The organism is Paenibacillus sp. HWE-109 (genome assembly GCF_022163125.1).
Taxonomy (GTDB): domain Bacteria; phylum Bacillota; class Bacilli; order Paenibacillales; family NBRC-103111; genus Paenibacillus_E.
This window is the reverse complement of the sequence record NZ_CP091881.1, coordinates 519,044-1,441,789: the sequence shown is the minus strand read 5'-3', so window position 1 is coordinate 1,441,789 and position 922,746 is coordinate 519,044. Positions and strand designations below refer to the sequence as shown.

679 protein-coding genes and 31 pseudogenes (2 of these 710 only partly in view) are annotated in these 922,746 nt (G+C 44.7%); 136 read left to right on the top strand and 574 right to left on the bottom strand.

The features are described from left to right. The 10 genes from LOZ80_RS05855 to LOZ80_RS05810 form a co-directional block, all read right to left on the bottom strand. Window positions 1–253, bottom strand: partial view of an IucA/IucC family protein gene (locus tag LOZ80_RS05855; protein WP_238170547.1) — the start only. 1,613 nt of this gene lie to the left of the window's left edge; the window shows 253 of its 1,866 coding nt (coding positions 1–253); the start codon lies at window positions 251–253; the stop codon falls past the left edge of the window. 52 nt (window positions 254–305) lie between these two features. Then, window positions 306–1,376, bottom strand: a complete 1,071-nt coding sequence (gene sbnB, locus LOZ80_RS05850) for a 2,3-diaminopropionate biosynthesis protein SbnB (protein WP_238170546.1) — start codon at window positions 1,374–1,376, stop codon at window positions 306–308. Window positions 1,377–1,417: 41 nt separating this feature from the next. Continuing rightward, the gene (gene sbnA, locus LOZ80_RS05845) at window positions 1,418–2,407 is read right to left on the bottom strand and encodes a 2,3-diaminopropionate biosynthesis protein SbnA (RefSeq protein ID WP_283214741.1); all 990 of its coding nucleotides are present in this window, start codon (window positions 2,405–2,407) and stop codon (window positions 1,418–1,420) included. A 28-nt stretch (window positions 2,408–2,435) separates the two neighbouring features. Beyond that, entirely contained in the window at window positions 2,436–3,776 is a 1,341-nt protein-coding gene (locus LOZ80_RS05840; protein ID WP_238170545.1) for an LLM class flavin-dependent oxidoreductase, read from the bottom strand. Between the two features lie 17 nt (window positions 3,777–3,793). Next, window positions 3,794–5,005, bottom strand: coding sequence for an MFS transporter (locus LOZ80_RS05835; RefSeq protein WP_238170544.1), 1,212 nt, complete (start codon window positions 5,003–5,005; stop codon window positions 3,794–3,796). A gap of 948 nt (window positions 5,006–5,953) precedes the next feature. Then, entirely contained in the window at window positions 5,954–6,280 is a 327-nt protein-coding gene (locus tag LOZ80_RS05830; RefSeq protein WP_238170543.1) for a response regulator transcription factor, read from the bottom strand. A 251-nt stretch (window positions 6,281–6,531) separates the two neighbouring features. Next, complete coding sequence (locus LOZ80_RS05825) at window positions 6,532–7,362, bottom strand: ABC transporter ATP-binding protein (RefSeq protein ID WP_238172906.1); 831 nt, start codon at window positions 7,360–7,362, stop codon at window positions 6,532–6,534. Between the two features lie 41 nt (window positions 7,363–7,403). Next, window positions 7,404–8,456: a FecCD family ABC transporter permease gene (locus tag LOZ80_RS05820; protein ID WP_238170542.1), complete on the bottom strand. Its 1,053-nt coding sequence runs from the start codon at window positions 8,454–8,456 to the stop codon at window positions 7,404–7,406. Continuing rightward, the gene (locus LOZ80_RS05815; RefSeq protein ID WP_238170541.1) at window positions 8,453–9,457 is read right to left on the bottom strand and encodes a FecCD family ABC transporter permease; all 1,005 of its coding nucleotides are present in this window, start codon (window positions 9,455–9,457) and stop codon (window positions 8,453–8,455) included. Before LOZ80_RS05815 ends, LOZ80_RS05820 begins: the two co-directional genes overlap by 4 nt. Before the next feature lie 80 nt (window positions 9,458–9,537). Next, on the bottom strand, window positions 9,538–10,530 hold the full coding sequence (locus tag LOZ80_RS05810) for an ABC transporter substrate-binding protein (RefSeq protein WP_238170540.1): 993 nt from the start codon (window positions 10,528–10,530) through the stop codon (window positions 9,538–9,540). Between the two features lie 247 nt (window positions 10,531–10,777). Here LOZ80_RS05810 and LOZ80_RS05805 point away from each other — a divergent pair, with 247 nt between their 5' ends. Beyond that, on the top strand, window positions 10,778–12,319 hold the full coding sequence (locus LOZ80_RS05805) for a helix-turn-helix domain-containing protein (protein ID WP_238170539.1): 1,542 nt from the start codon (window positions 10,778–10,780) through the stop codon (window positions 12,317–12,319). 25 nt (window positions 12,320–12,344) lie between these two features. Here the strand turns inward: LOZ80_RS05805 and LOZ80_RS05800 are convergent, their stop codons facing one another. From LOZ80_RS05800 to LOZ80_RS05730, 15 genes and pseudogenes are all read right to left on the bottom strand, one after another. Further along, complete coding sequence (locus LOZ80_RS05800; protein WP_238170538.1) at window positions 12,345–13,112, bottom strand: Rossmann-fold NAD(P)-binding domain-containing protein; 768 nt, start codon at window positions 13,110–13,112, stop codon at window positions 12,345–12,347. Between the two features lie 42 nt (window positions 13,113–13,154). Next, the gene (locus LOZ80_RS05795; protein WP_238170537.1) at window positions 13,155–14,081 is read right to left on the bottom strand and encodes an FTR1 family iron permease; all 927 of its coding nucleotides are present in this window, start codon (window positions 14,079–14,081) and stop codon (window positions 13,155–13,157) included. An 88-nt stretch (window positions 14,082–14,169) separates the two neighbouring features. After that, window positions 14,170–15,651, bottom strand: coding sequence for a copper amine oxidase N-terminal domain-containing protein (locus LOZ80_RS05790; RefSeq protein WP_238170536.1), 1,482 nt, complete (start codon window positions 15,649–15,651; stop codon window positions 14,170–14,172). Window positions 15,652–15,693: 42 nt separating this feature from the next. Continuing rightward, window positions 15,694–16,725 (bottom strand): hypothetical protein, encoded by a 1,032-nt coding sequence (locus LOZ80_RS05785; protein WP_238170535.1) that lies wholly within the window; start codon window positions 16,723–16,725, stop codon window positions 15,694–15,696. 110 nt (window positions 16,726–16,835) lie between these two features. Next, window positions 16,836–18,365, bottom strand: a complete 1,530-nt coding sequence (locus tag LOZ80_RS05780; protein ID WP_238170534.1) for a hypothetical protein — start codon at window positions 18,363–18,365, stop codon at window positions 16,836–16,838. Beyond that, window positions 18,362–19,111, bottom strand: a complete 750-nt coding sequence (locus tag LOZ80_RS05775) for a glycosyltransferase family 2 protein (RefSeq protein WP_238170533.1) — start codon at window positions 19,109–19,111, stop codon at window positions 18,362–18,364. The genes LOZ80_RS05780 and LOZ80_RS05775 overlap by 4 nt, the downstream gene beginning before the upstream one ends. After that, the gene (locus LOZ80_RS05770; protein ID WP_238170532.1) at window positions 19,104–20,564 is read right to left on the bottom strand and encodes an alkaline phosphatase family protein; all 1,461 of its coding nucleotides are present in this window, start codon (window positions 20,562–20,564) and stop codon (window positions 19,104–19,106) included. The genes LOZ80_RS05775 and LOZ80_RS05770 overlap by 8 nt, the downstream gene beginning before the upstream one ends. A gap of 1 nt (window position 20,565) precedes the next feature. Further along, window positions 20,566–21,534 (bottom strand): lysylphosphatidylglycerol synthase transmembrane domain-containing protein, encoded by a 969-nt coding sequence (locus tag LOZ80_RS05765; RefSeq protein ID WP_238170531.1) that lies wholly within the window; start codon window positions 21,532–21,534, stop codon window positions 20,566–20,568. Between the two features lie 600 nt (window positions 21,535–22,134). Continuing rightward, a pseudogene (locus tag LOZ80_RS39415) lies at window positions 22,135–22,318 on the bottom strand (transposase zinc-binding domain-containing protein); the annotation flags it as partial. Between the two features lie 666 nt (window positions 22,319–22,984). Beyond that, window positions 22,985–23,845 carry a phosphotransferase family protein gene (locus tag LOZ80_RS05755; RefSeq protein ID WP_238170530.1) on the bottom strand — a complete coding sequence of 287 codons (861 nt, stop codon included), beginning with the start codon at window positions 23,843–23,845 and terminating at the stop codon, window positions 22,985–22,987. A gap of 43 nt (window positions 23,846–23,888) precedes the next feature. Next, entirely contained in the window at window positions 23,889–24,764 is an 876-nt protein-coding gene (locus LOZ80_RS05750; protein ID WP_238170529.1) for a cation diffusion facilitator family transporter, read from the bottom strand. Between the two features lie 370 nt (window positions 24,765–25,134). Further along, entirely contained in the window at window positions 25,135–25,593 is a 459-nt protein-coding gene (locus tag LOZ80_RS05745) for a type II toxin-antitoxin system VapC family toxin (RefSeq protein ID WP_238170528.1), read from the bottom strand. Between the two features lie 13 nt (window positions 25,594–25,606). Beyond that, on the bottom strand, window positions 25,607–25,909 hold the full coding sequence (locus tag LOZ80_RS05740) for a hypothetical protein (protein ID WP_238170527.1): 303 nt from the start codon (window positions 25,907–25,909) through the stop codon (window positions 25,607–25,609). Window positions 25,910–26,003: 94 nt separating this feature from the next. Next, entirely contained in the window at window positions 26,004–27,614 is a 1,611-nt protein-coding gene (locus LOZ80_RS05735; RefSeq protein ID WP_238170526.1) for an AraC family transcriptional regulator, read from the bottom strand. Between the two features lie 123 nt (window positions 27,615–27,737). Further along, the gene (locus tag LOZ80_RS05730; protein ID WP_238170525.1) at window positions 27,738–28,718 is read right to left on the bottom strand and encodes an ABC transporter substrate-binding protein; all 981 of its coding nucleotides are present in this window, start codon (window positions 28,716–28,718) and stop codon (window positions 27,738–27,740) included. Window positions 28,719–29,018: 300 nt separating this feature from the next. Between LOZ80_RS05730 and LOZ80_RS05725 the strand changes: the two genes are divergently transcribed. Both LOZ80_RS05725 and LOZ80_RS05720 read left to right on the top strand, forming a co-directional pair. Beyond that, entirely contained in the window at window positions 29,019–30,050 is a 1,032-nt protein-coding gene (locus tag LOZ80_RS05725; protein WP_238170524.1) for an ABC transporter substrate-binding protein, read from the top strand. A 130-nt stretch (window positions 30,051–30,180) separates the two neighbouring features. After that, the gene (locus LOZ80_RS05720) at window positions 30,181–31,842 is read left to right on the top strand and encodes an AraC family transcriptional regulator (protein WP_238170523.1); all 1,662 of its coding nucleotides are present in this window, start codon (window positions 30,181–30,183) and stop codon (window positions 31,840–31,842) included. Here LOZ80_RS05720 and LOZ80_RS05715 read toward each other — a convergent pair. From LOZ80_RS05715 to LOZ80_RS05690, 6 genes are all read right to left on the bottom strand, one after another. Further along, entirely contained in the window at window positions 31,839–33,554 is a 1,716-nt protein-coding gene (locus tag LOZ80_RS05715) for an ABC transporter ATP-binding protein (RefSeq protein ID WP_238170522.1), read from the bottom strand. The two genes, LOZ80_RS05720 and LOZ80_RS05715, sit on opposite strands and share 4 nt — an antisense overlap. Before the next feature lie 380 nt (window positions 33,555–33,934). Further along, window positions 33,935–34,384: a hypothetical protein gene (locus LOZ80_RS05710; RefSeq protein ID WP_238170521.1), complete on the bottom strand. Its 450-nt coding sequence runs from the start codon at window positions 34,382–34,384 to the stop codon at window positions 33,935–33,937. Between the two features lie 263 nt (window positions 34,385–34,647). Beyond that, on the bottom strand, window positions 34,648–36,531 hold the full coding sequence (locus tag LOZ80_RS05705; protein WP_238170520.1) for an FtsX-like permease family protein: 1,884 nt from the start codon (window positions 36,529–36,531) through the stop codon (window positions 34,648–34,650). A gap of 58 nt (window positions 36,532–36,589) precedes the next feature. Continuing rightward, window positions 36,590–37,363, bottom strand: a complete 774-nt coding sequence (locus LOZ80_RS05700; RefSeq protein ID WP_238170519.1) for an ABC transporter ATP-binding protein — start codon at window positions 37,361–37,363, stop codon at window positions 36,590–36,592. A 141-nt stretch (window positions 37,364–37,504) separates the two neighbouring features. Further along, complete coding sequence (locus tag LOZ80_RS05695; RefSeq protein WP_238170518.1) at window positions 37,505–38,500, bottom strand: sensor histidine kinase; 996 nt, start codon at window positions 38,498–38,500, stop codon at window positions 37,505–37,507. Further along, window positions 38,497–39,198: a response regulator transcription factor gene (locus LOZ80_RS05690; protein ID WP_238170517.1), complete on the bottom strand. Its 702-nt coding sequence runs from the start codon at window positions 39,196–39,198 to the stop codon at window positions 38,497–38,499. The genes LOZ80_RS05695 and LOZ80_RS05690 overlap by 4 nt, the downstream gene beginning before the upstream one ends. 294 nt (window positions 39,199–39,492) lie before the next feature. Here LOZ80_RS05690 and LOZ80_RS05685 point away from each other — a divergent pair, with 294 nt between their 5' ends. Beyond that, window positions 39,493–40,995: an alpha/beta hydrolase family protein gene (locus LOZ80_RS05685; protein ID WP_238170516.1), complete on the top strand. Its 1,503-nt coding sequence runs from the start codon at window positions 39,493–39,495 to the stop codon at window positions 40,993–40,995. Window positions 40,996–41,264: 269 nt separating this feature from the next. Here LOZ80_RS05685 and LOZ80_RS05680 read toward each other — a convergent pair whose 3' ends face one another. From LOZ80_RS05680 to LOZ80_RS05580, 22 genes are all read right to left on the bottom strand, one after another. After that, a complete protein-coding gene (locus LOZ80_RS05680; protein WP_238170515.1) occupies window positions 41,265–41,723 on the bottom strand; it encodes a hypothetical protein in 459 nt (152 codons plus the stop codon). A gap of 73 nt (window positions 41,724–41,796) precedes the next feature. Further along, a complete protein-coding gene (locus tag LOZ80_RS05675; RefSeq protein ID WP_238170514.1) occupies window positions 41,797–42,375 on the bottom strand; it encodes a hypothetical protein in 579 nt (192 codons plus the stop codon). 54 nt (window positions 42,376–42,429) lie between these two features. Beyond that, entirely contained in the window at window positions 42,430–42,624 is a 195-nt protein-coding gene (locus LOZ80_RS05670) for a transcription initiation factor TFIIIB (RefSeq protein ID WP_238170513.1), read from the bottom strand. Between the two features lie 49 nt (window positions 42,625–42,673). After that, window positions 42,674–43,837, bottom strand: a complete 1,164-nt coding sequence (locus LOZ80_RS05665) for a hypothetical protein (protein WP_238170512.1) — start codon at window positions 43,835–43,837, stop codon at window positions 42,674–42,676. A 313-nt stretch (window positions 43,838–44,150) separates the two neighbouring features. Next, window positions 44,151–44,513 (bottom strand): helix-turn-helix domain-containing protein, encoded by a 363-nt coding sequence (locus LOZ80_RS05660; RefSeq protein WP_238170511.1) that lies wholly within the window; start codon window positions 44,511–44,513, stop codon window positions 44,151–44,153. A gap of 365 nt (window positions 44,514–44,878) precedes the next feature. Next, entirely contained in the window at window positions 44,879–45,316 is a 438-nt protein-coding gene (locus LOZ80_RS05655; protein ID WP_238170510.1) for an AAA family ATPase, read from the bottom strand. Window positions 45,317–45,318: 2 nt separating this feature from the next. Next, window positions 45,319–46,056 (bottom strand): tRNA(His) guanylyltransferase Thg1 family protein, encoded by a 738-nt coding sequence (locus LOZ80_RS05650; protein WP_238170509.1) that lies wholly within the window; start codon window positions 46,054–46,056, stop codon window positions 45,319–45,321. Window positions 46,057–46,058: 2 nt separating this feature from the next. Then, window positions 46,059–46,178 carry a DUF6985 domain-containing protein gene (locus LOZ80_RS39410; protein ID WP_443147011.1) on the bottom strand — a complete coding sequence of 40 codons (120 nt, stop codon included), beginning with the start codon at window positions 46,176–46,178 and terminating at the stop codon, window positions 46,059–46,061. A gap of 63 nt (window positions 46,179–46,241) precedes the next feature. Next, window positions 46,242–47,093 carry a hypothetical protein gene (locus LOZ80_RS05645; protein ID WP_238170508.1) on the bottom strand — a complete coding sequence of 284 codons (852 nt, stop codon included), beginning with the start codon at window positions 47,091–47,093 and terminating at the stop codon, window positions 46,242–46,244. 125 nt (window positions 47,094–47,218) lie between these two features. After that, entirely contained in the window at window positions 47,219–47,719 is a 501-nt protein-coding gene (locus LOZ80_RS05640; protein WP_238170507.1) for a YcxB family protein, read from the bottom strand. A 182-nt stretch (window positions 47,720–47,901) separates the two neighbouring features. Beyond that, complete coding sequence (locus LOZ80_RS05635) at window positions 47,902–49,416, bottom strand: extracellular solute-binding protein (protein WP_238170506.1); 1,515 nt, start codon at window positions 49,414–49,416, stop codon at window positions 47,902–47,904. Between the two features lie 51 nt (window positions 49,417–49,467). Further along, complete coding sequence (locus LOZ80_RS05630; RefSeq protein ID WP_238170505.1) at window positions 49,468–50,334, bottom strand: carbohydrate ABC transporter permease; 867 nt, start codon at window positions 50,332–50,334, stop codon at window positions 49,468–49,470. Between the two features lie 22 nt (window positions 50,335–50,356). After that, entirely contained in the window at window positions 50,357–51,304 is a 948-nt protein-coding gene (locus LOZ80_RS05625) for an ABC transporter permease (protein WP_238170504.1), read from the bottom strand. A 173-nt stretch (window positions 51,305–51,477) separates the two neighbouring features. Next, window positions 51,478–53,076 carry a response regulator gene (locus tag LOZ80_RS05620; protein WP_238170503.1) on the bottom strand — a complete coding sequence of 533 codons (1,599 nt, stop codon included), beginning with the start codon at window positions 53,074–53,076 and terminating at the stop codon, window positions 51,478–51,480. Beyond that, the gene (locus LOZ80_RS05615; protein WP_238170502.1) at window positions 53,057–54,814 is read right to left on the bottom strand and encodes a sensor histidine kinase; all 1,758 of its coding nucleotides are present in this window, start codon (window positions 54,812–54,814) and stop codon (window positions 53,057–53,059) included. Before LOZ80_RS05615 ends, LOZ80_RS05620 begins: the two co-directional genes overlap by 20 nt. Then, on the bottom strand, window positions 54,811–55,683 hold the full coding sequence (locus tag LOZ80_RS05610) for an AraC family transcriptional regulator (protein WP_238170501.1): 873 nt from the start codon (window positions 55,681–55,683) through the stop codon (window positions 54,811–54,813). Before LOZ80_RS05610 ends, LOZ80_RS05615 begins: the two co-directional genes overlap by 4 nt. A gap of 135 nt (window positions 55,684–55,818) precedes the next feature. Then, a complete protein-coding gene (locus tag LOZ80_RS05605; protein ID WP_238170500.1) occupies window positions 55,819–56,199 on the bottom strand; it encodes a Rieske (2Fe-2S) protein in 381 nt (126 codons plus the stop codon). Beyond that, the gene (locus LOZ80_RS05600; protein WP_238170499.1) at window positions 56,196–57,329 is read right to left on the bottom strand and encodes an amidohydrolase family protein; all 1,134 of its coding nucleotides are present in this window, start codon (window positions 57,327–57,329) and stop codon (window positions 56,196–56,198) included. Before LOZ80_RS05600 ends, LOZ80_RS05605 begins: the two co-directional genes overlap by 4 nt. Window positions 57,330–57,490: 161 nt before the next feature. Beyond that, on the bottom strand, window positions 57,491–60,610 hold the full coding sequence (locus tag LOZ80_RS05595; protein WP_238170498.1) for a hypothetical protein: 3,120 nt from the start codon (window positions 60,608–60,610) through the stop codon (window positions 57,491–57,493). Between the two features lie 590 nt (window positions 60,611–61,200). After that, on the bottom strand, window positions 61,201–62,595 hold the full coding sequence (locus LOZ80_RS05590; protein WP_238170497.1) for an ADP-ribosylglycohydrolase family protein: 1,395 nt from the start codon (window positions 62,593–62,595) through the stop codon (window positions 61,201–61,203). Between the two features lie 83 nt (window positions 62,596–62,678). Then, window positions 62,679–63,533: an AraC family transcriptional regulator gene (locus tag LOZ80_RS05585; protein WP_238170496.1), complete on the bottom strand. Its 855-nt coding sequence runs from the start codon at window positions 63,531–63,533 to the stop codon at window positions 62,679–62,681. A 286-nt stretch (window positions 63,534–63,819) separates the two neighbouring features. Beyond that, the gene (locus LOZ80_RS05580) at window positions 63,820–64,173 is read right to left on the bottom strand and encodes a DoxX family protein (protein WP_238170495.1); all 354 of its coding nucleotides are present in this window, start codon (window positions 64,171–64,173) and stop codon (window positions 63,820–63,822) included. A 143-nt stretch (window positions 64,174–64,316) separates the two neighbouring features. Here LOZ80_RS05580 and LOZ80_RS05575 point away from each other — a divergent pair, with 143 nt between their 5' ends. Continuing rightward, the gene (locus LOZ80_RS05575) at window positions 64,317–64,676 is read left to right on the top strand and encodes a winged helix-turn-helix transcriptional regulator (RefSeq protein ID WP_238170494.1); all 360 of its coding nucleotides are present in this window, start codon (window positions 64,317–64,319) and stop codon (window positions 64,674–64,676) included. Between the two features lie 1,012 nt (window positions 64,677–65,688). Here the strand turns inward: LOZ80_RS05575 and LOZ80_RS05570 are convergent. Beyond that, complete coding sequence (locus LOZ80_RS05570) at window positions 65,689–66,303, bottom strand: PH domain-containing protein (protein WP_189017549.1); 615 nt, start codon at window positions 66,301–66,303, stop codon at window positions 65,689–65,691. Between the two features lie 179 nt (window positions 66,304–66,482). On the opposite strand from LOZ80_RS05570, the gene LOZ80_RS05565 reads away from it, so the two are divergent. Beyond that, window positions 66,483–67,247: an ABC transporter ATP-binding protein gene (locus tag LOZ80_RS05565; protein WP_238170493.1), complete on the top strand. Its 765-nt coding sequence runs from the start codon at window positions 66,483–66,485 to the stop codon at window positions 67,245–67,247. Between the two features lie 33 nt (window positions 67,248–67,280). Here the strand turns inward: LOZ80_RS05565 and LOZ80_RS05560 are convergent, their stop codons facing one another. Next, a complete protein-coding gene (locus LOZ80_RS05560) occupies window positions 67,281–68,186 on the bottom strand; it encodes a LysR family transcriptional regulator (protein ID WP_238170492.1) in 906 nt (301 codons plus the stop codon). 118 nt (window positions 68,187–68,304) lie between these two features. Here LOZ80_RS05560 and LOZ80_RS05555 point away from each other — a divergent pair, with 118 nt between their 5' ends. From LOZ80_RS05555 to LOZ80_RS05545, 3 genes are read left to right on the top strand one after another with little or no spacing between them, the layout of a single operon-like run. Then, window positions 68,305–69,351 (top strand): aliphatic sulfonate ABC transporter substrate-binding protein, encoded by a 1,047-nt coding sequence (locus LOZ80_RS05555; protein WP_079410061.1) that lies wholly within the window; start codon window positions 68,305–68,307, stop codon window positions 69,349–69,351. A 26-nt stretch (window positions 69,352–69,377) separates the two neighbouring features. Beyond that, window positions 69,378–70,370: an Ldh family oxidoreductase gene (locus tag LOZ80_RS05550; RefSeq protein ID WP_238170491.1), complete on the top strand. Its 993-nt coding sequence runs from the start codon at window positions 69,378–69,380 to the stop codon at window positions 70,368–70,370. A gap of 30 nt (window positions 70,371–70,400) precedes the next feature. Continuing rightward, complete coding sequence (locus LOZ80_RS05545; protein ID WP_238170490.1) at window positions 70,401–71,186, top strand: ABC transporter permease; 786 nt, start codon at window positions 70,401–70,403, stop codon at window positions 71,184–71,186. Window positions 71,187–72,369: 1,183 nt separating this feature from the next. Here the strand turns inward: LOZ80_RS05545 and LOZ80_RS05540 are convergent. The 29 genes from LOZ80_RS05540 to LOZ80_RS05400 form a co-directional block, all read right to left on the bottom strand. Then, entirely contained in the window at window positions 72,370–72,624 is a 255-nt protein-coding gene (locus LOZ80_RS05540) for a hypothetical protein (protein WP_238170489.1), read from the bottom strand. A gap of 88 nt (window positions 72,625–72,712) precedes the next feature. Beyond that, window positions 72,713–75,820 carry a glycosyl hydrolase family 95 catalytic domain-containing protein gene (locus tag LOZ80_RS05535; RefSeq protein WP_238170488.1) on the bottom strand — a complete coding sequence of 1,036 codons (3,108 nt, stop codon included), beginning with the start codon at window positions 75,818–75,820 and terminating at the stop codon, window positions 72,713–72,715. A 12-nt stretch (window positions 75,821–75,832) separates the two neighbouring features. After that, window positions 75,833–76,705, bottom strand: a complete 873-nt coding sequence (locus LOZ80_RS05530; RefSeq protein ID WP_238170487.1) for a carbohydrate ABC transporter permease — start codon at window positions 76,703–76,705, stop codon at window positions 75,833–75,835. 12 nt (window positions 76,706–76,717) lie between these two features. Continuing rightward, window positions 76,718–77,620 carry an ABC transporter permease gene (locus LOZ80_RS05525; RefSeq protein ID WP_238172904.1) on the bottom strand — a complete coding sequence of 301 codons (903 nt, stop codon included), beginning with the start codon at window positions 77,618–77,620 and terminating at the stop codon, window positions 76,718–76,720. Window positions 77,621–77,706: 86 nt separating this feature from the next. After that, window positions 77,707–79,347 (bottom strand): type 2 periplasmic-binding domain-containing protein, encoded by a 1,641-nt coding sequence (locus LOZ80_RS05520; RefSeq protein WP_238170486.1) that lies wholly within the window; start codon window positions 79,345–79,347, stop codon window positions 77,707–77,709. 531 nt (window positions 79,348–79,878) lie between these two features. After that, window positions 79,879–82,236, bottom strand: a complete 2,358-nt coding sequence (locus LOZ80_RS05515) for a helix-turn-helix domain-containing protein (protein ID WP_238172903.1) — start codon at window positions 82,234–82,236, stop codon at window positions 79,879–79,881. Between the two features lie 138 nt (window positions 82,237–82,374). Continuing rightward, a complete protein-coding gene (locus LOZ80_RS05510; protein ID WP_238170485.1) occupies window positions 82,375–83,499 on the bottom strand; it encodes an alginate lyase family protein in 1,125 nt (374 codons plus the stop codon). 25 nt (window positions 83,500–83,524) lie between these two features. Beyond that, complete coding sequence (locus tag LOZ80_RS05505; protein ID WP_238170484.1) at window positions 83,525–84,652, bottom strand: glycoside hydrolase family 88 protein; 1,128 nt, start codon at window positions 84,650–84,652, stop codon at window positions 83,525–83,527. Window positions 84,653–84,669: 17 nt separating this feature from the next. Further along, entirely contained in the window at window positions 84,670–85,704 is a 1,035-nt protein-coding gene (locus tag LOZ80_RS05500; RefSeq protein WP_238170483.1) for a zinc-dependent alcohol dehydrogenase, read from the bottom strand. Continuing rightward, the gene (locus LOZ80_RS05495) at window positions 85,697–86,686 is read right to left on the bottom strand and encodes an SGNH/GDSL hydrolase family protein (RefSeq protein WP_238170482.1); all 990 of its coding nucleotides are present in this window, start codon (window positions 86,684–86,686) and stop codon (window positions 85,697–85,699) included. Before LOZ80_RS05495 ends, LOZ80_RS05500 begins: the two co-directional genes overlap by 8 nt. Window positions 86,687–87,181: 495 nt before the next feature. Continuing rightward, complete coding sequence (locus tag LOZ80_RS05490) at window positions 87,182–88,603, bottom strand: sulfatase family protein (RefSeq protein WP_238170481.1); 1,422 nt, start codon at window positions 88,601–88,603, stop codon at window positions 87,182–87,184. Between the two features lie 43 nt (window positions 88,604–88,646). Next, a complete protein-coding gene (locus LOZ80_RS05485) occupies window positions 88,647–90,290 on the bottom strand; it encodes an ABC transporter substrate-binding protein (protein WP_238170480.1) in 1,644 nt (547 codons plus the stop codon). A gap of 13 nt (window positions 90,291–90,303) precedes the next feature. Then, the gene (locus tag LOZ80_RS05480) at window positions 90,304–91,197 is read right to left on the bottom strand and encodes a carbohydrate ABC transporter permease (RefSeq protein ID WP_238170479.1); all 894 of its coding nucleotides are present in this window, start codon (window positions 91,195–91,197) and stop codon (window positions 90,304–90,306) included. A gap of 15 nt (window positions 91,198–91,212) precedes the next feature. Continuing rightward, window positions 91,213–92,187, bottom strand: a complete 975-nt coding sequence (locus LOZ80_RS05475) for an ABC transporter permease (RefSeq protein WP_238170478.1) — start codon at window positions 92,185–92,187, stop codon at window positions 91,213–91,215. Window positions 92,188–92,284: 97 nt separating this feature from the next. Then, on the bottom strand, window positions 92,285–94,090 hold the full coding sequence (locus LOZ80_RS05470; RefSeq protein WP_238170477.1) for a cache domain-containing sensor histidine kinase: 1,806 nt from the start codon (window positions 94,088–94,090) through the stop codon (window positions 92,285–92,287). After that, window positions 94,090–95,112, bottom strand: coding sequence for a response regulator (locus tag LOZ80_RS05465; RefSeq protein WP_238170476.1), 1,023 nt, complete (start codon window positions 95,110–95,112; stop codon window positions 94,090–94,092). Before LOZ80_RS05465 ends, LOZ80_RS05470 begins: the two co-directional genes overlap by 1 nt. 107 nt (window positions 95,113–95,219) lie before the next feature. Further along, window positions 95,220–95,372 (bottom strand): hypothetical protein, encoded by a 153-nt coding sequence (locus LOZ80_RS05460; RefSeq protein ID WP_238170475.1) that lies wholly within the window; start codon window positions 95,370–95,372, stop codon window positions 95,220–95,222. Next, window positions 95,342–97,549: a glycosyl hydrolase family 95 catalytic domain-containing protein gene (locus LOZ80_RS05455; protein ID WP_238172902.1), complete on the bottom strand. Its 2,208-nt coding sequence runs from the start codon at window positions 97,547–97,549 to the stop codon at window positions 95,342–95,344. Before LOZ80_RS05455 ends, LOZ80_RS05460 begins: the two co-directional genes overlap by 31 nt. Before the next feature lie 1,272 nt (window positions 97,550–98,821). Beyond that, window positions 98,822–99,829: a zinc-dependent alcohol dehydrogenase gene (locus LOZ80_RS05450; RefSeq protein ID WP_238170474.1), complete on the bottom strand. Its 1,008-nt coding sequence runs from the start codon at window positions 99,827–99,829 to the stop codon at window positions 98,822–98,824. A 121-nt stretch (window positions 99,830–99,950) separates the two neighbouring features. Beyond that, window positions 99,951–100,784 carry an AraC family transcriptional regulator gene (locus LOZ80_RS05445; RefSeq protein ID WP_238170473.1) on the bottom strand — a complete coding sequence of 278 codons (834 nt, stop codon included), beginning with the start codon at window positions 100,782–100,784 and terminating at the stop codon, window positions 99,951–99,953. A 75-nt stretch (window positions 100,785–100,859) separates the two neighbouring features. Then, window positions 100,860–101,771 carry a DMT family transporter gene (locus tag LOZ80_RS05440; protein WP_238170472.1) on the bottom strand — a complete coding sequence of 304 codons (912 nt, stop codon included), beginning with the start codon at window positions 101,769–101,771 and terminating at the stop codon, window positions 100,860–100,862. A 13-nt stretch (window positions 101,772–101,784) separates the two neighbouring features. Continuing rightward, the gene (locus LOZ80_RS05435; RefSeq protein ID WP_238170471.1) at window positions 101,785–103,242 is read right to left on the bottom strand and encodes an aminotransferase-like domain-containing protein; all 1,458 of its coding nucleotides are present in this window, start codon (window positions 103,240–103,242) and stop codon (window positions 101,785–101,787) included. A gap of 191 nt (window positions 103,243–103,433) precedes the next feature. Beyond that, complete coding sequence (locus LOZ80_RS05430) at window positions 103,434–103,628, bottom strand: hypothetical protein (protein WP_238170470.1); 195 nt, start codon at window positions 103,626–103,628, stop codon at window positions 103,434–103,436. A gap of 177 nt (window positions 103,629–103,805) precedes the next feature. After that, window positions 103,806–103,946 carry a hypothetical protein gene (locus LOZ80_RS05425; protein WP_238170469.1) on the bottom strand — a complete coding sequence of 47 codons (141 nt, stop codon included), beginning with the start codon at window positions 103,944–103,946 and terminating at the stop codon, window positions 103,806–103,808. A gap of 111 nt (window positions 103,947–104,057) precedes the next feature. Continuing rightward, a complete protein-coding gene (locus tag LOZ80_RS05420; RefSeq protein WP_238170468.1) occupies window positions 104,058–104,252 on the bottom strand; it encodes a hypothetical protein in 195 nt (64 codons plus the stop codon). Between the two features lie 557 nt (window positions 104,253–104,809). Continuing rightward, a complete protein-coding gene (locus LOZ80_RS05415) occupies window positions 104,810–109,174 on the bottom strand; it encodes an OmpL47-type beta-barrel domain-containing protein (protein ID WP_238170467.1) in 4,365 nt (1,454 codons plus the stop codon). A 62-nt stretch (window positions 109,175–109,236) separates the two neighbouring features. Beyond that, a complete protein-coding gene (locus LOZ80_RS05410) occupies window positions 109,237–110,106 on the bottom strand; it encodes a carbohydrate ABC transporter permease (protein WP_238170466.1) in 870 nt (289 codons plus the stop codon). 13 nt (window positions 110,107–110,119) lie between these two features. Further along, a complete protein-coding gene (locus LOZ80_RS05405; protein ID WP_238170465.1) occupies window positions 110,120–111,019 on the bottom strand; it encodes an ABC transporter permease in 900 nt (299 codons plus the stop codon). An 89-nt stretch (window positions 111,020–111,108) separates the two neighbouring features. Beyond that, complete coding sequence (locus tag LOZ80_RS05400) at window positions 111,109–112,674, bottom strand: extracellular solute-binding protein (RefSeq protein WP_238170464.1); 1,566 nt, start codon at window positions 112,672–112,674, stop codon at window positions 111,109–111,111. 303 nt (window positions 112,675–112,977) lie between these two features. Here LOZ80_RS05400 and LOZ80_RS05395 point away from each other — a divergent pair, with 303 nt between their 5' ends. Beyond that, entirely contained in the window at window positions 112,978–115,317 is a 2,340-nt protein-coding gene (locus LOZ80_RS05395; protein WP_238170463.1) for a helix-turn-helix domain-containing protein, read from the top strand. Window positions 115,318–115,393: 76 nt separating this feature from the next. On the opposite strand, the gene LOZ80_RS05390 is transcribed toward LOZ80_RS05395, so the two are convergent. Genes LOZ80_RS05390 through LOZ80_RS05375 form a run of 4 tightly spaced genes read right to left on the bottom strand, consistent with a single transcriptional unit; the run spans window position 115,394 to window position 119,725 of the window. Next, the gene (locus LOZ80_RS05390; RefSeq protein ID WP_238170462.1) at window positions 115,394–115,975 is read right to left on the bottom strand and encodes a hypothetical protein; all 582 of its coding nucleotides are present in this window, start codon (window positions 115,973–115,975) and stop codon (window positions 115,394–115,396) included. A 53-nt stretch (window positions 115,976–116,028) separates the two neighbouring features. Beyond that, window positions 116,029–116,862, bottom strand: a complete 834-nt coding sequence (locus tag LOZ80_RS05385; protein WP_238170461.1) for an amidohydrolase family protein — start codon at window positions 116,860–116,862, stop codon at window positions 116,029–116,031. Next, window positions 116,853–118,805, bottom strand: coding sequence for a DUF8034 domain-containing protein (locus tag LOZ80_RS05380; RefSeq protein WP_238170460.1), 1,953 nt, complete (start codon window positions 118,803–118,805; stop codon window positions 116,853–116,855). The genes LOZ80_RS05385 and LOZ80_RS05380 overlap by 10 nt, the downstream gene beginning before the upstream one ends. An 11-nt stretch (window positions 118,806–118,816) precedes the next feature. Beyond that, the gene (locus LOZ80_RS05375) at window positions 118,817–119,725 is read right to left on the bottom strand and encodes an aldo/keto reductase (protein ID WP_238170459.1); all 909 of its coding nucleotides are present in this window, start codon (window positions 119,723–119,725) and stop codon (window positions 118,817–118,819) included. A 94-nt stretch (window positions 119,726–119,819) separates the two neighbouring features. Between LOZ80_RS05375 and LOZ80_RS05370 the strand changes: the two genes are divergently transcribed. After that, a complete protein-coding gene (locus LOZ80_RS05370; RefSeq protein ID WP_337951000.1) occupies window positions 119,820–120,662 on the top strand; it encodes an AraC family transcriptional regulator in 843 nt (280 codons plus the stop codon). 16 nt (window positions 120,663–120,678) lie between these two features. On the opposite strand, the gene LOZ80_RS05365 is transcribed toward LOZ80_RS05370, so the two are convergent. From LOZ80_RS05365 to LOZ80_RS05315, 11 genes are all read right to left on the bottom strand, one after another. Then, complete coding sequence (locus LOZ80_RS05365; protein ID WP_238170457.1) at window positions 120,679–121,677, bottom strand: ABC transporter ATP-binding protein; 999 nt, start codon at window positions 121,675–121,677, stop codon at window positions 120,679–120,681. Window positions 121,678–121,693: 16 nt separating this feature from the next. Beyond that, window positions 121,694–122,497: an ABC transporter permease gene (locus LOZ80_RS05360; RefSeq protein WP_238170456.1), complete on the bottom strand. Its 804-nt coding sequence runs from the start codon at window positions 122,495–122,497 to the stop codon at window positions 121,694–121,696. 1 nt (window position 122,498) lies between these two features. Next, window positions 122,499–123,290, bottom strand: a complete 792-nt coding sequence (locus tag LOZ80_RS05355; protein ID WP_238170455.1) for an ABC transporter permease — start codon at window positions 123,288–123,290, stop codon at window positions 122,499–122,501. Window positions 123,291–123,460: 170 nt separating this feature from the next. Continuing rightward, entirely contained in the window at window positions 123,461–128,383 is a 4,923-nt protein-coding gene (locus LOZ80_RS05350; protein ID WP_238172901.1) for a chondroitinase-B domain-containing protein, read from the bottom strand. Window positions 128,384–128,811: 428 nt separating this feature from the next. Further along, window positions 128,812–130,347 (bottom strand): polysaccharide lyase 6 family protein, encoded by a 1,536-nt coding sequence (locus tag LOZ80_RS05345; RefSeq protein ID WP_238170454.1) that lies wholly within the window; start codon window positions 130,345–130,347, stop codon window positions 128,812–128,814. Window positions 130,348–130,388: 41 nt separating this feature from the next. Continuing rightward, complete coding sequence (locus LOZ80_RS05340) at window positions 130,389–131,549, bottom strand: glycoside hydrolase family 88 protein (RefSeq protein WP_443147010.1); 1,161 nt, start codon at window positions 131,547–131,549, stop codon at window positions 130,389–130,391. Window positions 131,550–131,568: 19 nt separating this feature from the next. Then, entirely contained in the window at window positions 131,569–132,447 is an 879-nt protein-coding gene (locus tag LOZ80_RS05335) for a carbohydrate ABC transporter permease (protein ID WP_238170453.1), read from the bottom strand. Window positions 132,448–132,460: 13 nt separating this feature from the next. Beyond that, window positions 132,461–133,354: an ABC transporter permease gene (locus LOZ80_RS05330; protein WP_238172899.1), complete on the bottom strand. Its 894-nt coding sequence runs from the start codon at window positions 133,352–133,354 to the stop codon at window positions 132,461–132,463. Window positions 133,355–133,399: 45 nt separating this feature from the next. Continuing rightward, window positions 133,400–135,049, bottom strand: coding sequence for a type 2 periplasmic-binding domain-containing protein (locus LOZ80_RS05325; protein ID WP_238170452.1), 1,650 nt, complete (start codon window positions 135,047–135,049; stop codon window positions 133,400–133,402). Between the two features lie 138 nt (window positions 135,050–135,187). Further along, the gene (locus LOZ80_RS05320; protein ID WP_238170451.1) at window positions 135,188–137,074 is read right to left on the bottom strand and encodes a chondroitinase-B domain-containing protein; all 1,887 of its coding nucleotides are present in this window, start codon (window positions 137,072–137,074) and stop codon (window positions 135,188–135,190) included. A gap of 294 nt (window positions 137,075–137,368) precedes the next feature. Continuing rightward, window positions 137,369–139,693 (bottom strand): helix-turn-helix domain-containing protein, encoded by a 2,325-nt coding sequence (locus tag LOZ80_RS05315; protein WP_238170450.1) that lies wholly within the window; start codon window positions 139,691–139,693, stop codon window positions 137,369–137,371. 274 nt (window positions 139,694–139,967) lie between these two features. Between LOZ80_RS05315 and LOZ80_RS05310 the strand changes: the two genes are divergently transcribed. Then, a complete protein-coding gene (locus LOZ80_RS05310) occupies window positions 139,968–140,432 on the top strand; it encodes a hypothetical protein (protein WP_238170449.1) in 465 nt (154 codons plus the stop codon). A 286-nt stretch (window positions 140,433–140,718) separates the two neighbouring features. Here the strand turns inward: LOZ80_RS05310 and LOZ80_RS05305 are convergent, their stop codons facing one another. Continuing rightward, a complete protein-coding gene (locus tag LOZ80_RS05305; protein ID WP_238170448.1) occupies window positions 140,719–141,162 on the bottom strand; it encodes a cell wall hydrolase in 444 nt (147 codons plus the stop codon). 112 nt (window positions 141,163–141,274) lie between these two features. Next, the gene (locus LOZ80_RS05300; RefSeq protein WP_238170447.1) at window positions 141,275–141,937 is read right to left on the bottom strand and encodes a PaaX family transcriptional regulator C-terminal domain-containing protein; all 663 of its coding nucleotides are present in this window, start codon (window positions 141,935–141,937) and stop codon (window positions 141,275–141,277) included. A 254-nt stretch (window positions 141,938–142,191) separates the two neighbouring features. Between LOZ80_RS05300 and LOZ80_RS05295 the strand changes: the two genes are divergently transcribed. Further along, complete coding sequence (locus LOZ80_RS05295; protein WP_238170446.1) at window positions 142,192–142,887, top strand: metal-dependent hydrolase; 696 nt, start codon at window positions 142,192–142,194, stop codon at window positions 142,885–142,887. A 603-nt stretch (window positions 142,888–143,490) separates the two neighbouring features. Here the strand turns inward: LOZ80_RS05295 and LOZ80_RS05290 are convergent. The 4 genes from LOZ80_RS05290 to LOZ80_RS05275 all read right to left on the bottom strand — a co-directional run bounded on the left by LOZ80_RS05290 (window position 143,491) and on the right by LOZ80_RS05275 (window position 147,663). Beyond that, the gene (locus tag LOZ80_RS05290; protein WP_238170445.1) at window positions 143,491–144,507 is read right to left on the bottom strand and encodes an SGNH/GDSL hydrolase family protein; all 1,017 of its coding nucleotides are present in this window, start codon (window positions 144,505–144,507) and stop codon (window positions 143,491–143,493) included. Window positions 144,508–144,528: 21 nt separating this feature from the next. Further along, window positions 144,529–145,353: a carbohydrate ABC transporter permease gene (locus LOZ80_RS05285; protein ID WP_238170444.1), complete on the bottom strand. Its 825-nt coding sequence runs from the start codon at window positions 145,351–145,353 to the stop codon at window positions 144,529–144,531. After that, a complete protein-coding gene (locus LOZ80_RS05280) occupies window positions 145,338–146,222 on the bottom strand; it encodes a carbohydrate ABC transporter permease (protein WP_238170443.1) in 885 nt (294 codons plus the stop codon). The genes LOZ80_RS05285 and LOZ80_RS05280 overlap by 16 nt, the downstream gene beginning before the upstream one ends. Window positions 146,223–146,286: 64 nt before the next feature. After that, window positions 146,287–147,663: an ABC transporter substrate-binding protein gene (locus LOZ80_RS05275; protein ID WP_238170442.1), complete on the bottom strand. Its 1,377-nt coding sequence runs from the start codon at window positions 147,661–147,663 to the stop codon at window positions 146,287–146,289. Between the two features lie 204 nt (window positions 147,664–147,867). Between LOZ80_RS05275 and LOZ80_RS05270 the strand changes: the two genes are divergently transcribed. The 5 genes from LOZ80_RS05270 to LOZ80_RS05250 all read left to right on the top strand — a co-directional run bounded on the left by LOZ80_RS05270 (window position 147,868) and on the right by LOZ80_RS05250 (window position 156,376). Further along, entirely contained in the window at window positions 147,868–149,502 is a 1,635-nt protein-coding gene (locus LOZ80_RS05270; protein WP_238170441.1) for a response regulator, read from the top strand. A 13-nt stretch (window positions 149,503–149,515) separates the two neighbouring features. Continuing rightward, window positions 149,516–152,410, top strand: a complete 2,895-nt coding sequence (locus tag LOZ80_RS05265) for a sensor histidine kinase (RefSeq protein ID WP_238170440.1) — start codon at window positions 149,516–149,518, stop codon at window positions 152,408–152,410. A gap of 192 nt (window positions 152,411–152,602) precedes the next feature. Next, window positions 152,603–154,390: an AraC family transcriptional regulator gene (locus LOZ80_RS05260; RefSeq protein WP_238170439.1), complete on the top strand. Its 1,788-nt coding sequence runs from the start codon at window positions 152,603–152,605 to the stop codon at window positions 154,388–154,390. Between the two features lie 185 nt (window positions 154,391–154,575). Next, window positions 154,576–155,580: an ABC transporter substrate-binding protein gene (locus LOZ80_RS05255; RefSeq protein ID WP_238170438.1), complete on the top strand. Its 1,005-nt coding sequence runs from the start codon at window positions 154,576–154,578 to the stop codon at window positions 155,578–155,580. Between the two features lie 37 nt (window positions 155,581–155,617). Beyond that, window positions 155,618–156,376, top strand: a complete 759-nt coding sequence (locus LOZ80_RS05250) for a ferric iron reductase (protein WP_238170437.1) — start codon at window positions 155,618–155,620, stop codon at window positions 156,374–156,376. A gap of 99 nt (window positions 156,377–156,475) precedes the next feature. Here LOZ80_RS05250 and LOZ80_RS05245 read toward each other — a convergent pair whose 3' ends face one another. The 5 genes from LOZ80_RS05245 to LOZ80_RS05225 all read right to left on the bottom strand — a co-directional run bounded on the left by LOZ80_RS05245 (window position 156,476) and on the right by LOZ80_RS05225 (window position 160,842). Continuing rightward, window positions 156,476–156,724, bottom strand: a complete 249-nt coding sequence (locus LOZ80_RS05245; protein WP_238170436.1) for a hypothetical protein — start codon at window positions 156,722–156,724, stop codon at window positions 156,476–156,478. Window positions 156,725–156,966: 242 nt separating this feature from the next. Then, window positions 156,967–158,169: an RNA polymerase sigma factor gene (locus tag LOZ80_RS05240; RefSeq protein ID WP_238170435.1), complete on the bottom strand. Its 1,203-nt coding sequence runs from the start codon at window positions 158,167–158,169 to the stop codon at window positions 156,967–156,969. Window positions 158,170–158,189: 20 nt separating this feature from the next. Further along, window positions 158,190–158,531 (bottom strand): YciI family protein, encoded by a 342-nt coding sequence (locus tag LOZ80_RS05235; protein ID WP_238170434.1) that lies wholly within the window; start codon window positions 158,529–158,531, stop codon window positions 158,190–158,192. A gap of 63 nt (window positions 158,532–158,594) precedes the next feature. Further along, a complete protein-coding gene (locus LOZ80_RS05230) occupies window positions 158,595–159,563 on the bottom strand; it encodes an acetylxylan esterase (protein WP_238170433.1) in 969 nt (322 codons plus the stop codon). A gap of 28 nt (window positions 159,564–159,591) precedes the next feature. Beyond that, window positions 159,592–160,842: a carbon-nitrogen hydrolase family protein gene (locus LOZ80_RS05225; RefSeq protein WP_238170432.1), complete on the bottom strand. Its 1,251-nt coding sequence runs from the start codon at window positions 160,840–160,842 to the stop codon at window positions 159,592–159,594. Between the two features lie 324 nt (window positions 160,843–161,166). On the opposite strand from LOZ80_RS05225, the gene LOZ80_RS05220 reads away from it, so the two are divergent. Then, window positions 161,167–162,057: a helix-turn-helix transcriptional regulator gene (locus LOZ80_RS05220; protein ID WP_238170431.1), complete on the top strand. Its 891-nt coding sequence runs from the start codon at window positions 161,167–161,169 to the stop codon at window positions 162,055–162,057. A 143-nt stretch (window positions 162,058–162,200) separates the two neighbouring features. On the opposite strand, the gene LOZ80_RS39405 is transcribed toward LOZ80_RS05220, so the two are convergent. The 9 genes and pseudogenes from LOZ80_RS39405 to LOZ80_RS05180 all read right to left on the bottom strand — a co-directional run bounded on the left by LOZ80_RS39405 (window position 162,201) and on the right by LOZ80_RS05180 (window position 173,618). Beyond that, on the bottom strand, window positions 162,201–162,665 hold the full coding sequence (locus LOZ80_RS39405) for a discoidin domain-containing protein (RefSeq protein WP_443147050.1): 465 nt from the start codon (window positions 162,663–162,665) through the stop codon (window positions 162,201–162,203). Beyond that, a pseudogene (locus LOZ80_RS05215) lies at window positions 162,639–165,269 on the bottom strand (DUF5695 domain-containing protein); the annotation flags it as partial. The gene LOZ80_RS39405 and the pseudogene LOZ80_RS05215, both read right to left, overlap by 27 nt. Before the next feature lie 490 nt (window positions 165,270–165,759). Beyond that, window positions 165,760–166,629, bottom strand: coding sequence for a carbohydrate ABC transporter permease (locus LOZ80_RS05210; protein ID WP_238170429.1), 870 nt, complete (start codon window positions 166,627–166,629; stop codon window positions 165,760–165,762). After that, window positions 166,626–167,549, bottom strand: coding sequence for a carbohydrate ABC transporter permease (locus LOZ80_RS05205; protein WP_238170428.1), 924 nt, complete (start codon window positions 167,547–167,549; stop codon window positions 166,626–166,628). The genes LOZ80_RS05210 and LOZ80_RS05205 overlap by 4 nt, the downstream gene beginning before the upstream one ends. 72 nt (window positions 167,550–167,621) lie before the next feature. Next, entirely contained in the window at window positions 167,622–169,034 is a 1,413-nt protein-coding gene (locus tag LOZ80_RS05200; RefSeq protein WP_238170427.1) for an ABC transporter substrate-binding protein, read from the bottom strand. Between the two features lie 152 nt (window positions 169,035–169,186). Then, complete coding sequence (locus LOZ80_RS05195) at window positions 169,187–171,163, bottom strand: glycoside hydrolase family 127 protein (RefSeq protein ID WP_238170426.1); 1,977 nt, start codon at window positions 171,161–171,163, stop codon at window positions 169,187–169,189. Between the two features lie 370 nt (window positions 171,164–171,533). Continuing rightward, window positions 171,534–172,520, bottom strand: coding sequence for a sugar phosphate isomerase/epimerase family protein (locus LOZ80_RS05190; RefSeq protein WP_238170425.1), 987 nt, complete (start codon window positions 172,518–172,520; stop codon window positions 171,534–171,536). 34 nt (window positions 172,521–172,554) lie between these two features. Next, window positions 172,555–173,433, bottom strand: a complete 879-nt coding sequence (locus tag LOZ80_RS05185) for a Gfo/Idh/MocA family protein (protein WP_238170424.1) — start codon at window positions 173,431–173,433, stop codon at window positions 172,555–172,557. Between the two features lie 17 nt (window positions 173,434–173,450). Further along, on the bottom strand, window positions 173,451–173,618 hold the full coding sequence (locus tag LOZ80_RS05180) for a hypothetical protein (protein WP_238170423.1): 168 nt from the start codon (window positions 173,616–173,618) through the stop codon (window positions 173,451–173,453). Between the two features lie 181 nt (window positions 173,619–173,799). On the opposite strand from LOZ80_RS05180, the gene LOZ80_RS05175 reads away from it, so the two are divergent. Further along, complete coding sequence (locus LOZ80_RS05175) at window positions 173,800–174,642, top strand: AraC family transcriptional regulator (protein ID WP_238170422.1); 843 nt, start codon at window positions 173,800–173,802, stop codon at window positions 174,640–174,642. Between the two features lie 56 nt (window positions 174,643–174,698). On the opposite strand, the gene LOZ80_RS05170 is transcribed toward LOZ80_RS05175, so the two are convergent. The 12 genes from LOZ80_RS05170 to LOZ80_RS05115 all read right to left on the bottom strand — a co-directional run bounded on the left by LOZ80_RS05170 (window position 174,699) and on the right by LOZ80_RS05115 (window position 197,042). Continuing rightward, window positions 174,699–175,310 carry a DUF4291 domain-containing protein gene (locus tag LOZ80_RS05170; protein WP_238170421.1) on the bottom strand — a complete coding sequence of 204 codons (612 nt, stop codon included), beginning with the start codon at window positions 175,308–175,310 and terminating at the stop codon, window positions 174,699–174,701. Between the two features lie 171 nt (window positions 175,311–175,481). Continuing rightward, the gene (locus tag LOZ80_RS05165) at window positions 175,482–176,849 is read right to left on the bottom strand and encodes a hypothetical protein (protein ID WP_238170420.1); all 1,368 of its coding nucleotides are present in this window, start codon (window positions 176,847–176,849) and stop codon (window positions 175,482–175,484) included. A gap of 687 nt (window positions 176,850–177,536) precedes the next feature. Then, window positions 177,537–177,941 (bottom strand): DinB family protein, encoded by a 405-nt coding sequence (locus LOZ80_RS05160; protein ID WP_238170419.1) that lies wholly within the window; start codon window positions 177,939–177,941, stop codon window positions 177,537–177,539. Continuing rightward, complete coding sequence (locus LOZ80_RS05155; RefSeq protein ID WP_238170418.1) at window positions 177,928–180,192, bottom strand: helix-turn-helix transcriptional regulator; 2,265 nt, start codon at window positions 180,190–180,192, stop codon at window positions 177,928–177,930. Before LOZ80_RS05155 ends, LOZ80_RS05160 begins: the two co-directional genes overlap by 14 nt. A 189-nt stretch (window positions 180,193–180,381) precedes the next feature. Continuing rightward, the gene (locus LOZ80_RS05150; RefSeq protein WP_238170417.1) at window positions 180,382–185,091 is read right to left on the bottom strand and encodes an Ig-like domain-containing protein; all 4,710 of its coding nucleotides are present in this window, start codon (window positions 185,089–185,091) and stop codon (window positions 180,382–180,384) included. A gap of 118 nt (window positions 185,092–185,209) precedes the next feature. Continuing rightward, complete coding sequence (locus LOZ80_RS05145) at window positions 185,210–186,763, bottom strand: type 2 periplasmic-binding domain-containing protein (protein ID WP_238170416.1); 1,554 nt, start codon at window positions 186,761–186,763, stop codon at window positions 185,210–185,212. 53 nt (window positions 186,764–186,816) lie between these two features. Continuing rightward, the gene (locus LOZ80_RS05140) at window positions 186,817–187,677 is read right to left on the bottom strand and encodes a carbohydrate ABC transporter permease (protein ID WP_238170415.1); all 861 of its coding nucleotides are present in this window, start codon (window positions 187,675–187,677) and stop codon (window positions 186,817–186,819) included. Between the two features lie 13 nt (window positions 187,678–187,690). After that, window positions 187,691–188,626, bottom strand: a complete 936-nt coding sequence (locus LOZ80_RS05135; protein WP_238170414.1) for an ABC transporter permease — start codon at window positions 188,624–188,626, stop codon at window positions 187,691–187,693. Between the two features lie 723 nt (window positions 188,627–189,349). Continuing rightward, window positions 189,350–193,381 carry an endo-1,4-beta-xylanase gene (locus LOZ80_RS05130; protein ID WP_238170413.1) on the bottom strand — a complete coding sequence of 1,344 codons (4,032 nt, stop codon included), beginning with the start codon at window positions 193,379–193,381 and terminating at the stop codon, window positions 189,350–189,352. Between the two features lie 40 nt (window positions 193,382–193,421). Further along, complete coding sequence (locus LOZ80_RS05125) at window positions 193,422–194,333, bottom strand: carbohydrate ABC transporter permease (protein ID WP_238170412.1); 912 nt, start codon at window positions 194,331–194,333, stop codon at window positions 193,422–193,424. Between the two features lie 14 nt (window positions 194,334–194,347). Next, on the bottom strand, window positions 194,348–195,265 hold the full coding sequence (locus LOZ80_RS05120; RefSeq protein ID WP_238170411.1) for an ABC transporter permease: 918 nt from the start codon (window positions 195,263–195,265) through the stop codon (window positions 194,348–194,350). A 112-nt stretch (window positions 195,266–195,377) separates the two neighbouring features. After that, a complete protein-coding gene (locus LOZ80_RS05115) occupies window positions 195,378–197,042 on the bottom strand; it encodes a type 2 periplasmic-binding domain-containing protein (RefSeq protein ID WP_238170410.1) in 1,665 nt (554 codons plus the stop codon). 202 nt (window positions 197,043–197,244) lie between these two features. Between LOZ80_RS05115 and LOZ80_RS05110 the strand changes: the two genes are divergently transcribed. Next, window positions 197,245–199,035 carry a sensor histidine kinase gene (locus tag LOZ80_RS05110; protein WP_238170409.1) on the top strand — a complete coding sequence of 597 codons (1,791 nt, stop codon included), beginning with the start codon at window positions 197,245–197,247 and terminating at the stop codon, window positions 199,033–199,035. A 15-nt stretch (window positions 199,036–199,050) separates the two neighbouring features. Continuing rightward, window positions 199,051–200,619: a response regulator transcription factor gene (locus LOZ80_RS05105; protein ID WP_238170408.1), complete on the top strand. Its 1,569-nt coding sequence runs from the start codon at window positions 199,051–199,053 to the stop codon at window positions 200,617–200,619. A 127-nt stretch (window positions 200,620–200,746) separates the two neighbouring features. On the opposite strand, the gene LOZ80_RS05100 is transcribed toward LOZ80_RS05105, so the two are convergent. From LOZ80_RS05100 to LOZ80_RS05065, 8 genes are all read right to left on the bottom strand, one after another. After that, window positions 200,747–202,159, bottom strand: coding sequence for an extracellular solute-binding protein (locus LOZ80_RS05100; RefSeq protein WP_238170407.1), 1,413 nt, complete (start codon window positions 202,157–202,159; stop codon window positions 200,747–200,749). A 106-nt stretch (window positions 202,160–202,265) separates the two neighbouring features. Beyond that, window positions 202,266–203,180 carry a carbohydrate ABC transporter permease gene (locus LOZ80_RS05095; protein ID WP_238170406.1) on the bottom strand — a complete coding sequence of 305 codons (915 nt, stop codon included), beginning with the start codon at window positions 203,178–203,180 and terminating at the stop codon, window positions 202,266–202,268. A 24-nt stretch (window positions 203,181–203,204) separates the two neighbouring features. Continuing rightward, window positions 203,205–204,146, bottom strand: a complete 942-nt coding sequence (locus LOZ80_RS05090) for a carbohydrate ABC transporter permease (protein ID WP_238170405.1) — start codon at window positions 204,144–204,146, stop codon at window positions 203,205–203,207. Window positions 204,147–204,155: 9 nt separating this feature from the next. Further along, window positions 204,156–205,325, bottom strand: coding sequence for a GntR family transcriptional regulator (locus tag LOZ80_RS05085; protein ID WP_238170404.1), 1,170 nt, complete (start codon window positions 205,323–205,325; stop codon window positions 204,156–204,158). A 40-nt stretch (window positions 205,326–205,365) separates the two neighbouring features. After that, window positions 205,366–208,371, bottom strand: a complete 3,006-nt coding sequence (locus LOZ80_RS05080) for an alpha-mannosidase (protein ID WP_238170403.1) — start codon at window positions 208,369–208,371, stop codon at window positions 205,366–205,368. A 202-nt stretch (window positions 208,372–208,573) separates the two neighbouring features. Then, window positions 208,574–209,761, bottom strand: a complete 1,188-nt coding sequence (locus LOZ80_RS05075; protein ID WP_238170402.1) for a GntR family transcriptional regulator — start codon at window positions 209,759–209,761, stop codon at window positions 208,574–208,576. A gap of 183 nt (window positions 209,762–209,944) precedes the next feature. Then, the gene (locus tag LOZ80_RS05070) at window positions 209,945–212,797 is read right to left on the bottom strand and encodes a GxGYxYP domain-containing protein (RefSeq protein ID WP_238170401.1); all 2,853 of its coding nucleotides are present in this window, start codon (window positions 212,795–212,797) and stop codon (window positions 209,945–209,947) included. 196 nt (window positions 212,798–212,993) lie between these two features. Then, window positions 212,994–213,866: an AraC family transcriptional regulator gene (locus tag LOZ80_RS05065; RefSeq protein WP_238170400.1), complete on the bottom strand. Its 873-nt coding sequence runs from the start codon at window positions 213,864–213,866 to the stop codon at window positions 212,994–212,996. Window positions 213,867–213,981: 115 nt separating this feature from the next. On the opposite strand from LOZ80_RS05065, the gene LOZ80_RS05060 reads away from it, so the two are divergent. Together LOZ80_RS05060 and LOZ80_RS05055 are read left to right on the top strand one after the other, a co-directional pair. Continuing rightward, entirely contained in the window at window positions 213,982–216,669 is a 2,688-nt protein-coding gene (locus tag LOZ80_RS05060; RefSeq protein ID WP_238170399.1) for an alpha-L-rhamnosidase, read from the top strand. Window positions 216,670–216,797: 128 nt separating this feature from the next. Continuing rightward, complete coding sequence (locus LOZ80_RS05055; RefSeq protein WP_238170398.1) at window positions 216,798–217,262, top strand: protease inhibitor I9 family protein; 465 nt, start codon at window positions 216,798–216,800, stop codon at window positions 217,260–217,262. A gap of 111 nt (window positions 217,263–217,373) precedes the next feature. Here LOZ80_RS05055 and LOZ80_RS05050 read toward each other — a convergent pair whose 3' ends face one another. The 4 genes from LOZ80_RS05050 to LOZ80_RS05035 all read right to left on the bottom strand — a co-directional run bounded on the left by LOZ80_RS05050 (window position 217,374) and on the right by LOZ80_RS05035 (window position 223,616). After that, the gene (locus tag LOZ80_RS05050; protein WP_238170397.1) at window positions 217,374–220,103 is read right to left on the bottom strand and encodes an alpha-mannosidase; all 2,730 of its coding nucleotides are present in this window, start codon (window positions 220,101–220,103) and stop codon (window positions 217,374–217,376) included. A 96-nt stretch (window positions 220,104–220,199) separates the two neighbouring features. Beyond that, window positions 220,200–221,750 carry an extracellular solute-binding protein gene (locus tag LOZ80_RS05045; protein ID WP_238170396.1) on the bottom strand — a complete coding sequence of 517 codons (1,551 nt, stop codon included), beginning with the start codon at window positions 221,748–221,750 and terminating at the stop codon, window positions 220,200–220,202. A gap of 51 nt (window positions 221,751–221,801) precedes the next feature. Further along, window positions 221,802–222,668: a carbohydrate ABC transporter permease gene (locus LOZ80_RS05040; RefSeq protein ID WP_238170395.1), complete on the bottom strand. Its 867-nt coding sequence runs from the start codon at window positions 222,666–222,668 to the stop codon at window positions 221,802–221,804. A gap of 21 nt (window positions 222,669–222,689) precedes the next feature. Further along, complete coding sequence (locus LOZ80_RS05035) at window positions 222,690–223,616, bottom strand: ABC transporter permease (RefSeq protein ID WP_238170394.1); 927 nt, start codon at window positions 223,614–223,616, stop codon at window positions 222,690–222,692. A 312-nt stretch (window positions 223,617–223,928) separates the two neighbouring features. On the opposite strand from LOZ80_RS05035, the gene LOZ80_RS05030 reads away from it, so the two are divergent. Next, window positions 223,929–225,746 (top strand): cache domain-containing sensor histidine kinase, encoded by a 1,818-nt coding sequence (locus LOZ80_RS05030; RefSeq protein ID WP_238170393.1) that lies wholly within the window; start codon window positions 223,929–223,931, stop codon window positions 225,744–225,746. Next, the gene (locus LOZ80_RS05025) at window positions 225,724–226,926 is read left to right on the top strand and encodes a response regulator (protein WP_238170392.1); all 1,203 of its coding nucleotides are present in this window, start codon (window positions 225,724–225,726) and stop codon (window positions 226,924–226,926) included. Before LOZ80_RS05030 ends, LOZ80_RS05025 begins: the two co-directional genes overlap by 23 nt. A 610-nt stretch (window positions 226,927–227,536) precedes the next feature. Here the strand turns inward: LOZ80_RS05025 and LOZ80_RS39400 are convergent. From LOZ80_RS39400 to LOZ80_RS04975, 11 genes and pseudogenes are all read right to left on the bottom strand, one after another. After that, a pseudogene (locus LOZ80_RS39400) lies at window positions 227,537–227,702 on the bottom strand (transposase zinc-binding domain-containing protein); the annotation flags it as partial. A 45-nt stretch (window positions 227,703–227,747) separates the two neighbouring features. Then, the gene (locus LOZ80_RS05020) at window positions 227,748–231,428 is read right to left on the bottom strand and encodes an RCC1 domain-containing protein (RefSeq protein ID WP_238170391.1); all 3,681 of its coding nucleotides are present in this window, start codon (window positions 231,426–231,428) and stop codon (window positions 227,748–227,750) included. A 65-nt stretch (window positions 231,429–231,493) separates the two neighbouring features. Beyond that, on the bottom strand, window positions 231,494–232,444 hold the full coding sequence (locus LOZ80_RS05015; RefSeq protein ID WP_238170390.1) for a sugar phosphate isomerase family: 951 nt from the start codon (window positions 232,442–232,444) through the stop codon (window positions 231,494–231,496). 21 nt (window positions 232,445–232,465) lie between these two features. Beyond that, window positions 232,466–233,164, bottom strand: coding sequence for a PIG-L deacetylase family protein (locus LOZ80_RS05010; protein ID WP_238172898.1), 699 nt, complete (start codon window positions 233,162–233,164; stop codon window positions 232,466–232,468). Window positions 233,165–233,218: 54 nt separating this feature from the next. After that, window positions 233,219–234,205, bottom strand: a complete 987-nt coding sequence (locus LOZ80_RS05005) for a zinc-dependent alcohol dehydrogenase (protein ID WP_238170389.1) — start codon at window positions 234,203–234,205, stop codon at window positions 233,219–233,221. Continuing rightward, entirely contained in the window at window positions 234,202–235,137 is a 936-nt protein-coding gene (locus LOZ80_RS05000; RefSeq protein WP_238170388.1) for an amidohydrolase family protein, read from the bottom strand. The genes LOZ80_RS05005 and LOZ80_RS05000 overlap by 4 nt, the downstream gene beginning before the upstream one ends. Continuing rightward, window positions 235,137–235,886 (bottom strand): amidohydrolase family protein, encoded by a 750-nt coding sequence (locus tag LOZ80_RS04995; protein WP_238170387.1) that lies wholly within the window; start codon window positions 235,884–235,886, stop codon window positions 235,137–235,139. Before LOZ80_RS04995 ends, LOZ80_RS05000 begins: the two co-directional genes overlap by 1 nt. Window positions 235,887–235,905: 19 nt before the next feature. Next, window positions 235,906–236,727 carry a hypothetical protein gene (locus LOZ80_RS04990; RefSeq protein WP_238170386.1) on the bottom strand — a complete coding sequence of 274 codons (822 nt, stop codon included), beginning with the start codon at window positions 236,725–236,727 and terminating at the stop codon, window positions 235,906–235,908. Between the two features lie 40 nt (window positions 236,728–236,767). Then, the gene (locus LOZ80_RS04985; protein ID WP_238170385.1) at window positions 236,768–237,589 is read right to left on the bottom strand and encodes a carbohydrate ABC transporter permease; all 822 of its coding nucleotides are present in this window, start codon (window positions 237,587–237,589) and stop codon (window positions 236,768–236,770) included. 11 nt (window positions 237,590–237,600) lie between these two features. Beyond that, window positions 237,601–238,470 (bottom strand): carbohydrate ABC transporter permease, encoded by an 870-nt coding sequence (locus LOZ80_RS04980; protein ID WP_238170384.1) that lies wholly within the window; start codon window positions 238,468–238,470, stop codon window positions 237,601–237,603. A gap of 16 nt (window positions 238,471–238,486) precedes the next feature. Continuing rightward, the gene (locus tag LOZ80_RS04975) at window positions 238,487–239,845 is read right to left on the bottom strand and encodes an ABC transporter substrate-binding protein (RefSeq protein ID WP_238170383.1); all 1,359 of its coding nucleotides are present in this window, start codon (window positions 239,843–239,845) and stop codon (window positions 238,487–238,489) included. Between the two features lie 164 nt (window positions 239,846–240,009). Here LOZ80_RS04975 and LOZ80_RS04970 point away from each other — a divergent pair, with 164 nt between their 5' ends. Then, window positions 240,010–241,368, top strand: a complete 1,359-nt coding sequence (locus tag LOZ80_RS04970) for an extracellular solute-binding protein (protein WP_238170382.1) — start codon at window positions 240,010–240,012, stop codon at window positions 241,366–241,368. 25 nt (window positions 241,369–241,393) lie between these two features. Here LOZ80_RS04970 and LOZ80_RS04965 read toward each other — a convergent pair whose 3' ends face one another. From LOZ80_RS04965 to LOZ80_RS04855, 23 genes are all read right to left on the bottom strand, one after another. Continuing rightward, window positions 241,394–241,795: a hypothetical protein gene (locus tag LOZ80_RS04965; RefSeq protein ID WP_238170381.1), complete on the bottom strand. Its 402-nt coding sequence runs from the start codon at window positions 241,793–241,795 to the stop codon at window positions 241,394–241,396. Between the two features lie 2 nt (window positions 241,796–241,797). Then, complete coding sequence (locus LOZ80_RS04960) at window positions 241,798–241,959, bottom strand: hypothetical protein (protein ID WP_238170380.1); 162 nt, start codon at window positions 241,957–241,959, stop codon at window positions 241,798–241,800. 45 nt (window positions 241,960–242,004) lie between these two features. Beyond that, complete coding sequence (locus LOZ80_RS04955; RefSeq protein WP_238170379.1) at window positions 242,005–242,196, bottom strand: hypothetical protein; 192 nt, start codon at window positions 242,194–242,196, stop codon at window positions 242,005–242,007. Between the two features lie 457 nt (window positions 242,197–242,653). Next, window positions 242,654–243,250: a manganese efflux pump gene (locus LOZ80_RS04950; RefSeq protein WP_238170378.1), complete on the bottom strand. Its 597-nt coding sequence runs from the start codon at window positions 243,248–243,250 to the stop codon at window positions 242,654–242,656. A 27-nt stretch (window positions 243,251–243,277) separates the two neighbouring features. Then, window positions 243,278–243,940, bottom strand: a complete 663-nt coding sequence (locus tag LOZ80_RS04945) for a bifunctional 2-keto-4-hydroxyglutarate aldolase/2-keto-3-deoxy-6-phosphogluconate aldolase (RefSeq protein ID WP_238170377.1) — start codon at window positions 243,938–243,940, stop codon at window positions 243,278–243,280. 13 nt (window positions 243,941–243,953) lie between these two features. After that, window positions 243,954–244,928 (bottom strand): phosphotriesterase family protein, encoded by a 975-nt coding sequence (locus tag LOZ80_RS04940; RefSeq protein WP_238170376.1) that lies wholly within the window; start codon window positions 244,926–244,928, stop codon window positions 243,954–243,956. 122 nt (window positions 244,929–245,050) lie between these two features. Further along, on the bottom strand, window positions 245,051–245,896 hold the full coding sequence (locus LOZ80_RS04935; protein ID WP_238170375.1) for a carbohydrate ABC transporter permease: 846 nt from the start codon (window positions 245,894–245,896) through the stop codon (window positions 245,051–245,053). Then, on the bottom strand, window positions 245,896–246,777 hold the full coding sequence (locus tag LOZ80_RS04930; RefSeq protein ID WP_238170374.1) for a carbohydrate ABC transporter permease: 882 nt from the start codon (window positions 246,775–246,777) through the stop codon (window positions 245,896–245,898). Before LOZ80_RS04930 ends, LOZ80_RS04935 begins: the two co-directional genes overlap by 1 nt. A gap of 87 nt (window positions 246,778–246,864) precedes the next feature. Then, entirely contained in the window at window positions 246,865–248,247 is a 1,383-nt protein-coding gene (locus LOZ80_RS04925) for an ABC transporter substrate-binding protein (protein ID WP_238170373.1), read from the bottom strand. 106 nt (window positions 248,248–248,353) lie between these two features. Next, window positions 248,354–249,982: a response regulator transcription factor gene (locus LOZ80_RS04920; protein WP_238170372.1), complete on the bottom strand. Its 1,629-nt coding sequence runs from the start codon at window positions 249,980–249,982 to the stop codon at window positions 248,354–248,356. A 5-nt stretch (window positions 249,983–249,987) separates the two neighbouring features. After that, window positions 249,988–251,778 (bottom strand): cache domain-containing sensor histidine kinase, encoded by a 1,791-nt coding sequence (locus LOZ80_RS04915; RefSeq protein WP_238170371.1) that lies wholly within the window; start codon window positions 251,776–251,778, stop codon window positions 249,988–249,990. Between the two features lie 154 nt (window positions 251,779–251,932). Beyond that, the gene (locus tag LOZ80_RS04910) at window positions 251,933–252,913 is read right to left on the bottom strand and encodes an aldo/keto reductase (RefSeq protein ID WP_079421430.1); all 981 of its coding nucleotides are present in this window, start codon (window positions 252,911–252,913) and stop codon (window positions 251,933–251,935) included. Between the two features lie 3 nt (window positions 252,914–252,916). Then, complete coding sequence (locus LOZ80_RS04905) at window positions 252,917–253,510, bottom strand: glucose-6-phosphate isomerase (RefSeq protein ID WP_238170370.1); 594 nt, start codon at window positions 253,508–253,510, stop codon at window positions 252,917–252,919. 42 nt (window positions 253,511–253,552) lie between these two features. Continuing rightward, entirely contained in the window at window positions 253,553–254,491 is a 939-nt protein-coding gene (locus LOZ80_RS04900) for a shikimate dehydrogenase family protein (protein WP_238170369.1), read from the bottom strand. Further along, window positions 254,485–255,447, bottom strand: coding sequence for a phosphoglycerate dehydrogenase (locus tag LOZ80_RS04895; protein WP_238170368.1), 963 nt, complete (start codon window positions 255,445–255,447; stop codon window positions 254,485–254,487). The genes LOZ80_RS04900 and LOZ80_RS04895 overlap by 7 nt, the downstream gene beginning before the upstream one ends. An 11-nt stretch (window positions 255,448–255,458) precedes the next feature. After that, entirely contained in the window at window positions 255,459–256,445 is a 987-nt protein-coding gene (locus LOZ80_RS04890) for an SMP-30/gluconolactonase/LRE family protein (RefSeq protein WP_238170367.1), read from the bottom strand. Between the two features lie 40 nt (window positions 256,446–256,485). Further along, entirely contained in the window at window positions 256,486–257,529 is a 1,044-nt protein-coding gene (locus LOZ80_RS04885) for a zinc-dependent alcohol dehydrogenase (RefSeq protein ID WP_238170366.1), read from the bottom strand. 29 nt (window positions 257,530–257,558) lie between these two features. Continuing rightward, window positions 257,559–258,518: a PfkB family carbohydrate kinase gene (locus LOZ80_RS04880; RefSeq protein WP_238170365.1), complete on the bottom strand. Its 960-nt coding sequence runs from the start codon at window positions 258,516–258,518 to the stop codon at window positions 257,559–257,561. Next, the gene (locus LOZ80_RS04875; protein WP_238170364.1) at window positions 258,515–259,558 is read right to left on the bottom strand and encodes a glycoside hydrolase family 88 protein; all 1,044 of its coding nucleotides are present in this window, start codon (window positions 259,556–259,558) and stop codon (window positions 258,515–258,517) included. The genes LOZ80_RS04880 and LOZ80_RS04875 overlap by 4 nt, the downstream gene beginning before the upstream one ends. Then, window positions 259,555–260,235 (bottom strand): ThuA domain-containing protein, encoded by a 681-nt coding sequence (locus tag LOZ80_RS04870; RefSeq protein WP_238170363.1) that lies wholly within the window; start codon window positions 260,233–260,235, stop codon window positions 259,555–259,557. The genes LOZ80_RS04875 and LOZ80_RS04870 overlap by 4 nt, the downstream gene beginning before the upstream one ends. A gap of 419 nt (window positions 260,236–260,654) precedes the next feature. Continuing rightward, window positions 260,655–261,803 carry a Gfo/Idh/MocA family protein gene (locus LOZ80_RS04865; protein ID WP_238170362.1) on the bottom strand — a complete coding sequence of 383 codons (1,149 nt, stop codon included), beginning with the start codon at window positions 261,801–261,803 and terminating at the stop codon, window positions 260,655–260,657. Between the two features lie 124 nt (window positions 261,804–261,927). Further along, on the bottom strand, window positions 261,928–263,121 hold the full coding sequence (locus LOZ80_RS04860; RefSeq protein WP_238170361.1) for an ROK family transcriptional regulator: 1,194 nt from the start codon (window positions 263,119–263,121) through the stop codon (window positions 261,928–261,930). A 212-nt stretch (window positions 263,122–263,333) separates the two neighbouring features. Continuing rightward, the gene (locus tag LOZ80_RS04855) at window positions 263,334–264,227 is read right to left on the bottom strand and encodes an AraC family transcriptional regulator (protein WP_238170360.1); all 894 of its coding nucleotides are present in this window, start codon (window positions 264,225–264,227) and stop codon (window positions 263,334–263,336) included. A gap of 183 nt (window positions 264,228–264,410) precedes the next feature. On the opposite strand from LOZ80_RS04855, the gene LOZ80_RS04850 reads away from it, so the two are divergent. Both LOZ80_RS04850 and LOZ80_RS04845 read left to right on the top strand, forming a co-directional pair. Next, window positions 264,411–265,391 carry an aldo/keto reductase gene (locus tag LOZ80_RS04850; protein ID WP_238170359.1) on the top strand — a complete coding sequence of 327 codons (981 nt, stop codon included), beginning with the start codon at window positions 264,411–264,413 and terminating at the stop codon, window positions 265,389–265,391. A gap of 90 nt (window positions 265,392–265,481) precedes the next feature. Continuing rightward, window positions 265,482–266,333, top strand: a complete 852-nt coding sequence (locus LOZ80_RS04845; protein WP_238170358.1) for an aldo/keto reductase — start codon at window positions 265,482–265,484, stop codon at window positions 266,331–266,333. A gap of 418 nt (window positions 266,334–266,751) precedes the next feature. Here the strand turns inward: LOZ80_RS04845 and LOZ80_RS04840 are convergent, their stop codons facing one another. After that, entirely contained in the window at window positions 266,752–267,348 is a 597-nt protein-coding gene (locus LOZ80_RS04840; RefSeq protein WP_238170357.1) for a permease, read from the bottom strand. A gap of 288 nt (window positions 267,349–267,636) precedes the next feature. On the opposite strand from LOZ80_RS04840, the gene LOZ80_RS04835 reads away from it, so the two are divergent. Further along, complete coding sequence (locus tag LOZ80_RS04835; RefSeq protein WP_238170356.1) at window positions 267,637–268,050, top strand: sensor histidine kinase; 414 nt, start codon at window positions 267,637–267,639, stop codon at window positions 268,048–268,050. A 182-nt stretch (window positions 268,051–268,232) separates the two neighbouring features. Here the strand turns inward: LOZ80_RS04835 and LOZ80_RS04830 are convergent. Both LOZ80_RS04830 and LOZ80_RS04825 read right to left on the bottom strand, forming a co-directional pair. After that, window positions 268,233–268,540 (bottom strand): annotated as a pseudogene (locus LOZ80_RS04830) (FGGY-family carbohydrate kinase); the annotation flags it as partial. A 156-nt stretch (window positions 268,541–268,696) separates the two neighbouring features. Next, on the bottom strand, window positions 268,697–270,760 hold the full coding sequence (locus LOZ80_RS04825) for a beta-galactosidase (protein ID WP_238170355.1): 2,064 nt from the start codon (window positions 270,758–270,760) through the stop codon (window positions 268,697–268,699). 134 nt (window positions 270,761–270,894) lie between these two features. Between LOZ80_RS04825 and LOZ80_RS04820 the strand changes: the two genes are divergently transcribed. Then, window positions 270,895–271,728: an AraC family transcriptional regulator gene (locus LOZ80_RS04820; protein ID WP_238170354.1), complete on the top strand. Its 834-nt coding sequence runs from the start codon at window positions 270,895–270,897 to the stop codon at window positions 271,726–271,728. A gap of 371 nt (window positions 271,729–272,099) precedes the next feature. Here the strand turns inward: LOZ80_RS04820 and LOZ80_RS04815 are convergent, their stop codons facing one another. Continuing rightward, complete coding sequence (locus tag LOZ80_RS04815) at window positions 272,100–272,882, bottom strand: AraC family transcriptional regulator (RefSeq protein ID WP_238170353.1); 783 nt, start codon at window positions 272,880–272,882, stop codon at window positions 272,100–272,102. Between the two features lie 125 nt (window positions 272,883–273,007). On the opposite strand from LOZ80_RS04815, the gene LOZ80_RS04810 reads away from it, so the two are divergent. Further along, window positions 273,008–273,394, top strand: coding sequence for a Rieske (2Fe-2S) protein (locus LOZ80_RS04810; protein ID WP_238170352.1), 387 nt, complete (start codon window positions 273,008–273,010; stop codon window positions 273,392–273,394). Then, the gene (locus LOZ80_RS04805) at window positions 273,378–274,451 is read left to right on the top strand and encodes an amidohydrolase family protein (protein ID WP_238170351.1); all 1,074 of its coding nucleotides are present in this window, start codon (window positions 273,378–273,380) and stop codon (window positions 274,449–274,451) included. Before LOZ80_RS04810 ends, LOZ80_RS04805 begins: the two co-directional genes overlap by 17 nt. 55 nt (window positions 274,452–274,506) lie before the next feature. Here LOZ80_RS04805 and LOZ80_RS04800 read toward each other — a convergent pair whose 3' ends face one another. Continuing rightward, window positions 274,507–274,719, bottom strand: a complete 213-nt coding sequence (locus LOZ80_RS04800) for an Ig-like domain-containing protein (protein WP_238170350.1) — start codon at window positions 274,717–274,719, stop codon at window positions 274,507–274,509. A gap of 108 nt (window positions 274,720–274,827) precedes the next feature. Here LOZ80_RS04800 and LOZ80_RS04795 point away from each other — a divergent pair, with 108 nt between their 5' ends. From LOZ80_RS04795 to LOZ80_RS04785, 3 genes are all read left to right on the top strand, one after another. After that, on the top strand, window positions 274,828–275,496 hold the full coding sequence (locus LOZ80_RS04795; protein WP_238170349.1) for a DUF2238 domain-containing protein: 669 nt from the start codon (window positions 274,828–274,830) through the stop codon (window positions 275,494–275,496). A 21-nt stretch (window positions 275,497–275,517) separates the two neighbouring features. After that, the gene (locus tag LOZ80_RS04790) at window positions 275,518–276,024 is read left to right on the top strand and encodes a DUF3189 family protein (protein ID WP_238170348.1); all 507 of its coding nucleotides are present in this window, start codon (window positions 275,518–275,520) and stop codon (window positions 276,022–276,024) included. A 106-nt stretch (window positions 276,025–276,130) separates the two neighbouring features. Next, window positions 276,131–276,592 (top strand): YhcN/YlaJ family sporulation lipoprotein, encoded by a 462-nt coding sequence (locus LOZ80_RS04785; RefSeq protein WP_238170347.1) that lies wholly within the window; start codon window positions 276,131–276,133, stop codon window positions 276,590–276,592. 52 nt (window positions 276,593–276,644) lie between these two features. On the opposite strand, the gene LOZ80_RS04780 is transcribed toward LOZ80_RS04785, so the two are convergent. Continuing rightward, window positions 276,645–277,694, bottom strand: a complete 1,050-nt coding sequence (locus tag LOZ80_RS04780) for a sulfite oxidase (protein WP_238170346.1) — start codon at window positions 277,692–277,694, stop codon at window positions 276,645–276,647. Between the two features lie 327 nt (window positions 277,695–278,021). Here LOZ80_RS04780 and LOZ80_RS04775 point away from each other — a divergent pair, with 327 nt between their 5' ends. Further along, on the top strand, window positions 278,022–279,695 hold the full coding sequence (locus LOZ80_RS04775) for a ribonuclease J (RefSeq protein WP_238170345.1): 1,674 nt from the start codon (window positions 278,022–278,024) through the stop codon (window positions 279,693–279,695). A 72-nt stretch (window positions 279,696–279,767) separates the two neighbouring features. Here the strand turns inward: LOZ80_RS04775 and LOZ80_RS04770 are convergent, their stop codons facing one another. Together LOZ80_RS04770 and LOZ80_RS04765 are read right to left on the bottom strand one after the other, a co-directional pair. Continuing rightward, window positions 279,768–282,908: an ATP-binding protein gene (locus LOZ80_RS04770; RefSeq protein ID WP_337950999.1), complete on the bottom strand. Its 3,141-nt coding sequence runs from the start codon at window positions 282,906–282,908 to the stop codon at window positions 279,768–279,770. Between the two features lie 196 nt (window positions 282,909–283,104). Next, window positions 283,105–284,700 carry a xylulokinase gene (locus LOZ80_RS04765; RefSeq protein ID WP_238170344.1) on the bottom strand — a complete coding sequence of 532 codons (1,596 nt, stop codon included), beginning with the start codon at window positions 284,698–284,700 and terminating at the stop codon, window positions 283,105–283,107. A gap of 262 nt (window positions 284,701–284,962) precedes the next feature. Between LOZ80_RS04765 and LOZ80_RS04760 the strand changes: the two genes are divergently transcribed. From LOZ80_RS04760 to LOZ80_RS04745, 4 genes are read left to right on the top strand one after another with little or no spacing between them, the layout of a single operon-like run. Further along, complete coding sequence (locus tag LOZ80_RS04760; RefSeq protein WP_238170343.1) at window positions 284,963–286,477, top strand: spore germination protein; 1,515 nt, start codon at window positions 284,963–284,965, stop codon at window positions 286,475–286,477. Beyond that, window positions 286,474–287,640 (top strand): Ger(x)C family spore germination protein, encoded by a 1,167-nt coding sequence (locus LOZ80_RS04755; RefSeq protein WP_238170342.1) that lies wholly within the window; start codon window positions 286,474–286,476, stop codon window positions 287,638–287,640. The genes LOZ80_RS04760 and LOZ80_RS04755 overlap by 4 nt, the downstream gene beginning before the upstream one ends. Before the next feature lie 2 nt (window positions 287,641–287,642). Further along, on the top strand, window positions 287,643–287,885 hold the full coding sequence (locus LOZ80_RS04750; RefSeq protein WP_238170341.1) for a hypothetical protein: 243 nt from the start codon (window positions 287,643–287,645) through the stop codon (window positions 287,883–287,885). A gap of 25 nt (window positions 287,886–287,910) precedes the next feature. Beyond that, on the top strand, window positions 287,911–289,032 hold the full coding sequence (locus LOZ80_RS04745) for a GerAB/ArcD/ProY family transporter (protein ID WP_238170340.1): 1,122 nt from the start codon (window positions 287,911–287,913) through the stop codon (window positions 289,030–289,032). A 46-nt stretch (window positions 289,033–289,078) separates the two neighbouring features. Here LOZ80_RS04745 and LOZ80_RS04740 read toward each other — a convergent pair whose 3' ends face one another. From LOZ80_RS04740 to LOZ80_RS04715, 6 genes are all read right to left on the bottom strand, one after another. Continuing rightward, complete coding sequence (locus tag LOZ80_RS04740) at window positions 289,079–290,233, bottom strand: glycoside hydrolase family protein (protein ID WP_238172896.1); 1,155 nt, start codon at window positions 290,231–290,233, stop codon at window positions 289,079–289,081. Window positions 290,234–290,267: 34 nt separating this feature from the next. Further along, window positions 290,268–291,302, bottom strand: a complete 1,035-nt coding sequence (locus LOZ80_RS04735) for a dienelactone hydrolase family protein (protein ID WP_238170339.1) — start codon at window positions 291,300–291,302, stop codon at window positions 290,268–290,270. A gap of 63 nt (window positions 291,303–291,365) precedes the next feature. Further along, window positions 291,366–292,907 carry an extracellular solute-binding protein gene (locus tag LOZ80_RS04730; protein WP_238170338.1) on the bottom strand — a complete coding sequence of 514 codons (1,542 nt, stop codon included), beginning with the start codon at window positions 292,905–292,907 and terminating at the stop codon, window positions 291,366–291,368. Window positions 292,908–292,974: 67 nt separating this feature from the next. Continuing rightward, the gene (locus LOZ80_RS04725) at window positions 292,975–293,841 is read right to left on the bottom strand and encodes a carbohydrate ABC transporter permease (protein ID WP_443147049.1); all 867 of its coding nucleotides are present in this window, start codon (window positions 293,839–293,841) and stop codon (window positions 292,975–292,977) included. Window positions 293,842–293,880: 39 nt separating this feature from the next. Beyond that, window positions 293,881–294,792, bottom strand: a complete 912-nt coding sequence (locus LOZ80_RS04720; RefSeq protein ID WP_238170336.1) for an ABC transporter permease — start codon at window positions 294,790–294,792, stop codon at window positions 293,881–293,883. Between the two features lie 12 nt (window positions 294,793–294,804). Further along, a complete protein-coding gene (locus LOZ80_RS04715; RefSeq protein WP_238170335.1) occupies window positions 294,805–294,966 on the bottom strand; it encodes a hypothetical protein in 162 nt (53 codons plus the stop codon). Window positions 294,967–295,017: 51 nt separating this feature from the next. Between LOZ80_RS04715 and LOZ80_RS04710 the strand changes: the two genes are divergently transcribed. Next, window positions 295,018–297,255, top strand: a complete 2,238-nt coding sequence (locus LOZ80_RS04710) for an AraC family transcriptional regulator (protein ID WP_238170334.1) — start codon at window positions 295,018–295,020, stop codon at window positions 297,253–297,255. 70 nt (window positions 297,256–297,325) lie between these two features. Here LOZ80_RS04710 and LOZ80_RS04705 read toward each other — a convergent pair whose 3' ends face one another. From LOZ80_RS04705 to LOZ80_RS04690, 4 genes are read right to left on the bottom strand one after another with little or no spacing between them, the layout of a single operon-like run. Beyond that, a complete protein-coding gene (locus LOZ80_RS04705; RefSeq protein ID WP_238170333.1) occupies window positions 297,326–297,550 on the bottom strand; it encodes a hypothetical protein in 225 nt (74 codons plus the stop codon). Window positions 297,551–297,563: 13 nt separating this feature from the next. Then, window positions 297,564–298,772 (bottom strand): Ger(x)C family spore germination protein, encoded by a 1,209-nt coding sequence (locus tag LOZ80_RS04700; RefSeq protein WP_238170332.1) that lies wholly within the window; start codon window positions 298,770–298,772, stop codon window positions 297,564–297,566. Then, window positions 298,769–299,872, bottom strand: coding sequence for a GerAB/ArcD/ProY family transporter (locus tag LOZ80_RS04695; protein WP_238170331.1), 1,104 nt, complete (start codon window positions 299,870–299,872; stop codon window positions 298,769–298,771). The genes LOZ80_RS04700 and LOZ80_RS04695 overlap by 4 nt, the downstream gene beginning before the upstream one ends. Then, window positions 299,869–301,422, bottom strand: coding sequence for a spore germination protein (locus LOZ80_RS04690; protein WP_238170330.1), 1,554 nt, complete (start codon window positions 301,420–301,422; stop codon window positions 299,869–299,871). Before LOZ80_RS04690 ends, LOZ80_RS04695 begins: the two co-directional genes overlap by 4 nt. A 642-nt stretch (window positions 301,423–302,064) precedes the next feature. Between LOZ80_RS04690 and LOZ80_RS04685 the strand changes: the two genes are divergently transcribed. Continuing rightward, window positions 302,065–303,018: an alpha/beta hydrolase gene (locus LOZ80_RS04685; RefSeq protein WP_238170329.1), complete on the top strand. Its 954-nt coding sequence runs from the start codon at window positions 302,065–302,067 to the stop codon at window positions 303,016–303,018. Between the two features lie 163 nt (window positions 303,019–303,181). On the opposite strand, the gene LOZ80_RS04680 is transcribed toward LOZ80_RS04685, so the two are convergent. From LOZ80_RS04680 to LOZ80_RS04600, 17 genes are all read right to left on the bottom strand, one after another. Next, complete coding sequence (locus tag LOZ80_RS04680; protein WP_238170328.1) at window positions 303,182–309,685, bottom strand: chitinase N-terminal domain-containing protein; 6,504 nt, start codon at window positions 309,683–309,685, stop codon at window positions 303,182–303,184. Window positions 309,686–309,919: 234 nt separating this feature from the next. Further along, entirely contained in the window at window positions 309,920–311,056 is a 1,137-nt protein-coding gene (locus LOZ80_RS04675) for a glycoside hydrolase family 88 protein (protein ID WP_238170327.1), read from the bottom strand. Between the two features lie 33 nt (window positions 311,057–311,089). Then, window positions 311,090–312,643, bottom strand: coding sequence for a glycoside hydrolase family 43 protein (locus LOZ80_RS04670; RefSeq protein WP_238170326.1), 1,554 nt, complete (start codon window positions 312,641–312,643; stop codon window positions 311,090–311,092). Window positions 312,644–312,678: 35 nt separating this feature from the next. Further along, the gene (locus LOZ80_RS04665) at window positions 312,679–315,054 is read right to left on the bottom strand and encodes a glycoside hydrolase family 95 protein (RefSeq protein ID WP_238170325.1); all 2,376 of its coding nucleotides are present in this window, start codon (window positions 315,052–315,054) and stop codon (window positions 312,679–312,681) included. 49 nt (window positions 315,055–315,103) lie between these two features. Further along, on the bottom strand, window positions 315,104–316,528 hold the full coding sequence (locus tag LOZ80_RS04660; RefSeq protein ID WP_238170324.1) for a glycosyl hydrolase family 28 protein: 1,425 nt from the start codon (window positions 316,526–316,528) through the stop codon (window positions 315,104–315,106). A 218-nt stretch (window positions 316,529–316,746) separates the two neighbouring features. Beyond that, window positions 316,747–318,507 (bottom strand): sensor histidine kinase, encoded by a 1,761-nt coding sequence (locus LOZ80_RS04655; protein ID WP_238170323.1) that lies wholly within the window; start codon window positions 318,505–318,507, stop codon window positions 316,747–316,749. Continuing rightward, a complete protein-coding gene (locus tag LOZ80_RS04650) occupies window positions 318,504–320,018 on the bottom strand; it encodes a response regulator transcription factor (protein ID WP_238170322.1) in 1,515 nt (504 codons plus the stop codon). Before LOZ80_RS04650 ends, LOZ80_RS04655 begins: the two co-directional genes overlap by 4 nt. 104 nt (window positions 320,019–320,122) lie before the next feature. Continuing rightward, window positions 320,123–321,721, bottom strand: coding sequence for a DUF3502 domain-containing protein (locus tag LOZ80_RS04645; RefSeq protein ID WP_238170321.1), 1,599 nt, complete (start codon window positions 321,719–321,721; stop codon window positions 320,123–320,125). Between the two features lie 92 nt (window positions 321,722–321,813). Then, window positions 321,814–322,728, bottom strand: a complete 915-nt coding sequence (locus tag LOZ80_RS04640; protein ID WP_238170320.1) for a carbohydrate ABC transporter permease — start codon at window positions 322,726–322,728, stop codon at window positions 321,814–321,816. A gap of 30 nt (window positions 322,729–322,758) precedes the next feature. Further along, the gene (locus LOZ80_RS04635) at window positions 322,759–323,733 is read right to left on the bottom strand and encodes an ABC transporter permease (protein ID WP_238170319.1); all 975 of its coding nucleotides are present in this window, start codon (window positions 323,731–323,733) and stop codon (window positions 322,759–322,761) included. Between the two features lie 298 nt (window positions 323,734–324,031). Next, the gene (locus LOZ80_RS04630; RefSeq protein ID WP_238170318.1) at window positions 324,032–326,143 is read right to left on the bottom strand and encodes a glycoside hydrolase family 36 protein; all 2,112 of its coding nucleotides are present in this window, start codon (window positions 326,141–326,143) and stop codon (window positions 324,032–324,034) included. A 48-nt stretch (window positions 326,144–326,191) separates the two neighbouring features. Beyond that, a complete protein-coding gene (locus tag LOZ80_RS04625; protein ID WP_238170317.1) occupies window positions 326,192–327,013 on the bottom strand; it encodes a carbohydrate ABC transporter permease in 822 nt (273 codons plus the stop codon). 21 nt (window positions 327,014–327,034) lie between these two features. Beyond that, window positions 327,035–327,910, bottom strand: a complete 876-nt coding sequence (locus tag LOZ80_RS04620; RefSeq protein ID WP_238170316.1) for a carbohydrate ABC transporter permease — start codon at window positions 327,908–327,910, stop codon at window positions 327,035–327,037. A 57-nt stretch (window positions 327,911–327,967) separates the two neighbouring features. Next, window positions 327,968–329,290: an ABC transporter substrate-binding protein gene (locus tag LOZ80_RS04615; RefSeq protein ID WP_238170315.1), complete on the bottom strand. Its 1,323-nt coding sequence runs from the start codon at window positions 329,288–329,290 to the stop codon at window positions 327,968–327,970. A 156-nt stretch (window positions 329,291–329,446) separates the two neighbouring features. Beyond that, entirely contained in the window at window positions 329,447–330,613 is a 1,167-nt protein-coding gene (locus tag LOZ80_RS04610; RefSeq protein ID WP_238170314.1) for a response regulator, read from the bottom strand. Window positions 330,614–330,615: 2 nt separating this feature from the next. Beyond that, window positions 330,616–332,364, bottom strand: a complete 1,749-nt coding sequence (locus LOZ80_RS04605; protein WP_238172895.1) for a sensor histidine kinase — start codon at window positions 332,362–332,364, stop codon at window positions 330,616–330,618. A 247-nt stretch (window positions 332,365–332,611) separates the two neighbouring features. Continuing rightward, window positions 332,612–333,463, bottom strand: coding sequence for an AraC family transcriptional regulator (locus tag LOZ80_RS04600; protein WP_238170313.1), 852 nt, complete (start codon window positions 333,461–333,463; stop codon window positions 332,612–332,614). A 127-nt stretch (window positions 333,464–333,590) separates the two neighbouring features. Between LOZ80_RS04600 and LOZ80_RS04595 the strand changes: the two genes are divergently transcribed. After that, entirely contained in the window at window positions 333,591–335,087 is a 1,497-nt protein-coding gene (locus LOZ80_RS04595; RefSeq protein WP_238170312.1) for an alpha-L-fucosidase, read from the top strand. Between the two features lie 105 nt (window positions 335,088–335,192). Here the strand turns inward: LOZ80_RS04595 and LOZ80_RS04590 are convergent, their stop codons facing one another. The 4 genes from LOZ80_RS04590 to LOZ80_RS04575 all read right to left on the bottom strand — a co-directional run bounded on the left by LOZ80_RS04590 (window position 335,193) and on the right by LOZ80_RS04575 (window position 339,915). Continuing rightward, the gene (locus LOZ80_RS04590; protein WP_238170311.1) at window positions 335,193–336,170 is read right to left on the bottom strand and encodes a glycoside hydrolase family 43 protein; all 978 of its coding nucleotides are present in this window, start codon (window positions 336,168–336,170) and stop codon (window positions 335,193–335,195) included. A gap of 193 nt (window positions 336,171–336,363) precedes the next feature. Beyond that, a complete protein-coding gene (locus LOZ80_RS04585; protein WP_238170310.1) occupies window positions 336,364–336,795 on the bottom strand; it encodes an RbsD/FucU family protein in 432 nt (143 codons plus the stop codon). A 127-nt stretch (window positions 336,796–336,922) separates the two neighbouring features. Next, entirely contained in the window at window positions 336,923–338,422 is a 1,500-nt protein-coding gene (locus tag LOZ80_RS04580; protein WP_238170309.1) for a UxaA family hydrolase, read from the bottom strand. Beyond that, a complete protein-coding gene (locus tag LOZ80_RS04575; RefSeq protein WP_238170308.1) occupies window positions 338,419–339,915 on the bottom strand; it encodes a tagaturonate reductase in 1,497 nt (498 codons plus the stop codon). Before LOZ80_RS04575 ends, LOZ80_RS04580 begins: the two co-directional genes overlap by 4 nt. A gap of 362 nt (window positions 339,916–340,277) precedes the next feature. Between LOZ80_RS04575 and LOZ80_RS04570 the strand changes: the two genes are divergently transcribed. Next, the gene (locus LOZ80_RS04570; protein WP_238170307.1) at window positions 340,278–341,138 is read left to right on the top strand and encodes an AraC family transcriptional regulator; all 861 of its coding nucleotides are present in this window, start codon (window positions 340,278–340,280) and stop codon (window positions 341,136–341,138) included. Between the two features lie 75 nt (window positions 341,139–341,213). On the opposite strand, the gene LOZ80_RS04565 is transcribed toward LOZ80_RS04570, so the two are convergent. Next, window positions 341,214–342,791, bottom strand: coding sequence for an extracellular solute-binding protein (locus tag LOZ80_RS04565; protein WP_238170306.1), 1,578 nt, complete (start codon window positions 342,789–342,791; stop codon window positions 341,214–341,216). 172 nt (window positions 342,792–342,963) lie between these two features. Between LOZ80_RS04565 and LOZ80_RS04560 the strand changes: the two genes are divergently transcribed. Further along, window positions 342,964–344,709 (top strand): sensor histidine kinase, encoded by a 1,746-nt coding sequence (locus LOZ80_RS04560; RefSeq protein WP_238170305.1) that lies wholly within the window; start codon window positions 342,964–342,966, stop codon window positions 344,707–344,709. Next, window positions 344,687–346,282, top strand: a complete 1,596-nt coding sequence (locus LOZ80_RS04555) for a response regulator (protein WP_238170304.1) — start codon at window positions 344,687–344,689, stop codon at window positions 346,280–346,282. Before LOZ80_RS04560 ends, LOZ80_RS04555 begins: the two co-directional genes overlap by 23 nt. Window positions 346,283–346,398: 116 nt before the next feature. Here LOZ80_RS04555 and LOZ80_RS04550 read toward each other — a convergent pair whose 3' ends face one another. From LOZ80_RS04550 to LOZ80_RS04375, 36 genes are all read right to left on the bottom strand, one after another. Further along, window positions 346,399–347,742 carry a GH1 family beta-glucosidase gene (locus LOZ80_RS04550; protein ID WP_238170303.1) on the bottom strand — a complete coding sequence of 448 codons (1,344 nt, stop codon included), beginning with the start codon at window positions 347,740–347,742 and terminating at the stop codon, window positions 346,399–346,401. A 35-nt stretch (window positions 347,743–347,777) separates the two neighbouring features. After that, window positions 347,778–348,593: a carbohydrate ABC transporter permease gene (locus tag LOZ80_RS04545; RefSeq protein WP_238170302.1), complete on the bottom strand. Its 816-nt coding sequence runs from the start codon at window positions 348,591–348,593 to the stop codon at window positions 347,778–347,780. Then, window positions 348,593–349,498 carry a carbohydrate ABC transporter permease gene (locus LOZ80_RS04540; RefSeq protein ID WP_238170301.1) on the bottom strand — a complete coding sequence of 302 codons (906 nt, stop codon included), beginning with the start codon at window positions 349,496–349,498 and terminating at the stop codon, window positions 348,593–348,595. Before LOZ80_RS04540 ends, LOZ80_RS04545 begins: the two co-directional genes overlap by 1 nt. 74 nt (window positions 349,499–349,572) lie before the next feature. Beyond that, window positions 349,573–350,940 carry an ABC transporter substrate-binding protein gene (locus LOZ80_RS04535; protein ID WP_238170300.1) on the bottom strand — a complete coding sequence of 456 codons (1,368 nt, stop codon included), beginning with the start codon at window positions 350,938–350,940 and terminating at the stop codon, window positions 349,573–349,575. Between the two features lie 267 nt (window positions 350,941–351,207). Further along, entirely contained in the window at window positions 351,208–355,587 is a 4,380-nt protein-coding gene (locus LOZ80_RS04530) for a carbohydrate binding domain-containing protein (RefSeq protein WP_238170299.1), read from the bottom strand. A 219-nt stretch (window positions 355,588–355,806) separates the two neighbouring features. Then, window positions 355,807–356,517, bottom strand: coding sequence for a beta-glucanase (gene bglS, locus LOZ80_RS04525; RefSeq protein ID WP_238170298.1), 711 nt, complete (start codon window positions 356,515–356,517; stop codon window positions 355,807–355,809). Between the two features lie 79 nt (window positions 356,518–356,596). Next, window positions 356,597–357,454, bottom strand: a complete 858-nt coding sequence (locus tag LOZ80_RS04520) for a formylglycine-generating enzyme family protein (protein ID WP_238170297.1) — start codon at window positions 357,452–357,454, stop codon at window positions 356,597–356,599. Window positions 357,455–357,641: 187 nt separating this feature from the next. Continuing rightward, window positions 357,642–358,280: a glycoside hydrolase family 11 protein gene (locus LOZ80_RS04515; protein WP_238170296.1), complete on the bottom strand. Its 639-nt coding sequence runs from the start codon at window positions 358,278–358,280 to the stop codon at window positions 357,642–357,644. A gap of 254 nt (window positions 358,281–358,534) precedes the next feature. Further along, on the bottom strand, window positions 358,535–359,608 hold the full coding sequence (locus LOZ80_RS04510; RefSeq protein ID WP_238170295.1) for an alpha/beta hydrolase: 1,074 nt from the start codon (window positions 359,606–359,608) through the stop codon (window positions 358,535–358,537). Window positions 359,609–359,634: 26 nt separating this feature from the next. Then, window positions 359,635–363,819, bottom strand: coding sequence for an endo-1,4-beta-xylanase (locus LOZ80_RS04505; RefSeq protein ID WP_238170294.1), 4,185 nt, complete (start codon window positions 363,817–363,819; stop codon window positions 359,635–359,637). A gap of 234 nt (window positions 363,820–364,053) precedes the next feature. Continuing rightward, window positions 364,054–366,384 carry a glycoside hydrolase family 95 protein gene (locus LOZ80_RS04500; protein ID WP_238170293.1) on the bottom strand — a complete coding sequence of 777 codons (2,331 nt, stop codon included), beginning with the start codon at window positions 366,382–366,384 and terminating at the stop codon, window positions 364,054–364,056. An 80-nt stretch (window positions 366,385–366,464) separates the two neighbouring features. Then, window positions 366,465–367,262: a helix-turn-helix transcriptional regulator gene (locus LOZ80_RS04495; RefSeq protein ID WP_238170292.1), complete on the bottom strand. Its 798-nt coding sequence runs from the start codon at window positions 367,260–367,262 to the stop codon at window positions 366,465–366,467. Window positions 367,263–367,314: 52 nt separating this feature from the next. Then, complete coding sequence (locus LOZ80_RS04490) at window positions 367,315–367,704, bottom strand: hypothetical protein (RefSeq protein WP_238170291.1); 390 nt, start codon at window positions 367,702–367,704, stop codon at window positions 367,315–367,317. A 129-nt stretch (window positions 367,705–367,833) separates the two neighbouring features. Then, window positions 367,834–369,633: a type 2 periplasmic-binding domain-containing protein gene (locus LOZ80_RS04485; protein WP_238170290.1), complete on the bottom strand. Its 1,800-nt coding sequence runs from the start codon at window positions 369,631–369,633 to the stop codon at window positions 367,834–367,836. Between the two features lie 42 nt (window positions 369,634–369,675). After that, window positions 369,676–370,644, bottom strand: a complete 969-nt coding sequence (locus LOZ80_RS04480; RefSeq protein ID WP_238170289.1) for a carbohydrate ABC transporter permease — start codon at window positions 370,642–370,644, stop codon at window positions 369,676–369,678. Further along, window positions 370,641–371,564 carry an ABC transporter permease subunit gene (locus LOZ80_RS04475; RefSeq protein WP_238170288.1) on the bottom strand — a complete coding sequence of 308 codons (924 nt, stop codon included), beginning with the start codon at window positions 371,562–371,564 and terminating at the stop codon, window positions 370,641–370,643. Before LOZ80_RS04475 ends, LOZ80_RS04480 begins: the two co-directional genes overlap by 4 nt. A gap of 434 nt (window positions 371,565–371,998) precedes the next feature. Beyond that, window positions 371,999–372,991, bottom strand: a complete 993-nt coding sequence (locus LOZ80_RS04470; protein ID WP_238170287.1) for an endo-1,4-beta-xylanase — start codon at window positions 372,989–372,991, stop codon at window positions 371,999–372,001. A gap of 112 nt (window positions 372,992–373,103) precedes the next feature. Next, window positions 373,104–374,609, bottom strand: coding sequence for a response regulator transcription factor (locus LOZ80_RS04465; RefSeq protein ID WP_238170286.1), 1,506 nt, complete (start codon window positions 374,607–374,609; stop codon window positions 373,104–373,106). Continuing rightward, entirely contained in the window at window positions 374,602–376,425 is a 1,824-nt protein-coding gene (locus LOZ80_RS04460) for a sensor histidine kinase (RefSeq protein ID WP_238170285.1), read from the bottom strand. The genes LOZ80_RS04465 and LOZ80_RS04460 overlap by 8 nt, the downstream gene beginning before the upstream one ends. A 25-nt stretch (window positions 376,426–376,450) precedes the next feature. Beyond that, on the bottom strand, window positions 376,451–377,968 hold the full coding sequence (locus LOZ80_RS04455; protein WP_238170284.1) for a response regulator transcription factor: 1,518 nt from the start codon (window positions 377,966–377,968) through the stop codon (window positions 376,451–376,453). Between the two features lie 126 nt (window positions 377,969–378,094). After that, the gene (locus LOZ80_RS04450) at window positions 378,095–379,006 is read right to left on the bottom strand and encodes a carbohydrate ABC transporter permease (protein ID WP_238170283.1); all 912 of its coding nucleotides are present in this window, start codon (window positions 379,004–379,006) and stop codon (window positions 378,095–378,097) included. Window positions 379,007–379,019: 13 nt separating this feature from the next. Continuing rightward, window positions 379,020–379,994 (bottom strand): ABC transporter permease, encoded by a 975-nt coding sequence (locus LOZ80_RS04445; protein WP_238170282.1) that lies wholly within the window; start codon window positions 379,992–379,994, stop codon window positions 379,020–379,022. Between the two features lie 72 nt (window positions 379,995–380,066). Continuing rightward, window positions 380,067–381,743: a type 2 periplasmic-binding domain-containing protein gene (locus tag LOZ80_RS04440; protein WP_238170281.1), complete on the bottom strand. Its 1,677-nt coding sequence runs from the start codon at window positions 381,741–381,743 to the stop codon at window positions 380,067–380,069. A gap of 309 nt (window positions 381,744–382,052) precedes the next feature. Continuing rightward, entirely contained in the window at window positions 382,053–382,865 is an 813-nt protein-coding gene (locus LOZ80_RS04435) for a carbohydrate ABC transporter permease (RefSeq protein WP_056619182.1), read from the bottom strand. 13 nt (window positions 382,866–382,878) lie between these two features. Further along, entirely contained in the window at window positions 382,879–383,763 is an 885-nt protein-coding gene (locus LOZ80_RS04430; protein ID WP_238170280.1) for a carbohydrate ABC transporter permease, read from the bottom strand. 89 nt (window positions 383,764–383,852) lie between these two features. Further along, entirely contained in the window at window positions 383,853–385,208 is a 1,356-nt protein-coding gene (locus tag LOZ80_RS04425) for an ABC transporter substrate-binding protein (protein WP_238170279.1), read from the bottom strand. A 216-nt stretch (window positions 385,209–385,424) separates the two neighbouring features. Next, window positions 385,425–387,032, bottom strand: a complete 1,608-nt coding sequence (locus LOZ80_RS04420; protein ID WP_238170278.1) for a response regulator transcription factor — start codon at window positions 387,030–387,032, stop codon at window positions 385,425–385,427. Window position 387,033: 1 nt separating this feature from the next. After that, window positions 387,034–388,845: a sensor histidine kinase gene (locus LOZ80_RS04415; protein ID WP_238170277.1), complete on the bottom strand. Its 1,812-nt coding sequence runs from the start codon at window positions 388,843–388,845 to the stop codon at window positions 387,034–387,036. A 213-nt stretch (window positions 388,846–389,058) separates the two neighbouring features. Beyond that, entirely contained in the window at window positions 389,059–391,752 is a 2,694-nt protein-coding gene (locus LOZ80_RS04410; protein ID WP_238170276.1) for an RICIN domain-containing protein, read from the bottom strand. Between the two features lie 38 nt (window positions 391,753–391,790). Further along, complete coding sequence (locus tag LOZ80_RS04405) at window positions 391,791–393,323, bottom strand: S-layer homology domain-containing protein (protein ID WP_238170275.1); 1,533 nt, start codon at window positions 393,321–393,323, stop codon at window positions 391,791–391,793. Window positions 393,324–393,418: 95 nt separating this feature from the next. Then, on the bottom strand, window positions 393,419–399,226 hold the full coding sequence (locus LOZ80_RS04400) for a sugar-binding protein (RefSeq protein WP_238170274.1): 5,808 nt from the start codon (window positions 399,224–399,226) through the stop codon (window positions 393,419–393,421). A 290-nt stretch (window positions 399,227–399,516) separates the two neighbouring features. Next, entirely contained in the window at window positions 399,517–402,240 is a 2,724-nt protein-coding gene (locus LOZ80_RS04395) for a CBM35 domain-containing protein (protein ID WP_238170273.1), read from the bottom strand. 55 nt (window positions 402,241–402,295) lie between these two features. Continuing rightward, window positions 402,296–404,746 carry a glycoside hydrolase family 31 protein gene (locus LOZ80_RS04390; protein ID WP_238170272.1) on the bottom strand — a complete coding sequence of 817 codons (2,451 nt, stop codon included), beginning with the start codon at window positions 404,744–404,746 and terminating at the stop codon, window positions 402,296–402,298. A gap of 30 nt (window positions 404,747–404,776) precedes the next feature. Further along, entirely contained in the window at window positions 404,777–405,598 is an 822-nt protein-coding gene (locus LOZ80_RS04385) for a carbohydrate ABC transporter permease (protein WP_238170271.1), read from the bottom strand. Next, complete coding sequence (locus LOZ80_RS04380; RefSeq protein WP_238170270.1) at window positions 405,595–406,470, bottom strand: carbohydrate ABC transporter permease; 876 nt, start codon at window positions 406,468–406,470, stop codon at window positions 405,595–405,597. The genes LOZ80_RS04385 and LOZ80_RS04380 overlap by 4 nt, the downstream gene beginning before the upstream one ends. 94 nt (window positions 406,471–406,564) lie before the next feature. After that, the gene (locus LOZ80_RS04375) at window positions 406,565–407,917 is read right to left on the bottom strand and encodes an ABC transporter substrate-binding protein (RefSeq protein ID WP_238170269.1); all 1,353 of its coding nucleotides are present in this window, start codon (window positions 407,915–407,917) and stop codon (window positions 406,565–406,567) included. Between the two features lie 198 nt (window positions 407,918–408,115). Between LOZ80_RS04375 and LOZ80_RS04370 the strand changes: the two genes are divergently transcribed. Next, window positions 408,116–409,903: a sensor histidine kinase gene (locus LOZ80_RS04370; RefSeq protein ID WP_238170268.1), complete on the top strand. Its 1,788-nt coding sequence runs from the start codon at window positions 408,116–408,118 to the stop codon at window positions 409,901–409,903. 14 nt (window positions 409,904–409,917) lie between these two features. Then, a complete protein-coding gene (locus LOZ80_RS04365) occupies window positions 409,918–410,682 on the top strand; it encodes a response regulator transcription factor (RefSeq protein WP_238170267.1) in 765 nt (254 codons plus the stop codon). A gap of 95 nt (window positions 410,683–410,777) precedes the next feature. On the opposite strand, the gene LOZ80_RS04360 is transcribed toward LOZ80_RS04365, so the two are convergent. The 9 genes and pseudogenes from LOZ80_RS04360 to LOZ80_RS04320 all read right to left on the bottom strand — a co-directional run. Beyond that, a complete protein-coding gene (locus LOZ80_RS04360; protein ID WP_238170266.1) occupies window positions 410,778–413,147 on the bottom strand; it encodes a glycoside hydrolase family 95 protein in 2,370 nt (789 codons plus the stop codon). 79 nt (window positions 413,148–413,226) lie between these two features. Then, the gene (locus tag LOZ80_RS04355; RefSeq protein ID WP_238170265.1) at window positions 413,227–414,150 is read right to left on the bottom strand and encodes a family 43 glycosylhydrolase; all 924 of its coding nucleotides are present in this window, start codon (window positions 414,148–414,150) and stop codon (window positions 413,227–413,229) included. Between the two features lie 46 nt (window positions 414,151–414,196). Further along, window positions 414,197–415,756 carry a glycoside hydrolase family 43 protein gene (locus tag LOZ80_RS04350; RefSeq protein WP_238170264.1) on the bottom strand — a complete coding sequence of 520 codons (1,560 nt, stop codon included), beginning with the start codon at window positions 415,754–415,756 and terminating at the stop codon, window positions 414,197–414,199. A 252-nt stretch (window positions 415,757–416,008) separates the two neighbouring features. Then, window positions 416,009–416,860 (bottom strand): carbohydrate ABC transporter permease, encoded by an 852-nt coding sequence (locus LOZ80_RS04345; RefSeq protein WP_238170263.1) that lies wholly within the window; start codon window positions 416,858–416,860, stop codon window positions 416,009–416,011. Continuing rightward, window positions 416,845–417,741, bottom strand: coding sequence for a carbohydrate ABC transporter permease (locus LOZ80_RS04340; protein ID WP_238170262.1), 897 nt, complete (start codon window positions 417,739–417,741; stop codon window positions 416,845–416,847). The genes LOZ80_RS04345 and LOZ80_RS04340 overlap by 16 nt, the downstream gene beginning before the upstream one ends. Before the next feature lie 96 nt (window positions 417,742–417,837). Further along, the gene (locus LOZ80_RS04335) at window positions 417,838–419,328 is read right to left on the bottom strand and encodes an ABC transporter substrate-binding protein (protein ID WP_238170261.1); all 1,491 of its coding nucleotides are present in this window, start codon (window positions 419,326–419,328) and stop codon (window positions 417,838–417,840) included. Between the two features lie 85 nt (window positions 419,329–419,413). Further along, window positions 419,414–421,018, bottom strand: coding sequence for a response regulator (locus LOZ80_RS04330; protein WP_238170260.1), 1,605 nt, complete (start codon window positions 421,016–421,018; stop codon window positions 419,414–419,416). Window positions 421,019–421,036: 18 nt separating this feature from the next. Further along, window positions 421,037–422,836 carry a sensor histidine kinase gene (locus tag LOZ80_RS04325; protein ID WP_238170259.1) on the bottom strand — a complete coding sequence of 600 codons (1,800 nt, stop codon included), beginning with the start codon at window positions 422,834–422,836 and terminating at the stop codon, window positions 421,037–421,039. A gap of 302 nt (window positions 422,837–423,138) precedes the next feature. Continuing rightward, window positions 423,139–423,713: pseudogene (locus LOZ80_RS04320) on the bottom strand (glycosyl hydrolase family 95 catalytic domain-containing protein); the annotation flags it as partial. 145 nt (window positions 423,714–423,858) lie between these two features. On the opposite strand from LOZ80_RS04320, the gene LOZ80_RS04315 reads away from it, so the two are divergent. Beyond that, window positions 423,859–424,194: a hypothetical protein gene (locus tag LOZ80_RS04315; protein ID WP_238170258.1), complete on the top strand. Its 336-nt coding sequence runs from the start codon at window positions 423,859–423,861 to the stop codon at window positions 424,192–424,194. Here the strand turns inward: LOZ80_RS04315 and LOZ80_RS04310 are convergent. Beyond that, window positions 424,180–425,019 carry an AraC family transcriptional regulator gene (locus LOZ80_RS04310; RefSeq protein WP_238170257.1) on the bottom strand — a complete coding sequence of 280 codons (840 nt, stop codon included), beginning with the start codon at window positions 425,017–425,019 and terminating at the stop codon, window positions 424,180–424,182. The genes LOZ80_RS04315 and LOZ80_RS04310 overlap by 15 nt on opposite strands. A gap of 155 nt (window positions 425,020–425,174) precedes the next feature. Here LOZ80_RS04310 and LOZ80_RS04305 point away from each other — a divergent pair, with 155 nt between their 5' ends. Together LOZ80_RS04305 and LOZ80_RS04300 are read left to right on the top strand one after the other, a co-directional pair. Beyond that, a complete protein-coding gene (locus LOZ80_RS04305) occupies window positions 425,175–427,451 on the top strand; it encodes a glycoside hydrolase family 127 protein (RefSeq protein ID WP_443147009.1) in 2,277 nt (758 codons plus the stop codon). Between the two features lie 346 nt (window positions 427,452–427,797). Next, window positions 427,798–429,159 carry a DJ-1/PfpI family protein gene (locus LOZ80_RS04300; protein ID WP_238170255.1) on the top strand — a complete coding sequence of 454 codons (1,362 nt, stop codon included), beginning with the start codon at window positions 427,798–427,800 and terminating at the stop codon, window positions 429,157–429,159. A gap of 112 nt (window positions 429,160–429,271) precedes the next feature. Here LOZ80_RS04300 and LOZ80_RS04295 read toward each other — a convergent pair whose 3' ends face one another. The 12 genes from LOZ80_RS04295 to LOZ80_RS04225 form a co-directional block, all read right to left on the bottom strand. Then, on the bottom strand, window positions 429,272–429,478 hold the full coding sequence (locus LOZ80_RS04295; RefSeq protein WP_238170254.1) for a hypothetical protein: 207 nt from the start codon (window positions 429,476–429,478) through the stop codon (window positions 429,272–429,274). A gap of 111 nt (window positions 429,479–429,589) precedes the next feature. Next, a complete protein-coding gene (locus tag LOZ80_RS39130; protein WP_283214740.1) occupies window positions 429,590–436,354 on the bottom strand; it encodes a family 43 glycosylhydrolase in 6,765 nt (2,254 codons plus the stop codon). A 266-nt stretch (window positions 436,355–436,620) separates the two neighbouring features. Further along, complete coding sequence (locus tag LOZ80_RS04275; protein ID WP_238170253.1) at window positions 436,621–441,132, bottom strand: family 43 glycosylhydrolase; 4,512 nt, start codon at window positions 441,130–441,132, stop codon at window positions 436,621–436,623. Between the two features lie 88 nt (window positions 441,133–441,220). After that, window positions 441,221–442,966 (bottom strand): S-layer homology domain-containing protein, encoded by a 1,746-nt coding sequence (locus LOZ80_RS04270; RefSeq protein WP_238170252.1) that lies wholly within the window; start codon window positions 442,964–442,966, stop codon window positions 441,221–441,223. An 82-nt stretch (window positions 442,967–443,048) separates the two neighbouring features. Beyond that, window positions 443,049–446,525 (bottom strand): carbohydrate-binding protein, encoded by a 3,477-nt coding sequence (locus LOZ80_RS39125; RefSeq protein ID WP_283214739.1) that lies wholly within the window; start codon window positions 446,523–446,525, stop codon window positions 443,049–443,051. A gap of 78 nt (window positions 446,526–446,603) precedes the next feature. Beyond that, window positions 446,604–447,596 carry an S-layer homology domain-containing protein gene (locus tag LOZ80_RS04255; RefSeq protein WP_238170251.1) on the bottom strand — a complete coding sequence of 331 codons (993 nt, stop codon included), beginning with the start codon at window positions 447,594–447,596 and terminating at the stop codon, window positions 446,604–446,606. A 340-nt stretch (window positions 447,597–447,936) separates the two neighbouring features. Further along, a complete protein-coding gene (locus LOZ80_RS04250) occupies window positions 447,937–448,983 on the bottom strand; it encodes an ABC transporter substrate-binding protein (RefSeq protein ID WP_238170250.1) in 1,047 nt (348 codons plus the stop codon). A 23-nt stretch (window positions 448,984–449,006) separates the two neighbouring features. Next, window positions 449,007–451,070, bottom strand: a complete 2,064-nt coding sequence (locus tag LOZ80_RS04245) for a methyl-accepting chemotaxis protein (protein ID WP_238170249.1) — start codon at window positions 451,068–451,070, stop codon at window positions 449,007–449,009. A gap of 394 nt (window positions 451,071–451,464) precedes the next feature. After that, window positions 451,465–452,427: a galactofuranose ABC transporter, permease protein YjfF gene (gene yjfF / locus LOZ80_RS04240; RefSeq protein WP_238170248.1), complete on the bottom strand. Its 963-nt coding sequence runs from the start codon at window positions 452,425–452,427 to the stop codon at window positions 451,465–451,467. Further along, complete coding sequence (locus tag LOZ80_RS04235; RefSeq protein WP_283214738.1) at window positions 452,420–453,445, bottom strand: ABC transporter permease; 1,026 nt, start codon at window positions 453,443–453,445, stop codon at window positions 452,420–452,422. Before LOZ80_RS04235 ends, yjfF begins: the two co-directional genes overlap by 8 nt. A 5-nt stretch (window positions 453,446–453,450) precedes the next feature. Beyond that, entirely contained in the window at window positions 453,451–454,959 is a 1,509-nt protein-coding gene (locus tag LOZ80_RS04230) for a sugar ABC transporter ATP-binding protein (RefSeq protein ID WP_238170246.1), read from the bottom strand. A 100-nt stretch (window positions 454,960–455,059) separates the two neighbouring features. After that, a complete protein-coding gene (locus LOZ80_RS04225) occupies window positions 455,060–456,094 on the bottom strand; it encodes an ABC transporter substrate-binding protein (RefSeq protein WP_238170245.1) in 1,035 nt (344 codons plus the stop codon). 306 nt (window positions 456,095–456,400) lie between these two features. Between LOZ80_RS04225 and LOZ80_RS04220 the strand changes: the two genes are divergently transcribed. Genes LOZ80_RS04220 through LOZ80_RS04210 form a run of 3 tightly spaced genes read left to right on the top strand, consistent with a single transcriptional unit; the run spans window position 456,401 to window position 460,772 of the window. Continuing rightward, a complete protein-coding gene (locus LOZ80_RS04220; RefSeq protein ID WP_238170244.1) occupies window positions 456,401–458,152 on the top strand; it encodes a cache domain-containing sensor histidine kinase in 1,752 nt (583 codons plus the stop codon). A gap of 6 nt (window positions 458,153–458,158) precedes the next feature. Further along, window positions 458,159–459,805: a response regulator gene (locus tag LOZ80_RS04215; protein WP_238170243.1), complete on the top strand. Its 1,647-nt coding sequence runs from the start codon at window positions 458,159–458,161 to the stop codon at window positions 459,803–459,805. After that, complete coding sequence (locus tag LOZ80_RS04210; protein WP_238170242.1) at window positions 459,792–460,772, top strand: sugar ABC transporter substrate-binding protein; 981 nt, start codon at window positions 459,792–459,794, stop codon at window positions 460,770–460,772. The genes LOZ80_RS04215 and LOZ80_RS04210 overlap by 14 nt, the downstream gene beginning before the upstream one ends. A gap of 110 nt (window positions 460,773–460,882) precedes the next feature. On the opposite strand, the gene LOZ80_RS04205 is transcribed toward LOZ80_RS04210, so the two are convergent. The 11 genes and pseudogenes from LOZ80_RS04205 to LOZ80_RS04160 all read right to left on the bottom strand — a co-directional run bounded on the left by LOZ80_RS04205 (window position 460,883) and on the right by LOZ80_RS04160 (window position 475,279). Then, entirely contained in the window at window positions 460,883–462,547 is a 1,665-nt protein-coding gene (locus tag LOZ80_RS04205) for a glycoside hydrolase family 3 protein (protein ID WP_238170241.1), read from the bottom strand. Window positions 462,548–462,565: 18 nt separating this feature from the next. Next, a complete protein-coding gene (locus LOZ80_RS04200) occupies window positions 462,566–464,110 on the bottom strand; it encodes an alpha-L-rhamnosidase-related protein (RefSeq protein ID WP_238170240.1) in 1,545 nt (514 codons plus the stop codon). A gap of 37 nt (window positions 464,111–464,147) precedes the next feature. Continuing rightward, window positions 464,148–467,045, bottom strand: a complete 2,898-nt coding sequence (locus tag LOZ80_RS04195) for an alpha-L-rhamnosidase (RefSeq protein WP_238170239.1) — start codon at window positions 467,043–467,045, stop codon at window positions 464,148–464,150. Window positions 467,046–467,074: 29 nt separating this feature from the next. Continuing rightward, complete coding sequence (locus LOZ80_RS04190) at window positions 467,075–467,905, bottom strand: carbohydrate ABC transporter permease (protein WP_079412473.1); 831 nt, start codon at window positions 467,903–467,905, stop codon at window positions 467,075–467,077. Continuing rightward, window positions 467,902–468,768 carry a carbohydrate ABC transporter permease gene (locus LOZ80_RS04185; protein WP_079412471.1) on the bottom strand — a complete coding sequence of 289 codons (867 nt, stop codon included), beginning with the start codon at window positions 468,766–468,768 and terminating at the stop codon, window positions 467,902–467,904. Before LOZ80_RS04185 ends, LOZ80_RS04190 begins: the two co-directional genes overlap by 4 nt. An 83-nt stretch (window positions 468,769–468,851) precedes the next feature. Continuing rightward, on the bottom strand, window positions 468,852–470,201 hold the full coding sequence (locus LOZ80_RS04180; RefSeq protein ID WP_238170238.1) for an ABC transporter substrate-binding protein: 1,350 nt from the start codon (window positions 470,199–470,201) through the stop codon (window positions 468,852–468,854). 141 nt (window positions 470,202–470,342) lie between these two features. Then, window positions 470,343–471,854, bottom strand: coding sequence for a response regulator (locus LOZ80_RS04175; protein WP_238170237.1), 1,512 nt, complete (start codon window positions 471,852–471,854; stop codon window positions 470,343–470,345). Next, window positions 471,841–473,628 carry a sensor histidine kinase gene (locus tag LOZ80_RS04170; protein ID WP_238170236.1) on the bottom strand — a complete coding sequence of 596 codons (1,788 nt, stop codon included), beginning with the start codon at window positions 473,626–473,628 and terminating at the stop codon, window positions 471,841–471,843. Before LOZ80_RS04170 ends, LOZ80_RS04175 begins: the two co-directional genes overlap by 14 nt. Before the next feature lie 892 nt (window positions 473,629–474,520). Further along, window positions 474,521–474,712, bottom strand: coding sequence for a transposase zinc-binding domain-containing protein (locus LOZ80_RS39395; RefSeq protein WP_283214737.1), 192 nt, complete (start codon window positions 474,710–474,712; stop codon window positions 474,521–474,523). Window positions 474,713–474,767: 55 nt separating this feature from the next. Next, a pseudogene (locus LOZ80_RS39390) lies at window positions 474,768–474,848 on the bottom strand (hypothetical protein); the annotation flags it as partial. A gap of 239 nt (window positions 474,849–475,087) precedes the next feature. Continuing rightward, window positions 475,088–475,279 (bottom strand): hypothetical protein, encoded by a 192-nt coding sequence (locus LOZ80_RS04160; RefSeq protein ID WP_238170235.1) that lies wholly within the window; start codon window positions 475,277–475,279, stop codon window positions 475,088–475,090. Window positions 475,280–475,378: 99 nt separating this feature from the next. Here LOZ80_RS04160 and LOZ80_RS04155 point away from each other — a divergent pair, with 99 nt between their 5' ends. After that, window positions 475,379–476,119 carry an AraC family transcriptional regulator gene (locus LOZ80_RS04155; protein ID WP_238170234.1) on the top strand — a complete coding sequence of 247 codons (741 nt, stop codon included), beginning with the start codon at window positions 475,379–475,381 and terminating at the stop codon, window positions 476,117–476,119. A gap of 65 nt (window positions 476,120–476,184) precedes the next feature. Here the strand turns inward: LOZ80_RS04155 and LOZ80_RS04150 are convergent, their stop codons facing one another. The 40 genes and pseudogenes from LOZ80_RS04150 to LOZ80_RS03955 all read right to left on the bottom strand — a co-directional run bounded on the left by LOZ80_RS04150 (window position 476,185) and on the right by LOZ80_RS03955 (window position 530,834). Beyond that, complete coding sequence (locus LOZ80_RS04150) at window positions 476,185–477,237, bottom strand: Gfo/Idh/MocA family protein (protein WP_238170233.1); 1,053 nt, start codon at window positions 477,235–477,237, stop codon at window positions 476,185–476,187. Window positions 477,238–477,250: 13 nt separating this feature from the next. Next, window positions 477,251–477,631 carry a cupin domain-containing protein gene (locus LOZ80_RS04145; RefSeq protein WP_238170232.1) on the bottom strand — a complete coding sequence of 127 codons (381 nt, stop codon included), beginning with the start codon at window positions 477,629–477,631 and terminating at the stop codon, window positions 477,251–477,253. Between the two features lie 366 nt (window positions 477,632–477,997). Next, the gene (locus tag LOZ80_RS04140; protein WP_238170231.1) at window positions 477,998–478,759 is read right to left on the bottom strand and encodes a DeoR/GlpR family DNA-binding transcription regulator; all 762 of its coding nucleotides are present in this window, start codon (window positions 478,757–478,759) and stop codon (window positions 477,998–478,000) included. A 46-nt stretch (window positions 478,760–478,805) separates the two neighbouring features. Continuing rightward, entirely contained in the window at window positions 478,806–479,828 is a 1,023-nt protein-coding gene (locus tag LOZ80_RS04135) for an aldose 1-epimerase family protein (protein WP_238170230.1), read from the bottom strand. A 10-nt stretch (window positions 479,829–479,838) separates the two neighbouring features. After that, complete coding sequence (locus tag LOZ80_RS04130) at window positions 479,839–480,387, bottom strand: D-lyxose/D-mannose family sugar isomerase (RefSeq protein ID WP_238170229.1); 549 nt, start codon at window positions 480,385–480,387, stop codon at window positions 479,839–479,841. Then, window positions 480,384–481,610 (bottom strand): carbohydrate kinase family protein, encoded by a 1,227-nt coding sequence (locus LOZ80_RS04125; RefSeq protein WP_238170228.1) that lies wholly within the window; start codon window positions 481,608–481,610, stop codon window positions 480,384–480,386. Before LOZ80_RS04125 ends, LOZ80_RS04130 begins: the two co-directional genes overlap by 4 nt. Window positions 481,611–481,612: 2 nt before the next feature. Further along, window positions 481,613–482,770 (bottom strand): Gfo/Idh/MocA family protein, encoded by a 1,158-nt coding sequence (locus LOZ80_RS04120; RefSeq protein ID WP_238170227.1) that lies wholly within the window; start codon window positions 482,768–482,770, stop codon window positions 481,613–481,615. A 30-nt stretch (window positions 482,771–482,800) separates the two neighbouring features. Next, the gene (locus tag LOZ80_RS04115; RefSeq protein WP_238170226.1) at window positions 482,801–483,634 is read right to left on the bottom strand and encodes a class I fructose-bisphosphate aldolase; all 834 of its coding nucleotides are present in this window, start codon (window positions 483,632–483,634) and stop codon (window positions 482,801–482,803) included. A gap of 221 nt (window positions 483,635–483,855) precedes the next feature. Further along, entirely contained in the window at window positions 483,856–486,090 is a 2,235-nt protein-coding gene (locus LOZ80_RS04110) for a glycoside hydrolase family 88/105 protein (RefSeq protein WP_238170225.1), read from the bottom strand. 10 nt (window positions 486,091–486,100) lie between these two features. Beyond that, complete coding sequence (locus tag LOZ80_RS04105) at window positions 486,101–487,852, bottom strand: hypothetical protein (protein ID WP_238170224.1); 1,752 nt, start codon at window positions 487,850–487,852, stop codon at window positions 486,101–486,103. A gap of 76 nt (window positions 487,853–487,928) precedes the next feature. Beyond that, on the bottom strand, window positions 487,929–488,801 hold the full coding sequence (locus LOZ80_RS04100) for a carbohydrate ABC transporter permease (RefSeq protein ID WP_238170223.1): 873 nt from the start codon (window positions 488,799–488,801) through the stop codon (window positions 487,929–487,931). A gap of 26 nt (window positions 488,802–488,827) precedes the next feature. Continuing rightward, window positions 488,828–489,724 carry an ABC transporter permease gene (locus LOZ80_RS04095; protein ID WP_238170222.1) on the bottom strand — a complete coding sequence of 299 codons (897 nt, stop codon included), beginning with the start codon at window positions 489,722–489,724 and terminating at the stop codon, window positions 488,828–488,830. 98 nt (window positions 489,725–489,822) lie between these two features. After that, on the bottom strand, window positions 489,823–491,436 hold the full coding sequence (locus LOZ80_RS04090; protein WP_238170221.1) for an extracellular solute-binding protein: 1,614 nt from the start codon (window positions 491,434–491,436) through the stop codon (window positions 489,823–489,825). A gap of 298 nt (window positions 491,437–491,734) precedes the next feature. Then, window positions 491,735–493,960: a helix-turn-helix domain-containing protein gene (locus LOZ80_RS04085; protein WP_238170220.1), complete on the bottom strand. Its 2,226-nt coding sequence runs from the start codon at window positions 493,958–493,960 to the stop codon at window positions 491,735–491,737. Window positions 493,961–494,107: 147 nt separating this feature from the next. After that, window positions 494,108–494,349 (bottom strand): annotated as a pseudogene (locus LOZ80_RS04080) (VOC family protein); the annotation flags it as partial. Between the two features lie 506 nt (window positions 494,350–494,855). Further along, the gene (locus LOZ80_RS04075) at window positions 494,856–495,989 is read right to left on the bottom strand and encodes a Gfo/Idh/MocA family protein (protein ID WP_238172892.1); all 1,134 of its coding nucleotides are present in this window, start codon (window positions 495,987–495,989) and stop codon (window positions 494,856–494,858) included. A gap of 20 nt (window positions 495,990–496,009) precedes the next feature. Continuing rightward, entirely contained in the window at window positions 496,010–496,972 is a 963-nt protein-coding gene (locus LOZ80_RS04070) for a sugar phosphate isomerase/epimerase family protein (RefSeq protein WP_238170219.1), read from the bottom strand. Window positions 496,973–496,993: 21 nt separating this feature from the next. After that, window positions 496,994–498,046 (bottom strand): substrate-binding domain-containing protein, encoded by a 1,053-nt coding sequence (locus LOZ80_RS04065; protein ID WP_238170218.1) that lies wholly within the window; start codon window positions 498,044–498,046, stop codon window positions 496,994–496,996. Window positions 498,047–498,081: 35 nt separating this feature from the next. Next, on the bottom strand, window positions 498,082–499,056 hold the full coding sequence (locus LOZ80_RS04060; RefSeq protein WP_238170217.1) for an ABC transporter permease: 975 nt from the start codon (window positions 499,054–499,056) through the stop codon (window positions 498,082–498,084). Next, on the bottom strand, window positions 499,056–500,543 hold the full coding sequence (locus tag LOZ80_RS04055; RefSeq protein WP_238170216.1) for a sugar ABC transporter ATP-binding protein: 1,488 nt from the start codon (window positions 500,541–500,543) through the stop codon (window positions 499,056–499,058). The genes LOZ80_RS04060 and LOZ80_RS04055 overlap by 1 nt, the downstream gene beginning before the upstream one ends. 117 nt (window positions 500,544–500,660) lie before the next feature. Further along, entirely contained in the window at window positions 500,661–501,632 is a 972-nt protein-coding gene (locus LOZ80_RS04050) for an ABC transporter permease (RefSeq protein WP_238170215.1), read from the bottom strand. Continuing rightward, window positions 501,625–503,127 (bottom strand): sugar ABC transporter ATP-binding protein, encoded by a 1,503-nt coding sequence (locus LOZ80_RS04045; RefSeq protein ID WP_238170214.1) that lies wholly within the window; start codon window positions 503,125–503,127, stop codon window positions 501,625–501,627. The genes LOZ80_RS04050 and LOZ80_RS04045 overlap by 8 nt, the downstream gene beginning before the upstream one ends. A gap of 89 nt (window positions 503,128–503,216) precedes the next feature. Continuing rightward, on the bottom strand, window positions 503,217–504,053 hold the full coding sequence (locus LOZ80_RS04040; protein WP_238170213.1) for a helix-turn-helix transcriptional regulator: 837 nt from the start codon (window positions 504,051–504,053) through the stop codon (window positions 503,217–503,219). A 172-nt stretch (window positions 504,054–504,225) separates the two neighbouring features. Beyond that, window positions 504,226–504,768: a thioredoxin family protein gene (locus tag LOZ80_RS04035; protein ID WP_238170212.1), complete on the bottom strand. Its 543-nt coding sequence runs from the start codon at window positions 504,766–504,768 to the stop codon at window positions 504,226–504,228. An 18-nt stretch (window positions 504,769–504,786) separates the two neighbouring features. Beyond that, window positions 504,787–505,887: a cohesin domain-containing protein gene (locus LOZ80_RS04030; RefSeq protein ID WP_238170211.1), complete on the bottom strand. Its 1,101-nt coding sequence runs from the start codon at window positions 505,885–505,887 to the stop codon at window positions 504,787–504,789. Window positions 505,888–505,916: 29 nt separating this feature from the next. Then, the gene (locus LOZ80_RS04025) at window positions 505,917–506,954 is read right to left on the bottom strand and encodes a leucine-rich repeat domain-containing protein (RefSeq protein ID WP_238170210.1); all 1,038 of its coding nucleotides are present in this window, start codon (window positions 506,952–506,954) and stop codon (window positions 505,917–505,919) included. Window positions 506,955–506,975: 21 nt separating this feature from the next. Next, the gene (locus LOZ80_RS04020) at window positions 506,976–508,874 is read right to left on the bottom strand and encodes a chitobiase/beta-hexosaminidase C-terminal domain-containing protein (protein ID WP_238170209.1); all 1,899 of its coding nucleotides are present in this window, start codon (window positions 508,872–508,874) and stop codon (window positions 506,976–506,978) included. 33 nt (window positions 508,875–508,907) lie between these two features. After that, entirely contained in the window at window positions 508,908–509,846 is a 939-nt protein-coding gene (locus LOZ80_RS04015; RefSeq protein ID WP_238170208.1) for a multicopper oxidase family protein, read from the bottom strand. Window positions 509,847–509,917: 71 nt separating this feature from the next. Beyond that, entirely contained in the window at window positions 509,918–511,648 is a 1,731-nt protein-coding gene (locus LOZ80_RS04010) for an S-layer homology domain-containing protein (RefSeq protein WP_238170207.1), read from the bottom strand. Between the two features lie 223 nt (window positions 511,649–511,871). Next, on the bottom strand, window positions 511,872–516,431 hold the full coding sequence (locus LOZ80_RS04005; RefSeq protein ID WP_238170206.1) for a ThuA domain-containing protein: 4,560 nt from the start codon (window positions 516,429–516,431) through the stop codon (window positions 511,872–511,874). Between the two features lie 1,236 nt (window positions 516,432–517,667). Continuing rightward, window positions 517,668–519,287 carry a response regulator transcription factor gene (locus LOZ80_RS04000; protein ID WP_238170205.1) on the bottom strand — a complete coding sequence of 540 codons (1,620 nt, stop codon included), beginning with the start codon at window positions 519,285–519,287 and terminating at the stop codon, window positions 517,668–517,670. Beyond that, the gene (locus LOZ80_RS03995; RefSeq protein WP_238170204.1) at window positions 519,280–521,037 is read right to left on the bottom strand and encodes a sensor histidine kinase; all 1,758 of its coding nucleotides are present in this window, start codon (window positions 521,035–521,037) and stop codon (window positions 519,280–519,282) included. Before LOZ80_RS03995 ends, LOZ80_RS04000 begins: the two co-directional genes overlap by 8 nt. Before the next feature lie 85 nt (window positions 521,038–521,122). After that, a complete protein-coding gene (locus tag LOZ80_RS03990; protein ID WP_238172891.1) occupies window positions 521,123–522,010 on the bottom strand; it encodes a carbohydrate ABC transporter permease in 888 nt (295 codons plus the stop codon). A 53-nt stretch (window positions 522,011–522,063) separates the two neighbouring features. Then, window positions 522,064–522,966: an ABC transporter permease gene (locus tag LOZ80_RS03985; protein WP_238170203.1), complete on the bottom strand. Its 903-nt coding sequence runs from the start codon at window positions 522,964–522,966 to the stop codon at window positions 522,064–522,066. Window positions 522,967–523,034: 68 nt separating this feature from the next. Continuing rightward, entirely contained in the window at window positions 523,035–524,756 is a 1,722-nt protein-coding gene (locus LOZ80_RS03980) for an extracellular solute-binding protein (RefSeq protein WP_238170202.1), read from the bottom strand. A gap of 203 nt (window positions 524,757–524,959) precedes the next feature. Then, window positions 524,960–526,942 (bottom strand): YjhG/YagF family D-xylonate dehydratase, encoded by a 1,983-nt coding sequence (locus LOZ80_RS03975; RefSeq protein WP_238170201.1) that lies wholly within the window; start codon window positions 526,940–526,942, stop codon window positions 524,960–524,962. Between the two features lie 46 nt (window positions 526,943–526,988). After that, a complete protein-coding gene (gene gucD / locus LOZ80_RS03970; protein ID WP_238170200.1) occupies window positions 526,989–528,458 on the bottom strand; it encodes an alpha-ketoglutaric semialdehyde dehydrogenase GucD in 1,470 nt (489 codons plus the stop codon). A gap of 49 nt (window positions 528,459–528,507) precedes the next feature. Continuing rightward, window positions 528,508–529,389, bottom strand: a complete 882-nt coding sequence (locus LOZ80_RS03965; RefSeq protein ID WP_238170199.1) for a fumarylacetoacetate hydrolase family protein — start codon at window positions 529,387–529,389, stop codon at window positions 528,508–528,510. Between the two features lie 85 nt (window positions 529,390–529,474). Continuing rightward, window positions 529,475–530,239 (bottom strand): IclR family transcriptional regulator, encoded by a 765-nt coding sequence (locus LOZ80_RS03960; RefSeq protein ID WP_238170198.1) that lies wholly within the window; start codon window positions 530,237–530,239, stop codon window positions 529,475–529,477. Between the two features lie 55 nt (window positions 530,240–530,294). Then, the gene (locus LOZ80_RS03955; RefSeq protein WP_238170197.1) at window positions 530,295–530,834 is read right to left on the bottom strand and encodes a GNAT family N-acetyltransferase; all 540 of its coding nucleotides are present in this window, start codon (window positions 530,832–530,834) and stop codon (window positions 530,295–530,297) included. A 110-nt stretch (window positions 530,835–530,944) separates the two neighbouring features. Between LOZ80_RS03955 and LOZ80_RS03950 the strand changes: the two genes are divergently transcribed. Next, a complete protein-coding gene (locus tag LOZ80_RS03950) occupies window positions 530,945–531,802 on the top strand; it encodes a MerR family transcriptional regulator (RefSeq protein ID WP_238170196.1) in 858 nt (285 codons plus the stop codon). Here LOZ80_RS03950 and LOZ80_RS03945 read toward each other — a convergent pair whose 3' ends face one another. The 7 genes from LOZ80_RS03945 to LOZ80_RS03915 form a co-directional block, all read right to left on the bottom strand. Continuing rightward, on the bottom strand, window positions 531,803–532,804 hold the full coding sequence (locus LOZ80_RS03945) for a DUF3231 family protein (RefSeq protein ID WP_238170195.1): 1,002 nt from the start codon (window positions 532,802–532,804) through the stop codon (window positions 531,803–531,805). It abuts the gene before it with no gap. Window positions 532,805–533,069: 265 nt separating this feature from the next. Next, on the bottom strand, window positions 533,070–534,146 hold the full coding sequence (locus LOZ80_RS03940) for a Gfo/Idh/MocA family protein (RefSeq protein ID WP_238170194.1): 1,077 nt from the start codon (window positions 534,144–534,146) through the stop codon (window positions 533,070–533,072). Between the two features lie 60 nt (window positions 534,147–534,206). Next, the gene (locus LOZ80_RS03935) at window positions 534,207–540,728 is read right to left on the bottom strand and encodes an OmpL47-type beta-barrel domain-containing protein (RefSeq protein WP_238170193.1); all 6,522 of its coding nucleotides are present in this window, start codon (window positions 540,726–540,728) and stop codon (window positions 534,207–534,209) included. A gap of 91 nt (window positions 540,729–540,819) precedes the next feature. Then, the gene (locus tag LOZ80_RS03930; protein ID WP_238170192.1) at window positions 540,820–542,370 is read right to left on the bottom strand and encodes an ABC transporter substrate-binding protein; all 1,551 of its coding nucleotides are present in this window, start codon (window positions 542,368–542,370) and stop codon (window positions 540,820–540,822) included. A 74-nt stretch (window positions 542,371–542,444) separates the two neighbouring features. Beyond that, the gene (locus tag LOZ80_RS03925) at window positions 542,445–543,353 is read right to left on the bottom strand and encodes a carbohydrate ABC transporter permease (protein ID WP_238170191.1); all 909 of its coding nucleotides are present in this window, start codon (window positions 543,351–543,353) and stop codon (window positions 542,445–542,447) included. 12 nt (window positions 543,354–543,365) lie between these two features. Next, window positions 543,366–544,268 (bottom strand): ABC transporter permease, encoded by a 903-nt coding sequence (locus tag LOZ80_RS03920; protein WP_238170190.1) that lies wholly within the window; start codon window positions 544,266–544,268, stop codon window positions 543,366–543,368. A gap of 493 nt (window positions 544,269–544,761) precedes the next feature. Continuing rightward, window positions 544,762–545,013, bottom strand: a complete 252-nt coding sequence (locus LOZ80_RS03915; RefSeq protein ID WP_337950997.1) for an ATP-binding cassette domain-containing protein — start codon at window positions 545,011–545,013, stop codon at window positions 544,762–544,764. A gap of 489 nt (window positions 545,014–545,502) precedes the next feature. Between LOZ80_RS03915 and LOZ80_RS03910 the strand changes: the two genes are divergently transcribed. Further along, window positions 545,503–546,315, top strand: a complete 813-nt coding sequence (locus LOZ80_RS03910) for a CPBP family intramembrane glutamic endopeptidase (RefSeq protein WP_238170189.1) — start codon at window positions 545,503–545,505, stop codon at window positions 546,313–546,315. Window positions 546,316–546,633: 318 nt separating this feature from the next. On the opposite strand, the gene LOZ80_RS03905 is transcribed toward LOZ80_RS03910, so the two are convergent. The 8 genes from LOZ80_RS03905 to LOZ80_RS03870 form a co-directional block, all read right to left on the bottom strand. Beyond that, window positions 546,634–547,359 (bottom strand): LutC/YkgG family protein, encoded by a 726-nt coding sequence (locus LOZ80_RS03905; RefSeq protein WP_238170188.1) that lies wholly within the window; start codon window positions 547,357–547,359, stop codon window positions 546,634–546,636. Next, complete coding sequence (locus LOZ80_RS03900) at window positions 547,352–548,869, bottom strand: LutB/LldF family L-lactate oxidation iron-sulfur protein (protein ID WP_238170187.1); 1,518 nt, start codon at window positions 548,867–548,869, stop codon at window positions 547,352–547,354. Before LOZ80_RS03900 ends, LOZ80_RS03905 begins: the two co-directional genes overlap by 8 nt. Continuing rightward, complete coding sequence (locus LOZ80_RS03895) at window positions 548,866–549,594, bottom strand: (Fe-S)-binding protein (protein WP_238170186.1); 729 nt, start codon at window positions 549,592–549,594, stop codon at window positions 548,866–548,868. The genes LOZ80_RS03900 and LOZ80_RS03895 overlap by 4 nt, the downstream gene beginning before the upstream one ends. A 97-nt stretch (window positions 549,595–549,691) precedes the next feature. Continuing rightward, window positions 549,692–550,606 (bottom strand): fumarylacetoacetate hydrolase family protein, encoded by a 915-nt coding sequence (locus LOZ80_RS03890; protein WP_238170185.1) that lies wholly within the window; start codon window positions 550,604–550,606, stop codon window positions 549,692–549,694. Window positions 550,607–550,636: 30 nt separating this feature from the next. Then, window positions 550,637–551,410 carry an SDR family NAD(P)-dependent oxidoreductase gene (locus tag LOZ80_RS03885; RefSeq protein WP_238170184.1) on the bottom strand — a complete coding sequence of 258 codons (774 nt, stop codon included), beginning with the start codon at window positions 551,408–551,410 and terminating at the stop codon, window positions 550,637–550,639. 15 nt (window positions 551,411–551,425) lie between these two features. Continuing rightward, window positions 551,426–552,268 (bottom strand): amidohydrolase family protein, encoded by an 843-nt coding sequence (locus LOZ80_RS03880; RefSeq protein WP_238170183.1) that lies wholly within the window; start codon window positions 552,266–552,268, stop codon window positions 551,426–551,428. Window positions 552,269–552,309: 41 nt separating this feature from the next. Beyond that, a complete protein-coding gene (locus LOZ80_RS03875; RefSeq protein WP_238170182.1) occupies window positions 552,310–553,275 on the bottom strand; it encodes an aldo/keto reductase in 966 nt (321 codons plus the stop codon). A gap of 32 nt (window positions 553,276–553,307) precedes the next feature. Further along, window positions 553,308–556,010 (bottom strand): UxaA family hydrolase, encoded by a 2,703-nt coding sequence (locus LOZ80_RS03870; RefSeq protein WP_238170181.1) that lies wholly within the window; start codon window positions 556,008–556,010, stop codon window positions 553,308–553,310. A 196-nt stretch (window positions 556,011–556,206) separates the two neighbouring features. On the opposite strand from LOZ80_RS03870, the gene LOZ80_RS03865 reads away from it, so the two are divergent. Continuing rightward, the gene (locus tag LOZ80_RS03865) at window positions 556,207–557,109 is read left to right on the top strand and encodes an AraC family transcriptional regulator (RefSeq protein WP_238170180.1); all 903 of its coding nucleotides are present in this window, start codon (window positions 556,207–556,209) and stop codon (window positions 557,107–557,109) included. A 130-nt stretch (window positions 557,110–557,239) separates the two neighbouring features. Here the strand turns inward: LOZ80_RS03865 and LOZ80_RS03860 are convergent, their stop codons facing one another. From LOZ80_RS03860 to LOZ80_RS03830, 7 genes are all read right to left on the bottom strand, one after another. Then, window positions 557,240–558,628: an MDR family MFS transporter gene (locus tag LOZ80_RS03860; protein ID WP_443147048.1), complete on the bottom strand. Its 1,389-nt coding sequence runs from the start codon at window positions 558,626–558,628 to the stop codon at window positions 557,240–557,242. Between the two features lie 135 nt (window positions 558,629–558,763). Then, on the bottom strand, window positions 558,764–559,600 hold the full coding sequence (locus tag LOZ80_RS03855; RefSeq protein WP_238170178.1) for a carbohydrate ABC transporter permease: 837 nt from the start codon (window positions 559,598–559,600) through the stop codon (window positions 558,764–558,766). Further along, the gene (locus tag LOZ80_RS03850) at window positions 559,600–560,475 is read right to left on the bottom strand and encodes a carbohydrate ABC transporter permease (protein WP_238172890.1); all 876 of its coding nucleotides are present in this window, start codon (window positions 560,473–560,475) and stop codon (window positions 559,600–559,602) included. The genes LOZ80_RS03855 and LOZ80_RS03850 overlap by 1 nt, the downstream gene beginning before the upstream one ends. A gap of 109 nt (window positions 560,476–560,584) precedes the next feature. Then, entirely contained in the window at window positions 560,585–561,934 is a 1,350-nt protein-coding gene (locus tag LOZ80_RS03845; protein ID WP_238170177.1) for an ABC transporter substrate-binding protein, read from the bottom strand. A 91-nt stretch (window positions 561,935–562,025) separates the two neighbouring features. Then, complete coding sequence (locus tag LOZ80_RS03840; RefSeq protein ID WP_238172889.1) at window positions 562,026–562,967, bottom strand: CehA/McbA family metallohydrolase; 942 nt, start codon at window positions 562,965–562,967, stop codon at window positions 562,026–562,028. 41 nt (window positions 562,968–563,008) lie between these two features. Beyond that, window positions 563,009–563,833 (bottom strand): metallophosphoesterase family protein, encoded by an 825-nt coding sequence (locus LOZ80_RS03835; protein WP_238170176.1) that lies wholly within the window; start codon window positions 563,831–563,833, stop codon window positions 563,009–563,011. 31 nt (window positions 563,834–563,864) lie between these two features. Then, entirely contained in the window at window positions 563,865–564,665 is an 801-nt protein-coding gene (locus LOZ80_RS03830; RefSeq protein WP_238170175.1) for an HAD-IIA family hydrolase, read from the bottom strand. A gap of 453 nt (window positions 564,666–565,118) precedes the next feature. Here LOZ80_RS03830 and LOZ80_RS03825 point away from each other — a divergent pair, with 453 nt between their 5' ends. After that, window positions 565,119–565,970 (top strand): MurR/RpiR family transcriptional regulator, encoded by an 852-nt coding sequence (locus tag LOZ80_RS03825; RefSeq protein WP_238170174.1) that lies wholly within the window; start codon window positions 565,119–565,121, stop codon window positions 565,968–565,970. Between the two features lie 850 nt (window positions 565,971–566,820). Further along, complete coding sequence (locus LOZ80_RS03820) at window positions 566,821–567,906, top strand: fibronectin type III domain-containing protein (protein ID WP_238170173.1); 1,086 nt, start codon at window positions 566,821–566,823, stop codon at window positions 567,904–567,906. 326 nt (window positions 567,907–568,232) lie between these two features. Here the strand turns inward: LOZ80_RS03820 and LOZ80_RS03815 are convergent, their stop codons facing one another. The 4 genes from LOZ80_RS03815 to LOZ80_RS03800 form a co-directional block, all read right to left on the bottom strand. Beyond that, window positions 568,233–568,802, bottom strand: coding sequence for a hypothetical protein (locus LOZ80_RS03815; RefSeq protein ID WP_238170172.1), 570 nt, complete (start codon window positions 568,800–568,802; stop codon window positions 568,233–568,235). Window positions 568,803–568,989: 187 nt separating this feature from the next. Next, a complete protein-coding gene (locus LOZ80_RS03810; RefSeq protein ID WP_238170171.1) occupies window positions 568,990–569,268 on the bottom strand; it encodes a hypothetical protein in 279 nt (92 codons plus the stop codon). Window positions 569,269–569,337: 69 nt separating this feature from the next. Beyond that, a complete protein-coding gene (locus tag LOZ80_RS03805) occupies window positions 569,338–569,706 on the bottom strand; it encodes a hypothetical protein (RefSeq protein ID WP_238170170.1) in 369 nt (122 codons plus the stop codon). A gap of 302 nt (window positions 569,707–570,008) precedes the next feature. Beyond that, window positions 570,009–570,518, bottom strand: coding sequence for a DUF6022 family protein (locus LOZ80_RS03800; protein ID WP_238170169.1), 510 nt, complete (start codon window positions 570,516–570,518; stop codon window positions 570,009–570,011). Between the two features lie 157 nt (window positions 570,519–570,675). Here LOZ80_RS03800 and LOZ80_RS03795 point away from each other — a divergent pair, with 157 nt between their 5' ends. Continuing rightward, window positions 570,676–571,377 carry a MerR family DNA-binding transcriptional regulator gene (locus LOZ80_RS03795; RefSeq protein WP_238172888.1) on the top strand — a complete coding sequence of 234 codons (702 nt, stop codon included), beginning with the start codon at window positions 570,676–570,678 and terminating at the stop codon, window positions 571,375–571,377. A gap of 339 nt (window positions 571,378–571,716) precedes the next feature. Here LOZ80_RS03795 and LOZ80_RS03790 read toward each other — a convergent pair whose 3' ends face one another. Together LOZ80_RS03790 and LOZ80_RS03785 are read right to left on the bottom strand one after the other, a co-directional pair. Then, on the bottom strand, window positions 571,717–572,706 hold the full coding sequence (locus LOZ80_RS03790) for a quinone oxidoreductase family protein (RefSeq protein WP_238170168.1): 990 nt from the start codon (window positions 572,704–572,706) through the stop codon (window positions 571,717–571,719). An 86-nt stretch (window positions 572,707–572,792) separates the two neighbouring features. After that, window positions 572,793–573,698, bottom strand: coding sequence for a helix-turn-helix transcriptional regulator (locus LOZ80_RS03785; RefSeq protein ID WP_238170167.1), 906 nt, complete (start codon window positions 573,696–573,698; stop codon window positions 572,793–572,795). 433 nt (window positions 573,699–574,131) lie between these two features. Here LOZ80_RS03785 and LOZ80_RS03780 point away from each other — a divergent pair, with 433 nt between their 5' ends. Continuing rightward, the gene (locus LOZ80_RS03780) at window positions 574,132–574,542 is read left to right on the top strand and encodes a hypothetical protein (protein ID WP_238170166.1); all 411 of its coding nucleotides are present in this window, start codon (window positions 574,132–574,134) and stop codon (window positions 574,540–574,542) included. A gap of 90 nt (window positions 574,543–574,632) precedes the next feature. On the opposite strand, the gene LOZ80_RS03775 is transcribed toward LOZ80_RS03780, so the two are convergent. The 13 genes from LOZ80_RS03775 to LOZ80_RS03715 all read right to left on the bottom strand — a co-directional run bounded on the left by LOZ80_RS03775 (window position 574,633) and on the right by LOZ80_RS03715 (window position 587,398). Beyond that, window positions 574,633–575,544 (bottom strand): GNAT family N-acetyltransferase, encoded by a 912-nt coding sequence (locus LOZ80_RS03775; RefSeq protein ID WP_238170165.1) that lies wholly within the window; start codon window positions 575,542–575,544, stop codon window positions 574,633–574,635. A gap of 811 nt (window positions 575,545–576,355) precedes the next feature. Continuing rightward, complete coding sequence (locus LOZ80_RS03765; RefSeq protein ID WP_238170163.1) at window positions 576,356–577,246, bottom strand: alpha/beta hydrolase family protein; 891 nt, start codon at window positions 577,244–577,246, stop codon at window positions 576,356–576,358. Between the two features lie 33 nt (window positions 577,247–577,279). Then, window positions 577,280–578,155 (bottom strand): AraC family transcriptional regulator, encoded by an 876-nt coding sequence (locus LOZ80_RS03760; protein ID WP_238170162.1) that lies wholly within the window; start codon window positions 578,153–578,155, stop codon window positions 577,280–577,282. Between the two features lie 269 nt (window positions 578,156–578,424). Next, window positions 578,425–578,871 (bottom strand): hypothetical protein, encoded by a 447-nt coding sequence (locus tag LOZ80_RS03755; protein WP_238170161.1) that lies wholly within the window; start codon window positions 578,869–578,871, stop codon window positions 578,425–578,427. Between the two features lie 156 nt (window positions 578,872–579,027). Further along, on the bottom strand, window positions 579,028–579,645 hold the full coding sequence (locus LOZ80_RS03750) for a hypothetical protein (protein ID WP_238170160.1): 618 nt from the start codon (window positions 579,643–579,645) through the stop codon (window positions 579,028–579,030). Between the two features lie 486 nt (window positions 579,646–580,131). Further along, window positions 580,132–580,401 carry a VOC family protein gene (locus LOZ80_RS39285; RefSeq protein ID WP_337951028.1) on the bottom strand — a complete coding sequence of 90 codons (270 nt, stop codon included), beginning with the start codon at window positions 580,399–580,401 and terminating at the stop codon, window positions 580,132–580,134. A gap of 150 nt (window positions 580,402–580,551) precedes the next feature. Further along, window positions 580,552–580,914 carry a VOC family protein gene (locus tag LOZ80_RS03745; protein ID WP_238170159.1) on the bottom strand — a complete coding sequence of 121 codons (363 nt, stop codon included), beginning with the start codon at window positions 580,912–580,914 and terminating at the stop codon, window positions 580,552–580,554. Between the two features lie 326 nt (window positions 580,915–581,240). After that, window positions 581,241–581,642, bottom strand: a complete 402-nt coding sequence (locus LOZ80_RS03740; RefSeq protein ID WP_238170158.1) for a hypothetical protein — start codon at window positions 581,640–581,642, stop codon at window positions 581,241–581,243. Window positions 581,643–581,657: 15 nt separating this feature from the next. Then, a complete protein-coding gene (locus LOZ80_RS03735) occupies window positions 581,658–582,233 on the bottom strand; it encodes a TetR/AcrR family transcriptional regulator (RefSeq protein WP_238170157.1) in 576 nt (191 codons plus the stop codon). A gap of 507 nt (window positions 582,234–582,740) precedes the next feature. Further along, complete coding sequence (locus LOZ80_RS03730) at window positions 582,741–583,481, bottom strand: DUF6882 domain-containing protein (protein ID WP_238170156.1); 741 nt, start codon at window positions 583,479–583,481, stop codon at window positions 582,741–582,743. Window positions 583,482–583,674: 193 nt separating this feature from the next. Then, window positions 583,675–583,971 (bottom strand): type 1 glutamine amidotransferase family protein, encoded by a 297-nt coding sequence (locus LOZ80_RS03725; protein WP_238170155.1) that lies wholly within the window; start codon window positions 583,969–583,971, stop codon window positions 583,675–583,677. Between the two features lie 162 nt (window positions 583,972–584,133). Next, on the bottom strand, window positions 584,134–586,422 hold the full coding sequence (locus tag LOZ80_RS03720) for a copper amine oxidase (protein WP_238170154.1): 2,289 nt from the start codon (window positions 586,420–586,422) through the stop codon (window positions 584,134–584,136). Between the two features lie 154 nt (window positions 586,423–586,576). Continuing rightward, window positions 586,577–587,398, bottom strand: a complete 822-nt coding sequence (locus LOZ80_RS03715) for a helix-turn-helix domain-containing protein (protein ID WP_238170153.1) — start codon at window positions 587,396–587,398, stop codon at window positions 586,577–586,579. Between the two features lie 634 nt (window positions 587,399–588,032). Here LOZ80_RS03715 and LOZ80_RS03710 point away from each other — a divergent pair. Both LOZ80_RS03710 and LOZ80_RS03705 read left to right on the top strand, forming a co-directional pair. After that, on the top strand, window positions 588,033–588,272 hold the full coding sequence (locus LOZ80_RS03710) for a hypothetical protein (protein ID WP_238170152.1): 240 nt from the start codon (window positions 588,033–588,035) through the stop codon (window positions 588,270–588,272). 76 nt (window positions 588,273–588,348) lie between these two features. Beyond that, window positions 588,349–589,806: an MDR family MFS transporter gene (locus LOZ80_RS03705; protein WP_238170151.1), complete on the top strand. Its 1,458-nt coding sequence runs from the start codon at window positions 588,349–588,351 to the stop codon at window positions 589,804–589,806. 73 nt (window positions 589,807–589,879) lie between these two features. On the opposite strand, the gene LOZ80_RS03700 is transcribed toward LOZ80_RS03705, so the two are convergent. Further along, window positions 589,880–590,065, bottom strand: coding sequence for a chromate transporter (locus tag LOZ80_RS03700; protein WP_443147008.1), 186 nt, complete (start codon window positions 590,063–590,065; stop codon window positions 589,880–589,882). A gap of 136 nt (window positions 590,066–590,201) precedes the next feature. Beyond that, window positions 590,202–590,891 (bottom strand): VOC family protein, encoded by a 690-nt coding sequence (locus tag LOZ80_RS03695; RefSeq protein ID WP_238170150.1) that lies wholly within the window; start codon window positions 590,889–590,891, stop codon window positions 590,202–590,204. Between the two features lie 189 nt (window positions 590,892–591,080). Here LOZ80_RS03695 and LOZ80_RS03690 point away from each other — a divergent pair, with 189 nt between their 5' ends. Continuing rightward, on the top strand, window positions 591,081–592,367 hold the full coding sequence (locus LOZ80_RS03690) for a galactokinase (protein ID WP_238170149.1): 1,287 nt from the start codon (window positions 591,081–591,083) through the stop codon (window positions 592,365–592,367). Between the two features lie 238 nt (window positions 592,368–592,605). Here LOZ80_RS03690 and LOZ80_RS03685 read toward each other — a convergent pair whose 3' ends face one another. The 17 genes from LOZ80_RS03685 to LOZ80_RS03605 all read right to left on the bottom strand — a co-directional run bounded on the left by LOZ80_RS03685 (window position 592,606) and on the right by LOZ80_RS03605 (window position 605,828). Further along, entirely contained in the window at window positions 592,606–593,166 is a 561-nt protein-coding gene (locus LOZ80_RS03685; protein WP_238170148.1) for a cupin domain-containing protein, read from the bottom strand. A gap of 186 nt (window positions 593,167–593,352) precedes the next feature. After that, complete coding sequence (locus tag LOZ80_RS03680) at window positions 593,353–593,745, bottom strand: hypothetical protein (RefSeq protein WP_238170147.1); 393 nt, start codon at window positions 593,743–593,745, stop codon at window positions 593,353–593,355. Between the two features lie 175 nt (window positions 593,746–593,920). After that, a complete protein-coding gene (locus LOZ80_RS03675) occupies window positions 593,921–594,427 on the bottom strand; it encodes an 8-oxo-dGTP diphosphatase (RefSeq protein ID WP_238172887.1) in 507 nt (168 codons plus the stop codon). Window positions 594,428–594,660: 233 nt separating this feature from the next. After that, window positions 594,661–594,930 (bottom strand): DUF3977 family protein, encoded by a 270-nt coding sequence (locus LOZ80_RS03670; protein WP_238170146.1) that lies wholly within the window; start codon window positions 594,928–594,930, stop codon window positions 594,661–594,663. A gap of 187 nt (window positions 594,931–595,117) precedes the next feature. Beyond that, the gene (locus tag LOZ80_RS03665) at window positions 595,118–595,585 is read right to left on the bottom strand and encodes an 8-oxo-dGTP diphosphatase (protein WP_238170145.1); all 468 of its coding nucleotides are present in this window, start codon (window positions 595,583–595,585) and stop codon (window positions 595,118–595,120) included. A gap of 164 nt (window positions 595,586–595,749) precedes the next feature. Next, window positions 595,750–596,226, bottom strand: a complete 477-nt coding sequence (locus tag LOZ80_RS03660) for a VOC family protein (protein ID WP_238170144.1) — start codon at window positions 596,224–596,226, stop codon at window positions 595,750–595,752. A gap of 197 nt (window positions 596,227–596,423) precedes the next feature. Beyond that, the gene (locus LOZ80_RS03655) at window positions 596,424–596,972 is read right to left on the bottom strand and encodes a nucleotidyltransferase domain-containing protein (protein ID WP_238170143.1); all 549 of its coding nucleotides are present in this window, start codon (window positions 596,970–596,972) and stop codon (window positions 596,424–596,426) included. A 271-nt stretch (window positions 596,973–597,243) separates the two neighbouring features. After that, on the bottom strand, window positions 597,244–597,795 hold the full coding sequence (gene sigK, locus LOZ80_RS03650; protein ID WP_238170142.1) for an RNA polymerase sporulation sigma factor SigK: 552 nt from the start codon (window positions 597,793–597,795) through the stop codon (window positions 597,244–597,246). Between the two features lie 56 nt (window positions 597,796–597,851). Further along, complete coding sequence (locus tag LOZ80_RS03645; RefSeq protein WP_238170141.1) at window positions 597,852–598,619, bottom strand: SDR family NAD(P)-dependent oxidoreductase; 768 nt, start codon at window positions 598,617–598,619, stop codon at window positions 597,852–597,854. A 32-nt stretch (window positions 598,620–598,651) separates the two neighbouring features. Continuing rightward, on the bottom strand, window positions 598,652–599,518 hold the full coding sequence (locus LOZ80_RS03640) for a fumarylacetoacetate hydrolase family protein (RefSeq protein WP_238170140.1): 867 nt from the start codon (window positions 599,516–599,518) through the stop codon (window positions 598,652–598,654). Window positions 599,519–599,546: 28 nt separating this feature from the next. Then, window positions 599,547–600,560: a zinc-dependent alcohol dehydrogenase gene (locus LOZ80_RS03635; RefSeq protein WP_238170139.1), complete on the bottom strand. Its 1,014-nt coding sequence runs from the start codon at window positions 600,558–600,560 to the stop codon at window positions 599,547–599,549. A gap of 17 nt (window positions 600,561–600,577) precedes the next feature. Next, window positions 600,578–601,723 carry a mandelate racemase/muconate lactonizing enzyme family protein gene (locus LOZ80_RS03630; RefSeq protein ID WP_238170138.1) on the bottom strand — a complete coding sequence of 382 codons (1,146 nt, stop codon included), beginning with the start codon at window positions 601,721–601,723 and terminating at the stop codon, window positions 600,578–600,580. Between the two features lie 78 nt (window positions 601,724–601,801). Then, entirely contained in the window at window positions 601,802–602,122 is a 321-nt protein-coding gene (locus LOZ80_RS03625) for a cupin domain-containing protein (protein WP_238170137.1), read from the bottom strand. Then, the gene (locus LOZ80_RS03620) at window positions 602,106–602,897 is read right to left on the bottom strand and encodes an MBL fold metallo-hydrolase (RefSeq protein ID WP_238170136.1); all 792 of its coding nucleotides are present in this window, start codon (window positions 602,895–602,897) and stop codon (window positions 602,106–602,108) included. The genes LOZ80_RS03625 and LOZ80_RS03620 overlap by 17 nt, the downstream gene beginning before the upstream one ends. 40 nt (window positions 602,898–602,937) lie before the next feature. Beyond that, window positions 602,938–603,729: an SDR family NAD(P)-dependent oxidoreductase gene (locus LOZ80_RS03615; RefSeq protein WP_238170135.1), complete on the bottom strand. Its 792-nt coding sequence runs from the start codon at window positions 603,727–603,729 to the stop codon at window positions 602,938–602,940. A 24-nt stretch (window positions 603,730–603,753) separates the two neighbouring features. Continuing rightward, complete coding sequence (gene dgoD, locus LOZ80_RS03610) at window positions 603,754–604,869, bottom strand: galactonate dehydratase (protein WP_238170134.1); 1,116 nt, start codon at window positions 604,867–604,869, stop codon at window positions 603,754–603,756. Beyond that, window positions 604,866–605,828, bottom strand: coding sequence for an aldose epimerase family protein (locus LOZ80_RS03605; RefSeq protein WP_238170133.1), 963 nt, complete (start codon window positions 605,826–605,828; stop codon window positions 604,866–604,868). The genes dgoD and LOZ80_RS03605 overlap by 4 nt, the downstream gene beginning before the upstream one ends. Before the next feature lie 178 nt (window positions 605,829–606,006). Between LOZ80_RS03605 and LOZ80_RS03600 the strand changes: the two genes are divergently transcribed. Then, on the top strand, window positions 606,007–606,909 hold the full coding sequence (locus LOZ80_RS03600) for an AraC family transcriptional regulator (protein WP_238170132.1): 903 nt from the start codon (window positions 606,007–606,009) through the stop codon (window positions 606,907–606,909). 95 nt (window positions 606,910–607,004) lie between these two features. Here LOZ80_RS03600 and LOZ80_RS03595 read toward each other — a convergent pair whose 3' ends face one another. The 12 genes and pseudogenes from LOZ80_RS03595 to LOZ80_RS03535 form a co-directional block, all read right to left on the bottom strand. Beyond that, on the bottom strand, window positions 607,005–609,236 hold the full coding sequence (locus tag LOZ80_RS03595) for a fibronectin type III domain-containing protein (RefSeq protein WP_238170131.1): 2,232 nt from the start codon (window positions 609,234–609,236) through the stop codon (window positions 607,005–607,007). Window positions 609,237–609,363: 127 nt separating this feature from the next. Then, window positions 609,364–609,969 carry an SGNH/GDSL hydrolase family protein gene (locus tag LOZ80_RS03590; RefSeq protein ID WP_238170130.1) on the bottom strand — a complete coding sequence of 202 codons (606 nt, stop codon included), beginning with the start codon at window positions 609,967–609,969 and terminating at the stop codon, window positions 609,364–609,366. A gap of 45 nt (window positions 609,970–610,014) precedes the next feature. After that, the gene (locus LOZ80_RS03585; protein ID WP_283214776.1) at window positions 610,015–610,758 is read right to left on the bottom strand and encodes a carbohydrate ABC transporter permease; all 744 of its coding nucleotides are present in this window, start codon (window positions 610,756–610,758) and stop codon (window positions 610,015–610,017) included. 90 nt (window positions 610,759–610,848) lie between these two features. Continuing rightward, window positions 610,849–611,760: a carbohydrate ABC transporter permease gene (locus LOZ80_RS03580; protein ID WP_238170128.1), complete on the bottom strand. Its 912-nt coding sequence runs from the start codon at window positions 611,758–611,760 to the stop codon at window positions 610,849–610,851. A 68-nt stretch (window positions 611,761–611,828) separates the two neighbouring features. Beyond that, complete coding sequence (locus LOZ80_RS03575; RefSeq protein WP_238170127.1) at window positions 611,829–613,226, bottom strand: extracellular solute-binding protein; 1,398 nt, start codon at window positions 613,224–613,226, stop codon at window positions 611,829–611,831. Between the two features lie 101 nt (window positions 613,227–613,327). After that, window positions 613,328–616,174, bottom strand: a complete 2,847-nt coding sequence (locus LOZ80_RS03570; RefSeq protein WP_238170126.1) for a sensor histidine kinase — start codon at window positions 616,172–616,174, stop codon at window positions 613,328–613,330. Continuing rightward, complete coding sequence (locus LOZ80_RS03565) at window positions 616,171–617,532, bottom strand: response regulator transcription factor (protein WP_238170125.1); 1,362 nt, start codon at window positions 617,530–617,532, stop codon at window positions 616,171–616,173. The genes LOZ80_RS03570 and LOZ80_RS03565 overlap by 4 nt, the downstream gene beginning before the upstream one ends. A gap of 268 nt (window positions 617,533–617,800) precedes the next feature. After that, complete coding sequence (locus LOZ80_RS03560) at window positions 617,801–618,469, bottom strand: ABC transporter ATP-binding protein (protein WP_238170124.1); 669 nt, start codon at window positions 618,467–618,469, stop codon at window positions 617,801–617,803. Between the two features lie 57 nt (window positions 618,470–618,526). After that, a pseudogene (locus LOZ80_RS03555) lies at window positions 618,527–618,827 on the bottom strand (sigma factor); the annotation flags it as partial. A 516-nt stretch (window positions 618,828–619,343) separates the two neighbouring features. Then, window positions 619,344–620,523 (bottom strand): annotated as a pseudogene (locus tag LOZ80_RS39385) (IS110 family transposase); the annotation flags it as partial. Window positions 620,524–620,681: 158 nt separating this feature from the next. After that, entirely contained in the window at window positions 620,682–621,014 is a 333-nt protein-coding gene (gene csaA, locus LOZ80_RS03540) for a chaperone CsaA (RefSeq protein ID WP_238170121.1), read from the bottom strand. A gap of 38 nt (window positions 621,015–621,052) precedes the next feature. Then, window positions 621,053–621,961 carry a DMT family transporter gene (locus tag LOZ80_RS03535; RefSeq protein WP_238170120.1) on the bottom strand — a complete coding sequence of 303 codons (909 nt, stop codon included), beginning with the start codon at window positions 621,959–621,961 and terminating at the stop codon, window positions 621,053–621,055. 148 nt (window positions 621,962–622,109) lie between these two features. Between LOZ80_RS03535 and LOZ80_RS03530 the strand changes: the two genes are divergently transcribed. The 3 genes and pseudogenes from LOZ80_RS03530 to LOZ80_RS03515 all read left to right on the top strand — a co-directional run. Beyond that, a complete protein-coding gene (locus tag LOZ80_RS03530; protein WP_238170119.1) occupies window positions 622,110–623,006 on the top strand; it encodes an AraC family transcriptional regulator in 897 nt (298 codons plus the stop codon). 87 nt (window positions 623,007–623,093) lie between these two features. Continuing rightward, window positions 623,094–624,184 (top strand): annotated as a pseudogene (locus LOZ80_RS39380) (IS110 family transposase). A 482-nt stretch (window positions 624,185–624,666) separates the two neighbouring features. Then, a pseudogene (locus LOZ80_RS03515) lies at window positions 624,667–625,141 on the top strand (IS6 family transposase); the annotation flags it as partial. Between the two features lie 249 nt (window positions 625,142–625,390). Here LOZ80_RS03515 and LOZ80_RS03510 read toward each other — a convergent pair. Both LOZ80_RS03510 and LOZ80_RS03505 read right to left on the bottom strand, forming a co-directional pair. After that, a complete protein-coding gene (locus tag LOZ80_RS03510; protein WP_238170117.1) occupies window positions 625,391–625,837 on the bottom strand; it encodes a GNAT family N-acetyltransferase in 447 nt (148 codons plus the stop codon). A gap of 269 nt (window positions 625,838–626,106) precedes the next feature. Continuing rightward, window positions 626,107–626,745 carry an NAD(P)H-dependent oxidoreductase gene (locus tag LOZ80_RS03505; protein ID WP_238170116.1) on the bottom strand — a complete coding sequence of 213 codons (639 nt, stop codon included), beginning with the start codon at window positions 626,743–626,745 and terminating at the stop codon, window positions 626,107–626,109. A gap of 129 nt (window positions 626,746–626,874) precedes the next feature. Between LOZ80_RS03505 and LOZ80_RS03500 the strand changes: the two genes are divergently transcribed. Next, window positions 626,875–627,234: a winged helix-turn-helix transcriptional regulator gene (locus LOZ80_RS03500; protein ID WP_173194171.1), complete on the top strand. Its 360-nt coding sequence runs from the start codon at window positions 626,875–626,877 to the stop codon at window positions 627,232–627,234. A gap of 1,027 nt (window positions 627,235–628,261) precedes the next feature. Next, on the top strand, window positions 628,262–628,336 hold the full coding sequence (locus LOZ80_RS03495; protein ID WP_238172885.1) for a kinase-associated lipoprotein B: 75 nt from the start codon (window positions 628,262–628,264) through the stop codon (window positions 628,334–628,336). Window positions 628,337–628,599: 263 nt separating this feature from the next. Here the strand turns inward: LOZ80_RS03495 and LOZ80_RS03490 are convergent, their stop codons facing one another. The 13 genes from LOZ80_RS03490 to LOZ80_RS03430 form a co-directional block, all read right to left on the bottom strand. After that, on the bottom strand, window positions 628,600–629,727 hold the full coding sequence (locus LOZ80_RS03490; protein ID WP_238170115.1) for a Ger(x)C family spore germination protein: 1,128 nt from the start codon (window positions 629,725–629,727) through the stop codon (window positions 628,600–628,602). Next, window positions 629,724–630,824, bottom strand: a complete 1,101-nt coding sequence (locus LOZ80_RS03485) for a GerAB/ArcD/ProY family transporter (RefSeq protein ID WP_238170114.1) — start codon at window positions 630,822–630,824, stop codon at window positions 629,724–629,726. The genes LOZ80_RS03490 and LOZ80_RS03485 overlap by 4 nt, the downstream gene beginning before the upstream one ends. Then, window positions 630,821–632,359 carry a spore germination protein gene (locus LOZ80_RS03480; protein ID WP_238170113.1) on the bottom strand — a complete coding sequence of 513 codons (1,539 nt, stop codon included), beginning with the start codon at window positions 632,357–632,359 and terminating at the stop codon, window positions 630,821–630,823. The genes LOZ80_RS03485 and LOZ80_RS03480 overlap by 4 nt, the downstream gene beginning before the upstream one ends. A 642-nt stretch (window positions 632,360–633,001) precedes the next feature. Continuing rightward, window positions 633,002–633,802 (bottom strand): sensor histidine kinase, encoded by an 801-nt coding sequence (locus LOZ80_RS03475; RefSeq protein ID WP_238170112.1) that lies wholly within the window; start codon window positions 633,800–633,802, stop codon window positions 633,002–633,004. A 224-nt stretch (window positions 633,803–634,026) separates the two neighbouring features. After that, window positions 634,027–637,104, bottom strand: a complete 3,078-nt coding sequence (locus LOZ80_RS03470) for an FAD-dependent oxidoreductase (RefSeq protein WP_238170111.1) — start codon at window positions 637,102–637,104, stop codon at window positions 634,027–634,029. A gap of 8 nt (window positions 637,105–637,112) precedes the next feature. Continuing rightward, a complete protein-coding gene (locus tag LOZ80_RS03465; protein WP_238170110.1) occupies window positions 637,113–639,224 on the bottom strand; it encodes a beta-galactosidase in 2,112 nt (703 codons plus the stop codon). Further along, a complete protein-coding gene (locus LOZ80_RS03460; RefSeq protein WP_443147047.1) occupies window positions 639,224–640,330 on the bottom strand; it encodes an amylo-alpha-1,6-glucosidase in 1,107 nt (368 codons plus the stop codon). The genes LOZ80_RS03465 and LOZ80_RS03460 overlap by 1 nt, the downstream gene beginning before the upstream one ends. Window positions 640,331–640,493: 163 nt before the next feature. Further along, on the bottom strand, window positions 640,494–641,888 hold the full coding sequence (locus LOZ80_RS03455) for a family 4 glycosyl hydrolase (RefSeq protein ID WP_337950996.1): 1,395 nt from the start codon (window positions 641,886–641,888) through the stop codon (window positions 640,494–640,496). 114 nt (window positions 641,889–642,002) lie between these two features. Next, entirely contained in the window at window positions 642,003–645,083 is a 3,081-nt protein-coding gene (locus LOZ80_RS03450; RefSeq protein ID WP_238170108.1) for an Ig-like domain-containing protein, read from the bottom strand. Window positions 645,084–645,127: 44 nt separating this feature from the next. Then, complete coding sequence (locus tag LOZ80_RS03445) at window positions 645,128–646,006, bottom strand: carbohydrate ABC transporter permease (protein WP_238170107.1); 879 nt, start codon at window positions 646,004–646,006, stop codon at window positions 645,128–645,130. 13 nt (window positions 646,007–646,019) lie between these two features. Continuing rightward, the gene (locus LOZ80_RS03440; RefSeq protein WP_238170106.1) at window positions 646,020–646,976 is read right to left on the bottom strand and encodes an ABC transporter permease; all 957 of its coding nucleotides are present in this window, start codon (window positions 646,974–646,976) and stop codon (window positions 646,020–646,022) included. Between the two features lie 29 nt (window positions 646,977–647,005). Beyond that, entirely contained in the window at window positions 647,006–648,625 is a 1,620-nt protein-coding gene (locus LOZ80_RS03435; protein WP_238170105.1) for a DUF3502 domain-containing protein, read from the bottom strand. 353 nt (window positions 648,626–648,978) lie between these two features. Then, the gene (locus LOZ80_RS03430; RefSeq protein WP_238170104.1) at window positions 648,979–651,165 is read right to left on the bottom strand and encodes a helix-turn-helix domain-containing protein; all 2,187 of its coding nucleotides are present in this window, start codon (window positions 651,163–651,165) and stop codon (window positions 648,979–648,981) included. 819 nt (window positions 651,166–651,984) lie between these two features. Here LOZ80_RS03430 and LOZ80_RS03425 point away from each other — a divergent pair. Continuing rightward, window positions 651,985–652,437 carry a MarR family winged helix-turn-helix transcriptional regulator gene (locus tag LOZ80_RS03425; protein ID WP_238170103.1) on the top strand — a complete coding sequence of 151 codons (453 nt, stop codon included), beginning with the start codon at window positions 651,985–651,987 and terminating at the stop codon, window positions 652,435–652,437. Between the two features lie 24 nt (window positions 652,438–652,461). After that, a pseudogene (locus LOZ80_RS03420) lies at window positions 652,462–652,968 on the top strand (GNAT family N-acetyltransferase); the annotation flags it as partial. Window positions 652,969–653,189: 221 nt separating this feature from the next. Here LOZ80_RS03420 and LOZ80_RS03415 read toward each other — a convergent pair. The 20 genes and pseudogenes from LOZ80_RS03415 to LOZ80_RS03325 form a co-directional block, all read right to left on the bottom strand. Then, entirely contained in the window at window positions 653,190–655,841 is a 2,652-nt protein-coding gene (locus LOZ80_RS03415) for a glycosylhydrolase-like jelly roll fold domain-containing protein (protein WP_238170102.1), read from the bottom strand. Between the two features lie 99 nt (window positions 655,842–655,940). After that, window positions 655,941–657,524: a type 2 periplasmic-binding domain-containing protein gene (locus tag LOZ80_RS03410; RefSeq protein ID WP_238170101.1), complete on the bottom strand. Its 1,584-nt coding sequence runs from the start codon at window positions 657,522–657,524 to the stop codon at window positions 655,941–655,943. Between the two features lie 62 nt (window positions 657,525–657,586). Continuing rightward, window positions 657,587–658,456 (bottom strand): carbohydrate ABC transporter permease, encoded by an 870-nt coding sequence (locus LOZ80_RS03405; protein WP_238170100.1) that lies wholly within the window; start codon window positions 658,454–658,456, stop codon window positions 657,587–657,589. Window positions 658,457–658,458: 2 nt separating this feature from the next. Beyond that, window positions 658,459–659,364, bottom strand: a complete 906-nt coding sequence (locus LOZ80_RS03400; RefSeq protein ID WP_238170099.1) for an ABC transporter permease — start codon at window positions 659,362–659,364, stop codon at window positions 658,459–658,461. A 214-nt stretch (window positions 659,365–659,578) separates the two neighbouring features. After that, window positions 659,579–661,162, bottom strand: coding sequence for a helix-turn-helix domain-containing protein (locus LOZ80_RS03395; protein ID WP_238170098.1), 1,584 nt, complete (start codon window positions 661,160–661,162; stop codon window positions 659,579–659,581). Between the two features lie 30 nt (window positions 661,163–661,192). Continuing rightward, window positions 661,193–662,983 (bottom strand): cache domain-containing sensor histidine kinase, encoded by a 1,791-nt coding sequence (locus LOZ80_RS03390; RefSeq protein WP_238170097.1) that lies wholly within the window; start codon window positions 662,981–662,983, stop codon window positions 661,193–661,195. A gap of 525 nt (window positions 662,984–663,508) precedes the next feature. Continuing rightward, the gene (locus tag LOZ80_RS03385; RefSeq protein WP_238170096.1) at window positions 663,509–663,952 is read right to left on the bottom strand and encodes a hypothetical protein; all 444 of its coding nucleotides are present in this window, start codon (window positions 663,950–663,952) and stop codon (window positions 663,509–663,511) included. Window positions 663,953–664,117: 165 nt separating this feature from the next. Further along, window positions 664,118–664,585, bottom strand: coding sequence for a DUF4871 domain-containing protein (locus LOZ80_RS03380; protein WP_173227744.1), 468 nt, complete (start codon window positions 664,583–664,585; stop codon window positions 664,118–664,120). Between the two features lie 506 nt (window positions 664,586–665,091). Continuing rightward, window positions 665,092–665,613, bottom strand: coding sequence for an SRPBCC family protein (locus tag LOZ80_RS03375; protein ID WP_238170095.1), 522 nt, complete (start codon window positions 665,611–665,613; stop codon window positions 665,092–665,094). A 58-nt stretch (window positions 665,614–665,671) separates the two neighbouring features. Further along, window positions 665,672–666,238, bottom strand: a complete 567-nt coding sequence (locus LOZ80_RS03370) for an SRPBCC family protein (RefSeq protein WP_238170094.1) — start codon at window positions 666,236–666,238, stop codon at window positions 665,672–665,674. A gap of 37 nt (window positions 666,239–666,275) precedes the next feature. Then, window positions 666,276–667,251: pseudogene (locus LOZ80_RS03365) on the bottom strand (SDR family NAD(P)-dependent oxidoreductase). A gap of 134 nt (window positions 667,252–667,385) precedes the next feature. Beyond that, window positions 667,386–667,907 (bottom strand): TetR/AcrR family transcriptional regulator, encoded by a 522-nt coding sequence (locus tag LOZ80_RS03360; RefSeq protein WP_443147007.1) that lies wholly within the window; start codon window positions 667,905–667,907, stop codon window positions 667,386–667,388. A gap of 73 nt (window positions 667,908–667,980) precedes the next feature. Then, window positions 667,981–669,465 (bottom strand): multicopper oxidase family protein, encoded by a 1,485-nt coding sequence (locus tag LOZ80_RS03355; protein ID WP_238170093.1) that lies wholly within the window; start codon window positions 669,463–669,465, stop codon window positions 667,981–667,983. A gap of 205 nt (window positions 669,466–669,670) precedes the next feature. Continuing rightward, complete coding sequence (locus tag LOZ80_RS39375) at window positions 669,671–670,003, bottom strand: SRPBCC family protein (protein ID WP_443147046.1); 333 nt, start codon at window positions 670,001–670,003, stop codon at window positions 669,671–669,673. 167 nt (window positions 670,004–670,170) lie between these two features. Beyond that, the gene (locus tag LOZ80_RS03350) at window positions 670,171–671,052 is read right to left on the bottom strand and encodes an NAD(P)H-binding protein (protein WP_238170092.1); all 882 of its coding nucleotides are present in this window, start codon (window positions 671,050–671,052) and stop codon (window positions 670,171–670,173) included. A gap of 90 nt (window positions 671,053–671,142) precedes the next feature. Then, the gene (locus LOZ80_RS03345; RefSeq protein ID WP_238170091.1) at window positions 671,143–672,588 is read right to left on the bottom strand and encodes an MFS transporter; all 1,446 of its coding nucleotides are present in this window, start codon (window positions 672,586–672,588) and stop codon (window positions 671,143–671,145) included. A 228-nt stretch (window positions 672,589–672,816) separates the two neighbouring features. After that, a complete protein-coding gene (locus tag LOZ80_RS03340) occupies window positions 672,817–673,338 on the bottom strand; it encodes a TetR/AcrR family transcriptional regulator (RefSeq protein ID WP_238170090.1) in 522 nt (173 codons plus the stop codon). 512 nt (window positions 673,339–673,850) lie between these two features. Then, window positions 673,851–674,099, bottom strand: a complete 249-nt coding sequence (locus LOZ80_RS03335; RefSeq protein WP_238170089.1) for a hypothetical protein — start codon at window positions 674,097–674,099, stop codon at window positions 673,851–673,853. A 677-nt stretch (window positions 674,100–674,776) separates the two neighbouring features. Beyond that, complete coding sequence (locus LOZ80_RS03330; protein ID WP_238170088.1) at window positions 674,777–675,250, bottom strand: GNAT family N-acetyltransferase; 474 nt, start codon at window positions 675,248–675,250, stop codon at window positions 674,777–674,779. Window positions 675,251–675,440: 190 nt separating this feature from the next. Then, a complete protein-coding gene (locus LOZ80_RS03325) occupies window positions 675,441–676,040 on the bottom strand; it encodes a TetR/AcrR family transcriptional regulator (protein WP_238170087.1) in 600 nt (199 codons plus the stop codon). Between the two features lie 160 nt (window positions 676,041–676,200). On the opposite strand from LOZ80_RS03325, the gene LOZ80_RS03320 reads away from it, so the two are divergent. After that, entirely contained in the window at window positions 676,201–677,100 is a 900-nt protein-coding gene (locus LOZ80_RS03320; RefSeq protein ID WP_238170086.1) for a ketopantoate reductase family protein, read from the top strand. A 352-nt stretch (window positions 677,101–677,452) separates the two neighbouring features. On the opposite strand, the gene LOZ80_RS39370 is transcribed toward LOZ80_RS03320, so the two are convergent. The 3 genes from LOZ80_RS39370 to LOZ80_RS03310 all read right to left on the bottom strand — a co-directional run bounded on the left by LOZ80_RS39370 (window position 677,453) and on the right by LOZ80_RS03310 (window position 680,323). After that, entirely contained in the window at window positions 677,453–677,650 is a 198-nt protein-coding gene (locus LOZ80_RS39370; protein WP_443147045.1) for a hypothetical protein, read from the bottom strand. Window positions 677,651–678,022: 372 nt separating this feature from the next. Then, complete coding sequence (locus LOZ80_RS03315) at window positions 678,023–678,328, bottom strand: hypothetical protein (RefSeq protein ID WP_238170085.1); 306 nt, start codon at window positions 678,326–678,328, stop codon at window positions 678,023–678,025. Between the two features lie 420 nt (window positions 678,329–678,748). Beyond that, complete coding sequence (locus tag LOZ80_RS03310; protein ID WP_238170084.1) at window positions 678,749–680,323, bottom strand: multicopper oxidase family protein; 1,575 nt, start codon at window positions 680,321–680,323, stop codon at window positions 678,749–678,751. Window positions 680,324–680,866: 543 nt separating this feature from the next. On the opposite strand from LOZ80_RS03310, the gene LOZ80_RS39365 reads away from it, so the two are divergent. Together LOZ80_RS39365 and LOZ80_RS39360 are read left to right on the top strand one after the other, a co-directional pair. After that, window positions 680,867–681,028, top strand: coding sequence for a hypothetical protein (locus LOZ80_RS39365; RefSeq protein ID WP_443147044.1), 162 nt, complete (start codon window positions 680,867–680,869; stop codon window positions 681,026–681,028). After that, window positions 681,012–681,365 (top strand): annotated as a pseudogene (locus LOZ80_RS39360) (transposase); the annotation flags it as partial. The gene LOZ80_RS39365 and the pseudogene LOZ80_RS39360, both read left to right, overlap by 17 nt. A gap of 51 nt (window positions 681,366–681,416) precedes the next feature. On the opposite strand, the gene LOZ80_RS03300 reads toward LOZ80_RS39360, so the two are convergent. The 4 genes from LOZ80_RS03300 to LOZ80_RS03285 form a co-directional block, all read right to left on the bottom strand. Beyond that, window positions 681,417–681,692, bottom strand: a complete 276-nt coding sequence (locus tag LOZ80_RS03300) for a MarR family transcriptional regulator (protein ID WP_238170083.1) — start codon at window positions 681,690–681,692, stop codon at window positions 681,417–681,419. Window positions 681,693–681,862: 170 nt separating this feature from the next. Next, window positions 681,863–682,513, bottom strand: a complete 651-nt coding sequence (locus LOZ80_RS03295) for a sugar O-acetyltransferase (protein ID WP_238170082.1) — start codon at window positions 682,511–682,513, stop codon at window positions 681,863–681,865. 172 nt (window positions 682,514–682,685) lie between these two features. Continuing rightward, window positions 682,686–683,315 (bottom strand): DapH/DapD/GlmU-related protein, encoded by a 630-nt coding sequence (locus tag LOZ80_RS03290; protein WP_238170081.1) that lies wholly within the window; start codon window positions 683,313–683,315, stop codon window positions 682,686–682,688. A 65-nt stretch (window positions 683,316–683,380) separates the two neighbouring features. Then, window positions 683,381–684,766, bottom strand: a complete 1,386-nt coding sequence (locus LOZ80_RS03285) for an MATE family efflux transporter (protein WP_238170080.1) — start codon at window positions 684,764–684,766, stop codon at window positions 683,381–683,383. A 126-nt stretch (window positions 684,767–684,892) separates the two neighbouring features. On the opposite strand from LOZ80_RS03285, the gene LOZ80_RS03280 reads away from it, so the two are divergent. Together LOZ80_RS03280 and LOZ80_RS03275 are read left to right on the top strand one after the other, a co-directional pair. Next, entirely contained in the window at window positions 684,893–685,561 is a 669-nt protein-coding gene (locus tag LOZ80_RS03280; protein WP_238170079.1) for an AraC family ligand binding domain-containing protein, read from the top strand. A gap of 6 nt (window positions 685,562–685,567) precedes the next feature. Beyond that, window positions 685,568–685,798, top strand: coding sequence for a helix-turn-helix domain-containing protein (locus LOZ80_RS03275; RefSeq protein WP_238170078.1), 231 nt, complete (start codon window positions 685,568–685,570; stop codon window positions 685,796–685,798). Window positions 685,799–686,819: 1,021 nt separating this feature from the next. Here the strand turns inward: LOZ80_RS03275 and LOZ80_RS03265 are convergent. The 5 genes from LOZ80_RS03265 to LOZ80_RS03245 all read right to left on the bottom strand — a co-directional run bounded on the left by LOZ80_RS03265 (window position 686,820) and on the right by LOZ80_RS03245 (window position 691,395). After that, window positions 686,820–687,098 carry a hypothetical protein gene (locus LOZ80_RS03265; protein ID WP_238170077.1) on the bottom strand — a complete coding sequence of 93 codons (279 nt, stop codon included), beginning with the start codon at window positions 687,096–687,098 and terminating at the stop codon, window positions 686,820–686,822. A 172-nt stretch (window positions 687,099–687,270) separates the two neighbouring features. After that, window positions 687,271–688,224 (bottom strand): SDR family NAD(P)-dependent oxidoreductase, encoded by a 954-nt coding sequence (locus LOZ80_RS03260; RefSeq protein WP_238170076.1) that lies wholly within the window; start codon window positions 688,222–688,224, stop codon window positions 687,271–687,273. A gap of 92 nt (window positions 688,225–688,316) precedes the next feature. Continuing rightward, window positions 688,317–688,928, bottom strand: coding sequence for a TetR/AcrR family transcriptional regulator (locus LOZ80_RS03255; RefSeq protein WP_238170075.1), 612 nt, complete (start codon window positions 688,926–688,928; stop codon window positions 688,317–688,319). A gap of 261 nt (window positions 688,929–689,189) precedes the next feature. After that, on the bottom strand, window positions 689,190–690,284 hold the full coding sequence (locus LOZ80_RS03250; protein ID WP_238172882.1) for an L-dopachrome tautomerase-related protein: 1,095 nt from the start codon (window positions 690,282–690,284) through the stop codon (window positions 689,190–689,192). 829 nt (window positions 690,285–691,113) lie between these two features. Further along, window positions 691,114–691,395 carry a hypothetical protein gene (locus LOZ80_RS03245; RefSeq protein ID WP_238170074.1) on the bottom strand — a complete coding sequence of 94 codons (282 nt, stop codon included), beginning with the start codon at window positions 691,393–691,395 and terminating at the stop codon, window positions 691,114–691,116. A gap of 190 nt (window positions 691,396–691,585) precedes the next feature. On the opposite strand from LOZ80_RS03245, the gene LOZ80_RS03240 reads away from it, so the two are divergent. From LOZ80_RS03240 to LOZ80_RS03220, 5 genes are read left to right on the top strand one after another with little or no spacing between them, the layout of a single operon-like run. Continuing rightward, entirely contained in the window at window positions 691,586–691,828 is a 243-nt protein-coding gene (locus tag LOZ80_RS03240; protein ID WP_238170073.1) for a spore gernimation protein GerQ, read from the top strand. Window positions 691,829–691,840: 12 nt separating this feature from the next. Next, window positions 691,841–692,227 (top strand): spore coat protein, encoded by a 387-nt coding sequence (locus LOZ80_RS03235; RefSeq protein WP_053376866.1) that lies wholly within the window; start codon window positions 691,841–691,843, stop codon window positions 692,225–692,227. Further along, the gene (locus LOZ80_RS03230; protein WP_238170072.1) at window positions 692,224–693,360 is read left to right on the top strand and encodes a zinc-dependent alcohol dehydrogenase; all 1,137 of its coding nucleotides are present in this window, start codon (window positions 692,224–692,226) and stop codon (window positions 693,358–693,360) included. Before LOZ80_RS03235 ends, LOZ80_RS03230 begins: the two co-directional genes overlap by 4 nt. Before the next feature lie 31 nt (window positions 693,361–693,391). Then, the gene (locus LOZ80_RS03225) at window positions 693,392–693,607 is read left to right on the top strand and encodes a hypothetical protein (protein WP_238170071.1); all 216 of its coding nucleotides are present in this window, start codon (window positions 693,392–693,394) and stop codon (window positions 693,605–693,607) included. After that, a complete protein-coding gene (locus tag LOZ80_RS03220) occupies window positions 693,604–693,900 on the top strand; it encodes a spore coat protein (protein WP_238170070.1) in 297 nt (98 codons plus the stop codon). The genes LOZ80_RS03225 and LOZ80_RS03220 overlap by 4 nt, the downstream gene beginning before the upstream one ends. A gap of 291 nt (window positions 693,901–694,191) precedes the next feature. Here LOZ80_RS03220 and LOZ80_RS03215 read toward each other — a convergent pair whose 3' ends face one another. From LOZ80_RS03215 to LOZ80_RS03200, 4 genes and pseudogenes are all read right to left on the bottom strand, one after another. Then, complete coding sequence (locus LOZ80_RS03215) at window positions 694,192–694,335, bottom strand: hypothetical protein (protein ID WP_238170069.1); 144 nt, start codon at window positions 694,333–694,335, stop codon at window positions 694,192–694,194. Between the two features lie 93 nt (window positions 694,336–694,428). Further along, window positions 694,429–694,933 (bottom strand): annotated as a pseudogene (locus tag LOZ80_RS03210) (MFS transporter); the annotation flags it as partial. 25 nt (window positions 694,934–694,958) lie between these two features. Next, on the bottom strand, window positions 694,959–696,749 hold the full coding sequence (locus tag LOZ80_RS03205; protein ID WP_238170068.1) for a sensor histidine kinase: 1,791 nt from the start codon (window positions 696,747–696,749) through the stop codon (window positions 694,959–694,961). Continuing rightward, the gene (locus tag LOZ80_RS03200; RefSeq protein ID WP_238170067.1) at window positions 696,746–697,504 is read right to left on the bottom strand and encodes a response regulator transcription factor; all 759 of its coding nucleotides are present in this window, start codon (window positions 697,502–697,504) and stop codon (window positions 696,746–696,748) included. The genes LOZ80_RS03205 and LOZ80_RS03200 overlap by 4 nt, the downstream gene beginning before the upstream one ends. 336 nt (window positions 697,505–697,840) lie before the next feature. On the opposite strand from LOZ80_RS03200, the gene LOZ80_RS03195 reads away from it, so the two are divergent. After that, window positions 697,841–700,039 (top strand): glycoside hydrolase family 88/105 protein, encoded by a 2,199-nt coding sequence (locus LOZ80_RS03195; protein ID WP_238170066.1) that lies wholly within the window; start codon window positions 697,841–697,843, stop codon window positions 700,037–700,039. A 110-nt stretch (window positions 700,040–700,149) separates the two neighbouring features. On the opposite strand, the gene LOZ80_RS03190 is transcribed toward LOZ80_RS03195, so the two are convergent. From LOZ80_RS03190 to LOZ80_RS03175, 4 genes are all read right to left on the bottom strand, one after another. Continuing rightward, window positions 700,150–701,001, bottom strand: coding sequence for a carbohydrate ABC transporter permease (locus tag LOZ80_RS03190; RefSeq protein WP_238170065.1), 852 nt, complete (start codon window positions 700,999–701,001; stop codon window positions 700,150–700,152). Further along, window positions 700,998–701,900: a carbohydrate ABC transporter permease gene (locus LOZ80_RS03185; RefSeq protein WP_238170064.1), complete on the bottom strand. Its 903-nt coding sequence runs from the start codon at window positions 701,898–701,900 to the stop codon at window positions 700,998–701,000. The genes LOZ80_RS03190 and LOZ80_RS03185 overlap by 4 nt, the downstream gene beginning before the upstream one ends. Window positions 701,901–701,914: 14 nt before the next feature. Continuing rightward, the gene (locus LOZ80_RS03180; protein ID WP_238170063.1) at window positions 701,915–703,282 is read right to left on the bottom strand and encodes an ABC transporter substrate-binding protein; all 1,368 of its coding nucleotides are present in this window, start codon (window positions 703,280–703,282) and stop codon (window positions 701,915–701,917) included. A 232-nt stretch (window positions 703,283–703,514) separates the two neighbouring features. Then, window positions 703,515–713,036, bottom strand: a complete 9,522-nt coding sequence (locus tag LOZ80_RS03175) for a polysaccharide lyase family 8 super-sandwich domain-containing protein (protein WP_238170062.1) — start codon at window positions 713,034–713,036, stop codon at window positions 703,515–703,517. A 238-nt stretch (window positions 713,037–713,274) separates the two neighbouring features. Between LOZ80_RS03175 and LOZ80_RS03170 the strand changes: the two genes are divergently transcribed. Both LOZ80_RS03170 and LOZ80_RS03165 read left to right on the top strand, forming a co-directional pair. Beyond that, entirely contained in the window at window positions 713,275–713,667 is a 393-nt protein-coding gene (locus tag LOZ80_RS03170) for a DDE-type integrase/transposase/recombinase (RefSeq protein ID WP_443147006.1), read from the top strand. 55 nt (window positions 713,668–713,722) lie between these two features. Continuing rightward, window positions 713,723–714,227: pseudogene (locus LOZ80_RS03165) on the top strand (DUF3626 domain-containing protein); the annotation flags it as partial. A 476-nt stretch (window positions 714,228–714,703) separates the two neighbouring features. Here LOZ80_RS03165 and LOZ80_RS03160 read toward each other — a convergent pair. The 5 genes and pseudogenes from LOZ80_RS03160 to LOZ80_RS03145 form a co-directional block, all read right to left on the bottom strand. After that, on the bottom strand, window positions 714,704–714,961 hold the full coding sequence (locus tag LOZ80_RS03160; protein WP_010503554.1) for a muconolactone Delta-isomerase family protein: 258 nt from the start codon (window positions 714,959–714,961) through the stop codon (window positions 714,704–714,706). 76 nt (window positions 714,962–715,037) lie between these two features. Continuing rightward, window positions 715,038–715,166 carry a tyrosine-type recombinase/integrase gene (locus tag LOZ80_RS03155; protein ID WP_238170061.1) on the bottom strand — a complete coding sequence of 43 codons (129 nt, stop codon included), beginning with the start codon at window positions 715,164–715,166 and terminating at the stop codon, window positions 715,038–715,040. Between the two features lie 46 nt (window positions 715,167–715,212). Then, window positions 715,213–715,584: a tyrosine-type recombinase/integrase gene (locus LOZ80_RS03150; RefSeq protein ID WP_238170060.1), complete on the bottom strand. Its 372-nt coding sequence runs from the start codon at window positions 715,582–715,584 to the stop codon at window positions 715,213–715,215. A gap of 109 nt (window positions 715,585–715,693) precedes the next feature. Beyond that, on the bottom strand, window positions 715,694–716,197 hold the full coding sequence (locus LOZ80_RS39355; RefSeq protein ID WP_373291387.1) for a CBO0543 family protein: 504 nt from the start codon (window positions 716,195–716,197) through the stop codon (window positions 715,694–715,696). Between the two features lie 307 nt (window positions 716,198–716,504). Continuing rightward, a pseudogene (locus LOZ80_RS03145) lies at window positions 716,505–716,842 on the bottom strand (IS110 family transposase); the annotation flags it as partial. Window positions 716,843–716,900: 58 nt separating this feature from the next. Here LOZ80_RS03145 and LOZ80_RS39350 point away from each other — a divergent pair. The 5 genes and pseudogenes from LOZ80_RS39350 to LOZ80_RS03120 all read left to right on the top strand — a co-directional run. Then, window positions 716,901–717,471: pseudogene (locus LOZ80_RS39350) on the top strand (transposase); the annotation flags it as partial. A 660-nt stretch (window positions 717,472–718,131) separates the two neighbouring features. Continuing rightward, on the top strand, window positions 718,132–718,986 hold the full coding sequence (locus LOZ80_RS03135) for an ABC transporter ATP-binding protein (RefSeq protein WP_238170059.1): 855 nt from the start codon (window positions 718,132–718,134) through the stop codon (window positions 718,984–718,986). Beyond that, on the top strand, window positions 718,979–719,635 hold the full coding sequence (locus LOZ80_RS03130; RefSeq protein WP_238170058.1) for an ABC-2 transporter permease: 657 nt from the start codon (window positions 718,979–718,981) through the stop codon (window positions 719,633–719,635). The genes LOZ80_RS03135 and LOZ80_RS03130 overlap by 8 nt, the downstream gene beginning before the upstream one ends. Beyond that, window positions 719,632–719,997, top strand: coding sequence for a GntR family transcriptional regulator (locus LOZ80_RS03125; protein WP_238170057.1), 366 nt, complete (start codon window positions 719,632–719,634; stop codon window positions 719,995–719,997). The genes LOZ80_RS03130 and LOZ80_RS03125 overlap by 4 nt, the downstream gene beginning before the upstream one ends. Before the next feature lie 48 nt (window positions 719,998–720,045). After that, complete coding sequence (locus LOZ80_RS03120) at window positions 720,046–720,414, top strand: hypothetical protein (RefSeq protein WP_238170056.1); 369 nt, start codon at window positions 720,046–720,048, stop codon at window positions 720,412–720,414. Between the two features lie 101 nt (window positions 720,415–720,515). On the opposite strand, the gene LOZ80_RS03115 is transcribed toward LOZ80_RS03120, so the two are convergent. The 9 genes from LOZ80_RS03115 to LOZ80_RS03075 form a co-directional block, all read right to left on the bottom strand. Next, window positions 720,516–722,834 carry an alpha-L-rhamnosidase gene (locus LOZ80_RS03115; protein WP_238170055.1) on the bottom strand — a complete coding sequence of 773 codons (2,319 nt, stop codon included), beginning with the start codon at window positions 722,832–722,834 and terminating at the stop codon, window positions 720,516–720,518. Further along, window positions 722,818–723,546, bottom strand: a complete 729-nt coding sequence (locus LOZ80_RS03110) for a GDSL-type esterase/lipase family protein (RefSeq protein WP_238170054.1) — start codon at window positions 723,544–723,546, stop codon at window positions 722,818–722,820. Before LOZ80_RS03110 ends, LOZ80_RS03115 begins: the two co-directional genes overlap by 17 nt. Continuing rightward, a complete protein-coding gene (locus LOZ80_RS03105) occupies window positions 723,524–724,546 on the bottom strand; it encodes an alcohol dehydrogenase catalytic domain-containing protein (RefSeq protein WP_238170053.1) in 1,023 nt (340 codons plus the stop codon). Before LOZ80_RS03105 ends, LOZ80_RS03110 begins: the two co-directional genes overlap by 23 nt. Window position 724,547: 1 nt before the next feature. Further along, entirely contained in the window at window positions 724,548–725,495 is a 948-nt protein-coding gene (locus tag LOZ80_RS03100; RefSeq protein WP_238170052.1) for a zinc-dependent alcohol dehydrogenase, read from the bottom strand. A gap of 20 nt (window positions 725,496–725,515) precedes the next feature. Beyond that, on the bottom strand, window positions 725,516–726,349 hold the full coding sequence (locus LOZ80_RS03095; protein WP_238170051.1) for a carbohydrate ABC transporter permease: 834 nt from the start codon (window positions 726,347–726,349) through the stop codon (window positions 725,516–725,518). Next, window positions 726,350–727,243 carry a carbohydrate ABC transporter permease gene (locus LOZ80_RS03090; protein WP_238170050.1) on the bottom strand — a complete coding sequence of 298 codons (894 nt, stop codon included), beginning with the start codon at window positions 727,241–727,243 and terminating at the stop codon, window positions 726,350–726,352. 21 nt (window positions 727,244–727,264) lie between these two features. After that, window positions 727,265–728,587: an ABC transporter substrate-binding protein gene (locus LOZ80_RS03085; RefSeq protein ID WP_238170049.1), complete on the bottom strand. Its 1,323-nt coding sequence runs from the start codon at window positions 728,585–728,587 to the stop codon at window positions 727,265–727,267. Window positions 728,588–728,698: 111 nt separating this feature from the next. Next, window positions 728,699–729,802: a response regulator transcription factor gene (locus LOZ80_RS03080; protein ID WP_238170048.1), complete on the bottom strand. Its 1,104-nt coding sequence runs from the start codon at window positions 729,800–729,802 to the stop codon at window positions 728,699–728,701. After that, window positions 729,771–731,576 (bottom strand): cache domain-containing sensor histidine kinase, encoded by a 1,806-nt coding sequence (locus LOZ80_RS03075; protein ID WP_238170047.1) that lies wholly within the window; start codon window positions 731,574–731,576, stop codon window positions 729,771–729,773. Before LOZ80_RS03075 ends, LOZ80_RS03080 begins: the two co-directional genes overlap by 32 nt. Window positions 731,577–731,815: 239 nt before the next feature. On the opposite strand from LOZ80_RS03075, the gene LOZ80_RS03070 reads away from it, so the two are divergent. After that, complete coding sequence (locus LOZ80_RS03070; protein WP_238170046.1) at window positions 731,816–734,518, top strand: discoidin domain-containing protein; 2,703 nt, start codon at window positions 731,816–731,818, stop codon at window positions 734,516–734,518. A gap of 125 nt (window positions 734,519–734,643) precedes the next feature. On the opposite strand, the gene LOZ80_RS03065 is transcribed toward LOZ80_RS03070, so the two are convergent. Both LOZ80_RS03065 and pdxR read right to left on the bottom strand, forming a co-directional pair. Further along, window positions 734,644–735,039 carry a DUF5360 family protein gene (locus LOZ80_RS03065; RefSeq protein WP_238170045.1) on the bottom strand — a complete coding sequence of 132 codons (396 nt, stop codon included), beginning with the start codon at window positions 735,037–735,039 and terminating at the stop codon, window positions 734,644–734,646. Between the two features lie 66 nt (window positions 735,040–735,105). Beyond that, entirely contained in the window at window positions 735,106–736,515 is a 1,410-nt protein-coding gene (gene pdxR / locus LOZ80_RS03060; RefSeq protein WP_238170044.1) for a MocR-like pyridoxine biosynthesis transcription factor PdxR, read from the bottom strand. Window positions 736,516–736,633: 118 nt separating this feature from the next. Between pdxR and LOZ80_RS03055 the strand changes: the two genes are divergently transcribed. Next, a complete protein-coding gene (locus LOZ80_RS03055) occupies window positions 736,634–737,269 on the top strand; it encodes an FMN-binding negative transcriptional regulator (RefSeq protein ID WP_238170043.1) in 636 nt (211 codons plus the stop codon). Window positions 737,270–737,453: 184 nt separating this feature from the next. Here LOZ80_RS03055 and LOZ80_RS03050 read toward each other — a convergent pair whose 3' ends face one another. Continuing rightward, the gene (locus LOZ80_RS03050; protein WP_238170042.1) at window positions 737,454–737,867 is read right to left on the bottom strand and encodes a winged helix-turn-helix transcriptional regulator; all 414 of its coding nucleotides are present in this window, start codon (window positions 737,865–737,867) and stop codon (window positions 737,454–737,456) included. A gap of 139 nt (window positions 737,868–738,006) precedes the next feature. Here LOZ80_RS03050 and LOZ80_RS03045 point away from each other — a divergent pair, with 139 nt between their 5' ends. Both LOZ80_RS03045 and LOZ80_RS03040 read left to right on the top strand, forming a co-directional pair. Beyond that, a complete protein-coding gene (locus tag LOZ80_RS03045) occupies window positions 738,007–739,197 on the top strand; it encodes an MFS transporter (protein WP_238170041.1) in 1,191 nt (396 codons plus the stop codon). Window positions 739,198–739,236: 39 nt separating this feature from the next. Next, on the top strand, window positions 739,237–740,001 hold the full coding sequence (locus LOZ80_RS03040; protein WP_238170040.1) for a class I SAM-dependent methyltransferase: 765 nt from the start codon (window positions 739,237–739,239) through the stop codon (window positions 739,999–740,001). A 154-nt stretch (window positions 740,002–740,155) separates the two neighbouring features. Here LOZ80_RS03040 and LOZ80_RS03035 read toward each other — a convergent pair. Continuing rightward, window positions 740,156–740,636 (bottom strand): annotated as a pseudogene (locus LOZ80_RS03035) (aminotransferase class I/II-fold pyridoxal phosphate-dependent enzyme); the annotation flags it as partial. Between the two features lie 251 nt (window positions 740,637–740,887). Between LOZ80_RS03035 and LOZ80_RS03030 the strand changes: the two are divergent. The 6 genes from LOZ80_RS03030 to LOZ80_RS03005 all read left to right on the top strand — a co-directional run bounded on the left by LOZ80_RS03030 (window position 740,888) and on the right by LOZ80_RS03005 (window position 746,188). Beyond that, window positions 740,888–741,568, top strand: coding sequence for a nitroreductase family protein (locus LOZ80_RS03030; protein WP_238170039.1), 681 nt, complete (start codon window positions 740,888–740,890; stop codon window positions 741,566–741,568). After that, the gene (locus LOZ80_RS03025) at window positions 741,561–742,520 is read left to right on the top strand and encodes a helix-turn-helix transcriptional regulator (protein ID WP_238170038.1); all 960 of its coding nucleotides are present in this window, start codon (window positions 741,561–741,563) and stop codon (window positions 742,518–742,520) included. Before LOZ80_RS03030 ends, LOZ80_RS03025 begins: the two co-directional genes overlap by 8 nt. Window positions 742,521–742,593: 73 nt before the next feature. Then, window positions 742,594–743,232, top strand: coding sequence for a GyrI-like domain-containing protein (locus LOZ80_RS03020; RefSeq protein ID WP_238170037.1), 639 nt, complete (start codon window positions 742,594–742,596; stop codon window positions 743,230–743,232). Next, on the top strand, window positions 743,225–743,617 hold the full coding sequence (locus LOZ80_RS03015; protein WP_238170036.1) for a hypothetical protein: 393 nt from the start codon (window positions 743,225–743,227) through the stop codon (window positions 743,615–743,617). Before LOZ80_RS03020 ends, LOZ80_RS03015 begins: the two co-directional genes overlap by 8 nt. A 261-nt stretch (window positions 743,618–743,878) precedes the next feature. Further along, complete coding sequence (locus LOZ80_RS03010; protein ID WP_238170035.1) at window positions 743,879–744,505, top strand: FMN-dependent NADH-azoreductase; 627 nt, start codon at window positions 743,879–743,881, stop codon at window positions 744,503–744,505. A 276-nt stretch (window positions 744,506–744,781) separates the two neighbouring features. Next, on the top strand, window positions 744,782–746,188 hold the full coding sequence (locus tag LOZ80_RS03005) for an MDR family MFS transporter (RefSeq protein ID WP_443147043.1): 1,407 nt from the start codon (window positions 744,782–744,784) through the stop codon (window positions 746,186–746,188). 65 nt (window positions 746,189–746,253) lie between these two features. Here the strand turns inward: LOZ80_RS03005 and LOZ80_RS03000 are convergent, their stop codons facing one another. Next, window positions 746,254–746,637 (bottom strand): Lrp/AsnC family transcriptional regulator, encoded by a 384-nt coding sequence (locus tag LOZ80_RS03000; RefSeq protein WP_238170033.1) that lies wholly within the window; start codon window positions 746,635–746,637, stop codon window positions 746,254–746,256. A 310-nt stretch (window positions 746,638–746,947) separates the two neighbouring features. Beyond that, window positions 746,948–747,951, bottom strand: a pseudogene (locus LOZ80_RS02995) (ribonuclease J); the annotation flags it as partial. Window positions 747,952–748,225: 274 nt separating this feature from the next. Between LOZ80_RS02995 and LOZ80_RS02990 the strand changes: the two are divergent. The 4 genes from LOZ80_RS02990 to thpR all read left to right on the top strand — a co-directional run bounded on the left by LOZ80_RS02990 (window position 748,226) and on the right by thpR (window position 751,365). Beyond that, on the top strand, window positions 748,226–749,089 hold the full coding sequence (locus LOZ80_RS02990) for an MBL fold metallo-hydrolase (RefSeq protein ID WP_238170032.1): 864 nt from the start codon (window positions 748,226–748,228) through the stop codon (window positions 749,087–749,089). A 120-nt stretch (window positions 749,090–749,209) separates the two neighbouring features. Then, window positions 749,210–750,424, top strand: coding sequence for a bacillibactin exporter BcbE (locus tag LOZ80_RS02985; protein WP_238170031.1), 1,215 nt, complete (start codon window positions 749,210–749,212; stop codon window positions 750,422–750,424). 123 nt (window positions 750,425–750,547) lie between these two features. After that, on the top strand, window positions 750,548–750,772 hold the full coding sequence (locus LOZ80_RS02980) for a hypothetical protein (protein ID WP_238170030.1): 225 nt from the start codon (window positions 750,548–750,550) through the stop codon (window positions 750,770–750,772). Between the two features lie 2 nt (window positions 750,773–750,774). Beyond that, window positions 750,775–751,365 carry an RNA 2',3'-cyclic phosphodiesterase gene (gene thpR / locus LOZ80_RS02975; RefSeq protein ID WP_238170029.1) on the top strand — a complete coding sequence of 197 codons (591 nt, stop codon included), beginning with the start codon at window positions 750,775–750,777 and terminating at the stop codon, window positions 751,363–751,365. Between the two features lie 177 nt (window positions 751,366–751,542). Here the strand turns inward: thpR and LOZ80_RS02970 are convergent, their stop codons facing one another. Beyond that, a complete protein-coding gene (locus tag LOZ80_RS02970) occupies window positions 751,543–752,340 on the bottom strand; it encodes a DUF2935 domain-containing protein (protein ID WP_238170028.1) in 798 nt (265 codons plus the stop codon). A gap of 445 nt (window positions 752,341–752,785) precedes the next feature. Between LOZ80_RS02970 and LOZ80_RS02965 the strand changes: the two genes are divergently transcribed. The 5 genes from LOZ80_RS02965 to LOZ80_RS02945 all read left to right on the top strand — a co-directional run bounded on the left by LOZ80_RS02965 (window position 752,786) and on the right by LOZ80_RS02945 (window position 756,769). Next, window positions 752,786–753,163, top strand: a complete 378-nt coding sequence (locus tag LOZ80_RS02965) for a WGxxGxxG family protein (protein WP_238170027.1) — start codon at window positions 752,786–752,788, stop codon at window positions 753,161–753,163. Between the two features lie 103 nt (window positions 753,164–753,266). Beyond that, window positions 753,267–753,785 carry a DUF3231 family protein gene (locus tag LOZ80_RS02960; RefSeq protein WP_238170026.1) on the top strand — a complete coding sequence of 173 codons (519 nt, stop codon included), beginning with the start codon at window positions 753,267–753,269 and terminating at the stop codon, window positions 753,783–753,785. 258 nt (window positions 753,786–754,043) lie between these two features. Beyond that, the gene (locus LOZ80_RS02955) at window positions 754,044–754,448 is read left to right on the top strand and encodes a CBO0543 family protein (RefSeq protein WP_238170025.1); all 405 of its coding nucleotides are present in this window, start codon (window positions 754,044–754,046) and stop codon (window positions 754,446–754,448) included. A gap of 472 nt (window positions 754,449–754,920) precedes the next feature. Further along, the gene (locus LOZ80_RS02950) at window positions 754,921–755,100 is read left to right on the top strand and encodes a hypothetical protein (RefSeq protein WP_079420625.1); all 180 of its coding nucleotides are present in this window, start codon (window positions 754,921–754,923) and stop codon (window positions 755,098–755,100) included. Between the two features lie 616 nt (window positions 755,101–755,716). Further along, window positions 755,717–756,769 (top strand): DUF3231 family protein, encoded by a 1,053-nt coding sequence (locus LOZ80_RS02945; RefSeq protein ID WP_238170024.1) that lies wholly within the window; start codon window positions 755,717–755,719, stop codon window positions 756,767–756,769. Between the two features lie 1,159 nt (window positions 756,770–757,928). Here LOZ80_RS02945 and LOZ80_RS02940 read toward each other — a convergent pair. From LOZ80_RS02940 to LOZ80_RS02925, 4 genes and pseudogenes are all read right to left on the bottom strand, one after another. After that, window positions 757,929–758,600, bottom strand: a complete 672-nt coding sequence (locus LOZ80_RS02940; protein WP_238170023.1) for an ABC transporter ATP-binding protein — start codon at window positions 758,598–758,600, stop codon at window positions 757,929–757,931. Window positions 758,601–758,656: 56 nt separating this feature from the next. Continuing rightward, a pseudogene (gene sigK / locus LOZ80_RS02935) lies at window positions 758,657–759,179 on the bottom strand (RNA polymerase sporulation sigma factor SigK); the annotation flags it as partial. A 191-nt stretch (window positions 759,180–759,370) separates the two neighbouring features. Then, the gene (locus tag LOZ80_RS02930; RefSeq protein WP_238170022.1) at window positions 759,371–759,838 is read right to left on the bottom strand and encodes a NanQ anomerase/TabA/YiaL family protein; all 468 of its coding nucleotides are present in this window, start codon (window positions 759,836–759,838) and stop codon (window positions 759,371–759,373) included. 12 nt (window positions 759,839–759,850) lie between these two features. Then, the gene (locus LOZ80_RS02925; protein WP_238170021.1) at window positions 759,851–760,813 is read right to left on the bottom strand and encodes an N-acetylneuraminate lyase; all 963 of its coding nucleotides are present in this window, start codon (window positions 760,811–760,813) and stop codon (window positions 759,851–759,853) included. A gap of 168 nt (window positions 760,814–760,981) precedes the next feature. Between LOZ80_RS02925 and LOZ80_RS02920 the strand changes: the two genes are divergently transcribed. Further along, window positions 760,982–761,848: an AraC family transcriptional regulator gene (locus tag LOZ80_RS02920; protein WP_238170020.1), complete on the top strand. Its 867-nt coding sequence runs from the start codon at window positions 760,982–760,984 to the stop codon at window positions 761,846–761,848. A gap of 29 nt (window positions 761,849–761,877) precedes the next feature. On the opposite strand, the gene LOZ80_RS02915 is transcribed toward LOZ80_RS02920, so the two are convergent. The 8 genes from LOZ80_RS02915 to LOZ80_RS02880 form a co-directional block, all read right to left on the bottom strand. After that, window positions 761,878–763,737, bottom strand: a complete 1,860-nt coding sequence (locus LOZ80_RS02915) for a cellulase family glycosylhydrolase (RefSeq protein WP_238170019.1) — start codon at window positions 763,735–763,737, stop codon at window positions 761,878–761,880. A gap of 94 nt (window positions 763,738–763,831) precedes the next feature. Then, on the bottom strand, window positions 763,832–768,910 hold the full coding sequence (locus LOZ80_RS02910; RefSeq protein ID WP_238170018.1) for a CBM96 family carbohydrate-binding protein: 5,079 nt from the start codon (window positions 768,908–768,910) through the stop codon (window positions 763,832–763,834). A 99-nt stretch (window positions 768,911–769,009) separates the two neighbouring features. Beyond that, window positions 769,010–770,605, bottom strand: a complete 1,596-nt coding sequence (locus tag LOZ80_RS02905; protein ID WP_238170017.1) for an extracellular solute-binding protein — start codon at window positions 770,603–770,605, stop codon at window positions 769,010–769,012. Window positions 770,606–770,660: 55 nt separating this feature from the next. After that, on the bottom strand, window positions 770,661–771,518 hold the full coding sequence (locus LOZ80_RS02900) for a carbohydrate ABC transporter permease (RefSeq protein ID WP_238170016.1): 858 nt from the start codon (window positions 771,516–771,518) through the stop codon (window positions 770,661–770,663). A 185-nt stretch (window positions 771,519–771,703) separates the two neighbouring features. Beyond that, complete coding sequence (locus LOZ80_RS02895; protein WP_238170015.1) at window positions 771,704–772,129, bottom strand: hypothetical protein; 426 nt, start codon at window positions 772,127–772,129, stop codon at window positions 771,704–771,706. A 181-nt stretch (window positions 772,130–772,310) separates the two neighbouring features. Then, a complete protein-coding gene (locus LOZ80_RS02890; RefSeq protein ID WP_238170014.1) occupies window positions 772,311–774,635 on the bottom strand; it encodes a helix-turn-helix domain-containing protein in 2,325 nt (774 codons plus the stop codon). 45 nt (window positions 774,636–774,680) lie between these two features. Next, on the bottom strand, window positions 774,681–776,300 hold the full coding sequence (locus LOZ80_RS02885) for a response regulator (RefSeq protein ID WP_238170013.1): 1,620 nt from the start codon (window positions 776,298–776,300) through the stop codon (window positions 774,681–774,683). Next, window positions 776,281–778,080, bottom strand: a complete 1,800-nt coding sequence (locus LOZ80_RS02880; protein ID WP_238170012.1) for a sensor histidine kinase — start codon at window positions 778,078–778,080, stop codon at window positions 776,281–776,283. Before LOZ80_RS02880 ends, LOZ80_RS02885 begins: the two co-directional genes overlap by 20 nt. Before the next feature lie 177 nt (window positions 778,081–778,257). Here LOZ80_RS02880 and LOZ80_RS02875 point away from each other — a divergent pair, with 177 nt between their 5' ends. The 3 genes from LOZ80_RS02875 (at window position 778,258) to LOZ80_RS02865 (ending at window position 781,493) form a co-directional block, all read left to right on the top strand. Further along, window positions 778,258–779,616, top strand: coding sequence for an ABC transporter substrate-binding protein (locus LOZ80_RS02875; protein WP_238170011.1), 1,359 nt, complete (start codon window positions 778,258–778,260; stop codon window positions 779,614–779,616). Between the two features lie 87 nt (window positions 779,617–779,703). Continuing rightward, complete coding sequence (locus LOZ80_RS02870) at window positions 779,704–780,642, top strand: carbohydrate ABC transporter permease (protein WP_238170010.1); 939 nt, start codon at window positions 779,704–779,706, stop codon at window positions 780,640–780,642. Window positions 780,643–780,653: 11 nt separating this feature from the next. After that, window positions 780,654–781,493 (top strand): carbohydrate ABC transporter permease, encoded by an 840-nt coding sequence (locus LOZ80_RS02865; RefSeq protein ID WP_238170009.1) that lies wholly within the window; start codon window positions 780,654–780,656, stop codon window positions 781,491–781,493. Window positions 781,494–781,571: 78 nt separating this feature from the next. Here LOZ80_RS02865 and LOZ80_RS02860 read toward each other — a convergent pair whose 3' ends face one another. The 9 genes from LOZ80_RS02860 to LOZ80_RS02820 all read right to left on the bottom strand — a co-directional run bounded on the left by LOZ80_RS02860 (window position 781,572) and on the right by LOZ80_RS02820 (window position 793,068). Further along, the gene (locus LOZ80_RS02860) at window positions 781,572–782,375 is read right to left on the bottom strand and encodes a polysaccharide deacetylase family protein (RefSeq protein ID WP_238170008.1); all 804 of its coding nucleotides are present in this window, start codon (window positions 782,373–782,375) and stop codon (window positions 781,572–781,574) included. 16 nt (window positions 782,376–782,391) lie between these two features. After that, entirely contained in the window at window positions 782,392–783,303 is a 912-nt protein-coding gene (locus tag LOZ80_RS02855) for a carbohydrate ABC transporter permease (protein WP_238170007.1), read from the bottom strand. 2 nt (window positions 783,304–783,305) lie between these two features. Next, complete coding sequence (locus LOZ80_RS02850) at window positions 783,306–784,256, bottom strand: ABC transporter permease (RefSeq protein WP_238170006.1); 951 nt, start codon at window positions 784,254–784,256, stop codon at window positions 783,306–783,308. Between the two features lie 88 nt (window positions 784,257–784,344). Continuing rightward, window positions 784,345–786,018 (bottom strand): type 2 periplasmic-binding domain-containing protein, encoded by a 1,674-nt coding sequence (locus LOZ80_RS02845; protein ID WP_238170005.1) that lies wholly within the window; start codon window positions 786,016–786,018, stop codon window positions 784,345–784,347. Between the two features lie 99 nt (window positions 786,019–786,117). Next, window positions 786,118–788,904 carry a sensor histidine kinase gene (locus LOZ80_RS02840; protein ID WP_238170004.1) on the bottom strand — a complete coding sequence of 929 codons (2,787 nt, stop codon included), beginning with the start codon at window positions 788,902–788,904 and terminating at the stop codon, window positions 786,118–786,120. Next, window positions 788,904–789,686, bottom strand: coding sequence for a response regulator transcription factor (locus LOZ80_RS02835; protein ID WP_238170003.1), 783 nt, complete (start codon window positions 789,684–789,686; stop codon window positions 788,904–788,906). Before LOZ80_RS02835 ends, LOZ80_RS02840 begins: the two co-directional genes overlap by 1 nt. Before the next feature lie 126 nt (window positions 789,687–789,812). Continuing rightward, window positions 789,813–790,886 (bottom strand): sialidase family protein, encoded by a 1,074-nt coding sequence (locus LOZ80_RS02830; protein WP_238170002.1) that lies wholly within the window; start codon window positions 790,884–790,886, stop codon window positions 789,813–789,815. A 38-nt stretch (window positions 790,887–790,924) separates the two neighbouring features. Beyond that, a complete protein-coding gene (locus LOZ80_RS02825) occupies window positions 790,925–791,875 on the bottom strand; it encodes a D-2-hydroxyacid dehydrogenase (RefSeq protein WP_238170001.1) in 951 nt (316 codons plus the stop codon). 23 nt (window positions 791,876–791,898) lie between these two features. After that, window positions 791,899–793,068, bottom strand: coding sequence for a mandelate racemase/muconate lactonizing enzyme family protein (locus LOZ80_RS02820; protein WP_238170000.1), 1,170 nt, complete (start codon window positions 793,066–793,068; stop codon window positions 791,899–791,901). A gap of 536 nt (window positions 793,069–793,604) precedes the next feature. Here LOZ80_RS02820 and LOZ80_RS02815 point away from each other — a divergent pair. Further along, window positions 793,605–795,857 (top strand): sialidase family protein, encoded by a 2,253-nt coding sequence (locus tag LOZ80_RS02815; RefSeq protein WP_238169999.1) that lies wholly within the window; start codon window positions 793,605–793,607, stop codon window positions 795,855–795,857. 287 nt (window positions 795,858–796,144) lie between these two features. Here LOZ80_RS02815 and LOZ80_RS02810 read toward each other — a convergent pair. The 7 genes and pseudogenes from LOZ80_RS02810 to LOZ80_RS02780 all read right to left on the bottom strand — a co-directional run. Beyond that, window positions 796,145–796,567: pseudogene (locus tag LOZ80_RS02810) on the bottom strand (ABC transporter ATP-binding protein); the annotation flags it as partial. A gap of 15 nt (window positions 796,568–796,582) precedes the next feature. Beyond that, window positions 796,583–797,596, bottom strand: a complete 1,014-nt coding sequence (locus LOZ80_RS02805; protein WP_238169998.1) for an SGNH/GDSL hydrolase family protein — start codon at window positions 797,594–797,596, stop codon at window positions 796,583–796,585. Beyond that, window positions 797,593–799,029, bottom strand: a complete 1,437-nt coding sequence (locus LOZ80_RS02800; protein WP_238169997.1) for an alpha-L-fucosidase — start codon at window positions 799,027–799,029, stop codon at window positions 797,593–797,595. The genes LOZ80_RS02805 and LOZ80_RS02800 overlap by 4 nt, the downstream gene beginning before the upstream one ends. 72 nt (window positions 799,030–799,101) lie before the next feature. Continuing rightward, a complete protein-coding gene (locus LOZ80_RS02795; protein ID WP_238169996.1) occupies window positions 799,102–804,483 on the bottom strand; it encodes a chitobiase/beta-hexosaminidase C-terminal domain-containing protein in 5,382 nt (1,793 codons plus the stop codon). Window positions 804,484–804,563: 80 nt separating this feature from the next. Continuing rightward, window positions 804,564–806,174 (bottom strand): ABC transporter substrate-binding protein, encoded by a 1,611-nt coding sequence (locus tag LOZ80_RS02790; RefSeq protein ID WP_238169995.1) that lies wholly within the window; start codon window positions 806,172–806,174, stop codon window positions 804,564–804,566. A gap of 27 nt (window positions 806,175–806,201) precedes the next feature. Further along, complete coding sequence (locus LOZ80_RS02785; RefSeq protein ID WP_238169994.1) at window positions 806,202–807,098, bottom strand: carbohydrate ABC transporter permease; 897 nt, start codon at window positions 807,096–807,098, stop codon at window positions 806,202–806,204. A gap of 19 nt (window positions 807,099–807,117) precedes the next feature. Further along, window positions 807,118–808,068 carry an ABC transporter permease gene (locus tag LOZ80_RS02780; protein WP_238169993.1) on the bottom strand — a complete coding sequence of 317 codons (951 nt, stop codon included), beginning with the start codon at window positions 808,066–808,068 and terminating at the stop codon, window positions 807,118–807,120. A gap of 231 nt (window positions 808,069–808,299) precedes the next feature. Between LOZ80_RS02780 and LOZ80_RS02775 the strand changes: the two genes are divergently transcribed. Both LOZ80_RS02775 and LOZ80_RS02770 read left to right on the top strand, forming a co-directional pair. Continuing rightward, complete coding sequence (locus tag LOZ80_RS02775) at window positions 808,300–809,400, top strand: response regulator (RefSeq protein WP_238169992.1); 1,101 nt, start codon at window positions 808,300–808,302, stop codon at window positions 809,398–809,400. Then, window positions 809,393–811,192, top strand: coding sequence for a cache domain-containing sensor histidine kinase (locus LOZ80_RS02770; protein WP_238169991.1), 1,800 nt, complete (start codon window positions 809,393–809,395; stop codon window positions 811,190–811,192). Before LOZ80_RS02775 ends, LOZ80_RS02770 begins: the two co-directional genes overlap by 8 nt. A gap of 218 nt (window positions 811,193–811,410) precedes the next feature. Here the strand turns inward: LOZ80_RS02770 and LOZ80_RS02765 are convergent. The 18 genes and pseudogenes from LOZ80_RS02765 to LOZ80_RS02680 form a co-directional block, all read right to left on the bottom strand. Next, a pseudogene (locus LOZ80_RS02765) lies at window positions 811,411–811,488 on the bottom strand (RNA polymerase subunit sigma-70); the annotation flags it as partial. Between the two features lie 215 nt (window positions 811,489–811,703). Further along, window positions 811,704–812,312 (bottom strand): annotated as a pseudogene (locus LOZ80_RS02760) (ABC transporter ATP-binding protein); the annotation flags it as partial. A 56-nt stretch (window positions 812,313–812,368) separates the two neighbouring features. Continuing rightward, window positions 812,369–812,923 carry an RNA polymerase sporulation sigma factor SigK gene (gene sigK, locus LOZ80_RS02755; RefSeq protein ID WP_337950993.1) on the bottom strand — a complete coding sequence of 185 codons (555 nt, stop codon included), beginning with the start codon at window positions 812,921–812,923 and terminating at the stop codon, window positions 812,369–812,371. Window positions 812,924–813,360: 437 nt separating this feature from the next. After that, complete coding sequence (locus LOZ80_RS02750) at window positions 813,361–814,926, bottom strand: glycoside hydrolase family 32 protein (RefSeq protein WP_238169989.1); 1,566 nt, start codon at window positions 814,924–814,926, stop codon at window positions 813,361–813,363. Window positions 814,927–814,966: 40 nt separating this feature from the next. After that, a complete protein-coding gene (locus tag LOZ80_RS02745; protein WP_238169988.1) occupies window positions 814,967–815,941 on the bottom strand; it encodes a PfkB family carbohydrate kinase in 975 nt (324 codons plus the stop codon). A gap of 42 nt (window positions 815,942–815,983) precedes the next feature. Next, a complete protein-coding gene (locus LOZ80_RS02740) occupies window positions 815,984–816,820 on the bottom strand; it encodes a carbohydrate ABC transporter permease (RefSeq protein ID WP_238169987.1) in 837 nt (278 codons plus the stop codon). 19 nt (window positions 816,821–816,839) lie between these two features. Then, window positions 816,840–817,772: a carbohydrate ABC transporter permease gene (locus LOZ80_RS02735; protein WP_238169986.1), complete on the bottom strand. Its 933-nt coding sequence runs from the start codon at window positions 817,770–817,772 to the stop codon at window positions 816,840–816,842. A 25-nt stretch (window positions 817,773–817,797) separates the two neighbouring features. After that, complete coding sequence (locus LOZ80_RS02730) at window positions 817,798–819,645, bottom strand: GH32 C-terminal domain-containing protein (protein ID WP_238169985.1); 1,848 nt, start codon at window positions 819,643–819,645, stop codon at window positions 817,798–817,800. 217 nt (window positions 819,646–819,862) lie between these two features. Further along, window positions 819,863–821,482, bottom strand: a complete 1,620-nt coding sequence (locus LOZ80_RS02725; protein ID WP_238169984.1) for a response regulator transcription factor — start codon at window positions 821,480–821,482, stop codon at window positions 819,863–819,865. Window positions 821,483–821,490: 8 nt separating this feature from the next. After that, window positions 821,491–823,245 carry a sensor histidine kinase gene (locus LOZ80_RS02720; protein ID WP_238169983.1) on the bottom strand — a complete coding sequence of 585 codons (1,755 nt, stop codon included), beginning with the start codon at window positions 823,243–823,245 and terminating at the stop codon, window positions 821,491–821,493. A gap of 151 nt (window positions 823,246–823,396) precedes the next feature. Beyond that, window positions 823,397–824,758 (bottom strand): ABC transporter substrate-binding protein, encoded by a 1,362-nt coding sequence (locus tag LOZ80_RS02715; protein ID WP_238169982.1) that lies wholly within the window; start codon window positions 824,756–824,758, stop codon window positions 823,397–823,399. A 240-nt stretch (window positions 824,759–824,998) separates the two neighbouring features. Further along, on the bottom strand, window positions 824,999–826,114 hold the full coding sequence (locus tag LOZ80_RS02710; RefSeq protein WP_238169981.1) for a Gfo/Idh/MocA family protein: 1,116 nt from the start codon (window positions 826,112–826,114) through the stop codon (window positions 824,999–825,001). Between the two features lie 496 nt (window positions 826,115–826,610). Next, window positions 826,611–828,122 (bottom strand): glycoside hydrolase family 32 protein, encoded by a 1,512-nt coding sequence (locus LOZ80_RS02705; protein WP_283214775.1) that lies wholly within the window; start codon window positions 828,120–828,122, stop codon window positions 826,611–826,613. Window positions 828,123–828,269: 147 nt separating this feature from the next. Further along, window positions 828,270–829,751: a glycoside hydrolase family 68 protein gene (locus LOZ80_RS02700; RefSeq protein ID WP_238169980.1), complete on the bottom strand. Its 1,482-nt coding sequence runs from the start codon at window positions 829,749–829,751 to the stop codon at window positions 828,270–828,272. A gap of 208 nt (window positions 829,752–829,959) precedes the next feature. Then, window positions 829,960–831,240, bottom strand: a complete 1,281-nt coding sequence (locus LOZ80_RS02695; RefSeq protein WP_238169979.1) for an ABC transporter substrate-binding protein — start codon at window positions 831,238–831,240, stop codon at window positions 829,960–829,962. Then, entirely contained in the window at window positions 831,237–832,457 is a 1,221-nt protein-coding gene (locus tag LOZ80_RS02690; protein WP_238169978.1) for a response regulator transcription factor, read from the bottom strand. Before LOZ80_RS02690 ends, LOZ80_RS02695 begins: the two co-directional genes overlap by 4 nt. A 4-nt stretch (window positions 832,458–832,461) precedes the next feature. Beyond that, window positions 832,462–834,243 (bottom strand): cache domain-containing sensor histidine kinase, encoded by a 1,782-nt coding sequence (locus tag LOZ80_RS02685; RefSeq protein WP_238169977.1) that lies wholly within the window; start codon window positions 834,241–834,243, stop codon window positions 832,462–832,464. Window positions 834,244–834,710: 467 nt separating this feature from the next. After that, window positions 834,711–834,974: pseudogene (locus LOZ80_RS02680) on the bottom strand (glycine betaine ABC transporter substrate-binding protein); the annotation flags it as partial. 18 nt (window positions 834,975–834,992) lie between these two features. Between LOZ80_RS02680 and LOZ80_RS02675 the strand changes: the two are divergent. Then, a pseudogene (locus tag LOZ80_RS02675) lies at window positions 834,993–835,202 on the top strand (DDE-type integrase/transposase/recombinase); the annotation flags it as partial. Between the two features lie 183 nt (window positions 835,203–835,385). Here LOZ80_RS02675 and LOZ80_RS02670 read toward each other — a convergent pair. Both LOZ80_RS02670 and LOZ80_RS02665 read right to left on the bottom strand, forming a co-directional pair. Further along, window positions 835,386–835,859 (bottom strand): hypothetical protein, encoded by a 474-nt coding sequence (locus tag LOZ80_RS02670; RefSeq protein ID WP_238169975.1) that lies wholly within the window; start codon window positions 835,857–835,859, stop codon window positions 835,386–835,388. A gap of 18 nt (window positions 835,860–835,877) precedes the next feature. Then, window positions 835,878–836,606 (bottom strand): DUF1266 domain-containing protein, encoded by a 729-nt coding sequence (locus LOZ80_RS02665; protein ID WP_238169974.1) that lies wholly within the window; start codon window positions 836,604–836,606, stop codon window positions 835,878–835,880. Window positions 836,607–837,301: 695 nt separating this feature from the next. Here LOZ80_RS02665 and LOZ80_RS02660 point away from each other — a divergent pair. Beyond that, window positions 837,302–837,744 (top strand): annotated as a pseudogene (locus LOZ80_RS02660) (IS110 family transposase); the annotation flags it as partial. 322 nt (window positions 837,745–838,066) lie between these two features. Here the strand turns inward: LOZ80_RS02660 and LOZ80_RS02655 are convergent. From LOZ80_RS02655 to LOZ80_RS02615, 9 genes and pseudogenes are all read right to left on the bottom strand, one after another. Then, a pseudogene (locus tag LOZ80_RS02655) lies at window positions 838,067–839,352 on the bottom strand (IS110 family transposase). 418 nt (window positions 839,353–839,770) lie between these two features. Beyond that, window positions 839,771–840,307: a hypothetical protein gene (locus tag LOZ80_RS02650; protein WP_238169973.1), complete on the bottom strand. Its 537-nt coding sequence runs from the start codon at window positions 840,305–840,307 to the stop codon at window positions 839,771–839,773. A 52-nt stretch (window positions 840,308–840,359) separates the two neighbouring features. After that, window positions 840,360–840,815, bottom strand: a complete 456-nt coding sequence (locus LOZ80_RS02645) for an SMI1/KNR4 family protein (RefSeq protein WP_238169972.1) — start codon at window positions 840,813–840,815, stop codon at window positions 840,360–840,362. Window positions 840,816–840,939: 124 nt separating this feature from the next. Continuing rightward, window positions 840,940–841,929 (bottom strand): hypothetical protein, encoded by a 990-nt coding sequence (locus LOZ80_RS02640; RefSeq protein WP_238169971.1) that lies wholly within the window; start codon window positions 841,927–841,929, stop codon window positions 840,940–840,942. Window positions 841,930–842,144: 215 nt separating this feature from the next. Next, window positions 842,145–842,807 (bottom strand): hypothetical protein, encoded by a 663-nt coding sequence (locus LOZ80_RS02635; RefSeq protein WP_238169970.1) that lies wholly within the window; start codon window positions 842,805–842,807, stop codon window positions 842,145–842,147. A gap of 441 nt (window positions 842,808–843,248) precedes the next feature. Further along, a complete protein-coding gene (locus LOZ80_RS02630; RefSeq protein WP_238169969.1) occupies window positions 843,249–843,998 on the bottom strand; it encodes an Imm51 family immunity protein in 750 nt (249 codons plus the stop codon). Between the two features lie 111 nt (window positions 843,999–844,109). After that, the gene (locus tag LOZ80_RS02625) at window positions 844,110–845,189 is read right to left on the bottom strand and encodes an ankyrin repeat domain-containing protein (protein ID WP_238169968.1); all 1,080 of its coding nucleotides are present in this window, start codon (window positions 845,187–845,189) and stop codon (window positions 844,110–844,112) included. Between the two features lie 524 nt (window positions 845,190–845,713). Next, on the bottom strand, window positions 845,714–846,142 hold the full coding sequence (locus LOZ80_RS02620; RefSeq protein WP_238169967.1) for a hypothetical protein: 429 nt from the start codon (window positions 846,140–846,142) through the stop codon (window positions 845,714–845,716). A gap of 595 nt (window positions 846,143–846,737) precedes the next feature. Further along, window positions 846,738–847,505 (bottom strand): Imm51 family immunity protein, encoded by a 768-nt coding sequence (locus tag LOZ80_RS02615; RefSeq protein ID WP_238169966.1) that lies wholly within the window; start codon window positions 847,503–847,505, stop codon window positions 846,738–846,740. A gap of 120 nt (window positions 847,506–847,625) precedes the next feature. Between LOZ80_RS02615 and LOZ80_RS02610 the strand changes: the two genes are divergently transcribed. Further along, complete coding sequence (locus LOZ80_RS02610) at window positions 847,626–847,790, top strand: hypothetical protein (RefSeq protein WP_238169965.1); 165 nt, start codon at window positions 847,626–847,628, stop codon at window positions 847,788–847,790. Here LOZ80_RS02610 and LOZ80_RS02605 read toward each other — a convergent pair. Next, a pseudogene (locus tag LOZ80_RS02605) lies at window positions 847,767–848,324 on the bottom strand (IS110 family transposase); the annotation flags it as partial. The gene LOZ80_RS02610 and the pseudogene LOZ80_RS02605 sit on opposite strands and share 24 nt — an antisense overlap. Before the next feature lie 331 nt (window positions 848,325–848,655). Here LOZ80_RS02605 and LOZ80_RS02600 point away from each other — a divergent pair. Next, entirely contained in the window at window positions 848,656–849,012 is a 357-nt protein-coding gene (locus tag LOZ80_RS02600) for a YmaF family protein (protein WP_238169963.1), read from the top strand. Window positions 849,013–849,273: 261 nt separating this feature from the next. On the opposite strand, the gene LOZ80_RS02595 is transcribed toward LOZ80_RS02600, so the two are convergent. Further along, window positions 849,274–849,495, bottom strand: coding sequence for a hypothetical protein (locus LOZ80_RS02595; protein WP_238169962.1), 222 nt, complete (start codon window positions 849,493–849,495; stop codon window positions 849,274–849,276). A gap of 309 nt (window positions 849,496–849,804) precedes the next feature. On the opposite strand from LOZ80_RS02595, the pseudogene LOZ80_RS02590 reads away from it, so the two are divergent. Further along, window positions 849,805–851,069, top strand: a pseudogene (locus LOZ80_RS02590) (IS110 family transposase). Between the two features lie 199 nt (window positions 851,070–851,268). On the opposite strand, the gene LOZ80_RS02585 reads toward LOZ80_RS02590, so the two are convergent. The 11 genes and pseudogenes from LOZ80_RS02585 to LOZ80_RS02535 all read right to left on the bottom strand — a co-directional run bounded on the left by LOZ80_RS02585 (window position 851,269) and on the right by LOZ80_RS02535 (window position 864,800). After that, window positions 851,269–851,736 (bottom strand): hypothetical protein, encoded by a 468-nt coding sequence (locus tag LOZ80_RS02585; RefSeq protein ID WP_238169961.1) that lies wholly within the window; start codon window positions 851,734–851,736, stop codon window positions 851,269–851,271. Between the two features lie 272 nt (window positions 851,737–852,008). Then, window positions 852,009–852,851: a carbohydrate ABC transporter permease gene (locus tag LOZ80_RS02580; protein WP_238169960.1), complete on the bottom strand. Its 843-nt coding sequence runs from the start codon at window positions 852,849–852,851 to the stop codon at window positions 852,009–852,011. 16 nt (window positions 852,852–852,867) lie between these two features. Further along, a complete protein-coding gene (locus LOZ80_RS02575) occupies window positions 852,868–853,752 on the bottom strand; it encodes a carbohydrate ABC transporter permease (RefSeq protein WP_173222921.1) in 885 nt (294 codons plus the stop codon). Window positions 853,753–853,829: 77 nt separating this feature from the next. After that, on the bottom strand, window positions 853,830–855,176 hold the full coding sequence (locus LOZ80_RS02570; RefSeq protein WP_238169959.1) for an ABC transporter substrate-binding protein: 1,347 nt from the start codon (window positions 855,174–855,176) through the stop codon (window positions 853,830–853,832). Window positions 855,177–855,226: 50 nt separating this feature from the next. Next, the gene (locus tag LOZ80_RS02565) at window positions 855,227–857,047 is read right to left on the bottom strand and encodes a cache domain-containing sensor histidine kinase (RefSeq protein ID WP_238169958.1); all 1,821 of its coding nucleotides are present in this window, start codon (window positions 857,045–857,047) and stop codon (window positions 855,227–855,229) included. Then, on the bottom strand, window positions 857,037–857,861 hold the full coding sequence (locus LOZ80_RS02560) for a response regulator transcription factor (RefSeq protein WP_238172880.1): 825 nt from the start codon (window positions 857,859–857,861) through the stop codon (window positions 857,037–857,039). The genes LOZ80_RS02565 and LOZ80_RS02560 overlap by 11 nt, the downstream gene beginning before the upstream one ends. 217 nt (window positions 857,862–858,078) lie before the next feature. Beyond that, a pseudogene (locus LOZ80_RS39110) lies at window positions 858,079–858,243 on the bottom strand (ATP-binding cassette domain-containing protein); the annotation flags it as partial. Window positions 858,244–858,302: 59 nt separating this feature from the next. Beyond that, a complete protein-coding gene (sigK, locus tag LOZ80_RS02550; RefSeq protein ID WP_238169957.1) occupies window positions 858,303–859,004 on the bottom strand; it encodes an RNA polymerase sporulation sigma factor SigK in 702 nt (233 codons plus the stop codon). A gap of 164 nt (window positions 859,005–859,168) precedes the next feature. Next, entirely contained in the window at window positions 859,169–861,349 is a 2,181-nt protein-coding gene (locus tag LOZ80_RS02545) for a HAMP domain-containing sensor histidine kinase (RefSeq protein WP_238169956.1), read from the bottom strand. Next, a complete protein-coding gene (locus tag LOZ80_RS02540) occupies window positions 861,327–862,019 on the bottom strand; it encodes a response regulator transcription factor (RefSeq protein WP_238169955.1) in 693 nt (230 codons plus the stop codon). The genes LOZ80_RS02545 and LOZ80_RS02540 overlap by 23 nt, the downstream gene beginning before the upstream one ends. A 1,845-nt stretch (window positions 862,020–863,864) precedes the next feature. Then, window positions 863,865–864,800 carry a ketopantoate reductase family protein gene (locus tag LOZ80_RS02535; RefSeq protein ID WP_238169954.1) on the bottom strand — a complete coding sequence of 312 codons (936 nt, stop codon included), beginning with the start codon at window positions 864,798–864,800 and terminating at the stop codon, window positions 863,865–863,867. A gap of 170 nt (window positions 864,801–864,970) precedes the next feature. On the opposite strand from LOZ80_RS02535, the gene LOZ80_RS02530 reads away from it, so the two are divergent. After that, entirely contained in the window at window positions 864,971–865,543 is a 573-nt protein-coding gene (locus tag LOZ80_RS02530; RefSeq protein WP_238169953.1) for a TetR/AcrR family transcriptional regulator, read from the top strand. Here LOZ80_RS02530 and LOZ80_RS02525 read toward each other — a convergent pair. The 3 genes from LOZ80_RS02525 to LOZ80_RS02515 all read right to left on the bottom strand — a co-directional run bounded on the left by LOZ80_RS02525 (window position 865,504) and on the right by LOZ80_RS02515 (window position 867,804). After that, on the bottom strand, window positions 865,504–866,334 hold the full coding sequence (locus LOZ80_RS02525; protein WP_238169952.1) for an NAD(P)H-binding protein: 831 nt from the start codon (window positions 866,332–866,334) through the stop codon (window positions 865,504–865,506). The two genes, LOZ80_RS02530 and LOZ80_RS02525, sit on opposite strands and share 40 nt — an antisense overlap. 60 nt (window positions 866,335–866,394) lie before the next feature. Further along, window positions 866,395–866,841, bottom strand: coding sequence for a MarR family winged helix-turn-helix transcriptional regulator (locus LOZ80_RS02520; protein ID WP_238169951.1), 447 nt, complete (start codon window positions 866,839–866,841; stop codon window positions 866,395–866,397). Window positions 866,842–867,069: 228 nt separating this feature from the next. Beyond that, window positions 867,070–867,804 (bottom strand): MBL fold metallo-hydrolase, encoded by a 735-nt coding sequence (locus LOZ80_RS02515; protein ID WP_238169950.1) that lies wholly within the window; start codon window positions 867,802–867,804, stop codon window positions 867,070–867,072. Window positions 867,805–867,896: 92 nt separating this feature from the next. On the opposite strand from LOZ80_RS02515, the gene LOZ80_RS02510 reads away from it, so the two are divergent. After that, entirely contained in the window at window positions 867,897–869,636 is a 1,740-nt protein-coding gene (locus LOZ80_RS02510; RefSeq protein ID WP_238169949.1) for a sensor histidine kinase, read from the top strand. A gap of 194 nt (window positions 869,637–869,830) precedes the next feature. After that, window positions 869,831–870,193 (top strand): LytTR family transcriptional regulator DNA-binding domain-containing protein, encoded by a 363-nt coding sequence (locus LOZ80_RS02505; protein WP_238169948.1) that lies wholly within the window; start codon window positions 869,831–869,833, stop codon window positions 870,191–870,193. 75 nt (window positions 870,194–870,268) lie between these two features. On the opposite strand, the gene LOZ80_RS02500 is transcribed toward LOZ80_RS02505, so the two are convergent. The 7 genes from LOZ80_RS02500 to LOZ80_RS02470 form a co-directional block, all read right to left on the bottom strand. Then, on the bottom strand, window positions 870,269–870,667 hold the full coding sequence (locus tag LOZ80_RS02500) for a hypothetical protein (protein WP_238169947.1): 399 nt from the start codon (window positions 870,665–870,667) through the stop codon (window positions 870,269–870,271). A gap of 79 nt (window positions 870,668–870,746) precedes the next feature. Further along, window positions 870,747–872,003 (bottom strand): MFS transporter, encoded by a 1,257-nt coding sequence (locus LOZ80_RS02495; protein WP_238169946.1) that lies wholly within the window; start codon window positions 872,001–872,003, stop codon window positions 870,747–870,749. Beyond that, on the bottom strand, window positions 872,000–872,449 hold the full coding sequence (locus LOZ80_RS02490; RefSeq protein ID WP_238169945.1) for a MarR family winged helix-turn-helix transcriptional regulator: 450 nt from the start codon (window positions 872,447–872,449) through the stop codon (window positions 872,000–872,002). Before LOZ80_RS02490 ends, LOZ80_RS02495 begins: the two co-directional genes overlap by 4 nt. 486 nt (window positions 872,450–872,935) lie before the next feature. After that, a complete protein-coding gene (locus LOZ80_RS02485) occupies window positions 872,936–874,306 on the bottom strand; it encodes an MATE family efflux transporter (RefSeq protein WP_238169944.1) in 1,371 nt (456 codons plus the stop codon). Window positions 874,307–875,164: 858 nt separating this feature from the next. Beyond that, window positions 875,165–876,250, bottom strand: a complete 1,086-nt coding sequence (locus LOZ80_RS02480; protein ID WP_238169943.1) for a lactonase family protein — start codon at window positions 876,248–876,250, stop codon at window positions 875,165–875,167. After that, window positions 876,247–876,903 carry a DUF2238 domain-containing protein gene (locus LOZ80_RS02475; RefSeq protein WP_238169942.1) on the bottom strand — a complete coding sequence of 219 codons (657 nt, stop codon included), beginning with the start codon at window positions 876,901–876,903 and terminating at the stop codon, window positions 876,247–876,249. The genes LOZ80_RS02480 and LOZ80_RS02475 overlap by 4 nt, the downstream gene beginning before the upstream one ends. Before the next feature lie 68 nt (window positions 876,904–876,971). Continuing rightward, window positions 876,972–877,775, bottom strand: coding sequence for a VanW family protein (locus LOZ80_RS02470; protein WP_238169941.1), 804 nt, complete (start codon window positions 877,773–877,775; stop codon window positions 876,972–876,974). A 106-nt stretch (window positions 877,776–877,881) separates the two neighbouring features. Between LOZ80_RS02470 and LOZ80_RS02465 the strand changes: the two genes are divergently transcribed. After that, entirely contained in the window at window positions 877,882–878,697 is an 816-nt protein-coding gene (locus LOZ80_RS02465; RefSeq protein WP_238169940.1) for a glycosyltransferase family 2 protein, read from the top strand. On the opposite strand, the gene LOZ80_RS02460 is transcribed toward LOZ80_RS02465, so the two are convergent. Further along, window positions 878,686–879,531, bottom strand: a complete 846-nt coding sequence (locus LOZ80_RS02460) for a helix-turn-helix transcriptional regulator (protein WP_238169939.1) — start codon at window positions 879,529–879,531, stop codon at window positions 878,686–878,688. The genes LOZ80_RS02465 and LOZ80_RS02460 overlap by 12 nt on opposite strands. 131 nt (window positions 879,532–879,662) lie before the next feature. On the opposite strand from LOZ80_RS02460, the gene LOZ80_RS02455 reads away from it, so the two are divergent. Continuing rightward, window positions 879,663–880,667, top strand: coding sequence for a Gfo/Idh/MocA family protein (locus tag LOZ80_RS02455; RefSeq protein WP_238169938.1), 1,005 nt, complete (start codon window positions 879,663–879,665; stop codon window positions 880,665–880,667). A 21-nt stretch (window positions 880,668–880,688) separates the two neighbouring features. Beyond that, a complete protein-coding gene (locus LOZ80_RS02450) occupies window positions 880,689–881,627 on the top strand; it encodes an aldo/keto reductase (protein WP_238169937.1) in 939 nt (312 codons plus the stop codon). A gap of 59 nt (window positions 881,628–881,686) precedes the next feature. Here the strand turns inward: LOZ80_RS02450 and LOZ80_RS02445 are convergent, their stop codons facing one another. The 5 genes from LOZ80_RS02445 to LOZ80_RS02425 all read right to left on the bottom strand — a co-directional run bounded on the left by LOZ80_RS02445 (window position 881,687) and on the right by LOZ80_RS02425 (window position 895,156). Continuing rightward, a complete protein-coding gene (locus LOZ80_RS02445; RefSeq protein ID WP_238169936.1) occupies window positions 881,687–883,981 on the bottom strand; it encodes a helix-turn-helix domain-containing protein in 2,295 nt (764 codons plus the stop codon). 173 nt (window positions 883,982–884,154) lie between these two features. Next, the gene (locus tag LOZ80_RS02440) at window positions 884,155–891,747 is read right to left on the bottom strand and encodes a discoidin domain-containing protein (protein WP_238169935.1); all 7,593 of its coding nucleotides are present in this window, start codon (window positions 891,745–891,747) and stop codon (window positions 884,155–884,157) included. A 46-nt stretch (window positions 891,748–891,793) separates the two neighbouring features. After that, window positions 891,794–893,338: an ABC transporter substrate-binding protein gene (locus LOZ80_RS02435; RefSeq protein ID WP_238169934.1), complete on the bottom strand. Its 1,545-nt coding sequence runs from the start codon at window positions 893,336–893,338 to the stop codon at window positions 891,794–891,796. A gap of 31 nt (window positions 893,339–893,369) precedes the next feature. Continuing rightward, window positions 893,370–894,239: a carbohydrate ABC transporter permease gene (locus LOZ80_RS02430; protein ID WP_238169933.1), complete on the bottom strand. Its 870-nt coding sequence runs from the start codon at window positions 894,237–894,239 to the stop codon at window positions 893,370–893,372. 14 nt (window positions 894,240–894,253) lie between these two features. Next, window positions 894,254–895,156 carry an ABC transporter permease gene (locus LOZ80_RS02425; RefSeq protein ID WP_238169932.1) on the bottom strand — a complete coding sequence of 301 codons (903 nt, stop codon included), beginning with the start codon at window positions 895,154–895,156 and terminating at the stop codon, window positions 894,254–894,256. 390 nt (window positions 895,157–895,546) lie between these two features. On the opposite strand from LOZ80_RS02425, the gene LOZ80_RS02420 reads away from it, so the two are divergent. After that, entirely contained in the window at window positions 895,547–896,302 is a 756-nt protein-coding gene (locus LOZ80_RS02420) for a DeoR/GlpR family DNA-binding transcription regulator (protein WP_238169931.1), read from the top strand. 443 nt (window positions 896,303–896,745) lie between these two features. Here the strand turns inward: LOZ80_RS02420 and LOZ80_RS02415 are convergent, their stop codons facing one another. The 9 genes from LOZ80_RS02415 to LOZ80_RS02375 all read right to left on the bottom strand — a co-directional run bounded on the left by LOZ80_RS02415 (window position 896,746) and on the right by LOZ80_RS02375 (window position 908,007). Further along, a complete protein-coding gene (locus LOZ80_RS02415; RefSeq protein ID WP_238169930.1) occupies window positions 896,746–898,002 on the bottom strand; it encodes an MFS transporter in 1,257 nt (418 codons plus the stop codon). 155 nt (window positions 898,003–898,157) lie between these two features. Continuing rightward, complete coding sequence (locus LOZ80_RS02410) at window positions 898,158–899,165, bottom strand: ROK family protein (protein WP_238169929.1); 1,008 nt, start codon at window positions 899,163–899,165, stop codon at window positions 898,158–898,160. Between the two features lie 30 nt (window positions 899,166–899,195). Next, window positions 899,196–900,827 carry a beta-N-acetylhexosaminidase gene (nagZ, locus tag LOZ80_RS02405; protein WP_238169928.1) on the bottom strand — a complete coding sequence of 544 codons (1,632 nt, stop codon included), beginning with the start codon at window positions 900,825–900,827 and terminating at the stop codon, window positions 899,196–899,198. A 27-nt stretch (window positions 900,828–900,854) separates the two neighbouring features. After that, a complete protein-coding gene (locus LOZ80_RS02400; protein WP_238169927.1) occupies window positions 900,855–901,670 on the bottom strand; it encodes a carbohydrate ABC transporter permease in 816 nt (271 codons plus the stop codon). After that, a complete protein-coding gene (locus tag LOZ80_RS02395) occupies window positions 901,667–902,551 on the bottom strand; it encodes a carbohydrate ABC transporter permease (protein ID WP_238169926.1) in 885 nt (294 codons plus the stop codon). The genes LOZ80_RS02400 and LOZ80_RS02395 overlap by 4 nt, the downstream gene beginning before the upstream one ends. A gap of 11 nt (window positions 902,552–902,562) precedes the next feature. Then, the gene (locus tag LOZ80_RS02390) at window positions 902,563–903,921 is read right to left on the bottom strand and encodes an extracellular solute-binding protein (RefSeq protein ID WP_238169925.1); all 1,359 of its coding nucleotides are present in this window, start codon (window positions 903,919–903,921) and stop codon (window positions 902,563–902,565) included. 93 nt (window positions 903,922–904,014) lie between these two features. Further along, window positions 904,015–905,613, bottom strand: a complete 1,599-nt coding sequence (locus tag LOZ80_RS02385) for a response regulator (RefSeq protein ID WP_238169924.1) — start codon at window positions 905,611–905,613, stop codon at window positions 904,015–904,017. Further along, window positions 905,610–907,424 (bottom strand): cache domain-containing sensor histidine kinase, encoded by a 1,815-nt coding sequence (locus tag LOZ80_RS02380; protein WP_238169923.1) that lies wholly within the window; start codon window positions 907,422–907,424, stop codon window positions 905,610–905,612. The genes LOZ80_RS02385 and LOZ80_RS02380 overlap by 4 nt, the downstream gene beginning before the upstream one ends. Window positions 907,425–907,560: 136 nt before the next feature. Further along, a complete protein-coding gene (locus tag LOZ80_RS02375; RefSeq protein ID WP_238169922.1) occupies window positions 907,561–908,007 on the bottom strand; it encodes an OsmC family protein in 447 nt (148 codons plus the stop codon). A 412-nt stretch (window positions 908,008–908,419) separates the two neighbouring features. Here LOZ80_RS02375 and LOZ80_RS39265 point away from each other — a divergent pair, with 412 nt between their 5' ends. Both LOZ80_RS39265 and LOZ80_RS02365 read left to right on the top strand, forming a co-directional pair. Then, window positions 908,420–908,647 (top strand): alpha/beta fold hydrolase, encoded by a 228-nt coding sequence (locus LOZ80_RS39265; protein ID WP_337951025.1) that lies wholly within the window; start codon window positions 908,420–908,422, stop codon window positions 908,645–908,647. Window positions 908,648–908,762: 115 nt separating this feature from the next. Further along, entirely contained in the window at window positions 908,763–909,338 is a 576-nt protein-coding gene (locus LOZ80_RS02365; protein ID WP_238169921.1) for an endonuclease domain-containing protein, read from the top strand. A 362-nt stretch (window positions 909,339–909,700) separates the two neighbouring features. Here LOZ80_RS02365 and LOZ80_RS02360 read toward each other — a convergent pair whose 3' ends face one another. After that, a complete protein-coding gene (locus tag LOZ80_RS02360) occupies window positions 909,701–911,473 on the bottom strand; it encodes a methyl-accepting chemotaxis protein (protein ID WP_238169920.1) in 1,773 nt (590 codons plus the stop codon). Between the two features lie 212 nt (window positions 911,474–911,685). On the opposite strand from LOZ80_RS02360, the gene LOZ80_RS02355 reads away from it, so the two are divergent. After that, the gene (locus tag LOZ80_RS02355; RefSeq protein WP_238169919.1) at window positions 911,686–912,609 is read left to right on the top strand and encodes a diacylglycerol/lipid kinase family protein; all 924 of its coding nucleotides are present in this window, start codon (window positions 911,686–911,688) and stop codon (window positions 912,607–912,609) included. A gap of 12 nt (window positions 912,610–912,621) precedes the next feature. Here the strand turns inward: LOZ80_RS02355 and lplT are convergent, their stop codons facing one another. Next, on the bottom strand, window positions 912,622–913,803 hold the full coding sequence (lplT, locus tag LOZ80_RS02350) for a lysophospholipid transporter LplT (RefSeq protein WP_238169918.1): 1,182 nt from the start codon (window positions 913,801–913,803) through the stop codon (window positions 912,622–912,624). Continuing rightward, complete coding sequence (locus tag LOZ80_RS02345) at window positions 913,800–915,950, bottom strand: AMP-binding protein (RefSeq protein ID WP_443147042.1); 2,151 nt, start codon at window positions 915,948–915,950, stop codon at window positions 913,800–913,802. The genes lplT and LOZ80_RS02345 overlap by 4 nt, the downstream gene beginning before the upstream one ends. A gap of 239 nt (window positions 915,951–916,189) precedes the next feature. Between LOZ80_RS02345 and LOZ80_RS02340 the strand changes: the two genes are divergently transcribed. Further along, window positions 916,190–917,227, top strand: coding sequence for a hypothetical protein (locus tag LOZ80_RS02340; protein WP_238169916.1), 1,038 nt, complete (start codon window positions 916,190–916,192; stop codon window positions 917,225–917,227). Window positions 917,228–917,312: 85 nt separating this feature from the next. On the opposite strand, the gene LOZ80_RS02335 is transcribed toward LOZ80_RS02340, so the two are convergent. After that, complete coding sequence (locus tag LOZ80_RS02335; RefSeq protein ID WP_238169915.1) at window positions 917,313–919,817, bottom strand: stalk domain-containing protein; 2,505 nt, start codon at window positions 919,815–919,817, stop codon at window positions 917,313–917,315. A gap of 680 nt (window positions 919,818–920,497) precedes the next feature. Next, window positions 920,498–921,232, bottom strand: a complete 735-nt coding sequence (locus tag LOZ80_RS02330; protein ID WP_238169914.1) for a glycerophosphodiester phosphodiesterase — start codon at window positions 921,230–921,232, stop codon at window positions 920,498–920,500. 210 nt (window positions 921,233–921,442) lie between these two features. Between LOZ80_RS02330 and LOZ80_RS02325 the strand changes: the two genes are divergently transcribed. Together LOZ80_RS02325 and LOZ80_RS02320 are read left to right on the top strand one after the other, a co-directional pair. Next, a complete protein-coding gene (locus LOZ80_RS02325; RefSeq protein ID WP_238169913.1) occupies window positions 921,443–922,402 on the top strand; it encodes a carbohydrate ABC transporter permease in 960 nt (319 codons plus the stop codon). Then, on the top strand, window positions 922,399–922,746 hold the beginning of the coding sequence (locus LOZ80_RS02320) for a carbohydrate ABC transporter permease (protein ID WP_238169912.1). The gene runs 474 nt beyond the window's last position; the window shows 348 of its 822 coding nt (coding positions 1–348); the start codon lies at window positions 922,399–922,401; its stop codon lies beyond the right edge, outside the window. Before LOZ80_RS02325 ends, LOZ80_RS02320 begins: the two co-directional genes overlap by 4 nt.

Below are 922,746 nucleotides of genomic sequence, written 5' to 3'. Positions count from 1 at the left end.
TTGAATAATAGCTGAGAAGTCCAACAATCGTAGTTTGGGTCAAAGGCAGCACAATTTTAAACCATTGTGTGTCAGGCTTTTTCATAAAATCTATCGTCTCTTTAGCGAACCCCACTTCTTCCAGGGTGCTAATTTGGCATCTGGGATCGTTGATTTCCTTTTCCCGTACATAACTGTTCAGAAGTCCGCGCAATGCCGCTTGTTCTGCCAGTATCACATCTTGAAAGGAACGCGTTCCATATTTGTACAGCATACCTGCATGTCCTCCTCTTCGTGTTCCACGACCAAGTCGCTGGATGACTCCTTTAATAGAGTGGAAGTTTCAGCCCTACCTCCTCTTTGCAGGCAAGCAAATAGATCAAACGGGCGCAAGCAATATCCTCAATAGCCATGCCCATTGGATTCAGAATAATAATCTCTTCCTCATTCTGGCGGCCCGATTTGGCACCGATCACAATCTCGCCTAACTCCGCATAAAGCTGCTCTCTGGAGAACTTCCCTTCCAACACCAGTTGATTCAGCACTTTCTTCTCGCGATTCGACTGATCCCAATCATCGACAATAACTTTATCCGCTTGCAAGTAAACTTCTTTATGAACGTCCATGATCGAAATATTGCTGATAAAGGCTCCCTTGCGAATCCACTCAAACGGAATGTAAGGGGTATCCGTTACGGTGCATGTGACTACGAGCTCACCTTCGCGAACCGCCTGTTCGGCACTTCGGGCCGTAGTGAATGTCACATCGGGAAACTTGGCGTGCAATTGTCCCGCCAATCGCTCAGCAGCAGGAAGCGATTGGTCAAATAAATAAACTTCCTGCACGTGGTCAAACTGCTCCAGCAAGGAATTCAGCTGCGCGTGAGCAATCAACCCACAACCCACACAGGTAATCGTTCTGAAGCCTGCGCGCGCCAGATGCTTCGCAGCAACAACGGTGACGGCGGCCGTACGCATGCTGCTGATCAACCCCGCTTCGAGCACAGCGATTGGGAAGTGACTTGCTGCATCGTTCAATATGATGACACCGCTTGCTCGCTCTTTGCCTCTCTTCTGCGGATTATCATGCTTGCTTCCGATCCATTTCAGACCTGATAAAGGAAAATCTCCGCCAATAGAGGCTGGCATTGCAATAATTCGGTCAGCAATATGCCCCTTTTCGCCCGCTGATCGCAAATACGGCTTCAAAGGCTGAACATAGTCGCCTCTGGCATGCAGGGAAAGAGCCTCTTCCATTGCCTCTGTATACAGCCAAGAAGAGTCCCCGCCAAGCCAGGCAATGGTTTCTCGATTCAAGTACAGCAATTCAGGCACCGGTTTCTCTGTTCTATCTGCTCTTTTCAAACCTTGCAGTTGTAATTGAGATTGATCGATCATTGTATCTCACCTTTCACAGTTCATGTATTGGATTTTCATTCCTAAGGCAGCTGGGCTACCCACTTATCGTCATAAATAAGATCCAGATATCGGTCGCCGCGATCTGGCAGCAAGGTAACGATTCGCAATGGCTTATTGGGTCCAGCATCGAGTGTCGGCAGCAGCTTGCGTATAGCTGCAACAATCGAACCTGACGATCCACCGGCAAAGATTCCTTCCTTTTTGAGCAAATCCCGGCAGCCTTGGGCAGACTCCCTGTCTGTAATATGGAAAGCAGTGTCGACCTCGCCAGCATTCAATATTTCTGGAACGCGACTAGCGCCAATGCCAGGCAATTCGCGTTTGCCTGGTGTCCCGCCAAATAGGATCGATCCAACGGCATCGACAGCGATTACACGCAGGTTTGGATATTTTTCACGCATTTTGCGGCTCGTCCCCATAATGCTGCCTGAAGTGCTGACACCAGCGATAAAGATATCAACATGGTCCAGTGCATCAGTGATTTCAGTCCCGGTTCCTGCATAATGAGCTTTCCAATTATTATCATTTGCGTATTGATTCACCCAGAATCCATGAGGCGTCGTCTGGAGCAGTTCATTCACTTTGCGAATTCTCGTTTTGAGAAAGCCTCCTTGATCGTCCCGCTCTTCGACCATCACGATATTCGCACCCATTTGCTGCATAATCGTTAAGTTAGAGAGCGCTATCTTAGGGTCCACCACACAAGTAACGTCCAGTCCATATACCCTACCCATCATGGCCAGAGCTACCCCCAGATTGCCAGAGGTGCTCTCAATCAAGTGCGTGTTGCTATTGATAGAACCATCTCTCAGTCCTTGCTCGATAATGTAGCGTGCTGGCCGATCCTTCATACTCCCGCCAGGATTCATATATTCCAGCTTTGCGATAACTTGTACATGTGGTTGCGGAAACAGGTTGCTCAAATGGACGAGTGGCGTGTGACCCACACAGTCCGCAATTGAGTTTTTCACAGTGCTTAAGGGCAGGTTCGCTTGCAATAGAGACATCATCGTTCCTCCTTTAATTTTAAAAATCAGCTCACACAGGCAGGACAAGCTTGCCCGCAGGACGTTTCAGCCCCAAGTGATCTCTAAGCGTTCTTCCTGTGTACTCCGTTCGAAATAAACCTCTTCTCTGCAGCTCCGGCACAACCAGGTTGACGAAATCTTCAAAACCGCCAGGGAAATACGGCGGCATCACATTAAAGCCATCAGCTGCCTCTTTGGTCATCCATTCCTCCATGACGTCGGCAATATGCTCCGGTGTGCCAGCCACCGTGTAATGACCGCGAGCGCTGGCTGTTCGCAAAATGAGCTGACGAAGAGTCAGATGATGATGCTGTACCATTTCGCAAAACATCTGAAAACGAGCTTTCTGCCCCTTAACTTGATCGATTGATGGCAGAGCTTCCAGATCCAGAGGAACATCCAACGGAAATCTGCGCAGATCGGTTTCAAACAGATTGGACAGCCGAACGAGTCCGAGTTCAATCGAGGCCAATTGGGTCAGTTGCTCCTCTTTTTCGCGTGCTTCCGCTTGGGTGACGCCTACGATTGGACTGAAACCTGGCAGTATTTTCAACTCGTCCCGGGAGCGGCCATACCTTTGCATTCTTTGTTTAACATTCGCGTAGAAGGCTATGCCATGCTCCAACGTATCTTGAGCTGTAAAAATAACTTCTGCCGTCTCCGCAGCCAAATTCATACCGGCTTCAGACGAACCTGCTTGAACAAGCACGGGGTACCCTTGGGGTGAACGGCAAATATTTAGCGGACCACGCACTTTAAAATGCTTGCCTTCGTGGTGAATCGGGTGGATTTTATGATCAAAATCACAATAAATGCCACTCTCTTTATCCGCGATAATCGCATCATCATCCCAGCTGTCCCACAGCTGCTTCAATACATCAAGAAACTCCTTCGCCCGCTCATACCGCTCCTCATGCTTGGGATGCTGCTCCATGCCAAAATTAACAGCAGTTACATCACCAACTGAAGTCACGCTGTTCCAACCTGCACGTCCCCCGCTGATATGATCGAGTGAGGCGAACATTCTTGCTACGTTGTAAGGTTCGTTGTAGGTCGTTGATACGGTGCCGATCAAGCCGATTCGTTCCGTGCCCATCGCAAGAGCTGACAGCATGGTGAAAGGTTCAAGCCCCGCGCTCACCTTGTACTTAATAGCCGGTGTCAGCACCAGAGCATCTGCCAGAAACAGCGAATCTAGCTTCGCTTTCTCTGCCATTTGTGCCAACTTCGTATAGTATTGTATATCTGTAATCGACTCCGGCGTTGTAGCGGGATGCCGCCATGATGTTTCATGATGGCCCGTACTTAACAGAAATAAATTCAAATGCATTTGACGTTTTGGCGAAATCATAACTATAGCTCCTTTACCTAATTGTCTGATTGCAACCTGATCTCTTTGGGTGTAGTCAATCGCAGAACCAGGAAACCTCCTGCCAGCATCATGCAGCCATGCAGCGTAAAAATGAAAGACGTACTAATGAATCCCCCAAAAAAGCCGCTTGCCAGCGGACCCGCAATTTGACCAATAAACAGCGTGCTTCTTGTAAATCCATGTCTGGTTCCCAACTGTTCGCTCTGAGAGCTTCGCGTAACGATAAGAAAAACCGACTGAATTAAAGCGCTTGAAGCAAAACCTTGCAGAATTCTTAACGGAATGAACCAGGCAATACTCGGAGCAAATGCTTGTATGACAATGGCTGTAAAGCAAAGCAGCGAGGCTAGGAAATATGTCCGATGAACCGGACTCCGGTCATTTCTCCTTCCCCACCAAGAGGAGGCTATCCAAGCAGACGCCCAGTTAATCGCTTGTAGAATGCCAATCCAAACCGCGGTTTGGGAAGGATTGGTAAGATGCTGCTTCACGTGCACGGGCAGCACAGGGAGAAGTCCATGCAAGCAGAAATTGGCGCATATCCCTGCAAGCAAGAATCTAACGACCATCTTTTCTCGCATCAGTTGACTAAACTGTCCCATGAGGCCTGTTGACTTCACAGTCGTTACTCGATTAGTTCGCGTCTCCTTCAAACCTATCAGGCAGAGGATTGTCCATAGGGCAACTAATCCGCCCAACAGCAGCAATAAACGATGGAAACCAAACCATTTGAACATCGTCCCTCCGAGCAGAGGGCCAAGCATCGAACCAGCAGCCAGCGCTCCTTCCAGCTTGCCGCGAACAAGCCCCTGTTCCTCAGGCTTTACTTGGGAAGCTGCCAATGTACCGACGGCATCAACCACACCGCCCAAAGCCCCTTGCAGCAGCCGCAGGATGAACAGTTGAAACGGACTTGTGACGAGCCCTGTTGCCGTAAGCACGAGAGCCGTGCCGAAGAGGGCTCGCACCACCATCCACTTGCGGCTGGTTTTGTCGCCCAATAGCCCCCATAACGGCGCTGTCAGCGCAGCCGATACGGCAGGAGCCGCTAGACTTAGACCGCTCCACATTAATATGGATGCTTGATCGTCTGCACCTAACTGCTCTATATAGAAGGGAAGCAGTGGAGCAATAACCATTGAACTTAAAACGGACAAAAAATGGCTGCCCCAGAGTAGCCGGAAACTTACTTTCCAATCGCCTGTCATGTTAATTGACATCCTGCCATTCATTTGTTCAAGAAGCTTCCTCCCGTTCTCTTTGTATTTTCAAATGAAAATCGGTTATCCATCGACTCAGTCATTGATAATGATTATCACTTAGTCAAATGATATCATGTTTAATTAGCCTTATATATGGTCTGATTGGATGATTTTGGTTATCCAAATAGATTACGGTAGTGACGAAAAACCTGGCCTGCGACTAGGTCACCAAGTCAATGTACTATGAGGCAAATTTTAACCTTCCTTACGAATTCAATAACCTTTATTCGGCCAAAATCGTACATTCTGAAAATCTAATGAATTCCAGATGTGCTATTTCAAGCAAACGATCACCTTTCCACCTAATGTCTGCTCGATAGCGCCAGCTCCGTTCATTAAATCACCAAAGTAGCCATTTTCTCGGCTATAAGCATCGCACAGTTCATTAGATGCCCTTTGAGCCGAAAACCACCATAGTCAAGAAGTCTGCGGTGGACGCCAATATGGGGTTAGCTTCGCGCACCCTAGTTCCCTTTGGGCGAATACGATAACACAGAACGCAGCTTGAAAAGGAACTACGTTCCGCTAATTGGCGGAAACCGAGGTAGAAGCAGCATGAAAGGGAACTGAGATACGCTATTTTAGCGGAAGATGCCGATTTCGGCGGGGAAACGGGGAGATAGCGGATCGTAGTTCCCTTCAGAGTGGAATATGGCGGTTTTCAGCAAGATAGCGGATCGTAGTTCCTTTTGGAGCGGAATATGGCGGTTTTCAGCAAGATAGCGGATCGTAGTTCCCTTCAGAGTGGAATATGGCGGTTTTCTAGCAATATAGCGCCCCCTAGTTCCCTCCCTCCGGCAAAGCAGTCACTCTCAAACACAAAAAGGCCTCCGCGCGTTTCTACTGCTGCATAGAAACGCGCGGAGGCTTGGAGTTATATCCGATGTGATCTCGCTAATCCTGGTCAATCATCTGTTTAAGCGTATAAATAAAATCAGTACGGGATTGATCAATTTCCAATACTTTTTTGATATTTTGAGCATGCTTTTTGACGGTATTTTCGGACACGTACAGGATGTTGGCAATCTTTTTCACCGAGTAATGATTACATAGCAGTTCAGCAACCTGTGTTTGTCGTTCACTAAGCTTATGTCGCGGGTGATCGCTGGGTCGTTCGGCTACCCCCACCCCTGCTGCCCTCGTATTTCGTTGCTCCCGTCCATCTACATGTGCGCTTACCGTGCTCTCCCAAGTAATAACGACCTTTTCAGATAAGTCCAAGGCTGAGACCTCTTTTAGTATCATAATGTGCAAGGAGTCCAGTTTCTCATTGACAGAGGAGTTATGGACATGAGAATCAATAGTTAGTTTTAATTTTTTGACAATCATAGCACTTATACCCCCTAATAGTAGGTCATACTCTTACTTCAATTCCCCGCTGTTCACAAGAAAAGAACAAGTATCTATGTCACTCAACTGGTAAGCTAGTGTTCGTCATCCATTGATAATGATAATCATCGTCATAATTATTGTCAAATAATATTAAGCTCCTGCCGCTTCCCCTTGGGTGAAATCTTGCGCCCCTTCCCATGCGGAATACAAATCGGCGTACCAAATAATAGATCTGCGCCGATTTCGCACTCCATCCCATACACCTCGCGAATCATTTCTTTGGTCACGATATCTTCCGGCATTCCTTGGGAATGCACCCCTTTGTTGTGTACAGCGACCATATGATGCGCATACCTGCAAGCCAAATTCAAATCATGCAGCACCATGACAATGGTACGCTGCTCCTGTTGGTTCAGCTCAAATAACAAATCCATGATTTCTACTTGATGGGCTACATCCAAATAGGTCGTCGGCTCATCCAGCAGCAGAATCTCTGTATCTTGCGCTAACGTCATGGCAATCCAAGCTCGCTGCCGCTGGCCCCCTGAGAGCGAATTCACATCGCGATCCATCAGATGGCTCATGTGAGTTAGTAACAGTGCTTTCTGCACCTGGAGCTCATCTTCCTCAGACCATTGATGAAACAAGCTTTGATAAGGGTACCTCCCCAATCGCACCAACTGCAAGACCGTTAGACCCTCTGGCAGAACAGGTCCTTGTGGCAGCAAAGCCATCTGCCTGGCTACTTCCTTGGTCGAAAGCTGGGCAATTTCGCGGCCATTTAAAAGAATCGAACCTTGGGCAGGCTGCAGCAATCTAGCGAATGAACGCAATAAAGTAGACTTGCCGCAACCGTTGCTCCCAATCAGAATAGTAATCTGCCCATGCGGAATATGTAAATTCAGCGTATCCATAATGATTGTTTCTCCGTACCGGAGCGTTAACTGCTGCGCGGTTAGTGCAGACTTGATCATCAGTAAGCCTCCTTCTATTCTCCGTATCTTCGTTTCGGCTAGCCTTGCTGCCTTTTTACTTTGATTAGCATGTATAAAAAGAATGGCGCCCCGATCACCGCTGTGAACACGCCAGCCGGAATATCTCGCGGCGGGAATAAGGTGCGTCCTACGAGATCAGCGGCAACGAGCAGAATAGCCCCCATTACTGCCGAGCAGACAAGTAGAATGCCATGCGAGCCACCGACGATTCTGCGCGAGATATGCGGCGCCATTAAACCGATAAAGCCAACGCTGCCGACAAAAGCAACTGCCGAGCCCGCTAACCCTGCTGCTGTGAAGATCAGCGCAAAACGTTGAAGCTGCAAGCGCCCCCCCAACAAGATAGGCAGTTCATTGCCGAGCACCTGGATATTCAGACGTCTGCTTAGCGTAAACAGAATCGGCAGAAACAGGATTAGCCAAGGCGAGAAATAGAGAACCGTATCCCAGTTCGCGCCATAAACCGTACCTGTAAGCCATACCTTGGCTTGACTGAGCACAGCAATCGGGCTGAAGATGAGAAAAAGCGTCTTCAGTGCTTCAAGAAGAGCAGATACGCCTAAACCAACCAAAATAATTCGCGATGGCGATATCCCCTTTTTCCAAGCTGCTAGATAGATGAAAACCGAAACCAGCAAAGCGCCAACGAAGGCAAACACTGGCATTAGAAAAATGCTCGTTTTGAGATTGAAAATAGCGAGAAACAACACTGCGGCCATCGCAGCACCGCTTGTAATCCCAATAATATCTGGAGAAGCCAGCGGATTACGGACAATCCCTTGCATGATCGTTCCAGCCAAGGCGAGAGCCATCCCTGCCAAACAAGCCATGAGAAGCCGCGGCAGCCGGAAGTTCCATATGACAATCGATTCCATCGCCTCTCCATGAGGACCGGCCCATAGAATCTGTAACGTACGCAGAGGTGAAATATAGAGTGTTCCAGCACCTATACTTACGATCGAAAGGATCAAGAGGATCAGCATGCTTACAAAAAGCATCCCCATTTTTTTCTTATCAACCAAAAAAGATACGCGCAATCGCTCAGAGCGGAAAGTGGCATAGCGGTTCATTTCGCAACATACTCCTTTCGCGCCAAATAAAGAAAGAACGGAGCACCGATGATTGCCGTCATAACGCCAACGGGAACTTCTTTCGGATAAGCAATGAAACGAGCTGCGATATCCGCAGCCAGCAATAACGAAGCGCCAGCTACCACGCTGTAAGGAATCACCCAGCGATAATCAATGCCGACAATACCACGCACAAGATGCGGAATAACCAAGCCGACGAAGCCAATTGGTCCGGCTATCGCCACAGAGGAACCTGCAAGCAGTACAATGACTACCAAGGCGATAATCTTCAAACGAAGGGTGTTCTGTCCCAAACCCCTGGCAACATCCTCGCCAACAGAGATAACATTCATCGCCGGACCAAGAAACAACGCACATATGGTGCCTGCTAAGAAAAAGGGGAATACCGGCAATATCGCTTCAAGCTTGCGCCCTTCCACTGACCCTGCCATCCACAGAAAAATATTATCCAAAACACTTTCATTCGATACGAGAATTGCGGCAGTGAATGAGGTGAATAAAGCGGACAATGTGACTCCTGCCAACGTCAGTTTAAGCGGCGTTATGCCCTCATGACCGACAGAGGCTATGAAGTAGACCCCAACAGCTGCGACCGCGGCACCAAGCAACGAGAGCCACATGAATTCGAGCTGCGAAGTCATCGAGAGCACAGAAAATCCGACAACAATGAAAAAGCCTGCTCCCGCGTTGATTCCAAGAACACCTGGCGAAGCCATCGGATTCCTCGTTAAGGCTTGCATCAACGTTCCCGCTACTGCCAGAGCCCCTCCCACGATGCAGGCGATAATTGCTCGCGGCAACCGAATGTCGCGTATAATAACATGAGCATTCGTTCCATCAAAGCTTAAATACGCCGCAATGAATGTAGACCACGATGTATCTGTATAGCCATACACATTGCTGCTGAGGAACAGCGCTGCCGCTATGCCCAAACCAATGACTAGCCCCGTAATTCTGGCTGAATTGCTTCGAAGTATCATGCTGCGATCCCTTCCATATAAACGAAATTCAAACCCGTAGCCAAGTCATGCGACCAGATTACGGGTTTGTCCAACTTTTTTTATTTTAGTAAATGCTTCGACAGCTCATCGACCATCAGATTTGCCGAAATAATGCCCCCTGAGGAATTCCAAATACCATCGTTCACCTTGATCGCTTTGCCTTTTTTCACGACGTCCAAATTTTTCCAAAGCGTTTCTTCCTGCCAAGCCTTCTCTGTTTTGGCGGTCATCCCTTTATCATCTTCCAGCGTGAAGTAGAACAGGATATCACCATCCAACTCTGGAATACGCTCCTTCCCTATAATCTCGGCAAATGTAGGCTTATCTTGCGCCGCTGGCCTCTTGAGACCGATTTTTTTGAGAATACCGCCAGCAAATGTATCTTGATAATAAACCCTTACTTTATCCTCCAAATAGAAGCGAACCAACGAAACCTTGGTATTTGTTTTGTCACCTAGTTTTTGCTGCAGATCTTTCACCTTGGTTTCAAAAGCAGCCAGCTGCTTCTCGCCTTCTTCATTCTTGTTCAACGCTCCTGCGTAAATTTTGAAGTTGATCAGCGAGTCTGAATTCGTTCGCTCCGAGAAAACCGTAGGCGCGATACTCGACAATTGCTGATATATTTTCTCTTGTCGCAGCTTGTTGCCGATAATTAGATCAGGCTTGAGTGCTGCGATCGCCTCCAAATTCGGCTGATTTTCATCTCCGACAATCGGTACACCTTCCAATTTGTCCTTCAAGTGGTCATAATAAGGTTGTACGCCCCATGCTTTAACCATGCCCACTGGTTTGATGCCAAGTGCCAGAGATGCCTCTACGGCATCATTCACCAGAATGACAACTCGTTGCGGATTTCCTTTAACCGTCGTTTCCCCCATAATATGTTTAACCGTGTAGGGTGTACTTACTGCTGGAGTTGCTGCAGCGCCAGCTGCGCTTGTCGTCGGCGGTGCAGATGTTGTGGTTGTTCCTGTTCCACATGCTGCCAAAATAAGTGATAGAATAATGAAAAGCAACCCCATAGTATGTTTTCTTGTTCCTTGCCGAATCATAGATTTCTCTCTCCCTTTTTGTATTGATAATGATTCTTGTTATCATCTATTAGTCTAAAGCAAGCGTTATTGGCCGTCCATGACCTGCAATATCCGATATGATGCACAATTCTACCAGCAAACTCATATATGCTAGCGAGAGGGTGAGAAGATTTTGCCAGCCACATCAATTCGTCATGTTTCTCATAGAAGTCATACCCTCCATATGCTCTCTTCCATCCGCAGATTAAGGCGATTGCAGCCCTTCTTGCAAACAAACAGAACTGTACCTGTTTCGATGCTTTGCCTCATTGCGACGGGGAGAGGAACCCTTGTAATTAACGATGTGCCGCATCTTTATGAGCCGCATCAACTATTTTATTTCGGTCCTGGCACAAGAATTAGCATAGACACTATAGAGGCAGAAACCCAGTACTATCAAGTCGTTATCCATTCTGTGACAGCGATGAAGCACGGACAACAATGGACGCTCAAGAATGCTCCAGGTCAACTGAAAGGACTGACCACAGGCGCTTTGACTTCTCGTGATCCCGATCAAATACAGCAAAGAATCATTGAGCTTTATCATTTGATCCATCGCGATGGGGCTGTTGATGGAAACGGAGCAACAGATCCCAACTTGCAACTGCAAGGTCTGCTTGATTTCCTCCTTTCAGATTCAGCCAAGAAGGAATCTCCACAGATTTCCAATCACGGGATAGACGCCTGTATTTCCTATATTCATCAACAATATCACCAGAAGATTACGCGAGAAACACTGGCAGAGATCGCGATGCTTACTCCTAATGCCTTTTGTCGCAGCTTCAAGCGCGCAACAGGTATTTCCTTTACTGATTATTTGAATCGAGTAAGGATTAAGCATGCCAAAGACCGACTGACTGCCTCCTGTTCCATCAAAGAAGTAGCCAGTACGGTCGGTTACAGCAGTGAATATTATTTCAGCCGCTTATTTAAAGAAGCTGTTGGCTACTCGCCTACGTTATATATTAAAAGAGAACGCCTCAAAATCGCTGCGGCTTCACGCACTGGATTTCACAACAACTTAGCTTCTATAGGGCTGAATCCAGCTGCCGGGGTGGATTGTTTCAGATATCCTTGGATGAACGACGCTGATTATAACTTGCGATTAACGTCAGCCTTGGAACAGCTTAGACTTGTGAAACCTGATCTGATCATCGCCGACTATTTTCATAAATCCTTATATGAGGTATTAAAACAGATCGCTCCTACAGTTGTCCTAGCTCATCATCTTGACTGGCGTCTGACACATATGAATATTGCGGAGCTTGTTGGACGTGAAAAAGAAGCCTCCCAATCGTTCCATCAGCTGGATGAAAGAACGTCAGAGGCCCGCTATTCGTTGAATAAATGGATTGGAAATGCTCGTGTAACCGTTATGCAGATTGTTCCGCATGCGCTTCGTATTCAGGGAGCTGTCAACCACCCATTGAATGAGTTGCTGTATGCCGAGCTTGGCATGAAGCCAGGCAATGCCGTATCTCCTACGAAAATGCGCGATGAAATGCAGGTCGAAGAATTCCCAAGTCTGGAGACGGAGCATCTATTTATTATCAAACATATTAATCATCCAGAATCGGATCATTTGTTTAAACGACTCATACAAACGCCTGCCTGGAGCTTAATTCCTGCTGTTGCCAGCCAACAAACGCACTATATCCCGAACTGGCTTCTCATGAGCTGGACCCCCATTGGCAGAAGCAAGATCATTCATGATCTTACGGAGATGTTACGTTACAACTCTATAGAAAGGGCTCCTCTTCCTGAGTGATGCCCTTCTATTCAGAGTTTTTATTTTACTCAGTCGCGTGACGAAGCTGGTTATTTTTCTGCTGAACCGATCTCATTAAATCAACGTTCACATCCCTATCCTCCGCCATGCTGATGAGTGCGTGAACATCTTTGGGCAGACATTTGCCCCCATAGCCACGATTGTCTTCATAGACAAATGTATGACTTCTCCCAATTCTAGGATCCTCGAGCCAAACTTCCCGCAGTTCATTGTAATCAATGCCGTGAGCGCCAGCAATGTCATAGAATTCATTGCAAAACGATACCTTCAGCGCGAGAAAGCAATTCTCCATGTATTTCGCCATTTCCGCTGTACGGGCATCCGTCAAGCGAATCCTCACCTCAGCGTTATACACCTGTTGGTAGGCACGAATCACAAGACTAGTATCCGCAGAAGCTCCTCCCAAGGTAAGCCATGTCCGATGGCGAAGGTCCGAAAAGTGGTGATCCACCGTTTCCCCGTAGTACTCCGGTTGGAACACGATTCGCTTGCCAGTGCGTTCCTTCATAGCATCCGTGAAGCCAACGGGAATGGTCGAACGAATGACAATCACTTTGGCCGTCAGCCACATAATGACTTCTTCCACAATCGTCGTATCGCATTTCCCATTAGGAAGCGAGGGGGTCGGAACACAGACGAATACCATATCGCATGCGTTCACCTCATCCCGACTGCCTTTCTCCAAAGGTGCATCATAAATAGCAGCCTTTGGGAATAAGGCATGAATCGCTTTGCCTACATGGCCATATCCAATAATTCCAATCTTCATCATGATTCTCGCTCCTCAAGTTGATCGCCTGAATCTTATTTACATCTATGATGCTGCCGCGTTATCTTCCTGGATCTGAGCCTGTTCATGACGCTTCCTCTGAACAGCAAGGAGGATAAATACCAAGAAGTAGTATCCCCAATACCCAACGAATTCCTCAAGCGAAGGATTCTGCGTATAACCAAGGAAAGCTTTAAAGAATATGCCAACTTGGCCGTTTATCAGCGGCTCTTTCCCATAATCGCGGAGATATTGCACCCCATCGATGGGGTGCTCCGGCATAAAGGCTGTAATATTGTAGATTTCACCGATTTGATGACCTGCTGTATGATATAAACTCCCCATAATGCCTAAATCCTGCATGATCCCAATGGCCTGAACGAATAATCCTGCAGAAATCATCATCAGGAAAACAGCCGTTATACGGAAAAATGTACCAAGACGAATTTTCTTCGTGCCTTTGAAAAAAAGCAGTCCAACCACAACGGCAAGCACAAGCCCGAATAAGGCCCCCCAGCTTTGGAGCGCTTTTTGAATGTCCCCTCCCGTAATGGCAGCGAAAAAGAATACGGTCTCCACCCCTTCACGTACAACAACCAGAAAGGAATGGACAACCATATTAATGGCGCCGCCAATAGTCAGAATATGAGCAACTTTACTCTGAACCTTCCCTTGCAGCTCACTGCTTTGCTTACCCATGAACATAATCATATGCGTTAATAAGCCTGAAGAGACAAGCATGATGCCAATTTTCATATAATTCTGACTGCCCATGCTGGCAAATCCCGTTAGTAGTACCTGGAATGCAAGAGCCAAGCCGTAACTAACGATCAAAGCTAAGAAGACGCCTACCCATACCCATTTATGCCAGCGGATCATCTCAATACGCGTTAAATAGGTAAGGATAACACCAACGATGAGAATGGCTTCAAGCGCTTCGCGGAACGTGATGAGAAATGCCTGTAAATCCATGTTTTGCCTCCTGTTCTCTACCTTCCACCTGCACACTGAAAGACACTTGCGCTATACAGCACAAGTGTCTTCATTATGAACGCAATGATTAACGAAGGATAATGATGTCGCCTTTTTGGTAGAATACGCCATATCCGAACAATTCAGCTACTGCGCGCAATGGAATAAACGAACTGCCGTTTTCAAGAACAACAGGTTGGTCCAATTTAATCTTCTCATTCACTTTGCCATTCTCAACAACTTGATCTGAGCCAGCTGTAATTTCTGTTTTCTTGCCATCTTTGGTGATGACAACCGTTCTTGTAGCTTCAACCCAGTCCACTTGAGCATTAATTGCTTGCGCAATAACGCGAACCGGAACTAGCGTACGACCGCTTTCCTGATTGATGAATGGAGCATTCTCAGCTGTGAAAGCAGCGCCATTGACTTTATATCCTTTGTCGCCAACTTTTAGGCTGGAACCATCTTTGTCAACAAGGAACTTTAAGATTTCAAATCCTGCTTCTTTCGTAGCAGCAGCATCTGATTTATCTACAGCTTCTGTTAGTTTGGTTGCCGCAACACTTGCAGCTGCAAATTTCTCTTTGCCCAAGAAAACTTCTTGGCTTGCTAGGAACATCGTGCCTTCAGCCACATAACCGCGAGCGCCTTGCAGGTCGCCAGCTTCTTGTTTAACGAACACTTGGTTAATGTACTCGGATACTTTACCAATCATCGTGCGTTGAAGCGCGTCACCGATTTCGTCTTTTTTGATTTTGCTGGCATCGCCTGAAGCGAATGCATTTTTCACGAAATCTGCGTCAGCCGGGCTGCCACCTTTGAGGTATGTGTACACAGGCATGAAGAGGAAGTAGCCTTCAGTGATCGCAGCTGCTTGGTCAGCAGGCGCTTTGGTAGCGATGCTTTCTCCGTATGTATATGTTGCAAGCGCGTAGTTCTTAATCAGCGTTTTGTCTAGAATTTGACGGTGGAAGTTGAAGTCATTCACATTGTTGTCTTTAATGTCTTTTTGGATCAGTTCAATAGAAGTTTTCAACAATGCTTCCATATTCAAACTATATTTGGCATCGCGTTTCACAACATTCGGTTGCAGTGCACCTTCATAGATTTGAACGACTTTATCAAAAGCAGCAGTTGCTCCAGCAACGTCTCCTTTGGTCACAGCAGGGCGAACTTGGTTGCTCATCAAATCACGAAGCGCGAAGAAGAAATACCATTGTAAACCTTTATCGATCGCTTGTTTCGCTTGAGCAACTTGCAAATCACCTTTAATTGCTGCATCCAGAACAAGCAAGATGTTGGCGTCAATCTTAGGATCATCGGCTTTGATATTCACATCAAGACGTTTTACATCCGTTTGGAATTTATCTACATATAATTTCTTAACATCTGCAAGAACTGTTTTATCTGTGAAAAGCGCTTTAATTTCCTCAAAAGATTTCAATTTCGCTGTGATGGATTGATCTTCTTTGATTTGGAATTTGCTTTCTGCAAAAGCCACGGATGAAACGGTAACAACACTGGATAAAGCGATGGAAGCACTCAAGACTACAGCTAAAAATTTACGCATTGTAAGTTTTCCCCTATTCATTTTTTTTGGTTGACCTAACGGTTAAATCCACTTTCTCTTGCGAGCGAACCAGACCCCTCCACCTAGCAAAATAATCACTCCACCAATGACAGCAACGCTGACCAATGGATTCGTTCTGTCTGTGCGCTGCATAGGTGCATGTGCAGATGCTTCTTTCACAGGCTCAGCCTGTTTCACTGTTGTGCTAGCTGTATCAGCTGGTTTGGCAGTAGCCTCTGCTGTTGCTGCAGGCGTAGGCGAAGCGGCTTCGGATGTCGGTGTTGGACTTGCCGATGCAGACGGCTCGGGTGACTGTGTCTCCACTGCTGCTGCCACATCCGGCGCTTTCGTTTCAGTCGGCTTAGCCTCTTTCTCTACAGCAGGTTGATCTTGCTTTGGAGTAGACTCCGACTTCACTGTTGGCTCCGTCTTAGGCGTCTCTACCGGCGTAGCCGCAGGCGTTGGTACGCTTGTAGCGGCTGGTGAAGTAAACGCTTTATACGGAAATAAAGGCTTCACCTTCCCATAGATCAAATCGACCTTTTCCTTAAATACATCGGACTGTACCGGCTTCTTCCCTACTCCGAACAATCCTGGATTACCGAGTGCCTCGAGCGCAGCGTCAAATGCCTTGTTAATCTCCTCTTTACCAGAACCCACATAAGGCTCCAAGGTATCATAGGTCGCCTTAGCTTTGGCCAGCAATAGCTTAGCTCCAGCGTAATCATCAATTCCTTGGGCTGCATACGTGAATCGACGCTCCAAGTTCATGACAAGCACAGCTTTGAAGTTAGCAATCACTAATTTATTATCTTTGGCCTGGAAATTAGCATCTAGCGTTGTTCCGACTTTTTCACCAAAATGCGCTACGAGCTCAGCTCTCCTCTCCTTGTAGGCACCCTCAGCGGCTCCCCAATCATTCGCTCCGTCGCCAATACTAGTTTGTATCAGTTTAAAAGTTTCAGCGACATCTTCGGTATTGGCATCACCATAAGAGTAGGCCAGCGCGGAAGTCGGCAGAATTAATAATGCCGCTAGAACCAAAGTCAATCCGGCTAGTAGCCAGTGTTTCATATCTTCACCCCTGCTATGAAATTGATTCTCAAGACATTGATAATGATAATCATTGTCCACATAGATGTCAACCATTATTTCACAAGTATTTCACAAGGTTTTTTTCTCGCTTAGCGAACCCATTCATACAAGATGATGTGCCCATAAACGGGATCAAAAATCGCATCTGAGCTAAACTCGGCAATCCGCTTCAGATGCTTCTCCACCGATTTCCCTTGCTGCTCAAAGCCTTGGACGACATGATCCGTTAGAAAAACCCGACGTTCCGAATCAGCACCCGCCAAAGATTGAAAATACCCAAATGTATAGATGCGTTCATGATCATATTCAGCCTGCAAGTACTGAAGAACTCTTGTTTCTTCCCACGTAAACAGGATGAAAGGTTCCCGTAAATGACTTAAATACTCGTTCAGCTGATAGACTGCAGGCTCGTCTCCAGATTGCCTTTTCAACAACTGTGTGCCATAGATTACTTGAATAGCTATCAGAACAGTGAGGGAAGTGTACAGCATCTTAGGCACTATTCTCCATAGACGCTTCTTAGATCTGGATGCCTTCACAGCCTCTGCCGTTCGAATCATATAAACAAATAAGAGAAGTAAGATTGGAACAACGACGGGAACAATATGTCGAGGTTTTTCAATATTTTGACCAATTAGCGCCCATAGGGTGTATACAAGAGCACAGCATATCAACCAGAATACATAATATTTATTCTCTTTCTCTAGCTTCTTGGGAAATGCGAAGAATCTCCGTACGACCAAAGTCATTGCAACGATAACCGCGAGACACGTTCCAATGAGAAAGGAACCGCCAAATAAGGCTGAACCAAGTAAATTGTGCCCTATGAGTTGGAAGAATCGTTCTCCCATCGGCATAGGTGATGAGATCACACCGCCGCCCCACTCAGAGAAATGTCCTTCTACAAAAGCTAGGGATAGCTTCCAGAAGCCAGCTAAGTTCCCTTCGGAGAGCACCAAGCCAGCTACCCAAATCAACTGAAACAGCAGCGCAGCTAGCGCAGATCCACCCAATCGGAGCCATCTTCTCCACCCTTTCGCCCCCTGCCGCCAAAATGAGTGCCAGAGCGGAACTAGCGCCAGCCCGTATGGAAAGAAGGAGAGGCGCGTGCCCATTAGCAAGCTGAACATGAGCAGTGCCAATCCGTGGCGAAGCGTGGAAGCAGGGCGATCCAACGCAAAGCGGATACTCCAAAGAAACCACCACAGTAAGGCGATGCCTGCACATTCCGACATGGGACGTGAGGACATCAGCCAAATGTAGGGGCTGCTTAATACGAGCGCCGGCAGTAAAAGATTCCTGATGCCGCCGCCAGTCAGTCTATGTGCCAGTAAAAACATAGGGATTGCGGAGCATATTGCCATGAAGGTATTGAAAACGGATAATGCTAGAACTGAATCATCCAACCATTGGTTAATAAACCAACCACCCAGAATAAAGTAGGGATATCCTGGAAAATGCGGCTGCATGGCGAGTAAATCATAGCGATGCAGAGCCAGCGTAAAGTCTACTTCGTCCCATGTACGCACGAAGGGGCTGGCGTATAGCAGACTAAGGCAGGTCACCCCCGCTATAACCGCAGCTGCGAAAAGAGCCGATACAATCGTGTTCCGCGTCATATGCTTGTTTCATCTCGATGCATCTGGAGCGTCACTTTGCGCTTTTTTGAGACGGGGCGTCTCATTTCTCGGTAGATCGCCGGAAGCACGGAAGACACATACTGTCTGAATTTAATGAAGGATTGACCTTTGGTCCGAACTTGGTACGATATTGGAATCTCCTCCAACCGGTAGCCCTGCCGAACCAGATTAATCGTGAGCACTTGGGCGTAGTTATAGTCATGGATAATGACGGCATTCTCCATCGCATCGCGTGAGAACCCGCGCATCCCCGATTGGCCGTCGTAAATCCATTTGCGCAGCAAAGCAGCCTGCAGCAATGTAAAGGTATAATTACCTAAGCGGCGATGCAGCTTCATCCCTTGAATGTGGCCTTTGAAGCGTGAGCCAAAGGTATAGTCTGCGCGCCCGATGATAATGGGCTCAAGGACATCCGGGATTTGCTCTGGCGGATATTCATTATCCGCATCGATCATGATGCCAATATCGCCGCCGAGCAGGCAGCATTGCTTCAGCCCCTCGCGAACGGCAGCGCCGAGTCCTTTATTGTGCGGGAACGACACGATATGGTCCGCTCCCGCTGCGCGTGCAACATGGACGGTGAGGTCCTTGGAGCCATCGTCGATCACGAGTACTTCCACCTCATATTGCGGGTGGAAATTTCTCGGAACGCGGGCAATAACCCCGCCGATATTATCTTCTTCATTATGTGCAGGCATGAAAACAATTATTTTCTTCTTATTCATGATGCTTGATAGCCTCCATTAGAATAGGTCCGCGACTATGACTCGGGAACGGTGCTCCCAACAAATAAGCAAGTGTCGGAGCCATGGATACAAGAGAGTGCTTCTCGTCAATGCGGCGGCCTGCTTCGATTGCAGGACCATGCAGGAAGAAAGGTACATAACGCTCACCTTCGTCGAGATGTCCATGTCCGCCAATACCATCTGCCTGCCCGTGATCCGCACAGATAATCAGCGTAGTATTCGCCATCATGCCACGCTCCTCGAGCCAGTGGACGAACTCTTCTATTAGTTGATCTGCTTCGGCAATTTTCTGTGTGTAATCTTCATAGAGAACCCCTCGGCTGTGACCCGTTTGGTCAACCCCAATTAATTGGGCAACGAGTAAGTCGGGATTTTGTTCCGCCATAATCTTCTTTGCTCTTTCGATAATATTGCGATCCGCTACATCGTTATGCATGACAGCCGTCACACTCTCTACATCGTCTCCCATGGAGTCGATTAAATGTGCGATCCCCAGCAATCGCCCTTTTTTCCCCACTTTACGCAATGAATCAAAAATACTCTCAACCCGAATGCCCAATCTCCACACCATGTTGGAGCGAATGCCGTGCTCTCGTGGGTATGTGCCTGTGAACATCGAAGAGAAACACACTACCGTACGCGCTGGATACACCGTCTCCATTTGGGCATATTCAGTGCCTTCTGCTCGCAGTTTCTTCATAAATGGCGCATTGGCTTCCTCAAACCGTTCTTTGCGCATACCATCTACAACGATAACAATGACCTTCTGGTTCAAAGCTTTTCCACCAGCTTGTACAGGACTTGAATCCTTTGTATAGGTAGGAATCTCCGTTGGTTTCCAGTCGAACAAATAGCGGTGAAGAATGAAAGCATAAATCAACAAGCCACCTGCAAAGAGCAGCCCCGTTCCCACATCCGCAGAAGCACCCGCTTCAAACTTACGGTAGAAATGACTCCATACAAACAGCAGCAGCAAAAACTTTGGCATCTGCTCCTGCGCGTTGCCGCTCGTCGAGTCACTATTTTTCAAAACAAGCTTCCAAAATCGGGTGAAATTCCACCATGTTGTGCCAATTCGCAAATGATAGTAAAACGTGCCCCAGAAATAGATCGTAAAGAAGTAAAATAGCCCCAGCGCCAGTACATACAGAGCAAAATCATTTCGTTCCCAAATTAGAAGTGCAGCTATGAGGGGCATCCATAAATAATTGCGTAGAAAGAGAGGAAAATCGAAGCAATAATACAATACAAATAGCGGAAGCGTAACGAGCAGCCCTAAACCGGCCGCACTCCAAAAACTAGGATCAGACCATGTGCCCATATGGTATAGCAGAAAAACGCCGACAACGAAGATAGGTGTAAACGGTTTCCCCTCGTTCAACAGGTTCCAGCAGCGAGCTGCCACAATTTCAAATGACGAAGCTTTTTTCATATTAATCTTCCTTCCGAACTTTGCTATGTGTTAGTGACTTCGTATGACCTGTAACTCGACGAATCCAGATTTTCATTTCTCGCCACTGTAAAGGCATCCGCAATAGCGAATAGCCGCCCAACGAAAAGGCAAATAGAAATTTGAACGTATGTGACAAAAGTGCTGCCCTATAGGCATCTTTTCCACCTATGCCCAGCAGGGCGAGCGATCCGCTCATTGTGCTTTCATAGGTACCAATCCCTCCAGGGGTAATATGAAAAATTTGTCCAGCAATCGTCATGCTATTGGCCCAAACGAGTGCCATGCTCCCCAGCTGTAACCCAATCATTTGGACGACAGCGAAGATAACTCCCGCTTCCAACACCCAACTTAGCGTGATTAACCCTAGGATGACAAGCCCTTTGCCCGAAAGCATTTTCATCTGAAAATAAGCCGAGTGTTTGACCACAAAAGGGAATTTTCGAATCACAGGCAAGTAATGAGCCGTTGCCAGCATCACCGTGCTGCACGCCAGAAGAGTCACCCAAATCCATGATGAAGGTAATCCCATACGGACTATGCCGATTCCCCCAATACCTGCCAATATAAGCATATCGAGCAGACGCATTACCGCAACGGAATGAACTGCTTCCTCCCATGACTTCCCGCCATGTTTCATAAATATGCCTGTACGAACACCATCTCCCACCTTGATCGGAAGTATGTGGTTCACGAGCAAACTGTAGCTTATGGCGTGAAAATAGACCGAGAATTTAACCTCTTGACCTGCGTATATCCGCCAAGCTGCCGTTTTGAAGAGAAAGGAAGCTAGGTAGATGATAAGCATGAAAGCCAGCCACTTAGGTTGATGGAATAGCAGCTCCACATCGCTTAGCCACTCCTTCGAGTCAAACCATTGCCATGTTAAGATTATCGAAAAAACGACCAGAAGGATCGCTATAAAACGAATCACTTGTTTCTTTTTTAACATATTTAGCATGACCTTCTTTGGGATTACACCCACGTGTTATGAGAATGAGAATCATGGTCAGTATAGGGGGTTTAAGCAGTTACGTCAATCTAAGATTTACAGTCGGATAAGAAAAGCGCCTTTGCACTCTGAGAGATGAGCGTCTACATAGCGGTTTTCAGCAATCTAGAGGTCCCAGTTCCCTTTGGGCTTTGCCATGACAGAGAGCGTCGTGTGAAAAGGAACTATGATCCTCTATATGGAAGGAACTGGGGTAAACGTAGCATGAAAGGGAACTGAGATCCGCTATTTAAGCGGGAACTGCTGATTCCACCCGGGAAATGGTGAAATAGCGGATCGTAGTTCCCTCTCGCGTGGAAGATGGCGGTTTTCAGAATGATAGCGCCCTGTAGTTCCCTCAAGCAAAGCTAGAGGATCTGATTCTGCCAATTAGCTTGTTTATACCTCCAAACTAGCACCAATTCGAACAAATAAGTACGTTCACAGCTACCTTGTTCTCGTCTCGTCGCATCTCGTCGAACCACTCCATCGTGCTGAGACTGGCGTCAATCTCCAACATTTAACTTCTGGGCAAGCTTCACTCACCCCAACCACCCACCCCAAAAACATGTCTCTTAGACCTTCGTCGATTGTAAAGATAACCTGTCGATGGTTGACTTGAATTACGTCCTCAGACAAGACCCGTGCTCCACTCTTCCGTTTCTCCGCATGAACATGTCGTGCAGAAACGTCCCTTGCACCGATAGGGCACCACCTTAAGATCGGGGCACCCTTCACAAGAAAAACTTAGCCGCACGCTAAGTCACACAGTCAATGAACCTTGAGGAAAACCCAGCTCCCTAACGAACTCAATACCCTTTATTCGGCCAAAATCGCTCATTCTGAAATTCTAATGAATCCCTGATGCCCTATTCCAAGCAAGTGATCACCATTCTGCCAATAAAATGCCGTGTAGCGCCAACTCCGTTCATTAAATCTCCAAAGTAGCCATTTTTTCGTCAATAAGCATCATACAGTTCATTAGCTGCCCTTTTAGACCGAAACCTCAAAAGCAAAGAGCCTGTGGCGAAGCCAATAAATAAAAGGTAAGCTGCGCTCATACCAAACCCAAAACATATAAAATCTTTGTGTTAAAAAAACCACCCTGCGACGATTAGTCGCAAGATGGCTATTTTAACCAATCTATTAAATGAGCCCTCGCAAATAAGAAACTCTAGCATATCTTATAGCATCACAGCAGGAAAGGAGTGATAGAAAATGGCCCTACTAGTTAATCACTTCTATGGTATTGTTTACCGAAATGCTAATGGAACCACAACCGTTTTTAACGGTCGTGTTGTTTTCCGAGGTCGTACTTTCATTACCATCAGATTTATGAATTTCAGAGGAATAGTTGTTCTTAGAAGACTTTTCCTTATTCAAATCATTAGATTTGTCGCTATTTAAATGACTAACAAGGGAGATCCTGTTCGGGATCTTCCTTACATAGCTTATAACGAATCATAGAAGCAAGTTTAGCAATTTGTTCATCCGATAAAGCGCCTGATGCGATTGAACGCGCCGCGCATGGAACGTACCATGATTTTATTTCTTCCTCTGTTACCCCAGACAACCTGCAATACTCATCCATGAAGACGCGGTAGGCCACTTGCCGCCATTCTTGAAAGAACTTATCGACGGAAGCAGGTGTTTCCGGTGGCAAGACCGCATACTCAATCATTACGCAAACCTCCGCAACATCCGCTGCCGGGTTGCCAACTGCGGCATGCATCCAGTCGATCATAACCGGGCTGCCTTCTCGCAGGATCAAGTTATTGGGATTCGTATCACCGTGACAAAGCTGTCGTTTACCAGGCAAACGGTCAATATAAGCATGGATGGCTGATATTTCGTCATTGGTAAACAATGGAGGGCGGCCAATAATTGCTTTTAAATGGTCTTTTTGATCCGTATCAATGTCGGAGACGTTTGCCTTATGTATGTCATTCAGAACTCTAGCAAATAGTCGAAGTTCGCTGTCTGCTTCACCGAAATCAATTTTCTTGAACGAATATAACCCTTCAAATAATCGATCCAAGAACGTTTCCCCGACTATCTTCTCGAAAATAATGCCGGGACGCCCCTCCCATATGAATTGTTCGAACGGCCGAGCAACTTGCAAGCCGCTCTTCCAAGCAGCGGAACTATTCCGATACTCGAGTTGAACGGCTTCCGAGGACGTGTTCGTATGAAACAGCTTAACCACCTTGTCGTCGCCACCCCACTCATACACTTCGCAACTTGAACCCTTTCCTACACATTTCCCAAGCATCGCCAACCCCCTCGATTTATGTTAAAGTTTCCATAACCTACGGCTATCCCCCAGGTTCATAATGAACATGGACTTCATAGACATTGGACTTTCTTTTCAACTCATCCTCCACCCTTGTTGCAATTTCATGAGCTTCTTGAAACTCTAAATCAGACTGAATGAGCAAAATAACGTCAACCACAGCATTGCTGCCATAATTTCTGGCTCTAATTTCCTTTACATCTTCTACGCCCTCAATACTCATTACGGTATCTTTATACGATTCGATAATTTCTTCATCAAACCCATCAGATAAGTGATGTGATGCCTCCCGAAAAATATCCCATGCCGTTTTACAAATAATAATACCTACTATGATCGCAGTGAGCGGGTCTAGCCAAGGCATATTTAATTGAGCGCCAATTATTCCCACTACTGTTCCAACACTCACCAATGCGTCCGAAAAATTATCTTTGGCGGCCGCCATGACAGATTGGCTATTGATTTTCAGGGCAAGTTTTTTATTGTAACGATAAACAGCATACATGACCATTGCACAAAAAGCACCTGCCCATGCCGATATAAGATCAGGTGCTTGCCCTCTACTTTGAAACATGGAAACAGCAGCCTCGACTAGTACTTGTAGACCAACAGCCATCATGATAAAAGAGGCCACGAGTGAAGCTATTGTCTCAGATTTCCAATGACCGTAAGGATGATCTTGGTCTGCTGGTTTTTGAGCGATCTTCAATCCAATCAATACGGCAATAGATGCTACGATGTCTGTAGCATTATTTAATCCATCGGCCTTTAAGGCTTCTGAACCTGATACATAGCCAATTATTAATTTAATAGATGATAAACAAATATAAGCTATTATGCTAACTATTGCGCCGCGTTCGCCCAATTTCAAATTATCATATCGCATCTGTTGTTCCATTTCTACCTCAGTTCTCCTCTCAACCCCTTCTGTGCTTTCTAATACTACCAGTCACTCTTCATGTGGGTCTAGAGAAACGTTGTTTCATTTGGTTTAAATAATGACCCTGTGTAAAGACAGTTGGCTCTATGAAAACTTGTTGCTCTTAGCTAAACAAATAGTTTTGCCGTGCCGATAGCGCCAACGACCTGTTGCAGTGTATCCATGCCCGCGGTGCCGCAAAGCTGGAAAGCCTGCCCAAAAAGTAACGGCCTGTGACCTGCAGTTCCAGTATGGAACAAGCAGGCTCACAGGCCGAGTACATTTTCATTCATGGTAATGGCCGTATGGCCATGTAAGTTTGGGGTCATCCCCATTTGTATAAAGACTTCTAATTGGATGGAATGATGCGAATATCCCTATCCAGATTGGCAAGCATCATGAAATTACGGTTGAAAGTAAATATGCGTTTTACCTGATAATAGGACATGGTCACGGCCGTAAATGCTTCGCTGAGCGAGAACCGGAGCTCGGGTCTGTCCATAAGCAGTCTACGCGATTCCCCCTCAAATTCGGGACCGCTGGAGATGAGCGCCAGCTTGCCTTTGCTCACTGCTTTATCAATTGCACTCAGAAAATATTCCGCCTTCTGATAGCTGTATTCATTGCGCAGCCATTCGTGAAGTTCAAATATAATCGAGTTGGTCGTCACGTAATTACGTTCAAGATCGTGCAAATCCAGAAACAGGGAACGGGCTTTGATGTAGCGGGGATCTTCTGGGTTCATTAAAGCGGCTAAAGCTGTTTCATCCAGAAAAATGGCATCCTGAATATTCAAGTGGTTATCCATCTATCAACACTCCTTAATCCTCTAGTTTGCAAATGCCATCCAAATACAGAAGCGGGTTGTCTTCCTTTTGGTCGACTGAAATGGGTGTCGATTCGTATGGGGCGCTTGCCAGATATTGGGCAATGATTCCATTTACGATTGCTTGGACGGTCGTATGCTGCCTATCGGCGATTGCTTGCAGCTCAACATAATATTGTGGATTGAGTTCTATAATGCCATCTTCTTGTTCTTCACTTCTTGAAGAGATGAATTCAGAAGCGGTAGACTTTGCTTTTTCGAATTGATTTTGAATGAAGCGTTTGTAATTATTCGACATCGTGATTCACTCCTTATGCATAGCTCTTATAACGATTCGTCGAATTCTGTCGATTTCAGTGGGTAGGTGTGCAACTTATGCAAGCTTTCACCAATTAAATAACTAGTAATCTCAACACATCATCTATTTTTTGGTTGTTGGCCAGGTAACCATGGTTCATCCAAGTCATAAAGTCGACCTCGAAAGCATGACCATTGCGTACGGCAGGAATGGTCTGCCACAACGGATGGGCAATTTGCTGTCTTTCTGAACCCGCCTCTTGTTCATGCCACTTATCGAATGCGTAGAAAATATAATCGGCATCCAACTCTTGCAACCATTTCCAAGTCACGCCCAGTCTACCTGCATCAGAGGTTAACTCCTGCACCATCAGGTGCGGAACAATTCCTAATTCCCCCCATAGAAAGGGCTTCGTGTAGGTCTGATCAACACTAATGCATTCGGCTGATACACGCAGAAAAGCATAAGTCCGGTTATGGATTGCACGGTTTAACAACCCTCTGGCCTTAGATACTTTGGTCTCATATTGCTGGATAGCCAGCTCCGCTTGATCCACCCGCCCCAACCGATTCGCAACTGTTCGCAAGGTCGAGTGCCAGTCATCATCATTATGTGTAATGATCTCAGTCTGCACAAAACGCTTGCATTGCTCGTATTGATTGGTTCGATACTCATAATCACTTTTTCGTGCGATGATCAAATCTGGATTGAATGTCGAAAGCGGTTCAAAGCTATTCTGCAATACATCGAATACTGGAACCGTGTTTAGCTTTAGATATTCTTGCCGTCCCCAGCCTGTATGCGACCATTGTACTATCGGCGTAACGCCCAAAGTGAGTAATAAATCTTCCATAAGCAAGGAGACGATGCGCAGCTTCCCCCGATGATGCTGCCTGTACCTCCCGGGTGCTATGCCCTCCATTTTCTTAAATCGGCGGTTGAAATAAAACTCGTTGTTGAAGCCGACATGCTGGGCAATCTCGTGAATCCGATCCTCTGTCTTGAGCAGCAGCTGCTTAGCATGATCGATCCTCAGCTTATTGATGAATTCAAGGGGAATTTGACCAGTCAGTTCCTTGAATATCCGGGTGTATTGCCACTGATATACGTTCGCATCTGCAGCCAACTGAGAAACAGTCATCTGATCGGTGTAGTGGTCACTTATGTAGTCGATCGAGCTTTTCACAACATCACGCAAATTCGATGCTGGCACCGCTCTTGTATTTTGTTGTAGGACCAAGCGAATCAGTTCCTCGAACCGCACATGGTTGTAAAACCTCATTAATTCATTTTCATCTGAGCTATGCTGCTCAATTGCTTCTAGTAGATCGACACATTGTGAGAAAGGCACGCAAGTTAATGCCCCCGTACATGGGAAAGCCTCCGGCGACTCATCTTGCTGTGCGACTGAGTCCGAGACTCGAAACGCTTTGAACGTGATGAAGTAGTGAGAGAGGATGTTTTCCCGTGTAAAGCTGAGAGCGGCTTGACCTGGCTCCGCAACAATCAGACTTTCCCTGCTCAGCCCGTAGGACTCACTTCCTATCCTTATTTCTGCTGCGCCGTCCATAATTGCGAACAGCATGTACTCACCTTCAAGACCAACATACTTTTCGCTAGAAAATGGGGCCATATGGCGTTTCTGAATACCTGTCATGATATAAATGACCAAAGGATAGCGGCGAGATGCCGTCTCGTTGTTCATCTTACACGCCCCTTTTTCTTATAATGAGAATGATTATCATCATTATAGAGTAAAAAAGAAAGCTCTTCAATCTTGCATGAAAAGCTTCCTTTTTAACTCACAACGTTGTGTTCACTCGACCTTCTATTTCACTAAAAATTTCAACAGGTCGTCAATCTTCATACGATTCGCTGTGATCGCGCCCGATTGCCAATGCGAACGTTCAAGTTGATACACATGACCATTTTTCACAGCTGGAATACTTCTCCAAATCGGGTCGTCAAGCAGGGCAACCGCCTTCTTATTGGCCTCTGAGTCCCACTTCCCGTCAGAAGGGAAAATGATAATATGATCGGCAGTAAATTCCGGTATTTTTTCTTGTGAAATAACTTCATGAGCTTCGATACTCTTGACCCACGGAAATGGCTCCAAACCGAGGTCTTTGTAAATCATGCCCGTGTAGGCGTTATTCTGACCAAACAAACGCAGCTCCGGCTTTCCTCCGACATCAAGACGCACAACCGCAACCGTTTGCCTGCCAATGGCTGCTTCCAGCTTCAATTTGGCATCTGCTTTCTTCAGATCATAGTCTTTCAATACGCTGTCCACTTTCTCAGGAATACCGAGCAGATCGCCAATAGTTCGTAGTGTCGCTGCAGCGTCCACAGTCACCTCGCGGGTCAGCCGATAGGTGGGGGCAATCTTAGAATATAATTCGTACCCAGCTTGATCTATCCCGGCGTTCAAAATAATTAAATCAAGATTTTGCTCAATCAACGGCTCCAAACTGCCGGTAATATCGAACAATGGCACATCTGTAGTCGCCATCCCCAAATAATCCTGCTTGCCCCACGATGGATGATACCATTGCACGATCGGTTTCACACCCAGTGCCAACATGTAATCCTCCAAGTAAATACCCGCCACTCGCTTGGGCTTAATCGGAATTTCTACCTCGCCAAAAGCATCCTTAACTTTTCTTGTCCCACTGTCCGTCTGTTTATTGGCTCCCGCATTCATTGATTTGCTTTGCTTGTCGCCGCAGCCTGCCAAGCTAACCACAATGATCAGGAGAATGACCATCCAACGAATCCTATGTCTATGCCCTTTTGATATCTCTGCCATTCTTTGTGCCAGCTCCCTTAGCCAATCTTATTGTAATGAGATGAACTTTATCGTTAATAATGATAATCGTTATCAGTTCATTCATTGCTCATTATAACCTGTCGATAAGACTGACTCCATACACATTTTCAATCTCATTTTGCACAAACGTAACCAGTCGGGCATGGTTTTTTGTGTAAAAAAGAAACTAAGCTTAGATTTTGTCCATTGAGTGTGGACAATGAATCCTCTATGATGAATACTACTGATAATGATTATCATTACTAATTTGGAGTTATCCCATCTGGAGGAACAAACTTAATGAAAAACTCAATGAAAATCACAATGAAACCAACAAGAAAAGCATTCCTTGCCTTTACCTTTATCGCATTGATAGGAGCTAGCATGACTGCTTGCAGCAATTCTGGAAACTCAAATCAACAAGCGAAAGCGAATCCCGCTCCCCCAACTCAATCAAGCAGCCCTTCCACCTCGAACACAACTTCAGGTGAAAAGGTAGCGACCACACACAAGTATACGGATTACAAGGGCCACCAGGTAGATATCCCCCTTGCTCCACAACGCATTATTTTCTCAGGAGAAACTTTCAGCGATTTGTTAGCCCTGAACGTCAAGGTGATTGGCACCGACATAGCAGCAACGAAGGGAACGGTCTATGAAAAGCAATTAAATGGCATCGAAGATATCGGCTTTCCAATCAATTTTGAGAAATCACTAAATTTGAATCCGGACCTAATCATAGTGGCAAATACGGATGAAAAGGCTTATGAGCAGCTCTCCAAAATCGCACCTACCATCATGTTTGATACTTTTGCTTCCTTGGAAGAACGGATACCTCTGTTAGGCGAAATCATCGGCAAGAAAGCTCAAGCAGATCTATGGATGGCGAACTACAAAGTCAAAATGCAAACCATGATGAAAGAACTTCAAGCAGCTGGAGTGAAACCAGGCGAAACAGCATCTGTCTTCACTTATTACCCGGGAGACCGTTTGTTTGTGATGGCACGTGCAGGACTATCTCAAGTACTCTACCATTCAGGCAACTTTAAGCCTACGCCTCCGATTCAAAGTGTGCTCGATGAAAAAAGTGGTTTCAAACAAATCTCCCTGGAACTTTTACCGGAATTTGCCGGTGATCGAATTTTCATCCTTACCCCTACGGATGAGGAAGCCAAAAGATCAACGGATGCCATGATCAACAGCAGTATTTGGAGAAATTTGGCCGCTGTTAAAGATAACCACGTGTATACACTTCCTATTTTGCAATCAGGAAGCGATGCGATCACAAGGGAATGGTTGTTGCAGGAACTTCCTAAGATGATAAATAAATAGTCGCGTGTTCGATGCGGTTCAAAGAGATTGAATAACTGGGAGCTTCTCAACTTTGTTGAAAAGCTTCTTTAATTTGTATACAATGAAATTCATTGAGAATGTTTTTCAATTAGAAAGTAGGATGATCGATATGGTTCTTCAGAAACAGAATGAGGCTCCCCTTCGCTCCTTGCTATTTCAACTATCCGATGTCGAACGGATTGAACAATCGGTCGGTTGGAACTCTGGGCAACAATCAACCTCCTTCCATACACTTATGGTTTTCAAATATGGCAAGGGAACCTTGCGCCTAAACGAGAATATTTTCCAGGTAGCTCCTGATAAATGTTATTCGATTGCGCCTGGCACTTCATTTCAGATTGAAAATGGCTACGACAACGCAATACGACTCTACCGAATTTCATTCGTGGTCATTCAAATGCGGAATAAACATCCTCATACGTACACGGGGGCCATTTTCCCCGGCCGAGAGGAGATCCTTTCCTTCCCTTTTTCCCGTTTAATTCGACTTGTAGAAAGTCTGCATATGGAGCAAATAAAAGAAGACGACCTCGAGTGGTTTCAGCGACAGCTGCGTTTTCAGGAGTTGATGGGCTTCCTGCTCGAACACAACCTCCATTTCGAACACTCCACAAGTTTGACACAGGCTGTGGAGTACACCATTCAATATTTGCGCAACAATTATATGCATAATATTACGGTCAAGCAGCTTGCTCAATTAGCGAATATCTCGCAATGGAGATATACATCGATCTTCCAGGAATTGACCGGCAAAAAACCTCTTCACTTTTTAACCGAAGTACGTATTAATCATTCCAAACAATTGCTGCTGAACTCCAAGGAGCCTCTGCGGGAAATTGCCAGCCAGGTTGGCTTTACCGATGAATACTACTTCAACCGCCGCTTTCGTCAGATTTCTGGCGTAACTCCCAAGCAATATGCCCGAACCATGAGTCGCAGCACTCGCGTGAGGGACTGGACGGGCCACGAGGTCGAAATTCCGGCACAGCCCAAGCGGATAATTTACTACGGAGAAACATTTGGGGACCTTCTCGCTCTTGGCGTTAAAGCCGTAGGGAGTGGATTTTTATCCGACAAACATGCTTTATTTGAGCAGCTGACCCACAACGTTCAAGATGTAGGCTTCCCCCTCAGTTTGGACAAAACGATGAAGCTAAAGCCGGATTTAATCATTTTTGCGAGCGCCGATGAAAGACAGTACAGTCAAGTCTCAAGAATCGCACCCACTGTCACATTCAACTCCTTCGCGCCACTCACAGAACGGCTGCAAACGCTTGGCAATTGGTTAGGCAGAAAACGCGAAGCAGAACAATGGTTGGAGGACTACCATGTCAAAGCAGCCGCAATGTGGCAGCAGCTTAGGATTTACATAAAGCCGCAGGAAACGGCCTCCGTATTCATCACTGGCCATGGAAAGCGATGGTTCGTCATGGGAACGTCAGGGCTTTCATCCGCACTCTACCACCCCTGCGGATTTCAACCTGTAGATAAAATTTCTGAGGTGTTGAATGCGGGGCAAGGATTTGCTGAAATTTCTCCCGCCAACCTACCTGAGTATGCTGGCGATCGAATATTTATGCTGCTTCCAGCAGAAGGAAATGCCAGACATACCGTGGAAGAAATGCTGAGCACCGCTCTCTGGCGAAGTCTCCCTGCAGTCAAGAACGGACATGTTCATATGGTTGAAGCGGATCAATGGAATTATAGCGATGCTTTGACCAGGGAAAAGCTGCTTGAAATTCTGCCCCAACTACTGAGGCAATCTTCCTAGCTGCCGAACTGTGCCTCATGCAGACGATTGTACAACCCTTTAGCCTCTATGAGTTCCTCATGCCTGCCTTGTTCGATAATCCCTTGTTCGGCTACCACGATAATGCGGTCCGCGTTTTTAATCGTTGCCAACCGGTGGGCAATTACAAGTGTCGTACGTCCTTGCGAAAGTTCTGCAAGTGCGAGTTGAATCGCGGCTTCCGTCGCGGTGTCCAAAGCGGAAGTCGCTTCATCCAAGATGAGGATCGGCGGATTCTTGAGAAACATTCGTGCTATGGAAAGCCGCTGTTTCTGTCCGCCAGAAAGCTTCACTCCCCGTTCTCCAATTAGTGTATCCAGTCCCTCTGGCAACGACAGTATCAGTTCCTCTAGCTGTGCTCTCTGTGCGGCCTGCCAAATTTCCGATTCGGAAGCCTTCAGCTTGCCGTAAGCGATATTTTCACGGATCGTACCATCGAATAGAAACACATCCTGCTGTACAATACCGATATGAGAACGCAGCGATTCCAACGTCATTTGGCGAATATCGATGCCGTCAATCGTAATAGAGCCTTCATCTATATCATAAAAACGAGGCAGCAGCGAGCACAGTGTCGTCTTTCCTGCACCAGAAGGTCCGACGAGCGCGACCGTTTCCCCAGCGTGAATAGACAAGTTGATTCCTTGTAGAATCTTTTGCTTATTTTCATAGCCGAAGACAACGCCGCTGTAGCGAATCTCCCCTACGACATGCTTCACATTACGAGCATCCGGCGCATCATTTACATCAGGTGCGGTTTCCAATAGCTCGAGGTACCTTTTGAATCCGGCAATTCCTTTGGGATACGTTTCAATGACAGAATTAATTTGCTGAATAGGGCTGAGAAACACGTTGGATAGCATAAGGAAGGCAATAAACTCTCCATAGGTCATGCGATTCTGAATAACAAACCATGTCCCACAAACGAGCACAAACAACGAAATGCCTTTCATTAAAATAAAACTGAGCGACGAATTCAATGCCATAATTCGATAGGCTACAAGCTTCGTAAGACGAAAACGATTATTGTTGTCAGCGAAGCGGTCGATTTCGTATTTTTCATTCGCGAATGCTTGAACGACACGGATTCCGCTAACATTGTTTTCAACCCGCGCGTTGTAGTCTGCAATATCAGCGAACATGCGCTTAAAGGCAGCGGACATCTTGCCGCTAAAATATAAGGACAAATAGATCATGAGCGGGACAATGATGAATGTCATGACCGCAAGCTGCCAGTTGATGCTCAGCATAATACCGAAAGCGCCAGCAAGCGTCATGATCGCGATAAATAAATCCTCTGGTCCATGGTGGGCTATTTCCCCGATATCCATCAAATCGTTCGTCATTCGGGATACCAAATGACCCGTTTTGTTATTGTCGAAATAACGAAATGACAACTTCTGAACCCGGTCGAAAAGTTTCTTCCGCATATCTGACTCTATGTTGATACCCAGCATATGCCCCCAGTACGTAACGACATAATGCAAAGCGGCACTGACAATATAAATACCAAGCAAGCCAAGACAAGCTATCAATATCCACTTCCAGTTGCCGCTAGGGAGCAGATCGTCAATGACCCGGTTCACAGCCAGAGGAAACGCTAATTCCAGAAAAGCAGCCAAAATCGCACAAGAGAAATCCAGAATAAACAGATTTCTATGCGGACGGTAATAAGCAAAAAAACGACGAAGCATCGATATCCTCCTAGTCCAATGTTATTTTATTGAGATTGATTCTCAATTATATTCGGGTTTATTATAGATAATTTAACGGACTAGGGCAATGGACATTTCAAACCATTTTCTTGTACTTATTCCATCATTTTCGCGTAAGGGGATTATTCCAAACGGATATCCAAGCACAAAAGGCCTAGCCCACGGCCTGCGGCTAGGTTCTCTACCATTGTACACTGGGAGACATGAAAGCAAGTTAAATGTACTTATTGCTGCGATTCGAACATATTAAACCATTCCTCGTTGTTCCAAAGTATAGGCAATCTCCATGAATTTTTATGGATAATATCTAGCACATAGTAAGCTGTATTTTTATCTCGCTCATTGAATTTACCTAACGTTTATCTTTCGACTTCAAAATATATAACTCCATTATCAGTATCTAAGTAGAACTTGCCAACATAGTTCGATGACTTTATGAAGTTATTAAATTCATCGCTAAACGACCAACTATAAGGTTTGGTTCCAATGTACTTTGAATCCATTGTAGGCTTCCAATCTGAAGCTACATGCGTCCACTTGTACTTGGACAGAAACAATCTAAATTCTGTGTTCCGTAACTCGACATAGCCCATTAACCTATAATTTGTTGGTCCGATCCCCCCTTGTTTTCCTATTGTTTCTGCTGACCAAACACATTTTTGGATTTCACCTAGTTTTGGGAATCTATCCATAATTGGCTTTATGTCTGTCTTGATACTCTGCTGACTAGTATCTTTATTTTCACATCCCCAAAGCGCCACGGAAACCAAAACGGGGAACAACAAGATATAAATAATTAATCTTCTCAATACATGGCTACCTCCCTGAAGATATAACATTGGTTGTAGAGTTTATTTGTTCTGACTTCCATGTAACAGTCCTATTCAAATTACCATAAGTGAAATTATGCACAGAGCGAGAAACTGCCATTGATAACCAACATGTAAATAAATGATTACAGCATAGAGTAAAGAACCAATAATCAAGGTTCTATTGATTGTTCAAACTTCTACACAACAGTCTTGCAATCCGGTTCCAAGCCGACGATCCTTTCAGAAATAGGGGCTATCAGTTAAAGCCCCGCTGATTGTTTCAAATGCTTTATATAACGGGAACGGATTAGGAGAAAGTACAGGAATTGTGCGGTAAGGAAAACGATGCAGACCGTAACGGCCGAACGAATGACCGGCGAATGGAGCAGGTTATGCAGAGCGTAGAGCGCAACCGAGCTGTGGATGAGTGCGACCGCGAGCGGTACGAAAAACAACAGCGCTATCTGAAGATTCGCCACCTTCTCAAGCTCCTTGTCGGTCAACCCGATCTTCCTTATGGAACGGTACTTCATCTTGTCATCGTTCAGGTCGGTAAACAGCCGGAAATATAGAAAGCTTCCCGATACAACAAAAAATAAGCAACTGACAAACAACCCGACGAAAAGCATCAGATTATAGGTGCGCTTCATCTGTTCCTCCAAATAGGCAGGAGATGCGAACCAAAAACCGGAGGTTTGTGCATATCCTAGCTGCCCAGCGATGGCCTCCCCCGTGTCCGCCGTTGAATCGGCGCTGTCCGTATTGTAAACGGTTAAAAGCTGCTCATTATTCGGATTGCCAAAGGAGTCAAGCATCCGATCCTGAACGATCAACAGCGGTTCATCGATAATGGGAGGCGTGACCGCCTTTCCGACGGTTTGTTTCATGCTGAGTGTGAGGGATGTTCCCTTTACTGACCACTCGCGTTCCGGAAACGGCCGGTTTTTCATGGTCCAGATGGCTGCGGCTTCATTTTCCTGCAACGACAGTACCGGGTAATCCAAGGCTTGGGCAAGCTTGGTATACTCGGACAGGCGGATGAAGTTCAGTGATTGTCCATGTATCGAATCGAAGTTCGCTACATGGACGGACAATTTATCATAACGAATTCCCCGTTCTTTGAGCACTTGTTCGATTATTTTCGTTTGATCAGCTGCTTGCCCGACATCGCCGGTGGTCTGGATGTAATTATAGGCGAACGGGTACGCTTCCGAGATTTGTTTGTGGATTGTTTCCAGAAATCCCATAAAGCCGCCCAAGGCGCAAATGGCGACTGTCGAAACGATCGTCACGAGAAAGAACAGCCGGGCGTTGTCCTTCATGCGGTAAGCCATGTCGGAAAAAACGAGCACATTCGTTTTTCGCAAAAAGACAGAGCGGTTGTTTCTTAAAGTGCGAATCACAAACACGCTCAACTGTGTATACAAAAAGTAAGTGCCGATGATGACTATGACCGTGACCGGCAAAAGAGCGAAAACGACCGTGGCGCCTTTAACCAGGAACGAAATGATGTATCCGGCTAGAAGAAGGCAGAACGCTGTAATTGTAAGAAAAACGGATGATTTAGGCTCAGGCTTTGGTTTGGCGCCGCCTTTCAGCAGATCGATCGGCTTGCTGGCTCGTACGAATGCGGCAGTGAACGCGGAGATGACGAGAAACAACAGCACGAATGCGGACAGAGTGAGTAGAATTGCCTTGCCTGGCATGTAGTATGGCAGCGGGCTCATCTGCATCACATCGGCTCCGATCATCATGAATAGTTTGGCGAACAGCATGCCGGCGGCAAGACCTGTCACAATGGAAGCGAAACCGATCACCATGCTTTCGATAAAGACTATCCGTCGCAGCTGATTGTAGGTCATACCGTGCATGATGAGCACGCCGAATTCCCGTTTGCGGGATTTCAGGAAGGCACTGACAGAATAGAATACGAAGAAGATGGAGAACACATACACGATATATTCCGCAACTGTCATTGCCTGAACCGCCGACCAATTGAAACCGGAATTTTTAATTGCAGGGTGAAAAATAAAAACAGCATAAATGAAAAAGATCATCACCGAAAACGTGCTGCTCAGAAAAAAAGCGGCATACGTTCGTTTGTTCCGGCTAACATTGCGGAAGGCAAATTGTCGCAACGTCATTTATTGACCCTCCCGACCCATTACCGTAATGGTCATCATGGACAGCCGGGAACTCCTCTTAATTGACTCGAAGCGGCGAAAGCTCATCTGCATTCCCTCCCATTAGCGAAAGCATATCGATAATCTGTTGGAAGAAGGCCTGCCGGTTGTTCCCCCGGTAAAATTCATTATAGAGCCGACCGTCCTTGATGAATACGACCCGGTGGCAGTAGCTAGCTGCGAGAGCGTCATGGGTGACCAGCAGCATGGTCGTATGATCGGTTTGGTTGATGGCCTCCATCGTTTCCATTACATCACGTGAGGATTTGGAATCGAGATTTCCCGTCGGCTCATCGGCCAGCAGCAGCGAAGGGGAATGAATAATGGCCCTTGCAATGGTGGCTCTCTGCCGTTGCCCTCCCGACACTTCATAGGTTCGATTATTCAGAATTTGGGTGATGCCCAGTTTTTCCGCCACCAGATGAAGTTTGGCATCCATCTCTTTCAGGCTTTTCCCATCCAGCGTAAGAGGGAGAATGATATTTTCCCCTATGGTCAGCGTATCTAGCAAATTAAAATCCTGAAAGACAAAGCCCAGCTTCCGTCTGCGGAACAGGGCCAGATCGTCTTTGGATAACAAATGGGGGTTTTCCCCATTAATCAACACTTCCCCGGAGGTAGGTGTGTCGATTGTGGATACTACATTCAGCAGCGTTGTTTTGCCGCTGCCTGAAGGACCCATAATACCGACAAACTCACCTTTCTCGACAACCAGGTTCATGTCGCTCATCGCCCTATACGCGATGCTGCCATTATAAACTTTTCCCAGATTGCGTACGATTAACATATCCATATCAAGCATTCTTCCTTTCATATGGTCGGAATTTCGAATTTCCAAGGCTCTCTCGCATAATCATAACCGATCCTGGTTCGCTATCCCATCGATTATTCTTAATCAAATCTTACAATGCTGTAATAAAAAAACAAAGCATGTTCATGGAGCTTGAACATGCGCGATTCCCATCCATATACGTACTACTGTTCCTTGTCCCTGCTCAGATTCAAGCTCGACGCGATGATCAAGGCGCGAGGCGATCTCCCGAACCAGGTAGAGCCCCATGCCGGTGGATTCGCCGAACCGTCTTCCGTTTTCCCCTGTAAAATACGCGTCGAACACCCGCTTGATATCCTGTTTCGGGATTCCGGCGCCGTTGTCCCGAATCTCAAGAGCGGCTCGCTGTCCGCGCACAACAGAGGTAATCATGACACGGCTGCTTGCGCCGGCCGAATACCTTACCGCATTGGTGATTAATTGGCCGAGTGCGAAGGCAAGCCACTTGTCATCGGACATGACCATCAATCGGTCATCCACCTGGATTTCCGGGAAGACCTTATTGCGGATAAATAAATTTTTGTGTTCAGCCGCCACTTTACCGACCAACTGACGAAGATGCACCGGCTCCGCCACGAAATCCTGCTCGAACGCATCCAATCGCGAGGTATACAGCACCGTGTCTAGCCCCTTCTTCAGCTTGTCTATTTCCTCTCGCATGCTGTCAAAGAAGGGGTCGGTTTCTTTCTGAACCGCAAGGTGCATAACAGATAGCGGAGTTTTCATCTGATGCACCCACTGATTGATAAAGGTGATGTGATCGTTTAGCTTCTTGCGGTGTTGCCCAATATCGTTCTGATAAAGACGATACTTCTCTTGGAGCAGATGCCCAAGTGCATCCGCGAGCGGTGCGTTCCCGACAAATTCGGCCGATTCGTCAATTGACAGAAGAGGACGAGTCAGTCTCCGATAAAATCGAAAATGGCGGATATAACGGTATATCAAGTAAAAAGCGAACAAGGCCGTATTTACCATGCAGATGTACACAAGATCGAAGGTATTTCGGAAACCGGATAAACGGCACATATAAACAGTCAGCAGAAGCTGTCCGGCATACATGAATACTAACGGCACATGCTCTCTCCAAAACAGCCTCATGACTCCTCCCTCCAGAAAGGCCGCAGTTTATACCCGGCTCCCCGCACGGTTTCCAACGCTTCTTCAATGCCGAGCTCGGCTAATTTTTTGCGGATGCGCGTGATATTGACATTAAGCGTGTTGTCGTCAACTAACTGTTGACCGTCCCACAGCTTGTCCAGAAGCCAATCGCGGCTGACCACCTTGGAGCTGCTTTCCATCAGTGTTTCCATCAGCAAGGATTCTTTATGACTGAGATCTACGCTTTTGCCGGATAAGGTCAGCTCAAGCCTTTCGGGATACAACACGAGTCCTGCGCATTCCACGGTCCGTTCCCTCTTGCCCAGGGCGTATGAGCCGTAAGCGCGGCGAAGTTGGCTCTTGATCTTGGCCATTACCACTTCATAATCGAAGGGCTTGGCGATATAATCGTCCGCCCCGTTCTCCAGCGCCATGACCTGCTCCATCTTGCCGTCGCGGGCGGAGATAAACAGAATCGGGCAGGTGGAGACCGTTCGAATTTGCCTGCACCAGTAATAGCCGTCGTAACGGGGCAAATTGACATCCAGCAGCACAAGATCCGGACGGATGCCCTGGAACACCTCCATAACTCGGTCGAACTCCTGGACTGCTTCAGCCAGGTACCCATATTTCTCCATATATGATTGAAGCAGCTGCGCCAGCTTAAGATCGTCCTCCACAATCAGGATACTAAACATAGGACTTGGCTCCTTTCTGATTTTCAAAAAACCAGTATGCCTTCGCCAAAGAGCGATTGGAACTTACTGTGTTTCTATGGTTTGAATAGGTTGGATTAGGTTCCGCTGCAATCTATTATAACCTTAAGCGGCTCTCTTTCAAGCTGAAAATAAACCGTTTACGGGTCCTCCAATACCGCAAGATCGAATTACAAAATTGTAAGGTAGATGTAAGGCAAATCGATAGCTTAGGCCAATCTGGCAGGATAAGATTGGAACGAACGAAAATAGAATTTTTTTAAAAGGAGAATCGAGATGAGGCTGTTTGAACTGTTGCTTTTTTTGTCAAACATCGGATTGTTTACATTAACAGTCCTATTAAAAAAAGAACGGCGTAGAATTCCTGTATTCGTTGCAAGCGGGATCGCCACACTTTTACTGGTCATTCATTGGACGGTGGAAGGATATAGAGTTCAGCTATTTTTCCCATATTGCATAACGATCATTTTTTTAGCCATTTCAGGTTATAGCTATTTTAAAAAAACCGGCCCCAAAAAATTCCCGCGATTCATGTTGGGTTCAGCTTATACCGCTATAGCGATAATGCTGGTCGTAACAGCGGGTCTCATGTATGCTTTTCCTGTATTTAAACTACCTGAACCGGCAGGCGAATTTAAGGTAGGAACGCAAACTTTTCATTTCGTGGATACGAATAGGGAAGAGATTTTCGACAAAGCCAGAGATGGTAAGAGAGAATTGATGGTTCAGGTCTGGTATCCGGCTCAAGCTAGCACCGGCAAGTACGCTCCCTTTATTCACGATACCCAAATTTTACCTTATATGGCCGCGAACTATGGCCTTCCCGGGTTTACTTTTGGGCACCTGAAGTACGTATCCAGTCATACTTATTCGGGGGTCGAAGTCTCTTCGGCACAGACGTCCTACCCGCTGATCCTTGCGAATCCCGGCTTCGGCTCTTCCAGGTTCCTCCACACGTCGCAAGCCGAAAATCTCGCCAGTCACGGATATATCGTGGCAGTGATCGACCACACCTACAATACATTTGCAACCGAGTTTCCAGACGGTCGAATCACGACCATCTCAACCAACGACTTATTCTCACCCGACCATGATTACCGGACGGAAAGCGGAAATCGCGACAAGTTGGGAAAAGTTTTAACCGACGATGTGGCGTTTGCGCTGGACCAATTCGAACTCATCCAATCGGGGCAGATTCCAAGTCATCTAAAAGGGAGGATGGATCTCGGTCATGTCGGGGTGTTCGGTCATTCCATCGGCGGAGCGACGTCCTATGACGCTTCTTACGATCCGCGAATCGCAGTTGGAGTAGACTTAGATGGAGGGCTTTATCGACTGCGTGACAGAGAGGGTCTGCGAAAGCCGTTTTTGTTCATGAACTCGGAAAGCGAATTCGAAAGATTAAAGAAGGTGATGGATAACCACGCCTACACCGAGGAAGAGCTTAAACGTATGGGCAACACAAGAGAGTGGATGGATCAAGTAACGGAAGACAAAAAGTTAGAGCTTGAACGGATGCGCGAAACGGTTGCTTCAGGGGGGCAATTCCTCTATATCGAGAATTCGGAGCATTTGAATTTTACCGACGTACAGTTCATTTCTCCGATCTTCAAAATGCTGGGCATTACAGGAAAGATTGCGCCGGAAAGAGCGAACTCCGTTATCAATGCCTATATGTTGGATTTCTTCGATATGTATCTGAAAAATCAAGGCGGAATCTTAATGAAAGGACCGGATAGCCGCTTTCCGGAGGTGAAGTTCGTAACTTCGCTATTATAAATGACGGAACAGGCTACCGATAGTGATATGCTCCCCTTTAAGTAGACAGGTTTAATTAATAAACCGCTGCTTGAAGGGGGCAAGCCGTTGATCCCGCTCTAGGGCGCGGTTTTTGCCAACGTCCTATGTGTCCACGATTTGTCGGTCTTGGCTTTTGCTTCATCTGTGTGTTTCCAGTAAACGCCTATTTAATTCAACTCCCATACACTAAATATTAAAAGCCGAGGTACTTAATAAATGAATTGTTTTATTTGCATGACTATACCATCTTAAGGCATCTTCATAGTTCGCCAAGGAGATCCTGAGTTATACTCTGTAATAAACCAATTTGATCCTTTCCTTTTGATGATAATTTCATCATATAAAGTTTGTTCATCTCCGTTTACATCTAAAGTCGTTATAGCAACTGTAGCACTTCGTTTGTTTATCCCTCGCCAACTTATACTATCTATTGAATAGCTTTGAATATTGCCATACCAATGTCTGTCGTTATTTAATAATCCTTCTGCCAAACTTGCTTTTCCTTCATTCGTTAAATTGGGATCTTTAGTATGTGCACTAAAATCAGTATATTTGTACATATTTATATAGTCTTTTTCAACAAAATCTTTATAGAAGCTATTTAGAGTTGGAGCGATTAATTTACTATCACTACTTTTTGACCAGAAAGCCGTTATTATAATTACCGCAATAAGTAGAATCAATAATGTGTAGATCAGTTTTCTCATTTAAGTTAAACCTCATCGCAAGTTTTCTAAAATTCAAGTACAATGAAAGTATTATTTTATTGAGATATATTTATTAATAATCAATCCATTTCCCTGAAAAAACTGAAAAATGATCTGCTACTAAATCTTCTTTATCAAAGAAATCTAATTCAGTCATGTTCCTAATTTCTTTCATTGTTTCACTGTGTTCTATTTTATTTTTCAGGAATCCCTTCTCAAACTGTAACTCAATAACATATTGGAAATGATGTGTGCGGTCATATCCACCAAAAAGGTATCCTTGACCTACTAACTCATCACATAGAATGATTCCTCCCGAATAAGTTATATGTAAATTCACTTCTTTATACTCCCAGAAACACCCATATCTAATTTGTCCGGAAACACCATTCAAGTCAGGAGGTTTAACAACTGAACGTTCCAAATTTACATAGAAAGACTTGAGGACGAGTTGTTCGTCAACAATATCATATAAGCAATAGAACCCTCTGCGACTAGCTGTATAACTATCAATTGGATCATACCCAAATCTTTTTGGTATGAAAGGCCATTCGTTCTCAATTGCCGCTAGTTCATAATTCTGTTTCTTGATATATTTATTATTGTTATTTTCGAAATGATATTTAAAAGTATCGGGTATCTGATTAGTCATATATTACCTCATGAAATATTTGTTTTACTGTATTCATAAATGTTGATATTCAGTTTATTTATTCTCAAATTTATGTGGCTCTTTAACAAAGCTTTTTAAAATAAATCCACACTTTATACAAATTACATGAGTAACATCTGATCCTAATGTTAGAATTTTTTTCATAGGATATACCCTGGCTTCGCCGTGCGACTTGCCTTCCCCAAAGTTAGTTCCTCCACATTCAGGACAATATTCTTCGTTTTTCATCTTGAACCTCCTTCAATGAAATTATCTTTTCACACCATTCTGATATTACTTACCTCAAAAATTCCCCAACACTCTTTTCAATTGGGACTGTTATCTCTTCTTCCGGCGAGTTCAATGCGATAAGACTCTTCGTCAGAATCAAGGTTTTATTATCCTTCCAAGATTTGATATAGTAATCATATTTATCTTCAGGTTTTTGCTCGATTACTATCGTTTTCTGGCCCGTAAGCAAGTCAAGGACAACGACATCGGTACAGTTGTCGCTTTCTACCGTAAGGTCATACTTGGCTTTGTTGTGTTTGTCAGTTATTTCTCCCCCTACTATCTTGGTACCGTCAGGTGAGAACTTTAACCGTGCATAATTGTGCATATCGTACTTCTTCATGCCAACTTTACCCCAAACAAGGATGGCACTAGTACGAGAAGGTGACGTTCCTGTGTCGATGTAGAGTTTCTGGTCGTCCGATGACCAAGCGAATTGACCTACCATGTCGTACTCCTTGAAAGATTCTTCTTTAGAAGTTACCCCATTTAGGATCGTCACGCCTTGGTTGTTCTTATAGTAAGCTAATTTTAGACCGTTGTTTGAGATGGCGTATACGTCACTCTGAGTATTGATAATCCTCATGCGGTCATCTATGGTTTCCTGTGCAATTTCTTTTATGTTTAGGATGTAATCCTTAGTTACTTGCTTTCCAAGGGTTACATTCTCCCCACCTTTATAATTAGGTTGGTAGAGTTCTAACGAATCTTCTTCAACGAGAATATCGTACTCTAAGGATGCTACTTCTCCAGTGTCCGAAGTGATTGAAAGAGGGATGCTGTATGAGTAGTAAGGCTTTCCACCTATGATCGGGTGTGGAACATCAACGGCTAGTTTTGGGGTGCCCATCTTAAAGTGAGCATCTTTGAGCTTTGCTTGAGCTAACTTAGTAAACTGATCGAGCAAAGACCTCCTGACTTCTAATTCGGGCTTGGACATTTTAATGCCAGTAGGCTTATTGCCGGGAGTTACAGAAGTTGCAGGAGTCGCAGACGGATCAGGATTTGGAGAAGGAGTACCATCAAGCTTAGGGCTTGATTGGGACTGGGTGGCTATCGGAGTCAGCTGAACCGTTGGAACAGCAGGTTTCGACTCACAAGCCGCTAAAGCAAATAAGGACATACATACTAGAAGCTTTTTCAAAAGTGAACTCTCCCCACCAGTTTTCAATAACTATCCTCCTATGTGGTACTTCAATGACTGAATTGTTCCACTCTTGGTTTTTTAATTATGATACAGGGTTTACCTCTAGTGAATTATCTCACACCCTAAAATATCCAGCACCGAAACAACATCAATCAACAAAAGCTTAATCTCATCAAACTTCTTGCTCTTTTTTACAGTTTCAAACCTTACTTTTATAGAATTGTCCTTCATTTCAACTTCGATTAGTTTAAAATGGGTTTGTTCACAACCAATTTTATCTCGAATATGCTTCCTTTTTTGTGTTCAAACGAAAGTAAATGCTAACTATGTAAGCACTTTAGATTTCATTCCGATGTTTATTACGTATCGTTTTAATCCGCTTTTTTTCTTTACTTACTAATTCGTTTAGTTTTTGAACATGTTCTGAATTTGAAAGGTCGAAACGATATTTATTTAATAATTGTTGGATTATCTCGGAAGTTTCATCCTTTTCCTGTCGTTCCCTTAGGAGTAATTCATCGCTTTGGACTTCAAAAAAGTCTGCAATTGCGTTTATTTCATCGTAATTCGGAATTTTTTTCCCTCTTTCAAACAAGGAAAGCAAAGATCTGTCAATATTAACTACGTTCGATAATTCTTGGATAGATAATTTTTTCTGATTCCTTAGCTTTTTTAGCAATTTGTAGTTAAAAATAAACAACACCTTCACCTATAGATAAATTCAATCTTTCAAACCCTTTAATCACACTGCCCTCATCTTAGTATATAATTCAAACCTCGAATTTTCCATTAAATTCCTACAAAAAACATGTAAGTAATACGCCCTACTCCGACTCACATCCACTCTTGATGCCAATCCAATGGCCGCGGATAGAGCTTACTTTGTGCATTACGGAGTTTCCAGACACTAGTAGCATTCCTTCTAAATTAGGCTGGCAGTTCGTCTGCAACGTTTGCCGTCTGAAAAATCTCATACAGGAATAAGTTTGATTAAACCTTGCCGGTAATATCATTCTACATTGGGTAAGACCAAAGAAAGACCTTGAGGATTACCGTCCTCAAAGTCTAACAGATTTCTTCAACACGAAACTCCCCCTCCACCAATCTTACTTTGTACAATTCGTCAAACCCTTCCTCAATTACAGGTTTCTGTAGTTTGCTAATTGTGCTCTTAATTGCAACTTGAGGTACTTTTTCTTTCCCTCCTCGTTCATCGTTCCTAATAATTGATTCTTCGTAACAAGGCTCAAAATAATAACCAGTAACTTTAAAACCTGAATGTTTAGCACTTTCAATATACTTAACTCGTTCTTCACTTGTTGGATTGGTATTATCGACAACGAAAGGTTGTTTTCCTTCAACACAGGCAGTAACAAGAATGTTTTCCCTATATCTTGTTTTAAGCATATCTAAATTAATTCTAATATGTGTGTTAAAAAATCTCTGTTTGTAAAAAGTCGATTTACCTGACGCTTGAATTCCAATAAAAATAACACATTCCACAATTACTCATCCTTATCCCTATATACATATTGGTTTATATAGTTTCTATTCTGTGAGAAAATCGGTGTTTCGTGATCAACATCCCACTTACTTCTTATGGCATTACCTTTATAGTACTGCTGCTTAGTAATACAAACTCCACGTTTTTGCCATGCAGGTAAGTCGTTCCAGTTAATATCTTTTTCTAAGAATAGCTTATCTTGAAGCTGTTTTCCTGTTAGACCTTGTAACTGATTATGTGGAAAGTTAGCTTGCGCCACCATAGAAATACTGTTTTTTGTGGCATCTTGCTGTCTCCAGAGAAAATAGTTTGTAACTTCATCGTGTGGAAGTACCCATGCCCTACTATCAAAAGTTGCTAAGGCTTTGTCTGGATAATCTTTTTTGATAATCTCATTGAATTTAGCTGTTGCCATTGATGCTGAAACTGAGACCATTTTTTGAATATTGTTCTCGAACCAAGATTGGGTTGTTAATTTATCATAATTGGTAAGTAAGATTGATATCTCATCACTCTGATGATAAACAATTTTACATCCCATAATATTCTGAGCGAGATACTTGCATGTTTCCCACAATGCATTTGTTAAAGTTTCATCAAATGGCTTTTTCATTCCTCTTGTATAAGTATGAAAGTGACAACCGTCAATTCTTAGTATCACAGGAAGTCTACGCGGCAAACTATCTCTAAAAGCATTTTCATACTCCTTCATTCTGTTGCCAAAATCATCTTTCTTCATACCTATCCCATTTCTCCTTTCCGAAATAGCATTACACCAAAACCGTGCTCTTCATCCCACAAGCAATCGAATTCAAACCCAAAATAACCAATGCCATTGATTAAATATTTATTAATAATCAATCCATTTCCCTGAAAAAACTATAGTCCCTTATTACTTCTCCTTTCAAATAGTTTAGAAGTGTATTAAATACCTCTTTTTATTCTTTCTTTCCAATCCAACCAACAACGTTCCTCCCAATTCAGCCATACTTTCCTAATCTCTTTTATTAACCAATCTCCACCTATCGTTATTGAATTTTCATGAGATGCGTATACAACCCAATCCATTTCTTTTGAACACCAATAACCCTCACCATTGATGTTGTATGTTGGTCGGAAATTATTTACATCAATTTCATACTCTGGCGATGAACTAAATTCTCTCAATTCAAATACTTTTTCAATATTATGCTTTTTAAGTATCTCTCTGAGCACAGGATAACCCACTTCTGATTCGAAATAATCCTCCATGAAGGCTTCCACATCTGCTGGTTTAGAATCAGATAGGGGATACCAATAATCGTCTATGCCCCAATTATTCTTTAAATCACGCCATACAGCTGATTTTTCTTTTGTAGATAGAGTTCTTCTATAAAATAAAGCTTTTACATGTCTTAAACCACCAAGTACCTCAACACATAAATTATCTACATATGTACTGAATGCCACACGTTCTTCTTTCATAGTTCGTTGACATACAATATCTTCTTCATTTTGAGTTAACAAGCTTTGAGCGTTATGAATTACATATAAAATTGTGTTTTTTGCATCTTCAATAGTTGAGAAATGTTTAGGTTCATAACGTTCAACTTCTGGCAATATTGCATTTAAGACAATATATCTAGGAAATAATTTTTTGGCTTCATGTGAGTAATCTCCATCAGCTAATCTATCCTTACCACCATTAATTAACCTAGAATATTTCCTGCTCCAGAACTTGCTTTTCACCATACAATATTTCCTTGCTATTGTATGGAGAAGTTCAATCGAATCCATCTCCTCATTCACCCCACAAAAATTGCTCTTTCATTCAAAGACAGTGAAACTCAATACATCGTCATTGTCTGTTCCATCAAGATTAAATAAATAATGATACGTTGAAACACATTATGAATATCTATTTATGTGGAAACCTTAGCCAGGTAATTTTGAGCTTGACGGAAAAATTCTAAACTCTCTCCCTCACTACCAAATGATCTCTTGGGTATGATATACGCCATAATCGAATCAACAAAAACAAAAATATACCTCTCGTCTTGTTCTACACTTCTGACTCCGCTCCATTTGTAGCTGCTTTGGCTTACTGAATTTAGTTGATGTATGCCTATTTCGTTTATTTCAACTGTACGCTCTCCCAGTATTCCTTCTTTACTATCTGGATAGCTCATCACTCTTTTTTTCATATTTAAATAGGAGAATACACATGCAAGCCCTCCTCCAAAGATTCCCCAGCATAAAGAGAAAACGAATGGAAGTTTAAATAACAACAAAAGAATAGTTACGACGACTGGTACCGATATATTGCTTAACATAAATCTGTTTCTTAGTTTAGGTATATTGAATAAAGCGTACTTGTTGTAATTCCAGTAATCAGACCTCGTAATGTTTGTTGTAATCTTCATTTGACCTTGTCCCCTTACTATTTTCGTTACTTCAATTAAAAGTCATTCTTTGACTTAACCGCAAATGGATTTATATAATTTGGTATATTATACCATCAAATTCAAATAAAAACTCCACAAAAAAAACCAGAACCCCACAATGGAGTCCCGGTCTTTCCATTATCTACGTTAAAATCAAACAATCATTTCTTCGTATACCACTCGTTCACAGCATCAATCGCGGCCTTACCGCCCTTAGCATCAAACTCCTGTGTAAATTTGTCGAACTCAGACAAATCACGTTTACCCATAATAAATTTCATCGAGTTTTCTTCAACGTAATTACGTAATTCTGCGAATTTGGAATCGTACGCTTCAATGGATGGCGCGAAATTCGTTTCCTCGCGCGATTTTTTGAATGCCAGCTGAGGCTCGTAATAAGGCAACAAACTTTTGGCTTTAAGTCTTGCATTAATGCCAAAATCGGTATCGCCTAAACCGTACATCGAACGCCAGCTAATTTTGTCACTCTGCTCCTTGGTCTGCGTATATGCCCCATTCGCTTCTGTGTAATCTTCGTCTTTGATGCCATAATTGATCAAGATGTCGGTTTCCGGCTTGTACAAAAAGTTCAGATATTGGGCTGCACCCAGCTTGTTTTTAGCTTGCTTGGGAATTATAACGTACTGCGTTGAAATCGAGGCATCCTGAATGCCCGATTGCCCATTTTTCCCAACGGGTGGCGCGATAAACTGCACATTACCGCCATTTTTCTTTTCCTGCAAAGCCTTATCAACGTCAATGCCTGATGAGAAATACAGCGTATTAAACACGGCTGTTCCGTTAATCAGCTTATCTTTGCTATCTTTATTAACAGCAAATTCCGGATCCAACAGCCCTTCATCATACCATTTTTTGAGGGTTGTTATGAATTCCTTGTATTCGGGCTGCACCCAGGAAAATTTCAATTTCCCGTCCTTGACGACTGTGGGTGTGGATACGCCATAGGCGGCGGAGAAAGGAAAGAATCCATCAAAGAAAGATCCTGCACTTGAAGTCGCCATGGTCAGTGGCGCAATATTTTTCTTCTCTTTAATCGTCTTCATTGTCGAATAAAACTCATCGATCGTTGTTGGCGCATTCAAGTTTAGTTCCTTCAATATATCTGCGCGCTCAACAAGGCCATTGCCTACCTTTAACGCATTCCGATAAGGGATCGCATAAATTTTCCCGTCATACCTCAGAGCATCCAGTGTTTCTTTGCTGGCCATCGTGGATAAATTAGGAATTTGCTTCGCAATTAAATCATCGAGAGGCTCAAGTGCGCCTTGTTTAGCCAGCTTAAAATAATCGGATTTGCCAGCAACCATCATGAGATCAGGCACATCGCCGGAAGCGAAAATAATCGATATCTTTTGCGCTGGATTCTCATTGGGAAGTGAATCATATTGAATATTAAAGCCTGAATTCTCTCTTAGCTTGTTAATAATTTTGTTGCTATTCATCGTGTCCGAACCTTTGAATTGCTCCATAACGCCGTGATAGAGTCGCGTAATCTTCAAATCCTTAAGCGCTTTAGCCCCTCCCCCATTCTCGCTAGTTGCCGCTGTCTTCTCTGTTCCGCTTGGGCTTGCGTCTTTGCCTGTGCTGCACCCCGACATGAATAGGATACACATAACAACACTCATACTGATTACCGCTGTTTTTCTAAACATCATGATTGCGCCTCCCTGTCTAATTATACATATGAAAGTTCGATAAGAGGAGGATTACCCCTTGACCGCACCTAACATAACACCTTTAACAAAATATTTCTGAATGAAGGGATACACACATAGAATCGGAAATACTACACAGATAATAGCCGCTGCTGTGGCGGATTCAGGTGTGATTTCACTTAAACCTCCGCTAATCGCCATATCGCCTGGCTTAGAGTTCGTCACTAATTGCATGAGGAATACTTGCAGTGGCATCAGACCTCTATCGGTGATATACATCATCGCTTGAAAAAAACTATTCCAGTAACCAACAGCATAAAACATGGCAATCGTTGCGATGGTCGGAAGAGACAATGGCAGATAGATCCAAGCAAGTATCCGTATATTAGAAGCCCCATCCATAATCGCTGACTCTTCCAAAGCCTCTGGCAGGCTCATGAAAAAGTTGCGTACCAGGATTAAATTAAACGGCGCCAAGGCCATTGGCAGCATAATCGACCAGAGGGTGTTCAGTAAGCCTAATTGTTTTACGACCAGATAGGTCGGGATTAGTCCGCCACTGAAAAACATCGTAATGACAAAGAACAGCATAAACGCTCTTTTAAGAGGAAAGCTTCTTCTAGATAGCGGAAACGCAGCGAGCATAGTGACTGCCATACTGATTGCGGTTCCCACAATGGTAATTAGCAAGGAATTAGAAAACGAAATGTAAAACTGTTTAAAAGAGAGCACGTATTCATAAGAAGCGAAGTTGAATCCCTTGGGCCACAGCCAAATTTCTTTGGCCAAAATATACGTTTCTCCGCTCAAGGACTTCGCTATAATATGGATAAAGGGTACGACGGTTGATAATGAGAGCAACGACAATACGATGACGTTGACATAACTGAATATGGATTCTCCCCGAATGCTTTTCATCCCAACTCCTACTTTCTCTACTTTAGAAAATTCCTTCTTCACCCATTCTCCTGGCCAAAACATTCGCTAAAATCAAGAGTACGCAGCCAATGACTGACTTGAATAACCCTGCCGCCGTAGTGAGACCAAATTGCATAGAGCCTAAACCCACCCGAAACACATACGTATCAATGATATCTGCCACATCATAGACAGTCGGGTTATACATAACCAGTACTTGTTCGAAACCTGCATCCAAGATATATCCGATTCGCAGCAAGAGAATGATAATAATGGTTGACTTCAAACCTGGCAGTGAAATATGCCAAATTTGCCGAAACCGATTCGCTCCATCCACGGTAGCCGCTTGATAGAGCTCATCATTAATCCCCAGCAAGGCAGCAAGATAAATGATCGCTCCCCAACCCGCTTCCTTCCAAACATCCGAACCAACGAGAATCCAACGGAATATGCTTTCATCCGACATGAAAAAGATGGGTTGAAAGCCTATCATCTCGATGATTCTATTGATGATCCCGCTGCTTGGAGACAGCATATCAATGGCGAGTCCCCCGATAATTACCCATGAAATAAAGTGAGGCAGATAAGTAATTGTCTGAACCATTCGTTTAAACTTAACGAATTTGAGCTCGTTCAGCAGCAAGGCCAGGATAATTGGAATTGGAAAGCCTATGAGCAGCTTCATCATGCTAATCATCAAGGTGTTTCTAACTACTCTGGGAAATTCATCAAAAGCAAATAACTCATGAAAATATTGAAGTCCCACCCAATCGCTCTGCCACACGCCTTTCATCAGATTGTAATCTTTGAAGGCAATGATGACGCCATACATCGGCAAATATTTGAAGAGGATGGTGAGGATAACAGCCGGTAAAATCATAAGAAACAAATCCCAATACTTCAGGAGTTTCACGGACCTCCCTTTTGTTACTTCCTTTTGTCTGCTTAATGCCCAAGAATTTGTCTTCATGATTTGTGTGCTCCTTAGCTATCGTGCTCTTCTCTTGTATTAACTATATCCTTGCAGGGAGTGAAAATGTAGACTAATACTTCGACTTTAGTAGCAACAAATTTTACGTTTTTCACAATAAAAAAAGACACCCGCAACGTGTGCTGAGTGCCTTGGTTTCATTAACAAGCCGATCATTTGTTCATTTCACTCGGTTTGATTCCCCAATATTTCTGAAAACTCCTTGAGAAATAATTAACATGCTTATAGCCAACCTGTTCGGCGACTTCATACACTTTGATCCCTGTTGCCAGCAGTTCCTTGGCCTTTTCCATCCGTAATTTCAGCACATTATCCGAAAAAGAGCTGCCGGTCACCTCCTTGAATATCCGGCTTGCATAGGAATAATTCATATACATCTTCTCCGCGACAAAATATAAACTTAACTCTTCCTCATACAAATGGCGATCAATGAAAGCCATAATTTCACTGACCGTAATATGGGTACCCGATCTTCTGCGCTCACTAATGGAGCGACTGATTCGCGCCATCATGCGATGCAGCCACTCCACGAGCTGCTCCTTCGCCAGCAATTGATTGAAGTTCATGAAATCCGTATAATCCTCGGCCAGCGTTTCCCGCAAGCTCCACCCGTGAGAATTGACAATTCGGGTCAGTAAGGCGGTTATTCGAAGCAGCATCTCTTTGGCATCGGCAATTTGGTGGCTAGGTGAAAAGCCCATGTCCATTAAAATGCGAATGAGTTCGGACCTCTTGCTCTCGTTTCCCGTTTCCACGGCCATCTCAATTTCTTTCTCCAGATCATTCATATTTAACCATGGCGACTTCGCAGGCGCATCGTTCCGATAAGGAATGACGGTATCATTGCCCAGCACGATGCGTTCCTGCAGAGCCATTCTACTCTGTTTATAGGCAATGGGCAGCAAGGCGTGGTCCTCCACACAAGTGCCAATTCCGGCACTAGCTGTCAGCTTCAAACAGGATCTAACCGTGCTCAGCAGTCTGCTGAGCTGTTGATTGACTTTGAGTTGGAATCCTGACTCCTCTTCACTAGCAGGAGCAAAGAAAATAATCGCGGTCAAACCGTCATCATCCTGTAAAACGATACTATCTGTCCCCTCCATCACATCTTGGGTAATGTTAAAGAGCGAGTACTGGATTAACGGACGCTCATCCGCTAGAAAGCGATCGTTCGTTTCCGCCAGCGGGTCCATATCGAGCGTGACCGGCACAAACTTTTTTCCTGCCAAAGAGAAGCTGATCTCCTGACTGCGTTTATCTAACTCCCAAGAAGAGTAGCGCCCGTTTAACCAGTTTTTATAAAATAATTGTTTAAGATGCGGTAAATGTTCTTTCCATCTCATCTTTAGAAACGCTATGTTATGAATGTCGTTCAATTCCTGTTCACGAAGCTGCTTGGCTCTTACGACGGTTTCCCGTACAAGCTCATTCTCCGCCGGCTTGACGAGATATTTAAACACCCCATAATCGATGCTGTCACGCGCATATTCGAAATGGTCATAGCCTGTTAGGATAATAACCTTCACATGCGGATATTCGTTCTGAAGCATTTTGGCCAGCTCGAGACCACTCATATCCGGCATATGAATATCGGTGATGACGATATCAATACAATCCTTCTCTACAGCGATGATAGCTTCCTTGCCATTTCCCACGGCGCCGGCGACTTCAATCTCATAATTTTCCCAATCGATGCCATAGGCAATCCGTTCTCTAACATGTAATTCATCTTCAACGACGAGCAGCTTCATGACCTTTGCCCTCCTGCAGTCGTACCGGAATCAGTAAGGTGACCTTGGTCCCAGCCCCCTCTTCGCTTTCAATCCAGACGTCTGCTTCTTCCCCGTAATATAATTTCATGCGTGATTTCACATTTTTCAATCCAAAAAACTGACTCGAAGGACTCTCCTGTGGAATTCGGTAAAGCTGACTCGTTAACGTGCTTAACTCCCTTTTGATTTGCGCTAACAGCGCCTCTGGCATACCCATACCTGTATCCTCGACCTCTATAAACAGAAAATCAGCATGAATTCTTGAGCGAATCCGCAGTTCTCCATCAAACGGGCACTTTTCTATGCCGTGAATAATGGCATTTTCCACAATAGGCTGCAAAAGCAACTTAAGCACAGGCAGGGTCTCCGAACCTTTGTCCAATGCAATTTCCACCGTAAAGTGTTCCGTTCTCATTTGTTGAATGCGAATGTAATACAACAGATGCTGTATCGTTTCCTCTAATGTAAAAGTTGGATGTCCTCCCTTTCCCAAACTGACCCTGAAAAATTTGGCCAAATTCATGACCATTTCACTGATTTCTTTCATTTTGTATTTGACGGCGACCGAATAGATAGAATCAAGCGTATTATAGAGAAAATGCGGATTAATCTGCGATTGCAGCAAGCTAAACTCCGACTTGGCTAAGCGCAGCTCCTTCTCATAATCTTCCTCGATCATAATTCGTTGAGACTCCGCCATCTGATTAAATCCGTTCATGACAAATCCAAACTCATCTTTTCGGCCATGTACAATTTGATAGTTTAGATCTCCATGACTGACTACTTTGAAAGCACTTGATAATTGACGTAAAGGTTTAAGAATTTGAATATAAATCAGCCAGGCCGTCCACACCGCAAGCAGAATGCTGATTAGGATAATGAGGTAGGTAAACAGTTGTAAGCGATGGGATTGCTTGAAAATCTCTTCCTTTGGCTGCTCTAATTGGATAGACCAAGCCCCGCTTGTTTCTTTCATAGTGAACATTTCAGAAGCATACGTGATCTTCGCAGCCGGATTTGTCTCCACAATAAGCCTGTTGTTGTAGTACATAGAGATATTCATACGTTCTGTGGTTTGGAGATGTTGAATGATACTTTGAAGGGACGATTTATTAACAGAGAAAATCAATACGTTCGGTTCTGGCGTGCCTCTTAGAACGTCAAGCAGTCGGATGTAGTACATATTGGAGTCCTTCAAATATAAGCTCTGGTCTTCGCTCGAATCTACAGTAGGGATATAAATAACCAAAGAACCAATTCCTTGAACGACTTGTTGGAACCAGCCTTCTTCTTTGATCTTAGGCCATCTGACCGCTCCAAGCGCTGTCGAAACGCCATTGCCGCTAGCCCCGTGAACAATGTAAGCTTCTTGAATGGCACCATTGATATTCGTAAGCGAGCTCAATTGCTGTTGTACCGTATGGATATCGTATAGAAGTTTAGGATTAAGAGGATCTTCGATATCTCTCCAGATGTTTACTATGCTGGGATTAGAGCTGATCAGCAGTGTTTGCTGGTCCATGTTACTAGCAATTTGCTCCATATAGGCAAGTGACGTAAGGAGTGCGCCTTTCGTCCGGTCACTAATTTGCACATTCATAATGCCTTGCGAGTAATTATTCGCAAACATACTGACACTGACCAAAGGAATGAGAATCAGCATAAAAGTTAACGTAAGCTTAAGTTGCAAGGAGATCGAACCCAGTGTGCTTCTCACGGTTGTTGCGTCCTCTCTATGCCTGAACCCCGCTTTGTAGCTCTCCAACTACCCGGTGGGCTGCCGTAATATTTGCTGAATGCATGGGTGAAAGCATAGGAATCGGAATAACCAAGCATTAAGGAAACTTCACTGATCATAAAATGCGAGGAAAGCAGCTCGGCTGCTTTCTCCATTCGCAATCGTTGCAAATAGTGGACGGGCGATATCCCCATTTCCTCCGAAAACATTTTCGAGAAATAGGTACGATGAAGAGCTACGTAATCTGCAACATCACTTACTGTGATTTTTTCCATATAGTATGTGTCCATAAAAGCAACGCTTTTGGGAATCCAATTTTCTTTGCCGGTCTGACTCGTTTCGGACGGGTCCGATGCAATCATGAGACCGAATATGCGGTATAGGATGGAACATAACTCATTATGCCTTTTCATGTCGTAGTTGAGGGGAAGGAACAGCTGGCGAAGCGTAGATTCAAGCTCTTTGGACATGACCCCGAGCAGGTAAGGGGCCTGCTTGCTAAAGCCGGCAGCAGCAAAAAGTTCAGGCGCTTGCGAGCCATCCATGGAGATCCAAATCATCTGCAGCGTTGTATCACTCGGCGCCAGCCGATAACGGAACGTACTCCCCGGTGCCATCGCAAAGACATCGCCTTTGGACAAAATAATTTGCTCTTTGTCAAAGGTGAACTCTACTTTGCCCTCCATAACAAAATGCATATTGTAGTACTCGAGAATCATTAGCCCTGAATGATAGCTGGGTTTAGCTATATTCCGACCCAGACGGAGCGGCCAAATGCCGCCTTTTTTGGCGAATTCGTCAGGGACGAATAGCTTCGATTCAAAAAATTCCTTAGCTGTTTCCTGCATGCCTATCACCATCCTATCCGTTATCCCTTCCATTGTAGCAAATGGTGAAGATAATTGAACATAGCGTAGAAGCGAAATAAAAACCTCATCTTATGGCAGTTGGATTCAGCCCATTAGAGAGAGGTTTTTACTTTATTACATATGAACTAAAATAAGATCGTTTTCAATCGAAACACCGAATTTCTCCACCGTGACATCATACGTTTTGGTGCGCATGGCGGCATCCACGATCATACAGCCTGTAGAGATATCGAATTCCCACTGATGCCAGGGGCAACGCACAATTTCACCCTCTCGATCGAAATGAAAGTCACCTGGGCCTCCGGAAGAAACATAAGCTGTCACCAGTCCTTTGCACAGCTCCGCTCCTTGATGAGGGCATATATTGCGCAGGGAATGAAAACCGCCGTTAATATTATAAATACCTATGCTGCGTCCTTCTACTTCCACAATCTTATGGGTACCAGGTGGAATCTCCCCTACCGTCCCTACGATGTGCTGCGAGCTTCGCTTCATTTGATCCCCTCCGTTTGACGTGGAGGCAAACCATATAGCTTGGCTGCATTCTGATAGTAGATGCTGTCCCATAGTTCAGTATCCAGCTTCGGCAGCGCTTGACTCGGTGAATCATAATCCCAGTGCGGATAATCACTGCAAAACATCAACGTTTCTTTGGCATAGATGCTCTCTAGCAAATGATCGAAGATCTCCCGATTCGGTGTCTCCTCAAACGGCTGTGTAGTCACACGGACATGCTCTCGGAAATATTCGCTCGGCTTCTTGCGAACCCAAGGCGTTTGCACACGCAGCCCTTTCCATTCTTGGTCGAGCTTCCACAGGAACGGGGCAAGCCACAGGACGCCAGCTTCCTGCAAGACAACCTTCAACGTCGGGAAGCGCTCGAACACCCCATCGAAGATGAAGCTGGCCAAATGTGCGGCCATTACCGCAGGACGCGCACACCGCTGCTCAATGTAGTGAGTCACATACCCTGCTCCTGTATGCGGGCTATTAATGCCTTCACCTTCTAATCCAACGTGGATGGTGAAGGGTAAGTTATGGCGAACACAGGCCTCATAAATCGGGTCATAATGCTTGTTTCCATAAGGCTTGGTGGCCCCGCTTGAAACAACCACCTGCACCATATCGGATCTTCCACCAACGCGGTCAATTTCCTGTGCTGCAAGCGTCGGCTCCTGTTTCGCAATGAAGACCGAGCCCCGCAAGCGGCTGTCCTGGGATAGCCAGTGGTCAATCGTGTACTCATTAATCGCCCGGCAAAACGCTGCGGCATAATCATAGTTCGGCGTTGCGTGAATGGCGTAGCCTTCCCCTGTCAAAATCCCGTATTCGACATGATAGCGGTCGAGATGCTGCCTTTGCATCAAGGCCAGATCACTGCCGGCAGACCCGCCGCCCTCTGGGTAGGCATCCGCCATTCGGCCGCCCACGCCTCCGTTGAAATGCATGCCGCCCGGCAGCGCAGGGCCGTACTGCTCCATAAGTTCGCGGTAAGCCCGCGGCAAATACGGTTTGATGGCCTCTAGGCCCGTCCCTTGATGAATGTCGCAATCAATGATGGATCGCTTGAGCTTCGGACGTTGATCCGCCGGTAACTTTGTGTCGGTATTGGTCGTTGTCTGCATCGTTCGTGCCCCTCCAAAAGTTCACATTAGTGAGTAGGATGACGAGCTTAGAGCGGCCCGTCATCCTGTCTTCTTGACTCTAATGTTACGTTTCCGGCAGCCAAACAACAATGCTGTCGTGTCTTGAATCTTTTGCGATTTTGTAAGGTGGTTATGTTCTCCTAAGGAATCGCTCTAACGTAAATATCGTCAAAATAAGCTTGCGCAATATGGGTATATACGCCAACTTTCCCCTGTGAAAACGTACTGTCGGCAGCGCTGATCTTGAGCGTTCCATTGACATATGCCTTAATTGAACTCCCGTTCACCTCAAGCTTGAACAGATGCTGAACACCTGTGCTCAAAGAGAGCGGCACAGTGGCAATCGTACTATCCGAATCGTTGACAAGCTTTCGAAGCGTAAGCTGTCCGAGATGGTCATCATAATAAACGAAATAGAAATTTTTGCTATCAACGAATCTGGCAATCAGCCCCATACGTCCGTAAATGCTGCCCCAGCCGTTTGCTTTCACTTTTGCCTCAACACTGTAATTTTGCCATGCCGTATTCCCTGCTGAGGCCTTGGACCCTCCATAGTCGAGATTGTCGGCAAAATAAACTTGCGAACCACCGTCCGTTACGATGTTGAAGCGGCCGTAATGTTTCGTCCAAGCGCTGCTTCCACTCTCAAAACCATCATAAAATAGGATGTCCGAGGTCGTAAGCGAGGCTGTACCCGCAGCAGAAACATTTCCAGCCGGATCAAAGGCTTTCACGACGTAGTTGTAGGCTGTAAGTCCAGATACCGTTGTATCTCTATAGGTGTACACGGTCGGGTTTACTGTTGCCATTTCAACGCCATTGCGATAGATTTTGTACCCGGACACACCAGCGTTGTCTGTTGAAGTATCCCAAGATAGATCCACCCTCGTTGAGTAAGGAGAAACCGCCGTTACGTTAGCCGGTGGGGTTGGCGCAGTCGTGTCGGTGCCAATGAGCGGAGCATATGCCAATTCGAAGCCATACCCTTTGTCGGTCTCGAGCGGAACCGTAATCGTATCGCCAACTACACTTACCGGAATCTCCTGGATCCTTACGCCATTCATTGTAAGCTTATAGGCTTTATAAGCTCCGGGTGTTTTGGTCGTCTTCAACGTAACTTCCCCAGTGCCGTACTTAGCTAGCGTCGGTAATGTTCCACGATGATAATAAGTTACACCGCTAACTGTTTCTTCGTACTCTCCCGTCGCTGCCGCATCTGTTGTATAGATAAGCAGCATTCTGTTGCTCGCATCCAGCGGCTGGTCATCCAGAGATGCCACTGACAATGTTCCTTTCGGCAGACTTGCACTCATCGTAACAGGCCCAAGCTCATAGCTGTTGTTATTCAAAGTCCCTGCTGCAGCCACCGCGTAAGGCGTATGAATGAAATAGGTATTCAAATTAAGGTCAAAGAGGAGTTCCCCCGTGTCAGAAACCAACTTATTGTCATTCAAATTCGCAAGCATACTGGTTTTCAGGCCGCTATCATCGATGGCATTAATAAACGTCTCCGCCACTTGCTTCAACGTCATACTGTTCGTAATCGTAATTTTATTGGCAGCAGGGATATCCCCGCTTGCAATCTGCGCGTCTGTGAGATCCGGTGTAATCTTATAGATGGCGTAAGGTTCACCCGGCTTATCAGCATAGACCGTTACCATCTTGAACAAATGCGGGATGTACATGCGATTCTGCTCTGGACTTTCATTTTCCGTAGCAGAAGCGTGGGTTTTTACATAGGTTTTATCTCTCACAATTACGAATTTAGCGTCCGCTGGCGTGAGGTGAGCTTGCCGGAACACGAGGGTCCCCTCGTACTCGGACATCGTTGCAAGCACATCGGTCAAAGAATCAAAGGAGGTCGTTCCCCCCTGCGGCGTTTGATTCACAGCCTCATTCACGCGGCTTACGTAATGAAAACGATTCAGCATATCCCACCCTTGGTAAGCGCCCGTTGCTGCCGTCATCAAGCCAATGTCATCTCGACCTTTGTTCGGAAACTCATGATTAAATTCCGTCAAAGCAAACGGCTTATGATACAGCTGACCCAAGGCAAGACTGGGAATATAATTTTTGAAAATAAACGATCCATATTGCGGCACATAATTCGCGCTTGATTCTGGCGCAAAGATCATGCTGTAACGCGGATGCGTCAGCGGATTGTATTTGAAGGCCGCTCCTCTGCCATCGACAAGGCCGTTATACAGATGCGTTTCATGAATATCGGCCTGTGTCCGCCAATAATTAGCTAACGAATCATTGATATAATTAATGCCGCCGATCGGTGCTTTTATGCCAATGGTGATCTTCAGATACGACCTCATTTCGTTATAGGTAGCGAACTGCTTCTCCGTGAAGTACTCGGCAAGGTCGTTTTTCATGTCTCCAACCGCGCTCCAGAAATTTTTGGGAAGCGTCTTTATTTCCAGTTTTCCTTTACCAGTCAAATACTGATTGAAATCAGCGCGCACCCAGGCGTTAAAGTTCGGGTCGGAAAAATCCGCATTATAGAGAATGACTTCGTTCATGGGAGATACCCCCATGATCTGAGGCTCATCCTTCAGCGCAAACCCTGTATACGGATTCACATGATTAAACAGCTGAGAAGCAAAAGATTGCCAGATGGCTTGCCCGTCCGGAAGGAGTGTGGCCAAAAACCTCGAGGCGGTTGAACCATACACAGCTTTACCTATACTGGGCACATTTTCGAAATTTGCAAAAGCCAAGATATCCAGATCGATATAAATACCGCGTGCCTTCAGCAGTGAATTAAAATAATCAAAATTATCCAGCTTGCTTGAATTCAACGTCACCGTTGTGGACGTGAGCGGCTGCATAAGTCCTTTAGCCCAGTCATAATCTTGGTCAATCGACGAATAGCGCACCACATTGTAGCCCATCGCAGCAATTCGATCCGCCATGAGGACCATTTCCTCTTTGGTTGGGTCTATACCGTAACTGCCGTTCAAATTACCACCATAGAACTTCACTTTCGTATTGGGCTCATTCTCAAAATAGTAATCACCGTCAACATCGATTTGCACGGAGCCCTTCGCACCCGCGGGCGCAGCATTCAAAAAGGACAAATCCATAGCGCTACCTGGGACTACACTCATGGTTGTATCGATGGGCCGCCAAGTGGAATTCGCCACTATAGGAGCTGCACTAGCAGCTGGAACTCCGCCAAGGGAAGCAACTAGTGGAAGCAATAAAGCGGGGAGCAGTAAGGCTGCAAGCTTTGACATCATCATTTTTCTCATCTTTCATTCCTCCTGCATTCGTTCGTTCCATCTCTTAAGGATTACGCTTGATTTCCCAACTGCAATCTACTTTGAAAGCGCTTTTAAAAATATCGCCACCTGTGTGGACTACACATCACTCCCTGCATCCAAATGAATAGCTGCGTGTAAAGGCCCTCCTACCTCTTACTAAACCTTTACGCTATTTCAGCCTAATATACGGGATCATCTACGGAAGCAGCAATGATATTATGTCTTATCATTTTGTGATTTTGTAAGCATGCCGAACGATCACCATTCGGCCAATAAAGTGCCGGGCAGCGCCAGATAGGGAACTCTAGTACGCTATCTGGGCAAATAGCAGGGATGCGGGGGGCATAGCGGAACTACAGGGTCTTATTTCCACGAAAAACGCTGAATTTCTCATAAAATAGCAAAATAGCGTCCTGTAGTTCCCCCTGGCTCGCGATAAGGACACTTTTCACCAGAATAGCGAACTGTAGTTCCCATATCTTCGCACGAGGCTGCTAAAGTAAAAAGACCTAGCCTGCTGTCGCGGCTAGGTTCTCTACAATTACATGCTGGGAGATACATAAGCAAGCTAAATACGCTTATTTCCGCCCAATTTCAGCAGATATCTTCTTAAACACCTCATAGCTGCGTTTGGCGCAATCCGAAATAGCTATGGGATGGAATCCTGTCACTTCTGCGTATAGTTTATCGTTAAGCGGCTCTGCCCATTGAGCCGGAAGCTTATCTGCCCCTAGCTTCGCCCCCATTATCGATCCAACTGTAGCTCCGTTGCAATCTGTATCCCAACCGCCTAGAACCGCTGTCGTAACAGCCAGCTCAAAATCGTCCTTCGCAAAGATGAGCGAAGCCGCAACTAATGCTGCGTTATTGTTCGTATGGACAGAATGATATTGCTTGAACGCTTCCCATATACGATCGACAAGATCCAATTGATCAACAGCATCGCGTGCGATTTCTACAGCTTTTCGAATATCATGAGCCAGTCGGCTGTCTCTAGGGATTTCACTAAGCCCGATTTCCACAATACGTTCATTATCAGTTTCATTAAAAGCAGCTGCAATCATTGCTGCCACAAACATTTCCCCATAAATGCCGTTCTTTACATGGGAGAAGGAAGCATCCCGCCAAGCTAATTCTGCTGCAAGCTCTGGATTCCCCGCAGCGCCGTAAGCAAAGCTATCCGCTCTGATTTGTGCGCCAATCCACTCACGATACGGGTTTAACCATGTTCGCACCCATTCACTCTTCTGTGCCCAGTCCTCCGGTTTGCTATCATTCATATGTGATGTCACCTGAGCGAAATTCAAATAAGATTGCGTTTCTGCTGTACATACTTGCTGGTAGCTGAGGTGCATGTGCCACAATTTGCCAATATCCCAAGAATCAAAATCCAATCCTTTTTCCTCTAAAAGAATCAAGCCTAACACGGTATAACGTATATCATCGTCTGATTCCATAAACTGAATGTTTTCCTTGAAGCTTTTATGACACCAGTGACTTAGTTCCAATCCATACTCAACAGACGCCCGTGAACTCCCTGGCGTATATCCGCTAATTGGCCAAGCATCTGCTCCTTTAAACCACAGCTCAATATTCTTCCAGCCAGCTCTCCCGCCGCTTCCCCCCATAAATTGTCCCTGCTCAAGCGGTTTACCCAATGCACATCCAATACTTCGGCCGAGCCACGCACCCTGAAATTGATTTAGCCATTCTGCCTCTGACTTATCCACAGTTATTCTTCTAGGTCCTTCCGGGCGCATCGCAAGAATACCTGGCAAATCAGATGGCTCAATAAACTTAAAATCCGCACCAATCTCAAGCTCCATCAACTGCTGATAAACTTCCATCAACTTCGCTTCGTCATCTCCAGCCTTGATCCACTTCGCTTGAAACCCACTTACATCACAACCTTCTTCTCCCCTTTGGACGATTTCTAAATTGACAATTTCCTTTAATTTTTCCCAGCCAGCCATCGTGATTCCACCTTTTTTGAAAGAATTTAAGCTCATTATAATGGTTTGGCCTCTTCCAATCCTCTCAATTTCCTTCCGAATTCTCAAAATAATTGATTAACGCCAAATTGTTTGCGATATTCCTGAGGAGACATTCCGACGACCAAACTAAATGCTCGATAGAAGGACGCCAAGCTCTGGAACCCGCTGGAAAAACTAATGTCCGCGATACTATCAAGGTTAGTGACAAGTTGTTTCCTGGCTTCGCTAATGCGCAGCTGTGTCAGGTAATTCAAAAAGCTGCTCCCTGTATGCTCCTTGAACAAGCGGCTTGTCCGCGCATTGCTCCAGCCTAGATGAGCGGCAACATCTGTAAGCTGTAGGGGCTCAAGATACTTTTCTTTGACAAATAGCATCATCTCTTTGATCTCACGCTGGGATTTGGACATTTTTAGCCATTGCTCTTTGCTGAAAGTATTCCTATAATGGCGAAGCAATGTAACACCCAGCTCCAGCAATTTGCAGCGAGAAATTGTAAGATAACCCTCATCTTTCGTGTTTAGCTCCTCATAAATCTGCTGAATTAATGCCCCTATCTTCTGTGCAAGCGCTGTCCCAGCTGCTATATGATTCTCAAATCTCTCAGACCGATAAGCAAATGGCAGCAATAATCTTTCATCTTCTTCCAGGAAGAGACTAGGGTCGAAATTAACAAAAATATATCGGCTTGGATCATGCTGAGCAGATTGTGCTATATGGAGTTCCGTATTATTGACAATAAATACATCACCTTTGCTAACCTCGTACTGCTTATTTTCAAAAACAAATTGCCCTTTGCCTTCCAAGCAATAGCCCATTTCCAAACTTGAATGAAAATGAAGAGGCTGCAGATACGGTTTAGGACACCAAAGATAAGCATTAATTGGAATGGGATTGTCATATTCTATCTTCATCTTCATTTCGTTTCAGTCCACCTTCGAAATTATGATAGCTATATAGTACCATCAGCAAAAAAGTAATGAAATTGAAAAGTGATTAAAAAACAGCAAAAACCCCTGTTAAAGCAATTGCTTCAACAGGGGCTCATTTCTTTCTATCTTTACTTCACTTTCTTCTCTCCGGCTGGACTTCGAATCTGCTTTTCCAGAGCTTTAGGCGCTTTACGGGCGCTAGTTTCACGTTGTATTCACTTGTAATAGCCACTTCTAGAAACTTTTAAAATGCTGCACAATGATTCTATGGCTCTCACATGCGACCGATTACTACAAATAAGACTAACGCCAAGAAAACGATATTCACGCCAATTTCTTGATACTCTTTACGCTTGGCATGGAATACGGCTCCCAAAACTACAATTGTGGCAATCCCGATTGCGGCAATCGGCGTCAACGCCGGTGAAATATTCGTCGCTTGAGGCAAAATTAACCCAAGTACCCCGAGCAATTCGGCTATTCCAATAAAGAAAACCAACCCTCGCGAAACTTCCTTCGCCCATGGCCAGGACGCTTGTGCTTTCTCATACTGAAACGCCTTCATCCATCCAGAAAAAATAAAAATGATTGCTAAAATCCCTTGCACAATCCATAACGCGATATTCATGATTCGTTTGCCCCCTGTTTGTGCATCTTCAACGCCTAGGTATATAATATTTTGCAGGGTAACTTTTTGGGAAGTAGGCACTTAAAATAAACATAGTATATAAAAATAAACCTTAGGAAGTTAAAGGAACGGAGGCGAATTTAATGACTACTTATTGTAAATTTGAAACAGCGTTAGATATCCTGGTTGGGAAATGGAAGCCTGTTATCCTGCTTCGCCTTTTTTCAAATGGCACAATGAGATTTAGCGAATTGCAAAAAGCAATCCCGGATATCACAAAAAAAATGCTCACTCAACAATTAAGAGAATTAGAGTATCACGATATCATACACCGCGAGGTCTATCACCAAATTCCTCCCAAAGTTGAATATTCTATTACGGCCTACGGCCAACAAATGACCCCTTTATTACAGGCTATGAATGATTGGGGAGTGGCCCATATGGCTCATTTGGACGCGCTATATGGGGATGGCGAGTCGGCAGAACCCTCGGAACGCAAATGATCGTGGTAAACGGCTACCACGTATAAGAAAACCGACTCCTTTATGGGGATGGGCCTCTTTCAAGCGACTGTAAGGGAACTATAGGACGCTATCTAGGCAAATAGAGGGGATGCTAAAGTAATAGCGGAACTACAGGGCCTTATTTCCACGAAATGAGCTGAATTTCTCAGGAAATAGCAAAATAGCGCCCTATAGTTCCCTTTCGCTCGCGATAATGCCACTTTTTGCAATAATAACGTACTGTAGTTCCCTCCCGCGCAAGTCGGCGGAACCCTTGGAACGCAAATGATCGTGGTAAACAGTTACCATGTATAAGAAAACCGACTCCTTTATGGGGATGGGCCTCTTTCAAGCGACTGTAAGGAAACTATAGGACGCTATCTAGGCAAATAGAGGGGATGCTAAAGTAATAGCGGAACTACAGGGTCTTATTTCCACGAAATGAGCTGAATTTCTCAGGAATTGGCAAAATAGCGGACTGTAGTTCCCTCACCCCCGCGATATGGGCAATTTTGGCTAGAATAACGTACTGTAGTTCCCTCCCGCGCAAGTCGGCGGAACCATTGGAACGCAAACGATCGTGGTAAACAGTTACCACGTATAAGAAAACCGACTCCTTTATGGGGATGGGCCTCTTTCAAGCGACTGTAAGGGAACTATAGGACGCTATCTAGGCAAATAGAGGGGATGCTAAAGTAATAGCGGAACTACAGGGTCTTATTTCCACAAAATGAGCTAAGTTTGCCTTGAAATAGCAAAATAGCGGACTGTAGTTCCCTCACCCCCGCGATATGGGCGATTTTGGCTAGAATAACGTACTGTAGTTCCCTCCCGCACAAGTCGGCGGAACCCTTGGAACGCAAACGATCGTGGTAAACAGTTACCACATACACAAAGAGGCTGTCCCAAAAGTCAATTTCATGACTTAAGGGCAGCCTCTTGCTTTCAATATTGTCCTACATGGAAAAGCTCAGGCTGTCGAGAAAGTCTCGACAGCCTGATGAATAACCGTTTAATTGTTAATATAACGTTCAAATATGTATCCAAAATCCTTAATCTTCAACTCAGAATGCTTGCCCTTCAACCAATTGTAGACGGATTCGTTAATGGCATCGAATTGGGCTACTGGGGAAGTAGTTTGCGTTGTGATTCGACCTGTCGCTTCCTTCGCAATAACTACGCTTTGCTTCGCGTAATCATACAAGTGCTCATTATGTGCTACTGTCTCGGAAATATTAATTAAGGCTTTATACAAGTCTTTGATTTGCTCAATTTGCTTCTTGTCCACATCGATCGAGAAGTTGACTTCCCCAATTATGAACTTGATCTCGACATCAAGATCGATCGTTCCAGCCGTTTCCATATACACTTTGGAAATTGCATTTGTGTGATAACTGAAACGCTTAAGCACACGCTTGCTGCTAATAGCACTATCACCATCAAGGTGGATGAGGGCAAGGTTGGTAAAGCAGTATTCGTCCTTCTTCGACTTGATGATGAAGAAAATTTTCTCTCCATCCTCATGCATCACATAATCATCTGAATCTACCTTGTCAAAATCACTAGGGCTAATTACTTTCCCGATATCACTTAAACCTAATGCATCTGCCGCAAACTTCTTGAACAATGGAATCATCCTTTCAATTGGGGTGCTTTGAAAAACCAATCCTTGGTTTAACCCTATTATACATGACTGGAAGAATCATCGACCAAAAGATTTCCCTTGACTTTCAACAATACTTAAATTAAGATTTCAACTCATATAACTCCAATTGTTCAAGCTCCTACACACGAGGTGAAATCAGCATGGCGAATGTGACATTTATGAATGTGAACAAAACGTTTGTTTCGAAGGAAAGTACGGTCCAAGCACTGCGCAATGTAAATTTGGAATTAAAACAGGATGAGTTTGTAGCCATTATTGGTCCAAGCGGCTGTGGTAAAAGCACTATGTTGAAAATTGCCGCTGGACTGGACGTCAAATATGAGGGCTCTGTCCTCTTAGACGGTCAACCTGTAACCAGGCCAAGTATCGAAAAAGGATTCATCTTCCAAGAACACCGCTTGTTCCCTTGGTTAACGGTTGAGAAAAATATAGCAGCTAATTTATCTTTAAAAGATCCCGCCGTCAGGCAACAAGTAAATAAAGTGATTGAATTAGTCAAGTTGACTGGCTTCGAGAAGGCTTTCCCCAAACAGCTTTCAGGCGGAATGTCCCAACGGGTGGCAATAGCGCGCGCACTCATGCATCAGCCGCAGCTTCTTTTACTGGATGAGCCCTTTGGAGCTCTCGATGCTTTTACCCGGAACCATATGCAGGAAGCACTGCTAGACATTTGGCGCGAGCACCGGATGACGATGCTGCTTGTCACTCACGATATTGATGAAGCCATCTTTTTGGCCGATCGCATTGTCGTCATGGAGGCCAAACCCGGAACAATTAAGGAAATTATTCCGATTGAGCTGCAGCATCCTCGTACTCGTGTGTCCACCTCTTTCATGGACTATCGCAAACGCGTGCTGTACGCCCTAGGCGGACATGAAGAGATGGAACCCGCTTACTCCATTTAAACCATACCGATTCGCCCTTGAGGCGGATCTTTTTTATTTTTCGAGCGAATGAATTTCGGTTAATAAATATTTCAAAAATACTTGGTGCGTTCTTGGGAAGTTCTGCTTCTTGGATCGTGCGCAGCCAAAAGTTACGATATTGCTCTCATCGCTCACCAGAGGAATGGCTACAATTTCACCACTCGTAATAAGCGGATCCTTTTTAATGCTAAATTCAATGAAAATACCGATGGCTGCCCCCTCCGCGATCGTTCGCTTCAGAACCTCTTGATTGTTGGATGTGAAAATAATGTTGACCGGGCCATATTTCTCCTTGAATTGCTCCATGTAACGCTTTGAAAAGCTCCCGTTTATACTGACAAACGGTTGTGTAATCAAATCTTTTCGGGTAACGCTGCTTTTGGAAGCGAGCCATGAATGTTTGCTTACGCATACGACTACCCTCGATTCGAACATCTTCGTCAACCACAGATCTTCCGTAACTTTAGGCTCATGATTCAAATAAATCAAACCCATGTCCGTTTTATTTTGCTTAATGTCCTCGATAATATCAATGGAATCTTTCTCCGTGATTTCTAAACGAACATAGGGATAGTAATTTTTGAAGGAAACAATAGACTTCGGTAATACCGCCATGAAATTCGGGCTCACAGACAAGCGGACCTCACCATCGATGTGGTCATTCTGCATAAGCACGGCATCCCTGACATCTTGAATTTTCAGGAGCGCCTCATTTGCCTTCTCAATAATGATTCTCCCACGGTCCGTAGGCATCGTCCCTATTCGCGTACGTTCAAAAAGCTCAAAGCCAATTTCTCTTTCCAGCCTCGCTAAGGCTTTACTAATCCCTGCCTGAGATACATGCATGATTTCAGCGGTTGTCGATATCGACCCTGTCCTTGCAATATTAACAATATATTCTAATTGCTCAATATTCATAGCTAAACCCCTTTTTGCCATAACCTGAAGTTATATCATTATAACACATAGTTAATATACTTGTTTACTCGGATATAGTAAACTTTAACTACTTCAAGATTAGAAAGGGAGATTCCTTATGAAATTATCAAAAATTGCCGTTCCTGCTTTGACACTAAGTTTATTACTTGTTTTGTCCGCATGCGGCAGCAAGCCAAGCCCTACTGCATCCAGCAGCACTGCGCCAAGCCCTAGCTCAAGTTCACCGGCTTCGCAAAAAGAAGTTGTCGTGAACATCGGTGTTCAGCACGCCGTGGCTCCGCTAGTTTTAGCACAGCAAAAGAAATGGTTTGAAGAGGAGTTTGCCAAACATAACGCCAAAGTGAACTGGCTCGAGGTGCAAGGCGGACCGCCCCAATTTGATGCCATCCTTACGAATCGCCTTGATTTGGCTGTAACGGGCAATACGCCTGTTATTACTGCACAAATGGCAGACATCCCGTTCAAAGAAATTGCCGTTGGCAGCACAGGGTCCAAAAACAATGCCTTGCTCGTTCAAAAAGGCAGCGCAATTAAAAGCGTGGAACAATTAAAAGGCAAAAAAATTGCCGTTGCCAAAGCAACCAGCGGCTACGATATGTTATTCCGATTGATTGATAAAGCGGGCTTGAAGCCTGGAGATATTCAAACTATTCAGCTTACTGCCGACGATGCGAAAGCGGCTTTCATCAGCGGTTCCGTTGATGCTTGGGCCATTGGAGAGCCTTACCTGTCTACTTCCGTGGTCAACGACGGCGCGACTGTACTTGCTGACGGCTCTAACATTAACTACATTAGCCCAGCCTTCCATGTGGCCCGTACCAAATTCGCTGAAGAGCATCCCGAGCTAGTTACAGCCTACTTAAAAGTACTGGAGAAAACCTTGCAATGGCAAAATCAGAATTTCGATGAAGCTGTGAAAATTTACTCTGAAGGTACAAAACTCAATGCAGACGTGGTCAAATCTGTCATCAAAAATGTCAGCTTCGCGACTCTGCCGGTTTCTGATGATTTCGTAAAAGGCCAGCAAGAACTCGCTCAATTCCTGCTCAATGAAAAAGCGATCAACAAACTGGTCGATCCATCCAAAGTCGTTGATAACACTTACATTAAACAAGCATTGGAAGATATCAAAAACAACAAATAATCCATAAGGCAGGGTGACCCTACATCATGAATACAGTAACTCTTCCTATTCAGGAGCTGAGAGAGCTTGGCAGACAAGTCCTCCTTAAACACGGAGCCACGAAGCGTGAAGCGGAAATCGTAACCGAGGATTATTTGGAAGCCCATCTACGTGGCCGCTCCTCTCATGGCATTACCTTCTTCAGAAATGCTGTCGAGTCCTTCGAGGACAAAGGCACTTATCAAGTTGGTCCTTTCGATGGAGCTTACATGCATATCATCGGCAATCGGGACATTGGGCATATTGTTGCTCGCGAAGCCATTGATCTGGCTATCCCCTTCCTAACAGACCGTAAAATGATTACGATTGGGCTAACCGATATTACCCGCTTTAATTGCTCAGGCACAATTGCCAGATATGGCGCCGAGCAAGGTGCGATCACACTCGTATTCGCTTATGGCGGGACAAGCGTGATGACTCCCCCGGGAGGAACAGCAGCTGCCGTGAACAACACGCCAATTGGTATAGCTTTCCCGCATACGGATCCATTATTTGTTCTGGATATGGCCACTTCCGAGCGTGCTTGGGGTCATGTGACTTTAGCCAAATACAATGAGGAATCCATCCCAGACACTTGGGGTGTCGACCAACAAGGGTTGCCTACAACCAACCCTGCTGAAGTTAAATATCTGTCTCCTTTTGGCGGTTACAAAGGCTTTGGACTTGCGTTGGCATTTGAAATGCTAAGCGGCGCACTTGTCAATGTTCCTATTGGCTCCAAAGGTCCCGGTAAAAGCAGAGGCGCGTTGATCCAGCTCATCGATCCTACCGCCTTCGGTCACACCGTGGAATCTTTCCGGGAACAAATCACTGGATTTTTGAGTGAGATTAACAACATCCCGACACTCGATCCAGACAAGTCCATCACTTATCCAGGCCAAGCCTCCGAGCAGCGCTACCGTGAGAGTCTGGCGTCCGGCGTTATTACCGTCCATCAAACTGTTATTGAGTATCTTAACAATCAACTTCGAGATGAGTAACATCAGACTACTACTTCAGAGGACCTTCTTATGAAAACTCGCGAGAATTATAAGAAATATATGTATGGCCTCATTTTGCCAGTCATCATTTTGACCGTCTGGCAATTGGTCGGATCGCTCCGCTTGGTGCCCCCCCAATTGCTTCCTACTCCCATCGCAATTATCAAAGCCTTCATCGGCTTAACGAGAGATGGTGTTTTATTCGATAACCTCTCTGTTAGTATGTATCGCGCGGTTATAGGCTTTATCATTGGCGGCGGTCTGGGTCTGCTATCAGGGCTGCTTGTAGGGTTTTTCCGCAAAACGGAGTACACCTTGGACCCTACTTTACAAATGATTAGAACTGTACCTCATTTGGCTATCATGCCTCTATTCATTCTATGGTTCGGCTTCGGCGAATTTTCGAAAGTTTTATTAATTGCAAAAGGTGCCTTTTTCCCTCTCTATCTGAACACCTTTCTAGGTATACGAGGCATTGATTCCAAGCTGTTCGAGGTTACCCGTGTGCTCGAATTCAGCCGCTTCAAGCAGATTACCAAGCTGATCTTGCCTTCCGCGATGCCCAACATTTTGCTTGGTCTGCGACTTTCGCTCGGTATGGCTTGGCTGAGCCTGATTGTCGCAGAATTAATGGGAGCCAACTCCGGCGTAGGCTACATGATCTCGGATGCGAGACAATTCGCCCAAACCGATGTTGTCTTCGTCGGAATCGTCATATTTGCTCTAGTGGGCAAACTGACAGATTCCCTTGTCCGCAAGCTCGAGGACCAGCTGCTTCGCTGGAGAGATAATTATGATGGCGTGGATAGTAAGTAAGCCAACAAGAGTTTCAGCTGTAGATTAGGCAGGTTGCTCCTTATGGGAGCGATCTGCCTTTTCTCTGGCTTCTGGGTGGGTGACTTTCACTGGATAATCTCCAGTCAAAGCAGCATTTCCACCTTCGCAAACTCAAAAACACTGGAGTTATTCCAGTGGAAGTTGGGGTTGGGGTTGACCTTCTTGAAAACCCTCTCACGAAAATGTTGCTACATTCGGTTTCTAATAAAATATATTCGAATACAACTCTGCTTTTTAGTAGTGGCGCCACCGCTCCTCCATTGGACAAATACAGTGTTTTCAGCCTCGTTACGGTGGAAATGGGGCATACATTGGATTTATCCATTCAAAAGACTGATTTCGTCTGAAAGAAGGCCATTTTTACAGATTTGATTGGATTTATCCAATCCAACCTAGAAATTGGCTGCTTGTTAGGGCAAAACAGTGGATTTATCCAATGGTCGTGGGCCCCAGGTGCTGCGTAAGTGGTAGGGTGCGAGATAGACGTATATATTGGGAAAGAAAACAATAGACAACTTTTCCATTTCGAACATCTTCCTGATTTTGATATAACACAGCTTGACTGGGACGAATTTCTTTTTCATTTAAGTTATCTTGTTTTTAATGATCTTCTGTAGAAGATGAACTCCTATAGGTTGTGATCTGCCAAATCCCGTTTTCTTGATTAATTCATTTACGATTCTTTGCTCTCCTGCATGGAGGAATATCATTCTTCAAATAACTTAAAGACAACAAACCTTTAACGAAACAGACCATACTGATAGCCCACATAACACCTATCACGGCTATAGTTAAAGAGTTAAATACCGAACTTGAAAAAGCCCTAGTTTCAAGTATTCTTATCCATATTAATGCACCAAAAGTAAACAATAGTAAATGACTTAAAAACCACCCATAACCATGCTTCCTAAATTTAATCATTAATCTAATCACTAACACTACAACAGGAATCATTACAACTAGTAAGCCTACTCTCAGAAATCCAATGACCTCTTCTTCCATGAGCATATAAAACCACTCACCTTCCCTTTACTAACAAATAATCCCAAATAATTAGACGCTTTGAATACATTTATAGTTGCGTATGACTTTATAACAAGCTACAACCATGCTCTTCTGCCCCTTTAGTTGAGAAAAGGCTGCCGGTTTGCCGGCAGCCCTACTAGATCCTATTATCCGCCTGCTCGTAGTTGGCTAACGAATCCATCCAATGAAATTCTCCATCCTTGCCGACGAATGCAGAGCCGGCAATATCAGCAGTTCCGGCAGTGAGACTTGGGACTGTTGCCTGTTGGACATAAATCGGAAACTTCTCTGTCGCTGCCGAGGCCGGCTGTAACCCACCCGATACTTGCATGGTTAGGAATGTCAGAACAGCCAGAGATCTAGTCCATTTCACCCTAATTGCAAGACGCATACACTTACCTCCATGTTTGTATTTGTTGAAATCCTTTCACCTGCTTCGTTCTCTACCTAAATAACTCACCCCCTTTCCATGAAATTTCCTATAAATACGTATAGTTTTTATTGATAATCAGCGCATTCACTCGCCACTGAGAGCCTTCGCACGTACTGAATCGTATTTGTACATATCCATCCTTCCTCTGCGTTACTGACAGCATTTCCGTTGCAAATAGGCCAGACTTCAACATTCCCTCAGGTTTCCAAGCGCTCTGACCTACGATCTCAACTGCTGTGTAGGAAGATTCCGCTTGATCTCCTGAAACGAAAAGCAAATCGTACCTCCCCTTCGGCAGTTCCACCATTAACGTTGCATTCCGCTTTCCACCGATAAAATCCCTGCGCAGCTCGTCAGGTTCTCCACGGTCCTCCGCAACAAGACCTTCCACGTGCTCCCATCCGAAGCCTGAATACGGTTTGAACAACGTCTCGAGTGTTATTGGGCGAAAAGTTTGACCAAGGACGCCTTCCGTATGCACCTGTCTTGGCAGCACTTTGTCATAATTTTTCGATAACGCATCAGAGCCAAAATCGAACCGGTAGACAGCCAGCCTCGATTCACGGGAATTACCGGCATAATAGTCGAAAGTGAAATGGTCGAGTGTCCTGAAATGTTGTGTATCCTGGTTTTTGCCAAGGAATACGCGCCGATGTGTATGAGCTTCGTGAACAAGTGGATGCGCCCTTTGCACGGGTTTGGGATTAGGTTTGAACTGAGAAATCGCCGGCAGTACCGATTCCGCATGCGGATAAATCGCGTATTCCCCGTTCATTTCCGTATCAAAAGACATACATCCATTCTCCTGCTCATAATCCACTTGGCTCCAGGAATGACCGGTTTTCTTGGCAACTAACACGGTTTGACTGCAATGAAACGGGTTGCGAATTACAGCCTTCGAACCTGCCTTGCTTCGGATATAGACCCAAGATGTGCCGCCATTCTTCAACTCAGCACTAATCTCAAAAGCACCTACAGCCAGCAAGCCTTGAAACGAGCAATCGCTCCATTTCTCATATGTCTTTACTTTGTTCTTCACCTCATGCTCGTACAGCCCAATCGAACGTTCCTGCTCAGATTCCCCTGAAGGCAGCGCCGGAAATACATGGATCACGCCATCATAGCTCTGCAGCAGCATTTCGTTTACGGCAGCGACAATTTCTCCTGAAGCTTCCATCATGCATGGATGGTACAACGGTTCATTCGTGATGTTGCAGTAGTTCATCCAGCGTTCCGTTTCTTCCGCAAACAAGCCATTGCATCTGAGCGATAGGTCTATGCCTTGCTCATACAACAGTCTAATCGCGGTGTTGCCCTTCCCCAGTCTTGAGGCGGCACAGGAAAGCCAGCCGAATTGAAACATCCCGAATTCCGTCTCATTCGCAGCATAACGAAGCGTATTCTCTGCCCTTTGCTTCCATAAGGGTTCACTATATTTATCGATTTCTCCAATCGGATAAATCGGCATAAGCAGCGAAGGATGCCGCAAATGCAAGCCGGCAGGTGCCCATTCCGAATCCAGCAGGATTTCACCGTATCGTTTGGACATAGCGGTTGGATATGCTGCCAAATTATTCACGATTTGCATCCATTTGCGTTGATCAGCCTCCGCTTCGCCAAGCCGTTTGCCCGCTTCTATGGCTATCTGGAACAAATACTTAATAGAGCCAAGGCTGCAAGTTGAGTTTCGAGTCAATGGCCCCTGTTCCGGTGAAATATCAGGAAATACATCATATCGACCTGTTTCAGCGTTCACCTGCAGATAACCTTCGAAAAATGTTGCAAGCTGCTTAAACAGCGGATACGCCTTTTCCCGTAAGAAATCAAGGTCCATACTGTAGCGATAATAGTCCCAAAGGAATTGCGCACACCAAGGCCAAATGCTCACATACAATGCATGTGGATAATCCCCGGCGATGCCGTCCAAACCATGAAATTGCTTCGACATTCGCTCAGCAAGCTGAACGTAGGAGAGCAGCCCCTCATTGAATATTTCCGCAGTTTCAAGGTGATTAGCCGTATAGAGCGGCCAGAATGCAGCTTGAATATTAACATCCCAGTACCACATACTGCCCCACTTGGTTGGCTGTTTAATATCCCACAAGCCGTTCAATCCGCACGCTTGCTCGCGCATTGTGCCGCCTTGACCGCTGCAACAGGCGATTGCGTATAAATTGATGTACCAAAGCTCTTCAAGCATTGCATTCGGCAAGGTGATGGAGGAACGAGACCAGAAGCTTTTCCAATGGGCTTGATGATGCGCAACCATGTCATTGACATGCGAGGCGGGCTTATTCAATCTCATCAGAGCCGTATGAAGCAGTTCCTTGGTTTCCTCCTCTGTCACCACGGTTGTAAGCAGCGTCATATGTGCTTCCGTATCCTGAAGGGCAATTTGAAGGCAATCGTTGGAAACGGCGACCACGCTACCTTTGGCTCCGATGATCCTCATCATCACAATGAACGAGAACGGATCGTAGTGCTCCTTATCTTCACCGTCCGGATAGAAAGCTCCTTGGTAATAAAACGTCGTGTCATCCACTTGATGATACGCCACCTGCATGTCCACATATCTTCCTACGGGAACAGACATCGCTACTGCCTGCAGCAGCGACGGCTTTGTCTGGCTAATTTCCGTAACGACATAATCGCCATCTTGGGCAATCAACGTGCTCACGGCAAGCTGATCCGTCCCTTTTGCCACACGCAGCTGAACTATTGCTTTTTCAGTATCCAGCTCTAGGGAATAATCATCTGGTTCTGAGAGCTGCTTCGCAGGAAAAAGCTGAATTTGGCCAGTCGGATAATGGGAGGCTCCGCCGGAAGATTTGCCATATTTCCTGTACATACTGCTCGGGGATAACGCGTCGCCATATAGAAATATAGGGTCTTGCTCGGAATTGCGATAAAGCTCTACCGCCAGCTTTCTCAACTCGTCTAACGTTCGTCCATAGTGAAGTGAGAAATTTTCCCCTTCCCCATTCCGATACTTCTGGCTATAACGATGAAGCTTCTGATAATAAACTTCATAATGATTGAGCGCTAGCGTCAGCTTGTTATCCTCGAAATATGCCATGCCCCCAAAATGTCCATTTCCGATCGGCAAAGCCTCGTTCCAACTGCTCGGAGCATTCTCGAATGTAATGCCTCGCATAGGCACCTCTCCTTATTCCTTAATAGCCCCAATCAATACGCCTTGGACAAAATACTTCTGAAGGAACGGATACAGACAAATGATGGGCAGCGTCGAGACCATAATCGCCGCATACTTAATGGTTTCTCCGATGGCATATTTGTCGTCGCCCCCGCCTGCCATCATCGAATCCGTATTGTTCGAGATCAGAATTTCACGCAGCACAAGCTGGAGTGGATAGGCTTCACGATTCCGTAAGTAGACTAGCGCGTTAAAGTAGGAATTCCAGTGTCCTACCGCATACCACAAAATCATGACAGCCATAACCGGCATAGATAGGGGAATGACGATACGAAATAGAATCTTCCAATCGCCTGCACCATCGATCCTCGCTGATTCCTCTAAGCTGACCGGGATCCCTTGAAAGGAAGTACGCATGATAATCATATTGAACGTATTGATCGCACCTGGAATGAGGATTGCCCACATGGTATTCATCATACCGAGATTATTCACGAGCAGGTAGCTCGGAATAAGTCCTCCGTGGAACACCATTGTCACGACGATAAAGAACATAATGATATTTTTAAAATAGAGATTCGGTCTGGACAATACATAGGCACCTATCGCTGTCATGAACAAGTTGATTGTTGTGCCAAGCACAACGTAGACAAGTGTATTCTGATACCCTTTCATGATCATCGGGTTCTCGAAAACGGCTTTGTAGGCTCCGAGATCAATGCCTGCCGGTCTGAGCATTAGACCGCGATGCTGCAGCAATGACGTCGCATCACTGAGCGAAGCGAGTGCCACGTACAAGAACGGATAGAGGGTGACCGCGCAAAGCACGAGCATCAACAGCATATTAAAGTAGCCAAATGCTCGCTCTCCACTGGTTAGTTTCATGTGCAAATCTCCTTACCACAATTTGTTCTCGCTGATCCGTTTGACAAAGCTGTTGGCCGCTACGATCAGAACAAAACTGATCACTGAGTTGAATAGCCCAACTGCTGCCGTGAAACTGTAGCTTGCCTCTAATACACCTTTGCGATAAACATAAGTTGAAATAACGTCCGCTGTTCCGTAAGTCAGCGGATTGTACAGCAGCAGCACCTTTTCACTGCCGACCGTCAGCATATTGCCCATTTGCAGGATAAACAAGATAACGATTGTCGGCATAATGCCTGGAATCGTAATATGCAGCGTTTGCTTCCAGCGGTTTGCGCCATCCATTCGAGCCGCCTCATACAGCGTCGGATCGATAGTCGCCATCGCAGCCAAATAAACAATCGAGCCCCAACCGATTCCTTGCCATATGCCAGACGAAACGAATAGAAAACGGAACCAACCTTCCTTTTGCAAAAAGTCAATCGGTTCGATATGAAAGGTACCCAGGATTTGATTAATGAGACCATTACGGCTTAAGAAATCAATCATCATCCCAGCCACGACCACGATCGATATGAAATGCGGCAAATAGGAGATGGATTGTACGACCCGTTTAAACACGCCCTGGCGAATTTCGTTAAGCAGCAGCGCCAGAATAATAGCAGCCGGGAAGCCGAACAGCAGATCGTAAAGGTTGATCAAAATCGTATTTTTGATTAGTCGCCAGAAGTAAATACCATTAAAAAAACTTTGGAAATGTTTAAATCCGACCCATGAACTGCCCAGAATTCCTTTCGCTGGCGAGAAATCTTTAAAAGCAATTTGCAATCCGTACATCGGTCCATAATGAAATATGAGGTAGTACGCAATAACGGGAAGAGCCATCACATAAATGGACCAATGCCGTTTCATATCAGCACGTATGGTTTCCATGACAGTCGGATTGCGATAGGTTTTCGTCGTTTGTTGCCTCGTCGTTTGCCTCATCGTTTGTCTCATGGTGTCCCTAGCCTTCCTTCTTACCGTTTATTGAAACGCTCGAGTGCTCCTTGCTGGATTTTAATCGCTTCGTCGATTCCCATCCCTTGAATCTTTTTCACATATTGATCAAAGTTGCTGATCGGCTCCACGCCCATGATAAACTTCAAGAGCATCTCGTCTTGATAGGTCTGGATGTCGGTCACAATGGAAGCGAACTTGCTGCTTTCATCCTGCGTCGGAGATACAAGCGGGATTTTACGCTCAGCCGTTGGCTTCGACCAGATTTCCAAAGCTTTCTTCTGCTGCGGCAAGGCAAGATATTGCATTTGGAAATTATCGCTTAGGACAAAAGGAGCACTCCATGTTGCGCGATTATATTTGGCAATGGATTGTTGGATGCTGGTTCCTGCTGGAGGATTTAAGATTTCTGGCAGGAAGGTCGCTTTACCGTTCTCCATTTTGTAGCTAACACCTTCTACCCCATAGTTGAACAGCAGGTCGCCTTTTTCCCCATACGCATAATCAAGCCATTTTACCGTTTCGATCGGGTTTTTATTGACGGCCGAGATCGCTGCTCCAACACCGTTAAAAGCAAAATCCTTTTGTCCCCAAATCGCTTTGTCGCCAGCCTTCAAGACAGGGTAAGGGGCAGCTTCCAGATCGAATTTAGGTTCCTTATCCTTCATAAGGCCAGCAAATTTGCCAATCCCTCCTCCATTGAATGAAGCCGTTGCACCGATGAGATCGGTCGTCATTTTGTTATCGAATAATTTATCGTTAGGCGCTGCGAAATCCTTATCCAGCAAGCCTTCCTTGTACCATTTATTCATGGTTGCGAGGAATTCTTTGTATTCAGGCTGAATCGGACCGTATTTCACTTTGCCCCCATCTTGATAGAAGCTATAATTGATTCCCCAAGCTCCGAGGAAAGGCGCGTCGGTTGCAAACAGATTTTTGTCCAAATAAATAGGAATCTCATCCGCTTTGCCGTTGCCATTTGGATCCTTATCTTTAAAAGCTTTCAATACCGTGTACCATTCGTCGATCGTTGTCGGCATCTTCAAACCAAGCTTATCTAACCAATCCTGGCGAATGGATGGACCAAAGAATACCCTAACCTTGTCATCTCCGCGCAGGAAGGGGAACGCATAGATGCTTCCTTCATCTGTTGAAATTTGCTTTTTCCAGTCTGGATGTGCCGCAAGCAGCTTCGTAAGGTTTGGTGCATACTTATCGATGAGATCATTAAGCTTAATGATTTTCTTATCTAAAATAGCTTTCTCCGGGCCGCCGGGATATCGAATAACCGCGCCGCTTGTTGCTCCCCAACTCGCTTCAATGACATCCGGAAGTTCGTTGGTCGCAATCATTAAGTTGAATTGCTCCTGCGCTTGGGGAACCTCGAGCGGAGGATGCTGGAATTCAACCTTCACACCGGTTGCTTTCTCTAGTTCCTTGTACATGCCCATTTCAGCATATGTTTTCATTTGAGATGAGGCTGCGGAGTGATTCGATACCCAATACGTTAATTTCGTCAATTTCGGCGGCTGCGCATCATTGCCTGACTGCGGCGATGCCGATGAATGACTGCTTCCCGTATTATCGCCGCAAGCGGCTACCGATACCGCCAGCACAGATATCAACACAACAGATCCTACATGCTTTAAACTTTTCTTCATTCTTCTTGCCTCCCTTTATATGAGTAACCCAAATTTGGCACCGATGACTGTCATCCAGCACCTGTTTCCAAGTATGCCTATCCTGCTCAGGCATGCCTACTGCCTAGTTCTCATTTTCGTTGTATTTTACTAAGAAATCCGGGCTAGAAGAGAAATGATCAGTCCACATTAGAAATCGTCAGTACCTGCAGTGAATTAAGAAAAACGGCTTCGCCGCCCCGAGTAATCAGCCTCTTAGTAGCGACAAAACCCGTTAAGGGAACTACAGGACGCTATATAGGCAAATAGCAGGGATGCTGGGGTATTAGCGGAACTACAGGGTCTTATTTTCACGAAAAACGCTGAATTTGCCTTGAAACAGCAAAATAGCGGACTGTAGTTCCCTACCCCCCGCGATATGGATACTTTTGGCTAGAATAGCGGACTGTAGTTCCCTCCCTCTGTTCGTACAAGGCGTCTGGAATAACTCCGCGCTCACTCCAAAACATATAAACTCTTATATTTAAATAAAGCAGCCCCAAGAGGCTGCTTTTACTTATCTGCGCCGGTAATTTCCAGCTGCATGGTCTCCCGGTACTTGCCCGGTGTTACACCCTCGAGCTTTTTGAACGCTCGGATGAAGACGACATCATTATTGTAGCCGATTTTCTTGGCAATCTGTGCTATCGTCCATTCTTTGTTTTCCATTAGCTGCTTCGCTTGTTGAATCCGTTTATGTGTGATGTAATCCAGCAAGTTTTGCCCTTGGTGCTTTTTGAAAAACGTGGAAAGATATTGCGGTGTCATCTGAATACGTTCAGCAATTTGGGCAACACCAAGGTTGGAGTCATCTAAGTTGTCATGGACTATGCAAACGATCTCCTGGAGTCTCTGAACACTGTGATCGGATCGTTCCAAATTAAACGAGCGGGTCAGCGTCTCGTAAAACTCTTTTGTCTTGGTATACATCCCTTGCGCAGTTGGATAACTAAACACTTCCTTGATGGGATCGAAACCCGCGCCAAGTACCTCATCTTGATTGGTATTGGTGGAATTAATAATTTTCAAGAGCGTGCTTGTCACATTGAAAAATAGGCATCGTCCCAGCTCTGGCGTGATATGGCTGGAATCGAAATTCATCGAATAAATTTTGTCCAACAGCTTTTCCACATTCTCCGTATCCCCGCCGCGAACAAAGTTAATGAGCTGTATCTCAACTTCAAGCGGATAATAATAGTGCTGTTTCACTTCGAGGATATCTTGGAAATGAATCGTCGTATGTTTCCCCAGAATCAACCTGTATTCAAGGGCTGCCAGTGCTTCGGGATAAGAATCGCGAATGGCTTTTGGCCCCGAATGAATCCCGCCTACGGCGATCGTCATGCCAATTTGGAATCTTTGCGAGATGATTCTGAAGAGCGAGTCAGCGATTTCCCGGATATCCGATTCGGCGAATTTCTCCCGATTTGCTGTCAAGTTAATGAGAAGTGCAATGCGATCTCGGTCGAGTTCCACGGAAAACCCTTTATGGTTGGCTGAAATCAGATCCGTACCGATATTCGAAATAATGAACCTTGCATGTGCCCATTGCTGTTCATCTTCTTCCACTAAGGCATAGCCATCCTCAATTTTGACAATCAGGACTGCAAAGCAATCGCTTATGAATGTCAAATTCATAAACTGCAGGGATTCTCCATTTTCAATCGATATGTCCACATCCATGCGACCATTCAGAAGACGTGACAAGTAGTTGGCTCGGATAAACGGAATTTGCTGCGTTAAGGCCATGCGCAGGTTTTTCTCTTCATGAATGGAGCCTTCCATCGTTTGCCGGATAAACTCGTATTCATTCGAGGAAGGACGTTTGATTATTTCTTTTCCGCGCATAATGGCGTTTACCGTTTTCCGCAGAGGCTTATACGTGCGATAGGCTCCGATACTGACAGCCACTAAACCGCAAATCAAGCAAAGGATGAACAGGCCGATAGACCAGCTTTGAATTTGATTAACTTGCTGCATAAAAACATCGTTGGGCATGATCGATACATATTTCCAGCCTGCTTTTTGGGAGGATGTGACGGAAACGACTTGATCCACACTCCCGAGCCGGTAATCGAACGGACCTGATCTACCTTGAATGCGCCCTAACAAATCGGAAGGAAAGGGGGCTTCGCTGTTGCTCATAATCGTATTGCCTGCGTTGTCAATAATATAAACGGAGCTATGGCTGGCCGATTCCAGCTGCGCGAACAATTGCTTAACCTGGTCGACGTCAATCAATACCGTGAAATTGCCGAGATTTTGGGATTGTGAATGAATGGGAAGTGTTTGTATATAAGTGATAACATCCTTCGGTGCCTGATCTGCCCCGCTGGATAGGGACGCTACCGGCAGGTAAGACATGTTATGCTCCTTATCCATCAACTGGCGCCATCCCTCATAGGGCATATTCTTATAGGCGTAATAGATCGAGTAAAAGGTCCGCGAGTCCGTTACCACATCCGATTTCACAATCGTATCGCTGCTTGCGAAATATACGTAGTAATCGAGAATAAAATTGCTGGTCATACTGTGATACTTACTCATCTTGTCCCGCATAAATTGGATAAACTCATATTTATCAAAATCATTCGAGTTGGCCGGGATTCGCAGCATATAATCCAGCTTCGGGTCAAATACAACCTGCCGCATCAGCGTATCCACTTCCGACAATTTGTTATCGAGGGATAGTTTCAACTGCTCCAGCATGGCCGCATTGGACTTTGTCGTGCTTCGCTCAAGGCTTTGTTCTACTTTTGCGTACAGAAAAAGCCCCATTGCAAGCGGTATCAAAAGAATAAATAAATTGGAGGCGATTATCGTCGAAAGTGCACTTTTGCGACTGCCGACAAGGCGTAAAATAAAAGGCATTTTCAAAACAAGATCACCATCCCTTCCGCGTAATCCAATTTACTAGAAATTGTATCTTCTCTTCATCAAAGTTGCAATACCTGTACGCAAAGCAAAAAGGACCTTCCGCTGGCAGCGAAGATCCTTTCGATGATACTATCATACCCACAGCAAGGGCTGACGGATCGCGATGTTGCGACGAACTTCCATGTCCGAAGGGTCCGAATCAAGGCTGTTCCACAGTTCTATATACGCCTTACTGTCAAGCGCCAGCCCTGCGAACAACAGGGATGAGACCTTAGCCGGCCAGCCTTCGAAATGCTCTACGTCCGGAGGATACGGCCAAGTGGATTTATCCTGCAAATAAGGGAACAGGTAGGACAGGCCTTTGCGGATTCCACGACCATCAGGCAGCTCGAAGTTCCACAAGTTATGTTCCGGCGTCGAAAGAATGTGACACAGCGTCACCATATTATCCAGCACGAATATCGCGTAGCCATACGGTTTCGTGCGCGCTAACTCACGCGGGAAGCTGCCGTCTGGGGCCATTTGGTCAGGGAGCAGCGATTCTTTGAACCTTTGCCTGCAAAAGCGAAGCATTTCTTCATTATTCGTAAACCAGGCAAATGCAGCCGCCTGCACGAACCAGCAAACTCCATGGTTATTAGGCGCATTCATCTCTTCGATGCCATTCTCATGTGTGCTCATCCATGTTAAATAGTCGGCAAACCACCTCTGAAGTCCCTGATACATGTCGGCGGTCATACGAGTTGAAGCTTTCAGAGCCTCAATAGCGAACGGCACATCGATCAAATGCAGGGTATCAATAATACCGATGCCTCTGCCGGAGCAAATACCGGGTATAGCTTGCGCATAGAGGAGATGCGGATTCATCTTCGTCGCTTCATCCAGGAAAAACTCCTGTAAAAACGTTACCGCTTTCTCTGCGTAAGCCTCGTTTCCAGTCACCGAATACCCAGCGGCCAAGTTCGCCACATGGGTTCTCATGCTTCGCAATAACAGCCGATGGCTGTCGAAATTATCGGGATTGCTTTCGCCATCCAATCGTACATAAGGCAGTCCGTCTGCGGTATCGGGGTTTGGCCACCAGTAATCACCGTTCGAATAATAATCGTGCAAGCCGCCTTCGCTTGTGGCAGCTCTGGCACTCGTAATAGGAACAGGGCTTTCCTTCATTGACACATCGGCTTGCTTGATAATCCACTTCATGTCAAATAAGGAGAGGCGTTCGTTCTGCTCGCTTGCTTTTGCTAGATTCATCATAGTCTATACCCGCTCCTTGCACTGTTTAAAATATATCATTGTCCCAGCCCATCAGCTTAGCCATCGCTTCCAAGTAGTAATAATCACCGTAAATCAGCGATACGTTGACATCCTTATTGACGGGCTTGTTGCCTGTAGCTTCAAGCAAAATGCCTTCGAATTCAGGCCGGTCCAGCGTGCTGAAATTATGCGACAAGGAATGCATGATCGATTCTGCAGCTTTACGGTACACCTTTCCTTCTTCCGGGGGCAGCTGCTCTGCGATTGCCAGAAGACCGGAGGCCCCGATGCTTGCGGCTGACGTATCTCTTGGCTCTCCGGTTACATCCGGCACACGGAAATCCCAATAGGCGACGTAATCATCGGGAAGACAGCTAAGATAATAATTCGCCGTACGCTTGGCGGCGTCCAAATATTTGCTGTCCCCCGTATACTTGTATGTATTGGCCATGCCATACAAAGCCCAAGCCTGCCCCCGGCTCCAAGAGGAGGTCGGCGAATACCCTTGACCTCCCAAGTATTCCTTCACATCACCTGTATTCGCATCGAACACGGTAATGTGATGCGATGAACCGTCTTCGCGGAGTGTATGCCGCAGCACCGTATCCGCGTGTGCACGCGCGATTTGAGCAAATCTCGGATCGCCCGACTCCTGCGATGCCCAAAACAAGATCGACAAGTTCATCATCGTATCGATGATCGAACCTCCGGGACGGTCTGCCTGATTTTGCGCCCTTATAAATCCTCCGGCCAAGTTAAAGCGGCCAGCTAATAGGTTCGCAGCCTGCAGCCCTCTGCGCCTGGCGTCAGCGTCACCCGTCAGCTTATATTTAATCACAGCCGTGCTTAAAAATTGAAACCCTACATCATGATGGAACCGATTCTCCCGCAAAAAGCACTGTTCGATCCGCTCATCCCATGACCATGCAGCCTGACGATACGATTCTTTGCCCGTCATATCGTATAGGATCCACATCATGCCTGGCCAAAAACCGGAAGTCCACCAGTCCAGGATCACATCGTCATAAACACCAGACACGGACGCATGCGGGCATTTATCCCCCATTTGTTCCATCATCCGATCCACTTTCGTTTGAAGCTGACTCCACCATCCAGACCATGGTTCTTCCTGCATGCCTGTAAAGTTAGCCATCGATCTTCGATCTCTCGTCATACGTTCGTTTCACAATCAATCATGACATGAATCGTGTCGCCTTTATGCTCATTACGCAGCTTAAACGCTTCGGCAATGTTGCTTAAGTGGACCACATGCGTGATCATTTCCTCCGTATTGACAAGTCCATCCAGCACCAGCTGCAAGCCTTTGTTGAAATAATGGCGATTATCGATATCCCGCTTCGGTTCCGTTGAGAAAATGTCGAGCCTCTTCTTATGAATTTTGAAGAAATCGACCGGCTTATGGCAAGTCCCAATGCACCCGTACATGACGATGCGCCCATTCTGGGAAGCAACATCAATCGCATCAACCATCCCGTCCCCCTCCAACAAGCAGGGAATGACCACATCGAAGCCATCCGGGAAATCTTTGCCCAAAATGTCCAACGTATTCGCGTCTGGCGACGGCATCTTATAGGTATGGGTTGCCCCGTACTTGCGGGCAAGTTCCAACTTTTCATCGAACAAATCCGTTACCACAAGGTTCCGCGGGCTATACAAGCTAACTACCTGCGTCATCACCAAGCCGCTGACGCCTTGTCCGGTGATCAGCACATTTTTGTGAGGTGAAATATCGCCAAGCTCTGCCGCATGAATAATGCCGGGGAGCACCTCGATCAGCGAACCTTCAATGAGAGGAAGCGCCTGTGGAAGAACTTTGACAGAAAAAGGCGTACAGCAAACATATTCAGCGAATGCTCCCCAAATATAGCGAAGTGCTACAGGATCTCCCACCTTGAGACCGATGACATTGGGTCCTATTTTATCGATAACGCCAGCCACTTCATGCCCAAGCCTTGTCGGATACGAGACAAACTCGGGCTCGCGAGCCCCGCGAAATACTTCCACATCACTGCCGCATATGCCGACCCACTTCACCTTTACCCTTACTTCGCCTTCAGCAGGTTCGGGAATTAGCGCCCTTTTTAACGTGATAGACCCAATTTCCTCCACAACCGCGCACAACTGCGTACCCTCGCCATCATAATCGACCAACTGCATGGGTGGAACAGACATTTTTCTAACCATTTTTATTAACCCCTATCCATTTATCCAGTATATGATTTGCCATTATTTTATTGCCTTCCGTGTTCGGATGCAGATGGTCTGGGAGCATGCCAACATAAGCTTCTCCAAGAATATCCAGACCGTTTATATAAGTAAGATTGGAATCCCCGTAAGCAGTTAAAATAGTCACCGCTTCCTGGATTTCTTCCCTCATTGCAACCAAGTTCATCCCTACTATGTTTTCATCCGTTTCCCTGTGAGGGCAATAAATAGGCGAAAATATAAATAGGGGCGTGTTGCGATGCTTTTCCCGAATGATCGACACCATGCCAATAATAGCCGAACGAAACGTCCGGATATTTAAACTATTGCCTCCCATCACATTAATGCCGAGGCACAAGGAAATAACGTCAGCGGGAAGGTCACGGATGACGCGAGCAACCATCGGTTCCAGATGGCATTGCCCGGCAAATCCCAAACAGGTCAGGTCCCAACCTTTGCTGCGTGCTACGATTGCGGGCCAAGTCAGAGCAGGACTTGCAGCTGAGCTGCACTGCGTAATCGAGCTGCCGTAGGCGACCCAGCGGGGCTGATTGTTTGGCAACGGAGCGGCCGATGCCCCTTCATCGACTTTTAGTGCTTTCACAATAACCGTAGCTTCTTGGGACAAATAAATGTCAACCCGCTTCATGCTGCCTGGCAAGTTTGTAAATAAACAAATTTCTTCTCCTGCAAGAAGCGATTTGGTTGCGACTAATTCATCTTCAATCACGATGTCAAATCGTAGATCTTTATCCGTTCTAGCGACATGCAGCTCCACTGAAGTCGAATCGCTTACAAAAGCAACTCGAACACCCGCTGCTTCCCCTGCTTTCTCCACCAATTTAGAGGCGTACAAGCTGAGCTGATCATGCGGCAATCGCCATGGCCGGAGTCCAGCATCCGTCGTTTCGATGGAAACGGCCCCTCGAAACCACTCTTTATTTAGTTCAATCGTTTGCATGCTTCCATTCACCTCTTTGTAAAATAGGCAAGCTAGGAAGTCCTATTCTGCCAATGTGAGACATTTTGTAATATGCGCGTTCAGCTGACTTATTCACTCTATGTAAGGGAACTGTAGGACGCTATTTAGGCAAAAAGCAGAGATGCCAGCGGGTTAGCGGAACTACAGGGCCTTATTTCCGCCAAAAGCGCTGAATTTCCCACCAAACAGCAAAATAGCGTACCGTAGTTCCCTCACCCTCGCAATATTGACACTTTAGACTGAAATAGCGTACTGTAGTTCCCTTTCGCGCAAGGCTGCTGGGTTGCTCTGCGCAAGGCAGCTGGTTCCCTCTTGCGCGAGACGCATGGGTTGCTCTGCGCAAGTCAGCTGTCTCGCGCGAGATAGCTTGATACCTCTGCACAAGGCAGCCGGGGAACTCCTCTCCCACTCCAAATACATTATGAAAACAAAAAGCCGCGATTTCCGCGACTCTTTATGCAATCAGACCTTGGCTCAAGCCAAGGGTGCAACAGGAATCACCGGCTTATCCTGCATGATATCGCCGCTAGCTTGCATCCATGAAGCCAATTCGGAGGCAAGCCGTTCGATGACCTCGGCATTTGCCGGCTCTGCCGACAAATCTTGCGTTTCCCAAGGATCGCTCCGCAGATCGAACAACTGGATTCGTTCCGTTCCTTTGTTCGTTTCTGGGGAGCGATAATAACGGATCAGCTTCCATCTTCCGTCCGTGACCATCCGCTGGACATCTCGATAAACCGAACCCACGATACCGCGAACGCCATCAATTTCCCCTGCAAAGATGGGGCATAGACTTATGCCTTCCGTTTCCTCCGGCAGATCGACGCCGCATAACCCGGCAACAGTAGGAAAAATATCGATATTGCTGGCCAGCGCAAGCTCCTGCTTGCCCACCGGCACGCCTGGCCCACGGAAAATAAGCGGTATGCGCACGCTGTGCTCGTAAAGGTTTTGTTTGCCCATAAGTCCGTGCTGCCCGACCGCCAAGCCATGATCCGCCGTATATACGATAAGTGTATCGTCATAGATGCCCTTAGCCTTCAGCGCTTCGATGACTCTACCGATTTGCGCGTCCATATGGCTTATCATCGCATAGTAATCGGCTATATGCCCTCGAATTTCGTCTTCGTCCCTCGGCCATCTTGCAAGCTTCTCGTCCCTAACCGTCATATCGCCGGTATCGAATGGATGCTCCCCCACAAAGTTCGGAGGCAGCGGAATGCCGGATTTGTCGTACATGCTTGCATACGGCTCTGGTGCGGTTCGGGGATCATGCGGCGCAGTATAAGCTACATACAGGAAAAACGGCCGATCCTCCTGATAATCCTCGATAAAGTTAACGGCGGCGTCCGTAAACAACTCCGTCGAGAACGTATGTTCCACATACTCCTTTTCCTTCGGATAAGCCCCGGTCACGTCATAGTCGTGCACAGGAACCTTCGTATGCTCGCTCATTCCGTGAAAAGCCAGCTTATCCCCTCCCTCGAAACTTCGAGCGAAGCTTGCCTTGTCGTTATGCCATTTGCCGATCGCATGCGTCAGGTATCCAGCCTCTTTCATCGTTTGCGGCATGATCCGAACATCCGGACGAATAACGCTCGAATGCTCCCGGTTCGTCATGTCTTTGCCGATCATCGCCCGGAAAATCGGGATGCCCGTATGGACGCACGCTCTGCTCGGCGCACAAACCGCTCCGCTTAGGCCGCCGAATATATGCGTGTTGCGGCAAGATGTCCCGCTGGCAGCCAGCGAATCCAATACTGGCGTCTGCACCGTTTCATCGCCGAACGCGCCAATGGCTTCACCACGATGATCGTCCGCAATGAGAAACAACACATTAGGTTTACCGGGCAAAGGTTTTCCGGTTGAAAGCTTCTTTGTGTTCTTTTCTTTCATCTTCTACCTCACTCTCACGAGACAGAATTACTCTCGGATGCGGTTACTTTTTCGATTTATACTGGGTATAGGCTTGCTGATAAATTTCCAGGTAGCGTTTGATGTTCATTTTGTCCAGAGTGCCCAAATAGTTGTTCCACTCCTTGTCAATGTCCAGCGATCCTGTAACCGTCTTCGCAAAAAATTCAGTGCGGTAGTCCGTAAGCGTCTTCTCAAGCGTAGAAAGCTCCTCTGCTTGTTCGTTGGTGAAGAACAATGGCGGCACAATTTTGCTTGGATCGGTTGCGTAAGGCTCGTATTTTTTAGTTTCATTATACAAAATAAGTTCAAGTGAATTTTTCGGATCCGCTACGACGCTTAAACGCAAATCGTTGGTCCGCAGCGAAGGTCCCGCCTGTGCCCAGTGAATGTTCTGCAGCTTGCCAAACGTGGCAATCGGTTTCCATTTCGCTTGCTTGCCGTTAACGCCTAGCTCACCTTGCGCTGGACGCACCCACTCCTGATCCGGGCGGCCCTGCGTGCTGCGCAGTGTCGCTTCTTCTGAAAGCAGCAAGTCAGCCATACGGAAAGCGGCAGCGGGATTTTTGGCCTTATTGGTAACGACGTATTGGCCTGTAGATACCGCATATGGATTATACGCAGTTGAGCGTATGCCAGACGGTCCTTTGAGTGGCGGTACGGATACATAATCTTTGAATCTCGGGTTATCCGCATCGACAAATACCGTTTGGTTTTGGGAGGCGATAGCTCCTGCGATCGGGATCTCCGGGTTCATGCCCATTTGTTTCAACTGGTTTCTATCCTGTGTAAACGATTGCGGAGATATTAAACCTTCAGCAAACAGTTTATGAATATACTTCAAAGATTCCTTCCACTCCGGTTGATTATAGGCAACTTGAATCTTACCGTCCTTAACAAATTTCAAGTTGAAATCCTTCTCGACAAAAGCGCTGGTCAAAAACAAGTCCAGTGTCGAGGAAGGGCCGTTGGTAGCGCCGACTAGCGGGATCTCATCTGCCTTGCCGTTGCCGTTAGGATCTTTTTCTTTGAAAGCTTTGAGTACTTGATAAAACTCGTCCGTCGTTTCCGGCATTTTCAATCCGAGCTTGTCTAGCCATGTTTGATTAATCCACATCTTTTGACCGAGTGAGCAGTGGTAGCAATCATTCACCTGAGGGACCGAATAAATTTTGCCGTCAGGCATCGTAATCAGATCTTTGACATAGGAAACCTGCTCGAACATCTTTTTCATTTCAACGCCATATTTATCAATATACGGGTTCAGCGGAATAAACACGCCATCCTTACCGTAAATCGACTGCTGAACCGGCGACACGCTCATATTAAGCAGGACATCCGGATAATCGCCGCTTGCGAGTGAAACGTTCAGTTTCTCTGCAAATGTTTTTTCTGGAGCGACTTCCCAATCGATGTGAATGTTCGTTTTCTCCTCCAGCCACTTGGTGAATTCATTCGTTGCGAAGTTTTCAACAATGCTGGAGCCTTTGACCATAACCCTTAGCGTCGTCTTTTCTTTCGTGATCGGGAATACCCCTGCTGCTGTTACTTGATCGTCACTGCCTGCTTCCTTCTTTGGATCTGCACCCTTTTGTCCGCTGTCCGCACATGCGCTTAGAAGCGCTAGAGAAGCGGTAACTGCTACTAAAGCTGTTAACCCTTTTTTCATGTAAAAACCCCCTTTAGCCTTTGAGTGATCCAATCATCATGCCTTTGACAAAATGCCTTTGTATGAATGGATAGATGATGAGTACGGGCAGCGTAGACACGACGATAAGGGAAAACTTCAAAAGCTCCCGCAGGCCATCCCTTGCTGCTTGATCGGCAACGTCGGTGATCATCGACGCGTCGACCTCGTTTTGCACCAAAATATCCCTTAATACCAGTTGAATTGGGTACAACTCCTGATGTTTTAAATAAAGCAGTGCGTTAAAATATTGATTCCAATGTCCGACTGCGTAAAACAAAGAGATAACAGCGATGATCGGACCTGACAAAGGAAGTACGATTTTCCGCACAAACGTAAAATCACTGCATCCATCCATTTGAGCCGCTTCAAGCAATTCATCCGGAATGGTCGTTTGAAAATACGTGCGAGCAATAATCATATTCATGACGGCAAGAGCTCCCGGAATAATTAAAGACCACCTTGTGTCGATCATACCTAGCTCTTTCACAACCAGATAAGACGGGATCAATCCGCCAGAAAACATCATTGTGAATACAAACAAAGCCATAATGCTATTGCGTGGCATAAAATCTTTTCTGGACATCGGATAAGCCGCAATGAGTGTAAAGAGCACATTGATCGTCGTTCCCACTACGGTATAAAAGACTGAATTCAAAAAGCTCGACATAATTAAACGATGCTTGAATACCGCTTCATAACCCGCTAGCGTCGGCTCGACCGGATACAACCAGACTCTGCCGGAAATAACTGCTGTGGATGAGCTGAAGGAAGCGCTGACAATGTAAACCAGCGGATATAGAATCGTAATCGTAAAAATGAATAGGATGATGTAATTCACAATTGTAAAAAGCCTGTCATCTGCACTTTCTTTAATGCTTCCCGTCATAGACGTGCCTCCTTATTACCACAGACTGGTTTGCCCCAACTTTCTGGCTATCCGGTTGACGAGAACCAGCAGGACCAGATTAATGACTGATTTGAACAATCCAATGGCTGACGAGTAGGAATAGTTGATGGCTGTTGATGCCAATCCAACTTTGTACACAAAAGTATCAATGACCTCAGATGAGCTCATATTCAGCGGATTCTGCATCAGCAATACCTTTTCGAAGCCTATGTCCAGCACATGGCCGGTGTTCATGATCAGCAAGATAACAGCAACCGGCATAATACCTGGCAAGTCGACGTGCCACATTCGCTGTACTTTATTGGCCCCATCCACAACCGCTGCCTCGTGCAGCGAAGGATCGACAGCTGCAAGCGCTGCCAAATAGATGATGCAGGAAAAACCAACGTTTTGCCAAATACCGGACCAGACAAAAACGTGTGAAAACCATTCAGGTATGCCCATGAAATTGATTGTCGGCAAGCCGAAATATTTCATAATCGTTTGAACGAGGCCAACCCGCGGGTCCATCATTTGGAGAATGATGCCTACCATCACGACGACAGAAATAAAATGCGGTGCGTAAGTAATCATTTGCACGGTTTTCTTAAAGAACCGAGCGTTGACGTAATTCAAGGATAGCGCAAGAATAATTGGGAACGGAAACCCCGCAAATAAACTATAGATGCTGAGCAGGATCGTATTTTTCATAATCCGCACAAACTCATACGAATGGAAAAAACGATCGAAATGCTTCAGACCAACCCATTCACTGCCCCATACCCCTTTAGTCGGAATATAATTTTTGAAGGCAATCAAAGCCCCATACATCGGAACGTACTTGAATATGAGCAAATAAATAATCGGCAGCAGCATAAGCACGTAGAGCTGCCAATGGCTGGATGCGTTCTTCTTCAGTCTAGACAAGTAACTTTCCTTTTTAACGACAGATGCAGACAATATCCCCCTCTTGCTAGCCGAAACTTCCATAAATCCCTCCCTCTCTCGATGTCCATGACTCGGTATGTTTGATGTCTTTCCTATATGTAGCATACAAAAAATAGGGACAGCCGGGCATTGTGCTGTTTTACACCGGCATGACTTTTTTTGCGCTGGACGACGGCATGCGAATCGTAACCTTCGTACCTACACCCAGGTCGCTTTGGATCGAAAGTCCATACTGTTCTCCGAATACCATCTGAATGCGATTATGCACATTAAGCAGCCCGATGCTGCCTTCGAATGTGGGTTGTGTATCCAGCAGACTCTCCTCCCGGCTGTTCCGGAAACGCGTATTTATTTGCAGAAGCGTCTCCGCTTCAATACCGCAGCCATTATCTTCCACAATGACATAAAAATCCGTTTCATCCTTCCAGGCGTCAATAATAATCGTGTGAGTATCCTCGATCCCATAGGGAAACGCATGCTTAAACACATTCTCGACCAAGGGCTGCAGCGTCAAGCGAACCATACTGTCCAGCAAGTAATCCGTACTGATGCGAACATCGATTTCAAATTCCCGCTGATTGCGATATTTCATAATAGCCATAAAATACAGAACGTGTTTAAGCTCGTTGGCTACCGTAATTTTCTCCAAATCGGTGCGTATGGAATAGCGCAGCATATACGACAGAGATCGAACGATGTCTTTGATCTCACTTGATTTCTGGATCACGGCGTAACAAATAATAATTTCCAACGTGTTGTACAAGAAGTGTGGATTAATCTGTAATTGCAGCGATTGAAATTCGGCCAGCTGCCGTTTCATTAAATTGTCCTGATTGCGCAGCTCGGTCTCATAAACCCGATCGACAAGCTCTTCCAGCCGGGTAACCATCGTATTGTAGCTGGTAATAAGCTGATCCATCTCATCACGGCTTCCAGTCAGAGGTACTCGAGTCCACTGACCTTTGGCCGTCTGACGCATCCCGTTTTCCAGAAGTCGGACTGGACGAACGATAGATTGTCCGAAACGATAAGCTAGAAATAAGGCTAAAATCAATGTAAAGATACCTACAAGCAGCGTTGTTTGCCGCAAGTCTGATATCGGCTTGCTCTGTTCAGCAACCGACATGCTAGCCACCAGCGTCCATCCGGAGTAGTCGGACTTGCGACTAAAGAAAACCCGTCCCGGTTCTCCAGGCAATTCAAAAATTTGGTCTTTGTTCGCTTCAACCGTATTGAAATGCATGCCGTCAAGCTGCTTGCCGATCCGGCTTGAATCCGGATGGTATAAGATTCTCCCACGATCGTTAACGATGAAGAAATACCCGGATTTCCCGAGTTTTATCCCCTTCCAGAGCGTGTTCAACTCCCCAATCTTGAGTTCGAAGCCCATGATGCCTTTGAACGATTTCGACGAGGTTCGGTCCGCCAATTTGCGAATCAGTGTGAGATGTCCGTCCAGAAATCCGGATTCCTGAATCGTCAGCTTTCCGTTTATATCATCGTCCTCCTTCATCTGTTCAATATATTCTTCAAAGCCTTTATAATTAAAAGGAACAATGTGGACATTGAAATCCGTTGCCTGGAAGCCGTTATAACCGACAATGTATGTCATGGATATTTCCGGGTTATTGATGAGAACCGGTTGAAAGACCCCCTTCATAGCTATTTCAGATGTATAGAAGCCAGAAGTCGAATGGTTTGGAAGATCCAGCGCCTCCTTCACGACAGGAGAAATTAGAATAGAAACCGTTGCCCGCTCGTAGCTTTTCAGGAATAAATCGGTTTCATGTAGAACATTATCCACGATTTGAGTCAGCAGCCCTTCATACTGATTCTCCAATTCGTTGGACGACCGCCAATAACCGGTAACCCCCACCGTCACCAAGGTCAGCGCGATAATAATGACAAAGTAAAGGTACACCTTGCGCACCAAGCTGTGTTTCATTACTTAATCCCAAGCAGCGCGCGATATTCGGTAGGGGAATAGCCCGTTGCCTTTTTGAAGACTCTGGAGAAATGGGGGTAGCTTTCGTAACCGACTTCGGCTCCAATATCGATGATTTTGTAGTGTGGAACGGCAAGCAGTTGTTTGGCTTTGTCAATTCGTTTGCGCATCCGGTATTGCACGAAGGTCTCGTTCGTATTTTTCTTAAAATAATGACTGAAATAGGTCGGTGTTACGCCCAGCTTCCCAGCAACCATGTCCAGTGAAAGCTCCTCCTGGAAAAGATGCTCATCGATGTACTGAATAGCCGCCTCCAGAACATTGATTCTTTCATGCTTGCGATACTCGCTCAGCCGCTGGATCCATAGGCCAATTTCGGCCTGAAACCATTCATACGTTATCGTGGTGACTGTGTTTTCCTCCAAAAGCGGCTTCACCTCCATCTTGTACGCCCCTCTGGCATTCAGTTTCTTGAGCAGCAGCCTGACAGCATCGCATACTCGCTGGTACTGCTGAATGTCCGTATCACTGGGGAACAACTCCCTCTTTCCTACCTCAAGCAATTCATTAGCCCGGACCTTATCCAACATCCAAACCGCTTCCTCCAATTGATCGATCCACTGTTCAAAAAGGGTGAAGGAAACTAGCGCCGCATCCCGCATGGCGAGCACTTTATCCAGCACTGGAAAAAGTTCGATTTCTGTAATAGGTTTCAGCAAATATTCCTGTACGCCGTATGACATACATTTTTGTGCATAAGCAAAATCACCGTATCCTGATAGCACAACGACTTTGGTGAAGAGCTTGAGCTGCTGAATATTTCGACAGAGCTCCAGACCGTCCATACGCGGCATCCGAATATCCGTCAACACAACGTCAGGAGGGTTAGCCATGATGTTCGACAACGCGGACTCACCGTCCGTAAACGTATCGATCTCACTAAACCGTTGATATTCCCAAATTAACGTTTTGAGGCCAATCCCGATGATAGGTTCATCGTCAACAATAACAATTCTGGCCATTCGCTTGCCCCCCTGTTTATAATGTTAACCAACTTTATTATTTCCCGATTCCCGTTAACCTGGATACCCCTTAAAACCTGAACAGCGTCATCAAAATCGAAAAAAACCTAAGCTAGTAATCCAAATGACCATGCAAAATGAAGACAGACCGTTCGGCAAGCCTGCCGAGCGGTCTGTACATGGGCATGCGGCTGAGTAATCGCAGCCATATTGCAAAAAGCCACGCCTTTTAATGCATCGGCAGGCCATAAAGACGCCAAGGCTTGCGCCCTCCAAAATATCCGCACAAATGGCTCTCTGCCGGTACAGGTTCGATTTCCCATGAGCGTGCAGCGGTGTGGTTGGCATTGTAGAGCACAGCTTCTTCGCCCTGCGGCAGCTCAAGTTCATAAATGCCGCCGCCCAGAGGACGAAGCTGCACCTCCGAGCTTGCGGACAGCCGAATGTCGCCTATCATGTCAGTCTTAATACGGCATGGCTGTCCGGCCAAGCTTTTGACCCTGATCCATGCCGTAGCTCCTTCCGAACGCGTCGCGCTGATCACAAATGCGCCCTCGGCTCGTAAATCATGGAACACAGCTTCCTTCCATTCGGAAGGAACAGCTGGGAATACCCTGATCTCTTCTCCCCAGCTTTGCAGCAGCATATCATGAATCGCTTCAGCGCCAGCGAGCGGCGACTCGAGAACGGGACCCGCTTCCTTGTACATCGTGTTCGGTTTCAGAAGATGCATCAGCGTTTTCAAGTACTTGAGCGCCTCGTCTCCTTCCCCCACTGCGGCAGCTATGGATGCCGCACCGGTAAACGTGAAACCGCGCAAGTCTCCCTCACGGGATAGCCAATGGCGCAGCGAGTGCATGATGAGCTCTCGTTCCTCCGGCGCATCGCCGCTCACCAGATGCAGCGGGAAGACAGCCATCAAATGGCTGAAATGCCGATGGCCGAATTCCAGCGGCTGGCCCCCGCCGACCATGAAGCCAGTCTCGTCGACAGGCAGCGGCGTTAATTGCGCCAAGGTCTCTTCCCAGCGGGCCCGGCCAGGGTCCTCTAAGCCAAGGATGCTGCAAATACGCAGCAAAGTTTGGCAGCCCCAGCGCAGCAATGCCAAGTCATAATGGGTATCCGGTACGGCTAACTGCAGGAATGAGCCGTATTCGGGCGAGATCATCGGGGGCAGATGCCATTTCCCGTCATCGCCTTCCTCAAGCAGATGCAAATAGTACTGCACACTTCGCTTCAACAGCGGAAAGAGCAGCTCCTTGAGCATAGGCGTGTCCATCGCATGGCGGTAATGCCTCCATAAGTTATGGCACACCCACGTCAAGTTGCCTACTTCGGCGCCGACAGGGCCGACCAAGTCATAGCTCATACTGCGGCCCAGCCCTGCCGAATCTTCACGGTACTGCTCAGGTACATTGCGGATTAACTGCTCCATATTGTCGCGAAAAGCACGAACGAGCGATTCGCCAAGCTCCAGTCGGCCTGATGTATAAACAGGTGAATAGCTCATTTGGACATTCATATTAAACCAGACACCAGCCCATGGTGTCGTCGTGAGCCATGGTCCTTGATTGTCCATGATCATCGCGTCGCTGCGGGTTGCGGAAGCCAGCTTGTACATTTGTACCCAATAGAAACCTTCCAGCATCGTATCCGGGATGGAAACAAAACTTTGGCGATAGTAATCATGCCACCAACTCCGGTGCGCTTCCACCCAAGCCGCCCACGATTGCGTCGCCGCTTCCCGAACATTCGTTTCCGTTTTTTGCTGGGTCTGATCACTGAAACCGTTCCCGATCGAAAGCCATAACCGGCGCAGGTTTGCCCCTTCATCTGCCTGCTCTTCCAGCCTTGCCGTCGTACAACCTCCGTCATGTTGGAACCTTTGCACGCCAACCGTCAACCCATCCTCCTTAGCCTGTCTGGTAACATCTGCCTGCGGGATATACTGATTCAGGTTGCTGCCATCGGCGTTCTTGAGCACCTGGTCCACTTCACTGTAAGCGTACCACTCCATACTAGCGTCTTTCTCACCTTCGCTTGTTTCCAGTTCCACAGCAAGCACCTTATCCTGGCTGTGGACGAAAGCGCGAACCTTCACCGTGCCTACCGTCGTTGTAATGTCCGCCCGCATCTCCGCATTCCACAAATCAACGCGAATGCTTGACGGTTGATAATACCATCCAACCAGCTCAAGGTGCAGCTCGCCAACCGGCACACGAGGCGGGAATCCGCCTCCAGGTTTATGCGCTGTGACGTCCGTGCATCCGAGCACAAAACGCAGCACATTGCGTTTATCGCGATGTTCCTCACTATATATCATGGCCCCGATCACTCCGTTGCCGATAAAAGCCCCCTCGTCCCACGAAATCGGCTTAACAGACCAAGTCATGTCATGTCTTGCCATAAATGATGGCCAGTCCACCTTTGTCTTCATCAACAAAACCCACACCCTTTCCTATTGCTCACACCTCGCTCCATTTAAATATACCTCCGTACATGGGAGGTATCATTGCGTTTATTTGCTGCAATATGACCTTTTTTGTTTTTTGCGTGAAAAGGAACTACGATCCTCTAATTGGCGGAAACCGGAGTAAAAGCAGTATGGAAGGGAACTGAGGTACGCTATTTAAGCGGAACATGCTGGTTCCGACCAGGAAATGGTGAAATAGCGGATCGTAGTTCCCTTTGGCGTGGAATATGGCGAATTTCAGCCATATAGCGGACCCTAGTTCCCTTTGGGCTTTGCGATGACAGAGAGCGCAATGTGAAAAGGAACTGCGATCCTCTAATTGGCGGAAACCGGGGTAAAAGCAGTTTGGAAGGGAACTGAGGTACGCTATTTAAGCGGAACATGCTGATTCAGACCAGGAAATGGTGAAATAGCGGATCGTAGTTCCCTTTGGCGTGGAATTAGCCGGTTTTCAGCTTTATAGCGGATTCTAGTTCCCTTTGGACTTTGCGATGACGGAGAGCGCAATGTGAAAAGGAACTACGATCCTCTAATTGGCGGAAACCGGGGTAAAAGCAGTTTGGAAGGGAACTGAGGTACGCTATTTAAGCGGAACATGCTGATTCCGACCAGGAAATGGTGAAATAGCGGATCGTAGTTCCCTTTGGCGTGGAAGTAGCCGGTTTTCAGCTTTATAGCGGATCCTAGTTCCCTTTGGGATTTGCGATGACAGAGAGCGCAATGTGAAAAGGAACTACGATCCTCTAATTAGCGGAAACCGGGGTAAAAGCAGTTTGGAAGGGAACTGAGGTACGCTATTTAAGCGGAACATGCTGATTCCGACCAGGAAATGGTGAAATAGCGGATCGTAGTTCCCTTTGGCGTGGAATTAGCCGATTTTCAGCTTTATAGCGGATTCTAGTTCCCTTTGGGCTTTGCGATGACAGCAACAAACGCCAAACACAAAGAAACTAAGCAGATACAACTGCATAGTTTCTTTGTCTATCCCGTACTTGTAGGATGGCCTCTTGTGCCGGGTTATAGAGTATCTAATTGGTTGTGCAAGGCTCCAAGATCATAGCATACTCGTGACCCACCCTTGTATTCGCCCAAAAGCAGGTTCTGTTCCGATGCTAATACTCCTTTTTCACAGACGGTTTGATGGGAAGAATATTCGGGTAAATGGCGACATTTTGTCATGGCTCCGCAACCAATAATGCCTACTACTTTCAGGTGATTTTCATGGTGCGCCTCTCCTTAGCTTTCTTCCCTCAGCTGAGTCCAATCAAAAAGAACTCCCATCGCTGAGCTTCGATTGTTAACGAGTAATTCGTACGCCTGCAGCGCTTCCAGTGGGGAGAACCGATGTGTGATTAGCGGATTAACATCCATTCTTCCTTGCAATATGTAGTGTAAGAACAGATCGGCCATTTCAGGATGATGCCATCCTTTATAATTCATTTGGGCATGAATACCGAGTATCGATACCGAGTTGGAAACCACATTGCGCCCCATCCCCTGTACGGATGGCGTAGCTGTGTCCCCCAGTAGAATCACTCGGCCCAAAGGCTTAACTAGCTGAGTAGCTTGCGCCAATACAGCGGGATGTCCGGTAATATCGAAAACAACATCCAGCATCTTGCCCTTGGTCTGCTCAGCGATCTGCTCTTTCGCCTTCCCCGCATCCATCGCCAACCGATGAATACCCGGTTTATCCCACACAAGCTGGACTCGGCTCTCCGCAGGGTCCATCGCATAAATTTCTTTGGCGCCAGAAAGATACATATATTGCGTCACCAGCTGACCAAGAAGCCCCAGTCCTATGACACCAACCGTTTCCCCGAGAAACAGCTCTGCTCTTCTCACCCCAAGCTGCGTCGTTTTGGAAAGATTAATCCAAACGCCTTGCTCCGCGCTGACCTCCTTCGGCAGAAGTACAGCATGCTCCGCCTCCGTCTTAAAAAACTGGGTGTGCGCATTTTCCACAAACACACGGTCCCCTTTTTGTATATGCTGAACGGCTGTCCCCACTTCAAGCACTTCAGCCACCATTGAATAGCCGGGATGAAACGGATACTGCACCCAGCTTGACCAATTGGTATCGGGATCGAAAACGCCTCTCAGGCATTGAAGCTCTGTCCCTGTGCTAATCAGCGAACTGATCGCCGCACATAATATTTCCGTAGGACCCAGATTAGCGTCAAAAGATTGCTTTCTGACCTCCACCTTCTGCTTTTCTGCAAAAACGATGCTGACCGTTTCCATTGACTTTACCTCCTTATTCGGGAATCTTTTCCCATGAGATAAGTTTAGAGGGGGCAGCATTGAGAAAACAGAGCAAACGTTTACTGAAGTTTAACACTTATACAGGTTATCCCACAGCGTTTTAAATCGTTCTTATAAACAATTCTTTGTATTGCCGAGGGGAAATGCCCGTATATTTTTTGAAAAGCCTGGTAAAGGTTTGGATATCGTTAAAACCAAGCAATTCGCTGATTTCAGTCACATTCATTTCACGTATTTCGAGAAGCGATTTGGCTTTTGCGATTTTGATTTCCCGGTGCAGCAGAATGGGGGATTTGCCGAATATGGCTTTGAAATGATTGCTAACATACGTCGGATTCATGTGCAGTTCGGCTGCCAAACCGGCTAGTGAAAGCGTCGCTTCAGGTTGATTAACAATTTTCAGCAGAATCGCTAAAAAACTGTGTGATGGTTGGCTCTCTGTTGCGGTTTTGACGCTTCCCAAAGCATTATCCAGCAGCAAATAGAGCAATTCAAGCGATTTCGCCTTTTGTAAAATGATATTGGGCAAATGTCCTTTTCTGGACATGGAAAGCATGAGCTCATCAAACACTTCCTCAAATCTTTTGTGGTTTTTGAGAGAATACATATAGGGTATCTGCAGAAAAGACAGAACATCAACCACATGCTGAATAGTATACGTGAAGTGCCACCACAGGAATTCCGTTTCCTCGTCGCTATCTTTGTATTGATCATGCTTGAGGTGGGGAGGGATAAAGATAACCGTGCCCGGGTGCAGATTATATACCTTATCCTCTACTTTCAACTTGGCTGAACCTTTTCTTATATATGTCATCATATAGTGCTCATTTAAAGTTCGATTGCGGTAGTTCATTTCATTCCGATTATGACTATCGAATTTCAGAATTTTCAAATCGGCCGTTTCCAGCAGTGCGGAGATCACATCCGTTTGCACCAGCGCCACTTCCTTCTTTCGGAGTTATCTTTGGATCACGACGCTATACTATCACTCCCGCAGCCCAACATACAACTATTCTTTCTCGTTAGCAGCCCTTGGCAGAGTTGACTGTGATACCTTTCTTGCTGTGAACCGCCGCGCGATCAGCACGCACAGTACGACTGCGATATTCACTGCAAGGATAGGCCAACCGATGGGTTCATGCAAAACGAGATACGCAAGCAGCAAGCCAAGGAATGGCTGGAGCAGTTGCAACTGCCCGACCGCCGCAATGCCGCCCTGAGCTAGACCTCGATACCAGAACACAAAGCCGATAAGCATGCTGAACAAGGATACATAAGCAAGGCTGAAAAGCGCGGAACGACCGATACCTGCCCACGAGACCGGCATGAAATAAAATGACAGCAGTAACATAACGGGAAGCGACAGAACGAGCGCCCAGGAGATCACCTGCCAGCCCCCTAACCTCCGTGAGAGCCGCCCCCCTTCAGCGTAACCTAGGCCGCACACAATGGTAGCAGCCAGCATGAGCCTATCGCCGACAGGAGAAGATGTAAATCCCTGGGTTAGGGCAAAACCAGCAACAAGGGAGCTGCCTATAGCTGAAAAGATCCAAAAGGCTAGTTGGGGGCGTTCACCGCCGCGCAGTACGCCAAAGATCGCCGTCGCAAGCGGCAGAAGCCCAATGAACATAATGGCATGCGCGGATGTGACATACTGAAGCGCCAAGGCTGTCAGCAGCGGGAAACCAACTACCACGCCTAGTGCTACCACCAATAGCGGAGCGATGTCACTTCGAACTGGCCTTTGCTGCCGGAAAATGAGGAGAAGCACTCCTGCAAGCAGTCCGGCAATTGCAGCGCGGCATACGGTGAGGAACAACGGATCAAAATCCACCACAGCCACGCGCGTTGCGGGTAGCGAGCCGCTGAAAATGAGCACGCCCAGGCAACCATTGATCCAGCCGCTTGTCGTTTTATTCATTCCAATCACCTCTTTATTTCATCATTTGTTTGGCTGTCTGGCCGATAATTTCAAGCCCTTTGTCGATATCATCATCCGACACTTTCGAGAATCCGAGCCGCATCGTATGCTTTCCCCCGCCGTCTGTGTAGAACATATTGCCAGGCGTGAAAATGACCCCTTGACTGGAACACGCGTTAAGCAGCGCAGCCGTATCGAAACATTCATCGAATTCGACAAACAGATGCAGGCCTCCGTCTCCCGATAATCGTGTATAAGGAAGGTACTTCTCGCAGCAATGTTTCGTCCATTCGTATTTTCGTTTATATTCGGCACGCGCTTTTTTCAAATATTTCTCCAGATTGCCGTTTTGGAGATATTGAAAGAGCAGAGACTGATCAAGCGTCGAGGTGTGAATGCTGCGAGCTCTTTTGATGCTTTCCAAGTAATCGATCAGCTCGCGATCTGCCAGCACCCAGCCAACCCGGATGCCAGGGAAGAGCACTTTGGAGAAGCTGCCGATATAAACAACTCCGTTGCTCTGTCCAGCCGTTGTGATTAAAGGGGACACATGCGAACCCGAATAACGCAATTCTTCGTTGAAGCCGTCTTCGATGACCGGAATGTGGTGGCGGGCCATGAGCTGCATAATCGCCAATCTTTTCTCTGGTGACGTTACGATGCCCGTTGGATTGTGGTAGGACGGAATCAAATACGCGCAATCGTAAACCTGTTCCGTCAACGCGCGCTCCAGCTCGGTCAGATTAATGCCGTCACGCTCCATCGGAATGCCAGTTATTTGGAAGCCGTTCAGTTTCAAGTTCTTAATGGCGGTGTAATGGGTCGGGTTTTCGCAAATAACCGATCCTCCGTCTTTCCTGCGAAGGGCGGACATCACGATATCGAACGCTTCCGTGAAACCGTTCGTAATCAGCATATCTTTCCCGCTCAGATCGACGCCCTTTTGCTCCATATATGTCAGCAAATAATCGATAAGAGGCTTATAACCTTTGGCGTAGCCATAATTCAGCAGTACGCCCCCCTCCAGCGCTATTCGGTCTTGAAAAGCTCGCTTCACATTTTCCAGATCGAACAATTTCTCGTCGGGCGCAATGCTGGTAAAGGATATGACACTTTTATCTACGCGAATGCCGCGTTTCATCCGGTCCAGCTCTACGGCTTGCCGCGCATATCCGTTTATACGTGATTGCCAATCGATTTCGCACAATGGGGCCGCTGTGCCTCGGGGAGAGGAAACTGCAGCAACATAGCTTCCTTTCCCCTTAACCACATAAACGAAACCGTCCCCCTCCAGCTCAGCGTACGCGGAAATAACGGTGTTGCGGCTGACGGCGAGCAGCAAGCCGGCCTCGCGGGTGGAGGGAAGCTTCTGATCGGCTTGCAGGGACCCTTTTATAATCAGACGTTTCAAGTAATCTTTCACCTGGATGTAGACCGGTCGGTCATCCGTTAACTTAAAGTCATTAAACATATTCATCGCCCCCATTGTCATGATGGCACAAATGGGGAGGTAAAAGAAAGGACCACGCCTCGGGATTTTTTGCTGGGGTGTGGTTGGGTGCCAATGACCCTTGAGGCTAGCCAAGACCCCTTACGAACTCAACACCCTCTATTCGCTCAAAATCGCTCCTTCTGAAAATCTAATGAATCCCAGAAGTCCTATTACCAGCAAACGACCACCTTTCCGCCCAAAATCTGCTCGATAACGCCAATCCAGTTCATTAATTCGCCAAAGTAGCCATTTTCACGTCGATAAGCATCATACAGTTCGTTAGATGCCCATTGAGACCGGAAACCTCCGCAGCAAAGAAGTCTGCGGGGGACGTCAATGAGAAAGAGGGTGTCCCATAAGCTCATGGGACACCCTCCTCAAGTCAATGAATCTTAGGGCTAGCCAAGACCCCTTACGAACTCAATACCCTCTATTCGCTCAAAATCGCTCCTTCTGAAAATCTAATGAATCCCAGAAGCTCTATTAGCAGTAAACGACCACCTTTCCGCCTAAAATCTGTTCGATAACGCCAATCCAGTTCATTAATTCGCCGAAGTAGCCATTTTCACGTCGATAAGCATCATACAGTTCGTTAGATGCCCATTGAGACCGGAAACCTCCGCAGCTAAGAAGTCTGCGGGGACGCCAATAAAAAGAGGGTGTCCCATAAACTCATGGGACACCCTCCTCAAGTCAATGAATCTTAGGGCTAGCCAAGACCCCTTACGAACTCAATACCCTCTATTCGCTCAAAATCGCTCCTTCTGAAAATCTAATGAATCCCAGAAGCTCTATTAGCAGTAAACGACCACCTTTCCGCCTAAAATCTGTTCGATAACGCCAATCCAGTTCATTAATTCGCCAAAGTAGCCATTTTCACGTCGATAAGCATCATACAGTTCGTTAGATGCCCATTGAGACCGGAAACCTCCGCAGCTAAGAAGTCTGCGGGGGACGCCAAAGAGAAAGAGGGTGTCCCATAAACTCATGGGACACCCTCCTCAAGTCAATGAATCTTAGGGCTAGCCAAGACCCCTTACGAACTCAATACCCTCTATTCGCTCAAAATCGCTCCTTCTGAAAATCTAATGAATCCCAGAAGCTCTATTAGCAGTAAACGACCACCTTTCCGCCTAAAATCTGTTCGATAACGCCAATCCAGTTCATTAATTCGCCAAAGTAGCCATTTTCACGTCGATAAGCATCATACAGTTCGTTAGATGCCCATTGAGACCGGAAACCTCCGCAGCAAAGAAGTCTGCGGGGGACGTCAATGAGAAGAACCTAGCCCGTGACTAGGTTCAATAACAATTTGTGTTCTAGGGGATGCTGCGATAATTGGGATGAATGGATTAATTGGAGGATTGGGATGTAGGGGTAAATTGAAGGATTGGGATGTAGGGGGTAATTAGGCAATTTGAACAAATAAGCACTTTCAGCTAGCTTATTCTCAGCCCATCGTCCCCCCTCCATCGTGGCGGAGCTCCCAAAGCGCAAACTAATCACCAATGCGGCCAATGCACTCCTATTAACTACCGGAACGCAATCACTGAATTCTCCTTTTTTTACCAAACACCTGATTCACGCTCGGTGCCGTAATACTAAGGACTGGAACCGCCATATCCACGTGAAAGCTAACGGTATGAACAGCCTCCATATTCCCTGCGTGATCCAAAGAACGGTAAGAAATAGCATGCAAGCCGTCCGTATCGATCAAGATAGGTGAATTATACAGCTGCCAATTCGCTCCGCCGTCCACGCTGTATACCGTTTCCGTGACACCGGAAGTCGCATCGTATGCATTCAGCGTCACGGTAACCGGATTGACGTATCCCCCATTGGGTCCGTCCGGCTGCGCCGGGGACACAGACGCCGTCGTAACCGGCGCAAACTGATCAAGACGAAGCGTTAATTCCTTCGTTGGCTCTAGATTCCCCGTCAGGTCAGTCGAGCGATAACGGAAACCGATGGCTCCGTTATCCTGGTCAAGCGTGATTGGCGATGCATACACGCTCCAATTCACTCCACCGTCCACGCTGTAGCTGGTTTGCGCAAGAGTCGACGAACTGTCTCCTCGGCTCAATTGAATCATAATCGGATGTACGTACCAGCCGTTCGCCCCATCCGGCTGGGAAGGAGCCATCATCGTGATCGGCTGGCGCAGCTGCGTGACCACGATGTCGTCAAACGTCAAATTATCGAAGCCACCTGCATAGAACCCGATCGTTCCGGTCAGATTGTGCGCAGGATCGGAAGCTTTCAGCTTGAGCGCGCCATCGACAAACAACGAGATGTCAGCGCCATTGACAATCAATTCGACGGTATACTCCGTATTCGGAACCAGATCTTCAATGGCTAAATCGGACTTCTTGACGGTCGCCCAAGCCCCATTATAAAGAATCCATTGCGAAGCACCGTCCACCGTCTTCCGGTACCCGATCCGATCGCTGCTGCCGGACACCAAGCGATCGAAAATATAGAACGTTGCCGCGCTCGGAATCGTGGCTGGCGTCTTCATTTTGAACGTCAAATCGTAATTCGTGAACGATCGTGGTGAAGTGGCAGATGCCCCTTTAAGCAGTCGATATTTATGGTTGCCGTTCAACGTGATTATGCTGCGATTCGGATCCACTGGCCACCCGCCTCCGCCGAATTCGAAGTCGGTCTTCAGCAGTACATCCGACACGATGATGCGGCTAGTCGCAGACGCCTCAGGCGTCTCGAGCGACGTGACGGTAATGTCTGTTTCACCCAATCCGACGGCGCTGACTAGCCCGTTTCCGTCGACAACGGCTGCTCCTGGATTGCTCGATGTCCAGGTGACAGCGCGATTAACGCTGTCTGAAGGATCGAAGCTCACCTGCAGTTGCAGATGTTCGTCCGCCCCGAGATTCGCGCTGGTTCGGTCCAGTTGCAGCCCGGCAACTTTGGTGGATGGCACCGACAGCTGGATGTCGTCGAACAGCAGGTAGTCGAAGCCGCCTGCATAAAAGCCGACCGTCCCAGACGGGTTGTGCGTCGCATCCGTCGCTTTCAGCTTCAGTACGCCATTGACATAAAGGCTGATGTTGGCTCCTTTTACCAGCAGCTTGACACTGTATGCGGTATTCGGCGCCAAGTCCATGTATGGCATGTTCACTTCCTTAACGGTTGCCCAGGCCTTGTTGTACAACAGCCATTTAGATGTTCCGTCCTCCAGTTTGCGGTAACCGATGCGGCCCCCGCCATTCGAGCCTAACCTGTCGAAAATGTAAATCGTACCGAGGCTCGGCATGACTGGCGGCGTCTTCATTTTGAACGTTAGCTCGTAATTCGTATAATCGTTCGGCGAAACGGCTGTCGCACCTTTCAGCACTTTATACATATGATTGCCGTCCACATCGACAACAGCCCGATTCGGATCTACCGGCCAGCTGTTGCGTCCCGTCTCAAAATCGGTATATTCATAGATGCCGTCTCCGACGACAACGTCAATCGGCACTTCATCCAGCAGTTGAGGATTTTCTGCCGAAGTGACCGTGACAACCGCCTGGCCGACTTCAACCCCTTTGATCACCCCTTTGCTGTCCACCTTAACCACACTCGGGTTGCTGGAGGTAAACAGCAGCTTGGGATTTGTCGCGTCCCAAGGCAGCACGGCTGTGTGCAGGACATATGTTTTTCCGATTCCAACCGTTACGCTCGTGTCGTAGGCCCGGACACCTTGCACCGGTATCGTGTCTGGCGCCAGATACGGCCCCGCTTTTCCGATAATCCCCATTTCACTAAATGGAATCGAATGGAAACCAGGAATTTGTTGGAACACCTCGGCATCGCTTTTCAGATTGAGATCGCCTGCAGCGAGGTTAACAAAACCGGGATCGTGGTTCGTCACCCAGTTGTTTGCATACTGCAGCAAATTAAACTTGTCGTACGCCCCCTGTGCGTTGGTGATGCTGCTGCGCGCCATGGTCGGGTTATAAATCACATTGTTCTGGTACGTATTCGTCGTCGGATAATACCGGTCTTCCGTGAAAAAGTCTGCCAACTCTGGATATTTAACCAAATACGGCGTCCCTACGAAATTATTATTTTGGGCAAATAATGCCTGCCATTTGGGCATGTAATTCTTCGAGATCTGCTTGTCAGGGTCGCTGCCCAGATAGATATCCGCATAATCGTAAGGCACCTCACTGTCAATAAACAGATTATTCCGGGTCTTGATGTGTGCGCCACCATTATTTTTAACAGCTGAGTTGCCCATTTTATAAAAAATATTATCTTCAATGGTCAATCCCATCGTGAAATTGTCTGGATAGACGCCTTCGACGCCAGCTTTGGATTCCCCGATATGATGGAAATAGTTCCCTCGAATGACCGTACCTCGCTGCTGCGGCGTCTCGCCTGCGTTCATATAGATGGCCCCGAGGTCGGAGAACATTTTACATACATCATAAATGTTGTTGTACGCTACCAACTGGTCGTTGCCGAAGATCAAAATGCCGGGATGCGGCGCATCGTGAATTTCATTGTGCGACACCCGGTTGCCAACGCCAGTCAGAATGACGCTCGGATTGTACGCTTTGTGATAGTAAGCGAAATCGTGGATATGTGAGTTTTCCACGTAGTTGTTGCCAGGCTCCAGCGTAACACGACTGCCTCCGTTCAACGTGACCGCCGTACCGCCGATATGATGAATGTGACTGCTCGTAATCCCGTGATTCACCCCCGTTGCTGTAGCAAAATCATTATATAACCACCGACTTTGTGTATTAATCTGCACACCACCATTGGTAAAGTTGCGGATCTCGCAGTGGGAAAGAAGCACATGATCGCCCCCCATTATCACCACAGCCGAATCGCGTCCATTTTCCAAAATCAGATCTTCGAACGTAACATGGGAAACCCCGACCGTATTAATCATCGGCGTTTTCAGCATCGTAACGGTAATCTCAGGATGCTCCGCTTCAAATGCTGCTGTTGGCAGGAAGTACAAGATGCCAAGCGTACGGTCAATATAGTATTCGCCGGGCATATCGATTTCCTCGAGCAAATTTTGCGCGAAATGAAAATCAGGATACCAGTTCTTGAACAAGCCGCTCATTTCGCCGTAGCGCAGTGTGATTCGCTTATTCACTGTATCGATCGAAGCAACTTTGTTGTACGACCATTCCCAGCTGTAGCCGAAAATCCCGTCCATCCAAATGTCGTCGGCATTCGTCCAGTATTGCGGGCGATCGTAGGTGTAGCTGAACGTCCCTCCCCGATCCTGCAGATCGGCCTCCTTGCGTGTCGGGCCCGGATCGATAATGTCGCCCATTTGCACCGTCCCGTTATTCGGCCAGCGCGCAAGCGTCATGCCTTCGCCTGCCACGTACAGCTCCATGGGGGGAACCTGACTAATATCGTTCGCCTTATAATAGCCGTGGCGGCTCATCACGCCGTAATCGGAAATGCCGTGACTGCTAAGATTAACCTGCAGCACCTTGCTGCGGGCATCGGTGCTGATGATTCGCTGCAGGATCGCTGGGTCTGTAACCGGCGTAAACCAGTTCTTGTCTAGCGACTGGCCACCGGACAGCCGGACACTCTCGCCTGGATAGGCTTTGTACGTGATCGGGCTGTCAGACGCGCCGGAATCCTGCTGCTCCAGCTGGAAACTGGTGGATCTGTCGTACTTACCGCCACGCAAATAGACGGTGACACCGCCAGCCGGCAAGCCGGAGGCGCTCTTCAACTGGCGAACAGCATCGCGCGCCTTCTCCAGTGTCAGGAATGGCGCGTCGATTGCACCCGAATTGGAATCGCTTCCATTCGTGGATACATAGAAGGCCGTTTCCGGTAACCCGGATTCGGCCTGAACGGCAGGTAAAGCAAACAGATTCAACAAAAGTACAGTGATCACGAGAAGGATTGCTTTCTTTCTAAGCATACTCCTACATCCCTTCATAAGGAAAATTTTACTCGTCACCAGTGAGACGGGGTGTTACTCTGTTACCCCTTCACCGAGCCAATCATCGTGCCTTTTTCGAAATAACGAAGCAGAAACGGATACATCACCAGCACTGGAAGCGCGGAAACAATCACCGCCGCCATCTTTAAGCTTTCTGGTGCAGGTGGAATCTCATTCACAGCCGTCGTGAACGGATCAAGCCTGTTCTCAATCAGAATCTGACGAACAATCTGCTGGAGAACGAATTTCGTTTGATCTGTCACATAGAGCAAATTGTCCATAAAAGCATTGATGTGATACACCAACGACCAGAGACCGATTGTAACCAAAACCGGTACCGACAGCGGCAGCATGATGCGAGTCAAAATGCGGAGATCACGTGCTCCGTCAATCCGGGCAGCCTCGATTAGCGCATCCGGGATCGAGCGGAAGAATGAGATCATTACGAGCACCTGAAACGCGTTCGCCGCCTGCGGCAGCACATAGACCCACCGTGTATTCAGCAAATGCAGCTCCTTCATGAGGAGATAATGCGGCACGATCCCGCCATCGAAGATCATGGTAAAGAGCAGCAGCAGCACCAGCGCCCGCTTCCATGGCATTTCTTTGCGAGACAGCGGATAGGCTGCGCATACGGTAACGATCAGCGTAAGGGTTGTGCCAACTACCATACGAAACAATGTATTGCTGTACCCTTTCCAGATAAACGGATACGTCAGCAGCTCCTTGTATGGCGTCAAGGTCAGATCCCTCGGAATCCAGTGAAAGCCGCTTCGGAGCGCCTCCCCCCTTCCACTTAGCGATACGGACAGTACGTGAATAAAAGGGTAAACGACAATAATGGCAAGTACGCCAAGTACGATGTAAATAAGGCTGACGGCTAATCGATCCTGCCAGTTTCCAATTCTCATGTTGCAATTCCTCCTACCATAAGCCACTCTCTCCCTGGCTCATTCTGCGCACTGTGAAATTTGCCCCCAGAATCAGCAGAAGCCCTACCAGCGACTTGAACAAGCCGATTGCAGCCGTATAGCTGTATTGAAATTGCTGCAGTCCTACGCGATAGACGTAAGTATCAATCACATCTCCGGTTTCAAAGGTGACGGGATTGAGCAAGTTGATAATTTGTTCAAAGTTCGCGCTCAAGAAGCCGCCAAGGCTGAGAATAAACATAATTGCGATCGTTGGCATAATAGACGGAATATTAATATGAAACATGCGTTGCCAGCGATTCGCTCCATCGATGGTCACCGATTCGTGCAGCTCCGGGTTAATGCCCGACAGGGCAGCAAAATAAATAATCGAGCCCCAGCCGATATCCTTCAAAATGGCCGAGCTGACCACAATGGAGCGGAAATACTCTTTATGTCCCATATAAAATACCGGCTTTCCTCCAAACCAGCCAGCGATTTCAGCCACGATGCCCGTGGTCGGCGACAGGAAATAAATAACGAGACCGGACATAATGACCCAAGAGACGAAATGCGGTAAATACATGGTCATCTGCACGAAGCGCTGAAAAAAGCGGGACCGGACTTCATTAAGAAGAAGCGCCAGCACGATCGGTGCCGGAAAAGCGAACAACAGCAAATACAGGTTCAGCAGCAGTGTATTACTCAACAATCTGTAAAAATCGGCCGAATGAAACAGTGCCTCAAAATGCTTAAGGCCCACCCAAGGGCTGCCCCATATGCCATCGATAACGCGAAAATCTTTGAAAGCAATCAGTACCCCGTAGATCGGACCATATTTGAATACCAGAAAAAAGGAAAAAGCAAACAGATAGAGCGCAAACAGCTCTCTATTCTTTAAGATCATTTTCATTACAAGTGCACTTCCTCAGGGCCAGTTGCGGCACCTCCCCGGCAGCGGCAAAGGACTTGCAGCCGGGGAGGAGTCGCTTCTCAAGCTGATTATTTTTTAAACTGCTTCTGGTACATTTCGTTGGCTTCCTTGGTCAGCTCGTCTCCGCCTTTAGCCTTCCACTCCGCCACATACTTATCGAAATCGCTAAGCGGAACTTCTCCACTGATGATTTGAGCAAAATATTTTTGCGTCAACGCCGTCAAATCCTTCTTATACTTGCCGTCCGACGGGAGCGCTGCGAATAGCAGGGCATCCGTCTGGTTCGGTGCGGAAGAATAGGTGCGGACAGCTTCGTTCAACTTTGGATTCGAATATTTCTCGCGATAGCTGCGCGTCGTAATATTGCCCATTGAAAACAATCGGATGCCAACTGCATCGCGCTGTTCCTGTTTTTCGAAGCCGGCTAACGCTTTCGTAGCGCCTGAAGTTGCTCCGCTGTCTACAAAGTCCCACTGTGTTCCTTTTACACCCAAGCTTGTCATATTGATTGTCTCTTCATCACTGCTCTCAGCCCGCAAAATCTCAAAAATTTTGCTCAGCTTCGCGGGGTCATCCTTCACCTTCGTGCCAAGCACGACGAAATTACTCTTGATGCCCCAATCCCAACTGCCGCTGCCGCCAGGTCCCTTCGGATTTTTACCAAGCTGAAGCTTAGCGTTCGGATTGATGTCCTTCATGGCCACGATGGTTGCCCCGTCAGCGAGTGCCGCCTTACCCACCTGTTCTTCAATCACACCAATCCGATTGTTGTACAGCTTCTTGCGGTACGAATCCTGGGTATCCGTAATATATTCAGGATCGATCACGCCGTCGGCATACCATTGACGCAGCTTCGCGAGGGCCTCTTTTGCCTCCGGCATGACGGAGCCATTCAGAATCTGTCCATTCTTTTCCTGCCACATCGTCGGCTCAACGCCGTAAGCGCCGAAGATCGAATAGAAGCCCGCCGACCATGTCGACGTTGCCGTTCCAGTCAAGCCGTAGGTGTCGTTTTTACCGTTTCCGTCCGGATCCTTCTTCGCGAACGCATAAGCTGCCTGCTCGAATTCATCCAGTGTCTCCGGAAGCTTGCTGATGCCGACCTTGTCAAGCCAATCCTTGCGCCATAGCATCGTAAGATCATACGGCTTCAAATCAATGAACATCGGGATCGCCCACAGCTTATCGCCGAATGTTACGGTTTGGAACAGCGCTGACGACTTCTCGACGTCTTTGTAGTATTCCGGCATTTTCTCTTTCACCATGTTCGGGTCAAGGCTCATCAGCACACCCTGCGCCTGGTAAGCGGATACATTCGCTGGATCGCCAAGCATGAATAAATCCGGCACCTCGCCAGAAGCGATGCTGGCATCTGTCACTTTGACCGGCTTGATTTTGACATTAAATTTCTGTTCAAGCCACTTCTGCACGGGGGTATCAGCAACGACCGCTGGTGCCTGAAATTGAATGCCCCATGAAATTTCAATTGGCTTTGCAGGCTTCGCAGAACCGACCGGCTGACTCGATTCGGAAGCTTTATTCGTCGTATCTGTAGCACACCCGCTTAGTACGCTTGCGGCCATACTGGCTGCCAGAACCGCAAGTGCGACTGGCTTCATTTGTATAATAGGCAATACAATCTCCCCCTGCTTCATATCATTAATTCCGTTCCTGAACACGTTCTGCCCCGGCCGGGAAATGGGAACGGTTACATCCTTTACGATATCCGGTGGCGCGCAACTGCACAATCATCTCATTCGCTTTTCTTTATGTTTTTCCTTTCCGGGGCTCTAAACAGGGGGTTATGTTATCCGATTTTTCATATGTTTTTCGCCTCTCCTCTTCCTCCCGCGCCAAACTATGCTATAATTTGCTTGGTGCCGAGTACGGTATCCACGTCATTATGTAAACGCTAACATAAAGAAAGGAGGGTCAGGATGCCCTTTCGCCAAGTGATTGGAAACCGCTCTCTCTTCGTGAAGCTGCTGCTGTCCATGACGGCCATCGTCGTTGTCACCGTCACGCTCATTTCCTCAGTCACCTATACGATTTCCGCCGATACCAGCATCCAGAATTCGATTGAGTATAATCAATCCATCATGGAGCAGCAACGAGAGCTGATTCATAAAGAACTTTACGCAATACAGAATATCGCCTCGAGCATGGTCATGACCCAGTCCTACCTGTATCACAAAATAAACGAAAAGCTGAGCGTGTCTTCACTCATTGACTTGACACGCTTTCTGGAGGAGCAGCAAAAGCTGAGTCCTTATATCGATTCCATCTATCTTGTTTACAGCAAGCTCGATCTTGTGCTAACCTCCCGCTCGGAGATGAAAATGACTTCGCTATCCGCCTTCCCCGACCAATCCTGGCTGCCAGTGATGAAGGAAGAAGCCGGAAAACGGACCGTGTGGCTGACCAATCAACCAGGCGCTCCTGTGAAAGGGACGCAACCCGCCAGCTTACTGCAAAAAATGCCGCTCATCGGCCCTGTCGATGGCGCCATTGTGATCAATTTGAAGCTTGACCTGCTCTTCAAAGAATATCTAAGCCACTATCATAATAAAAAGGGAATGACACTTGTCCTCGGCTCCCAAGGTGAACCGCTTTACAGTGAAAAGGAAGAAGCGGCTGACCTGATCGGGAATCTTGATAAAACCGTGCTAGCAGCTTCCGGCAGCGGTTCCTACCTGGACGATGATCGTTGGATCGTAACCTACACCACGTCCAGTTTGACAGGCTGGAAATTTGTCAATGTAACCAAGAAATCCGTTCTGCTTGAGGGTCTTAACCGCATTAAAATGATCATAGTTGCCGTGGCTGCTCTCTACGTCATAGTTGCCATACTGCTGTTGTTCTACATCTCGCAGCGGCTGTACGGTCCGCTCAAAAGTGTGATGGCTTACATCAGCAGCGGCTCCAATGCCGCATCCGTAACCTTCTCTGGCGACAGCGCAAACCAAGGAGCCACCAAGCCAACCGGCGACGAGGCAAGCTTCATCCGGCAGTCATTCGAACAGCTGCGCCATAGCAGGGAGACCATCCGGAGCGAGAAAGAACGGGTGGAAACGCTGCTTGGCGACAACCGTTCGGCGATCAAAGAGAAATATTTGAGCGACCTGATCAAGGGACGGGCGGGTTCACCGCAAAGCAGCGGGCAGGAAAAAGATGCGGCAGAGCTTTTGGGTTTAAAGCTCGATTTTGAACATTTTATCATCTTAACGATCGAACTTGAGGAACCGTCGCTGTTGAACGACTCTACCGGCAATCTCCATTTCCATCTGTTTCAATACCGCTTGATTGAAGAGCTCGGAGCCGAAATCGATGGTGAAATCTTCGCCAGAGACGATGAACGCATCGTCGTTATACAGGCTGTGCCCGCTGGGCAAGACGAGCTTCCGGTTGAACTCCCGGTTGAGCTTGCCAGAAAGCTGCAGCGAAATATAGAGAACCGTTACAGGATTACCGCTACGATCGGCATTAGCCGCCCCCATACTGGCGTGGAGTTCGCTCAGTCCGCCTATGAGGAATCAATTGAAGCGCTTAGCCTCAAAATGTATGTAGGCAAAGGCGAAATTGTGCCCTATTCGATCGTTAGTTCCTGGAAGCAAGATAAAGAAACCTATTATTACCCATACGAACTGGAGACAAAGCTGCTTCAGGCGCTGCTTCAGATGAACCAAGAAGGCTGCGAGGAGATGATCGGCTTAATTACGCAGGAGGTAACCTCACGCAGACTCGGGAAAGCCAACGTTCAGCAACTCTTCTTTCAATTAAGCGGGGAGATTGTAAAAACGCTGGTGCAAACCGGCGGGGATATGGTTGTCGTGCTGGGCAATCAACCGTTCGTGCTTTCCGACATCCAAACACTGCGTGATATGAAGGCGCGTTTGATAGAAATGTGCGCTCAGATCATTGCGCACAATCGGGAGAAGCGACTGAAGCTGAATGATATGACACTGCAGCTTGCTATCGAATTTATGGAGAAAAACTACAACAACAATATTACAATCGAGACGGTTGCCGATCATGTGCAGCGAAGCACGTCCTTCTTGAGCCGTATTTTCAAGGAAGCGATGGGCACAACAATCAATGACCATTTGATTCATCTTCGGATCAAGCGGGCATGCGAGCTGCTGCGGCAGCCGAAATACACGTTGGAAGACATTTGCCGGGAAATCGGCTATTCCAATGTCAGCTACTTCAACAAATTGTTCAAATCGCGCATGGGGTACACACCAGGTCAATATCGGCTGCTGCAGACAGCGGATTAGCTTCTGGCAAGCGATCGTAATAAAATGACCCTCATGATCAGGAGAAAATCCCGTCATGAGGGTCATGCTGATCTTATTAGAAGGTTATGAGTGTGGTCATTCTTGTCCACAACTCCGGCTCTTGTTCCCCCTCCGACCAAGGGATAAAATGCGGCCTCATGGTGGCATGCCAGTTCTCCGGAACAACGGGGGCTGGCCATGTCCTTCGCGAAGCCCCGCGCTCCAAAGCCGGTATCGGTGTCTCATGATAAGAGAAGATTAGCGCCTCATGCGTTCCGATTGTGTAGGTCGGATTGAAAGCGTGCGGTTTCTCCTCCTGCAAGGCGTAATGATAGAAGATGTAGCTGCTGTACTTCTCCGGCTTCAACCGCGCGAGCATGCCGACCCGCTCCCGGTTGGCATATCCGTCCCAAACTTCTCCCGGTTCCCCGTCGCGGTAAATTTCAAGCATCGGCACACTATATCGCCGCTTGCCATCCATACTAGGCCAAGTCTCCAACATCACCCGGCACTTATCCGGCCATTCCCACTCAAAGTGCTCGCCTGCCGTTTCGAAATAGAGAACCACATCTCCCTGTTTCGCGAAGACCGAGCAACTCACAACATCCTGCTGGCGAAGCTCGCTTTGCCAAGCGTTTCCTGCTTCAGATAACGCCAAGATGAAGGTTTCCTCGAAGCCCTCCTTCATCTGTGACCGATACATCCATCTCTTCATCGCTCAATCGGGTAGAAACGGCGGGCATTGCCCGCACGAATCTGCCCTTTCTCCTCCTCAGTGAGTTCTTCGGGAAGCACCGCTTCGAATAAGTGAATGACGTCCCGATAGCTTCCCGCCTGCAGGGCAACCGGCCAGTCGCTGCCGAACAGCAGCCGATCGCAGCCGAACAGAGTGATTAGCTGACCGACGTATGGCCTGATCAGGTCTTCTCGCGAGCCGCCTGCCATCGTGATCATGCCGGACAGCTTGACCGCTGTGCCAGGTAGTCGGGACAGTCGCTCCATTCCGGTATGCCAAGACTCGTTACACTGCTCTAGCATGTTCGGGCAGCCCAGATGGTTGACGACCACCTTGAGCATCGGCAGTTCCTCCAAATACGGCGCAACCGTGACAAGATCGTCAGGCTGTACGAGCAGGTCGAGCGTCAACCCCGCCTGCCCCATATCAGCGAGAACGGCACGCAGCTTGCATGAATCCGAATCGGAGCGTGCATCGCGAAACGCCCTGCCGTTCATGCGGACACCAGCAAAGCGCGGATTGGAACACAGCGAAGCAAGCTCCTCATGGAAGCGTTCCGCGAACGGATCGAGGCCCCCGCTTACCGCCGAGATTGCCTGCCAGGTCAGCGACAGTTCCAGCATAAATGCCGCTTCCTCGGCCGTAGAGGCAGCCTCCACGGCGACAAGCCCCTCGATGCCAAAAGCTTGGAATTCCGGGAGCAGCTGTGACGGCAGGTAATCCTGATAGAGCAGCGTGTTCGTCGGCTTCAGCCAGCCGTAGTCGCCACGCGACAGCTTCCAGAAATGCACATGGCTGTCTATGTACATGGGGCTTCGCCTTCCTGATCCCTCCGGCCTGCCAGCAAGCTGGAGCCGTATGGGTTCGGCCACGGCATGTCATAGCTCGGCGAATTCACGTAACGCTGCATGCTGAGCTTCAACCTGATGCCCGCCCCCTGCTTCAGCGTAACCGCCAGCCACTTGCCGTCAACCGTGGCGGCTGAGCCTTGCGGATGACCTTCGGCGTCAAGTTGCTGCGCATCGGTGAATCGGTGCTCACCGAACGTCCCTGACTGAATCACGACCTCGCGTTCGTCAAATAGGCTGGTGTTGCATAGCTGGAGCGTCACGCTGTCCGGCGCAAGTGCCTCTACCAGCGCGGATACCCCCGGCGGAAGACCCGGTCGACGCTCCTTCGCATCAAAGTAGCGCACTCTCGCATGCTGCAGGCCTCCGTGCGAGATGTGCATGGGACCGCCCAGCGTCAGCTGCACAAGCGCCTCGATATAGACCGGGCACATCTCCTGCCAAATGTGAATGTTGGAGAAGTCGCCGTCGGCAAAGCCGCTTTTCCATTTGCGGGGATCGCCTTTCTCTGAGCGCATCCGCTCCAATTGCCGGCCGACCAGCTCCATATTCGCCTCCAATATCCGGCTTGGATAATCAGGATTATGACCGCGAATGTACTGGAACCATGGCTCCGTATTGCCAATATAGTGCTTCGTTTCCCGTCCCGTCCGGCTGTCCCTTCCGGATACAACAGGCACCGTAATCTCATTCCAATCGTGGTCCTTCGGAATCCGTTCAATTCGCTCCAGATCTTCATCTGCCATGGACATCGTCCATAAATAGACCGGATACTTGGGCAGCGGTTTCCGCCAATCGCTCCAGCCCGTATCCCCGTGCTTGTTCGGCACAAGTAGTTGATCGCCCTCCTCCCGGCGCAGCGTCCAATTCGCATCGAGCTGGGAACGGGCAAGCGAAAGCCGACTCATATCGCCAGTCAGCAGCACAGCGTTCATGCAGGCGTTAGTCAATGGCTCGATGATCGTCATAAAACCGTGCGGCCATCTCCAGCCGTAATAGCCCCCCCACCATTTGCCGTCATTGTATTCGCCAATCTTGCCGGAGAGGCCGATGTTGTCTGGAATAATCCCGCCGTTGGATCGGGTTCTCTCCTCCCAAGCCGCGAGATAATTAACCACCCACTCACGAAGCGTTTTGTCACCTGTATGCATGTAAGCGTGTGCAATTAATCCGCTGGCATTCAGGTTGAGCGGAACATCCCCGCGGTTCATCCGTTCGTTCATCATCACAATGAGCTGCTGATAAACTTCATCGTTGGACCAAGGGCATTTGCGGCTTGCATAATCGACGCCGGGAATATCCTCGTACGGAGCCGGATAGTTATCCAAGATGCTGCGATGCGTACTCCAATCTTCCTCCGACACGACGAAGCGCGGTCCTTTGCTTCCGGTGAGCGGGGACCGGATCAACTGCTTAGCTTTATCGTAATTGGGCGCCTCCGGATCGTCTCCCGTATACATTCGGGCGAATCGAACCGCTCTCTGTCTATCCTTGAGGGTCGTTGGCCCGGCAAGTCCAAGGAAGTAGAGAAATAAATAGCCTTCTCCATGATGCATCCAATCATAATAGCGATCGAATTCACGATCGATTTGCCCGAATTCTGTCCATTGCCAAGTAATTCCTTCCCATATTCTGCGCGATACCTCGTGCAGCTCCCGACTGCCCCCGAGCACATACAGCAGCGCCAGGTTCATGAACCCTTCATAGGGATCATCCGAACCGTCCATCCCCGGCCATTCCTTTTGCCAAATGAGCGTGCCATCCGGTTCTGTATAGCGCTCGACAAACGCTTGGGCTGCTTGATTCAGGGTGCCTAGAAGCCACTGCTCCTGCAGTGCCCACTCTGGCGGCACCATTCGATCCTCCGCTGTGATTCTCGGCAGTCTGTTTTCTTGAACATTCATATCGGTTCCTCCTATTCTACTGGAAATAAACTTTTGCCTTGGAATAAGGCATAGACTCGGTTCAGCTCTTCGGCAGCCAGCCCCCGCCCATCGCAAATTGCCATATTGGCACGCAGCACTTCTGACGACGTCGCCCCGGTCAGCGTGACGTGAATGGCCTGCTGCGACAAGCTGAAACGCATGGCTGGCTCTACGAGCCCGTGCGGCTCCGTTTTGCGCAAAAACTGCAGCTGCTCCATCCGCTGCGCCGCTTCCTCCACGATACCCGGCCTTAGGAATGACGCCGGCGTATCGGCAAGCAGCCCGAGTCCCAGCACGCTCCCATTAATGACGCCTATGCCCGCCTCCGCTGCAAGCGGGATGAGCTCGTCCTTGGCGGTGTGATCAATCAGCATATACCTCGTGTAAAACTGGATGCTATCGAACCGATTCAGCCGCACAAACCGCATCAGGAGCGGCAGGATTCGGGTAGTGATGCCAATATACCGAATCTTCCCGTCCTTCCGCAGCTTCTCGAGGGCAGGAAGCGTCTCGTTCACGATCGTCTCGTAGGGAACCTGCTCCGCATCGTGAATTTGCAGCAGATCGATCCAATCCGTCCGAAGCCGCTCGAGACTCGCCTCCACGGAACGAATCGTTGTCGCATAATCGAACGATTCTCCCGGACCTACCGCCTTCGAAGCCAACACAACCTGCTTTCGTCTGACTCCGCTTAAAGCCAGACCGATTCGGCGCTCCGACTCTCCTCTGCCATAGCTTGGCGCCGTGTCTATAAAATTAATGCCGCCGTCGATGGCCTCATGGATCATCTTCTCGACACTCTGCACATCAGCTGGTCCAAAAACGCCGCCCAAAGGCGCACCGCCAAGCCCCAGCTTCGATACGCGAAGCCCCGTTCGGCCTAATGTGGTATACTCCATTTGTCATCCCTCCTACTATAAATTGTAGTGAAGATCCTCTATAATAAAATAGCCATAGTTCCCCATCTTATGGCATATCTTCTCTATGTGAAGAATGGTGGCGCACACAGTGGAATTCATGTATACAGAATCGATCGGTCTGACCGATCTGACCGTGCTTGAGGTCGGGACACAAGTCTGCCAGTCTGACATGACCTTCGGGCCCAGTGTGCGAGATATGTATGTTCTTCATTATGTGCACAGCGGGTACGGCACCTATTCGGCTGGAGGACAAAGCGAGCGGGTTGGCCCTGGCGGACTGTTTCTAATCGTGCCTGATACCGTCCACGCGTATGGTGCCGACCCGGCCCAGCCTTGGCATTACTCTTGGTTCGGCTTCACAGGCACGATGGCCTCTCGGCTAACTGCGCTGGCCGGCTTTGCCGCTCCAGCTCCCGTCCGGATGACGCCCCCCTCGCACTCCGTTGAACCCTTGTTCCGCAATGTTATGAGCTTGCGCGAGGAACCAGCCAAGGAACTCTTCCTGACCGCTCTGCTCTACCAAATATTCGGCACGCTGGCCATACCAGACGATGCGCCTCCGCTAAGAGCCGATGTCGGCCACCACGTGCGCAATGCCGTTTCCTTCATGAACGCCCGATACGCCGATCCTATCGGGCTCGACGAAATCGCCGGCTATGTAGGGCTGGACACCAAATACTTGTGCCGCCTGTTTCAGCAGCGCCTGTCCATGTCCCCTTACCGATATTTAACCGACATTCGCATGAGGAAAGCTTGCCGCCTGCTCCGCAAGCAGCTGCTGGGGATTGCCGAAATTGCCCGTTCCGTCGGCTATCAAGATCCCTTGCTGTTTTCGCGGATGTTTAAACGAACAATAGGCCTTTCCCCTACCGCGTACAGGGAAAAGGCCAAGATAGAAAGCGGAAGCGAACAATAATAAGTCCGCTACATTTTCAAACGAGTACCGTCTCTCGTTCTTTATTTTCATATAATCTCTCAATTGTTCTTTCAATATTAGGTTCCTTAATATGTAAATCAACAATACTGTTGCCATCAGTGATTTTCGAAATAGCTTCAGCAATTGTGATCTCATTCGTATTGATTAGAATCGTTTTTCTCGGTCCCTCCTCACCAATAACCCTCAATCGAGAATCATTAAGTGATACATTGTCTTCTGCAAAATCCACGATTAACATATACCCTTCACTGTATAAGTCTTTTAATTCCCCTATGGATCCGTCAAATATCTTCTGCCCGTGATCAATCATGATGATTCGATTGCAAATTTGCTCAATATCGTCCATATCATGAGTGGTTAATAGGACTGTCGTACCTTTTTCTTTATTTAATTCCCTCACAAAACGTCGAATACGACTTTTAGCTACAACATCAAGTCCAATCGTAGGCTCATCTAAATATATAATTTCAGGGTCATGTAAAAGAGCAACCGCCAAATTGGCTCGCATCTTTTGTCCCAAGCTTAATTGTCTAATCGGTCGATTTATAAATTCCTTCATCTCTAACAACTCAACATAAAGGTTTACATTTGATTTAAACTGTCGCTCTTCAATACGGTACATTTTCTTATACAGTTGAAATGTCTCTGTCATCGGTAGATCCCAATACAATTGAGATCTTTGTCCGAAAACTACCCCCATTTTCTCCGCATTCTTCACTCGATTTTCATGAGGAACTCTCCCATCAACGTGAACAATTCCAGAGGTTGGTGTCAAAATACCTGTTAAAATTTTGATCGTAGTCGATTTACCAGCCCCATTTGGACCGATATATCCAACAAGCTCTCCTTTATCAATGCTAATATTTATGTTTTGAATAGCTGCTTTTGTTTCAAATTCACGAATGAACAACGATTTTAGCGTCTTGGTCCAACTTGAATTTCTTTTATACACTTTAAATTCCTTACAAATATTTTCCATTTCAATATAAGCCACATTCTCATCCCTTTCATCAAGACCCAGTGCTGTTATAGTGTTTAATCCCTTTGAAAAAAAACAGAATCGCCAGAGTAAATAACACAATACCGATAATCGGAGTGAGAAATTGAACCCATGGATGGAACATGAGAAAATCATTTTTTTTGAGAAAATATTGCGCTGGATAAAAATTGATGAATGCATAAGGAAACAATAAGGTTAATAGCACCTGCAGAAACTTGCTGTACGCAGATATTGGATATTGAATAAACCTTTTTAAATCAAACATAAATAGGTCAATTAATGCTTTATTGTTCGTAATCCAAAAAGCGGGTACAGAAGTGAACAGAAAGGCTGCGCCTTGGATGAGAGTACCTCCAATTAATACTATGACAAGGAACAAAAGATTCATTGCGCTTAATGTGATTTGAAGTTTGTTGAAACAAATGATCATAACACCGATGGCAACAATCACATTGTTAAAATACCCCGTGCTGAATTCTTTGCATATGAGATATAAAAAAGGATTAATTGGTTTTGTTAAAATTTCATCAAACTCTCCACTTTGGATGCTGGATGCTAGTTTCATACATGGATGAAACAGAAAAAATCCTGCGAAAGAGTACGAAGCTAAACTTAATGCATATAAAAACATAACCTCGTATGTTCCCCATCCGGCTATTTGTTTGAACTTGGAGATGAGGATATAAATGAGTAGAAACTCCGTTACCCATACGGATGCTTTGGAGAAAGAGGTGAGCAAAAATGCCCCCCGATATTCGACCACTCCGTTTAGCTTTATTCTGATAAATGCCAAATATAGCGGCAGTCGACTCATTTTAGCCTCCATGGACAATTACTTTTTTTTCAACTTTTCTCCAAATTAATTTTTCTACTACAATCAAAATAATGATCCAAACAAATTGAGTACAAATAACTTGGAGAGACTCATGCCAGGACAATTTCCCCAAAAGTATAGCAATTGGCTCGAATGCAACAAGATGAAAAGGCAGCATCTTGCTAATGTATAATAAAAAGTCCGGATAAAACCACAGGGGGACAAAAGTGCCTGCAAAGAGTTGAAAAAATGCCTTCATAAACCAATCAATATAAAATGATGTCGTCATCCAAAACGTAGTTAATCCCAAAATATAATTGAAGTAGTAGATGATTATAAAGCCGTTAATCAGGCTAATAAAAAACAATAAAAGGCTATTTGTCTGATATGGCCATGTAAATCCCGAATAAATACTAATAAGTAATATCGCTGGAACTGTATTGAAGATGAGCATGTACACATTCTCGCCGATTTGGTTGGCAAATATGTAATACTTAAAATTTATTGGCTTGATGAAGTCGGTGCTTATTGAACCATCGACGACTTTGCTCCCAATCTCATTCGCAATATTCGAATAGATCAAAGAACCAATTATTGAATTGACGATGACAAAATTAATCATATCCGTTAATTGAATACCGCCAATTGCCGTTTGTCCTTTAAATAAGGCTGTCCATATACTGATTAGTATTAACATCTTAATTAGTGAACTTGCGGCGCTAATATAGGAGTTCATTCGATAAACAAATTTTTGAGAAAATGATATTCTAATGAACTCTAGGTATACTCCCACACTCGATAACCTCCTACTTCTTCTTATTCCTTCCCAAAGAGTACAAACATCGTAACTTGTTTTTATCCAAAGATGAATAGTTAAAATCTAAAATTAATCTTCAATATTGAAAGTCAAGAAAAAAAGCAGCAAGGTCGGCCCCGTAAGAGGCCAACCTGCTGCATACAACCTTAGCGATCCAACATACGCATAACCACTGTGACGGCTTCCGCTCTCGTCGCCACGTCAAACGGTTTAAAAGCATGATTCTCCCGGCCATCAACTAGCCCTAGCGAGTTAGCTCGCGAAACTAACGGCAATGCCCATGAGGGGATCTGAGAACTGTCGCTAAACGAAGCCGAAGCCGATGTCCCCTCGCTTTGTGGCAATGCCCTTACCAGCATGGCAATCATTTCGATGCGATTTATTGCCTCATTAGGGCGCAGAGATTGGTCTTCATAGCCCTGGATAATACCTGCTTTCAACGCAGCGCTTAGTTCTCCCGCCGCCCATGCCGGAATACTCGCCTCATCGGTGAAATCCGGCTTCGTCGGTTCCGGCTTCAAGCCCAGAGCGCGAACCAGCATGGCAGCGAATTGAAGCCTCGTCATCGGTTCGTCAGGCTTAAAGCTGCCATCTGAATAACCGTTCACAATGCCCTTGGCAGCAGCCTTGCTGATCGCTTCCGATGCCCAATGTGTCGGCACATCTCCAAAAGTCTCAGATCGTGGTGCTGATGTTGAGGGCTCCGTCGGTTTGGTAGGCTGTGAGACCGCCGGTTCAGGAACCGGCTTAGGCAATGGCGCTGGATTATACCCAGATGAAGAATCCGATGAAGATGAATTGTTTATCTGTGGACGCTTTATCATCAGGGTATACGTTTTATGAACTCCCGACGGCATCGACACATCAATCAGAACAACACTGCCGCTTTCTGCAATGACCAGCGGTCCGCTTTCGCTGCCGCTTCTAACTGACTGCGTCGAAGCGCCGTCTACGCTCACCTGAATAACAGCCTTCTGACTCAAGGAAACCGGCGAAATGGTCAAGTTGCCGATTCCGAACGGAGCCATCACTGTATAATAGCTAATATCCGGGCGAAAAGCTGGCGTGAGTGTCAGATTCGAGCTGATTTGAAGGCTGCTTAATTCTGGCCTGCCCTCTTCCACTGGCATGTTCCTGCCTGCAGTTGGTCCGACATCGGCAGCCGTAAGCGGCTTAAGTGTAGGAACGGTTGCTTGGTCGTACTCATCTGCACCAGCGTCGGGCGTATGCGTACGCCTTTGACCATCCATATCGTCCAAAGGAACATATGGACCTTGGGCGCTATCAACCGCTGGACTTAGCGGTGACAAGCGAATCAGACCATCGCTGCCACGGACCAGCTTCAGATCACCTTTGTAAGTGGCGCTAACGACCGTTGCATTCGTTGCCACAGCGGCGAGACCATCGGCCATATTGCCCACATAAGACGGTCTGCCTGCGGGTGTGATATCTTTCGTTTCATTGAATATCGTCCCTGCGTTGCTGAAAATAACATTATTATAAACTAGCGTTCCCGTCGGTTGGAATGTGCGCTGAGCAATTTTGAAAGCCGATGCTTTATTGCTTAAGTTTACGAATGTATTATTGAAAATCTGCACATTATATTGCCGCCAGTGCCCGCGCAGCAATTCCTGCTGCCTTTCTGCGGAAAGGCTCCTAAGGTCAGCGAAATCGTTAGGCCCTGTGCCCCAACGTATACTTGGATTCGTGCCTCCCTCCGGCCCCGCATCTTCCGTTCCGCCATCAAGCTGAACGGCATCATCCGTGAGTCCTTCCATATAATTATTATAAATCTTGTGATCATTTCCATAGAGCCGGAAACCGCTCGTTCCAGGTTTCTTGCCATCCGCAATAATGAAATTGCCATAGAAGCTGTTGCGATGACCGTGCCGGGCTACCATTCCTCCATAGGAATTCAAGACAGTGTTGTAGCGGATTGTATTATCGCTGCTCTTCACCGAAACGATCTCGTCCTCGCCGTTCAATCCGTCGAACAAATTGTATTGAACCGTAACATGTCCAGGGGCCAACGATAGCCCGGAAAGCCCCAGGCGGATCGCTTCCAATCCGTTGCTTACCCGTGGACCGATATCATGGAAGTGATTATACTCAATCACATCGTACTGCGAAACCGAGTCCTTGCCATCATACGTCATCACGGCGCCGAAGCCGGTTTTTGGACCGATGTCATTGTATGCGATCCGATTGTGGCTGCTGGTGCCTTCCACCCGAATATAATGCCGGTCGGTTCCACCGTCCGTAAGCAACGCCGAGTTCGGGGAGTGCGACGTTTCTCCCGTATAAATGGCTCCGTTCGGATCATAAGTGGCCCCATAACGGCAGCTATTTTCAACGCCGATCACACACCAAATTTGCTTATTGACGCTGTTCTCAACCTTCGTAAACCGGTATTTCTGACCCGTTTCATTCAAGGCAAAGGTATTCCGCACAAGGGAGACATTGCTGGAGTCGTACAATTCGACACCCGGGTGCAGTCCCTTCAATGATGCGATCCTGTCTTCCGGGACAGCTCGGCTTCGCAGCGTATCTTCACCAAGATCCGATCCGCCACCGGAGTGGAACGTAAGTCCCTCAACCTCAACATAGTTTGCATTTTCCAAATGCATGTAGCTGTCGCCAGCGATAACAGCCTTCCCGAGTTCAGCAGCAACAATACGAATCGGAAGCGCAGCCGTTCCTGACTTATCTTTGATAACGAATGGACCGTTTTGTGCATACGTGCCATTTTGCAATTCAATCGTCGTCCCTTTAGCAGCTTGATCCAGCGCATTCTGCAGTTCTTCCGCGGAATTAACCTTCACCACGCGTACCGGAGGGAGGGGTTCCACGGGTTTATCGCCTGCTTGCGGAGGACCGCTTGGCTCAGTAGGTTCATCCACTTTTGGTGCGGTGCCCGTATAAAGTTCAACTTCGGTAATACTATTCCAACTGCCTGAGCTGCCCGAAGCCGTATTTCCATACCCGACCAGCCGCAGATAACGCACTTCTGCTGGAGTCGTCAGCACATAAGGCTGCATACTATCATCTTCGGCTTTAAGCACTCTGCTTTTTCGCTTAGGCAGCAGTACAGTCGGATTCTGGAAATCTACTTGATTGGAGCCTATAATTTCGAAATTGCTTTGACGGTCGATTGCGCTCAGGAAAGCGATATTCAAATAGGTAACTTTCTCAGGTTGCCCCATATCGAACTGCAGCCACTCCCCTTGTCCAGAAGCCGACCAACGGACATCATTATTCCAAACACCGTCCACGACATTCGCGGGAATATTCGTCGTGTTCGGCTGATAGGAACTAGCGGTAACCGTACTTGCGTTCATCGGCACTTGGCCATTCGTTCCTTTGGCCGATAGCCGATAGGCTTGCAGCGTATACGTATTCATCGCATCGCCGTTGGATAATCGGATCGTGAGCTTATTATTTCCCGGCGCGAGATGAACCTTGGCAACATCGCTTATTGGCTGATTCACTCCTTCAAGATTCGTCAGAGTCACCGCAGTTGTAATACCCCCACTGACTTGCATGGCTAAACGGATGGAATCGGCAGCCTGTGGAACGATGACCTCATACCCCTCCATCTTGGAAGACACGAAGGGGATATTCATCCCGATCTTTTGACTGCCGTTCCAAACATCGAGCGCAGACAACTGGATGGCTGGCATTTTCTCCACAAAGGTGAAAAAGGATCCATCAGTAAGCTCCGTATCCGCAGCGTAGTAAGCTTCGCCATGCACCTCCACAGGGGTTAATGACAGTGGAACCGCGTGGCTGAAATCGCTGCTTCCGCTCCTCAGCAGCAAGCCGCCTAGCGGAAGCATTGCCGCTGGAAAGGCAACTTGTACAGTCCCGACATTGCCCGTATTTCGGACCTTCCACGTCCGCGTTGATTGCTTGAAGTCCGCACCATAGGGCACAGAAGGAGCCAAACTTCCGTTATCGCCCCATAGCAGGTACTGCTTGTCCGCCAAAGCTTGTTTAGCGGTAATGATGACCTGCGAAGACGCTATACCTTCGCTGCTCCGGCTTGTTGCTTGAGCCAATGCTCCTTGCTGATCGCGGGCGATCCCTGCAATGTTATTGCCATAAGCCATATTGGAATCCTTTGGCCAAACGACCATCGGCGAAGGGCCTGCCGATACATAATCCTTTCCCTTCAGCGGCGTTCCGAACTTAAGGGCCATATACGTTTGCACTTGGTTCTGCTGCTCTTCCGTAAGTGTATCGCCAAACACGATCATCTCGCCAATTTGCCCATCATAGCCGGATCCTCCACCGACTGCTGAACCAAGAGACATCGGGTTGCTTCCGTTTCCAACCATTGCGAGTCTGGCTTGCGTTGATTTGACTATCGTTTGCCCATCCAGCGTAATCGCTTGGTAAACAGCACTGGAAACGGCTGGATGCGAATCATAATGAAACCCCCAACTGTTGTATTCAAGAGGAGGAATTGAATAGCCTGTCGTGAGCCGTGGATTTCCAGATACGGTAGCTCCCGAATCCCACAAAACTTGCGAAGTGCTGGAGTAGAAGGGGATATACGCTCCAAATTTTCCGTTTCCTTGCAAATTTTCATAAAAAATTTGCGACGTCTGATTCGATAACGTTAACCCGCCAGTAACCATATACACACTTGCATGTTCAACAGACTCATTCTGGTTGAATAATCCATTCTTGTCCATCAAAAGACTTCCATTGCCTGAACGAATAAATTGCACCGATGGCTGGAAATTCAGCGCAGGATTGGAAGGAGTATACTTCGGCTTTACCCTCGGACTCTTATCCCCGACCGTCCCGTCATTGATGAAATCATTGCCTTGCGGACTGCTATCCTTCCATACCGTTATATCGCCATTCCCACTACGGGTCACGCTGTCGGAATCCGCTTTCAGCCACAATTTCAGCAAGTTGGCATCCACACCGCCTGGTGTTCCTGTCACTGCGCTATCTGCCTGTACGTTGGATACCCCTAGCGGCAACCATGTGAATGTTAAAGCTGCTGCGAGCAGCAAGCTGACTCCCCGTTTCGAACGCACTCTGAATTCATTGGACATCTTGCTCAAATTCTCATCACCTCTTCTGTATTATGAAGCTTTTAGGCAACATTGCTGCATACCGTAAAAGCAGCTAAACTCATCATTAGAAAAACAGTTTCCCCCCCCTGAGAGATCAGCCTCTGGTTAGTGACCAAACCTATTGAGGGAACTCTAGGACGCTATTTAGGTAAATAGCAGGGATGCGAGGGTCATAGCGGAACTACAGGGTCCACGAAAAGCGCTGAATTTCCCATCAAAAACCAAAATAGCATACTGGAGTTCCCTCAACCTCGCTATAATGCCACTTTGGGCTAGAATAGCGCCCTGTAGTTCCCATACCTCCGCGCGAGGCAGCGGGAGTAACTCCACGTTCACCCCAAAATATATAAACTCAACTATTTCTAAAAAGGGAGAACCCCTTAAATCCACCCAAAAACCTATACTTTCTATGATTTCAAGAAAGCTCTCACAGGTCCCACGTCATCTACCGTGAGCGGTTTCATTGCTCGAACATGACTTGAATCGTATTCCTCAAAGCCAATGACTATACTTTGCCCGCTTGCCGCTGCCTGCTGATCAGCACTTGTTTCATAGATCACCGTTCCAGCTTTGCTGACAATCAAATTGTTATACACCTTCGTACCCACGGGTTGATAGGTTTTTCCGCCCAGAGCAAGGAAATTAGCATCAGCCCCCGGATTCACCAGCGTATTATTGAACACCTGGACATGATACTGCCGCCAATGCCCACGCAGAAGCGCTGTTCGCTCCTCTTGCGAAAGCTCCTCCAGAACTGCAGACTTTTCCTCCTCTCCACTAATCCACTTTACCGTAGGATTTAGGCTCCCTTCAGCTCCTCCATCATGTGATCCGCCATCCAGTTTTATCACCTGATCCGTCAAGCCTTCCATATAGTTGTCATAAATTTTGTGATCGTTGCCGTAGATACGAAAGCCGCTCATCCCCGGCTTTTCCCCGTCGCCGAAGAAGTAATTGCCGTAAAAGCTATTGCGATTCCCGTGTCGAGCGACGAATCCCCCGTACGAATTCCGCGACGTATTGTAGCGGATGATGTTGTCGCTGCACTTCACAGAAATAATCTCATCCTCGCCATCAAAACCGTCAAACAAATTATACTGGATCGTTACATACCCAGGAGATAATGAAAGACTGGATAATCCGAGTCTGATCGCCTCTAATCCGTTCGTAACACGCGGGCCGATCCCATGAAAATGATTATATTCAATCACATCATACTGCGAGATCGTTCGTCCGCCATGCCCCTCTCCATCATAAATAAGTACGGCGCCAAAGCCTCTCTTGGGCCCAATTTCATTGTAAGCAATCCTGTTGTAGCTGCTCACTCCCTCCACTCGGATATAATGGCGGTGTGTTCCATTGTCGGTGATCAGTCTAGCATCTTCATAAGGAGTCAGGCCACTATACTCGGCGCCATTCGGGTCATAGCTGCTTCCATAACGGCAGCTATTCTCAATGCCATACAACCCCCATACTGGACCCTTATTCGTGAGGAAACGATAAGGCTGCCCGATCTCATTCAAGGCAAACGTATTGCGAAGAATCGAAATTCGGCTAGAGCTCTGCAGTTGAATGCCTGGATGTACACCTTGCAAGATACGGTGCGACAGACCTCTGTCTTTAAGAGACTGTTCGCTGGAGGAAGAGCCGATCCCACTATGGATCATAAGACCAGATACTTCGATATAGCTTGAATCCTCTATGTGCAAATAACTGTCACCTGAGATAATAGCCATTCCCAAGTTAGCAGCCTCAATCCGAATCGGCATGCCGTCCGAACCCTGCTTATCCTTCACAACGAATGGGCCGCTTTGTTCATATATCCCGTTTTGCAGCTCAATGACGCTTCCTGCGACCGCTTCATCCAATGCCATCTGCAATTCTGCAGCCGTGCTAACCTTTATGTATGTCAGCATCGGCCGTACTTCCATATGATCCCCCATATCCTAACCCCTCCATAATTCTCTATCATTCACTTGCATGCTTAGAACACACGATGCTTCCAACCTTGCAGCTTGGCAAGAGCTTCAACATAATAGTAGTCGCCATAAATCAACGATACATTCACATTCGTCTCCGCCGGTTTATGCCCCGTTCCCCCACGGAGAATGCCTTCATGCTGCGGTTCATCGAAGGCGGTATATCGCTCCGACAAGGATTTCAGGATGCGCTCAGCAGCCGAGCGGTACTTATTGGCGTCCTCCGTTTGAACGACTTCGGCAAGCTCAAGCAAACCCGACGCCGCAATGCTTGCAGCGGACGTATCCCTTGGAGCCTCGCTTGCATTCGGTACCCGGAAGTCCCACGGAGGCACCATTTCTTCTGGCAGCGAGCTAATGAAATGATGAGCTACCTGCTGAGCTGCATGCAGGTACTTCTCTATCTTGGTATAACGATAGGTGTTTGTCATACCATATAACGCCCAAGCATTCCCTCTGGACCAGCAGGAATTCTCTGCAAAGCCTTGCCCACCCATGTGCTCCAGCAATTCCCCAGTTATCGGATCGAATACAGCAATATGACAAGTCGAGCCATCGCCACGGATCATATGTTTGATAACAGTATCGGCATGAGCACAAGCGATTTGAGAAAATCGTGGATCTTGCAGCTCTTCCGAAGCCCAGAACAAGATGGACAAGTTCATCATGCAATCGATGATGGCCCAGCCAGTCATATCACGATTCCAAGCCCTAAGAAACTGTCCAGCCAGATTAAATCGGCCAGCCAGGAAATTGGCTGCCGCAAGTCCTCGGCGGCGTCCATCCAGATCTCCGGTCAGCTTGTACTTGAGGACAGATGTGGGCAAATACTGAAACCCCACATCATGATGAAAATGGTTGTCTTCCAGCAGATGACGTTCCATCCGTATATCCCACTCCCAGGCAGCAAGCTTATAGCGTTCTTCGGCGGTTAAATCATAAAGAATCCACAGCATCCCCGGCCAGAATCCAGATATCCACTGATCCAGCTTTAAGCCATCATATGCCCCTGACCGGGCTGCATGCGGTGCTAGTTCAATCCCTCGGCTCAGCATAACATCAACCTTGTTCTGCACTCCTTTCCACCAAAGATCGAGAGATGCTGGATTGATTATTGTTTGCTTTTCAATGATTGTTTGCTCTTCAATGATTGTTGGCTTTTCCATGATTGTGATCTTCTCCTTTTTATCCTTTGATAGCTCCAATTAAAGCGCCTTTCACAAAATATTTCTGCAGGAAGGGGTAGACCATAAGAATCGGCAATGTGGCCACGATAATGGTAGCATGCTTCAAGGTTTCCCCTACAATCGCCACATCCGCACCGCTGGATCCGCTCGCCATTGAGCCTGCTTCGTTCATCAGCAGAAGCTCTCTGAGTACAAGCTGCAGCGGGTATAGCGATCGGTCTTGCAAAAAGATCAGCGCATTAAACCAAGCGTTCCAGTGGCTCACCCCGTAGTAAAGCAGCATAACAGCGACAACAGGCATACAGAGCGGGAACATAATTCGAAACAAAATAACAAACTCATTGGCCCCATCGATTTTCGCCGATTCTTCCAAACTATCCGGTATCGCTTCAAATGCTGTTTTCATCAGAATAAGATTAAATGCTGAAATCGCTTGCGGAATAATTAATGCCCACAATGTATTCGCCAAGCCCAGCCCTTTGACAGTAAAATAAAAGGGAATCATGCCGCCGCTGAAAAACATCGTAAAAACGATGTACAGCATAAGGGGCTTTCGATAGCCCAAGCATTTCCTTGACAACGCATACGCGCCCAAAGACGTGAGAAAAATGTTAAGCGTTAACCCCACGACAACAATGATCATCGTATTGATATAGCCGTTCATGATTGTTCCATTTTGGAACACAAGCTTATAGGCATTCAGATTAAACTGAAGCGGTTTCCAGAGAATCCCGCTATGCTGCATATAGAGAGTAGGATCGCTTAGTGATGCAAACAAGACATACACAATAGGATATATAGTAGCTACAGCGAGCAGTGACAATAAAGCATAATTTCCGATATCGAAAGTCCACTCACCGACTGATTTGCGATACATATTCATCCTCCCTCTACCACAGGCTGGTATCGTTCAGCTTGCGGCTCAACCAGTTGGACCCGACAACAAGTGTGAAGTTAATGGCCGAATTGAATAAACCGACGGCCGAGCTGAAGCTGTAGTTGAATTCCTGAAGCCCAACTCGATATACATAGGAGCTAATAACATCAGCGGTTTCATAAATGGTCGGATTATAAAGCAAAATAATTTTTTCTGTCCCCACACTCAGCATACGGCCCATCTCAAGAATCAACAAAATGACAATCGTAGGCATGATTCCTGGCAGCGTGACATGGCGCATTTGCTTCCATCGTCCTGCGCCATCGATCTTCGCAGCCTCATACTGCTCGGTATCAATGCCCGCCAATGCCGCTAGATAAATAATCGTGCCCCATCCAATATGCTGCCACACCCCCGACGAGACATAAATCGTCCGGAAAAACTGGGATTCAAGCAGCAGGGAGAGTCTCTCCCCGCCCAAAAAAGCGATAAAATCATTGATTAATCCCCCGCTTACGGTGAATTCCTTGATCATTCCGCATACGACGACGAGTGAGACGAAATGCGGCATATAGGTGATCGTTTGGATAGATCGCTTGAAGATCGTCTTCTTTACTTCGTTAAGCAGCAGAGCCAGGATAATCGGCGCAGGAAATCCAAAAACGAGATCATACAAGCTGATAAGAACCGTATTTTTAAGTGTGCGCCAGAAATAAATACCTTCGAAAAAAACTTTAAAATGCTCGAATCCGGCCCACGGGCTCCCTATAATGCCAAGTCTTGGAGAGAAATCCTTAAAGGCAATAATTGCGCCATACATGGGAACATAGTGAAAAAGCGAAAAAAATAAAATCACTGGAGCCAGCATGAGATAGAGCAGCTTATTTTTGCGAATGTCATTCAACATTCCCCAACCTGGGAATGAATTTATTTTCACTGAGCTACCACCCTTCTATCTCTTGTTATAGCGATCAAGCGAATTCTGATAAATGACTACGGCGCGATCAATGCCTAGCTTTTTAATTTGTTCCACATATTTGCCATAGTTCTCAAGCGGTTCCTTGCCCATAATAAACTTCGCAAACATTTCTTCCTTATAATTGCTTACATCGTTAATAATTTTGCCGAGCTCTTTGCTTTCTTCTGCGGTTGGCGTAAGAAATGCTGGAATTGTATGTTTAGCCGCATCGGTATTTGACCATATTTTGACCGCCTCATCTTGCTGAGGAAACGTATTCCAGTTTCGACGCTCATCTGCTTCATAAGGACCGTTTGGCTTTGTAAACTGAGCGACCATTTGCTGCAAGCTGTACTTCTCATTTTTCACGATCTGAGCTGTATACGCAGGATTTCCGTCTTTCATGACATAGCTTTCGCCCTCGACGCCAAAGTTGAACAATAGACTGCCTTTTGTGCTGTAAGCATAATCCAGCCAGCGAACAGCCAATTCCGGATTTTTCGTAGTTGCCGAAACCGCTTTGCTAGGACCTGGATTATACTTGAAATCTCTCTGTCCTGTAAAAGGCTTCTCTCCCTTTTGAAGGACTGGATAGGGTGAGCCTACCAAATTGAATTTCGGATCCTTCGTTTTCATGGCATCCATCCATTTTCCCATTCCCCCGCTCAGCAAGGAAACGGTTGCGCCTGTTTGACCGCCAAGCATTTTCGTATCCAGCACTTTCCCATCCGTCAATGCAAAATCTTTATCAAACAAGCCTTCGGCATACCATTTACGGAACAAGGTTAAAAAATCCTTATATTGAGGGTCGACAGGTCCATACTTGACTTTGCCTGCGTCATCGAGATAGAAGCTGTTTGAAGTATGAAAAGCACCGATAAAGGCATCGCGAATCTCAAAATTCCCATTGACGTAGGTCACACTAAGCGGGGCTTTTGCTCCCTTTTTGTCACGGAAGGCAATTAACGTTTTTTCCCAATCATCAATCGTCTCAGGTAAGGGCAATTTAAGCTCATCCAACCAGTCTTTACGAATGATCGGCCCACGGAATACAAGTCCGGAAGGGTTGCGGATCATCGGAAATACGTAGTATTTGCCGCTATCCGTCTTGATCATTTTGTCGAGTTCTTTGTCTTCCTGCAGCTTCTTCTTCAAGTTCGGCGCGTATTTATCAATCAAATCATTCAATTCCAGAATGACTTTATCGTTGATGGCCTTCTCAGGTCCACCGGGGTAAGAGCCCGAGCTTCGCCCCGTCCAATCGTATTCAATGACATCCGGCAGTTTCTCAGAGACAATCATGAGATTGAATTGCTCTTTCAGTTGTTGATCGTTCGGATGGATATACTTGACGTCAACACCCGTTTCTTTGACGAGCTGCTTGCCAAAAGGAGTTTCAGCCAAGTTTTGATAAAAGGTGATGGCATTGTTATTGAGTCCTTCCCATGATGTTAGCGTTTCCTTCGTATTCATAGGATAGGTTGCTGTAGACTTGGCTGGATCAGCATTGGGCGTATTTACGCCATCCTTGCCCGTACTTCCGGTTTCCGAGCAAGCGGCAAGTAAAATACTTGTTAACATGAGAATACTTAACCCCGCAGCGCCATATTTGCGATGCTTTCCTTGCGATCTTAGGCTTTCCATATTCGTTCCCCCATTCAATAGTTAACGGTTTGTATGTATCATTTTGCTTAAAAGAATAGAAAAAGTATATATTCAAAAACGAAACCCGTACGTTAAAACCGAAAATACGAGGTTTTGCGTACGGGTTTCGCTTTTACATTATGGGCTGTCAGGCCCTACATTCGAAGCATCAAGCGGTGCACGGACAATGGAAGTAGAAGAGCTATAATATTCATCTGCCCCAATATCGTTCGTTGAACGCGTTTGACCATCCATATCCTCTGTAACGTAAGGATAGCTGCCGACAGCCGCATTAACGGCTGCGCTTCCAGAGGTTAACTTCTGCAGACCATTTATCGTTGTGAACGAAGGCGTTATGTTAAGAATTTCCGATGATGATCTTGAACGATTATTTACTGTACTGCCAAAGCCAATATTCCCTTCAAACACCGCGTTCGATGTTTTCACTTCCTCATAAAGCGTCCCGGTACTATTGCGAACGATGTTGTTGGCTACTCGACTATCTACGGGTGCTGAGGTATAGCTTCTGCCGATGATAATGCCGAATGTGCTGTTAACGATCGTGTTGTTCGCAACTTGAGCGCGATACACTCTCCAATGCTTGCTTAAATCCCCACTGCCATAGTTCGTGGAATTCGGTCCGCCATCCCAATCTCCGCCATCCAAGTTAATAGCGTCCGTAGTCAAACCTTCGAAGTAGTTATTATAAATGCGATGATCCGTCCCATAAATTCGGAACCCGCCCACTCCGGCCTTAGTTCCATTACCCAGAAAGAAGTTGCCATAAAATTGATTGTTATTCCCATGTCTTGCTGTTATTTGTCCCTGCGAGTTGCGGATGGTATTGTACCGAATCGTATTATTGCTGCTTTTCACCGAAATAACTTCCGGGTCCCCATCGCTATTCTCAAATAAATTATTCTCAACTGTCGAATTCCCGTTTAATAAGGATACACCGGATAAGCCAAGACGAATGCTCTCTTTCCCGTTGGTAATTCTCGGCGCGCTGTCATAGAAATAGTTGCGGTCAATAATCGTAAATCGCGACATATAGGTGCTTCCGTTTCCATCTACGGCGATGATAGGTCCGGGATCAGCCTTGGATCTGAATTCATTCCGATCAATCCGGTTATTATCGCTGTTGATACCTCTAATATTCACCCAGTTGTTCGTAGCTCCGGTCTCATTCAGATTGAATACGTTGCGTGTCAAGCGGATATGGTTGGATTCATCCATTTTCACTGCATTGTTGCTTGCGCTGGTCGTAGTTGTAAATTTCAAGCCCGAAATCGTTACATAAGACGACTGATACAGATAGAAATAGGCGCCGCCAGCCAGAATGGCTTGCCCGCGATTAACGGCTTTAATTGTAATTTCATTGCCATCCGTACCGTTAATCCCATTGATATTGATAGGACCTGTTTGGGAATAGGTGCCGTTCTCCAAATAAATGACCCTGCCTGGAATGGCTTGGTTAATTGCCGTCTGCAGCTGTCCCGGGGTGGAAACCGTTACTGAATCTTCAACAGGAGTTCCACCTGCATTCCCATAAATTTCTACCTCCGTATAGCTATTCCAAGCGTTCAGCGAATTGCCGTGCCCGACGATGCGCACATACCTAACAGAGGCTACATCAGAAAAATTAAAAGTTTGCAGGCCCTCGACCAAGCTGCTTGTTACATTTGCTTGAATGGTCGTAAAGGTCGTGTTGTCCGAAGAAGTCTGAATATCAAAAATTGAAGTGCGTGTCGAACCATTTAAGAAAGCAATTTTCACATAAGCTACTGTTGCACTAGAACCTAAATCAAATTTAATCCATTGCCCATCACCGCTGGCTGACCAGCGGGTTCCTGTATTTCCATCTACCGTATTAGCAGGAACATTCCCATCATTGGAACTTGCCGTTACATTAGATCCTGAAATTGTGAATTTGGTGTCTGCAGCAGCAGCAAATCCTGGAATCAAACTCATGAACAAGAATGCGCATAACAGTAACAGTGAAGCCTTCTTAAGTGATATCCTCATATAACTAACACCTTCCTTTTCATCTAATCTGATTGATTACCGCGACATGAAAGTGCTTACATAAATCTTGTCTTGCAAAGTGCTACTGAACACCACTTCCTTTCCTCATTTTCCAGATTATCTCGTGTTACCTCGTAATTGAACCTCATTTGGCTTCATTTGTTTATAGGCAAAAGCAAGTATGATGCGTAAAAAGCAAACTCAATCGTTTGTTTTTTGTAAACATGTAAGTGAAACAATAAAAATATAACCGCTGAACGAGAAAAAGAGCCCCTTTCGGACTCTTTACCAAAGTTAGATCTTTTGATACTTACCAGGAGTCATCCCTTCAAATCGTTTGAATATTCGCAAAAACGTGCTTACATCGGCATAGCCCACACGTCCGGCAATTTCATTTACGGTTAGTTTTTGCTCGGAAAGAAGTGCCTTGGCCGCTGTCAATCGCGTTTGGTTGATGAGATCGAGCAGAGTTTCACCTGTATGTTCCTTGAATATTTTGGACACGTAGGATGGCGTTAAGGAAAAGGATTCTCCGATCATCGAAATATTTAAATTCACATCTCGAAAATGCATCTCAATATAGGCTCGTATATCATTAATCAAATACGCGCGATGATTTTTCTTTTCGGTTTGAATCCATTCACAAACCTGCATAAGTACCCGATTCATATGCGTCATCATTTCCTGAATCGTTTCACAGTTCAATAAACATTCCACGTCTTTGACATGTGCCTCAAAATTCCGCCTGCTGATCGTACTCACCTCATCCAACGTCTTAAGCATAGTACTTGCCAGATTAAACAAAAGGCATTTGGCAAGTGCAACCGAAACAGGATGGACCTTGAAATTCGCCTCATAAATCTCTCCTAACAACAACTGTGCTTTGGGCAAGTTGCCCGTCTTCACATAGTAAATAAGCTGTTGTTCAACACTTAAAGGATAATAATAATTCCGCTGAGATTGCGCAGACTCCCTACTTTTCTCCTTGTACTGAATCAGTTGTCCGCTCCCAAGTACGATTCGATACTCCAGCGCTTCCAGCGCTTCATGATACGATTGTGAAATTCCATAAACATCACTGTGAACTCCGCTCACAGCAATCGTCATTTCGGCATGAATTTGTTCCTTCATGAAGGCTTGCGTTTGGGAGGCCATTCGATTTAATTCCTTAACTTCCTCTTCTTCACTTAGAAGTGGCTTCAAATTAATGATACACGCTATCAGTTCGTTCACTTCCGTTGAATAAACCGTTGCGTTCTTGCCAGCTAACTCCTCAATCACATTGCTTAAAATGAAGTGAATCATCTGCGTGTTCTGCCCGCAAGAGTCGCCCCCTTCATCATGTTGCAGCTTGCCATAAGCATCCACACTGAAAAGCAGCACTGCGAACCGATCGGAATGGAATTGAACGTTGTGGGTGATGAAAGATTCCTCAAGCGGAAATTTCCGATCCAATTGTCCCTTCAATAAACGTGTCAAGAAATGAGCTCTAATCGTATTATTATGTAGTTTCAATCGGTCACTGATGGCATCTTTTTCAACAAATGTATGATGAAGCGCGTTCTGTAGAAATGAATATTCATTGGATCTGCCATCAAAACGAAACCCTGATTTTTGCGTCATGTTCTGCAGCAGCACCCGAATCGGCATATAATTTTTTCGCAAAAAAATAATAGTAACAATAATGCCAATCAACAAACCTAAAGCAATACTCAATCTGGTTATATTCTTCAAGTATTCCATTTTTTCATTAAAAATGTTTGCCGGCAAAACCGATACATATTTCCAACCCGTTAGCTCAGATGTCAAGTAAGACAAAGCCGCTTTGTCTTGATTCATTTCTACATAAACCAAACCCTTTTTCCCAAGCAAACGCTCATAAGGCAGCTGATCTTGAAGCTTCTCTTTATCTTTGGACGATGCAATGAAGTGATTATCTTTATCCAGAATCAAAACTCTTGAATCATTATATTGCGGAAGACTTTCCAGCAGTTTATTCACGTTAATCAGGAAAATGAGAATAGGATGGGGCTGAATCGGATTATTGAAGATGAGCGAGCGGGCAAGCATCACCGTAGACGTGGGCTTTCCTTCGTTCCAATACACCATGGGGGAATACTTGTTGACATATTTACCAGCAAATAACTGAGTCCATTCCTCATAGGTAGTCTCATCGCGCTGCCTCATTATGGCATGAAGACCGCGGGAATCGATGTGGTTAAACGTGGATATGACGGTATCGCTATTCCCGTACATCACATAGATTTGCTCAATATAATCATTGGCATTCTGATACGTTCGTAAATTCTCAGCGATATTGAACAGTTGAAAATAATGATCATCGGATAGCGGCTTTTCTACATTTGTGAAAGAAACTATATTTTTGTTCAAAGCCACTTCCAAACTTAATTGTTCCAAGCCTTTTAACTTACTGTCAATGGATAATTCGATTTGAGTGAGAAGCAGCTCATTGGCCCGATTAATTTCTTTCTCCACCAAACTGTGCGTAGCAGAGTAAAGAATTAAACTAATCACAATAGGGACTAACAATACAGATAAGTAAGAGAATATCCATGTTACAATTACACTCCTATTATATTTTCGGAGCTGCAGCCGCATACGAATGACCTCCTGACCATATTTCTGTAATCATTATACATGGCTTATGAGAGCGATTACAAACGGTGTTCCATTTGATATTAAGTTTCTATAAAAAATAAACAAAGATCGATTGAAATTAAAATTAAAGTATACTATAGTTCATTTGGAAATTAAAGGAAATTAATTTCTTTCAAGCAACGAAAACCTATAGATTATATTAATTGGGAAAAATAGTATTATTAAAATATTATAAGGTAGTATCAAAATGTTAAATATTAGGAGGATAAAAACCATGTTAAAAAGCGCAAGTAAAAAATTACTCACTGTTGGTATCATCGCATCATCACTTGTTTTCTCATCTCAAGCTGCTTTTGCTCAAACTACAATTAGTGAAACTACTAATTACAATGACGATTACTATGTTGCCCAACCAATCCCCGCTTATGGAGACATTGCTAAAGGAACAATAAGTTCTCCTATTGATAAAGATTGGTATTCCATTCAAACTGGGCCAAACGATGGCGGAAGGACAATGACTGTTTTTCTACAGAACCCAACGGATTCGCACTACATTATCATTGTTAATAAAAATGATGCTTCGCCAGTCAATGTAACTTATCTTAATCCCGGAAACAATAATGATTGGGTTATGTTCACCACTGAAGCAAATACTCGCTATAACTTCGGGGTTATTAGATCAACTAACTCAAATTTTGATCCAAATGCGCATTATTACCTAACACCAAACATTTTTTAATTTAATAATAGAGTCACTAGGTCGCTCATCAGAGCGGCTTTTTATTTTTAATAAATTACACATAAAAATTTCAGGTAGAATACGAAACAAGCCTTTTAGTAGTTCCTGTCCTATTATTCACCGCAATTTCAATGTTATCAGTCCGATTACATACGGTAAAAATCTTGCAAACTATATGATACGCCTGAAGTGTACTGCACCGTCCCGCACAAAAGGCTGCACTAGGCAGCCTTTTGTGGTTTGTTCAACTATCGTTCTGCAGTAGTTTAATCTCTTACCCGTCAAATTAAAAAGTATTATATACATTTTCACACTCTTTCGCGCTCGGTTCATAAAAACAGTGCTTCTTCCATCGTCCTGCAAGCGGCTGATTGTACCAAGTTGCCGGACATGGTCCGGGATTATCGAACGTTCCTGGACGGAAATACCATAGGGAGAATTTGCCTGGCCAATCCCGCTCCCCATTTACAGTCCGTTGGGCCAGACGGCGTTCCCTCTCTCTTGCGTTTTGATAGTACATACCATGTTGCAATGCTTCGAACGCATGCGGCTGGTTGATCATTTGGGGAATTGTCCGGATTCCTTTGAAATCGGAGCAATTTGCTCTTATTCGGTTAATGCCAACATTTCCAACAAGGAGCATACCCTTTTCACCTTCGGTCTCAGCTTCTGCTCGAAGCAACCTTGCCAACATATCAATATCCTGTTTTCTGGCTTTTACGACTGCCATTGGCTCACCTCTTTAGATTTCTATACTCATCATATTGTAGGTGAAGCGGATGTGTTACTCTGGCAAAATAGTGAGCGATGATAAAGAGGTTCACTGTAAGTCACACATGTATTTACACGAGAAATTGATAATAATTAGAAGAACTAGGGATGAGTGTGGCGAACGACTGAAACGAACGATACAACTCAGTGATGACGCGGTGCCCCATCCAATCGTTTGGAAGCAGCGACACCGGCAGCATAGGATCCCTCAGGCTAATTTCGCTGATAACCTCTCCGACATGCAAATAAAGGACGAACAGCTCTAAAGGATCCATCCCGCCTCTGATTTCCTTATTCAAAGCCGGCACGAACTCGTCTTGATACCACTGCCACTTCTCCTGATGCAGGCGATGGATGTCAGCTAAAGGCCAAATGTCGGCTGCCCGCTCGGGAGTAATATCCCGAAACAAAATCGACGCTTCTGAGATAGTGACATATTCATCCATGGAGGCCGCTTGAATTAATGACAAAAGCTGCTTTCTATAATCCCAAGGAGAGACATATACGCCTTTATATAGTTGACCGAAACCAAGCTGCAGCAGCTGCAAACGGAATTGATCCCTTCTTTGCCTCTCCGATTCCGGTACCTCGAAGTGCACGAAATACCATTTGTGGTTCCAGTCCACATCGTATTGCCGCGGTTTCCGGTTCACGAAGGATACAAACTGCTCCCCTTTATCCAGTATGGAATACTGGGAACGCTCTTCCGCATGAATATACTTTTCTTTCTTCATTCGTGATAGAACGTTCCTGATCGACTGTTCCTTATAGCCACGTTTTGTATAAATTTGTACTAATTCTTTAGTATGCATGCAACGCTTTTTTGTCAGCAGGAAAAGTATCTGCTTTTCGATTGACAGCATTCGGTTTTGATCCCCTTCCAGAATACTTGTTATCCTCATCTTACAGTAATTTGACAAAAAAAGAAATGAAGAATATACTCACATTGTCGTCAAACGAATAATAAAAAGTATACGAAGGAGAAAAAATGAACCTTATTTTTCACGGACACTCTTGCATTCAAATCTCGGATGGGGAGCACTCAATCGTCATCGATCCGTTCTTGACCGGCAATCCCGTTGCCAAAGCGAAAGCCGAGGACATTCAAGTGCAATACATCTTGCTTACACACGGACACACGGATCACACCGCTGATGCGGAAGCTATCGCCAGAGCTAACGATGCCACCATTATAGCCACTTTTGAGCTAGCTACCTATTACTCTTGGAAGGGCCTCAAAACGATCGGAATGAACATCGGAGGAACTGTGGACTTAGGATTTGCCAAGGCAAAGCTTGTTCATGCATTCCACAGCTCTTCCATCATATCGGACGATTCCCAAAGCATCGTCTATGCAGGCATGCCGGGCGGATTTGTCATAGATTGGAACGGAGTTACGCTTTATCATGCCGGCGACACCTCCTTGTTCGGAGATATGAAAATGATCGGTGAACTCCACGATATTGATTACGCGGTACTGCCAATCGGGGATTTTTACACAATGGGACCTAAGGATGCTCTGCTTGCAGCAAAATGGCTGCAAGCAAAGAACGTGATCCCGGTTCATCACAGCACATTCCCGGGCATCGTGCAAGATACTGTCGCCTTCACCGCGCAGCTGAAGGATCAAGGAATTGATGGCTTCGCTCTCCAGCCAGGAGAACAACTTACACTTGTAAAATAATTTTTTTCAGCAATGTATTGTTCAACATTAATAAGAAACTCAACGAGTCCCATCTTTGATATTTTTTTCGAATATGTTGATTACCTAGTAGCATGTGAACGTGTAAAAAGAGGCTGTCCCAGAAGTCAATTCAGACTCGAGACAGCCTCTTGCTTTCGATATTACAATCTACAGCCGTTTCCCCGTCAATAAACCTCTTACAAGCGACAAATCCATGTAAAGGAACTGAGAGACGCTATTTGAGCAAATAGCGGGGATGCGAGGGTCGTAGCGGAACTACAGGGTCTTATTTTCACCAAAAACGCTGAATTTCCCATGAAACAACAAATTAGCGTACTGGAGTTCCCTCAACCTCGCGATTTGGACACTTTTTGCTATAATAGCGCACTGGAGTTCCCTTATTTCCGCGCGTGACAGCTGGGTTAACTCATTCACTAAGCCAAACTGCTATCCTGTTCAGAAGATTCACTGGGTAACTAAAGCGTCATCAAAGCTTGCCGTCGAGGAAGCCATGCGGTAGCCGAAAGCAGGATGACGATGGCTGAGAAAATGGTCATTAGTTTTTTAGCCGAATACATGAATGATTCTCCCCCTATTTCATATTCATCTACTTGCCAAATGAACAGAGATCGCCGAGTACAACCGCTGAGCAATTTGCTCCATACCAGCCTGGGATGGATGCACCAAGTCGACGGTCTGATTTTCCGGGTCTACTAGATCCCGGCTAGGAATGCCAATAATACCCGAATGATTAAGGTTGAGGACGGCCTGTTGAACAATTGCACGAAATAGCTCGGACTTGGGGTCCCCTGATGCATCCATGGCAAACCAGAACATATCCATGACAAACAGTTTGCGGTTGCCAAGTCCAGCAGCTAATCTATTCAGAAAGATGTCAACAGCTTCACGAAACGTTTCCGCAGTCCAGTCATACACCACATTGATTCCGAGCTCTACAGTAGCGAACTCCCATCCTTCCTGCTCTATCATAAAATCAGCCATCTGCGGCTCAAGCTTAGCCCCGCCTGCAAGCCCGAAATTAAGCAGTTCAGAACCAAGCAGCTGCGCCAGACGGAAGGCATACGTTCCTGTAGGGGACAAAGCTGAACTTCCGTGAGTAATCGAGGAGCCATAGGCTAGATAACCTTTAACAGGGGCCGTCATGCTGTTGGGCGGCTCTATTTCCCCTTCAATAGTAGATAAATATACCTTCCCTAAATAGGGAAGCACGAGTCGATACAGTTCCTTATCGGTATTTTGCGGCAGGATCATTGCTACCTCCGGCAGCAGCTCATATCTTTGGATGACAATTCTGTTATATCCCGGATGCAAAGAATAAGTCTCAGCCTGCAAGCCCGCTATGACAAGCACTGCCAACGTTAAGGTCACCGGTCTGCCTTCATGCGGCTCCCACCACAATCCGATTGCTGCCCGTTCGCCGGACATGCGGAATCGGATTTCTGATCCTGCAGCGCTCTGGGCGTTTCGCTGAGCAATTTCATTCAGCGTCAACCGCAGTTTTTCCGGCATTCGGCATAATCGATGCCCTTTGATTTCGTCTTCCACCCATTCGGCTACATGATAAAGCTCAACCTTTGGTTCATGAAATGGATAAAACATTGTTATCCTCCTAAGCATCTATCAACCTTTGACCCCAGACATCGCAACACCTTGGACAAAATATTTTTGGGCAAAAATAAACAGCACAATCGTAGGCAGCACAGCTACAGCAGCTCCGGCCATTTGCAGCGCATAGTCAGCGCCCGCTTCGGTTTGGAAATAGGATAAGCCTACCGTTAGCAGTTGCTTCTTCATGTCCGTTATGAATACAAAAGGCGATGCGAAATCGTTCCATGTCCATAAAAAAGTAAACAATACCATCGTGACAAGCGCCGGTTTGGCCAGCGGTAAAATGATCCGATAATACACTTTATAATGCGAACAACCATCGACAATGGCCGCTTCGGATATTTCTTTGGGAATGCCAATGAAAAATTGTCTTAGCAAGAACAGGAAGAAGACATCAAAAGCCGCAGGTAAAATAATCGCCCAATGCGTATTATTCAAATGAAGGTACTTATACAACAAGAACCTCGCTACAATTGTCGTATCGGAGGGAATCATCATCTTGGCGATCAAGATCATGAAAATGACATTTTTAAATCGGAATTCCAGTCTTGCAAAAGCATAAGCCGCCATAGTCACGAGCAGTCCCCTTAACACAAGAACGCCCAGTACGACTTTAACCGAATTGAAATACCAGATGAAGTAAGTTTTATGTTTGAAGATAGTTTCGAAATTGCCCGTAAACGGATGGCTGATCAGAAGAGAAGCCGGATGCTGTGTCATCTCTAGCGGAGTTTTCAACGAAAATGAAATCATGAACAGAAACGGAATGATCATCACAATGCCGATGAGAAGCATCACGTAGGTAAGCAATAATTTCGGTTTTAATAATGTACCCATTTTTTTTGCCCCCTCCATTGAATGATCGTAATGACTAAAATGATGGCAAACAACAGAATTGCTTGAGCGGAGGCAAAGCTATATTTGTTGTAAGCAAAGGCTTCTTCGTAAATATTTAATGAAATAACACGCGATGAAGTACCTGGACCGCCATTCGTCAAGTTACGGAAAATCGCATAGTTTTGAAATGATCCGATAATATTGGTAATAACCAGGAAGAAGGTCGTCGGTGAAATTAATGGCAGCGTAACGCTCATAAACTTCCTAAACCGTCCTGCCCCATCGAGTTCCGCTGATTCGTACAAATCTTTTGGCACTCCTTGTAGAGCCGCTAAGTATACAATGGTTGGGAAAGCCAGAGAATGCCAAACTTCAACGCCGGCAATCGTTGGCAGCGAGGTGTGAATGCCCCCCAACCAAAGCGGCGGATGTGCAATCCCTGCAGCTACAAGCAGTTTGTTCACAACGCCATCATACGGATTAAGCAAAATAGAAAACACAATCGCGATCGCCACAACGTTCGTTACATAGGGCAGCATAATCAACGTTCGTGCTAATGTTCTCAAATGAAAACTCGCATTAAACAGCATAGAGAGCAGCAACGCTGCAATAATAACGCCTGGCACGTAACAAACCATAAACAGAAAGCTTCTTCCGAATGAACTTAAGGCAATGGGATCCTTCAAGACATTGATATAGTTAGCAAGTCCGGTAAAGTGTAAGTCCGATAAGCTTTTAAAGCTGTTGTAATCCAATACGCTGATGACAAATGCGTAAAGGGTAGGCAGTAAATAAAAAAGCGCAAATCCTGCCACGAAAGGCGTGACAAACCAGAAAGCCACCTTTTCTTCGTTCGTAATCCGCAGCATGCACCATTCTCCTCTTTTTAGGAAGGAGGACACCACCATGATGTCCTCCTCCGTCACTTCTCATTTATTGTTTGCTGGCCGCTTGAATCGCTTGGTCTTCTCTTTGTTTAATCGATTTAACAGCATCATCCACGGATTTCTGACCGGCAAAGTACAACTCGGATTCCTGCATAATAATATTGCTATACTCACTCATCGCACTGCCTAGCAATTTCTCCTGCGTGAAGCCTAGTCCATTATCAAGCAGTGCTTTCCGAAGATCGTCGGCTGTCACACTGCCTTGTGATTTATCCGCGATATTTTTCAGTACCGCATTCATATCTTCCTTGCTCAGATTCTTCTGTGCCGGGAATTCGCCTCTTTCTTTATAGCTGTTCTCTGCAAAGTACGACAGGAAATCAAACGCTTCCTTAGGGTGAACGGATTTTTTATTAATGGCGAGCGCGGAGGTCACCCCGATATTGTTATTGCCTTTGCCATCATCGGGTGTAGGCGGTTGAACGACGCCCCATTTCCAGTCACGCGGATATTTCTCGAAATTGTTTAATGAACCCAAGTACCATGTTCCGATGAAATGCATCGCATACTTGCCTTCCAAGAATCCGAGATTAGACAATTTCTTCGTCTTGAACTCAATCCAGGACGGCTGAATTTTGTGAACAGCACTCAAATCGTTGTACCATTTCAGCGCATCTTTAAATGCGGGATCGTCATAATTGGATGTTCCGTCTGCTTTATAACCTGGCACATTTTTTTGTCTGGACTGCAAGTATAAGTAGTTATCGAAAGTAAGCATGTAGGAGCCGTAGGTCCCTTTTTCCGGTTTTGTTAATTTTTTGGCCGTCTCAATGTATTGGCTCCACGTCCAATTTCCAGTAGGATAAGGAACACCTGCTTCATCAAACAACTTTTTGTTATAAAAGACAGCCCACATCGACAAATTCATTGGTAAATAATAGACTTCATCTTTGTATTTGGTGAGTGAGTCCCCATAAATTTTGTCAATATCATAATTAGCCTGCTTGGCCAAGTCTTTCATGGGATACAAGAAATCTCTGGAAGCATACTTGTTCTGATCGATTGGATTTGAAAGGCCAATAATATCCGTTTTGTCACCGGAGAGCATAGCGATGTCAATTTTCTTCATAGCTTCATCCAGCGTCCCTGGCAGAATATTAAGCTCCAGCTTGTTCCCTGTTTTGGTCTCCCATTGTTTCTTTAATTTATCATTGGGAGTGCCATCTTCCCACTCTTTCTGACCCGCTGATGTAATGAACATGGATAACGTTACCGGCTCAGTCTTTTTCGGTGCACTGCTCGCAGAAGCTGCTGCTCCTGTTTCATTCTTCGTTGTGGTAGCGCTGCCACATCCGCTCAAAAGGCTTAATCCGACGACCGAAGACAAACTAATGAATGCCCAACTTCTCTTTAACCCCTGCATAAAAGCGCCTCCATTTTGTGAATTCCACATGTATTGTGTTGCTACGAGTTTCATTGTAGGGGGAATACGAGTAAATAAATAGGGGATGCTTTTTGGATTAGGTTTGATCTTTTTGACTGTTGTGGATATCGCTCGGAAGTTCTTTAGAAGTTACTTTACACGAATAGAATGCGTGATTATGATAGAGTCAAAGGAGTGAGTCCGATGAACGATACCTATAAAATTATGATTGTTGACGATGAATTCGAGATTCGGGAAGGCTTAAACTCCTATTATTGGGAACGTTTTCAATTCCAGGTTATTGGTTGTGCGGCCAACGGCAAGCAAGCGCTCGACCTCCTGCAGAGGAATGACGTGGATGTCGTCCTCACCGATATTAAGATGCCCGTTATGGACGGCATCGAACTCAGCAGAGAGATTAACATACATTATCCTCATGTCAAAATTGTCATTTTGTCCGGATACAAAGAATTTACATACGCCCGTGATGCCCTTCAAGCAGGCGTATCTGAATATTTGTTGAAACCCGTGGACCTAAAGCACCTTAATGAAAGTATAATGAAATTAAAACTTCAATTGGATGCAGACCGGCAATCGTCGCAAAAACTGCAATCCTATGAAAATCAGTTAGCGGGTAGTTTGCCTGCTGCCAGAGATCACTTTTTCCAATCATTGATCGAGGATGCCTTGCCTGAATACCATGAGGCCAAAGAGAAAATGAGCCTATTGGAAATTGAAATGAATGCGACCTACTATTGTTGCGCAGCTCTCAAGCTCGAAACCCAAGCAAATCCTGACAGTCATTTACCTAATGCCAATCTGATGACGAAGGCCCACACTATTCTCGAACGTCATCTCGATGCGGGTCAATGTCAAAGCTACACGCTTAGGAAAAAGGCTGGCGAACTAGCCGTCTTCCTAAATTTGAACGCGACATCTGTTCCTCCTCGTCGATCGCTTTCTTTGATATTAGAGCAAATCCTATCATCCATTGAACAGGAGACAGGTTCCCGATCTATCATAGGCCTTGGTGAAGTTTATCCGAGCATACTCTCTTTCCCGGATTCGTACAAGCAAGCAAGAAGTATCATGGAGCGAAACATTTTCTGGGAACGTGGCGGATTGTTTCTATGGGATCAAGCGGATGGACATCCAGTTGAACGCAAGACATATCCCTATCTCTATGAAACTAAACTGCTCGACGCTGTTCTGGAGGGGAATCAAGACAATAGTTTGCTGCAGTTTCAGCAATTTTGGAATAGCTGTGGTCTAGAATCCGAACGAGCTGAGCTTCCCATCGTCCTTCGATACTTGCTGCCGCTTTTCACAATGCTGGAGCGAAGACTAGATCTGCATGGCGCTTCGTTTGAATCCATGGCAAGTCTCCATATGCCTTTTACTGAATTTATAGAACGATTTCCAACCTTGTCTCAATTAAAAATGGCGTTGGATCGCTTACTTTCAGACATTTCCCTGCAAATCAAACAAATAAACGACGACGTGCAAACGACCTCTCATTCGGCTGTCCAGCAAGTCAAAAAATATATAGATGAGCATTACAGCGAAAAAATCACCTTAAATCAAATGGCTGAACTCGTTTACCTCAATCCCAGCTATTTCAGCATTCAATTCAAAAAAGAAACTGGCATTAACTTTATCGACTATTTAAAAAATTGCCGGATGGAAAAAGCGAAGGAATTGCTGCGCCGCATTGATCTAAAGGTCTATGAAATCGGTGAATTAGTCGGCTACCAAGACCGCAAATATTTCGCTACGACCTTCAAAAGCCACACCAAATTAACGCCGCTCGAGTACCGTCAATCCTTCATCACTTACTGAAAGCGGTGTCACCATGGAACGTCTGAAGCTGCTTCTAAAAAGCTTTCTCTATAACCATTCGATTCGTAAGAAACTGCTGTTCAGCTCGGTACTTCTCACTTTGACGTTAGCCTCCACCTTTTATTGGTTGTCTGAAGCCTTCGTAAGTCGACTTATCGTGCAAGAAAAAGCGGAATACCAAGTCAATGAATTTAAGCAAACAGCTAATTACTTCAAATCTCTATTCGCAGATCTGGATGCCAATACGAACAAGCTAGTCAACGAAGCCTCGATTCTTAAAGCCGTCAACGAACCGTTCCCGCAAAACGATTTCATCCAAATTGGACAGCGGGTGCAGACACTGACAAGCGAGATCAATGACACCTTGTTATACCATGATTATGTCGACAAAATTATCGTATTAGGTAAAAACAATCTGGTCTATCTATATGAATATGATAATGGCGGCAAATATGCGGGAACGGACTTTATGTATACGCATTGGCTCAATGAGAGTGCTGCTTATCTAAATAAGCAGCAAGAAGGCGTTCCATTTTACTATACATCCTCGGGTGCACCGCTCTCCACAGGCTTGGACGAACAAACGCTAGCTAACATGCTTGATCATAAAATTGCTTATTACCGCACAATCCGCTTGGAAAATGAAACGATAGGCACCATGATGGTTACATTTAACATCCCTGAGTTCTCTAAAGAATTATTTTATAGCTCAAACACCGATGAGACCCTTCAATTGCTGACAAATCAACATTTGCCTATTTGGAGCAACAAGCCTTATAGCTTGGATAAAGCCATCTTCCCTTCTTCCCTGCAATCGGATGATGCTTCATACAAAATCATTCAAAAAAACGGAAGTAAAGTGCTGGTTACTCATTTTCAGCTATCCTCTTATCCCTTTGAACTCATGAGCGAATTCCCTATCGCATCCATCTTAAATAGCAAAGGCGGAACACACTCTTTTGTCTTCCTTTTCGGTCTGGGATCGCTTCTATTTGTCATGATCTTATCGTTCTGGTTTGCCGGAACCTTATCCAAGCCGTTGTTTGAATTAACACGGGGATTATCCGCAGGGTTTGATGCACTGAACGAACGCGCGCCTCTTGAACCGCGGATTATCTTCCCTAATTATCGTGTGCGCCCCAAGTTACTTGCCTACTTTATCCTCACAACCATTGTCCCCAACTTGCTGTTCGTCCTGTTGCTGACATACGTTCATTATGATAATTATCAAAATAAGGTGATGCAGTTTACAGAAAGCACGATACAACAAGTCAAACGCAATATCAATTATAATCTGAAAAACTACGACCGCTTAACTCAGCAGCTCATTTATCATCCCGAAGTCCAACAAACGATGCGTAAATCGGAAACAATTCCTTTACAGCCAACGGATAACATGATGTTCGAGCTTCAATTCGGCAATATCAAGCAGCGGAAACGGGAGTTTCTTTCCCTGGAACTCTACAACCGAACCCGTGAGCGAATTTATTCAGGCATGTATGCAAGCACAGTTCCGATTTCGAAGACCGATCCGCGTGTCTTTGAGAAGCTGGATCACAGCTCAGGTGAGTTGCAGCTCATCGGTACCTATCGCAATTTGTATATGACGCCAGTACTCACATTTGCCAGAAAAATCAGCAGTTCTAGCGTATCCAATCTTGGATACCAGCTTGGATATCTGATCGTCAATGTTGAACAGGACATGCTGAACAATATTTACAGAACGATTCGCATCGGAGATTCCGGTTATTTCTTTCTGATCGATGCTAGCGGCACCATTCTATCCCATGACAACGACGAGCTCACCTCACATGTGCTAGAGAAGGAAGACCCCCTCGTTTCCGAGATGATGCAGCAGGAGCGCGGTTCCTATTTCAAAAATGCTGGCAATAAACGTTATATGGTATTCTACGACACCGCCTCCTACTTTGGCATAAAAATGGTAGGTATCGTCCCTTCCGATGAATTGAAGAAAAAGTTGTTTACCCTTATCTGGTACAGCGCCGCTTTCTTCGCTCTGTTCGGCATCCTGATTATGCTGACAGCAACCTTGATCTCAAATCTAATTAGCAAACCGCTGCGGAAGCTGCAAGACTTGATGAATGAAGTGAACGACGGAAACTTCGAAGTGCGGATGAATCACAAAGGCCGAGATGAAATTGCCGTTCTAGCCCGACATTTCAACAACATGATCAAGCGTTTAAATGAATTAATTCATGAAAATTATCAATCGAAGATCCGCGAGAAGGAGCTCATGTTTCTTGAGAAAGAAGCTCAGCTTCACGCCCTTCAGCAGCAAATTAACCCCCACTTTTTATACAATACGCTCGAATCCATTAAATGGATGGCCTTTCGACAGGGGGCTAACGAAATCGTTGAAATGACAACGGCGTTAGGGCAATTTTTCAGAGGAAGTATTAGCAAAAAGAGCGGATTAGTTCGGATGTCAGAGGAACTAGACCATCTGGAGCAATATTTGCGGATTCAAAAAATTAGAGCAAAAAATCGTTTCATTGTGATTTGGGATGTCTCAGACGCCTTACAAAATTCCTTAACCGTCAAATTGATTTTACAGCCCATCGTAGAAAACGCGATTATACACGGTCTGGATACAATAGAAGCGGACGGTCTGCTGATGATCAAAGGGTATATCGAAGGAAACCATATACATATCGAAATTCTCGATAATGGCGCAGGGATGAGCGAGGAGCAATTACATCGTCTGCGATTGATCCAAGCGGATCCCCGGGAGCCTAACGAATCCGGTATTGGGCTGATCAATGTGTTCCAGCGATTACATTTGTATTTTAACGAGAGCTTTACCTGGGAAATCGACAGCCAGTTGGGCAGAGGAACGCTTGTACAACTCCATCTGCCTGATATGTCAGAGATGGATTCCATTATTTAATCCTGGCTTGGTTCAACGGTAAGATACCTCGATCTGCCAACGAGCTTTGTGCATCTGAGCAACCTGCTGTCAATAAGGTTTGAACTAGCTTGGTAAACGTGGTAGACTTTTTCGAGAGGCCGCCTCTTTCACAAAGAGCGGCCTTTTTAATCTATTTCGACGACAGGCTCTTCTAGGAGTTGACATCAACTTATGATTGTGGAAAATCACCTTATACTTTGGAACCATGCATCACTTAGAATAATTGATGTGCAGCGGAAGGTGCTGCCGATTGGCGAGTATTTGCACACATCCCAGCTTTCGTCGAGTGCTCTATTATTCACGATAAAAGGTCGTGCTCGCCTCCTGCTGGATGGATATGAGCACCATGTGGAGAGTGGCTATGTGTGTCACGCTGGCAAAGGCACAGTGCTTACTATCACAGACGTCACCGACCATTTAGAATATTATATTATTCTGTATAAGGCCTCTCTACCGCTCCCTTGCAGCCAAGATCATCTTCAGTTGCTGGCTCGCACGGACCCCTTTGAGATCCAATATGGTTTTGCGGTCAGTCATGCTGCTCCGCTGCTCGTCTTCTTGTCCCGTATGAAGAGAGAATGGGACCAGCCGGAAGCGATGGCGAAACTGCAGGCGAAATCATTATTCTATCAGTTCATTTGCGAGCTGATGGGACAACTGCAACACCTGAGATTGGAGCAGGCTTCACCAGAGGATATCGTGCTGCAGGCTGTCAGATACATGGATGAACACTATTCCGAACCGATCACCGCAGACACACTTGCAGCGCTATTGAATTGCAGCTCTCGGACCATGCAGCGAATGTTCAACAAGCGGCTGGCACTTGGGCCGATTGATTACCTGATGCAGATTCGGATAGACAAGGCCAAGGAATTACTTTGTCGTACGAATGCAGGGCTCAAGACTATTGCCGAAGCCGTCGGCTATGCAGATAGTTACTATTTTAGCCGATTATTTAAGCGTTACACGGGCGTTTCTCCAAGCACGTATCGAGAATCGATGCATCAAGCCAGAGATATTGAACCAGAGAAAGTTACTACTGTGATCACGCCTAAGCTAGAAACAGTTAGCAGCGTAAAGAATACGGCGTCAGATCCACTTGATGCTGCTGTCCGTCGCTCCCTGCGGACGATCATTCATCTTAGAGGCGAACTGCTGCTCCAGCGGCAGCCTGAGAAAATTGCTGTGCTGGATCCCCAGTTTATGGACCATATGCTGGCTCTAGGTGAACAGCCGGCTGGCAGTGTCATGGTAACCGGGTATCTTAACAGCTTTCCTGAGTATCTGATCAGCAAGCTTCGTACGGTCCAGGCCTTGGGCACGTTGAATGAACCCGATCTGGAAGCCCTGCGTGCTTTGGCGCCCGATCTGATCATCTGTACCGAATTCCAGAAGAACATCTATGAAAGCCTCACACATATAGCGCCGACCGTCATGCTCGAACGAAATCGTGACTGGCGAGAAACATTGCGAACCCTCGGGCGGATTATGGGCAAGAAACTCGAGGCGGAACAAGTCATACAGCAGTATAAACACAAAATCAGCGGGCTGAAATCGCTGCTCGCAGCCAAGCTGCATGGGCAGTCGGTAACGATGATCCGGCCGCGGGACAATACCATTAGGCTGCATACATGTGCTCATCGTACTGCGGCCATTCTATACAGCGATCTGGGGCTGCACCCGCCGAAGCTGGCGGTTGACCGCAAAAGGACCAGTTCAATGATAGCATTGGAGGGTTTGCCGGAGTTGGATGCGGATCATTACTTCGTATTGACCGACAACAAATTTAAAGCTTGGTCGGATGAGATCCAGACCACGACTACATGGAAAAGTCTGCGCGCCGTGCAGCAGCATCATGTTTATCACGCCAAAGCAAGCATTTGGATTGCTTATTACGGCCCTATCGCGATGAATCAGGTGGTCGATCAAGTCGCGGGAGTCTTCTTGGACGCCAATTAATCTATTTCTTATACAAACACTGTTGTTTCCGGATCCTCCGATCCGGGCAGCAGTGTTTTTTGTGTCGCCACAATCCATGGAGATTGGCGCGAATATCCATTGAAGATAATGGAACTAGCCGTTATAGTGTTGTAAGTGACGATGAGTTTCATTCTCAATAAGAAAAAACGGAGGAATTATATCATATGTATCCAAAAATTAAGTTTGCATGGACCCTTAGCCTGTTAATAAGTTTGGTTTTATTTTTGGGCGCCTGTTCAAATCAAGGCAGCAATAACGCTGGAATAGGAACGGCGAATTCTGCTACCACCAAAACGACGGAGCCCGCAAACGGCAACTCCGTGGTGACACCCGCCCTCGCAGCGCCGGTTACTATTCAGCATCTGAAGGGTGAACTAACGCTCAAGAGCGTACCCAAAAAAATTGTCGTGTTGGACGTTCAGTTCGCGGATCAAATGCTGGCGCTAGGCTTTAAGCCCGCGGGCAGCGTAATAGCCGAAACCGACAACGGACTCCCTCCCTATTTGGGCGATAAGATGGGTAATATTCCGCTGCTTGGCACCTATTTGGAACCTAATCTGGAAGGAATCATTGCCATAGAACCGGATCTCATCATCGCAACGGATTACCATAATAAGATATACGATAATTTAGTGAAAATCGCACCGACGATTATCCTACAGCGCACAGAGGATTGGCAGACCGTACTCTTGAAGTTTGGGCAAATCTTGAATAAGCCGAAAGAGGCACAAGATATCGTTAATGGTTACAAACAAAAAATAAGCGATCTAAAAACGGCATTGGCAACTAAAATGAAGGGACAAACGGTTGCCTTGGTCCGGCCTAGAGATAAAATGATTCGTCTCCAAACGACATCACATCGAACCTCACAGATTCTGTATGACGATCTGGGCCTGACTCCACCCCAAATGGCAATCAACGCCAAGGATGCAAGTACCATGATTTCACTAGAAGTTCTCCCGGAATTGGCTGCCGATCATCTGTTTCTCCTTCAGGACGATACGAATCTGGAGCTAACGACGAAATTTCAGGACACATCGATCTGGAAAAATCTGAAGGCGGTTAAGGACAAACATGTTTATGCCGAAAACACGGCGCAGTGGATCGGTTATTATGGACCTATTGCCATCAACTTGATTGTCGATCAGATCGCTGATGCGCTCAAATAAATCCTTTTGAACCACGAATATTAGGGGGTTATGGTGTATGAACAAGCAGTCGCGGCTCGCGCTGGATGAATGGGATTACTTGAGCCGACATTTTGGCTTGCGTGAATATGGTGCAACTCATCCTGTTGATTCGGTGAGAGCTTTGGACTTGCTCGACGTGGAGATGTGTTCCGATTATCTGGACCGACTGACATTACTTCTAAAGTCCCCATCGAGGATGATCACAGCTTCGCAGTTTTTTAAAAGATACGCTGCCTTAACCGCTGTTCCGCTGCTGTACGCCATGACAGTGTACAACAAAGGACTCGATTTATCTGCTGATAATTGCTTGCTTATATCTTCACCGGGTCGCTCTTGGCTGGAGAATGTCAGTCTTGCCGATATTGACGCTGTCATGCCCTCAGCTGGCGAACGGCATATTTGGCGCAATACGGTAATTCAAGCTCTTTTTGCGGGGAATATAGGGAAATTAATAGCGCTCATGTCTAGACTAGCCAATAGTCCAAAATCGATATTATGGGAAAATGTTGCGGTTCGTGTATTCTCGCTATACGAGAAACGAATCGGGGTAACGGGTGAGCAGCAAGAGCAGTCCCGAGCCGACTTTCAGTATCTGATTCATCAGGCTCCTGGTGCTCTATTCGGGGAAAAACAAAACCCGTTAAGCCACTTTTATGGCAAACCGACATTTTCATCCGTTTCCAGTCCTTCGCGGGTTCGCAAAACCTGCTGCTTCTACTATGAGGTCTCCAGTGTCGAGGAATACTGTTCCAGCTGCCCGAAGTTGAAGCACTAAGGGTTACTCCAACAACAAACAAAGCGTCGCCCAGTTCCCTGGGCGACGCTTTGTTTGCGGCTAGGTCACACAGTCAATAACCTTGAGGCAAGCCCGAGCTCAAGTTACTAACACATTTTCCTTTTGATCTGGTACACACTCTAAATTAATGCCCATAAATCGCACCTTATCTGGGACGATTATTTCAAACCGATCAGAGTTTTGGTCATATGCCGCTACTCGCATGTACGTTCTGTAATTAAGTGTAATCTTTGCTGGATTTTTCAACCCTTCGCGTTTCCACCTAAAGTCATCTACTGCTTTTAACACTTCTTCGGTTGCATCCTTCAATTCAAATTTACTAGTCATAACAGATCATTTTCACCAACTTAACATGTATGTTTATTAAATTATATAAACATAACCATCCGCTTGTCTAATCAAGTTTTGATAAAGAAGACTACAATCGACTCCAGCTCATCTCCAATCCTCTCACGCAAAATTCGAAGCTTTTTTGCAATTGGCAAGCAATCGGTGCTGGAGCAGATTTCGGGGGATATCCTGAAACATACGAAACAGTGACACGGAAGCTGGCCATGTTGGACAAGAGGTTAAACCAGTTGCTTCTCCAGAAACGCTCGAATGGAGGGATCCATGCACAGTCCGATGGCCCGGCTATATGCGGCTCGAGCCTCTTCGAATCTATTCATCCTTTTGCACAAATGGGCTCTCAGCGCCCAGTAGGGCTGATAACTCTTAACCGCTTCTGCCGGTATTTCATTCAAAAGCGCCATCCCGGTGTCGGCGCCGCGCGCTTCGCCAACAGCTGCCGCGCGGCCGACAATTGCACCGATCGTTGGAGCAATGCCCACGAGTCCCTCGTACAGCAGCGCAATCTCTTCCCATTCCGTACGGCTAGTCCTGGCACGCTGAACATGCACGGATTGAATCGCCGCTTCAAGCTGGAACCGTCCGATGCGATTCCCTTGAGCGGCAGAGCGAAGGTGATGTTCCGCTTCCTCAATCATCTCGATAGACCAACGTGAATGATCCTGTTCGGATATGGGTACATAGTCGCCTGCCTCATCGCGCCGGGAATGGCGGCGCGCTTCGCAATATAACATAAAAGCCATCAATCCCAGCGCTTCTGGTTCCTCTGGCATGAATTGCACGATCAGCTTCCCCATGAAAATCGCTTCCTCGGCAAGACTATGCCGACGAGGATCTTCGCCGTTTATGCCATCCCAGCCGCTTCCATAGGCTGCATAGACGGCTTCAAGAACGGCATTAAGGCGCTCAGGCCATTCGTCCTTTCCGGGCAAGTCGAATATTATGTCGCCGCTCTTCAGTTTCGCTTTCGCGCGGGTGAGGCGCTGCCCCATTGTTGCAGGCTTAACAACGAAGGCAGAAGCAATGCGGGCTGCGTCAAGACCAAGTACGGACTGGAGCATGAGCGGTGTACGCACGGCTGGATCAATTTCGGGATGGGCGCAAATAAACAGCATCTTGAGCCGTTCATCCGGAAAAGAAGCTTCGAGTCCGGCCCATTGCTGCATACTTTTCGCCAATGCGATCAAAGTCTGCTCCGCACCGGCATGGACTCGGGCATGCCGGGTACCATCGATCAATCGACGCTGCGCTACAGTAAGCAGCCAGGACTCGGGATTATCCGGCACTCCGGTCACAGGCCATGCTTCCAGCGCAGCCAAGAAAGCGTCGGCAAGCGCATCCTCCGCTGCAGCCGGGTCACGCCAACGTACAGCCAGAAAAGCAACCAGACGGCCGTAGGAATCACGGGCCGTCTGTTCAATCATGTGGTGAGCATGCATCGCGCTCATTGATACAAGTTAAGGCGGACTTCAACCGAGCTGCCGGGACAACGTGCCGCCCATTCCAAAGCGGTGTCTAAATCTGGCACATCGATGATGGCCAAACCACCAATTTGCTCCTTGGTTTCGGTGATCGGGCCATCCTGAACCCGCAATTCGCCGCCCTTACGGCTGAGCGTGGTTCCAGTCTCCGGGGACTGGAGACCTGCGGTACTTACCACAATGCCGGATTCAATCATCGCTTTGACATAATGCGTCCAGCTTGCGACATATGCCTCCTTGTGAATCGGATCGATTCGTTTGGCGAAATCCTCCGTTGATTCATACATTAGCAGTGTGTATTTCATGGCTATTGCTCCTCTCTTTCATGTCTTCACTATAAAGACGATGCAGATCGATGAATTCCTACATCATGCGATAATATTTTTTCCCGTATGTAACTGCGAAAAAAAGGCGTGTCCCGCAGCATGAAATCCCGGTGGCAGCGCATGCCCCATGAATGGGTGAACCTCAATCGTTTTGTTAACTGATACAATCCGATTATATGCGGCAAATATCGCCTCAGGCAAGCAAGTCGTGTCCTTCAATCCGACCGTCACATGCACGGGCAGCTTAATACGATGAGCCAAATTCATGATGTCAAAATAACTAAGCGTCCGCAGCACTTTATCAAGGCTGTCCGGAAAGCGAGTTACGAATTCCGCCACCTCGATAACCGAACTGACGGATTGCAGTATCGCCAGATCCATGTGGCACATATTCGGTACATGTGCGATTACTGCCCGTAGATTAGGCTCTATGGCGGATACAAGCAGTGCCAAACCGCCTCCTTGGCTGCCGCCAAAAACAAACACCCTCTCGGGGTCTATCTCCGGCATTATCAACGCACACCGTACAGCCCGTAAGCAATCGATAGCTACTGCTCGATAATAGGAGCTCTCAGGCTCAAGTATCCCCTGTGTCACCCACCCTTTGGTCATGCCGTAAGCTTGCATCAAACCGTTGCCGGTCTCCCCTCCTTGCCCCCGAATGTCGATAGCGAATACGGCGTACCCCATCAGCAGCCAAGCCGCATGATTCTCAGGTTGACCTTTGGAATCGGAGTAACCGTGAAAGGTTACGATACAGGGAAGCGGATGAGGCTGATGGAAGATTGGCAGCATATACCAAGCGTGAATCCGTGTATTAGCTGCCCCCTCCAATATAACTTTGTAAACTTTGGCCTGTAGGAACGGAGAGGTGACTTGCTCAACGGAAAATTCCATGGATTCTGCTGCTTCCAGAGCGATTTGCTCCCAAAAATCTTCCAAATCAGTTGGTGCCGTTAACTCTGGTACATACTGATGTAACGCATGAATTCGTGTTTCTATTGCGTTCATCCCTACACTCCTTTTGTGAATTGGTGATTTAACTATTAACGTAGGTATTCGGGCGCCTCTCCTGCTTAAACAAGACGCGCGCTTCGCCGCTTGCATTCCCTACAGACAGCCATGGCTGGTAATAAGACTTACTAAGGTCGATTTCAGTTAGCGCTATACCTTGCGTTTGTTCGGAAATCTGCGCAATAATTTGGCCTTGCGGATCGATGATTCTGCTCGGATTCTCGCCCCACATTCCTGCAACCACAACGTGAACCCCGCTATCAATTGCTCGCGCAAGAGACTGAATCAAAGCATTGCCCTGCGTAGGAACGAATACTATTTCCGCACCCTTCAACGTAAGAATTCTGGCGACTTCGGGAAAATAACAATCCCAACAAATCATCAGACCGATCCTTCCAAAATCGGTATCAAATACCGGATATTCGCGTCCTGGCGTAACGCCCATCTCAGCTTCATCAAGAGGCACATGCGTTTTTCGGTATTTCCCGGCTACCTGGCCGGATCGATCTATCAAGACCGCCGTATTATAAAGGACCTCACCATCCATTTCGAAAAAGCTAGTAATAATATAATAATGATACTTTTTCGCATAGTTCGAAAGAAAATGCATGAATGTGCCAGATATCGACTCACCAAAGAGTCCATAGCCCCTGCCTTCACAACCTTGCTCATATACGCATTCGCTAAGGCATACGACATCTGCACGTTCCACGCCAGCTTGCTCAAGAATTGTCCCCATTGCAGCTAAATTGTCCTTTCTATTGCCGGAAAACTTGTTGATTAGCGTAGTTGCTACCCTTATCTTTCTAGAACCTTCAGACTGTTTCTCAATGAAAGACGGCCTTCTCCAGACGATCGTACCACTCGTTGACCATCGGAAAGCAAGTTCCACCTCAACAGCTACCGCCCCTTCCGGCGCAATCATTGTTCTATGCAAATTCACCCATAGGTCTTCGAGCTCACTAGATTGATCTAAATAGTCTCTCGTCAGTAATTTGCCTTCAGGATCAGACCAAGTGAGCAAAACATAGCAGTTAAGACAATTTAACTCGATATCGGTTCCCCGATATTGGACATTGATTTCATATGTCTTTCCACCGGTTATCCCGGTAATTTTGCACATCCATTTTCCGTATTTCTCCAGAGTACCGTTTGCATGCATAACTAATACTGGTTCTTCGCCCCATACATCCTTCAGAAATTCCGGAGCGAGCGCCTCGTGCGGGGACCAGCTTATCCAATCCTTGGAATCGAACGTTTGTATCCGATTAACCATCGTTGTTCCCCCTCCTTTCAAAGACATTGCAAGTTATATTTTGAGTATAGCATTACAAATTATAGGCAGAAATCATGTAAAGTTATTGTTATGAGCGATATCTTATACTCTTTTATTATCGCAAGGCCATCTTAACTGAAGCCGAGGTGCCTGAGTTTTTAAAAATATCACTCTACACATCCCTCTTTTTAAAGACTCATTTTAAACCACTGATTTCCTTGTCAATACGCATGAATTATCTTTATTTCCAGGGTAAAATCAAGTATGATATTTATAAGTCAAATGAATGATTTATTTTAAAATACGAGCTTTTGAGGTATCCATATGAAACCACAGATTCTTCATTTCATAGCTCCACCTATTCCTTATTTTCTTGATTGCGGAAGCGCTTTCTATCAAGTTGGAGAACGTCATATAAATCGCAATAATATCGGTACATTTGATCTTATTGTTGTGAAACAAGGAGCCATCTTCATAGGTGAAGGGGCCCATGAATGGCATGTAAAGCAACATGAAGCCATCATACTGAGACCCGATCTTAATCACTATGGAACAATACCTTGTGAAAAAGAAACCGAGATTATCTGGATCCACTTCCATACTCACGGCGCTTGGGATGAATATATGGATATGAGCACTTGCCTAGAAAATCAGGCAACCTTAATTGAGAATCACAAAAAAAGCGCTTTTCTAAATCATGCTGAGGTTAACTCTATCTTCATACCAAAATATATAAAACTTACGAGCAAGGCATTAGAAATTTTAGAATACTTTTTTGAATTAGAACAGGAGTCTCGTTCACAGCGCAATTGGAGAAAGCAAAATACCTTCCAACTGTTTATGCAGCACATAAATCGGGAATTAATTTCCACAACTGATGTAACTGCTTTTCATTTAGCTGAAAAAGTTGAGTTATTTATTCGTCAAAACTACACAAAAAAGATTTCTAATGCCATGCTGCAGGAACACCTTAATTATCATCCTAATTATATAGCTAAATGTATGTTAAAAGTATTCGGCATGACTCCCAATGACTACCTGCTCTATTATCGGATTGAACAATCCAAAAAGTTTTTGATTCAAACGAATTGGTCGATGACGAGAGTAGCAGAAGAAAGCGGCTTCCAGCATGCCTCTTATTTTTCTTATTGTTTTTCGAATAAGGAAGGCATTTCACCACTAAATTTCCGAAAAAACTTCACTGGGTTTTCTTAATGAAGCTGCAAAGATCCTATAGCCTGCACTTGCAGGCCATAGGATCTTTGTTAACATTACAATGACTAGGAATTTCTTACTTTAACCTATGGGGTTACAATGTTTCCCGTCTTTAGCCATCCCGCTAATGAACGTATTGTATTTTATGTTCCAAAAACTTTCCACGATTCAATCCCTGTTGAAGTCGTTGACTTCGCTGTAATATTCACACGGATTTTGGTCGTAGAAACCGGTGTAAAGGTTGTCGTATTATATTGATTGGCAACAACACCTAAGCCTGACGGATTCCCTACAGTGACCCATGCTGTTCCGTTCCAATATTGCAGCGCATAAGAAGCCGGAAGATCAATGCCCTGATCGTCGTCAAACCAATAGATTGCTGAGCTCGACAATGTCTTCGCTGTTGCGAAATCATATTGCACCCATTGCGTTGTTCCCGGATTATCCCAATTTCCATAGACAGAGTGTCCTCTATCATTTGAACTTGTTGGCGTGTAGCCGTCGTTCAGACCAGCCAGACTTTCCCAAGAAGAAACGAAAGATGTTGTCGCTGTCCCTAGAGAAGAAATATCCTGCGGTCCCGATGAAGTGCCTGCTTGCAGCTTCACGTCATAGGTCGCATTAGTTCCAATGTTGAAACTTACAACCGTTTTTGACCCGGCAGTCGCAGTTACAGTACCTGCTTGTGCATTATTCAGCAGCACATTATAGGTGCCTGCTGCCAGACCCGTAAACGTTACTTTGGTAACATGAGCAGCCGAGGTCGTCGTATTTTTCAATGTAAAGTTCACATCATTCTTGGCAGTTGCTACCGCAGCAGCTGTGTATTGATCCCTTTCCAGTTCCATCGAGAACTTCTCGGTAATTAAATTCAGACGTTTATATAGACCATCTTTCGGTGTAATCGTATATTTACCGCTGTTCAATGTGACATCTGCGCCATATCCGTATAAGCCAAAGACTGGGTCAACTGCAATATCAGCACTCAACACTTTCAAAGCGCCAAAGAGCCCTAGATCGGCTTCCCCGCTCATCCCGCGCCAGCCATTAAATAATGGACCGCCATCGAGACCTAACGCACCATAATTACCTTTGTTTGCTTGGTAAGTCCAAGATACTGCACCGATATTGGCCGGGTCGCTGCTAATTTGACCCGAGTTTACGGCACTGACATTAGCGATCTTAGCTGCATAGGATAATCGTTGTTCCAACTCTGGTTTCGTAGAGTTCGTACGAATCCAGTCATCCATCGCATAGCCTGCCAGTGAAGTGCTGTACTGGAAGTTCCACCAGTTGTCTCCTGTTATCGTGACAGGATCTGCATAATAATACCATATAGGCATGTGTCCTCTTGATGCTCTTGTTTTATCATTAATCTTGCCTTTAATTGTATTGTTGTTATTCATTTTAGCTAACATGTAGACGGATTCCTCACCTGTATTATCGTAGCTGTATTCAGATCCGTATGGATAGGCATTCGCTGAGAAATTACTGTATTTTGTAGCCATTTTACTAATTATATCATTTGCTTGTGTCGTGTAGCCTTCCTCCTGCAGCGCCTTGATAATATCCGGCGTCGTCATTTCTCCCATTAACCCCGTATTCCAGTTATAGGCGACGGGACCGTCGTACAAAGCTTTAAAAATATTATAAGCGCGCAGCAAATAAGTATTTTTCGGGTTTTTGTACGTAACAAGATTCGGATATAGCTTAGCAATTTTGTACATGCTGAAATACGTATTGTAAATATGGGGATACGCGTAACCACGATAGGTTGGCGTTGTATTCGGCTGAGCCATCAGAAAGTCCGGCACAAGATAGTCGGTTTGATGTCCTTTCATCAGATTCGTCCATACCGCCGTTTCCAAATAATTATCAACTGCCGTTACTTCGGAAGCTACAGGAGTAATTGTATTTTTCTCGGCAAGGAATTGACCGTGTGTGAGTCCCCAATCATCGCCCCAGCCCCAATATCCTGCAAAATTATTCCGCTTGGCTTTTGTTTGCATCATCCAGTCATCAAACACTTTATCCCGGATGTCGCCAGGCACATTCCATTGTTGATTGTTCACCATGAATGTAGCATGACGCTGCAAAGCCGTATCAATCGGCTCAATGGCATAGAACTGAAGAACCGTTTTTTCCCCGCTTCCATAGGTGACCGTAACATTGTTCTGTCCCAGATGGCTCATCGTCATTTGATAAAGCTTATGATCTGTCCCCGTCGTTCCTAACGAAGTAATCGTTGTTTCCGTTGGATATTGCGCACTCACCGATGTAATCGCTTTCGAAGTATGCAAATCAAATTTAGCTGTTTGGTTGGTAGGCACGATCATACCTGGCACGACATTGAAATCAATCATGCCTTCGCTGTATAGTCTGTCTTGAACTGCATACTCATCGGCTGCTTTGAAGAATTTGAAAGCATATGTTTTACTTGCGCCTGGCGCTAGCACCAAGCTTGTGCTAGGCAAGTATCCGCGACCATTGCTTTTAATAACATTAGAATGGATATAGTAGACATTTAGTCCCTTGGCATACCCACCCTGATCTGCAGCCCACATACTGCCTGGGTGTTCCTCAACCCGCCAGTTGTCTTGATACTCCAATCCTGCGCCAGTCGTCGTGTCAGGCACCATGAGCAAGGAAGGTCCTATGCCACTTGGGCGCTGAGCCACGAGATAGGAGCTATTATTCCCAATAAATGCGTGAGAAATGGTACGTGTTTCATATATTTCTTCATTGTTACCTCCAGTAAAAAACTCATTGAATGGAAGTGGAAGACCGAAATCACCGATTTCTAACGTCTGAGTGCTCGTATTAGTAACGGTAATTTGCCATTTTAAATAATCACTGACAAGCGAATAGGATTCATCAACTTTAAAATTTTTAATTCCTGTACTGTTAGCAGAATTCTGATACGTAATATTAACCGTATTACCGGATTGGGTAACGGTTCTAGCATCCGAAGACTTACTTGTAAGCGCTTGCAACCATGAGCCGGAACCAAGCTTGTAAGTAAACATAAGCTCCCCAACCCATTGATGGTCGGCTGTATTCTGATTAGGCGCATTCGTGGCATTCATGACATAATTCGTTGGATACGTATCACCGCCAATTTGCAGAGAAGTAATCTCCCCATTCGTACCTGTCTGCACAGTGAAATTACTATTCGTAATCGTATTGGCTGCGGCTATCTGCGGCACCAACATCATCGCTGCTGCTGTAAAAGCAGAAGCTGCGAACATCTGTACTTTCTCCGAACTTGACAACTTGCCCCAACACTTACTAAGTATTTGCTTCATTATTATTCCTCTCTTTCGCTTCTTGAATGTCTTCAACCTTTTGAAGAAACTTCATCTGACGATTAGGGTCTAAGCTTCTTGATCCATGAAAAGAATCCCGTAACACCTCCTTATTCTGAGTTACCCATACATGCATATAGGATGCTGCAATGCGTTGCGCTTACAAACCTATCATATATAAATCAGTTGACTTTTACTTTAAGATTCACAACATGTTTTTTAAAAATATTAACCAAATCTACCAACAATTTACGTCGTGATGCTGGTGATTATCAGTTTCTATTCAATGCCGACAGTGAGAACGGTTATATATTAGCTGGATAAAAAATAGCCTAAAATCGTTTGATTTTAGGCATACCCATCTTCGCATTGCTTCCTCAATTAATAGGCATCCGGACTAATTTTTCATTCCGGTCATCGTGATTCCCTCTACAAAATACTTTTGACCAATCAGATAGAAAATGACGCCTGGAGCAAAAGAAAGGCACGTAGCAGCCATCGTCAACGCCCAATCTTGCTTCAATTGACCTTTAAAATTGGTAAGCCCCAATGCTATGGTGAATTTCTCGCTCGAATTAATGTAAATCATCTGTTGGAGCAAGTCATTCCATAAGCCGATGAAAATAAACAAGGCAACGACAATCATAGCGGGTTTGATCGCCGGCATAATAATGCTGAACAAAATGCGGAAGTACCCAGCGCCGTCAATTGTTGCGGCTTGGTCGAGTTCTCTCGGTATGGAGAGAATGAACTGCCTGATCAAAAAGATATTAAAAGCGCCGCCGCCGCAAAAATAGGGCAGAATCAATGGCAGATAGCTGTCATGGAGCCCCAGCCCCCGAGTCCATCCAATGTATAGGGGAATGAGCGTAACCATGGCAGGCAAGAGCATAGAACCGACGCATAGGATCCAGATCAATTGTTTGCCCCTAAACCGCAACCTTGCAAAGGCATATCCGCACAAGGTAGCCGTGAATGTCCCCCCCAAGCAGGAAGGAACGATAATTACCATCGTATTCCACAAATATTTCCAAAATTTAAATATATTCAATGTTTTTTCATAATTGGAAAATAACCAATTTTTCGGTATAAGAGACGGTGGATATTTGTAGATCTCGGGATTCGTCATTAGAGACGTACGGAATATCCACCAGATCGGAAAGAGCACGATGAGGGCAATTATTATGACAACTATAAGCGTAAGCACATTCATCGTTCGTTCACTGCGTTTCTTGCTTTTAAATCTGGAATATGCGACTTCGCTCATTTATCGTCGTCTCCTTCGGAAAAGATCCACCGTTTCGATGTCTTGAACAAAACAGCAGTAAAAGCGGCAAGAATGGCGAAAATAATAAAGGTCGTCGCACAGGCATAGCCCAGCTTGTAATTGACGAAAGCCTGATCATACATCAGATAGGTCATGAATCGGGAAGAGTTGCCCGGACCGCCATTGGTCAGAGCAAGAGCCGGCGTAACGACTTGAAGATTGGCAATCAAGCTCAGCAGCAGGTTGTAAAAAATGATCGGCGTCATACAAGGCAAGGTGACATGCAGGAAGCGTTTCCAGCCGTTTGCGCCATCCATTTCAGCCGCTTCATGATAGACGTTCGGAACGCTTTGAAGCCCGGCCAAGAAAATAACGATTAAGTTCCCCGACAGCCAGACTGCAATCAATGAAAGAGATGGGACTACGAAATTCGAATCCGCGATAAAGAGAACTTTGTTCAATCCGATTTCAGATAGGAGATAGTTGAAGAAACCAAAATTCGCTTCATAAAGCCAGGACCATCCTACGTATATAGCGGCAGCAGGCAAAACAAAAGGCACATAGAATACGGCTCTGAAAAAGCCCCTTGCCGGAATTTTACGATTCAACAGCATTGCGATGAAAAGTGAATAAATCATGCTTCCAGCTACGGATAAAAATGCGAAGTAGAGCGTTGCTATAATAGAGTCTTTAATATAAGGATCTGTGGTAAATAGCGTGATGTAATTACTGAAGCCGACAAATTCGGGATTTTTTAGCCCCGTCCAATTCGTCATACTAATGCCCAACACACCAAGAAGAGGTAGATAAGTAAGGAAGATTAGTCCGAGTATTGCCGGAATCAAGCATATATAAGCAACACGTGCTTCACTCGAAAAAAAGCGGGAACGGCGTTGCTGAGGTTTGTTAAAGGTCTCCATATCTTGCTCCCCACCTCAAATTTGAGGGATGACCGCCGCTTGCTTGTTCTTGGCGGTCATCCTTCCTATACGTTATTTTTTGCCTTTATTGGCTGCTTTCAATGCTTCGAGATTTTTGGTAATGGCGTCCTTGGCGGTAGTTTTACCAGTCCAAACATCGCCTAACGTCGATCCCAGCAAAGTATTAAAGTCTGTTGTATGATTCGTATAGAACCAAGAAGCAGGTCTCGCGGCTGAGGATTGCGCATAATCGACTACAGCAGACTTGTATTCGTTATACGGTGGGAAGTTCTTATTGTCGACCCATTTATGTGTAAGCGTTTCATCCGTATACCACTTTTTCAGTGTCGGCATCCAAATGCCTGATGAGATGAGTCCCCAGTTGTTTTCTTCGGCAGTGTACCATTTGAGCCATTCCATTGCTTCTTTCGGATGCTTTGTTTGAGAGAATACGACATTGGCACCACCTGTATTGAGGGTAACCTTTTCCTTCAAGTAAGGTAATACGGCTACGCCATATTTCAGCCCTGCCTCCTTGGCTGCATTTAAGCTAGTTCCGACGTTCCACGCGCCATTCGTGGCCATGGCGACCGTTCCTGCGATGATGGTACGCTGAATGCCATCATCCGTCTGTCCAACTGATAACGGAGCAACATGGTCTTTCAAGTACAGATCCGCGACTTTCTGAATCGCTTCCATACTGGCGTCTTCCCCAATTCTCACCGATGTACCGTCACCCGAATAGAAAGCGCCGCCGTTGCTAAGCACCCAAGCTTCCAACTGCCATGCCAGATTTTCGACGGATGCCCCATACTGTACGATGCTCTGTGAATTAAAGCCAGCCTCGTCAGGATGTTTGCCATTCTTGTCGAGCGTCAGCTTCTTCGCCGTTGCTACGAATTCGTCCCATGTCCATGCTTTATCCAATGCGGATGGAGGATAAGGTACCTTCGCTTTGTCGAACATGTCTTTGTTGTAATAAAGGAGGAGGATTTCATTGGCAGCAGCATAGGCTACGGTTTTGCCTTGATACTTGTAGGCCAGGCTATCCAGTGGCTTGCTCTCACTTCCCGTGTACATGCCACTTACATCATTCAGCATGCCATCGGAGGACCACTGGATGACGCCATCCTCTTTTAGTATCCCCGTATCCGGCAATTGACCTGCCGTTGCTTGCGTATTCAGCTTGGTCATGTAGTTTTCCCAAGGAATCGCTTGCACTTTGACTTCGATTTTGCTTTGCGAAGCATTAAACTTATCCGCAGCTTCCTGCGTTTTTTTCCCCTCATCTTCGCTTCCCCACATCGAATAGGTAATCTTCACTTTCTCCGTGGAAGGAGCCGTCGTCGTCTGCGGTGCCTTCGTTGCCGCTTCTCCCGTTGGCGATGCGTTTGGTTTATCGTTACTCGTGGAGCATCCAGCCATCATGCTTAAGATCAAGACCGTAGACACGCTAAACATGAATCCTTTTTTCATTGTTTTCATATTAACCCCTCCATCATATATAATTCATCATCATTCCTTGATTTCCCCCGCGTTGACGGGTAATATTTCCTCTGAAATATAAGGCGGTTATCCTGTCGGTTGCTCCCTTCCCTCCTTGACCAGAGTTAACAATTGTTATTTATCCTTGCACCTCATGAGGGTAATACCGTATTTTCTCTGATCCACACTCTCATCTCGCCGCTTCCCCGGTTCGCCCAAGCAAAGTATGGGATGAACCGGGCGATCGTCGCTTCTACGTGATCCTCGGCATTTACGCGGTACAGTTGATCCTGCCAACCTTCGTTTTGGATCCGATAGGCGGTTAAATCGATAGTGAGCAGTCCGCCTAACAAGCTGCTGTCAAAGTTAACTTGATCTTCGAAACCCGGACGGATGATCAGCTTATGCAGCCCTTTGCCATTATCGGCTTCCTCCAGGCAGTACACCATTGGCCCTCTCTGGATAGCGACCATGCCTACGGTCTCTCGAATTTCCGGATTGCCTTTCATCGGACTAACGTTCATCGGTAGAACCAGATGGACGATATCACCTACGTTCCATTCCCGTTCGAGATAAAGATAACCGTTAACCAAGCGCATAGCAGATTCCGCTACCGGTTGCCCGTTAACCTTGACATCCCACGATCCGCACCAGCTTGGTATCCGAAGAGCCAAAGCGAAGGTTTTGGGCCCATCCATCATTAGCTCGAATCGGACGTTACCATTCCAAGGGAGCTCGGAATGCTGGATGAGCCCAACGGTGCTGCCATCCACCTCCACCGTGACTTGACTTCCAATATATAAGTGAGTATAAAGGGCATGCCCATGGAACGAGTAGATATAGCTGCCTAGAGAGGCAAGCAGCCTAGCGATATTAGGCGGACAACAAGCGCAACCGAACCATCGCTGCCTTTCCATCTTCACGTGATCGAAATTCTGATTCTTACCGCTTGCTTCAGGCCAAACTTCCAACGGATTCACGTAGAAGAAGTGCTGTCCGTCGCGAGACATCCCGCCGATAACGGTGTTATAGAGCGCTCTCTCCATGACGTCCGCGTATTCGCTTCTCGGCTCGATCTGAAGCATGCGCTGGGCGAAGAAGATGAGACCGATCGATGCGCACGTCTCGGCGTAAGCCGTATCGTTTGGTAAATCGTAATCGAGAGTGAACGACTCGCCGTACGACATCGAGCCAATCGAGCCCGTAATATACATCCGCTTGTTCACGATGTTATGCCAGAGCGCCCGGCATGCCTTCAGCAACTCTTCGTCTCCTGTCGCTGCAGCGACGTCGGCCATACCCGTGCACATATATACGACCCGCACTGCGTGACCTTCAGCCGTCCGCTGCATTCGAATCGGGATGTGCGCTTGGCTGTAAGCTTTGTCTTTGGCTATCTTCAGCGCTTGGAAATGAGTTTCGCCATTCCTGCGATCGAACTCTAAGTCGTAGAAGTGGGGAGTCTGCCCTCTCTCATCCAAGAAGAACTTCGCCAATTTCATATACCGCTCGTTCGAGGTGACTCTGTAGAGCTTCATTAGTGCTAACTCGATCTCTTGGTGCCCGTCATAACCTTTGATCTTTCCATCTTCTGCCCCGAACGTCGCATCGATGCAGTCAGCCAGCTTGCAAGCCACTTCCAGAATCTTGCCCTTCCCCGTTGCCTTCTCATAGGCGACCGCCGCTTCGATCAAATGACCCGCGCAGTAGAGCTCGTGGCACTCCGCGAGATTCGTCCATCTCCCCGCCATTTCTTTGAGTGTAAAATAAGTATTTAAGTATCCGTCCGCATGCTGAGCCTTAGCGATCACATCAACGACTTCGTCCGCTACCTTTTCCAAATCGGGATCAGGCATTTGCTCCAATAGATAACCGACGGCTTCGAGCCACTTGGCCACATCGCTGTCTTGGAACACCATGCCGTAGAAGTCGCCCTGCTCCAAGCCGGCAGCGATTCTGAAATTCCGGATGGCGTGACTCGGCTCGTTGCCTTCGATTCGGTCATTAAGTGCCTCCCACTGGTAAGGTACTACAACATCGCGAATCAATGAAATATAAGGGGACCAGAAGTCATCCTTGATTATCACGTTCTTCAATTGAACCGGTGTTGGGATAGAAATATTACTCATCAAGGCTGCCCCTTTACTTTATAAATTCCACTTTCTATGAAAGCGCTATTATTATAATACATGTGATATCATGTTTTTAATTAAGGATTATCAACCACTTTTTTAAAAATTACAACCAATAGAAAATATCCCAAATGAGATCTCCGATCTTATATTTCAACTCTCCGCCTATCCCTTATTTCATCAATTGCGGCGTGCGTTCTTCGGCGAAGGAGCGAGACATGCTGGCTATGATCAGCTTGGAGATGAGCTCAGTCTGCTAAAAAACCGGCACTCCACAGAGTCCCGGTTCTAATATCCACCTATCCAACTTCACTCTACCACGCAACCCGCTGTTGATGTCGTGAACACGAAGATACGTAAGACGTGTTCACTTACCGCTTTGTAAATTCAACTTTTCTAGAATCCCTCGCAAACACTCCGCACCGCTTGCAATCCTTTCCTCCATTTGTGCCAAATAAGGTATCGCTTCGTAGGCATCGACGGCTGGCAGCTCTCCGGAGGCAAGCTTCTGCTCTACCGCTTTTACGAGCTTGATAAATTGTCCGAATTCATAGGGCGTCAAGTTCTGGTTTGGAGTGAACCATTCCTGCTCGAACACCGGGAATTCAAAAATCCACTTGTGATCTTCGATCGACAAAGGCAAATCCGGGTTATACTCACCCAAAATGGCAATGATGCTCGCGAGATCGACAATCCCTTGGCCGGGCGCCTTTCCTTGCCTGCTGACCCCATTCGCCGAGAAGAAAACGATGCCATCCTTGATGTGGGTCAAGTGCGTATAGGGAGCAACTCGTCTGGCCGCCAATACAGGGTCTTCCGCATTTACCAGCGTATTCCCGGTATCGAGGTTTACGCCGCATATATCCGAACCGGCGGCTTCGACGACATGTAGAATATCGAAGGTGGAGTCGCCGTGATTCTCCAGATTGATCCGACTGCCGCACGCCTCCAGCACCGGTCTCAGGCTTCGCACGAAATCGGCACTCTTCGATAAGTGCGTATTCCATGGAACGGGATGCTTGTATCGTTCGTCACTCCTGCTAATGATGCCCGCCAGCTCATGCCAGCCGGCTTTGGCGAAGGCTTGAATATCAAGAATCATCGCCGTTCTCGCTTCGTCTTCTGATTGCTGCAGAAGCGGATTGCAGACACCTACAGAAACGTTTATATACATCCCGAGTGAATCGGCGTAATTCCTTAAGTTCAATAGTTCACCCACATCACGCTTGCTGCTCAATCCGTCCATGCCGCCAAACTGCACGCCTTCCAACCCTCGTTTGTTGGCATAATCTAGACACTGATAAGGATCCAGGTTCAATTCCCGGAGCGTAAAGCTGTCGATTCCTATCCGCAAAGCCAATCCTCCTTTAATCGTCTGACTACCGCTTTCAATATGTCGGTTGCAAGGGAAGGCTGACTACCGCCTTCGTTTCCTCAGCCCGATAAGCGGCTTCCGCCACTTCAACCGTTTTACGGCTGTCTGTCCCATCGGTTAACATTTCCGCCTGTTCGCCTCTCAAGCTTTTCACCCATTGCTCGATACAGCGCTGGTGGCCCGTTAATTCTTTCTTGACGTCTACCTTGACGAAACTTCCTTCACCTTTCATGTCATACTGAAACTGCTTGGATGATCCGTCATGAATTTTGACGTATGTACCTTTGCCGCTCATAAAATAAGCTTCACCCTTCGTACCGGTGACGTGATTGAATTCGTACCATAATCCATCCGGAGCATGATGCGATTGCGTATACCAGTTGATGGAGAGCAGGGCCAGTGCGCCCGATCGCATTTTGGCCAATACGGCCCCGATGCTTTCCCCTTCCATGCGATCCGGCTCCGTTTTCGTCATGCAAGTCACCTGATCCACTTCCCCTTCATACCATCTGAGCGAATCGATCTGGTGGGTAAGACAGCTCATAATGGCACCGCCGCCAAGCATTTCCTTCGATCGCACCCAGCTTCGCTCGGGGAAAACGACGTTCTGGTTGTGCTCCAACTTCCAGAACAAAATGTCTCCCAGTTCGCCGGATTCGACCACCCGCTTAAGCGCCTGCCAATCGGCATCGTAACGCCGGTCATGGCAGACGGTAAGCGATACGCCGGCTTTCTCGCAAGCTCGGATCATTAGATCGCACTCTTGCACATTGCGGGCCATCACTTTCTCGATCAGCACATGCTTGCCTGCTTCCGCAGCGGCGATTGCCGCAGGCGCGTGCAAATAATGCGGAAGCAGAATATCCACGGCATCCACTTCTTTGTCAGTCAAAATCTCGGTATAATCTTCTACATGGCAACATTCTCGCCCAACAGTCTTCGAATCTCACTATGGCGGCTTGGGTCAGTCTCGGCCACAACGACTTCGCAAAGATCCGCGAGACGTGTATACCCTGGGGCATGTGCAGTCAAAATGCCTCCTCCGCCCAGAATGCCGATCTTCAGTTTAGCGCTCATTCCTGATTCATCTCCCTCATAATTTCTGTCACGGGAAGATTATCTCACCGGGGGATGTCACGTTGAAATGACAAATTGTCTGATTTTATACACCTTTTGTTCGGAGCCTGCTTCATTCCGTTTGATTCAGCTGCGCGATCCACTATAATAAGTGTAATTACATGAAGAAGGCGGAAGAAGTATGCATGATTCCCCGTTTTTGCTCACAGTCCTGAATTCGCTTGATTTTACTTATTTCAAGGGCAATACGACGCGATTTGACGTGAAGAAATCTCATAGTTTCGATCAGCCATTCACACTCATCTCCCAAATTACGGACGGGCCGCTGCTTCTTCATATTGGCAATGAGAGCTATAAGGTTGAGCCCGGGCAAGGGTTGATTATCCCCCCGCATACCAAATATGAAGTCAACATGCTGGAACCTCAATTCGTCACGCATTGGCTGAATGTGGACATCACTCTTTTTGACCATTTTAAACTGTTCGACTTTATAGAAACGCCTTATGTCACCTCCGAAGCTATCGGAAATAACATCGGTCGGCTCCAAACTGAAATAACCGCCTTGATGAACACCGATCCAATCGACACCAGCACTTCCTTGTACAAAGCAGCGCAAGTCAAGCAGCGACTGTTCACTCTATTGGAAGTTGTTCTTTCCGTCTCCCGTTACAAAATCGGCAGCTTCGAGAATATGAGGAATCTCCAACGGTTTCAACCCGTGTTCGACTACATGGAGAAACATCTTACCGAGAAAATAAAGGTGACACGAATGGCCGAAGTGATGTACTTGTCCATCTCCCATTTTCATAAAGAATTCAAACAAGCCTTCCAAGTTTCTCCGATGCAATATGTCCAAGCTCAGAGATTGAAGAAGGCGCAATATTTATTGGCTACGACAGATTTAACAATGGGGGAGATCGCGAATCGGATCGGCTATGATCATACGTATCCATTCATAAGATTTTTCAAATCAATGTACGGCAGCAGTCCCGGCAAATACAAAAAAGCGCTGACTCGCCTATAGTCCAGTTTACAAAAAGAACCTTGTAAGGGTTGAAGCCCCTAAAGGTTCGACTTTAATTACTGTGTTACCATTCCAAGAGTTCTCTGAATGCACTCATCCAAATGGTATTCACGTTCATTTGGTAACATGCTGACCTCAAAGCTGTTTAATTGTATTGCTTCTCTGATCTGTATTACATGCTCAGTAATGTCATTTACTTCTACTATCCATTTATGGACGTAATTCTCTACCATATTACCTTTTAAACCTAGTTGAACAGCGCGTCTATGCAAAGGATTTCCATGTATATCACGATCAGGATCCCATTGACATCTAACTTGAGAATTTTGTAATTTTAATTTCCATTCATCGAAAGATACATAGGCATCTGAATGAAAGGAAGACAAAACTACATCTGACAAAATTGCATCAAATCCTTCTCTAGAAATGTCGATTGCTAGAATTCTTTCTTGATCAACTTTGGTACCCCAGCCTGACCGATACATCATCCATAAAAAAGATGGTTTGATCCACGTCATCCTTTCCATTTTAAATGATGCGCCGAACGAACCTAACTCGACTGCTTCATCTGCAATCTTATGGTTATAAGCTTGATACACTCTAATTGTTTTTTCATTGTAATGCGCAAAAATCTTCTTCTCTTCTGCATGTTTAGTAGTATTGTTCATTGAGTTACATCCTCGTCGTATCTAAATTTGTATACGGGCAAAGTTTAATCTCTTTGCTCGTATACATTCATTCCTTAGAGCTTCCTTTGTAATTGATACAAGGCATTTTCTTTAATAATCTCATTATCCGACTGAGTAAGAATTTCCAATTTCGCTCGGGATTCAGCCGTATTAATCAATTCCCTCAAATGGCGCTTCGATCTCCGAGACGACCATGATCTTCCCCGTTCTGGCATCCATATACACAACCATCTTGTTGCCCGCCGGGTAGGCCTCTTCCACAACCCACCCATCATAAATTTGTCTGTTCTTATTGTCATGAAGCACCAGACTCTTCTTGAAGGTTGCTTTCCATTCGGCTTTGGAGTCAGGGTCCAGCTTTTTGGCAATTTGTAATGCTGCCTCTTCATCGATTAGCAATGGTATTTCGTTCAAAGCTTCTCTCAAGCTTGCCCGGACTGCAAGAGCAGCCGCTTCAGCGTAAGTAAGATAACTGTGATCGCCGAAGCTTTGGCCAGTTTGCCCCTCTAGTAGACCATCTCCGTATGCGACAGCGATTTTATCGGAATCAAAAGCATCGCGATAATCCGTAAATGCTTTTTCAGCATTTATTTTTTCCTCCAGAGTTGCGCTTCTTGGATTTTTTCCAAGCTTCGTTACACCAACTACTGCTCTATCCCTAAGAATTCCCCCATCCTGATTGTAGGCAAGCGTATATACAGATGCTTTCTCTCTGATATAGGCAGGCACTGGCAGTCCTGAAAGCAGCATTTCATGCCATAAACCAACAGGTATGTTACGATCCGTGTTCATAGGATCTTGAAAAGACCGTCGCAACACCTTAAGCATCGGCTTGGGAAGCTTACCGCTTTGGTAGGCTGCTTCCAGTTCTTCAGTGAGCCAATGGTTTGCCGGTAAAATCGGCATGTTATACGCCAATTTCCCCATGACCCGAAACATCATCGATATCGCTTCGGCATTCGTCAGCTTATCGTTTGGTCTAAATTTATCTTGCACTGTGGCGTCCAATACCCCTTGAATATACGCAATCTCAACCAAACCTCTCAGATTGTCGCTGATATCTTGATAATCCTGCAGCGCTTTTGCCGGCTTTAATTCTTCCCCTGACCAGCTCCCCTTAATGAAAGAGCCAATCAAGAGCTTTACCATTCCTCCGACCGCATGTTCACGGGTAATCTCCGTCCCTTGTCCAAGCTCATGAACATACATCTTGATCCAGGCTTCACTGTCTTTCTCCGGCAAAGCCGTCGCCATCTTCAGCGCCGTCGCCCAATCATCGAGCACAATGGGGTTATTCAGTTTAGTCCCATCCAGCACATTTATTTGAAATGAATTCCACTCTTTCAGACTAATTGAACCTTGTATCGAAGTCGAAGCGTTATCCCTGTAGGGTAAGATGAATTCCTTGTATTCCTTAAGCTCCTTCGTCACCCAGTGGGTATCATCCGAAGCCCCGTAAGCCACACTTCCACATGACAATATAACAGCCAGCATCGATACAAGCAGCTTCTTTTTCATCGCCTTCACCTCTTCAAAATTATTCTCCTGTCGATTTGATTAGACGATGAATTTTCCAAAAAGTTCCTTTAACTTCAAAAAACCGATTGGAATTTTCCAGCAGGCAGACTCCATATATGAGGTACTAGACAAACTCTCGGAATTGAAACAGCGAGCGTCTACATAGCGGTTTTCAGCAATCTTGCGAATCCTACCTAGTTCCCTTTGGGCTTTGCCATGACAGAGAGCCTCGTGTGAAAAGGAACTATGATCCGCTAACTGGCGGAAAATGGGGTAAACATAGCATGAAAGGGAACTGAAATCCGCTATTTAAGCGAAACCTGCCGATTCCAACCGGAAAATGGTGACATAGCGGATCGTAGTTCCCTCTGGCGTGGAATATGACGGTTTTCAGAATTATAGCGTACTGTAGTTCCCTCAGACTCGCTATCCTGACACCTTTTGCTTGTATCGCAGCTTGACGTTCCCTTATCTCCGCGCGGTAGCTAAAGCTAGCGGATCTCATTCTGCCAACTAGCTTGTTTATACCTCCAAACCAACAGCAATCCGAACAAATAAGTACATTCACAACTACCTTGTTCTCGTCTCATCGCATCTTATCGAACCACTTCATCGTGCTGGTTTGGCCTACAACCCAAGCCTGGAGACTTTATGAAATTAGACATTCGTTTTCCTTCTAGCGGAAAGTTATAATACCGTTAAAATTTGATTTTTATGATGATTGTCGTGATCGATAAATTCATGAATGATATAAAGCAGAGAATAGGGTATGCCGGTGTGCGGGCAAGTTTCTAATCCGTTCGCGGTAACATGTCTAGCAACAACGTCAGACTCGTTTAACAGTGTTTCAACCAGCAAAGTACGAGTTTGCTTAAATTCATCGAGCAGACAATCTTTAGAAATTCCCGATCTGGCATATTCATACGCTATTTTGTTAAATGAATTGAAATCTGGAAATACCATTCCTTTTCCATTTTTAATCGCAGGGATAATCGTAGAGAGGATATAAGTATCCCAATTTTTAAGATGCGAAATAATCTCTCCTACTGATGCTTTTCCTTCAGCAATCGGTTTTTTTTCACAAATCAACATTCACTTTCCGATACTCCCCCGGCGGAACCCCGGTATATTTTTTGAATTTACGAATAAAGGCATTGACACTGTAATAACCGACCATAGAAGCAATATCCAACACTTTCAAATCGGTCGTGGCTAGTAACTCTTGCGCTTTTCTCATGCGAACGTTGTTGATGTAATCACTAAAGTTAATGCCTTTCTTATTCTTGAAATAAGTCGATAAATACGTCCCTGTAATACCGAGCTTGTCGGCTACCAATTCCAGGGTAATATCATCACCAAGATGAGCGTTGATATAGTCCGTTGCAAAGTCAATGATGGGATCTACTTCCTCAAACTTCCTGCGAATAACTGCTGATTCGACCTGAAGAAACCATTCGAAATACTGTTCCAATTGCTCTAATGTAAAACATTCACGCACGTTCTCGTAAGGAAGGGGTCCAGGTACGTTAAGTTCACCAAAAGCCGAAATACCGGACTCTCTGCCAGAAGCTTTGTTGACTTTGCGGATGACTTCTGTTGCATATTCATGCAACTGACGCAGTGTAGCACTCTTCCGATCGAGATAATGGAGGCGGCGTTTTACAATTTGAATCAATTCGGATGCGTTCCCCTTTTCCAAGTTGGCATAAAATACCCGCTCCTCTTCCTGATCCAAATAAACAGGATTGGTCGGCCCGGGCTCCGTAATAATCTGAGTGTCATCTCCCGTGCGCCGTCCGTTCAATAAGAGCAATATTTGATTATACGCGTCGGAAAATTTGGAAGAGTCCTCGTACCTGTCGCTGACGGAGATCGACATGAGACAGTATTCCCGGTCCAAATCGAATACTTGTTTCCAGCGTTGTAAAAATACCTCGATGCGGGAACGTTGATCCTCCTCCATAAAAATTAGGGACAAGATGATATCATTCTCAATTTGGAAGGTAACGGATTCCGCGAACGCCTCCGTCAAATCTGCATTGACAAACTCCTTAAATAAATTAGCGGCTTTATCCTGGGCAATACCCATATCTGTTTTCAGCCTTGATGTAAACAAAAGTTGAAAACCAATCAAAATAAAGGGTTTGTCCATATTCGGAGGAATATTGGCTTCCTTCACATAGCCGCGAATGTTTTTGAATTTATTGGTATACGCGTAGTACTTGAGGAGTGAATTCTGACGATCCAGATCCTGGTGAATGACAAGATTTGTCCGGAACAACTCATTAATTTTTTCACTGATAACATTGAATTCTTTAATTTGACTTTGCGGAGGAAGAGAGAAATTGAGTTGTCGAATCGATTCTACAATTTTACGGATTGGGTTATTCAGACGTACACTAAAAAAGATGGAAGCGGCAATGCTTAACAATAGTGACACGACGAGTATGGAAGCTAGAATAAGATTCAATCTTGAAATTTGAGAGTCGATTGAAGATGTAGGAATAACATTGACATAGGTAAACCCGCTTAAAGTCCCTTTTTGATAGAAGAAGTAAAAGGTTCCTACTTTCATATGACCTTTCATCTCGTTCATGGCAGGAAAGGTTAGGGTACTTTCACGATCAGAAGCATAAAGGATGTTTTTCTTCTCATTTAATATAAACAGCTTACTGCCTGGTGAAGTGGATTTGTAAAATTCCTCCGCCATTTTCTCATTGTCCATCAAGGCGATGATGGCAATACTTTTGTTGTCGCTGTTGAATAAAAGGGGCATCAAGCTGCCACTTTTTTGGGGAATATCCAACGTTTTGAGCGAAAAATTCGAGGACGCATACAGCTTAAAGCCATTGTCGCCGCTCATTTCTTTTTGCCAAAAGTCGTAGGTATACGTGTCATTGGAATAAAACTTGTCGAACATATCATGCAAAGAAGCGGATCCATCTTTATCCAAGGCTAGGTCAAGACGATTCAGCACAACAATCATGTTGGATAAGTAAAGCGACGGATTCGTTAAATACGCCTGAAGCTCATTACGAAGTTGGGTGACCGCCACATAATCAATGCCACGCCCTTTATTCCAATTCACAATGCTGGCATTGACTTTTAAATACTGGGTAAACGTGAAATTCTTAATCGTTCTAATTTGGTCTTCGTAATGTTTGACGGCGGTGTCCGTTAAGACGCTATTGTTCTCAATTAATTTTTCCTCCAGATTGGTACGGAAGAACGCATACGAAACAAAGTTAAAAGAAACCGGTAATAGAATAATCACAATAAAGCTGATCAGCAGCTTGAAGAACAGCGAACCCGCCTTCTTTGGAAAAGGTCGTATATTGGCCAATCCGAGCGCCCCCCTCTAGTTGCCAAAATTATATCATGTTTATCTATGAGTGTAGAACAAGTGAAGCATGCTAGGAAATGTGCTGTTATACACAAAGTTAGCCGTTCTTCCGATTAAGGGGTAACAAAAAAGCCACGTTCTCGCAAACATCTCGAAAACGGTGACTTTTTTGAAAATGAAGCTATCTAATTAATTCATCGCTCCCTCATACACATTAACATCTTTGATGCTTGTGTAGACGCCTTGATTCGTACCATGACCAATGATTCGGATGTACTTGGCAGTTATACTTGGGAATGTATAACTTTCATATTCGGCTGTTGTTCCGCTGCTTGTGCCCGAGTATACATTCGTCCACACGGTACCATTTTGCGAAACCTCAATATCAAAGCTCGCCTGTCGTTGATGACCCAGATACCAGGCAATATCCACTTGATTCACGCTTTTGACATCATCAAAATGGAATTGAATCCACGGATCACCCTGCGGATTGTCTGGCGTCACCAGCGAGGAGTCCGCTTTGGCCGACCAAATCGTTGTCATGTTGTCATCGATGCCATTGTCCGGAATAAAACCTGCGCTGACAACATTGCTTTCTGCTCCGGTTACCGTGAGTAAGGAAGAATCCACAACCGTAAGTGTGTAGGTGTTGGTGACAGTCCCATTGGCAGAAGTCACTTGGATCGTTGCGGTTCCCGTTGCATCACCGTTCCAATCCGTATGAACCGTTGCATTCTTGTCATACTTGATTGCCGAAACCGTAGCTTGCGGCTTTTTCGATGATTTCGGCACGGTATAAGTAAAGGTGCCGGAATTAAAACCTTGTATGAACTTTCCGTTGAGAACAATCGCAATCAGTGTAGCATCGTTGCCGGTTTGGCCCCCTCCAGAGCTTTGAACCTCTTGAACCGTATCCGTCGACAGATTCAGAGACACCGCGGCTTCTTCTGACGCGAAGGTCCATATATTCCCTTGCTGCGTCAATGTGACATTCTTAGGAATACTTTGCGAATCGGACCAGGAAAATGCGGCGGCATTGGTCCAGTGCGATTGCGTCGTATTCAGTAAACGAAACGCCTGTCTGTCCATACTAGATTCGTCTGTAACATAAGGTACAGGTGCCGCACTCGAAGTCACATTGCTTCCTGTCAGCTCTTTATATCTCAAATTGGCCGTCAAGCCCGTTGTCAGATAGCTGCCATCCCCTAGGGACTGAATATTCTGGCTTTCCGGGAAGAACCTAAGCTCCAACTGTTTCGGTTGATCGACTTCAATATCGTCAACAACCACCAGGATGTCGGGCTTCATATAAATCAAATGACGTTTATACTTTTGAAGACCAAGATCGCTGTCATAAGCCTGAGTAGCATCTCCGAGCATATAATCATAAACGGAAGTGGATACTGTTTTTACGATGGCAGGCTCTGACTTCACACTTTGCAAAGGAATGTTGCTCAGGAACTGTGCACCTTCGCCTAACTGTCCAGTACCATTGATCAGCAGTGTGTTATGATTCGATGTTTTCTTGTTCGCATAGCCATCATCCCTGATTAGCCACTCCCCATCGCCGAAGATCATGAAATGATTGGCATCCGGATGCGCATGAGCCACTCCCCAGTCGTCCAAAGGGGATTCGTTCATATGGAGCGCTTTATGTCCAATAGCGGGACCACTTTTGAAAGCGACGACGGATCCGTCTCCAGACCAGTCCGACCTAGCCGAAACAATCCCCAGATTATCAAAAATATGCAGGGTTGGCAGGCTGCTTACCGAAGCCTCTGGCACCGTTGGGTCATACCACAGCAGATTGGCATATTTGACATTCATGGATTCAATGTTCGCAGTATCGATCTCATTCGCAAGCCCTTGCGCGATGCCATCCGAATATTTCCCGGCAAGCAGCCTTAAGGACATATCAGGACCATACCAATTTACATTCGCATCATCGCCAAAATTAAGATGATTGACATTCGGTTTCCAGCTGTTTTTGGGCAGGGACATATAAGCAGCATACGTTGAAGCCTGTTCAAGCCACTTATTGTCCGTGTAGATATCTACGTCAAAAAACTTCTGGGCAATCTCGCCATATTTCAATAAGTACTCAAGACCGTACTGCCAATAGGGGTACCCCTCTTGACTCGCTCCGTCATCGGCCAAAGCCTGCAGCACCTGATCAAATTTTCCTATAGAGTATTCGAGCCATGGCAGCGTACTGCTGCCCGTATTGTGCAAGGCCACCCCTGCGGCAGTCAGTCCGCTTAAACTCACCCACAAGTGGTTCTGTAAATAGCCTTCCGTCCAATACACTTTCTTATAGTCCATACTTCCCTCAAAAGGCTGTCCGGTTGCCTTTAGATACATTTCGCTGCCACGCGTCTCCAACTTCTGCTTGATCGTCTCTCGCGTAACCGTATCGAGATCGTTATACAACCAGTCATAGACGATGGAAAGACTTAACAATTGATGCCCCGCAGCAAGATCGATATTTTTGAGTTCAGCTCTTCCCCACGTAGGGTAGCTGACGGATGCAAGCGCGTAGGCTTTCGCAGCGTTATAATATTTGACATCTCCGTCAATGAGATAGGCTAATGCTAAATAGATCGTTCGGTCTGCCGTATCTCTTTGCCATGCCTCACCCGTATACTTATCCACATAATACGTCGTAGGCGGAGTTAGCACAAAGGCATCCGCTTTGGCTTTAATTTCATTCCATATGTGCTCATGCGTTCCGCCTGGAAGGATAGCCGTTTTCAGCTGGTTCACTTTCGCTTGGTCAAGGAAAAGGCTCGGATGCACGTTCGTATAAGGCTCCATTACGGTCGCCAAGGGCTGTATGCTGATGTTGACTGTCGCATACGTGGAGCTGCCGTTGTGATCCGTTACCCCGATATAAAAGTGATCCGAAGTGTAGCTTCCCGGGTTGGCTTTATATGTCCAGGTGCCATCGCTTTTGACATGGACCGTCCCGTGTTCAGACTCAGCAAGCTTCGTATACGTTAGTGCGTGGCTATTCGAATCGGCGGCAACTACCTGCCCATTGACCGAAGCGCCAAAGGTTGTGGTCGCTGTATAATCGGGTACCGTGATGTCCGTATTGCCCCCGACCTGCACAAGACTTACCGCTCGGAATCCCCTGTCTTGTGTAGTTGCGGTTACAGCTGCAATGCCTTGACTAATCGCCGCAACTACCCCATTACTCACACTAGCGACACTCGCATCCGATGTTGTCCATGTCAGATTCTGATTCGTTGCATTCACTGGCGCGATCGACGCTTGCAGCACGCTGCTTTCGGCAACTTGCAAGACCAACTTATCCGGAGTGAGGCTAAGCTGCTGGACATAAGTCCAAGGGATGACACTTTCATTGTCGTACCAGGTTATCCCCGTGCCCTGATCCGGCATATTTTCGATCCTCATTTTCACAGCGCCTGGCGGTGCTTGGATAATACTCTCAACATGCTGCCAGTCACGGCTTCCTTTAAATCCACCTACAAACACCATTGGAGTTATTACCGCATTCGCACTGTCATAGAATCCAATCCTTACCCGTGCCCCTTCAACGGACTGAACATTTGCGGTCTTGATCCAACCTGCAAATTTATAGTAATTCCCGGCGATAATCGATGTAATTTCTTTAGATAGGCTGATTCTTCCGCTATTAGAAGCGTCAATCTTGATTGATTTCCCCCCATCCTTGGCCATAGCGTTATCCAGGCTTGCTGCAGGCCCTGCCTCATAATTCGTAACCGTCCAACCATCGGGTAGTAAACTGCCTGAAGAAACCATCTCGAAGTTCCCATTCCGCAAAAGGCTGTTTGCCTCAATCATCGTTGATGCTGTTTTATTGCCATCTATAGACGTAACCGTTATCGTTGCCGTCCCTTGCCCCACCACATGAATGCGGCCGTCTACAACCGTCGCAACGGCCGGATTCGAAGATGTCCACACGACTCTTTGATCATAAGCATTTTGCGGAAATACCACGGCAGACAGTTCAATGGTATCTGTAACGGCAGCGGTGACTTTATCGGAATTAACAGCAATATGATCCACACTCACTCCCGAATCCCCTACAGATACATAACATTTGGCGCTAAATCCCCCCTCACTAGTTGTTGCTGTGATCATCGCTGTTCCATAACCGATAGCTGTCACTGTCCCCCCGCTGTTCACCGTGGCGACATTCGAATTCGAAGATGCCCACGTAATCTGTTGATTTGTCGCATTCGAAGGTGTAAGTGAAGCATGCAGCGCTGCGCTTTGCCCAATCGTCAGTTGTGCTGAAGGCAAATCCAACGCTACTCCCTGCACGGGATAGAATGGAACTACTTGAACATCGTCGTACCAGGTTATGCCTGTGCCTGTATCCGGCATAAGTTCAATCGCCAGCTTTACGGATCCTATTGGCGCTTGCAGTGTTTTACTAACCAAACTCCAACTGTTGCTGCCTTTCAGTCCTGATGTATACACCAAAGATCCGATAAGCGCGCTTGCCTGGTCATAAAACCCTATCCGAATACGCGCTCCTTCTAGGGAGGCGACATTTTCGGTTCGAATCCAAGCAGAAACTTTATAAGATTGACCCGCTACAACTGATGGGACATTCTGAGCAACGCTCTTTCTCCCGCCAGCCGTTGCATCCATCTTGACCGCATGTGTTCCCTCGTGATACACAGCGCCATCCACCGTAACGACAGGTCCTGCGGTATACTCCTTGATTGTCCAGTCCGTTGGATTGCCGTTTGCCAATTGCGTTTCAAAGCTCCCATTCAACAACATATTGCTGCCTTCTGCTTGCACGCTTTGGTGAAAAGGAAGAACAAACCACACCAGTATGGATACTAATACAAAGTGTACGGTAGTCCTGTATAACCCTTGACATATTCGTTTAGCTCCCACGAAATCATCTCTCCTTATGATAAGAGTCAAACCCGCATTCGCGCCAAGCGAGCGCCAATCTGTTTCGCAAAGACGTAGATGCGGGTAAAGAGGCTAACTACATTTTGAGTAACGGGATTTACTTCGTTTTCTGAACCCGGTCAAAAGCAGCCTGATACACATCAAGCGTTTTCTGAAGGCCTGCTTTTTTGAGTTCTTCTACGTATTGATCCCATTCGTCCAGACTTCTTTGACCTACGATAAACTTCGAAATACTCTCTGAATACGCATCAGTGACCGCTTTTCCGGTGATGGATAAGGTATCCAGCTCATCTTGCGTGTTCTTCGGAAGCGGACTGTAAGCATCCATATACTTGTCTGCCTCATCGTAAGCCGATTGCAAACTGGGGGAAATGATGGATTTGTACGCGTCGAAATCAAACCAGGTATAGGTTCCCAGTGTCGTCAAGCCATATTTATTCGCTAGCTCGGTCGCGTTGCTGAATAAGCCGGGCTTGAATTGCTTCTTACCATTTGCCACCGTAAAGGTCTCGCCTTCTTTGCCCCAGCTTGCCATGGTTTTTCCTTCTTCACTGTAGAAAAAGTCCATCATTTTCATAATTTCTTTAATTTTCTTCGACTTGGCCGATACCATCAATCCCCCGTCTACAGACTGTGTATTGAGCAGCAATGGTTTAGTACCGGCGAAGCCCGATGCAGGCGGCATAAAGGCTAGGGTGGAATCCGGATTTTCCTTGCGCATTGGCGTGTTGAAGAAATCGATCCGAACGATGTAGTCATTCGTTACAAAGCTCTTATTCGTCGAAATCATATCCTGCCAACGTTTCGTATCCACAGTCAGGAAGTCGGCTGGAATCAGGCCATCTACGTAAAACTTATGCAAGTATTCCACCATTTTCTTGTAGTTAGGCTCAATAGGACCGAACTTAGCTTTATTCGAATTCTTATCCAGATAGTAACCACCGTTCGTATCAAAAGAAGGAGCCATATTGCTAAGAATATTCAAGCCATTACGGAAAACAAAAGGCGTTGAATCCGGATAAATTCGCTTGAGCTGCTTTAATTCTTGATAGAACTCATCGAAAGTAGCCGGCGGCTTCAAATTATTTTTCTGGAAAATATCCTGACGATACAACCAGCTCATACCATTTGCCTTTCCATAACCTTCATTAGGAAATACGTACATTTTCCCGTCCGACGCTAGGGACGCTTTCACATAAGTCGGATATTTGTCCATCCATTTTTTAAAATTTGGCATGATATCCGTGTAATCAAGAATATTGGCGAACACCCCTTGAATACCGTAGGTGTTGGCAATCGGTGTATAGCCGAATGTTAGATCAGGCAATGAGCCCGAAGCTACATTCAAAGTAGTGGTATCTTGTAAATTTCCAGAGGGAAGCTGCACATTCCAAGTAGCTCCCGTTTTCTCCTCAAAGTATTTCCAGATCGGCCAATCCTTGTTGTACGGCCAGCTTGCATTGGTTTCCAACAGCGCCGTGAACGTATTCTTAGCCAATGCCGTACTTCCTGCAGCTGTACTTCCTGGACTTTGCTGCGGATTCCCGCTGCTGTTAGGAGCCGCGCTCTCCGTGGCTGATTTGGTTGTACACCCAGCAAGTACAGTAAGAGCCAACGCCATATTTAATACAACTAAACCCACTTTTCTCATGTACAACTTCCCCTTTATCTGCGAGTGATCTGTAACAAGCGTATTTGCGATGGTCATCCTTTGATCGAGCCTACCCAAACCCCTTTATCAAAGTATTTCTGCAAAAAGGGATACAGCAGTAGAATCGGCAGGATAGAGACCATAAGAACCGCATATTTCAGTGACTCCGAGACAATGGCATCGCCTTGACTGCTAGTTGCTTCGGAAGCCATCTGTCCAGCAAGCATAATATTGCGTAATACGACGGATAACGGGAATAGATTGACATCCCTGAGATATAACAGCGGTGTGAAGAAGTCGTTCCACAATCCAACCATCGTAAATAATCCAATCGCCGTAAAAACAGCTTTTGACATTGGAAATACGATACGCAAAGCAATAGCAATATCGTTCAAACCATCCATTTTACCCGACTCTTCTATTTCCTTTGGTATGCCTCGAAAAAACGAGCACATCACTAACAGATTCCATGAATTCACAGCATTCGGAAGCACCATCGCCCATACGGTATCCATAAGCCCATAGGACTTAACGACAAGAAATGTCGGGATCATACCACCGCTAAAAAATAAAGTAATGACAACCATCAGGGTAAAACCTTTTGTAAAAATCATCTCTTTCTTCGTAATGGCATAAGCCCCGAAAGCTGTAATGATTAAAGAAACCGCAGTTCCAAGCGCCGTGTAGAGGATCGTATTGAGAAAACCCTTCATAATCCGGGAGTCCTTCAAAACCAGCTTATACATGTCCAGATTAAACCCTTTGGGGTACCAAGTAACCGCGCCTTTCATGACAAACGTACTTTCACTCAAGGAAACCGCAAGCATGTAAAGAAATGGATAGAGGGTGATCACGACCACACAAAGCATAAGAACGAGGTTGAGGATGGAAAATACAGTGATTCTTTGCTTCATAAAGAATTCCCTTCTACCATAAGCTAGTTTGCGTAATTTTGCGACTCATGTAATTGGTGCCTAGGAGAAAAACTAAACTGATGACGGATGCAAACAAGCCAACCGCAGAAGCGTAGCTGATCTGTCCGCCAATTAACCCTATCTTGTACACATTGGTACTTAGAATATCCGCCGTCTTCAAGTTGATCGGGTTCGTAAGCAGAAACACTTTCTCAAAACCGACTTGTGTAATATTGCCCACATTGAGGATAAGCAAAGTGATAATGGCAGGCGCAATACCTGGCAAGGTGATATGCCACATCTTTTTCCAACGCGAAGCCCCATCCATTTCTGCCGCTTCATATAATGTTGGATCAATCGCTGATAATGCTGCAAGGTAGATGATCGAACCCCAGCCAAAGCTTTGCCACACCCCGGATGTCACGTAAATCGCACGAAACAAGCCTGGTTCCATCATGAAATTGATGGGTTTATAGCCTAGCGATTGAATCATTTCATTAATCAACCCGCCCGAAGGCGAGAGAAACGTAACAATCATGCCTACGACAACGACATTGGAAATAAAATGAGGTAAGTAGCTGACCGTTTGAACAAAACGTTTGAACAGCGCATTCTTCACCTCATTGAGCAGCAATGCCAACATGATCGGCGGTGCAAAACCAAACAATAAGGAATAGATCCCCAGCAGAAACGTGTTTTGGATCAACTTTAGAGAACCTGGGTCCTGCAGGAACATCAAATAGTATTTGAGCCCCACCCATTCACTCGACCAAATCCCTTTCACTAAATTGTAATTCTTGAAACTTATGACGATCCCGAGCATGGGAGCGTATTGAAAGAAGACATAATACAATAAACAAGGCAAGAACATCAGAAGCACATATTTCCCTTTATCTACTCTTTTGAAAAAGTTGGGTTGGCGATTGATGTAACGGTGTTCGTTGTCCATCCTGATTTCCCCTCCTCTCTTGACTCTGACATGAACCCCTGAAACTGAAACCACATTTTGATCATAGCAGGCCCACTCCGCACTGAAAATGACTCTTTCTTCTTAAAGTTATCCTTCCTCAAGCTCATCATTAGATCGGCTAACCAGTCAAAGCTCTGCACATCTCCTAGATGGGATCTTGTCTCCAGACAACGTAGAAAACCTAGCCTGCTGTGGATTCCAATAAGAAAACCTAGCCTCTTTATTCGATCAAAACCTCCCTCTAACATCCAAATAATTCCAGATGCTCTTTTTCAAGCAAATGATCACCATTTTGCCAATAAAAAGGGAGTCTTGCTTAGGGAATCATGTTAAGGGGAACTACAGTACGCTATTTCGGCAAATAGCAGGGATCTGAGGGGCATAGCGGAACTACAGGGTCTTATTTCCACGAAAAGCGCTGAGTTTCCCATGAAACAGCAAAATAGCGTACCGTAGTTCTCTCATCCCCGCGATAATGATACTTTTCACCAAAATAGCGCACTGTAGTTCCCCTTCCTCCGCGCGAAGCAGCTGAAGTAACTCCACATTCACTCCAAAACATATAAACTCGATGCTTACGTCCCCTTTCTCCGATATTGTAGGAACACGGGAGCCAACATGAAATGCTTCATCTCATCTTTAAACAAAAAAAGCAACCCAAGCTGCAAACGCAGGGATTGCTTTTTTTTTAGACAGAGCCGCTCAGTTTATTCTTCTCGCCACAAAAGTAAGATCATAAATATCAATAACACCGTTCTTGTCGATATCGGCTTTGCTTACCTCTGCCCAGTTGGCGTTTGACGAAGCTGTGCCAAAATGATAAGCCACAAATCCCAAGTCGGCGACGCTGATTTTGCCGTCAGGAAGTCCGCCTAATCCGGCAATGTCGCCCATGCTGGCAGTGATCACCTTGCTTGTAAACAAAGCGACAGCCTGGTTGACTTGCACGACGGCCTGATCCAACTCGGCTTGTGTAATATCAAGCCTAGCCAAAGAGGCTTGCGCCACAGCAATAATCGCTTGCAACGCTGTTTTCGCTCCCATGATGTACTGCCCGTTGGCATAGCCCTCCACGGCTCCGGCATGCAAAGCTTCAGCATTCTGTGCAGCAGCGAGCAGCATCGTCTTATCTAGTATCGCCGTAACGATTACCGTTTTTTCTACTGGCGCAGCCTGCCATTCATTCCCGTTTCCGTCCGCTAATGTGACAGGACCGCTTGCAATTATCACCCCGCTCGTCGTGGTCTTCGCTGTGAAGGTAAAGCGCAACACGGGCACATCGCCATTAAGTACGTGGGCAGCATCGGTTGTCGCCAAGACGAACCTTTCGGTGCCCACAGGGCTGCTCGAAGTCCGGTTCAAGATAACGGTGTTGGCTGAAAGTGGCTGTGCATCGATCAGTTCAAACGCCTGACTATCATAATGGATCGTAACATCCTGCGCTGACACATTCCGTGCTCCCGTTAATCCGTAGTCAAGCGTATACGTCTCGCCTATTTTCACTTGATCATCGCCTGTCAGAACGGCAGCCGCCGTCCCCGCAGAGACTTCTCCATTTACTAATCGGATAACACCAAAGCCAGAAGTGTCCACCCAACCCTTGTCAGTCAAATTGTTCCACATAGCCACACTATTTCGTGTTCCAATGCCAGGATCATCATTAACCTGAACATCGAATCCCATAACATGACCTGCCTTAGGAGTTATCGTATTCCATCTGATTGCAGCTTCCACCCGGTAACCAAGGATGTTATGGTCATCTCCGTATACCGTCTTCGTAACAGATTGCAGCTGATCCCTGAGGAATGTCCCTCTAGAGCTGATTTGATTCAAGTAATTGAATCGAATTTGTGCATCATCGTTCTCATACAAACTGCTTTTGTGATTATTCTCATCAATAAATAATTCTACAGAATCCTGCAAATGGGTTTGCGCATTCGTTGCGCTTAATAACGGGTCATCCACTTCAACCAACACATATAGATATTGGTCATCCCACTGGGTCCGGAATTTCCCTTTGGCCCCTTGCGCTGTTGAAGTTGTCAAGTACCGCTCAGTCGTATGAATACTGCTTTCATCCCAGCTTGCGTCTATCTCTCCGTCAATGATTGGTGTACCTTTTCTTGCTTCCGCATACAAGGAGGCCGGGGTAAATTTCAACAAACCCACGTTAGCCATCGTGACTGCTTGCTGGCCAGACGTATCATTCCAATGAATCGTTTCTGCGCCATTCGCTATGCTAACATCAAATCCTATGTTTTTACCTACAGCAGGTAGGGTACTATCCAACGGCAAACGGAATATGCCTTTATAACCGTTCGCTCCATCCTGCAAATAGCTGCTGGCACTCCCTTGAGCCTGCAGTCTGCTATACGTATACGCATGATCGTCCTGATCATAAACCGTCGTTCTGCGGTTATTTCCATCCACAAACAACTTTACTGCGTCCGTGGCGTCTACGGTGCTATCATCCACTTCTACTTTGACATACAAGGCGTTGTCATGCCATAACGTCTTGAAGGAAGCGCTAGTGTACGTGCTGCCTGCGACCGTTACTGGGGTCATATAATCCCACACAGGATTCTCTAATCCAGCAGCATCCATCGTCAAAGCCCCACTCTCTTCAGCATGTATCGTTTGAATACGGACTGGTAGCTTACTTGGGTCTACCAACGCCCAATAAGCCGACTTCGCTTTTAAAGATTCATCGAAGAGAAGGGGAAGATCCTTTCTATTAGCTGACGTCTTATCCAGCCATGTGCGATCATCAGCTAATCCCCAAAACGTAACACCTGTAATATTCGCTTTATATTTGTTGAAAACTTCAAACATGTCTTTGTATTGGTAGGCTTGCTGAACCAACAAAGCGTCCACAATCTGCTTATCGGTGATGGCATCATACTTTTCAGTGTCATTTTTGTAGATGGACATATCCATCTCTGTAATCTGAATATCGATACCAAGTGCCACTAGCTTCGCCATCGTACGATCTACTGTATCTTTATCCGGAATATAGATTGTATTGTGCGTTTGCACGCCGATTCCATGAATAGGTACTCCCTTTGCAAGCAGGTTCTGAATCATGCTAATGGTGAAGTCCAGCTTGGCAGATGATTCGAATATGCCGAATTCATTGTAAAAAAGCTTCGCATCCGGGTCTGCTTCATGCGCATATTGGAACGCTTTTTCAATAAACTCCGGCCCCGCTATACTATACCAATTGGTTCTGCGGAAGCCATCCGATTGACTAGCATCAATCGCTTCGTTGACGACATCCCAGGCATAAATCTTGCCTTTATACCGTTCAACGATTGTTTTGATATGGTTTTCCAATCGCGCATACAGCAATTCTTTTGTCGCAGGTTGACCTTGTGCATTCACAAACATCCAATTGCCGACTCCTTGATGCCAAACCAACGTATGACCGCGTACTTTCATCCCGTTCGCTTGGGCGAAATTCACATAGGCATCGGCCGTATCAAAAGTGAATTCACCTTCCCTAGGCTGCAGATAAGAAGGCTTCATGGAATTCTCAGCGGTTATGCTGTTGAAATGCTTCTTAATTAAATCGCTGTGTACATCCCCATTCAAATAATCGGGCGGCAATGCAACCCCGATGGGGAAATCAGCGGCAAAAGCATCCTTCAATGAGGGGATATTGGTTTCGACAACCTTGGGAGGAATCACCTTTTCCACCACACTGACATCATCCAAGTAGAAATTGGTTCCCGTGCTTGCCGTCTCGAAATAAAGATCCAGCGACGACAAAGTGCCCGTATATTCCAACGTAAATGCGCCAGAGATTTGCTTCCACTCCTGCCCATTTGCCGTTACAGAAGCAACACCCTGATAAGAGGTTACGCCACCTATGACCTTCTGGAGACTTAAACTAATCTTTTCTTCCTTCCCCTCCGGAAGTCTGACCCAGGCTGATACGAGATAAGTCTTCCCTTTTACAAGTTTACTTAACATTGGCTGCATGACGCCTTTCCAATTTGCACTGCGTCCTGACACCAGCAAACTTTTCGTTCCATTATACACAGGCTGTGGCGCATAGACAGCTTGGAGAACGACGCCGCTGCCCCGAATTTGCCAAGGGCTGATTCCAAGCTCCATACCCGGATTACTGATCAGTTCATTGGGTTTCTCCAGAAGAACCGCATCATCCACATAGATATCAAAGGCATCCGTAGCGGATTCCAAATACAGAGTCAAGTTCGTAATCGCTCCCGAAGTTTCCTCCGCCACTTTGTAAGTTGCTTGAATTGGGGTCCATTGTCCGGCTACCAAATTTTTGGCGGACCCCACTCCTTTAAACACGCTGGGCTTCGTTCCTCCATCAATGCTCTTATCCAGCGTAAGCCGGATCTCCTTCCCGGCACCCGCAGCATCCACCTTGACCCATACACTGATGTCGTATTCACTGCCTACCTTCATCTTGCCATAAACCGCCTGCTGCACACCGCGAAATGCAGCGGTACGGACAACCTTCATGCTGTATGCCCCCGTATGAGCATCACTATTGACCGTAAGTGTTGAGTTACCACGCGCTGTCCAGCCATTGACTGTTCCTGTCTCGAAGTCAGGGTTCGTAAACAGGTTAGACGCAATCTGCCCGGAAGGCACCGTTGAATCTATCGCCGCCATTCCAATCAAAGGATGTAGAAGCGACAAAACCATCATGAATGTAATAAACAAGATGAGCTGGAAACCTTTCATTTTTCCTGAAAACATTATTATCCCTCCTTTATTCCTAGTCAAAAGAGCAAGAAATCTATCCTTTCACACCGCCAAGCGTTAAGCCTTTGACAAAATAGCGCTGCAAGAAAGGATACACGAGAATGATTGGCAAACTGGATACAACGGTCATCGTTGCTCGGATAGATCCTGGTGTAACCGCATGTTCGGTTTGCCCAGCTGATGCATCCTGTAAGGCTTGCTCCATGGTCCCCGTCACTTGTTGATTCGCTGATTGTAAAATCTTCATGAGCTCATATTGAAGCGTGCTTAAATTCGGATTATTAGATGCGTACAGGAACGTATCGAACCATGCGTTCCATTGCGAAACGGCAATGAATAGCGCGATTGTAGCAAGTACAGGCATACACAATGGAAATATGATTTGTACAAAGATGCGAAAGTCACCTGCTCCGTCTATTTTGGCTGATTCATTCAAACTCTCCGGCAAGGAATGAATATACGTCCTGATTACCAACAGATTAAAGGCTGTTACGATACCAGGAAGCACATAAACCGCAAAGTTATTGACCAATCCAACATCCCGGATTAGAAAGTAAGTGGGAATGAGTCCGCCATCAATATACATGGTGAATACGTAAGCCATTGTAATGAAACTTCGCAACACATAATCCTTCCGACTGATTGTGTACGCCACCATCGCCGTTAGAAACACACCTGAAACAACGGCAATCACTGTACGGAGGAGAGAAATCATACCCGCATGCCAAATATGGGAATCTCGAATCAAATCCTGATAATTGAATAACGTAAACTGTCTGGGCAACAAATAAATGCCACCCTTCATACTGTCCGTTGCATCATTAAGTGAAAGCGCTATTACATTGAGAAAAGGGTATAACGTAAATACTAACAATAAGCTCAATAGAATCGTATTGATGATGTCAAACAGATTACTGCCTGTTAATAGCTGTTTTGTACGGTACATGCCCAGTCCCCACCTTATATAATTCTTTCTTCACCCAGTTTACCCGCAATGTAGTTGGCCATTAATAGCATGGCGATACTGACGACACTGTTGAATATACCTGCTGCTGCTGCAAAGGAATAGCGGGATAGGCGTATACCGTACTCCAATACAAAGATATCGAAGACCATCGATTTATCCTTAACCAAACTGTTCCCGAGCAAGTACTGCTGTTCAAAACCGGCCTGCATCACGTGACCAATACTCATGATGAGCAGAATCACGATCGTTGGTTTTATACCTGGAAGGGTGATATGACGGATCTTTTGCAACCGGTTGGCTCCATCGATATCCGCCGACTCATAGAGATGTGGCTCGATAGCAGAGATTGCCGCCAGATAGATGATGGCGTTCCACCCTACATTTTTCCACACATTTGCGATTCCGATAATCCACCAAAACAGTTCCGGTTTCCCCAGCCACATTTGAGAAGAATCGATGACTCCCAGCTTTAGCAGCAGAATATTAACGATCCCATTGTCAGAGGAGAGCATCACCATAATGATATTAGCAGCAACTACCCATGAGATAAAATAAGGCAAATAGGAGATCGTCTGCACCGTTCTCTTAAACCAAGTCACTCTCACTTCATTTAATAAAATCGCCAACCCGATCGCCGTAATGAAGCTAAACGTAATATTGATGGCGCTCATGGCGAGCGTATTGCGAAGAACATGATAGAACAACTCATCTGTAAAAATACGTTTAAATTGCTCAAGTCCAACCCACTTTTGATGTAAAAAGCTTTTGCCTGGCACATACTCTTGGAAAGCCATCGACCATCCCCATAAGGGCATATACTTAAAAATGAATAGATGGATCAAAAGCGGGACAGACATAAGAACTAGAACTCTTTGCCGCCATAGTCGCTGAGTAAATGATTTTTGCAGCATGATGGACCTCTCCTATCCGCTTGTTCGTTACTTTCTCTTTATCTGTGAAAATCTCTCATCTGGCTTGAAGCTGAGGAGAACTCTCCTGGAGTCCCCCCTCACCGCCAAATGTTTACCAATTCTTCATGCGGAAATCAACCGATTTCTGAAGTTCATCGATATACGATTTCGTATCCAAAGCCTTAAATTTCCCTGTATACTCATCCCACACTTTGTTGAAGTCAGCTGGATTCGACAGAACCAGCTTCGGAATGTAGGAGGTCAATAAATCATCGATCTTCTGCTTGGTCAGCTCCGCTTTTCCGCCCTTTTCCAACACAATATCAAACAGCGGGAAATACTTGCGTACTTCTGGTTTTGCAAATAAATCATTGTAAGACGTAATGCCATATGCCTTAATGATTTCTTTATCGATGTCATTATAAGTGGCCGTTAGCAGTTCTGCCTGATTGTCGGCGCGCGCTGCATTTCCATCTGCCCAGTACCCAACAGAAATTGGCAGCCCCAGGAAGTAATCCCCACCCCACTGCTTTTTGTACTCCGGATTCTTAAAGTTTGCGATCATCTCAGGAGTCCTATAGAACCGGCCTTTCTCGTTAACTTTATAATCAACGTCCTTCACGCCCCAAGAAATCAAATTCTGCGTATCTTGTTTCGCTAGATAATCCAAATATTTGATAATGGCAACTGGATCTTTGGCATCCTTAGAAATACCCATACCGGCTGATGTTGACATACCTAGTGGTGGGGTATACTGCTCTTTGATGCTGCTATCGTAGACAAGTGGCAACGGTACGAAAGAACGCTCTGGTTTCTCTTTGTCCAGAATATCAATGGCTTTCCCTATCTGGAAACGCTGGTCGTGTAAGCCAAGTACTCTACCGGAAGTAAGCTTCGCAATGTATTGGTCGTAGTTCATGATGAACATCTCTTGATCCAACAATTTTTTGGCGTTAACCTCATTCAATTTCTGATAATAACGCTTCGTCATGTCTTTATCCTGGAAAGTATCTACCTTGAAACCGCCATCCACCTTGTTGGCAATTCCAGCACCATCATTGGGATAGCCTGCGAGAAAGAATGGTGGATTAACCAAGTCATGTTTACGCGAGCCCTCCATGATCCCTTCAAAGCCAATCGTTTTGCCACCCTCAATTTCCGGATACTTCTTGGCATACTTTTCGATCAAATCAAAATATTCATCAAGCGTCTTGATCTTCGGGTAGTTAAACTCCTTCAATACCGCTTTCTGAATCCAAAACCCAGTTTGGGGAGTTCCCAGCAGCGGGGCTTTATCCCCCTCTTCGTACGGCACCCATCCTGGGAGAAAATAAACCTTGCCATCCGGCTGTTTCAGCTTATTCCAGCGGGCATTGTATAGTTTCTTAAGATTCGGAGCATATTTGTCCACTAACTCATCGAGCGGAATATAGGCGCCAGCGCTAAGCAGCTTGGAGGTTGATGGCCCTCCGTCCATAAGATCAGGGTAATGACCGGAGGCAACCATGACGCCAATTTTGGTATCCAAATCACCCACTAGATATTCCCGCTTTAGCTTGACATTTGTCTCTTTGTCAATCATGTCACCTACGCGAGTAGACCCTGGATAATCAGGTAAGGAACGATTAATAAATACACTAAATTCTTTTGGTTCCGCTTTTGTAATGCCCCCTGAATCCGTACTGCTTGGTTTTGATTCCCCGGCGCTGCATGCTGCAGCAGTCAGGGCTAAGACAGCGACTAACGATACGGAAGCCGCTTTTCTGAGAACTTTCATTAGGACTCACTCCTCATGTTTTTATCCTGCAGGTTATTAACCTAAACCTATTATAAGTAGGATTATCTTACCATTCCTATAGGACAGAATATAGAAATTGATCGAAATAATATAGCATTTCAATGGAAGGGCTCGAATGACCTTCCATTAGAAAGATTCCATCTTTATAATGAAAGAATCAACTCATGATGGAGGATTACTGATGCCCGCATTCTTTGGCTTAGTTAGGTTAAACAACATGAAAATCCATAAGAAGCTGCTGCTCATCTACATTTTCTGTGTGTTCCTCCCCATCACACTGACGAACTATCTGTTCTACGCCAAAATAACCCAAAGCGTGAAAAAAGAAGAGCATCGCAATATCGAACTTTCGCTCGAGCGTTTAGATAACCAACTGACTCGCTCCTTCAAGGAGGCTGCAGCGCTAAGCAACAATATTTATTTTTCACGGAGCTTCTACGAAGGTTTGGATACTACCTATCAGGACAATCTGGACTATACTCTGAATTACGGCAGCTACTTCCGTACTCCACTTATGGGAGTCACCCCTTATTTCCAATATCATTTCACCATTAATTTCTATACGGATAATCCATCGGTTCTCAATGCTGGAAGCGTTCTCAGAATCACACCTGCGATACGCAGCAGCTCTTGGTACTCACAATCCTTCAACTCTAGCAATAGCCATCGGGATATGTTCTATTTTGGACAGGAGGTAACTGCTGATGGGGAACGGCTGTTCAGCGTCATCCGGAATTTGAACTACTACACTTCTTACGCCCAGTATCAAAAAATACTAAAGCTTGATATTCGATATAATGTCCTAACTGACATTTTTAATAGTGAAGGCGCCATGGGCAAGTTTTTCCTTGTAGACGACAAAAACCGAGTAATTTATACAAGTTTGCCACAGCAGCCATACTTAGCCCCTTTCAATTCAGCTTTTATTCCGGATAAACAATTTGCAATGAGCAAGCAACTCACTCCTTTTGATTCCATGACAGGGTATAGAATTATCGGGGTTTACGAAGAATCCGTCTTTCACAAGGCGCTAGAACAGCCTAAGAAATACGTCTTGCTTATCGCGCTGGCCAATCTGTTGTTTGCAACGATCCTCATTAGTCTGATTTCCAGATCCTTATACTTCCGAACTCGATTGCTTTCCCGTCATATGGATAAGGTGGATAACCAGCATTTTGCGTTAATTGAGTATCCCCATGTCGGAAAAGATGAGATCGGTCTATTATTCCACAGCTTTAATCGGATGATCAGAAAGGTTAAACAGCTGATTAACGACGTCTATGAAGCAGAACTACGGCAAAAGAGCTTCGAACTGGAAAGTAGACAAGCGGAGCTAATGGCCCTGCAAAGTCAGGTCAATCCCCACTACTTATTCAACGTTCTGGAAACCATTCGGATGAAATCTGTCATTAAGGGGGAACTGGAAACTGCGGATATGCTAAGCTACATGTCCAAGTCATACAGAAGGTTTCTCATATCCAATAGGGAATGGGTAACTGTAGAGGAAGAACTCGAAATGATACAGGAATTTCTATCCATACAAAAGTACCGGTTTGAAGATGAGATTGATTGTTCGCTTGAAGTTGAGAAGAACACGCTCCCCTTGTACATTCCTTCCATGGTGTTCCAGCCCTTTGTAGAGAATGCGTTTAAGCACGGTATACAGGGATTAGATGAGAAAGGACTCGTGTCCATACGCGTATATGAGGAGAAGAATTATCTGGTCTTCTATATTGAAGACAATGGCATCGGAATTAAACCGGAGAAGTTGGATCAATTACTAGAGGATGTTCGGGCCAAAGAACCCCAGCTTAACCGGATCGGCATGCAAAATGTTTTTCGCCGGATCACCTTATTTTTTAAGGATCAATTCGAATTCAACATCAACAGCAAAGAACATGAATTTACATCCATTGAGCTGAAAATCCCCCTTTGCCGGAAGAATCCATCCGAAGGCTTGGATGAAAAATAAAGGAGCTGTACGAACATGCTTAAAGTTCTCCTCGTAGACGATGAACCCGTTATTCGCGCGGGCTTAGCCCAGCTTATCAATTGGGAGAAATACGGCTTCACCATTGTCTCTAAAGCCAAAAACGGTGAACAGGCCTTGCAGCTCATTCTGGCAGATACGCCTGATGTCATCATTACCGACATCCGCATGCCGAGGATGGATGGCCTTCAATTGATTCAAGCTATTAGGGAAGAGCGGAACCTGCAGACACCAGTTATCCTATTGACAGGGTTTAATGAATTTGACTATGCCCGTCAAGCCATCCGCTATCAAGTCCGGGATTATTTGCTTAAACCTGTGGATAAAGAAGAGCTGATTGCCGCACTGTCTCGTATTCGTGCCAGCCTGAGGGTCGTAAATGCTTTACCAGTTGACAGCATATCCGGGAATGCCATCCAATTATTGCTCCGCAGCACGACTAGTCATGACATCAAAATAAAGCTTAGCCAATCTTTAGAAGCTCACTATCCTGTTTTACTTATGGTTATCATGTTGCAGAGTCATATGCAAACCACATTCACTCAAATCCAACAGATTCTACAGCCAGTATGGGAAGCTTTCTCCTTGTCCGAAGCATCCGTACGCATTTACATTAACGCAGATGGGTTTATCGCGATCTTGATCCATCCAGAGTCTGTTCACCTAAGTAAAACGGAGGAAAAAAAGCTGGCCTTTGCCTTGCTTCATGCCATTCACGACAGCTTGGATCAGGAAGCCTTTCTTTCCGTTGGTCCACCTGCGCACTCGCCCGAGCAGCTCGCCGATTCCTTTCAAGCAGCTTGCTCCGCTCGTGTTTATTCCTTGTATGTTGACCGGCCAACTGTACTTGCCTATGAAGACATCAAGCTCCTTCCTCCATTTATAACCCAATATGAATATCTCGCTTCCTTTCAACAACTGAGAGAATCGATTGAAAACAATAGCTCCCATGAAATTGAGCGAATCGTCACAGACATTTTTGTTTTCTTCGTGGATCAATTGATTTCGCCAGATACCATCAAAGTACACTTATATCGCTTTTTACTTGAGATCGAGAAATATGTGGCCGAAATGAATGGCGACATTCAGCCGATTATCAAAGCGGCCAATCACGTTGATCTCACCTGCACAACCACGCCGATTCGTCTTCAGAGGGAAATGTTTCGGGACACCTGCCAGCAGATTTGCTTGGAAATAGCTTTCCTCCGGGCACAACAGAATTTCGGGATCATTGACCAGATTGAACAATATGTGAACAGCCATTTCCACGAAAATATGACATTAAAGGATGTGGCCGCAAAATTTTATATGAACCATGCCTATTTAGGACAGCTTTTCCGTAGAAAAAAAGGGATTCAATTCAATGAGTATCTCCATCAACTGCGTACTGATGAGGCTAAGAGCCTGCTGCGCCGAACCGATTTGAAAATTGTTGAGGTCGCCAAAAAGGTTGGCTATAACGACCCCACCTATTTTAGCGGCAAGTTCGAAAAACATGTAGGCGTTACCCCAACTGCCTATAAATTAGGATTGCAGCAAAAAAAATCGCCCCTGCAGGAGGAGTGAGAATTCAGTATACAATCCTCTGAGTTTACAAGGGGCGCCGCGGCCAATAGAAAAAGCTTAGATGAATATGCCATATTAGCCATATCACCTAAGCCTCCATTTAAAATAACCGTTTAATGACTAATAATTATTTCCCCGCGGCAACAATTTGATCCTGGGCAGCTTTCAATATTTCTTTCACTGGCTTGTCAGTGAGCATAGTCTTCGTCATAGCTTCACCAATAGCTTGCCACGCCTTATTCGCATCACCAGCAAAGGTTGGTAATCCAACTACTTCACCTTGTAGACCTTTTGCAAAAATGTACAAGCTTGGTTGAGCAGTTTTGTAAGCATCCGACTCCGTAATAGATTTAAGAATCGGCGCTCTAACACCCGCATCAGCGATATTTTGTTGAATCTTTTGACCCATTAGTTCTTCAATAACTTTGAAAGCAGCTTCTTTGTTTTTTGAATAAGCAGGAACAGCTTGGAAAGCGGCACCAATCGTAACATTACCCGGTTTGCCTGTTGGCCCTAATGGAAGGGGAGCAACGCCACAATCCACTTTTTGATCCGCGCAGCCTGAGATGACCCACGGTCCATTGACTTGATAAGCAATTTGACCTTTGTCAAAAGCAGTGAAGAAAGTACCCTCTTCAAGCGCAGAAACGATTCCCGGTTTGTTGTATTTGTTCATTTGACGAAGGAATTCAAATGCTTTTTCGTTTTCAGGTGAATTCAGTGTTGGAGCGCCCTTGCCATCCACATAATCGCCACCAGCTAATTTCATAAACGCTCCGAAACGTAAGTATCCACCAAAGTTAGGACCACCGTAGACGCCACCAGCAGAAGAACCGCTTTCAAAGATTTTTTTCGAATTCGCAAGCAGTTCATCCCAAGTTGCAGGAGCTTTGTCTGGGTCTAATCCCGCTGCTTTAACAATCTTTTTATTCCAATAAAGAATGTTTACACCCGGATCTGGTGCTAATCCGTAAATTTTCCCATTGACTTCCATTGGTTTCCACGCTGCTTCTGCAATTGATGCTCTAATTTTAGCTGCTAGCGCATCCGGAAACGGCTCAAGATGTCCTGCCAAGGCAAAGCCTGGCATTTGTGTTTCGCCTACGATAATATCCGGACCATCTTTCGCTAAGAACGCAGCGGATTCTTTTTGAATTAATGGCTCAGCCCAGCCCCAATCTGGTGCAACAAGCTCAATATTTTGACTTTTCATTTTCTCAGATAAATATTTGAGATTGTCAAATTGCATCTTATCGTTTTTGGAACCTTTCAGTTTGCCGGATTTGACATCTTCATCATATTGTTTAAGTCTTTCTTCTGGTTTTTCATAACCACCAAGAATCATTGCATTATCAAGTAGGACAGATAGTTTAGTTACTTTTGCAGGTGCTGCAGTTGCAGCCGCATCTTTCGATGTTGGTGCTGCAGTGGCTGCTGCCGATGCCTTCGGATCAGCTTTTTCGCTTTTGGAGCAAGCTGCTAACGAAATACAAAGACTTGCGGCAAGAACTACTGTTGCTGATTTCTTTAAGACTACCATTGAACATTCCCCTTTCATATGTAAAACATCAATAAGTTCTAACTCAATATATCATATAGTTCATTATAACACAATAAGTTATATTGATTATATTTAATTTAAAAATTCAACCCTTTAACCCCGCATTCGCCAAACCTTGCACAATCAAATTCTGAAACAGAAAAAACAACAAAACGCTTGGTACAGTAAGCAATAAGCTTAACGATAATATAAGTGGATAGTTCACGATAGATCCTGGCGCTCCTGCAAAAGCTGTTAATTTAGACAATCCAGATGCAAGTGTTTGCAACTTACTACTATTCGTATAAAAGAAAGGCGCCGACCAATCATTCCACGTAGCAATCGAGACTGTAATTGCAATATAAGCGAGAACCGGTTTTAGTAAAGGCATTAATATTTGAAATATTAGCCTTATTGTACCTGCACCATCAACTTTTGCCGCCTCATCCAACTCGTTCGGCACTTTCTCCAGGGACTGCTTGATGAGAAAGACACCTAGAATATAGATGGACCCTCCATTAAGCAGTATATATACCCACCACGTATCAAATAATCCCTTCCCTCCAGTAAAAATATAATTCCCCCTTGCAAAAGGAAAACGAACAAACTCCAGATAGGTCGGCAGCAGCGCAACAACGGTCGGAATCATCTGCGTTGCCAATAAAGCCATAAACAATACACCCTTGCCTTTAAATCGCAACCGAGCAAAAACATACCCTCCTAATAAAGCGGTCAGCACCGCAAAGAATGTTGCGTAAGCCGTTCGATAGATGGAATTCAAATATAAATAGCGCGTTGTTTTATCTATGGACGAAAAGAATAATAGCTTTAAATTGGCGAGTGTCGGTTCCTTCGCTATGGGGAAGAATCCAATCACCGCGGTGTTATATTCCTCTCTCGTAAACAAACTCGCCATGAACATAAAGACCAATGGATAAACCAAAATCAATCCTCCACCTAGCAATATGAGATGCGCAATCAGATATTGCGGCCGCAATTGTTTCTTTAGAGCAATTAACATATTGAAGTCACTCCCTTTCTTTCCTTAGTCCTTATCTTGAGCCAGTTTATAATAGGCAGCGGAAGCAATAAATACGATTGTTGCCAAAATAACGGAGGATGCTCCAGCCATACCTAAGTTGAAATTGAAAAAGCCATCAGCAATAATACGATATACCAACACTTGTGTTGAACCGTATGGCCCACCATTGGTCAAAAATGCTACTTGCTCGTAAATTTGAATTGCGGCGATTAATCCAGTAATAACAATATAGGTTGCGATCGGTTTAATGCCTGGCAGAGTGACATTGATAAACTTCCCTGTTCGCCCTGCACCATCTATTTCCGCAGCTTCATACAACACGGGATCAATGGATTGCAAGCCAGCTAGCCAAAGCAAGGCCTGAGTGCCCACACCCTTCCAAACTGAGTACACACAAATCTGAACAATGCTCCAAAAAACAGATGATTGCCATAATATTGGTTCAAACCCCATTGCCTCTATCGCTTGATTGACAGCACCATTAACCGGATTTAATAAGATGTTCAATACCTGCGTTGTAGCGATCGTGGAAGTCACTACAGGCACATACCATAACGTACGATAAATCCCTTTCCCGAAAAGAGGCAAATTCATCAATAATGCCGCACCTAATCCGGCTATGATGGATAATAACGTCACTAGTCCTCCCATCCAAATAGAACGCATGAGATCAGCAACATAGGTTTTATCTTGAAAAAAGAGAACAAAGTTATGAAAACCAACAAACTTAGGACGATCGTTAATACCAATCCACTCATAAAAACCAAGGACGAATGAAAAGATAATTGGAATTCCATACATAACACCCCACCATAACAGCATAGGCCCCAGAATGATTGTGGCTATGATTGCATCCGCATGTCTCCTACGAAATCGCTTCCACCCCACAGCTGTGGAAGACATTGCCATGACGGCTGCATTTTCTTTTGATTCATAATGACTCATCACTTCACCTCATAAGGTTTGAATTCGGGGTCCTGTTGTATCCCGTATAACTAATTTGGGTTTTATCGTTTTGGTTTCAAAAGAATATGGCGCATCCACTTTCCTCTTATTGGTTAGTAGCTGCAATAAAATTTTCGCTCCTTCAGCACCAATTTCTTCTTCGGATTGTGAAATATAGGACAAAACACCCTCGTTACCAATTTCCATAAACGGGTTATCAAACGTGATGATGGATATATCACTTGGAACATGAAGACCAAGTTGATCGGCCAACTTGGAAACATGAACACCAAGGCGAGAATTTAACGTAATGTAAGCGGTGGCGGTTTTATTTTTCATTAATGGATATAAGGTATGACTTTCAGGCACTCCCCCACTCTCGTCAATGGTAAAATCCACCAAAATAAGCGCTGGATTGAGTAAAGCCCCCTTAAGCTTCAACGCTTTGATATATCCATTAATACGATCCTGCACCGTCACCGTCATTGACGGAGAATCCGAACAAATTGCAATATTCCGATGCCCGAGCTCCCACAAATAATTCACTGCTAACTCCGCACCAAGTCCCCCGTTAGAATTCACAAAACTTGTTTCAATGCCTGGTAAATAACGATCAATGAGTACAAAAGGATAGTTATCCATTTTCAGCTTAATAATATCTTCGTTATATTGTTCGGCATCAATCGGAAATATTAATAAGCCTTCTACACCAATCCGAATGAGCTGCCCAATAGCCTCTTTCTCACGCAAGCTTGAGTTTTCAGTTAAATAAATAACCAACTCACATCCACTTTTATTCAGAACATGATTAATCCCTTTCAATAAACGAATAGCGAAGAAATCCTCTATTTTGGGTATGACCAGCCCTATTCGTTTATTGACAGCTTCAAACGCACTCGATAAACTCACATCCAATTGTTCACCTGCCAAAGCTTGGGTATCTTCAACTAATTCCCTAGCCTGAACAAAACTCCCTCTTCCAGGAATGCGGTGAATCCAACCAGTTTTGGCGAGCTCACCTAATGCATTAGCGACTGTAATTCGACTCACACCATAGAACTCCATAAGCTCTTTTTCAGATGGAATTCGATCATTTTCCTTGAGATCGCTTGCCATGATTCGATTTTTGAAATGCTCTTGAATTTGTAAATACAGCGGTACTCTCGCATCATTTAACAAGCTATCCATCTCCTTCTCGAAATCCACTTTGCCAGCAGACTCATACCCGTCCAGATAATTGTATGGTTTTGATTTCAAATGGAGTAAAACTTAGCTTAATGGTCTCATTATCCAGAGCAATTGCACAGAGTTCACGTTCCATTAAATCAACTAAAGATACCGTTGTAAAAGGTAATTTCACTTGAAGATTTGTAATAACGCTTCTTCCAGATGTTTCATAAAGACGCACGATGATATCATTGCTATCCTCTGCTTTTTTCACAGCCTCAATCATTACATATGGGGAATCCATACAGAAGAAGGATTCGCTCTGAGGCCCAACCCCATTGTTCGACGCAACATCGACGACACGAAGCGGAACATTTAACTCATACCCCTCTTTATAGACTTGCGCTTGCACAAAATCACCTTCATGCGGAAAAAGTGAATAAATGAATTCATGCTGCGCTCTATCACATTCCGGATCCGGACTTGATGGACTACGCAATAAATTAATATCAAGAACATTCCCATCGGCTTTAAAACCATATTTGCAATCATTCAAAAGCGCTACCCCATAATCAGACTGCGATAGATCAATCCATTGATGAGCGCAAATTTCATCCTTAGCACGATCCCAAGAAGTATTGCGATGCGTTTGTCGTTTTATATGACCAAATTGGATGTCACAATTGACATTGTCTGTATACACCTGAACAGGAAATGAAGCACGAAGCATTCTTTCATCTTCTTGCCAATCGACCATCGTTTCAAAATCCAGCCGTTTACTTCTCGAGGTTAAGATGATTTTTTGATGAAGCGTTGATTTACCATAATGATACGTTTGCTCTATTATTGCTTGAGGTCCATTTACATAAGCTTGCACCTCTATTAATTTCATCTCCGTAGCCTTCGTCTCTGCGTAATCTGTCGGAAAATCCCAAGCATCACCATTATCAGGATAAATAGATAGCACGTTCGCCCTCGCCCCTGCAGCTATCATTTCTTTGTTTAATGATTTATCATAGATCGAATAAATAGTGCCATCGTGATTCAAACCGACTCGCAACAATTCATTTTCCATCAAATGTGAAGCAGATTTTATTTCTAATGATTCAGATAATACGATACCCGCCGCATCCACAACCTGATATCCCATAGAAGGCGTTGCGGTGTAAACCCATCGATCTTGTATTTGGAGCCATTGCTTACGTACCCATGGAAGTGAATTAAAAATAACAACAGGCTTAGCAATAGATGATACACTAACTCCATCAGCAAGCCGCTCATAATGTTGCTTAACCAACTCTTCTATTCTCGATAATAACACTTCGTATCTCTCAAGCGACTCATCATACACACGTGTTATGGAAGATCCAGGTAAAATATCATGGAATTGATACAGCAGCACTTCTTTCCAAATCTTCTCCAACTCTTCCGCGGGATAAGTCCCTCCTAGAGATAAATTTAAACTAGCCGCGAATTCAAGCTCCCTTAAGGCTTTTTCGATCTTTCGATTGTACCGTTTATTCCTAGCTTGAGATGTTAAGGTCCCTTGATGTTTCTCCAAATATAACTCTCCACGCCAAGTTTTATATCTTTCCTTTTGAATATTTAGCTTTTCAAAAAAATTCAATGCCGGTTCTTGTTTGACAGGCAGAAGACCTTGCAAATTCTTTTCACGCTGCAACCGTTCGAGATGTTCTTCCCCAGGCCCTCCCCCGCCATCCCCAATCCCAAATAACATTAAACAGATATCCGAAATATTTTTATCCAAATAATCCTTTTCCGCTTTAATAATGGACCTAGGGGCTGCCGGACTATTATAAGTATCCTCTGGAGGCAAATGTGTAAGCACCTTACTGCCATCCAAGCCTTCCCACATAAATGTGTGGTGCGGATGATCATTATAAACGTTCCAGGAAAGCTTCTGAGTCACCATATACGGAACACCAGATAGCTTTAACAACTGAGGTAAACACGCACTATAGCCAAATATGTCAGGGACCCATAGAATTTGCATTTCTTTATTAAATTCATTAAGAAAAAATCGTTTTCCATACAAAATTTGCCGGGCAAGCGTTTCCCCTCCAGCAATGTTCGAATCCGGTTCTACCCACATGGCTCCTTGAACTTCCCAGCGCCCCTCTTCAATTCTGACTTTAATCTGTTCATAGAGCTTCGGGTAAAATTCCTTCATCCATACATATAATTGAGGCTGGCTTGCACCAAAAACATAATCCGGATATTGCTCCATCATTCGCAGCGCCGTGGAAAATGTTCGCGCCCCCTTACGAATGGTTTCACGAATCGGCCATAACCAAGCAAGATCCATATGTGCATGCCCTATCGCACTAACCGAAAGTGAAGGATCTCCACCTTTCTTCAATAATTCAGGTTCAAGAATTCGCCGTGCCGCACTAATGTTTTCTTCCGTCATTTCCGCCAACAGCAATGCTACCTCGTAAAGCGCTTGCTGCACACGGATTCGCCGCGAGCTTTGCTCAGGGAGATGCTCCACTAATTCCAGAAGGACTTCAAAATCAAAATATAATTTTCTCGTTTCTTCATAACAAATAGCAATATCCGCTTCTTTTAATGTTCCACTGCGATAATACCCAAAAAGATCATTACAACCCGCATCAGCCCATATATCAATGACCTCATCACCAGTTGCATTAGAGCTAACATGCACTACCCGTTTACCTGGTAAACCGAGTGATATCTCAAATTCTGAATTCACATTCGTTAGTCCCTGAACAGGAGTCCCCTCGTGATCCACCAAGCAAAGTTCCCCATTCACATCGATAAGCAGGACCACTTTTTGGCCAGCAGCCAATTCAGGAATCACTCCACAAAAATGAAACCATGCACAATCCCAAAGTTCACCCCATTTATCACCTGGGGACAATTCAATAAATTGGCCGCTGTCTCTAAGATCGAATACGACTGGTTCCTTAGTTACAAATGCCGTAACTTCCAATGATGCTACAGGTAAATAAATATGTTTTTGGATCTTATTGAGGGTAGCTTTCAGTCTTTCCAATTTAATTGTTTCGTAAGGCATCTGCTGTACCATCCTTTTCTTGAGTTGAGAAGTAATTTGATTCGAGTATACAAATGCATTTCATTAATGATATAAATATATCATATATATCGGATAATTCAATTATTATTTCAAAATTATATAGCATTATTTTCATTTTTCGCAAAAAAAAAAGCGCCTCTCTATGACCATTCCGGTCTATAAAGAGTTCGCCCTATGTCATTTAATTCCGAATTGCTGGACCTGTTGATTTCCCCACGATTAGCTTCGGTTGAAGTATGATCTTGCGATACTTGCCATCTTCTTCAGAATTACCTTCCAATAGCCCTATCAAGACTTCGGCTGCTTTGCTTCCAATCTCCGCTTCTGATTGCGCAACATGCGTAAAGGATCTTGTCTCTCCTTCACCAGAGGATGGATCATCAAAAGTGAGAATAGAAAGCTCACAAGGGACATTTAGCTCTAAACGATGAGCAATCGCAGCAATGTGCAGCCCAAGTTTAGCATTCAGTGTGATATAGGCAGTAGCCAATTTATTTCGGAGATACCTGTATAACGGATGCTGATCATCGACACCATTTTTATAATCAATAGTAAACTCGGTTAGGATCAGTGCAGGATTGATCAACGCATTTTTCTGCTTCAACGCTTCCATGTAACCCGCAATCCGTCCTTCAACCGTAATCGTCGAAAGAGGAGAATCCGTCACGATAGCAATATCCCTATGACCTAAATCCCATAAGTGGTTAACCGCCAATTGAATACCCATATAATTATCCGAGCTCACCACGTGTGTCTCGACCCCCGGTAAATTCCGATCGATCAGAACAAACGGATAATTCCTTATCTTCAATGCGAGAATTTCCTCATTATACGTTTCCGTATCAATAGGAAAAATAATCAGTCCTTCCGCACCCTTATCAATGAGTTCCAGAATCGCTTCTTTCTCTCTATCCTTGTTATGCTTCGTAAGTACTATCGCTAAATAATACCGAGTCTCATCCAAAATAGAATTAATCCCCTGTATCAATCGCAACGCAAAGTAATCTTCTAGAGACGGGATTAAAAAACCGATCATTTGACGATGCTTTTTCAAAGGAGGTTTGGAACTTTCTTCAACAACCGCAATTGCTTCATCTTCATTTTCTTCAAGCCGCTCAAGAAGTTGCGCAACAGGCTGAGGCATGGAGGCACCTCTAACAAAACTCCCCCTTCCAGGTACCCTGTAAATCCAACCATCCTTCGCTAACTGAGTAAGGGCATTTGCAACCGTTATCCGACTAACATTAAACTCACTCATCAATTCTTTCTCTGTCGGAATCTTGTCATCGTCATTCAGTTTCCCCGAGGTAATCAAACGCTTGAAATGCTCCTGAATAAGCATATATAGTGGCTGTCTCTCATTACTCATATTAAATTTACCCCTATTTACGAAGTTATCTTATATCAATTATAGCAAATTAAACCTCGTAGTCAATAGCCACACCCTTTCGAAGACTTTACGCAAAATAGAAATGGCTCGCAACCTGCTACTTTACGAATAAAGTAGACAAGATCACAAGCCATTTTTTTCATTTACTTAAGACTATCAGAATTAATTAATCGTTATTTTATCTAATGTTATCGTTGCAATATCATTATAATATACTCTGTATTCCAGTTGATGATTGAGCGTCGTCTGATTAAATGACAGACTGAAATTCTGATACTGGTTAGCGGATGTGAATTGCTGCCTCAGTATATTTTGTGAAGCCAATACCGTACCAGCTGTAGCATCCCATACATCGATAGACGCCACTTGCAAATTATTCAGCGTATTGTTGTCAACTTTTAACGCAAATGTTACTTTTCTGTTTCCAATTGGCACATTTGAATCATAGGGGCCATATACCATATGATTGGCATTATCCTGCGTAGGATTTGCTTGCCAGCCATCCCCAACCACACGCCCTGCTCCATGCCCCAGAATAGTGCCTTCGGCTTCATACTTCCCTATGCTAGTTGTTGTAGTAACCTTATCGATACTAATCTTTGCATTATCCTTGTATCCTGCCCTAAATTCCAATGGATGGCCAGCAACATTCGTGTAACTCAGACTGAAATCTTGATAGTAATTATTGGACTTGAACTGGTTTCTGTATACATCAAACGCCGCCAGATCTTGACCAGTTGTAGAATCTCTAACATCAAGCCTAAGTACATTGTCGTTATTTCCCGCGATAGAATCAATTTTGACCTTGAAAGTCGTTGTAAGTTGACCAGCTGGTAAAGTTGAGACATAGGGACCCCACAGCATGAAACCCGCATCATCTTGAGCTACATTTGCAGACCATGCATCACCATCCGCACGACCGACAGTATGAGAAAATGGCGATGCGGCATAGTTTGTATTTTCTGCTTCGTACGTTTTTACAACGGTAGACGGATCCACTGGTAAGTTGTAATATTCCCTCATAAGCTGGAAGTAGTTATCCGGTGTGACAAAAACAATGTTGCTATTGCCGCTGAAAGTATTCACTGCATTCACTAAATTTTGGTAAGTTACGTCCCACGGTTCTGACTGAATAGAAACAAACTTCGGAGCCGCCCCGTTCCATCCTGTAATTGCACCATTTAATTCTGAAATTACCGATGCTTCTGAATAACAATAGGTGGCGTTAAGCCCTTGAGCAGGCAACAAATTATTATATTGCGTAATCTGCCCACCTGATTGCATGCTGGTCAAACCCAAAAGCGATGGGGAGTTCATTGCATAGCTATTTCCGACATTGACATTGATCCCACCAAGGATGGTGTTCCAAACTGTATTTACTTTCAGGCCTGAACGCTTAGAGTAATCATCACTTAAGGCTATATAGTTATCCAAATACCCTTGATTAGTCCAAAAATTCGGATACGTATATCCAACTCCCGTTGGCCCACCTATGAAGTTGTCATTTGGCGTTGCTGTGTTATATAAGTAGTTCAATACCCCAGGCATGGCATCCAGCATAGCTGGCGAAACCGTCCACCCAACCGGGATAGCCCCCCTATTCGGAGCATCCCACAGTTTGGTTGTTTTGAAATGATGCTCCAAATACTGCAAGTTATCTCCATCGCTAAGGATCAAGGAAACATAAATTTTATTTTGTAACGCAGGCTTATTCGCTAATGGTTTGACATTGACGATTCTGGAAGTACCTCCGAATACAGTCAAGTTCGAAGAATAGTCGCTTGCTATCGTTGTAACCCCATATTCCGATGTTCTCGTAACGCCTACACCTTCATCCGGCCACCATCCCATATAGGTTCCGGTTCCATCATGCGGCATACCTGAAAGGAACTGCCTTAGTATTGTATCTTCTGCGGTCACACTAGGGTCAAGCCATATCGTAGCCGCTCCTACTGCAATGGCATAATCCCGTAGAAAGCCCTTAATCGTCGGATTTAATCCGACAATTACTTTGTGCGTCACCTGTGACCAATAGTTATTATATAAATATTGATAAACTTGAATCTTGGTCGTAAACATGCCACGCAAATCATTCAGTATAGGCAGGTTATATGGTGCTGCGGTTAATTTGGCTACCACGGAAGGCGGAGCAACGATACCGCCGTTAAGTGATGCTATTGTCGTTGCTAAATTCACTGTATCTGGAACCGCTTCATCGTAGATTACAATGCCATTAATTTCGCTTCTGTATTTGGTAATTAGGGTATATTTATCCGTCACATCTGTGTGCCCAAGGCCTAGTGTATTCAACCAATTATATTTCCCGTCTTCACCCCGCACAGCATTATCATACGTATAAATTCGGGGTTGGGTCTTATTCACCAAGCCTTTTACGGTTGAGAATAATACCGCGTCATCTTCCATCGCCTTTGGATTCGTGCCAACGGCTCCTACCCTTACGAATGATCCACCGTACCAGTAAACCCTGAATTCAAGAGCATGTCCTGCATTCGTATTATTAAATGTGAGATTAAAATTTTGCAACCTGTTCGAATCATTGCTATTCCATTCCATTCTCGTAACATCTCTGGCTGCCAATGTTTGTCCATTCGTGTTATCCCTTACATCAATCCTCACAATAGCATTGTTATTAGCCGTATTGTTATCGACAGCCAATTCAAAGAATGCCGTATTGATTCCTACAGGAATATCCGTGGCATACGGTCCATAAATCATAAAATCATTTTCATGATCAACACCCGTTTGAACAATCCAATTGTTTTTGTCCAGATGACCCGTTGAATGTGATACCTGGGGGCCATTTGACTGGTATTTATATTCCGTAGTTGTATCAATCACATCAAGTGTAGAAGCTGGCGCAGGAAACGAGGGGAGAACTTGCCCTGTCGGCCAGTTAATTGCTGCCTCAGCAGGCGAAACGGATACTGTTAAGTTAACAGCTGCGGCTAAAATAAATACTGCGAGCAACATACTAATAAACTTTGTCTTCTTCATTAACTTTCCTCCATCTAATTGAAATGACATCCATGAAAAGTGCAGCATGATAACTCTGTTCTTATTCCGCACTCGCTTTTGAGTGCGCTTTCAAATGTTACAGCTAAGATCTAATCCATACATCCTCACTTTCACTCCCCCTAACCATTAAGATATATTCACTATATTATTTATATCAAATAATTTCAACACAAAACTATACATTTCGATAAGAACGTGGTGTATGTCCTGTTCTCTTTTTGAACAATTTGACAAAAAAACCTTTATCCTGATATCCAACCTCTTCTGCAATCTCCGAAACAGATAGGCGAGTCGTTCTCAATAGATCGCAACTGCGCTCAATACGTAAGTTTTGGATATATTGAACGAAGGTATACCCCATCTCTATAGCAAACATTCGGTGGAAATGTCGCACGCTTAAACCAGCCTCACTAGCAGCTTGATCCGCTGTTATTGAGGTTACAAAATTCTTGTGAATGAAAGCGATCGCGTCTCTAAGTAATCCATCCTTATTCATGGAATAATTAGTTTCCAATTCAGTGAGATGCCTCTCTATTTCAGTTGCAAGAACAATAAATAAGCAATGCATCCGTGGAATAAAACCAATCTTCCGCTGATTGAATTCCTTGTATGCTTGATCCAATAAGCTGCGAAATATACCGGATGAATCGTGAATTTTCTTCCAATCAGGATGTCCAGGAACCATGTTCAGGAGATGGAGAGCCCTTGTCAGGTCTTCAAGACCTGGAAATTGTTTTAATGCTTTGGCCACTCTATCGGCAATGAATATAAAGTTGTAAACAACGAGTTGAACATCAGGATCAGTTGATCGGGGGCGGAATACATGCGAGGTACCGAGTGGTAATACGAACATATCCCCTGGGCTCACGGAAAGTGACTCTTCACCTATGTAATGAAAGCCACTCCCTTCTGCGACATAGCAAATCTCCGTAAACTCGTGCTCGTGCAATTGAAGTGAATAGGATTCGGAGACTCTACTCACGTTATAGGGCAATTCTTCGTCAAAGTAAAGTTGCGCTTGCGCTATTCCAACCGCTTTCTTAATCATATAGGACCCCTCCTTCGTGGCAGTATCCTCCTTCATATTGGCGCAATCAACTCTTTTATGTCAAATATAGAAATGTATAATGATATAATAAAGTGTATTGAATGGGAGGCAAAACATGAAACCTATTGAACTAAAAACAGAGTATACGATTAGCCCGCTAGGCATCGACACCTTGGAGCCAAGATTAAGCTGGTGTTTAGAATCTGATAAACGCGGAACTAAACAACAATCTTATCAAATACTTGTATCCTCCAATGTAGAAACCCTTCTAGTTGAAAAGGGTGAAATTTGGAATACCGGGAAAATCGATTCTAATCAATCTTTCTCTATTCGGTATTCAGGGAAAACACTCGTATCCGGTCAACGCTGCTATTGGACTGTAAGAACTTGGGATCATTACAATATCCCGAGTGATTGGAGTGATCCTGCTTGGTGGGAAATGGGCCTCTTGCATGACACCGATTGGCAAGGACAATGGATTGGAGGACCCGAGAATCCAACTGAATATGAAGCTGCCGCTCCCTTGCTGCGAAAATTAGTACAACTGGATAAACCAATTGTTCATGCCCGAGCCTATATTTGTGGGCTTGGTTATCATGAATTATGGATTAACGGTGAAAGAATAGGCAACAATGTTTTAGATCCAGGGTTTACGAATTACGATCAGCGCACATTTTATGTGACCCATGATATTACATCTAGCTTATATGAAGGTATCAATTGCTTTGCTGTCGAGCTGGGAAGAGGCTTCTATGCACTTAAAACCCCAAATGTTTGGAATTGGGAAAAAGCCTCTTGGAATAGCGAACCTAAACTGTTGATCCAATTCAATCTCAAATTTGAGGATGGATCGAGTCAATGGGTCACGAGCGATGAAACATGGCGTACTACTTCTGGACCCAGGTTGAAAAATTCATTATACAGTGGAGAAGTTTATGATGCTAATCTTGAAAAACCGGGCTGGACATCATCTGATTACGACGATACGGATTGGACGCTCGTTACATTGATAGAGAGCTCTCCAGTTAAGCTGCAGTCACAAATCATCCCACCGATTCAGATTATCGATACCGTCCAACCTTCTCGTATTCACCTTACGGAGTTGGGTAATTATATCGTTGATTTTGGTATCAACATCGTGGGTTGGGTTGAATTTCAAGTTCAGGGTAGCAAGGGTACCTCCGTACAATTGCGTTATGGTGAAAAATTGAATCCAGACGAATCGGTTTATAATGAAAATTCTTATGTATCCGGGGAAAGTCAAACAGATCATTACATTTTACATGGAAATGGATTAGAGGTTTGGGAACCTGCATTTAGCTATAAAGGCTTTCGTTATGTGGAATTGATTAATTGGCCTGAAGTGCCAGAAATAGGTTCGATCATCGGAAAAGTTGTTCGATCCTCCGTAAGAAAAACCGGAACATTTTCCTGTTCCAATCCCTTATTAAATCAAATCTATGAAGCAACTAGTCGCACCATTCTTAACAATTTGCACAGTATCCCTACCGATACACCGGTCTATGAGAAGAATGGTTGGACAGGAGATGCGCATCTTATTGCGGAAACTGCCAATTATAACTTTGACCTTTTGCTATTCTGGGAGAAATGGGTGCAAGATATCCAAGATTGTCAAAAGCCAGATGGTGCGATTCCACTAATAGTACCTGCGTCTACGTGGGGATGGGATCATGCACCCGTTTGGACCTCTGTTTACGTTCTTATTCCGTGGTATCTTTACATGCACTATGGGGATCGCAGCGTACTGGAACATCATTATACCAGCATGAAAGTTTATGCTGATTGGGAGATTTCCAAACTTAATGCGGATCATACCGCACATAGTGTGCTTGGTGATTGGGTTCCCCCAGGAAGCAAGGATTGGAGTGCGCCGGAAGGAACGCGCTTAATGGCTTCGGCATATGCTTATCATATTCTAAAGACAGTTGTCCAAATTGCGGAAGTTGTAGGAACAGCTTCTGACGTTGAACAGTATACCCATGTGGCGAAGAACATCGCTAAGAGCTTTCACAAGACATTCTTCAATCGCGATGCGGGTATTTACGAAACAGAGATCGAAGCTGGTTATCGGCAAGCATCCAATATCATTCCACTCGCATTTGGGCTGACGCCTAGTGAAGATAAAGCCCAAGTTGTCCTACATTTATTGAATGACATCATTAATGTCCGAGAAAAGCATCTAAACACAGGAATTATCGGTACGAAATACATTCTGCCAGTTCTTACTGACTTAGGATTTGGTGAGTTGGCTTATGCCATCGCTGATCAAAAAACGTATCCGAGCTGGGGATTCTGGCTTGAAAATGGTATTCACACACTATTGGAAGAGTGGGAATTAAAATCAAGATCACAAAACCATTACATGTTCGGAACTGTTGTAGAATGGTTCTTCAAGTATCTTGCAGGAATCCAGATTGAGAAGCCAGGATATCAATCTTTTAAAGTGATGCCACATATTTTAGGTCCGCTATCGCAGGTTTCCTCCCAAATAGAGACTTTGTACGGCCAGATCAAGGTCTCATGGCAGTTATCCATTGATGGGAATTTCAGTATAGAGGTTACTGTTCCTGCTAACTGCCAAGCTACCATTTTCATTCCAACTCTAAACTCACATGAAGTAACAGAAAGTGGAGTTGCCCTTAGACTTCAAGATGAAGTTATTGTGGAAGATATGGATTTAAAGGAGTATGTGGTCTGTAAAGTACAATCAGGAACGTATCATTTCCGTTCGTGCTATAACCGTGTACACCTGGCGAGAGATTACAGAACAAAGTCTAATTAATCCATTTATGAACCATATTCCGCGATCAGATGATCGAGAATACATCAGTTGCAACCTTTTCCCCGGATACGGCGTTTATGTAAATGAACGTTTGACAACAAACGAAAAAACATTTTGGAGGAAAAGAAATGAACATGAAAAAAGGTTTGTTACAAAGAGCTTTCGTATTCACCTTGGTTGGAGCGGTTTTATTAGTTCCAACAGCCGCTCCATCCTATGCAGCAAAGGATGAAGTACGCATACTTCCGATCGATTCCGGAAATGAAATGCATATTTTACCTGTCGATTCCAATGACGAAATGCACATTTTGCCAATAGAGCCAGTTAAAATTTCCCTTGATTTTCTGGCGAAAATAGAAAAAGCGGGGAAATCAGACCGTTTTCCTTCCATTGTATTGCTTGACAGTTTAGCGGACGATCAGGTTTATGACCGTTTAGAAAAGCAAATCGGCGCGTTCCATACAATATACAAATACGATTTTGAAGGTTTTAAAGGGTTCGCTGCCAGCTTAACCAAGGAGCAGATTCTTGCATTGAAAGATCTCCCGGTTGTTACCCTCATTGAGCTTGATTCACCGATATCTATAAACTAAGCGGAGATTGCTCAAGACCCTATTGAATATACATAAAAAACCAAAATGTAATAACCAGCAACCTCAAAAGTTTGCTGGTTTCAAGCAGATTCATAACACTGCAGCGAAGAATTACCGATTAATTCCAATCGTCACAATTTCACAAGAACCAATGGGTAGAGACATTTGACCAACTTTGTCAGATTCAATACGATGCCCAAAATCTTCCATAATTGAACTCTTGTAAAAATAGTTATAGGAAAGGTTAGAACTAAGTTTTAATTCAGTCCTTTGGAAGTCCATGTTGTACCAACGAAGCAGCAAATCGTTTGTTCCCTCATTTATTTTCATCGAGGAGAAAGCCATCTTATTGCCTTCCCACTGGAATGGCGTGAAGGTTGGTGCAATGCTTCCTTCGTGAATGTCTGTTTGGCATGAAGTCCATGGAATTTGGAACTGGTAGGCATTTGCATACGCGCCCGACTCTACTGCGTCTCCGTGATGTGGAATGATGGCTATACGGATGGTATGTTCGCCCTGACACTGCGCTTCAGGTGTCGGGAATAAGCCCCAGTCCCCAAGTTCGCCAACCGACCGAAGCAGCGTAACTGCAATTGTATTGCGACCATCCCGCAGAATTTCGTATTCATTCAAACCTAAGTTAGCTACAACAAGACCTGCTCCTGCCTCGTTGATGTCAAGAAATGCCTGCTGGTGCTGTGTATTGCTTGGATTTTCCCAATTGGCTGACGGCACAATGTCCCGCTGAGCGATTTCAAACATGGAATCGACGCGGTGAACTTGCGTATTCAGATCGGTTGGGAACAACATCCGCAAACGATGGTCTTTGGCTTGGTTGTTAAACGTAGCGGAGATTTCTACTCCTTTACCGCCACGGCTCAGAATTACAACTGTACGAATCTGCATCGGCACCATGTGCTCCGAGCGCTGTGCTTTCCGGTGTTTAAAATGAACCAAAGCTCGCTGCTCTTCTTCAAGTACTTCATCAGCAGACGCAGGAATTTCCCAGTCGTGCACAATTTCAATGGAAGCCTGGAATGGATGATCCTCTAACACACGAATTTGTGCAGCCACGTCATAGGTTGTTCGCGGCGTTTCGCCAGCAGGCTGTTTATATATATATTCGTTGCCGATATCCCCTGTATTCTCATATACGCCTAGATCCCTGTAGATACGACCGTTCACCTTATCTGTCAAGTTGAATGAACCGTTATCAGCGATTTCAATCTTAAGCCAATCATTCTCAAGCACGCGGTCTCCCACTAGGATCGAAGAAGCAGGAATCTCAGCCTCACTTCTAACCCAAGCATACGCCTTCAGCCCCAATGCAGGAACATTCTCCGCTTCAAAGGTAAGCTTTACCTTGCGGCACATATACGGCTGACGGAATTTATCATCCGGCAGATCGTAACCGAATTGTAGTCCGAGATCTTGGGACACGCATGGAATGACATTCCCATTTTCATCAACGAGCACCCTACCTGAAAGATCCGCAGCCTTCACAATATCACTAGCTTCCTCATGTGTATATCCATCATGGAAATACAAACGCAAGGCATCTAGCTCGATACTCAAGACACCGGTTCGCTCCCAACCTGATGTATTCATAACAATGACGGGCAGCGCGTTGTCTCCCATCCTGGCAAAGCATGACGTATCGATAACTTCAGCAATGACTCGTTTGCTCTCATCGACGATCGCTTCCGCCACATATCGGCTTTTATCGAAGCGCGTCACCATTTCCCGGTGCACTTCATCTACAGAACAGCCGCATATACTGTCGTGCGGATGGTTTTGCATCAGTGTTTTCCAAGCATACGTGAACAGATGATGCGGGTATTTCTCTTGGGCTTTAAGGATATGTGCTAAAGCAGCCAGAGGTTCAGCTACTTTTTCCAGCATCGCTTGCCCTAGTTGATTCATCTGCTTCAAGTAAACGCGAGCAGAAGCGGTGTTTACCAGTGTATTCCACCCGTCTGTACGTTGACTGCGAAGCTCTCCTTTTACAATAGACAACTCATGTTTCAAGGAGCTCTGAACAGCTTGCAAATAATCAATAAAATTGGAATGAATAAAGGTTGTATCCGGGTAAAGCTCGCGTGCGACTTGAATCGCTTCAGGCAAATCCAGCTGAATCGGCTGATGGTCGCAGCCATTCATAAATAACAGTTCGCCCATCGATGCGTATTTCTCCGCATCCGCCAGCTTCTGCTTCCAATAAGCATTCGCTTCCTCGCTATCAACAGGAATTTCCCATCCATTATTATACCAGTTGGCAAAAAGAATCCCGAGCACCTGTGAACCATCGGGTCCCTCCCAGAGCAGCTCGGAGAACGAAGATTCGTAATCACCGTCAGAAACGGTATTGTTAAAGCCTGTCGGCTTAACACCCCGGCCAAACAACACATTCGTAATCCCTGACTGCTGCATCAATTGGGGCGTTTGACCCACTAGACCAAACGTATCTGGAAAATAGCCAATCTTCGCCACAGCACCAAATTTTTTGGCATCCTGGTGTCCAATCTGTATATTTCTCACATTGGCCTCGCCGCTAGTCAAAAATGCATCCTGCAGAATGTACCAAGGACCGATTAAAATACGGCCGTCTTGAATATATTTGGACAATCTATCTTTTTGATCCGGTCGGACCTCAAGGTAGTCCTCCAGAATGATCGTTTGTCCGTCCAAAAAGAAGCTGCGATAATGCTGATCTTGATCCAATTTGTCCAGCAGTGTATCTACTAGCTTTACGAGACGAACATGATGCTTTTCATAAGGTAAATACCATTCCCGATCCCAGTGTGTATGGGATATAATATGTGCTGTTCTCTTTGTGCTCATCGTTTCGCTCCTCTCAATATAAGGCCAACCGATTCGAATCGATTGGCCTTAACCGATTAATATGTAAAGCGGGCTTGAATCGGGATCGCCAAGCAGTTACTTCTTCTGTTGCGCCAAGAAGGCGTCTAATTGTTTCTGATATTCGGCAAGAACCTTATCGATTCCGGCATCATTCAATCTGCTTAGGAATTTATCTTTTACTGATGAAAAATCAACGATCCCATTCATAAGTGGACCTTGTGTTGAGTACTCTGATGCAATTGCTGAAACCTTAGCCAATTCTGCTTTTACTGGCTCAGTGTTAATAGAGAAACCAATAAGTGGTGTTTGTACTGCCCCATTATCCCAAGTTTTAATGACATCAAGTTGAGCCGGGGTGATGAATTTACTGAATTTGTTATACCTTAAATCAGTCCACGCCCAGCTAATCGGGAAATATTGTTTATCGGGTGAGATCCCCTCATAAGACGCACTATTTCCGTTGGCCTTGTAGTTTACATCCTTAACACCCAAGGAGAATAAATCATAGTTTTCCTGACTGCTGTGTAACCAATTGACGAACGCTACTGCTTCTTTCGGATGTTTGCTTGTTGCTAATACCGACAGCAGATTATCTGCACTAGTGTAGATATATTTGGGTTTATCCGAAGCAAACTGCACAAATTCAAGCTCTGCATTAGGAAGATTAGTTTTTAGTGCATCAATAACTTCCGTTGGGCGCAAGATATTAGAAGGCATCGCTGCCATTCTACCTTTGGTAAAATCTCCGTTTATGTCTTTGAACATGTTAGGGTCACTCGGCAGATACCCTTTTTTATACCATTCTCTTGTTTTATTTACATACTGCTCATAAGCTTTTGAAGCAAATAGATTTTTGACTTTAAGCGGTGTTTCATTCACGTCAATATAGAAGAAGCTTCCAGTAAAATCTCCATTTGCAAAATAACTTGGTGCTATTTCTCTGACAAGTCCTCCCGCTCCCCCAGCTAGTGGAGTGATTGTCGGATCATTGGTTTTAACAGCTTCCAGATACTTCTCGAAATCAGATGAACTTTTAATTTCCGGCAAGTTGTACTTTTTACGTAAGTCACCGCGAATTTGGAAGGTATCATTGCTTTGTGCAACCGGAACGACTCGAGGAATTGCATAGGTTTTCCCGTCCACCTTAACGGCTTTCCATACAAAGTCCGAAATATCTTTAAGCAACCCGGGACCGCTGCTTGCAAGAAGGTCATCCAGAGGCATTAGCACATTCTTGCTTGCACCTTGTGATAAATTAGAAATGTGCGTCCAAGTTAAGTCATAATTTTCCCCTGCTGCAACAACTAGACTTTGTTTATTCGTGTATGATTCCCACGGCACAAAAGTATAGTTTAGCTTCATATTTAAGCCGTCTGCTTGAAGCTTCTTTGCAATAGCTGCATTAACGGCATCCAGATCCTTCGGCGGATCTCCCGGGAATAAAATATTTAGTGTAACTTCTTTCCCAGGTACTGTTGCAGCCGTGCTCGTTGCGCCCGGCGCTTCCGACTTTTTAGGAGAATCAGAAGGCGGATTTCCATTGTTTGACGTGCTGCAACCTACTAATAGCGTTGATACTACAACAGATGCAACTATACTCCCCATAAAGCGCTTACTTTTCATCATGTTATTCGCTCCCTTTTTCTAATTATATATATATTGCCCGATATTTTGGAATCAACCCTTGATTGAGCCGACCATAATACCTTTGACAAAATATTTCTGCAAATACGGATAGACGAGAATAATCGGTCCAATCGTAATTAAGAACATCGCGAAGACAATCGTTTCTGAAGGCATCCGAGCAGATGCAACATTCGAATGCTGACTCATATAAGCAATCATCGAATTAATCCGATACAATAAAAACTGAACGGAGAACAGCTTTCGATCATCAATTAACCACAGGGACATCGTGAAATCATTCCAGTAACTTAAGGAAGAGAACAGACCCACAGTCGCTAATATCGGCATAGACAACGGAGTAATAATTTTATAGAAAATAAACCACGGGCCAGCTCCATCAATTTCTGCGGATTCTGAAAGTGCTGGTGAAATCGATTTGTAATAATTCCTAAGCAGAAAAATATTAAACGGATTTATCGCAATCGGCAGAATAAGGGCCCAAATCGTATTTTTCAAATGGAGGTAATTAGTGACTACAATGTACCAAGGAACGAGTCCTGCGCTGAATACAATGGGAATAAAGATGATCAGGGCAATGATGTTGCGATATTTCACTTTTTGTACGGACATCATATAGCCGAGCAGTGATGATAAGATTAACGAGATGACTGTACCTACAATGGTTACGATGATGGTGATTTTATAGGCATTTGTCACAATGTTGTCTTGAAAGACAATCTTATACGCATCTAATGAAAATAAATCAGGGATGAATTTGTATCCATTCAGAACGATAGAGCGCTCATCCGATATTGAGACCATTATCGCTAAGATGAATGGGACGAGGGTAACCAAGGAAAAGATGATGAATACCAAATAAATGAAAATATCTAGCCAGCCAAACTTGCTCTTCTTCAATGCATTCACCTCTCTTGCTGTTTAAAATAAGGAATAGTCTTTATCATACCTCTTAACTGCCCAGTTGCTGCCTACGACTACAAGGAAGCCAAGAATAGATTGGCAAATTCCAATTGCAGTAATCATGCCGTATTCCTGTCCGCCATTGATTAAAGCGCGGTAGATATAGGTGTCGATTACATCTGTCGTTGAAAACAACAGCCCATTGTTCTCTACAATTGCATAAATAAGTGCAAAATCCCCGAAGAATATTCTTCCAATGGACAGCAGTGTCAAAATGATGACCGTAGGAACCAAGTTTGGCAGTAAAATGAACTGAATCTTTTGTACGCGAGAAGCACCGTCCAGAGAAGCTGCTTCCATCATCTCTTCGTCTATGGATGTAATGACAGCGAGATAAATAATAACGGAATAGCCCACATTTTTCCATATGCTCGCCGAAGCAATAATTTTCACCCAGTATTGAGGCGATGTATACCAATCAATTGGCACTCCATGGAAAATCTCAATCCATTCGTTCGCAAGCCCGTTTTCATTTTTGAAAATTAAGAGGACTAATTTCCCAACAATGACGAAGGAAAAGAAATACGGCAGAAACAGAATGCTCTGGAACCATTTCTTCATTCCATTATTCTTAATTTCATTCAATAGAACTGCGAAGACTACAGCGAGAATCGTCCCCCACAAAATTTGATTGAAATTGATCCAGAACGTATTAAATGTAATCCGCAGAAAGTCACCATTGGATAGAAAAAATCTGAAATTATCCAAGCCACTCCATGGACTTCCAAAAATCCCCTTTATCGGATTGAAATTTTTGAAAGCGATAATAATCCCCGGGTAAGGCAAGTAAGAGAAAGCGAATAGGATCAAGAGGCCTGGGAGAGCCATCAAATAGTAGGGTCTATTTGTCCACAACTCCCTTACAATACTGTTGCTAATTTTCATTTTCTACATCTCCTTTCTCTTGTTGTAACCGCTTACCCAATGGTAAGTGATGTTTAATTATTTGAAAATAGTCAAATCTTTTGAGCCTGTTCTAATCTTGGTAAACGCTTACGTCAACTTCATACGCGATAAAAATTGAATTTTATGTTCTAATATTTTGTTAATATTCAAATATTGGGATCATTCCAAGTTATATTGTTATTCATTGTTTTAAGAACTATAATGGTTTGAAAGAAAACCGAACACGTTGAGATGATCACAAAAGCAGGACCGAGAAATTCTAGAAGGGAACGCTTTCGAGAGGGTGGGTTCATGAAATTTAAATCATTCAAGTCAAGTATCATCCTCTATTTCGCCATATTAATATGTGTTTCTCTCAGCGTACTCGGTATTATCAGCTATCAAACCTTCTCCAGTTTTACAAAAAAAGAGATGATCAAAAGCACTACATCGATTACGAACCAAGTAAATCAGAGTCTGGATGTGTACTTACATGAAATCAAGGATTCCCTCCACTTTCTCGCCATCGATCAGAATTTAATAACTATTCTTGAAGACTCTATCACAGAAGGCGGAGTATATGAGTCTCAACAAGACCGCGCGCGAATTTCCATTCTGTTGACTAATATCTTCTCGGAGAAATCCGATATACGCGGTTACTTTATTTACAATTACGATCATCGCAAGCAATACATCAATAGCGCTCAGTCTATTGACTTTGACTCCCCTTTTTTAAAGAAAGTGTGGTTCGATTTTAAAAACTCCAAGTATGCCTTGCAGATCAAATTCTACGGTGCTCATAAGCCTGATTACTATGATAACTATAGAAGTAAGTCCGATCTTAATAACGTAATTACGATTGCTGCCAACATTAAGGATGCCTATGATCCATCCAATCCTAATCTGTATGGTGTTGCTGTATTCGATTACAACATTAATAAGCTTAAAAACATTTTTGAATCGATCCAAACACAACTTGATATACAATCATTTGTTGTAGATGACGGAAAACAGGTGATTTATCAATCAGACCCCACTCTGCTCCTTACCGAATCAGATATGGAAAGCTTATTTCAAGATACTTCTGGATATTGGATCCGAACGGTTAACGGAACGAATATGCTTATCGCCTATTCAACCTCCTCGGTAACAGGCTGGAAAACCGTAAGCATGCTTCCCTTCACCCAGTTCAACAAGAAACTATCTGTTATTCGTGATACAACCTTGGTTCTTCTGACTATCATGATTGTCATTACGATTGCCCTTGCTTCCATTATCACCATTCGTACGACCCAACCCATCTTAAAATTAGTGGCATTTATGAAGGAAGTCGGTACAGGCAAGTTGGACATCCGGATTGATCGTCAAACCGAATACGAGGAAATTATGGTCCTTAATAGAGGCATAAACAATATGCTTGATAAGATGAAGGAGCTGATTGCTGATTCTATTAAACAACAGCTTCTCCAGAAGGAAGCCGAGTACAGTGCTTTACAGGCCAAGATGAACCCTCATTTCCTTTACAATACCTTACAGTCTATCTCGTCATTGTCCATACTTGGCAGGAATCAAGATATTGAGCTGGTTACGCATTCCCTTAGAGAAATGCTGCATTATTCGTTATACCAAATGAACGATATGGTTCAAATTAAAGATGAAATACGCTCTGTTGAGAATTATTTACGCATTCAGAATATTCGTTATGCCGGACGTCTCCAATCGGTTATTCAAGCCGATGATGATGTACTGGAATACCCTATTAACAAATTCATTCTTCAACCTATCTTTGAAAACTCCCTCTATCATGGCTTGGAAAGCAAAGAAGGGACATGGATGATCAATCTGCTTATCCAAAATGAGACTGACCATATACGCATTGTGGTTAAAGACAACGGGATTGGGATAACTGAGCAAAGGTTAAGCATAATCAATCAGGAGCTTTACTCCGCAGCTTCTAGCACAAGCAGAATCGGACTAATGAGTATTGCAAATCGTTTGGCATTAAGGTTCTCCTCTCAATCCAAATTAAAAATCGAGAGTGAATGGGGACAAGGAACGACAATTACCCTGATTATTCCTAAACTTATTTCATTGGGAGGTGTGTGGGATGCTAACGACATTACTAATTGATGACGAACCACTGACAACACAAGCGCTTCGCAAAATTCTAGAAAACCATTTTCCCAACATTGAAGTATTGGGGGAAGCGACAGATGGACGCAAAGCTTGGGAGATCATTCAGAATCGGGTACCCGACTTCATCATTTCTGACATCCGGATGCCGAACTTAGATGGCCTGGAGCTTTTGGATAAAATACGTCATGCAGAGCTGCCAATTAAAGTTATCCTGTTAACCGCATACGGTGAATTTGAATATGCACACCAAGCACTTAAGCTCGGTGCATCCGGCTATTTGCTTAAGCCCTATATCCAAAGCGAACTTATCAAGGAAGTGTTTCGAGTCACCAAAGAGATTGAAGCTGAGAATGGGTATAAGAGCATCCTGTCCAAAGCCATCCCTCTGTTCGAAGAGAACGCTTTGAAAAAGCTGCTTGTTGGTAAACTGGATTCAACTGGCTTACATGAATTCTTAGAAATGGCAGAAAGTCGTTGGGAACACTGTGTAGTCAGTGTCTTACAGCTGGGAGGATCCAATTTAAAAGCAGAGGAAATTGAAGAAGTCATTAAAATTAGCATTACTGAGGAAATTAACAGCCATTTGTTTATTTTAGGTTATCAAGGCATCAGTTTTTTCCGCAAGCTTAACGAAATCATTATGATTCATGTTCCTAAGGACACGGATAGTGATCTCATTCAAGGCTGTATTCGAATCCTGATGAATTATACCCATAAACCTTTTCAGGTAGGTTCCAGCCAGAGCAAATACCGCCCTCAGCAATTATCTGAAGCTTACCAGGACGCTTTGCAGCATTCTGCTGTTATTCCAGATCTTAATATATCAAAAACCTCAACGGATCACCAAGTTGCCTTAATTGATAAAGCAGTGGATTATTGTAAACGCTATTATACGACAGACATTAATCTGCAGAAAATAGCCGACCATTTGGATATCAACAAATATCATTTCTGTAATCTATTTAAGGATCAATTGCACATCACCTTCTGGGATTACGTGACTAATTTGCGTGTAGATCATGCGAAGAATTTACTTCAAACAAGCGAGGAACGTGTATCTAGTATAGCCATTCAAAGCGGGTATATTAATTCCAGTCACTTCGGAAGGGTCTTTAAAGAGATCACTGGGGTTACACCCGCTGAATATCGCAGACAGACTAAGACCTCCTCCTGATTATTTTCTTCATGAGAAATCCATTTGGAAGATGGCAAAAGAGGCAAATATCGTTATCACTCCTTTTACAACGGAAAAATCCACAAGTTGCTGCAGCGCGACGACAGCGCCCGATTTATCTCAATTCGTAGAAACGAAGACAATATATCTGCGCATGATGTGGTATTGTCAAATTTTTCGAGGTTGTGAACACAAAACAACGTAACTCCCTGCTAGATAGCATAAGAAAAGCGGCTTGGCGCCCTGATAAATCAGTCTCTTCTTAGCGGCAAAACCTTGTAAGGGAACTAGAGGACGCTAATTAGGCAAAAAGTAGGGATGCGTGGGTAATAGCGGAACTACAGGGTCTTATTTCCACGAAAACGCAGAAGATCCCCATAAAACGGCAAAATAGCGGACTGTAGTTCCCTCACCCTCCCGAAAATGACACTTTCAGCTAGAATAACGGATCTTAGTTCCCTTTGGAGTGGAATATAGCAGTTTTCAGAATTATAGCGCACTGTAGTTCAAACTCGCTATCATAACTCATGACACATTATGCTATATCGCGGCTTCACATTCCCTTATCTCCGCGCGATAGCTAAGCTAGAGGATCTCATTCTGCCAAGTGCACCACCTTAAGATCGTGGCACTCTTCACACGCGAGCAGCTTAAACCCTTTTTGGGTCTCCACAATCTCGAAATTTTCGGATTTCTTTCAGCACTATGGGACGTATCTTCTTGCCATGCATGCTTTTAAAGGCTTGCCAGTGCTGATTCTCATCAAAAAAAAGCACTCACCCAAGAAGGTGAATGCCTGAAAAAACGTAATGCCAAACCGTCTATCTCGCGAACTGGAATGCGGCTGTCGAATAAGCCCCGCCTTCAACTCGCATAATCCCACTTATGCCGGCTGCCTGAACAGGCGCGTTGCGATTAACGATTGTTCCGTCTCCCAATTGACCGTAGGTGTTGTCGCCCCATGTCCACAATGAACCGCTATTGTACTTGGCCGCTGCACTGTGATAGAGCCCTGCTCCAATCGTTTTCACATCGGTTAGATTGGACACCTGAACAGGCGTAGTCCGGCCGCTATTCGTCCCATCCCCTATTTGACCTTTGTCGTTGGCTCCCCATGCAAATACAGTTCCGTTTGACTTCAAAGCTATGCTATGATAGCCACCTGCAGCAATAGCCGTAACCTTGGCGACACCCGCAGCTTGAACGGGTATGCTGCGGTTAATTGTAGTTCCGTCGCCTAACTGCCCATTATTGTTATATCCCCAGGTCCAGACCGTTCCATCCTTTTTCAAAGCCATGCTGTGTCCTACGCTTGCATCAATGGCTGCAATATCGGAAATACTCGTCACTTGTACGGGAGTTAAGCGATTTACCGTGGTATGATCCCCAAGCTGACCGGCAGTGTTCGAGCCCCAAGTCCATAATGTACCGTCCGATTTCAGCGCAAGACTATGATAACCGCCTGCGGCGATTGCCACAACATTGCTTAATCCGGCGACCTGAACGGGATTGCTGCGGTTCACCATCGTCCCGTCCCCAAGTTGGCCGCCATTGTTAAAGCCCCAACTCCAGACCGTTCCGTCCGATTTCAGCGCCAAGCTGTGATAATGACCGGCTTTCACTGATATGACATCCGTCAATGCGTTTACCGGGACGGGGACCGAGCGATTAACTATTGTTCCGTCTCCCAATTGACCGTATGCGTTATAGCCCCAAGCAGATACCGTGCCGTTAGCGTTCAATTCCACCGTATGGTATTCGCCGGACGAGATTTGTGTCGCACCCTGCAAGGGTAGTGCGCTTGCTGACGAGCGCTGCGTCGTCGTTCCATCACCAAGCTGTCCATAGATGTTATTCCCCCATGTCCATATGCTTCCTTTGGTTGCCGCTATGCGGGCAAATTCGTTAAAATGCGCCAATTGCGCGAGTGTTGCGCCAGAAGAGTGCGAAGAGAACAGCTTTCGGGACATATGAAAAATGGTGTCATCCCACGGAGCCGTTTTCATCCATTGCGTTGCAAAAAGTTCCTGGAGCGGTGGAGCGATCCCGCCTGAGCCGTCAACCGCAAAATTCAGCTTAGGTACGCCGCTTCCATCGTAAGTTAATACGTTTCTTGTAAACGTATTAACAAAACGCTGCATATCTTTCTCGTTGAATACAATGCCGTTATCGTAGGCCAGCACTGCAAAATCCAATTCTATCGCGGCATACGGAATTTTATTGATGTCATGATCCGCTGTCCAGCAAGAATTGTTTTCATGATTGATTGTAGGACTTGTCCGTTCATCCCAGCCCAAATACGTTGCGCTTTGTTTAGGGTAATACGACCATACATAGGCGTCTTTAACGTCATCCCAGGTCAAATCGTTTTTATACCTGTTGGCCATCCTTGTCGCTTTATTCAGAGCGTCCGCTTGGTGCGGGCCTGGAATTTGCGACAATTCCACATAGGTTTTGCCGAGGCTGAGATAGTGGTTGAACTGGTTTTCCGAGCCGTCAACAAACATCGGGGCTCCCTTCGGATAGATATACCAGCCTTCGTTAGCCGCATTCTCCACCCATTGGTAATCATGTTCGGAAGCCGCGTCCCATGCAGCCTGAGCATACCGGTCTGCCGCAGCTTTATATGTCGCATTTCCGTTCAATGCAGGCGTATTGTAGACAACCCGCGCAAACGTGGCCATAGGATACGTTAACAAGCCGGTATGAACTGGGAAGCTCATGCGCAGCGGCACGAAGCTCTTCAAATCGTTCACCGGATTTCGGCTCGCAAGCGGTGAACTAGAAGCCAAGTCCTTGACGGATATACCATTCGTCAAGCCGTCGAACGAACAATGAGCTCCTGCTCTTACTTTCTTCACCGCATAGTTCGGGCTGGCCGGATCCATCGTGAGATTATCGAAAATATCCGAACGTTCCATATTCGCAAAGGTGACGGGAAATCCGACATTGCTTGTACTGTTGTTGCCCAGCTGCCCGTAATCGTTCTTCCCCCATGCAGCGGCTCGGTAATCGTTGGTGATCGCCATGTTATGCTGTTTCCCTGCAGCAATGGCATTAGCCGTCAATCCGACGACTTGAACCAAAGTCAATCGCTGCGTTGTCGTGCCGTCGCCAAGCTGCCCTACATCATTAGCCCCCCAAGACCAGACTGTCTTGTCAGATTTCAGTGCCAGGCTGTGATACCCTCCCGCAGCAACCTGAACCACTCCGCTCAGCGAGCTGACTTGAACGGGCGAACTCGCGGTACCTGTCATTCCGTTCCCTAATTGTCCGTTCCCATTCAGTCCCCAGCTCCAAACCGTACCATCGTTTTTCACCGCCAAACTGTGTCCCAATCCGCCGGATACGCTGGTAATATTCGACAGGGAACTCACTTGTACAGGCGTCAAACGATCAGTAGTCGTTCCATCGCCCAATTGTCCGAATGGATTGGATCCCCAGGCCCATACAGTACCGTCGGATTTCAAGGCCAGACTGTGGTAGCCTCCCGCTGCTATGGCGATGATGCCCGTTAATGATCCTACCTGTGCGGGGGTTGCTCGGTTGACTAGCGAATTATCGCCAAGCTGGCCGCTGTTATTATACCCCCAGCTCCACACAGTCCCATCCGATTTGAGAGCCAGATTATGATAATAACCAGCAGCGATTTGGGTCACATTCGCTAAGCCGTTGACGATTACGGCGCTTGAGCGATTGGTCGTCGAGCCATCCCCCAGTTGACCGTAGGCGTTATACCCCCAGCTCAGCACGGTTCCGTTCGTTTTCAACGCCAAGCTGTGAAATTCTCCGGCTGAAACGGCTTTGGCGACATCGAGTACATTATAGTAATCAATAACGCCATCCGCTGGAAATGGCTGGCTTTGGTTTGCCGTACCGAATGCCAATTGACCGTAGTAATTATTGCCTGAATTCCACACTCTTCCGGTCGAATTTACGGCTGCGGAATGCAGTCCTCCCGCAGCAATGGAGTTGACTCGTGTGTATGCCTCCAGCTTGAACGTATTCGGATTCGTTCCCGATGAAATTTTCACTGCATTCTCCGAAGAATCGAAGAGAAGAGAGCTTCTGACTTCCAAAGTAGGCACACCGTTTGCATCGAGCAGCGTGGTGGAGCCAGAGGTAAAACGCGTGGCAGCCGGCCATGTAGGCTTCGACAGTCCGCGGTAATCGCTTTTGCCGCGAACCGAATCCCTTAAATTCAATACTTGATCGGCTTGAGTGATAAACTTGTTTAAATAGGCCGTATCCGCATATTGCTTGTACATCGATATGTAAGAAGCAAGAATGGGACCTTCCGCCCAAGCCAAGTCGCTCGTTCCTTCATCGTTCGGCTTAATAACGCCATTCCCGCCGTTGATGGTGCTATCAAGCGCATCGAACGAAGCTTTCGTAGTGACATCATAGTTAAGGGCATGAGCCGATGGAAGAAAAAGAGTAAAGACATATGAAAGCACGAAAACGGATAATACCAACCTCGATATTCTGGCAGACTTGATCATAATTAATCGCCTCCATTATCCATTAGTATTTTTTCAATCCTTTTATCGTGAAACTTTATATGGAATTAATTGCATTCTGCAACTAGCGGACCAGCCAAATCTTTCATGAAAAATAATTTCCCGGGCAATGTTGGCATATAGGTCGAAGGAATCCATGGATCAGGACCATACCGCAGCGTCGTCCATAATGACATCCCTTGCCACTGCATGCCTCTTCCGAATATTCCGTCGCAGCCTCCAATAATTTGATCCGCTATAAGGAATAGCCCAGGACCTATTGTATTCGCATAACAGGGAACCAGCGTTGTTCTGCTTTTAAAGCTTGTAATCGCGTTCTGTTCAATGGTTAGCGGATGGAGTTTTGCCCCAAGTCGATGCGTCGCCTTTCGCCAGAGATCCACAGACTCATATTCGGCTGCAAAATGCGGCTCCCAGAAGGCAATGTGACACATCCGGCCAATCCCAAAAACAACGATGAGTCTTGCTCCCTCGCCTTTTAATTCCGTAATTTTATCCAAATAAGTTGGAAGGTTCTCTTTAGTCGCAAAATTACGTTGAGAAACAGGAACCGTCAATGGACCGAGTGGACCATAAAATGCTTGCTCCATGGCATATTGAAAAGAACCGGGATCTGCCTGATCTAGTGTGTTCCCTTCACAATCACTCCACTCGTCCATATTAAAGCCATATACATGATGAGCATCAACATTCCATTCCTGCAAGAAATAAACCGCCCATTTGTACATCCCCATTGGCCCAACCGGCAAAATGATCGCCAGCTTCTGTCCCAATTCTTTGCTTCTGCGAATTTCCTTCGCAATTTCATGCCCCATCTTCATATCGAATTCAGTTACATCATGACAAACGACAGGGTTAAATCCATGATGCCAGAACGATTGTCGATCTGTAATCGTCTCCGGTGCCTGAACACAGCAATCATCGATTTTACGCAAATCCCATCCCTGAGGAAAAAAACCATCCATCAGTGAGCCCTTAACTGTTGTTAAAAAATCCATGTGTCTTGCACCTCTCCTCTTCTAAGGTAATAAATGTCCTGTCCTCACCTTGCCCCATACACGACAAGGAATAAATCCTTCCGCATATTTCACTCCGCATTGCAGTCCACGGAAACGAGATCCCGCTGTAACAAACTCACTAAGATCTATGTTGTCGTGCTCTAGCAACCATTTCATTTGACTTTGATGCTGATTCAGCATCTCCAGCTTTAATTCCATCGTCTCGGTTATATCCACGTAATCTTCAGGGTTAAAGCGTATACCTGCTAAAGTATCCATATAGTAAATTGGCGTATTAAGCGTATGAGCCTCTTGACTAGTCTTATAGTAAGGGACTGACGCCGAGAAACTGGCATCGAAGACGAGCTTGCTTACAGCAACATGGTCAGGCATGTAATCATCTGGATAATGAGTAATAATGATATCCGGCTTTACATAGCGAATGACATCCACTACTGTATCCCTAGCTCTCTTATCATCCCCGTAGATTTCAAGATCAGGCATATCCAAACTGATTACTTCCGCATCTATAACCTTGCCGGAAGATATCGCTTCATTCTTCCTAATATCCCTTAATTCTTCGCTCGGAATGATCAAATGCCCCTTATTGCCATTAGCAACGTGACATAATATAACGTCATGCCCCAGCTTCTTATATTTAGCTAACGTACCTGCACAACTAATTTCAATATCATCCGGGTGGCAGCCAATTGCAAGCACTTTCAACGTCATCCCTACCTTTGTCCAGTTTTAATTTTTTCCTGCTTCTAAGAATTAGAATGCAATCAAATTCCCCATCGAGAATTGGGGCGAGTTTCGTGTAGCTGCATACACATTTTCGATTTCTTCAAGTTTATAAATCCCTGTAATCAGTGGCTTAATATTCAATTTATGTTCAGAAAGCAACCGAATAAATTCGCCTAAATTGCGATTCATTGTCCAGCGAACGAAGCCGTAAGGATAATCATGACCTTGTTTCTCATAAGACTCATCATAACGTCCCGGTCCACCAGCTCTTGAAATCGTTATCTGCGCTTCTTTATAAAACATGGCATTGCGGTCAAACTCCGTATCTGTATCTCCAAGAATGACAATTTTCCCTCTATCTCGGATCCATGCCAAACCTTGATCAATGAGCCGATCGGTTTTGGAGCTTGCACAAATAATGACGCAGTCCACACCTTTACCCTTCGTTATTTGATCTATATATGCTTTGACTTCATCATTGGAACGACACGCAGCATGTATGCCCATTTGTTCAGCGATCGCACAACGTTCTTCCATCAGATCTGCGCCAATGACATGATAGGCTGCTGCCTGGGCAATTTGCACAACCATCTGCCCCAACAAACCGAGGCCCAATACGACAACTGACTCGCCAAAACGTAAATCTGCTTGCCGCAAAGCCTGAATCGCAATTGTCGCAATACCTGCGAAAGCTGCTTCCTGGGGGTCAACATGCTCCGGAACGATTGAAACATGCGGCTTGTGTGCCACAAAAAACTCAGCATGCGTTGGAACACCATAACATGCTATGCGTTGGCCGATCTTTATATCTGTTATTCTGGAACCTACTTCACGAACTAGTCCAGTTGCACTGTATCCTAGAAAAGTATTGATCTTTTGTTGCACAACCATAAGCTCGGTTCCAGAACTGAGAGCTGAATATTCTGTCTGTACCAGAATAGACATATCTGTAAGCTCAGGTATTGAACTATCGATTATGGCAACTTGTCCGTTCTCGCTTTTTGCTGCTTTCACCGAGCTTCCTCCCTAATTACTAAACCGTATGTGGGATCTCCCTTTACATTGTCGATACCCATTGATTCGGTTGTTTGTTGCGACAAGCCAAGAAAACGCAAAGCGTTTCCACGGCTTAAGGCATAGCGCTCCTCTTCAGAAATTTCAGCGGCTGCTAACTGCAACACCGTAGCTTCCGGTATATGCAGCGGAACGCAAGAACCATAAACAAATGCTCCCGCTCCGCCACGCTGGCACAAGGAAGCGATAACGGATATTGGACTTTTGCAATACCAGAGATCAAACAGGATCTGCCCACTCTGCAGCTCAGAGGGCAGCTGTCGCCAGATTTCATCCCATTCATATTCACGTATTCCACTTACAAGCAAGGGATGACCCTCAAGGTCTATCGCGAGTTTCACAATCGCATGAGTTGAAAGAGGTTCTACTTTATAACACGGATGCTGCAATCTTTCGTCCTGCAATCGCAAGCATACTTGCAGGGGCAGCCCTGTATGGCGAACAGCCTGGGCAAGCGCCTTTGCTTCAGGATGATCCATATCATAATGATGAAACCCAGGCAGCAAACGCACACCATATGCGCCACTGCTGGTAGCCCACGCCAATTCTTCCCTCCATCCGGGTTCGGTTGGATTGAGAATAGCGAACGGCCATAGACGCCTATCCGCTTCGCATTCTCTCCATAATGCCTCATTTCCCGATCTTGTATCATGACCATGAATGGAAGCAATATGGCTAACACATACACCAGCCAAATCCAAATGGTCCATCATAACGGTTAGATCCGCTGCCGAGGCATTAGACTGATAACGGGTAGGCCATTGACCAAGAAATGCAGTCGTATCAATTGCCTTTTGTTCCGTAAACTTCGCAAATAGTTTTGTAAGGCTCGGCAGTGCATATTTATATTGCGTAATGTCTGTCGTTTGCACTATCTGATCCCCTCTGCCAGAATTCTTTCTATATTTCCACCCATTACAAGCTCCAGCTGCTCAGGGCTTAACCCAGCTCCAATAACTTTTCCCATATTGCTGGCTAAACAAGCTATTGGAAGATCAGAGCCAAAAATGACGCGATCAACGCCAAGTCGTTCTATTGCGATTGCAACCTCAGCGGCTCCAACTGGTGTGCCTGATGTGTCTACCCTAATGTTTGTGTAGGAGGCAATTGTATTCATTGCGCTTTCTACCTGCCCCCCCATATGAGCCATAATAATCGTGGCTTCAGGGTAGCGTGCAGCCAAATCAGCAACATGCACAGCTGTTGACTCATACGGAAGTTGACTAACCGTTTTGCGCCAAGTGTGGATCAAAATAGGAACTCGATAGGCAATTGCCTGTTCAACAAAGGGAAATACCAAAGGATCATTACAATATGTGGCTACCCACAGCTTCATTCCAACCATTGCGTCTCTCTCGATGCGATGACGAAAATCCGAAACCGCTTGCTCGCCATGTCTTGGATTGACATAACAATAGCCAGATACCCGGTTCAAATTACGCTTCATGACAGAAACCATGTCATCGTTGGCTTTAACAACTTCTTCAATAGAAGGCTGTAGTTGGAAATTACCAAGACTGCTTCCGATAAAGAGACGAATTCCTAGACGTTCCCCTTCGGCTAAGGTATTCGGATGTAAATCAGAACCCGACAGATGTATGTGGGCGTCAATCATTTTCATTTTCTCCTCTCCATCCGAGTCAGCAATCTTGCTTATTTTGAATCGCATGAACCAAATCATCAACATCGTAGACAAGTCCAAAAAAGAGCGCAACCTGCCAAAGAGATAGTTGTTTTGCCAATTGTCCAGAAGCCGTTTCTTTGTTCTCAACAGCGGTAACAGCCTGTGAAACGGCAGAACAGAATATCCCCCTTCGCCGCATATCTATCATCCCGCCCGGATTTAGCATTATGCATGCATTAAGGGCAAAGCCTGCGTAAATCAAATGATTAATTCCCTTTTCCTTACATAAAGCAAATAGCTGCTCAGAGGTAGCGGCGACCCCTTCATCTCCTTCTGGTCTCACGCTGGTAGGAATATCCAGTCTGCTGAAGCCTCGTTGGATATCCTCCAGATTGTGCTTCCCTGGAAAAGCTTCTTCTGTTTTAAAATGTTCCAGTCTGCGCAAGGTTTCATCTTTCTCGATTTGTTCAAGAGGCAGGCTCTCTGCGCCAGCTAGCTTTACGGCTCTTTGATACCCTGGGTACGCTTGATAATACGTGCCTGCCGGTTCAATGACATGCAAGACCGTAATATCATGATTTCGGCATACTTTCATTAGATCTGGCAAAATATGGGCACAAATTTCATCCGCCCTTGGAAAATACTCCACTGCTCGATGCCAACCAGGGAATTGCTCCTGTGTGCCAGCATCCCAAGCATGCAAGACAACAAGTGCGGTTCGTTCTGTATTCAATTCAAGATCGGTTTTCTTCCAGCCACCATATCCTTCACCTGGAACTTCCATAGTAAAATCAGCATCGAACTGATTATAATAGTTGGTCGGAACGGTGATTTTCATCTCAATCGCCTCCTGTTTGGGCCCGCTGCTTCCATAGCATTTAACCCTTTACTGCGCCAATCGTAATGCCTCTGACAAAAAAACGTTGAAACGAAACAAACAAAACGATAACAGGGATCATTGTCCATACAGAGCCAGCGAGAACCAGCCCATAATCTACATTTTGTAATTGCATGGATGCAAGCCCAACCTGTAAAGTCCTCATATCGCGCGACTCCGTCGCCAAAAGCGGCCAAAGGAAATCATTCCATTGTGTAATGAAACCAAATATAGCCACTATAGCCAACACAGGTTTGGAAATGGGAAGAATAATACTGTAGAAAATGCGCCACTCCGAACAGCCATCCATCTTGGCAGAAGAAATAAGTTCTCCAGGAATGGTTTGCATGAATTGCTTGGTAAGAAAAACAGCAAACGGTGATACCAAGATAGGTAGGATTAAACCGAAATAAGTATTTAATAGCCCCATATCCCTAATCAAAATAAAAAGTGGAACCATAATAACTTGTGTCGATGTCATCATAATGCTGATAATAAACCAAAAAATCAGCCTTTTTCCTGGAAACTTCTTTTTAGCAAAAGCATAGCCCGCCATAGAACATAAAATCACATTGCCGATCATCCCACTTATAGCAACAAGAAAACTATTAAAGGTCCAAGCCCAACTAATGGGCTCCAATGTGAGCTTCTTGAAATTTCCAATGGTCAAGTTGACCCAAGATAAGTCTGGAGGTGTTTGAATAACTGACGTAGTCGGTTTGAACGCATTTAGAAACATCCAGTAAAAAGGAAACAATAGGAGCAACGCCCATATGGTTAAGAGCAGAACACTCGCAATTGTCGGCAGATTAAATTTTCGCATAGCTTCTCCTCCTAATACTCTAGATCGCTCGACATCGAACGAAACTGGATGACTGCGATGATCATGACAAGGATCAGCAAAATAACTGCCTGAGCGGAAGCCACACCAAAATCGAATTTTTTAAACGCATTTTCATAAATAAGAAAACCTATTGTTTTCGTTGATCCATTGGGCCCACCGGAAGTCATGAGATAAATAGGTGCAAAAACTTGAAACGAGCCGACGGTATTCACAACAACCAAGTAAGTTAAAGTAGGCTTTAGCATCGGTATTTTGATATAAACGATTTCCTGAATAAGATTCGCTCCGTCAATTCGCGCGGCTTCTTGGTAATCCTTCGGAACTCCACCAAGTGAAGCCGCCAGTATTAATATATTGGGGCCTTGACCAACAGCAAGTGTCATGATCATGATAGAAATAAGCGCGATGTTAGGATCACCAAGCCATAGAACAGGCTCAAAATGAAATTTATCTAATATATAATTGAATAATCCGAAAGATGGGTTGTACAGCCACCCCCACAAAATGGATACAATCACAATCGGCGCCACACTTGGCAAATAGAAAGCTGCTTTGAAAAATCCCTGTACCTTGCTGGATAATGGATCGATCAAAAAAGCAACAAGCAAAGATATGAATAGCCCCAGTGCGACTGTAGCCAAGGCATAGACGCCAGTAATATAGAGAGATTTCCAGAATGAAGCGTCTGCGAATATCTTCTGATAATTGGCCAGGCCTACCCACTCATATCCGGCAACCGTCCATTTTTGAAAACTTAATTGCACCCCTTTAAAAATAGGCAGAAACATGAAGCAAAAGAATAACAAGCATGATGGCAATAAAAAGAGATAAGCAGGAATGTAAGTGCGGAAACGAGACATTAGACTTCTCCTATTCCTATTTCAATTCTTTTTGAATCGTTTTTTCAAGATTACCTAAACTATCTTTAACAGATCTTGCCCCCGTCAAATTAGCCTGAAATTCGATTTCCCAGTCGGCAACAGGTGCCATACCAAATGCTCTGGAGAACAGCGAATTACCATAGTTGGACAGTTTATCAAAATAACTCATAACCGGATCATCACCGTATAAATTACCTGTTGAATTACGCGCGGGAAATACAGCAATTGTCTTTACGATTTTGGAGTTCTCCGTGTTCGTTATGAATTTGGCAAATTCCATCACGAGCTTTTTCTTCTCTTCATCCTTCTGCTTGAAAGCGATAAATCCACCCACATTGTTCCACGCTGTTGTCTCTTGACCTGGACCATGAGGCGGAGCGACAAAAGCGACCTCAAACGGCTTCGGTGCTTTCTTCACTTGATCCGTAATATTGGAGAAACTCGGATACATCGCAACTTGCTGATTTAAAAACATGTCGTTCACATTGGTTACAGTAAGTCCCGCTGCCCCTGGTGGTGATACCTTGTACTTATTAGCCAGGTCGACACTAAATTGAACACCTTCCACAAATTTGGGGTCAGTAATCGTCGTTTTGTCAAAACTGCTATTCGTCACATTCCCTCCGTTGGCCACGCCATTGAAGTACATATAGTAAGGCGCATCCTTCGCCCATACCCCAGTGCCATAAACATCAGGCTTGCTTCCGTTGCTTCTGCTGAATGTCGTGGCTTGAGCTGCTTTAGTAAATTCTTCGAATGTCCAATCCCTAAGAGGGCGATTGAGCGGGAGTAAATCCACAGCATTTCTTTCTTTAAACAGATCCATATTAATAGCGATGCCTGACACCAATTTCAACCATGGCCATAAATACGTTTTATCTTTGTACTTCATTGCTCCTTTGACCGCTTCCGAGTAGTCATTCCAATCCGCTTGCTCCAGGAAAGGATCAATGGGTTCCAATACCCCCATTTTCCCATACTTCGTTACCCCGCCGAAATTATTAATCGTATATACCAAATCCGGTGGTGACCCAGCTGCTATGGAAACATCAATTTTCTCCGTTCCTCCTGCCCAATCGAGCAGTTCTACAGAAACATTCACATTCGGATGTTTTTCTTTGAACTGACGAGCATACTCTTTGGCCCAATCGTCCGGATTTCCATTCCCGTCGCCGTTTTTCCCATTCATCATTGGATAAATCCATAGTTTGATAGGAACTTCTTTTCCGGAAGCGCTTACAGTTTGCTTCCCCGTTTTCTCGGTAGAACTAACCACGTCTTTCTCCTTACTGCATGCCGATAAAAACATACTTGCTAATACAACAACCGATAAGACCCCTGATAATTTACGCATTGACGTTCCCCCTCCAAAATAGTTTTTGGCACCACACATCCCTATGCAGAATGGGATAATTGTGATAAAATAAAAGGTATATGTACCTTACCTATACCATAATATTAGGTGGGATATTATCCCTTGTCAATACTAATTTTGTCTGAGAGGAATGGGGTCTTTTTATGCGCCGAGAAAGTGATTTTCTATATACGACACTTTACAATACATTGAAGGGACAAATTATTTCTGGCTTTATTAAACCAGGAGAATATTTGCTTCCTGAAAGTGACTTATGTAAATATTATAAATTAAGCCGAAATTCGGTCAGAAAAGCGTTGGATTTATTGCAAAAAGAGATGCTCATCACGAAAAAGGTCGGACTGGGCACAATGGTTCCACTAGATTTGGTTATTGAGCCATCCAAACGGAAGACTTTGCGTATAGCTTCGCCAGCTCCCGCTTACTTCGTTGACTATGGTCTGCCTCAAATTATTAAAGCCTTTCAACAAAAGTATCCGAATGTGGATGTAAAGATCGTCCATTTACCCCGAGATAATTTCTGGGAATCCTTCCGTCAAAGCTGCGATATTGGCTTAAATGCTGATATCATACTTTCGTCCGACCTGCAATTTACAGAGGCAGAAACCATGGACGCTTTCATGGATCTAACACCTGTTCTAAACGATGATAATACAGCAACAATCTATCCCAAAATCTTAAATTATTACCGCCTTAACGATGAAATCAAAGCAGCCCCCGTTACCTTTACGCCCGTTTTTTTAGTGTACAATCCTGTCATGTTCGAAATAGATGGCATACAACCGCCTAATGAGAATTGGAAATTAGATGACTTCATCGACGCTGCACAAAGATTAACGAAATTGGAAGATGACGTTATTGTCCAATATGGATTTTCCATCTTCCCGTATTTGACACGTTGGCCCGTATTTGCCTTGCAGAATGGCTTAAATACATTAGAAAAGGCCTCTCAAAAAGATATTATTCAAAAATCACTTTTGCTCATTCAGGACTTATTTTTCCGCAAACGGATCGCTACCGTTTATACGGAGATGCCAGGACCGAAAAACCCATTTGTCAGTGGGAAATCAGCGATGGTACTAACAACAACTTTGGAGATGTCTACTTGGAAAGATAAAAACATTGGATTCGAACCCAGAATAGCTCCACTCCCGTTTGGAGAAGTCAAAGCCACGCTATTGCAAGCTAGCGCATTAATGATTCCTAAGGATTGCAGCGATGTGCCGCTGGCTGAAGCATTTATAAAGATTTCCCTTGAAGACGATGTGCAAGCTTCTTTTTGTTGGAATTCGCCATTCCTTTCTGTCAAAGAGAAAATAAACACGTCGATTAGGGACGAACAATCTTTGCATGCGTTGAATGTCCACGGATCTCTCATGCAGAACAATTATTTTCTACGTGAATTATTCCCTAATATTTCAACCGATGAATTGACCGCGGAAATGAGTTTATTCTGGTTAGGTCTAGAATCCCCTCAAGCGTTGGCTAATACATTTTCTTGAATATAATATCTATTATCTATGATCGTTAATGGACAAGAATAAAGAGGCTGTGCCCATGCACAGCCTCCCACAGGAAGTATAGCTTACTTAGAGAACTTGTTAATTCTATAACGCCAATCTCCTGCACCGACGGAAAGCTCCAAATACCAATCAAAGGCTGCCTTTGCCGGTATCTGCCGCGCAGTCCCATTACCCACTGCCGGGGCAAGCAGCGGCTTAGCTGCAGCTGGTACTTGCGCGACAGACGGTGAAGCGCAGTTCCCGTATTGGAAACTGCGCCTCCCGTTGAAATAACAGCTGGACCACTATCAACGAGCTTACCCGGAACCAGATAAGCATCCATCCCAGATTGTTTGTCGTAGATCGTTGGTATAATATCCAAGCAGATATGCCCAGCAATGATCACTTCCGCCTCGTTCTGACTCAAAGCTAATCTCTCCAGTTGATCGGTATCGTCTGCCCTGCCCGGTTCGATTCCAACGCTGCTTTAAAAACCCTATGGCTTCCTTTGGCCTCTTCTGGCGTTGCACAGTAGAAAGGCTGCTGTGTATCCTTGCCATGCTCCAGCTCATCACAGTAGGCTGCCCACATTTGGAGAATCGAATCCGAGAAGTCCGTACCTGTTATCCGAATAAATCACGTGTTCGCATTGCCTGGGGCAAGTCGGCCTTCCATTTCAACATCACAGGCAAGAATGGCATTGTCCCACGTTTCACAGGGCACCATGTTTCCTTTTCCATCTGATCGTTCGGGTACGATTTTGGACAATAAGGCCCTTGCGGACTTCGGCTTCCAGCCATAAAGCATAGGCAGGTGCAAGAAGTGCATGCCTAAATCCCCCATGCATCCATATTCGCCATTCGTCGCGATTCGCCTTCTCCAATAAATCACTTTGGTCGGATCAAGATCGCTGGAATGCCAGAAGCCCGCTTCGACTTCAATAATTTCACCAAATTTATTCTCCTGAACCCATTACCTAGTTCACGGCTAGGTTTCCCCAGTCAAGGTACCTTAAGGAGAAGCAAGTTCCCCCGTAACGAACTCAATACCCTTTATTCGGTCAAAATCGCTCATTCTGAAAATCTAACGATTTCCAGATGCGCTATTCAAGAAAACAATCACCTTTCCGCCTAAAAACTGCTCGATAACGCCAATCCAGTTCATTAAATCGCAAAAGCAGCCATTTTCTCGTCTATAAGCATCGTACAGTTCATTAGATGTAGAGCCCCGATACCTGTGAGGTATCGGGGCTTTGCTCCGTGGAACTTCGCTATGGCAACCAGCATTATACAAACACTTCATACAATCCAATCAGAACTAAAAGAATACCCCCTAATCGATTAAACCATTTGCCAAGCCATGTTCTAGCTATTTGCTGCCCCGTTCGAACTCCAATATGTATGGTTAGTAGCGAGAATATACCTATGGATATCGTCGTCATGAATGGAGATAATCCGGTCACCCCAGCTCCAAATCCACCTACAGTACAATTTAGCGCAAGCGCAATTCCGAGAGTAATGGACTCCCTCCAAGAAATCACTTTATCTCCATCCCGATCCGCTATATTGGGACTATGCAGTAAAGAAGTGATTCCTTGATGACGATGCTGTACCGAGTTCATTTTCAAATCCGCCTTGATTGCAAAAAGTCCAATAATTACGAGTAGGACACCCCCACTCCAGTTTGTAATATCGCTAGGAATGTATTGTGAAATTACATCGCCCAAGGTAGTAGAGAGATAAGAAGCAATCATCGAAAGAATTGCAATAACCAAATTCGATATAAAAGGAACCCTGGTAGAGCGAGCACCAAATGAAAGACCAATCCCTAAATTATCCAGGTTGGCAGCGATACCAATTCCTATAATTGAAAACCAATGCATTTCCCTACCTCCATGCAAGCCCAATGATCAGATAGGCACTGCCAGTCCATTGGATTGAGCCTTCTTAATCAACGCCATATAGGCTAGAGCAGTATCCGTAATCGCCTGGTAATTACCCGTTTTGGCTCCCGCAGTCAAGCTTCCTCCAACGCCAACCGCGACAGCTCCCGCCTCCATCCATTGCGATACATTCTGGATAGTCACGCCGCCAGTTGGCATAAGCTGAGCATGAGGCAGCGGACCTTTGACTGCCTGAATAAAGGCTGGCCCGAACAACTCACCTGGGAACACCTTAATGATATCAGCCCCAGCTTCCAAACATTCGGCGACTTCTTTAATCGTCATTGCTCCTGGCATGATCGGCACCCGATAACGGTGGCAGAGCGTCACTGTGTCGATATTCAAATAAGGGCTCACGATGTACCGCGCTCCAGCCAGAATAGCGGTTCTGGCGGTTTCGGCATCCAGCACTGTGCCAGCTCCAATCAGGCATTCATGTGGATCAAACTTTCGGGCGAGCGAGGCGATAATTCTCTCCGCACCAGGTATAGTGAAGGTGATTTCAATGGCCTTAATACCGCCAACCATGCATGCAATCGCAATCTGCTCAGCTTGCTTCTCATCCTCTGCCCTTACTACAGCGACTAGACCGCTTTGTTTGATTTTAGCTATAATCAGTTCTTTTTCCATGATGAAATGCCTCCTAATTAGCCGATATGGGTTTGCTTGCTTTCAAGGCAAACGCGTTTGCCGGGTTGTCCGTCATCATTAAACGGATATGTTCATTGCTGACCCCGTTGTGTTTCAATAAAGGAATAAAGTGCCGGCTAATATAATCCAAGCCTATTTTCCCACCGTAGCTTTTCATGCGTTCCCGGGTCGTATCAAGGCCCAGTAAAACTCGCTTCTCCAGCCCCCAGTCCATCATTTGACGGATAAGACGCGCTTCTTCCTCATCCGAGTGGTACTTGTAGCGAGCAATCGTATCATACTCCAGATAAACACCCATTTCCCCAAGTTTACGGTGCATGGCTAAATGGTCCAGCTTTCGATCTAAATGGCAGATGATGATTTGCCCAGCAGGAACTCCGAGCTCCAAGTACATATTCACCAACGTTTCAGCCTGAGTATAGGATTCAATATGGCAAAGAATAGGTGCGCCTGTATGGATTGCGGCATAAGCAGCAGCGTGAAACCACCTTTTATCAGGATCGTTCATTCGCTCCTCATCCATGGCGGTTTTGATCACACCCGCTTTGGCCGTCATGCAGCTATTCGGTTCATCGAGGTCCGTGCGAAGGAACATGCCTTCTGTAAGCTCATGAACGAATAGGTCAAATAACCGGTCCTGTTCATATTTTCGTATCCAATGGTCATCCCGGTAAAAGCTAAGTTTGTGAAAGCCCGTCGAAGCAACGATATGAGTGTCTGTGCGAATCGAGGCTTCCAGTAGCCACGCTTCGATTCTCCCACAGCCTAAAGGCTGGGCATCAACAATAGCTCGGCCTCCGCAGCTTTGGAAGAGAAGCAGTTCCTCTACACTTTGGTCGTAATCGTCAAGGCACAGGGCCGGATTTAATGAGGAAGGCTGCCCGGGAGCGAGAAACAAATGTTCATGGCTGTGGCAGAAACCGAAGTCCTGCATGGCGACAGGGCCTCTTACTGTTTGAATAAGCATGCAAAGCTAAACCTCCCCGTCCATGGAATTTCTCTTTCTAATGAAAAAGCTGTCCTTCGGCTGATAGCCTTATGGACAGCTTGGGCATTGAATGCTAGCGGTACCTTAATAGCACAAACCTTTCAGCCCTTAACGGCTCCAGCAGTCAAGCTGCTCGTAATTTGTTCTGTGAAAATCATGTATAGGAGAACAGAAGGGAGCGCGATCACAGTCATTACTGCGAATTGAGCAGCATAATTGGATGCATATTCACCAGTAAACTGAATCAGCGAAAAGGGTAATGTTTTATACGTATCTGTTCGTATGAAGGTAACCGCCATAATGAATTCGTTCCAAGTGTTTAGGAAGGCCAGAACGGCAACAGACGAAATCACGGGTTTGGATATTGGAATAATGATGCGAAAAACAACGCCCAGCAAGTTTAGCCCATCAATAACGGCAGCCTCCTCGATTGCCCGAGGTGTGGTTTCTAGAAATCCGATAAAGATAAACACACTTAAAGGGATTAGAAAAGCAATATTCGGTAAAATAAGGGCGAAATAGGTATCGATTAATTTGATTTTATTGAATATGAAGAAATTCGGCAAAAGCGTTGAATACAGCGGTACAATCATACAAATCATGACAAGGCCAGCCAAATATTTATTCCATTTCCAGTCAATTCTTGCGATCACATAGCTGAGCATCAGCGAAACGATGACGGTCACCGCGATAACGACAACAGCAACAATCGCGCTGTTCAGCAGGTAAGCGGGCACATGTCCGAGCTTAAACGCGTCGGCATAATTTTTCCATTGGAAAGGGCTCGGCCATTTTAAAATGTAGCTGCCGAAGAAATCACCGCTTTTCAGCAGCGAGAAGTTGATCATCCAAATTAATGGGAATATTTGTGCGATTGCTACCAGAGCCAAACTTAGATAAAAGATTATCTGCACCAATTGTGTATAAGGCTTAGATAAGGTCCTCATTAGAATTCACCTACATCTTTCTTCAGCAAGCGATTCATCAACAGTGTCAGGAGCAGGCAGAAGAATACGAACAGAACGGAGATCGCACTTCCGTAACCGAATAGCCCGTCGCGGAACGCCTTGGAATATAAATACGTCGCCAGAAATTGCGTGCTGTTGGCAGGTCCGCCTCCAGTCATCAAGAAGACCGTCTCCATCTGTTTAAATCCAGCAACGACGGCGAGGACGAAGTTAATACGGATGACAGGAGACAACAGCGGGAGCACGACCCGCAAATTGTACTGCCATTTGTTGGCTCCGTCGACGACTGCCGCCTCATACAACTCAGACGGAACGCCTTTGATTCCTGCATAGTAGAGCAGATAAGCATATCCAAAGCCTTGCCACATCGCCACGAAGATAATGGAGAAAATAGCGATATCCGGGTTCCCTAACCAGTCCTGCTTCCAAGAAGACAACCCAATGTCAGCCAGAACCCGGTTAAGCAGCCCATATTGAACCGACAAAATGCTCACCCACATTTGCGAGGTCACGAACGTCGAGATAATGGACGGAATGAAAATGACTACACGCAGGAAACGTTCCCACCTGCCGGTATGAGGGGTAACAATCGCCATCAAGATGGCCAGGGGATGCTGCAGCAGGATGAACGCTACGCCGAGTAAGACTGCATTGCGAAGCGAACTCCAGAACACAGGATCATGGAAGAAAATTTCTTTGTAATTGTCCAAACCGAGGAAGCGATAGTCTACCCCGTCATAATTCGTAAAGCTTAGATAAAGCGCGACCAGAATAGGCAATAAAATCAATCCGAGAATGAATACCAGCCCCGGCATGATTAACACAGCAATATTCCGTTTCTCCATCCAAAGTTTGTTCATGTTCCTCCACCACTTCCAATTCTCTCTGTGAAAGGGAGCAAAACCCTCAACTATGCTTTGCTCCATGTTCCGTTTCCAACTATTGAATTACGGATTCAACTCTTTGTTTGATTTTTCGGCAATAACGTCGATGGATTCAGCAAACTTCTCAGGTGTTGACTTGAGCGCCAACAGCTCTGTAATGGCATCCAGGTAGCCCTTGGATGTGGAAGCAGAGAAACGATCCTGCGAGTTCGCTCCGCTGAACACTTTGGCCGACTTGAGAATATTCGTCAGATCCTTTTGAATTTGGGTTTCCTTGCCCGTGTTGAACTCATCATAGGATTGCGCCGGGAACGTAATGCCATTCTGCCAAACGGTTTTGGACCAATTCTCTTTTTTGAACATCCAGATGGCAAATTTCTTGGCTTCACCGGAATTTTTCGATTTGCTGGATACACTGTATCCGCCGCCAAACCAGGCCAGAAGATCGGTTGTCGGACTCTTGCCATCATCAGAAGCTGGGTACGGAATGGCGATCATGTTGCTGCGCACATCATCCGGGAAGTTCGTATCGGTCGAAACTCCCATTTCCCATTGGCCCATCAGGTACATGGCAGCTTTGCCTTGTCCGAACAAATTTCTAGCTGCTCCGTAATCCAAGTTCAGGAAGCCTTCGCCGAATACGCCGCTTTTCACCATATCCTGCAATTTTTTCGCTGAGGTGATTACTGCTGGATCCTTGAAGGAGCCTGAGCGATCGATCGCTTTATGATACAAGTCGAAACCGCCAGATTGACGGGCTACAACGGCATCAAACAGCAAGCCTAGCGGCCACGAATCTCTACCATCCAGCGCTATCGGCACAACATTGGTGCCTTTCAATTTCTCAGCAATTTTGAAAAGATCGGCTTCTGTTTTAGGAGGCTCCAATCCACGGTCGGCAAGCACTTTTTTATTGACATACAGGACCAAAAAGTCCGTATTCTTAGGGATTCCATAAATCTTATTGTTCAACGTGAAAGAATCGAATGCTGCATCAATAAAGCCTTGACCCGCAAAGTCCTCTTTGTTGAAGCTGACAAGCGCATTGTTCTTAACCAAAGGTCCGAGATAGCGTGCGCCTCCCCACATCATCGTGACATCCGGGAGAGTCTCCGAAACGTTATAAATTTTCAGCTTATCTTGGAACTGAGGATCTGGAGAAAGCGTTTCCACTGAAATCTTAATGTTAGGATTTTCTTTCATGTACTGGTCAATTAATAGCTGCTCTGCTTTCCCTTGACCACCTCCGCGATCCGGGTTGTTGCTGAAAAACTTAATTTCGACCTTCTGACCGCTCTCTGTCTTTTTATCTGCGTTAGGCGTGTTGGTCGCGCTTGGGGCTTTGTCTGTCGTGCTGCTTGACCCTGCTTGATCCGGTTTCCCGCAAGCCGTAACGAGGCTGGCAAACATCACAATGACCGTAACCGTATTAAGAAACTTTTTCAAAAGAACCCCTCCATATCATTTAATCTTGCATCAGCGCTGTAATTTCATTATAAAACAGGCTCATTGGGGGCATAACCTATGATTCTTCGGTAAAGCTGTATGTTTATTAGGAGCCATTTTGTTTTTTGTACTGGGAGGGCAGCATTCCCGTCCATTTTTTGAAAAAGCGGACAAAATGCGCTTCATCGTAATACCCGACCTCACGTGCTACCGTGTAGACTTTCCCATTCTCCTGTTTGAGCAAAAGCTTCGCTTTATCTATTCTGAACTGATGCAAATAGTCGAGAAAATTAATCCCCATTTCCTGGCGGAATAACGTTGACAAGTGAGATTGGGATATGAAAACCTCTTCGGCAATCGATTTCAGCGTCAAATTCGTCATGTATTTGTCTTCTATCAGGGATAGTACATACTTAATGGTTTTATGAAGCGGTTTTTGTGTATTTCTAAGTTCAACGAATTTCTGAATAACAACGGTCAAAAGCGTTGACAGTTCCTCGAACGTTTCTTGGCACTGCACCTGCTCGGCATAGGCTTCGAACTGCTCTTCATATAATTTGCCGGAATCCCCGTTTGCAGCTTTAATTTCCTTAATCAGCGAGTCAATTAATGAATACGTGTGTAAATGAATCCGTTGGATGGAAAGATCCTGCTCCCGAAACGTATTCAGCCACTCCTCCACCTCTATGACAAAATCCGAAAAATTGCTTGAAGCGATATTTTCGCGAATACGCCGTTCAAAATCAGCGAAATCCTCCTGAAATTTAGAAGCATCCCCTGCAGATGACTCCAGCTCCTTGGCCTCGGATGCGATAAACAAGCCGTTTGCTCCATGGAAAAAACGACGCGACAGCGCCTCCTTTGCCTTCCGGTAAGAATGGCCAATCTCAGCCAGACTAGTCGCTGATCCCACACCAATGCTTACGCTCACTTTTAAAAAAACGGCTAAATTACGCTGTATCCCTTCAAGACTCATCTGAATTTCCGTATGAGTCATTGCTTGCGGCGCATTGGCAATCAAGATGAATTGATCCTCAAGCGTCAGCAGCTCGTGCTTGCCCGTGAAGAGGTCTCCAATACTTTCTTCCATGATGTTCGAAGCCGCGTAACGGATGAGTGCCAGGTCGGCATCCCGATAGGCAAGGGTCTTTAATTCCTTGGTATCGAACCGGAATACAATAACCAAAGCGGGATTGTTCACTAGCCTTATCCCGTATTCAGCGATTTCCTCCAGACAATTTCCCACGTTTTGTGGATCGGTGGATCGAAGCCACTTCATTAACCTATCTTCTTTGATCGTTTGGATATTGGCATTCCACTGCCGTTCCAATCGGCCAAACTGGGAATCTTGGCTCCGCTTGCCAACTAATTTGCTTTTGGCTCGCACAATAGCCTCTTGGACTTGCTTGGGATTGCAAGGTTTAAGAATATAATCGAGCACGCCGAGTTTGACAGCCTGCTGGGCATATTCAAATTCGCTGTGCCCAGTTAAAAGCACTGGAATGAGATCCCAGCTTCGCTTGGATATTTCCTCAATGAGTTCCAGTCCGGACATGATCGGCATGCGGATATCCGTAAGAACAATATCCGGCCTATCAGCCTCCATCATCTCCAATGCTCTGAGGCCGTTGGAGGCGGTCCCTGTAATGAGGATGTCCTCGGACTCCCAATCGATCATCGTGAGAATGCCTCCGCGAAATTCCGGCTCGTCTTCAACGATAAACAATTTATGCATGCCCCTCATTCCTCTCTATATTGAGCATCGCTCATATCGACTTTTAATTTGACCGATGTGCCGAAGTGAAGCCGGCTATTGATTTCAATTGCGATCCCTTTTCCGAAATGATTCTGTAATCGCTCCCTCATGTTCAGCAAGGCAAAGCCGCCTTCCATGTCCGCAGAACCGATTCGCTTCTCCATGAGAACCGCCATTCTTAGTCTCTCAAGCGTATCCGGCGCCATCCCCATGCCATTATCCGTAACTTCGAATATGAGCTGCTGACCCTCTTCACGGATGGATAGATGAATAAAGCCCTGCCCCTCCATCTGCTCGATCCCGTGGACCACAGCATTTTCGGCAAGCGGCTGCAGAAGCAGCTTAGGCACACGGAACTGCCGGAGATGCTCCTCCACTTCAATCGAATAAGTTAACTTATCGCTAAAGCGAATTTTGCTGAGAAAAAAATAATTTTCAACAATCATGAGCTCCTTCTCGATCGTTATGACATCCGCGCCCTGACTCAGATTAAAGCGGAAAAATTCAGACAATCTTTGAATCATATCGGCCGTCTTCTCAGCACCTTCACGATATGACATCCAGGTAATCGAATTCAGCGTATTATAGAGAAAATGAGGATTGATCTGCGATTGCAGCATCCTGAGTTCAGCCTCTTTTTGCGATATTTTGGATTCATATACATCTTGAATCAATTCCTTGATTCTCATAACCATCGTATTGTACCCTTTGCCAAGCTGGCCAATCTCATCTCTTAGCTCAATCTCAACGTGCTGTTGGAAATCTCCGGCTTGAACTTCCCGCATCGATCTCAGAATCCGCATCAACGGATTGGAGAAGAGTCTGGAGAGAAGCCAGCTAAGCGGCACGTTAATGAGTAGAATCATCACAACAAAGCCAATAGTCAACCAACGAATTTGATTCAGCTGCTTAAGCTCCTCGATCTTTGGCTGGATAACAAGCACATGCCAGCCCGTCGCTGCAGAAGCAGTATGTGTGATCAGCCATTGTTTCTCGTTCTTGTCCCAATCCACCTTGCTGAACGGAACATGATTATAATAAGGCAGCTCCGTAAACGCGCGGCCGCTCCACTTGCCGTCGGAATCAGAGAGGATCGTTCCGTCCTCATTAATTACGATAATTTCAACGTTATCACGCGCGGGACCAAATGATTTGCGGAAATCCTCCTCCGTCATGCCGATGATCATTAGCCCTTCCTTCTTAAGGCTCTCCGGATTCACGAGCACTTTGCTGTAAAACACCTTCCTGCGCTGGTCGCCAATAAACAGCTTCATTGGACCTTCCTCCACTCCCCAAGCGCCTTTGACAACTTGAGCAACCGTTTGAAGATAAATCCCGCTCGTTTTGTATGCCTCATAGCTAATAATTTCGTTATTATTCAAGCTATTGAATTTAATCGTAGGATGATTGTCAGAAAAAATCAGGAGGGATTGGAAAAATTGCCGGGTGCTTAGCAGTCGGTTAATCATCGAGTTGACCACCTGAGCGGAATTGTAGCTGGCCTCTGGAGAGAGCAAGTCGTGCAGCTCTGACGAAAGCGACAAATAACTGTAAATATCATAAATATCTTTGGCCAAGTAATCCAAATGGGAAACCGTTTGTGAGGAAATGTTGTTTTGCGCTTGAGCAATTTTATCCAGCACTTGGTTCGAAGCGGTTACATAAGAGATGAATCCGATGCTTCCAGCCGAGACAATTAATAATGGCATGAACCAGATTTGAAACTTTAAACGGATCGGGAGCTCTAGATATGCTTTCCTGATTCTCGCCAACATGATGTTCCCTCCCATTTTTACTGCGCGAAAGATAGTTCAATATCTATAGAGTACTAGAATTAGACCATCTTTTGAATAAAAAGATTGAAAGCCCGATTCCTTGTAGGAAACGAGCTTTATCATGCTTGAGAGAGTATCTTTTTTCATCGATGATTTACCAAGAATAGGATTCGGGAGCCGGACCACCCGGCCCGGGGAATAATTCGTCAAGTCTTTGCAGAACAGAAGCATCCAGCTTGATCTCAACAGCCCGGAGCACATCACGCAGCTGCTCAACTGTACGCGGTCCAATAATCGGTCCGGTAAGCGCGGGGTTCGCAAGCACCCAAGCCAGAGCGACGTTAGATTCCTTCTCCCCGAGCTCTCGACAAAGAGCGGAATACGCTTCGAGACTAGATCTGTTCTTCTCAATAACAGCCTTCTGTTGTGCGGTGCGGTTGCTTAAAGTCGAATTAAGCGCGCTGCCGCCTAGAACGCCCCCTGCCATCGGACTCCATGCGACAACGCCAATTCCAAGATCATTCGCAGCCGGTAGAACTTCCAGCTCGGGCGTCCGATTGAGCAGGCTGTAAATATGCTGCTCAACGACCAGCCCCATGAACTTGCGATCTTTGGCAGCCGCCTGTGCTTTGACGAGATGCCAACCGGCGAAGTTGCTCGAACCAATGTAATCGGCTTTCCCTTGGCGCACCACGCCTTCGAGAGCCTCCCACAGCTCATCCCATTGCGTTCGCCAGTCGATATGATGCATGAAGAATAGCTCGACATGTTCCGTCTGCAAGCGGCGAAGCGATCCTTCCAAATGTCGGCGGATTTTGTACAGTGACAATCCTTTCTCATCGTTAGGCCCATCGAGCGGATTGCATATTTTTTCGTAAGCCTTGGTAGCAAGGATCACTCGCTCGCGACGATTGCCCCCTTGGGCAAACCAACGGCCGATTATGGTTTCGGTAGCACCCGAATTCTCGCCCCAACCATAAATATTCGCAGTATCGAAGAAGTTAATGCCTGCATCCAGCGCTTCATCCATTATACGGAATGCTTCCTTTTCATCGGTAGACACGCCGAAGTTCATAGTGCCAAGACAAAGCCGGCTAACCTTCATCCCAGTTCTTCCGAGATAGGTATATTCCATCGGTTAACTCACCTCTCCGTCACGCCATTTTGGGTTATCGACAACGACTGGAGCACCCTGTTCTTCAACAATCAGCTTGCGAAAACCTTTGGTTTCAATTGTGCCGTAATCATGACCTGAATCCGCGCGATACACGAAAAAAGTCACAAGTGATTCATTCCCTGTATTCACGCTTCGGTGGGCATAGCGAGGTGGGACGTATACCGCCTGTCCAGGGGTGAAACGCTCGGCTTGCCACTCTCCCTCTGGATTCTCCATCAGCATATACCCTTCTCCGCTTAAGCAATAATACACTTCAGGAGTATCCAGAATGGTATGGAAATGACCCTTCGTCATGTAATATTCACGTCCAACTTTCCCAGGATGCACAATGCTCGTACCAAACAATAGCTCGTTAGGGGTTTCTGGCAACGTCAGCTCATAAAACTCATAGACAAGCGGATCGCCTTCCGCTACCAAATTAGTGAATGCTTTATCATTCTCATACATTCCAGCCATTTTAGACAACATCCGTTTGGTGGAGGTGTACTCTTTCGATATTCCGTTTCTCAGATCAAAATGAGCCGAAAAAGGGATCGTGACAGCTTGTAAACTCATCTAGTTTCTCTCCAATCTTTCGGTAAAGTCGGGCAAAAAGGGTTAACGCAAGGTGCCTGCGATGCTCTCCAGCTCTGCAAATGCAGCTGGATCTATGTCCAGATGGAAGACTTCCTGAATCACTTGCGTCCAGCCGTGAATAAAATAGATCCAGCCATCTTCGACGTGAAGCAGGCTTCCTTCCTTCTGGCGGTTGGCTTGGTGCAAATAATCAAGAGCACCTCGATAGTTAAGCTCCCATACCAAACTTTGGGATGGAAAACATCCCTCATCGGTAATTGGTGAGCCGGGCTGATCTTTACCAAGCCCTGTGGCATTAACGACCAGTGAATGCGGCTTTAACCCGCTCAGAATTTCGTCGTTCTTAGCCGACTCTGGCGTTAAATAATAGGCGGCGGCGACATCGGGCGCAACCAGCTTCATGATCCGTTCTATTTCGTCCAGACGCTGCTTGCTCCTGTTGGACACGATTAGTTTGGTTGGCCGGTCCTTTTTGCGCGGATCAAGCAGATAAGCAGAGATTGCGATCGCGCTGCCGCCTGCCCCCATGACAAACAGCTCACCACCATGCTCCTCCCAGTAGCCCTCGGGGACGAAAGCCTCCAGAGCCAACCCGCTGGAGATGGGGTCCTTGGCATAGCCTTCCAGCCGGCCGTCTTTCTTGGAAATGCAGGAAAGCTCGCCGAACATCGTCGCATAGGGGTCCAGATAATCAAACAAATCTTTGGCTGCATGGTAAAGATCGATTTTATGAGTCGTTACCAATGCTCCAAGCGATAGTTCATCATTTTTAATGAATTCAACAGCTTCCCTGTACAGATCAGCATCAGCGTGAATGCCGATGTCGATCCCTCGAATGATGGCATCCTTGAGCCCCAGTGCTTTCGCCCAGAGCGGGAATAATTTCATAATTGAAGATTGAGCCGTCGTCACGCCAATGAAATAAAGGGTTGGCCTTTCGGCTTTTTGCAGCTTTAGCATCGTGCTGCTCCTTTCGAATGTTCTTCCAGCATATTTAATAAATTGTATGTCGATATCGTCGCCATTCGCTCCACGGCTTCTTTGGTGAAAGCCCCTGTGTGTGAAGTTAGCAGAAACTGCTCCAGGCCTAACAATTTATGGCCCGCTTCCGGCGGCTCCATTGAGAATACATCCTGAGCGGCTCCAGCAATTACGCCTCCAGCAAGAGCGTCATACAAAGCTTCTTCGTCCACAAGTTCCCCTCTGGATGTATTGATAATCAGAGCTGAGCGCTTCATCCTGCCCAATGTGTGACTGTTGATCAGGTGCTTCGTCTCCTGCGTATAAGGAAGATGCAGCGATACGATATCGGACTGCTCCAGCAGCGTATCCAGATCATGTAAACGGCGGATACCGTTCTTCTCCAGGAAGGATTCATCATGCATGTAAGGGTCGTACATGGCAACCTGCATGCGAAGACCTTTGGCTCGGAGCGCAACCTCTCTTCCGATCTGGCCTCCGCCAACCACACCGATGATCTTGGAGGTTAGCTCGACGCCTAAGACCCGCTCCCACCCGCCCTGCTTGACCGCAGTAACATTTTGCGGAATGTGTCTAGCCAAAGCAAAGAGGAGACCGATCGCGTGCTCGGCTACCGAAATGTGATTCGTGCCCGCCGCATTTCTGACTTCGATGCCAAGCTCCTTGGCTTTCTCAAGATCAATATTGTCCAGGCCCATCCCGTATTTCGAGATGGCGCGCACATCTTTGCATCTCTCCAGCACAGCTGCCGGCAGCGGGTCAACCCCAATAATGATGCCGACGACGCCTTCACTGGCAAGCTCAATGATTTCCTGCTCCGTCATCGTTCGCCCGAATCGGTTCTCCACGATCTCATAGCCCCGCTCGGCCATGAGCGGGTATACAATTTCCTTGTAATTATGAAATGATTTCGGAGTGATTAGTACTTTTTCCATACAAGACTCCTTTATAAATCGAGCTCTGACATCGTTGCCGGCAGTTCATGCTTGGTATTCACTTTGCCAGGACCCGTTACCAGATCGAAACAAGAAACGATCAGCTTCCCATTCCAGATAATCGGCTCACTAGGCTGATCGAGTTCACCATTGAAACCATTGGAATCCGGACTTTGGGCGTACCGTTCGACTGTGCCATCCGGATATACCTTGGCAATTGCATTGGCTGAGAAATCGGCAATATACAAATGGCCATCTTCGTCCATCACCATGCCGTCGGTCGTCTGCAGTTGATCTGGGTTCTTCGCCCAAACGACGTTGTCCTTCACTGTACCATCCAAATTAAACGTAATCTTGTGGACGGCTCCATCGCCGAAATTGCCTACATACAAGTTGCCTTGCGGATCGAACTCAATGCCATCGGCACCATATTGATCGTTCTCATTGAGGGTCAGCAGCGTTGTCAGCATATGAGGATCATCCAGCGTATTGTTGATCTGAATGCCTTCCTCGTCGAGTCCGAACCGATACACACAGCTTCGCAGCAGTCCCGTAGGATCCTTTACCTTGGTCAACACACTTTGTGTGACATACATATGCGAGCCGCGAATGCGAATCCCGTTAGGATGCTCCATCCCTTGCGCAACAACAGTCGCTGCAACCACTCGGTCATCCACGATGCGAAGCCTCAGAATCCGGCCTTTGAAGCTGCCTGCCTCCGAGCCCGACCAGCCTTGATTGTCGCAAATATACACGTCACCGTCCGGTCCGAAAGCGATGCCCATCGGGCAAGCGATTCCTGTATCCGCATGAACCGGTACTTCGACCCATTTGCGCACTTGTCTGTGGGAATCGATTTTGACGAGGCAGCCTGGCCGGGAATGATCGGCGAAATTGGGACAGGATAGCACCAGTGTTCCATCTGATGCTACCGCCATACCATCGGGTGTCGTAACATGCTCTTCCGGCAATAATGTGAACAATCTTGGTTCTTTCATTTTAAATTCCTCCTTCAATCTATGTGTTTCGTCCCTTCGTTCATTTGAACGTGATCACTGTTTTCTTCAGTCCGCTGTTTGTTCCAACCAACTCGAACGCATCCAGAATGCGATCAAAGTCGAATACTGTTGATACGAATGCCTCTGGTTTCAGAACACCGCACGCAATCCAATTCATCACCTGCAGGTGGCTCTCCGATTCTTCCAGCTTAGAGGGCCATTGAATGAAATCCAGATGCCAGTTATACGGCGCTTTGCTCCAATCCAGACGCATTTGGGTTTCGGGTGAAATCCCGTAGCAACAAATATGCCCGTAGGGTGCAAGCAGTTCCATACTCTGGTTAATAATTTCATTTTTACCGACAGCATCTACAGAAAAGTCCACACCGTTATGACAAATGTTTCTTACCGCTGCTGTCAAATCGCATTGCTTGCTATTAAAGGCGTAGTGCGCACCTGCTTGCAGCGCCTCTTCCACCTTCGCGTCACTCGTTACAGAAGCGATGATGGGTCCCATACCCAGCAGCTTGGCAAACGTGATGAAGGTAAGCCCGACAGGACCCGCTCCAAAAACGACCACACTCGCATTGGGGCGGAATCCGAAACGCTTGCAAGCGCTGAGCACCTCGCGAAAGGTAATGATCATGGGAGCAACCGTGATATCAATATCATGCGGCAGCCGCTGCTGGGCATAGTAAGCTTCGGAGAATTCCGGATATCCCGGCCCTTTGCCATCTTCGAGCAAAGATTTGCTGTCTCCTACAACCGCATATTCAGAGAAAGCTCCCCATCCAGAATGAACCCCGTCCGTCACGCCTTCGAGAAACGGCAGCAGCACTAAGTCTCCAACTTGCAAATGCCGTACGCGTGCCCCCGTCTCCACCACACGACCTACCCCTTCATGCCCCAGCACCGCAGGATACGTATCAAATCCTTTGAATTCCCCATGAATCAGCTTCATATCCGTTCCACGGCAAATGCCGCAGCTAACCATCTTCACCAACGCCTGATATTCCCCATGCACGGGCTTCGCTATTTCACGGATGGCTAGCTGTCCGTCTTTGTCTACAACCAGACTTTTCATAGCCTCTGACTCCTCTCTGCACGAAGCGCTCAAACTAGCAGCGCCTCTACCTCCTCTTTCGTCGGCAGCGAAGGAATCGCGCCGATGCGCGTAGTCGCTAGGGAACCAGCCGCATTGGCAAAAAGCAGCATCTGAGGCAGCCCTTGCTCCAGATGGGGTACGCCATCTTTCATACAATGCGCAAAGTTATGCAGCATCGCTGCCACGAAAGCGTCTCCGGCTCCCGTTGTATCCACAACCTGAGCAGCATATCCAGCTACATATCCACTTGATTGCCCCGTTGTGTAATAGCTCCCGTTTTTGCCCAACGTAACGACAACCAGCTTGGCTCCCCGTTCTAGAATGTACCGGCCGCAGGACTCGACATCTTGACAGCCCGTTATGAACGGATACTCTTCCTCACTGATTTTGACAAAATCGGCATAGCCGAACCCTTCATTAATTTCCTTGCGTGCCTGCTCCGAGTCTCGCCACAGATCCATTCGCAAATTGGGGTCATAAGAAATCAGCAGATTGTGGGCACGCGCATATCCAAGTGCACGAAGGGTAGCTGCTTTGCTGCTTTCACTGCCCAAGCTAATAGAGCCGTAATGAAAAATTGTCGCATTGCAAATGTAGGATTCTACAATTTCTTCTGGCGTGAGACGCATGTCCGCTCCAGGGTGACGATAAAACATGCATTCCCGATCTCCGTCCGGCTTTTGCGCCACGAAGGAGAGCGTAGTCCGGGCCTCCTCATCGAACGCCAAATAGGAGGTGTCCACCTTCAAATGCTGAAGCACGCTTTTCAAATAGTAGCCGAACGGATCGCGCCCGACCTTGCCGATGAATCCGGCAGTTCCGCCTAATCTTGCAATACCAGCTGCAACATTGGCCGGCGCTCCGCCTGGTGCTTTAAGAAAACCTGTACTCTCCGTCAAAGGTACATCTTTGTTCGTGGAAACGAAATCAATTAACAATTCCCCTAGACAAATGACATCCAGACTCATGACTCCCCTCCTTTACCGTTCTCCGTTGACGCTCCAGCTTCTCCAGCTCTATTTGCGCTTAGCAGGGCGAATGACCTAGCTGCGCTTTCCATCAGCATGAAGAATGCCTGACTTTCCGGAGCGGTCCCCGGCCGATCAAAAAATGGCGCCGCGCACGATCCCTGAACGAGTCCATCGCTGTCGACACGTCCGTGAACAGCTCTGCGCATATCATCCGCGTAGCGTGCATAGCCATTGCCCAGAAGTCCCATTCCAATAGCCCGATAAATGGTATAGCTTAGCATTTGCGCTGCATTGGTCTCGACAAATGTCTCTGCATCATCCATCACATCGTGGAATAATCCATCTTCGCGCATACGCAGCAAACAACCGTCAATCGTTTCCAGCAAATAGCCAGAAATGCGGTTTCGCTCCACCTTCATCGAATCGGGAAGGCTGTCCAAAACCCTGACCATGCCGGCAGCTGCCCACCCGTTGCCTACACCCCAATGCGCTTTGCGAACGAATGATTTCGCCCCATCATCCCATATATGGGAAAACAACCTGGCCTCCGGGTCCCAGAGAAGCTTCCAGTAGCCATCAACTTGTCTTACTGCTTCTTGGTAATAACCGCATACCGCCAAAAAAGGCGGAGCCATATAGAATGAATCAATCCAAACCTGCGGCTTATCTACCACATGGTGCAAAATCCCCTCCTCTGTTCGGGGGGCTTGGTGCAGCAGCCATTCGAGCATGCTTGCCTCCGCCTGCACAAACATCGGGTCGCCCGTGAGCTTAGCTGCATAGGCAACGGCTTCGCCATTGGCCGCAGAGTCGGTAACCGAGTATCCGTCATTCATGACACCCAGTTTACCCGAAGCATCTTGCCGAACAACCGCATCTCTCGCTAACAAGATCGCCAGCTCTGAATCGCCGCTTTCTAACATTGCTTGAGCTGCAACCCCTTGTTCCCAGGAAAATCTTTGCATGCTGAGCAGTGCTCTTTTTACTCGTTCCACTCGCTGCTCATCTTCAATCAAGTTAGGCGCCCTATCTGTCACAGCTGCGTTTCCTCCTTTATTGCGATTGGCTTGCTCACCGAATTGCTTACGCCCGCACACCAAGCAAGCGCTTCTCCCAATAGTTGAATGACGCTCGCATGTTCTAATCCATCGGGAAGATGAGCCGGTGTGAAGCAGCTCACTCTGCCATCTCCAAAGGTATGTCTCCAAGCAGCGATGGAATTCCCATCTACGGAGGAAGAACGTAAATAGACTTCGGTCTGATCTTCCTGACAACTTACAAAATAGTGTTCGTCCAGTATCGTAAACCTGATGCCCGCTCCTTCATAATCTACAGGCTGATGCAGCGTCGGATGTGAGAGGAAATGACCTCTCAGCATCTGGACATACCCGCCATTTGCCGGGTAGGAGGCAAGGCCGGAGTGCCAGGCCAGCCAGCCGCCGCCACGCATGACATACTGTTGGATCGCTTCACTTATTTCCTCCGTCATCCACATCCATTGCGAATCACCTTCGGGATCAAGCCGATTCTCCTTGAATAGAACGACAGCATCCGGCCGCTCGTCTAATGCACCGATCAAATCGTTCATTTCAATTATTCTCACTTCCGTAGAAGTCCGATCTCCGATAGCGGAAAGCACCGCTGACATCAAAGACTTTTCGAGTAATTCCCGGTGATGATAGTAGTCCCCCAGGACAGCAAGTATTTTATACATAGGTCCTCCTTACAAGCATCCAACTCATTTATCCAGATCCAGTGTACAGCCAACTTTCTTTCTCAAATTCATCATATAAGCATTAGCACTCGGGCAGTACCCTACATCTTTCGCAAATCCTGTATATTTATTCGATGCTTAGTTCCTTTCCTTTGCTCTTATAACGCAAAAAAACCGGAACCCCATTTTCCCCTTGGAGTTCCGGTCTTGCAATTCCCAACTATCGTCGCAACAGTCGACATAACTCTATTTATTTGTTTTTACTTGTCACCATCTTCGTCATTCCGTACATAACAGTCCCTGAACTCAGACCCTGGCTATTAAGTCGGCTGATCTCCTCGATTTCCTCTTGATCCGCAATACCATAAATCAGGAATCATTGGAGTGGCTTCCCCTGCTTCCTGCATATTATGTACTTCCTAGATAGATTTGACCTGCTCCCATGTGCCGGTCTTTACACTTCTCACAATAGCATCGTTGATAAGCATAATTTGATACCCTTCTTTGAAAGTCGCGACAGAGTGAGAAAGCACATCATTATTTACGATCGCCTCATAAAAGTTATTCATCATATTTTTAAGACTGTCTGTCCAACCTTCTTCATGACCGCTTGGGTAATGCAAGTATGGCAACGCTTTCTTCTTGAGCAAGCTAGGATCTCTTAATATGGTTTCACCCGGTTTATCCCTATAGCCCATCTGTAAACGGAATGGTTCCTCTTGCTTCCAGGTTCCAGAAGAAATTAACCCATCCAAGTTTATTTCAAGGGCATTTTTCTTGCCTGCAGATACTTGAGAGACGGTAAGTATGCCCCGAGCTCCATTACTAAACTTCACCATAACCGAACAATAATCTTCGGTATTAATATCTACCAGATTCACACTAACATCTGAGTTCACCTCAAAGGATATACCGCTTTTACTTGGCTTATAACGTTTCGGATGGACAACAGAAATATCAGCTAGAACTTCTACAATTCTGAGATCCGTCACATATTGTACGAGATCAAAAAGGTGGGAACCTATATCGCTTATCGCTCGTGTCTCGCCTCCGTATTGAGGTTCCATACGCCAATTGTAGTCTGTATTGTAAAGAAGCCAGTCCTGTAAGTAACTCCCTCGAATAATTCGGATTTCGCCAAGATCATTGTCTTGGACCATATTTTTCAGTTGCTGAACCATAGGAAACTGTCTGTAGTTATAATTAATCCCCGTAATTAGCCCCTTTACTTGGGCTAATTCATAAAGAACCTTAGCTTCTTCGCTTGTAAGAGTTAGAGGTTTCTCCGAAAGTAGATGTTTCCCGTGCAGTAACGCTTGTTTATTTATTTCATAATGAAGGTGGTTAGGCGTACAGTTGTGCACAACCTCAATCTCATTGTCACGCAACAGATCCATGTAATTTCCGTATGCCTTCGGAATCTTAAGAGAGCTTGCGTACTCATCTGCGTGAAGCTGACTGCTTTGCCCTATAGCCACGATATCAACAAATCCCAATCTTCTTATTGCTTCAAGATGGGCCTTCCCTATAAAACCAGCTCCAATAATTGCGGTTTTTATTTTTTTCATACCATCCCTCCATACTTTTGACTATATCAGTTATACTTTTAACGGTCAACGTTAAAAGTTACGATAAAAAAATAAACACACACCTTCTCCCAGAGTAAAAAGTGTGTGTTCATTAAATTTTTCATTAAAAAATGCCTTTAAGTTCATCCTCAGTCGATTGAATGATAAGTTGATCAATAGCCATAAAGGCGCCGCCAATGAGACTCGCCATTTCGCCAAGACTCGATTTATTTATGATTAAATTTCTCGTAGCGAGTGGTAATGACCTCTGATAAACACTTTGGCGTATAGCAGCCAGAAAAATGTCTCCAAACTCCGCAACCTTTCCTCCAATAATGATAAGGTCAGGATTGGCGAAATTAACGATTGAAGCAATCACTCTTCCGATCAAATTTCCACTTTCCCGGATCAGCTCAACAGACACTGGATCCAGTTGAAGGACTCCAGTCCCAATATCATCAAGTGTCAACTCGCTGCGACTACCCAGTCTCTGCAGTAAAAAGTGGCTATTATGGGAACGCGCAAGCTCTTTTCCTTTTGAAAGGATAGCTTTTCCCCCTGCGGAAGCTTCGAGACACCCTCTATTTCCACACCAGCACACGACATCCGTCCCGATATCATAATGGCCGATATCCCCTGCACTTCCTGTGGATCCTCTATACAGCACGCCGTTATAAATAATCCCTGAACCAATCCCGCTGTCAACATTCACATAAATGATATTGCTGTATGCGAACTGTAATCCCTTAGCATGTTCCCCTAGTGCCATAATATTCACATCATTATCAACAAAACAAGGGCAATCGAAATATTTGGACCAAAACTCCCTGATCGGATAACTATCCCAACCAGGCATTAACGGGGGGGAAATGGGAACGCCCTTCGAGAAATCAACAGGCCCTGGTATGCCAAAGCCAATACCTTTGACAGAAGTACGATCAAAGTTATTTTCTAAAATCATTTGATCAACAAGTTTAAGGATATGCGTCAAAATAGGAATGGGACCATCCCCGATTTGAATTTCGCAGGTTGTTACACAAATGATTTCGCAATTAAAGTTTGTAAAGGCAAGGCGAACAAAAGCAGTTCCTAATTCAATCGACAAAATTAATCCTATATGTTTATTTAATGCATACTGCCTAGGTTTCCTTCCACCTGATGAAACCCCAATTCTTGATATCTCGATTATCTTTTCTTCAAGTAATCGATCCACATGTACAGAGATGGCGGACAAAGATAAGCCTGTTGCTTCAGCTAAATCAGCCTTCGACAGCGGAAACTTTGCTCTCCTAATCCTCTGGAGAACATTAGCCGTCATGGAGTGCATCTCATTTCACCACTTTCATCCATGTCCATTCGTTAATTTTCGAATTACAAACCTACATATCATTCCTATCTAACTCTAACATATCAATCAGACTATACCAAATAATTACTACCATTTTAAAGAGTAACAGGCATGAACAACCCGCTTTTCCTGCTCCGCAACCTGCCGATATCCGCAATACATACACGATCTGCAACTACATTTTATACTCTTAAGCGTTTCATATCTTGTCTAGGCGGAAAGCCAAACATGCGAGAATATTCGCGGCTGAATTGCGAGGGGCTTTCATAGCCTACTCGAAATGCCACATCAGCAGCATCTGCTGATTCTGTTAATAATAAGCGACGTGCTTCCTGTAATCGCAGTTGTTTTTGAAACTGAATTGGGCTCATAGCTGTTACCTCTTTGAAGTGTCTGTGAAATGATGAGATACTCATCCTGGCTATTTCTGCAAGCTCCTCAATGCGCAAAGGCTTGCTGTAGTTATTGCTTATTTGTTCGATAGCCTCCCTGATTCCATAGGTGCCGCTGCCTTCCATTGCGATTTGCGCCAGCGTAACGCCATACCTCCCACGCAAAAGCCTGTATAGAATTTCCTTAGTATAAATAGGAGCAAGGAATGGAATATCTTTTGGACTGTCCAGCAAACAAGTCAATCTGTATATTGAATCCATGATAGGCAACTCCATCTGACCCACAAACATAGCTCGTTCAGCATTTCCTTTTGGGCTGATTCCAATGCCAGAATCATTTAAAATCTCTAAGATTTCACTCGCTGTAAATTCAAGTCTTAAACCCAAATACGGAATGTCGGAAGAAGCTTCAGTGACTTGAGCAGTAACCGGCAAGTCAACTGATGTAATAAGGTAATTCGCAGGATCATACTTGAAGCGCTCCTGTTCCAGCCATACTTCCTTCGCCCCTTGAGCCACAATGCATAAAGAAGGTTTGTAAACTCCGTTATTGGGTCCAGTCAAATTAGAGCGACGTATAAAAAACAAAGCAGGAATGGCTGTTCGGTGAACACCGTCCTGTACCGAATACCGTTCAATTAATACAGCAAGTTCATTCTGCTGTTTCGTTATTATTTCAGACATAAAATCCTCCTTGTTCCGTCATTCCTTGTAATTAATAGTATATGGTATATGCGTCAGTTACATAAGTGTAGTGAGAGGATTAGGCAATCATTTGGCATGAATGGGATAACGATTGCTTTTTCATTTGTTGCATAATAAGGTTATACCCCATTCACAAAAGGGAACGAAGGAGCGTATCGACAAATGAAATATGTGAAACTTGGAAATACTGGCTTAGATGTATCCCGGCTTTGTCTTGGCTGTATGAGCTTTGGTGTAGCAGAGCGATGGCATCATCCATGGATACTTGATGAGGAGCACAGTCGTCCTATTATAAAAAAAGCCCTTGAGTTAGGTATTAATTTTTTCGATACGGCAAATGTGTATGCAGACGGAACTAGTGAGGAAATTATTGGGCGGGCTTTAAAGGACTATGCCACTCGGGATGAAATTGTCCTCGCCACAAAGGTACACGGACGTATGCATCAAGGTCCAAATGGCGCAGGGCTCTCCCGAAAGGCGATCATGAGTGAGATTGATAAGAGTCTTAAGAGACTGGGTACCGATTACGTTGACCTTTATCAAATCCACCGTTGGGATTACACTACTCCCATTGAAGAAACGATGGAAGCATTGCATGATGTTGTGAAGGCTGGCAAGGCAAGATATATCGGGGCTTCTGCTATGTACGCCTGGCAGTTTCTTAAAGCGATACATGCAGCCGAAAAAAATGGATGGACCCGGTTTGTATCTATGCAGAATCATTTAAACCTCATCTACCGTGAAGAGGAAAGAGAGATGCTGCCTCTTTGCAAGGTAGAGAAAATCGGTGTGATTCCATATAGTCCGCTTGCATCAGGAAGACTGACTCGGGACTGGTCGGAAACAACGCTTCGTTCCGAAACCGATCACATGCAAAAAATGAAATACGACGCGACAGCAAATACGGATCGACTGATCGCGGAGCGTGTTGCAGCAATCGCAGAAAAACATGGCATTCCCCGTATTCATATCGCACTTGCTTGGTTGCTGCAGAAAGAATCTGTCTCAGCTCCTATTATCGGCGCTACGAAAGTGTCTCAACTCGAAGAAGCCGTAGGTGCTCTTTCGATTACGTTAACACCTGAAGAAATTGCATCACTGGAAGAGCCTTATGTTCCTCATCATGTAGTTGGTGCTGTTTAATATGAAACTACAGGAACGTCTGTTTATGGGGTCTGTCTTATGGAGAACAAGCCCCCATGAGGAATCGGAAGCACAACTGGAGGAATTGATATGCAAAAAGTAATTTTGAACAATGGTGTTGAGATGCCTATACTCGGTTTTGGAGTTTTCCAGATTGCAGATCAAAATGAATGTGAACAAAGCGTTTATGACGCTATTATGGCAGGCTATCGGCTGATTGATACAGCTGCCTCCTATCTAAATGAACAAGCGGTAGGCAGAGCCATTAAACGGAGTGGCGTAGCAAGAGAGGAATTATTTATTACTACGAAGCTTTGGGTTCAGGATGCTGGTTATGAGCGGACCCAAAAAGCATTAGATAAATCACTGGAAAGATTGCAATTGGATTATTTGGATTTGTATTTAATTCATCAGCCATTCGGTGATGTGCATGGTTCTTGGCGGGCTATGGAGGAATTGCATCGTGAAGGAAATATCCGTGCAATTGGCGTTAGTAACTTCCATGAGGATCGTCTGATTGATTTGATCATTCATAATGAAGTCGTTCCTGCTGTTAATCAAGTTGAGACGCATCCCTTCAACCAACAAATCGAACATGCAAAATTCATGAAAGGGAATCATGTTCAGATCGAATCTTGGGCGCCTTTGGCTGAAGGGAAAAATAACTTGTTCCAGAATGAAGTTTTAGTATCCATAGCCGGAAAATATAATAAATCCGTTGCCCAGGTGGTCTTACGTTGGTTGACGCAAAGAGAAGTTGTTGTAATTCCAAAATCGGTTCGTAAAGAGAGAATTATTGAAAACTATACGATCTTTGATTTTGAATTAAACCAAGAGGATATGGAGTCGATCGCTACGTTAGATACAAAACAGAGCCTGTTCTTTTCACACCGAGATCCTGAAATGGTCAAATGGATCGGTACCCGGAAACTCGATATCTAACCAACTTTCGCATAATCTCCGGCAGCATCTTCATAGCTGTTTTCAACGATATAGCGGATCGTAGTTCCCTTTGGGCTTTGTCATGACTGAGAGCATCGTGTGAAAAGGAACTATGATCCTCTATATGGCGGGAAATGGGGTAAACGTAGCCTGAAAAGGAACTGAAATCCGCTATTTCAGCGGAACCTGCTGATTCCAACTGGGAAATGGTGACATAGCGGATCGTAGTTCCCTCTGGCTTGGCATATGGCGGTTTTCAGCATTATAGCGTACTGTAGTTCCCTCACACTCCCGATAATGACACTTTTGGCTAGTACAGCGCACCGTAGTCCCTATCATTTCCCGATTGCTTGAATACATCCATACATTGAAACTCGATTTGTACATACTGCTATATCAATTGAAAAGGAGGGATCTGTTAGTGAGACACGACATCTGTTATTAGTGAAAGCATCAGCAGTATCGCCATTACGCCGCCTGCTAGTATAACACGAGTTCTAGCACCTTTAGACAGCGTTTGATTCCCCTCCGATAAAAGTGCCGTGCCTCGAATCGATCGATAGTAGAGTATGGCTCCAGCCACGACTAGAATCACTTCTAATGCGCTGCTAATTAGCGGCCATTGCCACAAGCTGAATCCCAGCAGCGGGAGCCCTGCAGCATTTCCTGGTAAGATCGGCATATCCATTCTATGAACGAGCAAATCCAGCAGCCAGTGACTGAAAGCAAGAGCACCTATCATAAGACCGCCTCGTTTGCCCCATAGCCTCCAAGCGATGATCCCCGATAGCACAGCAATAATTACTGCTCCGAGAAGTGAATGCGTATAATCTGCATGGATAATTCCTTTGCCATAACCCGTTCCCAGGCTGTTATCGATCTTTTCTATGCCTGACAAGAATAGCGGTACGAATAGAACATCAAGAAGCTGTGTACTCAGCATGAGCGCCCAAATCGGCACCTCCGGAGTTTTGGCTTTCACAGCAGCAGCGAGTCCGAAATGTCCAGCAAACATTTATTTCCCCTCCCTTTTTGTTTTTTTTTGCATGCGAACTCTGCTCTCTAACCATCCGCATAAAACTGTAAACAAAAGAATAAATAAAATAAATGACATGCTGCTCACCAGTACCTTTCTCGAATACTAATATAATTAGCATTATAACTAATGAAATTAGTTATCGCAACACTTTTTTCCACATAAAAAAGAAGTCTGGACATATCGAGATCCAAACTTCTCTTAAGCGAACTGAGACTGATGATGACTTTATCCTCATTTCCGAACCGTTAAACATGGACGAAATCGGTGAATACGCTTGATCTAATTAATTGGATGGCACCAAAGCAAATGATTCAGGAAACAAGAAATGTCGTTCAGGCTCTTGCGAAATTTTATAAATTAAGATTAAGCAAAGGCAAAGACAGCATAACCATACAAGAGGAAATCGAACTGACCCTCTCCTATATGCAAATTCAAAACATGAGATTTTATAACAAATTGAACCTGTATATCGCTCTAGACGATCAAATCGGAGAATATAACATTCCTAAAATAACGCTTCAACCGATAGTAGAGAATGCCATTCTTCATGGCATCCTTGCTAAAGATAACCAAGAAGGTACGATCCTGATTGAAGGGAAAATGGAAAACAACGTGATCACACTTTCGGTAAAGGATGACGGAATTGGTATAACAGAAAAAGGCTCAATGAGCTATTAACCAATAAATTGGAAAGCAAGAACGGCAGTAGCTTTGGTATCCTAAATATTAACGAGAGGATTAAACTATTATATGGGAATGAGTACGGGGTAATTGTAAAAAGAGAGTACGGTAAAAGTACGACTGTGGAAATTCGAATTCCAGCTTGCTTCAGAATAACTCTTATATCCCCTCCACAGCAGCCTTTCAATCATCAAACCTTTTTTGTATCTCTCCATAAAGATTTCAAATCCGGCTACATCTTTCTGTTCAGGTTGTAATGTCTTACCTACTTTTCCCGCAAATACTTTTTTGCTCAAGTAATCATCTAAAGACTCTTGTTTCTCTTTGGAAATCATGTAAGAAGCGAGCAGCGCAATTCCCCAAGCTCCCCCCTCAACTGCTGACTCCATCACTGCAACAGGAACATTCAATGCAGCTGCCATGCCATCATCTTCTGCCCGACACCTTCCGTCTTGAAAAATCCACCATGACCTAAGATTTTCTCCAGCTTATACATACAAATTTTCTATATTCTTATTAAAATCATTCGCATACTTGTCTGAGCTGAGAGCGTCTTTGTCTGGGCCATGTCTTCGTAGAAAAAGGCGCCCCCTCCCTCTATGGGAAAGAGCGCCTTCAGTTATGTTTAAGCAGACTTCGATTATTAGTAAGCTGCCGAACGTTTTAATATCGAAATCCCATTAATTGGTAAATCAATTACACCTTGTACGGTTTCATTCGATTCCAAGTGGGTGTAGCTTCTGTCGTCGAGAGATACACGTTCCGCTCGTCCACTGAAATTCATGATAAACACGTAATCAGAAGCTCCATCCGTACGCACCTGAGCGGTTACTCCCTGAGGGAGGTCCGTATTCATCGCTCTAACAACACCAGTTTGCTCAATGAGTTTCGAATAAAATGCCTGTAGAAAATCTGCCTTCAGCCTTGTCGCCATATGATACGCTTTACCTTGGCCAAGTCGATTTACCGTCAGAGCCGGTTGCCCTGCATAAAAGCTGTCCGTATAGATACCCAGCACCTCTGCGCCTTCGGTATGGATCATTTCACAGATCTCATGGGACTCGAAAGTCCCTGTTAGCCCGAGTTGATTATCAGGTGACATCGATAAGCCGTTGCGGTCGTGATCATATAATCCTTCAATCTCTTCTGCCCAAATGCCGAGCGTTTTCCGAAGTGGTCCGGGGAAGCCTCCTAAATGGCACAAGTCATGTTCATTGACAATGCCGGACCAGTAAGTGGTTACCAGCGTTCCGCCTTGTTCTACGAACTTTTCGAGTTTACGGCCCGTTTCCTCACGGCAAAGATACAACATAGGCGCAACTATCAGCTTATATGCGGAAAGGTCATCCTCCGCTCCAATAACGTCAACCGGTACACCTTGTTCCCAAAATGCTTGATGATGAGCAAGAACAGTTTCCTCATAGTGAATGCCCATATTGCGCGGACCTTGGGCGTCTTTAACTGCCCAGCGATTTTCCCAATCGAACAAAATGGCTGTATCCGCATGTGTGGTTGTGCCAACCACCTCGGAGATATTCGATAAGGTCTGACCCAGCTCTGCTACATCCTTAAACACACGTGTATGCTCATGCCCGGCATGGTCAACGACGGCACCATGGAACTTCTCACTGGATCCTCTGCTTTTACGCCATTGGAAATATTGCACGGAATCCGAACCATGCGCAACAGCTTGAAGGGAGGACAGTCTGTGCATACCCGGCTGTTTCAGCTTGCTGACTGACTGCCAGTTCGTAAGGCTGGGCGTGCTCTCCATAAGCAGGAACGGTTTCTTTTTAAACGAACGATAGAGATCATGATTGAAGGCAATGGAAGCCCCCAATTGGCTGGCATTCTGCTGTTCATGCCAAGTTGGATAGGCATCCCACGAAATAACATCCAAAATATCAGCAAACTTACGATAATCTAAGCTGTCGATCATATGCATATTGGTGGTAACCGGAAGGAAAGGATTGGCTCCTCGAACCGCATCGATCTCATGCTTGCAGAAATCGATCGTCTGGTCCGTAACGAATCGATGCCAATCTAGGTTCTGCCCGTGTACCATATACTCACCATGAGGTGCTGGAGATTCAACCTGTTGCCAGTCCGTGTACGTATGCGCCCAGAAAGATGTCCACCAAGCTGCATTTAACGCTTCCAGCGTGATGTACTTCTTTTGCAGCCACTGACGGAACGCATCTTGGCAATACGCACAATGGCAATCTCCACCAAATTCATTGGAAATGTGCCAGCCGATGACCGCGGGATGTTGCCCATACCGTTCAGCAAGCTTGTTGTTTATGATACCCGTCTTCTCCCGATAAACAGGGCTTGTGAAGCAGTGATTGTGCCTAAGACCATGCAAATTACGGACGCGGTTCGCTCCCACTCTTCTCACTTCCGGATAGCGTTCTGACATCCACGCAGGGCGCGCTCCACTTGGTGTTGAGAGCCATGCATAGATGCTATTCTCAGCAAATGTATCCAAAAGTTGGTCCATCCACTCGAAAATGAAGGTCCCCTCTGCCGGTTCCAGTGCAGCCCAAGCAAATATACCAATAGCCATCACATTGCAACCGGCCAGTTTCATCAAGCGAATGTCTTCCTTCAGAACCTCTGGACTCTGAAGCCATTGGTCTGGATTATAATCAGCGCCGTGCATCAAGACGGGCAGTTTATTGCTAATGGGTTCAAATTTATGTGTCATTGTCCTACCATCTCTCCTCAACAAAAACCGTCGTATTCTCGTATTCATTTTGATTATAGGATAATTAGCAGCTATACTAATAGAACAGAAGAAATAAAAAATCGTACAATATGAATATCGGTGGCGATGACCCTATGATGCCTTTTCTTGTAGCTGAATTTGCGATGTTTGAGAACATACTCCCTCTCTATGTGTACTGTATTGGTAGTCATGAGCAGAAGCACCTCCTAAGACCTGACGGGTATCCGGCCCATCAGCTCTTCTTATGCCGAAGCGGCAAGGGGATTTTTCGCATAATTGGGGGTCGAGATTTGGTGATGACTCCCGGAACCCTGCTCATCCTTCCAGCCGGTGTGCCTCATGACTATTTTCCTGATCAAAGTGAGGATGATTGGGAGCTAGGCTTCGTAGCTTTTAGCGGCTCCGCTGCCGATTCCATTCTGGAACATCTCGCAAACCACAAACCCACGTTATTAAAGAAAACCCAATTTCATGAACATTGGAACAAGCTTGAATCCTTATGGCAGCTTATCAACTTGAACAGGGAAAACGGATTTTGGGAATCGTCTCGAAGTATGTATGACATGCTGCTCTCCGTCCTGGAAGAACAGACCAATCAAGAAGTCAAGCAGCGAATTTCACCAGTCCGGCAACCTAACACCGCTCTTCAAGAAGCGATCAGGATTATCCATGATCACTATAACGAACGCTTACATTTATCCAACTTGGCAAGAGCCGTCGGTTACTCTGTTCAACATTTCCATCGCCTGTTTGTAGGCATTTATGGCGCTTCACCCATGCTATATATTCAACAAATCCGAATGCGGCGGTCCCTCCAACTTTTTCATGAGAACCCGAATATGACTGTTGAACAAGTGGCACAGCAACTGGGTATGGAGACCAGTTATTTCATACGAATTTTCAAGCGAACCTATGGCCAGACGCCGAAACAATTTTTAAAAAATTAATGAAAAACACACCGAGATCCTCTGACTGTAATGAAGTACAACTCACAAGAATAGCTGCGGGGTATTATCGGTTGTGGTGCAAGAATTAGAAAAACGGCTTCGTCACCCTGATAGATCCGTCGCTTCTTAGCGGCACAACCTAGTAAGGGAACTAGAGGACGCTAATTAGACAAAAAACAGGGGGGCGAAGGTAATAGCGGAACTACAGGGTCTTATTTCCACAAAAAGCGTTGAAATTTCCATAAAACAGCAAAATAACGTACTGTAGTTCCCTCAGCCTCCCGATACTGACACTTTTGGTTAGAATAGCGTACCATAGTTCCCTTACGTCCGCGCGAGGCAGCTGGGGTAACCCCGCGGATACTCGCATGTTACCCTTGAATCCGCATAATCTCCCGTTGTGCAGACGAAGGGGGATAGCCCATTACTTTTTTAAATACCCGGTGAAAATGCGCTTGGTCGCTGTAACCCAGATAGTCCGCAATCTCTCCTAAGGTCAGCTTCGTATTGAGAATTAAATCACGAGCGGCATGGATGCGAACCTGATGTAAGTAGGTGACAGGCGTCATCCCTGTTACTTCCTTGAATGTTTGGGTGACGTAATTGGGAGCACGATCCACCAGTTCAGCAAGCTCCTGGATGCGAATCAACTTTCGATAATGCGCCAGAATGTAATCTTGGACCTCCCGCATGAGTCTCAACTTGATGGAAGCGAATTGCTTCTCCTCTGTTTCTTGGGCAAAATAACCGAACAACTCCATCGCAATCCCCGTGCAGATGAGCTCATCATGCTTCTTTCGACTAAACCAATGCTTCGCAAGCACCAGAAAACGCTGCTTCAAATAATCAAAATTGCGCACACTTATTTTCCAGTACGGCCGATCCGTACCAAGCGGAAACAAGTCCGATTGCTCGATCATAAAATGAACCGAATACTTCTGATGCGCCCCCTCCAGCGAGTTCCTGCCTGCCCGCAAGACCCCTTTGGGTATATATAAAAAGTCCCCCTTTGCCACTGTAATAGACTCACCGTTCAAGGTGTAGATCACGCTGCCATGAGCAACAAGTATTAGAATGTTGCTTAGGGTATGGGATTCCTCTATAGACCAAGCAGGGTTACTATCATCAACATATATGGAAACAAGTTCAATCATTTCACCTTCCCCCTCCCCTCCAATTATACATTAGAATCATACAAATAATAATTGTATTCTTCATGGCTATCCAGATCACACTCTCCTACAATATAACTAGGAAGTCAACGAGAGGGGATAAAGAAATGGCTGTCTATCCTGTAGCTGATGAAAAGGATCTGCCTGTTGGATCATTTAGAATTGTACAAATCGAAGGGCGATCTATTGGGATCTATAACGTAAAAGGTGACTACTATGCAATTCACAACCATTGCCCTCACCAAGGTGCGGAATTATGCAAAGGGCCTGTATGTGGAACAACGCTAAATTCCTTCGTCTATGAATATACATATGGGCGTGATCAGGAAATTTTGCGATGCCCCTGGCACGGTTGGGAATTTGATTTAAAGACGGGCAAGTCGCTATTCAGTGACAAGGTCAGAGCACGTACCTACCTTATTGAGGTTAATCAAGGAATCATCCATATTGTGATTGGGAAAAAGGAGGAAATTACGTATGAAACCAACCGTTGAGCGGCTGCCTGTCATCGACTGCGATGTGCATAATCAATTCCGCAGCGGACGTGATTTGATTCCTTATTTGGACGAGCCTTGGCGGAGCTATGCGAGTAAATTTGGCGTCCCCAATGCCGGTATTCCCTACTCAACTCCGATAGGGAACAAACGAAAAGATGCTGATCCGCCAAGCGGACTGCCAGTAGGGTCAGATCCGGATTTCATGCTTGAGCACTATGTGAAACCTTTCAACGTCGAATACGCGTTGCTTTGCTCGGATAGCATTATTGGCACATCCTCTTTCGCCGATATCGATTATGTGGCGGCCATCTGTCGAGCCTACAATGACTACTTGATTGCGGAATGGCTCCCGAAGAGCCCTCGATTCAAAGGCTATATGTGCATCCCTATGCAAAATCCAGAGCAAGCCGTCCGAGAAATTGACCGAATCGGCCCTCATCCGGACATCGTCGCCGTCTGTATATCCGGCGGGTCACCGATGCCTTACGGGCATCGCTTCTATCACCCGATTTATGAAGCCTGCGCTCGTCATGGACTTCCACTCCTTCTCCATCCAGGAAGCGAGGGATCCGGGATTTATAACGCACCAACAGCAGTCGGCTATCTCTCGAACTATTTACAGTGGCATACCTGTCTACCTCAAACTTTCATGGCCCACTTAGTCAGCTTCGTGTGCGAAGGGGTCTTCGAGAAATTCCCCAGCTTCAAAGTAGTCCTCTGTGAAGGCGGAGTCACTTGGCTTCCCCCTCTATTGTGGCGATTGGATAAGAACTTCAAAGCGCTCCGCGCTTCAACACCGTGGCTGAAGCGTCTACCTAGTGAGTATGCCAGAGATCATGTGTTCTTCACAACGCAACCCATCGAAGAACCAGACAACCCGAAGCACTTGGAAGCGATGTTCGAGATGTTCGACGCGGAAAATATGCTGTTGTTCTCAAGCGACTATCCACACTGGGACTTTGACGATCCTACCAAAATACTGTCACGACTTCCACAAGAGAAGAAACGCAAAATATGTAGTGAAAATGCTAGAAAACTGTTCAAGCTGGTTTAAGCATGCGTAAAACCTGCCCGACTACGTATCGGGCAGGTCCAACTCATTGCGGTCGCTATTTAGATACAGCCAAGCCTCCAACTAGCTTGAAATCCACTGTCGTTACTGTAATCGTTGCTATTCCCTCGCTCAAAGCGGTCACATTCCCCGTCTGATCCACAATAGTGACAATTGGATTATCCGTTGTCCAACTGACCTTTTTTTGATTTGCTTCAAGCGGTGATACGGCAGCATGGATATGATAGACATTGTTTGTTACCGTATCCAAAGCAATAGCCGCCGCTACGAGTCCATTCCGAAGAGCACTCCAACGAGTAGTATCTATTTCCTAAAGCTAGGGAAACCTACTGTCATCAATTTAAGGAGTGAAACTCCCATGACTTTTAACCAACTAAAATGGACCAGTACAAGAAATCCATTTACTCGAAATAGACCTTTGCAATTAATGATCTTCCTATTCATTATATTTTTTGGACTAATGGCCATATCGCCCACTAATCGACCTCAATGGCTTGTTTATAACTTTTTGCTTATCGTGGTTATCCTTACTCTTATCTTTACTTACAAGTGGTTTCGTTTTTCTAACTTCTCTTATCTTCTGATGTTGATTTTCTTTTGTCTCCATACTTATGCTGCACATTATACTTATGAAGGCACTCCACTTGATCAATGGCTACAAACAAATTTCCATACAAACAGAAGCTACTACGATCGAATCGTTCATTTCGCCTTTGGGTTTTTCTTTTATTTTCCGTTTATTGAGATTTTAAAATTAAAGGTTAAGCTCCGAGGGATTTGGTTATATATGATGCCAATTCTCGTCATACTCGCTTTAAGCGCGCTATTCGAGATCCTTGAAATGCTCGGTGCTTTAGTAGCTGGACCTGAAGGAGAAGAAAAGTTTATCGGAATGCAGGGCGATATATATGATACACAAAAAGATATGGCAGTAGGATTTCTTGGTGGCATCATATCTATAGGTATACCTCTATTGATGAATTGGAATAGGGATAATACATTTGCAATAAGTGATGAAACACATTAGAAAAAGGGGATGGAATTTACAGTGATTTATATTTATAACGATTTCGGGGGAACACATACTACAGCATTGGCTGCAGCTTATCATCTGAAGAAGCTGGACGAAACTCATGTGCCTACGAAGAATGAAATACTGAATACGCACAATTTCAATAAGTTGGTGTACAAGGACAGAGGAAAGTTTTACTTCCACGGGAGGGATGAGGAGGGGAATAAGGTATATACCATGGGCAGAGGTAGATCTAAAATTCTAGTTCCCGGCATTTTTAATCTGATCGATATGTTGATCGAAGAAAAGACTCTCGACGAAAAAATTATTCTATCTAATACGTCTCCTACCGTGCCTTTCTCGATGACATGTGGGGGGATGCTCTCACGATGGTTAAAAATTGATTTTATTGGCGTTCCCTTATTGGTTATAGGAGCGAAACAAGCATATCAAGACATTATTAATCTTGTTCACCATACAAAAAAAGTCGCAAAAAGCTCAAGTTCACAATTAATTATGCTAGATAATAAAGATTTTAAATAACGGCAATCGTCGAGTAAGCCATGCTCGATTTTATGATTTTTTGCATGTAATTTACCAAAAGCGACATACTAAGCAAACTACACCACTATCTAAAAGGAGTTTCCCAATGAAAAAACAAATAATTCTTACAGCGTCACTTGCTTCGGTAATACTGATTGTAGGCTGCAGCAGTAACAAACTTCATCAACAAAGCACTAATATTCAGAATAAAACCATTCAGCAGGAGACTAAAACGGATAACCGTATCCAGATCGCCGATCAAGCTGTAACCAACATTATGAAATTAAATCAAATTCAGCAAGCGAATGTACTTGTGACCAACCGCAATGCTTATGTGGCAGCTATGCTCCATCATGGAGTTGAACTCTCACGTAATTTAGAGGATCAAATCGCTGCACAGGTCAAGGCGGTAGATCCAGCAATTCAAAACGTATATGTATCGACAAATCCAGACTTCTTCGGCCGAATCAATACGTACGTACAAGATGTTCGCCAAGGTAAACCCGTTGCTGGTTTCTTTGACGAATTCAGCGAAACAATAAAACGTGTGTTTCCAAGCGCTCGTTGATAACAGCTGGAAACGCGAAATAGAACTGCTCCGTGTTCCTCCCTCTTACTGATCACTCCACATAGACCTGAATTTGATGGATTGCGTTGTTTTCATAGCCCTTCACATTCCATTCGGCTTGAAAGGGTTGGATATTACCCTTGTCATCAGTTGCCTTTACCATAATAAGGTAGGCTCCAGGTACAGGCACATTCCAATCCCATCCCCACCTTCTCCAACTGTACTTTTTCTCTGAATCAAGCCATGTCACCAAGCTCCATGATTCTCCATGATCATGACTGATCTCAACCTTTTTAACGGATCCATGACCTGACCATGCTGTACCTGTAATGAAATGCTTTCCCCGTCTCAAAATAGCTTGATCCGTGGGCTGGGATATAACGGAATTCACCTTCATTAAAGTAACTGGTCTGCGCTGAGAATCTGCTTCCGAACGGTAGACTACATAATCAATTCTTTGAAAGGGGCCTTTAAAATCCTGATCTGTAGCCACTATTCGGCAAAGCCATTTCACAGAAGCCATACCATACCAATTCGGAACAATCAATCTTGCTGGATATCCATGTTTGTAGGGAATGGGTTTTCCGTTCATACAGAGAGCAATCAGAGTATCGGGATGCATAGCTTTTTCTATAGGAAGACTTCGGGCAAACCGGAAAGTGCCTGGCAGGTCTGTTCGTACTCCTGTATCCATTCCTTCAAATATGACTTCCCGAACATTAAGCTTTATTCCAGCTAACTGTAAAAGAGTTCGAAGACGCACTCCGGTCCAGAGCGCATGACTGACAGCCCCCAGTTCCCATTGAACCCCTTTAGCTTTGGGCTGGAAATACGCTCTCTTGTTTCCTGAACATTCCATCGTAATTGGCAATATGATTTGAGGAAATTGAAATAACGCTTGATAATTCAGGGAAATTGGCTTTTGAACAAGTCCTTCTATATGTAGAGTCCAATCATTTAATGGCAATGCGGGATAAGGGAAATGATTGCGGATATAATACTTGTTTTCTGGTGTAACCCAACTTGAAAGAGATAACATTGGAAATTCCTGATTCTCAGGTACGATAGAGCGGGGAATCCGCCCCGGGTCATACAGATCCATGAAAAGCTCCTTTCCTAAGCAAGGATTCCCTATTTTATGAAATCCTGATTTCTTTCATTCTCCAATAAAATAAATAAAAACAGATCTCCTGCAAAAGGAGATCTGTTTTTTGAGCTTAGCATTTTGTAGGGGGCCTTTACACATAATAATACTAGCATAGACTTCCACTACGTTAAGGAGGTGATTATATGCGTTGCCTACTCTGCGCAAATGAACAACTGTTGAAAGGCAAAAAGTATACATGTTTTATATGCTCCATTGTTAAACGATAAAAGATGAAAGTGCAAAAGCTTGAGACTGAAACTGTTATGGAGGTGTCCTTTTAAAATGGATGCAAGTCAGGATAGGCTCTCTATCATCGCCCTTGGTGGCGTGAATGAAATCGGTAAAAATATGTATGTTCTTCAATACGGTGAGGACATAATTGTTATCGACTGTGGTTCCAAATTTCCGGATGAAAGCTTGCTGGGCATCGATATGATCATCCCAGATATCTCTTTTTTACTTGAAAATAAAGAGAAAGTAAGAGGATTAGTTGTCACTCATGGTCATGAAGATCATATTGGCGGTATCCCTTACATTATTAAACAGTTTAATATGCCCATATATGCGACAAGGCTAACACTCGGCTTAGTTGAAGGAAAGCTTAGAGAACATGGGTTGTTAAGCACAACCGTCTTGCATGAGATTGACTCCAATTCTAAATTGACGCTAGGCATGATTCCCATTCGTTTTTTCCGCACAAACCACAGCATTCCGGACTGTCTGGGGATTGTATTCGATACACCGCAAGGTACAGTCGTGCACACGGGGGATTTCAAATTTGATTTAACACCCGTCAATGAGCAATATGCGGATATACATAAAATGGCGGAAATCGGCCAGCATGGCGTCCTCGCTCTGCTCTCCGAAAGCACCAACTCTGAGCGTCCGGGCTTTACCCCATCCGAACGGTTAGTTGGTGTTCATATTGAAGAAGCTTTTACGAAGGCTACAGGAAAAATATTTTTATCTACTTTTGCATCTAACGTCCATCGCTTACAGCAAGTGATTGACGCGGCTGAGAAAACAAACCGCAAAATTGCCCTCCTAGGCAGAAGCATGGTGAATGTTGTCGATATAGCTTCAAAGCTCGGTTACTTAAGATTGCCACCAGAAATGCTCGTGGAAGCTCAAGAGGTTCAGTGGATGGCGCCTCATGAATTGGTCATTCTCTGTACAGGTAGTCAGGGGGAACCTATGGCTGCATTGGCTCGCTTGGCTAACGGCACTCATCGGCAGGTTGAGGTATCCCCTGGTGATACGGTTATTTTGGCAGCGACCCCCATTCCTGGGAATGAACGCAACGTAGCGCGTATTGTGGACAATTTATTCGAAAAAAGAGCCAAAGTAATTTACGGTTCCGGGTCCGTAACGGGCATGCATGTCTCCGGTCACGCCAGCCAAGAAGAGCTGAAGCTCATGCTGACCTTGATGAAACCAAAATATTTTATCCCGATTCATGGGGAATATCGCATGCTCTATCAACATCGCTTGTTAGCCGAAGCTGTTGGTGTAGAAGCCGACCATATTTTCTTAGTGAATAATGGAGATGTTGTGGATTTTGTGAAAGCGGAGGCTCGTCAAAGCCGTAAGGTTCCGAACGGTAATACGCTCGTTGATGGTCTAGGTATTGGAGATATTGGAAACGTTGTGTTACGAGACCGTAAGGTTTTATCGGAAGATGGTATCTTAATCCTTGTAATCACACTTGCCCGATCGGATGGCTCTATCGTTTCAGGACCAGACATCATTTCACGCGGATTCGTTTATGTCAAGGAATCCGAAGCATTAATGGAGGATGTACACCGCATCGCTCTAACTACACTCTCTCAATTGCAAGAGATGAAATCGAACCAATGGGGCGTTTATAAGCAAGCTATTAAAGAGTCTGTCGGCAAATTCTTATTCACACAAACGAAAAGAAGACCCATGATTCTACCCATTATTATTCAGGTTTGACGGTTGACCCATGTAAGATAGACATTGCTTTTTTCTAAGTAATGTCTATGCATGGTTTCAACAGTATACAATCTATGTAATCGGCTGCCTCTCCTTATTCGCGGCAGCCTGGTATAGAGGAATTACAAATGAAACGGAGGTACCTTCACCTTCTATACTTTTTATTGTAAGTCCTATCCCAAACATTTGCTGCAAACGCTGATTCGTGTTGGACAGTCCTATTCCGCCCCATTCTCTCTTTGACGGAACGTCAAACACGTGCCGAATCTCCTCCTCCTTCATCCCTTTTCCGTTATCCTTGACTTCAATTACGGTACAATCTTCCTCACGAACAATACGGATGAGCACATTTCCGCCTCTCCCCCTGCTAAGGGCTCCATGCCTTACCGCATTCTCAACTAATGGTTGGATAGTAAGCGGCGGAATGAGAAGGGTTTCATCGGAACCTACTTCCCATACGATATTAAGCCTGTCCCCAAAGCGCTCCTTCTCGATATATAAATATGCTCGGATAAGCTCCATCTCATGTGCAAGAGCAACCAGTTTGCCCGAGTTTAGAAAATGAAAACTGATTCGCAAATATTCAATAAACGCGTCGCCTAGCTTGCGCATTCTCGTGGTGTCCAGATCGCTCAATGCCATAATGGAATTGAGTGTGTTAAACAGAAAATGGGGTTGTATCTGCGCTTGAAGATATGCGGCCTCTATACGTAACCTTTCATGGACCGACTGCTTCAAGTCAATTAACGAACGGATGCGGTATTTGAGCTCAAGAGCATCAACGGGCTTAGCAACGTAATCATTCGCACCGGACTTGAATCCAGCATAGATATCGGCAGGTTCACTCCGTGCCGTTAAGAGCAAAACTGGGAGCTCTGAAACAGAGAAGCGTTCTCTTATCTTTCGCGTCAGATCGTAACCGGACATTATCGGCATCATCACATCGGCAACAATCAAATCCCATTGCATTGAACCAAGAAGCACCAAAACTTCCTCAACAGACGTTACCAATTTAACGTTGTATGGCTCGGACCTAAGGATACCAGCAAGAACCTTAAGATTAATAGGGTCATCGTCTATGGCAAGAATGTTCGCCTTCCCCTCCTGAAAAGGTATCGATTCCATCTGCAAGGCGGGAGTTAGGCTGGCAGCCGTTTCCGAGTGCATCCATATGTGTGAGTTTTGCCCATTAAGCTCATCTTGTCTGTACGGCATTTCTGGCGACAAAGGAAGAGAAAATCTAAACGTAGAGCCCTTGCCAGGGGTGGAACGAAGTGTAATTTCACCACCATGAATTTCAACAAGCTCCTTACAGATACTCAGCCCAAGCCCCATTCCCCTATCGTTATCATGAATGCCTTGCTCATAGCGCATAAATATTCGCGACTGCGTTTCTTCATCCATACCATATCCTGTATCAGCTACCTCAATAATTGCTTGACCATTTTCGGTTTTGGCCGTCACCGTCACGGTTCCCTGCACAGTGAATTTAAGCCCGTTATGCACCAAGTTAAATAATATTTGAACCAATCTTTTTTCATCCGCAAGAACCTGCGGCATCGTTTCCGGAATTTTCATTTCCAGCAGGACGTCCTTGCTTTCCGTCATATGGGCAAGCATGCCAAAAACGCCGGAAACTATTGACCGAACCGCCAAGGGTTCTATCTTCAGCACTATGCGTTTTTCCTGAAGACGCACCACTTCCAATAAATCATCAACCATATGCGACATGCGGCTGCTGATCAAGATGAGCAGTTGTAAATCCTCAAGGCCTTTTCTGTCCAAAGCGTGCTGCTGGCTCGTTATTAGATTTTGGGCGATATTCATAATCCCATGCAGCGGAGTTCGTAGTTCGTGGGAAGTATTGGCAAGGAAGATATCCTTTAATCTATCGGCTTCCCGGAGCTGCTTGTTCAGGTTGGCATTTTCTTCGGCATTACGGAAATATCGTCTGAACCAATAGGCTGAGAAAGCAACAATGGCTGCGATCAGATCGATGGGAAAGAAGACGCTGCTTACCTGTTCGCTGAAATCAAATGCCCCCCACAAGATGCTCGAAGTAATACTTATGATTGCAAGCAACAAATAGATGGAGTCCTGATGCTTTTTAATCACCATTTTGACAGCCAGATAAACAAACCAGACCATCGGGAACAAATACAACAAACCAAAAAACATGGCCTTTCTGGAATAATAAATAGCCGTTGGCGATGCGAACAAGACAAACACAGAATAAAGTAGGAGCAGGATGGTATAAGCTCGAAATAGTCGGTTTCTTTCTGTCGTACTGTACAGGGTCTTGATCAAGTATAAAATAAAAAATGAAACACCCATGTATGAGAGCAGTCTGATTTTTTGAGACCACATGTAATTAATCGGAAACCAGAGTTGCAGAATATCATCATTATCGGAAACGACTGTGAGGGCGGCAGCCAGGAGCAACAGGAAGAAGACAAGCAATGCTTTATGCCGCCGATTGAACAGATACAAAATGCAGGCGTATAAACCGTGCAGCATTAGGACAACGAAGGTGGCTAGCTGAAAACCGATGGAATACCAGCGTTCAAAATCGATGGCCGCTTGTGAGCCGAATCGGATTGATTTCGCAATACCGCCGAAAAAAGGGTGCTCAAAATTAGCTACGCGCACAATCAGCTCGATTTCTTTTGCTCCCGCTGCCTCATAGGTAACGGTATAAGAAATATTCTTAGGTTTAAACAATTGAATATGATCTGCAGGATAGCCAACTTCCTTTTGCTTCTGACCATTAACTTCCACAGCCGATGAAGCTTGAATGTCCTTAATCCAGAAAGCGTACGGTTCGTCCAACTTAGAATCTACGAGTATGCGCAACCGATACGTCCCGTAGCCATAAGATAAATATTGACCTTCCGGAAAAGCGCTGCGCCAATCCCCGGGGACTTGAAGGTAACTCGGGAGTCCAACTGAATGCTGGCTCGAGTCCTCATGCGAGAAGTATGCTGATGGGTAGAACTCCCACTCTCCATTAAGACTGATGGCGTGGGCTTGTTTAAAGTTCCAACCGCGCAAATCGAGCACGCCTTGAACCGCATCCGGATGCTTCGGGGTTGAAAATACTTCGGACCAAAGCAACCTAAAACTTAGAAGTACGGTAAGAAAAAGAATAATAATGGTGGCATTCCGTATGTAGGGTTTGAAATATTTCGATCTCATATTGGATGCATTAGACACAATTCTTATTCTCCTTTACAAGTTGGGCGCAAATGTTCCAGACGCATGTAATTTAATATCGGAAGATTCCTATAAGTTTAATATACTCGAGGATTGACTCGATATAAATATAAATCATTCCGCCTCACTGCCGAGAATATCGATCAACGTGATTTCAATGTAAAAAAGGCCCGCAATTAGCGAGGCCTCCTGACACTTATAAATACTCCACAGCAGCCCTTTCAATGGCCAACCCTTGTTTGTACCTTTGCATAAATACATCAAAACCATTAACGTCCTTTTGATCAGGTAATATGGTCTTACCAACTTTCTCTGCAAATATCTTTGTAGTCAAATAATCATCTAAAGTCTCGTTTTCTTCTTTAGCAATCATATAAGAAGCAAGCAGCGCAATTCCCCAAGCTCCTCCTTCACCTGCTGATTCCATTACGGAGACTGGAACATTCAAGGCAGCTGCCATAATCTTCTGGCCAACATCTTCCGTTTTAAAGAAACCACCATGACCCAGAATTTTCTCCAACTTCGCATTTTCTTGTTGTAAAAGGATATCCATTCCAATTTTAAGTGCTCCCAATGAGGAAAACAGATGGGTTCTCATAAAGTTTGCCAAATTAAAGTTACTATTCGATGAACGCACAAATAATGGACGTCCTTCTTCAAAATGCGTGATATGCTCGCCAGAAAGATAGCCGTAAGCTAACAAGCCACCACCGTCTGGATCGCCCTGCAGCGCTAAATGATATAGCGTCTTGTATAACTGACTTTTATCTATATGTTGTCCTAATGCTTTTGCAAATTCATCAAATAAGCCTACCCATGCATTGAGATCAGATGTACAGTTATTAGAATGTGCCATAGCAACCAGACTGCCAGTAGGTGTGGTAACAAGATCGATCTCAGCGTACACTTTAGAGAGTTCCTTTTCTAGTACAACCATGGCAAAAACGGAAGTGCCGGCAGATACATTCCCTGTTCGCTCAGCAATACTATTTGTTGCAACCATCCCCGTCCCTGCATCTCCCTCAGGTGGACAGATCGGAATTCCTGCCTTTAACTCTCCGCTGCTATCTAGAAGTCTTGCTCCTTCCTCGGTGAGAACACCTCCATTTTCTCCAGCCACTAACACTTCGGGCAAAATGTTCTCAAGTCTCCACGATAATTCTTTATCCTTAATTAACTGATTGAATATTTCAATCCTATTTGTATTATATTTTTTAGTAGCTAAGTCAATTGGAAATACACCAGAAGCTTCGCCTATGCCTAGTACTTTTTGTCCGGTGAGTTTCCAATGTATGTAGCCAGCCAATGTAGTTAGAAAATCAATTTGGTTAATATGTTCTTCCTTGTTGAGTATCGCTTGATACAGATGCGCGATGCTCCAACGCTGAGGTATCTGAAAATTAAACTGTTCTGTCAATACTTTCGACGCTTGCTCCGTTATATTGTTCCGCCAAGTGCGGAACGGAACTAATTGCTCACCAGCCTCATTAAACACCATATATCCATGCATCATGCCGCTAAAGCCAATTGCTCCAATGGTTTGTAGAGGAACTCCATAGCGAGACTTCACTTCTGAAGCCATCTTCTGATAACAGTCTTGCAGACCATTCCAAATATCCTCTAAGCTGTATGTCCAAATAAGGTCAACATAGCTATTTTCCCATTCAAAACTGCCGGATGCGATTGGAGAGAAGTCTTCCCCGATTAGAACAGCCTTAATTCTCGTCGAACCAAACTCAATACCCAGTGATGTTTTTCCGTTTAGAATTGCATTTCTAATATCGTAACCCATTGACTATTCCTCCGCTTAGTTCAAAAATCTTCCTATCGTAAAGTATTAATAATTTGATTATAACTTGTACATACAAGTTTGACAAATATATTTATTCATTTGAATTATCCCGAGGTTGTACGAACAAGCGAAACTTTCATCGCAAACATTAATACTTAAACTTCATTTGTAATGACTCATGAATATCTTTACCATTTATAGGAACAATACAACTAGTATTCATAATCCATCTATAATCCATCTAAAAGGAAGGTATCTATTAATGTCTCAAGAGGAAACCTTGCCCCATGATATATCTCCAGATCTTTCTTATAATCTGAAACGGATTCAGGATACCTTTGCCGCATGTAATGATCTCACCATTCTTCCTTGGAGTTACGGCACAGAGCTTGAACGAACGGCCTTTTCCGTATATTTCACAACACTGATCAACACAAAAAATATTAATTTTATGAAAGAATCCTTGCAGGATCTGGTCACTCACGAAATCGGACCGGCAACGTCGATCATACACGAAAATGTGGTAAACTTTTTCTCAAAAAATGGAGTATCTGCTCAGTCAGCAAGCCTATTAGACTCCTTCGATCAGTCAGTGCAGCATATTCTGTCAGGAAACCTCGTCATTTTTTTTGATCAATGGAATAAAGCACTTAGTTATAATGTTTTCGAGTTAGAGCAGAGAAAAGTAACAGAGCCGGTCACAGAGCCTGTTGTCCAGGGTCCGCATGTGTCTACAATTGAAGACCTTGATACAAACATTGGCCTCATTCGAAACTTGCTGAGATCTCCAAGGCTTAAATTTGAATATCTAACAGCAGGGGAAGAAAGCCAAAGGAGAATCACTTACAGTTATTTGGACGGAGCTGTCAATCCGGAAACATTAACTGAATTTAAACGACGTATTTCGGATATAGACAGAGAAGAAATACTGGAAACTTCTTATTTGGAAGAATGGATTGGAGAATCCAAATATTCGCTTTTCCCCCAAGTACGTTATACGGAACGACCCGATACTGCTATTGCCTCATTATTGGACGGAAAAATTATAGTGATGGTGAATGGAACACCAACAATCTTAATTTGTCCAGTAGACTTTTTTGAATTCTTTGTAACAAGCGAAGATTATTATCATAGAACGATTTTTTCATCTTTAATTCGATTGTTGAGAATCGGTGCATTTTGCATAGCCATCTCGCTGCCGAGCATTTATATTGCCTTGTCAACCTTTCACTCCGAGTTGATTCCAACCATTCTCTTGCTTGCAATTCTCGATACACGGGAAGGGATTCCTTTCCCAGCCTTCGTTGAAGCGCTAATCATGGAGTTCTTCTTTGAATTGCTTCGAGAAGCGGGGATTCGCCTTCCACGACCAATTGGTTCTGCAGTCAGCATCGTCGGAGCGCTTGTCATTGGTCAGGCTGCAATCCAAGCCAAAATCGCTTCCCCAGTGATGGTCATTATCGTATCTCTAACCGGGATCGCCTCATTTGCACTGCCTCAATACAGTATGGCTATTACAATTCGCATTATCCGATTTCCTTTAATGATTCTCGCAGCTACTTTTGGTGGACTTGGAATCATGCTTGGCTTCCTCTTAGCCTTCTTGCATATAACTTGCTTGCGCTCACTTGGCCAACCGTATTTAACACCGCTAGCACCGCTTGAAATCAATCAATTGCGGGATGTGCTCATCGTCGTCTCGCGAAAAATCCTGCTTCACTCTCCACGAAACCACCACCTGCACAAGAAAACGGCAGAAAGGAAGAAGGCAAATTGAGATCAGCCATCCCCATCGCCTTGCCCCTATTATCTATTTTGCTTTTGACCGGCTGTTGGGATAAGGCGGAATTGACGGAGTACGGGTTTGTCCAAGCGATTGCACTCGATTGGACGACGAAAGATAAGGTTGAACTTACCACTCATTTCTATCGTCCTTCAGGTGGCATGGAATCCAGTGGGAGTCCACCAGGGGCAAAGGGGATTACGATTAAAACTCAGGCGGATACGGTATTTGAAGCAGTACGGGACATCTCCATCCATTTTGGGCGAAAACCGAAATGGGACCATATGCGTACAATTATCATTGGAGAAAAGTTAGCTCAGAAACTAGAAATCCAAGAAATCCTTGATTTTTTCATAAGAGACCATGAAACAAGGGAAACGACTTTCGTGATGATTGCCGAAGGAAAGGCAAGCAAATTTTTATACATCAAACCGTTAATTGAGAGTACGATCGGCCAACAACTGCGGGCAATGGAAGATTCCACGTTCAAGTATTCAGCCAAGACATCCAGGCTCCCACTGCTTGATTTGGCTATTCAATTCAAAAGCGAAACTAACATCTTGACGGTGCCTTATATCTCCAAAAGCAAATCATCGGAAACCATTTCTTTGTCAGGGATCGCCTTGCTCAAAGATGGAATAATGACCAAAACCGTCATTACACCAGCACATACCGAGTCGTTATTAATGGTACTCAACAAATACCAAAACGGCATTTTGGAATTTCCTTGTAAAGAAGAATCCAATTACAAAATGAATAAAGAGTCGTTTGAGGTCAGTTCTTTAGACACAAAAGTAACACCTAAATTCAATGGGAACGAAATGACAGTTGAAGTCCGCACTAAAATTAAGGGGACGATCGGCGAACTCCACTGCTCTTCCTTGAAGACTAAAGAAGATGGTCAACAATTCCAGGTTAGAGTCAGTAAACAAGTTGAGAGCAATATTAGGAAAATGATTAAGTATATCCAGAATGAAAAGATGGATGCTATAGGCATTGGAAATCAAATTTACAGAAGAAACTCGAAATTATGGAAAGATTGGAAACCAAGCTGGGACGAGCATTTCTCCGAAATCCACTTTGATGTGCATGTCGAGGTAAATGTGTTGAATTCAGGGATGGAGATCGGAACACCATTCGGGAAAAAAGGAGGATAACCATGTTTGCCAAAATCGTATTCATCTCTCTTCTATTTACACCAATGTTGATCTACGATTTACCCAAATGGAAACGAGGATTTCACCGGGATAGGCTCGTGTATGGAGCGTTTATACTACCTATTCTTTATCTAAGTATCATCTATGTGGCGGATGCACCATGGCCAAACCTGGATGAGCTTATCCGCATCTTTTTTTCAAATCCTGCCAAACACATTGTCGAATTAGTTGAACTCCCATCCTGAAATTACATAAAGTATGAGGGACATTATGAAAAACATGGAAAGCATTAGTTCGTTTCAAGTGGGTATGCTGTTTCTCGCAGGCATGACTGGTTCGTCTATCGTTCTTATACCGGGTCCTCTGGCAGGCGCTGCGAAAAATGGGGCATGGATCTCTTTCTTGTTAGCATTTGCATTGGGCATGTTTATTCTGACTTGCGTTCTTTACTTACAGCGAAAGTATCCGGGAATGGCCTTCATTGAATACAGCCGCCAGTCCATAGGGAAATGGCTTACGATAATCGTCGCCGTACCCTATATTTGCGCTATGTTCTGGCAGGTTGCCGCGATTGTAATTGAAATTGGAGGCTTTTTCAAAAGCACGATGATGAAAGAAACACCTAGCTATGCGATTAATTGTTTATTTTTTATTGTGATTGCCTTGACTGCACGCGCCGGGATTGAAGTGATGGCCAGAATGTTCGTTGTCTTGCTTTTCATGATGTTCGGATTTATCTTCTTGGTTTTGGCGTTGGTTTCACCTTATTTTCACCCGGAATTCCTGCTTCCTATTATACCAGACGGGATTAAACCGGTCCTTCACGGTGCCTATATCGCCTATGGATTTCCCTATGTTGAGGTTGCGCTGTACGCAGCAATCCTTCCGTTTGTGCGCAAGAAAGACAAAGACAAGATTGGAAAATATATGGTTTTCGCTTTGATTATCAACGGCATTACATTACTGGCATCTATTGTATGTTCCATAATGGTTTTAGGCCCTTTGACCGGTGAGCTTAAATACTCCTTGTTCTTGCTTGCTCGGTTGATCTTTATTCAAGAAATTCTCGAAAGAACTGAATCGGTGATCGGATTCTCGTTGATTATCGGATCGTATATGAAAACCAGCATCCTATTATTTATATTAACGAATGTTATATCGCAACTGTTCAAATTGAAAGATGATCGCATCCTGACCTATCCCATTGCGGTTATCTGTCTTCTCCTCTCTATCACGATGTACCCCAATGAACCTTCGTTCATGGAAGACGGTTATGTGATGTGGACTTTATTCGACAATTTCGCATACCTTCTCCCTCTGATTTTAATCATTATAGTTACTATTTTCAGAAGCAAAAAGAGTGGAACGCTCAAAATAATTCCAGAAAAATGAACGAGACAGTGATTCACCGAGTATCCCTTGTTCTCCTATTCCCCCTTTACCATAGATACAAATCGTTCCCTTTTAGCTTGAAAATCGCTTCCATGAAATAGTAGTCGCCATAAATAATCGCGTGATGATGGTTTGCCGAATGATAGGCGGCTGAACCGTATTGAACCAAGCTATCACTGTCAGTTGTCCAATTGATCCGGGAGCTATCCAACGTTTGGAGCATCTTCAACGCAGCACCCAGATACAGATCCTTCTCATGCTCGCCTACGACTTTCGCAATTTCAATCAGACCGCATGCTGCAATCGCTGCAGCCGTATCATCCTCGCGCTTCGGTACTTTCGGCTGACGGAAATCAACCGGAATCACGCCATCTGCTGGAATGTTTGAGATAAAATAGTTGGCAATACGTTTCGCGGTTTGCAAATAGTCATCCTTTTGCGTATGAATATAGCTCATCATGTACCCATATAACGCCCAGGTCTGCCCTCTCGTCCAGGAAGAACCTTCTTCATATCCTTGGCCGCCATACGTTCTAACTACGCCGCCTTCAAACGGATCAAATTCTACAATGTGGTTCACAGATCCATCCGGTCTGACAAACGCCGTCATCGCCGTATCGGCGTGCTTCATCGCAATTTGCTTGAACCTTGGATCACCCGTTTCTTCCGAAGCCCAGTATAGCAGCGGAATATTAAACATGCAGTCGATAATCGCCCAGCCTCTTGTATCAGAGCCCTCTACTTCGTTCCATGCCCGAATAAAGCCGCCTGCCAAATTAAAGCGACCTGCGAGCAGTACAGCAGCATGGAGTGCTCGTTTGCGAGATTCCGGATTCTGCGTCACTTTATAATTCGCCCTACTCGTCGGCAACCACATAAATCCAACATCATGATGCAAACCGTAAAATTCATCAAAACAGCGATCTAATTCTTTTTCGGAGATTTGTGCGATTTCTTTATATTTCTCGTTACCTGTTTCGTGATGCATAAGCCACATCATGCCGCCCCAGAAGCCGTTGGTCCACCAGTTAATTTCATCCGTTTCGGTACCAGTAGGATTGTCCACGATGCGATTATCATGTGTGCCGTTGATGGTCGTGTACGGAATTTTATGTTTGGACTTTTCGCTGACCCAGTCCATTTTCAATTTAATTTTGCCAATCACATTCTCTAGCCAAATTTGGTCTTTTGCCTCAAGCATACTCATTTCTTCTACCCCTTAAGTTTATTTGATTTCAATATCCAAGACTTTCGGTTAGCTTTGCGTACATCCAATCATATGACAATCTCCCGCTAATCTCATGAGCACCAGGAAAAAGATCTGTTGCCAGAAGATCTGGCTTTCCAATACTCGTATAAGCAGCTTGAATGGCTTCGACAGCTTTAATAAATCCTTCTTTGGGAAAAATCGGATCATCCAAGCCCGACTCGAGAAACAGCGGTCTAGGCGCAATTAAGCTAATCAGTTCCGGTAATTCGGCATGATTCAGAATACCCGGGGTATAGTTGCACAGACAATGGTGAACCGCAAGAATACTTTCTTTGAACGTGTTAGGGAAGCCTGCCAGCACAGTTGCATGCAAGCGCTCGTCTAGGACGGAGGCAATGAAGGCTATCAAACTGCCTCCTGAGAAACCCATGATTCCAATACGTTCTGGGTCTACTTCCTCCAAACCACTAAAGTAATCTAATGTACATAAAGCCTCTTGAATACGAAGCCCTGTCAATGTCTTACCAACCATTAACAATTGTGCAGCCATCGTATAACAAGAGCTAGGAGCATTAGGGTCTTCTTTTAAGTCTGACTGTAACCTTCTCTCTCCGAATCCCACGACGTCTGGTGCAATCACAACCATGCCTCGATGAACCAATTCGAGGGCAAAATTATGATAAATGCCAGGCTGCCCTTCATCCCATGAGCCGTCCGGATGCATCCCTAGAATTTGTCTACTTCCATATCCGTGACCGTGAACAGCCACTACACCTGGCAGTTTTGACTTTCCAAATCCTTTAGGTACTAATACATAAGCAGGAAATGTTAATCCTGGCGTGGCAGAGAGTTCTACCCGCTTTCTTATATACGTGCCACAGTCCATTTCCTCCAAAAGCACTGGCGTATGATTTTCTTCCTTCTCAAAAGTACCGATGGACCGGGCTAAAACTTCTCTTAGATGTACTTTTCGATCGTTCGCCTGCCTGCTGCGATCTAGCCCTTGGTTCATCCTTGATTTTTCATATTCAGTTGCCAGAAATTGATCCGCTGCCCACATAAGCTCATCCTCCATATGAAAACTGTCGTAAGAGGAATTCCCTTACGACAGTTGCTCATTTTATTATTTTTTCACAGATAAGAAAGCATCAATTTGCTTCTGCATTTCGGTTTGAATTTTCTTCACCGCGGAGCTCGCTTCGGCTTTATATTTATCCCAATACGTTTGCGGGTCCACTACACCATTAAAGATAGGATCCATGTACTTGTCCCGAAGTGTATTCAGTTGAGCAACCTCATTCGCAACTGACGCAGAATCGAAAGTAAAACCAGCTAATTTACTCGGTGTAAAGTTTTCACTAACAGCCGTGTATTTGTTCAGGACAATCGTCTCCGCGCCCAGGCTTTGATCATAGCGATCCATAGTTGGATTCCAAAGCCATGCATAAGGGAACCACGCATAGTCGTTATCAAGCTTCTTGTACTGATCGTCGCCAACAGGCTCCCAGTTTTTGCCCTTTATCCCGTATGCAAGCAAGTCATAGTTATCCTTTTGCTGTGTCCAGTTTAAGAATTGAATCGCACGCTCTTTGTTTTTGCTAACATGCGTCAGAGCGAGGAAATTCCAAGCTTGGAAAGTAGACACATTCGCTCCCTTCTCTTGTTTAAACAAAGTCACAGCTTCAATCTCGCCATTTACGCTCTTCTTCACCGCAGCCGCATCGTCAGCATTCACACCAAAATCGTTGGCATTGATAATGGCTGCTTTACCCGCTTTATATTCGGCCTTGGCATCTTTGACCGATAACACATCTTGATACATCAATTTATCGGTATATAGTTTTCTAACATCGGTAATCCAGTTCCAAACTGTTGGATCCATTTGATCAAACATATTGTAGACCTTACCGTCGTTGTTTTTCAAGAAGAGAACACCATTCGTACCAATTTGTGTATCATCAATGTGGCTATCGTAATCGAATAACTTACGGAAGTTCGCCCAACCCATTGCGCCTTTTCCCGCGATAATAGGTGCAATATTGGTCTCTTTCTCCTTGATGACTTTGGCATAATTAATCAAATCATCGTACGTCTTAATTGGTGCTACGCCATATTTCTCTCTCAGATCTTTGCGGACGTAAAAGACACGACCTTGAAAGTAGGAATTGGTAAGCGGGATCGCCATAATTTTGCCGTTATATTTATTAGAATTCCATAATTGTTCGGATCTCGCTTTTAATATATCCGGGCCATATTGTTTGAGTAAATCACCTAACGGTTCATAATAGTTGCCTGCTACCATTTGACTCAAGTGAACCCAAGGTGCATCGAATACTAAGTCGACATCCTCTCCAGACGCTAGCGTAACTTGTGTTTTTTGAGTGATGTCAGAGAACGGTACGAAAACCACGTTCAGCTTCACATTAAGTGTACCCGACATGCGTTTTTCCGCTTCTGCAATCACGGTGTCAAAATCTTTCGGGCGATCACCTGGAATCATGATTTTAAGTGTAGCTGGCTCGTTCTTCTTCACAGCTGAAGATTGTTGTGTGTTCGTTGCAGCTGAGGATGTTGCGGATTCCGCCACCTTGTCTCCATTGCTGCAGCCTGCCAATACCGCCATAACGGTAACTGCTGTCAAACCTAAGCTAATCCATTTCTTCATTTCTGTTTGCCTCCCTTTATGAAACATCTTCCTTATATGTTCAACCGGCATCACCCGGGGAACAACATTACCCTTTAATCGCGCCAACAGTCAAACCTCTGACAAAATATTTCTGAACGAAGGGATATACGAGTACAATAGGACCGATCGTTAAGCACACAGTTGCCATTTGAACAACATTCGTAGGTGCTGACACACTATAGGAAGTACTGCTTCCTGAAACATAAGAAGAAACATTCAAGTTCGAAATGAGCTGACGGATCATCATTTGAAGCGGATGCAGCTTGTAATTATCGATAAACAGAAGGGATAACCACCAGTCGTTCCAATATTGCAGCGCATAAAATAGCGTTATTGTTGCAATGGCCGGCGCCGTGATAGGCAAAATAATTTTGAAGAATATACGAATTTCTCTAGCTCCATCGATGGTCGCCGATTCATTAATTTCATAAGGTAACGTCCGGTAAAAAGATACGAGTATAAATGCATAAAATGGATTTAACAAATACGGTAAAATGAGTGCCCAAACGGAATCCTTCAGATGCAGCCAGTTAGCGATCAAGATGTAGAAGCCGACCAGTCCAGCGCCAAAAACCATCGTAAAATACGTAAGGAATGAAAGGATATTGCGATATTTAACCTTACGGTTTGCAATTACATAGGCATACATCGCTGTAATAATCACTGAAAGTGCAGTTCCTATAATTGTAACCAATATAGAGACCCGGTAACTGCGAAAGATTTGATCTCCTTGCAAAATGAATTTATACGCATCGAGTGTTAGAGCGCTCGGTAGTAGTTGATACCCATGAGCCATAAAGCTGGCTTCTGAAGCAAAGGAATCAATGAAGACGAGCCAGAATGGCACAAAACAAAACAAAGCAAATAACAGAACAATTAAGTTCATACCCATTCCAAATGTTTTTTCACGCAACGACCAGTTCTTCAGATTAGCATTCAAACGGTTAACCTCCTAGAACAAACTTGAATCTTTATCGATTTTGCGGACTAATCCGTTAAACACGACGATACAAATCAATCCCATAATGGATTGATAAAAAACTACGGCTGCCGACATGCTGAAATTCCCTAGTTGACGCAAGGCGCGGAACGAATACGTATCAATGACATCCGTTGTCGGGAAGAGGACTCCATTGTCACCTACGATTCCATAAATCATGCCAAAATCGCCATAGAAAATCCGACCGACACCCAGTAAGGCAAGCATGATGATAATCGGTTTGAGCAAAGGAATTGTAATATGAATGATTTGTTGAAACCGTGATGCACCGTCAATTTCGGCTGCTTCATAATAATCGGATGAAATTCCTGTAATAGAAGCTAGGAAAATAACCGAATAGTAGCCTGCAAATTTCCACACATAGATTATGGTTAAGATGGCCGGCCAGGCACCCGACTTCTGGAACCATGCTACTTCGGGCAGCCCGAGGGTGATCAGGAATTTGTTCAGCAAGCCATCACCTGTATTTAAGATCGCGAACACCATTAAACTAACCACTAACCATGAGATGAAATATGGCAAGAATATAATGGATTGTGCTAGTTTTTTAAACAGCTTCATACGAATCTCATTTAAGAGGATCGCAACGCTGGCAGAAATGAGTAAACTGAAGATAATGAATAATCCATTTAGGAACAATGTGTTGAAGGTTACCTGAATCCAATCATGACCTTGAAAGAAGAATTTGAAATTATCAAATCCAACCCAGGGACTTCCCCATATCCCATTCATAAGTTGATATTTCTTAAAAGCGAGCAAATGACCCGACATAGGGACATAAGCGAAAATAAGTAGAAATAGAAGACCAGGCAATGCCAATATGTAGAGATCGACATTTTTCCTGATTTCTTTAAAGAAACCCATCTGTTCATCACCTCAACCCTTTTTTGTTGTAATAGCAGCTCTTGTCGATGTGCTTATCATAATTCGCTCGGCAAGGACTGGTAAAGTCAGAAGATTGACGATGCAGTCCTTCAAATGGCTGTACAGATGCGAATAGCCGTATTGAATACAAGGAAGCAGAATAAGTACTTCCATGAAGGAACTGCCTTTCCTATAATAGAAGTTAGCTATTAGAGGGGGATACTCATGAAAATCATAACTCGGATCAAAATGCCTCTGCTGTTTCCAATGCTCAGCCTGTTATTCATGATCTTACTTACATTTACCTTATTCATGTCTTACGAATATTCCAAGCAAGCAGCAGCTGACGTCAACACCTTCTCCTTAGCTAAGATGCGGCATTCTTATCAAAATACGTTATTTACTTTCGATACTATTCGTTCCTTTGGGGTTAGTACCTATCAGGACACCGCGATAAGCTATTGGCTGATCTCAGATCAACGCGATCCAATCAGTGATGCGGATGCTTTCAATGCAGCTAGCCGCTTTGCATCCCTGCAGCCTTTCATCCATTCCATCTATTTAGTAAATACGAAAACGCGTAAAGTCATAGACACCTCAACGAGCCTGCAGGATTTCAATACTTTTCAAGATCAAGGTATCATTCGAAAAATTCTGGAGGATCGTCCATCCTACATTTCTTACTTCAATCATGCAGTCGGCAATGAGACCTATATTGGAATGATCATGCCAAACACACCATCAACGAATTCTGGCTATTTAGTCATTTTGCTCAATAAAGATCAACTTCAAAAGTTTCTGCTGCAGAATGAAGATACCGTTGGTTTACAAATTAATATTACGGATAAAAACAAACAAATAATGCTTGGTGAGAGCATTTCGAATGTTGCGCTTACGGACACCTACTATCAGGCTCCGGACAAGCCGTTTCAACCCATAGAATATAAACTAGGTAAAGATAAACGAAAGATTTCATCTGCTGAGCTGCCTATTGAACAATGGGTGATGCATTTTGTAGTCGATGAAAACTTCTTGACTAAGAACATTAATAAGTTCAAACAGAAGTTAGCCTTTTGGTGTGTGGTTCTTCTGATTCTCATGCTTCTGCTATTCATTTGGAGCTCACGTCGAACGTTAAGTCCTTTTCGCAAACTATCCGCGGAATTACAAAATAAGCTTGGCCTTCATTCGATTCAACAATCGGGAGCGGATGCTGACATCATTCGAAGTGGATTCACGTATCTCATGGATTCCCTTCAGAATATGAATCATTCGCTCAAGGATTATCGCCATATCGCCAAAGAAGAATTCCTGCGCCAATGGCTGTTGCAGGGAACAAAGCTTGAAGGAAAAGTTCATAACGAAGTGTCTCCATTGCTGGCATATGAAAACCTTCATCTGGCCATCTTACGGATAGAAACCTACAAATATTTCGTAGATACGTATAATTACAACTCACGAAAGCTGCTTAAATATGCCATGGGCAATATTGCACAAGAAATCTTCAACGAAGCTGACTACACGTGTGAATCCGTTGATATGGGCAGTGATCATATCGTTTTATTGTTGGGTGTCCGTGACTTCACCGAGCAGAGAAGTAAGCCTGACATCAAAGATTCCTTAGAAAATGTTGGCCTTCAAATCGAAAAATGGCTGCAAATTCGAACCTCCCTCGCGTTGAGTAGCACCTTATCCATCCAAGATAATTTACGACAGTCTTATCAGGATGTGTATGAGTTGTCATTGCTTAAGTTTTTTAATGGGGAGAATAAAATTTATTGTGATTCTGACTTGGAAGAGAGCTTTCAACAAGAACAAATCTATCCGGACCAAATTGCCTTGAACGAGTTGATACAAGTGATTAAGCAGAATGATGCGGAACGTTCTATCGCGCTGCTAGACCGGTTACTGGTCCAACTAAAGCATGCTTCCTATTCCGAGTGCTTGTTCCAATTACAAATGATCGTCTATAGCTTATACAAAGCATTTAATAAGGTCACAACGATGAAGGAATCTATTTTGGAAGAATTCCGCGCTGATCGATTCTCTTCACTCGCTGAAGCACAAACTTGGATCGAACAAGAAATCCTCAGCATCATGGAAACCCTCAGCCAGAATCAAATCGGTGGTCGCAAAGGGGAACTGGTTCAAGAAATCATGGAATACGTCCAGGATCATTTACAGGACCCCCTCCTCTCAACGGATATCATCGCCGACCATCTTGGCTTCTCGTCCAGTTATTTGAGACACCTGTTCAAAGAGGCCACACAGGTCACTTTAGCCGATTTCATCTTGCTTCAGCGTATTGAGCAGGTCAAATATTTACTGGTCAACACGGAGGATACGTTAGCTATCATTGCTTCCAAGACAGGATTCCAAACCCGAAGCCACTTCTTCAGCGCTTTTAAAAAGGCGACGGGATGCACACCAAGTCAATATAGAAATGAATTTGTAAAAGAGTGAGCTTCGAGAACGATAAAAAAGCAGTCATAGAGGCATATCCTCTTGACTGCTTTTTGGGTATCAGGCATTTCTATTCTGTTCCAATCATACGGTTCAACGGTTTGAATACAGGTAAAATCCAATCGGTCGGCCCAGGAATTTCCGGGAAATACAGAAGTAGAATCCCAATGGTCAAGGCTATAACGGAGATACCTCCAACTGTTGCTTTCACTTTGACACTTTTGACATGTCTCGCCTCCATCATGTAGATCACCAAAGCTAATATAATCATTCCAAGAACAGGGAATACTTTCAAGCATAATCGCCTCCTATTTTTTACGAATATAGCTCTCGGGGACTCCTTGAGGGACAGTGGATTTGCCAATTCGATTAATTTGCGTGCTAATGTGAACATTGACTTGTATTTCGGGAAACACTTGATCATTCCATCGTTCCTTGACTTGGTTAAATTGTTTGGGATAATGCCGATAGAATTCGTCGGCAAATCCGAAGGCATCCGTTTTGAGTTGCTTCTGAACACGCAATAGACTGGCTTCAATGTCCCTTCTTATCGTGTCTGTCCATGCCTGCTTGATTTGTTGAACAAATTTGGGGTCAAAATTCTGCTGATCGGTTGTATTCAGCACTAATTCTCCGTTCATATCGACGAACATCTCAATACTCCAAATTCCTTTTTTATCAATGTGAGGAACAATCTTCGTATTCGAATGAACCACATTCACCGAAACATACTCGGCAGATTTAGTAAGGGGAAACGAGTAAATTTTCGTCTCCAGCTCATTGCAGACCGTAAGGATACCTAGGCCTGCATGCTCATCCAGGCTTCCTACAAATTTATCTTTATTAAATATGTCAATGCCGGAGACTTTAATATTATTGTGAGTTGGATCAGCTGCTGTGGCAAATGAAGTAATCTGAATACGGGTCAGCAGGGCTGCTTGAGAGGCTCCATTTATTTTTTGTGCAAGCTCTTTGAGGGTAATCTGGGCACCTAGTTTCAAATTCCCCATCTCCCGAAGCACTTCCGCAGAGCTTCTCTCCAACGGGGGCTGCAGCTTGATCAGATCGACAGCCTTATCTTTGCTTATGTACGTATAAGCATGCTCACGGAATTGAATATATCTCAGGAAGAGATCGATATAGGAATGAATCCCCTTCGCGGCAGCTTCTTCCCCGATAATAATGACCTCGCTTTGTCCCCAGAATAAGGAGCGCGACAGCTTAAGTTGCAGTTGGGTCAAGGCGTCAGCGATGGTCACTCCCTCGGCACTCATCATGATCGTCTGTCCTGCAGCGTTGCCGCCGCTGCCTCCTGTATTGCCTTGAGGACCACCCCCGGCCACCTTTGGGATAAAGAGTTGTGCCGAAAGCAATATGTTATTATTCGGATTGCGATCTACACCAACAGCCAGAACGATAGCCAAGTCATTAATCTCTCTCCGATCCCAGCACCCAGCCGCTTCTACGGCAAAGGCTAGAAGCAGCAAGAGACAGAGGAGCCTTTTCCCTGTACTCATAGGGAACTTCCCTTCCCCTTTATTCCCTGCTTTCGAATGACAGCAACGGCCCATAACAATCCCGGTAGAATGATCAGCAAGGTAAGTGTGTAAATGTTCCCACCTGCGCCCAGCAAGGTGCCCATCTCGCTCTGATTGGACACGACCCAGTAGCTGTATGCAACGGTGAGAAAAGATAATGGGAACACAAGTGGACGGTAATCCTTGATGTTCAGCCATTGTGCCGTAGCTACCGCATGAATATATAAAAACAACGATACTTTCACAAAAATACCGAAAATCCAGATGGCTACAATAAGGGATTCAATGTGTTGGAAAAAATCCGCATAGCTGATATAGCGTGCGGCAATCATTACCGGGTACACAAACGTATCTGTTAAGTCCCCGAGAAGCATAAGACAAGACAGATTAATGGCAACCATCGTAATGGTTACAACAACTAATGACAACAGCGTAACTTTGAACGCCTTCGAACGATCCGATATGCTGGGAAGAAAAAAAGAAACAAATATATATTCCGAAAACCAGGCTGCCGGTGCAATCGCTCCAATAATAGAAGGTTTAAGGCCTTTCTCGGCAAAAGGGAGCAGCTCGCTCGGATTCATCTCCGGGATGAGTAAAACTAATATAAAAAAGAGAAAAAACCATGCCATAACGATCAAAATTTGACTGCTTCGCGCGATAACCTGAATTCCACTCTTGACATTCATGGCACAGAACAACATCAGCGAGCCCATAACAATAAATAAGGGCGTGTGATGAAGAATTGTACTTAAGATAAATTCACCATATTCCCTTAATACGATTCCGCACAAATGGGGCAAGTAGAACATATAAATCAGCCCGAAGATCTTGCCGCCGATCTTGCCTAATACAATTGTGCTGCATTGTATGAGGGACTGGCCTGGAAATTTCACATTAAGACGGAAAGCTATCAGGATTGCCAAAAAACCAAAAATGGAAGCATACAGTGGGGATAACCACATATCATGACCGGCAAATTTCATCGTGATGCTGGGTACACCGAGAATGGAGGTGGCCAGAATAGCCGGATACATAAACACAGCCATCTGCTTCGAGGAAATCTTCTGAGGGATCAAGTTGTATCCTCTCCTTTATCATGCAGACCTACAGTTTCGTTCTGCTGCTCTTGGTAGCCGCTCAATTGAGGATGATGCTCCTGCTTCCAGACAGGTGCGCGGAACAACAAGTCTTTTAATTCCTTGAAGCAGGTCGGTGAAATAGGTGCTAAATAGGGAACACCGAAGGAACTGAGTCTGCAAAGATGCAGAATAATGCCGATAAAACCGAGGATCATACCTACTAATCCTAGGGTTCCTGCCATCAGCATAATAGGAAATCGGATTAATCGAAGTGAAACACCCAAGGTATACCGAGGGATCATGAAAGAAGCAATCCCGGTGATCGCCACGACAATAACCATCGGGGCCGATACGATACCCGCAGAAGTAGCAGCCTGTCCTATAACGAGGGCGCCAACGATACTGACGGCAGCACCTACCTGTTTCGGAAGGCGAACCCCGGCTTCTCTCAGTGCTTCAAATGTAGTTTCCATGATCAATGCCTCAACAAGGGCAGGGAACGGGATCTCTTCTCTTGATTTTGATATATTGAGCAAAAGAACGCTCGGTATCATCTCCTGGTGGAAGGTAGTGATAGCAACGTAAGCGGAGGGAAGTAGCACCGATATGATGAAAAAGACATATCTCAACAAACGGATAAACGTACTCATAATTACGTTCTGGTAGTAATCCTCTGCTGATTGCAGCAGCGAGAACAACCCGACTGGAGCTATCAAAACAAAGGGAGTCCCATCGATCAAGACAGCAAGCCGACCTTCCAGTACATTGGCGCAAACGACATCCGGACGCTCGGTTGGTAACACCTGAGGAAACGGTGAGTACGGATTATCGGAAATCCATTCCTCGATCATTTCGCTCTCAAGAACCCCATCGATGCGAATTCGTTCAATTCGCAATTTCATTTCCTCCACCAAATGGGGATCCGCCAGGTTCTTCATATAAGCCAAAGTTATTTGTGTTTTCGTATAAGTCCCTATCTTCATGTTGATCATTTTAAGCTCTGGGCTTTTAATTCTTCTGCGAATCAGCGGGATGTTTACCCCGATCGATTCAGTAAACCCTTCACGCGGTCCTCGTATCGTTGATTCGGCCACCGGTTCTTCTACAGTTCGTTGTGTGATTTTGGTCATCCCGAAGGCAAATGCAGCCCTAGAGCCATCTAACCACAGAATAGGGAGTCCGCTGCCGATTTTTTCAATAATGGTGGACCACTCCGTCAACTGCTCTGCCTTGGCTGTGAGTTGTTCGACAAGCTGGGACAGAAATTCCGTTTTCCCCAGCTCCATGTGCAGCAGAGGCTCGAGGATTTGCTGCTGGAACAAGCTTTCGTCCGCTAACCCCTGAGCATACACAGCAGCCGCCTTGATTCCATTCGCCAGCGCGAAGGAATGGAACACAATGTCGCCGCACTCTTCATACAGCGAAGTCAAGTAAAGAAGATTATCGTCCAGTCGGGAGGAAGGTTGTACAGGGATTTCAACTTCAGATACAGAGGTAGCCTCAGATGTCTTTAAGTACCTCTTCCACCCTTTGTTGAATAGTCGCATACTCGCTCCCTTCTTTCCATATCTCAGCTCATTTTCACAGCCTAAGTATGTCCCAATAAAAAGGAAATTATCCAATTTCATGTTACTTTCAGAACCTTCCTGCCAAACGGATATTGCAACGAAGGAACTGTTCGTGCTGCGCCTCGATAGATCAGTCACTTCTTAGCAGCGAAACCTAGTAGGGGAACTAGGGGACGCTAATTAGGCAAAAAGTAGGGATGCGAGGGTAGTAGCGGAACTACAGGGTCCTATTTCCACAAAAAGCGTTGAAATTCCCATGAAACAGCAAAATAGCGTACTGTAGTTCCCTCAACCTCCCGATACTGACACTTTTAGCTAGAATAGCGCACCATTGTTCCCTTACGTCCGCGCGAGGCAGCCGGAGCAACTCCGAGTTCACTCCAATACATATAAACTCTATAATTTTAATAAAAGCCTGATTTCTCAGGCATTGGACATTAACGGACTAGAGATCCCTTTACATGTCTTTCGAAATAAAGTGTTAGACTGAAAATCAAAGTGTTAAACTGAGAAAATATAGTTGTAGACGAATGAAATAAAGATTTAGACTGCCGGTAAGCACTAAGCATAAGGACAGCGTGGAGTCCTATGTAGTCTTGGGGAGAAAGGAACTGCAAATTCATGAATAAATTTTCAACATATAATCAATCGGTGATCTATTGGAAACAATATCAGAAATTTTTTCCTGCAGAAATGCAAATAAATGAAAACCATTTACCAACAGAAGAATGGATGACTTGGAACAATGTTCATATTCATCTGGATCGTATGCCTGTTCCGCATGCAAAATTAAAAATTGTTTTCATTCATGGTGCTGGTGGCAATGGCAGATTGTTGGCTCCTTATGCACGAATGCTGCAAAAATGCGGTTATGAAGTCGTGTCGCCGGATCTACCGCCTTATGGTTTAAGTTATACAAATTCGGTAAAATCATTAGATTACCAGCTTTGGATTGACATCCTAAATGAATTAATCGATCAGGAATTGAAACGGGACGGCAAGCCTATTATCTTACTAGGCACCAGTATAGGAGGCATGTTAGCTTATCACGCCGCTGTACAGAGTAAGCGAGTCAAAGGGTTAATTGCAACGACATTTGTTGATACGAGTGATTCGAAAGTTCGTGATCAGTTAGCTCCTAACAAACTCATTAGTCGGTTAGGAAAATTTTTGATGGACAAATTTCCTTTTTTATTAGATTCCTTGCATATCTCTGTTAATCATGTATCTCGGATGAAATTGATTACGAATAACGTCGAAATGACCAAACTCATTATGAACGATGCTCATGCGGCAGGCACGAAAATCCCTTTGCGCTTATTAAGAACGTTCTTAAATATGAAACCGGTAATAAAACCTGAGAATTTTGATATTTGTCCGGTATTACTCGTTCATCCTCAATTAGACCCTATGACTCCTTATAGCTTCAGCAAACCGTTTTTTGACAATATAAAATCTAAAAAAGAATATGTAGTTTTAGAGGGGGCTGGTCATTTTCCGATTGAACAGCGGGGGTTGGAGCAGATGAATGTTGCTGTGCTTTCTTTTTTGAAAACAGTAGAGAATGGATTATAAGTAGTGATAAAAACCAGTCTAACACTTTTTTCTCGTGTTTTGACTGGTTTTTCACTTTAATTATTTATGATTAATTGTGAAGTTTCCACCAGTGATTCCTGGGCCGTAAGAAAATTGTCACACCTACAACCCTGTCCCTAACAGCTGTTGTGCATCAGTTGTTTTACTTAGTAACTGTCACACTCATCGTATTGCTGGATGTCGCACCCGCATAGTTCACTAACTCCGCGCGGTATACATAGGTACCAATGGCCTTGTTCGTTATTATGGCTATTGCCGATTGAGCTGACGGTGAATTGTTCGTCAATTCTTGTGAATAGATGAGGACGTCATTCTCATATAAACGATAACTTGTCCCATTCGTTCCCCACCACATATTCATCGTGACGTTGAAGTTCCCGTCATTATCCCAATTGTTGTTCGACAATACTGGTTTTGCCGGAGCTGCTTGCGTTACGATTACTGTGTGTGTGCTGCTTTTGGTTGTCCCGTACGCATTCGTCAGTTCGGCATAATATTGGTAGGTGCCAATTGGCTTATACGTAATCGATGTTACCGTTGACTGAGCATTCGTGGAATTGTCCGTCAGCACTTGTGAATCGATTAGTGTACCATTTTCATAAAGTTTGTAAGTCTTGCCGTTATTTCCATACCACATATTCATGGTGATCTGGTAATTACCGTCTGCTATTCCATCATACCCGTTATCGTCGGAAAGAACGACTGTTCCCGGAACGCCTTTACTCTTCGCTGTGATATTGTTTACAATCGCCGTAACCATCCCATGGTTTCCAGCCGCATCGACGAATTCAAATGTGAATCTGCCGTTCTGAATGAACGTATAGCTCGCCGAACCGCTGTTGTTCGTAATCGTTACCTGCTCGTTTGGTAGGATCGTGGCAACAACATCTTGATTCGTCGCTGCTGTTTCACTGTAAACCACAGTTGCGGTAGGAACGATTTTATCGATGTTGCTGACCGTGTAGCTCGTCACATTCGAGACATTGCCCGCTGCATCCGTTCCTCTCGCATACACGGTGTCATTGGCGGTGACAACTACTGGAGCGCCGTTAGCTGTCCATGCACCGCTATCGCCTATTTTGTACTCCTTCACAGCTGCGTCAGCCGGATAGCTGATCGTAAGCGTTACATTGCCGTTCGTCGGAGCCGTAATATCGGCGGATAGTACAGCATCTGCTGGGGGTAATTTATCAACAATGCTCGCGACAACATGAACCTCATTCGAAGTATTGCCTGCAGCATCCGTCCCTCTTGCATATACCGTTTCATTATCGTTAACAATGATCGGGGCCAAATAAGCAGTCCAGACGCCATTCGCGCCCACTTTGTACTCATTCACCACAGAGTCAGCAGGATAGTTGATTGTCACGGCCATATGGACATTGTCCGGTGTATTTTCTGTAACGAAGGTCGCGTCTGCCGGCGCTGTTCTGTCCACATTTACAGTAGTCGACTGCTCGGCGCTGGTCGTTCCATCGCTGTTCTTGATTCGATAGTTGAAAGTATAAGTGCCGTCCTGCTCGAAAGTAAACGGAGCTGTGTAGGAATGCCATACTGCTTCACCGTTCACTTTGTATTCCGCGCCGCCATAGGTCGATAACGTCACGGTCGCCGGCACCGTATACCAGCCGTTAAGCCCATTCGGTGCAGCGGGATCTACGCTAGCCGAGATCACGTATTTTAACGCGCCCAACGCCGAAATCAGGTTGGTAGAGGCCGTATCGATTTCGGCCTGGTTTGCGTTAGCATTGTCAGACACACTTGCCGTCGCTAGGGCCGCCTGCAGTGCTGCGTAGCTGTCTGCCGTGTACTGGCTAGTGTTAATCGCTGCCGCTTTGCTAAGCAGAAGCTTAAGCAGCGTTCGATCCACAATCTTCTCATGGAATTCCACATCTCCCACATTGGCAAAGCCGTTAGGCGTATAGTACCTCAGATAACGGTATGCCTTGCTGCTATTTAATAGTTGCGAATACCATTTAAAATCTGTGATGTTATTGATTGTATATAACGTGTCAAAGTTGGTACCATCGTTGGATCCTTGGATCAGTGCTCCGTTAATCCGGGCAATATTGCCAGATCTCGGTATAAACTTAATGCCGCCAATCACTTTGGCATTTCCCGAGCCCAAGTCGGCTTGAGCCCAACCCGATCCTGTTTTCGTATCAGGCGAAGTGGTTGTATCCCCGTCAAATGCGCGCCACCCGTTCATTGCCGCATTGAGCGTACCGTCCCACGAAGTGGACGATGCCGACGTCATCGAAGACGTAATGTTGATTTTTGGGTACATATCGACCAGAGACACCAGCAGCTCTTGAACCTGAAGCAACTGCTTGAGTAGCGCCGGCTTATCGGCTCCCGGCTGGTTCATTGCCGATTGAATCCGATTGACTTCATTTTGATACAGGTAGTAGCTTCCGTTAGTATAGTTGTTCGGCGGAAGCACATTGGAATTAAAGTCGAATTGATAATCGCCGTAAAACTCAACTTCCGCGATGTTGCCGAACCAAGCACTGCTGTTAAACAGTTTCAAATAACGGTAATACGTGTGATCCAAAATTTTGTCAAGCCTGATATCGATCCAAGTGCCGTCTGTCGCTCCAATTACAGGCTGAGTAAGATTCGTCCAAGTTGCATTGTCGTTGGAGCCCAGAACAACGAGTCCATTCATTCTGGCGCTATTCGTCCCTGCTCTCGGCATGAGCCTGATTTCGTTCAACTGAGCAGACGAGCCTGCACCCAAATCAACAATGTAATAGGCGCCCGTACCGCTATTCAGGTCACCGGCTGTAGCCGTATCTCCGTCAAACAATAAATAACCTACCTGCGCCGCTGACAAACCGGTGCCAGGATACTGCACAGCAGAAGCTGTCACTTTTGCCACATTTTTGACGTCGATTTTGGGACTGCTATATTTGCCCGGCGCCAAAATAACGATGCTCCCCGTATCCGCTGTCGTGCCGTCATCCAGTTTCGTAACTGTAAATACAGCGTTCACTAATGTATCATAGTCTGGCGATGTGATCGTTCCGTCTGTGCCAATAATTCCAGAAGGCAATGTGGATTTAATTGATACGCTATAGCCTGCCGGAACCTTAGGCATCGAGATACTCGTTGCACCCTTGACAGGCGTTGCAGCACTTGTGATTTTGGATGCAATGATTGCAGCGGATGCCGTATAATCTCCGTAAAATTCAACTTCCGACACGTCGCCTGACCAAGCGGAACTGTTGTATAGTCTCAAGTATCGGTAAGCATTATGATCTAGGATTTGACTATTTTTCAATTGGTACCATTTGTTCGCTTGTGAGTCTGAAACACCGGTAGTCATGTTCTTCCAATTGACATTATCGTTGGAGCCTTGAACCACCATGCCATTCATTCTTCCAGGAACCGATGCTCTTGGCATGAGCAGCACTTCGCTCAACTTGATAGCTGCGTCTGCTCCGAAGTCTACCGTGTAATAGGAGCCGGAAGCCGTATTCAAGTCTCCGAAAGATGACGTGTTGCCATCAAACAACAAGTAGCCTACCTGAGCCGCTGACAGACCGTTGCCGGGCCACTGCTTGTCGGAAGCTGTAACGGTAGCTAGCATAGGAACATTGATGAATTTTGACCCATCGACAAGTAACAGCGTACTGCCGTCGGAAGTCCCATACATGGTGTCTCCATCCGTTCCATCATTCTTCTGATAGTCAACAGATACTTTCATATAGCCGGTTGTTTCATTTCCATTTATCTTTGCCACAGCCGTCCAACTGATATTGTCCGTCGTGCTGACCGTTGCATCAATGCCTTGAATCTTGACCTTTACGTTCTGGATGGGTTCTTTTGCTGTAATCCTAACTTTTGCCGTATCGCCTGTGGAAATTTTGCCGTTTACGCTTTGATCCGAACCAATCGATACGGACTTTATCTTATTCCCAATCTCATAGCCCGTACCATAAATATCGAAATCCCTTAACTCCAGGAAATTCCGCACTATGCCATAAAGAACGTCAGGTAACGGCTGAATCATTTCCAATTTAAGATAGCGATATTTCACATTCTGGTACGCAGGATCGACATCAAGGGTTTGAAAGGCTTGAGTCATCTGCGTTACTCCCGGTGTCATCCTGGTCCAGGTTTCCCCATCGTTCGATCCGTATACCGTGGAGTTTGCAACGCGATCCGTAAAGATATTGCTAAAGAATCCGAATTTGTAAGCTGAAACTTTATAATCGGGACCAAAATCCACAATATGATATAAATGGGGTGGAGAACCCAGTGCTGTACTCAACGAAGAACCAGTTGAATTATCCAAATCATCCATATTTTTAATATCAGAACCCCAACTGGACCAAAATACTTTACCGGAGTAATGCATGCTGCCGTCCGCTCTTAATTGTGTCACCAAATCAAGACCGAGTACTACGCTCCTCAGGGATTTCAATTGCTGATTGAAAGCTTCATCGGATGTGCCGTTTATCTGACTGATGGTCTTCGCATACTCCGCTTGATATGCCGCAAGCGATGCAGACGAATAAATGGCATTGGGATCATAGGGAGTAATGACGGCTTGAACGGCAGAAGCACGGTCATTAGCTACATGAATCATCACGTTCTTGGTTGCTACTGTAGTACCATCGGAAGCCAAGACAACAAAGGAAACGTCCCCGGCTTGCGTAGGCTGCCAAGAAAATGCGCCTGTATCATTGTTAATTCCAAGCCCGCTCGGATTATTCTGCAGCTCATACGAAACAACTTCCGTGCCGCTTGCATCCGTAGCAGAGAAATCAAGTTGAACCGGCGAACCGGCATAGGTATACAGATTCAAATCTGAATTTCCAGCGTTAAATGCCGGCGGCGTCAGCTTCTGATCAGCCGCTTTCAGGATATGCTCCATATCAACCGTGGTTCCTGCAGGTCCTTTGACATTTAAATAGTAGATCGTATCCAATGTTACCTTGTTAAGGGTGACATATTGCCACTGCCCTTTCGTGTCCGGAAGCGTGATCTGTGCTAATAGCGGCCATATGGTCTCCTCTGGATTACCTCTTACTTCCAATGTTGCTACGCCATTGGTCCGAATTTTAATTCCGATCATGTTCTCGGTAAGTGCCCCGTGAGTAACGGGCGAAGAAGTTCCTTCCGGCGTCGCGTTCAATCTGACAAAGGAAGTATTGCCTTCTTGCATGATAGACGTATTAGTATTTAATATTGTGGCCCTATCCGCGAGCTTAACCAAACCAACTGGTGGCGTCTTTTCGGCATAAGTTGCCGCGTCAGCCGCTGCCGCCGCAGGATAATAGAGCCACTCGTCTCCTCCGCCGTCCACGTTGTTCCATTTACCAACATCTTGGGGAAGCCTCTTGGTGAATGCTTCATAAAAATAGGGAGCCTTTGCCGCAATATCGACCCCTTTGATATACTTGTAGTAATAGAAGAGATACCATATATTATTATTGACAAATCTACCGCGATAGCCGCCTGATAAGGTATTATAGGTATCCCTTATCGTTCCATCGGGACTAATAGCGTACGCAACCGGCGTCCAGGGCGTATCGTAACCGAGCATGAACTGCCAATAATAGTCGGCACCCGCCAAAATTCGATCATTCAGGAACTCATACGGTCCTACGGCATCCGCTTTGGTGGATGGGGTTCCTTCTATCGGATCCACCTTAGTTCCCTGGGCCGTCAACTGCCTCGCGAGGAGGCCAAAATTGGTTATGTCCCCGCCGGCGTGCGCCTGGTCCCTTCCCATCTCCATATGCTCAAGGTGCGGCGTAACCGGCTCGCCCGTCGCGTCGTTGCGATCGACAATTCGGAGCAAGCGCTTGACCGATCCATTGAAGCCTTGATCTTTGGCCGTCTTATTAACTGTAAACCATTCGACTGACTCGTTATATCTGTCTCTGTTATCAGTAAAGATATACCCAGCCATAGCTCCGAACAGTGGATAATTAAACTGGTTCATAAAGTAATCCGGACTATGAAATAGCGTTTCTGTCAACGGAACAATCAAATTATTCGTAAATAGGGTGGTATCTTGATCCGTCCATGCATTCGCCGGATTCTGATAGCTGGTATATCGCAATATTTCAGCCGCACTTATCATCCGGTTGGCTGGGATCGCTGCATGAATCTGCCCATCCGTATAAAATTTGTATTTTGCAGGATCCATCTGTTCCCAAATGCGGATAATATGCAGCGCATTGGCCCGATAGGTCTCATCGCCGGTAAAATAATACATCATCGCCTGTGTATACGCCTTCAAGCCATCAGAAATAAATTTCGGCTCAAAGCATTGGCAGTCAAAAGCATCTGTACCCGGTTTATTGGGATCCGCTGAGCTTTGGTTGCTTGATGTAACCGTTTTCGAAGCAGCATCGGAATTGGCCATTGACAAATACCCCGAATACCAGGGCTCTTTTTGCGCCATCACCTGATCTCTCGCGTTTTCGAGTATCGCTTTGGTAAAGCCGATACCTGGATGGGTAAAACCATTACTAACCGTTTCATTAATTTGTACCAGATTGCTTGTGCCGATGGTATCGGCAGAAACAGAGCCAATCGGTACAAGCGACATTATGATACTCGTTGCCGAAACTACTGCAAGCAAACGCTTTCTTACATTTTCAAATAGAAATGCTGATTTAGACTTCATCTTGTTGCTCCTTCCATTGACTAATCGTTTAATGTTTATTCCCATCATGGTTACGCTTTCAATTCATCCATCCCCCTTTACTATCAATTTTAATAGCGCTTTCTTATTCCATATATAGTACTTTTACACGATTCATTGTAATTTAAGAATAGACCGATCCAATTGAATCGGCCATCTTATAATAATCTCATACCAATCGACAGTCATCATAGATAGTACCTAGTCATCAAAAAATCACCAAATAAGAACATGCTTTTCTTTGAGACGCAGTACAGCTTCAATAAAGAAATAATCACCGTAAATAATAGGAACCTCGTTGTTCTTTATACTGTGATACGCTTCTGTCCCACCTGAAATAATCGCATCTTCGTTCGGGTTCCAGTTCGCGAAGCGTTCATCCGTTGATTGTAAAATCCGAATCGCAGCATTGCGATAGACCGGTTGCTCAAGCTCTGGTACTGTCTCGGCAAGTTCAAGTAACCCACATGCTGCGCAGAGACCTGCCGTTGTATCCCATTTCACTGGTTCTTCAGGTGAGCGGAAGTCAACTAACGGCACGAAACCCGTTGTGGACACTTGAGTGATGAAGTAATGAGCGATGCTTTTTGCAGCGCTCAGATAGCGGTCATCCTTCGTGTAACGATAGCTCAAAGCAAAGCCGTACAGCGCCCAGGACTGTCCTCTGGACCATGCTGATCCAGATGCAAAACCTTGTCCTCCCGGTGCTTCCAATAGTTCACCGTTCTCTGGATTCAAAATGGCAATATGGTTACATGACCCATCGGAACGCACAATTCGACTCAGTACCGTATCTGCATGATCCATCGCGATAAAACGAAACCGCGGGTCATTCGTCTCCATGCTCGCCCAATATAACAAGGGAATGTTCATCATACTGTCTACAATGATCCAGCCTGTGCAATCGTCATTCCAAGCCCGAATAAAACGGCCCCTTGGATTGTATCTGCCAGCCAATAGGTTAGCCGCATGCAATCCGCGTGTTTTACTTCTTTCATTACCCGTCAACCGGTAGTTTGCAACCGCGGAATGCAACCACATGAATCCAACATCATGATGCAATCCCTCGAACCCCTCTAACGCTGCATCTAAACGACGTTCTACTCCTTCTGCTGCAGTTTTGTAAGGTTCTTCTTGGGTAGCTTGATACATATGCCACAACATGCCCGGCCAGAAGCCGTTGGTCCACCAATAAATATCCGTATCTCCTTTATCTTCACGATATTCTCCATTAACTGGAACATAAGGAATATGATCACCTACGCGTTCGCATTCTGCGGACATTTTCACTTGTATCTTTTCCCAAGTACAATCTAGCCAATACTGATCTGTGTCATTTAGTTTCTTATGCATTTCGCATCTCCTCACGTTATAAAAATGCCTAAATTACTCTTTAATACTTATCCATTCAAAGTCAACAAAATCATTCTCCGATTCATACCCTATTGGTGAACAGAAAAGTCCAATCTTTGCACCTACCCACCCTCCAGGCTTGGCAACAAATGGATCTCCAATCTGTTGATATTCGATCCCATCTAAACTGAAATGGAACGTACATAGTGCTCCAGCAGCAACATGAACTTGTATATAAACCGACGAAAGCGAGTTCTCAAGCTCAAAGCTAGCAGTTAATTTTTCAACATCATTACGATTTCCTTCGACTACAACCATCCGCTTGTTGAACCCACTTTGCTCCACAGCCATATATGCAAATTCATGCCCGAATACAGTCATTCCTGACTGAAAAAAAGCTCTTTCACGTGATTCTAGATTCAACTTAGTTGTAGCTGTAAAAACGGGAGCCGGAAACTTTTGACATAAAATATTTGGTGTTTCAAAAAAATTAGCATGATGTGTATTGGCATACAGACGTAGATTACCAGGGCTAACGTCAAATGAGTACCACTCCGCTTTCTTATTCCCCTGCCATTGCCATTGAAGTCCGAGACTGCTTGTTTCAAAATGATCTGAAGTATTCGGAACGGTTATAGGCCATGAATGCGGTCCAACATTCGGTTTATTATGAAACATGACGGGCTCGCCGATTCCATCTCCATTCGTATCTTCGCCAATTATTGGCCAATCATCCTGCCAAGTCATAGGCTGAAGATGAACAATACGCCCATACGCTCCGGAATCTTGAAAATGAGCAAACCAAGATTCTCCAGAATCGAGTTCTACATAACCACCTTGGTGTGGACCGTTAATTTGCGTATCTCCTTGATGCATGACAATCCGATCTTCAAACGGACCGAAGATGTTTCTGGATCTAAGCACAGTCTGCCAGCCTGTTGCAACTCCTCCTGCAGGAGCAAAAATGTAATAATACCCATTTCGTTTGTAAAGTTTGGGGCCCTCAATAGTAGGATGTTTATCTGTTCCATCGAAAACGACGACTCCATCGTCTAACAATGCGGTTCCATCACTCTTCATTTTGCATAAATTCAACTTGCTGTTGAATCCGCATCGACTATACGCATAAGCATGTATCAAGTAAGCCTGGCCATCCTCATCCCACATCGGACAAGGGTCAATCCATCCTTTAACTTCCTTTACAAGATGAAGTTCAGACCAAGGTCCAGAAGCCTCCTTCGCTTGTGTCATAAACACACCTTCATCTGGTGTACTGACGAATATCCAAAACATCCCGTCATGATAACGAATACTTGGTGCCCAAATGCCCTGAGCGTGACGAACGCTCTCATCATATCCGGATGGAAGCCTGTCAACTGCGTGTCCGATAATCGTCCAGTTTACAAGATCCTTCGATTCCAGAATCGGAAGTCCGGGCGTACTAACAAAGCTAGAGGCTGTCATATAAAAACTGTCTCCGACTCGTATAATATCCAAATCGGAATAATCCGCATGAAGAATCGGATTACGATACTTGCCATCCCCTAAATCAGCTACCCATACTGGACTTAATGATATTTCATTCATCTCATTCACTCCTTCATTCCTTAACGTTTCATATCCTAAAAAGCTTTTAAAACTGGTGCAAGCTTATACGTCATGCCTGCCGTCGTCTCAAACGTGACGATTCCGTTATCGTGGCACACACTTGCTACTGAATTGCCATTTCCTACGACCTGCAACGGAATTGCTGACGTCACGTTACATGAATTGCCTTGTAGAGATAGTATTGTCGCACTCGTAATCTCGCCGTTCTCCCACGAAATATCAATTTCGAAGCCCCCGCGTGCTCGCAGCCCTTTAACATGCCCAGAAGCCCAATCATCCGGAAGTGCTGGCAACAAATAAATCACCTCTGCGTGAGACTGCAGGAGCATTTCTGCCACACCAGCTGTAAACCCAAAGTTACCATCGATTTGAAAGGGTGGATGAGCTCCGAACAAATTAGGGTAAACGCCGCCGCCTGTAACAGCACCTTTTTCTTCCCGAACAAGGTTAAAGACATCATCTATTAAGCGTAATGCCCGATTTCCATCCCTAAAACGTGCCCATAAATTAATTTTCCACGCTAAACTCCAGCCAGTGCCAATGTCGCTTCTCCGCTCTAAAGAACGTTGAGCGGCTTCGTACAACTCAGGCGCCGTTTCGGCAGTAAGTTCGCAACCTGGAAATACGCCGTACAAATGTGATACATGTCGGTGAAACACATCTTGATCCTCGAAATCTTGAAACCATTCCTGCAGCTGGCCATGCTTCCCAATTTGATAAGGGAATAAGCGAGCTTTAGCCGCTTCTAACTCAGCTTGAAACGATTCATCCATGCCCAATGCCTTGGCTGCCTTGACGCAATTCGTGAACAGATCCCACATTAACGCATGGTCCATTGCGGCCCCTTTGCTCACAGCAGCGAGGGAGCCATCTTCCGTCATAAATTTATGTTCAGGCGACGTTGAGGGCGATGAGATCAAGCTTCCATCCGGTTCCTCTTGCAACCAATCTAGACAAAAGAGAGCCGCTTCTTTCATGATCGGGTACGCCATTTCCCGAAGATAAGTGTCATTGCGTCCGAAATCATAATGCTCCCAAAGATGCTGACTTAACCAAGGACTCGCCATTGGCCAACTAGCCCATACCGGATCTCCTGCTCCATAGTCTCCGACAGGTGCAGCTTGGCACCAAATATCGCTATTATGATGCGCAGTCCAACCCTTTGCACCGTAGTTGACCTTTGCCACAATTGTTCCCTTTGTACTCAGATTCTTTGTGAACGTAAGCAGCGGTTGATGACACTCCGCCAAATTGCACGTCTCAGCAAGCCAGTAATTCATCTCCGCATTAATATTTAACGTATAGTTGCTGCTCCAAGGCGGTCGAACGTCTTTATTCCAAATCCCTTGTAGGTTTGCAGCCTGTGTGCCGGGACGTGAACTGGAGATCATCAAATATCGCCCAAATTGAAACAAGAGCTCGACCAACTTCTTATCTCTCGCCCCATGAGCTTCAACTCTAGCATCTGTTGACTTCATTGGGGCTAAATCAGCAGCACCCAAGTTTAATGAAACACGATCAAATAATGCACGATAATCGTCAATGTGATCGTTCAATAACGCGAGGTAGCTCTTCTCTAAAGCTGCAGTCACGTGAGATTCAACAATCGAAGAAGGATCCTTGCCTTCAGCAGCAGGATTACGATCAAAACCATTGAAGCTCGTAGCTGCACTGAAGATAAGTGTAGCTGACGTAGCACCTTCAATATACAAGCCATCTTGATTCACAACGGACTGACCATTCTCGACGCGATACGCAAGTCTACCTTCGAACCTCATACCTTCATCCCCGTAAACAACTGGGTTGTTCGTGCGGTAATAATTCGGGTCCACATGCACGGGCGCTTTCCCCTTCAAGACAAGTCGATCATCTTCTACACCCGTATGATGCTTGAGTGGGCTCCACAATTTCACTCCGAAATTAAGCATTCTAGGTCGATCTGCCTCAAATCGCAGAACAATTACTTGATCGGGATAAGAGATAAAATACGTCCGTTTATAGGTAACCTCACCAATTTTATAAGAGACAATTGTCGTTGCCGTCTCAATATCTAATTCACGTGAGTAATCTTGTGCAAGATCTCCGTGATAGAAATGAATATTAAGGTCGCCAAGCGGCAAATAAGATTGTGTGTAAGGTCCCATCATTTCTTTACTTAATACATCTGCATTCGTATATGAACCTTCATTAATGCTTTCGCGGATCTCGGGTAAGATGTCTCGTGCTCTTGGATTCGTTCCATCCTTCGGTGCACCTGACCACAATGTGTCCTCATTCAACTGCAGCTTCTCTGTTTCTATCCCGCCGAAAACCATCGCTCCCAGACGCCCGTTGCCAAGCGGTAACGCCTCTGTCCATTTCCCTGCTGGAACTTGATAACATAACTTCATGTTGTGTTCTCTCCTCACTCATAGGTGCTCTGTTTAACTACAACTCAACTTATTCAAATCGCACATCGGACACGAATGATCCAACGTTCACCTTACCTTCAGAAGCACCTGTTATTTTTACACCGTTTCTATAAAAATCTTTTATTAAGACACTTTTGACAGACCTGTCCTCGTCAAATCCACAGATGGATGAAACCACATCCTCGCTCCCGCGATAACGAATATTGTCAAACTCCACATGTTCAATGCCATTCCCTGGGACCGGATTATAGTCTGGGTTCCAAATCACACGAATGTCGATAATTCTTCCTAATTCAAAAGGATCGATACGAATGTTCCGATAGGTCACATGCCTCACGATATTTTTATCTCCCGCATTGATCGTTAGACATCCACGATACCCGTCCTGCGGCTCATGATGCTCCAAAATGTCTATATTCTCGAAAAGGATATTCTCAATTAACGTTCCTTCACCATGATAATCGCCATGCGTTCCAATCATCGTCGGATGTGCTACATCGGCCCAAAGCACCGAATTTTTAACCGTAATATTCTTAGCGTCTCCGTAGTACCCCCAACGATGGCCATAGATTGCAATACAATCATCTGAATTCCGCATAAATACATTGTCGATCTCTACGTCACAACACGACATCATATCAATACCATCTGACCAGCCCCGTGTACTGAAGGACTCGAAATCTCGTATGCGGACTCGCTCCGACTGCCCTAAGTAAATACTATAGTGAGGAGGATCAATGACGGCGATGCCTGACACCTCGATATCCTTGCTGTACATGATGCGCACGCCTCGGAAAGCAGAGAATCGTCCGAAATCTGCTAAGTATATAAAACCTCTGCCGAAGATCTTCACATCCGCTACACCATCACAAACTAGCGAACCTACGAGGACTGCACCACCCGCCAAATAGACAGACATTCCTGAAGGAATGTTCAGAAGCACCTGCTCAATGTGATGCATGCCTGGTTTAAAATAAAGTGTATGCATCCCTGACTTCAACCGTTCAACCAGCATTTCCGTTCGATGAATCCCTGGATCGATGACGACTACACCCGCACCTTGTGGATCGGGTTGCTCTGATTGAATTTCTTTCGCAAACAGATGTAAATTATGAAAACGATCTCCATTTATCTCAATAGACAGCTTCTGAGGTTGCTTCAACGTGAATCGAAGTCGCTCTTGATCAATAGTGTCAGGTAGAACACCTGCAGAATGGGGACGAATATCAATGTTTTGGATAACATTGCGCTGGCTGATGACTTCAACTTCTACTTCGCAGCAGAAATCGAAGCTGGCCATTGCTGCTTCCCTAACATCGTGCATATCGACTTTCACTAAAAGTACGTCTAATTCTTTCCAATCCCCCCCAGGTGTCCGCACGTTTACTAAGAAATCTTTATTCCTCGGAACTGGATTAGGTATGGAATAAGTAACAAGTTTAGTTTTTTCCATGTTTATATATTCATCCTCCAAAAATAATAATCGTCGTACTATTTTACAAATCGCACGGTAATCGCTTACATAAATGCTCACAACAATTTTATCAACGCGTTAGAAGATGGACTATGCTAATTTTTCAAGATTCCTTGTACATTTGATGTTTACATACTCAAATAGAATGACCCCAATACCTGAAAGGTGATGGGGTCACATCCGTATAATATGCCTTTTTACATGTTATTTGAAGCACGTACCACCGGCACATCAATGGTTATGCGAGTTCCCGTGTCCGAATCGCTTTCATACCGCATACATTGGCTTTCACCAAAGTATAATTCCAAACGTTTCTCGATATTCTTGATCCCATATCCGCTGCCATGATAACCAGGTCTATCGCTTAAATCATTCTTTAAGCCGATTCCATCATCTTCAATAGATAGAAGCAATCGCTGATCTTTCATGGTTGCCGTTATAGTAACAGTCCCCTTGCCATCAGGTTTTTCTGTAATGCCGTGCACAATCGCATTCTCAACTAAAGGTTGAAGCGTGATCTTGGGAAGTAAACAATCCAAAAGCGCCTCATCAACCTCAATTGCGAATGTAATCCTCCCTTTGAAGCGTCTCTGCTGAATATCCACATAAATACGACACATGCGAAGCTCATCCTTCAGCGTAACGAGATCCTCACCTTTATTCAAAATAAGTTTGTAATAATCCGATAGCGCATAAACCACCTGCTGGATATTGTCACGTTCTTCTCTTTGGGCCATCCAATTCAGCATATCGAGGGTGTTATATAGAAAATGTGGATTGATCTGGGATTGGAGCGCTTTAAGCTCAGCCCCCTTCTTTTCCTGGCCTAAACGATATTGCTCCTGAAGAAGTTCCTGAACATTATTAATCATGTAATTGTAGCTTGAAACGAGACGGCCCATTTCATCATCGCGCGGCTCAATATCAAGTTTCCTCAGCTCTCCTAGCCGAACCTGATCCATCTTCCTGGACAACAAGAAAATTCGAGCTGTAATAGATCTAGTTACGGGGAAAATAAGAACCATCAATGCAGCAGCCACCACCACATAGATCATGATCATTTGTGTACCTACAACATCTACGGCTTTTGATGCCGCTGTTTTGGGAATGATCGAAGTCAAGAAAATGCCAGTTTTTCCAATCTGGTTGCATCGGAGCAAGTACGCCATATTATTCAGCTTGATTTCCTCAAAATCACTTTTTGTTTCCTTGACTTGAGAGGGGCTTATGACTAGATCGGATACATTGGCTGTATTGGCATTGTCACTACCCGCAATCAGCTGACCATCTTCATTTATCAAGTAGACGACCTGCTCAGGCACTGTTCGCGTTAAGTTATCTCGTATTTTCTTTAAATCCAAATCGATGGTTACTAAACCTATTGAGTCACTATAGTTCCTCATATCCCATAGAATTCTTCCTAAAGTCAAATACTTGTATGAATCGCCACTATTCTCATTTTCGTACAATACCCAAGTAGGGCTTCCAGCATTTTTTATTACTTTCTCAGACCACTTTTGACCTTTAATTAACTTTAGTTTGCGGAAACGAGTATCTGTCCCTGATACCACAAATCGATCATCGATATAGTAGGTAATATGTTCGCTCTCCGAACTCTCCTCCAATGTCTTTGTATAGGTTTCTATTTTGCCAAAATCGATGAGTTGTTCACCAATATCCTTCTGTAAGGGATCAGATCCTAAAGCGGATACAAGTGCATCATTTAAAATGACCATAGTCGACAATTTCTCAATGCGAGTAAATGTCCCAGACAAGGAAGAAAGGGTTTGTTCATAGTTTTGATTAGCTGCATAATTTTGAGACTTCAACGTAGCACTTGTTATTTTTTCGTAAGAAATAATAAAAGTAATCATCAGCGGGATAAGTCCTACCAAGGCGAATAAGAACAGCAGTTTTTTCTTTAAGGATAAGTTAGAAAACCAAAGTTTAACCTTCATTTCATAATCATCTTTCTATACTCAACAGGTGTCAAATTCGTTGCTGCACGGAAAACTTTCGTGAAATAACTGGCACTTGCGTAACCGCACAACTCCGAAATCATATTTATTTTATAATGTTCATTCGATATCAATTTTTTGGCCAGCTCCAATCTGTAATCGCCAATGTATTGCTTAATCGTTACCCCGGTTTCGTTCTTAAATAACATGCCGAGATGTGCTGTGGACAGATGAACAGACTCTGCAATTTCACGCACATCCAAATCCACATGGCTGCAATTGGAAGTAATATAGGACATCACATCTCTTATAACCCTAGAATATTGGGAGGCATCCTCCAATTCCTCCACATATAAAGCAAGCAGCTGCTGGATAAAATTCTTAATGGCAAAGATTGAACGACACTTATGGATATACAGTTCTAGATCGTTCGTATTGAAAATGTGGTTCATTTTATTTAAGAGTGAGCTTTTCTCATGCAATATAGCTTGCGCAAAGGAAGTGAACAATTCACAAACCCGTTCTTTTCGTGGATATTCGTACTCGCAGAACTGCTTACTGACCCTATCAACCCAAGCTGCTAATTGAGCAGGCTCATTCTTCAACAAACTGTAGAAGTCCGAATAGAGCTCAACTCCCAATCCTTGGGGAGCAATTTTTCTCTGATTCAAGCCGAACATTTGTAGATTTGGATGATAAAAGGAACTTTCTAATGCACTCCATGCTGTTTGATAGCTTTCGGCAATCGTTTCTAATTGAAGCGCTTCCTTTCCAACCCCTGCAACCCAGCCTTCATTTTGTTTTAAGAGAAGATCAGTTACATATAAGATTCGCTTCCTGTCATGCTTCTTAACAGACAAGATAGAAAGGTACTTGTTATTTTCAAGTACTGTACCTAGTGATGGGATGTGGTAGGAGCTCCAGTAATCGTTAATAAAAGCTATCCAACTATCTTGTACTTCCTCATCTGTCCCTTGTGAGAGTACAATGCACATATATGAACTATCCACTGGAAAATCAGTTTCCTTACAAATCGAAGTTACTTCGTTTACATTCATATTTTTGGATTTCAACATTCCCGCGAGCTTTTGGCGTTGTAAGGCCATGTTCTGATTCATCATACTTTGGTGCTTTTGCTTCGTATGAATAAATGCTACCGTTTTCTTGATCGCGGCTTCCAACTCTGTCAGCCTAATTGGCTTCTCTATATAATCTACGGCAGATAGTTTAATTGCACTTTTTAGATAATCAATATCCATATATCCACTCATAAATAACAACTTACTCTCACTCGAACAAACAGCTAATTTCTCTGCGAATTCAATACCATTAAGCTTGGGCATTCGAATATCTGTCAACACAATATCGGGTTGAAAATCCTCCACAATCCGGAGTGCTTCAGCACCATCTCTAGCTTCTTTTATCTCTTGAATGCCTAATGTTGTCCAATTCATCGATTCCATTATGCCAAGCCTGGTGTAATCATCGTCATCTGCAATTAATAAGCGCATGGGATCGTACTCCTTTTAAGATCACTTCATAAGATCATCTTAGCATATCTGATAGGTGAAATGCAGGTATCCCACCCCTATTCGGGATGGGATAAATATGGGAACTATTTCTTTGTAGCAGCAGCGAAAGTATCCAGTTGTTTCTGCAAAGCGGCCATATACTTATCGAAGCCTGCACCTTTAAGCTGTTGCTTCAAGGCTTCTAGATCAGCCTCTTGGTTTTTCTTAACCATACCCACTACCAGAGGCAAAGCAAATTGTGTTCTTACTGTTTCTAAACTTGAATTTTCAGCAGCCAGTTCAGACGTATTGAATACAAATCCTTCGTACGGATGCGTTTTCAAAGAAGGAACAAGAGCTTCACCTGAAGATTTTAATTTTTCATAAATACCTTGCCATTCAGCAGGATATTTCGGTTCTGGATTCATAAAACCATCACTTAAACCTGTCCATGCTGGCTTTTTATTTTTGGCATCGATTCCCTCTGAAGAGACTGCACCGTTGACCATTTTATAGTTTTCACCTTCAACACCGAAGCTGAGCAAATTATAATAAGTCTGATCCACATGTGCTTTTTCGATAAATTTCAAAGCGGTTTCAACGTTCTTACTGTTGGCTCCAACTGAAATTTGCGTTGTTGTCTCATTGGAATGCGATGGCAAGAATATCGTTTTGGGATTCATCATTGAAAAGTCTACCCAATTTAATTCAAATTCAGGATGAGCATCTTTAATGGTAGAAATATAATTGCCACTTACTGCATAGAACTGGTTGTTGAACTCAAGTGGTTTTTTACCAGCTTTCATTAGTTCTTTGGTTTTGTCGCCTTCGTTCCCCTGGGATGCTAGCACATCATGGGCAATAATCCCATCGTCGTACCATTTTTTCACATATCCAAGAACTTGTTTAAACTCTGGCGTATCATAAATACTCATTGCTTTGTATGGTTCATCCACTGACGCCACCGTTAGAACCGTTCCATTCAAAGATGTAACTGTTAAATACTTATTACCTGCAACCATAGCCCATACGTTGTTAACTGCACGCTTATCAATAATCATTGGCGTATCTGGAAATTCTTGCTTTGCTTTATACAAATATTTCTCTACCGTTTCAAGATTCGTGATTTCTGGTAATCCCCATTTCTTTCTCAGGTCTTCACGGAACAACATGCCTTCCCCAGCAGCAATACCCGGTTTATTCAATTGGGGGATGCCGTAATTTTTACCATCAATTTTAAGACGAGTTAGAATATCTCCGTAGCGTTCAGTAAGCTTCGGCGTGTTTTTCAAGTAAGGTGTTAGATCTGCAAAAGCATTTTTAACGGCAAAGTTTTTAAAATCAGACCATGCTCCGCCTACATAAAGATCATATTCCTTGGCTACAATGGAACGGCTGATTTGGTTCTTCTCATCGCCCCATGGAATGAAAGTGAATCTGACTGTTGCATTAAGATCTTTTTTCGTAAGCTCATCCAGCTTCTTATAGAAGTTAGCCATTCCACTAGCTGGCTCTGCTCCCATTGTTATCGCTTTCAATTCTACGAGTGGACCGGGTGCTTGCGATGCAGCCGGCGTCGTCCCCGTTGATGCACCTGGCGTTGAAGTTGCAACTTTATCTGATGAACATGCTGCAAGCGATACTACAACGGATGACATGAGTACTGCGGATAATACGGTTTTTAGTTTTTTTGATGCTAACAAGAAAATCCCCTCCAATAATTTTTATATATGTTTTACAGAGGAAGCAATCCGAAGGAAAGCTCCCTCCAGTCAACAACAAATTTGATACAGTGTCAACCTTTGACGCCGCCAATCGTAAGGCCAGATACGAAATAACGTTGGGCAAAAGGATAGAATAGAAGAACGGGACCTGTAACCAACATAGCGGTAGCCAACTTCATCGTTTCTGAAGGTAAGGCATCCATTACGATCTGAGAGTCCTTGACCGCATCGGTCATCCGAGCTAGCATCCTGTAGAGTAAATACTGCAATCCCCACTTATCCTTGTCAGAAATCAGATAGAGACTATATCCAAACCAATTGTTCCAATAGCCAAGCGCTAAAAACAAACCAACCGTAGCAGATACGGGCTTGCATAATGGAATAATAATCTGCCAATAAACACGGAAGTCACCTGCCCCATCAATCCTTGCAGACTCAACTAAGGAGTGAGGAATACCTTTAATATAATTACGAAACAAGAAGATATTAAATGGACCTAATAAGCCAGGTAGGATGACGGCCCACAACGAATGATTTAAATGTAGAAAGGTCGTATTAACTAAATAAGAAGGAATTAATCCACCACTGAACAATGTAGTGAAGTAGATAAAGAAAGCTGCTTTATCTCTGTGTTTAAAATCAGTCCGTGACAATACATAACCGCTCATGGAGGTTAGCAGCAATCCTATTACAGTCCCAACAAGTGTTACGTAAATGGTTACCAAGTACGCATTTCCGATCGTGTCCCCTAAATTACTAAATACGACTTTGTAGGCTTGCAATGAAAACTCCTGAGGAAACAGTTTATATCCGTTAATCGCAACCTGGCTTTCATCACTAAACGAACCAGACAGTACAAGGACGAAGGGTAATAGGCAAACGATGGCAAAGAACGATACGATCGTAACCGCAATCACATTAAAAATTCTGGTACCAGCATCTTGTTGTATCGAATTTCTTTGTTTTTTAATGGATAATTCAGCCATAATAAACTCCTTTCATCTGAAAATAGCAAATTAGAAAAGTGCATTTTCCTTATCCGCTTTTTTCACAATATAATTAACAGTCAAGATAACAATTAAGCCAAATACAGATTGAAACAGTCCAGCTGCTGAACCTAAGCCCATACTAAAGTTGACAGTAAGTGAGCGATATACGTAAGTATCAATAATATCTGTTGCATTTAAGAGGAATCCGTTTTGACCAATAATATTCCAGAACAAATCAAACTGCCCACGCATGATACCACCTAATGAGAATAGAAGCAGTACAATTACTGTTGGTTTGAGTAGTGGTAATGTAATGTGAATGATTCGCTGCCATTTGGAAGCACCATCCACATAAGCTGCCTCGTAAATACTCTCATCAATTCCCATGATGGATGCCAAGTAAATGACGCTGCCATACCCCAATCCCTTCCAAATCTCGACAGCAACGATAATGAATGGCCAAACTGCTGGTGTCGAATAAAAGTCAAACTTCTCAAAACCCATTGCCGTGAAAGCGCTGTTAATTACGCCAAAATCATAATTAAATAAGTTGTAAACAATTGAACTAATAATAACCATAGAAACGAAATATGGCATAAACATTAGCGTCTGAGAAGTCTTAACAAACTTCTTATAGGTAAGCTCTCTGAGAAGAATCGCGACAGACATTTGAAAAAATGTGTTTAGTCCAATAAAAGCAATATTGTATAGAATGGTGTTTTTCGTTAATTTCCATATGATGGAGTCAAACCCGCCTTGGAACAAAAACTCAAAGTTTTTGAACCAGACAAACTTACTTGCGATTCCTTTGCTAAAATCATAGTCCACGAAGGCGTAATAGACACCAAACATCGGCAAGTATGAAAATAGGATAAAGAATACGATCATCGGGGTTAACATGAAATAATACGTTTTATGTTCTCTAAAGTCCGAAAATAATTTTTTCTTTGTTTTTTTCTTCGCATTTTCATTCGTTTGCACAGTTATGATTGCTTCTGACATATGCTCTCCCTCTCCTTCTGTTTTCATTTTATCAAAGGCAAAGTTAAGGGCATATATCACTTTTCCATGATTCCTTGTATTTTTTAAAGCGCATACATAAAATTAGAGCGCTTTCTTTCAGCATCGTTTTCTGATTACTCCCATCGTTCCTTAGACTCGTATTTAATGAATATACGAAATAGGGCTATCTTTTATAGATAACCCTATCTTGATTTTTTAGGATATTAAGTTGCCCCAAATAACGCTTGTAAGGACGTTCTTGGTAATCCGAGTCGTTCGGATCCTTACCCCGCCAAGCTCACTCTGACTTTAATCTTAACAGTACAGCAGCAGCAGCAAATGGACCTTGCGTACGGTACGACAGAACATGGCCTTCGATGTAAATCCGATTTGCATCTTCTATAAATGAAGCCTCAATCTCATACTGCCCCTTCAGAGGTAAACTTATGTCGAGCTGCTCGGGCAGTTCACCACCGAATGTATGAATGATAACGACTGCCTCTGTATGACTCTGATTCATCCGGACCATGGCTTGCCATCCTTCTGGATGTCGATAACTATGGACTATCGGCCCGAAACGATAGCTGACACCTTCTTTAATGAGAGGGGCTATACGTTTATAGAAGCGAATTCCCTCATCAACAAGCAGCCACTGTTCTTCCTGCAAATCATAAATATCTCCAGATAAGCACATTCGACCCAAGAACGTGTTAACTACCGAGTACCGCAGCCTTCGCTCGGAATCCTCTTTTCTTAAAACCGCCCAAATCTGACTCTGTCTTGGAAGTATCGTACGATGCATATTGGCGGCGATGATCGGAATTTCCAGCTCTTCATGCGCATCGGAGAAGGAGGCCATGGACGTTAGCCCCATCATAGATGGTTCAAGCCTATGCCCCCCGGAAGAACAGTTTTCTATGACCAGGTGCGGCAGTTCCTTCCGTATCCGTTGTAAAAAGGCTTGCACAGCCTCGAGCTGCAACCGAAGCCCCTCACCCAATGATTCCGCACCATCACAGCCAATCCCTATTGTTTCATTATAATCTATTTTTAAATAGCCAAGATCATATTCCTTTATGAAATCGATCACTTTTTTAGTCAAATAATCGATCACGAATGGGTCTTGGAAATCCCAAAATCTTCTCTGACCCGAAGTAATCGGAATTCCATCTCTTTGCAGCAAATGATTGGACCATGAAAATGCTTCAGCTAAATAACCGCAACTTTCGAACTCGAACCAAATGCCAGGAATCATGCCATTGTTCCTAATTTCCTGTACAACTGCCTTTAATCCTGAAGGAAATAGCTCCGCAGAAAGGTTCCAATCCCCCATATTGCTCCACCAGCCCTTGCCCTTCTCTGAATACCACCCGGCGTCAATAACTAAATACGTAATTCCTTTTCCCTTCAGCATCTGGGCAATTCGAGTGATATTGTCATGGGAAGGTGTTCCCCAAGTCGTACAAAATTCATTAAAAATGACGGGTAACGTTTCCTCCACCTCAGGAAGTTCAATTAAAGCTCTTTCGTGTAGTTGGGTAAGCCTTTGACCAGCAACATCAATATCGCCTTCAACGACAGTCAAGTAGGCTTTGGGTGTCGTAAAGCTCTCTTGTGGCTTCACTCTCTTCAACCAATGACCAAACTCGCGATCGGCCAAACCTCCCGATATGCATAGCGCATCATCCCGCCTGTATACTTCCATCTGCCAGGAAGCCGGATGAGCTAATTGTGCTCCCCAAATCACATTGCGCTGCGTGTCTTCTATAGCTACAAAAGGAAAAAAACCTCGAACAGGCATCGATCCAACTTGTCCGAACCGCTCGCTGTTCACGCCATGCTTCGACCAGGTTGGTTCCAACTGCAAATCTTCAATGGCGCAAGTTTCCAAACGTCCTTCATTGCTCCATTTGCTTCGTATACGGTGCATTAGCAGTGTTGATGGCGTATCACCTTGAGCAAACGGAGTTATTCCTCCTAAGGAATAACTGGACAACATCTCAACTTCTACGTCTTCATAACCTGCATTAGTCATAGTCGTTTGTGATTCCAAAGCCTGATATCCTTGAAAATAGGATAACTTATGTTCGATGAGATACGGGGACAGTTTATGTTGAAAATAGGTACATACATGCTGACCGTCTTCCTCACGCAGCAAGTTCTGACGTATATACTGGAATTGGGATACGGACTCGGAATTGCGCATTGTTCTTCCTTGTGCAAAGCCTCCCGGATAATCATCGCCCACCAATTTGACTTGGACTAAGGAATCGACCCCATATTGCTTCCCTGTGTCGATCTGCCCTGTTAATTGCGACGGCACCAGAACCAATCCTACCTGTCGGGTGGACGGCTCCCACCAATATTGCACGGTAATATCCTCAAATGCAAACGACGAAAGTAGTTCCATGTTAGCCATTCTCCTTCATAGATTTGAACGACGTATAACCAATCGCATTCATCCCTTTACAGCCCCGGTGCTCAGCCCCCCAATCACTTTTTCCTGCATCAGCAAGTAGACTGTGATCATTGGCAAGATTGCAATGACAATGGCGGCAAAAATCGGGCCCATTTCTACACTTCTTTCACCTACGAATGAAAGCATGGAGAGCGAGATGGTATACATTTCTTTTTTAGTTAAGAACAAGACAGCGAAAATCAATTCATTGTAAGTGAATAAAAACGTCAGAATCGCAGTTGTGGAAATAATCGGCATGCAAATCGGGATTACAAAAGAAAATAGATAACGCACCGGACCACATCCGTCCACCAAAGCGGATTCATCGATTTCCTTGTTCAAGCCTCGGATATACCCGCTAATCAGAAAAATCGCAAACGGGATATGAAATGTCGCATATATGACAATAATTGTCGAGTAACTGTTGTACCCATTCACCGACGCCACCAATTTAACCAAGGGTATTAGTGTCGAGTTGAAGGGTATCATAATGCCTAAAATCACATATAAGTAAAGAATGCCGGGTATCTTTCCATTCGCTTTGGCCAAGTAAAAGGAGGCCATCGATGCCAGGAGGACTACCAAAAAAGTACTCATACTTGAAATAAAGAATGAATTAAAGAGCGCTCTGCCTAAACCCGCTTCGACAAAAACACGGACGTAATAATCGAAATGGTATTCGGTCGGCAGCTTGAAAGCGGATATGCCGAAGATTTCATTATTCGTCTTCACAGAAGAAATCAGCGTAAAATATAAGGGATATAGCGTAATTGCTGCCCAAAAGACTGCGAATAGATAAATGACGATATTTTTCTTTTTCATCGTTTCCTCGTTCCTCGTTTCCTACGCATCTTGTTTGGCTAAGCGATTCAGGATAAGGCTGATCGTCAAACCGGCTACCAGAATAAACGTCCCGATACTGTTTGCTAAGCCAAAATTGTTGTATTTGAAGGCTTGGTTGAAGAGAAGCGATGCCGGTACTTCGGTCTTCTGATTCGGGCCCCCGCCCGTCATGACATAGACGATGTCGAACACCTTGAGAGAGCCTGTAATCGCAAGAATGGAAAAAATTTTAAATGTTTCCTTCATCATCGGAATTGTGATCTGCCAAATCTGTTGAGAACGGTTTGCCCCATCGATCTCGGCTGCTTGGTAAATGTCCTTGGGGATGGAAACGAGACCTGCTGCAAAGATAACCATATTTAACCCGGCGAACACCCACGCGTTTACGAGGACAACTGTAAATATGGAACGATCCGGATCACCAAGCCAGTCGTGTGCCAACCCGCCCAAGCCCAAGGTTTCCAGCAAAGCGTTCAATGCACCAAAGTTAGGGTTCAGAATAAACGTCCACATCAACCCAACCGCTGTAATCGGAAGAACAACCGGCATAAAAAATGCCGTCTTGAAAAACCGTTTAAATTTCCGATCACCCGTCACAACCAAAGCCAGGGCGAACGAGATGGGCATAAGGACTAGAAATGAGCCGAGAATGAACCAACAAGCGTTTGTCAATGATCTCCAGAATGTGGCATCTTCCAGCATCTGCACATAGTGATGAAATCCGACAAACTCCATGGTTGATGATGCAATGAGATTCCAATTGAAGAAAGACATATAAACAGCATATAAAGCGGGATAAATTAGGAGCACGGTATAAAGAATCATTGCCGGAAAAACGAAGCCGATTCCGATCCATTTTGCTCGATGTGCAAACATGTGTAGTCCTCCATTGAGGGGTTCAACGGACAAGGTTGCCAGTTGAACCCCCTTTCGTTATTTACTTTTCTTTATTTCATCGGCAATTTCTTTGCCCACCTTGTCTGGTGAAGTTCCAACGAACAAGCCTTGAATTGAACTTCTAACGCGATCGAGCAACTGCGGCAGTTTATCATAGGAAGGAACGTCGTTCTTGTAAACCTTTGCGCCCTTGATTGCGTTCACGAAATCCGAGGAAATCGGATTGTTCACGTTCGGATTGGGTGACATTTTAACCGGGTAAACGCCGCCTTGATTTACTTCCTCTTGTTTCTGGAAATACTCGACGGATGTCAGATACTTCAGCAGTTTGATGGCTGCTTCCTTTTCATTGTCCTTAAGCTTGCCGTAAACGGAGTAACCGCCGCCTCCGCCACCCATCCAGTTGTCTTTGTTCTCCGGTTTATCCTTAAAATAAGGAAATGGAACGAAGCCGATCTTATCCTTGATTTCACTGGAGGAAGCCTCACCGATGAACCAACTGCCATCCGTATGCATCGCCGAACGGCTGCTTAGGAACAGCGCTTTCTCCTGATTCATATCCACACTTACCGCATTGTCGCCGAAGACCCCCGCCTTGTTATAATCCGAGATAAGTTTGAACAAGGCAACCATGTCCGGGTCATCGTATTGGGCCTTGCGTGAGGCCAAATCATCGATTTTTTGTGGACCAAACTGCTTCATCACCAAATTGTTAAAGAAGTGTCCGCCCCGCCATGTATCTTTGGCTCCCAACGCAAGTGGGATGTATCCAGCCGCTTGCAGCTTCGGTGCCTGTTCCAACAACTCCTCCAACGTTTGCGGCGGCTCTAAATTGAGTTTCTTAAAAATCTCTTTGTTATAAAAAGTACCTACAGCGAAAAATTCAGCTGGAATCCCATAGATGCCTTCTTTGCCCTTAAACTGCCAGTTCTCGAACAATGGCAGAAGTTGACCCGACCACTGCTTGTCATCATTCATTGCACCGGATAAGTCGAGGAATGTTCCGCTGTCCGCATAAATCTTGAAGGATTCACCGCCCCATGTCTGGCTGATGGCCGGAAGATCCCCGGAAGCGATACCCGTTTTAAATTTAGTCATATAAGCGGATTCGTCGGTAATTGACTCATTCAAGACTTCGATATTCGGGTTTTCCTTCTGAAACTGCTTAATACGATCCCTGAAGGCGATAGGACCTGGCGTATTATCTGCCCATCTTGTCATAATGCGAATGGATACCTTGTCCGGCTTGCTGGCTTGTTGACCAGATTTTCCGTTGTCCGTGCTGCTACTACAAGCGGAAATTGTAAGTATGGATCCTGTGAGGACGATCGACATCAGCGTTTTAGTAAACGTTCTCATCTTCTGTACCAACCCTTCTTTTTTTGAAAAATAGATTACTCCTAAATTATAAAATGGACGGAACCTTTTCCGAAATGTGAACAAACGTACTTTTCTTGGATTAATACGACAAAAAAAACGCCCCTTCTCCGTTTCTTGAAAAAGGGCTTTACGCATTTATGATTTGTCTAAGTTGCGGTATGCATTAGGTGTCATTGCATGCAATGCTTTGAATAATCTGCTGAAATATGTGTTGTCTTCGTATCCGACTTCATGTGCGATCTCGTATACTTTCAACGTAGTTTGCTTAAGCAATCGCTTCGCATGGTCCATTCGAATGCGCACCAAATAATCGGTAAAATTCATGTCGATTTCCTTCTTGAACAAGCGGCCCAAATAAGTAGGATTGACGTGGAGCTGCTCCCCAAGCGTCAAAAGCGAAATGTCATCTGCATAATGCTGCTGAATGAGTTCAATCGCTTTCTTAACCAAATAATGACTTGCCCCCACCGTTGGTAAATCTGCCAACGAATCGGTTCCCAAAGTCATCAAACTTTGCTGATACAGCCGAGGGATCGCAGCCAAATCAGTGATGTTGCCTCCCCAACTGATGGTCAGACTTTCCCGTATGAGCTGCTCGACCTCCTGTTGAGATTCCTTGATTTTGACCAGTAACGACTCCTCTGGGACATTTTGGGAGAAAAACACGACCGTAACCTGACGAATTTCGTCAACAAACACCGGAATACCAAGCTCCGACAACATTTCACCAAAAATATTTTTCAAGAAAAAGCGTAATCGGTGGTCCATTTCTACAAGGTTTGAAGCAACTATATGAAACAAAGCAATCTCGCTGTAACCGGGTAGAAGCATTTCATCGTAATAAGGGATTGGGATGTCATGGCACCAATCGCGTATCCGTTTCTCGAGCATACTTCTGTCTCGCAAACGGTTTAGTGTGTTTTTCGATTTCCTCTCTGCGAGCCTATCCTCCATCTTGCGGAGCAGCTCTGTCATTTGCTGTTTGTTTACAGGTTTCGTAACGTATTCAAATATGCGCAAGCGGATACCCGTTACCGCGTATTCAAAATCGGCATACCCGGATAACAGGACGACATTCGCTTCTTCGTCCATCTCCCTGATCTCTTTGACCAAATCCAACCCGTCTTTGCCCGGCATCCGGATGTCCGAGATCACGAGATCAAACGAATGAAGGATAAACAATTCCAAAGCTTCATTCGTATTTTCAGCCTCCATTACAACATGCTTCTGATCAATAGATCTGATCATCCCAGCTAGAGAGGTTCTGGGTAACCGTTCGTCATCAACCACCAAAATCATCATCTTCATTCGCCTACTTTCATAACAGGAATTCGCACTGTGACTTTTAATCCGCCCAATTCGCTTTTCGACAGTTCAATTCCCCTGCCCAACTTGTAAACCAGCTTTATCCTTTGGTTTAAATTCATTAAGCCCAAACCTGTGTGGGAATCATTGGGGGAGCTCCGATTCTCTAGTAAGTCTCTATATTGATTCTCGCTCACACCGGCACCATTGTCTTCAACAGATAACACAAGCTCTCCGCCGTCGCGAAACACCAGGATACGGATCAATCCTGGACTTCGATCCATTGGTTCCAGCCCATGGATAATCGCATTTTCTACCAGAGGCTGGAAGAGTAGACGTATGACGCGGACATCCAAAATCTCATCCTCCACTTGCAAATCTACCTGAAGCTTATCTTCGTAACGATAGGTCTGCAAGATAATATAACGCTGCAGCTGCTTTAAGTCTTCCTTTAACGGAACTAAATCTGAACCGGGTTGTATCGTATATCGCAGCATTTCGCTTAACGAATGCACCATCTCCGACGCCTGTTCCTCACCCTTGTTATACAGCATCCAGAAGATTGTATTCAACGTATTATACATAAAATGCGGCTGAAACTGCGCTCTCAGTGCAATTAACTGCGCCTGTTCCTCGCTGATCTGTTTGTCGGCCAAATCTTTTACCGCCTTGTCTAAGTCGCCGACCATTTTGTTAAACCCATGAATAAGGGTAATCACTTCCCGGTTTGCATAGCGACCGTGAATCGGCAGCAGGATACCTCGTCTAATTTTTTGAAAGCTTTGTGTTAATATTCGTAGTGGCCTGGATAAAGACCAAGAGAAGAGCAAGACAAAAAGCATCGCTCCTGCCAAAGCGATCAATCCTATCGTAATGATGCGGTATTGCATCTGCTTCATTTCACGTTCCAACGTATGCTTATTGACGTAGGATAATATGGTAAACCCGCTATACGACGAGTTGGCTTTGATAATAAACCGGTCTTCTTCCTCAATCGTTTCTGTCATGATCGAAGCATCTTGAAGTCGGAGAAGTTTCTGTTCCCCGTCGGCTATCGTTTGACCGATCTCCGACTTCCGTTTTGAATAAACGATACGATGGTTGCGATCGACAATCCGAATATTTTCAATCTCCGCCAACTGCTCGTCCTGACTAATGTTTTCAACGACAGTTGCAGGGATGATAATGAGAATTTGCCCAATAGGCTTCAGATCGGACCAACTATTAATGATACGGCTGCCGATTACGGCTGGAACAAGTATCGTATTTTTCATCTCGCCTCCCGCCCAAACCAAGCTTCCCTCCGCTTGAGCGACCCCCGGATACCAATTCATACTTTTCAATTGACTGATAGAATTCCACGCCAAGTCGAACCCGTTGAAAGCCGTATATGCGTTCTCGTTCTCATCTAAAATCTGAACGATCATATCACGGGCAAAAGTCTGGCTCTGCCTCGCGATCTCTTTTTCCAACTCGTATTTCGGAATTTTGGGGAGGTTTTTCATATGGATCTGGGTCAAGTAGTCCAAAACCACCGGATTGTAGGCTAATTGTTTGGAAAATTTATCGTATTCTTCTAATGTATTGTCCATACGCTCTTTCATTTGATTGATGGAATATAGCAGAAACTGGGTGGACTTCTGATGGAGAATTTCTGAAGACTTCTGATAGGAAAAAAAGCTGACAACCATGATTAAAGCGAGCATTATCACACTGAAAGCGAATATTAATTGTGTCAAAATGGACATGTTTTTCAAGCTTCGCCACCTCCGAACTGACATAACCATTCCTGTTTAAACGATGTCAGCACACTCTACGATTTTTATGCGATTATTTGCGGCTTGCCACTTACCGCCCTCATCTCAACCCTATAGTACCATGGGAAGGGAGAGGTTTGAAGAAATAACTAATACCGTTTCGGAATACTTTCGCCTTGACGATACTGGAGTTTTCATACAAAAAAAAGAAAGGGCGTTTGCCCCTCCCTATCTTCGTTCATATTGTCGAATTAGACATATTCGGATGATGAGTCAATCGATACGCAGTTGGAGATAAACCAGTCGATGATTTGAATAATTTGGATAGATAGGAAATATCGGGAATTCCAACTTTGGTGCCGATTTCCGCTAGCATGAGGTTCGTTGAAGTCAATAGCCACTTCACTTCTTCGATCCTTTTTCTGTTCACGTATTGAATCGGAGATGTGCCGAAACGCCTTTTGAACACGCGAATAAAATAGTTGGGATGCAGATGGGCACGTTCGGCCAACTCGTCGATCGTTAAGTTTCGATAGTAGTTAAGATGAATGTGCTCAATAACGGCTTGAAGCGGCTCGGACATTGCAGCGGGTTGGACGCCTGCCACATCGGAAGCGGCTTGCTCAATATAATAGGCGATCAACTTAATTACGGCGGCTTTCATGAGCAATGGAGCGGTTAGGGACCTATAGGATTCGTAAGAAAGCAGTTCCTGGAACAGTCGTTGCGGCTCGTCTCCGTCCTCCCGCTCGAGAAATACAGGAATTTTCAGCAATTCGAAAAGATTGTTTTCCCCGACCTTTGCCGTAAAATGGCACCAATATTTCGTAAACCGCGGACCGTCCGTATAGGAGTAAGATTGCTTCACTCCTTGCGGCATCAGGAACCACTGCCCAGGTTTAGGTGCATACTCCGTATCGCCGATTTTCAACCATCCTTCGCCATCACAAATCAAATAAAATTTGTTATAGTCCGGCGTGTAATCGAGATCCCGCCAGTCGGACCAAACCTGGTTATGTCCCATTTCGGTTACGTGAACCTGAAGGTTATCAAGATAAAGACGGATCAATTGTTGTTGGGCATTGTCCATGGGAAATCACCTAATAGGGGTAAGTTAGATAGTTTTATACTACAGGAAGTTAGTATCCTATATTCATGAGTATACCACAATACTGCTAGGATAAGGCTGTAGCCAAAAAATAGGAGGCCTGATCAGCATGGTTAAGGCGAACATCGCCAAGGGTCCTTTCGAACCCACATTTGAATCGCTTACGAAATTCGAGTGCCCGGAGTGGTTCCGGGATGCTAAGCTCGGGATATGGTCACACTGGGGTGCACAATCGGTGCCGATGTACGGGGACTGGTACGCCCGCAATATGTATTACGAAGGTTCCGAGCAATACCGGTACCATATCCGCCATTACGGACATCCGTCGAAATTCGGCTACAAAGATATCGTTCAGTTGTGGAAAGCAGAGAAATTCGATCCGGAATCGCTAATGGACTTGTACGTGGCTGCCGGTGCCAAATATTTCGTCGCACAGGCGATGCACCACGACAACTTCTTCAACTACGATTCGAAAATCCACCGCTGGAATTCGGTCAATATGGGACCGAAGAAAGATATCGTTGCCATGTGGAAAGCTGCCGCTTCCCGCCGGGGACTCCCCTTCGGTCTGACCGAGCACCTGGGTGCGACATTCAGTTGGTTTCAATTTAATAAAGGACAGGATAAGGAAGGCCTTTATGCGGGCATCCCTTATGATGGAAATGATCCCGAGTACGAGGATTTGTATTTGCCGAACCGCGAGCATTATGATCCGAACAATCTGCAAACCGAACCAACGCCTTGGTATACAGACAATTCTTGGTGGCATCAGCGCTGGTTGGACGTCATCAAGGAAGTCATCGATTTATATCAGCCTGATCTGCTGTACTCTGATGGCGGACTGCCGTTCGCCAGCGCCTGGGATAGAAAGGACGCCCCCTTGGATGATCCGTTGTTCGAAGCTGGACTACAAGCGGCCGCTCACTTATACAATACGAGCGCTGCGGCAAGCGGCGGCGTGAATCGCGCTGTTTATAACCAGAAAGACCGCAGGCAGAGCGTTTACCGCATCGGGATCCTCGACATTGAGCGAAGTCAGTTGCCGGGCATCAAACCTGACCCATGGCAGACCGACACGTGTGTCGGGGATTGGTTCTATCATGTGAAGAACGAATACAAGAAACCGGGGCACGTCATCGAAATTCTGGTCGACATCATTGCCAAGAACGGCAACCTGCTTCTCAACATTCCGCAGAAACCGGACGGTACGATCGATGATGAGTGCACCTATATCCTGCAAGAGATGGCCAAATGGATCCAGATATGCGGCGAAGGCGTGTACGGCACCAGACCGTTCCGCATATCGGGCGAAGGACAGTCGCGCGTGGTCATCGATCATTTCAAAGAGGACAGAGTAGAATGGAACTCCAGCGACTTCCGTTTCACCCAAAAGGGAAATACACTCTATGCCTTCCAGATGCAGTGGCCGGAAGATCATCGTGCCGTCATCCGTACATTGACACTTGCTGACAAGGTAGAATCCGTCCGGCTGCTTGGCGTTGGCGAAGTGCCGTTCGAACAGCCGTACGGAGCGCTCATCGTTTCGCTGCCGGACCGGCAGCCTACACCGTACGTCAACTGTCTGGCCATTGAACTTAAGCCGTAAATTCCACAATCGGGCAAGAGGCTACTCATTTATTGACTAGCCGCCCAAGGGTAGAGAGGCCACCCAACTGGTGGCCCGAACTATCATAGAATACCAATTTCCTCGTTAATCAGGAGCGATCATCCGAATCGTACCATCTTCGTTATAGAATAACTCCGTATATTTGACGCAACGCTTGTGGTTAACGCCTTCTGACAAAGAACTGTCATGGTAAAATAAATACCATTTGTCTTCGAACTGAACAATGGAGTGATGAGTGGTCCAGCCGATAACCGGTGGTAAGATCGTGCCCTTGAAGGTATACGGTCCCAACGGATTCCGACTGATGGCGTATACTAATTTATGGGTGGTTCCCGTGGAGTAAGACAAGTAGTACCAGCCGTTATATTTGTGTACCCAAGGTCCTTCAAAATAGCGCCTATCCTCGTCTCCAGCGAGAATCGGGCTGCCTTTTTCGTCAACAATCGAAATTTCTTGAGGAGCGGTTTGAAATGACAGCATGTCCTCGCTCAGCAGAGCGACCCGAGGACCAATTGCAGGCCCCTCCGCCGCTGGTCCCACCGCTTCCGGCTCGAAAGTATCGGTCTGCCATTTTTCCAATTGACCACCCCAAAGACCTCCGAAATATAGGTATGCCCGATTGTCGTCATCAAGAAGCACGGCTGGGTCAATACTGAAGCTTTGCTCGATGTAAGACGGTTGAGGAAGAAACGGACCGGCCGGCGATGAGCTGGTCGCCACACCGATTCGAAAAATCCCATCATGATCCCGGGCAGGAAAGTACAAGAAATAGGTGCCAGCCTTAAAAGCAGCATCAGGAGCCCAGAGTTGTTTGGAAGCCCAGGGAATATCTTTGAGATGAAGGACCTGCCCATGGTCGACAACGGGGGATTCGAAACCATCCATGGATAGAACATGATAATCTTCCATTGCATATTGGTCCCCATTGTCATTATCAGTGGCGTCATGATCGAGATCGTGAGACGGGTAGATAAAAATTTTCCCCTCAAATACGTGTGCCGAAGGATCGGCAGTAAAGATATGGGTAACAAGCGGGTGATGAGGTCTCGGCAGCTTATGCATACTTGCGCTCCTTTATGGATTAGATTTTGACTTGCTCCTTTATTATGAGACCTTGTATGCGAATACAAAATAAATAGATTAAAGATCTATCCCCCCTTTAATGAGCGCATTGCGCGATATGTTGATGAATTCAACTGCAAAGAGGGCAGACGATTGAATGCACTCGACCTGCCCCCTTCCTTTTCATATGCAATTAACTGCTAATTACACCTTTTTTCAGAAATACATTTGCATACAACGCTCTTTCGCCTGTTGCTACGATCGCGTAGGCTTGCTTCGCACGCTCGTAAAAGGCAAAGCGTTCAACTTCTTCAAACGGTTCGTTGTTTTCCGTATGATTCTTCAGAATTGCCATGTAGGTATCCCAGATTGGAGTCTCAATTGGATCACCAGGCACGACCTGCATCAGGGCCACAGGCTTTTTCACATAAGGATCCAACGGGAGTAATTGCATCGTTGCTTCCAGCAATTCAGGTATTCCGTGACCATCGCATCTGACCAGTCTTTGGGCATGGCTTGCTGCTGGAAAGTTAGCGTCGGCTAATAAGATTTCATCGCCATGGCCCATCTCCATCAAAATCTTTAAAATTTCAGGCGATAGAATGTGAGGTATGCCCTTTAACATTTTCAATACGCTCCTTTAACTGCTAAGATCTGATTATGTTCTAGACTTCTACGATCGCTTTTATTACATTTGGCTCCGGCATCAAATCATCCCATCAAACGCAACACGGTGCATACTGGGCAATACTTCATAAAATCACTCCGTCTTTGAAAATAGCAATTTCCTTAAACCCGTTTTTCTCGTTATGCGTAAGCGTCTCGCCAGAAGCGATGGCGATCATCGATTCCCACAATTCCTCTATGAGTTCTTCCATGCTTTGGCCTTCTAGAAGTCGGCCGGCATCAAAGTCGATCCAATTTCTTTTGCGATGGGCCAGCTCCGAGTTTGTCGAGATTTTAACGGTGGGTACAGGGCCTCCGAATGGCGTTCCTCTCCCCGTCGTGAAAAGTACGATATGCGCGCCTGCTGCTGTAAGCGCTGTGACAGAAACCAAATCGTTCCCCGGTGCTTCGAGCAAGTTCAACCCTGTCTTGACGACCCTTTCACCATAAGGAACTACATCCGTGACAAGAGAATGACCTCCCTTTTGGGTACAGCCGAGCGACTTTTCCTCCAGCGTGCTAATGCCCCCGGATTTATTGCCAGGCGATGGATTCTCATAGATGACTTGGTTGTGACGTACATAATATCCCTTAAAATCGTTGATCAGAGCGACGATCCTGCCGAATACATCTTCATCCGACGCCCGCTTCATCAGTATCGTCTCCGCTCCGAACATTTCGGGCACTTCCGTTAGAATGGCAGTTCCTCCAGCCGCGATGAGCCGGTCAGAAGCCCCTCCGACAAGCGGATTCGCTGTGATCCCGGAAAAACCATCAGACCCCCCGCATTTCAGTCCAATCTTGATTTTCGCTACCGGAAGCGGCTTCCTTGTGAAAGTTCGGGCAAACTCAACCAGTTCTCCGATTAACGTTATGCCTTCCTCTAATTCATCCTCCGCTTCCTGCGACTTCAGAAATTTGACCCGATTCGTATCATAATCTCCGATTACAGTCTTGAACAAATCGATCTGGTTGTTCTCGCACCCTAGCCCAACCACTAGCACGCCAGCGGCATTCGGGTGTTGTACAAGAGAGGCTAGCAGTTTCTGCGTGAATTTGAGGTCGTCACCGAGCTGTGAGCATCCGAATGGATGTGCGAAGTGATGAATGCCGTCGACTTGCTCCCCGAACAGTACGTTACCCTTCTTGGCCAGAAGCTCGCATGTCTTATTAATACAGCCAACCGTATTAATAATCCAAATTTCATTCCGAATGCCGACTTCCCCGTTTGGCCGCTCATACCCCATAAACGTACGATGCGCATCCGCCGGATTTGCAGATGAAATTAATTCATTTGTCGGCTCGTAGCTGTAGTTCACGATACCTTCCAAACCGGTTCTCAAATTATGCGTGTGTACCCAAGTACCTGGCTCAATATCGACAGAAGCTTTGCCGATAGAATAGCCAAATTTGTGCACGTCATGACCAGCAGGGACAAAGTCTGTTGCGATTTTGTGACCTCGCGAGACATCCTCCTTCAGAATCAACGGAGAGCCATCCTCCAACGTCAGTTTCTGTCCCTCCGATAACGAGGCAAGCATTATAATGACCTGATCGTTAGGAGATAATCGTACCCAAAGTTTCATCCTCTATCCCTTCCTTCCGTTTTTACCCACCAATGACATATCGAATCTGCCAAACCGATCCAGTCTGTAAGATCTTTGCCCCAAACTGTTGTTAGAGCCAATAGCTTTTTTATGGTACTTTGCAAGTCATCACGATTTGTTTTAGCTTTCGCCCAGATTTCTGCAATGCACATCAATGACTCTACTTCGTCTCGAACGACATACGTTCCTCCCTGAAAATCTCGGCCTTCAAACTGACCGTCTACCTGAGCTATACGATAATAGCGCAGCAAGCTGGCCATCCCCTCGACAAGTCCTTCCGGTATCTGAAGTCCAAGATCAGCATAATGACTAAGCGATGGAAGCAACCTAACCTTAAATTTTGACAAACTGTTCATGCCGATATCCGCAAGCCTGTGACGAATGAACGGATTGCCAAATCTTTCGAACACGGTATCCGCATATGCATTCATTTCACCTGCTGAGTAGGGAAGGGTAGGTATGATTTCGAAGCGAACCATCGACTTGACTGCCTGCCCTAAAACTTGATGCTCCATAATTTCCCGAACATGCTCGACACCATGTAGAATGCCGAGTGGCGCCATCCACGTATGAGCGGCATTGAGAATACGCACTTTACGTTGCTGATACGGGCGCAAATCATTTGTCCAGTGTACGTTTAATCCGGCTTTTTGCAGTGGTAGCTGCTCATCTAATGATTCTTCCCCCTGGATGGCCCACAGATGATAGGGTTCCGCAGTCGTCAGCAGCCGATCCGTATACGACCATTCTGAAAACCATGCTTGTGCCTCTTCTTCCCCCGGATAACCAGTGACAATCCGATCGACCAGCGTATTCAAGAACCGGTTGCTTGACAACAGCCATGCCCGAAATTCGTCCGGAAACTCCCAATCCAGACTGTATCGAATGACAATGTCGCGAAGCGTATCTCCATTACTTTCTAATAGCTCGCAAGGTAGGAAGATTAAACCTTTATCTGCTGCACCGCCAAACACAAGATAGCGCCGATAAAGCAAATAAGCCATTTTTCCCGGGAACGAAACAATGGGGCTCTTTGTCAGCTGTTCCTGCTTGTATGCAATTCCTGCTTCCGTCGTATTGGAGATGACGAATCTTAAGTCATCACTTTCCGCCAAGGCGATAAACCGATTCCATTCCTCATAAGGATTGATAACCTGGGAAAACATAGATACTACGCTTTGGCGTTCTACCGGCAAACCGTCTTCCAATCCCCGGATGACAAGCGTATAGATTCCATCCTGCACTGCCAATTCTTCAATTTTAGGTTTGCCGGTAGGTCTGGGCTGGGTAACAGCGACGCTGCCATGAAACAACCCTTGCTCTTTGCTTACATGAAGCATCCAGTCTGCAAAACCTCTCAAGAAATTTCCTTCTCCAATTTGCAGAACGGTGACCGGGCTAGCGGTAACGGCTTCAAACTGGCGTTTCTGTTCCCCCGTCAATAAGTTCGCGTTTAATCGCTCCTTCATCATTGCTCGTACAACTCCTTTGCATTTTCTCCAAATATTAAGCTCGTTTAACCGATTCGATGTCACGAAGAGATGGACGGGAAAGCTTTTTTTCACATAAATTTGAAACGCTTCCAAAAACATGGGATCGAACAGCCTGCATGCATCGGACATATCTTAAATAGGGGCAGCCTCCTTAACGGTGATGGTGCCGTCTATCTCTGTACATAAGGGTGGTGAGCGTCAATACGCATGTGGAAGTCCTCTCCACTCGACATGACTTTATTTTACGATATTAAAAAGAAATTAAAATGTCAGTGAATTGCATTTTTATATCCGATTTTGATATATTTCTAACAAACACATCTTATTTGGAGGTCATCTACGTGCAACCGATTCGCAAGCCTTTTTTATTAGATCCGATCTTTCCGTTCGAAATGGTTTATAAAAGTCTTCGATATTCGGAAGGTGAGCTGCCAGACCATTTGCATGATTTGTACGAAGTGGTGTACGTTCACAAGGGGAACGGAAAGTTTTTTATCGATGACGCGCTCTACGAAAAAGATCAGGGAGATTTATTCCTCATCCCCGGCAACACCGTCCACCGCGCATTTCCGTCCGCCACAGAACCTATTGTTTCTACGGCCATATTTTTCGCACCAACGATATTGCAAGCAGACTCGCTTGGTGACGGATACGAATCACTTAGGTGCTTTGAGATAGCCCGGAAAAAGAAACAGTATAAATTCAATCTTTCCAAACCGGTCCGATTGGCGATTGAAACTGCCATTAATACGATGAAACGTGAATTAATAGCCAAAGATTTCGGCTATCGTCATGCACTTCGTCTTCAATTGCATCAATTGTTGCTTGTTTTAAGCCGACTTCCTTTTACCAAAGAAACATTATCTCCGCTAAATGGGATCGGCCCTCTGTGGCTCCAAGATGCTTTACGAGACATTGACCGTGACCCTGTTCATTGCGGCGGACTCTCAGAATTGTCCGAAAAAGCGTGTGTCAGCGCCGCCCACTTCGCCCGCGTCTTTAAGCAGTTGACTGGAATGAATGTGACCGACTATGTGAATGCTAAACGACTTGTTCGAGCCAAAGATTTGCTTCTATCGACGGATGACAATGTCGAAACTGTAGCGCTAGCCTGCGGCTTCCAAGGAATGCGCCATTTTTATCAAACTTTTAAAAAGCTGACGGGAGTAACCCCAAGGGCTTACCGTCTTCAAATGAAATAGAACGTGTTCTCTTAGACTATATAAAAAAATAAAGAGACCGTTATGAAAATGAAACGGACTCTTTTTTTTCTCATTTTATTTCGACCTTTGATTCTGATACCAATCATTAACTTCTTGAGTTATCTTATCTCCCCCATATGCAAACCATTTGTTTACAAATGAATCGAAGTCGCCTTCAGGGGCACTATTGAACAGGAACTCTTGAAAAGTCTGTTGTTCAAGTTTCTGAAGAAGTTCCCATTTTGATTTCATGGTTGTAGTAGGCGGCCCTGTAAATGCTTCTTTCATGGAAGCTCCTTCTGGAGAGAACAACTCGGGCGTAATATCCTTAGGAATTGCATCTACTACTTTCGATGGAATTCGCGCTCCGTCAAAAGTCAACGTATAGGATGACACTCGAACGGCTCCCCCCGGAATTAATGTAGCATCAGAAGAAGGAACTCCATTGACTACCGTCCAATCGTAGTCCCTAGCAAGCCCCTGTGCAAATTCTCCTGTTGAAGTGGCATAATAATCAAACAAGTAGTTTTGGTACTTAAAGAAGATTTCGGGTTCCTTCATCTTTTTATTGATAAGAATGGCGCCGTTAACTGGCAGCGTACCTCTTCTACCGACGAAGCCGCTCGGACCATAGGGTATGGGGATCGCTTTAATTACAACTTTAGGGTCTTTTTTCAGCAAATCAGATAACGGCCATCCAGACATCCAATATGGTCCCGCAATAATGCCTGCCTTGCCAGCAATGAACAAATCAGCTGCTTTTGTCTCATTGTACCATTCACTTTCTTTTGAAACATAACCTTTCTGTATCCACTTTTTCAGCACCTGTAGCGCATCCTTTGCACCGGGCTGAACCGATCCGTACTTTAATTTGCCGTCTTCAGCTAGATTCCACTGTTTAGGTATTGTCCCGAATGCGCCAAAAATCCAACTGGAATCAGCCATCCATGTGCTGGGACCGTTTCTTAATCCGATCGTTAGTCCGAATGTATCATTCTTGCCATTACCGTCGGGATCCTTATTCGTGAATGCTTCCATCACCGCTTCAAGATCTTCTATCGTTCTTGGGACAGGAAGCTTTAACTTATCTAACCAATCCTGACGAATCCAAAGAACAGGATCGGTAGAATATTGATAGTCAAGAATCGGAATTGCATATTTTTTTCCGTCACGTACAAAAGAATCCCATACGGCCGGGTCTTCCTTCATGGCACTTTTCCAGACAGGAGAAGCATATTTTTCAAATAAATCACCAATTTCCCTGAATTGCCCCGAGTTTATTAATTCTTGCATTACATCTCGTTCCCTGGTGGTAACAATGTCAGGCATATTCCCCTTAGCAAGTTCAATACGAAGCTTGTTGGCATAGGCGCCATTGGAATCGTGAATCGTCCAAAGATACCGGATTTGGATGCCCAATCGTTCCTCAGCCCATTTGGTATGTATATTATTCTCCAAATTCTCACCATTTTTAAATTTCATATCAGGGTTTATGGAGCCAACTGTGTACATGGTAACTGGAGGGACATATTTTCCTAGTTTTGCGTCATAATGTATCGAAGCTTGCATTTGGGCCGTAGTGTTGTTGGTGATTTTTCCATTGTTTGTTTCGTTGCACCCAGAACAAATGATCATCACTAATACGATCAGCAAACGTGACCATATCTTCCCCACCTGAAGCCCCCCTTCCAATCGGTTTCATAGTATATTCATCTTATCATAGATTTTAAGGTCGTCCTATCATAACAGAACAATCGTCTATATGGTATAATTCATATGGTATACTTTCATTAACAAAATAGTTTCGCAGTAAAGGATGGGTCCATTGCGATTGCATGCAAATCTATTCGTCAAAATAACCGTATTACTGTTCACGATCATATCTATCACCTTGTTGCTATATGGATTATCCTACAAAAAGGATGTCGGAGTCATCACAGAACAAATTAAAACCTCCGATTTGAATCATTTAGATTTTTTCACAAAACAAATGGACAATAACGTGAACCAGTTAGCCGGTTTAGCTTATACCTTACAACGTGACCCGACGATCCGAGAATATGAGCATATCCAAGATCTCCAACATCTTATTGATCCCAACAAAACCACACTGACAGTTCTGGAAAAGTTGGCTCTGCAAACCAGTTCTAGTACATGGGAAAATCAGATTAACATTTACAATATACAAAAACGGGAGACACTGTCTTCAGATGCTTCGGTTGTTTTCGAAGAGTCGCTGCTGAAAAAACCTTTGGCAAAAGGCTGGAATTATGATTCGTCGATGAAAATGAACAGTTCGGATAGCGGTTTTCGCTTGCTGCTCGCCGATCCTGTCGACTTTGCAGAAACGCCTGAATTGTCGAATATGATCATTGAAGTCCGTTTCCCAGTATCTAATTTGCAAAAAATGATAGGGGAATATCAGTATTACGGTGATACATTCCTTTATCATCCAAAACTCGGTCTTATAAAAAATCAGAATTTAGATACAAATCTTGCAACTGGGATTATGAACAACTTACAGAACATTCAAGCTGAGCAGCAGTTTTCAACCACAGTCTATCTTCAAGGCAAGCAATACTTAGTCAGTATGATTCGATCGACATCGTTAGGATGGTATATGATTCATTATTCACCGCTTGAACAAATTTTGCATCCAATTAGAACCAGCAGGGTTTCATTTATCACCGCTTCTTTTGTATTGCTTGCTCTCAGTACTTTGTTTTCTCTAATCATGTTCCGTCAGGTACAGCGCCCAATCGGTATTTTACTCAGAGCGGTAAACAAGATGAAAGAAGGTTACTGGTCCACACGAATTCGGACGAAAGCAAATAACGAATTCTCCATTTTAAATCAAGGGTTTAACGAAATGGCTCAGAAGGTACAGGAACTGATCGAACGTGTCTATCTCGAGCAACTACGTGCCAAGGATGCTTATCTGAAGCAATTACAAGCGCAGATTAATCCACACTTTCTTTATAACTGCCTTAATTTTATGAAAAGCAAGGCAAGAGTAGGCGATACTGCCTCTGTTGAAGCGATGGCACTTAACCTTGGCGAGTATTATCGCTACATAACGCGAATGGATCATTCATTAACAACGATCGGACAAGAAATGAAGTTAGTGGAAAGCTATTTATCGATTCAAAATCTGCGTAAACAACGTATCGATTATTCCATAAGCATCACGGACGTTTTGCTTACAGAGCCCATTCCTAAATTGTTAATCCAGCCCATCGTTGAGAACAGCATTATCCATGGAATCGAAAAGAAATTGGGCGGGGGCCGGATCATGATCCATGGAGAAATCAAGGATGACACGCTGATCATTTCAGTCGAAGACAATGGAGCGGGAATGGATCCCCACCAAATGGAAGAGCTCTATGCCGTACTAGACACGCCAATCCGTGAGGATGGCGGATGCGGGCTTTGGAACGTTCAGCAGCGTTTGAAACACCAGTATGGCGGCTTGTCCGGTTTACTCATTGAACCTTCTGAGCTTGGAGGGGTCAAAGTTACACTTCGCATCCAAAAGAAAGGATTGAATCATGTTACAAATACTACTCGTTGACGACGAACCTTATGTTGTAGATGACTTGTCTATCACAATCCCTTGGGCGGATTTGCAGTTTGAACAAGTCCATAAAGCCTACTCAGGACAAGAAGCGTTAGAAATCCTTATGCACAATCCTATTGATATCGTCATAACGGATATCAGCATGCCTGAAATGTCCGGCCTGCAGCTGATCGAGGAAATTCGCAGCGGGTGGAAGCATATCAAATGTGTGCTGCTTACCGGTTATGCAGAATTTGAATATGCCAAGAAAGCTATCGAGAACCAAGCAAGCGCTTATTTGCTAAAGCCAATCGGGGATGAGCAATTGATCGAAGTGCTTCAGCAACTGCATCTTGAGATTCAGCGTGAATGGGAGACATTATCTTCCTTCCAGAATACGATGCAGACGTTTCGTGAGCATTTGCCGTTGCTGCGAGACCGGCTTCTTAATGAAACTCTTCAAGGACGACGATTCACTAAAGAGCAACTTTCAGAACATATGCATAAATACCAACTGTCTCCGATGATTGACGAGCATGTAGCGATTATGATCGTGCGGCTTGAAGATTACTTTCAGAGGCAAGACATGAACAGTATACCTCTGTTCGAATACGCTATTGTCAATATTGCAAATGAGTTGTTTCATGAACAGTTCGATATTTGGTCATGTAAAGATGTACATGAATATTTAGTCTTTCTTCTCAAGCCAAAATCACCGGACGTCCGCTCTTTTTCTTTAACTCAAACTGCCTTTGAACTGCAAAAAAACGTTAGCATGTACCTCAAAGGAGATGTTTCAGTCGCAACTACGTCATGGGGAATATTCCCATACAAAGTGCGTGAACTATATCAATCTGCAGTTGCCTTGATCAGGCAGAGAATCGGACATGATACTGGTCTCTTCTTGACCGTAGATCAACAGATCGGGAATCAGGACATCCAAATCATGCAATCGCTTTATGAACCTCCAACCTTTCTTCATTTGTTCGAAGCGAACCGCTGGGATGCCATTGAAGAAAAACTTCATGCCGTTTTTCATGAATTAAAAGGCAGTGGAGAACACTCTCAGGAGCATATTGAGGTGACCAGAAATTATTTAAAGACAGCATTTTATTATTTTGCCCATAAAAATAATAAGTTGCTCAGAGATATCCTCGCCCCCTCGATGAATGAAAGCAGAAAGTTCCACTCTCCCGAGATGCTGAAGGATTGGGCAATGGAACTCATAGTGCAATTAAGGGCATATTTTGACTCGGGGCATCAAGAACAGCGTTCAATTCTTATTAACGATGTGCATGACTTTGTAGATAGTAATATCGGTTATGTCTCCCTTCAATCCATTGCAGATCATGTACAGCTACATCCCGTATATCTCTCTAAAATTTACAAATCAGAAACCGGAAAAAGCATCAGCGATTATTTTTTCCAAGTCAAAATGGAAAAAGCTGCTCACTTACTGACTAACAGCCAGCTTAAAATTTATGAGATTTCAACTATGCTTGGTTATTCGACTGCACACTATTTTATTAAGCTGTTCAAAGAGTACAGTCATATGACTCCCCAGGAATTCAGAGAACGGTCAAATTGAGGGGATTTTTAAAAATTCAAAAACGCGGAGCTTCGTTACGACGCTCTGCGTTTTTGTAATGATTATTTAGTGAGTTGTGCTGCAGGGCTCTTCAGCATTTGATAGGAGAGCTACATCTACAAATCAAATCCGCCTTTGCGAATTACTTCCTTATACCAGAAAAAACTGTTCTTTCGCGTGCGGGCTAACGTTTGAAAATCGACATGTATGAGTCCAAATCGTTTGCCGTATCCTTCTGCCCATTCAAAATTATCCAGCAATGACCAGGTGAGATAACCGATCAGATTCACACCGCTCTCCAAACAACGATTCAGTTGGATCAAATGCTGCTTTAAATATTGAATTCGCTTCGTATCATTTACGCGCCCTTCCTCTACGTCATTGTTGTAACAAGCTCCATTTTCAGTGATTAGCAACGGGATATTCCCATACCTTTGCGTAATATAGCACAGCACATTATAAAATCCATCGGGATAAATAAACCAATCAAAATCTGTTTTAACATATCCGGTATCGACATTCTCATAGTCGAATAAGCCTTCGTCCTGCTTATATCTGCCTACGTTGCCCGTGTAATAATTAATCCCCACATAATCAATTGGATAGTGAATATCTTTCATATCGCCTTCCTTTATTTCCAGAGAGACTCCCTTCGTGGCAAACCAATCGAGCATAAATTGCGGATACTTTCCTAATAAAACCGGATCCATAAACCATTCCAAAAAGAAAGCGACGCCTCTGCGGCATGCATCCGCATCTTCCTTGCGATTGGAATACGGCTCCAACCAGGTCACATTAGGAGCAATACCTATTTGTCCTGAGATCCCCAGTTCCCTGAATCGTTTCACGGCTCGGCCATGAGCAATCAGGAGATGATGTGAAATCGTAACGGCGAGCTGCAAGTCCCGATTCCCAGGAGCATGAATACCCATATAATTGGAGAGAAATGAAATGCACCATGGTTCGTTTAGCGTTATCCAATACTTGATTCTCCCTGCAAATTTACGAAAAATGACTTCCGAATAGGCAACAAACGCATCAATTGTATCTCTGTTTTCCCATCCGCCCTGATCCTCCAACGTTTGCGGCAAATCCCAATGATATAACGTACAAACAGGTTCGATTCCAGCTGCTAAAAGTTCATCAACCAGATTGGAATAATATTCGAGGCCTTTCAAATTTATCTCTCCAGTGCCGCTCGGAAATATCCTGGGCCATGCAATTGAGAACCGGTACATCGTAATTCCCAAGTCTTTCATAAGTGCGATATCTTCTTTATAACGATTGTAGCTATCGCATGCGATATCGCCATTATCGCCATTCTTCACTTTACCAGGCGTATGCGAAAATGTGTCCCATATAGAAGGTCCTCGCCCGTCATCCTTGAAGGCCCCTTCTATTTGATAAGCAGCAGTCGCCGCTCCCCAATGAAAATCTTCCGGGAATCGTATTTGTGTCATTGATCATTCCCCTTTCTGTGTATCAATCATGATTTTCAAGATTTAACCGCTCCCGTCATGGCGCCTTCAATAATATACCGCTGCAAGAAAATATACAGGATGATCATTGGACTTGCCACAATGACAAGTGCCGCAGCCAATAAAGTCCATTGATTGCTGAATTGGCCGTAGAACTTGAATAACCCCAGTACAATTGGAAATAGCTGCTTATCGGAAAGATAAATGGTCGCCCCTATCACGTTGTTCCAGACCCCTATTGCCTGCAAAATCGCGCTTGTCGCCAATACGGGTTTTATTAGGGGCATAATTATCGTCATCACATATCTGGAATAGCTGCAACCGTCGATGCTGGCCGCTTCATCCAATTCTCTCGGGACAGCCTTTATGTAGCCCGTCATGAGCATAAATCCAAGACCAATCCCTGTGTTCACCAAAATATACCCGACTCTGGTATTATACAAACCTAACCAATGGATCAAATTCCACTGAGGAATCATATTGTTCGGCAAAAAAATCGCGATCATAAAAAAAACGTACACAAAGTTGCTCCATTTGATATAACTGCGGGATACAGGAAAAGCAGCTAGAGCGGAAATCAGAACTGACGCCCCGACGGCTACCCCGGTGTAAAGTATACTGTTCCAAATGTACGTGCTAAAATTCCCCTGTTTCCATGCATTCACATAATTTTCAGGTTGAAAATGCTTGACAATACCTACCGGATCCACAATAAATTCAACGTCCGGCTTAAAGGACACATTAAACAGATATAAAAGGGGATACAGGTAAAGTATCACCATGATCAGCATGATGAGATAGCCGAGAGGTCTGGGCACCAAATGGTTCTTCATTACAACTGCACCTCTCTTCGCCGTAAATAATATTGAGCTATTACTGCTATGACCAGGACAATGCCGAATTGAATAACAGCAACCGCTGAAGCAAATCCTTGTCGAAGTCCTAAAGCACCCGGCGTACCTCCGAATGCGGCACGATATATTTCATAACCAAGTACACTTGTGTTGAAATTGCCTTGAGTCAGAACAAAAACTACGTCATATGTTTGCAGCGATCCAATAATGGCCAAAAGTAAATTTACTGTGGCTGTTGAAGCGAGCATTGGCCATGTGATATGAACAAACGATTGCCATGCTCTGGCGCCATCAATATGACCTGCTTCATAAAGATCGCCCGGGATTGCCTGCAAGCCGGCAAGAAAGATGACCACCGTATACCCCAGCGAGCCCCATATCTGTATAAAAATAACGATCCAAAACGCCAAATCATAGGAGCCCAAAAAAGTTGAAGAGCTGCCGAATATCCCCCACAGCTTCTGAACCGGGCCATCCATCGGATTAAACATGAGCGACCAAATCAATCCGAAGACCGCTACGCCCAACACGACCGGCATAAAAATCAGCGATCTGTAAAACAAATGGCCTTTCAATTTCGAATTAATAATGATAGCGAGAAGAAGCCCGATAGCTGTCTGCACGATCGTGACAGCAAAAGCAAAAATGACAGTTCTCTTGACCGAAGCCAAATAAGCCGCCGTTCTGCCTGAATGAAAAAATTCTTTGTAATTATCGAGACCGATAAAATGCCACTTCACTCCTACAACTCCCGAAATATCGGTAAATGAGTATATAATGCTAGCCATTGAGGGTCCAAAAGAAAATACAATGTAAATGATTAATGCCGGCAGCAGGAATCCGTAAGGAGCCCATTTATGCCACTTTTTACCGAATGGATACATCTCCAGCAACTCCTATCTAGTGAAAAATGGAGGTAGGCGCGCAAGCAGGACTACCCCCAAGTGTTTGTCTTCAATTATTTAGCGTTTTTCATTTCGACTTCCCACTCTTTTTGCATCTTTTGCATAATTTCTTCAGGAGTTTCCTTGCCTGCCGGCTTCAGAAACTGAACAGGTGTCGGACTGCCCGTGTAATCGCCAGCTCCTTGCGGTGCTTGCCAAATAACATCCATGGCCAGCTTCAAACTACTTGCAAGCGGAGCAACTTCCTGCATAAACGGATTCGTGAATTTGACATTTGGCTGAGTAGGCAAGAAACCAACTGTATTAATAAATTCGTTATAGATATCCGGTTGAGAAATAAATTCGAGATACTTTAATGCGGCATCTTTATTAGCCGATTTTGCGGCGACTAATAGAGACATATCATATTTACCGAAGAAATTTTTATTATTCTCCGCTTTATCGCTGGCTGGCATCGGGAAGTATCCAAATTTCAGATTCGGATTCGCTTTCTCGATGGCACCTGAATTCCAAATCCCGTCAGGCATCATAGCCGCTTTCCCCGTTGCGAATCGTCCGACGACCGAAGCATAGTCGATACCCATAAAGTCCTTCTCGGTATAGTTCAACATTTGTTGATATTTAGTAAATATCTCCGAGAATACCGGATCAGTAAACTTTGTTTCACCAGACCATAACTTCTTGTCTAATTGTTCAACATTAGGCTCAATGGCCTGAATAAATCCATTAGCTACCATTCCAAGCGGCCACACATCTTTGCCTGCGAGTGTGAACGGCGAAACTCCGCTATCTTTAAGCTTCTTAGAGACGTCCATCATCTCAGGCCAAGTTGTCGGTACTTTTAAGCCATTTTTCTCAAACAATTCCTTGTTGTAAAATACGCCTGTGTAAGTAACGGTCCCGATATCGACACCCCAAACTTTATCCTTGTATGTAGTGGCATTTTTCAAAGCTTCCGGGAAGTAATTACTCAAGTACGGTTTTCCCGTCAAATCCTCAATCAAGCCGGCATCGATGTATTGCTGCAGCGGAGGAACGGCTGCGCCTTTATGCCAATCTTTTTTCGGGTTGATCGCGAAATCCGTTATGATATCCGCATCGTTAGCGTTTAAGCGGGTTTGCAGTAAAGTTTGATATGCGGCATCCGGTTTTGATGTATCTAACGTAATTGTAATGTTCGGATATTTCGCATGAAACTTTTCGTTGACTTTCGTCAAAGCCGCAATGTTCGTTGGCTGTTCCCATGTAGCCAGTTTCAACGTGATCGGTTTTTCTGCTTTTGCTGTTTGCGCAGGAGTGGAGCTTTGATTATCTTTTGGTTTACTGTCAGTCGTTGCCGTATTGCCGCCGCATGCCGTGAAAACGAGTGCCATCGAACAGGTAGTCAATACAGTTAATCCTTTTTTGCCAAGCAGACGCATTGATAGTCCCCCTAAATAAGTAGTTGTATGTAACCGGTACCGTTGTTACTCCTTTATTATAAATTTGAGAGAATAAGCCTTAAATAACAAATCGACAGCATTGATAACAAAAAAGCAATATACGAGTTATTCGCTACAAAATTAGCATCGGATTGTGTCGGAAATAATGATTTTATGATACAAAAAGACGGGGAGAGTCCCCGGGTTCGCGAATATATAGTACAAGCATTCACGTAACCTTTCATACTCTCTCCCGCTTTTAACAAATCAAGGGGTAATCGCGCCGTCATTGACTAAGCTAATGTCGTCGATAAATACGCTTAAGTCGCCGGCATTGCCTCCGGCAATATTCCCAAGCTCGAAGCTCACTCGACCTTTATTCGTAGTATCCTTGTCATCAATAAAGGTAAACGTATAGGTCTGATCGGTCGTACCCAAATCAATGATTTTACTGCCATAACCATGCCATGCGTAGTTATGAGCGGCATCATCCGACCAACCGATACTGATGTTCATCTTACGCGGTGTTGTCGAATGCGCCTTGAATGACAGCGTGTATTGGTTGCCATTTTTATAACCGACTCCCTCATAGTAAACTTGGCGCTGCCAGGATTCTGTCCCAACAGTTCCGACATTAGCCCTTAACGAACCGTTGTCGTTGGAGATGGCAAGCTGGCCACTATCTTGTGAGAATATTGTCCAACCCGATAAGCCCGAAGCAAAATCGCCATTGGGAATCAAATTCGCCTTTTGTGACATCACCTGCACCAGAGAAACATTGTCCAGATAAACGGAATGAGTGACAGAAATATCGCCGAGTTTGCCTAAACTAAAGAGAGGTACTGCGTCCGGATCATCGGCTGTCATCGTGAATACTTTCTCGAAATGCTGCTTATTGCCAGTTAAACTAACTGTTTGATCCATATAAGGCGTATATGGAGCCTCATTTAACTGTACGATTCCTTTCATATCCCTCGAAACTGACGCTGAAGCATCAAAACTGAAACGATACGTCTTTCCGTTCGCAAGCGCCTTATTTGCTGTTTGTTTAACTTGGATATCGTATTCGTTCGCGCCAGGTCCATCAATATCCACGCTTAATTTTCCATTGGCAGCAGAAATTGTGGTGGACTGCACGCCAGCGTCTGCTGAATTTTTCATCAGTGTCCATCCACTTGTATCATTATTGCTGAAATCCCCGTTTTGAATCATTTCCCGAGAGAAGTCGATCCATACAGTGCTATAATCCTGCCCTGCCAAGCGCAAGTAATAGGTTCCTGCTTGCAGATCAAACTGTTCGATATAGATCGTTTTATACGAATGCCTGCCCCCAGTATTGCCAACGGCAACTGCGATCGTTTTCACTGCATGCAAGGATTCGTCCAGAACCGTAAAGTTCAATATGGAGTCGTCTTTGACGCTTGAGACCCTTACTGATGGCACATAGCGTCCTGGCTGCACGATGCTGATTTTGTAATCAGTATAATTGCCTAGGGCCATTCCTGTTAGGTCTTTAGCGCCCTCCCCACTTGCTTCTAACGTTGTACCTCGCGTTTCCCAATATTGGTCTGCCGGAATATGAACATAATCATTCACTGTGGGGGTACCATTACGTTTAATCAAACGCACATTATCCAATACAATTGTTCCCGTGCCGCCGCCTAACAGAAACTTCAAGGTGGAGTCAGTTTGTGTATCATTTACCGTAAAATGTTTGGTATAAGTAGTCATGGCATCAGTCAGATTCACGGTCGGTCCTCCCGTATAGGTTACACCGCCACTCACTCCTGTATCGAGACCGACTGCGATCGAACGGTTGTGATCTGCCTTAGCATCAAACGTTAACGTATACGTAGCCCCTTTGGAGAGCACTAGCCCTGATTGCGACAAATAAACACTCTCAGGAGCGGTACCACCATTTGCTGCGGTTACTTTAAGCTTACGATCCATCATGTAGGTGGAAGGTACAAGATCATTGCTTACCGAAGCCGTTGCAGCTGCCCCTACAGCTTTTGTAATATGCCAGAACGCCATTCTGTCACTGCCTTGATCGAATCCGCCGTTAAAGACCAGATTGCCATCGCTAAGCGGCTGCCTTACCTTTGGCGGCTCTGGAATCCACGGAATCTCAACCACCCTTACGTTTGTTAAATAAACGTTCTCGGTAGAATTCTTTCCGAGATTGAACTCGAAACGGGTATTATTATCAGTCTTACTCTTCATATTGAAGGAGTACTCGTAGGACTGCCATTGATCGGTGAGTTGCGCAGTCACTTCTCCCGAATAAGGCGTCCAACTTCCCTGATATTGGGACACCTTCGACATAATCGAACGAGGCGCATCCGCCTTGGCATCATAAGTGACCTTATATGCCTTACCTTGTTCCAACATGAGAGGCATTTGCGTTAGTTGAATCGAATAAAGTTGGTCGCCTGCATTCGTAACAGTGACTTTCGCTACATTTCCCTTGACTGGGTCTTGGGCGATACTAACATTCCCATCGCCATTGACGTTCTTAAGGAACTCCCATTTGTGAGGAACGCCATTATCGTCAATCCCCCCATCGAATTTGTTGTTCCAAATTTGATTCCCGTCCGGCATCGGATCGCGCTGTGGCAAGTTGAGACTTGATGACTCTGGGCGCTTTCCAGTCACGTCAGGCAATTTATCCAAATCTTTGTACTTGTAGGCACGGACATAATCGATATACATTTTATCGGACTTGAAATCGCCCTTCGGATTTCCCGGCATATCGCCACCGACAGCCAGATTCAGGATCATGTAGAAAGGCCGATCGAAAGGCGCAGGATACGTATAATTTTCCTCCTGCCCGTCACCCCTTGAACCCCAATCACTGGTTTCATGGAACTTATGTCCATCCACAAACCAACTGATTTTCCCAGGCAGCCATTCCACCGAAAACACGTGATAATCATCGGCAAACGTCTGTCCTTGCGGCAGTAAATAATGATTATATTGCTGTTCGTGAGGATTACCGTAGTGAATGGTGCCTTGAACCTTCCTCGGATACACATCCGCATTAGCGGGATCAGACGCTACTGGCCCCGTAAGCTCCATCATGTCAATTTCGCCGGAGCCAGGCCATGGTCCATATTGCTTGAGTTCATCTGTAGGCATCATCCAAATGGCAGGCCACATGCCTTGTTGAATAGGCAATTTGGCGCGAACTTCGAACTTTCCATACGTCCAGTCGCCTTTCATTTGGGAGGTCAGCTTACCCGACGTATAATCACGGCCCGAGTGAAATTCTTTTTTTGCTTCTAGAACAAGTACGTTTTCGTTACCGTCTTTCTCAATGCTTGCATTGTTAGGACTATAATATTCCAACTCATTATTGTACACTGTTCCAGTATCCTGAACGTTCCATTTACTCGAATCGATTGTATTGCCGTTAAACTCGTCATTCCAGATCAATTGCCAAGGATTTTCTTGCGAAGAATTACTTGAATTGCTTGAATTACTTGATGAACTGGTTGGCGTACCAGGCTTAACTCCTGAATCTTCGGGCAAATTAAGATCGTTGCCTTTGCTCACCGGTTTATCGTTAACCGTAACACCAGCAGCCCCTACTTTCATATGAACAATCGTGCCTTTGTTCACGATCTTGGAGCCGTAAGCCGATTCTCCAATATGTAATTCCTTCACTGTAGCACCTGAAGATAATTCTATGATAGATGGATGATTGACCTCGACGAATTCAGCCGAAGAATTGTCGTTTAAAGCAAACCTTACCTGATTATTCTTCTTGTTCAGGACCACGTGAGACAGATTCGACTTATTAAATATGACGGAATGTGTGCCGCCTCCATTAATAAAAGTGTCGCCTGCAACCGTAATGTTGCTGAACGCAACCTCCCCTTCGCCTACTCCTTCCGAAACATAAAGATTGCCGTCGATTTTCACATCTTGCAGTGTCGTTCCAGGCTTATTGACAATTACATTTCCTTTAATTTCCTTTGTCTTGGTATCGCCAAAATCCGGGCTCATCCAGACAATCATGCGACCCAGCAACTCGACGGTTTCAGCACGCGTCATTGCACGTTTTGGCTGCAATTTTTGCCCGTCGTCGCCTGTTAAATATCCCTCCGAGATTAGACTGCTCATTGCTGATTTGGCATAATCATCGATTTCTGCAGCATCATGGAAACGTAATATCGAATCATTGGTACTACTGCTAATTTGAAATGCCCGGGTTAGCAAAAGTACGGCATCCTGGCGCTGAATCCGCTCATTCGGAATAAACCTTCCGTCAGGATACCCTTGGATCAGTCCAGCATTCGTCGCTTTGGAAACGGCTTCCTTATACCAATCGGAAGGTTTTACATCCGTAAACGATGACGGTCCATCACTCTCATACCGGAACAAGCGGTTAAGGAATGTGACAAATTCAGCGCGCGTTACCGGCTCGTCGGGATGAAATTCTTGATCCTCGTAACCGGTTACAATACCAGCCTGCGCAAATTTAGCAACAGCAAGATTCGCCCAGTGGCCATTCATGTCCTCGAAATTAACAGCCATTGAGGATGGCTTTTCTTCTACAGAAGCAGCCAAAACTGGCGCTGCCGAAGAGAAGAACGGGACAACAAGACTAATGCTTAAAAGTGTAGAACATACTTTCCGATACACGTTGACTCCTCCTATTAACGATAGTTGGTAAATCTGGCTGTGGGCTGTCTCCATTATAGGCTTGCCCCTTGCTGCCAGAAATACCAAATCATAAATCTGAATAACAAATATTCAATGTGGAGTCGACTACTAACTTTTTTTGACACTTCAAAAAGCACTTATTATACACCGTAGGAGGTTTATAAGTGCTTTTTATCTTGGGGCCGAAAATGCGAATTATTAATTACTCGTATACTTTACCCAATCGTAGAAAGCAGATAGAGGATTTTTACCGTCATAAGTTCCGAGCCAGGAATCCACTCCCGTGCCATTCCATATATTCATCATGATTTTGCCCGGTGTCTTTGGAATGTTGGAGGTGGCTGTATGCTTCAAAACGCCATCCACATACCATTTAATAGAGCCTGCCTGCCAATTGAATGCGTACGAATGAAATCCTTGAGAAGCATCAAAGCCGAGGTCAACGACCTTCTCATGGCCGCCAACACCATTCGTGTAGTAATTAAACTGCACTTTCGTTGTATCCTTGCCAAGGAATTCGATGTCGATCTCATCCCACTGGGTACCATCGATCGGACCGGTATAAGTGAAGAATGAGGAGACAATACCCACATTCTTAGCAGGCTTCATGTTGACCTCATATTTACCATAGCCGTATTTGTTCGTGGAACGGTATTCGCCACAGTCGAATTTGTTGTAAGATGGACTGGTGATCTTTAGTTCCAATTGTCCGCCGCTGGTGAAATTGGCATTATTTTCTCTCCATGTACAATTAAACATGGAACCGTTGGAGTAATTATTCGCTTTTTCCCAAGTGCTTGGATTGTGATAAGTGAGCGGATCCCAGAACTCCCACACTGCTGATACGGACGTTATCAGACTAAGCGATAAAGTCACTCCGATAAGGGCAAGCATCCATTTCTTCTTCATAAACCTACCTCCAGCTTTATAATGTGTTTGTTTGTTACGTCTCTATGTTATCAGGGCCCTCGAATGTAAGCGTTACCAATTACTTGATATTAATACCAAGGTCGTCGCGACACACACGAAAACCTTGATCGGGGCCAAAGCCATTCGCCTCGAACTTGCCTCGAAAAGATAACTGGCTGTTGCTGACGTCGCCAATCCAACCGCCGCCCTTCGCAACCCGGTAAGACCCGCTATTACTATCCAAGTCTCCGTGCCAATTCCAGCTCCACTCCCTTACGTTACCTGACATATCGTAAAGTCCTAACTCGTTGGGTTTCTTGTCACCGATAGATTTTGTTTTATTATGGTTATTTTCTATCGCAGGCCAGTTCCAATCACCTGATAAGTATTTATCACCAGCGTTTTTCCAATACCATGCTACTTCATCTGCATTATTGCTTCCGCTGTAAGTGTAACTCTTGCTCATTTGACCTCCACCTGCAGCATATTCCCACTCTGCTTCTGTCGGCAATCGGTAACCATTAGCTTCCGCATTGATCGTTACTGTCCATTTTATATTATCGTTATCACTCTTATTATTCGGGTCTATTTTGTTCTTGTCTATATTGTAATACGGTTTTAAGCCCTCTTTTATACTTCTTTTAATACAGTACTCAACAACGTCATACCAGCTTACCATTTCTACCGGCAAATTATCGCCTTTGAATTCGGAGGGATTACTTCCCATTACCTCAATCCACTCTTTTTGAGTTACCTCATATTTGCCAATAATAAAATTCGATATTTTTACACTTTTTCCGTAGTAGTTGGACTTTGTGTTCATAAAAGTCCCGCCTTTGACTAGTACAAAGTTATCATTCTTTTCAGGTTTTTCTTGCGAACAAGCGCTGACAGCAACCATCATTCCCATTAAAAAGAAAGGTAATAGCTTTCTCATAGATTATCTCCTTTAAACTGATCGGAAAAAGGGATCGGTTCCCTCGCGCCCCTTCACTTTTCTGAAAGGTGTATAAGACCGCCGGCTGTGAAGCCGGCAGGCCTTAGCAGTATCAATAATTGAAAACTTTCTCAACATTCTAGAAACGGTCAGGCACACGTCAGTTGCCCTGCTTGCAGGTAAGCTGTTACCACACCGTTACGTTAGAGCTCCCACTACTTTGATATCCCTCTGTCGCTAATACCTGGTAAGCCCAACTACTCCCCAGATTCATTCCTTTGCTCTGCCATGCGTTAACGTGGTTGCTAAAAGTGATAGCGACGTTGCTGCCAGTCGCTCTCTTCGACTGTCGGACACTCCAGAACTGGGTGAAAGTTTGTGTACCGTCAATGGAAGGTGCGTTAGTTCGCGTAGTCGTATATATGTCATAAGTGCCCCCATCACTGGTCACAGTGCCTTTATACGTTCCAGTAGGTCTGTATGTCCCCCAGCTATCAACGACGTAATATTCTATGAGTGAGTTTCTCGTCCACCCATAGAGAGTCAAATACCCATTGCCGGACGGTGCCCAGACGCCAGCATTGTAGTTTATTGTTCTAGTTGCTGATCCGATATTCCAGCCTTTACCGACAACAAAATTACCTGAATTTGTCCAATTGACGATGTAATTACCTCCAGATCCATTAACAGCGTTTACAGTTCCACCGCCATCGGTCCAATTTTGCCAGTAGTCTGTCGCTGCACTTGCGGTTGTTGCAATCAAGCTGGTACAACTTACTGTAGCTGCAAGAACTAACGTCAAGAACTTCTTTTTAAACTTTAACATAGTCTACCTCCTAAAATATATTATTTGTCACAACGTACCTACGTACTACTTGAGTATTACCCTTTGTAAATTACCTCCTTTCTTAGTAAATTATAGTACGCAAGCGCATACATAGCATTTAACAAATTAAAGAGTATACACCCTATTTTTAACTTATTCACAAAAATATGAAAGTCGCCGTGAACTCACTCGCAAACGCTTAATACTCGATTGACCTCATGCTGAGGATCACTTCTGGTTTTTATCTGCAATACTCATTGCAGTGTTTTCATCACAACACGGGACCTTCCATGATCATCACAATTTCTGAATATCAATCGACTAAAGTTATACGCACCGTTATTCCAAACATGGAAATCATGAAAACCATCTTTAATCAGAATTTGATAACAATGATTAAGTTGATCCCCCGATTGGCTTATAAGCCCATCTATCGATTCTATACAGCTGCCAATGGCTACTCCGTCCGCATCGCCGCAGGTGGTATATAGCAAATGAAGATCATGGACGCAAGACGCAAGACTGACTCCAAGCGTTTTGCCATCACTCGACGTGGGCGCATTTGAAAAAGCTCCGACGTAAGCGAACAAATCTATCATACCTGGTGCGAGTACAGTCTTATCCAACCCGTTGTTCCAAGGACTCTCCGTGCGAGTGATTCGCGTCGAATCATGCCGGTAACCGCCGAGGATCAGATTCAGGGCTTGCATTCCCCCCATAGAGAGCCCCGCGATCGCTCTGTGCGTGCGGTTAAATAGGATGCCCTCCTGTGAGGTTTCTGTTATGTCTGCTGTGGTTTTGTAATTTGATTCTATAAATGGAATCAGATCGTATCTCAGCTCATAATCAAAATAATAGAATCCCAGCATATTGGTTCCTTCGGTATTGAAGGAGCTATCTGTCCAGTCGTACGCGCTTCTTCCGTTGGGAAATACGACGATCAACGGATCGATATCACTGTTTGCTATGAGATTGTCAAATAGATTGCAAATGATAAATTGTCCGTCAGCTTTACCGTTGCTGCTTAACCATTCAGATTGATCTCCGCCTACACCATGAAGCAAATACAATACATTGTATCTGACAGAATTGTCGTTTGGGTCATAAGCGGCAGGCAAGTAGACGTTGCATTTCTTCAATATGGCATCTCCCGCAACGGTTTCTCTTCCTGCTTCACTGCTATCGATGATCCGATCTGTTACAAGCTGTCGAGTCAAATGGATATAGTTGCTTACCTTATAGGAAACCTCTTGAATCGTACCTTGAAGCTCTTCATTAACGGACCTAAAATATTCGGCAGGCACTGCCGTCACATTCATGCTGCTCATGGCTCATTAGTCCCCCTTAAGATGCGTTATTGTACCTGTTGAGCATTCAAAATCCTAATCATACTAACCGCCGCTTCTGCGCGGGTGCTAAAAGCCTTCGGCTTCAGCGTACCGTCCTCGTAGCCGTTCAGCAGACCCTTGGCAGTCAAAGCCGTAAGCGCTCTTTGGGCCCACGTGGATACGTCACTACTGTCCTTATAATCCAGACTTCCGCTGGCCGTAGCCAGGTGTGCAGCACGTGCAAGGATTACGGCCATTTGTTCCCGGGTGATGTTGTCTTCCGGACCGAAGGTTCCGTCCTCATAGCCGGCTACAATCCCCAGTGCGGATGCTACTGCAATTGCCTCCTTTGCCCAGTGGCTGCCAGTATCGGAGAACCCAAGTCCTCCTGTTGCCGTCAGGTGAAAAGCTTTGACGATCATGGATACGAACTCGGATCTCGTTAGGGTTGAATCAGGCTGGAATGTGCCGTCCGGGTAGCCGTCGATCACTCCTGCTTTTACAAGTTCTTGGATCCCTGCTTCGGCCCAGTGTCCTTTAATATCAATTAAAGCCGGAACCTCGACAGATGCGGACTTTTCTGCAGCCAATACGGCAAACTTGGTAAAGTGCGTCACACTGCCGGAAACGGTACCTTTCACCAGGTCGATCTTAATATCGTCTAATTTGACCCATTTGGCGGTTTCTTCGTTGTACCAGTACAATGCCACCTCATGCTCATCATCCAACAAACTGGTGTTGAACGGAAGGGTGATCGTGACTGGTTTCTGGAACGGTCCGGTTATGTCCTTGGTAATCTCATACACATCTCCGGCTAGCTTCAATTTCGGGTCGGTATTCAGCTTTGAGGGATCGCTCAGCTTTTTGACAACGACGATAACGTCTTTGCCAATGGCTCCGGCCGGCAGATCAATGGTCGCTCCATTCTGTTCCACTTTGCCGCCCTTATGCTCCTCAACTTTAATAGCCCCCTCTGGTGTAGAGGTCGGGGTCGAGCCGTTCTGAGGCGGTGCAGGCTTTGGCTGAAGCGTCAGAACACCGAATCTCGAGGTGCTCTGATAGGATTGACCTGTCGGGTCGTTCCAAGAAAAGACGCTGTCCCGGCTTCCACTGTCCTGAGCATTGTTGACTTGGAGGTCGAATCCGATCATGGTTCCTGCAGTTGGAGTGATCGAATCCAGTGATATTGCTGCTTCTACGACGTAACCTCCATCCATTCTTTTCGTGGCTGATATATAGTTGTTTTGTGTAGCATGGCCGCCGACAGTCTTAACGTTCTTGAAGTTGATTCGGTATTGGCCGTCGTCATCTTGGTAGCTCTCCGATTTTCCGTTGTTCTGGTCAACGAAAATTTCCACTGAATCCTGCTCCCATGTATTGACGTTGGCATCATTCAATACGCTGTCCTTCACAACAGCATAGACATAAAGATTATGCTCATCCCACATCGATCGGAATTGTGCTTTAGCGATTGCGTTGTTATGTTGCTCTACTATTACATCGGTCGTACTAACCGGAGCGTCTGCCCACATGCTGTCCATTTCGCCGTCAATAGCGGGGGTTCCATAAAGAGATTTTGCCGCTTTGGTAGCATCGATATAAGTCAAAGCCCCGTAACCGAGGCTGTCGTTGCCCTGGACGTTCCGAGGATCGCTCCAGGAAACGATAACTCCGTTGCTGCCATGCTCCGTTCCGTCATTAATCCCCATGTCGGTCACTCTTACATCAAACTTCACTTGCTTGCCTAAGATACCGGCCATCGGGATAGATGCTTGCAGCACATAACCGTCAGTACCTTCGGTAATATGAACATCATTTCGTGCGAACGTATACTTCTTGATTCCATTGTCATCCACGAAGAGCTCGATTTGATCCGTTGCCGTTTTGGTAATGTCTTTGACCGCTACGCGGGCATAAAGATTATGTTCATCCCACAAGGTTTTCACCTGAGCCTGCAGTGTACCTGACTGTTGAGTTTTTAGGGTCTGAATTGTATTCCAAACCGAATCCGAAGCATTCACTGGTGTACCTTGAGCTGTAAATGCTGTTTGAGCAGTTATAGGAAGATGGGTAGGCGTCAGTGTCTTTACTGCCTCAATCATTCCCCAATACGCATATTTGGCTTGATACTGCACATCGAACGGAAGAGGAGCATCTTTACGGGTTATATTATTGATGTTGTCGAGCCAAGTATGATCGTCTGCAATCCCCCATATCGTAACATTGCTGATCCATCCGTCAGGATTATAAGCCGGAGTGTTCCTATTCGCTTTTTTCCCCTCATTGTCCAGCCTAACCAGCTCTTGGAACAATTGCTTGTAACGGTAGCCTTGTTTCACAAGCATGGAGTCATCAAAGCTGGTGGCATTGTCCGTATAAACTGAAACGTCAAGCTCCGTTATCTGATTGTCAAATCCGGCTTCTCCGAATTTCCGGATGGATTCGGAAATTTGATCGATAGAGGGACCGCCGATGCTAATGTGCGTTTGGTGGCCCACGCCGTCAATCGGAACCCCTTCGCCTTTCAGCTTCATCACCAGATTAAACAAAAAATCGCGTTTGACCGGATCCTGCGTACTGTAATCGTTGATATACAGTTTAGCGTTCGGCAGCTCTTGACGAGCAACTCTGAAGGCTGTACGGATGAAGTCCAAGCCAGTCAACGTATACCACTCGCTCTTCCGCATGCCGTCTGGCTGCCCGGGGTCAATGACTTCGTTTACGACGTCGATGGCATCAATCGGCACGTCTATAGCACTGAAGTGACGCGCCACCGTTTGGATATAAGTCGTCAAACGGCTGAGTACCAACTGTTTATTGTCCGGTGTAGCTGCAAGCGGCTGACCCTGGGCATCCTTAAACATCCATTCCGCAGCCTGCGAATGCCAAGCAAGGGTATGCAGCCGGAAATTCATAGTGTGAGCCTTGGCATATTGTGCAATTTTGTCTGCTTCCGCCCAGTTCCATTGTCCTTCTGCCAGTTCCAAAGAGCCCGGCTTTGTGGCATTCTCGGCGACGATGGAGCTATAGTGATAATCCAGAAGGTTGTGAACATCAGAAGTAAGTTGATCTCCCGTTATGGCAGCACCAATTTTGAAGTTGTCCGCATAGATGTCCTTCAAAGGATCAATGTCCGTTTGAATCGGCTTCGGCCCGGATGCTTGGCCTGAATAGGACAATTCGAAATCGTCTAAATAAAAAGATCTTGCATCGCTATACGCGTTGGCTACTTCTACGTATGCATTCAAAACAGTCGGAGTACTTGTTAATGTAAATGTGCCGCTCAACTTTACCCAAGCGTCGGATGTTACCGTCACGTTAGACGAAACGTTGGCATAAGAACTGTCACCGCTCTGTACAGAGAGCCGCAATATAGTAGGAGACTGCCCCGAAGCCATTTTTACCCATGCGGACAAATTGTACCTGTATCCCTTGGACATCTTACCAAGGACGTTCAACAGGGGTCCGTCATATTGCTCTGATATCGTGGTCAGCAAGCTCTTGGAGCCGCCTGTGGTGTGATTGTCAGCCGTCGATATATCGATATTACCGGAGCCGTTTCGGCGCACCCAATTTCCTTGCCCTTCCTCAAAGGAGGATTGAATGCCTGTTTGGTCAACAACTCCCGAATCCGTTGGTGCAGTCGGCGTGACATCCGTCAACTTCACTTCATCGATAAAGAGATCCTCCGTAGTGGTGGAAGCTGGATCCGACTCCACCCATATCTTGAATGCCTTCGTATCGCCCGGAAGCTCGTATCCCTTCAGTTCAAAGGTGGTCCAATCGGTGGAGTTAACCAATTTATTCCCCACCAGCCAAGGATATTTGTTGGATAGCGAGTCGGCATCGACATTGGAAGCAACATGGAAACTGTCAGTTCCTGCTCCGACTTTAAGCTTCAGTGACAAATCGTACGTATGACCGGCTTGCGTATACGAAGTCAAATCCAGAAACGGGCTGCTGTTCCTCGCAGCACGGTTCGTCATTGCCAAGGATTTGGAGCCTTCGGAGGCTGTTGCCGATGTTACGGCAATCGTTCCGTCTCCCATCCAGGATACCTTAACCCAACCGCCAGTTTGGTCGTCTTCAAAGCTTTGGGACAAAACAATCATATTACTGGCAGCAGATGCCATCAAAGGCACTAGCAGATGGGAAGCGATCATCCCGAACAGCAGAACGATGACCATCCATACATTAAAATTTTTTCTCACAAGCATCCTCCTCTTTCTGCAATCGCTTACAATTTGTTTCCAATTTCATTCTACAACTTAGGTAATTGGCATCACATACTCAAACTAAAGAATAATCCCCCCTCAATTATGGAGTAGAATAGGCAGTGTGCGTACTTTTCGCGAAAAGACCCTTTCCATTACAATGCAATGATGAAAACCAAAAAAGAATGCAAAGAAATAGACATGCAGGCAAGCATGTCTAATGAAAAAACGCTATGATATGGGCGCGGGCTTGGATTCGGCCTTAGCAAGTACATGAACCGCAGTCCCTGCCTCCGCCTCAAACGAATAGGTTGATGCGTCGAGTTGCTTTGACTCGTAAATCTCCCCTTCAATCCATAATTGGATGGGCAGATTGCAACGAATACGATACACACCTTTATTATCTGGCTTAAGAACAGCATGCTGTAATTGACCGTCTTTCCATGCCATATCTACCGTTACCGCACCGCGGGCGCGAAGCCCCGTTACTTCACCATTGGACCATGCACTAGGGAGAGCTGGTAACAGATGAATGGCGTCAGCATGGCTTTGCAGCAGCATTTCCGCGATACCCGCAGTCCCGCCAAAATTGCCGTCTATCTGAAACGGCGGATGGTTATCGAGAAGGTTGGGCAATGTGGAGTGCGTCAAAAGGGCAACTACATTTTCGTATGCTTCTTCCGCATCTCCCAGCCGAGCCCAAAAATTCACAATCCAGGCGCGACTCCAGCCTGTATGTCCGCCTCCGTTTGCAAGTCGTCTCTCAAGTGTCCGGCGAGCAGCAGCACCTAGGCTTGGTGTCTTCTCTGGAGTGATCTGTGTTCCCGGGTGCAAAGCGAACAAGTGTGAGATATGACGATGTCCTGGCTCCACTTCCTCATAATCTTCAATCCACTCCTGTATTTGTCCATGTCGCCCAATCTGGGGCTGTGGCAGCTTATCCATTGTAAGTTTAAGCGTTGTCAAGAAGTCCATATCCGTCTCTAACTGTTCACCTGCCGCTAGACATGCGAGAAACAATTCGCGAGCAATCTGGCTATCCATGGATGGCCCATAGCAAAGCACGCCCGTTTCCCCATTCGGCAATCTATATGTGTTTTCAGGTGAGACAGAGGGGCAAGTGACAAGCATTCCACTAGGAAGTTCGACCATATAATCAACAAGAAAAACAGCCGCTTCTTTCATCATCGGGTAAGCACGTTTCAGAAATGCCTCATTCCGCTCGAATTGATAATGTTCCCAAAGATGCAGACATAACCATGCAAGACCAAGGGGCCAATATGTCGAGGGTAGATAAAGATCCTGCGGTGCGGTATCCGCCCAAATATCAGTATTATGATGGGCAGCACTGCCACCGCACCCATACATGCTTTGAGCGGTTCGGCGACCGTTTGGAATCATCCGTTCGATCAATGCAAAGAGAGGCTCATGGCATTCGGGTAAATTGCAGATCTCAGCCGGCCAATAGTTCATTTGCGCATTAATGTTAATGGTAAATTTGCTGTCCCAGGCCGGCAACATATCCTTATTCCAAATCCCTTGCAAATTCGCAGGTAAAGATCCTGGTCTGCTTGAAGCAATAAGCAGATAACGGCCATACTGAAAATATAAAGCAAGAAGTCCGGGGTCTTCTGCTCCAGCTTTCATCCGTTCCAATCGTTTCGAGGTGTCTTGTTCCACAGCTTTGAATGCAGCATCAAGCCTTAACGACGTCCGCTCAAATAGTTTACAATAATCTTCAATGTGGGCCGTTAATAAATCGATATAAGTCCGTGAAGCAGCACGCTTGGCATTTGCAAACGCTGCGGATTCAGGATCGGACTCTCGAAAATCCGTGGCGGCGGAAATGACCAATGTGACGGCATCGGCATTGGTCACGACCAAGTGCTCCCCAATCGTATGCATTTGGCCTCCCTCTGGTTTGCACATCAACACACCGCAATAGTTAACACCTCCGCCACTATTGCCGCTCATCATGATCGAATTACCTTCTTCTGTGCGGATATGATCTACGTATCGGAACCTTTCCCTTCCCATTCTTGCCGTAAAGGAAATTTGGCCCGGCGTATCAGCCGTCAATCGAATCACAATCGCGCCGTCCGGATAGCTCGCAAAGATCTTGCGACGATAATGAACCTTGCCCGCCTTAAAGGAAATACTGACCACTGCTTCTGATAAATCGAGCTCCCGTTCATAATCGATGACTTGGTTATCGTCTAATGTTTGGAAATGAAGAAACAGATCACCGAGCGGCACATAATGACGCTGGGTTTCAGGGATCGCAGTTAAGGCAAGCGAAGCGAGGAACTCGGCTTCTTTGAGCTTCCCTTCAAAAATGAGGCGGCGAATTTCCGGAAGATGTACCAATGCATCCGGGTTATGCCGATCCCTCGGCCCTCCATACCATAAGGAATCTTCATTAAGCTGCAATCGTTCGGAGCATGGCCCTCCGAAAATCATAGCTCCCAGCCGTCCGTTGCCAATCGGAAATGCTTCGTCCCAATGCTTGGCTGGGGAGCGAAAAAATAGTCTTTCTTTATACTCTAAACGTGCTTCACTCATGATGATTGCCCCCTTCACTTTACAATCGTATTCTATTTTTAAGGACGTTTGACGAAGAGTCTCCTGTTTTGTTGTATAAGTTACGGTTTGGCGGCCCTCTCAACAGACGCGCCTTCCATCTGCTTGTGAAACTTTCTTGGTGTAAAGCCCGTAATCTGCTTGAATTGACGGCAAAAATGCTCCACGTTGTTGTACCCGCAGCGCAAAGAGACCTCCGCGATGGATAGTGAGCCGTGCAACAAATATTCCTTGGCTTGGCGGATGCGGCTTGTAATCACGTCATCCATACAAGAAATCCCGAAAGTCTTCTTGTAAATTGACTGCAAATACCCAGGACTGATGCGGATAGAGTCGGCCATTCTCGGAACCGCCCAATCCTGGCTAGGATTACTGTAAATGGCGGTCCGAAGCGTCAACAAATTGTAGTATTGGGGCGTAATTACTTCTTGAAAGTAAGATTCTAGCAGCTTGTTAAACAAGGTTCTCAGTAAGCAGTCGATGGATGATTCTTTATAATCTTTTTGAAAAGAGTGTTCGCTGACGAGGAGTTGGAATATTTTATGGCAGTATTCAGGGTCATTCAATGAAAATGGCACTCCGAATGGAAGCGATGTTTCCGTTACATACGATTCGTTGGATTCGAAACGAATCCAGTCGTTCTTATATTGTTCCGCGCAGGCCCGGTAATAAATTTTTTGATGGGGATGGTATAAAACTCCACTGTATGCTGAGTACTCCTTCAATTCTTCATTGACCCAGAACAGGGCAGGGGTATGGGTCACGACGAGCAGCCAACAGTTATGGCCCTCAGGGATATCGAACACAAAATTGCTTGCGTGCGCGGCATCATACTCAACATAGAAAATGTTGGTCATCATGATCCTCCAGTATCAAAAAAATGACAATATATCAATTATTAATTAGCATATATTACTGTTTGAAAACAGTCAACGAAGCAAAGGAACGACGGCTCGTTTGGCACTCTTGCCTAGATCGTTGCCGAATTCCCTCCGGAGCACTGAAAAACTCGGATGACGTATGGCCGAACATCACCGGTACCTGCAAGCGCTTGTTTTGAAGGAACAATTCGAACGCGTTGCCAACACTGAACGTATTGCCGACGACGGTGCCCCAGAACGCCTTGTACTCCAGCATCTTGTCCCGGAGAAAAACCGCATCCAGCTTCCTGGCTTCCGCAAGCAAGGAAACGCCGAGAAATTCGAAGAATTGAACACCTTCCTGTTCGGCTTCCGCTATATCGCGCAGAAACCTGGGCGTGCGGACTCCCGGGTAGAGCTCCGTGAATACCCCGCTCTGCACGATCGCTCTCTGAAAGAGGCCGTTGTTCTACGGTGAAGTAATCGAAGGACGGTGTATTCGTCTAGAATTAGAAAATGAATAAGGGATATATAAGATCATACATATCCCTCATTCATTAAAATTATAATTTTACTTTTTAGCTAATGCATCGGCACGCATTTTAACAATCTTTTGCGCTTTTTCCGTATCCGAGGCAAAGACATCATTCCAACCGAGGCCTATCACATCTTTCTTCATCATTTCCCAAAGCTTGTCGAACTCTGCTTGATTCTTTGCGAATACCATTTTCCAGGATGTGTTCTTTACATAGTCAGAAATCTGGCTGCGTTTGTTTTTAATATCTGATGAATCGCTTCCTAAACTTGTATTGATATTGGGGACGATATCGATCATCTTATGTTTCAGGTAGTAATCTGTTGCGTTTTCTGCATTATAGGTGTTTTGCCAATCCGTCGTTAGCGCTGTCTTGTTCGCTTCAATTGTTGCGGCCCAGTAATTGCTGTTATAGAACTCCCCTGTCTTTGGATCTTTGGCAAAATCGCTTATGATCATCGTGTTCAGTTTGCTTTGTCCGTCCTGATATCCGCCGCCTCCGTACTCATCTGGAACAGGTGTATTTTTCTGGAATGCGGTTTGACCCACCTCGGTCAGCTTAAATTTACCATCTGCCGTCTTTTCGTAGTTGAAGCCTTCAAATCCATTCACATAGTAGCGCAGGCCTTCAGGAGAAGCCAGCCAATCCATGAATTCCATGATCCGATCGGGATCATTGGCTTTGGAACCGATAGCAAATACTCTCCCATTGCCGTAATAGGCATCGCTTGCCTGAATGATGTGCGTGTCAGCGATCGGGATCGCAACATTCCCGTCACCCTTTTTACCTCTTTCAATTGAATTGTAGAACCCTGTTTCCCATGAGTACCACAAAAGGAGTACCTGCTTGTTGGTCAGCTTTTCCGATACTTTGTTCCAATCCTGGGTTGGCGAGTCAGGGTCAACCAAACCCATCTGATTTGCTTTATAATAAAATTGCAGAATTTTCTTGTACATACTGTTGTCATCGATGAGTGGAACGATGTCGCCTTTTGCATTCAACTGGATGGTCGTGGTTCCTTCTGGCTGCTCATAACCGTACCAATTGCTCAACCAGCGTGCATTTTCCATAGTGCCTCTGCTGTCCCAGTCCTTCCACAAAGTGATCGGAGCTATCGGTTTACCGTCCGGCGTCTTCGGATATTTCTCATGCATAAGTTTCAGCACATTCAAAAGATCATCCAGATTGTTCAGCTCGGGAGCCCCAACTCCCTTGTAATAATCCCAAGGCATTATAGGGCTTGAGTAAGGGATCTGCTCCGAGTATGTCGTTGGTGAAGTATCTGCCTCAAAAGTCGGCAAAGCATAAATCTTGCCATCCGGATTTACTTTTTGGAATGCTGCATTGAAAGGTTTGAAATGATTGTCCACATATTTGGACAGGTTCTGGGTATTTTTGAGCTTACCCGTGAGGTCCATAATTAGACCGGCTGGAATTAATTCTTCCAACTGATTATTATTGACGATCAAGAGATCGCCTAAATTTCCTGCTGCCGATCTTGTCTTGTATAGCTGATCGCCGGCAACCTGAGGAGCAAGAATGTTCAATGTGATATTGAACTTATCCTTAATAAGCTTTCCATACCACCCTTTCTGCTCGCCTTGATAATTTGCTGCATTGTCAAAAACGGTAATGGTCAACGGTTTACTGTGATCTATTGCTGTACTAGCCTTGGATGTAGCTTCAGTACCGGAGTCTGGTGACTTACTTGGTTCCGTTGATGCAGCCTTATTGTTAGATTCGTCTCCACACCCGGTCAATGCTACCGAAACCATGAACAGGCTAGCAAACAATAACAACATCGGTTTTTTTACTGCTTTACTCGATTTACTCATACTTAGGCCCCCTATTCTTTCAATTTATTAAACCAGTGCAAGTTATCCTTTCACTGCACCGATCATAATCCCCTTTACAAAAAACCTTTGGAAAATCGGATAAACCAGCAAAATGGGCGCTACAACAATAATGGTCACCGTCATTCGAATTGACGTAGTGGTTTGCTTTGTTGCCAGACTTGCGATCGCTGTCGAACCGGCATTCTGCAGGTTTACCATGCTGGATATGGAACTTGCCTGATTGATATAGTTATATAGGATAAACTGTAAGCTATAAAGCTTGCTCTCCGTGACCAACAACAATGTGTCCTGGAAGGAGTTCCACTGATCCACTGCAGCGAATATGGCAACTGTAGCCAATATGGGCTTACAGATGGGCAACATGATTTTGAAAAAAAGGGTCATGGTCCCGGCCCCGTCGATACTTGCCGCATGCTGCAATTCCTTCGGCGTTGATTCCACGAAAGTCTTTACAAGAATGATGAAAAACGGAGCTACGATTGTCGGGAGAATATAGGCCAAAAAATTGTTTGTCAGATGCAAAGACCTCATGGTCAAATACCACGGAATAACCCCGGCATTAAAAAACATGGTTAAAACCGTATAGCGATACCATAATTTTCGCCTCCACATATCCTCCTGGGTAAACATGAATCCTAGGAAGGCGGAAGCCCCTACCGTCAAAGCGGTTCCAATCACGGTCCTTCCTACAGATACAACGGCTGCATCCCACAACCCCGGTATTTTAAACGCATCCACGTAGTTATGAAATTGGATATTTATCGGGTAAAAGATAACATCACCTTTGGCACTGATATCGTTTGCGCTTATCGTATTAATAACGATGGAATAAAAGGGATAGACACATATAAGCGCATACAGGGAAAACAGGAAATATATTAAAACAGTAATCATTTTGTCTGTTGGGCTGACCTGGACTTTAATTTTTCTAGTGAGATGGCTGCCAGGCACTTTATCATTCGGCGCCAGCCCTGCTGCTGTATCACTCATACAATACTCTCTCCTCTTAGTCTTTTAGATAGTCCGTTCACAGAAAAGAGAAGTACAACACTAATCAAGCTCTTTAGCATACTGATCGCGACGGACACAGAATAGCTGCCGCCCCCCATTGCCAGGTTGTAAACATATAAGTCTAAAGCCTGTATGGAATCCTTGTTAAATGCATTTTGAAATACGAAATATTGCTCCAAGCCATTATTCAGAAAACTCGCAATTTGCAGCATCAACAAAACAAAATAGGTCGGCACCATACTCGGCAATACGACATGCCAGATCACCCGCATTCTTGTCGCGCCATCTACATAAGCTGCTTCATATAGAGAATCATCTATCCCCATAATCGCCGCTATATACAATATGGCTGACCAGCCCAATGTTTTCCAAGTTGTCCATATCCACATCATAATCCAAACATGGTCGGAGTTTTGAAGAAGTAATACCGGGGAATCGATAAATCCAAGTTGTTTCAAAAGGCCGTTGACTATACCCTCACTAGAGAACATTGAAAATGCCAGTGAATAGACCAATACCCAGCTGATGAAGTTCGGCAAGGTTGTTACCGTCTGTATAAACCTCCGGAAACGTACGGATTTGATCTCAGTTAGGAATATGGCAAAAATCATTGGAAGCCAGGAGAATAGCAGATTCAAGCCACTCATCCCAAACGTGTTCTTAAGGATTTGAAGGGTTTGATCGATCTTTACTTGGTTTTCGACCAAGGTATGAAACCACTTCAGACCAACAAACGGCGATTGAGACAGCGGAATCGGCGGCGTATAGTCAAAGAATGCATAAACCCAACCATATAACGGGTAATATGCAAAGACACCAAGTAAAACCATAAAAGGCATAATAAATAGGAATTTTATTATTGAGATGCTTTTCTTGCTGTGTTTTTCTATTCGTACCATGTCAGGCCCCCTATTTATATTTAACGTATTTATTGACAAATAACGATATCCAAAAAAAACATGAATTGCCGAAATGGCAGTTTCGCTCTACTCCAACGCAAAAGGTCAACGATGAATTTGAGGACACAGCTTGTGTTGATAGCGTTTTCATTCGTTTCGTTAAAGCTATTATAAGATATCATTTTTTTCAAAACAATGACCTATTCTCATCGATTATTGATCTATTCTCATATAGCTCGGTGAATCACAATGATTGTGTCCCTTTTTGTTCTTCTACCTTCCACAGAAAATCGCCATCAGCAAATACAGTAAGCAGGATCATGAGGTTGTGCGATATGTTGATGAATTCAACCGCAAAGAGGGCAGACGAATGCATTCGACCTGCCCTTTCCTTTTCGTATGCAATTAACCGATCCCTTTTGCATTCAGTTTGCTTATCCGATTACACGCCAGAATGCTTTTTTAGGCTGAAATTCCCCATCGAATAGAAACGGCCAGTTCTTTCTGCCGCGAACTGGGAAGTTGTCTAACCAGGTATAGTTGTCTGCCGCTCCCCAGAAAGTTACCGACGTAATGACTTCTCGATAATCCTTAAATAGCCTGAAGATATCTTCGTACCGCTGCTCCTGCAGCTCAACCATCTGCGCAGTGGGTACCAACAGATCAGTCCTCCGGTCCTCGAATTGGAACATGGAAAGATCTAACTCGGTGATGTGAAGCTCCAGATTGAGGGACGCATAAAGCTCGATTGCTTGCCGTATTTCATCCAAGGAAGGACCATAGACATTCCAATGTCCCTGCATGCCGATTCCATGGATAGGAACCCCCTTCTCCTTCAATGAACGGACGAGAGTATAAATCTTGTCCCGTTTGACTGGCTCTGTCTCGTTGTAGTCGTTATAGAATAGAAGGGCATTCGAATCAGCTTCATGTGCTGCCTCGAAGGCATGGCGGATATAATCCTCCCCGAGAATATCCAGCCATTTGGTACTTCGCATCACCAGGTCCGCCTTATCTTCTATCGCTTCATTGACTACATCCCACGCATATATCCTGCCCTTATAACGACCTGCTACCGTACGGATATGCTCCTGCATACGCAAGAGAACCATTTCTTTGCTGGCTGCACCGCCAGAAGGGCCTTCAAACACCCAATCGGAAGTTTGATTATGCCAAACCATCGTATGCCCCCGAACGGCAATCCCGTTCTGCAAAGCGAAATCCATTATTTCATCCGCTGCCTCAAATGTATACCGATCTTCCTCTGGATGGATCTCCTCGAACTTCATCTGGTTCTCCGCGGTAATGCTGTTGTAATGCCGGGCGATGAAGTCCCCTTCGGAACGGATGGTCTTCGTGCTAACAGCAGCCCCGATTCTGAATATTCCATTATAAACCTCGTGTAAGTTCGGTACTTTGTTGTTCATAGATTGGCAAGCCTCCTCATCATACCCTGTTTAAACAGGCCTTCTATGCTATATGATATAGAATCTGAATACACTTACCATTCACAGATTAAAGATCTTCCCCCCTATTCTGTTAGGTTTTGCTTAATTGTCTGTACACGGCCGGCTTGTCGGATACACGTTTCTCAAACTCTTTGAGGAAATGATGATAGTTAGCATATCCAATCTGCTCCGAGATCACACGAATCGTTTCATCCGATTCACACAGCATTCGCTTCGCCTCATGAATGCGCAGATCATGAATATACTCAATCATGCCTACGCCGCACCGCTTCATGAACGCTTGGCCTAAATAAACCGGGTTCATGAAAAACCTTTCTCCAATATCCTTAATTGTTAACGTTTCCCGATAATGTTCTTGAATATAACGCTCAATGACCCGAAGAGGATGGCCCGAGAATTTGTCTTTATGCTGCTTCAGCTGGCTCAAAAAATGCTGCATATAAACCTGCAGGGATTCTTCTACTTCTTTTAAGCACCGATGCTCCTTTCTCCAAAAATCGCGAATACGAGGCAGCTCCTCTGAATCAATGCCCATCTCCCGCATGACGGCTGCGCTCTTCAGAATAATGCGGATGACCAACAAATGGACAACCTCTCGAGCCGTTTTATTATCAGATATCATCACAAACATTTGTTTAATCAGTTCTCCAACTCGTTTCTCCTGAAGCGCCTCGATCGCAATGTGAATGTCGTCTACGATAGAAACCGCATTGAGATCGTAGTTGATGCGCTTGTGATGGATCGTTTCGTAATCGAGTGGACCACCGGATACATGAAAGAAATGATGCACCGAAGTCTCTAAAGAACCTGCATACGAGTCTGCAATATGACGAAGGGCGTCCACCCGTGGACCTATCGACAAACAGCATTCGATACCTTGCTCGCGCAGGTCTTCGTATACCTGTTGAGCCCATTCCTCGATCCCGGGGAAAGACTCCATGACAAGGCCGTCCTGACTTCCAAACAAGTCAATTGCATAAGCATTTCGCGAATGGAAGTAGCGGGCATCCAGCTCCTGTGCTGGGCTATCAAGCCACTCGACATGAATATACCTCCAGCCCTGATCTCCTTGTTCCAAGGGATCTAGTATCTTCCCAACGTTCCCGTCTGCTGCCGAAATTTCCCCCCGAAGCATCTGAGCAAGCAGCGTCGGTACTAGACGGTCGGAAACGAGGTCATGGCGGACCTTTTGCTGTTCTCGGTGCTGCAGCTCCCCAATAACGAATTGAATGACAGCCTCCCACTCCCTATCCAAAGCCGGCTTAAGCAAATAATGCTTCACCCCATACCTCAGGGCAGAGCGCGCGTATTCGAAATCATTGTAGCCGCTTAAGATGATGAATACCGGATCGCTGCCAGCCTTTTGCACCCGATCGATCAATTCTAATCCGTCAATTACCGGCATCCGAATATCGGTCACCACGAGATCAGGCTTACAGGCTTCAATGCAGGCTAATGCTTCTTCGCCGTTTTCGCACATTGCCACGATTTCAAAGCCAAGCTCTTCCCATTCGACCATGAGCCTTATTCCTTCTAAGGCGAAAGGCTCGTCATCAGCAAAAATAACCTTATACATGTCCACGGGCCTCCTCCTGATTCTTGATTAAACTCAGAGGGATTTGTATGGTAACACTTGTCTTTTCGAAGGGAACACTTTCAATATGAAAAAGAGAACGTTCCGCGTAAAACAGATTTAAGCGGCGGTACACATTGCGAAGTCCGATGTTCTTGCCGTTGTCTTCTCCCTTAAATAGACTCTGAACAATCTCATCCAGTTTCTCACTGTTCATTCCGATTCCGTTATCTTCGACCTTCATGAGCATGTTCATCTCTGCTCTCTCTACAGATATCCGAATTCTGCGATTTCCTTTGACCGATTGAAGCCCATGCTTGCAAGAGTTCTCAACGAGCGATTGAATACTCATCTTCGGGATTCGATACGACAGAACAGAGTCGTCAATGGACAATTCATAATGAAACCGATCCTGGAATCGGAACTTCTCGATTTGGAGGTACATGGCAGTAAAGTTTAACTCTTCCTCTACCGTCACCAAATCCTCTTTCCAGCTCAACAGTCTTCTCAGAAGCTGAGACAAGTTTTGAATAATTTCCGTCACATGCTCATAGCGATATTTCTTACAGACGACGAGAATCGCGTTTAACGTATTAAACAGGAAGTGAGGATCTACCTGACTTTGCAAATATTTCAGCTCTGCCTGCACGCGTTCGAGCTCCAAATCTTTTTTTTGTATTTCGAGCTTGTAAACGTCATTGATCAAATTGCGTATTTTCCCTGTCATCAAATTAAAGCTGCGAAGAAGATTGCCAATCTCATCTTTCCCCTCATACATCGTGATGGGTTCAAACCTTTCATTTTTCAACAAATTCATATGCTTGGAGAGCTTTCTTACCCGGAAATTAAAGGAATGCATAATAATATAAATCAATATCGTCGGAATGATCGTAGAGATGAGCGTCAGCCAGGTAAAAAAGTGGATGACCCCTTTCCTCTCCTCCGCGATTCGACTCCCTTCTGGTACCCCGACCAGTCGCCAATTAAAAACGTAACTGGCCGTACCAAGAGGAATGATGAAGCTCTTCTCAGGTAAGCCTGTCAACTGAAATTCCTTTGAGACAGGCAGAGTCGGCAGCAAAGGGTCAGCACTTTTAAACTTACCTGCCGATTCCAGAACAAGCCGATTTTCCTCATCCACTAGCTTGATTAGCAGGTAATTGTGTTCTTTATCAAATAGCTCCATCAGCTTATCCATCCGAATATCGATACGCAGATATTTGGAGAATTTCATGAGGTCAGGGAAATTGTCCAGCTTTCGAATGATGCTGACATATACCATTTTCTCCTCGGGATTCATGGGATTCGTATCCAAATAAGAGGTCACTGTGACCTTATCTTTCTTTTCGTTCATCTTCTGATACCATTCACTCTTCAAATCATTGGGCTTAAACATAAAGTAGCTTCCACCATTGGATAGTGTTGGGTTCGTGGTGTATACGCCAATCCAAGAGATGTAGGGATAAATATTCGGATACTGTCCTAATTTGTCTCGGAGATAACTATCATATTCTTCGTAATAGGCAACATTATCCGAGTACGTATATTCAAGCATTTCATTAAAAATACGGTCAGCGGATACGGCGTTGCCGATCACCACACCTTCGTTCACCATTTGCATGATTTCATTTCCGACACGATCCAAGGAAATTCGCAAGTTGTCCATCACTCTACGTTCCGTGTTCCTGCTATCCTGCAGGTAAAATAAACTGTTTATACACAAAATGGGAAGCAGCACACACATCAAATAAACGATTAAAAACTTGAATTTCAGCGGAATATCATTGACTATATGTAACAGATTCCATTTCCGGCTCATAGTCGTTCTCCTTGTCAGTCGTATATTAGCCCTTTTTGTAAGATGAGGGTAACAGGCCGGTAAGTGCCTTGAATTTGGTTACGAACTGTTCGGAATCTGAGTAACCGAGACGATCGGCGACATCGGATATTTTCAGTTCTTCACGACGAAGTAATTTTTTGGCTTCGTCAATTCGTACGACATGTAAATATTCATTAAAGGTGAGGCCGACTTGTTTCTTGAACCTCTGGCCAAAGTAGGCCGGATTCAACCGAAAATGCTCTGCAACATGCTGGAGTTGCAGCTTTTCGCTGTAATGCGATTTAACGTAGTCCTCCGCTGCCGAAATGACGGCATCTTGGCCTATACCCTTCTTCAGGCTTATCCACTCTGCAGCTTGCAAGAATTCCTGCATGACCTTGCGTTCCAAGAGGCTGATATCCATTGGAACGGTTGGAGCAATCCAATTTGGAGCCCATACAGGCTCACCGCTGGATTGGGTAATAGCCTTAAGAATTTCAAGCTTAATATTGCCTAAATAAGCTCTCACCCAAGATTCAGAGACAGACTGCCTCGAAAGCGCGACGAATAATTGGTGCACATGGGCTCGCACCGTTTCTGAACACCCGCTCCCTATGGCATCTAGGATGGATTCCGTCATTCCAACAAATGCAGGCAGCGTCTCAACTGACTGCTCTCCCTGATAGATGTAGATCCCTTCAGCTCCAGAAGGGAACTTGCACATTTCCGCCATAAGTCCCTCACGGAATGCTTCTTTTAACGCATGCGGTCCCTTGTGTTCGCCGCTTACTGAAAACGAGAGCGAACTGCCCCACTTATTTCGGACACCAGCAACTAACTCTATAATTATTGCGGGAGAAGGTACAGGCGCCTCTGGCCCCGAGACCAGCAAGAATCCCTGTCGTTCTATGCCAATGCCAAATGGAAATAATGTCGCTTGAGGAAGCTTGATCATATCCTCAATAACCTGCTTCAGATTCAATTGGGCCTGTGCCTGAACGTCAGGTTCAAGTAAGATGCAGCGAATGCTGGAACTTTCATGAAGATTCAACAAGGCGTTCGCCTGATCCATCCATTTCTGCCCGATTTCTCCCTGCATCAGTTTTGAAATCGTTTCCAATCGTAAGCGATCCAAGGCAGCACTTTCGTACTGATTGTGAGTTTCACGGGCCTGAATCGTATTTACGACCGCTTCCACTGCAGCAACAAGCTCCCCTTCATTTAAAGGTTTCATCAAATAATTAGCCACACCATGTCGCATAGCTCTTTTGGCATATTCGAAATCTGCGTATCCACTCAAAATAATAAACTCCACCTCAGGGTGTAGATTGGCAGCTAGTTCAATCAGTTCCAATCCATCTATGACAGGCATACGAACATCCGTCAGCACCAAATGAGGCCGTGTCGACGCCATCATGGCTAATGCGTCTTCGCCATCCAACGCTTCCCCGCATACTTCAAAGCCTAACTTATGCCAATCAATCATTAACCGCAGTCCCTCTAGCATGTAGGGCTCGTCATCAGCAAACATGACCCTTAACATGGGATACACCTCATTTCAGGGAGTCGATATGGCTATTATAAAGGATAGGATGCGTTTAAATAAAGCAAAAACCGTCCCAGCTCCGAGCTGAAACGGAAAATGATTATCATCATGGTTTACTACTGCTTACTCTTTGACACTTCCAAGATTCATTCCGACGATAAAATACCTTTGCAGGAAAGGATAAACGAATAGAATCGGAACCGCTGCCACAATCGTAATCGCAGCACGTATGGAAGAAGGCGTAACCATGGCCTTCGTTTGATTTGTGTTTGCCCCTGCCATCAGACCGGGATCGTTGTTGCTGCTCATCGTTGATCCAAGCAGCTTCATCATTTCGTACTGAAGTGTACTCAGCTTCAAATCAGACGAAGCATACAAGAACGTATCGAACCAGGTATTCCAAGATCCAACCGCAATAAACAAGGAAATGGTCGCTAGCACTGGCGTACACAATGGGAGGATAATCCTCAAAAATATGGTGAAATCACCGGCTCCGTCCATTTTCGCAGACTCAACCAAGCCTGATGGAAGCGTTCGAATATACGTCCGAATGACAATGAGATTAAATGCATTCACCATTCCCGGGAGCACATACACCCAGAAGTTATTCAAAAGTCCCAAGCTTTTGATTAGAAAGTAGTTAGGAATTAATCCCGCATTAAAATACATCGTCAACACAAAAATTAAACCGATGATTTTACGAAAAAGATAGTGGGGCTGTGCAAGTGTATACGCTAACATGGCGGTAAGGAATACACCTATCACCGTCGATGTAATCGTACGAGCGACTGAAATCCACGCCGCATGGTAAATCGTACCTGAAAGGAAAATCGCCTTATAATTTTGCAATGACCATGAACGAGGCCATATATAGATGCCTCCCCGAAGCGCATCATTGCCCTCATTAAATGAAATCGTTAGTGTATGAAGGAACGGATATAATGTTACTATAGCAAGAACGAGCATGAAGATGCCGTTAATCGTATGGAACAGAATCGGCTCTATCCGAATTCTGCGCGCAGTCGTTGTTCCCATCGTCATCTCTCCTTTATATCAACCGCTCTTCACCAAGGCGCTTGGCGGTAGAATTTGCAATTAGAATAAGGATTATGCTTACAACTGTTTTGAAAATACCTGCCGCAGTGGCCAGCGAATAGTTGCCTTGAGCAATCCCGTACTTGAGAACGAAAATATCAATCGTTTGCGACCAGTCGACGATCAATCCATTGCCGAGCAGGTACTGAATTTCAAAGCCTGCATCCAGAATATGTCCGATATTCATGATTAATAGAATGATAAATGTCGACTTGATCCCAGGCAGTGTGACGTACAGGATCTTCTGGTAACGGTTTGCACCGTCGATTCCGGCAGACTCATACAGCGACGGATCAATCGAGGTGATAGCTGCAAGGTAAATGATCGTATTCCATCCCACCTCTTTCCATACATTAGACAAGCCCACAATCCCCCAAAAATATTTCCCCTCGCTAAGCCACATGATAGGTTCTGTGATGATGTGCATCTTCATCAGCAGCTGATTAACGATTCCATCATCAACGGATAGGGAAGTCGCTACAATACCCGCAGCAATGATCCACGACAGAAAATGAGGCAGATAAGAAATCGTTTGGATGGACCGTTTCCAGAAACGAACTTTAATTTCATTCAGTAAAAGAGCTAAAATAATGGCTGTTGCAAAGCTAAGAACCAAATTGATCATACTCATGGCAAGCGTGTTGCGAAGCACAGTCAAGAACGTATCATCTTGAAAGAGAAATTTAAAATGCTTCAACCCCACCCACTGCTGTTTGGAAAATTTCAAAGCCGGACGATAATTCTGGAACGCCATCAACCAGCCCCAAATCGGTACATAATTGAAAATCAGAATATAAATCACGATGGGAAACGACATCAGAATTAACTGCTTCTGATTTTTGATCGTCTTCCAACTTAAACCGACGCCGATTTCCGGATCAATTTTTTGCTCTTTCTTTGGTCTTTTGGACAGTATGGTCTCGGCCATCGACATTCCCTCCTAGGAAGTAAAGCGGAGAAGACCCTGAGTCTCCCCCACTCTACTGCATGTTCTATTCTCTTATTTGCTGCTCCAATTCTTAATACGCCAGTTAATTTGTTCATTGATACGATCTTCGATGGCTTTGAAATTGCTTTTGGAAATCTGATCCACATATTCCTTCCATACACCTTCAAATTCATCCGGTTTGACCATAATAGCTTTCGGCAAATATTTGACGGCAAGGTCTTCCATCTTCTGATTGGCCACTTTGGCTGGTGAACCATCCACGAGATCAATACTCCACGCTGGGTAGTATATGGGATTTTCCACAGGTGATTTGAAGAACTCTGCCCATGTCTTATGGTTGTATGCCTTCAGCACTTCCTGATCCTGCGGCTTCAAGCTCTCGAAAAATTCCTGTGGCTGTGATCCCGCATCAGTTGCATTTCCGTCACTATACGACCCTTGCATCTTAGGCAGGCCACCCAAGAACGCATCCGCTTTATTCGCTAGCTTCCATGTATTATCGTCTGCTTTCGCACGCTGTTCAGGGGTACGGTAGAACTTCCCGTCCTTCACCTCATAATCCTCGCCTTGAATACCCCATTGGAGTGTCTTCTGCCAATCTTCGGTCATTAGCGCATCAAGGAATTTGATGATTTGAACCGGATCCTTGGCTTTCGTCGAAATCCCGAATCCACGGTTGATGTTCACAACTGGACGGTCACGGTAGTGCTCTGTAGCGCCTGGATATAATAGCGGGAACCCGACGTATGTGCTGCCGAATTTACCTTGTGATTTCAAAGAAAGTTCTCCATCGTTAAAGTTCCATTGCTGGTCAAACATCCCAATGACGCGGCCACTGGCAATTTTCGCTAAGTACTGATCGTAGTTCTGTACCAGTGCTTCCTTATCCATCAAGCCTTGCGCATTGATCTCATTCAGCTTCTTGTAATAGGTCTTGGCAATATCCTTGTCCGCAAAAATTTGCGCTTTCCCGTTATCGACGATAACACCACCGTCATTTGGGTAACCAGCTAAATGCTCTGGCGGATTAAGCAGCGGGAATTTTCTCCAGTCGAAGCTCAACGTCTCGAACCCGATCATATCTGGATGTTTCGCTTTGTATTTCGCAATGATATCGAAATATTCGTCCAACGTTTTTGGAGTTGGGTAACCCATTTCCTTCAGGACATCCTTTTGCAGGTAAAAGCCTGGTCCTCCATACGCAGTATCGTTAACTTGACCACTGTACACGCCGTAAGCCGGCATAGCATAAAGGTGACCGCTAGCAGGATCTTTGATCTGATTCCACACGGAGGCATAGTGCTTCTTCAAATTCGGTGCGTACTTCTCAATCAGGTCCTCGAGGGGAATAAAAGCACCGGCCGCAATTAGTTTATCATCCCCGGACATAATATCCGCATAATCACCGCCGGCAATCATAACGCCCATCTTCTGCTGCAGGTCACCGACAAGAAACTCCATTTTTAGGCTAACGCCAGTTTTATCTTTAATCATCTTGTAGATCTTGTTGTCAGGAGTCGGCTGTTGACCAGGGCCACCAATGAACACAGATAATGCAACTGGCTTAATCACGTCATTTTTCGTTGCTGCTGGACTTGCCTGACTATCGCTAGGCGAAGAGGTGCTGCTTGCCGCATCCTTCGAGTCGGTGCATCCTGTCAACGTTAATCCTAGAGCCAGAACAGGTACCAATGCTGCTAAGACAGGTCGTTTTATTTTCTTAACCATTTTTCTAATCCTCCCTTATTGTCTCCATGATCTTACATGTTTGTATAAGTTAATCATTTATTTGCTTACACTATTTATTATACGCATCAAGAATACGCTTACAATTCACAGAGTATAGGTCTTACCCCTACGAATTACAGCTGTTAATACGAACGGAAGAAGCCATTCGCGAAAGAAATTCGCAAGAAGTATAACACCAGCATTGTGCTCATGCAAGAAATTTTGTTCAATAAAACAGCAGCAGTTCAGGACTTTATTTTCTCGTCCTTGGCTGCTGCTGCTTTGTATTTCTGGTATGTAATCTCCGTGTTACTTCAAAATAGCTCCTGCCGTCAATGCATTTTCAATCTTTTCATTACCTATCATATATACAATAATCATAGGTAAACTCGAGAGCACCATCGTTGCACCAATAAGTCCCCAGTCTGAAACACCGACGCTAACGAAGAAGCTTAGCAAGCCGACAGTTAACGGCCTGAATTGATCTTTTGAAGCTATAATGAAAGCAAGCGGAAACTCATTCCAAATGCGCATGAACAATAGAACGCATTGTGTCATTAGCGCTGGCGTGACAATCGGAAAAATAATTCTGAAGAATGTCTGATAAACGTTCGTCCCATCTATACAAGCAGCTTCCTCCAATTCCTTAGGAAGTGAACGGAGAAAGGCAAATAACATCAGCACACAAGAAGCGATTGCGAATCCGGAATACGGCAATATGAGACCCCAATAACTATCCTTAAGATGTAACCATTTTATTAATTGAAATAATGGAATTAATACAACTTCAATAGGCACAATCAACCCTAAGGACACATAGAGTAGTGCCGCCGAATTGAATCTCCATTGCATTCGGCTCAGGCAATACGCAAGCATACTCCCCGTCGTCAGTGTGATTGCAATGGTCCCTATGGTATAAATCAAACTGTTCTCGAAGTAAACAAAGAAATGATATTTTGACAACGCTTCACTATAGTTTATCCAATCCCATGAATAGGGAATGCCGAATTGATTATTATAAGCTTCGCTTTTGGACTTAAGTGACATTGTAATCATCCAGTATAAGGGAAACAGAAATGTACAGCCTATCGCTAGCCAAAATACACGGCTTAAGTATTTCATGATGGTCTCCTCCTTAAAACTCCAGTTTTTCTCTGGCGACGAACCGTTGAATCAGAAAGGAGATGAATAGGCACTCTAGAATAAATACAACCGCAATAGCCGTTCCTTTACCAAATTCTGACGTTTCGAATGCCACATAATACATTTGGTAAATAACCGTCCTGGACAAATCTCCCGGACCACCGGCTGTCATGACGCGGACTTGCGAATAGAATGCCATGGAACCTAACGCAGACAAGATTAATACGTATTTCGTTACATCTTGAAGCAGTGGAATCGTAATTCGTAAGCAGACTTGGGTAAAGCTAGCACCATCAATTAATGCAGCTTCGTAATAATTTTTGGGGATCGTCTTGATTCCCGTATAGAATAGCATGGCGTTCAGCCCAATATATTGCCATAGAAATGTCAATCCGATGCTTGGCATCACAGTGTTCTTTTCAGTAAGCCAGGAATGAGTCCAAGCTTCAAGACCTATGGATCTCAGAATACTGTTAAATAACCCATAGGTTGGTTCATAGAAGGATATCCACATTTCTGCGACGACCGTAACTGACAAAATGGCGGGAAGCATGGCGGACGTTTTAAAAAAACGACGCAACTTTGGAGTTTGAACATCCATAAAAAGAGCAAACATTAAGGAAAGCGGTAAACCCAGAAAGACGGAAATCCCAACAATTAGATACGTATTCTTATGAGCTGTCCAGAAAGAAGCAGAAGCTAGGATATCCTTATAATTATCCAAACCAACAAACCCTAAATTTCGAAAACCATCATGATTATTCAAACTCATCCAAATTTCAGGCAAGAGTGGATACACACAGAAAACGCTAAACAGAATCAACGCAGGTGCGGAAAATACAAATATGGACACTTTGGTACTGTAGTACTTGTTCATGGCTCTCTCCACCGTCTGATTTGATATAGAATACCCCCGGAACTTAAAGTTCCAAGGGGAATTCAGTTTATGAAATGAACTTAGATCATTTACTTTTTAAACCACGTATTTTCACTCCAGATCTTGCCCATATCCGTACTAAACTTATCAGCTGGATATTGTCCCGTCAGCAATTTCGCCCCTTGCGTCGCAAGCTCTGCCGATGTTTTTGCATCCAACGAGTTAAGTGCGAGTGAAGCAATTTTGGTAGGGATAGGATTGTACCAGTTAATGAATTTCTTCATTAACGGCTTAGGTTCCGCCACTGTATTGCCTGTCTTCAAGGCAATTGGGGCACCCGTAGATTCGAAATATTGAGCGTCTGCCATCGCCAGAAATTCAGCCAACTTTACTGCATCTTCAGGATACTTGGTTTTTGCGCTAACGGCATATCCGTTCAGTGGAGATCCCCAGAACTGAACGTGCTTCGTTGGGTCGTATTTGTCGCTAGCACTTGGGAACGGGAAGAAATCGACTGTATCATCTTTCGCCAAATTCGGAAGCTCCCAAGTAAACATCATGTACATAGCTGCCTTCTTAGATGTAAACATTTCGTTGGCTGGACCGTAATCCAGATTAGCAATACCTTCCGGAAAGACACCTTCCTTAACCATCTTCTCAATGCGAGACACCCCTGCCTTGACCGCTGGATTACTGAAGTCTGTCTTATTGCTCACAAGGTCTGCCATCGCTTGCGGATCACCGATTTGGATCATCTGCTGAAGCAGGAAAAGCTTCGGTCCCCATCCATCTTTGCCTGGGGTAACAGCAGGTACCATGCCTTTGCTTTTTAGTTTTTTCGATACTTCGATGAATTCGTCGAATGTCTTCGGTACTTGCACGCCCGCTTGCTCGAACATGTCCTTATGGTAGAAAATGACCGGCGTGAAATAGGTATCCGCTCCGGAAGACAAGCTGTAAATCTTTCCGTCAACATGTTTCAATGCATCAGGAACCGCGTATTTGTTCAAAAACCCGTCCTTGGTGATCGGTGAGGTTAAATCCATAATACTGCCGGTATTGTTCAATGGCGTAAAGTAACCTGCGTCGTTCCAGAATACATCAGGCATATCACCTGCAGCGTTAAACGTTTTCAGTTTATTCGCCATATCTTCGCCCCCGCCGCCCGGCTCAAATTCAATTTCTACGTTCGGAAACGCCTTGGCAACGTTCGGTTTAATATGCTTTTCCATGATGTTATTGCGATTCTCGTCCGTTGTGATCGTTACAACTCTCAGCTTTACCTTCTTATTACTCCCAGCCTTGTTTTCTGCCGTTGCCGCCGGGGTTGGTGAATTTCCGGGGGTTGCGGAAGGTTGGGCTTCATTCTTCGTACTACAACCTGCTGAAACGAGAAGCATACCTGCCATCAGAGAAGTGCCGAGTACCTTTACTGTTCTTACCATTTGTTGACCTCCTAAGTTTGATCAAAGAGTATTGTATCTATTTGGTTGATCCCTCAATGGAAGCGGTATCATCCTTAATTTCATTCTACGGATTCCATATAAATAATTACAGAGACTATTCTCGGACAGAAAGGAAAATTGTTTGCAATTGCAAAAAAAAGACGCAATGAGACATTATCGATAAATGCCTCATTATGCCGTTTTCTTAAAACTACGCTATTGGATATTGTTAACGTACTTACTGGGGGTAATTCCAATATACTTCTTAAAGCATTTACCGAAATAATTGGCATCTGCATACCCGACCTGACTTGCGACGTATTGTACGATCTTCTCTCCTTGATCGAAAAGTCCCTTTGCTTTCGTGATGCGTATTTCGGTCAAATAGTCGTTAATTGTAATGGAGGTTTCTTTTTTAAACACATAACAGAGATGATTGTAGTTCATATGGACACTCTTTGCGAGATCTACGATACGTAGTTCTTCATTTCCATAATGACTTTGAATATACGATTTTACCTCGTCCACGACTTTGACCGCTCTATTTTGCTTCCTGCCATGTACATGTGCAATCACTTTGAGAATCAGGTTACGAACCCATCTCTCCAGTTCGCCAAAAGAGTTCATCTGTTGAATGAACTGAAATATATCAGTTTGAGCCGTATCCTGAAATATATGTTCGAAGCTTTGAGACATCTCATCCAAAAACTCCAAACAAGTGGATACGATTTCAAGTGCGGCAACAAACAGCATTTCCGTGGAAGCGTTCTTGGTACGAGCATCCTTGAAAAAAGTCGTGAGCCACTCTTCTGCCTCAGTGAGATTACCAATTCGCATACTCATCAACAGTCCGATTCTCCTTTCTACGGAGAATAGACTGACCTTCATACCCGATTCGGCAATCATGGAATGAAGTATAACTTGATTGCCGCCTAAAACAAACCGATGTTTCAAAGCGAATAGCGCTTCTTGGTAGGACACGGATATCGATTCAAAGGCAGGGTATCCATTGCCAACACCGATCGTTACGGTACATCCCAGAGTCGCCTGAACCGACTTCCTAATTGCTTCACTAATCGCTTCCATTCTGTCGTAAGAAGCGTTAGGAACGCCAATTATCATAACATACCGATCGTTCGTATCGTGGCAACTAGCAAACGGATATGTGTTTTGAATAAATTCTTGGGCAATATCTTGAACGGCCAGCTTGCGAATATGCATGTCTTCTTTGGTAACAAGATCATCTTGCGAATCAATATCGGCTACGACCACCATATGAAATGGAGCATCCAGATTGATGCCCAAATACTGCAAGCGTTCTGTAGAAGACAAGGGGTCTATAACTCTGCTCCCCTGCAGCCATTCATTCAATAACCGCTCCTTCAACATCGGCATATGCTCTTTGGCCTGCTTCTTTAAGTGTTCATAATCCAGCTTTACGGAGTGCTCCTTGTAAATCAGATTCTTAATCTCAAGTAGGGAGCTTGTAAGTTCATCTTCGTCAATTGGCTTGAGCACGTAATTAAAAACCCCAAGCTGCACAGCCATTTTGGCATATACAAACTCGCTTTGACCTGTTAACATGATAAATTTAGTTTCCTGCTTACATTGTTTGGCTTTCTGAATAAATTCCATGCCGTCCATAATGGGCATATTAATATCTACTAAGACGATATCCGGACCGATCTCAGACATCAATGATAGAGCTTCCTCTCCATTCTTCGCTTCGCCGGCGATCTGGAAACCCAACTCTTCCCAAGGCAATGAAATTTTCAACGCTTGTCTAAAGTAGTATTCATCATCGACAATGAGCACTTTTAACATCTCATACCTCCCGCAATGGTTTGAAGGGCAAACGGATGGTAACTCTGGTATATGAGCCTATTTCGCTTTCTACCTCTAATCCGTATCTGTCCCCATACAGCATTCTAATCCGATTATGGACACTTCTGACTCCGAAGCCAGTTCTTTCATTGGAGTCAGAAACTTCCCGCAATAATCCCTTTATTTGCGATTCTTCTATTCCCACGCCGTTATCGTAAATTTCAATACGCACCTCGTCACCCAAGCGGCGCCCAGTGATCCTCAATAAGCCTTTTTCCTTTTTTCTCTTAAGTCCGTGATAGATAGCGTTTTCCACGATCGGCTGCAGCGTTAACTTCGAAATTGAACACGACATAATTTCCTCGTCAATATCCATTGTATATTCCATATACTCCACATAGCGCAATTGCTGAATTTCCAAATAGCTCTCAGATAGTTGCATTTCTTCTCTAAGCGTAATAATATCATTACCTTTGCTTAACGAAATTTTATAGAAATTAGCCATATATTTCGCTGCTGTAATGGCTTCTGTTTTCATATTCAGCTTAATAAGCGATATGATCGTTTCAAGGGTATTATACAAGAAATGGGGTTGCACCTGCGTTTGCAGCAATTTGAATTCAATCTCGGCCTTCGTCTTGTGTTCCTCAACATTTTCGGCCAATAGTTCTTCGATACGGTCCATCAAATTATTAAAAACATCGTTTAAATAACCGATTTCATCCGAGGATTGGTACGAACTTCTGACCGTCAAATGGCCAGTCCGAATATCTCTCATCGTTCTGGAAAGTTGGAAGATCGGCCTCGTGATCGATCGGGACAACAGATAGGAAACAATAAATGCGAGCAATAGACATAATGAGCCGATCCAAATAATTAATTTGTTAATTTCTTTGCGCTCCACCGTAATTTCATCAATTGGAATAACACTTACAATCGACCATTCTAATGGTTCCAATCGGTGAGTAGATACCAGCACCTTCTCGCTCCCGTTTCCTTGAAAGAAGCTTATTTCTTCTTGTGTCGAATTAGGAATTGATATCGAGGTTGCCTCTTTGAAATCCCGGTACAAATTAGCTTTATTCTGGGAGGAGATGATTTTCCCATATTGATCGAGTATATAGAAATTTCCTCCCTTGTAGTTCATTTTTCGTTCATAAATAGAGGCGATAACCGTTTCTTTGACGTATAAAACAACCAAGCCAACCGTTTTTCCAGTATCTTTATGGATCACCGTTTTGGAAACAGCAAATACGTTGTCATCCCCTGCATAGCGGAATTTGAACTTCATTAACCCTGTCAAGACAGGCTGAAAGGAATGATCGGTGGCTTCTGGGCCGGATCCGAATATACGGGAAGCAAACTCATTATCCGCAAAGCCTACATCGACCCATTGATGATTCGAGGTGAGAACACTTACCGCTTTGATATTGGTATTGGGCTCAACAATATTGCTAATGACTTCAGAGAGCGTCTTTTTCATTGATAAATTATCTAATCCCCCCACATTATGAGAGGTCGATAAGTTATTATTTTCTAAGAAATCGTTATAGAGTTCATTTTGCAGCCTGTAATCGGTTGCCAATATTTTCGAATAATCTTCGACTGTATTGATTAATGTCTGCAGGTTATTGTCAATGAGAACGAGTTCCCTTGACGAATTTTTGACTGCTTTCTCGATAATTGCTTTTTGAGAGACGATGTTGGCAAAAAGCGCAATAATTGAAATCGAAAGGATAATAATCAAAATATTCGTGCTGAAGATTTTGTTTTTAATCGAGATCCCATTGAAATATTGCTTATACCCTTTCATATTGATGCCACCTTTCAACAGAAGCAGACAAACTTTAATGTAAGCGTTCACCGTTAAACGAACTCATCCCATCATTATATAAGGAAGAAATTAACAATACAATATTCATTCTTGCGCAAATTTTTTGCATGAAAAGCCCAATAAGCACATGTCATCCTTTAAGAGACATGCAGCTTATTGGGCATTAAACTAGCGAAACCTCTCAATAGTCAATTACTGAATCTGCCACTGCTGGTTACTGCTGCTGCTGTCGCCCCACTGTCCCAGGATAGAACCGTTACTCGTTCGTCCCATACCGTCAAGGTATAAGCCGGTTTGGCGGTTTTTGAAGCGAACGTTGCTTCCAGAACTTTCCACGGTCCATTGTTGATTGCTGCTGCCACTGTTACTCCATTGTCCGCAATTGACGCCATTTCCAGTCCGAGCCATGCCGTCCAGATACAATCCAGTTTGCCGGTTTTTAATCAACACGTAGCTTCCCGACGTTTCGATCGTCCATTGTTGGGCGTTGGAGGAACTGTTGTCGCTCCACTGGGCGGCATCTGCTCCGTTAGTGGTTGAGCTTACCCCGTCGATGTAAAGTCCCGAAGCCGCATTGCGAATCCTGACATACGAACCACCGTTCACTCTTACAAGCGACGCGGATTCCAAAGAGCGGTTGCCTTGAGCATCAATAACGAACACTTTATAATTGCCTGCTGTCTGAGGAGCAGTGATGGAGGTTGCGTTTCCACTCGCTCTGGTCATGGAGGCACCTTCCGCGAAATTCGTCGTTCCCGATGGCGCAAGCCAAACGGATTTGCTCGCATCACCCGTAGAACGTATGCCGATTGTTGCAGTGCCGGTTACGAACACGCTAGCAGGCAGAACATAATCTTGCAAAGGCACACGCGACGGTGTCACAAGATTTTTGTACGCGTCCTCTAATCCGGCATTCAATGCAATGTTATAGGCTTGAATCGGCCATATGTTATCGGAAAAAGCGCTTGCGTCATTAATGACACTATTTGGTAGCGTATAATTGGAGATTTTATTAACGGTTCCATAATTCTGAGTAAAGGTCAAATCGTGCTTGCTGCCAAAATTATCGGAATTCAGCGTCCAGGTTACCCCCGGGTTGATATTCAAGACGTTATTCTGGATAGCAATGTAGGCGGAGCCTTCGTCTGGATGCATGCCGTATTTATGTCCGGACGGCACACCCTTAATGTAGTTATTAGAGATGACGGTGTTCGGCTGACTGCCGAGCGTATAGATTGGAGCGGTATCGTCCAATGTCTGCACAGTGTCGATAAATTGGTTGTAACTGATGTTATTGTTTTGAGCCGTCGTGGTCGCGACGCCTGGCCGTTCGGAACTAGAAGAGCCGTTAAAATTCCACCATCCCCACCCGAGAGAGATGCCTGCCCAAGGCGTTTTTTCGATGACGTTGCGTTGAAAGTTAAGTGTATCCGTAAAATAACCTGAAACGGCAGCGCTGCCGTTGAACAATACCGCGGAATCATACATATAGTTATTTTTGATATCAATATTTTTGCAAACGCTTTCTAAACTAACAGAAAATTTTTCTCGGTTCGATGATGTATAATCCCCAATATACACGTGCTGGGGATGACCCACATTGACTGCGGATCCGCCGATATCGCTAATCAAATTACCGATCAACTTTGAGTCTTTGACATCGTTGATCAAAGAGATGCCGTCAGCGCCGGTGTGCTTTACAGTATTTTTCTCCAGCAGTATGCCATCCGCGTTCGCGATTTTCACGATACCGGGCATCAAGTCCAAATTTCGATAGGTATAGTCATGGAAATTTTGTTTAGCATAGGCTGTATTCACAAGATTGCCTTGTTGTGCTTGTTTAAATGAGGAGCCATCGACATTCGTCAATTTCCAATCTGAATTTAAGAGGGTGATGCCCGAAAACGTAAGATTACGTACATGATTGCTCGTCGAGCTACCCTTTAGGTTAAGGACGGTTTCTAAATTGTTGGGGGCAAATACCGTTGCCGTCGTCATGTTTTCGGAAGGGCTTTTATAATAGTAAACGGTTTGGTTGGATTTATCAAAATAAAACTCGCCCGGTGTATCCAGAAATTCATAAGCATTCATGAGCTTGTGGCTTCCGTTAATCTGGAAATTGCCGTTGTAAGCGCCCTGAGCAATCGCCGCACCAGGTTGCTGGAAAAGGGCCACACGATTGGTGCCGTTCACCGTCACTTGGCGAACTCCAACAATGGAGGTCGTCCACGTCGTCCGCGTTTCGATCTCGATATCGTCTTGATTGGAAGTGATTGCCGGGAAGTCGCTCTGACTGTATTTGGCTCCGTCGCATTGCGAACCAGATTCCCATGCCCAAGGTGCTGTTCCAGCAGTAACGTTGTAGGTTCCGTAACAACCCGCGGAACTGACCGTTTTGGTTGCCATAACCGCTCTTTTATCATTCACGTACAGCGAGCGCAATTTGTTGCTTCGGGTGAGCGGTGCTTTCCATATGTTTCCGCTATGTTGCGACCAGCCAGTGACTTGGACCCCACCGTTTAGAACTGGAGTTTCGTTCTGATAGGCTTGGTAGATGATCCGATTTCCATTCGTGCCGGAGTCGCTAGGACCGAAGTCGATAGAACTCGTCACGGGATAGTTGCCGCCACGAAGAAATACGATGATATCGCCCGTCATACTACCGTTGATCGTCTGTACTACGTCCCTCGCGTGCTGCACGGTTTTGAAAGGCGAGGCAAGCGTTCCCGCATTACTGTCGTTGCCGTTAGGCGAGACGTAATATTGGGCTTGCGTCGCTGCAGAAGTCGGTGCCGGAACTGTAACGCATACAAGCAGCATAGTGAAGACGAGAAGTACCGCCTGCAAGGACAACCTTCTTTGCCTTGATCTAATTTTTAACAACATACTCTGTTCCCTCCTCAGAATTGAAATTTAAAACTGCGTTATTGTACCTGTTGAGCATCCAAAATCCTCATCATACTAACCGCCGCTTCTGCGCGGGTGCTGAATGCCTTCGGCTTCAGCGTACCGTCTTCGTAGCCGTTCAGCACACCCTTAGCGGTCAAAGCCGCAAGCGGCCCTTGTGCCCAGGCGGATACGTCTCCACTATCCTTATAGTCCAAGCCGCTGTTGGCAGATGCCAACTGTGCGGCACGTGCAAGGATTACGGCCATTTGTTCCCGGGTGATGTTGTCATCCGGGCCGAAGGTTCCGTCCTCATAGCCGACTACAATCCCCATTGCGGATGCTATTGCAATTGCATCCTTTGCCCAGTGGCTACCGGTGTCGGAGAATGCAGTTCCACCTGTTGCCGTCAAGTGGAACACTCTGACGATCATGGATACGAACTCGGATCTTGTTACGGTTGAATCAGGCTGGAATGTGCCGTCTTGATAGCCGTCGATCACGCCTGCTTTTACAAGTTTTTGGATACCTGCTTCCGCCCAATGTCCTTTAATATCGGTCAAGGCCGGAGGTTTGACAGATGCTGACTTTGCTGACGCCAATACGGCAAACTTGGTGAAGTGCGTCACACTGCCGGAAACGGTGCCTTTCACCAGGTCGATCTTAATATCGTCCAATTTGACCCATTTGGCGGTTTCTTCGTTGTACCAGTACAATGCCACCTCATGCTCATCATCCAACAAGCTGGTGTTGAACGGAAGGGTGATCGTGACTGGTTTTTGGAACGGTCCTGCTACATCCTTGATAATCTCGTACACATCTCCAGCCAGCTTCAAATCTGGATCCGGCTTCAGGTGTGAGGTGTCGCTCAGCTTTTTAATGCTCACATATATGTCACTTCCTACTGCTCCTGCCGGCAAGTTAACTGCCGCCCCATTATTCTCTACCTTACCGCCTGTGTCTTTTTGCACCTTAACGCCTTCTGGTTCTGGGGTCGAGACAGAGGAAGTCTGCCCCGGGTTGCCCTGGCCCGAATCGTTCGACGTCGCGACCACCCTCAAGCTCGCAATCGCGTTCGCGTCGAAATCGACAACGTTAATTGCACTGTCCACGGTTTCTACTTTTTTCAGCTCGACCGTTCCGCTTCCCAATGCCGTCGCCTCAAAAACCATTTCCGCCAGCACGACCGTCCCTGTCTCTCCGGATATCGGTCCGACTTTCGTAAACGCCAATACAATTTGGCTGCCGTTTACGGCAGGCGTAACGGCATAACCGAATCGGGTGCTGGATGCGCTTATGAATCGCAAATGATCGGTGTTGAACGTCGCTTGAAGCTCTGTCGCGTACACATCGGATAGACCCTGACCGATCACCTGGACTCTGACTTCACGGCCGGTGATTGGCTGATTGTTCGAAACGGAAAGCGTGTACGCCGGAGCGGCGTAAGCGACCAGAGTCGTCAAGGAAAACACGCTTAACAGAAACGAACCGGCCAGCAAAAAACTTAAGCAGACGATTCGAATCTGGTGAAAAACAGGCAACAGCGCAGTCATTCTCTTAGTTTGTCTCATTCGTCAACTTCCTCTCCAAATGGATGGGGGAGGAAGGCGCGAAAGCACCTCCTCCCAACCGTTTAGCCTATCGTTAAATTATGGACCCGGCTCGATTACTGCGAGATTCCCAAGATGCGGTAAGCGACCGCCGCCAGATCCTGCACCCCGATCGGACGCGGCGTAGTAATACCGAGCGCCTTGTACAACGTCCAATTGATGTCCGCGTTGCTTTGCCCGTAGTGTTTTCCAATGACCGCCAAATCCCCGATGGTCAACACGCTTGATCCCGACAACGTTTTTAACGATCCGTTGAATACGGATGTCGCTGCTTCCAACTGAGTTGCCGCTTCTTGAATTCCTGCCTGGGACATGGCCGGATCGGCCAGCGCGACGTTGGCGGCAGCCAGCTTTGTTTGCAGCAGCGCTTTGGAACCAGGCGCGTATTGTCCAAGGAGCGATCCTTCTATGGCGCCGGTCAAGCGGCTGTTGGCCACGGCAATTGCCGCGCTCAGAGCCGTCTTGCCGATAACTTCAATCTTCACGTTATGGCTGGCCGAGCTTACCTGCGTTTCGGTGACGCCGTCCGAGATGATGACATGATCGACCGTGATAGCGTTAAGCTCAACAGTCGCACCGACGTCTTTGGCCTTGAAGCTCAGTTCCAACAAATTGTCCGTATTGGAAATGGCCTGGCCCACGCTTGCGGCAATGAATCGGATGTTGGCCTCACCGCCGCCCGAAGTGCCTTCATGGTCAAGCACGATCGAGAAGCCGTTTACCAGAGAGATGCCTGACACGTATTCCACCTTCGCAGGGTCGTAACGAACAGTTAGATCGATCGCATAGACGTTGGACGTCACGTTGTTCAAGCCAAAGTTCAATTTGAATGGTTGCCCGGATACGATGGAAGCCGCTCCGCTCAGCAACGCGCCTTCTTGACCGCTGATTGAGATCAGCGCGCTGCCGCTCAAACTGGACCCGCTGGCTTTCGCCGTTACTTTCACGACGCCATTCTTTTTGGCCGACAGCAATCCCGTCTCGCTGATGATCGCCGCATTTGTCTCCGAACCGTCTTCTGCGGTTACCGACCATACAACGGGCACTCCCGCCAACATTTGCAGCGTGCCGGCTTTCGTCGTGATGGAGGTCGCTCCGGCCGCGCCGGAGACCACCGGTGGCTTGCCCACAAGTGTAACCACACCCCATTGTGAACCGTTAGCATAGGACTGTCCGGTCACGTCGTGCCACATGATAACGTCCTGACGGCCACCAGTTGCTTTCGCGTCATTGATCTGCAAATCAAATCCAATTACACGATCAACCGTAGGAACAGCAGCTTTAAAGGGGATCTTAGTTTCAATGTAATAACCGCCATCTACGACTTTGGCAAAAGACTCAAAACCCGCACTGATACTGCCTGGATTAAAGCTTTTCACATTAAGATAGTTAATACGGTATTGTCCCATACCTGTGCCGTAGGAGGTTTGTTTGCTATTGGTCTCATCCACAAAGATCTCGACCGAGTCCTGCTCCCACGCGTTGCTGCTGCTGTTGTTCAGCTCAGGGGATTTTACACGCACCAGAACATACAGGTTAGTATCGTCCCATAGCACTTTAGCGGAGCCGTCCGTCTGACCGTTCGCCATTGTCAGATGCTTAAGGATCGGCAGCGTAGCGGTCTTATCCCAGAGTAGGTCGAGCACGGCCCCGCCGAGAACAGGCGTACCGTATACGGCAGTCGCAACTCCGCTTGGTACCACTTGAAGCGCTTTGATCGCGTTACGCAGCGCGTAATATGAATTGTCCACTGCTGTCTGCCCGATCTCACCATTTGAGGCAGCAGTTTTGGCCTCACTTAAAGCGCTTGCAAAAGCGTTCCATGAATTGCTTGTATAAATGGTAGCTTCCTTGTTATTGGCGGACTCAATCAAGGCGGTCAGCAAGGTTTTGTCGACCGCTGAGACGATTGGGTTCGCGGGTCCACCACGGCCCGCTTTGACATTGTTAAAATAGGTTTCTACTTTCGTAACTTCGTCAGCTGTCAGCACCCTGTCGTAGATGAGAATCTGCGAGACCCTGCCCAGGAAGCGGTAGGGGGTTGCAGCCGCCATCGTGTAACCTACGCCCAGATCCGGGCTGTTCCCTAAAAGCGCCTTAGCGTTGGTTCCAGTGCCGATGACATTGTTATTAACAAAAACGGCTCTATTGGTTCCGTTTAGCTGCGCCCGAACGCTGGCAAGACCGTCAGTGGCTGTTGTTGCAATTTGTTGCCCGCCGCCCGATACGCCGCCATCCGTGTTACCAAAGCGGATGTTGACTCTGTTTGTGCCTACACCTAGATTAATACCGCTCCAACCGCTGTTGGCCGCCCAAGTTTGGTAAGCCTCGTTCAATCCGAAATAAACAAGGCCACTTTGGTCACTGGAGTTGTTGGCTGTGGTTGTTGGTCTAACCAGCGCGTATATCGTCATCTGCGTACTGCCGTTATAATTTTTAAAACCTGCAGCTTTTAGCGGCCTTGACAGCGCTGCGAAATCTACATAGTCGTATCCATCGTTCTTTAGCGTGGGGTTGCCGCTTGGTGTTCCAAGATTATCGCCGCCGCTGCCGGGGACGTTCGCTGGGACAAGCTTCGCCGGGACGCTTCCCATATTTGTCCATCCAGTCACGTTGCCGCTGCTATCTTTTTCCACGCCCTCATCGGCCTTGAGCCATAAGTCAAGACCATTTCTAGGAATATCGGCAGGCGTCATATCGCGCACCACAACACGAGCGTGCGACTGGCTGAGTACATCGCCTTCTTTCGACCGTACATAAATAATGTATGGACCGGGCAACTTGGGCGCGGTTATCTCTACCATGTTGCCGGAGGCCATTGTTTCTTTATCGCTTTCAATAAAATTTCCGTCGCTCGATGAGGAAATCCATATCTGTTTTGTGGCGTCGTCCAAATCGTACGCAAACCTGACTTTCCCGCCGGGGGCTGCTGACACGTCAGCCGGGAGCAGCCTATTCGCCACCGATACTGTGGTGGTAAAGTTGAGGGTTATTGCAGGCATCGAAGTGCTGCCTACCAAGGTCCAGCTTCCTGCGGTGCGGATTTCGTACCCATTCGCCACGGCCTTGCCGTTAAGCGTAAAGGTGTATTCATTACTCAAAGTCAGTTTAAGCGGCCGTACCGCTGAAACATCGTAGCTTTTCCCATTTTCCACATTGGTTGCTGAACCGCTCGCGTCGACGTATACCGTATACTTGGAAGTGGCTGTTTCTCTGCCGTCTCCATATTTGATATATAGTTTGTATTCTCCTGCGGTAGACGGAGCGTTGATTGACTTTACGTCGCCGGCAGCTTTTGTCATCGTATTGCCTTCATTAAAGACAGTTGTGTTCGCAGGCGCGATCCAAACTGTGTCTTGAGCTTTTAGCAGACCCCTGCGGTTCAGCTTTTCACCTTTACCCATGATGACGTTGGAAGCCAGCTCAAACTCGGTATCGGCAATGAGGCTCCTTGGGATCATCTTCGTGTATTCGTTGGTAAGGCCCGAATTCAAAACGATTTCGTTGCCCTTAAGTGGCCAAATGCGGCTTGTGCTTTTGTAATTGTCATAAGTAGTCCTGGGGGCGCCATTCTGGTTGTTATCCCCGTCTACGTAACCTTGGACCATAATCATATCGCTTTTGCGCTTCCAGTTGTTAAACTCAATAAGACGGCTCTGCCCCGCGGCATAAGAGAGCTTTGCCTGCACGACGTTGCCTATCATCTTAATGAACGTGCTGCCTTCGTCAGGATGGAACCCGTTCATCCAGTTGTTGGAGTCCGTGGGTTTGTCAGTTGGATTAGGGTTAAGGAAGTTGTAGTTCATCTCGGTGAAATTCGTCCAGTTGTCAGAATTCCAGTTACTATTCTTGTTGGTGACGGGGTCGTTTGTCAAAGGGTAGACGGTGTTGATGGTGTCCCATGTCCCTCCGCCCGGCAAATTACCCGGATCGCCCTGCCGTCCCAGTGAGTAAATGGCTCCGGAGTCGTTAACTACCGTGCAAATTTGCTCTATCCGGTTAAAGTTTATTTTGTTATTCCTGGAGGTCGTAGATATTGCTGGAGACCTTGCGATGCTCGTTTCACTCGTACCATTGTAAGGGCCGCCGGTCTTGTTGGTGCCTTGGGCGGTAAAGCCGAACCCATCATACTCGTCCCAGCCCCAGCCGATGCTCATGGCGCCGTAAGTGGTGTCATAAATGTAGTTGTGCAGTACCTGCATATTCGTTGTGTAGAAAGAAGCCAGTGCGTTGGCGCCCGGGAATCCATAGCAAGTCCTGTACAAAAAGTTATTTGTAATATAAATATTCTCCGGCACGGCTTCCGTACCCGCCGTAAATTTTTCCTTATCAACGCCAGCCCAGTTCCTTATTGGCGTGCCAGAGACCGAAACACTGGATTCATGCGTAATCGCCACATCGTTTTCATAGATATGCTGCGGATGTCCGATTACAATGCCGGAAGCGAGCGTATCTACGATATAGTTGCCCGAGATTTCGATATCCTTGGCATCGTTTTCTACATGGATGCCATTAAATCCGGTAAGCCCGATCTCGCCGTTCAGCACTTTGATGTTCCTCGCTGCGTTGATCATTACCGCTGCCGGCGGGATGTCATAGCCTCGGTAGAAAGTCTCATGCCAGTTTATGCTGCTGGGGAAGTAAACTTTGTTCACGATAGAGCCCTGAACGGACGCATAGCCACGGGAACTGGTCGTTACCGGACCGGATCCGTCGCTAAGTGTATATGTGCCCGTCAGTTCAGTCAGTTTGTAGTCGGTATGGGCAAATTTCAGCCCGTTGAAGGTTATGTTTTTGACACGTCCATTATCCGAGCCCGCAACAGGGTTCAACCGATCTCCTACAGGGATCCCTCTTATGTCGAGGACCGTCTCAAGCCTTGGAATGACCACGTCGGCGGTATTGATATCTTCGCCTGCAAGCGGGATGTAATAAAGCGTGCTTTCCGCCTGGTCGAAATAGAAATCTCCGCGTTTGTTGAAGAACTCGAAAGCGTTGCGGATGACTTGATTGTTACCAGGATTGTATTGCGTGTTATTACCCAAAGACTGTGAAATGAACCCATATGGCATCTGGAACCGGAACATGATACCGCCGGGCTTGTTGCTGGCTGCCGGCGCCTGTTCGATCGACGCGAAGGTGATAAAAGGCCTCGCCCATCTGGCGGTGGAGCCGCCCGTGCTTTCGGCTTCGATGTTTTGGGGGTTTTTCGTTGCCGTCGTCAGACCTACGCTGGCATCGAATACGATACCCGCCCGGATGTTGGTGCCGTTCTGCCAAGCCCAAGGGTTATTGGCAGCGGTAAAGCTGGCTGTGGGGGTCCCGGTGACGGTTCTGTTGGCCGAAGCTATTTCCGAGCTCTTCGTCATGGTGGCGCCCTTATCGTTCACATAGAGTGCGCGCAGCTTATCGCTCCGGTTAAGGGTCGTTTTATACGCCTTTAAGCCGCCAGTCTGGGTAAGGCCAACAGCTTCTGTCCATACACCTTTTTTCAACATTTCACCAGCGCTGATTACCGGCTTCGCACCCGGCGCCGCCTCATAGCGAATCGTGCTACTTGCACTTCCGGAATCATCCTTGTCAAAAACTAGGGTTTCATCAAGCGAATAATATCCATCCGCAATTTGAACGACGATATCACCGCCGGTCTTAGGCAGAGTCCTTACTACTGTTTTTGCCTTGGCAAGCGTTTTGTACGGCTTTGCTTGTGTTCCGTCCCCTGTGTTGTCATTGCCATTTGTAGCCACATAAATAGTTGCACTTGGCGCACTGGCAGCCGTGACTACCGACCCTGAAAATGGGAGCATGGAAAATACCATTACCATAGTCATCATCCAATTGAATGCTCTTTTTCTCACTTTCATAAAACCTCCTTGGATTTGAAATTTAAAACTGTTCTGGTTAGCACGCCAGTAGGAGTTTTGTTCGAATCACCCCCTTCCTTTACGAACGCAACAGTGTTTTGTAAGCGATATCATTTCTGAGTTCATTGTAGTTTTTCACGACTCTTTCGTACAGAGACAATCATACGGCCGGAAAGAATTTTGTAGGAACATTGATTGGACATAGTAATAGAATGCCAAGGTAAGACAAGGAAAAGCCCAAGTACAATTTGGCAACGTACTTGAGCGCAATAACAATGGAAGTTTAACGGTTACTGAACTAATATATTATCAAGGTTTATCCATCCTGTATCGCCTGTGTCATACTTGTAAGCAATCGTATTAACCCCCGCGTTTAATGTCACAACTTCCATTTGATTCCCCCAAGTATCCCAGTTGGCAAGTTTCGGGAAGCTTGACTGCTTGACTTTCGTTCCGTTCAAATACAGGCTGACTGTAGAAGGACTATTTTGGGCATTAGCGTAACGGGCATTTACGCGGTAGCTTCCTGCGCTTGCAACATTAACACTAAAGGTTACAGTTGCTCCTGAATTCCAGAATCCATCAACAAATCCGCTTCCCGCATAGCCTAGGTGATCCGTATTTACTTTGGCTCCGCCCGATAACTGTGCAGCCTCTGCTTCAAATACGCTTCCCGAAGGGGCGGCGGTTACTCTTACCACGTTAACAGATTCAGCAGAACGATTACCCTGAGAATCTACAATATATATTTTATACGTACCGGAAGTCTGTGGTACTGAAATCGACGTAGCCACACCGCTTGCTTTCTTCATTGTTGCACCTTCTGAGAAATTCGTCGTCCCTGCAGGCGCAAGCCAAACGAATTTACTTACATCTCCCGCTGATTTAATACCCAGAGATGTCGTCGATGCGTCCACAAAAACACTAGCTGGCAACACATAATCCTGCAAAGCAACTCCATTTGGCGTAATAAGATTTCTGTACGGATCAGACACGCCAGAATTCAGCGTAATATTATAAGCTTGCAACGGCCATACGTTATCCGCATAGACGCTCACATCTTGAATCACGCTATTGGGCACATTTTTGTTGGAGATTTTATTAACAGTTGCATAGTTTTGCGTAAAGTTCAGATCATGTTTATACCCGAATGTTGCTGAGTTATCAGAATTCAGCGTCCATGTGACTCCTGGATTGATGTTCATTACATTATTCTGCATGGAAATATTAGCTGAACCTTCATCTGGATGAAGCGCATATTTATGACCTGCAGGAACACCTTTCATATAGTTATTGGTGATGGTAGTAACGGGCATATCCCCCAACGTGTAAATCGGTCCTGCATCGTTCAAAACTTGCATGGTATCTACGAATTGGTTGTAGCTGATATTGTTGTTTTTCGCTGTTGTTGTTGGAATATTCGGCAATGTGGAGACAGAATTTCCATTGAAATTCGACCATCCCCAGCCCAAGGTTATCCCAGAATACGGCGAATTCTCGATCCTGTTGTGATTTACGTTCAAACTATCTGTAAAAAATGCGGTAATCGGCGAATGACCCAAAAATAGTTTGCAAGCGTCTAACATATAGTTATTCGTAATCGTAATATTTTTCGGAACTGCCTCAGTCCCGGTTGCGAACTTCTCCTTGGACACGGGCGCCCCGTCCGACACTTGGTAGGTAGATGGATCATTGACATAAACATGCTGCGGATGACCTACGGATACCGAAGCACCGCCCGTCGAATACATCAAGTTTCCAGAAACCAGGATGTTTTGCACATCATTTTCCAGAACAAGCCCATCTGCACCTGTTAGTTTGATCTCTCCGTCAAGGAACTGAATGTTATTGGCTGCATTAACCTCGACTGCACCAGGGAAAACATCATAATTCCGATAAAAATCGCGATGCCAGTTTGGATTTCCATATGCGGTTACAATGGTTCCTGCCTGCACAGTCGCTGCCCCGAACGAGTTCCCAACTTGATACAAGTTATAGTCAGAGTGTGCAAAACTAATGCCTTTGAACGTAAGATTCTGCACACGTCCGGTAATCGGTGTGCCTTGAATATTGATCAATGTTTCCAGATTAGGGGCGATGACTTCTGCTGTACTCATATTCTCACCGGCTCGTGGATAATAATAGACGGTCTGATTAGCCCGGTCATAATAAAATTTGCCTGGGCTGGTAAGCCATTCAAACACATTGTAGACATTCTGAGAACCGCTCGTATTATAAGGCGACCAATTAATGCGCTGCGCTATGGAACCGTAAGGCTGCTGCAACATGGCAGCTACCTGCCCGTTCCCAATATTCGAGATACGATCTACGCCAACAATGACACGATTCCAGGTCATTTGTGTTTCGAGTTCAATATCCGATTGGTTTCTCGTTGTGATAGGCAAGTCAGTCGCATTGAATTTCGTTCCTGCATTCTGGGTGCCGCTTGCCCAAGCCCATGATGCCTGGCCAGCCGTAATCGAATAAGATCCATAACCGCCAAGAGCGTTAATCGTCTTGCTTGTCATAAAGGCTCTCTGACCATTGACATATAAAGCTCTTAACTTTTTATTTCTTGGGAGTGGTGCCTTATATACATTGGTATTCGTCGTATCTTGCGTCCAACCCGTCAACTTGACGCCTCCACTAATAACGGGCTTCTCACCTGGATAAGCTTCGTAGCGTATTTGAAATCCGTTCTTACCAGAGTCGGTTGCGTTAAAATTGATCGTACTGCCTAGGAAGAACGTACCTCCTCTTACATATACAACGATATCCCCGGTCATTGCATTGCTTAACGTTCGAACCGTATCCCGAGCTTTCTCAATCGTCAGAAAAGGTGAGGACAGTGTACCCGGACTTGTATCATTGCCTGTTGGAGAAACATAATAAGTTGCTTGCACGGCCGCACTAACTTGCTGTGGCAAAGAGAGTACGGGAACGCTTAGGCATATTATCAGCAGAATGAACCCAAGGAAACGGCAGTGTTGATAAGTTAAGCGAAGAGTTGACACAATATTGCCTCCCTATACTTTTTTATTAAACCGTCTTTTTCAAAATCATCGCATCTTACAAATCTTCGAGCGTGATTTCTGTATAGTTTCCTGTGTAGTGAATTTGCGTTGTCTTCTCTGCCTCTTTGAGAGATCCATCACCATCATTAACACCAAAAAATGTTAGGTTAAATGACTGATTGGGGTTCATCCCGGGATAAGAGCCTATCCGCTCTTTGATGATGAAAGTACGGTTCTCCTCATCCCACACCATAGGAATTAGTGCATAAACACCCTTTTCATAGTTATAATTGTCTCCTTCGTCTTCATAGTAATCGAATGATCCGTGTTGCCCCGTGTAGACACGAATGTGTCTGTTATCATCCGTACGTTCTTCAGCAAACTGAATACTACCGCCCATAGGCACGATCGATCCAGCCTTCACATAAAGCGGTATACGGTCAAGTGGAGCCTCAGCTTCTATCATTCGCCCACCCTCAAAGATGCGATTGGTCCAGAAATCGTACCACTCCGTTCCTGTTGGCAGATAAACATCTCTGGTTTTCTTCACACCTTCTAGCACTTCAGAATCACTATTGTAGTACATAGGTTCAGTAACTGGATTTACTAAAAAAGCAGGACCAAACATAAACTGATCCCCAATGTTATATGTGTTCGGATCATGCCTGAAATCAAATGATAACGCTCGCATGAACGTATAATCATAGTGATGAACGTGGGCAGATAAGGAATAGATGTATGGCATTAATTCGTATCGAAGACGGAGGAATTTAACAATGGCATCATATACAGGCTCACCGGGCTCACCAAATCGCCATACCTCCCTGGGGGTATCCGTTCCATGAGAGCGAAACATAGGAAGAAACGAACCGTACTGAAACCAGCGAGCATACAATTCTCGGTACCCCATATCCTGAGTGCCTGTGTCGTAATCGCCATTCCAAAACCACAGATCAGGTTTGTTTTGGACAAAGAAAGCTCCGATATCCACCGTCCAATATGGCGATCCTGTTGCGCAAAAATTCAATCCAGCTGGGATTTGCTTCCGCAGCGTCTCCCAATTTGCCGCAATGTCCCCCGACCATGTTACCGTTCCATAACGATGCTGCCCTGCATAAGCTGAACGTGTCAGGTTCACGACGCGTTTGCTCTCAGTGGTTTGGCGTTGTCCTTCATAAATGCCTTTGGAATGCAGCAAGGAATAAGCATTAATGAACTCCGGATCAAGATAAAGCTTTGCTTCTTCTGTGTTAATCTGCATCCGTTGTTCGGGCTCAAGCTTGACAGATCCATGCCAATCTGCTTCGAAAGGCTCTGTGCAATCACACCACCAAGCATCAATGCCATTTACAAAAAGACCTTCGTTTGCCTGTTTCCAATACAATTGTCTACCTTTTTCCTGGAAAGCGTCATACGTTGCCTGATTGCCCAGCAAGCAACCATGTTCATTCATTTCCTTATTGTTATCGCTCTGAGGATTCATAATGGGCCAGATAGAAACCATTAACCGCGCATTCATCCCGTGAAGCTCTTCCACCATGGCTTTCGGATCTGGGAAACGCTCTGGATCGAGCGTTTTCTGACCCCAGAGTTCCCCAGTCCAGGACTTCCAATCCAACACAATGCAATCAAGCGGCAGTCCCCGTTCACGATACTCGCGAACAACGGCTATCAATTCTTCTTGCGACGTATAACGTTCTTTGGACTGGACATAACCGAACGACCACTTGGGCAGCATCGGCGCTTTTCCAGTTAATTGACGGATCCCTTGCACGATACTGTCCATCTCCGGACCATGAATGAAATAATAATCCATTTCATTGTCCACTTCAGTCCATAAATAGGAACCATAAGCATCATCACGAAACATCATCATGGAATAGCTGTCCACTACAATCCCGTATCCACGCGTAGAAACAAGTACGGGAACAACCGCCTTCATATTTTGTTGATATAAGTATTGATGCGTTCCCCGCAAATTCATTATGCCTTCTTCGTGCGAACCCAAGCCGTATAAAGCCTCATCTTCCATCCATTCAAACTCAAGCTTGGTATGAAATGCTTTTCGATCTCTCACTTTGGTCACGTTGTCGGCTCGGACACGCAGGCCATCGGCTCCCTGTCCAGCTTCAATATTGGCGGATTCATCAAACACGGATTTCGTAACATCCATGGGGACAAGCGTTTTGCCTCTACGATCTGGCTCTTTGGTTAACACAGCACCTAATGCATCCAGATATGTAAAAGCCCCCGTCTTTTTTAAGATACGGATTGTCAGTTCAGCTGTTGAAACTAATAAATGACTATCCCGATCTTCTACGGTGAAGGCAATCTTCGGATCAGGCAAGGCTGTAATCATTAGACTTTCTTGGGTACTAAATTCAGCATTTAATGTATATCGAATCCTAATGATCTTGTTGGAATAAGGCACGAGCATGATTCTTCCGCTTGCCGTTTCTAATAGCAGACGATCTGTCTGCACCATATGTCGAATGATTTGCATCATGATTCTCCTTGTCAATACAATGTCAATTCACTAACCTTTTACCGAGCCAGATGTCATACCTGAAATAATGTATCGCTGACCTAATAAATACAAAATAACAGCAGGTAGACAGGTCATTACAATATCAGCACTAACTAGATTCCAGTCCATTTGATATTGGCCGAAGAAATTATAGACGGATAACGTCATGGGCCACTGTTTGGCATTGTTTAAGAAGTAAAGCGGAAGTAAGAATTCATTCCATGAATTAATGAAAGCCAGAATAAATGTTGTCACGACTGCAGGCATCAATAATGGAAATATGATAGAGAAGAATAGCTTTAGCGGGCCGCAACCATCAATAATACCGGATTCGTCGAGTTCTTTGGGGACAGTTCCGACAAATCCATATAAAATAAATACACTGAAAGGAAGTTGCACGACTGCGTACAGAATAATAATTCCGATTTGCGTATTCATTAAATGAGTCATTTGCATCATCTTCGTTAATGTAAAATAATTGATGGGTATGGCAATACCTAAAATTAAGAAATAGTAAAAAAAGCGATTCCATCTTGAACGATTTCTAGCGTAAATATAGGCTGCCATTGCAGCTAATAAAATGCACAAAATCGTAGAAGCTCCGGTATAAAATAAGCTGTTCAAGAGAGAACGAATTAATTTCCCTTTTTCAATAACGACCAGAAAGTTCTCGAAATGTAGTTGTTTAGGCAAATCAAAACCCATCGAACTGGCCTGCGTTTTATCCTTTAAAGAATTAATCACAATTAACAGGAGTGGAGCTAGCGTGATGATGCTCACGATCCAAGCAGCCATATTTTTCAAACCATTCTTCACAATGTTCAGCCTCATTTGCCCACCTCATCTTCTCTGCTCATCCATTTGACTGCAAAAAAGCCAATCACGATCATGACGAGAAACATGACTGTAGACAAAGCAGTACCTACACCATAACGACCGAGGGAAAATTCCTTAAACACGCCAGTATACAGTACTTCTGTTTCGTAACCCGGTCCACCATTCGTAAGCGCGTACACAATATCAAATACTTTGAATCCATATATAAAATTTAGAACCGTCGTAACCGTAAGCGCTGGCATCAAAAGTGGTAGAATGATATGCCTGAATTTATTCCAGAAATTGGAACCATCGATCTCCGCGGCCTCATAGTACATATCCGGAATGGCTTGGAGACCTGCCAACAGAATGACCATGATATAACCGACTCCTTTCCAGGTATCGACAGCAATAATGGATTTAAATGCCAAATGGATATCCGTCAGCCAACTTTTAGCCAAAGCTCCCAAACCGATGGATCTTAAAAACTCATTGACTAATCCAACTTCAGGATGCAGGACGGATTTAAAAATTAATCCTACAATTAAAGTAGGAACGATAACTGGCATAAAGATAACAACACGATGAAAGTTTTTACCTTTAATGCCATGATTTAAGATCAGAGCGAGGAAGAGCCCGATTCCCGTTTTCAGTATGGCCGTTGTTATCGTGAACGTAACTGTATGATTTAAATAGGATACGTATTTCTCATTCCCTGAGAAGATCGTTCGAAAATTATCAAGTCCAATGAATTCAATTCCTTCGCTATAACCGTTCCAATCCGTAAAAGAAAAGTAAATTCCCATAAAGCCTGGAATTACAAAAAAGAGCAGATACAGTACCAATGCGCCAATTGAAAAGTAAAAGGGATATATGCTTTTGTTCATTGTAGGACTCTCCACTCCATATTATCTTCAGTAACAACCCAGCAAGAGGCATTATCCTATCTACTGGGCTGATCTGATTTATACTTGAAACAAATTATTGTGCCCAAGCTGGGTCTTTCGCTGCTTTTGCGGCTTCGCTTCTTCTTTTGTCGATGCTTTTCAAAATATCCTTAGGCTGCATTTTCCCTGCAAACATCGCTGAAATGTCTTTCCCCATATCCATCCATTGCGGATTTAGGTAACTAATCGATGTTTGATACACGGTCCCTTGTTTTTTGCCATACGTATCGAAGAATGCCTTTTGATCAGGTGTGTAACGGTTTTTAATATCTTTGAAATTCAAAGCTAAGAACTTCGGTTCGTTATCCAAATAGAATTGCAAGTTTTCTGGCTTCGTCAGATACTGGAAATATTTTTTTGCCAAATCAATATGTTTGGATCCTGAATAAATAAATTTACTTGGCGCAGCAGGGTTCACATTTAATATCTGATTGTCAGCAAGCGGCATCAAGAAATAGCCGAATGTATCCGCTTTAACCTCTGGGAACGCTTTTTCGATCTGCGCAGGCAGCCCAAGATTATATACCGTCATAGCAAATTTGCCGCTTGCCATGTTCTTTTCTGTATCGGCGTACGTATTTGAAAAGTAGTTATCTCCCATGTAACCTGACTTCGCAAGTTCATTGAGTTGCGTAAGTGCCTGCTCCATAATCGGAACGTTCGCGAATTGCTCCTTGTTACTATTCAGCTTAGCCGTTAGTCCAGGATTTGCTTCTTCGTATTTAGCCCCAAGTTCAGGAAACCAGAGCACATGATGCCAACCATCAGAGACAGGTTCATAAATAGGCGTCATGCCTGCAGACTTGATCTTCTCTGATGCCGCTTTAAAATCAGCATAAGTCGTCGGTACTTTTAGGTTTAGCTTTTCATATATTTTTTTGTTATATACGACAACCCAGTCATAACTTGGATCCCAAATGGTCAGCGCATACACCTTTTTATTATAAGATCCTTGTTCTACGAAAAGAGGGTCTTCTCGTTGTATCCATTCTTCACCACTTAAATCAACCGCATTTTTTTCGACACCGTACAAATTGTTCAAATCCAGCTGTCCGTCCTGTCCACCGAAGATATCCGGGGCTTCCTTCGCATTGAGTTTCGTCTTCAAAATATTCTGGTACTGATCTGATGGAACGATTTGATAATCAATATGAATCCCTGTCTCTGCTTCAAACTTCTTTGCAAGCTGCATTTCGGAATCCTTTATCCAATCTTGGCTAGCCATGTAGGTCAGTGTTACTTTTTCTTTAGGCTTTTCTGTAGGTTTCGCACTATCGGCAGCACTGCTTGAAGCTGCTGGTGTTACGGTCTCCTCTTTACTTCCACATCCTGCCAACATCGACGCCATAATCCCGATCGACACAATCACCGTAAATGTTTTTTTCATTGCTCTCGGTTCCCCTTTTCACTTGTGGTTGATATTGTTTACGCTTTCATTATATATGCAATTCATTTCCAGCTTCCATGGATTTACAGTGCTTTATAACTGGACATTCTTTACCTCCGTCAAATTTCTTTTGACAATTCACTATAAACACCGCAAACTAAACATAAAAAATCTAATTCATGTATTCAGTAGGAGACTATGGTCATTCACAAACGTACCATTCGATTCGTTCTTTTTCAGACCTATTCCTTAATCATCATAGTGGTATTATCATTAGTGGTTGTACCTTTTTATATGTGGTCATCTGATTTATTAAAGAAGAAAGCTGTTGAATCTCTTGATAATCTCTCACAATCCATGCAGGACAAGTTAGACCTAGAAATAAAAAGAATTGACTCTGTATCCTTGAATATTTTATATTCCAATTTAGTGAAAGACAGATTCCTCAAATTCACTGAGGGATCTGGTGACTCGATCAATAACAATAAAGATCTAGCAGACATTTTGGTTGCAGCGAATGGACCTGCTCTCCCCGTTAAGCAGATTAATTTATATGATTTAGAAGGGAACATGTTTGGATCCGGCATCGATAACCGGAGAACGAAAGTAAACTTGTCTAATCAACTTTGGTATGAAGAGGTGCTCGCAAATACCAAAGGCAAATACATCACAATTCCTGAGAAGGATGCCGAACTCTCCTTATTCTTATCCTCCAAGGATGCTTATTCTATCTCACTGGTTCGGTTGTTTTTTGATGCTAATAATACGCCGGAAGGTATCGTAGAAGTCAAGCAAGATGCAGACAAATTATTTACCAACATTAATGATTACATGAAGCACAACAACGGGCACAAGGTACTTGTATATAATGATGTTGGGGACATTATTTATCCCATTGACCCCAAAGCTAAGGAATCCATTTCTTACTTCAGCCTGTTGCAAACCAACTCCCTTTCGGCTATGAGTAACATCCGTAACCCTATTACAAATGAGAAAGAAATTTATAGTATCTCTCATTCCGAGTACACAGGTTGGAACATTGCTCTCATTGTCTCCGAGCAGCAATTATTAGGCCCCTTAAATGATTTCACCAAGAAAATCGCCATGGTTAGTCTCGCTATTCTACTGCTTGCTATTTCGCTTTCTTACCTTGCAGCTAAACGAATCACAAAGCCCATAGCCAGAATGCATGCCACTATGAAGTCCACCAATTTAGTAGGTATCACCTCTCATACACATCTGGAACTAAACAGCGGTTTAAATGAGCTTGATCGCTTGCAGTTCGCTTTTAACAAGATGAGCGAACGGCTGAAAGAATCCATGGACCAATTGTTAATGTCCCAGTTGCAGGAACTTCAAGCCAAAATGTTAGCGCTTCAATCGCAGATGAATCCTCATTTTTTATACAATACGTTAACTACGATTTCCATCATGGCCGAAGAGAATATGAACGAGCAAATTGTCATCATGATTGAGAATTTATCCATGATGTTAAGATACATATCCGCTGATAATTCATCACTTGTCCCATTGGGAACTGAACTAGCCTATACCGAAAAATATCTGGAATGCATTAAAATCAGACATAAACAAAACGTTCTGTATACATTTGAAATGGCAGAGAATATGCAAAATATTCCCGTTCCAAGATTAATTATTCAACCACTTGTTGAGAATTCACTGAAGTACTCATCCAAACTGTTGCCTCCATGGATCATTAAGGTGAGAGGGTATCAGGAGAACGACCACTGGTTCGTAGAAGTTACCGATAACGGACCTGGGTTTGATCAGAGAGCCATCGCTGAATTTAATAATAGGATTCAGGAAATCGAGCAAACCGGGATCATTCCTGGCCTGCAGCTTGATGGAATGGGGCTGCTGAATATTTATCTCAGGCTGAAAATTTCTTACCGTACAGATTTGTGTATGCAAACCGTTAACCTGCCAGATGGCGGGGCAAAGGTTATCGTTGGAGGAAAACGTTGAAGGGGTGAGTCGAAGTGGAGCATACAACACAGATTCGCGTTGTAGTCGTTGAGGATGAAGAATTGATTTTGAATAATATCGTTAAGAAAATTCAATCTCTAGATACTTCCTTTGTCATCATTGGTACTGCTCAAGACGGTTTGTCCGCGCTGAAGGTTCTTGAAAATAATACTGTCGATGCTTTATTTACGGATATTCAAATGCCTGCCATTGATGGATTAGAGCTATTAAAGCAAGTATCCCTTCAATATCCCCATATAGAAAAAGTGATCATCAGTGGTTACAACAACTTCGATTATGCACGTCAAGCTATTAAATTCAATGTGAACGAGTACTTATTAAAGCCGATCATCACCAGCGATTTGGAACAAGTCTTAATCAAGATTAAGATGTCGATTGAAAACAAAAGGCAGTTACCTAAGTCACTGCCTTCTTCCGAGAAGCATATGCGCGCACCTGAAGAAATTGTGCAGATGATTCAATTATATTTAAAAGAAAACTTTTCTGAAGAAATTACACTGGAGTCGATCTCCAGGCACTTTAATTTTCATCCTTCTTATCTTAGTAAAATCTTTATCAAACATTCGGGGGGACCACCTTCCAAATACTTGACAACAGTGCGCATCAATCACGCCAAATATTTGCTTACTAAGGAAAAGCACCTCTCTATCAGAGAAATCTCTCAGCGTGTAGGCTATCCAGATCCTTATTATTTCAGTAGAATTTTTAAACAAGTTACAGAAAGAACCCCAACGGAGTATCGAAATTTGTATGAGTGATTACCATCTTCGTGCGCTTTGTGATCCATCCAGCAAGATGAGCTTATCCCCTTGAGGGGGATCGGATGATGCACGGATCGTGTACACCTGTTCCCTCAATATTTCGTTACGACGTAACGTTTACCGCTTTCAACATGGAACCCGATACAACCGTTGCCCATCTGAGAATAAGTCACTTCTTCTCCATCTTGCGTTACCCTGACCATCTGCTTGGCTAGCACTTTGCAAGTCTGCGTTATTGAAGCTGTGATTTCCGCCTTCGACAAGGAGCCGTTGTTCCATTCCAAATCGATTTCATAGCCTCCTCTGCCCCGCAATCCTTTGACAAACCCGTCTTTCCAGACATCGGGCAATGCCGGCAGGAGTTCCAAATAGCCTTGATGCGATTGCAGCAGCATCTCTGCGATCCCTGCTGTTGCGGCAAAGTTTCCATCGATTTGGAAAGGAGGATGCGCGTCAAACAGATTGGCATAGACGCCGCCCCCGTTACTCATCGGTGCGTCCCCCTTTACAAGCGTTAACAAATTCGAGATTAACCGCTCCGCGCAATTGCCGTCCTTGAATCTTGCCCATAAGCCGATTTTCCAGCCAAGGCTCCATCCCGTTCCTCCGTCCCCTCTGATTTCAAGCGATTTTTTCGCAGCTTGAAACAAATCAGGAGCAGACTGCTCTGTAATAAGTCGCCCCGGATAAATCCCCACAAGATGCGAAACGTGACGATGATGAACATCTTCGTCTTCAAAATCCTTGGACCATTCTTGCAAACGGCCTTGCTTACCGATTTGAAGCGGCAGCAGCTTTTGCTTGGTCTCTACAAGTGTCATCACCAAATTTTCATCAATCTTAAGCTGTTCTGCCGCATGGATACAGTTATCAAATAATTCACTTATCAAAGATAAATCCATGGTCGAAGCAGCACTTACCGCATGACACTTATCGCCAATAAGAAATTTTTGTTCAGGAGAAGTCGAAGGTGAAGTGATGAAATACCCATCTTTATCTTCAATGAGCCAATCCAAACAGAATAACGCCGCTTCCTTCATGATAGGGTACGCCTTGTCCCGTAGAAATGCTTCATCGCCGCTGAAGGCATAATGCTCCCATAAATGCTGAGTCAACCAGGCACCGCCCATCGGCCAGAACGCCCAAGATGGGTCTCCATGGCCATAATTGCCGACTGGTGCCGTTTGAGCCCATAGATCGGAATTATGGTGAGCCACCCATCCTCTGGCGCCATAATTCAATTCAGCGGTCTTTTTGCCGTTGAGCGCCAACCTGCCGATAAACTCAAGCAGTGGTATATGCATTTCCGCCATATTGCAAGACTCTGCAGGCCAGTAGTTCATCTCTGCATTAATATTAAGCGTATAGTTGCTGCTCCATGGTGCCCGCATTTCCTCATTCCATATGCCCTGAAGATTAGCAGGCTGAGTACCTGTGCGAGAACTTGCAATCAGCAGGTACCGTCCATAATGGAACATGAGCTCAACCAGACCCGGATCGTTGCTGCCGTATTCGGCGATCCGCCGATCGGTCGGCATGTCCGAGGATGCTTTGCTCCCGCCCAGAGACAAGGCAACTCTGCCAAATAGCTTGTTATGATCCTCAAGATGACGATGACGTATATCTTCATATCGTTGTGCACGAACGGCATCGATTGCTTCACCTGTTCGTTGTTTCGGATCTCTCGTCGAACAGCTCGCACCAGCATCTGGATCGAAGCTTGTCGCCGCACTGAAATACAAAGTCGCGCTAGTCGCTCCGATAACGTGCACGCCGTCCGCATCCCCCTTCATCGTCCCACCTTCATGCACCACAGCCAACCGGCCATGGAACTTCAAAGCTTGTGATGTCTCAGGGTCTCCATACATAATCGGATTATCCGAGTCAAAGTAGTTGGGCCACACTTGCTCGGGAGCTGTGCCGGATATCATACTTTGATCGGCGTCAAAGGACGATTCATAACGAATGGGACTTTCCAGCTTAGCTCGAAAACTGAGCATACTTTCCTTGCTCGACGTTAAACGCACGATAATAGCTTGATCGGGATATGAAGCAAATATTTCCCGGGTGTACTGAACACCGCCAACGATACAGGTGATAGTCACGATGCCGGTAGACAGATCAAGCTTCCGGCTATACTGGTGTTTAACATCTCCATGTGCCATCGTTACATGTAAATCTCCGAAAGGCAAATAGGATTGCGTGTAAGGCCCCATCATTTCCTTGGATAGCTGGTCCGCTTCCTCGTATTTTTCTGCTGCAATCAACTCACGCATCTTAGGTAGAACTTCTTTCGCTCGCGGATTATTCCAATCCTTAGGGTAACCTGACCAGAGCGTATCTTCGTTTAGAGCGATGCGCTCTTTCTCAACGCCGCCGAATACCATCGCGCCCAATCGGCCGTTCCCAACAGGAAGCGCTTCTGTCCAATATACGGCAGGAGATTGAAATTGGATATTCATGACGATCTTATGCCCCCCTCATTCATTAATAGATATATGAATTATTGATTTAAATCGCTATATGATGAAAGCAAGCCTATCAATCTTCTGCTCCAAGATGTAATACAAACTCCTGGTCACGATCACAGATCAGCACACCGTTCACAACTTCCAGCTTGGCAACCTGAATGGACGAGCGGCGCGTTTCATAGCCCGAATCTTCCTCATGTCCATGAATACGGCCAGGATGAGTGAAATAAAAGATATATCCCTCTTCTCCTTGTACGACCACATCTGCGTGCAGGCCGATCGTCCCGTCATCCTCACGCTTGCCAGGCTGGTTGAGAATGAGGCCGTTTCGTTCCCACGTCTCAAGATCATCGGAACGGTGCACGCCCTGCCCGTGCCATTCGTCTACAATCATCCAATAATAGCCGCCCAAACGGAAAACATTCGGTCCTTCCTGGGAACGCTCTGTAATGACCGGACCCACAACCTGCCAGCTATAGAGATCGCTGCTGTCTGCCGCATACATATGTGAGTGCTTGGCCTCATCTTTGTACCACATCCGGAAGCCGCCGGTTGGCAACGGGTAGATGCAAGCGTCAATTACATTTCCCGAGCTCAAGCTGATCTTGGAGACAAATGTCCATTCCAGCATATTCGGGCTGGTATAATGCAGCATGTCCCTCGGATGCCCCCAATGATCAGGTACTCCTTGAATATAACTAACGTACATATGATACAATCCATCGTGCCAGATGATCTCCGGCGCCCAGAACGTATTTCTTCCCCATTCAATATCCAGCCCCTGCAGTACGCCGCGGTATACCCACTCCTTGCCGCCGTCGCGGGAAACCGCCACGCCGAGGTCGGTTCCGTGAACCCATGCTACACCCGTTCCCTCTGCAGTCGCTCGGCGGTTCGTATAAATCATCCACCATTCCTTGGTCTGCCGATTCCAAATAACTACTGGATCTGCCGCTCCGTCAAAAATGGGATCTCTAAACAAAGGCGATCTCATTCATTCTCCACTCCCCATATAAAGTATGTTCGAACTTCTTATTCGCTTACCTTGCTCCTGCAGCCTCATGAATAAATTGGTCCACATCGATATAACCCTGTTCACTCTCGCAGTTATAGCTGTACAACCCGATCCGGTCTCCCCTGTAATGACCCCACCCCAGCTGATAAGCGTCCCCAAAGCTCGTGAATTGGTCCCCATCGACGCTGTATTCGAACCGGTTTATTCCGTCTATGTTCCACACAGATCTTAACCACAGGGTGTTACCTGTTAATTGCCCGCCCCATTCAATCGTTCCCGCGTGGTTAAACTTCAGAACCCTTGTCCCATTCTGTTGTTGTACACCAATCGTGCAATAAGTTTGGGCAAAATGGCAAAGCCCGGCTTCTTGTCCATCTGCCATACCGCTGATCTCTATTTTAACAGTTGCCGCATTGTGAACGGTTCGAAATGCTCTTTGTGTAATAACGTTGCTTACGGTAAAAAAATTATCCTTATCCATGGGTTGGCATGCGTATAGACGCAAGTATCCGGGCCGTTCGGTTAACGACCATTTGTCAGCTTGCGGCTGATGGTTCCATTCCCAATAGGGCTCAAGCACCGCTCGGTCAAAATCGTCATTCGTCGAGAGTACCGTTACGGGATGTCCGTTTATGGGCTTCCTGCCTCCCCATACCATCTCCCCGATTCCGTCGCCATCCGTATCGTCTCCAATGATCGGCCATCCGTCAACCCACGTTACGGGCAACAAGTGAAGCGTTCTCCCCTCGTAATACCCGCCTGTTCCTTGATGAGAAATGAAGTACCATTCCCCAGCAACGGTCTGGACAAGTCCACCTTGATTCGGCTCTCGGTCTATTTCCATGCCGTGCGTATGGATAAGCTCTTTTTCTTCATAGGGCCCATAAATATGTTCAGACCTTAACATCATAACGACTCTAACTTCAATGCCTTCCTTCCAGCGAACCTCGCTATGGAAGAAATAGTAGGTTCCGTCAATTTTGTAGAGCTTATTGGCTTCGCTCCCTTTGTACTGATGAATAATCGTATCGCTGTCATGCAATAGTTCTTTGCCGTCATCGCTTAGTTTAAATAAATGGATATTATAGTTATCTGCAAAATTAGTGGCAACGAAGTAGCCTTGTCCGTCATCGTCCCAAAACGGACAGCAGTCGTCCCAGCCGCTAACTGCCCAGACTTGATGAAGCGGCTCCCAAGGTCCAGCCGGATCGGAAGCCGTACTCATAAACAATCCCTCATCTGGCGTGAAAAAGTACACCCAATATTTATCCTTGTGGAATCGGATGGCGCCCGCCCAGACTCCTCTGCCATAACGGTTCATTCGATCGTAATTGTATTCCGGGCCGATGCTTGTCAAATCATCCACAACATGCCCGATCATTCTCCAATTCACAAGATCTTTGGAATGAAGTACCGCCATCCCTGGAGAGCAATGCAACGTAGAGGAGATACCGTAATAATCATCTCCAACTCGAATGACATCCGGATCGCTATAATCTCCTGGCAAGACAGGATTGACATAGGTGCCGTCCCCCTGATCTCCCCAAGCTCCCTTCTTCGATAACAGATTGTAGATATCTTCCATTACAGAGTCATCCTTTCAATTCCCAGATTAGAAAAACTAAAGTCCATTTTAATCTACAGCGGAATGGTCCAACACCTAATTGGACAAGTTGCATAAAAAAAATACAACAGAAGGAATTTATTTCTAGCCATAACAATCCAAATAGGGTTATCTATTAAAGACAACCCTTTCTAGATTTTATAATAGATATATCGGTATCGAGTCATGCTTCCGCACAACTCGATCATATCCTACCTTATGAAAAATATGCAACTAACCTTTTATACCAGTTGAAGCAATTCCTTCAACAAAATATCTTTGGAAAAAGGTAAATACAAGCACGGTGGGTATGATGGCCAAAGTAGCACCAGCCATTTGCAACGCATAGTTTGCTCCGCCAAGTCCCTGGAAAGTTGTTAATCCGACAGTTAAAGTTTGGCTTTTAATATTGTTTAAGAAAATATATGGGTTTGCATAATCATTCCATAACCAAATGAAGGTGAACAGGATCATCGTTACAAGAGGCGGCTTGATAAGCGGCAGCATAATCCGATAATAAATCTTGAAATGACCGCATCCATCAACAATAGCCGCTTCAGATAATTCCTTGGGAATACCCGTCATAAATTGTCTAAGCATGAAGATAAAATAAACATCAAATGCAGCTGGTAGTACGAGTGCCCAAAAAGTATTGTTAAGGTGTATACTCTTATATATAAGGAAACGTGATACGACAGTAGTATCCGGGGTGATCATCATTGTAGCTAGAAGTATCAGAAATAATACATCTTTAAACCTGAATTCAATTTTCGCAAATGCATAGGCTGCCATCGTTACGAAAATTCCCCTGAGAATAATCGTCAGAAATACTACTCGAATACTATTAAAGTACCAACCAAAGTAATACTTATCTTGAAAAATGCTCAAATAATTGTCCCAAACAATGGTTTTAGGAATAATTGTAGAGAGCGGGCTTTCAAATACCATGCCCGACGTTTTAAATGATGCCGAAATCATGAGGATAAACGGAATAATCATGAGTAGTCCAACGAGCAGCATAATGAATGAAAATAGCAACTTTCTATATGTTTCCCATGTATCTTTTGAAATTAATCTTGAACCCATTTTTTCTGCCACATCCATTGTATTAGAGTAATAATGAGAATAAAGGCAAATAATAACATCGCTTGTGCAGAAGCATAGCTGTATTTATTGAAGTTAAAAGCTTCTTCATAAATATTTAACGATACTACTCTTGAGGATGTACCTGGCCCCCCATTTGTAAGCAACTTGACGATGGAATAATTCTGGAATGACCCTATCACACTTGTAACGATTAAGAAAAAAGTTACAGGGGATATGGATGGAATTGTAATGTTGATAAATTTTCTCCACGTTCCTGCCCCATCAATAGAGGAAGATTCATAAAGATCCTTGGGAACCCCCTGCAATGCTGCCAAAAAGACAATGGTCTGGAACGCCAGGTTAATCCATACATTCACGATAACGATGGAGAGCAAGGAAGTATTCACTCCCCCAAACCAAAGCGGAGGGTTTGATACGCCTATGAGCTTTAACAATTGATTGACTGGTCCTTTGAACGGATCGAATAACAATGACCAAACCATAGCAACTGCAGTAACATTCGCTACATACGGCATAAAAATCATCGTTCTTATTAGAGTCCTTAGGTGGAAGCTCTTGTTAATTAGAATAGCTGTCAGTAGAGACAAAATGATCATTGCCGGCACGTACCCTAAGGTAAACATAAGACTTTTCAGGTAGCCGTTTATAGCTTGATCGTCAGAAAATATGTTTACATAGTTTTTCCATCCAACAAAATCCATATTCAAAGGTCCAAGCTTGTTATAATCCACAAAACTAAGGATTACCGAAAATAGAATGGGGATGAGATTAAATAGAATAAATCCTACCAAGAATGGCGCTAAAAACAAGATGGCATAATAATTTTCAGACTTCCTTAAAGATACATATACATTTTTCATCGCTGGACCTCACTATTTGTTCTAATAAGATAAGACTCTGTTCAGAGTCTTATCTTATTAGAAGTATTTCATTTTTAACGTGCATGTTATTGGAACTTATTTTTTGGCATCCGCTTTTATTGCTTCATCCGATTTTTTCTTGATAGCTCCAATCGCATCATCCAGTGACTTTTGTCCAACCATATAAAGTTCGCCTTCTTGGAGAATCGTTTGGCTAATTATAGACGCTCCCGGTCCGGAAATCTTTTCATCTGCAACTCCCAAGCCGCTATCAAAGATAACTTTGCGCAGATCATCAACTGTGACACTTCCATCCGAGGCATCCGCAATCCCTTTAAGCACTGCTGTTTTATCAGCATCAGTAATGCTTTGCAGCGGAGGAATCCCCTTGCCTTTCTTGTATGCGTTTTGCGCCAAGTAGTTGACGAATTTAAACGAGGCATCTTTATTTTTCGACTTACTGTTAACTCCGAATGCACCGCCTGCAACTAATGTCCGATCTCCATCGCCGGAATCCGGTACAGGCACTTGCGTAATGCCCCATTTCCATGTGATCGGATAAGACTTCTTATCGGTTAATAATCCCATGTACCAACCACCAATCAGATGCATGCCATACTTTCCGGACATAAATGCATCCCATGCAACCTTTTGCGTTTTAAACTCCAGCCAACTGGGTTGAATTTTTTGGACATTACCTAAATCCCCAAAGAATTTCAAAGCATCCTTGTAGGCCGGGTCATCATAATTTGACGTTCCATCTTTCTTATAAGCCGGTACATTCTTCTGTCTTGCCGTAAAATTTAAATAATTGTCATAGTCCAGCATAAGGGAACCATAGATGCCCTTTTGAGTGTTTGTCAGTTTTTTTGCAGTTTCGATATATTGGCTCCAAGTCCATTTTCCAGAAGGATACGGAACCTTCGCATCATCAAATAGTTGTTTATTGTAAAATACATACCATTGGCCGACATCTGTTCTTAAATAGTAAGATTTACCGTCATCCTCTTTCGCAAGATACTGACCAAATGTTTTCTCCAAATCGACATTGGCGGTTTTAGCCAAATCGTTTATAGGCGCAAGATAACCTGCAGCAGCATATTTTTTTTGGATCAGCGGGTTATCAAGCACGACTACATCTGTAGTATCGCCTGACGACATCAAGATATCCATTTTCTGCATTGCCGCCACGCCATCACCTGGCAATACATTCACTTCAACCTGATCTCCACCAAGCGCATTGTATTCTGAGACCAAGTCCGTATAAGTAGGATTCTTAGCTTTTGCCGCATCCAAAAACATGGTGATTTTAGCGGGAGCTTTCTTAGTCGCGTCGGAACCAGGGGACGCTGTCGCACTATTTGAACTTGTTGAGCTTGGTGAATTTGAATTGCTGCCACATGCAGTAATCATGCTTGCCATCATGATACTAACCAGAGTTAATGATATCGTTCTTATTGACTTCTTCACATTGCTTTCCCCCAAGTGATTTAATTGGCTTACAAGTTCATTATAGAACACTCTACACTTGTCCTTAATGCAATTACTTTCGACATCTTGCACTATTTTCGCCAGATTCTTCAACATCTTAATACAGTCCCTGATCCTGCTTCGGACTTATAAAAAAAAGTTCACTTTTTTATGATAAAGTGAACTTTTTTACGATTTTATTTTATAACTTAAACTTTATTGGAGACATACCGGTAATCTTTTTAAATACTCTACTAAAGTAGTGTTCATTCTCATATCCGACCATCTTTGATATTTCATATATTTTATATTTTTGTTCTTTAAGGAGCTTTTTTGCAGCTTCAATGCGAGCATTCGTCAAGTAATCAATAAAGTTATGTCCTGTTTCCTTTTTAAAAACTGTACTTAAATAATTGGGAGAGATACTGATATGCTCGGCAACAGAATCTAATGATATATCTTCCATATAATATTTGATAATAAACTGCTTCGCTTTTACAATCATCCTCTTCGATTCATCTGTTTGCTTAAAAACTTCTAATAGTGTATTTTTCAATTTTTCTATCCAAGATATAAAATCTTTTTGAGTTTTTAGTTCCTCAAGTTGCTTGTAGGGATCTGCTTGCCATAATTCCCCTTTCTCCACACCACTTTCATCCAGATAAGAATTGATAATAAGGACCAGTGCGGCGCATGTTGCTCTTAAATATTCCCTTGTAAGACTTGCTGCCGCCCCCAGAAAACTATTTATAATTATATCGAAACAATTTTGGATACCTTCAACATCGGCTGCTTCAAGCTGTCTTTCTAAATCCTTGAAATCAATTTTAATCGAGAGGTCAGTGGCTACCGATCGGGGAACAATTTCCGTATACCGAATTGCACTGCCTATCTGGAAATTGAAATTTTGATTTACTGCGTACAAAGCCTGTTGATAAGCGACTTGTAATTTGACATATTCTTGAAATACATCGCTGATTCCGATAGATACGTTTATATTTAGGTATTCCTTCAAATATCGTTTTATTAATCGCTCCATCTGTGCCAGCTTCTCATTCATGCGATCGCGATTCTCTTCTTTTCCTTCAGAGAATATAATGACATATTCTTCCGGTTGGGAGCAAAATACATTTCCATAGCGAAAATCTGACAAAATCTCATTAATAATATTCAATATAGCAAAATCTAAAAGGTAACCATCCTTTACATCTCGCTTATTGAAGCGCCCTTTGTTATCCAAATGCAGAACGATGCAAAATAAATTTTTTTGTGGCAACTCCATCTGGATTGCTTTTAATCTTTCTTTAAACTCTTCATTTCTATATTTATTCCCGAATACCATGTCCTTAAACAGCTTTTCTTTAATTGTCGATATATTCTCCTTCGTATGCTTTACGTGTATATCTTCTTCCGATTTCCTTGTATGTTCCGCTTCTATCTTTTCCTTCAATGTATTTAAAAGCTCATTTAAAGATTCTGGCTCCATTTCAAGCTTTAAGATATAATCATCAGCCCCAAGTTTCATTGCTTCTTTCACATATTCAAAATCATTGTAGGAGCTTAAAACTATAAAGTTGACAGGAATTTTTTCCTCTTTTACAGTTTTAATCAAATCGATACCATTCATAACAGGCATATGAATATCGGTAATTACGACATCGGGCTTTAAATCTTTAATCATGGCAAATGCCTTTTTCCCATTCTCAGCCTCTCCAACAATTTCAAATCCGGCTTCTTCCCATTGAACAAAAGATTTTATTCCCACTCTTGCCAAAACCTCATCGTCAACAATAAGTACTTTATACAATAAGATCCAATACCCCTTTCAACTTTTTGTTGCTTCATCACTTGCAGTTATCGAAGGCAGAATGACTTTATAAGATGTGTACTCATTCTCCTTGCTTTCAATTTGAATCCCATAATGCTCACCATATTCCATTTTAATCCGGTCATTAATATTTTTTACACCTATTCCGTTAAATTTCTTCCGATCCTCGGCCTTTCCTGACAGCAGATGGCTAATTTTCTGTGTGGGTATTCCGACGCCATCGTCTTTTATTAGAAAAATGAGCAAATTTTCATGGATTTCAGCGTGGAGCCAAATGGTTCCCCTTCCTTCCTTCGGTTCAATACCGTGAAAAATCGCATTTTCGACGATTGGTTGTAGAATGAATTTAATACATTTGCATGCCAGACATTCTTCCTTAATATCGTAGATGATATCAAACTTATCTTTATACCTTAACTTTTGAATAAAAACATAATCCTTAAGATTACTAAGCTCGTCCTTCACTAAAATATAGGGATCCATTTTGCTGGTCGTATTCTTAAGAAGCCTCCCTAGTGATTCAACTACTGCTTTAATACCGTCTTCTTTTTTTATGATGGCCATCCACCGGATCGTATTCAGTGTGTTATATAGAAAATGAGGGTTGATTTGCGCTTGAAGCGCTTGATATTCGGCATCTCTTTTCATATTTTGTTCTTCCATGTTGGAATTGAACAGGAAATTTATCCTATCCAACATGTAGTTAAAATTATGACTCAATATACCGATTTCATCTTCCCCGGTGTAAGATGCCCTCGAGCCGATATTGCCGTTTTTTACGTTTTTCATAATTTTTGTAAGTCCCTTAATTGGTTTAACAATGGCCGATGATACAAAGTACAATATACTGCCAAAAATAATAAAAGAAATGAAACAAACCAATAGAGTTGCATCAATAATCTGCCTGTTATCCTTTATCAACTCACTAAAAGGTATCTTTTCTACGACCCACCAGCCATATTGATTTATAAATTGGTAAGCAACCAGATATTGCTGACCCTTCTCGGACGAAAGATAACTCCCATTTGTAGTCCCCCCCCATTTACTTACTTCATCAAAATGCTTGTTTATCTGTTCAGAATCGGGATGTACGACAATATTGCCGTTGTTATCCAACAGAAAAATTTGATTATTTGAATGGGTACTTACTTTTTTTAGTGAATTCGAAAAAACATCATTCGTGACGGCAATATAAGCAACTCCTATCGTGTTTTTAAAATCGCTATCTTTAATCGCTCGGGAAAACGAAATGACTGATCTTTTGGATCCTGCAGTTGTGGTAAGTTCCTCAGCCCCGATCCAGTTAATCTGACCATTCAACTGTAAAGTCTGGTTATACCAAGAAGACTTTTTCATACTTTCTGCTTTAAATCCCATGGAATCATTTCCATTTAAATATAAATAACCATTATTGCCCAGAATGGCGATGTACGAAACGTAGGGAGAGAGTTTGACGTAGGTAAAATAATTTTCTATACTTTGATTCATTTTTTTAAAATCGGAATAAGACTCGGAAATACTGTTGTAATTCCCAGTCAAATAATCATAGTTCTTTGAACTTGTAAAAATATAATCGCTCATTTGCTCTAACTGTAATAGATCTTTCTCTATACTATTTCCAATATACATGGCAGTTTCAAGATAGGAAGAACTTACTTTGTTCTTAAGGATTTGTACAGATATATAGTAAGAACTCATGCTTATGATGATGGCCGGTACAACCAAAGCCAATATGAAAGCTACAAATATCTTACTTTGAATACTTTTTTTCACGTTTATAATATTTCCAATTTTCAATGGTATCCCCCCCGCCCAATGATGATTTGCAAAAAATCAACCTACCTCTTCGCTGGAACACCTGCAATTATATCATAATAATGCGAGAGTTCTATGAAGGCATATTGTGGTGTCGATTCCGGTTTGTACCGAAGGGGAATATTACCTTGACCTGCTCTGACCCTGTTTATTAGCAAACAGGGTATCCCGTATAGGACACCCTTGCTTAGATTGAAGTGGAACTTCAAATGGCCGATATGACGTAACGTTTTCCGCTTTCAACATGGAACCCGATACATCCATCCTCCATCTGAGAATAAGTGACCGCATCGCCATCTTCCGTAATCTTGACCTTCCCCCCCGTCTCCTCTTATTTCCAGCGATGTCTTCGCAGCACGGAAGAGATCCGGAGCAGACTGCTCCGTAATGAGCCGCCCCGGATAACCCCCTACAAGATGGGAAACGTGACGATGGTGGACATCCTCGTTTCTAACAGGGTCTTCGCAAAATCTTCATCAATCTTAAGCTGTTCCGCCGACTTGATGCAGTTGTCGAATAACTCTCCGATCAATGAGAGATCCTTGGTCGTCGCCGCGCTTACGGCGTGACGCTTATCCCCAACCAGGAATTTCTGCTCGGGAGAGGTCGAAGGCGAAGTAATGAAATAACCTTCCTTATTTTCAATTAACCAATCCAAACAAAACAACGCTACTTCCTTCATGATAGGGTGCGCCACATCCCACAAAAATTCTTCATCCCCGCTAAAGGCATAATGTTCCCATTAATGCTGGGTCAGCCATACGCCGCCCATTGGCCAAAACGCCCATACCGGGTCTCCATCGCCATAATCGCCAACCGGTGCCGTTTGGGCCCACAAATCCGAATTATGGTGCGCCACCAATGACTTCCGAAGTGGGCAGATTCAACGGATTTTGCAGCATGCGGCAAAATAAATAACCGCAGCGTATCCTGTGTTTTGCCAGGCGCCAGTCCATACATAAACGGATCGGAATAAGCTCCGAATCTCCCAGAAAATCAATTTCATGAAAGCCAAAGCTCTTGAGCAACAAATTGAAAATTCCCAACCGCGGGTTAAGCATAAGTATCGAGATGTTGCCATTCAAAAATCGTTATTGCCCTTACTATATTCCAGGCCGAGTTGTTCCCGGATCGCTCCGGCCAGCCGATGGATCGGCATGCTGTTTCGATGGGCAAGCAGCAAAGAAATCAATATTCCAGCAACGAAAGCAGCCGCTGTAACCGACCATGTAATGTTCCGGATGGTGTTAGCCTTATCGAAAAGAGTCCTCTTCGGTATTTGCCAAACCTCTTCCTATGTATTTCGTCACTTAGTAGGTCCGATGTCACTTAAAAAATAGCAACCGATTGGCGTATGCATTGCGGTAATCGGTTGGTGTAAGGCCTGTGATTTTCTTAAAACTATGCGTAAATTGTTGACTTTCCGAGTAACCCAGATGGTAGGATATTTCCTTTATACTTTGATTCGTATCCACCAATAGCGTTTTTGCGGCATCCATCTTCTCTTGCAACATAAATTGCTTTATGGAGATTCCCGCAATCTCTGAGAACAAAAAGGATAAATGCTTGGCATTATAACCGAAATGCTCGGCTAGCTGCTTCACATTCATATTCTCATTCCGGTTCCACTTTATATAATCCACGATGTCGTTATACAGCTGCTGCCTGCGATTCTTACCAGAATGATGGGCAAGAAATAACTGATTAACCAATTCACATAGAATACTTGTCGTCAAATAATTGTTCAACGTTTGTTCCCTGTAGCTGCGGATGGAATCCTGTAGCTGCTTCATCATCACAATCAGCTTATCGGGATTTCGAAGTGTCCCCTTTTGGGGAATCGTTAATACGGAGGGCTCGTACACCGAGTCGCTATGTAACGTCTCATAGCCTTCTTGAACATTGAAATGAAGCCAGTAGAAGCTGCAGTCCGATTCTTGATAACCGTGTTGCAAGGCATGTGGCGGCATGAGCAGGAAGTCTCCTTCATTCAGGGCATACCGTTCCTTATCCATCTCTATATATAACGTGCCACTTGTTTGAATAAAAAGTTCGAATTCCGATAATACACGGTACATATGCTTCCACTCTGGAGAGGGAGCAACGAATTTGCCGGTCATAACGAGAGATACAGGTGTATCAACACGGAAGCTATAGCAGGTCATCAGACTTCATCCTTTCTCACTAGTAATCTTAGAATAGTATAGGCAAAATTTAAAGGATGCATAAAAAACAACTTCCCTTTTGACACATAATCAAACCTTCTCCTATTTACCTCTATAGCGTACTAGTATTACGCTATTACTACAACAGCGAGAGGATGATCGTTTTGAAAGCACACACCAACCCTACCACTTTAAGGCATTTCGGGCTTAATCAAATCCAATTATCGGATGATATTCTAACTCATGCATTCAAGAAAGAATGGACCTATTTGACCAGCTACGAAGCCGACCGCCTTCTTGCCGGTTTTCGTGAAACAAAGGGCTTACAGCCGAAAGCGGATAAATACTCCGGATGGGAGAACACCGAAATTCGTGGTCATACGTTGGGACACTATTTGATTGCCATCTCCCAAGCTTATTCGCAAACAAAAGATAAGGATATGCTCGCAAGAATCGAATACCTTGTTGCAGAATTAGCCCAATGCCAACAGGATAGCGGTTATCTATCCGCTTTTCCCGAAACGTTGTTTGACAATGTAGAGAATCGCAAACCAGCTTGGGTGCCATGGTATACCCTGCACAAAATTATTGCAGGCCTGATTGCCGTCTATCATGCTACAAAGCTGCAGCAAGCATTTCATGTCGTGAACCATCTGGGCGATTGGGTGGCGAACCGCGCCCTCGCATGGACAGACGAAGTTCAAACTACGGTACTGGCTGTGGAATATGGCGGCATGAACGATTGCCTGTACGATCTTTACAAACTGACAGGAAACAACCGGCATCTTGAGGCTGCCCATCGGTTCGATGAGGTCAGCCTGTTCGATGCGCTTCGGGAGAGAAGAGATGTACTGAAGGGCAAACATGCCAACACGATGATTCCGAAGTTTATCGGAGCATTGAACCGGTATTTGACACTTGGGGAAAGCGAACACAGCTACTTTGAAGCGGCCGTTAACTTCTGGGATACTGTTGTTTACCACCATAGCTACATCACGGGCGGAAACAGTGAATGCGAGCATTTCGGCGAACCTGATGAGTTGGACAGCAAACGTTCCGATGTCACCTGCGAGACATGCAATAGCTATAATATGTTGAAACTGACCAAAGAACTTTTCAAGCTTACGCAAGATATCAAATACGCTGATTTTTACGAGCGAACTTATCTGAACGCCATCTTGTCATCCCAAAATCCGGACACTGGCATGACAATGTATTTTCAGCCCATGGCAACCGGATATTTCAAAATCTACAGCTCCCCGTTCGAACATTTCTGGTGCTGCACCGGTACGGGGATGGAAAGTTTCACCAAACTAAATGATAGTATCTATTTCTATGCCGATAACCAGCTGTATGTCAATCAGTTCGTAAGCTCGAAACTGCTTTGGCAGGAGCAACATGTGACGATTACGCAGTCCACCTCACTCCCTCAAACCGATAGGGTTCATCTAACAGTCGAAACGATGGAGCCAAAGCAGCTTGCCTTGCACATTCGTATCCCTTATTGGGCGGCAGAAGCGATTGAAATGACAGTTAACGGAGAAAGGGTTTCACCTATTGTGGAGCGGGGTTATGCGATTATCAACCGGATTTGGCAGGATGGCGATACGATTGGGCTGCGAATTCCAATGAAGGTAGCCTATTCCCGCCTGCCTGATTCGCCTCATGTCATTGGGCTCCAATATGGCCCGGTTGTTCTCAGCGCAGCGCTCGGTACCGAAGATATGGTCGAATCGAAAACCGGTATTCTAGTCAGCGTTGCGACCAGGCGAATGATCCTCAAAGATTATATCGTCCCGCAAGGCATGTGTGTCGAGGAATGGCTTGGCCGATTCGATGAGCATGTGATTCGTCTAGGCGAAGATTTGGCGTTTGCGCTTAAGCATACAGATGAAGATGAGCGGCTAGTCTTTACACCGCACTACAAACAACATCGTGAAAGATATGGCATCTACTGGAGCCTACTGGACGTAGGGTCTGAAGAACTGAAGAAGCATGTGGAGAAAGCGGAACGGGAACGGAACCTGAGAGAGGCTACCCTGGATGCCATACAAATTGGAAATGACCAATACGAATTAGAGCATCAGGTACAGGGAGAACGAACATACGGCGGTACGTGGGAAGGATTGAACGGAAGAATGGTTGAAGCCGGTGGATGGTTCAGCTACCAGATGAAGGTTCAGCCTGGAGCTGCGTTAGCCGTGACCTTTAACCAACTTCACACGAATAGAAGCTGTGATATCTTTATTGACGGAGAGCTGTTAGCCACCGAGATGTTCACGAAAGAATGGAAGCGGATATTCTACGAGCGAATCTTCGTCCTTCCTGATTCATTAACTGCAGGGAAAGAAGTCGTAACTATCAAGTTCATGCCGCGCGAAATGGAGAATGGCATCTATGGCGTTCTTCGTATACTTAAACATATGACTTAAGAAAAAGCAGCAAAAAGAGTTGATACTGAGATGAAAGATTTTTCAAGGATTTAAATCACGCTGCGGACGGTGGACTTTATGCGGAGCTTGTTTCTTGCAACATCGTACTTCGCTGGCGTTGTGCGAATAGCCCCTTCGAGTCATATTCAGAAAAGGGCCGGTCAGTTATGATTATAAAGAAGCAATATATACGGATGTTCGAGTAAAACTCCTTTACCTGGACCTTAGTCGAGGAAAAAATACAGTCTTTGGGTGGTTTTTTCAGTTGCCTTCTCTTGTTATTCTTAAATAAAGTTAGTTAATTATAATTAATAATTAACTAAAATAACAAAAGGAGAGAAGACAATTGAAAAAGTTATTGCGTTTCATCGTGTATACGTGTGTTTTTGTTCTCGTTGTAGGAGGAACCGGAGCGATCGGGTCCCTGCGCACGATGCAGGAGGCTATGTCGGTTTATGATAAGCCGGCTCCTGCTTCTTTACAAAGCCTCCAAGCCCCTGCCTATGATTCGAAAAAGCCGACAGTAGCTGTTATTTTAGCGAATGAAGTGACCGAGGTGTTCGATTTTCTCGTACCTTACGAAATGTTCTCCATGACGGGCTCGTACAATGTATTTGCGGCTGCACCCGACAAAAACATCAAATCGTTAACGGGCGGTCTTGATGTCGCACCGCATTACACTTTTGACGAGTTAGACAAATTGACAGGCAAAGGTCCGGATATCATCGTGATCCCTTTCATGCCGATTTTGGATGAGGCGAAATACAAACCTGTCCGCGATTGGATTAGGAAGCACTCAGGCAAGGAAACGACCTTGTTGTCCATTTGCAATGGAGCGGAGAATTTGGCCGATACCGGCCTGCTGAAAGGGAAATCAGCGGCAACGCATTGGGGAGATATCGGCAGATTAGAAAAGAAATATACCGAAGTTTCCTGGAAAAGGGATCAGCGTTACGTGGCTGATGGCAACTTGGTCTCCTCGGCCGGCTTGACTTCGGGGATCGATGCCACGCTGTACGTCATATCCCGCCAAATGGGAGAGCCGACAGCTGCGAAAGTGGCGAAGGAAATGAATTACCCTTCCTACAAATTTGTTCAGCATCCGCAAATGGAGCCTTTCACGGCCGGATTGAGCGATATCGTCTATGTTTTGAACAACGCGTTTCAATGGAGCAAGAAAAAAACTGGGGTCCTGCTGTATAACGGTGCCGACGAATTGATGTTATCCTCAGCTTTTGACACGTATGGGGCTTCCGGCACTACGACAACAATAACGGTATCAAGCAACCGCGAGCCGGTCGTTACCCGGTACGGTTTGAATGTAGTCGCTCGATATCAAATAGCGAATGCTCCGAAACTCGACAAAATGATTTTCGTGGGCTCGGACGTTAAGACGCTCGCTGTTGGCGATATCCGAAACTGGAACGAGAACGGCGGCAAGGCTGAGCAGCTTTACCTGCATAGCGATTCCCCCGAGCGGTTCGCGATGGATCCTGCGTTTGAAGATTTGGCGAAGCAGGAAGATATCCGAACGGCGAAATTCGCCGCCAAGCGGCTCGAGTACCGCGCCACAAGTCAGCTTAAACTTGAAGGAGCGCCATTTTCATACGAAGCGTTCGGCATACCGATTGGTGTTGGCTTGTTATCTCTGTTCGTCCTTTATTTAGCAGACAGACGTTTCGTAAGGAGGAAGACCGTTTCCACATGAAACGGGAAGCCAAAGAAGCATCACAGACGGCCGGTCTGGATGCTTCTTTGGCCAGTTAGCTTACTCTCTCTTCTTGTCAGTATGAACTATACACGATCATATACTCGGGATGCTATTTAACTTGATCGGCGGCGACTACAAGGATATTCTCTTGTATACAAGCATACGCAGTAAAAGAGAGACCGTTTTCCGAGGACAGCTCGTTTTCACTTATCAGCTTTTCCTTCATCTTGAGAAGAAGCCCTTTCGCGTTACTATTATCAACTTTGACTGATACGGTATATTGATGCTTTTTTTGGATATTATCCATTTCCAACATGAATAGATCCCTCCCCTAATAAAGTAAGTACTTTCATCTTAGTGTAATTATTTGCCCTACCCCTTGCTCGGAAGCAATGTTTAAGGGATAGGGCGCCATTAGGTTATGTGATTATGATATTAAATCAGATTTCCGTAACAACAGTTGTACCAACTTAGCAACCTCTGCTCTTGTAATATAAGCTTTCGGTGCAAGCGTAGCTTCGTCTCTTCCACTTACAATGCCCGCTTGGATGCTATCAGCAATGCCACTCATTGCCCAAGGTGCACTTTCGGTTGCATCTGTATAAGTACGTAATACATCAGCGGCATTATGGTTTGTGAGTTTCGCTTTCAAACCGGTGATCGCCATTGCTTTAGCAATAATAATCATGGCCTGCTCTCTGGTAATCTTGTCTTCAGGACGGAAGGTGCCATCCTCGAAACCGTCAATAAGTTGGTTGGATTGAGCCGTCATGATTGCACTACTATACCAATCCGCAGCCTTTACATCGGAGAAGTTCGGTGTTCTATTCTCCAACTTCAAGCCCAATCCTCGAACTATGATGGCAGCAAACTCGGCACGAGTAATATCTGCGTCGGGATTAAACAGGTCATTGCCAATCCCACTAATGATCATTCTTGATCCTAGATTGTTCACAGCATCTTTTGCCCAGTGTGCCGAGACATCTGAGAATACTACTGGATGCCAAATCAGAGAGTACGTACTGTTTGTTAAGCTGCTAACCTCTGCATAATACTTCCCGTCTATGATGACAAGTTTTGTTGGTACATGACGAACAGTTCCATCTGGCTCTATAACAACTGCTGTTGTAATTTTATTCGGATCTACGCCATCAGGAATGGCAATCGTACGTTTCACATAGGCGTTGAATTTAGATAGATCGATGATCTTGCCGCCGTATGCAGCTCCAACTGTAAAGTCGATCGACGGCACAACAAGCGTAAACTGATCTTTGTCTGCCGCATTCTCCGCCACTTTAACCATATCTGCTGTTGGCTTCGAGATTTTAATTTGTATCGTAATGTCTTGCAAAGCCACTGAATCGCCGACTTGACCAGAGATCGCGGGAATATCGATCAGTTGGGAAGGCAGGGTATACGTTGCACGATCTGTTTTAATCTCCAGATCTGCTTTATTTTCTTGCAAGTTTTTGACCATCTGAGCGTTCAGTTGCCCAATCACAATATCGGAATTGTTAGCAACTCGCATAGTGATGTTAGCCTTCTCCCCTACCGCTGCGAGCAATTGAACCAATTTCAACTGGTCGATTGTAATCGTCGTGACCGTTTGGCCATTAACTTGGGTTTCAGCTGTACTTCCTACACTCTCTTCCTTACCATTTACTAGAATGTTTGCCTCTTTACGGCTAGAATCTGGTGTTGTTGTAGTACTGCTACCACCGTTGTTACCGCTGTGATTGTCATCATCACCACTACTTAAAGGACTCACCGTAATCATCGTTGCGGCTGTCTTCTTCGTGCTTCCGGCGCTGACTGTTAATTTAAGCGTTCCCGTACCGGCAGATACTCCTCTAATTGTAACTTTATCTTGGTTGCTGTCGCTTACAAGGCTAATACTACCAGTTGCTTCCCATAGATACGTTGCACCCGTTACGCTAGTTGGATTGATTATGGAGTTAAAAGTTATTTGATCATTCACTGTAATCGATTGCGATCCGCCTGTGATAGTGACTGATTGTAAAGGATTGACAGGGTCGACGCTCGATGGAGACACCGTAATCGTCGTTTCGGCAGTCTTTTCTGTGCCTCCGGCATTAACTGTTAATTTAAGCGTTCCCGTTCCCGCAGAAACTCCTCTGATTGTAACCGTAACTTGGTTGCTTTCACCTACAATGGTAATGCCACCACTTGCTTCCCATAGATACGTTGCACCCGTTACACTAGTTGGATTGATCATGGAGTTAAAGGTTAATTGATCATTCATTGTAACCGATTGCGATCCGCCTGTGATAGTGACTGATTGTAAATAATCTACAGGGTCGACGCTCGATGGAGATACCGTAATCGTCGTTTCGGCTTTCTTCTCCGTCCCCCCCGCAAGAACTGTTAATTTAAGTGTAGCTGTCCCCGCATTGGTTCCTTTGATTGTTACCGAATCCTTGCTGTTGTCTCCTATGATGCTAATACCGCCACTAACTTCCCATAGATAAGTTGCACCCGTTACGCTAGATGGATTGATCATGGAGTTAAAAGTCAGTTGATCATTCACCGTAACCGATTGGGCTCCCCCTGTGATATGGACTGATTCTAACGGAATGACCACAGGCCCTGGTGCCTTCACGTTGAATTTCCAATAGTCCATATTAAATAACTTACTTCCCGATCCAGAGAACATGAAGAAGATATTATGAATACCTTTAACATTCTCCACATCCGTTTTCAGCAGCTGCCACACTTGATCTCCACCTGTTGGAGCGACATCAAGGGTACCAATCACTTCACCAATCGGGCTGTCCAGACGTATCTCTACTTTACCGCCTACGGTGGATGCAACGTTCGCTTCGAACGAAGCTGCTCCTTTGTCACCGAAGTCTGCGTTCGACACAGCAAGCCAGTCTCCATTATTGATATCTGTAACATCAAGGTTAAGGCTTGCTAGCGGGTTGCCTGGCGCTGTGCTCACCTCAGTAAGAATACCTGCGTTCCAAGCAATCGTTTCCGCCTCAACTCGCGAATACGGGTCAAGATTTGCTATCTGGGATACACCTTTCATATCCCCCTTAATATCTTTAATTAATCCGTTATCGTAATACTCAACCTTATTAATATGAGGAGAACGATATCCTTTGCCATCCCCTACGACAGCTTTACTAACCGTTTGAGCATGGTAAACCACATACCACTGATCATTAAATTCAAAAATCGCATGATGGTTATTACCGCCAACGCCAAAGAATACAGATGGGTTTTTCAAGATCGGTGAAACGTAAGTAAACGGACCCATCGGACTATCACTTACCATGTAAGCAATTTCTCCTGGAGGAGGTGTTCCATCCGGGTGTGTACCAGAGAAATTAGAGCAATAAGAGTAATAATATTTGCCATTGTATTTGTGAATACCTGAATCCTCAAACATATAAGGCGCATCAATTGTAACAGCTGCCCCTGCCATATGAATCATATCATCAGCTAACTTCACTACTCTAGCCGTTTTCGGATGTGCAATTTGCTCTGGGGTTGGATTCGGATCTCCTGGTATCCCCCCACCAAAATAGAGATAACCAGTTCCATCATCATCAACCAATACGGCTGGATCAAATAGCCATGCTACACCAGGAACTCCAGGGCTGCTACTAGTGATCAACGCTTGGCCCAGTGGATCAGTCCACGGACCAATCGGACTATCCGCAGTGAGCACACCAATTCCACTAGCACCATTTGCGAAATAAAGGAAGAATTTATCTACACCATTAATTTTCTTATGCGCTGCTGCTGGCGCCCAAGATAGATCTGCCCATTTGGCAACACCCGCGCCATTATTCACATTATTCTTTCCAGCTACCGGGATTGCACCATGATCTGTCCAGTTGACCATATCAGCTGATGAAATCACAAATATTCGATTCAAATTGCTAAATGAATTATCTTTGATTTTTCCATTTGCATCATACTCATAATCGTCACTTGACATATAAATGTACACTCTGCCGTCATAAACCATCGCAAACGGATCTGCTCCTAATTTATGACTCATAAGCGGGTTCGCATACCCTGGAATTTTGGCATATGCTTTTGTAGGCAGTTGCTTTAATCCAATGTTTGATACGCTATTGTTAACATTGTATCGAACATTTCCACCATCAACTTGGATGTAATCCGTCTTCATCTGAACGGTTTGATCAGCAGGGACAAAACCATTAACCTTTAGCTTAATCGTTGCGAACACATTAGAAGATTGATTATTTGCAAAGTTTACGGTATTTCCAGTTACATGTAAAAGCAATTGATTGTTGGCAAACGTATAGGAAGTATCTCCAACAATATTAGCCGTATTAAAGTCTACACCAGTTACAGTGAGCTCCTTTGGTATATTCAAGGAAGCTGAGATTGCTGAGTAATTCCCATTCGGTAAGGCATTCATTTGAACTGGAACTTGCAGCTCAATGTTCTGAACTCCAATCACATTCGGTACATCGGCTAGATTAGCTTGAAGTACTGTTGCGGGCGAATTCGTTCCTGTCAATTTATTATCTATTCTGAAATAGTCAAAATCAACAATACCGCCTGTTGTTTTCGTTGCATAGTTGAATAAACCGAAACGATAGCCCATAAAATGAGGCAATGTATAATGCATTTGCAGCGTAGTTCCAATCGCAGTCCACGTAAAGCCGTTAAGGCTGTAATAGAAATAAGCCTTATCTGTCTGATTTTTATAGTCAAAATCAATTTTAAAATATACATTATCCTGAGTGACAAGAATACTAGCTTTTTCAACTGGCGTTCCAGAACTTCCATCCACCATAACAATGGATTTCGAAGTCCCGGACATTTTTACCCCTACAAACCCGTACTCCTTTTGGAATGCAGCTAGCCCAGCATAATCGCCATCCTTCATCTTGCTGATATCCAGTGCAACATTTCCTGAGCTTTCTGGACCAAATGTTCTCTGAGTCAGTGTATTTCTGGCATCAAGAAGACTTGTACTCTTTCTTCCGGTAGTAAGTCTTAGATAGCCAGGACGCTCCGTAAGGGACCAGCGGTTATTATCGGGATTATGATTCCATTGCCATACTAATCCAAGATTAGACCCATTGTAATCGTATTCCCCATTCTTCGCTTTATCCAAACCGCCAGCGGGCGTTGCGTCTATTAAGGAAATATCATCGACATAGAAATCCATTAGATCATTCGTCAGATCTTGCGCTGCTGTCCAGGAAGTTTCAATAAATATACGCGGTTGATTAAAAACAGCATTGTCAGGAACTGTATAGGTGCCTTCGATTGTGCCCCATACACCTTTGGTCATGACGCCAGATCCAAGAACCTTAATCGTCTGCCAATCTCCATCTTGGATATCGAAATTAAATGCTCTCGTAGCAGGACCTGAGTTATATTTCACTTTGGCAGAAAACTTATATTTGCCGCCAGCCGTTACTTTTCCAGTAACAAACTGTTGCACACCAGCTCCAGTTGCTGCCCTTCCACTAATAAATAAACTATTGGTTCCGCTAAAATGCTCATTCGTTGACACCGCAACCGTTGCAGTATCATGTTTTTCCCAAGGAGTCAGCCCCTTTTCCATCTTACCATTTGTCAAAAGGTTCCCGTCAGGTGTAACATCCACGAAAGAAATATCATCGACATAGAAATTCATTAAATCATTCGTAGGATCTTGCGCTGATGTCCAGACCGTTTCAATAAATATACGCGGTAGTGTGAAAGTTGCATCAGTCGGCACTGTATAGGTACCTTCAATTGTGCCCCATTCACCTTTGGTCATGACACCTGATGCAAGATTCTTAATCGTCTGCCAATCTCCATCCTGGATATCGAAAATGAATTGCTTCGTAGCAGGACCTGAGTTATATTTCACTTTCGCGGAAAATTTATAGGTAGCCCCCGCTTTTATTTTTCCAGTAACAAATTGTTGCACACCAGCACCAGTAGCTCCCCTGCCGGTAATATATAAACTACTGGTTCCGCTAAAATGCTCATCCGTTGATACCGCAACCGTTGCAGTATCATGCTTCTCCCATGGCGTTAACCCGTTCTCCATCCCACCGTTTATCAAAAGTTCTGTTCCTTCATTTATAGGTAGTGGTGTCACAGGTGTTGGCACTGTAGGTGCTGTAGTTGAAGTTGTATTGATAACGGTATGCGAAGCCCCAATTTTTTGCGAGCTTTGATAGAATTCATCAGAAGCTACCAAATTGTTCTTAGATGCTGCACCGCTAACGGGAATCGCCATACTTTGTGGAACCGTACCGTTAATGCCGAATACGGGCCAACCATCATTCCATGTAACTGGCACTAGGTAAGGTATACGTCCGACTGAGCCACGGTCTCCAAACAACATTGCATACCATTTGCCATCAACGGTATCAATAATACCGCCTTGTGCAATACCAGCATTGTTTAAGGCAACTTTACCTTCATATACACCATCAATTCTGTCTGCTCGATGCATGATTTCTACACGACCAGAATTCTTAGGCCATGTTATGTTGAATACGTAATATTTACCGTTAATTTTTTGGATATGCGTGCCTTCAGCTGGAAGATTGACATTCTCCGCTGTACTTGCAACTAGACTTGCATTAGGAATAATGACTTTATTAAGGCCGCCTGCTTTGATTGCGGTTGCATCTGGAGTCAGTTCAATTGCTTTAATATCACCGCCGCCATAAACCATATAGACTCGTCCATCATCATCAAACAGCAATGACAAATCATGATAAACACCATCAAGCTCTGAATGGGTCCACGGCCCCTTCTCTATATCTGTTGTTTGATAGATATAGGTTTTGCCGGTATCATAGGAAGGAAATGCCACATAATATTTACCATTGTGGTATCTTAAGCTGCTTGCCCATGAGCCTTTCCCATAATTGTCTTTTCCATTTCTAAGCGCTTGTTCATCATTATCAGCAAGCAAATCGTAAACATAATTGACGATTTCCCAGTTTTTGAGATCATATGATTTCATAATAGGAACACCAGGGTTCATATGCATAGTTGTGCTGCTCATATAATAAGCATCACCTACTCTGATCACATCAAGATCTGGAACGTCAGCCCATATAAATGGGTTCTCTAAGGTGTCTTCATTGGATTGCGCATATATCGAAGCACTTGGTACAACACTTAGTAATAATGTAAGCGCTAATAAAAATACGGTTAGCTTCTTGCTCATATGCATAAGACTCCTCACACGTTTCATCTTTACTTCCATTTGTTACACTCCTTCTCAGTAATTTGCATATAACAAATTACAATGCTGTGATAATTACTGTTTACAGTTTAACTTAAACGCAAACATTTCAGAATGTAATTTCTTATTCCAAAAGTGAAGATTTCTATGAATTGACTTCGTAAATTCCAATAAAAATCGACAAAACCGACTATGCCCTATCCCTAGGAAAATTTCTATCGGGATAGGGCATAATTAGCATTCAGTTATTATTGAAGTATCTTGGACGCCACATACGCAAGATCACTAATATCGATCTTATTATCGTTGTTCATATCGGCAATCTTGGCTGCCGCCCAGTCTGTGCTATTGGAATTCTTACCGTAATAGTAAGCAACCATCGCAAGGTCACCTACATTGATACTTCCATCCTTGTTGAGATCTGCAGATTTAATCACGGCTGCCTTGAAAGCATCAACTGCACCGCCAAGTAGCGTTACGCTATTATCAACCTGGGACTGTGTTGCACTTTGGTTGACTTTTACAGCATTAGCTGCATTGATAGCTGCACCGAATGCATCCTTGGCTGCCTGCGGGTATTGACCCTCCGTTGTACCAACGACCGCTGCGCCATAATGGTTCTGTGCATTCGTAATAGCTATTGTCAACGCTGTCTTATCTACAACCACTTCAATATTTCCGACTGAAATGCTCTTACTGCCAAGTACCGCCTGAATGACAGTTCCCTCTGGAGCCACACCAAGCTTTGCTTGGGTAGCTGCAATGGTTCCACTGGTACTCTGAACACCGGCCTTTACCTTGAAGGTTAGATTTAGAACCGGCGTACTGGCTCCAGATATTCCCCCTCCAGTATTGGCGGTAATGAGCCTAACTTTCCCGGCAGCGGCTTTGTCCTCTGCCACGATCTGGATGTTGTTGTTGGCACCTGCCGCACTCACATAATCAAATACGGTGGAATCATAAGACAGGGTGATATCCTGGGCATAAACACTTTGTGTCACGTTGTTCAGGCTAACTGCCACTGTAAAGCTGCTTCCAGGTTTCACACTGCTGTCTGCTGAAATGGCAGCTGCAGGTACTTGTAACTGAGGCCACACAGGATCTGTCGTTGCATCGCTTGTGGTTACATATATCCGGTCTATGATTAAGCCAGATTCCCTTCCCCATAAGTTCAATTCATGCACACCAGCGGTAATATTCAATGGAGTGCCACCAGTTACAAGTGTCCCCCCATTACTGAGATTGACCCATTTAAACTGACTGTTACTCACGTTCTGAATACCGTTGGAAGTGAATTTATACGTATTATCCAATCCAACGTGGACGGAGTCTGTTTGGAAACTATGACTCTTGGCAAGTATCCAGACATAGTAGGTTCCTGCAGTCGTAAAGTTGATCTTGTAATTCAGTCGGGAACCAGCAGCGAGGCTGGCAGCATCAGTACCTGGTGTGACGGCAATACCATCATCTGGACTAAATTGCATAGCTTTCGTGGACAATCCGTCCACAAGCGACCAGGTATGGCCATTTGCGTTGCCAAATACATAGGCATCGGCTGAGTTTGCTGCTGCAGCTTCTGCTTCAACGGCCACGATGGCTGGTGTATTAAAATTAATGGTATATACCGTAGCTTGTAAGCCTTCCCTGCTTACAGTTACCGTGGCCTTTCCAGGTACAGCCGATGCTTGTATAATCGCAACACTCGCGCCAGGATCATTTGAAGCAGCAGTCACTTGCGGCGGAACCGATCCTGCAGGAACATCTAGAGAATAGGTATAAGCACTTGGACTAAACCCATTCACTTGTGTATCGTTTACCTGGAGTGACTTCAAATTCGTATCAAAGCTTGAACCAACCAACTTGTCATCTAATTTGAAATCGTCGAAGTCAACGTAACCACCTGCTGTTTTTGTTGAATAATTGAATAAGGCAAATCGGTAGCCCATAAAATGCGGTAGTGTATATGACATTTGAAGTGTATTTCCTATGGATGCCCAACGCTCACCGTCAAGACTGTAATAAAACTTTGCTTTATCTGTCCTATTCTTAAAGTCCAACTCAGTCTTTAGATATACGGTGTTCTGAGTAAGGGGGACACTTGCTACTTCCACTGCTGAACCTGAACTTCCATTCACCATAACAACGGACTTTGTAGTGCCGGACATTTTAATACCGACAAACCCGTAGTTCTGTTGGAAGGCGGCAATTCCTGCATAATCCCCGTCTTTCATATGGCTAACATCGATAGCAATGGTTCCTGAACTTTCCGGTCCGAAGGTTCTTTGAGTAAGCGTATTTCTGGCATCAAGAATGTTAGTGCTCGTTCTTCCGGTAGTGAGTCTTAGATACCCTGACCGATTGGTAAGAGACCAGAATCTATGATCAGGATTATGGTTCCACTGCCATACGAGAGAGAGATTGGATCCATTGTAGTCATTTTCTCCGCCTGCTACCTCTGTATGATAAGCTCCAACTTTCTCTGTTCTCTGATCGAAGTTATCTGATGAAACCCAGGATTTTGACAGATCAGCAGGAATCCCAGTGTCATTGACATCCCCGAAAACAGGCCATCCATCCTGACTCCAAGTCATCGGCACAATGTAAGGTATACGTCCTACGGACCCATAATCCTGAAACAACATGCCGTACCATTTTCCGTCAGATGCTTGAACAATCCCCCCCTGTGCGACACCGGCACTGTTGGAAGTACTACCCGATCTTAAAGCAATCTTTCCTTCATAAGTGCCATCTATTGTATCAGCCCTGTGTACTAATTCAGTACGAATGCTTCCTGATGGCCATGATATATTGAAGATGTAATATTTACCGTTAATTTTATGAATGTGCGAGCCTTCAGCTCCAAGACCACCAGAGCCTCCGGGAGCGCTCGCATTTTGAATGATTGTTTTATTCATTCCGCCTGCTTTGATCGCTGTGGCATCTGAAGTAAGTTCAATAATCTTAATGGATCCGCCGCCATATACCAGATATACACGTCCGTCATCATCAAACAGCAATGACATATCATGATAAACACCACCGGCAAGCTCATACTTTTCCCATGTGCCCTTTTCTATGTCAGTGGTTTGAAAGATAAACGTTTTCCCCGTATCATTGGAAGCAAATACGACATAAAACTTGCCATTATTGTATCTTATGCTGCTTGCCCATGAGCCTTGCCCGTATATGTTCTGCCCATTCGAAAGCGTTTGTTTATCCGTAGACGCAAGAATATCATACACATAATTGACGATTTCCCAATTTACGAGATCCTTGGACTTCATGATAGGTACGCCAGGATTCACGTGCATGGTAGTACTGGTCATATAATAAGTATCATTTACTCTGATCACATCAACATCCGGTACATCCGCCCATATGATTGGGTTCTTGGCAATCGGTGTATAAACGTCTGCATAGAAAGTTGTAACACTTTTTCCCTTAAGCGTGGCTTGAAGTGAGTTTCCATTTACAGTGGTATCGCCTAAATTTGCAATATTCTCACTAGACGAAGTTCTGTAAGTAGTAAACGATTTTACAGTTTTACCATTTACGTTGAACGTTAATGCAGTGTCCGTGTTAGTGTCATTTATAGCTGTAATAACTAACTTTCCATTCGAAGGGTCTTTATACGCTGTTGTATATACACCCGTTGCTGGGGTTACATCCGAATTGACTCTTTTATAACCCGGCCTGATAAATCTGCTGTATTGACCAAGCGTGTACAATCTTTTATTCAAATCGTAACTTTTGACAGCACCATTATCGTCCGTATGAAATGTAATCAGTGCGCCTTTATCTCCAACAGAATTTGCACTGTCTTTTGTGTTATTCCAAAGCCACCAGTAGTTAAATGCATTTACTTCTGCTACCGTCATATCCTTATGGATCATTTTCGCCCAATAGATACCGTCATTTATGCTTGGATCATTGGGTTCACCTACAGATGCTTCTGTCACCCATAATTTTTTATTATAAAGCTTTGTCTGCGTCAGCCACTTCGCGCCAAGATTGGGATCCTGCTGATTTACGGCATATTGGTGTACACCAACAATGTCTACGCGATCCCTGCTACCCGCATCATTCAATGTTGGAACAGCCAGATCTTCACTGAAATTTAACCCCTCTGGCATAATAAGCTTCGCAGTCACACCTTTTTGTGCAAAAGTAGGTTTGAGATAGCCCTTTACAAAATTATGAAAATCATCCGCTGTCCAACTGCTAGATTCATAATTCGGTGCCCAGTTTGGCTCATTTTGTATAGATACAGCTGAGATATCGATTCCCTTATTGGTCTTAAATCCAGTCACATAGTCAGCTAAGAAATCAGCATATGCCTGATATTTATCAGTTCTGAGCTTGCCACCGATCTCTCCGTTGGTTCCTGTGCTGCCAGTCTTCATAAACGGTGGAGGCGTCCAGGGAGTAGTGAAAAATTTGGTTACGTTATAATCCGTTTTTATTTTATTAAAAAGCCAGGTTGTACCATTAATGTCCCAATTATTCCAATTCCATGTGCCTGATTCTGATACGATGTCATAAGGAAGCCTGTTTCTTACCATACTAAGTCCTGCGCCATTCGAAGTACTAAAAAGCGCATCGAGTATTTCCTTCTGTGGTAGGTTTGCGAGATTTTGTACAATCCCTGTCGACCAGGCGTTGGATGCACCAAAGCCGTCGATTTCCTGCTTTTCAATATTATAATCAATATTAACCGTTGGGATGGATGCGGCATGGGAACTCTTATGAAAACTAAGCATAGATGTTACTATCAGACTAAGACAGAGAGAAACTTTTAAAGCAGCTCTTGAGTCAACCCTTCCTTTTCCCATTTATCTCTTCCCTTCATTAAATCAATTCTTGATAGAGTCTGTAGATGACCGTAGCAGCTTGTGCTCTTGTCGATTTTCCTTTCGGATCAAAATAGCCCTCTGCCACTCCGTCCATTAAGCCTGCCTGTGTTGCAGCCCAAACAGCATCCTTGGCGTATGTAGAGATTTGATCCCCATCAAGGAAGTTTGAAGTTGTACCACTTGCTTGTGCAGTCGTAGAACTAATAATCTTGGAAGCCCGATAAATAAGCACCGCCATATCTTCACGACTGATCTGGTCGTTCACACCGAAGCTGCCGTCATCTTTGCCTTGAATGAGGCCGATCTTCTGTGCTGAGGCTATGGAATTGTAGTACCATGCACCCGCGTCAACATCTGTGAAGGCTGCAGTTGCTGAAGTATCTGCTAGATCGAAGAGTTGAATCAACATCTTAACGAACTCTGCTCTTGTTACCTCCCCAGCCGGCATATAATGGCCCTCACTTCTACCGTTCACTACTTCACGAGCTGCTAAGCCAAGAACACCCTCGTTTGCCCATGTATACCCCTTCATGTCACCAAAGGAAACCTGAACATGGTTAGCCGTGTACTTGCTGAAGTGCGTAGGCAGAAATTGTACTCTACCTGTATCGGTATTGTATTTACCATTCCTGACTATTTCCAGTTTTCCATCCTCTGTAATATAGTAGATGACCACCTGATAAGGATTTTCATTAGGTCCCAATTTATAAGGTAATTCTACGATGACACTGTTCTTGATAAAGTTTGTGATTTTGCTGCCATCTAAACTCAGATTAAAATCGTACACAACAGAATTTCCGATTTCGTCTCTTATATTCTGCGAAAGGTTAGAAGTGTCTGCCTTTGCAATACTTAATTGCAAATTAGATCTATCCGACAGGGTCCTTGTATCAAGAACGGCTCGATTAATGGAAACTGTAGCAAGCTCCGTCTCAACCCTTAGCGTCTTGACGTCACCCGATTCTGAACGGAGCTGCTGAAAATACATTGCCGGCAAATTCAATTGAAGTTCCTTAACGTCAGAACCTGAGTTGACTTTAATCGTTACCGATCCATCTTTGGAATTTTTGCCCGCTTCAAGAAGAGCTTTTGACTCTACATCAATAGAAGCAACACCATTGGTAGCATTGAATGCGTCAATTAACAATATAGATGTACCTGAGGTACTCGGCGTTGACGGATTTCCCGACCCTTGGGAACCAGGATTGGAGCCAGGATCAGTGCCGGGATCAGTTCCAGAGTTCGAATTATTAACCGACAATGTAATTCCCTTGCCCATCTTCCCGTTAGTTTCAACCCGGTTACTGTTGATAGTTATCAAAGAACTTAAGGAAACGGAAGGTGTCCCTACTTTGGAAGCTTTAAAAGAAAGGGTAAATATATCCTTTTTGCCTTCTAGTGCTGGCATGTTTCCTGTTAAAGTGAATAACAGCTTTATTTTATTAGCATGTACTTTAGGCTCAGGTACGTAAGCATTGTAATCTTGGTAAGCTAGTTTACTCAGGCTGCTGGTGTAGCCAGTATACTCCAGCTGTTCATCATACGTTAATTCCATCTGTGCGGCATACAAGTCTGTAAGTGCTTCGCCTGCAATGGTAATCGTAACGTTGTCTCCTATCTCGACGCTAGCGGCCGAAGAACGCAATACAAATTCATCTGCTACTTGTGCTGCTGCCGACAATGGAACTACTGTGGCAATGAGCATTATAGCTAGGAAGAAAAAATGAAATTTATGTTTCATGTTCACGATCCCTCATTGATAAGGAACGAATGGGAGACAACCGTCTCCCATCGCCCGTTTATTAGTTTTAATAGTGGGTCATTTATTCGAAAATCTTGGATGCTACATACGCAAGATCAAAAATGTCGATCTTATTATCGTTGTTCATATCAGCTTTCTTGGCAGTTGACCAGTCTGTGCTATAGGAGTCCTTACCGTAATTGTAAGCTACTATGGCAAGGTCACCTACATCGATGCTTCCATCATTATTGAGGTCTGCAGATTTAATTACGGCTGCCTTGAAGGCAGCAACTGCACTGCCAAGTAGCGTTACGTTACTGTCAACCTGGGACTGTGTCGCACTTGCACTGTCTCTTACAGCTTTGGCTGCAGTAAGGGCTGCACCGAATGCATCCTTGGCTGCTTGCGGGTATTGACCAGCCGCTGTTCCTACGACTGCACCGTCATACAGGCTCTGTGCATCCGTAATCGCTGTTGCCAAAGCTGTCTTATCAACAACCACTACAATAGCGCCTACTGAAATGCTCTTACTGCCAAGAGCCGCCTCAATCACGGTTCCTTCCGGAGCCACACCAAACTTTGCCTGTGTAGCTGCAATCGTTCCGTTGGTATTCTGAACACCGGTTTTTACCTTGAAGGTTAGATTCAGCACCGGAGTACTGACTCCAGATATCCCAACTCCGGTACTGGCGGTTATGAATCTAACTTTTCCGGCAGTAGCTTTGTCCTCTGTCATGATCTGGATGTTGTTATTGGCACCTGCCGCGCTCACATAGTCAAATACGTTGGAATCATAAGACAAGGTGATGTCCTGGGCATAAACACTTTGTGTCACATTGTCCGCGCTAACGGCCACTGTAAAGCTGCTTCCAGGCTGCACATTGCTGTCTGCTGAAATGGCGGCTGTAGGTACAAGCAGCTGCGGCCAAACAGGATCTGTCGTTGCATTGCTTGTGGTTAGATAGATTCTGTCAATTGCAAGTCCGTCTTCTCTTCCCCAGAAGTTCAATTCATGTACGCCAGCGGTAACATTCAAAGTAGCTCCGCCAAACATACCGCCGCTAGAACCACTGATATTCGCCCATTTATACTGAGTACCAAGAGTAAGTCCCTCAATACCGTTAGTAGTGAATTTATACTGATTATCTAATCCAACGTGGACGGAGTCCGAATCGTAGCCAAGCGTCTTGACAAGTATCCAAACATTATAGGTTCCTGAAGTTGGAAAGTTGACTTTATATCCAAGTCTGGAATTGGCTGCAAGTGAAGCTGCATCCGTACCTGACGCTGTGAACGCCGTATTAGGCCCGAAAAACATCGCTTTCGTGGTCTGTCCGTCTACAAGCGACCAGGTATGACCACTTATGGTGCCATTAACATAGGCATTGGCTGTGTTTTCTGCTGCTGTCTCGGCCTCTATGGCCACTACGGCAGGGGTATTGACAAGTACACTAATTTGCGATGTTGCAGCAGCGCCTAATGCTCCCTTAAAACTTACAGTAACATTGGCTGTTCCGCTTGCTTTAGCCGTTATAGTACCGCCCGCAACTTCTGCAACAGCAGGACTTGAATTGGTATACGTTGCTGTTTTGGTTACATCTTCCGTGTGTCCGTCAACATATTCTGCTGTTACTTTAAATGTTGCCGTTTTGCCAGAATCCAGCGCAACTGAACCATTGTCAATGGTAATCTTCTTCACCGTCAGTTCGCTGTTCAAGTCTTTTACAAGCATATGAAGTGTATCTGTTTTTCCGCCATAGCTTACGTCAATGCTTGTGGAGCCATAGCCCACCCCAGTGACAACTCCTTTGTTCGCGCTTACAATACTGCTTTGTGCCGGTGTCGCAACAGCCTGAGCAGTAACATCTGCACTTGTTCCATCGGCATATATGGCGGAAACCTTCATGTTAGCCTGATTGGTTCCGGAAACAATATCAATCTTTTGTTTATCAATGGATGCGTTGATTGCAACTAGATCATGAGCAGCTGTCTTTTGCTCGAATTGCCAAGAATCTACCTTGAAGAGATTGCCCGCTGATGCTCCCGTGTATACCATATATACATTATGGACTCCTGCAGCACCAGAAACACTTGTTGTTTTTGTCTTCCAAACATCGTCTCCGCCTGTGTTGGAAATGGGAAGTGTCCCGATCAATGGGCCAGCAGCACTGTCAAGATGAAGCTCAATGTTTCCGCCGCCCGAACCACTTGCAACATTAGCTTTGAATGTTCCTGCGCCTGCAGCTCCAAAATCAACTTTGGATACCGCAGTCCAGTCCCCATCATTGATGCTGCTGACAGCCAGATTTACACTGCTTACCATGCCTCCTGGTTGTGTAGTAGTTTCAGTGGATATTCCGCCATTCCAACCGATGGTTTCGGCCTCAACCCTTGTATAAGGATTCATATTTTGGAGCTGTGGAACACCTGCGTAATCGCCAGTAATAGGATTAATAACTCCGTTTGCATCAAAACTTACCTTATTGATGTTTGTATTACGGTATCCATGCGGTTGCCCACCCATTTGTGGATACATACCGCTTTCAGCCATTGCCTTTGCTACGGTCTGTGCATGGTAGGTAACATACCACTGGTTGTTGAATTCAAAAATCGCATGGTGGTTGTTACCCCCAACACCAAAGAACGTAGCAGGGTTTGGCAGTATTGTTTTGACAAAGGTAAATGGTCCCATTGGGTTGTCGCTTACCATATAACCAATAGCCCCTGTAGGTATATCCGATGGATGTCCGCTAGAGAAGTTCGTACAATAGGAGTAATAGTATTTCCCGTTGTATTTGTGGATACCTGAATCCTCAAACAACCACGGTGGATTGATGCGTCCAAGAGTTCCGCCGCTTACACTCAAATCCAAACTGATCATATCCGCACCAAGCTTTGCAACACGTGCGGTTCCCGGGTCAGCATCTTTTCCGGCTGGAATACCGCCGCCGAAATACAAGTAACCGCTTCCATCATCGTCAACCAGTACCGCTGGGTCAAAAAGCCATGTAACATCACTAGCCCCAGGAGTACTTCTGCTTACCAATTGTTTGCCAATAGGATCTGTAAATGGGCCGATCGGACTATCCGCTGTGAGCACACCAATGCCGCTTCCATTATCCGCAAAATAAAGGAAGAACTTCTCCTTGCCATCAATCGTTTTATGTGCAGCCGCCGGTGCCCAGGAGTTGTTTGCCCATTTGGCCGCACCTTGCGGCCCTGCTACAGGGATTTCCCCGTGGTCTGTCCAGTTCACCATATCATCGGACGAAACAACCGTAATCTTATTAATCTTACCGTATCCATTATCCTTAACTGTCCCATCAGCATTGTACTCCAATACATCATTGGTCATGTAGACATAAACTCTGCCGTTATATACCATTGCATAGGGATCCGCACCAAATTTTTGCGAAAATAGCGGATTGTTATTACCAGGTGTTTTCGCCAGCGCTGGAGTGAGCGTCGAAGCTGCCGCCTGCTTCTCCATAACTGGGCTTAATGTGAATGCAAGAGTTAAAGCCATTGTCATTCCTAGCATTTTCTTCAATTTCTTCATAGAACAACCTCCGTTTTATTATTTGAATTTTCAATTAATTTAAGCTTTGACTCAACTCCGGATGCCGCCATCTTTAATCTACTTGTTCAATACCCTGTGTATAATAACCGCTGCTTCTGCTCTTATCGCCGTATCATTTGGCTTGATCATGCCATTGTAGCCTTGAATGATTCCTACCTTGAGCAATTGAGCCAAGGGGCCTGCTGCATAAGATGCTACCTCACTCGAATCACTAAAGCTGCTTATGTCTGAAACGGACTCGTCCAGCATTTTTCCGGCTATTTTCATTGCTCGTGCGGCCACCACCATCATATCCTGTCTGGATATGCTTAGTCTCGGCTCGAATTGGCTGTCGCCCGTTCCCTGAGCAATGCCAAGTTTCCTGGCTATTCCTACCTCTTGGTAATAATAGTCGGACGGTTCTATATCATTAAAATTGCTGTCTACTTCTGCATTAAGATGTAAAGCTCTGACCAGCAAGCAAATGAAGTCTGCCCTGGTAATATTGTCCCCTGGGCTAAAGGTAGTAGCCGACGTTCCTTTGATGATTCCCGAAGATGCTAGTGCTTCTATCTCCGTATTTGCCCACTCGTAGCCTTGGAGATCCACGAAGGAAGCTCCATAACTGTATACAGTTGCTGCAAGACTCGAATTCAGAGCCTTCACGGATACCAGCTTAATATTGGCATTTCCCTGGGCCTTCCCTTTGAAGATGATGGTACTCAGGGCTACTCTCCCTTGCACTCCGGCCTTCTTCCCAACCTGTGTAAAGGCTATCGTCATTTTCCCGTTATCTGCCTTCGGAGGTATGTAAAAACCCTCCAGCTTGGACTCCCCTTTGACCAACTCAACGATCTCAGGATCGAATGTAATCAGTACTTCATAAGCATAAAGGTCTTGCAAGTTGTTTCCATTCACCGTAACCTCAAGCTCTTGATTAAGTAAAGCGCTTTCAACACTTTTGCTCAGCGTGAAGACGGTATCCCCTTCTGCATATCCTGCTCGGGGGAAGCAAGCAACTATCATCACTGCAATGAAATATACTACGAAAGTTAATGTCCCTTTTCTCATGTTAATCTCCTTAGAATGCATAATATCCCATCCCCGGACCCACATAGTACGGCATTCAGTACCCACACATTTAAACAGCCATCGTCAGTTTTGAAAAGTCTAAGTCTATTTGTTTACACTCCTTTCAGTCATTTGTAATTATCCAATTCCTGTACTGTGATAATTACTGTGTGATTAGTTTAGCTTAAACGCAATCATTTCAGAATGTAATTTCTTATTAGAAAAGTGAAGATTTCTACGAATTGACTTCCTGCATGCTCCCCCGTATTTAATCGTTGAAAAGTATACGTTTACTGTAAAATAACAACACAAAATTTATGTAACGATTCCTTTTTTTGCTCTAATAACTTCTAGTTGCAATCTCACCCGCCGCAGTTACCTGTGTAAACACATTTTCTGGCGTAACAATTCGTTTAGGCAAGGTGCTGCCTTTCAGAACTTCCTTCACAGCTTGAATAAGATTAGGGCCCAGCAGCGGATTACACTCAACGACTAAATTAATTTTACCTTCATTCATCTTCTCGAGCGCTTTCCGAGTTCCATCTACGGTGATGACTACAATATCTTTGCCCGGAACTAACCCGTATTCTTCAATCGCCTCTAGGGCACCGAACGTCATATCATCGTTATGGGAGTATAAAACACGAATGTCCCTTCCTTTTTCTTTCAGAAACTTCTTCATTACTTCTTTACCTTTCGCAACGGTGAAATCCGCGTTCTCACTCTTCAAAAATTGTAAATCAGTACGTGAAGAAATGACATCACGGAATCCCTTACCCCGAGCAATGGATGGGGTTGATCCCTCCGTACCTTTTAATTCAACAATGCCTATAGGTTTATTCGATTTGGGAAGTTTATCTAATAAGTACTTCCCTGCTTTCCGACCTTCCTCATAAAAATCAGAACCAATATGTGTCACATACAGCGATGGATCAGTGACATCGACAAGCCGATCAATAATAATGACTGGAATTCCTGCTTGTTTAACTTCTTTTAATATATAGTCCCATCCCGTTTCTACAACAGGAGCAATGGCGATGACATCCACTTTCTGTTTGACAAACTCTCGAATGGCCTCTATTTGCTTTTCCTGCGATTGCTCTGCATTCTGAAATATTAGTTTAACATCTGACTCGATTGCGGAATTTTTAATTGAAGACGAATTGGCAATACGCCACTCACTCTCTGAACCTAGTTGTGAAAATCCTAAGACGGGTTCCTTTCTGATTGGAGTCGCAATGGAAACAACACGATTGTCTTCCTCCACATGATTCGCAGACTCCTTCACTTGAGCTTGCTCACAGCCAAAGAACAGCAATAGAATGCTCATTGTCATGATAAGTTTCGTAAGCGCTAATAACGTCGTTTTCAGTTTACTGAAATGCATAAATTCATGTTCCCCCTACAAAATTATTCCGTCTGAAAGTAAGACATTTGTCTCTCTAATTGGCCAGATATCAGATTCAGCCTAGCGGAGAGTTCCAACAATTGATCACCAATTGTTAACTGCGTTGAACAAAGTGAAGATACTTGCTCTGTTGAAGCTGATGATTGTTGCGATACGGCCGATACTTCGAATATAGCTTGACCAAGTATCGTTTGTACATCGTTTAATTTCTCCAGGGAAGCTGAAACATCTGATGAACGAGTTATTAACTGATTCATTTCTACTTGAATTCTCATAAATAATTTATATACACCATATACCTCTTGATTCAAATCTTGAAAAAATGGAAGTGTATTCGATATCGATCCTACTGTGGATTCTACCTCTTGTAATATAATATCCGTATATTGCCCCACTTCACCTATGGAGGCATTTGATCGTTCTGCCAGTTGACGTATTTCGTTCGAAATGACTTTGAAACTTGCACCTGCGGCTCCCGCTCTAGTTGCCTCTATCGATGCATTTAGCGACAATACTTTCGTGGAGTTTGCAATCTCTTTCAATAATTTCAGAATGGAGCGAACGGAACCTGCCGATTCCTGAAGACTGGTAACTTTCCGTGCTACGTTTCGAAAGCTTGCTTCGGTATCCTCAGCTTTGCGTAAAAGAACAGTTACCGAGCTTCCTCCCGCACTACAAACATGATCTACTTCATGAGCTGAACTTGCCATTTTATGTTGAAGCGACAATACATCCGACAAGGACCTACCCATTTGTTCCATACGTGAAGTACTTTCCTCCGCGTTGGAAGCCAAATCAATGGCGCCATTCGCAATCTGATCTGCAGCTGCATGTATCTCTCTTGCTGACGTTACAGTTACCTCTGCTGCATGGGTCATACGCCGACTAAATTCGGCTACTTCGTTTACACTTTCTCTGGATTTATGGATGAGAACACCGATATTCTCCATCATCTGGTCGTAGGCCATTTCTACTTGTCCAATTTCATCCTTTCTCTTATGGACAGATAATCTTCCAGTTAAATTACCGCTGGCTGCGAGCCTCATAAACCGCATCATGTGTGATAAGGGCTTACCCACCATAAATACAATCCAAAACCCAATCACCAATGCGACGAGAATGTTCAACCCCATAAATAAATAAGTCATATTTCGAATTTTACTAACAGAATGGGTTAACTCATCTAACGGTGCAATCGCTATGAAGGTCCAATTACTGACAGCAGATTGGCGATAAGCAAGCAAATTCTTCAACCCGCTGGTGTTTTTATCTATGAAACTACCTGAAGCTGTTGAAATCGCAGGTAAAGAAACATCATGAAGGTTCGACATCCTGTTATTGCTCAAGATCATCTTACCAGATTGCGTTGTAATAAGGGTTTCAGCACCTTCACTAAGTTTAAAGCCATTTACCATCGATTGTAATACGTTAGCTTCTATTTGAACAAGTAAGATGAAATCGTCGGAGCCAACATTATTTTTCCCCAGTAATCTCCCGTAAGCAAAGAGGGGTTTGGGCGAATCGCCTAAATACCCATTTTCTTCAATGGGCATCCAGACAGGCTTACCGTTCGCACTTCGAATAGTTTGAATCCAATTAGCCGTTCTTAGCTCTGGATTGACCCCTTCTCGTTCCGTACTAATGATTTCAAGTGAATTTTGAATGGGTACGAGTGTGATATCCCGAATACTCTGATCAGATAACGCTAACTGGTCGAATAGATCTCTCATTTCGGAAGTTCTTCGTTGAAGCTCAGCCTTACCTATCCCTGCATTAGAAATCTGAAATAAATTTTTAGTAAACGTACTATCACTAATGAGTTGATTCGACAAATCTACGTAAAACTGTTGCTTCATATCTAATTTTTCACCAGCAGTTGTGACTAAGTCCTGTGAGCTTTTTTTCATTAGATCTATGATTGCGTTTTCAGCGATATTTGAAGAAAATACTCCCATACCTGCAACAGAGATACCTAGGGAACAAAAAAAGATGAGGAATAGTTTTGTGCCTAAAGATCGACTTGGCAGTTGAAAGAGCATACGCACCATGATTTTTAATTTTTGCATGTAAGTTCCTCCGAGTAATGGCATTTACATAGATATCAGGTTAAAACTAAGAAAAACGGCTTCGCCGCCCTGAGAGATCAGCCTCTTAGTAGCGACAAAACCTGTTAAGGGAACTAGAGGACGCTATTTTGGCAAATAGCAGGGTTGCTAGGGCAATAGCGGAACTACAGGGTCTTATTTCCACCAAAAGAGCTGAATTTCCCAGAAACCAGCAAAATAGCGGACTGTAGTTCCCTTACCCCCGCGATATGGGCACTTTTGGCTAGAATAGCGGACTGTAGTTCCCTTATCTCGGCGCGAGCAGCCCGGGCAACGGCAGCGTTCACTCCAGAACATATAACAAAAAAAGGGCATTACTCGACAAAACTTGTCAATTAATGCCCTTCCCTCAACTTTATCTACGTTGCGCCCAGCTTCGTTGACTAAGTAAACGTTGTAAGATAATAAACATAAACAACAAAACGCCAATCACAATCTTCGTCCACCAGGAACTTAAAGTTCCTTCAAAGCTAATAATCGTTTGAATGACACCTTGAATCATGACACCGAAGAATGTTCCTACAATGTATCCAACGCCTCCGGTGAGAAGTGTGCCACCGATGACAACCGCTGCGATCGCATCCAATTCCATCCCCATTGCGTGCAAGCCATAGCCGGAAAGCATGTAGAAGGTAAAGACCACACCCGCTAGTGCTGAGCAGAAACCACTGAAAGCATAGATTAACATTTTGGTACGTCCGACGGGTAATCCCATCAATAAGGAAGATTGCTCACTTCCACCTAATGCATACGTATTTCTGCCAAAACGTGTGTAATGTGCAATATAAAACCCTAGAAACACAACCAATATGGCAATAATAACACTAATAGAAGCAAAGTTGCCACCAGGTAATCTTATCTTCGTTTGAGCCACACTTGTATAGAAAGCATTATCGATCGTAATTGTATTAATGCTAATGATGTAACACAATCCCCTTGCAAGGAACATCCCTGATAATGTCACGATGAAGGGTTCAATCTTGAAATAATGAATGATGGCCCCCATTCCCCAACCAAATAAAGCTCCAATTAATAATACCATTGGTATGACAAGGCCAGGCGGCCAGCCGGCTTGGACTAAACTAGCTGAGATCATCGTGGTTAAAGCAATGACTGAGCCGACCGATAAATCAATGCCTCCAGATACGATAACAAATGTCATTCCAACGGCAGTTATTAATAAAAATGCATTATCAATTAGTAGATTCATCAGCACTTGTAAGGAAAAGAATCCTGTATATCTGAAAGAACCGATAGCGAACATGAGAATGAATAATCCAATGGTCACTAGAATGGGAATATGCTGTTTCTTAAGCATGCTGTTTGACCTCCCTCTCCGCAGGATAATGGCGCGTTTTCCAACGGAAAGCAATTGATTTCCGGAAAGACTCCGATTGAATTAAACAAACAATTAGAACTACGAAAGCTTTCACAACCAGTGTTATTTCTGGCGGTACACCAATCATATAAATCGTCGTAGTCAGCGTCTGAATGATCAACGCCCCAACTAATGTTCCTGCTAGGTAAAAGCGTCCGCCTGTCAGTGCTGTTCCGCCAATAACTACAGCTAGGATCGCATCTAATTCGTACCATAATCCCGCATTATTTCCATCCGCGCTTGATACATTCGAGCTTAGAATCAGACCCGCAATTGCGGCGCATAAGCTGCAGAACATGTATACGAAGAACATAACCGTCTTTGATTTCACGCCAGCAAGCTTACTTGCCGTTGGTTTACAACCAACGGATTCAATGAATAAACCAAGTGCAGTTTTTCGAGTTAAGAGATAAGCAATGAGGAATACGATAGCCACGATGAATATGGAGAAAGGAAGAGTCAGTAAGGAACCTGCACCAATGAACTTATAGTACGGGTTGGAAATGGTAATAATTTGTCCACTCGTTATTAATTGAGATACACCGCGCCCAGAAACCATTAAGATTAGCGTCGCGATAATCGGCTGCATCCCAATATTAGCAACTAAGAAGCCATTCCAAACACCTAATACAATCGAAGTCAGTAATGCGGTACCAGCTGCAATGACAACACTTACTAAGCTGCCATCACCATGACTAATCATAAGACATGCAATGGCTCCTGAAATCGCAACTACTGAACCTACGGAGAGATCGACTCCTTTGGTAGCAGCAATAACTAACGTCATGCCAATAGATACAATCATTAGTGGTGATCCAAAGTTTAAAATATCAATTAGACTTCCATAAAGGTGTCCATCCCTCATTTTTATTGCAAAGAAATCAGGGGAGTAGATTAAGTTAAATACTAATAATGCACATAAAAAAGTTAGTGGCCAAAACAAATGATGCTTCACCATATTTATTAACCTCCCGCAATTGCCTTCATGACATTTTTCTGGCTAATCTCGTCGCCAACCATTTCCTTTACTTTATGACGATCTCGTAGTACAACGATTTTATGACTGACACGTAAAACTTCCTCTAGTTCAGAAGAAATAAATAGAACTGACATCCCTTTTTGGGCTAATGACAACACTAATTTCTGTATTTCAGCCTTAGCGCCAATGTCAATTCCTCTAGTTGGTTCATCTAAAATTAATAAATTAGGATCCGTAAGCAACCAGCGAGCTAGCAATACCTTTTGTTGATTCCCGCCGCTTAAGTTCTTAATTAGATGTTCTGGGTTAGGTGGATTAATGTTTAATGCGCGAATATATTCATCTGCCATTTCGTCTTGACGTTTTCTTGAAATGGTTTTAAACCACCCCTGCGACGCCTGAAGGGCTAAAATGATATTTTCCCGAACAGTTAAATCATCGATAATACCTTCCAACTTGCGATTTTCCGAACAAAATGCGATGCCTTGATCAATCGCTTGTCTTGGTGAAAGAATCGCATCACTTGAACCAGCCATTGTCATTTCACCAGAATCAGCCTTATCTGCAGCAAAAAATAATCTAGCCAATTCGGTTCTTCCAGAACCTAACAAACCCGCTAAACCCACAATCTCTCCTTTATGAATCGTGAGATCAACAGGCTCAATGGAACCTTTCTTCCCAAAATCAGTTGCCTGAATTAATACTTCATTATGAACTTGGGCAGCTGCATCACCTTTAGGCAACTCTTCCAGCAACTCAAGGTCTTTCCCAATCATCTTGGAAACCAGCTCTATACGAGGAAGCTCTTTGGCTAAATATTCCCCAATAAATTCTCCATTGCGGAGTATGGTTATTCGATCTGAAATGTCGTAAACCTGATCTAAGAAATGAGTGACAAACAGGATCGCAAGCCCTTCATTTTTCAATCTGGTCATGACAGAAAATAGTTGTACCACCTCGCCTCTATCTAAGCTGGAGGTTGGTTCATCTAGAATTAACACTTTGGCTGAAATGCTTAAGGCTCTGGCAATAGCTACAAGCTGTTGAACAGCTACCGAATACACATGCAAAGGTTGCGTAACGTCGATTTCAAGATTCATTCTCTTTTTCAATAATTGCGCAGCATCTTCATTCATTTTTTTCCATAAAATACGACCGAAACGACGTGGTTCACGCCCAATATAAATATTTTCAGCTACAGACAGGTTTGAACAGAGGTTAACCTCTTGATAAACCGTACTAATACCTGCATTTTGCGCATCAAGCGGGCTAAGAATCCGAACTGGCTGTTTATCCATCTCAACGACACCTTGATCGATGGAGTGAACACCTGTAAGTACTTTAATTAGTGTAGATTTCCCCGCCCCATTTTCACCCATTAATGCATGAACTTCGCCAGGGAACAATCTGAAATTAACATTCGTTAACGCCTTAACACCCGGAAACTGCTTATGAATTCCAGTCATCTGCAATACTGGACCACCCTGTTTCATAGAGCCACTCCTCTCCTATATGAACTAGAGCTGCCTCATACTAGCAAGATGGAGCAGCTCTGCTCTATTTATTTATAATAACAATGAGGTAGACAAACGCTTAGTACTGACGGTTCGGCAATTCACGTTTCGCATCATCGGAAGTAAATACGCCTTCCTTCGTAACGATTCGTTTCGGCAGCTCTTTACCGCTCAGTACATCTTTAGCTGCTTGCATCAATTGTCCACCAAGGAGTGGGTTACACTCTACGATGAAGTTGATTTTCCCTTCGCTTGCCGCTACAAAGCCGTCTTTCACACCATCAACGGAGATGATGATAATATCTTTACCTGGTTTAAGACCCGCTTCTTCAATAGCTTGGATAGCGCCGAGTGCCATATCATCGTTATGTGCATAGAGAACATTAATGTTCTTATTGGCTTTCAAGAATGCTTGCATAACCTCTTTCCCTTTGGCACGTGTGAAATCACCTGTTTGCGAAGCAATAACTTTGAGATTTGGATTCGATTTAATGATTTCATCAAATCCAGCTTTACGATCATTCGCAGGAGCTGAACCTGTTGTTCCTTGAAGTTCTACGATATTAACGGCTTCTTTCGTATCTTTATATTTATCAACCAACCATTTCCCTGCGCTACGGCCTTCTTCTACGAAATCCGAACCAATGAACGTTCTGTACAGCGAAGTATCCTTGGAATCTACGGCTCTATCCGTTAAGATAACTGGAATACCAGCATCTTTTGCTTCTTTTAATACCGTATCCCAACCGGATTCAACAACCGGAGAGAAAGCGATGACGTCAACTTTTTGCTGGATATATGTACGAATGGCTTTAATTTGATTCTCTTGTTTTTGTTGAGCATCGGAGAATTTCAATTCAATGCCTGCTTCTTTGGCAGAGTCTTGAACGGATTTCGTATTCGCTGAACGCCAGCCGCTTTCAGCACCTACTTGAGCAAATCCCATTGTGATTTTCTTGTCCGCTTTAGCTGTTGCTGCTGCAGCTGTGCTTGGGCTTACCGTTGCTGCCGCACTAGTGCTGCTCGCTGTCTTACTATCTCCTGAACTACCACACGCTGCTGTAAACATCATCATTGCTGAAGCTACTAAAACTACCCCTAGAGACTTTTTCATTTATTTTTCCTCCCTTATTTCACCTGTTTGCTTCGGTGTGACTAAATTATAGGATACGAATCGTGGGAGGGTATACGGAGTTTCATGGACACTTCTTATAAATTATTATTCACTTTTTGAACAACCCGATTTAAAACTTAAATTTTCTATGCCAAAAGTGTAGTTTTTTGTTTGATGATTGCGTTTTCAAAACGATTGATTCATAATTTGTAATAAGAATTCGACAAAACGGAACCAATGAAAGGTTATCTTACTATGGGCTTATATCGGAAAATAACTTCTAGCCTTCGAGCCAAACTTTTAACGATGTTTGTTATACTTACATGTCTTCCATTAATTGTTGTTGGTCTCATTTCATATAATAAATCTTACAATACCGTATTTAATAACAGCAAAGCCGCGACGATGATGCTTGCTACACAGCTCGCGACAGACATGGATAATGTATTCACAGATACAAAGAAACTCCTCGAGCTCGAGAAAAATCCCAATGTTTTGCATTTTTTATTTTCACAAACAGACTCGAATTTAGATGCACGAGAAATTTTACAAACCATGTCCTCTTATAGACAGACATATCAATATGATAGTGTTCTGAACATAACGATGATTAATTTGTATGGCCGGGGGATTAGCGAGAGGAAGGGTGTGTTTCAACTTAATAAAAACGCATTGCGTAACCCGCATTTCGAATATCTGATTCAGAATCCTGAGGCTGTCTTGAATATACCGCCAGATGATTCGGCTTCATTAGATCCATTGGACGGATTCCTATACAAAAATCATAATATTATTTCGATTGTTTCCACAGTTAAACAGCGGGTTACCCACGAAGTCATCGGATTCATTATTATCGATGTTGATGACAGTATCGTGAAACAGTTTTGTGACAACGTCATTATAGGACAAAGCGGCTTTTTCTATGTGGCAGACAACAAAGGAAATGCCATTTTCTTACCATCTAAAGCTGCACACAATACGAAGTGGATTCAGAATAAAACGATTTCTTCTATTATTGAAAACAAAAACAACGAATATGTTGATTCTTCCGAAGGTAAACCTGAATTTATTGTGACATCTCCTTCCATGTCCACGGGTTGGAATATCGTTGGTGTGGTCCCATTGCAAGAAATTGTTGAGGAAGCCAATTCCATTCGTCAGCTCATCATCATTAGCGTTATGCTCAGCATCATTTTTGCTATAACCTTGCATTTCTTTGTCTCTAACCGCTTGACTCGACCTGTTCGAATACTCAAAAATAAAATGCAACTCGCTGCATCTGGCTTTCTTGAAGCTAAAGTCGTCCTGGCTGGTACGGATGAAATTTCAGATTTGGGAAACAGCTTCAATATTATGCTCGGGAAAATCCGGATGCTGCTTGACCAGAGTATTAATGAACAGCAAGAAATCAAAAAATCGGAGCTCAGAGCCTTACAGGCACAAATTAACCCGCATTTTTTATACAATACATTGGATTCCATTCTATGGCTGGCGCAATCTGAAAAAAAAGATCAAGTCGTCCAGATGGTCATGGCTTTATCCAAACTGTTTCGTATTAGCTTAAGCAAAGGAAAGGATTGGATCACATTTGAGAAAGAAATCGAGCATCTTCAGAGCTATTTAACCATTCAACAGATGCGATATCGCGATATTTTAGATTATGAAATTGCCATAGATTCAAGCTTACATTCCTTACTTATTCTCAAAATGACATTACAACCGATTGTTGAAAATGCCCTTTATCACGGGCTTAAAAACAAACGTGGCAAAGGACTCATTCGAATTACTGCAAGGATTGAGGATGAAGATAATTTTCTTATTGTGATAGAGGATAATGGTAAGGGCATTTCTGAAGATCGGCTTGGGCAGCTGCGGAAAGATTTAATGGAACCGCATACGCCCAAGGAAACTGGGAATGAAGTATCCGGAGGGTTCGGATTGCACAATGTTCATCGACGGATTTGCTTATATTATGGAGAATCTTACGGCGTACAGGTAGACAGCATTGAAAGTGAAGGAACCATTGTTAGCATTCGAATACCGTGTGATTGGGGATGATGTTGCGTGAAAAAAATACTGCTTGTCGATGATGAAATATTAATTAGGGAAATTATTCGTGATAGTATTGATTGGGAAAAGGAAGGGTTTATTTACAGTGGCGATGCATCCGATGGAGAGGTTGCGCTTCCTATTATTGAAAGAGTCCAGCCTGACATCTTAATTACGGATATTTTAATGCCTTTCATGAACGGTCTTGAGCTGAGCAGCATTATGAGTAAGCAGTTTCCGGATATGAAGATTATTATTATTAGCGGCCATGCCGAGTTTGAGTATGCAAGATCAGCTATGCAAATCGGGGTGCAAGAATACTGCTTAAAACCAATTAGCCCTACTGAGCTCCTGAAGGTGCTTCATAAAGTCAGCGCTGAAATTGACAAAGAACGAGAAATTAGCATGCAACTCCAACTACTTAAAGCGAAAGAGTATGAAAGTAGTACAATTTCACAAGACAAGCTATTGAATGATCTATGCAGTGGTTTCATGACCACTTCAGAAGTGATGCATCATAGTGCCTCCATTCAATTGAACATTATAGCTCATTATTATGTAGTTACCGTGCTAGATTTACGTGAAACAGAAGCAGACAAGCATGAAGAGTTGAATGCTAGGCATGACAATGAGCGCTTACTTTTGGACAAATGCAGTATCCTGAAGGAGAACTATAAACAGTTGATGTTTCAGCGCAGCCGCACTGAAAGTGTTTGGATTATTAAAGGCGATACCTTAGAGAATTTAAAGCTGGAATTACAACTATTTCAGGATTTGCAAAAAGCAATCTCAGAAGAAGCCCATTCACTCCCTATCTCTATTGGCATTGGCAGTGTACAAGATCGTCTTCAGAAAGTACATATATCCTTTCTTGATGCCATGGAAGATGTTCATTGGAGAAGGTTATCCCGTCAGAATCGGAATGTGCTAAGTGAGATGAAGACAGCAACCCTGGATCCCACTCTTTTTTTAGATCGCGGTGCTTTTATGGATTTCTTGAAAATTGGGTCTCACAACAAATTAAGTTCATTTGTCGCAGATTATGCCGCTGCGTTAGTCGATATCAATTGGCATACAACTTCAATCGGTTTCTACATTTTAAATGATGTGACCATCGAAGCTTTTCGTTCAAATAAAGATATGTATCGCCACCTTACTGAGCCTGAAAAGGCGCTTCAACAATTCCAGCAAATGATAGGCAATATCCGTACTTGGGAGGAAACCTGTTCTTATTTAATCCATTTAATTGAACAGTTTTGGACATGGCGTTCTCGTATTTACGATAAATATAGCGATATGATTGCAAAAGTCAAAGAATACATCCAATTGAATTTTGAAAAGGATAACTTCTCTTTACAAGATTCAGCCGAGTATGTAAATTTGAGTCCAAACTACTTGAGCCGAGTATTCAGTCAGGAAACAAGCCAAACCTTTATTGAATATTTAACACAAGTCCGTATTCGAAAAGCGATGGATCTACTTAAGAGTACATCAGCAAAATCTTATGAAATCGCTTTTTTGGTGGGCTATAATGACCCCCATTATTTTTCAAATTTATTCAAACGATTAACAGGAATGACACCAAAAGAATTTAGAAAAAATGGGACTGCCGATGAAGCCCTCGATATCCTGAAGGGGGATTCTCTTCATGAGGATGAGTAAATGGCTAACGATCGGCTGTATCATGTTGCTACTCTTATCTGGATGTAAGGGATCAACGCCATCCACACCGGAATTATCTTTTTCTACGTCAAGCACGCCAAAATCAACGATGCCCAACACAAAACATTCCGATCAACTCATTTTTGGTATCATTTATCCGATGACACACCCTTTCTATGAGATGATTACCGATTCCATAGAAAAAGCAAGCAAGCCTTATTCCATTCAATTAATTGTCAAAGCACCTGATGAAATTAATCTGGAACAGCAAATGAGAATGATGGAAACCCTGATTACACAGAAGGTAAATGGAATTGCCATTGATCCAATCGATCCGGTTGCTTTGGCACCTTTAATTAATAAAGCCGTACAATCTGGTATTCCCGTTATTTGTTTCGATTCCGATGTTCCTGACAGTAAACGATATACCTTCATAGGAAGTGATCCGCTGAAAGAAGGTACTCTCATGGGACAAATTATTGAAAGAAACCTTAAAGGTAGAGGAATGATCATGATTGAGGGGAGCTTATCCAAATCTCCTCAGATCATCCACCGGCTTGAGGGTTTACTGCAATATTTAAAAAGAAATACGGAAATACAAGTTCTCGACACGAGATATCATGATGGTGATAACGAGAAAGCGATTGCGGACCTAGAATCAATGATCAATGAGCATCCTCATTTTGACGCACTCGTGCCTTTGGATATTGTTTCCAGTTCGAATGCAATCCTCGTTTGGAAATCCCAAGGATTAAAGCGTTATGCCATAACCTTCGGTATGACGCCTGATGTCAAAGAAGCCTTATTAAATGGTCAAATAAACTCCGTGATTTCTGAGAATGAACATCTATGGGGAGCTGAAATAATTAATCAATTACTCGCAGCTTCTAAACATGCACCTGCCTCTGCATGGATCGACACTGGTTTTCGAGAAATTAAACAAAGCGAAATGGTTGATGAATACTAACCTGTACAACTTAAAAAACCGCAAAACCAGCCTGTTTTGTTGAATCAACAGGCTGGTTCTGCGGTTACCCGCCGCTATACCGTTGGCGATTACCCTAAGGCAGTTTTATTTTAAAGCTGAGCCCAAGCCGAGCCGCAAAACGCATCCACAGGCGAGGTGCCTAAGAAGGGCTGATTACCTAGCAAACAGTTTAGAATCTCCCTTTGAACAATAGCCGAGGCATTATAGCCATTAATCATGGTTGGCATGGTTGGCATTTCATATAAGGTATAAGGGTTACCTAACGAAATGAGCATCGTTGGCACGTAAGTAGGATACCAAGTGAAGATCCCGCCTGCTTCTTCTGGAGACAAACGAAGGGAATTTTGCATAAAGCCCGGCGATCGCTGCGTCAAATAAATAACCAGATCAATGTCATTCTCATCCTGTTTGAGATGGTAATTTCTAACCACTTCAAACCCTTCCTCCACCAGCATTTTCTCAAATCCGCTGCCTCCTGCACCGTTCTCAGTGAATAAAGAGCCTTCACTTCCTATGGCAATGAGAAGAACCCTTTTATGCTTTTCAGGTGAAATAGGCAACAAGTTTTGCGTGTCCTTCACTAACGTCACAGAATTTCTAGCTAATTCTTGGGCTAATGTCACATGCTCAATTGATCCAACACTAGCTAAATCTTGCAGAGCTGGTCTTTCCAAATGCAGCCCCAAAGAAGCTTTTAGAGCAAGCACTCTCGTAACAGCATCATTCAATCGCTCCTCTGTAATAATGCCTGCCTTAACACCTTGAAGCATCGCTTCATAGTCGTATTTGAGATCTTCAGTAAAAAGAAACATATCTACACCGGACGCGATACACCCAGGAACGATTTCGTTGCGCGGCCCCCAACTGGTCATGCCTACCATGGCTGACGCATCGGAAATGATTAACCCATTGAAGCCCAGTTCTTCTCTTAGAAGCTTCACATTCAGCTCATAGGAAAGCGATCCTGGCGTATGCTGCTTTCTAATATCGTCAATCCCAAGCTCTTTATAGTAAGCAGGAAGCGCGATATGCGCGCTCATTACACTTTTCACGCCGGCATCGAAAGCTGAACGATAAACGCGGCCGTAGGTTTCGCGCCATTGCTGCATCGGCATGGAATTCACTGTCAGCACTTTATGCTGATCACGGTCATCCATCCCGTCACCTGGCCAATGCTTAACGCACGCTGCCATTCGCCTGCCGTTCTGTACTCCCTCCATTACGGGAATCGCATACGATTCCACGATCTCAGGTGTATCTCCAAATGCACGTGTATTTACAATCGGATTTTGATAATTATAGTTAATATCCAGCACTGGGCCGAATACCCAGTTAAATCCAATTGCAGCGCCCTCAGCTTCAATGCCTTTACCGAATGCTAGCGCTAGCTCTGGCCTGCCTGCAGCTGCAACTTGCATATTCATGCCGAGATTCGTGCCGTCAATGGCCCCGCCAAATCCGCCAGATTCTAAATCTCCACTCACCAATAAGGGCAGCTTGCTGCAACTTTGCATTTCCACAATTTTCGCCTGTTGATTTACCTTCGTGGCATCAGGACTAAAAGCAAAGAGATGTATCCCTCCTGGCTTAATGCTCAATAAATCCTCCGGCTCCGGTGAGAATGGTTTTTGAACCACAACGAACAACTGTCCGACTTTTTCTTCCAAGCTGAGTCCATCTCGCGTTTCCTTCACCCAAGAGACATCAGACTCTGATAAATCAAATGGTTTTTGTCTAAGTTGATCCTCTTTCATTTCGTGTATGGCCTCCCGTTACAGCAAATACTTACGAATAAAGTACGTAGGCGTGCAGCTCCATGCATGACAATAACTATTAATTAAATTACTGCCATATGGAGACAGCTTCTTATCGTTGGGATTGTAGATTTCCCAGAAACAATCCGCTCCGTCTTTGACCATTTCTCCCCAGTACGCTCTCATTTGCTCCAAGGCTTTCTCGGGTCTGCCGCTTTCGAATAAAGCTTCAATTAAATGATGGTACATGTACGGCGTTGTCATCCCGATGTCTGGCGCGGAGTCGAATAGCCGATCCATCAATTGACCATTTTGCTCTTCGTTCAACACACCTGCCAGAGCCATCCACACCTGAGACGCCCATGAAACCTGCTTATTCGCGCCACTCACGAAGAAGCTTAGCTCATCATCCCATAAATGGTGGAGTGCCGCTCTCGTCACACGATCAATTTGTTCAGAAATGAAAGTTGCCTCTTGTTTTCTCTCTAGCACTTCAGCCAGTCCAAGACCCCTTTTGAGACAATACAACAGTATCGCATGCGCAGATGCTTGTTTATTCAGCTCCGGATGCCAATCCGTGAAGCACCACCAGGTTTCGTCGTCACGAACTACACCGTATTCATCCAACCGCGCTAAGCCGATGTGGATTTGTTCAAGGGCAATAGGCCAGAGGTCTACCAGTGCTTCGCGATCCTCGGAAGCCTCATAATAATCGAATAACGTCGCAACGAAGAAGAGTGAATAATCATAAAGCCTCGTATCATCCACGACCGGATTGGGTTTTTCAAAAACACAGGCTCCAACCGCACCATCAGCTAGTGTCATGCCGCCAAACAAATATAAGCACCGCTTCACCAAATCATAATGATGAAAGGTCTGATAGTTCGCCAGCGCTTGGAGCCTTAAATCCCCGATCCACAGCCTACGATCCCGCTTCGGTCCGTCTTCAAACACCGTTTGCATGCAGTCCTGAAGCGTCTTGATGCTAATGGCATCCATCACTTGTAAATCTTCCTGAACATTAGCAGGAAGCGGTGTTAGATCCCTCACATCAGCGGAGGTAACTGCCGTGCAATGAATATCGGTGAACGAGACTGTATACTTACGGGATGTATCGATAATTACTACCTTCAAATAGCGGAAGCAATATCGTCGGGGCAGCTGTATAACCGCAGGAAGCACATCTACGAAGATCGTTTCTTCCTGCAGCCAGGATTTGCTCAACCAGCCCTCATAATTGTCGAAAGGTTCAGCCACTTCACAAGGCATCTCCCCAAAGATCAGCTTCAGCCCCAGCGGGGCATCTTGAGGACTACCCACAGACTTGATCGAAAGGGCGATATAACCAACCTGATGATCGCCAAAATCCAGAATAAAGCTGTCATCCTTGCCGAAGGATTGCGTTTGCAACGCTGCAATACTACCTGTTTCTCGCGTTCTCCACCCCTGGAAAGCTTCTTCATCCGCTACGACCTCAATGACGGATCTAGGCAGAACAATAGACTCATACAAATCAGGTGTCAATTTCTCCGCCAATTCCACGAAGTATTGATGAATTCCCATTACAACTACACACTCCTTTTTCAAATGGCCACATGCCTTATATGAGAATCAATTCTTCAAGCAACCCTTCGATTTGTTGCTTCGTAACGCCTGTCATCGTATTTTCACCCAACTGCTTAATCGTTGATTTGCGAACGAAGTTAAGAAAGGGACCTTCGAATAAGGCTGACATATGCTTTTTGAAAATCTCCATCGCCGCTTCATGATCCAGCACATCATCGATTCTCGAATGCTCATTGAATTTAACGCGGAAGAGATCACTATTCCCGTATGTGAATGTGTAGTCTCCAGATCCAAGAAGGACGCGCACACCTTGGGCAACTTCACTTATGGTTTGAATGCCAGGGATCGAGGTGTCGAGGGAAATTCCCCCTTCTTTCACGCTGCCAGCTGCAGCTCCTGCAAGAATGACATCTGCGGTTGTGTTTGCCGGGATACGTACCGTCATTTGAATTTGTCCCTGATCTACCTGCCAACCGGACTCGATTCGTCCATACAGGGAGGTATGCGCTGCTTTGGCATAAGAGAGACGATTCAACCCAAACATCGGCTCGATATGAATACGCTTGAAGGCCGGTACCGTAACGTCCATATCCAGGCCAGCTATTTTGCGGTACATCCAGTCTCCGATGGCTCCATATGCGTAGTGGTTAAAAGAGTTCATATCATCGCTCCAAAAGGAGCCGTCCGATTTAATGCTGTCCCAATGCTCCCAGATGGTTGTCGCTCCCTTGGAAACGGAATACAGCCATCCTGGATAGCTTTCTTGCAGCAGCAGCTTAACCGCTGTTTCGTGGTAGCCGTTATTCGAAAGCGCGAAGCACAAGTAAGGTGTGCCCACGAAGCCTGTTGATAAATGATAATCATTATCCAGAATCAGTTCATTGAGATCTTTCGCCACTCTTGCACGTACCTCGTCATCGACTAGATCGAAGACAAGCGCAAGGATATGCGCAGTTTGGGTTGGGGCGGCGACGCGCCCATTTTTTGTCATAAATTCATCGCGGAAAGCTTGAATAACGCCTTGATAAAGTTCATCGAAAGCAAGTGCTTCTTCTTCATGCCCAAGCACTCTTGCAGCATCACGAACAATACGCGTCGAATACGCATAATACGCCGTTGCAATCAAAGCGACAGGTGTCGCACCAATGTAGCTGTTTTCCTTCGCATCCAGCGCAAGCCAATCTCCGAAATGAAAGCCTGTGTTCCATAGGAATTCTTGATCGCCTTGGGAGCGGATGTAAGAAACCCAGCCTTTCATGCTTTCATATTGTTCAGCAAGCAGACGCTTATCCCCATAGTATTGATAAACTGTCCACGGGCAAATTACCGCAGCATCTCCCCATGCAGCTGAGTTCTCTCCGCCTACAACGTCCGGAACAACAAAAGGAATGCCGCCATTCGGTCTTTGTTCAGCCTTCATATCATGCAGCCACTTCGTGAAGAAGGGTCCGCCTTGGTAATTAAATAACGCCGTGGAGATGAAAACCTGAGCATCACCCGTCCACCCTAACCGTTCGTCACGCTGCGGACAATCTGTCGGTACATCTAGGAAATTGCCACGTTGGCCCCAGCGAATGTTGCTTTGCAATTGATTTACTCTAGTATCCGAACATTCAAACTCACCTGTCGGCTCCATATCGGTATGCATGACTTCACCGAGGAAAGCATCCAGCGGCAGGCCATTCTCTTGGCCAGGAAAGCCCTCGACCCTCACATAGCGAAAGCCTATGAAACTGAAATAAGGTGCATAGGTTTCGGGACCACTCCCTTTCACGATATAGGTCACGACCTGCTTCGCCGGACGCAGGTTACCAAAATATATATTCCCATCCTTATCCAAGACCTCCGCATGTTTAAGTTCAATCCGCGTACCTGCAGGGGCAGATACCGTGAAGCGCATGCGGCCTACCATATTTTGTCCCATATCGAGTACATGATCGCCGGCAGGCGTTACGAAATAAGCAATCGGACGTATTATCTCAGTTACCCGAGTCGATGCGTTTTCTTGAGGCACCAAAACATCAAAGCTTACATCTGTACAAACCTGAGTGGCACACCACTTGTCATCTCTGAAATTGGCCGAGCTCCAGCCTGAATGCTCTAAACGTGCATCATACGTTTCACCATGGTAAATCGTTGAATATTGAATCGCTCCCGTAGAAGCCTTCCAGGTAGTATCTGTGGCCACAACTTCTTCTGTGCCATCTTTATATTGAATATGCAGCTGTGCGAGGGCCGCCCGGCGTTCACCGTATTTAAAGTTTTTATGTTCAAATCCCATCCCGCTCCTGTACCAACCATCCCCGAGCAGAATCCCTATCCCATTACCATCACGTTGAAGCATATCCGTTACATCATAGGTTTGAACCTGCAACCGAGTTGGATAACTCGTCCAGCCTGGCGCCAGCAGCTCATCGGAAACACGAGTTCCATTTACATACAGCTCATAGACGCCTGCAGCCGTCGCATATATACGTGCAGACAGGACATCCCCTCCAACCTCAAACTGCTTGCGAAGCAGAAATGCAGGCTCGGACTGCGGATCCATTTCACTTTCATGAGGTGTGATCCACTCGGCTTGCCATTCCCCTTGATCCATCAAGCCCATCTCCCACCAAGCGACTTCACTCCATGCGGATTCACGGCCAAGGTTATCCCAGACTTTCACTTTATAGTGGTAACGAGCTCTCGATAGCAGCTCAGGTCCCCCATAAACAAGTTGAATAGACTGATCGGATTCCATATAGCCTGTATCCCACACTGGGTTTGTAAAATCACCCACTTCGTTAGCTACAATGATCTGATACCCTCGCTGCAGCGTGCCGCGGCGATCTGACTCAATTTGCCAGCTTAACTGCGGATTCCGAGCTCCGATACCAAGCGGATTCGTTCTATATTCACATTTCAATGTTGTAACCTGTAAATTCCCCATAGTTATCCTCCTCATTAACGATCCCATGATTAGCCTTTCACCGAACCCGCTGTCATCCCTGCTACAATTTTTTTGTTAAAAACAATGAATAATACAAGAGGCGGTAAGGTGATCAATAAAATGTTCATAAATAGCAAATTCCATTGCGTCACGAACTGGCTTTGGAAATTATAAAGCGTTAATTGCACTGTCGCATTCTTTGCTCCAGGGAAGAAATACAAGGGGTTAGTAAAGTCGTTAAAGATCCCTACGGACGATGTGACAATAATGGTTGCTGTTACAGGTTGTAGTAGTGGCAGAATGATTCTATAGAACAATCCCAATCCGCTGGAACCATCCACCACAGCAGCTTCATCTACTTCACGCGGAATGCCTGCCATAAACCCTTTATACAGCAAGACCCCGAAAGGAAATCCGAGTGCCACCTCTACGAGAACGAGACCTGGCAGTGTTTTGAACAAACCAATACCATTTAAGACCCAGATCGTCGGTACGATAGCTGGCGGTATAATTAATCCAGACAGGACAAGGAAGTTTAGCCATGGCGTCGCACGATCATTTCTGCGCTGCATCACAAAGCCTGCCATCGCACAAACAAGAATCAACACAGTAATTGATATGACCGTCAGCAAAGTACTGTTGTAGAATGCCCGCAATAACATGTAATCCCGGGCTGTGATTACTTCCTTCAGATTGTCCCAAAGATGAATCGTTGAAGGCCAAGCTAAGTTCAACAAGGAAGATTCTTTCTTGTCCTTGAGTGCATTGACAATAACAAAGTAGAATGGAATCCAGAAGATAACAATGGTCAGAAGAATGGCAATGACTTCAATGCCTAAGCCTTTTATTTTTCTGCTCATAGTTCCGCCTCTTTTCTGTTCAGGTAAGAATACAGCGGAAGGGCAAGCGCCGTTACCACAATAAATAAAATCACGTTTCCTGCTGTAGCCAGACCATAATAACCACCTTGGTACTGCTTATAGATGATGGAGGCGATAAGGTCAGTCGTAAATCCAGGCCCCCCCTTGGTCATTGCCCAAACGAGGTCGAAGGATCGCAATCCACCGATAAACGATAAAATGATAACGGAATTCGTTGCCGGACGGCTTAACGGGAGAATAATATTCCAGAACTTACGGAATGCTCCTCCGCCATCCATCTCTAGGGCTTCGTAATACTCTTGAGGAATAGAGAGAATTCCAGCGATATAGATGACGGTTGCGAAGCCAACTCCTTTCCATACATCAACGAGGGCAACGGACAGCAGTGCTATGCGTGTATCACCTAACCAGTCAGGTCCAGCAATACCGATTGCCGCTAATGCCGTATTGATTAATCCTTGTGTTGGGTGCATCATCATGCTAAAGGTAATGCCAACTGCAATGGTGCTAAGCAAGGTTGGAAAAAATATGACAGACCTCAGATAACCCTTGGCTCTTATTTTTGAAGTTAGAAATACGCCTAGCAACAATCCCAAAACAACTTTTAAAACGCAAGTGACTAAAGCATAAATGAGTGTATTCTTAAATCCGATTAGGAGCGAAGCTTCTTGGAAAAACATTTTAAAGTTATCCAAACCGATGAACGTCCAGCTCGTTAAATTCCATCTTGTCAAACTGAAGAAAAAAGACATAATGGTTGGAAAGATGAAAATTAATAAGTAAATAATGGCTGCAGGAATAAGAAAAGCATATGAGTACGTACGTTTGAACACCTTGGCCACTGAGATCACCCCTAAATTTAAGAAAAGAATCGGTCCTGCATGAATTTCGCATCGCCGACTCCTCTTTGATTAATCTTTAGTTATTACCATCCTTGAAGGCCAAGTTGCTTGGCTTGTTTCTCTACATCTTTGTCATACACTTCAGCTCCTTGTTTACCTGTTTTGATACCGGCTCCGACTTCGGTTGTAATTTGCGGTAAGCTGGAGCCTTTAATTGGGGAAACAAATTCCAAAGCTGGTGCTGTCTTGTTGCCGTCAAAATAGGGTGTCATCTCTTTCACTGCTTGTGCGACGTTATCCGGCAGCTTTGCACCTTTAATTGCATAAGGACCTGATGGCATGGAAGCTGCCGATTGTGCGGCTATACCATCCAAGGAAGCGACGAATTCGACAAATTTCTTCGCTTGTTCCGCATGCTTAGTGGCTTTGTAAATGTAAGCTCCGCTTGGCATCCACACCGTTAACCCATTCGTTGCCGCACTTTCCCCCGGCTGTGCAAAGAAGCCGATATCCTTCATTTTGTCCGGGAAATTCTGCCCGAGCGCTGGCGTTGCAAAGGATAGCATCGGATATTGAGCACCTTTGCCCTCCGCAAGCATCTTCAAGCCCGCATCATACGTTGTTGCTAAGAAATCTTTGTTCATGTATCCTTTTTTCGCAATTTCCTCTAGCTTTTCAAAGCTTTTAAGTGCTCCTGCATCCGTCGCATATTTCACTTTATTCGCTGTATATTCATCAGCAAACTTCGGATTGGCGGCTTGCACATTGTAATAATCCGCTAATACAACGAGTTGTGACGTCCAATCATCTTTATAAGAACCGATGACAGGTGTGATGCCAGCTGCTTTAATTTTCTCACTGTTCGCCATCAATTCGGCCCATGTCTTCGGTACGGAGAGACCCAGATCAGCATAAATCTTCTTGTTGTAGAACCAGCCGCCTGCCATCGTTGAGCCAATCGGACCTGCATAGATTTTACCTTTCGAAGAGACCGTCGGTTTAAAGGAATCAATCACATTCGCTTGAAAAGGTTCACTCGTGAGATCAAGCAGGTTTTGTTCTGGATTAAGCGCTTGCATAAGTGATCCGCTGTTATAGAAGAAAACATCTGTCATATCTCCAGTTGCTAGACGAGTTTTGACAATGTTATCGCCTTCTCCGCCGCCTGGGCGTGTTTCTTGTTCAACATGGATGTTCGGATATTTCTTTTCGAATGCTGCAACAATCCCTTTTGCAATATTGACAGAATCCTGTGTATTATCGATTAATAGTGAAATGGTTACTTTCTCATCCGCTTTTTTGGAGCCGCTGTCTGCCGCTTGCCCTTTCGTATCGCCAGATGATGTGGATGTCGTTCCACAGCCTGCTAACACACCTGCTAATAGTACCGAAGTGGAAATCCCTGCAACCCATTTTGATGTCTGTTTACTCATCTTCAAATCCCCCTTAGTCATCTTGGTTAGGATGAATCGATTCCTATGTTTACCACGAGTTCGTTATCCCCGTGCTTTAAGCTTAATCGTTTTCCCTAACCACAGGCAGTGCGTCATTCTTCTGATTGATGTCCGTATTTTTTAGATTCCCGCAGGGTTCGCTAACTGATCTTTATATTGCCCAGGCGTGAAGCCTGTGTATTTTTTAAATACTTCAGAGAAGTGCCTATAGGTATGGTATCCAACTTTCTCACTCACATCATTTACTTTCAAACCGCGGCTAAGCAGTGTCTTGGCAAGCTCCATGCGAATACGAGTCACATATTTAATATACGATTCGCCCACTTCCTCCTTAAATAACACACTGAAATACGTGGGATTCATGCCAACATGCTCTGCTACCTCTTGCAGTGTGACATCACGTGTATAGTTAAGCTCCATATAATTGCGCGCTCGTGTGACGGAAGCATGCCTTGCGTGCTCACGAGCATCCATCGTAGTGTCTATGAGTATGTCAAGTTGACTCCGAAACCATTCCGTCACTTTCCCTCTTGCTGTCATCTCCCGTAACTCTACATGCGGTCGGTACGTTTCAGCGATGCGGCTGGCTTTGTCCCCAGATGATCTTTTCGCTTCTTCGAGCGCCAAATAAAGCAGCTTAAGCATTTCATGTTCAGCAACTTCGCTATCAAGCTTTTCCATTTGGATCCACGCAATATAGCGATCAATCTGCTCGAGCATGCCGGCTTTATTGCCGGAACGCAAACTCAGAATAATGCCTTCCTCACGTTCGCTTAAACCTTCTGGCCGGGTAATCAAATCACCTAAATCCTCAAACCGCACGATTCCTTTCTCCCCCAAAAAATGTGCGGACCGTAACGCGCGAAGCGCTTCTTTATAGCTGTGTGCGGCATCCTTCAGCTCCGTATAAGTCCGACCGCTCCCAACGGAGATCTCAGCTTGCTCGGTGTCCAATTGCAGCTGCTCCCAGAACTCGGGGGTTAGCTGCTTCGCATGCATACATACAAATAATCTCTCTTGGCCATGACGTAGCGGAATCGCTGTAAAGTCCGTCTGCTCATGCATTTGCAACTGATCTGATTCCGTCGCCAGAACGGTCACGCCAATGATGGCTTCGGCACCTGACCCATAGATTTCTCGCCACTTCTCTTCCGCTTCCTCTCCAAGAAATAGCAAATCGTATGTTGCCTTCACTAAAAGATCGCCTTGACTACTCTTTACTTTTGTCTTAAGCTCCAGCACTTCTTGCTCCTGGTTGATTTTGCCCAACACCTTGCGAATCGCTTGCTCGATCGTTGGAATTGTAATAGGCTTCTCTAAATAATCAGCAACCCCGAGATTAATCGCTCTTTTCACATATTCAAACTCATTAAACCCGCTAAACACGATACATAATGTCTCTGGTGCTTCCCTCATAATTTCTTCAATCAGCTGAAGTCCGTCCATGCCAGGCATTCGAATATCAGTGAAAATAAGTTTGGGCCGATGTGCCCGAAATAGGTCTAGTGCTGACAGACCATTGTCAGCTGTGCCAACAAGCTCGATGCCAAAGCTTGACCAGTCTATCATTTCACGAAGGCCCTGAAGCACAATATATTCATCGTCGAAAACCGCGGCCTTAAGCATCTGCATCCCTCATTTCACCGAATAGTTGAAAGCGAATTTGGAGTTGAGTCCCTTGATTGACTACACTCGAAATCGTTAACGAACTCGTAGTTCCATAGTACAGAGTCAGTCGTTCACGCACATTTTTCAATCCATATCCTTGTTCCGTCACAGTTAAATCTGCTATACCTACACCGTCATCTTCCACTGTAAAAACAAGAAATCCCTCGTCCCTCTTGCCCGTAAGTCGAATTGTACCTTCTCCCACCTTGGGTTCTAACCCATGGTAAATCGCATTCTCAACAAGAGGTTGAAGCAGCAGCTTCATAATCTCCATCCCCATTAAGGCTGGCTCGACCTCTTGCACATATTGAAACCGGTTATGATAGCGAATATTCTGGATCGTCATATAATGCTCGATATGCTTTAATTCTTTAAATACGGAGATCGTATCTTTTCCTTTATTCAAACTCAATTTAAAGCTTTCCGATAAGGAAATCGCCATCTGAGCGACATCGTGATTCTTCTGCAAGGTTGCCATCCAATAGATCGAATCTAACGTGTTATATAAAAAATGCGGCTTAATTTGCGCCTGCAACGCGCGAAGCTCAGCCTCCCGCTCCTTTAATTCAGAATGAACCAATCGTTCATTTAATTGTTTATTTTCAGAGACAACACGTTTGAAGGTTTCCCCGATCGTCCCAACCTCGTCCTGTTCGAACGTCTCATCGAATTCGCGAGCCCCCATCGTCCAATCCACCATCATTTTTTTGATTTGTAGAAGCGGGCGGGTAATACTACCGGAAATAAAAATGGCATACATTAGCGCAATAATACCCATTGATACAGCAATGAGTGTTGTGAGCGTGCGAATTTGATTCGATTGTTTGAGCAGTTCATTCACTTTAATCAAATGTATAAAGGTCCAATCCGTCGTTTGATTCTGGTATTGGCTAATGAGATAACCATTTTGCTGCAATTGCTGAATAAGGGATTGGTTGTCCCCCTCTTTGAGAACGGATTTGTCGGTCAGACCATTATTAAACACGATTTTACTACTTTCAGAGGAATTATCCAGCGCCATGAAACCGCCGGCATTGCTATTTTCGTTGAAAATATTCGTGAAAATATCCGTTGAAATATTCACGACTAACAGACCAATCGTCTGTCCGCTCGGACTGGACGCATCCCGAAATAATTTTACCGTGGAAAAGGAATTCTTCGAGTGATCGAGTATATCATAGCCCAGGAAAACTACCTTGCCTTGATCCTGTAAAGCATTTTGATACCAATCCGTTTGTTGTATGAGCTTGATCTTATCCGGCTTCTCATAGACACCCGCATCATCAGAACGTCCAGTGCAGAAGGTCTTGAATTCCAAATTAAACACACAGATGGAGTTTACAAATTTAGTGTCAAATTGATTGTTGTTAATCGCTTTTTGCAGCTTATTTGAAGTCCATTCACTTGTAGATTCAGTTGAATCAGCAGATTTAGATCCGCTGCTCTGAGCCGCGTTGCTGTTGGACAGGACCTCCCTCACCTCATTGTTCACCACAATCGAACGATTCATATTAATAATGCTGCGAAATAGTAAATCCGCCACTTCACTGGATGTTTCCAAATGATTCTCATAGGTTTGCGCATTCGTTTCCATCAATGTGTTCTTAGCAATATTGAAAGAAAAATATCCTAATATGAAGAGCGGCGGTAAGGAGATGATGATCATAGCAATTAGAAACCGACTTCTAAGCCGTTGTAAACGAAATTTGGATAAGAGAAACCGCAACTTTTTATTCATATTGTGCCTCCCTCATCTTTTGTCATATGTATCATAAAATATCCTAAAGACTATAAAGGTATTATAGCTAGTTCACCCCTAATTACATAATGTGCTTATTTTTTGGGTGAGTGTCCGTTTTTTTTGGAAGAGGCTTGAGCCTCCTTGCTCGAATGTAAGAAAAGTGGCTTTGCCACCCTGAGAGATGAGCATCTTCATAAACGGTTTTCAGCAATCTAGCGGATCCTAGGAGGCTGTTGATTCATTGTGAGCAACTTGGAACAGTGCTCGAAATGTGCTGAAATTAGGCCTTTAGAGCGATTTTTTTGAATAAGCATTACACAGATGAAATTTAAATTGATCTGAGAGCCTTCCGCAGGTAATTTTGAAAACTGTCCACAATGAATCGACAGCCTCCCTAGTTCCCTTTGGGCTTTGAAATGACAGAGATCGTCGTGTGAAAAGGAACTATGATCCGCTAACTGGCGGGAACTGGGGTAAACGTAGCATGAAAGGGAACTGAGATCCGCTATTTAAGCGGAACCTGCTGATTCCAACCGGGAAATGGTGACATAGCGGATCGTAGTTCCCTTTGGCGTGGAATATAGCCGTTTTCAGAATTATAGCGCCCTGTAGTTCCCTCTGGATCCCTATCCTGACACATTTTCCTACAATCGCGGCTTGACGTTCCCTTATCTCCGCGCGATTGCAAAGCTAGAGGATCTCATTCTGCCAAATAGCTTGTTTATACCTCCAAACCAGCAGCAATTCGAACAAATAAGTACGTTCACAGCTACCTTGTTTTCATCGCACCGCATCGCATCGCATAGAACCCATCCATCGTGATGGGGCCGCCTACAACCCAAGCCTGGAGACTGGCGACAATCTCCAACATTTAAATTCTGGGCCAGCTTCACTCACCCCAACCCAAAAACATGTCTCTTAGAGCTTCGTCGATTGTCAAGATAACATGTCGATGGTTGACTTGAGATACTTCCTCAGACAAGACACGGCTCCACTCTTCCGTTCTTTTGCATGAACACGTCGTGCAGAAACGTCCCTTGCACCGAAAAGAGCACCACCTTAAGATCGTGGCACCCTTCACATGCGAGCAGCTTAAACCCTTTTTTCGGGTTTCCACAATCTCGAAATTTTCGGATTTCTTTCAGCACTACGGGACGTATCTTTTTGCCATCTACCAAAAAATAAATAAGGGGTAAGCTTCGCTCACCCCAAAACATATAAATTCTTATATATACAAAAAACCTTGCAGAAAGCATGGCTTTATCATTTAACGAAAATATTGCCTTAGCGATCGCTTCAACGTAATAAGTTTAGAGATATCGATTAACCCGGAAGCCGCAAGTGCTGCGGCGGATGTGTCACGGGGGGCCTCCGCTTGCAATGCTCTTTACCGGTCATATCATACATAATCCATAACAGACCAGGCCAGAAGCCCGATGTCCAGGCATAGGTCGGATTATTGTCGTAAATCCCGTCGCCTCTGGCTACATGCGGGCTTTGATCCCCAATTATCTATACTGCCGCCAGGTCCAGCACCGATGACGAGCACGAAGTCGCCTGGCACTATGCTAGCTCTGCGCACAGCTGCTCGAACAGGCAATGTCGCTACCATGATTGTCACGTATTTAATCGTTTGTCCGATTTGCATTTTATCCCCTGCTTTTACATGCTTGACAAACTGGATTGAAAATGCAAAAATTCAATAGTATTTTATGAAAAATCGATAAATTTTACCGGAGTGAAGCATATGGACATTTCATCTATGCATTTCGGGAAGCACTGCGTTCCAGAATGGAAATGGCATGTTCCCGTCGGTTGTCATCCAGGGTTTACCTTGTGGAGTATTTGGGGTGGAGAAGGTCAAATAATGCTAGGCAAGAACTGCTACAAATTAAGTATCGGCGATGTTTTTTTTATCAATTATAAGAAGGAGATCAACGCCTATCAAAATGAACACTCCAGTCTCGATGTTCGTTATATAGATTTTACATTGCGTAATCCGAATATCTTGTGTGACTTGCCTGAGTATCGCCATTTTGATCAATATCATTTTGTATTAGAGATTTTTAATCGTTTTCGTTTAGCCGAAGAAAGAAATAATTTGCCGCAAATGGAAATATGGCTGCAAGCACTTATTGCGGAATATCAAAGTAAAACTCCAGCATCCGCCGGAGCATATACAGCACAAATTGATGAACTATGCCGTATGTTTCAACAACATCCACAGCATCCATACAATTTGAGTGAACTTGCCCAGAACTTCTCTCTAACGACAGATCATTTAATACGCATTTTTAAACAGGAGCGCGGGATTACGCCTTACGCCTATCTGCAGCACTGCAGATTGGAAACTGCCAAGACGCTGCTGCGCATGTCTACTCTCAGTATCACAGACATTGCGAACAGTTGCGGCTTTTCTGATATATATAATTTTTCTCGTTTTTTCCAGTCAAAAACAGGCTTGTCCCCAAGAAAATTCCGCATTTGAATTCTCATTACTTGGGGACTGCTTCATCAGTTTCTTTAACTCTGAATTTATTGCAAAACCGTCAATCATCCAAATTTTATCGGTGTGCCATTTTCAGCACTCAAGTAAACTGAGTCTAACATTTGGGTTATCTTAAGTCCTTGTTGAGGTGTGCACGGTACCTCATCATCATTGACAATAGCATCCAGAAACGCTTGCCGAACGTTCGGCATCTCAGAAATCCTGAAATCATCTAAAGGAATGTCATGGACCTCTCCGTCGATTTCCAAGAACACTTTATTGCATGTGGCCTTACCATCTCCAACTACTGTATGCAGGACCGCACCACCCTTGGAGCCGTATATCCGTGTTGCAACCACCTCGTTCTCACGGTTGCTGGCCCATGATGCTTCCAATTCAAGCATAATCCCGTTCGTCATACGATACATAGCTACACCCATGTCTTCGAGCTCGAAATTCTGAATGCCTCTGCGTGCAGCCTCGTCCTTCGAGACCTTGCAAAATGTGTTTCCTAATACCCATTCCGGATCTGGATACCCGCAAAACCACATGGCGCGGTCGAGCACATGAACACCAAGATCAATCATAGCTCCACCGCCGCATAGTTCTTTTCCTGATGAAAGCGGATACCACCACGGCACCCCTCGCCTTCGTTGCCACTGTGTCCGTATATAATAGATATCGCCGATCTTGCCTTCGTCGATAACGGATTTTAGCGTTTGGCATTCATGCTGAAAACGCTGATTGAAATTGATCATTAACTTCTTGTTGTGTTTTTGAGCAGCTTCAAGCATTTTCTTCCCCTCTTCCGCATTTCTTGCCATAGGCTTTTCACAAAGTACATGCACTCCCGCTTCCATGGCCTGAATGGCAAGCCTCATATGTAAAAAATTAGGAACTGCGAGGCTGATGGCATCCAGATTTTCTTCTTTCAACATGTTATCGAAATCCGTATATTTTTTTGAAATGTTATATTTATCACCTATATCTTGCAGTCTTGATTCATCAACATCGCACAACACAATTTCTTCTACGTTGTCGCTGTTAGCATAGTCTTTAACATGACTTGCCCCTACAGTTAAGCCGACAACACCAACTTTGAGTTTTCTGTTCCTCAAGCTAATCCCTCCGTTATTGTATTGCAGAAGCATATATAACGATAATTCTTAAATCTTCCGGACCGTTATTAATAAGACCGTGGCTACCACTTGCACGGCAAACGCTTATGTCGCCGGCCGACATCTCATATTGGTTGCCGTCAAGCTCCATGATTCCGTGACCAGAAAGGCAGTAATACCACTCTTCCAAAGGAACATCGCTGTTATGCTGGTGATAACCAAAGGTAGAACCTGGCGGGATTATATCATCATGAATGAATTTGATGTACTGCTTATCACTTGATGACACTGCTTGAATAATATCCTTTAGCTGAAAAGGACCTTTGCCTCCATGGCAATTTTGACGAGTCTCATAGCTTTGTGACTTGTTGTCGATAAAATCCGTTTTTTTCATAAAGCAACTCCTTCTCAAACATTTAGTTTAAACATTTTAGATAGATTAATCATATGCGTGACAAACTGGATTGTAAATGTATAAAGGCGGCCATCATTTGTGAAAAATCGATACATTCTCATTTGAAAACGTACCAATCCCACATACGAACTTTGTCCCGCCATCTCAGATTAAGATGTTACTTCTAAGAGAAATGTGAGGCGCACAAACAAGCCGGACCCCCTTGCTTGGAGTTCCGGCCTTATAAACATTAAACAATTTCATTCAACTGCCCATCCTGAAACCTTATAATCCTTTTCGCTTCCTGGCCACGAACTCTCCATGATCAATATCTAACGAGACATCTTACTTGGAACTTCCCACATCCTAAGAACAAACCAGCAATTGAACTCCGCTATCTTTTAAAGTCGCATGAAGTTCACCTTCTGGGTACTTGTCTGAAATAATGCGATGCACCGCATCTATCTCAGCAAATGAAAACAGATCCCGAACACCATACTTCGTGTGATCCATTATTACGGTTACTTCAGACGCTTGTTCGATAACAAGCCTTTTGATTTCAGCCTCGTGCATATTGGAGTTGCTGAATCCGTGTTTGATGGTGAGACCCGTTGTTCCAATAAATACGCGGTCAAACGCCATTTTGGCAATTGCTACGGCAGCGACGGGGCCAACGAGTGTCGATGTTTTATCCAGCAGCATGCCTCCCACGACAATGGTCGGAATTTGCTTGCCTTGCAGCTCGGCTGCAATATTCAATGCATTGGTAACCACAGTGATCGGCATATTCGGTGTTAGATACTTGGCTACTTGAAGTGTCGTTGAACCTCCATCCAGAAAGATGGATTCCCCTTCATGAATGAGCTGTGCTGCGCGGAGGCCCATTTTCATTTTTTCTTCCATCATGACGCCTGTACGATCTTGCAGGGCAATATCCTTGCCTATGAGAATAGCGCCTCCAAAGGTTCGTCTAAGCAGTCCCATCGTCTCAAGCTTCTCTATATCACGACGTATCGTCATTTCAGTGACATCAAACATTTCTTTCAATTCAGCAATTCGAATCTCACCATCGAGTGCCATCCGATCTAAGATTTGTTGCTGCCGACCATTTATTTGATTTGTTATCATGAAGAACCCCCGTCAATGTTTCTTTTCATCTTATTATCCCAATCATTTAACTGAGGTTCAACCTGATTTCATATTTTACCGTTTCACCTGGCTCCAGATATACCAAAGTCCCTCGTTCACGCTCTTCTTTACGACCTCCTACATGACAATTGGCAGGCTCGATACCAAGCACATGCGTCCCAGCACCAGGCATTTTCCATTGGACGAGGTTAGGCAGTGTTTGTGAAGACCATTGAAGAGAGGCTTGAACCATCCCTGTTCCCCCATTTAAAGGAAAACAAGGATTACTAATTTGTACCCATGGCTTATTGGCAGACTCATGATAATAAACACGTTCTTGATAAGCAGCATCAGGAGCCTGCCACTCCCCGTAGGCATGGATAGAAGTATCTTGATCACGCGCACTCACTTGATCACTATAGAATTGAATGCGTGTCTCTTCCATCAGCAGCGGGAATCCAAAGTTAAAATGGTACAAAATCATATGCGGGCAGGACTCGAAACCCATGTTACGAACTTCGTCTTTAATAATTATTGTATTGTCACCAACACGACTGTGGATTTCTCTAGCTAATTGAAGTCTTCCACCGAGAATAGAGGTTTCGTTAATGGTGCCTGAAATACACAAATCCATCTCATCTTCCTGCCAAGCGCTTCGCGCACATACTTGTTCTGCTGGTGTATGATGATACCGTCCATGAAGTCCAAGACGCTCATCCTGATCCTCGCAGCTAGCCCCCACTTGCATGAGTCCACATGTCATAAGCAGCCCGCCAGATGCCGTTCGAAGCCATTGATTCCCGCCCGCCTCATAGTAAGAAGGATGGGCATCTCCATTCGGTGATTGCCAGCTAATAGGCACACCATGATATTCCGCCAAGGAGATATCTAAACCTTTGGATGGGATCACGTTATAACTTAAGCCTGCACCTGTACGCACCTGAATATACTCCACACCTGCTTCTTTACCTTCTATAGCAACTAAGCGTTTAATGCCAGCGATCTGCTCCATCTTGCCGACTCGCGCTTCTATTTCACGACGCGACCATGCTTTTCCATATAAATTCATAGCATTCTACCTACGCATCTTCATGAATAATCGGCATTCGTTGAATGCGCAGATCTGTAAAAATATCGAGCTCATCCCGACTCGTGCTTGAAAATTCGGAAATGATGGCCCCATCATCGCCAGCTTGAAACCAATGTTTAATCCCAGGTTCAATGGTATATTGCTCGCCCGGATGCAGGACGATTTCATTCATGACGGTATAGGAATCCTCACTTCCTAAAGGTAAAATGGCGGCTATCTCTGGTGCAGGCACCCCCTCCACATATAAATAGACGATCCCTGCACGACAGCGAAAAGTTTCCATTTTACCAGGTTCGTTTGCGATTCTAGGATGAAGATGCTCGGGACAAGTTTGTCGTGGAAAAAGAACTAAATCTTTTGCACAATAACGATCTGTATTGATATAAGTAACGAGCTCCAGCCCTTGTACCTCAAGCTGTCCCAGTCCAAAGTCTGCAACTTCAATGCGTGCAATCTCTTCCTGAGATAATTGAATGCCTGATGATGTCAACATATGTTCAGCCCGCTGCTGAGCTTGCTTGATCTCACTTCGCTTCATTCGCTCCTCACGCTCTCTTTCGAAGACTTATGATAAGGTCCTATCCAGATCTGATCATCATGCAAATGCCAATTGACCAGCTTCAACTTCGTCGCCCTTTTCTTCCATCTTTTGTTCATTCGGTCTTGGATCGCTGTCCACTTAGGTATGCCGCTGGTCGCATCCGCCTGTTCCACATTGCAAGCACCCACGCCAACAGCACTCTGCAATGACTCCTTTAATGTGAACCCCCTTGTCAGACCAAATAGGAAACCTGCAATTGTGCAGTCTCCTGCCCCTGTTGTACCTACCACATCCACTTCATAACATGAGGAAATATATTCGCAATTTAGCCAATCATCGAATTGATTCTGCTGGGGTGAACTTAGCCCTAGCCGTGCAAATCTCTTCTCATCTGAGGTTGTTCGTACATATAACCCATGCTCCCCGAGTTTAATGACTACAATCGCCACCCCCATTTGGATGAGTTCAGCGGATAGTTGAGCTAATAATACTCCATCAGCATAAGACAACAGGTCGCCATCTGGAGCCGTTTTTTCCATGAGGTAGTAACGCTCTCGGTCGAGCATATAAACAAGTTCTTCGAAGCTTGGTAAAAAAACATCGACATAAGGAAGAGCTTGCGTCAGAATTTCTCGCCAATTCCTCCTTCCAGCAGCTGATTCTGGGTCTGGTTTGGCCATATCAAGAGAAACCGTCAAGCCACTCGCTTTGACTTTCTTCAATAAGGATACAAGCTCTGCCCCCTCATTCTCGAACATGTTCTTCATGAGAGGTGGATAACCAAAATGAAACAGCTTTGCTCCTTGCAATTGTTCCTGTTTCAAATCAGAAGCCGCATACGTATCATTCGCACCCGTCGAGTGCAGAAACATCCGATCCATATTCGGTGGACTAATGACGATGGAATAGGAACTAGTAGCCTCAGGCGATACAATCATCCCCTCGACTAAGGAAGGATCCTGCTGCCTGAGCAGGGTAAGTATGGCTTCACCGAAGGGGTCCGCTCCTATCTTCCCCATTAATTTCACCTTGCTTCCCAGACGGTAAAGCGCAATTCCGGTATTCGAAACTGCACCTCCTGTTGAAATAACGGCTGGTCCGATATTCACAAGCTTCCCAGGTGATAGCAGGGTTGCCAAGCTCGATTGTTTCTCATCCATCGTTGGAATAATATCCAAGCAAATATGCCCTGCCACGATGACTTCCGCTTTGCCGCTCACATTTATTCCTCCCAATGTAGCGCTATGGTTTGACCGGTTCGATTGGATTCTAACGCGGCTGTAAACACCTGATGACTGGCTGCCGCTTCTTCTGGTGTTGCGCAATAAAAAGGCTGCACCATCTCTTTAGGGTGTGCTAATTCATCACAGAATGCAGCCCACATTTGTAAGATCGAGTCCGAGAAGCCGAACTCAAAGATAGCTCCTGTAATGGTGCCGTACGCCGACTTATAAGGAGCATCTGTTTGATGCCAAGACTGTACCCCGCCTGGACTGTAAGGTAATGAACTCACTTGCTTTGGATTCTTGGTTGTAAATTCCGCAGAGAATTCCGTACCCATAATCCGGATGAACCACGTATTGGCATGTCCTGGGGCAATACGCTTCGTCGATAAGACCATCGGAAATTGTTGCCCTCCCGTATCTACCTCACACGCCAATATGGCATTATCCCACGTTTCGCAAGGAACTATCTCCCCTTTGCCATCCGGACGTTCTGGTACAATTTGGGACAGCAAAGATCTTACGGATTTCGGTTTCCAACCAAAACGCAGAGGCAAATGAAGAACGTGCATCCCAAGATCGCCCATACAACCATATTCGCCATTCGTAGCGATACGCCTTTTCCAATTAATTGGTTTCGTCGGATCTAAGTCACTTGAATGCCAGAATCCAGCCTCAACCTCGATGATCTTCCCGAATTTATTCTCTTCTACCCACTGAACCATTTGTTGAACACCTGGGAAAAATGGAAATTCCGATGAGCAGCGGACGATGACATGCGGATTTCGTGAGATAGCTTCCATAATCAACTTATTGGCTGCCTGATCGATACCGAATGGCTTTTCACCAAGCAAATGTTTCCCTGCTTCAATGATATCAATGTAGATTTGAGCATGCAGGTTGTGGGGAACCGCACAGTAAATCGCGTCAATATCGGGGTTCGCAAGCATCTCCCTATAATCCGTATAGGTAGCTTCCACACTCGATAAGCTATCCTTGAACCACTGTGTCGCTGCAGGATTTGCATCACAAACCGCTATAATACGGGGTTCACTATCGATCTCGGTAAGATGGCACCATCTTGCGGCGCTACTTGCAAATTCTTTGCCCATCAAACCGCAGCCGATAACGCCAAACCGAATAATTGTCCTAGTCAAAATGAGATGACCTCCTTCTGGTACGTTAAGTTATTTACGCAGTAACGCAAGCGCCTGATCTTCCGAAGCCCCGTGATGAACAATGGACATTAAAGCTTTGGTCATGCCAGCAGGATTCGGATGCTGAATGACATTGCGGCCGTACACAATACCCGATGCGCCCTGCTTCATCAACTCCACCGTGCGGCTCATGATTTCTTCATCGCTTGCTCGGCCTCCGCCGCGGACAAGGACAGGAACGCCAGAAGCAATCCCAATGACACGATGATACTCTTCTACATGCTCACATGGGTCTGCTTTAATGACATCTGCCCCAAGTTCAACAGCTTGCCTAACAAGCGGCATAATTTTGTTAATATCGCCATCGACCATATAGCCGCCTTTTTCCTCGTTTGCGAGCATAACTAGAGGCTCCACCATCAGCGGCATGCCGAATTTTTCACATGCTGTTTTAAGATGTGATACATTTTTCACACATTGATAATGAAGCTGGGGCTGATTCGGCAATTGCAACAGGTTCACACATACAGCTACAGCATCCATCCGGACCGCTTGCTCAATCGCTTCGTCAATCAGTTCGCTGAAAAGAAACGCAGGAAGCACATGCCCATAAATATTGGCAACATCTGTACGAAGCACAAGTCCTGGTTTATGACTGCCTGGGATGGCTTGCAAATGCTTGGCTTGACCAATGCTAAGTTGGATACAGTTCGGACCCGCATGAACGATGGTTTCAACGGCTTCCTTCATATTTTCGATTCCGGTTAGAAACTGAGCCTCATTAAAGAAGCCATGATCGATAGCTACATCAAAGCATTTCCCCTGCTCACTAAACATCCGATTTAATCTTGGTTGAACGGACATGTCTACCACCCTTTTCGTTTGTTTTAAAATAACATTAAAAAGTTAATTTATAACATTATAATATGTTATTTTATAACATTCGTCTATCTCTTTTTCTATTCTGCGATAAAAAAATACGAGCTCCTAGATCATACTCTAGGGCTCGCATGGTTAAATGATAATGAGCGACAGCTTAAACAAAGAAGGTCAACCGACATGACGTCGACTGACCTTGCTGTTTATTAAGACAAGTAACCCTTCAATTTCGCGACTTCCGTTCCGGCCAGCATCATGATGCCAATTCCATGATTATCATTGGTTACCGTACGAAGATCCTCATTGTAGTATTCAGGGTGAAATGCATATCTAGAGCCACTGCAGACACCATGTACGTTGCCTTGGCGGTCTATGGCGATTCGGCTTAGACCGTTCCATGCTAAAAAGGCGGCCTCCGCATAACGATTGGGTTCGCGAAGCCAAGAAAAACGGACGCCCCGAGCAAAAGCATAGGCAAACATCGCAGTGCAGGACGCTTCCAAATAGGTCTCGGAAGCATTCAGCACCTGATGCCATAGACCACTTTCCGATTGCAGGGCTAAATAACCTTCACACAGCTCATTAAAGAATGCGAGCAGCGCCGGTCGGTCTTCGTGCGTCTCCGGCAAAACCTCCAAAACCTCCGTCAAGGAGAACAACACCCAGCCGTTTCCGCGGCCCCATGGTATGCCTGTTGCACGCCTAAACTTAAAATCATAAACATGGGACATAATCCGCTGCTCCGGCATGAATAAATAATTTCTAAATCGTAAAAACTGCTTTGCCGCTTCATCCAGCGCACGGGCATCACCCGATATTTCAGCGTAACGGCGCAAGAACGGCGTACTCATGTATAAATCATCGGCCCATATGGTATCCGCTGAATATTCTCCCGGGCATGTTCGGTAAAACGCTCCGTCCTCACGACGTTCCAGCTTGTTCAACATAAAGTCCGCGATCCGGGAGGCCACAGGTAAAAAGCCCTTATCGCCGCATTCCCGGTAGGCTTCGAGCATAGCTGAGCCGAAGGAACCGCAGTTGTCGAGCATTTTCATCATAACCAGCTGCTGGTTGATAGCGGGAAAGCCATACTGCTGAGCGTCCCAGAGGGAATACTCGAACATATCCGTACAGGCTTGAACGTGTTCTGTGGCATAACGAATCATATCCGGTCTATGGAGAAAACGTCCTGTTTGAAGCAGCCCGTAAATCGTAACACCGAGTGGATAATCCCAACGGGCATAATTGGTCATTGTGCCTACAGTCCATTTGTTGCTCAGCATAGAGTTCTCATAATAAGGACGAATCCAAGCATGAGGAAGGTCCAGCCGCCAATAGGCGTATTCTGCCTTTTCCATAACTTCTCTTGTTGTCGCATACAAACGGTCAGTTCGCTGCAAATCGCTTAGCTCGGGTTCCGCCTCCGCTTGGAACGGTCCGACATACAGCCAGGCCGCATCTCCTGATCCATGCACTTGATGGGGAGCATATAGATCAATGGGAGCACCGCCTATGGAGGCCGTTAACGTAAATCCCCAAGCGCCTTCACCGCAAACACTTTTCACAAGCAAGTCGTATACACCGCTAGATAACGAAAGCTCAAATGCACAATGGCCGGCCTTATTTTCTTTCACCGTCTCTTTTCCGTTAATCCATACCGTAATAGGCCCCGAAGAGGTGATAACCATATTCACAAGAAGGCTTCCGGCAAAATGCTGACGAAAACGGGTCCAAGCAAAAGCAAACCGACCCGGCTGGCGGCCATACATTCTTTCCAAAGATGGAAGCTCACGTTCTTCCTCGTTCCACTGGCACTCGGGAAACCAGCTTAGTCCGCTATTCTGTTCATAAGAAAGCAGGTCAGGCAGCGCGGTTTCATCCGGCACAACATCCTTGTCCACAGGAGCGGAGAACACCCATCCCGCCTTTCCCTGTCTTTCCTTAAACGGAGCCAGTACGTTCAGTATGCGGACCTTGGCTTCGTCCGATCCGATCAAACAGCCAAAGCCGGCTGGTGTATGCTTCATTTTGACGAACAAGCTGTTCCATCCTTTTGCAAAGGTGACATTTAGCTTCACGCTTGCGTCCGGAGTCATCTCGTCTATAACATTGGAACGATAGGTTAGACTGCCGTTAAAAAAGAAGCGGACCGGACCCAGGCAGCGGATGATGATATCCAGATTCCGCTCCTCATCGCTCCAAACAACGCCTGCACCATAGGCCCATTGCCCTGGCTTGGCGTTTGGAAACCGCTGGCTTAGGTCGATCTCATACAGACCATCCTTATTTTGCAGCACGCCTGATTGATGAAAGGTACGGTAGACAAACCCAGCCTGGGGATTGGCCCCGATGTACCGCTGCGCCAGAACCTTCAGGATTTCGGCGTCATTGTCGCCAAAGCGGTAATGAGCGCTTTCTTGTTCTTGAAAATAAACCGTCATGTTATCTCTCCTAACCATTCGAAGCAGCGTTCGGTGAAACCCGAATATTGAATGTATGATCAATCGGTGTAATCAGATTCACAAGCAGCATCTGACAGCCACTCGGATAAACCATATTGCGGATGGCTGTTGACGAATGCTCAGAAGCAGCTCCCTCTATTTCAATCCAATCTTCATTATTCTCGTATCTGACACGTCCATCGCGCCACATGATTTTGTCTTCCCCGGCAGGCTCACAGCCATCCGTATGCAGCGTCCCTTCCGCTCCGAAAAGAAAGACAACCTGTGTTAACACATCCACCGGCTTGTCTGACCGAATGCGTAAGGTCCATCCTTCTTTGGTCTCTGCCGCTTCAACGAAGGTCTCATGCGTCTGTTCATGGGTCATGGACCGTTTGTGATGCGGAAGCAGGTACCACGGGCTTAGAGATTCCGATGCAGATTCTGGAAGCTGCGTCTGCGGGACTGGGCCATAATAGCCCTTTTTCTCTTGCGCCTTCATAAGGTATACGCCATTCTGCTCCTGCAGCTCCTTGAACTTGATCGTGCCCGGCTCAAAGTTGGAGCCTATTTGAACGCCTAGCAGCCTGGCTTGGCCGTGCCGTAACGCAAAGAAAGAGGTGGCCTCCGTCATGACGGTCGCACTGGTTTTGCCGATCCGGTGTCTAGCTACCGGGGCGCCGAATTCCGGGTGAAAGCTGCTGTGCGAGATTTTCCCGTTATGACCGGCTTGCTCCATTTTGGATAAGTACAGGGAGCGATTGAAATCGCCATTAATGATTTTACGGTATTCGGTAGGAAGCTCAGCCGGTTGCACCGAGCTCTCCCGCAAAGCAGGATGAAGTAAAAGGTTTAGCATGGCGTTGTTCGGAAGGGCCCCCGGATGGGTAATCGCTTCGCCCGCCAAACTGGCCATGGCCGCAAACAAAGGATCCCGGTCATGTACCGCCATGAGTTGATAAATGGAATAATAGTCGGCAAGTGTGAACTTTTGGCCAAAATCTTGACGGCCCGAATAGTCCGTCACGATCTCGCCGTCAGGGTGAACCAAATATATCATCATCCTCAGATTAGCTCGCACACTCTCGAGCAGCTCTGGCCGCTCCAGATACCAAGCGGCATAGTAAAGATTAATGTCGCTGACCGCATTATAAATACCGTTGCTGCGCTCCGTCCATTCTCCGTCCGGAGTAATGTCCAGCCCTTCGGACAACCATTCCGAAGCACGTTCCTTGAGCGCTTCGATGCCAAAGATATCGTATAAGGAACCGAGGGCTGAGCAGATCACCCAACGATGATTAGGCGTATGAATGCCGCCTGTCAGCAAGGCAGGAATCGTCCGCTCCAGAAAACGATGGACATCGGCAGCAACGGACTCGGCCGGCTGCCACTCGCTTGACGAGAGCAGCTTGTAGATTTGGGACAGCCCAACAACGTTGAAGGCCGTGTCAGGCGGCGAATGATAGTTGGTCCAACCCGGTGAGATGGTGCCGTCCTCATGCTGGAAGTTCAACATAAAACGAGACAGTTTCTTCAGTCGTTCCAACAGTGTGCTGTCGTGATAATAAGCGGAATCCGGATTGATTAGGGCGGCTGCCCATAAACCCATAATCATTAGAGAATTCGTATGACTGGGCCATGGGATTCCTGTTGCCGGATCAACAACGCCTCCGTAATAGCGGCTTTCGTTATCCAGCACCTGACGATCAAACGCCTCTTTCACCCATTGATCGTTAATCTTCACTAGCTTATGATAGACCATGCGGTTTACCCTCTTTCTCCATGGACGCAAATCCTGTTTGCGCTTCAGTTTTATCTAGCAATTGAACGGACGATTTTTATTCTTTAACCGCGCCCAGCATAACTCCGGAAACAAAATAGCGCTGCAGCCAAGGGTAAACGATGAGAATCGGAACTGTAGAGAATATAACAGTAGCGGCTTTTAGACTCTCAGGCACAACAGCCTGTACTTGACTTCCTTCCAGTCTCATCAGGTCGTTGACCTGACTGTTCTGTATCATCTGATAGAGCTTCAATTGAAGCGGATAGAGCTCCGGCTTTGTAATATACATTAATGCATCTTGAAATCCGTTCCATCTTCCCACCGCGTAAAAAAGACTTAGTGTGGCCAGCGCCGGCATGGACAAGCGCAAAGTAATCCGCCACAGCATGCCGAAGTAGCTGCATCCGTCTATTTCCGCAGATTCTTCCAATGCCTTAGGGATGCTATTAAAGAAAGAAATGAGAATGATTAGATTAAATGCACTGACTAAGCCGGGCAGCACTAAAGACCATACGGTGTTCAGCAGATTCAGGCTCCGCATTAACATATATTCCGGTATCATGCCTCCGCTAAAAAACATGGTAAAAATGATGATCACCATAAAGATTTGTCGACCCTTAAGCTCTTTCTTCGATAATGGGTACGCGGCGGCGATCGTCATGATCATACACAATACCGTACTTAGCGCCGTCATGAAGATCGTAAAGCCCAAGGAACGAATCATCGCCATATTCGTAAACACTTTCTTGTACGCTTCCAAGTTCGCTTCAAGCGGCCATAAGGAAACTTTACCGGATGTAATAGGTATTGTTCCGCTCAAAGATACCGCAATAATATGGATAAAAGGAATAAGACAGAGCATTACGCTAACTGCCACACATGCAATAAAAACTGTATCATATACCCGGTTTACTGCCCGATCATTCATCGTACTGACTCCCCTCTACAGCTCACTTAAATAATGCCGTCACCAGTCAACTTTTTGGAAGCGAAGTTAGCTCCAATCAAGAAAATCAACCCTACGACAGCCTGGAATAATCCGACCACGGTCGCCAGTGTATATTGTCCAGATTCAAGTCCGACTCGATACACGAATGTACTTAAAACTTCCGAATAATCACGGACGATCAGATTTCCAATAATATACGGTCTGTCAAAGCCGATGGATACCATATTGCCTAGATTAAGAATCAGCAGCGTTGCCACGGTTGTTTGGATTCCCGGAAGTGTGATATGCCAGATGCGCTTCATCCTTCCCGCTCCGTCAACCTCTGCTGCTTCAAATAATTCCTTGTTGATTCCCGCTAGGGCTGCCAGATATAGGATCGTTCCCCACCCCGCGCTTTGCCATACTCCCGTTAATAAATAGGTGATCAGCCAGTAATTTTTATCCGATAGAAACGGGATGGATGGATAGCCCATACCGGTGATTATGTTGTTAATCATGCCGGAGTCATTGCCGAAAACTTGGTAAACGATACCGCCAATAATGACCCAGGATATAAAATGGGGAATATATAAAATCGTTTGGGAAAGCTTCTTAAACCATACGACCTTTATTTCAAACAGGATAATAGCCAAAATAATCGGTGCCGGAAAAGATACCAGAAGATCAAGAAAATTCAGCATAAACGTATTACGCAGTGCCTTAACAAAATCAGGATTTTTGAATACTTCCCGAAATGCCTCGAAACCTATCCAATCACTTCCGTTGATCCCTTTGAAAAAATTGAAATCCTTAAATGCAATTTGCACGCCATACATCGGCCCATATTTAAAGATGAAAAAGTAAACAATCGGCAATGCAACTAATGCATACAGCTGCCAGTATCGTCGAAGGTATACGTTCATATTAGCTGCTTCCTCCCCTAACACCCAATCTATTAAAATCAAAGGAGCGCCTACTTCACGCTCCTTTGATTTGGTGCAACCGCGGGCTTAACCTTCGGTTACTTTGTTTGCATTTCCTTCCATGCTGCTTTGCGTTCGTCAGCAATAGCTTGACCGCCGCTGGACATGTAGCCACTCATCATCGAGTCAAATACGGAGTCGAATTTATCTGGCTTAGCCATCGTTGCTTTTACGATCAACTCTTCCTCTTTCGCAATCAATGTAGTTCCGTATTTGTTTTCAGCTTCAATCGGACGTGGAGAGATAATCTGTTTAATCCCGTCCGTTGCAGCGATTTTAAGCACTTTATTAACATCGCTTTGATATCTTTCTGGGAAGTTCTTAATAAAAGCTGCGTCCGTTTTCTCTTGTGTATCAAGAACAAGACCGTTAGCGAGAATACCCATATCGCCGCCGCTGAACGTGTTGTTTTTAGCTTTAGCATCCATGTTTTCGATCACTGCCGGAATTCCATTAGCATCCAGATTGTAGTTCTGGCCCTTAACCCCTTTAAGCATGGTTAACAGATTGTCGCCCGTCGCCATCCAATCCAGATATTTAACGGCTTCGACGGCATTTTTACTCGACTTCGGAACCATAATGTACATACCGTTCGGAGCATCGAGCGGCTTAGCGTGTTTACCATCTTTATTGGTGTAGGCATCCACTGGAGTCAGTAACGCAGAAGGGACGTTCTTCTTCAGAGCATCATAAGTCCCTTCGTTGTAGAAAATGTTGATGGTATCCTCACTGAAGAAACCAATATTGCCGTTGGAAATAGCTTTAGTCAATGTTTCCTTTTTACTATCCAAAGCGAAGTCCGGGCTCATCAAGCCTTCGTTGTACAGCTTGTTCATAAACCGGATGGCTTCCTTGAAGCCCGGATCCAGCATAGGAATTTCACGAATTTGCGTTTTCTCGAAGCGCTCTTGATCGCTCATATTACCGATAAAGGACCAGATAATAGGCTCGTACTGGGCAGGGGCCATACTCATGCCAAGAGGAATCACTTTGCCGCCTGTTTGCCCCGGATCTTTTTCTTTAAACGCTTTTAATACGTTATAAAGTTCATCGGTCGTTTTGGGAGTCTGGAGACTCAATTTATCCAACCAGTCTTGACGAATGAAAGACGCATATTTGCCTATTTCCGCTCGCTTCGCCGGAATCGCATACTGCTTCCCTTGGTATTTGCCAACATTCAAAATTTCAGGTCCAAGGAGTTTGCTGACATTCGGACCGTATTGCTTCAACAAATCTGAAAGCTCTGTCAAACCGCCTTGAGTCGCATATTTACTGAAAGTACCTTTATCGTATGTGACCACGATATCAGGAACATCCGTGTTGCTAGCCATCAAAACATTCAGCTTGGGTACTTCTTCACTTCGCGGCACCGGAACAAACTCAACATTAATATTGTTCGGCTTGCCGAAATTTTCTTTAACAAAGTTGGTTAGGAACGAGTTCGTAATCGTGACACCGTCCGGCGGATTGCCGCGATCCCAGATCTCGATTTTCAAGTTGCCAGCTTTGGCTGGAGCATTGCTGCTTGCTGGAGCTGCGCTCTGGCCTGCCTGCTCTTTCTTATCAGAAGAACAAGCGGTCAATACGGTCATGCCTGCAAATAACATAGAAAGACTTAGTACGGCGAACTTCTTCGTTTTTCTTTTTTGCATGAATGCCTCACCTTACCCACTTTTAGATTTTTCACTCTGAAGCATGATTCCGTTTGTGGAACTGCCTCTGGAACACATTATTGCGTTTTTATGCTGACTTCGACAATAAACTAGTTTCACATGATAAACTTCAACCGTTTGAACCACGATGAAGGAGCGAATAAACTTTTTTCAAAATAAACCACGCCGATATAAACCGGAATAAACAATTTTCCCGATAAACCAAAATGGCTCACGCTGGTCAAAAAAAGCTTATTCCGCTCAGAATAAACAAACATTCTGGGAAATAAGCATCTTATTACTTTATCACTGTATTTTTCAACTTGCGGAAATCACCAGGCGTCACACCAACAACTTTCTTGAAAACCCTGCCGAAAGTAATGGCGTTGGCATATCCCACATTCATGGCAATATCCTGGATCGTATCGTTGGTGTTCTCGAGCAACGACTCCGCACGATTCATCCGGAGATGTACAAGAAAATCAACGAATTTCGTATTGAATTCTTCTTTGAATAAGTAGCTGGCATACTTTCCGGAAATTTGAAACCGGTCACTCAGATGCTTCAACGAAAGATCTGGGTTGGAATAATTGTTCTCAATGTACTTTTTGATTTCCTCAATCAAGGCTCTATAACTTTTAGATTCGTTCACCGATACATAAGTCTGGAATAATTCCGTCAACCAATCCGATACGATTCTCTGAACTTCATGAAGACTGGAGGCCTGTATGAGGGAAGTCCACATCTCCTCCCACAGCTTCCCTTTGAACTTGCTTGCCAAGTTCTCCGACAACTCTCCAACTTCTCGCTCCAGTATCTTCATCAAGGTCTCAAGTTGCAAGTGAATTTCTTCATTTCTTATATTGTCATTGATAAAAGACTGAAAAATCGCATCCAATCTTATCCGCCAGCCATCCCCCGCCAATCGGAATTCACGAACGAATTGGGACATGGACTGAAAATATTGATATCTGTGATAGTGTGATTGTCCGGGCAGATCATCGCTCATCACAACGGCCTCCTGCCCAAGAGAGAGCTTATGATGAAGGGCAGAGTTGGCAGCCTGATACGAAGAATGGATCTCTTCCGGTTTCTTCACGACTGATCCTATTCCCATCGTTAATGAGATACGCAGATGTTCATTGATCCAATCATGGCACTTTTCACCAACGGTTCTAAGAATAGTATTGTCAGGAGTATCCTCTTTAAAACAAACGATGGTTCCTAATTTATCACTGCTTATCCACTCCAGCCAGCCGCTCATGTGATGGTCATTAATGATTTCGTTCAATACGTTCATCACGGCGAATTTGAGAATATTTTGATCAGAGGGGGAGAAATTCTGTTGAAATTGACCATAGCGATTAAACTCGACGATAAAAACAGTGAATCCGCTAGGGGTGATACCCTGGCCAAAAGGCTGCATGCTCTTAATACGTTCGCTTAGGTCCCCCGCGCGTTCCCCCTCAATTAAATCACGGAATAGTTGTCTGCGAAGGACACGTTCATTATTCTGGCGCTCCTTCTCATAATCGGTCGTCTGTTCAATCAGATTCTCCAATGCATAACTGATTACGGCAAGGTCGTCCTTCGAAGAGAGCTTAGGGTTATTATTCTGAAGTTGGAGGAATTGCAACCGGTTCATCATCATCGTAATAGGCCGATAATTTCGCCTTGTAACGTAAAAGAGATACAACATTGCTCCAATAATGGTAGCGATTCCAATTACAATCCATATATAGGAAATCAAGGATACCCAGGAAAAAAGCTGACCGGCCTGAATACCGCTTTGGAAGGTCCAGTTCAGGTGTTCTGCATGAATGGTCGTGAGCACTTTACCCTTCTTTAAATAGCCATTGCCCAAAAATTCAAACACTTGGTTACCGCTTTCATCATAGACGTCGAGATAAGAAACGTTCCCGCTGATGAGGCCGCTGATCATTCTTTCCAATCGGTACGTGCTGACATTGACAACCATTAGCCCATCCTGGCCAAATGGAATTGGCAATGATCGGGTGAGAGAGATTACCGACACCGGATTCTGCCCATTTGCTGCCGGATACTCGCGGACCTTACTCCAAGCGCGACTTTCGGGCTCCTGCAGCCTTTTGCGAAGGAAGTCCGCATCAGCGAAAGCGTTAAGCTCGACCAGACCGCTCTGAGTAAGTACAATGTTACCTTGCTTGCGATAAATATAAATAGAATCAATTAAGCTGTAGTTTTTGACTAAGGTATTCATGTTGTTGACGACATCATAAAAGCGCTCGTTCGAATCACCGGATGGATAAAGAAAATTGTCATAGGAGTTCTCCAGCTCCAGTTCTTGTAAAACCTTCATCTCCATGTCACTCATCGTACGATCAACGGTGTCCACTAAATAACTTGTTGAGATATGATTGGCTTTAGAAGTTTCACTTCTAGAAAGATCGTTCACAACAAGAAATGACATGAAAATCAGCACTGTTATCGTCAGAAGGAAGATCGGCATGTATGACAACAAAAATTTTCTCGAAAACGTATTCATTTAAGTCGTCCTCCTTATGACTCCAAAATTATCACTTAGCTTCCCCAGTTTTTAATAAGATCATTTTAAGATATATTCCTCAAAATAAAAAGGAGCAATGAGATACTTTCTTCACTCTCGCATCTCAATACCTTCGTCGCGATTTCAAAAAAGAATTCCGCCTTTTTCCCGGAAGTAGATGGCATTAAAATATTGACGGTCAATGATTTGTGTTGGTTGGAATCCTTTGCGTGTAACTTCCTTTTGCCACTCATCATGATCATCATAATCATTCGCACGCCAGGCAATATGATGGACCGTACCAGACCCACCAATTCCCCAAAATTTACACTAAAAAGAACGGCCCCTCCGAAACCTTTTATGGCTTCTTCAGGAGTAATACCATCGAATATGATGAATACCAGTCGTTTGTTTAGACATTAAAATGCCTCCTTAAATAAGCTTAAACCTTATTTTTCTCCTGCTTGTTGATAAACATCCATTTTTTATTCTAAAATCTTAAGTTGCCACCCTTAACCTAATGACATCTGAATACATTTGGTAGAGTTTAACCATGATATCAACAATGAGGTTTAAACATTATATATAGGAGGATAACGATGGGTGGAATAGGCATTTTTGGATTTGGACGTATTGGTCGCCAATTGTTGAGGGTCGCTTTAAAAGAAAATCTTTTTGTTCGGCATCAAATAATAATTTGTTGATACATTCAACCGAAAAAAGGACAGACGAATGAATGCATTCGACCTGCCCTTTTCTTAGCATATGCATGACTTCGATTTCCGCGATTGATTGTGTGTTGAAGGCAACGCTTTCTTAAAAAAACGTTTGGCCGCGGAAGCGTCTCGATTTTCATATAACGACGAATGTAATTGAATGCTGGTATTTTCCCGTTTTATACGTCCTCAACGAGTACCCATGCGCCTTTCTCAATGGATTGATCCACGGCTTCCAACACTTGCTGACACTGCACACCATCATAGAAATTAGGTGCAAAATCAGAACCATTCACGATGCTTTGAATGTATTCATACACCAAATGAATGAATGCATGCTCATACCCGATCGTGTGACCTGGCGGCCACCAATTGGCGGTATAGGGATGTACGCCTTCTGTTACAAGAATCGTACGGTATCCTTGAAGGTGCGGCGGATCGTCTTTAAAGTAAACTTCCAATTCATTGAGTCGTTCCAAATTAAATCGCAAGGCGCCTTTACTGCCGTATATTTCAAAGGTTTGGTAATTTTTTCGACCATATGCAAAGCGAGTTGCTTCGAATGTCCCCATCGCGCCATTCTTAAATTCAGCCAAGAATGACGTTGCATCATCCACAGTGACATCCCCCATCTCATCCGATGCTACGGCTGTAAGACCCTGGCTTGATGCGGGGATTGGACGCTTATGTACGAACGTTTTGCTGTGGCCGACTACGCGTTCAAAATCGCCGATCAGGAAACGAGCTAAATCAATACAATGGGCATTTAAATCCCCATGCGATCCGGAACCGGCGACCTCTTTATTGAGGCGCCATGCTAATGGAAAGTCAGGATCTGCCAACCAATCCTGCAAATAGGTTGCTCTGTAATGATGGATATCCCCAATTTGGCCTTCCGTAAGGATTTGTTTGGCCAACTGTACGGCAGGCAGGAAACGATAATTGAAGCAAATCGCATGCTTGACACCCGACTGCTCTGCTGCTTGCAGCATCTCTCTAGCATCAGCAAGCGTCAAGGCCAGCGGCTTCTCGCAGAATACATGCTTACCGGCCTTAACAGCCCCGAGTACAATCTCTTTATGTGCATTGCTTGGAGCATTTACATCAATTAAATCAATGTCATCCCTATTGATTAAGCGCTGCCAATCGGTTTCATAGCTAGACCATCCGAATTTTTCAGCTGCAGCCTGTACGCCGTCTATATCGCGACCGCAGATGGCTTGCATAGAAACATCTGCATCAAGTTCAAAGAACATGCCTACATCCTTATAAGCATGGCTGTGAGCCTTGCCCATAAATTTGTAGCCAACCATCCCCACATTGATCACCGGTTTTAAGCCCACCACATTTCACCTGCTTGTTCACCAATGATGATCCCTTTCAGGAAATCCGCAGCCTTCTTGAAGCCTTCATCGGTCGACATTAAGCTATCCTCGTGCTCAATGCTAATCGCTCCGTCATAGCCTACCTTGCGCAGCGTGCTGATGATTCCTTTCCACACGTTCATATCGTTCCCATAGCCAATCGTACGGAAAATCCATGAACGTTCAAGCTCATTGCTGTAAGGCTTTACATCAAGGACACCATTTAACGAAGTATTGCGCGCATCGATCCTCGTGTCTTTGGCATGCACATGGTAGATTGATTTTCCGAGCTTCTTAATGCACTCTTCAGGGTCCATCCCCTGCCAAAATAAATGGGAAGGATCAAAGTTAACGCCGATATTATCTCCGGTTTCTTGACGAAGCCGCAAAGCCGTCTCTGTGTTGTATACGACGAAGCCTGGATGCGCCTCAATCGCTACGCGAACGCCATGCTGCCTGCAGAAGGCGGATTGCTCACGCCAATAGGGAATTGTTTTCTGCGACCACTGCCAGTCCAGTACTTGTAAAAAGTCAGGCGGCCATGGACAAGTGACCCACGATGGACTTTGGGACGTGTCTGAATCACCTGGACATCCTGAGAAAGTGATGACCGTTTCAACACCTAAAGCTTCTGCTAGACGCACGGTATTTTGAAAATCTTCATGATGCTCAGCCGCGATGGCTGCATTCGGATGAAGCGGATTTCCATGACAGCTTAAAGCGCTAATCGATAGACCGCGCTGCTCCACCATTTGTTTCAAGTCAGCGATCTTGCCTGCATCGCGTAAAACCTCGGAAGGCGATATGTGGGCTTTGCCCACATATCCCCCTGTACCGATTTCTACCGTTTGCAATCCAGCCTTTTGAACAAGATCAAGAGCTGACTCGAGCGTTTTCTCGCCATACAGTACTGCAAATACGCCCAATTTCATAGAAACACTCTCCTGCAAATTTTAGTAGTTTGCATCTGCTTTATAATATTGGTCAACATTTGCCGGTGTAACTGGAGCGGCATCCAGAATGATGTGATGAGGAATGCTTTTCTCCCAGAAGCCATCGACACCTTTACCCTCTAACAACTTAACAGCCAGATTGACAGCTGAACCGCTCATCGTCGGTGAATAAGTTAAGGATACAATCACATCAGGCTTTTGTTTTTCCTTCATCATTTGATAAATTTCTTTCTCACCGCCTGAGCTTACAATAAACATTTCCTTATCACGCTTCGCGTCACGAATAGCTTGAACGATACCAATCGTCATATCATCGTCTTGTGAGTAAACGCCATCAATTTTTGCATTTGCCTGTAAAATATTTTCCATTGCTTTCAAGGCTTTTTCTCTTGTAAAATCACCTGGCTGCGTAGCAACGATCTGAATACCAGGGTAATCTTTGAGGTAATCGCGGAAACCCTTCGACCTGAGATCGGTAACCGTAGATGGAACTCCGGAAATTTCAACCACTTTTCCTTCTGGTTTTCCATTACGCTTCGTCATCTCTGCTACCAAATACTTGGCATCCCCGAAACCAATCCCGTAGTTATCTCCACCGATATACGTACGATAGTTTTCTGTATTTACAGCGCGATCAATAACAATCAAAGGAATGTTAGCTTTTGCAATTTTATCAGCAGCTGGTGTTAAGGCAGCGGACTCAATTGGCAGCATCACAATGGCATTGACTTTTTTCGTGATCAAATCCTCAATATCCGAGGTCTGCTTAGCAGGATCACTCGCCGTATACATAATAAGCTTCACGTTTTTGTGCTTCTGTGCTTCCGCCTTCGCATTCGCTACGAGAGCGCCCATCCATCCGTGGTCGGCCGAAGGCACCGAAATTCCTAACGTATATTCGCCGCCAGCGGCAGTCACACTCTGCGTTTCAGTCGCTTTTTCCGCAGGCTCCGTTGTTGTAGATGCCACTTTATCCGATGTCGTACAACCCGCTAATACACCTGTTAAGCTAATCATGACAACTACGGTATGAAACCATTTTTTCTTTAACATAGTAGACCTCCTGAGAATATATTTTGAATAGCTTGCTATTCTTTCTTTTGCAGCATAACGGCCGCTATAATAATCAGCCCTTTGACCACCCCCTGCAGATAGGGTGAAATATTAAGCAAATTCATGACATTACTCAAAACACCTAAGATCAGAACACCAAATAATGTACCAATGATGCGGCCCCGCCCTCCGGATAGGCTAGCCCCACCTATGATTACAGCAGCTATCGCATCCAACTCATACATGTTCCCCGAGCTTGAAGTCGAAATTGAATTTAAGCGTGAGGTTTCTATGATCGAACCAATAGCCGCGGTGAATCCACAAATCATGTAAGAAATGATCGTCACACGTATGACCGAAATTGCCGATAAACGTGCTGACTGTCTGTTGCCGCCTACGGCATAAATATGTCTGCCGAAGACTGTCTTTTCTAATACGACAAAGGATATGAGTACAATAAACGCGAAGATCAACACAGGATAAGGAATTCCGAGTAAATATCCGTTACCAATTTTTGCATAGTTTGAATTCATCCCTGATATCGCGCCTGCATCCGCATAATAAAGTGCGAGTGACCTCGCAATAGTCATCATAGCGAGCGTGGCGATAAATGCTGTGATTTTGCCATAGGTAATCATAAATCCGTTAATGAGGCCGAGTATAATCCCCATCGCCAAGCCCAGCAAAATCGAGATACCAATCGGCAGATGGTAAGTGACCTGTGCAGCCATAATCACCATACCGGATAGCGCCAGGATGGAACCGACGGATAAATCAATGCCTCCTAAAATAATGACAAACGTCATGCCTACAGATATAATGCCTACGATTGAAATTTGTCTTAGTACATTGGTAATGTTTGCTACACTGAGGAAATGCTCACTTAAAACAGAGGCCAACACAACAAGAACAATAAAAGCAAAAATGACACTATATTGTTCCCAAATTACTTTTACCCCAAATCTGTTTTTAGAGGTGGGGGGTGCACTCAAATCAACTACTTTTGCCACTACATTCCCTCCGCTATTCCGGCTGCTAATGCCATTATTTTTTGTTCATTGGCTTCTGTATGATCTAATTCTCCATGAATAGTCCCTCGATGCATGACTAGAATACGGTTACATAATCCAAGAAGCTCTGGTAATTCCGATGAGATGACAATGACTGCTTTTCCTTCCGCCGCAAATCGCGAGATGAGATGATAGATTTCACTCTTGGCTCCTACATCAATGCCTCGAGTCGGCTCATCCAGGATGAAGAGTTCACAGTCCGTTGCCAACCACTTGGCGATGACTACTTTTTGCTGATTACCGCCGCTCAGGCTCTTCACAGGCTGGGTTACTTTATTTACTTTAATATTTAATTCCTTCACCTTCCGGTCTACGGTTTGATCCTCGGTTTTTCGGTTAATCACCTGCCATTTGCTCACTTTTTTCGGAACTGCGATTGTAATATTTTGCGTAATACTCATATCTAGAAATAACCCGGACTGTTTTCTATCCTCTGTTGCGAAGCCAAACCCCAACGCAACCGCGTCTACGGGATTACGCAAATGGACCTGTTTTCCTTTCCAATACATCCTTCCCGTGTCCGGCTTCCAATCGCCGAATAAAGTACGCGCCAATTCCGTTCTACCTGCGCCAACCAGCCCCGAGAAGCCTACAACTTCACCTTTGCGTACGCTGAAATTCACATTATTGAAATAAGGCTTAAGTGACAAATTCTCTACCTTCAATACTTCTTCACCGAATTTAGAAGCTTTGGATGGGAACAATTCATTCAATTCACGGCCTACCATGAGATTAGCTATCGAACGTTCGGTTAGTTCTGACATCGGTAATGCCGCTACATTCTGTCCATCGCGCATAACGGTTACGGTGTCACAGAACAGGCGCAACTCGTTCAAGCGATGCGAGATATAGATAATGGAGGTGCCTCTTGCTTTAAACTTGCGGATCAGTTCAAATAGCCGGGCGCTTTCTCTTTCCTCAAGTACGGCTGTGGGTTCATCCATAATGAGGATGCTTGCGTCAAGTGATAACGCTTTCACAATTTCAACAATTTGTTGTTGACCTATACTTAATGAATGAATCTTTGCGTTGGGGTCCAGGTCCAAATGAAAGCTTTCCAGGAGCTGCCGCGTTTCAGCTACCATGCTTTCCTTATCCGTGAATACGCCCAACTTGCGAGGCTCTCTCCCCAAAAACACATTCTCTGCAACCGTCATATGAGAGATTAAATTCAATTCCTGATGAATAATACCGATTCCCAGCTTCTGAGAACTCGTAGGTGAATGGATTTTCACCTGTTTTCCATCTAGCAGAATTTCTCCTTCATCCGGTTCATGAATGCCCGCGAGTATTTTCATCAGGGTAGATTTGCCTGCGCCATTCTCTCCCACTAATGCGAGAACTTCGCCCCGTTTTAACACCAAATTCACGTTATCAAGCGCGCTCATGCCATTGAAAGTTTTACTAATATTTTTCATTACCAGCATCCCATGTTTCTCCTCCTCTTCTCACCATCCATACTTTGATGATAGAGGTTTTGAACCTTGGCAACAATGAATAAAACGATGTTAAAACTTCACTTTCCTGCGGAATCACAGGCGTTTCTAATCCATTTTCTTTTGCTTGTACAAGACGGCCAGCATGAGGATGCCCTTAAGAATGCCTTGTAGATAAGGCGACACATTTTCAAGATTCATGTAGTTGCTAATCATACTTAGAATGAGCACACCGCAAGCGGTGCCCCAGATTGTCCCTTTTCCGCCCGATAAATTGGCGCCACCAATCACAATGGCTGCAATCACATCCAACTCATAGGTAGTTGCTGAGGATGACGTAGAAATGGAGTTCAGCCTTGAGGTCTCCAGAATAGCTCCGACTCCTGCCGCCAATCCGCTAATGCCAAAGGCTATGATCGTCACCCAGTGCATAGGTGTACCGGATAAAAAGGCTGCAATCCGATTGTTGCCAACCGCATAAATGTACCTGCCCAATAGGGTGCGTGTTAACACGATATGGGCCAAAATCGCGGCAAGAATAAGCGGGAATAAAATATTTGGAATCCCTAATGTATAGCCATGTCCTAGAGATGTATACTGGCTATACTTGCCTTGCAGGGCACCGCCGGAAGCGTACCAAAGTGAAATGGATCGAACGGCAAACATCATCCCTAAGGTCGTAATAAAAGAAGGGACCTTCCCATAGACGACAATCACCCCGTTCAAGAGACCAAGAAGCATTCCCGCTATAACACCTGCAATACTGGATAACCAAATGCCAAATCCATCAATACCTTGTAAAACCATAATGATGGATCCCGAGAAGACTAGAATCGAACCTACTGAAAAGTCGACCATACCTAGTAAAATAACGAAATGGACGCCGAGCGCAATCATGCCGACAACCGATGCCTGACGAAACAGGTTCATCAGATTTTCCCAGGAAAGGAAGTAATCACTCGTCACAGAAGCGATAACAAAAAAAACGACGATAATGAGAAAGACATGGTTCTTCTGTATGAACCTCCAGGCCAGTCCCGGTTGATTAACTCTCAAAGGCAAGCCGTATCTCTTATTCAATTTCTTGTGCCTCCGATCTAGGTGTACCTGTCATCCCTGATGCTGATTGGGTAATTCTTTCCTCCGTTGCTTCCATACGCGTCATTTCATCCACAATATGGCCTTCATGCATGACTAAAATACGAGTACAGATGCCGAGCAGCTCTGATAAATCCGAGGAAATGATGATCATTCCTTTGCCTGCTTCCACAAGATCATGGATAGAGGCATACATTTCGGTTTTAGCGCCTACGTCAATACTTTGGGTAGGTTCGTCCAGGAAGTATAAGTCACAATCCGCAACCAGCCATCTGCCTAGGGTAACCTTTTGCTGATTTCCGCCGCTAAGGTACTTTACCTTCTGGTCCGGCCCTTGGATGTTGATGCTCAATTGAAGGATCGCATCCAGAGCTTTGTCTTGCTCCTCTTTAAACAGAAGAAACTGCCATTTATGTAAATGATCCAGACCTGATATGGTCAAGTTTTGGGAAATATTCATATCCGGAAACAATCCTTTACCTAATCGATCCCGATTCACGAAACCAAAACGATGCTGGATCGCTTCGCGCGGGCCACGAAAACGAACTTCCTTTCCCTTCCAGATCACCTCGCCGGAATCCCTTTTTAGCTCTCCGAAAATCGTCTTCGCGAGCTCTGTTCTTCCCGAACCGACCAAACCGGCAAATCCAAGAATTTCTCCCTCATACAGCTGAAATTGTATATTATTAAACCAGGGCTTGCGGGTAAGCCCCTTCACACTGAGAAGCTCTTTTCCTTTCTCATGCGTGACCTGTGGGAATAAATATTTCAGCTCTCTGCCAAGCATAAACCGAATAACATCATTCTCGCCTAATCCTTTCAAATCGCGCGTAATCACGTGTTTACCATCACGTAGAATGGTAATCCGATCACAGATGTTGTGCAGCTCCTCCAAGCGGTGTGTAATATAGATAATGCCAATGCCTTCTTCCTTAAAAGAACGGATCAGTAGAAATAAACGTTCTCTTTCCATATCCGTTAAGCTTGCCGTAGGTTCATCCATAATTAAAATGCGCGCACGCTTTGAAATTGCTTTTGCGATCGCAACAGCATGCTGCTCGCTAAGCGATAGATGGCGGACCAGAGTGCCAGGGTGATGAATATAGCCTAACGACTTCATAATGACCTTTGCATCCCTTTTCATCTTGCGATGGTTAGCAAATAGTCCAAAAACTCTCGGCTCCACACCCAGGAATATGTTCTCAGCAATACTCATGTCTTGAACGAGCGCTGGATCCTGATAAATGATCGACACACCTAATTGCTGCGCTTCAATGGACGAGTTTATATGAACCCGTTTACCCTCGATGCTAATTTCGCCTTCATCGGGTTGATGAAAGCCAGAAATCATTTTCACCAATGTCGATTTGCCGGCTCCGTTGCCGCCAATCAACGCATGCACTTCTCCATGCCCCAGATGAAAATTAACGCCATCCAGTACTTTAACCCCAAAAAATGACTTGTTAATATTTTGCATATCCAGGAGCATCCATCCACATCCTCTATATTCATCTTGCTCTCACCACCCTAGCCCAATTATCAGAGAGTAAGCCACCGAAGGTTGGGCTAGGATTGCTTTCTAAACTTCCCGGGTGATTCGCCCGTTGTTTTCTTAAACAGGAGATTAAAATAATTAGAATTCGGGTACCCGACCTGCAAGGAGATATCCTGTACGGAAAGAGTCGTCCCCGTTAGCAATCTTTTCGCTTTATCAATTCTGCATTTAATCAAATATTGGATAGGTGAAATGCCGATTTCCACTTTAAATAAATGAGCCAAATGATACGGGCTTACATAAACAACGCTTGCTAAATCATTTAAGGAGAGATCCCTGACATAATTTTCTTCAATGTAAGCCTTTACAATTTGTGGAATAGAAATCGATGTCGAACGCGGTCTGTGGTCCGTAAATCGAAATAGCATAATGAGAAAGGTTTGAAGCAAAGAAGCGATAATCTCCGAAGACCCTATTGCAGGTGTGCATGCTTCCTTATAGATATCCGAAAAAAATCGATTAAAGTTGTCGAACTCTGTCTCCATTCTTAATAACGGCAGCGCATCCTGATCAAGCAACCGACCTTCCGGCAAGCCTGAAATGAATACCCCAGAAATCGAAATTAATATACCCCGAAAGGATGTACCCGTAGTTGGTCGCATACCATATTCCGTGTCCGGATGAATGACAAGTAAATCCCCTTCAAGAATCGATTGCATTTGGCCGCCATTATAAAGCTCACCACGCCCTTCTTGAAGTAAAAAGATTTCTGTGTGTGGGTTGGAAGAAAAAGAATACTCTGCCAAGTGCTCAGAACGAACTTGTACGGCTGATAGGAAGCGAGGTTTATCTAAAAAAATGGTCTCCATCTGATTTGGATTTCCCCACTCCTTTTGTAATTTTTTCAATTCCCACAGCACCACAAGCTTATGATCCAATCCATTAACGTAAAATATAGAACTCGAAACTTTCGGGGATCCCTCTCCTTTTGATACATATTGTATCAAAAGGAGAGGGATCCGGCAATTTATTCCAAGTTTCGTCACAAAAATCACGACAATGAGATTGAATGGTTGATTCTCATTTCATATCCGCGTGTTCATGCCCATCCCCATGTTTGTGTCCTTTCCCATTATCATGTCCATCGTCATCTCCAAACTGGAAATGTTCATAGAACTCCTCGTATTTCTTGTCGCTCTCATCGCCTTCAATCCATGCGATTAGCCAGCCTTTATTGTAATACGCTACGGCAGGAAGCTCCTTATAGAAATGGACAAGCGGCAATCCCTTTTCATTTTTCAAGTCCAGTGCGCCGCCATAATTCGTCAAATTAAAACGATACAGCTTAACGCCCTTTTTCTCGGCAGCAGCTGAAATGACGGGCTCTAGCTTGGTGCAGTGCCCGCAATTTGATTTATACAAGTACACAAAGTTTTGATCGTCAGAATGAATAACGCGCTTTAATTCAGCGATCGCTTCACTGCTGCTTCCTGTAATTTCATTAGGGCCGTTTATTTGTGAATCAGCCCATGTCGTTTCTATACCTTTCCATTGCCCTATACCGACAACTGCAACCAGCAGCGCTATAGCGCCCGTCATGAACCAAAATGTTTTTCTTGCCATTTCAATAAAAGCCTCCCGCTATTTCAATAATTTATAAGCCACATAGGCAATATCCAAAACATTGATTTTGCCATCCAGATTCATGTCAAGGCGCTCATCAAATCCGCTGTCGGCGGAAGCTTTACCGTTCGCTTGAGCGATCCGAATCAGATCATTAACAGCCAGATGGCCATCCCCATTGATATCCGGGTTGGCAAGAGCAACACTGCCCGCATAATCTGCTGCTGGGCTTTGGATGCCGCCGTTTGAGTCGGAAAACTTGCTACCCTGACCGATGACAAAGCGCGATAAGCCATGCCCGTCTTTCGCTTTAAATTTCAGTTCAACTAAGCCGACTTTACCGTTTACCCCTTGTTCAACAGCTAATCGAGTACCAATGATTCTCATTTTCCCATCTTGGTCACTATAGAATAGCGAAGCCGTATGGTTCAGAACCCCAAAATCTCCATGCAGATTCGGCGATCCTTCCAACTGTACAAGCGCTGGATTGTAATCCAAATAAATGTCAAACCCATAAAGGTCATCTGCCTCTGCCTTAATAACCAGACTGAATACTTCACCAGGCTCCGCGAGCTCAGTGTTCTTGTCAATAAAGAGTTGAAGCTCCTCGGAAGGTACAGAGCCGGACATTTGAAACTCCTCATTTTGCTTGGAGATGATTGGATTCCATCCGCCGTATACGCGAATGCTCTTCAGCATAAAGCTGAGCTCATCTCTTTCTTGACCTGCTTTATAATGAAAAGTGATATCTCCGATTTTCCCGCTTCTTCCTTGGGGCTGCGAGGAGAGCTCCGGACTTAAGACGACCAGCTTATACAAGTTTGTCGTGGTATCATAATTGTCTGCCGCGCTGGATTGGATGACCGTGTTATCCGCGTTAAATATCCCGCTCTTCTCATCCAGCTGCTCCGGAAGCTGAATTTCTGCCTGAAATCCGGTAAAATCCGCGCTAAGGTTCTGATAGGACAATGACAGCTTCACCTGATTCCCTTGCCGCAACCCCTCCACGACGATATGTCCATTTGCATCGGAGATTGTATGGGGGGCAGCTAAGGATAGACTGGAAAACGAGAGAAGAAAAATAAGCGACACTAACACGATTTTCCTTAACTGGTTCATGTGGAATGTTCCCTTCCTCTCCCATCGTTTCATTTAACGATTAGTTTAAATTCAACATGCTTGCTTTTCGCATCATTCAAATTCAAATAAAAATGAATCAAATCTTGGATATCCTGCTTATCGAACACGCCATCTCGGTTGATATCATAGATGTACGCGGTTCCGTCAATTTGCGCAGCATCGATCTCATTACCCGTGACTTTCAATTCCGCATGGCGATTTCTCATATCGTTAATATCCAGATAATAATTAATCATATCGTTAACATCATTCATATCGGAGACAGCATCTTGATTCACATCATACAGATAGGCGCCGGCAGGGATCACTAACGCACGCTCCACAATTACACCCTGGTTCTTCAATTGCTTGAGCAACTCATTTGAATCCGATGAGACGGCAAAGCCTCGTTGATTGATATATTGCAGTTGAGCTAATTCACCAATGGGTGAAAGATGGGTTACCGGATTGTACGCTAATGAAAGCCATTGCAGTTTTCCTAACGACTCCATCCCTGAAATGTCCGTAATTTTGTTATCTTCCACATTGAGTGATTCCAGCTTGTTCAGCGCAGTTAATGGCGAAAGCTCATGAATTTGGTTTCCGGCTACATTCAGCTCTTTTAATTGGAGCAAAGGTTCTAATCCAGCCAAGCTGTCAATTTGATTATTAGCCAAATACAGATGTTCAAGATGGCTTAAAGCGCTGACGTCGCTCAACCAGGTAATGTGATTGTTCATCAACCAAAGTGACTTTAAGTCAACCAGCTTGCTGAATGCATCCATACTTGCGATTTGATTGTTATTCAGGATTAGTGTCTTCAGATGAATGGCATATTCAATTCCGCTTATATCCTTAATCCCTCTGTTCGACGCATCGAGGTCCGTCAATCCTTCCATATCATCATCTGTGATATCCCCTGCAGACTTATTCAATTTGTCCCTCACGGCGGCTTCCAAATTAACATCAGCAAACGAAACCGTTTTTCCGCTGGCGTAAGCCTCATTGGTTAGCCCGACCAAGACGGAACATACTAGCAGAAAACATACACTTTTCCACTTATTCACTCATCGTCCCCTCCTTCCCTGTTATTGTTCGACGACCACAGAACCCGTCATAAACGGATGCAGCATGCAAAAGTAACCAAAAGTTCCGACATCTGTAAAAGTATAACTGAATCTCGTTTCACCATTCGGATCTATGGTACCGTTAAATGACATGTCGTAAGCGGTAACGGTATGCATCATCGAACTCTTCAGCACCCATGTAACTTTCGTGCCCTTCTTCACTGTGATTTGCGCCGAAGAGAACCTGTCGTTTAAGACATCGACCACAACCTCAGGCACAGGCTTTATCGTATAGCTTTCAGTTTTAACATCGCTTGTATTACCTGAAGTATCGATGCCAATAAATTTCAAAGTCGTATCCTTATCAATCCCAATCGGCGTTGTGTATAAAGCAGATGCTTTCGAAGGTGCGGAGCCATCCACGGTATAGTAGATTTTGGCATCCGGGTCGTTATCCGTAATCGTTAAGGTCACGGTTTGGGCAGTTGGATACGTTGCTCCAACCGGATCAGCCGTTACAACAGGCGAAGTCCCATCATGCTCAGGGCTCTGACATTCCTGTCCAGTTTGATACTCAATCGTGATCGTTCCCATGGAACTGTCTGTACTCACCTTTGGGCATAAAAGGGTTGAAATGGCACTTAGCGGAACCATCGCTTTTCCTTCGACCTGCAAGAGTGGAGCAGGCAGCTCGATTTGCTGTCCATTCATAATGGCTTGTTTTTGAATGAGCCATAACGCCATCTCGGTATTTTCCGTCTTATAGGTAATGCTGCGATCCTCCGCGAGCGCCTGTAAGGTGCCGCCGAATTGATCGGCGATCAACTCGAAAGGTAGATAAGTCTCCCCTTTCAACTGAAATGGAGCTGTATCCAGCATGACGTGATCACCATTCACCATCGCATGCATACTACCAACTTGGAAGGCAATCATGCCACTGTTCGCATTTCCTGCCTCTTCAATATGCGTCATCGTATGTAAACCGCCTGGATAAACCCCATCATTCGTATTATCCAGAATCTTGTGACTATGAAATGGAAAGTGGCCGCTTTGGTCAAACACAATGAGGATGTCCTTGGTTTCCCCTGGATCCACAGCCACGGTGTCCTTATCGATGGGCACAGGTAACGGCACGCCATTCTCTGCAATGACCTGAAAATGATGTCCATGAAGGTGCATCGGATGTTCATCGAATCCTGGGTTAATCAAGCGAACCAAAATTTTCTCCCCTACTCGGCCATGAACCATGGAAGCTGGATCGTTCTCCACATCAGGAAATGACTTTCCATTAATCGTCCAAAAGCGAGGATGAAACTTTTGACGATCATACACCTTGCCGCCCTCTACGGCCTTGTGCCAATCTGGATCAAGTTCATTCATGTGAAATACATACTCTTTATCATAACGCGGTCCATGTGTCCACGCTTGGTTGACCGAGCCCTTTGCTTTCACAATAAAAGGTCCATTCAATCCCATTTGCAACCCATATTTATCGGGATCATAAGAATAGTAGAAATGGGAACCTGCTTGATCAGCATGAATCAGCCGGGTATCACTTTGGCCAACAGACAGCGCTGGACTAGCCTTGGCTTGATCATCCACGCCAACTACATACAGCGTATGAACTTGGAAATCAGCCCCGCCTTTTTGTGGGCCAATATTCGTTACAGTGACCTCGACGCTATCCCCTTCCTCCACTTCAATCTTGGGTCCTGGGAAAACGGCTGTACCTGGCTTGTTTTGGAGACTGTAACCCCATATATAAACCTGATTCCCATCCGCTAATGTCTTATTGCCGTCCGTAGCGTACAGTTGGATCTTCTTAACCGTTCCAGCATGAGCTACCGTGGTTGTTACAACGAATAGTGTAAATAAAGCGATGAATATAAACCCCAATCTTATCGATGCAATACGAATCATCGCAGTCACCTCCATCAAAAATTCCTGTCACATTTATTTCGTCTGTCCATCGAACTGGGCCGGATAGATGCCTGCCTGATCAAACTTGACCAGAATATCGTAGCGTTCTGCTGATGCCAAAGTGATAGATTGCTTATCCACGGCTTGCTTTAAAGGTCTGCCATCTGATGCTACAACTTGAAAAGTACGCCCGTTCATATGAAAGGTACGTTTTTCATATCCTGAGTTAATCAGTCGGATCAAATAAGTCTCTCCGGCAAGCGCGCGAATCGAAGAGCCCGCATGACTGGACTGGAATTCACCATTCATCGTCCAAAAATTCGGTTTAAACACAGTCCGGTCATACAACTTTCTTTGTTCAACCGCATCATGCCAAGACTGATCAATCTCGTTCAAATGATACACGACTTCTTTATTGTAGGACGGTCCTCCCGTCCACACTTGCTTGGCCCCATGACTTGCTTTAACAATAAGAGCTCCTGTCATCCCCATCTGCAAATGCTCAACCGTATCTACGTGACAATGATAAAAATAAGTGCCCGCATGATTTGCTTTAAAGTGGTAAGTAAAGCTTTGCCCCACTAAAACCGGTGCGGAGGTATGCGGAACCCCGTCGTTCATTTGGTCCGTGTCCAATCCATGGGAGTGGATGGTGTGCGCTACAGGAAGAATCCCCGCCTTCGAAGGTCCAAGGTTCGTGAGGTTAATTTCAACATGATCTCCCTCCTCTACTTCGATCGTTGGCGCCGGATAAACGGCACTGCCTTTCTTATTTTCTAAAGAATACCCCCAAATGTACATTTGACTTCCATCAGGCAGAGGGACATACCCATCAGTAGCATATAAGGATATTTTTTTCGTGTGAGCTTCCTCCGCCAGCATCATCGGTTGAAACGAGCTGAACATTAAGACCGTACTGAATGCAACAAACAAAAGGAGGGTGATCACGACCCGGGTCGAATTTTTACTCATCCGCTATGCTCCTCATTAAAGATTCTCATCCCTCTTCACACTTGAAGAGGGATACAGAATCTTAGTTTGAATTAAATTCCTAATTCAACCAACAGCTTATAGATCATCGATGCTGCCTGGGACCGTGTAGCATTGGCATTTGAACGGAAGGTGTTGTCCTCAAAGCCGTTAATGATTTCTTCCTTCACCAAATGCGCGATGCTCGATTTTGCCCAATCTGGAATATCGTTCGCGTCCGTAAAGCTTAAGGCTGAACCCGATGGTGTTGTATGCAGCACTCTTGTAATCATTACCGCCATTTCTGCGCGTGTGATAAGAGCATCGGCATCAAAATAAGTACCGCCGTCTGCTCCGGCACGTCCCTCGATGATTCCAGCATCAACAGCCGCTTTCACATATCCCTTGGCCCAGCTTGGAATTTGGTCTGTATCCGCAAAAGAAGGGGATGCGTCTTTTCCAACGGCCAAGCCTAGCGCTGATACTATCATGCTTGTAAATTCAGCCCTCGTCACATTGTTTTCCGGTCTGAAGGTTTGATCTTCATAGCCATTTATCACTTTCATTCCTACCAAACGATCAATGAATACAGCCGCCCAGTGGTTGTTTACATCGTTCAATTTCACGATAGTCTCATCGGTAAATACGGCAAATTTCGCAAAATGAACGATTTCGGTAGACATTTCTCCTATTGCATGATGATCTTGTTCGCCAAGATAGATCCATTGCTTTCTGTCTTCCTGATAGTAATAAATCGCCGGTTCTTTCCCGTTTTTGATTTTATTCGGATCTGGCGTTAATGACAGGGTCATTGGTTTATTCAAATTTTTATCGCCGGTTGTCGTGATTTCGTAAATATGGCTTCCAATTTGTAAGACTCGCTCGCCCTCACTGGTCTTATCAAGATCAGCAAGGCGTCGGATCGTGATCTTGGCATCCTCTTTTAACGCATGGGCTGGAATAACGACCTTAACCTTTGTTCCCAGTTGAATGGTTCCGCCTGTTGCAGCAACAATTTGTACGGATACAAATTCGGGATCTTGTGAATTCACGGTACCATTGCCACTGCCCGTACCAGTTCCCGTGCTGCCTCCACCGCCGCCGCTTCCCGACTTTGTATAAGTGACCACAAACGTATTCTCTTGTTTATTACCGGCACTATCTGCAGCAATCAAGGTAAAAGAATTAGCCCCTTCCGTAAGGGTGAAGCTTTTCTCGAAGGTGCTATTGTTTAATGTTACCGGTGCACCATTAATGGTTAGCGATACCTTCGGATCATTATCCGTTACGGTACCTTTTAATACATAAGTCGGGCTATTCGTCGCATTGCTGGATTGTATGAGAACAACTGGTTTTTCCGTGTCTACGGGGCCATTACCGTTGTCGTCATTTATCTTGGTCTGCTTGGTATCCTGTGAATTTGTTGGAATTTGTGCATAGCCTGTAGTAGCAGTAATTTCATCTATCTTGATCGACGTGGAATCAGCAGCCTTCAGAGCTTTGAAATGTAAATCTGCTATCTTGATTTGGGGTATGGTATCCTTGCCAGGAATTTGATTCTTGATTAGCGCATATTTAAGAATGCCGTTTTGTTCATCAATCAGTATATTACTGTTCGCATCGACACTGTAAAAGCCGCTGGAAAGTACCGTATCCCCTTCCATAAAGTCAAAGATTCCCGGATCATATTTAATGGAAAATTGCAGACCCATAAGCTCTTTCGTATCGAGTGCCATGATAGGTACCGTAATGTTGTCCTTCACCTTAAAAGAAGTGCCTAATGTGCCTAGCTTAATCTGAGACATTTGACCTGCTTCCTCAGCATACACAAGGTTTACGTTAGCTCTGCCGGTTGAGAATATACAAGTTATCAGCACTACCGCACTTAACGTTATAATGATCCTTTTAGAAAAGGCTATTCTCATCGTTTATCCTCCGTTTTTTGTTCAAAGAATGATGAATGGGATACCAGTCCCGTAATGGGACTGGTATCAGGGCACTTCTTTTCTTGAGAGTTGAGCCTACATCTTAAAGCTCAAGCAATTTTCTAGCTACAAAAGCAATATCTACGATATTGACAACTCCGTCATGATTCAAATCGTATCGCGGATCGAACGATGTTTTACCAAATGCTTTAGCTACTGCAACAAGGTCAGCAACAGTCAAATTACCGTCATTGTCTACATCAGGGTTGCTTAGAACAAATGCAATCGTCTTATCCTTTTTCAATTGGATCAATTTACCGTTAACATCGGAGAAATCGCTTCCCTTGCTCAGGGTTGCGGCCCCGTCTGCCTTAAGTTTAAACGTAATGTCAACCAAACCTACACTGCCGTTGAAGCCTTGGAAATCTCCAAGAGCGGTCAAGACCATAGAAAGCTTACCGGTTTCTTCCTTGCGGACAAGAACAGCTGTATCTCCCTCTTTACCAAACTGGCTGTTGAGGGCACTGCTTACATACTCAAGCTTGCTTGTGTCGTAAGTGAGCATCAATTTGGACGCAAACAGATTCTTAGCATCTTTAGCAGATACCGTAACCTTCACTTCATCCCCTGCTGACAAAATTTTACCTGCCGTATCCGAAGTCAGGACAGCATCCAGTTCAACAACCGGTTGATCTGATACTTTGATATCCAGTTCGTCGATAGACCAATAATTAGCGGTAGATGAACCTGTTTGAGTGATCTTCACGTATTGGGCATTCACCGGGCTGAAGGTTGCAACGACTTTCACGTCTGTATTGTTAGCTTTCTCAGCTACCTTCTTCCAATTTTGACCATCACTCGAAACTTCAATGATATACCCGCGTGGATAGTCTTGGGTATGACCCGATGCATCAAGGATCACCTCGTTAATCGTGCTTACTGCTCCCATATTGACTTGGAACCATTCACCTGGTTTTTGGAATTCGCCAGTATCCCAGCGCGTGTTCATCTTGCCGTCGATGACATTTTTCACGTCGGAAGGATTGCTAGTATCGTTTCCACCACCTCTTGGGAAGGTTGTAAATGTCCAGTTTTTACCTGGTGCAGCTGCTGGGAACACATACAGCTCATGGATGGATGCATACCAGGCATTCGTCGTATCGTCTTTCGTATTCACAATTCTTACATAGCGTGCTTTTACTTCGCCGAAGGTTTTGTCAACGACATAAGCAGTATTCGTATCCGCTGCTGCCACTGTTGTCCAGTTCACAGCATCTGTAGATACTTGAATTTGGTATCCACGGAAATAGTCCAGATGTTTGGCTTGCTGTGCGGTAGTCCACAGAGATCCGAAGTCTACAAGCACACGGGAAATATTCGTATCAGCCCCAAGATCAACTTGATACCACATGTCGGCTTTCATGACCGTTCCTGTACTCCAACGGGAGAACAATTCGCCGTCGAAAGCGCATTTCAAGCAGCTTTTCGGATCATCTGGCGGAGTACCGTTGGTATTAAAGTTCTCGCCATGGCTAGCCTTCGCTACCCAGTTCGTACGACTTAATGCGCCTTTCGTATCATAGGTCGGGTTGCCACCAGTGCCGGTACAGTTGTTGTTACAAACATCGCCTTCCGTAGGTGCTGCATCTCCAGCAGATGCAAATTGAATCCAGTTAATATTATTTGCACCCTGCGGGAAGACAAAGTACACATCATGAAAGTCACTAGCAATCGCGGGCAGATTAGCAAGCATAGGCTTGGCATACACGTTATTGGTTATGGTTCCATTATTTTCGGACTGGCCATAAACGTTATTTGTAATGCTTAGAGCATTCTTCATTACGTTATGTGGAGCATGCGTGACATCACTGCTAAATGTTTTCCAGTTTTGCCAGCCTTTCGTTGTAGTCTCCTTGACGGCAGCGACTTTTTCACCAGTTGGGCTATCCAAATGAACTTCCATGTTCAGATTCTCCGAGTTAGATGCCATACGGAAATACATCTTTTTAATCGTTGACATGTCAATATCTTTAAACAAGAGCCAGTCATTGGCATCTGTGAACCCGACATTTTTGCCGCCGTACATATCTTGAGTATCCTCTGTTTTGACGCCTTGATCCGCAGGTGAAGTCGGCGCGTTACCCCCAGTTGCAGCAAAGTCGGCAGCATGAAGACGCTTATTCTTAAAGGTAATGGAAGCTGAACTGCTTAATGGCGTTGTTCCTGGTCCGCCATTATCGGTCACTGTCGCAGCGATATTCCAAGCAATCCTAGCTTCCGGCCCATGTCCATCATCAAATAATGTTAATGTTGGCGTACATCCGGTTGTTCCTGGGAACGGATGGTAGTGAGCGTCATGAAGGAGGTTGACAGACCACTGGATCTTATCGCAAGCAATCAGTCCGTCTTCTTCATCCGTGGCGTAAGCTGTTGCTGTGATCGTCTCGCCATTCGTAAAGAAACTTCCGGTAGCAGGAGAAGTGATTTTCACTACAGGAGCGGTGTTACCCGCGCTAATCTTTGTGTTCCACACGGAGAATTTCCCGGTTCCATTGGTAACCGTCAATGTTACATCATAGTTTCCGTTGACCGAGTACGTGTGAGACGGATTTGCATCATGAGATGTGCTTCCATCTCCGAAATTCCATGCAAAAGCAATCGTATGGCCGTCCAGATCCGTAGTTCCCGTTGTATCAAAATTAACTGTTAACGGTGTTTTTCCTGATACAGCGCTTACTTTCGCTTTGATAACAGGATTTCTGTTCAATTGGCCGTAGAATACCTTGGAGATACCATCGTCTCCATCAGATTCCCATGATTTTCCGAACTCGGCAATATACAAGGCACCGTCCGGACCCAATTTCATATCAATCGGAGCAAGCATTCCGGATAAGAAATCTTCTACTTTGACAATTGCCCCATTGTCATCTGTTGTAACCGCTTTAACCCAATTGCGGGTAAAATCATAAGCTAAAAACTTTCCTTTTAATCCAGGAATTGCGTTTGGTCCTGTGTAGTCATAAACGGGACCAGCCAGCGCCGTTCTTCCGCCTTGCCCCCAAATTGGATCATTGGTATACGAGTAGAAAGCAATCGGTTTTTTCGTTGTCGCAAATTTCTCTGCATATAAAGTATCATTGATTTCATTTAAATTATTGGCTCCAACATAGTCTTTTTTGTTATAAAACTTATCACCAATCCCATAAGGCCAACCAAAGTTTTGACCAGGAGCGGTTATCGCATTAAATTCATCGTAGTCGCCGTTACTTCCGCCAGCAAAGGTACCGTCGGGACCAACATCTCCTTCGTAGATGATGGTTTTACCATTTCCTTTTGTGGTGTCAAAAGAAATACGATATGGGTTACGGAAGCCCCAAGCATAGACGTAATCTCTTGCACCGCCTTGACCTGTAAAGAAGGGGTTATCGTTCGGTGCGGAACCGTCTTTGTTGAAACGAAGAATCTTTCCACGCATATCATCCAAGTTCTGAGATGTCTGAATGGAACGGGTTTGTGGCCCTTGTGTAGGTGAGTTGTTATCCCCTATCGTTAAATACAGCTTGCCATCCGGCCCGAATTTAAGGTAGCCAGCTTGATGGCAGCAGGTCACATCGGACGTTTCTTTTAACAAGTTCTTTTCTGTATTTGCACTAATTACCCCATTCTCGTATGTAAAACGAGAAACATTGTTAATCAGTTTACCCTCTGCTGTTTTCACCGGATTTGTATAATACAGATAAATGTAGTGATTGGATTCAAAATCAGGATCAAGGGCCAAACCCAATAACCCGTGTTCACCCTCCAAGTTAGTAGGGATGTTCAAAATTTCCTTCGTATCTCCTTCTTGAGAAACGGTATAAACTTTACCGAAAAGGCTGATTACGAAAATTTCTCCACTTTTGGAAATATCGATTCCAACCGGACTTGCGATAGTTCCTTTGACCAGAGAAACCTTCTGCAGGCCGCCTTTTGGAGAAGGCTGATCGCAATCCGTATCATTAGCCTCTCCCCATGCATATTTCAAACCGCCGAGAAGATGCTGTTGGAAATCTGCATTGAACCAAGTTTCCGGATGATGACCTAATGCCGTATAGAACATTCTTCCGTTTTGAACCGGGCTACACCAAGCATTCGGATGGTCTTCGAACGCCCCTCCCGTTACGCCATTGCTGTTCATATCCAAGCTTAAAAGAATATGTTTCCCTTTATCCCGTGGATTTTCTTTGAAATAGTACACTTCCTCTAGCGCTGTCCAGGATGGACCCAGGTGGGCAGTTGCTGGATTATTGGAATCTTCTACATTGAACTTGACTGTTTGCGTCCATGGATGATTACTGAAGTACGCGCCTGTTAAGTCACCATACTCTTGCCAATCATACCCGGTATCTGTAGCCGAATGTGCGCCTACATAGCCTTTACCAGATTTGATGAAATTCATGAAATCTTGCTTCTGTTGATCAGTCAAACCCCAATCGCTAAAGTTACCTGTAGTGCTGACAAAAAAGACAACATCATACTTAGCAAGATTAGCAGCGTTAATATCTGCCGCATTTTCCGTAAAATCAATTTGAAAACCATATTTTTTTGCCATTTCAGGAAGTGCTATTTTAGCTCCTTGATCAATCGATGCATGACGGAAGCCTGTTGTTTTGGAAATAGCCAAAATTTTGTGCCCATGCTCTTCTCCTTCATGTGCAGACGCTACCCCAGAACTTATAACAGAACTAAGTGGTAATAAAATTGTAGATAAAAACATAACAAGAGCTAAAAATCCATACATCACTGAGCGCCGTCGACTCATTCCTTCATCCCTTTCGTTTCTTTACATGGGTTAAAATTAACATTCAATTCGATAGGCCTGCCCACTGCCCGGTTTTCGTACAGATTGTTGACACTTTACCCCCACTTCCTATTTGACATGTAATCGCATGCAGTTTCCGATATCCCCTCCCTTCAAGAAGGTGACGTATCTTCTGTTTCAAGAAACTTCAAGCACTTATCTATCATCAAGGCGGACTCAAAATCATTATGTTAAGCGCTTTCATATAGTTTCTTAAGCTATTTCGTCTATAGGTTTATCCTAATTGAAACCGTTCACACGAACAATTAACTAAGTTGAGATAAAAGTACATATTCTTGTTATATATACACAACCCCATTCTTTAGCCTCTTATATAAATCTTGGATTCCGTATGATAACGAATCGATTCACATCGGCTCACTCTACTAAATGACTTGAGAGAATGGACTAGCGGAGTAGGGGCATAAAAAAACAGCGGCAGCCGAGACATCATCTTGTCCTTGGCTGTAGCTGTTTTTGGCGCCGCGCTGCAGGGCGGCGATTTAGAAGACCAGAGATTCCTTAACGGTCGGCTCCGTTAATTATTTTGTTTTTAACCCGCCATCTTATTCACTGAGTGCTTGGTATCAAAAACTGATATTCAAACGGCTAAAAGATAAATAATTGAAAACACTTTTGGGTGCAATAAACAAAACCGTGATCGCCCCAACCGGCGAGTCCACGTTGATCATCGCCGTATCTCTTATACGCGTTCAACAACAAAAGACTCTTCGGCCGATTAAAGGCTGAGAAGAGCGGCAAGGTCAATTTCAATTTTTTAATGAATAACTAAATGGTCTCAAGGCATACAACAATGAGCCTCTACTAATGAGGCAATTACGCCAAACTAGTGCTTATTGGCAGGTCCGCAATTTTGGTAGACGGCCTTTGGGAATGTTTTTTTCGGAAATGGTTCCTGCGCTGTATCAACAATGCCTCCTTAAGCGATACCATAATTACGGTAACCCATGTCGTCATCAAAAATCACTTTATGCTCATAAAGACCGAGCAACTTCCTAGAACGATAACAAAGTTGTCTACGACGCCTAATCAATACGCTTATTTCCTTACAATCTCACGATACTCCGCTGGCGTCATGCTGGTTGATTTTTTGAAAAATCGAGTAAAAGAGTGTGGGGTTTCATACCCTACCTGAACGCCCACTTCAGCAATTTTAAGTTCATCTTTCTTGAGCAAATTTTTGGCTTTCTCCATTCTAACTTCATCAATATATTCAGATAGATTAATGCCACTTTCCTGTTTAAAAAGCCGAGATAAATAGGACGGGTTGAAGTGTATCACGCTAGCTAAACGTACGAGAGATAAGTCTTCACCCAGATGCTCCTCAATATACAACCGGATCTTCTCTATCACGGCTGCTGCTCTATTGCGTTCTACACTCAATCGAAGAGAGAACAAGGACTCTGCGGTCTGTTTCAAAAACTCGTAGCTATCTTGCCATGATGAATGCCTATCTCTTTGCATAAGCCCGGTTGTTCCAACCTTACCGTGCAGCTCCCAACGGTTAATATAGGATAGTAAGAAGAGTGCAATCGTATAATACAGTTCCACTGCAAAAGGGCCTCCATTTCCTCGTTCATCGAAAGCCGTTTTCATTAGTTCGTCGAACAGATGGAGAAATCCCTCTCTATTTCCGCCTTCTAGATGAATCGCCAAGGACTCCGCCTTTTCTTTCAGCGTTCTTGAGTTGGCTGCTGTTCCAATGGTTCCCAAAGTGACTGTTTGAACCATCTGGGCACCATCTCCCGCTCGTCGGTACTGCTCACTTCTCAATCGATCGTATATCTCTGAAAGTTGTTTCCATTCGTAGGTATCTGCGCAAATCGTAATGGCAAAAGTAATTCCCAAAGAATCATGACAAGCTTGTTGCATAAGCTCAAATTGTCCCTCTAGAAATTTGACCGTGCGGGCATAGGCTTCGTCCAGTTCCCTTACTTGGCCATGCTTTGGTTGAACAAGCCAGACGAGACCGCCATAATGATCAATGATTCCAAGACTATCTGTCCGTTCTGCCAGGAATGTCTCTGCCAAAAATTTCACAGCAAGTGCCGCATTCTGGCTTTCCGCAAAGGAATGGTGTGTGTTCGTACGGTGCATGTCAGCTACCGCAACAAGAATGGGCAAAGCTGAATCAAGAGCAATGCCCAGATTACGGAAATCAACTTCTAACTCCCCCGTTGTTCGTGTCCCTTGAAGCAAATAACGGAAATAATTCCCTTGAGCAAGGGTTTCGAGTGTAGTAAGCTTCTCTCGCGATTGCTTGACTAGATCATGGAATTTTAAACTGCTTTCAAGTTCATGAATCGCATCTGTTACGGCCTTGATAATCTTATCGTATTCCTCACTCTTGAGGAGATAGCTAACACCGGGTGATTGAATCGCTTGGTAGACATAATCAAAATCATTATATCCTGTCAAAAAAATGATTTTGCAATGCGGCCAACTACTCCGTATGTTTCTCATTAGCTCGAGACCATCCATCCCGGGCATACGAATATCGGACAACACGATGTCCACTCTCGTCGTATTCATCCAATCCAGCGCTTCTTCACCGGAATAGGCTTTATACAAATCAAGATTGAGATTCAGTTGGCTAAATACGTCAAACAGCCCGTCTGTAATGATTTCCTCATCATCAACGATCAGCATTCTAATCATGAGCATAACCACCTTTAAAAGGAATAGAAATGATACCTTTCAATCCCCCGAGCTCGCTTCGGCTTATTCGTAGACCATATGCTTCACCGAATGTCATTTTGACACGGCGGTGAATATTCACTAAGCCTGTTGTCTCCGCATGTTCATCACCATTATCCAGCGTATCAGAGATACGTTCCAGTGTCTCATCCGTCAAGCTATCACCATTATCTTCCACAATAATACGTATCTCAGCCTCTTCCAACTCGAAGCGAATCATAATGTATCCACTGCGTTTCATTTGTTCCAAACTGTGTTCAAATGCATTCTCGATAATGGGCTGCACAATTAAACGTGGTACTGACATCTGTTCAATTTCCCGCGGTAGAGCGTCGAATTGCACCCGGATACGCCGTGAGAAGCGTAGTTCCTGAATCTCCGTGTACATTCTGGCATGGTGAATTTCTTGTTTCAACAGCACTTCATCTGAAGCATTCCTGGTAACAAATTGAAAATATTCACCAAGCTGTGTGACGAACTGTCCGATTCGTTCAACGTCTCCAATCTTCGCCATCGTTCTCAAGATAAAGAAACTGTTGTATAGAAAATGTGGATTAATCTGCGATTGAAGCTGCTTCAACTCCGCCCGTTGTGTCATGATTTTCTGCTTATACACTTGATCGATCAAAGAACCAAGATTGGTGACCATCTGGTTAAATCGGCCATACAAGTAACCGAGCTCATCCTTAGACTCGTGCTGGATGTTCACATCCAGATCTCCATTTTCCATACGCCGAAAGCTTTTAACTAGCGTTAACAACGGTTTGTGAATAAATTTGTAGGTGGAGAATGCATAAATGGCAATGATGACAATAGCAACGAAAATAAATAACCATGCCCACAGATAAAACTTGTCCAGCGGCTTCTTAATAATTTGCTCTGGGATAAACCGGTAAATAGAAATATTTAAATAATCAGAGCTTGCAGTTGCGGTATAATAGCGGCTTCCCGAGATGGTAAAGGTCCCCGTATTATGAACTGGATTTTGTTTTATTTGTACAATGGTCGCTGGTATATCCTTCCATAAGCGCTCTAAAGATCCACTCGTCAGAATAACACTGGTATTCTCCTTGGTCATCAATGTTCCGCTTCCGGGATATGTGTTGAACTGGTCTAACGCCTCCTGTAGTCTCTCTTGATCCAGTTCGATTTCAATGATGAACAATGGTTGATTTCCATTGGTCACTCCCTGTTTCGCGGCACTTACAAATAATCCGCCATTCCACTCAATAATCTGTTTATTCCTACTGCTTAAATCCGAGCGCAAGCCATTGTACCGTTCGGTATCAAATTCGCTTGGGCCATTGGCGGATGAAATCGTTTTGAATATCGGATAAATATGAGCACTTACATTTTTAATATAAGGACTGCTGTTTTGAATTGCATAGAGACGTTTTCGCAGCGCGTTAATTTTTTCAGTGCGTTTAAACACATCCATCGTGTCCCAGGTCAGCGTCAGTTCATTGAGATCTTCATCCTCGATAACGCCAAACTGCAGCAACTTCATCCGTTCTATCTCTTTCTCAAGATCGTTTACATAGAAGGTTAGTTGGGATACTGCCGTTTTGGAGATGTCTTCGCTTGCCGTCTGGACGATCCAGTTATACAGGTAGACGCCAAATAATAAAATGGGCAGCATAATAAGCAAAAAAGTACTGAGTAGTCGAAGGAAAATCGTGTTCCGCAAAGTGAATGGCTGACGGTTGATCAAGGTGCAAGCCCCCAACTTTTTTCTTCCATTATAGCCTGAAGTTTGTAGGTTTCCCAAGCATTTTCAAGAGGAAGCCATCCATCCTTTACCCCTTAACGCTACCAAGGACAATCCCTTTAACAAAATATTTCTGCAGGAAGGGATACGCCAAGATAATGGGAAGGGAACCCAAGAAGATCTGTGAGGCTTTCAGCGTCCGATCAGAAATGAGAGCCATATTTATGGCTTCGTCACGTGATATATTCGTTAAATTTTGTTGAATGACGATGGTTTGAATATAGCTTTGCAGCGGGTAATGACTAGGGTCTCCCATTAGCAGGAGGCCGTCAAACCAACTGTTCCAATGTTCTACCATGGAAAATAAAGCAAGCGTTGCAAGAGCAGGCTTGGATATCGGCACATAGATTTTCCAGAGTGTCGTCCAATAGCTTGCACCGTCCATGACTGCTGCCTCCTCCAGCTCCTTCGGCACCTCTCGAAAGAAATTAAGCAGCAGGACCACACTGAATACGGGAACCGCGCCGGGCAGCACGAGCGCCCAAATCGTATCCAGCATATTGTACTGCTTAAGTGTTGAGTACCAAGGGATCAAACCACCATGAAAAAGCATCGTGATAAAGAAAATCCAAGCATAAACCATTCGCATGCGAAACGCCTTCGTTTCCTTAGATAAAGGAAATGCAACGAGGATGGTTAAAATCAAATTTAACGGCGTCCCGATCGCGATGCGCTCCAAGGATACAAGCATGGATTGCCAGAACGCTTCCCGACTAGCCGTAAACTTGTAAGATGCTAATGTAAAGTCAACCGGCCACAATTTTACATGACCTGCTGCGGCTGCCGTACTTGAACTAAACGAGATAGCAATGATATGAATTAACGGGAGGACACAAATTAACGATACGATAATCAGAAAGGACACATTCAGAACGGAAAACCACTCGAATCGGAATCGACTGTTAGGTACCCGGATATAAGTATCAGACACAGAACTGGGTGATGGTTGTACCACAGTTTTCCCTCCTCCTAGAAGATTCTATATTTTGCAAACCGATACGCCACAAAGTAAGAACTTGAAATCAAAATAAGCGAAACTAGTGATTTGAATAGTCCGACTGCCGTTGCAACACCGTATTGAGCATCCAATAATCCAATCCGATATACAAAAGTATCCAGAATATCGCCGCTTTCATACACCTGAGGGCTATATAAATTGAACACTTGATCGAAGCCTGCGTTCAAAAGCTGTCCTAAACTGAGAACTGACAACAAAACAATGACCATTCGCATCCCTGGAATCGTGATATGCCATATCTTATGCCAGCGGTTTGCGCCGTCAATCGTGGCAGATTCGTATAAGCCAGGGTCAATGCCCGTGATAGCCGCCAAATACACGATAGTTCCATAACCAAAATTTTTCCATATATCCGATGATACGAGTGTAAACGGAAACCAATGATTGTCTCCAAGGAAAAATATCTTATTCAAACCGAAGGCACCTAATAATTGGTTAACAATACCGGTAGAAGGCGATAGAATATCAATAAGTATCCCTCCTAGAACAACCCAAGAGAGGAAATAGGGTAAATAAATGGTGGTTTGCACGCTTCTTTTAATTACCGCATTCTTCAATTCGTTAAGAAGAATGGCGAAAATAATCGGCACGATTAAGCCTAGAATAAGCTTAAGACTTGAAATAAAGAGGGTATTCCACAGGACCTGATTAAAGCTGGGCAGGTTCATGACATATCTGAAATTATCCAACCCGACCCATCGCTGGTCACCGAATAATCCCTTTGCAGGGATGAATTTTTGAAATGCAATGACAATTCCCGCCATTGGGACATATGAGAATAGCACAATGAGTACTAATCCCGGTAACATCATCAGATGCAGCGGAAGCTCTCTCCACATTTTCCCGATACCCATACAATAACCTCCATTATTTAATGCATAAAAAGCAGAGGAAGGATGGTTAACCCGTCCTCTGCCCGCATCTACTTCTTCGTTGCTGCATACCATTCATTGACTTCTTTCGTAATTTGCTCGCCGCCTAGCTTAGTCCAGTCTTTCACAAACTTATCGAAATCATCTACAGAGCCGCCCATAATAATTTTGGTGTATGTCTCATTCATTAATTTTTCTAAAGTCGATTTCCGCTCAACCATCGTTGGCGTAGGTGCGCCTACGAATTTATCCATCAGGAATTGATTATTTTTATCGTACTGGTCAACGACCCCTTCAGAGCCTTCCGGACCATAAATGCGTTCCCATCCCCACAATGCAAACCCTTCTTTTGAACCCGAATTGAAAGCTTCTATTTTGCCTTGAATCGTTTTAGCTTCTCCCTTCAGGGTCGAGAAGTCGTTCGCTTTACGTGCCGCATCGATCGCTCTGAATGCCTCTACATTTTTCTTTACCGGACTCGGAGTTACCGGCGACAGCTGCCATACGCTCTCTGCTTCCGGCGGTGCATAGTATTTGTCAAACTCCGCTGTTTTGCCAAAGTTTTTCTCCAGATGCATATTGAACAGCTTGATAACCGCCTCAGGATGCTTCAAACCCTTTTTCACCGCAAAAAACTTGCTTGTACTGAACCTCAAAGGAACTTTAGGTGTATCGCCGGATTCCGAAACGATCGGGAATGCCCGCCATTGTGCATTCGGGTCATTGTTACGGTTCAATTGAAGCGGCCAGATGGAGTTCCACTGTTCGCCATACTCCATTCCGATCTTGCCAGCAGCTATTTGCTCAGATACCTTGCCACCATCTTTAATCCCGAATTCCTGATCAATTTCTCCATTCTTAAACATACCTTGAAGGGCTTGAAGCGCTTTCTTAACTTCCGGCTGAATACCGCCAAACATCAGCTTTCCGGATGCATCGGTAATCCACATATTCGGATAAGCCTTATACCCTGCCATGAACCCCTCTAACCCTATAGCTCCTCCCCACAAAGCTTTGTTTAAACCGAGGCCAAATGTATCCTTTTTCCCATTGCCATCCGGGTCCTTCTCGGCAAATGCTTTTGAAATGGTTTGTACATCAGCCATCGTCTTTGGCGGCTGCAATCCTAATTTGTTAAGCCAATCCGTACGAATCCAGATAAACATAGCGCGTTCAAGCGAGGAGTCGACCTGCGGGATCGCCATCAGTTTGCCATCAATCGTTGCAGCATCGAATGGGCTTTTTCCCTCTTGCGATAAGATCTCTTTGGTTAGGGGAGCCGCATATTTCTCATATAAAGCTGTCATATCTTCGATTTGGCCGGAATCTGCTAATTGCTTTAACTGAGTCGCGTTCACTGGAATAACATCAGGCAGATCGCCAGAGGCCAGCGTTACATTCAGTTTCTGTAAATACTGATCAGAAGTATCGCTCCCCTTTACGACCCAGTTATTTTTAATATTGATCCCGAGCTGTTCCTTATATAGACGTGTCCATCTGTTATCTTCAAACGATTCACCTTTAAGCACACCGAGTACGTTATTTTCAACAACATCGTTGAGGTTCCGGACAAACGATACCTCAATCGGCGGATCATACTTGCCCAGCGGTTCTATATTTGCACTTTTCACATCAGTATTTCCGGCTGTGCTCACTGCTTCTTTCTGTTCAGTACTCGTTGGATTGTTCTGGCTGGTGCAAGCCGATATGAGCGTTGTCATGGCAAGTAAGGAAACAGACAACGCTTTCATTTTGTGTTGGTTTAGCTTCATGTACATCCCCCTATATTGAGTATTTAAAGCTATCACTGCAGTGACGTGGTTATGTTTTCATTATAGGGTTGGCAAAACATCCAGACAATGTACAACTTTTTACTTTACTTACCAAATCTTGTTGTAATGTAAGCGTCCTCATTGTATGCAAAGCCCTACAAAATATCATTCACACGTGGATGTGGCAATATAGTAATTATCACCTAATTGTTCTGCACAGCCAATGCTTTTGTACCTGCTTCCAATACAGCGAGAATTCGATCCACATCATAAACACTCCCTGCCCAGGTTCCACCGCTGACAGACTGTAAGGCAGCCCATAAACGAGTATCTGCTGGTAGTTTTTCGTCAGAGGCGAGCTCTGGGTGAGGGTCGCGGGCAGCAAGCACACGGGCTCCTTCTTCTGGGGACAGCAATTTGCCACCATCGCCTAGAAAATGAATGCTGCCTTCCAAACGATTTCGGTCAACTACGATGTCGATTGTATCTCCATCCCGCAGTTTACCAATTGGACCTCCAGCTAGCGCTTCAGGTCCAACATGACCGATGCAGGCACCTGTGGATACACCCGAAAACCGGGCGTCGGTAATTAAGGACACGTATTTGCCGAACGGCAAATGCTTTAGTGCTGAGGTTAGTTGATAAGTCTCCTCCATCCCGGTCCCCAATGGTCCGCGCCCAATCAACACCATAATATCTCCGGCTTGAATGCCGCCTTTCTTTATTGCCGAGATAGCCGCTTTCTCCGAGGTAAACACCTTGGCATTGCCCCGATGGCGGTATACCCCATCCTCTCCAATAGTTGAAGGGTCTATCGCCGTCGATTTAATCACCGAACCTTCCGGAGCCAGATTCCCAGTAGGAAACGTAACCGTCGAGGTCAACCCCCTTTCTTTGGCACGTTCTGGATTCATAATTACGTAATCCGGATCGATGCCATCTATTTCCATGAGCAGACTTCTCATCCGCCCTCGGCGCTCGCTCGTTTCCCACCAATCCAATACAGTACCCAGCGTTTCACCGGTTACGGTCAACGCATTTTCTTTCAGTACCCCCAAACGTCGGAGATGCAGCATCACTTCCGGTACCCCTCCGGCCAAAAACACGCGCACAGTCGGATGATAATCCGGACCATTCGGCAATACGCTGACTAGCCTTGGTACGGCTTTATTGATACGAATCCAATCTTGAACAGACGGAATGGGCAGTCCTGCCGAGTGAGCGAAAGCAGGGATATGCAGCAATAAATTGGTCGATCCGCCGAAGGCCGCATGAACAACCATCGCATTGTGGATGGACGCTTCGGTCAATATATCCTTCATCCGGATTCCCTTTTCCTCTAGCGTCATCATCGCGCGGGCCGACTGCCTGGCCATCTCTTCCCATACGGGCTGTCCTGATGGTGCAAGCGCAGCGTGAGGCACCGTCATGCCCATAGCCTCTGCAATGACCTGCGAAGTAGCTGCCGTTCCAAGAAACTGGCAGCCTCCGCCCGGTGTGGCACAGGCCCGGCAGCCGAGGTCGGCAGCATCTTCTAGGCTGATTTCGCCATTAGCATACCTTGCACCTATGGTTTGGATTTTCCCGGCATCTTCGCCCTCCGTGGGAGGCAATGTCACTCCGCCGGGCACAATTACGCAAGGGAGCTCGTGCATCCCGGCGAGAGCAATCATCATGGCAGGCAGTCCCTTGTCGCAGGTCGCCACACCGAGCACTCCTTTCCGTGTAGGCAAGGAGCGGATAAGACGCCGGAAAACGATCGCTGCATCGTTGCGGTAAGGAAGAGAGTCAAACATGCCTTCCGTGCCCTGGGACCTACCGTCGCAAGGGTCGCTCACATATCCGGCGAAAGGAACCCCTCCGCTTTCTGTGATCACCTCTGCAGCGGCCTGCGTCAGCAGGCCAACCTCCCAGTGACCGGTATGATAGCCGAGTGCAACTGGACTCCCGTCTTCCTTACGTATCCCCCCTTGCGTGCTTAACAACAGATACTGTTTACCCTTCAGGCGAGACGGTTTCCACCCCATCCCAACATTTTGGGTAAGTCCGAACAATTCTCCGCTTGGAGCATGCAATAACATTTCTTTTGTTAGTGGCAATGAGCCTTTTGGGCCTTGCGTGTGCGTACGGATTGTAAACAAATTGTTATTTTCATTTACCATAATCGATATTAATTGCTCTGTCATTAACCCACGCCCTTCCGAATTAGGTTTCATAGCAAAAGTGATACGCTTACGCTTTGAGAAATACCGTTTTTATCGATGTGTAAAATTCAATCGCCGCCTGGCCTTGCTCGCGCGAATGAGAGCTAGACTGCTTCATTCCGCCGAACGGAGCCTGCAGCTCTACTCCGGCTGTCTCGGAATTAATTCTTATTAAACCGGCGTCCATATCTTGAATAAACAAAAGAATATTGCTTATGCTTTGCGTGTAAATAGAAGCGCTCAGACCATAATCCGAATCGTTAGCCAGTTGAATGGCTTCTTCCATGGATTCGACCTGAATTAGCGCAAGTATCGGGCCGAATATTTCTTCCCGGGCAATCGCCATTTCCGAAGTTACTTTATCGAACACGGTGGGCTGAATGTAGAAGCCTTCGGCGAGATCCGGGTGATCCGGTGATGCTCCACCGAATATAAGATCCGCTCCTTCCTCTATCCCTTTCTGAATGTAGGACTGCACCGTTCGCAGCTGATTTTCGTTGGCGCAAGGGCCCAGCCATGTACCGGCATCCAAACCGTGACCAACTGTTATACCTTTTAATTTGATCAATAGTTTTTCTTTGAAAGCTTCATACACAACACGCAATACAATGACACGGCTTGTTGCCGTGCATTTCTGTCCTGTCGAACGGATTCCGCCACTGATCGTCGCGTCGACAGCCAAATCCAAATCGGCATCCTCAGCGATAATGATCGGATTTTTCCCTCCCATCTCAAGCTGATATTTCGCCCCTCTGGCTAGTGCTGCTTGACCGACCCGTTTGCCAACTTGATTGGAGCCGGTAAACGTAATTCCGTTTACATCCGGATGCTCTGCAAGACCTTGCCCAATCACAGATCCGCTGCCTGTTACCATATTTAATACACCTGCAGGAAGTCCCGCTTCAGCGATGCATTCAACGACTTTGGCAGCCGTTACGGCTGTCTCCTGAGCAGGCTTCAGCACAACCGTATTGCCATAGATTAAGGCTGGCGCCATTTTCCATATTGGAATCGCCACTGGAAAATTCCAAGGTGAAATAACTCCGACAACCCCAAGGGGCACACGGGTCGTAAACATCAGCGCTTCGCTATCCGTGGAGGGAATCACATCCCCGATTTTCCGCATCCCCTCCCCGGCATAGTAGCGCAAGATTGCGATCCCTCGTGCAGTTTCGCCCTTTGCTTCCGGCAATGTTTTGCCCATTTCCCGTGTCATCGTCTCGGCAATTTCATCGATGCGTCTCTCAAGTGCATTGGCCGCTTTAAACAGATAATCCCCTCTCGCCGATCCCGATAGCTTCCTCCAACCTTGCTGCGCCGCTTTGGCGGAAGCAACGGCTTGGTTCAATTCCTCCAATGACGACAATTGGACATAGCCCACGACTTCAGTTCTTTTAGCTGGGTTTATGCTGGGAACAGTTTGCCCAGCGCCGGCTGCACACCATTCACCGTTTATATAGTTTAAATAAGTTTGCCCTCCAACAAATACGGATGTCATATATATTCCTCCTTAAATGTATGTTATCTACCAATCAGATAATTATAGATTAGCTTCCTGCACCTACAACATGATTAACAAGTTTCCCAATACCGCTAATCTCAATTTCGATCCGGTCTCCGTGAGCGAGTGTAAACTCGTTAGGCGGCACAATACACGTTCCTGTCAGAAGCACGGTCCCGTCAAATAATTCATTATCCCGAATTAAAAATTCGGTCAATTCATCAAGCTTTCGTTTTAGCTGATTGGTATTAGCCGTTCCCTCGACAGCTTTTTCCCCATTGCGATATATTCGGCTTGTAATCTGAAAGTTGTAAGGGTCGTCTACCGTTTCGGCTAAACGGATCGCTGGTCCCAGAGAGCAGGAACGCTTCCATACTTTGGCCTGAGGCAGGTAGAGCGGATTCTCGCCTTCAATATCCCGGCAGCTCATATCATTGCCAATGGTGTATCCTACAATTTTCCCCATAGCGTTTAGAACAAGACCTAACTCAGGTTCTGGCACCTGCCACACGGAATCGCTTCGGAGTTGTACTTCGCCGCCTGGACCTACCGTTCGAGCAGCCGTGGATTTAAAAAAAATCTCCGGGCGCACAGCGTCATAAACTTTATCATAAAAGGTCAAGGCATCCAGTCTGCCTTCGGTCGCCTCATAATTCCGTGCGTCTCTGCTTCGCTCATAGGTAACCCCAGCAGCCCATACTTCTGGTGCTTCAATTGGAACGAGTAGCTCCAGCTGATCTACTTGACATGTTAGCGCTTCACGGCCTTCGATCATTTTCAAAACCAACTCGAGCGGTGACATCTCTTTTTCGTCAGCTTCTTGAATCAAAGCTAAAAAATCGCTTTGCAGCAATACGAAAATTTGCCCTTCGTCATCAACTGCAGCTAGTTGTGAAAGCCCTTCATTTATAAAACGAATAATTTTCATAAATTGCTCACTCCTCTAAATTTGTTTTATATTATAAAACATCGTTCTCAAAAAATGGTGTAAAAATGCCTGGACTCGACATGCTTTACAAAACTTGCCGAAACCCCAGGGTCTGTGAAATCGTTTCTGCTTCTTTCTTAAGTAAAGCAATATACTGTTTAAACAATAAATCATCTACCGTTGAAATCAACGATGATATGCTGATCGCTGCTACAACCGAGCCATTATGCTCGAAAATAGGTGCTGCAGCGCATCGTACGCCCGGTTCGTTCTCCTGATTGTCAATGGAATACCCTTGCTCCCTTACCTGATTCAGCTCGTTAAGGAATGCCTCTATCTCCGTAATCGTCGCATCTGTAATCTTGGAGAAATGGTAATTCCGAAGGAGCTTATCGATCTCTTCCTTTGTTCTAAAGGCAGCCAGCACCTTTCCTACCGCGCTACTGTGAAGTGAAATTCTGCGGCCTATTCGGGAATAACGGATCGCCGCCTTTTCCCCTTCCACTTTATCCAAATACACGCCTTCCTTCCCATCAAGAATAACAAGATGGGTTGTTTGACCTGTTTGCTCCGACAAAGCAGCCAGGTGCTTTCGGGCAACTGTACGGATGTCTAGGCTTTGCAGCATAAGCTGTCCCTTTTCCAGGAGCTTTAACCCTAACTTGTACCTTCCTGTTTCCATATCCTGATTGATGTAACCGTGTAACTGAAGAGTTTTTAATAAGGAGTGTATCGTACTCTTGTGAAGCTCCATTCTTGCGCTGATTTCTGTAATTTTCAGCTCAGTCGTATGCTCGTCGAATAAGTCCAATATTTTCAATGCTCTGTCCAGCGCTTGAATAATAGGCATGGTATCCCTCCTATCTACAAGTCCATAATAATCTTTTACAACCATACATTCAAGCTTAAGTTATTCTTTGGAGCCACTCTCTTTTTAACAATGCATATTGGAAGGTATTTTCATATTTGGGTGTCCCATCTTCGTATTCAGTAAAAGAAACAAATTCTATAAAACAACCTTCTTTGCGCATATCTAATTTTTCACATAGTTTTTGTGATCTTAAGTTATCATCCTCGACATACGCATACAGTCTTCTGGCTTCTTTTTGCGTAAAGAGATATTGGAAAAAAGCTTCCACGCTTTCACGAGCATATCCCATTCCTTCATATCTGGCATTGAAATTCCATCCAACGCTAAACGTATCAGGTTCATCTTGCAGATAAAATAGTTCGCCTATTAGTGCATTGCTCTCTTTCAGGCAGACTGCAATATAGGAGTCTTCATTGCTTCTATTTTGAAGCTTTAAAGCTGCTTCTTCCAATGTCGAAACTTTATCGCTAAGGAAGCAGTTCACTCTGGGATTAGCCGCATATTCCAAAAATGCCTGAGCATCCGTCACGTAAAAATTTCTTAACCTCAATCGATTGGTTTCCAACATTTGCATGGGTAGTTCGTCTCCTTCGACTTTGTTGATGAAGTGGCTCAATAGATGCTATCATAAACTGTATAGTAACTATACAGTCAATACGATTTTTCTATTTTTGGGAGACTGCCATGAATCAAACCGATAGGCTATCCATAAGTACTTTTTCCAAAATGTCAGATGTTCCACGCAAAACACTGATTTACTATGATCATATTGGGCTGTTCAAGCCGGCATTTGTTGCCGACAACGGGTATCGCTATTACCATCGCAACCAGTTGGATACGATCGGAATAATTCATGTCTTCAAGGAGTTTGGCATGTCTCTTGACGAAATTCGGGAGCATCTGAGCCATCGAACTCCTGCCAGTACACTTGAATTTCTACGAAAACAGGAAGAGGTTATCCAATTGCAGATCGCCAAGCTTGAGCGAATAGGGCAAATGATCAGCATGCAAGCTGAGAATATTGAACATTCGATCCATGTAAACACAAGCCAGATGCAGGTGATCCGGCATTCTAGGGTTCCTGTGCTGTTGAGTTGCCGCGTTCACGCATCCAAGAAGCAAATTCTCGAAGATCTCTGGGATGATTTTCAACTGCGTCTGCAGAGGGAGAATGCGCCCATCGGATATCCAAATGGTGTTATTGTTAAAAAGGAGGATTTACGGAAGAAAGACGGGGATATGGTGTCCCATATGTTTAGTCGCATTGAAACTCATTTTCATGAACAAGAATATATGCCGGAGGGATTCTACTTGGTTTCGTACACCCGGGCGGATTATGGAGATACAGATAAAATCTATCCGCAAATTTTTGATTACATGGAGAAGAAACAATATGTTGTAATTGGTGATGCTTACGAGGAGTACTTGCAGGATGAGGTGTCGCTACAAAACCCGGAGGAGTATCTGGTCAGAATTATGGTGCATATTAAGGAACCATCGACCGATGAGATCCGGGACACAGATTATATGCAGGGAGAATAACTACTTCATCATTAACGCATTTCGATCTTCAGCCATAGGAGGTTTCTCAAACCATCCTCTTTCTAACATAAGTTCTGCTCCATCCTCTGAAAATAATAATTGTTCGCCGATCAGTTTTAGATATTGGGCGGATAAATCTCTTCTCATACAAGTAGCTTGTCCAGCACCATAAAACCCGACTGCTGCTGATGATAGGAATCCGATGTGAAACATGATGAGTTTATCAGAAAAAGGCGATGTTGTTGAATTAGTAACCATTGACTCCCAGGAAACAGGGAAATTTAAATTACTTTCAAGAAAAAATGAATTAAATACTTCCGTTATTTTAGTGGAAAGTTTTAATCCTCTTTGTAGATACCTTTTCACCTTTTCATCATTAGCTACTTGAGCAAACGCCATAGATATTGCTTTGCTCAAATACGTTTTATTCATATTAAAAGTAATATTACTAATTTCAATTGCGGTTAAGGCTCTGCGTTTTCCAAGCCAGCCTGTCAGGAATTTTTTATCCGCCATTTCGGGAATTTCAGAGGAATGAATATACGGAGGTCTTGTATAGATCCCTTTTGATAAAGCTATTTCCATTACCTCGTTGTATAATTTAATCGTTTCATAATTGCACTCCGTATAATATTCACGAATATCCACTCTTGAGGAAACTTGTAATGAAATAGAGTAGCCTGTCATTCCATGATAAATCATAACTAATAAGTAATTCAAAAAAAGTCCATCTAAAAATAACCTTGGGGCTTTCGTGTTGACATCTTGTTCTGTAAAACCATAGGGTATTGGAAATTTTTCTTTCAAAAGGAATTCTTTTATTTTGACTACGTGCTTTTCTGATAAATTCAGCGCGGTTTTATATATGTTTTTGATTTCAGGATCCTCAATGATCTCTAATGCATATTTACCGAAGCAAATAGACATTGTATCGTTCATATATTGAGTCCATAATGCGGCAATTTCTGTAGATGTAAGCTTAGCAGTCGTATTAAGATTCATCTTGTTAGCCTCCAAATTTTATCACAAGTACTTTAATGATACCCTTTCTTTCAAAAATAATACTTATGAATATAAAAAAACATCACCGCAATTGTTACAGTTCATTCCCCTCCAAAAATTGGACTGAAAAGTCAGTCAAACTGAAATCAGTACTTGATGAAATAACCCGCTCACACATTATGAGTGGGTCATTTCATTGTCTAGGCGAATTTAGTCCCTGAGCGGCACGTCTTCGCCCCTTACTTAACCATCGGAATATTTCCTTTTATTCATGCTGAATAGCGTCCATCATCATTTGAAAAATAATGAGATCCTGCAAGTAATCCTCTGGTGTCGTCTTTGGCGGCATCCCCTTCGTGACTACTTCATGGAAATATTCCAGTTCATACACATAAGCATCCTTGTAGGTCGTTCGAGCCGTTGATTGATTGAAATTGTCCCCAATCGTCTCGCTGATATGCAGTGTCGTTGGCAGTTGCCTGATATACGGGGTATCGTACTGGATAAGGACGGACTTGTTCTCGCCATACACCTCGATATGAGCATCAAATCTGCCTTGTTGATCTATCCCCGTCTCAAAAGTCACGTTATAACCTTCATATTCAAAGATGGCGTTCTTGAATTTTCCGCCCAGCCAAGAGGAGGCTGCTTTCACCCTGATCGGCATCCCGATTAACTCTCTCATCGCCGAAATGTCGTGGCTGTTCAGTCCGAGCAACAAGCCATAGGCGGCATACATCTCATCCGATAATTCGCCAATTGCCTCTCTCATTAGTCTGGCGGTCCGCTCCTTGCGATCCTGTACAGCTGAAGAAGGGATATCATCGAAACGATAGACCGGGCTGGATTGACGCGTGAAGAACTGATTAGGGCCGATGATATCCCGCACTCGGGCATAGATAATCGGTCCCAGTGACTTGACCTCTTCGATTGCCCGAAGATAGGCGGGAGCAAACCGTCTCATATAACCCACCATGACATGTGCACTTGAAGCGTCACGCGCTTGAATAATTTCATTAACCTCACGTTGGGTACAGCACATCGGTTTCTCTACAAATACGTGTATATGCTTGTTTAATGCTGCAATCGTACATTCCGTATGATAATCCATATGATTCAGCACAAAAACAGCATCAAGATCGGACTGTTCAAGCATCTCATTATAGTTTAGAAATAATTGCTTAACCCGGTATTTCTCACCGATCTTGGCTAACAGCTTCGGTGAAATATCACAAAATGCCACCATCTCATAAAGCTCAGACAAGGACTCCAGAATCGGCAAATGAACCATTTGCGCGACTTCCCCTAAACCGATAATGCCTACTTTTATCTTGGTCACCATGCAATCTCCTTTGTTCGTATGATGTGCCTCCCCATAAATGGGAGGCTTTCAATCTTCCTATTACAATTGAAATACAACCGTTGGATCTGTGGATATGTCTCTGACGATCTCTCTGTAAGTCCCATTGTAAGTCATGCCAAAGGTATAAGAACCCGGCAACAATTCCTTGCTGACTCCTCCGCTTGTTGTAGCGCCAATCGTCTGCCAACTTCCCGCGTAGTAGGATGCTGCACCACCGTCTAACAGATTCCCTTGGCTGTCCTTCAGCTGTACCGTGACCTTGACCGTCTGAAATACGATAACGGGGTCTGTACCTGTATTCTGTACAACCTCCTTATATTTCCCCCCATAAGTCATGCCAAAGGTATAGGAGCTAGGCAGTACCTCCTTGCTGATCTCGCCGCCGATTGTATTGCCGATGGTCCGCCAGCTTCCGGCATAATACTTTACCGTACCACTGTCCAACGGGTTCCCCAGACTATCCTTTAACTGTACCTTCGCCTTGACGGTTTGAAATACGACTCCAGCGTCCGTTCCTGTATTTTGTACAATCTCCTTATACGTTCCCTCATACGTGATGCCAAAGGTATAGCTTTTATCCTGTAAAGACTTGCTTGCATGTCCCAAGGCATCCGTTACACCAAAATCTTTCCATCCTCCGTCATAGTATTTGACCACTCCGCCGTTTAACGGATTTCCGGTACTGTCCTTGAGCCGAACCTTCACCGTTGTAGCGGCGAGATTGAAGCTTATGCTCTTGGCTGTCTCGCTATTGCCCGCTACGTCGGTCGCTCGGTATAGGAGCGTATATGCCCCCTGCTTATCAAAGGTGAGCGCAGCTGTATAAGGCGTCCATGTCGCTCCGTTATTCACGCTATAGACGACCTGCCCAACGCTAGACACGTTATCAGAAGCGCTTAATGTGACCGTAACAGGGCTGACGTAGGTACCGCTTGGTCCGTCCGGCGCTGATGGGACAATGACGGACGTTGTTATTGGAGCCGTTCCGTCGATACGGACAGTTACCGTTTGCGTCGCTTCCTGATTACCGGCCAGATCCTTGCTATAGTAGTTCAGTGTATGCACGCCTTCCCCTGCAATGGAAACGACGTTCCCGGTTGCGTAAGCCCCCTGATCCAGGCTGTAGAACGTACCTGCCACACCGCTTTCCAAGTCGCTGGCCGTCAAATGAACAATTTGATTCGTCGTCTGCCAACTGGATGGTGCATCACTGACCGTAACGGGAGGCACATCATCCACATACACCGTAACTGTTTGCTGATAACCACCGTCTGCCATTGTAGCCGTCACCGTTGACACCCCATAGGTAACGCCTGTAACCGTGCCGCTGGCACTAACTGTCGCCACAGTCGGTGAACTTGAAACCCAACTGATCCCTTTGTTGGTTGCATTCGTTGGCAACACACTGGGCACAATCGTTTCGAACTGCCCCTTGGACAACGTTAGTGTGCTTTTATTCAAACTCAATCCCGTTGCAGCAATCGTTAGCGGTCTGACTTCAACATCATCGACATAAAAAGGATTGCCGGTACCGGTAATTTCCGTGTATAAAAACATGGTTGTCTCTGTAACAACCCCAGTTTCATTGATGATAAGACTCCCTTGAACTTGATTCCATGCGGTAGTGCTGAGAGGTGGACTGTAAAACATAATGTACTGAATAGGCGTAGGATTACCGTCTACCTTATATTGCAAGCCGATCCTAATCGTCACGGTTGAGGTAGGACTAGATGCTAATTTCGCCCAGGCCGAGAAGTAATACGGTTTCCCCTTTTCAATAGAGACAGGGAATTTAACCCCCCCATATCGATCTGTCTTCGTTAGAAGTAAGGATTGCAGGCCGGAATGATGTTCATCTGTGGTTAGCGTAGGCACGGCTAAATACGTGTAATTAGGAGCCGCTAGCGTACTGCCTTCCATGCCCGGGTCTACGATAAGATTCGTTCCTTTCACCGCATTTGTCGGCTCTGTTACGTTAACCGTTGCGACGGCCACAATGCCCGAATCGTCCGAGGTCGCCTTTATTTGCACTGAGCCGCCCGTTCCCATTCCTGTAACCGTTCCATCAGCAGCGACGACAGCCACACGGGGATTCGAGGATTCCCATTTAATCACCTTATTCGTTGCGTTTGCCGGGGTAACAGTCGCAACCAGCGATTGCATATTGCCTAGCTGTAAGTTTAGTGTTGTTTGATTCAATGTCAGCCCTGAAACCGCAACCGTTGCATCTACGGTTACGAGCACCGTTGCCACTTTCCCTCCGTCTACCGATGTTGCCGTTATGGTTGCTGTGCCCAAGCTTGCACCATACACCATTCCGTTTACATCCACGGTTGCAACACTCGGATTGCTCGAACGCCATATTAACTCTTTGTTGCTTACATTCGCTGGTGTGAACCCAGGAACCAAGGCCTTAGTTTTATCAACACCTACCGTGAGTGACGTCACACCTAAACTTATATTTGATGGATGAACCCAAACCGGGCTTCCCGAATATGTTATTGGCTTAACCGCAACGTCATCGACATAGTAAACGCCGCCTGGATTGTCAATCTCCGTATAGAGATACATCAGAACATTTGATACGACTCCTGATTCCTGAATCGTGTAAGTACCTTCGATCTGTGTCCAATCTCCCGCTTTCAGGCCAGGGCTTGTGAAGATAATGAGTTGCTTGGGAGGCCCCCCGTCCAAGTTATATTGGATTCCCACCCTCAAGGGTTCATTGGTCGTCTTACCTGCAGCCAACTTTGCCCAAGCTGAGTATGTATACGGCTTGCCTTTTTCCACATTCACTGGAAAACTAATACTGCCGTAACGTGTGGTTTTCGTGATCTTGACGGACTGATGGCCGCTATGAGATTGTGTCGTATCCTTTACAGCAGTCCCATTCTGCAGCCCATATTGTGAAGATTTACTTCCTTCAAATCCCGGATCTTCAATGAGATTATCTCCTTTTAGCGCAATTGTTGGCGTTATTTCCAATTGAACGGAATCCAGACTGAAGGCTCCGGAAGCCGTAGTTGGCACCACTTGGAGCTGTTTAATAGTTCCCGTCCAAGCAGCTAAGCTTGATGTATCGAACACATACTCACGAAAGACGGAATCGTTCGGGAGTATATAGGAAGAGATCATTTTCGCCTCATTCCAACTGGTATCCCCGATCGTCGTAAAATATATTTTAGCCTCATCGCCGCTTGTCATGTTGTTCATTCGGACGCGAATCCGCCTAATATCAGAAGCCGCAATATCCAAAGCGTCCGGTGAAAGAATAGCAGGCTGCACACTTCCGGAAATCCCATTTGAAGTTCCGCTGAATAGGCCATTCGCCACGACCGGATTCGAGATTTGGCTGTTAGCCGTCCAACCGCTGCTCGTCGCAAAATCATAAGTGATCGCCGTTGGATACACACGGACGGTTTGCGAAGGCGCATCCCATTTGGCAATCGCGCCAAATGCTTGGCGAAGATAGCTAAGCGGGGCCATCACCGTACCATTCGCAAGCTTGACAGGCGCATGCTCTAACGTAATCGCCTGACTTCCCTTATAAGCGACGCTATCGCCAACCTTTAATTTATAGACGACGTTATCTTTCACAGCGAGCAGAGTACCTGTCGCAGGGTCCCATTCCGGCTTTGCGCCTATTTGCAAGTACATCTCTTTCATAGGAAGCATGACGATGCCATCCTGTAAGAGCGCTGGTTGGCTGAACGGTTTGTACGTACCGTCCACATAAGTCCGAATACCGGGCTGCGGAGAATAAATCGTTCGAATGTAATCAATACTGATCGGCCCTACAGCGGAAATCGGATCGATCCGCATTTGCCGGATAGTCCCCGTCCAGTTCTTGTTTCTCCACACCTCTACAATGTATTCCGTATAATCACTATCCAACGGATTTACATAGAAGCCGACAGCCTTAGCCTCATTCCAGGTTCCATCTGCCTCCGTCGTAAAGAAGAAGCGGCCGTCAATATCATTCGCACTGTTCTTCATTCGAATAACAAGATAAGGAATATCCTCAGCCTTGATCCCAAGGTGATCCGCGGAACGAATGCCAGGATCCGTGTCATTCGTTATCCCCGAAAAACTACCATCCTGAACGGTCACGCCCACAATCTGCTTCTCTACCGTCCAGCCCTCGGCGTCACCCGGAGTATTGAATTCCCACCTGTTCCCGTAGACATTAGTCATCACTGGCTGCGCCTGGTTCAAATTAGGAACCACTCTCCCAGCTGGATATAGGGTATTGATCCGATCCTTCTGGGCCTGCGTCGGTACGCTATCGGTGTGCGACGCACTGCTTCCAAACACATTGCGAATGGCATCCACATAACCGAAACCAGCTAGCCCGGCAGGCATAATAAAGTGACCTTCTCCGAACTCATTCCAGTTATCCAGCATAACCAGCTTTTTACCTAGACTGCCCGCAGACAGTGAGGGCATGAAGCTATCCTTCGTCCACTGCGCCAAGGACTGGAATTCCGACGGCGTCGCATAATAACCGAAGTTCAGGCCCCAAGCTGTATCATCTCTGCCCATGCTTAAACCAGGGATAATATCGATGGCGCCGGCATCCTTCTCCTGCGTCATTTTCAGTTTCTGAAACTCCGGATGGCCGCCAAAGGAGCCCCAGGAATACGCATACACGCCATCAAAGCCAGCATCTTTGCGTTTCTTCAACTGACCAGGGTCTGTCCCGTTATACACGTTCAGCAGGATAATATCCGGAATCCCCGCTTTCCTCACTTCGCTCCGCAAGTTATCCAGTTCCGCCTTCACATAAAGATCCGACTTCACATTATTGCTGTCTTTAAAAGCATTTAGTAACTCTTCGTAATTGTAGATCGTAAAAACAGGTTTCTCATCAATCTTCAAATAACGAGGATCTTTAAAATAATATTCAATCCAGTACGGAATCAGATTCGTTCGGAAATCTTCAGCATCCTTGACCTTGGAATTGAGGTTTTCAAACATAATCGCAAATTTGGTTTGATCGCTATACGCACCATTAAAATAACCGTTATCCAAAGCATGGGATAAATAAGAATCTTTGATCGGCATCCGATTGGTGTCTCCGCCAAGTGGCCTGAACCAACAGGACATCTGGAAATCGATGCCGTGCTCTTCCAGCCATTTCGACTCCCAATCCGCTGTTTCTGGATTACCTTCGTCGTAGAACCCTAGAAGAGGCGTCCGATCCGGGTAAGGCTGAATCATATCCCACCCCAGATGATGACCTTCCCGCCACATCGGGCAGCTTTGAACTCCCACAAGCGGAGCATCCACGCTCTTACCGACCGCAACAGGAGCCGGCACATAGTCGGCCGGGAGCGGCACCAATTTATACAAGAGAATATCATCGAGCCACATCTCTCCCCGATAAGAAGAGGAGGTCGTGAACTTGAGGGTGTCGACGGAAACCGCGCCCGGAGCCAGTGCTACAACTTCATCGCTGCGCTTATCGTTGATATAGATATCCGCTGTAGCCGTCGCCCAGTTCACTTTGATCTGAATGTGCGTCCACAGATTCGCTAAATACTTGTATTTCAGCGAGACAGATTGCCCGCTGCTGTTGACATAAGCCAAATCATCGCCTGCTGTCGTTAGTTTGATGACGCTCGTCGTTCCGCTTTTTAGCTCAGCTTCCAATCCATCCGCCTTCTGCTTGTAAAGAACCTTGAAGTCGTAGGTAAAATTATCCGACATTGGCGATATCGACTTCGACAGACTCATACTGCCGGTGCTACTAGCCGCGCTCAGCTTCATGCTATTGATATCTGGCTGCGGGGAACTAAGCATACTGCCGACGGTGATTGCGCCGCCTGACGTAACCGCAGTCCAATCCTGCGGAATCGCCCCACCGTCAACGACCGAAATGAGCCTCTCATTGACGACGTACCCTTTGTAAATTTTCAATGGACCAAAGTAGAACTCCCCCATGGAAGCATCGCCTGTTTGCACTTGAAACTGGTTGAGTGTCGTTACCGCATTTTTGAACGATGCTCCGTTTGCCTTCTTTACACCATTGATGTACACATCCGTTGTGTGCGCGTTCAGGTTGATTACAACCTTGATTCCATACTCAATGTTCGCTGCATAGGTTTGCAAGGGCAACATGGTGTTTGCGGAAGTCTCCAGACTAAGCGTATTATTTTGCGTTATTAGGCTCACGCCTGCTACATCATCACTGAGCAGCTGCCATTTCAAACCGTCAATGATAGACATAGGCCTTATCCGGAATTCCATGGTCAGCGTACCTTCGCTTTGCGCAACAAATTTCTTTTTCATAGAAACGGGCAGCACCGTGCTCGTATCGCTGATTTTGAAATTTGTGTTATACAGGCTGACCAGCCCCCCTCCTGCAGCGCGAACATCCCAGCCGGACGGTTGGCTATTCCCTGGTGTCAAGGCTGATAAGAAAGAGAAATCCTCATCAATTACATAACCTGCATCAGGTCTGGTGGCTTCCGCGCTAACATCCGCTGACTGAAAAACAAATATGAAAGCGCACACAATAAATGAGGTAAGGAGAATACCTATTCGCTTTCTAACCATCATTACACTCCCTTTTCCAATGAATTTGCTTTGTGGAAACAATGACACTGCTCCCAGTCAACAGTGTCATTGTGTGATAAGATCATGTCGTTATTTAATTTCCTGCCTTCCAAGCATCATATTGCTTCTGAATCTCTGCCATTATTTTGTCTATACCTGCATCAACCAGTTTCTTCTTCGTATCCTCAACGTATTTCGGGTAGTCCGGCATGGATCCCGTCGTAAAGATCGGATTCGCCTCTTTATTGACGGCACTAATTTGCGCAATCTCCGTTTTGACCGGCTCGTTATTAAAAACAAATCCAAGCAGACCAGACGCCTTGCCGTTCTCATTCGTTTTTCTCATCGCTTCCAAAGCTTTCGTTGAATTCCAGTTGGAATCCCATTGATCCCAAAGCGGCCCAAGCCAGTTATGCCAAATGGCCCAGGTTTGTTCGGCACCACTTTTTGCTACGATGGATGGGTTATCATCTTTTACCGTACCCGATTTAACCGTGTAATTTTTACCTTCAACGCCATAAGCAAGTGTATTCAATAAGTACTTATCACTCCAAATATAATCGAGCAGCATCATCGCTCTTTCTGGATTCTTCGAAGTTGCACTAATCGCTGTCGCAGCTGCCGTCATGGAAGCAGTTGAAATGGTCGGCTGTGAGCTGAATGTTTCAACGGTAGGGAATCCATACGTACTCGTCGATTTCGACCCATCCTCGGTATAACCGCCTGAATCACGAAGCACGGCATATTTCCCTGATTTTGCTTCAGCCAGATAATCCGTTTTGATTGCGGCATCCTTGGCAATATAGCCTTTCTTATAGAAATCATTCATAACTCTATAATTTTCATAGTTTTGCGGGATATCAAGGGTCTTAACGAATTTACCTTCCTTCTCGCTGAAAGATATGCCACCTACGACGGTTGTATAGTCGGGTAACCCTACGCCAGAAGTCGCTCCATTGGCCGTAGCAATGACCGGAATCATGTTCGGCTCATTTTCTTTAATCGTTTTCAAGAATGGTTCTAAGTCACTGAGACTCTTGACGCTCTTATAATCGAATTTATACTTTTCAACCAAATCTTTCTTGAATACATAGGCAGATGCCGGACTATAAGGGGTTTGGGCAGGAATCGCCATGATCTTCCCTTTATAAGTAACCGCTTTCCAAGCACGCGGATCTACTTTCTTCAAAATATTTTGCCCATACTTCTTCAGTAAATCATCAAGCGACATAAATGCGCCTTTTTGCACATTTGCATTTAAATTATTGGAAGAGTTCGAAGTAAATACAAGATCATAAGGCTCGCCTGCAGCTGATTTCAGCTTGATCTTATCTTCCCAGCCTGCGTTATCAATTAAGTTAAAGTGCACATTTGCATTAATTTTTTCCTTGATCAGTTTGTTGGCTTCCGCTTCAACCGCTTCTTGGTCCTTCATGTTGTCGATCGGCTTTGGCATGTACCAGCTAATGTCAACGAAATCTTTCGTTGAATTCGTAGTTGCCGCCGTACTAGCAGCTGGGCTAGAGCTAGCGCTTTCATTCTTTTTCTCAGTTGTGCTGCAGCCGCTAATCACAATCGTTGTTGCAAGCAAGACGGATGTTCCTGGTCCAAACCATTTTGTAGCTTTTGCTTTTTGACCTTTCACGTGGATTGCCTCCCTTATTTTGTCTTTATATAATTTACAGATGCCGGCATGTGATTTTCCTGCACCTGAAACTATTAACCTTTGACAGAACCTACAGTTAATCCCTGCACAAAGTACTTCTGGAACAGTGGGAAAACAAGCAACATCGGTCCTGCAGCCAAAATACACATCGCCATGCGAGCACTTAAGGAAGGTACTTGCATGCCCGGTTTCACAAGTCCATATTGAATGGCCTCGCTTGAATTCAAATACTCCATATTTTTGAGAACCCGAATAAGTAAGTACTGCAGCTTCATTAAATGATCTTGATCCATATAGAGTAAGGTCAGCCACCAGTCATTCCAGTACTGGAGCGCAAAGAACAGAGCTAACGTCGCGAGTGCCGGTTTCGATATTTGCAGCACAATTTGCGTAAAAATTCTAAGTTCCCCTGCGCCATCCATTTTCGCAGATTCGATGATCGCATCCGGTATGGTCTGTAAGAATCCTTTCATCAGGAGCACGAACCAGCCGCTAATCAGATAGGGCAAGATAAGTGCAAGGATATTGTTGCGGAGTCCCAACCATTTCACCATGAGGATATAGGAAGGAACCATCCCCCCATGAAAGAGCATCGTGAAGAAGATGAAAAAAGCAAGGAACGAGCGATAGGAATAATCTTTGCGCGAAATGGCATAGGCGTAGGTCGTGGTTACCCACATCCCAATGAGAGACCCTGCAACCGTCGTACCGATCGTAACCAAATAGGAATTTAACAAAACTTTAGGTTCGTGCAGGATCACCTTGTAGGCATCTAACGTAAAGTTCTTCGGAATCATCGAATAGCCGAATTTGATAATGTCATTTTCCGTTTGAAAAGAGGTGCCTATGATAACGAGAAAAGGAAACACACATACCGCACACAACAAGATAAACAGGAGATGAATCACGAATTTCCCCGTCGTGAATGCAGGCTTTAACCGAATTGCTCTTTGAGGATTCATAGTCGATGCTCCTTAGAAAAGTGAATTTTCCGGGTTGATTCTTCTGACGATATAATTGGTGCATAGAACCAGGCAAAACCCGACGATCGATTGAAAAAAGCCCGCTGCCGATGCCATCCCGATGTCGCCCATATCAATGAGAGAACGATAAACGAACGTATCGATGACATCTGTTGTCTGATAAATTAAGGATGAATTCAGCGTCACATTGTAAAATAGTCCGAAATCACTGTAGCAAATACTTCCAATTTGCAAGATAACCAACATGACAATCATCGGTTTGATCATAGGAATTGAGATCGAAAAAGCCTGCCTAACCTTACTCGCTCCATCGATTTTCGCAGCATCATAATACTCAGCATCAATGCCCATCAGAGCGGCGTAATAGATCACAGATCCATACCCCAATCCCTTCCAAACAGCAGCCGCCACGAGAATATACGGCCAATATTGCGGCTCACTGTACCAGAGGATCGGTGCTTTACCTCCTGCAACCAAGATGCTATTGATGACACCATGCTCCATATCAAACAGCGCTCGAAAAGCAAAGCCAGCAACCACCCAGGAAATAAAGTAAGGAATGAACAAAATCGTTTGATAGACCTTTACAAATTTTCGACTCAGCTCAAATAGCAATAGGGCAATGACGATGGAGAGAAACGTCCCCAACATAATGAAGACCATGTTATACAGGATCGTATTCCGCAGAACGCGATACAGCACATTGCCACTAAATAAGAAGCCGAAATTGTCTAACCCAACCCAAGGGCTGTTCCATATCCCCAGATTGTATTTATAATTCTTAAAAGGAAGCAGCAATCCATACAGCGGAACATAATTAAACAGTACAATAAGCAGGAAGCCTGGCAGTGCCAGGAGAGTCACTCCGAAATTTTTCTTGAAAATTCTTACCATCCATCCAACACATCCTAAGCTTTGAAATTTTGACTGCCATCTTTGTCGATATCCCAACTTTAGGGGCTGCCGTGGGAATTGTACATTATAAACTAGGTAATTTCCTTCAAAAATGTGCAGGTTAGCCCCTTATCAACAGAGATCGCAAACTCCAAATCAAGTAAGTTCCTCTAACCTTGGTAAGCACGGGAGGGAAACTGTATGGCAGCCCCCCACTGCAGACGATCAGTATTGTCTACTACACATAGGAGCAGATGGTGAGTAGCATAGTCATTGATCCCCAGACTTACCACTGTAATAATGATTATCATAAAAAAAGACAACTACATTTTTCTATAAAAGATCGTTTCACATAATCTACTGGCGTCCATATTTATTTGGAAATTTTTAGAAAAACAAAGTCTCCGTTTTTCTTCTCGATTACTTAAAAAAACAAAAAGCCTCACGATTTCTCGTAAGGCAAGTATCAATTTGCTATATTTCCAATCCCATTTTAATGAAACAACCGCCCATCCCGAAACCTCACAACCCGCTTCGCCTGCTCCGCAACCTGCCCGTCATGCGTTATCAAAATGATCGGAGGATCGCCTGCCAACGTGCGTGCAATCGCAGCACGTTGCTGTTGTCCGCCAGACAATTCTGAGGGCAGGTCGCCTTTTCGATCAAGTAAATTCACCTCTTGGAGCGCCTCCCATACAAGCGGCTCCCGCTGCTTCCTCGTCATTCCCCGATAAATCAGCGGCAACTCCACATTCTCTTAAGCGCTTAATCTAGGCAGCAGCTTAAAGCTCTGCCCCTTTTGATCATTATTACCCTGGTCATCGTAGCATAGTTGCTTAAACAGAACCTAAACGGCATCAGCAAAAATTCTGCTGATTTTCATCCATTTGTTTAGCTTCTGTTTAAATTGGGCTACTATACTTGTAAATGAGGAAGCGATTCAAATATGTTCTTTGTCACCGCAGCTTCCGTTGGATTCCTGTATCATTCTCTGCTACTTTCTTTGCACGTTTGCCAGTTCAATGAGACTGTTGTTGCACTTAGTGGTTGATAAAATTAGCACAGAGAAAATAAAATATGCGAGGAGGAGAACGCATGATCGTAACAAGCAGCGTATCCATTGTGAATTAACGCCCAACCTTTGTTTCCCCCTACGTTTTTTTCAAAACCGTTGCACCACAATAAGAAAACAAGAGCAAATGAAAGAAAATATTAATTTATTGTGGGAGTGTTTATGATGTCAACCAATAGGGACATGCTGCAAGAATCTCTGGATCCCGCTCTTCGAATTCATCCCCACGTACGATGGGGTGTTCTCGTATATTTCCTCTACAGCGCAGTCTTCTACGCGATCTTCGTGCTCAACGGCATCGACTACACGCGAGTGGGTGAGAGTGAGTGGACTCTTCTTATCTGGTACATAGCACCGCTGTCCGGCGGCGCCGTGCTGACCATCGCAATGGTCACGATCTACGGATGGTGGCGCCCCAGCCTGGTTGAAAGGCGGCGTCTTTCTCGATGGACAATGACTCTCCCGATCATCATGGTGGTCATCGCGATCGTGAACTTGCTGACCGGCGATTTCACCCGTGTCACGCCCCTCATGTGGCTGTATCTCATCTTCGGCAGTATCATGGTCGGCTTCAATGAGGAGATGATCAACCGAGGTCAGTTGATCGTTGCTCTGCGCAGCCGATTCGGCGAAACCGGGGTCTGGCTGCTCTCAACAGCGATGTTCGCAGTCTTCCACCTGCCGAACATGTTCTGGGGCATCGGGGCTGGTGCCCTGTTCCAGGTAATGATCGCTTTCGGCCTTGGTTCGATCTTCTATCTCGCCCGGCGGTCTACCGGATCGCTCGTGGCCTCCATGTTCCTGCACGGGCTCTGGGACTTTAGCGTCTTCTCAGCGAATGGCGCATCGGCCTTACCCATCGCTGGTTTACTAGCTCCGTTGTTGGTGATTGCTGCAGCGATCACGGTTCCGATCATCCTCCGCCGTGAAAAGCGACGCGATAGCGCCCAAAGTGTGTCACGACCAGTAGGCTGATTCATTCGTGCGGTCGACGAGCGCGCTCCTCGTCTCGCAGCCAACACGCCGGCCACTAGTCCGCCTTTCGTATTGGTCACATTCGTTAGGCAGTCTATATATTTTTAAATAGAACGTTAATCTGTATTGTTTATCAACTATGGGAAGGGTATCACCTTCGTGTCCATTATTGGAAAACACTATAACTTCTTGTCTTTTAAAGAGGACAAGAAGTTATATCTATAAAATAAAAAATCCGCTCAAATAGCGGATTCAAATGGATACATTTTCTTTTCGTAACCGGAACCTCAACGGAGTCCCAGATTGCCGCTGCTTTATTTACCCCACAATCAATGCGTACACAATACCGGGTCCGTGAACCCCAATGGTCAGGTCATTCTCGATATCAGCCGAACGGCTTGGTCCAGAGATGAAATGAATACCCGCAGGCAGGTTCTCACTTCCCGCACGATCGAAGTGAACCAATGTTTCGCCTAAACGTGTTTTCAGTCTTTCCACCGGAATAATAGCCATCAATACTGTCGGGAGCAAACTAACAGATCTTCCTTTGTCCCGAGATGACAAGACCGTCATCGAGCCTGTATACGCAGTAGCGTAGTCCGCCATCACAATACCAAAATCCGCTTCAGCCGCGCGGGCTTTCCAGTGAGTCTCCGCCTCACGGTTCCAAACCGATACGCTAGTGTCTTTTAGCGCTCCTTCCAAATCAAGTGCATCAAGCTCCGATTGGTTTTGCCGGATGATATATTTAGCACTCATTTCCTGTGCTTTATTCACTATGAATTGTTTAACATCTTCCATGGAAGATACACGAGCCACATATCCGCCAGCAGCTTGGAAATTTTCCGTAAATCTCTCAATTCTCTCTTCAAGAGGCCACTCGAATGCTTGCCAGAAATCAGGTGCCCCTCGGTAAGGCTGAGCCGGTTTCTCAGTCACCCGTGCTCTACCAAGCTTGCTAGCGATGCCATTTATAAATGATTTCTGCTTCGCACGTGACTCCGCTTCAAGCTGATCTAACCATTCCTGATGCGTATCAGCCATGTTGATGCCCTCCTCCGGTTTTTCTTTCCTTGACAATGGCTTCCATTCGTTGGCGTACTTGCGGATCCAGCTCCTTCAGCCCTTGGCGCAGTTCCGCTTCCAATGTCCCCCACCCCTCACGGAACGATTTCTTAGGCAAACTTGGCGTTACCCGATACGAATTCCAGCCTTTGAGCGGGCCCAGCTTCGTACGGATCTCTCCGCTCTTGACGACAAGTTTTTGGCCAATCTTACCGAGCTTCAGCACACCATTGAAACGGCCCGAATTGCCCATAACCATCGAGAAACCTTTCATGCCAACCGCTTCAAGCTTGTTGCCATGACCGCTCTCCACTTTACGGCGCCGTAAAGAAACAAGCATATCGTGCAGAGGGATTTTGACCGGGCACGCTTCGTAGCAGGCCCCGCATAAGCTGGAGGCATTCGCAATATCGTCCCACTCGGCCACGTTTTTCTTTAACGCAGGAGTCAATACGGCGCCGATCGGGCCGCTGTACGTGCCCCCGTATGCATGTCCTCCGATATGACGGTACACCGGACAAGCGTTCAAGCAAGCGCCGCAACGGATACAATTCAGCAATTCTTGAAATTCGGGATCTCCCAGCTGCAAAGAACGTCCGTTATCGACGATAATGATGTGCATTTCCTCAGGACCATCGGCATCATGTTCTCTTCGCGGCCCCGTAATCCCTGACATGTACACCGTCAGCTTCTGACCTGTCGCCGAACGCGGCAGAAGCGTTGCCATGACTTCCAAATCGGTCCAGGAAGGAATAATACGCTCCATCCCCATTAGCGTAATTTGCGTCTTGGGAACCGTAGTTACCATCCGGGCGTTGCCTTCATTCTCGAACAGCACCATGGATCCGGTCTCGGCAATCGCGAAGTTGCAGCCTGTCATTCCGATTTCGGTTTCAAGAAACTTCTCCCTCAGCTTCTTACGAACAAAACCTGCTAGAATCGAAGTATCCGGCGGCAGCGTCTCTCCGGCTTCCTTGGAGAGCAAATCCGCAATTTGATATCTGTTCTTATGAATAGCCGGAATGATAATATGGGACGGCGTTTCTCCCGCGAGTTGAATGATATACTCACCTAGATCCGACTCGATAGCTTCTATCCCGATAGATTCAAGCGCGTGATTTAGATGAAGCTCTTCAGTTACCATTGACTTTGATTTTACAACCGACTTTGCAGATTTACGTTCCGCAATCGCCAGAGCAATTTTCACCGCATCAGCCGATGTATCAGCGAAATGGACATGAACTCCATGAGCACGAGCGTTATCCGCAAACAAATTCAAATAATAATCCAGATGAGCAATCGTATGCAGCCGAATTTGTCGACCTCTTTCTCTCCACTCATCCCAATTGCCGTGTTCTTCAGCAGCTTTCTTCTTACCTCCGCGCAGCCGCTCAGTCGTGAAGCGCACGGCATTGCGCAAAAACTCATCGTTAAGCGCCAGATCAGCACGTTCTTTAACGCTTGAAGCAGCAGAATTAGTCGTATTCAAGCCCGATTCACTCCTTCATGCAGCAGCTCTGCCAAGTGCATCACCTTGACGGGTTCGTTTCGAAAGCGCAGGTTGCCAGCGATATTCATTAAGCAGGCCATGTCGAGACCGACGAGAACTTCCGCTTCCGTTTCTTTCACATGATTCACTTTCTCTGAGACCATAGCTCCTGAAATGTCTGCCATCTTGACAGCAAAAGTACCGCCGAACCCGCAGCAATCTTCAGCAAAAGGAAGCGGAACAAATTGTAAACCTTGGACGTTTTTCAATAATTCCAACGGCTCATCTTTGACACCAAGGAGCCTGCTTCCGTGACAGGATGGATGATAAGTGACTTTATGAGGGAACACGGCCCCCAGATCCGTAACCCCCAACACCTGCACAAGGAATTGAGTAAACTCGTAAGTTTTTTTCTGAAGCTCTATCGCTTTCTCCAAAAGAACAGGATCATCTTGAAAGAGATTCGAATAGTGATGAATCATGTAGGTGCATGAACCCGAAGGAGAGATAACAAAATCGCTATCTTCAAACGCTTTGAGAATTGTTTTGGCCGTGGTCCGTGCTTCATCCCAATATCCGCTGTTATAAGCGGGTTGACCGCAGCAAGTTTGAACGCTTGGAAACTCCAACTGAACCCCATATTTAGCTAAAAGCCGCACCATCGCTTCTCCTACTCGGGGATAAATCGCATCGCTAAGACAAGTAATAAATAATGATACTTTCATGGTGCACCTCTCATCTTTATGACCTATATCTTTATCAGATTGTCAGATATGTAAAGTAAAAGAACCTCAACGATCGAGGTTCTTACTATTTATTCTACTATTTCTCAGCAACCATCGTATTGGTTAACGAACCCAATTTTTCAATCTCTATGGTTACAACATCGCCCGGTTTTAAATAGATCTGCTTCTCCTTCGGATAACCCAACACAACGCCGGCAGGGGTTCCTGTTAGGATAATATCACCTGGAAGCAAGGTCATATGTTGCGAAATGTAGCTGACAATCTCGTTGCAATGAAAAATCATATCGGATGTATGGGAATGCTGTCTAACCTCGCCGTTGACGATGCAGCGAATATCCAGATTGTTCGGATCTCCTACTTCATCTGCGGTAACAAGGAATGGTCCTAACGGGCTGAAGCTATCGCATGATTTACCAAGCAGCCATTGCTGCGTTCTCATTTGCAAATCTCGAGCGGACAAGTCATTCACATTGCAATAGCCAAATACGTGATCTAATGCATGCTCCTTCTCCACATATTTAGCTTTTTTACCCATCACAATCACAAGCTCTGCTTCGTAATCAACCTGCGACGACACTTTCTCCGGCAGTGGAACTTCAGCGCCATGTCCAGTTAACGTGTTCGAAAATTTATTAAAAAGAATCGGATACTCCGGAATCGGCGCATTGGTTTCTTCAGCATGCTTGCGATAGTTAAGCCCTACACAAATGATTTTGCTTGGGTTCGTCACACAGGGTCCATATTGAATGTGAGTCTCATCCAGCAAATAAGCTTCTCCCTTTGAGCCTGCTTCCAGCACGATGTTCACTAGACGCTGCAGCTGCGCAACCGCCGCCGTTCCGCCTTCTATGACAGCATGTAGCGTGGTTGACAAGCTGCTCATTTGGTCCGAAGCCATTCCTTCGATTGCTGCGGCGACATCCAAAATGCCCTTCTCCGTTTTAATACCAAGTTTAAAATGGCCGTTGTCGTTAAATGTCAGTAGTTTCATTTGTAAATATTCTCCCCCATCTAGCTCTTGTTAGGCGTTCTTGCCGAAAACAACACCACCGTCAATGTAGAGCGGAGAACCCATCATAAACTTGGAATCATCAGATGCCAAGAACAATGCCGCCTTAGCAACATCCTCTGACTTGCCTAGTTCACCGCTGAGCTGGCGCTGTTTTAATGATTCGATGGCAGCTGTAGGATCGTCATAGGAAGTCTTCAAATAGTTCTCTACGAACGGTGTAAAAATCGTACCCGGCAGGAGTGCATTCACCCGGATGTTGTAGGCTGCATAATCAACCTGCATCGATTTGGTTAAGGCGAGTACGGCCCCCTTCGTTGCAGCATAAGAAACTCTGCGCGCGAGTCCAATTTCCGCTACGCACGACGACATGTTGATAATCGAACCTGTTTTACGCTCCATCATGTAAGGCAATACATATTTTGAGGGCAGGAACACGCCTTTTACGTTAATGCTCATAATCCGGTCCCAAGCATCCGGCTCAATTTCATGTACGGCTCCGACGCCACTGATTCCGGCATTGTTAAACAGAACGTCGATGCGACCAAATTCAGCAATAGCCGCTTCCACCATCGTCTTAACGTGCTCAGGATTTGTTACATCCGCGTGGAGAAATAGCGCTTCGCCGCCCTTGTCCTTAATTTCGCTCACGGTTTCTCTGCCCTTGATTTCATCCAAGTCGTTCACGATAACTGTTGCGCCTTCTTGTGCAAAAAGCAATGCCGTGCTTTTCCCGATACCTGACCCAGCTCCGGTGATCAAAACTACCTTATCTTGTAATCGCATACTTCCACTCCTCTATTATTCAGCTTGAATACCATAAAATTGTGCCGCTGTTCCGCCTAATATGGCAGCTCTTTCATGTTCCGAATAATCGGCAATTGCCTGATTGGTTTGCTCCCAGACTTTCTCAAAGTCCCCCGCCAAGTTGGCTACTGGCCAATCGCTTCCAAACATAAGGCGATCCGCCCCAAAATGCGTTAACGCATAGTTGATATAGGGTCTCAAATCATCTGAGTTCCAAGTATGCCAATCTGCTGCCGTATTCAATCCAGATACCTTGGCATACACGTTCGGGTACTGAGCCGCAGCAGCAAATTGTTCGGCCCATGCTCCCATTTGCTTTTCCTTGATCGGTGGTTTAGCGAAGTGGTCTATGACCATTCTAAGATCCGGTATTTGCTCAGCTAAATAAGGGATATGTTTCAAATGATTCGGGAACACCCCTACGATATCGAAGGTCAAGCCGAAAGAAGCGAGAATCTTGAGTCCCTCAATCACCGAATCACGGATGACCCAATCTGGATCCTTCTCTTCGTGAATCAGATGACGAACCCCTTTGAAGTAAGAATTGGCGGCATATACCTGCAGCTTTTTAGCCGCCACTTCCGGAATGTTCAAGGGTACCCATCCCACAACCGCGCCTACCCATTCTCTTTCGGCGGCCACCTTTAACATATATTCGGTATCCTCATAAGAGTTCATAGCTTGCACGATGACCGTTTTGTTAATACCAGCCGTGCCAATCAGTGGTTCCAATTCATCCGCTTCAAAGCTGCGGCATATCAATCCGTAAGACGGATCCAACCAAGGGTAAGCAACCTTCTCCAAATTCCAGAAATGCTGATGGGCGTCTATTATCATGGGCGGAAGCTCCTATGCTTGAACTTATCTCACTCGATACTCTAAGCAAAACGATTCTCTTCGGGATCATCCGTATCATAGCCAAAGGCATCAAGCGCCGGCCATAGCTCAGGGGCAATCGGGTAATTTGCGAGCTCCAACGTCTGGGCTACCCGTTCCGGTTTACTCATGCCGACGACCGTACTAGCGATCCGCGAGTCGCGAAGCGAAAATTGAAGGGCGGCAGCGGCAAGCGGAACATCGTATTCCAGGCAAACCTTGGCGAACATACGCGCTCTCTCCAATACGAGTGGCGGAGCTTCGCTATAGGCATAACGTGCGTATGCTTCTGGTCCTTTGGCCAATATGCCACTTCCATAAGGAGCGGCGTTAATAACCGCCACGCCCATACGACTCGCGACATCAAGCAATGGTTCGGCAGCCCGATTGAGCAGCGTATATCGATTATGGGTTTCAACCGCACTGAATTCTCCCGTTTCGACATAACGAATGAGCATATCGATCGGTCCGCCGGATATGCCGATGTGATCGATGACTCCCTGCTTTTGAAACTTTTGCAGTACTTCTAACGGCCCGCCAGATCCCATCACATTCTCGAAGGTGGTATGTTCAGGATCGTGGATGTAAACGTATTGCAGACGATCAAGTCCCAATCGTTCGAGACTTCCTTCAATGGAACGTTTAATCTGTTCGCCGCTAAAGTCGCCGGTCTTAAAGTCGCGGTCGGCCTTGGTGGCCAAAACGTAACCTGCGGGAAGACCACCATGCGCATGAATGGCCTTACCGATTCGCCGTTCGCTCTCGCCTTCGCCGTAAGCCGCAGCCGTATCCAGAAAGTTGATTGGGCTTTCGAAGGCGGTGCGCAACGTCACCAATGCTTGTTCCTCCGACGTGCTGTATTGAAAGGTTTCCGGCATATCCCCAAGCGGAGCGGCTCCAAAACATAGCGGTGATATGAGTAGGTCAGTACTGCCAAGCGGTCTTTTGGATAAAAATGCATTCGTCATGGCGTGTTCCTCGCTTTCTGACATTGTCTGTATTATAACGACACACCCAAAAAGCCCCGTGTCATTTGAAAACCGATATTACCTTGTTGATAGAGACGCGGTACATACGTATGTTCCAGAATTTCTTTGCTACGTTCGAGAATTTGATTCACCCAGAAGCTCGGATTGCCCTCGAGTACCAAATCGATATCTTGCTTATGCTTAGGCAGATCAGCCTGTTCCGATGTCACTTGCAGCATGGGGACGAAAGGATGCGTCTGCATCGGACGATCACCGATCAGCGCGATAATTAATTCCACACCCGTGGCGGCGAGTCCTGTAATCGTCTCCACGCCATGCGTTGTTGGAGTCTCCATAATATGGAATCCGTTTCGACGAACGTGTTCCCCATAGGAAATAGATGGCCGAACTTGAGACGTGCTAAATAGATGCTGACTGAACGCGTCCTCGGCAAGCAATCCGCTGTTCTCAGGAACGACGACCAAGCCTCCGGCCCCGACAATCATCTTGGATAGGAGCCCCAACTGCTCGCCGGCATCTTTGTTCATGGCACCAACGCTTACGATCCCGATGCGCAGCCCTTCCAGACCGACGGTCACCCTCTCCGCAGGTTCGGCGGCAGCCAATTGATCGGCGAACCAGGCCTCAACCTTCTCGCTCACCTTGGCAATTCCCCCGTCAAGCTGGATGCTGGCATAACCAAGACGGCTCGCATCGACACCCATAACATCCATCTGATGGCGCATGTAGTCGTTATGCGTTTTCTCGCAGCCATGTTCCAGCAGCAAACAATGCTCTACCATCGGATGCGTAATATAGCCGATCATCGTACGGGAAAACAGGGATTCAGCTGGCCCCCCCGAGGTGCCGCAGCCTTCCGTGTGCGCCAAGGTGACAAAGCGCGAGAGCTCAGGCTTCCCTGCCCCTTGCTCGTTCAAGCGCTGTGTGATCATGCCCGCTACCTGTCCGGCACAAAGACTGGTCGGCACGATCAAGCCGATATGATCACTGGACTGCCGATTGCGTTGCCGAGTAAAGGAGAATTGGATCGAGTTAGCCATCGTTACAGCATCATCTTCAATGGCGATCGGAGCTCCTGTCGGTACAGGAGTATGAAGCAGCGTCTCCAGCTGACTCGCATCGTTCTGCTGCCAGTTGCGCCAAATTTGTACTTGGGCATGGCCCGCCTTCTCGCCGACGCTTCGCTGACCGGAGGCAATTTGGATCGCCAACTCGAATACCTCTTGGCCCAGCTCATCCATCGACTTGCCTTCCAGATACTGCCCCGCGTTCACATCCATATCGTTGGACAGCAATTGGAAGCGACGGGTTGTCGTGACCACCTTGACCGTAGGTACATACGGAAAGTTAGTGATTGAACCATTTCCTGTTGTAAAAAAGATCATGTTGCAGCCTGCGGCTATTTGTCCGGCGATGCTCTCCAGGTCATTTCCAGGGCTATCCATGAAATAGTAACCGCCGTCCTTCATGAGCTCCCCGTACTCCGTTGCATAGTCGATCCGAGTTGTCGGATCTTTCTTCATTGCGGCGCCTATAGATTTGAGATAGATATTGTACAAGCCGCGATACATGTTGCCACCTGAAGGATTACCTTCCGCACTGGTGCCATGCCAGGACGTACGCTCCTTAAATCGGTTCACAAGTTCCAGAAATTTGCGAGCGGTTTCCAAATTGCGTACTTTCGACAAGACATAGGGCTCCGCGCCAATCAACTCATCCGTTTCGGCTAGACTAGCCGCACCGCCGTAGCGTACCAATTGTTCCGAAACCCAGCCAAGCAGCGGATTCGCGGATACTCCGGAAAATGCGTCCGAACCGCCGCACTGCAAGCCGATTCGCAAGTGGCTGATGGATTCAGGCGTCCGCTGCATCGAGCTAACCGCCCCCAGCCAATCCCGTACGATCGCTTCACCCTTAACCAACTCCTCTTCGAAGCTGCCTGTGAGCGACACGAACTTATGCAGCACTTCATCGATCGGATAGCTATGCTCACGTGCATAAGCCTCCACCATCTTGTTCGTGACCGATTCATTGCCATAATCGACAACCAATACGGCTCCGACGTTCGGGTTGACCATGAAACCTGCGAGCGTCCGCAGCAGCAAATCCACATTATTCGGATTCTCTGTGCCGCCCTCCGTATGAGCGACGGGAACGATCCCGTCTATATTCGAATCGTTCTTCCATTCGCCTTGCAGACGAGAAGCAAGCTCATTCACGTAGCTCCCCGTGTGCGAGGTGGTACCCAGCAGTACGACGTAGTTCCTGGTGCCAACCCCGCGATCTGCATGGCGGCGATATCCCATGAACGTACGCGTATCCTCATAAGCTGGCGATGCCTGAGCTGGCTGGAAGTTCTCCTCGTCAAGGATATAGGGAGATACTTGATCAGCAAAATTGGGCTCCGCCGGCACCGCGATTGTCAACTGGCGCACACTGAGCGCTTCCCGTACCGTTTTGTTGATCACATAGTGACCGGGCTGAATCGGTTTAATCGCAACACCGAAAGGCAAATGCCACGAAAGCAGATCTTCGCCAGGAGCAATCGCTTTCACCGCGAATCGATGGCCTTCCATAACCGTATAATCCAAGACGAGGAATTGGCCTTCATACTGAATGACAGTACCGGAGTTCAATTGCTGAATCGCAACGGCGCAGTTATCCCCGGGCAAGGGAAGTCTTGCTACTTCTTCAAATTGGTAAACGACGTCCATCGATGACTGGCTCCTTTAATGAGATTTTCCGAATTTATAGAATAAATTGAGTTTCTTCAAGGTTAGTGCTGTTCACTATTATTGTATCAAGAATATAGCATTTGTTAATTCTTTACCTTTGCAAAAACATACTCCATTTTGATATTCTATAAATAAGAAGAATCACGAAGTGAGCTGATCTGGGGAGGTTCGGAGCATGCAACAACCGCTTATAAAGAACTTTATTAATGACCACCTCTTACCATTGGACATTGTCTTTAAGGACAAAAAGACACCAAATCGTGAACTGCCAGAGCATCTTCATGATCGCTTTGAATTGGTTTATGTTTATAGTGGAAAAGGTACGTTTTTCTTAAACCAAATGCTCTACGAGATGAATGAAGGGGACCTCTTCATCATTCCTGGAAATACCATTCATCAGGCATTGCCAGATTCCGAATTTCCAATTACCGCCACCGCTGTCTATTTTGACCCGCAACTGATCGGACATTATTCAGCAGGTGATTCGTTTACGAATAGGCAAGTTTTTGAGCGAGCCCGAAAATATAAGAGCTATAAGCTTGTTGTCCCAGCAGCCATGCGCCCTCATCTCGAAGAAAAACTCAAACAAATGCATGAAGAATTGGAACGACACGAAGCCGGTTTTAGATACGCAGTTCAACTAGATTTAAATAGCCTTCTCATCAGCATTAATCGTTTGATATTAAAAGAATCCCATCATCAACTGGCCGCGTCCGATATCGGCCCCCCCTGGTTACTAAACTTACTTCAACACTTAGATCAGTTTCACACTGAACAAATCGCTGGACTTTCGTATTTGGCTAAGCACACTTCAGTCTCAGCCGCTCATTTATCTAGGGTGTTTAAACAACTAACCGGGATGAACATCACCGACTATGTGAATGCCAAGCGAATTTCAACTGCAAAGGAGCTGCTTTTAACTACCGACTTAGGTATTGATACGATCGCCCACAATTGCGGTTATGAGAGCTTACCTTATTTTCATAAGTTATTTAAGAAGTTTACTGGCGTTACCCCAGGCGTATATCGAAGAAAATTAATTAATGAAATTAGCTTCCAATTAGACAGCATGACATAAAATTGTGAAAGTATCTCAAGAGCAAATTATTGAAATATTACTCACGTAAGCTAATTACGAATAGCCTGCTTATAGTCAAATGGACTTTAGGCCGCCTGAGTCACTCTCACTTTACGATGCTCCGAATACCTTAATCTTTAGGTGTTACGGTGCGTTTAATGAACAATGACAGAATAAAGGCGACAATAGCAAAGCCAAAACCAATCATAAAGGCGTTGTGAACGCCGACAACCATACCTTGAGAAATTTGGAGGGGTGAAGTAGGATCTGACGACTGTTCTAGGAAATTACGCTGTCCTGCCGACATCGTGCCGATGAAGAAGGCAACACCAATCGCACCAGCTACCTGTTGTAGCGTATTTAAGATAGCCGTGCCATGCGGGTAATAGTGTGGCGGAAGCTGGTTTAATCCATTCGTCTGGATCGGCATCATGATCATGGAGATCGCTACCATCAAACAGACGTGCAGGATGATATATGTCATTTGAGTAGTCTCTATAGATACTCGCGTAAAGAACCACATAATGACGACCAGGAATGCTGCTCCAGGGACAACAAGCGCCCTTGGACCAAATCGATCAAACAGCTTGCCCATCAATGGGGAAATAAGCCCGTTCAGAAGACTACCTGGCAGCATGAGAAGACCCGAGGTTACGACAGTTAGACCCAGAGCACCCTGAAACATAAAAGGCAATAGCGACATCGTCGAAAAAAACGTCATCATCATAATAATCATTAGGATGGCGGCTAGAGAAAGCATCGAATACTTGAACGCTCGAAGATCTAATAAAGGTTCCTTCAATCGTAATTGTCTATATACAAAAAGAAGTAATGAGATGACCCCGACCAATACGAACCCGTATACACGAGGATTTAACCAGTTCATATCTCCTTCACCTGAGATGCTAAGTCCGTATACAAGACCCCCGAAACCAATCGTGGACAAGACGATAGATGTTACGTCTACCTTGGGCTTTATAGGCTCAGAAACATTTTTCAAATAAATGAACGCGAATACGATAGAGAAAACGGAAAATGGCAATACGAGAAAAAACAACCATCTCCAATTCAACGATTCCAGAATGAGACCCGATAACGTCGGCCCAATGGCTGGAGCGAACATAATGACAAGTCCGATGGTCCCCATGGCAGCTCCCCGCTTTTCCGGTGGATAAAGTACCAGGATCGTGTTCATGAGCACAGGCAGCATCAATCCAGTTCCAACGGCTTGCAGCAAACGACCGCTCAGCATTACGGAGAATTGGGGCGCGATCCCGCATACAAGCGTACCCAGAGTAAATATGATCATGGCTCCCAAAAACATTTGTCGGGTTGTAAACCATTGCACCAACAAGGCTGAAGCGGGAACCAACACCCCTACAACAAGCATATAGCCAGTTGCCAACCATTGAAGCGTGGGAGCTGGCACATCTAATTCAATGATGAGTTGGGGAAAAGCAATGTTCAGCAGTGTTTCGTTTAATATGGAAAAAAATGTTCCAATCATCAGTGATAACATGATAGGAACCCTCTTCACATCTCTTGGCTCTTGAGATGCAGATGAGGTGGATGCTGCAAAGGTACTCACCTTTTCTCCTCCTTTTGCCTACAATCATACACCTTATAGGTTTCACTCACTTTCCCAACGGAGTTTCTACCCTTTTATAGCCCCATCTGTCATTCCTTCAACAACAAATCGCTGCACAACGGCAAACATAATCAACGATGGAACGGTTGCTGCTATGCCTCCAGCCGTCATGACACCCCAGTCAATATCATAATTGTGTATAAACATGTTCAATCCTACTGGAATTGTTTTTAAACTGTCGCTGCTTATAAACATGACAGCTCCAAACAGATCGTTCCACGCTCCAATAAAGGCAAAGATGAAGGTTGCAATCACACCAGGTACCATTAGAGGCAGAATGATTTTGAACAGTGACTGCATTTTGTTGCAGCCGTCGATCCATGCAGCTTCTTCAAGGTCCATCGGAATTCGATCGAAAAAGCTCCGCATTAAGATCAAGCTAAATGGAATAGTCCCCACTGTGTAAAAAAGGATGAGTCCGCCCATTGTGTTGATTAAGCCCAGCTTGGAATACATAATAATCGTCGGTACTAATACGAGGACACCTGGAATCAATTGTGTTAACAGCAAGCCGTAAATGACAAGTTTATGTCCTCTGAATTTGAATCTTGCCATCGCATAACCGCCAAGAACAGCCAGAGAAGTACCAAAAAATCCGGTAGCTAATGAAAGAATAATGCTGTTCTTAAAAAATACGGCAAAATTAGAGGTTTTAAAAAGGTAGATGTAATTGTCGAATGTAATATGTTTCGGCCAATACTGAATATTTGTTGTAAGGATCTCCAATTTGGGTTTTAACGATGTGATGAATAGCCAATAGAATGGCGCTAATACCATCAGCAGATAACCCAACAAAACAACAAAACGGACGATAACAATAAGTGTACGTTGTTTTTTGTTCATTATAAGTTACCTGCCTTTTCAAACTTAGTGAGTCGAAGGAAAACAAAAGTAAATAGGAGTAATAACACCATAAAGAATAGACCGATAGCCGCCGCTTGACCGTAGTTTAGCGATGCAAAAGCTTTCATGAACATATAGGAAGCTAAGGTATTGGATGAATTTGCAGGTCCGCCAGTCGTCATAATATAGATCAATTCGGCAGATGAAAACACCCAAATGGTTCTTAGCAGTAATGTAATCAGAATGGTTTGCTTGATATAACTAAAGGTAACATTCCAAAACCTAGAAATTATGCCCGCCCCATCCATTTCCGCCGCTTCGTAAATCTCATGCGGAATAGATTGCATCGCTGCAAGCAGCATAATTGCAAAGAAAGGAATTCCCGTCCAGGCCATGGCAATAATAACCGAGTATAGCGCCATTTTAGGATCGGAAAGGAAATAAATTTTATCGTGAATGATCCCAAGCTTCAACAGAATATCATTGACAGGTCCGTACTCTGTATTAAAAAACCAGCGGAACGTCAAGCCAATGACAAAGGAGGAAACTGCCCATGGCAGGAAAACGACAGCCTGATAAACATTACGCAAAGGAAATGGGCGACTCAAAGCCAAAGCGAGAATTAAACCGAGCACAAATTGCGCACCTACCGTTAAAACGACCCAGATTATCGTGTTTTTCATAATTAACGGAAAGTTATTATCCATAAGAACAGCTTTAAAGTTCTCAATTCCGTTAAAAGCAATATCATTAGGGGCGGTCAGCTTATAGCTTTGGAAGGCGTACATGATCGAACTCAATAAGGGATACGCCAGAAAAATAAATAGTAGAAAAAAACTAGGAAAGAGCAGTAGATACGGTTCATTCTTACGCATATATTTCAATTGAAGAAACCTCCAGTTACTTCTGAATTTCAAAAACACATATCAGGGGTCAGTGAACCAACCCCTGATAGTGTAGAAATCATATGAATCGTATCCTTGATTAGCCTTTATAATTTGCTGCATGTGGTACTGGAGTGTCAGGATGATCTTTCATAAATTTCTGTTGTCCCTTCGTTAAGAAGTCTCCCAAATGCTTCATCGTATCTTCTGCTGATTGTGTACCCAATAAATATTTTTGTACTTCAGCATCCATAATGCTTTCTCTGAATTCACCAAGCTCAGGGAATTTGCCATAATCAGCAGGTGGTATCAGCTTCGGATCATTCAATCCATCGATAAAGCCTTTCATTGGACCTTGACCAAACTCTGGATCCTTAAGCGAATCTTGCATAATTGGAATCATTGTCATTGTTTTACTATATTTATTGTTGCTTTCCGGTTTGGATAAGAACTCAATAAATTTCCAAGCTGCTTCTTTATTCTTAGAGTTTTTGGAAATGCTGTAGCCCCATGAAGCTCCTGCTCCACCATATGTGTTGCCATCTGCATCAGTAGGACTAGGAATAACCGTCCAAGTACCATCCTTCATAGAGGCTTGTGCTGTAGCTACAACTTCAGTCGTTTGAAATAGCATTCCGGTTACCCCAGATGTGAAGCCCTGCACCATTTCTTGATATCCCCAATTAATGGAGTCCTTTGGAGCGTAGCTTTTTTTATACATATCGGTGTATCTCTTGAATGCAGCCAATGCTTCAGGTCTTAGGAGAACCGATGTGCCGTCTGCTTCATAGCTTTCGCCTTTTGTAACAGAGAAAATGTAAGCAAAGATTTGGTCAAACCCTCCACGAGCTCCACGGAATGAATAACCATAGCGGTTTTTGGATGGATCTGTTAATTTCTCAGCAACATTAAACAATTCATCCCATGTTTTAGGTAACTCTAATTTAGCCTCTTTCATCCAATCTGTTCTTATGAACATTGCTCCGCCCATAAAAGCGTCCGGGATGTAATAAACATCTTTGTATGGTTCACGCTGTTGTTTTTCGATTGTTACATTTTTTATGAAGGCTGTAAGATTATCTTTCTTATCCCATGTATCATATTGGGTCGAAATCGGCTCCAAATAGCCTGCCGGAACAAAAGATGTTAACCAAGCTGGGTAAACGTTGACGACATCGGGCATTGTTTTGCTTTGACCTTGTGTTGTAAGCTTTGCAAACGCTTGATCCCAAGGAACTGTTTCCAATTTCACTTTGATATTCGTATTTTCTTTTTCGAAATCAGCAATGATTTCATTAAAGAACTTCTCTCTTTCAGGCGATGGCGCAACGTCAGTGAAGCTGATTTCAATCTTCTTGCCTGAACCTCCATTTCCGCCGCCGTTGCTGCAAGCGGTTGTAACTAGCAATGCCGTGCTAATAGCTAGTAAACCAAACATTCTTTTATTCATCGTAATACCCCTCTCAAGCCATTTTTTAATGCTTTTCCAATTGCAAGGTGCTGCTTCTATACATAAGAATTCATACTGTAAAAGAATACCCTCACTCTTCAGGGACAATCCAAAATGGTTGGGACCACGCTCTCTTGTTACCACGCCCTAAGCACTCGATACGTACATAGATTGCTTCACTCAGTTCTTTATTGTGTAATCTGGGATTCTCACGCAATTCCTTCATGGTTAAAGAGGAAGAACCTCCACTAACTTTTTTCAATATAACCCCATTTCGACTAATCCAATGAACTTCATCAGCATCGGATTCTATAGAAATACACTGATTGTTATCTTTTGCTTCAATATTTGAAATGGATACTCCCGTTGATGCATAAAAACGTCCCTCTGAAAGTGCGGCAACAATTCCTTCTGGATCAATGGCTTGCGAATCTGGCCACTGCACACAGTTCCAAGCTATAAATTGATCTACCCGTTCATGCTGGTCATCCGTTGCATGGCCATAAACCCTCCATCCCTTACTCAACAGATAGTCCCAGCGATCAGTCGCTAAAGCCTGTCCGAAAAGTCTTTCGATAACCCCAGTATAGATTTCTATACCTTTAATACCTTCCATCGTATCGAGCATTTCATCTGTCGCATATTCAGGAAAGGGCTTGAAGTTGGGATGATTGAAAATGCAAAGTCCTCCGGCCTGATGCACTCCATCCATAATTTCCCTGGGTGTCAATGAATACGCAGGAAGTACTCTGTCAGCTCCAAGGTATTGAAGAGTTTGCTCGTCTTTAGCCGCGACCTCAACGGCCGGGATTACACACATCTTCGTATAGGGCTGTAGTTCTTCTCGTCTGAGTAAAAGATCATGTTCGGAAAGGGCAAAGTAATCGTATCCAGCTTCCTCATAAGCACGCACAATTGTTAAAGGCTCGTCGGTGCCATCCGACCTCGTCGAATGTCCATGATGATTGCCGCGAAGCCATTTGAGGCTGATGTCTGACTCTAAGTAGGACGAAATAAATTTATGCTGCTTCATTTCCAATATTTTCGCTTCCTCTCTCAATTAAATTGGTACAATTATGAATTTGTTTTGAAACGAAGCTCCAAGTCGATGGTCCGGATCGGCGGCTGGATTTGGTCGGGCATATAAAGTAGTTCCTCGCCCAGCATCTGTCCGTATTGCGTAAGCTTGTCGTCGTTCAAGAAACGGGTTTCGATAAATACATCGCTGTCTTGTACTGTAAGGATCCGGTAAGATGGTTTTATTAGGCAAGCGGCGGTCTGAATATACACCCATGGGCTGCTGTGATGTATAGAGTGAATATGATTGTGACCGTTGCAATACAACCCGATTCCCTGCTTACTCGCGAGAATACCTGCTAGTCGGTCATTTCGGATGGAAAGATGCTTCATCTCGGAAAAAGTGGTGGTTCCAAACAATGGGTGATGGGCAAACAATATAACCGGCTTGCTCCCGCTGCTCAATATCAATTCCTGCAGCCAGTCGAGTTGTTCGTCCGAGATCGCTCCCGAAGAGTCATCAGGACACCGTTCCCTCACCGTATCGATAAACGCCACAATGGCATCCTCCGTCGACACATGAAAATGTAGGGGACGCTGCATGACCGAAGGTATCAGCTCCTTAGAGATCGTCAGAGCATCATGATTTCCTATCGCTTGGCAGAAATGAATATGTCTCTCATTCGCAATTTGGTAGATCCGGCCGAATTCAGCAGTAGAGCCAGAGTGCGTTAAATCACCGACTGAAACATGCATATCGGCTGGGACCTGAAATACATTATCGAGATAACGTTTGAGGAAATCTTCCTGATACTCCTTCAACGAAGGATCAGCGAACGATTGCGAATAATGAAGTTCCCCTATTACTACGATTTTCAACATGATCACCACCAAGGGAATTGTACTGTTAGTATCAGATCTGATTGCGCAACTTTCTGTAGAAACCGTCAATTGTGGAAACCTTATAAGTGGGAATTGGGCTTGCTTCTGGACGACTTCTGTCGTAAGAAATCCAAAGCGTATCCATTCCCGCATTGCTCCCCCCCCTAATGTCAGTGTAAATATTGTCGCCAACCATTAGGCACGCGTCCCGGCTCGTTCCGGAAAGCTCAAGCGCTTTTTGAAACGGATATGGCTCGGGTTTCCCAATGGAAATAACGCTTGACCCTTCTAACATGGAAAGCACCGACGCCAGTAGTGCTCCCGTCTCTGGCACTCGCTCTCCGAACGCACCTGGGTGGTACACATCGGCATTGGTAAGAACCATTTTTGCCCCCCTCAGCACTTGGTTGACGATTCTCCTCAATTTCTCGTAATTAAAGTGGACATCTCGGCCTAACACTATGAAGTCGGATGTGCTGTGATCGTCCAAGCGGACGACTCGATGTCCAAATCTCTTCAAGCTTGCCTCCAAGGATTCCGATCCGCATACCGATACCGTTACGCTGCCGTACTTCTCTAGCAGATATTTTCCGGTTAAATCGGTAGCTACCAGAGCCTGCATTCCCAAAACAGGAAATCCCATGCCCGACATTTTGGCAAGTACCTCCTCGGATGTCTCGGTAGAATTATTGCTCAGAAAAATGATCTTTTTGTTCTTGTCGGCAAGGTATGAGATAAGTGCGATTGACCCTGGGTATGGTTCATTTCCAGCGTACAAGCATCCATCCAGGTCAAAAATATAAGTTTCATAATACCCAAGCTCACATGTCATTCCTATATTCTCCCGATTCTGATCTATGGAGTATAATTCTTTAAATAATTATTTCCAGTGAATTATATTCCCTTTAAGTTACTTTTTGATTCTATCTTTCATTTGTAAAATACAAATATCTCTCAGAAAAATGTTATGTAAATGATAGCCTGGTCATGATCCGAAACTTACTGCCTTCCTTGCAGTATCGTATTTTAATAAATGAAGATTCGACTCATGGATCATACCTCCTAACTGTCCGCCGTCATCAAGGAATATTATTCTTCATGTAATAAAAAAATAAAGAATAATATTCCTTGATGTTTAATCATTTTCATCATAACTGTTGAATGTTAAATAAGGGTTTTCGTGATGTATAAATATTGTAAATTTGAACAGGGTTTACTTGAATTGATTGGAATGTGATAATATAAAATCATAGATGATGATTAATTAAAAGTATGGAGAGCGTTCATGGACATTGGAAAGGATTACCTAGTCATTATTAAAAATTTGTTACCCTCTATGCATCAAGGAGAAAAAAAGATAGCGGAATACATTCTGAGTCATCCCGCTGATATCATTAATATGACAATTGCTCAACTGGCTATTATTCTGTCAGTCGCAGATTCAAGTATTGTCCGATTCTGCCAATTAATTGGTTTGAACGGATTTACTGACCTAAAAATTAGTTTAGCTAAGAACATTTCCAAATCATCATACCCCGTACCGGAAGAGATCAGTCTTCATGATGACGATTACTCGATTGCTTTGAAGGTATTCAGTTCAAGCATTCAAACCTTACAGAATACAATAAATACATTGGATAAAGAGGAATTCCATCGAACGGTTCAACTTTTATTACAGGCTAAGCGAATAGAAATTTACGGCATTGGAACATCCGCCACACTTGCCCAAGACGCTTATTATCGCTTTATGCGTATCGGTCTTCCTGCTTATGCAGCCACCGATCCTCATATCAGTCGCATATCTGCAAGCATGCTAGATGATGAATGCGTGGCACTTGCTATTTCACATACCGGCCGCACAAAAGATACAATTGAAACATTACAAATTGCAAAAGGAAAAGGCGCAAAAATTATTGGCATTACAAGCTTTTACAAAACCCCCCTTCTGGATCTCGTAGATAGCAGTTTAGTCATCTCATCAAATGAAGCAGACTCTCTAAAAGAAGCTGTGTCCTCTAGAATTGCACATCTGGGATTAATTGATAGCTTGTGTACTTGCCTTATCATCCGAAGGTACAAACAGACAGAGCCGCTACTTGACAGTATGACTTATTTTCTAAATCAGTTGCGTTATTAGTTTTTCTGGAGAGCTACGGGAACGTGCGCTGCTAGACCTGCTCCAATCGGGCCAGCGCATTGAACAATTTATGGAGTGAATACAAATTCAATTTCAAGCAGAATACGTCTCTATTAAACCGCCCGGACTAATTGGCTTAGTCGTGTAGAGAACTGGAATTTCATTGGGAGGGCGTACGCCCTCTTTTTACTTTACTAGTTCCCCCTGCATCAAACAGAGTGCAACTTCCTTTGTCAAAATATTTGAAAACACCGTTGTAGTTTTCGCGCCAAACTCAAACTCATTTTGAACTCCGAAAACCGCGATATTCAAGCAGCGAAACGCTTTTTCAAGAAGGCGTTCACATCCCCATAACCTGTGAATCCAAGTCCTAACATTGGTTTGCCTCCTCTTTCTCAGAATTGCATAATCCTCTTTTCATTTTACATCTCTTAATGACAATTCAAATAGCACAATCTTTCTTTAGCACCATTAGCATAAACTCAAATAACACACGAGGCCGTTGTTTAATTTTTGCTGCAGCCTTGTGTGTTATTTATTTGAGTAAACAGACCTCATTACGAGTTGTTTACCATTAAATTCAAAGACTAAGGGTGCTCCTTTTTCTTTAGGGCTCCAATTAGGCTAGAAATGAAATCATTCTCCTTGGTCCGTTGTTCCGACAATATGTATATATTTTCCTTATTTTCAATAAAAATAATACCGGTACCTTTTACTCAATGCAGGCCCACCATCTAAATTTTTCTAAAGGACCCATCTATTGATTTCCAATATTTGTTTATAAAAAATGTTACAAATGGGATACTCTACGAAAAGATTGTAAAAACATATATTTAGAAAAGATGGAAAAATGAGAAAGTATAAACTGAAATTGGCATCTTCATTCTTGATTCTATCTCTCGTATTTGTTCAAATGTTTAGTGTAATCGCAGCAGCACAAAGCACCCCGAATATCATTCCTGTTATGACAAGTAGCACGTCGCCTTCGGGAATTATTACTCAAAGTAGTGCCTATGATTGGCCAAGGTATCAACCTTATAACGCATTTGATGGGAAGACAGAAGTTAATGCTGATTGGGGAACAACTGAATTTCAGAATGCTTGGCTTGCATACGAGTTTCCTACTAAAAAAACTGTCACCTCATATGCAATAGCATGTGGACAAAGTACAGCGCTTTGCCCAGAATCGTGGAGATTCGAAGCATATGATGGTACATCATGGGTAACATTGGACTCGAAAAGTGGATATAAAGGAAGTTATTGGGTTGAAAAATTATACCAATTACAAACTTTTTCAATCACAAATACTGATCAATACATCAAATACAGAATTTTTATCGTGCAAAACACAGGTGGAAATAATAATACAGTGAATATTGATTTAAATGAGTTTCAAATGTATGAAACATCAATTCAAACGCCAGCGTCACCGATCAATCTTACAGCAGTAGGTGGGGATACAAAAGTTGATCTTAACTGGTCTGTTACTTCAGGCGCTTCAAGCTACAATGTTAAACGTTCCACTATTGCGGGTGGTCCATATACAACTATTGCAACAAATGTTACCGGAACATCATATACCGATACAAGTGTAACTAATGGGACAACATATTATTACGTTATAACTGCAGTTAATTCAAGTGGCGAGAGTGGAAATTCAAATGAAACTTCAGCGACACCACAAGCACCAGCACAATCAGGTAGAGCAATTCTAGTTATCACGCTCTTAAATGGAGTTGAAAAAGAATACGATCTGTCAAAGACAGAAGTGGATGTGTTTATCAATTGGTATAATGCTAGAGCGACAGGAACAGGTTCAATTACATACGCAATCGACAAGCATAATAACAACAAAGGTCCGTTTAAAGCTCGCAAAGATTACATTTTGTTCGATAAAATCCTGACATTCGAAGTTAACGAGTACGATAGTAATTAATTCACTAAAGCACCTGCAAAGGTGCTTTTTATTTTACAAATAACCTTATGTTTAATTGAATGTAAAAGTCAAACAGCCCCCCACCTAGTGATGGGAGAGACGAAATATATTCTATTTAAGACTTTAGCCGGCAATGTGCTGGCAACGAGGCTAACCATGGCATGAATGGCTCCAGCGCCTGCGGATCGAGCTGACTGGTTAACTGAGGCAGCTGTTCAATGGGTTGACTCGTCAACAAGCTGCATTCTGCCTGATTCTTGATGTGTTCCGAAAACAATGGCAGTATATTCAAAATCTCGGTATTTTCATTTAGCTATCGTTCTGCGTTAGCGTAATAAACGGTTCAAATGTGCCAGGACTTGAAACCCGACATATTGTTCAGGTTTAGGATACTTCCATCGATAATAACAATTCCAATAACTCACCACTCGACTCTGAATTGTTCGATAAAGTTTGGGATTTTCACGTACGAAAGTTTTTATGAAGTCTGCGTTTAGCAGTGAACGATTTTGATGGATAACCTGTAAGATCTCCTCTACATATTCACCGATTATGAGCATCAGATAAGCTGTTATCCAAGAACACTCCGTTGCCTTGGCGATTGCATTCATTACATTCTTTTCCCGTACATAGCCGTTGTGGTGGCGTGTGTACAGGGTATAAAGTATGGTTTGTTGATTATCCGTCAGAGACGATATTTGTGACTGGCTAGGTTCATCATAATAAATTCGAGATGGAATATATAGAGTTTCCTCAGATAGTCTCAGTTCCTCAAAATAAGAAAAAGTAAGATGTGATTCCTGGGGGATAATGTCCAACACTTGCCGTACGTCTTTGTTTAGATCACGCGGGAATGCCCTGACTAAATCGTATTTATCTTTTTCTTCACTATCCATTGAATCACTTCCTTGAACTACTTATATTAAACTTTTCTGCCCGTTTACTTCAATTGAAAACGGCAGCCGATCATAAACCAGCTGCCGTCATGTTGTGATTTAACTATCGTCTCCCGTTAGCGCAATAAAGAGTCGCTTTTCACATCAGTTCAAATCTAAATAGACTTAATTCAGTTCTTATCTCATATTAGTCAGGCATTCGCATAAGTGCAACTTTGAGTATTTTTTTGCCATCGTCGCTTTTTAATAGATCAACTGGCCTCTCAAAATTTAAAGCTGGCACTGGTTTTAACAGCCCATTATTAGCATGATTCTTTAGTCCCCTATACAATACAGTAGCAATATCTCGCGGGACACTGATATCAATAAATTCGATATCATTTGCATCAAAGGTTTCGTTGCAGGTTTCTACAAACTTGAGCCAATGTTCACTGTGAAATTCCTTTAAGAATACTTCTAAGCCCATAGGCATCCTCATCTCTTGTTAGTCTAAAGCCTATCATTTGCAGTTAGGTGAAGAATTTATATCGCTGATTTACTTCATGCTGTCGGTTAAAGATACAATTTCCCCCATGTCATCGTCTAACAACAGATTATGTATCTTCGTACTAATCGTCTGGAGGGCTTTGATACATACGGGTTTAGAAGAGTAACACAATGAAATAAACTGTGGTGACTGAATAGAATCATGAATAAACTTGAGTTTCTCTGGTTCATATTCAATTGGCACATACGAAGTCATATCATCCAGGTAAATGTGTCCATAGGAGCACACACCCGAAAGCCGCTCACCATTATACACCGTTACGATTTTAAATGGGCTCTCGGAAAATGCCTCCTGTAGTTTCGAGAGCGAAAGTCGTTCACCTATTAGAATAACGCTTTGCAAAATCCGCACCTCCATTAACCAGCATCCTAACAACAACTCCAACTTTCTATTGGAACTAGCCTGCCCGATTGACATGACGGTCACCTCAAAAGTGATGAGTACCTCTGTATAATTCAAGATATTTCCATGCAATCCTGCCCGTTACTTGAATAACAAAGAGGACCTGCCGCGAAGCAAGCCCATGAATTATCGTTACCCGTTAGCGTAATGAAGTAGGGACGAACGACGAACGCCTGCCGTCATTGTTTTAAACGAGTTGATGAAGAGGATTCCGTGTTGGTATCGTTTGAAATAAGTTCATTATTTCATTGACTGCTCTATTCTCCCGTTTTTAGCTCGGATTCTTTAATTTCCCTAACCCTTTGCACGATCTTATCCTTGAGAATCTCAGGTAGTGAATAAACGACTGGTGCCGAAGGAATGTCGAATTTCAGATGGGAGTGAGGAATTTCCGTAAGCAAAGTACCTAACGGATTGCCTTGCCTGTCACGGACCACGTTCCAAAATATTCTCGATCTGTTATCTTCCGTGCCCCATTTCTCAAGGGAGTTTCTGAAAATCAAGCACTTTCCGATGACGAAATCGTTCTCCTCAAGCTTCTCCATCGCACTATAACCGGCACTTTCCAGTTGTTCGAATATGACCGGCATCAGACCGTCCAAATAAAGGCCGTAAGCCGCATCTTCTATTTCCGGAAAAGCTGCCGTCAAGTCCTTATGCATCACTTCGTACAAGGGCTTCCATTCGGACTCAATATAACGATTGGCCGCTTCACCCATTTCTTTTATTGTCATGTCTTGGTGGAAATTCGGGAACTGTTTATTCATACACTTTCTCCTCCTTTTCATCATTGCAAATAAATTGTACAACATACAAGCAAATTGAAAGGTTTATCGAATAATAAGAAGGAGAATCTTATGAATTTCCAGAAAACCTTACAAGTAACTTTAATTCTGATTTTTTAGGGGAGATCGCAATTTGAAAATGCGTCCAAAAAAAATGGCAGCAACATTCATGATTAGCCCCAGCACCTTACGTAACTATGAAGCCAATGGCCTCATCCCTCCTGCGGAAAGATCAGCGAACGGCTATCGGTTTTATTCGGACCTGCATGCAACTTACTTGGCCTGTATTCAAGCCTTGGCCCCGGCATTCGGGATGGAAGTGACAACTGAGGTGCTTCATTATCTTCAGCGGGACAAGATACATAACGCTTTGTGGGCCATCAGGGAAAAGGAAGTCGTTTTATACGACGATAAAGAGAGATTGGAGAAGTTGATCGAAGATATCCGGCTACAAGCGAATGAAAATATATCTCCATATGCCAAAGAGCGCTTTACCATCAATGAAGTATCCGAGTTGACGAAAATACCTAAATCAACGATCCGTTATTGGGAAAAAGCAGGTTATGTAGCAGCAGACCGAGATCCTGAAAACCATTATCGTTATTACGATGGAGGTCATCTGCAAAAAATGTGGTTGCTCCAAGTGCTGCAAAACTCCGTTTATTCAGAGGAAACCGTGAAATATAAGCAGTCGATTGCCGCCACCGAACATGTGGATCTCCAAAGTATCATGAAGCTGGCCGAGAATATCCGGACTTACCTAGATAAGAGGATCGATTCTCAAATGTGTGGAATATCAAGGTTATACAAATTAATTCAATTGATAAAATCACCGATCTAACCCAGTCGGAAATCAAACATTAGTTAACCTGTCCGTTCGTTCGGTGACAAAAAAGAGGCCCACAGCAACGGGCTGAGGGCCTAAGTTTATATTTTAAAGGGGGTCGATCTTTACTATAGTCTTGAATGATTAATGCTACATGAAAATAAGATTTCAATTATGTAACAACTATTTAACGGTAACCTTGTACTAACGTTAGCTTAGATTGCCTCCAGCATTTACCTCACCTCAAACGTATTGAACTATAGTTACCCGTTAGGTTAAAACCGAAATATTCTCCATACCATTCCACAGAGTTTTTTAAGTTGCTGATGGGAATGGTTTTCTTTTTCTACGTGTCTATACTTGCAAAACCAGTTTGCCGACAGTGTTTTTTTGTTCTAAAAGTGCAAGAGCTTCTGCGGCCTTTTCCAGAGGATACACGCCGTGAATCTCAGCACGGATTTCTTTTCTTGCCAGCATGCCTAACGCTTCCCGTGCCGCTTTCCCGGTCTCTGCAGGATTGCTTTCAGCGTATCCGCCTAATGTAAAACCAGCGGACTGCTTGTTGGAAAACCATATTTGGTTAAAAGAATGCGAGACATCCTGATCACCGCTGGCGTTTCCAACAACAATCAAATGGCCTAACGGGCGAAGCACCTCTAAGCTTTGTTTACGCATGCTTCCCCCGACCGGGTCAAAGACAGCATGAACGCCTTTTTGTCCTGTAGCCTTCAGAGTCTGCTCAACAAAATCAGATCGGACAAATAATTCGTCATATCCGAAGGAAGCGGCAAGCTTAGCCTTCTCTTGGCTTCCAACAGTCCCCAATACTTTGCCTGCTCCCAAACGTTTAGCAACTTGTCCAAGAAAGCTGCCCAAACCGCCTACGGCTGCATGAATAAGTACGTTGTCGCCTGTTCTCATTCTATACACATCTTTAATGGCCAGGTAAGCCGTCGTCAGATTTACAATAGAAGCTGCCGCTGTCGCCAAGTCAAGATCTGCCCCTAATTGATCCAACGGAACCGTCAAATCTGGCCGAACGTTCGCGACAGATGCAAACCCGTTAAAATCAAGCAGCGTCATAGAGGCTACGGGTTGACCGACGTAGAATCCCTCTACGCCTTCCCCAATGGCACGTACGTGTCCTGACACTTCTAAACCAGGAGTAAGCGGCAACGGAAAATCGGACATAAATTCACCACGGCTCATCAGCACTTCAAAATAACCAACTCCGGCATATGCAACATCAATGGTAAGCCTGCCTGGGGTCGGCTGCAGATCCCTCTTTTCGCACCATTTTAAGCTTGCCGGTCCTCCTGGTTGATCGATTACAATGGCTTTCATTTTAAATGACCTCCTAGATTGGGAATGAGCTCATTATATTTCACATTCAAGGAGTCAACCAGTTTGCCTTTATACAGGTATCCCGACTAATAGGATAATTGTCGCAATTCCGCTAATTTTTCCTCCGTACCGGTACTTGCGATAGGAGTAAATATACAGCAATGAAGGTCTTCATCGCCGTTAATATTAGAAAAAGTATTCAATTGAAAAAACAATCGCCCAGCAACACAATGATCAAACGTGTAAAGGATAGCTTTCTTTTCTTGAATATTGTGCAATTGCCATAACCTCTTAAATTCCCCGCATTCGAGGCACATTTGCTTGACGAAAGACTCAAACCAGTGATCGCCGGCCTTTTGGTCATAATAAATCCGAAATACACCCATGGTATAATTTGCAAATGCATTCCAGTTTACCAACTGCTTACGCAGATTTGGTTCTGTAAATATTAATTGCGTCATTACGCGTTCATCAGCGGGAATGGCATGGAAATCCGTAATAATTTCGGTTGCCATCCGATTGTAAGCCAGCACCTCCGTTCGATGATTTGCTATAATGGCTGGGTAGTTCACTTGGTCGATAATGTTCTGAAGTTCGGGGTATGCTTTCCCGGTACTCGGACTAGCATTCCTCTCCCCTCCGTAATCAGCCAATCGAAGCAAATGAGCCTGTTCATCAGAAGTTAATTGCAATGCTCGGGCGACGCTCTCTAGGACTTCCCTTGAAACAGAACCAACTCTGCCCTGTTCCAGCCAGGTATACCAGGTGATACTCACACCCGCAAGCTGGGCAACCTCTTCTCTGCGCAAACCCGGCGTTCTTCTTCTTCCGTAACGACTAGCAATCTCGATATGATCCGGTTTAATCCGTTCACGACGGGATTTTAAAAACTCTCCAAGTATTTTAATCTTATTGTTTTCCAAAGCTATTTCACCACACCTAACTAAGGAATTTGTTTCCTCTTTTTCTGTAAAACGAGATAATTTTCTCAAAGGCTTGATATCACAATTTCCACATTTTAAATCGTGCCTTCAAAATGCGTTATAGGTTTTTAATAAAAACTCCCTTACCAGTTTAACCTATATCGGCGCTATACTGCCCGGTAGTTCAATAAAAATAGGAAGCTCCCGCGCCTTCGCTTGGGATAGGACCCTCCTCTATTATATTCCATTTCCAAATATTAATTAAAGAACATACACGGGTAGCATGTAGTGCTTTTAAAGGAGCCTTATCTTAATCTAAGCACTAGGAAAACTTTCTTTCGCTTTATTACATTATCCTGCACCTACGCTAATCTCCCTCTATGAGGAATCGTTAAGGTAATGACTTTCCTACAATCGATCTGTAAGAGATAATGTTCTTATTCCCCGATAGCCTGGGATGGAGTAATCTAATAGATAAATAAATGCGTAAGGCGGGTTATTTATGGCGAATTTTAAGATATTGATTTGTGATGAAAAAATTGAAATCCAAGCTGGTAACTTGGTTAGTCCAATTAAAATACATACCGAAAGACTCGATATGGCCGACTTTAGCCGCAAATTTATTGATTGGTTCCCTGGTCTAATCGACCATTGTTTTGAAATCAGGGTTTATTGTAACGAAAGAACAACGCTTCATCTGTTTGGAGAATCCATTTGCAATAAAGTTGAGGATGTTTATAAAGCAGTTAATAAGGTTCCGGAAGCATGCATAGATGCTGTACACAAAATGTTTAAATTAGCTGACCAATCCACACTTTTTTTGGAGATTAATCATCATGATATCGCTAAAGGCATCATTTCAGTTTCATTATCCAATGGTCAGGTAGAACACTTCCTAAAAACAAAAATATAAATCCCGTTACTTAAATGAAACCAGGGAGCAACTGCGGCGTGGCGAGTTGCTCCCTGATTATTTCGCTATTGTTTCCGTTAGTTAAACAACTTAAAGTTCTCGCTCATAACGTACTTCTTCTGAGACTTCTTTAAAGCTAACAGAGTTATATAAGGACAGAGCAGATCTATTTGCTGTTTCTACTTGCAGTTCGGCAAACGTACTACCATTTTCCTTGAGATATGAAAGCGCCTGAGACAGCAAATGTTTTGCTATACCTTGTTTTCGCCACGGCTCTCTGACAAATACATCTTCAATGATTCCATCTTCATCTTCATCCATCCAAGCCATAACACTTCCTATTAAGGTGGCATCCTCTCTAACAACAAAAGCAGTCCACGCAGAATTCTTCTGATTATCCATTAACCTTTTGTGCCCAATTGGGGCCTCCGGCCAAATCTCCATGTCGACTTTTAAGTATTCATTTACGCTGTCCTCCGTAGCCATGTTCCGTTGCATGCATTGATAGGGAGCAGTAAGAACTGGGTGTTCAATCGTCTCGGATAAATTTCTACGCATCGTATACAAACTCTTCCTATATACGAAACCTTTTGTTTTGAAATAGTTGTTGTTTTGCTTTTCAGTGGATTGGTTACCTATGCCCATCATCGTTCGGTAGGCATTCGGTAATGTTTCTTTCAACTCATATGCTCTATTTAACAAACGCTCATATAGGAGATCATAGAGGTGGTAGTCTGCTTCTCTTTCCGGAAGCGTCTTTAAATTGAAATAAATATAGTGCTTGTGTTCTTTTGGGCTTCCTAGTGGTATAGTGCAAACAATACTAACTTGCCCCTTAGCTATAATTTGTTCTTCCTCAACCGCTATGAATACATTTGGCCAGTTATCTTCTTCTCCAACCCACCAAAAAACCGCGTTATCTCTAGACGTAACAGCTTGGTATAACTTACCCATTTTCTGTAAATCGACTTTTGTAAATTTACGGATTTCGATTTCGCTCATTTCACTAATCACCCTTTTTCATTACTTGCGAATAGATTCAATATTAGTAATATTATCATTTAATTTGTTATTTCAATAAGTAATAAACAGTTATATTGATTTTAGGAGTTAACGCACGATTCTACTTCTAAAAAGCTCGATGCACTTCTGAAAATAGTTTTACTTCTTTGTGTTTGTTCAACTCGTGCTCTCAGTATTTCAATAGATAAATTAAAGTAAACAATAATACTTCTAAATCCCTTTTCATGAAAATATCTGAGTACATTTGTTCGTCCTGATTTATTTAAATTACAATTTCTTAAGATGATATGAAAATTACTTTGCACTACAGCATATTCAACAATCGCATTGGTAATAGAGAATTTTAGTGTATTAGGTCAATTCTTTAGCAAAGGTAGTTTTTCCACTATGCGTTATTCCAACTGTCATAATTACTAGGCGGTTCATATAATTAATCGCTCCTCTATGGTTTAGGTCTTGCTTTCAGATAACGTGATATTCAGAAAGTTCGTTGAACAAAAGGGAGCAACCGCTGAATAAGGTGTTACGTGTTCGTTGAAAATGAAGTTCTAGACTAGAGTTGTTGATCTAATGTGGTTTTTCAATTATTAATTTGGCAGCCTTCGTAAAATAAGTTTTATACTGTTCCAATAAAGTAAGCAGCGGCGGACTAAGACGTGAATATAAAGTCTTAGACTGCCGCTGCTGTTTCAGCCTGATATTGAACTAACATTCCCCAGTTAGCGTAACGATTAGTTAATCGAACTCTCAGTTAACATTTGATTTCGACGGAAAGTGATTGTTCCTAATGTTAAGTCAACAGAAAATCTACTACTTCAGCCTTCAGCGTTTCGTGAAATTGCACGCGATCAAAGCCGGGCGGGTCTTGCGAGGGGAGGAAGGCTGGTGAAATCATCTCAGCTGGGAAAGGAGTCAGGAAGGAATAATGTCCGGCATTCTCCACCGTCCGATAGCGAATCATTTGCGGTTCAGCAACACCATTCATGATGATCTGCGCGTGAAAAGGAAGTGCGTAAGGGTCTCGCTCGGCATCCAACATGAGAATGGGGAGCCGAACGTTATTTAATGCTCCCTCATTATGGAACCAAACGGACGCCGGGGCTAGCAAAATCAGGGACCGGATGCGTGAATCATGAGGGACATCGATCTGCTGCGGCTTCCCATCCGGGCTCTCATTAGGGAAGGAGGTCGGGATACCGCCAGCTGCTGCAAGCGCGGTGTAGCCCCCCATGGAATGCCCGATGACCGAATGGCCTCCCGGCTGGAGAAGCTCCTTAAACCTCTCATCTTCAAAAAACCAGTCGGCTGCCATGCGAAGGTGCCGGGGGCGATAGGTGAGGTTTTGGACAGTACCTTCCAAACTATTATCATTGCGGTTATTAAATGGATGTTCGAGAAGGCCAACGATAAAGCCGCTGCGCGCCAAATGCCGAGCGAGCGACCGGTACACAAGCGGTGAACCGCCTGTACCGTGTGAAATGAGGACTAGTCTAAATTTCCCCTCCAGCGGCGCTGCGTCTCTGGCCACCTCCAACGAGTACCGCCCTAACCTATCAGTCTGTTCCGGTGCATCTGTCGGATACATCACGATCATGGGAACGGTCACCTTCAATGCGTTGTCGGTAATTTGTACCTCACAGCAACCTGCATATCCTTCAACAATGTCTTCTATTTTGTTCATCTTGATTTCTTCCTCTCCTTGAGATAAATGCTCTTAAGATGGCGCCCCAACGGGAATATATATGTCTAATACCGAATCCTCGTTCATCGGTCCTAGATATCGATGGTCGTAACGCGCAAACTCGGGGGAATTCGTACGAACGCTGCCTGACTGGGGTAACCACGTTTCATAAATGTACTGGAACGTATCGTTGAGTCTCGATAATGTCCCCTTATGAGTAAAAACCGCATAAGTTACCTCTGGGAGCAGCTTAGCGACCATTCCCAAGGGAACTACACTCTCCTCGCCAGCCACCTCGACACAAGCGGTATAAGTGACTTCCCATTGCCTACCTGTAAGTTCAAAGACCGCATAAAATATGTCTTCCGTATCCGGCTTTCGCTCAATTTCAAACAAACGCTGCCTAAAGCTCCGCCATAGCTTTCCGACTTCGTCTGAATTGACACCCGGTATCGACATGCCGACCAGATGCAGCTTATTCAGGCAGACAATAGCTGGCACGAGGGAGACGCTCTTATTCAAATGCTGTAGCCCCACTTCATCCAAAGGAAGCTTCTCCATTGCCCGGAACAGCGTGTCCTTCATGTCCCTTTGCTTTCGAAATTGTCCAGGCGAGATGGAGAACATTTTCCCAAAGGCTCGGGCGAAGGATTCCTGAGACTCGAACCGGTACAGGATGGCAATATCTATGATCCTTTGGTTGGTATAAAATAAATCGTATGCTGCTTGTGTCAATCTCCGCTTGCGTATGTACTCCGAGACGGAGTTTCTCGTAACCGATAGGAAGATCCGGTGAAAATGGTACGGCGAATAGCCCGCAGCCTCCATAACCTTGGTGCTTAATCTCTCATCGGTCAGATGATCCTCAATATAGGTAGTGGCCTTGATTACCAAATCCTTATAATTCACTTTAATGCCTCCATATCGATATACTCACTTTACGACAGATGGAACGCTCTGTTTTGATATTTTTTGCGGAATTTTACTTTACTCAACAGCTAACACTACTTTCCAAGCGCAGATAGTTTCCTGATCAGCCACACTCTTTATTTTCCAGTCTAATACTTTATTTTCTTTCTACATTACGTGCTTTAACACCCTACTTGAAATTAATTGGAATTCTGGCCGGTTGCCTTCTTTTTTATTAATCTATCGTTTTGCTTTAGCGTAATAACTTTTTAGGGTTTAACTGCTTTCCATATGTACTTGTGTTCTCTTACTCCTAGTTTTCCTCCTATAACATTTTCTCTAACCTTTTCTTCAAGTTCACTTTTTAACTCTGGTAACGTGTAATCAGGATTACCTGGTACGTCTGCTAAGAATTTAGCAAACTCCATTTCATTAGGGAAATAAGTAATCGCCTCGTTGAACTCTTCAATTTCTATATCTTTAAACCCATTTTTAAATAAACGCTCTCTTGCAGAGTCTATATTGGTATGAATTCCAAGTATAATCCCACCAGAAACTAATAATCTACTGTGATTAATAATAGAAGTTGGTCCTCTGCGATCATAAATCAAATCGAATTCCTCATCATTAAAAGGCATACTTGTTTTTGTAGTAGCATATATAAAATTTACATTATGAATATTGACGTGCTGATAATTATTTGACCTTGTACCCACAGAATATTATACCATTTATTGGAATTAAACTGCCCGTTACTTCAATAGACAACGGCAGCCGATCGGGTGATCAGCTGCCGCTATATGAGTATTTTTCAACAAACGTTCTGCTGTTAGTTGAGTAAACCACCGGATTCCCCTTCACTATAACGCTTCTCAGCAACTTTCGGAAATGTTACTTTCTAATATCAATTCAAAAATAAATTCTTCAGCAATTACAAAGGAATTCTCATATATTAATACTTCATATTTCACTTGTTTTCCCTTTCTTGGTAAAATGGATGTCTTTAGTCCAAACTTTTCTAAAATCGTATTATATTCATTTATTAAAATGGTTGGACCTGAAGCTACTAACCCATTATCTCCACTAAACAGCCAGTCTATTGACTTCCATTCTAACGATTTATTTAAATAGTATTTGTAATCTATCCATCCCTTTGTTACTTCGTAATGTTTACTAAGTAATTCACCAATCAATTCGAACTTTTTATTTGTTTTACCAGTATAAAACAGTTCCGCTTGTAACTCAGAGTATTCCCATAATAAGATGTGATCCTTGAATATATTTATATCTTCGAAAAATTCATTCACCAGCTTGTAATTTTCAAAATTCTTACAGGTTACTTTCCAACTTTGAACTACATTCTGAGTTTCATATAAAAAGACATCAAAAGTAATTATAAGATATTCTTTATCCTCAGATAAAAGAGATGGTCGAATGTAAATATTATCCCCGAAAACGGCTTGTTTAAAATTCTTAATAAATTCTTGCATCTAAAGATCACCTTCTATTATAGAGTGGCACTTTTTACATACTCCGAATTGAATTATCTTTTCTTGCCCAATACTTTAACACACCATAGAGAAGATGCCTGTCGGCAAGGCTCCTCCCACTATCGTTACTCGCTAGCTTAAAATGTGTCAACAATACCCGCGAGAATAGCCACAATTCCAACGCCTACAATAAGGTATCCATTCTGTCTGTAATCATTCATTGCTTTTTCTCCTTTACTTTCCATCCTTTTTCCAAATAACATACCTAATGCCAAACGTAAAAAAAGAGCTAGGAAACCAAAACCAAAGAATGGAGAAATCTTATTCCTCCTTTTAAAATGCAACAAATAATCTATCCGTGATTATCCATTTAATAGTAAGTGTCATCAATATTACGCCTCTAACAGTAGGAAGGTTCCGTAATTCTGCACTTTACTTCAATTAAATAGGGATCGTCAAGACTGCGTAGCAGCCGACGATCCCTATTTAATTAACGTTCCCCGTTAGCTTAATCCACCCTTTTAAAAAAATTAACTCGCTATCTCTATTTTCCCATACATCAAATAGGTTTCCATCTAAATCCTCAAAGGAAAAAAACTTTCCATAGATACCTTCATCACTGATATTTCTAAAAGTGACTCCTTCGGATAATAATTTCTTATGTAAAAATTCAATGTCATCAGTAAAGAAAGTAATAACCCATCTAGTTCGCCCGTTTACTTCAATAACCGCTCTTGTGTCATTATCGGATTCAATTAAAACAAAGACTTCGCCACACCCATACTTTTCCCTTTATTTCCCTTATAGTGTACACTGCCCGTTACTTCAATAAAAAAAAGGAACTGCTGCGTAGCTAGCCCCTCAAGGATCATTCCTCTTTAAAGTTCAATACGAATATCTTGTCATTTACAATTGAATAACACTAATCATATTTCCGTTATTATCAGTAATATCAAACCGTTTAGGTTCACCGTTCCTTACCTCAGAAACAGCTACTCCATTTTTTTCGAGTCTTTCCCGCACTTCTTCTACATCCTTCACAACAAAATTGAATGGAGTGTATTTATTAATTGGTTCAAAGTCTGAGATTTGTACTAAATGAAATCCGCAGTTAGGGGCTATTGCTAATCCAGCCATTCTTTCATTACTCCAACGCAAACCGAACCCAAACATGGTTTGGTACCACACTAACGAATCCTGAAGATTCTTCACAGGTAGAAAGACTGCATCAATACGGTCAACAAACTGTTCAACAACTTGTTCACTCACTGGAAACCACCTTACCTTATATTAAAAGTATGTTTCCTCATCATATTACAGCACATTTGTTCCCATGTAAATATTTTCCTGTTGTAATTATCCTGCCCGTTAACGGAGTGAAGGGCTACCACGTCGGCAGCCCTTCAGTTGCTTAGCTATCGTTCACCGATAGCGTACGTGTCAATATATTATACTCATGTTACTCATTTGTAGATAAATGTTTCTATTCATATTTAGTTGTCATTCATGAAGGTCTAAAAACAGTTTAAATCTAATATAAACGTGTCAAATTGACCTCTTGGATCTAAAACTTTAATTTCATTTGATAAATGAGTCTAACTCTTAAAGATGAGAATGGCAATAACTAGAAGCAATACGCTGCAAACCACCTGCTCGACTTTCATCCATACCGGTAAAGTCAAGAAAAAAAGTACGGCGGTGAATGCGACGAGCAATACCGTCACAACGATACGCAACCGCATCAATGCACGCGGTTTACCTATGGCAGCCCGATTTGCAAAGACTACTGTCAAGACCGATGTAGCAGCGACGATGATGCCACGTACCCAAGCCTCCGGGTTTACGAGGTTTGGTGCAGTATACGATAAAATAATGATCGCCGCGACGGTCAGCCAGCTTATCAAGCTATAAAGAGTGACAAGCCATCTGACGGAATGAAGAGCTGGTGTTATCATCTTTGGATTTGCATGGTTGGCAGCCAAATTTTTGTCCATCATTAAGGCCTTTCTGCGCTATGGGAGCGCTGTGGCTTTTTGGAAAAGCTGAATGGTTTGGTTAATGTAGTGCTCGAAGTCTAGGTTGTGGTGTGTGGTGAAGTGGAAGGATGCTCCATCGACCGCGGCACGGATGACAAGCGACATTACCAATGGATCAAAGAAACCGAATTCTCCTGCTTTTTGGCCGGATGAAAGCAGTGTCGCGAGTGGCGTAACTGCGTCGGAACCGTCGCTCTGGAGCCCGCCATTTTCTTGAATCCTGTGAACGGCGTTGACGTGAGCGGCATGTTCAGCGATGAAGTGAAGATTCGAGGACAGGTACGCACAGAGTTTGTCACGATAGGTCTCGACCGCCATGATTCGTTCGGTCATGTAGGCGGCACCATTGTGATAGAGCGTGATGACCAGTTCCTCATAGATCGCTTCCTTAGTCTTGAAGTGGTATAGTATGGTGCTCTTGCTAGTCTCAGCTTCTTTGGCGATCCTTTCGACGGATGCAGCAGTGTAGCCTTCGCGATTGATGACGACGATCGCGGCACTGATAATATCTTCACGACGAGCTCGTTGGGTGCGAGTAAACGACTTTTCCATAAATTATTAGACCTCCTGAATCAATATTAGACCACTTGGTCAGTTTTTGTCAATGTTAAAAGATGAAGGATCCATAATAAGACCTAGTGTCCCTATATCGACGATAAAGCTCCTTCTGCTCTCGCCGCAAAACGCATGTACTTTTTATTGAAGCTATCTGCCCATTAAAGTAATTGAGGCTGCCGATCATGCCGGCAGCCTCCCATTGATGCATTTTCAAACAGAAATCCATTCTGCTTGTAGTATTCATTCAGTCTAAAATTATTTTCAACGCAATCAAGTCTCAAGTATAATTTGGTTTTAGGAAAGTCCAATACATTTGCGATCCAGTTTAGAATTACAGATCCCAATTGCTTTCCTTTTTCTTCTCGTGAAATTGCAAGCCTATGTATTAATACTGAATCATTAAGATCTTGATTTCCCCATATATGTTTGTCCCAGCTACCTGGCTTTTGCGGCTCCTTTGTCTTTTAACTATCGTTACCCGTTGATTCAATGACCAACACTTTATTTATGAGCTGATTCTAGGTTGTTCATTCTATTCATTTCATCGAAATGTGCTATAACCGTAAGCTTAGCAGAAACGCCTGTTAAACTTTCATTCGATTCAAAAACTTTAAAGCCTTTGTCTATCAGATAAAAGGTTAATGCTTTTCTGTGATTGAGTTCAAAAGTCATTATCAGTTGCGGAAATACGGTCAATACCGATTCGGGTTGTTCCATTAAATCTTCTTCCGTCACATCAATAGTAAAAAATGCTGTTCCTGCACCATAGTTGCCTGCATAGTAAAAACGGTTTTTAAACATTCCAGAAGCAATACTTGCAATTAAATGTCCTTCATTATTGATAGCAGAGATTTTTTCTTCTATTAGTTCAGAAATGTTGTTCTTAATACCATAAGCTTTTAGCTGAAATGCCTGTGTCAAACTATCTGAAGAAATCTGTGCCTGAGAGTTTGCCCAAGCCCATAACCAAGTGTTTGATTGGTGCGAAACACTACCCAACATTTGAATTGGGAAAGTTAAATGCTTACCAAATGTAGCTGTTCCTGCGCTCATATCAACATTCCAATCAAGGTTTTCGATTGAATCGCTTATTGCTAGTTGTTTCTCAAGAGCAACACCACTGTATCGCTCATATAATTCTTGCAACGATGAAAAATTCTCTGCACTATGTAGATCTAAATCTACTTTTCTTACTACCGGTTCAGATATTTTCTGTTTCTTTAAAAAGTCGAATAATCCCATTCTTCCACCTACCTTAATAAATTTACAATAACACTTCTCATGCGTAAATTACTAATTCTATGTATTCTTGCATGTATCCTGCCCTTAAGTTCAACGAAAAAGGGAGCATCTGCCGTGAGGCGATCTGTTCCTTGATTATTACGCTATCGTTATCCGATAGTTTAATACGTGAATCTTAAGTAAGAAAATAAACCTAGAGATTATAATAAGGATAGTCCATAAATTTTTGAATTTCTTGTGCAACTTCATTATTTGTTATTGCTTCGATAAAAAATAAACCAAGATCGATTGAAGCTGTAATCCCTCCTCCGGTAAAAACATCACCATCACGCATTGCTCTTACCTTTACTACATCCTTGACTTCTTGCTTATTTGAGCAAAACTCCCAAGTTAAATCATCTAGAATATCACGTTTTTTTAACCATGTCACTGCATTATGAAATCCTGAAAAATCCAATGTTGTCATATCATCCTTAGTAAATACTTGCATGGTGCTGGGCCGCTGCTATCATCTCATTTCATTTGGAAGCCGCAACATCAGCAGCAATTTCACTGTTGATGTTGATGTTGCATTTTTTTGATTATCGACATGGAAACTGGCGGGGGAAATGACCAAAGAAGCCTTGCATCGCAAGGCTCCTCTCATCATCTTTTAAGGCAAATTCAATGTCGGCGTGTTATCGAAGAAATTCCACGGTTTCAACATCGCATGGACCCATTCCGTTGGCATTATAGGCCATTCTTCAGCACGAGCCACATGTGTAGCTCCCGTCGTGATCCATACCACGTCATCTGTGTTCTCAATCGACGCGTTGTCCGCTGTAAATTTACCTAAACCTGTATCCTTCGCCGTGCGATTTGGATACTTGCCTTCTGGATAACGTTCATCAGGATTGTAGGTTGTCACCCAAATTTGCTTATCCATAAAGCCTGCACGCTTGAACAGCCAGTCGTCAGTACTGAATAGTGCACCTTTCGCAATCGGATGTGTACCACCAGCAAAAGGAATAATTTGATAAGAGACCGGATTACCAACTTTGTTCTCTTTATTCGGATTGCTTAGAATTCGGATCGTGGAAGGATCGAATTTTTGCGTAGCTTCTTGTTCCGTTTTAACGGTTTTGTGCTCGGTGATCATAACACTTTTACGCGGTCCGCCATCCGTATTCTCAGCAACTTTTGGATCAATTTCCGTTAAGGAGTTATTCTCTCCATCTACGTCCATATCGAGTCTAAAATTATAAATATGCTGATGCGTTGTGCCCACAATATGGTTATCGAGTAGTGTGCCATATTTCGTATCTTCAACCGCTGTGGAATCGTGCATATTGTTGGTTACGACACCTTTGACCGCTTCAATCCCGGAGGCACCGACATCAATTTTAATCGTACCATTCGGTTGAAGCACCCAATCGAAAATATAATCATAATTACCGACCGTAGATATCCAACGAACGACCAACTCTCTGCGCTCTTTACTATCGGTACCTTGCGCCGACATCGTATCATGGCGATACTCAGGTCCCGCATATTGTTCGAAAACAGCCATCGCATTCGGAACCGTACGTGGATTCCCTTGAGTGTCAGCAATGACAGCATCTAACAACATGGCGTTGTCAGGAACATCCTTCCCTTTGACAAGTGACGACGTCAATGTCCCCATACCATACTCCCCGGAATCAAAATACGTTTTGAAATACCAACCAATATCCGGATCCCCATAAGGTACAACCATGCCGCCAAGTGAGCCTTCGTACATGACTTTCCGCTTCTCCCCTTGATCGTTATACGTCATTGTCGAAAGAATCGGCCCAACCCGACTATCCAAGCGCAAGTGAAAATCCCAGTTCCCCCAAGAGATCATATTTCCAGTTACATCGTAATTTTTGCCCACTGGCTCCTCAATCGCCAGTGGCTTCTGGGCTAGCTTCTCCGCAAAATTACGGCCATCATACGGATTGGCTTGCATCGGAACCGGGATAACCCCGTTATCCTCTATTTTAATGATTTGTTTCTTTTCCAAGTCGACAACAGCGACTAAATTTTCAATTGGGTGAGCCCAGAAGTTACCATCTCCTGTATCCAAATAGGAAACAACTTTCAAGAGACGGGCATCCTCAACTAGATCATCTTCCCCTCCAAAATAACCAACCGTCAAAGGTGTCGTCACGACTTTTTTGATATCGGAAATGCCTCGCTTCGCGATTGCTTTCGCATAATTCGTGTCCCCTTCGATGACGCTTTGCACCGTGACCATATCGTCAAGGGTGACCATCCCTTGTGCGCCTTCCTTGGTTTCCCACTTGGTCAGCTTCCCATCAGCAAGATTCACTTCACCCTCAATGACTTGCTTGCCATCCAAAGCTACGAATTGAGCAACTCTGGGTAGACTCTTGCTTTTGTCACCTGCTAGCACATAGCTCCACACATCGCTTTTCGCAGGCGGTTTCAGAGCGATTTCTGTGAAAAGTATCTTATCTTTGTACTTTTCTGAAGCTTTTACAATGCTGACCGCACCTTCAATCTCTTTGGCTGTCAGTGGATTCAAAGGGTTGGTGTCCTTCGAAATTTGAACGCTTGAAATCACATCAGCTTGAAAAATTTCATTGATAAAATCATGGAACACATACGTGATGCCATCCTTCATCACAACCGGTCCAGCAAGTGTAAGCAGCTTTCCATTCACCTTCACATTCGCACTGTTCAAATTGAGCTGGGCCACTTTGCCATCCTTCACGACTTGAATCGTCTTCGATGTTTCATCCCAATACACCGAAGCGCCAAAATCCTCAAGTGTTTGTCGTAATTGCACATATTCGTCTTTAAAGCTGCCACCGTGCGCATAAGCCTGATGCGAGCCAAATGGCATGAATGGTGTGAAGGCCATTGTCATCATAGTCCCAACGATTAAACTCTTTTTAAAGGAATCGGCAATTTTCATTCGTGTAGTCCCCTTCTGTTATGGAGTGAAGTTCATCTCGATGTGGTTAGTATACTAGAAGGTTTTGCGGAAATATTGGAAAAATCGGCCATTGCGTCAGGTTTCATGACATGAACACATTAAAAAAAGACCACGTCGTGGTCCTTTCTATTCTTTACCCCTGTAAACAACGCTTCATCCAAGCATGCGGCGTCTCTTGATAGAACTTTTTAAACTCATTGATGAAATGCGGCTGATCATAGTAAAAGACATTTTCCGAAATGCTGTCCCAAATCGCTGTGGATTGCGGATTTTCGATCAGCCCGTTTAGAGCATGCTGGAATCTCGTAATCTGGCTAAACACCTTAGGAGATAAGCCAACGAAATGCTCAAATTGCTTGCGGAGATAGCGTTCCGAATACGCCGTTTCGGTCGCCAAATCCTTTACACTCATGTTTCCTTTCGCCATAATCATCTGATTTAACGCAAAGCGGACTAAGCGTGAATCCTGCTGAATAGTTAAGACTTCACCAAGTATTTCCTTGAACAAGCGTATCTTTTCAGAGAACGTTGCTGACGTAAGAATAGGCTCGACGCTCTTATTAGTCATCAAAATAAAATCTGATAATGGACAAGATTGACTAATCAAATCCTTCATATCAATCTTCGATCTACCTGTTACATGTAGGGAGAGAAAACGAACACCGAAGTAAACGGTATTTTTTCTCAAGGTGATCGTCTGTCTGGAAAGCACGGAGCCGTACACCTGGATGTCAGGCTGACTAGCGTCACAACTGAATAACATATCCACATGACCGTCCGGAATCGCGACGAAATCTGGAGATCCCACGCTTTTGGAGCGAAATTGATAAAATAAAGCGGGGATGTGGCGCGCGTCGCCATGCTCTTTGTATTCTTGATAATCAGCGGTATGCCAAGCTATTTCAGGCTGCAAAGGGACATAACCATGGGTCGTATCCGTCACGAATTCATTCATTGCCTGCTCCCCCTCTGATTTCCGACACTTGTTAAATCATTATATTAAGGAGCAAACTAAAAATTGTCAATATATATAACATATATAGATATATTAAATGACATCAACGGGCAGAATCAAGCAATCCAAGCACACTAGCGTTGCATAAAACTTAAAACCAAAATCTTACTTATTTGAATATAGTAGAGTAAAGGACTGGGGATCCCAGCCCCTCCCAGACTTCTGCAAGTTTTTCTTCAGAGAAACTGCCTCTATTTGTGATACGGTTCAGCTTAACGGGTCTATCGGCGAAAAATGCTAAAGCAGCTACCACGGCATCTCCTTAGTTGATGCTCTTATGGGTTTTTAATTTCATGATCTGCACGACAGGCTGATGATTCGGTGCCAACACACTCGAAAAGTCAGCCTTTTATTGATTTACCTTGTTGAATTAACCGGCACGTTATCATAATCCCCAAATCGCATCTCGTCAAGAGATAATGTGAGAATGAGCGACATAGCGAGGGATCCCCCCTCATGCTTTCTAAATAGGAACGAATTTCCCAGTATGCAGGGCGATATCGCTTTTTCCAATTCATCTGGTGTCACGTAAAATATTCTTCAGATCGATGAGGAATAAAGAAAGGAGATCTGCATGAACAGCGTGGACAAAATCAGATTTTTGCTCTTAAACGGCGAAGCGCCCGAGGCAACTTGTTACGGGTATCTGGAGCTCAATCGGGATGGCAATATGATCGCGCTCTACAATAGTTGCGGCGAGGAAATCGACATGTTTGGCGGACATGAATTTGTCAGGGTACGGGCGCTTGGCAAATTCGATGATGAAGACCGCGATAATTTTTACTCCTTGTTAGAAAGTGATGGTGTAGGATAACCTGCACCACAGACAGGTGAAGATTCGGTGTCAAAACACTACGTGGAACGCAATGAATATTCTCTGGAGGTAGAAGATGAACAAACGGGTTCAAGAGGCAAGCGGAATGAAGAGAGGGGCGATGTTAGCCGCCCTGCTCATCGGTGCATTTATTGCGTTTCTTAATGAAAATTTACTTACCAATACATTTCCTGGATTAATGCGTGAATTCAACGTTGCTGCTTCGACCATACAATGGTTATCGATCGGTTATATGCTGATGATCGGCATACTGGTGCCGGTGACCGCATTGCTACAGCAATGGTTCACGACTCGCCGGATGTTTATGTCCGCGATGGCGTTATTTTTAGCAGGCACCTGCTTGTGTGCAGTATCCCCTGGATTCGAAGTCTTGCTGATAGGCAGGGTTGTTCAGGCCTGCGGGACAGGATTATTGATTCCGTTGATGATGAATACGATTCTTGCCCTCTATCCTCCGGAACGCAGGGGGGCCGCCATGGGTCTCATGGGGCTTGTCATCATGGTCGCCCCTGTCATCGGGCCAGCTTTATCGGGGTTGGTTATCGATACCTTACACTGGCGATGGCTGTTCTACATGGTAATTCCTGTCGCATTGTTTTCGATTATTTATGCATTCATTTACTTAAAGAATGTTACAGAAATAACCAAGCCAAGGGTCGATCTTTTATCCATTGTTACGTCAACCGTCGGGTTTGGTTGTGTCACCTACGGTTTCAGCCAGACTGGTGTCTGGGCTGGTCCTGGGAGTTACAGTTTGATCGCCATAGGCGGCCTCTTCTTACTCTTGCTTATTTGGCGGCAGCTCAAGATTAAAGAGCCTTTAATTGATCTTTCCGTATTCCGGTATCCCGCATTTTCTTTGGTAGCGGTATTGATAGTAGTGCTGATGATGGTTTTATTCGCCACCACGACATTGCTGCCGATCTATATGCAGGATGTGATGCAATTGACAGCATTCGCGACTGGTTTACTTCTGATGCCAGGCTGCATTTTAAACGCAATGATGATGCCTGTGACGGGAAAATTATTCGATAAATTCAGGCCGAGATTCGTCATAATGCCCGGACTGGTCATGATCGCCCTATCGCTGTGGCTGTTTGCCGGTATCGACAGCGATACAACCCGAGGCTCCGTTCTGTTCAATCATGTCCTCTTATTCTTAGGCATATCGTTTGTCGTCATGCCGGCTCAGACGGCAGGAATGAATCAACTTCCGCGTCACCTGGTCCCCCATGGCACAGCCATATACAATACGCTCCAACAGATTGCTGGGGGAATTGGCATCGCTTTGTTCGTCGGTATCATGTCGTCCGGAGCCAATCGTTATCTTCACCATTCGCTCGATCCCGCAGCGTTTCAAGATAAAACACAAAGTATCGTTGCCGGTTTGCAAACGGTTTTTGGGATTGAATTTATTCTCGCAATATTTGTTTTGGTACTGGGTTGGTTTATAAGTGACCGTCTTTGTGCCGATTTTTCTCAAAAGAAAGAACCCAAAAACTTGTTGCCTTAGGGTCTCGAAACAATTATTTCGCCCAATGAGACAATCAGCTCAAGGATACCCTCCCGCTTAAAGCATACTGATGTTATAAAATAACCCAGCACCGCTTGTGTGCTGGGTTACGTAAACCAAAGTGGATTGCAGCATAAATAATCAGGCCAGTTACAATGGGACGAAGTCCATAGAAGGAAGATTTAACCCATATACTATGGTGTATTCTGTAAAAGAAAGCTGTTGTGAAAATGATCAATATAAGAGATAGAAGCAACATGTATTCCTTGATAATCTAAACATCCTCGCCGGTCTCAATTTTGAGATTTCTTTCATTATTCACCACCAAAAGCTATGGACGAGAAAATAAAATCCTAGACTGCCGCTATCTTATTGAACTATCGTTCCCCGTTAGTTTAGCCACAATTCACAAATGAAAGTTTGTAAGGGTATTGTCCAATATTATATATTCCTTCTTGAGGTCCTTCCACTGCAATTTCTGTTTTAAAAATATCAGCTTTTTTTTCAGAACCAAGCCATACTCTTTTATTGGCTGACAGTATGAATAATCCTTCTTCATTACCTACCGCAGCAAAGGTATCTTTGCTATCCTTATATCCGCTAAATGAATGGTTTGTGCTCAAAAAATCTTTTATTTTAGTTACATTATTAACAACAAGGCCGATTTCACTTATATTTATTAGTTCCGTACCTGTTATGGAACTATGAATTGCGTTATCAAGACTATGCCTTGCTATAAATTCGACTATATTTCCCGCTGAATCATAAAAATAAATTGATGTAGCATTCCAAGTTGAGGAATACACTTTGTATGTGTTGTCTGGTAATAAGTTTAGTGTAATCCCCACCGAGTTTAGCCAAGCTATTGATTCATCAATTTTGTTTTCAGGGATGTCAAAAGCGAAATGATAAAATGGGTTTTCATCGATAATATTCGTTCTTTCGAAAATTAAGTATGAACGCCCTACTTTTACGGTAAACGTATCACTAGAACTCTCCGTCAGTGGAAGTCCGAGAACATAAGTGTAGAACCTTTTGAGTTGTTCAAGTTGTTTAGTGAGTAATTTAATACTATGTATCCGCAATAATGTTCACTCCTCAGAATATTTCGTTCACAAAATATGCCCGAAAATATGATACCATAATTTGGAATGAATGTATTGCTCTAACCTGCCTATTTCTTTCATAAATATCCTATCTGTGAGCGCTGCCTTTCGGTACAATGGACATGATAACTACTATTCAAACAATTAGAACCAGGAGGAACATTAAAAATGAACGATCAATTTGAGCAGCTTTTTGATTCGGCTCAGGCACAACAGCTACTAGACCAGATGTATGGCAGCGAAGAACGAGAGCGACAGATCGACAGATACCGGAGGTGCATAGAAGGATACAGTGCGCAATATGGAAATACAGAGTCGTTGAAATACTTCAGTGCTCCAGGTCGCACAGAGATAGTCGGCAATCATACGGACCACAACAATGGAAAGGTGCTGGCGGCTAGTATTCAGTTAGATACGATTGCGGCTGCAGCAGCCGTGGGCACCGGAGTTATCTCCGTAATTTCCGAAGGGTATCCAGGCATGTCAATCATCAATCTAGATGATCTAGAACCTCAGTCAGGCGAGGGCGGGACGGCTGCTTTGATCCGCGGTATTGCACACGGTTTCCAGCAGCACGGGTACCAAATCGGCGGATTCAACGCTAACGTCAGCAGTAACGTGCTTCCGGCGTCAGGACTCAGCTCCTCTGCATCTTTCGAAGTTCTGATCTGCCAGATTCTAAGTACTTTTTATAACAACGGAGAGATGGATGCGGTCATGATGTCGCGCATTGGCAAGTATGCCGAAAATCTTTATTGGAACAAGCCATCAGGAATGCTAGACCAGATGGCCTGCTCGCACGGCGGTATGATCACAATCGACTTTAAGGAGCCGGCAGAGCCTCAGATCGAGCGTATTCCAGGCACCTTTGAAGCAGCAGGTTACAGCCTTGTTATCGTCAGCACCGGTGGTAACCACGCTGACCTGACGAAGGATTATGCATCAATTCCGAACGAGATGCGGGCGGTGGCTCAAGCCTTCGGTGTAGAGGTATGTCGCGATTTGACGGCAGAGATGATCTACGGCCGGCTCGCGGAACTCCGCGAAACTACCGGAGATCGAGCGGTGCTGAGGGCGCTCCATTACCTGGATGAAAATGACCGCGTCGGGCGGCAGGTAGAGGCAATTAAGGCAGGCGAGTGGCAGAACGTGCTGAAGTATATTACCGCTTCAGGTAATTCCTCATGGAAATGGCTGCAGAACATCTACCAAGAATCGGTGTCACGTGAACAGGGGATTGCGCTTACACTCGCCATTACCGAACGTTACATCGACCGGTTGGGCAACGGTGCCTGCAGAGTACACGGCGGCGGTTACGCCGGCGTCATTCTCGCCGTTCTGCCACATGCGGCGGTAGCGGAATACCGGGAACTAATCGGGCGTACGACTGGCACGGAACTGTTCAAGATCCGCGTACGCGAAATCGGAGTGATCTGCTTGAATACGCTCTTGTAGGTTCGATGCCTTAATCGTCAATTGTATGCTTCCCTTATACTAAAGGTTATTTATAATTCGCCTGTCTATCGTAAGGGGAGCATGCAATGGCCGTGTTGTCGTGAGTTTATTGAACTTGAGCAAATTGAGATATTAGCCTTTTCATGATTAAATAAACTTTCGTTTTCATTAGCTAAGTGAGTTCAATTACTAACAGTACCATTTTATCTTTATGGAGTATGTCTGTAAGTTTATGGTTTTACTCAGCAGCCATTGCGTCTGCTTTCGTTTTATGAACCGTACCAAATGGATGCTGAGGCGGGGCATAGATAGAATAAAGTTTAAGTGGTTTATTACCCGTATTTATTACATTATGCCATTTACCCGCAGGTACCATGATTGCATAACCATCATAAACTCTTTTTTCAAAATTTAAATTATCTTTAGTATCACCCATGCGAACTATACCTTGCCCCTCTTCAATACGCAAGAATTGGTCAACTGTGGGGTGAACTTCTAAACCGATGTCTTCTCCAACATTAATACTCATCGCAGTAACTTGTAAGTTATTTCCTGTCCATATGGCAGTGCGAAATGTACCGTTTTGCTTTGTAGCCTCGTTAATATTCACAACAAATGGTGCTCTTCCAAAATCTTTTAACTCAATTCTACTCTCCTTGTTTGATGACTGCCGATGACCAAATAGGTTTGTATGCTCAATTTCTTGTGGAATCACCCAGTATAGAGGCTGTCTTACATAGTTATAAATTGGCATGTTAACGTAGTATGGATATGGATACATATATCCAACGTAGTTCATTTTGCTCATTCCCTTCACAGAAATATTAACTATGCTATTCACTATGGCTTGGGAATGTACTTTTAGATCAGTATGCGAACATGCAATTAAGTTGGTGATAACCTTTATCCGCTAACTTAAAGGTGAATGAAGTTCAATCAATTCGCCATAAAAAACGGCGCCTGCCCTAGGCAAGCGCCGGTCAACTTACTCATCTCCCATAGGCTCACAGTGGACCTCTGTAAACAAATTCAGTGGAAACAACGTGGACACACTGCCGCGTGACTGTATTAACTCTACGAAGTTGCGGCCGACTTGCACAAGCTGTCCTCCGATTTCGCCTAGATCCTCAGCCCTCGCATTCACATTGAACGGCAGGAGCGGCCTCCCCCGCACCGGCAGCAAGATATAGAACGATGTTGCAAACGGCACCCGCAAGGTCCCCACTGTGAAACCGCTCGCTGAGTTGTTTGATAACACCCCTGTTGTCCGGATTAAACCGGGCGTAACGACTGTAACGATCTTGCCAACAAACGGGGCAAGTCGAGCCGTCAGAGTGATCGGCTTTGGCAGCGGGCAGCCGGAAATGTTTCTGCTCATAGTCAGTTCATCCTTTCGTTATTTTTCCTAAAGGATATGCGACCGCTCCCCCACCCGATTGGACGTTTCTGTTGCTGAATCTGCCTATTACTTCAACAGGCTGCCATCAGTGACGGCAGCCTGCCGAGATGAAGCTATCGTTACCCGTTAGCGTAATGTATGCCCCAAAGCGGTGTCAGCTAATTGAGCCGGCTTCTTCGAACTCAACCTCTAAATAATGTTTCTCAGTTTTCCCTATTGTTAAATTATTGTCTTTATCCCAAATTGAACTTATTTCAAAAGTTCCTTGTTTAAAGAATAATGGAAATCTGCTCTTAAACCAGTCTTGCATTGGCAATTCTATTGCCTTCTCCCTTTCTATCCAAAGCAATTCTCCTTCAGGTGGGTTTTGTAATAACTCTCCTTCAAACGAAGTAGCTAAGTAATTAAATACCATTGACCTCAGTCCGGTTTTTGGTTCACAATATTCCGCTAATCCTTTATATATAATGTTTTTGATAATTAGACCTGTTTCTTCTCTTACTTCACGTATTGCTCCATCAACTATACTTTCTGGATAATCAACTTTTCCTCCAGGAGCGATGTAACCTGGAAAGCCCAATTTATTGGGTCGATTAATTAAGAGAACTTTATCATTTTTCAAAATCATGCACATTGTAAAAAGTTCATGGTTCAGATTCATTTTAAATCTCCTTTTAGGTATTTGTACTTTATTTAAGTTCTCAACTCTTTCAGATAACGTTGGTATATTTACGAACTTGGCAAAAATCCCATACTTTAGGTATTCGTAAAAATTTTGAACTATCCTTCCCGTTTGTAAGTTACTCAAATTGAAGATATCTGTATCCTCAATAGAAGCAGGGAGCAGCTGTCATGGCTACTCCCTGTTTGATTTAACTATAGTTACCCGTTAGGTTAACCACTACTAGGTTTAACATCATCATCGGCTAGATAACTTGTTAACCCCAGTATAAGTTTAAATGTATTTCGTGGTTTGGCCGTTTTTTTGATACCTTCTTTTGAATCCCAAATGAAAACGGTTTTTCCAATCCATAATCTTAGATAGATAGAGTAAAATATAATAGGCTTTATAATACCCTTTTGCTCAACCTCAGACCCATCCTCCAACTCGGTTTCCGTTCTAACAATCCATGTATTTCCTATTCCTACTTCGATATATTTCAATCAGGATTACCTCTTTCAACGCAGATATATAACATATCAATATTAACACATATTGGAAGTATCCTGCCCGTTAGTTGAGTTAAACCAGCCGTTCCATTTAGACGGCTGCCCTCTCCTGTTGCGCTTATTCAACTAAAGTGTCCCGTTAGCGGAACGGTTAGTTCTTTTTTTTCTTAATGAAGAAGGTCTATGTTCTTCTTATAACTTCATCGTATTGTCGATTTTCTTTCCAAGTCGTATGAATTTCAAATGTACAATCATCGAAAAAAAGCGGCAGCCTTCTTCTAAATGAATCTTGCATAGGAACCGAGTCCAATTCATTGATATGAATCCACTCCGATTTACCTTCTTTATGGTCAGGTAATAGTTCGCCATTAAAATCCGATGTTATATAATTAAAAATCATGTACCGTTCTGGCTTGAAAGGGTTAATGTACTCTGCGAGTCCTTTATACTTTAAATTTTTAACCATTAATCCAGTTTCCTCTTTAACCTCTCTAATTGCCCCTTCGATTGGACTCTCGAAGAACTCAACGCGTCCTCCAGGTGCGATATAACCACTGTAATCATCATGTTTGCGGTTCATTAACAAGATTCTATCGCCATTTACAATCAAACAAACAGTATATAATTTGTGTTGAACAATTTGCTCCAAATGTGATTCCTCCATTGGAAATTTTGTGAATTCAATCATTAGTTCTTCTTTTATTTGGTGATTTCCTGCTTCAATTAAACTGCCCGTTAACGTAATGAAGCTGCCGATCGTACCAGCAGCTTCTTCTATTAATGTTTATTCAACTTTCTTCGTTAACGCAACAGTTAGATACCTGTAACTCGACTAGGATCTACTATACGCATTGCGCCAAGGACGATGCTGTAACCATCCGGATCCAGCAAATAGGCATTTTTAAATTCCGAGCCACCATGTGAACCAATGAACGGTTCGATTGTGATTTTTGCGCCTTTCCCACGCACTTCTTCTATGTAAGTATCAAGGTCATCCCATCCGATATGTACAAACGTGTCCCATCCATATTCCGGACCTTCCCACTCGGTCGGGTAATTTGAACGTTTTTTGGAAGCCACATTCGGTTTAATATCCTCGACCGATGCTGCCTGCTGTAGTATAAATATCATGTCATCCCGTTCAGCGTGTCCCCAATCATCAACTCTGCATCCGAGCATATCCCTGTAATATTCTTGCGATTTTCTTAGATCCGAGACGAGCCTAACCTGGATCGTTTTTCCCAGCAATCTCTTATGTTCAACTTGCACACCCATTGTCTGTTCGCTCATGCTCATTCCCCTTCGCACAGGATTTATTACTCATAGATTAGCAGATATACGTTCCTATGCAAAGGATTTCTATCCAAAAAATACCATGATTTTCGGCCCAATGGTTTAATAAAAGCAAGGAGCAGTTCAGTGGTAGAACTGTTCCTTGTTTTGATTGAACTATCGTTCTGCGTTAGCGCAATGGTCAAGTTAATTAGTCAAACCGAAAGTCTCTGTATCCATTTTGATTCAGGCTTCATTATACGTAATCCTTTTGTGAGCCATTGCTTCTGCTGATCATTCATAATCGAAAGACAACTGATGAAATCATCATTATCTTTGTCTCTTGGACTCAAACTTTTAAACAGCAACTGCCATACAGGATTAACATAAGGTCTACCATCACGATCTTTGAGGGCAAAATCAGTTATACTCATCGTTATTTCTTTATTTTTTCGGAATAGAACGTTATTCTCTTTACGTTCAGTAAGCAAAACTTCTATAAAATCCTTTTCTCTGAAAAGATGTAGACAGTATCTTGGCAGTGATAAGTCGTTTAACTGCTCATAGTCAACAAGTCTATTTTCACCTGGTACTGCGACTTTAATATCCCATCCTTCGAAATACCGAAGAGCTTCTTTAACATCCTCACGGTAAATACAAATATCGATATCATCATGCTCTCTTGTTACTCTACCCAATGCAATATCGACTACCCAACCACCAGCTATAAACCAAGGCTTCTGAAAACCTTTCATTTCATTCATGATAAAGTCTAAATTAGAATGAATAAATATCCCTCCTTAAAATTCCAATATTAGGTGAACATTTTCGGCAATATCCTTGTTTTTCCTGCTTCTTTAGCAGTTATCTTTTCTAAGCAACTTCCATGGTATACTGCCCGTTAGCTTAATGCCCGCCGCAGCAAGTCTATAACTCCTCATTATTATTATTAATTAACTAATAACGAACCCCAAATAGTAAAAAAAGTGGTGTTCACAAAAGTGAACACCCACTAACGAACTTTATTTTCCTTGATCAGAAGGGGGGGTGATACAGCTTCATGAGCGCCCGCTCCTCAAGCCGCGACACATACGAACGCGAAATCCCCAGCTCCTTCGCAATCTCCCGCTGCGTCCGCTCTTCCCCGCCTAACTCCAATCCAAACCGCCCAACCACAACTTCCTTCTCCCGCTCATCCAATATCTCCAAATTCTTATATATCTTTGATTTCTCTATTTTCAGCTGTACCGCATCTACCACATCGTCCGCCTCGCTGCCGAGGATGTCGATGAGCGTAATCTCGTTCCCCTCTTTGTCTGTTCCGATCGGGTCGTTCAAGGATACGTCTTTACGTGTTTTCTTCAAGGAGCGCAGATGCATGAGGATCTCATTCTCGATACAACGTGCTGCAAAAGTCGCCAGCTTCGTGCCCTTATTCGGCGAAAATGATTCAATTGCCTTAATCAGTCCGATCGTCCAGATGGAGATCAAATCTTCCAAATCTTCCCCTGTGTTATCGAATTTTTTGAGGTTATGGACACGAAGCAACGTAAATAGAATCCTTCCTTTTAGAAAGATGACTACCAACCATTGATTTTAGATTAGGTGAAAAACGATAAAATCCTATCATCCACTTCGTTTCGTCACAATTCTGCTGTCATGCCGCCGTCAGAAACCAAGGTGGCCCCTGTCATAAATGAGTTTTCTTGACTTGCCGCGAAAAGGATCACTTCCGCGATTTCATCCGGGGTTCCCACACGACCCATAGGTTGGGACTCTTTCCAGCTATTCATAATTTGTTCCTTTGGCGTATCCAAATTCTTAATGCTGGCTTCTAGCATAGGCGTGTGGACAGCCCCAGGGAGAACTGAATTGACTCTAATATTTTGTTTGGCATAATCGAGCGAAATCGCACGGGTTAAAGATACGATCCCTCCTTTGGAGGCTGCATAAGCTGAATAGCCTTCCAATGTACCTAAGGCATGAACAGAACTGACATTGACGATGTTGCCTCCGCCGGCTTGCAGCATATGAGGAATCACCTCTTTACAAAATAAAAATACAGAGGTCAAGTTACTTGAAATAACATGATTCCATTGTTCCAAGCATAATTCCGTCAATCGCACCTGAGGGCACACCGCTGCATTGTTTACTAAAACGTCAATTTTTCCGTATCTGCTTATCGTCTCCGCAACGACTCTCTGGATATCCGCTTCAGAGGAAACATCGCCCTGCAGTGCAATCGCTTCAAACCCTTCGTCGATGATTAATTGGGCAACATGCTCCCCTTTTTCCGCTGTTCGATTTACGACAACAACACGAGCCCCTTTTCTGGCAGCTTGAAGACAAACGGCTTGACCTATGCCGCTTCCTCCTCCCGTTACAATCACTACTTTATCATGCCAACTCATAGCATATTCCCTCCAATTGGCTTGCAAGCGCATTATTTTCTAGATATGAACCTGTTACGTAATGTGCCAATCCCTTCAATTGTTGCTTCAGTAACGTCACCATGCTTCAGCCATACCTGCGGATTTTTGCCCATTCCGACTCCTGGAGGCGTGCCCGTACTAATGATATCCCCCGGTTGCAACGTAATGGTATTCGATAGGAACGAAATTAAATAAGGCACGTTAAAGATCAGCTCTTTTGTATTTGATAACTGCATGACATTCCCGTTTAAAGTTAAAGAAATAGATAGTTGTTGCGGATCAGGAATCTCGTCAACTGTTACGATCCAGGGCCCCATTGGGGCAAACGTATCGATCGTTTTGCCACGAGTCCACTGCGGTTCATTCAATTGAATATCCCGAGCACTTACGTCATTCAAAACCGTATAACCGAATACATAGTCCATCGCTTTTTCTAAGGGTACCTGTTTTGCTGCTTTGCCGATCACAACGGCCAGTTCTACTTCGTAATCACACTGTTGAACTTCTTCGGGTATCCAGACAATATCATTATTTCCAACGATACAGTTGTTGTATTTAGGGAAAAGCACGGGTTTCTTCGGTACCTCCATTTTAGATTCAATAACGTGATCATAGTAATTCAGTCCAATACAAATGATTTTTTCTGGATTGGTTAAAGGGGATAACAGCTTTATTTCATTAAGCTCGTATATCACCTTGGCATGCTCGATTTGCTGCTCTATATCTTTTCTGCAGATTGTGGAAGAGGCAAGATTACTGATAAAGTCACGCATATTTCCATTTACATTCAATTGAATAACGGTTGATTCGCGAATTAAAACCCCAACTTGTACAGTTTTATTGGCATCTAATAAATGATAAAATTGTAGCAGCTTCATAGTTAACCCTCCAAATATATTCGTATAATTATCTTAAATTTAAGATTATTTTCGCGACTTTTCCAGGACCAGAAATTAACTTCTCAAAGCAGGCGCTTCCTTCTTCAAGCGGAGCGGTTAGGGTCCACGGCATTAAATTCACTCGTCCTTCACCAATCCATTGCAAGGCTACTTCAAAATCATGGGGAGAGTAGGCAAACGCACCAGTCATTTGGACTTCATTGCGAATCACATGGTTAATCGGCAGCTTGCTGTCCGCTTCGTGCAAACCGGTGAAAATAACGCGTCCGCCAGGCCGAACGACCTCTATACACTTGCTTCGGGTCACTTCCATCCCCACAGCATCGACCGCAGCATCAAAGTTACAGCCTTTGACCGAATCTTCCAGCTTATCTAATCCGGTTACTGCGATTCCGCCAAGTTCTTGTGCAATTTCCAATCGAGACGTATTCAAATCGACAATGACAATATCTCGAAGCCCATACACTTGAGCGGCCTGCAGCGTAAACAATCCGATAGGGCCTGCTCCGTAAATAACTAAGCGATCCGTAGTGGTTAACTGCAACAAACGGCAAACATGCACCGCACAGGCAAAAGGTTCGACGAATGTTCCTTCCTCCAAGGAAATATGATCATCCAGTTTGTATGTGCTGGCTGCCGGAACCACTATAAATTCAGCAAAAGCACCTGGTATATGCGCGCCAAGAAGTTTTCTTGTTTGGCATAGTTGCGCTGCACCCGTCCGACAATCATGACAAACACCGCAAGAAATCAGTGGATTCACCGTAACCCTATCGCCTTTTAATAAACGTGTTACACGACTTCCCGATTCCTCTATAATGCCAGAAAATTCGTGTCCCATAATCAACGGCGGCTTACGCAAAGAATTATGACCTGTATATCCACTTAATTCCGAACCGCAAATCCCTGCTTTCTCTACTCGTATCAACAGTTCATCATCCCCAGGAGCAGGGATTTCAACCTCTCTGATCGTCATCATCCGTGGACCTTCATATACTAATGCTTTCATCTTTTCAGTCATATTCTGTGCCTCCTTGGTTAGTTTCTTTCCCGCTTTTCCCAGCCTTGTTTAAACAGCGGCAGCCAATTCCCTGCATGATACGGATGCTTTTGAAGCTCCTCTAAATTCAATTCAACACCTAATCCCGGAAGCTCCGGCGGCTGTAAATAACCATTCTCAACCTTCAAGGCAGGCAGTAAGACGTGTTCTTCCCAAGGTTCATTAAATTCATCAAAAATTTCATGAAGATAGAAGTTGGGCGTGGCCATATTCAAGTGCGCGCATACCACAGAACAAACCGGTCCTTGCGCGCTATGCGGCGCTGTAACGCCATTATGTGCATGTACCATCCCACAAATTTGCTTGGAGGCAGAAATCCCGAGAAATTGCGGCTCCAGTTGAATGATATGTACCGCATCATGCTGCAGCAGTTCAGCGAATTGCTCACGTGAATAGTAATCTTCGCCGCAAGCGACAGGCACTGGACTCCGTTTAGCTACCTCCACCATGGAAGATACTCGATGCGGCGGAACAGGCGCTTCAAACCAAGTTGGTTTATACGGCATCATCGCATCCGCAAACTGTAAAGCGGTGTGAACAGAAAAACGGTTGTGACCTTCTATGAGAATGTCTACGCTTGGACCCACGGCTTCTCGTACTGCGGCAATATTGCGCAAAGCCAGTTCGAAATCATCCCGTTCCACTATTCTCCACGCGGCTCCAAATGGATCAAATTTTAAAGCTGTATACCCTTTTTGGGTGACTACTTTTGCTTTTTCGTAGAAGTTTTCCGGTGTCCTTTCTCCGCGATACCAGCCATTCGCATAACAGCGCAATTTGTCATGGCAGCGCCCCCCTAATAATTTATAAAGCGGCAGATTTGCGACTTTTCCCATGATATCCCAACACGCAGTCTCAATTGCTGCCAAAGCGGAACCTTGAATTTGACCCCCATCCGAGAAGACGTCCCTCGCCATTCGTAAACCAATCGTTTCGACGTCATAAGGGCTCATCCCGATCACCAAATGCTTTAATTCGTGAATTGCGGCCTCAACTGTTTTGGCAAACCCGTTCAAGGTTCCCTCACCAATACCTGTAATTCCTTCACTCGTTTCCACCTTAACAAACAACCAATTCTTCCACGGATTCCCTAAAATGTAGCTCTCGATGTTCGTTATTTTCATGGTATACATCCTCTCTCCTGTTGAATTTTCTATAGAATCCGGTCGCTCTAATGGGATTACGGGCTCATCCCTGACTCTTCATTCTTTCAAGAGCAGATCCGCTCTCAAAGGCGTGAAGGTCTCCAACAATTGTGTCTCCTCTAAGGCAACAACTGAATGTACAGCGTTGCTTGGAACATGAACCAATTGACCTGCGCCATATTCCGCAGATTGTCCGTTAATTTCCATCCTGATTTTCCCCGAAATGACAAAGCCGAGTTGTTCATGGATATGTTGATGAGCAGGACCTGATCCTCCTTGTTTAAAGTGGATTAGCATGCTCATCATCTGCTCACCTGGGGGAAATATTTTTCTGCGAATCCATTCATTTACGGTCTGCCATTCATTGTACTGTTCCACGCTGCACCTCAACAATTTCTAATGGATTTGGAATACAAACTTTGGAATCGGGACATGTTTCCTTAACAAGCTTGGAAAAAATATGAGGATTGCATGTGTTTTCTTGAAACATACCAAAATGCATGGGTATTGCTAGAGCGGCTTCGGTGGTCCTCACGAGACTGACGGCTTCTTCTGCATCCATATTCCCCATCTTTCCGTTAATGGGAACAACCAGCATGTCGGGTTTAATACCGCTAGTTTCCAAACTTAGATTAGCAGTAAGCTCTGAATCACCAACGTGATATATTTTCCAGCCCTGGAATTCTATTAAGAAACCCACTGAATCCCAGATGTTATCCCCAGATGGGTGATGGGCCAGAACAGCTTTGATCAGAATATTTTTGTATTGCATAGATTCTCCTCGGTCAATTCTCGTAAATTTCTCAGTAGGCAGCGACAGTGCTAAATAGTGAGCATAACAAGAAGTTGGACCCGCAATAGGTATTCCAGCCTTTTCTACCGCATAATGAACCGTTTCTGAGTCAAAATGATCGAGATGGTCATGTGTGACCAATATCAAATCACCTTCGATATCCTCTGGACGTGCATATTCAGGACAAATACGGGTAAGTAACCCTGAATTTTCAACCTCCCCCGATAAGTATGGATCGACCAGTATCGTTGCAGTATTGCCGAATCGATATGCAAACGAAGCTTGACCTAACCAAAGCCAGGCAATCTCGTCATCTTCCATAACCATGTTCGATAATGTAGTTAAGGGATGTGTTACCATTTCACTTCATTCCCCCTTTCTGTACTATCTTTTTTTATTTTCACTCACCTGTATTTAAATGAATGGTACTTGTTAATCCACCGTCAACGGTTAAGCATGCACCTACAATATAGGAAGCCTTCTCACTTGCCAAAAACACAACAGAGTGTCCAATTTCTTCAGGCTCCGCAAGTCGTCCGATGGGAATTACCTTCCCCCATTTAGCGAGGACATTAACTTTTTCATCATCTGAATACTTAGACAGCGGCTCCTCTGTCGTGCCTTTGGTTCGAGTCCAGCCTGGCAAGACAGCATTCACACGAATGCCATAAGGCACATATTCCGCGGCCATACTTCTAGTCATGGAAACAACTCCGCCTTTTGCAGCCGAATAAGCCGTGAAATTTTCACCTGAAATATGGGAATGAACAGAGGAGATGTTCACTATGCTGCCTTGCTTTCGTTTTATCATATGAGGAAGAACGCCTCTCGACATCATAAAGCACCCTTTTAAATCCACATTCATTAAGCGGTCCCACTCTTCGCCTTTAATTTCCGTCAATCGTTTATACAAGTGTGTGCCCACATTATTAACAAGCACGTCAATTTGCCCCCACTTGTCTAACGTCATGTTAATTACCCTTTCTATATCTAGTTCTACAGCGATATCCATGTTAACGAATAGGGCTTCGACACCCAAGCTTTCTAAGAATACTTTCGTAGCCATGCCATCTTCCTCATTGCAATCCGCAATGACAACATTAGCTTTTTCCTTGGCAAAGCATTCGGCTATCCCTCTTCCAATTCCAGCTGCTCCACCTGTGATAAGTACTACTTTATTTTCCAAATTCATCGTTATGCTCCTTTGCCTGCCTATTTACCAATCTGCTACAGAATGGTCGTCTGGATGAATTTCTCTAGGCAGGTCAAAATTTCCTGAATAGATTTTGTCCTCCAACGCCTCTTCATCAATTTCAATTCCAAGTCCAGGTTCTAAGGGTAGATCAATATAGCCATCTCGAATGACGAACGGTTTCTTCAGGTAGCCTTCACCTAGTGATACATATTCTTGCACAAGAAAATTGGGCACATTCGCCGCCAACTGCAGGCTCGCCGCGAGATTAATCGGGCCTAATGGATTATGCGAGGCGAACGCCGCAAAGTAGGTTTCCGCCATTGCTGCTATTTTCTTCCCTTCCATGATCCCGCCGCAGTGGGCCAAATCAGGCTGCACCACCGCCGCCGCTTGCTTCTCCAGCACCTCTCTGAACGCAAATTTCGTAAATAATCTTTCACCTGTCGCAATCGGAATACTGGTTGAACGAGCTATCATCGCCATCGCACCGACATTTTCCGGCAAACATGGTTCTTCAATAAATAAGGGATGAAACCTTTCAAAGGCTTTAACCAGCTGGATAGCTAATGCAGGGCTGACACGTCCGTGAAAATCAATCGCGAGATCCACTTCGTTGCCAATGGCGTCACGAACGGCTTCGATACGTTCCATTTGCCTCAACAGATAAGCTGGTGCTTCTAGAATGTGTGCCATTTCAACTGGTGTTTTCACCATCCTAAATCCTTCATTAACTGCATTTTTGGCAGATTCATAAAGCTCCTGAGTTGTGTTTCCGCCAATATGTTTGTACATTTTAATTCGATCTCGCACATGTCCTCCTAGGAGCTGATAAACAGGAACTCCCAGAGACTTGCCCAAGATATCCCACATGGCTTGTTCCAAACCGCTTATTGCACTGGTGAGAATGGGACCGCCGCGGTAAAAGGTTCCGCGGTACATCATTTGCCATAAATGTTCAATTCTCCGGGGATCTTGACCGATTAAGTGTGGCTCAAGCTCTTTAACGGCCATTTCCACCGTTCTTGATCTGCCTTCCACAATGGCTTCGCCGTACCCTGTGATCCCTTCGTCCGTCGTCATTTTTAGGAAAGAAAACCGTGGTAGTACATGAATAATTTCAATCGAAGATATTTTCATTGATGAACGCCTCCCTGTTTTAGTAACACTTTTAAATTCCAGCTTTCTGTACCGTTTCCGTTTATCGTTTTTACTTTTCCTGTGTGAAATGAGCTTTCCACATCATCCAAATAAGAAGTGGACGGCTCTATAGCCAGATTATAATCTCCCCAGTATCCGCCATAATTTGTCCAAACAGCGAGATAAGGTAAGCTTTCAGGAGAATATATCATCACGAGCGACTCCTGTGTGTGCGGAGTTTTTATCTCAAATTCACCCCGTATTTGCCTATCAACAAACCAGTATTTCTCTGCGTGCAAATTTAATTTGGGTTCAACAACCGATAAATCTATCGATTTACCGCCGCTCAGCTTTATAAGCGGATAAGAATCCACCCTTCCATCAGGTTCAAATCGTTCCATACGCGAATGTAGCATCAGAATATTTGAATGTGGATTTCCCATGGAAAGCTTCATTCCTTCTTCAATCTTTACCAGGCAGTGGGGAGCCCATATATAAGAGAAAGCATGGCATGTGGGGTTATGCAGCTCGTAATGAATGTGAAGCTCAGGCCCCTCCAATCGATATGTTTTTTTAAAATCATAAGGAATTTGTACGCCTTTCACCCAAAGTTCAGCTGTACTTCCCCCGATTGCATAATCCCAAGGCAAACTCCATAATTCTCCATGATCGGGAAGTTCTCGACCTTTATAAAAATCGTCCGGGCACAGACACGGTAAAATGGTAGGAAACAATTCATCCCAGCCGGAACGATCCGCTTCTTCCCATGCCATTCCGTAATGCAACGGTTTGCTCCAAGAAATGTCTGTCGAATAAATCCATTCACGTCCCGTCTGCTTATAAATAATGGAAACCAATTTACTTCCCCGTTCAGGAACAATTTCAGTACGAATGTGGCTATTTTCACCGATAATGCTAAGATAGCCCTTGTAGGTAGAAGTTCGCCAACTAGCATCCACGCTATAAAACCTCGTTTCTACACTTTGATTTGATGTTGTCAGCCTATGAATCAAGTCTAATCTGAAAGACATCAATCGTCATTATTCGAAAGAGACTTATCTTTACACTAATCGGACATTATTGTAGTATAATCAGGTTAGACATTCCTTTAGCTCATCCAATCAATAGGGGGAATTTATGGTAGATATTGTCTATCTCGAAAACCAATTGGTCCTAAACCAATACGTCACCAAATTACCAGGAAAAGACATTTGCTTCTTTATGCAGACCTTTGGAGCATTTGCTGATCACACAATAAACCATGTGCATCGACACTCATTTATAGAAATCTGTTATATCCTAAGTGGATCAGCCGTTTATACGGAAAGCGGCATAGCATACCCAGTCGAAACCGGAACCATGTTCATTACACGGCCTGGCCTATGGCATAGTTTAACAAGCGAGAAAGGAGCTTTTGTCCTTTGGTTAGGATTCGATGTTATCGGATCCGAATCTTCTGACGAGGGTATCCGCATCTATGAAAGTTTAAAAACATCCAAAAAAACGTTTCTCTCAGACTGCCATAGTCTGAATGCTGCTATACTATGGCGAATGATTTATGGCGATTCTGCCAACAAAATATTGCTTCCACAAGATTATTTTACCAACTTGCTCCACACACTGATTTTAACGCTTTGCGATTCTTTTTCAGATCATTCCGTTAAGAGATCTGCTGCAAAAAGCAAACCATCGCGTCATACCTCTTCATTTTTACTCTATCAAGCTCGCCAATTTATCGAGGACAATATCTCGCAGAATCTCCATCTGGAAACTGTCGCGAATTATTTACACGTTTCTGGTCGCCACCTGTCACGTATTTTTAACAACGAAATCGGCCTCTCCTTTAGTCGTTATGTAAGGAAAGAAAAGATTGAGCTGGCCATTGCTCTGCTGACCAACTCAGATTTGGAGATCAAGCAAATCTCTGAGGAGATCGGCTGCGATACGGTACAATACTTCACGAAAATATTCAAGTCAGAAACCGGCGTTACACCTGGTAAATACAGACTGGAGGCAAGATTGGCGAAGTCATCCAACTAAAGTGCACAAAGAAAACGCTCCGATCATCTTTCGATAATCGGAGCGTCAGCTGTTCAATCAAATTGCATTTAACATTTACGGAACGCAGGTAATCGTTATTGTTTAATTAGTTCAACATCATCAACTGTAATCCAATTGTAAGCGTTCGCATCCGACCAAAAACCAATTAATATTTGTCCATTTGTAACATTGACATTCGTCACTACAATTTGATTCCATGCACCGCCCGTAATATTTGAATAAATATCAGCGCCGCCATAATTTTTTATTTGCATCTGAGATGCGTTCTGACCTCCACTGGACGCAACCCGTGCTCTTACAGTATATAGCCCATTAACCAAACCAGTAGGAGTTTGATAAGTGAACACCCTATATGCGGTTGTTCTATAATGCTCTAGCCTATAATTACCGCTATATGGTTGATAATTATTCGTATAATCTGCATCAGCACTATTATTGTCTGTCCAAGTGTTCCATCCAGCGGGAGTTTGTGTTGGCTGAGCATCATTTTCAAAGCCCATATTTGAAAGAAAACTCCATTTAGTAACGGAAATTTGAACTGCCGGTGATACGTTACCATTTTTATCTTCTGCTTCGATCTTATAGTAATAGGTTGTGTTTGGTGTAATATAAATATTATCTATAAATGCAGTCCCTGTAGCTTCCCCAAACATATTCATATAGGATGGAGTAAATCCAGATACGGTTGATCTATAGATATTATAATGACTAACGCCGCTATTGGAGTCAGATGAAGCTGACCATGATAATGAAACTGTGTTGTTTGCCAAATTTCCGCTTGCATCAAGATGAGTAGGACTTGTTGGCACGACAGTTTCACTATAATAGGTGCTACTATTGTTATCGTATCCTCCTGTGGCCGTCCTCCACGATGGTAAATCCCAATAATAAGTACCATATCTCCACGCACCGAACCAATTTCCACTTGAGCTGTATATTCCATTGTTATCTGCAGTAGACAAATTCGTATTATTAAGGATTCCGTATACTAAATTCCCTGTAGAACTGCCCATTACGATATTGTTATTACTAAAATTGTTATTATTCCATGTTCCACCAGGTGATATATTGTTTGTGGTCAAAGCTTTGGTGTTCGTAGTGTTTACGAAGACTAAGTTATTCTGAATATCTAGCCCATTTACACCATACATAGTTCCAGCTGTAAAGTCAGATACAGCGATTTGCCCTGCACCTAACGTAGAAAGACCTTGGTTTCCTGAAACTTTATTGTTGTATATTTTATTGTTTAGATTAGCCATCGTCCCTAAGCCAGCTCCAACATTATCATGTACATAGTTGTATTGAAGTAAAATATTTTGAGTATCCCAATCTAACTCTATTCCTTCTCCGTCATATCGAACGCCATTATTAAAGCCATTCGTATCTTGATTAGATACCTCATTAAATTTTATTTGTGCTGTATCTACTTCTATTGGCCAAATCCCAGCAGGTCCCCAGCCAACGTTTATTGTAGATTGACCCCCATAGCTTACCTTGTTCCAACGGATAAATGCATTGTTTGCCATTCCCAATATAATGCCTTGACAGCCAATATTATAAATAGTGTTACCTTCAATATACACATCTTTGAATAGCTGCGTAGATAGTAAGTTTGCAGAGCCAGTCCATCCAGCAGTGTGTATCGCTCTAATTCCTACATCATGAATATAGTTGTCTGTCATGTAGAGTCCCTGTAATACAAGTGTACTTCTACTTGAGTATTTAGCTATCACTGTTATGCCACTAGTTCTATTATCAATACTTGCACCATAAATCTCATTTCCCCTGATCTGCATTCCATAATATGGACCTACACCATCATATATTAAAGATATACCAACTTCCTCATTATCAGCCCCCCCAGCTGGTACCTGATCAATTGGAACGGTTGTTGTAAGTCCGATTTTCAAATTGTGTATTAACCAAAATGATAAATTTGTTCCAGCAATTACATCTTTCGAAGTATTATTAATAATTGTAGGCTTATTCCCCGTTCCATATGAACCTAATTCAATCACGCTACTCGAATTTCCAGAACCATGTAACACTAACGTTTCGTTATTCCATGTATCCCCACATTTCAATAATATTTTATCTCCAGGTTGGAATGTCATACTGCTTACCTTGCTCAAGGTTTTCCATGGCTGTGTCGTGCTGCTACCACTGTTATTGTCATTCCCAGATGTACTCACATAATAGGTTGTATTATTTGCAAAAACATTAGCGCTCTGTGAACATGCCATTGGTAGAAGAAGAACGGTTAGGATCAAAAACTTTACTAATGTAGCTTTACTAAATCTCCACATTGTTAATTCCTCCGTTTATTAAAAATTATTATTCCCTTCGACGAAATTTGCTTTTCATTTCCCCCCCTTCATAAATTTAAGTGGTTATCCAACTAGATTAGGTATTGGCTTTTTGAACATGCTCTATCTATACAGTTAACAAACACTCTTGCAACCAATGATGCGCTATAAACAAGTTGCCCGCCGAGTTCATATGAACCCCATCGACTGTTAGAATGCTAGGATTCTCTTTCCGCAGATATTTCTGAAAACCCGAGTTTAATGTGATCAGCGCTGCATCGAATTCAACGGCCAGTCTGCGAATGACTTCATTATATGGAATCAGCTGATGATTCTCTTCACTGTCGGGATTTTCTTTATTCACAGTCGTTTCCATAAGAATGATTTTGGCTCCCACTTTTTCGATGGCCGTTACTATCAAGGAGCGATAAGTCTCTTCATATCGATTGATCTCTATCTCTTTCCAAGCATCATTGATTCCAATCGAAATCGAAACCCAGTCAGGATGATGTGAAATGACATCTTCCTGCCACCTAGCCTGAAGGTCCAGTACTGTATTGCCGCTAATTCCTTTATTGACAACAGTCACTTGTGAATCAGAATGGAATAACTGTAAATAATCACGAATATGGCGTACATATCCGTAACCAATGTCTTCTGCATCATCCATACGTCCGCAGTCCGTAATGCTGTCCCCAATAAACAACAGCTTTGCCCCAGAACTTAATTTCATAACTTCACACTCCAGCATCGAATTTCCTTGTATTTTATATTTTATCTACGATTTCACTGCACCCGTCATGATCCCGCTTATTAAATAACGTTGTCCGAATAAGAACACGATTAGAATCGGCAACACAAAGATAACTAAAGCAGCTTGCTGTACTTGAAACAAACTAACAGTAGGCGCAGAAGGAAGGTAATAGCCTATCTGCATCAATTGAGTGGCCAGAGGGTATTGTCTTTCCTGTAAAAACATATAAGGTGCTAGATAATCGGTTCCCCAGCTCGCGTTAAACAATAATATGCCTGCTGTCGCAACAACCGGTAAAGAAATTGGGATATAGATGCGAAAAATAATCCCGAACGTAGAACAACCATCTATTCGAGCGGCTTCATCAAGCTCTTTTGGAACATTCATAAAAAATTGACGATAAAGAAAAATGATAAAGGGACTTCCGCCAATTCCACCGAGAATCCACGGCCAATACGTGCCCAAAAGTCCATATTCATGAAACAATACATATTGCGGGATCTGTGTAACGGTCGCAGGCACCATCATCGTTGATAATATCATCATAAACAATATCCCTTTGAATTTGGCTCTCAGTCGAGCAAAAGCAAATGCAGAGAAAAAGCTGGTTATGATGGGTATTCCTACTGAAATAAGTACAAGGATACACGAATTTTTGAAGTACAGCCAAAATGGTTGAAGCGTAAACGCAAGACGAAAGTTTTCAAAAGTTGGATGAGATGGAAACCAAGTGACTCCAGTAAAAAGCGGCTGAAGCGAATTGACCATCATCCAGTATAAGGGAAATGAAAAAATCACAGATAACAAGAGTAATACAGCGTATAAAGATTTCCGTGCCATTCTATTTTGCAGCATGACTCATCTTCCTTTCTGATCACCCGTCTCATAATGAACCCATAATCGGCTCGTACCGAAGATAATCAGGGTAAGTAAGATCGTAATGATAAATAACACCCATAGCAAGGCTAAACCATACGCATACCGTTGGAACATAAATATCTGTTGATAGGTATGAACTAAATATAAATAAATCGGTCGAATGGGAACTCCCATCAATCCGCTATTGGATGTGAGTAAGGTGGTCTGGGCAAATAATTGCAAGGAATTAATGATTCCAAAAACAAGATTGAAGAAAATGACAGGTGTCATTAACGGAATGGTTATCACTCGAAAACGATAGAATGCTCCAGCCCCATCAATTGCGGCCGCCTCATAAAGCTCTTGCGAAATTCCTTTCAAGCCTGCCAGATAAATAATGATCCCGCCCCCACAACCCCAGCACAACAATATTAGTAGAGAAAGTGTAGCATGATCATAGCCCAGCCAATGGACCTGGTTAAAACCAATAAAATGCAATATATCATTTAATAACCCATTGTCTGAAAAAATATTTTTCCACATCAACCCCACAGCAGTGATAGGTAAAATCGCAGGTAAATAATAAAGCGACCTAAAAAAACCTATGGCTTTAAAGTTATTATTAAGTAATACGGCAATCATAAAACCAATAACCGTGCTAAAAAAAACATTTAAAGCTCCCACTGAAAAAGATCGTCCTAACGAATACATGGCATCGTTATCCGAAAATACATTCTTGTAATTACGAAAACCAACACTCTTTACACTATCGAAATTAAACCCGGCATAATTTGTAAAGCTTAAATAAAATCCATACAATAGCGGGATAAGAGATAGGAAAATAAATGTCACGATCCATGGAAAAGTTAGGATATAGAACTCTTTGGTTTCTCTTCGTTCGCTCTTCCCCATCTTAATCAATCATCCTTCCTGTTAATAAAAGTGGAAGTGAGTTTGCATCACTTCCACCCTTAGCATACTTATTTAGCGCCAACAATATCTTTATTCTCTTTAATTTGAATATTAATTTCCTTCGTAATTTTATCGATTGCACCATCGACTGTATCTTTACCGAAATATACTGGCGTCATATACTTGTCGAAAATAGTCCCCATCGCTGTTGCAGAAATATACGGGTTATACGGTAATGTCGAAAGATTATTCAAATCATCATTTATCACAGCAAAAGTTTGTTTGTCAAAGTTCGTATCCTTAGGAATTAAAGCAACTTTTGATTTAAATCCAGGCAATCCCCATCCGCTTTTTGCTCGATCATCTGCAGGCTTTCCTCCAAAGAACCACTCGAACACTGTCCAAGCTTCATCAGGATGTTTGGTTTTGCTATAAATAATTCCGCCCGTGCCGCTCCGTGTAGCCTCAATGCGTTTTCCGCCAGCCATTATTGGAGAAGGCAGCATCATAAAATCATCCAAATGGCTCTTCGTAAGTTCATTACTTCTGAGCATTCCGCTAAACCAGTATCCAACAACCATCATACCCAATTTATTTTGTGTGAAGAGATCAATAAAATTCATTGCTTCTGCATTTAGTGCGCTTGGTCCAACCGGAGCCTTAACCGCATCATTCCAATAATTGATGATCTTCTTCGCTTCAGGTGAATCTAGAATTATTCTATTGTTATCTGCGCTGTATAACGTTTTCCCTAGGGACGCCAACTGTTCAAGCATAAGATCTTGATTCAGGGCAACACCACCGCCTAGAGGATCATACAAACCCCACTGGGTGAATTTCCCATCTTGTTTCTTTGTTAATTTCTTTGCATAGTCCATTACTTGATCCCAAGTCATTGATTCTTTATCGCTAGGCACCGCTATTCCTGCATCCGCAAACAATTTCTTGTTGATGAATAGATTAAAATCAGGAGCCCAGTCTTTAGGAAATCCATAAATATCTCCTTTACCTGGCGCTTTTCCATCCCATCTGAAAATATTAGCGACATCAAGTAGATCTTCTTTTTTAAATAGCTCACTTTTGTTAAAAAAAGGCTGCAAATTTAATGCAAAACCTCTGCTCGCATAAAAAGGAAATTCACTAGCGCCATAGAGACGGATGATGTCCGGCGTTATTTCCGAATTCGCGGCAATCTCCCCCATCAATTTATTGTAATCGATATCGACCCGTTCCAAGGTAATGTTCGGATGTGCGGCTTGAAACTCCGCAATCTGTTCTTTTGAAAGCTCTCCACCATCCATATTTATGCGAATAGTCACTTTTTTTGTGCTTGCTGCTGCTGTTCCAGCAACACCTTTATCGGGAGCATTCGAAGCCGTTGAAGAAGAGTTACTACTGCAACCAACAATCGTTAACGATAAGGATAAGAGTACCGCTGCAATCTGCATTGACCATTTCTTGGACACCGTATGATCCCCCTGATAATTCGAATTTTGACTGCGGCCACAGTTTATATTAATAATTTAGCAGGGAACAGAACTTGTGCCAATGCTATAAAATACAGAATCTATATCGTTTTTTTCATATCTTGTGGAATAAATAATTGTATAGTCGTACCTTCAAAAGGTTCGCTTTGGATGGTCATATCGGCTAGCCCGTTATAAACCAATTTCATCTGATAAAAAACATTATTTAAACCTAGCCCCCCTTTACTTTCCGGATCTGCTTGGGCTGAATTGGGTAGATCCTCTAACTTCCACTGCTCTAATATGGCAGATAAACGCTGAGTTTCAATCCCCACACCATTATCCTCAACGGAAATAATCAGCATATGTTGTTGAATAGAAGCTTTGATCCATATTTTACCTTCACGAATTGAATTTAAGATGCCATGGGATATTGCGTTTTCTACAAGTGGCTGTAAAACAAATTTAATCACTTTGCATTCAAGCGCTTCCTCCGTTATATCCCATTCCACAGTGAATTTATCTTTAAATCGAAATTCTTGAATCGCAATATAGTTTCTGGTGTGTTTAATCTCGTCTGAAAGCTGAACAAAATGGCCCTCTTGGCTTATGCTATAACGGAACAAATCTGCTAATGCATAAACCATAAAACCCACTTCCTCTACACCTGCTCTTTTTGCTCGCATCCCAATACTTTGCAGCGTATTATAAAGAAAATGAGGGTTGATTTGCATCTGCAGCATCTTTAATTCCGCCTGCGATTTTAAAGACGACAGCTCCTGTTGCTTCATTCGACTTAAGCTGTTTTCTTCTGCAATCTGAATATTCTCTACCATCAGCTGATTGATTTGCGCCATCATACGATTAAAGCTATCAATGAGATCACTAATTTCATCACGCTCCTTATATACAATCCTCTTTTCCATCTTCACTTCAATAATTTGTTGCTCCATGGCTAGTTTTAGGTGCTCCAAGGATTGGAGCAACCACTTGGTGAGTCCATATGCAAAGATCATGGCAATCACAATCGTCGAGAATATAACAATTATGTACCTGACAAATAGTTCTTTTCGTTGTGAGATTAAGGACTCCATATTTTCCATATAAAAGGTACTCCAACTCATTCCCTGAACATGGCTAGCGGTTGCCATACCATGAACCTCATTCACATTTACGTATGCAAGTGAATCCGGCTCAAGACGCAGCATCCTCTCTCTAGTTTGCATCATTTCCTTTAATATTTTCTTCGCAGACTCGTTCTGAAAAAGCACATTCCCCGTAGAATTCAAAGCTAACAAATAGTCGTTTTTCTCTGGAAGAATCGATTGAAACGCCGATTGATTCAACACGATCTGAATATAACCAATTGGCTTAGGTATTGGACTCTCCGTATCAAAAATTTGCTTGATTAACGAGACCGTTGGTTGATTATAGAGATCCTTCAAATTCGTGGACCAAACAATTGCATTCGACTTATCCAACTGCTTTCTTATTTCGTTGTCCAAAGATATATTTTTTGAGAAATAATCCAAAATTTGACTTGAATAGGTTTGCTTCCCCAAGAGGTTATACAACACTAAATAGGATACGTCGCTAATCCCGGAATATTGAATGAAGGAGATATCAGGTGTTTGTTTTATATTAAAACTGTTAAAGTTTTGATAATTAAGCAAGTTAATAAATGTAGGATTAAGCGTTAGCTTATTCATTAATTCCTCATAGATGATTGCTTGTCTTTGAATATTCAAATTCACTTGCTGCGATGCTTGTTTGACATAAGGTTTCATCTGTTGTTCCGAATAATGGTTAATAAACTGATAATAAGTAAAACCAGAAGAAACGGCTGGAATACATACCGCTAGAAAAAATAAAATATTGAGTTTTCTACGCAAGGATAAAATGGGGATCATCCCTACTTTTTCCACTTTGTTCTTGAGTAATAATTGCTGCGGAAAGAATAGGTGCTGTTTGTTCATCCGATGAGCCATTTTGCGAAACGGTAGGATGAGGTAATGCGAATAAATGAACGTAATCATAAAAGTCACCAATAAATTAATCAGCAAAAATACAATATATTTCATATAAAAAGCTTTTTTGTTCATAGCGTTCTCTATTTTCCGCTGCGAAACCATCTCCAGCTTTAACCCCGAGGAATTGATCGTTTTGACTTGACTATTCAGTATAGTTCCCTTATCGGAGGCGGTTTGATCTATTAGCTTCTGTTCACTGTCTCTTAAAACGAAAGTAGTATAGGGATCGCTTTCGACCAGTCGGCTTAGTAAATTCTCCTTCATCACTATGATAACCATATAGGCTTTAGGGTTTTCGTCTATCACACCACCGTTGATGACTACACGGCCTTCTAAAGCTTTAGCGAACTTCTCAATCTCCACCTTTTGTTCAGACTGCAGTGTCGCGGAGAATTTAAGACGTCCCGTTAACTCCCCTGGTGAGAAAAAAACGGGATGGTTTCGGTTATATTGCAAGATAGGCAATAATTCTACAAGAGCAAGGTCTGATGTACTTGGTGCGTATTCATCATTTAGATGATCTTGATCTTGATGAATCACAATATGTTTTTGAAACGAATAGTTGCCAAGAATATAAATCGTATCGATAAAATTGTCAGAAAGACGCATTTGCTTCAGTAACAAATTCACCTTATCTGTCTTTTGTTTTTCGATGGAAGGATCTTTGAATGTCAGGAAGGATTGAACATATTCTCCAAACTCACTGGATTGCAAATAATTTAGCATAGCGTTCATATGGCTTAAATAAGTAGTAATATTATAGCTGGCAGAATCAAGCAGCTTCGCACGTGAGTTCGCCTCAATGTCTTGATCTACCCTACCAGCGTTGATAATACCCATTCCGACCATCAGGATTTGTGCACATAAAGATAACCCTACCGCAGCGATAATTATTCGTTTTCGATGCGTCCATTTCAATGGTCCATTCCCCCTTTATTGTCCTGAATAGACCGGAATTCATGGGGAGTATGACCCGTATGTTTACGAAAAAGATCTATAAAATAAGCTGGAGTGGAATACCCAACCATCTCGGATATTTCATAAACCTTATAGGTAGATTGCTGCAGCAATTTAATCGCTTGTTCCATTCTACAGTCCGTTAAATAGTGAATATAATTCTTTCCTGTTGCTTTTCTAAATAAAGAGCTTAAATAATTCCGATTAAAATGGATATGATCCGCTACGTCTTGTAATGTGATCGAACGTTCGAAGTTTTGATTGATAAAACGCTTTGCTTCTTCGATGATTTCTTGTGAAGATCCATCTTTTAGAAGAATATCTTGTCCATTATTTTTCGATTGGGGTAGCAAGGTTTCTGGCAGGGCAAGGACATGAGGTTCAAAAAGTGTGATTTGTTTATTGTTATTTGCATGAATGGCATTGGAAATGCTTAAGCTGGATAAATATATTTGCTTTGCATGCTCTACAATTGGACCAACTCCTGATGATACCGTCGATAACAAGAGTCCACGAATGCGTTGGAAATTATCTGTGATCTCCTCAACTCTTTCCATGAGTAAAGGGCCGTAACTCTCTTTTTCACGAAGAAGATTGTGATCGTTACATAATAAGTAACATTTACCTGTAGACGGATCGATCCAATGATAGCCATGATCTTTACCATCCCAGATTTCAGTAAGAATATTATCTAATGCAAATAAAATTAAACTCCACTCACGGTGCGAGTAAAAATCAACTTGTTCTTCTTTACGATCCAGTTGCAAAATAGCGATAGCATAATAGCCACTTTCTAAAATCATCTCACTTTCTGAGCACCCTTCCTCAATTTCATCTTGCGTTAAGCTCTGGAAGAGAAGTTTTTGCATAAACCTTTGACGTAAAAAATAGGCAGTGAGCTTCGCTTTCCGTTCCAACGTTTTGTTTCTGATATCAATTAATCGTTTGTTATCCAGCTCTTGTACAATTTTACTGAACGCTTCTTTAATATCCGTGTTGTTAACGGGTTTCAATAAGTAATCAGATATCCCAAAACGAATCCCTTGTTTTGCATATGAAAAGTCGTTGTAACCGGTCAAAACAACTACTTTGATATAAGAGAACTTCTGAGTGACGTGCTGAATCAACTCAAAACCATCCATAAAGGGCATACGAATGTCCGTTAGCAGGATATCCACTGGTTCTGCGGAAATTCGTTGAAAAGCCGTCAGTCCATTTTCACAGCTCCCAATCACGTTAATACCCAATAATCCCCAATCATAATTCTCTAAACCATTGCGAATTTCATACTCATCATCAACAATCAGAATATTATACATAACAATCACCTCAAATGATGTAGTTGATTAGCAACGATATTAAGTGAAGAAAACTTGTACTTTCTTAGAATCTCAGAAAGACCAGACGAATAATTATATTCGACCTGGCCATAACGCGGTTCATCCCCAATATTCATATTCTCATTTTAACAGGGGCATCCTCAAAACCTCAATATTAAAAAGTACATAATTATATATCATTTTTTTCACATCTTTGAGGTGAATATCTTTCCATTTGAACTGCTCTTTGCCGATAATTGTCATTCTCTTAAATTAACCGCCCATCCCGAAACCTCACAACCCGCTTCGCCTGCTCCGCTACCTGCCGATCATGCGTAATTAAAATAATCGTCCGCCCCTGCTCATTCAACCGCCTGAAAATATCCATGATTTCCACACCTGTCTTGGAATCCAGCGCCCCCGTTGGCTCATCTGCCAAGATGATCGGGGGATCCCCAGCCAAAGTCCGCGCGATCGCAACACGTTGCTGCTGCCCACCGGACAGTTCCGAAGGAAAGTTTTTCTTTCGATCCAACAAATCAACCGCTTCCAATGCCTGCAAAACCAGCGGCTCTCGCTGCTTTCTAGATAATCCGCGATAGATCAACGGTAACTCCACATTTTCATAAGCGTTTAATCTCGGCAGCAGGTTAAAATTCTGAAAGACAAATCCGATCTTCCCATTCCGAATCTCCGCCAATTGTGTATCTTTCAGCGCGTGAATCTGCTTCCCATCCAGCACATACAAGCCTTCGTCCGATACGTCCAAACAGCCGATGATATTCATCAGCGTGGACTTCCCGGAGCCCGAAGGCCCCATTATGGCGACAAACTCACCTTGCGCGATGTCTAACGTGATGTCATCCAACGCACGAATGGTCTCTTCGCCCATATAGTAAAATTTACTCACATGCTCAATTTGAATTAAGGCTGTCATTGTGTTCGCCCCCCCATTATTTGATGCCAAATAAATGAAGATTACGATTCAATTCTTTTACCGCTTCGCCTTATAAAATTCATGATATAGCTTCATCAGTGCCCTTTTTTCGATCCGTGACACATAGGAGCGGCTAATACCCAGCTCCTTCGCAATCTCCCGCTGCGTCCGCTCTGTCTGTTCCGATGGGATCATGCAAGGATACATCTTTCCTCGTTTTCTTCAAAGAGCGCAGATGCATGAGGATCTCGTTCTCGATACAGCGCGCCGCGAAAGTCGCGAGCTTCGTGCCTTTGTTCGGCGAGAACGACTCGATCGCTTTGATCAATCCGATCGTCCCGATGGAGATCAAATCCTCCGACGCTTAAATTCAAATATCCTGCAAAGGATATCTGTGAATTCATTTATGATAATACAAGTGATTTTGGCTGTTTCATATTTTTTTCTTAATTCCGAAATAGAATATGTCTTGTAAACGACAGCCCTTAGTTAAACTAAAGTTACCCGTCCTCAGTATTAAGGATTTATCTCACGTAAGCTCACTCATTCGCAGGATTTGATCACACTGGAATATAGCGGCCGTAAGGATATTAAGTTATCACTACCGTAAGTTACCATTTTTAGGCACACGGGAACAGATGGAATATTTCCCCACATCATACTCTACTGCACGCATACTCCAATCCCCTGGAGATTGACCATCCCAAAGCTCTACGGGTCGACACCCTAACATTCCTTCGTTACACCTTTCCAAGGTGTGGAGACCGATAGCGTTTAGCGGATGGGTCTGTGCCCTTATGGATAACGAATTCGCTCCTCCGTGCTTTCTTTGTTTAAAGTCCTGCGAACGAATCAATTCGCGTTATTGCGAAGATTAGGCAGCCTGAGTGTACTGAATGACCGTTTTTTCAGGAGTAAAAGACTCCTTGGAATGCACCATGCCGGTTAGGATTCGCGCCAGCTTTCCAAGCAATTTAAATATCGACTTTTGCTTACTCATATGTTTAACTTGCGCATTATTCTCATGCAATTGCTTAAAAACAGGGTTTGTAAATGTTAAGGTAGCCAGATACATATATTTTCGGAGTGTGAAATCTCCACGTTTGGAAAGTACCATCTGGCCCTTGCGCTTTTCAGACATGCTCTCTGCCAGGTTTAAACCGGCTTTCCGTAGCAGCTGACGACCGTGAGCGTATTGCTTCAGATAACCCGCACCAGCCAGAATTGCTGCGATATAGATTGTACCTAGACCTTTATTAGCACGAAATTGGCTTGAAATTGGGATCTCACTAAGCAAGGATGCTATTTCTTGTGCTATTTGGTTCAATATACCCTCAATACGCTCGTACTCATCAATTAAGCGGATGCAGATCCTGTTTGGCCTCATTCAGAGCTTACAGTTTCCCCCACGCTCTGAACCGCTTTAGAGAGTAGTTCAGCTGCCTTCTGAATACCCGTGGAGCCGCCAGCTCGTTTCATATATTTTCGCCAACCTGTAATAACTTCTGGTGTAGATTGACCTATTAAATCCAGCGGAGACGGGAACTCTTTGAGTGTTGCTATGGATCGTGGACAGGTCCTATCTTTAAACACTGAAGCGTACTCAGGGAAGCGTATATCCAGCCAGCGGATGATCCGGTTCTGCATCCGAACACTATTTGTGACCCAAAATTCCCGATCATTCATTAGGGTCCGTAACCTCTGAAAATGAGTTGCTTGTCGGATGTATTCATAGTAATAGCCACGGCTAACAACATCTGCAATAACAAGGGCATCCTTCGGGTCACTCTTGGAAGGACAATTATCTCGGTTCTCCTTGTTTCGTTTCGTCGTTGCAGGATTCACTAAAACAACGCTTAAATCTTTCTGGGCAAGCCAATTAGCTAAACTGTACCAATAGAGTCCCGTCGGCTCCATGCCAATTATGATGTTCTTTAATCGGTGTTTTTGAATGATAGATGCTGGTTTGTAAGGATAATTCCTCGATAATTTGTAGCTTGGGCTACTTGAGTTTCCTTCACCATATCAATACCCACAACAAGATGCGGAGTGGTCCGTCAGATTGCATAAACTTCATAATAAGAGCGCCTCCTTGATGGTGTTGGGTATCTACCCGTCGACAAACCCATCATACCGAGGCGCTCCTTTTTTTGACAAAGCCCATTTCTTAGGCTATACAGGAATGTTTAGCTTAACTCTTAGTATTCCCAAATTATCCAATAGGGGTTCCATTAGGTAAAATAATATCCGGTTTCAAGAGAACTACATCCCCCTTTTCCGGTATTCCCCCAATAACTAATACTTCTGATTTGAAACCTGCTATACGTCGAGTAGGGAAGTTAACTACACCTATTATCTGTTTCCCAATAAGATCTTCCGTCTTATATCGTTTTGTTATTTGTGCACTTGAAGATTTAATTCCGATATCGGGTCCAAAATCAATTTGAAGTTTAATAGCGGGTATTTTTGCTTCCTCAAAAAACTCCGCTTGAGTAATAGTTCCAACAAGAATATCGAGTTTCAAAAAGTCATCAATTGTTGCCATCCGTCATTCCCCTTCTCAACAAATGTATATCTAGCTAATTAGTTGCTAATTTGAACGTTGGACCTTAAAGTTTTTGACCAAAAATACATACCCATACCGAATAAAGTCATCATCCCACCTAAAAACTGAAATAAAGAAATTGTTTCTCCTAATAATAGATACGCGAGAATAATGGCAATAACAGGTTCTCCAATAATACCTACTGAGACAGTAGTTGCCCCAATTGATTTTAACAAGAGATTAAAAATATACTGTCCAAAGATAGTTGGGATTATCGCTAGCAATAAAAAGTAAGTCCATTCGGATGAGTCATATTCAACTAAAGAATTATTATTAAACAGATTGTAAACGAGCATGACGGTCCCGCCAATAAAAAAAACGATAATGCTGTACACATTTGTATGGATTTTTCGGCTTACTTTCTGCCCCGCCAACAAATAGGCTGAAACGAAGAGAGTGCCTATTAATGATAAGCCGTCTCCAATTAATGCTTCTTTCGAAATCACTATATCTCCCCAAGCGATAAGGACTGAGCCAAGAAGAGCAACCATCAAGCAACAAACCGTTAGTCGACTTGCTCGTTCCTTGAACAAAAAGAAGGATCCGAGCATGACAAATAATGGCTGCAACGAGAAGATGACCATAGAGCTTGCGACAGAGGTATAGACCAGTGATTCCATCCAGAATAAAAAGTGCAGCCCTAGAAATAGACCGGCAATAAGTACGATAATCCAGTCCTTTTTATTCATCTCAATGGATCGAAATAATTTCCAAGGCACAAATGTGAGCATGATAATAACGGAAATAAACAATCTGTACATCCCAGCCACAGACGTAGGTGTATCTGAAAGTTTTATCATGATCGAAGAGATTGAAACGGACAATATACTGATGAATAACAGCATAAAGGGACGAGATGATAACGAAAATTTATTAAATTTACCCACAGTTCCTCCAAGCGTCTAGACAACTACCTGTGCACAGAATTGTAATGTTAAGCTTTAGCTTGATATAATAATATCACCACAGAAATTTGTTTTGTGTAATTATATCTCTCATTTATATCGAAATATCGTCAAATAGAGGAGCCTGTCCTTGAATAAACAATTACACGAAACCATTCAGTATCCTGACGAGGCATTTCCATACATTATGTACACCCACACGAATCGTGGGTCAATTCCTGAAGGCAGAGGTGTTAACGATCTGCATTGGCACGAAGAATTACAAATGACTTTGGTAACCAAAGGGAAGCTAACGATACAAATCAACGGAATTGACTATGATTTAGAGACAGGTGAGGCCGTCTTTATCAATAAGAGCGTTCTGCACATTGTTACGCACCTTAGTCATGACGGTGAATACGTGAGCTTTAATTTTCCTGAAAAACTGCTCGCCTTTTACTCAGATAGTGCAATGGAAAGGAACCATGTCCTTCCTTACACCAATTCATACTTACTATCATTGGAAATCAAAGGTGACGCGGAGTGGCAAAAGCAAATCCTGCAAACTCTATGGGAAATGAAGAAGAAATTTGAACGTAAAGAATCATGGCGATGGCAGTATGAGATTTCCATCCATACGGTTCAGCTATGGCTAATTCTAATCTCCAATATTTCGTTATCTTCAGAAGAATCATCAAAACATAACAGACTCCAGCAAGAGAGATTACAACTGATGGTTAGCTTTATCCACCAAAACTATAAAAACCCTATTAATTTGAAGGAAATTGCTGACGTAGCCCATTTGAGCGTTTCGGAATGCGCTCGCAGCTTCAAAAAAAGCATCCATATGACTCCTTACGATTACTTGGTTAAGTATCGGATTAAAAAGAGCTGCGAGTTGTTAGAAACGACGGAGTATACAATAACTGAAATAGCCCGAATAGTGGGTTTCAATCACGTCAATCACTTTATCCAGTCCTTTAAAAAGCATCGCGATATTACACCTAAGGAATACCGAAAAATTCGAAATGAACAGACACCTTCATAAAACCACTGACCATAACTGTCTAGCTTCTGGAACTATCCTGCCCAATCGTATTATGAGGTCACCAGATCTTTCTGGTAGACCTCATTTTTGTGTGGTCTTATTATAACGGTAGCCGGGGATCGAACGTTTCTGCCCGTGGGACTTGGATTCCGTAAGCTATTTAGTTCATCCCCCCTACTTGTTCAACCATGGTTAGGCTGGTTGGGACATGAATCCCGTATCACATGCGATAGTGTGGAAGCGGTAGCAGAGATTCGTCCTACCATTGTTATGGAAGCAACAGGTCATTATCAAAGCCCTGTTGTTCAGTTTCCGGATGATCACCAGTATTTGAACATCGTCATTAATCCTTTAATCTCACATAACGCTAAGAAAACCAATTTGCGCCGGTTAAAGACGGATGCCGCAGATGCCCATTTATTAGGGACGCTATTCTATAAAGAAGAGTTTGAACCCTACAAAAAGCGGGGGCAGCGTGTTTGGTGATCTTTATTCAAAGGTGTCCCTTCGATTTTTGGTTTTACACCCAACATCAAAAGAAGTCCTAGAAATGTCTGAGTTGGAGATTACTACTGCAATTCAAAGTCTTACTGGACGCGGCAAATCCGTCTCATGGTGCTTGGCACGTGCTCAAATCTTAGTAGCGGCAGCAAAACGAAATCCCTTTAAGGAGACAGCTTTTTCAAGCCATTTAATCTCCATGCAGCTGCTCATCAAATTGCTTCTTCAATACCAGGATCATTCTATCAACCCTTAATAAATCGATAGATGGCCTGGCTGAAGAGCTATTTGAATATGATTTAATCCAATCGATACCCGGAATTGGCACTAAGATTGCTGCAACAATTTTAGCTGAGATTGGTGAGATCGATCCGTTTGATCACGCAAAGAAACTGGTGGCCTTTGCTAGTGTTGATCCAAGTTTTTTTTCTTCAGGTAAGTTTGTAGCTACCCAAAATAAAATCACTAAGCACGGCTCCAGGAGGCTTCGTACTGCCTTGTATCAAGCTGTACGATGTGGTATTCGCAGTAATAGAAATAAGAAATTAAGGGCTTATTAGGATAAGAAACGTGCTGAAGGAAAGCTATTCAAAGTAGCAGTAATTGCATGTGTGAATAAACTCATCCACTGGGTTTTTGCCATCTTAACTACTAAGGAAGCATTCCGGTTAGAGTGAACAACAAGAAATAGAAATAAATGGAATCTATATCCGTGCTTAACAGGACGGTTCTTTCCCATACACTTTTTAAAGTATACCACCTCATGAATCTACTATTAATAATTAAATATTGACAAGCTATTAGCTGGAATAGCTTAATGCCCGCCGCCAGTCTATATCTTTATTTTCTAACAATCATTATTTTCCTCTTTCATATAATCTTCGAGTGATACATTGCTTCGTCTGCAAGTTTAAGTAACTCCTCATTCAATAGTCCAGCAACATATGAAGCAAAATCAACACCTTCCGTTACTAATATGGTTCTCTCTCAATCCGTTTGCAAACATCAACTTCATATTTCTAATTAACTACTAATGTAAATTCATAAAACCCTACGATTTCTCGTAGGGTAACTAACCTTTATTATAGGTTGTGGCGCAAAGCTCTAATTCATGATAACGTACTTGATAATGAAGTCATGGGATGGAGCAAAGTACTTCCGCCCCTATTTGAAACCTGCCAACGACTCGTGGAGGACTTACGAAACCTACATCAAAGTTAAAGGTCAGTGAAAGTATTTATACAGAGCCGTTGATTCTATGGGGAAAACCATTGATTTCATGTTATCTGAAAATCGGGATATGCAGGCAGCTAAGCGCTTCTTTACAAAGGCTTTGTCCTCTCCACATACTCAAATCCCACGTGTAATCACCTTGGATAAAAATCCAGCATATCCTACCAAAAGAAACCTTGATTAGACAGACAAAGTATCTAAACAACATTGTGGAGCAAGATCATCGGTTCATAAAGAAAATCACAAAACCAAATCTCGGTTTCAAATCGTTTCTTACAGCGGATCAGACGTTAAAGGGAATTGAGGCTTTACATATGATAAGGAAAGGACAGGCCGATGATAAATCGACTGTCCTCACTGCTGTAGAATGGCTAAATAAGATATTTGGTTTAGTGGCATAGACAAAGTAAAGTTTGTAGGGTAACTGCTAACTTTTTAAATCCTTGCACCAGAACCTTAATTAGTGAGTTCAGTTTACAACTTTTATGTTTATCTTCTTCACTATCTCCCTGCCATCTGTCGGGAATGAGTTCAAGTTCTTGTCAAAATCGGGAAGTGGATAAAGTTCTTGTCATTTGTTTTTGACAGGCACCTTATCCCACAAAATAAAAAAGCCAAGATTTTCGCGGCGTTAGAGTATTTGTAATTGCCTAAAGATTTAATTCCATCCAATAATCTGCTTCAATAAAACCAAACTTTTTATATACCGGTCTACCTAATGTTGAAGCCCCGAGCCAAATTTTTGATACACCTGCGATTCTAGCTTCATCAGCTAATTTAGTTAACATAGTCGTAGCGATCCCTTGTCCACGGTAATTTTCTTTCGTATACATATTCGTGATATAGCCCATTTTACCACTCTTACTTGTGAATGAAGGCGGGAAATCATAGAAGATAATTGCACCCGTAGCAATAATTTCTTCATTGTCTTCAACGATCCACTCGATTAACGAACCATCACTCATCTTATTGTGAAAAAAAGAATTGAGTTCGCTATCAATATCTTGATTCGGTTCGATCCCTTCATCAACTAATTGCATTTTTCTTAGATGAACCAATTGATTAATATCATTCATATTTGCTTTACGATAGTACATCTACTCACCGCCCCAACAAATGTATATATTTCTGTACGGAGTGTAGCATATTCACAATGAAAGTCACCGACTCATCCTCTTGTTCAACTAAACTCCCGTTAATTGAGCAAAGGGCTGCCATGCGGCAGCCCTCGTTGGATTGAACTATAGTTTCTCGTTAACGCAATAAGTAAGCCTATTGAAAAACTTCAACAGGATTTTCAGGCTTTTTATTATTCACTTTTGGTGGAATTGCTCTTATGGATTCCGTTTGAGAAAGATGCCCCAAATTAGAAACGTTTGGCAACTTCCTTAGCATGTGCAATTGCTTTTTCTTTAATAGCTGTAGCTTGCTCTTGTGATTTTAATGCCGTTCCTTCAACAAAAATTGCCTCAATAGATTGAATCCCATAGAAATGTAAAACCTTATTCAGATAGCTGTATCCCATTTCAAGTGGAGCTAAAGGACCTTCCAAATAAACAGAACCACTAGCTTGAATGTGTAAGGCTTTCTTACCGGTCAACAGACCTTCAGGGCCGTCTTCGGTATATTTAAAAGTCTTACCCGGAATTGAAGTCGCATCAGTGTATGCTTTCAAAACCGGTGGGATCGAGAAATTCCACATCGGGGAAACATACACGTACTTATCAGCAGCCACGAATTGATCAACAATCGCCTCAAGACGAGCCACTTTTGACTTCTCAGCATCAGTCAGTTGATCGAAAGATGAACCCAACCGAAGCTTTTCCCAACCTCTTAAAACGTCAGCATCAAATTGCGGAATATTCTCTTTGTACAGATCCAAATGAATAACTTCATCTCCCGGATTTGCCTCGCGGTACGCTTCGATAAACTCTTTGCCTACCGCGAGGCTGTACGATGATTGAGGATCGAGAGGATGTGCGGTGATGTACATTACGGTTGCCATGAATCAAAACTTCCCTTCTGTAATCAGTTATACGTTCAAGGATAATTATATTCTATATACTTACATATTTTAAGTACGCACAATAATGTGGTATAGTATTAAAAAAGGTACTTTAATGGAGGCCTACGTATGCAAAAGAACCCTGTCCAATGTCAATTTGTTGTGGCGCTGGATTCGATCGTCGGAAAATGGAAGCCGATTATCCTTTATCATTTGCTTCAAGGTAATCCTTTGCGCTTCAATGAGCTAAGAAGATTGCTGCCCGATATCACTCAAAGGATGCTTACGCTCCATCTGCGAGAATTGGAAGAGGAAGAGATCGTTAAACGAGTCATTTATCCGCAAATCCCGCCGAAAGTAGAATACTCCATCACGGAATACGGCATGAGCCTGTCTCCGATTTTGGAAACCTTACATCAATGGGGAGTGGCTCATGTTGAGCGAAAGCAGCTCAAAAAGGAGAAAAATGAACAAACAGAAACGGATTAGCGTTCGAATTACGCTAGTCCGTTTCATTCTGCTCCGAGTCACAATATAACTAAAGTGATTACGGGGCATACTTGGCAACGCGGCCTTCCAGAACACAAAGAAGATCGATCATAGCTCTGGTGCCCAGAATCACCTAAAAAAAGACCTGAATCAGGAGCTTCTTATCTTGGCATAAATTCGAACTATCTAATCTCCCCGTTACTTCAACGAGGCTGCCGGTTCAAGCCGGCAGCCTCGTGCCATCGAAAGCATAGAAGGTACAGTCGAAACCGAAAGTCGCCAACTCCAAAGGCGCTCATCAATTTCCAAGCCTGTCTGTTCATTCTGCTCATTCCAAATGACCTGAGTGATGACCGCGCGGCAGTCGATTTTGGCCCTCTTAATAGACCACCGAGTTCTGACGACTCCGTTCCGAGGTACCCCGACTTGCTCCAGAAGTCATCGACATATGTGGGAGCGATGCAACGAAGTACGCTTCCGAAACCAATAAGGTCATCAGGTGCATTCAGACCGAGTAGATACTCGTAGTCCTCCCAAGCCCGATGCGGTAGACTTCGTTTCGACACCTCGGAGAGGACTGATCGCTCCGTGTCATTAGCCCAGCATAAGGGTCACCGCTACCCCTGGGCTCAGTGCGTCCGCGATCTGCTGTGCCTTATCATTCAGTACGAAGCGTGAAAAGGCGCAGGAGAAAAAGGTATTCGGCACTTCTGTAATAATCGGTACTAGCCGTGAATGGCAAGTTACCAGCGTGCCATGTATCGCTATTTTTGAACAAGGACATAACAAACAATTGATTTATCGCAGCATGCAATCTGTGGATGAGCTATATCGCAAACTGCTGCCCTTAAGTAGCAAGTAACTAATAGGAGATGTTAAGAATGAGCAGCTTTTAAATAGGAGATCACGTCATTGCTAAGTATAAAACTGGGGTTTATTATGGTGAAGTGGTGGAAATGTCGAGTACGATGAAAGTGGCAGTCCGCATTTTGCTGTTAAAGAACATCCAACTCAAGGGTCAAGGGACTTGCATAATCCGATGGATCCAATTGTAGCTTTCTTTCATCAAAGACGGGCATTATCGTTCCAGGAGATCGCATAAATGCCGATTTCAACAATACGTTCATATGCAGGCGCTTTTCCTGAATATCAGTATCACTGGAGAGAGCGATAACTTTCCCTGATATGTAGTTGAATTTATTGAGCATAAGCACTCCCTATAGATAAGTTATTTAACGCCACTACACGGGCACGTTTGGTCTCCATACTAGTTCCTCCAATTATGCTGACCGTGAAAAGTGCTGCAGCCACTCTTTTGGTAGTTACTAGTCCATTCGCAGGTCAACATTAATATTTGATTAGTTGTCACTTCACAGGTCCCATACTCCGTATGGTTACATTTACGGAAACATGAATGTCCGCATCGGCAAGCGTATCGCCCCAATGGTCTTCCACCTTCTTATATTGGTTGTATTCATAAGCCCGAGCGTAGAGCCCGAGCCCGAACGGATCGAGTTTATGCGTTTGTATTTTCTTGATGAGATTCTCGAATTGCTTTTGCACTTGTACGGAAATCATTTTCTCTAACTCCTCTCCTCTATTCAGCACGTCGAAAGTAAATAAACGTTCCGCCAGTACAACAGGCATATTGACTTTAATATCGAACTGAAATTTGTCCTTAAGGTAGGAGGTATTAATTTCCGTTTTTATTCTTTCGACATTTATGCTTATTCTGTCTGTATTGAATGGACCGGATTTCGGTTCGCCGGGAATGGGAAGTGATAAGGTAATGGGCTTTTTCAAATTTTTTTTCAACATTTGCATTAAAATGTTTTCCTGAACGCTCAACGAATCGACATATTTCCCTTTATGATCAAGCAGCGCCGTTCCTTGCAGCGCAACCTCTTTTTCCATTGTAATTTCCGATATGTAAGGAGTAACCCCCTTCTCAAACATTTGCCGGTGCAGTTCCTGCAAAGTCGTATTTACCGTTTCCGATGCATTACTTGCTGTTTTAATTAACCCTATCATATAAATGGGAAGTATCGGCTTGTCTTCCGGATTGAAGAATATGATCTCAGAAACAGGTCCATCGACAGCGATTACTCTTGCAGAAAGTGAATTTTTCGCATCGCGAAAGTAGGGATCAAGCAAACGGAACCAGTCTTCATGCTGTAGGATGCTTTTGCCGACAAGTAGGATTTGAGTCTTTCTGCCTAAGACAGCGCCCGATGTACGGACGTCTAACATTCCTCTCGATTGACGAAGCGTTTGTGCTTTCACGACGGTTTCATCAATTTTCTTCTTGACATTTTTGCTGAATGCAGGATTTGTCGAATATACAAGCAAGTTGTTTTCTTTATCGAGATCTAAGCCGACCGCAAGAGAAAATGCGACATCTTCCATATCCAACCGGTCACTGCACCCCGGAATGATGGCGACAAAAATGGCGATGCTCAAAACCCTCAAAACATATAGTAGCTGAATTTTCATTCGTTCTTCCTCCATTGAAAACGATCATGCATCCATGTATAAATGAGTAAACATGTGGGAAAAACATATTCGAAGCAAAATCCAATCTTTGTGAGAATTTTTTCCATCCAATCACTCTGATTAAAGGTAGGGATGAAGAAAAACGCGCTTATGACGATGAGCAGCGAAAGCCAACGCAAATGACTGCGATGGTCCTGCTTTCCAAACAACCAACTTGTGCAAAATACGCCCATGTACATTGTAGGTATCCATGCCAATGAAAAAACAAACAAATAAAACGCGTTAAATAGAACTTCAATCCGATCTATAAAACTAAACTCAATTGTTTTCAATACATTGACTACAGGTTCGTTATACTCCTTAATTTCGTCCGGACTGAAGTAGACGAAGCAGACAATTGTAATGGACAAAAACGCTAACATGGATAGTGTATTGGAGATTACAATGCCGATGGAAGCCTTTTGCTTGTTTTGCAAAAACGGAAACAAGATAAATGTGCTTGAAAATCCTGCAAATGAAATGATCGTTACTTGTAACGCTGATAATATAGGGTTCCATCCTTCCTTGAAAACGGGAAGCAGATGAAGCCAGTGAGCATCCTTTAGCGGAAGTAAATAAACAATCGGTATCCACAAGGAAATGAAAGCAACAAATTCCGCATATCTGCCCAATATACGAAGTCCGTTACGTGCAATAACATAAGTGGGAATGAGAAATAAAATCAAAATGATGTATGGCGGAGTTTGCGGCAAGAGCCATACCTTCGTATACAGGACCGTCCTTGTGATCCCCAAATATCCGTAATAAAAGAACCAGAGCGCAAGTAGTATGGCCCCTGTTTTGCCTACCCATTTCCCTAAATATAACGTCAATAGATCAAGCAAGGTGCCATCAGGATGCTTTTTCATCACTTGAATGATGACCAAACTTGCCGTTACGGATAATACCCAACCAATGATAAGCACCATCCAGCCGTCCGTACCTGCCTTTTCGGCTACTACTCGCGGTAGCGCCAAAAAACCGACACTTACTTGAATACCGAAATTAATAAAAATAAACTGCATGAAGGTGATCTCATTAAACGCATATTTTTTCATTCCTCATCAACCTCTGGACGATTTAAGCCTTGTCTTTTCGATTGAATCGCTCTTGAGCTTAAAGGACGCTCGCTCATTTTCCAAAGGGGTAAACGAATGAACGTGTCTTTCCAATCGGCGAACCGTACTGGTGCGAACGGGCTGCCATACGGCGTTCCTAGCGATTCGAGCGAAATGAGATGTCCGATCATTGTCATCATCCCAATAATAATGCCGACAATGCCGAACATCGAGGCAGCCAACATCATCGCAAAACGGATGAGCCGGGCTGCGGAAACCATATCATAATTGGGCAAGATAAAAGAAGCAATGGCGGTAAAAGCGACAACAATCACCATAATATTGCTAATGAGTCCTGCCTGTACAACAGCTTGACCAATGACAATGCCTCCAACAATGCCAACGGTTTGTCCAACCGGAGCAGGGAGGCGAACCCCTGCCTCACGCATCATTTCGAGGGTAACTTCCATGAGGATCGCTTCCACAAACGGTGGAAATGGAACATTTCCCCTGAACGCCCCAATAGTGATCAATAATTTTAAAGGTATGATCTCAAAATTATAGGAAATGACGGAAATGTAGAACGCCGGCAAAAAAACGGCAACAAAAAACGCAAAAAATCGTAGAATCCGTATAAAAGATGCGATCTGCCAGCGTGTGCTGTAATCGTCAACGCTTTGAAAAAATGCAGAAAATGTCACCGGAGCGACCAATACGCTTGGCGAACGATCTACGACAACAACGAATCTTCCTTGCAAAATCTGTGAAGCGGCAGCATCTGGCCTTTCAGTAGAAATTAATTGGGGGAAAGGTGAAAACGGATTGTCCTCGATCATCTCCGAAAGCTCGCCGGTGTTGATAATGACATCGACGTCTACTTGCTGGATTCGGTCTTCCAACTCTTTCAGCACTTCCGGATGTGCGACATCCGCTAGATACATAATGGATATCTTTGTTTTGCCTCTTCGTCCTACAATTAGTTCCTTTATTTTCAGTTCGCGATTGGGAATAAAGCGGCGGATTAAGGCTATATTCTGGCTGCCTGTTTCAACAAAGCCTTGATGTGATCCTTTTAAAGAAGATTCAAGTTGTGGATCTTCAATTGCTCTTTGAGGCCATCCTTGCGTACCAAAGGCGTAGGCTTCCGTCAGCCCGCTAACAAATAAAACGCTGCTTCCTTGAAAAATTGTAGACTCGATTTGTGACCAGGTATACAGCGATTGGACTTGACCGACATTTACCTTAAACCCGCCTCGCGCATCTCCACTTCCCGTTTCGAATTGAAGAGGGCGAAGCACATTGTTATTGATCGCGTTTTTATCTGCGAGTCCGTCAAGATAGACAAGCGCAGCTTGTTCCCCTGTCTGTATGATTGTAAATTCCCTTACAATCAAGTCGGGCGTTTGAGAGAACAGGCTATGTAATTTAGCCATATTTTGTGGCAATGCCGCACTAATCGAATCGTTAAGTATATGATTGTCTTGCCGTTGAACCTTACGGTTCTTTTTGTTTCCGAACCAGCTCGGAAATCGCATGATTTATCACCTCGTTGACCAGACAGCCAATTTTACTTTCCAATAGGGATCAATAGAATCTTGATGAAGTCTCAGCTTTATACCTTCAAGAAAACATTCATTGGGTACACCATAGCAACTCTTACTCCATTGGTTTTGCTAGACGCCAGAGCAGCTTTCTTCTCAGACTTAAAGCGGGGAAGCAACCTATTTCCGCGCCCCCCAATGGATAACAAGCCGGATCCCAACTCCTCATTTCTATTATTTTTTTTGATATATTAGTCCGTCCTTAATATGCGGTTAAATATCATTATTGACCATTTTGTGAAAAATAAAACCTTCGAAGCAATGAACGAGACGCCTTAATTGGTTTTGGTGCAAACCAAATATTTTATTTAGCCATTCAACAGCAGTGAAGACAGTCGAATAATCATCGTCCTGCCCTTTCCTTATCATAGGTAAAGCATCAAAGCACTTAGCTGCCTATATTGCTTCCATTTAAATAAATTCAATATGCCGGAGCTTGAGTGGCGTTAAGGATATTTTTCCTTCTTGTGATTTTACTAGGCTTTGGATTCAGGCATGTTTGCTTGGTTCCTAAAGAATGGCTGGTTCCAATAGCATAGAATACCCAAAATAGGCCCTCCTTAGGGGCCTCACAGTCTATGTAATTTGAATGGCTGGCAATTGAATTCGAATAACCGTTCCCCAGCCATACTTACTACAAATTTCGAATGCAAATGAATCCGCATGTGTTAATTGCAGTCTTTTATATGTGTTGTAAATCCCAATATGGCCACCTGATTCCTCTCGAAGAAGCCCCCTGCGCACTTGCACTAAACGCTCCTTCTTCATCCCTATGCCCGTGTAAATAATGACAATGTGCAGCTGTTCCCCAAGCAGATTCATAACATTCAAGTCCATCAAGCTTTCTTCATAGTCCCATGAAAATTGAAACTTACCTTTGTATCGTGCATTCAGAATTTGAATGTAATGATTCTTATGGAAGATTTCCTCTTTCAGAGATACGGTTTTATCTGCATCACTGATGGAGTATTGGACTTTATAGTCCGTGTAAACATGAGAAGCTCCCACTTGAACCGCCATCTCGTGAGCACGTGCTTCGTTACGTCGAAGATGGCAACGATCTCTGCCTCCTGATGCTCCAGCTAGGCAGGTAAATGCACCTCTTTGAAGATACCGCCCGCGCCAGCGATGCCAATTCGATACATAGTACTCATAATTCCATCCTCCATTATTTTGACCAGCCACGTCAATCTCACCAGACTCGTGCAAACGCATCTGATCGACGAACCCAATCAGGTGTCCTGTTCGACGACGTACCTCTCTACACCGGATGCTTCGCCCCTCTAGAACAGATGCCATATCTATGCATCCGCTGCCGATTTCTATCGAAGCCTGATCACCGTCCGGCAGCGTGTCCTTCAGATGAAGAAGCGGCACACGCCCAGCATACGGTGTAAGGAATTACACAGGATCGTGGCCGGTATTACCAATAAACTATTAGAAAAAATACTGGGCTTTGCCTACAGCAACGCCGGCAATTATCAGCAGCACCAAACCAATTAGAAGAAATTATATATTTTTCCATATAAATAATGAGAATCCCTCAAGAAATAGCCCCAAGCGTTGCAGACGTTCAACTTATTCTCCCAACCAGGCTAGCCTTACTCTCCCCCCCACTTTTCCATCACCATAGAAACAAAAAGCGCGGATGTCCACCCGTAGTCTCTTATATTTTGAAGCTTAACTTCCATTTGGTAAGGGGCTACAGCGTTCCCTTTGCGATTCAGCTTGCTGGGGGAAACGCGGTTCGTACTATCATAAAATTCATAGATTACACCGTCATGGAGATACCAGAACGTAATAGCATCAATTGTTTTGTCGATAAGCGCTGCAGCCGCATCATCGAATTCGTATTCGGTGAGCCCCTTGGCAATCATATAGTTATAATTAATCCAGACGGGCCCACGCCACATGTCGGTTCCGAAGCTCGGTTGGTCGACAGCTATGCTCGGGATTGAAAACGCTGAGCCGAATGTTGCTTCATCCTCTAAATGGCGTGCCAGCCTCTCGGCTTTCCCGGTATCGCAGATGCCAGCAAACAAAGGTAAAAAAGACGCTACCGATTTAACTTTTATCAAACCTCCCCCCTCGACGAGCCGGTCGTAGTAAAGGCCGTCTTCCTCATCCCACAGCCATGTGTTGACGGCGAGTTTGATGCTTTCGTACAACCGATCCCAGTAGGCTTTATCCTCTGGAAGCTTCAAAATATCGCAAAGTTTGCTCATGTGCCGAGCTTCGTTCGCCATAAAGGAGGAGAAGTCGATGCACGCCATCTGCGTCACAGTATCGAACCGAGGCGAATTGTCCATGCCGCACTCGTCGCATCGGCAATGAACGCTGTTCGCCTCCACATACCACTCGAAGAGGTTGTTCAAGTTAGAGCCCCTGTTGTCGACATTCCACCGTAAATATTGGCTTAGCTTCGGATAGATTTCCTTTACTTGCTTCTTGTCCATCTCTCCTTCGTACAACTGGTAGACTCCCCAGGCCAGTACAGGAGGCTGGGTCACATCCGAGGAAGTGAACGGAGTCGACATATGGGGAATAAAACCATCCCCCCGTTGCGTAGCGAATACGGCTTCGATCGTCTCCCAAGCGAGATCCTTATTCATGAACCTGTTACCGAGAGCATGAAATACCGAGTCCCAGAGCCACAAATTGCGATGCGGCAGACGATCGGGTGTGGTCCAGCGTGTGCTGAATCGACCTTCGGGCGTGTAGACTTGAGATTTCATGACCGAGTAACATTTATTCAGCGTTCTCGTCGTAGGAAGATCGAGGTTTGCAGGCACGGGAAGGTTATTATACAAATCCATTTTGGCCGCCAGTGCCTGCTCAGCGTCGATCTTCAGAGCGCTCCTCGCCTTTTCCGCCGCGTCCTCCGCAGAAAGTATGCTAAAGGCGAATGCAAAGCAAACCCGCCCGGCGCGTTGTTCCCGACAAAACGCGGCGTATTCTCCCTCCGCTTCGTATAACTCGCATTCTTTTACAACGCGTATCCCTTCACCCATGCTATCGACGATCGGAGCAGCCCAGGCCGCGGTTTGTCCGATGACTGTATCCTGAGCAGAGAAAACGAGCATAAGATCCTCCGAATGCGCTTCTCCCTTACGGTGCAGAACGGCATGTATGACATCCGAAGCTACGATCTTGTACTCGATATTTCCGATCTGATGTGGTATCACATACAACTGTTTCTTCACTCGCTGGAAAATGACGCCGAGACGATCCCCGCATAAGGTGCCCACCAGGCTGTCACCATGTGTATTTTCCCCATCAAGTCCCGAAAACGCAAACAAGCTGCCCTGTCCCCACACATTGGGCCATGCCACCCGATTCCTCTGGTACTCCGGTTCGGCGAATTCGACGCTCATTAGAGGAGGCTCCGTTCCCCCCTCGATAAATTGCCCCTGCTGCCGCAGCATATATCTTATCTCAGAGGCTGGTACATCCCTCACGTCGCGCCGATGCGTTCGGACTGTTAAGGCCGCCGCAATGCCTGCCGCTTCCGCAAAACCGCTGATGTTGGACATCACACGGTAGGAGGAGTGCGCCACGAAATCGCCACTGATACAGCGTGAAGCCAGCAGCAAATTGGGGAATCCCTTCGCGATGATACTCCTGTATGGAATATGATAGTATCCGGATCCCGGGATCCCCATCGGTTTCGCACTTCCCCCTTCGGGGTCGTGCACATCAATGTCATATGCACCGGCTGCAATCATATCGGGAAATCTTGCCTCGCGGATACAATCCTCCCCCGTTAGACGATAATCCCCTTCGACCCTTCGACCCTCACGAACGCCAAGTTTTCTGGAAACGAAGTCTACGCGGGATTCAGCAAATGCTGGATGCACACGAATTGCGCTTAAGAGTTCTTCAATTTGCTGCTTGCCAGCTTCCAGAGCCTCCCTCACTGTCTCCGGCTGCGTCGGATCCACATTCAGCAAAGCAGTTGAGTTGAATAGAAACGCTTCCCCACCAGGATATGGGAAACATAATACTTTATCCCGCGTATTGCTAGTTCCGCCACTCAATTTCAGCTTGAGATAATAAGGCGTCAACTCTTCCCGCAGCTGCCTGATGCCATGCCAATCGGTAATATCCGGATTCCGAAGCTGCGTCTTATCAAAACCCGACAGTTTAAATGTCAGTGTAGCCGACATCATTTTGCCGTCCTCCGTACGCCCTATCTGAAAAGAAGCCCCGGCCAGCGCAGCGAGATTGCCATCAGCAGTCCCATCAATAAATACTTGGGCAGCTACCTCTGCGCAGCAGACGCCTTCGGTTTGTAGCGCGACGATTCGTCCGTCCTTGACGTGTACCTGCGTCACCTCTGTGCCAGACCATATGTCCAACGACGCTTCCTGACGAAGTAGCCGCATGTAAGTTTCCTTCAGTTCAGCCTCGTCGTAGACGGGCACTTGACTACTCCGATCCTCCAAGATGGTATAAGCTTCGGGAAATAATTGCCGGTGGATGCCTTCTACAACAGGACGGCCGCTCGCATCCCAGAACCGACAGACCAAGCCTACCGGAGAGTGAACGCCCGTCCCCCCGATCTCCTCGTCCTTTTCAATTAGTAGAACAGAGCAATGTTGCCTGGAGGCAGCCAAAGCCGCACAAATTCCGCCAACGCCGGCTCCAACGACGACGATATCATAGTGATGTGTTCTCATTCGTACGCTCACTCTCCTTCTATTAAAATTGCCTTCCAGCTCATCTCATCGATTTCTAGGATCGTTTGACCATCTTCACCAACTCGTAGCGCGTGTTGACCCTCATGATCGAGTTGGAAGCACCGCATAGCGGGGTGTTGAAGCGAAATGACCGTTTTCTCCTTTTTGCTATAATTCACAAAGAAGGCAAGCTTTGACTTCCCTTCTTGCAAATAGCGAACGGTCAGGTTCGGATGCCCGCCCGTCATCGTGATCGGCGGCACCATATGATGCAACTGCGCGATATGCTTAAATAATCGGCATACCGCTTCACGCTGAGCAGCCGACGTGTGAGCGCGAGCTTCCGAGGCACGGTCATACTTGCCGCTGCCGATTTTAAAGTGCAAGCTAGGTGCTACGCCGAGCAAATAGGCCGTTCCTTTGCCATAGGTATGACGCACGCCGCACACTTCTCCATCCTCACTCTTCATAAACGGCTGACCGCCTTGCAATCGAAACGTCTGCTTGACGGTGTGAAACTCTGCCCTGCCTTCCATTCCTTCCAACTCATAATCGGCCAAAAACGGCGACGTATTGTAAAATAAGTCCTCCCGCGCCCCGAACACTTCATCCAATCCCGCACCTGGCTGCACGTCGTACAGCTGCCCGAATTCATTGACATAGCCGAGTCTGCCTTCGCTAATGAGGGTGCCGCCTTCCCGAACATAGTTCCGTAACGCCTCACCTACTTTGGAAGGAAGCAAATAAGCGAGCGGGAGATGAATGATCTTGAACCGCGATAGATCGGTACCGATCAGGGTGTCGGTGTCCAGCAACTCCACCGCAAGCTGTGCCCCCGTCCAAATTGCCCTAGAACCAAAAGAGCTGTTCAAAGCATCCTCTCGGAATCCCGCTTCGCTGCCAAGTAGAAGCGACTCTTCCGGATAATAGAGACCTATTTCCGCATCCACCGGGCTGCTTTTTAGAATAGTCTCCTCGTGCAATTGGAGGAACCGCTCTACATTGCGAGGCGTCTGCGCATACGCCGTTTCCGATTCGTCAATGCGGAGGAATGCTTGTGAACCCGTAAATTTATGCGGCTGCTCCCAGATCGGCGACTTGTGCCTGAAATAGAAAATCGCTCTCGCTCCGGCACCTAGCTGTTCCATGACACAGTTCTCAATCAAACGCTGATCGACCGGAATCCGTTGAAAGGTACCATACTGCGCCGCTGTCGTCTCGCCAATCCACAGCGGTTTCCCCGTCTGCCTCGCAATGCTGCCAGCGATATCGAGCAAATAACCGTTATAAATGCCGGGTTCGTCGTAAGTCACAGCGTAGATGTCCATGACAGATGCATCACACGGTTCAGTCAGCTTCCAATAGTTTCCGCTGCCTACTTGCTGAAAATGATTGTGAAAGATCGGAAGATCTGTAATAGGCCGCATAATGGCTACCCCCCACGACAACAGCTCCTCCAACGACCAATTCGTAAATGCCATCGTATTTAAATAATGACCGATGATGCCCTCCGTCGGCGCTCCTTCCGATGATTTGTACGGATAGATCTCTTCCCAAGCGGAATATTCGACTCCCCATTCCTGATTCAAGACTGTCAGATCGCCCTTATACTTATGGTTCAGCCATTGGCGGAAGCGTATCCGCGTGGAGCCGCAGTCACAGTAGGCATGCCCGCATCTAATCTCGTTGCCGAGCTGCCAGGAGAAGATGCCCTCATAGCCTGCATATCGATTGGTAATATTTTCAATGAACGCTTGCATATGCTGTCGGTACATTGGGTGATCTACACATGCAGAGTGGATTCGCCTCGCCGCCTTTTTTCCCTCCCAGCTCACACAACGTAGGTCGTCATACGCGTTAAACAGCCAGAATGGCGTATCGTTAATACCGACGCCCATGCAGACCTGTATCCCGTTTCTGACCGCTTTTTCTACGAAATCGTCGAGCAGGTCGTAGTCATACGTCCCCTGCTTTCGCTCGATGACCGACCATCCCGGCCAAATTTCAGCAACTCGGACAGCGTTAATTCCCATTTCTCTCATTTTCACAAAATTACGTTCCAACTCTTCAGGCGGATGCGCATGACTATAATAGGTATTGCCGTGTATAAAAGATTTCACTAGCTGCTCTGCCTCCTTGGCTCCAATATGTCTTTAAAAAATGGCACAATGATTTCAGTGGTTGGATCGGAAGGATCGTACGCCTTCTCATATTCCATCAGCATTACATACCCTAGAACGCTCCAGCCCCAAAATGGATCCAAACCCATTCCCTCGCCTGTTTCTGCGTTGAAATATTCGCGAGTTCGCTCGTTCTTCAAGAGGTGCTCCATCGTTTTTTCGGCAAGATCCCTTGCGATTCCGTCGAACCCATAGTTCAACAGCCCGTGGAAAATGTAATAATTTGAAGGTACCCAAACCGTCCCTTTCCAGTTGCAGCACGTCTCATCATCGTACTTATCTTGCCGGTATCCCGGTTCGTCCTTCGCCATCGACGCAACAGGATAGGCCAGCCAGAACCGCTCCTTATTCGTCAAGTGCTCTGTTACCAGCCTTGTCGCCTGATCTGCGGAAGCCGCTCCGATCCACAAAGGGGTAAATCCGGCAACCGTCTTACAACGGATGTGCTGCCCTGTTCTGACATTAATGTCATAGAAGAATCCGTCTTCTTCATGCCAAAAGTCCGTTTGAATCTTAGTTTTCAATGACTCCGCTTTAGCCTGGTAGGCCTTCTGTTCGACAATGTAGCCTAGCTTTGAAGCAAGCTGGCTCATTGCGTCATACTCTCGAACGAGAAAAACCGCCAGATCAACGCCTTCACAAACATATGCGTCGATTGCCCCCGCCCGCTCGTCCTGGTTGTCCATACCGCTATGATCCGCGCTGTTCCACACGGGCAATCCGTTTCGATTCGAGTCGTATTCGTTGCTGAGCCAATAGGCCAGATACATTTTCAGCTTTTCAAAATAGCCGGCTTTCAGCCAATCGGCATCGTCCGATTGCTTGACGTACAACAGTGCCGTTTGCGCCAGAAACGGTTTAAAATGTTGTCCACTCTTAGGCCATACGACGCCAGCCATTCTGGAAATGAAGCCGTTCTCCTGCTGCCGATCCAAAAAAAAGGCGACGCCGGATTTACCGAATTCATAAATTCCAAAATAGGATAAAACGATATTTTCAAAGTAAAGATCCCAATCAAATAGCTCGCTGTAGCTATAACCTGTCAGGCATCGGCGTCCGTCGACGTTATGTACGCCAAGCGTTAGCGCGTTGGTGAGATCCTCGCGAAGCCTGGCGACAATCTGTTCCCATTTGACTTCATCTATATTTCACATCCAGATCACTCTCCTTGTCTTCGGTGTCATCTAAACGTAAACCTCATTCAGGAGTTCACAACCGGAACAGACCGGTACCCTCCAGCATCTCTTCATAAAGCGCCTTGCTGCTCTTCAAATCCATCGCGACAAGCGGGTCATTCACGAATGCTTTGTACCCGAGCGTATAGTCTTGACTGATGCCCGCCTTTAGAACCAGCTCTTGGTTATAGACGTGACGCACTACCCAATTAAGCAAATCGAGCGGTAGCCCGCCCGCATGGAGCGGTGTGATGCGTCCTGACTGGATCAGTGCGTTACTTTCGACGATCGCCCCCTCGGGTATATCCGGCAACTGTCCCCGGTTCGGGAAGTTGATATTCGTTACGAATGTCTCCAGACCGAGCAATCCTTTGATAATGCGCACACCTTCTTCTTTTGAAGGCTTCAATTCAACCCTGTCAGTGCCTGCGATAATGCGTTCTGTCTCTTCTATTTGTTTATCCTGGTATTCAATTCGGCTGTGCACTGTAGTGAGCTCAAAACCCCACTTGTTTTTTAAGGTGACGGGATCCGTTTGGTTCATATACCAGTCGTGGGGCATAAACTCGACCATATGTCTAGCTCCGGCTGCTGGAATCAGGCCATACCTGCCAAATAGCTCGAAGTGCAGCGGTTTGGGCCAGCGCCAGTCGCCATAGTGCCGTGATGCCCGCCCTTCTTTGCTCGCCCTGTAGCCTTCTACACCGAATTTTTGCGCCGCTTCGCGATAGAGCTCGAACAGATCAATGCCTCGATAAGAAGCTTGATCAATCCAGGTAAAATGATTAATCCCTTTGACATTCGTTTCAATCTCGTACCGTTCGACTCCGCTGACACCTCCAAATATCTCAAGGATCGCGGATAGTTCCTCTTGCGTACTGAACACCTCGTGGCAGCACCCGAATGCTTTAATGCCAGGAAAAATCTCGTAAAGCGTACGTGTACAGAGCGTCATCGGATTTGTGTAATTGATAACCCAGGCTGTCGGGCAATAACGTTCAATCTGACGTGCAAAGTTCACGTAGAGAGGAATGGTTCGCAGAGCTCTTAGGATACCGCCCGGCCCAACCGTATCGCCTACGGATTGATAGATGCCGTACTTTTCGGGCGCGTGTACGTCCACCGCCATCTCCTTAAATGTGCCTGGCAGGATGGACAAGATGACAAAATCAGCACCGGTCAGCGCCTCTTCCATGGTCGCAGCCGCTTCGTAACGCCATTTGCCTACTGCCTCGTTTGTGGCCGTAATTGTATTGCCAATCTGCGCATTATGCCCAGCCGCTCCCCCATCTATGTCGTATAACGAGACGACGCCGGATAATTGCGGCTCAAGAGCCAGATCGCACATTAGCTTCCTAGCCCAGTTTCGAGAACCTCCACCGATATAAGCGATTTTAAGCTCAGATACGTGTTCATTTTGCATATGCATCTTCCTATGTCCCCCTTATTTACATTTGGTTGCCGTGTATGTACGCACTAAATCGGGCAGGCTGAATCCAGCAAGAGTCGCTCACAGCGACCCTTGCCGGATGTCATGATCTGCTTATGGTGCCAACGTCACGACGGCTTCCGATTTCGGAGCGAGCGTATACGCATGGTTATAGCCGCTGCCGAGCAAGCTGAGATAAATGGACTTCGCCTCTCCACTGCCAAGTAGGAGCGGATTAATCGAGATTGCAGCGGAGCTCTGTCCTGCCGGTATCGTAATGGAATCGGTTATCGTTGTGTAGTCTGTGCCGTTCATGGCAGAGCCCCGGATCTGGTAATGGAGCGTCAGCGCTGCAGTCGTGCTGCCAGTCCGGCTAACTGTGAATTCTCCAGTATCTAAAAGACTACTGCCAGCATACGGGTCGGTCGCTTCAATCGAGACAACGTTCGGATTGTTCTCCTCGAACGTGATATTTGCCGTATAAGGCATTGAGGAATTGACCTTGCCCGTCGTAAATTTGTTCGTTTCCGTTACCATCTGGCTGTTGATCTTGAGATTGTAGAAATGAATGTCTTCGGTCTTGGCATCATTGTTATAACCGTATAGCCACAGCTTCTGCGGTGTCGGATAATTAGAAATTCGTGCCACTTCTGTATTCTGAAAGAACATATCATGCAGAGGCCCGACTACAATCGGAGGCGTGGCCGACTGGGCTGAATCCTTGATTCCAAAAAATTCATTCCCCGTTTTATAGCTGATCTCCTCGACCCGATACCCTTTAAAATAAACGTTATAGATATCGCCAGCGTTCTTTGAAGGCCACGAATAGATCGACACAGCCCGATCCGCATACGGGACATCGACACTATCGAAAGCGATATTGCGGATATAACCTCCATATGGATCAATCACCTTGATCGGACTGCCCGTCGACCCATTAATGATGATGGTATTGCGGACCGTCAACCCGTCGTTCGGCAGCTCCCTGCCGATAGAATTCGAGAAGTTGATCCCATCATCTTCGCCAACGATAAGGCTGTTCTCGACCAACACATTGGATGACCCCCCCTGGAAATTGTAGCCCTCTGTTCGATCACGGCCATTACCAACAGGATCAAAGTGCGTTCTTAAGGCCAAAATTGCTTTAACATTTCGAATTGTCGTATCGCTTCCTCGAATGGAGGCCGGAAGACCCGAGAACTCCGTGATCGTAATTCCTTCTATGGTTACGTCATCGGACAACGCCTCAGCTTTCGACTCGTTGATACCGTTGATAGCGGCCGTTCTGAAATAGAGACCATCTGGACGCGCATGATTATTGCCGAATAGCGTGCCTCGGCCGTAGATCTTGACATCGCTTTTCCCGCCTACCGCAAAAAATCCCGTAAACTGAATTTTCCCATCCACGATCGGAAGCGCATCTGTGTCCAGGAACAAATAAGCACCACCAGCCAAATAAATTTTCGCATGGTTAGGGACGTAAACCGTCTTTCTCCAGTTATATACACCAGGAGGGAAATAGAGTATTTTGCTATCAGCCGTCGCCAAAGACAGGGCAGAATAGACTGCATCACTGACAGACACAACCCCCGTATTGTCGATGCCATAGTCAAGCACGTTCACCACGTCGGCGTCCCCAAGCTGCGGTGTATCAGCATCCTCCAACGGATCCGCGATGAGATACAACTTATCTCGGATCCTATCGATTACATCTGCATCATTCGCCGCCTTGGCGGACGCTGCGTCGGCGTATGGAGCATCGTAGTGATACGATTTATCTTTTTGCAGCAGCAACTGCATCGGACGATCGATCGAGAAGCTGATATTACGACCGCTTTGCGTCGTCGCGATTTCGTAGCTCTCCGGGCTGAGCGTCCAGTCGTCGTCAAAATCCGAAGCGTCCGCTACCGTCACCGTAATATCGGCCGTGCCTGAGAAGGCGAAGTGCGCATAACCTCCCTCGATCGTCTTCTGCACAATGACAGGCTGGCCGTTCACCTTGACTGTATAGTTGTCAGCCGGCTGCACGAAACCAGGCACCGGATATTGAAGCAGTACGTCGCTAGTACCCGACAACGGGGAGGTAACGGCAACGAAAGTGGAAGCCGTGTAAACGGCATTCGAAACACTCGTCGCTGTGATCGTTGCGATTCCGATATCAACCGCGGTTACGACGCCATTTGCAACAGTGGCGACACTGCTGTCGCTCGTCGACCAAGCGACATCCTGATCCGCACGGTCTGGCGTCGCCGTTGCTGTCAACGAGTCCGTGGAACCTTTCATGATGGAGGTTGTTCCCTTGTTCAGATGAACACCGTCTACGGGTGGATGAAGCGCTTCTACCGTTACTGTGTAGGACGCAAAATAAGAAGAGTCGACGCTGCTGATCGCTGTTATCGTCGCAATCCCTGGTGATACGCCAGAGATGACGCCGCCGCTGACTGTCGCGACGCTGCTATTGCTTGTCGACCAAATCACGGACTGACTTGCTGTACTTGGAGCAACCGTTGCGAAGAGCGTGTCCGTGCTGCCTTCTATGACCGTCCCTTCAGTCTTATTCAGAGATACCGTCAACGGCAACTCATCAAGAATAGAAATATCGTCAATGTATACGGTCCCCGATCTGCCATCGTTGGTATCGTCTCCGATGCGAAGCACAGTGAAGTTCATCACCAGCGAAGTCGACGATACCTGAATACCATCAATATACAGCAAGCACGAGGTGCCTGAACGCATATCCCATACAAACTGATGCCACCCCGTCGTCCTAGGCACAGACGATTCCGCCCATGCGTTGCCGCCAAGCTTGTAGGCGTAGTTCAACGTGCTGGTCTGCGTCCGAACGCCGAGATAAGCTTTTTCTTGTACAACCGTTTCCGCTTGCATGCTGTTATCCGCCGCATTGTCGTAGAACCATACGGAAAGGACTTTATTCGTCCACGCGGACGTCCAGGTTTTCTTAATTTCGTCGCGTTCCTCATTAAGGATATAGCTGTTGCTGCCTTCATGCCTTTGCACTGTGCTTACACTCGGGGTGCCATACACGGTCGTCCATTCACTAAACCCATTTTCAAATCCGTCGCTCCAGAGCGGTACAGCTGCAGAAGCCGATGGTATTAAAGGAAGAACTGGCAACAGAAGAGACAAGATGAAGAAGATCGTACAGATTCTTTTCCAGACAACGCTAATTTTCAAAGGAATACCTCCCGTGACGATTGATGGACAGCTATGTTAAGCATTTACTCTTTAAGCGCGCCGATCATCGCGCCCTTGACGAAGTACTTTTGAAGGATCGGATAGAAGCACATAATGGGAATAATCGATACCATAATAATGCAGTATTTCAATTGGGAAGCCAGTTCTTCCCGCTGTGAGAAACTACTGTATTCTGAAGTGATATCAACGTTGTTCTGAATGAGCACTTCCATCAGGTAGATTTGTAACGGCTGAAGATTTTTATCGATCAGATAAATCATGGCGTTGAAGTAGTTGTTCCAATAGCCGACTGATGAGAAAATCGCAACAACACTAATAATGGGCAGCGACAACGGAAGCACGATTCGCGTCAAAATTTTAATATCGGTAGCCCCATCGATTTTGGCGGCCTCCGTTAGACTATCCGGTATGGACGTTTGGAAAAAGACGCGCGCCATGATCACGTTCATCGCACCCATTGCGCCGGGAAGCACGATCGCCCAGCGGGTGTTGTAGAGCCCTAACTTTTGAATCAACAGAAAGTTTGTAATTAGCCCACCGTTAAAAAACATCGTAACGGCCAGCAAAATCATAAAAATGCCACGGGCGGAAAAGTCTTTTCTCGATAGCGGGTAAGCGAAAGTAAGCGTCAAAAAGATATTCAGTGCCGTGCCGACGACCGTATACCAAATTGTGTTATAATAACTCACCCAGATACGAGAATTTTCAAAGATTAAACTGTACGCCTCGAGCGAAAAACCTTTCGGCCATAACCATACCTTCAACTCGATGACGGCCTTTGGATCGCTGAGCGACATGCTGGCGACATAAATAAATGGATACGCCGTCACAAGCGCTAGGATACACAATACTAGGATAATGACGCTTTCCACCCATCCGATTCGGCTTGCATTTCGTGACATACGTGATGCTCCTTTACCACAGTGATACATTATTGACTCGTTTGCTGATATAGTTGATGAGGATTAAAATCAGGAAACTTGCAACCGAGTTGAACAAACCAACGGCTACACCGAAGCTGTAATCGGCTCCGAGCAGACCGCGCCGATACACATATGTAGAGATGACATCCGCCGTCTCATATGTCCCCGGATTATAGAGCAGAATGATTTTCTCATAACCGACGCTGAGCAGCTTCCCCATGTTCAAAATAAGCAGCGTCACGATCGTCGGCATGATAGAAGGCAGCGTGATGCTAGTCATCTTCTTCCAGCGTCCTGCGCCTTCGATATCAGCCGCTTCGTAAAGGTGAACGTCGACCGCCGTCAAAGCGGCCAAATAAATGATGGAGTTCCAACCGAAGCTGGCCCAAACATTCGAGATGACATAAATGGTACGGAACCAGCCCTGATCTCCCAGCAGATTCGTCTCACTTCCCGTCAACGCATAGATGAGGCGTGTAATAATGCCATCCGTAGGCGACAGGAAATTGACAATCAAACCTGCGATAATCACTGTCGATATAAAATGTGGAAAGTAACTGACCGTCTGCACGAACCGCTTGAAATACTGCCGCCTAAGCTCATGCAAGAGCAAAGCAAAAATAATTGGGATCGGGAACCCCCACAACAGGTCGTAAAGGTGCAGGAGGATCGTATTTTTAAGTAAACGGAAAAAATAAATAGAATTGAAAAACTCATTGAACCATTTCAAACCGACCCATTCACCGCCGAAGAATGAATCTCCTGGGGAGAAGTCCTTAAATGCCAGAACTAAACCGGCTAACGGGATATAATCGAAAATCAGCAAATAAATCGTTCCTGGGAGCAGCAAAGCATACAGATATTTGTTTTTCGAGAAGTGCGTCACCCATTTTGCTGTTTTCGTCTGGCCATGTCTGGCTTGCGCGCCTGTAATCGCATCCATTTTCATAAAGCGCTCCTTCCAAAGGCCGCATGTAATTAGTTTTGCTTCCAACGATCGTATTGCTGTTGCTTGATTTTCACAACGTCATCGATTCCCATTGCTTTCAGTTTCTCCACAAACTTATCGTAATTCGAAAGTGGTTCCGCCCCCATTATGAATTTTACTTGCATTTCATTGCTATACGTCATAATATCAGCCATTTTTGAGGTAATCGCATTTGACTCGGCTGACGTGCTGATGACCGGCGGGAACACGAACTTGTAAAACGGCTTCGCATTTTGCACCAGTTTGATCGAATCCGACGAAGACAGCGCCGCCTGGAATTGATCTTTCGCTTCCTTCATAACAATCTTCGGAAGTCGCGATGCTCCTAATGCCGCCAAAGCAACGGATGGGTTGGGATACTTTTGGTTTTTGAGAATCGTGTCGTTCAACACAGGCTTGCCGTTCACGAGCGAGTAGTTCGTGCCTTCGACTCCGAAATTGAAGAGCTGCTTGCCTTCATCGCTAGCAAAGATGTAATCCAGCCACTCAATCGCCAGCTTCGGATTTTTAGCTTCCTTTGTGATTGAGAATTTGTTGTCCTTCACTGGATAATCGACTTCATAGGCCTGATCGCCTTCCGGGCCTTTCGGCGGCATCGCCAGCACCCAGTTGGCGCCGGGATAGCTACCTTGCATCGACTTGTTGTTCTCATCGTTGCGGTTTGCCCATCCACTTGTCGCTCCCCCGATATTGCTGACTACATACGCTTTCGCCTTGTCATAGTGGGCAGTCATCATGCCTTGATCGATCAAACCTTCCTTCCACCACTTATTCATTTCAGTTAAAAATTGCTTTGCCTTCGGAGATGTCCACGAGTATTGGACTTTCCCTTTAGCATCTACGGAGAACCATTGGCTTCGAGGTGCCATGCCATAAGCTTGAGTGAAGTACCCGATCGCATCAATGCCGCCTGCAACGAACGGTACCTCGTCGTCTTTACCGTTACCGTTAGGGTCCTTTTCCTTAAATGCTTTCAGCACAGTATGCCAATCATCGATCGTCTTTGGTTCGGAGAGACCCAGTTTCTGGACCCAGTCCTGACGGTACGCCAGCCCAAGCACATTGTAATCATTGGTGTAAAAGTCCACGCTTCCCGGCAGATAGGTAATCGAACCATCAGGCGCTGTCAACGCTTTGCGAACGTCCGGATTGTCGTTTAGAAACTTTTTCAAATGAGGGGCGTATTGGTCAATTAATTCATTCAACTTCAAAATCATTTTGTTCTCACTTAATTGGAGAGGATCCGCGTCCTTCGGCAGCATGATAATATCTGGTAAGTTGGAAGCCGCAGCGATACGTGTTCTCATCACCGTGTCATAGTCCGTTTTGTTGACCTCCCATTTCAGTTTTACACCTGTTCGTTGCTCAATCTGCTGCAAAACTGGATAGTTGCCCGTAGTAAACGATAAGTCAGGCACCTCATTATCCAGTGTCGCGATACGAAGCGTCTCTCCCGAATCCGTTAGAGGCAGCTTCCATTCCGACGCGCCTGTTGAAGGTTGTGCCGATGTGACTACCTTCTTCTCTTTGTTGTCGCTGCTGCATCCTGACATAACGATACTCAGTACGACACAGCTGCTAAGCAAACTTAATGACGATTTTTTAACCATTACTTTTACCCTCCCTTGAATGACTAGCTTCCCTCTCCCAAAATAAAGGACATGAGGGCCTTCTTGCGTTTACTACCTGAAATCCATTTAAGATAGCGCTTGCATAATCTAACTTAATGTTTCTTTCGACGAATCACAACGATCATTATTTGTGTTTAGGATCATTTTTGAAAAAGAGCTGCAATCAAATTCGAATCCATGCCATCGTTTTTTGCTAGCAGGCAAGGTTCACTTTTTTCAGAAGCGTTCATATTTTTCAATATGAATAAAATCAAAGCCTGTAGAGGTCGCAAGGCGATCTTTACAGGCTTTGGCTAAGGCGGGGGCTTTGCAAGCACAAGGAAAGCAAGCTACTATGACTCGTCCGACATGTCTCTGAATTCGCTCGGATTCACACCTTCTACTTTTTTAAATGCTCTACGGAACGTCAACGTGTTCTCATACCCCACTTTTTTGCCAAGCTCCTCCAGCGTAAGTTCGTTTGCTGCCATGAATGATTTGGCGGTAGTAATTCTTTTCTTCGTAAGATAATCGACGAAGGTCATGCCAGTAAATTCCTTGAATAACTTGCTCATCTGGGACGCGGACATACCAAAATGCTCGGCCAACGCATTTAACGAAAATTCACTGAAACAATAATGAAGGTCTACATAATCAAGAATATCTTGATGTGCCTTAGCCGACTCCAGCTTTCTTCTCTCTTTAAACATCGTACAGATCTCTTTGTACAGCTGATAGACGTAAGCTTTGATTTCGTTGACTGTACTTATTACTGGGAATTGTCCTTCGTCATTCAGCACCATCTTCACCATCCCTTGACTCTCCGGCACCTTTAAGGCCGTCGAGATGAGATCGTATAATAGACATTGGGCTGGCAAGGCTCCGAAAGATGGATGTTCAAAATTAGCTCGGAGCAGTTGGTCGAGAATGGGCTCGACTTTATCAAAGTCGCCAATGCGAAGTCGATGCTGGAGTTCTTGTTGCTTTTCAGCCGGGAACCAATAGCGGAGCTCGTTATTGCTGGAAATGTCGTTAAATGAAAGCACGGCTTCCGAGTTATCCGACGTGACCAGTGTGTGGTTAATAACGATTACAGCCTCCCTGTAAGAAGCGCTTATTCCTTCAAGCCCGCTGTACGGACTCCCGATTCCTGTAACAATTCCAGCCCGAGATTCATTCGCGAACACTTTTTTCTTAATTTCCTTTAAAGCGTTCCTCATCTCGTCCCCATTATCCGTATTCACGACAACAGCAAAGCGGCCGTTTTCCAACTCGATAATGTAGAGTTCTTCCCCTTCTGCAGCTGTCCATTGTGAAATTTTTTGCCGCAGGTTCGTCGTATCGGCCTGAGCGTTCGGCAAATAAATAACAGCTACCGTCCAGTTATTGTTCCGGTTTCCAATGTGCATCATTCGCATCGTGTACTCGATTTGGTCAGAGCTTAGCGTATTATAAAGCAGCTTGATGAACAAAGAATAGACCGCCATCGGCAAATAATCGTTCACCTTGCTCTCTAACTCTTGGCGAGTCAGCTTCATTTGATCGAACTTCGACTTAATGACATCGTACTCATAGTAGGATTTGACATTACCCTCACGATCTTTGCTTTGACCGCTTCTTGGCTCTTCCTGCACGTTGTCAATTAACCTGCGGATCGGACGATAATTGTTGAACGCCATGAAATAGGAGGCGATGATGCCGGACACGAGAATCAATGCGATCAAAATCCACGTTGCATAATTAAAATAATTCACTTTATCCAGCACGACGGCTTTAGGAACAACTGTAATGTAATACCAATTGTTAAACTTTGACGGGGCGTAAAACGCATAGGAAGCGCTCTCATCATCCATCGTCAGTTGCTCGACAACGACTTTTTTGTCGGTCTTGTATTGCAATTTTCTCTGAATGCTTTCCTGCATGTTCAGGCCAGTAAGAAAGGAATCAGGCCCGTTCATAATGTAAATCGAGGAACCTGGCAGCTGAAACGTATTGTTAAGCTGATCTTTAATACGGCTTTCTTTGATGCCGATTAAGATGGTTGCTCTCGGGGTTTGATCCAGCAATGTCGGAATTGTTTTGACGTAACTAACCACATTATCTATCCGTTCGTAACTGTTCAAGCGTCGGGGACTTAAAATTTGACCACTCGTATATTGCGAAATGGACTTCTCCCACTCAGCAACAGTCATGTTCGCATACGCATAATCTCTCGTAAAAAACCAATCGAAGGAGTCTAAACCTTTCGAGGTCAGCACCTGCTTTTTCGTATTAAAAATAATTGCGATCCGCTCGATCATCGTATTGATCGACTGGTAGTTTTGCAAGTAGGTAGCATAGTCGGCAAGTTGCTCTTGCGTGACACGACTATAATCGATGTTGTTTCCTTCCATGGCAGCGATTCGCTGCACCCAAGGCGATTCGGATAACGTCTGGGTCATCGCATTCATGCCCTGAAAACTGTTGTCCATCGAATCGATGACCTGCTTCAGCGTGCTGATGTAAAATTTTTCAGTTTGCTCCTTGATGACTGTACTCATCCACCAATAGCCCCACGTTCCGAGCAGAAACAAAGGTAGAATTAAAATTATGAGATATGACACTAAAAACTTATTTTTTACGGACTTTTTTCGCTCCATTATTCTCATCGATTTTAGTCCTTTCATCCAGTAGTACCATGTCTATGTTTATTGTAGCATAGAAGAAGCCGTCATATGCATTAAAGAAGGCTCAGAGTCTTTATATTCAGTTCACATAAAATCTCAATGATAACCCTATAAACATATTTCCAACATCAGTATAATTTCTTTATTATTCCAAAGGTGAATACTTTCTCATTGTAAGAAAAAAACAGTATTAGCAAGTGTTCTTGCTTCGTCGTTTAAAATATTGTCTCAAATATATAGTATGGTGTATTCTTCCAGTCCATCCCAATTCCCGAATAAGACATTCTTTAGAAGGCGTATTTACGGCGGCTGTGAAGAAAGAATAGATGAGCTCTTAAACAATAATTGGATAATAGAGGGGGGCGCCAAACCAATTCAACTACTACTACTAAATAAAATATGCGTTCACCCGATAGAAGGTAAATACTGTTCAAACTCCAAAATTCCCAACGAGGAATAGTTGCAGGCCAAATATTTTTAGTCATATTCTTTGGTATCATATTTCGGTGAATCGATGAATGCAGAAAGTACGGTGCCTCGTCCATAGTGTCCCAAACAAAGTCACGGGAACATCCTTGTATTCAACGTGAGGTGAGGGATGGAACTGTTTACATCATTTTTGTTGTAAATACAACAAAAATGATGTACTATTTTTTTACGACGTTTGAAAAATATATTAGTGGAGTTGCAATTATGAAAGAAATTCTACGTGAGGTTGGAATGATAGCCAGGGCATTGGATTCTATAAGTAATATAGAATTTAAAAAATATGACCTTACTAAAGGACAGTACTTGTACCTCGTGCGAATTTGTGAAAATCCAGGGATTATTCAAGAAAAGTTAGCTGAAATGATAAAGGTTGACCGCACAACAGCAGCTCGTGCTGTTAAGAAACTGGAGGTTAATGGATTTATTGAAAAGAATGGTGATGCCTATAACCAAAAAATTAAAAAGCTATTTCCTACAGAGAAAGGGAAGACAGTTTACCCTTTTATAAAGAAGGAGAACGATTATTCCAATAGGGTCGCACTAGCTGGATTCTCCGAAAATGAAATAGAAACGATTTTTAACCTGCTGCAAAGCGTCAGAAAAAATGTTGAGAAAGACTGGGAGTTTGTAAAAAAGGGAAACAATAGAAATTATTGATTCTGTAAAAGGAGGACACACCAAATGACTATATACATAACCAAGGGTACATTTGAAGATTTAGGATTACTTCAAGAAATCAGTGTTGAAACTTTTAATGAGACATTTAAGAATCAAAATTCACTTGAAAACATGAAAGCCTACCTGGAAAAAGCATTTAACTTAAAACAATTAGAAAAGGAATTATTAAATGTCTCTTCGGAATTCTATTTGATATATGCCAATGAGGAAATTGCCGGGTATTTAAAACTAAATACCAATGATGCTCAAACTGAAAAAATGGGCAATAATTCGCTTGAAATTGAGAGGATCTATATAAGGAAAAAACTTCATAAGCAGGGGCTTGGGAAATATTTAATAAATAAAGCTTTAGAAATAGCGATAGAAAGGAATAAAGAGAAGATTTGGCTAGGGGTTTGGGAAAAAAATGAGAGCGCCATTACCTTTTATAAAAAATTAGGCTTTGTCCAAACAGGAGCCCACTCTTTCTATATGGGTGATGAAGAACAAACAGATATTATAATGACCAAACTAGGAAAAGCAAAGTTAAGTCAAAACCATTCTGTACAGCGGCAAGAGCTTGTTATTAATCAACTGGAACGGATTCAGAATGGAGACGAACAAAAGATTGTCTCTCTTATGAAAGCAAACCTAAAGAACGAAAATTAATCAGGCTTCAATTTGTAAAAGTTTAAGAGGAGGGCAACTAAAATCGTTATCTGCCAACTGCCCTCCTAAATACTTAGTAGTGATCAGCCAGTAGTGCTGATCACTCGTACGGGTCCAAGGAGTCCGCTCGGTTCTTGCTGCGCAAATGCCGATAAGAAATCGGGCTGCTCTTTCACCAACGTATTCGTAACTTCAATAACTAGCTTGTTCTTGCCCTTATTGATCAGGCCATTGATCTCAATGCGGTAAGGCGGGCAGATGCGCACTCCTGCTTCCTCACCGTTTATCCATACTTGTGCAGTTTCATAGACCTCACCCAAGTCTAAATGAGCCTGATTTGCAGATTCATCCCACTCAAACTCCGTTTCGTATCTGAAGGTGCCTGTAAATCGAGGTAAACAATCAGGCCTACTCATATTCATTAGATCAGCCAGTCTCCCCCATTCTTCAAAACGAGGATAATGTGCAGCCTCAGAAGTCGATACCATCCATTCGCCTTTTAGCTCAAATTCGGACCCGGCTATATTCGGTGGCAACGCATCATAACCTTCAAGGACAGCACCATGAAGCAGTACGATGGACTCATAGGAATGAAGAGCAACCTCCACCACCTTCGCACCGTTCTCCCTAGTTACATGTAAACTAGTCAAACGATTCAAGAATGCATCATAAGCATATACATCACCTTGAACAGGCAACATGATTTTCCTGCGAATGGTTTGATGTGAATGTTCGTTAAAGAACATATACACATCCAAACCCTCATGAACATAGTGGTAGTTTCGAAGATACGGTTCGTGTGCGTCAACACTTATCTCATAATGGCCGTCAGCAATAAGCAATTGCGCCAGATCGTCTAAAGCAACAACCTTCACATTCCGGTGATCGGCAAGGCAAGCTAGTTCAGCGGAAACCTCGTTGCCTTCGCTCGATCGCGTCGGCAGCTCGCCGACAAAGCGAACAGCTAGTCCTTGTTCAGTCAACTCCACCAAACGGTGAATCATCGCCGCTGGAAGCGCTTCTGCATATGGCACGATAAGGCAAGCGAAGTCTTCGTTATTTACATGCAGCTTGTTGTCTTTCACGCTTGCTGCGTTTAGAAGAATATCAATGGGAATAACATCGCAATCGATCTGATGCTGCATTAATTGCTTCACGGGCTGATGGAAATACATCGCTTCCCCAGACCATTCGGCTTCAGCATGATACACGACTGCCGCAGTCGCAACGTGCCTTCCACCTGAAATCAAATGACTGATCCGATTCATATATCGATTTAAATGCTTGTAGTAGCGGTATTGCGGATTTTTCCCGCCTGCATACATATGCGGCGGACAATCTGGATCAGGAGCTTTCTGGGTAAAGGCATGCGGGACAAAATAATTGACGCCGCGGACCAACATATGGTCTGTGAGCCATTTCATTAGCTTCAAGCCTTCTGCCCAGCCATAAGCCCCATATACTTCACACATCGTCCGGCCTTGTTTCTTCGGATCGATATGTCCAAGCGATACACCAAGCTTACCAAGCCCATAGTGGAAAAATTCGCTATCCGTGTCTCCACCAGGCTTGCTATAAGATAGCTCATCGAAACCGGGGACGATCTGCCACAATACCACATCTAGGCCCGACATATCTTGTCCCCACATGGATCGGAAGAAGTGTCCGGCTCCGGAGCCAAGCCTTGCATGCACGTTGTTGTCTTCAAGTACATGTCCAATGTATTCTACTCCGCGGGCTCTGCACCACTCTCCGATTTGGCTGCAAAAGTTGTCCGCATAGAGCTTGCTGACAATATTCATATAGGTATACCGTACGATAGTGGTCTGTTCTCCCGCATTATGCCAGAGAAGATAGAGGCGCTTTCGGTAGTCCTCACCTAACGCCTGCTCAAGCAAGGCAGGCATTTCATTGCTCCAAGGAAGCGGCACTCCTTTTTTTCCAGGTTTTGAATGGAAGTCAAAGGTAGTCTTATCGTTGTAGAATCCCGGTTCGTCCGAGAAGAATCCGGCAAATGTCTTTCCGAAATCTGCCTTGTATCGTTCATACACAGCTTCATACACCGTGTCAAGCAGAATACGGACGGAATCTCGGTCTATGGGGTTCAGATAATCATCCTGCTGCTGGCTGCCGCCATCCCTATTTTCAGAAATAATAAATACCCGCCAATACCCATCAGGGATATCCCAATATAGGATACCGTCTTGCACAAGATCAGTGATGTCGATACAATCACTGAGTAATTCTCCATTAGAGGGATGTCGGCGGACCGCGACAACGGAGATTAATTTATTCTTTCCACTCGCTTTTTCGGACTGTGAGATGGTCGGCCTAAGCCCACGCATCAGCAAGGTATCCAATAGCAGAGAGGTGCCTTGAGCAGGACCGATTGTATCGATATAACGTTCACCCAAAAACTTGCGATGAAGCTCTTCCGGAGCCTCCCTCACCTTGCCTGCCGCATGCCCTGTTGGAAAATGGTCGTCATCCAGCAGCCATACCTTCATCCCGCGATCCCGAGCTTCATCCATAATAATATCCATATCTGTCCACCATTTCGGTCCAAGAAAATCTGGATGAGGACGAGCTTCTATACAAACGGCTCTGATGCCGGATTCATGAACACGCGCCATCTCTTCACGGATCAGATATTCTTCCTCCCCATGTTGCCAGAGAAAAGGTAGAATATAATTTTGCTCTCGACCCTCAAGCACTTCCTTAATACGATTACTCATTGCAGCCTCCTATAAGAGCTTCGATTATGATCCCAAGCTTGGATGGAAATATCCGCCCAACTTCGATGAGAAGCTGAGCGGATATTTCGCGTTCATTCTTTATTTTTTTACTTTCGCATACCATTCTCTCGCGCGCTTCGTTACTTCTTCGCCGCCCGATTTATTCCACTTCTCTACAAATTCGTCGAATTTGCTGGTCGGATACTGCCCTGTAATAATCTTACTGGCATATTCGATATACAGAGTGCGATTGTTGATGTCCGGGAAGTCGTCGAAGACGCTGGCCGGCATGCCGTCGCCGGCAATAGACTTGGCGTACTTCTGAACTTCTTGCATATCTCGAACGGTTTGATCAATCTCCCACATGGTGTCTGCCGATGCAGTACTCTTAAGAAGGTCAATTGTAAAATCAAGTGTCGCCAGAGCCGAAGATGGATTAAAAAGTCCAACATTCTCTTGAGTACTCTTGTCTTCCGGGAGTTTGATTGCTTTTCCATCCTTCATCGTATAGTGCATACCTTCTACACCAAGGTATAGATCTTTCCAATTTTTCTTATCGTACAAATTGTTAAGCAGCTTTAAGCTGGCCATCAACTTCGTCTGGTCCTTGCTGTTCTTGACGACCCATTGCGGGGCCATCCTCTTTTTCGACGTATAGAAGCCCTTAAAGCCCTGAACTTCCGGTATGGGGAGTATAGAGAACTGGGCCTTCTCACCCGTGTTCTTTTGCAAAGCGTCCAGATTAAGATTGAGAGTCTCTACCCATTGAAAATAGTTACCAGCCTTATTGGCGTTAACCTTGCCCTCCCACTTGGCCTTGTCGTTCAGAAGGGTTTCCTTATCCATTAATCCGTCCTTGTACAATTTTGCAGCAAATTCCAAGGCAGCTTTCATATTCGGCGTTACCGCGGAATAAGTAAGCTTGCCGTCGTACAGATCCCAATCTGGATATCCTTCGAACATGGCAACACCATACATGGCAAACAGATGGTCCATCCAACGCGCCTCTTGACGACCGCCGGTCGGTTGCTCATCCTTCTGTCCATTTCCATTGGGATCCTTATCCCGAAACGCCTCAAGAACTTTCACATAATCCTCTTGTGTCTTCGGCATCTGCAAGCCCAGTTTGTCCAGCCAATCCTGACGAATCATGCCACCGTATCTTCCGTAGTCTATTACCGTAGGAATATAATAAATTTTGCCCTGACCGGTAGGATCATTTGCTTTGACGACATTCCAAACATCCTGCGAAATGGCTTGCCATACATTCGGCGCATATTTCGGCAGAAGGTCGGTCAGATCGGCGATAGCACCGTTTTTGGCCAAGGTGTTTTCAGTGCCCCCATAGGGAAGAAACAAATCGGGCGTTTCGCCGGCTGCGATCTTCAAGTTTAACTGGTTTAAGTAGTTGGTGCCTCCACCCCATTCCACATACGGGTTAATTACGCCAACGCCTAGCTTCTCCTTCAGAAATGCATAGGTCTTGCTGTCTTTGGTGATGGGCTTGAAGCCGACATTGGTTCCCCATACTTCAATATCAACAAATTCATTGCCACTAGTATTTTGGTTCTTAGCAGAAGATGCAGGGCTTGCTGATGAGTTCGCATTCCCGCTACAGCCGGTTGCAGCAGTAATCGCAAGGAGACCTACCACTGATAATAACCCCATCTTTTTAAAATTCATGTATTGTTCCCCCTCAAAATGATATGTTTAAGGCTGTCCGCCTATAAACCGGTAAGGACGTTTTACCCTTTTACAGAACCAATCATGGCTCCTTTGACAAAGTACTTCTGCAGGAAAGGATATACCACAACGATTGGAATAATTGCAAAGATAACGGTCGCAGCTCTCAATGTACGCTCGTTATAGTTCAGATCACCTATTGTAGCGGGACCTGCCATAATCACGTTATCGTCGGTGATAAACTGCCGAATCTTGATCTGCAGTGGGAACCAATCCGGATCTTGCAGGAAAAAGAGTGGGTGCTGAAACTGGTTCCACAACACGACTGCGTAAAATAGCGCGAGTGTCGCCATTACCGCTTTGGACAGCGGAAGAACAAATTGGAACAGCATTCGGAAGTATCCACTACCCTCAAGGAAAGCGGCCTCCTCCAATTCCTTAGGAAATTGCTTAAAGAAGGTTCTCATGATGATTAGATTAAACGGATTCAATATATGCGGTACGATCAGGACGAGCGGGTTATTATAAAGCCCGATGCCCCGAACCGTCAGAAAGTAAGGTACAATAGGCGCCTTGAAAATCATCGCGATCACCACCCCGACCATAATGACAGGCCCCCAGCGGAACTCCGTCTTCGATAGAGGATACGCGAGCAAAGCGGTCATCAGCAAAGCGAGCACCGTGCCGATTACCGTCGATCCGAGCGTTAAGAAGAACGCCTTCCATAGGTCGGGACGATCAATCATATGCCCCCAGGAGGCTAACGTAAATTGCTTTGGCCAAATCGTTACCAGATTCATATCGACGGCGCTCTTGGAACTGAACGATGTAGCAATCACGGACAGGAGCGGTATGAGTGCTATGATTGATAACAGGATGAGAATAATCGTAATGGCTGCGCCAAATGCTTTTTCCCCTCTCGATACAAACATGTCTACCAGAGCCCCCCATCCGAAAACTTCTTAGATAGTTTATTGAAAATGAATACCAGAATAAATCCGATCACTGACTGAAACAAGCCTACTGCTGTAGCGTAGCTATACTGGGCCTGCTGAATGCCTGCCCGGAACACATACGTATCGATGATATCTCCAACGTTGTAAGTCATCGGTGTGAGAAGATTAAACACTTGATCGAAGCCTAGATCCATGAAGTTACCGATTTCCAATAGGAACAGAACCAGCACGGTAGGCAGCAGAAGCGGAAACGTAACGTGTCGAATTTGCTTTAACTTGGACGCGCCGTCAATCATAGCTGATTCATAAAGCTGAGGGTCGATAGAGCTGATCGCGGCCATATATACCACGGTGCCCCAACCTGCGTCTCTCCAAATGGATGTGAGTACGTAAATAGGCCGGAAGTATGCGCTTTCCTGCATGGCAAGCACAGGATCAACACCAAACCACCCCATGACAATATTGAACAATCCGCTGGTAGAAAAGATGTCGAAGACGATACCGGAAACAATAACCCAAGACAAAAAGTGCGGAATGTATAGGGCAGTCTGGATTCCTTTCTTCAGCGCAGTTTTTCGAATCTCATTGATCATCAGCGCCAACAGAACGGGCACCGGGAAGACCAAAACGATCTTGAGAAATCCCAGCGTCAGTGTGTTGCCAAACACCCGGACGAAGTCAGGATGGTGAATCAGAGTCTTAAAATGCTTGAGTCCTACCCAAGGACTATCGATAAATCCTTTAAAGACCGAATAATCTTTAAAGGCGATAACGGCACCAGCCAAAGGAATGTATTTAAAAATACAGAGAAAAATCACCCCCGGAATCGCCATGACATACAGCGGCCAATATACCTTCATTCGATGAAAAGCCTTTGCTTTCAACTTGTTCCCCCCAGTATCTAGTTGCTGAATTCGCTTACACAGTTACTATACATTCTGGCAGAAAAGCTCTCAACGGGTCATTTATGTGTAAAAACAGGTGATTTTTAAGGTGCATTTAAAACTACAAATAAAAAGATTGCTACTATTCGGCTTTTTTAGCCGATCGTTGCAATCTTTTTCATGTCTAAGCAATAGTTATCATCTGCCAATACATTTAAATTTTTGGAAGATTTTTACGATACTCACTTGGCTTGCACCCTGTCAGCCTCTCAAACAATCGGGAAAAATGCTGCGAATCGGAGTAGCCTACCATTTGGCTGATCTCGTACACTTTCAAATCGGTATGCTCAAGCAATTCTTTCGCTTTGTCGATTCGGACCCCTGTCAAAAAATTTACATAAGTGTCCCCCGTTTTTTGTTTGAAAAACTGGCTTAAATAATGGGGGCTGATGAAAAAGCGTGCGGCTAAATCGGCAAGGCTAATCGGCTCATTGTAATGAGTCGAAACGTATTCCTTAATCTCGGCGATGATAATCTTCTTCTTAGGAATATTATGCTTCAATTTGAACGAAATAATTCCTCTGATAACCTCAACCATCCATTCCTCCAAATGTTCCAGCGTCCGAAACCGCGATATGCCCTCTAAAGACAGGATATGGCGGCTCAGGAAATCGTTTTGCTGCAGTTGCTGAAAAGACATCTTGCGCACGCTCGATAAAAGGATATTTAAGCAATGAAATTGGAGATCTGCCGGACTTATGCTAGCCTGTGCTTCCATCCCACGAAAAACCTCTCTAATAATGTCCACGCATCCCCCTTCGTCCATGTTGTCGAGACCAGCCTCCAGCTTGGCTATCATCTCTTCAGGAACAAAGTGACTCCGTCCCGTCAGATTCACGATCTCTTGAAACGGGATCACGGCACCTGCTCCCTTGATAATTTTGAAGCTTAATGCATGACGTGCTTCATCAAAGGATTGACCTATTTCGAAAGCCCGCTTCTTAAGCGCGCCAATTCCTACGGTCATGGACAGACTTAACTCCCGGTATACCCCAGCCTTCATAACATTTATCGCCCGGATCAGTTCCTCGTACTTGATGGATTTCTCATGGGTAACCACCACGGCCACCTGAGCTCCTGTATAACGAAAACGGTACACTTTCCGGTACTGGCTTAGGGCATTGTCTATTTTATAAAAGAAAGATTGAAGTCCAAATTCCTTCAAGGCATCAACATTACCGTCAAATTCAAGCAGGACACACGCAAAGCTTGTTCCTTCCGTTGGGATCTGGGCAATCCGAAGAAGCTCTTCCACAAGGTCTGTGTGATCACTTCCGAGATCAAGAATGTCGCGCAAAGCGTTCTCCTGTATTCGGCTGTGAGCCTCTTGCTTCAAATCGTCAACCTCCCGAAGTTTCGCTCTCTCCGTACGAATCGACTCCATAACCTGATGAACGCAGTCACGCAGCTGCTTCTCAATCACAGGTTTGTTAATGTAAAATTGCACTCCGAGCTGCATACCTCTTCGAGCGTACTCAAAATCGGCATATCCGCTTAAGAGAATGAATTTAGTTAGGCTGCCCTCATCTTTCAGCATTTTGATCATGTCAAGACCGTCTGCTCGCGGCATTCTAATATCCGTAATGACAATGTCCGGCTGCAGCTTCTGAATGAATTGGAACCCTTCCAAACCGTTATAAGCCTCACCGACAACCTCACATTCCGGAATAGAGCGACCAATCATTTTTTTGAGACCGTTCACAATGCCTTTCTCATCGTCCACCAAGATCAATCTCATCCCAAAGCACCTCCTTTCAAGTTTCGCACCTTACACTCCCTGAATCTTGGGGATTAAAATCTCAACCATCGTTCCTCGATTAACGCCAGAACGAATCTTCAAATAATACCGATCTCCATATTGAAGTTTAATGCGTTCAGCGATATTTTTGAGGCCTAACCCTTGACTTTTCGGCTCATCGATCTCATCAAGCTTGTATTTGTCCGACTGCGCATTCTCAAGAGTAGCTAGCAGCTCCACTTGCTTTTCTAAAGACATACCGCCCCCATCGTCTGTAATCCGGATGAGGATATCCCGTTCTTCGGTCCAAACACCTTCAATCTCAATATGCATAGGCCGACTGTAGTCCAGGAAACCATGATTGATGCTGTTCTCCACGATAGGCTGAATTACGAGGGGGATGATATGGCAATGCAGCATCTCCTCGGGAACCTTGATATTCAATTGAAACATATTGTCAAATCGGATATTTTGAAGCTGCAAATAATTAGCCGTATACTCCAATTCATGCTTCACCGAATGGCGACTGCCTTCCTTGCCCAAAGCAAGCCGAAACATGCAGGCCAAAATCGTTATCATATCGGCTGCTTCCTCGTCATCATTGACCAACGCCTTCATGCGAATCGATTCGAGCGTATTATAAAGCATATGGGGGTTGATCTGATTCTGGAGCGCAATGAATTTGGCTTGGCGTTGTTTGATCTCCGCGATATACACGTCTTTAATCAAGGAGCGTATCGTTAAAATCATATTGTTATAACTTTGTACCAGACTTCCAATCTCGTCGCCCGACTGCTCTTTCTCTATGGGCACATATTGGCCTGCTTCCGCCTGCTTCATGCTTCTGCGGAGCGCTTTGATAGGTCTAGTGATCGTAAAACTTAGTCCAAACGAGATAAGCGTTATGATCAGACTGCTCAACACGATCACGATCACGGTCATTCCTTTGATCTGATTAATTTTCTGCAGCAGCTTTGAGCGCGGGATCTCAGTTTTAATTAACAAATTTCCTTGAGCGGTACTTCCAGATAAAATAATCCGATCATCGTCTCCGTTATCCATGGAGTCTCCGACGCCGGATTCGAGAACCTGCTTCCATGACAACTGGCCGCTGGCCGCGTCGGAATGGTAAACGATTTCTTCTTGACGATTACTGATAATGACACTCATACCATATTTATCCCGAGCTAAGACGAATTCATGATCAAGCTGCAGCAACGCGAATGGGTCCAGGTCAATGAGAAGGAGGCCCGCATACGCTCCTCCTGAGCTGAACAACACCCTTCCTACCGTCACGACGGCTCCCGCCCCTTTATCCTCATAATAGGACCGGTCATGCAACCCTGTAATAAAAAACGGCTCAGCTGAATTACGAAGGGGCTTGTACCACTCCTGCGATAACAGCGCTTCCCCATTCACTCGGCTCGTTGCTGCCGAATACTGATAAACGCTGTTATCTCGGCTGACCAGCATCACGGTATTGATTTCCGATTTGAGCAATGTAACTCTCATCAGCATGCTCTGGACGGCAACCCTTTGGTTAACCAACTCGTTCATGGATAAACTTTGTTCATCTCCGAGGTTGTAAATCAATTTGTTATCGACCAGAACCGACTTCGTGACCTTATCATATTCTTTCACAAATTCATTCAAAGATGTTTTAATTTGGGACGTGTACAAAGCGGCGAACTCTTGAGAGGAGTTCTCAAGACTAGCTGCCGCTTGGTGAAAGATAATGGCGCTTACACAGAGCAGAGGAATTAGACAAGCCAGAAGGTAGCCTGCCATTAGTTTGTTTTGGAACTTCATGTTTCTAATCATGAAAATTGCCCTTCGTCTCCAATTTTTCCCCATCAGATTTGGCCCTTCCTTTGCTACGTCTTCTCTAGCTATTGTACATGCCTAGAAGTAACGACGCTACCGAAGTATCTTATGCAGAATGTGCGTATTCAATTATTGTTGCTTGTCCCTAGCGATATAATACTGCCTTTATTGTATTCGCTTACACAAAAATATACTTTAATACTCTTTCTATATCAAAGGGGCATTTGTACGTTTTTGCTGGGTCATTTTCATGTTTTTTTTGATTTCACCTTAAAAATGGCTATGGAATAGAGGAGAATGGATCAAGAACAAAAATTATAGATGTCATAGACTGATCTCATGATCTCATCGTTAAAAAAGTGGATTAGAAGCTAAGGGGCGAGAAGACCTAACTTATAAGTCTTGGGTCTTTTTTCAATGTTCTTCAAATGGGGTCTTAACCAGAAAAATAAAGTCCTAGACTGTCGCTGTTTCATTGAACTAAAGTTTCTCGTTTGTTTAATCTCTTTAAGAACTTTTTGCCTAAATAGGATACCATTTTAAATCTTCATGTCTAATATAATTTGATTTGGCGTAGCGATATTCATAGAGTACCTTCCCGTCTTCATTCAGCGCCTTGGCATTAAAATCATTCCAAGGGAATGATTTATCCCAAGAAAATGTGATCGGGGTATTTAACTCTGCTTTCTTTCTTATTCTGTTTCCATCGGGTCCGATCTCTAAAAACGATATCTTCTGGTCACTCAACAAAACACTGATAACAGTCGCGACCCTGCCTTTGTCATCCGAGTATAAGACTCCGCCGATTGTTTTAATTGAGTCATCGTTATTAAAATAATAACCCATTGGTAGAAATGAGTTCGCTCTAGCAGCACTTACTGCATCTAATTTGTACCCGGCTAAATAAAAAAATAAAGCAATCAATAAAATAACACTTGTGGCAACTCCTAATCTTCTTTTCGTCATATTTCCCTCCAGCCCTCAGATAGACCAGTTTGTTCCTTCTACATCTCCGTTTCATTCATTTTATTCTCCAATTATTAGAAAGTTGCACATTACTGCCCGTTAGTTCAACGCCACCGCCAGTTTTACAACTTGTTTATGTCTAGCGTAATAACGAGTATCTTAAATTTATGAGTTTACTTCTTTCTTCTGCTCCTGAACTTGAACAATAATACTACCAAAGATTTTTTCTCCAATATAAGCATCTAATCTCCAAAGACCAGGAGAAGGTAGTGACATTATTGATGGAATGTGTGCATCAGCCCCATTGTTAGGTTCACCTATTGTTGCTGCTGAAAGAACTGTGATTTGTTCTCCTGTATCTTTACTTGTGCCCGTTACTTTTAATGGACCTTGAAGTTCTTCAGCCTTCCCCCAAAAATGCCACATATATTTTTGTTTTTTGTTCGGGTAGAAACGGGTCACTTCACTGTGATCATAGATAAAACCCAATCTTCCTTCTTGTCCAATCATGGTATATGTACCTGATTTAAACAAAGGACTAATTTCCCATTCCTTGTTTTCAGGATCGGGCTTCTCTATTGTGCATCCAGTTAAAAATAGCAATATAAACAAAACACTCGCTATTAATCGCATTACATCCTCCTTTAAAAATAATTTACTAATTTCTGTTTACACAAATCATCTTACAATATATTCCAATGCCTGTCATTAAACTTAACAAATAAAAACAGATACCAAAGCTACCCTTATTAGGCGAGAAACGAATACCTCAAATTAATTACTATTTCTTCTCGTAACCCAAAACTATTCCCCACACATTATTAATGGATAGTCGTTAAAATAAACTACTGTCTAATAGCACATGCTGCCACCACGCTAAACTGCCCGTTAACGTAACGAAGCTGCCGATCGTTCCGGCAGCTTCGTCATTCAACTATAGTTCTCCGTTAGCAGAATGATGGTAGCTTGTTCAATTATTTGATCGGGTACATAACTTCAACATCTAATTCCTTTAATCCATCATACAAGTAAAATTTTTCCTAACCAAAATCAGAGAATCCTGCCCAATAGCTACCTGTCCTCAACTAATAGAATATATGGTGATAGGTGTCTGTCGGTCTCTTCGGTTAAGGGTACTTTTAGTTGGCCGCCTCGGCAGTCGTCTTGAGATCGGCAAGCCAGGCATTGAGCGAGGACGTGAGTGCCACGTGCATGCTGTCGGGGTCAGCTGCTACTGGCGGACCGTCCCAGGACTCAATGGTATGCACGACGACCCCTTTGGCGGTGGGAGTAATGGTCCATACGTGGATTCCCTCGATGCCTAGCGCCGGCCCTCCCCAAACGATGCGTCGCATAGGGTCTACCTCAAGAATGGTGGAGACGATAGGAAGCCCATGTGTTTCCCACTGGAAGGTGCTTCCCAACGCGATTGGACCGGATAACCGCGATTGGGTAACGTATTTCTGCCAAGTTGGCCATTGGTCGATGCCAGTCTGTATCCGCCATACGATCTCTTGTGGAGCCTCGATTTCAATGGAAAGGTCCACTATGACCTGGGCCTTTCGGTTGACATCGATGTTGGTCCGTGCCTCCCGTTTAACAAGTTCTTCCGTTATTGCTGCTTCCGTCCCTGTTGCTCCAATTACAATCGTTTTTTCCATTTCCATTCAGCCTCATTTCGTTTATTTATTTGTTATCAATCCACTAACTTGAGTCTATCTATCGAATTGCTATTGATTTCTGCGCCTCGGCAGTCGTCTTGAGATCAACAAGCCAGGCATTGAGCGAGGACGTGAGTGCCGCGCGCATGCCATCGGGGTCAGCTGCTACTGGTGGACCGTTCCAAGACTCAGTTGTATGCACGACGACTCCTTTGGTGGTCGGTGTGATGGTCCATACGTGGACGCCTTCGATGCCTTGTGCTGGCCCCCCCCAAACGATGCGTTTCATGGGGTCGACCTCACGAATGGTGGAAATAATGGGTAGCCCATGCGTCTCCCACTCGAAGGTGCTTCCCAACGCGACTGGACCGGATAATCGCGCTTGTGAGACGTTTTTCTGCCAAGCTGGCCATTGGTCGATGGCAGTCTGTATCCGCCATACGGTTTCCTTTGGAGCCTCGATTTCGATAGAAAGGTCCACTATGACCTGGGCGTTTCGGTCGACATCGATGGTAGCTTGCTGGGAATCATCAAAGCGACTCGCGAAAATGACCCCACCAATCAGAACGATCACCAGTAAAAGGAAGCTCATCGTGAAGGTTTTTAACTTGAAATTTCTGTTCATCCTATTTCATCTCCTATTTAACTTATTGATTAATCAATTATTTTTGTGGAATAAATGCCTTACTCTCCTGCAATGCCAACACAGTCGCAGTAATACCCTTTTCGAACGCCGTCGCGTTGATCGGTCCGATGAACCATTTGTATTTTTCTCCACTTAGCAACAGCGGCTCTTCGGTTAAATAAAGCATCTCGACGACTTCTTTCATCACGGGAACGCTCATACCTATCAACGATAAACCTAATTTTTTCAAGGGAATGACCGGTTTAACTTTTCCGCTTGCCTTTTGCGCGGATCCGTACAATCTCTCGCCCTGATATAAGGCCAGCACCCGGTATATGCCAATTCTGTCCAAAAGCGAAGTCTTTGCCTGCCAGCTCGGCAACCATCAAAGCCGCATCCGGTAAATAGATGAATTCTCGAGGAACATGCATGTTACCGACGAAAAAAGCCATTTTTCCAGCAGCTATCGCTTCCAGTGTTGAACCTAAATACGAGGCTTCATTAGCTGTAGGTCCATAATAATCGGGCAATCGAACAATCATGACTTTTGCCTTAGTCCACCGATTACTGAACAACATCCGCTCATAGTCCAGACGAACTTTTCCTTTTATCGTATGAGGCTCCTTTGGATGTTCTTCCGTGACAAGATCCATCTGTTTTCTCCCATAAGGATAGATCCCGTCGATCGCTACTACTTTAATCGCAAGCCGTTCTGCCGCCTCCATCACTGATTCGCCTAGCGGTATCAGTTTGTTCACCATCTCGTGATAGGGTACGTTCGCGCAATGGAACAATACGTCTGCATCGCCTGCCTGAGCTATAATATCTTCAGGGCGCATTGCGTCCCCCACGGCAAGCGTCAAATGCTTAGGATTACCTAGCTTTCCAGCTAACTGCTCCAATTTCTGACGCGAACGTCCAAAAGCAATGGTACAGATCCCCCGTTTGATCAATTCTTCCGTAATCGCTGCTCCCGTCCCACCCGTTGCTCCAATAACAATCGCTTTTTCCATTTTCATCAGCTCCATATTTTTTTAGTTTCAATTATTGATTGATCAATTACTAACTAAAGTCATCTTATCACCTTGTTATTGATTAGTCAATCACTGGATTTACTTTCTTTTGAAGGAGACTTTCTTTTCCTCCCTTACGTTTCTTTTAATTCGGGCATACCTATTGCTTCCGCGATGTTACATAGCATCCCTCTAGCCAGGAATAGCATCGTTCTCTCTTCAGAATTCGGAATCTTCGCTTCATGGAATGCTTCAAACACGATTCGGTGCACCTCCCGGAACCCGTACCGCATGGCCTCTTGGATTGCTTCTTCTTGAATCGTCATCGCCTGCATCTGTAGAAATACTTCCTTGCGATAGTATTCCGTTATTTTCTCGTAGGCTGCGATCAGTTCGACTTCTAGCCGCTCCAAAGGCGCTAACTCGACCACTTGGCGGAAGGACTCGATAATCCGCGACCAAGAGACCTCAAGCGCCGACAGCAACAACTTCTCCTTCGTGGCAAAGAAGCGAAATACGTAAGGCTGCGAAATTCGAACCCGCTGCGCCACCTGTGCCGTAGTGGCTCTGTAATAACCGATTTCGGCAAACACTTCTATTGCTGCTGAAATAATGTTGGTTCGGCGATTAAAGGATATCTTCGCATCTTTCATCACAATTTTGAGCTCCTTTACGACTATTTAAATGTTTAATTCGTGTATGCCATTCACCTTATGGATTGCACTATTTCTATAGGTCAGGAAGATTGCCTGACTGGGTTCCCACCCGGTACGGCGTCGTGATACCTTCGTAATTAATCATCATGCTCATGCCCATCGAGGCATGCTTGAGATCGTGGCAGTGCGCCATCCAGAGGCCCGGATTGTTGGCTTCCAACATCAGCTCGTAGATCTCGCCCTTCTTTGTTAGGAGTGTATCGAGATACACCGGGCTGCCTTGCAAGGCAACACCGTCCCTGCTTAGGACGCGGAACACATGCCCATGAATATGGAAAGGATGGTCTCCTCCGCCTTCGTTGGAGACTGTGATGAGAATATGATCTCCTTTCTTTACGGTCATCGGAGGAATCTCATGGAAGGACTTTCCGTTAATAGACTTGGTAAACAGGGTTTGGCCTAGCCTGAGCTCGAAACGTCGATCGGGCTCGATATGCAGGGCGGGATCGTTAGGTAATGGCGTGCCGTAATCGACGAATGAGAATAACTGCCCACCTTCCGAATGCTGCGGTTGGATTCCGCTGCCTATCGTAATCGGCGAGCTCTCAGGGCTATTAACGACGACTTGCCCCAACTCCGGAACTTTAATGAGCAAATCATAACGCTGTCCCGCACCTACCGGAACAATCGTTCCGTTAAGCAGTCCAGGGTTGTTCAAATCATGTCCATCCATAGCCATGACCCGGAAGGGGGCCCCATCGACGTCGAATTCCATCGTTCCATTACCCGCATTGATCAACCTAAGTCTGACTTGTTCGCCCGGTTTGCCCGGGACCGACAGTCCATTCGTGCTTCCGTTCACCAGCATGTTAGAGCCCAGTTGTTGATAGAGGGCTGTCGCCTCCGTTGTCGAAGGATTGGATTCAGGTTGCTGCTTAGGCTCGATGATCAGCGCGCCCAGAAGTCCTTTGCTAGCCTGAATTGAGCTCATCTGGTGGGAGTGGTACCAGTACGTGCCCGGTGTCGTTGCGATAAATGTATACGTAAACTGTCCTCCCGGTGGCACGGCATCCTGCGTGACTCCCGCAATACCATCCTGTGAGCATGGAACAGCAATCCCGTGCCAATGAATCGTAACACCGTCCTCGATGTCCTTGTTATGGAGCGTAACGACAACTCGATCACCCTCCGTAACGCGAAGCTCGGGACCCGGGGACGAGCCGTTGAAGGTCCAGGCATCGGCCGTCTTTCCGTTATCCAACTTCAGTGTCGTCCGTGCCGCTGTCATATCGAACTTGCGTGTTGGACCCGATGATTCCGGCGTCGTGATTGCGGCACAGGACACCATGCCTTCTTCGGAATCAGAAGCCACCATGCCCGCCATATGCGCCATGTGCGTCATTCCCGCCATATCCGCCATGTTCGCCATGTTGACCTCATCCGGCTTCTGAAGCCGCATCTGCCAAAAATAAGTAGTCAACGCCGCTACGATCATAAGAACCACGATCAAAGATAGTCCGATATTGATCAGTCGTTTTACGCTTTTTCTTCTAGCCAAAAGTAATCCCCCCATAAAATAATTAATTAATTACTGACTTTTAATTGGTTACCCCTGTTGTTTTACCGATCGAACTAAGGGCGAATCAAATCAGTTAGCTGCCTCGGCTGTTATCTTGAGATTTGCGAGCCAGGCTTCAAGCGAGGATTCGAGTGCTGCTCGCATCCCATCGGGGTCAGCAGCTACAGGCGGGCCGTCCCAAGACTCAGTGGTATGCACGAGGATTCCTTGGGGGGTAGGCGTGAAGCTCCACTCGTGAACGCCCTCGATACCGTGCGCCGGTCCCCCCCCATACGATACGACGCATCGGGATTACCTCGTGGATGGTGGAGGCAATGTTCAGCCCATGAGTCTCCCAATGGAACACGTTTCCTACTGCGATCAGACCAGATAGCTGCACATGAGAGATGTCTTTCTGCCAAGTTGGCCACTGCTCGATATCAGTCTGGATCCTCCATACGGTCTCTTTTGTAGCCTCGATTTCAATGGACAGGTGGACGATGACTTGTGCTTTTCGGTCGACATCGACCGTGTCCATCTGATTGAACATTTCTCCCGTATTCTCCGATCACATCCCGCTGTCTACTCCAATTACTATTGATTTCTCCATTTTCTTCAGCCTCTTTTCGTCGAATTATAAAATGATTAATGACTACCTTGATTTCATCACATGCATTGCCAGTAGAGATCGATTAATAACTACTTTTAACTACCTGTGGACTCCTTTGCTACATACTTATCCATCATGTGCTTAACCGTTAAGGCTATCCCCTCTTGATACGAGGTTGGTGATACTCCGTCATACGCCATGCTAGTGGTTCCATAATCCTTGCCGAGTCGCTCATAGTTAACCAACTCGATCCTCGTCTTCGGCTCATACCACTGCAGCAAACGCTGCTGCAACCTTCCGATGGACTCGAACCGCGGCGCTACTTGAACAACTGAACCCGCAAAGTCAAGGAGCTCCGCTTGCGAGATCGAGCCATTACCACAGAGATGCCAATTACCCCCATACGCGGATTCCGTCGAAGCCAGCTCATATGCATACCTGGCGGCATCATCTACGAATAGATAATCTCTTCTGATGGATGGATCAATGGGCAGCTTGACGGACTTCCCTTGAACAATTTTACGAAGCGCGTAATGAATAAGCGTGTTGGAAGCGGCCTCGCCATACAACTCTGGACTGAAGATTCGCATCGAATTAGGACAGGGGACGTTCGCCGATTCCTTCACGTCGGCAGGTCGATAGACCCCTTCCACGATTACCAATTTAGCTCCGATTGCCGCGGAGACGCTCCGAACGAATTCGAGCATCTGGTGGACTTTTTCCGGCTTGTCATCGTAGGTTAAGTAGACTCCGCAGAAAATAACGTTCACGCCGTTCGCGGCGTCTAGCAGTTCGTCCGGGTTACCGACATCTCCTCTCACTATTCGCAGAAGAGGGGAGGAGATGTTCATCTGCAGGGTTTCCAGCTTCCGTTGCGAGCTGGAATAGGCGACGACTTCGACATTCTCCTCGATCAATCGTTTGACAAGCACCCTTCCCCAACCGCTGCCTGCTCTAACTACCATTCCTTTTAACATTTGGGTCACTCCTATTAGGATTTTTTAGACTCTATTGTCTTTGCCTTACTTGGTTACTAGTCTATACGGTGCTGGATATTATTTAATTGATCAATCACTAACTTTAAAAGAGGGCAGTGGTCGCACAACCACGAGGACCGCTATTGCCCCGATGAGCGCGAATGCAGCAGCTCCGAGGAACACCCAGGAAAAACCGCCGGTTAATGCTTGCGCTTCGGTTACCCCGTCGCCAAGCAAGCGATCGATGCGAGCCGAGGCTAACGTCGTAAGCACCGCGAGTCCGATGGCTCCACCGATCTGTTGGCTCGTATTGACAAAGCCGCTTGCTAGCCCCGCTTCATCGTCCGCCACGCCGTGGACCGCTAGTTCCGTTCCGGAGATGAAGGCTCCTCCCAATCCAATTCCCATCAAGATGGATGGGCCTAGCAGATTAACAGCGAACGAAGCGTCGCTAGGCGAAAAGGAGAGCCAAATCAGGCCTACGGCAAGCAGAAACAGTGACGCCGCCAGCGTCTTGCGCGTTCCAATAACCTTGACCACAGCCGGAACTACTCCGGCAATCACGACTAGCGAGCCAGCCAGCGGGAGCTGGGTAAGGCCTGCTTTTAACGCATCATAATGAAGCACTTGCTGCATGTAAACCGAGAGAGCGAAGAACAGTCCTGTCGTTGCTCCTCCGATAAGGAACATCGACAGATTGCCGCCCGTTACGGATTTGTTGCGGAAGATGCCTAGCGGCATAAGCGGATTCGAAGCGCGCTTCTCAATGAAGATGAACGATCCAAGCAGCACAACCGCCAAGCCTGCGAGAATCAGTGTCTGCGGGGACGTCCACCCGACCCGATCCGTACCGGAGAGCGCGGCGACTAGTGCTACGATTCCAATCGTTACCGTAGCGGACCCTGACGCATCCAGACTTACTCGTTCGACGTGCGCATCTTTGGGAATAAGATAAGGAACCGCCACCAGAACCAAAGCTACTACAGGGACATTCACATAGAACACTGAAGACCAACCAAGCGAATCTGTCAGTACACCGCCCAACAAGACGCCCGCCACACTGCCAATACCTGCAACTGCACCCCAGATGCCGAGTGCCTTGGCCCGATCCCGCGGATTCGTGAACAGCTTCGTAACGAGAGCCAGAGCAGCCGGGGCGAGTAGGGCGGCCGATGCGCCTTGAACCGCTCTCGCCGTGAGCAGCCAAGCTCCCGAGGTAGCCAGACCAGCCGCGGCTGACGCAAGTGCGAATCCAGTCACCCCGATCATGAATAACCTGCGATGCCCGAAGCGATCCGACAGCCTTCCGCCGAGAAGCAGCAAGCCCCCGAAGGGTAATACATAAGCCGTAATGACCCAACTCAGTGTACTAGTGCTCAGATGAAGCTCCGAGCCGAGAGCGGGAAGCGCAATATTGACGATGGACGCATCCAGCACGACCAGGAATTGCGCGAGGGCCAGCGCGATCAGGGCCCACCACCGATACTTCAACGTGTAAGAACGATTCGCGGTTACCGGTTGAACCATAGAATTCATAATAATTTCCTCCTGTTATTGATTGATCAATTAATTTCTTTTAAAAATTTTTATACAGTCTAACCGTTTGTAAGTAGGGGGCATCTAAATTCATCAACTTTGTTTACAGCGTGCCTTGATCACCTCAGCTTTTTAATTTGTAATTGATCAATCACTAACTCCTTGAACTTACTATAAAGGATTGTTAGTGATTGGTCAATAACTATTTTTTAGAGAGAAAATCTCCCCTTATCCCTTCATCAATTCGGGTAGATTAATCGCGACGGCAACATTGCACAGCACTCCACGTGCGAGGAACAGCATCGCCCGTTCTTCAGCATTTTCCATACCGGCATCACGGAACGCCACCAGAATCATATTGCGGATATCCTTATAGGCGTTGCACATCGTCTGTTGGATGGCGTCCTCCCTAATGGTCTGTGCCTGCATCTGCAAGAGCATCTCGTTCTGGTACATCGCTTGAATGTTCACATACTCCTGAATAAGCTTCGTCTCTAGCAATTCCGGAGAAGTCGTCTCCACCACCTGGCGGAACGATTCAATTACCCGGCTCCAAGATGCCTCCAGCGCGGCTAATAGCAGAGTTTCCTTGGTCGCAAAGAATCGGAATACGTAGGGCTGCGAGATTTTCGCCCTTTTGGCCACCTGTGCCGTCGTAGCCCGAAAATAGCCAACTTCCGCGAACACTTCGATCGCCGCGGAAATAATATCGGATTTGCGATTCACCGATGTTGCTTCTGATTTAGCCATCTATGTTCTCCTCCAATTTGAGAGTGATTGATCAATTATAAATCCAGTATACAAAGGCCGCGGCGACAATGCAACCGTATTAGACATTTCAATCTCATCGGGAGGCTTCCTAACTGATTAATGTCGGTAACCTTCGAATGTTCATTTAACTATCGTTTTCCGTTAGTTCAACAACGTTTATTTACTTCTTAGATACGTGATGACGTTTATCCAGAAGATGCATCCGAGTAAAATATGAATGCCGCTTTCTTCAATATGTATCCCGTTACCACTTAGTAATATTCCTGAAAAAAAGCCAAGCACAATAGATATAAATACTTCAAGCAACCTACTTTTCATAATCTTCCTCCTTTTTATTCTTCTGCAATCGATTCATATTTATCATATGAACCACTGCATACCATATGTGATTTGCTCCACTATACTCCCGTTACTTTAATAAACAAAAGAGGAGCTGCCACGAAGCAAGCCCCTCAACTATCGTTCGTCGTTAGCTTAATCCAGTTAGCTTCTCAAGGCGTTTCCAATATTGAAAGTAGCTTTTTAACCTCTTCTTTAGTAACTTTCCCATACTTGGACTGACCTTCAATAATTACTTCTAATATGTCTTTCTTTGGAGATAGCCAAACGGCATAAGTTACTGGTTTATAAGAAATTGTTAGAACTACATTGAAGGTAAGAATTTTATAATCAGGTTGACGGGACATGCTTACTTTTGCGTTTTCCCATTGAACATCCCAGCATGAATGTTGCAATTTCAACTATCCTGCCCGTCCCAACAAAAGAAAAGGAGCTGCTATTTTTGGCAAGCTCCTCAACTATAGTTCCCAGTTAGTTTAATTGCTTTACTTGGATTTGATAACGATAGGCCCATGCCCGAAGCGAAAGCGCCAATTCTTCGTAGGATTCGTCCTTGCTTACTCGATAACCTAGGCGCACCCATCCATTCACATAGAACCAGATCGATCTCTGCTTGGAAGAGAACGAGATAGCCTTCAATCCCTTATGATGCAGAGTCCTATTGCCAAGTATTAGGACGTCGTTTTCAATTTGAAATTTCACAAGTCGAAATGAACGAAACAATCATGACAATCATGTAAATTACAAGCATGCTATCAAGATGTTAACCAGGGCCTCCAATGCGTTATTTTTGATCAGATGTAGAGTAGCTAAAATGCAATGGTTGAATGCATTGAACAATAATACCCAATGTAGTCGGTTTGGTTGAATGAGAAATGAATGTTTCATAAACATTCTCCTTCGTACGTTAAAGAAAAAGAATATGCCGCAAATATGGATAATTTCACCTTATTACTGAGTTTGCTTCAAGATCTTTATTGCGTTAATCTGCACAATAGCTTAATGGCAAAAAGGAGCAGCTGCCGTGGCATCTTCTCCTTGGTTTGTTTCAACTATCGTCCCTCGTTAGTTTATGCCTCTATTTGATGATTAGTTTGAATTTTTGACGACTGCCGCCTTCTGGACCATTTGGAATTGACTCCTCTTGAGGCACAAATCCGAACTTCTGATATAACTTCCTTGCAGGTCGTCCGTCTGGAATTTCATCGCCAAATGTAGTAACTGATATTTCTGCTGGGACATCAACAAGTTTCAATATATGTCTTAGTAGTTCCGTTGCTATACCTTTGTTTCTCGCTCGAGATGAAACAGCTAGCCACCCAATCTTATAGCTTGGGGCACCTGCTGACGAAAATAAAACTCCACCGAGTAAGCGTGATCCTGGCAATCCATCTTTTTCCCTCACACAAAATGCACTGCATTGATTAATATTTTTCTCTATTGCCTGAATAAATTTTGGATCACTTACCATTGGACCAAATAAGTACTCAACTTCAGAGGCCAATTCCAACCATACGATCAGATCATCCTTTATAGCATTCACAACTTTCATAAAAACTCCTTTAAATTAAGAGAGTTAATTTACTTTTAATGCAATTATTGCACCTTTAATAATACCATATAGTGGAATTATCCTGCTCGTTACTTCAACAGACAACGGCAGCCGATCGTATGCCGGCTGCCGTATGTCATGATTGAGCTATAGTTACCTTTTAGTTTAAACTCGTGATAATCATTGATTCTTATGCTTTATTCATCCTATTATATTCATCGCAATTGCTATACAGCCCCAGACCATTCATTACATAGGGACGAACAATGTCTATAAGTAAATCGGTTCGATTATTTTCCCCAACAGTTAACCAATAATGCGCAGCACCATAGATCGCTGAGCCTGTCATAGCCGAAATGATCTTTGTATGGTGGCGGTCCGTATAGTGCCCTTTCGAAAAAATGCTTTCAATTATTTGCTGCAACATCTTCTTTACCTTTTCATCCACAAGCGCAGCAATCGATTTGGAATCCATTCTGCATACCTGATAAAAATCCACTATGTAGTGGTGTGTCAGCAAGATCAACTGGTCACATATTTCAATTGTAAACTCCCGCGCATTCATCACTTGCTCGGGAATCATCTCACGAAAAACCTGTTCTGTGATTTCTTCAAGCAAAGCATATTTATCTTCATAATGGGCATAAAAGGTGGCGCGGTTAATGGTAGCTTTCTGTGCGATATCCTTTATGGCTATTGCATCAAATTCTTTACTCCGCAACAAATCTCTGAATGTTTCCCTTATTAACTTTCGTGTGCGTAAAACCCTTGGATCTTGCTGATTTACCACATGCATATCCCCTTCTAAAACATCAAATATCATAATGTGTTGTCTATGCAACTTTCCACTGAATCTGCCTGTTGAATTCATAAGAATACAGTAATATTATTTTACCAGACAGATGTTGCTTAAACAATTTGTGACGAATTTACTGAAAGGAAGGAACATAATGAACACAAAAAAGAGACTTTTGATATTTGGTGCTGGTGTGATTGGTAGTGTATACGCTCTCCGATTTGCACAGTACGGACTGGACGTAACAATGCTGGCGCGAGGAAAGAGACTGGATGCACTGAAAAGGAACGGACTGCGATACAACGATAATGGAACAATAAAGCAAATACCGATCAAGACGATAGAAAAGCTTGATAACGACGACATATATGATTTTATTTTTGTTCCAGTACGATATGATCAGGCCGAATCTGCCCTAACTGTGATCAAGAATAATCAGAGCAAATCCATTGTCACCTTGACCAACACCATTGGATATGACAGCTGGCTTGAAATCGTGGGGGACCGGTTACTCCCAGGATTCCCGGGGGCGGGTGGAGACATCAAAGAGGATGTTCTATATGCCCAATTCGGTTCCGAAAAACATCAAGGAACCATTTTTGGTGAAATAAATGGATTGACTACCGAAAGAGTGAAAGAGCTTGCCCAAATATTTGAATCGGTGGATTTGCAATATGAAATCCAAAAAGACATTCAGGCATTCCATATTTCACATACTGCATTGGCTATCGTCAACAAGCATTTCTATACGAATGACGGAATGGTGGATTTAGAGTCAGCAAGGAGTGTAAGCACTCTAAGCAAGATCGCCGCAGATATTAAACAAAACATTCACCTGGTAGAGCAAGCCGGAATTCCGGTAATCCCACCCGAAACGAAGGCAATGGGGGAATTACCCGAAAACGATATTATTTCCCGTTACCACCAGATGCTCAACAATGACTTTATTATTGATGTAAAGTTTGGGAACCATGCCGTCAGCCAAAAAGCAGAAATAATGTTATTAGATGAAATGTTTCATAAAAGATATCAAATTGGTATGACATCACCATAGACTAAACATAGGACTGCAAACCGGATACTGAAGTAACCATAGTGGCATCTAAGATAAATGATTGGGTTCTTCCTATTCAATACGTTTGAACTCTAATGGGAAACAATAGCTCAATAAAACAGGCGGTAGTCTAGGACTTTATTTTCTCGTCCAATGCTACCGCTATTTTTTATTGAGGGTCTGTCTAAAACTTATTTTTCAATGAACAAAATAAAACGAATATCTACCCCAGATGTCCACCACCACGCTAAACTGCCCGTTCGTTTAATAAATAAACCAATACTAATCATTTCTATTCGGGTCATATTCATCCTCAACTACTGGGATATATGGAGACAGAAAACTGTCTGTCTCATGAGTAATAATCCCACGAGCCAGGGGGGTTTTCTGAAACCCACTTATATATTTCGAGCACATAACTCGAGCTATGATTATGTAAGCCAGAAATGGTCCAAGAATCTAACCCATTCCTTCGTTTAATACTCGAGAGTCCTTCAGTATCTACAACTTTCAAATAGTTGATGAGATTACTGTAAGCTCTATCTTGCATGTTTTCATTTGTATCATGAGTATGGTATCTCAATACAATCCATCCATGAAGTTCAAACATGAGTCCACCCCTTACTCTTGAACTAACGTTCTTCGTTAGTTGAACAACTTATTATTCAACCCCCTTTCTTGGTCCCACAGTATGGAAAAGGTGCTGTCTTTCATGATTTAATGCATCCTCAATACGCTTACATGTGAAATCACTAATCGGTTTAGGAAGTTCATCTCTTGAGCAGAATCTGCATTCTAAAATTTCAGGTTAGCTTGGCTGAGGTATTTGATTATTATCGTTTTATTGCCCAGGATCGTTCAAACACGCCCAAATAGATAAAGTCAAGCATCCAATTATTACAATTTCACATAGGTTAATGTATCAAAATTTGGAGGAGATTACCCAATGAGTTACAATCAACCACACCAACAACACCCTCACCAAATACATCACCATCACCACTTCCATCATGTGATTATTCATCCAACTCAACATCCCCATCACCCAATGCCATACCATGGGATGCATCATGGCCAATGGCATGGTCAGCAGGGCGGATGGCAAGGAATGCCTCAACCAGGTCAACATCAAGGCGGTAATTGGCAAGGAGGACGCGACGATAACCAATAAGATTAAACGGAGTCGTGCGAATTTGTCGTACGGCTCTTTTTTTACTTTGTTATCCATTAATTCTTTTTGAAAGAAATCCTCAATTAATCAGATACACAGATCATTTTGGTTGCTCGTGTAAAATTGAGGTTCCATATGTTGCACCGGGTACATGTGGTGGGGTGTTTCTACGTAAGGCAAGGTTGGCTGCCCAGGGGAGAAATGGTAAGGTGTTCCCTGATACGGTTGGCGGAAAAAGAAAGGATTACCAAATGGACTTCCAAAACCTCCGTGCTCAAAGCCTCCCAAGCCTCCGTGAAAGCCCATATGTGTTGTCCTCCGTTAATGATGATATAGAACATTTAACCATGTATTGTATGGGCTTCTGTCATAACAAGTTCGAAATGAGATGTAAAATAGGCTGTCCCATGTAGTGAACTCTTCTGTCAAATCGCTCAACAGGCTACTAATGTTATGCCGGCAGCCTGTGTCATGATGCTATAGTTTGCCGTTAATCATTCTCATTAGTATATTTTTAAGTCTACTTTTTTTCTTCTCTATTTCAAATGGTCGCATCATATCGTAATCTTCATGTTCGAGCATGTGACAATGCCATACAAAAAGTCCAGCGAAAGGATCGAATCTTGCGATAAAAGAGGTCACGTAACCAGCGGGAGCACGAATCGTATCTTTAAAGCCCCTCTCGTTAGGTTCAGGAGGAACCGCAGGTCCTGTAAACTTAAGTTTATCTGTGGCTTGGAAGTGAGCATCGTCAAAAGGCTGGCGCTCTAGAATTTGCATGTCAACGACATGTAGATGGATGGGGTGGTCATCCGCAGACAGATTAATTAACCGCCAGATTTCAACAGTTCCTAAGTCCATTTTCTCGGATATAGGATCATTCCACATTTTACTGTCAAGTAAATTTAGCGATCTTCCATATTCATCTTCCACCCTAACGAGTGTGAGATCTCTTGTTCTTTTTGACATCTCTCTAGAAAGGAAATCAATTTTCGTTAATTGATCAGGAAGGGAGCTGGCATCTTTGCCTTTTAACGGAGTGGTTACTTTAAACTGCATGACATCGGTTGTTTCGGGGGAGGCACCCTTGAAGACATTTTTAAGAATAATCGTTTTGCCAAAGGATCGAGAAAAATCAACGATCACATCCGCACGTTCGGTCGTTAAGAGGAGGATCTCATTCATTTTCACTGGTTTCTCCAGTAAGCCGCGATCTGTTCCAATTTGATAAAATGGCTGTCCAGAGTCCAGTTTGAATGTAATAGCTCGACTATTACAGTAATTTAACATCCGAAATCGGTATTTTCGCGGTTCTACTTCAAAATAGGGGGATACTTTGCCGTTTACCAAAATGTAATCTGCGTCAAAAGGTGTGACAATTGAAGGATAAGGAAGACGACGATTGTTTTTATCGGGAGTAGAAGGGTAAAAGAGCGAACCGTCCGGGTTAAACGAGCGATCCTGAATCATAAGAGGGATTTCATATTTTCCCGTCGGTAGATTCAGGGATTTTTCATGCTCATCACGAATGATAAAAAAACCTCCAAGTCCCGCATAATTGTTCAATCTCGTAATACCCATTGTGTGGTCATGATAAAATAACGTAGTGGCTTCAAGATTGGGATACTCGCATACTTTTCTTTGAAACTTTGGTCCTGTTTGTTCAAAATTTCTCGTAAACCAAGCATCAGGGTATCCATCACTATGGTCATGCTGTTTTCCACCGTGTAAATGAACCACTGTCCTTACCTGTGGAAGTGTTTTTTCTGCACCATGAATGGTCGTATCGACGGGGAGAAAATGCTTTTTGGGCAAATCATTCATCCATTTGACATATGTCGTTTCATCCTTCATCACATCGAATGTAGGGCCCGGGTACATTCCGTTGTAACCCCATAATCGGGTAGGCCCAAGATCGCGATGTAGTTTTTGGGTAAATTCCCTCATGGTTACTTCATAATACGAACCTTTATTGTCTCGTTTGATCGGGGAAATGGTTTTGGGAATCGGCAGTTTATCGACGAATTTTTGAAGTTTTACTTTTACGGGCATATGGGTGGAGACCTCCTCATGTTTAATACCTTAAGAAAGCGTATGAACGAGAGGGGTCCCACTATGTTTAATTATGGATTTTTCCTTTTCCGGATTCAACTATCATCGATGAATGGAACTCTGTTCCCGCACCTCCTCCCCCTCAACTGCAATCCGTTTCATTGGATCCCAAAACAAGTGCACTCCTAGTTTTGGTGATACATTTTAGTCATCCATACCAGCGATCCGAGGAAAGGGAACTCGGAGTCATCCAGTAAAGCCATGCTCCCTCAAAGAGTGCTTATGCTATTGCTCCAAGAAGTTAACACTCAGTAGTCGTTATCCGTTAGATTCCTGTAGATGGATAAATTTCAGCTTTGTAAAAAAACGAATGCCTCTGTACGATGGAAGTACGCTACGGGTCAAAAGCCCTTTAATTCCATCATCCAGGAGGACGCTCTACTATGAAGTTTAAATCACAAGATAAGCAAAATCAACTCATTGAAAACATTAGCGTTATTCATATTGTTGGCCTCATTTAAGTTAACCCAAGTAATCGTTGATATGGAACCAACTGGTCACTACTGGTTCAGCCTAGATGGTTGGCTAAAAAACAAAGAAATCGAAGCCGTACTTGTTAATCCTCATCTAGTTAAAAAGAATAAAGAAAACCGCGACAATACACGCTCTAAAAGCGACAAAAAAGAAAGCTGGTATTTTAGGTGAGTCTGGAGATCTTAGAGGTTATGCGCACTGGAATGCTCTACTCCGTCACGCAGGCCTCAATGTGACTGAAGCAAGCTCGGGTAAATGGAAGGGACAACTGAAGCTCAGTAATTGAGGCCGTCCACGCCTGCCTCACTTTCTCTATTTAATTACGATCTGCATGGTCATGAGTAACCAAGAATTTAAAGCCTCACATCACCATAATGTTCAAGTAAAAAAACTCAAAAAGATGAAATCTATTATGAAATTATGTGGAAAGCTAGCTCGACTCTTAGTAGGAATGGCTCGTAGTGATGAAGCCTACAACCCCAATAAAATCTTTGCATTAGCAGCTTAAAATAAACTTTATCTCGCAGGAGAAAAAGAAAGCACGGAGTATCGGGATACATTACGCAAAAAGGCTCTGACCTGTTCCGTTATCAATTATTTCAATTGCCCTTACTTTCACTTCCTCGCTTAATCTACCAACTTTCCACTGTGTAGCTGCTAATGAAAGCCAGAAAACATTGTATTCTTCTGGATCTACTTTTTTAATATCGTAACTATCGAATAACTTTTTAGTAACTTCTTCAGAACTTAATCCAGCCGCAATTAAATCTTTAAAATCATTACGTATATCACACGTTAAATCATCTGAAAATATGGCTGGACCCCAAGCTCCCATTTAAATATTCATTCCTTTCCGTTTTTCCACTTAATTAACTTCAAATATTTCCATGAATTATTTATTTGAATAAATTCATCATTGCTCATAAACTATCCTACCTCGTTCGCAGAGATAAGCTCTCTGAAGCCTTCTACTGATGTTATTGAGCTATTGTTCTGCGTTAACGGTTATGACTCTAAATCCGTAATCACACGGCAATCTGCCAACACTTCCGGTTTAAATCGCATACTGTCCGCTTGCGTGATCTGGCGAATTACTCTGCATGGAACACCTGCAGCGAAGGAGCCTTCTGGGATATCTTGAGTCACCACACTACCTGCTCCTATAACGCATCCTTCTCCAATGGTAACACCGCCGCATACCGTTACATTGGCTGATAGCCACACATCGTTTCCAATCGTCACAGGCTTGGCGTAACATAGCGACTTAAGATCACCATTCTGATCAAGCAATTGCCTACGTTCAGAAGCGATGAACGGATGAATGGGTGTAACGATCGTTACATTAGGCCCAAAACTGACATTATTCCCAATGGTAACCTTAGCATCGTCCTGTACGGTAAGATTGTAGTTGCCAAAGAAGTGTTTTCCGATTTCTGTGTGAACCCCGTAATGAAAGAAAATAGGCCCTTGAATGAAGCTACGTTCCCCCATATTGCCAAGCAGTTGTTCAAGTATCTTTTCGCGTTCCTCTGTCTGATCCTCAAAAGTGCGACTATATTGACTGCTAAGGTTATGTGCACGGAGCTTTATAGCCTTTAACTCGGGATTACCAGGACTAAATAAAATCCCCTTAAAAATTCGTTCTTCTTCAGTCATATGTTCATCTCCAATTTATTCGACCGAAACTTTTATCTCAAAGCCGTAGGGTGATTGTTTTGCAAATTGCCAATTGAACACTTTTAATGTGCTCACTGACATCATCTAATCTCTGACCAGTAAGGGTAAAGACCGCTCATTGAAAATAGTCTTCATACTTAAAATACTGTTTTTACCATTCTACCTGATCAAAACGCATGTTTTTGTAGTAAAAGATTTTATCATGATCCGTAATCTCTCGGAGGATCTTGCAGGGATTACCGACTGCTATTACATTGGCTGGAATATCTTTAGTTACCACACTACCGCCACCAATGACGCTTCCCTTTCCGATTGTAACACCCGGTAAAATGATTACGCCGCTGCCAATCCAAACTCCATTTTCGATAACGACCGGCAAGGCAAACATTCCACCTTCTTTGCGCATTTTCGGGTGCACCGGATGGTTGGTCACAGCGATCGTTACATTGGGGCCAAGCATCACGTCATTCCCGATCGTAACCTTATAATCATCGACAACCGTTAAATTAAAGTTGATGTACACATTATTGCCTACCGTAGTATTCGACCCGTAGGACAAATGGATTGGAGGCTCCATCCATACATGTTCACCCATGCTCCCAAAAAGCTGTTTCATCAACAATTTCCGTCCATCCAAATCATCGGGATGCAATCGATTGATTTCGTAGCACAGAACCTTGCCACGCTGGCGTGCACGAGCTAGAGCAGCAGCTTCCTCTGGGTAATTAGCATCGTGATCGGTAAACAATTGACCGTTCTTCATTCGCTCTTGAATATTCATTCATTAGTCTCCTCTGGATAAAATTTATATTTTCATTTATATGAAATTGGTAAAACCCATTTTCTCTAACTAACTTGTTCAAAGTTTCTTGTAATATTGTTCAACCATTTGTATTGACGATATCTGATATAAGTAACAGGAAGCTTAACGACCTCATCCAAGCTAATTACGATATACAACACAATGGGGGGTACTTGGTAAACAAAAGCACACAAGTAGCCAAGTGGTAATATTATGCCCCACATCACAACAGTATCACACCAAAACCCAAATTTAGAATCGCCGCCAGCAGTAAAGATACCCGCAATTATCGTGGCATTCATCGACTTGGCAATACAATAAAAAGCACTGATATACAGCATGCCATCCAAGTAATTTTGTGTAGTAGTGTTCAAGCTCACGATAGAGAAAACCAGCGGTTTTAGCAGCAAAATCGTGCATCCTGCCATAAATCCAAAAATCAAAGCGTACAGGCTCATCCTATTTCCCGCATGTTTCGCTTTCTCAATCTCTCCCTGCCCCAAATATTTTCCAATTAATACAGACCCGCCGCTGGCAATGCCTCCACATAGCACAACAGCCAAGTTCTTAACCATGGATGCCACAGAATTCGCTGCAACCATGTCAGAGTTTACATGTCCGATAATTGCGGCTGTCGCAGTTAAAGCAATGCCCCAAACAATATAATTGCCTTGGACTGGCAAGGTGTATTTCCAGAAATCCTTTAACAAATTACGTTGGCTGCCTTTAGGTGTGGGAAGTCGGAAGCGAATCGACCCTCTGGTAACGGAATGTAGAATACAGCAGGCTAGTTCAATGAAACGAGCTAGTACCGTTGAAAGGGCAACAGACGCAACCGCGAGCTCAGGCATCGTCGGAAACAGAAAAAAGATGCAGATTGCATTAAACAATATGTTCAAAATTAAGCATATAGAGCTAATCGAAGCACTCAGTCGAGCATTTTCCATGCTTCTGATTACGGTGAGATACATCTGCGAAAGGCCCATGGCAATATACGAGAACGAAATCATTTGTAAGAACTTTGAACCATACGCTATCAATTCGGTATCCTTTGTAAAAAATTGCATTAGTGTCTCCGGAACTAAAAACGTAACAGAAAAAAATATAATAGAGATAACTAGCGAGAACGTGCAGGCAATACTGAGAACGCGCTGGATAGTTTCTAAATCTTTCTTGCCCCAATACTGCGCAGTAAGAATACCTGCTCCTGTTGACATCCCCATGTAAAACAAGGTCAACGCAAAGGTGGTTTGTCCTGCGAGTGATACAGCGGACATCGCAGTTTGGCTAATCATGCCCATCATGACCACATCTATTGAAATGACCGTAGCTGAGATCAGATTTTGCAATGCAATGGGAATAACGAGACTCATAAGCTCCCGATTAAATTCACGGTTCATGGGAGTTGTTAGTTGAATACGATTTTTCACCTAATTTCATCCTCTCTCCTTCCTGTTAAATTTAATGATATCAATATATGACAAATTTATGGTCAAATCCATTAAAATTGACTATATTATTATAAGAATCGTATATAGATCAAAGGAGTGATCCATTTGATTAAAAATTTAGAAGTGTTTTCGGATTTATCGGAACGCTTGGATTATAATCTTCCTGATTTACCTCTTTATGTTCGTAAAGGAAGTTTGCATCAATTTAATAATTATGCTGCTGCTGCTCATTGGCATTCAGATGTAGAGTTCATTTATATTCTAAAAGGATCAATGGATTTTTCTGTTAACGGACATATTACTCGCATAGAACAAGCGAATGGAATTTTCGTGAATAGCTGCCGATTACATTTTGGTTTCTCCCAAGATCATATCGATTGTTTATTCATTGTTGTTGTCATTCACCCCGCCCTTCTTGGCAATGGTGTATCCCCACTTCAAACCTATTGGGACGAAAAATTCAATCAAATAACGGACGACTTTGTATTGCTCACAAACCAAGTTGCTTGGCAACAGAGCATATTGCTGTCTCTTCAAGCGATCTATGATGAAATGCACTGTAGCAATTCCCCAAATCCGCTTCGTCTCGCTTCACAAGCTTTATCTTTATGTGCCTTAATCGGAGATCACCTACAACCGAAGATAGGGCAACCTGAAGACATACAATTGTGGACAAATGTTCAGAAAATGACCAATTTCATCCGTCAACACTACGAGCAAAAAATAACGCTTGAAGATATAGCATCAGCGGGAACTGTTTGCAGGAGTCGCTGATGCACATTGTTTAATAAGTATGTAGGTCAAACCCCTAACACGTATCTAACGAGATATCGAATTCAGAAAAGTTGTGAAATGCTGAAGGAAACAAAACGATCCATAAGCGAAATTGCACTTGCTTGTGGTTTCCAAAGCAGTAGTTACTTCACCTCTATTTTCCGGAAACAACTGGGTTTGGTTCCACAGGATTATCGAAAACAAATAAAAATTAACCATATATCTTGCGAAGATTGACCAGGAATACAGTGAAAATAGAAACAGCGGTAGCCTTGAACCAAAAATAAAGTTCTAGACTGCCGCCGTTTTATTGAAAACTAACGTTCCCTGATAGTTGATAGTCAACTTTCACTCTTATTCCCGAATACTCATGACAATAAACCATGCGGAGCCTTGCCAGATCGCAATATGCTCGATTTGCTGCTCGCCCCTCTCCAATAACTGATTTTATTCAGGTTACTGGGGGATCCACATGAAGGTCTTAATCTGGGACAGCAATCTCCCAGCGTGTAAACATAACTTCAAAGCCCTCACGAGTTGGTGAGCACGCAAACGGGCCTGCTTGATTCCCTGTATGGTATGGGAACGGCGTGACTTATCTCGAATAGTACTATCAACAAATACTGCCTCGCTTGTACATGCTATAATCTACAACCTCGCCATTATTGATAATGAAGATGTTATCCGAATCAACACCAACTGCTTCGGCTAATAAACGGTGCTGATGAAGCATTCGATATTCCCCATGAATGTGAGAAGACATCTTTTACAATAAATAATGTTGGCCTACCTATAGGCGTTTTATGATCGATTGCTAATAATTTTATATCAGCAGGGGTGGAATCAATTTGATAGAGATCTAAATTCCTTGTTCATTCTTCGTTGACCAAAGGAGTGTCCTTTCCGTTCCCTAAGTGAATAGTTCTTATTGTACCAATATCGGAACTGCTTCTCTGAAGGAGCTTTGGTTTCATCAACTAGTGGCGCTAGTTTACCTCTTTTTCGATAATAAGAATCTGGATAATACTCCTCACACATCCTTTGGTGAGTTTCAATTATGTCTGTTTTTTCAGCTATCCGGAATTTTTCTGCCCCGTTTTGAAGCAAGAACTTTACTACCTCTAATTATTCATTTTCTACAGCTATATTTAGTAAAGAATGACCTCTATTTATACATTCATAATTGGCACTAATACCTCTTGAAAAAAAGGATTTTACGCACTCAATATCACCTCTCGCAACTGCTCTACAGATATTATCATCCAAGATTTCCACTCCCTCTAAGGGTATTTAACCATGAATAACCATTTACGTAATTGCCCCGATAGTTCAACAAAGCCAGCCTATCGTAATGACCGGCTATCCGTTGGCATACCTTTTCTATTCGAATGGCTCTAGCTTTCGTTCTGCCGAATCTACCTGTACTTCGCACCACATGACCTGTTCGTGATGACGTGCGCAGGAGTATTGGCGGAATGGTTTCGGGATACATGGTTCCGTCATTCCCATCTTCGGTTGTAAAGTTAAGATTACTCATTGTAATCTCCTATTTTCCCATTAGTTAAAGCACTACACTTTATTCCTCGATTAAGAATCTCTTTGCTACAGCTCAAAATCATCATCGGAGAACATGCAGGAAGCAGCTGCCGCTGCGATCTGCCCCCTTGTTGTTTGTACTAACTTTTATTCAATGGCTTCCTTTACCCAGACTAGACATGTAATTTTAAGTTAAGCTTTTCAGAACTCCACTTCCAAAGCTCAAGTGCATGCTCCTTATTGTACGATTCCTCGGACGATGCTATTTCTTGAGGTCCGTCCCAATACGATCCACTCTGTACAGAGCCCCTAAGAACAAGGTTTGCAAGATCATTTCCGGATTGTTTGGTTGTCCGAACACTGGAGCGAACGAAACGCAAAAGCGGCATGATATTATTCCACATAAATCGTAACAAAGGATTATAATCCCTCGTGAGGGCTGAGCCTTTGCCAGGCATCATACCGGGATTAAATGCTGCCACCGAGATGGAACGCTTGGATTGCTGAATTTGACGGGACAGCTCATAAGCAAAGTACAGATTGCAGAGCTTGGAAGTTGTGTAGCGAACCTGACCTTTTGCTAAATCAGATAGACTACCTAGTAGCCGATCGGATTCAACAGGATCAGCCAATATGGTGGGACTTGCGTAACGAGGAGCTGGCATTCCGGTTTTCTTGCTGAAATCATGAGTATCGCTGCTTACGACGACGATACGTCCGTTTTCTTGAAGGTGATTTAGCAATAACCGCACAAGCATGAAGTGACCCAGATGATTCACGCCAAAAGTGGCTTCAATACCATCGGCAGTCATTTGTGTACCTTGCACAAATTGAGTACCGGCATTGCAGACAATGACATGAAGTGGAGGAAGCCCTGCCATTGAGAACTGATCGGCAAATTGTTTGACCGATGAAATGGAGGACAGGTCCAATACGATCGCAGAGACATTGGGATTTTGAGTGGTCTGAATCAAATCCTGGGCTGCTTGATCTCCTTTGTTTTGACTGCGCGATGCTATTACGACATGCCAATCCGTGGAAGCGCCAGCAATGACTTTGGCCGCTTCAAATCCCAACCCCGTATTTCCTCCCGTAATGATCACTGTTTTCGTGGCCTTTTTCTTCATTTGACTCACTCCTCTTTGGTTATATACGATACGATACAATACCGTATCGTATATGTCAAATAAAAAAACCTTGCTTCATTGCTACAAGGTCCTTAATTGGGTTCTCTCATGCCGTTTACGACCAGCTCTATTCCTTGTTTAAGGAAAGCATCCAAACCCGTGGATGGGGGCTTAAACAACAATTGATACATAACAAAGCCAATCAACAGATCTGAAACCAGGTCAACATTGACCTTATCGCTTAGCCTCTCTTTAGAACGGTGTTGAGCAATAATACTTGAAATTTCTTTGGTCTTGGGAAGAGAATGATTTTCCCAGAACGATTCGGATATTTGGGAACTGCCAGATATGGTTGAAATCAGCAGCGAGAGCATTTGCTTTCCAAGCGGTGTATTCATCTGCTGTGCGAAATTACGCGCAAGTTCGTATAGCACTTCGTTAAGATCCCCTTCTGCAGACGCTTTGAATTCAGGTTTTATTTGTTCGAGTGCTTCAACAATCAGAGCTTCCTTATTGTTCCACCTTCGGTAGATTGAGCTTTTCCCGACAGCTGCACGTTGAGCAATCATTTCAATGCTTATTTTCTCGACGCCATGCTCCGCGAGCAAGGACAATGTTGCATCCAAAATGCTGCGATGAACCTCGTTACTTCGTGGCCGACCGCGGGATTCGCCAGAAACTGAATTTTGTGTAATATCCATCATTGATCCCTCCCAGTCCTGTATTGATAAAACATGTAAATAATTATATCACAAAGTTAGGCCCCCTCAACTTTCCACATTAAACTCCCGTTAACGTAATGGAACTGCCGATCATTCCAGCAGCCTCCATTAGTTGTGTTTATTGAGCTATAGTTCTTTCGATAGCTGAACTGGCTGCCGAGCGGCAGCCTCCAAATTCTTAATAACCATAAAGTCATAAAATACACTTTCTATGCAATTAGAGTCAATAAAGTGAAATATTTATTAAAAGGTAGGAGCAGGTGGTTCGTCTATTTTCATACGGAGTAAACTATAAGGCTTCTGCCGCAGGTCATTTCCATAATGAAATCTTGCCTGCCGATGTAATTGGTTCACGATGAAATATAAGTATTGATCTGGACCAATCGAAAAAGTATCCGGCCATAAAATTCTCGGATCATGTGCGATCGTTTCCATGATGCCATTCGGCAATATCTTTCGAATACTGTTGTTTTCGTAATCTCCAGCATAAAGGGTTCCTTTTGCACCGGTGATCATTCCATCTGAAGCACCTTTTTCTCCCCAATACTTCACGTGATCCTGTAAATTCATATCCGGTATCGTTCGGTCTCTTAGGACTTCCGTTGAAATCGAGTACAGATGTCGACTGGAGAGAGGACAAAAATACAAAATCTTGCCGTCTGGGGAAATCGCTATACCATCAGAGGCCAATCTAAAGGGTGAAGTAGATCCAGCTTTGTTTCGATTCATCAGGATTTCACCTTCGACTTTCGGTAAAAGAAAGAGATCGGGCGAAGTTGAATATGCCCCGTTTAACCGTCTCCAGGCAATACCCGTTTCTAAATCAACGACAATAATGGCACCCGGTCCTCGGGAAGACGAATCCGTTATATAAGCATAACCTGCTTTACCAACACGAAAATCAAATCGGACATCATTCAGATAAGTGGTTGGCAGGACAACATCCTCTGTAAATGTAAATACGCTTCTTATGGTATTTGTATTTAAATCTACAGCGACTAACTTCGCCCCCCCTTTGATGGGTTCTGAGAAATTAGGAGCCCCCGTATCCAGTACCCAAAGCGTTCCCTTTCCATCAGCAACGACACTTTGGACACAAATGAAGGACGCTGTGATATTCGATTGGCTTACCAAATTAGCGTCTAAACTAGGATAAGGCTGTAATGTACCGCGAACGATTTCAGCCACCGTAAATTTAACATCGTCTCCCCATCTTGGAAAGCAAATAAAAATGCGCCCAGTTTCAGAAACAGTAACGCCTGTAGGCATAGCCCCGTAAAATAAAAAAACCGCTTCAAACTTACCAAAATACTTTTCACTCGGTAACATCATTTGTATAAAATCCTCCTCAACAAGTTCGAACTGCTATCACCTATATATGACAAAGTGTGGTTCAAGTGCCTGGATAACAAACTATTTTTAAGGGAACCCCGCAAGTTCGTGTCTATGACGGACAACGAGTAAACGGTGTTGTGTTTTTCCCTAAGTATCACCACCCACGAGAGTATGAATAAAAAGAACACTATACATAGGAGCCTCCTTCCTTGTACAAGCTATGGTCAAGAACAAGGAACGAAATTTATTGCTGCTAGTCTGGTTTGTGTCTATAACCACCATCTATTTTCATGTTACAAGAGCAAAAGCTCATGAATTTGTGTTGTGCTTTCTTGTGTGTCAGGCTGTTGGATGGATAGTAGAAGTGCTGCTCGTACAATATACCGAACTGATTCGGTATGTTCGTTGGAACTGGTTTTGGTCATGGGCCACGATTTTTCTCACATTCCTGATAACTCGAGTGTTCTGTGTGATCTACTTCGGAACCACGACACGAGTGAAAGCGGCAAAATAAAAGAACGCAGCCAGTACGACACGTTCCTAAATGTGGGGCTATGCCGCCAAGACGTCGCCCCGCCCAGCTTACTCTGTGGTGTTGAAGAACGTCGGCATTTTAACGACCAACCGGTAAATAATAAGAAGCAGAAGAAAAAGGGAGGCCCCTTAAAGGCATCCCTTTCGCTTGTCATGATTCGCTGTGCTGGTCCGGCAAATCAAGCGCGTTCGCCGAAGTGCAAAAATTGACAGACGACCATACCTCGACATTAGTGAGCTTGATTCCACTTGTATACAAAGAAACAAGGAGAATCTCGCCACTACCAAAGCTACCGTTTTATTGTTGGTCCGGCAGACGTAATGCGTTTGCTGAAGTTTGTGCTTGATCTAAAAATTCCTCTGCTTGGGTCAATTGCTGCCGGGCCGTCTCCAAAGCTTGTGAATTTGTTGCCGCATTAGATTCACTTATCGAGCTTATCGCCTGATTTAAAGCCGTTTGCGCCTCAGAAACCGCGTTAGATGCATGCTGCTCAAGCGTATTACCGCTAGAGTTAAGTGTACCTTCCGCCGGTTTTCTTGCATTTTTGGTGGCTAGATCAATTCTGTTTTCATTGGGCAAGGTAAGTCCTCCTTCCTTGAGCAAAGATCAATAACTTAAACAGAATTAAGTATGCGGTTGAGATTTTGTTTATATTCTTACGACTGCATGGGAATATTCGGACCCCACATTTCCGGCAATTAATTTTTGTATAATATCCGATGCGTAGGTAAATCTAACTTTGATGAAAAAGGGAGGGGATAATTTCTCAATGAATACGCCAACGCTAGCGCCGCACGAATCGATGGAACTGCATGAAGCGTTAAACTTTAAAACGCTTTGCCTCGCTAAGTCAAAACTTATGCAAGGCTTGGTCTTTGACCAAGAGCTAAAAGCGTTAATGCAGAAAGACGTAATGCAATCCACACAACAGATCGCCGAGCTGCAAGTAATCTACGCAAGAGCTCCTTTCCAAGCGCCTGTTCCGAATAGCCCTACACCTATTACACATTAAAGGGGAACAAAAATGAATACCGATTATTTAGATCCGATCAATTCATTAAATATGCCGGAAATGGCAGATATGACTTTTGCAATGGACTTCCTTCTTCGTGCCAAGGAGGGTGTGCGAAATTTGTCCATCGCCCTGACGGAAACGGCTTCTCCGGATGTAAGAGCGCTTCTACGCAATCATCTTAAGCAAGGGATTGCAATGCACCAAGAAATCACGGAGCTCATGATTCGCAAAAAATGGTTCCATCCTTACGAGCTAAACGAACAGTACCAACTCGACCAGCTTTCAGCGAAAAATACGGTGATGATCGGGCAGATGAATTTGTTCCCGGGTGATACGTCGCGTAAAGGGATGTTTGATCGGACCCCAGATGAACATATTGGAGGACATAAAGCATGAAGGCGGTAACTTATCAAGGGATTAAAAATGTCGTGGTCAAAGAGGTGCCGGATCCGAAGATTGAGAAACCGGACGATATGATCGTAAGGGTTACCAGTTCCGCCATTTGCGGCTCGGACCTTCACCTGATTCACGGGATGATCCCTAACCTTCAGGAGAACTATGTCATTGGGCATGAACCTATGGGGATCGTAGAAGAAGTAGGCCCTGGAGTGACCAAGGTAAAGAAAGGCGACCGGGTGATCATCCCTTTCAACATCGCATGCGGAGAATGCTTTTATTGTAAGAATCAGTTGGAAAGCCAATGCGACAACTCAAACGAACACGGGGATATGGGCGCATATTTCGGCTACTCCGGAACGACCGGTGGTTATCCTGGGGGGCAAGCCGAGTATTTACGAGTTCCGTTTGCTAATTTCACCCACTTCAAGATTCCTGAAAACTGCGAGCAACCGGATGAAAAGCTAAGCTTGATCGCCGATACCATGACGACGGCGTTCTGGAGCGTAGATAATGCCGGCGTCAAGAATGGAGATACAGTCATCGTGCTCGGCTGCGGTCCGATCGGACTTCTGGCCCAGAAGTTCTGCTGGCTGAAGGGAGCAAAGCGGGTCATCGCCGTTGACTATGTCGATTACCGCTTGCAGCATGCGAAGCGAACGAACAATGTGGAAATCGTAAACTTCGAACAGGATAAGAATATCGGCAACAATCTCAAGGAAATGACCAAAGGCGGCGCCGATGTCGTGATTGATGCGGTAGGAATGGACGGCAAGATGAGCGATCTCGAATTTCTAGCCAGCGGTTTGAAACTGCAAGGCGGCACCATGAGCGCATTTATCATTGCGTCTCAGGCTGTCCGCAAAGGCGGGACCATCCAAGTCACTGGGGTATATGGCGGACGCTATAACGGATTCCCGTTCGGCGACATCATGCAGCGCAACGTGAATATCCGTTCCGGACAAGCTCCGGTCATTCATTATATGCCGTATATGTACGAGTTGGTTACGTCGGGGAAAGTAGACCCTGGAGACGTTGTTACGCACGTCATTCCGCTCAGCGAGGCCAAGCGCGGCTATGAAGTGTTCGATACGAAAACGGACGATTGCATCAAAGTCGTCTTAAAACCTTGAATATGGATGAATAAATGGGAGGACAATCCAAATGAATTCCAATTACGCCTTGCATGAGATGCTGGCGGTTCATGAAATGGCTGCGTTCAAGACCGTTTGCTTGACCAAATCCAAAACCATGCAAGCTCTGGTAACCGACCCGGAGCTCATACAAATTTTGCAGCAAGACGTGCAATTATCACAACAGCAGCTTCAGGAGCTCGGTGGAGTGCTGTCTAAAGTGACTCTTATAGGAGATAAAACATGAATACAATAGTAGAACACATGACAGGGCTTCATACGCTAACCGACGACGTTATCGCAATGGATTTTTTGATGAACGCCAAGAGCGGAGTCAGAAACTACGCCATGGCCGTAACCGAATGTGCCACCCCCGAAATCAAGCAAGTTTTGATGAAACAGCTCGACGAAGCTATAGACTCCCATGAAAAGATAACAAACTACATGATGCAGCGGGGCCTATACCATCCCTACCATATTCCAGAGCAAATTCAGCTCGATCTTAAAAATATTCAGACCGCTATGAATATTCCGTCCTGACACCGGATTCGTCCCGCCAAAACGCGCAAAACCACCATGGTTCAGGCGCGTTTTTTGATTTTAGCCGAAGACTTTAGAGAATAAAATGGTCTGCGGCTTCGTCACAACACACTTGAACAAGCGTTCCTTCGTTTGTTTTGCTTCTGATTGTCATCGCCACGCACTTTTTGGAAATCCCCGCGGCATTCTGCTCCCTGTTTTTAACTCAATAAAGTTTCTCGTTAGATTCCTGTAGATGGATAAATTTCAGCTGTAAATAAACGAGCGCCTCAGTACGAAGTACACTCAGGGTCAAATACCAATACCGTAAATTTTTAACTCCTCAATAGCTGGTTGCCAAAACTTTATAAAGAATTCTTCGCTAGATATTGGTATTTCAAAACCTAGTTCAAATGAATTATCCTTTTGATTCATTCTAAACACACCAACAGACATTATGTAGCCTCCAAACTCCACGGTGTATTCGAGAAATGATTAAGCTAACGTTCCCAGTTAGTTTAGAACGTGTGAATTACACAACTGTGCTCCTCAATCAATGAGATTTTCCTTCCTTAATCTCGAAAACTCCGTCGCATAATACGCCACTGCAATGCCCAGTAAGGCGATTCCGATCAGCAATGCCGCCTCCCAGCCCCCCGTTGCGTAAGCCCATCCCCTCCTGCTGCTGAGCCGATAGCGCCCCCTAAAAAGAAAATGGCCATATACAAACCTTTAAGCCTATTGCGAAATTCCGCTCCTAAAGAGAAAATCACCCGCTGCCCGAGAATCATGTTGCATGTCAAGTAAAATCGCCGCAACTACGAGGATGGGGACTGCGAGTGCATAACTTGATGGAACCAGCAAGGGAAGCAGCCCGGAAAAGATGACGATGGTTCTGAGTGAAATGGAACGGAGGACTTGTCAATACCAACGGAACTGTAGTCCAAAACAAACTGAACGTTCCGAATACACAAGCATGATAAATTGCCCTCCGGCGCAATGCTAGTGTCGCCTTCAGCAGATACAGCATGGAGTGCAGCAGCGCCAGGTAAGCTACCTTGAGATATAAATGACTTACCCTAAATTGTTTGCTCAAACACCTCTGCCTCCGTGCCCTCCGTCAGAATCGGGAACTCCATCCGAATGACCGTTCCCCAGCCATACTTACTGAAGATCGCGAAGCTGAATATATCGCCATGATTTAGTTGCAGCCGTTTATACGTATTATAAATGCCGATATGCCCACCTGTTTCTTCACGGTGCAGCCCTTTACGCACCTGCTGTAGGCGTTCTTTTCGCATCCCGATGCCCGTATCAATAATCGCGATATGCAGCATGTCCCCTTTTCGTCGCAGCCTTACTTTAATATAACCAAATCGATTGCTTTCTTTAATTCCGTGATAAATGGCATTCTCAATGATCGGCTGAAAGAGCAGTTTCATTACCCTACTCGCCGTCAAGCTTTCCTCAAACTCCCAGCTAAAATGAAACTTCCCCCGATACCTTACATTCAAAATTTGAATGTAATGATTCGTGTGATAAATTTCCTCTTTCAGTGTAACGGTTTTGTCGGAATCACTAATCGAGTACTGGACAACCTCAGATAAATGATCGATCATCCCGCTGACTTCATTGTGGCCGCCTGTTAAATCCATGGATTTCCAAAAAACTGTCCGAAGCGTATTTGCCAAGAAATGCGGGTTAATATTCGACTGTAGCGCCATCATTTCCATGGCCTTCAGCTTATATTTTTTTTCTGACAACTGTACCTGCAAGTAGCGCTGCTCTATGAATCGTTTGACCGTACGCTGCAAAATATAACTGTACTCGTCCGTTACACGCCCCGGCAATTCTGGCACGGGCAAGCCCTTCTCCCCATTTTCAATCGTTCGAACAATGGTGAGAAGACTGTTGTAGTTCCTTTTGGACAAGTAATAGACCAGAAGTAAAGCTAGCACAAACGAAATGGTTAGCAGCACAACCGTCAAATAAACGAGTCTAATCGGCAGCTGGTAAAAGTACGATTTCGGCGTTGCTGACACGTAAGTAATCCCATAATTTTCCGATCGTTGGCTCGAAACCATGTAAGAGTTATCCGCTGCTGCCACCTCAAACCGCTGAGGGGAGTCCAGTAACTCTTTCACAGTAATCCACTCATCGCTCGCGGCCTCCCGATCAGATCTAGCCACTTTATGACCGTCCTGCTGCAGCAGAAACAACGATTGATGCGGAAAATAGAGCAGCTCCCTGAGCATGTTCGCCAACCCCTCCGTTTTGAGGTTCATAATGATATAGCCCTCAGGCTTGCTCGAACCCGGAGAAGAGAATTTCCGAAAAACGGTGACAAGTGACGTATCCTGATTCTCAAACCTTCGAACCATCCGATTCTCAACAAATACATTGACATCTTTCGGAATACGCTCTAGAAAGTAGTACCACGAAGTGTCATAGTATGTATCCAATGAAGTCAGTCCTTCATTCGAGGCCAGAAATTTACCACCATCATTGTTCAAATAAATATAAATGGAATGAACGACTGGCTTAATATTAGCCGGTGGATTCAACATATTCATGAAGGTTACAAAATTATCGGAATCCACAGGCTGCAAATTAGGACTTCGCATAATCAGCTTCAAGCTGGAAATCAAGCGCGAATTCAAGTTCAGCGTGTAGTAGATCGGATCACTGACTTGGAAGATCGACTCCACCGAATTTTTCGCCTGCTCCATCATACGCTCATTGCTGGTGTTGATCTCTTTCTTCATGTAATTTTGTGAAATCAAAATCGCGAAGCTGCCCAACAGAAATAGCGGGACAAGGAGCGGGAGCATTAAACGAACCAAGTATTTGGTGAAAAATGTTTTCCTCATTCGAACGAACTCTCCAAATGCTCACTGCCATCCTTCTGGTTGCGGAAATCACGGGGAGTCATGCCGAAGTAATTTTTAAAGGCTCGCGTAAAGTTAAATGAGTTGCTATACCCAACCATATCGCTGATCTCATACGTCTTATACTGAATATCGTTCAAATAATTCGCAGCCTGCTCCATCCGCACATGTGTCAAATATTCGGAGAACAGCATCCCTGCGTTCTTTTTAAAAAATTTGCTCAAATAGTCCGGATTCATATGAACTAGCTTCGCCAATTCCTCCAGCGTAGCATCCCGATAATGCGTGGCCACATGCGCTTTGATGGTCGCAATGATTTTCCCTGACATATCCTGACCTTGCTTGGCAGCCGAGTGGTGCTGCTGATCCAATTCTTCTTTGATATGGGTAAAAGCTTGAATGAGTTCCTGATAGTTCGTTGACTTCAGAATGTAGCGTCGAACACCGTTTTCCAGCGCCTTCTGCGCGTAGATGAAATCCTTGTAAGCGCTAAAAAAAATAATGTTCACCTTCGAATTCAAGCTGCTAAGCTCGGAAGCGAGTTCAATACCGGACATAATCGGCATCTTGATATCACAGAGTATTACATCAACATCGTGCCGCTTGATGAAATCCAAAGCTTCTTTGCCATTCTCAACACTGCCGACAACATGAAAACCTACAACATCCCATGGGAAATACCTGCACAAACCATTCCGAATTTCATAATCATCGTCTGCAATTAGCAGCTTGTACATGCTTGTTCACCTTCCATTCTTTCAGCAGCATCAGTAAATGTAATCGTTTCCATTTCAAAGGGATTTCGTGTGCCCATCGTGATGTTTGGAGCCTTTTCCGCACGAAAGTCGTACACAAACTATACCGTAGTTTTCAAAATATCGTCAAGCCACAACGCCCTCAATTCTATCTTCAGTTGACACGTTTATATCTTAAATTGACCTGTCCGAAAAACCTCCAAATTAATGATAGTTTATCTCAAGCCGCCCGCCTTACCTCCGTCCATAAGCGCTGTTACGATAATGTTATCCTTAACAATTCTCACTCATAATCCGACAGGAAGGGATTGAACACGGTTGACCACTTATTTCGCTCGTGAAGAGAGCATTTTTTTTAAGCAAGGCCACCAGCCATCTCATGCGATTGCAACGATTGCCAACGCTTATCTCGGTTCAAACCCGGCTCATGGTTTTACATTCAGGACCATTCACCAGGACAGTTTTAAACAGATGGAGGACGGCCGGTATGATATGAATCTCAATGCCAAATTTTCGGATGCGGCTTTCGGGAGCTACGGCTACGCTTTCGCCGGCCTTTACAGCGAACAGGAGGGAACGATTGAGTTATCCTTAAGCTGTTACGGGCCTGTGCGTATTTATTTAAACAATGCGCTGCTGTATAAATCAACGATGGATGACGATGTCAATATACACCATCGGAAAACATTTCAAGCATCGCTTCGCAAAGGCTGGAATGCCTTTTTCATCAAGCTTCTAAAAACCGCCTCTGGCTTCGGCTGTCAATTTGGATCGAGCAATGGCAAGTGGTTTCCACTGCACTACCTCTCGCCTTTTACAGAGCGTAGTGGCATGGGTGGCTGGGCATACTCATCGCCCGTCGCCGAAGATTGCTTCCCAGATCACCAGTTGCCCTGCTTTCACAGTTTGCAGAGCGATATCGAAAGACAGCATAACGTAACATGGCTGCCGCTCCTTCAGCCACCGATAGCTGCCGAGAGTGGTGCGGATCTGCAAGAGCTGTTCAGCACGGAGTCCGGCGATGTTGCCTACGCCTGGACCTCTTTTACCCTCGACAGCCATGCCGATGAGACATGTCAGATTCACCTCTCCTCCACTGGCAAGCTCCGCCTATGGTTGGACCAATCTCTGGCTGCTGAGCTGGATGCCGGAGGCTCATCCACTGTCACGTACACCGTACCACGCGGACGTCATGATTGTCTCATCGAGATCACCCGACATGCGCAGGCTTGGCGTTTCACGCTCGATATTACGCAGACAGGCAGCCCACTTCCTTTGCTGTTGCCTACACATGTTCATGGCACAGCTTCTCGCTGGTTGTACGCAGGCCCTTTCACAGAACGAATGGAAAGTCCAGAAAAGATGCGTACCTTGCAACGGCTCTTCATAAGTCCTTCGTCGGCAGAAGATGATCTATCCAACGCGCAATATTGGCGAACCGGAGAAACCGATTGTTTCGTGCGCCCATATCTTGAAAATGAGCGGCACGCCAAATGGAACTATCCTTTAGGCGTAACCCTGTATGGCTTATTGCAGACAGGAAGAGAGCTCGGGCGTCAAGACCTCGTTCAGTATGTCATCGAGCATGTCCAGTCCTGCACGAATTTATATGCCTATTCACTATGGGATAAAGTGCGCTACGGCAGCCCTGCCATTAATCATCAGCTAGTTGAACTGAACATGCTCGACGATTGCGGGTCATTCGGCTCCGCCATGCTGGAAGTGAATAGGGAAGCCGACGATCCGACGATTCGCCGCTTAGCACACAAATTGGGGAATTACATGTTGTATCAGCAAGAGCGCAAAGAAGACGGCGCCTTTTATCGACAGCGTTCAGGTGAATATCAGGAAAATACATTATGGGCCGATGATTTATATATGAGTACACCGTTCTTATGTCGGTATTATGAAATGACTGGAGATCTTAGCTATATCACCAATGCAGCCAGGCAGTTTATGCTATTCAAAAACTATCTCTTTATCCCGGAACACAATATCATGTCCCATGTGTATGATTTCAAGTACGAGACATCGACCTACATTCCTTGGGGCCGTGGTAATGGGTGGGTATTGTTTTCGCTATCAGAACTGCTTGCCGTGCTGCCTGAAACCCATGAACTCCGTGGTGAGCTCATTGATTTCTTCCGGACATTAGCAGATGGTTATCTGAAGCTGCAAGGAGCCAACGGCTTATGGCACCAAATTTTGACGGACCACACTTCTTATGAAGAAGCCTCCTGCACAGCGATGTTTACTTATGCATTTTGCCGTGGTATTCGATATGGCTGGCTTGATCAGCCTGAGCTCTATGCGGGAGCGGCCCGCCGTGCCTGGGAAGGCTTGACCAAGCTAGCCATCGATAAATCAGGCAACGTGTACGGCGTCTGCCGAGGCTCGGGATACTCCTTTACACCACTGTACTACAAGAATGAATTGAACTGGATCCTTAATGACACACATGGGATCGGTATCGTATTGCTTTGCGGCATTGAGTATATGAAGATGCAAGCTTTGTAAGAGAGACAAAAGCTGTTGAACGTACGTGTTCATTGCGCACATTTTGCAGCTTTTTTCCATGTAAAAAAACGCCAGCAAGCAGAGTCTTCTGCTTGCTGACGCTTCTAATTTTAACCTTTCAATCCGGTCGTAGCGATCCCCTCGACGAAATACTTCTGTGAGAAAAAGAAGATCAGAACACAAGGAATAATTGCGACCATCGACATCGCCATAACTTCATTCCACTTGGCTGCCGAACTCACATCGAGCGACATCCGAAGACCTAGGGCAAGCGTAAACTTTTTTACACTATTAATGTAGATTAGTGAATTGAAGAAATCATTCCAAGTCCAGATGAACTGGAAAATCGCAGCGGAGAAAATTGCCGGCTTACAAAGCGGCATTAAAATCCTCGTTAAAATTCCGAAGGAATTGCAGCCGTCAATCGTTGCAGATTCGTCCAGCTCTCTCGGCAATCCACGAAAGAATTGAACCATCATGAAAATAAAGAACGGATAACAAGCGAACAGGGCTGGCATGGTAAACGGTAAATAACTGTTTAGCCAGCCGAACTCCTTGAACAAAATAAATCGCGGAATAATGATCACCGCATTCGGCAGCATGAGCGTCGAAATCATGATCGCGAAGAACACATTTTTCAACACAAACTGAAATCTGGCAAAGCCATATGCGACAACCGTGCTGGACAATACTGTAAATAGAACGACCGGCACGACCATTTTGATCGTATTCAATAAGAACACACCGAACGTGAATTGCCCGCTTCCTTTCCAGCCATTCTTATAGGAGTCCCACACAATATGCTTCGGCAGCAGCTGAAGCGATCCGAAAATTTCGTTATTCGGCTTAAAGGAAGCGAAGAACAGCCATATTAGCGGATAAATCATGATTAGCGCAGAGATTGATAAAAAAACGATTGTTACACCGGTGCGAAGCTGACTTCTGGATATCACAGTTGTCATTTGGCCCCACCTCCATCTTCGTAGTACGTCCAATATTTCGATGTTTTAAAAATAATGGCCGTGACGACAAGGATGAGCACGAACAGCACCCAGGACAAGGCGGAAGCATACCCCATTCTATAAAATTTAAAGCCTTCATCGTACAGCTTGAGTGCAAACAAGTAGGTAGAGTTCATAGGCCCGCCGTTCGTTACAACGAAAGCACCTGTGAAGTCTTGGAACGCATTCACCAATTGCATAATGATATTAAAAAATACGATAGGTGTAATCAGTGGCAGCGTGATCGTGAAAAACATGCGGAATTTAGAGGCCCCGTCTACTCGACCTGCTTCGTACAATTCCGATGGCACTTGTTTAAGCCCTGCAAGGAACAGAACCATCGAAGAACCAAATTGCCAGACCGAGAGCAGGCTCAGCGTGAACAATGCAATCTTGGGGCTGCCCAGCCAATTAATGGCCGGCAAGTGCACCGTGTCCAACAGCCGGTTCACCATCCCCTCCTTCATGAATAGAAACCGCCATAAAATGGATACCGCTACACTGCCCCCCAGAATGGAAGGCAAGTAGAATAGTGTGCGATACAGATTGACCATTTTGAGCTTAACGTTTAAAAGCAAGGCCACCATAAGTGCGAAGATGAGCTTCATCGGAACTGAGATAAAGACATACGCGATCGTGGTCGAGAGCGATTTGTAAAAGTTGTTATCCTTTGTAAACATCGCTATATAATTATCCAGTCCGACGAACTTAGGGACGTTCGTAATACTGTAATTCGTAAACGAGTACATTAGGGATGCACCAAAGGGATACAGCTGCAGCACGAGAAATCCGATTAACCAAGGTGCAATATACAGCAGCCCTACATTGCGTTTGGCGATTTTGCTTAGGCTGACGTTCATTATTTCACCTTACCTTACTTGATATCTTTAAATTTATCCTGCACACGCTGCATAAGCTGCTCAGCGCCTTTGTCCGGTGTTAGATTGCCGTATACGACCTTCTCGCAAATATCGCGAATAATATCCGCAACTTCTGGGTTATTTTGAACGGTCGGAGGTGAAGAAGCTGGATTCTTCAGGGCGCTATCTACCATTTTGGCGATATCCGAATCGATTTTATTCGCCTCAACAAGTGCTTTTTTTGCACTATCGGAAGTTGGGATTGAACGCGTATCGAGCAGAATCAAGGAGGCGTCTTTACTGTTTAGCAGCCAGTTGACAAACTTCACAGCTTCCTGAGCATTTGCCGATTTTTTATTCACCGACACAATCATCGACGGCTTCGTTTTCACCGCTTGTGCTTTGCCATCCTTGGCAAAGATCGGCATACCTACCGCAAACTTGCCGTCTCCCGCAGCCGCTTTATATTTGCCTACTGTCGAAGACCAATCCAGCGTCATGCCCATTTCGGCATTGACCCATTTCGGATTCTGCTCCATCTTGCCGCTGAACAGCGCAGCGTCACCCAATGGCTGCGCAGCACCGCTGTCGAATAACTTTTTCATCACCGATAAGCCTTGTGCAATATCCTCTTTGGACGCTTTAATCGCCGGATCGTTGGACACCCAGTAGGTGCCGTTCTTCGAATACAAATACTCATTCAATACGAACTCGCCCAGACCGCCCGTCGTAGTCCCTGGCTCGATCGCGAACAAAAATTGATTCTTGCTCTTCTGATTGAGCTTCTCTCCCTCCTCAATCAGTTTCTCCCATGTCCATTGTGTATTCTTATCCAAACCATTTTTATCAAAGAATGCTTTATTGATCATCGTTCCGAAACCGTTCGTTCCCATCGGCAGGGAAACCAGCTTGCCTTTGACGGAATCATACTCATCTAAAATCTTTTTAGGGAACTGTGTCAGGTCAACCGCAGACTCCTTGCTTAGATCCACGAAAATGTCCCCTTGCGCCGATAAATCCGATAACCAGGGATAATCGAGCTGCATAATATCAGGAGCGGAGCCGCCAGCAATTTGTGTCATGATCTTCTGCTGATAACCATCGTAGCCTTGGTATTCACCTTCTATTTTTACATTGGGATTCAGCTTGGTGTATGCGTCAATTGCAGCCAAAGTTGCTTTATGCCTCACATCGGAACCCCACCAAGAGAATCGAAGTGTAACCTGCTTACCAGAATCGGCTGGCTTGGCCGTCTGAGTCTCTGCTCCAGCAGGCGATGTTGTAGCTGTTGATGTTGTTCCACTGTCTCCGCAGCCTGCAAGTGTTGCGCTTAAGGCCACCAGGCAGGCCATTCCAAGCATTTTTCCTGACATCATTTTCATTATTGCTTGCCTCCATTTGTCATATATAAAGCGTTTACTTTTCATGTAAATACTGTAACATCCCCTGAAATAAATGAATACGCTTCCCGCTTGATAAAAACTATCTTCAACTAATTACCTTTTGCCAATTGTCAATTATTGATATATTCGCTCTCATTCCACGATATTTGTTAAAAAAAGAGCCGCTGTCCTGGGCATAGGCCAGGCGAAAGCGACAGCAGCTCTTGAACCTTTACTCACTCTTCTGTAAGAGTCGCGCCATGATGACGGCTGCCTGTGCCCTTGTGGCTGCGTCAAGCGGCATAAAGCTGCCTCCGCTGCCTTCAATGACACCTGCGGCTTGCATAGCGGCAATCGCATCTTGCGCATACGCTGCAAACTGCGCTTGATCCTGGAACGCCTGTGGCTTACTGTCTGAGCTCACATTCAGCTTCAAAGCCTGCATCGTGCGATAGGCCATAACAGCCATATCCTGCCTAGAGATGTCACCGTTTGCATCGAAACTGCCATCCTCACGACCGCTAATAATGCCCAAGCGCTGTGCTGTGGCAACCGCGCTGTAATACCAGTCACTCGTCTTTACATCAAGGAAGCTACTTTGGGCTTTTCCATCGTCGAGTCCAAATGTACGTATCAGCAGCGCCAAGAACTCTGCTCTTGTTACCGGACTCCCCGGGTTGAATCTGCCTTCAGCCACGCCATGCACGATCTGCCGGGCAGCCAGCGTCAGAATGCTTGACTCCGCCCACGCGACATCGTTCAAATCGTGGAAGCTTACGCCATTGTAGCCGATAAGGTAATCGCCCGGCTCGTTCGCCGTAAACACAACTTCACCAGTTGCTGGATGATAGGTGCCATGAATGAGAACTTCCTTTTGACCATCGCTTGTCAACTTGCTGACAACAATCTGCTCCGGCTTCTCACCTTGCTTTAATTTATAGGCAAGCTCAATGTTAATCTTTTGTCCGTTCAACGTCTGAACCGGCGCTGCATCTACTTGCATAGCCAGCCTGTATACGATTCCACGGCCTACAGCTTGGCTCTGTTTCACAGAGAGATCCTTCGAATCTAGAGCACCGAAACTAATTTGCAGATTCTTCGCATCGACTTCCAGGCTAAAAGCTTGAACAGGAACCGTGACTTGGGTACTGCCAGAAACAAAAGTTAATTGCTTAATCTGGCTTGCAGCTGCCTCCTTCAAGAGTGCAACCGGAAGTATAACTTCTACTTTATTAGCTTCTCCTGCTTGCGTCCGCTCAAAATGCAGCGTTGAATCTACTGACTGCTCAAGCGCATGTTGGAATTCCTCTTTTGTAATTGTTACTTCCGTATTTGGTGTGGGAGGCGTCTGAGTCACTGGAGCAGATGGTGTAGAAGGCTCATCTTGATCACCGCCACCAGGCTGCTGGACGGCCACCACGGTGATATGCACAGTCGCAGGCAATTCTGTACCTGCTACTTCGCCCGATACCATGAATGCGCCTGCTTGCGCATATTGAGCCGCTTGGATGGCGTCCCAGACCACCGGCACGTTTGCTGTCGTATGGTCGCTGTAGAGCGCTTCAACAGTCGAAGGCAGCTGTGGTGCTGTACCAACCTGCGTCTCTGCCTCTACCGGTGTCAACGAGACAATTGTCGCCTGTGGCACATCGGCTTCGCTCACTGTAATTTGAACATAGCCAACCGCATTTGCATGAATGGTGCTCATCAGCTTCAAACGCGCTGTGCCAGGTTGAACCCCAGTAACCGTCGTCTCCAAGCCATTTGACTGGAGGGACACCACTTTATTGCTGTCATTGACAGCAGCCTGACTGTCGATGCTCCATTTCACATACTCACCGGTTGCATAGAACGGCTGCAGTCCGAGGACCTGAGCACTCACCGTAATGCTGTGGCCTTGTTGTACGGTTCTGTCGCCCGTAAATGTAATGCTCGGTTCTTTATTCATTAATTTAATCGCATCTAGTGACAAATTATAGTTAGCTGCAGCTTCATTTTTACCTGTAACGACAAATGTAAATGTATACTCGCCCGGCGTAAACGTATAACTGCCGTAATTGTGATCCACATACATCGCATCCACCGTATTCTCATATTGATCAAACGGCTCTCCGAATGGAACGCCATTAATCAATAGCTGCACAATCCCTCTTTGCTGGTGAACCTTGTGGGCAACCACCACATCGAACATACCCGAACGATCCACATCAAAGGTTAACGCTACACGCTCTCCGATGCCGCCGGTCATGGTGCCTGATACATACTTGCCACCGCTTGCAGCAGCATCAGTACCAATCAAGATGCTTGCACCGCTGGAAGGGGTCGTTATTTTAGCATTTTCCGCCTCAAGGGTGCTTCCCGTTAACACATCGACTGGCGTGAGGACGAAACGATCTGTATTGATTGTTTTATTCGTACCGCCTTGGAAGACGAAGCGGAAGCTTTTCTCGCCAGCAGTCTGAAACGTTATTGTCCCTAAATCAAAAAATTTGATTTTTTCTGCTTCATTTTGGTTCCAGACGCCGCCTGCCGCTGCACCCTCGATGAACCATTGCCCGCTTCCTCTTGTCGTCGATACCTTAGCAGCCGCTTGCACATTATAGACGCCTGCCTTCGGTACATTGATTTTATATTCGATATAGCTGCCAGCTGACGCGTCCGTTGAAGTAAAGTTCATCCCGTTCGGAGAAGCGTTTGGCGTAGTTCCGCTGCTAACCTTGGTAGCTGTCCCGCCACTAACCGTTGTTAGATTTGCACTGAACAGATCTGCCGCCACAAACGTACTGGCTGAAGGCAGTTTAGGAATGAATACATCCTCTGTCTGCTCAAACTGATTAATGGTTAGCTGTCCGGTGCCATTCACGTCCAGATTTAAATCGACGATCATAACGGCATTCTCGTTCTTTCCGTAGACAACTACTTTACCTGAGCTTCCTGCTGTTCCCGTGCCCTGAATGACCATCTTGCCATTGGACATTGAAAGCGTCGCATTCGAAATATGCTCATCGGCATAAAGCACTTGATAATTGTCCCCATGATATTCTTGAATCCAATAAGCCTTGCCTTTGGAGGAATTCTCATCCAGATCAATGGTGAAAGCCTTCAACTGTTCTCCTGTCAGAAGTCCCTTAAATCGATACGTAAAGCTGCCTGTATCATCGAGAGATACATCTTCGATCAAGTATTGCTTCGCTGGATCCAGCCAGCGCAGATTGACATTCACTACGGATGCACCTGCTTTGCCACCGCCAGTTGCGATCAGCAGCGCTTGATCCTTCTGCTCCGAAACCTGCATCATCGCATAAGGGCCGCTGTTCTGATTCCAATTTGCCGCCACATTGCTGTCCCAGCCAGGACCGTTATAAACAGGGCGCATAATTGAATCCGTTAATGTGCGAATGCGATCAGATTTCCGCCAAGCATTGAATTTGGCCATGAGCTCTATATCTTTCTGGCTCCATGTGCTTGGATCACTGCCATGCTTGACGTTGCGAGCAAATAAATATTTATAGTACGTTGACATATCTCCGCTTGTCATATTCCCAATATTGAAGTAAACGGAATTTAAAGGCATATGTCCAAATAATCCTGCAGAAATCGGAATATCCAAGCTCTCGCCATATTCCGTTGTGGATGTCGTCCAGCCGTTGTCGATGACATGCAGCAGCTCATTCGTGCGGTCGCCTTGCGTCGGCCAAATATCTACTTCTGTCGTATATTTCGCTTTAAAATCCGGATACGTGTCTACGAGATCATTGAGCACCTGATTCGTCAGCACATTTTTCCGATAAACATTATCTGTCGGATGCGAGTAGGACGTAACGGCCTGATTCGGCCAAAACTCCGTTAAATCAACCATCTGATGCGATAGATGGTAATTCTGAATCATCGCTTCGATACTATTTTTCTTAGCAGCAATAACAGCAGGATCCGCTAAATCATTCCCACGGTTATGATAGCCGCCGGTCATCGAATACCACAAGCCGAACATAAGCCCTTCATCATGATAGTACTTCGTCAGTCGGTTCATATCGTCCGTATACGATGGAAGCGGCTGAATGCCGTCTCTTGATGTACCATTATCGCCTACGTTATTCCAGCCATCATCGAACATCACCATATCGAATCCTGCTGCCTTCAAGGTCGGTACAACCGTTGATCGATAATAAGCTTCATTCCGTTTGCCAGATCCCCACTCCCAATCGTTGGAGTTGAGAATGGTCGAGGTGTTGTTGTACTTGAAGCGTTCTCTCAAGTGCGTTTCGACCGCCATTTTACCGTCGACAATGTCGCCCTTAAACACACTCAAATTCACAGCAATATACGGAAATTGCTCATTCGGGAACAACACGAGCTGCAGTGCTTCCGGATTCGTCGCAATCTTCACCATATCCCCTTTAAAGGCACTAATGCCAGCAAAAGAACGCGTCATATACGGCGCCCCCGTATCCGGAGAGCTCGGATCTCTTTTCAAAATTTCCGTTTTGGAATTAACCTCTGGTCCGACATAGAAGCCGTCCCCTGAATCATAACGGTTAATGATTACCTTAATATCTTCACTGTCCTTTTTCGTGTCTGCTTTATCAACACCACCGGTCGTACTATACCATTTCGATAGGTAGACATAATGCAGATCATGTGCGAGATCTGGGAAATCAAGCTTGATCACATCGGAAGACGTAATCTGAAGTCTTGAATCTGCACGGTTGTTACGAATGTATGCTTGATATTTCAAACCGGCATTGCCTTTGTACAGTTCAAAAGAAAGCGTAACGGTAATCCCGTCCTTGGTGACCGGAATTTCCAGACGAGTGCCGACTTCCGAGATTTGTCCCGTTGCTGATGTCATCGTAATCGTATGCTCCGTCGGGGTACCCAGCACATACCCGCCGTCGTTGGCATCCAGCGTTTGTGTCGTCGAAATTGCTTCTTTCCCGCTATCTCCCGATGCCAAATAGCGGTAATTGTAATGGAACAGCGTGGATAAATTTGCTGCTGGAGCTTGCGGCATATAGTCGACATTAGCTGCTTTATTATAAAAGCTGGTCATACGAATACTGCCACTGTCCATGTATTCGATTTTGGTACGAAGCGCATCGTTTTCCAAGGTCCATGTCAAATGATCATTCACAGTAACCTGCGCTTGAATAGTTGTTCCTGTCACATCGCCGTCAACCTCAAACGTTCCTGCCTGCGCATATTGCGACGGATCGATCGTGCTCCAGCTGACAGACACCATAGCCGTAATATTGTCGCTGTACGTCACCAACACTTGAGCAGGCAAGCTCGGCGCAATCCCTTTGGAGGTCGATACCGTAACAGGCGCTACCGCTACGATCGTGGCCTGCGTGTTCACGACAGTAACATTCGCTTGTGCCAGCAGTGGCGTGCCGCCTTGTACTTCCCCATACACGGCAAACGTGCCTTGTTGTGCCAAATTCGCAGGATCAATCGCCCCCCAGCTTACCGTCACGTTAGTCGTTGTCGCATCATCCAGCTGGGCGGCAACTTGCGCCGGCAGCACAGGTGAAGCCCCTACGCGTGTTGTCACAGCAATGGATGGAATTGAGCTGACTGCAGCCGGACCTGGCTGCATTTCACCGATCCCCATTTTTACGTGATCCAATACAAGGTTGGCATGAGAAGCTGAGTCACCGCCAATTTTCAAAATATCCGAGCCCGTGCCGAGACTCGCTGCTCCACTCCAAGCCAAATTGCCATCGATGTACATATCATATGTGTAGTTGGCATGAACAACGACTCGGTACGTATGATAAACCGTCGTATCCAATGTGGCTGATTTATCCGGAGAGGTCGTTTTATTTTGAACCGTTCCCGAAGTGCCGTAAGTTAAATAGAAGCTGATCAAATAATTCGAGCTGCGTAAGGAAAATTCATTTAAGGTGTCCGCATCCGCCACTTTCGCTCTCGTTTCAAATGTGAACGCGCCTGAAGGTGCTGCAAATCCGCTCTTCAACAAATACACTGCTGTATTGATTTTATCGACCACATTCACTTCTCCGGTATTTTGAGAGATCGTACCGGCTCCCTGTGTCGTCCAGCCCGCTGTAAATGCGCTCATATCATCGTTGATCAGACCCCATTGCTCACCGATTGGAACAACGCTTCGCTCATTCGCATTGGCGCTCTCTCCGAGATGATTCAGTGCCGTCACCGTAAAATAAACCGGAGTTCCGTTCGCAAGACCGTTGATTGTCAAGCTTGTAGCAAGACCTGCTGGCACGGTTTTTGTGTAGCTTCCGCTAACGGCTCCGTATTTCACTTGATAGCCAGTCGCAGAAGGCACACTGCTCCAGTTTAAAATTGCTGCATGGTTGCCCGACGTCACACTTGTCAAATCAGGCGCTTGCGGCAGTGCTGCATTGGTCGTCATATTAAATTTCGCGTGGAAAGTGGCACCTCTAGAACCTGCTGCCTGTACACGCAATTGAATCGTCGGTGTCAACCGCTTAATCGTTACGCCGGCATCAGCGGAAATGACACCAGAAGCCGAGGCGTTGATCTCCACATCAATGCTTCCCGTATTGTCATGCGTCGGATCGGATATAGAGACATCCAAATCCTGCGCTGTCTGATGCGTCATGACAGAGGACTTTTTATTACTCGTAATCCAATTGCTTCCGTCCACATTCACCGATTTCACTTTATCATTCCAAAAATTCGCTCCAATAATATTTAAACTGTTTTCTTTCACAGCCTGCACGTCTTCCGTATTCGTCAGAATTGTGATATCCGGATGGCTGGCATAGGCTGCCGTCTGTGCGGATGTCGCATTCGGAAGCGTAACATATTGATACTTGCTATTCGTCGGGTTCGTCCCGTGATCCAGCCACAGTGTCAAATAGTTGCTTGTAAACGGCGTTTGAAGCGTTCCTGTTCGGCTATCGATATCGCTCCAAGCGCCTGTTCTCGCTTCCCGAAGCCCCTTTACCGTTGTCCCCCCAGGGAAATAGTAACCGATATCCGTCCCCGGTGTATCCCCAGCGAACTGCGCCCAAGTAACGTCGTTCATCGTTTCGTTCCAGCCAAGAGCGCTTGGTTTCACGGTCCCGTTCACCGTGAATGCGTTCGTGCCTGCGTTGTTAATCTTACGGTTTTCAACAATGGTCTCAATCGTGCGATTATCCGGGCTCGTGATGCCAGAGCCTAGAGCAACGATTTCATTATCAAACGAAAACCACGACTTTCTCGCTGTCAAATTGCTGTACAGCGCATCGAGCTCCATCCCGGTCGTGCCGTACGTGCCGAGCATCTCGGTGCCGCCCGTCCAGTCATTTCCGCTGACTTTATTGCCCCCACCCGTTGTACGCGTCTGCCGATCCACCGTCGTGCCTGGCATTCTATAAGGATCAACGGTTTGCCAATAATCATCCGAAAATTGACCAAGATCGTTATTGTACAGGTAGGTCATCCCGTCACCGGTATACCAGCCCTTCAAATTTTCACCGTTGCCTTCTTCATAGTTGGCAATTCGGCTAGAATGCATTCGAATAGCAAACGTGAAGTCCGGACGCCGCAGGATCGACTGATCCATATTCGCGAATTGTTTAAACCATACTCCTTGCGGGTAAGGGACAACGGAAGCGTCTTGCACAATTGTTTTTCCTAACATGATGTAATTGATGGGATTGTTGACGAAGAAGTTCACATACGTGTCCGTCTGTATCCAGGATTTTATCATTTTTCTGAAATCAGCTGCTTGCTGGAACGGCGCGATTTGCGCCAGACGGATGACCGCCCTGGTTACGCGCTGCCCTGCGATATGGTCAGATACATAGGAGCGGGATATTTCTCGTCCGCGTGACATATCCATGACAAGCCCTTTATACATAAACGGCTCAAAATTATCATAAATCCATTGGTACACATTGCTAGACTTCGGATCTGTGACGGCCCAAGTCGTTCCCCCAAGCACATACATGACATCCGCCATATTTCCTAGCATCGTCGCTCCATAACCGCCATTGTAAGGCGTAATATCATGCTGGATGAAGGAGCCGTCCGTATAAAAGCCATCGCTCTGCGTCACATACGGAAATACCGGACTTAGTCCGTCTCTTGCCATCGCCAGTTTGGCAGCGTCCTTCACAATAATGCCGCGATAAGCGACAACCTGACTTTTCCAAACCCGATTAGCGGCTGTCATATCCACAATCGGCGTAAAATGATCAATTGCCATCATGTAGTTCGAAATTTGCTGGAACGTTAAATCTTCATATAGCAGGACGGCAATATCATTGATCGCAAGCGGAGTTCCGATCCACCAATCCCACCAGTTATCGTATAAAATTTTGTTTTCGTTGTAACGATTTGTATACATCCAATCAAGTGCGCTGCTTAAATCACTCAAGAGGCCTGTGCTATGATATAAGGAAGAGCCTCTCGTTGCATATGCCAAGGCCATTTCTTTCAATCGGGTATAGGCTGACGTAATTTGAGCGGAATTCGAAGTACTAGCCAGATCGCTCCACAAATACGTGCGGTTCCCCACTTTATTCATCGTATCCCAATTCGATTGCGCCTTCGCTGTGATCGCCGTTATTTGGTTCACAATATCCGGATCCGCAACAGAGTAACTCGTGCCGCCAGTCAACATATCCTTCAACTTGCTGCGTAGTTGATCAAATTCATCCGCTGCTGCCGCAAGCACAGTCACGTGCGCGATAGCTGGAATAGCCGTACCCGGCACTGTGCCATTGACATCAAAGCTGCCAGCCGAGCCGTAGGCACTTACAGGAATAGAAGCCCATGTGACAGGAGCCTGATTCGTTGAGCTGTCTGCATAAGTAACACTGACCACAGTCGGCAATACCGGAACTACCTTTGCCTGTGTTGTGACATTCACTGGCGCGATAGCGGTAATAACTGCTGAACTTGCGTTTACAGTAACATGGGCCAAAGCAGGCACGGCAGTTCCTTGTACGCTGCCGCTAACGATAAAATCACCTTGCTGCGCGTAATGAGAAGGTGCTACCGCGACCCATGTCACAGGTACAAATGCGGTCGAATCATCTTCGTATACCGCAGTCACGACAGTTGGCATCACGGGGGTCTGCCCCACTGAAGTCGTTACTTCCGATATCTGAATGGAGCTAAGCGGATATCCGCCTGGCAAGATTTCCCCGGAACCTAGTCGAACATGATCCAGCGTTACATTTGCGTAACTCGCTGAATCTCCGCCCATTTTAATCAAACTCGTCCCGCCTGTTGCGTTTGGCGCCCCGCTCCAAGCTAAAATTCCATCTACGTATAGATCGTAGGTGTAATTCGCATGAACAACCATCCGGTACGTGTGATAAATGGTAGTGTCCAAAGTAAACGTTTTCGTGGAACCGGACACTTTATTTTGAACCGCACCGGCTTGCCCATAGGTGATGTAAAAGCTCGACAAATAATTCGTGTTTCTAACCGTGAACTCATTCAACGTGCCCGTACCGTTCACTTTAGCCCTTACCTCAAAGGTAAATGAGCCTGTTGTAGGCAGCACGTTGCTTTTCGTCAAGTAAGCGGAAAACGATGTCGTATCGACAATCGTGACGTTATCCGCATTTTGCACAATGGTATTATGCGTGTTATCGGTATTCTGTGTACTCCAACCCGTCGTGACATATGCACTTAAATTATCATTTAAGATATTCCAAGGCGAAGCTGCATAAGACGTCAATGGCTGCATAGATAAGCAAAAGCTAACCATCATCACCATAATCATCCCTATGGATACTATTCTCTTCACAATATGAACCTCCTCGACCTTTTCACTAAGCCATTCTCATCCAGTCTGAACTATCCCACTCCTTGCAAAAATGTCTATGTCCTCCCCCCATGCTCCATCGCAGCCAAAATATAAAGCGCTTACTTTACTCTATCACGCCGATTTCTTCGTTCATACACATTCGATTTGACAAAACATATCTTCAATTTACTATCTTTCCGCATACGTCAATTATTGATATATTTACTTCAAATAATTTATGCTGTCTGAAAATCGAGATGCTTCCGCGGCCAAGCGATTTTTCAAGAAAGCGCTAACTTCACCACATAATCAATCGCCGCGCGTGATTACCGTAGATAAAAATCCTGCTTATCCTACCGCGGTTCAGCAATTGAAGGACGATAAGGTAATGAAACAAGAAACACTACTACGACAACAGAAATATCTTAACAATATTATTGAACAAGATCATCGATTCATAAAGAAAGTCATAAAACCAATGCTGGGTTTCAAGTCTTTTGTAACTGCAGAACACACAATCGCGGGAATCGAAGTCATGCATTTGATAAGGAAAGGGCAGGTCGAATACAATCATTCGTCTGCCCTCACTGCAGTTGAATTTATCAATAAATTGTTTGGATTGACAGCATAAGCAAACTAAAATCGCGGATATTTTTGATCAGTTTTATTTGTTGCACCAGAACCCTTATTTGGATTCTCACCAAGACCCCAAGGAAAAGGGGACGTATGAGGAATTTGACCTCATTTTGGCTGCTCTCATGAGGGATGCGTTCTATAGTGATTTTGCCATCGGTGAAAGAAATCTTAACCACTATATCGAAGCGCAGGTTCATGGTGATATTTCTCTTGAAGAAGACGTAAAGATGCTTGTTGCCGATCCATCATTTAAGGGCAGGACGAATCTTAGAACATATATGTTTAAAGTATTCAGTCGATCTTTACTGGCACATGGGATTTACACTTTTGGTTGATGAGGTTCCTATGAATTTTAGAGGTCCTTCGATGCCTTCACTAGCCAAAAGAATTGCGCAAAGTGATTTTATTGATGTAAATATGATTGGCTCCGCAGCTATGGACTTGAAACGAAATCCAAGTAATTGGAGCGATAGAGGAACCTACAAAGAAGTTCTGCAAGAATTAAAATTACTCTGGCATGTTTTAGTGAGATATGGAAAGCCAATGGAAAAGTGAACAAAGTCATATGTGAAATCTGATAAGATTGAGGCTGATGCCATAGATTCTTTAAATGACAGTGAATATTCAACTTTTTTATCTCTGCACGAATTAAAACTATCAATTGAAATTCCATCTATTTCATTAATACATTCATCAGCCTTTTTCCTTATTACATCGAGCATTTACTTAAGAAAAAGCAACCAATCCACCTGGGGCTGGTTGCCTTTTACAAGTTGTTATTGAACTATAGGTACCCGTTAGTTCAATCGGGACCACCTATAAACTCCGTTAGATTTACGACAGAAGGAGCAGTTTGCCGCGGCAAACTGCCACAAGATTAGTTCAACTTATATAGATATTTTCGACCTGATCAAACGCTTCTTAGGCGAAGGACCTTCGCCTAAAGCAAAAGCAGCCCCTTTCGCTCCAAATGATGGAAAGCCCGAATGGAAGCTTGCTCATATATTCACCGTCAAAAGTCCAGGATCGATTTAGCCTTCAAATAGTTGTGTGTACTCAGCCGTCATAAATTTGTAAAACGGTAATGACTGTACAGCGCTTTGAACAACCTCCAGGCTGTCACCGGCAAAAATACCCCAAATATCCATCATCGTATGGGACAAATATAACGTTTCGAGTATTCCTTGTTCCTTAAGTTCAGCAACTCGCGCTCGCTCCGCCGGCAACAGCTTCGCTATTTCTTCCTTCGGAGTAGCAGGGTCAATTTTCAAATAAACGATAAAACGCATAGTTTGTTTGCCTCCTAAACGCAATTATATTGTTTGTACATACAAACTGTATAAGATTAAATTACAGAAGTCAAATTCAGGCTCTACCTATGTGGAGGCATTCATTACGCTCACCGCGCAGCTGAGCATAAATCTGTGTAGTAGATGCTTTTTCATGCCCAAGTATGCCCTGAATAAATTCTAACGGTACACCGTTATCTAGCAATTGACAGGCTTATGTGTGACGGAATCGATGAGGATATACATTAGCATTAATTCCCCCGCGTTTTGACAGCTTTTTTAATGACCAACGTATTGTTGGAATCGTCAATCGTCGGGGTCGGATTCGTTTCGGTAACAAACAATGCTTTACAAGTATCCCCACGGCTCTCTAAATATCTTTTTAACCAAACCTTACACTCGGTAGTAAAATACACCTCTCTTTGTTTAGAACCCTTACCATTCACAATTGCTGAACAGTTCTCCCAATTAACATCTTCAATGTTTATTTTCTGAACATCTCCAACGCGGCAGCCTGTGCAGTACAGAAACTCCAACAGAGCATGTTCCCGATGAGAATGACAGGTAATCTTAAGATGAATAACATCCTCCTCAACTAGGAATTTCGGAATACGTTTGTCCATCTTAGGCTCTCTCAGCTTGAGAGAAGGATTCCTTGTCATATGACCTTCTTCAAATGCAAAGCGAAAAAGGGAGCGTATAAATACAAATAACAATATCTAAAAACAAAGGTCACTTCATTTTGCTGATTGGTACTTTAAAAAGTATTATTAAACCTACTGTTGCAATGACAGACAACCCATATGCCAATAATGGCTTTTTGTAATGGAGTCGAACCATAGAATAGAGTGCGATATTAAACAATGCACTCCACCAAATATTCCATCCATGATGGTGTGAAAACTCCCCAATTCTTTGAGCCACCCACTCCAAGAATGACCATAAGAATACCCAGAAGGTAACCCATAGATACTGTTTAATTCGTTTAGTTGGATATCGCCCTAAATACACGAGCATTACGCATGGGTATATAATAAACATTACTATAAGACTGATTATCGTATGATTTGGCAGAAGTGTTGTATTAGGTTCGTATTCCCACAGAGAGTAATTATATGTAAGAAAATTATAAACTAAATCAAATGTAATCAAATATAATATGGATGATTGATATTTCGCCCAGTTCCGCCAATCACCCCAACGCCAACACGCAATAAAATATAATAAACACAACATAATGATAAACATTCAGTATTAACACCTTCTAGATAGATAGTTCTAATACTATTTACTCACATTTCCATAATTATTTATTGTAAAAAAAAGATAAAAAGACATTTCTCATTACAAAGAAATGCTCTATAACTTTAAGCTATAATTCCTCAAGCTTGTTCTTAAGCCATTCGTACTGTGTCAGCAACAACTTTAGCTCCATTTTAGCCAACTCAGAACCTTGCCTGATGCCAACAGAACAGCCGGCTGCTGCCTTCAGATTCTGTATTCGACCTAGACCTAGACCAAGCCCGCGCTTTGCAGCTTCTCTTAACTGTGCGATAACTTTTGCGTCCTAATGTCATTCTTTGTTGGGGAATTGTCATCTAATTCTTTACTTTTCTTTACGTGTAGTGGGTTCACTACGCCGTATTTTACTTGCTCATCTTTAAGAAAATGGGCTAGGTTTAGCCAGTAGTGACCCGTTGGTTCCATACCAACTATGACGTCCTTGAACCCTTGCTCATTCGCAATCTTCCTAAACCAACTCACAAATAATTCAAAGCCTTCTCGATTGTTTTCAAACGTAAGTAGCTTCCCGAACTCGACTCCGCGGAAGTCTTGGGCTCTCGCCACATGTCTAAATTTTGCGATGTCGACTCCGATAATTAAGGCTGTACTCGTAAATCCTCACTTAGTCAAAAAAATAAAGAAAACCGCGAAATGACAAGTCTTTAAAATCTTAACTTGCAAAGGTGCATTGGAGACTCTTAGGTTGTTCCCTCTCCCCGCCGATCTATCTAGACTAGAAACTAACGATGTGATTGCGGGATGGAAAAAGTCCATGAAACGACACTCTGGTGTCCGTAGAGCTAAGTTGCTCATCGATCTTGCCAAAAAGAGCGTTGGGTCTACCCAGGCAACATATGCTTACAAACTCCATCTTGAGCATCTTCTTGAGGAGTATGACTTAGCAAACACACAGCTGCAGAGAATCGAAACTGAGGCCAAAGCCGTACTTGAACGAATCCCCTATGCAAGCAAAATCCTTGCCATTTAGCATAAGTGCAATTGCTTTAGCGGGTGTTTCAGGGGAGTCAGGTGCTCTCAGTGGTTATCTCTACGGAAACACACTTCTGCGTCACGCAGGCCTTAATCTGACCGAGGCAAGCTCTGGGAAATGGAAGGGCCAGATGACCCTCAGTAAACGAGGACGACCACGCCTGCGACACTTCCTCTACCTAATAACGATGTGTATGGTTATGACTAACAAAGAACTCAAGGCTTTGCATCAACATAAACCCCTTAGATAGATGTGACGAAGGAATGAGAGGGCTTAGGCTCGCCACGACATGGGAGCGAAAATCGCTAAGGGCCATGTGGAGAATACTTGCAGTATATGGAAATAATCAGGTGAGGATACCCCTCCTCTATTCCCACACGCCTTCTAACGGGTCCACATAACAAATCCTGACTCTCTTCATTTTTCTATCGAACCCAATAGGAATGAAATCCTGCGAATACACGAGCTTACGTGAGGTAATTAAATCATATCGAGGGAGTTAACAAAGAGCGCTCGAATTGATTCTGAACGCCTCAAATTTCACGTGCGGCTTATAGGCATCTGCTGTCGTTTACTCTTCGAACACGCCTTTTACCTTTCAATGAGATAATGTCTATGAATTCGAGTCGTTTAGCACAATGTCCCTAAATTTGTGCATTTTCTCACGACACAAAAGTCGGGATAAAAAAACAACAAAGCTTGATTTCTCAAGCTTTGTTGCGAACAGTTATGTTCCCACTTTTGCATTTGCCTATGTCTAACACAACACAATTTGAATTGTGTTGTATTGAAAACAATGGGTGCCTATGGCAAAAATATTTGATCATTGACTTAACAAATCCCCTGCGTTATATTGTATATACACGACATGCACAATATAACGAGGAGGCATTTCATGCTGGCTTTAGACATTCGAAATCTGAACAAGAGATACCCAAAGTTTCAGTTAAAAGATGTATCGTTCCAACTGGAGAAAGGTTACATTATGGGATTTATCGGCGCCAATGGCGCGGGAAAAACAACCGCCATCAAATCGATCTTGAATATGATTCATATTGATAGCGGTGAGGTTCGTATTCTAGGAAAGAACATGGCTGAACACGAGATCGAATTGAAACAGGAGATCGGATGGGTATTCGGCGGCATCGATTTTTATACTCGAAGCAAAATCAAAACGTTGACCGAAGTGATTAAGAAGTTCTATAAGCAATGGGACGATGAGACCTATTTCAACTATCTAAGAAGATTCAAATTGGACGAGAACAAAAAAATCGCCGAATTGTCGACGGGAATGAAAGTCAAGTACAGTTTGGCTATTGCTTTATCCTATGGTGCAAAGCTCCTCATCCTCGACGAACCGACAAGCGGGCTCGATCCGGTCGCGCGAGACGATCTGTTAGAAATTTTTCAAGATCTCGTTGCAGATGGCGAGATCAGCATTCTTTTCTCCACTCACATTACCTCCGATTTGGAGAAATGCGCGGATTTCATAACCTTCATCGATAACGGTCATATCATTCAAAGTTCCGAGAAGGAACAATTTATTGAGTCCTATCGCTTGCTGAATGGGGAGGAAAGCCAATTAAATCAGGTGAAAGATCGGCTGATCTCCTACAAGGTAAATTCCTTCGGTTTTACGGGATTGATCCTTGCCAGCGACTTCGATCCCACTTCCGGTTTGAAAGTAACCACACCGAGTCTCGAGGAAATTATGATTTATTTTGCGAAGAAGGAGGAGCTGTATGTATAACTTGGTGATGAAAGATTTTAAATTGGGTGTACATCCTTCGATTTTAATCATGCCTTTTTTAATGGGAGCATTGATGCTTGTTCCCGGCTGGCTTTATTTTATTGTCCTTCTGTATTTCTGCTGGATTACGATCCCGAATATGTTTGCCGTATTTAAATCCCAGAACGATTTGACATTTACGACGATGCTGCCCGTAACCAAACAGGACATCGTGAAAGCAAGAGTGTCCGTGATTGTCATTCTGGAGTTATTGTATCTTGTCGTTGCCATGATCTACGGTATGATAAATATTCGTATATTCCCGCATACGATCTATTATTTCTTCGCGCCACATATGGGATTCTGGGGACTCTGTTTTGTTATGTTTGCGATCTTCAACATGATCTTTTTCCCCATGTATTACAAGACCGCGTATAAAACGGGCGGGGCGATTTCAGCTTCCGTCGGGGCTGCTATGCTTTTTGCCGGAATTGCGCAGTGGGTCGGAATCCAGAGTTCGTTTGTGTCCGACATTTTCAACGGTACTGGGGCTGACAATACGGCGATTCAAATAACCATTCTGATCGCAGGAATCGTGATTTTCCTAGCATTCACTCTGATCGGCTATCGAATGGCGGTCAAAAGGTTTCTCAAAGTGGAAATCTTATGAACGTAGCGATTGCGAACGCATCTGAAAAACCAATTTATCAGCAGTTGTTCGAACAAATCAGTGCCCAAATTCTGAAAGGTGAGTTGGAAAGCGGCTATTGTCTACCGCCCATTCGACAAGCCGCCCAGGAACTTCGTATTAGTGTCATCACTGTAAAGAAAGCTTGGGAAGAACTCGAGCGATGCAGCTTGATCAATACCGTAACGGGCAAAGGGTGTTTTGTTGCCGAATTCACATCCGATGAAATGCTGCAAATACGCAACGAAATGATCTTGAAGCAAATGGTTAGCGACACTTCATACTACAAATCATTTGGCCTCACCCTAGATGAAGTTATTGAACTGTTGAAAAAGATTTATTAACAGCTTCTCAAAGGTGTGCTTTTTCATTCATAAAGGAGTTGAATAGTCATGAAAGCTTTAAGTAGAATATTTCTCATCGGAGCGTTGCTGATTAGTGTAGGAGTCGTGTGGGCGTTTACGATGAATGCCATCGGAACGAAAGAGTGGATTTTGTTACTGTTAGGAACTGTATTAGGTATCATAGCTGGGATGGTTCAAGCACGGGTTATATTTCTCAATAAACGAGGGCAAATCGGATCGGGCAAGATGAAACTCTGGATAGTTGGAACACTCATCGTGTTTGTTGCTCTGAAAGTCACAATAAACATATCGATTCCTTCGTATATAGCTACGAGTGAGAGCGGCATTTACCTGTCGATTGTTTTAGCCATTGGAGGCCTTCTACTCGGACGTTCTTATTACTCTCACCTCCGGTGATAGAACGGAAAGCTTTGGTGATGGGAGCCTGGATTATCGGCCTTTAATTTCCGAAAATTGGCTGCTGTTCCTTCAGCAGCCAAAAATATTTCCATTTCGGACTATCGGAATCCATGAACAAGAAAAACGGCATGGCCTTGACCTGTTCGGAATCGTACTGTGTCTTCAATAATGCCAAGTGCAAGAACCGTGTTGTTTTTGTCCTCAAGAACCTCAACAGGACTGCCTTTCACAATAGGAAGCATGACTGTCGCCAAACAACCAGCAGGTATGCGGCACTCGAGCAGCAATCCCGTATTCGTTTTTCGCCAGCCGACATGAACCTTTCCGTGCGGTGTTATAACACCTGCCTCTGCAAATGAAAGATTCCCGGGCACGAAGGGGCGAATGCCAATATGCCGGAACCCGGGGGCTTCCGAACGTATGCCGACGACATACTCGGCAAGCAATCGAGCCGGATAGGCATGCCAAGCGTGGCAATGGGACTCTTTATCCTCCATCCCTTCCCACACTGTGCGGTACCCTTGGGCTACCATATACCCCCAACTTGGAAACCTATCGGTATCTATCATTTGATATGCAGCTTGCCCTGCTCCATTCTCAAACATAATGCGCATAAGATTGAGCGTAAGAACTGTTTTGCATGTCCACTCACCAGACGTAACTTGTTGCAGCAATGCATTTCTGTCTGAACTGGGCACAATCCCGTATTCGATAGCAAGTACATTCGTACCTTGACTGCTCTGATCGGAACCATAGCTGTCCCTGAAGCAGCTGCGATCGGAATCAAATAAATGCTTCATAATCCCCGCTTTTACAATTCCAGCTTGCTCTATTGACCAATCGACTTGATCCGTCTGCCCCATAATTAACGACATCTTCTCGGCAAGCATAAGCATGTGGTAAAACTTGAGATTTTGCACGGTCAGATACGGACCGGATTCGTCGATCACCGGGTAAGGCCAATCGCTGATATGCCAGCCTTCTCCTTTTGGTATCAACCCGGTTTCATCGATTGCCGCCGCATAATGCCGCAGCATCTTCATAGCAAACGGCAAGTATTGAGCCAGAATCGCCCGGTCTCCATAATAGTCGAATAGTTTCCACAGTAGACTGCAGTAATGCAAGTCCCACTCCGGTATTTTCAACGCAAATTCCGTGTTTCTGACATTTGCAGGAAACACAAAGGGAAACGTCCCATCATCTTCCTGCGCATCGGCAAAGTCCGAGAGCGTCTTCTCTATTAGAGAACGAGCTTGGAAATTATAAAGCAGCGTCTCCGCCTGCAGGTCGGTGTCAGCGAGATACTGGGCCTGTTCCCGATGAGGGCAATCGACGAGTTGACCAAGCATGTTGTTTTTTTGCGTTTGCATGCAGGCGTCGTATATTTGGTTGATTAACTCGCTGGAAGTTCGGAAAGCTCCTTCGCTGCTGAGATCTGTATGTGCGCTGCAAATTGCAATTTGCTCTTGCGTTATTAAATCAGGGTAGCCTGTCACTTCCACGTACCGGAAAGCTTTGTATGAAAAGCAGGGAGACCATCCCTCATAGGTGTCTCCCCGCATCGTATATTCATCGTAGTAATGATCTGAAGTTTCGTTGCAAACGTTCCGACCGACTCTACCTCGGTTATCCAGATTTTCGGAGTAGCGGAAACGAACTTTCGTGCCTGCGATTCCCGGAAGATGGATCGTCGGCCAGCCTGAGACGATTTTCCCTGTATCGAACACTTGCAGACCGTTCTTCTGTAGGCCTACGGCAGTTGGCACGATGATTTCTTCGACGGCCCCTTCCGGCACACGCTGCAGCTTAAGCTGCCATCCGGCGGTATCGGCCTTGGATCTAACAACTTGAACGCATTGATCAGACGGATAGCCAGGATGCATCCACCCCGCTTCCCAGTTCCTGGCGTCATATCGCTCGATAGCGGAAATGCGCCGCTGCTGCTGATACCGTGTCCCTTCACGGTGCGGTATGATTCGCAGCGCCTGCCATGTTTCGTCGGTAATGACTTCCAACCTGCGGCCATCCGCATAGAGCACATGCAAATGCAGATAAAACCCAGGCAGCCCGTTAACGTAATTTTGCCCGCTGCCGCCCAAATAATGAGCGACCGAAGCCAAACAATTGCTTCCTCGGCGAAGCAATTCGCGCAAGTCATACTCGAGAACGTATTTCGACTTCCACGGATCGGATGGAACGGGAGAACCATAGCCCCCAACCTTAACCCCATTAACAAAAAAGTGAAAATAATGGTGCGCCGATACGCAGGCGCGCGCTTCGATCACTTCTCCATCGAGCTCCACTTCCTTGCGCAGATAAGCAAAACTGTTCGTTCGTATGCGCTTGGAATCCCATATCCACTGTGCTCTGCTTGCAGCAAGTATATTCTCCCATTCAGGTCTACTCAGTTTGATCACCTGCTTCATCCTGGAATAATAAAGTCTCGATTGCGTCGGCGAGTTCTGCGTGGAACTTTCGATCCGGATGGTTCAATCCATTCGTTAATCGCTCGTGGATGTCAATGCCTTCCCGTTCCATCTGCTCCCACATCGCATACACATCCAGAAACGGGATTTGATTCGTTTCTGCGAACACCCGCAGCGATCTGGCATAAGCTTCCAAGACACCCTCATGGGCAGCTTTCAGGAAATCCGCCACATAGACCTTATAGCCATCGGGAATATAGCGGTTATCGTGTTTCATCGCCATACTTGGCGTCATCAGCAGTACCTCCGCATTGGTTTCCTTGCGAATACAATCCACTAGATCTTGAATGGAATCTATATATCGGCCAAGCCCCTCCATGCCTTGATGCATATCATTAAGTCCAAATTTGATCGTGACCAGATCAGGCTGGTACAGCAGCACATCTCTTTCCCAGCGCTTTCGCGATTCATGTGCCGTATCTCCGCCTACACCCGAGTTGATGACGTTGATGACAGTGCCAGGGTAGCGGTGCTCAATCCGCTTCTTCACAAGGTTGTGATACACCGATTCATATTCAAACGCCCCCGCTTCCATGATGCCTTGCGTCACACTGTCTCCTAGGGCGACATAAACAACGGCTCGTTCGCCCATATCGTCCCTTTTTGCTTTCAATCTGCTTCTAAATCTGGCGAATGGTTTCAAATCCATCTCCCTCCCGTTTCTTCCAATCCAGAACGATGCCAAGAAAAGGCTCCTTTTTACCAAGGATAAGGTTCCATGCGTCTGAAGCCCGATCCGCAGGGAAACGATGGGTAATAAGCTCCCTTGTTTGGAACCACCCCTGATGTATGGCATCCAGTGTTTCGCGCATACGTGGTGTAGTCCATCCCGCCGGCGCGTGCAAGGTGATTTCCCGATGACGCAGCAGTTGGATATCGATGTGTCCCGAACGACCGTAAAAACCAGCCGAAACCATATGCCCATTAGGCTTCATCAGCGGCAGCAACTGAAGAAACGTATTCATATCTCCAACTGTATCAACCACAATGGCAACATATGGCGGAATCTGGCCATTTGCCGACTCAGCCGACTGTACTTGCAGACAATGACAGCCGGGCGGCATGTGCTTCAACCGGTCTTGATGTCGGCCTAGAACAATAACCTGAGCACCCCGGTGCATCAGCGTTTGAGCCGTCCAGTTGCCGACCAGACCATCGCCGATCACGACAGCGATGTCTCCTGGAACTACAGGAGGACGCATACCGCAGTTATAACCAACCTGTGCGAGCACAAGTCCTGCATAAGCCTCAGCCTGTTCCCCTTCGGGCAGCAGCCATACCTGATTCGCCTTCGTTACGGCAGGACTAACATGGCCTCCATAGGGATCAAACATATCCTCAACGCGGCTAATGGTCGCAAACACACGGTCGCCTACCCGCACCCCCGCTACTTTGGCGCCGATCTGCGTAACGACCCCAGTCTTCTGATACCCAGCTACAATCGGGAAAGGCTCCGCTTCCCCTTCCTGATAGGGGGTATCTCCGCCAAGCCGCTCTCCACGCAAAAAAGAAGACTCCGTCCCGTTGCTGATCCATGAATATTCTACATCGATCACGACGTCATCATCGCCAGGCTCTGGTATCTGAACTTCCTCAAACGAAACCTTCCAGCGCTCTTTGAATACGACAGCGTATCCCTTCAAGCTACCACTCCTTCCCTGGGTAAAAGTAAACTTTGATCGCCTCTTGATTGTTAAGCAGATGAATGGCTTGATCATACTGGCTCAAAGGAAGACAATGCGTTTGAATGCATGCCGTATTCAAGCCTTTGTGAGCTACAGCGTCAATGAGCAACTCCCTGTCCCGGGCTGTAAAGGGACGGTATTGGTAAGCCTCCAGCCTCATTCCTTTCAGCCATAATCGCTCCTCGAACTGTACCGTACCACGCAGTACACCGAAAATAACGACATGCTCGTCGACTTGGCGAAGAAGGTTGTTCACCGACTGAGCTAGACCGACACAATCATATCCATAGTCGAAGCGCCGGTCGCCCAGTTTATCGACGTGTTGGACTTCACCAATCTTTAGCTGGCGGACATATTCGATACGCTTCTCATTGACATCCAGGCCAACCACTTCGGACGCGCCCCAGATGGCCGCGAGCTGCATCGCCAGAATGCCGGCAGGTCCCAACCCGGAGATAACCACACGTTTGCCGCGCATATCTGCAAATTGCGACATGCCGATCATGACGCACTTCACCAGCTCGAACGATACCGCTTGCTCAAAGGTAACCTGATCGGGCAACCGAAGCAGTTCGTGTTCCTTGTAGCACATATACTCCATGTAGGACCCGGTGTGAGGAATATGCTCTAAGGCAGCAACGCGGTCGCCGACCGCAAAGCCGCTAACATCGCTGCCTATCGCATGTACGAAACCAGCCGTCTCATGTCCGGGAAAACCAGGCGGCAGCGGATATTCCGGAGACCGCGAGTAATCAAACATGTCCTTGCCAGCCATCATATTGATATCCCAGCGAGGACACGTCGATACGATTTCGATTTTAACCAGAATTTCGTTGTTTTTCACTTCAGGTATAGCCTGTTCAATAATCCGGTATTGCCCGGCTCTCGTAATTTGCAGTGCTTTCATTTTGCAAGATCCTCTCCCTTTTATCCCTTAATTGAGCCGGCGGCTACTCCTTTAATCATGAACTTTTGCAGCATCAAAAAGAAGATAAGCAGCGGCGTAACCGACAGCGCGAGTCCCGGAAACAGCAGCGACCAGTTGGTGATGTGTTCTCCGACGAACGTATACAATTCAATCGTAATTGTTCGATGATGTTGTTCATTCAAAAACAAGAGCGGAACGATGAAATCGTTCCAGACGCTAAGGGAAGTCAGCACCGCAACCGTTGCGGTGACAGGCTTCATCAGCGGAAATATTGTCGTCCAGAACGAACGGAATATCGAGCAGCCGTCAATCATGGCCGCTTCTTCCAGTTCCCTCGGGGTAGACTTCAAAAATCCGGTGTACAAAAACACGGTAAAAGGCAAATTCAAAGCGATATAAATCAAGATGGCGCCGTGATAGGTATTCACCAGATGCAAGAGAGAAACAAGCTTATACAGCGGTACCATAGCCGATTGGAATGGAAGCATGATGCCGCAAATGAAAAGCATATAAAAGAAGAAATAAACTTTTTCCGTTCTTCTGGCAAGCGGATAGGCCGCCGAAGCACCCAGAATGATCAATAGGGCAATGGAACAGGCGGTAATTAACAGCGTGTTGGCGAATACCGTTGGAAAATGCATTTTGTTCCACACCTGGATGTAGTTATGAGGATTCAGTTGTGTTGGAAAACTTAGCGGGGCGCTCGCCATCTCTTCGTCGGACTTGAAGGTCGTAGCGAAAATGAAGTAAATGGGATAAGCAAAAATCAGCGCGATGACAGCAGTGACGACTTCCACCCCGTACATGAGCAAAGAACGTTTTCGTTGTGCCATTTAGAACGCCACCTCCCGCCGGCGCAGTATAGCCAATTGCAACAAGGATATCCCCATAATAATCGCGAAGATGACGACCCCGATCGCTGTGCCATAACCGAAGCTGTCGCTGCCGAATGCGGTGCTGAACATCAGCGTCGACATTGTCTCCGTCGCATGGTATGGACCTCCTTTTGTCGTCACATATACAATATCAAACGCTTTTAAAGTTCCAATTGTCGACAAAACGATATTTATCGTCATCGCCGGTGCCAAGAGTGGAAACGTAATATGCCAGAATTGATGTCGTTTCCCCGCTCCATCCATACCGGCCGACTCATACAGGTCCTTCGGAATCGTTTGCAGATTGGCCAAGTAAATTACCATGGAATAGCCGGTATATTGCCAAATGACGATGCCAACAATGCTGATCAGCGCAATCTGTGGATCGCCAAGCCAGCTCTGCGTCCAGGCGTCAAGCCCGAACTGCCGCAAAAGAGTGTTCAAAACCCCTTGGTTCGGCTCGTAAATATACAGCCACGTATAGCCTACAACTAGCGGACTTAACACAGCTGGGGAGAAGAAAATAACCCTCAGCAGGTTGCGGCTGCGGATCCCCGCATCCAATACGATGGCCAATGGGATGGCCATCGCATTTTGCAGAATCACAACCAGAACTGCGAACTTCAACGTGTTTTGAAGCGCTGCCAAGAAAGCTTTGTCCGACAGCAAATCGCTATAATTTCGCAGACCGACAAAACTCATCGTTTGATTAATCCCATTCCAATTCGTGAAACTATAATAAAGGCTGCTCAGAACAGGGCCGAGGAAGAGGACACCATACACGAGTACAGCCGGTGCAAGAAAACAAGCTAAGGCAAGGTGGAGCTTATGCCGATAATTGAGGCTCCTCATTCTCCATATCCCACCTTCTCTTTATTTTTGGTTCTTAGCTGCTTTATCGAGCGCATCGTCCATATTTTTCAGCATTTGTTCAGGCGTTAACGCTTTCAAATAGACGCCCTGTGCGGATTTCATCATTTCGTTGTTAATAGCTGAACTCTGGTCCCAGTCCGGAAATCGTTGGCTTTTGCCTGCTGCAAGCGTATCTGCAATCAGGTCAAAGACGGGATCGACATCCCCTTTCTTACCCTGCAAGGTGAGAAAGGCGCCTTGACTTTTTGTCCACGCCGTCAACGTTTCTTCTTTGGCCCAATAAGCCATGTATCGTTTGGCGGCATCCGCATTTGCTGTTTTCGCGTTGACGACCCAAGTGGTTCCTGTCGATGCGGAGACAGTGAGAGGTTCTCCCTTTTTATTGGCCGGCATCGCGAACATGCCGAATTTCAGATTCGGGTTCTTGCTCTTAATGCCGCCAACCGACCAGGATCCATCGATGTACATCGCCGATTTTTCCTGGGCAAAATCTTGCTGCGCCTGCTCAAGGCTCACACCAGTGCTCTTCGGCGTCACGTATCCTTTATCAGCCAAGCTGTACCAATTACGCACGGTTTCATCCCATACTCCAGCAAATTTCACCTGTCCAGCGTTCAATTTGGCGTCGAAATCGGCCTCTTTGCCGTAAACCATCGTAGCGGACATCTCGAGCAGCGCAGCCAGCGTCATCCAGCCGTCGTTATTGCCGATCGCGATCGGATTCACGCCCGAGGCTTTGATTTTCTCGCATGCGGCAAGGAATTCTTCCCAGTTCTTTGGTGGTTGAATCGTCAATTTCTCAAAAATGGCTTTGTTATAATAAACGCCAAGCAAAACCATATCATTCGGAATGCCATAAACTTTGGAGTCTGCACTTGCTTCAACAATCGTTGATTTGGTAAATGTTTGTATCCATGGCTCGCTACTGAGATCTTTCAAATAACCCGCTTTGGCATACTTGACAACTTCTGAACCCGGATGCAGCATGATGACGTCCGACGCGTCTCCGGCCGCAAGCCTCGTTTTGATATAATCTGAAAATTGCCCGCCAGGCATGCCTTCGTATGTCACTTTAATATCGGGGTTCTCCTTCATGAACTTGTCATTAATTTCGGGAATCGCCCCCAGCTCCGAACCGGATTTGAAACCGGATACTTTAAGTTCCGTCACTTTTTTGGGCGGATCAGCAGGTTTAACAGATGCTTCAATTTTGGGCGTGACAGTCGCTCCAGGCGCGGCTGCTTCCTTCTGCCCTCCGCAGCCGCTTGCCAGCGTGGCTAGAGCGAACAGAGAAGCAAGTAAAACAGGCATTGACTTTTTCATAGATAAGACCTCCATTTAGTTTATATTTCAGTTACGAGACTATCATAGCTCAAATAAAAGCGCTCTCAAATGAGAAGGAATACGTATTTCTTCCACTTTTTTCGGATACTTTCAAACTGACCTGTCGCGATATTCAGTGGGCGTCATGCCATAGATCCGTCTAAATAGTGTGCTGAAATATTTGGCGCTTGTGTAGCCTACGCGTTCTGCGATTTCATAGGTTTTGAGATTCGTTTCCCGCAGCATTTGTTTAGCTGCCTTCATTCTCGTCATGGTCAAATAATCGATAAAATTGTCGCCAGTCACCTGTTTGAACAGCTCACTGATGTAATTGGTATTCATGTACACCAGTTGCGCAAGCGCTTCCAGTTTTAACTCAGAATCATGATAATGCTCGTTGATATAAGCTTTGACGGTTTCGATTACTCTTCTTGTTTCCGTCCTCTGCTCCGTGGGATCCGTCTCGAGCTTATCTGCGAACTGCTCCAACATAACGGCAAACGGCTCGAAGGAAACTGACTGCTGCGGCGTAAATGCGCTCGCCAACCACCCGGCATCACGCCGCATCCTTAGACTCAACTTCGTATCCACGTGGTTCAGGACACGACTGAAAACTAATGAAAAAAAATAATGCAGCTGCATGGCCAAAGCCGTAGCACGTGCATGCGAGGGATTCCTCAAATCGCTCGCCCATTGTCGAAACAGCAATTGAGCTAAGCCTGTATCGTTGGTTTCGATGGCGATGATCAACTGCGATTCGGCATCGCTAATTGGGCTGTTGTCCCATTCGGCCTCTTTCAGCAGGCGTCCCCCGCCTTCGTCTTGAACACGCTGAGCTAATCTGCTGTCGATCTGGCGCAAGGCTGCGACCAGTTCATCGCGGTCTAACGGTTTCAGCAAGTAATCGACAACCTCATAACGCAAGGCGCTCTGGGCATAAGCGAATTTATCATGTCCAGTCAAAATCATTTTATAAATATGCGGGTAACACTCGAATACATATTTAGCCAGATCCAACCCGCTCATCCCTGGCATCGAAATGTCGATGATGATCAGATCGGGCTGCAGATTGTTCAGCATTTGCACCGCCTGCTCACTATCCTCCACGCTGGAAATTACTTTCCAGTTCGGCGACAGCCGTTCGATAATGAGCCCCAAGCCTTGGCGAATCGTTTCTTCGTCATCAACGATCATCAGTGTCGGCATAATCCTCATCACTCCAATTCTCCATGTCGTGTAACATCAGTTCAACACTTGTTCCCGTTCCCAGCGTACTGCGGAGCGTTAAACCATATGCGTCACCGAAATAAATTCGAATGCGGTTATGGACATTCGTCAAGCCGATATGAGAAGTCTCCACCGAAGTTTCCGTCAACAGCTTGCTCTGAATATGACGCAGCTTCTCCACATCGATGCCAATGCCATCATCGGTGACACGCACTCGAATATACGGCCCATCTCTCCACCCCTCAATTCGTATACACCCGAGGCCCTTATGTGGAGCAAGCCCGTGAACAAACGCATTTTCCACAAGCGGTTGGATGATCCAGGGCAATGTCTTGGCATTTAACAGTTCTTCCTCGATAGCAATATGCGTTTCCAATTTGGGATACCGCATTTTTTGCAGTTTCATATAAACCCGGATGAATTCCAACTCTTGCGCAAACGAAATCATCTCTGAACTTTGATTAACAGACATGCGAAACAATTTACCCAGCAATGAAATCATATCCGCAACTTCGTAATCGCCGTTGACTTCCGCCTTCATATTAATCGATTCCAGCGTATTATATAGAAAATGTGGATTGATTTGGCTTTGCAGTGCCTTAAAGTCAGCTTCCTTCTTCAAGATGTTCATGGTCAATTCGTTATAAACCAGCTCGTTTATCTTCTGGACCATGACATTGAAGCTGTGTCCGACTTGCCCGATTTCATCGTTGGCTGGCGACCGGTACTGCACTTTATAGTCGCCTTCTTCCACCTTGCGCATTAAAACTCTGATTTTTTTGAGCGGCTTCATCATGCTCGAGGTCAAAACGGCCGAAATGGCGATCGAGATCAACAGCGTAATCCCCGCCAATGTCCACAGCAAATTGAGCAAAATATTCGAATCCTGCGTCAGTTCCCGGATCGGAACGAGACCGACAATTTTCCAACCGGAGAATGAAGAAGTCACATAATTGACCATTATCCATTCTCCATTCACATTCGTAATGAACGAATCCTGCTGATTAGGCAAACGCAGGGTGAAATTTCCGGTCATCTGTTCCGTCACAGGATGATAGATCATGCGACCTTCCTTATCCGTTATGAACAATTGCCCTTTCTGCCCATGCTCCACCTGCTGCAAGATATCAGCTAATCCTTGGATGCTGACATCGATTAACAGCACGCCGAAAGATTCATGTTTATTAACGTCAATCAGACTGCGGCCATATGAAAAGACGTAGGGGGCAGGCTTCGTATGATTCCGGATCTGATGACTGGGGATAAGCAAGCCCTTCCCGTCTGCTGCAAGCACTTTGTCGTACCAGGGATCCCGGGTGAAGTTGCTGTAATCTACGTTAGGCCCCGATCCGTACTGCGAAAAAATGCTGCTGTCCTTAAATAAATATGCGCCCATGATATCCTTCAAAGAAGAGCGCATCAATATTTTCATTGCTTTATCGAGGGAGACTTTCTCTTGGAACTCGCTAGCGGAACCTAAATCTTTATTGCGGCTTGACATGGTCTCCAAATTATCCTCCAGATAAATGGACAGCGAGATGCGATCCAACTCTTCCAAGTAGTTGTCTACATTTCTTCCGATTTGTCCCAGAAGTTGAAGATCGAAATCAGCTACCTTTTTTTTCAAATTTTCATTGTACCTCTGAAAGCCAAGCAGTGTCACAACGACAACCGGCAGCAGGATCATCAGCGTGTATAAGACGTTTAACTTTTTCACCATGCTCCAATCTCGAAAAGCTCGCCATACACTCCGTTTTTTCATCAGCGTTCTCCTCATTTCATCTATGGGCATCGTGGTGATTTAAATGTAAAACAATACCATGGAGTCATCAATCACCTTACGTAAAAAAGAGAATTTTTCCGAAGATTACAGTCTATGATCCTTGATCTTGTATGTATATAATGAGGTTTGTAAAGCGCTTACAATATTTTCGTAAGAAAATGCAGAGGAGTTGATAGAACCTAGTTCCAGCTTTGATATCGATTATAGGAGGTAACGAGATGAAGATGAATAAAACAAAGTTTCGTAGATCACTCTTGTCACTTATTTGTGCTTTTGCAGCTATTACGAATAGTATGACAGCGGCAGCTGCCGGAACAGGCAGTTTTGAAATCGGTTCTTTCATTCAGCCAGAAATCAATCCGGTTGACCGCAACACCAATGCCAACTGGGCCAATATTGCCGCAGCAGGAATTGATACCGTGGCTGTCCATGGTCTGGGTGGGGCTTACAGCAGCACGTTGAACAAGACGGATAACGAATCAGGCATCGCGAACAGCAGTTCGAACAATGTCAAACTTCTGGTCACCGATTCAGGCGTTTATGGTCACCCCAGCTATACAGCAGCAGATTATGCGGCGCTGAACTCGGTTTTGACCCCTTATGTGAATGATGCCAGGGTATCAGGTATTAGTTTGATGGACGAACCCCAACAATTTCAATTTGAGGGCTTTGCGAATACCTACAAGTATATCCAATCGCTTAAACCGAGTTGGCAGACCTATATGAACTTCTATGATATTGGCTATTCTATACCTGGCAAATTAGCCTTATCCAATTCCAAAGCGAATGACAACGGCTCCTACGTGAGTTCCACAAATTCTATTGGTCAAACTTTCAAGATTCCGGCTAATGTAACGTATTTAGATGGCATCGAAATGCTGATTGACAGCAACCAGTGGTCCCCGAGTGAATCCCTGACCCTGAAAGTGTGGAACAATACCGCTAAGACGACGTTGCTTGGACAGGCAGCGCTGAGCGGACCCATTAAGCCTTCAGTAGGCTATAATTACCCCTATTTTTCGGTCCATACATCTGTAACGCCTGGCACAACCTACTATATGGAATTGACTCACAATGGTGGAGGCGATAACAGCGTTGGCTGGGTGGTCCGATCTACAACCGATGCATATACAGACGGTTCCGGGTATGAAGCCGGCGTTGCCAAACCCTATGATTTCTTCTTTCGAGCATACACCACTCGTACGAATATAGGGACTGCTTTTGAAAATCAGTGGGATGACTGGCTTACTATGAGCGGCGCAGATTATATCCTTCATGATTCGTATCCGTTCAAGGCAGGGAATGGTGTTCCCTATGATAATCCAGATTTTTTTTCTGCTTCTGAAATCGTACGTGATCGCGGCTTGGCCCATGATGTGCCTTATGGAGGATTTCTGCAAAGCATTCATATTAAAAATCCTGATACCGGTTTAGACACCTACCGTGATCCTAATATGAACATGTTACGCTGGAATGTGTATTCTTATTTGACGTACGGCTACAAAAAAATGTATTGGTTTTCCTATTGGCGGCCAAGAGATAACAACTATGAGGCCTATTCGGATACACCTGTGAATCTTGACGGTACCAAACTGATCAAATATGCACAGATTCAAACTTTGGATGCCGAAATGAAAAACTTGAGCGGAACTTTAAAAAATCTGACTTCCAGGAAAGTGTACCATACCGGTTCATCCATTCCTTCCGGTACAACAGCTCTTCCCTCCACCTTCTTCGTGAAGCCATCTGATTTGACGCAGCCTATGATTATTGGGCATTTTACAAATCCAAGCGGACGCTCGTACATCATGCTCACAAATAGGGACTATAACAATAGCAGATCGCTGGACTTCAACTTCAGTTCCAAGCCGTCCGCTCTGTCTGAAATCTCAAAAACAACCGGAACCGAGGGTTCGCTGGTTCAAGGGACTTACAACGCGACAACCGGCGTTCTCAATATGACGCTTCTTCCGGGCGAAGGCCGATTAATCGCTCTGCCGACAGGGTTCCAACCCTATACCAATCTGGCAGCCAATGCGACTGTAACCGCAACAAGTTCCTATGAAATCACACGCGACGGCTTTGCCCTGAACCGGATCAACGACGATTTGAGAAATTCGGCCAACCGTTCGTATGGCTGGTCCAGCAGCAGCAATACTTCGGCCAATCATACCGAATCGGTTACATTCGATTTAGGTGCAAGTAAAACGGTCAGCGAAGTAGACCTGTACCCGCGCAACGATACGCCAGGGCATATCGGAACCGGGTTCCCGCTCAATTTCACAATCCAAGTAGCAGCAAATGCGGCAGGCCCTTGGACGACCGTCACGACAAAGACCAGCTACGCGCTCAGCGGGAATTACGTCCAGCCCTTCACGTTTAGTCCGCAGACTGCCAGATATGTGAAGGTGGAAGGAACAAATCTGAGACAAATTACGGATGAATCTGGCCAACCTTACCGCATGCAGTTGGCGGAAGTCGAGATTTACGGTTCGAATCAACCGCAGCCGAACCTGTTGGCAAATCCCGATTTTCAGACGGGGCTGCTTGGACCATGGTCGACAGAGTGGCATCCTAATAATGGCGGTGTCGAGGTTAATTATCCACATGATACGATGAATGACGCTTACCTCTGGCCAACAACATCAGGCGATGTTGCCCTATACCAAACGTTTACCGCTCCTACTACGAAAAGCTATACGCTTACTGCCTACTGCTCTACTAATATCACTAATAGCAATGTACGCTTAGGTGTGGATGTTGGGTCAGCGCTAGTCGAACAAAAGACGATAAGTCCTAACATCGGTTATGCTCCCTATACGATTACGTTCAATGCTGCTGCTGGACAGACCGTTAAGCTCTGGTATTACGGCAATGCGGCAGGCGGCTGGGCTACGATCGATGATGTTATGTTGAATTAACACGCATATAAAAATAAACGATAAAAAGGTCGCCTCGTTGGTTTAGAGGCGATCTTTTCTATAGTACTTTTGCAGTTCTTACGCAATGAGACTCCTCGGGTGAAGAACAGGAGCCCGAACGTGCGTCAGTCCTGAACCCTATTTCCTCTTAAAAATCTTGGTATAAAAAATAAAGGATATATGAACAAATATAAATTAGGCAACCACCATGACAAGCTATAGTCATCTCTAATAATCCAAAATGAAATTGCTTGTAGTCCAGAGCAGAACGTCAGAGCAAGCGAAATGAGAACTAATACTCTCCAATTGGGGTTGTTTCTTTTGAATAAATATATACTCGTTAGGCCTGTCACCGAAATCATTAAATCTAAAGGCAGAAATGACCAGTTCCAGGCCATCAATATTGGGTTGTTATAGTCTTTAAATAGTGCTTCATCAGGTATGAAATGAATAACCGTAATTGCCCAATATAAAATGAATCCTATGTCTGTTACGAGGAAAAACCATTTGAGACTTTTCATTTTCTTTTCCCTCTCCACTTACCAAATTAGTACTAATTCACTGGACAGTGATAAGTTCTTGCGAACTCAGTATGCTTTCCCGTTTTCCACAAGCATGGTAGAAAGCGTTGCGATCCCGTTGGAAATCTGCTGTTCTGTAACATTTCCGAATCCCATGATCAGCCGATCCTCATACCTTCCCTTGACAATAGTAAACCTTTCAGCTGGATAGATCCTAATTTTCCGCTCCTCTAGTAAAGCAATCAAACGGGTGTCGAATTGATATCCCGGAAAATCGGCAACCAAATGCAGTCCCGCTGCATCCCCCGATATTTGAACGTTACTTCCGAATGCTTGCATCAAGTTAGCGATCATCCTGTTTCTTCTTTTGCCATATATACGTTTCATTCGATAGATATGACGTTCCAGATAACGTTCCGCCATGAACCGAGCAAGAATGATTTGCGGCATAGTCGGACAATGAAAGTCTGTCATATGCTTTAGATGAATGAGCGGTTCTACCAACTCCCAAGGAACAACCATGTAACCAAGTCGTAAAGCCGGAAACAAGTTTTTACTGAAGGTACCGAGATAAATCACTCTCTCGGAATCAAGTTCTGTTAGTGCACGAACAGGCATTCCGTTATAGCGAAAATCACTGTCATAATCGTCTTCTATAACATAACAACTTGCTTGGCGAGCATATTCCAGCAATTGAATTCGTCGTTCAATGGACATAATGCTGCCAAAAGGAAACTGGTGCGAAGGCGTTACGAATATGAATTTAGGTTTCGCATGGCTTGGAATATCTTTGATACGCAGACCAAACCGATCGACGGGAACTGGTATGATTCTAGCGCCGGACGATGCGAAAATGTCATAAATGAACGATCCTGTCGGATCCTCTGTGACCAATTCATCGCCGGAAGTCAAAAATAACTTGCAAAGTATAGAGATGGCTTGGGTAGCTCCAGTCGTGATGATCACTTGCGTTGGTAAACAGTTGATTCCTTTTGTATGTAACAAACTGCATATGTGATTACGTAAATCTAAATTACCGGCAGGATCATCATAGCCAAAGTCCAAAAGATGGATGTTATCATACACATAAAGAGCTGATTTCTTCCAGTTTTGGCGCGGAACGAATTCAAGAGCCGGTAAGCTCGGGCGGAAATCGACGCCATCGAAACGGTAACTGTTAGTGTTCGAACGATTTGTAGAAATTTCATCGGTGCGGTTAAGCAGAGTACAAAGGAATTGTCCCCCCTTCCCCAAGTCAGTGACATAAGTCCCCGAGCCCTGGCGTCCTTCCAAGTAACCTTCAGAAATCAATTGCTCGTATACTTCTACAATAAGCGACCGGGAAACTCCGAGTTCCTTTGCCAGATCTCTGGTTGATGGGAGACGCGTTCCGGCTGTATCAATGCCTTGAAGTATCCGTTCCCTAAGGAGAGAGTAAATTTGCTTTGTTTTAAAAGATTCGGGAATGAATGACATGGATAGTTCCTCCTCACACCACCAATTGGTATGCTAAATAGGGCAAAGAAGTGGTTCTGTTTTCGGCCAATTCAACATGATAAGATGACTCAATAAAGACGAAGGAAGGGAAATATCCATGTACACTCCGAAAGCCTTTGAAATGAATGATCTATCCACTATAGTCAAGTTTATTAGAGAGCATAGTTTCGGAATCTTATTCTCTCAACATGGGAAAGAACCCTTTGCAACCCATTTGCCTTTCTTACTAGATGAGCATAAATACGAACAAGGTGTCCTTATTAGTCATATGGCGAAAGCCAATCCCCACTGGAAAGATCTGGACAATAAAGAGGTCCTCGTTGTTTTCTCGGGTCCACATGCTTATATTTCTCCATCATGGTACGAGGAGCCCAACCACGCACCTACTTGGAATTATATATCTGTACATGTGTACGGGAAATTTCGCAGAATCGAAAATTCGGACCAAATAAAAGAAATAATCAGCAATACCGTTCAGTATTATGAATCACCGCTCCCTGATCCTTGGACCGTCAATTATGACAATAAGTTTATAAATGGATTGATGAACGGGTTAATTGCCTTCGAAATCAAGATCGATAAGCTTGAAGGAACATGCAAGTTAAGTCAAAATCATTCAACACTGAAACAAAAACGTCTTGTTCGTGGTTTAAAATCCTTTAATCAAAATGACTCATACGAAATCGGAAGGATAATTGAAAAAAGGTTAACACAGGGAGATATCTTGGAGTAGTGTATTCAACGATATGGTTCTCTAAGTCCTTGCTAGGGATAACCCTATTCTAATCCCTAACGTTAGCGTTAGGGTCAAGCAAAAAATGATAACCAATACTCCAATTCACTTTCTAATCGACTCCTAAAAAGAAAAAGCCCTGCAATTATCTGAAATAATTGTGGGGCTTTCACCTTATTTTCATTTATGGAGGTGTACTCAGAGTTGTTGGGGGATTTTTCACTAAATGCCTAAATTCGCATGCAGGCGGGGCCTGTCTGTTAGATTTCCTCTGGACGACTTGATTGCTATAGTGATCTCCCCACACATGCATGGAGAACAAGATAGGCTCCAATGTTTTGCCAAACTCCGTCAACGAATATTCGACCTTTGGCGGAATTTCTCGAAAGATTTCACGATTCACGATGCCATCGGCCTCTAACTCCCTCAACTGCAAGGTCAAAATTCTTTGTGTAATAGAAGGGAGCTCTCGTTTAATTTCATTGAACCTTCTTGGTTTCTCCAACAAGAAAGTTAAAATAATCCCTTTCCATTTTCCGCCGATTACATCAAGCGTAACTTCAATAGGGCAGCTGTAAGGTATGACCCCATTTCCCATCCCTTTTCCCTCCTAGTAGTACCATTTCTGATACTATAGCACATATATGTGCGTTCTTGTATTTTATGCTAGTTATATCTATATTTGAATCGAAGCTTCCCGGGAAGGAGATTAACATTGCCAGAAGGTAGGTGTGATTGTGGGTAATAAACTGATTGTGCTTGCATTAATTCTTTGTGTCTTTGGTAACACGACAGGTGAGTTTGTCATCGCAGGGATCCTGCCGGCAATTGCGAATGACTTTGAAGTGTCCATCTCCTCTGCCGGACTTTTGGTAACCGCATACGCGATCGGTATGATTATTGGAGGCCCTGTACTTACGGCATTTACCGTCCATTTCTCTCGTAAACCGCTTATCGTTGCACTTCTCACGATTTCGGTGCTTGGCAACCTGTTATCAGCCATTGCCCCAAACTACGCTGTTCTTTTTGCAGCGCGGATTTTCACTTCGCTGGTAACCTCATCGTTCTTTGCTAACGCGATTGTCATTGCGGCTTCGACAGCCCCACAGGGCAAGGAAGCGTCTACCGTTTCGAAGCTCGCATTTGGTATGAACCTCTCCATGATCCTAGGGGCACCTATCGGTACTTTAATCGGTACTCACTTCGGATGGCGATCGACTTTCATTGCTATTGCTGTGTGTGTTGTCATCGGCTTGCTACTCGTTATTCAATTAGTTCCGAGGGATAGAAACTCATCCTCTGCTGCTTCTGTCTGGACTGAATTACGGGTTTTTCGGAATCATGACGTGCAACTCGCTATTGCAATTACCGCCATCGGCAATGCCGGACTGCTCGCCGTATTTACCTATTTCTCACCTCTGCTCACCAATGTCTCCGGATTTAGCGCTGACACGGTTGCGATACTACTGCTGGTGTACGGTGTCGGTGCGACCATTGGAAATTTCATCGGCGGCTGGTTATCCGACCGCGCGCTGATGCCGTCGCAGATTATCCTGCTTGCCTTGCTTGCCGCAACTCTTGTGTTGTTATGGTTTTACAGTTCAAATATGCCCGTCACAGCTATTCTGGTCTTCATAATAGGCGCTTTGGGCTTCTCAGTTATTCCTGGCATGCAGACGCGTGTACTCACGACCGCTGCTTCAGCTCCAACCTTGGCTATTGCGGTGAACGCCTCCGCATACCAGCTTGCTGCGGCTTTCGCAGCATGGTACGGGGGAATGTTGATTAGCAATAATGGCTTTGGCTTTCGATCCATCTATATCATCGGTGCAGGTGTAACGTTGGCCGGCATCATCCTGAGCAGTTATGCATGGTCTCGTGATCGCAAAGCTATCCGTTCGGTTCACTCCCGTAATGCTAACTCTTGAATCATCGCCTAAATGATAACTAAACGAGGTATCACATAAATGGAAATAATGGATCATAACAAACACAGTTGGGAACTGAAAGTCAAGCAACGTAATCCATGGACCGTTCCAGTAAACATAGAAGACATTCAACGGGCGAAAAACAATGATTGGAGCATCACAGTGACCACGACAAAGCCTGTCCCAAAAGAATGGTTCCCTGAACTTAGCGGGAAACAGGTACTTTGCCTCGCATCAGGTGGAGGACAACAAGGGCCAATTTTGGCCGCCGCAGGTGCGCATGTGATGGTGTTGGATTTTTCGAAATCTCAGTTAGAGCAGGATGCCTTTGTTGCAGAACGGGACCAATTGACACTCCAGACAGTGCTCGGGTCAATGACAGATTTAAGCATGTTTGCTTCCGAAAGTTTTGATTTGATTGTCCATCCGGTATCCAACCTTTATGTGCCTGACATTGCGTTGGTCTGGGAGGAAGCTTTCCGAGTGCTGAAACCTGGAGGTGTTTTAATTAGTGGCTTTATGAATCCCGTCTTTTATTTATTCGACTGGGAGCTTGAAGAAAAGGGGATACTCCAGGTAAAACACTCTATTCCCTATTCCGAACTGGATTATTCATCGGAAGAAGAGATTATGCGCAGCGGGATTGCACTGGAGTTCGGTCATACCCTGGAGGCACAAGTCCAAGGTCAGATTCGGGCTGGTTTTATCATTGCCGGTTTTTATGAAGATACTTTCGGTGGAAAAAAGCTATTGGACCAGTACACCAGCAGTTTTATTGCAACCAAGGCAATCAAGCTAGTCTAAAGCGAACATGAGGTGGTGGAAAACGCGACCGGAACTTTCACCGCCTAGAAGATGCATGCTTAGCTGGGCACGCCCTAAACAGCAAAAACGGATCGAGGTCGAACACCAATGTCTCCGGATCAGACTTCCTGCCTCACTTCTTCAATAATGGTGCGAACACACCGGAATGGGCATCCGAAATTTTGAGTAAACCTGCAGTGTTATACCGCCGCACTGCCTCGTTCAGAACGTGAATCCGCTCAGCATATTGTCTGGATATTTTTGCGTTTATGCCGCTCGTACATGCCGTTTTTGATGTATACTTCGAGCGCCGCCTGTGACAGCAGCGAGGTGTCTGCATATCTTTTGTATTCGCAGAACGTCTCGACCAGCTTTTCCGGCAAAACGGCGACGCCAATCCTGAGTCCCGGAAAAATAATCTTCGAGAAACTTTTTAAATAAACAACGTGTGATGTACGGTTATAAGAGTGAATGGGATCTATGCCCGGTTCTTCACCCAAATCGGCCATGTAATCGTCCTCTACGACATAAACATTATATTTGCTCGCCAAACGGGCGATCGTCTTCCTGTCGGCCACACTGTACGAGGTGCCAAGCGGGCTATGGTACCTTGACATTTTTGACCCGAAACGAATTTCCCTTCATTGATTTTTTGCTCTATATCAGAGAGAATATCCAAATATTTTTTCATTCCGCTTCCCCCGCTTTCTATAGCTCATTGTATTATACTCATGAAACTGTTGCGATACACTTTGGAAAAAATGCTATTGTTCCAAGCTGAAAATTGGCATAACATGTCAGTAACGGATTCAAGTTCGCGAGCATGATTCCGTTTGATTGAAGAATAGAGTTCCATCATACAACCACCCAAAGGAGTCGATCGAGCATGTCATCCGCTGTTCAAAGCGATTTTCCCAGCATATTCAACGAACGTCATTCCGTCAGATATTTTGATGCATCGTACAAACTCAGTAAACAAGAAATAAGAGATATTTTGGAGATTACTGGAAGTGCTCCTTCGTCATGGAATCTGCAACATTGGAAGTTCATCGTCTTTACCGAAACGGCAGTCAAGGAAAAGCTGCTTCCTATCGCGAGTGGCCAAAGACAAGTCGTCGACGCTTCCGTTACTGTCGCCATACTCGGGGACTTGGAGGCCAATCGGAACGCCGAATCCGTATACGGGCCCGTCATCCGTGCCGGACTTGAAGATGCTTACGCAGGTTATTCTTCCCATCAAGTTCTGTTCAATCAAATTGATGAGGCTTATGCGGTAAGCGACTCTTCCATCTATCGACGCGACGAAGCGATTCGTAACGCATCGCTGGCCGCTATGCAGCTTATGCTCGTGACGAAAGCTAAAGGTCTCGACTCGGGCCCGATCGTCGGCTTCGACGCTGACGCCTTTGCCAAAGCGTTCAATGTCCCGTCGCGTTACGTTCCAGTCCTGCTCGTAACCATTGGCAAGGCAGCTAGACCTGCCCGACCTACCTCCCGCTTCACCGTAGAGCAGACGATCATCTGGAACGGGTTTGAGCCCGATGCCACAGTGAGAACCAATGGCTAAGTTAGACTATATGTTATCAATCTTATGGCTGCTAAGATCAAAAGGACAAATGACGGCCGAACAATTGGCGGAGGCATTGGAACTAAGCGTCCGAACCGTTTACCGCTACATCGACGTTCTCTGTGTAAGCGGCGTTCCGATTATATCCGAATCAGGACATGGAGGTGGCTTTAAGCTTCCTTCTACCTTTCTAAGTTTACCGTTATTTTTTGATACTACAGAGCTTACAGCTATGGCTCACAGTGTACTGCTTGCTCAGCAGGCGCAGTATCCGTTTGCGGAATCCTTAAAGAAGGCATTGCAGAAGATCGAACATCGACTAAGTGATTCTCAACTGCAAGAGTTAAGACGCCATGTAACCGGACTTGACGTTATCGAACCCTCACGCAGTTCCTCACTTCAACCCATATTGCAGGAACTTGAGCGAGCCGTTGCGGACAGGACAACTTTATCCCTTCGGTATTCGATGTGGGAAGGCCTCGCTCCGGAAGAACGTATGGTTGACCCGTATGGTCTTATCTATCGATTGAACAAATGGTATTTAGTCGTATACTGTCATTTGCGCAAATCGCTTCGAGTATTTCGAGTTGACCGCATCAGAGATCTTTCCTTTTCAGGAATGACCTTTACAAGACCTGAGGATTTTTCTGTTAAAGCATACTTCTTAAAGATGAATCAAGAAGAGAAGGCGGATGGGAGCACAGTCAACGTTCGTCTTCATAGTAAAGACGATATATTGGATCAAATTTGCAATCAGTGGTTTCTGCAAACTTACCTGGTCGAACGAAGCGAGGGAGAAGCCCGGTTTATCATAAATACGGATGCGATGCTGACATATATGCCGTATCTCTTGCTCTCATTCGGCAAACATGTCCATGTGCTGGAGCCGTCAATCTTGAAGGAAACGTTGTCAGAGCTCGCCCGCGACCTTGCAAAATATTATGAAACATAACAACTTCCCTGACAAACATATTGTCAGGGAAGTTGTTTTATTATGAAACTATCTAACTGAGAGGAGTTTATGAATGAAAGAAGATCATCGCAAACTGGATTTAGCCAAATTGGATAAGACGTATTACACGGCGGATAGCTCGCCACAGCTTGTTCAATTTGGTGAGCTGCCCTATCTTGTCATTATCGATAAAGGAGCGCCGGATAGCTCATCTTTTACGAACGCAACAGAGGCCTTATACTCTGTAGCATATGGAGTCAAGAATATTTGCAAGACAGTAAACAAGGATTTCACTGTCGCGAAGCTAGAGGGACTTTGGTGGGTAGAATCTGATAAAGATGCCCTTGAGGTTCCGCGCGAAGAATGGCATTGGAAACTGCTTATTCGCATGCCCGACTTCGTCACCAATGAAACTGTAGACAACGCCCGGGCGAATGCAAGAGCTAAGAAAAAGGAACTTGAACAGATTGAGCGCGTCGCTTACACTACGATTCGGGAAGGTACATCTGTACAAATGATGCACGTTGGCCCGTATAGTACAGAACCAGCAACGGTTGCGATAATCCGTGAGTACATGAGAGCTCATCATCTCATCCAGAATGGATTGCACCATGAAATCTATTTGTCCGATCCCCGCAAAGTTGAGCCAGCTTACATGAAAACGATTCTTCGTTTCCCTGTAGACCACATTCAGGGGCATGACCATGGATAAGAGACAATTTTGGAAATTATTATTGTTCGGTTTTCTCACTTGGTTGATACCGCTCATCTTCTCTTTCTTCTTCTACAATAAAGAGGGGCAGCTTTCCATCGACTTCACATTTTTTAAAACCTTGTTAATCGTTTTTGGAGCTTTAGTCGGCTCTCCTCTGTTAGCTATATATTTCATTAAAGTAAAATCCAACTATATTCGGCACGGCATCTGGCTTGGTGTAATTTGGTTTGTTATGAACATAACATTGGATGCGCTTGTGTTGTTGCCGTGGCTGAAGATATCATTCCTCAATTATATGGGCCAGATTGGTTTAAGGTATCTCTCTATGCCAATTATGAGCTTAGCGGTTAGCTCTTTGTTGCATAAAAGAGATTATAGATAATGTTTTAATGTGCTTGGGCACTTATAAATCGAATACGTTTGTGAATGCAAACTCTTTTTTGCTTTGGTGAAAAAAGAGCTGTTGGTGAAATCAAACCTGTTTACTTGAATGAAGAATATGAGGCGCTTCTGCAAATCAAGCTCTTTACTATCGTTATTATTGTAATGATCTGACTTATTTATTAAGGTATTGACCCTGACTCTAGTGGAAGGGTGTATATTGTGATCGAAAGCAACATTCAAAGTAAAGGTGGAGATGGAAATGAGTAAGGTCTTATTCGTAAAGGCAAATAATCGTCCAGTAGAACAAGCAGTAAGTGTTAAATTATATGATGCTTTTTTGAAAAGTTATGTGGATTCACATCCTGAAGATCAGGTGACTGAGCTCGATTTATTTCAAGAGCACTTGCCTTATTTGGACGCTACGATGATTAATGGCGCATTCAAATTCAGTCAGGGAATGCCTCTCTCTCTTGAGGAAAAGAAGGTAACAGATATCGCAACTAAATACCTGAATCAATTTTTGGCAGCTGACAAGATCGTCATTGGTTTTCCACTTTGGAATCTTGGCGTTCCTACAGTTTTGCATACGTATATCGACTACTTGAATCGTGCTGGAACCACTTTTAGATATACACCGGAAGGCCCCGTCGGATTGGTGACAGGAAAAAAGGTAGCTTTATTAAATGCTCGCGGGGGTTACTATTCTGAGGGAGAGGCAGCTTCATCAGAAATGGCGCTAAATTTTGTAGTAAGGAATCTACATTTATTCGGTATTCATGAAATAACGAAGGTTATTGCTGAAGGCCATAACAAATCTCCGAAACTAAGGGGGAAAATAATCGAAGACGCTATTCAACTGGCTGTTGAAGCGGCGAAAACTTTTTAACAAAATGGAAATTTGAAAGTAGCAATTGTTGACGTAACGGATGCAAGCTTTAAAGGCGAAGTCGACTTTTTGACGAACTGGGCGGTATTGGCCCTGCAAAATTCTTATCTTAGGTTAACGACACTGCCTAGTCTACTACTATATTTCCCTTGGTATATGGATTGCTCCGCAGCAATTGCAGACATGCAGAGTTACGGACTGAACAGTCTCAGAAAATAACAGCCTGGAGTGGAGAAAATTGTGAATGCATCTGGTACCAATGCACCGTCGGTTTCAATCGATTTGAAAGATATCAAACGCGCTCCGATCGTGTTCGCCCTAATCGTCGGGACGTTCGTCGCCGCTTTAAACGAGACGCTGATGGGCAACGCCCTCCCCGAACTGATGAAATCGTTCGAAGTGTCTGCGGCGACAATCCAGTGGCTGACCACCGCCTACATGCTCGTCATCGGCGTGCTTGTTCCAGTGACTGCGGTACTGCAACAATGGTTCACGACACGGCAAATGTTTCTGACAGCGATGAGCCTATTCTTAATCGGAACGGTCACCTCGGCGGTAGCGCCGGAATTCGAAGTGCTGCTGGTCGGGAGAATCATTCAGGCTTTGGGCACCGGCCTTCTGCTGCCGCTTATGATGAATACCATCTTGGTCATTTATCCCCCGGAAAATCGGGGAGGTGCTATGGGCATGATTGGGCTCGTTATTATGTTTGCGCCCGCACTCGGCCCAACTATGTCAGGCTTGATTCTTGACGAGCTTTCGTGGCGCTGGCTGTTCTATTTTGTGATTCCACTGGGAATGTTCTCGATAATCCTCGCTGCCGTCTTCCTGAAGAACGTTTCGGAAGTCACGAAACCGAAGGTGGACCTCTTATCCATCGGGTTTTCGACGATCGGCTTCGGTGGAATCGTATACGGGTTCAGTGCGGCCGGCGAGCACAGCTGGTCGGAGCCGGAGGTCATCTATACGATCGCGATGGGCGGTGTCTCCTTGGCGCTGTTCATCTGGAGGCAACTGTTGTTGAAGGAGCCCGTCATGGATATGAGGACTTTCCGGTATCCGATATTCGCACTTGTCACCGTGCTGCTGGTCGTGCTGATGATGACGCTATTCTCGTCGATGGCACTACTTCCGATGTTCATGCAGGGAGTGCTAATGATGACAGCGTTTAAATCCGGTTTGATACTGCTTCCCGGGGGGATTGCGAACGGGATCATGGCTCCAATCTCAGGCAAGCTGTTCGACAAGTTCGGACCACGCGTTCTTGTCATTCCTGGACTTGTCATTGTCGTTGTCTCGTTGTGGCTGTTCACCCGGTTCGACGAAGCGACGGATACAAGCTTCCTCTTAACTGTATATATCTCGATGATGATCGGCATTTCACTGGTGATGATGCCCACGCAGACGACTGGGCTCAACCAGCTGCCAAGTCATCTGTACCCTCACGGGACGGCAATTCTGAACACGCTGCAGCAGGTGTCTGGCGCGATCGGCACCACCCTGTTCATCAGTATCATGTCGGGCGGACAGAACCATTACTTAAGCGGATCGCACGCCCCGCATTCTCAGCCGGAAATAGCCAAAGCGCTGCAGATCGGTTTGAACAACGCGTTCTGGGTCGGTTTCTGTATAGCGCTCATCGCATTCGTCCTTGGTCTGTTCCTCCGAAAGGTGAGATTATGAAGGTACCGACTATTCGTATAACGTCAGACAAGCTAATGCCTCGTTAGATTGATGGTTTTGTCGCATTAGCAGAAATAGTTAAACCCGAAAGCATTGCAGGTATCAAGGAATTGGGCAAGAGAAGATGTAGATTCCGTTAATACTTTCATCAAGTAGTTATACTCTCCACTGATTCTATAAAGATCAATAATCTCCGGAGAAGTCTCGCTGAATGCAAGAAAATCCTTACATCTATTGGTTCGGAACAAAACGAAAGACGTTGTAAGTTTACCGAGTTTCTGCGGCGAAAGCTTCGTGCGGTAGCCTGTTATGATCCCCTGATCCTCAAGTTTCCGGAGTCGTTCTGTGACTGAAGGCTGTGACATTGTGATCATTCGGCTTATTTCAGATATGGGAATCCTAGCGTTTTCATGCAGTAATGACAAGATCTTAGAATCGATATGGTCCACGAAAATAAACATCTCACTTTATAAATAATATATCTCAAAACAATTAAATAATTAAGTTTATATGTTGAATACACCTTAATTATTATATGTAAATTATATATTTCCCGAAGTAAAATGTCATTAACAAACCGAGGGGTGATGAAGAAATGACAATAAATAAACCGATGCAGATTGGCGGATTATGCTTAAAAAACTGACTCATTATGGCACCTTTGCAGCAGTACGCGGGAACCCCTGAAGGCTTTTCTACAAATCATCATACTGAATTTTATAGCCGTAGAGCTAATCATGTTTCATTAGTAATCGTGGAATCGACAGCCTCGCCATTATTGATAATGAAGATGTTATCCGAATCAACACTAACTGCTTCGGCTAATAAACGGTGCTGATGAAGCATTCGATATTCCCCATGAATAGGAATAAAGTATTTGGGTTTCATTAATGTCAGCATGAGCTTCACCTGACGATGTGTGCCACTAGCTAAGCGCGCTAATGCAGCCATGGGTTCCCCTTGGCTTCCCGTACAGAGGATGACGAGCTCATGGGGAGAATACCGATTCACATCTTGAGCTTCAATTAACATGTCAGGAGTCATTCTCAAGTAGCCTAGCGATAAGGCGATATCTACGACATTGACCATACTTCTTCCTAAAAGGGTAATTTTACGGTTCGTTTTCTCTGCTGCTGCAATGACTTGTTGTAACCTGTTAACGTTAGAGGCAAAAGTCGATAAAAATATTTTTCCTGTAGCCTTAGCAAATGCTTCCCCAATATGATCGCCTACGAAGCGTTCAGAGGGTGTGAAGCCTGGGCGCTCAGCATTCGTACTCTCAGAAAGTAGAACAAGTACACCATTTTGACCAATAGCTGCAATCTTATGAATACTGCATATTGCTCGTTTACCGGTGTTAAATCAAACTTGAAATCACCTATATGTACAACTACGCCTTGCGGGGTATCGAAAACGATACCTAAGCAATCGGGTTGTTCTTTCAGTTTCCCCTGAATAAGACCGAGAGTAAGTCGCGTAGCATAGACGGGCATGTTCAACTGTTTGATAATATAGGGAATACCACCAATATGATCCTCGTGCCCATGAGTAATAACCAAACCTCTCACTTTATCTTTATTTTCAATCAAATAGGAGATATCCGGGATAATCAAATCTATCCCCAACAGGCTTTCATCTGGGAATTTGGAACCACAGTCGATAATGACGATATCGTCGTTGTATTGAATGACGTACATATTCTTGCCAATTTCATTTACTCCACCAAGGGCAATTATTGAAAGCTCATCCTGGTTTGATTCCAATAAAAAAACCTCCATTGCTGCTACGATTAAATTTTAGCTGAATTTCGCCGCTTGATAATGGTACATATAAAACATTTCGCTTTTTTTCCTTTTAACAATTGTTCATTCTCGCAAAGCAAACAACGCATGGGATCACCTCTGCTGTATTGTGTCCAAAAGAAATAATCAAACATTCACCTTTTCAGTAATTTTATTCTAGATCCAGTTATAACTATCAAGTGAGCTTGGACATACTATCTAGAATTTTAAGTCACTTTAGATTAGGGGGACAATAATGGAACACACTCATTATGGGGATATGGAAGATACATTGACAGATCATTATATACCGATGACTTCCGTTAGAAGCAATGTCGGCGAAGAGGTTAGCTGCGATCTATTTTGTTATACCAATCAGATCGTTAATGTAAGTTTGGTTGGCACTACTGAAGACTGGGTGTTAGTTGATACGGGTATGCCGCAATCCGCCAAACATATTCTAAAGATAGTCAACGATCGTTTTGGCGCAGAATCGACACCAAAGGCAATTATTTTAACACATGGTCACTTTGATCACGTTGGCGCTGTTGTTGACCTCGTTGAAGCTTGGGACGTAATGGTGTATGCCCACGAGTTAGAAATACCCTATTTAACCGGCCAAGCCAGTTATCCAGAACCTGACGGTTCCGTTGAAGGTGGACTTATAGCAAAGATATCACCTTTTTTTCCAAATGAGCCCATCAATCTTGGGAGTCATGTACGAGCATTACCCTCTGATGGAAGTATCCCTGGCATGCCAGGATGGAGATGGATCCATACACCAGGTCATACACCTGGGCACGTTTCGTTATTTCGAGATAAAGATAGAGCACTTATTGTGGGTGATGCTTTTGTGACGGTTGAACAGGATTCATTATACAAGGTTTTAACTCAGAAAAAGCAGCTGACAGGCCCCCCGGTATACTTTACAACCGATTGGCATGCGGCTGAGCAATCCGTTAGAAAGCTAGAAGCTTTACAGCCGAATGTAGCAATAAGCGGTCATGGCGTACCTATGTCTGGTGAGGAGCTAACAAGTGGACTATCATTATTGGTGGCTGATTTCAAAAGAATTGCTGTCCCCGACCATGGTCGTTATGTAGATAACAAGATTCAATAAAAGGATTGTTGACGTGAATTTACTTAAACATATTAAACCCCATTGGATTGATTTGATAATAATTGTAGAAATTAATACAAGAGGTGATAACGTGTATTCCTTATGGCAAGGCACAGGTTTTTGAATACAAATAAATGGAGTCTACTTTCAATTGCTTCTATTCCATTAATTATGACATTAGGAAATTCCATGCTTATTCCCGTTTTACCTTCGATTCGCAACAAATTACAGATAACTTCTTTCCAAGTGAGTTTATTAATAACTGTTTACTCTGCAGTTGCTATCCTACTTATACCGATTGCTGGGTATTTGTCGGATCGCTTTGGCAGGAAGATCATTATTGTCCCCAGTTTGCTAATTACTGGCATAGGTGGATTGGTTTCCGGTTTAGGGGCATGGTGGCTGGAACATTCCTATATGGTCATTATGCTAGGTCGAGCGTTGCAAGGAGTAGGAGCGGCCGGAGCATTTCCCATTGTACTGCCACTTGTCGGTGACATTTACAAAAATGATAGTGAAGTTAGTAAAAGCCTGGGAATTGTAGAAACAGCCAATACCCTTGGTAAGGTGCTGAGTCCAATTTTGGGTTCGATACTGGCTTTCGTGGTATGGTTTCTCCCCTTTCTGACCATCCCTGCACTATGTTTGGTATCTACTGTATTAGTTGCTTTTCTAGTTAAATCTCCCAAGAAAAAGGATGTGAAAGAAGAAAAGATAACATTTAGGCACTTTCTTCAAAACCTAAAGATGATATTTGGTAATAATGGCCGCTGGTTGTCAGCTATTTTTGCCATTGGTTGCATTTGTATGTTTGTTATTTTTGGTACACTGTTTTATTTATCAGACACGCTCGAGGATAAATATCATATTGCAGGGATATGGAAAGGATGTGTGATTGCTATCCCTTCGGCTATGCTGTGCCTCGCATCATTCCTTACAGGAAAGAAAATTGGTCAAAATAAAAAATTAATGAAGTGGATCACTTTTTTGGGAATAGCGATACTTACGGCCTCTCTTGTTGTTTGTGGCTTCATTCAATCCCTATACTGGTTGATTGCTCTAATTAGTTTAGCTGGTATTGGAATCGGAGTCACTCTCCCCTGCTTAGATTCCTTAATAACGGAAGGAATTGATAAAGCAGAGCGTGGCACCATAACTTCCCTTTACAGCTCTATGAGGTTTATCGGTGTTGCTATCGGTCCCCCACTGGCTTCAATTCTAGTTAAATTTTCACCAGAAATCATGTTTTATAGTATATCTAGTACTTGTGTGGTAGCGGCTGTACTTGCTTTATTCGCTATTAAACCAAGTCAAGAAGAAAAGACATTAAAGTAAAAAAGATCTCGGAACACAGATTAGGTATTTGTATGGTATTTAAAATGATGAGGAAATTGCCGAGAAAGATTTCCATTCAAACATCTGGGCATAATTCAAGTCTTGTTAATAAGGAGACACTCAATGAAAAAGATTATTACGGTTACAATAGCTATTGTTTTAACATTGACATTTAATTTTCATGAAGACTTCCCCTGTCTAGGAATTAATACGAGTGTTGTTGCATCCGGAACTGGTAGTAGAAGTAATGCGATTAGTACAAGGTATTCTCCTTCGCCAGGTAACAATGTAAAAGATAACAAACACATGACTAGTTACAAAAATACAGGCACAGTATTGGTGTACTAGTTATGGATCCAGTCAATTTAGTGCGTTTATTTGTTGCTGTACCGCTCCCGCTCGGCATTAAGCATGTTTTCGCCAACTGGATCGAACAAATCAAGCCAAATCTGTTTTTTCGTAAATGGGTTCATCATGAGGATCTACATATTACGCTGCAGTTTCTTGGGAATACACCGTCAGAAAAAGTCCCTCTCATTGATCAAGTTCTGCAGGAAATAACAACAGTATCTAGTCCTATCTCTCTTCGTGTGGAATCCCTTGGCTTTTTCGGGCGAGCGGCCCAGCCTTCTGTGCTGTGGGCCGGTATCGGCGGTGACGTAAAGGGGCTTCACAACTTACAGAAACAGGTAGCCGACGCACTTACGCTGTTTGGCTTTTCTCCTGAAGAGCGTAATTTTCACCCACACTTAACGCTTGCACGCGATCACATAGGTAGGACTCCATTTGATCGTAATAAGCTGAGTACTCTTACATTGCCCAATTCTTCCTTAGAAGACCTACTTTCGTGGAAATCAAACGAAATTATGCTTTACCGGAGTCATTTGAACAAGCGGCCAATGTATGAAGCTATTTCTTTCGGTAATTTGAAGTCTGAATGAACTTCAGAAGGGTGGAAGGTTTGATTGGAATACAACCCTAATTTATTTATCCCCAAACGTTAATCACATAAAAACTCATAGTATGGTGATAAGTGAATATATTCTCGATAGCAGGAATCAATTTTAAATAAAAAATAACCCAAAGGATGCTAATTCCTTGGGTTATTTTCATATTTACTATACATTAATTCTCGGTTTAGTCGGATCGCAATCGGGAGCTGTGATGGCACCCGTTTGAGCAAGTTTCAATAAGTAATAGCATTCTTCCCGATACATATGATCTGGTACAAGTGGGTTTAATCGGCTAAGCAATTCTGCACTTAAATCAATAGTTTCAAGCTCAGTCAAGAATGCCATGAAGATTGACATTTCCATATTGACATCGGTATGAAATTTAGCTAATGCAGGGAAGTTCGTTCTCATTGTGCGTGTATATCCTGATAATTCAATGGCTTTCAAATAAAATTCATTAAAGTGCTGCTCAAAAAGCTCACTTTTCTTAATTAGTCTTTTCTCTACGGCATCCAGATCACTTGCAATAGATGCTGCATGACCACCTGCATCAGGAAGCCAAAGCAAATCATGGTGCAGTGCAGCAAAGAAAGGAACCCCTTTTCCTGCCAAAAGTGCCAGAAGAATTCGCAGATATTCCTCTAGTTCATTAAGCATATGATTAATAAAAGTAGGTGAAAGGCCAATTTGAATATGCCTAATTAATAAACGATCTAATATATTGAGTTTAAATTTTTGTAGGTGTAAGGTTAATTCATAGGCTTGATTATTTAATTGGTCTAAAGCATTGCCAGCATCAGGAAGTCGTGCTTGATTGAGCAGTTGATCGAATTCAGTAATAAAATGATCGGCCAATTTAATATCTTTCGTCTCTTTTGGCGTTAAAGCGTTATATATAAACCGGGAGTGGTCTCCCAAAATTTGAAGCCAAAACCGATGTTCGAACAATACTTGTTGGGTCATATTTGTAGTCGCCCCTTTTATTTCAATACTCAAGTTATATGTTTAAATTCGGAGGATATGACTATTAATATGTGACTTTAAAGGCAATCGGACTATTGGAGTAGCACAGCATACAAGCATTATAAATTGGGAAGTCCTCTTCACAATTGTGGCATCCATAGTAAGCTTATAAACCATCGTTGCAATCCATTTCTAAATGGGCAAATTCCTCTGTACCAATGTCTCTGAGTCCGCGGCGAATTCACCATCCGCACCTTCCGTGACTCATAAATTTTAAGGCCTAGGAAAGAAATACAAATATTTTACATGTTCTATCAGTTTTTAACCTTTCTCAAAGGTAAATTGAGTCGACGAACAATTCCACTAACTCCCCAATTAATAAACGCCTCTTTTGAACATCCTAACTAGCGATACCAAATAAAGCGTTGAGAGGAGATTGGTTAGTATGAAAAAGGTTCAAACTCTTGCATTAGCTATTTTTTTAACATCAGCATTAAGTTTTGGAACAGTTGGAGCACATGAAAATACAGGGATTGGAATGAATTCATCGTCAGGTACAACAAGTATAAACACAAATAGTAATGTGAATAATTACGGTGCTTATGGCTCAAGTACAGTAACAAGTAGCTCACCTTCTACTTCTCCCAATACTAAGCTGAACCAAGCAAATTACGGCACTGGTTACTCAAATAATTCTACTTCTATCCGCGCTTATGACACCGCAGATTCGAGATCCAAAGCATCGAACTGGGGTTGGCTTGGATTGATCGGTCTGATTGGCCTAGCTGGAATGAGATCAAGAAATAACGTTGGAGAAAGATAAGCTAACCCTATGCTTAGTTCAATTTAAGCATCCATGTATTATCAAAGTGGCATTCAGACATAATAGTAAAGTTAAAAATTGATATTTGAGGAGATATAATAAAATGGGAATTTTAAGTGGAAATCCAAAGGATGAACCTCTGCACTACGGCGAAATCTTTAGTGTATGGCAAGCTTCCACAGTAGCAAAAGGGGCTGTATCTTGCTATCAAGCTTATTTAAATCACTCAGGTGACAAAGAACTTAAAAAAGTTCTAGACGATCTTATTGATCAAGCAAAGCTGGAAATTAAAGAGCTGGATAAGATTCTTGTTGATAACGGAATTCCACCTATTCCTATGCTGCCTGAAAGACCGTCAGTTAAACTTGAAGACATCCCAGTTGGAGCAAGATTTACAGATCCTGAGATTTCAGCCAAAATTGCAGCAGATACTTCACTAGGACTAGTTGCTTGTAGTCAAGCTATGGGACAAGCTATTAGAGTAGATATTGGCGCTCTTTTCGCGAAGTACCATATAACTAAAGCAGCCTTAGGATTAAAAATACTTGAGATGAGTAAAGAAAAAGGTTGGCTTATTCCTCCGCCACTACAAATTAAAAGACCTGAAACTGTTAATGCTTAAAGATAAAGAAGTGAGCTCGGATCCCCGTGGGGGATCCTGCTCACTTTTTTTATCCACATAAAAAACTAATCAAAGATTTATTATTTGTAATCGAACAAATAATAAGGCTGTTATCTTTGAAATAAAGCCTTTGAATGGACCCGAACGTCACGTACGGTTGTTTACGAGGTGGACGGTTAGTCTCCGCCAAACCAATGAGTTTTTTGGTCCTGGATGGATAAACTAACCCTTTATGATACTGGATTAAGGGTGGATTAGGTGCTAAACAAGGATGAATTGCTTGATGAAATAGAACAGGTTCATAAGGAATTGACGAAACTCAGGGAGCAATACTGGCTGCACTATGATTTGTTCACACTACAGTGGTGGCTGCTTCTTGCTCTTTTAATAATTCCATGGGTTGTATGGTGGAGACTAGCTGATAAAAAAAGGCTTAAAGATATCGTTTTGTTTGGTGTTTCCATTAGTTATCTCATTTTTCTTTTAGACCATATAGGTTATGAATTAAATCTTTGGTTATACCCGCATAAACTAACTCGAATAATACCAGAGTTTTCAGCTTTTGATTTGGGAATACTGCCTGTTTTGCATATGCTACTATTTCAGTATTTTACAAGATGGCGTTCATATCTAATTGCAAATACACTGATGGTAACAGTATAAACCAGTTGACATAACTCGATGGGGGCTGCTCGTCGCAACGTTCTGATTCATGTTTTTCGCTGCAACTGGCAGGATGTTACTGGAGTTCGTTCGCGAATAGTTTTCCAATATGAGACGCACACTATTGGGGGGATTTTCCATATAGGCAAAAGAGGTGACAGATTCGAGCAAGCGATTGAGCACATCAAGAGCTGGAGAAGCTGGGCGTCACTATTTCTGGCAACTTCTCTGGACCCGGCTACTTTACGCTCAACTGTGACTTCGACGAGCTCGATGTCGGCATACTTGCTGCATCCAGCGTCAACGCAAGCGATACAGCTCCTGAAGGGCCTGAAAATTGGATAAGCTACCCAGATTTTTGCTTGTGGCGATTACGGTAGGTGTCTTGTGCCTCTTGTTCAAAGGAGGATTTTAATAGACAACTTTTCCAAGGCAAAATCATTGGAAAATAAGATGAGGAGGCGCTAAATTAATGTCCAATAAAAAAAGCTACTATGCATTTGAGGATCCGCTTGGCACCACAGTTGAATTTCAAGCCACTAGCTTAAAACAAGCCATGGTGATTAAAAAGAAGAAGGCTCAAGAACTGGGGATTCCCAAGGAGGCTTTTGAACTCACAAGCATACGCAAGAAACCAAGCCAGAAGGCATGACCTTTTTCCAGAGGCATCCCTTATAACTTAGATTTAGCATGCATAAAGTTATGACGATTTCTTCGCTAATGTTTTAGACGTCCTTTTAGAAGAGCAAGGGCGTCTTTCATTGGAATGTGATAATGCAGCAACTATAGATGACAAGAACATTGTTCCATTAATTGCCCTGTATTACGCAGTTTCTTGCTTTTTTGATAAAGTTATTAAAATGAGTAACCCATCAATTTTTTGATGTCAACTTCAATTAATCGAAGGTAGCCAGCCGTTCAGAAGGGATTGGCTCCCTTTTTTGTTATTAACGGGTTAAACTTGTATCCACTTAGTGCACAGGTAACCAAATTTCTATCTCATATTCAGCAGTTTCTTCTTACAATAAATGAATCTTTTATTATTTCTTTAAACTTATACTTGCTCCCGCCTTTTATTCAGATATTATTCTATAGTTTTTGCTGACAAGAAAAGAAATGTATGTAGATTTAAGTGAAGATTTTTTTGATAATTAATAACTTGGATCCATTGTAAGGAACTCAGTCTGAAGATTTCAATATTGCGTTCGGAATATGATTTTGAATGGAGGAAAATACTAATCAAAAAATTTAATTAGGGAGTTTTTATCATGGAAATAATTAAACCCATCCAGCTTGGTTCAACTAAATCGAATATCAGTGAAAAACTAACATCAGCAGAAATGGGTAAACTTTGGGCAACATACATGGGAAACAGCATGTCAAAATGTATATTAAGCTACTACTTTCAACACGTTGAAGATGAAGTGATCAAAACTTTATTAGAGAATGCATTAAAATTAACCGTAGAGTTCATTAAAACAACGAAAGACATTTTAAAGAAAGAAAACTACCCAATTCCTAACTTTTTTTCAGAAGAAGACGTTAATCTTGGTGCTCCACGTTTGTTTGAAGATGTATTCTATGTTCATTACTTGAAATATGTATGTAAAGCAGGAATGAGTATTTATAACGTAGCCGTACCACTTGTTTATAGGAAGGATGTAAAGGAATTTTTTGTTTATTGTATGGATTCCACCATGGCTTTGATGGGACAAATAAACGATATATTAATGGATAAGGGATTAATCAATAAACCACCTATCATTCCAGTTCCCGATAAAGTGGAATTTGTTCATCAAGGTTTTTTTAATGGTTTTTTGGGACATGTACGTCCTTTACACGCATTAGAAATTGCCCATTTGTATGATAATATTGAAAACAATGCAACAAGCAAAGCATTAATCCTGGCATTTAGCCAAGTAGTAAAATCGGAAAAGATTCGAAAATTGTTTATAGATGGTAAGGAACTGACTCATAAAAGCATTGAACAATATATGGAAAAACTACACAATGAAAATCTACCTTCACCATCATTTCTTGACCATTTGGTTACAACATCAACGTTTTCTCCATTTTCCGATAAGTTAATGTTGTTTCATAAGATTGACATGTTTTCAATGAAAATTAGAGCGATTGGAAATTCTGCTGCTGTAAACGGAAGACATGATATGGGAGTCCTCTATGCAAAGTCATTAATGAAAATCTCATCATTTGTTGAAGATGCAACGAAGATTTTGATTGAGAACGGATGGATGGAGCAACCACCTTTTGCTGTCGATAGAGATAAGATAGCGTCTGAAAAGGGGGCTTACCATTCTTAGTCCCATAAACACCCAGAAAAATACCCTATTATATAGTTGGCCTAGATCCCTTCACATCTTTGGATCGACACCCAATTTCTAACACTTCTTTTGAACCGAGAGTTGTTTTTGTTAAGGATAAAAACAGAACCATGTCTTTTGTTTATAGAAATAGATTTACTCCCTAGAACAAATAAACCCTAATGGCATATAATGTTATTGTTAGCCTAGCATTCCTCCTCTGATGGGAATCCACCTCTTTATGCTCTAAGAGGTGGATTTTACTTTTTCACAAGAAAATTGCAAGTGGTGCTGATCGTAAGAACAACAGTGAAAAAACCTTCGATGACCTTTCTTATAAAAACAGAAAATCCCATAACCATACGGTTCCTTGACGGTTTGCATAAACGTCTTTTTTGTTAATGCTTAAAATAGGCATTATAGATGGATTCTCCTAGAGGCATTTAATACAAAAAGTGATTTCATTATTTGCATTATCCTAAATACTATCCTCATCAATTTGCTTTTTTAAATTTTTTACTATATGTTCCTCACATTCACTGCAAATTGAAAAAGTGTACTTGTTGTGTTGTGGTAGTAAATAGTGAAGATCGTCAAGAGTATATTTCTTTACTTTTGATTTTATTTGTTTACAAATTGGGCAAAAAATATCGATTAGAATCGTTATGAACACCTCGTTCTGTACCTTTTTCTTATCCAAAAATACCATATATAGGAGTTGGCTCTGCAGCCAAGAGAGGAACAGGCAACAAATTCAAGCCTCCACGGCGATGGCCCGTAAATGGAAAAGCCTAGATCAATGGAATAACATCCCAGTACAAGGTTTGGGCTCCGAGAGCTGATAAAAAACATATAAAACATTTACACTCCTTTCCTTTCAAAATTTGATCGTATGTTTGTCATTGAATATTTCGTGAATCTTCTCGTCTTGATGAATAGTCTAAGTTATCGTGATCTACTGGAAATGATGGAAGAACAAGATCTTGCTATGGCTTATACAAACATCATGCAATAGGTTCATGAAATTAAACAAGCGAACTCGTCCCTATATATCGATTTATAATTAATCAATAAAACATAAGTTGACAGTACAATTAAGCAATAATTTGAGACTATCTTTGATCTCATCAAATATAAATGATTCCTAATTACTACTAATTTAATGAACCAACCGCCCATCCCGAAACCTCACAACCCGCTTCCCCTGCTCCGCAACTTGCCGATCATGTGTAATCAATATAATCGTCCGCCCCTGTTCGTTCAACCGCTTGAATATATCCATGATTTCCACGCCTGTTTTGGAATCCAGCGCCCCCGTAGGCTCATCCGCCAAGATAATTGGCGGATCTCCCGCCAGCGTCCTAGCTATTGCTACTCGTTGCTGCTGCCCACCAGATAGCTCCGAAGGAAAGTGCCTTCTGCGATCCAACAGATCGACAGCTTCCAACGCTTGTAAAACCAGCGGCTCCCGCTGTTTTCTCGATAAGCCGCGATAGATCAGTGGTAACTCTAAATTTTCATAAGCGTTTAATCTCGGCAGCAGATTGAAGTTCTGGAACACAAATCCGATCTTCGTATTCCGAATCTCAGCCAGTTGTGTATCTTTCAATGCGTGAATCTGCTTCCCGTCTAGCACATAATAGCCTTCGTCCGATACGTCCAAACAGCCGATGATGTTCATCAACGTTGACTTTCCAGAGCCTGATGGCCCCATAATAGCGACAAATTCGCCCTGTACAATATCCAGCGAAATGTCATCTAGGGCGCGGATTGTCTCCCCGCCCATATAGTAAAATTTACTCACATGCTCAATTTGAATTAAGGCTGTCATTGTGTTCGCCCCCCATTATTTGATGCCAAATAAATGAAGAATACGATTCAATTCTTTTACCGCTTCGCCTTATAAAATTCATGATACAGCTTCATGAGCGCCCGCTTCTCAATTTCGCGACACATACGAACGCGAAATTCCCAGCTCCTTCGCAATCTCCCGCTGCGTCCGCTCTTCCCCACCTAATTCCAGTCCAAACCGCCCCACCACAACTTCCTTCTCCCGCTCATCCAATATCTCCAAATTCTTATATATCTTTGATTTCTCTATTTTCAGCTGTACCGCATCTACCACATCGTCCGCCTCGCTCCCGAGGATGTCGATCAACGTAATTTCATTCCCCTCTTTGTCTGTTCCGATGGGATCATGCAGAGACACATCTTTCCGAGTTTTCTTCAGCGAACGCAGATGCATGAGGATCTCATTCTCGATACAACGTGCTGCAAAAGTCGCCAGCTTAGTCCCTTTGTTTGGAGAGAAGGATTCGATCGCTTTGATCAGTCCGATCGTCCCGATGGAGATCAAATCTTCCAAATCTTCCCCTGTGTTATCGATTTTTTTGAAGTTGTGAACACGAAGTACCGTAAAAATAAATAACCCGATAGCTCAGAAGGGCTATCGGCTGATTGTTGCGTATTTAAGTCTCATTAAAAGAAAGATGGGTCACCTTTAGCAGGGCGGCAGCATTCAAACTTTCATTGCTATATGGTAATTTCAATTCTTGTAAATTCTTGCAGTGACCACCGCCAAGATTTAGAATGTCGCCAGCTTTAAAGCAAATCGCGGTGAATCTTAACAACGAGCTTGACCAGATGCACGCTCCCTGCCGGATGACAATTCGGGCGGTGAATTTCGCCCGGCCAATAGACGGTGAAATCGCCTGGTAAAAGCCGGATATGTCCTTCGTTCTCAACATGTTCGAACAGGATGTAGTCGCTCTGCTCCAGTTTGTCTTCAACCGCTTGGTTCAGATCCGAAGTAGAGGCGAAGCCTTGCCACTCTTCCCCTTCTAACACAAGATGAATGTCGGCATAACAGGCATGTGCCTCGGCAAGCTGTTCCTCAAACAGCTTTGTCATCGGTTTCTGCTTCATGACGTACATGTTCTTCCCTTCAAATTCAACCGTAGAACGCATATCGGCAGTGTTCAAATTTATGACGTATTCGAGTGCACGACATACGGCCTCACCGTATTGAAATTGGTGATCCTGCCTATGTCGGATCGTATCGATAATCATCGCAAACTCCTCCTAATGTCCGATGCTCGTATTGCTCCGGTGACGACACAGCACGTTACTCTCTATGTAGAATACTCTGATTTGTTCACATTCTTTCACGGTAAACCGTTTAAGCGGCTGGCGGACGGCCCATGATGAGATAACTCCCTGCAAGTAAAGCATATATTTCTCATAGGGGATGACATCGAATTGGATCATATGCGCGATCACCTCGTTGGCCTCGGATTGCATCGCCTGCAGCGTTGGCATATGAGGCCGCTCTTCTGCCGCGATCAGCTTATTCATCTGCACGAACAAGCCGGGCATCATATTGAACGTACTTCCGATGGCACCGTCCGCCCCCGCATAAGCGCCTCCCGAATAGATCTCGTCATGTCCATTGAAAATCAGGAATTCACTACCGCATCTTGCCCGAATCTGCTGCATCTCAAACAAATTCAGCGACGTGAATTTCACTCCAATACATTGCGAATTGCGGCTCATCTGCTCGTAGAAGTCCATGGACAAGCTGACCCCTGTCGCTCCGGGGAAATGGTAGACGATCATCGGTAGAGGAACCGCAGCCATAATAGCCTCGTAATGCTCTCGGATTTCTTTCATCGTCACCTTGTAGTAGAACGGAACGACAGCCGATACTGCTTCGACGCCTTGCTCTTCCGCGTGTTTGGCAAGTCTGATCGATTCCAGCGTGCTGATGCAGCCTACGTGCGCAATAATTGTAACCCGCCCCCCTGCTGTCCTGACGACCGTCTCCAATATTTGTTCCCGCTCATCACTTGTCAAAATAAATCCTTCCCCAGTGCTTCCCCCCACATAAAATCCATGAATGCCCTGACCAATTTGATGCTCCACCAGATTTGCCAAAGATTCGAAATCGATTGCGCCATCCTCATGCATCGGTGTCAGCAGCGCCGTAAAAATACCGCGAAACGCAGATCGTTTTTCATTGTTTGTAGTTTCATTGTTAGTGGTCATCCCGTTACTTCCTCCTATTGGCGCCATAGCGCTTGTTGTGAATCGTGATGATTGTATTGTAGCGCCAGGCAAGGCGACGCGTTTCTCATTTTTTTATTAAAGCTCTCATTTCTTTATGAAACCGTCTCAATTATAATGAAACTAGAACGGAAGGGAGGCAAAGGTGCCATGTACCCGCAGTACTTGTTCGAATATCCGAATGTCGAAACAGACTTTCCTTTTTATATAAAAAAAAAGAAGTACACCTCGGTCCCGTCCCATCGCCACGACTTTATCGAATTATCATTCGTGCTTGAAGGGACGGGCAAGGAACGCATCAACGGTACCGAGCATAACTTGCAGCCCGGCACAGTCGTTCTTCTGCTGCCTTACCAGATTCACGAATATGATGCCACCCCCGGCGAGACACTACAGATGTATATTTGTAATTTCGATATGAAGTTGCTCACTGCGGGCCCTGAATCGGCCTGGGGCGTGTACGAGCTTCTAATTGGCAGCGACAATCCCAGATCAACGCATATCCGATTGGAGGACCAAGATTTCGAGGAAGGGCTGCTGCTATGGGAACGGTTGTACCGGGAATACGAATCGTCGAAAGCCTGGAAACCGATCATGCTGCGAGCGCTGCTGCTCGAAGCATTGGCACTGTTCGTTCGGGGCAGCGACAAGACATACGGAAAGTGGATCGAAAGGCAACGCCAAAAAACTTCCAAGAGCATCTGGCCTATTGTTCAGTATGTTTACGACCATTATCTTGAACCATTATCGCTGACATCATTGTCCGAGCAGTTTCAAATACATCCGACACAACTCAGCACGCAGTTCGGAAGCGAATTCGGCATCCATTTCATCGATTTCCTTCATGAGCTTCGGATCCGACACGCTTGCAGCCTGCTCATTTCCTCGGATTTGCCGATCTCGCAGATCGCCTATGAATCCGGTTTCTCTTCCTATCCCACGTTCTCCCGCTCCTTTCATCGCACGAAGGGAATGTCGCCGCGCGATTACCGGGAGCAGCAAGGGCGAGAGCGCTAAATCTCTGTTGAAAAAGGCTACTATGAAAATCACTTTATTACTTCCACCGACCGAATGTACTCGTCACTTCCGTCGTAATAATTGCCGATCCGCAAATCGCTGGCATTATTCTGCAAGTTTCTAAAATTAGCGTCCGTTATTGTAAATGCAGCTTCCTTCCATGTATTGGTGCCTGTTTTAACAATTTGTAATGGTTTGTATATAGCGTTAAGCGCATTGTACTGGATCAATATGTTGTCGGTTCCGGAATCATAATACGAAATCTTGATTGACAACTGTGTATCACCTGTTCGGGCGAATCCGTCGGATACCTGAAAATATAAATATTTATTGTCACCCGATATTTTACGCGCCTCCACACCGCCGATTGTCTCCACCGTCGTAAACGGTTCCTTGGTTGGATCACTCGATTGAAATTGTTCCATCAACGTGTAGTTGTTGACATTTTTCATGATGACTTTCGCACGGTTGCTTTGTTTCCTAACCGTTACCTTGCTAAAGGATTTTATCCCATTGTTATCTGCATAAATACGAAAATCGGAATAACTATTTTGCCTGTTGGCGAATTTAATGTCGTTTAGGGTAAACGTTTTGGTTTTCCATTGACCTGAATTGCCTATATATACTTTAGCCATTGTTGTATAGGCTCCCCCTTGACCATCGTATTGAAGCTGCCATGAACCGGCCCCGCTGTCTAGGTATGTCACTTCTATAGCAGCCGTTGTATCGAGCCCCTCGTTCGTGTCGTAAAGCCACTGATCATTCAACCGAAAATAAGCGTATTTATTGGGAGAAATCTGGATATAAGATCCATAGCTCGTTACTCCGCTGTCTGCTGGAGCCGTGTTCATAAATAACGTGAGCGCACTTTCCACTTGTGCTCCGAAGAAGCTTTCGGCACCGTTCAACGCTTGGAAATGGTACAAAGCCTTTAACGGTGATAAATCTTTAGCGACCAGACCGAAATTATCCTCTTTAACATTGCTCGTATCTGTATCTCTGTAATTGTACCAAAATACTTTGGCGACATTAGGCCATCGTTTATTCATCGCGTACACTTGATCTGCGTAGTCGGCTTTTTGGTATTCACTGATTCCCATCGAAGAATAACCGGTTTCCGTGATCCAGATAGGCTTGCTTCCCATGGTCGCACTGTACTTATTAACGATGTCCATCATCCCGTTATACTTACTGACCAGAAGCGGAGATGAACCGTATGCATGGTAATTGATGATGTCGAAATAGCTCCCTGCTCCCTTGCTCAACAACGTATCGAACCATGTACCTAGGCCATAACTTGAAAGAGCCAATCCCCCCATTAATACGGTATTGGATGAATCAGTCGCTTTGACACAGTTATAAGCCTTCTGCAGAAGGGTGTTGTAATCGTTAATACTGCTCTTCCAGAATCCCGATGAGTCCTGCTCATTCCAAACCTCCCAATAGTTGATTTCCCCTTGATATCTCGTGGTAATAAAATTGACATAGCTTTCCCAATCCCCCCAATTAGCCGGTTTATACCTGGCTATATCCGGTGAAGGAAGCCCTGGCATGGAGGAAGCCCAAGGTGCGGTATAACATAAGATCCAGACGATATGGACGCCCTTTGCGGTCAACTGATTGACCATACTATCCAAATGATTCAAGTAGGCCGTGTCATACACACCTTTGGCTGTTTCAATCCTGCCCCATTCCGGGGAAATGCGGATCCACTGAATTTGGGAATCGGCGATTTGATTGATTTCCGTCGTGTAATCCGTTGTGTAGCGTTGCAAAGGGTCATTTACCCCGAAGTAGTCGGCATCGATGGCATTGGCTTGGTTAAGCGGTAAACCGATGATGGCTGCAAGACAAATTATCAAGAAAACCCCAATTCCCCTCCGAAACATATTAAATCCCTCCATTCAATTTGAAAATAAATTTTGGACCGCCATATATAAGGAAAGCCCCGGTCAGAATTATCTTCCTAACCGGGGCAGGCCGTCATTCTAGCGCGTGGGCAAGTTCAATCAAGATGTCTGCCAACCCGTTCGGAATCCGTTTTCCTTTTTGCGCTGATATCTCGTTCACATAAGCGCCATACTGCGTATGTTCCAGCTTTTTGACAAGCGAGTTGATCACTCCGTTCGATCCAGCACCGGTTACGAATCGCTGTGTTAATATCATTAAGCTGTCCCCTGTCACTTGAATCGTGTAGCTTGATGTTTCGATTGTAGTATGACCTGCTGCATCCTCTGCAGTGGCCGATACCTGATGTGTGCCCAGTCCCAGCATATAGGCAGGACTATCAACCAGCAGCCCGTCGCAATTGCTGTATACGATGCCCGACACACTATCCGCAGCCGAACATGCTATCTTCACATTCTGATCGACAGTAAACGTGCCAACGCCGGAGATCTGTACGATTGGGGACGTCTGATCAATTGTGAAAGTAACCGACTTGGCTTGCTCCACATTTCCTGCAGCATCGGTTGAGCGGTATAACAAGGTGTGTGGTCCATCTTCTGCAAATCTTAGTTCCTGCGTGTATGGCTGCCATGTGGCACCGCCATTCAAACTATACACAGACTCTGTCACGCCGGACCGATCATCTGTGGAACTCAGGTTAACTTGGACATCAGATACGTACCAATCGTTATGCTTCGTTCCGGCAAGCGCAGCAAAAGTAGTTGGCGGGGTATCATCTGTTACGACCCACTGCATGGAACGAAATTTATTGGACAATTTGCCGTCGCCGATCCCGCCTCCCCATTCGATCCACCCTTTCCTACCATTACCATCATTGTCATTAACCAATAAAGAGAAGCTGATGACCCCGTTCTTTTCAGCTTTAATCGGCGTTAATTCCGACCAAGGAAGCGCCAACTCGTAAATCGTTTCGTGCTGATTTTCATCTCTCGTCACGACAAGATCGCCATTTGTCACCAACCCTTTACTTACTCCCGGAGGTGTAATCCAGCGATAAATTTGCGGACCGTTTGGCGTTTGGGAAATCCCGTATTCATACCAACTGAGACTCTCTCCCGGGAGTCCGTTCGAAATTGCGAATTGAAAGCTGTCATTTTTATAAATGTCCGCTCCAGTAAAGGGTGCAGTCATGGTGTTATCTTTGACCCTGGCTGTGATATACAGACGATTCGAATCGAAGTTAAGCCAAAATTTCCCGCTTAAATCACTTGCGCCTTGATAACCTGTCATCTTGACCGTCCCCTTGGACAGGTCGATTGTGGAGGAAGCGGCTGCAGTTTCTGGATCGAGCCCTCCGCCAACGTTTACTGTCCCTTGCATAATGGGGTTAAATTCAGCCGTTCCTTCATAAGTGAACGGATCGAATTCATCAAAGTAGACTGTGACTTTAAGCGCATTGGTTACCCCAAGACCGTAACCGGTAAGCGGAATATCAAATACATCTGCGGAACTGGACTGAACCACAGCATGCAATTCCTTCGTTCCCGATTGCGTACCGAACTTCCATTCGACTTTCTTAACTTGCAATCCTTTGGTGGCAGAAAGATTGTTGATCTGAATTTGAAGCGTTTTGGTCATCGTATCTACGTCGGCAAAAATGGGACGAACCTTGACTTCATAGGACAGGAGAGCTGTAACCGCACTCCTTATCATGCCGATCTTGTCATTCCCTTTCATCAAGTAACCCTTAACCAAGCGAACTCCGGGTTCATTCAAATTCGAGAAGGTCAGCATTTGGGTAACCTTATGACCACCCTCGGCAAATACCGGATATGACTCGCCTTCAACCTTCAAGTTAAATGAGTATGGTGCAAATGTTGTATTATCGGTTTCCAATGTCAGCTTGACCGGATCACCAACCCGAGTGGGATCTCCATGCAGGGAGAACGTGGAATCCTTTTCGACTCCGGAAATATGCCCTTTTATAAAAAACGGCTCATCGTTTATTGTCACATACACATTCCCATTATAAGGGACGTAAGTTTCTGTATTTCCCATCATATCCGTGATTTGGATCGAATTGGTGGTATGAATAACAGCCGGGACCGACGAACCTACTGCCCACAAAGCTCTTATTTGTTCACCGTTCTTTTCAAAAACGTAACTTCGGATGTCAGGATCCGTCGAATCCTTACTTACGAACTGTGCGCCGCCAAGTGATCTTGACATGGTCGCATAAGCCGCGTAGGCAGGCTTAGGCGTGTAAGCGCCCAGTTTATCATTCGGATTACGGATGATGCCGAAATTATCTTCGTTATAATTGAGCTGAACACCATCGTTCATAAAATCGTACCACATGATTTTATCGATGCCGTTCGCGATTGAAACGACGTAACCCCGAATCAGGTAGTTCGCCTGCTTCTGTTCATCCACTCCGCGACTGTCCAGTTGCGTCGGCCAGCCTGTCTCGGAGATCCAGATCGGTTTCAGCTGCCCATTATTGTAGGTCCGAATCAAGTCCTGCAAGCCTTTAATTTGACTTTCCAATCGCTCCGGCTCACCGGGATATACATAAGGATGAACGGAAATCACATCCAAATATTGCATGCCCCCAAGCTGGAATACTTTCTCCATCCAATTCAAGTCGATAGCCATGACCATGCCCACGACAGGCATGTCAGGATGCGCAGCCTTGACTGTTTCATATGTTTTTTTCAGCAATGGAAAATAGTTTTCCGGTTTGGAATCTGCCGGACCGTTTCCTCTGTCCCCGAAGCTTCCGTTGAATTCGTTGAAAACCTCGACGGCATCAAGCTGGCCATCGTAACGATCCGTATACGCTTTCACATAATTGGCGAATCCTTCACGGCCCTCATCGGTATAGGGGGTGCTATTGTTATCGTAAAACGGGTTGTTGAACCCGGAAACAAACGTGAAATCAAAATGATCATCATTCAACTTTGCCATGTAATCATCAGGAGAAGGAGAAAAGGTGTATGAACCCTTTTGCTTTTCAATACCGTTCCATTCTCTGCCGTCCCGAACCATATCGATTCCGGCATATTTCATCATTTTTATCATATTAGCCGCATCTGACGGCGGGATACGGTGCAGATGGGTAGCCATCCCGAACGGAGAATTCTCATGCCCCGATTGATCTAAGGGAGAAAGCATGGCAAACGGGGTTTTAATGGAAACGGGATCGCTGATGTTCGATTGGACCTTAATTTGTAGAGTGAAATAACCGAACGTTGTAAAAGGAACCGTCAAAATGGCCTCGCCCTGAACAACCGGACTGATCCCTTCAGAAACCGCTACTCCTTGATAATCATAGACTGCCCACGATACGTTTGGTCTTGTGGTTATTATCTTAAACTGAATAGCTTCATTATTAACAAACACATTGCCCGGACGAAGCTGTACCAGTTTGGTGGATGGCAGTATCGTTGTAATAAAAGGGCCATCCGTGCTCCATTGATTCAAACCGTTCACGGCCTCGACCTTAAACGTGTACTTTTGATCGATTTGCAGCCCCGTAACCGTATAAGAGCTTGCAGTACCGGCAACCGTCCCCAGGAGGACTCCGTTTTGATAGATTTTATAACCAGTTACGCCTACAGGGTCCGCCGCAGCCGACCAGTTTAATTGCAAGCCCGTTTCATTGGGATTCGAGACGGTGAGGCTTCCTCCGGACGGCCAATTGGGAGCGTTTGCATTTAGTCGATCTGTGGAAAGTTCCAGATACGGCCGGTTCACCGTGTTTTCCATGCTGTTAATTTGCACAGCATGACCTTGTGCAGCTTGCTCCAAGAATGCAAAACTGACCTTCTGATCCAACGCCTTTTGCCTTTTCACAAAAGCAGTCACATCGATTTCATACCAGCCCGCTGTTTTGCCTACATCGACATTGGCCATGTAAGTATCAATAGCTGGCTTCGTATTCCAAGTTACCGTGTTTGCTTTCCATGAATCGTCCTCCATACCAAATACTTGGACACCAATTGTCGAATTCTCAGTATCAATGGCATAGATCTTTAATTTGGCAGAGGCGATCTCGCTAGCAAAATAATTCAAATCATATTTCATATACGTTTGCCTGTTTAAATTGGCGTCTGCATCAAAATTCTTCACGCCTAGCAACGCAGCTGTTCCATAGTTATCATTCGCGTTCCCTCCGCCCCGGACATAGGTGTCCTCGAGTGGCAGAATAACCGTCTGTTTCGGGTTGGGCAACGTTACGGTCACATAAGGCCCGTCGTTACTCCATTGATTCAGGGCATTACCGGCTTCTACCTTGAACGTAACCTTTTGTCCGACCTGCAATCCTGTCACCGTATACGAGGTTACCGATCCGCCAACCGTTCCGATGACGTTTCCGTTTTGATAAATGGTATAGCTGGCCACGCCCGCTGGGTCTGCAGCCGCCGACCAGTTCAATTGCAGGCCTGTTGCACTTACATCCGAAATGTTAACGGATCCCCCAGACGGCCAATTGGGAGCGCTTGCATTAACTCGATCAGCGGAAATCTCCAGATACGGACGGTTCTCCGTATTCTCCACGCTGTTGATGCTCACAGCATGGCCTTTTGCCGCCTGCTCCAAAAACGCGAAACTTACCGTTTGATCCAACGCCTTTTGCTTTTTCACAAATGCCGTCACATCGATTTCGTACCAGCTCGCTGTTTTGCCTACATTTATATTGGCTATATAATGTTCGGGAATAGGCTTAGTATTCCAAGTTACCGTGTTTCCTTTCCATGCATCGTCTTCCATGCCAAATAATTGAACGCCGATCGTTGAATTCTCCGTATCAATGGCATATATCTTTAACTTAGCCGATCCGATCTCACCTGCAAAAGGGCTTAAATCATATTTCATGAAAGCTTGTCTGTTAATATTGATATCTGCATCAAAACTCTTTACACCTAGTGTTGTAGAGGATCCAAAGTTAGTATTCGCATTCCCTCCATTTCTGACATAGGTGTCTTCGCTCGGATTTAATTGTGAGATAACTGGATTAGATGCCGCAGCTAAAGCTGACATTTTATCGTTTGCAAAGGGTACGAGCGGAGCAACAAAACCTTGGAGCAAAGCAGCTGTCATTGAAAAGGCTAAAACCATACTCGTTATTTTCAATTGCATCTTTTTTAACATTTACTCACCTCATATTGTTGTTTTAATATAGCAGCCAAGCGCTTTCTCCAGACATGATGAACATCCGGAAAAAGTACTTGCCAATTTCGGTACAGATTGTTATTTAAAATTGTTCTTGTTCTTCTGATACCAATCCTGAACCTGTTTATCTACGTTATCTCCGCCGAGGCGCTTCCATTCTTTGCGAAGGTCGTTCAGTCCATCCTGGGCTGTTATGGACTTCCCACCGGTAACCACTTTCGTTTCAATCTGAACAGCGATCGGTGAGAACGTAGCGATCAACTGGGTTAGTTCAGGAATATCTGGGCTGTACGGTATATCCCTCCGGTATGTATTCTTCATCGTCAATTCGAGCGATTTCGCCTTCAACTTGGCATAGTTCTGGGATATCTCATCCTTCGCCGCCATGTCTATGATTAATTTGGGTGTCATCATCGAATCGATCATGAGCGCGTATTCGCCAGCATAACTGACTTCCTTGATAAATTTGTCCTGATTAATTGTCTGCCGAGCGCCATCAACTGTTTTATAATGTACGTTCTCCTCCCCATACTTGAGAGGTACCCATCCATCCTTCAGCATCCAGTCTATAAATTGGATCGCCGATTTGATCTGGTCTTCCTTCATCTTGCTGTTAAATACCGTAAATACGCTCGGTGGCGCTTCCTGATATAAGCCGTCCTTGCCATACTTAGTACTGACCGATTCAAGCGGAGTCAACTTCGCATCTGGCACATTTTTCAGCAAGTCGCGATAGGCGTTATCCGTACTCCCCGCACCCCATTGGCCCAAATATATGCCTGCTTTACCGGTCGTCAACAACTGGCTTGATCGCTGAAAATTAGTGTCTGTAATATATTCTTTGTCGATAAGCCCTTCGTCAAAGAGCTGCTTCTGGAATGCAAGCGAATCCGCATAACGGTCAAGGAGCCTGCCGTATTCCAGCTTGCCGCCTTCCACATACCACTGATTTTCCTGGGTGAAAAATAAAGCGCGCAGAATACCGATGCCGCTATTGCTTAATGAAATCGGTACGGTATCCGCTTTACCATTGCCGTCTGGATCACCGTCTCTAAATTTGCGAGCAACATCGAGAAATTCCTCTGCCGTAGTCGGAGTCTTTAGACCTAGCTTATCCAGCCAGTCCTGACGAATCCACATGCCGTGATTGGCGACCGTATCTCGGGCGAACGAAACCGCATACGTTTGACCGTTGACGTTCAGATAAGGCTTAAGCTCCGGGTGTTTCTCCAGATATGCTTTATACGTCGTGCTGTATTTGTTGATATAATCGCCGATCGGCTGAATTACGCCTTGATTGGCCAACTGGCTGATGTAATTTCGGTCATATTCCCAGATCAAATCAGGTGCTTCACCGGAAGCGATAAGGGCGTTCAATTTGGGCTGCGCCTGGCTCCGGGTAACGGGAACCCATTTGACATTTACAGGAGATTTCTCGTTGATCCACTTTGTCCACCGATTGTTTTCATAAGTGCCTTCCTCCGTGGGCACTGCACCGCGATCAAACATCGATACGCTGATTTCCTTCTTAGGTCCCGTGCTTGGAACGGTGGTGGAGCCGGGTGAAACTGAAGACTGTACCGAAGAAGTATCATTGGAACTACATGCGGCAAGCATTGTTAAAGACATGGTAACAGCGAGGACAGCTTTTCCCGCTTGTTTCAACTTGCTCATTCTTTCATCCCCTTACATGTATAATATTTATATCAAGAGCAAGTTCGCTCGGATATCAACCTTTGACCGATCCGATCAAAACACCTTTGACAAAATATTTCTGGAGGAATGGATATACGCACAGAATCGGCAACACGGCAATGACAACAGCCGCTGCTTTAATCGCTTCCGGAGTAAGCAAAATTCGTTCCACGGCATCATTTCCTCCAATATTGTTTAATAAATTCTCGTCCACCTTGTTAACCATCTGATACAGCTTCACCATAACAGTCAATTTGGTCGACTTTGTGATATAGAGCATCACGTTAAAGTAGCTGTTCCACCAATTAACGGCATAGAACAAAGATAATGCAGCCAAAATAGGCTTGCAGAGCGGGATAAAAATCTGCATTAATATTCGCCAATCACCAGCGCCATCCATCGCTGCAGACTCTTCAATTTCCTCCGGCAGCCCTTCCATGAATGTTTTCATCACAAACATGTTGTAAGTACTAATCAATCCAGGCAGCCAGACGGCCCAATAGGAGTTCATTAACCCCAACATTTTGATGAGGATAAAGTTGGGAATAAGGCCGGCGACAAACAACATCGTAACCGTGATCATCATCAGCAGCGCGTTTCGACCAAGAAGTCTCTGTCTAGAAAGCGGATAGGCTGCCAGAATCGTCATGATCATATTAAGCACCGTTCCGACTATCGTGACAACAACCGTGTTGCGCATGGCTACGAATAACTGACCATCGTCAAACAAACGTTCATAGGCGACTATATTAAACTCGATCGGCCATAAGAAAACTTCGCCGGAATTAATCGCCCTGCTGCTGCTGAAGGATGCCACAATTTCGTACCAGAACGGGAACAGGGTCATTAATGAGATTGAGCCGAGAATGAGGTACATACTTATACTTGCCAATCGAGTTAGACTCCCTTTGCTCGTTATACTCATTGCTTACCATAGCCCCCGTTCCCCGGTCATTCGAATCATCCGGTTAACGCCAACGATCAGGATCAGGCCTATGGCCGATTGAAACAGTCCGATCGCCGTTGTATAGCTGTAGCTCATATTCTGCAAACCTACCCTATACACATAGGTGCTAATTACATCCGCAACATCAAGTACGGAATTGTTTTGTAGCTTTTGTACCATTTCCTGCGGACTTCATTGAGCAGAAGAGCAAGGACAACCGGGATTGGGAATCCAAAAACGAGACTGTATAAGTTAAGTACGAGTGTGTTTCGTAATATCCGCCAAAAGTCAGGGCTGGCAAAAATCATTTGAAAATGCTTAAATCCAACCCACTGGCTTCCGAATACACCGTCCGCGAACCTATAATTCTTAAAAGCAATGATTTCTCCGATCATTGGAGCGAATTTGAACAGCAGATAAAAGCTGATCACGGGCAGGAGCATCATATACAAATGTTTATCCTGCATCATCCTTCTCCAAATCGACTGCCTAAACGTTCTCGCTTCAACCCTTTGCTTCCCGGTCCGCAATTCTGTTGCCGGGAGTCTAGCCTTCATATCGATTCACCCTCTCGTTAAGTCTTTTTGTCAAACCTTTCGTTCGGTTACAGTTTGATTGTAGGAGAGGTGACAAGAGAAGGAAACAGACGTGTTATGAGGTATATGCCTTTTTTTGTATATTGCCTGGTTACATTTCTTTAGGGTGGTACCTTTATCTTGGGTTTTTGCTCCTTGAGACTTACTCCGACGCAGAGTTTGCTTCACCTCCGAGCACCCACTCCCGATATTCGGTGGGCGTCATGCCCGTATATTTTTTGAAAGCCCGAAGGTAGCTACGTGTATTTGTATACCCAACCCATTCTGCGATATCATTAATCTTGCGGTTCTTAACAGCAAGCAGTTCCTTGGAAGCATTGATCCGGATCTCAATCAAATAATCAATGAAGTTTTTCTCCATATATTCTTTGAACAGCTTGCTTACATATGACGGATTTAATTGAAACTTTTCGGACAGCAACTCGAGAGAAAATTCACTCTCACGATAATGATCTCGAATGTAAGGCAACAACCTGTCAATTGTCTTATTGCTTCCCCGTTGACTGCGTTTCCCCTCAATTTTCCCCGCTAATCCTTCAAGTACGGTTTTGACGATCTGCTGCGCATCCTGCCAATTGTCGCATTGATGAATCCGTTGGTGGAGATTCCCCATCTCTTCAAGCGATTCCTCCGTATTTATGCCGATCGAAGCAACGACCTGCAATGATTTCATAATCAAATCGTAGGAGAGCTGCCTTATCAAATCGGGAGATAAGCTGCCGTTTACCGCTTCTTGAAACAATTCCGTTATATATCCCTCTAATTTCTCGTGTTCTGTCTGCTTTAATGCTTCTACGATTCGATCCGTCATCTTTATCATGCGGTAGTAGTCCTGATTATCATGCCCCAGCAAATCTTCAATAGAAATGACCGAATGACTGCCGATGACCATTTTGTATTGCAGGGCTTTTTGCGACTCGTCGTACGATATGGGGATATCCTTCATATCCTGATAGCACCTTCCTACACCAATGGTCACCTGAAGCCCGAATTGCCTCTTCATGACATCCAAAACCAACTCGAGGACGGACAATGCACGCAGATGGTTTTGTTCCATATCTCCTTCTGCAAAGCTAAAAACGATGGCAGCGAAACCCGCTCCCAAATCAACAGCAACCCCCGAATTTTCCATATTCATCAACTCTTCCGCAACGTTGCATAACACATACGTATACAAGGTTTCATCCTTCGGGCTGACGCCGCCCTCCTTACCGATCTCGGCTGTACACACGATAAACCGTTCAGAGAACAAGTGTATTCCAGTAAATTCCAGATGATGGCGCACGGATGCATACTCTGTTCTATAGCCGGACAGCATGTCCAAGATGATTCTCCATTTCAATACTGGCTTGGAATCCCGGACCTGCTTCTCTAGTTGTTCACGGTCTACAAACATTTGGTCGAATACCGTTTCTAAGTAACCCAGCCCAACAGCACTTCTCATCGGCTTCTCTTCAGGATGGACTGGCTTGAACGCTCCTGACATTTTCCCGACTAATCGATCCAAGGGCTTAAAGGTCCGACGGTTTACGTAAAAAAGAACACTTAGAGCTAAAAGAACCATACCGATGGCAAACGCAATCATTAGACTCCGTGTAGACTCCAAAGGCTGATATACGTTAGATTTGGGAATAACGCTGACAATTCGCCACCTCGTATATGTAGAGGCCGTATAAAATATCGATTGCTCAATTCCCTCCATTTTCACTGTGAAATGTCCGCTTCCGTTATGGCTCAGAATCTGTTGAATATAGGAAATGTCCCCCAAGTTCTTATACAATTGCGTTGCGTCGTCATGAGTCACAATGTTTGCTTGATCATCGATGATGAAGGTATGTCCACCTTGGTCTTCTTCATACACATCCTTGATCATCCGATAAAGAACATCTTCACTGATATTGATGGCAACAAGTCCCTTACGATATTCCGGGCTGCTGATGGATGGATAGGATCGAATCAACGTCACGACATCCTGTTCTTTTTCGCCATCCCATACTTTATGAGTAGTCAGCCATTTTGAATGCCCTTTCATCTTTATATAAGTAGCCAACCAGTTGTCTTCCGAGTCACTTCTCTTCATATATGTTTTATCAGTCAGTATGTCGCCGCTTACATCTGAAAAAAGGAATATGGAAGCAAACAGTTCATTCGTGTGCACAACCGTTTTCAGTTTGTTTGATAATCCAAAAAAATTCGAATATTTCTGAGCTGCATCATCGTAACTGTCATACATAAAATATACATACTCTAACTCCTGCGACATATTGAGCAAATCTTTCTCCGTTTGACGAAACACGATCTCGATTTTATCATCAATTTGCTTCAACAAAGCAATATGTGTATTCTTCAGATCCTGCTCCAATCGTCCTACGGTACCCGCATAAGACAGCCAAAAAGATAAAAAAATAATCGTTATGAAAACCAAACTGTAAACAAACATGACCTTTCCTGAAATGCTGAATCTCATAGACTACCCCTCTCTATTACAATCACTCGCTTTATATCGCAAGTCTTATTGACGGAATTCAGTAGGAGTCATCCCGATCTTCTTCTTGAAAAGCCGACTAAAATATTTTTCGTCTTGGTACCCCACTTTATTGGCGATTTCATAGGTTTTGAGATTAGAGCCGAGCAGCAGTTCCTTAGCTTTATCCATCCGAACCTGGGTTACATAGTCAGTTAAATTTATGCCTTCGACCTGTTTAAACAAAAAGCTTAGATAGACAGGCGACACAAAAACCTCCTTGGCAATGGTATCCAAAGAAAGGTTACTTGCATATTTGGTTTCTAGCATAGTTTTAGCAGCTTCCACAACGTTATTCCTACCGGATTTTCGCAAATCAACGGTCAACTGGAGCAAATAACGAAGAAACGTTTTGCAGATTTGACTAAGCTCCTGCAAGGTAGCAGCGGCTACAACGTATTGAATTTGCTCAGCCGTCAATAGATGATCCAATTGCATCTTGGGATGCAATTCGGAAATAACGCTGGCGCCATATATCATGGCTTGCAGACTTTCCGTTTTCGTTAATGGAATCGTAATCTCCTTCTCTTGCAGTTCATTGAAAAATGAGTGCATCCAATCCTCTAATTCCTGAAGATTGCCTATCTTAAGTGCCATTCGCAGCCGTTCATAAGCAGTTGATATTTCTTCAGCGGTAGACGCTTCAGTTATCAAAGACTCCCGTCCATCGTTCTTTCTCTTGCTCTTTGACATTTCCCAATCTACGTCGTCAATAAAAATGACTTCGTTCGGTCCGGTATAATATTTATATTCCAAAGCCATTTGGGCCTGTTCATAGGCCATCTTCCCTTCGAGAACCAATTGTTCGTTTTGGGCTGAGATTCCGACGGTAATAAAGTATTTTAATGTTTGCTTTATATTTATCACCAAATGCCGCAGGTCCCGGCGAAGTTCCTCCATAGTGAATGACATATTAATAATCATCACAAATTGTCCCGATATCTCCAGAAAAATGCATTTATTCTCCCATCGTTGCAGCGTCTCCTCAGCAATGTTCTGGATAGCGAAATTCATCAGCTGTTGATCTTCATAATTATAATTCCTGAGAGTTTCGGGATCCTGCTCGATTTGCAGCAGGACTATTCGGAAAGGCTCCACGGTCAATGGAACCTTCAGGTAAGCAGTTTTCTCCATAAACAACTTCTCATTGAGTCGAGCTCCTTCCAGTAAGTTTCTTAAAAACCTGTCACGGATTAGAGGCATATTTTCCTGTAGTTGACGGTTTCGTTGATTTTCTTCCTCCCATTCCTTTTTGATCTTAATGAGCACTTTTAACAGCATATCCGTGTCCGGCGGTTTAAGAAGGTAATCAGAAGCTCCAAGCTGAAGCGCTTGTCTGACATAGTCAAATTCATCATGGCCGCTGAGAATGATGGATTTCATTGACCATTTCCGATTGCGAATTTCTGCAAGCAATTCCACGCCCCCCATGATTGGCATTTGGCAATCCACTATAATCAAATGGGGCATTATGCATGCAATTTGCTCCAAGGCCTTCCTCCCATTTTCAGCTGGCGGAAGCCATTCAAAACCGTATTCCTCCCATGGGATTAACATGCTCAATCCTTTTATGACGATCGCTTCATCATCAATGACCATGACTTTCATATAGTTTCCCCCATTGTGTTTCATTTTCGATGATTGGAATTCTTACAATCACAGTGGTGCCGATATCAGGAATACTGTTGATTTGCAGGGCATATTCAGGACCAAACATCATCTGCAACCGTTCATTCACATTTCGCAAGCCATAACCGCCTTTACTTCGTACTGGTATGTACAACAGTTGTTCCACCTGATCTGGATTCATTCCATTACCATTGTCCTGAACGATCCAAACAATATCGCTTCCTTGAACATAAGAACGAATCAAAAGAACTCCTTGGCGATCCGTTGGCGGTTCGAACGCGTGTAAGATAGCATTTTCCACAATAGGTTGGAGAAGAAGCTTCAACGTAATAAAATGGCCAATAGTGGAATCGATATGATAAATGGGAGTGAATCGACTAGGGAAACGTGCATGTTGAATATTGATATAGGCTTTGATTTGATTCATTTCATTTTCTAATTTGTAGTAATCTTCACCCTTATTCAGCGAAAGCCGGAACAATTCGCTTAACGATTGAACGACTTTAGCCGTTTGGTTATCCCCGTTGATTTTTGAACTAAAGAAAATGTAATCCAACGTATTGTACAGGAAATGCGGCTCAATCTGTGCTTGAAGTGTTTTCAATTCAATCATTTTCTGATTCGTTTGACTGATATAGACTTTCTGAATTAGCTCATTCAATTGGGCGACCATTTCATTATACTTTTGCGTGAGCAGCCCGATTTCATCTTTCGACTCCACAGGAACCTTTTGATTAAAGTCCCCTCGTTTAAAATTGTTCATAGACCGAAGCAATTTCTTAATAGGCAGTGTAATGCCTTTGGAAAGCAATATAGACATCACAATCGCAACTAGCAGGAGTGAGAACGACAATATGATCGTGCTGCTGAGCACAATGCCATATTGCTTTTGGATGTCTTCCATCGGAGTAAGGCTCACAACATGCCATCGATATATCTCAATGGACGTGTTCGCAGCTAAGTATTTTTTATTTCCTATTTCATAGATCCATGTTTGATTGGGCTGAAGCAGGTTTTTAATTCCGTTCACATTGTCTTTAAAATGCTTGCTCATTTCTTTATCATCCAACTTACTTGCAACGAGTCGATAATTGTCGTCGAAGAGAAGCAGATTGGTCGTCCGACTGATCTGGACGTCTTGGATGGCATCTCTTATGGCATCCCGATTAATTCCAAGAAAAAACATGCCCAACTTTTTGTCTGCATCATACAAACTTAAAATACGTCTGCCTAGTACGATATCATTGTAATTATGTGCGTATATAAACAGAGACGAGCCCGAATAATCCAAGTTAGACTGGCCGTTACGCGCAGCCGTAGCCATATATAATGGGGATTCTTTAAATTCTTCATAGGGTACCACCTGCCTGAAAAATTCCGAGAAATCCTTAAACATAAAGTCATTTTCTCCATACAAAACAATAAATGATATATACTTTTTAACTTGTTTTAAATTAGATAAATAATTGAAAATTGTCTTTTGTGGATCTCCAATATACGAAGGAGCAGTTTGGCTTAGCAGCGATTGAATGGTTTCGTTCCCCACAATAAAGGAAGAGAGATCGGTGGCATCATCCAGCATATGTTTAATATTGTCGGCAATAAGCCGGATGATTTGCACTTGATTCTGCATCGTCTGTTTCTCCAAAAAACGAGTTGCTATGTAGTAAGAAAAGCTGCCAAGGCCAATGACGGGAATAAGCACGAGCAAAATGAAGGAAACAAGCATTTTTGTTTGCAATGTTTTGAATTGAAGCATCCTGTTTTCTCCTCACTTATGTTAATTACTAGCATTATAAAGCTTTACAAACGTCTAAGGTATAGCCATTCCCCACTTGCTTGAATAAGTCCACTAATCCTTAAAATCGTCACATTGTAATAAAATTCGAGAACATTTACGATAAATTTGTATCCAAATCATCAAGGAGGGGTAAACATGAAACAGTTAAAAAAGCCTGCATCGATCCTAATCAGCTTCGTAGTACTGGTAAGTGTAGCGTTGACAGGCTGCAGTTCTAACAAAGAGGACAAGAGTGCACCGAACACAACTCCGGCAGCAACAACGAAAGAAATCGATTGGAAAACCGTGAAAGCGGATATACGTTTCGTCTATCCGGGGACATCAGAGGCAGAAAAAGAGTTAGCCGATCAATTTAAAACAAAAATGAAGGAAAAGTATCCTAACGTCAACATTGAGTACATGTTCTTATCCTGGCAGGATATGGAGAAGAAGTTACCTATTATGCTATCATCTGCAGACTATCCGGATTTGACGATGACCCAAGACGTCACCAACCTTGTGCAGCTGGATGGATTGGAGGATATTTCTCCCTATATCAATAAACAAGGCGCAGCATTGAAAAAAGATGATTTTCTACCAGGCACACTGGAATATGGGTCCAAAGGAGATAAAATCTATTCCATTCCGAATCTTGCCAACTCCTTTACCCTCATGGTAAATGAACAAATGTTGAACGAAGCCGGCATGAAAGTTGAAGAATTAAAAACATGGGAAAACGTGGAAAAAGCAGCACAACTCATGACTAAAGGCGATAAATACGGCTTTGGATATCCAATGGGCGTAGCTCGGTTTGCTTTCAGAGTTCCTTTCACTGCCGCATATAGCAATGGGCTTCTGCTCAGCGATACATCGGAAGCAGCAAAGAAAAAATATATCGAGACACTGGATCACTTCAAAAAACTAGAAGCTTTTGAGCCTAAAGCACATTTCACTTGGGGCTATCCGGAAATGTGGCGATCGTTTAGTAACGGAGAAGTGGGCATGGTTGCTGCAGGAACCTACTTTTCCGCTAATGTGTACAGCATCAATCCGGATATCATTAAGGTAACCAGAGCGATTCCTTATCCGAAAGGACCTTCCGGGGACAAGGCGCAAGCACCGGTATCGAGCGTTGGGATAGGCATGTTCAAAGGCAGCAAAAATAAAGATGTCGCATGGAAGCTAATCGAAGAGTGGTCCTCTTCCGAGTTCAATACGTCAGAAGCAGCAGTAGTCAACGTTACCGCTATCAAAAATGCTAATTTGGATGAGATCGTCAAGAAGGCTGAAAAAGTTTACCCAAAAGCCATTGATGGTCACAAGCGAATTTTACAAGACTTTAACCAAATTCTTGTCAACAATGGTGTACCCATGGCTACCATCGTCGGGCAACCCGAGATGGAGACGCTTGTGCAAGATAATATGACGAAGCTCCTCACGGGAAAAACGAATACGGAAGAAACCTACACGGCGATCAAAGATGGGATCAATAAAATAAAAGATAAGTTCAAATAACGTTTGTTAGCATGCATCGGGGAACCGACAGGATTTTAAAGTCGCTGTTCCCCGTTTTTTTACTCTTATAAAGGAGGTAGTTCACCTATGGACACGCCAATCAAACAACATGCTTCTTCTATTGCCTTAAGAAATAAACATCACCGTTCCCTTATCAAACGGTATGCTTTCGGCTATTTGCTGCTTGCGCCAGTCGTACTATATGTAGCCTTGTTTCAATTTTATCCGTTGTTCGATACGATTCGTCTCAGTTTCTTCAAATACTCACTGCTTCATGGCGGTGGCATGCAATTTACGGGCTTGAACAACTATAAAGAGTTGATTGTGAATGATGATCATTTCTGGTTTATTCTTAGAAATAGCCTTGTTTGGGTTATTGGTTCAACATTGCTCCAATTTCTTATAGCCGTTCCTGCTGCACTTATCCTAAATCAGAAGCTTCGCCTCAGGGGCCTTTGGCGTGGGTTAGTTATGGTTCCATGGGTTTCTCCTGTTGTTGTGATCGGCATCATTTGGAAATGGATTTATGACGGACAATATGGGTTGCTCAATTATTATTTAAAGCTGCTGCATCTGCTTCAAGACAACATCGTTTGGCTTGGGAACGAATTTTGGGTGTGGCCATCATTGCTGCTCACTTCCACTTGGAAAGGGTTCCCGTATGTTACTTTAATGCTCCTATCCGCACTACAGGGAATATCCAGTGAGATGAAGGAAGCAGCAGAAATTGACGGAGCGACCAATTGGCAGAGATTCCGTTATGTCACACTACCTTCGTTAAAACCCATCATGTATGTCACCGGCATGGTTTCACTTATCGCTTCTTGGACGAAGTTCGAAATGATCTGGGCATTGACCAATGGTGGACCGGGTTATACAACCAGTATTTTGCCGACCTATTTATACACCCATGCATTCGTTTATTTAGATTTAGGTAAAGGCGCTGCTATTGGAACTTTATCGATGCTGATTGTGTTGATTATGGTATTTGTTTATGCAAGATTGTTTGGTAAAGATAATAGTTAAGGGGCGAGAACATGAGAGAAACTTACTTGATGAGAATATGGAAATACACGATTTTGTTTCTATTATTAGTTTTTACCTTGGTACCTTTTCTCTGGCTTTTGGATACTTCATTCAAGAGCGACGAAGCCATATTTGCCTCTAAACCGACTTGGTGGGTATCATCTTTTACCTTGGATAGTTATACATGGGCTCTAGGGAAAAAAGGGATCCAGCTTGGAAAACTGTTGTCCAACTCTTTGATCACATGTGCGATTACCGCGTTTTTAACGGGTTTGATAGCTTGTATCAGCGGTTATGGTTTAGCCAGATATAAAGTTCCAGGGATCAAATTCATATTCGTACTGCTCGTATTGGCGCAGATGATTCAAGGACCAATGATTATGATTCCATGGTATAAGTTTGCATCCTCGATGTCGCTTTTGAATACCAAAACAATACTTGTCATGATTTATTGTACAATGACAATTCCTGTTGGCGTCTGGATCATGAGCGGTTTTTTCAAAACAATCCCGATCGATTTGGAAGAAGCGGCCTATATGGATGGCGCATCGAAACTAAAAACATTATTTGTTGTTGTGATTCCCCTTGCTTTGCCCGGGTTAGTCGCCATTAGCCTCTATTCCTTTATTCTTGGTTGGAACGATTACCAATACTCGCTTATATTAACGAACTCCCTTTCTGCGAAAACTGTCCAGGTTGGCATCGCCGAGGTGATGGAAAGCATGGGTTCGACCAATTGGGGAGGCATTCTGGCCAGTGGTGTGATTATCATCCTTCCAATTATTCTGATCTTTGCTATCATTCAGAAATTTCTCATTGAAGGCTTAACCGCCGGAAGTGTTAAAGGATAATTTCTACACAATAACGAGTGTTAAAAAGGTTTGTAACCTTTAACACTCGTTTCAAAGTTTCTATCACAAACATCTATTTCACACGAATAGTCTTTTTGTTTCTCCCGGCTTTATTTCAACGGCTTGTCCTTCCAAGCTGAACCACACGGACAAGGCGGAAGGATTATGAACCCACTCTCCTGAAACGGTAAACCGCAATTGACGCAATGCTTTTATGTACAGCACGATTTCAATATTGGTTGCATACCAAATATCGGGACGGCGACCGATCAATTCACCAAATCGCTCAAGCTGCTCCCAGTTTTGATTGTTATTAAATTCATAGCTGTGACCCCATACATATAACAGTGACATGCGAGGATGACGCGGTCGATCATCGAGAAACTTTTGGCCCAATTCCAGCATATCGCGATGATGGCAAGTAGGGGACCACAATAAAAAATCCTCCGGCATGTCAAAGCCGCCATGATTATTCGTGGTTCTAGCATATTCCACTCCCAGTGCGGGAAGCAGCGACACAACCTCTTTGTTCCAAGAGCCATGAGGGTATGACAACCCCTTTACGGGATATTCGGCTAGATGCTCCAACTCTTTGCGATCCTGCAAGATCTCATCGGCAATTCTTTCCTTTGGAGACAAACTCAGAAATGGATGGCTGACCGTATGAGTTGACACCTCATGCCCGCTAAATAAATCTTTCACTTCCGAACGCTCCAAATAACCTGGTTTCCCCAAAAGTCCGGAATTCAAGTGAAATGTCCCCCGGATGTCGAAATCATTTAAAATACGAACCATTCTCCGGTCGAATTCCCGTCCATCATCATAACTTAGCGTTAGAGCTCTGCTCTTTCCACCGGGAAATAGATCAAAACGAATACGCATACCATCCCTCCAATTTTCAACCTTTTACGGAACCAATCATAGCTCCTTTAATGAAATATTTTTGCATCCATGGATATATTAATATGATGGGGCCTATCGAAAGCAGCGCAATGCCAGAGCGGACGTTGCTCATCGCAAGTTGTGCTTGCTGCGCATTATTATTTAACATCAAATCATTGCTTTGTTCGCTGATTGATGCCAGCATTTCACGCATAATCACTTGTATAACCGTCAAATTGCGGTTCCGAATATAAACAATGGCATCAAACCATGCATTCCAATGCTCGACTGCAGCCCAAAGGGCTATGGTAGCCAGTACAGGCGTCGAAACCGGCAAAATGATTCTAAACAGAAGCGTCAAATAACCGGCTCCGTCGATCACGGCGGATTCCTCCATTGCTGTATCCAGGGACATAAAATAATTTCGCATGATAATGATACTGAAAATGGCAACGGCCCCCGGAATGATGAGAACTAGAAAGTTGTCGAGCAGCCCCAAACTACGAATGATCAGATAAGTCGGGATTAACCCCCCGCTGAAAAACATAGGGATGATGAAATAAGTGGTAAGCCCCCCGCGAAAAGGAAGTTCTTTCTTGGCAAGCGGATAAGCGGCCAATATGGTAAATAAAACCTCCAATACAGTCCCGAAGGCGGTACGTAAAATCGAGTTCATATAGGGCCGAACGATCTCCCCAGAGGAGAGCAAATACCGATAAGCTTCAAGGGACCAGTTATTTGGCCAGAAATGGAAACCGAGCGTAGTCGCTTCTCTTCCGTCGGAGAAAGATAACACCACCACCTGCCAGAACGGATAGAGGATGACCAATGAAAAAATAACCATAAACATGCTGTTTAGACCAACAAACCACCAACCGGGTTGGAGTCTGACGCGGATTCTGCCTGCTCTTTGCTGTACTTGCCTCATGTTCACCACACCCCATAGTCGTTGAATTTACGCACAATCTGATTCACTGTGACGAGCAGAACAACCCCCACCACGTTTTTGAACAATCCGACTGCAGCGGAATAATCTAATCTAAATTCGACGAGACCCGCCCGGTACACGTAGGTATCGATAATATCTCCAACTTCATAGACCAACGGACTATACAAGTTAAGAATTTGATCAAACCCGCCGGATAAAATGTGACCCAAACGAAGTAGAAATAAAATCGTGATCACAGGTATAAGCGATGGCAGTGTAATATAAATCATCTTGTGAAAACGGTTAGCCCCGTCTGATTCCGCCGCTTCATAGATCTCCGGTGAAATCGAGGATATCGAAGCCAGATACAGAATCGACGCCCAGCCCACTTCCTTCCAGGCATCGGAAATAAGCAGAAGAGGGATAAAATAAGTTTTACTGGATAAAAAGTTGATCGGTGTTCCGCCGAATAAGGTAATGATGTAATTGACTACCCCCCGCTGTGGGGAAAAGACCTCAACGACCATGCTGGCAATAATGACCCAAGACATGAAATGCGGTAAATACGAAATACTTTGTACGGTCCTCTTGAATTTATTGTGCATAATTTCGTTGATCAGCAGCGCGAAGATGATTGGGAACGTAAAGCCTACCACAAGCCGCAGAACACTGATGATGACTGTATTTCGGAGTGCTCTTATAAATACGAAATCATGAAACATATTCTTAAAGTGTTCAAAATTATTCCAAGGGCTGTCCCAAATGCCAAGCCCAGCCTTAAAATCCTTAAAAGCAATAATAACGCCATACATCGGCGCATAATGAAAAATAGCAAGATGCACGACAGGCAACAGCAAAAGAAAATATAACATTTTCATTTTTTTTACTTTTTTCCACTTTACAGCTCGGGATGTTTTTGCTTTAATGAGTGATGTTTCAACTGAGATAGCCATGTTCCTCCGCCTTTCTAAAAAGTGGGGAGATTTGTCTCCGACAAATCTCCCATGTTCCATATCTTATCCGTTTTTTCTTTATTTCAAATTACTTCTTACGGAGATCGGCGACTTTCGGCGCTTTTTCCAGTTCGGCAAGAAGCTCATCACCACCGCTGCTGCGCCAATTCTTCACGTAGGTATCCCAAGCAGAATCGACATTCAGCTCACCCGTAATGGACTTAAACAAGAATTCATCCGTTATCGTTTTTAATTTTGCATCATATTTGGTTTTCAACTCATTGTATTTGGTTTGATTGAAATAATCCCATTTGAAGGGCCGATAGGCCGTTTTCCTGCCTATTTCTGCACCAAAATACAGATCTGTCAATTTGGAAACGGCAGCATTACTGTAATACGCATTGACATTCCCTAATTGGATCGGCAAATTGTAGTAACCTATACCGTCTTTTTCGACTTCCGCTGCCTGTTTAGGAATGACAGCCGACTTATAAGGCTCAGCTTCCCACGAATAATCTTTTCCTTCTTCACCGAACGCTGAGAGCATGAGCCCATCTTTGTCCAAGTTCAAATAGTCAAAAATCTGGAGAATGCGAGCTAATTTTTCATCCGAGACATCCTTTTTGATGACCATCGCATAGCCGAATCCATCTACAGGCGTATAAGCGGCAGAACCCTGCTGACCTTTAGAACCGATAGGTGCCGGGGTAAAAAGAAATTTCGCATTTGGATCCTTCAGGACGAGATTTCCAGGCGGACGATTGAACGTAAAGGGCACCATGCCTGCCGCTTGAACCTGCACCTGCGCTGCGCCGTATTTCCCGGCAGCGAATTTTTCCCAGCTTTTAGCGCGGTTTAATGTGGTGAATTCCGGATCGATATACCCCTTTTTATTTAAAGAGGCCATGTATGTCAGAAACTCTTTATAGTTTTGGCTGATCGCATAATTGACTACTTTCCCGTTTTCCTCCACATTATAATCCCAACCAACGCCAAACGCCCCAGCTTCCGTATTTAAAGCCCAAGATGCATCGCTATTGTTCAGAAGTAAACCATACGTATCCTTTTTTCCGTTGCCGTCAGGATCATTATTGGCAAACGCTTCGAACATTTTCTGCTCTTCATCCAGTGTAAACGCTTGCTTTGTAAAGAAAATTCTTTCGGCACCACCGGAAGTACCCACGGGAACGATGTCCCCTTTAGGTTTAAATCCGAGTTTTTCCATCCAATCCAGACGGTAAACTTGACCCCAAGTGAGATTATCCCAATCTTGTTTATAACCCGTGAGAGCATAATATTCGCCATTCTTACCAGGCACTTGATTTATTTTCCACCCCGTTGGCTGATCGCTTAAAACTTTAGCGTAATTAGGAGCGTACTTCATGATCATATCCTTGGATATGCTTCGGGTGACAGAATCCGAATATAACTTTTCCGGTGCATCCATGAAGGCGATATCCGGCAATTCTCCCGAGGCTACCATCAGATTTTTTTGTTCCTTGTTGTTTACATCCAGTTTTCGATTCTTCAATTTCACATTGAATTTCTTTTCAATCATTTGTTGAACCTTGTTGTTATCTTCGATCTTGCCTCTAGCCCCTTGGCCAACCCAACTGATGTCCAGCGCTTTTGTGGTTTCGGCAGGCTTGTCTGATGCACTGGTAACGTTCGGTTCGCTCGTTGTTTTTCCCCCCGAGCATCCAGAAGCCATCAAGATCACTGCCAAGCTTAGTGAGGCTACGCTTACTGTTTTACTTTTCATATCCATCCCCCTACTCTTATCGCTTGCCTTACCTCTTTATTATAAATAAGAAGCCCCTGAGATCAGTAACACAATCATCAGGGGTTTATAGTACGAATCTCATACATTTGAGGACGCTTCCATAGGGTTGACGCTCTGGTACGGAAGCCGGATTGTCACTATCGTTCCAACACCGGGACTATCGATCGATAAGCCATACACATCGCCAAATTGGAGTTTAATTCTACTATTCACATTATATAATCCTACATTTCCCCGATCTCTATTCTCCAAACGAAGACGAATTTCATTTAGCTTATTTTGTTCTATGCCGGGGCCGTTATCCTTGACGACCACTTCGATATGATTCTCCTTTTTCATACAGCTGACTCTAATCCTAATCTCGCTGTTATTCATCTTAAGAGTATGTCTTATTGAATTCTCAATAATGGGCTGTAGGATCATCTTATTCACGACACAATCGTTCAGCGATTCGTCCATATGCCATTCGAAATAAATCCTATCTTTATAGCGGTAGCTCATGATCTTCGAATAGGACTGGCAGTAGACGATCTCTTCTCTAAGTGTCGTCAATGGGCTGTCTTTCCCCATGGCATATCGAAACAGACGACTCAATAGTCCAATCATATCTACAGCTAAATGGCGTTCTCCCTTTTCGATCATATACATGATATTTTCAAGTGTATTGTAAAGGAAATGGGGATTAATTTGTGCCTGCAGCGCCTCCATGTGCAGCTCCCTTTTCTCAAATTCAAGGGTTAGCCTTTCCTGATTCGCATCCAATGTATCCTGTACCAACCTATGAATCCTCTCCAGCATGTGGTTAAAGGAAATTCTTAGCTGTTCAACTTCATCAATCGCAAAGCTTCTATGGAGAGTTAATTGATTAACACGATCAAGATCAATGCTCAGATAACGGTTTTGAATGGAAGCTAGCGGCTGCACTAAATACTGTGACATCAAATAGGAAAATAGGAGAATCAGCAAAAAAAGAATGACCAACAAATAAATATCATCGAAAAAGAGACGTATAACTTGATCCCTAATCGCCGAGGCATCGTACCGTGCAATCACATACCAGGGTAAAGCAGCGATTTTCTTAGAAAAATATATGGCGTTATCCGAGTGGAATAGGGTCCCCTCCGATGAATCCAATTGAAACGGAATGTCGGCCTTCTGCCCAATTCTTCCCATATCCGGATGGGAGATTATACGTCCATTTTCATCCACGATAAACGCTTCACTGCCATTCCCGTTCAGATCGGCATACAGATTGGTAAAGAAAACACCGTTTATATCCGTTTTCATATAAGCAATCGGACTTGAATAACGATTAATATCGACGATGCCTATGCTTAAACTTACCGTAGATGATGCTGTATCCGTCGGTGGAAGCCAGTAAAAAATAGGTTTACGGCTAGCACGTATTTGCTCGAAAAAAGTCGGGTCGATTTGGTTTGCATGCTTATATCGATTGCTGTAGATCAATTGATTATCTATATTGTAGATACCAATGGCATCCTCACTGAGAATTGGCAAAAAACTATCAAAAATCAGTTGATCCATATGCTGTTGCAGGTTATCGCTCGGTTGATCCATATAGGATACAACGAACGCGTCGTAAGCCAAACGGGTCATGGCAGACTCTTTTTGATCGGCAAATAACTCTACTCGATGAGCTGTCTTATCAAACAACGTATAAAAGGTTTGTTCCAATTCCTGCGTAATAATTTTAGATGATTGCACATAGAAAACCGTAACGAAAAGACAGATAGGAAGCAGTATCGTAATTAAAAAATAGACAAAAAAACGGTCCCTCATCGTGAATTTTTTGTATCGATTCAGTCCATCTACAGGTTCCCATCGTTCCTCCAAGCTGCGTTGCCTGCCGATCCAACTAATCAGGCTGTGCAAGGGGAACAAGATTTTGCGGCCAATCAAATGCGATAGAAAAAAAGTAAGTAATGCGCTGCCTCCTAAAATGATGAGCGAATATCCCCCAAGCGCCAGAAATTGCCTTTTATGAAACCCCGATTCGGTTTCGGCCAAAGCGATACGGATGTCATGAAATCCGATATCCCGGAAAAAATATCGTTTCCCCGAGAATGGAACTCCGTCCATTTGCTGCGAATTCTCCGTATTTTTCAACAGTTCATTGATTTCTGAGGTTACTTCGCTCCCCTTAAATAAAACTTGGTCCTTTGCATCCAAGACCGCCAGAGATTCACCGTATGGAAGAATATGATTGAACGCCGCTGCATTTAAATTGATCGTGAGTATTCCGAGTGTACCTTCTGGACCTTTAAGAGGACACATAAAGTAACTCGATTTGTTCCATACGTCCAGTAGATTTCGTAGCGCATCATCTTTGATATCCAATGATTTCAAGCCAAATGCTTGATACGTCTGGTTTAAGGAGACGAACGTGATCTGATTGTCCAGGTTGGAAAGAGACAATTGATTGCCTTCAAAATAATAGGAAGAATATTTAGCGTTCGAACTGTACTGGCCTCCCCTTGTCCAAACCGTAATGCCACTGATGAACTCATTTCCTTTATTCAGATTAAATAGGGAGGACTCAATGTTTTGCGACAGACTCACCTTTTCATACGATGTTGCGTTTTGTCGCCCTAATTTGTCCAATGAATTGATTAGTATGGTGTTATTGCGCAAACTATCTATGGTTTGGTAAATATCTTCGAATTGCTTGCGCACATCCGCGGTTGTTTGATTCAATTTCATGGCTTGCATCATATCGGTTTTCTCATCAATGTAATGGACGGTTTTCACATAGAGCACATAGCCGATAATGATGAGCATCAGCGAGACGATCGAAAGGGAGAAAAGCAACAAAAAACGATTCAGCTTTATCTCTTTTCTCTTCATTACACGCCTTCCTTGGACTGGAAGACCGATCCGCCCGATTCTCTATAGGTTTGCGGAGTAACACCGCTTATGCGTTTGAATATTTTATTGAAATACGAAAAATTGCCATAACCGACACTCATCGAAATTTCAAAAACTTTGTAATCGGTATGCCGCAATAATTTCATGGACTCGTTGATTCTAACCTCATTCAGATAATCAATAAAATTCTTTCCCGTTTCCCGCTTGAATAATGTGCTGAAATAGTTCGGATTGACGTGCAGCCGTTCCGAAACGTCTTCAAGTCTGATTCGCTCTGTATAGTTTGCAGCAATATATTGCTTCGCAAGAGAAATATACGAATTGCGATCACTTGTCGCCTTTACAAACGCAGGTCTAGCTGTCTGAACGACGTGCTGCCCACCCTCGTTCTTTAAATCATTGGCGACACCCTGGAACAATTCGACGAATTCATCACGTAGGATTGGCTTAAGCAGGTAACCCTTCACTCCAAAACGGATCGCTTCCTTGGCATATTGAAAATCATCATAGGCGCTCATCAGCGCGACCTTGATGTGAGGAAATTCACTTTTCAAGCACTGAGCAAGCTCTAGTCCTGTCATATTCGGCATTAAAATATCCGTCAAAATGACATCTGGATGACATTCGCGCGCCATTTTCAGAGCCAGTTCTCCATCTGAAGCACACCCTGCTACTTCAAATCCAATTTCTCCCCATGGCATGTTGTTGATGATCCTTTCGCGAATGAACTCCTCATCATCAGCAATCAATACTTTGTACATCGGATCCCTTCCCCCCCCCCTGTTATAAGCGCTTACAAATAGAGAAGATTGTTTCTCCTTATAAGATGATGTTACCTTGATAAGTATGAAAAAACAACTACCGTCTATCGACGATAGTTGCCTTGCCTAAACCATTATTGTGGTGTCTAACACTGCCGCGATTAAATCGATCCCAGTCCGTTTGAAAGGTGGATCTGTTTCCAGCGCATCGAATGCTGGATCCTCAACCTGCATATAGGTGATGATGGCTTTACCGGATTTTGTAAACATACAATTCAGATTGGTATATTCATTCGGTCCCACCGCAATATTCCCCACTCTTTTCCAGGATTTCCCTTCGTCTGTAGAAACTGCTGCGCTTAAAGGTGTACGGCGTCCGAAATGATGCTTGCCGGGTTCGTACTGACTATCGTTCCATAGCAGAAGGAGTACATCGGTGCCAGGAATTCGCCGTAAACAAGTGCATGATTCCGGCGACTTCAAACCGCTTGTTTGCGGTAAGCTCCACGTGTTGCCGCCGTCCATTGAAGCACACATAAACACCGCGCCCAATTGAGACCTGATGGACATGAGAAGACGTCCGCCGCTCATTTCAGCAACGGAGGATTCCATGGCGCCACGCATAGGCAGATCTACGGTACCAGCGGCACGCGTCCACGTAAATCCGTCATCATCGCTAAAGTAGCATCCGATCTCATTGTGCTGACCTCCTTGATGACCTGTGCCGAAGTGGAATGGAAGCAACAATCGACCGCTGGACAACAGGTTGATATGGTTCGCACCGCCTTGAAGCCATTGCCCCTTCGTACGTTCCCAAATGTGTGCAAGGAATTCCCAGGTCTCGCCTCCATCCTTCGAGACATAGGCTTCCATTGTGGAGCTGGATCCCCCCTGATGGCCTCTTAAGCAATGGAGAATTAACGTTCCATTGGGAAGAAGACACAGACCAGGGGCCTGCACATTGTGATCTTCTGGATTGACATCGATCAGCATCCGCTCGCGTTCCCAGGTCATTCCGCCGTCCGTAGAGGTTTTGGCATAAATCCGGCATAAATCGAAATCACTTCCAAAAGAACCGTCATACTTGTGCCAAACCGCTAATAATGTGCCATCCTCCAACTCAGCAATGGAAGCCGTATCGTTCCTTGGGTTATTGGCAGAGGATTTCGCAATTGTCACGTATTTTATTGTATTCATCATGTCATTTCACCTCGTATATGGTCATGGCAAACATACTTTTACAAATTAACCTGATTGAGAAATGGTTTTCCGTCACGGAAATTCATCAGATTGTTCAAGAGCAACTGACAGAAACGGTCGAATTCTTTGACCGACCGTCCTCCCGAATGAGGTGTAATAATCACATTATCCATTTCCCATAACGGACTTCCCTTCGGAAGCGGTTCTACCTCGAAGACATCAAGCCCCGCCCCCTTCAGCCTACCGCTGCTAAGTGCCGCATGCAGAGCATTCTCATCGACGATACTTCCGCGGGCCAGGTTATAGAAATAGGCTCCTTTCTTCATAGAAGCGAACATCGCAGTGTCAAACAATTTCTCGGTCGATGCGTTACCGGGCAAGATTAGAATTACGTGATCCGCTTGCGCTACAGCTTCCTGCAAGCGGGAGCTCGGGTACATCTCATCCAAGTAAGGATGCGATTCCCCGATTTCACGTCGCACCCCAATGGTACGAACGCCCAATGCACGCAGACGTCGCGCGATTTCTGTCCCGATGCCGCCAACACCGACAATGCATGCTGTGCTGTCAAACACCTCTTCATATTCTAATTGACGACGCCATTTATGCTCATTCATATCGCGTATATGATGCGAAATACGGCGTGTCAGTGCGAACATCATAGCTATTAAATGTTCTGCTACAGCTACCGACATGACACCGCCAGCGTTACAAAGCGCAAAAGTGGTACCCTCTTGATGTGTGTTGCCCAAGAAAGCGTCATAACCAACACTTCCTAATTGGACAAGCCGAACCGGGCTTTCTGCAAGCCATTCCGCTTTCGGCCAACCAACCACAATTTGCGATCTACCTATCTTTTCACAGAAAACTGACTCAAGAGTCTCTTCGTTAATTTGCTCCAAAGTTGCCCAACCGGACAATACCTGCCGGATGCGTTCCATGTGTTTTTCCGTAAAACCATTGACTGCAACCAAGACGTGAGGTTTCATCGTTTATTTCTCCCACCTTCCTATTAGGATACCGTCAGCGGAACCCGATATACAGAACCTGGAAAGTATGGATATTTCTCTTCCAGCCCCTCTGGTAAGTGTACGCCCAACCCAGGGGTCGACGGAACCTGTATGTTGCCGTTCTCCATTTTCAAAGGTTCAACCATCATTTCCTCACGCAGGGGATTCGGCACATTGGAAAGCTCCAGAATCGTACAGTTCCTAGAAGCGAACGCCGCATGGAAATTCCCCATGATGCCCACGCCTCCGCACCATGCATGAACGGCAATAGGAATGGACTTGCGTTCGCACATTTGCGCTACCTGCCGGAACACGCTCAATCCCCCGATAACGGCCGCATCCGGCTGGAACAGGTCGAGCGAATTTGCTTTCAAATACGCTTCAGCTTCTACCAGGCTCGTTACCGTCTCCCCTCCTGCAACCGGCATGTTGACGTTGCGCCGAATTTCCGCAAATCCTTCATAGTTGGTTACCTCTGCCGGTTCTTCAATCCAAAGGAGGTTGTATTTCTCAATACGTTTTGCAATCTCAATGGCTGTTTTGACAGACCATGGATATTTCGCTAAGCCTTGCGCTGCATCAACAGCCAATCCGATATCCGGCCCAAGAGCTTCACGGCATACGGCTACCTTCTCTTCAATCGCATCGATATCCGGCAGCAGGTTGATGCGAATTTTCACCGCCCGGAATCCTTGTGTCACGTAGTCACGCATTTCTTGTTTAAGCTCGTCAATCGGCTTATTATTGCCACCGCTTGCATAAGCAGTCATTTCATTATGCACCTTACCCCCAAGCAATTCGTAAACAGGAACGCCAAGCGCCTTACCTTTTAGATCCCAAAGCGCCATCTCGATACCGCCAATCACGCATTGCGTTAATCCCATTCGTCCCAGGTAATAATTAGCAACCCGCATTCGATCGGACATCTCAAGGACGGACATCGGGTTTTGTCCAATCAGATCGTGCTCCATCTGTTCCGCTATCCCTCTGACTGCTTCGGGTGCATAAGTACCCGCGTAGGTTTCACCCAAACCATAAATGCCTGCATCGGTTTCTACTTTCAAAAAGGCCGTGGGACGATATCCCGTTTTCAGGCAAATTTCCCGCTCCACATCCCCTTTATTTGCGTACGGAGCGCTGACAAGGATACATTTAACTGCTGTGATTTTCATTACGGTTTTCCCCCTCGATGCTCAATTTCACCAAACTTGATTGCTCCACTATTTATTATATAAAAGTAGCATCTGAGGTCCGTAACACAATCATTAGAGGTATCTAATACAATCTTCACCAATTTGGAGACGTTCTCTTCTGCTGTTGACTGGAAGTCAATTCAGCATAATAATGCTTAATTAAATCCACCAAATCTAAATTTCATCCCGTTATCGTATAGAGTTCATAGTGATATTATGAGATAGTATCCAACTTCTAAAGGAAAGGGGTACGATAGTAAGTGTCTATTTTTGAATGCGCTTTAAAATTAATATGATTCATGGCAATTGATATGTTGAGAGGAGACTTTATTATGAAAGAAAATCAAAGAAAACTTCTTTACAGCCTCTGTTTCACTTTCATATTTACCTTAATGCTTGGGTGTTTCATAATTGAAAATTCATCTGTTGCTCATGCGTCTTCACCACCTTCTTATAAGCTTGATGAAAAGGTAGCTTATCAAAATGATGGTTCCAATAACTTTTGGTGGACTCACATGCGATGCGCAACCATTCCGGGAGGTGTAAGTCCCCAAATCATGTGCACCGTATCCAAAGATAAAAATGAAAGCCCTACCAATTTAACCGATGTTTTCTATGATATCGCCTACACTTCCAGCACAGATCTCGGGGAGACATGGTCATCGCTTACGACCATCCCCCAATATCAATGGAAGACATTACCGGATGGTTACCAGGGTATGTTAATTGATCCCGTACCCGTTTATCACGAAAAAACAGGAAAGATCATCCTGTTCGGTATGGCACAATCATATAGTCTTACTTTTACCAAGAAACATAACTACCCCGCTTATGCCATATACGATCCTGCCACTTTAACTTGGAGCAGCGATTGGTATTTATTCGACTGGCCTAATGGACTCGGCCATACCGGCAGTGTTTATCCTTATGAAGTAGACGATGGTACCGGAGACTTGCTTTGGCCAATCAATTTAATGGACGGAACGGGCAATGTAAAGGTTGTTAAGGCATCATTTAACGGGACTGCGCTTTCCTACATCAGCCAAGGTACATCAGTACCCAATTCAGGAGGCAACGGGAACCGTTCCGGTATTGAAACATCCCTTACCAAGTACAATAACGAATATTTTATGACCATTCGCGATGATATCCAGAACAGATTGGCCAAAAGCAGCGACGGTTTAACCTGGCAGTCAGCAGTGACTTTGCAATGGGAGGACGGAACGGCTGTAACCGGAAGTATGAATACGCAGATGCATTGGGTGACACAACCGAATGCACTATACCTGGTCTATACGCGTCAGGACACTTCTAACACGGATATACTCAGATATCGGGCTCCCTTATGGATGGCTGAAGTCGATCCGGTTACACTTCGGCTCAAAAAAAACACGGAACAAATCGTGATGTCGATAACGGACAACCGGGCGCAATTGGGCAATTTTGGAACGACTAAGATTACGCCTGATTTGAGCATCGTGACAAGCAACGAATGGAACTCCCTCGTTCCGAATCGAGCCATCGTTTCGAGAATTTGGTGGAATAAATCTAACATCGGTACTTGGAGCTTAGATGAAACCTCAGGAACTACAGTTGTGGATTCCGCTGGCGGCCTTAATCCCGGAACCATTGTGAACGCGACACGTGACACAAACGGCAAATTTGGAAGTGCTTTACACTTTGACGGCAGCGGCGATTATGTAAACTTAGGCAATCCTTCCAGCGGTGCGTTTGACTTTGGAACCACACAAAACTTCTCGGTCTCTGCTTGGGTGAAAACCAGCGTAACGGGTACAACCAAATATATTTTAAATAAAGGAGATACGATCGCTTCATACTGGTTACGATTTGAGGCGAATAATACCATTAAATTCCTTCTCGACTATGGCAGCACCTTTGACGCCGCTCAATCGACAGCCACCTATACGGATGGGCTATGGCATCATGTTGTTGGTGTCGCCGATCGAACAACGGGTCTTAAGCTATACGTCGACGGTGTATTAGTTGGGCAAGATACCAGCCCTACTAACGGGGCCATCTCCAACTCCCTTCCATTAACCATTGGAAGCAATTCTACAAGCACAATGAATGGTTTCATTGATGAAGTGAGACTATACAACTATGCTTTGGATTCAACGGAAGTGGGACATTTATACGGGTTGAGCGGATATTGGACGTTTGATGAGACCACAGGAAGTACAGTGCTGGATTCTACCTACAATGGTTATCATGGAACAATTACAAATGCTGTTCGGAGTGCGAGCGGTATGTTTGGCGGTGCTTTAAGCTTTGACGGAAATGGTGATTATGTATCATTGGGAGATCCCTTCAGCAATGATTTTGATTTCGGAACCACAGGAAGTTTTTCCGTTTCCGCTTGGGTAAAGACAAGCGTCCCGGGTACAATCAAATATATATTGAATAAAGGAGATACAAATGCCGCATATTGGTTACGATTTGAAACCAATAATACAATTAAATTTCTGTTGGATTATGGTAGTACCAGTGATGCGGTCCAATCGACAGCGACCTTTGCAGATGGGCAGTGGCACCATGTTATAGCCGTAGCCGATAGAGTTTTGGGGCTTAGGCTATACGTCGATTCTGTTTTGGTCGGCCAGAACACTACACTTACGGGAGGAAATATTTCTAATGCATTTCCTTTGACCGCAGGCGTCAACTCCGCAAGCACGATGAACGGCCTGATTGACCAAGTTAGCATTTATGCTTATCCATTAAGTGCGGCTGATGTCCAAAGCTTGCAATAGAATTCCAACAATCACATTCAAAAAAGGTAGTTACTGCGTTCTAGCAGCATCTACCTTTTTTCATCTTGAATTATTCGATGAAGTACCGTGCAACCAATAGGATTTTACCGAAAGAAGAGGTTATCTTGCTAAAACATAAGTTGACAGTAAAATTAAGCAATAATTTGAGACTACCTTTGATCCGTTTTAGCAGTTACACCAAAACCTCTTTGTGTGTATTTGCAAAAAAGAGCCCTACAGATTCCCGCAGCGCTCATCAAATATAAATAATTCATATTCCTACTAATCTAATGAACCAACCGCCCATCCCGAAACCTCACTATCCTTTTCGCCTGCTCCGCGACCTGCCGATCATGCGTAATCACAATAATCGTCCGTCCCTGCTCGTTCAGTCGCCGGAAAATATCCATGATTTCTACACCGGTCTTCGAGTCCAATGCCCCAGTAGGCTCATCAGCCAAAATAATCGGGGGATCTCCTGCCAGCGTCCTTGCTATCGCAACACGTTGTTGCTGTCCACCAGATAACTCCGACGGAAAGTGCCTCCGGCGATCCAACAGGTCGACAGATTCCAGCGCTTTTAGAACAAGCGGCTCCCGCTGTTTTCTCGACAAGCCGCGATAAATCAACGGTAACTCCACATTTTCATAAGCGTTTAATCTTGGAAGTAAGTTAAAGTTCTGAAATACAAATCCGATCTTCCGATTCCTACTAAGCGGTAAACTTTAGACCGGCAGAACAGGGCGCAACAGCCTTGATAGGTTTTCGGCCATTAACGCATGACCGTAATCGGATGGGTGAATCATATCGTATGTCAATCCAGAGTAACTACTCAAGATATCGCTGCCTTCAAATAAATGAACATTCGTATAACATGACGCCAGCTCCCGTAAAATATGATTAAATTCGTGCTGATTTTTCCCCGAATCACTTGGATTTAGCTCGACGCTTGCTGCATTGGGAAATGAGGTAATCAGCACGACTGGCTTGCCCGGCGCCTTATTGACCATCCGTTCGATCAAGTAGTCGGCTCTTTTGCGGAATTGCTCTGTACTGAAGCCGCTGCGCATGTTGACGCCGATCTCTAGGGTGGCGATGTCCCAGTCCTCCCTCTCAGACAGATAATCCGCTACTTCACGCTCGCACAAACATGCGCCGCTCAAGCCACCGTTCAAAACATCAAGCCCCAACCTCATGGCCGTTTGGCTAACATAAGTGTTTGCTTGATGCGTAGCATGTGCGCTGTGCGTAATGGAAGATCCATATGCGAGCCAGCGCAACCGAGGGAGCTCACTTGCGCTAGGCGGACGACAATCCCCACCGAATGTGTCGACGCCATGAAAAACAGCATGGTATCTACCTGTCATCACCCGCCATACCCCTAACGAGAAGTTCGCATGACTCCATACTTTGGCATTCATATTTTCCAGTTCAACAGGTTTTTCAAGTAATATCGTATGTATCGTGCCTTGTATCAAACTATGCTTGGAATGGAAAATATCTCCATAAAAAACGAGTGCCTCTCCGTTGCTGTCGAACGATGACAAAGATACGCAAACTTGCGGCGAATCCGACACGAACCGAATTTCACAGCCGCTCGATTGCCGGGAAACAAGTTTTCCCCGCTTGCCCAATGCGTTTCGAACGGAAGCTGGGAACCGATGCAGGCCTACACCTGGGTAAAATTCTCTAGACTCGACTTCAACGACGTTATGAAGCTCTACATTTCGATGTATCATACCTTGTCACCTGGTTCGTCTTCCCGTGACGCTGTCCATTGAATGGCCACAACATCGACAAGCGTCGTGCGGCATTCATCCGGAACGATCAGAAGCAGATGGCCACCTTCTTGGCGATACGCAATCGACTGCCCAGTTCGCAGCATAAACACGCGTTCAGGAGTAGCCTTAGTTTCTTTCAGAATGACTAGACCCTCCATGCTCGGCAGCAGATGATAATACCAATAAGCCCAGCCACATGTCACTGGAACGTTAGAGCATTCCGGATAGGGCCCTCCCTTGACATCGTAGATAGACTCACCACTGTGTCTCATCCATTCACGAACCTCAGCCAATCTTACTGATATATCCTCAGGCAACGTGCCGTCGGCCTTCGGCCCGATATTCACGAGGAAATTTCCGCCCCATGCCCGAACCTCTGCGAGCCTCGACAGCATCCAAGAGGCCGGTCGATACTGTTCGCTCGACCGAATATAGGCCCACCATGGTCCCTCAGCCCATATGTTGCAGTGTTCCCAACGACCGACCGGCCTTTCTTGCGGCATATGGCATTCAGGAGTATCGAAATCCCCAATACCATGCATTCGCGTATTTACAAGTATGCCCGGCTGGTACTTGCGAATCTCCTCTATCGAGATTGCATCGCTCAAATCGCGACCTCCATCAAACCATAACATGTCTATTTTGCCGTACTGGGTCAGCAGTTCCATGACTTGCCCTCGAATATAAGCAAGGAATTGCTCCTGCCAACCTTGAGGCTGCGGCTGCAGCTGAATCGGCTCATGACACATGCCATAATGCGCCCTTCCCGCGAAAGATGTTGCTCCGCTTCCCGCTGCACTGCCATAATGAAACGACATATAGTGACGATTGTAGTACCAATCGGGAGGAGAATAGTACAAGCCAACTTTAAGCCCGTTTCGACGGCACTCCTCTACGAATTCTCTGACAAAATCCCTTCCGCTTAAAGTGAGGGCTGTGTTGAACTTTCCCCATTTGCTCGGCCAAAGTGAGAAACCGTCATGGTGCCTGGTTGTAAGTACTGCATAACGAAACCCAGCCTCAGCGGCACCCGATAACCATTCCTCCGCAGGGTTACTCTTCGGTTGGAATCGTTCAGCTAAACGGAAATAATCCTCCGGTAATATGGTCTTGTCTTCACCAATTAATGCCTCCCACGGCTTCCCAGCCATCATTCCCCAGGAAAGATCACACTCCCCTTCAACTGCAGAAATCCCCCAGTGGATGAATAGACCGAGAGCCGCTGTTTCGAACCAGGCCGTATCGGGGTGGGAATTTGGCGCATACAGCCTCTCGGATGACGGGTAGTCCGCATGACCGATAATGGCGTGCTGCAATGCGACAGCATCCGACGATTCCGTCCTTTCTTTTGCTTCCATATGATCCCTAGCCTCATCGTTTTGAGATGTCATTCTGTTCACTCTCCTTATGCTGAACGCAAGCTCCCTTCACTCAGGAAGAGAGCCTGCGAACAAGTAGCTGTTCTATGGTTTGCGTCGAAGCATTGAAGACGGTACAGCTTGCTCGGTCATATTCGGTCCCGAGATGGTCAGGTTAGGTATAACACCTTCCCATATTCGAGGCGTCAAGTTCGGAATGTTATAAGCAGCAACCGTCTGCCCACGATAATCGACATATCGGACCTGTATGCGATGCAATCCATGTTCAAGCGCGATTGACCAAGTGCCAAAGCCCTGCCTTCCCGTTATTGGATACCACCTCTCGTCGCCGATAAACAATTGCAGATCGTAACCTGCCATGATATTGGGGAGCAGCCATTCTTCCGGCGCCCGGAAGGTGTAGACGCCATCTGATGGAATATCAAGCCATCCGCTGTATTCGAAGCCATATGCGCCGTCGGTTGCCTTCGCCGAGAAGTCGAACAGTCCCGACGCCGTGCCCAGCGATGTAGGATCCATCCGATCCATATGAACCATGAGATCTTTCCAATCCCCTGCATAATAGCGGTAAACCACACCGCTCACAGTGGAGGCCGAAACAGCCTGTCGAAGTGCTTGCTTCGTGAATGTCGCTGTGCGAACGGAGCTTACATTCGTGCTGTCTATGGTATCCTTGACGCTCATGACACCCGCACGAAAAGCTCTCGCCTTCACCTTAGCCGAATCCGTTAGCATAAACGGACCTGTGTACAGCGCTGAAGACAGAGTCGGAGTACTGCCATCCAGTGTATAACGTATGGACGCGCCTGCTGTATAGGTCGCCATCGTGACTGTGACGTAATCGACAAATACATCAGCTCCAGGCGTGATGGAGACTTCGCCAACCGGCTTATTTATGCTTCCCAACTGCTGCATAACCCCATTTCGAATTTCAAACTCGAAGCTGATGTTCTGCGGTATTCCACTCTCCGACATAACTGAAACGCCTAGTGCCATCCCTTTCGTGACCCCGTTCGCATCAGTGAGCAGCAAAAGCGCTTCTCCTTGAATGGAAACCGATTCCAGCGACAATACTTCGTTTTTATCCGCTGCCACTTGATATTGTACGACTTTGCCATCAGACATAATCGCCTTGAAGCCGGCTACCCCGCTACCGTTGCGTGGCTCGATCGATAGGAGTTCGGCCTGCTGGGTTTGGCGTGGATAAATGACGCTCACAAGTGCTTGATCACCGCTTCCAGAGAACGAAGCGCTCAATCTGTAAAAATCAGATACCTTATACAGGTTCGTAGACGCCACGATTTCTACAGTACCGGTAGTCGTCATCGCGGAGCTTCCGAATTGATACACGGACAAGTTGCTGACGCCAGGATCTTGGGTGCGCATGTAGCCGGAACGAGCGTCGGACTGTCCACGCTCGATATGCGTCGGATCAAACACGCGGTAGCCGGGTGACCGGGAACCGATGACTTGCGAAGGCAGACGCAAATCCATTCGATAGTTATGCGTACCTCCACTGATCAAACGATCCGTCACAATCCATAAGCCTTGCTCCTGCAGCAATGTCAACATGCGTTGATGGGCCGTATCGTCGGTACCGGTACCTTCGTCTTTTCCGTAATGTCCCTCATACATGCCTTCTGTGAATTGAAACGAAGGAGATTCATACCATCGGAGATCAGCCGGCTCATCCCAGCTGGACACGAGAGTCTGTCTATGGCCCCAGCTGGAGATACCGTACGAGTAATTCTGCATGTCTCCATCGACGGTAAGCGGGCTTGGGATGTTGTCATATGCTCCCACCTCGCCAGGTACCACCATATCTTGACCGAATGCTTGAATCGAAAGCATATTGTTGCCCTGCAAGCTATGGTAGCCGTAATTGCCTGGATGGCTCGAACTGAACAAGAACGCTTCCTGACTGTCAGGCATCCAACCGCTCCTTATGAACGAATAGCCACCATAAGGGAACCATTCCGATGTAAAATCGGGCTCCGCCGGTGTCGGGCTCCCGGAGCCGATAGCCAGAATAGCTGCAATATTCGAATCCTGGAGTGCTTCTGGAATCGCATCCTGCAGCAATTCCTTCACTGTCGCCGTCCAGTCGCGCCAATCAATGCGGAAGCCAGCCGGGAATTTGCCCTTCAAATTTAATGCGTGAGACATCAGCTTGGCACGCGCCATCAACCGTTCTTTAATTTCCGCTTCCCGCTCAGGGGTCATTAAATCGGGCCGCAGCGTCTTTACGACTTGATAAGCAAGTCCCGCACCGTAACGCAAATCCTCCCGGTTGTAGGATAACGATTGCTCCGACTCCGTGCCGTCAGGCATATAATGTGTGGTGCCGAAGTCCTCCATGCGGCGAAACCCTTCCCGCAGATAAAAGGAACTGTCCTTGAATTCACTCAGTAGAAGTCCGTTCATAATCAGCGAAGTAAAAATGCCAGTTGTCCAGTTTTGCGGATTGGAACTGCCGTATACGATCGAAATCGGAGGATATTCCTCCTGCATCTTGATTAATACCCTCGCCAATGTAGTAGCCGGCAGCCCTTCCCCATCAGCTGGCAAATGGTCGGCAAGCAATTTCAATTGCCTCATTAGGTACACGACTGCACGTGCTCCGGCTTGATCCGCATCCGGAATTTCCGCAGGCAAAATGGAATCATAACCGTGAGAGTGGAGCGCCCAGTCATCGACATAGTCTCCCCATTTATCCAAATAGGAGAGATTCCCCGAACTATTGAAACGATTGAGCAACGGATAGAATTGATCAATATGCCACATATAGTTATTGCGTGACGCATACCCTGCATTGGTGGCAGGTGCTTCGAAGCGCCAATCGATTCGGCCAGGTTCACCAATTAGGATTTTTCTCATATCGGGCGTAGTTAGTATGTTGTACAGAAGCTCGTCGGGCATCGAATCACCCTTGCCGAATGTAAAACTCAACAGCTCTTGGTCCCAATTGAACGTGTTGATATTGCGCAGTTTATTCAGGAAATAGCTGCGAAACGCCATTAACGCTCCTTCATAATCCTCGCTTGTAACCCGTTGTCGGAAATCAATCAGCCCCGGAACCGTCGGGTCGAGCACGCTAGCGAGCCTTCGGGCAAGCTGCTCTACACTGGCAGCAGAATTTCGGTCGTTAAATTCCGATTGCTGAGCGGAAACACCACTCGGTTCAGCCGCAGTCGTATTAACTGTAATAGTAGGCGGCCGGATTCCGAAGCGAACCTTATTCAGCTCATCCAGCAACGCAGCATCGTTGATTGGATCGAACAGGTTGGGATTCGCGTCCAGCACCCATACACCGCGAGCATTATCTTGAAACAACGTCAACCCGAACACCTGCCCGACATTTCCGATAGGAACCTGCAAGGCGTTAGTTTCATGGACGGTCGGATGATCTAACGGCATCAAGACACCGTTGACTGTCATCGTCGGCAATCCGGGATTCAACTGCAAGGTCGTGCCGCCATAAGTGACGGTATAGATGGTTTGCGATTCGTTCCAGCTCCCCGTCCAGCCCAGCTGATTAGCGAGAAACTGCACCGACGCCATCGCAATGCCGTTAACCAGCTCGGGCCTGACGTCCGGGTGGTCCGTTGAAATCATCTTCCGTTTATTGCGGACATAGCTGTAAGCGCGCTCGGGGTACAGCACGATGGCTTGCATCATTCGCTGCTTCAGCGAGGAGGAATAATAAATCGTCTCTTCCCTGATGTGATCCAGCAAACTCTGCACGTGAGCAGCAATACGGGACGATGTATTGCCATACATGTGCTCATTGTCCATATAAAGTGCCGCATCGCCGTAGCTGGCAGCAGTACCCGTAATTCTCACCGCCATTGATTTGATTCCCAACGTATAGTCGATAGGCTGGGTATTAGCGTTCTTAATGAGTAAATGTCTGCCTAAGGAGGACTCGATGACTTCACTGCTGCTGGAATCAATGATATGAATATCATAAGTAGCTTCTTCCAGATGCATGACTACGATAATTCGATACCAACGATCATTCACAATGGAGCCGATGGCAAGCCGATCCTCTCCTGCGCTGCCGTCCGCTTTCCCTACATAGACACCCGAAGAGTTTCCCGGTGCTTGAATCCGAAATAAATTGACGGATTGATTGCCGTCCTGCGTTCGTATGGTTTGTAGATGATACATGCCCGTTCCTGTCCCTTCGAAGCGAAACGATTTCTCATAGAGGACTGTACCCTTAATTGGCGAGGCGAAGCTGCTTCCCCCCCAAAAACCGCTCGTCGGAACCTGCCCAAATGTCATCTTGGCTACGTGATTTCCAGTTCCATCCGCGTCCTCCTGAACACGAACATCATAATTATTTTGGTTAAAAACGATAGAGTTTAATGAGTTCAGCTGATAGTCATTGTTTAAATACCAGTGATTGATTGTTCTAGCAAGTGCGTTCACACGTGTCTGTAGCGTGCTGATGTCTTCGTCGTCAGGCAGCTCGCGCAACAGCGCTTGAGCAGCAGCGAGATCAGCTTCTAGCTCACTTTGCTCGGCCGTGTAAACAGCTGCCGACGCCTGCGCAACCATACCGGTACGAAGAGCGGACAGTCTCATTTGCATGTTGGTTTTGACTGTTCCGGCAGCCAATGCTGCCACCTTCCCGTCGGCATAAGTAATTTCTGCTTTATTGCGTCCTATTTCAGCGTTATCTACCAAGAACTCCGCCTGTGTAGCCGCAGACATCGTATAGAGAAACAGATCATCGCTGTATGTTGCTGCGTAACCCAATGTCGAACCGCTATGCTTGCCGTACAGCCATTTGAATCCGGCTGAATAGTCTACGGTTGTCGCTCCGATGACAGTAGGCAAATGGCGGCCAGTGCTGCCGTACAACCGATTGCCGGCTTGGTCAAGCAAGTATATATCGTACGTAGCGGTGGACGTATTAATCACAGTCCGAATGGCGTACCACACCTGCGTTTGAATCAGATTCGCCGGCACGACATTCTCTTCGCCACTGCCATTCGCTTTCGTCAAATACAATCCAGGGTTTGAACCTGGGTAATGGATACGCCAAATCGGCACCGGAATGTTTCCACTCTGGGTCCGCATATACATGACGTAATACAGGTTGTTTCCGCTTCCATCAAGTCTCACCTTCTGGTCTAACACGAAGGTGCCTGTCAACGGCGTAAATGACATTGTAGGTGTGTACCCGCTTGGTGCTGTGCTTCCATACAGCTGTCGAGCGACCTTATTGCCTGCTTCGGATGGATCTTGCTGCACTGTCAATTGGTAATTGCCAGAAGTGAGAAGAGCATCTCCAACCGACTTCGATTCATAATCTTCGTAGACCGACGATACGACCGTAGGGAGCTGGGGCATTACTCCCGATGCCTCGGCTTGCTGAGAACCAAGGATTGGAAGGAAACCGTTAAGAAAAGCGAGGACCAACCATAAGGCTGTGATACGTTTCGTTATTGACATCATGAACACTCCTTTGAGGTTGTGAGACCAACCGAAATGGTGAGTCGCCGGAACTGCCATAGCAGCTCCGGCCAACTTTCCTCTTACTTAATGTTGTTTTTCTTAACGAATTCATCAACCTGCCTTTGCATTTCGGCAACGATTTTATCGGAGCCGGATTTTTTCATTTTATCAATTGCCTGCTTATATTTATCCTCATAGTCGGCAAGCGCGCCGCTCCTCAACGCATTTTCGAATTCTGTGCGTACGGCCGCTACCTGAGCAAGCTCCGTAGCGATCGCCGTCGTATCCGGCTTGAACGACATCAGCGCCGATTTGGTCGCCGTCTCGTGAAGTTTTTTCACGAAAGTGTTATATCCTTCTTTGTCCGCCTGTGTTTCGTACGTTTGGAACGTATTGCCGAGCACCCATTTCCACAAGCCGTATTTGGCCGTTGGTGTGCCTTGCCCAGTGTAGCCGATGGTCTCCATGCGCGTCGGGGAAACTTTCTTATAGTGCTCGCCCTCCAAGCCCCACACAAGCAGATCGTAAAGCTCTTTCCCCTTGCTAGTGTTGATTAGCTCGATTAATTGCATCGCACGCTCCGGGTTTTTACTTGTGCGTGGAATAACCGTAGCGGTTGCGGCATCCCCTGACGAGATAAACGTTTGGTTGGACAGCGGGATGTTGTAGTACTCCACTGTGCCTGCTTGCGCATTGCCTGGGGTCACCGTGGTGCCTTCTTCAACTTGGTTGTGTGCCCAGACCACACTTCCGTTCAGCTTGCCGTCATCAACGCGAGGGTCTTGCATCGACAGAATATCTTTCCGAATATAGCCTTTCTTGAACCAGTCAGCGGCTACATCGAACGAATCCTTAAATTCCGGCGTTTCGTACATATTGACAACTTTGAAACTCTTATCGTCAATTCGGTAGCCCGCAATATAATTCGTGGAACTGAACGTCTCGTACCCTTTCGTTTGAATAAACTGCATAATCGTCGAGATGGAAGCCCCTTTGCCAAGTAAATTATTATCTTTAAGCGCTTTCAAATAGGCTTCAATAGGTTCATAGGCCTCTTTCACCGACGTCTTAGCTCCAAAATTGACCGCTTGCAGCTTCTTCACGTCCAAATATTTGTCTGCCAGATCCTTGGGCACCTTGAGGCTTGGACCCATGCCGGCTTCTAGCTGCTGATTTGGAACTGCATACGTTTTGCCGTCTACGACGGTACGTTTCATGACCCAATCCGGCACACCAGTTGCTAGTTTAGGCGCATATTTGGCGATCAGATCGTCAAGAGGCAAGAAGGCACCCTTCTTCACTTCCGGTACGAACGGAATTAAATACCCGGTCCAAGCCAAATCAATCTCCTCGCCTGATGCAGCTAGTAATTTCCATTTTTCCACGAATTCCGTCCGGCTCAACTCGACAAATTCAACTGTCGTATTGGGCAACAACGGCTGCAGCCTTTTGTTAAACTCCGCCCATACCCGTTCGGAATCCTCTTGCTTGCCCGGACCCATAAATACCCATTTCAATTTTACCGGCTTGTTGTCAGCCAGTGTACTTGCGGTCGGCACTATCGTATTGCTCGTCGAACTCTTTCCATTGTTCCCGGAGGTTTCGCAGCCCGCCACTGTGAGGACAAGCATCAAACCTGCACAGAGCGAAATCGCAGACAGCTTGCTTCTTCTTTTTCTGATCATTTCCATTTTTCATCCTCCAATTGAGTTTATTCGCTACCCCTTAACTGCTCCGATCGTTAGTCCCTTGGCAAAATATTTCTGGAAGAAAGGGAAGATCACGAGCATCGGTCCAGCTGCTACAATACACATTGCAAATTTCATGCTTTCCGTCGGAACTTCCAACATGCTGCCAGTAAACATCCCGGGTGGCGCATCTTGGGCTAAACTCTTTACAAACTCTGCGTCCATTAATATTTTCTGAAGCAAATATTGCAAGGTGTAGAGCTTCGAATTGTTCACGTAGATCAAGGAAGTGTACCAATTGTTCCAACGATCCAAAATATTGAACAACGCAATCGTGGCCAGAACCGGCTTGGACAGTGGCAGAATAATGCGGAAGAAAATCGTCAGCTCGCGGGCTCCATCCATTTTTGCAGATTCCGCCAGTGAGTATGGAATCCCTTGGAAGAATGTCCGTAAGATGATAATGTGGAACGCATTGGCCAACGTAGGCAGAATATAAATCCAAAACGTATTGCCGATATGCAAATACTGTGTGTTTAGAATGTACGATGGAATCAATCCGCCACCAAATAACATGGTGAAAAAAATAAAAAAAGTAGTTGTATTGCGCAGTTTATAATGCACTAGAGACAATGGGTAGGCGCAGAGCGCCATAACAATTAGGGCGAGCAACGTCCCGAATAGTGCCTGAAACGCCGTGATGATGTAGGAATCGATCATTTGCGCCGGATTTTCGAATACATAGCGATAAGCCGTGAAATCGATTCGCATCGGCAACAGTCGATACCCCTCCCGCATCAACTCCTGCTCGTTCGAGAGTGACACGGAGATGATCATGAGAAACGGAAGTAAGAATGCCAACGAAAATAGAATAAAAAACAAATGTATGCACATGGTGCTGAACGTTAACTTAACAGGTTTCGTCACCGGCACTCTCCCTCCTGCCTTAGAACAATGAATTGTCCGGTCTTATTTTCTTTACAATTAGATTTACACTTACGACCAACACAAGTCCGACAACGGATTGAAACAATCCGACGGCGGCGGTCATGCCAATCTCGCCTAACCGAAGTCCACGGAAGACATAAGTATCGATTACATCCGTTACGGGATATAATGTCCCTACATTGCGCGGGATTTGATAGAAGAGACCAAAATCGCCTCGGAACAAGTCGCCAATCGCCAGAATGCCAAGAATAAACATCAACGGCGCAAGCGAGGGAATCGAAATATGCCACATCTGCCTGAGTCGATTCGCGCCGTCGATTCGCGCCGCTTCATATTGTTCTTGATCAATACCTAGCAATGCAGCGTAATAAATAATACAATCAAGCCCGACATGCTTCCATAAATTCGAAACTACGAGAATATACGGCCAATACTTCGTGTTCCCGAACCATTGCACCGGTTCCATTCCGATAAACACTCTAAGTTGGTTTAATATTCCGAGCTCCGGATTAAGCAACGTGTACGAGATGTATCCTACGATGACCCAAGACAGAAATCGGGGGAGAATCATACTCGTCTGGTACACTTTAATTGCATACCGGTTCCTTACTTCAAACAACAGCAGGGCTACGGTAACCGAAGCCATGATGCCGATAACTAGAAAAGTCGAGCTGAAAGCGACTGTATTCCTTGTAATGCGCCAAGCATCCTGTGAGGTAAAAAAGAATTCAAAATTACGAACCCCCACCCACTTGCTTCCTAGAATGCCGAGATCATAACGGTATTCCTTAAAAGCAACAATCACACCGCCGATCGGCAAATAGTGAAATACAATAAAATACAGGATAGCGGGTAGAGTTAAAAGAAACAGCTCGACATGTCTGGCGAAAGCCGACAATCTCCGTCCTACTCTTGTACGCTGCCGTTTCGTCAATGTGATTTCATTCATGCGTTTCCTCCTTTTCTCATAGGAGCGGTTCTGCCAAACCGTTTCCGAATTGATGTCAAACACTTTGATCAGGAGTGTTGTGCAATCCCTATTGTACGCGCTCTCATCGTAAGATTACATTCCAACATCTTGCCTTTGGTGCATATTCTTTGCATCTTTATTTTTTTTCACTTACTCTCCACACGACATGATAGAATTAGAATTATTTGTAAGAGATAAGGGGGAGATCGCTTGTATAAGTTGATCATCGTTGATGATGAGGAACGGATTCGCAACGGGTTGAAGAAATTTATAAATTGGGCTGGTCTCGGGTTCGATTGTGTTGCCGATTTCGAAGACGGAGCTGATGCGATGCAATACTTACAGCACCATGAAACAGATGTCGTACTGACCGATATCCGGATGGCTCAATTATCGGGAATCGAATTAGCTCGATATGTGTTTGAGCAACGACCACGCGTTAAAGTCGTCATTAACAGCGGCTATGCCCAGTTTGAATACGCTAAACGTGCGATAGAATATAAAGTTGAGCACTACCTCATTAAACCGACCAATGTGGATGAAATGCGGCAAGTTTTTACGAACATTCGAACTGCTCTCGATCAAGAACGTCTAGGGATGTTTGACGATTTCCCGGCTAGACAAGGTCACTTTCTGGAACAGAGAGAGCATGCGAAGATTCGGAGACATCACCCTTACATCTTGGAGGGCATGCGTGCAGGGAGTTCGTCTATTGTCATTGATCATTTTAATTTACTGCTCGACGACATCCTCCAATCAAGACCCGATCTGCTCTATCTGCTTGTCATCGATCTTTTTACAGAAATTGCAAACGCTTTCAAGGAATTCGACCTATTCCGCCTTACGGGAGGACGGTTCGACTACCGTCTGCTTACCCCGCAACAGAGTCCTGCCGACATTCGTCGTTGGGGCGAACAGGTGCTGCAAGATACGATTTCCTGTTTATCCAAGCGCAACCAGAATAACCCGTCTTCCCTATTGCAACAAGCACAGACTTTCATAGAAGCGAACTATACCAAGGATCTCTCACTAGAGGAGGTGGCAAGCTCCGTCTACGTCAGTTCTACCTACTTCAGCCGCTACTACAAACAGCAGACGGGTGAAACCTTTGTCGAAGCGCTAACACGCATACGCTTGAATAAAGCTGTAGAACTGCTGAAACTGCGCAAGTATAAAATCTACGAGATCAGCGAAATGGTTGGCTATCAAAGTAGCAAATATTTTAATAGGCAGTTTAAGCAAGGGTTCGGATATACGCCCAAAGAGTATGTTCGACTTATTCTAATAGGGAGCGATCTGGAAGATGAATAGAAAACGCGGCATTTGGTACTATATTCAAAACTACAGGTTTCAAAGTATATTCGTCCGTAACTTCATGATTATTCTGGTGCTCGTCATATTGCCGCTGGCAGGTATGAGCTCCTTTCTTTATCGCAGCTCCCACCAGATTATCAATGGAGAGGTGAGTCAAGTCAACAAAAGCTCGCTTTACCGAGTTAGGGACATCTTGGATGTCCTGTTCCGAGAAACCAGCATGCTCTCCACACAAATATCTCAGCAGATGGATACTCAGCTTTTCATGCTCGATACGAACTCAGCTAATCTTGTGCAAGGGGAGTATACTAAAATCAACAGCACAATCAGCATGTTCACCCTTATTTATGAATACATCTCGTCCATATACGTCTATTCGGAGAAAAACGGGTACGTCATTTCCAATAAGGAAAACAACTTTTACGATAATTTTGCAGACAAATCGTGGTATCCTTTCTACGAGCAAAGCGATTCTGTGTATACCAAGTCACTGCCCCGCAAGGTCCGCGAGGTCTACCCGTTCGTCCTTTCTTTTGTTAAGCCCAGTTACCTGAACGCCAAGGATAAAATCGGTGCGGTCATCATCAATATCGACCTGGAGGAACTTGGGAAGCTCATTCAGCCAGCTGACGGCAAGAAGGACCATCAACTCTTTATCATCGACGAAAACAAAAATTTCATTTACAACCAAGATATGAAGCTTCTATTTCCCGGAAAATCAAAACCTGCTTATCTGCAAGCTTTGGATCAAAAACTGGATGAACTGCTCAATCAAAAAGAACCCTATTCAGGCATAGTGAAGCTCGATGGCGAATCCTACATCTTGACTTTAGCCAAGCTAAGCTTCAACAATTGGGCCTGTCTGTCTCTTCTCCCCATCCAAGAGTACGAATCAAATATTCGTAACATTTGGAACTACACAGTCTTACTGCTGCTATTGTTTGCCGCGTTAGGCGTTATCGTGGCCTTTCTTATTTCCGTAAAAACTTTTCAGCCGATTCGAAATATCATTCACTTGATGGAACAACTGGAGAGAGATGGGATGACAAGGTCGCCGGATGGCAGAGATAACGAGGTGCGTTACATCTCAGGCAACCTCCTCAATAGCGCCCAAACCAAACGCAGAATTGAAGAGGAACTATCCCATCGCTCCCAATTGCTGAACGAGGCTCAGGCTTCTGCCCTGCAGGCACAAATTAACCCTCATTTCATTGGAAACTCCCTGGAGACCATTAATTGGATGGCGATCGAGCTGACCGACGGACAGCCTAACGAAGTATCCGACACGATTGGAACACTTTCACAGTTGATGCAACTGAGTCTCGATATGGATAACCGTCTGGTTCCATTCCGAGTGGAGGTGGAGCATGCTAACTTGTATTTGCGCATGATGGATATTCGTTATAAGAATAAATTTCGAATCGTGTGGGATATTCCTCAAGCGCTAATGTCCGTGCAGGTCATCAAGCTTATGCTTCAACCTCTGCTCGAGAACGCCATTCAGCATGGCATTCATCCGAATCGGAAACAAGGAGTAATAACAATCTCCGGGCTTATCGAAAACGACCACATACTGCTTCACATTAGGGATAACGGGATTGGAATTGAAGCGGAGAAACTGGACACGCTCAATGCCAACATGCAACAAAAAAGCATGTTGCACGCCGAGCATATCGGACTGAAGAACGTCAACCAGCGGCTGAAGCTCACGTTCGGAGAAGCCTACGGCTTGAGTTTGATAAGTAAACCCGGGGAAGGCACAACTGTCATCGTTAAGCTTCCTTTGTAGAGAGTTGGGTCACTGAATCCAATCGAAACACGACCCGAGAAACGGGGACGGAACGCAATGTTCTCAAGCAACGGTGGGGTAATTATAATGCCAGACTGCTTTAGGCCATTAAGACCTCACCGACTACTAGGGAATAAACCGGGGAAACACGCGAAAAAGCATGATTGATTAATGTGGGCACCCTCATTAATCAATCATGCTTTTTCCTAATTCTAATAAATCTCCAGATTGCGATAAATCTTGCTCTTCTCAATCTTGAGCTGCACCGCATCCACGACATCGTCCGCTTCGTGCCCCGTTTTTCAGCCGCGCAGCATATCCGTTGGTGAACACCAACTGCAAATTACAAGATTTCAATACCGCCACTATAACAGCTCGCTTTTCCTTCAGTTTCAACCTTTTCTTTTAAATACTAGTAGCAACGAGAAGTTTCTTGTCCTTACTTTTCATAAAACCCTACGATTTCTCGTAGGGCAACTAACCTTTATTATATTTAATGAACCAACTGCCGATCATGCGTAATCACAATAATCGTCCGCCCCTGCTCATTCAGCCGCCTAAAAATATCCATGATCTCCACGCCGGTTTTAGAGTCCAATGATCCCGTTGGCTCATCCGCCAAGATGATCGGGGGATCCCCAGCCAAAGTCCGCGCGATCGCAACACGTTGCTGCTGCCCACCGGACAGTTCCGATGGAAAGTGCCGCCTGCGATCCAGCAGATCAACAGCTTCCAGCGCTTTGAGAACCAGCGGCTCCCGCTGCTTTCTGGATAGTCCGCGATATATCAGCGGCAACTCCACATTCTCATAAGCACTCAACCTTGGCAGTAGATTAAAGTTCTGAAAAACAAACCCGATCTTCCGATTCCGGATCTCTGCCAATTGTGAGTCCTTCAGCGAATGAATCTGCTTTCCATCCAGCACATACAGGCCTTCATCCGAAACGTCCAAACAGCCGATGATATTCATCAGCGTGGACTTCCCAGACCCCGAAGGTCCCATAATAGCGACAAATTCGCCTTGTACAATGTCTAGCGAAATGTCATCTAGGGCGCGGATTGTCTCCCCGCCCATATAGTAAAATTTACTCACATGCTCAATTTGAATTAAGGCTGTCATTGTCCTCGCCCCCCATTATTTGATGCCAAATAAATGAAGATTACGATTCAATTCTTTTACCGCTTCGCCTTATAAAATTCATGATACAGCTTCATCAGTGCCCTTTTTTCGATCCGCGACACATAGGAGCGGCTAATACCCAACTCCTTCGCAATCTCCCGCTGCGTCCGCTCTTCCCCACCTAACTCCAGTCCAAACCGCCCAACCACAACTTCCTTCTCCCGCTCATCCAATATCTCCAAATTCTTATATATCTTTGATTTCTCTATTTTCAGCTGTACAGCATCTACCACATCGTCCGCCTCGCTACCGAGGATGTCGATCAGCGTAATTTCATTCCCCTCTTTGTCCGTTCCGATGGGATCATGCAGGGACACATCTTTCCGAGTTTTCTTCAGTGAACGCAGATGCATCAGGATCTCGTTCTCGATACAGCGCGCCGCGAAAGTCGCGAGCTTCGTGCCTTTGTTCGGCGAGAACGACTCGATCGCTTTGATCAATCCGATCGTCCCGATGGAGATCAAATCCTCCAAATCTTCCCCTGTGTTATCGAATTTTTTGAGGTTGTGAACACGAAGCAACGTAAATAAGCATTCAACTATGGTGCCCATTACATCAAAAGACTGCTTAATTTACTACATACTGTTAAATCAATAGAGGGGTTCCCGCGAAGCAAGCTTTTTTTCATCGTGATCCTGAAATGGCTCGGTAATCGGAAACTCGATATCCAACCATCACTTGCAAAACATCCGACAGGTTATGATTACAAAAAAACAGAAGTAAGTCGTAAACATTTGGAGCAGATGATTAGGAAATTGCCCCTATTTCATTCCAGTCTCTAGCTATTATTTAAGCAAATCTTCCCGTCTAGTTTTAAATCCGCATACGTCATCTCATTAAGAAGCGTTCACCCAAGTGAGTGATCGCTGCAACCTTCTCCTTCTATTCTTACAACCCATTACCAGCAAGCTCATGTACCTGGAAAGAATAAGGACAATTTAGTCATAGCATTTGAATAGCGGTATCTTATAAAGTCTTAAATCGTGCTCTATTCTCTCACCCAAAGCCCCGTCATATCACTAATTTGCAAGGAAATCACCTTGACAGATCCGCCGACTGCATACAGCTCAAGTCCTTGACTTTCAGGCTCCGGAAAAACCAAGTCTGTGATAACGGCAATACCCTCATTACCGAACAGTTCTATGTTCGACCCATCCACATAAATAGTTACTTGAATCCGTTTATGCTCTGGCTTCAGAGTCACGGTGTGTTTAGCTGCAAAATCAGGATGGAAATCCGCCGAGCCTGCATTTGTTCGATCTAGGAATAGGGCTTCATTCACGACATCGTAGCCGATGATGGTTTCCTGACTTGAAGACTTGCGGAGCTTGAAACCGAATTCTATCGCGGTACCTATTTCGAACTCAGCAATGATTTCTGCTTTAAGGGCAGTAACTTCGGATAATAGGTTATCTCCTGGTTTAATAACCAGATCTGTTAGGGTTGACATTGGATTACGTAGTTTACTTAACTCCTTCACCGGCAGCTGAATCAAACGAAGTCCTCCCAGACAAGTTCTGAGCTGAATCTCGCGTGGAAGTGACATGTTTCCGCGCCATTCCAAAGATGGCAATTTATTTGCATAACGCCAATTGTTCATCCAACCGATCCATATTACTCTCCCATCCTCTTTCGGAATCCCATTCCAGGTAACCGCTGCATAAAAGTCTGATCCGAAATCAATCCATTGGATATCGTGAATGGACTCGATGATTTTATCTGATATGAACGATTGACCGTCGAAGTGACCTATAAAATACATCATACCGGAACCGCCTGCGGGCGGCTGCGGATCGCTCATATTTCCCCCGTTAAGGTCCCCGACGCTCAGAGACAAAACCCATTTTTTGTTGTTTGGATCATTATCCACAGGAACCTGGAAGATGTCGGGACATTCGAACACGCCACGATGCACAAAGGGTACCGTGGATCCGAACTCGCTTGCAAAACTCCACGCTCTAAGATCTTCCGAGGTGTAGAACTCTATGCGATCCCTTGCGGCTAGCGCCATCACCCACTTGGATGATTCTTCATGCCAGAATACTTTGGGATCCCGGAAGTCGGCTGTTTCACTGGCAGGTAACAGAACAGGATTTCCCTCAAACCTTGTCCATGTTCGTCCTTGATCTCTGCTGTAGGAGAGACTTTGAACTTGTGGTTTGCCGGGCTGAGCTTGATTCCCTTCGTTCGTGTAAATGGCAACCAGACCGGAACCTTCCTCATTAAAGAAGCCACTGGTGTTGTTCATATCCGCCACTGCGCTTCCCGAGAAGATCGCTCCGTCCTCGCCAGGCGTAATGGCTGGCGGAAGTTCCTCCCAATGGACTAAATCCTTGCTTACTGCATGGCCCCAATGCATGCGGGGGAAGTCAGGACTGGTGGAATTAACCGTATGTTGATAGAAAAGGTGGTACTCACCTTCGTAGTAGACCAAGCCGTTAGGATCATTCATCCAATTCTTCGCGGGTGAATAGTGGAACTGAGGTCTGTATTTTTCTTCATAGGAACCTATGCGGGCGTTCTTAATGAATTTGTTTTCTTTAGAAATACACATATAACTTCTCTCCTCTGTAGTTTTATAACAAAATATCTATTTATTTATAGTTATTTCCATTTATTACTAACGCGTGAATTTCCTCTAGCGTACCCAGCGAGGGAATGGCCCCCTTTCTAGTTGTCGCGAGAGCCCCTGCCGCATTAGCAAAGCGCAATACTTCTTGAAGATCCTCCTCCTGCCAAACTTGCAGTGGCTTACCCAGATCCAAAACCTCAAATAACAAAGCGCCGAAAAACGCATCTCCAGCACCTGTCGTATCCACGGTCTGAACGTGAAAGCTCTCCATCTTGCCCCACCAATCCTTCATCTGATAAAAAGAACCAGCACCTCCTGCAGTGACCAAAAGCAAGGTAAGCCCATACTGTTCAACTAGATGTCTTGCTGCTTTCTCTAGATCCTGCTCATCAGTCAAGAAGAAGAGTTCTTCTTCGGAAACCTTCACCACATCCGCAAGGCTTAGACCTACGTGGATTACTTCTAATGCGTGCTCTTCATCTCTCCACAATGAAGGACGCCAATTGGGGTCATAAGTAATAAGTGCTCCACACTCCTTCGCAACCTGAACAGCTTTTAAAGTCGCTGTGTATGCAGGCTCTGTTGTCATCGAAATGGAGCCAAAGTGAAAAATACGCGTTTCCGCGAGCATAGACAGATTTAGCTCATCTGCTCTCAACAACTGGTCAGCACCCGGATTTCTAGCAAAATGGAATGATCTATCTCCATCTGAATCCAGCTGAACGAAAGCCATCGTCGTATGAGCTTCTTCTGTCGCAACTAACCCTTTATCCGACACACCTACGTGGAGCAAAGCATCGCGTAAATACACACCGAACGGGTCGTTACCCACCTTTCCGATGAAACCCGTTTTCTTACCGAGCTTCGCCAAAGCCGCTACCACATTCACCGGTGCTCCGCCCGGATTACGTTCAAACAACGGCTGTCCCGCTTTGGAACGACCATACGGAGTAAAATCAATCAAGTATTCCCCAAGCGCAACTACATCGTAGTTCATGCCATAAGCCCCCTTTTATTTGTATAGGTAGATCCTTTTTTCTTATCCCTTAATTCCCGACATCGTAATCCCTTGAATATAGTAACGCTGCAAAAATAGAAATAGCAGTAAGATCGGAACGGTAGACAACGTATTCGCCGCCAACACCTTGGACCAATCCGTCCCCTCATTCGATGAAAATGTGGAGATCCCAACTTGGATCATTTGCATTTTCTGATCATTGATCACAATGAGCGGCCACAGATAGGAATCCCAGTTTCCTAGAAAAGTCATCAATCCAAGCGTAATTAACGCAGGCACGGCCGCCGGAAGCACAATAGCTACGAAAGTGCGAGTCAAGCTTGCTCCATCGATCCTGGCAGCTTCCATCATTTCGTTCGGCACCTCCGCGAAAAATTGCCGCAGCATAAAGATGCCGAATACGGACAACATGGAAGGTATAATCAGTGCTTTGTACGAGTTCAACCAGCCTAAATCATGCATCAACAAATAGTTAGGTACGAGCGTGACCTCACCCGGAATCACCATCGCCGACATAAATAAGGCAAAGACGACCGTTTTGAAAGGAAATCTAAGCTTGGCAAACGCAAATGCCGCCATCGAATTGATGATCAGCACCAGCATCGTTACAACGGAAGCAACGAGCAATGTATTCCAGATATAGCGTAAAAATGGATTTCTCGTATTGAAAATGACGTTATGAAAGTTCTTCCACGTCCATTCTACGGGCACCACTAAGTGAATATTCAGCGACGTATATTTAAAGAGCTCCTGGTATGGACGAAAAGCGCCTGTCACCATCCATAGGATCGGAGCAACAGAAATCAGAGCGATCATAATCATCACGATCATGGTGACGATGTTCGTTAACCTTTTCACAGCGAATCCCTCCTAGATGTTAATCATTGTCTCTACTAAATAGTCTCATTTGAACAAGCGAAATCGTCAGTACAATCGCAAACAGCACAAAAGCCGCCGCCGTCGCGTACCCCATCCTCATTTGCGTGAAAGCCTGCTTATAAATATAGAAAACAACGGTCTCTGTTGAGCTATTCGGTCCGCCATTGGTCAATACGAAGACTAAACCAGAGAGCTTGATCGCATCGATCGTTGTCATGATGACCACGAAAGCCATCGTTCGATTGAGCAGGGGAAGGGTGATTTTGAAAAACTGCTGCATCCGCGACGCGCCATCCACTCTGGCTGCTTCATATAGATCCGGTGAGATATTGTTTAAGCCTGCTAGGAAAATGATCATAAAGAACCCAGCACCCTTCCAAATGCCGAGCACAATGATGCCGTTCATCGCCGTTTTCGGGTCGGATAAGAAGCTTGTAACTGGCAAATGCAGTGCTTTGAGCACACTGTTCAGAAGGCCGAACTCTTTGTTATAAATGAGCTTAAATACCGTTGCTGCCACAGCTGTCGATATGATAACTGGGATAAAATAAAGCGTTCGGAACAGCCCAGCTGTCGCGGTTTTCTTCTGAATTAGTAACGCAAGCCCTAGGGCTATGCTCGTCTGAATCGGAATCACAATAATTGCAAAATAAAACGAATGCTTCAAGCTATTAAAGAAGGCACGATCCTTCATGAGATGTACGTAATTGTCCATACCAACGAACACATCGCCTGCGCCGACTAAGGAATAATTTTTGAAGCTGATGATAAAAGCTTGCAGCATGGGATAGAACACGAAGACCAGCAGCAAGGCTATCGCCGGGAAAATAAACCAGAATGCCGTTGCCTGCTCATGCTTGCGAAAGCTTTGCGACTTTCGTTTACTTGATCTAACAGTTTTCATTGTTTCGAGTGTTTCTACAGTAGCCAAAGATCCTCACTCCATTCCATATCTGTCATTTACTATCGAAAACATACACTTGAAGGCTCGACACAACAGTCCCATCCTGACTTGTCGCCTTGATCTCAGCCTGCCCTGCCTTAACGCCCTTGACCTGTGCACCATTGTTCGTCACATAAACCGTTGCAATGTCTTCATCGCTAGACGTCCACTTCAACTCCTGCGATCCGCTGAGCGGAACGACGGAAGCTTCAATAGACTGGCTGCCGTTCACAGGTATATCAAGCGTAGTTTTATTCAGCACTACTCTTTGAGGTGTCGTGCCATTCACACCTTCCTTACGCCACACCGTCCCCATCGGAAAAAACTGTGCTTTATCCAACGTGACGTTACCTTTGGACGCGGTCAGTTCTAGTCGATTACTCGTTGAATCAGGGAAGATAAGGCTGGATACCTCAGTTTCACCATCATTGGCAAATACCTCAAGGCTGCCTTCATCTACGAAAAAGTGAAGCTTAAGCTTGCCATCCCTCAGTTTCAGCGGTGCCGACATTTGCTCGGCAAAGCCCTTCTCGAAGGAGGTGATACCTGCGTGTGTTCGGTCAATCGTTAACTTCTCAGCATCAGCATCGTAACTGACTTTCATTGCTTGTTCAGTCCCTTTGCGCAGCTGGAATTCCACTAGACTGTTGGGTTGAACAGTGAGTTCTGAGATGAGTTCATAAGCAGTCCCTTTTAAATTAATAAAAGGATTAGCTCCTGCTGTCAGTTGCTGCTTCGCAACCGTCACTTCTTTACCGCGCAGCGCTTGCAGTTCTTGGATCGGTTCTTGAATCAAGCGTAAGCCTTGATCTGGAATATTCCTCAACCGCAGCTCACGTGGAATGGACATATTCCCTTTCCAAGCCCCCGTCGGCATCGCAAACGGATAACGCCAGTTGGACATCCAGCCCAGCCAAATGCGGCGGCCATCCTTCGCCGGAATGTCTGAGTAGGAAACAGCGGCATAGAAATCTTTCCCGTAATCCGTCCACAACACATCCGAAGCTGGATTATCATTCTTGAAGGTATACCCGTCGAACGTGCCAACGAAATATTGGGCTGTGGAGCCTTTAGTCGTGTTATTACTGCCGACGCTAACGGTCAACACCCATTTCTTCGTTTTCGTACCTTCAACAGGGAGTTCGAACAAGTCCGGACACTCCCAAACCGCCGCGTGCGAGCCCTGATCACTTCCGAACTCACTCGCGAGCTTCCACGTTTTCAAGTCCGGTGAGGTATAGAATTGAACACGGTTGTCTGCTGACACCACCATGACCCACGATTTCGTCTGCTCATGCCAGACTACTTTAGGATCGCGAAAATCCTTCAAACCCGGATTCGGTATCACCGGATTCCCTTCATACTTCGTCCAGGTCCGTCCTTTATCCGTGCTGTAAGCAATACTTTGCGACTGCAGTCCGCTTTTGAAATGGGTAAAAATCGCAACCAATCCCGATTTACCGCCAAAGAACCCACTCGTGTCCTTCGTGTCCACAACCGCGCTTCCTGACCAGATTTCACCTAGCGAATCCCGCGCCAGAGCCACCGGAAGGTGCTCCCAGTGAATCAAGTCCCGACTTACTGCATGGCCCCACTGACCGCTATTTTGATAAAATTGATGGTACTCCCCTTCAAAATACACCATCCCATTCGGATCACTCATATTGCCCGTCTCCGGTGATAAGTGATATTGCGGTCGATATTTTTCCGTATAATAAGTCGGATCCTTCGCATAAGAGAATGCCGTTTCCTCCGCGGAGTCCTTCGGTTTGCCATCACCTGTTACCAAAGCCGTCATTCCCCAACCCAGAAGAATGATCGCGGCGCTGCTTGCCACCCATAACCCTAATTTCTTCCGCATGGTTCCTCCCTCATCTCGTTGTCTATTTTGATGTATTGCTATTGTACCGAGTCAAAGAGGAGAAAGATTTCAATATCATTGGGAGTTTACTTTTAAAATGATTTGCAGGATATTGACGCGACTAGCCTCGTCAGCAAATAAAAATACCCTCATCTATTAGATGAAGGTAGAGTCGAAATAAAGCCTAGCCACATTTCTTCCACTGAATTAAAAGCTCTTATAACCCCTCACTCCCCCGCATTTCTTCCCGATACTCCTTCGGCCCCTTCCCATAAAACTTCTTGAAAGCTGTGCTAAAATAACTCGAGCTAGAGTATCCCACCAACGTAGCAATATCTGTTAATTTTAATTCACTTTCTTTGAGCAATGCGGCTGCCCTGCTCAGACGCAACCGCGTGACATAATCACTAAACGTCACGCCAACACTCGTCTTAAACAGTCCAGATAAGTACGTCTCATTCAGATGAAACATATCCGCCAGCGAAGCCAATGTGAGCTCGTAGGAGTAATTCTCGTCCACATAATTACGTATGGCTTGCATCATTTGCTGACCGCTTGAAAACCTGGTTTTCCTCACTTCCTCCATAACCAATTGGGCCATATCGTGAAGTTGCTCTAGCACCTGCTCCCTAGAGGAATAATCCCTCACGGTCATCTGGCAATTCCAGAGGTAGCTCTGTAGGGACGTATCCCCCAGCTCAAATTTCTTCGCAATAGCGTTAAACAAGAGAATTATACGCAGGGTCAAAAAGGTAAACACAAACATCGGGGTATCCCGATCTGCGGAGAAAATACTGTGCAGCTGCTTGGTAAATGATGACATATCAAGGTTCTCGATGGTTTGCATCAGCTTTCGCTCCACCTCAGGGGAAAAGCTGTGCGTCATAGCGAGCATGTTTCGATCCGGCTCGGCCTTATCGGAATGGATCGTGCTTTGACTCCAGGCTAGCATGCTAGATGCATAACCATCTTTGAGCTGCCTCAAGCCATGAATAGGCTCGCCGATACCGAGCACGCTGTCTACTCTGAGGTAGCTTTGGATATCCCGCTTCAGTTTGCGCACGAAGTCGGCCAGGAAGCGTTCATGCGCAGCATTTTGAACCAAAATAACAAAATGTATCATCGCAGGATGACTCATCGAATAGAATGGATAGATGTGCTCCCATTTCTGCGCGGATTCCCGGCACAACATCTGAAATGCTAGGTAGAGCAAGTCTTTCCGCTCGCTCCAATCGTCCAACCGCCCTGGCGGAATCCGCATCTCAACGGTGACAAACTGTGCATGAACGTCATCAAGAGCTAATGGGGATAACTGTAGCTGCTCCATCCGTTCCTTCATTGTAGAAACGCTAAACCATTCATCCTTCACCAGCTGCCAGAGAAGCTGCTCTTGCATCACCCCCAGTTGTTGGTGATTTTTAATATCCTCTTGATCCTGCTCCCGAATGCGAGTGCGATCTTCTTCTAATTCCGCGGCTAGCTTGCCAAGAAGTGTGGTGAGTTCACTGCGAACCACAGGCTTGAGCAGATAATCCTTCACGCCCAGTTGAATCGCGGCCTTCATATATTCAAAATCCGAGTAACCCGAAAGCACAATGATACGAAGCGCTGGATACTTTTCCTTGCATGCGTTAACAAAAGCTATCCCGTCCATTTGCGGCATGCGCACATCGGTGATGATAACATCCGGCAACGCGTGCTCCTCCAGAAGCTGCAGAGCTTCCAGACCATTAGCCGCTTCCAGCGCGATTTCGAATCCGGCGGATGTCCAATCGATTTTGGCTTTAATACTGTTACGAACGCCGACCTCATCATCAATCAACATGATTCTGTACATCTCGGTTGTCAGCTCCTTATCAGCGGCAGGATCAGATTCAGTTCCGTTCCTTCACCCAGCTTGGATTGCAGCTCTAATTGACATTGTTCACCATAATTCAGTCGACATCGTGATAACACATTGCGAAGACCGATACTTTGCCCCTCGGTACTTAGAATCGCTACGGAATCAGCTGACTTGAGCTCTTCGAGTAGATTTTGTACTAAGTCAGGGGACATGCCAATGCCATTATCCTTGACGGATATCAGCAATTTATCCGCCTCTATCTTCGTCCTTAGCGTAATCGATGCGACGCCATCCTTCTCTAAGCTATACTTCACCGCATTTTCCACCAGGGGTTGAATGATAAATTTGGCGATCAAGAAATGAGCTGCCGCGGGATCTTCCTCGGTAACAACCTGCAATCGCTCCTCATGTCTCAAATGAAGGATGAATAAATAATCCCGAATATACGCCATTTCTTCGGTCACTCGAACCAAATCACTACCTAGGTTGAGCGAATATCTCATCATTTTGCCCAAAGCTTCCGTCGCATCCATCACGAGGTCTTCCCGTTTCATAGCCGCCAGACCGCTAATGATTTCAAGCGAATTATTATAAAAATGCGGATTAATTTGCAGCAGCAGAGCCTTGTATTCAGCATTTTTCCTACGTAAATTCGTCTCGAACTCCGTCTCGATTAAATAGCGCAGCCGATGGGTCATCTGCTTGAAAACAGCCGTCACATAATTTACTTCACTATGCCCCTCGCCGGCATTCGGCATCACTTGAAGCGCCTGATGAAACTCCCCACGCTCTACATGCTTCATCGCCCTCCCCATCACACTTAGGGGTTTGGTTATACCTGCGGACAACCAAAAAGCGACCAGTATCGCAACAATTAGCAACAAAACGGTAACGACAAGCATCGTCTGTCGGATGTGAGTGATTTTTTCATACAATTCGGCTTCTGGCACACTTCCGATAATCGTCCAATTCTGTGCAGGCAGCTTGCGGAAGAAAAGCAGATTCGTCTCTCCCTTAACATCCATAGGAAAAATTCCACTCACATCTCCATCATACTTCACATCAATTTGCTGAAGCCCCATGTTGAGCATGTCCCTATCATCGGACAGATTTTGATCCAACACGCTTTTGCCGTCGTGCGTCATCAATATGACCTTTCCCGTCTTCCCCACATGGATCTTCTCAATGGCATTGCGAAGCAGGGTTGTCGGATAATTCACTTTAATGAATCCCATATTTTTGAGAGATTGAAGCTGCACAAGTGGAAAAAGATAGCTATTAATCGATCTCACTCGCATAAATTCATCCGACTGATCGACATCCTTGTGTGCAGTCGTCCAACGATTGTTGTCTGTTATAAAAGACTGAAACCACGCACTGTTCTTGTACGATTTGTCCTGTGTCCACACGCCGCCTGCATCCTCAGCAAACGCACTAATGGATATTCCACTGGAGTTGTTCACCGCATAAGACGAGAAATACTCCCGTAATCGTTGCTTCGTTAGAACTCGTTCCTGAATCGTACTATCTGGATTTAAATGCACAGTCAACCACTCCTGCGTCGTTCGAGAGCTCACCACTTGATTGCCTGTATCCTCGACCTGCGTAAGTAGCGTCCCCACATGTGAGGCGAACTGATCAATTGTTTGAGAGGTTGAAGCTTCGATCGACGACTTAATCGTTTTGGTTGCTTCCTCACTAAGAATATAGGCCAGTGTTGCAAAAGGGAGAAGCAGCAGAACCGAGAAAACCGCCATCAAACGGCTCCTCAATGAGAAAAACATGATATCCCCCCGTTATATCTGAAATCATTTAAGTACCATCTACTTATCATACCTCTGGACCGCCCAACCAACAACGACAAAGAGACGATCACCGAAATGATTCGTCTCACTTATCTGAAGCTGCTTACTTCTTCTGCTGTGCTAGGACATCTGCGTACGCTTTATCAATTGTCGTAACGGCCTCTGCAATGGACGCGTCAATGTTTCTTTTGCCAATCGTGACATCCTCGAACATTTTGTTTACAGCATCCGACATTTGCGGGAAGATAGGCGTGATCGGACGCGGTCTGCCGTACTTTTGATTTTGAATCACGAAGATATTCTTCGGATACTCATTTAACTCTGGGAATGCCTTAGCAGATGAATAACGGGATGGGATATCCTTCGTCATACCTGCATATGTCTTCTGACCTTCTTCTCCAGTTACCCAGTTAATGAACTTCCAAGCTTCATCTGGATGCTTGCTTTTACCCGAAATGCCGAGGGCCCAGCTGCCGTTAGCCACTGCTTGTGTCGTTCCTTTTGGCAATGGAGCAATATCATAGTCTTCACCCAGCTTGAAATTCGGGAATTTATCCTTCAAATTAGATAGGGACCACGAGCCGTCAATCGTAATAGCCAACTTGCCGTTAGGGAACGGATCTGGTGGATACTCGAGTGCAGATACTTTATCTTTGTTATACAGATCGGAGAAAAACTGAACAGCTTTTTTCGTTTGTGGGGAATCTAGGTAACCTTTGGACGTTTTACCGTCGGGGCTCATGATCTCGCCACCCAGCTGCCAAATGATCGGATACTTGAAGTACGCTGTGCCACCTGCATTGCCAAAGCCTTGCGCAGGATCAATACCAAAGATACCATTCACTGGGTCATTTACTTTCTTCGCAGCATCCAGAACTTGATCCCAAGTCCATGGCTCATCTGGATTTTTCGATGGAAGCGGAATACCTTTCGCTTGGAAAAGCTTTTTGTTATAGAACATCGCAATCGAAGATTCCGTCAACGGTGCCATGTAGATTTCATTTTGATACGTGTAGGTCGCAAGTGTTGATTTGGGAACATCGTCCATATTGCCATCAGCTTTGAAGTAGGCGGTCAAAGGTTTAAGTGCACCTGCGTTAGCATATGAACCCACCGTTGGTGCATCTAGCGCCATGATATCTGGCGGACTTCCGGAAGCGATGGATACGCGTAATTTCGTGTCATAGTCCGAATAAGGAATCGGTGTCATTTCCACGGAAATATTCGGATACTTTTGCATAAAGGATGCCACTAACTTGTCGTAGGCCGCATTCTCCGTATCATTCCCCGAGTTTCTCCAGAATGTGAGTTTTACTTTTTCTTCTTTTTTCACAGCTGTATCTGTTTGCTTTGGTGCCGCTGATGCTGTGCTTGATGCGCTTCCACTATTGCTTTGCGAAGAACATCCCGCCAACAAACCACCAACAACGATAGCGCTTACCACTGTTTGACTTAATTTTTTCATATGTTGTTGCCCCTTTCATTACTTTGTTGTTGTTCTTGTCACCATCTTATCAAAGTGAAAGGGACAATAAATTCAAAATGCTCTGCTTCTAACTTATAAAATTATCATGACGGGCGACGAAAGTAAAAGGAGAGTGAATCCCAGCGTAATTCAGATCCTCCAATTAATATAAAAGCTAGCACAAAACGATGCTGGACCAGCTCCAAAACATGAATATTAAACTTTAGGACAAGTATTTCTTTAAATAAATACCTTCATTTCTTTTATCACTGTATCTTCATAAGCATGTTTTCCACCAAGCATAATCTCATTTACATTTACTGGTTGGCCGATCGTTGCGGATTCCAAGGCAGCATACACAACACTCAATGCTTCGAGACCTCTCTCTGCGCTAGATATAGGCTGCTTATGGTCTGCAATTGCATCCCATAATTCCATATAAGAATGGGCAAACGGGTCATCTACAACATCAGAGGCATAATACTTGATGAGTTCTGATAAGGTAACGACACGGTTATCTTCAAGTACCGCATATTGACCGGGTCGCAAGCAACCTTTGCTTCCATAAATCCAGACTCCTCCTGCTTTCTCTCCATGAGCAGCTGTGCTGCACATCCAATGACCCAAGGCACCATTCTCAAATCTAAATACAGTAACAGATGTGTCTTCTCCAGTTGGATAAATCGTGCTCTCACCGTTACTTAGTTCCTTTTCGAAAATTCGTGTGTAGGCGAACACCTCTCGGATTGGGCCATTGATTTCTGTAAAAAAATGAGTTCGATGAACTCCATGGTCATTAATCCATCCAGCACCTGCACGGCCCTTCATGTGTCTCCAAGCGGTACCTGCAAAAAAAGTTCGTCCAAGTGTAACTGTTGCGTAGTCCATGATCATATATACGTCTCCAATCAAACCGTCTTTAACAGCCCGGGCCATAGCGACGTTTCCTGCTCCCAATACACTTGGTTCTGATAAGGTTAACACTTTGTTATATTTTTTCGCATCAGCCAGCATTTTTCTACCAAACAATGGCGAAATGGCAAGAGGCTTCTGCATTTGGACGTTGACTCCAGATGCGAAACAATCCTCTGTCACCTTATGATGCAGATCATGATCAAGCAATACGGAGACTGCATCCAATTGTTCTTTATCAAGCATCCGACGATATTCCGTATACACAGTGGGGCGCTTTCCCAATTGCTTCTCCACTTCTGTAGCAAATGCCTCCGCTCTATTAAGATTCAGATCACAAACGGCTGTCAACTCAAACGTCTGCCTGTTATCCTCCCTTAATTTCTTAAGACCTTCCAAGTGAGCTGTGGAAATGACCCCGCAACCAATAAAACCTATGTTCATATCAACACCACCGCTTCTCGTTAAAATGTTATATAGACAACCTCATCCTTATCTTAGCAAAAGTCAATCGGTGATCATTACGATTTCCTCTTATTCTTACATTTGATATTTTCCGAAGTTACCTTCATCCATAAACCATTCATCAAGCTTCGACTATAGGTTCCTCCATGGATGGCATGGCAGGGATCGTACCTTTTTTCGTTGTAGCCAGAGCGCCCGTTGCGTTCCCAAACGATCGGTTCACTTGCAAATTCAGGATGAAAGTTGGTCTTCCCCAAAAAGGCACGATTCATGGCCAATTCTTGCTGGTTGCAATGGTAGGCTTAGCGTAGATATTCACTTTCAGTGACGCCAAACTTAATACCAAATTCGGCAGCGCTGCCCAGTTCAAACTCAGCCTCAATCTCCAATAAATCTCCATGTATCGGTGCAATTGGCATCGCCGATGATTTGTGGGAACCCATTGCCAAGTAAGGAACGATATAATACTTTTGATTTAATCTTTAAAGTGCTTTATTACAATATTTTTGAAGAACGCGGTGCCTCCTTCAGAAAAAAGGGTAATCCCTTGATCGTTTAATTCCGGGAAAATTTCATTGGAAAAAACGATGGTTCCATCATCTATAAAGACTTCAATGCTTGTTGTATCGACGAGAATCTTTAAGTGAACGTGCTTCTTACTCACATCAACGGGGGCCCTGCTTTCAACATATTTACCACTCAGGTCAGGCTGACCTGTAAAAGCTCTGTTGACATAAGAGTACCCTCCCTCTGCAAAAACACCTACATCTACATGGCGGTTTTTGTCTGTTGATTCTCGAAGTCTCAATCCTACATTTTTGATCTCTGACCACGATATATCTGCCTCAAGCTGGTATGCATCGCCTGTTACATGAAGAGTTTTAGAACCATTAACCTCTATTTGTTTCAACGAATCCGTTGTAGTTGTCAATTGATTCAATGCTTCAATGGGTTGTGAAATCAAACGATACGTATCTCCATCATGTTTTAAGTTAATTTGACGAACAATCGAATCGGTTCCATTAAATCCTTCTTCAAGGGTTGGCGTATTATGGGGATAATCCCAATTATTCATCCAAGCCAAAGCATACCGATGATTGTATTTATCGCCGTCTTTCCCTTCTTCAAACGTGACAGCACCATACCAATCAAAGCCATAATCTAGCCACTGTGGGTCACTTTGATCAGGAGAAAATTCCTTTCCATTAAAGTGTCCAGTCCAATAGGCGTAAGTGTTTGGTTGACCTGCCGACTTACCATTTGCACTGACACCAAGAATCCATTTATAGATCCCGTCATTCGCACGTATAAAATAAAGATCAGGACACTCCAAAATTCCGATATTTTCTGTCATAAAACCACTCGTATATTGCCAATCTTTTAAATTCGGAGACTCATAAAAACCAATTTTCGTCCCTTCCGCCATTGCCATCACCCATTTATTAATCTGATGATCCCAGATGATTTTCGGGTCTCTAAAATCTTTTGTGCCCGGATTCGGAATAATGGGATCGTCACGATAAGAAGTATATGTTTTTCCTTTGTCCGTGCTGTACCACAGATATTGTTCCTGCTTCCCGCCTTCTGCAGACGGCTGTGTCACGATCGCTACAAGCGCTTCTTTTCCAAAGCCTGCCGTATTATTCTCGTCCACAACGACTGATCCGCTCCATGGATCACCATTACTGGTTGTATATTTAGGAATGGCCACCCCTTCATCTTTCCAATGCACCAAATCCGTTGATGTCGCATGCCGCCATTCGGTTCCATTTCCGTTCGGATAATCATGGTTATAGAGATAATAGTAATGATACTTTCCATCCAAATAAATCGGCCGCTGTGGGTCGTTTTTCCATTTGTCAGGCGTAGTGAAATGATAGCTAGCTCGATACGTTGGCATAACGGAATCTATGGTTTCGTTCTTCTTATTGCTAGCTGAATCATGGACCACTACTCCTATCGTCATCAAAATAATGAAACAAATCATAACTACACCTATTCGTTTTGCTGCTTTCTTATCATTTATTGAATCGTTCAAGCTGACACCTCCTCTCTTTGCTGCTTAATCCTTTTTACAAAAAAGAAAACGCCGATTTACATCGGCATTTTCTTATGCTTTTTTGAGGATACTTCATTATTTTTTGTTTTTCGACTTCGTGTCAATCGTTAATTGCCCTTGTGCAAGGATACTATCTCCCACAACCGAAGTTTTCGAACCATTAATGTTCAGCAAGAAACTAGGCGCAAAGGTAGATTTGTGGTCTGCATAGAGACCTCTGTTTGTCATGTAACTTGTAATAACCACATTTTCCCCGTCAGCTTGCGGTATTGCAAAGTGAGAATAAGTCCAAGTAAGATCTTTAGGATCAAGATTCATGTTTAATACAAGTCCGCTGCCATTTAACGGTTTGTATGTTCCTGTTAAGGAATCGGACACGTAGCCTAACATGTATACATCATTTGCTCCGATACCATCCATCGTCATTTTGGAACCCCTGGAATCCGTGAACAAATACCATTTGCCATTCATTTTAAATACGTTGGCACGTTCGATTTCATCTGTTACAGTGTTCGATGCAATTAATGGTTTCATGACATTTTTCAACGTATAATCATCGTTCAGTTCAATAATACCCAATGCACCATTTGCTAACTCAGCAGCACGTTTTTTAGGACCTTGCAGCAATTTATTTTTTTCATCTTGGAAGAATTGCTTCTTTCCACCGTAGAAAGCTTTATTGAAGAGCGATGCCTCTCCTTGGTAACCAACTTCCGTTCCTGTGTTGGCTTCGAAAACAAGGTATTTATGACCTTTGTCTTCCACATAGTGAGGGTCTCTTAATGTATGATTATCTGAATAGTTCTCCGCTTCGATTCCTTGCATAACGTTTTGATAGATTTTGCCGTCTCCGCCATCAAAAATCGATTTCTGATCCTGAACGCCATCAATTTTCAGCGCACTTTTATCTGGTTGAGATACATTTACTTGGGCTGTTGTTAGGGTTTGTTTACCATAAAACCCGTGAGTAGGGTCCCAACCTTGACGATCCGTATAGAATAAACGAACTTTTCCATCCGATGTTAAGGTTGCTGAGCCTGACCATTCTTCTGCTTGATATTTGAGAAAAGGATCGTTAGGAACGAATTTATCGCTATCCTTAAATACTCTTCCAGCATTTTTCCAGCTATCAATGGAAGTATCGCCTACTTTTTGATAAAACATGTAGACAAATGTGTCCCATCCTCTTTTAGGGTCTCCTGCTAAAGCAAAAACGATATTGTAGCCATGATAATTTGCTACTGTTCCATCAGCATTTTGCAGCGGCCAGCTATCCCAAACATCGATATCGATCAAGCTGCCCTGCTCATCAAAACCTTTTGCCGAAGAAAGATTTTTTATTGTTGATGCATCGAATTGAGGCGCTTGAAATTGTGCACTCTTTTGTTGTTCAGGTATTTTCAGCATGTCAGAGCGTGTAATATGGGAAAAACCATAATTTTCATTGTAATCCACCGTGTCTTTCTCTTTCGCAAATGCTTGAGCTCCACCCCCTACTAGCATTGCTGTAGTCAAGCTTACTGTTGTTGCTCGTTTAACCAATTTTTTGATGTTCATAACCTTACAACTCCTTTTTCTATGTTTTTTCTCTCCACAATTACTAGTTTAAGGCAAAGGAAAAGTTAAGAACATGTCGTACATTGATAGATTTACAGGCTTATATTGATACAGACGGACAGGACACTCGATCCCAAATACAAAAATAACCCTTACCGCCTTGATACTAAGCATCAGGGGCGAAAGGGTTATGAATCTAAAAAGCCAATTATTTCTGCTCAGCCTTTTTCCAAGACTTTTGGAGCTCCTGAAGCAATTGATCGCGGTTAAGCTGTTTGCCTACATAAGCTTGCATCGCATAGCCGAACTCTTCTCTTGCCCTCGGAGGAAATTTAAACCAGTTCCAGGACAACGTTTTCTTCTCCTTTGAGTAACGAATAATATCGTCCACGAGTGGTCCTGAACGGTCCGTCTCTATATTTTTAAACGCAGAAATAAAATGGAACTGATCCTTCATAAACGTTTTGCCTTGTTCCGATGAAACCATCCAGTTTAAGAATTTCTTGGCTTCTCTCTTTTTCTCCGGTGAAGATTCTTTATTTACAACCCAGTTATTGGATACGCCCACCGACAAGGCATCGTTTCTGGCATCATCATTAATCGGAATGGGCAAAAAACCGATACTCATATTTGGCGTTATTTGATCAATCTTTGCTTGAGCCCAATTTCCTTGTTTCAGGATCGCCGCTTTGCCGGTAGCAAACAAAGCAACTTCGGCATTATAGTCGGTCGTCAGATAATCTTTATTGCCATATTGAACGGTCAAATCGAGCATGCGCGTCAGATCTTCGAACTTTTGGTTCCCTTCGATGGATTGCGTCCCGTCGTTCAAAGCTCGAATAAAAGCGTCTGGGTCATCCTGCTGGGCAAAAGCAATATTCAACATGAGAATGAAAAACCAACTATCTGAATATCCGACTGCAAAAGGGGTAATACCAACGGAATGCAGCTTTTCCACCGCTGTCTTTAATTCGGAGAGCGTTTTTGGCAGGGTGTCGATACCGGCCTTTGCGAATAAATCCTTATTATAGATAAAGCCGTAGCCTTCCAAATTTACAGGCATCCCGTAAATTTTCCCGTCTATCGTCATCGGCTCAAGTGCCTCATCAACCACATTACTCACCCACGGCTGATCGGATAAATCCTCCAGGTACCTTTTCCATGCCTCCGCTTCTTCGTAACCGCCGTTAGGGAAGATATCAGGACCTTTATTGGCTGCAAATCTTGCTTTCAATTCAGCAAGGTAGTTTGCCCCTCCGCCAAAGGTTAGAATATCCAGTTTAACATTCGGATTTTCCTTCTCGTATTCCTTTGCCATCTGCTCGAACTCCGTGGAAATTTCCACTTTGGGATTAAGCACCTCCAAAGTGATGTTCTGATTAGCACGCTTTGTATCCACTTCTTTTACCGAACGATTGTCCCCCCCGCATGCAGAAAGCGATAGGGTAAGCAATCCGGCTAAAATGTACTGATAAACCTTAATTATCATGATTCCCCCTCGTTACATTTACAACTTTTATGAAGCAATCCCAATTCCGTTATACCCCGTTTTCCCTCCTCATTCCGATATTCAAGAGGCGTCATGCCAACAATTCGTTTAAACAATTTCGAAAAGTAAGTTTCATCCTGGTATCCGAGCTTTAATGCAATCGAGTACATTTTCTCGTCAGTTTGGCTTAACCACTGTTTGGCTTGTTTTATTCTTAATTGAGTAACGTAATTGGAGAGGGTCATCCCTATTTCTTGCTTGAATCGTCGCGAAATATGTTCGCGGCTCAGGAAGAATCGGGTTGACAGTTTGTCCAAACTTAACTCTTGCATATAATGCTCATTTACAAAAGTAACAATATCAAGCATACGCCTGGCATCATCCAAATCCGTCAAACGATGTATGGATCTGAAGTTTTGCTCAGCCAATGCCCTTTGGGCAGATTGAAAAGATTGCGGGAGTTCTGTAAGCGAAGTCATTGGTTCGCCGCTAACCAAACGAACAGGAATATCCATGTGTTGGGTAATCCATTCCTCTATCGGGAAGAATTGGCCGTGAACAGAAAGTATCACACAAACATTAGGGTCGTTCTGAAGAGCATAGGCATTTCCCCATTCTCGAGTAACCAGCTCATCCGTCAAATGCTGGAGGTAGGGATCCAAATGATGGGTTTGGTAAAAATAAATTAAAGTAAGATCGTATGCGTCCGCTTGCGGAAGAGACATGGCTATTTCGTCGGAATCAAAAAGTTCCCCGTTACATGCCGCGGTAACTCCCCTGTTTAAAAGAAGCTTCTTGGCCTCTTCATAGACGCCTTGCTCTACATTGCTGCGTTCTTCCTCTTCTTTTTTCCAGGTTTCTACCGCTCCCGCAAGTGCTTCATTTAGCATTTCATTTTCGATAGGCTTCAACAAATAATCGTAGCTACCGTGCTTAATCGCTTTACGCATGAAGGAATAGTCGTCAAACCCTGTAATCAAAATCACTTTTCCTGGATAGGAATTGGCATCCAACCACTCGATCAACTCAATCCCGTTCTTTTTGGGCATTTTCACGTCTGTCATGATGATTTCCGGACTTTCCAGATCAATCAACGCTTTTGCCTCTTCACCATTTCTGGCTTCCAAAATATCGGTAATACCATGTTTCTGCCACTGTCCCATAAAGCGAATAATTTTCCTTACATTGGTCTCATCATCGACGATAAGAGCTTTCATTACGTCATTCCTCCTTTAGGTAGAATGGAATCACCAGCTTCACGGAAAACCCTTTTCCCTGCATCGAATCAAGTAGGATTCCTGCTGTCGGATCATAATTAAGAACCAAGCGGTCATGAATGTTTTTTAAGCCGATATGCTGGGACGAGTAGTTTCCTTCGTAAGCCGGCGTGTAGATGTTATTTTTTAATGTTGTCAGCTCATCACTCATCATACTGCGGCCGTTATTTTCCACAACCAGATTCAAATATTCGCCTCGCACTTCACCGTAAATACGCAAATGGGCTTGTTCGAACCCCTCTTCATAACAGTGTTTAAAGAAGTTTTCAACGAGCGGCTGCAAAATCATACTCGGAACTGAAATATCAAGAATGTCCTCGGGTATGTCGATGGAATAGCTAAAATCAGTTTGAAAACGCTCCTCTTGAAGGTTCAAATACGCTCTTACATAATCCACTTCACTCCGAACTGTGGCCTGTTGATCCACACGAATGGCGTACCGCATCATTTTGGATAAGGAAACTACCAATTGGTATACTCGTGGAGATTCGCTAAATAAGGCAACCGCACCAATGGATTGGAGAGAGTTGTATAAAAAGTGAGGATTAATCTGGGACTTTAGCGCCCTATGCTGGTTCTTCCTGTTCTCAATCTCTAGCTTGTACTCACGGTCGATGTGACGATTGATCCGGCTCATCATTTCCTTGATATGCCTCTCCAGATTGCCGATTTCATCCTTCCTATTATCGTCAAAAGGAGCATTCATGTTCCCACCTTCAATACTCAGCACTTTTCGGCTAAGCAGCTTGATCGGACGAGTAATCTTGTATGATATGATGGCTATCATGATTAAGCCCAGAACTCCCACGATGACACCGACGATGATGTTCGTGTAGGCGGTTTTCCTCACGTCACTAAATAAGAATTTGCTTGAAGTTATCTTAACAAAGTGCCATTGATTTAACGGTTCCGACAACGTTCTGGAAAAGATAATATCTCCATTCGAAAACAGAGCACCTGCAGCCGACTGATTGATTTTCTTTTTTAGTTCTGCCGGAACTGCCTTGCCAATCATGGCTTCATCACTTGCATAGATGACATGATCTTCCGAATCGGATAGAAAAACGGATTCTTTATTTTTTTGAATAAAATGATTAGATATGCGAGCAAGTTTGTCCAAATTGATGTCTATCGTGATGATACCGAGAAATTCTTTCGAAAGTGCGTCCAAGATTTTGTGATGAATCGTCAAAACCATCGTTTTATCCGATGGGGGAATAATTGCTGTGTCGTTATAATTTTCAATCTGATGAGGCGGTTCGATTAAAAAGTTCGAATCAGACTTTATTAGCTTCTGAATAGAAGCTTGTTTCAATAAATCCGGCTGCCGCTTACGGGCACTTATCATCGCATTATAAACTGTAAATGAGTTTTCCCCTTCTTCGATGTATAACCGAACCTGCCTAATTTCGTTCCTCATCAGATAAAAGGTTGTCATGCCTTTATAGATTTCAAGCTGGTTGAAATAAAGGGACCTTTCAAAGCCTTTTTCAAAAATCATGAACAAGTCAGGATTTCGGTATAAAATATACGGAAGATTAACGATGTCATCAAAGTATTGCTCCAAGTCTTCGGACGCCTGCCCAATTTGCTCGCGGCTGTTCTCAAGCTCATGCTGTTCCACATTCTCTTTCGTTTGCCGATAAATCAACAGCATGGACAGAAAATACGGAAGGATAATAAACACAAGCAGCATGATTAATAAACGGCTTTGAATGGTTTTCATGAAAAATACTCCTTTAGTAATAATCGCCTTGCTATTATTCTAACCTTAGCAATGTGATTTCTTTCACAAATATCAGTAAAGAATTCGGTCTTTGATGATAAAATCAGTCCGTAGTACTGTTTCAAGTACATTACAAAGCGTATGATCAAAGGAACAACGGTCCCTGTACAGAAGGAATAATGCCTTCTGCTGGAGGCCGCACTACAGCCAGCATTTATTCTCGGTGTAATGTCCAATTACCCTGTTTTTATCAGTTTCGTTATTAACTTCATCCACTCTCACTCCCTTCACATTTTTTTAGTACTTCTACACGAGGACCAGATTTTCTCATAAAGTGACAAAAAATCTCCCTTGGAATAGGGAGACCTGAGTAGTGACCGTTTACTACCTTCATAATGACAGGGACATTTAATTGGAGTACCGTTTATATTCTTCCCGCTTTATGTTACGAATCTTTCGACCGAGTTTTATTTAATGATGCCTTTATCTTTCAAAAAATCATGCGCTACTTTTTGCTCTTTTAAACCTTCCGAATCGACTTTTGCATTTAGCTCCTGCATAATCCTCTCATCAAGTTTATCTTGGAGTTTGTTCAAGGCTTCAGCAATTTGTGGGTATTTGGACAGGATATCCTGACGAACCAGCGGCCCTGAACTATAGGGGGGGAAAAAAGATTTGTCATCTTCCAAAATAATTAAGTTGTTCAGCTTGATCTGACCGTCCGTCGAAAAAGCATCAAAGAGCCGCCCAAATACCTAAACAACATTGTGGAGCAAGATCATCGGTTCATAAAGAAAATCACAAAACCAAATCTCGGTTTCAAATCGTTTCTTACAGCGGATCAGACGTTAAAGGGAATTGAAGCTTTACATATGATAAGGAAAGGACAGGCCGATGATAATTCGACTGTCCTCACTGCTGTTGAATGGCTAAATAAGATATTTGGTTTAGTGGCATAGACAAAGTAAAGTTTGTAGGGTAACTGCTAACTTTTTAAATCCTTGCACCAGAACCGTTTCTTGTAACCCATTCGGCGATCTTATTCTGCGTTTTTGATCTGGTAGCTTCCGGTTAATCAACAGGCGTGCCACCAAATCAAAGTTTAGCGCTTTCGGATGCCCAATCCATATATTAAGTAGACTCTAATTACTTAAATATTTTATAAATTTAGAGAGTTCTTGTTCTTGATTGGCACCAAAACAATCTTTGTTTTGATACTTAAAAGATTTCACTACATCTCCTATATGCAATTTGATTTTCTTCTTGTCTTGTGCTACCAACTTATTAGTAATCGCTGAAAAAGGTACATAATCGATACTCTCATCCTCATATCTATTAATTGATCGCGTGAAAGGATTCGATGTAGACGGGATAAAAAACATTCCGCTGTCGTTGTAAGCAACTACCCAAATATGCTCTGGGTTTATTGTGTCCTCAAGCAAATTAATGACATCCAAATTAGCACTTTGCATATCCGGAAGCTGTTCACGCACGTAGTTCATCATAACATTCTGAGCCACACCGGCAGAACGCCCACCCTTTTTGTTCAGAAACACCATCACAATCACTCCAACAATCACCAGTACCACTGGTATAACCACTAATCTTAAATCCATAGTAAATTTCTCCTTTTTTTATGTATTTTGTCGCAACGGGTATTTTAACCAAGGACTCTCATCATCCTCAAGCAACCCTTTTGCAATTCCCATAATACCACCGTGCCGCATCATATCAGATCCACCCCACATGCATCTCCCAATGATATAGCCATCAGCAAACTCTTTCCAGTCCAAATAGGTGTTCTGACATTCTCTATGGGCTTTACGAATATAATTCCAAGCTTCTTCTTCTGAGATATATGCCAATTCATAACAGCACCGTGTAACCAAAACCAGTCGCCCCATATCCCAGCCGACAACAGATTGTGTGCTCAAGTCAACCTTTTTTTTGATATGCTTATTTTTAATCAGATCTTCGATTGAAGTATTTAGGTTTTGTATATATTCGTATGTACTTACCTTTTGCTCTTCTTCCAAATCCGTCTCGTCAATTGCTGTGGATAGACCTGAAATAAATTGTTTGATAGCCTCAAAATAGACCCTATGCCCCCTACTACTCAGCCAATCCAAGGTACTTAATGCAGTATCTCTATCAACAATGCCGTAGTAATCAGCAAGATTTCGTCGCATCTCATTTTTGTCAGACCCAGTATGTAAACTATCACAAAAGTACATAGTCTGTTCTGCATTGATTGCTCCGACATTCAAAGCAGCATACTGTTCTACGGTTAAAACAGCGGCATTTGGGTTCTTTCGATACTTTTTCTTGCTCAGTGCACCCGCTATCTTTTTAAAAAAACCCATGTTTTCATCCTCGTTTCGTTCATAAAATATAAATACTCTCACATATTACCCGATTCCAGATCGATTGACTTACCGATACTCAAATACATGAATGACATTTTGTTAACAATTCGCACCTGCTTCTCCAGATTAAGCAACATTTGAATGGTTTGTCGTGACCATTATCGGCTTCATGATGTGTTCCGACCATCTGGCCGTGACATCAATCATACGGAATCTTGCCCTGAATAGCCGCTGCTAGGAGACCTTGATTCACTTTTTCGTTCGTCCGCATGGTCACTCGATTCGTTGCGTCTGGCATGGTTTGGCATTTTTGAAACTTTATTAATCTTGATATCTTTGAAATTATAAAAAGCTTCAATCACCTTACCTACAGTAGCTGCATAAACTCCAGCGCTCCCAAATTATCAATGCTCCTAAAACAAAATTTGAGACAAGTTATAAACCTTTCAGCGTACACACTCCTAGTTATTAGTATTTTATTCCAATTGTCGATTATATTCGACAAAAGGAATCATTTTCCTTTTAAGTACAAAACGATTTATCGTGTAATGTTAGTCTTTTATTACGTAAAACCATCCATACATAAGGACAAGACAGGATCCCTAGACCTTTTGGGAAGCACGCAGGGTAGATTAACCCTTTATTGGTTTGTTGCACCAGCCTCATTTTTTTGCCGTAGAAAGGTGATTCTCATGCAAATACTCATTGAACGTGCATGCGGTTTAGATGTTCATAAAAGACCATCACCGCTTGTATTGTTACACCTGAAGGGAAGGAAATTAAAACATTTCACACCCATACCGTCTACCTACTTCAACTCATCGACTGGATGAAGGAACACCGCTGTTCACATGTAGCCACGGAAAGTACAGGCGTCTTTTGGAAACCTATCGTCAACTTACTTGAAGCCGAGGACATTCAATACCTTGTCGTAAATGCCCAGCACATGAAGGCTGTTCCCGGTAGAAAGACGGATGTGAAAGATGCTGAATGGATTGCAGACCTTTTACGTCACGGATTACTTACTGCAAGTTATATTCCAGACCGGAACTAGCGTGAGCTGCGCGAGTTAGTTCGTTACCGGCGCAGTTTAATTCAAGAACGAGCTCGTGAACATAACCGGGTACAGAAAGTTCCCTCGGTATTAAGGGATTTTCTCACGTTTACTCGCTCATTCGCAGGATTACACCCTCTTGGTAAAAGGATACAATGGTTTAGTAGTGGTGGTGGCACCCCCCGAACGGCCATGAAGGCATACGCAAATAGAGGATTAGACTTAATTTCCTCATAATTCCATTTGCTGCACGCATTCTCCACAATGCCCTCGGAGATTCACCCTCCCATATCTCAACGGGTCTGTGCCCTTAAGTAACGGGTAATCGGTACCCCGTGCTTTCTTTTTAATCCTGCGAATGAACCAACCTATACGTAATAATAGATACTAATATAGATTTACTTTAAGCTACACACTCATAAATAACGGCTTTGTCTGGAGAAAAAGACTCTCCTCGTTGAGCTAGACCAACCAGAATACGTGCTAGTTTACCAACTAATTTAAACAAGGAACGGTACTTTTTCATATGCCTTACTTGTACGTTATGTTCATGCCATTTCCGAAACAATGGATTGTTTCCAATAAGACGTAATGTAGCTAAACACAAATACTTTCGCAGAGTTGCATCTCCCCGTTTTGAGAGTACGATCTGCCCTTTCCGTTTACCCGACATACTCTCGGCTAGGTTCATACCTGCTCTTCTCAGAAGTTGTCTCCCATGAGAATACAGACTTAGATCACCTGCACCCGAAAGGATAGCCGCAATGAATATGGGTCCAAGACCTTGAATGGAGCGAAGTTGATGAGCCAAAGGTATCTTATTCAGGAGCACAACAGGATTTCTTGTTCAATCATCTCTAGAATCTCAACAATGCGACAATACTCATCGAGTAGTCGGCGTAAATCTTGTTTGGCTTCGTGGGTAGCTGTCGTTTCTCCTATACTTCTAGCTGCAGAAGCAATGAGCTGTGCAGCCTTCTCTAGCCCTGTGGTTCCACCTGCTCGTTTCATGTGCTTTCTCCAGCTTGTTATGATTTCTGCTGTAGTCATCCCATGTAAGTCTGCTGGAACAGGGAATTCATAAAGCGTCGCCATGGTTCGCTTGCAGGTCCAATCCGAAAAAACTGAAGAGAATTCGGGGAAACGGATATCCAGCCAGCGAATGATTCGGTTCTGAAGCCGTATGCTATTCGCCACCAAAAACTCTCGATCGCTCATGATAACGCGCAGCCTCAGAAAAAAATGCGATTGCTTCATGTATTCAGAGTAATAGCCCCGACTGACAACATCCGCGATGACAAATGCGTCCTTCGGATCATTTTTGGAAGGAGAATTATCTCTGTTCTCCTTATTTCTCTTCGTCGTAACAGGGTTCACTAGAACAACGCTTAACCTCTGTTCTACCAACCAATTCGCTAGATTAAACCAGTAGTGCCCCGTCGGTTCCATTCCAATAATTATGTTGTTCAATCGGTGTTTCTGCTGCAACTCACTACCCCAACGGCCAAACCTTTCAAACCCATCCTTGTTGTTGGTAAAGGAAAGATGGCGTTTTGAAAGAACAATTCCGCGAAAGTTTGTTGCTTGTGCAACATGGGCATCCTTCGCCATGTCGATGCCTATAACTAAGTGAGATGGAGTTATTCGTTCTATCCGTTGATTTTGTTCATCTAATTGCTTAAACTTCATAATAAGAGCGCCTCCTTGATGGTTTTGGGTTTCAACCCGTATCGGCGTCATATTTTTCAATACTCTCTATAGTTGTATCACACTGGGGAGAACAGTGAATTTTGCGCTCTTTGTTGTTAGGATTGTAAGTTGTCGCGACATTTAAAATGATTATGTTGCCATTTGGAAAAGAAATGCAATTAATTCCAGGCAACTCACGTTGTTCAGCAGTCCAATGTTTCATTATTAAGCTGTTCATAACTTTATCCTTTCAATTTTTTTGTTCTTAGGGTTTACAATTTTCGGAAAAACTTTAAATATGTTCGGCATATTGATTCTGCCCACCAGCCAACGCTTCTCTTGTCTTCTCGTGCAGTTCCGCATCTAACTTGCTTTTTCCATCTTTCTCCCATGTTGGAAAACTCCTTGTGTTTCTCCCTCAAGGGAAATCGAGTTCTGGCGTAATTTTTTGAAAGATCTTCTCTACCTCGGCAGTATGGCTGCGCTCAAGTTCCTGCCATTGAGCACACGACATGAGCACAAACACATGAGTATCTGAGAAATAGGAATCCCGAAACAACCGAATCTCAAACTCCTTTTGAATGATATTCGCAATGCCTCGAATCGTAATATAACGATCGTTAGGCGAAAAGGTCAGAGGAATCGAATAGATCTCACCTGCGAATGACATCGTCAGTCCTTCATCTGTCTCTTCCACGATCACTTCTCCAGGTAAAAATTCACCAAATAATCGGATGATCTCACAATCTTCTTCCCGCCAATCCACAATCACCCCGTACACCCAGGAAAATAGATTAGCTCGTACCGACAACAACTCCTCTTCCCTTGCTGCCTGCAAGAAGTCAATTCGATCATTGTTACTGAACACACTCGGATGCCTTTTCAAAAATACATCAACATCCTCAACACTTCCTTGGAATAGAAATTCCCTATCTTGCTGATCCACTTGTTTCATCTCGCTCACCTCGTCGATTTATTCGTTTAGCATTTTCCCTATCAAATCCGATTCATTTCAACTCTTCAATACGGTTGACCATGCTGATCTGTTCCAAAATCAACTCGTCAAAACTGCCCGCCAATTCCTCAAAAGGATCATCCTCGGCGCTGTCGTGAAGTAAAATCAACAACTGACCTGTCTCCAAATCTTCCACAACCGTACTGCCATCTCCCATACCGCCAACCGGAAAAAGGCGGCGGGGAGCTAGCTCGTACGCCCGCTCATACTCCTTGTAGTTTTCCACAAAAGAGGGATAAGCCCAATCCAAATCATGGATCGAATCTATCCATGGATCGAGAAAATGGCAGGAGCCAAAATGGAGGAGGAGCCAGCGATAGTTTGGGGGCACTCGGCAATCGTATTTCTCCTCAAAAGCAAGGATGGCTTCCTCCGATTCCGGTGTTCGGTCGGTCCGTGCGTAGGCTTCTGTCAACAGCTCTAAATTATCTATTAATTTATTGTTCACCTTTTCGCCCCTTCCGATTTTACCCATCATAATCACTACTTAAGGCAGTATGGCTGCTTGCCCGAAACTCTTTGGATAGCCACGTGTATTCCGTCATATAATTCTGACTCACCCCAAAGTCCCCTTATGTCTGTTGATGGAACAGGCATAGCGTGCGACAATCCGTACAAATCTCGATATACAACGTACCTTCAGAGCAATCCATCAATACGTTCCATGGAAGCGCAGCGAGAAATTTCATGGTTTGACCACAGTCCGAGCATGTTGCGAATTGTGCGTCCTGCACCCAATCCGGCCAGCCTCCGATTGTGATGACCTCATCACCACCGCTAGCGTAATGCTTCGGTACCGCCTCGGTACTAAGTGTGAGCTGATTCCGGCTCATCTCCTGAAGCTCATCTTCCGAACAGTAATTTTTCGTTAAGGGTGGCTCATAAGGAATGATCTCACTACGACCATTTTCGTCATAGCACACGAACGTTTCTTCCGTGAATGTGATGCAATTCGGGCAGATGGGAATGGCTAGCACTCCATCAACCTCCAGAAAAGAAAATCGCTCATCAAGTCCGTCCAGCCGCAGGACATCGATCAACTGACAACCGCAATGCGGACAGTGCTGCTCCAATAATTGACCCACTTTCGCTGCCTGATCGACGCCATCTCCTGGCAACATCGTGTAGCATCGCTCGAAGCACAATGAGCTGCGATTCCCCCGTTCATCAAAATGCCAGCCACCATGATGGGCATAGACGGACGGATTCACATACAGCTTGCTGCGCCAGGGCAGTGGATTTCTCTCCAGCTTCAGGAATGCTTCCTGAACGACTTCATCGCCTTGCAGGGCGAGGCAGAGCAGTAAATGACTTGCTTCATCACATGCAGGATCAAAAAGACGCGTAAGCAGCTGATCCCGTACCTTGGGCGAAGCATTTCGATAGATCTTAGCTGGAAAGAAGATCCCCTTGTCGAGCGCTGCTTGTGCAATTCGCGCAGTGTTGATGTCGTGATAACAAAGCAACCCATTGAAGTCTTGATAGACTTGATCCCACTTCCCGATCGTTTCAATATTCGAGATGATCGATTCAACCATTTTCTCCACTTCTTCTCTGCTCATAGCCTGGTAGGCTTCCCGCTGATTCTTATTTCGACAGCGATAACAGATTCCTTTAAAAACAATAGATTCTCCGCATTCTTGGCATTGATCCAGTATCTGTTTTCTCAACATACTCACCCCTACTCTTTTGTCTTCACGCTAATGATAACTTTTCATTTGAAGCTGATAGGCCTTGAAAAGCCAACCATTCAGGTTCTAATGCAACGCTACTGGTATTAATCGAGAAAATTGTAGTTAATAATAGGTTCAATATTTTCTACATGTTCTTCACTTCTATGAAGTATATACAAAGGAATTATTTCATTTCCAAGATTTCCAGAATAAGTACATAGTGATAAAACAATTCTTTCACCGTCCCCCTCTAAACAAATTGTAGGCCATTCTTTTTCAAGACACTTCGGCCATGCAAGCAATTCATTCCCTGGAATAACAGATACCTTTTTGATCTTATTTTTAATTTTGTAAGTTCCACTTACAGTACATTCATCGAATATAATTGAATTATTCATTGCCTGAATATAATAGTGCCATGGCTTTATCCCCCAAGTGATTATCAATAGCCCCTCTTCAAAACATTTTTCAACCAGATCAGTTCTTGTAAATAACTCCACAAGATTGACTACCCCGTCACCAACTTCACTTCTGATAAATTCACTAAACAAATCAAGATCAACCATAAAAAAACCTAGGTGCCCCAAGCTACCATAAACAGAGGCATTACTAAATTTACTGTTTTTTTTCGGATCAATAGAGTCTTTGAAAATCAGTATATACACAGTAATTGTTTCAATTTTTTGTTCATAGTCTGTTAATATGGGTGGTGCTTCCCCTGATATAAAATCTGGTTGAGATATCTCTTTTCGAAAAACTTGAATCAAATAATGCTCGACAAGTTGCAATGGTAACTTCAAATCTAGTTGAACTTATTTTCTTTGACGTCATTGAAAACATAAATAATCTCCTCCGAAATGAAATATTTGCACTTTTTTAACATAAATTTACACACACCCCCAAACCTTTTCAATAATAAATATAGGGAATTCAGCAAAAATCAATTGACTTTTCTTTCGCAGATTTTCAGTTAATTCCGCCAATGTATCCGAGCCTTCATCACTGCCGAAAGGCGCCTCTTCCCAGCCGTAGTCATAATAAAAATCGTCTGTAAAATGTTTAACAAAATTAGGATGAGATGTCTTGGAATGAGGTCCTATTTCATCATCAAAGTATAAATGGTTGATAAAATCAAAATTACTATCAGTCTAATAGCATAATGCGTTAAATGGCCGCCTCCGATTCCGCAATAGACGACTGCATATTGATCAATCCAATTCAGCGCGGGAGAATAAATCCCTAAATACGACATCGTCCTCGCAAGCATCCTTAAATTCAATCGCAAATTTTTGCAAAGCCTCTCTATTGTCGGAATAAACGCAGAACATAGAGGCTTCCGGGTCAAATTGCACGACATCCGCTAGATGAGGCATTCTTTCCTCAAGGAAAACTGCAGCCACAGAACCCCAATCGTAACCGCCGCCTTCAAAACCCTCGTCTGCCCTTGTTTGAAAAACTTCATCTTTATATGTACCGACATCCAAAATCATGGATATATTTCCGCTATCATGCTCTACTAACCGAAAAGGTTTCATCCTCTCTGCAAAATTCTGTTCGCTCGCTGTCTGAACGGTCTTCGACTTCTTATGATTACGTTTCTTTTGCTTTCCGATACTATTAAGGCTCCAATCTAAAAACATCAACGCACTTTTATCCTCGGGGTCAAGTTTATTCGCGATTTCAAACTCTCTTACTGCTTCCTCATACTGCGACAGGTAATAATAGGAATAACCCAAACGGAAATGCCAAAGAGGGTCGTTCTCACCTTGCATATCAATCGTCAAAAGCTGCTGCACCGCTTCTTCGTAACGTTCCAGATTATTCATCGCTCTTGCCAAATGACCGACTGCATCATAATCTCTTTCTTGTTCAGATATTTCCAAAATTGCAGCTATAATTTTTTCATATTCTTTATCTCGATGCCAGAGGTTTAGCTGGTCTAAAAGGGATTTTTCCATTATTCTACCTCTTCTCGTTATGGGTTTGAGGCTGATGATTATTAATTACCATGAATGCGAAAAGACCGCTGCTGTCCTCCTCTACGGGCGTAACAGATAGCGGTTCTTCATTTACAATTCGCCTTCCATAAACTTGATAAGGTACATTTCAGGCTGCGCCATAAACTCCGCAAAGCTGCAAAAGTCAGCATACTCCTTATGTTCCACGTCATAACAGCCTATTCGACCTTTTTTCTTCGGATTCCACACTAGGCTCAGATGGGAGTAATTATCGATAGCGGCTGACAGACGCAGCAGCTTTTGCTGGCCGACCTTCATCTCAATTGTATCGGTCAATGTGAAGAAATCGATATACGCGATTTCGTATTGATTCGGCGTGAGCTCAAGGTGCAGCCTGTCTCCGGACAGGAAGCTGACTAATTCATCAGTCAATTTATATTTTCGCAGCTCATACTTTTTGTTCTCTACATTATGAAATTCAGCTGGCTCCAGCGATTTCAAATAGTCAGCCAGCTCCGTATGCTTATTGCTGACCGCAATCGTATACGGCCGCTCGCCGTCTTTTTCCGCCAAGGTAACGTCAGCACCGCGTTCAACCAAGTATTTGACCATAGCCAGATTGCCCCTACGCGCTGCAACCGTTAACGGGGTTGCTTGATAAGGATAGACCATATCAGATTCGTTATAATTAATATTCACACCATTATCAAGTAAATAAGTGACGGTCTCACGGTCATGGTCCGAGACGGCTGTGCGCAATACAGCGCCGGCATGCTGCTTAATGTCCAATCCTAGCTCATGGATGAACGAGATATTCTTTTTGTTGCCATAATAGGCCTGTGAATATGCGCCTGACCGGACTTGATTGAGCTTGTCCAGCTTAGCGCCTTGCGCTGCGACATAGCGAACGATGTCTTCCTTGCAATAGCGAACTGCCAGCAAAAAAGCAGGATTATTTGAGACATTCAGATTGACGCCATGCTCCACCAGCAGCTGTACAACATCCAATCTCTCCGATATAAGAGCCAGATCCAGCGGACTTAACGTCGTATATTGGCTAAGTACGATGCCCTCTTCAATACTCCATCCTGCCGCAATTGAAGTCTCCAAAGCGGACATATTTCCTTCGTAAATATGCATCGCAATTTCCGGAAGCTCTGCAAACTTCCCTATATCTTTCAGTGTGATCATCAATTATCCTCTCCCGCCCCATGTCTTATGAATAGTGTAGAGAGTATCTTGGAAAAATACAACAGACTTAGGGCCTATTAGGGCGGAACTGCGATAAGCCAGTAGCCTGTCGTCTTCAGGGGAGGGCATAATATAGATATCTTCGAAGTGAAAGGATACTGCTCCAGCAAATCCGGATGCAACATCCTGTGACATGATCCCAACTGTCCGGGCAAGTCGCTTTCTTCAAAATCTTTTACCTGATCAATCAACTCTTCGTATTGATGAATCAAGTCAGCTAACTGCAAAAACTGCAAAAAATCGATGAATAGCGCTGTCACTTTCGGCTGAGTCAGGCTATGGTCAAAAAAAGAAAAGTTCCCATCCATCCTGTTCATCAGCCACAAATCAATTCGTTTTCGAGAAATATTTATATCACTTTCCGAATTAATCTTTCACGTTTCTCATAAAATTCACTTGAAATATCTTCGAACTCTTTTCCCATTCCAATTGATATGCGGTATAGTCATCCTTACCGAAAAGCATTAAGACATCTTACTTAGTTCAGCTACATATTGCTTCCTGTCGAACACAATAGGTTTTATTTCATCATATTTCCAGTACCCACCAGCCGAATCAACACTTCTATGAGGTTGTTCAAATTCACTCCAGATGACTTTATCATCCTCAATAGTTATCCTTACATTAAAATCCCAACAACCTGGACTTCCACAAACACATTCTAATATAGAAACTTTCTCATCATAGTGATACCATTTGTCTGGTTCGTCAAGGAAATGTCTAGATGGAAAAAACACTACACTTTGTGGAAGCCCTCTATATTCTCCTGCTATTTTAGCATCATATTCCAGTTCAATTTCCCTGAGTATTTCAACTAATCTTTTCTCATTTATGTAAATATCAACAAACTCTGCTTCGTCGTCTTTTTTTATTACTAACTTGATTTTGTCCAAGAAAGATTACCTCCTATATTGCATAGAATCGTGACTTCTTTTGAACAATCTTTCAGTCAAAAGGAGGGGTACAGTCGAGATACGTGTATACCTCGGCTGTACCCGATTGACGAAGTATCTGTTTTTGCTTTGTGTTTAGAAAATACTTTTGGTGTGAAGATTCAAATAATCACTCAAACTTATATCATTAATTTGGATTATATATTGGGGATACTTAAAGCCTTTAATGTCACCTAAGAAAATATCAATTTTACTAATTGAATTTTTTTTGCTCTTTTTGCCCACCTTACCCCCATTATATAAATTTCCTCTGCACACTCTTGCATACCATGTAAGCTCTCTCCCACCATTATCGATTTCCTTTTTCACAACCATCAATTCTGTACGAGATGAATATCCTTCCAAATACACGAGCATGTGTGAGATAATCAAAATATACGGTGTCGCAAAACAAGAATCGGATCAAGTTTGTGTCGTTGGGAAATGACGCAAACTTGATCCGATAATAAAAAAACTCGCTACAATTAAGGAGTATTGGATCGGTTAATGTCATTTCGATGCAACAGAGGATACTGTTGTACCTTGATATTTCCAATCAATCTAATTCAGCTCGTGAAAATAGGTCTTTTATTAATGAGTCATCTTCACATGCTTCCTTAAAGGCGATTGCAAAACTAAGTATGGCTTCTTTATTGTCTGTATAAATGCAGAACGTATCGGCTTCCGGGTCAAATCGTATGATATCAACTAAGTGAGGCATTTTTTCTTCAAGAAACACGGCTGCTAATGAACCCCAATCATAGCCATTGCCCTCAAATCCTTCTTCGGCTCGTGTTTGAAAAATTTCATGCTTATATTTGCCAACACCTAAAATCATTGATATGCTTCCATTATTATGCGCAACTAGCCCAAACGGGTGTATTTTTTCTTCAACATCTAACAACCGGGGGTCAGTCCCAATCCTCATCCCCTTTTCAACGTTTACTATATGGATGGTTTCATTTCCTGCTCTAGCAGCGGCGTTGCGGCTCATTTCTAAAAACGTCCTGCCATGTGAATCTTCAGGATCAAGTGCTACAACTTGTTCAAAAGAAACGATCGCTTCCTTATACTGTTCAAGGTAATAATAAGCATATCCTATTCGGAAATGCCAAAGAGGGTCGTGCTCGCCTTGCTCTTGCACAGATAAAAAATATTTGATAGCTTCATTATAATTTTCTTGATTATTCAATGCTCTTGCCAAATGGCAAACTAAGTCATAGTCCCTGTCTGCCTCGGGTATATCCATAATTTTGTTAATGATTTTCTCATACTGGCTCTTGTTATGCCAAAGAGTGAGCTGTTTCAATAAATCCTTATCCATCTTTGTATCATCTCCTCTTACTTTAATCAAAAAATGATTGCCATATATTAGAATAACCCATGTGATCTATGAAGTTCAATCAATTGGAATTATATGAGAAATGAAGCGAGGGATAAACTTATGAGTGAAGTGTGGATACATGCTATGCATGGTGTGCCTTGGACGCCTAAAAAAATGAAAGCAGCTGTTGAAAAACTAAGGCGACGTGCTACGATCAGTTTTGCTTTTGATTCAGATAAATTGGCGGATTTAGTTAAATTTATACTCTGGGAAGCGAATATCTAACCAGCGAATAATCCGATTCTGTAACCGGACACTGTAGGCTACCCAGAACTCCCGATCGCTCATCATGGTGCGTAGTCTTTGGAACTCTTGAGTTTGTGGCGTATGTTCATAATAATAACCACGGCTTACAATGTCCGCGATGACAAGCGCATCCTTCGGATCACTCTTGGAAGGACTATTATCGCGATTCTCTTTGTTTCTTTTGGTGGTGGCTGGATTTACTAGGACGACGTTCGATCCTTTGTTTGTAAGCCAATTCGCTAAGTTCCACCAATAATGTCCTGTGTGTTCCATGCCAATGATAACACTGTTCAAACGGTGCTTTTGCTGAAGTCCCTCTATCCAACGCTGCAGCTTTTCAAAGCCTTCTATGGTGTTACTAAATGAGAGATGTCGATTCGAGAGCACGATTCCACGAAAATTCGTAGCTTGCGCGACATGAGTTTCCTTAGCCATATCGATACCTACAACAAGATGAGATGTGGTAATTCGTTCAATTCGTTGATTTTGTACTTCTGATTGTTTAAACTTCATTATAAGAGCGCCTCCTTGATGGTGTTGGGTTTTATCCCCGGGACAAACCTATCATACCGAGGCGCTCCTTTTTTGACAAAGGCCATTTCTTAGCCCTAACAGGAATGTTTAACGTAATGAAGCCGTCAATCGTAACGGCAGCTTCTCTAATTATGGTTATTCAACAAACGTTCTGCGTTATTTGAACAAATAACGATAAGCGGTAAAAGAATTCCATAAGATAGCAACCAAAAATAATTTGAAGAACGTTTATGATTGCCTAGCACTTATATAGATATGCCTTAATAGGATGTTGTGAAGTCAACATACTCATAAGGAGGCAATGTAAACGATGCAGAAGAAAAAACCTAAAATAAAAATGAAAACAACAGCCCTAGTGCAGAGGCACGTTCATGAGTTTGAAGGTAGTACGAAACTGGCTGAACAAGGCGCAGACCGCCACAACCATCGCTTTGCAGGTGTTACAGGACAAGCGATTCGTATGGGAAATAGTCATGTCCATGAAATTGATCTCTCGAAAACCGATTTCTTAAACCATTTTCATAATCTGAAAAAAATTAGAACGGGACCGGCTATTTCAGTAGGAAATGGTAAACATGTACATTTTGTTACAGGCCAAACTACACTAAATGATGGTCATGTTCACCAATTTAACTTCGCTACATTGATTCAAGCACCTCTTGTTTAAGGAACAAATGATATTGGTACTTTAAGTTAACAACACAACAGGGCTGCCGCGAATTGATCGGCAGCCTTATTAAATAGAAAAACTAACATATTGGAGGAGTTTAAAATGGACCATTCATTTGTACATAGAGGTGGTAAAGATTGAATCGAAATGCAAAAGATAGGCCAAACATTGAACACAAGAATGCTGAAATGAAAAGGTTCCACGGTATGGACATAGCCAAATACCGGGCTCTATTTCGCATGTGAATACAGGCTTATCTCACCGCATTCGTCGTGAATGTGATTCCCATTCCATCGTATAAATGAGATAGTTTCTTGGCAGTAGCTTATTTGTCTCGCCTCGAAGGTCCCGGAGCGCCAATTGAATCTTTTTGTAGTTATCTTGCGGTCCGACAGCCAAGCCGAAAGGCGTACCTGCCACACTTAGCGGATAAATCCCAAATGTTAATCCAGATGGAATTGATTGTTCTCTTTGACTCATTTTTTATCCTCCATCTTTACGTGGGCTAATTCAGGAACTGTTTTCATTCTAAAACTTTATTTTCGGCACACACAAAAATACTCCCTGTTAATAAAAAAACAATTTCCTTCGTTAAATGAGTTTTAGACTGACACCGATACATAAAACATCGGCAGCCCTGTTTTGGTCGTTTATTTAGCTAATGTTCCTCGTTAGATTCCTGTAGATGGATAAATTTCAGCTTTGTAAAAAAAGGAGCGCCTCTGTACGATGGAAGTACGCAACGGGTCAAAAGCCCTTTAATTCCATCATCCAGGAGGACGCTCTACTATGAAGTTTAAATCACAAGATAAGCAAAATCAACTCATTGAAACATTACCTTTAATCATATTGTTGTTGATGTAGACATTGCTCAGGAGGCCCATGTTGCTAGAGCCGTTAACTTCCGTGGGGTCGCTCTCGGCAATCCTTTAGTTTTTAGTAATGACGAAGATGGATTCAAATCCCTCGACCGTTGGATTCGTGACTTGTTAGCTTCATATAAATTATCCCAAGTTATCGTTGGTATGGAGCCGACTGGCCATTACTGGTTCAGCCTTGCTGGCTGGCTAAAAAATAATGAAATCGAAGCCGTACTTGTTAATCCTCATCTTGTTAAAAAGAATAAAGAAAACCGCGACAATACACGCTCTAAAAGCGACAAAAAGGATGCTTTAGTTATTGCCGACATGGTGAAAAACGGCTACTACTCCCCTGTTCGCTTCCACTCCTCTAAGTACGAGGAATTACGAGTGCTCATGGCTAATCGAGAAACAGTCGTTAAACGACTCGTAAGTGCCGTTAACCAGATCCACCGCTGGGTCGACATTGTCTTCCCTGAACTAAGACAAGTCTTTAAGATCTTAACTTGCAAGGGTGCATTGTTAACCCTTCGGCTTTTTCCGCTCCCGGCTGAGCTATGTAAACTAAGTCCTGACGATGTAATTAAAGGATGGCAGAAATCAATGAAGCGGCATTTTGGTGTGCGTAGAGCTCATCTACTCATCGATCTTGCCAAGAAAACAGTTGGATCTAAGCAGGCAACACATGCTTACAAACTCCATCTAGAACAGCTCCTTGAGGAGCATGACTTAGCAACCAAACAACTGCAGAGAATCGAAAAAGAAGCCAAAGACGTTGTTGAACGTATCCCCTATTCAGGCAAAATCCTTGCCATTACTGGAATAAGTGCAATTGCTCTAGCTGGTGTTTTAGGAGAGTCTGGAGATCTTAGAGGTTATGCGCACGGGAATGCTCTACTCCGTCACGCAGGCCTCAATGTGACCGAAGCAAGCTCGGGTAAATGTAAGGGTCAGCTGAAGCTCAGTAAACGAGGCCGTCCACGCCTGCGTCACTTTCTCTATTTAATTACGATGTGCATGGTCATGAGTAACCAAGAATTTAAATCCTTACATCACCATAATGTTCAGGTAAAGAAGCTTAAAAAGATGAAGTCAATCATGAAGCTATGTGGAAAGCTATCTCGACTCTTAGTAGGAATGGCTCGTAGTGATGAAGCCTACAACCCCGATAGAATCTTTGCAGTAGCAGCTTAAAATAAACCTTATCTCACGCAAGTTGGCGTATTCGCAGGAGACAAAGAAAGCACGAAGTATCGGGATACATTACGCAAAAAGGCTCTGACCTGTTCCGTTAGAAAGACCGACCTCCACCCCTTGGATAGATGTGACGAAGGAATGAAAGGGCACTTGACCCGCCCCGACATGGGAGTGAAAATCGCTAAGGATGAAAGTCTCATCCCCAATATAGGTCAACTTCCAACTCGACATGCCAGTTGTTACTTTGTCCATGAAGTTGGCTTAAAACTTCATTACGCTTTGTATCTACCTCTTTAACGAGGCGGGGTATGTTGATGTGAATCGAACCATCATTACCAATAACCGCACTTGGCGCGTGCTGCAACGGCTCAGATTCTTCACGTAAATAATCAGGCGGGGGTGGATACGCATTGCTACTGTTATTGTAATATTCGCCTTCATCCCCTTGGACATGGGCCCCGATTCTCTCCGCCATTTCAATCATTAGACCAATGATACGTTCATCAGCACCACATAGCGTAATTCGTCCCTTTCGCAATATAAAAGGGATGACTTTATAGGCTTCCATCAGTTCAGCAATCTTTAACATATCATCTGATGTGATGGGATGACCCTCACTATCAATCCAATTATTGGCCTTCGTAATATGTAGATCGTAACTCATAGAGGCTCATCTCAACGGGAAATTGGGTACCTGTTACCAGTGTTGGGCTGCGGAAAAATAAAGAATTGATGATAGCCTTAACGTACAACTTGTCCATGCCAAATAGCTTCCATATTCACCTTATGAAGGGTACTAAGAAAAACCGTCAGGGAAAACATCCTGACGGTCCTTTTGCGTGTAAACCCATACTTTTGTCCATGGGGAGGGATGGATGTGGGGTTCCAACCGATCTGAGACCCGGTATTCTTTAGCTTTTCGCTCAGCGAAGCTAACTATCCTTTAAGCGAGCCTGCTGTGATTCCCGAAATAATGCGCTTATTAAAAATCGAAATCACAATAATCGATGGCAGTGTAGTCATCACAATGGCGGCAAACATGGGCGCAAAATCCGTTGCATACTGCCCTTGGAAATTCAAAAGTCCAATTGGAAGGGTCATCTTTTTGGCATCGTTGATGAACGTGAGTACCACCAGCAGTTCATTCCAAATACCTGCGAAGCTGATAATCCCTACGGTCATTAACGCCGGGATCAATAATGGCATCAGAACTCGCCCAAATACCCCGTACAGCGAGCAGCCGTCAATGATTGACGCTTCCATAATTTCTTTGGGAATTGCGCTCATAAACCCGCTAAGCACGAGCACAGCTGTAGGCAGCGCAAAAGCAACATAAATCAGAATCAAACCGATTTGTGAGTTCATCAGATTTATTTTGGAGAAGAAAATAACTAATGGAATGAGCGTTGCTTGCAGAGGAACCATCAATCCGATCATGAAGTAAACCAATGTCCCCTTGGATGCCTTCCATTTCAATTTAACAATGGCAAAAGACGCCATCGATGCGAGCAGCAAAACGAGAAGCAAAGTGACAGTCGTAACAAGAACGGAGTTGTAAAAATACCTTCCGGTTCCCCCCGTGAACCATGCATTCATGTAGTTGCCCCATAACCAGTGAAGCGGAAGCTCCCACGGCCGTTCGAAAATTTCCGGCGTTTTCTTTAGCGAATTGACAATAAGCCAAAACAGCGGATACAAATAGACCAAAGCGCCTATTCCCAAAAATAAATAGATGAGCACATTTTGCAGCTGACGAATCGGCTTTGAGCTGCTCCCCATGTAGTTACCTCCTTCCTTAATCATCCAGATCCTTGGTAGGAATGATTTGATTGATAACAAACGTAACAATTAAACACATCAGCAGCAGGATGACAGATAAGGAGTTGCCGTATCCATATTCCATCTGAGCAAAGGAACGCTTTTGCAAATACCCAACCAATGTCTGGGATACGTTGGCAGGACCACCGCCCGTCATAACATAGATAAGGTCAAAAAACCGTAAAGACCCTATAGAGATCAATATCGTATTAACTTTGATTATCGGTTTAAGCAGCGGAAGCGTGATATGCCACACCAATTTCCATCCAGTCGCGCCTTCCAAGCGCGCAGCTTCAAAGATTTCCTCGGAAATATTTTGAATCGCAGCAATGAACAGAATCATGGTATATCCGATGAACTGCCAGGATACAACGATTGTCACTGCCCACATCACTGTTTGGGGATCAGATAGCCAAAGATGCTTAAGTGAGCTAAGTCCAAGCCCATCCAACAAGTGATTAATAATACCGATCTGCGGATTATATATAAATGTCCACATCATACCTACTGCGACGCTAGATAAGAAAGCGGGCATCACGAATACAAGTTTAAAGAAATCTTTCCCCCGCACATTGCCCGTCAGGAGCAGAGCCAGAAAAAATCCAAACGGCAGTTGAATGATCAAGCTAGTGGCTAGCAGAAACAGTATGTTACGTATCGTAACGAAAAACACATCATCATCTGAGAACATCCGGGTATAATTATCAAGCCCTATGAACTTCATTGGATTCAAAACATCCCAATTGTAAAAGCTTAAATAAATCGACGCGAGAATGGGAATAAACACAATAGCCGAATATAAAAACAGGGCTGGGGAAATGAAAAATGCAATGGTCGAGCCTCTTCTCAGCATTTTATCCATATGCATCCACTCCATTATTGGTTTGATAAAAAAGGGAGAAGCCAAGCTTCCCCCTCACATTTAGCTTTTGATGGGTCCTAACGATTTTTCTCTGTATAAGCCTGCAAGCTCTTGAATGCTTCTTCGGGAGCTTTGCCTGCTAGAATAGCTTGAATCGTGTTGTTGTATTCGTCGCCAATCTTCGCGCCAAGTCCCACGTCATAGAAGATGAACATCCCCTTCATGGTCGACATTTGATCCTTCAGATCCTTGCTTAAGGCTGGCACCTTGGCCGGATCTAGCGTCACTTTGATAGCTGGGATGTCACCTTGCTCTTCCCCAACGCGTTTTTGTATTTTCTCTTCCGACCAGGCTTTCAAATATTTCACGGCCGCATCTTTATCTTTGGCTGTTGAGCTGATAACCAAATTAAAGGCCGGCTGGCCCAGCCAAGTGTCGATATCCCCTTTCCCATTCGGGAAGGTTGGGAATTTGGCAATGCCCACGGAATCCTTGACTTTAGAATCCATATTCACCAGCGTATTGATCGCCCAGCTGCCAGTCACCATCATAGCGGCTTGACCATTTTGGAACATCGTCGTCATCGCACTGTTGTCAATGCTGAGGAATCCTTCAGGGAACGCCTTCATCTTGGTTAACTCTTGCAGAACACGGCCAGTTTCGATATAGGATGGGTCAAGCCATGTTCCTTTGCCATCCATCAACGCATTAAACGGGGCATCACCGCCAATTCGATTCGCTACGAATTCACTGAATAAAGCACTCACCCAAGCATCCTTGGCGCCCATGGCAATTGGGGTCACTTTATTTTTGACTAACACATCAATCACATTCTTCAGCTCGTCGTACGTCTTAGGCACTGCAAGATTATACTGTTTGAAAATGTCCTTATTGTAATACATCGTCGCTGCTGCAAAATTAACAGGAACGCCATAGATTTTGTCATTAAAGGTTAGCAAGTTGAATGCTCCGGAAATAAAGCTGTCCTTCCATGCCTTATCCTTATCGAGAAATTCGTTGAGTGGCAAGATTTTACCTGAATCCGCATACGTTTTCATTTTGCCGGCTGCATGAAGGGTGAACACGTCCGGTGCTTCATTTCCGGCGATCTGGGCATTCAATTTCGGATAAAAAGGTGTGCTGGGCAGATGAGATACTTCAAAGGTAGCGTTTACATCTGTTCGGGCATTGAATTCGGTTAACAGATCTTTTTGAATATTGATCCCTTTATTTTCCGGCTCCAGCCAGTCGAACTCCTTCATCTTTACTTTATCTTTGGGCTTTGCTGATGCTTCGCTTGCTTTGGGAGCATTGCTGACTTTGGCGGCTGTATCCACTGTTTTTTCAGTTCCGCAAGCAGAGAGAACAGCCGTTAATGCCAATACCGTTGCGAGGATAACCGAAACCTTTTTAACCTTCTTCATGTAAACCCTCCTCTGTTATGTTGTACGATCTAAGCTTAGTTGATCTGGGTTTAAACGGGTATGCGGCGCTCCCTACCTGTTGGTTGAATCTGCTGACCTCTTTCATCTATTCTCGGTAAAATGACTGTAATCAAGGTTCCTTCACCTACGACACTTTCCACCTGCAAGCCGTATTCCTTTCCGTAATACAACTGCACCCGCTGATGCACATTGATTAAACCGATACCCATGCCGGAATCTTCTATGGTCACATTTAGATTCTCCCGAATCTGCGCAAGCCGCTCGGCTTCAATTCCGTTACCGTTATCTCGGATCGTAATGACAAAAGTCCGCTCCTCAAAAAAGCCGCGAATATCGATTACGCCTTGTTCAATTTTCATTTCCATGCCATGAACAATCGCATTTTCCACTAATGGCTGCAGAATAAATCGCGGGACCAGCAAGGGCAAAGCCATCTCATCCATATCCACCGTAATCGCAAATTTATCCCCATACCGATACTGCTGGATATAAACGTACTTATTGACGTTGTCGAGTTCCTTGTCGAGCGGAATATATTCCTTGCCCTTGATTCCTTCCCGCATGAGATCACCCAGCGCCTTGGACAGCTTGCCAACCTCAGGAACATTCTTCATCCTAGCAAGCCAATTGATCGTTTCCAGTGTATTAAAGAGGAAATGCGGGTTAATTTGGAACATCAAATATTTTAATTGCGACTGCTGCTTCAGCAGCTCCTCTTGGTAAACGGTATTGATTAAATGATGAATCCGATCAATCATCCGGTTGAAATTCCGGCTCATCATCCCAATCTCATTGCGCGAATTATAATTAAATTGAATATCAAAACGATCCTTCTCGACATCCTTCATCATCGCAGAAAGCTGCCGAATCGGCTTAGAGATACTATTGGAAATAACGTAAGCAAGCAAAATGGCGAATACGATACAGATGATGAGGATGATGAACATCCAATTTTTCAAAACAATTGACATTTGGGAGTATTTCGCATCAGGAATAACGCTGACGATTTTCCAATCCGTGTTGCCGACCGCATGATAAGTAATAACGTAATTGATCCCATCCATCATCTCGGTCGTGTGATCCTGCTCAGGTCCCTGCAAGACGCGGCTCATATACGGATACGCAGGGATCGTATTAATCAAAGATTTGTTGGCGTGGGAAATAATCCTTCCATCTTGATTAACAATATACATTTCCCCTTCGTTGTTTAATTTCGTCTGAGCAAAAACTGAATAAAGCGCATCTTCCTTCAGATGCAGCTCAAAATAGCCGATTTTCAGCAAATTCCCCACGTCAAACAGCGAACTTCCGGCTGTAATCGTAAGCTGCTCAGGATCCGTCGTCATCCACACTAAATTCCCTTCATTCTCCTTCAGCGCATGCACGTTGAAAGCATCTCCGTTACTGGAGCCGATCGCGTTCCCGGATGGGAACACATTCTTATTTAGCCCATACAAACTAATATCCTGAACGTCTTCGCTATCAATGATCGCGCCATCCAAAATCTGCTTGATTTTATTGATTTCATCCAAGTATTCCAATTGATTGTGGAAGCCCAAATTGGCTTTCTTAAGGGCATCCCGCACTTCCTTGTTAGTAAAAAGAGAATAGTAAAGCCGTTTGACTTCCTTCATCTTGAATTCAATATTTTTGCTTACTTCTGTCAGCAGATCCGTTGTGTAAGCGTTTGTTTTCTCTTGTATAAGTGAACGGGATTTCTGATACGTCAATGTCCCGATCATCGTCAAAGGGATGAGGTTCAAGATGAGAAAAGACACCAACAGCTTTTTTTGAATCTTCATGTCCAGAATCCATTGCCGCAATCTTTGTATAGGCCGCTTACTTATCATTTAGCGCGTCACCTCGTTCATCAGAACGAACAAATAGCATCTTGCGAAAATCGTTCGGCGTTTGTCCGAAATATTTTTTGAACAATTGTCCAAAATATCTGGCATCTCGAATGCCTACCTGACTGGCAATTTCAAAAACCTTTATTTGCGGATCTGCCAGCATATCCATCGCTTTCTGCAGACGAATCCGGGTTAACGTATCCGAGAAATTCTCGCCAGTTTCTTTCTTGAATAAACGGCTCAAATAGTCAGGATGATAGTGAAGCTTGTCAGCTACCTTGGCAATCGACATTTCGTGCTGATAATTCAACTCGATTTCATCCATGATAAGTTCAATCACTTCATTGTGCTTGGAAACTTCATGGTCCGGCACCAACATCCCCTGCAGCGTAAATGAATATTCCTTCAGTTGGTGGCGAAGTCCAAGTTCTACCGCTTCCCGCTGGCGATCCTCTTCAATAGTTTGCTTCGCTTTGCGGCAGGCAGCCATGATTTCATCAGGATCCGTTGGCTTCAAAACAAACCCAACTGCGCCTAACTTGATCGCAGCCATCGCATAATCCAGCTGATGATAGGCAGTAATAAACACCCACTTGATCGCTGGCTGCTCGGCCTGCATCAACGCCATGAGAGCTAATCCATCTAGGCCTGGCATTTTGATATCCGTCAGAACGAAGTCCGGCTTTACGTTTCTAATCAGCGCAAGAGCTTCTAGACCATTGGCGCCCAGCCCAGCCAGCTCGAAGCCTTCTTCCTCCCAATCTAGGGACTGCAAGCCCATGCGAGTGATATTTTCATCATCGGCAATAATCATCCTAATCACATAAGTTCCTCCCACTTGAAGCAAGTGAGTTAATTATCTTTGTTTTCGGCAGATAGTTCAATCACTAAATTAACATTATTGCCTCGATTGCACAAAAAAAGGGACCTAGCCAACGGGGCCAGGTCCAAAGTTTATATTAAAAAAGGGGGTCTTACTAAGTATCATACGCCACTTATGTTTTCGGAGTGTAACGGTAATATTGTATTTGTGTTACAATGATGTTCATCAGTGTGGATTTGCCGGAACCTGACGGTCCCATGATGGCCACGAACTCTCCATGATCAATATCTAACGAGACATCATCTAACGCTTTAATCGTTTCCTCGCCCATCGTATAGTATTTACTGGCTTTCTCGATATGGATTAACGTCATAATCTTCACCTCCATTACTTGCACAATGTCCAAATAAATGAAGTATCCGATTCGTAACCTTACCTCTTTGCCTTATAAAACTCATGATAAAGCTTCATGAGCGCCCGCTTCTCAATCCTCGACACGTAGGAGCGGCTGATGCCGAGCTCCTTCGCAATCTCCCGCTGCGTCCGTTCTTCCCCACCAAGCTCCAGCCCAAACCGCCCAACCACAACTTCCTTCTCCCGATCGTCCAATATCTCCAAATTCTTATATATCTTTGATTTCTCTATTTTCAGCTGTACAGCATCTACCACATCGTCAGCCTCGCTCCCGAGGATGTCGATCAACGTAATTTCATTCCCCTCTTTGTCCGTTCCGATGGGATCATGCAAGGACACATCTTTTCGAGTTTTCTTCAGTGAACGCAGATGCATCAGAATCTCGTTCTCGATACAGCGCGCCGCGAAAGTCGCGAGCTTCGTGCCTTTGTTCGGCGAGAAGGATTCGATCGCTTTGATCAATCCGATCGTCCCGATGGAAATTAGATCTTCCAAATCTTCTCCAGTATTATCGAATTTTTTTACTATATGGGCAACTAATCTTAAATTATGCTCAATCAATTTGTTCCTTGAATGATCATTGCCTTCTGCCATGAGCCTGAGATGTTTTTCTTCTTCTGCCTCGGTGAGAGGTTGTGGAAAGGCATTATTTTTGACATAGGATACGAGCAAGGTCAGCTGCTTAATCAAGATTGCAATTGCACTAAAAATTCCAGGCACTCCAGCCACCCCCTTCAGTGTTTGCGGATCATTGCTGTTTTGGAAGCCTCCGCTTAGTGATTAGTATTAGTCTATGTGGGTGAGTGCCTAGAAGTGCCTGTACGTATTACTTTGCATGAGTTAGTCATTTGATTCTGTTCATCAGTAACCAGATTAATCCATGCCTAAGGTTTACGTTTGAACCTAACCGTCACTTTGAATAAGTCCCCATCCATCTCAATCTGCAGATCTCCCCCTTGGAGCTCAGCGATGCTTTTGGCAATAGACAGCCCTAGGCCAGAGCCTTCCGTATGCCGGGATTGATCCCCGCGCTTGAATCGCTCAAACAATTCCTCCACTTCAAAATCGATCTCGTACGTGGATACGTTTTTGATTGTGAATACAACATGATCATGATCCTCGCGCAAATTGAGATGCACCCGGGTATGCGGCATGGCATATTTCAAAGCGTTGGAGAGCAAATTTTCAAAAATGCGCCAAGTCTTCCGTCCGTCCAAAGCCGCAGTAATCTGAGGATGTTCGATTTGGACGCGGAATGAAACTTCCGAGTCTTCGATTTTGTCACTGAATTCGGCTAACGCCTGGCTCAGCAGGGAAGACACATTAACCGTTTCCATGTGCAGCTCGACGGCGCCGCTCGACATTTTGGAAGCCTCCAATAAATCGTCAATTAGCACCTTAAGTCTTTGTGTTTTTCGATCTACGACTTGGACATAGGACTCTATTGTATCCGACGGCAAATCCTTCTGTTTCAGCAGATCGACATAATTGATGATGGAGGTGAGCGGTGTTTTGAGATCATGGGAGACGTTGGCAATGAGCTCCGTTTTCAAGCGCTCGATTCGCATTTCCTTCTCCAGAAGTGTCTTGAAGCCAATCTGCATCTGATTCAAATGCCCAGCTAGGTCAGCCATGCTGCCTCGTCCTTTCACCGGAATGTCATCGAGCAAATTACCGGTAGCCATCTGCTGGACGCCTGTGATGATCTGTTGAGACTGGTTAAACCTTTTGTACGCAAAAGGAACTATCGTCACACTATAAAGGAGCACATAGCCTAATCCAATAAACAAAAATTCAGGGGAACTGTCTATATCTACCATCCCGATAACGGCCATAACGAAAAATGCGCCTAACAGAACAGTCGCTCCAAACACGAGCCATGCCTTATACAAGATCGATCTGCTCACAAGCCGGTTACTCAGAAGGGATGCCGCTTTGATCATCAGACTGCGCCCCCACTCTTCACGCCACAATTCTCTTCGTTCATAGAGCAGCCATAAGTCGACGGCAACCTGCAAGAGCAGACTAGCCAGAGCAACCAGTAAAGTCCATTCCACGAATAAATGGAAGCGGATCGGCATCTGAAAGAGAGTATTGTTGTTTATTTGCCCAATGACTGAAATAAGTAGCAGTAGTCCAACAAGTAATCGAACATCTACTGGAACCCTGCACAGCCAAGCAATTTGAAATTGTTTCAGGTCCAGCCGAAGTTTGGCCCCCTGCCTTAGATACCAAGCCAGCACACCGAGAATCAAGAGATTGGTTAGCAGCAAGCCGAGCTCCTTCATCATCCGCTCATGGATACCGTTGATGTAGGCATAATCCGCATGAATTTGGCTGAATCCAGCGGTAGTTCTTGGTATGATGAAATAACCTTCAAGTTTATTCGTTTTCAAAAATTTATTTATGCTCTTTAGCAACGGACTGCTCACATCCGTTTGCGGCAGCTTTATACTGAATATTGCCTGATCCATATCCGTGCTGGAGGGCTCATAAGGCATATTCGTAAACCAACGATCCGATTTGCGGTCTATGACGAAGTAGTGAAAAACTTCGGCACGCGCGGTCAGACTCGCATTGACATCGTCCCATTCCTTATTCTTGTAGGCCAAGAATTCGGACTTGCGGATTTCCATTAACTTCAGGATTTCGAGCCTGATATCCATCAGCTGCTTGTCCCGTTCCTCCTCCAGCCTTTTCACTTCATCCATATTTTGGCGACTTTCAGCATCAGTGATCTGTTTATCATAATGCGTGTTAACCCGATTTTCGCCTCGTTGTTGCATGAGCATGTACTCTTCTTTCCACTCAGCCCTTCGTTTCTCTCCGATTTTCACATCATCCGCTACTAAGGGATGATTCGTATTTTCTATCAAATAACGAATTAGATTCCAGTTAAGCGTCAACTCGTCATTGAATGCTTTGCTCTGCAAATAAGCATCCTTCCTTAGAAATTCACTGTGCTTAGCCAGATCAACTATCGTACAAACGGCCATAACAGCCGCATACATACAGATTATCCAAAGTAGGAAGCGCACATATTTATTTTTCAATTTTGTAGCCAATTCCCCATACCACCTTCAAATATTTTGGCTCCCGCGGGTTAATTTCAATCTTTTCGCGGATACGCCGCACATGAACAGCCACCGTGTTGTCTGCATTCATATAAGACTCTTTCCAAACCTTCTCATAAATCTCTTCAATCGAGAAAACGCGTCCCTTATGTTCCAAAAGCAACTCAAGAATTTTATACTCGGTAGCCGTCAAACGCACTTCCTCGCCGTCAACGGATACATTTTTGGTTGCTTTATTGAGAACCAACCCGCGTACTTCGATCTCATTCTCACTTACTTGGTAATGACCAAAAGTTATGTATCTTCTAAGCTGCGATTTGACCCTTGCAACAAGTTCCAGCGGATTAAAGGGCTTGCCCATATAGTCGTCGGCACCAACGTTCAGCCCCAGGATTTTATCTATATCCTCCGTCTTGGCTGACAGCATGAGAATCGGAATATCTCTGCTCTCCCTCACTTTAAAAGCCGTTTTCATGCCGTCCATTTGTGGCATCATGACATCAAGGATCATAAGATGGATATCGTTTTCCTCTAACATTTTAAGGGCTTCTACCCCGTTCCCCGCCTTTACAATATTCATATTTTCATTCGCCAAATAAATCTCGATCGCGTCCTGGATTTCGAGCTCATCATCCACAACGAGAATATTGTATCTCTGCATGTTCTAACCTCTCATCTCTGGAATGGTTGCCGCCGCCACTAACCTTCATCCCTAATTCTATAGTAATGGATATCTTTTACAAATAACTTTATGAAATTATTACAAATCTCTTAAGAATTTGCTAGGGTAAAAAAAAGAACCTAGCCTGCGGCCTGCGGCTAGGTTCTCAAGTCAAGCCAGATCAAGCCAGATCAAGTCAAGCCAAGTCAACCCAAGTCAACCCAAGTCAACGAACCATGCGGCAAGCCCGAGCAGCTTACGAACTCAATACCCTTTATTCGCTCAAAAATGCTCATCCTGAAAATCTAATGAATCCCAATAGCTCTATTACAAGTAAATGACCACCTTTCCTCCTAAAATCTGCTCGATAACGCCAATTCAGTTCATTAAATCTCCAAAGTAGCCAATTTCTCGTCTATAAGCATCATGCAGTTCATTAGATGCCTATGAGACCGAAAACCGCCACAGCAAAGAAGTCTGCGATGGGCGGTAAAAAAACCTAGCCTGCTGCTAGGTCACCAAGTCAAGTCAAGTCAACCCAAGTCAACGAACCATGCGGCAAGCCCGAGCTCCTTACGAACTCAATACCCTTTATTCGATCAAAAATGCTCATTCTGAAAATCTAATGAATCCCAATAGCTCTATTACAAGTAAATGACCACCTTTCCTCCTAAAATCTGCTCGATAACGCCAATTCAGTTCATTAAATCTCCAAAGTAGCCAATTTCTCGTCTATAAGCATCATGCAGTTCATTAGATGCCTATGAGACCGAAAACCGCCACAGCAAAGAAGTCTGCGATGGGCGGTAAAAAAACCTAGCCTGCTGCTTGGTCACCAGGTCAAGTCAAGTCAACCCAAGTCAACCTAAGTCAACGAACCATGCGGCAAGCCCGAGCTCCTTACGAACTCAATACCCGTTATCCGCTCAAAAATGCTCATTCTGAAAATCTAATGAATCCCAGAAGCTCTATTACAAGTAAATAACCACTTTTCCGCCTAAAATCTGCTCGATAGCGCCAATTCAGTTCATTAAATCTCCAAAGTAGCCAATTTCTCGTCTATAAGCATCTTACAGTTCGTTAGATGCCTATGACGACCGAAAACCGTCACTGCAAAGAAGTCTGCGATGGACGGCAAAAAAACCTAGCCTGCTACTAGGTCACCAAGTCAAGCCAAGCCAAGTCAACAAACCATGCGGCAAGTCCGAGCCCCTTACGAACTCAATACCCGTTATCCGCTCAAAAACGCTCATTCTGAAAATCTAATGAATCCCAGAAGCTCTATTACAAGTAAACGACCACCTTTCCAACCAAAAATCTGCTCGATAGCGCCAATTCAGTTCATTAAATCTCCAAAGTAGCCAATTTCTCGTCTATAAGCATCATGCAGTTCATTAGATACCCCCTTCTGAGAACCGAAAACCGCCACAGCAAAGAAGTCTGCGATGGTAGCTAAGAAAAACGGCTTCGCCGCCCCAATAGATTAGTCACTTCTTAAAGGCAAAACCTCGTAAGGGAACTAGGGGACGCTAATTAGTCAAAAAGTAGCGTTGCGAGGATATTAGCGGAACTACAGGGTCTTATTTCCACAAAAAACGCGAAAATTCCCATAAAACAGCAAAATAGCGTCCTGTAGTTCCCTCAGCCTCCCAATAATGGCACTTTTGGCTAGAATAGCGCACCGTAGTTCCCTCAGCCTCCCAATAATGGCACTTTTGGCTAGAATAGCGCACCGTAGTTCCCTCAGCCTCCCAATAATGCACTTTTGCTAGAATAGCGCACCATAGTTCCCTCCGCGCGAGCCTGCAGCTAGGTCATCTGCAATTGTTGCGCTCATTTCCCCTATCACTCACCCATAAATCTAGCAACCGCTCGTTTTTTAAGGTCATCCCACTGCGGAGTCGCCACGGTTGATTGGTCTTTCAACGGTTCAAACGAATCATACAAGGCTAATATTTCAGCAAAGGAACCATCTACCCATTTTGCGAATGGCAAATGATGATACAATTTTAAAGCGAGGTAGGCAAGTCTCCTATATTTACGAATAAAGGTAAACGGACTTGCGGGGATGATCGTATAGCCTGATTTCTCCAAAACCGTAAAACCTTCATCCATAACCGAAATAGCTTGCTTTAGAAGCTTCTTGTCTTTAGCTGCTTTTTTCAAATCGCCGCCGTTTAGATAGCTAACGGAGTTCAACGCCACAATCGGAACGATATGACTTTTCAGCCAGGCATCCATATCATTTTGATACGTTAGCTTATAGGAAGCATGCTGAAAGGCTTGTTCCAGTAAGGGTTTAAACGGAATCTCACCGCCCAAGCTTCCCAGGATCATCTGACCGCCTCCGCGTATGCAAATAATGCGCCCCGATTCTTCTCGGAGTCCCCCGCTAAGCTGAAAGCCAAAAACGACATGTTTGGGAACAACGCAATGTTCATTTAGGAAATTCAGCATACCGTATGCATCCGCATTATTGCCAACAAGGACAATATGGCTGCTCTGATTTGCGGCAAGGATAGGAAGCACAGAAGGGAAATCATTATATTTCATGACGACAAAAATGAGGTCATAACCATCTTCGGATGATAGGGTCTGGATGACGTTTACTTCATCGACAGTCGTTTTCCGCTGAAAATAATGGCGTATAACGAGACCATCTGTCTGCAATTGCTGGGCACGCTTTCCTCTGGCGAGCATGGTGACCTCATGGCCCCCACGCACCAGCACATGGGCTAGATAGCTTCCTAACACTCCTGCACCGTAAACTAATAATTTCATAATCAAGCCTCCTATTATTTGAACAAATGTTGTTTCTTCAACATTTGTTCAATACAATAAGATTATCAACCTGCACAACCTGTATCAATCGCTAAATGGCGTGATACTGTTGCTTTTTCAACAGATTTCATTAGATTGTCTAAAAGTTGGCGTGCATAAGGAGTATTTCTATGGATCGAAGAATCAAAAAAAATCAGGAAGCCATTATGAATAGCTTCATTGGTTTGATGTCCGAGAAAGATTTCAGAAAAATAACGATTAATGAAATTGCCGAGCGGGCTGATGTGAACCGCGGTACCATTTACTCGCATTATTTGGACAAATATGATCTATTGGATGCCTGCATTGAGTTTCATCTCGAGCAATTAATCCAGAATTGTATGCCAGATGAAGGGCAAAGAGCTTATCTCTCTAAGCACTCATTACTGCGCACGTTTGAAATTATGGAGAAGAATGCTTTCTTCTACAGGACTTTGCTGACGAATACAGGCGTTCCAGCTTTCAGAAATCGCCTAGCAGAATTAATGAAACAGGGAATTAAAGAACAATTAATTGCAACCAATCGAAACCAGATACAGCAGGATATTTTAGTGCAGTTTTTGAGTTCAGCAACGGTTGGCGTTGTTGAATGGTGGTTTACCAGTTCAATGCCCTATTCTGCAGCAGATATATCGGAACAGTTGTGGGCCCTTCTTGAGAATAATCAAATGATTCCGCCCGTAATAGATGACATCAACTGTTGAATGCTTGCCTTCAAAGAAGTGACAGAGCCACCGATTAATCGCTCTAAATCCAGTGACGTTGAGGAGGTATCAATTTTACCCAAAAATCCATAAATCCAATTTTGAAGCTGTGAGTCTTCAACGAGGGTAATAGGCTTACCGTTTAGTTCAGAAAGCACCAACACGAGATCATCGAAGGTCCATGGACGTGGCGCAGTCAGCTCATAAGTTCTATTCTCATGCCCATTTCCTGTGAGGACTGCCGCTATGCCCAAAGCGAGATCCCCACGTGTAACTGTGTTAAATTTCCATACGCCTGGCAGAATAGGAAGCTGACCTGATGCTATTGCAGCCTCTAGACCAAGCACGCCAACAAAATCTGTATACAAAGCATTTCGAAGAATCGTATACGGTATTCTCGTTGTCTGTATGGCATGTTCCGTAGCCAAATACAAATGAGAAGGTGAAATCAAACCTTTTTCGAGAAAAGCAAAACTCGTAAATAAGAGATGTTCTATGTTCACTTTTTTTGCCGCTTCAAGGACATGAGCATGTTGTCTTAAGCGAACGGTATCATCCTTGTCTGAGCTTGAAATCAACAACAGCTTGGAAGCTCCTGCGAAAGCCGTGATGAGTGATTCAGGCTGATCGTAGTCACAATAACGGACTTCAATTCCTTGTTCCTGAAAAGCCTGCGCTTTCTCCGGGTGGCGGACACACGCAATGATTTGATCTGCTGATATTTGTTGAAGAAGCTCCTTAATTATTAAACTTCCTAGTTGACCATTAGCTCCAGTTATGGCGATCGACATTGGCATTCATCCCTTCAGTTTTTAAAGTAGTTAAGCTATTAACTAATTGAACAAAAAAACTCACTTATTTTTTAATTTATTTAATAAAACAAGGAGTTGGTTTAATTCTTGATCGGACAGCGCACTCATTTTTTCCGAGATCTTTTGGCGATTTTCAGGCAAATACTTGAGTAAGAGGCTCTGACCTTCATTCGTGATTGAAATCACGGTTTTCCTGCCATCCTTTGGGTGGCTTGCCCGCACAATCAATCCCTCATTCTCTAATGGAATTAATAAAAGACTAATATTCGGCTTCGTCACACCAATTTTCTTGGCAAGCATTGATGGTAAGACCGTGCCTCCTTCCTTCATAATTTCAACCAGAATTCGAATTCTCGCCCCATTCACGCCTTTGGATTGCCAATATTTCTCCGAGACATCGACCAAATTGGCAGTTGCTTCAACAAGCGCAAAAAAAGCAAGCGAATGCAGCGGCAATTCATGAACGTATTCTTGCAAATCTTTCACGCTAATCACCACCTGAAAATAGTTAAGCACTTAACTTAATTAAGTTTAAAGTACTACAGATTTAGGACAGTTGTCAAATTGAATTTAATCGGACCATGATAAAAGTCCCCAAAGGCTCCTATCCTTGCCAAAAGCAGCTCTTTTGCCGGAATAGAAGTCTCCTAGGGACGCTTATCTTGCACTGGATTTCCTGATCAGCCATCTGTCTAGAAGAGGTGACAGCCTTTTTTACCCATACGCTCGCAATGGTTCAGCCAACCGCACGAGATGCTTCTCATGAAACATTTGCCGCGCAGCGCTTTGCACATAATCATCGACATAATGCATCAAGATCATCTTCTTCTGGATCGTCTCCGGCAGTGTTAAAACTTCCTCAAGTGAGGTGTGCGAGGGCAGTTGGTCGTCCTGCATATGACATTCATGATAGATCGTTTGCACCTCATCCGAAATCTGGAGAAGGTAGCCAGCATCAAGTCTCGTATCTCCGCTAAAATAAAAATAAGGCTTGCAAAGAAGTCCATAGCTCAGCATGTCCGGCACATGCAAAGTCTGAATGAGTTCGAACCTTACACCTGCAATCTCAAATTCATTCTCCACCGCAACAAGGTCGAAATAATCCTCGAACGCGCGCTTCCCTCGCGTTGTCAGTTCTAAGCCGTGGCGCAGTATCTGCCACAAATCATCTTTTAAACCAATAGGTATGTACAATCTTGGTTTTACTTTACCTGGGTACACTTTGTGAAACAGGGCTAGCTTTTGCAAGCCGTTGACGTGATCTTCGTGCAAATGAGTGATGAAAATATGTTCGATTTGATTGAGCCGCATACCTAACTGATGCAATCCCCAATGATTGGACTCCGGGAAATCAATACAAAGATTTGTATCCCCAAAGGTTAATAACGCACTATTATGACCTTGCTCAACGCTAAACCCATCGCCGCACCCCAAAAATGTTATTTTCACAAAAACGCCTCCAATTCGATATGTGCATCTTCGATGATTTGTACTATCATTTGTACATGAGACAGGAAACCGCTGCATTCTAGGAGGACAACATGAATAGACCCGAGCAAGCCAAGCCCAAGATTCACCTGCGTTCCTCGCTTTTCATCCTGATGATATCGGTAATCATTGTACTACTTACAGATAGTGTATTCTACTATTATACGAAACGAATGCTAACCGCCGAGCTTCAAACCAAACTGGAGCTGATTGCAGATAATGTCGCTATCTCGATTAAACATTCCAAATTAGGTGAGAAATATGTTGAAAACTTGATTGGCCAAAATCTCCGCACAGCCGCGCTAGCCGCGCAGTATAGACTCGATCCGGATATTGAGAAAGTGAGCAATGAAGAACTCATAGCGATCAGTAAAGAATTAATGATTGATCATATGACTTTGTTGAAACGTAGCGGCGATGACATTATCGGCTACAAATCCACAGAGCCTAAGGAAATTAATATGAGCACCAAGACATGGAGCCGGGATTGGTTCAAAGCCTTCAATCAGCTTCTGGATACGACCGAAACGAATGTGTCCAGCGGACAAGCGCTGCCACATTATTGGTCTGGTCCCATCAACACGTCCATGTCCGATCCGCAATACGTTGATAAATGGGGATACTATTACGATGGACGCACGAACTATATTCTGGACCCTTACGTACATGATACGTTCATCCAAAACTATCAACGTGAAACAGGTGTGAATGCAGTCATCAATGAAATGATAAATGGCTATACGAACCATGGAACCGCAGAAATCGCTGTCTTTAATCCACCTATTTTTTTGAAGCAGCAGGAGCAATTCAAGAAAGAAGGCTATACCTGGTTTTCGGATCGAGAGATCTTGTTCGGAACCTATACGATGAAAGACAGCCGTGATCTGGAAATGGTGCAAGAGGTCATTCGTTCGAAGAAGACTCAGCAGTTGATTACAACCATCCAGGGGAAAACTTTGCTCAAAATGTTCATTCCTCTCCAGCTCGATATGCCTGTCGTTATCGGTCTTTCTGCTGATTATGAACAAGTGCAGCAATCTATTGGGAAACAGCAATTAAGACTTCTGCTGTTGATCGGGACAACGGGTTTAATCGCTTTCTTCCTTGTTATCGTGAGCATTCGATTCATGAACAGAAGACGAGAAATAGCCGCAGAGCATGTTCAAGAGGTGTATGTAGATCACATCGACTCCCTTTTCCGGTCCATGAAGGAACAGCGGCATGATTTTAACAATCATGTCGCCACGATTCAATCACTTGTTCATCTGAAGGAATATGCGGAATTAAACCGCTATACAGCCGAAATCACGGAAGAAACAACTGCCTTGAACGATATTATCCAAATTAATGTTCCTGCCTTGAGTGCCATTGTACAGTCGAAGGTCATCCAAGCGGTTGAACGCAGAATTACCTTTGAGCACGAAGTAGCCAACTTAAAGCAAATTCATTTGGGAGCTGTCAAGGCAACAGACTTGGTCCGTATCCTTAGCAACCTCATCGACAACGCCTTCGATGCGGTTTCGCCACAGAAGTATGTTGAGCGCAAAGTTCGCCTTGTGGGCTTCGTGAAGGGAAACTCCCTCATCTTTCAGGTGTATAACAATGGCGAACGAATTCCATATGAACGCTTGGAAAGCATATTTGAACCTGGCTTCTCCACGAAAGATGAGGGGGCACAGCACGCCGGTCTAGGTTTAAGTATCATTAAAAATCTGGTACATCAATATGGCGGCAAGATTCACGTCCACAGTTCAATGAACGAAACATGCTTTACGATATCCATTCCTCTGTGACCATTCATTATTTCCGGGGAAATACGCTGCGATTTGTCATAAATAGATAAGAAGGAACAGCATCCGATGCTAAAAAAGATCGATCGTTGTTCCTTTTTTTATTCCGTAAAAAAGTCTTTAAATCTTCTTTAAAATATGCTAAGATGAAAATGTTCTCAATGTAAGCGTTATCATTTTTAAAGGGGGATTTTAAAATGAATGTAGCGCTCGAAAGCAGAAATAGTTATGAAGATTTTGTGTTGGAAAAAGACATTATGTATTTCCGCGTCGGTGAACATGGTCTGGTCTCTTTTCATGGCAAAAACTATCATATCAAAAAGCGGATGTCTACCGAACAAATTCATGAAATTACATCAGATAACACATTTTTCAAGGTCAATACAGATTGCTATGTGAATACAAGGAAAATTTTGCAAATCCAAGATGGCAAAGTCTTTTTCGAAATGAAAGGCGCGGAATCCAAATACGCCTCGATTACGAAATTGCGTCAACACCGATTGAAAGAAATCTTGCATCAATTCAAACAAGAAATGGCCGCGCATGATATCGCCAAATAGTCCAGACAATCGCCAATAGCAAATTGAAAAAAGGAGCCAGCGATAATGCCTCGCAAGCTCCTTTTTAGCGTATACCTATGAAATTTTGGCAATGGTTTCTTGCTGATGTTCGCGGATAAGAAAGCGTATGTACTCGACTGTTGTTTCTTTCACCTTTTTGGCTTCTTCCAAAGTAGCGAAGCTGTACTCAGCATGATCTGTGCTCTCGTACTTCTTCAACTCTTCATAATTCATTCCAAGTGTGGAGAAATTATTAACCAGTTCGTAGGGAGTCTTATGATCCACATTTTTCACGAAAATATCTTTGGAAAAGAATGAGCCTTGTTTCTCCACTTTAAAAATAACGCGAAACGGCTTTTCTTTATCCGATACAAAGCACTTGATAACAACGTCGATTTCCATCGTCTTATAATCCACAGCGCTCGTCGGCTCCTGCTTTGGTGTGTGCATCCATTTCTTCAGAAAACCCAACACAAGATAACCTCCTCTATAACGACATGAATCTAAATCATATTGTAATAGATACACACCTAATTGACAATCCATATTTTGGTTATATGGCTTCTATTGGCTTTTTCACTGCCTTTTTCCGATAGTTCCAAATGATAATGAGACACAAAATACCAGTCAGAACACCGCAGCCCAAGAAGGCGCCATTTGCCCCAAAACGGTCTGCCACATAGCCGGCAAAAAGACTTCCGATCGGGGTCGAACCCGCGAATACGAGAGAGTAGACGCTCATCACCCGTGCCCTATACTCCTCTTTTGCATGCATTTGCAAGGAAGAATTACTATTGGTTGCGAACATAATATTGAAGAAGCCCGTTAGCGCCAGCAGCGCTCCGCATGCCCAGACCGACGTACTAAGTCCATTTAAAATAAGACAAACAGCTACGACTAAGCTCGCAATGATGCTCAGCTTAATTCGAGGCCCTTGCTTACTGCGGAATGACATCGTCAGCGCCCCGGCAAAGGAACCGATCCCCAGACAAGACATCAGCGTTCCGTATGTCGTTTCCCCCATATGCAGCACATTTTTCGTGAAGACAGGAATAAGGACATTGAAATTAAACGCAAGCGTGCCAATCACGGTTACAAGCAGAACCGTTTGAGCCAACAAAGGATCTCTGGCAATGTAAACAATGCCGTCTTTAATTTCTTTCATAATGCCATCGTTGGACGTTTTCTTGCGAACATAAGGCGCCGCTTCGATATGAAATAACCCATAAAGAACAGCTAAGAAGCTAACCCCATTCAGCAAAAAGCACCAGCCTGCCCCGAGCAAAGCCATCATGACTGCCCCGATAGAAGGACCTACAATTCTAGCCATATTAAACGTCGTGGAATTAAGAGCGATGGCGTTCATCAAGTCTTCCTTGCCTACAATTTCAATATTAAAAGCCTGCCTTGTCGGCATATCCAGCGTATTATTTAATCCTAACAATAGCGCTAGTACAAGGATGTAGCCATACTTAACACTGTCGGTAAGAACTAAAGCAGCGAGTGTGAAAGCGAGAATCATAGCGACCGTTTGCGTGACTAATAAAATGTTCTTTTTGGGAAATTTATCAACAATGATGCCGGCAAACAAGGAGAATAACAAAATCGGAAGGAACTGACATGCGGCGACGACCCCCAGCTTAAAAGGTGAACCCGTGAGCGTGAGGACGAGCCACGATTGCCCGATATTTTGCATCCAGGTCCCAATCAGGGATACGCATTGGCCGAGCCAGAGATACCGGTAATTGCGATGCGTTAACGCATGGAAATGCCGTTCAATAAACAGGGACCCTGCCAGTTTCATATTCATGGCTCCATCGGCTCCTCTGCGAAACGGGCGGCATTAGTGCCCATTTTCTCCAAAATCGTTAAAGCTAATGCTTTCTCTTCATCGCTCATGCCGTACGTCAGGCGCTCGCGCCAATCCGTCAAAACTTTACGAACATCCTCCTTGATCAGGAGCGCTTTATCCGTAAGATGGACTTCATTGCATCTCTTATCCTTTTCACTCACTGTGCGGGTTATGTAGCCTTGCTCTTCTAATTTTTTTAATGCCTTCGCGGTGGTTCCTTTATCAATTTTCAAATGGTCGGCCAGTTCTTCCTGGGTGAGACCATCTTCTCGATATAGCGCATTAATGAAAATATGCTGCCCCCGCCCAATCTCATACTCCTTCAAATGTTCACCGATATACATCTGCCCATAGCGGTACAACAATGAGATCCATCTCGGAATTGAATTTCGGTTATCTGTCATCAAACCTGCACCTCATCTCGTCTCAAAATTGTTGGTCATCCGAATCGTTGCACTTGCCACTAAAATATCATACTGCGAATTGGTTGCACTCGCAACCATTTTTTTTTGGAGCTTGAGCCCGAGACTCTGCCGCTTGAGTGGGATCGTAGATCCTCTATTTCCTTCAAGCCCGTGCAAAATTGGTCACGCGCGGGTCGTAGATTCTCTATTTCCGTGATTAGCCCCCGAAATGGGCCGATCTACCTGAAATAACGCATCTACGTTCCGTGGGAATACCCAAACGGGCGGATTTGTCACAAAATGCGCGTCCTAGTTCCTCTAAATTTCTGCGTGCTGCTGCATCGTCAAACTAACTAGCAACACAAAAAACAGCTCCCCTCTGGGAGCTGTATCCGTACCGTTATCGCGCTGCTTACCAGGTTTTTTCGAGTTGTTTCCGAACTCCTTCTAACCATTTCCGAGCCACTTGTCCTACCTGACAGATCATCACATCTGCCCAGCGATACCACGCCGCTCTTGGATTACGGGTGCAGGTTTTTTGGGCAGTTTCTTCCGCGCGAGCCAGCGTCTTTGAACCAGAATGCCGCGGATTCCTTCGTCCAGAATCATCGCTACATACACCCCATAGATAAGCCACCCAAGTTGAAGTCCGAACAGATACGTACCACCGACGGCAATGATCCACATACAAACAATACTGATGTTCATCACAAATTTGGTTTCACCCACCGCGTTAAGCGCATTGTTCAGCGGCATATTCCACATTTTGAGCGGCTGCAGCAGCAAGTTCAAGGCCATTACTCCTACGACGATGGAGATAATTTCTTGATTATCCGTAAAGGCGCCCACCACATTTTTGCCAAAAATGAATAGCAAAATGGTATTGGTAATAACAACCAGCTCGCCCCAGAATAAAGCTTTGTACAGGCTGCGATATGCTTTTTCCATCTGACCTGCGCCAAACAAGTGCGCCACTTGAATTTGCACCGCCATTGCGAATGACCAACCAGCGAGGAAAGAGAAGGACTCCATCGTGTTGAGATACGTTCGAGCAGCTAGCTGCTCAGCTCCCATCGTGGCGATCATGGAAAAGAGAATCACTTGCGAAATCGTCCAAGACGCCGAACTGAAGGCCATCGGCAAACCTACTTTGGCCACTTCTTTTAACAGTGGACGGTCGAATAGGCGAAGATCACGCCACTGTATGAGTCCAGTAAAAGATTTTCGGAAAATATAAAATAAGACCAGCAACGCAATCGCACGACTGCCGACCGTTGACAAGGAGACGCCCAAAAGTCCCCATTTCGGCAATCCCAAAGCTCCAAAAATAAACACATAATTACCGAAAATATGAATAATATTCATCCCCACTGCTACAAGCATGGGGCCCTTCGTGTTCCCTGTACTGCGAATGACTGTACTTAATGTTAAAATGGCGGACATCACAATCGTTCCGCTGCCCACCACACGGATGTATTGGTAAGTCATCGCATGCAGCGATTCCGGCACATGAAGCATGTTGACGAAAATATTTGCTCCAAAAAATAGGAACAACGAAACAACCAAGCCTAGACCCACAGTCAACGTGAAAGCCATCGAAGCGACTTTGCGGGCTTCCTCCTCTTTTCCCGCTCCAAGCTTCTGTGAGATAACAATCCCCGCTCCGCTGGAAATAAGAACGAACAACATAATTACCGCCTGGAAAAATTGATTACTGATGCCAACAACAGCAACCGCATCATCCGAAATTCGGCTAACCATCAAGGTGTCCGCAGTTCCAATCATAAATTGAAGAAATAATTCGATCATAATCGGCCAAACAAGCCCGAAAAGCGTCATCTTTTTTGCAGTTTCCATAGCCATCCCTATTCTCTCAGTCAGTAATAAACACGCGTTCACAAACACGCGTTCAAGAACTTATTTTAGCAACTCTTGGACAGAAGTCAATGCCTAAAATAAGTAAAAAAACAAACCCCTTCCCCGGTCTATGACAACCAGAAAGGAGTTTAATCCGAGATTTTCAGTGGAGTTCCTGCATTCAAGCGAGTTTTAATCATGAGAAAAACGGCTTCGCTACCCGGAGAGATCAGCCGCAAATTAGCGAAAAAAAACTAGTAAGGGAACTGGTGGGCGCTATTTAGGCAAATAGCAGGGATGCGAGGTTCATAGCGGAACTACAGGGTCTTATTTCCACGAAAAGCGCTGAATTTCCCATCAAACAGCAAAATAGCGCCCTGTAGTTCCCCCACCCCAGCGATAAGGACACTTTTGACTAGAATAGCGTATTGTAGTTCCCTTACCGCCGCGTGAGGCAGCTGGAGTAACTCCATGTTCACTCCACCCAGCTTTCAGCTAGGTCATCCAGTCCACGCACCTTGAGGCAAACCCAAGCCCCTAACGAACTCAATACCCTTTATTCGGTCAAAATCGCTCATTCTGAAAATCTAATGAATCCCAGAAGCTCTATGACAACCAAATGATCACCTTTTGGCCTACAATTTGCTCGATAGCGTTAATCCAGTTCATTATTCCGCCAAAGTAGCTATTTTCCGCTCTATAAGCATCCTACAGTTCATTAGATGCCCTCTGAGACCGCCCCCCTCCTAATTCTGCGGTGGACGTCAGTAATTAAGGGGAAAACCTCTTTTCGAACAATGAAGCACGTTTAGCTACCTTATTCTCAACGTATAGACACTCGACACGGTAGAGTGAAGCCTAAAGAAACTTGATGCAAACCGGGCGCGCTACCGCAGCGCTTTGCCCGGTTTCCTGCAGCATGCCGGTCTTCGCATCTAGGCGGAAAACCGTAATGCTGCTGGAGTCCTGATTCGCCGCGAGGAGATAATCCCCTTGCGGCGACAGGGCGAAGTTCCGCGGCGTCCGCCCCAGCGTCGCCTGCCAGCCCACGACCGAGAGCGTTCCGCTCTCTCGATCCACCGCATAAACCGCGATACTGTCGTGTCCGCGGTTCGAGGCATACAGAAACCGTCCATCTCCGCTGAGATGGATGTCCGCGCAAGTGCTCTCGCCGCTGAAGCCTTCCGGCAGCGTCGCAATGCTCTGCAGCGCGGTCAACACGCCCGCGTCTGCCTCAAAGCCCAGCACGGTGATCGTGCTGTCCAGCTCATTAATCGCGTACACGTACCTGCTGTCCGCGCTATAAACCAAATGCCGCGGGCCCGCGCCCGGCTTCATCACGGCTTCGCCATGTGGCAGCAGGATACCGCGCTCCGCGTCAATCCGGCTAACCATCAGCCGATCGAGCCCCAGATCGGCGGAAATCGCAAAACGATTGTTCGGAGACGGAACAATCGAATGGGCATGCGGAGCTTCTTGACGGTCCGTTTGCGGACCCAGAGCTCCTTCATGCTTCACCAGCGGGCTATGTACGCCTAACCCGCCCCCATCTTCGATGGGATAGACCGTTACATCGCCGCTTCCATAGTTAGCGACCAAGGCAACGCGATTCGTCTTGTCCAAGCTGATATAGCAAGGGGCTGATCCGTCCGTTGGCTGCTGATTGATTTTCTGAAGCGTCCAGGTTCCGGCTTCAATCGCATAGGCCGCCGCAGCGCCTCCGAACCCCCCGTTATATGTTACCGTCTCGCTAACGGCATACAAAACGCTGCGAGTATCATTCAATGCCAGGAATGAAGCATTCGGCAAATCATTATAAGCTGCTACAAGCGTCAGTTCACCATGCTCGGAATTCAAACTGTACAAGCGAATTCCTTCTTGATTTTGCTCATCGGTATAGGAGCCAACATACAAAAACTGCTCCTTTTGTCCGCCAATCGTCATCTACAACCAGCCTCCCTTTGTTTAATCCTCTGCATGAATGCGGTCATGCACATCGCAATGATCGAACCATAAAGTGCAAGCTCCATATCGTGGTGCGTATCCCATGGATCCCCTTGCGTCCCAAGAAACAAGATCCCAATTTCCGGGGCAACAAGTAATGCCACCCACATTTCGATCAGCTCATAAAAAGCTCCCATAGCCAAAACGATAACACAGGTTATCCCAGAAAGCCATCTGCTACTTAGTGTCGTACAGGCTGACATGACTTCCCTAATTGGATAAGCAAGCAGCAGCCCAAAGCTGAAATGTACCAAGCGGTCGAAATTGTCTCGCTGCGAATGAAACAGGAGCTTCAGCCAAACATCCACTACGTTCTCATTATACGAATAATGCGCACCTACTGTATGAAGCACTAGAAATAAGCCAATAAGCCCATAGGATAGATTAGACATCGAAAATCTTTTATATGTACACACCAGTACGATAATTGCGGCCCATATCAACAGATTCTCCAATACCCAATCAAATCTGCTATACGGCGATACCGCCATCCATATCCATATGACCAGATACACGATACTCATCACGTGCAGTGGACGGTTCGACGCAAACGTTTGTGCTTTTCCCAGCCACTTGCCAGCTCTCTCTCTCACGGCTTCATCCCCTATCGCTGCTATACGTTCAGGGTAACTCGCCGCCGCTTTTTGCAAAAGTACTAGATTTATGTAGTACTGAACAAATCATACTTTACTTCCGAGAAATTATGCAGCATCTTCTCCTCTCTATTGGTATTGCCGCTTCTTCTGTCGATAACCTTGCGCCAGATTTCATTCTCTCGATACGTCCGGCCATCCTTTTCCAAAAAACGATGATTTCTTTCCTCCACATGATAGCTATGGGGAATCAACTCATTACTGTGCACGGAACCTTTCAAATGCTCCTCCGTCAACCAGAGTCTGAACTGGAAAGTTGTTTGTGTGGGATTGTAGATCCGCAAGTCAATGTAGTTGTAAAAAACGCTGGCCCCGCTCCCAAAAGGCAGCACCCTATGATCATCAGGAAACGGATCAAAGCTATGATGATGCCGCTCTACCACTTGAAGCGGTGTGTGCAAAGCCATCCAAAAGAGCAGGTTCCCTAATTGGCAAATCCCGCCGCCGACACCCCGCTTCACCCCGCCCTGCGAAAGCAGCAAACCCTCGATGTAGCCTTTGGCCGACGTTGTTTTCCCAACCAGCTTCCAGAATGAGAAGGTTTCCCCTGGTCGAATCACAATGCCATCCATTTTCGCCACACTAAGACGCAGATTCGTAATTTTGTTCTCTTGCAGTATCGGGTCAGATGAACCAAGCTTTCTTCGCAGAAGTGATTGGTGCTTTTTGCACGTATAGGGAAGCGTATGTTGAGTTCGATGTTTGGCATAAGTCAAAGCAGGATTCAAATTCGTGAAATGGCGATAAAGCCTCAACTGAATGATACGCATTCGATACAGTGCAGGAAACAGTTTTGTTAATTTTTGCTTCACGCTTGATCACTTCCTTTTTCAACCAAATATGTGTACAAATCCATTTGAGAAATAGGACGCAATTAAGGTAAACTTGGTTTATATAAAAATAGAGGTGATCATCGTGATGTCTGACCAACCCTTGGTATCCATTATTATTCCAACCTATAATCGCCGCATTGAGCTGGCTGAACTGGCTGAATCTTTAGTGCGTCAAACCTACAAAAATTTGCAAATTATCGTTGTGAACGATTGCGGTCCATCCGTTGATTTCATTCAGGACCTATACCCTGAACTGAATATCCAAATTATTAATATGCCGGAAAACTTGAAGCACGTCCATGCCCGCAATCGCGGTTTGCAAGAAGTGCAGGGTGAGTTCATCATGCTCTGCGATGATGACGATTTATTGCTCCCCATTCATATTGAACGCATGCTGCAGGAGATTGAGGGCTTTGATCTCGTCTATCCAGACGTTGAAATTTTCCATTACGCTTATGAAAACCAAACACGCATCATAACAGATCGCTTCGTCTTTGCTTATGAATTCGATATCCCGGCCATGCGCAGATTTTCTACGTTCTTTTCTTCCGGCTGCATCTTCCGGCCTGAGCTTATTGCCGCGTTGGGTCCATTTGACACAGAGGTCTTCCATTATTGGGACTGGGATTTCTTCCTGCGCGCGGCTGAGCAGTTCCGTGTCAAACGCGCACCCATCGCGAGTGTTCTTTATGCATTTGCCCAACAAGGAACCAGCAACATGTCAGGGCAATTAGACAACATGCGTCCCTACTTGGATCTGCTTTCGGTGAAGCATCAGCTTGGTGAACTGCCTACCGCGAACTTCTTCCTGCTGCTGGAAGAACCCGAAGTGAAAGCCCGCCAAGCTGCCACAGAGCTTATCTGGGATGGTCAGCCGATCCGTTCCCGCTTAGCCGAATAACCCTTTGGCATAAAAGCTCCGATATTCACTGGGCGTCATGCCTTCTTGTTCTTGAAACCGTTGGTTGAAATAGCTTGCGCTTGCATAGCCGGCTTCCCGCGCAATGTCCTTGATCGATAAATGCTCTTTCTCAATCAAACGTTGCTTCGCATACTGGATCCGGCATAACGTAATGAACGAGAGCGGTGTCATGGACATAGCTTTCCGAAACAATTTGCAAAAATAGTACGTGCTGACGCCTGTGAGCTCCGCCCATTCTTCGAGAATGAACGGCTCGCAGGCTTTTTGCTGCATCATTGGGAGCAGTGACAGAATGCGATCAACCGACTCCATCCCACGATTCACGGTCAAAGGAGCCGCATAACTCATGAACTCGCTCAATATCTGATACGTCAATGTCGATAGGTTGGTTGTTCGAAGAATCCCGTTCGTCTCCGCCTCCAGCAATAATTGGTGGAAGGCTTCCTCAAGTTCATTCAATCTCTTTAGTGACCACAACACGCGAAAAAAACCTTTTTCCAGCAAAAATTCTTTGAGATAGCTCCCGTAAAAATGAACGAAACGCACACTCCATGGATCATCCTTGGACGTATAGTATTTCTGCTCTTGGTACGGAAAATATAGAAAAGCATCTCCTTTTTGAAGCACATGCTGTTCGCCGTCTATTTCGACATACCCCTTGCCGGAAATTACAAAGTGGATACTGAACGTTTCACAGAGCCCTTCAGGCCGATAGACGGTATGGGTCAGCATATCATAATACCAACCGACCGATTCTGGAAAAATGAAATAGGAGGATTGCTGCAATCTCGGCAGCATAGATTGTCTTGACACAGGCACACCCCGTTTCCTAATGACAATATTCCGATATCCGGCACAATATATTGTCATATTCATTTTAAATAACTCGTTCTATAATAACAATATAACGATATCATTTTATTTGACAAAGGAGAAATTTCAGAATGACAAAGCTTCGTTGGGGAATTTTGGGATGCGCGAATATTGCTATTAGGGCCTGTATCCCAGGCATCAGACAGTCGCAAACAGGAATTGTAAGCGCTATTGCCAGCCGTAGTTTACAGAAGTCGCAGGAGAAAGCCGCTGAGCTTGATATTCCAAAAGCGTACGGCAGTTATGAAGAACTAATAGCCGATCCCGATATCGATGCCATCTATATACCTTTACCGAACCATCTTCATAAAGAGTGGACCATTCGCGCTGTGCAAGCAGGCAAACATGTGCTTTGTGAGAAGCCGGCAGCCTTGACTGCTGCTGAAGTGCAAGAGATGGTGACTGCAAGCGAACAAGCTGGTGTTCAATTTGCCGAAGCATTCATGTACCGGCATCACCCTCGTTACGACCGTATCAAGGCGATTATTGACTCTGGAGAAATTGGCGATGTTCGCGGCATTCATGGCGCTTTTACCTTCAGCAATCCTGGCGACAGCAAGAATGTTCGCTACGTTCGCGAGTGGGGCGGCGGTTCTGCTTATGATGTTGGCTGTTATCCGCTTAGCGCAGCTAGATTAATTCTAGGCAGAGAGCCTGAAGCCGTTACAACGCACGCTTTCTTCTCACCTGAACACGATCATGTCGATATGATGATGTCCGGCTTGGTTGAATTCAGCGGTAACGTCGCTTTAACCTTCGATTGCGGCATGTGGGCGGGCTTCCGCAACACACTTGAAATCGTCGGCGCCATCGGCCGCATTGAAGTTCCCTCTGCTTTCGTGACACCTACGGAGGAATCCGGTCACTTTATCGTGCAAGTAGGGAATGAACGCCGCGAAGAGAAAGTACCTTTCCTTAATCAATATGCGCTGCAAGCGGATGATTTGGCTTATGCGGCTTGGGGCGAGAAAGCCGCTCGCTTCCCTGCGAGTGATGCCGTCCTGAATATGAAATTAATCGATGCTTGCTTGCAATCAGCCAGAGAACGCTCACGCATTGTCATGAATGAATCCTAAATAACAGAGGAGATGAAATTTTTGAAGCACATTCATATTAAAGGCTTGGAAAAACCCGTTTCTAAATTAGTCATGGGCTCAGACTTCTTCCGCTTGAATAACCCCCATGAAGTCAGCGAAATCCTTGGACACTATTTGGCCATTGGCGGCAATACGATTGACTCAGCCTTCATCTATTGCGGCGGCGAGAGCGAGCAAGCGATCGGGATTTGGCTAGATGAGATGGGCAATCGCGATGAGATGAATATCTTCACCAAGGGCGCTCATCATAATGAGCACGGTCCCCGCGTGAATGCGGAAGCGATTCGCAGCGATTTGTTCACGAGTCTGGAACGATTGCGCACCGACTATATTGACCTCTATGCCCTGCATCGGGATGATCTGGCAACACCGGTTGGCGCGATTGTCGAAGCGCTTAATGAGCATGTAGAAGCAGGCCGCATCCGCGCATTTGGCGGGTCCAACTGGACGCACGAACGGCTGCAAGAAGCCAATGCGTACGCGGAGAAACACGGTCTCATCGGTTTCACCTTCAGCAGCCCGAATCTCAGCCTTGCCAAAGCCAACGAGCCCTTCTGGGCCGGCTGCGTCTCCGTCGATGAGCAGGCGCTGCGTTGGTACGAAGCCCAGCAGTTTCCGCTGCTCTCCTGGTCGTCGCAGGCGCGCGGCTTCTTCAGCGGGCGGTTCTCCCCCGAGATCCGCGATAATGCCGACATCGTCCGCGTGTTCTACAGCGACGAGAATTGGACGCGGCTGCAGCGTGCTCAGCAGCTTGCGCAAGAGAAGGGCGTAAGCACGATTCAGATCGCGCTCGCCTATGTTGTGAGCCAGCCGTTCCCGGCGTGTGCGCTCATCGGCCCGCGCAGCGAAGCCGAGATGCTGTCATGCCGTGACGGCGCGGAGCTGGTGCTCACTGCGCAGGAGTTGGCGTGGCTTGATTTGAGCGCAGCAATCGTGTAACTAGTCAAGAACCCCCCGGCCGAAGATAGGCGGGGGGTTCTCTCTGTATCTCTGTTCCGTTAATTCGCTTTCTTCATTTGCCTGAATTGATTCGGCGAAAGACCATGTTTCTTTTTGAAAACCGTAATAAAATAAGTGCTGTTCAAGAAGCCGATTTGTTCGCCGATTTCCTTGACTCTTAGCGAAGTATGTAACAATAAATCTTCCGCTTCCGCCAGACGCAAATTGGTGACATAGGTAGAGAAGGATACCCGCATATTTTCGTTAAATAATTTACTGAAATAAGGAATCGAGATATGGAGCGCCGTAGCAACCGAATCCGCCGAGAGGTCATCTTTCCTATAATGCTGCTGAATATAATCGCAAGCTTGCTTGATGATTTCCTTGCAATCCCGATACCTGTTCCCCTTAAGCTCTTGGATAATAAATGGCACTAATTCCTCGAAAAATTGCTTGAGCATATCCACTCTTGCAAAGCTTGAGATCACGTCTGCTAAAGATTCCATCCGATGAGCCGTATAGATGGGGGACAAATCCACAATCTCATTGAAAACCTTATCCAGATTGGAACCAATCTGTTTTAAAGTCGCATGGATATCCTTAATGGAACAGTCTTTAATTTCCTCAAACAATTCGTCAATGTTCTCCATCGCCGCCTTGCTGTCATTAAGTTTCAGATGGTTAAGCAGGGAATTCTCAAGCTTTAAAGGGTAATGGAACTTCTTGCGAATCGCCGCTTGAATTTTGTCATAGAAATAAATGCGCTGATCATCCCTCAGAAATACATATTCCAAAGCCTCTCTGGCTGTTTCATACGAATTAGCCAGCTCCTGCATCGTAGCCGCCCCTTCGCCAACGCCGATTTTCAGCTGAATTCCCATCATTTTGTCCACGTGATGAACAAATCCTAACCAGGCATCGTCACTCATGCCTTCCGTATCATTCATCAACAGCACCATGGAATGGCTGCCTGTTTCAATTTTCTCCAACGCTCCATGATCCGCAAATATTCTCAGTGCAAGTTCATAAACAGCCTCTTTAACAAGCGAGAGCTGCTTGTCGCGTTGGTTGGATATGTAGCCATGTTCCCCTTCCATCACCAGCACGAGTACACGCAAGTTCGTCGTCTTTAGCTGGATTTCGAGCTTTTGGAAATTAGCTGCAATGCCCTGTTCATCGATGCTTCCTTCCTGATTCAAACATTCTCTTAGGAAGCCTTCCTTCAATTTGTTGCGATCTTTGACGGCTGAGTCTTCCAGCGACATGACTTTGTGAATAAGTCCCTTGAAGACATCGCTGACATATTCCACATCATCCGCATATTCGGCAGAGGAAACGAATGGATGACTATATTTGATCATCTTAACGACTTTACCGAATGGCAGATAGATTTTATTGATTAGGAGGACTGTCGCAGCAATGCTAAACAATAGAACAACCAACGATATAAGAATGATATTTCTCAGAAAAGTAAAACTATCTTTGGAAAGGTAGTCATAACTTGTTGTATTGATGAGATACCATTCCAGCTTTTCGTTATAAACATAGGTGATCAGGAACTTCTTCTTATCAATTTGCTCAATAAAATGATTGGATTTTGCCTCGGAATGGATGACTTTGCTTATAAAATCTTGCTTACTGCGATCATGCATGAATTGTTCCGGTTGATTGCTGTTGAGAATATTCACGCCTTGTTTATCGACAATAATAAAGTTCGAATAGGCGGTACTGCCCATTTTGTTGAAGAGATCCTGAATGGATTTCAGCTCCAAATTGATAAAGATAGCGTGTCCATTCCTGCTCCCTGAATACGTGAAAATCAGAGAGAGAATGTTGCTAACGTAAGGTTTGGAATCGTAGATATAGCTTTGTTGATGAGGAAGAAACAGCATTTTGTTCATTTTTTTCCGCACATCGATGAGTCCTACCGCCTGCTGATCAATGACTGGAATGTCAACATCCTTGTTAATCGTATGAATGAACCTTCCCGTTTCCCCATTGTACAGATAGACGGAATTAATATAGGGATTCGCACTGACCACTTCATCGACTCGGTTTTCAACCTTCATGGCATCTATCGGGTTAAGCTCATTGGAATATAGCCCCCTAATGATTTCGCTATCATTGAGAAGCTGTTCCCCGATCTGAAAAACTCGCTCATACAGCGTTTCGATATTATAATCGGTTTGCGATAGTAATTTCTGGTATGTATCAGATGTATGCTTATCATTGATTTTGGTGTTGTAGGAATAATTGATGATCGAAATCAAAATAATTGAAAATAAAAAGATAGCTACCGTCGCTACAATTATTCGACTTAGGAAACTTCCCCTTAGCTTGAAAAGCCTCAACATCGAATCATCCCCATCGCCCAAATTGAGAGCGTTTTCACTATGTAAATTTATGTCATTACTCATGTCAACTATACTGCCGATAATTCAATCGCGTCAAGCATCTGTTCGAATCTAAAAGCACTTCAACTTCCCCGCTTCAAGAAGCCAAGTGCTTTAGATTCCAACTTTACATTTTATTTACCCATTAAATTAGCAATGACTTGGGTGCTCTCTGCTCGGGTAGTGACGCCGTGCGGTACATACTCATTCTCCCCTCGCCCACGAAGAAGGTCTAAGTTCGAAGCAGCGTAGACCGCCTTTTTGGCCCAATCGCTTATCTGATCATCATCTGCATATTGGCTCTGCATTGGAAGAGCGGGAGCTTTCTTGCCTGTCTTTACTTCATAGGCACGGATGATCATAATGGCCATTTCTTCACGTGTAATCGTATCCTTAGGAGCAAAGAGGGTTTCACTTCTCCCCTTTACAACGCCAGCCTGATACGCTGCCACGATTGCACTGGCATACGGATCACTTTCGTTGACGTCACGGAACGTGGTCGGACCCGTTGTCGCTTTCAAACCGAGAGCACGCGTCAACATCGCAACAAATTCTGCACGAGTTACTTTATTTTGCGGAGCAAATTCCTTATCGCTTACGCCTGTGATAATACCTTGAGCCGCCATCCTTTGAATGACCGAAGCAGCCCAATGGGATGGGGGAACATCGGTAAACGTTTTGTCGTACATCAGAACACCGTATATGCTGAAATGTTGAATGGAAGCTTCAACCATGCCATTGTGCTCTGATCCGCCTGCGAACTCAAGTCCTCCGTTATCTTTGAAAAAGTAGATGCCGGTTAATTCCTTGTTTGCCATCTCTCCGGCCTTTAGCTTTAAGACAAGCGGCTGAGCAAAGGAGGATAGCGTCCTCAGCTTCGTCCCATCGCGATCACTAATTTGCAGCGATAGCTCATACACCGGTCCTACTAATGCGATCTTCGCAGCCGCTTGGTGGGCCGCAACATTCAGCAGCCTCTCCGCTTCACTCTTCTCGATTTTGCTCAGTTTGAAGCTTACATACACTGGGTTAAGATCTTTGATGAGTCCAGCCCACTCCATCATGACAGCACTTGGAATTTCCAAACTCAGGTCTTCGTTGCGGATAATCAGTTTGGTCATGTCGTGCAGTGACTTGTCTTCAAGGGGAATAAGCAGCTCCGTGACACCTGAATCTATGTTCACAATAGCATTTCCGTCTTTCACCTCCAGCACCTTAACGATTGGTTTCCCCTTCGCAGCTGATCTTTCTGATCCGCTATCCCCGGAGTAGCCGTCGCCAGACCCCGCTGGAATGGATTCAACAGTGAACTTAACCTGATAGATTTTCACGGATTTCCCGTCTTCCGCTCTCGCTTCAACAGAGGCCGTTCCTGGTAAAGCTGTTGCTTGGTTTACGGTTAGCTCAGCCTTGGCATCGGTGGTAGATGCTGTTACGAGTGGAATGGCTTTCGTACCTGCTGGTAATACCACCTGATACTCGAATTTGTTCTTGTCAAAGGAAGGCACTTTCTGACCGTTCACCTCAATAGACCGCAAGGTGGCGTCCGAGCTTGGGATGATCACAGCTGCCGACTTGATGAATTTGGCGTCCGCCCAATCGGCATGATCGCTGCTGTTGCCATTGCCTCCATCGGTTACGATTAGTTTCAACTCACGCTTAGCGGCAATGTTTACACTAACTTTCTTCGCTGCTGTGCGGATTCCCATCTTATCGCTGTCGAATAGCTGCTGTCCATCTGCCCACACTTGGAAACCAACTTTGCCTTCTGTGCTTTCCTGATCGACTCCAACAACCGCTTCAAATTTCTCGAAGCCTTTATTCGCAATGTCGTACACGATCTCAGAATAAGCATGCGTGCCGATCCCTTTGGTATAAGATTTGCTGCCCATTCCATCGAATAGGGTAAGTACGTTGTCCTGAACGCTGGAATCCTTTCTTACCGAACCCCATCCTGTCGTTGCAGAAACCCAGTTCATATCGCTTGCATACGTCGGTACATCCGAATAACTCACTGTAAAACGATCTTCGTCCGCCAGTCGAACATTCACCGTATTCGTGTAAGTGGAGGCTAGTGTGATTGGTTTGCTGATCGAATTAGCTTCCACCCAACCAGGAAACGCCGCTGGATGCGACCAAATATTGTTTACCTGAAAACGTACGGACCCGTCTGCGTTGACAGAGCTTTTAACCGAGCCATTCCCGTCTCCTTCAGCGGTGAGTCTCTTCCCTGTTTCTCCGATTAGGAGAGATGCGTAGTTGTAATTGTTTTTGGAAGCCACGAAATCAGAGGTTCCTCGTTTCCCGATATCGTCTTTCCCATACTTGTGATAATCCTTCTCGTCTTGCGACCATGCCCAAGTCGGTTCGATCCCGTATCTGTCATCGCCCGCCAGCTTGCTCTTGAAGGCAGTTCCCGCATTTCTTCCGATTTGCTCCACCGGATAATAAGTCCAGAGACCGCTTCGGTCCCATGTCATTCTATCTGCATTCGCTGAGACATCGAATGCTACGCCCACAGCATCATAGACAGAAGGCAGGTTCGTGACAGTATAGGTTGTTGAAATCAGTCCCGTTCCATCAACATGGAGCGTGAACGTCACCCCGGTACCTCCATAAGAACCCGCTATATTGATAATAGCCTCACTATCTGTGCTCGAACTGGCAAAACTGTTCAGTTTCCAAGGATCAAGCTTGGATGTGAACCCCATAGTTAAGTAAGGGCCTCCAGTAAGTATCTTTTCCCCTTTGTACGTTCCCTCTGTGATCATCCCTGTCGCTTTGTCGAAGATGAGTTTAAAGTTCTGACCTGAAAGGGTGACCTGCGTGTCATCTTTCTTGATATCAGGAGCTTTGCCTTGCGGCTCGGCGAAGTGGAAGGTCTTCTCTCCGATCGTCAAATTGTATTCATCAACTAGTCGCGAAGACTGATAACGATCGCTTTGGTAAAACTTGAGATGCACCACATCCCCTAGCTTCCAACCCTTAGCAGGAAGGACTAATTCGCCTGCATGCATCGGCTCAACAGATGGGCCCGTTATCGTTTCTGTCTGATCTCCAAGGCTCCATTCCACCTTGATTTCATTCAGATTCGTGTGATTATAACGATTCTCTAACGGAATCGCCATAACATTGCCCGCCCCTGGATTCGGTAAAGAATTGACATTTATCCGGATTGGCGAATAAGCCTTCTTGACGTTCCAATACTCTGGTTTTTCCCTGTTCCATGAATCCAGAATGCCCCATTTGACACGGAATCCGCAGATTTCATCCTTGCAATACGTGTTCAAATCCCGCGAGTGCCAGATGGCTCCGCCCAAAGCACCTTCGGAAGCATACATTTCATCCCAATAGCGCTTAATTGCTTCACCATAGAAATCCTCGAAAGCAGGGTCGTTATTAAACCAATCTTCATAGTACACATATAAATGCGCGTACTCATCATCGATTTCCGGTTTATCCCGCCCTCCGATCTTCTGCCCGTTGCCCACATAATGCACACTGAACAAATCATTATAGCTGCTAGGGGCATTAAAACCGAAGCTTGATTTGACCGGTCTTGTTGGATCGATTTTTTTCACATAGTCATGGATAGCGGCAATATTGGAGCCCCACCCGCTCTCGTTCTCGAGCGACCAGATCACAATGCTCGGATGACTCCGATCCTTTTCAATCGTTTCCGAGAATTGACCAATAAAATAACTCAAATAAGCTGCATCATTCAACCGCGCGTCATTGATGAACATAACTGAGTTCTCCTGCTCTACATAAAGGCCGATTTCATCTGCGTAATCCAGCACGTATTCATACTGTGGCCAATGCGATGTGCGGATGTAATTGATATTGCCATCTTTCAATTTCGCAAGCGAAGCCAGATCGTGCTGCGGGTCTACCGCAACGCCGACAAAAGGAGAGGATTGGTGCCAATTCACGCCATGCAGTTTGACTTCCTTCCCGTTAACGAGCATCTTGTTCCCTGTGACTTTGATTTCCCTGAAGCCGATTTTACGAATGACGGTCTGCACCGTCTCCCCCTTCACCTTGACGCTTGCCGTCAACTTATACAAATTAGGGTGCTCGGCATCCCATTTCAATGGGTTTTTAACTGGAATAAGGATCGTTTTCTCTGAATCCTGCGCAGTTAACTGCATGTAACCAGGATCAATTGCGATTGGCCTGCCATCAGGGTCAACGAGACTAAATTCTACAACAGAACTGGCAGTTCCAGCAGTTCCTGTTTCTGTATTTGCCAGCATCATCCCTGCGGTGAGCTTCAATGTCGCATCCGTATAAGTTGCATCAAAAGAGGTAACCGCTTGCAATCTCGTCAAATAATCATGGGGCAGCGCTAGCAGCTTCACTTCTCCTACCAAACCTCTGACATGCTGGTATTCCACGAAGTTTTTCTCAGCCGTAATGCCTACGGTAACCCATGCTGCCTCGCCTGGCTTCACATAGTCCGTAATATCGCAGTCGAATGTCGTAAAGCCGCCTCGGTGGGTACGAACCAAATGTCCATTCACCCACACACGGGCGAAATCAAAAGCAGCTTCAAATCGCAGCACGACCTTCTTGCCTTGATAATCCGGTGGAATAGAGACCGACGTTTTGTATACGTTCTCTATATTCCGATCAGGAAACCAATCGCCGCCTTGCTTGCCCCGAATGTCAAAACCCAGCACTTCCAAGTTGGCCGGCACTTTGGCGTCAGACCATCCTGAGGGCTCTGCGCTATTTTTCCAGAAACCCGGGACAGGGGTTTGCGTGAATTTCCAAATCCCGCTCAAGTTGATGACCGGATGCTGCACGCCGCTTACGGCTGCGGGCAAAGGAGCAATCACGGGGCGCGGCCAGCCATTCGTTTCAGGCCCTACTGGTACGACAGGCATGGCGTCGCTGGCGTATCCGAACACCTTGAACTCAGCAATCCCGGCTTTGCTGCCAAGTTCGAAATCCGTCACCGTTATTCGAACATATCGTCTGGCCGCATCCAGGAATCGGTCCGTATTCACTTGGCTGCGTTCCGTCTGATTAGTCTTATCGACAGCCGGATACCAATTCATTGCATCACTCGAGACCTCGATTTTATATGTATAGCTTTTCCCTGAGTCTTTCCAGGTTACCTCCGTGCCAGTCAACTCGTAATCTTGACCCAAATCGACTTGCAGCCAGTTGCCTTTGCCTGTATCCTTAGCTGCCCAAGCCGTTTCCAATTTTCCATCGACGGCACTTGCCGCCAGATGATCGGGCTCCTCTGTAGATGCCTTAGCCATCTTGCCAAGTGCTGCATTGATCTCATTGGAACCAACCATTGTGTAAGCAAATGTGATAGCAGCGCTCTCCTGCGCAGCTTTGACAGCATAGGCTCTAATGGCTGTATCTTGCGTAATGGCAATCGGTTTCACATACATCTGTTTCGTTCCGGAGCTTTTGGGATCTGACCCGTCCGTCGTGTAATAAATGGCCGTCCCACTGATTGAACTGGATAATGCAACATCCGTCTTCTCATTCAGAATGCCCGCAGGAGGATTGGCAGTAAGCGCTATAACCTGATAGGCAAAAGACGTTACATCGCTATCCGTTTTCCCGTCAACTTTTGCGTAGGCTTTTACTGTGACAGTGGAGTCGACAGAAGTTCCCGTCAGCGGTATTCGACCTGCATATAACCGACTGCTTCCTGATGTTTTGGGATCACTGCCGTCGGTCGTATAATAAATTTTGGCAGCAGACTCGCTGCTCAATAGCCCTGTTGTAGTTCCTTCAGAGACTATCGCAGGCAATAAATCCGTATTTACGGGTAAAGCTGTAGAAGTGTTAAACAGATTGAACTCCCAAACGGCAGCTGGAGAGCCGACAGTAGCAAGCTGATGCAATCTCACAAAGCGTGCATTCGTTACCGGGAAAGGATGAACTTGGTCTTCCAAATCCGTATGATTACTTTCCGTGACAACAGAAGTCCAATTCTGCCCATCATCAGAGGTATCTATGGTATATTTCGTGAGATAATTTTGATGATTGGGATTTTTACGCAAAATGGCATAATTGACAGGCTGCTTCTTCCGTAAATCAAGGATTAGATCCCATAGGCCTGATTTCTCCGGTTGCGCGTACGTCGTACTGTCGCCGTCAATCGCTCGCCCTGCGACATTGCCCCATCCCGCTTCAACGGTCATCGTGGCAGCAGCTCCAAGCGCGAGATTGGCATATTGGCTTAAGTCATCCACAGGCAGTTGATAGGTGAATGTCTGCGGTACGCCTACCCCACCGCCTACTTCATCAATAGCAACAGCACGTAGACTGATATTGCGCTCAATAGCCAGCGCTTCATGATACCTAATTCGACTGGTTGACGAAGTCGGGTCAGTTCCATCGATCGTGTAATAAATCGAAGCCGTGGATAACGTGCTGCTGAGCGTCACAGTTCGCCCTTTAAGTATAATGCCGGAGCCCGGCGAAGCCGCGATTGGCGGAATCATCGCCGCTTCCGCATACAGCTCGAACTCGCCAATCCTCACAGCCGGCCAATCGGAGCCTTCCGCTGCCTTCTTCGTTACATGCAGTCTGACATATCGGGTATTTATCACTTGCGGCAGTACTCTGTCCGTTACCTTGGCTATGTTGCCTACTACGGCATCTGCCGTTTGCCAGGGGCCGCCTCCATTGCCTGAACTATACTCAAGCTGGAAATCCTTTGTCGCCAACTCGTTCGTGGCAGCATGCTGAACGATCCACCTAGCGATGTCCATCCTGTCTCCTAAATCTACAACTGCCCATTCGTCCGTTATCGGGCTCGTTCGCCACCCCGTATCACTTGTCGACCACATCGTATCCATCGAGCCATCAACCAAATAACTTGGCTGATGCTGGGCTAGCGAACTGCTTACGATAACCGATTTGCCCAGCGTCAAATTGCCGGCAACTGTAGTCTTGGCGAGCTTATACGTCATAATTTGAATCTGGCTGGCCCCGCCTTTCACTGTATCCAGCGCCACAGCTTTCAAAGCCATATCCTGATCAATCCCTATCGGCTCCGTATAGAGCTGCCTGCTTGCCGAGGAGGTGGGATCACTGCCATCGGTCGTATAATAAATAGTCGCAGTGGCAAGCGAGCTGCTAAGCACGACCTTCGTCCCTTTGGCAACGGTGCCGGAGCCTGGCACCGCCGTTAGCTCGGGTACGATCACCTCAGCCCCGTACAGCTCGAATTCGCCGACTCTTACCGCAGGCCAATCAACCCCGTCCGACGTTTTCTTCGTCACATGAAGCCTGACATACCGCGTTTGGACCGTCTGCGTGAGAATGCGATCTGTTACCTTATAGGTATTGCCAGTGACCGTATCTGCTGTCTGCCAAGGGCCTTGGGGATTCGCGCTGTATTCCAGTTGGAAATCGCTTGTCATCAGCGCTCCCGAAGCGGCATGCTTAACCACCCATCTGGCAATATCGTAATTGCCCCCAAGATCAACAACCGCCCATTCATCCGTTATGGGACTTGTTTGCCAGCCCGTATCACTCGTCGACCACATCGTATCCATCGACCCATCGACCAAATAACTAGGCTGATGCTGCGATAGCGAGCTGCTGGCGATTACCGTCTTGCCTAAAGCTAAATTCCCGTTATTTGCAGCAGCAGAAACACGAGTTGCATCTGGGAGCAGCACTAGATAATTGCTGCTTATGATCGCCAAACACAAGATGAAGTGGAGGAACATCTTGCTTTTCCGCATGTCAACTTGCCCCCTTTTGAGTCAATTTGGAATAAACGAGCCTCGCTTATTTGGCAGCCTTTTTTGCAACAAAATCATTCAGTTGCTTCTGCACCTCGGCAATCACCTTATCGATTCCGGCTGCTTTCAATTTACTTTTAAACTCAGGGTAGAAATCGTCATACTCCACGTAGCCATTATTGGCGACTCCGACATACACTTGACCTACCGCATCGATTTGCGCGATTTCTGACTTAACGGGATCTGCATTGAATCTGAAACCAAGGGTTGGCGCCACAACGGCATTCTTATCCCATACTTTGAGATTTTCAATATAGCTGGGACTCACATTCTTGCTGAAACGCTTCATCCGAATATCATCCCAAGCCCAGTTCACTTGATTGTAAGTCGACTTATCCGCAATTCCCTGTGTGGAAACCGCGTTCCCATCGAGCTTGTAGTTCACATTATTCACACCGTAAGAGAACAAATCATAATTCTCCTTACTGCTTCTAGACCAGTTGACAAAAGCGATTGCAGCTTTGCTGTTCTTGCTTGTGGAGAAGACGGACAATAAGTTAGAAGCGGCGTCGAAGACATATTTGGGCTTTTCAGGATTCAGAAACACATCTTCCAACGTACCTGTAGGAACGCCTGCTTTGAAGGCATCGATACGCTCGGACGTTTTCAGCACATTAGACCAAGTAGCCGCTATTTTCCCATTGTTCAATGCTGCTTCTGAATCTTTGATTTCTTGCGCGTCTTTGGGGAACCAGCCTTTGAGATACCACTTTCTTTTGGTTTTTACGATATTTTTGAAAATCTCAGATTCATAGAAGTTTTTCACCTGAAGACTCTTATCAGCAGGATCTATGTAAGCCGGACCTGCACCATAATCACCTATCGGCAAATAGATATCACCGAATTCCCGTAAGAGGCCACGCGTGTTGTCATTGGCGATCGGGACCATACTCGGTTCATTTTTCTTGATCGTATCCAGGTAGTTTTCAAAGTCTGCTAACGTTTTGATCGGGGCCAGTTTGTACTTTTCTCTTAAATCACCCCGAATGACGAAGAAGTTATTGTTCTCGGCGGAGGGGACCAAGGTTGGGATGCCATAGATCATGTGCTCAATCGATGCGCTCGCAAAGCTTGCGGCCGGGATATCAGCCTTTAACTGTTGGCCCTGCTCCTCAATCAAATCATTCAGTGGGATAATGACATTTTTGGCCGCGATTTGTGACAGCCAGCTGACATGCGTCCAAGCAAGATCGTAGTTCTCTCCAGAAGCGGCAATGAGATTGAGCTTGTTGTTATATTGATCCCATGGGAAATACGTAAAATCCAATTTAATGTTTAAACCGTCTGTCTTGAGTTTCTCTTCCATAGCTTTCTGAACGCCAGCCAAATCCTTGGGCGCATCGCCTGGCAGCACAATCTTCACGGTTCCTTCTGCTTTGGATTTAGCTGCAGTTGATGAAGCATTTGCTGAAGCATTCGCAGGAGACGCTTGCGGATGATTTCCCTCATCTTTGGAACAGGCAACCGTAAAACTCATGAATATCGCAAGCATCAAAGCCGCTCTCGCTGCTTTCATTTGTAATTTTTTCAATGTAGATCCTCCTCATGAATTAAGTTTTGGATTAGCCTTTGACAGCACCGATCATGATGCCCTTAATAAAGTACTTTTGAACAAATGGATATACCAGGATGATCGGTCCGATCGTCACCAGAACCATCGCCATTTGGGCGGTGACTGATGGCAGCGTCGTGCTGCCTACGCCGTAATTCCCGCCTGAACCGATGTAGTTAATCATCGATAAAATACGGAACAACATAAACTGCAGTGGATACAACTCGCGCTTATCAATCAGCCACAGCGCCAAATTCCAATCATTCCAATAAGCCAGTGAGCTGAATAAGGCAATAGTCGCCGTGATGGGCGTTGAAAGCGGAAGGATGATTTTACCGAAAATATACAGCGGGTTAGCCCCTTCAATTTCTGCCGATTCCACCAATGCCGGAGGCAAGGATTTAAAATAGTTGCGAACCAGGAAAACATTGAATGGACTTACGAGCATTGGCAAAATTAAAGCCAACATAGAGTTTTTGAGATGCAGGTACTTCGTTATAAATATATACCACGGAACTAAACCTGCGTTGAAAATCATTGGAATAAAAATACATAAAGCAAGCACGTTTCTGTATTTGACTTTGGGAACGGCGATAGCATATGCCAGCATGGTAGTCACCAGCAGACTTAGCACAGTCCCCACAATCGTCACCGTTACTGAGATCAAATAGGCATGATAAATTTCGCTTGATGAGAAAATCAATTGAAAAGCATCCAACGAAAATTGTTCGGGGAAAAATCGATAGCCATTTTGCACAACTGACTTCTCGTCAGTCACCGAAACGATGATTGTTAGCAGGAAAGGAATTGTCGTAAAGATACAAAAAACAAGAAAGATCAAATGGAATAGCAGTTGCGTCATTCTTCCATGGTTGTTCACTACTCCACCCCTGACTAAAACAACGAATGCTCATTGTTATATTTTTTTACCGCCCAATTACATAGGATAACGGTGATGAATCCACAAACCGATTGGTAGAGCCCTACAGCAGCTGGCATACTTATATCGCCTACCGATTTGACCGCCCGGAAGACATAAGTGTCAATGACATCTGTCGTAGCAAATAGCAAGCCATTATCGCCAACAATCGAATAGATCGTTTGAAAATCACCATAGAACATTTTGCCTACGGAGAGCAGCGTAAGGATGATGATTGTCGGGACCAGCAAGGGCAGCGTAATGAAGCGGATCTTCTGCCACCTGTTTGCCCCGTCAAGGGCAGCGGCTTCATACAGTTCACCGTCGATGCCTACGATAGTTGCCAGATACATAACGACAGCATAGCCAGTATTTTTCCAGATGAATACACCGACCAGAATCGACACCCAATATTGCGCGCTGGAGTACCAATCAATAGGCGCTTTGCTGGAAAGAGCCAGCAATTGATTCGCTATGCCAAATTTGGTGCTGAATATCAAATACACGAAATCGCCAACGACAATCGCTGAGAAGAAATAAGGCAGAAACATTAAACTTTGATACAGTCTTTTCAAAAGTCCGTTTCTTATTTCATTTAGTAACAGTGCAAATACAACCGCAAAAAACGTACCGAAAATGATATAGTTTGCGTTAATAAACAGCGTGTTGAATGTCGTTTTCCAGGCGTACTCACTGCTGAAGAAAAACTTGAAATTATCAAACCAGACCCATTTACTTCCGAAAATGCCATCTGTAAAACGATAATCTTTGAAGGCAATGATGATCCCCGGCAAAGGCATATAACTAAAGACAATAAAAAAAAGCAAGCCTGGCAACGCCATCGTGTAATACCATCCATTTTTCCATAACTCATACATAAAACCCTTCTTGGATCTCTTTCCCTGATAACGAGTTCTAGCTGTTAAAGCTGCCTGACGCAATGGATTAGCTCCTTTCACCCTTTTTATGTAAACGCTTTACTTCATAGCTTGATCATAAGATTTTCATCTGGAAATGCCTATTTCTCATTCCATTTAACATATTAAAATCTTATGATTTGCGGCTTAAATTTTTTAATATGATATCAATTTCTCAGCATTTAGCGGTAAATCCGGATGATTGATAAATACCGCTTAATGGACGACCTATCTGTCTGCATGATAAGATAGAAGTAAGCGTTATCTCATTCATGAAGAGTTCTACCTAGCAGAATTTGCTGACAAATAGATCGCATTCGCTTTCCTCCAGGAAAGCTTTAAGGAGGTACCATGGGAAAGACAGACATTCGTCGAGATGCCATCATGCAAGCCATTAAAGATAAGGGCTCCATTGCCTTGACCGATATTGTACAGCAGTTCGCTGTTTCGGAAGCTACAGCCAGACGGGACCTTGAAATTCTGGAGCAAGAGAAACGCTGCATCCGCACCTTTGGCGGTGCCGTCCTTGAGAGCTTGAAGGTCGAAGTTCCCTTTTTTAACAAAATGGACCTCTACACCGAGGAGAAAAAAGAAATTGCCGACAAGGCGCTGAACTACATTGAAGATGGCGATATCATCGGCTTGACCGGTGGAACTACAACCACCTTCATCGCCAAAAAGTTGAACCAATTCAAAAACCTTACCGTCATCACGAATGCGGTGAATATCGCCTATGAGCTTATCGGGACCCAAGGTCTGCAGCTCATTCTCACGGGCGGGGTGATTCGCACCCAAACGTTCGAGCTTTCAGGTCCTCTTGCCAACGCAACGTTGGAGAATCTCAGCATCCGCAAAACGTTCATGGGTGTAGACGGCATCTCGTTATCTCGCGGCATGATGATTTATAACGAGCTCGAAGCCGAAACCAATCGCCGCATGATGAAGCAATCGATGGAAACTTACCTCGTCGCCGATCATTCCAAATTCAGCCGCAGCTCGCTCTTCGTCATCGGCGAAGTCCAAGAAACCGTCGGCATCATCAGCGACTCCAAAATCACCCCGGAAATGAAGCTCGCCTTCAAAGAAGCCGGCGCTCCGTTCTTATAAAAAAACGCAATTCCGGATGACGGAATTGCGTTTTTTTATTTGGCGCATCGTCGTTCCGCGGGATTGCTAGAACTCATCTTCGGTTGCCGCGCACACTAGCATAAGAAAAACGGCTTCGCCGCCCTGAGAGATCAGCCTCTTAGTAGCGACAAAACCTGTTAAAGGAACTAGAGGACGCTATTTCGGCAATTAGCAGGGTTACTAGGGCAATAGCGGAACTACAGGGTCTTATTTCCACCAAAAGAGCTGAATTGCCCAAAAAACAGCAAAATAGCGGACTGTAGTTCCCTCAACCTCGCAATAATGACGCTTTTTGCTAGAATAGCGGACTGTAGTTCCCTTATCTCCGCGCGAGCAGCCCGGGCAACTCCTCGTTCACTCCAGAACATATAAATTCATATATCAAAAAAAGAGTCCATATGGTGGACTCTTTTCTGAAAACTCTATTCTCTAGCAGCTTGAGGAGCAGTGCTGGCTTTATATTTTAACGAAGGCAACATAATCAGCACACCAACAACAAACAACGCGGCTGCTGTGAGATATATGGCTTCCAAGGAGAAGGACGCTTTGAGCGTTCCGGCCAAACTCATCGTGATAACCATCGCGCCCATGAACAGGGGATTCAAGATGCCGTTAACACGTCCCACGAAAGATTCCTCGGTATTTCCCATAATCATCGTGTTGATGCCAATTTGGATGGCAGGCATAACAAATCCAGAGAGGAATTGCATGACAAGCGCCAACCAAAGAAGATGAGTCGTTCCGATTACAGCGAATGTGACCACACTTACTGCCATTCCTAGAGTCAGCATGGCTTGCGGGAGCATTTTTTTGGAGAAAACCATAGTGACGCCGCCACCGATGATCATCGCAATCCCATTGCTAGCCATGAACCATTGCAGATTCTCTTTGGGCAGCCCCAGATTTTCGGTTACCACATAAAGGCCAAGCGGACTAATTAATCCAATAGCAAGTCCCGCAACCGCGAAACAGCCGCCTAAAGTAACCAACATGCGGTTCTTGAGCACGTAACGGAAGCCTTGCCCCATTTCAGCCCAGATATGTGTTGTCCGCGGTTCTGCTCCTTTTTCTACTTTCCGATCAGCAGGCAAGAACATAAGTACCAAGGCTGAGAGCAGGAAGCATACGCCCATAATCGCTACAGCCATTTCGATCCCAAAATGATAGTAAACGAATGTCCCCATAATAGGGCCTAAGATCATGAATATCGCCATCATGGACTGATAAAGCGACATTCCCATTTGCATTTGCGAGTCCGGCACATGAACTTTGAACAGCTTCATCCCGGATGGTTGGGAAAATTGAGATAGAATCGACGACACTAACGTGGCGAAAAAGATCGCTTTCCATGACCCGTAATACAACGTAATCATGATAATAAAAACGGACACGGCGCTAAGAATATCGCACCAGACCATCGTCAACTTAGGCCTCCAGCGATCCGCAAAAGCACCACCAATAAAGGAGAAAATAAATATTGGCGCAAACTCGGCAACTGAAATTAAAGATAACGATTTGGGATCATTATTGGTCATATCCGTGACATAAAGAAGAATCGCAAAGTTGCGAATCCAAATCCCCACTTGGAGAAAAACACCTGATAGCATAATCGACTGCACGAAACGATTGGAGAAAAAAGTCCGCATCGTCGGCGCGCCGGTTGAAGCACCTTGAGACATAGAAAAAACACCCCTTCGAGATTAGATTCCTTTATCAAACTTGCCTCCTACTTTTGTGCCAAGTAGAAAGAAGTTTCATAACCTTTTCTAATTTATCGAAAAAGATGTTTATCGTACAGTGCCATTTGTCATATGACTAGTCACAAATGAATAAGTCAGTTATCGTTTCTCGTCATCAGAAGCGCTGCACCTACGGCGCCTGCCGAAGAACCTAGCGCAGAAGCCACGAATCGCACTTGACTGCGAATCGAAGGCAGACAGCGCTCCTCGATGATCTCGCGCATCGGAGCCAGGAGCGGCTCGCCGATATGCGAAGCGCCGCCGCCAAGAACGACCACCTGCGGATTCAGCAGGTGGAGGATGCTGACGAGCCCGATGCCGAGGGCTCGTCCTGCTTCACGCAGGATGCCGCTTGCGTCGGCATCCCCTTCCGCGGCTGCGGCCGCGACCAACCGCGCATCGACGCGGTCCGGGTCGCCTCCCGCGAGCCGCGCGAGGGCGCCGTGGCTGCTGGCGCCCTCGGCTGCGCGGCGCACGTGCTCGGCGCCGCGACGACCTATCGCAGTGCCTGACGCGTAGAGCTCCAGGCACCCCACATTCCCGCAGGGACAGAGCATCCCATTGCCATCAATGGAAATGTGACCAAGCTCCCCTGCGTTATGGTTCGTTCCGGCGATCAAGCGGCCGCCGGATATAATGCCCCCGCCGATCCCCGTGGAGATCGTCACGAACAAGCAGTCCGGCGAGCCTTCGCCCGCGCCGGCCAGCCATTCGCCAGCCGCAGCCGCGGTGGCGTCATTCTCCAGCCGGACCGCGCATGCGAAGCGGTCCGACAGCACGCTGGCGACGGCAACGTCGCGCCAGCCGAGGTTCGAGGCGAGGGTGACGACACCCTTCGCCGTGTCCAGCGTGCCCGCGGTGGCAACGCCAATCCCGCGAACGATGCCGCGGCCGCCGGGCGACGCCGCGAGCAAGCCCTCGATCAGGCTGCCCAGCCGATCGAGAACCGAATCCGCCCCCTGCTTCGCCAAGGTGGGAATTTCTTCCTGCGCGATGATGCTGCCATCGCTTGCTACGAGAGCGGCCAACATCTTCGTGCCGCCCAAATCAACGCCTACATAATATTCGCGTAGACTTCCATTTTGTTTCTCTTCCCCACTCATCTCTTCGCTCTCCTTGTTCACCGTCAGACCTCAGTACTGCCTCCAGCCAATCGGATATTGTTCCGATAACGTAACAGGCAGTCGTCCAACCGGTTTTTCTTTCCCCAGCAGTACATTCGCAAGCGACACCATCGCCAATGGACGATTTTCGTAACAAGCCAAATACGTTTTCACCTCAGGAAACTCAAGTAAATCATACGGGTTGCGGCCTGCAGCTACAATGAAATGCAGTCCTTCCTTTTGCGCCAAGGTTTTTACCAAGCTTGTCTGTCCAGTGGAGAAAGTGGCATTGTAGGTCACGATAACCACTTGTTTCTTGCCTGCACAGGCTTCCAAAACACCTGCAATTTCCGTATCTGTCGGGTACAATCCTAAGTATACCTCATCAACAGATTTTCCGCTGATTTCTGCAAGCGTACTGCCCAACGTCCCTTCGCGATCAACCACTTCATCGATTTCTGTTCCTGTTTGTACTTCCGTCCATATTACCAATGTAGGCTCATTCAGATCAAGTGCTTTGCCAACTTCATCTTTGACCAATGTAATGCTTTTGCGGCTAAGCTCTTTGGCCAGGAGTTGATGCTCCGGAGTAGAAATCGGTTCGGTCGGAACTGAAGCAAGCGAGGCGAAGTTAATTTCCCGCTTATATTTGTAAGTCATAACACGCAGTACCGATTCATCAATACGCGACTCTGGAATACGTCCACTCTCAACGGCCGCTATGACCGCTTCGATCGCCGCTACTTGACGATCCAGCCTATGACTGACGAGAATGATATCCGATCCAGCCTCAATAGCGCGAACAGCGCCTTCCGCGACACCGATTCCCTCGGAAATCGCCTTCATTTCCAGGCAATCGGTCACAATCAGTCCTTGGAAACTAAGTTGTTCACGCAATAATTCCGTTAGAATACGGTATGACAACGTAGAGGGAACCCCATTCTCCTCAAGCGCAGCGAACACCACGTGAGCGGTCATAATCGCATCTACGCCACCTTCAATCGCTTTCACGAACGGGGCTAACTCCAGCTCCATTAACCGTTCCATGCTGTGCGGCACAACAGGCAGATCATGATGCGAGTCTTCCGACGTGTCCCCGTGACCTGGGAAATGCTTAACCGTAGCAATTACGCCCATATCCTGCAAGCCCTTCACCGCATGTGTTCCCATATCACTCACAATCGCTGCAGTTTCACCATAAGAACGTACGCCGATGACAGGATTCAAACGATTGTTGTTAATATCCAAACAAGGCGCGAAATTCATGTTAACACCCATTTGGCGAAGTTCCTTCCCCATCACTTTCGAACTTGCGTATACGCCTGCTGGAGCAAAAGCTGCCCCGAGCGCCATGTTGCCTGGAAGCAGCGTCGCTCCTTTTTCAATGCGCGATACCATTCCACCTTCTTGGTCTACCGCAATGAACAAGGGTTGTCCTCCGCTTTGCTGACTCATCGTTTGCAGGTCATTCGACAATTGGGCGAGTTGATGCGCATCATTCACATTTCTCCGAAAATAGATCACACCGCCAAGGCCGTATTTTTCTATTAATTGAGTAATCGCTTCATTCGGTTCCAAGGACTCAAACCCACAAATAAACAATTGACCTACTTTTTGACGTAAAGTTAAGGGTTGATGTGAGTTAGTAGATGACAATGACATGAATGACACGCTCCTTGATATAGGTGATTAGGCTTTAACACTTGCAATGATACGCTTCTGTACGATCAGATAAATAAGAACAACAGGAATCAGACTAAACATAATCGCTGCGCACAAAGAACCATAGTTCATATTCAATTGATCATAAAAGGCTACCATGCTGACAGGCAGTGTCCGAAACTTCTCTTTCGTCAAAAATAAATTAGCCATCATAAATTCATTCCAGTTGCTGAGGAAATCAAGCATAAACACGGGAACGAGAGGCGGTCCTGCCAAAGGGACAATGACGCGCCATAGAATGCCATAAATCGATAAGCCGTCCATAATTCCCGCTTCCTCTAATTCACTCGGAATCGATTTCATCATCGCGCTCACCATAAACACAGTCAAGGGCAGCCCCATCGTTATGTAGGGCAGAATTAATGCAAGCGGTGTATTATACAACTGCAAATCCCTGAGCAGCAGCAACAAAGGGATGAGCAGTGATCCAACAGGAACAATCAAAGCAAGCAGCAGCACACGTCCTATCACTTTACTTAGCCTTGCAAACTTCATTCGGGTCAAGGCATATGAGGTTGCTGTTCCCAACGTAAGCGTCACGGCTGCGGAAACTACTGAAATAAATAGGCTGTTCATAAAATATTGACTGATATGGGTACCTGTCCAGGCATTCCAATAATTCGCTACCAGCAACTCCTGTGGCAAAGACCAGGGTGATGCAATAATCTCTTTATTGGTTTTGAAAGAAGAATTCAACACCCAAACTAATGGAAACAAGCTAATTCCTATATAAATCGCAAGGACAGCATGCGGGAAGACACGGCGTAAAGGATTTCCCTTCAATAACGCACCTCCTCCTGTTTATCTGTCAACAGGCCAAATACAGCGGTCAATATGCCGGTAAACAACAGAATAAGCAGAGCGATGCTGTTCGCAAAGCCATACTCCCCAATTCGGTATGCTTTTTTATACATATAAGTAGCCATGACCTCGGTGATCCCGTATGGATTCCCGCCAGTCATCACGAAGACGATGTCCAAAGCTTTCATCGCTCCAATCATGCTTAACAGCATCATGACGACGATGATCGGCCGCAATAAAGGAAGCGTAATCCACCAAGTCTGCCGAAATCCGCCCGCTCCATCGATTTCAGCAGCCTCCAGAATCGTCTTAGGGATGGTATAAATGGCAGAAATAACAAGGACAACATAGAAGCCAATCCATTGCCAAGCATTTGTAACTAAAATGGAGAGCATCGCCGTTGACGCTTCTGCCAGCCAAACATGCTGCCAAGCTGCTAATCCAATCGTCGCCAGCACTTGATTGAGCAGTCCAGCCTGTGGATGATAGATGAAGCTCCAAATGACACCGACAACAGCTGTCGAGAGAATCGTCGGGAGGAAAATCATCGTTTTGTATACGCTCTTCCCGCGTCTGACTTTGCTGACCAAGAGTGCGAGACAGACTATAACTGGAATCTGTACCCCGATTGAAAAGCATATAAACGTGATATTATTTCTTACCGCTATCCAAAAATATTTATCCTGAAATGCGGTCACGAAGTTCGTCAGACCATTAAAACGGGCGGGCATAATTCCGTTCCACTGTGTGAAGCCATACCGCAGAGACATCATCAATGGGTATAGAAAGAAGACAGAAATTAACACCAGTGTCGGAATCGTAAAGATGGCGTAAGCCCACGGGTTCTTACCTATTTTATTCATGGATTATCCTATTATCTGGTATGGGTTTCTTCCTTATTCGAAGCTTCCTGCTGCTTCTGTATTTCACTCATGAGAGAAGCAGGATTCGTTCTGCCTCCGATTAATTCTTGCATACCACGCTCTAATTTTTCACGAACCTTCGTCTGAATACGGGAATCGAAGGCTGGAAAAGCGCCTTTGCTGTCTGCAAACACGGTTAAGATTTGGGTAATCAGCGGATTCACATTGCTGATGTCCTGAAGTTTCATCGCTGGAGGCATGCCTTCCTCAATCAGCTGTCTTTTTTGCATAGGCTCGTTATACATTTGTCTAATAAACTCTTTGATTGCCACGAGTTGGGCTGGTGTTACTTTTTTGGAGAAACCATAAGCATTCGACCAACCGCCATTAATATAGCCATCGCCAGGGCCTCCCATCGCAGGAAAACTCATAAAGCCGACATCATGCACGATAGCTGATTTCTCCGGATCCAACAGCGGCGTATTCGCCCAGCTGCCATCGAACATGAAAGCTGCTTCGCCGCTGCTGAATTTATTTTGCTGTTCGGCATAGGACAAGGCCAAGCTTCCTTCTTGGAAGTAGCCATTTTTCACTAACAAATGATACTTCTCGAAGGCGTCAACAACATTCGCATCCGTCCATTTTTTGCTGCCATCCAAGAATCCTTCAATCGTATCGCTGCCAGCAGTTCGCACCCACATCGTGTTGCTCATCATGTTAATAACCCAGGAATCTTTGGCCGCTACGGCAAAGGGGGTCACTTTCTTCGCTTTAAACACTGCCGCGGCAGCCAGCAGTTCCTCCCAGGTTTTCGGGGGAGCGATTTGGGCCTGCGCTAACAGCTTTTTGTTATAGTACAAGCCTTCTACATAACCAGCCATGGGAATGCCATAAATTTTACCGTCAACAGTAAACTCTTCAAAACTATAGAATTTATCCATTAAACCTAGCTCACCTAGTATGGGGGTCAGATCCAACAGCCGATCGGCTTTGACATAATCCTTCGTATCCGTGCCGCCGAACAGGTCAAATATTTCCGGTGGATTGCCCGCGGCCATCTCAGATCTCAGCTTTTCGAAACGATTGACTTTGTCCTCAACCCCATCCAAAGTAATAGACAGACCAGGTACTTTCGCTTCGGTTGCTTTCACAACCTCCTGCAGCATCGCCAGCCGTTTCTTCTGCGTATCCTTCACTTGCGTATGGCGAATGGTCAGCATAACCGTTTCCACTTTCTGAGTTTGACGATTGACCGATTCACCCGTATTGCGGATATTCTGCTCTCTGTTCAAATTTAAACCGCTGCAAGCTGATACGATGAATGTTGCAGCTATTACGCCAGCAACCGAAATCAACGCTCTAGTTCTCATCTCATTGAACTCCTTTGGGCTTGCCATCTAAGTATAAAATATCGGATCTTTGCTCTGTAGACCCACAAATTTCTTATTAAGGGGCAAATTTCTCTACTTCACATCTTTGCGTTTATCTCGATACTCAGATGGAATTTCACCGGTAAATTTCTGAAAAACCTTTGTGAAATAACGCCGCTCCAAATAACCGCACGATTTCCCGATCTCCGTAATACTTTTGTCACTGAGCAGCAGCATCGACTTAGCCAGTTCCATCCGGTGCTTGGTGACGTACTCAACAAATGTCTCTCCAAAATACTGCTTGAATAGTAAGCTGAAGTAGCTGGAACTGATCCCAAGAGAACTCGCAACATCCTCAATGCCGAAATCATTGGCATAGTGCGTCCGAATATATTCCTTCGCAGCTGCCATTAGCAGCTCGCTATTTTTCTTCTTATTCGTTCCTTCCAAACCGATCGCGACCAGTTGAACCATGACCTGAAGCAGATGTTGAATGCATTCACTCTTGTCCAATAGACGCCAAATTTGCTCCTCTTCGTGAATGTCCACAGAATTCATTTCCCGAAGTTCCCGCAGCAGGTGAAGAATGAGAAAATGCAGCATCTGATAGGCTCTGGCGAATGAACTGTCAGGCAGCCCTTCCAGCAGCAGTTTCAAACGATTCAAGGCGTCTTCGGTCTTGCCGCGGTTCAACTGTTTCAGTCCAGCAACAATCTCCTCGACCAGAAACCACAGTGAATTGCTGGCATCCGAAAGCTCCTTGGACTCCTTATAGATCAGCACACATTGCTGTTTTCCCAGATTCAGCTGAAAAAATCTTTGCAGCTTGCGGTACGTTTCCGACAATTGATGCAATCCTACGGCTACCGGAAAAAATCCGACACTGATCCCTAATTTCACGGATTGCAATACGTTGTTTTGCAGCCGCAGCGCGATTTCATTTAATTTCGCCTGCACTTGGCTTTCATCCGCGTCCTCCCATTGGATCAACAGGCACCATTCCCCTTCCCGCATCTGAAGGACTGAGAATTTCAACTGCTCATCTGTCAAAGAGTCCTGCAGCACATTGCGGACAGCGAAATTCCAAAGCTTCCGTTCCTGTTCGGTCCAAGGAAGCGATTTCTGCGAATAATTATCAACATCAATCATAGCAAACAGATAACTCAGTGTTTCAAGATCCATATTATCGATCGGCAGAAGCGTATGCGTTGTAATTTCGGTATAATTCATCAAGACATCCTGCAAAATCTTCTCATAGGCCAAATTTTTCATTTTGCCCCACTTCATCTGTTCCTCCAAATGACTGATCTTTCTCTCTCTCATTTCATTGGCCAGTTTGTTAATACTATTCTCTAACTCTTCATAATTAATGGGTTTTAAAATGTAATCACTCACACCCACCCGCATCAAAGAACGCGCATATTCGAAATCTTGATACCCGGTGACCATCAGCACCGTACATTCCTCATTGATTTCACGCAGTTTTTGCACAAACGTTATCCCATCCATCAGCGGCATTCGAATGTCACTCATCACCATATCAGGAACATGCATTTCACAAAGTTCCAGTGCCTCTAAACCATTCTTGGCTGTGCCCACAATATCAATCTCAAGCTCATCCCAAGGGATTACTGCCTGCAAATTCCGTAAAATATTAGGCTCATCATCGGCCAAAATTGCCTTGAGTCTCATAAGCCTTCCCCCTTAATTTTTGGGATCACGATCTTCATCGTCGTACCGTACCCTTCTTGACTGCAAATAAACATGCCATAGATTTCGCCATACTGGATTCTTATCCGGTCGGCTACATTGCTGACCCCAAGTCCTCTTCGTTCTTCATTGGCATCCATTATTTCGTGAAAAGGAGTCTCAAGCTCTGTTTTATAATGAAATTTCGCTAATTTCTCCGCACTGATGCCGATACCGTTATCACTCACATACAGGGCAATACGCTCATCTTCATCCACGATCTTGATCGTGATCAAACCTTTATACGCAATAGGCTCAAAGCCGTGTTGAATCGCATTTTCCACTAAAGGCTGTAACGTCAGCTTTAATATGTAGAAATCCAACAGTTCAGGAGGCGCATCAATCTCATATTGGAACTGATCTTCGAAACGGAATTCCTGGATCTCCAAATAGCTCTTAAGATGCTCAAGCTCCTGCTTCAGCGTAATCTCTTCCCTGCTTTCCATCCCGATCCGCAGCAAATTGCCAAGTCGATACACCATCTGACTTACTTTTTTGCCTTGATTCTGAATCGCCAGCACATTGATGGATTCCAATGTATTAAATAAGAAGTGCGGCTTGATTTGGGCTTGCAGCAGCATCAGCTCCGCTTTATTTTTACGATCCTGCTGGCGTTTGACCTCATCAAGCAAATCCTCCACCCGTACGACCAAACTATTAAATCCACGGGCCAGCGCGGTCGTCTCGTCCTTCCCGCTCTCTTCCATGCGTGTCGTCAAATCTCCGCGTTCTACCTTTTTCATAGAAGAAAGCATGCGCAAAATCAATTGAATAATGCGGCGGACGAAGACCAAATTATAGACCAGCGCAAAAAATAAACAGACAAATGTAATGCCAGCCACCAGCTTCATAATGGTCTCAATTTCCCCGGCTACGGACTTCCATGAGGTGATCGAAACAACACTCCAATCCTGCACACCCATCTGATTAATCTGTAAATGATAGAGGGAGACTAAACTCTTCTCGTTTTGAAAGTTAGCCTGAAAGCTATGGTTGTATTGCCCCAGGTCCAATTTCCCGGGCAATAGCTGAAGCACATTTGCACCTTCCAAATGCTGCTTATTATCATATAGAATAAGCCCGCTCTTATTGACGAGTAGGTAGCGCTTATCATTTTCTTCATTCGTATTAAAAGATTTGAAAATCTGGTCCAGCTCATTAAATTTAAATTTCAGCAGCATGTACCCCAAATTGTCCATCGTCCAGAAATCTTTGACCATGCGCGCTTGATAAAATTCTCCTCGCCCGCTCCCGAACTCTTTATGCTCAGAAGGTCCGATCCATAGCGGACTGCCGTTCAGTACTTTGATTTGCTCGAAGGCTGTGCTGTTATTCAATGCTTTCCAGGGCAATGCACTGCCGCTTGTTCGTCCCGCGCTAAAAGATTTTCCTACATTATTATAAATAACCACGGATTGGATCGGTGAATACGTCAGAATGGACCCCCGGAGCAACGTATCAAATGTATTTAAATCATAAGAGGAAGGCGCATCATCATTCGGTTTCACTTCATCCATGGTTCGATAAATGCCTTGAATCCCATCTTTAACCATCCAAAAATCGGAGAAATAATTCGCTTCTTTGAACATGTAATAAATGTTCCGGGAAATCGCTTGCAAAGTAACCTCTGTCAAATCGCCATATTTCTTCTCAATCAACTGTTGAGACACGGTATACACGGCCGAGCCCAGCACGAATAAAGGGATAATAATAAACAGTAAGAAGCCGATAAATACTTTTTTGTTCAAATTCATGCGTGATTGATGGCTCCTTCCAAACAAAATGAGGCACCTCCGAGCGTTGGCGCCTGTTCATTCCTACCTATTAATTATAAATGAGCCTGAATTTCTGGATCAGGGATAGGTTTGCATGCAAGAGGGATAAAATCCTCTACTCCACTGATTGGTGAGTAATCTCCGGTTCCACGGAGACTTCAACATTTCCCTTTAGCGCTTTGCTGATCATGCAGGTCATCTCTGCCCGGTAAGCAGCTTTCCTTATTTTGTCCAATTGCTCATGGGAAGTATCAGAAGGAACGGCGATGCGCGGACGATGAATGATTTGTTCTACTTTCATAGCTGGATTGCTTTGAACCAAGATTTCCGAGTTCAGTTCAATCGCAGTAATCCCTTGTCGCTTCAGCAGCATGCCCAGCGTAATCAAATAGCAGGTTGCCGCAGCGGCCAGAAGCAGCTCCTCCGGGTTCGTCCCAACACCTGGGCCATCTAATTCTTTCGGTACCGAAATGGCCGTGTTCAGCTGTCCCGAACGGAGATGGCCTGTCCCATCCAAGCCTCCGGACCATGCCGCTTTTAGTTCAAACCGATGCTCGCTCATCCGTGTTGCACCTCGTCTTTTGCTCTAATTGGTCTAATTGTAAAGGAAACCAACTGGTTTCACCAGTATGCAAAAAATCGTTCCCGATCCTGATGACATCAGGCCGAAAACGATTTGGCTACAGCTATATCTCGTACAGCTATTATTGATTTCTATGAAATTGCAAAATTCATGTGTTGGAATCAAAACAATGAAAGCCCTACCTCTCTTCCATCCTTGCGGCTCCAATGACCGCGCCAGTGCGAATTGCTTAACAAACACTTGCTGCCGAAACACTTTACGTTGCCTCGGGTTTACCATAAATGAGCTGATGTACTGCATCATTGGGAGAAAAACAAACAAGGAGAGGGGGTTACTTTCTTCTCGCTAATCGTTCGTGTGGGGTAAATGAGGTTTGGTTTTAAGTGTTTATATGGTTCATTTCAATCAACTTTTAAATTATATAGGATATTTGGTGATGTGTCAACTATGCAACCACCTCCCCAAATTCGGCATCCGCTGCATTCTCCCCGACTTTCGCGGTTGCGACAAATCCACCCGACCTTGGTCGGGCTATCCGTATGATCGGATGGCCGATGACATACGAGTTAGAATCCGCTCCGAAATGAGAACCTTTTATTTCTATTTTGTGGTAATATAATAATATCATATCAAATTCATAACAAATACGGCTGAAGCACACGCCGCTTTTCCAGATCAACTTTATTGTTGATTGGGAGAAGCGGCTTATTTATTTCCAAGAGGAGGCTTTCTATTTGAGGGATCAATTGCAGGAGCAGGTTGACAACTATGTTTCACAACATCTGGCAGTACGGAATGGTGAACGCTATCGCCGACTTAGTGAGGGTCATGGTTATGCGGAACGATTGTTTCTTAGCCAGATTTGGTTGCCTGCGTTTGGCAACTTTAATGACCTTCACCCTGAGTACGAAGTAAAAGACTTCCGTGACGGCACGCGCTTTCTCGATTTCGCTTTCCTTCGGCATGCACTAAAACTGGCTATCGAAATCGATGGTTATGGTTCGCATTCTGCCCAAATAAGTCGCAGACAATTTTCCGACCAGTGGATCCGCCAAAATCACCTGATGATGGATGGATGGAAAATCTTACGGTTCTCATTCGACGATATCAAACACCGGCCGCGCATGTGCATACAACTGTTGCAGCAATTTATGGGCCGCTTCTTTGGCGGAAGCACTCAATCAATCTATGCCTTAGATTGTATGGAGAAGGAAATCATCCGTTTCACTTGGGCCTTGGACAGACCCCTGACCCCGCAAGATGTCTGTGAGATACTCTCCGTGAAGAGTCAGAAAGCCAGACGGAGCTAACGCGGATCGTGGTTCCTCTATTCGCTGTTTCTCCGGCGGAATGAGCCGCATTTCCTGAAATAGCGTCTTCTCGATCCGCAGGAATCCCAATCGACCGTTTTCTCACAAATAGCGCACCGCGAGCATTTGAACGCGCATCGTCCAATTCATCAACTACTTTTCCATGCATCAACTCTACGCGTTCTCCCAACCATCTATTTAACTCCACCAACAGAACAAATTCAGCTCCAGAGGGATCGTAGATCCTCTATATCACCTGAACCCCTGCGAAGATGAGCTTTCGCAGATCGCGGTTTCGCTACTCATCTTAGCGCCGCAGACGCAAAAAAAACCGCAGGCCAATGCCCGCGGTTCCATCCCCACTACACCGTAAATTTCTGCAACGAAATTTGCAGTTCTTCCGCGAGTCCCGCCAAGGACTTGGCGGAATTCTCGATCTCCTCCGTCGTGGACATTTGCTGCTGACTTGCAGCAGATGTCATCAGACTGACGGAAATCCCTTTCTCAGACACGCCGCTGACGATGCTCATCACTTGTTCGATGCGTTCATTCGCTTCTACAAGCTGATGAATGTTCAGGTTCACGTTCTCTACCTTCGCGTTGACTTTCTCAACGGAAGACTCTATATGTAGGAAGGATTCCTGCGCCTCACCGGAAATTGCTAGACCGGCCTCCACTTTGGCCGCTCCGGCATACATAGAGCTTACCGCGTGGTTGATTTGCTTTTGAATCGTCGAAACGAGATTCGTAATATTTCTCGCGGAGGAAGCCGACTGCTCAGCCAGTTTCCGCACTTCGCCAGCTACGACAGCGAATCCTCTTCCCGATTCGCCGGCACGCGCGGCTTCGATCGCCGCGTTCAAAGAGAGCAAATTCGTCTGCGTCGAGATCTCATTGATCACATTGACGATCTCACCGATTTTGTGGGCATTTTTGCCTAAAGCATCAATCACACCATTCACTTCATTGACAGCATCGGAAATTTCACTCATTTGCCCGGCAATCGAAACAACGGATTTCTTCCCGTTCTGAGCGGCATTTGTCGCTTGCGCTACAAGCAAAGTTACTTCATTCGCCGACTCATCAATCAGCTTCGTACTCGTCAGCAATTGATGAACAGCCTCATTCGCTTGGTTGACACCAGCGAACTGTTTCTCGAAATCTTCGGACAACTGCTGGCTGGAGGTTGCTACTTGTTTGGCCGCCAATGAGCTCTGCTCAGAACTGGCCAGAAGCTCTTCCGAACTCGCCGATAAAGTTAACGCATTGTCGGCAATTTGCGACACGAGCGAACGAAGACTTTCGGTCATCACATTAAAGGCACCGGTCAATTTCCCGACTTCATCATGAAACGGATAATCCCCTTTCACCGACAAATCGCCATTTGCCGCTTTCTCCATATGTTCCTGCAGTTTACGAATTGGCGTGGTAATAATCATATTCAAAGTTAGCGCATTGATGGTCAGAATGATAATAGCAATGATAATCGTCAAAATGATGACCAAATGAGAAATCTTGGAGTCATTCTTGTTGGATTCCTGAAACTGCTCGGCAGCCGATTCTTTGAGTTTGACGAGAGCATCCAGCGCTTCAACCGTCTTATTTCCTTGCGGGGACACTTCATTATTATATACCTGATAGGCGACTTGATTATTTTGGGTAGCATGTTCAATCGCTGTCGTGATACCTTTGCTATAGGTTAAATTCTTCCCTTCAAAATTGCGGAAGGCAATGGCCTCTTCGTCACTTAGCGCAATTCGACCAATTTTGGTAACCAGTTCATTATTAGTCATCAAATTCTCGTCTAACTTGGTTTTCAATTTCATCTTATATTTCACATCTACGGAGAGCATCATCTCGAGCAAATTGGATTCTGTTTCATTAAAATTGGATTTCAGTTGATTAATCCATTTGACAGAAAGCAGGCTTTCCTCGTACATTCTAGTAGAATTTCCAGCCATCTTGTCCATATAGTGATAGCCAGTAATCCCTACAACCAGCAAGAACACAATCGCAATCGCATTCATCATCAACAGCTTAAAACGCAGTTTAAGATTTCGCAGGATGGACAGGTTCGCTTTCTTATTTTTTACATTTTTCAAGCTGCTCATCGTCGATCTCATGTTGATTTTCAAAGTATTCCCGTTCTCCTCTCGAGTCATCGATGCTCTTGTCTGTAATTTTGATGACATAATATCTAACATGAAATCAATTAATTTACCTATGGTTTATTTTACAAATAAGTGCCCCATCTGTAAAGATATTATTCGTCAAAATTCTACCCCCGCACCACCTCATTTATAAACTAATTATTTCCAAATTTAATAGAGTTAAGGTGGAGATGATCATGAAGTTGCTCGGAGTTATTGTGAATCCACTTTCAGGTGATGGCAGAGGATCTAACATTTGGGGAGAAATTGAGCCATTGCTCAAATCGAAAGGGATTGCCTACAAGGCCAAATTAACGACACTAGCAGGCGAAGCCACCCATCATGCCGTTACACTTCTACAAGAGAATAAGATCGATCAATTAATCGTAATTGGCGGAGATGGCACGATACACGAGGTTGTCGGCGGAATTATGGAGGCTGCTGAACATGGCGCGAACTGCCGTCTTTCGGTCATTCCGGCGGGGACAGGCAATGATTTCGCCAAAGCGTATGGGATTCCTAATAATCCCTTGCAAGCGTTGGATATCGCACTGAAAGCTGCAAACACCGTACAGATCGATCTGCTAAAAACAGCCAGCGGACGCGTCGCAGTGAACAGCATTGGAGCTGGTTTCGATGGCAAGGTCGCCAAGCTGACGAATGAAGCAGCCTACAAGAAATGGCTTAATCGTCTAGGCCTAGGCAAAATAGCCTACTTCCTTTCAATCTTGCGTGTATTCGTTACTTATCAACCTTGTAAAGCCTGGTTAGAGGTGGATGGAACCACCTATGAAGTAACAGATATGTGGCTGGCGGCTATTGCCAATATACCTTTTTACGGCGGCTCCATCCAAATATGCCCGTCTGCTTCCTCTCACGACGGCTTGGCTGATATCGTCGTTATCCGAAGCAGAGGGCGATTCCGGCTGCTGCCTATTCTTTTCACCGTCTATCAAGGCAAACATACCCAGCATCCTGCTGTTTCCTTTTACAAAGGCAAATCTATCTCTTTACACACCGAATCGCCCCTGCTCGTTCAAGCTGATGGAGAGATCGGTGGAACAACACCACTGCATATCGAGGTTATTCCTTCGGGCTTGCGCGTTATTAGAGCGGAGTGAGGAGTCAGCTTTTCAGGCAATTAATTTCAACCGTTGACGCTGCAAAATAAGGTAGCCTACGAAGCCAGCCAGGATGACGGCAATCCCTGTTATCGAGCTGTCCGGGGAAAGACCATCAGCAGATATTTGGGTGTAGATGCCAACTCCGGCAAGCATCATCGCATTTTCAAGGAGATTCTGAACCGCAATCGTCTTCCCAGCGCCTATCATTCGCTGTCCTTTATCTTGCAGCACCGTGTTCATCGGTACAATAAATACGCCTCCGCTGAAGCCTATCAGCAGCAATAGTCCGATCGTCACATACAAGTTGGAAATAAGCGGAAACAATAAGATACTGACAATCATCACAATACCGAATACGAACGAATTATAGTATTTGCGTGCTGGGATCAGTTTGGGTGTCAGCAGTGCACCGATCATAATGCCTATACCAGTGACTGCCACCAACATGGAAATTTGATCGACGGATTCAATGCCCAAATGCGCCGGTACCCAAGCGATAATAGCCAGACGAACAACCGAGGAAGTCATCCAGAAAGAGCCTGTGCCAACGAGTGAGAACCGAGTGGTGCGATCTTTTAGCAGGAAGGCGACATCGTTCACAAAAGCTTTCGCTTCTTTTCCATAGCGGATCGTGGCATTGCCGGCAATCTTTGGAATCTGCAAGGACATCAACAAAGAAACCAAGTAAAGCCCCAGACATACAAGAATTGAACCATTAAGGGAGAATTGAGCCAAAATACCGCCGCAGACTGAGCCCAAAAGAATAGCCATAATCGTGTAGCCCTCTATGCGGGCATTGGCTCTGAGCAGTTCATGATCTGACTTCGCCAAGGAGGGCAGTATCCCGTATTTGGCCGGTGAGTAAACCGCGGCCCCGATTCCTACGATGCCGTAGCTGACTGCCGGGTCCAAGTGCATGAACAAGGCAATAATTCCGATGCCTTTGATAGCATTTCCGACTAGTAGGACGTGGGACTTGGCATTTTTGTCGGCATAGGCGCCAACGAAAGGCGCCAGGATCACAAAGGCGACAAGAAACGAGGCCTGCACAACACCGATATAATAAGCAGGGAACGCGCTTTGCTTAATGATTGCCAGCGTAATGAAAAGAATCATATTATCAGCGAAAGCGGAGAGGAATTGTGTCACATATAACGTCTGGAGTGGCTTCATTTTTATTTTTAATGTCATCTTAGTTCGCTCCCTTTGGATTGCTCCTCATCTTGCAAGGCCATTCGCTTGATGGTTACATAATCGACTTTGCCACTGCCCAGCAGCGGCAGTTTCTCTACATATCGAAGCTCGGAGGGCACATAAATCGCTGGATGCCCTTGCTGCTTCATGGACTCTCTGATCTGTTGGAGCTGAGCATCCCGACTCGTATGATAGAGCACAATCCGCTCCCCTTTTCGCAGATCTGGGACACTGATTGCTGCGCAGATCGACTGAGCAGGCAGGCTGGCCGCTAACAACTCTTCGACCATAGGAAGCGAGACTTTCTCTCCGCCAATTTTAGCAAAAGACTGCACTCTAGCTTGGATCGTTAGATAGCCCATCTCATCCAGATGAACAACATCCCCACAACTGTACCACTCTGGGCAAGGAACGAATCCCTGACCATGAATCAGGTAGCCTTTCATCACATTGGGTCCCTTCACTAACAAGTTCCCTCCAAGCGATATTCCTTCCACTTTCTCCAAACGGTACTGCATACCCGGCAGCAATCGGCCAACAGTCCCCTTCTTGGCATTCATGGGCGTATTCAGGGAGATGACTGGAGCCGTTTCCGTTGTGCCATACCCTTCCAGCACGCGAATCCCGAATTTATCAGCCCACATTTGTCTGACTTCATCCTTCAACTTCTCAGCGCCTGCTACCACATATTTCAACGAATGGGTAAAATCATACGGATGCGCCGTTCTCGCATAAGCCGATAGAAAGGTAGAAGTCCCGAATAAAATCGTTATATTCCGGTCATATACCAACTCAGGAATGACTTTATAATGCAAAGGATTCGGATACAGAACCACTTTCATCCCAGATAGAATCGGCAGCATCGTCCCCGCGGTCAATCCGAAAGAGTGAAACATCGGCATTGCGCCTAACACAATATCCGCAGCGTTAAACGCAATAACGACCTTTGCCTGCTGAATGTTGGCATAAATATTGCGATGAGTGAGCACGACACCTTTAGGTTTGCTTTCACTTCCTGAGGTGAACAGAACAACTTCGTTCCACTCCGCGCCGACAGGCCCTTTCGCTTTGCGCATATAGTCGAGTACACCTGCCCATTTATGGCTGAACGCGATACTTTGTTTGACATCTTCCAGATAAATAATGGTGAAAATCTCGCTTGCGCTCTGGATAAAATCAGATAGATTCGCTTTCTCTATGAAAGCTCTGGACGTAATGATCGTCTTCACCGACGCCGTTTCGCAAGCATCCAGCATCGCTTGCTTGCCTGCCGAATAGTTCAAAATCGCTGGCGTCACGCCTAGTCGGAATAGCGAGAACAAGGTAACTACATTCGCTGCTGCATTCGGCAGCAGTACCGCAACTCGCTTCTGAGCTTGAAGCAGCGCTTTCAAACGTCCTGCCATCGTATACGTAGTGAGCAGAAGTTTCCGGTATGTTAAGGTGGCGTTGCCAACAATATCTTCTATAATGACAGTCGTCGAGCCGTGCTTTTTCGCGGCGATCAACAGTTCATTGAATAAATTGAGCTCCGGCTTCATCCGGCTTGCTAATAAGTGATTTTGCATGTGAGCGCGGATCGTTTCTGTTGCTTGTTCCTTTTGAATCCTTCTCGACAGTTCTTCACGCACAGGTACTTGAAAGGCCTCTCCAAACGTAATACTCACTGCTGGGAACCATATTTGCTTGAGTTTGCCGCGCAGATAGGATAGCTTAGAATGTTCCAGACCATTGATGGCAATTGGCAGCATCCGCGCCTGAGATCTCAAAGCAATGTAACCAATGCCTCCATACACTTTCATCATGCCGCCTGTGGTTGTAATTCGTCCCTCCGGAAAAATAACCAGCGGTGTTCCGCTTTGAACCGTCTTCAACATTGTCCTTACCGAGTAAGGATTCAGTGGATCTACCGCAATATGTGCCCGAAAAAGGAGCAGCCACGCAAACCGCTGGGCGATCTTGGTATTCACCACAAATGCTACTTCACTCGGCAAAATGAACGCGAGCAGAACAGCATCCAACAAAGAGACATGATTCGGGATAAGTACCGTTTTCTCGGTAATCGTTAAGTGCGCCAGCCCTTTGACTTTCACCCGAAAGCTAGCCATCAAGGCTGGGCGCAATAGGGGCAGCAGCAGCTTCAACAGGGTAACAACCAACCATTTCATCATCGTGACTCCTCCTAAGAGTTCGCATATGTCTAATTGCCTATATTTTCGGGCACCTCTTAATACCTGGTCATAATCCTATTGTATGCATTTGCCACAAAACGGATAGTACTAACTTTGCGTAGTACTCTGGCGAATTGGTTCTGTTTACTGGAAAATATAGGTATTTTCTGTTATAGTGAAACTATATATTTCGGTAAAGGAGCGTGTATCCTATGTTCAAATTAGTTGGAAAATCCAGCTTCATTTATTTCCTTTGTGCTAGCTTATTTGTATACCTGATTGATCTTGTTCTTGTACGATCTGCTCTGTACACAGAACATAATCAAATTTTGACCATTGGATTCGCACTGGATTTTGTTGTCGTACTCCCAATCTTGCTTTACTTCTTGATCTATCGAAAAATCAATAAAAGCATCATCTCGATTCTCCCCTTCGCTTTGCTAGGCTATTTCGCATTGCAACTGTTCATACCGGCTAAGGGGCAAGGAACTCTTGATTGGGTCAAATATTTGCTCATTCCCCTGGAACTTACGTTTCTTAGTTATGAAATCTATAAACTACATCAACTCATTACCCACTTTAGACGCAATCATTTCAACAACGCTCATCCGCTCGAAACACTTCGTAAAAGTATGGAACAATCATTCCCTCATTCCAAAATAGCACCATTCCTTATACATGAATTGTCGCTTTTATATTACGCAATTTTTGCTTGGAGAAAAAAACCTTACCTACAACCAGACACTGCTGCATTCCGTTATCACACAAATTCAAATTGGCTGATTACCATTCTAATCTTATCGAAAATCCTACTAATTGAAGGTGCCTGTGTTCATATCCTTTTCATGCAATGGTCATCTATTGTCGCTTGGATTCTTTCAATCGGTAATTTATATATCATTCTTATACTAGTCGCCGATTACCGGGCAATGTGTCTAAATCCAATTTTGGTTTCAAAGCAGGTCATTCGCTTGCAGTATGGTCTTCAATTGTCCTCCTACATCGAGACAACTAATATTGAATCGGTATCCGTCATTGCCTCAAAGCAAATAACTAAAGATCGCATGAACACATCGTTTATACCACTGGTCGTAGAACCGAATTTACGCATTCAATTGAAAAATGCTAATCTGGTTATCCGCCTGTTTGGCAAGCGACAACTTGTCGATCAAATTTATTTATTCGTGGATAACCCGCATGAATTCCGAAATGCATGCCTTTACTTCATGGAAGATGATTCTCGCCCGTGAAACAAGAAAACCCTAGCCAATGGCTAGGGTTTGTACAATTATATAACTTAAACGAAAAAGACCACCCAAAGGTGATCTCTTTTCTTCATTTGTTAAGTGGAACAACTATATTACCATCCTTATCATAGTAAGTGCCATTGCCCATCTTTCCTTCTACGAAATCCCCTTCGAAATTTTTCACACCGGATGGGTAATAATATTGTATCCCCTTCCCATGCAGCACTCCGTTAACATGTTGTCCCTCTTGAAAGAGAATAACCTTGTCTTCCGATCTTCTATAAGTTTTCCAGTACCCGTTAAGTTGATTCTTGACCCAATTCCCTTCGTTTTGAAGGTCTCCATTGATAAAATATTTGCCATAGCCATCATAAAGATTATCTTTAAACTCGCCTTCGTAGACAAGCTTATCTACGATGTAAAACTTGCCTTTCCCGTGAAAAACCCCCAATTTAGTTTCACCCTCATAAGCTACGAAGGAACTATCGTCAATATAGGTAACATAACCCGTCTGGAGGCTGTTCTCGAACTTCTGCGCAATCGCGATTTCACCCGTTCGGTCACGACCATTTTGGTTACCTGAAAAATAGATGACGCCAGGTCCGACGACTTCATTATTATTGAACACAGCATCATACCATACCGAACCATTATCGCGATATAGTTTTCCCTTACCATTCATCCGGCCATCCTTGAGTTGACCTTCATACATAAGCGTACCATTGTCATCATACAACTTTCCTTCGGTTGACGGGTCGTAGATATAGACGGCTTTCAGATTAGGATCCCACAATACCTTGCGTCCTGTTGCTTCGCCAATAAAGCGCAGCGGGACGAACGTATAGCCTTGGTTTAGAAATGGAGCAGTTGGCAACAAGTTAGTACTGCCATTCACCTTAGCTTCTTCCTCCCCTAGTATGAGGGATAGCGACTTACCCTGGCTCGTTCCAGTTACGCTTTGTTTCGAGTCATTCCATTCAATGTCCAAACCCAGCTTTTCGAAAATAGGTCTAAATTCAACCATCGTTGACCCCTCCTTCAATACGGGGGGCTGATGGAAGACTACTTCTTCTCCGTCTAAGAAAACACGAATCGGTTTATTTGCATTCAATTGTTCGATTCGTTTCTGCATCCAATAATCACGAACGAACGTATTCGGAACATCGAAGTATAGCACAGCATAAACACCTCTTTGAGAAATGTCCGTAAATAACCGTGTGTTATTCTCCTCGAACAGTCCGCCCATGTAAGTCCACTCCCCGGAATCAAGTCGATAAATTCCAAGTTTGTTCTGTCCTCCCGCTGGAACTCTATCCTTCATATAGGTCATCGAGAGCTTCAAAACGTCTTCCCATGACTGATAGGATACTTTCCATGGATGGCTGACCATTTTTTGGCCAGATTTAAGCGCTTTGGTAAGCGATAAATCGTTATCATCCTTGTAGACAATACCGACACTTCCATAAAAATCAGAGTCTGGGTCTTTCGGTGAGTAAACGGTCACGCTATTGTCTGGCGTAGACAGTTTTTTCATATAACCCAATTTCCCGATAAATTCATCGGCAGAAGCAGGGGCTCTGTCGATATAAGGTACAGCGGAAACGACGAGCGTGTAAGCCATCTGACCTTCACCTGTCTTTTGGAGCTGGCGGAGTTGGATGGTTTTATCCATCATTCTCAGTACAAGTTGATCATTGTAGATGCCAATGAGTTGTTCGTCGTCTCCAACAATACCCGTTTGTCTAGAAGCAAGATCGGCAGCAACAATATGGTTAGCTCCATTTTTGAACTCCGGCCATGCGGCTATGCCTTTCCCCAAAAAAACTTGGGAGGAAAAACTTCGAAGATTCGTGAAACTACTCAGCACCTGAATGGTGTCGCTCTCCTCTACATTCAGTATCCACGCCTGATAGGATCCGAAAGAATGAATCCATATGACGTTCTTGCCATCGAATGCAAAATTACCACGCTGATAACCTTTAGTTGGCTCGTATGGCTTGTACAATGTTCTGGACAATCCATCCGTTGCATTGTAGCGTTCTATGCTACCTGTATCGCTAATATAGACGATAACACCATTTTCGATTAAAGCGTTTGAGCCTTTTCCGATTTCTTTGATTATTTTAGTTTCAAGGTCATAGACACTGATCTTACCTTCAAGTGTTTTGTAGACAACAACATATCTCCCATCAGTTTCAATCGGATTATACGGATACGGTGGAATAGTAGTCTCGGTTACTTCACTGGTTAGAAGATTTACCAGCACAACATGCAGTTGATCCTCCAAATAGACGGCATAGTCTCCTCCTGCAGATAAGTATTCCTTATTTGTCTTGGTGTCAGTAAGTTGCTTTAGCTCTCCGGTTTCTAAGTTGCGGCTGAACACCTGCCACCAACCAATATCATCTCGGTCTAAGTACACCATCTGATTGCCTGTTATTTTCGCTTCAGACACAGGTAACGTGTACTCCGTTAGCTTATCTGTTGAGGTGAACAACTCCGCGAAGGCGCTTTTTGGCAGCAAACCTAACGATCCTGCACCAATAACAAACATCAGAATGAGTACCCATAATTTCCTTCTTTGAAACCTCATATGCATTCGCTCCTTTGTCAATCTCAATTATGGATAGGTAACAAAAAAAAACAACCTGAGAGCCCCCCACCCCCCGGCTTTCAAATGGGTTTGCCTTTGTTCATTATAGCCTGGCACTTAGCCTTTTCCTCTTTAACCTGCATTGCCATTTGTAGACATAGTGCTAACGCCATATTTGGTGAAACTCTATGGATCGTCACCCATTTCAGGCCATCCCAGCCTTCGAATTCGAGGTCTTTGGGGCTAGCGTCAAGCGTCTCTAACGGATATAAAGAAAATTTCGCAACTTGCTTAGGGGTATCAAATTCATACCAAATGCGTTGCGGTTCCGCTTTTGTCCGCGCTTAGCCAGACAACCAGCTATTACCTAATTCATATTTTGATTCGAATGGATTCTTTTCATTTTCAACACCCTTTCTTAGGATTAAAGATGGTTCTAGACATAAGCAAGTTTTTTTGGTTATGCAAACACAAATCGACTCCTTTCTGCAATTTATAACAATATTTTCTAATATAAATCATAAAATTGTATTTAGATACATTCTTTATCAATTCTTTATGCAAATTTTACCTTATTTGCTTTATCACCAAAATTTACGCAGAAAAAGCACCTGCAAGCCTATCTGCAGGTGCTTTTTCTATGTGACCATTAAATCATATTTTTTCTTCCGAGGGGTAATTTACGAATCCAGCAACTTCCTCAATCGGCCCGGATAATCGGTAATAATACCCGAAACACCAAAAGAAATCAGCCGTTTGTAATCCATCAACTCATTCACCGTATAAGGATAAGTCTTTACATTTGCTGCCGAAGCAGCTTTGACATCCTCATCTCCGATTAAATGATGATAGGGATGCAAGGAATATACATCGACACCGATTTGCTCCGCATAACCAGCATGATCAATAAGATTGGCTGTATACAACAACCCTACTTTCACCTCGGGTTCGGCCACTTTCAACCTGCGAATCACCTTGTGATCAAACGAGGAAATCACGACATCCTCCATCCTGCCGCTTGCTTGCAAGAATGCCAGAAGCGCCTTCTCCATACGCCCTTCGTACGCATGCTTCACTTCCACGTTAATCAGATGCCCGCGCGGCACAAGCTCAAACACTTCTCGCAGCAGCGGCACGCGCTCCCCTATATAAGCTTCTGAATACCACATTCCCGCATCGAGGGATCTGATTTCATCCCAGTTTTTTTCCACAATCCAGCCGGACCCATTGGTCGTACGATCCAGCGTTGCGTCATGACAGACGACAATTTCATTGTCTTTCGTCAGATGTACATCCAACTCAATGCCGTCAGCACCTTGTTCCAACGCCAAAGCGAAAGACGCTAACGTATTTTCTGGCGCTTCGCCTGCGGCACCTCTATGTCCAATCACTAGCGGATTCTGTTTATGCATCATTCCACACTCCTAATGGGTAGTTTAGGCTTCTTCTATGCTCAAATTATAAGGGAAAATCTCCGCTCTTGCCCAGTCTGGATGCGTAAAGGTTACGTAAATATTCAAAAAAATCTACAAATCCTTCACCTGTATTTAACATTGGTCAAATAAGTCAACGTTAAGCTAGGGATGCAAGAGATTCATCGATTACAGTTCGTGGAGGCTTATTGAATGAACACTTTGGACAGAGATTTATCATTTCCAACAACGGCTAAACCAGGTTTGAAAGTCAAACAGCCAATCCTCAGCACATTCAGCCAGAAGTGGAGCGAGACATTCTTAGGCTATGTCTTCTTGTTCCCCTCGCTATTGCTGTTTGCCCTTTTTTTGTTCTATCCACTGTTCCAAACCCTCTATCTCAGCTTGCATGAAACGGATCCCAGAGGCAGGATCTCTTCCTTCGTAGGATTCGATAATTTTACAGCTATTTTCACATCGGAACGATTTTACCAAAGCCTCGGTGTCACGGGTCTTTTCACCCTTTTAACCGTACCTACCGTTATTGTTCTGGCTCTGATATTGGCGGCTTTCACACATAATCACTTAAAAGGGATGCGCATCTTTCAGTTCATCTTCTCTCTGCCTGTCGTATTATCAGTCGGAACCTCCGCCGTCATCTGGATGATGCTGTTTCACCCGAGTGTTGGCATGCTGAATTACCTGTTGACTCTTGTTGGGCTTGAACCGGTTGCTTGGCTGACCGATCCAAGATGGGCGCTGCTTTCCGTGTCCATGATGACTGTCTGGATGAATCTGGGCTTCACCTACATCGTCTTGCTGAGCGGCCTGCAGGGAATTCCGGATGAAATCTATGATAGCGCCAAAATCGATGGCTCTGGACCCGTTCGAACCTTTATCCGAATCGTCTTGCCCTTGCTTTCACCCACGGTTTTTTTCGTGACCATCGTCTCCATCATTGGAGCTTTTCAATCTTTCGGACAAATTCACATCCTAACCAGAGGCGGGCCTGTGAACTCGACTGACGTGCTCGTATATTCCTTATATCAGGACGCCTTCATTAACTTCCGGTTCGGTACAGGAAGCGCGCAAGCCTTGGTCCTTTTCACCATTATTCTGATCTTCACGATCGTTCAATTTAAAGTTTTTGAAAGGAACGTGCATTATCAATGAGTTCACGCTTGCAAAATACGTTCGTTTACACGCTTCTGGTTATATGCTCAGTCCTGGTGCTGTATCCCATTTTCTATACCTTCTCGTCAGCCTTAATGACGCCGGAGGAAGCTTCCGCTTATCCTCCCCGCTTTTTGCCTAGCGGTTTCTATTGGGGCAGTATACTTGCCGTTTTCAAACTCGTTCCTATCGGCAAATTCATCACCAACAGTTTCATCGTCGCGATCATCATCATGGTTGGTCAATTGATTACCTCCAGCATGGCTGCCTATGCTTTTGCCAATATTCGGTTCAAAGGGAAAGCGTTCATCTTCGCACTCTTCATGGCCACCATGATGATTCCG

Bases quoted from the DNA above. Each gene is read 5' to 3' on its own strand.
- LOZ80_RS02745 (WP_238169988.1), bottom strand. From the start codon at position 815,941: ATGAACTACGATGTAGTTGCGCTTGGGGAATACTTGATTGATTTTACT.
- LOZ80_RS05090 (WP_238170405.1), bottom strand. From the start codon at position 204,146: ATGAGTCATTATGAATCAAAAGAAAATGCAGCCGTCATGGCAATGTCT.
- LOZ80_RS05835 (WP_238170544.1), bottom strand. From the start codon at position 5,005: ATGACAGGCGATTGGAAAGTAAGTTTCCGGCTACTCTGGGGCAGCCAT.
- nagZ (WP_238169928.1), bottom strand. From the start codon at position 900,827: ATGTCATTGTCATCTACTAACTCACATCAACCCTTAACTTTACGTCAA.
- LOZ80_RS04915 (WP_238170371.1), bottom strand. From the start codon at position 251,778: ATGTTGGCGAGAATCAGGAAAGCATATCTAGAGCTCCCGATCCGTTTA.
- LOZ80_RS03835 (WP_238170176.1), bottom strand. From the start codon at position 563,833: ATGTTGAAAATCGTAGTAATAGGGGAACTTCATTATTCGCAATCGTTC.
- LOZ80_RS05305 (WP_238170448.1), bottom strand. From the start codon at position 141,162: ATGGCAGTCGTAAAAGCCAGAAAACAGGATATTGATATGTTGGCAAGG.
- LOZ80_RS03375 (WP_238170095.1), bottom strand. From the start codon at position 665,613: ATGGAAAAAACGATTGTAATTGGAGCAACAGGGACGGAAGCAGCAATA.
- LOZ80_RS04500 (WP_238170293.1), bottom strand. From the start codon at position 366,384: ATGAGTGAAGCACGTTTAGAGTATAAAGAAAGACTATTTTTTCGCTCC.
- LOZ80_RS05080 (WP_238170403.1), bottom strand. From the start codon at position 208,371: ATGCCTTACGAAACAATTAAATTGGAAAGACTGAAAGCTACCCTCAAT.
- LOZ80_RS03340 (WP_238170090.1), bottom strand. From the start codon at position 673,338: ATGGCTAAATCAGAAGCAACATCGGTGAATCGCAAATCCGATATTATT.
- LOZ80_RS05645 (WP_238170508.1), bottom strand. From the start codon at position 47,093: ATGGATTCGATTGAACTTCTCCATACAATAGCAAGGAAATATTGTATG.
- LOZ80_RS03030 (WP_238170039.1), top strand. From the start codon at position 740,888: ATGTCATCCGCTGTTCAAAGCGATTTTCCCAGCATATTCAACGAACGT.
- LOZ80_RS04845 (WP_238170358.1), top strand. From the start codon at position 265,482: ATGCAAAAAGTAATTTTGAACAATGGTGTTGAGATGCCTATACTCGGT.
- LOZ80_RS03470 (WP_238170111.1), bottom strand. From the start codon at position 637,104: ATGAGAACACATCACTATGATATCGTCGTCGTTGGAGCCGGCGTTGGC.
- LOZ80_RS05545 (WP_238170490.1), top strand. From the start codon at position 70,401: ATGAAAACTCGCGAGAATTATAAGAAATATATGTATGGCCTCATTTTG.
- LOZ80_RS05575 (WP_238170494.1), top strand. From the start codon at position 64,317: ATGACTACTTATTGTAAATTTGAAACAGCGTTAGATATCCTGGTTGGG.
- LOZ80_RS04595 (WP_238170312.1), top strand. From the start codon at position 333,591: ATGGTTAAGGCGAACATCGCCAAGGGTCCTTTCGAACCCACATTTGAA.
- LOZ80_RS05030 (WP_238170393.1), top strand. From the start codon at position 223,929: ATGAAATTTAAATCATTCAAGTCAAGTATCATCCTCTATTTCGCCATA.
- LOZ80_RS05270 (WP_238170441.1), top strand. From the start codon at position 147,868: ATGAACGATACCTATAAAATTATGATTGTTGACGATGAATTCGAGATT.
- LOZ80_RS04350 (WP_238170264.1), bottom strand. From the start codon at position 415,756: ATGGAAGATATCTACAATCTGTTATCGAAGAAGGGAGCTTGGGGAGAT.
- LOZ80_RS02510 (WP_238169949.1), top strand. From the start codon at position 867,897: ATGAATAGACCCGAGCAAGCCAAGCCCAAGATTCACCTGCGTTCCTCG.
- LOZ80_RS05480 (WP_238170479.1), bottom strand. From the start codon at position 91,197: ATGACGGGAAGCATTAAAGAAAGTGCAGATGACAGGCTTTTTACAATT.
- LOZ80_RS02630 (WP_238169969.1), bottom strand. From the start codon at position 843,998: ATGGAAAAATCCCTTTTAGACCAGCTAAACCTCTGGCATCGAGATAAA.
- LOZ80_RS04580 (WP_238170309.1), bottom strand. From the start codon at position 338,422: ATGAAACTTTGGGTACGATTATCTCCTAACGATCAGGTCATTATAATG.
- LOZ80_RS03150 (WP_238170060.1), bottom strand. From the start codon at position 715,584: ATGGACAAACGTATTCCGAAATTCCTAGTTGAGGAGGATGTTATTCAT.
- LOZ80_RS05415 (WP_238170467.1), bottom strand. From the start codon at position 109,174: ATGCTTAGAAAGAAAGCAATCCTTCTCGTGATCACTGTACTTTTGTTG.
- LOZ80_RS05700 (WP_238170519.1), bottom strand. From the start codon at position 37,363: ATGGATATGTTAATCGTACGCAATCTGGGAAAAGTTTATAATGGCAGC.
- LOZ80_RS05230 (WP_238170433.1), bottom strand. From the start codon at position 159,563: ATGAACGCAATAGAAACACGAATTCATGCGTTACATCAGTATGTACCA.
- LOZ80_RS05140 (WP_238170415.1), bottom strand. From the start codon at position 187,677: ATGAAGCAAAGAATCACTGTATTTTCCATCCTCAACCTCGTTCTTATG.
- LOZ80_RS03215 (WP_238170069.1), bottom strand. From the start codon at position 694,335: ATGTCTGTTGGTGTGTTTAGAATGAATCAAAAGGATAATTCATTTGAA.
- LOZ80_RS04545 (WP_238170302.1), bottom strand. From the start codon at position 348,593: ATGAAGAACCATTTGGTGCCCAGACCTCTCGGCTATCTCATCATGCTG.
- LOZ80_RS02380 (WP_238169923.1), bottom strand. From the start codon at position 907,424: ATGAATTTGAACAAAAAAGTATTTATCGGCTTCTTACTGTTTATTATT.
- LOZ80_RS02525 (WP_238169952.1), bottom strand. From the start codon at position 866,334: ATGTCGATCGCCATAACTGGAGCTAATGGTCAACTAGGAAGTTTAATA.
- LOZ80_RS04515 (WP_238170296.1), bottom strand. From the start codon at position 358,280: ATGTTAAAGTTTAAAAAGAAGTTCTTGACGTTAGTTCTTGCAGCTACA.
- LOZ80_RS03295 (WP_238170082.1), bottom strand. From the start codon at position 682,513: ATGACTGAAGAAGAACGAATTTTTAAGGGGATTTTATTTAGTCCTGGT.
- LOZ80_RS04885 (WP_238170366.1), bottom strand. From the start codon at position 257,529: ATGAAAAGTCTGGTTGTAGACAAAGACGGACAGCTAGCCATCCGTGAA.
- LOZ80_RS05790 (WP_238170536.1), bottom strand. From the start codon at position 15,651: ATGCGTAAATTTTTAGCTGTAGTCTTGAGTGCTTCCATCGCTTTATCC.
- LOZ80_RS03685 (WP_238170148.1), bottom strand. From the start codon at position 593,166: ATGAACTACGTTGGATATATGTATCCATATCCATACTACGTTAACATG.
- LOZ80_RS04380 (WP_238170270.1), bottom strand. From the start codon at position 406,470: ATGAACAAAAGCATATATCCCTTTTACTTTTCAATTGGCGCATTGGTA.
- LOZ80_RS02715 (WP_238169982.1), bottom strand. From the start codon at position 824,758: ATGAAAAAATTAAGTCAAACAGTGGTAAGCGCTATCGTTGTTGGTGGT.
- LOZ80_RS05430 (WP_238170470.1), bottom strand. From the start codon at position 103,628: ATGAGCTTATGGGACACCCTCTTTCTCATTGACGTCCCCCGCAGACTT.
- LOZ80_RS05750 (WP_238170529.1), bottom strand. From the start codon at position 24,764: ATGGAACAACAGATGCGATATGATAATTTGAAATTGGGCGAACGCGGC.
- LOZ80_RS05370 (WP_337951000.1), top strand. From the start codon at position 119,820: ATGGTGGCGCACACAGTGGAATTCATGTATACAGAATCGATCGGTCTG.
- LOZ80_RS05070 (WP_238170401.1), bottom strand. From the start codon at position 212,797: ATGAAGAAGACAAAGTTTATTAGTATGTTGCTCGCAGTATTTATTTTA.
- LOZ80_RS03190 (WP_238170065.1), bottom strand. From the start codon at position 701,001: ATGACAACTGTGATATCCAGAAGTCAGCTTCGCACCGGTGTAACAATC.
- LOZ80_RS04455 (WP_238170284.1), bottom strand. From the start codon at position 377,968: ATGTTAAGGGTCATGTTTGCTGATGACGAGCCCTACATGCTAGAGGGA.
- LOZ80_RS05550 (WP_238170491.1), top strand. From the start codon at position 69,378: ATGAATACAGTAACTCTTCCTATTCAGGAGCTGAGAGAGCTTGGCAGA.
- LOZ80_RS03040 (WP_238170040.1), top strand. From the start codon at position 739,237: ATGGAAATAATGGATCATAACAAACACAGTTGGGAACTGAAAGTCAAG.
- LOZ80_RS05170 (WP_238170421.1), bottom strand. From the start codon at position 175,310: ATGAACAATACTACTAAACATGCAGAAGAGAAGAAGATTTTTGCGCAT.
- LOZ80_RS03020 (WP_238170037.1), top strand. From the start codon at position 742,594: ATGAAAGAAGATCATCGCAAACTGGATTTAGCCAAATTGGATAAGACG.
- LOZ80_RS04130 (WP_238170229.1), bottom strand. From the start codon at position 480,387: ATGAAGCGAAGTGAGATCAAGCAAGCTCAGCAGCGGGCTGAACATATG.
- LOZ80_RS05500 (WP_238170483.1), bottom strand. From the start codon at position 85,704: ATGGTTAGAAAAATGTCTGTTCCACCCATGCAGTTGGTCGATTATGAT.
- LOZ80_RS03855 (WP_238170178.1), bottom strand. From the start codon at position 559,600: ATGAACAAAAAACAACGTACACTTATTGTTATCGTCCGTTTTGTTGTT.
- LOZ80_RS03025 (WP_238170038.1), top strand. From the start codon at position 741,561: ATGGCTAAGTTAGACTATATGTTATCAATCTTATGGCTGCTAAGATCA.
- LOZ80_RS02535 (WP_238169954.1), bottom strand. From the start codon at position 864,800: ATGAAATTATTAGTTTACGGTGCAGGAGTGTTAGGAAGCTATCTAGCC.
- LOZ80_RS05635 (WP_238170506.1), bottom strand. From the start codon at position 49,416: ATGATGTTTAGAAAAACAGCGGTAATCAGTATGAGTGTTGTTATGTGT.
- LOZ80_RS04270 (WP_238170252.1), bottom strand. From the start codon at position 442,966: ATGAAACATAAATTTCATTTTTTCTTCCTAGCTATAATGCTCATTGCC.
- LOZ80_RS04715 (WP_238170335.1), bottom strand. From the start codon at position 294,966: ATGGAAGTACTTATTCTGCTTCCTTGTATTCAATACGGCTATTCGCAT.
- LOZ80_RS04480 (WP_238170289.1), bottom strand. From the start codon at position 370,644: ATGAGTGATACAGCAGCAGGGCTGGCGCCGAATGATAAAGTGCCTGGC.
- LOZ80_RS04785 (WP_238170347.1), top strand. From the start codon at position 276,131: ATGAAAAAACAAATAATTCTTACAGCGTCACTTGCTTCGGTAATACTG.
- sbnA (WP_283214741.1), bottom strand. From the start codon at position 2,407: ATGATGTCTCTATTGCAAGCGAACCTGCCCTTAAGCACTGTGAAAAAC.
- LOZ80_RS05755 (WP_238170530.1), bottom strand. From the start codon at position 23,845: ATGCTTGGGAAATGTGTAGGAAAGGGTTCAAGTTGCGAAGTGTATGAG.
- LOZ80_RS04535 (WP_238170300.1), bottom strand. From the start codon at position 350,940: ATGCGTCTGCTTGGCAAAAAAGGATTAACTGTATTGACTACCTGTTCG.
- LOZ80_RS03865 (WP_238170180.1), top strand. From the start codon at position 556,207: ATGCAACAACCGCTTATAAAGAACTTTATTAATGACCACCTCTTACCA.
- LOZ80_RS03085 (WP_238170049.1), bottom strand. From the start codon at position 728,587: ATGAAAAAGTCAATGCCTGTTTTACTTGCTTCTCTGTTCGCTCTAGCC.
- LOZ80_RS02595 (WP_238169962.1), bottom strand. From the start codon at position 849,495: ATGAGTCAAAGAGAACAATCAATTCCATCTGGATTAACATTTGGGATT.
- LOZ80_RS03235 (WP_053376866.1), top strand. From the start codon at position 691,841: ATGAATACCGATTATTTAGATCCGATCAATTCATTAAATATGCCGGAA.
- LOZ80_RS04470 (WP_238170287.1), bottom strand. From the start codon at position 372,991: ATGAACAACAAAGTACCGAACTTACACGAGGTTTATAATGGAATATTC.
- LOZ80_RS02770 (WP_238169991.1), top strand. From the start codon at position 809,393: ATGAATAGAAAACGCGGCATTTGGTACTATATTCAAAACTACAGGTTT.
- LOZ80_RS02330 (WP_238169914.1), bottom strand. From the start codon at position 921,232: ATGATGCATAAACAGAATCCGCTAGTGATTGGACATAGAGGTGCCGCA.
- LOZ80_RS03590 (WP_238170130.1), bottom strand. From the start codon at position 609,969: ATGAAATTAAGTTCTGGGGCAAAGCTGTTGTTTATTGGGGACAGCATT.
- LOZ80_RS05405 (WP_238170465.1), bottom strand. From the start codon at position 111,019: ATGAAAATGATCTTAAAGAATAGAGAGCTGTTTGCGCTCTATCTGTTT.
- LOZ80_RS04680 (WP_238170328.1), bottom strand. From the start codon at position 309,685: ATGAAGTCTAAATCAGCATTTCTATTTGAAAATGTAAGAAAGCGTTTG.
- LOZ80_RS04980 (WP_238170384.1), bottom strand. From the start codon at position 238,470: ATGTCTCGTTTCCGCACTTACATTCCTGCTTATCTCTTTTTATTGCCA.
- LOZ80_RS04730 (WP_238170338.1), bottom strand. From the start codon at position 292,907: ATGAAGAAATGGATTAGCTTAGGTTTGACAGCAGTTACCGTTATGGCG.
- LOZ80_RS04990 (WP_238170386.1), bottom strand. From the start codon at position 236,727: ATGAAAATCACCGTTCCGACCAACTATTATAATCAGTTCGATGCTGAT.
- LOZ80_RS02480 (WP_238169943.1), bottom strand. From the start codon at position 876,250: ATGACGATTGGCGGACAAAAGGAGCAGTTTTTGTATGTTGGCTCCTAT.
- LOZ80_RS04935 (WP_238170375.1), bottom strand. From the start codon at position 245,896: ATGAGGACCTTATCTAAGCCTTATACACAATTGGTGCAGATAATCTTT.
- LOZ80_RS04670 (WP_238170326.1), bottom strand. From the start codon at position 312,643: ATGAATGAAATATCATTAAGTCCAGTATGGGTAGCTGATTTAGGGGAT.
- LOZ80_RS04765 (WP_238170344.1), bottom strand. From the start codon at position 284,700: ATGGGTTACGATATTAGAAATGCAATTCTAAACGGAAAAACATCACTG.
- LOZ80_RS04220 (WP_238170244.1), top strand. From the start codon at position 456,401: ATGTTTGTTATACTTACATGTCTTCCATTAATTGTTGTTGGTCTCATT.
- LOZ80_RS04030 (WP_238170211.1), bottom strand. From the start codon at position 505,887: ATGAACCAGTTAAGGAAAATCGTGTTAGTGTCGCTTATTTTTCTTCTC.
- LOZ80_RS02960 (WP_238170026.1), top strand. From the start codon at position 753,267: ATGGGAATTTTAAGTGGAAATCCAAAGGATGAACCTCTGCACTACGGC.
- LOZ80_RS02505 (WP_238169948.1), top strand. From the start codon at position 869,831: ATGAATGTAGCGCTCGAAAGCAGAAATAGTTATGAAGATTTTGTGTTG.
- LOZ80_RS04975 (WP_238170383.1), bottom strand. From the start codon at position 239,845: ATGCGTAAATTATCAGGGGTCTTATCGGTTGTTGTATTAGCAAGTATG.
- LOZ80_RS03655 (WP_238170143.1), bottom strand. From the start codon at position 596,972: ATGAATGAAATGAAAGGTTTTCAGAAGCCTTGGTTTATAGCTGGTGGT.
- LOZ80_RS05210 (WP_238170429.1), bottom strand. From the start codon at position 166,629: ATGAGCGAAGTCGCATATTCCAGATTTAAAAGCAAGAAACGCAGTGAA.
- LOZ80_RS04065 (WP_238170218.1), bottom strand. From the start codon at position 498,046: ATGTTAAAGAAAAAATGGTTTCATACCGTAGTTGTCATGATTAGCTTA.
- LOZ80_RS02870 (WP_238170010.1), top strand. From the start codon at position 779,704: ATGGACACGCCAATCAAACAACATGCTTCTTCTATTGCCTTAAGAAAT.
- LOZ80_RS03600 (WP_238170132.1), top strand. From the start codon at position 606,007: ATGGTAGATATTGTCTATCTCGAAAACCAATTGGTCCTAAACCAATAC.
- LOZ80_RS04200 (WP_238170240.1), bottom strand. From the start codon at position 464,110: ATGGGAATTCATCAATACTTCGTGGAATTGGCGGAGAAATTGACACCT.
- LOZ80_RS05115 (WP_238170410.1), bottom strand. From the start codon at position 197,042: ATGAAAGTTCTCAGAAAAGCGGCTTCCGTATCGTTAGTCGCTGTCTTA.
- LOZ80_RS03880 (WP_238170183.1), bottom strand. From the start codon at position 552,268: ATGATAATAGACGCCCATCAGCATTTCTGGAATTTGGAGAAGGTTGCT.
- LOZ80_RS05255 (WP_238170438.1), top strand. From the start codon at position 154,576: ATGTATCCAAAAATTAAGTTTGCATGGACCCTTAGCCTGTTAATAAGT.
- LOZ80_RS39365 (WP_443147044.1), top strand. From the start codon at position 680,867: ATGGAACCAACTGGTCACTACTGGTTCAGCCTAGATGGTTGGCTAAAA.
- LOZ80_RS02970 (WP_238170028.1), bottom strand. From the start codon at position 752,340: ATGACCCAACAAGTATTGTTCGAACATCGGTTTTGGCTTCAAATTTTG.
- LOZ80_RS04575 (WP_238170308.1), bottom strand. From the start codon at position 339,915: ATGATGAAGGAGCGATTAAACGCGAACTTATTGACGGGGGAACAGAAA.
- LOZ80_RS04045 (WP_238170214.1), bottom strand. From the start codon at position 503,127: ATGCAAAATATTAACAAGTCATTTTTTGGGGTTAAAGTACTGGATGGC.
- LOZ80_RS03810 (WP_238170171.1), bottom strand. From the start codon at position 569,268: ATGGGCTTAGAAGTATTCTTAAAGGAATTTCACAGTGAACATTGGCTC.
- LOZ80_RS03425 (WP_238170103.1), top strand. From the start codon at position 651,985: ATGAAAGAAATTCTACGTGAGGTTGGAATGATAGCCAGGGCATTGGAT.
- LOZ80_RS04665 (WP_238170325.1), bottom strand. From the start codon at position 315,054: ATGAAGTTATGTTATCAAGTTCCAGCAGGGAAATGGACAGAGGCGTTA.
- LOZ80_RS03385 (WP_238170096.1), bottom strand. From the start codon at position 663,952: ATGACGAAAAGAAGATTAGGAGTTGCCACAAGTGTTATTTTATTGATT.
- LOZ80_RS05775 (WP_238170533.1), bottom strand. From the start codon at position 19,111: ATGAATAAGAAGAAAATAATTGTTTTCATGCCTGCACATAATGAAGAA.
- LOZ80_RS05325 (WP_238170452.1), bottom strand. From the start codon at position 135,049: ATGGAAAGCCTAAGATCGCAAGGAAAGCATCGCAAATATGGCGCTGCG.
- LOZ80_RS39370 (WP_443147045.1), bottom strand. From the start codon at position 677,650: ATGCAAGATAGAGCTTACAGTAATCTCATCAACTATTTGAAAGTTGTA.
- LOZ80_RS04870 (WP_238170363.1), bottom strand. From the start codon at position 260,235: ATGTATAAAATACTTGCTGTCCTGGGGGACTACTATCATCACCGGGAA.
- LOZ80_RS04245 (WP_238170249.1), bottom strand. From the start codon at position 451,070: ATGCAAAAATTAAAAATCATGGTGCGTATGCTCTTTCAACTGCCAAGT.
- LOZ80_RS02890 (WP_238170014.1), bottom strand. From the start codon at position 774,635: ATGAGATTCAGCATTTCAGGAAAGGTCATGTTTGTTTACAGTTTGGTT.
- LOZ80_RS03875 (WP_238170182.1), bottom strand. From the start codon at position 553,275: ATGACGAATGCATTTTTATCCAAAAGACCGCTTGGCAGTACTGACCTA.
- LOZ80_RS04735 (WP_238170339.1), bottom strand. From the start codon at position 291,302: ATGTGGGCAGCGGATCAATTTCTGGCAACTGAATATGAAAAATCAAGG.
- LOZ80_RS05605 (WP_238170500.1), bottom strand. From the start codon at position 56,199: ATGAAGCGAAGCTCGCAGCACATCGTAGGGACGGTAGGGGAGATTCCA.
- LOZ80_RS03635 (WP_238170139.1), bottom strand. From the start codon at position 600,560: ATGACTGAAAAGATGAAAGCATTAGTATATGAAGGTCCACGGATGATG.
- LOZ80_RS02390 (WP_238169925.1), bottom strand. From the start codon at position 903,921: ATGAGAACTAGAGCGTTGATTTCGGTTGCTGGCGTAATAGCTGCAACA.
- LOZ80_RS03370 (WP_238170094.1), bottom strand. From the start codon at position 666,238: ATGAACAGAAATTTCAAGTTAAAAACCTTCACGATGAGCTTCCTTTTA.
- LOZ80_RS02640 (WP_238169971.1), bottom strand. From the start codon at position 841,929: ATGAGCAGAGAAGAAGTGGAGAAAATGGTTGAATCGATCATCTCGAAT.
- LOZ80_RS04295 (WP_238170254.1), bottom strand. From the start codon at position 429,478: ATGTTGGAAATGGATAATATCCAAAAAAAGCATCAATATACCGTATCA.
- LOZ80_RS03390 (WP_238170097.1), bottom strand. From the start codon at position 662,983: ATGATTAGAAACATGAAGTTCCAAAACAAACTAATGGCAGGCTACCTT.
- LOZ80_RS04425 (WP_238170279.1), bottom strand. From the start codon at position 385,208: ATGGTAAGAACAGTAAAGGTACTCGGCACTTCTCTGATGGCAGGTATG.
- LOZ80_RS05535 (WP_238170488.1), bottom strand. From the start codon at position 75,820: ATGCGAGGCATTACATTCGAGAATGCTCCGAGCAGTTGGAACGAGGCT.
- LOZ80_RS05180 (WP_238170423.1), bottom strand. From the start codon at position 173,618: ATGAGCGCTAAACTGAAGATCGGCATTCTGGGCGGAGGAGGCATTTTG.
- LOZ80_RS03780 (WP_238170166.1), top strand. From the start codon at position 574,132: ATGGCGAATTTTAAGATATTGATTTGTGATGAAAAAATTGAAATCCAA.
- LOZ80_RS04590 (WP_238170311.1), bottom strand. From the start codon at position 336,170: ATGCATAAGCTGCCGAGACCTCATCACCCGCTTGTTACCCATATCTTT.
- LOZ80_RS05250 (WP_238170437.1), top strand. From the start codon at position 155,618: ATGAACAAGCAGTCGCGGCTCGCGCTGGATGAATGGGATTACTTGAGC.
- LOZ80_RS05840 (WP_238170545.1), bottom strand. From the start codon at position 3,776: ATGATTTCGCCAAAACGTCAAATGCATTTGAATTTATTTCTGTTAAGT.
- LOZ80_RS03805 (WP_238170170.1), bottom strand. From the start codon at position 569,706: ATGGAGGTGCGGATTTTGCAAAGCGTTATTCTAATAGGTGAACGACTT.
- LOZ80_RS02965 (WP_238170027.1), top strand. From the start codon at position 752,786: ATGAAAAAGGTTCAAACTCTTGCATTAGCTATTTTTTTAACATCAGCA.
- LOZ80_RS04000 (WP_238170205.1), bottom strand. From the start codon at position 519,287: ATGATTAGAATGCTGATCGTTGATGATGAGGAAATCATTACAGACGGG.
- LOZ80_RS03965 (WP_238170199.1), bottom strand. From the start codon at position 529,389: ATGAAAATTATTCGTTTTATAAATGAAGGGCTTTCACAACTAGCTGCA.
- LOZ80_RS04315 (WP_238170258.1), top strand. From the start codon at position 423,859: ATGAAAGCCAAAGCTCTTGAGCAACAAATTGAAAATTCCCAACCGCGG.
- LOZ80_RS05695 (WP_238170518.1), bottom strand. From the start codon at position 38,500: ATGAGGCTGTTTTGGAGAGAGCATGTGCCGTTAGTATTCATGTATGCC.
- LOZ80_RS05290 (WP_238170445.1), bottom strand. From the start codon at position 144,507: ATGTTTTATCCATTTCATGAACCAAAGGTTGAGCTTTATCATGTAGCC.
- LOZ80_RS03620 (WP_238170136.1), bottom strand. From the start codon at position 602,897: ATGGTAACACATCCCTTAACTACATTATCGAACATGGTTATGGAAGAT.
- LOZ80_RS05610 (WP_238170501.1), bottom strand. From the start codon at position 55,683: ATGCAGGAAACAGCTAAGGAATTTTTTGAATCGAAGCTATTCGTCCCT.
- LOZ80_RS04930 (WP_238170374.1), bottom strand. From the start codon at position 246,777: ATGAACAAACTTTGGATGGAGAAACGGAATATTGCTGTGTTAATCATG.
- sigK (WP_337950993.1), bottom strand. From the start codon at position 812,923: ATGGGCACCATAGTTGAATGCTTATTTACGTTGCTTCGTGTTCACAAC.
- LOZ80_RS02875 (WP_238170011.1), top strand. From the start codon at position 778,258: ATGAAACAGTTAAAAAAGCCTGCATCGATCCTAATCAGCTTCGTAGTA.
- LOZ80_RS05225 (WP_238170432.1), bottom strand. From the start codon at position 160,842: ATGGTTAATCGGATACAAACGTTCGATTCCAAGGATTGGATAAGCTGG.
- LOZ80_RS05740 (WP_238170527.1), bottom strand. From the start codon at position 25,909: ATGTCGAATAATTACAAACGCTTCATTCAAAATCAATTCGAAAAAGCA.
- LOZ80_RS03710 (WP_238170152.1), top strand. From the start codon at position 588,033: ATGAACAGCGTGGACAAAATCAGATTTTTGCTCTTAAACGGCGAAGCG.
- LOZ80_RS03940 (WP_238170194.1), bottom strand. From the start codon at position 534,146: ATGGTGACCAAGATAAAAGTAGGCATTATCGGTTTAGGGGAAGTCGCG.
- LOZ80_RS04110 (WP_238170225.1), bottom strand. From the start codon at position 486,090: ATGACGGTTTATTTTCAAGAACAAGAAAGCGCTCATTACCGCTTTGGC.
- LOZ80_RS04465 (WP_238170286.1), bottom strand. From the start codon at position 374,609: ATGTATAAGGTTATTTTTGCTGATGACGAGCCTTTCGCCTTAGAAGGA.
- LOZ80_RS02780 (WP_238169993.1), bottom strand. From the start codon at position 808,068: ATGAATGAAATCACATTGACGAAACGGCAGCGTACAAGAGTAGGACGG.
- LOZ80_RS04540 (WP_238170301.1), bottom strand. From the start codon at position 349,498: ATGTATCCATTCGGTAAAAAGTGGCATAAATGGGCTCCTTACGGATTC.
- LOZ80_RS05585 (WP_238170496.1), bottom strand. From the start codon at position 63,533: ATGAAGATGAAGATAGAATATGACAATCCCATTCCAATTAATGCTTAT.
- LOZ80_RS05060 (WP_238170399.1), top strand. From the start codon at position 213,982: ATGAAACCTATTGAACTAAAAACAGAGTATACGATTAGCCCGCTAGGC.
- LOZ80_RS04205 (WP_238170241.1), bottom strand. From the start codon at position 462,547: ATGAAAGAGGATCAACTTAGACAAAAACCATTTGATTTATCAGAGTCT.
- LOZ80_RS02685 (WP_238169977.1), bottom strand. From the start codon at position 834,243: ATGAAAACCATTCAAAGCCGTTTATTAATCATGCTGCTTGTGTTTATT.
- LOZ80_RS05025 (WP_238170392.1), top strand. From the start codon at position 225,724: ATGCTAACGACATTACTAATTGATGACGAACCACTGACAACACAAGCG.
- LOZ80_RS04250 (WP_238170250.1), bottom strand. From the start codon at position 448,983: ATGCATTTCAGTAAACTGAAAACGACGTTATTAGCGCTTACGAAACTT.
- LOZ80_RS05620 (WP_238170503.1), bottom strand. From the start codon at position 53,076: ATGAAGCTGCTCGTCGTTGAAGATGAATTACATGTTAGAGAACGGATT.
- LOZ80_RS04015 (WP_238170208.1), bottom strand. From the start codon at position 509,846: ATGAGTAAAAATTCGACCCGGGTCGTGATCACCCTCCTTTTGTTTGTT.
- LOZ80_RS05105 (WP_238170408.1), top strand. From the start codon at position 199,051: ATGCTTAAAGTTCTCCTCGTAGACGATGAACCCGTTATTCGCGCGGGC.
- LOZ80_RS04810 (WP_238170352.1), top strand. From the start codon at position 273,008: ATGGCTGTCTATCCTGTAGCTGATGAAAAGGATCTGCCTGTTGGATCA.
- LOZ80_RS03595 (WP_238170131.1), bottom strand. From the start codon at position 609,236: ATGTGGAGATTTAGTAAAGCTACATTAGTAAAGTTTTTGATCCTAACC.
- LOZ80_RS04460 (WP_238170285.1), bottom strand. From the start codon at position 376,425: ATGAGCCGGAAATGGAATCTGTTACATATAGTCAATGATATTCCGCTG.
- LOZ80_RS04095 (WP_238170222.1), bottom strand. From the start codon at position 489,724: ATGAACGTATACCTTCGACGATACTGGCAGCTGTATGCATTAGTTGCA.
- LOZ80_RS04550 (WP_238170303.1), bottom strand. From the start codon at position 347,742: ATGACACAAATACGATTCCCGGAAGATTTTCATTGGGGAGCGGCGACT.
- LOZ80_RS04340 (WP_238170262.1), bottom strand. From the start codon at position 417,741: ATGAAAAATGTATATGTATCTTTAAGGAAGTCTGAAAATTATTATGCC.
- LOZ80_RS03455 (WP_337950996.1), bottom strand. From the start codon at position 641,888: ATGCATATGCAAAATGAACACGTATCTGAGCTTAAAATCGCTTATATC.
- LOZ80_RS03050 (WP_238170042.1), bottom strand. From the start codon at position 737,867: ATGGGAAATGGGGTCATACCTTACAGCTGCCCTATTGAAGTTACGCTT.
- LOZ80_RS03715 (WP_238170153.1), bottom strand. From the start codon at position 587,398: ATGAATGAATTCGTGACGGATACGACCCATGGTTATGTCCCTTTGCAG.
- LOZ80_RS05770 (WP_238170532.1), bottom strand. From the start codon at position 20,564: ATGAAAAAAGCTTCGTCATTTGAAATTGTGGCAGCTCGCTGCTGGAAC.
- LOZ80_RS03775 (WP_238170165.1), bottom strand. From the start codon at position 575,544: ATGAGCGAAATCGAAATCCGTAAATTTACAAAAGTCGATTTACAGAAA.
- LOZ80_RS03960 (WP_238170198.1), bottom strand. From the start codon at position 530,239: ATGCCTATTATTCAAGCGCTGGACAGAGCATTGAAAATATTGGACTTA.
- LOZ80_RS03800 (WP_238170169.1), bottom strand. From the start codon at position 570,518: ATGAATAAACAGTTCCCGAATTTCCACCAAGACATGACAATAAAAGAA.
- LOZ80_RS02835 (WP_238170003.1), bottom strand. From the start codon at position 789,686: ATGTACAAAGTATTGATTGCTGATGATGAGGAGTTCATTCGCGAAAGG.
- LOZ80_RS02340 (WP_238169916.1), top strand. From the start codon at position 916,190: ATGTTCAAATTAGTTGGAAAATCCAGCTTCATTTATTTCCTTTGTGCT.
- LOZ80_RS04335 (WP_238170261.1), bottom strand. From the start codon at position 419,328: ATGTTGAAGAATCTGGCGAAAATAGTGCAAGATGTCGAAAGTAATTGC.
- LOZ80_RS02575 (WP_173222921.1), bottom strand. From the start codon at position 853,752: ATGGATAAAATGCTGAGAAGAGGCTCGACCATTGCATTTTTCATTTCC.
- LOZ80_RS04640 (WP_238170320.1), bottom strand. From the start codon at position 322,728: ATGGCTGAATTATCCATTAAAAAACAAAGAAATTCGATACAACAAGAT.
- LOZ80_RS05560 (WP_238170492.1), bottom strand. From the start codon at position 68,186: ATGAATATTGAGCAATTAGAATATATTGTTAATATTGCAAGGACAGGG.
- LOZ80_RS04860 (WP_238170361.1), bottom strand. From the start codon at position 263,121: ATGACGGCTAATGTTCTCCAGAGGATTAGGAGAGCAAAGTTTCCGCTG.
- LOZ80_RS05335 (WP_238170453.1), bottom strand. From the start codon at position 132,447: ATGTATCGCAAATCAGTCGGTGAGTGGACTTTCGATATCGGAAATTAT.
- LOZ80_RS02530 (WP_238169953.1), top strand. From the start codon at position 864,971: ATGGATCGAAGAATCAAAAAAAATCAGGAAGCCATTATGAATAGCTTC.
- LOZ80_RS05265 (WP_238170440.1), top strand. From the start codon at position 149,516: ATGGAACGTCTGAAGCTGCTTCTAAAAAGCTTTCTCTATAACCATTCG.
- thpR (WP_238170029.1), top strand. From the start codon at position 750,775: ATGGATCCAGTCAATTTAGTGCGTTTATTTGTTGCTGTACCGCTCCCG.
- LOZ80_RS02830 (WP_238170002.1), bottom strand. From the start codon at position 790,886: ATGATGAATACAATAAAATACGTGACAATTGCGAAATCCTCTGCCAAT.
- LOZ80_RS03840 (WP_238172889.1), bottom strand. From the start codon at position 562,967: ATGAAGCAGCATAAATTTATTTCGTCCTACTTAGAGTCAGACATCAGC.
- LOZ80_RS02800 (WP_238169997.1), bottom strand. From the start codon at position 799,029: ATGACATCTCAAAACGATGAGGCTAGGGATCATATGGAAGCAAAAGAA.
- LOZ80_RS02750 (WP_238169989.1), bottom strand. From the start codon at position 814,926: ATGTGTATTTCTAAAGAAAACAAATTCATTAAGAACGCCCGCATAGGT.
- LOZ80_RS02580 (WP_238169960.1), bottom strand. From the start codon at position 852,851: ATGGGGAGCAGCTCAAAGCCGATTCGTCAGCTGCAAAATGTGCTCATC.
- LOZ80_RS05785 (WP_238170535.1), bottom strand. From the start codon at position 16,725: ATGAAACACTGGCTACTAGCCGGATTGACTTTGGTTCTAGCGGCATTA.
- LOZ80_RS05235 (WP_238170434.1), bottom strand. From the start codon at position 158,531: ATGAAATACACACTGCTAATGTATGAATCAACGGAGGATTTCGCCAAA.
- LOZ80_RS05280 (WP_238170443.1), bottom strand. From the start codon at position 146,222: ATGCTGCGGATTACGAACGAAGAAAAGGTGGCTTTCTGGTTTGTCACG.
- LOZ80_RS02795 (WP_238169996.1), bottom strand. From the start codon at position 804,483: ATGATGTCAATAACGAAACGTATCACAGCCTTATGGTTGGTCCTCGCT.
- LOZ80_RS39375 (WP_443147046.1), bottom strand. From the start codon at position 670,003: ATGGACACGGTCGATGTCGACCGAAAAGCACAAGTCATCGTCCACCTG.
- LOZ80_RS04105 (WP_238170224.1), bottom strand. From the start codon at position 487,852: ATGGTCTATCATAAGCTAGTGAAGATTAACGATCAATGGGTGAAAGAG.
- LOZ80_RS04585 (WP_238170310.1), bottom strand. From the start codon at position 336,795: ATGTTAAAGGGCATACCTCACATTCTATCGCCTGAAATTTTAAAGATT.
- pdxR (WP_238170044.1), bottom strand. From the start codon at position 736,515: ATGTCATTCATTCCCGAATCTTTTAAAACAAAGCAAATTTACTCTCTC.
- LOZ80_RS04985 (WP_238170385.1), bottom strand. From the start codon at position 237,589: ATGCGAAAATTTAATCTGCCGACAATTGCGAGTGTTCTGCTCTTAACC.
- LOZ80_RS04410 (WP_238170276.1), bottom strand. From the start codon at position 391,752: ATGTTGTTAAAAATTAGATCAAGGCAAAGAAGGTTGTCCTTGCAGGCG.
- LOZ80_RS04375 (WP_238170269.1), bottom strand. From the start codon at position 407,917: ATGAAAAAAACATTTACGGTGATTGTGTCGATCGGGATTATGGCGTCG.
- LOZ80_RS05600 (WP_238170499.1), bottom strand. From the start codon at position 57,329: ATGCAGACAACGACCAATACCGACACAAAGTTACCGGCGGATCAACGT.
- LOZ80_RS05670 (WP_238170513.1), bottom strand. From the start codon at position 42,624: ATGAAAAACGAAGAATATTGTCCTGAATGTGGAGGAACTAACTTTGGG.
- LOZ80_RS04720 (WP_238170336.1), bottom strand. From the start codon at position 294,792: ATGGGTTTCTTTAAAGAAATCAGGAAAAATGTCGATCTCTACATATTG.
- LOZ80_RS05110 (WP_238170409.1), top strand. From the start codon at position 197,245: ATGCCCGCATTCTTTGGCTTAGTTAGGTTAAACAACATGAAAATCCAT.
- LOZ80_RS02445 (WP_238169936.1), bottom strand. From the start codon at position 883,981: ATGTTGAGGCTTTTCAAGCTAAGGGGAAGTTTCCTAAGTCGAATAATT.
- LOZ80_RS05640 (WP_238170507.1), bottom strand. From the start codon at position 47,719: ATGAAGATTACAACAAACATTACGAGGTCTGATTACTGGAATTACAAC.
- LOZ80_RS39355 (WP_373291387.1), bottom strand. From the start codon at position 716,197: ATGTTGTGTTTATTATATTTTATTGCGTGTTGGCGTTGGGGTGATTGG.
- LOZ80_RS03505 (WP_238170116.1), bottom strand. From the start codon at position 626,745: ATGGCAACCGTAATGTACATCACCGCACATCCTCTCGATCCTCAATCA.
- LOZ80_RS05730 (WP_238170525.1), bottom strand. From the start codon at position 28,718: ATGGCAGAGATATCAAAAGGGCATAGACATAGGATTCGTTGGATGGTC.
- LOZ80_RS05240 (WP_238170435.1), bottom strand. From the start codon at position 158,169: ATGATTGAACAGACGGCCCGTGATTCCTACGGCCGTCTGGTTGCTTTT.
- LOZ80_RS05135 (WP_238170414.1), bottom strand. From the start codon at position 188,626: ATGGACAACGAACACCGTTACATCAATCGCCAACCCAACTTTTTCAAA.
- LOZ80_RS04275 (WP_238170253.1), bottom strand. From the start codon at position 441,132: ATGCTTAGTTTTCATAAGAGTTCCCATGCCGCATCCATCCCAACGGTT.
- LOZ80_RS03160 (WP_010503554.1), bottom strand. From the start codon at position 714,961: ATGCGTTTTATCGTTTATTTGAAAATTGACCCTGCTACTCCGAAGGAA.
- LOZ80_RS04850 (WP_238170359.1), top strand. From the start codon at position 264,411: ATGAAATATGTGAAACTTGGAAATACTGGCTTAGATGTATCCCGGCTT.
- LOZ80_RS03630 (WP_238170138.1), bottom strand. From the start codon at position 601,723: ATGAAAATAACGAACATCGAGAGCTACATTTTAGGGAATCCGTGGAAG.
- LOZ80_RS04920 (WP_238170372.1), bottom strand. From the start codon at position 249,982: ATGCATAAATTGTTTATCGTTGAAGACGAGCCGGAATTTCGCGGAGGC.
- LOZ80_RS05810 (WP_238170540.1), bottom strand. From the start codon at position 10,530: ATGATTCGGCAAGGAACAAGAAAACATACTATGGGGTTGCTTTTCATT.
- LOZ80_RS03850 (WP_238172890.1), bottom strand. From the start codon at position 560,475: ATGCGTAAGAATGAACCGTATCTACTGCTCTTTCCTAGTTTTTTTCTA.
- LOZ80_RS02700 (WP_238169980.1), bottom strand. From the start codon at position 829,751: ATGAACATCAAAAAATTGGTTAAACGAGCAACAACAGTAAGCTTGACT.
- LOZ80_RS05330 (WP_238172899.1), bottom strand. From the start codon at position 133,354: ATGTTGAATGACATTCGCAAAAATAAGCTGCTCTATCTCATGCTGGCT.
- LOZ80_RS02930 (WP_238170022.1), bottom strand. From the start codon at position 759,838: ATGATTATCGATACGATCCGACATAGGCAGGATCACCAATTTCAATAC.
- LOZ80_RS02625 (WP_238169968.1), bottom strand. From the start codon at position 845,189: ATGATCACACTGAAAGATATAGGGAAGTTTGCAGAGCTTCCGGAAATT.
- LOZ80_RS04230 (WP_238170246.1), bottom strand. From the start codon at position 454,959: ATGAAACAGGGTGGTCCAGTATTGCAGATGACTGGAATTCATAAGCAG.
- LOZ80_RS04385 (WP_238170271.1), bottom strand. From the start codon at position 405,598: ATGAGGCTGAACATTGTGAAGAATGGTTTGAAAAATATGGCTGCTTGG.
- LOZ80_RS03075 (WP_238170047.1), bottom strand. From the start codon at position 731,576: ATGAAAAAACGGAGTGTATGGCGAGCTTTTCGAGATTGGAGCATGGTG.
- LOZ80_RS04855 (WP_238170360.1), bottom strand. From the start codon at position 264,227: ATGTCTGAAATAATAACGAAACAGCAGAATGAACTTGCTGTATTAATT.
- LOZ80_RS05475 (WP_238170478.1), bottom strand. From the start codon at position 92,187: ATGGAAGTTTCGGCTAGCAAGAGGGGGATATTGTCTGCATCTGTCGTT.
- yjfF (WP_238170248.1), bottom strand. From the start codon at position 452,427: ATGCTTAAGAAACAGCATATTCCCATTCTAGTGACCATTGGATTATTC.
- LOZ80_RS05075 (WP_238170402.1), bottom strand. From the start codon at position 209,761: ATGAGTAATGAGAGACAGCCACTATATATGCTTATTCAGGAGCATTTC.
- LOZ80_RS02850 (WP_238170006.1), bottom strand. From the start codon at position 784,256: ATGGCTATCTCAGTTGAAACATCACTCATTAAAGCAAAAACATCCCGA.
- LOZ80_RS03395 (WP_238170098.1), bottom strand. From the start codon at position 661,162: ATGAGATTGATCTTGGTGGACGATGAGAAAGGCATTGTGAACGGTCTC.
- LOZ80_RS04355 (WP_238170265.1), bottom strand. From the start codon at position 414,150: ATGAGATCGCCTTTGTTTAGAGATCCCATTTTTGACGGAGCGGCAGAT.
- LOZ80_RS03720 (WP_238170154.1), bottom strand. From the start codon at position 586,422: ATGAAAATTGCCGATTCCTTTAAAAAGAGTTTAATCGTTGGGACTATG.
- LOZ80_RS03200 (WP_238170067.1), bottom strand. From the start codon at position 697,504: ATGTACAAGCTGCTAATTGCAGACGATGATTATGAAATTCGGAATGGT.
- LOZ80_RS04940 (WP_238170376.1), bottom strand. From the start codon at position 244,928: ATGCTTATTCAAACAGTAAGAGGCCCTGTCGCCATGCAGGACTTCGGT.
- LOZ80_RS03750 (WP_238170160.1), bottom strand. From the start codon at position 579,645: ATGCAAGAATTTATTAAGAATTTTAAACAAGCCGTTTTCGGGGATAAT.
- LOZ80_RS05245 (WP_238170436.1), bottom strand. From the start codon at position 156,724: ATGACTAGTAAATTTGAATTGAAGGATGCAACCGAAGAAGTGTTAAAA.
- LOZ80_RS05035 (WP_238170394.1), bottom strand. From the start codon at position 223,616: ATGAAAATTAGCAACAGTATTGTAAGGGAGTTGTGGACAAATAGACCC.
- LOZ80_RS03585 (WP_283214776.1), bottom strand. From the start codon at position 610,758: ATGGTCAATTCGCTTCAGCCGCTTTTTACTGGAGTCACTTGGTTTCCA.
- LOZ80_RS04805 (WP_238170351.1), top strand. From the start codon at position 273,378: ATGAAACCAACCGTTGAGCGGCTGCCTGTCATCGACTGCGATGTGCAT.
- LOZ80_RS05340 (WP_443147010.1), bottom strand. From the start codon at position 131,549: ATGGAAAAGCCAACAATCATTGAAGAGCAAACAATCATTGAAAAGCAA.
- LOZ80_RS03925 (WP_238170191.1), bottom strand. From the start codon at position 543,353: ATGAATCCTCAAAGAGCAATTCGGTTAAAGCCTGCATTCACGACGGGG.
- LOZ80_RS05045 (WP_238170396.1), bottom strand. From the start codon at position 221,750: ATGATGAAAAGTAAGCGCTTTATGGGGAGTATAGTTGCATCTGTTGTA.
- lplT (WP_238169918.1), bottom strand. From the start codon at position 913,803: ATGACATTAAAAATAAAAATGAAGCCACTCCAGACGTTATATGTGACA.
- LOZ80_RS03350 (WP_238170092.1), bottom strand. From the start codon at position 671,052: ATGTTAAAAGGAATGGTAGTTAGAGCAGGCAGCGGTTGGGGAAGGGTG.
- LOZ80_RS05625 (WP_238170504.1), bottom strand. From the start codon at position 51,304: ATGAAGACAAATTCTTGGGCATTAAGCAGACAAAAGGAAGTAACAAAA.
- LOZ80_RS02815 (WP_238169999.1), top strand. From the start codon at position 793,605: ATGCGATGCGCAACCATTCCGGGAGGTGTAAGTCCCCAAATCATGTGC.
- LOZ80_RS03935 (WP_238170193.1), bottom strand. From the start codon at position 540,728: ATGATGGTTAGAAAGCGAATAGGTATTCTCCTTACCTCATTTATTGTG.
- LOZ80_RS02375 (WP_238169922.1), bottom strand. From the start codon at position 908,007: ATGAGCGAGCATCGGTTTGAACTAAAAGCGGCATGGTCCGGAGGCTTG.
- LOZ80_RS02905 (WP_238170017.1), bottom strand. From the start codon at position 770,605: ATGAGCAAGTTGAAACAAGCGGGAAAAGCTGTCCTCGCTGTTACCATG.
- LOZ80_RS03905 (WP_238170188.1), bottom strand. From the start codon at position 547,359: ATGGCTGATACGCATCAGGAATGGTTAGATCAGCTTGAAGCGGAGTCA.
- LOZ80_RS05705 (WP_238170520.1), bottom strand. From the start codon at position 36,531: ATGACGTTGCGACAATTTGCCTTCCGCAATGTTAGCCGGAACAAACGA.
- LOZ80_RS02355 (WP_238169919.1), top strand. From the start codon at position 911,686: ATGAAGTTGCTCGGAGTTATTGTGAATCCACTTTCAGGTGATGGCAGA.
- LOZ80_RS03985 (WP_238170203.1), bottom strand. From the start codon at position 522,966: ATGGGTATCGGGAAAATGTGGAGAGAGCTTCCGCTGCATCTGATGATG.
- LOZ80_RS05165 (WP_238170420.1), bottom strand. From the start codon at position 176,849: ATGAAAAAGAAGCTGCTTGTATCGATGCTGGCTGTTATATTGTCATGT.
- LOZ80_RS05650 (WP_238170509.1), bottom strand. From the start codon at position 46,056: ATGAAGAAAGATGATTTTGGCAACAGAATGAAGGAGTATGAAAATGCT.
- LOZ80_RS02920 (WP_238170020.1), top strand. From the start codon at position 760,982: ATGTACCCGCAGTACTTGTTCGAATATCCGAATGTCGAAACAGACTTT.
- LOZ80_RS04440 (WP_238170281.1), bottom strand. From the start codon at position 381,743: ATGGTTAAGAAAATAAAACGACCTGTCTTAGCAGCATTGGTACCTGTT.
- LOZ80_RS03345 (WP_238170091.1), bottom strand. From the start codon at position 672,588: ATGAATTCTATGGTTCAACCGGTAACCGCGAATCGTTCTTACACGTTG.
- LOZ80_RS03120 (WP_238170056.1), top strand. From the start codon at position 720,046: ATGAAAGCTTTAAGTAGAATATTTCTCATCGGAGCGTTGCTGATTAGT.
- LOZ80_RS39265 (WP_337951025.1), top strand. From the start codon at position 908,420: ATGGTTCATTTCAATCAACTTTTAAATTATATAGGATATTTGGTGATG.
- LOZ80_RS03615 (WP_238170135.1), bottom strand. From the start codon at position 603,729: ATGAATTTGGAAAATAAAGTAGTACTTATCACAGGTGGAGCAGCTGGA.
- LOZ80_RS05765 (WP_238170531.1), bottom strand. From the start codon at position 21,534: ATGTTAAAAAAGAAACAAGTGATTCGTTTTATAGCGATCCTTCTGGTC.
- LOZ80_RS03820 (WP_238170173.1), top strand. From the start codon at position 566,821: ATGAGAAAGTATAAACTGAAATTGGCATCTTCATTCTTGATTCTATCT.
- csaA (WP_238170121.1), bottom strand. From the start codon at position 621,014: ATGGCAACAATTGATGACTTTTTGAAACTCGATATTCTTGTTGGAACT.
- LOZ80_RS02880 (WP_238170012.1), bottom strand. From the start codon at position 778,080: ATGCTTCAATTCAAAACATTGCAAACAAAAATGCTTGTTTCCTTCATT.
- LOZ80_RS05360 (WP_238170456.1), bottom strand. From the start codon at position 122,497: ATGAGTCGACTGCCGCTATATTTGGCATTTATCAGAATAAAGCTAAAC.
- LOZ80_RS04600 (WP_238170313.1), bottom strand. From the start codon at position 333,463: ATGGACAATGCCCAACAACAATTGATCCGTCTTTATCTTGATAACCTT.
- LOZ80_RS05200 (WP_238170427.1), bottom strand. From the start codon at position 169,034: ATGAAAACAATGAAAAAAGGATTCATGTTTAGCGTGTCTACGGTCTTG.
- LOZ80_RS04820 (WP_238170354.1), top strand. From the start codon at position 270,895: ATGATGCCTTTTCTTGTAGCTGAATTTGCGATGTTTGAGAACATACTC.
- LOZ80_RS05565 (WP_238170493.1), top strand. From the start codon at position 66,483: ATGGCGAATGTGACATTTATGAATGTGAACAAAACGTTTGTTTCGAAG.
- LOZ80_RS05680 (WP_238170515.1), bottom strand. From the start codon at position 41,723: ATGAGAAAACTGATCTACACATTATTGATTCTACTTATTGCGGTAATT.
- LOZ80_RS03480 (WP_238170113.1), bottom strand. From the start codon at position 632,359: ATGCGATTTCCGAGCTGGTTCGGAAACAAAAAGAACCGTAAGGTTCAA.
- LOZ80_RS03680 (WP_238170147.1), bottom strand. From the start codon at position 593,745: ATGAGCAGAAACATTTCCGGCTGCCCGCTGCCAAAGCCGATCACTCTG.
- LOZ80_RS05735 (WP_238170526.1), bottom strand. From the start codon at position 27,614: ATGAACAACGAGACGGCATCTCGCCGCTATCCTTTGGTCATTTATATC.
- LOZ80_RS02560 (WP_238172880.1), bottom strand. From the start codon at position 857,861: ATGATTATTGCCGATGATGAAAATATCACTCGCATGGGCTTGCAGTCC.
- LOZ80_RS04235 (WP_283214738.1), bottom strand. From the start codon at position 453,445: ATGGTGAAGCATCATTTGTTTTGGCCACTAACTTTTTTATGTGCATTA.
- LOZ80_RS02950 (WP_079420625.1), top strand. From the start codon at position 754,921: ATGTCCAATAAAAAAAGCTACTATGCATTTGAGGATCCGCTTGGCACC.
- LOZ80_RS03560 (WP_238170124.1), bottom strand. From the start codon at position 618,469: ATGACAGCCTTAATTCAAATTGAGCATGTGAGTAAATTTTACTATATG.
- LOZ80_RS04895 (WP_238170368.1), bottom strand. From the start codon at position 255,447: ATGGAAAAAGTACTAATCACTCCGAAATCATTTCATAATTACAAGGAA.
- LOZ80_RS03185 (WP_238170064.1), bottom strand. From the start codon at position 701,900: ATGAACGTCAGCCTAAGCAAAATCGCCAAACGCAATGTAGGGCTGCTG.
- LOZ80_RS04305 (WP_443147009.1), top strand. From the start codon at position 425,175: ATGATCGTTTTGAAAGCACACACCAACCCTACCACTTTAAGGCATTTC.
- LOZ80_RS03300 (WP_238170083.1), bottom strand. From the start codon at position 681,692: ATGGGAGCTTGGGGTCCAGCCATATTTTCAGATGATTTAACGTGTGAT.
- LOZ80_RS02420 (WP_238169931.1), top strand. From the start codon at position 895,547: ATGGGAAAGACAGACATTCGTCGAGATGCCATCATGCAAGCCATTAAA.
- LOZ80_RS03010 (WP_238170035.1), top strand. From the start codon at position 743,879: ATGAGTAAGGTCTTATTCGTAAAGGCAAATAATCGTCCAGTAGAACAA.
- LOZ80_RS03660 (WP_238170144.1), bottom strand. From the start codon at position 596,226: ATGAGCGAACAGACAATGGGTGTGCAAGTTGAACATAAGAGATTGCTG.
- LOZ80_RS03070 (WP_238170046.1), top strand. From the start codon at position 731,816: ATGAAGATGAATAAAACAAAGTTTCGTAGATCACTCTTGTCACTTATT.
- LOZ80_RS02650 (WP_238169973.1), bottom strand. From the start codon at position 840,307: ATGAAACAAGTGGATCAGCAAGATAGGGAATTTCTATTCCAAGGAAGT.
- LOZ80_RS04345 (WP_238170263.1), bottom strand. From the start codon at position 416,860: ATGGGTTCAAGATTAATTTCAAAAGATACATGGGAAACATATAGAAAG.
- LOZ80_RS04055 (WP_238170216.1), bottom strand. From the start codon at position 500,543: ATGCTGGTAATGAAAAATATTAGTAAAACTTTCAATGGCATGAGCGCG.
- LOZ80_RS04140 (WP_238170231.1), bottom strand. From the start codon at position 478,759: ATGATAACAAATCAAATAAATGGTCGGCAGCAACAAATCTTAGATCGG.
- LOZ80_RS02585 (WP_238169961.1), bottom strand. From the start codon at position 851,736: ATGAGTTACGATCTACATATTACGAAGGCCAATAATTGGATTGATAGT.
- LOZ80_RS05685 (WP_238170516.1), top strand. From the start codon at position 39,493: ATGAGGCTGTTTGAACTGTTGCTTTTTTTGTCAAACATCGGATTGTTT.
- LOZ80_RS03265 (WP_238170077.1), bottom strand. From the start codon at position 687,098: ATGAGTAATCTTAACTTTACAACCGAAGATGGGAATGACGGAACCATG.
- LOZ80_RS04780 (WP_238170346.1), bottom strand. From the start codon at position 277,694: ATGGATCTGTATGACCCGGGGCGGATTCCCCGCTCTATCGTACCTGAG.
- LOZ80_RS04745 (WP_238170340.1), top strand. From the start codon at position 287,911: ATGAAAAACATGGAAAGCATTAGTTCGTTTCAAGTGGGTATGCTGTTT.
- LOZ80_RS05015 (WP_238170390.1), bottom strand. From the start codon at position 232,444: ATGGATTTTTTAACAACAGTTAAGGGCTCACTGATGGATGGTTTTTTT.
- LOZ80_RS04690 (WP_238170330.1), bottom strand. From the start codon at position 301,422: ATGCGACTATTCAACAAAGGGTGGAAGAGGTACTTAAAGACATCTGAG.
- LOZ80_RS04710 (WP_238170334.1), top strand. From the start codon at position 295,018: ATGAAAATCATAACTCGGATCAAAATGCCTCTGCTGTTTCCAATGCTC.
- LOZ80_RS04815 (WP_238170353.1), bottom strand. From the start codon at position 272,882: ATGATTGAACTTGTTTCCATATATGTTGATGATAGTAACCCTGCTTGG.
- LOZ80_RS02440 (WP_238169935.1), bottom strand. From the start codon at position 891,747: ATGCGGAAAAGCAAGATGTTCCTCCACTTCATCTTGTGTTTGGCGATC.
- LOZ80_RS05630 (WP_238170505.1), bottom strand. From the start codon at position 50,334: ATGAAAAGCATTCGGGGAGAATCCATATTCAGTTATGTCAACGTCATC.
- LOZ80_RS03380 (WP_173227744.1), bottom strand. From the start codon at position 664,585: ATGCGATTAATAGCGAGTGTTTTGTTTATATTGCTATTTTTAACTGGA.
- LOZ80_RS03430 (WP_238170104.1), bottom strand. From the start codon at position 651,165: ATGAGTACAGTCATCAAGGAGCAAACTGAAAAATTTTACATCAGCACG.
- LOZ80_RS04750 (WP_238170341.1), top strand. From the start codon at position 287,643: ATGTTTGCCAAAATCGTATTCATCTCTCTTCTATTTACACCAATGTTG.
- LOZ80_RS03815 (WP_238170172.1), bottom strand. From the start codon at position 568,802: ATGGATAGTGAAGAAAAAGATAAATACGATTTAGTCAGGGCATTCCCG.
- LOZ80_RS04520 (WP_238170297.1), bottom strand. From the start codon at position 357,454: ATGAGAAAGCTATTACCTTTCTTTTTAATGGGAATGATGGTTGCTGTC.
- LOZ80_RS04685 (WP_238170329.1), top strand. From the start codon at position 302,065: ATGAATAAATTTTCAACATATAATCAATCGGTGATCTATTGGAAACAA.
- LOZ80_RS02820 (WP_238170000.1), bottom strand. From the start codon at position 793,068: ATGAAAATCACAGCAGTTAAATGTATCCTTGTCAGCGCTCCGTACGCA.
- LOZ80_RS04655 (WP_238170323.1), bottom strand. From the start codon at position 318,507: ATGAAGGTTAAACTTTGGTTTTCTAACTTATCCTTAAAGAAAAAACTG.
- LOZ80_RS03490 (WP_238170115.1), bottom strand. From the start codon at position 629,727: ATGAAAATTCAGCTACTATATGTTTTGAGGGTTTTGAGCATCGCCATT.
- LOZ80_RS03405 (WP_238170100.1), bottom strand. From the start codon at position 658,456: ATGTTTGTATCGAGAGGGGAAAAAGCATTTGGCGCAGCCATTACGATT.
- LOZ80_RS04255 (WP_238170251.1), bottom strand. From the start codon at position 447,596: ATGAGAAAAGGGACATTAACTTTCGTAGTATATTTCATTGCAGTGATG.
- LOZ80_RS03975 (WP_238170201.1), bottom strand. From the start codon at position 526,942: ATGACAGAGCAATTAATATCGATTATGGTAAATGAAAATAACAATTTG.
- LOZ80_RS03860 (WP_443147048.1), bottom strand. From the start codon at position 558,628: ATGTTATCACTGATGATTGGAACATTTTTTTCCATATTAAACGAAACA.
- LOZ80_RS04825 (WP_238170355.1), bottom strand. From the start codon at position 270,760: ATGACACATAAATTTGAACCCATTAGCAATAAACTGCCCGTCTTGATG.
- LOZ80_RS04960 (WP_238170380.1), bottom strand. From the start codon at position 241,959: ATGTGGGCAGCCTACTGTGATGAGCTGGAGCATGGCAAGGATACACAG.
- LOZ80_RS03410 (WP_238170101.1), bottom strand. From the start codon at position 657,524: ATGAATTTTAAAAAGATGGGGTTATTATCAGTGGTAGGTCTCCTTGCG.
- LOZ80_RS03445 (WP_238170107.1), bottom strand. From the start codon at position 646,006: ATGTCACGAAATGCAAGCCGAATCGGATGGGTGGAAAGCGTCATTATC.
- LOZ80_RS03320 (WP_238170086.1), top strand. From the start codon at position 676,201: ATGAACACAAAAAAGAGACTTTTGATATTTGGTGCTGGTGTGATTGGT.
- LOZ80_RS05540 (WP_238170489.1), bottom strand. From the start codon at position 72,624: ATGCGTCTTGCAATTAGGGTGAAATGGACTAGATCTCTGGCTGTTCTG.
- LOZ80_RS04225 (WP_238170245.1), bottom strand. From the start codon at position 456,094: ATGAAAAAGTCTCTAGGGGTAGTTTTAGTAGCTTCAGCAATGATGATG.
- LOZ80_RS05800 (WP_238170538.1), bottom strand. From the start codon at position 13,112: ATGATGAAGATTGGAATTATTGGATATGGCCATGTAGGCAAAGCGATT.
- LOZ80_RS39130 (WP_283214740.1), bottom strand. From the start codon at position 436,354: ATGAGCAAGAAGCTAACCGTATTTTTATTAGCGCTTACATTATTACTA.
- LOZ80_RS02940 (WP_238170023.1), bottom strand. From the start codon at position 758,600: ATGACAGCCTTAATTCAAATTGAGCATGTGAGTAAATTTTACTATATG.
- LOZ80_RS05455 (WP_238172902.1), bottom strand. From the start codon at position 97,549: ATGAAGACAAAGGTGGACTGGCCATCATTTATGGCAAGACATGACATG.
- LOZ80_RS04360 (WP_238170266.1), bottom strand. From the start codon at position 413,147: ATGAATATCCAATTTCAATCTCCTGCCGTATATTGGACAGAAGCGCTT.
- LOZ80_RS03510 (WP_238170117.1), bottom strand. From the start codon at position 625,837: ATGTACTATCGTAAAGCAAATATGAATGATATTAATCAATTGGTTCAT.
- LOZ80_RS02990 (WP_238170032.1), top strand. From the start codon at position 748,226: ATGGAACACACTCATTATGGGGATATGGAAGATACATTGACAGATCAT.
- LOZ80_RS03080 (WP_238170048.1), bottom strand. From the start codon at position 729,802: ATGAGGATTATGCCGACACTGATGATCGTTGATGACGAAGAAACGATT.
- LOZ80_RS05320 (WP_238170451.1), bottom strand. From the start codon at position 137,074: ATGAGGATATCACTTAAGAAGGCTTCACTGTTACTGTTATGCGCATTC.
- LOZ80_RS04615 (WP_238170315.1), bottom strand. From the start codon at position 329,290: ATGAGAACGTTTACTAAAACGCTGATGTCGATCGTCCTCACAGGATCC.
- LOZ80_RS04970 (WP_238170382.1), top strand. From the start codon at position 240,010: ATGCGCCGAGAAAGTGATTTTCTATATACGACACTTTACAATACATTG.
- LOZ80_RS05345 (WP_238170454.1), bottom strand. From the start codon at position 130,347: ATGGGGGATCATATGGAAGTACGGCCGATGCTGACATACATAAAGGTT.
- LOZ80_RS02565 (WP_238169958.1), bottom strand. From the start codon at position 857,047: ATGATAAGTAAGCGGCCTATACAAAGATTGCGGCAATGGATTCTGGAC.
- LOZ80_RS03945 (WP_238170195.1), bottom strand. From the start codon at position 532,804: ATGAATCTTAATACGACTGCTAAGCTTACATCTACAGAAATTGCCGCA.
- LOZ80_RS04485 (WP_238170290.1), bottom strand. From the start codon at position 369,633: ATGAGTAAATCGAGTAAAGCAGTAAAAAAACCGATGTTGTTATTGTTT.
- LOZ80_RS02615 (WP_238169966.1), bottom strand. From the start codon at position 847,505: ATGGATAAGGATTTATTGAAACAGCTCACTCTTTGGCATAACAAGAGC.
- LOZ80_RS02385 (WP_238169924.1), bottom strand. From the start codon at position 905,613: ATGAGACTCAAGGCAATTTTGGCCGATGATGAGCCTAATATTTTACGG.
- LOZ80_RS02865 (WP_238170009.1), top strand. From the start codon at position 780,654: ATGAGAGAAACTTACTTGATGAGAATATGGAAATACACGATTTTGTTT.
- LOZ80_RS05555 (WP_079410061.1), top strand. From the start codon at position 68,305: ATGAAATTATCAAAAATTGCCGTTCCTGCTTTGACACTAAGTTTATTA.
- LOZ80_RS04390 (WP_238170272.1), bottom strand. From the start codon at position 404,746: ATGATGCAAATCATTCGACATATGGTGCAGACAGATCGTCTGCTATTA.
- LOZ80_RS03795 (WP_238172888.1), top strand. From the start codon at position 570,676: ATGCGTCCAAAAAAAATGGCAGCAACATTCATGATTAGCCCCAGCACC.
- LOZ80_RS04630 (WP_238170318.1), bottom strand. From the start codon at position 326,143: ATGGAACTACTTTCGTCGTTTGCATTTGAGGATATTACCGTGCAATAT.
- LOZ80_RS04865 (WP_238170362.1), bottom strand. From the start codon at position 261,803: ATGAAAAAAATAAAAACCGCAATTATTGGAGCTGGTTTTATAGGGAAG.
- LOZ80_RS03955 (WP_238170197.1), bottom strand. From the start codon at position 530,834: ATGCAAATGTTGGAAACCAATCGATTGAGGTTAAGAAATTTTTACGTG.
- LOZ80_RS04010 (WP_238170207.1), bottom strand. From the start codon at position 511,648: ATGTCTCAGATTAAGCTAGGCACATTAGGCACTTCTTTTAAGGTGAAG.
- LOZ80_RS05125 (WP_238170412.1), bottom strand. From the start codon at position 194,333: ATGTACCGTACAAAACAGCTATTAACAGGCAGTAATCTGTTTGACATC.
- LOZ80_RS03870 (WP_238170181.1), bottom strand. From the start codon at position 556,010: ATGGACGTCGTTTACCAATTTGAAGAAGTAGCAAGACTTCCCTTGCCC.
- LOZ80_RS03415 (WP_238170102.1), bottom strand. From the start codon at position 655,841: ATGAGTAATCGTATTAAGGAAGTGCTTGAGGGTCGAGAGCAAAATTAT.
- LOZ80_RS02895 (WP_238170015.1), bottom strand. From the start codon at position 772,129: ATGAAGGCTAGACTCCCGGCAACAGAATTGCGGACCGGGAAGCAAAGG.
- LOZ80_RS05350 (WP_238172901.1), bottom strand. From the start codon at position 128,383: ATGTCCAATGAATTCAGAGTGCGTTCGAAACGGGGAGTCAGCTTGCTG.
- LOZ80_RS05520 (WP_238170486.1), bottom strand. From the start codon at position 79,347: ATGAAGAAAAGTTTAAAGCATGTAGGATCTGTTGTGTTGATATCTGTG.
- LOZ80_RS02790 (WP_238169995.1), bottom strand. From the start codon at position 806,174: ATGGAAATGATCAGAAAAAGAAGAAGCAAGCTGTCTGCGATTTCGCTC.
- LOZ80_RS02845 (WP_238170005.1), bottom strand. From the start codon at position 786,018: ATGAAAAGTAAAACAGTAAGCGTAGCCTCACTAAGCTTGGCAGTGATC.
- LOZ80_RS03790 (WP_238170168.1), bottom strand. From the start codon at position 572,706: ATGAAAGCCATTGTAATCGATCAACCAGGAGGACCGGCAAGCTTAAAA.
- LOZ80_RS03330 (WP_238170088.1), bottom strand. From the start codon at position 675,250: ATGAAAGTTGTGAATGCTATAAAGGATGATCTGATCGTATGGTTGGAA.
- LOZ80_RS03735 (WP_238170157.1), bottom strand. From the start codon at position 582,233: ATGGAAAAGTCGTTTACTCGCACCCAACGAGCTCGTCGTGAAGATATT.
- LOZ80_RS05525 (WP_238172904.1), bottom strand. From the start codon at position 77,620: ATGGAAACCATACGTGCTGATATGAAACGGCATTGGTCCATTTATGTG.
- LOZ80_RS04450 (WP_238170283.1), bottom strand. From the start codon at position 379,006: ATGGGAACAACGACTGCGCGCAGAATTCGGATAGAGCCGATTCTGTTC.
- LOZ80_RS05020 (WP_238170391.1), bottom strand. From the start codon at position 231,428: ATGATCAAGTCTGCCAGAATATCGAGGTTGGTATTATCCGTTTTCGTG.
- LOZ80_RS03910 (WP_238170189.1), top strand. From the start codon at position 545,503: ATGATGTCAACCAATAGGGACATGCTGCAAGAATCTCTGGATCCCGCT.
- LOZ80_RS04435 (WP_056619182.1), bottom strand. From the start codon at position 382,865: ATGAAATACTTAAGCCGTGTATTTTGGCTAGCGATAGGCTGTACATTT.
- LOZ80_RS05815 (WP_238170541.1), bottom strand. From the start codon at position 9,457: ATGATACTTCGAAGCAATTCAGCCAGAATTACGGGGCTAGTCATTGGT.
- LOZ80_RS03130 (WP_238170058.1), top strand. From the start codon at position 718,979: ATGTATAACTTGGTGATGAAAGATTTTAAATTGGGTGTACATCCTTCG.
- LOZ80_RS02465 (WP_238169940.1), top strand. From the start codon at position 877,882: ATGTCTGACCAACCCTTGGTATCCATTATTATTCCAACCTATAATCGC.
- LOZ80_RS04625 (WP_238170317.1), bottom strand. From the start codon at position 327,013: ATGAAAAAGAAAAATATCGTCATTTATCTATTCGCAGTCTTTTGGGCA.
- LOZ80_RS02610 (WP_238169965.1), top strand. From the start codon at position 847,626: ATGAGTGAAGTGTGGATACATGCTATGCATGGTGTGCCTTGGACGCCT.
- LOZ80_RS04195 (WP_238170239.1), bottom strand. From the start codon at position 467,045: ATGGGGAATTTACAGGTTACAACATTGAAATGTGAATATAGAACGAAT.
- LOZ80_RS04610 (WP_238170314.1), bottom strand. From the start codon at position 330,613: ATGATGATTTTGGTGGTTGATGACGAACGGTTACCCAGAACCTCTCTA.
- LOZ80_RS04605 (WP_238172895.1), bottom strand. From the start codon at position 332,364: ATGTCCATTTTGACACAATTAATATTCGCTTTCAGTGTGATAATGCTC.
- LOZ80_RS05375 (WP_238170459.1), bottom strand. From the start codon at position 119,725: ATGGAGTATACCACATTAGGCCGAACGGGGCTTCGCGTATCGAAGCTG.
- LOZ80_RS03980 (WP_238170202.1), bottom strand. From the start codon at position 524,756: ATGAAGCTAAACCAACACAAAATGAAAGCGTTGTCTGTTTCCTTACTT.
- LOZ80_RS02415 (WP_238169930.1), bottom strand. From the start codon at position 898,002: ATGTCTCAAGGTGCTTCAACCGGCGCGCCGACGATGCGGACTTTTTTC.
- LOZ80_RS05385 (WP_238170461.1), bottom strand. From the start codon at position 116,862: ATGTACATAGACAGCCATGTGCATTTCTGGAAGCTGTCGCGTGGCGAC.
- LOZ80_RS02570 (WP_238169959.1), bottom strand. From the start codon at position 855,176: ATGAAGAAGGTTAAAAAGGTTTCGGTTATCCTCGCAACGGTATTGGCA.
- LOZ80_RS04160 (WP_238170235.1), bottom strand. From the start codon at position 475,279: ATGCAAATCGGACAAACGATTAAATACGTGACAATCATGGTAGCGACA.
- LOZ80_RS02720 (WP_238169983.1), bottom strand. From the start codon at position 823,245: ATGGCGGTTTTCTCGGTTCTGCTGCTTCTCCCTTTTGCAACACTGGCC.
- LOZ80_RS02335 (WP_238169915.1), bottom strand. From the start codon at position 919,817: ATGAGGTTTCAAAGAAGGAAATTATGGGTACTCATTCTGATGTTTGTT.
- LOZ80_RS05205 (WP_238170428.1), bottom strand. From the start codon at position 167,549: ATGGAGACCTTTAACAAACCTCAGCAACGCCGTTCCCGCTTTTTTTCG.
- LOZ80_RS02915 (WP_238170019.1), bottom strand. From the start codon at position 763,737: ATGTTTCGGAGGGGAATTGGGGTTTTCTTGATAATTTGTCTTGCAGCC.
- LOZ80_RS03690 (WP_238170149.1), top strand. From the start codon at position 591,081: ATGAACGATCAATTTGAGCAGCTTTTTGATTCGGCTCAGGCACAACAG.
- LOZ80_RS05450 (WP_238170474.1), bottom strand. From the start codon at position 99,829: ATGGAAACGGTCAGCATCGTTTTTGCAGAAAAGCAGAAGGTGGAGGTC.
- LOZ80_RS02705 (WP_283214775.1), bottom strand. From the start codon at position 828,122: ATGATTTGTTTCATTATTTTGATGACGATAGGAGTAGTGGTCCATGAT.
- LOZ80_RS04650 (WP_238170322.1), bottom strand. From the start codon at position 320,018: ATGCGCTTATTAATTGCAGATGACGATGATTACACCAGGCTTGGCATA.
- LOZ80_RS04405 (WP_238170275.1), bottom strand. From the start codon at position 393,323: ATGAGACAAACTAAGAGAATGACTGCGCTGTTGCCTGTTTTTCACCAG.
- LOZ80_RS04115 (WP_238170226.1), bottom strand. From the start codon at position 483,634: ATGTCCGTTCAACCAAGATTAAATCGGATGTTTAGTGAGCAGGGGAAA.
- LOZ80_RS02325 (WP_238169913.1), top strand. From the start codon at position 921,443: ATGAACACTTTGGACAGAGATTTATCATTTCCAACAACGGCTAAACCA.
- LOZ80_RS04090 (WP_238170221.1), bottom strand. From the start codon at position 491,436: ATGCAAAAAAGAAAAACGAAGAAGTTCGCCGTACTAAGTCTTTCTATG.
- LOZ80_RS04955 (WP_238170379.1), bottom strand. From the start codon at position 242,196: ATGCACTTCTTGCACCTGCCTATGCTTTATGGCTGGAAGCCGAAGTCC.
- LOZ80_RS02670 (WP_238169975.1), bottom strand. From the start codon at position 835,859: ATGGATTTAAGATTAGTGGTTATACCAGTGGTACTGGTGATTGTTGGA.
- LOZ80_RS02490 (WP_238169945.1), bottom strand. From the start codon at position 872,449: ATGACAGATAACCGAAATTCAATTCCGAGATGGATCTCATTGTTGTAC.
- LOZ80_RS03015 (WP_238170036.1), top strand. From the start codon at position 743,225: ATGGATAAGAGACAATTTTGGAAATTATTATTGTTCGGTTTTCTCACT.
- LOZ80_RS02980 (WP_238170030.1), top strand. From the start codon at position 750,548: ATGAAAAAGATTATTACGGTTACAATAGCTATTGTTTTAACATTGACA.
- LOZ80_RS04180 (WP_238170238.1), bottom strand. From the start codon at position 470,201: ATGAGTAAACAGACATCAAAATGGGTTGCAGGGATTTCCACTTCGGTA.
- LOZ80_RS05470 (WP_238170477.1), bottom strand. From the start codon at position 94,090: ATGAAACACAGCTTGGTGCGCAAGGTGTACCTTTACTTTGTCATTATT.
- LOZ80_RS05300 (WP_238170447.1), bottom strand. From the start codon at position 141,937: ATGAAGAAAGAAAAGTATATTCATGCGGAAGAGCGTTCCCAGTATTCC.
- LOZ80_RS03950 (WP_238170196.1), top strand. From the start codon at position 530,945: ATGAATCAAACCGATAGGCTATCCATAAGTACTTTTTCCAAAATGTCA.
- LOZ80_RS02925 (WP_238170021.1), bottom strand. From the start codon at position 760,813: ATGACCACTAACAATGAAACTACAAACAATGAAAAACGATCTGCGTTT.
- LOZ80_RS04495 (WP_238170292.1), bottom strand. From the start codon at position 367,262: ATGATGACCAACATTTTCTATGTTGAGTATGATGCCGCGCACGCAAGC.
- LOZ80_RS05720 (WP_238170523.1), top strand. From the start codon at position 30,181: ATGGTTCTTCAGAAACAGAATGAGGCTCCCCTTCGCTCCTTGCTATTT.
- LOZ80_RS04135 (WP_238170230.1), bottom strand. From the start codon at position 479,828: ATGAATTTATATGGAAAAGCATGGTCGCGTCGTGAAATAGAAGCGCGA.
- LOZ80_RS05380 (WP_238170460.1), bottom strand. From the start codon at position 118,805: ATGAATGTTCAAGAAAACAGACTGCCGAGAATCACAGCGGAGGATCGA.
- LOZ80_RS05780 (WP_238170534.1), bottom strand. From the start codon at position 18,365: ATGACGCGGAACACGATTGTATCGGCTCTTTTCGCAGCTGCGGTTATA.
- LOZ80_RS02710 (WP_238169981.1), bottom strand. From the start codon at position 826,114: ATGAACATAGGTTTTATTGGTTGCGGGGTCATTTCCACAGCTCACTTG.
- LOZ80_RS03065 (WP_238170045.1), bottom strand. From the start codon at position 735,039: ATGAAAAGTCTCAAATGGTTTTTCCTCGTAACAGACATAGGATTCATT.
- LOZ80_RS04910 (WP_079421430.1), bottom strand. From the start codon at position 252,913: ATGGAATATACCTATCTCGGAAGAACTGGGATGAAGGTTAGCCGGCTT.
- LOZ80_RS04740 (WP_238172896.1), bottom strand. From the start codon at position 290,233: ATGCTTGAGGCAAAAGACCAAATTTGGCTAGAGAATGTGATTGGCAAA.
- LOZ80_RS04310 (WP_238170257.1), bottom strand. From the start codon at position 425,019: ATGACCTGCTATAGCTTCCGTGTTGATACACCTGTATCTCTCGTTATG.
- LOZ80_RS03230 (WP_238170072.1), top strand. From the start codon at position 692,224: ATGAAGGCGGTAACTTATCAAGGGATTAAAAATGTCGTGGTCAAAGAG.
- LOZ80_RS03260 (WP_238170076.1), bottom strand. From the start codon at position 688,224: ATGAAGAAAAAGGCCACGAAAACAGTGATCATTACGGGAGGAAATACG.
- LOZ80_RS05130 (WP_238170413.1), bottom strand. From the start codon at position 193,381: ATGTTTTCAGGAAAAATGAAAGGTTTCCAGCTCATCTTGTTTATTACA.
- LOZ80_RS02395 (WP_238169926.1), bottom strand. From the start codon at position 902,551: ATGAATAAAATAGGTAAGAACCCGTGGGCTTACGCCATCTTTACGATT.
- LOZ80_RS03095 (WP_238170051.1), bottom strand. From the start codon at position 726,349: ATGGCACAACGAAAACGTTCTTTGCTCATGTACGGGGTGGAAGTCGTC.
- LOZ80_RS02945 (WP_238170024.1), top strand. From the start codon at position 755,717: ATGGAAATAATTAAACCCATCCAGCTTGGTTCAACTAAATCGAATATC.
- LOZ80_RS05515 (WP_238172903.1), bottom strand. From the start codon at position 82,236: ATGCCTTTTATTTTACGCCTTGTCGGCAGTCGCAAAAGTGCACTTTCG.
- LOZ80_RS05725 (WP_238170524.1), top strand. From the start codon at position 29,019: ATGAAAAACTCAATGAAAATCACAATGAAACCAACAAGAAAAGCATTC.
- LOZ80_RS03580 (WP_238170128.1), bottom strand. From the start codon at position 611,760: ATGGGGAAGAGCGAACGAAGAGAAACCAAAGAGTTCTATATCCTAACT.
- LOZ80_RS05675 (WP_238170514.1), bottom strand. From the start codon at position 42,375: ATGACTAATCAGATACCCGATACTTTTAAATATCATTTCGAAAATAAC.
- LOZ80_RS04760 (WP_238170343.1), top strand. From the start codon at position 284,963: ATGTCTCAAGAGGAAACCTTGCCCCATGATATATCTCCAGATCTTTCT.
- LOZ80_RS02885 (WP_238170013.1), bottom strand. From the start codon at position 776,300: ATGAAAGTCATGGTCATTGATGATGAAGCGATCGTCATAAAAGGATTG.
- LOZ80_RS03170 (WP_443147006.1), top strand. From the start codon at position 713,275: ATGCTGTCTGAAAATCGAGATGCTTCCGCGGCCAAGCGATTTTTCAAG.
- LOZ80_RS02695 (WP_238169979.1), bottom strand. From the start codon at position 831,240: ATGATAATTAAGGTTTATCAGTACATTTTAGCCGGATTGCTTACCCTA.
- LOZ80_RS02540 (WP_238169955.1), bottom strand. From the start codon at position 862,019: ATGCAGAGATACAATATTCTCGTTGTGGATGATGAGCTCGAAATCCAG.
- LOZ80_RS03645 (WP_238170141.1), bottom strand. From the start codon at position 598,619: ATGAGTTGGCATGATAAAGTAGTGATTGTAACGGGAGGAGGAAGCGGC.
- LOZ80_RS05120 (WP_238170411.1), bottom strand. From the start codon at position 195,265: ATGCTGCAAAAATCATTTACTCAGCGACTATGGCGGCAAAGAGTTCTA.
- LOZ80_RS05490 (WP_238170481.1), bottom strand. From the start codon at position 88,603: ATGAAAGAAAAGAACACAAAGAAGCTTTCAACCGGAAAACCTTTGCCC.
- LOZ80_RS05065 (WP_238170400.1), bottom strand. From the start codon at position 213,866: ATGATTAAGAAAGCGGTTGGAATAGCGCAAGCGCAACTTTACTTTGAC.
- LOZ80_RS05100 (WP_238170407.1), bottom strand. From the start codon at position 202,159: ATGGTAGTCTTAAAGAAATCAGCAACAGTAGTTCTTGCCGCAAGTCTT.
- LOZ80_RS05395 (WP_238170463.1), top strand. From the start codon at position 112,978: ATGCCCTTTCGCCAAGTGATTGGAAACCGCTCTCTCTTCGTGAAGCTG.
- LOZ80_RS05435 (WP_238170471.1), bottom strand. From the start codon at position 103,242: ATGTTTAATGACTTTAAGTTAACGGATGACCGACCGGTCTACATCCAG.
- LOZ80_RS04070 (WP_238170219.1), bottom strand. From the start codon at position 496,972: ATGAAATTGGGCGTATTTGCAGTACTGTATGGCGAGAAAACGCTCGAG.
- LOZ80_RS39125 (WP_283214739.1), bottom strand. From the start codon at position 446,525: ATGAAGAAATTGAAGAAAATGCTAGGAATGACAATGGCTTTAACTCTT.
- LOZ80_RS03440 (WP_238170106.1), bottom strand. From the start codon at position 646,976: ATGAAAATGGATGCGATTACAGGCGCGCAAGCCAGACATGGCCAGACG.
- LOZ80_RS04475 (WP_238170288.1), bottom strand. From the start codon at position 371,564: ATGGTACGAATAGAAAAACACAGCAAGAAAAGCATCTCAATAATAAAA.
- LOZ80_RS04635 (WP_238170319.1), bottom strand. From the start codon at position 323,733: ATGTCAGAAGCAATCATAACTGTGCAAACGAATGAAAATGCGAAGAAA.
- LOZ80_RS02910 (WP_238170018.1), bottom strand. From the start codon at position 768,910: ATGTTAAAAAAGATGCAATTGAAAATAACGAGTATGGTTTTAGCCTTT.
- LOZ80_RS03725 (WP_238170155.1), bottom strand. From the start codon at position 583,971: ATGCAAGTATTTACTAAGGATGATATGACAACATTGGATTTTTCAGGA.
- LOZ80_RS03705 (WP_238170151.1), top strand. From the start codon at position 588,349: ATGAACAAACGGGTTCAAGAGGCAAGCGGAATGAAGAGAGGGGCGATG.
- gucD (WP_238170200.1), bottom strand. From the start codon at position 528,458: ATGACATCCGTATTTGTTGGAGGGCAAACTTATTTAAACTATATAAAC.
- LOZ80_RS03255 (WP_238170075.1), bottom strand. From the start codon at position 688,928: ATGATGGATATTACACAAAATTCAGTTTCTGGCGAATCCCGCGGTCGG.
- LOZ80_RS03740 (WP_238170158.1), bottom strand. From the start codon at position 581,642: ATGATGGACAAAAATTTGGCTGCCAACCATGCAAATCCAAAGATGATA.
- LOZ80_RS03675 (WP_238172887.1), bottom strand. From the start codon at position 594,427: ATGAATCTGAACCATGAACTTTTTACAATGTGCATGATTTTGAAAAAT.
- LOZ80_RS03730 (WP_238170156.1), bottom strand. From the start codon at position 583,481: ATGGGATTATTCGACTTTTTAAAGAAACAGAAAATATCTGAACCGGTA.
- LOZ80_RS03700 (WP_443147008.1), bottom strand. From the start codon at position 590,065: ATGTTGCTTCTATCTCTTATATTGATCATTTTCACAACAGCTTTCTTT.
- LOZ80_RS04400 (WP_238170274.1), bottom strand. From the start codon at position 399,226: ATGAAAGTGAGAAAAAGAGCATTCAATTGGATGATGACTATGGTAATG.
- LOZ80_RS05175 (WP_238170422.1), top strand. From the start codon at position 173,800: ATGCATGATTCCCCGTTTTTGCTCACAGTCCTGAATTCGCTTGATTTT.
- bglS (WP_238170298.1), bottom strand. From the start codon at position 356,517: ATGAAGAAGAAATGGATGCTTGCCCTTATCGGAGTGACTTTATCGCTT.
- LOZ80_RS04370 (WP_238170268.1), top strand. From the start codon at position 408,116: ATGGTCATTCACAAACGTACCATTCGATTCGTTCTTTTTCAGACCTAT.
- LOZ80_RS04945 (WP_238170377.1), bottom strand. From the start codon at position 243,940: ATGGAAAAAGAACTGATTATAGCTAAAATCAAACAAAGCGGTCTAGTC.
- LOZ80_RS02665 (WP_238169974.1), bottom strand. From the start codon at position 836,606: ATGGGTTTTTTTAAAAAGATAGCGGGTGCACTGAGCAAGAAAAAGTAT.
- LOZ80_RS02725 (WP_238169984.1), bottom strand. From the start codon at position 821,482: ATGTACAGAATCATGTTGATTGATGATGAGGTCGGCGTTCGTAACAGT.
- LOZ80_RS05530 (WP_238170487.1), bottom strand. From the start codon at position 76,705: ATGAAACTAACCAGTGGAGAGCGAGCATTTGGCTACTTTAATATGCTG.
- LOZ80_RS04210 (WP_238170242.1), top strand. From the start codon at position 459,792: ATGAGGATGAGTAAATGGCTAACGATCGGCTGTATCATGTTGCTACTC.
- LOZ80_RS05315 (WP_238170450.1), bottom strand. From the start codon at position 139,693: ATGCGGCTGCAGCTCCGAAAATATAATAGGAGTGTAATTGTAACATGG.
- LOZ80_RS04555 (WP_238170304.1), top strand. From the start codon at position 344,687: ATGTTACAAATACTACTCGTTGACGACGAACCTTATGTTGTAGATGAC.
- LOZ80_RS03315 (WP_238170085.1), bottom strand. From the start codon at position 678,328: ATGGATAACAAAGTAAAAAAAGAGCCGTACGACAAATTCGCACGACTC.
- LOZ80_RS02860 (WP_238170008.1), bottom strand. From the start codon at position 782,375: ATGCGTATTCGTTTTGATCTATTTCCCGGTGGAAAGAGCAGAGCTCTA.
- LOZ80_RS05050 (WP_238170397.1), bottom strand. From the start codon at position 220,103: ATGAGCACAAAGAGAACAGCACATATTATATCCCATACACACTGGGAT.
- LOZ80_RS03825 (WP_238170174.1), top strand. From the start codon at position 565,119: ATGGACATTGGAAAGGATTACCTAGTCATTATTAAAAATTTGTTACCC.
- LOZ80_RS05465 (WP_238170476.1), bottom strand. From the start codon at position 95,112: ATGGCCAGAATTGTTATTGTTGACGATGAACCTATCATCGGGATTGGC.
- LOZ80_RS04890 (WP_238170367.1), bottom strand. From the start codon at position 256,445: ATGAAAGAACCAAGATTGTTCACATTATTGCCGGAAGAGCATGTTACG.
- LOZ80_RS05195 (WP_238170426.1), bottom strand. From the start codon at position 171,163: ATGAGTAATATTTCTATCCCAACACCGGTTCAATTGAAGAACGTGATA.
- LOZ80_RS04430 (WP_238170280.1), bottom strand. From the start codon at position 383,763: ATGAACAAGTACTACAGTACCAAAGTGTCCATATTTGTATTTTCCGCA.
- LOZ80_RS03500 (WP_173194171.1), top strand. From the start codon at position 626,875: ATGCAAAAGAACCCTGTCCAATGTCAATTTGTTGTGGCGCTGGATTCG.
- LOZ80_RS03895 (WP_238170186.1), bottom strand. From the start codon at position 549,594: ATGAAAGTATCATTATTTATTACTTGTCTTAGCGATGCGATTTATCCC.
- LOZ80_RS03920 (WP_238170190.1), bottom strand. From the start codon at position 544,268: ATGGTAAGAATTTTCAAGAAAAATTTCGGAGTGACTCTCCTGGCACTG.
- LOZ80_RS03485 (WP_238170114.1), bottom strand. From the start codon at position 630,824: ATGAAAAAATATGCGTTTAATGAGATCACCTTCATGCAGTTTATTTTT.
- LOZ80_RS03290 (WP_238170081.1), bottom strand. From the start codon at position 683,315: ATGAATATTCAAGAGCGAATGAAGAACGGTCAATTGTTTACCGATCAC.
- LOZ80_RS05095 (WP_238170406.1), bottom strand. From the start codon at position 203,180: ATGTTAATTGCTCTAAAGAAACAATTGCGGCCGCAATATCTGATTGCG.
- LOZ80_RS02410 (WP_238169929.1), bottom strand. From the start codon at position 899,165: ATGAGTGGGGAAGAGAAACAAAATGGAAGTCTACGCGAATATTATGTA.
- LOZ80_RS03135 (WP_238170059.1), top strand. From the start codon at position 718,132: ATGCTGGCTTTAGACATTCGAAATCTGAACAAGAGATACCCAAAGTTT.
- LOZ80_RS05580 (WP_238170495.1), bottom strand. From the start codon at position 64,173: ATGAATATCGCGTTATGGATTGTGCAAGGGATTTTAGCAATCATTTTT.
- LOZ80_RS04145 (WP_238170232.1), bottom strand. From the start codon at position 477,631: ATGAAAAAAACGGATTTTATCGACAACAAGTCACAAAGCTATGAGACT.
- LOZ80_RS04420 (WP_238170278.1), bottom strand. From the start codon at position 387,032: ATGTTAAAAGTGCTCATTGTCGATGATGAATACTACTTTAGACAAGCG.
- LOZ80_RS05410 (WP_238170466.1), bottom strand. From the start codon at position 110,106: ATGAGAATTGGAAACTGGCAGGATCGATTAGCCGTCAGCCTTATTTAC.
- LOZ80_RS02730 (WP_238169985.1), bottom strand. From the start codon at position 819,645: ATGCGGAAGAAATTAGGGTTATGGGTGGCAAGCAGCGCCGCGATCATT.
- LOZ80_RS02455 (WP_238169938.1), top strand. From the start codon at position 879,663: ATGACAAAGCTTCGTTGGGGAATTTTGGGATGCGCGAATATTGCTATT.
- LOZ80_RS03220 (WP_238170070.1), top strand. From the start codon at position 693,604: ATGAATACAATAGTAGAACACATGACAGGGCTTCATACGCTAACCGAC.
- LOZ80_RS02495 (WP_238169946.1), bottom strand. From the start codon at position 872,003: ATGAATATGAAACTGGCAGGGTCCCTGTTTATTGAACGGCATTTCCAT.
- LOZ80_RS02855 (WP_238170007.1), bottom strand. From the start codon at position 783,303: ATGAGGCAAGTACAGCAAAGAGCAGGCAGAATCCGCGTCAGACTCCAA.
- LOZ80_RS03890 (WP_238170185.1), bottom strand. From the start codon at position 550,606: ATGAAACTACTGACATTTAACGACAACGGCCATTTTAAACTTGGTATT.
- LOZ80_RS04700 (WP_238170332.1), bottom strand. From the start codon at position 298,772: ATGAGTACAGGGAAAAGGCTCCTCTGTCTCTTGCTGCTTCTAGCCTTT.
- LOZ80_RS04170 (WP_238170236.1), bottom strand. From the start codon at position 473,628: ATGAATAAAAAGTTGCGGTTTCTCTTATCCAAATTTCGTTTACAACGG.
- LOZ80_RS04950 (WP_238170378.1), bottom strand. From the start codon at position 243,250: ATGCATTGGTTTTCAATTATAGGAATTGGTATCGCTGCCAACCTGGAT.
- LOZ80_RS02840 (WP_238170004.1), bottom strand. From the start codon at position 788,904: ATGAAGAGAAAAGAGATAAAGCTGAATCGTTTTTTGTTGCTTTTCTCC.
- LOZ80_RS05145 (WP_238170416.1), bottom strand. From the start codon at position 186,763: ATGAGAAAAGTGGGTTTAGTTGTATTAAATATGGCGTTGGCTCTTACT.
- LOZ80_RS03100 (WP_238170052.1), bottom strand. From the start codon at position 725,495: ATGAAAGCACTGCAAATTACGAGAGCCGGGCAATACCGGATTATTGAA.
- LOZ80_RS04900 (WP_238170369.1), bottom strand. From the start codon at position 254,491: ATGCTAAAGCTGCAAAAAGCCGAAAGGCCAACCCTTTATTTCATTGGC.
- LOZ80_RS04445 (WP_238170282.1), bottom strand. From the start codon at position 379,994: ATGGCCGAGACCATACTGTCCAAAAGACCAAAGAAAGAGCAAAAAATT.
- LOZ80_RS04075 (WP_238172892.1), bottom strand. From the start codon at position 495,989: ATGGTTGGCTACAAATTTATGGGCAAGGCTCACAGCCATGCTTATAAG.
- LOZ80_RS03640 (WP_238170140.1), bottom strand. From the start codon at position 599,518: ATGAAGCTGCTACAATTTTATCATTTATTAGATGCCAATAAAACTGTA.
- dgoD (WP_238170134.1), bottom strand. From the start codon at position 604,869: ATGAAAATATCTTCGATTGAAATTATTCATGTACTACCACGGTTTTCT.
- LOZ80_RS03240 (WP_238170073.1), top strand. From the start codon at position 691,586: ATGAATACGCCAACGCTAGCGCCGCACGAATCGATGGAACTGCATGAA.
- LOZ80_RS04085 (WP_238170220.1), bottom strand. From the start codon at position 493,960: ATGAATACGTTTTCGAGAAAATTTTTGTTGTCATACATGCCGATCTTC.
- LOZ80_RS04880 (WP_238170365.1), bottom strand. From the start codon at position 258,518: ATGAGTCTGGATGTCATTTGTCTAGGGGAATTGTTAATTGATTTCGTT.
- LOZ80_RS05220 (WP_238170431.1), top strand. From the start codon at position 161,167: ATGAAACCACAGATTCTTCATTTCATAGCTCCACCTATTCCTTATTTT.
- LOZ80_RS05055 (WP_238170398.1), top strand. From the start codon at position 216,798: ATGAACATGAAAAAAGGTTTGTTACAAAGAGCTTTCGTATTCACCTTG.
- LOZ80_RS03845 (WP_238170177.1), bottom strand. From the start codon at position 561,934: ATGAATAAAAGAATGTTTGGTTTACTAGCTATTAGCACGGCATTGCTA.
- LOZ80_RS05260 (WP_238170439.1), top strand. From the start codon at position 152,603: ATGATTGTGGAAAATCACCTTATACTTTGGAACCATGCATCACTTAGA.
- LOZ80_RS04020 (WP_238170209.1), bottom strand. From the start codon at position 508,874: ATGATTCGTATTGCATCGATAAGATTGGGGTTTATATTCATCGCTTTA.
- LOZ80_RS03310 (WP_238170084.1), bottom strand. From the start codon at position 680,323: ATGCCCGTAAAAGTAAAACTTCAAAAATTCGTCGATAAACTGCCGATT.
- LOZ80_RS04995 (WP_238170387.1), bottom strand. From the start codon at position 235,886: ATGAAAATGATTGACGCCCACATACATCTGTCGGGTTCTGATTTACAT.
- LOZ80_RS05285 (WP_238170444.1), bottom strand. From the start codon at position 145,353: ATGGGTACATTATTAAAACCGAAATTATTGCTTACCTACGTGATGCTT.
- LOZ80_RS02805 (WP_238169998.1), bottom strand. From the start codon at position 797,596: ATGATACATCGAAATGTAGAGCTTCATAACGTCGTTGAAGTCGAGTCT.
- LOZ80_RS03055 (WP_238170043.1), top strand. From the start codon at position 736,634: ATGTACACTCCGAAAGCCTTTGAAATGAATGATCTATCCACTATAGTC.
- LOZ80_RS03565 (WP_238170125.1), bottom strand. From the start codon at position 617,532: ATGTATAATATTCTGATTGTTGATGATGAGTATGAAATTCGCAATGGT.
- LOZ80_RS05420 (WP_238170468.1), bottom strand. From the start codon at position 104,252: ATGAGTTTATGGGACACCCTCTTTCTCTTTGGCGTCCCCCGCAGACTT.
- LOZ80_RS05495 (WP_238170482.1), bottom strand. From the start codon at position 86,686: ATGCAAACGATTGAACTAAATAAAGAGTGGTTTCGAGGGGCCGTTTCC.
- LOZ80_RS05485 (WP_238170480.1), bottom strand. From the start codon at position 90,290: ATGAAAAAAGGGTTAACAGCTTTAGTAGCAGTTACCGCTTCTCTAGCG.
- LOZ80_RS03090 (WP_238170050.1), bottom strand. From the start codon at position 727,243: ATGAGGAGCCTCAATTATCGGCATAAGCTCCACCTTGCCTTAGCTTGT.
- LOZ80_RS05820 (WP_238170542.1), bottom strand. From the start codon at position 8,456: ATGAACCGCTATGCCACTTTCCGCTCTGAGCGATTGCGCGTATCTTTT.
- LOZ80_RS04155 (WP_238170234.1), top strand. From the start codon at position 475,379: ATGGACATTTCATCTATGCATTTCGGGAAGCACTGCGTTCCAGAATGG.
- LOZ80_RS04175 (WP_238170237.1), bottom strand. From the start codon at position 471,854: ATGCAGATGCTTAAGGCCGCGGTTTTCGACGATGAATATATTGTGCTT.
- LOZ80_RS02600 (WP_238169963.1), top strand. From the start codon at position 848,656: ATGCAGAAGAAAAAACCTAAAATAAAAATGAAAACAACAGCCCTAGTG.
- LOZ80_RS03225 (WP_238170071.1), top strand. From the start codon at position 693,392: ATGAATTCCAATTACGCCTTGCATGAGATGCTGGCGGTTCATGAAATG.
- LOZ80_RS03125 (WP_238170057.1), top strand. From the start codon at position 719,632: ATGAACGTAGCGATTGCGAACGCATCTGAAAAACCAATTTATCAGCAG.
- LOZ80_RS04510 (WP_238170295.1), bottom strand. From the start codon at position 359,608: ATGAGCAGCATGAATGTGACGGCAGTGCCTGCCGAATATTTTAGGTCC.
- LOZ80_RS02425 (WP_238169932.1), bottom strand. From the start codon at position 895,156: ATGTATGAGTTATGGAAAAATGGATGGTATTACACGATGGCGTTGCCA.
- LOZ80_RS03180 (WP_238170063.1), bottom strand. From the start codon at position 703,282: ATGAAAATGATGTCAGGAAAAATGCTTGGAATGGCCTGCCTGGTGGCC.
- LOZ80_RS03205 (WP_238170068.1), bottom strand. From the start codon at position 696,749: ATGAGGAAAACATTTTTCACCAAATACTTGGTTCGTTTAATGCTCCCG.
- LOZ80_RS04675 (WP_238170327.1), bottom strand. From the start codon at position 311,056: ATGCATAAGAAACTAAATGACACAGATCAGTATTGGCTAGATTGTACT.
- LOZ80_RS04035 (WP_238170212.1), bottom strand. From the start codon at position 504,768: ATGGCAAGAAAAACATTTTGGTTCATGACGGGCGCTATAGCGCTGCTG.
- LOZ80_RS02485 (WP_238169944.1), bottom strand. From the start codon at position 874,306: ATGGAAACTGCAAAAAAGATGACGCTTTTCGGGCTTGTTTGGCCGATT.
- LOZ80_RS04775 (WP_238170345.1), top strand. From the start codon at position 278,022: ATGGATGCAAGTCAGGATAGGCTCTCTATCATCGCCCTTGGTGGCGTG.
- LOZ80_RS04190 (WP_079412473.1), bottom strand. From the start codon at position 467,905: ATGAGCAGAAAAATAAAAGGCTTAGGCATTGAAGTCATTGCCATTCTT.
- LOZ80_RS05590 (WP_238170497.1), bottom strand. From the start codon at position 62,595: ATGGCTGGCTGGGAAAAATTAAAGGAAATTGTCAATTTAGAAATCGTC.
- sbnB (WP_238170546.1), bottom strand. From the start codon at position 1,376: ATGATCGATCAATCTCAATTACAACTGCAAGGTTTGAAAAGAGCAGAT.
- LOZ80_RS05275 (WP_238170442.1), bottom strand. From the start codon at position 147,663: ATGCAGGGGTTAAAGAGAAGTTGGGCATTCATTAGTTTGTCTTCGGTC.
- LOZ80_RS03765 (WP_238170163.1), bottom strand. From the start codon at position 577,246: ATGAACAAAATAGAAGACATTGTTGAAGGATATGCAGGTTGCTGTGAG.
- LOZ80_RS05795 (WP_238170537.1), bottom strand. From the start codon at position 14,081: ATGGATTTACAGGCATTTCTCATCACGTTCCGCGAAGCGCTTGAAGCC.
- LOZ80_RS05440 (WP_238170472.1), bottom strand. From the start codon at position 101,771: ATGAATAAAACGACAAGCGGCTGGATCAATGGTTGCCTGGGCGTGCTC.
- LOZ80_RS04415 (WP_238170277.1), bottom strand. From the start codon at position 388,845: ATGAAAGGGTATAAGCAATATTTCAATGGGATCTCGATTAAAAACAAA.
- LOZ80_RS05295 (WP_238170446.1), top strand. From the start codon at position 142,192: ATGAACCTTATTTTTCACGGACACTCTTGCATTCAAATCTCGGATGGG.
- LOZ80_RS03885 (WP_238170184.1), bottom strand. From the start codon at position 551,410: ATGCGATTACAAGATAAGGTAGTTTTGATCACCGGAGCTGGGTCAGGT.
- LOZ80_RS04100 (WP_238170223.1), bottom strand. From the start codon at position 488,801: ATGAATGATCGGGCAGTAAACCGGGTATATGATACAGTTTTTATTGCA.
- LOZ80_RS02825 (WP_238170001.1), bottom strand. From the start codon at position 791,875: ATGAAACCTCACGTCTTGGTTGCAGTCAATGGTTTTACGGAAAAACAC.
- LOZ80_RS05715 (WP_238170522.1), bottom strand. From the start codon at position 33,554: ATGCTTCGTCGTTTTTTTGCTTATTACCGTCCGCATAGAAATCTGTTT.
- LOZ80_RS03435 (WP_238170105.1), bottom strand. From the start codon at position 648,625: ATGGTTAAAAAATCGTCATTAAGTTTGCTTAGCAGCTGTGTCGTACTG.
- LOZ80_RS04905 (WP_238170370.1), bottom strand. From the start codon at position 253,510: ATGAGTTTACAAGCTGTCACGATCCCTTTTTCGGCTCATTTTGATCTG.
- LOZ80_RS04660 (WP_238170324.1), bottom strand. From the start codon at position 316,528: ATGGAAAAAACTAAACTTGTTACTTATTCCATACCTAATCCAGTTCCG.
- LOZ80_RS05505 (WP_238170484.1), bottom strand. From the start codon at position 84,652: ATGGCTAACTTTACAGGCATGCAGGAAGAACCATGGTCTGGATGGTGG.
- LOZ80_RS05310 (WP_238170449.1), top strand. From the start codon at position 139,968: ATGTTAAAAAGCGCAAGTAAAAAATTACTCACTGTTGGTATCATCGCA.
- LOZ80_RS05595 (WP_238170498.1), bottom strand. From the start codon at position 60,610: ATGAGAAAAATGATGATGTCAAAGCTTGCAGCCTTACTGCTCCCCGCT.
- LOZ80_RS05160 (WP_238170419.1), bottom strand. From the start codon at position 177,941: ATGTTGATTTGTGAAAAAAAACCGATTGCTGAAGGAAAAGCATCAGTA.
- LOZ80_RS05690 (WP_238170517.1), bottom strand. From the start codon at position 39,198: ATGTTTAGTATCCTGATTGTGGAGGACGATCTTAAGCTGGCGCAGCTG.
- LOZ80_RS04620 (WP_238170316.1), bottom strand. From the start codon at position 327,910: ATGTTTGCACATCGAGCAAAATGGATCGGAATCGGCTTCGTTTTTCCG.
- LOZ80_RS05510 (WP_238170485.1), bottom strand. From the start codon at position 83,499: ATGATGAATCTAGCAAAAGCAAGCGAGCAGAACGAACGCCTCTCCTTA.
- LOZ80_RS04795 (WP_238170349.1), top strand. From the start codon at position 274,828: ATGACTTTTAACCAACTAAAATGGACCAGTACAAGAAATCCATTTACT.
- LOZ80_RS02690 (WP_238169978.1), bottom strand. From the start codon at position 832,457: ATGAAAGCTCTTATCGTCGATGATGAGACCAATGTAAGGAAAATTATT.
- LOZ80_RS03830 (WP_238170175.1), bottom strand. From the start codon at position 564,665: ATGACATGTGAGCTTGGGTATTATGAAACTTATATTTTTGACCTGGAT.
- LOZ80_RS05745 (WP_238170528.1), bottom strand. From the start codon at position 25,593: ATGGATAACCACTTGAATATTCAGGATGCCATTTTTCTGGATGAAACA.
- LOZ80_RS04840 (WP_238170357.1), bottom strand. From the start codon at position 267,348: ATGTTTGCTGGACATTTCGGACTCGCTGCTGCTGTGAAAGCCAAAACT.